Below are 922746 nucleotides of genomic sequence, written 5' to 3'. Positions count from 1 at the left end.
CCCGACCTGTTCGACGGTGTCACCGAGGCGATCGGCGAAGTCGGCGGCTTCTCGTTGACCGTGCCGCGCCGCGACGGGGGCGAGCGCCGGCTTTATTTGATCGAGACGGCCGAGAAGGGACTGTCGTGGATGCGGCTGACCGCTCGCGGCCCGGCCGGACACGGATCGATGGTGCATGACCAGAACGCCGTCACGGCCGTCGCCGAGGCGGTCGCCAAGCTGGGCCGGCACCAGTTTCCGCTCGTGCTGACCGACCCCGTCGCCCAGTTCCTGGCCGCCGTCGGGGAGGAGACCGGGCTGACGTTCGACATCGAGTCGGGTGACCTGGCGGGGGCGATCGAAAAGCTTGGACCCATGGCCCGCATGCTCAAGGCCGTGCTGCGCGACACCGCCAACCCGACGATGCTCAAGGCCGGGTACAAGGCCAACGTCGTCCCGGCGGTGGCCGAGGCGGTGCTCGACTGCCGGATCCTGCCCGGCCGCAAGGCGGCGTTCGAGGCCGAGGTCGACGAGTTGTTGGGCCCGGACGTGACGCGCGAGTGGATCAAAGACTTCTCGTCGTATGAGACGAGCTTCGACGGTGACCTGGTGGACGCCATGAACGCTGCCGTGCTCACCCTCGACCCGGATGGACGCACGGTGCCCTACATGCTGTCCGGTGGTACCGACGCAAAAGCCTTCGCCCGCTTGGGTATTCGCTGTTTTGGGTTCAGCCCCCTGCGGTTGCCGCCCGACCTCGATTTCACCGCGTTGTTCCACGGCGTCGACGAGCGGGTACCCGTGGATGCGCTCAGGTTTGGCACCGACGTGCTGGCACACTTCCTGACACACTGCTGAAGTCACGACAGGTAACGAAAGGATCGACCATGAGCACCGCGCCCGACCCGTACGCAGCACTGCCGAAGCTGCCGACATTCACCCTGACCTCGGAGTCGATCACCGATGGCCAGTCGCTGGCCATGCCGCAGGTCAGCGGAATCATGGGCGCGGGCGGAGAAGACGTCAGTCCGCAGTTGAGCTGGTCGGGGTTCCCGAGGGAGACGCGCAGCTTCGCCGTCACCGTCTACGACCCCGACGCGCCGACGGCCTCGGGGTTCTGGCACTGGGCGGTGGCCAACCTGCCGGCCGACGTCACCGGACTGCCCGCGGGTGCGGGCGACGGCAGCGACCTGCCCGGTGGCGCGCTGACGCTGGTGAACGACGCCGGGATGCGCCGCTACATCGGGGCTGCGCCGCCGCCGGGGCACGGGCCGCATCGCTACTACGTCGCGGTGCACGCCGTGGACGTCGACAAGCTCGACCTCGGCGAGGATGCCAGCCCCGCCTACCTCGGCTTCAACCTGTTCCAGCACGCGATCGCGCGCGCGGTGATTCACGGCATCTACGAACAGAAGTAGGTCGCGAGGGTGCAACTACCGACACCCCCACTCGGGGAACGCGTCGCTAGTTGCACTCTCGCGGCGGGCTAGCGCCGTGCCGCGGATCCGACCGCATCGCTGAGCGAGGCGAACCCGCCGTCGTGCAGCCGGCGCGCGATGCCGTCGTGAATTCGCTTGGGCCACAAGCCTCCTCCATAGATGAAGCCGGTGTAGCCCTGCAGCAGCGACGCGCCCGCGGTGATGCGCTCCCACGCGTCGTCGGCCGTTTCGATGCCCCCCACGCTGATCAGCACCAGGCGATCGCCGACCCGGGCGTGGAGCCGGCGCAACACCTCGGTGGCCCGGCGCGCGACCGGCGGCCCGGAGATGCCGCCCGGGCCCAGCGCGTCGACCCCGGGCGTTGTCAGGCCGTCGCGCGACACCGTGGTGTTGGTGGCCACGATTCCGGCCAGGCCCAGTTCGACGGCCAGGTCGGCGACGGCGTCAAGGTCGGCGTCGGACAGGTCGGGCGCGATCTTCACCAGCACCGGTGTGGGGGTCCCGGGGGTGCCGGACGCCTCGGCCAGGACGGCGGACAGGATGGGCCGCAGCGACTCGACGGCCTGCAGGTCGCGCAGGCCGGGCGTGTTCGGTGAGCTGACGTTGACCACCAGATAGGACGCCAGCGGTCCGACCAGGCGGGCGCTGGCCCGGTAGTCGTCGACGGCGTCGGCGGCCGGCGTGCTCTTCGTCTTGCCGATGTTGACCCCGATCGGGATGTCGGGGCGGTGCCGCGCGAGCTGGATCGCCAGCGCGCCGGCGCCGAGGTTGTTGAAGCCCAGCCGGTTCAGCAGGGCCCGGTCGGCGGGCAGCCGGAACATGCGCGGGGCCGGGTTGCCGGGCTGCGCGTTCGCGGTGACGGTCCCGACCTCGGCGTAGCCGAACCCCAGCGCACCCCAGGTCAGTAACCCCTTGCCGTCCTTGTCGAAGCCGGCGGCCAGCCCGAGCGGCCCCGGGAAACGCACCCCGAACACGGTGCTCGCCAGCGCCGGATCATTGGGGCCGAGCAGCCGGTGCAGCAGCCGCCGGGCGAAGCCAAGCGCGGTGGCGCCGCGCAGCACCGCGAAGACCATGGTGTGGATGCGCTCGGGCGGAACCAGGAAGAGCAGCCGTCGCACCAGGCCGTACACCATGCCGTCGCGGGGTTGGGCCACCGTCACAGTTCCGGCTGATCGGGCCGCCGGTTGTTCAGCCGAGATTTTTTGCGGCGCAACAACACTCGCCTGCTTCCGTCGGTGTAGAGCCGCACCCGGGTCAGCTCCCACCCGCGGTATTCGGCCTCGATGGACAGCCGCGTGGATGCGCTGAGCCGGGTGACCTCCGGCGGCAGGCGCAGCGGCACCCACTCGTATTCGTCGGACAACTCGGTGTCCCAGCCCGCGGGCAGCCGGCTACTGCGCGGCGCGGTCAACGCGTACCCGCCGCGTGCTCGATGACCTGCACCCCGGCACCGGACCCCGACACCACGTACAGGGTGTCTGACGCTTCGTCGAAGGCCAGTGAGTTCGGTTGCTGCACGGTTGGGTAACGCACCTTTTCGGCGGGAATTCCGGTGGACAGATCGTAACCAATCACGATATTGGAAGCGGTCTGGGTTACCCAGCTCAACGCGCGGGAGCCGGCAAGACCGTATGGCGCCCGGGGCACCGGATAAGCCTGCCGCAAGATCAGCGGGTCGACGCCATAGACCAGCAACTGGCCGCCGCGCGTGTCGGCGACCAAGACCCGGCCCCACGGGTCCGCGGTCATGGTGGTCGCGCCTTCGCCGGCCCGCAGCGCCTGTTGGGCTTGACCGTCGGGCCCGATCGTGGTCACCGAGGTCTGTCCCCGATCCAGCACCGCCGTCGTATTGGCTTGGGTAGCAAGGGAATCGACGCGGGCGAAGATCTTGGTCCGGCTTCCGACGGTCGCGGTGTCGACGGCGCCGGGCGTCGGTGAGGCAAGGATGTAGACGGCCCCGTCGGCGCTGCCCAGCACCAACTTGCCGTCGGCGCGCAGGGCGATCGCGGTGAAGTCGGCCTGCTGGGCATCGGTCACGTTCACCCGTGCCGTGCGGCCGGTAGGCAGGTCGACCACGAAGTAGCCGCCCCGCGCGGCCAGGAACAGCGTGCCGCGGCCGTCATCGGTCAACGTGGTCGCCGGCCCCGGCAACTCGATGACCCGCGGCGTGGCCTTCGGGTCACCGAAGACGGTGACGGTGGCCGGTCGCGCCGGGGCGGCGCCCGGCGCCAGGACGGCCAGCTGGTGGGTGCCGCCGTCGAAGACCGCCGCGGTCGCGGCGGCGGCCAGCGGGCGCACCTCGCCGGCCGGACTCTGGGACACCGGTGGAGACACGGCGGCCACGGCCGGCTCGATGGTGGGCGGCGCGGATTTGAGTGTGTTGGACGAACATCCCACCACCACGGCCAGCAAAAGCGCGATGACAAGCAGACGGGGCTGAGCTGTCAATTGATGACGCATGCGGCTTGACAGCAATTATTTTTCCTCGCGTAACGACTGTGGACTTCCGAGTCTAAGGAACGCCATCGCATCCAATATGGCCATGTCGCCCACATCAAGCCCCGCGGGCGAGGTATCGTCGCCTCATGGCCGTCATCGTTGACCGGCATATCGCGGCAAAAGAGTTTGCTGTCGAAGACATGTCGACAGGAATCTTCGCCAGCGGGTATGGACAAGTCGGTGATGGGCGCAGTTTTTCGTTCCGCATCGAACACCGCTCGCTCATCGTCGAGATTTACCGACCGCGCCTTGCCGGGCCAGTTCCCCTGGCCGAAGAGGTGGTCGCCACGGCGGTCCGCAGCCTGGTCGATATCGACCTCACCGACGAGCGCAGCCTGACCGCCGCGGTGCGTGACTCGGTGGCGCACGCGGTGCCGGTATCGCACTAGTCACCGGTATCGCCCCCGTCAGTAGCGCACTCGCACCGGGTACGGTCGTGGTCGTGGTTGCCCCAACCTCTCGGACGTCTCGGTTGGACACCGTGGCATGACAGTCATCCTGTTGCGGCACGGTCGATCCAGCTCGAACACCGCCGGCGTCCTGGCCGGCCGCTCCGAGGGCGTCGACCTCGACGACAAGGGGCGCGATCAGGCCGCCGGGCTGATCGACCGGATCGGTGACCTGCCCATCCGCGCACTGATCAGCTCGCCGTTGCTGCGCTGCCGGCGCACCCTCGAACCGCTCGCCGAAGCGCTGTGCCTCGAGCCGCTCATCGACGAGCGGCTGGCCGAAGTGGACTACGGGGACTGGACCGGCCGCAAGATCGCGGAACTGGCCGGCGAGCCGCTGTGGCGGGTCGTGCAGGCCCATCCGAGCGCGGCGGTGTTCCCCGGCGGCGAGGGGCTGGCGCAGGTGCAGGCGCGTGCCGTCGCCGCCGTCCGGGAGCACGATCGACGGCTGGCCCAGGAGCACGGCGGGGAGAACGGCGGCGACGCCCTGTGGGTGGCCTGCACTCACGGTGACGTCATCAAGGCGGTCGTCGCCGACGCGTACGGCATGCACCTGGACGCGTTCCAGCGGGTCACCGCCGACCCGGCGTCGGTGAATGTGATCCGGTACACGGAGTTGCGCCCGTTTGTGTTGCACGTCAACCACACCGGGGCGAAGTTGGCCGCGGCACTGCGGGCCGGGCCACCGCCCCAGGATGCGGCGAAGCCCGAGACGGACGGTGAGCCCGCGGCAACGGAACGGCCGGCCGCGGTCGTGCCGTCCGGCGACGCGGTGGTCGGCGGCTCGACTGATTAATTCCGCTTAAATCAGGCGGAGCGGGGCAATCGAATCGCACGGCGACGGCAACAGCCGGTATTTTGGAGGTGCCATGGCCCGCGCAATTCACGTCTTTCGCACACCCGACCGCTTCGTGGCCGGGACCGTCGGCCAGCCCGGAAACCGAACCTTCTACATCCAGGCCGTGCACGATTCCCGGGTGGTGTCGGTGGTGCTGGAAAAGCAGCAGGTTGCGGTTCTGGCCGAACGCATCGGTGCGCTGCTGCTCGAGGTGAATCGCAGGTTCGGCACGCCGGTCCCGCCGGAGCCCGCCGAGGTGGAGGACTTGAATCCGCTGATCACACCGGTCGATGCCGAGTTTCGGGTCGGAACCATGGGCCTGGGCTGGGATTCGGAGGCCCAGACCGTAGTGGTCGAGTTGCTGGCCGTCACCGACGCCGAGTTCGACGCGTCGGTGGTGCTCGATGACACCGAAGAGGGCCCCGACGCGGTGCGGGTGTTCTTGACGCCGGAGTCGGCGCGGCAGTTCGCCACCCGCTCCACTCGCGTCATCTCGGCGGGACGCCCGCCGTGCCCGCTGTGCGACGAACCGTTGGATCCGGAAGGCCACATCTGCGCGCGCGCCAACGGCTATAGGCGCAGCGCGCTGCTCGGGCCCGACGATGAACTTGAGGCCTGACGACCGTGAGGCGTTGCGCAACGGCGAGCTGACGGTCATCGGACGTATCCGCTCAGCCAGCAACGCCACCTTCCTGTGCGAATCCACGCTCGGCGAATTGACGGTGCACTGCGTCTACAAGCCGGTGTCCGGTGAGGCCCCGCTGTGGGACTTTCCTGACGGGACGCTGGCCGGCCGCGAACTCGGCGCATACCTGGTGTCGACGCAGTTGGGTTGGAACATCGTGCCCTACACCGTGATTCGTCACGGGCCGGCCGGTCCGGGCATGCTGCAGCTTTGGGTCGAGCAACCCGGCGACGCGGCCGACTCCGACCCGAGGCCCGGCCCCGACCTGGTCGACCTGTTTCCCGCCAACGAACCGCAACCCGGTTACCTGCCGGTGCTACGGGCCTACGACTATGCCGGCGACGAGGTCGTCTTGATGCACGCCGACGACATCCGGCTGTGGCGGATGGCGGTCTTCGACGTGTTGGTCAACAACGCCGACCGCAAAGGTGGCCATGTTCTGCGCGACGTCGAGGGCCACATCTACGGCGTCGACCACGGTGTGTGCCTGCACGTGGAGAACAAACTCCGCACGGTGCTATGGGGCTGGGCCGGCAAGCCCGTCGACGAGAAAATGCTGGAGGCGGTGGCCGGGCTCACCGAGGCCCTGGCCGGCTCGCTGGGCGATGAATTGGCCGAGCACATCACGCGGGCGGAGATCGCGGCGCTGCGCAGGCGCGCGCACGCGCTGCTCAACGATCCGGTGATGCCCGGACCCAACCGGCACCGTCCCATTCCGTGGCCGGCCTTCTGAGGCGATGGCAAGCGCGGCGTAGCCGGGCGTAGCCGGTCGCCGCCCCGGCCTTCGGAGGCGATGGCAAGCGCGGCGTAGCCCGGTCGCCGCCACGGCCTTCTGAGGCGATGGCAAGCGCGGCGTAGCCCGGTCGCCGCCACGGCTTTAGGCCACGGCGCGGGCGTCGGAGATACTGAGTCGGTGAGCCAGGGCCCGGACGAGATGACCGACGCCGCTCTGGCCGCCGAACTCGCCGCCGACGCGGGGGAACTGCTGCTGAAGGTGCGCGACGAGATCGGATTCGGTCATCCGTGGGCGTTGGGTGACGCCGGCGACGCCCTGGCCAACGAGCTAATCCTGCGGCGGCTGCGCGCCGAGCGCCCTGATGATGCGGTGCTCAGCGAGGAGGCCTACGACGACCGGGTCCGGTTGCGGCGCGACCGGGTCTGGATCATCGACCCGTTGGACGGCACCCGGGAGTTCACCACCCCGGGCCGCGACGACTGGGCGGTGCACATTGCGCTGTGGCAGCGCCCCACCAACGGCCGACGGGAGATCACCGACGCCGCGGTGTCGTTGCCGGCCCGCGGGAACGCCGTTTACCGCACCGACACCGTGACTGCCGACGCCGCGCGCGTCGGCATCCCGCATACGTTCCGGATCGCCGTCAGCGCCACCCGGCCGCCCTTCCTGCTGCACCGCATGCGCCAGTCGTTGGCGATCCAGCCGGTGGCGATCGGTTCGGCGGGCGCCAAGGCCATGGCCATCATCGACGGCGAAGTCGACGCCTACCTGCACGCGGGCGGTCAGTGGGAATGGGACTCGGCGGCGCCGGCCGGGGTGGTGATGGCCGCCGGCATGCACGCGTCACGGCTGGACGGCTCGCCCATGCGCTACAACCAGTCGGATCCGTACCTGCCCGACTTCCTGATGTGCCGCGCCGAGCTGGCGCCGATCCTGCTGGCCGCCATCCGCGACGCGTGGCGCTAACCTCCCGCGTTTAGAGTCGTTGGCATGCAGTCGTGGGCGTTTCCACCGGTTCCGGTGTTGCCGGGGCGTGGGCCGGAGCTCCGGCTGTATGACACCTCCGACCGGCAGGTGCGCCCGGTAGCGGCCGGATCGACCGCGACGATGTACGTCTGCGGCATCACGCCGTACGACTCCACCCACCTCGGGCACGCGGCCACCTACCTGACCTTCGACGTGATCCACCGGCAATGGCTGGACCTCGGCCACGCCGTGCACTACGTGCAGAACGTCACCGACGTCGACGATCCCCTGTTCGAGCGGGCCGACCGCGACGGCGTCGACTGGCGCGAACTCGCCGACCGCGAGGTCGCGCGCTTTCGCGAGGACATGGCGGCGCTGCGGGTCCTGCCGCCCCGCGAGTACGTCGCGGCCACCCAGGCGATCCCCGAGGTGATCGAGCTTGTCGAGAAGATGCTGGCGTCGGGCGCGGCGTACGTCGTCGACGGCGACTACCCGGACGTCTACTACCGGGCGGACGCCACGCCGCAGTTCGGCTACGAGTCCGGCTACGACCGCGAGACCATGCTGCGACTCTTCGAGCAACGCGGCGGCGACCCGCACCGGTCCGGCAAGACCGACGAGCTCGACGCGCTGCTGTGGCGGGCCGCGCGCCCGGGCGAGCCGAGTTGGCCGTCACCGTTCGGCGCCGGGCGGCCCGGCTGGCATGTCGAGTGCGCGGCGATCGCGCTCAGCCGCATCGGCAGCGGCCTGGACATCCAGGGCGGCGGCAGCGACCTGATCTTCCCGCACCACGAATTCACCGCCGCCCACGCCGAGTGCGTCAGGGGCGAGCGACGGTTCGCCCGCCACTACGTGCACGCGGGAATGATCGGCTGGGAGGGGCACAAGATGTCCAAGAGCCGCGGCAACCTGGTGCTGGTGTCGACCTTGCGGGCCCAAGGCGTCGAGCCGGCGGTCATCCGGCTGGGGCTGCTGTCCGGGCACTACCGCGTGGACCGGTTCTGGAGCCAGCAGGTGCTCGACGAGGCCAACGCCCGGCTGGCGCGCTGGCGCAGCGCGGCCGGGCTGACCGCCGGCCCGGACGCCGCCGACGTGGTCGCGCGGGTGCGCCAATACCTCGCCGACGACCTGAACACCCCCAAAGCTCTTGCGGCGCTTGATGGCTGGACAACCGACGCCCTCGAATACGGTGGCCACGACACCAAGGCGCCGCGGTTGGTGGCCACTGCGATCGACGCGCTGCTCGGGGTGGAACTGTGAAGGCGGTACGTTGGCGGCCATGACGTCGCTGCAGGGCAAGGTCGTTTTCATCACCGGTGGCGCCCGGGGAATCGGTGCCCATGTCGCCCGTCGGCTGGCCAACAAGGGCGCCAAGCTCGTTCTCACCGACCTGAACGACGCCGAGCTGGCCGCGCTGGCCGCCGAGCTCGGCGAGGACCGGGTGCTGCCCGCGGTCGCCGACGTGCGCGACCTGCCGGCTATGCAGGCCGTCGCCGCCCGGGCGGTCGAACGCTTCGGCGGCATCGACATCGTGGTGGCCAACGCCGGCATCGCCAGCTACGGGTCGGTGCTGCAGGTTGACCCGGAGGCGTTCAGGCGGGTGATGGAAGTCAACGTGAACGGGGTCTTCAACACCGTGCGCGCCACACTGCCGGCGCTGATCGAGCGCCGCGGCTACCTGCTGATCGTCTCGTCGCTGGCCGCGTATGCCGCCTGCCCGGGCCTGGCCCCCTACAACGCGTCGAAGGCCGCCGTCGAGATCTTCGCCAACGCGCTGCGGCTGGAGGTCGCCCACCACGGCGTCAGCGTCGGTTCGTCGCACATGTCGTGGATCGACACCGCCCTGGTCCGCGACACCGAGGCCGACCTGCCCGCCTTCGGCAAACTGCTCGCCAGCTTCCCGTGGCCGCTGAACAAGACCACCACCGTCGACAAGTGCGCGGACGCCTTCGTCAAGGGCATCGAGGGCCGCCGCAACCGCGTCTACTGCCCGCGATGGGTGGCCCTGTTCCGCTGGGTCAAGCCGGTGCTGTCCAGCCCGGTGGGGGAACTGCCGCTGCACAAACCCGCCGCCGAGCTGCTGCCCCAACTCGACGCCCAGGTAGCCGCGCTCGGGCGCTCGATGTCTGCGTCCAACGTCGAGTTGTTGCGCGAAAATCGCGCTGACGACCCCCACTAGTCGACGTTCGGCGAAAGGTTATTTGCGCCGTCGGCGCAGGTAGCGCTCGAACTCCGCGGCCAGCGCGTCGCCGTCGATCTTGCCCAGCGCCTCGTTCATGTCCACCTCGGCGTCGCCGCGCTGCTCCAGCGACGACACGTATTCGGCCAGGTCCTCGTCCTCGGCGGCCATCTCGGTGATGGCCTGCTCCCACTCCTCGGCCTCGGTCGGCAGGTCCGCCAGCGGCACCTCGATGTCCAGCACGTCCTCGACGCGGCGCAACAGCGCCACCGTCGCCTTCGGGTTGGGCGGTTGCGACACGTAGTGCGGCACCGCCGCCCAGAACGTCACCGCTGGAATTCCCGCGGCAACGCAGGCGTCCTGGAACACCCCGGCGATGCCGGTCGGGCCCTCGTAGCGGCTCTCCTCGAGCCCGAAGCGTTTGGCCGACTCGGGGGAGTAGGCGGCGCCCGAAACCGGAACCGGCCGGGTGTGCGGGGTGTCGGCCAGCAGGGCGCCCAGGATGACCACGGTGTCCACGTTGAGCTTGTCGGCGATGGCGACGAGCTCGGCGCAGAAGGTGCGCCAGCGCATGTTGGGTTCCACCCCGTGCATCAACACGACGTCGCGGTCGCTGCCCGGCGGCCGGCAGTGCGAAATCCGCATCGCCGGCCACACCAGCTCGCGGGTGACCCCGTCGACCTGCCGGATGACGGGCCGATTCACCTGGTAGTCGTAGTAGGCCTCGTCGTCGATCTCCAGGATCGGGTCGGCTTCCCAAATCGCCTCGAGGTGCTCTAGGGCGTCGCTGGCGGCGTCACCGGCGTCGTTCCAGCCCTCGAACGCCGCCACGACGATGGTGTTGTGCAGTTCGGGCAGTGCGGCTTCTCCAAAGGGGGAGCCCTCGGGCGGGGTCACAGAATCAGCGTACGGCCTTCCGCCGGGCGACGATGCGGACAACCTGTCAACCTCCGGGCGCATTTCATAGGACGACTATCCTTGTGGGGTGACTGCCGCTGACGATTACCGCTACGACACGGGCATCGTGGACACTTTGGCGCAGCGGGTGATGGTCGGCGACAAAGCGATGGGTACCCAGCTGCGGGCGGCTGACCTGAGCCTCGACCACTTCAACCGCCGGCGTCGACGCGGTCGAGACGAAATACGTTCGGCTGCAATCTGGTTAACCTTGGTAACTACGACATTGCCGACAAGATCCGCGAGCCGGCGCTCAGGGGCACCGCGATCGCCGAAGCGGGTCGGGTCGAGCTGGGCGTCCAGACGTCGGGTGGCGACGTAGACTTTTCACCGTCGAGAGGCGTTGCAACGGTTCTCCGGTTTTTGCCGGTATCCGCCACGCTCGGCAGAGTCAAGGACGCCTTCCGCTACGGAAGGAACGTACGTGAACGCCGTTGAGACAAACTTCGCACCGAACATCCGCCCCGACTGCACCGATGAGCTAAAGGCAGCTCTGCGCCAGCGGATCATGGTGATCGACGGTGCGATGGGCACGGCGATCCAGCGCGACCGGCCGGACGAGGCCGGCTACCGCGGCGACCGGTTCACGGAGTGGCCGACGGCTCTTCAGGGCAACAACGACCTGCTCAACCTGACGCAGCCGCAGATCATCGAGGGGATCCACCGCGAGTACCTCGAGGCGGGCGCCGACATCCTGGAGACCAACACGTTCAACGCGAACGCGATCTCGCTCTCCGACTACGGCATGGCTGACCTGAGCTACGAGCTGAACTACGCCGGCGCCGCCCTGGCGCGGGCGGCCGCCGACGAGTTCAGCACCCCGGAGAAGCCCCGCTACGTCGCCGGCGCGATCGGGCCGACGACGCGGACCGCGTCGATCTCGCCGGACGTCAACGACCCGGGCGCCCGCAACGTCTCCTACGACCAGCTGGTCGCCGCCTACCTCGAAGCCGCCAACGGCCTGGTCGACGGCGGTGCGGACCTCCTCATCATCGAGACGATCTTCGACTCGCTGAACGCCAAGGCGGCGGTGTTCGCCGTCGAGACGCTGTTCGAGGAGCGCGGACGACGCTGGCCGGTGATCATTTCGGGCACCATCACAGACGCCTCCGGGCGGACGTTGTCCGGCCAGGTCACCGAGGCGTTCTGGAACGCCATCAGGCACGCGAAGCCGCTCGCGGTCGGCCTGAACTGCGCGCTGGGCGCGCCTGAGATGAGGCCCTACATCGCCGAGATGTCGCGGATCGCAGACACCTTTGTCTCGTGCTACCCGAACGCCGGCCTGCCCAACGCCTTCGGCGAATACGACGAGGACCCGGAGCGCCAGGCGAGCTACATCGCCGACTTCGCCGAGGCCGGCCTGGTCAACCTCGTCGGTGGTTGCTGCGGAACGGCACCGCCGCACATCGCCGAGATCGCCAAGGTCGTCGAGGGCAAGCCGCCGCGCGAGCTGCCGGAGGTCCCGGTGGCCACCCGGCTCTCGGGCCTGGAGCCGCTCAACATCACCGACGACTCCCTGTTCGTGAACATCGGTGAGCGCACCAACATCACCGGCTCCGCCCGGTTCCGCAACCTGATCAAGGCCGAGGACTACGACACCGCGCTGTCGGTCGCCCTGCAGCAGGTCGAGGTCGGTGCGCAGGTCATCGACATCAACATGGACGAGGGCATGATCGACGGCGTAGCCGCGATGGATCGGTTCACCAAGCTGATCGCGGCCGAGCCGGACATCAGCCGCGTCCCGGTGATGATCGACTCCTCCAAGTGGGAGGTCATCGAAGCCGGCCTGAAGAACGTGCAGGGCAAGCCGATCGTCAACTCGATCTCCATGAAGGAGGGCGAGGAGAAGTTCATCCGCGAGGCCCGGCTGTGCCGCAAGTACGGCGCAGCCGTCGTCGTGATGGCCTTCGACGAGCAGGGCCAGGCCGACAACCTGGAGCGGCGCATCCAGATCTGCGGGCGCGCCTACCGGATCCTGACCGAAGAGGTCGGCTTCCCGCCCGAGGACATCATCTTCGACCCGAACTGCTTCGCGCTGGCGACCGGCATCGAGGAGCACGCGACGTACGGGATCGACTTCATCGAGGCCTGCGCCTGGATCAAGGAAAACCTTCCGGGAGTGCACATCTCCGGCGGCATCTCGAACGTGTCGTTCTCGTTCCGGGGCAACAACCCCGTCCGCGAGGCGATCCACTCGGTGTTCCTGTTCCATGCCATCAAAGCCGGCCTGGACATGGGCATCGTCAACGCCGGTGCGCTGGTGCCCTACGACTCGATCGACCCCGAGCTGCGCGACCGCATCGAGGACGTCGTCCTGAACCGTCGCGAGGACGCGGCCGAACGGCTCCTGGAGATCGCCGAACGGTTCAACAGCTCGGAGAAGTCCGAGGACCCGGGGGCGGCCGAGTGGCGCAGCCTGCCGGTCCGCGAGCGGATCACGCACGCGCTGGTCAAGGGCATCGACGCCCACGTCGATACCGACACCGAGGAATTGCGGGCCGAGATCGCCGCCGCGGGTGGTCGCCCGATCGAGGTGATCGAGGGCCCGCTGATGGACGGCATGAACGTCGTCGGCGACCTCTTCGGCTCGGGCAAGATGTTCCTGCCCCAGGTCGTGAAGTCGGCCCGGGTGATGAAGAAGGCGGTCGCGTACCTGCTCCCGTACATCGAGGCGGAGAAGCAGCCAGGGGACGCCGACAGATCCAACGGCACCATCGTGATGGCGACCGTCAAGGGCGACGTCCACGACATCGGCAAGAACATCGTCGGGGTCGTGCTGCAGTGCAACAACTACACCGTGATCGACCTCGGTGTGATGGTGCCTGCGCAAAAGATCCTGGACGCGGCCAAGGAGCACGACGCCGACATCATCGGGCTGTCCGGGCTGATCACCCCGTCCCTGGACGAGATGGTCAACTTCGCCGTGGAGATGGAACGCGAGGGGCTGGAAATCCCGCTGCTGATCGGTGGCGCGACCACCTCGCGCGCCCACACGGCCGTGAAGGTGGCGCCGCGTCGTAGCGGTCCGGTGGTCTGGGTCAAGGACGCCTCCCGCTCAGTGCCGGTCGCCGCCGCGCTCCTCGACGACAAGCAGCGTCCGGCCCTGCTGGAGGCCACCGAGGCCGACTATGCATCCTTGCGCGAACGGCACGCCCAGAAGAACGAGCGGCCGATGCTGACGCTTCAAATGGCGCGCGCGAACCGGACGCCGATCGAGTGGGACGGCTACACGCCGCCGGTGCCCGCCCAGGGCGTCGGTGTGCGGGAGTTCCTGGATTACGACCTCGCCGAGCTGCGCGAGTACATCGACTGGCAGCCGTTCTTCAACGCCTGGGAGATGAAGGGCAGGTTCCCCGACATCCTCAACAACCCCTCCTCGGGCGAGGCTGCCCGCAAGCTGTACGACGACGCCCAGCACATGCTCGACACCGTGATCAAGGAGAAATGGCTGACCGCCAACGGCGTGGTTGGGTTCTTCCCGGCGAACGCGGTCGGTGACGACATCGAGGTGTACACCGACGAGACCCGTACCGAGGTGCTGACCACGTTGCACAACCTGCGCCAGCAGGGCGAGCACCGGGACGGCATCCCGAACCGGTCGCTGGGCGACTACATCGCGCCCAAGGACACCGGTCTGGCCGACTACATCGGCGCCTTCGCCGTCACCGCGGGACTCGGCAGCCAGGAAAAGATCGCGGAGTTCAAGGCGGCCCTCGACGACTACAGCGCGATCCTGCTGGAGTCGGTCGCCGACCGGCTGGCAGAGGCCTTCGCCGAACGGATGCACCAACGGGTCCGCAAGGAGTTCTGGGGATTCCAGCCCGACGAGCAGCTGGACAACGAGGCGCTCATCGATGAGAAGTACCAGGGGATCCGCCCCGCCCCCGGCTACCCGGCGTGCCCGGAGCACACCGAGAAGGTGACGCTGTGGAAGTTGATGGACGTCCACGAGCGGACCGGCATCGAACTGACCGAGTCGATGGCGATGTGGCCCGGTGCCGCCGTCAGCGGCTGGTACTTCTCGCACCCGCAATCGCAGTACTTCGTGGTCGGCCGGATGGCCCAGGACCAGGTCGCCGACTACGCCAAGCGCAAGGGCTGGACCCTGCGGGAAGCCGAGCGCTGGCTCAGCTCCAACCTCGGCTACAACCCGGAGGACTGAGCTCCGTCGCGAGCGCGCGTGTTTGTTCCCCCGCGAGCGGGTGGTGCCCCCAGGGGACACGCAGGTGAGCGTGGCAATTTGCGGACGCTCGCGGTCGACTCAGATGCGCAGCACCGGCGCCAGGGCCGACAGCGGGATGTGCGCTTGCACCGTGCCCCCGTCCATGTACCACTGCATGGCGCCGGGCGTGAAGTTGAGGGGCTCGTCGTGACCCACCGGGTAGTCGGGCATGTAGAGGATCAACTCGTCGGGCGTCACCGCCCAAGCCTTGTAGGCCCCGGAGTAGACCTTGTCCGGAGTCCAGCGGTCGATCACGAAGGGGTAGGTTCCGGGGTCGTGGGGCGGCGGCGCCTGATTGAGCGCCGTCTCGATAAACGGTTGCGCCAGTGGGGGAATGGCGGTCAGCGGATTTGACGTCGTCAGATCCGCCAGCTGCACCCGCCGGCCGCTCGCCATGTCGAACGTGAAGGTCCGATAGGCGTTGTTGAACTGCGGCCCGTCGGCGTGGTAGTCCTCGTGGAACACCGCGCTGAGCAGGTTGCCGTGCCGGAATACTTCGAAGTTCTCCTCGCCGTAGCTGTCGGCCGCCATGCTGACGTTGGCCGACTTCCAGTTGTTGACCAGGGTGTGCAGGTAGTCGCGGATCACCGGGCCCGTCGTCGGATTGTCGACCAGGTCCTCGGGGACGGCGACCTTGATGTCGCGTACGGCCTTGCGCTCCGACGTCACAGAGGTGCGGCAGTACTGGCCGTCCCAGTCGCCGCCGAGCTCGCCACAGAATGACGGGGCGGACGCGTGTGCAGTGACGGTGGTGGGAATCGTTGTCGCGGCGATCATTACCGATGCCGCGAGTATTCGTCGCATCACAGCAGCTGGACCTTGCTTGCCCGCCAGCGACCGTCGACCTTTTCCATGGTCATCTTTATCCTGCTGCGGTCGATCCGCGGGTCGGGTGCGGCAGTGTTGGTGACCGTCTGGTCGATGAAGAGCAGCACGACAACCTTGTTCGCGGATTCGGACCGAATCGCCGAGTCCACCACCACGCCGTGGGCCGTCGCCTTGTTGTCGATCAGCAGCTGGCGAAGCTTGACGCTGGACTGGGTATACATGTCCTTGAACTCGCCCGTCGCACCATCGAGCACCTGCCTGAAGTTCTCGTCGACCTTGTTGGAATCAATACTCGTCAGCACCTGCGCGTAGGCGATGGCCGCCTGCTGGGCCTGTTCGCCGGCCAGCTTGACCTGATGTTCTTGCCACTGCCGCCAGCCGAGGAAACCCGAAACGGCAAGTGACGCAACGAGTAATGCCGGGAGCACGCTGCGACGCAGATAGCGCTTCCAGGGGCGCTTGCCGCGCTCGCCCTCGGGACGCTTGCGGTTGAGCAGCTCGCCCGTGTCTTCGTCGGTCTGGTCTTCGTCCGTCTGGTCTTGGTCGGCGGATTCGTCGACGCGGACCTCCTCGGCGTCTTCGGTTGTGGCTACCGGTATTCCGGCATCCGGTTCTGCGTCCGCGCGTGCCTCGGCCTTCGGGTTCTTCTTGGTGGTCACGATCACGATCATCTCCTAAAGGTTCGCTGTTCGAGGCTCAGTGCGGCGGTTCGATCGGCAGGGGGGGCCCGCCGTAGGGGGTGGGGATGGTGAAGCGGCCCCGCGGCGTCGGATCGGTCCGACGGCCCAGGTCCGCACCCGGTGGCGGACCGGCAGTGTCGTCGCCCCCTGGCCGTGGCGCGTTCTTGGCGCCCCGGATCGACACCGCGGGGTCGTCGTCGCGGCAGTACGTGTACATGAACGGCTCGTAGTAGTCGGCGGCGGAGGGGGGGTGCGACGGCGTCCCGTAGTCGCACACATAGCGGGGGTAGAGGTCGGCGATCGCCCAGACTCCGTTGTCGTGAAAGGCGCTCGTCACCGCGTCCAGGACCGACCCGCGATAGTCGGGGAACAGTGCGTTGAGCGCCGGCACCCGTAGGTAGAGCAGCTGCGACATGGTGGCCATGCTGCCCAGCAACTGCACCATCGTGTCGGAATTGTCGGTGAACAGATTGTCGACAGCCGAAAGTGTGCGCGGCGTCTGCCCGGTCAAACGGCGATAGCCCGCCTGCATCCTGGCCACCCCGGTCAGGGTTTCGTTGAGTTCGGTTGCGGCAGCGCCCAGCCCGGCGTTCTTGTCGCTTGCCAGGGTGAGCACCACCCGGCTGGTCTTGATGATGCTGGTGGTTTGGGGCAGCACCGAGTCCAGCGTCGAGAGCAGGAACGTGCCGCCGTCGACGATGGCGGTCAGCTTTGCGGGTCCCTCCCTGCTCATGCTCAATTCCTTTTTGATCAGCTCGATCTTGTTGGGGTCGACCTGGGCCAGCAGGCCGTCGGCGTCACCGAGTAACTGCGCCAGGCTGACCGGGACGGTCGTGCGGTCTGTGGTGATGACGCTGCCGTCGTGCAGATATGGCCCGGCGTCGGATGTGGCCTCGAAGTTGATGTACTGCTCACCGGCCGGCGAGAGCGCCGAGACGTGCACCACGCTGTTGGCCGGGATCCGCACCTTCGACGTGATGCTGGCGATGGCGTTCACGCCATTGTCGGTGATCTGCAGCGACTCGACCCGGCCGACGCGCACCCCCGCAGCGCGACATCCTGATTGGGCAGGAGGCCGCCGGATTCCGGCAATTGCACGGTGACCCGGTAGGAGGAGGCGAAGGGCTTGATCCGCAGCGCGCCGACGAGCAGGTAGGCCGTCGCAACGACCAAGATGAGCGCCAATCCGGCCACCGATAGCCAAACCTGGTGGCGGTGACCGGTGCGCACCGCTCGGACGATGACACTGGCGACGTCGTCGATGGCGCGGATCATGGTCGCGGTCCCGGCGGCGGTGGTGCGACGTCGATCTGGCCCGGGACAATCGGGTCGGGTATCACGGGAACCTGCGGGGAATTCGGTCCCCGGCCGACCACGCGCTCCTGCAGACGCCACAGGGTGTACTTGAGGGTGCCGACCAGCAGGTCGACGTTGTAGTGGTGCGGTCCGTGCAGCCCGATGTCGCCGGGGAATCCGATATCGGGCAGGGAACCGAGCATGATCTTGTCGAGGCTGACATGCACCGAAATCGAGTTCCCCGCAGTCGATTTGACCAGTGGGGGAATCAGCCGGTTCAATGCCAACCAGCTGGTGTCCGGGCTCACCGCGATGTCGTTGGCGGCCGCGGCGACCGTGTTCAGGTCACGGATGACGCTGCGACCGCTGGTGTCGGTCCCGCCGATCGACGGGAACCTCGCCAGCAACCGGGAGGTATCACCCACCTGCACGGCCAGGTTGGAGAGCTGGGTGGTGTTGTCGGCCAGGGCCGAAGTGGCGGGGCCGGCGGCCGCCATCAGGTCGCTGATGGTTTGGTCCTTGGCGTCGAGTTGGTCGGCCAGGCGCGACAATTGGGTCAGCGCGTCCGAGATCTGATCGGACCGGGAATCCAGTGTCCCGAGCAGCTCGTTGGACTTGCGGATCATGTCTCCGAACGCCTGGCCCTGGTCGCCGGTCGCCTTGCCGAAACCGTTGATGATGTTGGTGAAATTGCGCACCGCGCCGCCGTTCACCAGAATCGCCGCCGAGCTCAGCACCGACTCGACGGTCGCGGCCGCCGCCGTCGAATCCAGGCCGATGGTGTCGCCGTCGTTCAACAGTGGCCCGCCCGGGTCAGCCGCGGCCGGTGGCTTCAGCGCGACGAACACGTCGCCCAGCGGTGTGGCGGTGCGCAATTCGGCGGTGCTGCCCCGGGGCAGTTGGACGCCGTCCCTGATGCGCAGCCGGGTGACCGCGGTGTAGTTGCGTGCGACCATCGATTCGAGCTGCCCGACGTCGGCGCCCGCGAGCTTCACCTTGGCGTTCATCGGCAGGTTGAGCGCGTTGGAGAACACCGCGTTCAGCGAATAGCCTCCCGAACCCAGCCCCGGTGTCGGAAGGGGCAGGCTGGCAAGGCCGTTCGTGGCGCACCCCGCGGTAAGCGTTGCCGCGGCCACCGCCAGCATTCCCCGGATGCCCGCGGTCATCATTTCTGCCCCATCGCGGCCATTCCGTCCAGCACATAGGTCAGCCCGAAATCGGGTCCGAAATCTTGTATCGTCCCGGTGCTGCAACCCAGTTGCCGAAGGCCCATCAGGTTGCAGATCTCTTTGGTGTACTGGCTGTCGAAAAGCAACCGATCGGTGAGGAAGCGCGCGCGCACGGCCCCGTTCGCCCGGTCGATCATGTTGTAGACGTTGTCTGCCACCAGCGGGGCCAGGTCCAGGAGTTCGGCAAGGTCGCGCCGTTGGTCGGTCACCGTCTTCAGGGTGGCATTGCCGTTCAGCGCGGTTTGCTTGATGTTGTCGCGGTTGGCGTCGAGCAGGTCGCCGGCCCGCTGGATCAGCTGGTCGAGTTTGCGTCCGGTGCTGCCGCCGCCGAGGTCCTCGTCGGCCATGATCTGGCTGACTTGGTGGATGGTGGAGGCGAATTCGCGCAACTTCGTGTCGTTAGCGGCCACGGCGTCGAACAGCGTGCTGATGTTTTTCACGATCGTGGTGATCTGCTCGCGGGTGGCCGCACCGCCGTCGCTGGACAGGCGCAACGCCTTGGACAGCTCACCGAGCGCCGCTTTGATCTTCTCCCCGTTCCCGTTGACCACCTCGGTGCCGCCGCCCAGCACGTCGGCGATCGGCCCGCCACCGTGGCCGTCGCCCTCGAGGGACTTGGTCACCTTGTCCAAAACGTCGAGAACGCTGCTGAACTCGACGGGCGTCTTGGTCCGGGGCAACCCGATGGTGTCGTGGTTCTCCAGAGTCGGTCCGCCGTGATAGGGCGGTGTGAGTTCGATCTGGCGGTCGGTGAGGATGGAGGTCGACACCGTGACGGCCTGCACGGTGGCGGGAACTTTGACCTGGCGGTCGACGGTGAATTCGACTTCGACGTAGCCGCCCTTGGCGGCGATCTTGGTGATTTTGCCGACCGGCATGCCTAGCACGGCCACCACGTTGCCCTCGTAAAGGCCCGAGGCGCTGTCGAATTGGGCGGTCACGGTGATGGTGTCCTCGTCGGGTCCCAGGTACCACCAACCGATGCCGACCAGCGCGGCGACTACGGCGAGGGCGGCGACGATGCCCAGCACCTTGGCGCCGAGCTTGGCTCCGGACTTGTCCGCGCGGCCCTTCACTTGCAGTCCTTGAAATACTCGATCATGCCGAACTGCTTGGCGCGGCCACTGATCGCGCACATCCACGAGTCGATCAGCGGAACGTTGGGGGCGTTGAAGTTGATCGCGTTGCCGTCGCCCGTGAGGTTGGCCGCCTCGCGGAAGAAAATCGGGCTGGTCTGCAGCATGCTGTGCAGCAGGTCGTCGTGTTGAGCCATCAACTTGGTGAAGTCCCGCATGTCCTTGATCAGCGCGTCCAGACCCGATCGGTCGTTGACTACAAGCTGGCTCATGGTGTCGACAAGAGTTGACAGGGATTGCATCATCGCGTGGAAAACGGCGCGCCGCGCGACGAATTGGGCGAGCAGGTCTTGGCCCTGGTTGACCAGGTTGCCGATGCTGGCCTGCTGGCGGCGCAGCGTATTGGTCACTTGCTCGGTGCTGCGCAGGAGCTGTCCCAGTTGGTCACGTCGTGCCGCGATGATCGATGACAGCGTGTTGATGTTCGAAATCGCCTTCGGCACCACCGCGGGGAGGCCCTCGAGTTGCTTACCGAGCACCGCAAGCGATTGTGCGAACCGGTCGGAGTCGACCTGCTCGAAAGTGGTGGTGGCGTCCTGCAATGCGGCTTGCAGGTCGTAGGGCACCTCCGTGTGCGCCATGTCGAAGGTGTTGTTGGGCAGGTGCCCCGGGCCGTCGGGTTCCAGTGCGAGGTAGCGCGACCCGAGGATGGTGGTGACCTTGATCCGCGCCCGGGAATCCTTGCCGAGCGCGATGTTGTCGCGGACCTTCAGCCCGGCCTCGACATGGTCGCCAACGAGTTTCATGCTGGTGACGTTGCCCACCGGGATGCCCGCGACCACGATCGGGTTGCCCGCCCGCAGCGAGGCCGCTTGCAGGAACTCCGCGGTGTAGTGCCGATATCCGGCGCCGAGTGCATGCACGAGCAGCATCACCCCGATGATCACCGCGACCACCGCGACGGCGATGAGCCCAAGCCATGTCTTGTTGTAGCTTTCCAGCGGACGCTTCCTGAGCCGCTGCCACACGGACGAGTCAGCCATCGGCCGTGCTCCTGCATCTCGGGCTGTGCCACGCCTTGTTACCCGGTGTGGCCGCGTTGACGATGATCGGCACCACGTCGTTGAGGCCGGGGAAGAAACCCATGAAGTTCACGTCGCACACGTAGGCGTTGCCGTAGGCGCCCTGATTGCCCACTCGGGCAAGCCCTTTCAGCAGCAGCGGGATGTTGTCACCAAAGAACGCCACCTGCGGTTCGACGTCCATGATGTGCCTGGTGACCCCGGGCTGGCGATCGATGAATTCACGCAGTGCCGGGTACACGTCCGTCGCCGAGGTCGACAGCCGGCCGGTGACCCGGGCCAGCGAGCCCACCGAGGCGACGAGGTCGGGGCGCCGCCGGTCGAGTTCGTCGACGATGGTCCGGGTCTGCGTGATGACGTCGTCGAGATTGTCGTTCTGTTGGGCGAGGTTGCTCATCACCTTGTCGAGATTGGTGATCACACTGCCGAGGGCTTGATCGCGGCCCGCAAATGTTTCTGTGAGCGTGGAGGTTTGGCCGACCAGGGTGGCCAGCGACGACGTGTCGCCTTGCAGCGAGGCGATGATGCCCTTGGTGAGGTTGTCGGCGTCATGAGGGTTCAGCAGGCTGAACAGCGGTTCGTAGCCGTTGAGCAGCGTGGTGACGTCGAAAGAGGGCTCGGTGCGGTCCAGCGGGATGGTGCTGCCCGGTGGAAGCAGCTCCGGGCTGCCCTCCTTCCCCAGAGACAGTCCGAGGTAGCGCTGGCCGACGATGTTCTGGTAGGTAACCGACGCGAGCGTGCTTGTGAACAAACGCTGTTCGGACTGCACGACGAACGAGACTTTCGCCAGTTTCCCGTCGAGTTCGATCTTTTCGACTCGGCCTACGCGCACTCCGGCCATCCGGACGTCGTCGCCCTCGCGAAGCCCGTACACGTCGCTGAAAACCACCGAATACCTGGCGATGTTGCCGGCCACGTCACGACGCAGGCTCACGTACACCAGCCACGTGAGCGTCAGCGAGACGACCATGAACAGGGTCAACGCGATGAGTGGGCCGCGAAACTTCATTTGGCCTCCCCGGGCGTGTGAGGCGGTGGATGAGCCAGTGACACCGTGGTTCCGCGGGCGACCGGGCCCAGCAGGAGCTCGGTGGCTTCAGTCGCCGGCGCACCGGTGATCACGCCCAACATGTTTCGTTCGTACTGGCTCCCAACGGGTCCCACGTTCCCCCCAAAACGAGAGCCTCCGAACGGGGCCCTGAAAGAGGCCGGTGGAATCCATGGCGCCTTGGGCGCCACCGGCGCGACCCACGGTCGCTGCGGTTGTGGCGTTGCGGGCGCCCCCGGGGCCGGGTTGTCGGGATTCGCGCTGCCGGGCACGGGTGGCGACGGGGTCACCCCTGCGGGCAGCGGGGGATTGGGGTCGGACAGGTTGGGATTCGGGTTGATCAGCGGCGGACCCACCGCGACGAGGTTTCCGTCCGGACCGATCACGGTGCCCGGAGGCGGCGCCAGATCCTTGGGGGGCTGATAGTTCTGCGGCAGCAGCACTTCGGGCAGATCGGGCCGCACCGGGACCAGCGGGGCGGTGAAACAGCTTGGCCCCTTCAGCTCGCCGTAGTGAGGGCAGTCAGCACGTGTGTAGGTGGAACTGGGCGTGAACGTCAGCATCGCGCGCATGTTGCCCAGATTGTTGTCGGGGTTCCAAACCTGATCCATGAACGTGTTGGCCAGGTTGTCCAATTTGACGACGCCGGGCAAGAAATTGTTCGACTTCTGCGCCAGTACGCCGAGGACCGGCGTGAAATCGGTGGTGATCCGGATGAGTTGGTCGATGTGGTTGGCGAACGACTGGCGCGTCGTGCCGACCGTGTAGTCGGCGCCCGAAAGCAGCGAAGCCAACTGGCCGCGTGTCTCGGCGAAGGTGCGCATCGGCTCGACGCCCTGGTGCAGCGCGTCGAGAAGATCGGGAGCGGTCTGCGCGAGCCCGCGCGTCGCATCCAGCAGCGCGGACACCGTCGTGGGGCCGGTGTCGGTGCTGACGATCGAATTGAGTTGGTCGAGAAGGCGATTCAATTGTGCGCCAGCATTGAGCAGGCTGACTCGGCGGTGGTCGGTGGCGGCAGCCAGCGCGGCCAGGATGCCGACGGACCGGTCGTCACGGCTGCGTCCCGCCGCGGCGAGCAGGTCGCGCAACTTGCTCACGGTCGTTTGGAACAACACCGTCGGGAGCCGCTTGTCTTCGGGAATATGCGCCCCGGCAAGGATTTTCATGCCGGGCCCGTTGCCGACCAACTGAACCGACGACACGGCGAAGACATTGCTGGGCACCACGCGCGCGGTCACATTGGCCGGGATCGATTTGGCGAATTCTTCTTTGAGGTCGATTTGGACATAGTTGGGTCGGCCGTGCGCTGCAGGGTCGACACCGTCGACCATGCCGACAAGTACGCCGTGATATTTGACGTCAGACTTCTGTGGCAGGCCGTCGCCCACGTTCTCCAGATCGGCGATCACCCGCACATAATCGTTGAGCTTGCCCGTGGACTTGACCACCATCGCGGTGGTGAGCAGGGCGGCGACCACCACCACCGCGATGCCTATCCCGAACAGCTGCCGGTCGGAGGGGCCGCGTCCGTCCAACTCAAAGGAATTGGGCACTTTCCACCGACCTACCCGCCGAACCTAGCGCCGGAGTCAACGCCCCACAGCGCCATGGTGAGCAACATGTTCACGATGATGACGACGGTGATGCTGGCTCGCATGCCGTGTCCGGCGGCGACGCCGACGCCCTCGGGGCCGCCGCCCGCGTAGTACCCGTAGTAGCACTGGATCGTGGATGCGATCCAGACGAAGATGACCGCCTTGATCAAGGAATAGACGATGTCCTGCCCGGCCAGCATCAGCGTGAAGTAGTGCAGGTAGGAGCCGGTCGAGCCGCCACTGCCGATTCCCACCACCACTTGCGTGCTCAGGTAGCCGATCGCCAGGCACGCGGCGTACAGCGGGACTATGGCCACCACCGAGGCGATCAGCCTGGTGGTCACCAGGTAGGGGATCGGGCGGATCGCAATCGATTCCAGTGCGTCGATCTCCTCGGCGATGCGCATGGATCCGAGCTGGGCGGTGAAGCGGCAGCCGCCTTGCATGGCGAACGCGAGCGATGCCATCAGCGGGGCCAGCTCGCGGGTGTTGACCAACGAGGAGACGAACCCGGTGGCGGGCCCGAGACCGAGCAGATCCAGAAAGTTGTAGCCCTCGATGCCGACGAGCGCGCCGACGGTCACACCGAGCACAACGGCCACACCGGCGGTGCCGCCACCCACCACGATTGAGCCGTTGCCCCAGGTGATGTTCGACAGCAGCCGCAAAAACTCGCCGCGGTACTGGCGCAAGGCAAGCGGCACGGTGACCAGCGCCCGGACGAAGAAGACCAGCAGATGGCCGAGCCGGATGATCGGCACTCTTCCCCGGCGGTAGAGCCGGAGGAGCGGGACCGAAATCGGTGCGAACGGTTGATAGGTGGACGCCGTCACGTCACAGTCCCGTCCTGGGCGACAACATGATGTAGAGCTGGCTGATGGCGACGTTGACGATCATCAGCAGCAGGATCGCTTCGACGACCGCCGCGTTCACCGAGTTCGCGACGCCCGTCGGTCCGCCCTCGGTGGACAAGCCTTTTTGGCTCGACACGATGGCCACGATCGCGCCGAACACGATCGCCTTCACCAGCGCCAAGATCATGTCGCCGATCGTCGCGAACGACGCGAACGTCGACACGAAGCTGCCCGGCGCCCCGTTCTGGAAGTAGACGTTGAACATGTAGCTCGCGAAGAATCCGGCGAAGCACACGACGCCGGTGAGGGCGACGCCGATCATCACCGCCGCGGCAAGTCGGGGGACGACCAGACGGCGAATCACCGAGACGCCCATCACCTCCATCGCGTCGGTTTCTTCGCGCATCTTTCGCGAACCCAGGTCGGCGGTGATGGCCGACCCGACGGCCGACGCCATGAGCACCGCGGCCACCAGTGACGCCCCCTGCCGGATGACCGCGAGCCCGCTGGCGGCCCCGGCCAGAGACGTGGCCCCGACCTGGCCGGCCAGCAGCGCGAACTGGATGGAGAGGGTAACGCTGATCGGCAGCGACACCAGGATGGTCGGCAATACGGCGGTGCCGGCCATGAACGCGCCCTGGCGGACGAACTCTTGCCATTGGAATCGCCCGGTCAACAGGTCGAAGAAGAGATATTGGACGGTGCGCACCCCCAAAACGAACTGTTCGCCAACCGTCGTCAGCGAGGCGACCGGGTGACGTTTGACGTACCCGACCGACCAGTTCCGAACGGCCATGACGCCATCGAGTTGTGTCGTCATAGCGGCGTGGTCCGTGGTCCGTCCAGCAAACTCATGTCGCACGCCGTCGAGTAACAGCTGCCGCTGCCATCGGCGCTCTCCCCGCCCTTGAATTCCTGAGTGCCGGGCTGACGACTTCGGGCGTCGCTGAAGCTCATCCTTATTAAAATAGTGTCGACAAGCCCGGTGACCCCGCAGTTCGTCGGTGTGTGCCGCATCACATTAGCCTACTTGATAGGGACTTTCAATAGTGTAGAGTCACTCATCTGAGTTCGTCGCTGGACGGCACCGCGAGGTTCCAATGTCGGATTGACGAAGGTGATGGCATGCCCTCAGCAAACACCGGTTCGCTGCGGGACCGACGCCGCGCCGCGCTGCTCTCCCAGATCCAGCAGACCGCACAACGGCTTTTCGCCAAGCGCGGCTTCGAGGCGGTGACGACCGAGGACATCGCCGCGGCCGCCGGGATTTCCATCAGCACCTATTTCCGGTACGCGCCCACCAAGGAGGGTCTGCTGGTCGATCCGGTCCGGGAGGCGGCCGCCGAGATCGTGGGCTCCTATAGCGCACGGCCGCCACAGGAGTCTGCGGTCGAAGCGTTGATCCAGCTGTTTGTCACGCACGCCAAGGATGTCAGCGCCGTTGACAACCTTGAACTGTGGCGTAACGCCGTGGCAACCGCACCCCACCTACTGAACAAATCCGTGCTGGTCAGCGAAACCGACCACGGCAGGCTGATCGAGCAAGTCGCATACCGGATGGGTGTCGATGCGGGCGTTGACATCCGGCCGGCGTTGTTGGTGCATACCAGTTTGGCGACAGTGCAATTCGTTCTCGACGGTTGGCTAACCTCGGATATCGCCGCAAGCCCACCCTTTCACGCGCAGCTGGAGGAAGCGCTGCGGATCACTCTCGCCGGATTCGATTGAGCCGGGCTCGAAACCTCGTTCGAGCGAAACCGAGGTGACTTTGCTGGCCGCCGCGTGAAACAATCGCTGGCCGTGAAGACCTTTGAGGATCTGTTCGCCGAATTGGGCGAGCGCGCCCGTACCCGGCCGGCCGGCAGCGCCACGGTTGCCGCGCTGGACGGCGGCATCCACGGGTTGGGCAAGAAGATTCTCGAGGAGGCCGGCGAGGTGTGGCTGGCCGCCGAACACGAACCCGACGAGGCGCTGGCCGAGGAGATCAGCCAGTTGCTGTACTGGACGCAGGTGTTGATGATCGCGCGCGGTCTGTCCCTCGACGACGTCTACCGGAAGTTGTGACGATGTTGCGGGTCGCGGTTCCCAACAAGGGCACGCTGAGCGAGCCGGCCAGCGAGGTTCTCGCGGAGGCGGGCTACCGGCGTCGCACCGATTCCAAAGATCTCACCGTCATCGATCCGGTCAACCAGGTCGAGTTCTTCTTCCTGCGCCCCAAAGACATTGCGATCTATGTAGGTTCGGGGCAGCTGGATTTCGGCATCACCGGACGCGACCTGGTCCGCGACTCGGACGCGCCGGTACGCGAACGGCTGGCGTTGGGTTTCGGGTCGTCGAGTTTTCGGTATGCCGGCCCGGCGGGGAGTGACTGGACGACGGCCGATCTGGCCGGCAAGCGGATCGCCACCGCCTACCCGAATCTGGTCCGAAAAGATCTGGCCGAACGCGGCATTGAAGCAACCGTCATCAGACTCGACGGGGCGGTGGAGATTTCGGTACAGCTCGGCGTGGCCGACGCCATCGCCGACGTGGTCGGTTCCGGGCGCACCCTGAGCCTGCACGACCTGGTGGCCTTCGGCGATCCGCTGTGCGATTCGGAGGCGGTGCTGATCGAGGGCGCCGACCCGGGCGGCCAGGGCGGGACGCAAGCGGCGCGCGATCAACTGGTGGCGCGGATCCAGGGCGTGGTGTTCGGCCAGCAATATCTCATGCTCGACTATGACTGCCCGCGTTCCGTCCTGGACAGGGCCACGGCGATCACACCGGGGCTGGAGTCGCCGACCATCGCGCCGCTCGCCGACCCGGACTGGGTCGCCATCCGCGCGCTGGTGCCCCGCCGGGGCGTCAACGAGATCATGGACGAGCTGGCGGCCATCGGCGCCAAGGCGATTCTGGCTTCCGACATCAGGTTCTGCCGCTTCTGATCGACCGGTGTCGGCGCGGCTGTGTTAGCGTCCGCCTAGGGCTGTTGCCCGTGTTACCCCCATGGGCCGTCGTCCCTTACGTTGCCGGGCTGTTCGATCCCCAGGAGGGTTTTCGTGACACACGCGCTTATTCTGCTGCTGGCTTTACTGATTGGTGTCGTCGCGGGGTTGCGTTCGCTGACGGCCCCCGCCGTGGTCGCCTGGGCGGCCTACCTCGGTTGGATCGACCTGCATGGCACTTGGGCGTCCTGGATAGCCAACATCATCATGGTCATCGTTTTCACCGTTCTCGCCGTAGTCGAACTAATCAACGACAAGCTGCCCAAGACGCCGGCGTGCACGGCGCCGCCGGTCTTCGCCGCCCGGATCGTCATGGGCGGGCTGGCGGGCGCGGTGCTCGGCGCATGGCCGCACTGGACGTTTTCCGCGCTCGGGGCCGGCGTCATCGGCGCGGTGCTGGGCACGCTCGGCGGGTATCAGGCGCGCAAGCGCCTGGCCGGAGTGGCCGGCAAGGACCTGCCCATCGCGCTGGTGGAGGACCTCGTCGCGGTCGTGGGCGGGTTCGCCGTCGCCGCGGTCACGGGTCACGTGCTGACGGAATACTTGCTGACAGCGGTTAAGTGACAGGGCATTTCGACGCGATCATCGTCGGCGCCGGACAGGCCGGCCCACCGCTGGCGGGGCGACTGACGGCGGCCGGGCAGCGGGTCGCGCTGGTGGAGCGCAAACTGATCGGCGGTACCTGCGTCAACACCGGATGCATCCCGACCAAGACGCTGGTGGCCAGCGCCTACGCCGCTCACCTCGCGCGCCGCGGCGCCGACTTCGGTGTGACGACCGGACCGGTCAGCGTGGACATGGCCAAAGTCAAGGCGCGCAAAGACGAGATCATGTTGGGCGACCGGAAGGGCGTCGAGGACTGGTTGGCGGGCATGGCGGGCTGCACCGTCTTTCGCGGGCACGCCCGTTTCGCCGATCCGCATACCGTGCGCGTCAACGACGAGCTCCTGCGCGGCGACCGGATCTTTCTCAACGTCGGCGGCCGGGCGGTGGTGCCGGATATCCCGGGCCTGTCCGACGTCGAGTTCCTCACCAACGTCTCGATCCTCGAACTCGACACGCTGCCAACCCATCTCGTCATCCTCGGCGGAAGCTACATCGCGCTGGAGTTCGCGCAGATGTACCGGCGCTTCGGCGCCCGGGTGACCGTCGTCGAGCGGGGTTCACGGCTGGCGTCCCGCGAGGACGAGGACGTGTCCGACACGGTCCGGAGCATCCTGGAGGGCGAGGGTGTCGAGGTCGTCGTGGGCGCCGATGACGTGCGAATCACCAAGACCGGTAACGGTTTTGAACTGACACCGAGCGCGGGCGCCGCCCCGATCGCGGGGAGTCACCTGCTGCTGGCCGTGGGCCGGCGACCCAACACCGACGACCTCGGGCTCGAGGCGGCCGGTGTGCAGACCGACGCCCGTGGCTACATCGTGGTCGACGACCAGCTCAAGACCAACGTCGACCACATCTGGGCTATGGGCGACTGCAACGGCAAGGGCGCCTTCACCCACACCTCCTACAACGATTTTGAGATCGTCGCCGCCAACCTGCTCGACGGCGATCCGCGCCGGGTCAGCGACCGCATCACCACGTATGCGCTCTACATCGACCCACCGCTGGGGCGGGCCGGGATGACCGTCGATCAGGTCCGCGCGTCGGGGCGCCGCGCGCTGGTCGGTAAGCGGCCGATGACAAGGGTCGGCCGGGCGGTGGAAAAGGGTGAGACGCAAGGTTTTATGAAGGTCGTGGTGGACGCCGACACGCGAGAGATCTTGGGGGCGGCCATTTTCGGTGTCGGTGGCGACGAGGCCGTTCACGAGGTCCTGGACATCATGTCGGCCAAAGCGCCCTACACCACGCTGGCGCGCACCATGCACATCCATCCCACCGTCAGCGAGCTCATTCCCACGATGCTGCAGGAGATGACACCCCTGGCCTAGTGGCGATCGCAAGCGCGGCGTAGCCGGGCGCTGCGGGTCGCCACCATCGGGCTAGTGGCGATCGCAAGCGCGGCGTAGCCGGGCGCTGCGGGTCGCCACCATCGGGCTAGTGGCTGTGCGTTATCGCGACGCGGCGGCGGGGCGACGTGACCGGCGCCGCCTGGGACGCGCGGCCGACGGGCCGTGCGGGGCGGCGGCCCCGGACCGACGGACCGTCGCCGAAGGCTGCGCGACGACTTCGCGGGGCGCGGCCCGGCCGGCCAGGGCATGGATGACGGGGGAGGCCGCGGTGACCTGCTGGGGAACGGCGCGGATGGCCGCCTTGCGCATCATCGATTCGGCGTCCCGGCGTTGCTCGGGCAGCACGATGGTGACCACGTCGCCGGAGGCGCCGGCCCGGGCCGTGCGGCCGGAGCGGTGCAGGTAGGCCTTGTGCTCCGGCGGCGGGTCGACGTGGACCACCAGCTCGATGTTGTCCACGTGCACGCCGCGCGCGGCGATGTCGGTCGCGACCAGCACTCGCGCCTGACCGGCGGCGAACGCCGCCAGGTTCCGGTCGCGCACGGCTTGGGAAAGGTTGCCATGCAACTCCACCGACGCGATGCCCGATTGGGTGAGCTGGCGGGCCAGCTTCCGGGCCTGGTGCTTGGTCCGCATGAAGAGGATTCGCCGGGAGTCGCCCGCGGCCAACCGGTGTACCAGGTCCTTCTTGGCTTGCGGCCCGTCGACGCAGAAGAGGTGATGCGTCATCGCGGGAGTCGGGGTCTTCGGTTCTGCGACCGATCGCGTCACCGGGCTGCTCAGGAATCGCTTCACCAGCGTGTCGACTGCGGCGTCAAGAGTGGCCGAGAACAGCATCCGCTGGCCGACCCGGGGAGTGGCCGCCAAGATACGGGTCACGGAGGGCAGGAAACCAAGGTCGGCGAGGTGGTCGGCCTCATCGATGACGGTGACCTGGACCGCGCTCAGTTTGACGATGCCTTGCTTCATCAAATCTTCCAGGCGGCCCGGGCAGGCGACGACGATGTCGATACCCGACTTCAGCGCCGCGACCTGCTTGTGTTGCGACACCCCGCCGAAGATGGTGGTCACGCGCAGGCCTCGCACCGCGGCGAGCGGCTCGATGGTCGCGGCGATCTGTGTCGCCAGTTCCCGGGTGGGCGCCAACACCAATCCGGTCGGCTTGCCGGGCCGGCGATCACCGGCGTCGAGCCGGCTTACCAGCGGAATCGAGAAGGCCAGCGTCTTACCGCTACCGGTCTTGCCGCGGCCCAACACGTCGCGGCCGGCAAGCGTATCCGGCAGGGTCTCAATCTGGATCGGGAACGGCCGGTGGACGCCGCCCTTAGCGAGCGCGTCAACCAGCGGTTGGCTCACCCCGAGGTGAGCAAAAGTTGTGTCCTCAAGCATGTTTCAATGTCCCTAGCGTCGGTGTAGCGAGATTGCCTGTCTGGCAACGTCGATCGCCGCGACTCGAGGCTGTGCGGTGCGCACCTGGTCATCTCGGACTCGGCGCCCCGCGGGGATCTGAGAAGAAATAACGAATCGATCACGACGCGCTGGCAAGCCATTCGGCGCCAACGTTGACAACAGCATACCGCACTCGCCGGCGGGCCGGCTCCGTGGTGGTTAATCCGTAGACACCCTCGCGGGCGGGTGGTCAGGCCGCCGGCTCCGTTTGATGTGAAACCCCTTGTGCCGGTGCATAATCCGGCCATCCCGGGTAGGCCGGTGGCGTTCCGCCGAAGAGCGGGCAGTGCTGCTGGTGGGGGCACCAGTCGCACAACCGCGACTGGCTGGGACGGAAATCGCCCGTCTCGCCCGCGGATTGGATGGCACGCCAGATCGCCATCAGGGTCTTCTCGAAGCGCAGCAACTCGTCGTGGTCTGGGGAGTAGTCCAACACCTGCCCGTCGGCGAGATAGATGAGCCGCAGTCGGGTGGGCGGCACGCCACGCGTGCGCAGCAGGGCCACCGCGTAGAACTTCATCTGGAACATCGCCTTGAACTCGGCCAGGGCACGCGCGGCCGGCGGCGCCTTGCCGGTCTTGTAGTCGACCACGCGCAGCTCCCCGGTGGCGGCGACGTCGATCCGATCGATGAATCCGCGCAGCAGCGTGCCGTCGGCCAGCTGGACCTCCACGCGCTCTTCGCAGCACTGGGGGTCGAAGCGGGTCGGGTCCTCGAGCCGGTAGTAGCCGGAGAGCAACGCTCGGGCGTCGGCGATCAGCTGGCTGCGCTGCTCGGCGTCGAATCCGCCGGCCAGTTCGGGCGCCGCGGCGATCACCTGGTCCCAGGCCGGCTCGACCAGTGACACCGCGGTGTCGGGACCGCGCTGCGCGGCGGGCAGCCCGTAGAGCCGTTGCAGGGCGGCGTGCACGACCGAGCCGCGCAGCTGCGCGGCCGACGGCGCCTCGGGCAGTCGGTCGATCGCCCGGAACCGGTACAGCAGCGGGCACTGCTTGAAGTCCGCCGCCCGCGACGGGGACAGCGCCGGCCTTGCAGCCGGCCGCGCGCGGTCCTGCGGCTGGTCGGTCATGTCCGCAGCGTAGAACCGGGTGCCGACAACCCCGGGCACCGCCCGCGGCGAGTCGGCTGGCACGCTAGACGGCGTGTCCGCAACCGGCCCGTTCACCGTCGGGGAACGCGTCCAACTCACCGATGCCAAGGGCCGGCACTACACGATGTCGCTCACGCCCGGCGCGGAGTTCCATACCCATCGCGGCTCGATCGCCCACGACGCGTTGATCGGGCTGGAACAGGGCAGTGTGGTCAAGTCCAGCAACGGCGCGCCCTTCTTGGCGCTGCGGCCGCTACTGGTCGACTACATCATGTCGATGCCCCGCGGGCCGCAGGTCATCTATCCCAAGGACGCCGCGCAGATCGTGCACGAGGGCGACATCTTCCCCGGCGCGCGCGTGCTGGAGGCCGGGGCCGGGTCGGGGGCGCTGACGTGCTCGCTGCTGCGCGCGGTCGGGCCCGACGGCCGGGTGGTCTCCTACGAGCAGCGCGCCGACCACGCCGAGCACGCCCGCCGCAACGTGTCGGTGTTCTATGGCCGGCTGCCGGACAACTGGGAGCTGATCGTCAGCGATGTCGCCGACTCCGATTGGCCCGACGGCTCCTTCGACCGGGCCGTGCTCGACATGCTCGCGCCGTGGGAGGTGCTCGACGCGGTCGCCCGGCTGTTGATCCCCGGCGGCGTGCTGATGATCTACGTCGCCACGGTGACCCAGCTGTCGCGCGTCGTGGAGGCTCTGCGGGCCCAGCAGTGCTGGACCGAGCCGCGGGCGTGGGAGACGCTGCAACGCGGCTGGAACGTTGTCGGCCTGGCCGTTCGGCCACAACACTCCATGCGCGCACACACCGCGTTCCTGGTTTTCACTCGACGGCTCGCGCCCGGCGTCGTCGCTCCGGCCCCGCTGGGGCGCAAACGCGAGGGACGCGACGGCTAGGCAGGCCCTAATCGTCGCTGCGCTGCAGACCCCGTCGCACCGACAGCAGCTCGAACTCGGGGTGTGCGGCAACCAGCCGTTCGGCCGCATCCAGGACCGCGACCGCGTGGCTGCGGTCGCCGGACACCGTGGCCACGCCGATGCCCGCGCGTCGATACAGCTCGTGCGAACCCGTCTCGGCCGCCGACACGCTGAACTTGCGTTGCAGCTCGGCGACCACGGGGCGGATCACCGACCGCTTTTGTTTGAGTGATCGGACGTCGCCGAGCAACACGTCGAACTCCAGCCAGCCGATCCACATGTCGCGGATCAACCGGGTGGACCCGGAGTCGGGCCGGGCTCCGGGGCCGGCGCGGGGCCGGGCGGCGGCGCCGAGTTGGGTGGCGGCGTCACCGCGGGTGACTTGCCCAGTGCCAACAGCATTTCGGCGGTCCGCCGGGACAATTGCCAACCGCCTTGGAAGGGCGTGAATTCCATCGGGAAGCGGAAGCTGGCGTTGGCCCGCTGGGCGGTGTTCACGTCGATGTTGGCCACCACGTTGGAGGGGGTCTTGTCCGACCAGGCGATGTCGTGCGCCACGAAGGTCATGGGCAGGTAGCCGTTGTCGCGCAACGCGTTGGTGAACTTGTCCAGGGTTTCGGCGCTCTCGGGGGTCGCGCCTTCGACCAGACTCACCTTGTTGATCCCGGGTACGTTCGGGTCGGCGAGCCGGGTCAAGATGTCGGTAAGGGCTTCAGGCGTCGGCAGCGGGGTAGTCGGGGAGACGATGACCGTGCTCGACGTGGGCGGCGGCGCCGCGGGCATGGAGGAGGCGATTCGGGGTTGCTGATGCGACGAACATCCCGAGATTCCGACCGCCGCCACGACGGCGGCGACGCTCAACGTTGCGGACAGGTGTCGGTGCATCCAGTCGATCAGGCCGGCTGGCAGGTCGGGGCGCTTCCCGAAGCCGGCTCCCGCCGTCCGGTCGGGCCAACGAGTGCAACTGACGTCACACCCGCGGCCGCCACGCCGACGCCGGCTGCGCCGGCTAAGCCCGTGGCGAGGCGTTTTGCGGTCATGGCGGCCCTTTCGATCAGCGAGATTAGTGGCCGAGATTACCAGCGAGACGAAAATCTTAACTTTTCGTGGGTATTTGACTCCCCACATCATTGGTCAATCGCCGGTAGCTTTGAAGTATCCGCCGCGCCAATTCGGTGTGGGAAAGGAGCGCAACATGGGTGGCTCAGAGCGTTCTGAAGCATTCGGTACCCCCCGCGAGTCAGGCATGTCCCCCGGCGATGCTGCCGAATTGGAGGAATTACGCCGCGAGGCAGCGCTGCTGCGCGAGCAACTCGAGCACGCAACCGGGGCGCACGGCAGCGCCCGCTCTGCGCGCGATGTGCATCAACTCGAAGCCCGTATCGACTCGCTTGCGGCACGCAACTCGAAGTTGATGGAGACGCTCAAAGAGGCGCGCCAGCAACTACTGGCGTTGCGGGAGGAAGTCGACCGGCTCGGGCAGCCGCCGAGCGGCTACGGCGTGTTGTTGGCCGCCCACGAGGACGACACGGTCGACGTGTTCACCTCGGGCCGCAAGATGCGACTGACCTGCTCGCCGAACATCGACGTTGCGTCGCTGCGGAAGGGCCAGACGGTTCGCCTCAACGAGGCGCTGACCGTCGTCGAGGCGGGCGCCTACGAATCGGTCGGCGAGATCTCCACGTTGCGTGAGCTGTTGGCCGACGGGCACCGGGCATTGGTGGTCGGTCACGCCGACGAGGAGCGCATCGTGTGGCTCGCCGAGCCGTTGGTGGCCGAGGATCTGCCGGAGGGGCACCCCGACGCGCTCAACGACGACACCAGGCCGCGCAAGCTGCGGCCGGGCGATTCGTTGCTGGTCGACACCAAGGCGGGCTACGCGTTCGAGCGCATCCCGAAGGCCGAGGTCGAGGACTTGGTGCTCGAAGAGGTGCCCGACGTCAGCTACTTGGACATCGGTGGCCTGACCCGCCAGATCGAGCAGATCCGCGACGCCGTGGAGCTGCCCTTCTTGCACAAGGAGCTGTACCGGGAGTACGCGCTGCGTCCGCCCAAGGGTGTGTTGCTGTATGGGCCGCCCGGCTGTGGGAAGACGTTGATCGCCAAGGCGGTGGCCAATTCGCTGGCCAAGAAGATGGCCGAGGTGCGTGGAGACGACGCGCGCGAAGCGAAGTCGTACTTCCTCAACATCAAGGGCCCCGAGTTGTTGAACAAGTTCGTCGGTGAGACCGAGCGGCACATCCGGCTGATCTTCCAGCGGGCGCGGGAGAAGGCGTCGGAGGGCACACCGGTGATCGTGTTCTTCGACGAGATGGACTCGATCTTCCGCACCCGTGGAACCGGAGTCTCCTCGGACGTCGAGACCACGGTCGTACCGCAGCTGCTCAGCGAGATCGACGGGGTGGAGGGTCTCGAGAACGTCATCGTGATCGGCGCCTCCAACCGTGAGGACATGATCGATCCGGCGATCCTGCGGCCCGGCCGCCTGGACGTCAAGATCAAGATCGAGCGGCCCGATGCGGAAGCGGCGCAAGACATCTTCTCGAAGTACCTGGTCGAGTCGCTGCCGTTGCATGCCGACGACCTCGCCGAGTTCGACGGCGACCGGTCGGCGTGCATCAAGGCGATGATCGAGAAGGTCGTCGAGCGGATGTACGCCGAGATCGACGACAACCGGTTCCTGGAGGTCACCTACGCCAACGGTGACAAGGAAGTCATGTACTTCAAGGACTTCAACTCCGGGGCGATGATCCAGAACGTCGTCGACCGGGCGAAGAAGAACGCGATCAAGTCGGTGCTGGAAACCGGGCAACCGGGTCTGCGCATCCAGCATCTGCTCGACTCGATCGTCGACGAGTTCGCCGAGAACGAGGACCTGCCCAACACCACCAACCCCGATGACTGGGCACGGATTTCGGGCAAGAAGGGCGAGCGGATCGTCTACATCCGCACCCTGGTCACCGGCAAGAGCTCGAGTGCGTCGCGGGCCATCGACACCGAGTCCAACCTGGGTCAGTACCTGTAGGGCTAAAGGGCGCGCGGCCTCAGCCGGTCACCAGCGAATAGCTGTTGGTCAGATTGTCCTGCAGCACCTGCGCCGCCCGGCTCCTGGTGTCCACGCGCAGTTCGTCGGTGAGCACGCGCGGTTGGTAGGTCCATCCTATCGGCAGGTCCAGCCGGTCGGCGAGCCGTGGCAGATCGGCCTGCGACAGGTTGGGGTCGGCGACCTGGCTCAGCGTCTGCATCACCCAGTGCTGTCCCTGGGGGTCGATGAGCTCGTAGATCTGTTGGCCGGCGTTGAAGACGAAGACCGTGTGGCGATTGACCTTGTTGGGGATGTAGGGCGCGGGATTCATCGAAGACAGCAGGACCGTGGCCTGCTGGATCATCTCGATCCCGCCGAACGTCTTCGTCACCTGCGGACCCTGGGCCTCCTTTTCGATGGCATTCATCAGCCAGTACCGGGGGCCGTTGAGCAGGGCTGCGGCAACGCCGTTTTCGGCGGCGATGGCGTGCGGGTCGAGCGCGGACCACAGTTCGGCGGGACAGTCGTTGAGCGGGAAGCTGTTGTAAACCGTTGCCTGCGGGCCGGCCTCGCCGGAGGTTACGAGCAGCACTTCGCCGTAGCGTTTTCCTACCAGGTCCAGTGCGTGTTTCCCGACGACGCGGTCGGATTCAGGGGCGGACACACGGTGAAGCTAGTCACTACCGCAGGTGCCGTCAACAGCGGGCCCGGTTAGCACGACGGCGCCGCGGTAGCGGTTGCGCGCCATCAGGGTGGTGTGCAGGTCGCCGATGAGGGGGTCCAGGAAGGTGGACCGGTACTCGGCGTCGCCGGCCGCGCGGGCGCTGATGTACATGAAGGTCAGCGCGCCGAGGAAAAGACTCATGTGCACCAGCGAATCCGGCACCGGCAGCGTGAATCCCAGCACCGTCGAAGTGCTCTTGTAGGTGTGGGTCCATTCGTTGAGCAGATCGGGGCTGAGCACGATCAGGCCGAGTATCAGGTAGATGGTGGCGGTGACCACCGCCACCACCAGGATCTGTGCCAGTTGGGAGGCGGCCAGGACGAACACCACGTTGAGGCGTTCCGTCTTCTTCAGCGGTGCGCTGTCCGGGGCGTCCGGCATGGCCGCGAACGGCGTGCCCGCGAGGTGCTCGGTGTCTGCGGGCAGGGGCGCCGTCGACTTCAGCATCGGCCGAACCCGCTCCACGGTGGCGGAGACGACGAAGGCCGCCGCGATGGAGTCCAGGAACGCCATGGCCAGCGCCAGCCGATTCCCGCTGATCGTCGCGGCCATCAGCCACACGTAGGTGTTGAAGAACACCAACGCGGTCAGCAGCACGACCGGCAGGGCCCGGACCGCGAGCGCGCCCACCATGGCGAAATGCGACAGCATCATGCGCACCGCCCAGCCGACCACCGAACCGACGCCCAAGCCGGTCAGGATCAGCACGCCGGCGACCACGGCGGCCTGCTGGGGTAGTTGCGCGGCGTCCGCCGTCGCCACCGCGACGCACGCCACCACAAGAACCGACGCGGTTGCTATCGCCCCGCGCGCCCGTCCGTTTTGTGACCGCGACACCAGCCAGCCCACGAGGGCCATCAGCGGCAGGCTGAGGCCGATGATCGCCAGCACGACGAATTCGGAAGTCGTTGGCGTGCCGGTGATTTCGACGTCGTGGCCGCCGGTGATCAGATACACCGGCAGGATGCAGGCCTGCAGCGTCGCGTATGCCGCGAGCACGGGCGCCGAGCGCGGCCAGAGTCGCCGCCATTGGGCGCGCCTCGTCAGTACCGACGGCAAACCCCGCTGCAGGAACCAGCTTTCAGCAGCGCCGCTCGCCGGACCCCGGCGGCGCGGTGCGCGGCGCAGAGTTAGGTCCATGCCGGCTCACCCTACGACGGGCAAGTCGTCCGCGCGGCTCGTTGAGCGACTACACGCATCGGCCGGTTGCCCGCCTCCTCAACGCCCCGCCGCACGGGGCGCATCGTCGGCGGGCCTACGCTTATGCCATGCAACGGATTATCGGGACGGAGGTCGAGTACGGCATTTCATCACCGTCGGACCCGACGGCCAACCCGATCCTCACCTCGACCCAGGCGGTCCTGGCCTACGCCGCGGCCGCCGGTATCCAGCGCGCGAAACGCACCCGCTGGGACTACGAGGTGGAATCACCGTTGCGGGACGCGCGCGGTTTTGACCTGAGCCGTTCGGCCGGCCCGCCGCCGGTGGTCGACGCCGACGAGGTCGGCGCGGCCAACATGATTCTGACCAACGGGGCGCGGCTCTACGTCGACCACGCCCACCCCGAATACTCGGCGCCCGAGTGCACCGACCCCTTGGACGCGGTGATCTGGGACAAGGCCGGCGAGCGGGTCATGGAGGCCGCTGCCAGGCACGTCGCCAGCGTGCCCGGGGCCGCCAAACTGCAGCTCTACAAGAACAATGTGGACGGCAAGGGCGCCTCCTACGGGGCACACGAGAACTACCTGATGAGCCGGCAGACGCCGTTTTCGGCCATCATCGCCGGCCTGACACCCTTTCTGGTGTCCCGGCAGGTGGTGACCGGCTCCGGGCGGGTGGGCATCGGGCCCTCCGGTGACGAGCCCGGCTTCCAGCTGTCCCAGCGCTCCGATTACATCGAGGTCGAGGTCGGCCTCGAAACCACACTCAAGCGCGGCATCATCAACACCCGCGACGAGCCGCACGCCGACGCCGACCGATACCGCCGGCTGCACGTCATCATCGGCGACGCCAACCTCGCCGAAACATCGACCTATCTGAAACTGGGCACCACGGCCCTGGTGCTGGACTTGATCGAAGTCGGCCCGGAACACGGGATAGACCTGAGCGACCTGGTGCTGGCCCGGCCGGTGCATGCGGTCCACGCGATCAGCCGCGATCCGTCACTGCGGGTCGCCGTGGCCCTGGCCGACGGACGCGAATTGACCGGGCTTGCGCTGCAACGGATCTACCTGGATCGGGTGGCCAAGCTGGTCGACAGCCGCGACCCCGACCCCCGAGCGGCCGACATCGTGGAGACCTGGGCGCGGGTCCTCGACCAACTCGAGCGGGATCCGATGGAATGCGCCGAAGTGCTCGACTGGCCCGCCAAGCTACGCCTGCTCGAGGGTTTCCGGCAGCGGGAAAATCTGAGCTGGTCGGCGCCGCGGCTGCATCTCGTCGACCTGCAGTATTCCGACGTCCGGCTGGACAAGGGGCTGTACAACCGGCTCGTCGCGCGCGGCTCGATGAAGCGCCTGGTCACCGAACACCAGGTGCTGGACGCGGTGGACAACCCGCCGACCGATACGCGCGCGTACTTCCGTGGTGAATGCCTGCGCAGGTTCGGCGCCGACATCGCCGCGGCCAGCTGGGACTCCGTGATTTTCGACCTGGGCGGTGATTCTCTGGTACGCATTCCGACGCTCGAGCCACTGCGGGGCAGCAAGGCACACGTCGGAGCGCTGCTGGACTCGGTGGATAGCGCCGCCGAACTGGTAGAACAACTCACCAGCTAAGCCAGTTAGACCGGGGAACGTCGGGGTTGACCGGTAGGGTAGAGATACCAGCGAGCAGTGTGGCTTAAATGGCAAGCAAGCCGCTGAACAAGTTCAGATGAAGCAGGAGGCCGGCGATGGCTCAAGAGCAGACCAAGCGTGGCGGTGGTGGCGGCGACGACGACGATCTCGCCGACAGCACGGCCGCGGGCCAAGAGCGCCGCGAGAAGCTCGCCGAGGACACCGACGATCTGCTCGACGAGATCGATGACGTCCTCGAAGAGAACGCCGAAGACTTCGTCCGGGCATACGTCCAAAAGGGCGGACAGTGACCTGGCCGTTCTCCGATCGCCTGTCCACTAACTCCGCAATCCCGGCAAACCCCGCCGTAGACCTGTCGTCGTTTGCTGACTTCCTGCGCCGTCAAGCGCCGGAGCTGCTGCCGGCGAGCCTCGGCGGCGGCGCGCGATCCGGTGAGGCCGCCTCGCAGCTGCCGCACGGCACCACCATCGTCGCGCTGAAGTACCCCGGCGGCGTCGTCATCGCCGGTGACCGGCGCTCGACCCAGGGCAACATGATCGCCGGACGCGACGTGAAGAAGGTGTACATCACCGACGACTACACCGCCACCGGCATCGCGGGCACCGCCGCCATCGCCGTCGAGTTCGCTCGGCTCTACGCGGTGGAACTCGAGCACTACGAGAAGCTCGAAGGCGTCCCGCTCACGTTTGCCGGCAAGGTGAACCGCCTCGCGATCATGGTGCGCGGCAATCTCGCCGCCGCGATGCAGGGGCTGGTGGCTCTGCCGCTGCTGGCGGGCTATGACATCGACGCGGCCGATCCCGAGGGCGCCGGCCGGATCGTTTCGTTCGACGCCGCCGGCGGATGGAACCTGGAAGAAGAGGGCTACCAGGCGGTGGGCTCGGGTTCGATCTTCGCCAAGTCGTCGATGAAGAAGTTGTACTCGCAGGTCGTCGATTCCGAGTCCGCGGTGCGGGTGGCCATCGAGGCGCTCTACGACGCCGCCGACGACGATTCCGCCACCGGCGGACCCGACCTGGTTCGCGGTATCTACCCGACGGCGGTCACCATCGGCGCCGAGGGGGCGGCCGAGGTGCCCGAGAGTCGGATCGCTGAGCTTGCCCGCGACGTCATCGAGAGCCGCTCGCGCGCAGACACTTTCGGCCCCGATGGCGGTGAGAAGTGAGTTTCCCGTATTTCATCTCGCCCGAGCAGGCGATGCGCGAGCGCAGCGAGCTCGCCCGCAAAGGCATCGCGCGCGGCAAGAGCGTGGTGGCGCTGGTCTACGCCGGTGGTGTGCTTTTCGTGGCGGAGAACCCGTCGCGCTCGCTGCAGAAGATCAGCGAGCTCTACGATCGCGTGGGCTTCGCGGCCGCGGGCAAGTTCAACGAATTCGACAATCTGCGCCGCGGCGGAATTCAGTTCGCCGACACCCGGGGCTACGCCTACGACCGCCGCGACGTCACCGGGCGCCAGCTGGCCAACGTCTACGCGCAGACCCTGGGCACCATCTTCACCGAGCAGGCCAAGCCGTACGAGGTGGAGTTGTGTGTCGCCGAGGTCGCGCACTACGGCGAGACGAAACCGCCTGAGCTGTACCGGATCACCTACGACGGGTCGATCGCCGACGAGCCGCATTTCGTGGTGATGGGCGGTACCACCGAGCCGATCACCACCGCGCTCAAGGAGTCTTACGCCGAAAACGCCGACCTGCGCGACGCGACGCAGATCGCCGTGAAGGCGCTGCGCGCCGGAAGCGCGGAGGGTTCCAGCGGGGATCAGCCCTCTCCGGATGTGGGCAGCCTGGAGGTCGCCATCCTGGACGTCAGCCGGCCGCGACGGGCGTTCCGGCGGATCAACCGAGCCACCCTGGAAAGCCTGCTGCACGAGGGGGATTCGAAGCAGCCGGAAACCAACGGCGAAGTGCCGGATTCCAACGGCGACTCCGCGGGCTGAATCGGGACGCATCAGTCGCCGAGGCGTGTTCGCTATCGGCAGAACGCCGAGCGCGTCGCCGGGGCCGCTGGTGCCCACGTTGCTGGTGGGTCACCTGGATGCCGGACAGCCGCCCTCGTCGTGGCGCGCTCGGGGGCCGCGGGGAACTCGTCGGAACCCATAGGCGCGGCTTCCGCACCGTCCCGGTGAGACAACCAGTACCCTCGATTACGTGCAGCGGCGAATTATGGGCATCGAGACCGAGTTCGGTGTCACCTGCACGTTCCACGGCCACCGTCGCCTGTCTCCGGACGAGGTCGCCCGTTACCTGTTCCGCCGGGTGGTGTCGTGGGGCCGCAGTTCCAACGTGTTCCTTCGCAATGGCGCCCGCCTGTACCTCGACGTCGGCAGCCACCCCGAGTACGCGACCGCCGAATGCGACAGCCTGGTGCAGCTGGTCACCCACGACCGCGCCGGCGAATGGGTGCTGGAGGACCTGCTCATCGACGCCGAGCAGCGCCTCGCCGACGAGGGCATCGGCGGCGACATCTACCTGTTCAAGAACAACACCGATTCGGCGGGCAACTCCTACGGCTGCCACGAGAACTACCTGATCGTGCGGGCCGGCGAGTTCTCCCGGATTTCCGACGTACTGCTGCCGTTCCTGGTCACCCGCCAGCTGATCTGCGGCGCCGGCAAGGTACTCCAGACCCCCAAGGCGGCGACATTCTGCCTGTCTCAACGTGCCGAGCACATCTGGGAGGGCGTTTCCTCGGCCACCACTCGCAGCCGGCCGATCATCAACACCCGCGACGAGCCACACGCCGACGCCGAGAAATACCGGCGGTTGCACGTGATCGTCGGCGACTCCAACATGTGCGAGACCACCACGATGCTCAAGGTGGGCACCGCGGCGCTGGTGCTGGAGATGATCGAGGCCGGCGTTCCCTTCCGCGACTTCTCTCTGGACAACCCCATCCGCGCCATCCGCGAGGTCAGCCACGACATCACCGGCCGGCGGCCGGTGCGGTTGGCCGGCGGGCGGCAGGCCAGCGCGCTCGACATCCAGCGCGAGTACTACAGCCGCGCCGTCGAGCACCTGCAGACCCGGGAGCCCAACGCGCAGATCGAGCAGGTCGTCGACCTGTGGGGACGTCAGCTCGACGCCGTCGAGAGCCAGGACTTCGCCAAGGTGGACACCGAGATCGACTGGGTGATCAAGCGCAAGCTGTTCCAGCGTTACCAGGACCGCTACAACATGGAGCTGTCCGACCCCAAGATCGCCCAGCTGGACCTGGCCTACCACGACATCAAGCGCGGGCGCGGCGTGTTCGACCTACTGCAGCGCAAGGGCCTCGCGACGCGCGTCACCACCGACGAGGAGATCGCGGAGGCGGTCGACCATCCGCCGCAGACCACCCGCGCCCGGCTGCGCGGCGAGTTCATCAGCGCCGCCCAGGCCGCGGGCCGCGACTTCACCGTCGACTGGGTCCATCTCAAGCTCAACGATCAGGCGCAGCGCACCGTGCTGTGCAAAGACCCCTTCCGGGCGGTCGATGAGCGAGTCAAGCGGCTGATCGCCAGCATGTAGCTCTTCACCTTTGGCCACAGCTGTCACCCCAGTCCCTGGTAGGCACCGATGCTCGAAGCGCAATCTGATATTGCGGGCGCTATCTGATTTTCAGAGCCGGTGCTCCCTGCGAACCGGTGACTGATGTTTCAATTGTGAAAAGTGCGACTCGCCAGCCGGTGCAGGCGCGCGGCGCGCGGCGGCTATAACCTGATGCGAATGGCGACCTCGAAAGTCGAGCGGTTGGTCAATCTGGTCATCGCCCTACTGTCCACCCGCGGCTACATCAGCGCGGAGAAGATCAGGACCAGCGTGGCCGGTTACGCGGACAGCCCCAGCGCCGAGGCGTTTTCCCGCATGTTCGAGCGCGACAAGAACGAACTGCGCGATCTGGGCATCCCGCTCGAGGTCGGCAGGGCGTCGGCCTCCGATCCCACCGAGGGCTACCGAATCAATCGCGACGCCTACTCGCTGCCCGCGGTCGAGCTCACTCCGGACGAGGCGGCCGCGGTCGCGGTCGCGACGCAACTGTGGGAGTCGCCCGAACTGATCACCGCCACCCAGGGCGCGTTGCTCAAGCTGCGCGCCGCCGGGGTGGACGTCGATCCCGACGCGCCGGTGGCCATCGCCTCACCGGCCGGCGTGCCCGGGCTGCGCGGGTCGGAAGAGGTGCTCGGGATCCTGTTGTCGGCCATCGATTCCCGGCAGGCGGTGCGGTTTCCGCATCGGCCGTCGCGCACGGAGCCCTACAGCATGCGCACGGTGGAGCCGTGGGGCGTCGTCACCCAGAACGGCCGCTGGTACCTGGTGGGCCACGACCGCGACCGCGATGCCACCCGCACCTTCCGGCTGTCGCGAATCGGTGCCGAGGTCACGCCGATCGGCCCGCCCGGGGCGGTCGTCGTGCCCGAGGACGTGGACCTGCGCCAGATCGTGGCCCGCACGATCGCCGAGACACCGACCGGCGGGCAGGCGCGGGTGTGGGTCGCCGACGGGCGGGCCACCGCGCTGCGGCGCGCCGGGAGGTCCACCGGCGCACGGCAACTGGGCGGCCGCGACGGCGAGGTGATCGAACTCGAAATCGGGTCGAGTGACCGGCTGGCGCGCGACATCGCCGGCTACGGGGCCGACGCCGTCGTGCTCGAGCCGCAGTCACTGCGCGAGGACGTGCTGGCGCGGCTGCGCGCCCATGCGGAGCTGTCGTGACGGCCATATCCACCCGGTTGATCCGGTTGCTCAACATGGTGCCTTACTTCCAGGCCAACCCGCGCGTCACCCGGGCCAAGGCGGCCGCCGACCTCGGGGTGTCCGCCAGGCAGCTGGAGGAGGACCTCAACCAGCTGTGGATGTGCGGCCTGCCCGGCTACTACCCGGGTGACCTGATCGATTTCCAGTTCGCCGGCGACACCATCGAGGTGACGTTCTCGGCGGGCATCGACCGACCGCTCAAGCTCACCTCGCCGGAGGCCACCGGTCTGCTCGTGGCACTGCGGGCGCTCGCCGACATCCCCGGCGTCGTCGATCCGCAAGCGGCACGCAGCGCGATCGCCAAGATCGAGACCGCGGCCGGGGCCGTCGGGCACGACGCCACCGGCTCGGCGGCAGCGGCCGACGAGCCGGCGCCCGTGGAGGGTCGCGCGGCGGCTGCGGTGCGCACCGCGGTGCAGGACAAACGCGCCCTGGCCATCGACTATTACTCCGCGTCGCACGACACTCTGACCAGTCGAGTCGTCGACCCCATCCGGGTGCTGCTGATCGGCGGCCACAGCTACCTGGAGGCCTGGTCACGCGAGGCCGACGGGGTGCGGCTGTTCCGATTCGACCGGATCGTCGACGCCACCGACCTGGGGGAGCCGGCAGCTCCGCCCGAAGTGGCCCTGCAGTCGCCACCGGACACGTCGCTGTTCGACGGCGATCCGTCCCTGCCGTCGGCCAAGCTGCGCGTCGCGCCCTCGGCGTCGTGGATGTTCGAGTATTACCCGATGCGCGAGGTGCGCGAGCTGCCGGACGGATCCTGTGAGGCGGTCATGACCTACGCCTCCGAGGACTGGATGACGCGCCTGGTGCTGGGCTTCGGCTCGGCCGTGCGGGTGCTTGAACCGGAATCACTCGCACGGCGTGTCCGTGATGCCGCCGCGGCGGCGTGCGAGTCCTACCGGGCGCTTGCCCCCTGAGGCCACGGCGCGGGCGACCCGGTGTATCGCCCCACTGCGGTAGCATCGGGTAGACGTCTGGAGGTAATCAAAGTGGGCAGTCTTAGTCCGTGGCACTGGGCGATCCTCGCTGTGGTGGTGATCCTGCTTTTCGGTGCCAAGAAGCTCCCCGATGCAGCGCGTTCGCTGGGCAAGTCGATGCGCATCTTCAAGTCTGAGCTGCGCGAAATGCAGAGCGAGAACAAAGCGGAACCGCCCGCGTTGGACACCAACAACGCGCCCTCCGCGACGAACCCCACTCCCGTGCAGTCGCAGCGAGTCGACGCTCCGGCGGCCACCGAGCAGGGGCAGTCCGAAGCACGCCCGGCGTAGCCTGTCATCATCGTCGCGGTGCCCGGACGCCACTGAACGAGCGTCGTGAAATTTCTCAAGGTTTCAGCGCGCACTGCGGGCGTGCTGAAACGCCTCAATCCGCGTAACCGGCGCAGTCGCACCAATCCCGATGCGACGATGTCGCTCGTCGATCACCTGACCGAGCTGCGCACCCGGTTGCTGATCTCGCTGGCCGCCATCCTGCTCACCACGATCTTCGGGTTCGTTTGGTATTCGCATTCCATCTTCGGGCTGGAAAGCCTCGGCGAGTGGCTGCGGCACCCCTACTGTTCGCTGCCCCAATCGGCGCGCGCGAGCATCAGCGCCGACGGGCAATGTCGACTGCTGGCCACGGCGCCGTTCGACCAATTCATGTTGCGACTCAAGGTCGGGCTGACGGCCGGGGTCGTGCTGGCCTGTCCGGTGTGGTTCTACGAGCTGTGGGCGTTCATCACGCCGGGGCTGTACCAGAAGGAGCGCCGCTTCGCGGTCGGGTTCGTGGTCCCCGCGGCGGTGCTCTTCGTCGCGGGTGCGATCCTGGCCTACTTCGTGCTGTCCAAGGCGCTGGGCTTTCTGCTGACCGTCGGCAGCGACGTGCAGGTGACCGCGTTGTCCGGGGACCGGTACTTCGGTTTCCTGATCAACCTGTTGGTGGTGTTCGGCGTCAGCTTCGAATTCCCCTTGCTGATCGTCATGCTCAACATGACGGGCGTGCTGCCTTACGAGCGGCTCAAGTCCTGGCGGCGCGGCCTGATCTTCGCGATGTTCGCGTTCGCGGCCGTTTTCACCCCCGGGTCCGACCCGTTCTCGATGACCGCCCTGGGCCTGGCGCTGTCGGTGCTCCTCGAGTTCGCCATCCAGATCTGTCGCCTGCACGACAGGCGGAAAGCCAAACGCGAAGCCCGGGCCGCGATCGCCGACGACGAGGCATCGGTCATCGAGCCGCCCACACCGATACAGGAGCCGGTACGGGAGCCGTCGTTCACCGCCGGCCAGCATGACGATGTCACCTAAGTTCTCATCCCGCGAGCGACCGTGTTTGTACAGCGACACGCCGTATCCGACGTGCATTTGCGGACCCTCGCGCACCGGGGTGACGGCGTGACGGAGCTCGTCGAGCTGCCACGGTTCACCGCCGAATTGCCCTTCGCGCTGGACGGATTCCAGCAGCGGGCGTGCGCGGCGCTCGAACGAGGCCACGGCGTGCTGGTCTGCGCGCCGACCGGCGCCGGCAAGACGGTGGTGGGCGAATTCGCCGTGCATCTGGCGCTGGCCGCCGGCGGCAAGTGCTTCTACACCACGCCGCTCAAGGCGCTGAGCAACCAGAAGCACACCGACCTGACCGTGCGCTACGGCCGCGACCGGATCGGCCTGCTGACAGGTGACATGTCGGTGAACGCCGACGCCCCGGTGGTGGTGATGACCACCGAGGTGCTGCGCAACATGCTCTACGCCGATTCGCCTGCGCTGCAAGGGCTCTCCTACGTGGTGATGGACGAGGTGCATTTCCTGGCCGACCGGATGCGCGGTCCGGTGTGGGAGGAAGTGATCCTGCACCTGCCCGACGAGGTGCGGGTGGTCAGCCTGTCGGCGACGGTGAGCAACGCCGAGGAGTTTGGCGGCTGGATCCAGACGGTGCGGGGCGACACGACCGTGGTGGTCGACGAGCACCGGCCGGTGCCGCTGTGGCAGCACGTCTTGGTGGGCAAGCGGCTGTTCGACCTCTTCGACTACCGGGGCTCGGACGCCGGGGAGCCGCCGGTGGCCGGCCGCGAGGCGCGCGTCAGCCCGGACCTGACCCGCCACATCGCGCACCGCCGCGAAGCGGACCGAATGTTGGACTGGCAGCCACGCCGAGGGCGCACCGGCCGCGGTGGGCCCGGCCGGCCGCGCCTTTACCGTCCGCCCGGGCGGGCGGACGTGATCGCGACCCTGGACTCCGAGGGGCTGCTTCCGGCGATCACCTTCGTGTTCTCCCGCGCTGGCTGCGACGCCGCCGTCCAGCAGTGCCTGCGTTCGCCGCTCCGGTTGACCACCGAGGAGGAGCGAGCGCAGATCGCCGAGGTGATCGATCACCGGTGCGGCGATCTGGCCGACGCCGACTTGGCGGTGCTCGGCTATTACGAGTGGCGGGAGGGGCTGCTGCGCGGTCTGGCGGCGCACCACGCCGGGATGTTGCCGGCCTTCCGGCACACCGTCGAGGAGCTGTTTACCGCCGGTCTGGTCAAGGCGGTGTTCGCCACCGAGACGTTGGCGCTCGGCATCAACATGCCCGCTCGCACCGTAGTGCTCGAGCGGCTGGTGAAGTTCAACGGCGAGCAGCATGTGCCGCTGACGCCGGGGGAGTACACGCAGCTGACCGGGCGCGCCGGCCGGCGCGGCATCGACGTCGAGGGTCACGCGGTGGTGCTGTGGAACCCCACTGAAGAAACCACCGAACCGTCCGCGGTGGCGGGCCTGGCCTCCACCCGCACCTTTCCGCTGCGCAGCTCGTTCGCCCCGTCGTACAACATGACGATCAACCTGGTGCAGCACATGGGCCCCGAGCAGGCGCATCGGCTGCTGGAGCAGTCGTTCGCCCAGTATCAGGCAGACCGCTCCGTCGTCGGCCTGATCCGCGGTATCGAGCGCGGCAAGGCGATGCTCGCCGAGATCGCCGCCGAGCTGGGCGGGCCGGAGGCGCCGATCCTCGACTACGCCCGGCTGCGCGCCCGAATTTCGGACATGGAGCGCGCGCAGTCCCGCGCGTCGCGGCTGCAGCGTCGGCAGGCGGCCAGCGACGCGCTGGCCGCGCTGCGGCGTGGCGACATCATCAACATCACTCACGGCCGGCGCGGTGGGCTGGCGGTGGTGCTGGAACCGGCCCGCGACGGCGAGGATCCGCGCCCGTTGGTGCTCACCGAAAACCGCTGGGCGGGGCGCATTTCGACGGCCGACTACACGGGTGCGTCGGCTCCGGTCGGTTCGATGCCGCTGCCCAAGCGGGTCGAGCACCGCCAGCCGCGGGTCCGGCGCGACCTGGCGTCGGCGCTGCGATCGGCGGCCGCCGGCCTGGTCATTCCGGGCCGGCGCCGCAGCGGCCGCGGCGATCAGGACGGCGCGTTCCACGACCCCGAGCTGGCATCGTTGCGTGAGGAGCTGCGTCGCCACCCGTCGCACAACAGCCCCGGCCTGGAATCCCAAGTCCGGCAGGCCGAGCGCTACCTGCGCATCGAACGCGACAATGCGCAATTGGAGAAAAAAGTTGCCGCCGCGACCAATTCGCTGGCGCGGACCTTCGACCGGATCGTCGGCCTGCTCACCGAGCGCGGCTTCATCCAGGGCCCCGACACCGATCCCCACGTCACCGACGACGGCCGGATGCTGGCCCGCATCTATAGCGAGAGTGACCTCCTGGTCGCCGAATGCCTGCGCACCGGCGCGTGGGCCGGCCTGAAGCCGCCCGAGTTGGCGGCGGTGGTCTCGGCGGTCGTGTACGAGAGCAGGGGTGGTGAGGGGCCAAGGGCGGCGTTCGCCGCCGAGGCGCCCACCCAGCGGGTGCGACAGGCGCTGCAGCAAACGTCGCGGCTGTCCTATGTGTTGCGCACCGACGAGCAGACGCACCGGATCGCGCCGAGTCGGGAACCCGACGACGGCTTCGTCAACGTCATCTATCGCTGGGCCAAGACCGGGGATCTGGCCGCGGCGCTGGCCGCCGTCGACCCGGTCGGCGCCGGCTCGCCGCTGCTGGCGGGGGATTTCGTGCGCTGGTGCCGCCAGGTGCTCGATCTGCTCGACCAGGTGCGCAACGCGGCGCCCGATGCTGAGCTGCGGGCGACCGCCAAGCGCGCCATCAATGACGTTCGGCGCGGCGTCGTCGCTGTTGACGCCGGGTAGGCTGTGCCGAAGCTACCGTAGATCCGGGAAAGCACTACGCCGATAATTCATGCCGAGACACATAGGGGCTGAGGAGAGACGATGAGCGGACCGCAGGGACCGGAACAGCAGTGGCAACCGCCCGGCCAAGGTAGCGATCAGTCCTCGGAACCGACGCAGGTCGGCTCGCCCTGGCAGCAGCAACCGGGCCAGGAGGCGACCTGGCAGACCCCGGCGTACACGCCGCCCGCCGAGTACCCGCAGTACCAACAGCCGGCCGAGCAGGCCTATCCGCAGCAATACCCGCAGCAGCCGGGCTACGGTCAGTACGGCCAGCCGGGTCAGTATGCGCAGCCCGGCCAGTACGGCCAGCCGGGTCAGTACGGTCCGCCGGGCCAGTACGGCCAGCCGGGTCAGTACGGTCCGCCGGGCCAGTACGGCCAGCCGGGTCAATACGGCCAGCCGGGCCAGTACCCGCAGCAGTACCCGCCCTACGAGCAGCAACCGGCCAAGAAGCGCCCGGTGGCCCTGATTGCCGGCGTGGGCGGGGCGATCGCCTTCCTTCTCATCGCGGTCGTGCTGGTGCTGGGCTTCTGGCAGCCCGGGTTCTTCGTCACCACCAAGCTGGACGTCAACAAGGCGCAGGCCGGTGTGCAGCAGGTCCTGTCCGACGAGACCAACGGTTACGGCGCCAAGAACGTCCAAAACGTCAAGTGCAACCACGGGCAGAATCCCACCGTCAAGAAGGGCGCCACGTTCGACTGCGACGTCAGCATCGACGGCGCCCCCAAGCGCGTGACGGTGACCTTCCAGGACAACAAGGGCACCTACGAGGTCGGCCGCCCGCAGTAGTCGGTCACGACGGCAGCGCGTCGAGCGCCTTCTGCAACCGGGCTATCGAGGAGCCGACGCCCAGTTTGGTCGCCAGCCTGGCCGTGCGGTGCGGGTCGTCGGCCGCCAAGGGTAGCGCGTCGGTCGCGGTCGACAGGCTGACGGGCGCGTCGGTGGCCACCCGCACCACCTGTCCGGCGGCGTCGATGTAGTCGGTCGCGCCCAGCAGTTTCGAGCGCAGACCCTTGGCCATCTTCGATTTCGGGTCGTGGGCGGCCGCCAGGATCTGCTCCAGCGACCCGTGCTGCGCCAGCAGCGTCGCCGCCGTCTTCTCGCCGACACCCGGCACGCCCGGCAGGCCGTCCGACGGATCGCCGCGCATCAGCGCGAATTCCGCGTAGGCCGGCCCGGCCCGATGCTGCGGCAGGCCGTATTGTTCGGCGACCTCCGCCGGCCCGAACAGGGTGGCTTTCGCCAGCCCGCGGCCCAGGTAGAGCACCCGGACCGGGACCGGATCGTCCGACACCACCTGCAGCAGGTCGCGGTCCCCGCTGACCACCACCACGGGATCGCGGCGTTCGCGAGCGGCCAGGGTGCCCAGCACGTCGTCGGCCTCGAAACCTTCGGCCCCCGCGGTCGGGATCCCGAAGGCGTCCAGCAGTTCCATGATCATGTCGATCTGCGGCGTCAGGTCGTCGGGCACCTCTTCGACGTCCGGCTCGCCCTCGGGCTCCGCTTCCGCGACGCGATGAGCCTTGTAGGACGGGACGAGGTCCACCCGGAACTGCGGCCGCCAGTCGAGGTCCAGGCATACCACCAGCCGATTGGGGCGCTGCCGGCTGATCACCACCGCCATCGAGTCGATGAACCCGCGCACGGCGTTGACGGGCCGGCCGTCGGGGCTGGTGATCGAGGACGGTACCCCGAAATACGACCGGAACCACATGCTGGCCCCGTCGAGCAGCAAGAGCGGCGCGGGCATCCCGGTATCGTCTCATGGCGCCGAGCGTCGGCGTGTTGTTGACGACCCAATCGTTTCGCCGCAACAACTCGACGTTGGGCCGGCCGGGTTAGCCTGGCTGCCATGCAATCTCATCGGTTCGACACCGGGGTGTATGCCCGCCGGCTGGCAGCGGCGGCTGCCGCGACCGCCGACGCGGGGCTGTCGGGGCTGGTGATCACCCCCGGGTACGACCTGCGCTACCTGGTCGGGTCGCGCGCCCAGACGCTCGAGCGGTTCACCGCCCTCGTGTTGCCGGCGTCCGGCGATCCGACCGTGGTTGTCCCGCGGCTGGAGCTGGCTTCGCTCAAGGGTTCGGCCATTGCGGAACTGGGGTTGGCGGTGCGGGATTGGGTGGACGGGGACGACCCTTACCGATTGGTGGGCGCCGCTTTGGGCGGGGCTCCCGCCGCGACCGCCGTCACCGATTCGATGCCGGCGTTGCATCTGCTGCCGCTCGCCGGTGCGCTCGGGGTGTTGCCGGTGCTGGCCACCGACGTGAGGCGCACGCTGCGGATGGTCAAGGAGGAATGCGAGATCGACGCGCTGCGCAAGGCCGGCGCGGCCATCGATCGAGTGCACGCCCGGGTGCCCGAGTTTCTGGTTCCCGGCCGGACCGAGGCCGACGTGGCCGCTGACATCGCGGAAGCGATTGTGGCCGAAGGGCATTCGGAGGTGGCATTCATCATCGTCGGTTCCGGGCCGCACAGTGCCGACCCGCACCACGGATGCTCGGATCGTGAATTGCAGGCGGGTGACATCGTCGTCGTCGACATCGGCGGCGCGTACGAGCCCGGGTACCACTCCGACTCGACGCGTACTTACAGCATCGGCGAGCCGGATCCCGAAGTGGCGCAGCACTATTCGGTGCTGCAGCGGGCGCAGCGCGCGGCCGTCGATGCGGTGCGCCCGGGCGTGACGGCCGAGCAGGTCGACGCGGCCGCCCGCGATGTGCTGGCCGAGGCCGGACTCGGTGAGGCCTTCGTGCACCGCACCGGCCACGGCATCGGGCTGTCGGTACACGAGGAGCCCTACATCGTCGCGGGCAGTGACCTGCCGCTGGCCGCCGGCATGGCCTTCTCCATCGAGCCGGGCATCTACTTCCCGGGCCGGTGGGGCGCTCGCATCGAGGACATCGTCGTCGTGACCGAAGACGGCGGGCTGGCCGTCAACAATCGGCCGCACGAGTTGATCGTGGTGCCCGCGTCGTAGCGCCCAGGGCGCACCCGCGCGTACGTTTGGCTTGATGTCACTTCTGGATTTGACGCTCCTTCCGATCCGCATCGCACGCCACATCGCCGACACGCTGGTGCATCGCGCCGCAACGTCACCCGCGCCGCCAGCTGAGCTCATCGTGATCGACGGGATGCCCGAGGGGGTGCCGCCGGCGGCGCTTCGGCCCGAGCCGCAACTTCCGGTGCCGTCCGGATGGCCGTTCGGCGAGGAGTTTCCACGCACGTGTGGCACGGGCCGCGTGTCCGGCGGTGCCCTGTTTTGGACCGACTTCCTCTACGACGACCACGGCGCGACGGGCCTGCCAATCGGCGATCTGAAAGTGCAGGCGCCGCCACGCGGCACCTACATCTATCCCGACGGCCCCGCGGCGAGCCGCGATAGCTCGACGAAGCAGCCGAACTGACACGAGTTGCGCTACTTCTCGCCGCGGTCCAATAAGCCCGACGACCCAAGCACCCGCTCCACGTGCACCTCGATGACCACCCGCCGCGGATTTGGCCGCGGGGTGCGATAGCGCTGGGCATACCGCAGTTCGGCATCACGCACGGCGTCGACAGCGTTGTTTACCTTGGACCGGCCCTCCAACGACAGCCACCGCGCGCCGTCGACCTGACTGAGCACCGCCACCCCGCCGCGGTCGGCGTTCACCGCCTTCTGCGAGCCCCCGGTGGTGATCACCCGCGCGATGTGAGTCTTGGGGTCGAAGGTGAAACCCACCGCCACCACGTGTGGTGAATTGTCGGCTCGCAGCGTGGTCAGCATGGCTAGATGCCGTTCGGACAGGAACGCCAGCGCATCGTCGGTGAGCCGGGTAGTGGTATTCGCCATCACCGCCCACGCTAGCGCAGGTCATAATCGCAGCCGTGGACGACACGGGCGCAGGACCAGTACTAGTCCTGGGCGGCCGCAGCGAGATCGGCGTCGAGTTGGCGCGCCTCCTGGCGCCCGGGGCGACGGTGGTGCTGGCCGCGCGCAAGGCCGATCAACTCGACGAGCAGGTCGCTGCGCTGAACGCCGCGGGTGCGGCGGCGGTGCACGGGGTCGAGTTCGACGCCGACGACCTCGCCTCGCACGGCCCGCTGGTCGCCTCGGTCGTCGCCGATCACGGACCCATCGGGACGGCGGTGCTCGCCTTCGGAATCCTCGGTGACCAGGCCCGCGCCGAGACCGACGCCGGACACGCGGTGGCGGTCGTGCATACCGACTACGTCGCCCAGGTCAGCATGCTCACCCACCTCGCCGCCGCGATGCGCGGGGCTGGCCGCGGCCAACTGGTGGTGTTCTCCTCGATCGCCGGCGCGCGCGTGCGTCGCGCCAACTACGTCTACGGATCGGCCAAGGCCGGGCTGGACGGCTTCGCCAGCGGCTTGGCCGACGCGCTGCACGACACGGGCGTTCGGCTGCTGATCGCCCGGCCGGGCTTTGTGGTCGGTCGCATGACGGAGGGGATGACGCCCGCGCCGCTGGCCAGCACGCCCCCGCAGGTGGCCGCGGCGACCGCCCGTGCGCTGGCCAAGGGCCGACGCACGGTGTGGATCCCGTGGGCGTTGGGGCCCGCCTCGGCCGTGATGCGGATGCTGCCGCAATTCGTCTGGCGCCGGATGCCGCGATGATCATCGTGGTCGGCATCGGAGCCGACGGCATGGCCGGGCTCGCCGAAGCATCACGCAGTGAACTGCGAAGGGCGACAATAGTTTACGGGTCCCAAAGGCAACTGGGCTTGCTCGACGAGACCGTGACCGCGCCCCGTCGGCAGTGGCCCTCGCCGATGTTGCCCGCGCTGCAGACGTTGCTCGACGACCACGCCGACGACGTCCACGTGGTGGCCAGCGGCGACCCGCTCCTGCACGGCATCGGGGGCACGCTGATCCGGCTGTACGGCCCCGACCGAGTCAGGGTGCTGCCACACGTGTCCTCGGTGACGCTGGCGTGCGCGCGGATGGGCTGGAACGTTCACGACACGGAGGTGATCAGCCTCGTCACCGCGCAGTCGCACACCGCGATACGCCGCGGCGGCCAAGCGATCGTGCTGTCCAAAAACGGCGCCACACCGAAGGAACTCGCCGCACTGCTCAACGCGCACGGCCGCGGCGATTCCACACTCACCGTCCTCGAAAACCTCGGTGGCTTAACCGAACACCGCCGCGACGGCACGGCGCGCCAATGGGCCGAGGACCCGCCCCAGGGCGTCGACGACCTCAACGTCATCGCCATCCGATACCTGCCCGACGAACGGCTGTCGCCGCTGCCGGATGACGTGTTCGTCCACGACGGGCAGATCACCAAACACGGAATCCGCGCGGTGACGCTGGCAGCGCTGGCCCCGCGCCCGGGCGAACGCCTATGGGACGTCGGCGCGGGCTCGGGCAGCATCAGCGTCGAGTGGTGCCTGAGTTGGAGCGGTTGCAGCGCGGTCGCATTCGAGCGCGACGAACGACGCCGCCACAACATCGGGTCGAACGCCGCGGCTTTCGGCGCTCCCATCGACGTGCGCGGTGGCGCGCCGGAAGGGTTCGGCGGCCTCGATCCGCCGTCGGCAATCTTCATCGGCGGCGGCCTCACCCAGCCCGGCCTGCTCGACGCGTGCCTGGACGCCTTGCCAACGCAAGGCCGTCTCGTCGCCAACGCGGTCACCGCGGAATCCGAATCCACTTTGGCGCAGTTACATTCGCGCCTGGGAGGTCTCCTGCGCCGCTTCCAGCTTTATCAGGGTGAGCCGCTCGGCGGTTTCACCGGATGGCGCCCGCAGATGCCGGTCACGCAGTGGACGGTGACGAAATGACGGTCTATTTCATCGGCGCGGGCCCGGGCGCCGCCGACCTGATCACGGTCCGCGGGCAACGGCTCCTCGAAAGGTGCGAAACGTGCCTGTATGCGGGTTCGATCATGCCCGACGATCTTCTGGCGCTGTGTCCGCCCGGGGCGAAAGTCATTGACACCGGCCCGCTGACGCTGGAGCAGATCATCACCGAACTGGCTGACGCCGACGCCGCCGGCCACGACGTGGCGCGGCTGCATTCGGGCGACCCCTCGCTCTACAGCGCGCTGGCCGAACAATGCCGCCGACTCGACGGGCTGGGCATCGACTACGAAATCGTCCCTGGCGTACCGTCGTTTGCCGCGGCGGCGGCCGCGCTCAAGCGCGAGCTCACGGTTCCCGGCGTCGCGCAGACCGTGACGCTGACCCGGGTCGCCACCCTGTCGACGGCTATGCCGCCCGGTGAAGACCTGCCCACCCTGGCTCGTTCCGGCGCCACGCTGGTGCTGCACCTGGCGGCCGCCCAGGTCGATGCCATCGTGCCGCAACTTCTCGAAGGCGGATATCGCCCCGAAACGCCCGCTGCGGTCGTCGCTTTCGCGAGTTGGCCGCAAGAAGTGGTGCTGCGCGGGACGCTCGCCGGCATCGCCGACCAGATGCACCAGGCCAACATCACGAAGACGGCGGTGATCATCGTCGGCGACGTCCTCGCCGCCGAGGGGTTCACCGACAGCTACCTGTATTCGACCGGGCGGGTGCGGGGGAGCGGGCACTGATGCGAGTGCTCTTGCTGGGGGGCACCGCCGAAGGTCGCGCGCTGGCGAAGGCCTTACACCCGCGCCTCGACATCGTCAGCTCGCTGGCGGGCCGGGTGCCCGACCCCGCCTTGCCGGTCGGCCCGGTTCGCATCGGCGGCTTCGGCGGCGTCGAAGGCCTACGCCGCTGGTTGCGTAACGAACGAATCGATGCGGTGATCGACGCGACGCACCCGTTCGCGGCGAGGATGACGGCACACGCCGCCCAAGTCTGCGCCGAGTTGCAGATCCCGCATCTGGTGCTGGCCCGCCCGGCGTGGGACCCCGGCGATGCGATCGTGGTGGAATCGGACACCAAAGCCGCGGAAGCCGTTGCGCGACAATCATTCTCGCGGGTGTTTCTCACCACCGGACGCTCGGGGACAAAGGCCTTCGCGGACAGCGACGCGTGGTTTCTGATCCGCGCGGTCACCGAACCCGCCCCTGGCTCGCTGCCGCGCCGCCATCAGTTGCTGCTATCCCGCGGCCCGTATCGCTACGACGGCGAGCTCGCGCTGATGCGGGAACACCGCATAGACACCCTGGTCACCAAGAACAGCGGCGGGCAGATGACGCGGGCGAAGCTGGACGCCGCTGCGGCGCTGGGCATTCCGGTGATGATGGTGGCGCGGCCGCCGCTACCGACCGGGGTGATGGCGGTGGGCAGCGTCGACGAGGCCGCCGAATGGGTCACCCAACTGGACTAACCGGTCAGGTCGTCGCGCTCGGCGTCGGTGGCCAGCAGCGCGTCACGGGCGCGTGCGACGCGGGACCGGATGGTGCCCACCGGGCAGCCGCACACCGCGGCGGCGTCGGCGTAGGGCAGCCCGAGCAACTGGGTGAGCAACAAGGCTTCCCGCTGTTCGGCGGTGAGGCTCGCGATCATGGTCGTGACCTCGACCAGGTCTTCGAATCCACGGGCGTGGCGGTCAGCGCGCAGGACCTGTTCCGGGTCGGCGCCCGGGGCGGCGCGCGGCCGCGACTGGACGTGGCGGATGTGGTCCGCGACAACCCGGCGCGCAATGGAGAGCAGCCACGTCCGGGCGCTCGAGCGCCCGGAGAACCGTTCGATGGCGCCGATCGCGCGCAGGAAAGTCTCTTGAGTCAGATCGTCGGCGCTGCCCGCGTCCGACAGGTATGTGACGAACCGCCATACGTCTTGCTGGGTGGCCTTGATGAATGCCTCGAGCGCCCGGTCATTTCCACGCGCGGCGGCCAAGGCGAGCTCGGTAACGGCCTCGTCATCGCTTGACGCGGTCATGGCGAACCACCTTCGTTTCGCGGGCTGACTGAGTCTACGACGGTCTGTCGTAGCGGCTGCGGCGGGGTGAAGCGCCGACCGGTTGATGGGCCGGAGGTGACCGCGCCGTCGTGCGGCGACGGACTCCACGGGCCAGCCGGGGTGACCGGCGTCTGCCGCATCGGCGGACGCCCGGTCTGACCTGACCCGTTCCCGGGCCACCAACAGCGCGAACGCGAGGCCCAATAGCAACGGCATGTGGCTGGCGATGCGCGTTGCGGTGACGTCGCCGGCGAAGGCGTCGATCACCACGTAACCCAACAGCGCGACCGAATAGACGCCCGTAATCGCGGCCACCCCAATCGCGGTGACGGGCCAGACGCCGGCGGCGACCATCGCCAGGCCCAGCGCCAGCAACCATGCGGTCGACTCGTGCATCAGGTGCTCTCCGGACATCGCACCGTGCATGTGACTCGACACCATGCCGAAATCGATGCCGCTGATTTGCGCGGCGGCGATCGCCACCTGAAAAAGACCGACTCCGATCAGGCCCCACCGCCGGTAGTGCGAGCGCAGCCAGCGCATCCTGCGCTGACGCCCGGACAACTCCGCGCCGACGTTCGCCATGATTTTCGCGACCAGGTCGGGTCCGTCGACCGGCTCAACCGAGGAGAACCGGCGGGTCTGCGCGGCGGCGCCGATGAGCCAGGCGCGGCAACGCCGGCACGATTCGAGGTGGGCGTCGACCTGCTGCGCGAGCGCCTGGGGGCGTTCGCCGTCCAGTCGAGCCGAAAGCGCTTCACGCGCCGCGTCACACCGCATCCCTGCATCGTTGCGTATGCCCGGTCCCGGCGCAAAGAGCACGCGAAATCAACCGGCGGGAACTAATCGGTCCGGCAAACCGACCACTGACCGTAAGCCGCCCCGACCGAAGAGGTATTCGTGTTCGTGCCCGAAGGCCCCCGCCGATGACCGCCCCGATTTGGATCGCGTTCCCGCCCGAGGTGCACTCGACCTTGCTCAGCAGCGGCCCCGGACCCGGGCCCCTGCTCGCCGCCGCCGCGACGTGGTCGTCGATCGGCGCCCAATATGCCGAGGCCGCAGAGGAGCTCACTGGGGTCCTGGCCGGGGTGCAGGGGGGCGCATGGGTGGGACCAAGCGCCGAGCAGTACGTCGCCGCCCACACCCCGTATCTGACCTGGCTGCTCGAAAGCTCGGCAAAAAGCACGACCGCTGCCGCGCTGCACCAGACGGCGGCCGGTGCGTACACCTCGGCGCTGGCCGCCATGCCCACGATGCCCGAGCTCGCCGCCAACCACGCGACCCATGCGGCGCTGGTGGCGACGAACTTCTTCGGCGTCAACACCATTCCCATCGCCGTGAACGAGGCCGACTACGCGCGCATGTGGGTGCAAGCGGCGACGACGATGACCACATACCAGGCCGTCAATGACTCCGCCCTGGCGGCGGTCCCCACCACGACGCCCGCGCCGCCGATCGTCACCCCGGGCGCGGAGGCCGGCACTGCGACGGCCCACGCCGCCGACACCCAGCAGCCGGCACGGACCTATCCGGCCTGGCAGGACCAGCTCACGGCGTGGCTGCAGCAGTACACCAAAAACTTCGCCTGGCCGGTGTCCAAAGACCTCAACCCCGGCGGCTGGCCGTTCCCGCCGGTGCCGTTCGTCAACGGGCTCGCCTCGTTCTTCGGCCAATTGGGATTCTCGCCGGCCCTCTCCACTGCGCTCGGGTGGGCCATCTTCCATACCCTGATGATCTTCTGGCCCTTCATGCAGGCCGCCATCCAAATGGCGGTCGTGCTCGCGCCGATGGTCGTTTCCGCCCTGGGCGCCGCGGCGGCTGGCGGCGCGGCGGCAGCGGTCACCGCGGTCAGCGTCGCGGTCCCGCTCTCGGTTGCCGCCCCGCTGCCGGCGGCCGCGCCCGCGCCGACGGTGCCCGCGCCGGCTCCGGCGCCCGGTACCGCCCCGGCGGGTGTCAGCAACGCCCCGACGATGTCCAGCGCCCCCGCATCGGCCGTAGCAACACCGGCCGGTGGCGGACCGGTCGGCGGCGGGCCCGCGGTGGGTTTCGGTCCGACAGGCACGGACGGCATCGGCGCGGGCATGTCCGACACTCTGTACGCCGTCGGCTTGTCGGGGCTGGCGGCGCGCGGCAGCGCCAGCGGCCGGGCGCGTCGCAAGTCGGAGGAGCCGGCGCCCGACGACGTCGAGGCACCCGCCGCGGCCGCCGCGGAGGCAGCGGCTAGGAAGAGGGCCCGGGCCCGGCGGCGCCGCGCCGGGACCGCCACGGACCGCGCGTACCGTTACGAATTCATGGATCTGGAGGAGAATTCGGGCCGGGACGACGAAGGGCCGGAGGCCGTGCACCCCTCGGGTCAGGGTGGGGGACCGGTCGGATTCGCCGGGGCCGCAACCAGATCGGGCCTCGACCAGCCAGCCGGGTTGGCGACGCTGACCCGCGTCGGGCTGGGCGACGGACCCACCGTACCGATGATGCCGAGCAGCTGGGGCAACGACTAGCCGAGTGGGTAGCGCCGGGGCGTGAACACCCGGTCACCGAAATCGTCTGAATGCCACTGCGTTTGCGAGGAACCGACGATCAGCAGGCAGCGCATGTCCACCTCGGCGGGATCGAGATCGGCCAACCGCATCACGCGGACCTGCTCGTCGGGCCCGGAAACGTTGCGGCCGATCACCACCGGTGTCCCGGGCTCGCGGTGTTCCAGCAGCAGGTCGCGCATCGCGCCGACCTGCCACGTTCGCGTCTTGGACGCCGGGTTGTAGATGGCCAGCACCAGATCGGCGGAGGCCGCGGCGGCCAACCGCTCGGCGATGATCTCCCACGGCTTGAGCCGGTCGGACAGCGAAATCACCGCGTAGTCGTGGCCCAGCGGAGCGCCCACGCGGCTGGCGACGGCCTGCGCGGCCGTCATCGCCGGAATCACCCGGATCCGCACTCCCGGCCACTCTTTGGCCTCTTCCAGCACGGCGGTGGCCATCGCGAACACGCCGGGGTCCCCCGAGGACACCACCGCCACGGCCCGCCCTTCCTCGGCCAACGTGCACGCCAGTCGGGCACGCGCAGACTCGTCCGTGTTGTCGCTGGGGTGCCGCCGTTGGCCGTCACGCACCGGAACGCGGTCCAGGTAACCGCGGTAACCAATCAGGTCGGTGGCGGTGGCCAGCTCGCGCCGGCTTTGCGGCGTCATCCAGTCACTGTCGCCGGGTCCCAGGCCCACCACCGCGACGGTGCCGGCCGTCGGCGACCGCCGTCCGCGCCGCCCGCCCGGCAGCATGGCGAGCGAGAAGTACGGCACACCGGACTCGTCGACGTCGGCAGCCGGCAGGATGCGCTGCCCGGCCGTGCTCGCCCGCTCGACGTAGTACGCGTCGTCCAGTTGACCGGATGCCGAAAGCGCTTCCCGCACAGCATGATACGAGCGACCCAGTTTCAGCACCACCGCGGCGTCCGCGTCGGCCAGACGGCGGGTCAGCTCGGCGACCGGCAGCGTGCCGGGCAACACCGAGAGCACCTCGTCGCCGGCCACCAATGGCGTCGAGATGGCCGCCGAGGCGGCGCTCACCGACGTCACACCCGGCACGATGACGGCGTTGAACCGCCGCGTCAGCCGCGTGTGCAGATGCATGTAGGAGCTGTAGAACAGCGGGTCACCCTCGGCGAGCAGCGCCACATTGCGGCCCGCGTCCAGGTGCGCGGCGATGCGCGCGCTGGCTTTGACGTAGAAATCTTCGAGCGCCCCGGCGTAACCGCCGGGATGGTCGGTCACCTCGGTGGTCACCGGGTAGATCAGGTGCTCCTCGATCTGGCCCGGCCGCAGGTACGGTTCGGCGATGCCGCGCGCGATGCTGCGGCCGTGCCGGGCGCTGTGGTAAGCCACCACGTCCGCCTCGCTGATCACTCGGGCCGCCTTGATGGTCACCAGTTCCGGGTCCCCCGGCCCCAGCCCGACGCCCCAGAGCGTCCCCCGGGCGGTCATTCGCGGTCGCTCGCGATCGCGTTGACGGCGGCGGCGGCCATGGCGCTGCCGCCGCGGCGTCCCTGCACCACCAGATACGACATCCCGCGCGGACGATCGATGAGCTCCTGCTTGGACTGAGCCGACCCGACGAATCCGACCGGCCCACCCAGGACCCCGGCCGGCGGACAAACCCCCTCGTCGACCAGCTCGAGCAGCCGGAACAGGGCGGTCGGCGCGTTGCCGATCGCCAGCACGGCTCCGGGCAGCCGGTCGGCCCACAGCTCCACCCCCGCCGCCGATCGAGTGGTGTGCCGGCGCGCGGCCAGTTTGGCGGCGCGCGGATCGGCCACCAGCGAAACCACCTCGTTGCCGGCCGGCAACCGCGCGCCGGTGATCCCGGCGGCCACCATCGACGAATCGCACAGCACCGGGGCGCCGCTGCGCAGGGCGGCGCCGACGCGTGCGACGACGTCGTCGGTGAATGCGACGTGCTCGGCGACGTCGACCTGCCCGCAGGTATGGATCAACCGGACCACAACCCGCGCGATGTCGTCCGGAAACCGGGTCAGATCGGCTTCGGCGCGGATGGTCGCGAACGACTGGCGGTAGATCTCCGCCGCGTCGCGGACGTAGTCGAGCACCCGATTACCGTAGCTGGCGGTATCCGTCGGCGGTCGCCAGCAGCACCTCGCCGGCAAGGGGGCTCCCGCATGCGCGGTTGCAGCCGACGAAGTGACGATGCACTGCCGTATCCGTGTCGAGCGCCCGGGCGGCGTCGGCCCGCACATCGGCGAGCGAATGCGCGCACCCGGGGCTGCCGGTGCAGGCGCTGACGTTGAGCCACGGGGAGTGTTCGTCGAAGACCAAGCCCAACGGCGCCAGCACCCGCAACGCGACGTCGGCGACGGCCTCGTCGAGATCACACACCAGCACCGACCGCCAGGGCGTGATCACCAGGGGTGCTTCGATCGCCGCCAGGTACTCCGCGACGCGCGCGGACAGCACCCCCAGCGGTACCGCGGCGCCGAGCGCCACCCGGCCGTCGTCCTGGTCGATCCAGCCCACCGGCGGCCTGGTGACCGCGGGAAACGGGGCGAGGCTGAGTTCGGCGCCGGGCTGCAGGCTTTCGATATTGTCCAATTCCTTGATGCGCCAAGCGGTCCCGCGTGTAATTGCAAACCGTGTCGCGATGGTCACCAGCGTCTCGACCGCCTCACCGGCCGCCAGCCGGACACCGGTGTCGCATCCGGCAAGCAGTAGCGCGCAGCCGTCGGGGAGGGCGTGCACGCCCACGTCGGCGCACAGCCCCGAGACGTCGGCGCGCCCGTCGTCGACGCTGAACCAGAACCGGCCGCCCAGCTCGACCAGGCTCGGCTCGGCGCAGATCGCCGCGTCCAGCGCGGCGACCCACGACCGCACGTCGACATTTCCGCCCGCCCGGCCGGACAGCGGCGACGCGACGATGTTGCGGACCCGCTCGTGTGTCGCTGAGGGCAAGAGCCCGGCATTGGCGATCGCGTCGGCCGCTGCCGTCACTTCGGTGATCCCGCGCAGCTGCACGTTGCCGCGGGCGGTGAGCTCCAGCGTCGCCGACCCGTGCTCGCTGGACACCCGCGCCAGCGCCGCCAGCTGAGCGGCGGTGAGCATGCCGCCGGGCAGCCGGATCCGCGCCAGGGCGCCGTCGGCCGCCCGGTGCACCTGCAGCGCACCCGGGCATGCGTCGGTGTCGCGCATCCTGGCCACCCGTCCACGGTACGGCCAGGGCGCGCGCGGGCCCTCAGGCCAGGTCAAAAAGCGCTAGGTGATTGCGTCGACGACATCCGGGGCACACTCGTGCGCGTGAGGACAGTGGAATACGCCCGGGGACGCTTGGCCGATGTCTACGGTGACTCGGCGCAGCCCACGGTCTTGTTGTGGCACGGCATGCAGACCGACGCCCGCGCCGCCTTCCGTCCCCTCGCCGGCAGGCTCGCCGACCACGGGGCCGCGGTGGTGGCGCCGGACTGGAACTCCCACGCCGACGACGGCGGGCGCTCGGATCTGTTGGGATCGCTCGACTTCACCCGGGAGCGCGCCGGCCACCCCGACGCCATCGTGCTCGTCGGGTGGTCGATGGGAGGTGTCGCCGCGGCGGCCCTGACCCTCCGCGCCGACGTGCCGTTGGCGCACACGGTTTGCCTGGCGGGCGCTTTCATGGTCCCCGATCCGATTTTCGGTGCACGCGTGACCGAGCAACTCTCGCCGCATCGTGTCGGTACGCCGTTCACGTTGCTGCATGGCCGGGCTGATGGCGTCGTGCCAGCGACGGCCAGCAGGGAGTTCGCCGCCGGCCTCCGGCGGGTCGGCTGGCCGGTCGAGTTGGTGGAGCCGGACGCCGACCACGGAACGATCGCCGGCGCCGACTACGACGAAGCCGCGGATCGCTACGTACCCGGAACCAGCGAGGCGGCGCAGCGCATGGCCGACGAGGTCGCCGGTCGCATCGCGGCGACGTTCCGGTACGAATGAGGGGTGGCTGAGCCGACCATTCTGTTGCTGTCGACGTCCGATACGGACCTGATCAGCGCCCGTTCCTGCGGGAAGAACTATCGGTGGGCCAACCCGTCGCGCCTGGACGAGAGCGAGTTGCCGGACCTGCTGGCCGACACCTCGATCGTGGTGGTCCGCATCCTCGGCGGATACCGCGCCTGGCAGGGCGGCATCGACACGGTGCTCGCCAGCGGTGTGCCGACGGTGTTGGTCAGCGGCGAGCAGGCCGCCGACGCCGAGCTGACCGGCCTGTCCACGCTCGCCGCCGGCATCGCGGTGCAGGCGCACATCTACCTGGCGCACGGCGGCGTGGAAAACCTGCGCCAGCTGCACGCGTTCCTGTCCGACACTGTGCTGATGACGGGGTTCGGGTTCAGCCCGCCCGTCGTCACACCGACCTGGGGCGAGCTGGAGCGGCCAAACGCCTGCGACATTGACGGTCCCACGATCGCCGTCCTGTACTACCGCGCACAGCAGCTGGCCGGCAACACCGGCTACGTCGAGGCGCTGTGCCGGGCCATCGAGGACACCGGCGGGCGGCCGCTGCCGGTCTACTGCGCGTCGCTGCGCACCGCCGAACCCGAACTGCTGCAACGACTGGGCGACGCCGACGCCATGGTGGTCACCGTGCTGGCCGCAGGCGGACTGAAGCCGGCCACGGTGTCCGCCGGCGGCGATGACGACAGCTGGAACGTCGAACACCTGGCGGCCCTGGACATTCCGATCCTGCAAGGGTTGTGCCTGACCAGCTCCCGGGCCCAGTGGAGCGAAAACGACGACGGGCTCAGCCCGCTCGACGTGGCCAGCCAGGTCGCAGTGCCCGAGTTCGACGGCCGCATCATTACGGTCCCGTTCTCTTTCAAAGAGATCGACGACGACGGGCTGATCTCCTATGTCGCCGACCCGGAACGGTGCGCGCGCGTCGCGGGCCTGGCGGTCCGGCACGCGCGGCTGCGCCATATCGGCCCGACCGACAAGCGGGTCGCCCTGGTGTTTTCGGCCTATCCGACCAAGCACGCCCGGATCGGAAACGCGGTGGGCCTGGACACGCCCGCCAGCGCGGTGGCGCTGCTGCGGGCGATGCGCGAGCGCGGGTACCAGGTGGGCGAGCTTCCCGGGGTGGATGCCAACGACGGTGACGCCCTCATCCACGCGTTGATCGAGCGCGGCGGCCAGGACCCCGACTGGCTCACCGAAGGACAACTGACCGGCAATCCGATCCGGTTGTCCGCCAAGGAGTATCGCGACTGGTTCGCCACGCTGCCCGCCGAGCTCAGGGACGAGGTGATACGGCATTGGGGCCCTCCGCCCGGCGACCTCTTCGTGGACCGCACAGGCGATCCCGACGGTGAAATCGTCATCGCCGCACTGCAAGCGGACAACCTGGTGTTGATGGTGCAGCCGCCTCGCGGTTTCGGGGAGAACCCGGTGGCGATCTACCACGACCCTGCCCTGCCGCCCAGCCACCACTACCTGGCCGCCTACCACTGGCTGGACACCGGATTCGGCTCACACGCCGTGGTGCACCTGGGCAAGCACGGCAACCTGGAATGGCTGCCCGGAAAGACTCTAGGCATGTCGGCGGCCTGCGGATCCGACGCCGCGCTGGGCAACCTGCCTCTGATTTACCCCTTCCTGGTCAACGATCCCGGCGAGGGCACCCAGGCCAAGCGCCGGGCGCACGCCGTGCTCGTCGACCACCTCATCCCGCCGATGGCCCGCGCCGAAACCTACGGCGACATCGCGCGTCTCGAGCAGCTGCTCGACGAACATGCCAACGTCGCCGCGCTCGATCCCGGCAAGCTGCCCGCCATCCGCCAACAGATCTGGACGTTGATCCGGGCCGCCAAGATGGACCACGATCTCGGACTGACCGAGCGGCCCCCGGAGGACTCGTTCGACGACATGCTGCTGCACGTGGACGGCTGGCTCTGCGAGATCAAGGACGTACAAATTCGCGACGGCCTGCACATACTGGGCCAAAAGCCCCCGAGGGAAGCCGAACTCGACCTCGTGCTGGCAATCCTGCGGGCCCGCCAACTTTTCGGCGGAGAGCACGTGCTGCCGGGCCTGCGACAGGCGCTGGGGCTGGCCGAGGACGGCACCGACGAACGGGCGACCGTCGACTCGGCCGAGGCCGCCGCCCGCGAGCTCGTCGCGGCGCTGCAGGCCAGCGGCTGGGATCCCGATGCTGCCGAACGCATCACCGACAATCCCGAGGTGGCGGCGGTGCTGCGGTTCGCGGCCACCGAAGTGGTGCCCAGGCTGGCCGGCACCGCGGCCGAGATCGAGCAGGTGCTCAACGCGCTGGACGGCCGCTTCATCCCGGCCGGCCCGTCGGGATCACCGCTGCGCGGCCTGGTGAACGTGCTGCCCACCGGCCGCAACTTCTACTCCGTCGATCCCAAGGCGGTGCCGTCGCGGCTGGCCTGGGAAGCCGGTGTGGCCCTGGCGGATTCGCTGCTTGCCCGCTACCGCAACGATCATGGGCGGTGGCCGCAGTCGGTGGGGCTGTCGGTGTGGGGCACCTCGGCGATGCGCACCGCCGGCGACGACATCGCCGAAGTGCTTGCGCTGCTGGGTGTTCGGCCGGTCTGGGACGACGCGTCGCGGCGTGTCGTCGACCTCGCGCCGATTCCGCTGGCGGAGCTGGGCCGTCCGCGCATCGACGTGACGGTGCGGATCTCGGGGTTCTTCCGCGACGCCTTCCCGCACGTGGTGACCATGCTCGACGACGCGGTGCGGTTGGTCGCCGGCCTCGACGAGCCCGCCGAGGACAACTACGTGCGCGCGCACGCGCAGGCCGACCTGGCTCAGCATGGCGACCAGCGACGCTCCACGACAAGGATTTTCGGTTCCAAGCCGGGCACCTACGGCGCCGGGCTGCTGCAGCTGATCGACAGTCGGAACTGGCGCGACGACGCCGACCTGGCACAGGTGTACACGGCGTGGGGCGGGTTCGCCTACGGCCGCGACCTGGATGGCCGCGAGGCGGTCGACGACATGAACCGCCAGTACCGGCGCATCGCGGTGGCCGCCAAGAACACCGACACCCGCGAACACGACATCGCCGACTCCGACGACTACTTCCAGTACCACGGCGGCATGGTGGCCACGGTCCGGGCGCTGACCGGGCAGGCGCCGGCCGCCTACATCGGGGACAACACCAGGCCCGACGCGATCCGTACCCGCACCCTGTCCGAGGAGACCACGCGGGTGTTTCGCGCCCGCGTCGTCAATCCGCGCTGGATGGCGGCGATGCGCCGACACGGGTACAAGGGCGCGTTCGAAATGGCGGCGACGGTGGACTACCTGTTCGGCTACGACGCCACCGCGAACGTGCTGGCCGACTGGATGTACGAGCAACTCACCCAGAGCTACGTGCTGGATCCCGAGAACCGCAAGTTCATGGCGGAATCCAACCCCTGGGCGTTGCACGGCATGGCCGAACGACTGCTGGAGGCCGCCGGCCGCGGCATGTGGGAACAACCGGAAGCGGAAACGCTCTCTCGCCTGCGTCAGGCGCTGCTGGAAACCGAGGGTGACCTGGAGGGCTAGCTCCGTTAAGTTGGCGAGCAGACGCAAGATCGCGCATAAAGACCATTCCCGTGCGAGGTTTACGTCTGCTCGCGGGCTAAGCGGCACCGTCCTCGCACCCGGGTCAGTCGGTGAAGTCGATACGGACGCTGATCGGGTCGGACTGCAGTGCGCGAAACGTCGCCGCGACGACTGGCGACAGCAGCCGCGACGTCGCGAATGTGCTGGCCCGCTTCGCTGGGTCGTCATCGGGTTCGAACCGGGCGATGCCGGAACGCCACCGGTCGCCTTGCCGGATGCGCACTTTGGGGTCGGCCGTGATGTTGAGGGCCCACCCGGAGCGTCGCCCGTGCTGGGAAATCACCCACGCGCCCGCACCGTCGAAGTTGGCGGAAACGGGAACACGGCGGCGAACCCCGGATTTTCGGCCGGTCGTTTCGAGCTCCGTCGCGAAGGTCGTCCGGATGCCGAGGCGGCCGAGCAATGCCACGGCGGGATTGGCGACGTAGCGACCGATGAGGCGCTCCCTGCGAAACTTCCGGACGGCCCGCCGGGTGGTGGTGGGGTCAGCCGCGTTGCTCCACATCGTCAGCCTCCGATCCTCGTCTCGGTAGATCGATCGGTCTACCATTCTGCGCAATCTAGTAGAATAATCGGTCTACCGCAAGTGGGTGGTGACGGGCGAAGGCGAGGAAGATCGATGTCTGCACGGGAGCGGTTGATTGCCAGCGCAATTGCGCTCATTCGGACCGCCGGGGTCGCCGGCGCGAGCGTGTCGGCGCTGCTCGACCACTCCGGCCTGGCACGCCGAACGCTCTATCTGAACTTCCCCGGCGGGAAACCAGAACTTGTCGAGGCGGCAACCGACGCCGCCGGCGCCGAGCTCACCGCCGCCATCCAGGACTGCATGCACGACGACGATCCCGCGCGGGCGGTGGCCGCCTTCCTGCAGATGTGGGAAGCGATGCTGGCCGACAGTGACTACACGGCGGGCTGCCCGATCGTCGCGGCGACGTTGGGCCGCGCGGAGGCGCCTGCCGCTGCCGACGCGGCGGCAGCGGCTTTCAGCAGGTGGGAGGGCCTGCTGGCGCAGCTGCTCCGCGAAGCCGGCGTGGAGCGATCGGCGGCCGCCGATCTGGCCACCACCGCGGTTGCCGCCGTAGAGGGTGCGGTCATCATGTCGGTGGCGCAACGGTCGCCGACCCCGCTGCGGCGGGTGCGGCGTGTGCTCACCGCCCAATTTGCCGTAGGTTGACACCCCGATCTGGAAGCGGAGCGGCAGCCGGTCAGATGAAGTCCGACCCGCCGTCCACGTTGACGGTGGCGCCCGTGACGTAACCGTTTCGCCGCGACGCCAGATAGGCAGTAATGGAGGCGACCTCTTCGGGAAGTCCGGCGCGACCCAGGTCGCAGGGCTGGTGAAAGTTGTTGTCGATCCAGGTCATCACATCGACCGGATTGGTGGCGTCGAGGCCATCGGCGGCGAGGATGTCCTTCAGTACCTCCGTGAAGCTGGCAGTCACGATGGTCCCGGGGCACACGCAATTGACCAGGATGCCGTCTTGGGCAAGGCTTTTGGATAAGTTCTTGGTGATGCTGGCCAACGCCGCCTTTGAGGCCGTGTAGGCGACGAGGCGCGGGTTTTGCCGCTGGATCGAGTGCGCGGACAGCGTCACGATGCGCGCCCAATCCGCCGATCGCAGCAACGGCAGCGCGGAGCGGATCGATCGCACGGCCGACATCGTGCCCAGCGCAAAGGCGTCGTTCCATTGTGCGTCGTCCATCTGCTCGAAATAGCCGTCACCCGGTCCTATCGTGTGGACAAGGCTGTTGAGCCGTCCCCAACGCTCGGAGATCGCGGCGAAGCCGTCTGCGATGGACTCGGCATCGGCCATGTCCACGCTGATCCCGACGGCATCCGGGGCGCCCGCCGCGCGCAGTGAGGTCACCGCGGCATCCAGCGCCCCCTGGCCTCGGGCCATCACCGCCACGCTGGCTCCTTCGGCCGCAAGGGTTTCGGCGATGGCCAGCCCCATGCCCTTGCTGCCGCCCGTGACCACGGCCGTCGACCCCGCGAAGCCCAGGTCCATCTGTGTCTCCCTCCGGTTTGTGTGCGGTTGGCTAAACCTGGGCGATCGCTTTTTCGGTCACGCCCAGGCCGCCCAAGCAGAAACGCAGGATGCGTTCGCGGACACCGTCGCGGTCACAATCGCCGGTCGCCCATTGCCGCTCGATGGCGGCCCACACCACGGCGTGGATCGCCTGCGCGTCGCCCACCGGGTCGATGTGAGAAAACACCCCGCGCTGCAGGCCGCGCTGCAAAGCCTCGCTGAGCGGCGCCAGCAACTGCGTGTAGGCGGGCTGGATCAGCTTGGGGGACACGAACATCTGCGATTGAGCCTCCAGCGATACGCGACGCAGGTCGGATTTGATGTTGTCGTCGAACGCCAGGTCTAGTCGTCCGTCGATCCACGCCGCCACCGTGCCGACCTCCGTGGTGGCGGAAGCCATGCGGCGTCGCAGTCGCCGCTCCTCTACGCGCGCCATGTCCAGGAAGAGTGCGGCCACCAGTTCATCCTTGGAGCCGAAATGCCGATAGAACGCGCGGGTGCCCAATGCGGCACGGTCGAGGACCGCGGCGATGCTGAACCCTTGGATCCCTTGCTCCCGCAGAGTGGCCGACGCGGCGGCCAGGATCGTCCGGCGCACCGTGGGGTCGGGACTCAGCTTGTCGCGTCGCCGCGTGCGTGGGGCACTCACGGTTCAGGCGGTCGCGTCGTAGGCGGCGAGGTAGTCGGCGAACCGCTCGCGGACACCTTCGGGAGTCAGGCCGTAGTCGGTCAAATCGTATTCGTGGGTACCGCGTGACCCGGGACGGTGCCCCCGCGCCCATTGCGTGACCGAATGCAAAGTGGCATCGGTGAACTCCAAACCCAGGGATTCGTAGCTGGTTTGTAAGGTGCGCACGGGATCGGTTTGCAGATCGGCGAAGGAGACGTCGACGAATCGCTTGTCGCCGTTGCGGTTGCGGAAATCCATCGCCCGCCGTACGCCTTCGACCCAACTGTCGACCTGCTCGGCGCCAAGCTCCCTGGCGTCGTTGCGGTCGCTGCTCCAGCTCCGCACGTACTGGATCAGACTGCACACAGAGCCCATCACCTTGGCCGGATCACGGTGGCTCCACAGGAATTTGGCGTTCGGGTATGCCTCGACGAGCGCGTCGAGGGCGAACATGTGTACGGGCGTCTTGAGGTGCCACAAATCGGGCGGGCAGTGCCATTGCAGGAGCTTCAGCACCCGCCGGTGAAATGTGTACGTTTCACGCATGTCGCAATCCATCAGCCACGCCAGGTAGCGTGGCGCGCGGACGGCGCCGTCGAAGTGGAAGGTGCGAAAGCTCATTCCCATGAGGTCCTGGCATTCGGTCGGGGCCGTGGGCTCGGAGTTGTAGAGCGTCTTCATCAGTGGGAACATCTCGTCGAGCATCTTCAGGCCGGCCTCGGCCTGCGCGATTCGCGGGTCGCTGTGCTCGGTGGCCGTCTCCGGCGGCGGGGTGGGAGCCTGGGATTCCCACATGCGCAAAGACCGGAACTGAGGGTCGGCGGCCACCAGCTGGCTCAAAGCGGTGGTGCCGGTGCGGGGTAATCCGATGACGAAGACCGGTCCGCCAACCACCTGGTTCTCGATCTCGGGGTGCCGGCGGTAGGTGTCCTCGACCTTGAGGCGCTGGATCAGGGCGTTGCTGATTGTGGCCTGTTGGATGACCCGGCCCATGTCGTTGAGGTCCGCCTCGGTGTTCAGCGCCTCGACGATCCGCTCCAGTCCCTCGCGATAGTATGCCGAGCCGAAATCCTCGAGACCGGTTGCCGCTCGGGCAGCGTCCTCTAGCTCGTCAGCGTCGAACGTCACCGTCCGAACCTTTCGTGTACGGCGCGGCGGCGAGCCGCGAGAATAGCTGCCCGCTGCTCGGCGGTGACTTCGGCGGTATCCGAAGGCAATTCGGCGCGGATATCGTGGAATGGCACGACGCGCGCCGTCGGCGTCGGCGCCGTGATGGTGCGCACGCAGCGCAGGATGATGGGTCCGTTGCTGTGTCCGGCGGTGTCGAGCCAATTCGCGACTCCGGGATCCTCGGCGCACAGCACCGCGCGCACGAGGCCGTCGGAATCCACCGCGGCCTGATGGCCGTTGAGGCTGGATTGGTGGCGGCCGTAATGGATGGTCTCCCACCACGGGTTGCCGACGGAGAAGCTCCAGTAAATGCCTTCCGGCGGTTCGACTTCGACGATCAGCGCCTCGCCGGGGTGCAGCTCCCACCGGCCGATCACCGGCCGGTTCTCCGCCGCGGCTCCCATATCGGTGCGGTCGATCGGGGGCAAGAACCCGTTGGGTGGCGCCGCCGCACCGAACTGCAAGAAGAACGACAGGTTGTCTCGGACGAAGTCGCCCAGGGCGACCAGCTGCCTCGTCAGGGCCAGGTCAGCATCGACCGAAGCGCTGGTGGCCTTCGCCGGCTCGCCGAGCCGCTCGATGCGCAGCGACGATGCCACCTCGGTGTCCCAGTCGTAGAAGAAGTGCCGCACCGTCAGCGTGGGATGCTCGCCGGTGAGACGCATCCAGTTGCCCGTCTGCTCGGACGGGGAAAGCACCACTTCGAAGTTTCCGTCCGCGTCCACCTCGAGCTCGTCGACCAGTTCGTTGGCCGTCGCCGCGATGCCGCTCATCGTCTGCAGCCCGACGTAGCGGGCGGTGCCGCGATTGCCGAACAGTCGGTAGCTCTCCCCGCCGCAGAGCACGGCGCGGGTGTAAATGCAGTCCGGACATTCCATTCCCCACGTCACGACGTCATCGGTGCTGGTGCGCTGGACACGCAGGATCGGATCCGGATCGAACCGCAACACCTCGTCGATGCCCGCGGCGAGCAGCACGAGCAGATGCCGGATGCCGGCAGCGGCATCGGCTCGATTCAGGTTCGCGGGATGGGATTTCACGTGTTCTGCGGCTTCGCGGAGCCGGTCCAAGAGGTATGGCCAGGCCTGTGCGAGACCGCCATCGCCGTGGGCGCCAGATAGCGCCGCCTCGGCGATCGAGAACGGCAACCACGCCAGCGGGTTCTTCGGGTCGCTCACGTCCACAAGGCCTTTAAATGAAAATAGTATTTTCGGCTAACGCTGATGACTATCGCAGCGCAGCGGCCCGAAAGTCAACGTCGCATCTGCCGCCGTCCCCTGGCGAGCAGACGCAGAATCGCACTATCGCGGTCTCTGCGGTGCGATTCTGCGTCTGCTCGCGGCACCATGGCGGGGTAGGTTGACACCGTGACGCCCACCTTCGCCGATCTCGCCAAGGCGCAATACATCCTGCTGACCACCTTCACCAAGGACGGCAAACCCAAGCCGACACCGGTGTGGGCGGCCGCCGACCAGGATCGGCTGCTGGTCATGACCCAGGAAAAGTCATGGAAGGTCAAGCGGATCCGCAACACTTCGCGGGTCACGCTGGCCACCTGCACCATGCAGGGCCGGCCGACCAGCGAGACCGTGGAAGGCGCCGCCGCCATCCTCGACACATCGCAGACGGCCGCCGTCTACCACGCGATCGGACAGCGTTACGGCATCGTGGGCAAGGTGTTCAACTTCGTCAGCAAGCTGCGCGGCGGCATGGAGAACAACGTCGGTCTCGAGCTCAGGGTGGCGAAGGGGTAAGGGCGGATGGGCACCGTCCTCATTCCGATTCCGGACGTCGACTTCGACCCGACGGAGGTCGCCGTCAGCTGGCGCGTCCTGACCCGCGACGGCCATCGGGTGGTCTTCGCCACCGAAAGCGGAGCGCCCGGGGCGGCCGACGACATCATGGTGAGCGGTCGCGGGTTGGACGTGTGGTCCGCCCTGCCGGTGCTCGGCGCCATCCCGGCCATCGGGCTGATACTGCGCGCAAACAAGGCCAGCCGCAGCGCCTACCGGGACATGTTGGCCTCAAACGACTTCCAGCACCCGATCGCGTGGGCCCACGCCGGCCTGGACGGCATCGACGCGCTGCTGTTGCCCGGCGGACATCGCGCCCGCGGCATGCGCAGCTACATCGACAGCGACATCCTGCACCGGCTCGTCGTGGACGCCTTCAAACGGGAAGTGATCGTGGCCGCCATCTGTCATGGCGTGCTGCTCGCCGCGCGCAGCGTCGACCCCGCAACGGGTCGCTCGGTGCTCTATGGGCACAAGACCACGGCATTGACGTGGGCGATGGAGCGCCTGGCGTGGCGATTGACGCGGGTCACCCGATTCTGCGACCCAAACTACTACCGCACCTACACCGAGCAGCCCGGCCAGCCCGACGGGTACATGTCGGTGCAGGCGGAAGTGACTCGCGCGCTTGAGGATCCGATGGATTTTCGCGACGTCGTGCGGGGTACGCCGCACTGGCGGCGCAAGACCTCCGGCATGGTGCGCGACACCGCGACCGACTCGCGGCCCGCGTTCGTCGTCGACGACGGCAACTACGTGTCGGCGCGCTGACCGGGAGATACCCACACGTTCGCTGCGGCCTTGTCGCGAAAGTTGGTGTGACCCAACTACTTCGTCGCGCCCGCCGCCAAATGTTCGCCGAAGAACGCGAAAACGCGGCGCCAGGCGTCCTCGGTCGCCGCCCGGTCGTAGCCGAAACCGGTGATCCGAAGCAGCGGCTGGGCGGGCAGTTCGTTGGCGAAGCTGTGCCCCACGCCGGGGTAAACCTTCACATCGGCGGTGATGCCCTTGTCAGCGACCACCTCGCGCAGTTTCTCGGGCGCGCCGCGCCCCAACGGGTCACGGGCGCCGAAGCTGGCCACGATCGGGCACGCCCCCTCCAGCGTCTTGTCGAGGTTGCGGGGGAGGGGAGCGCCGTAGAACGGCGCGGACGCCCCGAAACCCTTGGGCGACATGACCAATGCGAACTGACCGCCCATGCAGAAACCCGCGATGCCGACCTGGCCGGAACATTCCGGCATGGCCTTCAGGTGATCGCGGGCAGCCAAGATGTCATCGAGCGCGCGGCCGCGCTGCGTCTGCAGCTCCTTCATCACCCGGGTGATGCAGCGGATGCGGCCACCCCGCGCGTACATGTTCGGGGTGATCGCCACATAGCCGGCCTGGGCGATGCGCTTGTTCGTCGACTCCTTGTCCCTGCCGTACCCGAACGCATCGTGAATAACGACCACGCCGGGCCACGGGCCCTGACCCGGGGGAAGGTCCAGCAGCGCGTCAATCGGTCCGTCGGGGGTGTCGATCTCAATCGTGGTCATGTCGTCATCTAACTGCAATCGCCCCGGACACCACCATGGGAACTTCGGCGCGGTCGGCGGACGTTGGCGGGACATGCTGTCACGGCTGTTTCTCGGCTACGCCGTCGTCGAACTGGCGGCGGTCATCGCCCTGGTGTCGACGGTCGGGTGGGGCTGGACGCTGCTGGCGTTGGCGGGCGCCTTCCTGCTCGGATGGGGCCTCCTGGTGCCGATGATGGGCTCGCACCTGCTCCACCAGGTCGGCGACCTCCAGTCCGGCCTCGCCGAACCGCGCACCGCGGTGCGAGACGGGACGCTGGTCTCGCTAGCCACCCTCCTGGTCCTGGTGCCCGGGTTGGTCACCACGGTGTTGGGGCTCTTGCTGCTGGTGCGGCCCGTCCGGTCGGCCGTCGGCCCCGGGCTGGCCGCCATCGCCATGCGCGGTCTGCGGCGGCGGATGCCGTTGCTCGCCGAAACGACGCTGTTCGGTGCGGGGGCGCGCCAAGCCGCTGACGATGGCTACATCGACGGCGAGGTCGTGGACGTCCGGGACATCAGGCCGCCCGCCCTAGAGAACGAGCCGGTGCGTGGCGGGTTCCCGGGACGGCCCGACTGGGACTGATCGCCCGGCGAAGCCCAGTAGTTTTGCCCTGTGAGCGACACGACGACCACGCTGCTGGTCAACGGCCGGGTGCACAGCCCCACCCACCCCGACGCCACCGCCATCGCGGTGCGGGGCGACGTCGTCGCATGGCTGGGCAGCGATGACGTCGGTCGCGGCCTGTATCCCGACGCCGACCCCGAGGACTTGGACGGCGGTTTCGTGGCGCCGGGATTCGTGGACAGCCACATCCACCTGACCGCGACCGGCCTGACGCTCAGCGGGCTCGACCTGCGCGCGGCGGGCTCGCGGGCGCAGTGCCTCCAGATGGTCGCCGACTACGCGGCCGCCCACCCCGGCCGGCCCGTGTGGGGGCATGGCTGGGACGAGTCGTCGTGGCCGGAGAACAGCCCGCCGAGCACCGCCGACCTCGACGCCGTGCTCGGTGACCGGCCCGCCTACCTGTCCAGGGTCGACGTCCACTCCGCGCTCGCCTCGTCGGGATTGCGCCGGCTGGTCGCGGACCTGCCCGCGGCGGTCGGCTTCGCCCCCGACCGCCCCCTCACCGCCGACGCTCACCACCTGGTCCGCGCCGTCGCCCGTGACCTGCTGACGCCCGAGCAGCTGGCCGAGGCCCGCGCGGCCGCCCTGCGGGCCGCAGCGGCGGCCGGCATCGTCGCGGTGCACGAATGCGCCGGACCCGAGATCGGCGGGCTGGACGACTGGCTGCAGCTGCGGTCCCTCGATTCCGGCGTCGAGGTGATCGGCTACTGGGGCCAGGCGGTGACCACGGCGGCACAGGCGCGCGCACTCATCGAAAAGACCGGAGCCCGCGGACTCGCCGGCGACCTCTTCGTCGACGGTGCACTCGGGTCGCGCACCGCCTGGCTGCACGAGCCGTACGCCGATGCCCCGGACCGGGTCGGCACCTGCTACCTCGACCCCGACCTGATCGAGGCGCATGTCCGGGCGTGCACCGAGGCTGAGGTGACCGCGGGCTTCCACGTCATCGGCGATGCGGCCGTCGCGGCGGTGGTCACCGCCTTCGAACGGGTCGTCGCGCAGCTCGGCGCGGTGGCCGTCGCCCGGTGCGGGCACCGCGTCGAGCACCTCGAAATGGTCACCGCCGAGCAGGCCGCCCAACTCGGGCAATGGGGCGTCATCGCCAGCGTGCAGCCCAACTTCGACGCGCTGTGGGGCGGAACCGACGGCATGTACGCGCGGCGCCTTGGCGCCCAACGAGCCGCTCAGCTCAACCCGCTCGCGCTGTTAGCATCCCAAGGCGTGCCCCTCGCCCTAGGTTCCGACGCACCGGTAACGGGCCTCGACCCGTGGGCGAGCGTGCGCGCGGCGGTCAACCATCACACCCCCGGCAGCGCCGTCTCGGCCCGGGCCGCGTTCGCCGCCGCGACCCGTGGCGGCTGGCGGGCCGCCGGTATGCACGACGGCCGGGCGGGAACCCTGGTGCCCGGCGCGCCGGCCTCCTACGCCGTGTGGGACGCCGGGGCACTGGACGTCCACGCACCTCGCGACGCCGTTCAGCGCTGGTCGACCGACCCGCGCGCCCGAGTGCCTGCCTTACCGCGCTTGGACCCGACCGACGCCTTGCCGCGGTGCCGGCGCACGGTGCATCGGGGCGCTGTCATCTATGGCTAGACACTGGTTGGGCCGAAAAGACCGTCACGACCACGCGGACGAGCCCGACCCGGCGGACGCCGACCTCGCGCCGCGCCCGGGCACCGACCCGGTAAGCGACGAAGCCGAATCGGAGCGCGACGACGAGCCCACCGACGTCGACGCGGAGCCCGCACCCGACGCGGAGCCGGATTCCACCGGACCCGGGGCCCCGCCGCTGAAAAACCGCCTGGCGACCATGGCGCGCCGGACGGGCGCGGGACTCGGCGCGGCGGCGATCGCGCGGTTGCCCGCCGTCCGGGCCGCCATGCTGCCGCGGCTGACCAGGTTGGTGTGCGCCGTAGCGGGCGGTGCACTCCTCTTCGCCAGCTTCCCGGCGCTGAACTGGTGGTGGGGCGCGGTCGTCGCGGCCGCGCTGCTGGCCTGGACGCTCAAGCATCCGGCGACAACACCGGCGGGTGGGTTGGGCTACGGATTCCTGTTCGGCCTGGCGTTCTACCTGCCGCTGCTGCCCTGGGTCAGCACGCTCGTCGGCGCCGGGCCCTGGGTGGTGCTGGCGATGACGTGTGCGCTCTTTCCCGCGATCTTCGGCCTGTGCGCCGTGCTCGTGCGCGGGCTGCCGGGGTGGCCCGTCTGGTTTGCGCTGGTGTGGGCGGCCCAGGAGTGGCTGAAATCAATCGTCCCGTTCGGCGGCTTCCCGTGGGGGTCGGTGGCTTTCGGCCAAGCGCAGGGCCCCTTCTTGCCGTTGGTCCAGCTCGGGGGTGCCGCGCTGCTCTCGACGGCGATCATGCTGGTGGGCTTCAGCGCGACCGCCATCGAGCTGGAGATCGTGAAGTGGTGGCACACCGGGAATCGGTCGCATCGTGGCGACGGCGGCGAAGAACCTCCCACGGCCGATACGGCCCCACCCGCGGTGGTGCTGCCGGGCGTCTGCATATGCCTGGTGCTGTTCGCGTCCGTCGTCGTCTGGCCGCAGGTTCGACACGCCGGCACGGGATCGGGCGGCGAGCCCTCGGTCACCGTCGCGGTGGTCCAGGGGAACGTGCCGCGGCTCGGTCTGGACTTCAACGCGCAACGCCGCGCGGTGCTCGACAACCACGTCCGCGAAACGCTGCGGCTGGCGGAGGACGTGCGCTCCGGACAGGCGCCGCAACCGCAATTCGTCATCTGGCCGGAGGACTCCTCGGACATCGACCCGGGGGAAAATGTCGACGCCGCGCTGGAGATATCGCAGGCCGCAACGGCGATCGGCGCGCCGATCCTGATCGGCACGGTGGCGGAACTGCCCGGCAGCCCGCCGGAGAATCCGGAGTACACCAACACGATGATCGTGTGGAATCCGTCCACCGGGCCGGCCGACCGGCACGACAAGGAGATCGTGCAGCCGTTCGGCGAATACCTGCCGATGCCGTGGCTGTTCAAGCACCTCTCCGGGTACGCCGACCGCGCCGGGAACATGGTGCCCCGCCCGGGCCCCGACGTGGCGCACATCGCTGGGGTGCCGGTCGGCGTGGCCACGTGCTGGGAGGTGATCTTCGACCGTGTCCCTCGCAAAGCGGTCCGCAACGGCGCCCAATTGCTGGCCGTGCCGAGCAACAACGCCACCTTCAACAAGACGATGAGCGAACAGCAGCTGGGCTTCGCCAAGGTGCGCGCCGTCGAGCACGATCGATACGTGGTCGTCGCGGGCACCACCGGAATCAGCGCGGTGATCGCGCCGGACGGCGTCGAGCTGGTGCGCACGGACTTCTTCCAGCCCGATTACCTGGACATCCAGGTGCGCCTGAAGACGAAACTGACGCCCGCGACCCGGTGGGGCCCGATGCTGCAATGGCTCCTGGTCGCTGCCGCCGGAGCGGCGATCCTGGTCGGGGTACGGCAGAATGGATGGTTCCCGCGTCCGATTCGTCAGCGGTCCCGGGCCCCGGATGAATCCCCAAACACCGGTACGCCCGCGGGCGAAACCCCGCCCGACGAGGGCGGGGACCGGACTCCGCCGGATGACGGCGGTGACTACACTCCGCCCCACGAGGGCGGCCGACCAGCGTCGCGTAATCTCGGGCGACACAGAGGAGCTACATGACCACCGGCCAGCCGGCGCCCCGGGACCCGGGAAACCGTCCCAGCGAGCGCGTCCTGGTGATCATCCCCACCTACAACGAGCGGGAGAACCTGCCGGTGATCCACCGGCGGCTGAAGGACGCGTGCCCCCACGTGCACGTGCTCATCGTCGACGACAGCAGCCCCGACGGCACCGGCGAACTCGCCGAGGAGCTGGCGGCCGCCGATGCCGGTCGCACACACGTGATGCACCGGACCGCCAAGGACGGCCTGGGCGCGGCGTATCTGGCCGGCTTCGCCTGGGGCCTCAGCCGCGACTACTCGGTGCTGGTGGAAATGGACGCCGACGGCAGCCACGCCCCCGAACAGCTGCACCGGCTGCTGGACGCCGTCGACGCGGGCGCCGATCTGGCCATCGGGTCCCGCTATGTCGAGGGCGGGACGGTGCGAAATTGGCCGTGGCGACGCTGGGCGCTGTCTTGGACGGCCAACACCTACGCCCGCCTCGCTCTGGGTATCGGTGTCCATGACATCACCGCGGGCTACCGCGCCTACCGCCGGGAAGTCCTCGAGGCGATCGGTCTCGAGGCGGTGGATTCGAAGGGCTACTGCTTCCAGATCGACCTGACCTGGCGCACCGTCTGCAACGGGTTCGTCATCACCGAGGTGCCGATCACCTTCACCGAGCGTGAACTCGGTGTCTCCAAAATGAGCGGATCGAACATCCGCGAGGCGCTGGTCAAGGTCACCCGGTGGGGGATCGAGGGCCGCAAGAGCGGCGCCGGCAGCCAGCGCGCCAAAAACCGCACCTAGGCGGTCGCTCAGCCCCGGCGGCGTGTCCGGATGATGTCGAGCCGCTCCTTGAGCAACTCTTCGAGTTCTTCGATGCTGCGCCGCTCCAGCAACATGTCCCAGTGCGTGCGCGGCGGCTTCACCTTCTTCGGCTCGGGCAGGTCGCCCTCGATCAGGGTGCCTTCCATGCCGTTGCGGCACAGCCAGGTGCCGGGGATCTCGGCGTCATCGGCGAACGGGACCTCGAACTCCTCGCCGTTCTCGGTGCGGTACCGCGCGATCTGACGCGGCGCGAGGTCATGGTTGCGGTCGGTCTCGTAGCTCACGGCTCCGAGACGGCTGCCCCTAAGGACGCGATCAGCCATGCTGCTACTCCTCTAAGTCTTCTGAACTGTCGGGCTGCTGTCGTGCAATTCTGTCCGTTTGGCAAACGTTGCGGCGCTCTGCCTAGTTCCCGGGCTCGGCGGCCGGCGTACGCGACGCGACCTTCAATGATACCGGGATCGCCGGGCAATCCCGACTAAAGTCGGCAGGCGTGAGCCGTCGTCCCCGCCCCCAGCCTTGCCGCTGGTGCGGTCGAGACGTGTCCGACGCCGGGATGGGACGTCGCCGCCAGTATTGCCGGCAGTCCTGCCGGCAGCGGGCATACGAACAACGCGCGTCGTTGACCCGTGGCGGTGCCGGGACCGCACTGGACTTGCCCGCCGATGCGGTGGTCCTGTCGGCCGACGACGCGGCCGACCTGTCCGACCGGGTCTACCAGGTGCGGTGCGCGGCCGAGGACGTCGCCACCGCCCTGGAAGAGGGAGCCCAGCCAACCGAACTGCGCGAATTGTGCGACGTCCTGATCCGGGCCGCCCGGGCGGCCGACGGCTGGCGCCGGGCGGGTGTCTGACCGCCCTGACCACTACCGATGCATACCCGGGTACAGTCGCGCCATGGACGGCGCGTCAGATGTATCCCGGGGCTTCAGCGGCCCCGACACCCGCAACGGCGCGTTCCGCACCCCCCTGGACAAGGCGTGCCTCACGCCGAAGCCGGTCCTCCTGTAGCAGCCGGGAGCATCGGACGTTTTGAAATACCGTCAGAGTTGGCCATACTCACCAGCGACATTCTTGGGCCGGAGAGCGGCACGACATCGCATCGTGCAGCAATTTCCGTGACTCGGCGAGAGTCGCATCGGGGCAGCTGACGGCCAAAGTTAGGCGAGAGGTAGTGATGGTGGATCAACTCCAGCATGCGACCGAAGCGCTGCGCAAGGCGCTGGTCCAGGTCGAACGCCTGAAACGCACCAACCGTGCGCTGCTGGAGCGGTCGAGCGAGCCGATCGCGATCGTCGGCATGTCCTGCCGCTTCCCCGGCGGGGTCGAAACACCAGAAGACCTGTGGCAGATGGTGGCCGAGGGCCGCGACGTGATCACGGAGTTTCCCACCGATCGCGGCTGGGACCTGGCGAGCCTGTATGACCCGGACCCCGACGCGCGCCACAAGACGTACGCGAACACCGGCGGCTTCGTCGACGGTGTCGCCGACTTCGATGCGGCCTTCTTCGGGATCGCTCCGAGCGAGGCGCTCGCGATGGACCCCCAGCATCGGATGTTGCTGGAACTCTCCTGGGAGGCGCTGGAGCGGGGCGGGATCGACCCCAGCGGCCTGCGAGGCAGCGCGACCGGGGTGTTCGCCGGCCTCATCGTCCAGGGCTACGGCATGCTCGCCGAAGAGATCGAGGGCTACCGCCTGACCGGGATGACCTCCAGCGTCGCCTCCGGTCGGGTGTCGTACGTGCTCGGGCTCGAGGGCCCTGCGGTGTCGGTGGATACGGCGTGTTCGTCATCGTTGGTGGCGTTGCACATGGCGGTGCAGTCGTTGCGCTCGGGCGAGTGTGACCTGGCGTTGGCCGGTGGCGCGACCGTGAACTCCACGCCGACGGTCTTCGTCGAGTTCAGCCGCCACCGGGGGCTGGCCCCGGACGGCCGGTGCAAGGCGTATGCCGGAGCGGCCGATGGCGTCGGCTGGTCGGAGGGCGGCGCGATGCTGGTCGTCGAGCGACTGTCGGACGCGCGCCGGCTGGGCCACCCGGTGCTGGCGCTGGTGCGTGGCTCGGCGGTCAACCAGGACGGTGCGTCCAACGGGTTGACGGCGCCGAATGGTCCGTCGCAGCAGCGGGTGGTGCGCGCGGCGCTCGCCAATGCCGGCTTGTCGGCGGCCGACGTCGATGTCGTGGAAGGCCACGGTACGGGCACCACGTTGGGCGACCCCATCGAAGCCCAGGCCCTGTTGGCGACGTACGGCCAGGATAGGTCGGAGCCGCTGTGGCTGGGGTCGATCAAGTCGAACATGGGTCACACCCAGGCCGCGGCGGGCGCGGCCGGTGTGATCAAGATGGTCCAGGCCATGCGCCACGAAATGTTGCCGCCGACATTGCATGTCGACGCGCCCAGCCCGCATGTCGATTGGTCTGCGGGATCGGTGTCGCTGCTGACCGAGGCGCAGCCCTGGCCGGCGAGCCGGGTCCAACGAGCCGGCATCTCTTCGTTCGGGATCAGCGGCACCAACGCGCACGTCATCGTCGAAGCGGTTCCAGCGCCCGAGCCGTCGGAGGATTGCCCGAAGCCCGTCGCGGTGCCGTGGGTGGTGTCGGCGAAATCGTTGTCGGCGTTGAGGTCTCAGGCCGCCCGGCTGGCCGGACACGTGCGTGACCATGGTGAGCCCATGGATGTCGCCGACGTGGCCTGGTCCCTGGCGGGCCGCGCGACCTTCGAGCACCGGGCCGTCGTTGTCGGTGGCGATCGAGACCGGTTGCTGGCCGGGCTGGATGAGCTGGCCGGTGACGACCCGGCCGGTGCCGTCATTCAGGGCGCCGCCGTGCACGCCGGCAAGAACGTCTTCGTGTTCCCCGGCCAAGGCTCTCAATGGCTGGGCATGGGAATCGAATTGCTGGAAACCGCACCGGTATTCGCGCAGCAGATGGACGCGTGCGCCGAAGCATTCGCGGAATTCGTCGACTGGTCGCTGATCGACGTCCTGCGTGGCGCCCCGGGCGCTCCGGGTCTGGACCGCGTGGACGTGGTGCAGCCGGTGCTCTTCGCCGTGATGGTGTCGCTGGCCGAACTGTGGAAATCGGTCGGAGTCAGCCCGGACGCGGTGATCGGCCATTCACAGGGCGAGATCGCCGCCGCCTATGTCGCCGGCGCCCTCTCGCTGCGTGATGCCGCTCGGGTGGTCACGCTGCGCAGCCGGCTGCTGCGGTCGCTGGCCCACTCCGGGGGCATGCTGTCGATCGCGTGCAGCACCGAGCGCGCCCGGGAACTGTTGGCGCCCTACGGTAATCGTGTCAGCATCGCGGCCGTCAACGGCCCGTTTGCGGTGGTGGTATCGGGCGATGTGGCCGCGCTGGACGAACTCGTCGGCTTCTGCGCCGATCTCGAGCTGCGCACCCGCCGGATCGACGTGGACTATGCGTCGCACTCGATCGAGGTCGAGGCCATTCGTGATGAACTGGTTGAGGTCCTCGCCGGGATCGAGCCCCGGACCTCGCGCGTCGCCTTCTTTTCCACGGTAACCGGAAACCGTTTGGACACCGCCGGTTTGGACGCCGCGTACTGGTATCGCAACATTCGGCAGACCGTGCAGTTCGACCAGGCGGTGCGCGCCGCGTGCGAGCACGGATACCGCACGTTCATCGAGTCCAGTCCGCATCCCGCGCTGATCGCCGGTATCGAAGGCACCGCCAACGACTGCCTGAAAAACTCAGCCGGCGACTCCGAGGCCATCGTGATTCCCACCCTGGGCCGTGACGACGGCGGCCTCGAGCGGTTCCTGACGTCGGCCGCCGCCGCATTCGTGGCGGGCGTAAGCGTGAATTGGCGCGGTGTGTTGGCAGGGGCGAGCTTCGTGGAGCTGCCGACGTACGCGTTTGACCGGCGCAGGTTTTGGCTGGCCGGCGAGGGCATCGGGGCTGACGCAGCGGGCTTGGGGCTGGGTACCAGCGAGCACGCGTTGCTCAGCGCGGTGGTGGAGCTACCGGCTTCGGACGGCGTGCTGCTGACGGGTCGTTTGTCGCCCGGCCTGCAGGGCTGGCTGGGCGATCACGCGGTCTCCGGTGCCGCCGTGTTCCCGGGCGCGGGGTTTGTCGAGTTGGCGATCCGGGCCGGCGACGAAGTCGGTTGTTCGGTGGTCGACGAACTGACACTGCAGGCACCCCTGATGCTGCCCGCCTCCAGTTCGGTTGCCGTGCAAGTGGTTGTGGGGCCCAGCGAGGAATCGGGACGGCGCTCCGTCGCGGTGTTCTCCCGCCCCGACGCGGGTTCGGCGTGGGTATGTCACGCGGAGGGGATCTTGAGCTCCCGCTCGATTGAGCCCAGCGCCGATCTGTCGGTGTGGCCGCCCGAGGGCGCGGTCGCGGTGGACGTGGCCGACGGCTATGACCAGCTGGCGACGCACGGCTACGGTTACGGCCCGGCGTTCAGGGGGCTGACCGCGACGTGGATCCGCGGCGACGAGGTGTTCGCCGAGGTGCGGCTGCCGGACGCGGCGGGGGGCGCCAGCGGGTTCGGGTTGCACCCGGCGTTGCTCGACGCGGCGATGCACGCCGTCATCATGGCCCAGCAGGCGGCGGGCCGGCCCGTCGAAGTGATGCTGCCGTTCTCGTGGCAAGACGTTTCGTTGCACGCCGCGGGTGCGACCGCGGTCCGCGCGCGGATAGCGCCGACCGACGGCACCACCGCGATCTCGATCGAGCTCGCCGACGGGCTGGGCTTGCCGGTGCTGTCGGTGGGCGCGATGGTCGCCCGCCCGGTGAGCGAGCGGCAGCTGCGCGCGGCGGTGACCAGCTCGGGCCCTGAGCGGCTGTTCGAGGTGGCGTGGTCGCCGGCGGCGCCGGGCGCCGCCGGCGAGGCGCCGTCCTACGAGGTTCTGGAATCGGTTGCCACCGAACAGGATCCGGTCACGGCGACCTACGAGCGCACCCATCGGGCGCTGGCCGCGGTGCAGTCGTGGTTGACCGAGCGCGACTCCGGCGTGCTGGTCGTGGCGACTCGCGGCGCAATCGGATTGGCGGGGGAGGACACCACCGATCTGCCCGGCGCGGCGGTGTGGGGTCTGGTGCGCTCGGCGCAAACGGAGCATCCCGGCCGCATCGTCCTGGTGGATTCCGATGCGCCGCTGGATGAACAGGCCATCGCGTCGGTGCTCGCGGCCGCGGAGCCGCAGGTATTGCTGCGCAACGGCCAGGTCTACACGGCGCGGGTGCGGCCCAGCCGTGCGGTCGACGACCTCCTGGTGCCTCCGGGCGGGGGCCCCTGGCGGCTGGGCATCAGCAGCGCCGGCACCTTTGAAAACCTGCGGCTGGAGCCGGTTCCCAACGCCGACGCGCCATTGGAGCCGGGCCAGGTTCGGGTGGCGCTGCGCGCGATCGCGGCCAACTTCCGCGACATCATGATCACCCTGGGCATGTTCACCCACGACGCGCTGCTCGGCGGCGAGGGCGCCGGCGTGGTGGTCGAAGTCGGCCCGGGCGTCACCGAATTCGCAGTCGGCGACTCGGTTTACGGGTTTTTCCCCGACGGCAGCGGCACGCTGGTCGCCGGCGACATCCGGCTGTTGCAGCCGATGCCGCCGGACTGGTCGTACGCCGAAGCCGCCGCCATCTCGGCCGTCTTCACCACCGCGTACATGGCCTTCGTGCACCTGGCCGATGTCAAGCCGGGTCAACGGGTGTTGGTGCATGCGGCCGCCGGCGGTGTCGGGATGGCCGCGGTGCAGTTGGGCCGGCATTTGGGTCTCGAGATATTCGCGACGGCCAGTCGTGGCAAGTGGGACACGTTGCGGGCCATGGGCTTCGACGACGACCACATCGCGGATTCCCGCAGCTTGGAGTTCGAGGAGAAGTTCCGGGCGGCGACCGGTGGCCGGGGCATGGACGTGGTGCTGGATTCGCTGGCCGGCGACTTCGTGGACGCCTCCCTGCGGCTGGTGGCCCCCGGCGGCGTGTTCCTGGAGATGGGCAAGACGGACATCCGCGACCCCGGCGTGATCGCCCAGGAATATCCCGGCCTGCGCTACCGCGCCTTCGACCTCTTCGAGCCTGGCCGTCCCCGGATGCACCAGTGGATGATCGAATTGGCCGGACTTTTCGAGGCCGGTGCGTTGCGGCCGTTACCGGTCACCACCTTCGACATCCGACGCGCACGGACGGCGTTGCGGTACCTGAGCCAGGCCCGCCACGTCGGCAAGGTCGTCATGACCATTCCCGACGCGTGGGCCGCCGGGACCGTGCTGATCACCGGTGGAACCGGAATGGCGGGTTCGGCGCTGGCCCGCCACCTGGTGACCCAGCACGGTGTGCAAAACGTCGTGTTGCTGAGCCGCACCGGTCCGGCCGCGCCCGGATGCCCCGAGTTGGTCGCCGAACTGGAGGAAGCCGGAGCCTGGGCGCGCGCCGTCGCGTGCGACGCAGCCGACCGGAAGGCGCTGGCCTCCGTGATCGCCGACATCCCGGCCAGCCATCCGCTGACCGGGGTGATCCATGCGGCCGGTGTGCTCGACGACGCGGTGGTCACCTCGTTGACCCCGGAGCGGGTCGATGCGGTGTTGCGCGCCAAGGTCGATGCCGCCTGGAACCTGCACGAGCTCACGCGCGATCGCGGCCTGTCGGTGTTCGTCATGTTCTCGTCGATGGCCGGCCTGGTGGGGTCGTCGGGCCAGGCCAACTACGCGGCGGCGAACTGTTTCCTGGACGCACTGGCCGCGCACCGGCGGGCTCATGGGCTGCCGGCGATCTCGCTGGGCTGGGGGTTGTGGGATCAAGCCAGCGCCATGACCGGTGGGCTCGACGCGGCCGACCTCGCCCGGCTCGGCCGCGACGGGATCTTGGCCTTGTCGTCGGACGAGGCGATGGAACTGTTCGACACCGCATTGATCGTCGACGAGCCGTTCCTGGCGCCCGCCCGCATCGACCTGGGTGCCCTGCGTGCCCACGCCGCCGCGGTGCCACCCATGTTCGCCGACCTGGTCGCGGCGCCCTCGCGGCGTCAGGTCGACGACTCGCTGGTGGCCGCGAAGTCGAAATCGGCTCTGGCGCATCGTCTGCACGGGCTACCCGAACCTGAACAGCACGCCGTGCTGCTGGACCTGGTCCGCTCGCACATCGCCACCGTCCTCGGTAACACCACCCCGGAGGCGATCGACCCGGACAAGGCGTTCCAGGACCTGGGCTTCGACTCGCTGACCGCCGTCGAAATGCGCAACCGGCTGAAAACCGCCACCGGGCTGCCGCTCTCACCCACCCTCATCTTCGACTACCCGACACCGAACGGCCTGGCGGGCTACATCCGCAGCGAACTCGCCGGGGTCTCACCGGAAGTCACCACCGCCCCGGTCGTTCGCGCCGTCGGCGACGACCCGATCGTGATCGTCGGCATGTCTTGCCGCTACCCGGGCGGGGTGACTTCCCCGGAGGACCTGTGGCAGATGCTCATCGAGCGCCGCGACGTGCTCTCGGAGTTCCCCACCGACCGGGGCTGGGACCTGGCCGGCATCTACAACCCGGATCCCGACGTCCCGGGCACGTGCTACACCCGCACCGGCGGCTTCGTCGACGGTGTCGCGGACTTCGACCCCGGCTTCTTCGGTATCGCACCCAGCGAGGCGCTGGCGATGGATCCGCAGCAGCGGATGTTCCTCGAACTGTCTTGGGAAGCCTTGGAGCGGGCCGGAATTGAACCCGGCGCATTGCGGGGTAGCGCGACCGGCGTCTTCGCCGGGGTGTACACCCAGGGCTACGGCATGGGCGCCGGCGCGGCCGCGGAGGGCTTTCGCCTGACCGGGCAGTCGTCGAGTGTGGCGTCCGGCCGTATTTCGTACGTGCTGGGCTTGGAAGGCCCCGCGGTGTCGGTGGATACCGCGTGCTCGTCCTCGTTGGTGGCGTTGCACATGGCGGCGCAGTCGCTGCGGTCGGGCGAGTGCGATCTGGCGCTGGCCGGCGGCGTCACCGTCAACGCCACACCCGACATCTTCGTGGAGTTCAGCCGCATGCGCGGGCTTTCCGCGGACGGCCGGTGCAAGGCGTACGCGGGGGCCGCCGACGGCACCGGATTCTCCGAAGGTGGCGGCATGCTCGTCATGGAGCGCCTCTCGGATGCGCAGCGGCTCGGTCACCCGGTGCTGGCGGTGGTGCGGGGTTCGGCGATCAATCAGGACGGCGCCTCCAACGGCCTGACCGCGCCCAACGGTCCGTCGCAGCAGCGGGTGGTGCGCGCCGCGCTGGCCAACGCCGGACTGTCCGCGGCCGAGGTCGACGTGGTCGAGGGCCACGGCACGGGGACCACACTGGGTGATCCCATTGAGGCCCAAGCGTTGTTGGCCACCTACGGACAGGACCGTGCCGAGCCGCTCTTCCTGGGCTCGATCAAGTCCAACATGGGCCACACGCAGGCCGCCGCCGGCGTGGCCGGGGTGATCAAGATGGTGCTGGCGATGCGCCACGACCTGCTGCCGGCGACGCTGCACGTCGACGAACCCAGTCCGCACGTCGACTGGTCGGTGGGATCGGTGTCGCTGCTGACCGAACCGCGGAACTGGCCGGCGACTCGTCCGCGCCGGGCCGGGGTGTCCTCATTCGGCATCAGCGGCACCAACGCGCATGTGATCATCGAGGCGGCACGGGTAGAGTCCGCGCCTGCGGTGGAACCCGTCAATGCGCCCGTGCTGCCCTGGGTGGTATCGGCGAAGTCGTTGCCGGCGTTGGGTTCCCAAGCTGAGCGGCTCGCCGGGCACCTACGCCGGCACGCCGAGCTCGATGCCGGTGATGTGGCGTGGTCGTTGGCGGGCCGGTCGAACTTCGAGCACCGCGCGGTGGTCGTCGGGGGTGATCGCGAGCAGTTGCTGGCCGGCCTCGACGAGTTGGCCGCGGGTCAGGTCGGGTCGGTGGTCCAGGGCTCGGCGTCCGGCGGCAAGACCGTCTTCGTCTTCCCAGGGCAAGGCGCCCAGATGCTCGGCATGGGCATGGGCTTGCACGCCGCCTACCCGGTGTTTGCCGAGGCGTTCAACACGGTCGTGGCCGAACTGGACCGGCACCTGTTGCGGCCGTTGCGTGAAGTCATGTGGGGCCACGACGAAAACCTGATCAACACCACCGAATTCGCACAGCCCGCGCTGTTCGCGGTGGAAGTCGCGTTGTTCCGGTTGCTCGAATCCTGGGGTGTGCACCCCGACTTCGTGCTTGGCCACTCGATCGGCGAGTTGTCGGCCGCGCACGTCGCCGGTGTGCTGTCGCTGGAGAACGCCGCCGTGTTGGTCGCCGCCCGCGGACGTTTCATGCAGGCCCTGCCGGAGGGTGGGGCGATGATCGCCGTGCAGGCCACCGAGGAGGAAGTGCGGCCGCTGCTGGTGCCCTCCGAAGAGGCCGGCGTGGGCATCGCCGCCGTCAACGGGCCGGCGTCGGTGGTCATTTCGGGCGCCGAGGACAAGGTGGCCGCGCTCGCGGACCGACTCCGCGCCGACGGCCGCCGCGTCCACCAGTTGGCGGTGTCCCATGCGTTCCACTCGCCGTTGATGGAGCCGATGCTCGACGAATTCGGCACGGTCGCAGCCGGGCTCGCCATCGGCAAACCGACGATACCGGTCGTGTCGAACCTGACCGGGCAGCTGGCGGGCGACGACTTCGCTTCGCCGGCCTACTGGAAACGGCATATCCGCGAAGCTGTGCGGTTCGCCGACAGTGTGCGCTTCGTGCACTCGGCGGGCGGAAACCGCTTCCTCGAGGTCGGTCCCGGCAGCGGGCTGACCGCGTCGATCGAAGAGTCGCTTCCGGACGCGCCGATCGTCACCATGTCGGCGCTGCGCAAGGACCGTCCGGAACCGGTGGCCCTGACCAACGCGGTCGCGCAGGGATTCGTCGCGGGGATGGACGTGGACTGGCGCGGCGTGATCGGCAAAGCCCGTCTCGTTGAGCTGCCGACCTATGCCTTTGAGCGCCGGAGGTTTTGGCTGTCCGGCGACGACGCCACGGTCGACGCCGCGGGCTTGGGGCTCGCGCCCGGCGAGCACGCGTTGCTCGGCGCGGTGGTGGACCTGCCGGCGTCCGGTGGGGTGGTGTTGACGGGCCGGTTGTCGCCCAGTGCGCAGGGCTGGTTGGCCGATCACGCCGTCGGGGGTGTGGTGTTGTTCCCCGGCGCTGGATTTGTGGAGCTGGCTATCCGTGCCGGCGACGAAGTGGGTTGCGGCGTGGTCGAGGAACTGAACCTGGCCGCCCCCTTGGTCTTGCCGGGCTCCGGCTCGGTCGCGGTGCAGGTCGTGGTTGGCGACACCGACGACTCGGGTGCCCGCGCCGTGTCGGTGTTTTCCCGCGCCGACGCGGGTTCGGGCTGGTCGCTACACGCCGAGGGTGTGCTGCGCGCCGGGTCGGTGCAGCCGAGCGCGGACCTGTCGGCGTGGCCACCGATCGGTGCCACCCCGGTGGATGTCGGCGACGGCTATGAGCGGTTGGCCGAGCGCGGGTATGGATACGGCCCCGCTTTCCGCGGGCTGACGTCGATGTGGCGTCGCGGCGACGAGGTGTTCGCCGAAGTGACGCTGCCCGCCGACGCGGGGGTCTCGCCGTCGGGGTTCGGCGTCCACCCGGCGATGCTCGACGCCGCGTTGCACGCGGTGATCCTGGCGTCCGACGGCGACGAACTCCCCGAAGGCTCGATGCTGGTGCCGTTCTCGTGGCAGCGGGTGTCGCTGCACGCCGCCGGAGCGACGGCGGTGCGGGCGCGGATCGTGCCGGTGAGTGAGTCCGCGGTGTCGATCGAACTCGCGGACGGGCTGGGGCTGCCGGTGCTCTCGGTGGCGTCGATGGTGGCCCGGCCGGTCACCGACCAGCAGCTGCTGGCGGCGGTGTCGAGTTCGGGACCCGACCGGCTCTTCGAGGTCATCTGGTCCGCGCAGCGGTCGACCTCCGTTCAGCCCGTCTCGGTGTCCGCCTGGGGTGCAACGGAGTTCGACAACACCGAGGCGCAACCGTCGGCGGTGGTGTTCGAGTCGACACCGATGGTCGACGATGTCGTGGCCGACGTGTACGCGGCCACGCGCGCGGTGCTGCCGGTGCTGCAGTCGTGGCTGGCCCGCGACGGGGCGGGCACCCTGGTGGTGGCGACCCGCGGCGCGATGGCGTTGCCGGGGGAGGACGTCACCGACCTGGCGGGCGCGGCGGTGTGGGGACTGGTGCGGTCGGCGCAGACCGAACACCCGGGCCGCATCCTGCTCGTCGACACCGACGGCCCGTTGGACGAGGAGTCGGTGGCGGCGGCCTTGTCGGCCGGTGAGCCGCAGGTCTTGCTGCGCGGCGCAACCGTGTACACCGCCCGGGTGCATGGCAGTCGCGCCGTCGGCGGCCTGTTGGTGCCCCCGACCGACGGACCGTGGCGACTCGGCATGAGCAGTTACGGCACCTTCGAAAACCTGCGGTTGGAGCGCATCCCCGACGCCGACGCCCCGCTGGCGCCCGGACAGGTACGGGTTGCGGTGTCGGCCCTGGCCGCCAACTTCCGCGACGTGATGATCGCGCTGGGCCTGTATCCGGATCCGGACGCCGTCATGGGCATCGAGGCCTCCGGCGTCGTCGTGGAAATTGGGCCGGAAACCGGCCCGGGCGAGAGGCGTTTCGCGATCGGCGACCGCGTCATGGGCCTGTTCCCCGACGGCACCGGCACGATCGCCAGGACCGACCACCGCCTGCTCGCCAAGATGCCGGCGGGCTGGTCGCACACCGCGGCCGCCACCACCACGGTGGTGTTCGCCACCGCCTTCTACGCGTTGGTGGACCTGGCCGCGGCCAAGCGCCGCCAGCGGGTGTTGGTGCACGCCGCCACCGGCGGGGTGGGTATGGCCGCGGTGCAGCTGGCCCGCCACCTGGGTCTGGAGGTGTTCGCCACCGCCAGCCGCGGCAAGTGGGACACGCTGCGGGCCATGGGCTTTGACGATGACCACATCGCGGATTCCCGCAGCCTGGAATTCGAGGACAAGTTCCGGGCGGTCAGCGGCGGGCGCGGCATGGACCTGGTGCTGGATTCGCTGTCCGGCGATTTCGTGGACGCCTCCCTGCGGCTGGTGGCCCCCGGCGGCGTGTTCCTGGAGATGGGCAAGACCGACATGCGCGACCCCGAGGCGGTCGCCCAGCAGCACCCCGGCGTGCGCTACCGCGCCTTCGACCTGTTCGAGGCCGGGCCGGACCGCATCGCGCAGATACTCGACGAACTGACCGCCTTGTTCGGTGACGACGTGCTGCGGCCGTTGCCGGTCACCAGGTTTGACGTCCGACGCGCGCCGGCCGCGCTGCGGTACTTGAGCCAGGCGCGCCACGTCGGCAAGGTCGTCATGAACATGCCGGACGCCTGGGCGGCCGGCACCGTGTTGATCACCGGTGCCACCGGGATGGCGGGTTCGGCGATGGCCCGCCACGTGGTGACCCGCCACGACGCGCGGAACCTGGTGTTGGTGAGCCGGCGCGGCCTGGACGCGCCCGGGGCCGCGGAACTGGTGACGGAACTCAGCGCCGCCGGTGCCCAGGTGCAAGTGGTGGCCTGCGACGCCGCCGATCGCGAGGCGCTGGCGAAGGTGATCGCGGATATCCCGGTGCAGCGGCCGTTGTCGGGGGTGATCCACGCGGCCGGCGTGCTCGACGACGCGGTGATTTCCTCGCTCACTCCGGAGCGAGTGGAGGCGGTGCTGCGGGCCAAGGTGGATGCGGCGTGGAACCTGCACGAGCTGACCCGCGACCTGGATGTGTCTGCGTTCGTGATGTTTTCGTCGATGGCCGGGTTGGCGGGGGCCTCGGGCCAAGCCAACTACGCGGCGGCAAACTCGTTCCTGGACGGGCTGGCCGTGCACCGGCGCACCCACGGGTTGCCGGCGATGTCTCTGGCCTGGGGACTGTGGGATCAGGCCAGCGCCATGACCGGCGCGCTCGGCGCCGCCGATCGTGCGCGGTTCGGCCGTGACGGAATCGTCGCGATGTCCTCGGACGAGGCGCTCGAACTGATGGACACCGCGCTGATCGTCGACGAGCCGTTCCTGTTGCCTGCCCACATCGACCGTGCCGCGCTGCGGGTCAAGTTCGACGGCGGAACGTTGCCGCCGATGTTCGTTGATCTGATCAACGCGCCCACCCGGCGTCAGGTCGACGACTCGCTGGCCGCGGCGAAGTCGAAATCGGCTCTGCTGCAGCGCCTGGAAGGATTGCCCGAGGACGAGCAACAGGCGGTGCTGCTGGATTTGGTGCGGGCCAACATCGCCACCGTGCTCGGCAATTCCAGCCCCGATTCCATCGACCCGGACCGGGCATTCCAGGAGCTCGGCTTCGACTCGCTGACCGCGGTCGAGATGCGCAACCGGCTCAAATCCGCTACCGGCCTGGCGCTGTCACCCACGCTGATCTTCGACTACCCGAACTCCGCCGCGCTGGCCGGATATATGCACCGCGAACTCGTCGGCGCAGCCGAGCAGCAGAGCCCGGCCGCCGCGCCCGGCGAGGCCGAGATTCAGCGCGCCGTGGCATCGATTCCGGTCAAGCGACTGCGACAGGCGGGGGTGCTGGAGCTGTTGCTGGCGTTGGCAAATGAAGCCGACGGACAGTCGCCGGCCGCCGCGGTGACCTCGGAGAAGGATATCGCGGACATGGACCTCGAGGATCTGGTCAACGCCGCGCTGATGGACGACGACGAATAGCCATGAGCTTGAGCAAGGCCAGTCAGTGAGAATCGCCGTCACCGGGGCCGGCGGCGTCGTCGGCCGGGGCCTTACCGCTCGCCTGCTCAGCGAAGGCCACGGCGTCATCGGGATCGCCAGGCACCGGCCCGAAAGCTGGCCGAGTGCCGCCGAATTCGTCGAGGCCGACATCCGGGACGCCGATGCGGTCAACCGCGCCTTGACCGGCACCGACGTTGTCGCGCACTGTGCTTGGGCGAACAGTCCCGGCCCCGAGGCCCAGATCAGCCACCAGGTCAACATCGAAGGCACCCGCAACGTCCTGGCGGCGATGGCCGAGACCGGAGCCAGGAGGATCGTTTTCGCGTCGTCGGCACACGTCTACGGCGGCGGAGACGCGCCGAAGACCGAGCACGACGCGAGAACGCCGGTCAGCGCCGACGGCCAAGACAAGGCCCGGGTCGAGCGGATGCTTGAGGAATCGGGCCTGGAATGGGTCGCGATCCGCTCCGCGCTGATCCTCGGCCGGAGTGTCGATAACTGGGTGCGCCGGCTGTTGGCGCTGCCGGGATTCCCCGACGGGTCGGCCGACCGTCTCATGCAGGTGGTCCACCTCGACGATGCCCTTCGGCTATTCAACCGGGCGATCGTGGACACCGAAATAGGCAGCGGCCCCGTTAATCTCGCCGCACCGGGCGAGCTGACCTTCCGGCGGGTCGCCGCCGCGCTTGGCCGTCCCGTCGTGCGCTCGGGCTTCGAACTGGCCGAACTGCAACTGGTGCACGGCGCCGCGTTCATGGATACCGCGCGGTTGCGTGAGCAGTGGGGGTTCCGGCCGGCGTGGAACTCCGGTGAATGCGTCGAGGATTTCGCGCTCGCGGTGCGCGGCCGGGTCACCGTGGGCAAGCGGGTGGTGTCGCTACCGTGGCGGATGGCCAGCATCGGAGACCTTCCCTCCGTTGACGCGCCCTCCGAGGACGGGGTGAAGCCCAATTGGGCTGGCCCGGCCGGGGATAACGGGGAATTCGATACCCCGATCGACCCGCGCTTTCCGACTTTCCTGGCCACCAATTTGTCCGAGGCGCTGCCTGGCCCGTTCTCGCCGGCGTCGGCATCGGTGACCGTGCGCGGGCTGCGCGCTGGCGGCGTGGCCATCGCCGAGCGACTGCGGCCCGGCGGCATCATCCAGCGTGAAATCGCCATGCGAACCGTCGCGGTCTTCGCCCACCGGCTCTACGGTGCCATCACCTCGGCGCATTTCATGGCCGAAACCGTACCGTTTGCCAAGCCCGCGACGATCGTCAGCAACAGCGGATTCTTCGGTCCCAGCATGGCGTCGTTGCCCATCTTCGGTGAGGAGCGTGCACGCTCCGAAACCAGCTGGATCCGAAAGCAACTGCGGACCGTTCGCAACATCGGGGTATTCGGCGTCAACCTCATCGGCCTGTCCGCCGGCTCGTCCAGGGACACCCACGAGTTCGTCGCCGATGTCGATCACCTGGAACGCTTGGCCGACGACGTCACCCGGCTGGACGATCGTCGGCTGCTCAGCCTGATCACCTTGGCGCGCGACGACGTGGTGCATGGCTGGGTACTGGCATCGGCGTCGTTCATGCTGTGCGCGGCGTTCAACGTCCTGCTGCGCGGATTGTGTGGGCGAGACACCGCCGCACCGGCGGGACCGGAATTGGTCAGCGCGCGCTCGGTCGAGGCGATGCAGCGGTTGGTGGTTGCCGCACAGCGCGACCCGAAAGTGACGGCGCTGCTGGCCGAACCGGGGGAGCGGCTGGGCAAGCTGGCCGTCGAGGCGCCGGAGTTTCACGCCGCCGTACTCGCCGAGCTGGCGCTGATCGGGCATCGGGGCCCGGCCGAGCTCGAGATGCTATCGATCAGCTACGCCGATGATCCCGAGTTGCTCGTCCGGATGGTGACCAGAGCGATGAGCGTCCCCCCCGCGCCTCAACCATCGCCCCCTCGGATTCCCCTGCACGCCAAGCCCGTTGCGCAGCTGGCAGCACGCCAGCTCCGCGACCGCGAAGTCCGTCGCGACAAAGTGGTGCGGGCCAACTGGGTGCTACGCAACTTGATGCGTGAGTACGGGCGCAGGTTGGTCGAGGCCGGAATCTTCGCTACTGCCGATGATGTGTTCTATCTGCTCGTTGACGAGCTTGATGCACTCCCGGCGGATGTCGGGGGGCTGGTGGCCCGGCGGCGTGCCGAACAACGCCGGCTGGTCGCCGTGGTTCCGCCGACGGTGTTCAGCGGGAGCTGGCAACCAACCACAACGACGTCGGCGGTTCTCGGCAGCGGGGAGACTCTGCGCGGTGTCGGAGTGTGCGGGGGGAAGGTGCGAGGCCGCGTGCGGATCGTGCGGCCCGAGACGATCGATGACCTCCAACCGGGCGAAGTCCTTGTCGCGGAGGTCACCGACGTCGGATATACGGCCGCGTTCTGCTACGCCGCGGCAGTGGTGACCGAATTGGGCGGCCCGATGTCCCACGCGGCTGTGGTGGCCCGCGAATTCGGCTTCCCCTGTGTGGTGGACGTGCAGGGAGCTACCAAGTCGTTGCCGCCCGGCGCCCTGGTCGAAGTCGACGGCACGACGGGCGAGATCTGCGTGTTGGAGTTGACGTCTGCGGATCATCCGCCGCTTCCGGCGAACGATCACGCCGACTGAAATCGGTTGCGCCACGGGCCGATATGACGCGGTGTTTCGATGTGGACGGTCACGGCGCCTCCGTCGCGAGAATCCTCAGCGGCAGCCTGGGCAACATGGAGGTGGGGGATGGCCAGGTGATTTCGGGACGATATCCGTTCTCAAGCTCGAAATGGGGAATGCGGCTCAGCCATTGGGTCACGATTACATTCATTTCCATCCGGGCCAGATGAGAGCCGACGCAACGGTGCGGACCGCCACCGAAGCCCCAATGCTTGTGCACCTTGCCATCCAGCACTACGTCATCACCGGAGATCGCGTCGCTGCCATCCCGGTTGATCGCCCCTAAGCACAGTCGGACCCGCGAGCCGGCCGGCAATGTGATGCCGGCAATGGTGACCTCCTCTGTGGTCACCCGGGGAACGACGGGCGCCGACGACTCAAGCCGGACAATCTCCTCGACGAAAACGTCTATTTCAGAGGGTTTTTGGCAAAGCCTTTGACGCAGGTCGGGACGGCGAGCCAACTCGAGCATCGCCGCCCCGATGGCTGAGGTGACGGTGTCCAGGCCCGCCAGCACGAAGAAGAAGGCCACGCCGAGGGCTTCATCGTCGGTCATCGCGTCCTCGCCGACCAGTACCTGGGACAGGACATCGTCGCCCGGATTCTGCCGATGAGCGGCGACGGCCTCGGTGAGGTAGGCGAACAGCTCCAGCGCCCGCGTCAGATCCGGGGCTTCACCGGCGGCGTTCGGGATGCTCAGTTCGATGATGGCGTCCTTCCACCCGATTAGCCTCTACTGATCCTGTAGCGGCAGGCCGAACAGCGTCAGGAAGACCTGCGACGGGTAGGGAGTTGCCAGGTCGGCCATCACCTCACACTTGTCGCGTCCGGCAATCGAGTCGATGATGTCGATCGCTTGGTCCTGTATCGAGGGCAGTATCGCTGCAAGCGCATGTGGGCTGAAGAACGGTTGCAGAATCTTGCGGAACCGGGTGTGTTCGGGAGGATCAAAGGCCGCGGGTACCAGCGGCAGTGGGCTGCCGACGATCTCGAATGCCTTCTTGGAAGAGAAAACACGCGGATTACGCAGCGCGGCAAGTACATCAGATCGACGAGTCAAAGCGTACCAACCGTCGCTCAATACCACCGGACCGGCTTCTCGCAAGGTAGCCCAACCGGCGCCCCGGTCGAGGGACATCGGCAAATCGATCATGTCGAGCACCGGAATGACCTGGGAATCAGGAGACTTGGTCATAGGAGTTATCTCTTTCGGTTGGCGGCTACACCGCTGCGTTTGATCTGTCAAACTCGAGTGCAAGGCTGGTGGGTCCACTCATGCCGAGAAGCGGTCTCCACGGCGGGGGTTCGGTGCACCTCGGATGCGGAAGCCGGTAGGCGAGTATCTTGAGCGCTTCGGAGAGCTCCCGCCTGGCGAGGTTAGCGCCGAGGCAGTAGTGAGCGCCCCCGCCGAAGGTGAGGATGGGCGGCGGATCGTTGCGAGTGATGTCGAATCGCGTGGGGTCGTCGTAAACGGAGGGATCCCTGTTGGCGGCAAAGGTGTTCACGATGATGAAGGTGCCCGCTGGGAACGTGTAGTCGTCGATCGTGACGTCGTCAGTGACGCTGCGGACGGTGCTGCACATCGACGGAGAATGACGCATGGTCTCCTCGACGGCTTTCATTCCGAGCTCAGGGCTGTCACGAAGCAGCGCCCACTGGTCCGGATGCTCGGATAAGACTTGCATCGAGGCGGCCAATTGCGTACGTGTGGTGTCGGTTCCGGCCACCAGGATGCTGAACGCCAGCATCCGGACTTCTCCGGCATCGAGCCGATCTCCTCGGTCTTCCGCGCGGATGAGTTCGGAGAGCAGGTCGTCTGTGAGTGCATTGCGCCGGTCGGCGATCATCCCGTCGATGTATTCGTCAAAAGCGTCCCAGGCCTTCAGGACCTTGGGCTCTTCCTCGGCCAGATTGCAGTCGAAGCTGACTATCTTGAATATGTCCTCTGCCCACTTCGAGAACAGCAGCCAGTCTTGCCGGGGTGCACCCAGGAGGGCACAGATAACGGGGATCGGGTAGGGCCGCGCGATCTCCTCGACGAACTCACAACGCTCTTCCGCGACAACGGCATCGACGAGTTCATTGATGACGGCATGGATCGTCTCGTCCATGCGCGCGGTCGCTCGTGGGGTGAAGGCCCTCGAAACCAGGCTGCGCAACCGCCGGTGTTCGGCGCCCTCCATGCAGAGGATGCTGCGGACGACGCGGTCCCACAGCTCACCGGATGTCACCCCGTGCGCAGTGAGGTGGATGCCCGGCGGGATGCCGAACCGTGGGTCGCCCAGCACGGTTCGAGCAAGTTCGTAGGAGAGCACTTCCGGCCCGACGGGTCCCAGCGCGACCGGTGCCACCTGCTGGGCGGCCCGAAATTGAGGATAGATTTCCTGGGGTGTCGCCGTGACGTCGTAGTTCAGCACCGGTAGATCGGCGTCAAAGACACTGGGCTTTGCGGTACCGACGCTCATGATGTCTCCCTGTCGCGGTCTCGATTGCTCAAATCGGTTGGTAGGGCTTCAGAACGACGCCTATCTGGGCCGCACCGGTGGGCCCGGCAGGTAGCTCGCCGGGGTCGGGGATCATCGTCGCCGTGCGCTTGTCGATGACCGTCGAGAGGTGGTCTCGCACTTTCTCGACGGTGAGCCCGGTGTCGGTGTATCCCGCAGTCTGGCCGAAAACGCGCAGGCCGACGTTGCCGGCGCCCGCTTCGAGGTTGGCTCCCGAGATCTCGCAGGCCTCATGAGCCAAATAACCGACGGCGGGTGACACCAGGCCGGTGGGGAAATGCGCCTCCATCAATGAGGTGAACGGCGACGTCTCGTTGAAGTGCCGGATAGCGGTGGTGTTGGCGGCCGGTCCCAGCGCGTTGACCTTGATACCGAACGGCGCGCCTTCGACGGCCAGCCCGCGGGTCAATCCGAAGATGCCGCTCTTGGCCGCACCGTAGATGGAAAGGTTCTCGATCCCGAACATCGCGCCTGACGTCGTGTTCACAATCCGTCCATACCCCGCCTCACGCATGTGCGGCCATGCCGCCCGGCACATCCACACGGTTCCCATCAGGTGCACGTCGATGATCGTGCGGATATCGGCACTGGAGATCTCGTCGAAATGCGCCATGAAGCAGACCCCGGCGTTGTTCACCACGATGTCGAGGCGTCCCCACGTGTCCAGCGCCGTCGTGACTACACGGCGGGCGCCGTCTTCCTCGGCAACGCTGTGTTGATCGGGAACCGCCTCGCCGCCGGCGGCGAGGATCTCTTCGACGACCTCCTCCGCATTCGCCCGCATGGTTCCCCGCCCGTCGGGGCCCACGCCAAGGTCATTGACCACCACTTTGGCTCCGCGCTCGGCGAGCAGAGTCGCATGGGACCGGCCCAAACTGGGGTCCTGGCCACCGGCCCCGGTGACGATGGCAACCCGGCCGTCGAATCGAAGCTCGCTCATGGCAGTCCTTTTCGTGGCTTCCTACGGCAGGTTGGTCGACAGGAATGTCAGGGGCAGGCCGAGCACTGACAAGTCGATTTCCTCGAGATAGTTGCCCTCACCCTCGAAGCCTTGCCGGAAGCGCGTGGTCGAGCCGTAGCGCTTGGCGATATCCTCTGCCTCCGACGCTCCGGGAACCTGCACCACCACCGTGAAAACGCCACCATCACCATGACTGGCCAGGAATTCGGTCACCGACGTGGCCACCTCGGCGGTGGACCCCGGGTTGGGACTGATCAGCTCGATGCCCCGATTCCAATCCAGGAGCACCCGGATCCCGAGTTCGTCCAAATTGATCTCATCGAAGCTGAAGCCCAGTTCGGTGAATAGCTGTCCCACGGCGTCATGTCGATCCCTTGCCACCGCGAAGACGACGTGATGCAGCCGCGACGGTGAATCATTCATTCGTGACCTCCGGGCGGGATCGGGAGAGTGCTCGGGAAGCCGGACGCGCGTCATGGGCGGCCGAAATCTATGGGAAGACTTGTCGGCCCGCTCATGCCGAGCATCGGCTTCCACGGTGCCGGTCCGACACGTCGGGCTTCCGGCAGCCGCTGCACCAGGATCTTGAGGCCTTCGGCCAGCTCCAGCCGGGCCAGGTTTGCGCCGAGGCAATAGTGCACACCGCCGCCGAATGTCAGTACCGCCGGCGCTTCGTTGCGGGTGATGTCGAAGCGGTCAGGTTCCTGGTAGATATTCGGATCGCGGTTGGCTGCAAACGAATTCACAAAAATATAGGTCCCACTCGGGAACGTGTATCCGTCCAACTCGACATCTTCGTTCACGGTGCGGACGGTGTTGCACACGGCGGGCGAGTGGCGCATGCTCTCTTCGACCGCCGGCATGGCGAGTTCGGGGTGCTCGCGCAGCATCGCCCACTGCTCCGGGTGATCGAGCAGCACCTGCAAGGACGCGGCCAGCTGATTGCGCGTGGTATCCGTTCCGGCAAGCAACAATCCGGCCACCGTCATGCGGAGTTCGTCGGCATTGAGGCGGTCACCGTCATCCTCGGCGCGGATGAGATCGGAGAGTAGGTCGTCGGTCAGGTGGTGTCGTCGCTCGGCGACCATTTCATCGACATAGGCGTCGAGCTCGGCCCAACCGCGAAGGATCGCGGGCTTTTCGTCGGCGAGATTGACCGAGAAGTTGGCCATCTTGAAGATGGCTTCCGCCCATCGTGAAAACTGTGCCCAGCTCCCACGTGGCGCACCGAGCAATGCACAGATGATTGGGATCGGGTAGTGACGGGCAATGTCAGTCACAACGTCACAGCGACCGGCGTCGACGACGCCATCGACCAGTTCGTTAACGACTTCGCCGATAGTGTCGTGCAGACGCGCGGTTGCCCGTGGGGTGAATGCCCGCGACACCAAGCTTCGCAGCCGATGATGTTCGGAGCCTTCCGCGCAGATTATGCTTCCGACAACTCTGTCCCAAAGCGGGCCCGAGGTCACGCCTTGCGCGCTCAGGTGAAGACCCGGGGGAATGATGAATCGGGTGTCGCGGAGGACGGTGCGCGCGAGCTCGTAGGAGAGGATCTCGGGTCCGAATGGGCCGAGTGCGATTGGTCCACGTAGCTGCGCTGCCCGGATGCGAGCGCAGACCTCGTGCGGTGACTCGGTGATGTCGTATTCGAGCGCCGGAAGTCCCGCCTCAAAGACACTGGGCGCACCGGTTGTTGCGGTCATTACACGCACGTCCTCTCAGCTACCTGCCAGCACTCCCCGCGGAAGGAGCAGCGGCAGGCCGTTGTAGGTGGCGATGCCGGGCGGAGCGGCGACTACGGCAGGTATCGCGTTGATCGCCGGCATGGCGGTGATGGTGAGACCCAACATGATGTAGTCATCCAATGTCTCGCCCTGAAAGTCTGGCGGCGGAAGGAAGCTCAACGTCGTCTTGATTGTCGGTTGGCCTTGCACCTCAATGGTGTAGCCCATGTCCAGCGGCCAATCCGGATCCAGCGTTTGACCCTTGCGCCACCGGCCGCGGATCTCGATGATTTCGCGACCGCCGAAAATGCCTTTCCAGCGGACGTCTACGCCGGCGACACATCCTCTTGCGATCGTCCAGTCGCCGGGGAGCTGAAGATCCTCGGTGGTCTGGGCATACTCGACCTCGCAACGCACTTCGTCGAGCTCCACACCGAGAGCGTCGGCGATCAGCAACACAGCGTCCCGGAAGACGCCGGACCCCTTCTCGGTGATGGCCGGCAGGTCCGCCTGGTCGATGGGATAGCCGAAGCCCATCGGTATTTCGGTCGCGGGGGAGTTGTAGATGGTGGTGTCAGCGGATTCCAGCATGGACACCTTGTCCACTCGGTCCGAGAGGCCGGCCGACACGATGGCGAACAGTTGGATGAAACCGGGGTTGATGCCGCTGCCGAAAATGGTCGACCCGCCATGCTTACAGGCCTCGGCGATGCGATCGCGTCCCGCGCCGAGGAAGTGGCCGGTGACGAACCCTGCCGTACCCACCACGTTGATACCCGCTTCGAGGATGCTGACGAGCTCATCGACGTCGGCGAACATCGGGTTGTAGACCACGCAGTCCGGCTTGAGCGCGAGCAGCGCGTCAATGTCGTTGGTGGCCTTCACATCGAGCGGTTCGATCCCGCACAGCTCGCCGGCATCGCGGCCGACCTTCTCTGGCGACCAGGCGTAACACCCGACGAGCTCCAGTGTGGGGTTCGTGGCTATCGCACGCACCGAACTCTTGCCGACGTTACCTGTCGTCCACTGAACGACCCGATAGGTCACGGGTGCGGCGCCGCGTGCTGTTGGGCCGCCTGGCGGGCGAGCCGTTCGTTGTGAATCCTCACCAATTCGCGGAACCCGAGCCTGTGGTATTTCGGTATCGGCTGGATGCCCCACACGTCCTGCGCGGTGGCCTTGCCCTCGGCGCCCTCCGGCGGCCCGAAGGGCGGGTACGGATACTTGCACTCCAGGGTGTCGTTGGAGTAGCGAATCTTGAGCAACTCGCTGCAGATCTGCGTGAGGCTCAGCGTCGGGTAGCCGTAGTAGACCGCCATGAACGGCAAAGTGAATGCACCTTCGATGACCAGGGCGACGAGGCATACCAACACCGCCCGTTTGATCCACTTGTGCATTCGCGCGTAATACGGCGTGGTCCCCGGCTCGAGATCAGCGGCGGGTTCTTGCTCTTCGGTGGGTGTTGGTGCGGTCATGGCGTTGCTCCTTAAAACTGTTCAGTCGGAGAAGATTTCGCGGTTAACGGTGTGCAGATAGGGGATGGCGAGGAAGGGGGTGATGTAGAAGATGTCGTAGAGCCACCAGCCGATGACCGGGAACACCACACCGGCGTAGCGGACGTCGGCGAACATGGTCATGTTGAACACGTAGGCCGACCAGATCACCACGCCCATCCAGCAGGTGACGACCATCCACTGATGGCCCCACCGCTTCATCTGCAGGAATCCGATCGCCGCGGCCACCCGCATGGAGAACACCGTGAGGATCAGCCCCGCCACATAAGCCTTTTCGCCCGGTCCCGCTGCACCGCCGATCCAGAGCTCGTTGTAGTGCCAGAAGTAGCCGGCATCAAACATGTTGCCCCACCCAACCATCAGCACCCGGTTGATCAAGGTGTGGTTGGCGACCAGGTCCAGTGCCCAGCCGAGACTGTTGAGCATTCCGTCGATCAGGACCAGGTAACCGATCAGGGTCACGATCATGGGCCGGACCGACAAGCCGGCCCGCAGCGCCTGGCGCTGCAGCCACACTCCACGCATGAAGATGGGAAACCCGATGAGGCCCGGAGCCCACATGCCCATCAGGGCGGCGCCGACGATCATCCATTTATCGGCCCGGCGCTGCGCTTGGCGCGATTCGTCGTGGTGATCCTCGAAGCCGGACGGGCTTGCTGTCTGCGCGGCAACAGGATTCACAGATCCCACCACCCTCGGGCGAACGACATGTACAGCTGGATGCCGAACATCACCAGTAAGTAGCCGTAGATGAATAGCTGGAAGACGATGAGCGCCCTCTTGCGCTTCTTTTCCTGCTGGTCCATGCCGGACTCCTTTCCTATTGCCGCGTGCTCGTGGTGTCGGTAGTGGCCAGGCTGGCCGCTGCGACTTCTCGTAGGCCGTCGGTGACCGCGCCGTCCGTGCTCAGTGGCGCGAGGATGCAAGCCTCGGCCGCATCCAATTCGCTTGCGCCGGCGGCGATCAGGTGCGCGGCTGTGACCAACACCCTGGTCGACGGCGGCTCGAAGTGAAAGGCTTCGTCGGCGGTGCGGATGGCAACCGCGCATCCGACCAGACGGCGTGCCGTCGCGACGGGAATTCCGGCTTCGGCGACGATCACTTCGGCCTCGCGCTCCGGTGGCAGATACCGCATCGCGAGGGTGACGAACCGCTGGCGGAATGACGGCTTGAGCTCCTTGAGCGAGCTGCGATAGGCCGGGTTGTACGAACACACCAGCATGAACTCCTCCGACGCCGACACGGCTTCGCCGGCCCGGTCGAGGTACAGCGATCGGCGGTGATCGGTGAGCGAATGCAGGATGGCCAACGAGTCGTGGCGGGCTTCGACGACCTCGTCGAGGTAGCAGATCGCACCCGCTTTGACCGCCCGGGTCAGCGGGCCGTCGGTCCAGACGACATCGCCGCCAGTCACCATGAAGCGGCCGATGAGATCCGAGCTGGTGAGGTCGTCGTGGCAACTGATCGTGACGACTGGTCGTTGCAGCACCAGGCCCATGTGCTCGACGAGACGTGTCTTGCCGCATCCGGTCGGGCCGGTGAGCATCACGGGCAGCTGCTGGCGGAAGGCCTGCTCGAACAGCTGGACTTCATTGCCGTGTGCGAAATAAGTGTCGGTGGCAGCACTCATGCGGCAACCAGTTCACGATGCACGTGGGCCAACACCCGCGGCAGCTCCTCTACGCGTCGGATCCGTTGAGACCGTCGGGTCCCGAACACCTCCGGGAGGGGGTCGACACGGGTTGGCCCCACGCCGACGTAGTACATCGACACCCCGGCATCGGCCGCCTCCTGGACGGCGTGAGCGGCATCCGCCCACGCGTAACGGCCTTCATAACCTTCGTCGGAGATCAGACCATCGCCGATGACGATCAGCAGCCGCCGTTCGGAGGGCTGGCCGAGGAGCCGGTTTGTCAAATGGCGTAGCGGCGCACCGAGCCTGGTGTATCCGCGGGTGGACAGGCCAAGCCCGCTCGGAGCCACCAATCGGCGGTCCGCGAAGTCCTTCAGGCAGTGGACTTCGACTCGATGGCGGGTGTTTCCGGTGAACACGAAGACGCCGTGTCGCTCGTGCGCAAGCGTCATGGCGCGCGACAGCGCGTCGGCGCAAGTCAATTCCAGTTGGAAGATTCGGCCGCCGTGCACCCCCAGCGACGAACTGCCGTCGAGCAGCACAGCCGTGGTGACGTCGCGGCTGCTGGGCAGCAACTCGCGGAATATCTTCGGCTCCCTGGCCTCGCCGGTGGCCAGGTCGATGTAGTGGTTGACGTATTGGTCGACATCAAGGTCGGAGCCGTCTTCGAGGCGGTTTGTCATCGCGCGATGGGTGTGTTCCTCGAAGTATTTGCGTACGTCGACGGCCACCGGCACTGGACGGCGGATGCGCCGGGCGTCCGCACGCTCGACAACGGCGACGTGGTCGTGCATGAATCGCTGTGTCCACATGTTCCATTCGGGATAGGGAATCCCGGGCCGGTGTTCCGGCGTGACGTCGAGATCGTTGTCCTGCGGTCGGTTCGGCGGCGGGAGGTTAGGGTTGCGGACGCCGCCGTCGCCGCCGACCGGGACGGAGTACGGCCGCGGAAGGCGCCTTTGCGTTGTCGTCCACGGCATCCTGCCGAAGCTGCGCCGTAATTTGTCGGTCAGTCCATGGGGTGCTGTGTAGGCCAGGGGCAGGGTGCCCAGCAGTGTATGAACCGTCAATGCCCGACCCGTGGCGGCCAACGCGATTGCGCGGTTGAGCATTTCCACGGCGGTCATGTCACCGGCTTCGGTGTCGAGGTCCGGTAGCAGGCGTCGAACCTCGGGGACCAGGCCCGGCCACCGCGATGCCATCCAGCCGAGGGCGACGCCGCCTTCGACAAGCGTGAGCGCGCGCAGTTCCCGAGCGGACAACTCGTTCAGCCGATATTCGGTGATGCGTTCTTTAGACGGTGAACATTGCAGCGCCACACCGCATGTCAGGCTTCGGCGCGTCCAGCCGGACATCGGTGGGTAGGGGACATGGACGTACGTGAGCTTCCCGTTCAATCCGAATGCGCGCCGATCACCGGTGACCAGCCGGACGCCCTCGCGACGTTGCTCACTGAGGGCGACGGCGGTCACGGAGCAGCTCCGTTCCAGCGCCATCGCGTGCGAATCTTCAGCCATTGCCCGAACCCCGCGCGTCCCGGCGGCCCGGAGCACCGTTCAGAACGTGCCGATATTCGAGAACAGCCAATACCAGAACCAGATGATCAGTCCGGTGCCGCCCCAAGCGGCGACATAGCGAAGGATCTCCCACACATAGCCCACGATTCGACCTCCTTGGTGACGTAGTCAAGCGATGCGTACTGGTGTCTTGGAAACGCCATGGCGGCAACGAAATTGCCCGGCGATCGGCTTGTCGACTGGATTCGTGGCCGCGCATTTCAGTCGGAGAAGAGTTCGCGGTTGACGGTGTGCAGATAGGGGATGGCGAGGAAGGGGGTGATGTAGAAGATGTCGTAGAGCCACCAGCCGACGACCGGCAGCACGACGCCGGCGAAGCGTACGTCGGCGAACATGGTCATGTTGAAGACGTAGGTAACCCAGATCACCACGCCCATCCAGCATGTGACGACCATCCACTGATGGCCCCAGCGTTTCATCTGCAGGAAGCCGATGGCGGCGGCGATGCGCATCGTGAAGACGGTCAGGATGAGACCGACTTCCATGGCCTTTTCGCCGGGGCCCGCGGCGCCGCCGACCCACAATTCGTTGTAGTGCCAGAAATAGCCGGCGTCGAACATGTTGCCCCAGCCGTTGAGCAGCACGCGGGCCAGCAGCGTGTGGCTTGCCACCAGGTCGAGCGCCCATCCGACGGTGTTGATGGCGGCATCGATGATGACGAGATAGCCGAGCAACGTAACCAAGGTCGGCCGCACGGAGAGGCCGTCTCGCTGAGCTCGGCGCAGCAACCGAACTCCCCAGAGAAACAGCGGCAACCCAAAGACGCCCAGGGCCGCGGTGCCGATCAGGAGACTGCCGGAGATAAGCCACTTGTCGGCCTGCCGCTGCACGAATTTGGACCGTTCCATGTGTTCGTCGATGGTCAGCACCGGTGGGGCGGCCCCGGTTGCGCGGGCGGCTGTGCCAACGCCGGCATCTCGCTGGCCCAGCTTCGGCAGATTCACGAGCCCTCCCCGTCATCGACGTTGATTGGATCGGCTCGTGGCACTATAACAGGCTGACTGTAGTCAGCAGAAGTATGAACACAGCCGCGCCCATACCGACAGGAACACGCTATGTCCTCGGCATTTTGCGTTATACGATCCTGACTAACGCATGATCTCGCGCGGGACGGCGACCGCCAGATCCAGTCATCCGCGCTGATTACTGACACAAGTCAGATGGATTGGCGTTGACACGCCGTTCAGCCGACGCCTACGCTCAGCGAGCGCCCCGCCGTCAGGCAAAGGAGTAGCGATGACGCTCACCCAAGAGATGACAGCGTCTGGAAAGTCGCCGGCCGAGCGGAAATATCGCGTTATCCAATGGGGCGTCGGCAATGTCGGAACGGTGGCGCTCCGCCATTTCGCCCATAACCCGGCCTACGAACTGGTCGGGGTGCTCTGCAATCGTCCCGAGAAGGTCGGCAAAGACGCGGGCGAACTCTGCGGCAAGCCACCGACCGGGGTGCTGGCCACCGACGACAAAGCGGCCATCGAGGCCCTCGATGCCGACTGCGTGTTCTACGCGCCGCTATGGTCTGACCCTGATGAAGTCTGCCGCCTGCTGCGCGGCGGGAAGAACGTGGTCGCGTCGGGCGGTGCGTGGTGGTATCGAACCGAGCACAGTCAGGCGGACATCGACAAGATCCACGCCGCGTGCTTAGAAGGGGGCACGTCGTTCCATGCAGGCGGTATCAACCCCGGTTTTGCGGGCGATCTCCTGGTCTTGACGCTGGCCAGGATCGTCAGCCAGATCGACACCATTCACATCTACGAGGTCGTGAACTTCGGCAGGGACACCCTGAAGTACTTGTTCGAGATGGGGATGGGGAGCGATCCCGCCGGCTTCGAGGACGGTCCGAATCTGTTGGGGCAAGCCTGGCCGCTCTTCGCTCAGTCGATGGCGATGGTGGTCGAGCATATGGGCAAATCCGTCGACAAGTACACGACAGAAGTGGAGCTGGGGGTCGCCACGCGGGACATTCCCTTCGAAGGCGGAGAAACCAGCGACATGCCGGGCTTCAAGGGCGTGATCAAAGCGGGCACCGTCGCCCGCCAGCATCACAAATGGACGGCGTGGGTGCAGGGCCGGCCGCTCATCGTTTTTCACGAGATATACACGATGGACACCTACGACGCCATTGAGCCACAGGAGGATTGGCCTCAGCATTACCACTATCGCATCGTGATTGAGGGTGACTCATCCACTGAGCTGATCCTTCAGGGGGCACAGGACCCGGACGGCGGCTATGCGTTACCCGGCTACACCTGGACCGCGATGGGCCCCGCGAACGCGATTCCCGCCGTCTGTGACGCCCCACCGGGCTTCATGTCCCACAACGAACTTGGACTCATTCCACTGCGCGGCGTGATACGCCCGTGACGGGCTCACATCAGCGCCGCATACTCCGCAACGTCCTCGCGACGTAGTCCTCCAACAGCGCGCGGCCCGTCGGCCAGTGATTGGTCGTGATCAGCAGCGAGTAGAGGCCGAGCAAGAAGAACACCGCGCTGTTCATGGGACTGACGTCGGGATCAATTTCGCCGCGTTCCTGAGCCTGCGCGATCTCCTGGGCAACCAGGACGATCAGCGGGTGATCCCTGCCGTCTTCGGTGGGGGGACGAGTTTGAGAGAAGTGCAGCGCGAGAAAGTCATTGAAGAGCTGATCGCCCAGCCGGCGTTCCAATCCGACCACCAAGCGGACCGCCTCGTTCAAAGCGGAAGCAAGATCGTGCTTGGACTTCAGGAACTGCGCGAATTGCTTGGCTATGCGGTCCTCTTCGCGGCGCTCGAGCTCCAGCAGCACGTGCTCTTTGGTCGGGAAGTGGAAGAAGAAGGTCCCGTGCGCGACGCCCGCAGCGGCCACGATGGCACTGACGTCGGCCTCGGCCATCCCGGCGCGGGCGAACTCCGCGATCGCGGCGCCCATCAATCGCTCCCTCGTCTGCAGGCGCTTCGCTTCGCGTGCCGACAGCCGGTCTGTCACAGCCATTTTTTCCTCACATGTTGACCCGACTCATGCATGAGTCTCACGGCTAACTCGACCAGTATGCCGTGTTCCCGCCAGAAAGGCTTGTACAACTTAGTGATTGTTGGATCACATCTGTCGTTAGAAATCCCAACGTGGCAAATTCGTTGACTTTAGTCAGCAATATTCATAGATTGAACGGCGCATGACCACGCACGATCGAAGGGCCCGGCATGGCGTTGGAGCAGTTCCGGCTGGATGGACAGGTCGCGATCGTCACAGGCGCCGGGAAGGGCGTCGGGGCGGGCATCGCCCGGGTACTGGCGGAGGCCGGCGCCACCATTGTCGGGACCGCGCGCACCGAGGCGGATATCGTTGGCACCATTGACGGTATCGAGGCCGCGGGCGGCAAGGGGCTGGCGCTGGTCGCCGACGCCATGAGCCGTCCGGACGGGGTGCGGGTCGTGAACACGGCCATGGAGCGCTTCGGCCGCATCGACATTCTCGTCAACAACGTCGGCGGGTCGACCTATGCACGGTTTTTGGATATCACCGACGAAGATTTCCGGCACACGTTCGACTGGTGTGTGACCTCGGCCTTCATCATGAGTCAGCTCGTGGCACCGCACATGCTCGGTGCGGGGCACGGTTCGATCATCAACATCTCCTCGGGCTCGGCGCGTTTCGGCATCCGCGCGCTGACCGCGTACTGCGTCGCGAAAGGGGGTCTCGAGGCGCTCACTCGCGCCATGGCGCAGGAACTGGCCCCGAAGATTCGCGTCAACGCCATCGCCCTGGGTTCATTCGCCACCGACGGTCTCAAGGGCAGCTTGGATCTGATGCCCGGGTCGCTGGAGAAGATGCTGCAGGCCACCCCACTGCACCGGCTGGGCGACGTCGAGGACCTCGGGCGGCTCGCGGTGTACCTCTGCACGCGCGATTGTTATGCGACCAACGCGACCTTTCACATCGACGGCGGCATCGACTCGAACAATTCACCTTTGCCGATACCCGATTACTGACCCTGCGCTGCGCTCGTACGCGCCATGATGGGTCGTCACCACCGATAGAGGACGAGGGCAACCGTGCGCAGAGTCATTCAATTCTCCACCGGGAACGTGGGCCGGCATTCGTTGCGGGCGATCATCGGCAGGCCGGACCTAGAACTGGTCGGCGTGCATGCCGCCAGCGCCGAGAAGATCGGCCAGGATGCCGCGCAGCTGTGTGGACTGGACACGCCGACCGGCATCGTCGCCACCGACGACATCGACGCGCTGGTGGCCCTGGGCGCCGACTGCGTGGTTTACACGTCTCAGGGCGAAACCCGGCCGATGGAAGCCATCGAACAGATGGCCAAGTTCCTTGCGGCGGGCACCAACGTCGTCGGCACGTCGATGGTGTGGCTGGTCACGCCTCGCCATGCCGACGATTGGTTGCGCGAACCCTTGGAGCGTGCCTGCGCGGCCGGCAACACTTCGCTCTACGTCAACGGCATCGACCCGGGTTTCTCCGGCGATACGCTGGTCCACGCGGCGGCCAGCCTGACCACCCGCGTGGACTCGATCACCGTGCAGGAGATTTTCGACTACGGAAACTACGATGATGCCGAATTCACGGGTGCGGCAATGGGTTTCGGGTCAACACCGGACGACGACTCGCCGATGATGTTCCTGCCCGGGGTGATCGTGGCGATGTGGGGCGGTCAAGTCCGCAGCCTGGCGGATAATCTCGACATCAAGCTCGACGACGTGCGTCAGCGCGTCGAACCTTGGTACACGCCGGAACGAATCGAATGCACGATGATGACGGTGGAGTCGGGGCAGATGGCCGCGGTGCGGTTCGCCACCGAGGGCGTGCGCGGCGGGGAGCCGGTGATCACACTCGAGCACGTCACCAGGCTGACCGCTGCCGCAGCACCCGACTGGGAATTCCCGCCCGACGGGCACACCGGCGTACATCGTGTCGTCGTGGAGGGTGAGCCGCGGGTGGAAATCAACACGCACGTTTCCCACCCGGTGCTGGATTCCACTGATGCCGGCTGCATCTCGACGGCGGGCCGCGCGGTCAATGCGATCGACTGGGTGTGCAGCGCCCCCCAAGGGCTGATCGGGGTGGAGGACATCCCGCTGTCCGCGACGATGCGCGGCCTGATGTGGAACGAGCGGTAGCCGGGTGACACCACATCCGGGGCGTGTTGCCGGCAAACGCATTCTGATCACCGGTGCCGCCCGCGGCATGGGGCGCAGCCATGCGCTGCGGCTTGCCGAGGAGGGTGCGGACCTCATCCTGGTCGACATCTGCCAATCCCTGCCCCAGGTCGAATATCCGCTTGCAACAGAGGACGATCTAGCCGAAACAGTCAGACTGGTACGGGATTTCGGCCGCGGCTGCGCGAGCTACATCGTCGATGTTCGCGACGAGGCACAGTTGCGCGCGGTCGTCGATGACGGCGTCAGCGAGCTGGGCGGTCTCGACGGCGCGGTGGCCAATGCCGGTGTGCTCACGGTGGCGCCGTGGGACAAGACGACCGCCGATCAGTGGCGCACGGTGGTCGATGTCAATCTCATCGGAGTGTGGAACACCTGCGCGGCCGCGATACCGCACTTGCTCGACCAGGGAGGCGGCAGCCTGGTCAATGTCAGCTCAGCGGGCGCGATCAAAGGCTTTCCGTTGCAGACGCCCTACACGGCGGCCAAGCACGGCGTGGTGGGCTTGACGCTGGCCTTGGCGAATGAACTGGCGGCACAGAATGTGCGCGTCAATACCGTGTTGCCGACCGGTGTCCCCACGGGGATGGTCCCGCCGTCGTTCGGCCCCCTCCTGGGTGAACAACGGTCCGACCTGATTCCCATCTTCGTCAATGCGATGCCCACGCCGGCGGTGGAACCCGCCGACGTCAGCAACGCGGTGCTGTTCCTGCTATCCGACGAATCCCGATACGTGACGGGGCTGGAGTTCAAAGTCGACGCCGGCGTGACCATCAACTGAACCGCTTACAGCGGCCAGCTATTCGGCCCGACCGCGTAACGCAGCGGCGCAGCCGGAGGCAACGGCTGCCGTTCGTTGACCGATATCGCGTCCACCACCAGGGAGACGTAACGTCGCCAGCCGTCGCTACCCGCATCCATGGTCGAAAGCACGCTGAAGAGCATCGCGACCAGGCGAGGCAGGTCGTCGGTGACCAGATCGGCGCGGATGCTGCCGACCCGCTGCCCCTCGCGGACAAGCTCCCCGAGCGCCTCGTTGAGCGAAACCGAGATGTCAGAAGACAGTGACCCGGCCCGGCGCGCGGCCGTCAGCAGGTTGTGTTCGCGAGCCCCCAACGAGATCGCCGCTTCGATCAGTTCGGTGAGACCGCGTAGCGGCTCATCGGCGCGGCGGGCGTTGTCGATTACCGGCGTGAGGTCCTCGGCGATGCTCTGGTCCAGGGCGGCGCGAACCAGGCCGGCCTTCGTCGGAAACCTGCGGTAGAGGGTTCGCTCACCGACACCAGCGCGCCGTGCGACCGCCTCCACCGGTGCATCGGGCCCCAGCTCCCCATAGACATCCCGCGCCGCGCGCAGGATGCGCTCGACGTTGCGCGCCGCGTCCGCCCGCAACGGCCGGTCCTCCACCGCGGTCATCCCGACAGCCTAACTGACGGTTGACTGCCAACTAGCCCGGCTTTACGCTCTACAACTGGCAGGCATCTGACACTTAACGAGAAACACGGGTTATGTCAATATCTTTCGAAGCTTCCGAATCCTGCTCCGACGCGGAGCTTCCTGTGCTGCCTCTCCCGCGGCCGTCGCACTGCCCGCTCGCGGCCCCGCCCGAGTTCGCGGCGTGGCGGGCACAGCCCGGGCTGCGACGGGCGATGTTCGGCGGCAACCCGGTGTGGGTGGTCAGCCGCTACCAGGACATCAGGGCGGCGCTGGTCGATCCGCGCTTGTCCGCGAAGACCATTCCGGACTCGATCTTGCCGACGGACGCCGACAACAAGGTCGCGGTGATGTTCGCGCGCGCCGACGATCCCGAGCATCACCGATTGCGGCGCATGATGACGAGCAACTTCACCTTCCGCCGTTGCGAATCGATGCGCCCGCACATTCAGGAAACGGTCGACCACTATCTCGGCCAGATGATCGCCAACGGCGCGCCCGCCGATCTGGTGCGTGAATTCGCTTTGCCGGTGCCGTCGATGGTGATCGCACTGCTGCTGGGGGTGCCGCCCGAAGACCTCGAACTCTTCCAGCACAACACCACTAAGGGGCTTGACCAGAAATCCACCGACGAGGAAAGGGGCCGGGCTTTCGGGGCCATGTACGCCTACATCGAGGAGTTGGTGGAACGCAAAGCGCGCGAACCCGGCGACGACTTGATCAGCCGCCTGCTCACCGAATACGTGGCGACGGGCCAACTCGACCGCACCACCACGGCCATTAACGCCGTGATCATGATGCAGGCCGGCCACGAAACCACCGCCAACATGATCTCACTGGGAACGGTTGCGCTGCTGCAACATCCCGACGTGTTCGAGCGGCTCGGACAGACCGACGACCCAGCGGTCGTCGCGAACATCGTCGAAGAGCTGATGCGCTACCTCACCATCGTGCACAGCCAGGTGGACCGGGTGGCCACAGAAGACCTCGTGATCGGTGGTCAGCTGATCGGAGCCGGAGAGTTCGTCATGATGAATCTGCTCGCCGGGAACTGGGACGCCGACTTCGTCGACAATCCCGACGCACTCGACGTTGACCGAAACACGCGCGGTCACTTGGGATTCGGCTACGGTGTGCACCAATGCATCGGGGCAAACCTTGCCCGTGTCGAGATGCAGGTGGCGTTCGCCACGCTGGCGCACCGCCTACCGGCCCTGAAACTCGCGGTACCGCCAAACGAACTGAGGTTCAAAGACGCCAACATCTACGGCATGAAAGAACTTCCGGTCAGCTGGTGACCATGTCGACCAACGCGCTGCGATTCGACGGACAGGTCGCCGTGATCACCGGCGCCGCCGGTGGGTTGGGTAGGCAATACGCACTGCTTCTCGCCTCACGCGGCGCGCGTGTCGTGGTCAACGACACGGGCGGGTCGGTGACCGGGGAGGGCTCCAGCGGCGCGGCCGACGCCGCCGCCGGGGAGATCCGCGAACAGGGCGGTGACGCCGTCGCCGACAGCCACAGCGTGACGAATCCCGAAGGCGCGGAAGCGATTGTCGACACCGCCTTGCGCACCTGGGGGCGCGTGGACATCCTGATCAACAACGCGGGCATCGTCGGAGACGCGGCGTTCGAAGACATGACCGCCGATCGGCTCGAACCGCTGGTGGACGTGCACCTGAAGGGCGCGTTCTATGTGACCCGCCCCGCGTGGCGGGTCATGCGGGAGCAGCGGTACGGCCGGGTGCTCAACACCACCTCGGCCGCCGGAATCCTTGGCGCCGAACGGATGAGCAACTACGGCGCCGCGAAAACCGGGTTGCTCGGCCTCACCCGGGTGCTGGCCGCCGAGGGGGCCGAGCACGGCATCAAGGTCAATGCCATTGCGCCGATCGCCTACACGCGGATGCTGACCCACTCGCTCGACGGCGCGACCGGCCGGCCCGCCGTGGAAAATGACGTGGCGGCACAGGCGGTATTGGATGACCTTGTCGGCCAATACCTTCAGAAGCTGGACCCGGCGCTCGTCGCGCCGGTGGCCGCCTTCCTGACGCACCGGGATTGCCCGGTCTCCGGCGAGATCTACACGGTGGGCGCCGGATATGTCGCGCGCTTCTTCATCGGCAGGACAAAGGGTTTCTACGACCCGACGCTGTCGATCGAGGATGTGCGTGACCATCTCGACGAGATTCGCGACGAAGCCGGCTACACGACTCCGGGCGGGCCCGCCGACGAGATGGCCGAGTTGTTCGCGACCATCGCCGGCCAGGGGGTCAGCAGGTGAACGCGGTGCCGACGCCATCCGGCGCCGGGCCCGGCCGTAGGCAGCCGAACGGCTCGATGCCCGCGGGGCTCAACCGTGCGGCCGACTGGTGGGCGTAGTTCAGGCAATACAGCCCGGATTGATCGGCGCGGCAACGATAGTCGCCGAATGACAGCGAATCACCGTTCGCCAGTTCCGAACCGTTGCCATTGAGGAAGGGACCGGGATCGGCGCGCGACGCACCCACCTGCAGGTTCACGCCGTCGAAGGTCACCCAACCGCCCTGCCAGTCGCCGTAGGACGTCGGGGGCGCGGGCGGCGGATTGGTCAGGCTCACCAGGCACACCAGGGCGGCACCGGTGTGCTTGGGATCGGTCAGGCAGGATACTTTGCCCGCCACCGCCGTGAGGGCGATGTCAGCGCCGAGTGGCGTCGTCGCGCCGTCGCGCATCGCGCTGTGATAGTGACCCGGGTCGGCGGGGTGGCCCGATTCGATCCACGCGATGACGTCCGAGATCGGGGCCTTGGCTGCCGGCGCGGCCGACGGAGCCGGCGGTTTGTTTCCCGATGGAGTGCTGGGCACGCTCGTCGAAGTCTGAGTTTGCTGCGACTGGCCGCCGACGGTGTGCGAGCATCCGGCGACCAGTAACGACGCTGCAAGCAGTGCGGCAATCCGCATCCAGTCAGGCTAACCGCCATGCGCGCGAAATAACGCGCTGCGCGCGCGTTACGCCCGCAATGTCGGCTACCGTCGGGTCATGCATCAGCGCACCGTCCGCGCACGCACGACCATCGGCACTGTGGAGGGCTTCACCCGGGACGGCGTCAACCGCTGGCGATCCATCCCGTACGCCCGGCCACCGGTCGGATCGCTGCGGCTGCGGGCGCCCCGCCCGGCGCAACCGTGGTCGGGTGTGCGGCACTGCCACGGCTTCGCCAACTGCGCACCCCAGCAGCGTCGCTACACGATGCTGGGTCTTGGCCGGTACCAGCCGATGGGGGAGGACTGCCTCACCCTGAACGTCGTCACTCCCGAGGCCCCCGCCGAAGAGCCGCTGCCCGTCATGGTCTTCATTCACGGCGGTGGCTACATCCTGGGCAGCTCGGCCACGCCGCTGTACGACGGCGCCGCGCTGGCGCGTCGCGGTTGCGTGTACGTGTCGGTGAACTACCGGCTGGGCGCGTTGGGATGCCTGGACCTGTCGTCGCTGTCGGCGCCCGATATCACCATCGACAGCAATTTGTTCCTGCGCGACCTCGTGATGGCCTTGCGGTGGGTGAAAGACAACATCTCGGCGTTCGGCGGCGACCCGGACAACGTCACCATCTTCGGCGAAAGCGCCGGCGCGCACATCACCGCCACCCTGTTGGCCGTGCCCGCCGCGGACGGGTTGTTCGCCCGGGCCATCTCGGAAAGCCCGGCCTCCGGCATGGTTCGGTCGCGAGAAACCGCCGCGGAATTCGCGACGCGCTTCGCCGAGCTGCTGGGCGCGCGCCCGCAGGACGCCGCCGAGGCGCTGATGCACGCCTCGGCGCCGCAACTGGTGGAAGCCCAACACCGGCTGATCGACCAGGGCATGGAGGACAGGCTGGGCGCCTTCCCGATCGGTCCGGTGGCCGGCGACGACGTCGTGCCCATCGATCCCGTCGAGGCGATGCGCGGTGGCCGCGCGCATCGGGTACCCCTCATCGTGGGCACCAACGCCGAAGAGGGCCGCCTGTTCACCCGCTTCCTCAAAATGCTGCCGACCAATCAAGCGATGATCGAGGAGCTGCTGGCCGACACCGAACCGGCCGCGCGTGAACGCATCACCGCGGCCTACCCGGATTACCCCGCGCCGTCGGCATGCATCCAGCTCGGCGGCGACTTCGCCTTCGGTTCTGCGGCCTGGCAGATCGCCGAGGCCCACAGCGCGCACGCGCCCACCTATCTCTACCGCTACGACTACGCGCCCCGCACGCTGCGCTGGTCGGGCCTGGGCGCCACTCATGCCACCGAGTTGCTGGCCGTCTTCGACGTCTATCGCACCCGATTGGGTGCCCTGTTGACGGCCGCCGCCGACCGGCGCGCCGCGCTGCGGGTGAGCAACCAGGTGCAACGGCGGTGGCGGTCCTTCAGCCGCACCGGTGCACCGGGCGAGGACTGGCCCACATACCGCACCGCCGACCGCGCCGTCATGGTCTTCGACCGCAAGAGCCGCGTCGAGTTCGATCCGCATCCGCACCGCCGGATTGCCTGGGATGGCTTCTCCCTTGTCCGGTGACCTGGCACGCTGACCCCCATGCATGCAGACACCGCGCAAGTCATCGAACGACCCGGCGACCTCACCGCCGAATGGCTGGAATCGGCGCTCGGCGCAGGGCCCATCGCCGATTTCTCCGTAGAGCGCATCGGCACCGGGCAGATGAGCGAGTGCTACCGCGTCCGCCTCAGCTACGCCGACGGCCCGGCATCCCTCGACTGGCCCGAGTCGGTGGTCCTCAAGGTAGCGGCCACCGACCCGGTGAGTCGGCAAACGGGCCTGGCGCTGGGCCTCTACGAGCGGGAGGTGCGGTTCTACGGCGACATAGCGCCACGCCTGGGCGGGCCGATCGCGCCCTGCTACCACGCCGCCGTGGATGACTCGACGGGTGCGTTCGATCTACTGCTGGGCGATGCCGGGCCAGCGGTCGTCGGGGACGAAATCGCGGGCGCGACAGCCGAGCAGGCCCACCTCGGTGTGGTCGAGCTGGGGCGGCTGCACGGTCCGCTGCTCGGCGATACCACGCTGGCCGAAGCGCCGTGGCTCAACCGCGAGTCGCCGCTCAACCAGGCGATGATCGCCCCGCTCTACGCCGGCTTCATCGACCGCTACGGCGACCAGATCGCGCCGGAGCACCGCGTGGTGTGCGAACGCCTGGTCGCGTCCTTCGACGGATACCTGGCCCAGGAGGCGGCGGCGGACCGCATCCAGGGCCTGATGCACGGTGACTACCGGTTGGACAACTTGTTGTTCGGCGCAGCCGGGGCGGATCGTCCGTTGACGGTCGTCGACTGGCAGACGGTTTCGTGGGGCCCGGCTTTGACCGACCTCTCCTACTTTCTCGGCTGCGCCCTGCCGACGCAGGATCGTCGGGAGCACTACGACGACTTGCTGCGGGCGTACCACCAGGCGCTGGGGCCGGCGGCGCCCCTCACGCTGGCCGACGTCGCCGAAGGTGTTCGCCGGCAGAGCTTTTTCGGCGTGATGATGGCGATCGTCTCCTCGATGCTGGTGGAGCGCACCGAGCGCGGCGACCGGATGTTCATGACGATGCTGCAACGGCACTGTGATCACGTGCTCGACACGGACGCGCTGGCGGTGCTGCCCGTGGCGCAGACGCCCGAACCCTTGCGGCCGTCGGAGGAGGACGAACTCGCGCACGCTCCGACCGCCGAACCGCTGTGGAGCGAGAGCTGGTATGCCGACTTCGCCGATGTGACACAGGGATTGGGCGGCTGGTTTCGTCTCGGCCTGATCGCGAACGAGCAGACGGCGTGGGTGAACGCGCTGCTGTGCGGCCCCGACATGGCGACCATCGCCGTCGACGCGCGAGTGCCCCTGCCGGCGGACCCCTGGGAATTGCGCACCGACTCCTTCGAACTCGGCCACTGCGCGCCTGCGTCGCTGCAGACCTATCGCGTCGACCTGCGGGCGCGGGCTCAGGCTTACTCCGATCCGTCGGCGCTGTTGCGTGGGGAGCCGGGAACCCCCGTCGAGATGACGATGAACTTGGTGTGGGCCACCGACGGCGTCCCGTACAAGTACCGGTTGACGACACGTTATGAGATCCCGTGCACGGTCTCGGGCACGGTCACGATCGACGACGCCAGCTATCGGCTCGAGTCGGTGCCGGGCCAGCGCGATCACTCCTGGGGCGTGCGCGACTGGTGGAGCATGGACTGGATGTGGAGCGCGCTGCACCTTGACGACGGCACCCACCTGCACGGCGTGGAAATCCGGATTCCCGGCGCACCGACCTTCAGCGTCGGCTACTGTCAGGACGCCGAAGGAACGGTCACTGACCTGCAAACCGTGGAATCGCGAGAGTCCTTCGGCGCCAACGGATTACCGCTAAACGCCACATTGGCCCTCAACCCCGGTGACATCACCGCGGACCTCGAGGTGCGCGGCCAGGCGCCGGTGCGCCCGACCGCCGCCGACGGGCGGGTGAGTCAGTTTCCGCGGGCCTGGGTCACCGTAAAAACGGCGGACGGCCGCGGGGGCGTCGGTTGGGTGGAATGGAACCGTAACTTCGGCGAACGGTCCGGGTGACCGGATCGGCCCCCATCGTGGTGATGGGCGTCTCGGGATCGGGCAAGTCGACCGTGGGGGTGGCGCTCGCGCAACGCCTGCGGGTCCCCTTGGTCGACGCCGACACCCTGCACCCGCCGGCCAACATCGCCAAGATGGCGGCCGGCGAACCACTCGACGACGAGGACCGCTATCCGTGGCTGGACAGGGTCGGCGAGTGGCTGGCCGACCATAGTGACGGTGGCGTGGTGAGTTGTTCGGCGCTCAAACGCAAGTACCGCGACCAGCTGCGCGCGCACTGCCCGCAGGTCGAGTTTCTTCACCTCGCCGGCTCACCGGCGCTCATCGGCTCCCGGCTTGCCGCGCGGACCGGTCACTTCATGCCAGCCGCGCTGCTGCGCTCGCAATTCGACGCGCTGGAGCCCCTTGACGCGGACGAAGCGGGCGCGACCGTCGATGTCGGCGGGGACGCGCACGCGATCGTCGAGGATTACCTACACGACGCCGATTGAGCCGTCAGGAAAGCTTGCGACGGCCGGCCTGGACCTGCTCGCCCAGTCGCTCGCGCGCGGTGTCGGCCAGGTAGCCGCCCCGTGCGCGGGCCGTTTCGGCGAGGTAAGTGCCGCGCGCGCGAGCGGTTTCGGCGAGGTCCTCGCCGCGCTCAAGGGCCGTGCTCGCCAGGTCTTCGCCACGCTTACGTGCCTTCTCGGCCAGCGTCTCGCCGCGTTTACGGGCCCTCTTGGCTAGCGGTGCGGCTCGCTCGGCCGCTTCCTCGGCGAGTTCCTCGCCCCGCTTGCGGGCCTTCTTGGCCAGAGGCTTGCTTCGTTCGGCGGCCGTGCTGGCGAATTCGCGGCCGCGTTCGAGCGCGGCCTCGGCGTACGGCGCGCCCCGTTCGGCGGCCGTGCTGGCCAGTTCGCGGCCACGTTCGGCGCCGACCTGCAGGCCGTGCACGATCTTCTCGCCCAATTCCGAGAAGTCGGTATCGACGTCGTGTGAGCCGGGCAGGGCCGACGACACTCGCTCGGAGAGGCGCTCGGCCGCGCGTCGGCCGCGCCACCCGAGCGACGGCTTGCCCGCCGTGTCGGCGGACGCGATCAACAATCCGCCCACCAGGCTGAGGTCGGTGAGGAACTGCTGGCGTTTCTGAGCTTTCGCCTGCGGGTCGCTTTCGTTCCAGAACGAGTGCGCCCCGAGGTTGGCGGGTACCACGGTGAACGCGAGTGCCGCCGCGGCGACCCGAGGCAGCCTGCCCGTGGCAAGCAGCAGGCCGCCGCCGATCTGAACCGCCGCGTTGATTTGCGCGAACGTCTCGGGGTCGCTCGGAATGTTGCCGCTCACCGAATCCGGCAGCGCCTGCAAACCATCCAAGGCGGGCGCCGCGGCCGCGGCCGCCGACTTGGGGTTGAGCAGGGAATTGACTCCCTGGCCGATGAATGCCACTGACAGCAACGGGCGCGCGATTCTCCGGATCAACATGGCCGGTGGGTTACCCGAAGGGTTGGTGAACAAACCGCCCTGCCCATATGCCCAGCTGAAGCGCCGTGACGGGTGACATCGATAGGGTGAGTCACGTGAGGGCGTTGATCATCGTCGACGTGCAAAACGATTTCTGCGAGGGTGGCTCGCTGCCGGTGGCCGGCGGGGCCGCCGTCGCATCCGCCATCAACGACTATCTGGTCGGCGAGCCGGGCTACCAGCATGTCGTAGCAACCCAGGACTTTCATATCGAGCCGGGCGGCCATTTCTCCGATCACCCGGATTACTCGTCGTCATGGCCCCCGCACTGCATCGCCGGAAGCCCGGGTGCGGACTTCCGGCCCGACCTCGACACCAGCCGAATCGAGGCCGTCTTCCGCAAGGGTGCCCACGCCGCGGGATATAGCGGTTTCGAGGGCGTCGATCAGAACGGCACCCCGCTGCTGGACTGGTTGCGGCAGCGCGGGGTCGACGAGGTCGACGTGGTCGGCATCGCCACCGACCAGTGCGTCCGGGCGACCGCCGAGGACGCCGCGCGGGCGGGCCTATCCACCAGGGTGCTGGTGGACCTGACCGCGGCCGTGTCGGCGGATTCGGCGGCGCAAGCGCTGGCCGAGATGCGGTCGGCAGGAATCGAACTGGTCGGGGGGCCGTGATGGGGGTGGCACCGGATCGGGAATGTCTGCTCGCCGCCGTCGAGCGGTCGCCGCAGGCGGCCGCCGCGCACGACCGCGCGGGGTGGGTGGGGCTGTTCACCGATGACGGTCGCGTCGAGGACCCGGTCGGGTCGTGGCCGCATGTCGGCCGGGACCAGATCGGCCGCTTTTATGACACCTTCATCGGTCCTCGTGACATCAAGTTCCACCGCGACCTCGATATCGTCTTGGGCGCCGTGGTCCTGCGCGACCTCGAGCTCGAGGTCGCGATGGGCAAGGCCGCCACGATGTACATCCCCGCGTTCCTGCGTTACGACCTGCGAAACGCCAACGGCGAGTGGCATATTGGCCACCTGCGAGCCTATTGGGAATTGCCCGCGATGATGCTGCAGTTCCTGCGGGCCGGATCACGCGCGGTCTCACCCGCCGTGCAACTGTCGCGTGGCTTGTTGAGCAATCAGCGGCTGCGCGGCACGGCCGGCTTCATGGCGGGATTCCGGCGGGTGGGTGCGCGGCACAAAACATCGGCGCAGACGTTCCTCGACGCCGCCGCGCGGCGAGATCGCACCGCTGCCGCGCGAGCATTATCACCAGGCGCCACAATAACTCTCGGTGACCATGATGCACTCGACCTCGCTGAGCTCGTCGAGCGACTGGACGGCGCCCGTTCGACCAAGATGAACAGCGCCGGCCCCACGGTAGCGATCTCGGTCAACTCCGGCCATGGGCGCGGGATCATGTTCGCGGACATGGCTTGGCGGGACGCCGCGATCAGGCGGATCCGATACTTCCCGGCCTGATCGCGGCCCCGGTCAACGCAACACCATCAGGGTCAGCGCCGCCGCCGACATGCACAGGTACGTGCCTGGGAACGCGATGTTGTACAGGACGCGGGCCCGCAGGTGTGTGACTACTGCACCGACAAAGAACAGCACCAGGCCGGCGGCGGCCGCGATTCCCAAGGCGGGCGGGCCCACCAGGCCCAGGACCAGCCCCGCCGCGCCGGCCAACTTGACCGCCCCCAGCGCCGGCAGCCACGAACGCGGCACCCCGACTTCGGCCGAGTTGGCGAGGACGAATCGCGCAGGGATGAGGTCTGCCACGGCGATCCCCGCGGTGATGGCGGCGGTGCACAGCGTGATGACAACGGATGCGGTGTCCATCCGCGTCAAACCGTTGCCCGACAGCCGGTTTTGCGGCGGCGGGCTGGATGGTCGCCGCGCGCGCTGCGGCGCACAATCGATAGGGTCATGGTGTTGGCCTCCTTCGTATCAGCGAACTCGATGGACGCGGTCGTTCTGTTGACGGTTCCCGTGCGGAAAAGGTGACCCATGAGCGCCCCGGAAAATCTGGCCGATCTCGCGCAGCGGTTCGACGCGGACCGGCGACACCTGAGGTCGGTCGCCTTCCAGCTGCTGGGCTCGACGGCCGATGCCGAGGACGCGGTGCAGTCGGCGTGGCTGAAGGCCAGCCGTGCGGACTTCGGCGCGGTCGACAATCTCACTGGCTGGTTCACCACGATCACCGCGCGCGAGGCCTTCGACCAGCTGCGGGCGCGCAAGAGACGCGCCGAACAACCGCTGGTCTCGCCCGACGAACTGGACCGGCTGGCAGCGACCGCGTCGGCGCCGGCGGACGAGGAAACGCTCTTGACGGAGTCGGTGAGCAACGCGCTGCTCGTGGTACTCGACCGGCTCTCCCCGGCGCAGCGCGTCGCATTCGTGCTGCATGACCTGTTCGCGGTGCCGTTCGAGAAGATCGCCGGCCTGCTGAACCGGTCGCCCGACGCCACCAAGAAGCTGGCGAGCCGGGCGCGTGGGCGCCTGCGAGGCGACCCGGGCGGCAAACCCGAGCGCGTGGCGAAGCACCTCGAGATCGTGGAAGCGTTTCTCGCGGCGTCCCGCGGCGGTGACATCGCCACCCTGCTCGAGCTGCTGGCCCCGGACGTGGTGCGCACGGTCGATCGGGCGCTGGTGCCCGCCGACGTGCCGACCGAGCTGCGCGGCGCCGGTCAGATCGCGGAGGAGACCCGCCAATTCGCCCAGCGGGCCCGCGCCGGCGCGGTCATGCTCATCGACGGGGCACCGGGCATCGTGCTCGCGCCACGCGGGCACGCCGAGGCGCTGCTGCTGATCGCCGTCGGAACCGATGACCGCATCCACGCGATCGACATCACCGGGGATCCCGACCGCATCCGGCGGGCCGTTCTGGCGCTCCCGAGTTGGCCAATCCAGCAAGACCACAGCCGCATCGGGTACCAAGGACGTCAGACACCGCCGAAGGGGCGGCCGGCGTCGGGGCGAGAACGGAAGGACCATGCTCGATAAGCCGTTCGCACGGCGTGGCCTGCTGCGTGGTGCCGGCGCTCTGACCGCGGCATCGCTGGCACCGTGGGCCGCCGGCTGCGCCCCACAAGAAGACGCGTTGACGTTCTTCTTCGCGGCCAACCCCGACGAACGCGATGCCAGGATCCGCATCGTCGACGAGTTTCAGCGCCGCCATCCCGACATCAAGGTCCGCCCGGTGCTTTCGGCTCCGGGCGTGATGCAGCAGCTGTCGACGTTCTGCGCGGGTGGCAGGTGCCCGGACGTGTTGATGACGTGGGAACTGACGTACGCCGAGCTGGCCGCCCGCGGTGTGCTGCTGGACCTCAACACGATGCTGGCCGGCGATCAGGCGTTCGCGGCCACGCTGAAATCGGACGGCATCGGGGCGCTGTATGACTGCTTCACCTTCAACGGAGGCCAATACGCCTTTCCTGAGCAATGGTCCGGCAACTACCTGTTCTACAACAAGCGGCTGTTCGCCGAGGCCGGGGTGCCGCCACCGCCCAGAACGTGGGAGCGGCCGTGGACCTTCACGGACTTCTTGGACACCGCCGCCGCGCTCACCAAGCGCGATCGCTCCGGCCGGGTGACCCAGTGGGGTTTCGTGAACATGTTCGTCTCGTACTATTCGGCGGGCCTGTTCGCCATGAACAACGGGGTGCCGTGGTCCACCCCGCTGAAGAACCCGGTCCACTTCAACTTTGGTGACAGCGCCTTCACCGAGGCGGTGCAGTTCTACGCCGACCTGGCCAACAAACACCGGGTGGCGCCCAATGCGTCGGAGGTGCAGTCGATGTCGACGCCGGATCTGTTCGCGGCGGGCAGGGCGGCGCTGGCGATGGGCGGCCACTGGCGGCACCAGACCTTCATCCGGGCCGACGGCCTGGATTTCGACGTCACCCCGTTGCCGGTGGGGCCCCGCCGGCAGGGACAGCCCGCCCACTCCAACATCGGGTCGACGGGGCTGGCGATTTCCGCAAGCAGTCCACGCAAGGAGCAGGCATGGCAATTCGTGAAATTCGCGACCGGGCCCGTCGGGCAGGCGTTGATCGGTGAATCCAGCCTGTTCGTGCCGGTGCTGCGATCCGCGGTCAATTCGGCCGGATTCGCCAGGGCTCACCAGAACGTCGGCAATCTCGCCGTGCTCACCCAAGGACCGGCCTACTCCGAAGGCCTGCCGGTCACCCCGGCGTGGGAGAAGATCGTCGCCTTGATGGACCGCAGCTTCGGACCCGTGCTGCGCGGATCGCGGCCCGCCGCATCCTTGGCCGGTCTGTCGCCCGCCATCGACGAGGTGTTACGCAACCCATGACATCGGTCGATACCGGTCGCGCTCCCGGCACCGTCACCCGCAGACCCGCCAAGGGCGCGGGTCCCTGGCGGCGGCGGGCCCGGGCCGGTCGTCTTTTCGTGGCCCCGAACCTGGCGGCCGTCGCGGTGTTCATGCTTTTTCCGCTCGGATTCTCGCTGTACATGAGCTTTCAGCGGTGGGACGTCTTCAGACCACCGAAGTTCTTGGGTCTGAAGAACTTCCAAGAGCTGATCACCTCGGACCCGCTCTTTCTCATCGCCGTGCGCAACACCGTGATCTTCACCCTCGGGACCGTGGTGCCGACCATCGTCGTCAGCCTGGTCGTGGCCGGCGTGCTGAACCGAAAAATCAGGGGCATCGGCATTTTCCGTACCATTGTCTTTCTGCCGCTGGCCATCTCGTCGGTGGTGATGGCGGTGGTGTGGCAGTTCGTCTTCGACACGGACAACGGGTTGCTCAACATCATGCTGGGTTGGCTCGGGATCGGCCCGGTCCCGTGGCTTGTCGAACCCCGATGGGCGATGGCCTCGCTGTGCATCGTCAGCGTGTGGCGCAGCGTGCCGTTCGCCACCGTCATCTTGCTCGCGGCGATGCAGGGGGTTCCCGAGACGGTCTATGAGGCGGCCCGAATCGACGGGGCGGGCGAGATACGGCAGTTCGTGTCCATCACGGTGCCGCTGATCCGCGGGTCGATATCATTTGTCGGCGTCATCTCGATCATCCACGCATTCCAGGCCTTCGACCTGGTTTACGTGCTCAACGGTGCGAACGGCGGGCCCGAAACCGCCACGTACGTCCTGGGCATCATGCTTTTCCAGCATGCGTTCTCCTTCCTGGAATTCGGGTACGCGTCCGCGCTGGCGTGGGTGATGTTCGCCATCTTGCTGATGCTGACGGTGGTGCAGCTGCGGATCACCCGGCAACGGTCGTGGGAGAGTTCTCGTGGCCTCAGCTGAGCGGTTGTTCACCCGCAATGTCGTTCGTGGCGTGCTGGTCTACACCGCGCTGATCGCCATCGCCTGGTGCTGGTTGTTCCCGATCGCGTGGGCGGTTTCCGGCTCGTTGAAGAGGGAAGGTGAGATCACCGAGCCACGGCTGTTGCCGGCGCACCCGCGGTGGTCCAACTACACCGAGGTGTTCTCGCTGATGCCCTTCGCGAGGATGTTCTTCAACACCGTGCTGTACGCGGGGTGCGTGACGGCTGGGCAGGTCTTCTTCTGCTCGTTGGCCGGATACGCCTTCGCCCGGCTGCAATTTCGCGGTCGTGACACGTTGTTCGTGCTGTATCTGGGCACATTGATGGTGCCGCTGACGGTGACCGTGATCCCTCAGTTCATCTTGATGCGGACGGTCGGCTGGGTCGACACTCCCTGGTCGATGATCGTGCCTGGCCTGTTCGGCAGCGCCTTCGGCACCTACCTGATGCGCCAGTTCTTTCGGACGCTGCCGACCGACCTGGAGGAGGCGGCGATACTGGACGGCTGCTCGCCCTGGCAGATCTACTGGCGAATCCTGCTGCCCCACGCGCGTCCCGCGGTGATGGTGTTGGCGGTGCTCACGTGGGTCAACGTCTGGAACGACTTCCTGTGGCCACTGCTGATGCTCCAGCGCAACAGCCTGGCGACGCTGACGCTCGGCCTGGTACGGCTGCGGGGCGAGTATGTCGCACGCTGGCCGATAATCATGGCGGCTTCGATACTGATCATGGTGCCGCTGGTCATCATCTATGCGATCGCGCAGCGTTCCTTTGTCAGGGGTATCGCGGTCACGGGACTCAACGGATAAGCCATGGCATCAGTAACTTTCGAGCAAGCGACGCGGCGTTACGCCGGAGCGGACCGCCCGGCCCTGGACAGTCTCGACTTGGAAGTCGGCGACGGCGAGTTCGTCGTGCTCGTCGGTCCCTCCGGATGCGGCAAGACGACCTCGCTCCGCATGGTGGCCGGGCTGGAAACGCTGGACTCCGGGCGGATCCGGATTGGCGACCGCGACGTCACCACCGTCGATCCCAAGGACCGCGACGTCGCGATGGTTTTCCAGAATTACGCGCTCTACCCGCACATGACGGTGGCGCAGAATATGGGCTTCGCCTTGAAAATCGCCAAGACACCGAAGGCCGACATTCGCGACCGTGTCCTGGACGCGGCGAAACTGCTTGACCTGCAGCCATATCTGGACCGCAAGCCGAAGGACCTCTCCGGTGGGCAACGCCAGCGGGTGGCGATGGGCCGCGCCATCGTGCGCCGCCCGCAGGTCTTCCTGATGGACGAGCCGCTGTCGAACCTCGATGCCAAACTGCGCGTCCAAACCCGTAACCAGATCGCGGCGCTGCAACGGCGGCTCGGCACCACCACCGTCTACGTCACCCACGACCAGGTCGAGGCGATGACCATGGGGGACCGCGTCGCGGTTTTGCGCGACGGTGTGCTGCAACAGTTCGCCGCGCCGCGCGAGCTGTACCGCAACCCGGCCAACGTCTTCGTCGCGGGTTTCATCGGGTCGCCGGCGATGAACCTGTTCACCTTGCCGATCGCCGATTCCGCTGTGTCGTTGGGGGATTGGCCGATCCCGCTACCGCGCGAACTCGCCGCTACCGCGAGCGAAGTCGTGGTGGGGGTCCGCCCCGAGCACTTCGAGCTGGGCGGCCAGGGCGTCGAGATGGAGGTCGACGTGGTCGAGGAGCTTGGGGCGGACGCCTACCTCTATGGCCGAATTACCGGCTCCGGCAAGGTCATCGACCAGCCCGTCGTCGCACGCGCCGACGCGCGCCGGCCGCCCGAGAAGGGCAGCCGGGTGCGCCTGCATCCGGAACCGGGGCACCTGCACTTCTTCGGCGTGGATGGCCGGCGAATCTGTTGAGGGGGTAAGGGATATGGTGGCGGACGTGAGCATATCCCGCGCCGATCTGGTGTGTGAGGGCGGCGGCGTCCGGGGGATCGGGCTGGTCGGTGCAGTCGATGCGCTGTCCGGCGCCGGCTACCGGTTCCCCCGCGTGGCGGGTAGCAGCGCGGGCGCGGTCGTCGCGGCACTGGTAGCGGCGTTACAGGTCGCGGGTGAACCGCTGAGCCAGCTCGCAGAAGTGATGCGGTCCATCGACTACCGGAAGTTCCTGGATCGCAGCCTGATCGGGCACGTGCCACTGATCGGTGGGGGGCTGTCCCTGCTGGTGTCCGACGGTGTCTACTGCGGGGCCTACTTGGAACGGCTGCTCGCCGGTTTGCTCGCTGACTTGGGTGTGCGGACATTCGGTGACTTGCGCACCGGTGAGGAGCCGGAGCAGTTCGCCTGGTCGCTCGTGGTGACGGCCAGTGACCTGTCCCGCCGCCGGCTGGTGCGCATCCCGTGGGATCTCGCTTCCTATGGGATCGACCCCGACGACTTTTCGGTGGCCCGCGCCGTGCACGCCTCATCGGCGATTCCGTATGTGTTCCAACCCGTCAGGGTGGGCGGCGCCACCTGGGTCGACGGCGGCTTGCTGTCCGATTTCCCGGTGGAATTGTTCGACCGCCCCGGCGCGGAGCCGCGATGGCCGACATTCGGGATCCGCCTGTCCGCGCGTCCCGGCATTCCGCCCACCCGCCCCGTTCATGGGCCAGTATCGTTGGGAATCGCCGCGATTGAGACACTGGTCAGCAATCAGGACAACGCCTACATCGATGATCCGTGCACGGTGCGCCGCACTATCTTCGTTCCCGCCGAAGAGGTCAGCCCGATCGACTTCGAAATCAGCGCCGAGGAACGTGACGCCCTCTATCAACGAGGATTGCAGGCGGGCCAACAGTTTCTGCGGACGTGGAGCTACCCGGACTATCTAACCGCGTGCGGCGGCCCGGTGAAAGGCGGCCCTTGAGCAGAATCAGATCCCGCGGTGACGCTCATCCACGCGCGCAGCGGATCTCGTCGAGGCGATGTTCGACGCGCTGCACGTCAGCAGGCAACGGCAACTGGTTGGAGACACGAATGATTTCCACGCCGATATCGACTGGGTTGATCGGCCAGAATTGACGCTTCATGAGTTTGCTTGCGATGGCGCTGATCTCGTCGTCGCAAAGTCGTCGGCGAGCCAAGGCCGCCACGGGCGCATATCTGGACGGCGGCATGCCGGCGGGATAGCCGGCCCGCACGAAGGCCACAATGCTCGACACCCAATGGGCCAGGTCCATAGTCCCACCTCGCTCACCGCCGCGATGTTGAGAATGTGCGGCAGTTCTTACAACTAGCAACGTACCATCGGCAACGTCATCTGCTCAGTAACGCCACACAGTTAAAACACATTTTTTACCCGGTGGCGGCGCGGACTGCGAGAGCGATCTTCGCCACGATGCTGTTCCAGCGGGCGCGCCGTAACGGCGTTTGGCCGCAAGGCTTTCTAGTATTGCCGCGTGGCCGATCGCTATGGAACCGATGTCCTCGCCGCGGGCCGGCGCAAGCCCCGCTCGACCGAGCACCCAGCCGACCTGGGCCTGGTGGTCGAGGACGCGCAGACCGGGTATGTCGGCGCGGTCGTGAGAGTCGAGTACGGGCGGGTCGACCTGGAAGACCGGCGCGGGCACGTGCGCGGGTTCCCTTTGGGCCCTGGCTATTTGCTCGAGGGCCGTCCGGTGATCCTCACCGCGCCGCGCCGTACGACGCCTGCCGCTACCACGCGGACGGCGTCCGGCTCGGTCGCCGTGCCGGGTGCCCGAGCCCGGGTCGCGCGCGCCAGCCGCATCTACGTCGAGGGCCGCCACGACGCCGAACTCATCGCGCAGGTGTGGGGGGACGACCTGCGGATCGAGGGTGTCGTCGTCGAGCACCTCGGCGGCGTGGACGACCTGGTGGACATCGTGCTGGACTTCGCACCCGGTCCGGGGCGGCGGCTTGGCGTGCTCGTCGATCACCTCGTCGCAGGGTCAAAGGAGGCGCGGATCGCCGAGGCGGTGCGGCGGGGCCCCGGCGGCACCGACACCCTGGTAGTCGGGCATCCCTACGTCGACATCTGGCAGGCCGTGAAACCCCAGCGGCTCGGCTTGGCGGCCTGGCCGGATGTGCCGCGGCACATCGAATGGAAGCACGGCGCGTGCCGGGCGCTCGGCCTGCCGCACGCCAGCCAGGCGGACATCGCCAGGGCCTGGCGCAATATCCGTTCCCGGGTGCGCGACTGGAATGACCTCGAGCCGGCGCTGATCGGACGCGTCGAGGAACTCATCGACTTCGTGACACAGCCGGTCCCGTGACCGGCGGGCGTCAGGCCGGAACGCGCCGTCCTCCCGGGTTTTGCGCGGCCGCCGCGGTGTTGCTCGCAGTCGCAGCATCCGCCTGCAGTCACGAAAGCGGCGACGCGGGCCACGCCGAACCCGGTAAACCCGGCGGCACCAACGCGGTGAAGGTCACCATGGCCAACAACGCCGGCAGAGAAGGCTGCGCGCTCGACCTCGCCACCGTGCCGGCCGGCCCGGTGACCTTCACGGTGGTTAACACGAACGCACCCGGGATCAGCGAAGTCGAGTTGCTCAGGGACCAGCGGATCGTCGGCGAGAAAGAAGACCTCGCTCCGGGCCTGGACCCGGTTTCCTTCACCGTCACCCTCGACGGCGGCTCGTATCAGCTGTACTGCCCCGGCGCGAGCAACGAATACCAGACGTTGACGGTGACGGGCCGGGCGCCGGCGGGACTGACGGGCGCCGTCGCGAGCATCCTCAACGAGGGCACCAAGAACTACGCGGCGTACATCGTCAAGCAGATCGGTCAGCTCGGTGATGGCGTCAAGGCACTCGATGCTGCCCTGCACTCGCGCGACCTTGACGCCGCGAAGGCCGCTTATGCCAAAGCCCGGCTCTTCTGGGAGCGTTCGGAATCCGCCGTCGGGGGCTTCATCGTGATGGGCTTCGCCGTCGGCGACAATGCCGGGAGTTACGACTACCTAATCGACATGCGCGAGTCCACTCCCGTGGACGCCAAGGTGGGCTGGAAGGGTTTCCACGCCATCGAGCGCGACCTATGGCAGCGCGGGGCAATCACCCCCGCCACCTTGGCCTTCAGCTCCGAATTGGTCGGCAATGTCATCAAGCTGAATGCTGTCGTCGCGCTGCTGCAATACGCGCCCGAAGATTTGGCCAACGGCGCCAGCGACCTCGTCGAGGAGATCCAGAACACCAAGATCACCGGTGAGGAAGAGGCCTTCAGTCATATTGACCTGGTTGACTTCTCGGGCAACGTGGAAGGCGCTCAGCAGGCCTACGCGTCGCTGCGGCCGGGCCTGGAAAAGATCGACGCCAATCTGGTCAACCAGATCGATCGGCAATTCCAGATCGTGCTCGCCACGCTGGACGGCTATCGTGACCCGTCCGCGCTGGGCGGATTTCGCACCTACGCCACCGCGCTGAAGGTCACCGACGCGCCAAAGCTGACCGCGGTCATCCAGCCGCTGCACCAGAGCCTGTCGACGGTCGCCCCGAAAGTAGTGTCTGCGAGCTGACCGTGACCAACGACACGACGGAACCCGATGAAGCCGCAGCGGTTTCGCGCCGCCGCGTGCTCGGCGGCGCCATGCTGGCCGGGCTTACCGGTACGGCGGTCGGCGCCGCTGGGGGAGGCTTGGCGGGTCACTCGCTGGCCGCCGGACGCAACGGTGGGGGGGACGACAACGTCGACTTGCGTCACAGCTACCCCTTTTACGGCCAGCTGCATCAGGGCGGAATCGCCACGCCGCCACAGCGTTACGCCATGTTCATGTCCTTCTCGCTGGCGGCCGGCGCCGGCCGCCCCGAGCTGCAAACCCTGCTGGCGCGCTGGTCGGCCGCGGCCGCAATCCTGCAGCGGGGGAAGCCCGTCGGCACCGTGCAGCCACAGGTCGAGGTGCAGCCGCCCTTTGACACCGGGGAGGCCTTTGGGCTGAGTCCGGCCAGTCTCACCGTCACAATCGGGTTGGGGCCGTCGCTGTTCGACGATCGGTTCGGACTCGCCCCGCGGCGGCCCGCCGTGTTCACCGATTTGCCGCCGCTGAACGGGGACAACCTTGACCCGCGCCTGCGCGGCGGCGACCTGTCCGTGCAAGCCTGCGCCGACGACCCTCAGGTCTGCTACCACGCCGTGCGGAACCTGGCCCGCCTGGGCCGCGACACCGTCTCGCCGTCTTGGGCCGTGCTGGGATTCGGGCGCGCCTCGGCCGGCCCGGGCCAGCACACCCCGCGAAATCTCCTGGGCTTCAAGGACGGGACACGCAACATCGGCACGGATGCGGAGTACGACCGATTCGTCTGGGTCGACGACAGCGACCAGCCGTGGATGAACGGCGGAACGTATCAGGTCGTGCGCAAGATCCGGATGCTGCTCGAGACGTGGGACGTCGACCGCATCGGCAACCAGCAGCGGATCTTCGGTCGCACTAAAGAAGAAGGGGCGCCGCTGAGCGGCAAGCGCGAATTCGATACCCCCGACTTCGCCGCCAAGGGCGCCGACGGAAATCCGCTCATCGACCCCATGTCCCACATCGCCCTGGCCGCCCGGGAGAACGACGACGGCATCATGATCCGGCGCCGGTCCTACAACTACACCGACGGTCTCGACGCCAACGGCCAACTCAACGCCGGCCTGCTGTTCATCTCGTACCAGAAAGATCCGCAAGCTTTTGTTCGCCTGCAAAACCGGTTGGGCGCCCACGACTTGCTGAACGAATACATCCGCCACATCGGCTCAGCAATCTTCGCGGTGCCGCCCGCGCCCGAAGAAGGTCACTACATCGGGCAAGGCCTTTTCGGCTGAGACAATCTCACAGAGCGCTCTTCCCCTGTCGTTCAACCCGTTCACCGGCGAGTGACCATGGCGTTACGGCGGCCTTAACCAGCGTCGGCGAAAGCCGTCGGTCCCGTAGGTTAGGGACTTAAGCCCCACGACCACGACCCCGCGGGTTTGTAGCGTCGCTCTTGATGGAGGGAGAACGACATGTCAGCACCCGACCAACAGCGCGGCATCGTTGTCGCGGTCGACGGCTCGCCGGCATCGAACGCCGCGGCGACCTGGGCCGCCCGCGAGGCGGCGATGCGGAAAATTCCGTTGACCGTCGTGCACGCGGTGACGACGCCCAGCGCCACCTGGCCACCGGTCCCGTACCCGGAATCTCTGGCGGTGCGGCTGGAAGACGAGGGCAAGAAGGCGATCATGCACGCCATCAAGCTCGCCCAGGAGGTTCTCCCGGCGGACCGTGCGGTCGCCATCCACAGGGAACTCGTGTATTCCAGCCCGGCGCTGGCGCTGATCAAGATGTCCGAAGAGGCCGAGATGATCGTTGTGGGCACGGCCGGGCGGGGACTGCTGGCCCGCGGCGTGCTGGGTTCGGTCAGTGCGACCGTGGTGCGGCACGCGCATTGTCCGGTCGCCGTCGTCCATGGCGACGGGCTGCCGGACAAGCAGGATGCCCCCGTCCTGGTGGGAATCGACGGCTCGCCGGCTTCGGACCTCGCGACCGCGATCGCGTTCGACGAGGCTTCCCGCCGGGGGGTCGAGCTGATGGCCTTGCACGCCTGGAGCGACATAGGGATAACCGAACTCCCGGAAGCGGATTGGTCGTCACTGGAAGAGGAGGCGCAACGCAGCCTCGCCGAAAACCTTGCGGGCTGGCAGGAGCGCTATCCCGATGTGGCGGTGCAGCGATTGATCGAACGTGACATGCCTGCCCGGCAGCTTGCCGAGAAGTCGCAATTCGCCCAACTTCTCGTCGTGGGCAGTCACGGGCGGGGCGGCCTGTCGGGCCTACTTTTGGGATCGGTCAGCAACGCGGTCCTGCACTCGGTCCGGATACCCGTGATCGTCGCCCGGCCGGCAGAATCCGCCTGACGTTTACCGGCCGGCGACGGGTGCTCCGCCGCAAAGCCTCCCGGTGGTGTGGGGGAGCGACCGCGGGCGTCGTTCCTAGGCGACGGACACGATGCGAGCAACCGGCCTGCCGCCACGGGTGACCTCGATGGTCTGCCCTGCCGCAACCCGATCGAAATAGCGTCCCGCACGCTTTCGCAGTTCGTCGAGCTCGATCCCGCCACGGGTGTCCGCCGGGGTCGAGGTCGTGTCCGCCTCACCGGCCGACACGATCTGCGCCAGCAACCTGCCGCCTCGCACCACGCTGAGCGTTTCCCCGGCCGCGACCCGGTCGAAGCAGCGCCCGGCACGCGTGCGCAGTTCGTCGAGTCCGACCCAGCCACCTGAGTCCGACGCCGCGGCTTGGACAGATCGCGCCGGGATCGGAGCCACCCTCCAGTCGCCGACGGATACGATCCGGGCCACCAGTTTGCCGCGACGGACGACGTCGATCGTCTCCCCGGCGGCAACCCGCTCGAGATACGCACACGCATCACTCCGAAGTTGGCCCAGGCCAATGACTTCCCGCATTTCGCTCCGATCTGTGTTCATCGGCTGGCCGGCGGCGCCAGCATGTCCTTCCATCCGTCGTCTCCCGTTTTGCTCGAGTTTTCGACCGCGTACTTGACCCCGTCGGGCCCAACCAGTTCGCCGCTCTGTGGGGTGTAGACGGCCGGGGGCGGTCCGCCGGGTGTGTAGACGCACGGATTGGGTTGCTGCCCATTGCATTCGACGGTTCCCGACCCAGGCCGTTGCAGCGGATCGCTGATCGGAGGCGGCGTCCCGGCCACCCGGTCGGAGGGTGCCGGGTTGAGGCCGTTGTTGACCGACGGCGCGGGTATCACCAGGCCGGGCTTCACCGGTTGGTCGCAGCGCGCCGCGGGTGCCGGACAGGTCAGGATTTGGTTCGAGTCGCCGTACCACGGGTTGGTGCCCAGCGGAACATACGGTTTGGGGTCGCGGCATTCCCGTGGCGTCGCAGCGCGTTTACCGGGGACGTCGACACACGGAAGGTTGCGTGCGCCGCGCACGGCGTTGGCGGGAGTGTCCTGTGGGATCTTGCAATAGGTTCCGGCCGGCATCGGCGCCAGGCTGGTATCCGCGGGAGACCGCCACTGCGACGCCGGGAGGAACCCGGTCAGGCATGGCGGCGGTTGATTGATCGTCAGCGAGGTGCCGAGCGACGCGTAGCCCGGGAAGGCCGACGTCACTGTTTGGCCCTCCGAGGCGCCCTGCGGGTAGGCGACCAGCAGTTGCTCGACGCCCTTGTGGTAGCGCTTGAGCATCTCGAGCACGATCTCGAGATTCGCCAGTGTCTGTGGCAGCGACTCGCGGACGTCGCTGAACACCTCGTTGACCTGATCGGCGGTCGGCGCCCCTTGGGTCAGAATGCTTTGCACGTGCTGGTCGTTTTCCGCGCTCTGGGCGGCCAGGATGTTCAGGTTGTGCGACCAGCGCTCGATCGAATCACCGGAGTTGACCTGGCTATCGAGGATCGGCCCGGAGTTTTGGATGATGTCATCGACATCGGAGATGTTGGTTTTGAAGTCTCCGGCGATCGCCTGCGTCGCATCGACCAGTCGTTGCAGCGCGGGGCCCAATCCGCCTACCGCTTGGGCCGTTTCGTCGAGCAGCGAGGCGATCTTGTCCTTGGGCAGCACGGCCAGCCCGCGGTTGGCGGCGTCCAGCGCCGGCCCGATCTCGGTGGGCACGGTGCCCTTGGTGATGGTCTGGCCCGGCGAGAAGTATTGTCGCGGGTTACCCACCGAGACCAAATCCAGATACTGCTCACCGACCGCCGACACCGAATGCACGTTCGCCGACGCGTCAATCGGGATTCGATAGCGGTCACCGATGCTCATGGTCACTCGCGCGCCCGTCGCGGTCGGCTCGACCGCGGTCACGGTGCCGATGGTTTCGCCGCGATAGGTCACATTGGAGGTCTTGTACAGCCCGCCCGACGCGGGCAGGTCGGCCTTCAGCGTGTACTGGCCGATCCCTGCCGCACTGGGAATCTGCAAGTAGTACCAGCCCAGCGCCACCGCGGTGATCGCGGTCAGGATGGCGAACATGACCAGCTGACGCTTGATGAATCGGGTCAGCATTGCCGGTCCGCCCTTTCGACCAGCGGCCCGCCCGGGGCGTCGTTGGGGTTCGGCGTGTACCGGACATCGGGGATCATCGACTCGGGGTCGCGGCCCCACGATTGCTCGAGCGCGCGTAGCGCCCCGGAGAACCCGGTCCCGGTAAGGACCGCGTTGTCGACCGCGCTCATGGTCAGGTCGAGCGTCAGCGACAGGTTGAAGTAGTCGCCGCGGAATGCCTTGGGCACGGCGTCGATGTCGAACGGCCGGACGAGGATCAGCTTGAGTGCGCGAATCAGATAGGGTGCGGCGCGGCCGAATTCCCGCAACGGGCACTGCAGCGACAACAGGTCCTGGTGCAGGTCGCCGCGCGAGGCCGACAGGTATTGGTCGGCAACCTGGCTCAGCCGTCCCGTCGCGTCAACCGCATTGATCAGAAGGTCCTGCTTGTCGGCGAAATGTTTGAGCAGTGGCGGGAATTCGGTCAGGACCCGATCCAAAACGTCCGAGCGGGGGCCCACGTAGGCCAGCAACCGGTTCGTGGAATCGATGGCCCGGGTGATGTCGGCGCGCTGCTCGTCGAGTCGCGCGGTGAAGGTGTCCAGCTTGCCGAGGAAGGCACGGATCTGGTCGGCCCGCCCGTTCACGATGTTGTAGAGCTCGTTCTGCAGCACCTCGAGGTTCGGGATGCCTCCTCCGCGCAGCACGATGGCGAGACTTGCCAGCGTCTGCTCGGTCGTGGGATAAGTGGACGCATTTTTCAGCGGGATGGTGTCGCCGTCCCTCAGCAGCTCCCGGGATGGGTTGGGCGGCGCCGCGAGCTCTATGTGCTGAGAACCGAGGAGGCTGGTCTGCCCGATCTTGGCGGTCGCGTTCTTGGGCAACTTGACGTTCTTGCCCAGACGCAGCGTCAGCGTCGCGACCCAGTTCTTGAGTTCGATCGCCCGCACCGTGCCGACGAAGACATCGGCCACCCGCACGCGGCTGTTGTCGTTGAGGGCCAGCGTGTCGGGTATCTGCACGTAGACGGTGTAGGAGCCGGGCCCAGAGCCCGGGCCGCCGGGCATCGGCACGTTCGCGATTCCGTGCCATTTTGCGCAGGACGTCAGCACCGCCGCGGCGCTCAACACGGCCAGCCCCTTCCACGCCCGGTGCCGGAGCCGAATAACCAAGGCGCCCATCACGATCCCGCCCCCGTAGACGCGGCCGCCGGTGTCGGCGCGACCGGACCCGGAACCACACCCGGTCCCGGCGGCGGTGGCGGAATCGGCACCTGCGGGGCCTGCAAGCCGATCGGCGGTACCACCGGGTTCTCGTCGTAGGCGTTCGGCGGTCCCGGCGGGGTCTGCAGCCCCGGCGGCGGGGGCGGGGCGTCCGGCCCGCCCATCAATTCGGCCAGAGACTCGGGGGTCAACAGGCCGCCCGTGACCGGCCCCACCTGTGTGCCCTGCATGCCCGGCGCGACGACCCAGCCGGGCTGCGTGTTGCGGTGCGACAGCGGCGTATCGGGCACCCATATCCCGGGCACCGTGGTGTCTTTGTACCCGTTGGGCGGCTGCAGCCGGGGCTCGGAGTAGGCGACTTCCTTGGGCAGCGCCTCGGCGGTGCTGAACGCATTCAGCCCGAACGGCAGGTAGTTGAACTTGATCGCATCGAGGATCGGCGCCAGGTATTGCGCACACAGTTCGGCGGATTCCTGATAGCCGAGCCGGCTGCCGGCCTGAATCATGCTGCAGAAGAACTGCATTGGGTTGGTGAAGTTCGGGATGGCCGGGATGGACATGACGGCCCCGTGTGACGGGTGGTAGATCTGGCTGAGGTTGGTCTCCAGCGTCGGCAGGACGTGCAGAGCGGTCTCCAGCCCGTTCAGCGGGTCGGGTTGGACCAGCGTGGTGGTGAGATTGGCGAGGTTGTCGACGTCATGGGTGAGGACCTCGCGGTTCTTGTCCAAGAACGGGCGCAGCGTGGAGAGCAGGCTGTCGAATTGCTGTATCGCCGTGGCGAGATCGCGATCGGACCCGGTCAAGTTGTCGGTGAACTGGGCCAGGTTCTTGTTCAGCGCGACGAACTGTTGGTCGTCTTTGTGCAGGGCGTTGACGAACTGCGCCAGGCTGCGCACCACCGCGAAGAAGTCGCCACGGCCCTCGTTCAGCGCGGTCAACGACCGCGACAGGCTGTCCAGCGTGGTGTTGATCTGTTTGCCCTTGCCGGACAGCCCGTCCGCGAACGACTCGATGGCTTCACCGAACGGGCCCTTGGGTTGCTCGGGCGTTGGGCCGAGTTTGGAGATGATGTTGGCGACGCTCTCGCGTAGTTCGTCCCACTCCGTCGGCACCTGCGTGCGCTCGATCGGGATCACCGCGTTGTCGCCCATCACCGGGCCACCTTTGTAGGGTGGCTCCAACTGGATGCTCCGCGACGCCACCAGAGTGGGGTTGACGACCACGGCGGACGCGTTGGCGGGCACCTTGTACTTGTTTTGGTAGTGGAACGTCACCTTCATCTTGTCGCCGGCCGGCTCGATCTTGTCGACCGCGCCCACGCGAACGCCCATGATCTGTACTTTGTCCCCGGAATAGAGTGCGTTCGCCGTTGGGAGGTAAGCGATTACGGTGTTGGTGGTCAACTTCTGGTACAGCTGCCAGCCGACCACCCCGGCGACCAGGGCCACCAGCACCACCAGCGCTCCGATGAGAGTCCGGGGGCGCAGTTTGCGGATATGGAAGACGCTGCTCAATTCTGGCTACCTCCCGTGATGCCGCTGCCTCCCGTGCCGCCGGGGTTGATGAACGGTGCCGGCAACTGCTGCCCGGGTCCCGGCGGCGCTGGCGGCCCGGGCGGTAGCCCCGGCGCGAACGTCGACGGCGGGGGAGTGGGGCCGGCGGGTTGCAGGTTTTCGGTGCGTGCGCCCGGCGGTGCTTGGGCGGGCAGCGGCACCGGCGTGCCCGGGACATCCGGTGGAAGTTCGCCTGGCCGCCCGGCGATCGGGATTCCCGGTGTCGGTGGCAGGCCGTTCGGGTTCGGCGGCGAAGTCGCGACGTCGATGGGCGCCGGGAAACCGCCGCCGAACGGGCCGGCGTCAACACCCGCGCAGGGCAGCGGGTTCCACGGCCGCGGCAGCGCGTCGGCCGGTGGCGTGTACGAACATGCCGTTCCGGGCGGGACGGCCGGTCCCGGGTGATCGGGCGTACCTTCGCGCACCGGGGGCGCGGGCGGCGGCGCCCCGTTGGGGAACCGGGTGCCGTTGGGGTCGGGCCAGCGGAACTCCGGAAGCCCCGCGCTGCGCCAGAAGTCCTCCGGGTCGATACCGCGCTTCTTGAAGGCGGCGTCGACGAACGGCTGCAAGATCCAGTACGGCAGCAGGTTGGACAGGACTATCTTGAAGTACGGTCCTGACGCGACGGATTCGCCTAGCGACGCGGCGAATTGGCTGACATACGTGAGGGTTTGAGCCAGGTCGTCTTTGCGTGCCACCAGTACGTCGCTGATGGCACGCAACTGCTCCAGCACGGGGTTGAGGTTCGGGTTGTCGTTGATGAACCCCTGCACCTCGGCCGAGAAGGCGGAAATGTTCTGCAGCAGGGTGCCGATGGCGCGGCTACGTTCGTTGAACGCGACCAGCAGCGTCTTCGCGTTGACCAACAACCGGTTGATTTGCTCGCTGCGGTCACCGAGAACGCTGGCCACTTGGTGGGCCTGAGCTAGTAGGTGCTTGATCTGTTCGTCGCGTTTACCGATGGTGTCGGAGAATTTCGTCAGACCGTCGAGTGCGGCACTCAGATGCGGGTAGGTCTGATTGACGGTCTGCGACAAGACATTCAGCGACTCCTTGACGGTGTCGATGTCCCAGCCGGTGGCGGCCTTGGTGACGTCGAAGGCCGCGTCGTAAAGCTGGTAAGGAGTGGTGCTTTGGCCCAGCGGCAACACCGCCCCGGGCCGCAACGCCCGCGTTCCCCGCGGCTCGATCTCGAGCACCTTCTTACCCAGGATGGTGTCGGTCTTGATCGCGAGCCGGCTCTCGCTGCCGATGGTGTTGGGGCCGATGGAGAACTTGATGACGACGTGGTCGCCGTCGATATCGAACCCTTCCACCTTGCCGACGTTCACGCCGGAGATGCGCACCTTGTCGCCCTTGTTGAGTTGACCGGTGTCGGTGAACTGCCCGTAGTAGGCCGGGCTGGCGAACATCATCGGGATACTGGTGAAGCTTTGGCCGACGGCGACGACGAGCACCAGCACGGTGATGCCCATGAGCCCGGCCCGGTTGCGGTTGAATTCCGTCAGTGTTCTCATTGCGGCGTGCACCTACCGGTGGGCTGCTGCCAAATCCGGACCGTGCGTACCGGGCCGCCGGCCTGCAGCCCGTTCCACTTGATCGTGAGATCGCAGACGTAGAAGTTCACCCAGTCGCCGTAGAGCCCGATGCTGCGTCCGATCAGGTTGAGCGCGGTCGGCGTTCTATGGATCAGATCGCCGAGCTGGTCGCGTTGGTCGACGAGCGGCTGCTGAAGAGCCTGCAGGTAGTTGATCTCCTTGTGCAGCAGAGCGCGGTTGTCGGCGAGCAGGTCGGCCACCGTTCCGGCGGCGTTGCTGATGTTCGCGGTGCCTGCGGCCAGCGGGTCGGCGTGGTTTCGCAGGCCGGTGATCAACCTCTCGAAGTTGTCGACGGTTTGGTCGAACTCCTTGCGATGCCTGACCGTGGTGTCGAGCACGATGTTCAGGTTCTTGATGACCTCGCCGATCGCCTGGTCGCGTTCAGCGATGTGCGCGGTCAGCCGGGCGGTCTGGTCGAGGATGTCGTTGATGGTGCCGCCCTGACCCTGAAACACGGTGATGATGGCCGACGCGATGGTGTTGACCTTTTCCGGATCGAGCGCCCGGAACAATGGCTTGAAACCGCCGATCAGGGCGTCGAGATCCAGCGCCGGTGACGTTCGGGACAGGGGGATGAACCCGCCCGGTGGCAGGACCCGGTCGGCGCCATCGCCCTCGCCGCGCTTGAGTTCCAGGTAGCGGTCGGCGAACAGGTTGAGATAGCGGATCTGCGCGGTCGTCGACTGGTAAAGGTTTACCGAGCGGTCGACATCGAAGTCCACCCGTACCCGCTGGCCGCCGTCGACCAGCCGCACCGATTTGACCTTGCCGATCTCCACTCCGGCGGCGCGGACGAATTGGCCGTTCTTCAGCCCGGTGGCATTCCTGAACTCCGCGGTGTAGGTGTTGGTGCTGTTGAAGCGCATCTGAGCGAACACCACGACGATCGAGACGGTGATCAGCGCCAGCACCAGCGAGACGATGCCGAGCTTGATAGCGGAGCCGGTGATTTTCATGGGTTGATCGTGTTGTCCCCGACTTGACGGCCCCACACGTACTCGATCGCGTACGGTGAGCCGGTTTCCAGATGGTTGTAGGGCGCGAGGCTGGCGCCGGTGTCGACCACCAGACTCGGAGCCGGCCACAGGTCATGGCTGATGGCCTGCCAGCAACCGGGTGCACCCCCCGGCCCGCCGTGGGCGTTCACCCGCGGCAGATTGTCCGGGTACACAAAGGGATTCGGCGCCCCGCCGACCAGCCCGGCCAGTCCCAGGAGCCCCATGCTGGCCGCCGTGCCGGCCAACCCCGGAAGCGTGAGTATGCCTCCCAACCCTGACGTCAGTTCGGTCATGGTTCTCAGCGCGTAGCCGTTGCCGCCGCCCGTCGTCTCGTAGGCATGTGGTTCTTCGTCGTAGTAGTTGTGGATGGTGCAGAAGATCTCGGGACTGTAGGTGTCGAACAGCTGAGCCGTGGGCACCAGATCGGCGGCGCCCCGCTGCAGGTAGGGCCCGCCGCGGGCGAAGATGTCTTCGCCGGTGTTGCCCAGCCCGGCCGCGGCCAACAACGCGGCATCCAGGTCGGCTTCCTGCCGGTGCAGCGTGCGCGCGGTGATCACCGCGTTGTCGAGGGAGTCGAGCAGATCGGGCGCGGCGTGGGTGTAGATGTCGCCCACGGCCGCGATCTGTTGAATATCGTGCCGAATCTGCGGCATTCTCGGATTGATGTCGTCGAGGATGGCGTTGGCGTTGACGATCGACTGTCCGAATTTGTCGCCCAACCCGGTCAGCGCCTGCGCGGCCGCGGCCAGCGTCAGGTTGACCTTGACCGGATCCAACTTCTCCGTGATCGAGGTGAGCGTCTCGAACAGCGTATTGAACTCCGTCGTCACCGACCTCGCGTCAATCACGTGCTGCGATGTGATACGTTGTGGCGTAGGCTTTTTCGGCGACGTCAACGACACATACTTGTTACCGAACACCGTGGTGGCCTTGATGTTGGCGTCCACGTTCGCCGGGATCAGCTCGATGTACTTCGGATTCACGTTCATGACGAACTTTGCCGCCGGTGTGCCGTCACGCTCGATCTCCGAAATGTTGGCCACCCGGCCGATTTCCACGCCGTTGTAGGTGACCTTCGACCCCGGGTCCATGACCAAACCGGCGCGCGGAGCCAACATCGTCAACTGGGTCGTCGGCGTGAGATCGCCGCGAAACTGCAACCACACGAACCCCAGCACCGCCGCGAAGACCATCAGGAAGACCAACGCCGCGGTCCGGTACGGCGGGATGCGTCGCGGGTTCTCTTTGAGTTGCGGGGCCGGGGTTGTCATTGGCGGGCTACACGGTGAGGTTGAAGTTCGGGGTCTTGCCGTAGACCGCCATCGCGGTCAGCACGACGACCACAACGATCGTGATCAATGACAGCCGCATCGCCCGGCCGACCGCTTCACCGACGCCCACCGGCCCGCCGGTGGCGTTGTAGCCGTAGTAGCAGTGGGTGGTCATCACGACCACCGCAACCAGGATCACCTCTGCGAACGACCAGCCCACGTCGTTGAGGCGCAGGAATGTGTGGAAGTAGTGGTTGTACGTGCCGATGGACTGCCCGTACAAGAAAACCGTGGTGACCTGCTGGGACAGGAAGGCCATGGTCATCGCCAACCCGTAGAGCGGGACGATGACGATCAGACCCGCCACCACCCGGGTGGATGCCAGGTAGGCGACCGACCGGATACTCATCACCTCGAGCGCGTCGATCTCCTCGCTGATGCGCATGGCGCCCAGTTCGGCGGTGGCGCCGGCGCCGACCGTGGCGGCCAGCGCCTGACCGGCGGCCACCGGCGCCACAAACCGCACATTGATTAGTGCGGCCAAGAACCCGGTGAATGCCTCGACACCGATGTTGCCCAGGGTCGCGTAACCCTGGATGGCCACCAGTGAGCCCGCGGACAGGGTGATGAAGCCGACGATGGCGGCGGTGCCACCGACCACCGCCATCGCGCCGGTGCCCATCCCCATCTGGGCAACCATTCGCAGCAGCTCCCGGCGGTAGCGGTGGACGGCGAACGGGATCTGCCCGACTGCGATCACGGCGAACCAGACCATCTGCCCGATCTCGAGCAGTGGCCGGGACGGGACGTCCCCGTATCGAATCAGGACGGCGGAAGTCCGGGGGAAGCGAACGCGTAGTGCCGCGACCGTGGCCATGTCAGTGCCCCGTCCCGAATCGGACGCCGATGGTGGTCAGGGCCGCGTTGACCGCGAACAACGCGATGAAACACAGCACCACCGTCTCGTTGACGGCGGTGCCCAGGCCTTTGGACCCGCCGCGGACGATCAGCCCGCGATAGCAGCCGACCAAGCCGGCGATCAGGCCGAATGTCGCGGCCTTGATAAAGGCGATCACCACCTCGGGAAGGCCGGTGAGCGCCGTCAACGTGGAGAGGTAGGCGCCGCTCGAGACGTTCTGCAGGTACACGCTGAACAGGTAGCCGCCCCCGAGGCCGACGGCGACCACGAGCCCGTTGAGCAGCACCGCGACCAGGGTCGAGGCGACCACGCGCGGCACCACCAGCCGGTGGATCGGGTCGATGCCCAGCACCTCCAGCGCATCGATTTCCTCGCGGATGGTGCGCGCGCCGAGGTCGGCGCAGATGGCGGTGCCGCCCGCGCCGGCGACCACCAGCACCGTGACGATCGGGCCGAGCTGGGTGACGGCGCCGATCGCGGCACCGGCGCCGGAGACGTCGCTGGCGCCGATCTCGGCCAGCAGGAGGTTGAGCGTGAAGATGAGGAGCACGGTTTCCGGGATGGACACCGCGATGGTGGGCAGCAGCGACACCCGCATGAGGAACCAGCCGTTCCAGATGAACTCGCGCCACTCGAAGGGCCGCCTGAGCGCTTTTCCGGTCAGCACGCACATGCGGAAGAACCCGCCGGCCACCTCGGTGCCGGGCCGAAGCCTGCTGGCCACTTTGCTGGCAACTACGTGCGAGGTGGTCATCCGCGCCGCCCCTGACGTGACCGCGCAAGGAGTCGGGTTGTCTCCGCCGGTCCTTCAAGCGGGAGACAGATGGTTGTGGGCTGGGGATCGCGCCGGTGCCCGTGATCGCGATTCGCAGGCCGGTTCGTCGAGCAGAGGTCCGGTGAAAAGCTATTAATCACAGTGTGTTTCGCTCGAATAGAGACAGATAAAGATTTGTGAGTTGTTTGCTTTCGGTGTTTGTGCAACCACGCTCGGTGCCACTTGTGGCCTGCCGCATCACCTGATTCCCGACACCGGTCGACCAGCTGTTCCTCCCCTTCGGCACTCTGAGACCCCAGCCTTCGGCTCCATGCCGCCCTAGTTTGCGCCACGCACCACTATGGCATTAGACCGTACGGTCAGTCAATAACCAACACCGGCAGCGGACTTCGCCCCTGAAGCCATCGGGAAAGATTCTCGCGGCGTTTTTCGCATATCCCGCCATTACCAGGCATTTTGAGCAGTCAAGAGTGGCCGGCGCGCGCCCGAACCGTGGCGCGGGTGAGCGCATAGGAGACATTTTCGGGGCGTAAACCGACCTGCCGTACAGTGTCTGGGCCTCGCTATGTCGCGGTCGACGAAAGCCGGCTAAGCAAGACCTGGCCCATCGGACGGGCAGTGGCCGGGGCCAATTGCCGCCCCGCGCAAGGCATCCGCGGCTAAGCGGTCAGTCTGTGGGGCTCGTGACCGCGGTAAGGCATTCGCGCACCACCGAGACGACCTCCGCGGAAGGGCTGGCCCACTTGCTGAGCCCTAGGCGGTCGAGCAGCAGTCCGCCGAGGAACACGTCGACGAAAGCCGCGCCGACTTGTTCGGGTGTGCGGGAATCGCCGGGATCGAACCACACCCACATCCACGGCAGCGATCCCCACAGCAGTAGTGCCGCCAGTTCGACGTCGACGCTTCGGAACACGCCGCTGTCCATCCCGCTGCGAATCTCGTCAATCGCGAGGCTTTGCAACTGATGCCGCAACTTGCGCACTTGCTGCATCGCGGGATCGTCGGACAACTGAACCACCTCGCGCTGGCTTGCCACGGTGGCGTCGCGGGCGACCACTTGCAGCAGTGCGGAGGTGTAAATGATTGCGGCGATGCGTTCGTGCGGTGCGGCGAGTCGGGCCCATGCCATCTGCAGCGCGTCGAGTTGGCGCGCGAGGTGCGTTTCTTCGAGCTCCCGCAACATCTGCGCCTTGGTCCCGAAGTGATGAACGATGGTGCCCTTCGACATCCCCAGCTCGTCGGCGATGTCGCCCATATTCGTTCTGTCGTAGCCGCGTTCGGCGACATAGCGGACAAACGCGTCGAAGATCTCGCCACGCCTACCAGGTCGGGGCATCGTCCACCCTTCGGCTTAAACTAACCGTACGAACGGTCTATCATAAGCTCCGCGATGTCAAGGTCTCATGAGGCTGTGCCATGGGCCGTGGAATATCGCCCGGCGTCAAGCGCCTCGATCCGCCGGCTGTTCAGTGCCGGCGGGCGATCCGGTCGCACGCGGAATTCCGCATGCTTCAACCTGCCACAGGCGTGCCAGAAGCTGCCGTGAGCCGGCCAGGCCCTCGGGCGGGCTCTACAGCGGTCGGGGGCCGCCGAACCTCTCCGGCGCCGTGACGACGTAGGTGTGTGGATCGGCTGCCGGCTTGACTTCGCCGGCGGTGTACACGGTCATGAGCTCTCTGCCATCGCCGTCCGCGACGCACACATAAGTGTCCGTCTCGGGGTCATAGTCGAAGCTGTCCCAAGCCAATAGGAACGCCAAGCAGTTGCCGTCGCGGTCGGCGATGACGAGCTTGTGTACTCCGGACTCCTTGAGAAGCTGCGCATCCTGCGCGCGCTGCTGAGGGGCGGGGGTGGTGTGGAGCGTAGCGTGTGACATCTGTGTACTCCCTTAGCGAGGGTGCTTCCGTCTAGCCTAGGCTCAACTGCGCAAGTAATCCGAGCCCTTGCGGGAAACGTTTCTCCGTGACTGCCGCCCAGGCCAGGGCACTACGACCCCTGTCAAGGGGTCGTAAGTCGGTTGCCGGAACCGACCGTGTCCCGGGATTTGGGCCGCACCGCCACCAACACCACCCCGGCGGCGAACACCGCCGCGGTCGGCCACGAGAACCGCCCGTACGGCGCGAAGCCGCCCTGCGCCAACAGGTGCAGCCCAACGGCGGCCAGGACGGCGCCGGCCAACATGATCGCCTCGGCCCAGCGATCGCCGAGCGGCAGGCCGAATGTGGGCAGCGGGACAGCGAAGAACCGCCGCTGCCACCACAGCAGCAGCAGTTCGACGGCCGTCACCACGCCCAGGATCGTGATCCACTCCAGCCGGACCAGCCACCACGCCCCCGAACCCTCGGGTGGTTGCGGTATCAGCCCGGCCGGATAAGCGACGATGGCGACGATGACAACCGGAATCATGTGCCACAGGTAGAGAGCCATCACGTTGTCATTGGCAGTGGACAACACGCGCTGCACCGGGCGGTGGCGCAGGGCCCGGTCGAGTGTCGCCGCGAGCGCCATCGCCAGTCCGGCTTGGGTGCACGCGAAGGCCATCATCGCCACGGTGGGGGGCGTCGTATTCTCGATCGCTTCGCCCGGAACGCCGATCATGCTGACGGAATACGGTCCGAAGCGGATCAACAACGCCAGGGTGACGGCCGAACCGGTGGCGAGCAGCACCGGTCTGCGGCCGGTCAACAGCCCGCCGTGCCAGGCGATCCCGAGCTGATAGAGCAGGCCCCAGCACAGCAGGTAGTTCAGCGCGCCGACATAGGGGACATGGCCCGCGAGCGACACGATGTCGATCAGCACGACCCCCGCGGCCAGCGCCACCGGCACCCTGAGGCCCCAACGCCTATGCGCCGCAACGGCAATCGGCGTCAGTGACACCACTAGCACGTACACGGCGAGGAACCACAGGTGCATGGCCACCGCCCAGCCCGCGTATTCCAGCACCGTGCCGGGTACCCGCCGGGCGTGGAGGACCAACACGACCGCCGACACCAGCGCGACATAGACCGTCGTCGGTCCCAGCACCCGAGCCAGTCGGTGCCGAATCCAGTCCTGACGCGAGAAACTGTCGGCGTCGCGGCGGTGCGCCCACGACACCGCGCCGGCGTATCCGGCCACGAAGAAGAACACCGGAACCGCCTGGAAAATCCAGGTGAGCCATTGCGTCCAGGGCATGTCGAGCAGCGGGTTCTCGCGGCCGAATTGCCCGTCGTGGTAGGTCACGGAACCGGCCAACCAGTGGCCCAGCACGATGGCCACCACGCCCGACGCGCGGTAGAAATCCACCGCCAGATTGCGGGCCGGTCGCGCGGTTTCTACGTCGTCCATCGGATCGCGCCAAGATCGATGCGGTGCACTCGCGCAACGGTACCCGCCAGATGGCGGGAAGTCGCCGAGCGCACAATGACGCCATGAAACAAGCTCGCCTCGCCGACCTGGAGGTCGGCCGCCTGGGCCTGGGTGCGATGGGCATGTCGGTGGCCTACGCCGGCGCCGGCAGCGACGACGCCGAGTCGATCCGCACGGTTCATCGCGCCATCGACCTGGGTGTCACGCTCATCGACACCGCCGAGGTGTATGGCCCATACGTCAACGAAGAACTGGTCGCCCGCGCCCTGCAGGGCCGGCGCGATCAGGTGGTGTTGGCCACCAAGTTCGGCCTGATCTCCCACACGGGCCGCAACGGTCTCGATAGCAGCCCCGCCAATATCCGTATCGCCGTGGACGGTTCGCTGCAAAGGCTCGGAACGGATCGCATCGATCTCTACTACCAGCACCGCCTCGACCGCGAGACCCCGATCGAAGACACGGTCGGGGCATTGGCGGAACTGGTCGCCGCCGGGAAGATCCGGCACATCGGCCTTTCGGAGGTCGGCGTGAACACCATCCGGCGGGCACACGCGGCGCATCCCATCACCGCCGTGCAATCGGAGTATTCGCTGTGGACGCGCGACCAGGAAGACGAGATATTGCCGCTGCTGCGCGAACTGGGGATCGGGTTCGTGGCCTACTCGCCGTTGGGCCGCGGCTTCCTCACCGGCGCCATCCGCTCCACCGAGGGATTGCCCGACGGCGACTACCGCAAGACCAACCCGCGGTTCTTCGACGAGAACTTCGAGCACAACCTGAAGAGCGCGGATGAACTGCGGAACATCAGCGCCGAGGTCGGTGCCACCCCCGCTCAGGTCGCCCTGGCCTGGCTGTTGGCGAAAGGCCCCGACGTCGTGCCGATTCCGGGAACGAAGCGTGTGACGAGACTCGAGGAGAACGTCGGTGCCGACGCCGTCGAGCTGACACCCGACCAACTGTCCCGGCTCGACCGACTCACCCCGCCCATGGGCGGCCACCATGCCGACGCGCAGATGAAGTGGATCGACCGCTGATGGGTGCCAGAAAGAAGCTGGTGATCGGAGCGAGCGGCTTCCTGGGATCGCATGTCACCCGGCAGCTCGCGGCCGCGGGCGCCGACGTGCGAGTCATGTTGCGGCGCACCAGCTCTACCAAGGGGATCGACGACCTCGATGTCGAGCGTTGTTACGGGGATGTCTTCGACGACCAGGCCCTGCGCGCGGCGATGACCGGGTGCGACGTCGTGTACTACTGCGTCGTTGACGCCCGGATGTGGTTGCGGGACCCGGCGCCGTTGTTTCGCACCAACGTCGAAGGGCTGCGGCACGTTCTCGATGCGGCCCTTGACGCCGACCTCGAGAGGTTCGTCTACACCAGCACCACAGGCACTTTGGCGATCAGCGACACCAAGCCGGTCACCGAGGACGATCCGCACAACTGGGACCAGGGTGGCCCCTACATTCAGGCGCGGGTGGCCGGCGAAGACCTGCTGCTGTCGTACGCGCGGGACAAGGGATTGCCGGCGGTGGCGATGTGCATATCCACCACGTACGGCCCGGGCGACTGGGCGCCGACCCCGCACGGCTCCTTGCTTGCGCTCGTCGCCACCGGAAGGTTCCCGTTCTATTTCGGCTACTCGTCCGAAGTGGTGGGCATCGAAGATGCCGCCAGGGCAATGCTTCTCGCGGCGGAGCGGGGGCGTAACGGTGAGCGTTACATCGTCTCCGACCGCTACATGAGCGTCCGGGAGCTGCACGAGATCGCCGCGACGGCCGTCGGCCGGAGGCCGCCGCGCATCGGCATCCCGATGTCCGTGCTGCGCGCCGGTGCGCGGGTCAACGACGCGGCGGCGGGCCTGCTGGGCCGCGACCTGCCGTTCGCCTACGTGGGAATGCGCATGGCCGAACTGATGTCCCCGCTCGACCACGGCAAGGCGGAACGCGAACTCGGTTGGACGCCCGAACCCGTCGAGGACTCGATCCGCAGGGCCGCCGTCTTCTTCGCGTCCCGGAGCTGAATCCGATGGTGGCGACCCGCCACGCCCGGCTACGCCGCCCGTGCGATCGCCACTAGTCCGATGGTGGCGACCCGCCACGCCCGGCTACGCCGCCCTTGCGATCGCCACTAGTCGACTCCGGCCAGCGCCGCGGTGCCGTATTTCTTTTCGATCAGGGTCCACGGGTCGGCGTATGGGCCGCGCCCCTCGAGGTGGCGCTGCACCATCAGGACGGTGCGCAGGACCGGCCGCAATATCGGGCTCAGCAGCCGCACCACCGTCCGCGTGCGGCCCTGCGACTCGGCGATCCAGGACAGGGTCTGGGACCAGTCGTGCTCCTGGAAGTCGAGCAGCGCCTGCGCTTCGGTGGTGTCGTACCAGCCGGTGAAACTCCAGCCGCGGTCGTCGCCGGGATCGCCGGGCAGGCTCGCGGACGGGCCGAGGCCGCCCAGACCGAAGGCCTCCATCAGTCCGTCCTCGAGGTCGCGCTGGGTGAGCACATACGATTCGTTGCCGCCGATGAGCACCACCTTGCCCGCGATGGTCGATTCCCGGTCGACGCCGTTGGCGAACGCGAGCGCAACGTCGCGCGCATCCACCGCGTGCATGCGGTTGTCGCCCGGCATCGACCGCATCAGGAGCAGCGAGTCGCTGTTGACGGTCGTGTGCGTATCCGGCGAGATGACCCCGCCCAGCCGAAAGAGCGCGTACGGCAGGCCGCTGGAGCGGATCGCCGCCTCGGCAAGCACCTTGTCCTGGCCGTATTGATCGATGGGGTCCACCGGGGTGTCCGGGGTGATCCGCTCCGGGTGACGGTAGGGGTTGCGCGAGCCGTATACCGCCGCGCTGGAGGCCATCAGGAACAACGGCGGGCGGGGGAGCGCGGCGCAGGCCGCCAAGAGGTTCTCGGTACCACCCACGTTCACCTTGCGGGCCAAACCGGGCTTGCGATACGACAGCGGGGACACGATGGCGGCCAGATGAACTACCGCTTCCGGCCGATGGGTCGCGACGAGCTCGCGCACCGCCTCGGCATCCAGCAGATCGGTGTAGGCCGGAATCAGCGTCCCGGGGTGCCGGTCGGCGGCCAGCTCGCGTTCGACGGCGACGGTGTTGTCGTTGCGCAGATCCATCGCGATGACGGTGCGTCCCCGCTCGAGCAGGATCTGCGTGCAACGCTTACCGACTTGTCCGAACGCGCCGGTGACCAGAACGGTGGAGGCAGTCATCGGGGCGTCACTGTCCGATCACCCTGTTGGCGACCCTGCCGATCGCCCGGCGGATTCGGTCGGAGACGTAAACAGAAAACACGGGCGTGACGATATCCTCTCGTAGCCGAGTTAGCTTGGAGCTCTTGATGAACCACTGACCGGAGACGTTCTCGTAGGTCTCGTGGTAATGCCCGTAGCCCACCAACGTCACCCCCGGTCCGAACCGGACGACGTCTTGCAGCGCCCACACCCCGCGCGCAGTGGTCGCCGACGTGAGCCTGATCTCGGGGGCGTGCACCTGGTGGGCGGTGGCCTGTGACGGCCGCCCGAGCGCCTTGCGCGTGAACGCCACGAACTCCGTTGCGCCCTCGATTACCTTGCCGCCGGCTTCGGCCGTGTCACTGACGAAGTCATCGGTGAAGACGGTGCGCCACGCGTCCCAGTCCTTGGTGTCCAGGTACCGGCAATAGCGGGCCTTGAGCTGCTTGATGGATTCGATCGCCAGCAGCGTGGCGGCGTCCGCCTCGGCGACCATGCCCTCCGCGCGCTCTGTCATTGCGGCTCGATTCTGTCCCTAGGCGTCCCGGCGTGACGTTTCACTGGCGAAGTGTAAACCGGTCAGCCTTTGAAGTAGACGACCTGATGGGTGGTTGCCAGCAGCACGCCGTCCCGCGTCCATACCTGCGCGCTCTGGTCGAAGTAGCCGCGCGTGAAGCGGTTGGCGTGGGCGGTGCACAGGGCGAAGTCGTTCCCCAAGCCGTCGAGTTCGTGCCGGTCGGCGTGGAAGTACGTCGTCAACGAGATTGTGCCGGACGGGACGACGCCGCCGCGGCGCAGGAACACCCGCGGATAGAAGACGTCCGACAGCGCGGCCAGCGCCGGGTAGTCGACAGGGCGTTGGGCCCGGTCGCGCACCCACAAGGTGGTCGTGGAAGAGGGGCTGGGTTGCCCGTCCGCGGCGGGAATGGGTCCTTCGACGAATCGCATGTCATAGAGGCGCGTCCAGACGACGATGCCATCCGGACCGCTGGCAGTGACCTGCTCGGGCGGGGGCGCGTCGGGCGGGTGGCTTTCCGTGTCGCCCCATCCGTCGCGGCGGATAGCGAACAGCGCGGTCGCGGTGGTCTTGAGGTCTCCGCCCTGGCTGAGTTCGACGACCCAGTGCTGGTTGGTGCGGTTGGTGCGCGCGGCCCGCAGTGAGATGTCGAAGTCCCCGTCGGCGATAGGGGCCGCGTAGTTCACCGTCAGCGCCAGCGGCTCGCCGATGCGATCGGGATGCGATTCGATGGCGCGCAGCATGACGGCGGCGGTGATGCCCCCGAAGGGACCCACCATGTTGGCCCACTCTGGGTGGGTCCGGCCGCGCCTGGTGTCGGCGTCGACGGTCTCCAATCGGAGGGCGTCGTCGAAGGGATGTGCATCGGTCATGCTGAGTACTGCAGACTACTTGCCACCAACCCCAGTGTCAGACACGGGGCGGTCGATCGACAACATCAGAAAGGCGAGCCAGGATGGCCAACTCCCAGGACAAATCTCCCGCTGAGCTGATCGACGCCAGGATCAATGAGTTGGGGGATTGGCGCGGCGAGATGCTCGCCCGCATCAGGGAACTCATCAAGGACGCCGACCCCGACGTGGTCGAGGACTGGAAGTGGCGAGGCGTCCCGGTCTGGTATCACGACGGGATGATCTGCACCGGTGAGACGTACAAGAACGTGGTGAAGATGACCTTCGCCAAGGGCGCCTCGCTGGCGGATCCCTCGGGCTTGTTCAACTCCAGCCTCGACGGCAACACCCGACGCGCGATCGATTTCCACGAGGGCGACGAGGTCGACGCGAAGGCGTTGAAGGCGCTGATCCGCGCCGCCGTGGAGTTGAACCGGTCGTGAGGCGCCTTCCTGTACAGCCGCGGTAGCGGTGCTGTACAGTCGCCCAGCACAAGGTCGACGGTCGAGTGAGAGGCCATCCGGTGACGTCCGAGTCGGTCGAGGAATTCCGGAGCCGGGCCAAGGCGTGGCTGGCTGAAAACCTGCCGCGGCTGGATTCCGGGGACGCGATGGTCCTGCAGCGCGACGAACTTTCCTCCTGGCAGCGCGCCCGCGAATTGCAGAAGAAGTTGTACGACGGCGGATTCGCCGGCATCTGCTTCCCGCGCGAGTACGGCGGGCTCGGTTTGGGCTACGAATACAAGAAGGCGTTCGACGCCGAGGCCCTGGCGTACGAGATTCCGCTCATGCTCAACGTCCCGTCTTTCGCCATCTGCTGCGCGACGATCCTCGACATGGGCAGCGAGGAGCAAAAGCGCACCCACATCGCGGCCGCGCTGCGCGGCGACGAAGTGCTGGTGCAGCTGCTGTCGGAACCCAGCGGGGGATCGGATCTTGCGGGTGTCCTCACCCGCGCCGACCGCCGCGACGGGCGATGGGTCATCAACGGCGCCAAGACGTGGAGCACGTGGGCGTTCGCCGCCGACTTCGGCCTGTGCCTGGCCCGGACCGACTGGAACGTGCCGAAACACGAAGGGCTGACGATGTTCCTCGTGCCGCTTCGGCATCCCGGCGTCACGATCAACCGCATCAAGCAGGTCAACGGCTCCGTCGAATTCTGCGAGGAGTTCTTCGACGACGTCGACGTCGGCGACGACGCTGTGGTGGGCGAGCCGGGCAAGGGATGGGACGTCGCGTCCCGCCAGCTCTACCACGAGCGCCGCACGATGGGCGACGGGTCCGAGTACACCAGCGGTCCGGGAATCGCTGAGGCCCAGGATGTTTCGGTCGACCTGCTGTCCCTGGTGGAGAAGACGAACCAGGGTGGCAGCGAACGAATCCGCGAGATGGTGGGCCGGGCCCTGGTTCACCGGGCCGTGCACGGACAACTCAGCGAGCATGTGTTCCACGCCGTGGTGAGCGGGTCGCTGCCACCCGCCGCGGGATCGATCATCCGCTTGTACATGGCCGAGGTGCACGACGTCGAAATCGACACCGCGCTGGCAGTCGCCGGGCCGGCGGCGGTTGTCGGCGACGAGGCGGGGCTGCTCGACATCGGCACCCGCTATCTCGGGCGTCAGATCGCCAGCATCGGTGGCGGAACCACCGAGATGGCGCGCAACGTGATCGGCGAGCGGGTGTTGAACTTCCCGCGCGAGTACGCCGCCGACCGCGGCGTGCCGTTCAACCAGGTGCGGCACGGAAAATCATGAAGGAGGCCGGAATTGAGCGAGCAGCTTCGTGACATCCGGGAGTTGGCGGGGGACTCCGAGGCCTACCGCGACGAACTCTACCGACGCTGGACCGGCCTGCTCAGCTACCGCTACATCGGGCGTAAGCACTCTTCGATGGATCTCGGGGAGGTCGACGATACCGTCACCATCCGCCGCGACATGCGCAACGAGGCCGGGGGAATCATGGTGGCGCCGTTGGCCATTTCCTCCCCGGAGGGGTGCCAGACCGACATGGTCGCGGTGCCCAACCCCGTCATCGCGTCTGTGCAGATCATCGACCCGGGCTACGACGTCAAACGAGTCGAGATCGTCGATTCCGGGATCGTGCACCAGGGCCGCACCATGGGTTACGGGCGATGCAAGATCGTCGACGCCGACAACCCGGACCGGGTGATCGCCTTCAACGAGGGGCAGGGAGCGATCATCGGCATCCCACCCGAAGGCCTGGGGCGGATGGACGTTTCGGGCACGGAACTGGTGATCGAGGATTCGCCGGATCTGCCGCCGCTCTGGCAGGCCTTCGGCGCCAGCAGGCGCGGCGACGGCCACTGGGTGCTGCCCGAGCTCAGTACCGAACTGGCTTCCCCGGACGCCGCCCTGCACATCGGGCCGCAACACGTCGTCCTCGAGACCGCGGCGATCGATCTCGCCGCCGACGTTGCGGGCACGCGAAGCCTGCAGGTGGTCAGCTGGCATGTCATGTTCATGTCCCGCGGGAAGGTGGGTCCCTTCCGCGTCGAGGGCACCGCGCATCCGGGTGGGCCGGGACGCGTCGGCGTGCGCATGCTGCTGCATGACGAGGGGAACGCGGACAAGGCCGTCACCTCCGCCGCGGCAGTCTTCGACGTCGTGGGCTGACCTCAACCCTGGCCGCACATCTACCCGCGTCTGTATGGTGCTAAAGACTCAGACGACAGGAGAAACGCGGTGGCAGAACGGTTGGCCGGGAAGGTCGCGCTCATCAGCGGGGGTGCGCGGGGAATGGGCGCCTCGCACGTGCGGACGCTGGTGGCCGAGGGGGCCAAGGTGGTGTTCGGTGACATCCTCGACGACGAGGGCAAGGCCGTCGCGGCGGAGGTCGGTGACGGCGCTCGATACCTGCACCTCGACGTCACGAAGCCCGAGGACTGGGATGCGGCGGTGGCCACCGCCCTCAAAGAGTTCGGCGGCATCGACGTGCTCGTCAACAACGCGGGCATCATCAACATCGGCACGTTCGAGGACTACGCGCTCTCGGAGTGGCAGCGGATCCTCGACATCAACCTGACGGGCGTGTTCCTGGGCATCCGGGCCGTGGTCAAACCTATGAAGGAAGCCGGACGGGGGTCGATCATCAACATCTCGTCCATCGAGGGCATCGCCGGCACCATCGCCTGCCACGGCTACACCGCCACCAAGTTCGCCGTCCGGGGCCTGACCAAATCGGCTGCGCTGGAACTGGGGCCGAGCGGAATCCGGGTGAACTCGATCCATCCCGGGCTCATCAAGACGCCGATGACCGAGTGGGTTCCCGAGGACATCTTCCAGACCGCGCTGGGGCGGATCGCCCAGCCCAAGGAGGTCTCCAACCTCGTCGTCTACCTGGCCAGCGACGAGTCCAGCTATTCGACCGGTTCGGAGTTCGTCGTCGACGGCGGCACCACCGCGGGCCTGGGGCACAAGGATTTCTCCGCGGTCGACACCGCGGGGCAGCCCGAGTGGGTTACCTAGCGGGAGCTAGCGATTCGGTCTCCCGGCCCGCTTTTTCGCTTGGCTTGGGCCACGGGGACGGGACCGGGCGCTGCCGGACGCGTTGGGGCCACCAGAACCACTTGCCCAGCAGCGCGGCGATCGATGGCGTCATCAGCGACCGGACAATCAGGGTGTCGAACAGCAGACCCAGCCCGATGGTGGTGCCCACCTGGCCGATGACCGTCAGCTCGCTCACCGCCATCGTCATCATGGTGAAGGCGAACACCATGCCCGCCGAGGTGACCACCGAGCCGGTACCGCCCATCGAGCGGATGATTCCGGTGTTCAGGCCCGCGTAAATCTCCTCCTTGAACCGCGCCACCAACAGCAGGTTGTAGTCCGCGCCCACCGCAAGCAGGATGATGACCGACATCGCGAGCACCATCCAGTGCAGCTCGATGCCGATGAGGTGCTGCCAGATCAGCACCGACAGACCGAACGACGCGCCCAGCGACAGCAAGACCGTGCCCACGATCACGGCCGACGCCACCACGCCCCGGGTGATCAGCAGCATGATGATGAAAATCAAACACAGCGAAGAGATCCCGGCGATCAACAAGTCATAGGTGTTGCCGTCACCGAGGTCTTTGTAGATCGATGCGGTGCCCGCCAGATAGATCTTCGAGCCCTCCAGCGGCGTGCCCTTGAGCGCTTCGTAGGCGGCCTTCTTGATGGCGCCGATGTGCGAAATGCCTTCCTGGGACATCGGATCGCCGTCATGGCTGATGATGAAGCGCACGGCGTGGCCGTCGGGCGAGATGAAGTTCTTCATGCCCTTCTTGAACTCGGCATTGTTGAAGGTCTCCGGGGGCAGGTAGAACGAGTCGTCGTTCTTCGACGCGTCGAACGCCTTACCCATCGCGTTGGAGTTCTTCTGCGCCTCGTTCTGCTGATCCTGCAGACCCTTCTGGGTCGAATACATGGTCAGCATCGTCGTCTTCATGGCCTTCATGTTTTCGATCATGGAAGGCATCAGCGCCACCATCTGGGGCATCAGGGTGTCGAGATGGTCCATGATCGGCAGCAGGCTCTCGATGTCATCGGTCATGATGTCGATACCGTCGAGGCCGTCGAAGACCGAGCGGAGCGACCAGCACACCGGGATGTCGTAGCAGTGCCGTTCCCAGTAGAGGTAGCTGCGGATCGGCCGGAAGAAGTCCTCGAAATCGGCCATGTGCTGGCGCAATTCGTTGATGTCGATGGTCATGTCGTGCATCTTTTTGACCATCTGATGCATGTCGTTGGCCATCTGCACGGTGATGCTCTGCATCTTTTCCATGCTGTCGATGGTCGTCTGCATCATGTCGGCCTGGTGCAGCATGTCGGCCAGCTGGTCTTCTTGGTACTTCTGATTCATCTGCTGGGTGACGCCCTGCATGCTGATCTGGAAGGGGATCGAGGTGTGCTCGATCGGCGTGCCCTCCGGCCGGGTGATGGCTTGCACGCGGCCGATTCCCGGCACCCGGAAGACCGTCTTGGCGATCTTGTCGATGACCAGGAAGTCCGCGGAATTGCGCAGATCGTGGTCGCTTTCGATCATCAGCACTTCGGGATTCATCCGCGCCTGCGAGAAGTGTCGATCGGCAGCGGCGTAACCCTCGTTGGCGGGCAGGTCCGTGGGCAGGTAGTTGCGGTCGTTGTAGTTGGTGCGGTACCCAGGCAGGGTCAGCAACCCGATGAGTGCAATGCCGATCGTGACGACCAGGATCGGGCCGGGCCACCGGACCACGAGAGCGCCGACCTTGCGCCACCCGCGAATGCGTTGGGTGCGCCTGGGCTCGAGTGTCCTACGGAAACGCGTCACCACCGAAATGACCGCGGGGCCAAGCGTCAACGCGGCCGCCACGACGACCACCATGCCGATGGCCAGCGGGATACCCAAGGTCTGGAAATAGGGCAGATTCGTGAAGTGCAGGCAGAAGGTCGCGCCGGCGATGGTCAGACCCGAGCCGAGCACCACATGCGCGGTGCCCCTGTACATGGTGTAGTACGCGTCTTCGCGCGACTCGCCGACGGCGCGGGCTTCCTGGTATCGGCCGATCAAGAAGATCGCGTAGTCGGTGGCGGCGGCGATCGCCAACGTGACCAACAGGTTCGTGGCGAACGTCGAGAGTCCAATGATCTTGTAGTAGCCCAGGAAAGCGACCATTCCGCGCGCGGCTGAGAGCTCGAAGACCACCATCAGCAACGTGAGTATCACGGTGACGACCGATCGATAGACCAACAGCAGCATCCCGATGATCACCGTGAACGTGGCTGCGGTGATGAGCTGCAGGCTGCGGTCGCCGGCCTCGTGCTGATCCGCCGACAGCGCGGCGGGCCCGGTGACGTAAGCCCTCACCCCATTCGGTGGCGGCATACTCTTGACGATCTTTTGGACGGACTCGACCGATTCGTTGGCCAAGGCTTCGCCCTGGTTGCCCGCCAGATACACCTGGACATAGGCGGCCTTGCCGTCATTGCTCTGCGCGCCCGCCCCGGTCAGTGGATCGCTCCACATGTCCTGAACGTGCTCGACGTGTTTGGTGTCGGCGTCCAGCTTCTTGACGATCTCGTCGTAGTAGGCGTGGGCGTCCGCGCCCAGGGGATTTTGCCCCTCCAGCACGATCATCACCGAGCTGTTCGATTTGTATTCGTTGAAGATCGCGCCCATGCGCTTGGTCGCGACCACCGACTGCGCGTCTTCGGGGGCCATCGACACCGAGCGCATCTTGCCGACCTCGTCCAGCTGGGGGACGACGACATTGAGCACGGCGATGATCGCGATCCAGCCCAGGATGATGGGCACGGCGAAGGTCCGGATGATCCGCGGAATCTTGTCCCGCACCGGTTCGTCGGCGATGGGGATGGTGTCGGTGCGGGCGTCATCGAAATGTGCGCTCATGCGGATTTCACCATGCAATAGGTCAGGGCGTGCACGCCGTGGGTCAGGTTCTCGGCCTTGACTTCGTCGTCGATCGTGATGCGACAGCCGAGGGAGTCACCGTTGCTTTGTGCCGAGAGGTTCGGGAAGACCGAGGGGGCGGTCGTGCTGAGCACCAGCGTCCATGGCAGCGGCGCGCCGTCGACCCGCCTCGGGTCGGCGGAAAGGTCCAGGTAGTTCACGTTGGCGGTGCTGGCCGAGCCGAAGACCTCGTACTTGACGACCTTGGGCTTGAACGGCTTGGAATCGTCCAGCCGCGGGCTGGTCATGACGCCGGTGTCGTGGGCGCCGAAGAAGGACTTGACCCTGGCCACGGCGAAGCCGCCAACTACCAGGACCGCGACGATCAGGAGCGGCAACCACGCGTTGCGCACAACCTTCACCTAGGTGATTCCCTTCCCCATCAGGCGGCCGTCTTCTGGTCAGCGTCAGTGTGACCTGTGCACCAGCTCGTGGGCAGGCAAGCGCCACGACTTACGTTGCACCGCAATGGTTTTGCCGATCACTATGATGCGTGTGCGCTCGATCGCCCCGGGGAGCGACTGCCCAAGCGCGCCGGCGGTCGCCCCCAGCACCCACACCTACTTTCGTGAAGTGTTGTCGGATGCTGCCTGCTGAGCATAGTACATAATGTGCATACCTTGCACGCCATGCAACAATTACCCGCGGTGTTTCAGGTCACTTCGTGAAGATGCTGTTGACCAGCGCGGCAGCGCGCTCAACATAAGGCATCGGCGTGTCGTCGGCGGCCCCGGCTTCACCGCTCGACCAGCGCTCGATGCCCGAACGCACGGCCGTCAAGGCCAGCGCGGCGACCAACGTGACTATCTCGTCGTCGGGGCGCATGCCTTGGCGGCGCGCAACGACATCGGTCAGGTGACTTTGAAACCGTTCCAGGTCGGCGAGGAAAGCCGCCAGCACCGCCGGGGAGGTCTTGGCGAGTTCGAGCATGCCGGCGGCTTGTTCGCGTTTCGGGGGCACATCACGAAGATGGTGCGCCGCCAGCGTGATCAGCTCTTCCAGCACCACCGAGTAGGGGGCGGGCCCGGCCGCGACGAAATCCGCTACCAACTCCGGGGGGATGTCCGACGGGCCATACGCGATCGCGGACTCCTTGTTCGGGAAGTAATTGAAGAAGGTGCGCGTCGACACCCCGGCATCGGCACAGATTTCCTCGATGGTCACCTTGTCGAATCCGCGTGCCAGCGCCAGGCGCACGGCAGCGTCGCGGATGTCTGCGCTTGTCTGACGTCGACGACGCTCGCGCAGACCCACCGGGTTGGACATGCACCCATAGTTGCACGTTCTGCACACTTTGCAGTCGAAGGGCGCCGACTTGGGGCCTGACGTCCCTTCGCCGGGTGGGCGACGATGGCTCGGCGGAGGGCTCGCTGAGCCGGGTCGGCCGCGCCGTGGCCGCCCCGCGGCAGTCCCCGGAAACGGTTGGCCCGCGGGCGATTACGGCGCTCAGCGCAGGGGAGTGGCCGCCGTCCGGGGCTAAGCGTGGGGCGCGACGAGGGCGTCCCGAAGGTGTTCGCACTGGCTGGTGAAAAATTTCACCGACAGCGGAGCCTTGTCGACGATCTGGTCGAAGGCGTGGAAGGCGCCGGGGGCGATTTCCTGATGCACGGGAACGCCCGCGTCGCGCAGGCCGCGCGCATACTGCAGGCATTCCTCATAGAAGAGGTCCAACGTCCCGACCCCAATCCACGCCGGCGGCAGGCCGGATAAATCGGCCCGCCGCGCGGGGGCGGCTTCGTGGGGATCGGCGCCGTTGAGGTACCAGCGCCACGCCAACTGGTTGTCGGTTCCGGTCCACATGATGCGCCTCTGGCCGCCGTGGTCGGCGCCGGTGCGATCGTCCAGCATCGGGTACACCAGCATCTGAAAAGCCAGTTTGACGTTCTTTCGGTCGTGAGCCCGTTGCGCCAGCGCCGCCGCGAAGTGCCCACCGGCGCTGGCGCCGCCGACGGCGATTCGATCCGGGTCGATCCAAGGTTGACGTGCGAGCCACAGCAGCGCGGCATAACAGTCTTCGACCGGGATCGGATACGGATGCTCGGGAGCCAGTCGGTGTTCCACCGCTGCGATCGCGACACCCGTGCGGTGGGAGAGCTTGCGCAGATACTTGTCGTCCTGGGCGGCGTGCCCCATGACCGTGCCGCCGCCGTGGACCCACAGCAGGGCCGGCGCCCGGTCGGGAAGTGTGTCCGGACGATGCAGGCGAACGGTGACGTGCTCGTTGACCGCGGCTTCCGGCACGTCACGCAACCGCCCCGTGCTACTGAAGAGGTTCATGATCGCCCGCTGGACCTTGAGCCCTCGATGCAAGGCATACCCGCGGGGCAGGAACCGGGCAACCTTGCGCAGACCCGGATCCACCGCCTGTCGCGAGGTAAAGGCGTTGTCGGGGAACCTGTTTGCCATCGAACCCCGCTATCCCTTGCGCCGGCGGACACGCCGACCATACAGGATCGGAACTATGTCGCGAGGCATCTTCGGCCCGTTCACCAGGGACGTTTCGGGGTTGCTGATTGGCGGACTGGCGAGAGGGTATCCGCTGTCGTGGCCTCGACCCTTACCAAAATCATCAGCGTCCTGGATCCGCGCACCGGCGACACCGTCACGCAGGTGCCCATCACCGAACCGGCGGACTGCGACGAAGCGGTCAGGCGGGCCGCTGCTGCCGCCGGCACCTGGGCGCGCACCCCGCCGCCCGAAAGGGCCGCCGCGATAGCGGCCGCAGCGGCCGACGTCCGAGCCGCGGCCGACGAACTCGCGGAACTGAACGAGCGGGAAACCGGCAAGCTGCGCGACGACGCTCGCGGCGGCGTGGACGCCGGGATCGACACGCTCTTGCAATACGCCCAACTCGGGCCGCTACACCGCGGCCACGCCCTGCAGGGCGGATGGTCCGCAACCGATCTGATGGTTCCGCAACCGCGCGGCGTGGTCGCGGTGATCACACCGTGGAACGATCCCGCCGCGGTTGCGGCCGGACTGCTCGGTGCGGCCCTCGTGACGGGAAACAGCGTGGTACACAAGCCAAGTGAGCGCTGCCCGCAGACCGGCCGACGGTTCGCCGAACTGCTGGCCGCCCGGCTGCCCGAGGGTGTGCTCGAGATCGTGGACGGTGACGGCACCGTGGGGGAACAATTGGCGGCCGCGGAACAGGTCGACGTCGTCGCGCACGTCGGCAGCAGCACGACGGGCCGGGAGATCGCGCGGGCATGCGCCGAACGCGGCGCCAAGGCACTGCTGGGCCATGGCGGAAACAACGCATTGATCGTCGACGCCGACGTCGACCCGGCCTGGGCGGCCGGCCAGGCCGCGCTGGGTGCCTTCGCCGATGCCGGGCAGATCTGCGTCTCGGTGGAGCGGGTCTACGTCGTGCAATCGATCGCCGACGCGTTCCTCAATGCACTGATCGACGAGGCGATCTCGTGGCGCGACCGCATCGGACCGCTGGTCGACGCGCGTCACCGGGAACACGTGCACGCGCATGTCGCAGATGCCACCCGCGCCGGGGCCCACGTTCTGGTCGGCGGCGAGCCGCAACCCGGGCCTGGCACGTTCTACCCACCTACGGTGTTGACAGACTGCACGCCCGACATGCTCATCATGCGCGAGGAAACGTTCGGGCCCACCGCGCCGGTGCGGGTGGTGCCGGACTTCGCTGCCGCGTTAACCGAAGCCGCCGATGACCGCTACGGCCTGGCCGCCAGTGTGTTGACCGGCAACATGGCGCATGCCCAGGAGGCCTGGCGCAGCCTGCCGGTCGGCACCGTGAAGATCAACAACGTCTTCGGTGGTGCGCCCGGCGGAGCCTCCGAGCCCCGGCGGGCCAGCGGCACCGGCTTCGGGTTCGGGCCCGAGCTTCTCGACGAGATGACCGCCACCAAGGTGGTGCACTGGTCGGCGCCGGGTGACTGACGGGGCTAACGCGGGAGAGCACCGATCGAAACGTCACAGTGACGAAATACGTTGGGGTAGCGGCTAATTGGTGGAGCGGGACTTTTCACCGCTTCGGCCGGATCGGGCCTCGCAGGCTTGCCATTCCATTGCCACGGGGGATTGCGGTCGCCACGCAAGCGGCGGAACCATCTACCGAATCGAGCGGCCCGTCGGTCCCGCGTCGCCATGGAACCGCTGAAACCAACTTCACGGAAACAGAGATCATTACTAATACCTCGGCGCGGTTGCGCGAAAAGCAACCCGGCTCGATGCGCAGAGGCGTGGGCGGGGACCCCAAATTGTCACGGTGACGAAACAACCGCTCTCGAACCGCATTGGCAACCGGTGGGGTCGGGCTTGGAACCCAAGGACTCCAGGCTTCATCGGCGCGAACAGCTAACCATCGGATCCCGATGGATCCATGCGGGCGTTGCTGCGTCGCCTACGTTCGCTTCGAGGCTGGCTAGGTGAGGATCGCGATGGCCGGATGACTGCGCGACGCTGCCACTCATCAGCCGACGAGGTCGACCGGCTGCTATCCCAGTGTGCCGATAAGCGACATTATGTCAAGTAGGACGGGCCTCCGGTTGCTCACCCGACAAGCCCGAAAAGCCAAGCCCGAAAAGCCAAGGTCGCAACGGCGACTAGTCCGGAACGGCTTCCGGAGCATCGATCGAGTCGTTTCGAGATGCGATGGTCACGTCGCTGTCGATCGCTGACGAGGAAAGCAGACTCGGAGCTTTGGAAAGCTCCGCCCCAGCTACCAGAAACTCCTTGCACCACGTGTCGCCCACACGGCTAGACCAACCAGGAAGGACCGTCGACACGTGGTCGCGCGACGTGTCCATTGCGACCTGAAGCAAGGGGCCGAGGACTTCGCCGAATGCCGCAGCGTAGTGCGATTCGCGATCTGCACATCGGCCACGGCGCCATCGTAAACCCGTGACTGGCGGACGCTGGGCCGGCCACACGGACCTCGAATGCCCGGTCGCGTCGCAACGCCGTTGAATAACCTTGTTGCGCGCCGTATCCGCTACTAGCCCATTGAGAAGATGGCGGCCGCGGAGACGCCGATCACCGCCACGAGGGCTAACAAAATCACCGTGATCGCCGCGCGCACGATCTCTTCTTCCGTGGGTCGCCAGCGCAGCTTGAATTCGGCGAGAACGGTGTCCCCTGGCCAGGCAATAGCGTTCACTCTCGCTACCGCCGAAGTAACATCGTCGTGCGCGTGGGCCGGGTCTTTCTCGATTGGTTCGTGCGTGTCCGCGGCACGTGAATTGTGACCCCGGCGCGGCAACTGAAAATTGACCCCCTGGTCCGGTGGCCTGGCTCTAGTCGAGCCAGGAGGACCAGAAGGGAATGTTGTCTGTGGAAGATTGGGCTGAGATCCGCCGCTTGCGCCGGGCCGAGGGCCTGCCGATCAAGGTGATCGCGCGGGCGTTGAAGATCTCGAAGAACACCGTGAAGTCGGCGCTGGCTGATGATGAACCGCCGAAGTACGAACGGCCGCCACGCGGTTCGATCGTCGACGAAGTCGAACCACGCATCCGTGAACTGCTTCAGGTCTATCCGACGATGCCGGCCACGGTGATCGCCGAGCGGATCGGCTGGCAGCGTTCCATCCGGGTGCTCTCGTCGCGGGTGGCCGAGCTGCGGCCGGTCTATCTGCCGCCGGACCCGGCCTCACGCACGGCCTACGTGGCCGGGGAGATCGCCCAGTGTGATCTGTGGTTTCCCGACGTCGAGATTCCGGTCGGGTTCGGTCAAACCCGCACCGCGACCCGGCTGCCGGTGTTGACCATGATCAGCGCCTACTCCCGCTGGCTGCTGGCCATGCTGCTCCCGTCGCGGCGGGCCGAGGATCTGTTCGCCGGCTGGTGGGAACTGATCAGCCGGCTCGGCGCGGTGCCGCGAGCACTGGTTTGGGACGGTGAAGGCGCGATCGGACGCTGGCGGGGTGGGCGGGTCGAACTGACCAAGGAATGCCAGGCATTCCGCGGGGTGCTGGCCACCAAGGTCATCGTCTGCCGGCCCGCCGACCCGGAAGCCAAAGGGCTTATCGAACGCTCCCATGACTATCTGGAGCGCTCCTTTCTGCCGGGCCGGGCGTTCGCCTCACCGGCGGATTTCAACACCCAGATGACTGACTGGCTGACCGTGGCCAACACCCGCACCCGTCGCGCCCTGGGCTGCGCCCCGACGGATCGGATTACCGCGGATCGGGCCGCGATGCTCGCGCTGCCGCCTGTGGCGCCGACGGTCGGCTGGTGCTCGTCGCTGCGGCTGCCCCGGGATCACTACATCCGTCTGGACAGCAACGACTACTCGGTGCACCCGAGCGCGGTCGGTCGCCGGGTCCTGGTCCGGGCGGACTTGGATCGGGTGCAAGCGTTCTGCGACGGGCAGACCGTCGCCGAGCACGACCGGATCTGGTCCACCCATCAGACGATCTCCGATCCGGTGCACGTGGAGGTGGGGAAGGTGTTGCGGCGCAGACGCATCCAGATCCCACCACCCCCGCTCGCCTCTGAGGTGCCGGTGCGAGACCTGTCGTCCTACGACACCGCGTTCGGGGTGGATCTTGACGGCGGGGCCGCCTGATGGCCACCACCAAAACCACCACTGCCGGGCGGGACGTGACCACCGAGTTGGCGTATCTGACCCGTGCACTCAAGGCACCCACCCTGCGGGACTCGATTGCCCGGTTGGCCGAACGGGCCCGGGCCCAGAACTGGACCCACGAGGAATATTTGGCGGCGTGCCTGCAACGTGAAGTCTCTGCTCGCGAATCCCACGGCGGCGAGGGACGTATCCGAGCGGCACGCTTCCCGGCACGAAAGTCTCTGGAGGAGTTCGACTTCGACCATGCTCGCGGACTCAAACGCGACACCATCGCGCATCTGGGCACGCTGGACTTCGTCACCGCCCGCGACAACGTCGTGTTCCTCGGCCCACCGGGCACCGGCAAGACCCACCTGGCCATTGGGCTGGCGATACGGGCCTGTCAGGCCGGCCACCGCGTCCTGTTCGCCACCGCCGCCGAATGGGTCGCCCGACTCGCCGAAGCGCATCACGCCGGACGCATCCACGCCGAACTGACCCGCCTCGGGCGCTACCCGCTCATCGTGATCGATGAAGTCGGCTACATCCCGTTTGAACCCGAGGCGGCCAACCTGTTCTTCCAACTGGTCTCGGCCCGCTACGAGCGCGCCAGCCTGATCGTCACCTCCAACAAAGCCTTCGGCCGCTGGGGCGAGGTGTTCGGCGACGACGTCGTGGCCGCCGCCATGATCGACCGCCTCGTCCACCACGCCGAAGTCATCACCCTCAAAGGAGACAGCTACCGACTCAAAGACCGCGACCTCGGCCGCACACCTACCGCAGCGGCCACCACTGAGGAATAATCACCAACCACCCCGGCAGGGGGTCAATTTTCACCTGCCGCCAGGGGGTCAATTTTCAGCCGCCGCCGACAGTGCGTGGCGATTGCGGTCGTCATATCGGCCCCCAGGCATACGGATGGCGATCGGTGCTACTTGAGTCGAAGGCTTCGGATCTCTCTCGTAAATCGAATGATACGAGTGCGAAAATCACGATTGCGGTAACGATCCTTAACGGTCACAGCACAGAGTTGTGTCCGCGCTGACCATGCTCGGCTGATGGCGCCCTACCTCCCCGGGGGGTTACGCCTATGTTGGTCATCTCAGCCCGGCCGCGCTCGGTAGAGTGCTCGCCACGCCGCCACTGACTTGCAGTGGTAGCATTCTGCTACACGCCGTAGCATACTGCTACAGGAGGTTGTGGATATGACTAACGTCGCCGATCGCGTCACCAGGGTCGCCGCCGACCTGATGGACAGCGCCGCCGCCGAAGGGGCTCGCCAGAGCCGCTCGGCCAAGCAGCAACTCGACCACTGGGCCCGGGTGGGCCGCGCGGTGTCGAGCCATCAGACGGCCTCCCGCCACCGTGTCGAGGCCGCGCTGGCCGGCCGTCTGGATACCAACGACCTGTCCGAGGACGAGGGCCTCGTGTTCAACGCGGAGATCTCGGCCGCCATCGAGGAGTCCTTGGCCACCACCAATTACGGTGACACCCTCGCAGCGCAGGGCATCACGACGGTGGCGCTCAACGACGACGGCGAGATCATCGAGTACAGGCCCGACGGCACAACCGCGGTGGTCGACGCCGACCGATGACTCATGACTTCGCGCGCCGCCGATGAAGCGACTGGACCTCGTCGTCGGCCCGAACGGCGCCGGCAAGTCGACGTTCATCGCGTTGACGTTGGCGCCGTTGTTGCCGCGCAGCGTGTGCGTCAACGCCGACGAGATCGCAAAGCAGCGGTGGCCCGATGACCCACTTGCGCACGCCTACGATGCGGCGCGGGTCGCCGCAGACACCCGCGCCAAGTTGATCGAGGCGGGCGTGTCGTTCATCGCCGAGACCGTGTTCTCCCATCCGTCGAAGCTGGACCTGATCCGCTCCGCTCACGATGCGGGCTACACCATCGCCTTGCACGTGGTACTGATCCCTGAGGACCTCGCCGTCGAACGCGTGAAGCGGCGCGTCCGCCACGGCGGTCACGACGTGCCCGAGGGCAAGATCCGCGAGCGGCACCGGCGATTATGGCAATTCGTGGCCGACGCGGTCCAAATCGCGGACACCGCAACCGTCTACGACAATTCGCGGCGCGCGGGACCCCGAATCGTCGCGCAATTCACGGCGGGCACGGTCATCGGGGCACCGACGTTGCCGGCTTGGGCGTCCGAACAGCTCCGCCGTTGGCCAGCCTAGGTGCTGTTGCCCCAGCCACCGCCGAAATAGCCTCGGCTACAACGCAGTCCCCTCGATGATGCTGAGCGGCGACACCGTCTCGACGACGCGGTTCAACCGGAAACCGGCTTGGTCGAACAGCCGGCCATACTCCCCCGCGGTGCGCTCCCGCGCGCCGGCGACCACCAGCATCTCGAGGTCCACCCACTTGCCGTGGAAGTCGCGATCGTGGTCGGGAATGACGAACTCGCAGAGCAACAGTCGCGCGCCGGCGCGGGCCGCGGCGTGAACGTTCTTCAGGATGCGGACCGCGTCTTCCTCCGGCCAGTCATGGATAACGTTCTTGAGTATGTACGCGTCACCGCCCTCGGGCGCGGATTCGAAGAACGAGCCCTCTTCGATCCGCACCCGGTCGTCGACGCCATACTTGCGCAACAACTCCGGGGCGCCCGCCACCACCTCCGGGACATCGAACAGCACGCCGCGCGAATTCGGAGCGGTCTCCAGGATCGCCGCCAGCAGCCGACCGTGTCCCCCACCGACATCGACGATCGTGCCGAACGCGCTGAAATCATAGGCCGCGGTCAACGGCACGGTCGCTAACTCGGACACATTGGTCATGGCGGAGTTGAAAATCCCACCCAGCTCCGCTTCGTCGGCCAGGTATTCGAAGGCCGGTTTGCCGCGAAGCTCTGGGACCACCGGACGCCCCGTCCGAATCGCGTCGGTGAGGTGGCTCCAGTGCTCGCGATGCTGAGGCGACCCGGCCCACCGCGCCATCCCGGCCATTGAGACGGGCGCGTCGGTGCGCAGTGTTTCCCCGAGCGCGGTGAGTGCGTAACGCCCGTCGCTGCCCCGGCGGAAGATTCCGATGCCGATCAACGCGCGCATGAGTCGCCTCAAAGCGTCGGCGTCAGCGCCGACCCGCTCTGCCAGCTGCTCGTCGGACAGAGGACCATCGGCGAGGGCGTCGGCCACGCCAAGATCCGCTGCGGTCGCGATGGCCTGAGCGACCCACGCGTTGAGAATTAATTCCATCATCGCCGCCGCAGGCGGAGCGGTGCGTAGGTGCAGCCGCGACAGGTGGTGGCGAACCCGTTCAACGGCTCGCGCGACCCTTGCGGGCGGGACCTTAGGCGTCACGTGACTCCCCTTCTCTGAGTTCTCTCGGGCGCTCGCACCGACCACATCAGCGCGCCTCAACGAACTGGCTCATCTGAGAGCCCGCTGCTGCACGACCGATCCATCTGTCCGGATAGGAACTATGCCTGCAAACCGCCGATATTTCAATATTGGTTGAAATAAATCCCCGGTCCATTTAGAGTTTCGACAGGGGGGCGGACGAACGGAGTCGCCATGTCACGTCTAGCCACGAAGGTCCTCGTTGCGGCGATCCTCGCATTCACCGCGGTAACAGCGAGTGGATGCCTTCCTACGACCAGTGGGACCACAGTGACCCCACCCGACGGGATCGCAGCGGGGTAAAGCCGTATCGCGCCGAATGCCTAAGCGGCACTTGGTGGAGCAGCCGCATCCCCTCAGGTGTTGACGGGTCAACGGATAGATGAACTGTGGCCGGTCTCTGGCGACGGGGGCGCTCACGGAGCTACATTGGGTTTCTCGATCGCACCATAGCGCGCGAATCCAACTTCGGTATGGGTGGTGAGGAACAATGACCGGCACATTGCACAACGAGCATTTGCAGCACGACCACCTGCATGGAGCGGGTTGCGGTCACGTCGCGATCCCGCATGGGGATCACGTCGACTACGTGCACGATGGTCATGTTCATCGGCAGCACGAGAACCACTACGACGAATGTGAGCCCGCCGGCCACGAAGTACACGAGCCTCACGACCACCGCCACGGCGACGGGTGTGGGCACGTAGCGATCCCACACGAGGATCACGTCGACTACGTACATGACGGCTGTCGGCACGCCGCTCACGACGGCCATTACGACGAGCACTGACGCCCGAGCGTCTTCGGAACCTCAGTCCTGCACTCCTCGCGGTTGACCGGCGAAAGCGACGCGGGCCTTGAACCCCTGCTCAGCAACGTTGCGCATCTCCGAGGGGAGTCAACTCCGCGTGGATGGTGCGGCCATACCTGGACCGCATGAGCCGGTGTGCGGTCGGCACCAACACGCCGTGCAGGAGAGGATATTTGCGCCACAACAGACGTGCCGCCTTCTGGCATTCGGCCCCCTCGAGCAGACGCACGCGGCCAGACAGCGCGGGTCCGGTCGGCTTGCCCGATGCCGTCGCCGGGCCGAACTCGACGCTCGGGTTACGTCGAATCCGGCGCGCTTTGATCGCTCGCTCGAAGCTTCGAAAGTAGGCGTGATCTCCCTCCACCACAATGCTGACCGGGCTGGACCCCGGGGTCCCGTCCTTGCGAAAGGTGGTGAGCGCGATCGTCTTCTGTCGCACGAATGGCGCTAGCGTCGGGTTGGCTGCCGTGCCAACGGATCCCAACACGTAGCCGAGTTGACGTAACCGCACGACGAACGCCAGCGCCAGGGCAACTGACGCCACACCGAGTACCCACGCTTGCGCGGCCGAACCGCCCACCTCGAGGTCGACAACGTGGTTCACCGTGTGCACGGTGTTGGCGACGACGGATCCGGCGAGCGCTGTGGCCAACGCGTCCGCCCAGATCAGTGCGAGTAGCAGGGTGACGCCCAGGCCCAGCTGGAACGCACCCACGTCATGCAGGAAGTGCCGGTGCGCATCAAATCCGACGGCATCGGCAAAGGAATTCGGATCGATTAGGCACCAGATCCCGATCCCGGTGGTGAGCGCGCCGACGGCCGCTGTCACCGCGATCAGGTAGATCTGCGCCGCCCTACTCAAGCGATTCATGGTGCCGTCCTTCCGACAATGCTTCCGTACTCTCCAGTCGCTAGACGGAACAGCACGCCGGGATGTGACACCAGGGGCGACGGTGCCCGCGGGCTGCCCTGACTTGAACGGCGTCAGGCGCGCTCAACGGTCCACGCGGAAGCGTTTGATCCGTGACGTCCTTCCGGATATCAATTCGACCCGGTTCCTTGGCAATTGAAGGTGCGCTGCCAGTAGCCGGGTGACGGCGTCGTTGGCCTTGCCGTCGACCGCCGGCTCCCGAACGTAGATCGTCAGCTCGCCGCTTGGACCCACCTCGACGAGTGGTCCCTTGCGACTGCCGGGCTTGACCCTGACGACGACGGAGTCGTTCATGCCGGGTTGCCGGGTCCCGGTGGAGGGAGCATCAGCCGGCCGGCGGCACCACCGGCGGGCGGCATTCGTTGGTGCCGGGATCCCACCACCAGCCGTTGTCGCATCCGAGCGGTTGCGGACCGACGCCCAGCGGCCGGCATACATTGGCCGTCGGGTCCCACCACTGATCCGGGTCGCATGCCAACGGTTGTGGCCCGACCCCAAGCGGTCGGCATACCTTGCCCGTCGGGTCCCACCACTCCCCTTCGGCGCAGTCGGCCTTGCTCACCGCCGGCGTCGCGATAGTCACGGCTGCCATTGACGCCATCGCGACCATCACGACGGAAACCACATTGCGAGCCAACATCTTCATTGGGCCTCCCCGACCGGCGTATACATCATCGAACCGAGCGTGGGCGCAGAGGTCAAGGCTGAACCACCGGGCGCGGCTACCGTTAATTCTGTGACAACAGCTACCGAACACCCGACTGACGAAGCTGATATCCGACAGCGAATTGACGAACTGGCCGGCGCGCTTCGGGCGCACGATCTCGATGCCGTGATGTCGATTTATGCGCCGGACGTTGTGTCGTTCGACGTCGAACCGCCCCTGCAACACGTGGGAGCAGAAGCAAAACGAAAGAACTGGGAACGCGTCTTCGCGTTGTATGAGCGCCCGCTCGGTTACGAGATTCGCGACCTCGTCGTCACCGTGGGCGAAGATGTCGCATTTGCGCACAGCCTCAACCGGCTCAGCGGCACGTTGATGAGCGGCACGGCGACCACCGGTTTCTGGGTTCGGGCAACGACATGCTTTCGGAAGGTCAATGGCCGCTGGTTCATCGCGCACGACCACGTGTCGGTCCCGCTGGATCTGACGACTGGTGGAGGGCTGTTGAACCTGGAGCCATGACCGGGGCGTCAACGGTGAGTGCGGGCCCGCCGCCATCGTCACCGAGTGGCTAGAGAGGAGGCTGGCAGGATGCGCCAATGACCAGCCTGGCGCCGAGGTCCAGCAGGCAGCGATGAATTCCGGAGACTCCACCAGTCAGTCCTTCCAAGAACACGAATCGAGAGCAAAGGTGGATCCCATGTCGTCCCGGAATACGGCCCTGCCGCCAGTCGTCATCAACAGACCTGGCGCACCGCGCTCGACGAACTGCGCAAACGCGAGAAGGCCGCCACGCGTGAACTGGATGCGATCGCCGCCCAGCGCCGCCGCCTGCCGATGGTCCGGTTGCCCGACTACACCCTGATCGGCGCCGACGGGCCAATCCGGCTGCCCGATGTTTTCGGTGGCCGCTCGCAGCTGATCGTCTACCACCACATGTGGTCCGACGGCGCGGAGTGGCAGTGCGGCGGATGCACGGGCTTTACATCGCAATTCACCAGGCTGGAGTTCCTCGACAACTACGATGCCCGCTTCGTCATCGTCACCAACGGGCCGATCGAGGAAGCCCTCGCCTACAAGGACAAGGTCGGCAACCGGATGGACTGGTATTCGTCGTCGGAGAGCACGTTCGCCGCCGACATGGACGCACCGCCCGGCGGCGGGTTCGGCGTCAACGTGTTCCTACGCGACGGCGACACGGTGTACCGCACGTGGCATACCAACGGGCGCGGCACCGAGCAGCTCAGCCACACGTTCGCGCTGATCGACCTCCTGCCGTGGGGCCGCCAAGAGGAATGGCTTGATTCGCCTGAAGGCTGGCCCTCGCGGCCCACATACTCGGGGTGGCTCGACTCCCCCGCTATCGCAGCCGCGTACGGGCCCAAGACAAGTGAGGACAACGCATGAGCGCCACCGCCGAACGTTACGTCGTCACCCGCACCATCGCCGCGACCCCAGCCGAGATTTTCGCCGTCCTCGTCGACCCGTCCCGCCACCAGAACACCGAGCCCACCGACTGGGTCCGCGACGCGGTGGACACTGCGCCGATCACCGACGCGGGACAGATGTTCGCGATGAACATGTACCTCACCCAGGCGGGAGGCGACTACGTCACGCACAACCTGGTCAATGTCTTCGAGAGGGACCGCGCCATCGGGTGGATGCCGGGCGTGCTCGACGACGCGGGCAACCACGCTCCCGGAGGTTGGTTCTGGCGTTACGACCTCACCCCGAACGGCGCCGGCACGGACGTCACCCTCACTTACGACTGGAGCGGCACCTCGCAGGATTTCCGGGACCGCGTTGGCGGGATGCCCATTTTCTCTGACGATTACCTCGCCGCGTCGCTGGCCGCTTTGGAGCGATCGGTCGCGATGAAGTGGTGACCTGGAATCCGATCATATTGAGCTGCAGTCTGTTTCGCTACACGCAATGTTCTTTCGATCCGCCACCTCGCCGGTAACCAGAGACGGCGCCTGGTCAACAGCGCGTGCTGTCAGGTGCAGAGGGATGGGGCGTCGCACACGTTTCCGGGGCAATAGATCGAGTGCGCGGCGTCGACCATGGTCCCGACGTCTAATAACGTGACGCCCTTCGCATCCAAGCGGGCGTGAATGTCGTCGGCGATCTGTTGCGGCGTCCAACCCCACGTCAGGTCGTAACAAATGAGATGCGCCTCTCCGATGAGGGCCTCCTCCGTCTTGGGTGGCCACGAGAGGCCGACGGCACGCAGCTGCGCGAGGTATGCGTCATCTTGGGGGGTATTGGCGGTCGCGATCGCGGCGCTACCGACCAGGGCAGCGCCGGCCATCATGGGAATGGCGAGTCCGGCCAGCCAGCGGGGTGAGGGCATCGATCGGTCCCTTCTGCGAGGCCGCCCGAGTTGGGGGGCTCGAAGCAGCACGAATAAGAACAATAACGAAAGCTGGCAAAGGTGGCTTGTCGGATTGGAACTGTTTCTGTGGAGTTTGCGTTGCGTCCGTCTGTAGCGGCGGGGCCGCCGGTGAGGGACACAACGGGCGGTCTGTAGCGTGACGACCGTGAAGTCATCCCTGGTGTATTCCTCCGTCGCGGCCTGTGTCGCGGCAACAGTCCTGGCGGTCGCAGCGTCGGACAACGCAACCGCCGCCGGCTCATGCCCCACGACGCCGCCGCAGAACGGTGGAACGCCCGAGTGGACGCTGACCGGGACCACCGGCAGCGTCGCGGTCACCGGATCCACAGATACGACAGCTCCGCGCGTGGACGTGACAACGCCGTTCAGCGTGGCCCAGACCCAGGTGCATACGCCGCGCGCCGGGGATGGACCGGTGGTCTCGCCCACGGCCACGGTTTCCGTCTGCTACATGGGCGTCAACGGACGCGACGGGTCGGTGTTCGACAGCAGCTACCAACGGGGCGCCCCAATCGACTTCCCGCTTAACCGCGTCGTGCCGGGCTTCCAGAAGGCCATCGCGGGACAAAAGGTCGGGTCCACGGTCGCCGTCGCGATGACCTCCGCGGATGGCTACCCCGACGGGCAACCCAGCGCCGGGATCAGGCCGGGCGACTCGCTGGTGTTCGCGATCAAGATCCTGAGCTCCTCGAGCTAGCTCGGCACGCCAATCCCCTGTCGCTCAACTGCTCAGCGGCGCGAACATGAGCGCGGGGTCTATGCCGAGTTGCTGAGCGACGTGTGTGGTATCCCAATACTCCCGCCAGTAAGTGATCGCGCCGTCGCGGACGCCGAAGAACGCCGTGACGTAGAACGTCACGGCGACACCGTTCATGGCGTTCACGTCGACGCGCTCGACGACGACGGTGTCGCCGTCGGAGACGATCGTGCGGATCTCGCTCCCCTCGACCATGCCGGTCGAAAGGGTGTTGTGCTTCTCGAGTTCCGCGCGCGCCGCGTCGCGTCCGCGAACCTCCGGTGAGAGTGGCACGTGCAGTTGCCACACGAAGTCGTCGGCCATGAGCGCGGTCATCGCGTCGATGTCCATGCTCTCGCCGTAAGCGGCGTGTATAAAATCGAGAACAATCTTCTCGTTGTCATTTGTGGTTGCAACGCTTTTCGCCATCATCGTCCTTAGCTATCGAAGATTCTCCGGTATTTGCTGAACTGTAGATGGCAACAACCGTTTGCGTTTGGATTCGGGCGAAAGCTCAGGGACGGCGGAGGGTGATGATGGTGCGCCCCATGCCGTGTGACCGGATCGCAATCGATACCAGTTACCCCGGTGACATACCCGCCGAGCCCAGCTGACGCCGCCTCGAAAAGACACGTCGCTCCTCCGACTCGTATTGTCTGCAGCATGATCGCCGCTTTGATTGGCCCGTCCCGGACCGCGTCCAGCGATCGGAGGGCAGCCGCCGAGTTCACACGGTAGGCCGGGTTCAAGCGCGTGGGTGCTCTTGTGGTGGCGCTTGCCGGGCTGGCGCTTCTCGATTCGTTGAACGTCCTCAACGTGGGCGTGGTCTCCGCGGTCATTTTCGACAGCCGGTTGAGCCGCCGGTCGCCGATTCCGGGCGCCCTGAGCTTCGTCGCGGGCGTATTCGTCGTGACAACCACGTTCGGGCTGTGCACGGTCTTGGGGCTCAGCTTCTTGACCCACGTCGTCGGCTTCCACGTGACACCGGTGATCCGTTTCGGCGGCGAGCTGGCGCTCGGCCTGGTGCTGACCGGCCTGGCCTACTTCCCGTTGACCGCCCAATCGTCGGCTCCTGGCTGGGCATTGGCGGCGATGCGGGAGCGTCCCTGGCTGCTCGGGCTCCTCGGGTTGGCGGTCGGAAGCGGCCAAGCGCCAACGGCCATCCCCTACCTCACCGGCCTGGCCATGCTGGCCGCGCTACACCCGAGGCCGCCGCTCTGGCCATTGGCCATCGTCGTCTACTGGACGATCGCGCTTTCCCCGCCGCTGCTGATCCTTGCCCTCTCGACAAGAAAAACGGTGCGGGCCAAGCGTATTCAGCGTCAGCTCGTGCGCACCCTCACCCGGTACGGCCCGATGTCGGTGCGGCTGTTGTTCCTGGTCTTCGGAATCGGTTTGGTGGCCGATGCGCTCGTCAATCACAGCGCGCTGTGATTGACCGATCGCCAAGGGCACGCGAAGTCGCCTCAGGCCTGGGGTCCTTCCGGCGGCCAGTGCGATCCCGGGGACGCCTCGCCGGGTGAATCGTGTTCGCCGCGGGCCAGTGGCACCCACCGCTCGCTCGGCGCGGGTTGTTTGGACGACGGGAAGTCCTGCAGCTTGCCCGACGGTTTGGCGTCCCATTTGGCGAAGGTCAGCGGGGTCTGCAGCCAGGCATGCAGCAGGCAATACGCCGCCTCCAGAGAATCCAGGTGGGTGCGCTCCCAGCCGTGGCTGCCGTCGAGCCCGAACCCGACGAGTGCGGCGCGGGTGCCCGCGCCCGCCTCGATCGCCGCGGCGGCATCGGACCGGTAGTAGCGAAAAATGTCGCGGGCGAACGGGATTCCCTGTTCCTCGGCGAGGCGGCACAGCTTCCGGGTCAGGTGGTAGTCAAACGGGCCGTGCATGTCGGCCATCGGGATCGTCACCCCGTCTTCCAGGGAGTGCTGGCCGGGGGCGCACACCGCGTTGTCCACCGAGATCAGTTCGGCAACGTCCGCCGGCAGGCCGTGGCTGGCGCCGTGACCGACCTCCTCGGTGATGGTGACCATGATCGTGGTGCGGTGCGGCAGCACGACCTTGTTCTCGGCGAAGTTCTTCACCAGCGCGAGCGCGATCGCGACCCCCGCCTTCCCGTCGAGGTGACGGGAAACGATGAAGCCGTCGGCGGTCAGCTCGGGGCTGGTGATCAACGCAACGAAGTCGCCGACTTGCAGGCCGAGACTGACCAGGTCTTCCCGCGAAGACACCTTGCGGTCGATGCGAACCTCGACGTGCTCCCAGCCCGTGGGCTGGGAGTCGATCTCGTCGCCGAATGCGTGTCCACTGGCCTTGAGCGGCATCACCGTGCCGGTGATGAATTCGTCGGGGTCATCGCAGAAGATCCGCACCCGGGCGCCCGCGGCGAAGCGGGCCGAGAAGGTGCCGACCGGCACCACTTCGAGACGGCCGTTGTCCTTGAGCCGACGCACCATGCAGCCGATGGTGTCGGCGTGAACCACGATGGCGCGGTCAGTGGTCGCCGAAGCCCCCGGGAGCTCGGCGGTCAGCGCCCCGCGCCGCGTCAACGAGAACGGCACGCCGAAGTCGTCGAAGATGTCGCCGATGAGCTGCATCACCGCGTCCGTCCGCCCCGCCGGACTTGGCGTCTGCAGCAGCGCGAGCAGCGTGTCGACCATCCACGTGCGGTCGGCCTCGGCCATGGCCGCGGTGTGACGCACGGCGTCTCCTCTCGAGTCGTCAGGAACCGCGTTCAACCTACCGCGTGGTCACCGTCGACCCACCGGTCCGGGCCGCGGGACCGGCGCCGTAGGAGGCCGCCCCGGCCCCCAGTTGCCATCACGGTGGATCACTTCGCGTCCGGGTGCCCGTTGGCGCATGGGATTCGCTCAGACAAAGTCGAGGAGTTAGCTGACCGAGAGCCGGCGTTCTTTCGGATTCACGTCAGGACAGACTGCTCGGTGTCCAACCGGCGATCGGGTCTTCGTTGGCGTTGAGGTCGGGATGGTTGGGCTGGGCGCCGACAGTGACGAAAATGACCTTTGCTGCATGCACCATACCGGCAACCCGCGCCCGCCGACCGCGGTTTTGATTCGTTTCTGGATCGGAGGCGCGCCGCGGGACGTGCCCGGGTAGGCGCGTCCCCGGTTTCTTTGTTGACCCAGGAAACCCTTGATCTGCGAACGATTCACGGTTGCGCGACACCGTCTGCGTCCAGCCCGTCGGTTCGGCACGCCACGCCGCTCGACGTCGACCGCGCGGCTCGAACGACGGTTCGGGCAACACTTTGCGGGGAATCGCGCAATTTGCTATCCAAGCGGTTATGCTTCCGTCCACCCCCCCAGGGTTAGATAGCGGATGCGCCGGTCGCGCGGAAGCTTGAGGGGCTCAAACGCGACCGTGAAGGATGAGCAAGCATGCGCCAGCTAACAGCCGCGATATCCGTCGCCGCTATCGGAGTTCTGCTTGCCGCGTGCGGCGGTAGCAACGAGGGTGGTTCCGGCTCATCAACGACGACCTCGTCGCGGCCCCCCGCCGCACAGGCCGCGCTGCCGGGGTTCTTGCTGACATCCGCGGACATTGACGGCGCATTGGGCGTCACCGGATCGAAGAGCAAGGAAAAGTCCGACAAGCTGCAAGACGACAACGCGAAGCAGCCGTGGCCCGCGGGCTGGAAATTCCCCGACGACTGCATCTACGCCATTGGCCCGGGGCAGGCGCCCGTTTACGCCGGCAGCGGTTACACCGCGGTCAGCGGTGACGAGGAGGTTGCGTCCGCTCCCCCGGATTCCAACGAACCCGACCCTGAGGTGAGCCAGGTAGCGGTGTTGTTCCCAACCGCCAAAGAGGCGAATGCCTTCTTCGCCACGTCGGCGCAGCGTTGGCCGGCCTGCGCCAACCGACAGTTCACCACCCCGGCCGGGCAGGACACCCCGGAGACGGGTTGGCAGGTGGGACCGGTCTCCAACACCAACGGAGTGTTGAGCACCACCCTGACCATGACGCTGCGCGACAACGGCAACGTCCTGCTGACCATGACCTGCCAGCGGGCGCTGACGGTACGCAACAACGTTGCGGTCGACGTCGGCGCGGTCCGCAAGGACCCGGTGGACTTGGCTGTCAAGCTCGCCGGCCAGATCGCCGGCAGGGTCGGCAAGCAGTGAGCCAGTACAGCTACGAGGCGGATGCCAGTTCCGTGATGAGGTCCGCAAGGGCGAGGATCCGCTCGGCGTTGCGGACGTGCAGATTCTCGATCATGCGACCGTCAACCGTGATGACACTGGTGCCGGCGGCCCGCGCCTCCTCGTAGGCCGCGACAACCTTACGGGCGTCGGCGAGTTCCTGCTGCGACGGACCGAACAGGTCGTTGGCCGGGCCGATCTGGGACGGATGGATCAAAGTCTTGCCGTCGAAACCCATTTCGCGGCCTTGCCGGGCCTCGGCTCGAAAGCCGTCTTCGTCGGTGATGTCGTTGAACACGCCGTCCAGGATCACCTTTCCGGCCGCCCTGGCTCCCAGCACCGCCAACGACAACGCCGGCACCACCGGCGCTCGCCCGGACACGTGCAATCCGTGCAGATCGTTCACGAGGTCGTTGGTGCCGATCACCAGCGCGGCCAACCGGTCGCTGGCGGCGGCGATCTCCTCGGCTCTCAGGAAGGATCGCGGCGTCTCCATCATCACCCATAGCTGCAGCGACTCCGATGCGTCGAGCCCGTCCAGCCTTGCGGCCAGCGCTCGAACCTGTTCGCCCGACTCGACTTTCGGGACCAGCACCCCGTGGGCGGGTGAAGCGGCCACGGCCGCCAAGTCCTCGTCGTGCCACTCGGTGCCGAGACCGTTGATGCGCACCACGACCTCCCGGGGGCCATAGCTGTCCGACGAGATCGCGTCGCACACCGTGGCCCTCGAATCGGCTTTGGCGTCGGGCCCAACCGCGTCCTCGAGGTCGAAGATGAGGACATCCGCGGGCAGCGATTTCGCCTTCTCCAGCGCCCGGGGCTTGTTGCCGGGGAGATACAAGGCGGAGCGGCGCGGGCGCAGAGTCGGGGCCATCAAGGGATTCGCTTCCTGTCGTCTAGCTCAGCGGGTTCGGAGGGGCTATGGCCCCGGGATCGACGCTATCGTGCAAGACACTCGCGCTAGCGTCGACCTCGAACACACTGCCACGGCGCGCCTCTCAGGAGTCAGGCCTGGCATCGCGCCACTCGCGTTCGAACGGCAACCGCCACGCATTGGGTGCGATCAATTGATGGATGGCGTTGGGACCCCAAGTGCCCGGCTGGTACATCTTCGCCGGCGGTGGGTCGTCGAGCAGCTCCTGCGAACGCTCCCACAACGATTCGATGCCCTCCGCGGTGTTGAACAGCGTGTGATCACCGCGCATCGCGTCGAGGATGAGCCGTTCGTACGCCTCCAGCACATCGACGACGGTGTCGATCTCCTGCGAGGAGAACTGCATCGACAGCTTGTCCAACTTCATACCCGGGCCCGGCCGCTTGCCGTAGAACGACAGCGAAACCTTCGAAGTGTCGGCGAGGTCGAACGTGAGGTGATCCGGACCCTGAGTCCCCACCCCCGAACCGGGCGGGAACATCGTCCGCGGCGCCTCTCGGAATGCGATCGAGATGATGCGGATGCCCTCGGCCATCTTCTTGCCGGTACGCAGATAGATAGGCACGCCAGCCCAGCGCCAGTTGTCGATGCCGACCTTGAGTGCGATGAACGTCTCGGTGTCGGAATCCCGTGCCACGCCTTGCTCTTCGCGGTACCCGTTGTACTGGCCGCGCACCACGTTGGACGGCTTGACCGGCAGCATGGACCGGAACACCTTGTTCTTTTCCTCGCTGATGGCAAAGGGTTCGAGCGCCGTCGGCGGCTCCATGACCACGAACGCCATCACCTGGAACAGGTGCGTCACCACCATGTCCTTATAGGCGCCGGTCTCCTCGTAGAAGCTCGCCCGCTGATCCAGTCCGAGGGCTTCGGGGATGTCGATCTGGATGTGATCGATGAAGTTGCGGTTCCAGATCGGCTCGAACAGGCCGTTGGCAAAGCGGAACGCCAGGATGTTCTGGGCCGCTTCCTTGCCCAGGAAGTGGTCGATACGAAAAATCTGCGATTCCTCGAACGTTTCGTGCACGAAGTCGTTGAGCGCGACGGCGCTGGCCAAGTCGGTCCCGAACGGTTTTTCCATCACCACCCGCGAGCGATCGACGAGCTCGGCCTCGCGCAGCATGGTGATGACCTCGCGCGCGGCTTTTGGCGGCACCGACAGGTAATGCAGCCGCCTGACCTTGGGACCCAGGTTGGATTCCGCTTCGGCGACCGCCGCGGCCAGCGCCCTCGGTCCGCGGCTCTGCGGAACATAGGTGACGATCTTGGCGAAGTTGGCCCACTGTTCGGACGTGAGTTTGTGTCTGCCGAACGAGTCGATTGCGTCTTTGGCGATCTCGCGGAATTCGTCGTCACTCAGGTCTTCCAGGGATGTCGCGACGATCTGGATGTCGGGCGCGAGCTCGGACTGGTCCAGGTAGGCCAGGCCGGGGATCAGCCTGCGTTTCGCCAGATCCCCCGTCGCGCCGAACAGGACGATGACGTGAGGGTCGAGCGGTTCGGTCTCGTGGCGGCGCGGACGCCCACCGGCCGCCGGGTAAGAGATGGTCTGCGGTTTCTTGTCGGCCACTCCTGCGATACTTCCACCGCCGCGGCGTTATGTCGCGTCCCTCACTGCCGGCTCGGCCGACCCGGCTTTTGCCGCCGTTGAGGAGCCCCGCCCGGTTAGTGTCCTGCTGACTGGGTACTGGATACCGGCGGGGCGATACCCGACCACAGTCGATGGAAAGCGATATGACGAAACCCGACAAAGACCTACGGGGGCACTCTGAGGAGCTGGAGGACATCGTCGACCAACTCGAGGAGAAGGTCGCCGACGACCGGGAGGCCGAAGGCGTTGCCGGAAAGCCCAGCGACCGGGAACGCGCCCCCGTTCGGGGCTCGGACGACGAACCGCCCGACTAGGGGCTAGGAGCCGGGCGAGGCGCCGAACCAGGCGGTGAGGGCTTCTCGAAGCGTGGATTCGCCGGATTCGCCCGTCCAGGCGACATGTCCGTCCGGCCGGATCAGCACCGCGTCGGGAACCGTGACCATGCCGATCACGGGAAGCTCGCAGCTACCGGGATGTTCGGCGTCGATCATCTGCACCCGAGGCGCCCACGCAGTGATGTCGAATCGGCCCGGTTCACCGAGGTTGAGCAACGCCGGGCGGGCCCGGTGTAGCAGCGGGTACACGCGCAGCGGGCCGTCCGCGGTAACCAGATCGAGATCGGGCATGCGGCGTCCGAGCAGCGGGTGCCCGTCGCCCAGGTCGTAGCGGATGTCCAGGCCGGACATCATGGCGGCGAACCGTTTGCGCGGTTCGTCCATGCCGAGCAGGTCAGACACGGTGTCGCGCAAGACCCTGGTGCGGTCGTCCGAGCGGAGAAGGGCCATCTGCGCGAGCGAGTTGCGCAGCACGCGCGCGGCGACCGGGTGCCGTTCCGCGTGGTAGGTGTCGAGCAGCCCGTCGGGCGACGTCCCGTTGACCACCTGTGCGAGCTTCCATCCCAGGTTCACGGCGTCCTGCACACCGGTGTTCAAGCCCTGTCCGCCGACCGGGTGATGGATATGCGCGGCGTCACCGGCCAGCAGGACACGTCCATCGCGATAGGCTGTGGCCTGCCGCGCCGTATCGGTGAATCTGGAAAGCCAGGCGGGACTGTGGATCCCGTAGTCGGTCCCGTAGACGGCGATGAGCGCCTCACTCAGCTCGCCCAGCGTGGGCTCGCTGGTCGGCCCGAGGCGGCGCTCGGTGACCATGACGCGGACCGGCCCACCCTCCTCTTCGGCGGACAGGGCATGGACGCCCAGCGCGTCGTGGCGAATGCCCCACACCGGAGGATCGCCTGTGCCGAAATCCATTTCGACCTGGCCGAGCAGGTAGCTGGTCGTCGGCTCCCACCCCGGGAAATCGATGCCGACCGCCTTCCGAACCACGCTGCGTCCGCCGTCGCAGCCGACGAGAAATCGCGCCCGCAGGGATCGACCATCGCATAACCCGACGTTCACGCCCGTGGCGTCATGGGCAATGCCGGTCACCTCGTGCCCGCGATAGAACCGCACCCCGAACTCGTTCACCCAATCGGCGAGGATGCGTTCGATCTCGTTCTGCCACAACGCAAGACCGTAGGGATGTCGGGTTGGAAAGTCGCTGATGTCCAGGCGAATCTGCGAGAACCCGGCGACCTGGGCGACCTGGCCACGGGCCAGAAACCGATCGGCGATCCCGCGCTGATCGAGGACCTCGATGGTACGCGCATGCAAGCCCCCCGCACGGGAGCCGACCAGGTCCTGGCTCCGGCGCCGCTCGACGATCGCCACATCGACTCCCGCCAAGGCCAATTCACCGGCCAACATCAGCCCCGTCGGGCCTCCGCCCGCGACCAGCACGGCATGGTCGAAGTTTTCGTGCGACGACATTCCCGACCCCCTGACAAGAGCGAAAGTTGGCTTCGGCCAGCGATTGTGCGGCATCACCCGGCCCTTGCCGCAAGCCCCCCGGTGCGCTATAGGTTGAGAGTGGGAGGTCAATGAGTCGGCGAGCGGCTGCCACACAGGATCGATGCGGACCGCGAGGCTGCGGCTTGCCGCGTGGCCACGAGCGCTTCGGCCTGCGCCATGTGCGCGGCGAGTTGCCGCAGCTTGTCGGGTTCGGCGCGAAGATTCTTCAGGCGCCTGCCGAGGCGGGCGGCGTCGCGGGTGGTCAGTCCGTCAAGGCGGGTGCGCAGTTCCGCGAGCGGACAGTTCGGCCACTTTGGCCAGGATAGGCGTGCGGTCGACGCGGTCCGCCACCGAGCGTGGGGCCTGTGGATGAATTCGAGCGGGTTTTGGTACTTAGGGCTCACACTCGCCGCCCTAGGGTTACCCCATGAGCCTTGTCACATATGAGCTGGCCGACCACATCGCCACCATCACCCTCAACCGTCCGGAGGCTCGCAACGCCATCAACGGCGCTTTGCGCCAGGACCTGAACGCGGCCTGGGAGCGGTTCCGCGACGACCTCGATGCGTGGGTCGCGATCCTGACCGCCAACGGCAGCGTCTACTGCGCGGGCGGCGACCTCAAAGACGGTGAGGGCTCGGTCGGGACCTTCGGAGGCACCTTCTGGGAGAAGCCGACGATCAACTCCTTCGAAAGCGGGATGGAACTCTTCAAGCCGACCATCGCCGCCGTGCACGGGCCCTGCATCGGCTACGGGCTGACCGGGGTGTTGTTCTGCGACTTCGTCATCGCCAGCACCGAAGCCAGCTTCTGCTACCCCGAGGTCTCGATCGGCGTACCGACCATCGTCGGGGCGATCCGGCTGCCCCAGCGGGTCGGCTGGGCCAATGCCATGGAGCTGCTCCTCACCGGCAAGCCGATGAGCGCCGAGCGGGCCAAGGAGATCGGCCTGGTGTGGAAGCTCGTGGAGCCCGACGACCTGCAGGCCGAGGCCCGGGCCTGGGCGCGAACTCTCACCGAGGCCGCTCCCCTGGCCCAACGGGCGACGAAGGAGGTGGCGTGGCGAACGGCCGACATGGGCTGGATCGAGTCGGTCCGCTTCGGCGAGACCATGCGTAAGGTGGCCGGGGCGACAGAGGACGTCGCCGAGGGGCTTCGGGCCTGGGCCGAGAAGCGCAAGCCGCAGTGGCGCGGTCGCTGATCCCTTGTGCCGCAGGGTGACTCAGCCGCTCGTGCCCGTGTCCCGGCCGTAGCGCCAACCGCGGGGACCGCCGTGGCCGGCGGTGTGACAGGATTTCGCCATGAGTGCACGCAGATTTGCCCGCATTGTTGGTGTGTCGGTGGCGACGACGTGGGCGGCGCTGAACACACCGGTTGCCCTTCCCACTGCCGCCGCCGACGCATGCTCCGACGTTTCCGTGGTCTTCGCCCGCGGCACTCACCAGGAGCCCGGTCTGGGCAACATCGGCCAGGCGTTCGTCGACTCGCTCACCTCGCAGCTCGGCGGGAAGTCCGTCGACGTCTATGCGGTCAATTACCCGGCCAACGACGACTACCACAACAGCGCGAACGCCGGCGCCAATGACGCGAGCACACGCATCCAGGACACGATCGCCAGCTGCCCGAACTCACGGATCGTGCTGGGCGGATACTCCCAGGGCTCGACCGTGATCGACCTGGCCACCAACGCCATGCCGGCGTCGGCCGCCGATCACGTCGCCGCTGTCGCCCTCTTCGGCGAGCCCACCAGCGGATTCTCGTCCATGCTGTGGGGCGGCCAACCGCTGCCGACGATCAATCCGGCCTACGGGTCCAAGAGCATCAGCCTGTGCGCGCCCGACGATCCGATCTGCTCCGGAGGCGGCAACATCATGGCGCACGTCTCCTACATCGAAGACGGAATGACCGCCCAGGCCGCGACGTTCGCGGCCAACAAGATCAACCAGGGTCCGGCGCCGCGGGTCTGACGCGTCAGTCGTTCGCCCGCTCTTCTTGCCGCTGCTGCTTCTCGGCAGCCGCCAGTTGTGCGACCCGGTCCGCCTCGGAGCGCTGCTCAGCGGCCTCGCCCAGCTTGTCCTCGGCCTCGTCGATTTGCGCCGCCGCGGCCTCGGACACGGCCCTCTCGGCCGCCTGAGTCCTGGATTCCACCTGGCGCTTGGCCGACTCGACCGTCCGCTTTTTCCGGTCCGCGGTTTCGTCGGCGCGCTGTTTCGCCGCAGCACTCTGCTGCTGTGCCGACTGTGTGGCGGCACGCTTGCGCTGCTCGGCGTTCTTACGCGCCTGTGTGATCTCCTGCTCGGCGGCCGCCTGCGCTTCCTGCCGGTCCTCGACCGCCTCGTCGCGGACGCTCTTCAACTTCGCGTCGGCCTGTTCCTTCCTGGCCGCGGCCTTGGCGTCCAGCCGTGCCGCGCGACCGAGCGCGGCGCTGCGTTCGACGAGCGCCGTCCCACGCTCGACCAGCTTCGGGTCGTCGAGGACGTTGCCGACCGTGGTGTCCAGCATGCCGAGCGAGCGCTCGAACAGCAGCCGCGCGGGTGGCTTCCGCTCCGATTCGGGTGACGACCCGGTCCTCGATGACCTGCAACGGCAAACGGGCCAGTTGGTAGTGGAATCGCAGAACTGCGAACGGGACTTCGGATATCTTCATCGACTTCTCCTGTGTGTGGCCGGCCGTCAGGGCAGGTCGGCCTCGTCGGTCACGTTCTGGGCTTGGCGTCGCGGCCGGTCGGCCTCCGACTCTTCGTTGCGGGCCACCTGCACCGAGGTTTGGTGCTCGGCGACGGCGTCGACGACGTCCTCGGACGCTGCACGGATCTCCGCGCGCTCTTCGGCCTTCGCTCGTTGTGCTTCCCGCTGTGCGTCGAACTCGGCCTGGGTCTTCGCGGCGGTCGCTCGCTGCCGCGCGGCCTCCTCGGCCGCGCGCTTCTGAGCGGCCTCTTGGGCCTCGATCGATTGCTCCGCGGCGACGGCTTGCGCATTGGCCGCGACGCGCTGTTGGGCGCCTTCCGCTTTGGCTTCGGCAGCGGCGTCCTGTGCCTGTTTGGCTTGGGCCTCGGCGACGGCCTCCGTCGCGTTCGCTTCCTTGCGCTCGTGCGCCTGGGTCTGCTCAAGCTGCCCCTCGGCGGTCAGCGATTCGTTGCCGGTGACAGCCCCGAAAACCTCTTTGGCCTTGCCTTTGACCGAATCGATCAGGCCCCTGCGCGCTTCGTCGGCTTTGTTCTGCTCGCTCATCGAAAAATTCTCCTTGCGGCGTTAGCCAAGAATTGCGTTCGTTCGGGTCACGTTCAGTGATTCCACGGATGTCATCGATCAAACACGCGTGTGACCTGTGTCACCCGGGTGTGGGTGGCCGATTCGCGCTCTGCATCCTCGGTGAAATCATCAGCGCTGCAGGCAAATCGCGCTCAGGACGGGTGTCGGGACGGGCCGACTTCGGCCGTCGAATGGGTGCGGTCGCTTGATCGGCTACCGTCGACGGTATGTCCAAAGCCTCCGGCAACGACCTCATCGACAACGTCACCCCTGGCGACACCATCGCCGTCGACCGCGGTTCCGGTGAACAGCCCTACAAGGTGGTGTTCAAAGACGCCACAGACGGGGGCTACGTCGTCACGTTCCAGGACGACGGCGGGGAGACCTTCCAGCTCGACTTGCCCGCCGGCACCACCGTGACCAGGTCGCTGGAGTCGAAGTGGGAATCCGCGCAAAGCCCCACCCCGCACTCGGAAGCCTAGGCGGCCCGCCTCGATACTGCTCACACGCAAGGCGATAGCCGAGGGGGTCGCGGTCGACCGCGACGCCCATCGGACAGCAATCACGGCACCACTGCGCGATCTGGGCGCCTGACCGAATCCTGGTCGAGAGCGCGAGAAGTCGACCTATCGGCCGATGGTCACTCTGTCGCCGACGCGGATGATGCCCTCTGCCACCACAGCCAGATAGGCCCCTGCGCACGGCTGAGCGCCGTGACCTCCTGTATTCCAACGGTTTTCGGCAGCTGGCGTGCGGAGCGCTTGCGGGGCGCGTGGCAGGGGGCCGTGCTCGAGCGTCGGTACGACGCATCGTGACGTGGCCGTCAGGACGCGCACCCGCGCGTCGCCGACGGCGAGTTCCTTGCCCACCCAGTCGTTTTCCACATAGGGCGGACAGCCCGGCGGCGTCGCGATCACCACGTTGGGGCGATACCGCAGCGCCTCGACGCCGATGTGTCCGAGGGTGGCCGTCGTGATCGTGTGCAGCGGGGCCTCGTCGGTGAAGGAGTCGCCCGGGGTCGCCTGCGCGATCTCCAAGATGCGACCGTTGACTTCGGCGTCCAGGCCCAACTCCAGCAGCTGCTCCGGGTCCGGGCGGACCAACGTCGCGCCGTCGGGGCGCTGAGCGACCAATCGGACCGCTCGACCCAACAGCCGCGAGAGCACGTCGTCGATGCCGGGGTCGTCGGCCGCCAGGCTTGTCCCATCGGGCAGCCCGATGTTCACCCCGTCGGCGTCTTTGTTGGCGGTGCACTTCAACAGCCCACGCCAGAGCCGGGGGTTCTTGGCGCTGGCCACATGCCCGGTGCTGGCGTCGAGCAGCGCGAGCCGCCGGTCGCCTTCGGCGCCGTGCTCGTCCACGAACATGCTGGGCACGCGCTCGCCGAGCATCGACTTCACCGGGTACCGGAGCAGGCTCTGCACCTGCATCTCCCCCGCGGCATGGCTTGGAAAGGCCGTCAAATCCTCCACCGCCCATCCCCGCTCGAGGCCTCATGCACTGTCCCGCCCAGAGTATGCGGGAAGACCGATCGGGCGTTGCCTTGATAGTCACGCAAATGACGTCACTATGTCGGCGACCTCAGTGCGGGAGCAGTCGCTGCTTTTGCTCGAGGAATTCTTCCTCGGTGATGATCCCCGCGTCGCGCAGGGATGCCAGCTCGCGCAGCTCGGCGGCGATGCTGGTGATCGGGCCACCGGCCGGGGCCTGCGGCGCTGCGGTGCCGTCCTGTGTCGTCTTCTGCGTTGAGGCCCTTAGTCTTTCGGCCCGCCCTGCACCCGCCCCTGTAGTGCCGGCCATGGCCCGCCCGGCCATGCTGGCCGCAGCCATCTCGCCGAACATGCTTCCGGAGGTGCCGGACGAGGCCGGCGCGGCGGCGCCGACGGTGGTGGCCGGCAAGGCCAGCGCGGCCGGGCGAACCGCGGGGGCGGCCGCAGCCCAGCCAGGTGGCACCGACAAACCGCCGACCGTGTTCGCCTCGCCCAGGCCCGCGGTCGCCACTGAGCCACCCGCCAGGTTGTTGATCACCGGGAAAGGTGTCGGGGGCACCGGGGCCGTTCCCGGCCAGGACTGGATCCCCGCCCAGCCGCTGACAATTTCATCGGTGTGAAAACCCGTCAGAGCACCGGCCACGTCGTAGGGAAGCGCTACCACGGCGGCGGCGAGTCCCGCGGTCCCGACTTCGGGGTCGGCGAACACCGCGCTGAGGTCGGCCGCCAGGCCCAAGAGGTCCCGCCCGCCAAAACCGAAATCGAGGGGGCTCGCCAGACTGTTTATCGCGTCGGGCGCCACGGTGAAGGCTTGCTGCGTCGGCGACACGGCGCCCTGCACCTTCCCGGCCGCGGTGCCGGCCGCCTGGTCGAGGGCGGCCGCTTGCCGCACCGGACCCCCCGAATCGGTGCTCGGTTGCGGCGACGCGAACGGCGTCAGCCTGGCCGCCGACGCCGACGACGCCGCGTAGCCGTACATGGCCCCCGCATCCTGGGCCCACATCTCCGCGTACTGCGCCTCGGTAGTCGCGATCGCCGGCGTGTTCTGCCCGAAGACGTTCGTCGCGATCAGCGACATCAGCAGGGCGCGGTTGGCCGCCACGACCGGGGGCGGCACCGTCTCGGCGAACGCTGTCTCGTAGGCAGCGGCGGCGGCTCTGGCCTGGTTGGCGGTCTGTTCGGCCTGCGCGGCGGCGGTCCTCGTCCAGGCCACGTAGGGGGCGGCCGCGGCCGCCATCGCTTCCGCCGATGGCCCCAGCCACGGCCCACCGGTCAGCGCGGTGACCTCCGACTGGTAGGAGTCCGCCGCGGAATGCAGCGCGACGGCCAGCGCGTCCCAGGTCATCGCGGCGGCCAGCATCGGTGCCGCCCCCGGCCCGGTATACATCCGGGCAGAGTTGATCTCCGGAGGCAGTGCTGCGAAGTCCATGGCGAAGTCTCCTCCGGACGGTTTAGCGGGTGGCCACAGCGTTAACGGCTCGTTGCTGGCCGTAGTGGGGTAGCCCAGCCGGCAGCAAACAAATCTCGTTCCTTCTAGTAGTACAGGTTCGGTGCCCCTTTGCCGCGCAGTGTCCGCCGTAGACCATCGATAAATTACCCTCGCAGCGCAACGGGACCTGTCAACGCCACGGAGCAGCCCGCCGCTTTGCCCCGCGTCGTCGCGCCGGGCGGCCCACCGGCCGGTCTGCTTGGATCGACACCGTCACCGCGAGTTAGGTCGTGCATGAAGATTGTGCTGGCAGGCTACGGCAGCCGGGGCGACGTCGAGCCCTGCGCTGCCGTCGGTCGCGAGCTGCTCCGCCGGGGCCACGACGTGCGCATGGCAGTCCCGCCCGACAAGCTCCGCTTTGTCGAGTCGGCTGGGCTGACGGCCGTCGCGTACGGGCCAGACACGCAAGAGCAGCTGAACTCGGCGACTAATTTCGTTCATCGCGTCCAGGATCCGGTAAGCGCGCTACCGCAACTCGTGGAGCGGGTCACCGGAGTGTGGACGCAGAAGAGCACGGTGCTGGCGTCGTTGGCCGAGGACGCCGATCTGCTGGTGGCCGGGATGAACGAGCAGCGGTTGGCCGCCAACGTGGCGGAGTTCTACGGCATGCCGTTCGCCGCGCTGCACTTCTTCCCCGCGCCCGCCCTGGAATTCGGTGGGTTCCAGGCCCATGTAACGAACGTGGCCGAAGCCGCTCAACGCGAGGCGCTGGGCTTGCCCGAAGCCGCCGAACCGTCGGCCCGGCACGTGCTGGAGATCCAGGCCTACGAGGAGTTCTGCATGCCGGAACTGGCGGCCGAATGGTCGGCATCCGGCTACCGGCGCCCGTTCGTCGGGTCGCTGACACTGGACCTGCCGTCCGACGTCGACGACGAGGTGTTGTCGTGGCTTGCCGACGGATCGTCGCCCATCTACTTCGGCTTCGGTAGCACGCCGGTCACGTCACCCGCCGAGACGGTCGCGGTGATCAGCGGGGTGTGCGAGCAATTGGGCGAACGAGCGCTGATTTGCAGCGGCTCAAACGATTTCACCCACCTCGCGCGCGCGGCCCATACCAAGATCGTCGACACGGTCAACCACACGGCCGTTTTTCCGGCATGCCGCGCGGTCGTGCACCACGGAGGCGCCGGCACCACCGCCGCGGGCATGCGGGCGGGGGTCCCCATGTTGGTGCTCTGGCTCTGGCTCGATCAGCCGATCTGGGGATCGGTGGTCAGCCAGCTGGGAGTCGGTACCGCCAGGCGGTTTTCGGAATCGACATACGATTCACTTCTCGCCGATCTGCGCTCTCTGCTCGCCGGGGACTACGCCGCCCGCGCCCGCGCGGTGGCCGCGCAGATGACCAAACCGTCCGAAAGCGTCGCCAAGGCCGCCGATCTCCTCGAGGATTTGATCAGTGGTGGAAAGCCGCCGGGTCGTGTAGAAGGTTCTGGTGCAGGGTCCCCCTTCTGAGCCTTTCGATCCCTCGATGCTTCACGAAGCGATGATCAGGCGGTTGTATCGCCGTTCGTCGGCGGAGGGCCATATCAGGGTGCCGGCCGTGCCGAGCCTGATCGACGAGTACGTCCTGTTGTGCGGCAACCTCTGTGCCACCCTGGGCGTCTGGCACACGCCCGAACAGTCCGCTCAACTGCGGAGGGCGCTGGAGGCGGAGCTGGCGAAGGGGTTCAAGGCCTCTCCCCGCTCGGACATCCTCATCTCGTTCGACGCCCCCTTCGGGACGAGCGTGAACATTCGCGTCAAAGCCGAATGGCGGACACTGCAGGCCGATTACGACGAATGGGCGGCCGTCCGTCCGCCGCCGCTGTTCGGCACCGAAGCCGACGCGCGGGTGCTGGCGCTGGCGGCCGAAGCGGCCGACCCCGCGGCCTACCGAGTGCTGGACGTCGGAGCGGGAACCGGGCGCAACGCCCTGGCCCTGGCCCGCCGCGGCCACCCCGTGGACGCGGTCGAGATGGCGGCGAAGCTGGCCGACGTCATGCGCTCGGAGGCGCAGAGCGAATCGCTGGCCGTACGGGTGATCCAGAGCGATGTTTTCACCGCGATGGAAAGCGTCCACGAGGAATACCAGCTGATGGTGCTCTCCGAGGTGGTGCCCGACTTCCGGACGACCCACGAGTTGCGGGGCGTGTTCGAACTGGCTGCCGATTGCCTGGCCTCCGGCGGCCGCCTGGTCTTCAACACCTTCTTGCCGCGCGAGGGCTACGCTCCCGACGACTCCGCGGTGGAACTCGGTCAGCAGTGCAACACCATGATCTACACGCGCGACCAGATGGCGAGTGCGGTCGCCGGACTGCCCCTCGAGCTGGTTGCCGACGATTCCGCCTACGAATACGAGAAGGCGCACCTGCCCGAAGGGGCCTGGCCGCCCACCGGCTGGTTCGAGGGGTGGGCCAATGGACTCGACGTGTTCGACGTCGAGCGCGAGCACTCCCCGATCGAGTTGCGCTGGCTCGTCTACCGCAAGACGGGCTGACGGTTGCGCGCCCAGCGTGCATTCAGCGCGAGAATCCGGCGATTTTTTCGCGCCGTGTACACGTTCGCGCCGGCGTCAGGCGGTCAAGTCGCGGGTCGCCGGACCCTCCAGCAGGGTGCCGTCCGGGGCGAAGCGCGAACCGTGCAGCGGGCACTCCCACGCCTTGTCGGCGTCGTTCCAGTTCACGATCCCGCCGAGGTGCGGGCACACCGGAGACACGCGATGCTCAACACCGTCGACACGGCAGCGCGCCTCCAGGTGCCAGGGCGGCCCGCTCACCACGCCGCCCTCGTCGGCGCCGGGGCTGCGGCGGCCGGTGCGCAGCAGGGGCGTGAGCCAACCCTTGGCCAGGTCGAATCCCACTTCGAGGTTGGCCTGCACCGCGGTCGGCAGACCGGTCAACTCGTGCGGGCTCCAGCTGGCGAACGCTCTGGCCCAGTCCATCCGTCCGCCCAGGATGCGGCTCGACAGCGCCAACGCCGCGGCGGCGCCGTTTGTCATCCCCCACTTGTTGAATCCCGTTGCAACAAAGACTGTTTCGGTGTTTGGCAGGATGGGGCCGACATAGGGCAGCTGATCGATCGGCGTGTAATCCTGCGCCGACCAGAAATGCGTCTGCTCGGCACCCGGGTAGTGCGTGCGCGCCCACGACGCCAGTTCCGCGATCGCCTTCGCCGGGCTCTTCCGGCGCCCCACCGTGTGGCCGGCCCCGCCCACGATCAGCCGCTCGCCGTCCGCGACCGGCGCGTAGCGCACCGAGCGGGTCGGCGAGTCGGTGGAGATCATCATCGGCCTGGTGATGTCGCCTGGCACCTTGAACGCCAGGCAATAGGACCGGCTCGGCTTCACACGCGCGAAATATCCCCCGCGATCAAGGATCGGGATGCCGGTGGCGAGAACCAGTTGCAGTGCTTCGAGCTCGACGTCTTGCCGGGCGGCGTCGTTGACGTGCACGCGCACGCGCTCGCCGCGGGTGGAGACCCGCCGGACCCGGGTGCGCTCGACGAGCCGGCCGCCGCGGCCGAGTAACTCCGTCGCCAGCGCATCCAAGAACGGCATGGGATCGAACTGCGCCTGGTCGGGCAGCCGCACCCCGCCGTGGTACGGGAACGGCACGCCTGCGTCGTCATCCCAGACGGCGGGCAGCCCGATCGCCTGGCAGGCCTTGAGCTCCAGGCGCGCCGACGGCACGCCCCGGGCGGATTGCGCGTAGGTGTAGGCGTCCTCGCGCTGCACCGGTATGCCATGCGACTGGCAGTAGTCGACCACCCAGTCCTGGCCTTCGCGATTGCCGTCCACATAGGCGCGGGCCAATTCTCTGCCGTGCCTGGGCAGGATCTTCGACAGGTGGGTGCCCTGCAGCAGGCTGATCTTCGCGGTGGTGTTTCCGGTGGCGCAGGCCCCCACGGTGCGCGCCTCGAGCACCAGCACGTCCTTGCCGGCGCGCGCCAGGAGAACCGCGGTCATCAGCCCGGTGATCCCGGCACCCACGACGATGACATCCGCGGAGCGGGAACCCTCGTCAAGCTGGCTTGCGGCCCAAGGCTGTTCGGCTCGATTGGCCATCCATAAGGACGTCACGCGGGGCTAGTACCCCGGATGGACTCGGGAAAACATCTCCCCCGGGGCCCGACGGCTGCTGTCACGCCCGCTTCAACTGCGCTTTGGCCTGCCTGACCGACTTCTCCGCGGCACGGCTGGCTCGCTTGGCCCGGTCGTAGTTCGCCTCGGCGCGGTCAAGTTCGCGCTCGGCGGCCCGCAGCACCGCGAGCGCCTCGTCACGACGCTGACGGGCCGCATCACGCTCGGCTTCGCGCTCCGACAGGCTGGCTTCGGCGTCCGCGTTTTCACGTTCGGCGGCTGTCACGGCCGCCTCCAGCTTTTCGCGCCGTCGCGCAGCGGCCGCCTCGCGCGCGGACTGCTTGGTGGGCTGTGGCCGCGATTTCGCCGCCGGCTCCTGCGCCTTCGCGGTCCGCGAGGAAGTCGTGGACACCGGCGTCGCGGCGCCGAAGTCGCCGAAACCCGACCACTGCTCGGGGCGGGCCAGCCGGCCCAGCCGCCCCCTGACCTCCGGGTCGGCGATGGCCGCTTGCAACGTGCTGGTGATGTCGTCGCGCACCGCCGAAGACGGCCGGGCGACGTCGGCGGCGTCCAGCGCGGCCCGCGTGAGCTCATCGATCAGGTGATGCTGCTCGGCGGATAGGTCGCGGATGCGTGCGCCATCCATCGCGGCGTGCGCGGCGCGCAGTTCGTCGCCGAGGTTTGCCAGCCGCTGCCCGGTGTCCCTGTGCTTCAGGGCGAGCCGGTTGACGATCCACGCCGCGGTCGTCGGTTTGTTGGCCGCGGCAATCCGTTTGGCGGCGGCGTCGTCCCCGCGGCGCTTGGCCGCGGCGGTCAGTCCGGTGCGCTTCGCGGTGAAGTCCTTCGGCGGCGCCCAGAAGAGACTGTCGAGTTCGTCGTCGGCCATGACGCCATGATCCCCGCGCCGGCGCCCCCCGGTTTAAAAACCGCACCTCCGTGGCACCTGATGGACAACATCGTCGCGCCGGGCAGCCACTTCCACCCGGCACCAACACCGCAAGGACCGCAGCTCAGTGATGTCCAAGGCCAGTGATCGTCCCGTCCGTCGGATCCTCCGCGATAGCCGGTCCCGCCGATTACTGCTGGCCGTCTCAGTGGTCGTCGCGGTGGCGGGCGCGGTATTGATCGCGGCATCTCTCGATTGCTTCGGCGGTGGCTGCGGTCACCGCGGCGCCGCATCGACAACCTCCGGGCCTGCGCGAGTGACGATCACGCCCGCCCCCGACGCGCATGACGTCGATCCGGTCGCTCACGTGATTGTCAAGGCCGACGCGGGGACGCTGGCCGACGTCCGCATGGTGAACGAGAGCGGCAAGTCGGTGCAAGGCGTGATGACACCGGACAACACCGTATGGAAGCCGACCGTCCCCCTGGGCTACGGCCGCACCTATACCCTGACGGTCACCAGCCGAGGACCCAACGGCGTTGCGTCGACTCAAGTCTCGTCTTTTTCGACGCTCAAACCGTCCAATCAGACCAAGGTCTCGTTCACCACCACGTCGGAGGCCGCACTCAAAGATGGCGGTACCTACGGCGTGGGGACGGTGGTCGTGGCCCACTTCGACGAGCAGATCGCCGACCGGGCCGAAGCCGAGCGGCACCTGGCGGTCACCACCGAACCGAAGGTGCAGGGTTCGTGGTTCTGGGTCGACGACCAAACCGCACACTGGCGGCCGGAGCGCTACTACGCACCGGGCACGACCGTGACCGCCGAAGCCAAGATCTATGGAATCGCCTTGGGCAATGGCCTATTCGGGCAAGACGACACCAAGGTGTCGGTCCGGATCGGCGACGCCCACGTTTCCATCGCCGACGACGCCGCCAAACAGGTCAGCGTCTTCAACAACGGAGCCCTGGTCCGCACGATGCCCACCTCGATGGGCATGGGCGGCACCGAGAACGTCGGCGGCAACACCATCTCGCTGTGGACGCCGCCGGGTGTCTATACGGTCCTGGACAAGGGCAACCCCGTGGTGATGGACTCCTCGACGTTCGGGCTGCCCAAGAACTCGCGCCTGGGCTACCGCGAGACCATCAACTACGCCACGCGGATCAGCACCGACGGCATTTACCTGCATGAACTCGACGCCACGGTGTGGGCTCAGGGTCATCAGGACACGTCGCACGGATGCCTGAACCTCAATGCCGACAACGCGAAATGGTTCTACGACTTCTCGGTCCCCGGTGATGTGGTCGAGGTCCGCAAAAGCGGCGGCCCGCCGTTGACGCTGGCGCAGAACGGCGACTGGACCGTCAGCTGGGACGACTGGCGCAAAGGCAGCGCCCTGAAGCCCGCTTGAGCCGATGTGACGCAGCCCATTCGTCACGACAAGTTGTGCGCCACTTCACAGCAAAGTCTTGACTCGTTCCAGATAAGTGCGTCATATTGGTGCGGTGTCGTCGACGGCCGATTACGCGGAACGACTGCGGATGGCCGATCTCCGGGTGACCCGCCCCAGGGTCGCCGTGCTGGAGGCGGTGGACGCGTACCCGCATTCCGACACCGAAACGATCTTTGCGGCGGTGCGGGTGGGCCTGCCCGATGTGTCCCGCCAGGCGGTATACGACGTCCTTAACGCGCTGAGCACGGTGGGCTTGTTGCGCCGGATCCAGCCCTCCGGGTCGGTCGCCCGCTACGAGGCCCGCGTCGGCGACAACCACCACCACGTGGTGTGCCGGGCCTGCGGCGTGATCGCCGACGTCGATTGCGCGGTCGGCGAGGCGCCCTGCCTCACCCCGTCGGACGACAACGACGTCCTGGATGGCTTCATCCTGGACGAGGCCGAGGTCATCTACTGGGGCGTATGCCCCGACTGTTCGACTGCAGATTCCTAGATCGCAGCCCATCACCCCTAAGAAAGGAATGCTGTGTCATCCGATATCTCCCAAGGCCGGCCGCCCCACGAGGACAGCAAGACCGCTAGCACGAGCGAGAGCGAAAATCCCGCAATCCCCTCCCCCAAACCCAAATCGCATGCGCCCCTGACCAACCGGGACTGGTGGCCCGACCAGATCGATCCGTCGATGCTGCAGCCGCACAACCCGAGGTCCAACCCGCTCGGCGACGACTTCGACTACGCCGCGGAGTTCGCCAAGCTCGACGTCGAGGCTCTCAAGGCCGACCTGATCTCGGTGATGACCACCTCGCAGGACTGGTGGCCCGCCGACTACGGCCACTACGGCGGCCTGTTCATCCGGATGAGCTGGCACGCCGCGGGCACCTACCGCATCTTCGACGGCCGCGGCGGCGGCGGCCAGGGCATGCAGCGGTTCGCCCCGCTCAACAGCTGGCCGGACAACGTCAGCCTGGACAAGGCCCGCCGGCTGCTGTGGCCGGTCAAGAAGAAGTACGGCAACAAGATCTCCTGGGCCGACCTGATCATCTTCGCCGGTAACTGCGCCCTGGAGTCGATGGGCTTCAAGACCTTCGGCTTCGCCTTCGGCCGCGAGGACGTCTGGGAACCCGAGGAGACCCTCTGGGGCGAGGAGGACACCTGGCTGGGCACCGACAAGCGCTACTCCGGCGAGCGCGACCTCGCCCAGCCGTATGGCGCGACCACGATGGGCCTGATCTACGTCAACCCGGAGGGCCCCGAGGGCAAGCCCGACCCGATCGCCGCGGCCATCGACATCCGCGAGACGTTCGGCCGCATGGCGATGAATGACGAGGAGACGGCCGCGCTGATCGTCGGCGGGCACAGCTTCGGCAAGACCCACGGCGCCGGCAGCGGCGACCTGGTGGGACCCGAGCCGGAGGCCGCCCCGATCGAACAGCAGGGGCTGGGCTGGAAGAGCTCGTATGGCACCGGCGTCGGCAAGGACGCCATCACCAGCGGCCTCGAGGTGGTCTGGACGCCCACGCCGACCAAGTGGGACAACACCTTCCTGGAGACCCTGTACGGCTACGAGTGGGAGCTGACCAAGAGCCCCGGCGATGCGTGGCAGTTCGTCGCCAAGGACGGCGCCGGCGCGGGCACCATCCCCGACCCGTTCGGCGGGCCGGGCCGCGCGCCGACGATGCTGGTCACCGACATCTCGCTGCGCGAGTCCCCGATCTATCGCGACATCACGCGGCGTTGGCTGGACCACCCTGAAGAGCTGGCCGAGGCATTCGCCAAGGCCTGGTACAAGCTGCTGCATCGCGACATGGGGCCGGTCAGCCGCTACCTGGGGCCCTGGATTCCCGAGCCGCAGCTCTGGCAGGACCCGGTTCCGCCCGTCGACCACGAGCTGGTCGACGACAAGGACGTCGCGGCGCTGAAGAGCAAGGTCCTCGACTCGGGTCTGTCGGTTCCGCAGCTGGTCAAGACCGCTTGGTCGGCGGCCGGCAGCTACCGGAACACCGACAAGCGCGGTGGTGCCAACGGCGCGCGGCTGCGCCTGGAACCGCAGCGGAACTGGGAATGCAACGAGCCTTCCGAGCTCGACAAGGTGTTGCCGGTGCTGGAGAAGATCCAGCAGGACTTCAACGGCTCGGCATCGGGCGGCAAGAAGATCTCGCTGGCCGACCTGATCGTGCTGGCGGGGTCGGCGGCGGTCGAGAAAGCGGCGAAGGACGCCGGTTACGAGATCTCCGTGCACTTCGCGCCCGGGCGCACCGACGCCTCCCAGGAGAACACCGATGTGGAGTCGTTCGCGGTGCTCGAACCGCGGGCCGACGGTTTCCGCAACTACATCCGACCGGGTGAGAAGGCTCCGCTGGAACACCTGCTGATGGAGCGGGCGTACCTGCTGGGTGTGACCGCCCCGGAGACAACGGTGCTCATCGGCGGCCTGCGTGCCCTCGGCGCCAATCACGGCGGGACCAAGCACGGCGTGTTCACCGACCGGCCCGGCGCGTTGACCAACGACTTCTTCGTCAACCTGCTCGACATGAATAACGAGTGGAAGGCGTCGGAGACCGCGGAGAACATCTACGAGGTTGTCGACCGGGCCTCGGGCGCGGTCAAGTGGACGGCGACCGCGAACGACCTTGTGTTCGGGTCGAATTCGGTGCTACGCGGATTGGCCGAGGTTTACGCCCAAGACGACAACCAGGGGAAGTTCGTGGAGGACTTCGTCGCGGCGTGGGTCAAGGTCATGAACAACGACCGGTTCGATCTGAAGTAATACCGGGTATTTAGCGGTGCCCCGCGGGCCATCGGCTCGCGGGGCACCGTTCGTTCGGCCCGACGTGCCGGTCGTTTCGGCGACACATAACGTGCGCACACGGCACGCCGCGGCCGGTCGCACTGACTTATGTCTCGTGTACGTCGTCGAACGCCTGATCAGCGCGTTAGCCGGTGCGCGGGTGCCCGGGCCTAGAGCGGCCACCATTCGTTGCGGGCCACGAGAACATCACGAAGAACGTCCGCCCGATCGGTGATGATGCCGTCGACGTCGATGTCGAAAAGCGCGTGCATCATGTCCGGGTCGTCCACTGTCCACGCGTGAACCTGACGTCCTGACTCGTGAAGAGCCCTGACCAGCGCGGGCGTAATGATCGGGAGCCCACCCAACCGTGGCGGCAGCTGTAGGCAGTCACTGTCACGCAACGCCTGCAAGGCATACGCTCGACCGGCCCGCGTTTTCGCCGCCAGCAACGCCAGGACCGCACCCATGCCCGCCGAACTGGCAACCCGCTTGGACAGCAGACCCAACGCACGGCGCCGACGCCGATCCGAAAACGAAGTGATCAGTACCCGGTCGTGCGCGTTCATCCGCTCGATGACGTCGACGGTGGGACCGACGGCCGACCAGCATTTGATGTCGATGTTGACCCGCATGTCCGGCAATCTGGAAAGGAGTTCCTCCAGGCTCGGGATCGACTCTCCCGCGCCTAAATGCAGGTGGCGGACATCCCGCCAGTACCACCGGTCGATGGCGCCAGACGAACCCGAGTCCGATCTGAAGTTACGGTCGTGCAGGATCACCGCGACGCCGTCGCGGGTCGCCCGAACATCGGTCTCCACGTATTTGAATCCCAGCTTTGCCGCCTCGCAAAATGCCGCCATGCTGTTCATGGGCCATCGAAACGACGTAAATCCCCTGTGCGCCATGGCGATTCGTCTGTCGCCGCGCAGATACTGCACCGTGGGTACGCCGCCGTCGAACATGAGCTACATGTCGTCCCGGGAATGCGGATGCCGTCGACGTCGTGCAGACGACTGGTAACCGTCGCGCCTCATCGATTCAAATCCCACTGGCCGAAGTCGGACGCCAGGACCTCGTCGATGTCCACGTTGATGCCGCCGAGGAGCGGACTGGGGTTGGAGGGGCTGTTGACCACGGACTGATACAGCACCGCCGCGGGATCACGGTCCCCATGCGACCACGATTTCGTCTGCCACGCCCACCGATGCCCGGGCGTGGTCGAATTACCTATGACGCCGTCTCGGATCGCCCAGCCGCACGCGCCGGCATGCCCGTAGATGCCGGTGCGGCCCACGCCCAACACCGAGTTGATCCCGCGAAACCATTGCACTGCAATGCTATTCCACGTGTTCGCGTCGATGTCGTCGTCGACGCTGAAGAAGATCGGGGCCGAGCCTGGACCCCCGGCTGCGGTGTGCAGTCGCGAGGCCGTCTGGGCATCCGCCACGCCGCCGTCATAGCCACGGGTGTAGTCCGACGGGTCGGGCCACCCGGGTTTGCCGTACTGGAAGTTGCTGACGATGTGCAGCCCCGCGGCGCGCAGCGCGTCCGCGTAGTCGCGGGTGATGGGCTTTGCCTCGAAATTCGCGCCCGGGCGCGACTCCGACACGTAGTTCACCACCCCGCCATAGCCCGCCGATTTGATCTCCTCCGGCGGAATCCGGCGCTCGGCGAAGTCGATCAGCCGCAAGTCGGCGGCGACCGCCGTTGGCCCCACGGGGTTGGCGGCCAGCGTGCCGAGGCTGAGGACGGCCGGCGCCACGGCAAACTTCAGGATGTCGCGCCTCGAGAACGCTGGTCGCCCGCCGAGTTCGCCTGATGCAGCCGAGTCCTGCACGGCGCGATGGTATCCCTTTCGGAGCCCGGTGGCATGATCTTTGCCTGCCGGACTTCCGCGCGAACGTTTTTACGCGGAAGCCGGTCGCGTCAGTCCTCGTTGCGCTCGATTAGGTAATCGAACTATAGTCTGGACACATGTCCAGTTTGCTGTCACGGGGTTCGGGAGTCCTTTGATCGCGATGGAGTGGGGGGCGCCTCTGTGGGGTGTCGCACCGGCGGATAAGAGTTGAATATGCGAATTGCCCTGCTGTCCTACCGTAGTAAGACCCATTGCGGGGGACAGGGCGTCTACGTGCGCCATCTCAGCCACGGTCTGGCAGAACTGGGTCACGACGTCGAGGTGTTCTCCGGTCAGCCCTACCCGGACCTGCTCGACCCGCGGGTGCGGTTGACCAAGGTGCCGAGCCTGGATCTGTACCGGGAACCCGACCCTTTCCGCGTGCCGCGACCCAGCGAGATTCGTGACTCGATCGACCTGCTGGAATTGCTCACCACCTGGACGGCGGGGTTCCCTGAACCGCGGACGTTCACCATGCGCACCGCCCGGATACTGGCCGGCCGCACGGCCGATTTCGACGTCGTCCACGACAACCAGAGCCTGGGCACCGGACTGCTCACCATCGCCGGAGCGGGACTGCCGGTGGTGGCCACCGTGCACCACCCCATCACCCGTGATCGGGTGCTCGATCTGGCCGCCGCGCAGTGGTGGCGAAAACCGTTGGTGCGGCGCTGGTATGGATTCCTGGCGATGCAGCAGCAGGTGGCGCGCCAAATCCCGGACCTGTTGACCGTTTCGTCATCGTCGGCCGCCGACATCGTGAGCGACTTCGGCGTTTCGCCCGACCAACTGCACGTGGTTCCGCTCGGTGTGAACACCGGGCTGTTCACGCCGGGGGTACATCCCCGCCATCCCGGGCGGATCATCGCAATCGCCAGCGCAGACACCCCGCTCAAGGGTGTGCGCACCCTACTGCACGCGGTCGCCCGGCTGCGCACGAGCAGGGACCTCGAGTTGCGGCTCGTCGCCAAGGTAGAACCCAACGGCCCCACCCACAAGCTCATCGCCGAGCTCGGCATCTCCGACATCGTTCACATCACCAGTGGACTGTCCGACACCGAGCTGGCCACGTTGTTCGCTTCGGCGGAAGTCGCCTGCATTCCCTCCCTCTACGAAGGGTTTTCGCTGCCCGCGGTGGAGGCCATGGCCAGCGGAACGCCGATCGTGGCCAGCCGGGTGGGTGCGCTCCCCGAAGTCCTCGGCAATGACGGCGCGTGCGCCGAACTGGTACCGCCCGCCGACGTGGACGCGCTCACCCGCGCGCTCGGTGACCTGCTGGACTCGCCGGAGAAGCGCCGGAGTCTGGGCAAGGCGGGACGCACTCGCGCGGTCAACGTGTTCAGCTGGGAAGCCGTGGCCGCTCAAACCGTCCGGGTATACGAGCGGGCGATCGCCCGCAACGGCGCTTCGGCGGCCGCCGAAGGTGAGGCGCAATGCTGACCGTCGATTTCGGCCGGCTGCGGATCGGGCCCGGCGCCAAGGTCATCGACGTCGGTTGCGGGGCCGGCAGGCACGCCTTCGAAGCGTATCGACGCGGTGCCGACGTGGTCGCATTCGACCGCGATGAGGCCGAATTACGTTCGGTGGACACCATTCTGCGGGCCATGGCCGAAGCCGGTGAGGCGCCCGCCGGGGCGTCGGCGAAGGTGGTGCTCGGCGACGCGCTGAAATTGCCATACGCCAACGAGACGTTCGACTGTGTGATCGCGTCGGAGATCCTGGAGCACATACCGAGCGACGCCGCCGCCATCGCCGAGCTGATCCGGGTGCTCAAGGTCGGCGGCACGTTGGCGGTCAGTGTGCCGCGCTGGCTTCCGGAGCAGCTGTGTTGGCTGCTGTCCGATGAATACCACAGCAACGAGGGCGGTCACGTACGCATCTACCGGGCCAGCGAATTGCGTGCCAAGATCCTCGACGGCGGAATGGAATTGACGCATACCCACCATGCACACGCGTTGCACTCGCCATTCTGGTGGTTGAAATGCGCTGTGGGGGTGTCGAACACCGATCACCGCGCCGTGTCCGCGTACCACAAGCTCCTGGTGTGGGACCTGATGCAGCGGCCCAAGATAACGCAGCTGGCGGAATCGCTGCTCAACCCGCTGGTGGGTAAGAGCGTAGCGATGTATTTCGTCAAGCGGTGGGCGACCGAAAGCCAAGCGACCGTGGGGTATTCAGTTGCGTCGGTCTAACCCACCGGGGGTTGCGGGCGTCCTTACCCCCGAGCAATGCCGTCAAACCGCGCTGTCAATCGCCGCCACACAGGAGTCATCGGGAGCCATTCCCTGGTCCGAGGGTGGCCACACCGATCCGTGGGATCACGTGGAGTGCGCGATGGCCCTCACCGCCGCGGGGCTGCTGGAGCCGGCGCGCGCCGCGTTCGACTGGAGCCGCCGCACCCAGCGGCCCGACGGGTCCTGGCCCATTCAGCTGCGCGCGGGGATCATCGAAGACGCCAACAGCGACAGCAATTTCTGCGCCTACATCGCCACCGGTGTGTGGCACCACGTGCTGGTGACCGGCGACCGGCGTTTCGCCGCGCAGATGTGGCCGGTCGTGCGCAAGGCGATCGACTTCGTCATCGACTTGCAGGTCGGCTACGGCGAGATCTGCTGGGCCCGAAGCGAAGCCGGCCCCTTGCCGGAAGCTCTGCTGACCGGTTGCGCGAGCGTGTTCCACAGCATGCGGTGCGCCTTGGCGCTGGCCGCCCTGGTTGGCGACCCGCAGCCCGAGTGGGAACTGGCGCTGGGCCGGCTCGGGCACGCCATAGCCGCACACCCCGAGGCGTTCACCGAAAAGGACCGCTACTCGATGGACTGGTACTACCCCATCCTCGGCAGCGCGCTGCGTGGGCCCGAGGCGGCCGCGCGAATCAAAGAGCGCTGGGACGACTTCGTGGTCGGTGGCCTCGGCATTCGCTGTGTCGTCGACCGGCCCTGGGTGACCGGTGCCGAGACATGTGAGCTGGTGATGGCGCTGGATGCCATCGGTCAGACGTCGGCCGCCCATCGGCAGCTAGGAGCGATGCAGCATCTGCGTGAGGAGGACGGCTCCTACTGGACGGGTCTGGTGTTCGCCGACGGGAAGCGGTGGCCCGAGGAGCGCACCACCTGGACGGGGGCGGCGATGATCCTGGCCGCCGACGCGCTGTCGAACACCACTGCGGGCGCCGGGATTTTCCGTGGCGAGGCGCTGCCGATGGGCCTGCAGACGGACTTCGACTGCGAATGCGTCGGTACCGGCCCCGGCGGCCGGTGACGTGAATCCGGCTAGATCGGCTCGCCCGGTTCACCGCTGACACGTTCGAGCACCCTCAGCGATCCGGTAGCCGAAACCTCCCGGAATCGGCCGGAATCGATTGCGCGACAGTAGATGTAGTACGGGGGTCGGCCGCCGTCCCTGGGGTCCGGGAACACGTCGTGGATGGCCAGCGCACCGCCGACGGCCACCCATTTGGCCCATCCGTCGAAGTCCTGGTTCGCGGCGACCTCGCTGTGGCCGCCGTCGATGAACAGAAACCGCAGCGGCGACCGCCACCCGGAGGCCACGACCGGCGATTTACCCACGACGGCAACGACGTTGTCGTCCAGCCCCGCGGCATCGAGGGTGCGACGAAACGTCGGCAGCGTGTCGAAGAGACCCGTGACCTCGTCGACCATCGAGGCGTCGTGGTACTCCCAGCCGGCCTGGTGCTCCTCGGAGCCGTGGTGGTGGTCGATCGTGTAGAGCACTCCGCCGGTTTGTTGGGCCGCCGCACCGAGCAACAGCGTGGATTTGCCGCAGTACGTGCCGATCTCGACACCGACGCCGCCGCCGAGATACCGCAGCGCGGCATCGTAAAGCGCACGCCCCTCTTCGGCGGGCAGGAAACCCTGGACCTGCTCGGCCAACGCAAACAAGCGCTCGGTGGAACCGAGGTCGGTGTGACTCACCACCTGAACCTATCGGTCACCGTCGTCGCGGCATCAGGGTGGTGCACCGACCGCCAACATTGGCCAGCGGCCGGCTCGCGGTCGCTCTACCATCATGCTGTGCTCCTACGCAGACTCGGCGACATCGGCCTGGCGGCGGCCCTCACCGCGGCCGCGCTGGCATTGCCCGCTGTGGTTCCGTCGCCGGCCATCCCGAGCGCCGCCGCCGCGAACTGCCCGCCGGTCCAGGTGGTGTTCGCCCGCGGCCGAATGGAATCGCCCGGACCCGGCGCGCTGGGCAACGCGTTCATCAGCGCGCTGCGATCCAAGGTCAACAAGAACATCGGCGTGTATGCCGTGAATTACCCCGCCGACACCGAGGTCGCTCAGGGCGCCAACGACATGAGCCGCCATGTCCAGGACATGATCACCAATTGCCCCAACACCCGGCTGGTGCTGGGCGGTTACTCGCTGGGCGCGGCGGTCACCGACGTCGTCCTCGCGGCGCCCATCAGTGCGTTCGGATTCAACAGCCCCCTGCCGCCGGGCGCCGACCAGCACATCGCGGCCGTGGCGTTGTTCGGCAACGGAAGCCAGTGGGTGGGGCCGATCACTAACTTCAGCCCGATCTACAACGACCGGACCATCGAGCTGTGCCACGGCGCCGATCCCATCTGCAACCCGGCGGATCCGAACACGTGGAAAGCGAACTGGCCACAACACCTCGCCGGGTCGTACATCGCTGCGGGCATGGCCAACCAGGCCGCCGACTTCGTCGCCGGCAAGCTCTGAGTGGCGGACGGTCGCCCCTTACCGGCAGGCGAGGCCTGGAGTTGGTAGCGCCTGCTCTATCAAATCCGGGAATCAGCGGCGAGCCGGTCGAAATCCGCAGAATCTTCGGCGGCACCGCAATTTGAGCACGGAATCTTCAGGCCGGGGTGTTGGTGCTCGAGCACCTGAAGGCGCGGAGCGGGATGACCTCGCTGCCGGGCATCGCGGCGCGCTGGCGGGCGCGGAAGGCGGGATGACGGCGCATCGCCTCGTTGCGTTCGCGGTGGTGACGCTGAGCCGCAGTCCATACCGGGTGGGACCGAAGGAAAATAACCGTCGCTCCCGTTGTATTAGCCACGATCGTTAACTCCTCCCAGCGCAACCCGCAAAAGCCCTACGGCTCGTGGTTATCGGCTTGTGATCAGAATGCCCGGGCGATCCTGAGACCAAACCATCCACGAAGTTGAGAATTAGCCATGAATTTCGGCTAATCCGTCAGTCAGTCCGCCGTCCGTGCTGGCCCGCCGGCGATCCGAAACGTTAGCCGCGGGCACTGACACAATCGCCGTTTCGTCTCGGCGCGGTGGGGGCTGCTATGGTCCCTTGCGTATGCCCAAGATGGACCGCCGCCGCATGATGTTGACGACCGGGATCGGTGTGCTGGCAGCCGCGCTGCCTGCGCCGGAAGCCGGGGCCCAGCCCTCCCGGCGGGATCTGCCAGCGGACCGCACACCCGCTCCTGCCGCGCCCAGCGGCCAAACCGGCACCTATATTTTCCAGGACGAATTCAACGGCCCCGCCGGTTCGGCGCCCGACGCCTCGAAGTGGGCGGTGGCCAAGGCCCGCGAGACGATCAAAGACCCGACGTATTGGGAGCAGCCCGAACGCATCGGCCAGTATCGCGACGACCGCCGCAACGTCTTCCTCGACGGCAATTCCAACCTCGTGCTCCGCGCCGCGAAGGATGGGCCCACCTACTACAGCGGCAAGGTGCAAAGCCTGTGGCGGGGCGGCGTCGGGCATACCTGGGAAGCCCGCATCAAGCTCAACTGCCTGACCGCGGGCGCCTGGCCGGCCTACTGGCTGGGCAACGATGACCAGGGCGAGATCGACGTCATGGAGTGGTACGGCAACGGCAGTTGGCCGTCGGCCACCACCGTGCACGCGAAAGCCAACGGCGGCGAATGGAAGACCCACAACATCGCGATGGACAGCGCCTGGCACACCTGGCGCACCCAGTGGGACCAGTCCGGCATCCGGTTCTGGAAGGACTATGCCGAGGGCGCGCCGCCGTACTTCGACGTGCCGGCGAGTTCCTTGCCGGATTGGCCGTTCAACGGGCCGGGCTACACCGTTTATCCGGTGTTCAACCTGGCGGTGGCGGGGTCCGGTGGCGGCGACCCCGGGCCGGGGTCGTATCCCGCCGACATGCTCGTCGACTGGATCCGGGTCTGGTAGTCGAGCGCCCGGCAGCGTTCGAGGAGTGCCACGGCTCGCGAAACGCCAGCACCATGTGTTCGCAGCCGAGTTGTTCGAACTGGGGCAACAACGCAAGTTGCTCGTCCACCTGGCCGGCTTCCGCTGGATACAGTGATACCTGGGCGGACCGTTCGATCTCGTCCGCGCCGCGCCCCACGGCGGCACACGCTTCGGAGAGCCGGCCGCCGGAAATGTGGTGGACGGTGACTGCCATATTCGCGAGAATCGCCGCGTTCCGGTACGTCACGCCGGGTACGAGGCAGCCGATGCGCGCATGTCGGGTCACCACAGCCATGGCGGCCAGCGCGGTGTCTCCAAGAGTTTTCGTCAGGACTTACGAAGCCGGTTGCCCGGTTGCCAATTAATTAATCGGCTCAATTGTTTTCAATGATCGAGAACGGCCACCGCACTCCAAACCCTGCGGCCCGGGTGACGCGGGTCCGGTTGGGGCAGCCAGGTCATCGGGCTCATCCACATCGGCAGGCGGCGCAAACGGTGGGCGGCCAGATAGAGCGCCTGGACTTCGACCGTGCGCCAGCCGAGGTCTTCGAAAAAGGCCAACCCGTTCTCGGGCGCGAACCTGAACGGCGCGTTCTGCAGCATGCCGGCCATCTTCTTGTTCAGCATCCTCTTCAGGCCGGGGCCGGCGAAGTCGAGCATCCACCACGCCACCTCGGGCCGCTTGATCGCCGCTGAAAGCGCGACGACGTCGCCGCCTTCCAGGTACATCAACAGGCCCTCGGTCAGCACCAGCGCCTTGGTGGCGCCGCGCAGGGCCTCGTCGAGGAACGCGTCGCGGGCAGCGGGGTCGGCCAGGTCGACGGCGCTGCGGGTCAGCCGGCACCGCGGCGCCTCGTCGGCGAGCAACTGCGTCTTCTCGGCGAGCAATTTCGGCAGGTCCGCCTCAATCCAGGTGAAATCGGCCGGAAGGTCCAGCCGATACGGGCGGGTATCCAGGCCCGCGGCCAGGTTGAGCACCCGGTCGCAACCGCCGGCGATCGCCTCGGCGATGGCGTCGTCGATGATTTTGGTGCGCGCGACGAGCCACCAGCCGTTGCGGGTCGAGCGTGGCACTTTGGCGACGATTTCGCGGCCGTGCTCGCCGGCCAGGCGTTCGGCGAGTGGGTCGTTGAACAGGGCATCGGGACGCGCCGATTCCGTTGCCCGATGCAACGCCGTCCAGCGGGCCGTGTCGGAAACGTGGGTGATCGTGTGCCCTGGGCCTGACATACGTTGCGTTATAGCAGCACTGGCTCTACTGGCCGGCCTTGCCCCCGGCCAGCCACGCTTCCGTCACCGCCCGGGTCTGTGGCGGCGGCAGGGTCATGTCAGGTGTGCCGAGCTGACCGACCTTGACCGTCCACGTCGGCGACGAGCGGTCGATGCAACTGTCGGCCCCTTCGCTCGGCAGCCATAGCACCGCGAGGTGCGTGCCCGTGCCGCTGCAGCTGTAGGCGCCCTCGTACCCGTCGGCGCGAACCCCCCACGCGCCGCCGTTGCGCAGCAGGCAATGGGTGCCGTCGTCGAGGGTCAACGCGAAGGGGTCGGGGTTGGCGGTCGGTTGCACCGGCGGGAGCGCACCCCCGTAGCTCACCCGATGCAGTCGCTTGGCCCACGGATCGTCCACGCACAGCAGCGATCCGGGCGTCGACGGCCAGCAGGTGCCGGCGCCGGCCGCGCTGGGCGAGCAGTAGTAGACGTTGTCGGCCACCGCCGACGGCGAGGGTGTGCTGCAGTCGCTGACGGCGAAGACGTTGCCCTCCGGTGGCGTTTCCTTGAAACCGTTGATCGGCTGGCCGCTGGGCCCGACGGCCACCGTGGTGATCACCTGGGTAGGCGGCGGATCGGCGATCGCGCATACGGGCTCGACGAACGCCGCCAGTGTGATCACGGCTATCAGCGCCAGGACGAGTCGCGTCATTTTCATCGAACGCACCTCCGGTCGAATGGCCCCCTTCGTCCTGAGGGTACGGTGCGCTAATGACCGGACGAAACCGTCGTTTCCTGCTTCGCGAACGACCCACCGGACGCATCGGCCCGGGCACTTTCGAATTGAGCGAAGAGGCGATCCCCGAGATCTGCGACGGCGAGGCGCTCGTGCGTGTCGACTGGATTTCTCTGGACCCCACGAACCGCATGTGGATCAACGACACCCCGACATACCTGCCCCCGGTCGGCATCGGCGAGGTCATGCGCGCCGCCGGGCTCGGTGAGGTCGTCGCGTCCAAGAACGCCAAATACGCCGTCGGCCAGCAGGTGCAGGGCCTGCTCGGCTGGCAAGAGTACGCGGTCCTCACGGACACGGCCATGGTGAACCCAGTCGACGTCGCGCCGGGCATCTCGCCGAGCGCCTACCTGGGCGCGCTCGGGATGACCGGGCTGACCGCCTGGATCGGGATCCGCGAGATCGGCAAGCCTCAGCCCGGTGAGACGGTCGTCGTCTCCGCGGCGGCCGGCGCGGTCGGCTCGGTCGCCGGCCAGCTCGCCAAAGCCGCCGGCGCGCGTGTCGTCGGGATCGCCGGCGGACCCGAGAAATGCGCGTTGCTCACCGAACGGCTGGGCTTCGACGCGGCCGTCGACCACCGCGCCGCCGACTGGGCCGCCCAGCTGGCCGCGGCGACACCCCACGGCATCGACGTGGACTTCGAGAACGTCGGCGGTGACCTGATGGACGCGATCTTCACGCGCCTCAACATCGGTGCCCGCGTCGCGCTGTGCGGCCTGATATCCGGCTACAACGCGGAGGACCCCCCTCCGGGCCCGCGCGCGTTCGGGAACCTGCTCATCCAGCGCGCGACCCTGCGCGGCTTCATCGTCCTCGACCACTTCGGGCGCGCGTCGGAAGCGATCGGCGAGATCGCCGGCCTGATCGAGGCGGGCAAGCTCACGCCGCTCGAGACCGTCGTCGAGGGCTTCGAGCAGTTGCCGACGGCGATCAACATGCTCTTCGACGGCAAGAACGTCGGCAAGCTGGTGGTCAAGGTCGGCTGACCCTCACCCGAATTCGAGCAGGGCGAAGACGCCGCGATAGGGCTTCGCCGGCGGGAACCGCCAGAAGGCGGGGTACAGCTTGCCGAAGAACAACCCCCGTCCCGCGGGCATCGGCACGTCGTGCACCGCACGGATCCCGGGCACGGTATTCGCCAGCTTCGCCAGTTGACGCACCGAGAGGCTGAACGGCATCGGCGGCACCCGGTAGCGCTTCGAGGAACGCAGGCCGTTGCGGGCTATCTTCTTGACGACGGTCGGCGGTAGGTCGAAGAACATCCGGCCACCGGGAAAGCTCTTGGCGCACTGGGTGATCAGTCCGAGCGCCTGGTCGGGTTGCAGGTACATCAACAGGCCCTCGGCGGTGACGAACACGCCGTTGCCGGTGTCGACCTTGTCGATCCAGGTGTAGTCGAGGGCGGATTGTGCGAGATGAGTGATTCGTGGGGAATGCGGCAGCAGGCGCTGCCGGAGTTCGACGACCGGCGGCAGGTCCACCGAGACCCACATGAATCGCGCTTCGGGCAGGGCGCGGTCCAAGCGCCAGAAGGACGTCTGGAAGCCTTCCGCGAGCGCGACGACGGTCGCCTTCGGATGCGCGGTGAGGTAGTCGATCGCGCATCGGTCGACGGCCAGTGAGCGCAGCGCCATCTCCTGGCCCCTGCGCCCGAACTTTTCGAAGTTGAAGTCGATGGAGTCGACGAGGCGGATCGCCATCGGGTCGTCGATGATCGGGTCCGGCTGCGCGGCGTGGTATGCCCGTCCGTACAGCGTCAGCAGCGCAGTTTCCGACACACCAGTCAGCAGCCGAGCGTCCAGTTTCTGGTCGTCATGATCCATCACGCGAAACCCCAACCGGCTCAGCGACGAAACAGGTAGCGCACGATCGACAGCACGAGCGTCGCCGCGACGGAGACCAGCAGCATCGATACCAGCGGAACGTAAATGCGTACGTTTCCGCGCTCGATGCGGATGTCACCAGGGAGGCGGCCGAACCACGACAGCCCACCGGTCCACACCAAAATGCCCAGCAGCACAATGAGAATCCCCGCCACCACCACGAACGGGCCGAAATACCGTTCCATGGCGGCTAGTTGGGCGCGGACGCCGGATCGACGGGAATTGCGATCTCGTTTCGGCGCAGCATCGGCAACGTCCAGGGCGGGTCATAGAACCACGCCTCGGCATCTCCCGTTGGCTGAATCCCTCTGCCCTGCAATATCTGCACGAGTTCATCGGTGCGGGTGCTGACCGCCTTGGCGCCGCGGTCACCGCTGAACCGCAACACCGCGACGGTCGCGGGCGGCACGGTGGCGAGGTGGACCTGATCGTCGTTCGGAGCGGGGAGGGTCTCCAGCGTCCACTTCGCGGGCATGAAAAATCGGATTAGCCAGCCGCTGTCGGTGCCGGCGGACTGGACCACCGGTGCGGTCATCGCGATCTGTTCGCCGCGCCGGCTTGACCGCTGCGTGACGGGTGCCGTCATCGAGATCGTCTGGTCGCGCCGATTGCCGCCGAATATGTATCCCGCCAAACGTCGGAACCCGACGTCGCGAGCGCGGATCTCGTCGGCGTCGACGGTCGTCTCGGCGGCAATCCGCGGACCGTAGCGGCGTATTTCGACGGTGTCGGTGAGTCGATGGCGGGTGTACTTCGGCTCCTCGGTGCCGACCCTGATGCCGCCCACCGCCAGGACCGACCCGGCGACCTGCTCGGCGAGCTTGAGCGGGTTCATCATCGACGACCATCCCCTTCCAGATTTACGAACGCACCCCGCAACGAATACCCGGCGAGCGCATCCAGACACGCGCCCTATTTGAATTGACTCCCCCGCGCCGTGCTGCCGCAAGTGCGCTCCTTCCCCAACTGCGGTGCCACCCGACCCTTGCCATTCCCGGCGAATCGGGGGTAACGCACCGGACAACGTTGGGATCGGTAGCCCACGCCGCGGCTTGTACTTGGCGCAACGACGACGCCAATCCGGCGGCGCCTCACGAAAGGAAGTCAGAAATGAAGATCGTCCCGGCCAGCATCGAAGAGCAGATCAATCGGGTCGACCGGCAGCGCAGCCTCTACATCGGACTCAGCGCCGGCGCGGTCGCGCTGTGGAGCGCCTTCCGTCTGATCTGGGCCCTCTACATCGGGATGACGTTCGGCTGGTTCCTGGGGTCGATGGTCTTCCAGTTCGTCCTGTGGGGCGTGATCGGCGCGGTCGCGGCGGTCGCGTCCCTCGGGTTCCTCACCCGCTACGCCAAGGGATCTTGAACGCGACCGTGACGAGGCGAAAAGTCCCGAACCTTCGCGGTTCGGGACTTTTCCCGCTCCCGTGGAAGTCAGAGCTGGGCCCAGACCGATTTCGTCTTCAGGTACATCTCGATGCCCTCGCGGCCGAACTCGTGACCCCAACCGGACTGCTTGTGACCCCCGAAGGGCACGTCGTGGTCGAACACCAACTGGCAGTTGACCTGGACGCTGCCGGCGTGCAGCCGCTTGACGATCCGGTGCGCGCGGCCGAGGTTTTCGGTCCAGGCCGTGGCGGCCAGGCCGTAGGTGGTGTCGTTGGCCATGGCCACCGCTTCGTCTTCGTCGTCGAACGGCAGGATGCTGACCACCGGCCCGAAGATCTCCTGCTGGTAGAGCCGCATCGCGGGGTCGACGTTGGTGAGCACGGTCGGGTGGACGAAATAGCCCTTCCGGTCCAGGCGATGGCCGCCGGTGACGACCTCGACGCCGTCGCGTTTGCCCTCGTCGATGAAGCCCATGACGCGGCTCAGCTGCTTCTGGCTGATCAGTGGGCCGCTGACGCAGCCCTCCTCGCTGGGGGCGCCCAGCTTGAACGTATTCGCTATCATCGCAACGCCTTCCACCACCCGGTCGTAGACGCCGCGCTGCGCGAAGATCCGCGATCCGCACACGCAGCCCTGGCCGGAGTGCACGAAGATGCCCAGCGAGGCCATCAGGATGGCCTTGTCCAGGTCGGCGTCCTCGAAGATGAGCACCGGTGACTTCCCGCCGAGTTCGAGCGTGACCTTCTTCAGGTTGCCGGCCGACGCCCGCACGATCTCCTTGCCCACGTCGGTGGACCCGGTGAAGGCGACCTTCTCGACGTCGGGATGCGCGGTGATCGCCGCCCCCGCGGTGTGCCCGTAACCGGTCAGCAGGTTCACCACACCCTCGGGCACGCCAGCCTCGTGGACCAGCTGGTCCAACAGCAGCGCCGACAAGGGCGTTTCCTCGGCGGGCTTGACGAGCATGCTGCAGCCGGCGGCCAACGCGGGGGCCAGCTTCGCGCTGGCGTTGAAGATGGGTCCGTTCCACGGGAAGATCAGCCCCACCACGCCGTAGGGCTCCTTGAGGGTGTAGGCGTGCATGTTGACGAAGGCGTCGGTCGCGATGCCGTCGGTCTTCACGTCGTACGCGACACCATTGATCTTGGAACACCAGCCGGCGTAGTAGCGGAAGAACTCCGAGCAGGTCGACATCTGCAGCGTTGCCTGCAGCAGCGGCATGCCCGTGTTGAGCGAGTCGAGTTGGGCGAACTCCTCGGCATGTTCGTCGATCAAATCCGCGATGCGCCACATGACCTTGGCCCGCTCGCGACCCGGCAGCTCGGACCAGACGCCGGACTCGAAGGAAGCCCTCGCCCGCGCGGCGGCCTCGTCGACCGCCGCTTCCCCGCAGTCAATGAATTCGGTGATCGTCTCCTCCGTGGCGGGGTCGATGACCGCGATGACGTCACCCGTGCCCGGGCGCCTTCGGATGTCCTCCAATACCCCCTGCAGCGTCATCTGATCCCTTCCGTATCGCGCGGGCTTAGCCACCCGATGCACATCAATGCTGAGCACTTGCTTAGCATTGCGCGTGCGGCGCGGTCAAGGCGTGCACGGGTGGGACCGCGGCGCGGGGTCGCGAAACGGTTAGGACTGTTGCGCTATGACTATCCGAGGAATTCAGCGCAGTTCTTGGATGCGGAGCAGGTTGCCCGCGGGATCTCGGACGGCGCAATCACGAAGTCCGTACGGCTGGTCGGTTGGCTCTTGGACGATGTCGACGTCGTTGGCCTGCAGCTGCTCGAACGTGCGGTCGAGGTCTTTGGTCGCCAGGAGCAGCGTGGCGTAGCTGCCCTTGGCCATCAACTCGGCGATGGTGCGCCGCTCGTCTTCGTTGATGCCCGGGTTGGCCGCCGGCGGGTTCAGGACGATCGAGGTATCGGGCTGGTTTGGTGGTCCAACGGTGATCCAGCGCATCCTGCCCTTTCCGACGTCGAGGCGAACTTCGAAGCCGAGAATGTCGCGGTAGAAGGCGAGCGAGGATTCCGGGTCGTCGTGCGGCAGGAAGCTCGAGTGAATCGTGATGTCCATGGGGTCAGGCTAGGTGCGGCGCGGTGACCGGTGCTTCTCGATTCCTGATCGGTCTGGTCACCTGTTTGGCGACGCACGGCGGCATTCCGGCCAGCGCGTCCACCGCTTGGCGCCGGTAGGTGCTCGGCGGTACCCCGACCAGTTCGGTGAAGCGAGTGCTGAAGGTGCCCAGCGAGGAGCAGCCGACGGCGAAACACACGTCGGTGACGCTCAGGTCACCACGCCGCAGCAGCGCCATCGCGCGCTCGATGCGCCGTGTCATCAGGTAGGAGTAGGGCGGTTCGCCGTACGCCCGGCGGAATTCGCGGCTCAGGTGGCCGGCGGACATGTGTACGTTCCGGGCGAGCGCCTCCACGTCGAGCGGTTGCGCATACTCCCGATCGATCCGGTCGCGGACGCGGCGGAGTAGCGCGAGGTTGCGTAGCCGCCGCGCCGCGTCGGGCCCTTGGCGCACCTGTACTCCTACGTGCCGACCAACTCCGGATGGAACTTGGCCGCCATGCGGCGCAGCCCGTCACGCCAGTCGACCGTCGTGCCGCCGATGAGCTCATGCATCCGCTGGCTGTCCGTGGGATTGCCGCGCAGCGCTTGGGCGCTCACCTCGAAAACCGGCTCCTTGCCGATCAGTGAGCCGAGGTAGCCACACCACTCCTGGATGCTGACCGTCTGGTCGCCACACCAGTTGAGCGTCGTGGCGGGGACCGAAGCCACCTCGAGCAACTTCGGGATGGTCGCGATGATGTCGTCCTCGTGAATTGGGTTGTACTGGGCCGGTTCACCGGGCGGGATCGGGATCGGGATACCCGCCAGCATCATCTCCATGTGGTAGAACGGCCACCCGCCGTTGTCGCCATAGGGAACGTTGAGCCGGGCGATGGTGGTGGGCAGCCCGAGAGCCCGCGCCATCGACCGGGCGACGACCTCCCCGGCGATCTTGGAGATGGAATAGGTGGGAAACAGGCACTTGTGGTTGTCGCCCAGGGCGGCGCCCTCGGTCCGGGGAAGGTCGTCCGGGGGGTCATAGACGGCGGCGGAGGAACAGTGCAGGAAGGCCTTCGCTCCGCGGCAGTGCGCCATGAGCAGGCCGACCGACTCCGCGTTGGCCGCGAGGTCCTTGTCCCAGTTTCCGCTCTTGGCCACCGCCAGGTTGAGCACATACTCGAAATCGCCTGGCAAAGCGGTGAAATCACCGGCCGCCAGGTTGACCGTCTGGCAGTGCACGCCCGCCTTTTCGAGGCCCTCCCGCGCGGCAGGGTCGGTGAAGCGGGCGATGCCCCACACTTCGTTGCCGGCCGCCAGCGCCCGGGCGATCGGGGTCGCGAGTTGGCCGGTCGGACCGGTGATCAGTATTTTTGCGCCGCGCATGGGCTGATCGTAGGCGACCCGAGAACGATGCCCGGAGTCTTACGCATTGTGTTCACCCGGGTCGGCGGCCGAGCGGATCCCGGATGAAAGTGTGGGCAGCACCCCAGCGGCGCCCTTAGACTTGTTTCGTAGCCCGGCGCAGCTGGTCCTTTTGACGTGCCGGCGCTGAACGCTCGCACAGGAGCAGTACGCACATGGAATCGATGTCACATGACCCGGCCGCGGGTGCCATCGGATTGCACGTGGTCGACATCGCCACCCGCGGTTTGGCTTCCGGCGCGGCTGCGTCGGCGCCGGTGACCGCGCTGGTACCCGCCGGGGCCGATGAAGTCTCGGCGCTCGCGGCCGCGGCGTTCGCCGCGGAGGGCGCCGCGATGCTGACGTTGAACACCGCCGCTCAGGAAGAGGTCGCCCGCACAGGGGTCGCGCTGACCGACATCGCCCGGATGTACTCCCAAGTCGACGGCGAGGCGGCCGGCACGTTGGACTCCGCTGGCGCCCGAATCGCCAGCCAGTCCTTCGTCGGCCCGACGGGCGGCGGGCTGATGCGCGCGGAGACGCCGCTCGCCGCCGCCGCGCCGCCGCTGGCCAAGCCGGTCGAGGGGATCCCGGTCACGAATCCCTCACCGACGGTGCCCGTCCCCTCGCCGAGTGCGGGTGGCCCCGCCGGGGCGATGCCCGGCGCGGTCAACGCCGCGTCGACGCTGCTGGGCGCCGGCGCCGCCCCGTTGAGCTCGCTCGGCTCGGTCGCCCAGGGTGCCTCGGCCGGCGCCGCCGGGCCGGGGCTGGCATCGTCGCTGACCGAGCAGAAGGACTACGACGAGCGCCACGACGCCGGCGAACGCGTCGTGTAGGCGGCGTCAGCGGCTCACAGCCCCGGCTGGTCTTCGATGATGCCGAGCCATATCTGCGCGACGTCGATGGCGACTTTCTCGCTGATGAAGGCGTGCTGCGTCCCGGTATAGATGTCGCGGAAGGCCCGCTCCAGCCGGCTGCCCTCACGGATCGAACTGGTGCCTGCGACCAGGTGAGCCCACTCGGCGCAGCTGCGGGCGGTGTCGGTCGCGTAGACCGCCGCCACCCGCATGTCCGCGCGCAGGGTGGGCGTGAGCTCCTCCCCCGACGCGACCGCGGCCTCCGCGGTGGTGAACGCATCGAGCACCAGCAGACGCGCGGCGCGCCAGGCCGCGCGGTGGTGCGCCAGCCCCTTCTGGAAGGTCGGGCGGCTGGCCAGCGATGCCATGTCACTCATCCGGAACTTCGTCGCCGCCAGCTCCTGGACATCGTCGAGCATGCTCTTGGCGACGCCGAGCGCCCAGGACGCGTGACCCGCGGCGGTGACCGGCATCAGCCCCATTCGCGTCGCCGGCGACGTCCCGCGATGCGGCTGACGCACGAACAGCTCGAAGGTGCGGCTCGCCGGCACGAACACCTCTTGGGCGCTGTAGTCGTAGGACCCGGTTCCCTTGAGCCCCTGCACGAACCAGCCGTCGTTGAAGCTGATCTGATCCCGGGGAATCACCGCGACCCGCATCTCGGGGAAGCCTTCGGTGATCCAGCGCATTTCGCCGTTGTCCATGGGCAGGAACCCGGCCGCGACGTACTGGGAGTGGCCGATGCCCGAGCCGAAGTTCCACGAGCCGTTCACCAGATAGCCACCGTCGACGGCGGATCCCTGCCCGTTGGGGAAGAACTGGCCGCCCGTCGTGACTCGGTTGCCATTCGCCGTGAACACCTCGGCGAAACCCTCGTCGGGCAGATACGCCGCGGCGGCGAAGGAAGACGGCAGGTTGGCGATGCCGACCCAACCGAAAGAGCCGTCCTGCCAAGCCATCTCGATCCACGTCTCGATCATCTCGGTGAACGACGGTTCGACACCGCCGGCCTCGACCGGGTTGAACGCGGACATCAGCCCGCTCGCCCACATCTCGTCGACGATCGCGGGGGTCAGGGTGCGCGCCCGCTCGGATTCAGCGGCCTCGGCGCGCACCAGATCGCGCATTCCCCGGGCGAGCGAGACAACCCGGTCATCGGTGTCGGCTATCGACGTCATTGGCTTCTTCCCATCATCGAAGACGGTGCGGCGGGCAAACTGATATCGGTGACGGTAGCAATCACCTGAACGCCTTACGTACGGAAATCGAGAGGTCTCATGCGCAACACCGTCGCCACCGTCATCGTGGTGGTGCTGGGCTTACACATCCTGCTGAAGTTCGCGTTTTTCGCGCTCCCCTACCGCCGGCGTCGCGCCCTGCTCGACAAGCAGTACGGCGCTGAGCCTTGGGCCACCACGACGTCCGATCGCGCACTGATGGCCGTCGCCGTGGCAGTCACTGCGCTGGTGTTGTGGCGCGGTGTCGACCCGGTCAGCTTCCTAGGTGGGCTCTGGATCGGTGCGACGCTCATCCAGTTGTATTTCCACCAGTTCCACCGGCCGGTGCGGCCCGAGCGCGCCGCACCCCCGCGGAGTTCGCCGCTAAAGGAAATGTCGTATGCCATCCAAGATGCGCCCTGGCGGCCGTGGCCACAATTGCTGATGCTGACTGTGCTGGTCGTGCTCAGTCTTGCTTGGTTGCTGTGGAAATGACCAATGCCGCCCTACGGTAGGAACCTGTGCGCTGGATTGTGGACGGCATGAACGTGATCGGCAGCCGCCCTGACGGGTGGTGGAAAGACCGCGGGCGCGCCATGGTCGCCCTGGTCGAAAGCCTCGACCGATGGGCCTCGGCTCAAGGAGATGACGTGATCGTGGTATTCGAGCGCCCCCCGTCGACCCCGATCACCTCGCCCGTCATCGAGATCGCTTATGCGCCCAGGGCGGCGGCGAACTCGGCTGACGACGAGATCGTCCGGCGCGTCCACGCCGACCCCCACCCACACGACATTCGGGTGGTGACTTCGGACAAAGGGCTCAGCGACCGCGTCACAGGCTTGGGCGCGTCCGTGCACCCCGCTGCAAGCTTCCGCGATCTGATCGACCCGCGCGTCTCATGAACACCGGCCCCGCAGTCAATCGAGTCTGCCGCCTTGCACGGATCGACATCCCGATCATCCAGGCGCCGATGACCTATATCGCCGGGGCCCGGCTGGCCGCGGCGGTGTCCAATGCGGGCGCGCTGGGCATCATCGAGACGACATCCGAGCAGGGCCGAGCCGATCTGCGGGGCGTCCGAGACCTCACCGACCGTCCGGTGGGCGCGAACATCGCGCTGATCATGAACCGCGACCCGGCGACCGTGGATCTTCTGGTAGCCAACGGCATTCGCTTCGTCACCACCTCGGCCGGCGATCCGGCGCTGTTCACCGGCCGGCTCCACGATGCCGGCATCACCGTGTTCCATGTGGTGGGCACCCTCGCGGCGGCCCGCAAAGCCGTCGACGCCGGAGTGGACGGGCTCGTGGTTGAGGGCGTCGAGGGCGGCGGGTTCAAGAACCGGTTCGGAGCGTCGACCATGGTGCTGCTGCCGTTGGTGGCGGCCCATGTCGACGTGCCCATCGTGGCCGCTGGCGGGATCTGTGACGCGCGCTCGATGGCGGCCGCTTTCGTTCTCGGCGCCGAAGGTGTGCAGATGGGAACGCGGCTGCTGGCCTCGGCCGATTCCCCGGTGCACGGCAACGTCAAGCGGGCGGTCGTGGCGGCCGACGAGACGTCCACCGTGCTCCTACCCCTCGACGGCAACCGCATGATGCGTGTCATCCGGACGGCCGCCGCCGAGAGGCTGGACGCCGCAACGTCTTCCGGCGAGGGCGCCGCGGCGCTGCAACGGGTACAGCGGCTCTACTTCGACGGGGACATGGATGCCAGCGTCGCCAACACCGGTCAGGTGGCCGGGCGGATCCAAGACGTCCCGCCGGCGGCGGACATCATCACGCGGATGTGGGCGGGGTGCCGGGAAGTGCTGGCGGCCACCGCGGATCGGCTCGGCCCCGGCCGGGCCTAGCTCGGGTGGGTGTTGACGTCGAACTCGACCCGCTCGCCGTCAACCTTGGTGATGCGCATGCTCGTAGGGCGTCGCGCCCGGGGGCGTGTGTCACGGGCGTGCCTCCCTGAGTGACGATCACGCTACCGCCGGCCGGCTCGCCGCCGCATTGCCGGCGACGCACCTACTGCGGTGGTATGGCGGGCGGCGGGTACACCCCGCGCAGGATCCACGGCAGCCAGTTGAGGCCGTATTCGATCTCGTCACTGGCGTCGTAGTCGGGGCTGGGGTCGAGTGGAACGTTCTCCTGCAGGGCCACGGCGGGCGGCGGCCCGATCGGCGTTGCCTTGGGGGGTGCCGCTAAAGGTCGATCCGGTTCCCCGTAAACGGCCACCACGACCGTCCGATCCGGGGAATTCTCCGACCAAACCCCGATCTGACTGTTGGCGCAGTTGGACATGATCGCGAAATAGCCGGGGTTGTAGTACCACTGGTTGATCAACTCGATGCCGCTGATCGCCGTGGCCGGGTTGATAGCCACTGTTTCGGCGACCTTGCCGTGGAAACCTGCGGCGTTCGCACGGTCTTGTGGCGTGGACCCATCGGAACCGATGTCGCCGTCGAGGTTCCGGTTGTTCAGCACATCGACGGTGTGCCATTGCGCGGCCAGTTGTAGCTGCGGGCTGATCTTGACGTCATTGGTGCAGCCGGCTTGGTGCTGAACGGTGAAGACGTTGGCGACCACGCTGTCGTTGAGCCGCTTGTTGTCGGCTTGTGCGACGGGTGCGCCCGAAACGGCGGCGGCCATGGCGGACAGCGCGGACACGATCAGGATGCGATGACTCATGTCGTCTCCTCAGTCGGACGCGGACCTTCGCAGCTGCCAGATCAAGGCGGGGCACAGCTCGTTGACCGCCTGACTGATCAGGTACGAGGCCTGGAATTCATCGGAAGTATTGAAGTCGTCCTTGACGTCGGCCATGACCTGTGCGTAGCTGCGTCCCTGAGATATCTTGTCGCAGATGCCATGTCCGTACGCCAACGCGGCATCGGCATCGGCGAAGTGATAGCCGGGACGCACCGTCACGTTGAGCAGATAGGCCACCACATCGGCGTGTGCGTTCGGCGGAACCACTGCGAGCAATAGTGCACCCGCCACCGCCACAGCCGCGAGCGGCCTTTCGGATCGGTGTTGGAACCGGTTGTGCTGCATGGCGATGAGCTCAGACCGGATCGAATTGCGAGATCAGCCAGCGGCCTTCGACCTTGTCGAGGGTGACCCGGACACTGGACGCGGTATTGGTCGGCGCGTCGTGGCCGACGATGATGGACTGGTTGACGAACAGCAACACCACGGCGTGGTTGGCGGAAGTCGACACCGACGCCGCGCCCGGGACGGTGGCCACGGCAGAAATCTGCTTTTGTTGTGCGCCGGGGATCACCACGTCGTGGGTCAGTTGTGTGTAGGCGTTGAGGAAGGAGCCCGTCAGCCTCCCCCGCGCGGCCTCGAGATTTTTCTGCACGGTGTCGGGCCGATAGGACAGCAGCGCGATGGTGCCTTCGGTGGCGGCCCGCACGGATTCCGAACGGGTCAGCGCAGCGTCGCGGACGGAGGCATCCCGCCATTTCAAGAAACCCGCGGCGGCCGCCAACGACAACGCCAAACCGGGCAGCAGCCCGTAGGCGATCACCCGTGACCAGTTGATGCGACGGCGGGCCCTGCGCGAGCTGTCATCGGTATCCGGTGTGACTGCGGTCGAGCCGTCCTTGCCGGACTGTTCTGCCTGGGCGGCAATTTCCGGCACCGCGTCGGTGTCATCACGCTCGCCGACCCGGGGCGACTTGACCGCGCTCATTGCACGAACCCAACGTTGCAGACCTTGACCTGATCACCGATCCTCTGGACCGTGATCCGCATTCGCCATAGCCGCGGAACCGGGTCGGCCTCACCGGCATTGGACGTTTGCACCGACACGCCCACCAGCGCCTGGGCTGTGTCCGGGGTTTGCGACTCCAGCCCCGCTTCGGTAACGGTGCCGACCGTGGTGGCCTTGGCTTGCTGAAGCACCTCCACGAATGGAGTTGAACGCTTGGAGAAGTCGTTGTAGAACTCCCCGGTCGCGCTGTCCAGGATGCGATGCACATCGGCGTCGGCATGCCGCCAGTCGATGGTCGTCAGGTTCAGCGCGACCTGCCTGGCCGCTCGCAGAAATTGATCACGTTGGGCCTGCGCCTGCTGCGACTGGTGGACACGAAATCCTAACCAACACAGCAACGTCGCCAAGGCGACGATGGCGGCGAGCCCGAACAGTAGCGCGCGGCGGACCGGCGTGGCTTTTCCCGCCCGGGCCGGCGGGCCGTTAACCGGTTCGGCCGCACCGGATTCGGCGGCAAGTTGCTCGACGCCCTCGCTGGCCTGGCTGGCCGTCACGGCCGGTGCGGGATCAGTTGTCACCGACATGGTGTTCTCCCTCGACATTGGTGCTGGGTGGGTTATGCATCGCCGTCAGCTCCCCGGGGGCAGCAACATCGTTTGCCACGTCTTGTTTTTCGGCGCGGTTTGAGCCAGGTCGGATTGCGTGTACTGGCGGCCGTCCGGTCCGGTATAGGTGCCGGTGGCCGGGTCGTACTGGGCTGCGGCGACGGGTGGCGGCGCCGGCCCCGGTCCGGGGTTGCCCGCCGTCCCCTGCTCCGGTCCGGGTGGCAGTTGGGGGATGCCCTGACCGGACAACGTGGCGTTGGGGTCGCCTTTCCAGTTGTAGCCGTCGTTGAGTGGCACGTACTGTTCGTTGCTCTCGCACAACTTCACCGTGGGTGCACGCTTGCCGGGCACGGTCTCACACGGGATGTTTCGGGCGCCACGGACGTTGAGCTGCGAGTCCTGCGGGACCCGGCAATACAGGTCGCCGGCCGGGCGGCGCGGGTAGTCCTCGGACGTGGGGACGCGCCGCTGTTGGGCCGGGAGGAATCCGGTGGTGCACGGCGGCGGCAGGTTGAGGTTGAGGTTGAAGCTCAGATACTGGCCCCGATACGCCTGCTTGGTGTTCAGGTTGGCAATGATGCCTGCCTGGTCGGCGCCGATGGCCATCGGGAACACCACCAACAGCTGTTCGATGTCGCTTTGGTAGGTGAGTGCGACTTGGCCGACGCTGACGAGGTTGGCCAGCAGGACGGGCAAGGTGGGTTGCACGCGTTCGATCAGCTGGCGCACCTCGCCCAACGCGGGGCCACCCTGGTCTACGACGCCGCCGACGGCCGCGTCGTGGGTCTGCAATTCGGTGGTTACCGCGGCCAGATGCGATGCCCACCGGGCGATTTCATCCGATGTGCGGGTCTGCGAGTCCAATACCGGTTGCGATTGGTCGATCAGCGCCACCAGCGGATCGAGGTTCTTGCGGGCATCGGTCGCCAGGTCCGACGTCCCCATGATCAGCCGCGAGAGTTCCGGACCGAGCCCGCCCACCGCGATATACGATTCGTCGACGACCGTTTTCAAGTTGTCGTGCGGTATGGCCCCCAGAGCATTGTTCGCGGCGCTGAGCAGGGCGTTGATGTCGGGCGGGACCGATGTGTCGGCGAGCGGAATGACGTCGCCGTCCCTGAGCGGTGGCGACGTGGCGTTGCGGGGCAACAACTCGACATACGATTCGCCGATCGCCGTGTGGCTGTGCACCTCTGCCCTGAGGTCCGATGGAATATCGATGCCCGACTTGAGCGACAGCACCGCTTGGACACCCGTGTCGGTCAGCCGCACAGATTCCACCCGGCCCACTTCAAAGCCGCGATAGGTGACGTTGCCGGTCCCATACAGCCCGCCGGCTTCCGGTAGCTCCATCTTCACCGTGTAGCGGCCGACGCCGAACAACATGGCGGGCAGCTTGACGAAATGCAGGAAAGTGACGGCCAGCACGGCCATCGCAATCACGGTGAAGATGGCCAATTGCAGAATGACGCGGCGCGGCAGATGCAACATCTAGGGCCCCTGGTCCCAGCGATAGGCCGTGGTAAGCGGATTGCCGGGGGTGCCGCGGTAGCCGGCGGTGCACGGGCTGGGGAATTGGCCGATGGTGCGACCCCATTGGAGCTCGAGCTGGGTCAGGTGGCACTCCCACCGGGTGCCGGTCAACAGTCCCTGGTCGATCCGGCTCAGCGTGAGGTCGACGATCGCGGTCAGGTTGGCGTAGTCGCCACGTTGGAAATTCTCGAATGTCTCATTCGGAAACGGGAAGGTCGCCAGCAGGGACAGCGAACGTGTCAGGGCCGGACCGGCATTGGCGAGCGACTCGAGCACCGGTCCGACTTGCCGTAGTTCCTTGACCAGGTTCGCTTTGGTCTTATCGACCGAATCGACGGTCAGGGCAGTGAACTTGCTCAACTGATCTGCGGCCTCAACGAGCTTGTCGCGCTCGGCGTTGAGCACCGCGAGGGCGTCGGGGACAGTTGCCAGGGCGCGATCCAGGACCGGTTGCTGGGCGGCGAACTTGCCGACCAGTCGGTTGAGGCTGTCGGTGGCCGCGATGATGTCACCGGACTGGTCGTTGAGGTGTGCGGAAAATTCGTCCAGCTGCCCGATCAGGCTGCGCAGGTCTTGCTCGCGACCGCGGAGCGCGGTGCTCAATGCCTCGGTGATGTCCTGGACCTGGCCCAGTCCACCACCATTGAGCACCAGCGACAGCGCCGCCAAAGTCTGCTCGGTGCTCGGATAGGCACTGCCGTGTGCCAACGGAATGACGGAGCCGTTGCGTAGCTTTCCCTGTGGCGGTTCGTCTTTCGGTGCGGCGAGTTCGATGTGGTAGGAGCCCAGCAAGCTGGTCGTACCGATCTTGGCCGTCGCGTTGGCGGGCAGGGCGACATCCCCGTTGAGTTGCATGGTCACCAGCGCGTGCCAGCCCTGACGTTCGATTTTCGTCACATGCCCGACCGTCACGTCAGCGACGCGGACCCGCGAGTTCGGCTGAATATTGTTGACATCGGGCATCTGGGCTTGCACCACATAGGAATCCGGTCCGTTGCCCTGCGTGCCCGGCAGCGGCAGCGAATTCAGGCCGCGCCAGCCGCAGCCGGATGCCCAGGTCACGATCACCAGCAGACTCGCCACCGAGCGGCGCCAGTTGCGGGTTCCCACGACCCTTTTCACGAGCCACCTCCCGGCGGCGTCATCAGGCCGCGCAGACCGGCAGCGGGATCGGTCGCTACGGTCGCACTCGCCGGCGTGTCGGGAGCCGGCGGGGCCGCGGGGGGCGAATCGCCCGCTGGCGGAACGTAGTCGGGACGCATCCAGTCCTCGCTGTAGGTGACCTCGTTGGGCCTGGCCTGGGCGCCCACGAAGAGGTTCTCCCCTATCGGCGGATAGTTGTATTGGCGGTTCTTCACAATCGGCGCCATGTACTGCACGCAGAGCTTCGCCGCTTGCTCGCCTCCCAATCGAGACGCGGCCTGAATCGCTCCGCACAAGAAGGCGATTGGGTTGGCCATGTTATTTCCCGCCAGGGCCCCGGTTAGGGATCCGTTGGCGGGTTCAAAGATGTTGTTGAAGTTCTGCAGCACCGTCGGGCTGATGTGCAGTGTCTGTTTGATGTCGCCGAGGCTGGCTACCAGCGTGTTGCTGATCGACGTGAGCTTGTCCGACGCGGTGCCGATCGCCTCGCGGTTCTCGGCGGCGAAGCTCTGCACGTCGCCGACGACCGCGTTGAGGTCTTCGGCCGCTTGGGCGACCTTGTTCGGGTCGTCGGCCAGCACGGCCGAGACCGCGGAAAGGTTGTGGTTCAGTTGCTCGAGCAGATCGGCACTGTCGTGGAGCGCGGTAACCAGTACCGACAGATTCTTCAGGGTGGAGAAGATGTCCTTGCTGTGGTCGCCGAGCGCCGAAACGGCCTGCGACAGTTTGATAATGGTGTCCCGGATCGTGGGTCCTTGCCCGCGCAGGTTGTCGGCGGCGGTATTGATCAACGCACCGAGCGTGCTGACCCCGCCTGGCCGGGTGGGCTTCAACAACTCGGTCAACCGCTGAAGTTGTGCACGAAGGTCATCCCATTCGACGGGCACCGCGGTGCGGTCCTGCGGGATGACCGCGCCATCGCCCATGGTGGGCCCGCCCGTGTACGGCGGGGTCAACTGGATGGCCCGGCCGGTCACGAGTTGCGGTGACAGGATCACGGCCTTGGCATTCGCAGGGACCTTGTACCTGCGGTCGAACGAGAACGAGATTTTGGCCCGCAGCGGCTGCGGTTCGATCTTGAGTATCTTGCCGACCGGTACACCCCGGATGCGCACGTCGTCACCGGCGAACACCCCGTTGCTGTTGTCGAAGTACGCGACCACGACGGAGCGGGCGGCCTCGCCCGCGGTTCGCAGCGCGACGACGACGCCCGCGACGAGCACCAGGATGAGGGTGGTCGCCAGCGCGGACCGGGAACGCAGCAGCTTGGTCGTCACGGGTTCCCTCCGGGCTGTTGCGCGGGCGGCCCGGGTGGTGGACCGCCGGGCGGCGGGGCGGGCGGCGGCTCCCGGTAGGGGTAGCAGCCGGGCCCGGGCATCGGCATGCCCGGCAACCCGCATGGACGGTCACCGGGATTGCCGGTGATCGCGTCGGGCAGGTTCAACCGCGGATCGCCACCCTGGCCTGTCCGCGGGTATGGGACCGGCAACGCCGGAGTTCCGGGTTGGCCGGTCGGCGGGTCAGTCAGCTGCGAGGGGAGCAATGTGGCCGGGTCCAGCCCCAGGTCGGAGAACGCGGCGCTGATGAACGGCTGCACGAATTGGCCGGGCAGCAGATTCACCACGTAGGCCTTGAAGAACGGGCCAGACGAAAGTGATTCGCCGAGCGACATGACGTAGGAGTTGATCAGCGGGATAGCCTGCCGCACCCGTTCCTTGCGGTTTTCGATGATGGCCAACACCCCGTTGAGCTTGTCCAGCGCCGGTCTCAGCTGCTGTCGGTTCTCGGCGATGAAGCCCTGCAATTGCCGTGACACCGACGAGATGTTGGTCCAGAGCTGGTCCAGGGCAGCGCTTTGCGTCCGCAGCTGCGCCAACAGCGCGTTGGTGGCGTGTACCAGGGTGACGATCTGGTCGGTGCGCTTGGCCAGGACTCCCGTCGCTTTGGCGGCGTTGTCGAGCAGTCCACGTAGTTGGCTGTCGCGCTCGTCGAGCGTTTGGGCAAGCCGGGACACGCCTTTCATCGCGTTGCGGAAATCCCCCGGCGTATCGGCAAAGGTTTGCGCCATCGTGTCCAGCGATTCCGACAGCTGGTTGGTGTTCAGCCCGCTGATCGTGCTGGCCAGGTCGCCCAGCGCATCGGGCAGCTGGTAGGGCGACATCGTCCGCTCGATCGGGATGGGTCCGTCGAGCCGGCCCTCGCCACGGGGTATGACGTCAAGGAACTTGCTGCCTAACAGCCCCTTGGTCTTGATTGCCACCTCGGTGCGGCTTCCGAGTCGAATGTTGTTGTCAATGTGGAACTTCACCAGCACACCGGGCCCATCGAGTTCGATGCTGGAGACCTTCCCCACCGGATAGCCCGAGACTTCTACGGTGTTGTCGGTGCGCAGCCCACCTGCGTCGGCGAAATAGGCCGAGACGCTCTTACCGTGATCGAGAAAGGGAAGATTCTGAAATTGCAAGGCGGCCAAGACAAGTCCGGCGATGGTCGCGATGCCGAAGGCGCCGATGATCAGCCGCTTGCGTTCCGCGTGTGATCTCATTTCGGTGCGCACCGCCCGGTAGCCTGGCCGGCCACCTTGATGTACACGGGCTGACCTCCCTTGCCGTTGACCTTGAGCACGACATCGCACAGGTAGAACGCGAAGAAGTCGCCATACATACCCTGGCGGACCAGCGCCTGGTACTTGTCCGGCAGCGTGTTGAGCAGATTGTCGAGATAGTCGTGGTCGGCGAGGGCGATGTCCGCGACCCGATCGGTCTCGTGAACCACCTTCGAAAACGGAGCACGGGCTCGCGCCAGCAGGTCGGTGATGGATCCGGTGGCCGCATTCGTGTAGGCCACCGCATTCGAGATGTCGGTCTTGCGTTCGGCGAGCCCGTGCACCAACTGAGATAACGATGTCACCGCTTTGTCCAGCCGATCGCTCTGGTCCCCGAGCGAACCCAGCACCACGTTGAGGTTGTCGACCACCTGCCCGATGAGCTGATCGCGGTCCGCCAATGTATTGGTTACGGCCGCGGCCTGATTCAGAAATGACGCGATCGTGGGGCCCTGTCCTTGCAACGTCTGCAGCAGCTGTTCGCTGAGCGCGTTGACCTGATCGGGGTTCAGTGCGCGAAACAGTGGCTTGAAGCCGCCGATCAGGGCGTCGAGGTCCAGGGCCGGTTTGGTGCGGTTCAGCGGAATTGTTTGCCGCGGAGCAAGGGCGGCGAGACCTCCGGGTCCATCTTCCAGCGCGAGATAGCGGTCGCCGAAAAGGTTGTCGTACCGGATCACCGCCCGTGTGCCTTGCGTGAGGGTGACTGAGTTGTCGGCGGTGAACTCGACGCGCACGGTCGCGTCCGGGTTGATGGAGATGTTCTCGACCTTGCCGACTTCAACGCCGGCGATGCGGACCAGCTTGCCCTCCCTGAGGTTGGACACGTTGGTGAACTCGGCGTAGTACGTCGTGCCGTCGCCGAACCGCACTTCCCCGAAAACGGCAACCAGCAGGGCCGCGGTCAGCAGGCAAACCGTCAGGAAGACACCGAGGCGCACCGCGACGCCGTTCAGGTTCTTCTGCATGTCCCTCTCCTGCTTGGTCTTTGGTGGGTGTGTTGCCAATTACGGTGGTGGCGCCGGCCCGGGTTCGGCCGGCGGTGGGGCCGGCGGTGTTCCCGGCCACAGCGGCACTCCGCCCGGGCCATACAGCGCCGCGCCATACGGTGGGCCCCCGGGATTCGGGCCGATTGCCGGCCCGGGAATGCATTGCCGGATCGAGGGTGGCTTGGGCACGGCGCGCGTCACCGGGAAGTAATCGGCCCAGCACGGATGCCCGATGCCGGGATTGGGCCTGATATCGAGCCCGGTTCCCCACCCCGTGTTGGTGACGAGCTCGCGCACCGGGAAGTTCTTCGTGGCATCCGGTAGGGACCCACAACCCGGCCTTCCGCCGGGGCCGCCCTTGGCCGCGACAAGTGGCAGGTTGTCGGGATAGGCATAGGGGTCGTTGCCCAACAACAGCGCGACATCGAGTTGCAGCGTTCGGCCGTCGGCGCCACCCCATGCGGAATAGCCGCCGTTGTCGAGATACCACTTGGTGCCCTGCAGGAAGCAGGTGTACTCGGGGTTGTATTTGAGTAGAAGGTTCGTGGTCGGCTCGAGGGTGTTGACCGAAGTGACGAGATTGTTCCTGCTGTACCCGAGCAGATTGGCTCCGGAATTCGACAAGCCAATCGCGTTGAGCAGCAGGGCGTCCAGCTGCTTTGAGTGATTCACGACGGTGGTGCTCGTCGTGCTCACGGCGTTGAGGATCGTCACGATGTCTTGAGCGGCGGCGCCATAGGTGTCGCTGAAGTTCTTGAGGGATCTCCAGTCTTGGCGAATCGTTTCGCTGCGCGCGTTGAGTGCCCGCAGCACCTGGTTGAGGTCGGCGCCCGCCCTGCCTATCCGTTCACCTTGCCCCCGTACGGCATCGGCCACCGCCGTCAGCACCGCGTTCAATTTGAGCGGATCGACCATGCTGAGTAAGTCGACGACGTTCTCGAAGACGGTGTTGATCTCGGTGCTGACGTTTTTCGAATGCAGCACGGCCCCGGCGGACAGCCGGGAACGGCTCGGCTTCTGCGGTACCACCAGGTCGACGAACTTCGCGCCGAACGCGGTGGTGGCGCTGATCTGTGCCTCGACATTGGCAGGGATATAACGGATTTGGTCGGGCTCGATCTCCAGCCTGAGGCTGGTTCCATTCTTGTCGTCGCGGATCTGGCTGACCCTGCCGACCTGCACGCCGCGCATCATGACTTTGGCGCCGGTGTCCATTACCAGCCCGGAGCGGTCCGCGGTCAGCGTCACCGGGACGTAGGACCGCAGTGTGCCGCCGAAGGACATCGCCGTCACGAGGGCAACCACGCCGACTGCCGCGAACAGGATCAGCGTCCACCAACCGTCGTGCAGACGGCGCGCAGTCGGTCCGCGACTCATGTCACTAGCTCGCCAGGTGGAAGTTCGGGGATTGGCCATAGATTGCGAGCGTCATGACGACTATCGCGATCGACGCGAGGACCATCGAGGCGCGCACGGCCCGGCCGACGGCTTCGCCCACCCCGGCGGGCCCGCCGTGCGCGGTGTACCCGTAATAGGTGCACACCAGCATGATCAAGAGGGCGACCACAACGACTTCGAACGACGACCAGAGCACATCGGTCGGGCGGAGGAAGGTGTTGAAGTAGTGGTCGTACACGCCGGACCCCTGCCCATAAACCGCCGTGGTGCCGAGGCGTGCGGCCAGGTATGCGGTCATCAGGCCCACGCAAAAGAGCGGGACCGCCACGACCACCCCGGCCACTACCCGGGTGCTCGCCAGATAGCTGACGCTGCGGATCCCAATCACCTCGAGCGCATCGATTTCCTCGTTGATCCGCATCGCCCCCAGCTGCGCCGTGGCGCCGGCACCGACGGTGGCGGCCAGCGCGACCATGACGGTTCCGGGTTGAATCTCGCGGGTGTTGAAAAAGGCGGACGCGAAGCCGGTTAGCGCCTCCACGCCCACGGAAGCGAACTGGTTGTAGCCTTGCACCGCCACGATCGCACCGGTGGTCATGGCCAGGAACCCGACGATGACCACCGTTCCGCCGATCACCGCGAGAGTCCCTACGCCCAAACCCATTTGCGCAATCACCCGCAGCAGCTCGCCGCGGTAGCGCATGACGGCATCCGGAATTCCGGCGATGGCGCTGGCATAGAAGCGTACCTGTGATCCCATCCGGACCCATTCGCCCACAGCGGTTTTCGCCATACGCTGCAACCGTATGGGGCTGCTGGGAACACTGACCGTCATCGGTTCACCTCACGACACCATGAACGGCATGCCGACGGCGGTGACGATGATGTTGATGACGAACAAGACTATGAAGGCGAACACCACGGTCTCGTTCACCGCTCTGCCGACGCCGGCCGGGCCGCCGTCGACCGACATGCCCTTGTAGCACGCGATCAGGCCCGCCATCAGCCCGAATAGCGTCGCCTTGATCATCGAGATGATGACATCGACGGTGTGGGTAAGGGTGGTCAGACCCGTCACCCACGCACCCGCCGAGACGTGCATGAGAAATACGGAGCAAAAGAACGCGCCGATGAGACCCGTCGCAGTCACCACCGAACTCAGGGCCAGCGACACCGTCGTGGCCGCCAGCACGCGGGGTACGGCCAGGGCTTGAATGGGGTTGATGCCCATCACCCGCAGCGCATCGAGTTCTTCGCGGATGGTGCGTGCGCCCAGATCGGCACACATGGCGGTGGCGCCGGCGCCCGCGACCACCAACACCGTGACGATCGGGGCGCTTTGGTCCACGGTGAAGATCGCACAGCCGGTGCCGGAAAAATCCGCGGCACCGATATCGGTCAACAAGACGTTGAAGAGGAAGCCCGAAATCACCGCCCACGGGATCGTCATCAACACGCCCGGCAGCGTCGACACCCTGGCCACGAACCAGCACTGGAACAGGTATTCACGCCACGCGAACGGTGGCCTGAACATGGACACGAAAGTGTCCAGCGTCATCACGAAGAAGTCGCCCATCGCGCGGACGGGCCTCAACGCCGGATAGGTCGGTTGATCGAACACCGTCACCATCGCGCCGTGCACCGCCTGGATTCGATGCTGTGTCGTCGGGTGGAGTTGCTCACGTTGCCCCCCGGGCAGGTGAAGTGGACGAGTGACATTCGTGAGAGTACGCGGCGCGCCGCCATCATGTCCATAGCCAATACGCTTAGCGCTCGCTGACTGACGCGTAAATAACCAAGCAAAACCCTACAAGTGTCTAATGATGTACCTTGCCAGTACCGTCGAGCTGCGCGCTGGGTCCCTGGGCCACGTCGGCCGGACGACGCACTCGTAACCAACTAAAGCCACCGGGCGGGCGCGGTCTGACCGCGTGGCGGACGCTGCGCTCCAAGTCGCATGGCTTGCGTCTCGACGATCTGGTCGCCCCGCCCCGCCCCGCTTCTGGAGCGACAACACCGCCTCGCCAAATGTCGCGGTAATCGACTGCGCCGCAGGGGCATTTCGGTGCCGTAGCAGGTGATACGCACCTTCGGGTTCGAGATGGCGGAGTGCGGTTTGTGGGTCACCGGCGGGGCGTCGGTGTAGATGGTCTTGGTGGCCCGAAGGGGAAGCGCGCGTTACCGAGCGGGGACAGACGTGCGCGGGGTGGAGCTTTATGTCTATCAGCGATATGCCTAGATCTTGTGAAATCCGCAGTAAACAGCGATGTTATAGCGCATTTATCGGCGATAATGTATCTTGATAATCCGATATCGCTGCGTGACATCTGAGGAGGAGTCATCCGGATGGCCGATACCAAGGAAGCCAGTGAAGCTCTCGTTCGAGACTTTCTCGGGTCGTGGCAGGGGCGCAGCCTCGACAGCATCTGCCGTGGCTTCGCCGACGACGCGGTCTATCACAACGTGCCGGTCGAGCCGGTCGAGGGCATCGCCGGAATACGCGCGGTGTTCCAAGGGTTCCTGGAGGCGTTCTCGGATGCCAAGCTCGAGATCGTGTCACTGGCCGCCGAGCCAGGGCTGGTGCTCGTCGAACGTGTCGACTACTTCACAATGAACGACGGCCGGACAGTCGTGTTGCCGGTGACCGGCGTGTTCGAGGTCAAAAACGGCGAGATCACGCGCTTCAGCGACTACTTTGACCTCGCGGACTTCGAGAGGCAGAGCGGGATGAAACTGTAGGTGATGTTTCTGGCAGGATCGGTAATTCCGGCGCGTGCGAAGGGAGTTCGAGTCGATGGGGACGATTAAGACCCCGGCCCAACCCGTCAGGCGCCGTCCAAAGGACCGCAAGCAGCAGATCTTGGAGCAGGCCGCTGGGCTCTTCATCGACCGTGGCTTCCATTCGGTCAAGTTGGAGGACATTGCCGAAGCGGCAGGAGTCACCGCCCGCGCGTTGTATCGCCACTACGACAACAAACAGGCATTGCTCGCCGAGGCGATCCGAACCGGCCAGGATCAGTACCAGAGCGCGCGCCGTCTCACCGACAACGCGGCGGAACCGACCCCCCGGCCGCTGAATGTCGATCTGCCGGACCTGATTTCCGCGGCAGTCGCATCCCGGGCGTTGACGGTGCTATGGCAGCGTGAGGCCCGTTACCTCAACGAGGATGACCGGGCGGAGGTCCGGCGCCGCATCAATGCGATCGTGGTCGGCATGCGCGACAGCGTCCTCCTCGAGGTACCTGATCTGAGCCCGCAGCACTCGGAGCTGCGGGCCTGGGCGGTTTCCAGCACCCTGACCAGCCTGGGGAGGCACAACCTGAGCCTGCCCGGAGACGAACTGCAAGAGTGCCTGTACCAAGCGTGCATGGCTGCCGCGCTTACTCCTCCCGTATGCGCGTTAGAGCCTCTCGACGCCGCGCGAGACGACCCAGATGTGTTGTTCTCTCGCTACGAAACGCTGCTCGCGGCAGGCGCACACCTGTTTCGTGCGCAGGGTTATCCGGCCGTCAGCACCAGTGAAATCGGGAAAGGCGCCGGGATCGCGGGCCCCGGACTGTACCGCTCGTTTTCCTCCAAGCAGGCGATCCTGGATGCACTCGTCCGTCGTCTCGACGAGTGGCGGAGCCTGGAGTGCATCCGCGCGTTACGCGCGAATCAGCAAACTCCGCAGCGGCTGCGCGGACTCGTCGAAGGCCATGTCCGAATCAGCCTGGACGCTCCGGACCTTGTTGCCGTTTGCGTCACAGAACTGTCCCACGCCTCCAGCGAGGTGCGCGACGGCTATGTGAGAAACCAAGGCGATCGTGAGGCCCTGTGGATCGACCTCATCGGGAAGCTGGTCCCCGAGACCAGCGTTGCCCAGGCGCGACTCCTTGTCGCGGCAGCGATCAGCTTCATCGAAGACGTAGCTCGTACCTGGCATCTCACGCGATATAGCGGGGTCGCGGACGAAATCACCGCCATCGCGCTATCGATCCTGACAAGCCGCTCCGAATCCCCCAAAACGCACTGAGGTTGCCTTTCCCGCCTCGGCCGGCCCGACCGCCCGCGATGACAATCGGGCCACGGCTCGGATCACGCGCGAACCGGCCGAGATTGGTGGGCGGATGAGGAGCTCGGCAGCAGCGCTTTCACGACGACGGACGGTCGCATCAGGGTTATCGGTGCGCGCTGCAGGTGCATGACGTCGATGAACTCCCGGGCGACACCCGCGTCCCGCCAAGTCATTTCGGTGACCCTCCCGAGATACCAGCTCGCGAGTTTCGATACCAGCCGGCCACCTCCATTGGAGGAAACCGCGCCGTAGTCCTCTACGGTCGATGTGAACCAGCACTCGTCGAGGAATCGGCTGTACGCAAGATGGAATCGCTTGGCCAGTCCATCGATTCGGCCGGCCCCGGCGGCTGATCGTTGGTCACTGAGACATTGGTCCAGAATGCTCGTCCCGACGGCACCGTGCGACATGCCTTGCGCATAGAGCGGATTCAGCGAGGTGTTCGCGTCGCCGACGACGACCAAGCCCTCGGGCGCCGAGGCCAACTTGTCGTAGTGGCGGCGCAGATTCGCCGGGAATCGCCAGCGATGGACCTCTTCCACGCAGGTTGCCCCGCGCAGGGCTTCGTACAGATCGGGGACCGGCAGCCCCTTCGTCCAATCGAGGAAGCTCTCGATATCTGCCCCGGCGTAGTCACTGTCGGCTGCCAGGAATAAGGGACCAGCTCGGCGCCGGTTTTGCCATGAGCATGGGACCACCCGATTGCCAGTGATGGGACCATCTGGCTAGCTGTTTTGCCAGTTATGGGACCACCCCGGCGTGGCGTTGGGGGCTTCCGGTTGCTCGGCCGCTGTATTGGCCGAATGAGCTACCGGGAGGTGTCGGTGATCGAAGTCAGGGAGATGCTGCGGTTGTGGCTGCAGGGTCATGGGTTGCGCGAGGTGGCCCGGTTATCGGGCACGGACCGCAAAACGGTGCGCCGGTATGTGGACCGCGCCCGCGCGTGCGGGCTGGACCGTGACGGCGACGGGTGTCAGTTGACCGACGAGCTGTTGGCGGCGGTGATCGCCGGCGTGCGGCCGAGTCGGCCCAACGGCAAGAGCCAGGCCTGGGAGACCATCGCCGCCCAGCACGAGCAGATCAAGGCGTGGCTGAAGCAAGACTTGACTCTGACGAAGGTGCACACGCTGCTTGGGCGTCGGGGCGTGGTGGTGTCGTATCGAACGTTGCATCGCTATGCCACAACGGAATTGGGGTTCGGGATTCGGCAGGCCACGGTGCCGGTGGCCGATTGCGAGCCCGGTGCTGAACTGCAGGTCGATTTCGGTCGGCTCGGAATGCTCACTGATGCCGCGGATGGCCGCCGGCGGGTAGTGCAGGGGTTGATCTTCACTGCGGTGTATTCGCGGCACATGTTCGTCTGGCCGACCTACCGGCAGACGCTTCACGAGGTGATCGCCGGGTTTGAGGCCGCGTGGGCATTCTTCGGCGGGGTGTTCGCGGTGGCGATCCCCGACAACATGAAGGCCATCGTCGACAAGGCTGATGCGACCGATCCGAAACTTAATGACGCCTTCCGCGAATACGCTCAGGCGCGGGGCTTCGTCGTGGACCCCACCCGCATCCGCAGCCCGCGCGACAAGCCTAGGGTTGAGCGCTGTGTCCAATATGTTCGGTCGAATTTCTTTGCTGGAGAAGACTTTCGGAATCTGAGTGACTGCCGGGCACGAGCCGAGCAGTGGTGTGGGCAGGTGGCGGGGATGCGGATACACGGCACCACTCGGCTGCGCCCGGCCGAGGTATTCGCCACCGACGAGCTACCCCACCTCAAACCGGCACCCGACGAGGTGTTCGACATCCCGACCTGGAGCCGGCCCAAGGTGGCTCCCGATCGGCACGTGCAGGTCGCCAAGGCGCTCTACAGCGTTCCCGGTGAGCTGATTGGGCGCCGGCTGGATGCCCGGGTGGATGCGCGCACGGTGAAGCTGTATTGGCGCGGTGAGCTGATCAAGGTCCATCCGGTCATGGCGCCAGGACGCCGCCATACCGACCCCGCTGATCTACCGGCCGAGGTGTCGGTCTATGCGATGCGAGATATCAACACCTTGCAGCGCAAGGCATCCGCACACGGGCAGCATGTCGGCGCCTACGCGGCGGCGGTGCTGGAGCATCCGCTGCCGTGGACCAAGATGCGCCAGGTCTACCGACTCCTGGGACTGGTGCGCCGCCACGGCGCCGACGCGGTCGATGACGCCTGCCAGCGCGCGCTGGACGCCGAGGTCATCGACGTCGGGCTGATCGAGCGCATGCTTACCCGCGGTGCCGGCGCACAGCTGCCGCTGATCCCGAACCCGCCGCAGGCGTCGCGGTTCGTCCGCGCGGCCACCGACTTCGCGGTGCGCAGGCCCTCATGAGCACAACCCGCCGCCCCGATGCCACCCCCGCGGTCAAGCCGATCGAGGTGTCTGCAGACCTCAAAGCGCTGATGCGCCGCCTCAAGCTCGGCCGCCTGCTCGACACCCTGCCCGAACGGCTCGCGCTGGCACGATCGAATCGGCTGCCACACCACGACTTCCTGGAAATGCTGCTAGCCGATGAGGTCACCCGCCGCGACCGCGAGTCCGCCGCCCGCCGCGCCAAGACAGCACAATTGGATCCGCAGATGCAGCTGCAGGCCTGGGATGACACCGCCGCGGTCAGCTACGACCGCCAACTATGGGCAGAGTTGACCTCGCTGCGGTTTCTGGCCGACGCCTACAACGTGCTCATCATGGGACCGGTCGGAGTCGGAAAAACGTTCCTGGCCAACGCATTAGGCCACATCGCCGTGCGACGTCACCACAGCGTGCATACCGAACGCGCCGACAAACTGTTCAAACGCCTCCGCGGAGCACGGCTAGACGGCAGCTATGAAGACGAGATGCGCAAACTACACCGCGTCGAGCTGCTCATCATCGATGACCTCGCGTTGCACCGGCTTGAGGCCACCGAGACCAATGACTTCTACGAGCTCATCGTGGAACGCCACCGCACCGCATCAACGGTCATCACCAGCAACCGCGAACCACCGGAGATCCTCACCATGATGGCCGACCCACTCCTGGCCCAGTCGGCGATGGACCGGCTCCAATCCGCGGCCTACGAACTCGTCGTCGAGGGCGAGTCCTACCGGCAACGCCAGAAACCCCGTCCTCGAAAGCCGGTCAATTCGGACCAGCCGAATTGACCAGCAGCCAGGTCATCAGTCACCATCACCCCACGGCCAGCAACCGGAAACAACCGGTCCCATGCTCATGGCAAAACGGTGGTCCCATCACCCTGGCAAGCGACATAGTCACCCTGCCAGCCGAGGAGGGTCACAATCCAGCGGCCACCTTCGGTAGGCAACAGCGCCGCGGTGCGGGTGGCAGGAGGTCTGGAGTGGATCAACAGCGCCTTCCAGTCACGGGCGCTGTCGGGTGGTGTGAAAAGCGTAGTGGAATACCCGATATCGACCTTGAGCTCGCTGACTTCGGGAGATCCGAATCCGTGCGAATTTAGGTGCCGAGGGGTGTCGGAGTTGCGCCCGCTCGCGTCGATGACCAGGTCCGCCTCCAGGAACGTCCCGTCGGCGAGTTCTACGCCCGTGATGCGACCGCCGCGTGCCCCGTAAGCCTGCACCTTGGTGTTCTCCAGCATCGTCACGTTAGGCACCTGCATCAGCCGCTGGCGGATGTAGTACTCGAGGAAACCCCTAGTTTGGCACAGCATGGTCAGCCCACTGTCGAAACGCTTCTTCCATCCTCCGGAGTGGTACCAACAGATGTCGTTGGCCATGTCGACTTCCACCGAGCCCTTGGCGAGTAAGTCGGTGGTCAGTCCCGGGAAATAGTGGTTGAAAACGTTCTGCCCGCCGCGCAGCAGGATGTGGCCGTGATGCGACTGAGGCACGCCTTTTCGCCATCGCGGTTCATCCGGTAGGCGATCCCGGTCGATGCTGGTCACCGAGTCGAAATGCCTTGCAGCAACGGCGGATGCGACCATGCCTGTCGTGCTGGCGCCGATCACGATGGCATGCCGCCCGCCAAAGCCGCCGTAGCGAAGCGTGTCTTTCCCAGTCATGATCGAAGTGTGCAAACCGTGGCGGCGCGCCGTCTTGGATGACCTTGCGCTGTTCTTGGTATGGGTTTGCGCTCAGCGGATGGCTGCTAGTGAGCCGAGGCCAGCTTGCGTAACTCCGCGGGTGTCATGTCGAATGCGCGCTTGACCGACTTGGTCATATGGCTCTGGTCGCAGAAGCCGGTCGCACCAACGACTTCCTTCAGCGCCATGTCACTGTGCAGGATGAGCTGACGCGCCCGCTCGAGGCGCCGTTGCTGAACATAGGCGTGTGGCGGACCGCCGAAGCGTTTCTTGAATAGCCGGGCGAAGTGGTACTGGCTCATCCCCGCGATTCGGGCAAGCGAGCGCAGGGACAGGTCTGCCGCGAGATTGCCTTCTATGTACTCGGCGACCTGGCGCGCTTGCACGGCGCTCAGCGCGCCCGGACAACTAGCAGGCGCGCGCAGGCGCGTCTCAGCGTGGTATCGCAGCATGTGCACGCACAACTGCGTCAGCAGCGCCTCCTTGTAGAGCGCACCTCCGTAGGCGACTCGCCGCAACTCGGCTGCCAAAGCCGCGATTCCGTGCTGGATGACGGGGTCCTTGACCTGGAACGCCTCGCGAATCGCAACTCTGTCGACGTGGCGGTCGAAGACCTCCGACGCGAAGTCGGTCAGGCGGCGCTCGTTGAGATACAGCACCGTCGCCTGGAACGATCTGCTCCATTGCCATGTCGACTCATAGCCGGGCCTCAGGATGGAGAAGTCCCCAGGGCTCATGTGTGTCCGGCTGCGAATAGCGCCGCATCGCAGCGCGATCTGCGCCGGGGTGTGCCAGGCGATGACGGCGATATCGCGCAACGGCGGAACCTGGGTGTGGCGCGAATGAAAATGGTAGACACGTAGATTCGCCCCTGGTAACTCGCCGTCGTGAGTGGCTACCAGGCACTTTGCCGGAACTAGTCGATCCACCCCCGTAGCATCCACGTCCTCGAAACCCTTGGGGGTCATCGTACCTCCGAACTGCTCCAGCCCCAGCTGCGCTGGCGCTGAGGCGCGATACACAGAGTGTAGATCCGCCGAACCCCGTCTTGACCGAATCGTGGCATATTCGCGCTCTCTGGCTGAGCTCCGGCCAAAGGTGGGATGCGCTTGCGCGTCATGTTGTACGGCCTTGCTAACCCGTATGCAAGGCTCCGACTCGAGGTTAACGTCAGGGATGCCTTTTCCACAGGATCTCGACCAGGACGGCGATCGTGAACGAGCGATATTTTGGCAAGACGGTGTTGGTGACCGGGGCCGCCTCCGGCATCGGCCGCGCCATCGCGTTTGCCGCTGGCCGCGAAGGCGCCCGGCTGATCCTCGGTGATGTCCAGCATGATCGGTTGACTCAAACCGCCGCGCAGTTGAGGGCGGACGGTGTGGCGGTCTATCACGCAGGGTGCGACGTATCGAACACCGCTGAAGTCGACGAACTCGTTAACCGCGGATCGGACGAGATCGGGCCGATCGACGTAGCATTCGCCAACGCCGGCGTCCTCGGGACCCCCGGGGACGTGTGGACCTACCCGGAGGACGAATTCACCAACATCCTCGATATCAACGTCGCCGGCACCTGGAGAACCATCCGGGCAGTCCTGCCGGGAATGATCGGGCGACGGCGCGGGATCATCGTCGCCACGGCATCGGCGGCCGGTGTCATCGGGCCCGCGGGGCTTCCCGCGTATGTCGCGAGTAAGCATGCCGTGGTCGGCCTTGTGAAGTCCACCGCCATGAACGTGGCGCCCTACGGCATCCGAGTCAACGCTTTCTGTCCGCACATGGTCGACACCCCGATGCTCGACAAGGTGACCAACGAGACTCCGGGCCTACGTGAATCGCTGGACCAGCAGACCCCGCTCGGGCGGGTGGCGACATCGGAAGAGGTGGCCCGTTCCGCACTCTGGCTGGGATCGGATGACTCGAGCTACGTGACCGGTCATCCGCTGCTCGTCGACGGTGGGCTGGTGGCTCAATAGTCATGTCAGACTGCGTCGCAGCCCCCCAAGACTCCTTAGCCGCGAATGTCTTTCGGCGGCACCAGCGACCTCAGAGTCCGTAGTCCGGGACGGGGGTGGGCGGAATGGATATCTCCCGAGCCGATCGGTGTCCATCGACGAGGTTGCCCGCACGCCGGGCAAAGTGGTCATCAAATGAGTTCTGTGACAACGGATTTGCAAATTAGCGATAGCGAATATCGCCGCAACGGCAGAGAGTGAGCGTAAGAATGATTCACAAGAACATCGGTTGCGGCGGAACGCGCATCCATGCGGTGGAGCAGGGATCCGGCCCATTGGTCATTCTGCTTCACGGGTTTCCGGAGTCCTGGTATTCCTGGCGCCATCAGATTCCGGTGCTGGCGAATGCGGGCTACCGCGTGGTGGCGATCGACCAGCGGGGATTCGGAAGATCGTCGAAGTTCCGGGTCAACAGCGCCTACCGCATCGACGAGGTCGTCGCCGACGTCGAAGCGTTGGTCGATGTCTATGGCGAGGACCAGGCCGTGGTGGTCGGCCACGACTGGGGCGCCCCGGTCGCATGGACGTTCGCCTGGCTTCACCCGCAGCGATGCCGAGGTGTCGTCGGTGTGAGCGTTCCGTTCGCGGGCCGCGGCCTGATCGGATTGCCCGGCTGCCCGTTCGGGGAAACCCGTCCACGTGACTACCACATCGAACTCGCCGGCCCGGGTAGGACGTTCTACCAGGACTACTTCTCCGAGCAGAACGGAATCATCAACGAGATCGAAGAAGACCTTCGGAAGTGGTTCCTCGGACTGACGTATACGGTGTCGGGCGAGGCCGTCGCCGCCGCGATCGCCACCGGATCAGTGCCGGCGGATCCGATCGAGGCACTGCGCTTCGGGCCACTGTGCATGGCGAATGGAGCCAGGCTCGACGATGCATTCGTCTGGCCGGACGCGATGCCCGAGTGGTTCACCGAGGACGATCTGGAGTTCTACGTCAACGAGTTCGAACGGGCGGGCTTCTCAGGCGGTTTGGCGTTCTACCACAACGTCGACGCTGGCTGGGAAGTGCTCGCGGACGTCGAGCGTCGAAAGTTGACGCCGCCGGCGATGTTCATCGGCGGCGAGTACGACGTGGCGACGATCTGGGGTGCCGAGGCGATTGCGCGCGCCGACGAGAGGATGTCCGATTACCGGGGCAGCTATCTCATTCCCGGTGCGGGCCACTGGATCCAACAGGAGAAGCCCTCCGAAACCAACCGGCTGCTCTTGAGCTTCCTCGACCAGTTGCCATGACGAGCCCGCGGCAGCTCACCACAGAGCGGCCACCGTTCCGCCGTCGGCAACCTGCGCGGTTCCGTTGACCATCGAGGCGTCGTCTGACAGCAGGAACGCCACAACGCTGGCCATCTCCTCGGGTCCGGCCATGCGGCCCTGCAGGCGACCGATCAGCATTTGCGCACCCCCCTCTCCGAGCGCCTGGTCGAACGCGGTCATCGCGGTCTGCTGCATCGGTGTGTCGACGAAGGCGGGCAGCAATGCGTTGGACCGCACGCCCGCTGAGCGCAACTCGGCGGCGGTGACCCGGCTGAGGTGGATGATCCCAGCCTTGGACATCCCGTACGCCGCGGTGCCCCCCACCCCGACGAGGCCGGCCAACGATGACATGTTGACGATGGCTCCCCCACCCCGCTCGATCATCTTGGGCGCCACGTGTTTGGTGCATAACCACGCCCCGCGCAGGTTAACCGCGATGACGCGGTCGAAGTCTGTCGCCGTCGTGTCGGTGAGCGGAGCGAAATGGACGATACCGGCGTTGGCAACAAGCTTGTCCACCCCACCGAATGCGTCGACGCACGCCTGGACCATACCGATGACCAGCTGCTCGTCGCTCACGTCGACCCGGTGGCCGACCGCGCCACCACCGATCTTCGCGGCGGCTGCCTGGGCGGCATCGCCGTCGATGTCCGCGCAGAGTACATGGCAGCCCTCGGCGGCGAGTCGTTCCGCGACGGCCAGGCCGATCCCGGCGGCAGCCCCGGTTACGATTGCGGCTTTACCAGCAAGATCGGGATACCGGCCAGTCGAATTTATTTGCGCCACTTTGCTACTCAGCCTGCCGCGGCCAACGGGCTCGCTTCTGGGCTGGCTCCTATCCCGTGCTCGCGGATGGTTCCGAACATGACAAGTCCAAATCCTGGCATGTCTTCGGAAAGTCGCAGGGCGTATACCCCCAGATCGCGCAGGATCCATGCGAGGGTTTCCGCATTTTCCGACACGAGGTCACCGACCGCGACATCGGCCCCCGCAAACAGGCCGCAAGCTCGGGCGGGCCCGGGTGGGCGCAGGTACACGACGACGCCGCCACCTTGGGCCGACATTTTTGCCAGTGCGCCTTGGAGTTCCCGGCCGCATCGACATGCTTTCGAGCCGAACACATCCCCGGTCAGGCACTCGATGTGGACGTGTAGCGGAATAGATACGCCGGAATCCACCGCGCCGATGATCACGGCCAGATGTTCGCCGCCATCGCGCACATCACCAAAGCCGATGACTCTGGAGTTGCCCGCCCAGGTGGGCAGGATCGTTTCCGCGAGCCGGACCACCTGTGGTTCGGTGCGCCGCCGATACGCCACAAGTTCGGCAATCGAGACCACGGCCAGCCCGTGTGCGACGGCGAATTCCACCAACTCCGCGCCGCGGGCCATCAGGGTGGGATTCCGGTGGGACACGATTTCGCAGAGTGCTGCGGCTCGTCGCCGTCCGGCGAGACTGGCGAGGTCGACGGCCGCCTCGGCCGTTCCTGTCCGTCCCAGCACCCCGTTACTTCCGGTCTGCAGCGGCACGACGTGGCCCGGACGGAGGAAATCGGAAGCCCGCGATTCGGCCGACGCGAGTGCCGCGATGGTATGAGCGCGATCTCTCGCCGAGATGCCGGTGCCGGTCCCGCGGACATCGACCGAAACCCGGTGTGCGGCAGTGCTACCGCACATCGGCGGAAGATCAAGCCGTTCGCACTCGGCCTCGGGCAGTGCGACTCGGACGTACCCGGAGGTGTGTCGGATGGTGAAGGACAGCAGCCGCGGGGTCGCCGCGTCGGCCGCGAAGGCAAGAAAGCCGTCGCCGTCGTCGGCGTCCTGGGTGACAACGACCGGACGCCCCGCTGCCACCTGGGCGATCGCGCGACGCACCCGCACGTCGGTTGTTCTCATCCGCGCTCCCGCGAACCGGGCGGGACGTCGAAGCGCTGAAACTCCGAACTCATCGCCACAGCCCGCCAAGGAAACCGAGCAACAACCGGTTGGTCTCCTCGGGCGCTTCCTGCTGTATCCAATGCCCGACGTCGGGCACCAGATGGGTACCCCGGTAGTTCGGCATGACCTCGTGTGCACGATCGATTGCCTCGGCGCCCCACATGGTGCCGACGTCGTACTGTCCGCCGATGAACAGCGCGGGGGGCGTGAGCGGTCTGCCTTCCTGATCCGCCAGGTCGTGCCAGTCGTTGTCGATGTTGTGATAGAAACTCAGCGGCCCGCCGAAGCCGGAGCGTTCGAATTCCCCGGTGTAGAAGTCGAGATCGGCATCGGTGAACCAAGCCGGCATCGTCTGCGGATAGCTGAACGCGTCCTTGAGCTTTGCGCCGGCGGCCATGCAGAGCGGTCCGGCGCGGATCACATCGATCGGGTCCATGGATTCCAGGTCGACGCCCGCCTCGACCGCCGCCTTGGTGGCCGCGATCATCCCGTCCCCGGAGACCGTGTAGGTCAGCCCCAGCAGCCAGCCGCGCAGGTCTTCCTCGATCTCGGCGATGATCCCGTCCTGCGCGGAGAAATAGTCCTGGTACCAGACCCGCCCTTCACCGGCAAGCTCCAGGTGGTACTCGTTGGGGCGGCGTTCGCCAAAGGGACTGCCCGGCAGGCCGATCACGCCGCGGCCGGCGAACGGAACGCTGACGCCGACGACACCGGCGCACCTGTGCGGGTACAGCCAGGCGAAAGTCCAGGCCACCGGAGCACCCCAGTCATGGCCGACCACGACGGCCTTGTCCGCGCCGTAGGCGTCGACGACGCCGAGGATGTCGCCGACCAATTCCGTGATGCGGTAAGCCGAATTCACGTAGTACTTCGAGGAACGTCCGTACCCACGCTGATCGATGGCGACCACGTGATAACCGGCGGTGGCGAGTGCGGGAATCTGATGACGCCACGAGTACCACGACTCCGGAAACCCATGGATCAGCACCACCAGCGGTCCGTTACCGGCCTCCACGGCATGGATGCGGGTGCCCGCGCAATTCAAGATTCGATGGACCTGGGACATGTTTGCCTCTTTCCTAGTGCCGGTCACCAGCGCCTGAAGCTCCTGCGCCCACAAGTCGGTCCGCCGACTCGGTTGGTACCGCACAATTTTCATAGTTGCGGGCGATCAACGTCTTTTGGCCCGCCAGCCTGGTCCGCGCCCACTTGGCGAGGACGCGGCCCGCAATCCCCGGCTTCATCAGGGCCAACGGCGGCTTGACGAGATGGACAACGGCCAAGAACTCGCGATAGGCGTCGAGATCGTCGTGGACCAATTCCAGCAGGCGGTCCATGTACCAGGTCAGCGCCCCGAAATAAAACGGGCGCTTCTTGTCCACGTCCTTCATCCAATCGAAGCGCAGGTTCTGTTCACGAATCACGAACCAGGCCGTGTCGGCCATCTTGGCGATGGACCGGTAGTACCGGCGCGGCAGATCCCGGTGCCCCGGTCCATACTTGGCCAGTAACACCTGCATCTCCCGAACTTCCTTGAGCGCCAAGCTCATCCCCAGGCCGGAAACCGGATCGGCGCTGGTGTATGCGTCACCCACGGCCAACAGCGCGCGCGGCAGGTTCCGCTTCTTTTCATAGTGCAGCCGCAACATGTTCGGATAGCGGAAGTTGTAAATCGGCGAGGCCGGTTCCAGCCCGTCGATGTTCTCCCCAATGACCGGCGACGGCATCAGATCTGCGAATTCACGGAACTCTGCCGCCGTTCGTGGCGGCGAATAGCAGTTGTAGGCGACCAGTGAGGTGGACAGGATGGTGCGCGAGCTGTCGGTGTAGTACTGCGCGGCGTAGGTGTCCTCGAACGGACGGTACGCATAGCAGATCACCATCACCTTGTCCTGCCACCGCCGCTCCGGCGGAACGTGGTGCTGCATGGTCGAATAGAAGCAATTGATGATGTCCTGCTCGACCTCGGGAGCTCCAACGCCGATGCGTTCCAGGAACTCCGGCACGCGGGTATTCTTGCCTGAAGCGTCCACGACGAATTCCGCCGGTACCACCTCGGGGTCGCTGTCGGCACGCTGGACCGCAACGCCGATGACGGTGTGGCTGTTGCGGTCGAACACGAGGTCGGTGACCTCTGACTCGTAGCGGAAGTCGATCCGCGGTTCGTCGTCCAGTCGGCGCCTGACGCACCATTCGAGCAGCGGACGTCCGGCGCAGACGATCTCGATGTCGCTCGTCCCCGGTTTCTTCCAGGTGCCTCCCAGCCGAATCCGGTACTGGGCGGCCATGTCGACCTTGAATGCCCCCTCCCGCACCATGTCGTCGACAATGCCCGGGAAAAAGCGCTCCAACTCGATCTGTCCCGCGGTAAGCAGGTGATGGAGATGCCAGCCCTGCGCGGCCCCGGGCCTGCCCTCACGGCGGCGGTGCGGATCGTCCTTCTCGAGGACGATTACGCGCTCGAACGTTTCACTGCACACCTTGGCCGCGGCAATGCCCGCGATGCTTCCCCCGATGACCACCGCGGTACCCCGACCTGCCCGGCGCACCTCGGCGACGTTGACATCGGCGTAGTCGAGGCGAACCGAGTTGCGGCGGCGTGCTGCTCCGCTGGCCACGAACTTCTCGTAATACAACCCCACGCGATGGAAACCCTTGGTGTCCAGCCAGTTTCGGGTGGCTTCGACCATCGCGTCCGGCCCGCAAAGGTAGACGTCGGCGTCCCCGCCGGCCAGCATTCGTTCCTCCAGCAGATCGGTGACGAGTCCAGTGCGCCCATCCCACTCGGTGTCCGGGCGCGCGACGATGACATGCAGCTCTAAGCCGGGAACACGGCGTCTCAGTGCTTTGAGTTCGTCGAGCTTGCACAGGTCTTGGGCAGAGGTGACCCCATAAAGGAGGTAGATCGGTTGACCGACACCGCTATCCAGGCTTTGAGCCATCGCCAGGATCGCCGACAGACCCGTGCCGCCGGCGACCAGGATCACCGGCCGCACCATGGGGCGCAGATAGAAGCTACCCTTACTGCACCGCAACGCGATATGGTCACCCGGCTTCGCATGGTCGCGCAGGTAATTGGTCATCACGCCGTCCGGCAGCAGCCGGATAATGAATTCCAGTTCGGCACGCCCGTCGGCCGGATGCGCAAAGGAGTAGTTCCGCCATACGTCGGTACCCGGCACCCGCAACTGGGCGAACTGGCCGGCTCGGTAGTTCAGAGCTCCGGCCATGGACGAGACATCCACTCGAAGGATCGCGGTGGTGGGCGACACCAAGTCGACTGAAGTCACCACACCGTCAACCGTGATCAGCAGGGCTGCATTGTCGTCGACCGGATATTCCAGTTCGATCCGGCAATCGGATTCGGCGAACGTCTGGCAGGTGAGGATCTTTCGTGCCGCTCGCTCGACATCGGACAGGCCCTCGGTGCGTCCCATCTCATAGCGGCCCGCGGTGCAGGTCGCCACACAAGTGCCGCATATCCCGCTTTGGCATTCGTTGACGATCGCCACGCCGTGTTCTTCGGCGGCCTCCAAAATCGACTGGTCCGGACGCACCGGCATCGTCTTGTGCGTGCCGTCCGAATAGCCGACAGTGACCTGACGAACCGCCATTGCGTTGCTCCTTCCCACCAGCGCGGAGCGCTAAACGATTGCGGCGGCAGGCTTCTTGGCGATGCGGGCGTTAAGCCTGGGCATGACCTCCTCGGCGAGCAGCCGCATGGAATCCTTCCAGGGTCCGGGGTTGTCGCTGTAGTCGAAGCCGAGGATCAGCAGATGCCCGAAGCCCCCGACCTGGTCGTAGGTGGCCTCCAGCTTGTCGACCACCGTCTCGACAGACCCGACCACGAAAGTGTTCTCGGCGAGGTATTCCGGTGTTACGTCCGCGTCAGGCACCGCGGGGTTGTGTTTGTAGAACTTGGTCATGCCGAACATGCGGAAGGTCGGTAGGACGTACTCGCGCATGTTGCGCCCGATGACGCCGTCGACCGCATACCGGAATGCCTTCTCGTCGGTTTCGGCGACGAGGACCTCACGAACCAGTCGCCAATCACGGCGATCCGGTGTGCGCCCGCTGCGTGCCGCGCCTTCCAGTACCGCGTCCCAGTGTGTTGCCACGTACTCGGTGTTGAGATCCAGACTCATGGGCAGGTAGCCTCGCTCGCCGGCGAGCTTGAGTGTCTCCGACCCGGCGCTGAAGCCCGTGACGCCGATGGGCGGGTGGGGTTTCTGGAAAGGCTTGATATGACGGGTCATCAAGCCCTCGAACATCGGCGCTATACCGTTGGCGTTCCAGTACTTTCCCCGATGTTCCCACGGGCCGTCCTCGGTCCAGACACGCAACATGATCTCGAGGGCTTCGCGCGTCATCTCGCGATGCTCGCCGTTTTGTCCGTCGACATCGAACAACGCCCAGTCGCCCGGGATACCACTGGCACCGACGCCCAGCATGTAGCGGCCTCGGGCCAGGTGGTCGAAGTACGCCACCCGATGAGCGAGTTCTACCGGGTGGTGGTACGGCAGCAGATGCGCGCCGGGAGCCAGTTTGATCGCCTTCGTGCGCAGCAGCGCTTGCGCTAACAGCAGGTCGGGCGCACAAATCGGCTCCCACGGCACCGTGAAGTGCTCCCCGACCCAGGCCTCCACATAGCCCAGCTGGTCGGCAAGCTCAATGATGTCGAGGTCCCACTGCGTCGCGTCGTAGAGGTTCCGCTCGGGCGGGTGCGCCGGCATGAGAAAAATCCCGATCTCCATCTTCAACCTTCCTCGGTAGTGGCCGAACCCAATCGAGACGACTGCTCGGCATCTCGGCATTCCGTACCTACGACGTACAACACAGTAATAGCAAGATACATCGCCGGGCGCAAGATGCAGTTATCGTCGTATTTATCAACTCAGATAATTTTTCAGTAGCGTATCGCTTATGGACATTTTGCTCTTAGCCGCGTAGCCTCACCGACGTAAACCCGGCCATGTGCGGTCAGGGCCGGGCACAACCGGCCGAACCGTGCGAGGACACTGCCGTCGATACCTCCGCGCGGCCTCGTCCAACTCCTCGAGAGGAGCACTCCGTGCAGGATTTCGACTACATCCGATACGAGGTCGTCGACCAAGGCCGGATCGCCGTCATCACGCTCGACCGCCCGAAGCAACGAAACGCGCAGAACCGCGGGATGCTGGTCGAGCTGGACGCAGCTTTCGAACTGGCCGAAGCAGATGACGCGATCCGCGTGGTGATCCTGCGGGGCGAGGGTTCGTCGTTCTCCGCGGGCCACGACCTCGGGTCCGCCGACGACGTCCGGGAGCGCTCACCCGGCCCGGACCAGCACCCGACATATCGATGCAATGGCGGAACGCGCGGCGGCGTGGAGTCACGGCACCGTCAGGAGTGGCATTACTTCTTCGAGAACACCAAACGGTGGCGCAATCTCCGCAAGATCACCGTTGCCGAGGTCCACGGCATGGTCCTGTCGGCCGGCCTGATGCTGGCGTGGTGTTGCGACCTCATCGTCGCGGCCGAGGACACCGTGTTCGCCGATGTCGTCGGGACCCGCCTTGGGATGTGCGGTGTGGAGTACTTCGGCCATCCATGGGAGTTCGGGCCGCGCAAGGCAAAAGAGCTCCTGCTCACCGGTGACTCACTTGACGCCCACGACGCGCACGCCATCGGGATGGTCAGCAAGGTGTTTGCGAATGACGAGTTATCTTATTGCACAATCGATTTCGCCCGCCGCATCGCCAAATTGCCAACCGTCACGGCGCTCTTTATCAAGGAGTCGGTGAACCAGTCCGTCGACGCCATGGGATTCTGCACGGCGCTCGACTCCTGCTTTTCCATCCACCAGCTCAATCACGCGCACTGGTCGGAGGTGACCGGGGGAAAGCTGTCCTACGGCACGGTCGAGAACGGGCTGGAGGACTGGCGCCTGGCGCCCGAGATCTTGCCCGCGGCCAAACAGCGCCCCTGAGCTGCGGAGGCAGTGCACGTGGATGTCGACTACCCGCCCGAAGCGGAGGCGTTCCGCGACCAGATCCGCGCCTTCCTCGACGAGCAGCTCCCGCCCGATTGGGCCGGCGGTGGGGCGCTGCCGCCGGAGCAACGACGGACGATCGCGCATCGGTGGCGCCAGGTCCTTGCGGACCGCGGCCTTGTCGCGGTGTCCTGGCCGAAAGAGTACGGCGGGGCCGGTCTCTCCGCGATCGAGCAGGCGGTGCTCGACGAGGAGTTCGCGCGGGCGGGCGCACCGGAGCGGTTGGAGAACGACCTGCTTGGCATCCAGCTGCTCGGCAACACGCTGATCGCGCTGGGCTCCGAGGAACAGAAGAAGCATTTCCTGCCGCGCATTCTCACCGGCGAAGATCGCTGGTGCCAAGGGTTCTCGGAGCCCGAGGCGGGCTCGGACCTGGCATCCGTTCGGACCAGGGCCCTGCACGATGGCGACGAGTGGGTGCTCAACGGACAGAAGATCTGGACCTCGGCGGGGCCCACCGCGAACTGGATCTTCGTGTTGACGCGCACCGATCCAGACGGACCCGCACACGCGGGCCTGTCGATGCTGCTGGTACCGATGGACCAGCCCGGCGTGGTGGTTCGCCCCATCGTCAACGCCGCCGGGCACGCGTCCTTCAGCGAGGTGTTTTTCTCCGATGCCCGCACACCGGCTGCCAATGTGATCGGCCGGGTCGGCGATGGCTGGACGGTGGCGATGACGCTTCTCGGATTCGAGCGCGCCTCACAGGTCACCACGGCCTCCATCAACTTCGGGCGAGAACTCGACAGGCTGTGCGAACTGGCCCGCGGGCGCGGGATGCATACCGACCCGCGCATCCGCGACGCCTTGGCGTGGTGCTACTCGCGTGTCCAGATCATGCGGTACCAGGGCTACCGCGGCCTGACCCTGTTGGTCCGCGGTGAGCGGCCCGGCGCCGACGCCGCGATCAGCAAGGTCTTTTGGAGTGAGTACTTTCAGCGCTACACCGAGCTCGCCGTCGAGATCCTCGGCATCGACGCGCTCAGCGGGGAGGGGCCGGGCAACGGCGAAGCGCTGATCGTCCCGGAGGCCGGTACCCCCAACTCCGCCTCCTGCTGGCTGGACGAGCTGCTCTATGCGCGTGCCGCCACCATTTACGCCGGCAGTTCACAGATCCAGCGCAATGTGATCGGTGAGCGATTACTGGGCCTGCCCAAGGAACCACGGATGGTTCCGGAGCGAATCGGGCTGCGCTGACATGGATTTCCGCTACAGCACCGAACAGGACGACTTCCGCGCATCGCTGGCCAGCTTTCTGCGGGAGGTGTCCCCGCGGACGCGGGTGCGCGAGGCGGCCGCTGCCGACGGCCACGACCGGCTGGTCTGGCAGCGACTGTGTGGCGAGCTGGAGCCCCTGGGACTGCATGTCCCACCGGAAGTCGGCGGCGCGGGTGGCACTCTCGTCGAGACCGCGATTGTGTTCTCCGAACTCGGCAGGGCACTGACCCCCGTACCGTTGGCCACCACCACCTTCGCGATCGAGGCTGTCCTGCGCATGGGCGACGCTGAGCAGCGAAAGAGGCTGCTCGCAGGCCTGCTGACCGGAGAACAGATCGGCGCGTTCGCCGCCGCCGGCCCCAACGTGGGCGACCCGTCGACGGCGACCGTGCGGGCCAGCAACCTTGGCGATGGAACCGTCCTGGACGGCGAGTGCGCTCCGGTGCTGCATGGCCACGTCGCGGACCTGTTCGTGGTCCCGGCGGTGGCCGACGGCCCCGAAAGCGCAGTGGTCTTCCACGTCGTGGCGGCCGACGCACCCGGGGTCACGGTCACACGCCTGCCGTCGTTCGACATCACCCGTCCGGTCGCCAAGTTGCAGCTGGCAGAGGCTCCGGCTGAAGCGTTGATCGCGGGTTCACCCGACGAGGTCGAGCGGGTGCTCGACGTCGCCCGAGTGCTACTGGCCGCCGAGATGCTGGGCGGCGCCGAGGCGTGTCTTGAGCTTTCGGTCGAATATGCCTGCCGCCGTCAGCAATTCGGCCGCCCCATCGGATCGTTTCAGGCAGTCAAGCACGCCTGCGCCGAGATGCTGATCGAGATCGACGCGACGCGCGCAGCGGTGATGTTTGCCGCGATGAGCGCCGTAGACGAGCGTGAGCTAAAAATCGCCGCACCGTTGGCCAAGGCGCAGGCCGCCGACACCTACGTCCTGTGCGCCGGCTCGGGTATTCAGGTTCAGGGCGGCATCGCCTTTACCTGGGAACACGACTTGCACCTGTACTTCCGCCGGGCCAAAACCACCGAAGCACTCTTCGGCAGTAGCACCCGCCACCGGGCGCTGCTCGCCGACCGTGTGGGCCTGTAGGACTCTCGTGGACGGCACCGGCATCAAACTCTGCGACGTCCTGGCCCGCCACGCCCGAGTCCGTCCGGACAGCCTGGCGTTCGTCGATGTGCGGCGCCGGTGTACTTTCGCGCAGCTCTACGAGCGGGTGATCCGCCTGACGAACGTGCTGTCCGCGAAGGGAGTTGGTCCGAACGACCGTGTCGCGGTGATCGGCCTGAATTGCCTGGAGCTGATCGAAGTCTGGTTCGCTACCCTGCGGCTGGGCGCCGTCGCGGTCCCGGTCAACTTCCGCCTCGTCGCAGACGAGATCGCGTATGTGCTCGCAGACAGTGGTTCCGTCGCGGTGGTGACAGACTCGGCGTGCGCACCGGCCATCGCGCACGCGCTCAGCAAAGCACCCTCCGTCAACACGGTTCTCAAGATCGGTGGTCTGGATGACCTTGTTGCGGCAGCGGACGGCGTCCCCGTCAACGTCAGAGTTTCGGACGACGCCGCCGCCTTCATCATGTACACGTCGGGCACCACGGGCCTTCCGAAGGGCGCGGTGCTCACACACCGCAACCTCTACCTGCACGCTTTGAGCGTGATCGCCACACTGGGGCTGGGCAGTGACGACAATTGCTGGATGGCACATGCGCCGCTGTTCCACGTCGCCGGTGTATCGGGGATGTTCCCGACGTTCTTGACCGGCGGCACGGTCGTCGTCCCACCGTCCGGCGGCTTCGATCCCGTGGCCGCCATCCGAACGATCGTCGGTGAGCGGGTCACGTCCTGCTGGATGACGCCGGCACAGTGGCAGACGGTCTGCGCATTGCCAGATCTTCGGTCGTGGGATCTCAGCCGGCTGCGTCGTGTTTGGTGGGGCGCGGCACCCGCGTCGACCACCCTGCTGCGCACGATGTTCGATGCCTTTCCGCGTGCGGAGATCATCGCGGCCTTCGGGCAGACCGAATGCAGCCCGATCACCTGCCTGCTGCGCGGACAGGACGCTCTGCGCAAGATCGGATCCGTGGGCACCCCGATGCTGGGCGTCGAGGTGCGCATCGTCAACGACGAGATGGACGACGTTGCGCAGGGCGAAGTCGGCGAGATCGTCTATCGCGGACCGCTGGTGATGAAGGAGTATTGGAAGAAGCCCGCCGAGACCGCGGAAGCCTTTCGCGGCGGCTGGTTTCATTCGGGCGACCTGGTCCGGCGGGACGCTGATGGCTATATCTATGTGGTCGACCGAAAGAAGGACATGATCATTTCGGGCGGTGAGAACATCTACAGCGCCGAGGTGGAAAACGTCGTGGCAGCCCACGCCAAGGTCGCCGAGGTTTCGGTTATCGGAGTGCCCGACCCGAAATGGGGCGAGACCCCGATGGCGGTGATCGTGGCGAGCGACCCGGCAGACCCGCCGACCGACGACGAGATCGAGACGCACTGCCGCGAGCACCTCGCTTCGTACAAGCGGCCTCGCCGTGTCGTGGTCGTGGATGCGTTGCCGCGCAACGCTAGCGGCAAGGTGCTCAAGGCCGACCTCCGCCGCGAGTACGCGCGGTGAAGTCCTACGACGCGGGGCCCGTCGCCACCCCACTGCTGGACGAGACCATCGGGGCGAACTTCGAGCGCACCGCGCTGGCGTACCCCGACGTCGACGCGCTTGTCGACGTGGCCGGTAACCGGCGGTGGACCTACGCCCAACTCGACAGTGAGATCGACTGTCTCGCCCGCGCTTTGATGGCCGTCGGCATCCAGCGCGGCGACCGGGTCGGGATCTGGTCCCCCAATTGCCCCGAATGGACGATCCTTCAGTACGCCACGGCCAAGATCGGGGCCATCCTCGTCTCGGTCAATCCCGCATATCGAACTCACGAATTGTCTCATGTGTTGCGCGATTCGGGCGCTCGGCTGTTGATGTCCGCGACAACCTTCAAGAGCTCCGACTACCGCCGAATGGTTGACGAGGTCCGTTCCGAGGCCCGCGGATTAACCGATGTCGTGTTCCTGGGCACCGCCGACTGGGAGCGGCTGCGGCAGCGCGCCGGCGAGGTGACCGCTGACGAATTGCGGTGCCGGACGGCCACCCTCAGCCCGCGGGATGCGATCAACATTCAATACACCTCGGGCACAACGGGAGCCCCCAAGGGGGCCACCTTGTCGCACCTCAACATCCTCAACAACGGGTTCTTCGTCACCGAACTCATCCGGCTCGGGCCCGGCGATCGACTCTGCATCCCGGTGCCGTTCTACCACTGCTTCGGCATGGTGATGGGCAATCTGGGCTGCACCACCCACGGGGCCACCATGGTGATTCCGGCGGCCGGCTTCGATCCCGCCGCGACGCTGGAGGCGGTCGAAAAGGAGCGCTGCGCAGGCCTCTACGGCGTGCCCACGATGTTCATCGCGATGCTCGGCCAGCCCGACCTCGCTCGTCGTGACCTGTCGTCGCTGCGCACCGGCATCATGGCGGGCGCCACCTGTCCGGTGGAGGTGATGAAGCGCTGCATCGACGAATTGAAACTGTCGGAGCTCTCGATCGCGTATGGCATGACGGAGACCTCCCCGGTGTCCTGCCAGACCCGCATCGACGACGACCTAGAGCATCGAACGACCACGGTGGGCCGGGTTCATCCGCACGTCGAGATCAAAGTCATCGACGTCGGCAGCGGCAAGCTCGTGGAGCGGGGGAAGCCGGGTGAGCTATGCACCCGCGGCTACTCGGTGATGTTGGGTTACTGGCACGACGACGACCGAACTCGAGAGGTCATCGATCGCGACGGATGGATGCACACCGGAGACCTGGCGGTCATGCACGACGACGGTTATTGCGAAGTGGTCGGGCGCATCAAGGACGTGGTCATCCGCGGCGGTGAGAATCTGTACCCACGAGAGATCGAGGACTTCCTGCACACTCACCCGGACATCGACGCCGTGCAGGTTGTCGGCGTTCCCGACGCCAAGTACGGCGAGGAAATCTGCGCCTGGATCAAGATGCGGCCCGACCGTCCACCGTTAGACGCGGATGCCGTGCGGGCGTTTTGCCTCGGGAAACTCGCGCACTACAAGGTTCCGCGGTATGTCCACATCGTCGACGAGTTCCCGATGACGGTCACCGGGAAGGTGCGCAAGGTCGACATGCGGGCCGAAACGGTGCGACTGCTCGGGTTAGAACCCGAAAACTAGCCCGCCGCGGCCAGCGCCGCGTCGTAGTTGGGCTCCTGGCCGATCTCCGGCACCAACTCCGTGTAGGTGACCTTGCCGTCGGGGCCGACCACCACGATGGCTCGGGCGAGCAGACCGGCCATCGGGCCGTCGTTGATGGTGATGCCGTAGTCCTCGCCGAAGCTGCTGCGGAACGCCGACGCCGTCTTCACGTTCTCGATGCCCTCCGCCCCGCAGAACCGGGCGAACGCGAACGGCAGATCCTTCGACACGCATACCACCGTGGCACCGCTGGCGGCAGCGCGCTCGTTGAAGGTCCGCACGCTGGCCGCGCATACCGGTGTGTCCACCGACGGGAAGATGTTGAGCACCACGGGCTTACCGCCGAGCTGGTCGCTACTGACCTCCCCCAGGTCGCTGCCCGTCAGGCTGAAGGCCGGCGCCGGGGATCCGACGCCAGGCAGTTCGCCGACGGTGTTGATTGGGTTTCCTCGCAACGTTATCTGTGCCATGTCGGACAGTCTGCCAAGCCCGCCGCGGCCGCCACGGGCCAGGTCCCCGTGTCCTAATTGGTGGGGTACAAGGCGTAGACGACATATCGGGGCGTGCCCGACACTGAGATCCATGGCTCGCAAGGTGGTGATCGCCGGGTTTCCCGGCGTGCAGGCCCTCGATGTGGTGGGACCACACGACGTCTTCACCGGCGCATCCCTGCTCACCGGGGGCGGGTACGAGGTCATCCTGGCCTCCGTCGGCGGCCAGGCGATCGCCACTCCGACGGGACTGGCCTTTGTCGCGGCGCCGTTGCCGGACCCGGGTTCCCCCGTAGACACCGTCGTGCTGCCCGGCGGCGGCGGTGTCGACGCCGCGCGGTCGGACGCCGAGCTGATCGGCTGGATCAAAAGCGTCGCCGCAACCGCCCGCCGCGTGGTCACGGTCTGCACCGGCGCGTTCCTGGCGGCCGAGGCGGGACTGCTGGACGGGCAGCGGGTGACCACGCACTGGGCCTTCGCCGGGCGGCTGGCCCGCGAGTTTCCCGCGATCGACGTCGACGCCGATCCGATCTTCGTCCGCAGCTCGGACACCGTGTGGACGGCCGCGGGTGTCACCGCGGGGATCGACCTGGCGCTCTCGCTCGTCGAGGAGGACCACGGCACCGAAATTGCCCAGACGGTTGCCCGCTGGCTGGTCCTGTACCTGCGCCGGCCCGGTGGGCAGACACAGTTCGCGGCCCCGGTGTGGATGCCGCGCGCCAAACGGAACTCGATCCGCGCGGTGCAGGAGGCCATCGAGGCGGAGCCGGGCGGCGAGCACAGCATCGACGAGCTGGCGCGTCGGGCGGCGATGAGCCCGCGGCACTTCACCCGCGTGTTCACCGCGGAGGTCGGCGAGGCGCCCGGCCAGTACGTCGAGCGGATCCGTACGGAAGCCGCGCGCCGGCAGTTGGAGGAGACCGACGACACCGTCGTCGCGATCGCCACCCGCTGCGGCTTCGGCACCGCGGAGACCATGCGGCGCAACTTCCTTCGCCGGGTCGGCATTCCGCCGGACCAGTACCGCAAGGCATTCGCCTGAAACGAAAGGACACCCATGACTCAAATCGCGATCGTGACCTATCCGGGCTTCACCGCGCTGGACATGATCGGCCCGTATGAGGTGCTGCGCAACCTGCCGGATGCCGAGGTGCGGTTCGTCTGGCACGAGGCGGGCCCGATCACGGCCGACTCGGGCGTGCTGGTCATCGGGGCCACCCACTCGTTGACCGAAACGCCTTCGCCCGACGTCGTTCTCGTGCCCGGTGGCCCGTCGACACCGGTCCATGCCCGCGACGACGTACTGCTGGATTGGCTGCGCCGGGTCCACCAAACCGCCCGATGGACGACGTCGGTGTGCTCGGGGTCGGTGATCCTGGCGGCCGCGGGCCTACTCGAAGGACGCCGCGCCACGTCGCACTGGCTGACAGTCCCGGCGTTGAAGGCGTTCGGCGCCGTCCCGGTGGGCGACGAGCGGATCGTCCACGAGGACGACGTCGTCACCTGTGCGGGGGTGTCGGCGGGACTCGACATGGCGCTCTGGCTGGCCGGCGAGATCGGCGGCGAAGCCCGCGCCAAGGCGATCCAACTGCTAATCGAATACGACCCACAGCCGCCGTATGACTCCGGCCATCTGTCGAAGGCGTCGGCGACCACGAAGGCGGCCGCCACCGCGCTCTTGTCCAGGGACAGCATGAAGCCGGCCAACATGAAGGCGGCCACGATGCTGGCGTGGGAGCAGGTGCTGGCGGCCGTGCGGTCGCGGCGACGGAGGCGACAGCCGACCCCCGCCTAGTTCCATGGTGGCGACCCGCTGCGCCCGGCCACGCCGCGCTTGCGATCGCCACGGTCCGATGGTGGCGACCCGCTGCGCCCGGCCACGCCGCGCTTGCGATCGCCACGGTCACGCGTTGGGCTGCAGGATCTCCTCGGACGCGAGCTTGCCGCCGGCCTCCAGCCAGGCGGCCACCACACCGGGGGCGTCGCGGTTGGGGTTGTAGATGTCCTCCTCGCTGGAGAACAAGCCGTTGCCCGCGTAGACGAGCCGGGTCCAGTTCGGGAACCAGAAGGGCTCACCCTTTGGATCCGTCGGGTGATCGAGCAGATTCTTGATCATCACGACGACGGCGTCGTTGTCCTCGTCATAGGCGGTCCAGCCGGACGGAAATCGCATGTGCGGGAAGGGCGCCATGACGGCGACGATCCAGTCCCGCACGGCCTCGCGGCCGTGAAACACTCCGTAGTGATGTTCGGTGTAGACGACATCCTCGGTGAAAAGGTCGGCGAACGGGCGCCAATCGCCCGAGGAGCTGCACCCCTCCACGACCCGCGTGTAGTTCTCGATGGCTTGCTCGATTTCTGCCCTGGTGAATTTGCCCATGGCGGACACACTAGAACGTGTTTCCGTTAGGGGTCGCATGTCTGGGATAGGGATATCGGATGAACGTCTTGAAGTTGTTTGATCTGCGTGGCAAGCGGGCGCTGGTGACCGGGGCATCCAGCGGCATCGGGAAGAAAGTGGCGCAGGCGTATCTGCAGGCGGGCGCCGACGTGGCCATTGCCGCGCGGCGTGCCGAGGGCCTGGAACAGGTGGCCCGGGAGATCGCGGCGGACGGTGAAGGCAGGGTCGTGCCCATCCGCTGCGACGTGACCCAGCCCGATCAGGTGACCGAGATGCTGGACCGGGTGACCGCGGAGTTGGGCGGCATCGACGTCGCCGTCTGCAACGCTGGCATCGTCGCGGTGACCCCGATGCTGGACATGTCTCTGGAAGAGTTCGAACGCATCCAAAACACCAATGTCACAGGTGTTTTCCTGACCGCGCAAGCGGCCGCGAGGGCGATGGTCCGCCAGGGTCAGGGCGGCGCCATCATCACCACGGCCTCGATGTCGGGCCACATCATCAACATCCCGCAGCAGGTGGGCCACTACTGCACATCCAAGGCGGCCGTCATTCATCTCACCAAGGCCATGGCCGTGGAGTTCGCACCGCACAACATCCGGGTCAACAGCGTCAGCCCCGGATACATCCGCACCGAACTCGTGGAGCCGCTGGCCGATTACCACCGCCTCTGGGAGCCGAAGATACCGCTCGGGCGGATGGGCCGCCCCGAGGAGCTCACCGGCCTGTACCTCTACCTGGCCAGCGAGGCTTCCAGCTACATGACCGGATCCGACATCGTGATCGACGGTGGATACACCTGCCCGTAGCTATGCGACAACACTGCGGCGCCCGAAACGGGTTCGCACACCTGGCGAAAACAGCGCGCGCAACCGGTCGCCGGCGGGGCGCACCATGCTGGCCGCCACCAATTCGTCGTCCAGCTCGACGATGTCGGCCGCGTGCAAGGGCCAGGTTTGGTGTTCGTTCGGTACCCACCAGGTGCGGCCGGCCTTGCGGGTGTGCGCGCCCCAGCGGGCGGTGAGCCAGATTTCCAGCGGTGTCGGTTCCACGGGGCCGCCGATGGCCACCTCGATGCGACTGCGCAACCCGCGGCGGGGCCACCGGCGCACGCTGTGGTACGTGACGCGGTCGCCGTGCCGGTTCATCCGCATCCTCGCCCAGGTATAGGGAACCCCGAGGCCGGCCCGGATGACCGGCACGACGGCCAGCCGCGACGTTTCCAGCGACCGGAACAGCACACCGTGCCGGCCGGAGTCGTCGACGGAATACAGCCGGACGTTCGTCTCGGGGAAGCTGCCGAAGTACGGAAGCGGAAGTGCGGAACCAACTTTGGTGCTCTCCATGACAAACGGAACCAACCCAACGTAGGTCATTCCGTCGACGAAGACGTCGGGTCGGGTGCCGGGCGGGTACATCGCTTCGACCGTGTCGGGCCGCACCGGCCAATGGATGAAGGTGAGATCACGCCAGCGCTGGTCGAAGGTGACGGGTCCGCGAAGCGGCGGTGCGATGACCGGGTAGCCCGTGAGGCTTTCGCTCCCGTCGGGGTCGCCGGGCGTCGCGGTCATCCCTCCAGCTCCCCGGAGACCCTCCGCTCGATGGAGGCTTGTGTCGTGGCCGGCAAGACGAGTAGGCCATCGAGTTCCTGACGCGCCAACTCGTGGGCGTGCCGGCGTTCCTGTGGTGTCGCCGCCGGGTCCGACGCGACGCGTAGCAGGTTCTGGGCGCGCGCGATCCGCTGCTGGTCGGCCCGGGAGAAGTCGCTGCGCCGCCTGCGTATCGCCTCCGCCTCCGCGGCGTTCAACGCGGTCACGTAATCCTCGACGGCGGCCCGGTATTGCGCGGCGGTCTCCCGGTCGTCGAGAAGATCTTCGGCTTTGACCGGCCGCAGAAAGTCGGCTCGGAGCTTGGCTTTGTGGAAGGCGACCGTGAGCGGGTCGCGCATGTCGGTCATGAGCGGGAAGTCGAGGAGCTTGGCGACGTCGAGTTCATACTCGAGCCAGCGCGCGTCGGTGCGGCTGTGCTCCTCGAGGACGCGGCGTAGCGACCGCCACTGGGCGACGTGATTGTCGCCGGTGCCCGCGGTGACGGCAGCGTCGGGGATCGGTGCATGCTGTTGGGGTTCCGCGGGGCGCCGTCGGTTGGCGCCGAAAGCGCGCACCGCGGCGACGGTCGCACCCGCCAGGGGCAGGATCACGATCAACAGCTCCGCCAGCCGGATGAGTAAACCCACATGGCCAGGATGCCACTAACGAGCGGCCGATACGCCGAGCGTGGGGCCCAGGGACGAATCCAGGGCCATTCCCGTACGTAGGGCCCACACCGGATGCACGGGCGACGGCTCGTATGCGGGTTATACGGCCAGCGCTTCCTGGTGGGTGCGTATTCAGTTATCTCCGCACCCGACCCGGTCGGGCATGGCAGGCTGGCCTCTGTGACCATGGCCGATGCGGCACGGATTGCCTTTCAGCTCAGCCTTTTCGTGGTGATCCTCGGTTACGGGTTGACCGTTCAGTTCGCTGACGTCACCTACCTGCTGCGCCTGCCGGATCTGTTGGCCCGTTCGCTGTTGTCCGTGCTGGTCGTGGCGCCGGTGATCGCCGCAGTATTGGTGTCCGCTTTGGACCTGCGGCCCCAAGTGGCCATTGCGCTTGTCACTCTGGCGATTTCACCTTTACCGCCGCTGCTGCCCCGGCGGGGGGAAAAGGCCGGCGGGCGCACGCAGTACGGGCTCGGCCTTGTCATCGTGCTGGCCGTCCTGGCCGTTCCGGTGATCTTTCTGGCGGCGTCCTTGATCGGGCGCGTGTTCGGGCGCCAGTATGTCGCACACCCTTTGGCAATCGCGGAGCTCATGTTGATGTCGGTGTTGGTGCCGCTCGTCGCGGGCATGGTGATCCGAAGGCGCTGGCCGCGGATCGCCTCCCGTGTCGAAGGTCCGATCGACCGTGTGCAGCGGTTGGCCCTGCCGGTGGCCATGGTCATCCTCCTGGTCGCCGCGGCGCCGAGCATGTGGAAGCTCTTGGGCGAATCGACATTGGTGGCGATGGTGCTGTTCGTGGGCAGCACGGTCGTCGTCGGGCATGTGCTCGGCGGGCCCGAACACCAGTCATCGGCGGTGTTGGCTTTCGCCAGCAGCTGCCGTCATCCCGCAACGGCGTTGACCATCGCATCGGCGAACTTTCCCAACGCGGACGAACACGGAGCCGTTGCGCTCTACGGTCTGGTCACCGCCGGGATAGGCGCGATCTACACCTTCTGGATGCGACGGCACGCGGCCGCAGCACCGGCCTGACCGGGCCGGCTACACAATCCCGAAGCCGCGCAAGGCTTTTACCGCGAACCAGGTACCGAAAATCAGGCCTGCCACGATCACGATGGGCCGGTCGTGTGCCTGCAGCCAGCGCAAGACGCGGTCCAACAAGGCGCGTGATCGTTGTGGAAAAAATGCTGCTGCACCGACTATGAGCAGGTTCGCGCTCGCGGCAAGCGCCACGAAAAGAACGTACGAACCGATATTGGCGGGTCGGCTCAAGTTCGCGTTGCCGATCACGCTGATCGCCGCCAGCGTGAAGACCCAGGCTTTTACCGACACGGTGATGACGCCGGCGCCGATGAGGAAGGCCTTGCTGGGTGTGGCCGACGTCAGCATGGTCATCCACTTCGGTGGTGGGGCGTTGGGGTTGTCGCCACTGAACAACTCCCGCGCCGCGGTAACCAAAAACAGCACGGCCACCACCAACAGCACGGTGGACACGATCCAGTGGTGCGGGTGACTGGAGTCGGCTTCGCGCTTGCCCCAATGCAGCATCGTGCCGAAGAGGAGGCCTTGCAGCAGGCGCGTGCTGACATGCCCCGCGACCCAGGCGCCGGCCGACCGCACGCGCGACGGGGTGCCGAGCAGCATGATCGTGATGACGATCTCGATCGGTTCGAGCGCGCAGCCAAGGATCAACGGAATAAGGCTGCTCCACATGGTGAGCACTTATTGCGCTCCCAGCGCCGCGCGCGTCTCCGCCTCGGCGATCGCCGCGGCCAGGTCGGCGGGTTGCGGACGCACGGTTGCGTCGATTCGGTCGATACGGCCCGTGAACCGGAAATCGTGCCCGTACGGCGCGACGGGGGAACCGGTGTCGGTGCCGATGTCCAGCGTCTCGCCGCTCATCGAGAAGCGAAACGGCACAGTCCGCTCGAGGCGCCCGCTGGCGACCTCGGCATCGTTGACGTGCAGTGACACCGAGGCGCCTCTCCCCAGCCCACCGCCGTCGTAGTCGAAAGAAACCCCCAGTGCGACTGAGCCTTCCGGTAGAGATTCGTCAGCCTTCACGGTGGTGAGCTCGTGGCCGAAATAGTTGTAGGCAAAGTGCGGAATGCCATCGCGTAGGTACAAACTCCAACCGGCCATCGCCCCGCCGATGCTGATCACCACTCCCTCTGCGCCACCCGTCGGTATGGCCAGTTGCGCCCGTAGCTGGAAGGAGGCGCTGGTGTAGCTCAGCGTCACCGGCTCGGGAATGCGCACCTGCCCGGCGTAGTAGGTAACCGAGGTACGGTCGGCCAGCAGGCTTGGCCGGTTGACGGGCAGCGCGCGGGCCAGCGTCGCATCACTGAGCGGGTAGACGTCGTATTTGCGCGCCTCGGTGTCGAATACGCCCTTGAGCTCGGCGAGCTTGTCGGGACGTTGCGCGGCAAGGTCGACGCCCTGGCTGAAGTCATCGGCGAGGTGGTAGAGCTCCCAGCATTCGGTGTCGCCGAATGGGGTCGCACGCTGGGCGCGGATCCAGGGCAGTCGGCCGTGAAAACACGAGGCGATCCAACCATCGTGGTACACGGCGCGATTACCGAAGATCTCGAAATACTGCGTGGTTCGGCGACTGGCCACGGCGGCGTCGTCGAACGAGTACCGCATGCTGACACCCTCGACCGGCTTCTGGTCGACACCATTGACGCGGGCGGGCATCTGGATGCCGGTCGCTTCAAGGATGGTGGGGACGATGTCGATGACATGGTGGAACTGGCTGCGCTGCTCGCCCGCCGCAGTGATGCCGTGCGGCCACGAGATCGCCAGTCCGTTGCGGGTTCCCCCGAAATGCGACGCCACTTGTTTCATCCATTGGAAGGGTGCGTCGAGCGCCCATGCCCAGCCGACGTTATAGTGGTTTTCGCATCGCCGCGTGCCGAAGTCGGTCACGTGGGCCAGCAGCCATTCGGGGTCTTCGGGCATCCCGTTCTGGAACGCCGGTGAGCTCCAGGCGCCGTGTATCGTTCCCTCCGCCGACGCGCCGTTGTCGCCGCACAGGTAGATGAACAACGTATTGTCCCACTGTCCTAGCCCTTCAATGGCGTCGATGACCCGCCCGATTTGGGCGTCGGTATGGGCCAAGAAGCCGGCGTAGACCTCCATCAATCGCCGGGCCACCGGCTTGTAGCGGTCGTCGTAGTCGGTCCACGCGGGTATCTGCTCGGGTCGCGGTGTCAGCCTGGCGTCGGAGGGGATGACGCCCATTTCGACTTGTCGGGCATAGGTCCGTTGTCGCAAGGCATCCCAGCCGTCGTCGAATTGGCCGGCGAACCGATCCGACCATTCCGGCCACACCTGGTGGGGACTATGGGTAGCGCCGGGCGCGAAGTAAAGAAAGAACGGCTTGTCCGGTGCCGACGTCTTCTGCAGCCGGATCCAGTCGGTCGCCTTGTCGGCGAGGTCTTCGGTCAGGTGGTAGTCGTCGCGGCCAAGGTACGGCTCGACGGGCGTGATCTGGTCGTAGAGCGCGGGTTCGTACTGGGAAGTGTCCCCGCCCAGGAAGCCATAGAAGCGTTCGAATCCGAGTCCGGTCGGCCAGCGGTCGAATGGGCCCGCGGGTCCGGTCTCCCATGTCGGGGTGAAGTGCGCCTTGCCGAACAGCGCGGTGCTGTAGCCGTTCAGCCGCAGCACCTGCGCAACCGTGGCGGTGCTCTGCGGTATCACGCTGTCGTAACCCGGGAATCCGTAGGCGATCTCGCAGATGGTGCCCATGTGTGCGCTGTGGTGGTTGCGACCCGTCAGCAGTGCGGCGCGCGTCGGAGAGCACAGCGCGGTCGTGTGGAATTGGTTGTAGCGCAACCCCGCACCGGCGACGCGGTCCAGCGCCGGGGTCGGGACGGGCCCGCCGAACGTTGCCGCGGCACCGAATCCGACGTCGTCGAGCAATACCACGACGACATTGGGAGCGCCGGCGGGTGGATAGACGATCGAGGGTTTGACTGGTGTGGATGCCTCGGCCGAGGGATTGATGACCTTGTCGAACCCTTCGTTCCCGCGGGGCAGGTCAACCATCGCGCCTCCTGGTGCTGGTGTACGGACTCCCGACCGCCCCCCGTGCAACTTCGGCGTATTCACCGTAGTGGACAGCGGGTTTTCGCCAGCATCAGGTCTGGGGTCGCACTCCCAGCACGTCGCGAAACAGCGCCTGCCGCAACGCGAGTTCCCGCGGGTCGCTCCACAGGTGAAAACCCAGCCTGTTCATGACGTAGGCGAAGCCGACGCCGGTATCCGGGTCGGCACAACCGAACGACCCACCGAAGCCGGGGGTTCCGAAGGCCTTGTCCGACGAGCCGAATTCGAAGTGCGGCACGGGTTTACAGAAGCCGAGCGAGTAGGCCACGTCAACGTTCATCACCTTGTCGCGCACCCCGTCGCGTGGCGGGGGCGCCGGCGCCGCCAGCGCATCGAGGGTGTCGCCGCGGAGACCCAGTTCGGCTCCCCCGGTGGCGGCGCTGCCGTACAGGCGCGCCACCGAGCGGGCGGTGCCGATGCCGTTCGCCGACGGGATCTCGACCGCCCGAACATCGTCGCGGTTGTAGTCGCCGTTGAACGGGTTGACGCCGCGCGGAACCGCGATGGCGCGCGCGGTCAGGCCGACCGGATTGAGCGAGGCGCCCACGAACCCGGCCGGCATCACGTTCAGATGCAACAGCGTTTCCGCGCGGACCCAGTTGTGGACGTGCGCGATCCGCTCCCGATCGACCGAGTCCGGCAGGCCGATGTGGAGGTCGAGCCCCAGTGGGCGGACGATCTCGTCGGCCATGAAGCGGCCCAGCGTGCGGCCGGCCGGGTCGGTCCGGCGGATCAATTCGGATTCGTACCAGCCGAGCGTGATCGCGTGGTAACCGTGCCGCAAGCCCGGCCGCCACGCCGGCGCCTGGGCCGCCAGGATCGGCGCCAGCCTGGCGGGATCGGCGACGTCGGCCAGCGTCGGCTTCGGTTTGAGCGCGCACAGTCCGGCCTGATGCCCCAGGAGTTGGCGGACCGTCACGTCGCCCTTGCCGGCCTGCGCGAATTCCGGCCAGTAGTCGGCGACCCTGGCGTCATAGGAGACGAGTCTGCGGGACACCGCGACGGCCACGACCAGGGCGGCGACCCCTTTTGTCGTGGAGAACATGTTGACCATCGTGTCGGGGCGCCATGGTTGTTTCGCCAGCCCGTTTCGGTAGCCGCCCCACAGGTCGACGACCTTGACGCCGTCGCGATAAACGGCGACTGCGGCGCCCACCTCGGCACCGTCGCGGAAACTGGCGCGAAAGGTGTCGGCGACCTTTCCGTACCCGGCATCCACGTCGCCGTGGATCTGATCCGCCGACACCGCAACCTTGAGAACCATTGGCGTGCCTCCGAGTGGAGACTAAGCCAGCGGCGGCGACCAGCAGGGCTTTTCGGGCCGTTCCACTGGCTCAGCGCGCGCCGAGGCTGCCGCTCAGGTACTGGGCGCGGCAGGCCCGGCGCGCCAGCTTGCCGCTGGTGGTGCGCGGGATGGCGCCGGCCGGCAGGAACCGCACGTCGGCGACCGGCAGTCCGTGGCGGTGCACGACCGCGGCCCGGATGGCCTCGATGGCCGGCTGCGGGTCGGCGCGACTGGTGCCCGTCGCCCGCTCGGCGACGATCACCAGTTGTTGACCGGTGTCGCGGGCCGGCACGGCGAAGGCGGTCACGTATCCGCGCCGGACCATCGGGGACGCTTCGGCGACGGTTGCCTCGATGTGCTGCGGGTAGTGGTTGCGGCCGTCGACGGTGACCATGTCGGCGATCCGGCCCGTGACATACAGCTCGCCGTCGAGGTAGGTGCCAAGGTCCCCGGTCCGCAACCACGTGCCTTCGACGCTGGCGCCCTCGGCGTGGCTGCCCTCGCTGAGCCGCGACCGCAGCCGGGCGTCGAACGCCCGCCGGGTGTCCTCGGGCAGGCCCCAGTAGCCCCGACCGACGTTGTTGCCCTGCAGCCAGATCTCGCCGACATGACCGTCGGGCAGTTCCGCCCCGGCCGCCGGGTCGACGATGACGGCCCATTCGCTACGGCCCACCTGGCCGCAGGACACTTGCGCCACGGCTTCGGGGGCATCCGCCGCGACCCGCAACGCGCGCCCGGCGCCCAGCTCGTCGCGGTCGAAGTACGCGGCCGTCGCCGCGGCGGCGGGCGCGATGGTGGCGACGAACAGGGTGGCCTCCGCGATGCCGTACGAGGGCTTGAACGCGGTCGGCGGTAATCCATACGGGGCGAACGCCTTGTTGAAGGTGTTGATCGCCTCGATGCTGACCGGTTCGGACCCGATGATCAGCACCACGTTGCTCAAGTCGACATCGTCACCCGGCGCGGGCAGCCCCCGCTGGGCGGCCCATTCGTAGGCGAAGTTCGGCGCCGCGGTGACGGCGCGGCCCGCTTGCGCCGACAAGGCTTTGATCCAGCGCTGCGGCCTGCGGACGAACGCGGCGGGCGACATCAGCGTGGAGTGTCCCCCGTAGACCGCCGGGAAGCCGATCATCGACAGGCCCATGTCGTGGTAGAGCGGTAACCAGCTGACACCGTGGGTGTCGCGGTCGAGCAGGTCGATCGACAGGATCATCTGCACGAGGTTGGTGCCCACCGCCCGGTGCGTGATCTCGACGCCGACCGGGGGCCGCGTCGCGCCCGACGTGTATTGCAGGTGGGAGATGTCGTCGTGGCGCAACTCGGTGGGGGCGAACGATTCCCGCGCCGAGTCGGGGATCTCGTCAATGACGATGACCCGCGGCCGGCGCAGCTGCGGGAGGGTGCTCAGAAAATCCTCGACCGCGCCCCGCGCCGCCGTTGTCGTCAATACGGCCGTCGGCTGCGAATCGCGCAGGGCCGTGTCCAGGCGCTCGGCGTGTCCGGGCAGCTCGGGCGCGAACAGCGGCACCGCGATGGTTCCGGCCTTGATCGCCGCGTAGAAACCCATCACATAGTCGAGGCCCTGCGGCGCCAGGACCGCGACCCGCTCGCCGTGACCGGCGGCCTGTTGGACGTGCGCGCCGATGGCTTCCAGCCGCATACCGAATTGGTCCCACGTCACCTCTTCGACATGCCCGTCGGACGAACGGTTGTAGTCCAGGAAGCGGTACGCCACCGCGTCGCCGACGTTCGCAATGTTGCGGTCGATGAGCGAGATCAGCGTGACGCCCGGCGGCAATGCGATGCCGCCCTGGGCATCCAGGCAGTCCTCGATCTCGAGCAAGCCGGGGACACCTTTGGCGTGTGGCCGGGAACCGGAGTTCATGGACCCACTGTAGGCACGGCGATGCGGCAACCCGCGGTGCCGGGAACGTGATCATCGGCACGCGGCGCGCGAAGGACGTTGACTGGGAATCCAATCCGCAGTCAGCCCCCCGTGCGTCGCGGCGCCCAAGGCCCCACTCCGACGCGGCGCGTCGTGAGCGGTAGCGTACGCGCGAGCGACCGGCAGGGTCGTGAGGATTGCCCAAGGGAGTTGGTCATGTCAGGCAGGACGTTTTCGTTCGAGGTCGCCCGTACCAGCAGCGCGCCCGCCGCGACGCTGTTCCGCCTCGTGACCGACGGCGCGAACTGGTCGAAGTGGGCCAAGCCCATCGTCGTTCACTCGAGCTGGACGCGACAGGGTGATCCTGCGCCGGGCGGGATCGGGGCGGTCCGCAAGCTCGGGATGTGGCCGGTGCTCGTGCAGGAGGAAACCGTCGAGTACGAGCAAGACCGCCGGCACGTCTACAAACTCATCGCGCCGTCGAATCCGATCAAGGACTACGTCGGCGAGGTGGTCCTTACACCGAACCCGTCAGGCGGCACCGACATCCGCTGGACCGGCTTGTTCACCGAGAAAGTCACCGGGACGGGTCCGATGATGCGGTCGGCGATGGCGGGAACTGTCCGGTTCTTCGCGGGCCGCCTGGTGAAGGCGGCCGAACGCGAATCCGGCGGCGCACAATAGAGGCATTGCCAATTGCGCTGTGTGCGTAGCGTTCTCACACAGTGGTCGGCCTTTGGGCGCCGCTATTTGAAGCTAAGGTCGCCCCGGTGCTTGTTGGTCACCATGAGCGCAACGGTTAACAGGGCGGGTCCCCCGGAACCGCTCTTTCCCGGTCTTCTCGCTCAAACGTGAGGTCGCAGCACCGGAGTGCGACCGCTCAGAATACGCTGCAAACCAGACCCCCTGGAGACTGTTCGCAGGTGCACCCCGAAATGCCGAAGGCACTGCAGGCGATCATCAGGGCAACGATGATTTTGGTGACTCGCGACATGGCTCCACCCCGTTATCCTCGTGCTGAACTAATTGCCCGAGGGCATTAACGTTCCGCTCGTGAGGGAACCGACCAATAGGGTCTTTCGCCCTTAAATTCCGCCGTAATGCCGACCGTCCGCGCTGGTGGCTGTGTGGGCCCCTGTGGTCTGTGTCGGATCTCTGTTGGCCGTCGAGAACGCCTGCGGCGCTGAGTAGTTCGGCGGCCAGCCCGCCGCGACCGCGTCGAATCAAACAGGGTTGGTAGGACGCTTCTCGCTTTCATACTTCTTCGTCATGTGCTCAACGGCGTCCAACTGCGATTGCGCGAGGCTTTCCCGGGCCTGTCCGGCACGCGCGGCGGCATCCAGCGTCGGCTGCGCCTGGCCCTGGAAATGCGGCATGACTTCGGCGGCAAACAACTCCGCAGACCGTCTGGTGGCGGCCGGGTTGGCCCACTCGTGACCCATCTGCAGCATGCAGCCAAACCCGCCGGACTGATCCCACAGCCGCTGCACCTGTTCCCGCGCCCGCTCGGGCGTGCCGATTACGCCCGCCCCGTTGTCGTTGATGACGTCGATCATCTCGTCTAGCTGCTCACCCGGCATCGTCATCTGCGGGAAGGCGGCCACCTTCTGGAAGTACCGGAACCACGGCTCGATGCCGAACTTGACCTCTTCCCGGGCCTGCTTCTCCGTCTCGGCGAGGTGGAACAGGCCGACCAAGCTCCAGTTCTTGCGGTCGACCTGCGTGCCGAAGGCCGCCGCGCGCTCCTCGACGATGCCCCAGTGATAGGAGAGCGCGTTGAAACCCTCGACGGTCAACGTCGCCCCGATCGACAGCAGGCCGATGCCATGCTTGCCGGCCAGCCGGGCACCCGTCGGCGACGCGACCGCGGCAACCGCCAGCGGGATCCCGCCGTCGGAATAGGGGGCGAGTTGCAACTCGGCGTCGAACAGCTGGTGTGTGGCCGTCTTGGCGCTCACCGTCTCCCCTGCCAGCAGCCGGACCACGATGTCGAGATTCGTCTCGAGCAGCTCGCGCGTGTCAGTGGGGGTAAGTCCGATCATGGACGAGTCGCTGGGCAGGGATCCCGGTCCGACACCGCCGATGATCCGGCCATGGGTGAGGTGATCCAGCAGCATCAGCCGGTCGGCGACCCACAGCGGGTTGTGGTACGAGAGCGAAATGACCCCGGTGCCAAAGCGAATCCGCTTGGCGCGCTCGGCCGCGGCGGCGATGAAGATCTCCGGCGAGCTGATGATCTCGCTGCCGGCCGAGTGGTGTTCGCCCAACCACACTTCGTCGAAGCCGAGCGCGTCAAGGTGCTCGATGAATGCGAGGTCACGCTGCAACGCGAGGGTCGGATTCGTGCCGGCCCGATGGAACGGCGCGATGAAATAACCAAACCTGAGCTTCGCCATCGAAGTCCCCTTGCATCCGAGTTGGCCAGAACCATAACGCGAATGCGGTCTTCGGCCTAGGCAGTCACGTTAGAACGCTCAGTGCTGTCTGTTATCAGCCGGCGGGGCCAGGTAATCCCGGCCCCGCCGACTAGGGGAGCAAGTCTTTTGCCGTGGCGTGTTACCGCTGGCTCAGCGGACGGATTTCAGGAGCCGCCGCAGACATTGCCGATGCAACCGCCGCCGCCACCCGGGCCGCCGCCGCCGCCCCCGACGCCGGGGATGCTGCCGCCACCGCCGCCAGGTCCGCCGCCGCCGGTCGGGCCACCGGGGACCCCGCCGCCACCGCCGCCGGGCCCGCCGCCGCCGGTCGGGCCACCGGGGACCCCGCCGCCACCGCCGCCGGGCCCGCCGCTGCCCGTGGGGCCGCCGGGGGCGCCACCGCCGCCCTCGGGTGTGGACGGAGCCACGCTGGACGAAGACGAGGGCGCGGTCGTCGGTGTCGTGGTGCTGCTCGGTCCCTTGTTGCCCCCGCCGCCGCACCCGACCGCGAGCACGAGCATGGCCGCACCGCCGAAGAGCGCGACGGAGGTCCTGGCTGTAGATCTCATCGAAGCCCCCAATCCCCACTTGCACCACGGCAACTGGTCCATTTCTCCTTACCCCGGCACGCAGGCGCGCAAACGGGTTTCGGGGAGTTCGCCCGACGAGACGCGGATGGCCCATCACTGGGATGAGCCATCGGGAAAACGGTTCGACTGGCAGTCGAGACCGCACACGCGCGGCGACCGGTGTCGGCTGTAGGCCAAGAGCCGAGGGCGTTAGAGCCGATGGCCCATCTCGGGCTAATGGGCCATCGGCGTTTCAAATCGTATCCCCGGACAACTGTTGCTATCCGGGAATTTACTTATCCGCCAATAGTAAATTTTCTTATTCGTAAATTGGATAGTCCGAGCGCGCGTGACGGCCTCGAACCCGAAGTGCTAACCGTCGGATCCGTTGTCCCCGCAGCGAACGGGCGCTAGCGGGCCGAGTCCCTAGTCTTCCTTGGTGATCAGCTTCCGCAGCGCCACGCGGTCGGGCTTCAGCAACTCCTCGATGCGCGGGCGGTTGACCTCGGCGACGATGATCTCGCCGACCTCCTGGTTGACCTCGCTGAAGATGCCATGCGACTTCATCTTCGAGGTTTGGTACAGGTTGTCCTCCGTCGGCGTGACGTAGTACACCGCGTCCGCCTTGAAGCGGTGCACGAGCCACAGGTGGATCAGCGTCATTAGCCGCTTCTGCCGCAACTTCTCGGCGAAGGTGTTCTGATCGCGCACCGTGAGGATGCTGCGGCCGTGCCGATCCTTGATGGGATCGAAGACGACGTTGGCGAGTTGCTCGTCCCCGTTGCCGTAGATGCCCAGCACCAGCACATCCGACCCGGCGCGCCTCGGCCGCAGCTGCACCCGCAACGTCTCGCCGAGCTGGTAGTGCTCGCTCCACAGCGTCAGCCACTCCTCGAGCAGCTTCTTCGGCACCTCGGTCTGGACCAGATGCTGATGCTGCGTCGAACCCTTGCCCATCGCCTTGGTGGTCGCCGTGCGTCCGGAGGACGCCTGCAGCGCCGCGTCGCTGCGGGGGCCGCCCACCAGCGTCTGCGGCGTGCGGTACGGCGATTCGACCAGGCGCATCTTGCGCTGCAGGCGAGCCAGCGCCAGCATGCCGTCCTGTCTGAGCGAGGTGGCGAACTCCTCGGCCGCGACACCGTCGATCTGGTGACCGCCGTAGGTGATGAAGTTGAAGACGAAGCCCATCTTGCCGAGCTCCTCGGGGAAGCGCTTCATCTCCTCGTCGGTCATCCCGGTGGTGTCCCAGTTGAACGACGGCGACAGGTTGTAGGCCAGCATCTGGTCGGGGAACTTGGCGTGGATCGCGTCGGCGAACTGCCGGGCGTCGGCCAAGTCGGCGGTCTTGGTCTCCATCCACAGGATGTCGGCGAAAGGAGCCGCCGCCAGCGACTTGGCGATCGCATACGGAATCCCGCCGCGGATCTGGTAATAGCCCTCCGGCGTCTTCGCCAGCTCGCAGTCCCACGGCGGGTCGGCGCCGAGTTCTTTGGCCTTCTCCCGCGCGGCGTAGAGCGATGCGGACTCGGAGAACCGGCGCCACTCCTCGGGGCTCATGTCGACGGGCTCGTCCTCCCTTTCGCCGAACTCGAGCACCTCCGCGACGGCCTCGCCGTAGGTCATCAACCCGGCGTCGTCCTCCCAGGCGGCGACGAACCGCGACTCCACCTGGTCGAACAGGTCGTCGATCGAGCCTTGCCCGTCCTCGCGCCGGGCGTTCACGGCGTCGGAGATCAGGCCCTGGATGCCCTGACGCTCGAGCCAGGCGGCGGCGGCGGCGTACTCGGAGTCGGGGAGAGCGTAGAGCAGGTGGCCGTTGAGTTCCTTGACCCCCAGCTCGTAGAAGCGTCGGACCATCGCCAGGAAACAGGACTTATAGGAAGGGATGTTGAGGTTGGTGGCGCCGAGGAGGAACGGCTGGTCACGCTCGTCGGCGCGGCTGTCGATCAGGTTGGCGGCCTCGGCATCGGTGCGGGCGACGATGATGCCGGGAACCCGCATGATGTCGAGCTGGAAGCGAGCGGCGTTGAGTCGCTTGATCTGTTCGTCGGAGGGCACCAAGACCTTGCCGCCCTGGTGGCCGCACTTCTTGGTGCCCGGGCGCTGGTCCTCGATGTGGTAGCCGGCGACGCCGACCTCGACGAAGCGGCGGACGAGGTTGCGCACGTGCGGGTCACCGCCGTGGCCGGTGTCCGCATCGGCGATGATGAACGGGCGGTAGTCATAGACGGGTGTGCTGGCTCGCTGCGCCTCGCTCATGTTCAGGCGCTGGTAGTGCTGGTTGCGGTCGGCGGTGAGCAGGGCGCGGACCAGTACCGCGGCGTCGTCGGGCACCTGGCTCAGGGGGTAGCTGGCGAGGTCGGGTCCGGGGTCTTCGGTGGTCGAGCCCTTGGCCGAGGTTGCCCAGCCGCCGAGGTAGATGCCCTCGATGCCCATCCGCTTCATGGCTACCGCCTGGCCGGGCGAGTACGGCCCGAATGTGGTGATGCTCTTCTTGGCGGCGAACAGCTCCCGTAGCCGGTCGTAGAAGGCGGCCGCCGCTTCGCGCGCCACGATGTAGTCGGCGGGGATGGTGCCGCGTTGCTCCACCACCTGGCGGGCCGTGTACAGGCGGGTGATGCCGGCGAAGCGCGGGCCGTCCATGTATCGCTGCGTGGCGGCGATGTCGTCTTCGTATGAGGTCCGGACTTCAGTGTCCGAGTCAATGATCGCCATGGCCTTACGCTCCCTCGTCGGCGTCGATTCCCTTGAACGTGAGTCTATCCCTGGGGATGACCGTTCAATCAGGGGTCGAAAGGCCCGTGCCAAAACTGTTGTCACATGCCCTACCCCGGCCCGCATCTATCCCTGGCACACTAGACCTCTTGCATCGCGGGCAGGGCCACCGCGGGCGCGGAAGATTTGATTGCGGCGCAAAATTTTCGCCGCGCAACATCTTTCAAGATCAACCGCCGCACGCCACGCCCGCCGGCCGAGGCCGAAATGCGGAAAACCAGCGAACCCAGCAAACCCGAGGTACCGTCAGTGCCGTGCAGACGGAATTGCGCTATGACCAGTGGTACCTCCCCCTTGCGATTGGTGTCGGACTCGGACCGAAACGCAGCGAGCTCAGGGTGGACGCCGAGACCTTACACGTGAAGATGGGCTGGGCATTCGAAGCTCACATTCCCTTGGCGTCGATCACCCGTGCCGAAAGGGCAGACGACCGAGTCTTCCCCCTGGGCGTGCACTACTCGAGCGGGCGCTGGCTCGTCAATGGGTCGGGTAAGGGCCTGGTGGCGTTGACCATTGAACCACCGGTGGACGCGAAAGCGGTCACCCGACCGATATCGCTGCGCTCGTTATCCGTCAGCGTCATCGACCCGGACGCCCTCATTGCCGCCTGCACCGGCCCGCACGTTTAGCCGAGGCCGACGCCCGCGCGGCGGGCCAACCAGTCCCGCTGGCGGCGGACGAATTCCGCGTCGACGACTCTGCCGTGGCCGGGCACGTAGATGGTGTCGTTCCCGCCGACCGCGAGCAGCCGATCGAGGGTGGCCGGCCAGGCCACGAGATCCGAGTCGGCGTCGATGAAGGGATCGGCGGACTCCTCGACAAGGTCACCGGTGAACACGACGACCGGGTCGTCGCCTTCCCCGGGAGCGATCACCACCAAGTCCGAAGTGGTGTGGCCGCGGCCAAGGTGGGTGATCGTCACGGTGCGGTCGCCGAGGTCGATGGCGGCGTCGTAGAGCCCGTGCCGCGGGGGCCGCAACGCCGCGATCGCGCGGTCCAGCTCTGCGGCGTCGGCGCCGTATTGCAACGCGTGCTCGCGCATCCGGTCGGTACCCGACGACAGGTATTCGACCACCTCGGGCGCGCAATAGACTTCCGCGTCCGTAAACAGCGCGGAGCCCAGCACGTGGTCAAAATGCTTGTGCGTCAGGACGATATGGCTGACTGGGCGGCCGGCGATCAGCCGCACGTCGGCGTCGATCGCGGCGGCCTCGGCGAGGGTGGTGCCGGTGTCGACCAGCAATGCCCCGGTGCGGCCCCACACCAGTCCGATGGTGACATCGCAGAACGGCAGCCGGCAGCGATGCGCATTGCTGCTCAACCGTTCCCAGGCGAAATGCACACATAGCACGGTAGCCGCCCGGCGCGGGGGACGGCGGCGTTCTCGTGTGTCAGAAATAGTTGACACGTCGGAATCGGCCGACATAGAAACACAGGGATGGTCGAGGCCTTCCACCGCACGAGGCCCGGCCGGGGTGTCGTCCTCCCCCGCCTTGCCGACACCATCACGCAGGCCTGAGCGGCAAGGAGGAATCCGGTATGCGGGCAGTCGTCATCACCAAGCGCGGCGATCCGTCGGTGCTGCGGGTCCAGCAGCGGCCCGACCCGCCGCCGCCGGGGCCGCGGCAGTTGCGGGTTGCGGTGCACGCGGCGGGAGTGAATTTCGCCGACCACCTCGCCCGCGTGGGCATGTACCCCGATGCGCCGAAACTCCCGGCGGTCGTCGGCTACGAGGTCGCCGGGATCGTCGAGGCGGTCGGTGACGGTGTCGATCCCGGCCGCGTCGGCGAGCGGGTGCTGGCGGGTACCCGGTTCGGCGGCTACGCCGAGCTCGTCAACGTGGCGGCGAGCGACTGCGTGCCGCTGCCGAGCGCGATGAGCTTCGAACAGGGCGCCGCAGTGCCGGTGAACTATGCGACCGCGTGGGCCGCGCTGCACGGTTACGGGTCGCTGCGCGCCGGCGAGCGGGTGCTGGTGCACGCAGCGGCCGGCGGGGTCGGCATCGCGGCCGTCCAGTTCGCGAAGGCCGCCGGAGCCGAGGTGCATGGCACCGCCTCGCCCGCGAAGCATCAAAAGCTCACCGAACTCGGCGTGGACCGGGCGATCGACTATCGCCGCGACGGCTGGTGGCGGGGCCTGGAGCCGTACGACGTGGTGCTCGACGCGCTGGGCGGCACGTCGCTGCGGCGGTCCTACGCGCTCTTGCGGCCCGGCGGAAGGCTTGTGGGATACGGGATTTCGAACTTGCAGCACGGCGAGAAACGCTCGCTGCGGGCGGCGGTGCCGCACGCGCTGGCGATGCTGCGCGGGTTCAATCTGATCGACCAACTTTCGGAGTCCAAGGCCGTGATCGGTCTCAACATGCTGCGGCTGTGGGACGATCGCGGCACGCTGGAGCCCTGGATCGCTCCGCTGACCAAGGCGCTCGAAGACGGGACGATCGCTCCCGTCGTCCACGCCGCGGTGCCGTTCGACGAGGCGCCGGAGGCGCACCGCATCCTGGCGGCTCGGGAGAACGTGGGCAAGGTGATCTTGGTGCCGTGAGTTTCCGGCGGCGTCGCAGCGGCTATCTATCCTCCATGGCTGTCACCGAATCCCGCGAGGTCGTCATCGAAGCGACACCCGATGAGATCCTGGATGTGTTGTTCGACCTCGAATCGCTGACCGACTGGTCGTCGGTTCATCAAGAGGTGGAGGTTCTCGAGCGCGACGACCAGGGCCACCCCATTAGATCGAGGCAAGTGGTCAAACTCGTCGGTGTCAGCGACGAGCAGGAGTTGGCGTACACCGTCCACGACGACGGCGTGGGCTGGACTTTGGTCAGGGCCAATCAGCAACGCGCGCAGGATGGTCGCTACACGCTGATGCCTGACGGAGCCTCCACCCGGGTGCGCTTCGAGCTCACCGTCGACCTATTGATGCCGGTCCCGGGGTTCTTGATCAAGCGGGGGGCCAAGAGCCTGATGGACACGGCCACCAAGGGGCTGCGCAAACGGGTATTGGAGTTGAAGAAGGGCGGCGGGTAGCAGCTGCCCGGCTGCCGAAATCGGGTCCTTCCGGACGGCCGGTGCGCGGGCCACACTGTCTCTATGGAATCGACACTCGTGCGCAGCTTTCACCGCATCGCCGCCGTCATGGTCGGCCTGGCGATCATCGTCGCGCTGGCCGGTTGCGGTGGCCACGACGGCACCCCCATGACGGGGCCGTCGACGCCGAAGGTGACGACCCTGGGGCGGACCGTCGCGGCCGCGCCCCCCGACGGGCCGTTGACCATCACCAGTCCGGCGTTCACCGACGGTGCGCCGATCCCCGTGCAATACACCTGCAAGGGGGCCAATATCCCGCCGCCACTGGCGTGGTCGGCGCCGTCGGGTGCGGCGCTCGTGGTCGACGACCCGGATGCCGTCAACGGGCTGTACGTGCACTGGATCGTGGTCGGAATCGCGCCAGGTCCCGGCAGCACGTCCGACGGCCAGACGCCGGCCGGCGCGACCACCTTGCCGAACACGGGCGGACAGCGCGCATACATGGGTCCCTGCCCGCCGGCGGGGACCGGCACGCACCATTACCGCTTCACCCTCTACCAGCTTCCCAACGACTATCAGCTGCCAGGTGGCCTCGGTGGCGTCCGCGCGGCGCAGACCATCGCCAACGCCGCGACCGCGCAGGCGCAGCTCACCGGAACGTTCGGAGGCTGAGGGCGTCAGGCCATATCGTCGAGGGCCTGATAGCCGGCGTTGTAGCCGGGTGTGAACGTGATACCCGGGCCCCCGTGACATCCCGCGCCGCCCAGGTAGAGACCGCCGATGGGAATCGGGAAGTCGAGAAATCCCTTGGGGCCGGGCCTGTTCGGTCCCATCAAGTCCGGATGCAGCAGGCCGTGGCAGAAGTCGCCGGCGGGCGCGCCGAACATCGTGTTCATGTGGTAGGGCGCGAACGTGATGTGCCGGATCACGATGTCCTTGAAGTTCGGGGCCAGCCGAGTGATCTTGTCGATAACACGTTGTGCCATCACGTTTTTGAGCCGCCCGTGGTCCTGGCGATCGACTTCCACCGGGAAGGCGTAGGCGAAGGCGCTCGCGGCGTGCTTACCGGGCGGCGCCATGCTCGGATCGTGCACGGACGGGATCTGCATTCCCATCGACGGGTTGTCCGGGACGACGCCCCGACGGCAGTTCTCCCAGTGCAGCTGTTGTTCCTCCGGGGCGCCGAAAATCCCGACCGACTGCTGCATGCCTTCTTCGTTCAAAAACTCATACGGCGGCGCGAATTCGGGCAATCCATCGAGGGCGAAGTGAATCTGCACGAAGGAGGCCCGGTGATCGCGGCTGGAAAGCCGCGAGATCAGCTCCGCCGGAACATGTTCCGGCGCGACCAGCTCGGTGAGCGTGACGTCGGGCGCGAGGTTGGAGACCACGATCGGGGCCGTGATGGTCGACCCGTCGCGCAACCGCACCCCGGTCACCGCGCTGTGCTCGACCAGGATCTGTTCCACCTTGTTGCGGAAGCGGATCTCACCGCCGTGGGAGACGAAAAGCTCACACAAGTGGTCGGTGAGCGCGCCGATGCCGCCCTTGAGCTTGGTCATCATCGCCGTGCTGGCCGAGTCGTTTTGGGGGACGGCTAACGCGAAGGCCAGGCAGGTGGCGCTGCCCGGCGTGTAGGGGCCGCGGTAGGTGGAGTTGATCGCCAGGAACGCGAGCATCCCCCGCATGACCGCGTGCTTGTCCTTGTCGGGCAGGTAGCGGTCGATGACGTCCATCGCCGACCCGAACAACATCTCGTGTATCGCCCGCCGTTCGGCGTCGCTGGCGGCGCAGGCATACATCTCGTCGAGGGTCTTGGGCGGTGTGCGGACATCGAAGCGGCCCAGGGCCTTTGCGGGGCCCTGGCTCCAGCTGATCAATTCGGCCATGCCGGTAACGGCTTCCATGCCGTGCCTCTCGGCCAGGTGCGTCATCAGCCGCAGCGGGTCGCGGTAGAAGACCATCGGCTCCTCGCCGTGGTCGCCGATGTTGGTGGACATCACCTCCGGCTCGACCGTGGGCAGGGTGTCCAGCCCCAGATCCTTGGTGATCTGGCTGGCCGTCGGGAACTGCACCGAGCCGGCGATCTCGTACCGGAAGCCGTCGATCAGTTCGACGGTCGCGGCCATGCCGCCCGCGTACGTGTTGGCTTCCAGGCACAGCGTTCGGAGGCCCGCGCGCTGCAGGACCGCGGCGGCGGTCAATCCGTTGTGCCCGGCTCCCACGACTATCGCGTCACAGTCCGGCATGGCTTTCTCCTTGGGTCGGCGCGTGACAAGAATATGTCAGTACTGACATAATTGGAAGATGTCAGTCCTGACGGATTCCGACCGGCTGGGATACCATCTCGGTGGGATGAGTGCGCCGACGAACCGCCACGAACTACGCCGACGATCGACGCACGAGGCGCTGCGTCGGGCGGCATTGAAGTGCTCTGCGCGCAAGGGATTCGCCAACGTCACCGTGACCGAGCTGGCCCGGGAGGCCGGCGTCACCGAGCGGACCTTCTTCCGCCACTTCCCCACCAAGGAGGCGGTGCTCTTCCAGGACTACGAAACGCAGCTGGAGTGGCTGGCCGAGGCGCTCGCCGGCCGCCCCGCCGCCGAATCGCTCTTCGATGCGGTGCTGGCGAGCGTCGCGGCCTTCCCGCACGACCTGGAGGTCGTCCGCCAGGCCGCGACGGCACGCGCGGAACTGATCAGCGCCGAGCGCATTGCCGGTCATCTGCGCGTCGTGCAAGCGTCGTTCGCGCAAGTGCTGACCGACTTCGTCAAGGGCCGCAATCCGGGCGCGGCGAACATCGATCTGCTCGCCGAGGTCACCGGCTCAGCCCTCGCCGCCGCCCTCGTTGTAACAGTGGAGCATTGGGGCCGCAACGGCTGCACCGGCGACCTCGGCGAACTGGTTGCGGCCAGCCTCGAGCTGCTGCGCTCGGGTTTGGCCTTCCCGCCCCGTTGAGGGTGCGCTGAGGGCGACGACACGCCGACGAACGCCGCCATGGGCGCACACGCGAAGCCGCGGGCGCACACTCGAATGCCGGGCTCAGTACAGGGGTGACCAGTCCGATGTCCGCAGCAGGCGACTCTGCCACTGGTCGCGGTACTGCAGCGCGTCGAACATGTAGCTGCCCGGGACCCGGTGTTCGGGGGGAATCTCCTTGGTCAGCAAGTGCACCAGCGCCGCATAGTTGTTGGAATCGTCAATCTTCTGCCACAGCATGGCCTCTCGTCGCCGATGGCTGCCATGCGCCACCTGGAAGCAGGCCTGGATATCGAGGATGCGCATTCTGGCCGGCGCCTGGGACAGCGGCCGGTAGTAGATCTCGTCCCACGAGCGGATGTAGTCGTCGAGCGGCGCGTACGGCCAGCCGGTGTCTTCCATGAACATCGTCAGCGGGTGTGTCTCACCCGTGGTGGGCACGCCTGCCAGGTCGACGGTCTGCAGCGGTGACCAGGTGACCGGCAGCAGCAGCTTGCCCGTCACTTCGTGGCGCAGGTTGTCCAGTTCGCGCATCCACGGCCGAAGGTCACCGCTCTGGGCTCTGCGCGCGAGCCTTTCCCAGGCCGTGCCGTCGACGATGCCGGTGATGGTGACGACGTTGTAGGACAGTCCCGACCCGTGGGCGTGGTTGGTGTACCAGAGCAGCCGGGCGTCGTCTTCCTTGGCCAGGGTTGGCATCCAGCCCTCGCGGTATGCGGCCTCGAATTCGTCCTGCCGCGCGCCGACCACCCTGTGGGTCTCATGCAGAAACAGCATCGGAACTCCTTGCCCTCAAGATTCTTTGGCGATCAGCGCGGCCAGCTGCCGGCGGCTTACCTTGCCGGTAGAGCTGTAGGGGATGCTGTCGACGATCACCATCCGCTCGGGCAGCTTGAAGTAGGCGATCAACTCGCGGCAGTGCGACCGCAGCTGCTCGAGAGTCACCGGGGCGCGGGCCACCACCGCGACCCCCACCCGCTGGCCGAGCTCGTCGTCGGCGATCCCGGCGACCGCGACGTCCCGCACCGCCGGGTGCGAACGCAGCGCGTCCTCCACTTCGATCGGCCCGAACTTCTCTCCCCCGCGGTTGATGGTGTCGCTAAGCCGTCCGCTCGGGAAGATGTAGCCGTCGGCGTCCCGGCGGGCGAGGTCGCCCGTGCGCAGCCAGCCCTCGGTGACGTTCTGGGTGGTGTTCACCCACAACTCGCCGACCGTTCCGGGCTCGACGTCGTCTCCCGTCTCGGGGTCCACCACGCGCACCTCGACCCCGGGCAGCGGCCGGCCGACGGATCCCGCGCGTGCCGGATCACGGTGATCGGCGGGCAACAGTGTCGTATAGGCGCCGAGGGTCTCCGTCTGGCCGAACACGTTGGCGAAGGCGACATGCGGCAGGGCGGCCATCGCCCGGCGCACCAAACTGACGGGCGCGGCGGCGGCCCCGTAGGCGATGGCGACCAAGGACGACAAGTCGGCGGCGGCGAAGTCCGGATGGTCGAGAATGCGCTGCAGCATCGTGGGAACCAGAAACGTGGTGGTGACCCGATGCTCGGAAACCAGGCGCAGCCACTCACCGGCATCAAATCGGCTCTGTACCACCGACGTATTGCCCGAATACAGGCTGCCGAGCGTGCCGAGTGCGCCCCCGACGTGGAAGAACGGAACGCACATCATCCCCACCGAGGGTGTGGCGTCGGCCCGGAACGGGGCCGCCATCCCGATGATCCGCCTTGCCAGCTGCCGGCCGCTGATTCCGACCGCCTTCGGCAATCCCGTTGTCCCGCTGGTGAATAGCACCAAGGCGTCGCGGTCGGCGCCGTCGCCGGGCGGCGCCGACGAACGGGCGCCCTCGGGCAGGTCGCCGACCGTCAATACCGTTGACGCGCCGGCCTCGTGGAGCCGCTCGGCGTACGGCTCCCCCGCGACGGCCACCTCGGCACAGCCCGCGCCCGTCAATAGCCCGTGCAGCTCGGGCGGGGTCAGCGCCGGATTCATCAGCGCGGCCGCGGCTCCGATGCGAGCCGCCCCCAACACGGCCGAGATCGAGAGCACGCTTCCGCCGTCGACGACCGCGACGCGTTGGCCGGCCACCACCCCACGGTCCGCCAGGGCTGCGGCGCACCGACGCACGGTCGCGGCGAGCTCGCCGTAACCGATCGCGCGCCCGTTGACGATGAGGGCAACGCGACGGGGATCACCCGTCGCCGCGGCCTCGAGCATCGTTCCGATATTCATGCGTGCGGCTCAGTACAGGGGTGACCAGGCGGAGGTGCGCAGCAGCCGGCTGGTCCACTGGTCGCGCAGGTCGAGGGCGTCGTGCATCCAGGTCCCGGGGGCGCGGTATTCGGCGGGAATCCGCGTCCGCAGCAGCGCCAGGAGCTGTTCGGGCCGCTGGATGCGCTGCATCAAGATCACCTCACGGCGAAGGTGGCTGCCCAGCACGGGCTGAAAAGCCGCCTGGATCACCAGCATTGACGACGGGCGCTCGAGACTCTGGGCGTACACGTCGCCGCTGCGGTCGATGTACTCCTCGAATTTGTCCGGGTAGGGCCACATGGTGTCCTCCATGTAGAGGCTGAGTTCGTGCTCCCTCCCGTCGACCGGCACCTCCCCCCACGGCATCTCCTGGAGCGGCGACCAGGGCAGCGGCGCCAGCAGCTTGGCCTCGACGTCGTAACGCAGTTCGTCCAGTTCGCGCATCCAGGCCTGCAGATCACCCTGTTGCACCCGCAGCGCCAGGCGCTCCCACGCCGCCCCGTCCCGGACGGCGGTGACGGTCACGACGGTGTAGGACGGGCCGCTGCCCTGGGCGTGGTCGGCGTACCAGAGCAACCGGGCGTCATCGCCGGCTGCCAGCATGGGCAGCCAGCCATGCCGGAACGCGGCCTCGAAGTCGTCTTCGCGGCGGCCGCGCACCTTGTGCACCTCGTGCATGAACAGCATGCCGAGACCTCCCACCGACGGCGCCCACCCTTGAGCGCCCTCGTCCCACGGACGCTAACCCCGACGGGTTGCGGTGTCCATCGGCATTGACGCGGCGAATCTGGACAGCCGACTCGCGAACTGGTTTGCTCGACTCAGTAATTACCTCACCCGGCAGGAGTCGCCGATGGCCCGTCTCAACGTGCCGGATGGCCCGGGCGGCGAAGCCGCCATGATCTGGACGCTGCGGCCGCAACTCGGCGACATGGTGGAGCGGATGATCCGCGGCGCATACCAGCAGAGCGTCCTGCCGACCGACGAGCGCGAGTTGGCCAGGATGCGCATCGCGCAGATCAACGACTGCGCCGCCTGCTCCGGCTTTCGCGCCCAATCCGTGCTGGACGCCGGCGTCCCGCCGGAGCTGTACGACAACGTTGCCGCGTACGCCAGCTACCCGGGCTATACGGCGCGCCAACGGCTTGCCATCGAGTACGCCGAGCGCTTCGCCACCGACCACGCGTCGCTGGACGACGCCTTCTTTGGTCGGCTGCGGGAGTCGTTCTCCGACCCCGAAATCCTGGATCTCACCCTCTGCGTGGCGGTGTTTCTCGGGCTGGGCCGCTCATTGACGGTGTTGGGTGTCGATCAGTCCTGCGCCATCGATCTCTAGCGAGGAACGCTGCATGGACCTAGCCACGGTCGACGAATTGCTGTCGACGACGCGGTCGGTGCGTAGGCGGCTCGACCTGAACCGGCCGGTCGGCCGCGACGTGATCCTCGAGTGCATCCGGCTGGCCATGCAGGCGCCCACCGCGAGCAACGCGCAGGACTGGCGGTGGCTGGTGATCACCGATCCCGGCAAGCGGGCCGCCATCGCCGAGATCTACCGCAGCGTCGGGGCCGACTATCTGGCGCGCGCCGTCAAGAAAGCGTCGGACCCGCAGACCCGGCGGGTGTACGCCAGCGCGCTGAGCCTGACCGACACGCTGGGCAAGGTTCCCGTGCATGTGATCCCATGCCTGGCGAGCCGCATCGACAATTCCAGCCTCTTGACCGCCGCGTCGGCTTGGGCGTCGATCATCCCGGCGGGCTGGAGCTTCATGCTGGCCCTGCGTTCCCGCGGGCTGGGATCGGTGTGGACGACGATGCATCTGGCCAAGGAACGAGAAGTGGCCGAGCTGCTCGGCGTCCCGGACACGGCCACGCAGGCCGCGCTGTTCCCGGTGGCCTACACGATTGGCACCGACTTCCGGCCGACGGCGCGGCCGCCCGCGGAGACCGTGACGTTCTGGGATAGCTGGGGAGACGGCTGATGCAGTCCTACACCGTGCGATTTCACGTCGATGCGCCGCCGGCGAAGGTGTGGCGGGTGCTGCATCCCCCCGCGCCGCGGGGCGCGCCGCGGCCGCGAGTCCTCGAATGGCCCGGCGGCAGCATGGAGATCCTCAACGAGGGCAACGAAGCCGGCGAGGGTTTGGTCCGCACGTGCGTCTACGAAGTGCCCAAGTACCTGCTCTCGGGCGGCAGGGCGCGGTCGTGGGAAACCGTCACGGAGGCCCAAACCAACAAACTGTCGCGTTACGTGGCGGTCGGCGCGCCGCTTTGGTCCCGGGCCGAGGGCTACCACGAACTCGAGGAGCAGCCGGACGGAACCACCGTGCTGACCTTCCACGAGACCTACCACGCCTACAACCCGGTGCTGCGGTTCCTGCTCGAACGGCCGGTGCACGCGAGAATTTCGCGCGACAACCTCAAGACGTATGAGCATGCGCTCGGCTATGCCGGCCGCGTGCGGCGGCTCCCCTAGGGTCCGGCAAGCGCCGCGACCAGGCATTATGGGCCCGAGGAGGGCTTGCGTTATGTGATTTAACGTCCTCGTCCCGGTACGCTGGCGTGCTATGGGGTTTGAGGCTGGTGTACCGACCGCGGCACGGTTGGCCGTCGCGGGACTGATGATCGCGGGCTGGACCGCATCGGCGGGCTTCGCGGGGGCTGACCCGGACCAGACGCCGCCACCGTCACCATCGCCGGCGGCGTCGCAGGGGCCCCCACCGGGCCCCCCGCCGTCGTCCGCCTCACCGGCGCCCTCCCCCGCGGCCTCACCGGGAGCCTCTCCGGCGCCGGGGCCGAAGACGACGATCGACAAGGACGGGATCTACAACGTCGGGAGCGACATCGTGCCGGGCATTTACAGCTCGGGTGGACCCGTCAACAACGGCACCTGCTACTGGAAGCGGATGAGCAACCCCGACGGCAACATCATCGACAACTCGATGAGCAAGAAGCCGCAGGTGGTACAGATCGACCCGACGGACAAGGCGTTCAAGACCTCGGGCTGCCAGCCCTGGCAGCTGACCCCCGATGCGACCCCACCGCCCACCGCGCCGCCTGCCGGCGTGCAGGGCGCGCTCGGACTCCTCAACGGGTTGCTCGGCGGCGGCCAGGGCGGCGGACAGCAACCTCCTTCGCCTCCGCCCCACTCCTGACGGTTCCTGACGGGCCGTGGCCAGCGCGCAAGAGGTAGTCGTCATCGGCGCCGGAGTCAGCGGGCTGACGTCGGCCGTGTGCCTGGCCGAGGCCGGCTGGCCGGTGCGGGTGTGGACGGCCGACATGCCACAGCGGACGACCTCGAAGGTGGCAGGCGCGGTATGGCTGCCGCCGCGGCCGGCGGAACGTGCCGGCGACACACTGGATTGGACCGAGTACTCGCTGCGGGTGTTTAGCGATCTCGCCAGCGATCCCGGCTCCGGCGTTCAGCTGGCACCGGCACTGGCCGTCGGCGAAATGACTGCGACCGAGGCGATGTCGTCCGCCGCGGCGTTGATCCCCGACCTGCGGCCCGCCGCCCCGACGGACCTGCCTGACGGCTTCGGCAAGGGCTTTCGCGCCACGCTGCCGATGATCGACATGCCGCACTATCTCGACTACCTGACCCGGCGGCTGAGCGCGGCCGGCTGCGAAATCGAGGAGCGCCCGGTGCGGTCGCTGGCCGAGGCCGCCGACGCGGCGCCGGTCGTGGTCAACTGCGCCGGCCTCGCCGCGGGGCCGCTGACCGGTGACGACACCGTGGGCCCGCTGTTCGGCCAGCACGTCGTGCTCGCCAATCCCGGTCTGCGGCAACTATTTTTGGAGATCAACGGCGGCCCGGAATGGACCTGCTACTTCCCCCACCCGCAGCGCGTGGTGTGCGGCGGCATCAGCATCCCCGGCCGCTGGGACACCGCAGCGGATCCCGGCCTGACCGAGCGGATCCTAAGCCGCTGCCGCGAGATCGAGCCGCGGCTCGCCGAAGCCGAGGTGATAGAGACCATCACCGGGCTGCGTCCCGACCGCCCCTCGGTGCGGGTGGAGGCCGAGCCGCTGGGTCGGGCCCGCTGCATTCACAACTACGGCCACGGCGGCAACGGCGTGACCTTGTCGTGGGGTTGCGCGCGCGACGTGGTCCGCCTGGCCGGCCAGCGGGAGGCGGCGTGAGCATCGACTACGTGCTGGACGCTCACGTGGCCACCATCACGATAAACCGTCCCGAGACACGCAACTCGCTCGACATGCAGCATTTCCGCGACCTGGCCCACGCGTGGGCGACGTTCCGGGACGACATCAACGCCTGGGTGGCGGTGATCACCGGTGTCGGGCAAGACTTTTGCACCGGCGCCGACCTGAAGAAGTTCATCCCCGAACTCACCGGCGACCTGCCGCAACCCGCCGGGTGGAACAAGGACGACGCCATCCACGCGGTCCTGCACCGCTTTCCCGTCTACAAGCCGATCATCGCCGCGGTCAACGGCACCTGCGTCGCGGGCGGCTTCGAGATGTTGAGCTCCACCGACATCCGAATCGCCGTGCCCGCCGCGCGATTCGCGGTGATGGAGCCCAAGCGGGGCCTTTTCGCCGGCGGCGGGAGCACGGTGCGGCTGCCACGTCAGATGCCCTACCCGCTGGCGATGGAGCTGCTGCTGACCGCCGACATGGTGGACGCCGACCGGGCTCTGGCGATGGGACTGGTCAACCGCGTCGTCCCACCGGAGCGTCTGATGGACACCGCGTACGACTACGCCGAGCGCATCGCGGCGAACGCACCGCTCGCGGTCTTCGCGACGAAGCAGTCCGCCGTCGAGGGTTTGGCCCTCGACCTCGAGTCGGCGTACGACAACGAAACCCGGCACAGCGACCGCATTTTCGAGACGCAGGACGCCAAGGAAGGACCGCGCGCCTTCGCCGAGAAGCGACCGCCGCGGTGGCAGGGCCGCTGAGCCCTCAGGCGCGGGTGCGGCGCCCGACGTCGCTGATCACCAGCGACAGCAGCCAGCTGACGATGGACAACACGATGGCCGCCCAGATCGCCGTCCACCAAAAATGATCGATTTGCAGGCCCCAATGTGTGGTGTGCTCGGTGATCCGGGCGGTGATCCACAACATCAGCGCGTTGACGACGACATGGAACAAGCCGAGGGTCAGGATGTACAGCGGGATCGACAAGATCTGAACGATCGGCTTGATGAACGCGTTGACCAGACCGAAGATGACGGCGACGACGAAGATGATGCCGACCCGCTCCAGGTTGGTGTCACCGCCGACGAACGTGATCCCGTGGACGAACTTGGTGACCAGCCAGAGCGCGAAGCCGGTCAGTGCGGCACGAAGCAGGAAAGGGCCCATGGCCCATGATCCTTCCACCACCGGTGCGCGAAGGGCAGCCCGTTGAGATCACGGTTGGGCCGAAGCTAGGCCTCGCCGCGCTGCCTCTCCGATGCCAAATGCTTGACCATCTGGCAAAGGTTGACTACGGCGGCGTTCAACTTGGCAATGGTGGCGTCCCGATCTGCTAAGCACGACTGCCAGTCGGGGAACTCCTGCGGGGGTTTCTGGTTGTTGGCGTTGAGGTGGATTTTCTCCTCGATTTGGTCGCACACGTCAGCGAGGGTCCATCGTCCCGGCGCGCTGATGTCGGAGAACCATTTGTCAGTCATGCAGATCGTCGCCTCCAGAGAAAGCCCCGTATATCAAGAGGCTATCGGGTCGCTTGCCACCGGGATTGTGCGGGCTGGACGTCCTGGGCGGTGACAGCGGTCGCCGCCCTGACCAGCGGCTTCTCGTTCAACCGGCACAGCTACGAGTCGCTAATCCCGAGAACCTAATTCAAGTTGTAGAACCGCTGCGCGTTCAACCCACCGATCTTTTCCCGGGCCTCTTCGCTGATATCCGGACGGGTTCGCAGGTGCTTGGTGCTTTCCGGCCATTCGCCATCCCAGTGCGGGTAGTCGCTGGCGAACATGATGAAGTCGGCGCCCAACACGTCGATCACCCCGGGCAGGATCGGTTCCTCCGGCTCGCACGTCACCCAGATGTTGCCCGCGGATAGGTATTCGTGCGGGTCGCGGCGCCAGCCGCGGTCGACCCAGTCGCCCCGCTTCTCGTAGTGCTCGTGCAGGCGGTCGATGAAGAACGGAACCCAGCCCGCGCCCGCCTCGAGGAAGGCGACCCGCAACTGGGGGTGGCGCTCGAAGACGCCGCCGGAGACCAGCGCCGTCATGGCCGTCATCTGGTCGAACGGGAAACTGATGCAGTGCACCTGAATGTAATTGGTGAAGCGGTCCACACCGATCTTCGGCAGGTGAATGCCGGGGGCGCCGTGAATGCCCAGCGGCATTTCCAGGTCGACCGCTGCGGCGTAGAAGGGGTCGAGGTCGGGATGGTCGAGGTTACGGGTCTTGAGCGCCGGCGGCACCAGAGTCGCCACCAGGCCAAGGTCTTTCGCCTCGGTCATGACATCGATCGCCGCCTGACCGTGCTCGATAGGGGTCACGGCGACCCCCCGTAGCCGTCCACCCGACGGGGCGCAATAATCCGCAATCCACTGGTTGTACAGCCGCGCGAACCCGGCTGCGAACTCGGGATCCTCGAGGCTGGGCGCGCACAGGCCGAGGCTCGGATACAGCACCATCGTGTCGATGTGGTCGCGGTCGGCGTCGCCCAGCACGCCCTCGGTCGATCGGCAGTTGATGTCCGGCGCCTTGCTGATGCCGTGCTCGGGCGGACACCCGGCACCGGGCCCCTGATCCTCCGGGTAGTTGCGGCCCTCGAACGTCAACCGCATCCGCCCGTCGGCGCTGGGCTTGACGTGCTGCGGCCAGCGTTTGATCGCTTCGATTGCCAGCGACGGATTCTCGGCGACATGTCCGTCGGCGTCGATGATGCGCATGCATCCGAAACTTACTCTCGCGGATTGGATGTTGAAACGCCTCACGCGATCGCATCGGCGCGCTGACGAGTTCGACCGGCGCCAATCCAATTCCAGACAATTGCTGGATAGCGCCGATCGGCGTCTTCCCGCGGAATGCTGACCCGAAAGGGCTGCGAGCATTGTGTTTTCGGCTCGCCTACGCGCGCGTTGATTTCGAAATCGTGACAGAAGAACAACGGTTCAAGAAAACGACGATTTGTACCGTACCGTATTCATGGCAATCCTAGAAAGGAAATCGATGAGCGATTCTCTTTCGAGGGGAATGGCGCGGCGCGACTTCCTGACAACAGCAGCTTTACTGGGTGGCACCGCAATTATTGCGCCATGGATCTCCCCGGTGAACGCGGACGCCGCTCCGATCGGCCCGGCCGCGCTGTCCTCGACGGGTTTCGACCCAATTTTCGCCCTCAATGTGGCCATTCCCTTGGCCTTTTCCGCGTACAGCGCAATGTCCGGCAGCCCGTTGAACCTCCCGGCGGGATACCAGGCGACCGCGCTGATCCAGGGCGATCGTGCTCTCGCGACCGCGTTGGCTGCCCAACATCCCGTGGCGGCAAGAATGGTGCTACGAAACAACATCTTCGGCCTCATTGGCAATAACCTCTCGACCGGTACCGCATTCGTAGCGTTTCGTGGCACGGCAGACCTCGACGACGTGCTCACGGACTTGGACATCATTCCCACGACCTACGGATTCGTCCCCAAGTTCGGATGCGTACAAAGTGGCTTTCACACCGTATACCGCTTGCTCCGTGCCAGCATCATGGCCAACCTGGCCGCAGCGTGCGCGGGGTGCAATAACCTCCTGATCGTCGGACACAGCCTGGGCGGGGCGCTTTCCGTTATCTCCGCGCCCGACATCTTCGTGAACATGCCGCCGAATCTTGCACCTCGCCTCATCACCTTTGCCGGGCCAAAGGCCGGGTTCACCGATTACGTCAACCCATTCAATGAGACCATCGCCTCCTGCAATCGAGTGGTGAACTATTCCGATCTGATTCCGCTACTACCGCCTTGCCCCTACGAGCACGTCGGCAGCGCGATCTACATCAACAGCGGCGGTCTCGGCGCAATATGGCGCCACAGCCTTTACGCCTATCGGCTGGGGATGCAAAAGCTGGTGGGATGAGCGACCGCCGTCGTGGCATGCGGGGGAAAGACTCGCCATCCCGCGCCGGGTAGGCCACGATGCTGAACGTGACAACACCGAGCACCCGAAAAAAGTTGACCCCGGACCAGCGAAACTCGTTCATCGCGGCGTTGTTGGGCTGGACGATGGACGCCTTCGACTATTTCATCGTCGTGCTCGTCTACGCCGACATTGCCAAGACTTTCCACCACAGCAAAGCCGAGGTCGCGTTCGTCACCACCGCCACCCTGATCATGCGTCCCGTCGGCGCGCTGCTGTTCGGGCTGTGGGCCGACCGCGTCGGCCGGCGGCTGCCGCTGATGGTGGACGTGATGTTCTACTCCGTGGTCGGCTTCCTGTGCGCGTTCGCTCCGAACTTCACCGTGCTGGTGATCCTGCGGCTGCTGTACGGCATCGGCATGGGCGGCGAGTGGGGCCTGGGCGCCGCGCTCGCCATGGAAAAGGTCCCCGTCGAGCGGCGCGGCTTCTTCTCCGGGCTGCTGCAGGAGGGCTACGCGTTCGGCTACCTGTTGGCCAGCGTCGCCTCGCTGGTGGTGATGAACTGGCTGGGGCTGTCCTGGCGCTGGTTGTTCGGCCTGAGCATCATTCCGGCCCTGATCAGCCTGATCATCCGCTACCGGGTGGAGGAGTCTGAGGTCTGGGAAGCCACGCAGGACCAGATGAAGCTCACCAGCACCAGGATCCGCGACGTGTTGCGCAACGCGGCGATCATCCGCCGATTCGTCTACCTGGTGCTGCTGATGACCGCGTTCAACTGGATGAGCCACGGCACCCAGGACGTCTACCCGACGTTCCTGACGTCGACCGCCAACCACGGCGCCGGCCTGTCGAGCGTGACGGTCAAGTGGATCGTGGTCGTCTACAACGTCGGCGCCATCATCGGTGGGCTCGTATTCGGCACCCTTTCACAACGGTTTAGCCGCCGCTACACCGTTGTGTTCTGCGCCGTCTTGGCGCTGCCGATCGTGCCGCTGTTCGCGTACTCGCGCACGGCGGCGATGCTGTGCCTCGGTTCGTTCCTGATGCAGTTGTTCGTGCAGGGGGCGTGGGGCGTGATCCCCGCCCACCTGACCGAGATGTCGCCCGACGCGATCCGTGGCCTCTACCCCGGCGTGACCTATCAGCTGGGAAACCTGTTGGCCGCGTTCAACTTACCCATCCAGGAGCGCTTGGCGGAGTCGGAGGGCTATCCGTTCGCGCTGGCGGCGACGATCGTCCCGGTTTTGATCGCCGTGGCATTCTTGACGCTGATCGGCAAGGACGCCACGGGGATTCGCTTCGGCACCAAGGAAACCGTCTTCCTGGCAACCGAACCGGGGTGACATCCTTACGTCGAGATCGCCGCTGTGGCTGTGATACGGTCAGCGATCACGACCACGGCGGCAGTGTCGTCAATACCGCCCAGTCTCACTCGGGGCCGCCAAGGGCGCGCCGCAGCAGGTGCATCGCCACCGTCGTGGAGCGCTCCCGGATGTCCGAGCGGTTGCCGGGCAGCCGCAGTGTGCGGGTGACTGCGTGGTACGGAGCGGCGGAGCCGCCCAGCGTCACGGTGAAACAGACTGTGCCCACCGGCTTTTCCGGGGTGCCGCCGCCCGGCCCGGCGATTCCGGTGATCGCGACGGCGGTGTCGGCGCCGAAACGGCGCAGGGCGCCGGCCGCCATCGCCTCGGCCACCGGCTCCGACACCGCACCGTGTGCCTCGATCAGCGCCGGGTCGACGCCGAGCAGTTCCGCCTTCGCATCGTTCGAGTAGGCCACCACCCCGCCGGCCACGTAGTCCGACGATCCGGGCCGGTCGGTCAGCCGCGCCGCCAGCAGCCCCGCGGTGCAGGATTCGGCGGTCGCGATCCAGCGGCCGGCCAGCGCCCGGGCGACCAGATCGTCCACCGTAGAACCGTCTTCGGAGAAGAGCTGCTCCCCGTGCCGGTCGCGTACCAACTGCATCAGCTTCGCGTAACTGGCGGCGGCATCCGGCTCGTAGCGCGTGACCATCTCGATCTCGCCGCGCCGCAGGCAGGTGGTGATCTCGAGCGCCTCGAACCCGGGCACCGACGCCTCGGCGGCCCGCAGCGTGTCGGCCAGACCCGACTCGGGCAGCCCGAACATCCGCACGGTCTCCTGTCGGTAGAGCGTTCGGCCGGCGATCGCCTGCTGCGCCGCGGGCGTCGCGATGGCCCGGCGCCACATCGGCTGCAGCTCGCGCGGGGGCCCCGGAAGCACGATGACCGTCGGCTTGCCCGGCACGACGACGCCGGGCGCGGTGCCCACCGGGTCGAGCACTTGGGCCCCGGCGGGAATCATCGCCTGCTTGCGATTGGCGGCGCGCACCGCCTCGAAGTCGACACCCTCGAAGCGCACCATCAGCTTTTTGAGGATGTTCGCGATCTTGTTCTCGGTCTCGTCGTCCAACACCAGATCGCGGCCGCAGAATTGGGCCACGACCTCAACCGTCATATCGTCGGCCGTGGGCCCCAGGCCGCCGCTGGTGACGATCAGGTCCACGCCCTCCTCCGCGAGGAAGCGCAGCTGCGCCTCGATGTCGGCTGGACGGTCGCCGCAGATCGTGATGTGCGCCAACTCGACGCCCAGCTCCAGCAGGCGATCGGCGATCCACGGGCCGTTCGCATCTCGGACGCGCCCGGTGAGGACTTCGGTTCCGGTGACGACGATGCCTGCGCGTGCGCTCACCGCCATGAGCCTACTGGCAGGGCTGAGAGACCAGGGCTGAGAGACCAGGGCTGAGAGACCAGGGCTGAGAGACCAAGGGCTGAGAGACAATGAGCCGATGATCGAGCTGGAGGTTTTGCAGGCGGACGTCACCACACTCGAACTCGACGCGATCGCCAACGCGGCCAACACGCAACTGCGGCACGGCGGCGGTGTTGCCGCGGCCATCGCCCGCGCAGGCGGCCAGGCGGTGCAGCGTGAATCGAAGCAGAAGGCGCCCATCGATCTCGGGGACGCCGTCGAGACCACGGCCGGCGACATGCCGGCGCGCTACGTCATCCACGCCGCGACCATGGAGCTCGGCGGCCCGACCTCGGCGGAGATCATCGCGCGGGCCGTCGCCTCCACGCTGCGCAAGGCCGACGAGCTCGGCTGCCGCACGCTGGGTCTGGTGGCCTTCGGTACCGGCGTCGGCGGCTTCCCGCTGGACGAGGCGGCGCGGCTGATGGTCGACGCCGTCCGGCGGCACCCGGCGGGCTCGCTGGAGAAGGTGGTGTTCGCGGTCCACGGCGACGCTGCCGAGCGCGCGTTCCGTGACGCCGTTGCGGGCTAACCGTCTTCGAGGTAGCGCTCGACGGAGGCGACCTTGCGCGTCATCGCGTCGCTGACGCCGGCCCGCCAGTCCGCCTTGATCACCGTGCTCACCCGGGGAGCGCGGGCGGCCACCGCCTCCACCGCGCGCTGCACCACCGCCATCACTTCTTCCCAGGTTTCGCCCTCGATCACGGTGAACATCGAATCCGTCTTGTTGGGCAGTCCGGAATCGCGGACCACCCGAACCGCTTCGGCGACGATTTCGCCGACACCTTCGCCCACACCCATCGGCGTGACGGAGAAAGCGACGAGCACGGACACACGACGAGGATACCGACCCCTACTGGCAGCATCGAGGCCATGCGAGTCTTGGTGCAACGGGTGACGTCGGCGACGGTGACGGTAGGCGGCGACGTGGTGGGCGCGATCCGGCCGGACGGTCAAGGCCTGCTTGCCTTCGTCGGTGTGACGCACAGCGATGACCTCGACACGGCGCGGCGGCTCGCTGAAAAGCTCTGGTATCTACGCATTCTCGACGACGAGCGGTCGGCCGCCGACACCAACGCGCCGATCTTGGTCGTCAGTCAGTTCACCCTGTACGCCGACACCGCCAAGGGCCGGCGACCCTCGTGGAACGCGGCCGCTCCGGGCGCGGTCGCCGAGCCGCTGGTCGCGGCGTTCGCCGAGGCGCTGCAGGGGCTGGGCGCGCAGGTCCAAACGGGGATGTTCGGCGCGAACATGCAGGTCGAACTGGTCAACGACGGTCCCGTCACGGTGCTGCTGGAGCTCTGAGACCCGACTGCAGGTAGGTTCAATGTCCAGGCTTTTCGTAGCCGGTCGTTGATGGGAGGGGCGACCATGAACACCACGCCCGAGTTCGGCTCGCTCCGTTCCGACGATGATAACTGGGACATCGTCAGCAGCGTGGGCTACACCGCCTTGCTGGTGGCGGCATGGCGTGCGCTGCACGGGTTGAGCCCACGGCCGCTGGTCCGGGACGAGTACGCCAAGGTCTTCATCGCCGCCTCGCACGACCCCTATTTGGTAGGCACGCTTGCCAACCCGGGAACCTCCGAAGACCAGACGGCCTTCCCCCGCCTCTACGGCGTGCAGACGCGGTTCTTCGACGACTTCTTCGACGCCGCCGGTGCCGCGGGCATACGTCAGGCCGTGATCATCGCCGCCGGGCTGGACTCCCGCGCGTATCGACTCGAATGGCCGCCGGGCACAACCGTTTTCGAGGTCGACCTGCCAAAGGTGCTGGAATTCAAGGCGCGCGTGCTCAGCGAGCAGGGCGCCCAGCCCAAGGCCCGCAGGGTCGGGGTCGCCGCCGATCTGCGCACCGACTGGTCCAGGGCGTTGGAAGCGGCCGGTTTCGACGTCGAACGCCCGAGCGCCTGGTCGGTGGAGGGGGTGCTGCCCTACCTGACCGACGAGGCCCAGAACACGCTCTTCACCCGGATCAGCGGACTCAGTGCGCCCGGCAGTCGGATCGCCATCGGAGCGCTGGGGTCCCGTCTGGACCGCGACCGGCTCGAGGCCCTGGAAACAGCGCATCCCGGCGTCAACGTGTCCGGCACCGTCGATTTCTCCGCCCTGACATACGAGCCGCAGACGGACCCCGCGGAACGGTTGGCCGCCCACGGTTGGGCGGTCGAACCGGTCCGCAACACCCTCGAGTTGCAGGCCGGTTACGGGATGACCCCGCCGGATGTCGACGTCAAGATCGACAGTTTCATGCGATCCCAATACATCACGGCGACACGGTAAACCGCGCTAGGGCGTCAGCAGGATTTTGACGTCGTCGCCCGACCGCGACGCGGCGGTCGCGTAGCCCTCCGCCGCCTGCTCCAACGGCAGCGTCGTGGTGAAGATGCCATCGACGTCTAACCGCCCGGACTGCAGCAGCGGGATCAATTCCGGCCAGGTGCGCTGCACCGGCGCCGTCGTCATCCGGAGCGTGATGCTGCGGATCAGGCAGCCCAGGGCGTTGAGCGGGAACGGATTCATGTCGTGCACGCCGACAACCGAGACGGTACCTCCCGGCCGCACGGCATTGAGCGCGTCCGTCAGGGAAGCGTCCGTGGCGACGGCATCGATCACCGCGTCGGCGCCGCGTCCTCCGGTGGCGTCGAGGATGACCCCGACCGCCGGCGCCTTAAGGGGCGTTGCTCCCCACTTGGCGGCGCGGTCCAGCCGCCCCTCCACCTGATCGACCGCGAAAACCGTGGCGGCGCCCTGGAACAGCGCACTGCGCAACGAGCACAGCCCGACAGCGCCCAAGCCGATGACCGCCACGGTGCCACCGAGCGGGATGTCGGCGCGTTGCGCCGCCGCCCAACCGGTGGCGAGGTTGTCGGTCAGCAACAGGGCCTGTTCAGTGCTGATCGCTTCCGGCATCTTGAGCAGCTGGAAGTCGGCCGCCGGCACCGCCAGCAGGTCGGCCTGAGCACCGCCGAGAACGCCTCCACCGAAGATCTGAAAGCCATTGTGGCACATGACCGGATCGCGGGTGGCGCAACCCGCGCAGGCGCCGCATCCGGTGACCGATGACACCATCACGACGTCGCCCACCTTGACGTTGCGCACCTGCGGCCCCGCCTCGACGACGGTGCCAATCGCTTCGTGCCCCAGCGCAATCGGGTCGGGCATCGGGAAATCGGCCTCGTAGAAATGCAGGTCGGATCCACAGATGCCGGCTGCGGTGACCTCGACGATCGCCCCGTCGGGGCCCGGAAGCGCGGGATCGGGTCGCGTGTCGACCCGGATGCTCTGGGGGCCGTCGACGACTACCGTACGCATATTGGCATGCTCACTTCCTTTGCCGCACAACAAACTGTGACCAGTCGGGCTCGCGCACCGCGGCCCAGTACTCGTTGAGGCGCCACGGACTGACGGTGTGGATCTCTCCGTCGGCGTTCTTGAAGTAGGAATGTTTGACAGCGGGATGCGCCCACACCATCTTCTTGATTTGGGTCTGCGTCCGTTGATGCCAGTCGGCGGCGGCGTCGGGCTTGGGCTCCAGCGAATGCACGTCGGCCTCGGCCAGCCGCGCCAGGCACTGGTCGATGTAGCGCATCTGCAGTTCGGACTGGAAGATGAGGCTGCCCCCGTGGGCGAGGTGGGTCCCGGGCCCGTAGATGATGAAGAAGTTGGGGAACTTCGGGACGGTGATGCCGAGGTAGGCGTACGGCCGGCTCCCCCACATCTCGCGCAGGTCGACCCCGTCGCGGCCGGTGACTTTCAGCGGCCACAACACGTCGGTGTGCCGGAATCCCGTGGCGTACACGATGATGTCGACGGTGTGCGTCACACCGTCTTCGGTGACGATTCCGCGTGGCGTGATCTGCCGGATGGGTGTGCGCACCAAGTCGACGTTGTCGCGTTGCAGCGTCTGCAGCCAGCTGCCATTGTCCTGCAGGGTCCGTTTGCCGCAGGCGGGATAGTCGGGCATCACCTTGCTCAACAGGTCGTGCCCTTCACCGACCTGGCTGGTGATCCATTGGGAGAACATCATCTGGGCGGCGGCGTTGATGTCGCTGACGGCGTGTTCTTGATCGGCGTAGTCCGGGTCGCTTTCCGCGGCGTCCAGACCCTTGTCGGACCCGGGCCAAAGGACGAGAAAGCGGTACCACCGACCGTAGAACGGCAGGTGGCGCATGGCCCAGCGCATACCTTCGCCGACCTCGTCGTGATACATAGGGTTGGGGAACATCCACTGCGCGGTCCGCTGAAACACGGTGAGGTGCTCGACATCCGGGGCGATGGCGGGGGCGATCTGGAATCCGCTGGCGCCGGCGCCGATGAGAGCGACCCGCTTGCCGCCCAGGTCGACGGAGTGGTCCCAGGCGGCCGAGTGGAACGAGGGTCCCGCGAAGCTATCGGCACCGTCGAAGTCGGGAATGTTGGGCCGGTTCAGCTGACCGACCGCGGTGATCAGGGCCCGCGCGCGCACGGTGCTCGTCTGGCCGTCGGCGCCGCGCAGCCGGATGCTCCAGGTGGCGTCGTCGTCGATCCACTCGGCGGCCTGCATTTCCGTGTTCCACAGCACATGCTCGGCCAGATCGTGCTTCGCCATGACCTGGGTGAAATAGTCCTGCAGCTCGTGCTGCTCGGCGAAGAAGTGCGTCCAGTCGTTGTTGGGTTCGAAGCTATAGCAATAGAAGTGATTCGCCACGTCGACGCGGGCGCCGGGATAGCTGTTCTCCCACCAAGTTCCGCCCGGGCCGGCATTCTTCTCGACGATGGTGAACGGGATGTTGGCCTGCTTGAGCCGGATTCCGGCCAGGATGCCCGATTCGCCGCAGCCGACGACGAGGACGGGAACGTCGGCCGCGCTTTCCGCCGGCAGGGCCGGCGGGCGGCGCGGATCGGCGCCGTCGAGGTCCATCTCTTCCAGGATCAACGGCAGGTAGTCGTCGGTCACGTGCTCGCAGGCCGCCCAGTCCATCATCTCCCGAATGAGGTCGAGGCTCAGCGGCTTTGGCTCGGGGCAACCGCGGTCCCGGTAATCGGTGATCACCGGCAGGGCCGCCGCGCGGGCCCGGGCCTTGTCCTCCTCGGACATGAATCCCTGAATCTCGTTGAGGAAGACACCCATCTGCTTGAAGTCGCGGATGAAGCGCGGATCGCCAGTGATGTGCACGAGCGAAAGCAGAAGCGTCGGGATGCTGACATCCGCGAGGGCGGCCTCGATCTCCGCCGTTGACGTGGTGAAGGGATGGCCGGCATAGGCGCTGCGCATCGAGCCGATCCTCTCGGTGAACGGGGGTCCGCAATTACGCTACTTACCGTGTCGTAATTGGCAGCACTACGCTACCCGCTGGCCACGGAGCGGATCAATAGTGTGATCGCTACGGCGGGTCGTCGTCCTCGTCCCCGTCTGACATCAACTTCTCGGGGTGGTGAAAGGTGTTGGTGCGGGGCTGCCCACGGTCGAGATGCGGCGGTGGGATCCATTCGACGTCGCCGTTGGCGCGTCTTCGGGTGGTCCAGCCCTTCTCGAGGAGCCGGTGGTGGGGTCCGCAGGCCAGGGTGAGTTGGTCGATATCCGTGCGGCGCGTGTCGGCCCAATCTTCGACGTGGTGGACTTCGCAGTAGTAGCCGGCGACGTCGCAGCCGGGTGCCGAGCAACCACGGTCCTTGGCGTACAGGACAATTCGCTGTCCCGGCGAGGCCAGCCGTTTGGTGTGATAGAGGCCCAGCGCTTTGCCCTTGTCGAAGATCGCCAGGTAGTGGTGGGCGTGGCGGGCCAGGCGGATGACGTCGGACATCGGCAGCAGGGTGCCGCCGGCGGTCAAAGCTTTGCCGGCGGCGGCTTCGAGGTCGGTGAGGGTGGTGGTCACCACGATGGCCGCCGGCAGGCCGTTGTGCTGGCCCAGTTCACCGCTTGCCAGCGTTGCTCTTAGCGCGGCGTTGAGGCCGTCGTGGTTGCGCTGCGCCGCCGTGCGGGTGTCACGCTGCACGGCTTCCTCGCTGGGGGGCCCGCCGACGACCGGGGTGTCGTCGTCGGGGTTGCACATACCGGGTGCGGCGAGTTTGGCCAACACCGCCTCCCAGGTGGCGCGGGCTTCGGGAGTCAGCCAGCCGCTGAGCTTGGACATGCCGTCGGCCTGCTGGTTGCCCAGCGTCAGCCCGCGGGCGCGCGCACGGTCGGCGTCGGTGTAGCTGCCGTCGGGATTGAGATAGCAGGTGATGCGGTCGGCGACTTTGCGCAGGCCTTCCGGGCGCTGTTCGCCAGCCCAGCGGGCAAGGTCGGCTTCGGCGGCCTCGCGGGTGGGGTCGTCGACCCAGCAAGGCAGCTCGTCGAAGAAGCGGTGGATGACCGTGAGGTGGGATGCGCCAATATGGCCGGCGCGTTGGGCCGCCGCGGTGGCTGCATACCGCGGCGCCAGCGGTTCGCCGGTCAGCGTGCGCCGCATGCCGAGTGTGCGGGCGTCCGTGACCCGGCGGGTGGCTTCGCCGCGGGTGATGCGTAGCCGGTCGGACAGCACGTGAGCGAACTTGCCGCCCAGTTCGGCCGCGGTGGCTTGGCTGTCGATCTGGTTGATCAGCTCGTGGCCGGCCGCGGGCAGCCGCCGCATTTCGCGTTCGAGCAGTTCGAGGTGGGCGAAGCGTTCCGGAGTGGTCAGCGCATCGTAGGAGTGGCCGAGGATGCGGGAGACGGCCTCGCTCAGCGCGGCGTAATCCGCGGCGATCTGCTCACGATCACTCGAACGCATGTTCGAATACTACGACCGCCCACCGACATTGATTCTGTTCAGGCGACCCGATTAAGGATGGTCGCGGTGGCCACTACCGGTGGTGACTCGCCGTTCTGACTGACGCCCTGTTGGGTTGTCTTGGAATTGATCTGTCCCACCGGTCAGTGGTTGCCGAAGGATGCCCCCGGCGGGGCGGACATGACTTAATCAGGAGCCTGGCAGTTCCCTCTTCAATGTCTTGTCTGCCCGCCCGGCCGGGGTGTCCGCCATTCCGCTACCCGCAGAAGGAGACACCACCATCGTGACAGCTTCACGCGTCGTCGTCATCGGCGCCGACACCCATTTGGATACCGTCCACCTAGCCGTTTTGGATACGACGGGAAAACCGTTGGCCGATACCAAGTTTCGGACGCGCCCCGTCGACTATTTCGTGGCGGTCAAATGGGCGCAAAGCTTCGGACAGGTGCAAATCGCAGGTATCGAGGGCACCAGCTCCTATGGCGCCGGGCTGACTCGGGCTTTCCAGGACGCCGGGATCGAGGTCGCCGAAGTCAACCGGCCTGACCGCGCAGCCCGTCGACGACAAGGCAAATCCGACCCATTGGATGCCTACGCTGCGGCCCGGGCCGCGCTGGCCGGTCACGGATTGGCCGTGCCCAAAGATGAACACACCCACGCATTGCGGGCCCTGCTGATCGCGCGTCGCGGGGCCGTCAAAGCGCGCACCCCCGCAATCAACCAGATCAAAGCGTTGCTCGTCACCGCCCCCGCCGAGTTGCGAGAACACTACCGGCGTCACACCCCGACTCAACTGACCCGTGCGCTGGCCCGCTGCCGGCCCAGCACCCAGTCCGACCCGACCAGTGCCGCCATCCTCGCCGGGTGCAAAGCACTGGCTCAACGAACCGAGTTCCTCAAGCATCAGGAAAAAGACCTGACCACCGAACTCGACGCACTAATCACCACGATCAATCCCGGCCTGCGTGCGGCCTACGGCGTTGGGCCCGATACCGCCGCTCAGCTGATCATCACCGCCGGCACCAACCCGCACCGCCTGCGCAGCGAGGCGGCCTTCGCAATGTTATGCGGCGCAGCTCCCATCCCGGCGTCTTCAGGGAAGACGTCTCGTCATCGACTCTCCCGGGGCGGAGATCGAGCCGCCAACCAAGCGCTGCACCGCATCGCACTGGTCCGGATGTCAAACCATCCCAGCACCCGCGACTACGTCACACGCCAACTCGCCAACGGCCGTTCCAAGCGCGACATCCTGCGGCTGCTCAAACGCGCCATCGCCCGCGAAACCTTCAGGCTGCTCACCCGGCAATGCGACATCGACGACTACAGCGACCTGCGCCCAGCCCGTCAAACCAAGAACATCACGGTCACCGCCGCAGCCCAACACCTCGGTGTCTGGCCAACGGTCATCTCCCGGATAGAACGAGGACTCCAACGTGACGACACCCTCGCCGACAACTACCGCCAATGGCTAGCAGCGGCCTAAAACACCCTTGACACGAATAGGAGCATCAAGTCCAGGCGGCCCTATAAGCCCCTGAAACTGAAGTGGCAGAAGTGATTCCATTTCGACGCGGCGCTGGGAAACAATGGGTCCACGTCGACGAGTGCTCTCTGTGAGCCGGAGATGGAGGAGCGTCATGGCCTCGATACTCACGGCCTGCGCTGGATTCCTGTTCGCCGTCCTATGGATGGATCTGATATTCGACGTGCAAGTGCTCCGATATCGTTCCGCTTCAACCGATCTGCCCGAGACCGTGCTTGCCTCCATCGCGGCTTACTACCATCGCGCGACGACCACTTCGCGCCCGATGAGCCGGCTGATCGTCGTCGTCATGGTGATCCTGTTGGGGGCGTTGACGTATCAGTGCACGCGCGGACTGGAACCGTGGTGGCTTCTGGTGCTGTCGGCCGTCCTCGCGGGAATCCCGACGATGCTGGCCTTGACGCAGACGGTTCCCGACGCGGTGCGCCTCGGGCGTCGCGGGGACGGGCCGCCCGAGCAGACGCGCCTGGCGCGGTCCGTCTGTCGGGATCACCTCGTGTGCGCTGGCTGTATGTTCGCGTTCCTGCTGCTGTGGGTCGCGCACGGCGCGGCGGCCTGAGCGGCCGGTGAGCGGGTGACGCGACGGGTCGTAGTGGCAAAACGCAGGTCAGGACCCGCTGGCCACGTCAATGCCGTCCGTACTAAACTAGAACACGTTTCAATTCGGCCGCGCCCCAGGAGTTGTAATGCACACCCCTATTTGCGATGAACTCGGCATCGAGTTCCCGATCTTTGCGTTCACCCATTGCCGCGATGTCGTCGTCGCGGTTAGCAAGGCCGGCGGGTTCGGTGTGCTCGGCGCGGTCGGCTTCACGCCCGAGCAGTTGGAGATCGAGCTCAACTGGATTGACGAGAACATCGGCGACCACCCGTACGGCGTCGACATCGTGATTCCGAACAAGTACGAGGGCATGGACTCGCACCTTTCGGCGGAGGAACTGGCCGAGACGCTGCGCAAGATGGTGCCCCAAGAGCACCTCGACTTCGGCAAGAAGATCCTTGCCGATCACGGCGTGCCGATCGAGGACAGCGACGCCGACAGCCTGCAACTGCTCGGGTGGACCGAGGCGACAGCCACGCCGCAGGTCGAGGTGGCGCTCAAGCACCCGAAGGTGAAGATGATCGCCAACGCGCTCGGCACTCCCCCGGCCGAGATGATCAAGCACATCCACGAAGCCGGGCTCAAGGTGGCCGCGCTGTGCGGCTCACCCTCGCAGGCGCGCAAGCACGCGGACGCGGGCGTCGACATCATCATCGCCCAGGGCGGCGAGGCCGGTGGGCACTGCGGCGAGGTGGGCTCGATCGTGTTGTGGCCCCAGGTGGTCAAGGAAGTCGCCCCGGTGCCCGTGCTGGCGGCCGGTGGTATCGGCAGCGGCCAGCAGATCGCGGCGGCGCTGGCACTGGGTGCGCAGGGCGCGTGGACCGGCTCGCAGTGGCTGATGGTCGAGGAATCCTCGAACACGCCGGTGCAGCAGCAGGCGTACATCAAGGCGGGTAGCCGCGATACGGTCCGCAGCCGTTCGTTCACGGGCAAGCCGGCCCGGATGCTGCGCAACGACTGGACCGAAGCCTGGGAGCAGCCGGACAACCCGAAGCCGCTCGGTATGCCCTTGCAGTACATGGTTTCCGGCATGGCCGTGCGGGCCACCAACAGGTACCCCAACGAAAGCGTCGACGTCGCGTTCAACCCGGTCGGTCAGGTCGTCGGCCAGTTCACCAAGGTGGAGAAGACGGCGACGGTCATCGAGCGCTGGGTGCAGGAGTACCTGGAGGCGACCAACAGGCTGGACGAGCTCAACGAGGCGGCCTCCGTCTGACGGCGACTACTCGTCGTCGACTTCGTACTTACCGTCGGTAAAGACTTCCTTTGTCCTTTCGACGGCGTGCGTCGCGATGTCGATCGAATTCTCGACGATGCCGCTGACTCCGCCCTTGAGATCGCCCCGGATGATGTCGCCGGCGTTTTCGACGATGTCCGAAGCCTTTTCGACGGCGTTGGTCGCGATGTCCTTGACCGCGTCCACGGCGTCTTTGGGGTTAACCGCCACGGGAGTCTCCTATCGTTGCGGGACTTTGATCCGACTCTAGACGGTCAGTGGTTCACCAATGTGCGCCAGTACGATTCGGGGATCTCCGCTCCGGACCGTAATATTCGGGCCAGCCCGACGGCCATCGCGATACCCAGCACGCCCAGCCAAAGCCCGGCCAGCCCGATGATCCACCACAGCACGGTGGTGACGGCGGGCCACGGCGACAGCACCGCAAGGACCGGTGCGAAGAAGAAGCCCGCCCCGATGTACCACGCCGAGCCGGCGCGATCCGAAGCGAGGACGAAACGCAACCAGCGCGGGATCGGGGCTGCGCCGGGCCGAACGTCGTTCATGAGCCAGCCGGTCATCCCTCCGGGGGGAAGAAACCCGCCCCGGTGAACCATCCTTCTTGCCAACCCCGCTCTCCCAGGCACAGCATCGGCAGCCCGGCCTCCGACTGCGCCGCGGCTTGCGGCCCCGGGCACTTCGCGCCGGCCTGCTGAACCCCGTACAGCGGGTAGGAGATGACCCAGTATCCGGTGGTGGCCGGCGGGAACTGGTTGGGTGGCGGGAAGTGGCACGCCTCGGCCTGGCCGCTGGGGCCTCGACCGAAGATGAAGCGCTCATAGTTGTCGCACGGCGCGCCCAACGACGCCTCATAGTTCATCCCCGGTACGTCGCCGTCGTACCCGGCCGCCGCGGACGGCGCCATGCCAATCGCGATGCCCGCTATCGAAGCGGCGCTGAGCAGTTCCCGAATCATGTTCCACCCCGCCTGTCGTCGCCGGTGACCTGCACCAAAGCATATCCATCGCGCCGTCGGCCACAAGACCGTATTGGCAGCCCGGACTGGAAACGAGGAACATGTTCCAATTTCCATCCGCCGATCTTGCGTCAACGCTTCCCAACTGTGGTGCAGCAGTGGTTTATTTGCACAAAGACGACTAGACCACTTCGTCCTCGAGGAGCGGGCCATGTCAACCGTCGAGCCGACCGCCAAGCCTGTCCCCAATCTGCCTCCCGGATTCGACTTCACCGATCCGGACATCCACGCCGAGCGGTTGCCGGTGGAGGAACTGGCCGAACTCCGGCGGACCGCACCGATCTGGTGGAACGAGCAGCCGGTAGGCTGCGGCGGATTCGACGACGGCGGCTTCTGGGTGGTGTCCAAGCACAAGGACGTCAAAGAGGTTTCGCTGCGCAGCGACGTGTTCTCCAGCCTGCAAAAGACGGCCCTGCCGCGCTATAAGGACGGTACGGTCGGCGAGCAGATCGAGCGCGGCAAGTTCGTGCTGCTCAACATGGACGCACCGCAACACACCCGGCTGCGCAAAATCATCTCGCGCGCCTTCACCCCCCGGGCCATCGAGCGCCTGCGCGGCGACCTCGCCGAGCGCGCCCAACGCATCGTCGCGGAGGCGGCCGCCCAGGGTCGCGGCGACTTCGTCGAGCAGGTGTCGTGTGAGCTGCCGTTGCAGGCCATCGCCGGATTGATGGGAGTGCCACAGGAAGAACGCAAGAAGCTTTTCCACTGGTCCAATGAGATGGTCGGCGACCAGGACCCCGAGTTCGCCAACAACGACGCCATGACCGCCTCGGTGGAACTCATCACGTACGGCATGCAGATGGCCGCCGAGCGGTCGAAGAATCCGGGGGAAGACCTCGTCACCAAGCTGGTCCAGGCTGACATCGACGGTCACAAGCTTTCCGACGACGAGTTCGGCTTTTTTGTCATCCTGCTGGCCGTGGCCGGCAACGAGACCACCCGCAACTCCATCACCCAGGGCATGATGGCCTTCACCGACTTTCCCGATCAGTGGGAGCTGTTCAAGCGGGAACGTCCCGCGACCGCGGCCGACGAGATCGTCCGGTGGGCCACTCCGGTGACGTCCTTCCAGCGCACCGCCCTGGAGGACTACGAACTGTCCGGCGTGCAGATCAGGAAGGGCCAGCGGGTCGTGATGGTTTACCGCTCAGCCAATTTCGACGAGGACGTCTTCGACGACCCGTTCACTTTCAACATCCTGCGCGACCCCAACCCCCACGTGGGTTTCGGCGGCACCGGCGCGCACTACTGCATTGGCGCGAACCTGGCGCGGATGACCATCGACCTGATGTTCAACGCCATCGCGGACGGCATCCCGAACCTGGAATCGATCGGAAAGCCCGAACGGCTACGCTCGGGCTGGCTCAACGGGATCAAGCACTGGCAGGTCGACTACCAGACCGACGGTGCGGCGAAATCACCTGTGGCGCACTAAGCTAAGCCAATGCCGACACATCAGGCGGTCCGGATCCAGTCCGCGGGCGGCCCCCTGGAGCTTGCCGAGGTAGACACGCAGCCGCCCGGCCGTGACGAGGTTCGGATAGCGGTGACCGCGTGCGGGGTATGCGGCACCGACCGCGAATTCGTCAACGGTAACTTTCCAAACATGTCGTGGCCGCTGACGCCGGGCCATGAGATTGCCGGCACGATAGCCGAACTCGGCGAGGGCGTCGGTGAGTTCGCGGTGGGCGAGCGTGTCGCTGTCGGGTGGTTCGGCGGCTGCTGCTACCACTGCGACCCCTGCCGCAAGGGAATCTTCATCCACTGCGTCAATGGCAAGGTGCCCAGCTGGCACTACCCGGGCGGGTACGCGGAGTCGGTGACGGTACCGGTCAGCGCGTTGGCGCGGATTCCATCGGAGCTCTCCGATGTCGAAGCCGCCCCGATGGGCTGCGCCGGGGTCACCACCTACCACGCTCTGCGCCAGAGCAATGCCGTGCCCGGTGACCGCGTCGCCATCCTGGGAGTCGGCGGGCTCGGCCATCTCGGGGTGCAGTTCGCTCGCGCGATGGGTTTCGAGACCGTTGCCATCGCCCGTGGCGCCGCCAAAGCCGAAGACGCCCGAAAATTGGGAGCCCATCATTACGTCGACTCCACCAGCGGTGACGTCGCAGAAGCGTTGCAGGACTTGGGCGGAGTCGCGGTCGTCCTCGCCACCGCCGCCAACTCTGCGGCCATGGCGGACACGGTCGGCGGGCTGCTGCCGCAAGGCCAATTGGTCACCATCGGCGTGACCCCCGACCCCCTGCCTATCAGCCCGGTCCAGCTCATCACCCCCGGCTACAGCGTGATCGGTCATCCATCCGGAACGGCGAAAGATGTTGAAGAAACTATGCATTTCGCCGTCCTGTCCGGTGTGCGGGCGTGGGTCGAGGAGCTGCCGCTGGCGCAGGCCGCCGAGGGCTACGCGGCATTGGAGCAAGGACGCGCGCACTACCGCACCGTGTTGACGGTGTGATTAAAGTCGGTCTATGACCGACCAATGGAGGTTGGACGCGTCCGACGGCGAACTACTCCTTACCACCGGAGTCCAGGGGCGGGCCGCCCGAATGGGTCACCGTCTCACGATCGCGATGACCCGCTGGCGCGCTACCGTGAGCTGGACCGGCTCGGAACCGGCCGCCGTCGAGCTGGTGGTCGAAACCGATTCGCTGGACGTGCTGCGCGGCGAGGGCGGTGTCAAGGGATTGACCACGCCCGAGAAGGCTCTGGCGCGGTCCAATGCCTTGAAGTCGTTGGACGCCGGCCGATTCCCCGAAATCCGCTTCTGGACGCGGGCCATCGACAAGACCGACGATGGCTACCGGCTCACCGGCCAACTCGAAGTGCGGGGCAAGTCACGGGAGCACGTGATCGCACTCCACACGGAGGATCTCGGGAACGCATGGCGCATGTCCACCCAATCCACGGTCCGCCAGACCGACTACGGCATCAAGCCGTACTCGCTACTGATGGGTTCGGTCCAGGTCGCCGACGACGTTTCGGTGTCCTTCACCGCAACCCAGGCGAAAGACGCCTGACCCCCCGGCCCGACGCCGACGTCAGGGCTGCGGCTGGGCGGTCGGCTGCGGCGCCGCGTCGCCCGTCGGGTCACCGGCGTCGGCGGGTATGTGCTCGAGCACTCGCGTCAAGTAGGGCCGCCGGCTGTCGGGCTCCGGCTGCTGCACGTCCGGCGCGGCGGGTTCGGTGATCGGCTCGGCGGCGGGAACCTTCGCCTGCGGGGTCAGCGGCGCGACGACCGGGGGCGGCGCCACGGCCTCGGCGACTTGCGGAGACGCCGCGCGCACCGCATGCCGAGGGGCCGGCTTGCTGGCCGGAGCCAGCTGAATGCCCACGGCCAGCGATATCGAGGAGACGAACGTGACCACGCCGGCGGCCAGAGCCGTCGCGGCCCCGGCGTACGACGGCTTCCGCGGCGGCGCGGGAGCGGCGGCGGGTTCAGCGACGTCCGCCACCAGCTGGTCGTCGGTGAAATCAGTGCTTCGGGCGGCGGCCAGGGCCGCACCGCGTGCGACGGTCACCTGCGCCATCCCTTGCACGAAAACCGGTACCGGCAGGCTCTTTTCGAGTTTCCAGCAGAAACCGTCGATTTGGCCGTGCGGACCGACGACGACAATCCCGCCCGGCTGCCAGCCATTGCGGTCGAACATGCCCGTCAGCCAGCGAGTCAGCCCGTCGAAGCCGCCGCGCACCTGCTTGGTCGCCGTCTGCGTCTCCCCGTTGTGGGTGTCGACCATGACAACGGTCGTCGAGTCATCGTCGAGTAGACAGACCGCCGCCTGCTCGTAGCCGATGACCGGCGCGATGGCCCGCGCCAGGGTTTCGACGGCGTCGAGCGAACGGACGGGTACGACGTTGTCGAGGCCCGCGTCGGTGAGCGCCTCCAGCAGCAGCGCGGCCTGCGCGGACGCCTCGTCGTTCCAGGTCACCCCGACGAGCCGCAGCCGGTGATCGCTGGCGGCCGCCTGCGCTTCCACCCGCAACACCTCGTCCGCCATTTGCTCGGCGGTACTGACGGGACGTGCGCCGGGGCAGGCGTCCAGCTCCAGCTCCCGGTGATCCAGGATGGTGCCGTCTGCGCCGTGTCCCTCAGCGAGGACCCACCCAACGGCGGTCGGCGTCACTGATAGCCCAAGTACCGTGTCCAAACTTATGCCCCAATCGGTCTCGGGCCCGGACACCCTCACCGCACCGACGGACACCAGAAATCCCCTGGTGAGGTGGTTCGTGAGAGCCGGAACGGACCCGAGACAACGTGGTCTCCATCGGCTTGCTCCGTGAGAGCCTACGCGGTCGGCGCAAGTCCGGCCGCGCCGGTTCGACTTCGCCGGACGAGAACCACCGGACGCGTCCCGGTGACCGCAGGTGTGGAACGGCCGTCGACGCCGGGAAAAGCGGCGGTTCTCCTCGCGGCGAGAAAGGAACTCTTACGTCCCGAATCGACCCTTTCGGCAGTGGTTCGGCGTCGCGGAACCGGTCGCCTCATGGCAGGGCCGGAAATTGACCGTCGCGCATTACGGCGTGCCTCGCCGTGGCCTGCGCTGTCAGGCGTTTTGGGCTTCCCGGTGGTGGCGGCAGGTTGCGCGCCAACCGGTGCCAGGCTTGCTGCGCTCATATCCGGGCCGCGAAATGGGCGGAGGAAAAGCGATACCAAATCGAGATGTCCTCGCGTCCCGATCGACATTCGGGCTATTCACCCGGTAAATTCCTGCTGAGACCGCCATCACATACGACAAGGGGCAGGTATGACAGATCTGAGCGAGAAGGTCCGGGCCTGGGGGCGCCGGCTATTAGTCGGTGCGGCAGCGGCAGTCACCCTGCCGGGCCTGATCGGTCTTGCCGGCGGCGCGCCGACCGCGGGGGCGTTTTCGCGCCCGGGTCTGCCCGTCGAATACCTGCAGGTGCCGTCGGCGGGCATGGGCCGCAACATCAAGGTCCAATTCCAAAGCGGCGGCAACGGCTCCCCCGCGGTCTACCTGCTCGACGGGCTGCGGGCCCAGGACGACTACAACGGCTGGGACATCAACACGCCCGCGTTCGAGTGGTACTACCAGTCGGGCCTGTCGATCGTCATGCCCGTCGGTGGCCAGTCCAGCTTCTACAGCGACTGGTACTCCCCGGCCTGCGGCAAGGCCGGCTGCTCCACCTACAAGTGGGAGACCTTCCTGACCAGCGAGCTGCCGCAGTACCTGTCGTCCAACAAGAGCGTCAAGTCCACCGGCAGCGCCGCGGTCGGCATCTCCATGGCCGGCTCTTCGGCGCTGATCCTGGCCGCCTACCACCCGAACCAGTTCATTTATGCCGGTTCGCTGTCGGCCCTGATGGACCCCTCGCAGGGCATGGGCCCGTCCCTGATCGGCCTCGCAATGGGTGACGCCGGCGGCTACAAGGCCAGCGACATGTGGGGCCCGTCGAGCGATCCGGCGTGGCAGCGCAACGACCCCACGCTGCAGATCCCGAAGCTGGTGGCCAACAACACCCGGCTGTGGATCTACTGCGGTAACGGCACACCGTCCGAGTTGGGCGGGGCCAACATGCCCGCCGAGTTCCTGGAGAACTTCGTGCGCAGCAGCAACCTGAAGTTCCAGGACGCCTACAACGCGGCCGGTGGCCACAACGCGGTGTTCAACTTCAACGCCAACGGAACCCACAGCTGGGAGTACTGGGGAGCCCAGCTCAACGCCATGAAGCCGGACCTGCAAGGCGCCTTGGGTGCCACCGCTGGCGGCGGGGGATAACCTTACCGGCACCAAGTCACTACTGCGCCCGACGACGACGCCGTCGGGCGCAGTAGTGCGTTACGCCCTGGCGAATTGGTCGGTGATATCGGTCCAGGCCGTCGCGTCCCTACGGTGATCGTTCATGTTCCGGCACTGACCGTAGATGCGTAGGACGCCCAGACGGGGATCGTCGTCGTGGCGGTAAACGATCACCGTGACGGCGTCCTTGGTGAGCGTCTTGGCGAACGCGTGATTGTTGGGCGGTAGACCCTCGGTCCAGCCGTGGGAGACCAGCGTCGCGGCGATTCCGGGGACATAGGTGTCGGCCGGCGCGGCGGCGGGCACCGAGAAGGTCAGGTAGATAGCACCCTGATACGGCGGGTCGTCACGATTCTTGCAGGACATCAGCGAGTAGCCGGCCGATGACGTCTGCAGGCTCGCCGTGCTGACGATGCTCTGGGCCGATTGCACGACCTGAGCCCTCGACTGATCGTCGCTCACCGGGTTGGCGGGGTGCTCGAGGGCGTCGCCGCTCTTCGCATGGAGGCGATCCACCATCAGGAACGCCGCTCCCAGCAGCAGGGGAAGCGCCAGCGCAACGGCGATCAGCGCGCGAATCTGCTTCGAGCGCAACGGCTTCCCACGTTTCCCGCCGACGCGGTGCGGGTCGCGATTGTCCATGGTCGACGACATCAGCAATTCAGGCTAACTCCGAAGTGCCCGGCTGCCGCAGAATCATGGTCATGACCAGCCGCCGCGCCACGCTGATCGCACACTGCGGCGCCGTGATCGGCGGGCTGGCGGTACTGGTTGCGGCACCGGCGCGAGCCGACGACCCGAGCGCACTCACCGAGCTGGTCGACGCCGCCGCGCGGCGGTTGCAAATCGCCGAGCCGGTGGCCGCCTTCAAGTGGCACACGCACGGGCCTATCGAAGATCAGGACCGGGTCCAGGAGGAACTCGCGAAAATGGCCGACCAGGCTTCCGGCCAGCGCGTCGACGCGGATTACGTCACCCGGGTGTTCGGCGACCAGATCAGCGCGACCGAGGGCATCGAATACAGCCGCTTCGCCGATTGGAAGCTGGATCCCGCGGCCGCCCCGACCGAGTCGGCGGACCTGTCGGCATCCCGTTCTGCGATCGACGACCTCAACCACACGATGCTGAGCCAGGTCGTCGCCAACTGGGAATTGCTGCATTCGCCGGCGTGCCCCGCGCAGCTCGACCTCGCCCGGCGCGGCGTCGTCGACGCACGTCGGCTCAATGGCCTCTACCAGCGGGCGCTGGCGTTAGCAACGCAGTCATATTGCCAGCGATAATTTAACTTTTCCTCACCGGTTTCTAACACTTTATTTTCGTCCCGCGATAAGACCATTTCCCCAGCTGGAGGGCATATCTCGCGGCATTTTCGAATAGGTAACGCTTTGGCCACAGCGGCCGAAATCCATCACATGGAAATTCTCTGCAAGCCTCTCGTCAAGTCCCTGGCTGTCGGCGGGTTCGTTGCAGTGTCGATAGCTTCGTCCACCGGTGTCGCCACCTCCGCTCCCACTCCTAACTGGGACGCGATCGCGCAGTGCGAGTCCGGCGGCAACTGGCACGCCAACACCGGGAACGGCGTATACGGTGGCCTCCAATTCAAGCCGGCAACCTGGGAACGATACGGCGGTGTCGGCAATCCGGCGGCCGCGACCAGGGAGCAGCAAATCGCCGTAGCCAACCGGCTTTTCGCCGACCAGGGCGTGGAGCCGTGGCCGAAGTGCGGGGCCGCCTCCGGGCTGCCGATCGGTTGGTACTCGCACCCCGCGCAGGGCATCAAGGAAATCATCAACGGGCTGATTCAGGCGGCGGTACCGCACTGACGATCTGCCCTTGCGGTCTATGAGCGAACGGGAAGCTGTGTTTGGATCAGCCCATGGAAGGTTCGGCGACAGTTCATATGGCGGCGCCCGCGGACAAGATCTGGGATCTCATCGCAAACGTCGGAAACATCGGACGGTTCTCCCCCGAAGTGTTCGAGGCCGAGTGGTTGGGTGACGCGACTGGCCCGGCTCTCGGCGCCAAATTCCGCGGCCATGTCCGGCGTAACGAAATCGGGCCCGTGTATTGGACGACGTGCGAGGTCACCGCGTGCGAACCGGGCCGGGAATTCGGATTCGCGGTGATGCTCGGTGATCGGCCGGTCAACAACTGGCACTACCGATTGGCGCCCAGCGGCGGTGGCACCGACGTGACGGAGTCCTTCCGGCTCAACCCCGCACCGTGGCTCGGCATCTACTGGCTCTTCGGTGGCTTTCTGCGCAAGCGACGCAACGTCCGCGACATGACCAAGACCCTGAACCGCATCAAAGATGTGGTCGAGGCGAGCTGACGCGCCGTGAAATCGGTCTTCATCACCGGCGCCGGCAGTGGCATGGGCCGGGAGGGGGCAAAGCTTTTCCACGCCAAGGGCTGGCGGGTCGGTGCCGTGGACCGCAACGCCGACGGCTTGGCGGCGCTGCGACAAGAACTCGGTGACGACAGGCTGTGGACCCGCCAAGTCGATGTGACGGACAAGGCGGCCCTGGAGGGCGCACTGGCCGACTTTTGCGCCGGCAACGGCGACGGCGGGCTCGACATGATGTGGAACAACGCGGGCATCGGCGAAACCGGGTGGTTCGAGGACGTGCCCTACGAGGCCGCCATGCGCGTCGTCGACATCAACTACAAGGCGGTGCTGACCGGTGCGTACGCCTCGCTGCCGTACCTGAAAAGGACTCCGGGCAGCCTGATGTTTTCGACGTCGTCTTCGTCGGGCACCTACGGCATGCCACGCCTCGCCGTTTATTCGTCGACCAAGCACGCGGTCAAAGGCTTGACCGAGGCGCTCAGCGTGGAGTGGCAACGCCACGGGGTGCGGGTCGCCGACGTGCTGCCCGGCCTGATCGATACCGCCATCCTGACCACGACGACGAATCACTCCGACGACGGGGCCGCACCGTTGACCGCCGACGAGCTCCGCGCCACCGCACCCAAGAAGGGCATGTTCCGGCTGATGCCGGCAAGCAGCGTGGCCGAGGCGGCCTGGCAGGCTTATCACAACCCGAAGCGGTTGCATTGGTACGTGCCCAAGAGCATTCGGCTAATCGACTTGTTCAAGGGTCTAAGTCCGGAATTCGTGCGACGCAGCATCGTCAAATCCCTACCCGGAGTCATGCCGAAGCGGCAGTGAAGGAGGTGAGCCGGTGCGAAACCGGTTAGTCGCCGTTGTCTTCCTCGTGATCGTCGGTGCCGGCGTCGTCGGGTGCGGGCAGCCCCAAACCACGCCGCGGAAAGCGGCTCGCCTGACCATCGACGGCGCCACGCATACGACACGTCCTCCGGCGTGCAGCCAGAACCAGCAGTACCACACCATCGAGATCAAGGACCGCGACGGTGGGGTCGAGGCCGTGGTGCTGGCCAGTGGCTACCGGGCGATGCCGCAGTGGGTGAAGATCCGTAACGTCGACGGGTTCACCGGCAGCTTCTGGGAAGGCGGGGTGGGCGACGCGCACGCCGACGTCACCAACGGCGCGTACACGATCACGGGCAGCGCCTACGGCATCAACAGCAGCAATCCCAACAAAGTCGTGACGACGGAGTTCAAGATCATCGCCGAGTGCTGACCCTTCCTGGGTTTCGGGCCTAGGCTCGAATGACATCGATCGATGGAGGGGCCGGTGAAGGAACGATTGCACTGGTTCGCGATGCACGGGTTCATCCGCGGCGCCGCGACGTTCGGGGCGCGGCGGGGGGACTTGCACGCCAGGCTGATCGCCGATCCCTCGGTGGCCGCCGATCCCGTGCCCTACTACGACGAGCTGCACGCCGCCGGGCCGCTGGTCAAGGGTCGGGTCAGCTATCTGACGGCCCACCACGCTGTCGCCCATGAGCTGCTGCGCTGCGACGACTTCCGCGTGCTGGTGTTCGGGTCGAATTTGCCGGGGCCGTTGCGATGGCTGGAGCGCCGCACCCGCGACGATCTGCTGCACCCGCTTCGCGCGCCGTCGCTGCTCGCCGTCGAGCCGCCCGACCACACCCGTTACCGCAAGACGGTGTCGGCGGTGTTCACGCCCAGGGCCGTCGCCGCGTTGCGGGATCGCGTGGAGCAGACCGCCGCCGACCTGTTGGACCGGCTGGCCGCCGAGGCGGGCACCTCCCAGGTCGTCGACATCGTCGGACGGTATTGCTCGCAACTGCCGGTCGCGATCATCAGCGACATCCTCGGCGTTCCCGAGCGCGACCGCCGTCGCGTCCTGGAGTTCGGTGAACTCGCCGCGCCCAGCCTGGACATCGGATTGACGTGGCAGCAGTACCGCAGCGTGCAGCGAGGGCTCGTCGGCTTCAGCTCATGGCTCGCCGAGCATCTGAGCCAGTTGCGGCGCGCGCCGGGCGACAACCTGCTGAGCCAGCTGATCCAGATAGCCGAAAGCGGTTCTGCCGAGACATATTTGGATGAGATCGAGCTCCAGGCGATCGCCGGGCTGGTATTGGCGGCCGGGTTCGAGACCACCGTCAACTTGCTTGGCAACGGAATTCGCATGCTGCTGGACGCTCCCGACCGCCTCGACGCCTTGCGGCAGCGCCCCGAGCTATGGCCCAACGCCGTCGAGGAGATATTGCGGCTGGAGTCGCCGGTGCAGCTGACCGCGAGGGTGGCGCTGAACGACGTCGAGCTTGCCGGCGAGCGGCTTCGGCGGGGCGACCTGGTCCTGGTCTACCTGGCCGCCGCGAATCGCGACCCGTCCGTCTTCGCCGATCCGCACCGCTTCGACATCGAACGGTCCAACGCGGGAAGGCATCTCGCGTTCTCCGGGGGACGGCACTTCTGCCTGGGCGCCGCGCTGGCGCGTGCCGAGGGTGAAGTCGGGCTGCGCACGTTCTTCGACCGCTTCCCCGAGGTGCGCGCGGCGGGCGCGGGCAGCAGGCGCCCCACGCGGGTGTTGCGCGGCTGGTCGTCGCTGCCGGTGGCGCTGGGCCCGGCGCGGTCGATGGCTCGCGTCGACGGTTAGGGATCCGCGCGCCATTACCCACGGTGTTGACACCCGTCCGGTAACCGAGTTTATTTGCGCTATGACAGACGTTTCTATGATCTCGGTCGAGGATGTCGTACTCGGGCTATGGCAGGCGCTTTCCCGGCGGGACTGGGAGGCGGTCAAGACGTTCCTGTCCGACGACTGCCTCTACGTCGACATGCCGGTCCCGGCGCTATCGGCGCGCGGACCGGAAGACATCGTCAAGCGGCTCAAGATGGGTCTCGAACCGCTGGCCGGCTACGAGAACCACGACGGCGTGCTGGTGTCCAACGGTTCCGACGTGCTGTACGAGCACTCCGAGACATGGACGTTCGCGACGGGCGAGCAAGGCGTGCTGAGGTTCGTCACGGTCCACAAGGTCGCCTCGCAAGAGGGCGGGCCCAAGGTCACGGTCTGGAAAGACTATTGGGACATGAACAGTCTCATCGCCTTCGCTCCCCCGAACCACTTCGAGAGCCTCGAAAATACCGACACCAGCTGGGTATTTGATGCGACGGGCATGGTCTGACGGGCCCTGCCGCTGATCCCCTTGAACGGCAACGTGTTCGGCGACGTCGACGCTTGAGCCACTTGGATGGTCACCCCTCGTATATTGACCATCCCGGCGGTAGCGCCGACATCGCCAATCGCTACAAGTACTGCTGGACGCCGCCGTGGCCGTGGCAGGTGCCGCTGGCATGTGGGTGCTGGCTGAAAGACCAGCTGCCGTCCGCACATTGCGCGGTCGCGCCCTGCGGCTGGGAGCCGCCCTGCTGCGGATAGGGCACGCAGTCACCGGAACTGGCGATGTAGCACCCGGGCGACGAGTAGGCCGGTGCTGCCAAACCACCGGCGGCGGCGGCGATGGCCGCGACGACGAGAGTTGCTCGGAGCAACATGCTCCCAAACCCTTTCTTCTTCGATGTTTGGTGACGTTGCCCGATTCGTCGATCGGAGCGTATGCCGCACGACGGTTGATTACACGTGGAATGGAAAAAAATCCCTACGACTCGGCGAGCGCCTTGAGGCGTTTCAGCGTTTCCGCGAGCCTGCGTCCCACCTGGCGCACGGCGACCCAGTCGGCGATGTACCCCAGGATCCCGCCGGGCGCCTGGTACGACAGCCGGAACGTCACTTTCGTGCAGCCGTCGCCGGCGTCGCGCAACCTTATCCGCCCACGCAGCGTGACGCCGGTGATGCCCACCCAGGCCACGTCGCGGCCCTCGTCGAACTCGACCACTTCGATCAGTCCGCCAACGGGGACCGAGCCGATCTTCCAGTGGACGGTATAGCGTGCGCCGAGACCGGGTGGCTTGTCGTTCGACGATTCCCATCGCTCCAGGCTCGTCATGAACGACGGGTAGCGGTCCGGGTCGCTGACGATCTTCCATACCGCGGCGCGGTCCGCGTTGATGACGCAACGGCGTTCGACGCGCATCAGCCGATCACCGGGAATCGCCGTTCGGCCGCCAGCCTGTCGACGCCGGCCTGCAGGCTGGCGATCACCTTGTCGTGCACCGCCCGGTCGTCGCCATCCACCTCGATCGGGTCTTGGACCTCGATCACGATCTTGGTCGGCAACGGGATGTGGCCCGCCAGGTCGCTGATGTTGAGGCCCCACGGCAGCGCCAGCGATATCGGGATGCTCTTGAGGCGGAACAGCTTGTCGGCCATCAGCAACTTGGCCAGCCACTGCCCGCGGTTGAGGAACAACGCGCTCTCCTGCCCGCCGATGCTGGCGATCGGGACGATCGGCACCCCGGCCTCGCGAGCCAGCTTCACGTAGCCCATCCGCCCGCCGAAGTCGACCTTGTGGCGTTGCCACGAGGGCCGGAACACCTCGTAGTCGCCGCCGGGGTAGACCAGCAGCGCGGCCCCGGAATCCAATGCGAGGCGGGCGTTTTCGGGATTGGCGGCGACGGTGCCGAACTTGCGCAACCAGCCCAGCGGCGGCGCGGAGACGACGAGGTTGTGGGCCAGCTGGTAGAAGGGTCGCTCGACGCCGAAATAGGAGCAGAAGGCGAGCGTGAACACGAAGGTGTCGGGGGGCACGTTGCCGCCGCTGTGGTTGCCGACCAAGAGCACGGGTCCCTCGGCGGGGATGCGGTTCAGGCCCCGCACGTCCGCCCGGAAGTAGAACGACGCCAGCAGCCACGTCCCCGGGAGCTGGTCGCGGATGTAGTCCGGGTCCCGCTGGTCGAGGTCGGCCTTGGGCACCCACGAGACGGCCTTGTCCCGGGCCCAGTCCAAGACGCCCTTCGCGGTCGCCATAACCGCACGTATACCCCGGTGCCGCCGGGGGTCAAACGCGGTAGAGGCCGGCGGCGTTGTCGTGAGCGACCAGATCGACCACCCGGATGGCGTCGGTCTCGCTCCACTCGTCGTTGACCACGAATTCGCGCAGTACGTGATGAATTGCCTTGCGCCACAACGCAGCGCCGAGGAAGTGAAGCTCCGCGGGGCCAAACCCGTCCGACGAGTAGAGGATCTTGCCGAAGGGCGCCAGCTCCAGCAGCCGCGCGACGAACGCCGGTGACCGCGCGCCCAGCTGGTTCACGCTCAGCCCGCCGTCGAGGTAGACGTTGTTGAAGGCCTGCGCCAGGTATCCGGCTTCGCGCTCGTAGGGATAGCAGTGCAACAGCACGATCGGGGTGTCGCCGGACTGCCGGAGGAAGTCGAGCAGCAGCAGCGGGTTGGTCTTGTGCAGGTCGCAGTCCCGGTCGCCGAGGCCGACGTGGAATTGCAGAGGCTTGCCGAGCCGTAGCGCCTGGTGCAGCCCGAACCGCAGCAGCACCCGATCCTGCAGCCGGGTGCCGCCGTTATCGCGCCATCGGCCGGCGGCCTCGGCCACCTGCGACGGTGACGGCTCGCTGAGGTCGCCGTCGAACCCGCCGCGGTAGGCCAGGATCGACTTGGTGCCGACCGCCGTCGCCGCGCGCCGGCGCAGGATGTCCTCGAAGGCCGTCGCGTAGTCGCCCGGCGCCCGCGCGGCCTGCTCGGCGACCTCCTCCAGGCGAACCACCTCGTGCGCGCGGTTGCCGGACAGCTCGGCCATGTCGGCCGGCATGGCGGTGTCGGCGCCGATGCCGGTGTCCACCAGCCAGTCGCTCACTCCCGCGGCCGGCAGGAACATGCGGGCCAGTTCCGCCTCGCTGAACTGGCCGCGGCGTTCCCAATACGACTGCGGCTCGGCGTGTTTGGATAGCCCGAGGATCGGGGCACAGTGGGCGCGCACGGCGAAGCCGAGTTGCGAGTCGAAACCCGAGCCCGCGATGGGTTCGGTGTTGGCCTCGTTGAGCGCGTTCTCGAACCGCTGCCGGTCCGCCGCCGCCAACCAGCAACCGTGGACGTGTTGATCGATCAGCGTCACTTCGCCGATGTGCCGGGCCAGCGCGTCGGATGTCATCGCAAGCCCCGTCACAGGCTCCAGGCCATGCGAAACTTGTCCGCCAGTTGCTCGGGGTCCAGGCCGCCGTACCGCTCGTCCTCAAGCCGGCGGACGGCCGCCACCATGTCGACCGCGGCATCGCCGAGGATGCCCCGCATCAGCTCCGAATCGTCCAGCGCGGCAATCACTTCGGCCTGCTCCCGGTGCAGGCTCACGATGTCGTCGCGCTGACGCTCGGAATCGTCGAGGTCCGCCGGGTCGACCGTGATCTCCGGTGGCAGCGGCGCCTGGCGCTTGATCCCGTCCAGCGCCAGCCCCAGGATCGCCGCCGACGCCAGGTAGGGGTTCGCGGACGGGTCGACGATCTTCACCTCGACGTTCCCGCCGCGCGGGTTTCCGGGCCCGCCCGCGATGAACCGCACCGCCGCCTCGCGGTTCTCGGTTCCCCAGCACGCGTACGCGCCGGCCCAGTTGCCCGGGCGCATCCGCAGTCCGGACACGATCGACCCGCACAGCACGCCCTGCGCCTCCGGCAGGCCGTGCACCACCCCGGCCACCGCGCTCTCCCCCGCCGCCGTCATGCCCCGCGCGCCCGCACCGTTCCAGAACAGCGGCCCCTCCCGCATGGTCAGCGAAAAGTGTTGATGGGCACCGGATCCCACGCCGTCGGCAAACGGTGCGGGTGACAGGCTGATGCGCACCTCGTGGCGGCGGGCCACCCGCCCGATGACGACCCGCAACAGCACCAGCTGGTCGGCGGCGGCCACCGGGGGCTGCGGCGCCAGGGAGAGTTCGAACTGGTTGGCCCCGTATTCGGGGTGAAACTGCTCGATCGCGATGCCCGCCGCCGCCGCCGACCGGGTGACGTCGCGGACGAACGCTTCGTGTTCGAGGACGCCGGCAAGGCCGTACTGCGCCCACAGCGTCGAGGGGAGGCGGCCGCCGTCGGGGGCGACCAGGAGGAACTCGACCTCGTGCCCGATCAGCGCCTCGACCCCGGCGTCGGTGAGCGCGGCTTCCACCCGGCCCAGCGTGCCGCGGGCGCAGGCGGCAACGGGCTCCCCGTCCTGCTCGAAGAATGCCGCGGGCGCCCACGCCAGCCCGTCGCCGATGACGCGCAGGGCCGACAGGTCGATGCGCAGGCGCTGGTCCCCGATCACGCCGACATCGCCGGTGAACGCGATGCCGCTCTGGTCGATCGCGAAGGCGTGCCACGAGGGGCTGGCGCCGAGGCCGGGGTCCGCGAACGTGTTCGTTCGCCGGATCGGGACCGTCTTGGCCAGCGTGAGGCCGGCGGGATTCACGACGGTGCCGACGACGGTGTCGACGCCCTCGGCCTCCAGCTGGGCGATCGCCGCAGCGGCGCGCGGTGTGCCGGTCATGGCAGTCATTGTGCAGGGGCCGGATGCCTGGACGGGCGAATTCAGTTCTGGCGCGCGGTCAGTTCGGTGACGAATCGATCGAGGAAGCCGTCCAAGGGCGCGCCACCGGCCGGCCGAATGACGAATTTTGTCAGTCCCGCGTCGATGTAGGCGTCCAGCTGCCGGTGCAGCCGATCCCATCCGACGGCGATCAGCTCGGCGGGGTCGACGTCCGGGCGCCGGTTGCGGGCCGCCGCGGCCAGCGCCGCCGGCAAGTGGCCGTCCGGCCCGTCCACGACGGCCAGGGAGATGCCGAAGTGATCGGGGTCTATCTGCCGGCCGGCCTGGGTCGCGGCGCGCTGGATCGCCTCGCGGCCTGTCCGCGCCTCGGCCGGGGTCAGGAAACTGCCCAACCAGCCGTCGGCCAGGGTGCCGATGCGCCGGAACGCCGTCGGCGCCGAGCCGCCCAGCCAGATGTCCAGCGGGGGCTCCGGCCTCGGCATGACCGCGGCCCCGCTGACGGTGAAATACCGGCCGCTGTAGCTCGCCGAATCCTCGACCAGCGCCGAGCGCAGCACCCGCAGCGACTCGTCGAACACCGCGGCCCGCTCCCCGTCGGGCACCACGAACACCTCCCGCTCGGCCGGAATCGCCGACCGCAAACCGAAGACGGGAAGGACCCGCTTCGGCGCGACGGCCGCCAACGACGCCAACTGCTTGGCGACCAGGACGGGATGCCGCCCGGGCAGCACGGCCACCGACGTGCCCACCTTCAACCGGGTGGTCCTGGCCAGCGCGTACGCCATCCCGACCACCGGGTCGACGGCCGGGGAGTAAACCAGCTCGGAGAACCACAGCGAGTCCACCCCGCTGGCCTCCAGGTGGTCCACGATGGCGGCCAACCGATCTGGGGCGGTATCCGCGCCCAGTCCGACGCCGAAGCGAATCTTCACCAACGCTCGCCCTCCTCCCGCGATCGCACCAAGCGCCGCCCCGACCTCCGCGCCTTTGTTCGCACGAAACAGAAGCTAGCGCGCCATTTTTCGGCGTGTCGCCGCAACTGGTTATGTGTCGCGGGGCGAAGAGGGTACGGGGCGGCGGAGCTTATGCGCGGCTGGGGATGGTCAGTTTGCAGGCCTGGCCGATGTCGAGGGTTCGCAAGACGCGGCCCATGCCTACCCACAGCGCGCACGACAGCGCCAGATCGGCCAGCAGCTCGTCGGAGAAGTGTTCGGAGCAACGGCTCCAGAAGTCCTCGTCGTCGCGCAGGGCGGTGTGATCGCCGGCGAACCGGTCCGCGAACTCGGCCGCCAGCCGCTCCTGTTCGCTGTAGCCCGGCCAGGTGCGCCACTCCGGGGCGTGGTCGTACAACTCTTCGTCGACGCCCGCGGCGGGCCCGTCTTCGTCGCGGGTATTGATGCAGACCACGCATTCGTTGCGGTGGGCGATCACGGCGCGCGCCAGTTCGCGCGTGCGCAGCGGCAACCGGTTCTTGGTATAGACCGCGTTGCTGAAGCCGCCGAGCGCGCCGCCGATGTCGGGAGACTTCGCAAACCAGCCGGCCAGGTCGTCGTCAGCAAATGTTCCGATTCGGCTCATGGCGTGATGGTACGCCCGGACCACGGATTATCGGCGAGCAAGCCCTAGCGCGTGACCCCGGCAGTTGGCAGCGCCGCCGCCTTGATGGCCATGGTCGGCTGTTCGTCGGGCCAGTCCCGTTGCGCCAGAACGCGATACGCGACGCGGTCGAGGGCGGCTTCCACCGCACGACGGTCGGGTCGCCCCTCGAAGCCGGGTGACCGGGCGAGCTTGTCGACGAGCCAGGCCAGCAGCAGCGAGTGCACGTAGGCGACCTGCTGGGCCCCGGCCGGGGTCAGCCACAGCTGTTCTCCCTCGCGTTGGGCGTAGCCGGTCGACACCAGGCGCGCGAAGGTCGGCTCGAGAACCTCGAACGGGATCCGCAGGTAGTCGGCCATGTCGGTGAGGCGGGCCGTCCCGTACATCTGCGAATAGCGGTTGATGCGCAGCACCCCCCACAGCCCGGCGACGTCGAGCCGGCAATCGGGCCGCATGGCGATGCTGCGCAGGCGCATGCCAGGCTGGCCCCTCAACATCCGGGCGATGGCCGTCTCGAGCATCTGGTCCGGCGTCTCGGTGGTCGGCATTGCGAAGGCATCGCCGAGATCCACTGTGCTGGCGTGCATATCCCGTAGCGGCACCTCGCGCAGCAGCAACGCCAGCACGAAGCCGAGCAGGGCGACGGGCGCCGCCCATCCGAACACCTGGGTGAGCGATTCGGAGTACGCCGTGACGATCGGCGCGGCCACGTTGTGCGGTTGATGGTGCAGGACGCCCGGGGAACTTACGGCGCTGGCGTCCGCCCCGCTGGCCGCGAGCGCCGGCCCCATTCGACGGTTGAGGAAGTTGACGAACAGCGAGCCGAATATCGCGGCGCCGAACGAACTGCCGATGGTGCGGAAGAACGTCACACCGGAGGTGGCGACGCCGAGATCCTCGAAGTTCGAGGTGTTTTGGACGATGAGGACCAGCACCTGCATGGAGAAACCGATGCCGGCACCCAGGACGACCAGAAACAGCGACTGGATCAGCGCCGACGTGGCCGGCTCCATGCGCGACATCAGGAAGAACGCGAGCGCCATCAGGGCCGTGCCGAGCACCGGGAAGATCTTGTACCGGCCGGTGCGGCCGACGATGGTGCCGCTGCCCGTCGAGGTGATCAGCATGCCGATCACCATGGGCAACGTGCGCAGCCCCGAGGTGGTTGCCGAGACGCCGTCGACGTACTGCATGTACGTCGGCAGGAACGTCATCGCGCCCAGCATCGCGAAGCCCACGACGAAGGACAGCACGCAGCAGACGGTGAACACCGGACTGCCGAACAGCCGGATCGGCAGGATCGGTTCGGCGGCACGGCGTTCCACCACAACGAACACCGCGAGCGCGGCCGCGGCCCCGACGAACAGCACGACGATGGTCGCCGAGCCCCACGGATACAGCGTGCCGCCCCAGCTGGTGGCCAGCGTCAGGCCGGCGGCGCCAAGGCCGATGAACGTGATCCCCGCGTAGTCGATGGCCGGCTTGGTGGCGGACGCCAGCGCCGGGATCGCGGCGGCGGCCACGAAGACGACCACCACCGAGATTGGCACGTTGATCCAGAAGGCCCACCGCCAGCTCAGGTAGTCGGTGAAGTAGCCGCCCAGCAACGGGCCGATGACCGTCGTGACACCGAAGACCGCGCCGAGGATGCCCTGATAGCGGCCCCGCTCCCGCAGTGGAACCACCTCCCCGATCAGGGCGCTGGCGGTGACGGTGATCCCGCCGCCGCCGATCCCCTGCAGGGCGCGGGCGCCGACGAGCATGGCCATCGATTGGGCGAGCCCACAGAGCACCGACCCGACGACGAAGAACACCACCGCGCCCTGAAACACCCGCTTGCGGCCGAAGGAGTCACCGAGCTTGCCCACGAGCGCGGTAACGATCGTGGAAGCCAGCAGGTAGCTGGTGACCACCCAGGACTGGTGGCCGGCGTCGCCCAGGTTGGCGACGATGGTCGGCAGCGCCGTCGCGACGATCGTCTGGTCCAGCGCCGCGAGCAGCATCCCGAGCACGATCGCGACGAAGATGAGGTTGCGCCGCTGGGGGCTGATCAGCGCGCTGCTCGGCGCGGCGTCCGTCGATGAACCGCCTCGAAGTGCTGTCGGGCTCGTCATGCCTGCCTTCCGTCGGCGACCGGGTCGCTAACGGATGCCCAGGGAGAACCCAAGGCAATCGAACCGCTTCAGCAACGGGGTCCGCGGTGAAGGTCTGCCGCGGAGCCTAACGGAGGCTTAGCTCGGCGGCCGGGAGACGCACTGCGCCGAGTAGAGCTCCACGCCGAGCTTGTCCATCAGCTCGAGCTGCGTCTCGAGGTAGTCGATGTGCTTTTCCTCGTCCGCCACGATCTCTTCGAGCAATGTGGCGCTCGTGGTGTCCTGCTTCTCGCGGCACATGATGATGCCGGGCTTGAGCCGGTCCATAACCTCGTACTCGACGGCCAGGTCGGCCTCGAACTGCTCGCGCAGCGTCTGGCCGATGCGCAGCGAGAACAGGCGCTGGTAGTTGGGCAGCCCGTCGAGCAGCAGGATGCGATCGGTGATCGCCTCGGCGTGCCGCATCTCGTCGAAGGACTCCTCCCGGGTGTGCTTGGCGACCTCGGTGAAGCCCCAGTTGTCCTGCATCTTGGAGTGCAGGAAATATTGGTTGATCGCGGTGAGCTCGCCGGTCAACTGCTCGTTGAGCAGGCGCAAAACATCCGGATCCCCTTGCATGATTACTCCCCTACGGTGACGGTCTGAAACGGTGGTCGTTCACGGCCCCGGCGGGGTCCGCTGGGCTGAACACACCAATCCCGGGCCGTACTCGCACTTTGCCATGACGGGTTGCAATCTTCCAGCAAGGTATGGCTGTGCTCAGTGTGTGGCGCGCCGAGCCGATCGCGGACACGTTGCTGGCGGGTAAGGTTAGACTGCGCTAAGGAACTTAGGTTAGACTCAACTAATACGGGGCCTCGGCCCGGCAATTTTCTCCGGAATCCCGGCGACCCGGGATGCCGACAGGGAGGACGAAGTGCACTCGCTTGGTCACGCCGTCGACGAAGAGCACCTCGTCGCCCGCACGCAGGGGATGCGCTGATGTACGTGTGTCTGTGTGTCGGTGTTACCAACCACACGGTGTCCGAGGTGGTCGCCCGCGGTGCCTCCACCTCCAAAGAGGTCGCGGCCGCGTGCGGGGCCGGTGCCGACTGTGGCCGTTGCAAGAGGACGCTGCGGGCGATCATCGCCGCGTCGGAAAATCTCGAGACCGCCCCGTCGCTTTAGTGTCTGCGCCCGCTTAGCGGGCTTTGTTGAAATCCGCCAAGGCCGCGGCGTTGGCTCGTGCGCCCATCAGTTCGGCGAAGTGAGCGTTTTCCCGCGCGGTCGCCGCCGCGATCTCCGGACGGACCGGTTCCATCATCGTGTGCTTGACCGCCATCAGGCTCGAAATCGGGCGTGCGGCAAGGACTTCCGCGTGCCGCCGGGCTTCGGGCAGTAAATCGTCGGGCTCGCAGACCCGCCAGACCAGCCCCATCCGCAACGCCTCGTCGGCGTCGACCCACTCCGAGGACATCAACAGCCAGGCGGCGTTCTGCCGGCCCACCAGCTGCGGCAACAGATACGACGACGCCGCCTCCGGCGCCACCCCCAGGCTGGTGAACGGGCACTTCAGGCGTGCGGTCGACGACATGAACGCCAGGTCGGCGTAGCCGAGGATGGTGGCGCCGATGCCCACCCCGACACCGTTGACGGCGCAGATGAGCGGCTTGGGGAACGCGCTGAGGGCACCGATCAGCCCGATGAAGCCGTGCTTGCCGGGAGTGAAATCCGGATCGGTGATGCGGGCCTGCATCTCGGCGAGGTCGGTACCGGCGCTGAAGCCGCGGCCCGCACCCGTCAGCAGCACCACGGCGACCTCGGGATCCTCGGCGGCGGCCAACAGCGCTTCGGCGGTGGCGTCGTAGAGGGCTTCGTTGAATGCGTTCAGCGCCTCGGGCCGGTTCAGGGTGAGGGTGCGCACCCGCTTCTCGTCATCGATCTGCAGCGTCACGGCTGCAGCCTAACGAGGTCAGCCGTTGCTGTAGACGCGGGTGGGCGCGATCAGCACGACGGCGCGCCGCTCCCGGGCCATCACGCGGTCGTAGGTGTCCCAGTCGTCGTGGGTGCCGCCCGCGGCGGTGAAGACGTCGCGGAGCAACAGCCGCAGCTGGTCGTCCGTGGTCAGCCAGGGCCGGGCGTCGTCAGGACCGGCCAGCTCCGCGCGACCCTCGACGGTCGCCCACTGCCATCCGTTGCGGAAGGTGACCGCCAGCTGCGGCCGCGCGCGCAGGTTGGCCAGTTTGACCTTGCCGTAGGTGGTGAAGCCCAAGACCTCCTGGCCGCTTTCCGGGTGCGGCAACAGACCGACGTTGACCAGCGAGGCTTGCACCGTTCCGTCGGCACGAACGGTCGACACGACCGCCAGGCCGTTTTCGGCCGCGGCCAGGGCCACGGCGTCGCTCAGAGTTGTCATGTGAGTTCCTCGATGAACGGTGTCCTGAACACGTAGCGGCTGGTCGGGACGGTGTCGATGTTCTCGTTGGCGCCGAACGCCGTAGTGCTGGCGACCATTCGGCCCAACCGGTCCTGCAGGTCGGCGTCGTCGGCGGCACCGAAGAATGCCTTGAGATCGGTGATCGCCTCCGCGGGGAACAACTCTTCGACGATGCCCGCGATTCCCGGTGCGTCCGGGGTGAGGGCCCGCACCACCCAGTTCTGGGTGTAGCCGAAGGTCGACTGCGTCTCGATGGCCACCGGGGTGTGGTCGCGTTGCCACCGGGTCAGCCAGCTCTCCCGGTCCAGGCCGGCGGGCCGGCGCAGCAGGGCGATGTTGGCCAAAGCCGGTGTGCGCGAGCCGGGTTCGGATACCGGCGCTTTCAGTGGGACCGATTCGGTCACCAGGTATGCGGCGAGTTGTTCGCATTCGGCGCCGAGCAGGCTCAAGGCCGCCGCCATCTGCTCGCCGTAACACTGCTGGGTCCACATGCTCACCACCGCCGCCACCGGCGGGTCCAGCTGCGTGAGCGTCATCAGCGAATGGCGTACCGCGTCGTCGCGAACGTTGACCGCCAGCCCCGGCAGGCCCAGCTCCAAGAGCGCGTCGGCCACGGGGCCCCGCTGACGGACGCACCACTTTTCGCCCGAATCGGCGCGCATGAGGACGGCGATGACCTTTTCCATGGGCCGAACCTACCTTCGCCTGCCGCGCTAGTTCACCGGCCGCACCTGGTGCCGGCTGCTGACCAAGGTGCCGATCGTCGCGGCCAGCTGCCGGTAGGACTCGTCGCGACCGCTGGACGAGCGGTACACCAAACCGATGCGCCGCCCGGGGCGCGGCGCGGCGAACTGGGCCAGACCCAGGCGGCTTCTGGTCGCCTCGACAGGCACCGCGCTCTGCGGAATCAGCGTCACCCCGAGGCCGCCGGTCACGCATTGCACCGCGGTGGCCAGCGACGCCGCGCGGGTGTTGGCCAGCTCCGGCCGCACGCCCGCCTTGTGGCAGACGTCCAGAGCCTGGTCGCGCAGGCAGTGCCCCTCGTCCAGCAGCAGCAGCGGTAGGTCGGCCAGTGCCGCCGCCGGGACGCGGCGTTTTCCGGCCAGCGGATGCCCGGGCGGTAGTGCCAGCACGAAGTCCTCGTCGTAGATCGGGATCGCGGCGATCCCGCTGGTGTCGTCCGGCAAAGCGATGAGCGCCGCGTCCAGCGCCCCTTCGCGCAACACCGTCAGCAGCCGTTCGGTCTGGTCTTCCGTCACCCGCAACGTCATGCCCGGGAATTGTTCGGAGAGGCCGGCCAGCACGGTCGGCAGCACGTAGGGCGCCACCGTCGGGATCAGTCCCAGCCGCATCCCGGCCCGCAGCGGATCGGATGCCCCCGCGGCCGCGGCACTGAACGCGTCCATCGCCTCGATGACGTCCTGGGCGCGCGGTAGGAGGTCGGTGCCCTCCGGCGTCAAGAGGACACGCCGTGTCGAGCGCTCGATCAGTTGGGTGCCGAGCCCGGCCTCCAGCGCCGCCAGCCCCTGCGACAAGGTGGACTGGCTGACGCCGAGAGTGGTTGCGGCGCCGCTGAACTGACGCTTTTCGGCGATCGCGACGAAGGCCCGCAGGCCGGCGATGGTGGGCTGATAAGTCTTATCGGGCATGCCTATAAGTGTAGTGGGAAATATCACCTTTACTTCAGACAGGGCATGTGGGCACCATGACAGGGAAAGCTAATCTTGAGTTAATCCAAATTAGGAGAGCCATGCCTTTGCTGACCATCGGCGACCAGTTTCCCGCCTACGAGCTCACCGCGTTGATCGCCGGCGACCTGTCCAAGGTCGACGCCAAGCAGCCCGGCGACTACTTCACCACCATCACCAACGAGGACCACGAAGGCAAGTGGCGCGTTGTGTTCTTCTGGCCCAAGGACTTCACCTTCGTGTGCCCGACCGAGATCGCCGCGTTCGGCAAGCTGAACGACGAGTTCGAAGACCGCGACGCGCAAGTCCTGGGTGTCTCGATCGACAGCGAGTTCGTGCACTTCAACTGGCGGGCCCGGCACGAGGACCTGAAGAACTTGCCGTTCCCCATGCTCTCGGACATCAAGCGGGAACTGAGCCTGGCCACCGGCGTCCTCAACGCCGACGGTGTGGCCGACCGGGCGACCTTCCTGGTGGACCCGAACAACGAGATCCAATTCGTTTCGGTCACCGCCGGATCCGTGGGACGCAACGTGGAGGAAGTGCTGCGGGTCCTGGACGCGCTGCAGTCCGACGAGCTATGCGCCTGCAACTGGCGCAAGGGCGACCCGACGCTGAACGCCACCGAGCTGCTCAAGGCGTCGGCTTAGTTCGCGCCCGGCCGGGTACAAGGCCTGATTAGGAGGCGAGATGAGCGTCGAAAACCTCAAGGAAGTGCTGCCCGAGTACGCCAAGGACCTCAAGCTCAACCTGGGCTCGATCACGCGCACGACCGAGCTCAACGACGAACAGCTGTGGGGCACGCTGCTGGCGAGCGCCGCGGCGACGCGGAACCCCCAGGTAATCAGCGAGATTGGTGCCGAGGCGGCGGACATCCTGTCCGCCGAGGCGTACAACGCGGCGCTGGGAGCCGCCTCGATCATGGGCATGAACAACGTGTTCTACCGCGGCCGGGGCTTTCTCGACGGGAAATACGACGATCTGCGTGCGGGATTGCGGATGAACATCATCGCCAATCCCGGCGTGGAGAAGGCGAACTTCGAGCTGTGGTGTTTCGCCGTGTCGTCGATCAATGGATGCCCGGACTGCGTGGCCGCCCACGAGCACACGCTGCGCGAGTCGGGCGTAACCCGGGAGTCCATCCAGGAGGCGCTCAAGGCCGCGGCGATCGTTTCGGGCGTGGCCCAAGCGATCGTCGCCTCCCAGACGCTGGCCACCGTCGGCTGACGCAGTGACGGCACCGGGCTGGGTAGAGCACGCGATCTGGTGGCAGGTCTATCCCCTGGGGTTCGTCGGCGCCTTTCCCGCGTCGTCGGAGCCGCCGCGGCCGGACGAACACCGGCTGCGGCGGCTCGCCGACTGGTTCGACCACGCCATCGCACTGGGTGCCTCGGGCGTGGCGCTGGGGCCGATCTTCGCCTCGCGCACACACGGTTACGACACCACCGACCACTACCGCATCGACCCCCGGCTCGGTGACGACGCCGATTTCGACCACCTGGTGGCCGAGGCCCACCGCCGCGGCCTGCGCATCCTGCTCGACGGCGTGTTCAACCACGTCGGCGTGGACTTTCCCCGCTACCGGCAGGGTGCGGCCGGATGGTTCACCGGGGGGACGTTCGAGGGCCATTCGGAGCTGATCACGCTCAACCACGACAACCCCGAAGTCATCGGCTACACCGCGGACGTGATGGCGCACTGGCTGGAACGCGGCGCCGACGGCTGGCGCCTCGACGCGGCTTACACGGTGCCGGAAAGGTTTTGGGCGTCGACGCTGCCACGGGTGCGCGAGCGGTTCCCGGACGCCTGGTTCGTCGGCGAGCTCATCCACGGCGACTACGCCGCGGTGGTGCGGGCCGCCACCTTCGACTCGGCCACCCAATACGAGCTGTGGAAGGCGATCTGGAGCAGCCTCAACGACGGAAACTTCTTCGAGCTGGACTGGGCCCTGCAGCGGCATGCCGAGTTTCTGGCCGGCTTCGCCCCGCTCACCTTCATCGGCAACCACGACGTCACCCGCATCGCCAGCCAGCTCGAGAACTCCAGGCATGTGGCGCACGCGCTGGTGATCCTGCTGACCGTCGGGGGTGTGCCCAGCGTGTACGCGGGCGACGAGCTGGGGTTCCGGGGCGTCAAGGAGGAGCGCTACGGCGGCGACGACGCGGTGCGGCCCGAATTCAGTTCTCCCCCACTGGAATTGGATGCGTTCGGTGCGGAAGTGTGGGCGCTGCACCAGTTCCTGATCGGGTTGCGCCGTCGGCACCCGTGGCTGCACCGGGCGTCCACCACCGCCTTGCGGCTGGAAAACCGCCACTACGTGTACGAGACGCGCAGCGGCGAAGACGCGCTACTGGTCGCGCTGAACATCGGCGACGAGCCGATGCGGCTGGCGCTCTCGGAACTCGGGACGCCCCACCGGCAGGTGCTCGGCGGGTCCTCGGCGCCACCGCAGGAGGTCCTCGACGCGGTGGTCGTCGAGCCGCACGGCTGGCGGATCCTAAGCGGGGTCTAGGCGCTGCAGCGTCAGCTGGTCCTGCCGGCCGTCGTAGTACTTGTCGAGGACGGCGAGGAAGTCCTCGTTGTCCGTGGTCGCGTGGGCGAACAGGGTCATCGACGAACACAACTTCAGGTCGTCGGGCGAGCCGAAGATGTCGCCGACGGATCGGTGCTGCACCTCGTTGACCAGCCGGGCGCACTCATGTAATCGCGGCCCGAGGATCTCATGGCGCAGGTATGCGCGGGCCTCGTCGAGAGACGAGATGCCGTAGTGCACCGCGGTCGGGCTGCCGCCCAGGCCGCGTAGCTGGGGGAAGACAAACCACATCCAGTGGCTGCGTTTTCGCCCGGCACGCAGTTCTTCGACGACGTTGCGGTACACCGGGGCCTGCGCGCCGACGAAGCGCTCGAGGTCGAAGGGGTCGCTCTCCGGTTGCATGTGACTACGGTTGCACAGATGGAACTTGAACGACGAAAGGCCGTCCGGCGACGAGTGCCCAAGGTGCGCGATCTCGCGCCGCTGATCCAGTTCAAGCGCCCTCGGTTCAACGCGACCAAGCGCCGCCTCGACGCCGCGTACACCATCGGGGACCTGCGACGCATCGCCAAACGGCGCACGCCCAAGGCGGCGTTCGACTACACCGACGGCGCCGCCGAGGACGAGATTTCCCTCGAACGCGCTCGACAAGCCTTCCGCGACATCGAGTTTCACCCGACGATCCTGCGTGACGTCAGCAACGTCACCGCCGGCTGGAATGTCCTGGGTCAACCGGTCGTCCTGCCGTTCGGCATCGCGCCCACCGGGTTCACCCGGTTGATGCACACCGAGGGCGAGATCGCCGGCGCGGCGGCGGCGGCCAAGGCGGGCATCCCGTTCTCGCTGTCCACGCTCGGCACCTGCGCGATCGAGGACTTGGCGACCGCTGTTCCCCAGGGCAGGAAGTGGTTTCAGCTCTACATGTGGCGCGACCGCGAACGCTCGATGGCGCTGGTGCGGCGCGCGGCCGACGCGGGTTTCGACACCCTGCTGGCCACGGTCGACGTGCCGGTCTCCGGCGCGCGGCTGCGCGACAACCGCAACGGGATGACGATCCCGCCGACGCTGACGCTGCGCACCGTCCTGGATGCGGTGCCGCACCCGAAATGGTGGTTCGACCTGCTGACCACCGAGCCGCTGGCGTTCGCGTCTCTGGACCGCTGGCCGGGGACTGTCGCCGAGTACCTGAGCACCATGTTCGACCCTAGCCTGACCTTCGATGACCTGGAGTGGATCAAGGCCCAGTGGCCGGGCAAGTTGGTCGTCAAGGGCATCCAGACGCTCGACGACGCCCGCGCGGCCGTCGAGCGCGGTGTCGACGGCATCGTGTTGTCGAACCACGGTGGGCGCCAACTGGATCGGGCTCCCGTGCCGTTCCATCTGTTGCCGGAGGTCGCGCGTGAGGTCGGCGAGGACACCGAAATCCTCGTCGATACCGGCATCATGTCCGGCGCCGACATCGTGGCCGCGGTCGCGCTGGGCGCGCGGTGCACGCTGGTGGGGCGGGCCTACCTGTACGGGTTGATGGCCGGCGGCCAAGCGGGGGTGACGCGCGCGATCGAGATCTTGGCCGACGGGGTGATCCGGACGATGCGGCTGCTGGGGGTCACCTGCCTCGAGGAGCTCTCCCCCAGGCACGTGACGCAATTGCGGCGCCTGGGGCCTGTTCGATAGCGCCGAGATTGCCGTGGGGGTCGTGCCGTGGGTGCCGCCTACGACCATGGCGGCAATCCCGGCGTTACTGCAGGCGGGCGACCCGCTCGGTGCGGTTGCGTACCAGGTCGTTGAAGGCCTCGCCGGGCCCGACGTGCTCGAAGAGTTGCGGCGGATAGTGCGTGACGTACATCGTGCGGCGGCCGCCGGCGCCGGTCGGCCGGGGCGAGGCGTGCATCAGGTCCTGGATGTGGACGGTGGCGTCGCCGGGGGCGGTGTCGATGCTCACCTCCGGTACCTGTTGGAACCGCTGTTCCCACCGGTAATGGATCGCCTGACCATGGCTGCCGGGGACCACGCGAAGGTTGCCGGTCGCGGCGTCCGAGCCGGTGAGTTGAATGCCGACGCTGACCGCGGGGCACATGAGCGCGTGTCCACCCATCCCACAGTCCTGATGCCAGGGGATGTTGGCTAGCCCGCTGGTGTTCCCGGGCACTTTGAGCAATACCGCGCTGCCTTCCATCCGGTCGGGTGCGGGCCGCAGCGCGGGATTGACGAGGGTGCCCAGCCTGCGCACCCTGGGATCGTTTTCCAGTGCGGCGAGGACGGGCGAGCGCAGCGTCGCGTAGACCAATCGGCACAGCACGCTGCCGCCGTCCTCGGCGGTGACCCACCACGAACGGTCGTCCCCGGGCCGGGCCCGGGCCGCGAGGCGGTCGATCTCGCGGTTGGCGGCACGCATCTCTTCGGCGCCGAAGACCCCCTTGACGTGCAGGTACCCCATGGTTTGCAACTGTGCGGTCAACTCGGCGTCCTCGGCGTCGAGCGTGAACGTGGCGAGCGGGTCGCGCCCCTTCAGGTCGGCTCGCGCCGGATCGTAGGGCGGGATGCCGGCGTGGAGGTACCGCAGGGCCGGGTCCCAGTCGGCCAGCTGGTCGAAGCCGCCCCGCTCGAAGGACAATTCACCGCTGAGCAGCAGGTTGATGGCCGTGCGGATTTGGCCAACCAGGTCGTCCCAGGCCCGTCGGGAAAGGCGCACGACGGCGTCCGCGGTGCGCTGCCCCTCGGTGACGCGGATCGTCGAGCCCTCGACGGTGTAAGTGACGGCGTCGTCGTCGACCAGGAAGGTGATGGAGCCGGTGGAGGTGAGATCTCTGGCCGCGGATGCGAGCACATCCGGGTCAAGCGCGGTCGGGGCGGGGTGCGTCAGCGCCACGCGCCGATTATCCAAGACCGCCAGTGTGAGAGCCAGCACTTAGCCGCAGGGCGGCGGCAAACGGGGAACAAACCGGCCCCGGGCTGGGTTGAGCGCATCAGACTCAGTTTTGGAGGATTGATGGCTGAAGCCAAATCGGTGCCGGTGCTGTTTGTCACCGACACCATCGTGTTGCCCGGGATGGTCGTTCCGATCGCGCTCGACGAGGCCGCGCGCACGGCGATTGACGCCGCCCAGGCAAGTGAATCGGGGCAGCTGCTGATCGCGCCCCGCCTGGACGACAGGTACCCGTCACACGGTGTGATCGCCAAGATATTGCAGGTCGGACGCATCGCGGGCGGCGGCACCGCGGCCGTCGTGCGCGGTGAGCGCAGGGCGCAGATCGGGACGGGAGCGTCCGGGCCCGGCGCGGCGCTGTGGGTCGAGGTGACCGAGGTTCCCGAGGCCGAGACGACGGACGAGATCAAGGCGCTGACGGCTGAGTACCGCAAGCTGCTGCTGGCCATGCTGCAACGGCGCGAGGCCTGGGAGATCGTCGACTACGTCAACAGGCTGACCGACCCGTCGGCGCTGGCGGACACTTCCGGCTACGCGTCCTACCTGTCCAGCGAGCAGAAGCGGCAGCTGGTGGAGACGGTGGACGTCGCCGAGCGGCTGCGCGTGCTGATCGACTGGACCAGCACGCACCTGGCCGAGGTCGAGGTCAACGACAAGATCGCCGAGGACGTGCGCGAGGGCATGGAGAAGACGCAGAAGGAGTTCCTGCTGCGCCAGCAGCTGGCCGCCATCCGCAAGGAGCTGGGCGAGGGCGAGCCCGATGGGTCCGACGATTACCGCGCCCGCGTCGAGGCCGCCGACCTGCCCGAGAAGGTGCGGGAGGCCGCGCTGCGCGAGGTCGGCAAGCTGGAACGCTCGAGCGACCAAAGCCCGGAGAGCGGCTGGATCCGCACCTGGCTGGACACCGTGCTCGACCTGCCCTGGAACGTGCGGACCGAGGACTCGACGGACCTGAAGGCCGCGCGCGGCGTCCTGGACGCCGACCACCACGGGCTGGACGACGTCAAGGACCGCATCGTCGAATACTTGGCCGTGCGGGCCCGCCGCGCCCAGCGGGGGCTGCAGGTCGTCGGCGGCCGGGGCTCCGGCGCGGTGATGGTGCTGGCCGGTCCCCCCGGCGTCGGCAAGACGTCGCTGGGTGAGAGCGTGGCCCGGGCGCTGGGCCGCAAGTTCGTGCGCGTCGCCCTGGGCGGGGTGCGCGACGAGGCCGAGATCCGCGGGCACCGGCGCACCTACGTCGGCGCGTTGCCGGGCCGGATCGTGCGCGCGATCGGCGAGGCGGGGACGATGAACCCCGTCGTGTTGCTGGACGAGATCGACAAGGTCGGTTCCGACTATCGGGGCGACCCCTCGGCGGCCTTGCTGGAGGTCTTGGACCCGGCGCAAAACCACACGTTCCGGGATCACTACCTGGATCTGGATCTGGACCTGTCCGACGTGGTGTTCCTGGCCACCGCCAACGTGATCGAGAACATTCCGTCGGCCCTGCTGGACCGCATGGAACTGGTGCAGATCGACGGCTACACCGAGGACGACAAGGTCGCCATCGCCCGCGACTACCTGCTGCCGCGGCAGCGGGAACGGGCGGCGCTGACCGACGACGAGGTGACCGTCACCGATGCCGCGTTGCGCAAGATCGCCGCCGACTACACCCGGGAGCCCGGTGTGCGGCAGTTCGAGCGGCTGCTGGCCAAGGCGCTGCGCAAGGTGACCACCAAGCTGGCGGAAAGCGCCGGGCCGATCACCATCGACGAGCCGGACCTGGTCGACTACCTCGGACGTCCGCGGTTCACCCCGGATTCGGCCGAACGCACGGCGGTGCCCGGCGTGGCCACCGGGCTGGCCGTGACCGGCCTGGGCGGCGACGTGCTCTACATCGAGGCCGGCGCCACCGACGGCGAGGCGGGTTTGCAGCTGACCGGTCAGCTGGGTGACGTCATGAAGGAGTCGGCGCAGATCGCGCTGTCCTACGTGCGCTCCCACGCCGCGGAGTTGGGGGTCCAACCCGAGGCCCTCGACCGGCGCATCCACGTGCACGTGCCCGCCGGGGCGGTGCCCAAGGACGGCCCGTCGGCCGGTGTCACCATGGTGACCGCCCTGGTGTCGATGGCCACCGGACGGCAGGTGCGCTCCGATGTCGGCATGACCGGCGAGGTCACGCTGAACGGGCGGGTGTTGCCGATCGGCGGCGTGAAGCAGAAGCTGCTGGCGGCCCAACGGGCCGGCCTGTCGACGGTCTTCATCCCGGCGCGCAACGAGCCCGATCTGGATGACGTGCCCGCCGAGGTGCTCGCCGCGCTAGACGTGCGGCCGATGACCGACGTCGCCGACATCGTCGCGCAGGCGCTGGGACCGGTGGCGGAGACCGCGACGCTCGCCGCTTGAGATGTGCCTGGCCGGGATGCGCAGCAAACTCGCTCGCATCCCGGCCGAGTACGTTAGGGTCCGTAGATGGCCGTGATCTTGCGCAGATTGCTACGCATTGGCAACCTTCCCACCGACATGCGGGCGGAAGTCGAACCGGAGGGAATTCTCCATCTTGCCGAATTCCTTCCCGTCACTTTTCGGTTCACCGGCTCGGTCCCCGGCTTTGTCTCCAAGGGCACCGTTCGCGGTTATGTCGGCTCCCTGGTGCTCACTTCCCAACGGGTTCTCGGCACGTTGTCGTCGGTTCCCAAGCTCGCCGGGCGGGCCATCGACCAGCGTTGGGATGCGCTTCAGGAAGGCCCGGTGAACGCCGATATTTCGTCCAGCGGGCTTGCCATCAACGTCGATGTCGGCCAAGTCGATCCCGCGTTCTCCGGCCAGCTTTCGCTGCGCTACAAAACGGCGATTCCGGAATCGGTACTGACCACTCTCCCGCGCCGTTCGCTGGCTTTCGCCGTCCCGCGCGAGTGGGTGTTACGCGCCGTCGGCGTTCCCGCCCCGCGGCCGGCGTGAGGCCGGGGATACGACGAAGAGGTTTTCAGCGTCCATCGCTCGGGTATCTGGGGGGTTGGAGGTTCGACTGCCCGACTAGGGCGGTGGGGTGAGCGAATCACCAAGTCAATGGTTCAGCTGCTGTTCAGGCAGCCAAACTGCTCGACAAGGGGGTTCACTAAATGAAGCTGAACAGAATCGCAGCCGGCGCGGTCATGGCCGGCACCATCACGTCCGCCGCATTCGGAATCGGCGCCGGCTTGGCGCAGGCCGACCCGAATGGCCCGAATGTTCCGGGGCCGAATGTGCCAGGCCCGAACTTGCCGGGACCCAATGGGCCGAATGTGCGGGGGCCAGGACATCTGCCGCCACCGGGAGTGCCGATTTGTAACGGCGGCCCAGGCGCCAACTGCAACGCGCCGGGCACTCCGCTTCCGCCCGGGCAGCGCGGCGCCCCGCCGCCGGGACACTACAACGACCCGATCGGCTACGGGCTTCCGGCCCGGTGGATGCCACCCGGGGAGTCCGTCGACTACCCAGTCGTCTACAACCCGGCAGCGAACGCCTGGGGTGTCTTCACCGCTAACGGTCAGTTCGTTGCGTACGGGACCGGCGTAAACGGCGGTGTCAACGCCGGGACCGGTGTCGGTGCCGGGCAAGGGCGCTAAGACCGCACCACGAAGCAGCCGCCCCCAATAAGGGGGCGGCTGTTTTCGTTGCACGGTGACATCACCGCCAATTTCGGCGTTGAATGGACCCGTGACTCTCAAACGGCAAGTCGTCCACCGCATTCAGCGGCTCTTGGTCAATCCGGTGGGGCGGCAGATGCCGGGAATCATCCTGGAAACCACCGGCCGCAAGAGTGGCAAGCCGCGGCGCACCGCCGTCGGCGGACGGCTGGTCGACAACCAGTTCTGGATGGTCTCCGAACACGGCGAACACTCGGACTACGTCCGCAATATCAAGGCCGATCCGGCCGTTCGGGTGCGCATCGGCGGTCGGTGGCGCAACGGCACCGCGCATCTGCTGCCCGACGACGACCCGCTGCGGCGGCTCGGCGATCTCCCGCGGCTCAACAGCGCGGTGGTGCGGCTGATGGGGAGCGACTTGCTGACCATTCGGGTTGACCTGGACTGACCCGCCGCCCATGGCCTACGACGAGAACCTGGCCGACGAGATCCGCGAGCTCGTCGCCTCCGAGCGCGGCGTGGACGAGAAACGCATGTTCGGCGGCCTCGCGTTTCTGATCAACGGCAACATGTCCGTGGCCGTCAGCGGCCAGGGCGGTCTGCTGGTCCGGGTGCCGCCGGACGACCTCGACAACGTGCTGCGGCGCGCCCACGTCAGCCCCATGGTGATGGCCGGCCGCGACGTCCGCGGCTGGGTGCGGGTGGACCCCGCCGGAGTGCGGACCATGCGCCAGCTTCAGGGTTGGGTGCGGCGCGGGGTCGGCTACGCGCGCAGCCTCCCGGCCAAGTGACCGGCGCGGTTTGCTGAGGCTTGGCGCGGGTAAGCGATCGGGTATGTCCCAACGCGAGCAACTGGTACGACGGCTGCTTGACGTTGCCGGGACCACCTATGCCGCCGAGGCGCGAATCAAGCTCGACGACAAGCCGATGCCGCTGTTTCAGTTACTGGTCCTCTGTATGCTGGCGAGCAAGCCGATCGACGCCGCCATCGCCATGAGCGCAGGGCGTGAGCTGTTCAAAGCGGGCCTGCGCACCCCCGAGGCCGTGCTGGCTTCGGACCGGCAGACCATGATCGACGCCTTCGGCCGCGCCCACTACGTGCGCTACGACGAGAGCTCGGCCACCCGGCTCACCGACATGGCCGAACACGTGCGCGACGAGTACTCCGGCGATCTGCGGGAACTCGCCGACCGCTGTCAGCACGACGTCGCGGCGGCCAAACGTTTGCTCAAGCAGTTCAAGGGGATTGGGGACACCGGCGCCGACATCTTCCTGCGCGAGGTGCAGGACACCTGGAGCTGGGTGCGGCCGTATTTCGATGAGCGCGCGATTGCCGCGGCCAGGCAATTGGGCCTGCCGACCCAGCCGGCAAAGTTGGGAGCCCTTGTGCCGGAGAGCAATGCGCGGCTGGCCGCCGCGCTCGTCAGGACGTCGCTGGACGGCGACCTGCGCCGGCAGGTGAGCGGTTGACCGTACGGATCGGTACCTCCGGGTGGTCCTACAACCATTGGGTGGACGTGCTGTACCCGCCGGGGCTGCCCGCCGCGCGCCGGCTGGCCCGCTACGTCGAGGTGTTCGACACCGTCGAGTTGAACGCGAGTTTCTACCGCTGGCCGAAGGATTCGACCTTCGCGGGCTGGCGCGAACAGCTGCCGGACGGCTTCAAGATGTCGGTCAAGGCGCATCGGGGGCTGACCCACTACCGCCGCCTGGCGTCCGTCGGGCCATGGATCGAGCGGTTCGCACGCTGTTGGGAACTGTTGGGCGATCGCCGCGGGGTGCTGTTGGTGCAACTGCACCCCGAACAGCAGCGCGACGACGCGCGCCTGGACGCTTTTTTGGGCGCCGTGCCGGAGTCGATCCGGGTGGCCGTGGAGCTGCGCCACCCGTCCTGGAACGACCCGGCCGTCTACGACCTGCTGGAACGACGCCGCGCCGCGTACGTGGTGATGAGCGGCGCCGGGCTGGCTTGCGTGCCGCGGGCCACGACCGATCTGGTGTACGTCCGCATGCACGGTCCGGACCAGGACGCCATCTACGCCGGCTGCTACTCGAACGATCAGCTGCGCCGGTGGGCCGACTTGATCGCCGGGTGGCGGGCCGATGGCAAGGATGTGTGGATGTACTTCAACAACGATCTGGGTGGGCACGCGGTGCGCAATGCGATGACGTTGCAAGAACTTTTGCGCTAAGCCGGCCCGAGTAGGCTGGGCCTGTCAACCGCAGAACGGAGTGACAATCATGGCCAGTTCTATCACATTCGCCATCATCGGCGGCGGACTCGCCGGAGCTAAAGCGGCAGAAGCGTTGCGCGACAGCGGATTTGACGGGCAGATCACCTTGTTCGCCGACGAGGAACATCTGCCCTACGAGCGGCCACCGCTTTCCAAGGAGTATCTCGCTGGAAAGAAGGCGCTGAGCGATTTCACCGTGCAGAACTCCGACTGGTACCGCGACCACAATGTCGACCTGCGACTCGGCGCGCGGGTGTCGGCCTTGAACGCGGGCGAACGCGCCGTCTTGCTCCCTGACGGCACCACGGTGCGGTACGAGAAACTGCTGCTGGCGACGGGATCGGCGTCCCGGCGCCCGCCGATACCCGGGGCCGACGCCGGCGGTGTCCACTATCTGCGCACCTACGACGATGCTGTGGCCCTGAATTCTCTTCTCACCGAAGGCTCTTCCCTGGCGGTGGTGGGAGGCGGGTGGATCGGCCTGGAGGTGGCCGCCGCCGCCCGTCAGCGGGGCGTCGACGTGACCGTCGTCGAGACGGCCAAGCAACCGCTCGTGACCGCGCTCGGCGAAACCGCGGGCGAGGTGTTCGCCCGACTGCATCGCGATCACGGCGTGGACTTGCGGCTCGAGACGCAGGTGGAGGAGATCACGACGAGCGGCGGCCAAGCCACCGGGCTGAAGATGCGTGATGGGTCGACGGTTGCCGCTGATGCGGTGTTGGTGGCCGTCGGCGCCAAGCCCAACGTCGAACTCGCCGAGCAGGCCGGGCTTGCCATGGGTGACGGCGGCGTGCTGGTCGATGCGTCACTGCGCACCAGTGATCCCGATATTTACGCCGTTGGCGACATCGCCGCCGCAGAACACCCGTTGTTTGGCGGCCGGATTCGCACCGAGCACTGGGCCAATGCGCTCAAGCAGCCCGCGGTGGCGGCCGCCGGGATGCTCGGCAACCCGGGCGAATACGCCGAGTTGCCCTATTTCTTCACCGACCAGTACGACCTCGGAATGGAGTATGTCGGCCACGCGCCCGGCTTCCAGCGCGTGATGTTCCGGGGCGACGTTGCCGGCCGTGAGTTCGTCGCGTTTTGGCTCGACGGCGACAACCGGGTGCTGGCCGGGATGAACGTCAACATCTGGGATGTGCTCGACGACGTCAAAGCGCTGATCAGATCCAGGGCTCCCGTCGATCCGAACAAGCTGGCCGATCCCAAGTTCCCGCTGGCCGGGCTATTGGGCTGACGCGTCGACGGGCGCCCACGCCCCGTCGACGACGTCGGGTGGGCGCTGCGCCTGCAACCGGTCCCGCTCGGCTCGGCGGCGTTTGATCCGCAGCCGGGCGTCGCCCGGCATGGCGACCAGCTCGTCACACGTCAGGTAGTACACGTCCTCGTCGACGTCGATCAGATCCGCCGCGACTCGGCGGGAGCCGAGTTCCCGCAACGTCAATCGGAGTTGATGGGTGAACCGTAGGGTGGTGTCGTGGGCGAGCTCGCGGGACTCGCGAGCGTTGGTGGCCAGCCGCTGGGCCAGCGTGGTCGGCGGCGGCTCGTTCGGCGCGGCGGTGTCCGCGGCCACTTCCCCGGCCGCCTTCAGCAGCATCGCCGGATCGTCGGCGTACGTCTGGCTGGCCAGCTCGGCGTCGCCGGGCCCGCGGTGCCCGATGCGGGCGACGGCGGCGTCCACGGCGGCGGCCGTGGTCGGAGACAACGCCCGAATGCTGGCGAGGTTGCCGTCGGCGGCCAGGGCGCACAGCGGCGGATCGGCCCGCAGCATCGCCGCCAGCCGCGCGGTCTCGGCCGCTACGACGGTGCTTTCCATGATCATGTCCACCCCGGGCACGCCGCGCGCCGCCTTGCCGTGCTCCAGCGTCGCGGCGGTGACGCCGGTGTCGATCAGCCACAACGCGGTGAGGATCCAGCCTTGGTGAATCCGGTCCCGCAGCAGCCCGATCCGGACTTCGAGGGCGGCGTCGGGCAGCGACGCCAGCTGTGCGGCGTCGAGGTGTTCGGCTTCGGCGGCCGCGCTGTATGCCTGAGTGTCCGACTTGAGATGGCGCAGCAGGGCCAGTGATCGCCCCGCGACGACGGCCTTGGCGATGGAGCCAAGGGCTCCGCCCGCCAGCGCGGGCTCACCGAACGGGAGGGGGTCTCCGATGTGCGGCCGGCCGGCCAGCGCATTGCGCGCGACCGCGTCCTGATCCCAGCCCGGCAGCTGCGCGGCGGCCACCATGTTGACCGACACCCCGACGTAGGGCCGGTGGCCGAACACCGCGATGGCCCTGTTTCCCCATTCGTCGCCCACCACGCCGCCGAGCGCCAGCACGTGACTCAGCACCCGATTGGCCGTGCGCAATCCGCTCAGCTGGACATCCAGCGTGACAGGGGTGAGCGGCCCCGGCAGCGCCCCGGCGAGGTTGCCCGCACTGAAGATCGGGAAGCGGGGGTCGATCGGGTCGTCGAATTCGCCCTCGACGCCCTCGGGCGCGGCGCTGCGCTCCTCGCCCGACGGTTGAGGGCGGGGGGCGACCTCGACCGGCAGCGCCAGCTGGTGGCCGTGCCCGGTGGCGCCCGCGGGGGTGATCTGGCGGCCGACGAGGCCGCGGGCCGTGTCGGCGACCGCTTCGAGCGCGTGCCAGCCGAATTCGAACGACCAATCCTCTTGCGCCGCAGCGATATCCATGTCCGGAATGAGCTGCGGCCAGCCGCGCACCCGATGCAGCCCCGACCGGGGGTACGCGGATCGCAACATCCGCCACGCCGTGACCACGTTGACGGTGTCCGGGGAGGCGAGGTCCACCACACCGGTGCGGTCGGCGTTCAGCGACGAAACCAGGAAGCGCACCAGGTCATCGAGGTGCAGCACCCGCATCGGCTGCGCCGAAACCTTGGTGCGCAGCAGGGTGGCCACGGTGCGGCACACCGTCCAGTCCAGCTGGCGGCCGACCGGCGGGGCGATCCGGACGACCAGGCTAGGCCCCCAACTGGTGGCCACCAGGTCCTCGGCCGGCCGGTACAGCTCGGGGCGCCCGGCTGCCTGGGACACGAACAGCAGCCGTGCACCGGCGCGGGCGACCACATCGGTCACATGCGCGAGGCCGTCGAGATCGGCGCTGCCGGGCGCGGTGGTGTCGATCGGCGCCAGGTGGATCACCACGTCGGCCTCTTCGGCGAGCTCTCGCAGGACAGGCCCGCGCAGCGGCGCGCAAACAAATTCGACGTTGCGGTCCAGGCAGGGATGTGGGCGCTCAGCAATGCCGGTGACCGCGTGCCCCGCTGCGATCAACTGCCGTGCAACCAGCCGCCCGAGTGCGCCGGTGGCGTCGGTAACCAGGATCTCCACCTGGCCTCACCTCCCCCGACCTCAACTAAACAATAGGCACGACGGCATGACCTACGCGACCGTTCCTGCGAGAACGACAGCGTGAACCGGCGCGATGGCTCAGGCCCGCGTTACTGCAACGCCGCGCTGCCGTCGGCGGCGACGGCAACCTTGGCGCCGCCGATGTCTTCACGCACGGTTGCCTGCGCCGCGGCGCTGTCGGTGATGACGGCCAGGGTGCGCGACCCATCGGGCGTGCGCACGGCCAGATAGGCCTTTTCCGGCCGGCCCTGGCGGTCGAACGGCGTCGTCCACGCTTCCACCGTGCCGATGCCTTCCCATTCCACCAGGCCATCCGTCGTGGGCTCCCGGTCGACGGCCGGTTGCGTGTCTTCCCAACGGAACTCGGCGGGCGGCTCCGTGCTGTACACGCCGAAGCTGTGCTTGGTCAGGTAGCCGCCGTTGGCGGTGATCAGGCCGCGCCGCCCCGGGTTGGCCGCCAGCAACTCCGCCATAGTGGCGATGGAATGCATCACATAATTGCTCCACGGGCCGCCTGCGAACGTCAGCCCCCCGGTGACGGTGAGCGGGCGGGCGGGATCGTCGACCGGCAGGCCCAGTTCGGCCGCCGCCACCTGAACGGCCGAGGGAAAGCAGGAGTACAGGTCGACGTAGTCGACCTCGTCGATGCCCAGGCCCGCCAACTTCAGCGCCCGGCCGCCGGCGATCCGGATGGCCGGAGAGCGGTGCAGCTCGTCACGCTCGGTGATGGCCGGGGTGTCGTGCGCGTCGGTGCCGGCGTGCGGGTAGATCCACCGTTCCGCGGGCACCTGCAGGCGCCTCGCCTGCTCCACCGAGGTCAACACGAGCGCCGCGCCCTGGTCGACCATGTTGTTGGAGTTCATCAGCTTGGTGTACGGCCAGCTGATCATCCGATTGTGCGGGCCGGGCTCGCAGATCTCCTCGGCCGTTACCGGTTTGCGGATCCATGCGTGCGGATTGTCGACCGCGACGGCGTTGAAGCGGGCCCACAGTTCGCCGATGCGCTTGCGGTGGTGCTCGATCGACTCGCCGTTGGCGATCCGCAGCGCCTGCTCGAACAGCGGGTAGACGTAGGCCGGCCGGTCCAGCCCGATCCTCAGCTCCGCTTCGCCGGCCATCGGCACGTCGGTGCCGCTGACCTCGGCCATCGGCACGGAGTCGTCCTGAACGGTCCACTCGAGTCTGCCGCCTTTGGCCTTCAGGCCCCGGCGGGTACGCCAGGTCTCGGCGCCGGCCAGCAGCACCACCCGGGCCTCTCCCCGCTGGATGTCCAGGCAGGCCTGGTTGACCAGAGACTGCGGCACGTTGCCGCCGACGGGGCTGTACAAGGTGGTGAAATCGCTGGCACCGATCCGCTGGCCGAGCAGCAGGCCGGGGTCCCGGTAATGGGCGGACAGGATGTTCACCACACGGATGGAATCCACGGCCTCGATCACCCGCGACTCGGCGGCCTGCCGGGCGGCGGCCGCCATCAGGTCCAGCGGTTCGACGGACCGCTTGTCCGGGTCGATCTCGTCGCGGTGGTTGACCTGGCCGTAGCCGATCAACACCGGTGTCCTGGGATCCACGGTCATAGCAACGAACCTAGCGTGGCGATGATGCGGACCCGAAATTCGCCGCGTACTACGGCGGCCCGAACAGCACGCCCTCGGCGATCAGCCGATCGACCTCCTGGGGACTCATGCCGAGCAGCCTGCGGCAGATGTCGGCGGTGTCCTGTCCCGGTAGCGGCGCCGGGCGCTGCTGGGCCGCCGGGATGTGCTGGAACGGCGCCGGGCCCGTCTCCGCCGGCAGCGGGCATTCGACCAGGGGATGCCGCATCTCCGAATACAGTTTTCGCTCGACCAGCTGCGGGTCCTCCAAGATGTCCGGCGGCCGGTTCATCGGTCCGGCCGCGACTCCGGAGGACTGCAGCAGCTGGGCGGCCCGCTCCGGGGTGCGCGTCCGGGTCCAGCCGGACACCAACTCCACCAGCTCGCGCCGGTTCGCCAGCCGCGCCTCGCCGGTGGCGAAACGCGGGTCCGCGGCCCAGTCCGGGTGATGGAAAACGCCCGTGGCGCAGCGCCATTCCTCGTCCGAGCCGATCGAGATGACGCACCATTCGTCGTCGCCCGCGCACGGATACACCGCGTGCAGGCTGGTGTCGTCGGTGATTCTCGGCACGCCGGCGGCCAGCGCAGCCTGGGTGACGTACAAGGCGTCCAATTGGTTGATCACGACTTCGGCCTGCGAGATGTGCACGTGCGACCCGGCGCCCGTGCGATGGCGGCGGATCAGCGCGGCCAGCGCCGCGATGGCGGTGATCCGCCCGACCACGTGGTCGGGAAAGATCGTCGTCGCGTCGTAAAAGGCGTGCCGCGCGGCGGCGTCGTGGTTCTCCGGATCGTCGGACGTCCACAGCCGCGTCACACCGGTCGCGGCGCGAACCAGCGGCCCGTAGCCCATGCGGGTGCTCCACGGCCCCCGGTCGCCGTAGGCGCTGCTTTCGGCGAGCACGATCCGCGGGTTGATGGCACGCAGGTTGTCGTAGGTAAAGCCAAGCGAGGCAAGCGTTCCCGGCTTGAAGTTGGCGAAAACGGCGTCGGACTCCGCGACCAGCCGAGCGAAAATCTCCTTGCCCGTCGCGCTGCGCAGATCCAGGCCCATCGCCAGGTGGTTGCGATGCGTCCAGGCGAACGACTCGCTCATGGCGTCGCCGGCGCGGGCCTGCCGCAACCCGTCCGGGTACTGGGCGCTCTCGATCTTGATGACCTCGGCGCCCAGGTCGCCGAACAGCCGGCTCAGCTCACCCCCGGCGACGATGATGCCCAGATCCAGGATGCGGAGTCCGGCAAACGGATAGTCGCCGACGCGCCCGACGGGCGACTGCACCACCGCCGGGCTCGCCCGCCAGCCCGGTCCGGCCTGCCCCGCGGCCGGGGCCGGGCTGCGGAAACCCGCGTGGCGCCCGTCGACGACGAAATAGCCGGTCGGCACGCGAGTGCGCACCCCCGGGACCAGCTCGACGTCGCCGATCGCGCCCACCGCGTGGAAATGCTCGGCATCCATCGCCCACGACGGCGTCAGCACCGCGGCGATGGGCACGCCGTGGGCCTGCCCCGCGGCCACCAGATCCTTCATGGTCTGCCCGGCGAACAGCGCCTGGACCAACTCGCTGATCTGTGGCCACGCGGCGAAGCGCGCGCCGATCACGTCGTACTTCGGATCCTGGAAATCGTCCGGCTCGCCCAGCCAGCGCCGCAGCCCACGCCATTGGCGCGGCGCCATCACGCACAGCCGGACGTAGCCGTCCCTGCATTCATAGATGGGGTAGGCATCCTGGTTCTTCGGGCGCCCCCGCCACTGCCCGGTGCGGCGAATGCCGGCGGCGACCTGTCCATGCGCGCCGAACGCCGGGTCGAGCGACATGACCACGGCGTCGAACCGTGAGAAGTCTATGCATTCGCCTGTGCCGCAACGCAATCGGTTGTAGTAGGCAACGAGGGTTGCCCAGGCCGCCTGGGCGGCGGCCGTGGCCGAGGCGATCCCGTCCGGGGGCAACACGGGGGTGCCGGTGGTGGGGCCCGATCGCGACAGTGAGCCGCACATCGCGTACAGCACCGGATCGGTGGCCCGCCACAGCGACCGCGGGCCCGCCGCCCCGAAGTCGGTGATCGACAGCACCACCAGATGCGGGTGCTGGGCGGCCAGTTCCTCGACCGACGTCCCGAACGTGGGAGCCTCCCCGTAGAAACCGTCGTCGACGACGATGTCGGCCTGCGCGGCCAGGTCGAGGAATGCGCCACAGTCGTCCTCGTCGTACGGGTCCAGCACCACGCTGCGTTTGTTGGCGTTGTGCACGGCGAAAGGAATGCTGGCACCGGCCAACGTCGGCGGCTGCTCGCGTGCCGGGCTTCCGGCGGGGGGTTCGACCTTGAGCACGTCGGCGCCCAAGTCGGCGAACAGGCGCGTCACCGCGTCGCCGTTGCCGCTCGACAAGTCCAGGACGCGCACGGCGTCGAGCAGCCCGTCGGACATCAGCACACCGTACCCGCACCTGTGGCGGCCGGCCTGGGCCGCATTGTTGTCGCACCGGCCAAAAGGCCAACTGGGCAAGCTGATTGGGTGGGTGAGGTCGCCGTCGACTATCGTCACAGGCCGGTCGGCGAGGCCATGGGCGAAACGATCCGACGGAGGCACCTGATATGAGCGCGGACTTGACGTACGTGGAAGCCGTGGTGGTCGGCGCGTTCCAGGGCGTCACCGAGCTGTTCCCCGTCTCCAGCCTCGGGCACGCGGTGTTGGTGCCCGCGGTGGTCGGCGGTCGATGGGCCCGGGACCTGAGCGTCTCCGCCCCCGAATCGCCCTACCTTGCGTTCATCGTCGGCCTGCACGTGGCCACCGCCGCCGCGTTGCTGGTCTTCTTCTGGCGGGACTGGCTACGCATCGTGGCCGGATTCGTGTCGTCGCTGCGGCATCGCCGCATGCAGACCCCCGACGAGCGGCTGGCCTGGCTGATCGTGGGGGCCACCATCCCGGTGGGGCTGGCGGGGCTGCTGCTGGAGCGAACGTTCCGCACCACACTCGGCAAGCCCGTCCCGGCGGCGACCTTCCTGTTGCTCAACGGCATCGCCCTCTACGCGGGCGAGGTGCTGCGCCGGCGGGTCTCGCCGGCGCCCGACCATGACCACACGGCCGGGGAACCGCCCGCGCACACCGGGGAGGCCGTCGACAACCGCCTGGCCCAACTCCCCCTGCGTCGCGGCATTCTGATCGGCGCCGCACAGATCCTGGCGCTGCTGCCCGGCATCAGCCGCTCGGGCATCACCATGGTGGCCGGCCTGTGGCGCGGTTTGTCCCACGAGGATGCCGCCCGGTTCTCCTTCTTGTTGGCGACGCCCATCATCCTGGCCGCCGGCGTGTACAAGATCCCGGAACTATTCGGCCCCCGCGCGGCCGGAATCGGCGGCCAGGTGCTGGCCGGCAGCATCGCCTCTTTCGTGTGCGCCTACCTCGCCGTGCGGTTCCTGACGCAGTACTTCCAGACCCGCACCCTGACACCGTTCGCCATCTACTGCGCGCTGGCCGGCGGCGCAAGCCTGGTGTGGCTCGCCGCCGGCTAAGTGTCGACCAGTTCCTGCGACCAGCCGGGCCCGGCTAGAGCGGCGCACGCCGGTAGCGCACCTGGTGCGCCTCGACGCCGCCGAAAAGCTCTGTGCGGCAAGCCCCGTCGGGCCGCCAGCCGTCCCGCTCGTAGAAGTGCCGGGCACGAGTGTTAGCGTCCAGCACCCAGAGCACGGCGTCCGTCACACCCAGCGCGCGCAGCCGCTTCCGGGCGGCCAACATGAGCGAGTTCCCCACGCCCGCACCAACATACGGCGGGTCGACGTAGAGCGCCATCAACTCACCGGAGTTCGGTAACTCGGCGTCGCGACACAGGCCCGTGGTGGCGAAGCCGCGAATCGCGGAACCGTCGACGGCGACCAGGGTGTGCGGCATCCGCAGCCCCATGCGGCCGAAGGTGTACCGGCCGACCAGCACCTCGGGGGTCAGAGCGTCCAGATAGTGCTGGGCGACGAGTCCGCGATACGCCGACCGCCAGGACCGCACATGCAGGCAGGCGACCTCGTAGGCATCGGCCGGGACCGCCGCGCGCACCTCGGTCATCGTTGCAGTATCTACGCAGCCGCTTGTTGCGCAGCCACACGCCGAGTGCTGTGCTTACCAGATTGCCTTGTTGACACCCGTCAAGAATCCGGAGGTACGAAAATGGCCGACACGGCGTCGATCGGGCTGAAGCTCCAAGGCAAGGTCCGACAAAAAGTAATCGTGATCACCGGCGGCGCTCGCGGGATCGGGCTGGCCACCGCCACCGCCTTGCACAATCTGGGCGCCAAAGTGGCGATCGGTGACGTCGACGAGGTGCGGGTCAAGGAATCCGGCGCAGCGCTCGGCCTGGACGTGTACGGCAAACTCGACGTCACCGACCCGCATTCGTTCGCGGACTTCCTGGACGAGGTCGAGCGCCAGCTCGGCCCGATCGACGTGCTGGTCAACAACGCCGGCATCATGCCGCTCGGCCGCATCGTCGACGAGCCGGACGCCGTCACCCGGCGCGTACTCGACATCAACGTCTACGGCGTGATCCTGGGCAGCAAGCTGGCCGCCCAGCGCATGGTGCCTCGCGGCTCCGGACACGTCATCAACGTCGCGTCGCTCGCCGGCGAGACCTACATCGCCGGCGCGGCCACCTACTGCGCCAGCAAGCACGCGGTGATCGGGTTCACCGACACCGCCAGAATCGAATACCGCACGGCGGGCGTGAAATTCTCGGTGGTCATGCCGACGTTCGTGAACACCGAACTGATCGCAGGCACCTCGGGGGCCAAGGGCATCAAGAACGCCGAGCCGGCCGACGTCGCGGAGGCGATCGTCAAGCTGGTCGCGCACCCCCGGCCACGAGCGCGGGTCACGAAGACGGCCGGCGCAATCATCGCGTCGCAGAAGTTCATGCCGCGCGCGCTGTCCGAGGGGCTGAACCGCGCGCTCGGCGGCGAGCACGTCTTCACCGATCACGTCGATCCCGAGAAGCGCAGAGCCTATGAGTCGCGGGCTCGCGGCGAAGAGTGAGCACCGCGCCGGACACCGTTCACCCTGAGCGCGCACAATCGGCTGAGTGAGTTTAGAAACCCAGACGACCACTCCCCTTGCCGACCACGAACTCGACCTGATCAACGCCTACTGGCGCGCCGCCAATTACCTGTCCGTCGGACAGATCTACCTGCTGGACAACCCGCTGCTGACCGAACCTCTTTCGCCCGAGCACGTCAAACCGCGGCTGCTGGGACACTGGGGCACCACCCCGGCGCTGAACCTGATCTACGCGCACCTGAACCGCATCATCCGCGACCGCGATGCCAACGTCATCTATGTCACCGGGCCCGGCCACGGCGGCCCGGCGCTGGTCGCCAACGCCTATCTCGAGGGCACCTACAGCGAGGTGTACACCGGCATCGAAGAGGACGCCGAAGGGCTGCGAAAGCTGTTCCGCCAGTTCTCCTTTCCCGGCGGTATCCCCAGCCACGTCGCCGCCCAGACGCCCGGCTCCATCCACGAGGGCGGCGAGCTCGGCTACGCCCTGGTGCACGCCTACGGCGCGGCCTTCGACAACCCGGATCTGGTGGTGGCCTGCGTGATCGGCGACGGCGAGGCGGAGACCGGGCCGCTGGCGGCCAGCTGGCACTCCAACAAGTTCCTCAACCCGGCCACCGACGGCGCGGTGCTGCCCATTCTGCAGCTCAACGGCTACAAGATCGCCAACCCGACCGTGCTGGCGCGCATCCCGCACGCCGAACTCGAGGCGCTGCTGGGCGGCTACGGCTACCGGCCCATCACGGTCGCCGGTGACGACCCGGCGAGGGTGCATCAGCAATTGGCCGCCGCGCTCGACGACGCCTTCGACGACATCGCGGCGATCCAGAGCGCCGCCCGCAACGGCGACCGGACGCAGCGGCCCGTGTGGCCGATGATCGTGCTGCGCACGCCCAAGGGTTGGACCGGCCCGAAGGAGGTGGACGGCAAGAAGGTGGAGGGCACCTGGCGCGCGCATCAGGTGCCGTTGGCCGAGACGCACGACAACCCCGAGCATCGTGCCCAGCTCGAGGAATGGCTGCGCAGCTACCGGCCCGAGGAGTTGTTCGATCGGGACGGCGCGCTGCGGCCCGAGTTGCGGGCGCTGGCGCCGGCCGGTGATCGCCGGATGAGCGCCAACCCGCACGCCAATGGCGGCCTGCTGCTGCACGACCTCGACCTGCCGGACTTCCGCGACTACGCGGTGCCGGTGACGCAACCCGCCACCGAGACGCACGAGGCCACCCGCGTGCTGGGCGCCTTCCTGCGGGACGTCATCGCGCGCAACTCCGACCGATTCCGGCTGATGGGGCCCGACGAGACCGCCTCCAACCGGCTCGACGCCGTCTTTCGCGCGACGGACAAGGTGTGGCTGTCGGAGATCGGGCCCGACGACGAGCACCTCGCGCCCGACGGCCGCGTGATGGAGGTGCTTTCCGAGCACCTGTGCCAGGGCTGGCTGGAGGGCTACCTGCTGACCGGCCGGCATGGCCTGTTCAACTGCTACGAGGCGTTCGTCCACATCGTGGACTCGATGCTCAACCAGCACGCCAAGTGGCTGGCCACCAGCCTCGAGCTGCCGTGGCGGCGGCCGATCGCGTCGCTGAACTACCTGCTGTCCTCGCACGTGTGGCGCCAGGACCACAACGGGGCGTCGCACCAAGACCCCGGATTCATCGACCTGGTGGCCAACAAGCGGGCCGAGCTGACCCGGGTCTACCTGCCGCCGGACGGCAACACATTGCTCTCGGTGGCCGACCACTGCCTGCGCAGCCGCAACTACATCAACGTCATCGTCGCCGGCAAGCAGCCTGCCCTGGCATACCTGGACATGGATCTGGCCATCGCCCACTGCGCGCGCGGCCTGGGGATCTGGCAGTGGGCCAGCACCGCCACCGGCGAACCCGACGTGGTGCTGGCCTGCGCCGGGGACATCCCGACGCTGGAGACCCTGGCGGCCGCCGACATCCTGCGGCGTGAACTGCCGGAGCTCGCGGTCCGGGTGGTCAACGTGGTCGATCTGATGCGGCTGCAGCCGGATTCCGAGCACCCGCACGGGTTGCCCGACCGGGAGTTCGACGCGCTGTTCACCCGCGACAAGCCGGTCGTGTTCGCCTACCACGGTTACCCCTGGCTGATCCACCGGCTCACCTACCGCCGCACCAATCACCATCACATTCATGTGCGCGGGTTCAAGGAGCGCGGCACCACGACGACACCGTTCGACATGGTGATGCTGAACGATCTGGACCGCTTCCACCTGGTGATGGACGTCATCGACCGGGTCGACGGCCTGGCCAGCCGGGCCGCCGTGCTGCGCCAGCGCATGGTCGACGCCCGGCTCGCCGCGCGCACGTACACCCGCGAGCACGGCGAGGACGATCCGGCGATCTCGGGATGGACCTGGGAGTCGAGCGAGCAGAACGAGCGCAGTGAGTGATGGGAGTGAGACGACCCATCGGACTTGGGAGTCGAGCGAGCAGAACGAGCGCAGTGAGTGATGGGAGTGAGACGACCCATCGGACTTGGGAGTCGAGCGAGCAGAACGAGCGCAGTGAGAGATGGGAGTGAGACGACCCACCGGACCGACTCTGGTCCCTAGCGCCGCCTGACCCGTAGCGGGACCGACACCGGACCCTGCAACGACGGCGTCGTGCCCCACCGGACGGGCCCGGCTATTTCCAGGCCGTCGACTTCGTCGAGCAGGCAGTCGACGGCGGTAATCGTCTCCAGCCGGGCGAGGTGCGCCCCCAGGCAGAAATGAAGTCCGTGGCCGAAGGCCAGATGCCCTGCGGTATCGCGGTGGATGTCGAAGCGGTTCGGGTCAGCGAACTTGGCGGGATCGCGGTTGGCCGATGCGTAGAACAGCACCGCCTTCGCGCCCTTGGGAATTACCGTGCCGCCGATCTGATATGGAGCGGTCGCGGTTCTGGTCACCCACTGAACCGGCGAGCCCCAGCGAGCCGTCTCCTCCACCGCCGCAGGGAGCAGGCCGCGGTCGGCCTTCAGTTCCGCGAACAGGTCGCGGTCTTCGGCCAGCCGGATCAACAGCATCCCCAACAGGTTGGTCGTCGTCTCGTTGCCGGCCACCAACAGGATCAGGGCGTACATGAACGCCTCGTCGTCGGTGAGTTGACCCGTTGCCGTCGCAGCCCACAACCGGCTCAGTAGGTCGTCGGCCGGATCCCAAGCGCGGCGGCGCATTTCGGCGTCGACGAAGCTTCGCATCTGCACGTAGGCCTGGACGATCGATCCCATGAAACGGGCGACCTCGGGCATCGATCGAGGAGCGAACATCTGCGCGAATTTGTCCGACACCGCCCGGAATGCCGGCCATTGATCATGCGGAACGCCGAGGATCCTGGCGATCACGTTGATCGGCATCGGGATGGTCAACGCCGCCACGAGGTCGACAACGTCACCGTTGGTCAGCTTTGCGATCGACTCGGCGGCAAGTCCACGGATGTCCGTCGTGAACGCCTGGACCGCTCGCTTGCTGAACATCGGCGCGGTGATGTGCCGTAACCGGGTGTGTTCGGGCGGGTCGGCGAGCAGGACGACGCTCGACACGAACGATCGCAGCATGACTCCGTCTTTCGACGAGAAGACGGCGTTGTTGCGGACCGCGGCATGCACGTCGTCGTATCGCCCGATCATCCAGACGCCAAGTCGCTCGTTGATTACGACGGGATGCTCCCGGATGCGCTCGTAATCGGGGTATGGGTTGGCGATGTGCGGCGCGAGCGTGGGATCGAGCGTCGTGCGGGGCACGGACGCCGGCGCTGAGCTCGGCCGCGGGCGACGAAGGTCGCGGTACGCCCCGGTCGCGACCGGCCGCAAAAGATTGCCCACGGAGCTGCGGGCCGCCGACAAGAGCGCGCGTGGTGGGGGTCTGAGGAGATCGGTGGGCACGACGATGACGCTAAGGACGCGCCGCTGTCGCCGGAATGATGGATTCGGACACGCATTTGATATTTTCAGACACATGCGCAGCGTCGCGTCGTCGGTTTGGGATGTGGCCCAGTCCTCGGCGACAGCGCGGCATGTCCTGGAGACCGCCCTGCAGCATGGGCTCGATGCCGCCACCTGTCTGTCCGGTACCGGTTTGACCCCCGACGACCTCGGCGATCCCACCGTCGAGGTCTACGGCAGCCAGGAGCTGACCATCATCCGCAACCTGATCGGGCGACTCGGCGACCAACCCGGCCTCGGCCTGGAAACCGGTTCGCGGTACAGCTTCGCCGACATCGGCATCTTGGGTTTCGCGTTGATGGCCAGCCCTACCTTCGGTGACGCCATCGACGTCGCGTGCCGGTACGCCGCGCTGACGGCCTCGTATCTGAGCCTGGCCGGCCCGGAGGTGAGCCACACCGAGGCGGTGGTGGCTTTCGACGATGCGCAGGTTCCCCGCGATGTGCGGCGATTCCTGCTCGAGCGCGACTTCGCGATCATGCTGCGCACCCTGCCCCCACTCCTCGGGGCCGGTCATTCGCCGATCACCGTTCGAGTCGAGTTCGCGGAGCTGCAGCTGCCCACCGACACGGTGGAAATCGAAAACCTGACGGTCGTCGTCGAGGAGACCTCCCGCAACGCGCTGGTCATCCCGATTGACCTGGTCAACCAGCCGATGCCGGCGGCGGACCCGCAGACCGCGGCGATCTGCGTTCGCCAGTGTGAGGAGCTGTTGAATCGGCGGCGCATCCGTCGGGGGCTTGCTGGTGCCATTCGCACGCGAATGATCCAGGACTCGGCACAGATTCCCGCCATGGCCACCGTCGCGAAGGAGCTATGCGTCACCGAACGCACTCTGCACCGCCGACTGGCCGCAGAGGGCACCAGCTACCGCGCCCTGCTCGACGAGGTCCGCGCGACCCTGGCCGCCGAACTGCTGAACTCGGGTCTCACCGTCGAGGAAACCGCGCGCCGGCTGGGGTACTCCGAGACCGCCGCATTCACCCGAGCCCACGGCCGCTGGAACGGATGTCCGCCCCGCGGCCGAAGGCGAAACTGAGGAATCGTCGCGGGCCGCGGGTAAACTGGCGAAATGCTCGAGGCGGCCGCCATCCCTGATACCCACCCCGTGGTGTCGCAGCTCTCGGCGCTGCATCGGCTGCGGATCCATCTCGACATCGTCGTCGTCATCGCGGTGCTGGTGCTGACCAACCTGGTCGCGCACTTCACCACCCCGTGGGCCGGCATCTGCGTCGTTCCCGCGGTCGCGGTGGGCCTGGTGTTCCTGATGCGCGCCAACGGTCTGGAGTGGGCCGACCTGGGCTTGGGGCGTGAACACTGGAAGTCGGGGCTGGGCTATGCCGTCGCCGCGGTGTTGGTCGTGGCCTCGGTGATCGCCGTCGGTGTGCTGCTGCCCGTGACCCGGCCGATGTTTTTGAACCACCGCTACGCCACGGTCTCCGGCGCGCTGATCGCCTCGATGGTCATCATCCCGCTGCAAACCGTGATCCCGGAGGAGCTGGCCTTTCGCGGCGTGCTGCACGGTGCGCTGCACCGGGCCTGGGGCTTTCGCGGCGTGGCCTTGGCCGGTTCGCTGCTGTTCGGCCTGTGGCACATCGCGACGTCGCTCGGGCTCACCAGCAGCAACGTCGGCTTCACCCGACTGTTCGGCGGCGGCATCATCGGAATGCTGGCGGGGGTGAGCGGGGCTGTGCTGGCCACCGGCGCGGCCGGGTTCGTCTTCAGCTGGCTACGCCGGCGCAGCGGCAGCCTGATCGCGCCCATCGCGCTGCATTGGTCGCTGAACGGGCTGGGCGCGCTGGCCGCCGCGCTGGTCTGGCACCTGACGGCCTGAGGCGCCTCACACCAGCAGCACCGCCGCGCCGGCGATGCGGCCCGCGCTGAGGTCGGCCAACGCCCGATCCGCCTGATCCAGCGGGTATTCCGGCGTGGTCACCTCGATGTGGTGTTCGCCCGCGAAGTCGAGGAATGCCCGCGCGTCGGCCCGGGTGTTGGACGTGACCGAGCGGACCTGGCGTTCCTGAAACAGATGGCGTTGGTAGTTGAGGGCCGGGATATCGGACAGGTGAATCCCCGCGATGGACAGGGTGCCGCCGCGGTCCAGCGCCTCGAGCGCGGGCAGCACCAGGTCACCGACCGGGGCGAACAGGATCGCCGCGTCCAGCGGCACCGGTGGCGGATCGGCCGCACCCTGCGCCGACGCCGCCCCAAGCTGCATCGCCAGCTCACGCGCCTCGGCTCCGCGGGTCATCACATGCACCTCGGCGCCCTGCGCCAACGCGACCTGCGCGGTGATGTGAGCGCTGCCGCCGAAGCCGTAGAGCCCGAGCCGTCCGCCCGGCGGCAGGGCGGCGCGAAGCAGGGAGCGGTACCCGATGATGCCGGCGCACAGCAACGGCGCCAGCTCGCTGTCGGTGTAGCCGGCCGGCAGCGGGTGCGCGAAAGCCGCTGGGACGGTGGTGAATTCGGCGTAGCCGCCGTCGGCGTCCCAGCCCGTGTAACGGGACTGGGGGCACAAGTTCTCGTCGCCCCGACGGCAGTACTTGCACACGCCGCAGGTGTGCCGCAGCCAGGCGATACCCACCCGGTCTCCGACCCGAAACTCGGCGCCGGCCTCCGACCCGATTTCCACGACCTCCCCCACCACCTCGTGGCCGGGCGTGACACCGTCGCGGTGTACGGGCAGGTCGCCCTCGGCGACGTGGAGGTCGGTGCGGCACACTCCGCAGGCGCGAACGGCGACCAGCAACTCCGACGGGCCCGGGCGCGGCACGTCAGTGGTGACTTGCTCGAGCGGGGCGGTGTCCATCGGGCCGGGCCGGCGCACCCGCCACGCACGCATGGTCGTCGTGGTTAGCGGTGGAACCATCCGTCCATCATGCCGCTAACCACCACGGCCGCAACGTGCTAACTGCGATCAGGTGCGCCGCATCATGCCGACGATCCACAGCAGGATCAGCGATCCGAGCAGCGCGGTGAAGAAGGTGAAGATCAGGCCGCCGCCAGCGGTGTTGACGAAGAAACTCAGGATGAAGCCGCCGATCAGTGCACCGATGACCCCGATGACGATGTCCATCAGAATGCCGGCGCCACTGCCCCGCATGATCTTGCTGGCGAGCGCACCCGCCAGACCGCCGATGATGATGTAACCGATGAGCCCGACGCTCGTGAATGTTGTTGAGCGGGCCAGATATTCGGTAGCTGCCATGACGTCCATGCGAATCTCCTTGCAATCGCCGGCAAAGCCCAGCGTGTTGCTGGGCCGTCATTTCGGTATACCCGCTTCGCGTAACGAAGGGGGTTTTGATTCGGTGACGGTTGGCGCATCATGTCCACGCCGCGGCGGTCAGGCCGATTGCGTCCGCTGGGGAGTCGCTGCGGGAGTGGGGCTGACCTCCCCCGCCGGCGCGGGTGCGGGCGCCGGAGCCGGCGCCGGCGCTCCCGGTGCCGGCTGGACCCCCGGAGCCGGCGGGGCTCCTGCTGCCGGCGCGGGTGGGCCCGCCCAGGGCTGGATCGACTCGGCCAGCGCCTTGGCCGCGCCCCGGTCCACCGGGTCGTTCGCCGTCCCCAGCCACACCACAAACCAACGTTGCGGTGGTGTGCCGTTGGGCGTGCTCGACGAGGGCAGGCCGACCACGCCCGTCCAAATCTGGCCGTTGGGCTTGGACGCGTCGCTGAACTTCACCTCGTAGTACGACGCGCTCCCGGTGATGCCGTTGGCTCCGGTCAACGGGGTGGATTCCTGGTTGATCCGCGTGCCCGGATACGGCAGGAAGAACTCGCCCATGTCCGAGCCCAGCCGCACCGCGGCCTTGGAGTTGTCGGCTTCGGCACTGGCATAAAGCTTCTGGTCCAGCCGGCCCATCACGATGCGGGTGTCGTTGGCCACCGGTGGCGGCTGGTCGGGCAACGGCGGCGGCCCCGTCGTCTTACTCAGCAGAGCCGATCCGTAGTCGAGGTGGGACGCGTCCGACTCCACCCAGCCGGGGGGAAGGACGTAGCTGAAGCCACCCACGGCGTTGGCCACCCGCCCGGCGTTCGGGTCGACGGGAGGTGGCGGCGGTGCGTTCGGGTCGGCGGGCGGCGGCGGTGGCGCGTTGGGATCGACCGGGGCGGGCGACTCCCCCGGCGCCGGAGTGGCCGGCGGCGGCGTGGCCGCGGGAGCCGCGGGGCCGGCGGCCGGCGGTGGGGCCGTCGTTGTCGTCGGCGGGACGGGGGTCGGGACCTCGGGATCGGCGCTCGAGGTTGCCGGCAAGGCGATCGTGACGGCGCTGGCACCGGTCACCGTGGCTATCGCCAGCGTCGCCCACAGGCCTTTGCGACGCGTCGAGTTGGGTTCCACCTGCTCCATGGCGACGAACCTACCGTGTTACCGCTGTGACGCAAGGAGCCTTGCGGACAATTGCATTCCCGTTTTGCCGTTGTTGCCGATGTGCAACCAGGCGCTGATTTCGAGCTCTCAGTGCGCCGCCGGATACAACGTCACCTCGTGAGCTTTGACGGAGAACCACACCTTCTCTCCGGGAGCCAGCCGCAGCTCCGAGGCGGCGTCGACGGTGATCTCCGCGGCGAGGCCGGGGGCGCCGTCGGCCTGCTGCTCGCCGCGCACCAGCACCGCCGGCCCACGAACGTCCATCTCCGCCACCGTCACCTCAACCGTGTTGCGTGGGCTGCCATGGGGTTGGTCCCGGTACACCGCCACCGCCGTGGGCGGGAAGACCGCGATCGCCTTCCGCCCAGCAGCCAGCGGGGCGGGTCCGTCCAGCGTGGGGGCGGCATGCCAACGTGCTCCCGAGCGCGCTTGCAGCGAGGCGTCGGGGGCGACGGTCCCGTTGACCAGGTTGACGCCCGCGACGCGCGCCCCGAAGTGACTGCGCGGCATCGTGAGCACGTCCGCAACCGGGCCGATCTCGGCGATCTTGCCGGCTTCCAGCACCAGCACCCGGTCAGCCAGCGTGAACACGTCGAGTAGGTCGTGGGTGATGAGGACGACGGCGCAGCCGGTGCGGCTGACCACGCCCCGCAACACCGCGCGGACCCCCGCGGCCGCGGCGACATCGAGGCCGTTCAGCGGCTCGTCGAGCAGCAACACGTCGGGCTCGGCGGCCAGCGCCCGCGCGATCGCCACCCGCTGGGCCTGCCCGCCGGACAGCTGGCGCGCCTTCCGGTCGGCGAACTGCTCGGCGTCCACCTCGCGCAGCCAGCGCAGCGCCGTCGCCTTCTCCGCGGCCCGAGCCGGACTCAGCCACCCGCGACGGCTGTGCGGTCCGAAGGCCACGTTGGCGGCAACGCTCATGTGCGGGAACAACAGCGGGTCCTGCAGCAGCAGGCCCACGCGGCGGTCGTGGGTCGCCACGTTCACCCCGGCCGCGGTGTCGGTCAGCACCCGGTCCCCCAACCGCACCAACCCGTGGTCCGGCCGAATCAGCCCGGCGATGACATGCAACGCGGTCGACTTGCCCGCGCCGTTGGGACCCAGAACCGCAAGCACTTCGCCCGCCGATACGGTGAACTCCACGTCGAGGTGGCGGTCGGCCACGACGGCGCGCAGCTGCAGTTCGCTCATGTTGCGGGCTGCCTCGCGTCGGCCCCGGTCAGCCCGCGGGCGCCGAGCCCGAGCACCACCAGCGCGGCCACCGCCACCAGCAGGATCGACAGCGCCACCGCCGCGTTGGCGTCGGTCACCCGCTGCAGGTAGATCTCCAGCGGCAGCGTGCGGGTGACACCTTGGCGGGACCCGGCAAAGGTCAGCGTCGCACCGAACTCCCCCAGCGAGCGGGCGAACGCCAGCACCGCCCCCGACGTCAGGCCCGGCAGCAGCAGCGGCAGGGTGACCCGCCACCAGACGGTGCTGGGACGCGCCCCCAGCGTCGCCGCCACCACCTCGAAGTCGGCGCCGGCGGTGCGCGCGGCTCCCTCCAGGGAGATCACCAGGAACGGCAGCGACACGAAGGTCTGCGCCAGCACCACGGCGGTGGTGCTGAACGCGACGCTGACGCCGGCCGCTTCGAGATAGCGGCCGAGCAATCCGAGCCGGCCGAACGCGTAGAGCAGCGCAATCCCGCCCACCACCGGCGGCAACACCAACGGCAACAGGATCAACGGCCGCAGCAGCCGCACCAGGCGCGCCGTGCTGCGGGCCAGTACCAGCGCCATCGGCACGCCCAGCAGCACGCACAGCGCGGTGCTGGCGGTGGCGGTCCTGAGGCTGAGCAGCAGGGCGGTCTGCGACGACGAGCTGGTGATCAGCGTCCAGAAATTCGGCCAGTCGACCTTGATCGCGATGGCCACCAACGGCAGCACCACGAACGCGGCGCCCACGGCGGCGGGGACGTACACCCACCGCGGCAGATCAGTAGGCCGGTGCACGGTTCACGGTTTGGCGAAGCCGAACTGGGACAGGATGTTCTGACCGGGCTCACCGGTCACCATGGCCACGAATCTTTGCGCCAACGTCGGTTGCGGCGCCCTCTTCAGCACCGCGATCAGATAGACGTTCACCGCGCCGGCGGCCTCGGGGAAGCTGACGGCCGTCACCTTGTTCCCGGCGCTGCGGGCGTCGGTGACGTAGACCAACCCGGCGTCCGCCTGCCCGGTCGTGACCTTGTTGAGGACATCCGTCACGCTGGGTTCCTCGCTCACCGGGTTGAGGTGGACCCCAGTGCTGCCTTCGACGCGCCGAGTCGCCGCTCCGCACGGGACCGGTTTCTGACAGATCACCACGCCCAGCCCGGGCCTCGCCAGGTCGGCGAAGGACCCCACCCGCTTGGGGTTGCCCGGCGTTGTGACGATCACCAGTGTGTTCGAGGCGAAGTTCGTCGGGTTGCCGGACAGCAAGCCGGCCTTGGCGACCGTGTCCATCTGCGCGGTGTCCGCCGACGCGAAGACGTCTGCGGTCGCGCCCTGCGTCAGCTGCGTGGCCAGCTCGGACGATCCCGCGAACTCGAATTCGACAGTGCTGCCCGCGTTTTGGGCTTCGAACTGGGCACTGATTTCGGCGAACGCGGGCTTCAGCGAGGCGGCGGCGAACACCACCACCTGCCCGGACGCCGAGGGCGGCGAATCCGATTTCGAACTGCACCCGACCAGGGCCGCCACGAGCACCGTCGACACCACACCGGCGAGCAGCCCGATCCGAGGCATGGATGAACCCTAACCCGCCGACGATGCGGTCCGCTTGCCGGCTTAATCGGCGCAAAAACGTGACCGCCGAATAGTTACGCAAATGATCCGCGCGTCGCGGCGGCAACAATTTCGCCGACTAGCTACTGTCCAGTAACATATAGCCAGATTGATGCCATAACGCGCTGAGATCCCAGGCTGGTGTTTTAGCGATCCCGCCAGGATTTGGGTTCAACGTTGAACACGAGGGAGGTGTGGCAGTGGAGGTACTGGTCACCGGTGGAGACACCGAACTGGGGCGCACAGTGGCCGAAGGCTTCCGCGATGACGGTCACAAGGTGACCCTCGTGGGGGCGCGACGCAGCGACCTGGAGATCGCCGCCAAGGAACTGGACGTGGACGCGATCGTCTGCGACACCACCGACCCGGCGAGCCTGACCGAGGCCCGTGCCCTGTTCCCCCATCACCTCGACACCATCGTCAACGTGCCGGCGCCGTCCTGGGAAGCCGGTGACCCCCGTACCTATTCCCTCGCCGACACGGCCACCGCGTGGCGGAATGCCTTGGACGCCACCGTGCTTTCGGCGGTGCTGACGGTGCAGACCGTGGGTGATCACCTGCGTTCGGGCGGCTCGATCATCAGCGTCGTGCCCGAGAACCCGCCGGCCGGAAGCGTCGACGCCTCGATCAAGGCGACCCTGTCGAACTGGGTTGCGGGACAGGCGAGCATCTTCGGCACGCGCGGCATCACGGTCAACGCCGTGGCCAGCGGGCGCAGCGCCCAACCCGGCTACGATGGACTCTCCCGCACCCCCCCGTCGGTCGCCGCCGAGGTGGCCCGTTTGGCGCTGTTCCTGACCACCCCGGCCGCCCGCCACATCACCGGACAGACGCTGCACGTCAGCCACGGCGCGCTCGCGCAATTCGGCTGAGGGCTTAATCCGAAGCCGAGCGGTATCGCCCCGCGCGGAGCCGCACTACGGTAGAGCGCGTGGCTATTCGACTCGGTCTGCAGATTCCCAACTTTTCCTACGGCACCGGGGTGGAGAAACTCTTCCCCACAGTTCTGGCTCAGGCCCGTGAGGCCGAATCGGCCGGTTTCGACTCTGTCTTCGTGATGGACCACTTCTACCAACTTCCCATGCTGGGCGATCCCGACCAGCCGATGCTGGAGGCCTACACCGCCCTGGGCGCTCTGGCCACCGCCACCGAACGAGTTCAGTTGGGCACGTTGGTGACCGGCAACACCTACCGCAACCCGGCGTTGCTGGCGAAGATCATCACCACGCTCGACGTGGTGAGCCAGGGCCGCGCGATTTTGGGAATCGGCACGGGCTGGTTCCAACTCGAACACGACCAACTGGGTTTCGAATTCGGCACTTTCACCGACAGGTTCAACCGGCTCGAGGAGGCGCTGCAGATCATCCTGCCGATGATCAAGGGCGAGCGGCCGACCTTTTCCGGCAAGTGGTACCAGGTGCGCGAGGCGATGGCGAATCCGCGCTTGCGCGACCACATTCCGCTGATGATCGGCGGCAGCGGTGAGAAGAAGACGATCCCGCTGGCCGCACGCCACTTCGATCATCTCAACGTCATCGCCGGATTCGATGAACTGCCAGGCAAATTGGAGGTCGTGCGGCGGCGCTGCGAGGACATCGGCCGTGACCCGGCGACGCTGGAAACCAGCACGCTGACCACGGTGCTGGTGGACGAGAACGCGAAACCCGATCAGGTTCCGGCCGAAATGACGCAGCGCATGGTGGTCGGCGGCCCCGACTCGGTCGCCGACCAGATCAAAACCAAAGTGGTGGACGCCGGCATCGACGGTGTGATCATCAACCTGCCCTTCTACACCCCCGGCGTGATCAACGCCGTGGGCGAAGCGCTGCGCCCGGTCGTCGGCCTGTAGCCGCCGGCACCGCTCCGGTGGGGTCGCGGATCAGCCGCGCCGCGGTAATACTTCCGTGTAGCGGCGTTTACCTGCGCCACAACGGCGCAGCGCAGAAGAAGGGGGCCGGGACATGAAGAAGCGAGCCCTGGCGGTGGTCGCGGCAGCTGTGGCGTTTGCGGCACCCCCGATCGCGCATGCCGACAACAACGGGATCGCCATGGCGATATCGGACTCCACGGGCCACATCGACATCGCCGACGGAGCCGCTAGCCCGGCCGCGGCCGAAAAGGCGGTGATGGAAACGTGCCGCAAGACGATCAGCGACTGTCGCCTGCTGGCCAGCGGGCAGGGTGGTTGCCTGGCACTCGTGGTGAACGCGTCGAAGACCAAATACTTCGGGGGTTGGGGCCCAACGCGCGAAGAAGCGGAGGCGGCGGCGCTGGCACGCGCGCCGGGCGGAACGATCCAACAAGGTCACGACCATTGCGCCGGAGAAGGCTCCGGCCAGTGATGACGGCTTCGCGCCGGATGGACTGACAACCTGATAGCTACGCCACAGTGCCCAAAGCCCACCAGGCGTTAAGCCCTGGTACATCGTTAGTGTTGCAAACAACACATGCTTATCAATTAGGTTTCCGGGTACCCGCCTGACTAGCCTTGTGGCTAACTGAAGTCGCGTGTCCATAAGCCCCCGTCAGGAGCAGCGGAAACATGAGTCCCCCACCAGAAACCACAGCTGGAACGGAACGTCGCCACCGGGTGGTCATCATCGGTTCGGGATTCGGTGGGCTCAACGCGGCAAAGAAACTCAAGCACGCGAACGTCGACATCAAACTGATCGCGCGCACCACCCACCACCTGTTCCAGCCGTTGCTGTATCAGGTGGCAACGGGCATCGTGTCCGAAGGCGACATCGCCCCGCCCACCCGCGTCGTCCTGCGCAGGCAGCGCAACGTCCAGGTGCTCCTCGGCGACGTCACGCACATCGATCTGGCGGGGAAGTTCGTCGTGTCCGATTTGCTCGGCCACACGTACGAAACCCCTTACGACAGCCTGATTATCGCCGCCGGCGCCGGGCAGTCCTACTTCGGCAACGACCACTTCGCCGAGTTCGCGCCCGGCATGAAGTCGATCGACGACGCGCTGGAGGTCCGCGGACGGATCTTGAGCGCCTTCGAGCAAGCCGAACGGTCGCGCGACCCGGAACGACGGGCCAAGCTGCTGACGTTCACCGTCATCGGCGCCGGCCCCACCGGCGTCGAAATGGCCGGGCAGATAGCGGAAATGGCGACCCACACGCTGAAGGGCTCGTTCCGTGGCATCGACTCCACCAAGGCGCGAGTGATCCTGCTCGATGCCGCTCCCGCCGTGCTGCCGCCGTTCGGCGAGAAGCTGGGGACGCGGGCACGCGCCCGGCTGGAGAAGATGGGCGTGGAGATCCAGCTGGGTGCGATGGTCACCGACGTCGATCGCAACGGCATCACGGTCAAGGACTCCGACGGAAGCATCCGGCGCATCGAGTCCGCCTGCAAGGTGTGGTCCGCGGGCGTGCAGGCCAGTGGGCTGGGGCGAGACCTGGCCGAGCAGTCGTCGGTGGAACTGGACCGGGTCGGCCGGGTCAAGGTGCTGCCCGATCTGTCGATCCCCGGGCACCCGAACGTGTTCGTCATCGGCGACATGGCCGCCGTCGAGGGCGTTCCGGGGGTGGCCCAGGGCGCGATTCAGGGCGCCAAGTACGTCGCCGGCACGATCAAGGCCGAACTCGGCGGGGCCAACCCGGCAGAGCGCGAGCCGTTCCAGTACTTCGACAAGGGCTCGATGGCCACCGTTTCGCGGTTTTCGGCGGTGGCCAAGGTCGGCCCGCTAGAGTTCAGCGGCTTCATCGCCTGGCTGATGTGGCTGGTGCTGCACCTGGTTTATCTGGTCGGGTTCAAGACGAAGGTCAGCACCCTGCTGTCGTGGACGGTCACCTTCCTGAGCACCCGGCGCGGCCAGCTGACCATCACCGAGCAGCAGGCGTTCGCCCGCACCCGCCTCGAACAACTGGCGGTGCTCGCGGCGGAAGCGAAACGCCCGGCGGCCGCCAGGCGGGCGAGTTAACCGGCAGGCCCGTCGGACCGGCGTTCTCATGGAAGCTGTTTCAGCGCATCGCGATTCGTAAACGTGCCTGGGGCGCCCGGCCCGGCTACGCCTCGAGGTTCTGCAGCCGCACCTGGCCGCGGGCCACCACCCGGTCATCGGAATCGGTGATGGTGACCAGCCACAACTGCTGGCGACGGCCGCGATGGATCGGTTCGGCCGTGCCGTAGACGGTGCCCGAGCCGATGGAACGCAGAAAGTCGGTGTTGTTGTTGACCCCCACGACATTCCCGCCGCCGCGGGAGGCGAGCCAGGTGTAGGCGGCCACGCTGGCCATGCTCTCGATGATCGAGCAGTAGACGCCGCCGTGCACGAGGCCCATCGGCTGCAGCAGTTTGGGGGTGACCTCGAGTTGGGCCCTCGCTCCGTCGGGGCTGAGTTCGGTGAATCGCAGCCCGATCTCCTGGTCGAAGGGGGCGCGGAAATCCGGCGGGAGGGTCGTCTGCGGAGGCTCTGGCACGTTCTGTGTCTACACCATCGCTCGGGCGGCGGCGCTGCTGGCGGGATGCGCGCGCCGACAACAGCCCGTCAAACGGCCGAAGAAACGGCTGAGCCCCGTGCCACGGAGGCACGGGGCTCGCCGATCGAGTCGACCGGGGGTCACTGCAGCCCTCAGGACTCTGCCACGGTCGTCGCTCGCTCGACTCGGTTAGCATAGGCAAGGCTGCCCTAATTTCGCAAGCGCCTTTCCGGCGCAAGGGCGGGAGCTTCGGTACGACCGTCGGTAGTAACCCGGAGTACGATGTTGTCGACGCTCAGGAGAGAACGCACTATGGCGAAACTGACCCGGCTGGGGGATCTGGAACGCGCCGTGATGGATCACTTGTGGTCCACACCGGAACCTCAAACGGTCCGCCAGGTCCATGACGCGTTGTCCGCGCACCGCGACCTTGCCTACACGACGATCATGACCGTCCTGCAACGGCTCGCCAAGAAGAACCTGGTCTCCCAGATCCGCGACGACCGGGCCCATCGATACGCGCCCGTGCACGGCCGCGACGAACTGGTCGCCGGCCTCATGGTGGACGCGCTGGCCCAGGCCGAAGACTCCGGCGACAGGCAGGCAGCACTCGTTCACTTCGTCGAGCGGGTGGGCGCCGACGAGGCGGACGCGCTTCGGCGGGCGCTCGCCGAACTGGAAGCCAATCAACGCAACAACGCGCCATCCGCTGGCGCGGCGAGGGAGGACTGAGGGAGACTGACAGCGTGTCCGCGCTGGCCTTCACCATCCTCGCGGTGCTGCTGGTCGGTCCGGTGCCGGCCTTGTTGGCACGCGCGACCTGGCCGTTGCGCGCCCCCCGCGCCGCGATGGTGTTGTGGCAGGCCGTCGCGCTGGCAGCGGTCCTCTCGGCGTTCAGCGCCGGCATCGCGATCGCCACTCGGTTGCTCATGCCCGGTCCCGACGGGCGGCCCACGGCCAGCATCATCGGCGCGGCCGACCGGCTCGAGTGGCCGCTGTGGGCGGCCTACATTAGTGTCTTCGCGCTGACCGTCCTGGTCGGCGCCCGATTGATGGTTGCCGTGGTCCGGGTGGCCATCGCCAATCGGCGACGGCGGGCCCACCACCGCATGGTGGTCGACCTGGTCGCGGTCGGCCACGACGGGGCGCTTCCCCAGCCCTGCGCCCACACGCGCGACCTGCGCGTACTCGACGTTCCCCAGCCGCTTGCCTACTGCCTGCCCGGCGTCCGCAGCCGGGTGGTGGTCAGCGAGGGGGTGCTCAGCACGCTCGCCGATGCCGAGGTCGCGGCGATCCTCACCCACGAGCGGGCTCATCTGCGGGCTCGCCACGACCTCGTTCTGGAAGCCTTCACCGCGGTGCACGCCGCCTTCCCGCGGCTCGTGCGCAGCGCGAACGCGCTCGGCGCGGTGCAACTGCTCGTCGAGCTGCTCGCCGACGACGCCGCCGTGCGCGCGGCGGGTCGCGCTCCCCTGGCGCGGGCGCTGGTCGCCTGCGCGTCCGGGCGGGTTCCCTCGGGCGCAATGGCCGCGAGCGGCCCCAGCACCGTGGTCCGCGTGCGCCGGCTGACCGGGGGTGGCAACAGCCTGGTGCTGGCCGCAGCCGCATACCTGGCCGCGGCAGCGGTGTTCGTGGTGCCCACCGTCGCATTGGCCGTACCGTGGCTCACTGAGCTGCGCCGCCTGTTCAACCTCTGACGCAGCAGAGAGCCATCACCCCGGGCGGACGTATGTCCGCTGTGCCACAGTGTGACGGAAAGCTTTTCGGCACAGTTCTTTCGACTTGAGAGGCGAAGAGATGGGTTCGTCGAGTTCCAAGACCGCTACCGCGCAGATCGGCGTCACCGGCCTGGCCGTGATGGGTTCGAACATCGCCCGCAATTTCGCCCGGCACGGCTACACCGTGGCGGTGCACAACCGGTCGATCGCGAAAACCGACGCGCTGCTCGAAGAGCACGGCGACGAAGGCAAGTTCGTGCGGTCGGAGACCATCGCGGAGTTCCTGGACGCCCTGGAGAAGCCGCGGCGGGTACTCATCATGGTCAAGGCCGGCGACCCCACCGACGCCGTCATCAACGAGCTCGCCGACGCCATGGAGGACGGCGACATCATCATCGACGGCGGCAACGCCCTCTACACCGACACCATCCGCCGCGAGAAGGCGATGCGCGAACGGGGTCTGCACTTCGTCGGCGCGGGGATCTCGGGCGGTGAGGAGGGCGCGCTCAACGGCCCGTCGATCATGCCGGGCGGCCCCGCCGAGTCGTACACGTCGCTGGGCCCGCTGCTCGAGGAGATCTCCGCCCACGTCGACGGCGTCCCGTGCTGCACCCACATCGGCCCGGACGGCGCCGGCCACTTCGTCAAGATGGTGCACAACGGCATCGAATACTCCGACATGCAGCTCATCGGCGAGGCCTACCAGCTGCTGCGCGACGGCCTGGGCAAGACCGCCGAGCAGATCGCCGACGTCTTCGACGAGTGGAACTCCGGCGACCTGGACAGCTTCCTCGTCGAGATCACCGCTCAGGTGCTGCGCCAGACCGATGCCAAAACCGGCAAGCCGCTCGTCGACGTCATCCTCGACGAGGCCGAGCAGAAGGGCACCGGCCGCTGGACGGTGAAATCGGCGCTGGACCTCGGCGTCCCGGTCACCGGCATCGCCGAGGCCGTGTTCGCCCGCGCGCTGTCGGGCTCGGTGACCCAGCGCAAGGCCACCACGGGGCTGGCCTCGGGCGCACTCGGCGCCAAACCGGGTGACGCGCAGCAGTTCGTCGAGGACGTGCGTCAGGCCCTGTACGCGTCCAAGATCATCGCGTATGCGCAGGGCTTCAACCAGATTCAGGCCGGCAGCGCCGAATACGGCTGGGGCATCACGCCGGGCGACCTGGCCACCATCTGGCGCGGCGGCTGCATCATCCGGGCGAAGTTCCTCAACCGCATCAAAGACGCGTTCGACGCCGACCCCGACCTGCCCACCCTGATCGTCGCGCCCTACTTCCGCAGCGCGATCGAGGCCGCGATCGACGGTTGGCGTCGTGTCGTGGTGACCGCCACGCAGCTGGGCATCCCGATCCCCGGTTTCTCCTCCGCGCTGTCCTACTACGACGCCTTGCGCACCGAGCGGCTGCCCGCGGCGCTGACCCAGGGTTTGCGGGACTTCTTCGGCGCCCACACCTACGGCCGTACCGACGACGACCCGGACAAGCGCTTCCACACGCTGTGGAGCGGAGACCGCAGCGAAGTGCCCGCCTAGCCGGGTACTACTTAGAGGACACGAGGGGGCACGGCGACGACGATGAGATTTCTGGACGGGCATCAACCCGGATACGACCTGACCTACAACGACGTCTTCGTCATGCCGAACCGCTCGGAGGTCGCGTCACGCTTCGATGTCGACCTGTCCACCAACGACGGCTCGGGCACCACCATCCCGGTTGTGGTCGCCAACATGACCGCGGTGGCCGGGCGGCGAATGGCCGAGACGATCGCCCGGCGCGGCGGCCTGGTCATCCTGCCGCAAGACATTCCGATCACCGCGGTGCAGCAGACTGTGGACTTCGTCAAGAGCCGCGACCTGGTTCTCGACACCCCGGTGGTGCTGGCCCCCGACGATTCGGTGTCCGATGCGACGGCGCTGATCCACAAGCGCGCGCACGGGGTCGCCGTCATCGTCTTCGAGGGCCGCCCGATGGGTTTGGTGAGCGAATCGTGCTGCCTCGGCGTGGACCGCTTCACCAGGGTGCGCGACGTCGCGATCACCGATTTCGTCACCGCCCCAGTCGGCACCGAGCCGCGCAAGATCTTCGACCTACTCGAGCACGCCCCGATCGGGGTCGCCGTGGTGACGAACGCGGATGGGACGCTGGCCGGCGTGCTCACCCGCACCGGGGCCATCCGGACCGGCCTCTACACCCCGGCGGTCGACGCCCGCGGGCGGCTGCGGGTGGGCGCGGCCGTCGGCATCAACGGCGACGTGGGGGCCAGGGCGCGCTCCCTGGTAGAGGCGGGTGTCGACGTGCTCGTCATCGACACCGCACACGGACACCAGGTCAAGGCGCTCGAGGCGATCCGCACGGTCTCCTCGCTCCAACTCGGTGTGCCGCTCGTGGCGGGCAACGTCGTCTCCGCGGAAGGCACCCGCGATCTGCTCGGCGCCGGGGCGGACATCGTCAAGGCCGGCGTCGGCCCCGGGGCGATGTGCACGACCCGGATGATGACCGCCGTGGGACGCCCGCAATTCTCGGCCGTCGTCGAATGCGCTTCGGCGGCAAGGCAATTGGGAGGGCATGTCTGGGCCGACGGCGGCGTCCGGCATCCGCGGGACGTGGCGCTGGCGCTGGTGGCCGGCGCGTCCAACGTGATGATCGGATCGTGGTTCGCCGGCACCTACGAATCGCCCGGGGACCTGCTGCGCGACCGCGAGGACCAGCCCTACAAGGAGAGCTATGGCATGGCGTCCAAGCGGGCGGTGGTCGCCCGCAGCGCCGCCGACACCGCCTTCGACCGTGCCCGCAAAGCGCTGTTCGAGGAAGGCATTTCGACGTCGCGGATGGATCTGGACCCCGACCGCGGTGGCGTCGAGGATTTGATCGACCACATCACCTCGGGCGTGCGGAGTACGTGCACATACGTCGGCGCCGCAAACCTGACGGAGCTCTACGAGCGGGCCGTCGTCGGGGTGCAGTCGACCGCGGGCTTCGCCGAAGGCCATCCGCTGCCGCTGGGCTGGTGACGCGCCCGGCCGACAAGGGTTATGCGTCGAGGGTCGGGCGTTCCAGCGCGTAGAGCGACATGCGCCGGTTTCCGGTGTCGTGTTCGCCGAGGAACGTGCAGCCGGCGGCCTCGCACACCCGGCGCGCCGTGGTGTTGCGGTGGTCGGGGTCGAACATGACGCGCCGGCACCGGGGCTCCGCGGACAAGACGCTGCCCACGATTTGCGGCAACAGCATCGGGCCCAGCCCCCGGTTCACCAGGGCGAGGTCGGCGATGGCGGCGTGCAGCCCCAGGTCGTACGGCTCGGCGTCGTAGTAATGCGAGATCAGATCCTTTGCACCCCAATATAATTCGAGGTAAGCGCAATCCTTCCCGTCGATGCTGCCGAGCAGCGGCAGCGAATACGTCCCGTCCAGCTGTGCGCCCAGATGCTGGGCCCACCGCGGGGCCGGCCAGTCGTATTCCCAGGCCGCCGCCAGGTGCGGGCGGTTCATCCATTCCGCGACCATGCCCGCGTCCTCGCGGTGCGCCACACGCAGCGCGAAGGGGGGCTCCAGGGCAGGCACCGGCGGCCGCGCAATGCGCGCGATCTCGTCGGATACCTCGAAGCGCTCGCGCGGAAGGACTTGGGCCGATCGGGTTTCGGGTGGGGAAGCCATAGTGCGCAAAGCCTACCTGAGTAAGGTTAGGCAACCCATAGTCGGGTTGCGCCAGGGGGCACGGGCGGGCGGTGCCGAAAACGGTGGTTGGTCGAGGGCGGGGCGTACCGGGCTACCATAAATCAGCAAAGACGGAGGCGACCGCGTCCGCACCGGTTTTCAGGCAGCGAAGGGATTGACGTGCCGCAGGCACCCGTGCAGGACATGGGCTTGTCGGCGCGGCAGCCCTCGGGCGAGCCGCCCGATGCGGAGCCTTCCCCGGCGATCCGGGCACAGCGGTCGGCCAGCGGGCGGCGTGATCGATGAACGTCAGCGTCACCGTCATCAGCGTCTTGGCCATCGCGGTCCTCATCTTCGGCAACGCGGTCTTCGTCGCCGCCGAGTTCTCGCTCACGACGCTGGACCGCAGCGCGGTGGAGGCCAACGCCCGCGGCGGCGGTCGCCGCGATCGCGCGATCCGGCGCGCCCACCAGAAGTTGTCGTTCCAGCTGTCCGGCGCCCAATTGGGCATCTCCGCCACCACTTTGGCGGCCGGGTACCTGACCGACCCGATGCTGGCCGACCTGCCACACCCGTGGTTTGACGCGATCGGGATATCCGACCGGGCGGCCGACGCGATCATGGCGGTCCTGGCGTTGGTCATCGTCACCTCGGTGTCGATGGTGTTCGGCGAGCTGGTGCCGAAATACCTTGCCGTCGCCCGGCCGCTGTCCACCGCGCGGGCCGTGGTGGGCGTTCAGCTGCTCTTCTCGTTGCTGTTCACCCCGGCGATCCGACTCACCAACGGCGTGGCGAACTGGATCGTGCGCCAGCTGGGCATCGAGCCGGCCGAAGAGCTGCGGTCGGCGCGGTCGCCGCAGGAACTGTTGTCGCTGGTGCGTTCTTCGGCGCGCAGCGGCTCCCTCGATGCGGCCACGGCGGCGCTGGTGCGGCGCTCGCTGCAATTCGGCGGCCGGACCGCCGAGGAACTGATGACGCCCAGGTCCAAGATCGTGGCACTGCAGACCGACGACACTGTCGCCGACCTGGTGGCCGCGGCCGCCGAGTCGGGATTCTCCCGCTTCCCGATCGTCGACGGCGACCTCGACGAAACGGTCGGCATCGTCCACGTCAAACAGGTGCTGGCCATCCCGGCGGCCGAGCGGCCGCGCACGCGGTTGACGACGGTGGCGCAGCCCGTTCCGGTGGTGCCGTCGACGCTGGACGGCGACGCGGTCATGGCCGAAATCCGCGCCAACAGCCTGCAGACCGCGATGGTGGTGGACGAATACGGTGGCACGGCGGGCATGGTGACCCTAGAGGACCTGATCGAGGAGATCGTGGGAGATGTCCGCGACGAACACGACGACGCCACTCCGGATGTGGTGGCGGCCGGCACCGGTTGGCGCGTTTCGGGTTTGCTGCGCATCGACGAGGTGGCCACGGCCACCGGCTTCCGGGCCCCGGAAGGGCCCTACGAGACCATCGGCGGGCTGGCGCTGCGCGAATTCGGCCACATCCCGGTGGCCGGCGAGACGGTGAAGCTGCCGTCGTTGGACGCCGACGGGCTGTTGGACACCTCACTGCGCTGGCAGGCGACCGTCATCCGGATGGAGGGGCGCCGGATCGACCTGCTGGAGCTGATCGAGTTGCGCGGCCACGGCGACGCCCCGGCGGCAAGGGGGCAACGATGAGCGACCCCCTGGGCGTGGTGCTGGCGATCCTGCTGATCGGCGTCAACGCGTTCTTCGTCGGCGCGGAGTTCTCGTTGATCTCGGCCCGCCGCGACCGCCTGGAGGCGCTGGCCGAACAGGGTAAGGCGCGGGCGGTCACGGTGATCCGCGCCGGAGAGCAGCTGCCGGCCATGCTGGCCGGGGCCCAGTTGGGCGTGACCGCCGCCTCGCTGCTGCTCGGGCGGATCGGCGAGTCGGCGGTCTCCAGCCTGCTGAGCTCGGCGCTGGGGCTGACAAGCATTCCCCCGGCGCTGCTGCACACGTTGTCGTTCGCGATCGCGTTGGCGATCGTGGTGACGCTGCACGTGCTGCTGGGCGAGATGGTGCCCAAGAACATCGCGCTGGCCGGGCCCGAGCGCACGGCGATGCTGCTGGTGCCGCCCTACCTGGCCTACGTGCGAGCCGCCCGGCCGTTCATCGTGTTCTACAACAAGTGCGCCAGCGTGGTGGTGCGCGCGCTCGGCGTGGAACCCAAGGAAGGGCTCGAGATCACAGTCTCCCCCATCGAGCTCAGCGAGATGATCGCCGAATCGGAATCGCAGGGGCTGCTGGACCGCGAGGAACACACCAGGCTGACCCGGGCGCTGCAGATCGGCACCCGGGTGGTCGGCGACGTGGCGGTTCCGCTCGCCGATGTCCACGCCGTACCGGTGTCCGCGGCGGGCGCCGGCCCGACGATCGGCGCCGTCGAGCAAGCCCTGGCCCAGACCGGCTACTCGCGGTTCCCCGTGACGAACGTCAACGGCGACTTCATCGGCTACCTGCACATCAAGGACATGCTGACGCTCGGTGACGACCCGCAGACGGTGATCGACCTGGCGACGGTGCGGCCCCTTCCGCGGCTGCCCAGGTCCCTGCCGTTGGCGGACGCGTTGTCGCGGATGCGCCGCAGCAACAGCCATCTGGCGCTGGTGACCGGCGCGGGCGGCGACGTGGTCGCGATGGTGGCGATGGAAGACCTGGTCGAGGACCTCGTCGGCACGATGCGCGACGCATAGGGGTGGTGGTCGCCGGGTAGTGCTGCGGCGAGCCCGTATGATTTTCATCGGCTACCGGTCAAGAAAGTGCTGGAGGGCGCAGGGTCCCCGGCTCGCGGATGCGTTGCTGGAATTCGATCCCCGGGCTCGCCGCAGCGGCACGGTTGGAGCTGTCAGCGGGGTCTGACCTGGTGTGGCGGGTCGGGCGGATACGCTCACCAGGCTGCTGCTCGGTAGGCTGAAGGCATTGCCGCCCCGAGCCAATGGCGGCTTGGTGAGGCTTCATTACGGAGGAGAAACATGACTGATCGCGTGTCGGTGGGGAACCTGCGCGTCGCCCGAGTGCTCTACGACTTCGTGAACAACGAGGCCCTGCCCGGCACCGACATCGACCCGGACAGCTTCTGGGCGGGAGTCGACAAAGTCGTCACCGACCTCACGCCGCGGAACCAGGACTTGCTGAACCGCCGCGACGAGCTGCAGGCCCAGATCGACAAGTGGCACCGGCAACGCGTGATCGAGCCCTTCGATGTCGATGCCTACCGCCAGTTCATCACCGAAATCGGTTACCTGCTGCCCGAACCCGAGGATTTCACGATCACGACCTCGGGTGTCGACGACGAGATCACCACGACCGCGGGTCCGCAGCTGGTGGTGCCCGTGCTCAACGCCCGCTTCGCGCTGAACGCTGCGAACGCGCGCTGGGGCTCCCTGTACGACGCCCTGTACGGCACCGACGTCATCCCCGAGAGTGACGGCGCCGAAAAGGGAACGAGCTACAACAAGGTCCGCGGCGACAAGGTGATCGCCTATGCGCGCAACTTCCTCGACCAAGCGGTGCCGCTGGAATCAGGCTCCTGGGCCGACGCGACCGGACTGTCCGTCGAAGACGGCCGGCTGAAGGTCGCGACCGCCGACGGATCCGTCGACCTGGCCAGCCCGGAGAAGTTCGTCGGATACACCGGCGAGCTCGGCTCCCCCGACTGGTCGGTGCTCGTTGCCAACCACGGCCTGCACATCGAGATCCTGATCGACCCCGAGTCGCCGGTCGGCAAGACCGACCGCGCGGGCATCAAGGACGTCATCCTGGAGTCGGCCGTCACCACGATCATGGACTTCGAGGACTCGGTGGCCGCCGTCGACGCCGACGACAAGGTGCTCGGCTACCGCAATTGGCTCGGCCTGAACAAGGGCGACCTATCCGAAGAGGTCGACAAGGGCGGCAAGACCTTCACCCGGGTGCTCAACCAGGACCGCACCTACACCACCCCCGACGGTGAGGGCCAGTTGACCCTGCCGGGCCGCAGCCTGCTGTTCGTGCGGAACGTGGGTCACCTGATGACCAACGACGCCATCGTGAGAACCGAGGCCAACGGCGAAGAAACAGAAGTGTTCGAGGGCATCATGGACGCGCTGTTCACCGGCCTGACGGCGATCCACGGCCTGAAGACGGGCGACGTCAACGGCCCGTTGGCCAACAGCCGCACCGGGTCGATCTACATCGTCAAGCCCAAGATGCACGGCCCCGACGAGGTCGCCTTCACCTGCGAGCTGTTCAGCCGCGTCGAAGACGTCCTGGGCCTGCCGCAGGCCACCCTCAAGGTCGGCATCATGGACGAGGAACGGCGCACCACCGTCAACCTCAAGGCGTGTATCAAGGCCGCCGCTGACCGGGTCGTGTTCATCAACACCGGCTTCCTGGACCGCACCGGCGACGAGATCCACACGTCGATGGAAGCCGGTCCGATGATCCGCAAGGGCGCGATGAAGAACACGACGTGGATCAAGGCCTACGAGGACGCCAACGTCGACATCGGGCTGGCCGCCGGCTTCAAGGGCAAGGCGCAGATCGGCAAGGGCATGTGGGCGATGACCGAGCTGATGGCCGACATGGTCGAGCAGAAGATCGGCCAACCGAAGGCGGGCGCCACCACCGCGTGGGTGCCCTCGCCGACGGCGGCCACCCTGCACGCGATGCACTACCACTACGTCGACGTCGGCGCCGTCCAGGACGAGCTGGCGGGCAAGCATCGCACCACGATCGAGGAATTGTTGACCATTCCGCTGGCCAAGGAACTGGCCTGGGCCCCCGAGGAGATCCGCGAGGAGGTCGACAACAACTGCCAGTCGATCCTCGGCTACGTGGTGCGCTGGGTCGCCCAGGGAGTCGGCTGCTCAAAGGTGCCCGACATCCACGACGTGGCGCTCATGGAAGACCGTGCCACGCTGCGGATTTCGAGCCAGCTGCTGGCCAACTGGCTGCGCCACGGCGTGATCACCGAGGAGGACGTGCGGGCCAGCCTGGAGCGCATGGCGCCGCTGGTGGATGCGCAGAACGCCAAAGATGCGGCGTACCTGCCGATGGCGCCCAACTTCGACGACAGCCTGGCATTCCTGGCCGCCCAGGACCTGATCCTGACCGGGACGCAGCAGCCGAACGGCTACACCGAGCCGATCCTGCATCGCCGTCGGCGCGAAGTTAAGGCTCGCGCCGCGCAATCACATTGAGCGCGTACCTTAATCGGGCTCACCACCCACGGATGCCGCTGGCGACTAAGATCAGCGGCGGGTACAGGACCAATCGGATGATTCGACGGAAAGGCGACGGGCACCGCTATGGGTAGGCACAGTTTGCCCGACCCTGGGGATTCCGTCGACGAGCCATACGGGAGAGGCGAGCCGGATGCCGGCCCCGAGGGCTCGGACGAGGCGCACTATCCGGCCGACGAAGAGCCCTACGCCACCGACCACGCGTTCGAGGGTGGCACGGCCGACGAGTACCCGGACTTCCCGCCGCGGCAGCCGGGCCCGTCGAGTTCGGAGCCGCCGGCCGCGTCGCCGTCACTGCTTGGCCGCGGGCACCGGGGACTGGGCGATTGGCGGGGCGGCCACCGCAGCGAGGGCGGGCGCCGGGGGGTCAGCATCGGCGTGATCGTGGCCCTCGTCGCCGTCATCGTGGTGGTGGGCACCGTCATCCTGTGGAGCTTCTTCGGTGACGCGTTATCCAACCGCTCGCACAAGGCCGCCGGGCGCTGCGTGGGCGGCACGGAGACGGTCGCGGTCATCGCCGACCCGTCGATCGCCGATTCCGTGCAGCAATTCGCGCAGAGCTACAACTCCACGGCCGGCCCGATCGGTGACCACTGCGTGCAGGCCAGCGTCAAACCGGCCGACTCCGAGGCAGTCCTGAACGGCTTCATCGGCAAGTGGCCCGCCGAGCTCGGCCCGCAGCCGGCATTGTGGGTACCCGGCAGCTCGGTTTCGGCCGCGCGGCTCGCCGGGGCCACGGCGCAGAAGACGATCACCGACAGCCGCTCGCTGGTGACGTCGCCGGTGGTGCTCGCCGTCCGGCCGGAACTACAGCAAGCCCTGGCCAACCAGAACTGGGCGGCGCTGCCCGGGCTGCAAACCAATCCGAATGGATTGGCCGGCGTGAACCTGCCGGCGTGGGGGTCGCTGCGGCTGGCCCTCCCGATGACCGGCAACGCTGACGCGGCGTTTTTGGCCGGGGAGGCGGTCGCGGCCGCATCGGTGCCGCCCGGCGCGCCGGCGACGCAGGGCACCGGCGCGGTACGCACCCTGCTGAGCGCGCAGCCCAAACTGGCCGACAACTCGCTGACCGAGGCGATGAACACCCTGCTGAAGCCCGGGGACGCGGCGGCCGCACCGGTACACGCGGTGATCACCACCGAGCAGCAGCTGTTCCAGCGCGGCCAGTCGGTGCCAAACGCCAAGGGCGCGTTGGCTTCCTGGCTGCCGTCCGGGCCGGTGCCGGTCGCCGACTACCCCACGGTGCTGCTCAGCGGCTCGTGGCTGACCAAGGACCAAACCTCGGCGGCCAGCGAGTTCGCCCGCTTCATGCACAAGCCCGAGCAACTCGCCAAGCTGGCCAAGGCCGGCTTCCGGGTCAACGGGGTCACACCGCCGAGCAGCCCGGTCACCACGTTCCCGGCGCTGCCTGCGGCGCTGTCGGTGGGTGACGACGCGATGCGCGCCACGTTGGCCGAGGCCATGGCCACCCCGTCGAGCGGGCTGGCCGCGACCATCATGCTCGACCAGTCCATGCCCGGCCAGGAAGGCGGGAAGTCCCGGCTGGCGAACGTGATCGCGGCGCTGCAGGACAAGATCAGGGCGCTGCCGCCCACCTCCGTGGTCGGACTGTGGACGTTCGACGGCCGCGAGGGACGTTCGGAGGTGCGCGGCGGTCCGCTGGGCGACCCCGTCAATGGGCAGCCGCGCTCGGCGGCGCTGACCGCCGCGCTGGACAAGCAATACTCGTCGGCCGGCGGCGCGGTGTCGTTCACGACCCTGCGCCTGGTCTACCAAGACCTGCAGGCCAATTACCACGCGGGCCAGACCAACTCGATACTCGTCATCACCGCGGGCCCGCACACCGACCAAACCCTCGACGGCCCCGGGCTGCAGGAATTCATCCGCAAGAGCGCGGACCCGGCCAAGCCCATCGCGGTGAACGTCATCGACTTCGCCGGCGACCCGGATCGCCCGACGTGGGAAGCGGTCGCCCAGCTCAGCGGCGGTGGCTATCAGAACCTCGCCACATCGGCGTCCCCGGACCTCGCCGCGGCAATCAGCGCCTTCCTGAGCTGAGGCCGCACGAAGGTTGCGGCGGGGTCTTCACGGTCAGGACCGCGACTTGCCGCTAGGCTCAATCGAGGTTGATTCCGCGGCCGACGCTATGGAAAGCAGTCGAAGGCTTCCGGTTCAGCGCCTTCCACTCCATCCGGAGGGCGCCCGATGATGCGCGCGTCCGCGAAGGTGACCGGGGTGGTATGCGAAAGGAAGATCCACAACGGCAATGACGAAGCTGATTACAGGGCAAGCGCTTCCGGATGTGGTTGTCACCGGGATGGCGATGACCACCGCATTGGCCACCGACGCCGAGACCACCTGGAAGTTGCTGCTCGACTGCCAAAGTGGAATCCGGGAGCTGGACGACCCGTTCGTGGAGGAGTTTGACCTGCCGGTTCGCATCGGCGGGCACCTGCTGGAGGAATTCGACGCCGAGCTGAACCCCGCCGAGCTGCGCAGGATGGGCTACCTGGCGAGGCTGTCCGCCGTCGTCAACCGGAGGGCGTGGGACCACGCCGGCTCCCCCGAGGTCGACCCCAACCGCCTGCTGGTGTCCATCGGCACCGGTTTCGGTTCCGGCGAGGAGTTGGTGTTCGCCCGCGACACACTGCGCGCCCGTGGCGTGAAGGCGGTCTCGCCGCTGGCCGTCAGCAAGTACATGCCCGACGCCGCCGCCCAGGCGGTGGGGCTGGAACGCCACGCCAGGGCCGGCGTGATGACACCGGTGTCGGCGTGTGCGTCCGGGTCGGAAGCGATCGCACGCGCCTGGCAGGCGATCGTGTTCGGTGAGGCCGACGTTGCGATCTGCGGCGGCGTCGAGACCAAGATCGACGCCGTGCCCATCTCCGCCTTCGCCAACATGCGGATCGTGATGTCGACGAACAACGCGAATCCGGCGGGTGCGTGCCGCCCGTTTGACAAGGACCGCGACGGCTTCGTGTTCGGCGAGGCCGGTGCGCTGATAGTGCTGGAGACCGAGGACCACGCCAAGGCGCGCGGGGCCCGCATCCTGGCCCGGTTGATGGGGGCCGGCGTGACGTCCGACGGCTACCACATGGTGGCGCCGGACCCGAGCGGGAGTCGCGCGGGCCAGGCGATGACGCGCGCCATCCAGCTCGCGGGTCTCACACCTGGCGATATCGACCACGTCAACGCCCATGCCACCGGGACGCAGATCGGTGACCTGGCCGAGGCCAAGGCCATCAACAACGCGCTGGGCGGCAACAGGCCGGCGGTGTACGCGCCCAAATCGGCGCTGGGGCATTCGGTCGGCGCGGTCGGGGCGGTGGAGTCGATACTGACCGTGCTGGCGTTGCGTGATCAGATCGTTCCGCCGACGTTGAACCTGGAAAACCTCGACCCGGAAATCGATTTGGATGTGGTGTCGGGTAATCCGCGGCGCGGCAACTACCGGTACGCCATCAACAATTCGTTCGGGTTCGGCGGGCACAACGTCGCGCTGGCCTTCGGCCGATACTGACGTTGTGGGCATCGATTTCACCCCCGACCCCCAGCTCTACCCGTTCCGGTCGCGCTGGTTCGACAGCTCCCGGGGACGGATGCATTACATCGACGAAGGCCCCTCCGATTTCAAAGGGCCGCCGATCCTGTTCTGCCACGGCAATCCGACGTGGAGCTTCCTGTATCGCAACGTCGTCGTCGCGCTGCGGGACCGGTTCCGCTGCATCGCACCGGATTACCTCGGGTTCGGGCTTTCGGATCGACCGGCGGGGTTCGGCTACAAGATCGACGAGCACGCCCGGGTGGTCGGCGAGTTCATCGACCACCTCGGTCTGGACGGCTACCTGACGATGGGCCAGGACTGGGGCGGCCCCATCAGCATGGCGGTCGCGGTGGAACGGGCCGAGCGGGTGTGCGGCGTCATCCTGGGCAACACCTGGTTCTGGCCGACGGACGAGTTGACCACCAAGCTGTTCAGCCGGGTGATGTCAAGCCCGCCAATGCAATACGCGATCCTGCGCCGCAACTTCTTTGTCGAGCGTCTCATCCCCGCGGGCACCCAGCACCGCCCCAGCGCAGCGGTGATGCAGCATTACCGGGCCGTGCAGCCTAGCCCCGACGCGCGCAGGGGCGTCGCCGAGATGCCCAAGCAGATCCTGGCCGCCGCTCCCCTGTTGGGACGGCTCGCCCGGGAGGTGCCGGCCCGGCTGGGCGGCAAACCCGCCCTGTTCGTCTGGGGCATGAAGGATTTCGCGTTTCGGCCCGGCCCCTCCCTGCCGCGCATGCGCGCGACGTTCCCCGACCATGTCCTGGTCGAGCTGCCCAACGCCAAGCACTTCATCCAGGAGGATGCACCGGATCAGATCGCCGCGGCGATCATCGAGCGTTTCGGTTGAGGCCCGCGACCGTAACCACACCGCGAAAAATGCTGCCGAATTTCGCAGGGAGATTACGCTCGCGGTCGGTGCGCTAGACGAACGCCTCCACCGGCGGGCACGAGCAGACCAGGTTGCGGTCGCCGTAGGCGCCGTCGATGCGCCGCACCGGCGGCCACACCTTAGGCCGGAAGTCCTTGCCCAGCGGATAGGCGGCCTCTTCGCGGGTGTACGGGTGCTCCCACTCGGCGATCAGCAGGCACTCCGCGGTGTGCGGCGCGCCCCGCAGCGGATTGTCGTCAACGGGCCACTCCCCCGCGCCGACCCGGTCGATCTCGCGCCGGATGGCGATCATGGCTTCGCAGAAGGCGTCGACCTCAGTCAGGGTCTCGCTCTCGGTGGGCTCCACCATGAGCGTCCCGGCGACCGGGAAGCTCATCGTCGGGGCATGAAAACCATAGTCCGCCAACCGTTTTGCGACATCGTCGACGGTCACGCCGGTCGACTTGCTGATCCCGCGCAGATCCAGGATGCATTCGTGGGCCACCATCCCGTTCTCCCCGGTGTAGAGCACCTGGAAGTACTCGTCGAGACGGCGGGCGATGTAGTTGGCCGAGGCGATGGCGGTCAGCGACGCCGCCCGCAGGCCGTCGGCGCCCATCATCCTGATGTAGGCCCAGCTGATCGGGAGGATGGAGGCGGACCCGTAGGGCGCCGACGACACCGGATGGCCCTGGGGCAATTCGGGAGCGTACGGGTGGCCCGGCAGGAAGGGGGCCAGGTGCGAACGCACCGCCACCGGGCCGACCCCCGGTCCCCCGCCCCCGTGCGGGATGCAGAACGTCTTGTGCAGGTTGAGGTGGCTGACGTCGCCGCCGAACTTCCCGGGCCGCGCCAGGCCGACCAGCGCATTGAGGTTGGCGCCGTCGACGTACACCTGGCCGCCGGCGTCGTGAACCGCGGCGCAGATCTCGGCGATGTCGTGCTCGTAGACGCCGTGGGTTGACGGATAGGTGACCATCAGCGTCGACAGCTGGTCGCCGTGCCCGCTGACCTTGGCGCGCAGGTCGTCGAGGTCGACGTCGCCGTTGTCATGGCAGGCGACCACGACCACCCGCATGCCGGCCAACGCCGCCGACGCCGCGTTGGTGCCGTGCGCGCTGGACGGGATCAGGCAGATGTTGCGGTGCGGTTCGCCCCGGCTGGCGTGGTAGTTGTGGATGGCCAGCAGGCCGGCGTATTCGCCCTGCGAGCCCGCGTTGGGCTGCAGGGACACGGCGTCGTAGCCGGTGATCTGCACCAGCCAGCGCTCCAGGTCACCGATGAGGCGACGCAGCCCCCGCGTGTCCGACGCCGGGGCGAACGGATGCTGACGGGCGAACTCCGGCCAGGTGATCGGTTCCATCTCCGCGGCGGCGTTGAGCTTCATCGTGCACGAGCCGAGCGGAATCATGCTGCGATCCAATGCGACATCTTTGTCCGCCAGCGTGCGCAGGTAGCGCATCATCGCCGTTTCGGTGCGGTACTGGGTGAACGCCGGATGGGTCAAGAACTCCGAGGTGCGGGTCGCGATGTCGACGGCGACGGGCCCGGCAGCCGGCACGCCGAACGCCTCCAGCACGGAAGCCACATGGGCGTCCGTGGTGGCCTCGTCGCAGGCCACCGACACGTGGTCGGCGTCGACGCGCCACACGTTGACGCCCTTCGCCTTGGCCGCGGCCACCACTTCATCGGCACGCCCCGGAACCCGGGCCAGCACGGTGTCGAAGAACTCCTCGTGCACCAGCGCCGTGTCGGCCGCCGAGGCCAGCGCGGCGGCGAGCGTCTCGGCGTGGGCGTGCGCGCGACGGGCGATCTCGGCCAGCCCGTCGGCGCCGTGGTAGCTGGCGTACATCGCGGCCAGCACCGCCAGCAGCACCTGAGCGGTGCAGATGTTGCTGGTCGCCTTGTCGCGGCGGATGTGTTGCTCGCGCGTCTGCAGCGCCAGCCGGTACGCCGGGGACCCGTCGGCATCGATCGACACGCCGACCAGCCGGCCCGGCAGCTGGCGGGCATGCTTGGAGTGCACCGACAGGTATCCGGCGTGCGGGCCACCGAATCCCATTGGCACACCGAATCGTTGGGTGGTGCCGAACGCGACGTCGGCACCGATGTCGCCGGGCGGAGTGATCAGCGTGCACGCCAGCAGGTCGGCGCCGATCGCGACCAGTGCGCCACGATCGTGGGCCTGCTCCACCAGGCCCGCCCAGTCGGTGATCCGGCCGCTGGCGCCGGGCAGCTGGGTGACGACGCCGAAGAACTCGCCGTCGGGCAGGCCGTCACGCAGGTCGGCGGTGACGATCTCGATGCCCAGCGGCTGGGCCCGCGTCGCCAATACGGCCGCGGTCTGGGCGAACAGATCGGCGTCGACGGCCAGCCGGTGCGACGTGCCACGGGTCGCGCGGTGCATCAGCGTCATGGCCTCGGCGGCCGCGGTGCCCTCATCGAGCATCGAGGCGTTGGCGACCTCCAGTCCGGTCAGGTCGGCCACCATCGTCTGGAAATTCAGCAGCGCCTCCAGCCGGCCCTGGCTGATCTCGGGCTGATACGGCGTGTAGGCGGTGTACCACGCCGGGTTTTCCAGGATGTTGCGCACCAGCACCGGCGGGGTGAGTGTGTCGTAGTAGCCCTGCCCGATCATCGAGACGGCCACCGTGTTGGCCTCGGCCAGTGCCCGCAGCTCGGCCAGCGCCTCGGTCTCGGTGACGGCGGCCGGCAACGCGTCCAGCCCCGGCGCCGCCCCGCTGGCGGTGGGCTTGTCGAGGATGCCCGCGGGAACCGCCTTGGCGGCCAGCTCGTCCAGCGAATCCACACCGATGACGGAAAGCATGGCCGCGACGGCCTGGGCGTCCGGGCCGATGTGGCGGGCTGCGAAGGTTGCTTGGTCGGGCACTGGCGAACTCCTGGTGTGGCGGTGACGAAGGCAGAGGACTAGGGGCCCTCTCCCTCTGTCTTCACCCGTTCACCGGGCGCCTGAGAGATTCGGCGCCGGGTGCTGACCCGCGCGCCTTTCCCCATCGGCGGGTGTCGACCGCTAGGGATCGTCACCGCTTTCCAGAGGCATCGTTAACTCGCGCGGTCCGGGTGCCTGAGAGGTTAGCGGAGAGGTGTTGCTCCTTCGGCGTCCGTGGCTGGCCGTCACGAAACTCTCCCGCACGAGTGCGATGCGGGGCCCAGTCTACGTGGTCGCGAGCGACCGTGTTGGTACGGGGACACGCCGTTGCGGGCGTACAGAAGTGGTCGCTCGCCGGGAAGCAATCAGCCGATCTTGCGGTCGCGGTGCTTGCGCCGGGACGCCAGCTCGTCTTCCGGGGCGGCGATCGACTCGCCGCCGTCGGCCCGCTCGCCGGGGAAGTCGGCGATCACGCCGGTCAGCTCGCGCATGGCGCCGGACACGGCGATGCCGAACACGCCCTGCCCACCCTGCAGCAGGTCGACGACCTCTTCGGCCGACGTGCACTCGTAAACCGTGGTGCCGTCGGAGAACAACGTGATGTTCGCCAGGTCCTGCACGCCGCGCTGGCGCAGATGGTCGACCGCAACCCTGATGTTGTGCAGCGAGATCCCGGTGTCGAGCAGCCGCTTGACGATCTTGAGGACCAGGATGTCCTTGAACGAGTAGAGCCGCTGGCTACCCGAGCCCGCCGCGCTGCGGATCGACGGGACCACCAGCGAGGTGCGCGCCCAGTAGTCCAGCTGGCGGTAGGTGATTCCGGCGATCTGGCAGGCACTCGGGCCGCGGTACCCGACCAACTCGTCGGGCACGGAGTCGTCGGGGAACAGTCCTGGCTGCACGGGCGCTTCCGGCGCGGCGGTCGGGTGGTCAGCTAGGTCCAGCTGTTCTTGGCGTGGCTGCTCGCTCACGGGGGTTTCCTCTCGCCGATCGCGCTTTCGTTTCCAGCTGCGTCACTGGCTGCATCGCAGCCACGTTTGCTCAGGCCCGAGTGCTAGAGAGCTTACGCTGTTCGATAGCCACCGCGCCCTTAAGTCGTGATCAAAGTATGGCTGCCGCCGGGCTAAGTGAGCGCGCTATCCGCCAGGCGTGTCGACATACCGGTGATAGTTGAGACAGATCCGTGATGTCGGTGTCCACGGTAGTACCCGCCCGGCGGGGTCCGCCAAGCCGGCAGAGGGGGCCGCAAAAGGGTCTAAGTGGCCTTGAAATCGTCGGGAGAAACGCTGTCGAGGAACTCCTTGAATTTCTCCACCTCGTCCTCGCGGACGGCGGTGCCCCCCTCTTCGTCGCTCTCGTCGGGGATGAGCAGGCCGGCCTGGGCCAGGACGGCCTCCTCGACGTAGATCGGAACGCCGACGCGCAGCGCTATCGCCACCGAGTCCGACGGCCGCGCCGACACGGTGATGTTGCGGTCGAAGACCAGGTCGGCGTAGAAGGTGCCCTCTTGCAGGTCGACGATCCGCACCTCTTTGAGCGAATGGCCAAGCGCAGCAATGACATCCCTGATCAGGTCGTGCGTCAGCGGGCGGGGCGGCTCGACGCCCTGCTGCTCGAGCGCGATGGCGGCAGCCTCCGATTGACCAATCCAGATCGGGAGGTATCGGTCGCCGTCGGTTTCGCGCAGTAACAGAACCGGCTGGTTCTGCGGCTGCTCCACGCGAATGCCGACAACACGAACTTCACCCATTTGTGTCTGCCCTCCGCATATGCTGCCGTGTCGGTGCTCGGTGCAACGACGACGCCGAATTACCGCTGTGCCGCTGAACACCAAGCTATCGACGAAGTCTAGTCCTCAGCGATGCAGAACGTCGCGAACGGCGGATTTGACCAGCGACGTGTGCAACGTGATGGCAAGCGCCGCCACCTCGCGCGCCAGGTCGTCGGCGCGATCGCGGGCGCCGGCCTTACCGGCTTTGACTACCGGCCCGGCGATTTGGGCGATCAGGTCGGATTGCCGGTCGGCCGCGGAGCGGAAAGCCCGCAGGTGTCGCGGCTCGACGCCGTATTCCGACAGCGCCCGTGCGCATTGCAGGATGACGACGGCGTGCTCGTCGAAGAAGCCGCCGGGGCCGGTGGTGATCACCCCCGCCTTGAGCAGCGCCGTCAACAGGTCGTCGCCCACCCCGGAGCGCTCGAGCAGAGCTTCACGACTCAGCCGGATGCTCGAAGGCGCCACCGCAGCGGTGTCGGATCCGGCCCCGGAGCCCGGCTCGGCGCCGGCCTGCCCGATCCCGGCCACGGACACCAGCCGCGGCGCGGCGTAGGCCGAGCCGAAGGGCGGCAGTTCACCGTCGGGTTGGGCGTCCAATTGCGCCCGGATGACTTTGAGCGGTAGGTAGTGATCGCGCTGCGCGGTCAGGATGAACCGCAACCGCGCGCAGTCGTACGCGGTGAATCTGCGATAGCCCGACGCGGCGCGCTGCGGCGTCACCAGTCCCTCGGCCTCCAAGAAGCGGATCTTGGAGATCGTGACATCGGGAAAGTCCGGCCTCAGCAGTTCCAGGACCGCCCCAATCGACATCCCGGCCAGTGCCGGGCTATCGGGTGCGCTCACTAGCCTCCGGATCCTCCGTTCTCACCCTGCTTGGGGCCGGTCAAAAACACCAAGCGGAACTTGCCGATCTGCACCTCGTCGCCGTTGGCTAGCACCGCCGAATCGACGGGCTCCCTGTTGACGTAGGTGCCATTGAGGCTACCGACATCCACCACGCTGAAGTCGTTGTTTTCCAACCTGAATTCGGCGTGGCGGCGACTGACGGTGACGTCATCGAGGAAGATGTCGCTGTCGGGATGCCGGCCCGCCGACGTGGTGGGCTGGTCGAGCAAGAATCGCGAACCGGCGTTGGGTCCCCGTTTGACGACGAGCAGCGCCGAGCCGGCCGGCAGGCCTTCCACCCCGGATACCGCGCTCTCGGTGCCCGCCTGCGCCGGAGCATCGAGCTCGTTGAGGAAGTCGGCACGAAAGACGGAGGTCGTCTCCACCGTGACTTCGTCAGAGGTCTGGTCTTTCCCCATATCGGAGTCCATGTCCGTCACGCGCTGCTCCTCACTGGCCGCTGTGGCGTTGTCTGACCGGGCCGCTCGGCCGGCTGCTCACTGGGTTTCTTCGCCCGGTACTGCCGATTACTAAGGCTGGTGCGTTCATGTGTCGCTCTGTCGACGGTACCGCGCATGGGTCTGCAACGTGCCCCCACCCGAGGATCGAAAGACCGATTGCCCGCCTCTCCCCCCGCCGGCCTGCCACGCCGTTCGCGTCGCCGCGCGGGGCTGGCAGGCACATTAGCAATCGTCATTCGGTCAGGGTTCCGCGGTAGGCCCCAGCGTCGAGCAGCGACGCGATGCCCGCCTCCAATGCGGCGGCGTCGGACACCTGGACATCCACCAGCCACCCGGCCCCGTAGGGTTCGGAGTTGACCAGCTGCGGACTGCCCTCCAGATCGGTATTGACCGCGGACACTTTGCCCGACACCGGGGCGTACAGGTCCGACACCGACTTCGTCGACTCGACCTCGCCGAACGATTCACCCGCGGTCAGCTCGGTGCCGACCTCGGGCAGCTGGACAAAGACGACATCGCCCAGCGCCGACTGCGCGAAGTCGGTGATCCCGACCCGTACGGTGTCCTCACCGCTTCGGCGAACCCACTCGTGTTCGGCGGTGTAGTGCAGATCGGGCGGGATTTCGCTCACAGCTAGTCCTGTTCTGTTGCGGATTGCTCACTTGACGGGCTGAGCGTATTGGTGCGGTTTCGGTTGTCGCAAGGTGGTCACGTCCACTCGGTCGGCCTGCCGGACGGACATCCGCGCACCGACGCGCTTGATGCTGTCCTCGGCACCGCCCGGAATGTTCATCGCTGCGGCCAGGGTCGGTGGATCCCCAATAGCCAGAATCGAATACGGGGGCGACAGCGTCTTGGTGTCGATGGTCAGCGAGCCAGGCATACCCACCACCCAGGTATCGACACCTACCCGCACGGATTGGTGCCCATCGTTGATTTCGATCGCCTCGGCGCCGGCGGCGCGCAGTTCGTTGATCACGTCGAGCATCACCTCCGGCGAGACCCCGGGCCCGGGGTCTTCGATCGTGACGGTGACGCCCGGCCCGGTGGCGCCCACCGCGCCGGCCAAGATCGACAGCGCCGCCAGCTTGGCCTGCGCGGCCGCAATGGCGGCCTGGTCGTTGTTGCCGGACGCCTGCAGGGAATTCAGCGTGTTCTGCAGTTCGCTCACTTCGGAGTTGAGGGTGGCCTCCCGTTGCCGTAACGAATCCAACAGCACCAGGAGGTCTGCGGGGCGCGCCGTTTCCAGCGAATCCCCCGACTCGTTCTGGCGGACCTGCGTGACGATGGCGATGCCCAACAGCAGGCACAGCAGCGCCGCCAACGTCCCGAACGCCAGCCGGGACCGCCCGCCGCGGATCAGCCCCGACAGTCCGGTGCGCCGCACCGGCCCGATCTCGGGGCGGGCGCTGTCGGCCGGCAGTTCGTGGCGGCCGTGCTGCGCCGGGCTTGCTGCGTCACGGCTTTCGGCGGCGCCGTCGGGCGGGTCCTGGCTCATGCTCACTTCATCCCCCGTCACGCCCCGAACAGCCTGCGCCGCAGCGCGGCGGCGTTGCCGAAGATGCGGATTCCCAGCACCACGATGATCGCGGTGGACAACTGCGTGCCCACGCCCAGTTGGTCGCCGACGTAAACGATCAGGGCAGCCACGAAAACGTTGAACACGAACGAGATCACGAAGACTTTCGGGTCGAAGATCCGCTCCAGATAGGCGCGCAACCCGCCGAACACCGCGTCGAGCGCCGCGACCACGGCGATGGGCAGGTACGGCTGGACGACCTCGGGCACGGCGGGGTGAAAGACGAGGCCGAGCACGATTCCGATCGCCAGCGCCGCGATGCCGATCATGCTCGATCCCCCGTCGTTGACTCGCACAGGGGGAGAGGTCTGCCGAAGACTTTTCTCACTGTGGCCCAATCTGTTTGGCGAATTTGGTATCCCGGATCGATCCGGCGGGCAGCGTCAGCCCGTCCGCGGCGTCCACGGTGACCCCGACACCGTAGGAGACCTCAAGCAGCTGAAGGCGCTGTCGTCCGGAGCTCTGGTCGAAGACGTCTCGCATCGCGCGGGGCGGCCCCACCGCCAGGATCGTGTACGGGCTGCTGGTGGGAGTGTTGTCGACCAGGATCGCCCCGCCGGCTTGCCGAATGGTCACGTTGGGCCCGATGCGGACCCCGCCGACGGAGATCGCCTCGGCGCCGCTGGCCCACAGCGAGTTGACGACCAGCTGCAGGTCCCGGTCCAGGATGATTTGCCTGCTGCCGCTGACCCGCTGCTTGGAAACATCGGAAAGGTTCGGGCTGGCACCGGGATCGGTCACGGTCACCTTCAGGCCGGGACCGATGACCGCGCGGCTGGCCGCCGGCAGGCCGAGCGCGTCGAGACGCGCCAACAGCCGCTGCCCTTCGGCGTCGTCGGCCAGAGCGCGGCGCTGCACGTCGTCGACTCGTGCGGACAGCTCGCCGCGGCGCTGGGCGAGTTTGGTCGCGGTGTCCTCCGTCGAACGCACGTTGCCCAGCAGCAACTGCTGCGCGGAACGCACGCCGGGGGCAACCGAGCGGGCCTGCGCGACGGCGGCGGCGAAGACCGTGGCGATCAGCAGAGCCGCCAGCGCCTGCCAGAGCCAGCCGAAGGCGCGTGCGCGCCCGCCCGCGTCCGCGTCGCGACGCTTTTCCGCGGCCGCGGCGTAACCGGGATCCAGGTGTTCGGAGAGCAGGGCGCGCAGCAGGGAGGGCACCGGGATCAGCGTCGGCCGCGACGCCACGTGGGCGCTGCGCCCGGCGTTGGGGTCGTAGCCGCCCAGCAGGCGGTCGGGCTCAGCCATGCTCGACCGTCTTGGGCTCGGCGGGACGGCCTGCACCGTGTTTGAGCCGGGGTATCCGCCGGACGACCAACGTCATCTGCACCATGTAGAGCGCGAACGCCCACAGGTACGCATACATGCCCCAGATCAGGAACGCCCAGCCGCAGGCCCCGACTACCCGGCTCCACAGGGCGTCCCACGACCCCAACAAGACCAGCGGGAAACCGGACATCAGCGCGAACGTGGCGGCCTTCCCGATGTAGGTCACCGGCAGCGCGGACAGCCCGCGGCTCCACAGCACCGGCAGCGTCGCGGCCAGCAGCCCGTCGCGCACCAGCAGGACCGCGACGAACCACCACGGCACGATCCCGCTCACCGCCATGACGACCGGAACGCAGATCATGTAGAGGCGGTCGACCGCCGGGTCGAGCAGAACGCCGAGCCGCGAGGACTGGTCGAGCACCCGGGCGATCTTGCCGTCGGCCCAGTCGGACGCACCGCTGAACATCAAGATCCCTACCGCCCAACCGTTGGCGTGCGCGACCAGCAGGGCGTAGGCGAAAACGCCGATGAGCACCAGGCGAATGGCGCTCAGCGCGTTGGGCACCGTCAGCACCCGGTTGGGCGGAAGCGCCGGCTCCATAAGCCGTGACCTTAGCCCGGCGACCAAGCGGTCCGCAGCGCGGACCGCGGTGGGGGCACCCCCAGCCGCATGGCGGCGAGGGGGCGAGTTGAGCAATCCGCCGAGTCGAACGCCGAGGGCGCGGCCGGACGCGCGTTCGGCGTCCGAGGGCACCTAGCGGAAGACCCCCGGCAGGCTCAGCGTCGAAAGGGTGTCGTCGGACAGCGGGTTGTCGTTGACCATGTAGGTCCACGTCGAGGTGGGCCGGGCCAGCTTGGACAGGTCCAGGCCCTGTTCCTCTTCGAGGACGTTCGCCGTCTCGAACGTCTGCTGCGCCGCCTCGATCGCGTCCGCGGCCAGTGACGCGAACGCGTCGACGGCCAGCCGGTGGAACTCGTCGAGCGGGTTCTGCCGGCCCAGCGCCCGCAGGTGGATGCTTTCCCGAATGTCGGCCAGGTACGCCAGATGGTCGGCCCAGCCGCGGTCGAGGTGAAAGAGCATGATCTGCCGGCAGATCTTCTCCAGCCGATCTTCTTCGATGTCTTTGGACAGCTCCTTGTACCGCTTGGGCGCCAGGTCGGCGAGCTCCTCACGCGCGGTTGCGGTGCGCAGCAAGGTATTACGCCGATCGACGATGATGGCCCGCTGCTGGGCGATCAACTGGTTGTAGCGCCAGGTGTTGGCGTGCACGTCCAGCATCCGGCCCTCGGCGACGCGCTGGGCGTGGTCGAGCAGCCCGGCCGCCCTGGGGCTGACGATCCGGCCGTCCTCGTCGGTTTCCATGGGCAGCTTGTTGTGGTCCAGGTTGGCCGCCACCACGTCGTCTTCCCAACTCGAGAAGAACACCGACGAGCCGGGGTCGCCCTGGCGTCCGGCGCGCCCGCGCAGCTGGTTGTCCAGTCGCTCGGTGTGATGCCGTCCGGTGCCGACCACATGCAGCCCGCCGAGCTCGGCGACCCGGTCGTGGTCGGCTTCGTCGGAGCCACCCAGCCGAATGTCGGTGCCCCGCCCCGCCATTTGCGTCGACACGGTGACCACCCCGAACTTGCCGGCCTCGGCGATGACCTCCGCCTCCTCGGCATCGTTCTTCGCGTTGAGCACCACGGCGGGCACGCCGCGGCGCAGCAGCCGCTCGTGCAGTTCCTCGGATTCGGCCACGTCGCGGGTGCCGACTAGCACCGGCTGCCCGGTCTCGTGCACCTCGGCGATGTGCGCGACGATCGCGTCGTTCTTGGCGGCGGCGGTGATGTAGACGCGGTCGGATTCGTCCTCGCGAATGTTGGGCTCATTCGGCGGAATTGGGGACACGCCAAGCCTGTAGAACTGGCGCAGCTGCTCCCCGGCGGCCAGCGCGGTGCCGGTCATGCCGCACACGGTTTCGTAGCGGTTGATCAGCGCCTGCACTGTGATGGTGTCAAGCACCTCGCCCGTTTCGGTGGTCTCGATGCCCTCCTTCGCCTCGACGGCGGCCTGCAGGCCGTCCGGCCAGCGTTGCAGCTGCGCGATGCGCCCGCGCGCGGCGTTGATCAGGTGCACCGCGTCGTCCCGGACGATGTAGTGCACGTCGCGCTGCAACAGCACGTGCGCGTGCAGCGCGACGTTGACCTCGGTCAGGGTGGTGCCGACGTGCTCCTCGGAGTACAGGTCGATGCCGCCGAGCGCCTTCTCCACTTTGCGCGCGCCGACGTCGGTCAAGTGGACGTTGCGGCTGTCGGAGTCGGTGTCGTAGTCGGTCCCGGCTTCCAGCTCACCGACCAGCTTGATGATCTCCAGGCGCGGCGTCTCCCGGTGCGTGGTGCCGGCCAGCACCAGCGGCACCAGGGCCTCGTCGACCAGCACCGAGTCGGCCTCGTCGATCAGGGCCACGTCGGGGTTGGGTGACACCAGGTCGTCGACGTCGACCACGAGTTGATCGCGCAGCACGTCGAACCCGATCTCGTTGACCGAGGCGTACGTGACGTCGCAGCCGTAGGCGGCGCGGCGCTCCTCGCTCGTCGACTCGGCGGTGATCCAGCCGACCGTCAGCCCCATCGCCTCGATGAGCGGGCCCATCCACTCGGCATCGCGGCGGGCCAGGTAATCGTTGATGGTCACCACGTGCACGTGCCGCCCGGCCAGGGCGTAGCCGGCCGCCGCGATCGCCCCGGAGAGCGTTTTGCCTTCGCCGGTGGCCATTTCGATGACGTCGCCGGCGAGCATGCGCAGCGCACCCAGCAGCTGCACGTCGAACGGGCGGAGCGTGGTGGCCCGTTCGGCCGCCTCCCTGGCGATCGCCAGGAACTGCGGGATGTCATCGGATTCCGCGAGGTCGTCCAGCTGGAGCAGCCCCGCGGCCTTGCGCAGCTGCTCGTCGGTGAGGCCGGCCGCTTCATCGTTGTATTCGGACGAGTCGGTGACCTGGGAAAGGGAACGGTTGCGGTTCTTTTCGGTGCTGGCGCCGAGCAGTCGCCAAAATCGGCTGCTCAGGCGGCCGGGTTGCGCGCGGGTGGTCTTTGGCACAGGTCAACGGTACGCGAGCCGCAACCGGGCGCGAGCGTGCGTGTTTGCCCGCGACACGCCGGGCGGCGCCGTACATCTGTGCACGCTCGCGCTTTGCGTGAGCTCAGGCCGACGCGTCAGGCGAGGTTGGACCGGCGGGGATAGGCGACGTTGGGGTCGGTGAGGACATTGACGACGGCGGGCAGGCCGCTGGTGAAGGCGCGTTCCAGCGCAGGCCGCAACTCGGCGGGCGCGGACACCAGCTCACCGTGGCCGCCCAGGGCGCGCACCACCTCGTCGTAGCGGGTGCCCGGACGCAGCTCCGCCACCACGGAATAGCCGTACAACGCCTCCATGGGGTGCTTCTCCAGCCCCCAGATCCCGTTGTTGCCGATCACCGAGACGACGGGCACGTTGTGCCGGACCAGGGTGTCCCACTCCATGCCGCTGAAGCCGAAGGCGCCGTCGCCCTGCAGAAGGACGACTTGGCGGTCCGGCCGGGCCAGCTTGGCCGCCAGGGCGTAACCGGGACCCGAGCCGAGGCAGCCGAACGGGCCGCTGTCCAGCCAGCAGCCCGGTTGGTAGCTGTCGATCACCCGTCCGGCGTAGGACCCGAAGTCACCGGCGTCGATGACGACGATCGCGTCGCGGTCCAGCATCGGCGCCAGCTCCGCGTACACCCGCATCGGATGCAGCGGGATGCGGTCGTCGGCGAGCTCGGCCTTTTCCTTTCCGCGAGCGGCGATTTCGGCCGTCCGCAATTCGTCGACCCAGTCTTCGTAGTTGGTCCGACCACCGGCGGCCAGCGCGGCGAGTATCGACAACAGGTCGCCGTAGAGCTCGGCCTCAACCGGGCGGGGGTGTTTGCGCTCGGGTTCGGCACGGTCGGCCACGATCAGCCGGGTTTGTGGCCCGAACACGGCGCCGAAGCCGAGCCGGAAGTCCATAGGCACCCCGACGATCAGCGCAACATCGGCCTCGCCCAACGCTTTTCCCCGCACCCGCGAGAACGCCAACGGGTGATCGGCGGGCACCGCGCCGCGGGCCATCCCGTTCATCAGCACCGGGATTCGCAGTTCCTCGGCGAGGCGGAGCAGGGCCGCCTCCCCGTGTCCCCACCAGACATTGGTGCCCGCCATGATCACCGGACGCTTGGCCGCGGATAGCAGGCCGGCGGCCCGGCCGAGCGCGCCGCCGTCCAGGTCCCCGACGGCAGGCCCCGGCGGCAGGTCGGTGAGCGCGCCGGGGCGACCGTGATCCTCGGACATGGAAAACACGTGGTCCATGGGGAAGTCGACGAAGCTGACGCCCGACGGGGCGCCGACCGCCGCGCGCAACGCCTCGTCGACCAGCCGGCCGGCGTCCTCGGCCGACTGTGCCGTGGCGGCGAAGCGGGCCAGCGGCGCCACGAACGGCACGTGATCGATCTCCTGCAGCGAGCCCATACCCCACCGCTGCGCGGGCGCCCGGCCGCCCAGTACCACCAGGGGCGACTGGTTCTGCTGAGCCGCCGCCATCGCGCTCATCCCGTTGGTGACGCCGGGGCCTGCGGTGAGCGCGGCGACGCCGGGCACTCTCGTCACTTTCGACCACCCTTCGGCGGCGAACGCCGCGGTCTGCTCGTGACGGGTATCGATGAGCCGAATGCCCTCCTCGCGGCAGCCGTCGTAAACGGAAAACAGGTGGCCGCCGGACAACGTGAAGACGGTGTCGACACCGCTGGCCCGCAGACGCCGCGCGATGAGCCGGCCGGCGTGCAATGTTTGTGTGGGGATGGCGTCGGTGCTCATAACCGCAGCCTATCCAGATGCGTCGGGTACCTTCGCCGGAGGATTTGAAGTTCCAGGAGCGTCCACCAGCTCGACCCCGAGGAGACAGCGACATGGGCCCAAAACCGTTCAAGCCCTCGATCGATTGGTCGGCGGCGGCCGTGGATTCCTTGCGATGGGTCGCCGTAGCGTGGCTGATCGCCGCCGTCTGCCTCTTCGCCGTGCTGGTGCTGTTCAGGTATCTCACGCCGTGGGGCCGACAATTCTGGCGGATCACCCGCGGGTACTTCGTCGGGGCCCACAGCGTCCGCGTGTGGCTGATGCTCGGCGTGCTGTTGTTCTCGGTGCTGCTCTCGGTGCGGCTGATGGTGTTGCTCAGCTACCAGGGCAACGACTTGTACACGGCGGTGCAGAAGGCGGTACAGGGCCTTGCGGCCGACGACGCGGTCGTCAAACAATCCGGGATCCACGGGTTTTGGATGTCGATCGCGATCTTCAGCGTGCTGGCGGTCCTGTACGTCACCCGGTTCATGATCGACATCTATCTGACGCAGCGGTTCATCATCGCCTGGCGCATGTGGCTGACCGCCCATCTCACCGACGACTGGCTAGACGGCAGGGCCTATTACCGGGACCTGTTCATCGACCACACCATCGACAACCCCGACCAGCGCATCCAGCAGGACATCGACATCTTCACCGCGAACGCGGGTGGTACCCCGAACATCCCGTCGAACGGTACCGGAAGCACCTTGCTGTTCGGGGCCGTCAACGCGGTGGCCTCGGTGATCTCCTTCGCCGCGATCCTGTGGAACCTGTCCGGGAACCTGAACGTGTTGGGCGTCGAGTTCCCGCGTGCGATGTTCTGGACCGTCCTGGTCTACGTGCTCATCGCCACGCTGGTGGCGATCTGGCTGGGGCATCCGCTGATCTGGCTCAGCTTCAACAACGAGAAGCTCAACGCCGCGTTCCGCTATGCCCTGGTGCGATTGCGGGACGCCGCCGAGGCGGTGGGCTTCTACCGCGGCGAGCGCGTCGAGCGGGCGCAGTTGTGGCGGCGCTTCACCCCGATCATCGACAACTACCGCAAGTTCGTCCGCCGGACCATCATCTTCAACGGCTGGAACTGGTCGGTGTCGCAGGCGATCGTCCCGCTGCCGTGGGTGATTCAGGCTCCGCGGTTGTTCGCCGGCCGGATCGACTTCGGCGACGTGGGCCAGAGCGCGACGGCCTTCGGCAATATCCAGGACTCGCTGTCGTTCTTCCGCAATAACTACGACGCGTTCGCGGCCTTCCGGGCGTCGATCATCCGGTTGCACGGCCTGGTTGACGCCAACGAAAAGGGTCGCGCGCTGCCGACCATGCTGGTCAAGCCCAGCGAGGATACGGCCGTCGAGCTTCGCGACGTCGAGGTGCGCACGCCGGCCGGCGACCGATTGATCGATCCCCTCGATGTTCAACTGGCCGAGGGTGATTCGCTGGTGATCACCGGGCGCTCCGGTGCCGGCAAGACCACGCTGCTGCGCAGTCTGGCCGAGTTGTGGCCGTACGCTTCGGGGACCCTGTGCCGTCCGGACGGCGACAACGCGACGATGTTCCTGTCGCAGCTGCCGTACGTGCCGCTTGGCACCCTACGCACCGTCGTGTGCTACCCGAAGTCGCCGGATGACGTCTCCGATGACGAGCTGCGTGAGGTACTCACCAAAGTCGCGCTGGCTCCGCTAGTTGACCGGCTCGACGAAGAGCGGGACTGGGCCAAGGTGCTCTCCCCGGGCGAGCAGCAGCGTGTCGCCTTCGCCCGCATCCTGCTCACCAAGCCCAAGGCGGTCTTCCTCGACGAGGCCACCTCCGCGCTGGACGAGGGGCTGGAATTCGCGCTCTATCAACTGCTGCGGGCCGAACTGCCGGCCTGTGTGGTTGTCAGCGTCAGTCATCGGCCCACGGTCGAGCAGCACCACGAACAAGAGCTGCAATTGCTCGGCGGCGGCCCGTGGCGGCTGGGGCCGGTGGAGGAGAAGAAGGAGCCGGCGCGGGTGTAGCGCGCTTGGACGTCCCCTCGGGTCTTAACGCGCCTCTGCTTCCCCGGCCCGGCGGGCCGCGTGCGCTCCGGCGCGGCGCCCGAAGAAGGAGCCCTCCCCCAGCTGGGTGCCGCTGGCGTAGCCCTTGCCGTCCTGGGCGATGTTGGACGCGCACGCGCCGGCCGCATACAAGCCCGGCACGACCGTGCCGTCCTCACGCAGCACCTCGCCGTCCACGGACGTGGCCAGACCACCGATGGTGAAACCGGCATACATCGCCTTGCCCAGCGACATGTCGAATGCGCCCCATGGTCCTTTGTCTTGCGGCGCAAGGAATTCCGGTTGCTTGTGGAAGTCGGGGTCCTCGCCTTGCGCAGCATAGGCGTTGTAGTGCTCCAGCGTGGACACCAGATTGCCCTTCGGAATGCCAAGCGCGGCTTCCATTTCCGGGACGGTTTCCCATCCGTCGATCAGCGGGACCAGCGGCATCTTGGGGTGCTCCAGGTGCGCCTCATCAACGATCAAATACGCAGCGCTGTCCGGCTGATCCATGATGAACCCGGCCGTCCGGGAGTGGTAGGAGTCCTCGGCGACGAAGCGCTGGCCGAGCTTGTTCACGATGATCCCGGTCAACAGGATCGAAGGCGGGTATGGCGGGGCGGTGATGAAGATCTGATCCATGTGCTCGGTGGCACCGCCCGCCGATACGCCCATCCGGATGCCCAGGCCGTCGTCGTAGGTATTGCCCAGCACGAACGGCTTCTCGGCCAGCTTCGGCGTGTACTTGGCAACCATCTCCGGGTTCATCACGAATCCCCCGGCAGCGACGATCACCGACTTCGCCTTGATCGCACCCGTTTCGGTGAAGTGCTTCCACATGACACCGCTCACCGCGCCCGAGCCGTCCACGACGAGCTCGGTGGCGCCCGTCTCGTACCGGATCTGCACGCCTAGGCTGGCTGCGCGCTTCAGCAGCAGATCGATCACCATGCTGGCGCCCCCGGTGTCGCCGGGCACGGGCACCTTGTGGCCGCGCGGTGCCGGCACCGCCTGCTCCAGGAAGGGCCACACCTTTTCGTTACCGGTGAACATCAAGCCCTCGGTGTTGGGCTGGATGACCGCCTTGCCCGGGAAATAGCTGCGCTCGAACTGAAAACCCAAGTCTTCCAGCCAATTGAAATGCTCGACGCTGCCCTCGCAGTACGCCCGGATCTTGTCGTAGTCCGGCTGCCGGGACACGGCGACCAGGTACTTGTACATCTCCTCCGGCGAGTCGGGGTGACCCGTCGCCTGCTGAACCGCCGTTCCCCCGCCGAGATAAAAATGGCCCCCGGCAAGCGAAGTCGTGCCGCCCGCCGCGGCGGCCCGCTCCAGCACCAGCACGCGCACCCCGGCGGCCGCCGCGCTGACGGCGGCGCAACCGCCCGCGATGCCGAACCCGACCACCAGCACGTCGACGTCGTCGGACCATGACGTGACGTCGCCCGCGCTGACCGTTGCCGGAATCTCGGTGCTCATTGGCGCCACTCCTTCTCATCAGTGCCCGCGCGGCTCACCGCTGCTCCTGTTTGATGTAGTCGTAAAACGCCTTCATCTCGGGCGCTATATAGGCGATCTCCACAAACGGCACGGCCGCTTGCGGCGCTGACACATAGGCGAACTGGATGCCGCCGGGCATCACTCCTTGCTGCACAACCGGGGCCCCGAATTCCACGGCCTCGGCCAACGCCGCCTCGAATTGCTCCGAGCTTTCGGCCTCCATGCAGATGTGGTGCAGGCCCGGCCCGGATTCGCGCAGAAAGTCACTATAGATGTTCTCGCCGCGCACCGGTTGGATCAGTTCCAACTGCATGTCACCGAGATAGCTCAGTGAGATGCTGGCCACGAAATCGGCCGGCCGGTCACGGTAGCTGCAGGCGTCCGGAGCAAAGTGCACCTCGGGTATCCGCACCCATTTGCGCACGCCTAACAAGCCGGTGAGAGCGGTTTCGGTGGCATCGAGGTCGGTGGTAACCCACGCGATCTGCGTCGGCGATTGAACGGGAAGGGTCATCGTCTCGCAGGATAGTCCAGTGGCTCGGCCGCCAGAAAGGGCCGGGAAAACTTTGCCGTGGCGGGCCGCTCACGCCGGGGCAAAGCTGGGTGAACGTGTTCTAATTCCGGGCCGGGGCCGTCAATGCTGCCCCAGCACGTCCACCAGCAGCCGAAGCTGCGCGTCGAACACCGCCTCGGGGTCGGTCAGGGTGTCGGCGCCGTATTGCCCGAACACCTCGAGGCTGATGGCACCGAGCACCCCCGCCCACAGCAGGAAACACTTGGCGACGACCTCGTCGTCGCCGGGAAATCCGAACTCATGGCGAATTCGCTCGAAGTCCGACGACATCGGTTGGGGCGCAATGACATCTGTCAGCCTGATGTCTCCGGTGGCGATCCCGGCCGCGACGGCGTCGAAGAACGCCGCCACCACGCGGGTTCCCACGGTCACCGTGCGCTCCGGCGGTGCGTGATACCCGGGCACGGGGCTGCCGTACAGCAGGGCCCAGCGGGAGGGGTGCGCGACGGCCCACTGCCGTGTCGCCCTGGCGATGGCGATGACGTCGTCACTCCAGAGGTCCCCGACCGTCTCGCGCGCCCGGTCCACCGTGTCGGCCAGGTCCGCGTACGCGTCGACCAGCAGCAAGGTCAGCAACTCGTCGCGACTGGACACGTACCGGTACACGGCCGACGACACCATGCCGAGGTCCCGGGCGATCGCACGCACGGACAACCCGGCCGCGCCGCGCTCCACCAGCTGTTGGCGACCGAGCTCGATGATGCGGGCCTCGATCTGCTCCCGGGTTTCCTGGCGTTTGCCCACACGGTCAGTCTGGCACAAACGAGATCACCGCTCTTGCTTTCTGGCCGGAAGTGTGGCAATGTGCCCAACCTAGAGAGCACTGCTCTCGAAAGGTTGCGAGAGGGGAACCGACATGTCCACGCGCTACGAAGAGCCGAACGGGGCCGTGCGAGCCGCCAACGTGGTGATCCGCTGGCTCGCCGAGATGGGGGTCAGCATCGCCGGGACCCGCGCCTTGCGGGTCCGCGGGCGCAAAAGCGGAAAACCGCGGTCAGTGGTGATCAACCTGCTGACCGTCGACGGCGTGGAGTACCTGGTCTCACCCCGGGGCAACACCCAGTGGGCGCGCAACGTGAGGGCCGCGGGCGTCGTCGAGACGGGACCCCGCTGGCGCAGGAGGCGCTCCCGGGTCACCGAGGTGGCCGACGCGGCCAAACCGGAACTGCTGCGGCGCTATCTGGACCGCTGGTATTGGCAGGTCAAGGACTACGTCGCGGGACTGACCCCGGACAGCACCGACGAGCAGTTCCGCGCTGTCGCACCAACCATCCCGGTGTTCGCGCTCTCGGAGGCGGGCGCCACTTAGCGAGCGACCCGCGCCACCCCGAGATCCTCGCGGACTTCTTCGGAGGTCGCCCGCCATGACACCGCCGCCGGGAAGTCCCCCCAGACGCTGTTGAAGATTCCCACCAGCAGCCCGGGACCGGCGCTGGAAGGCAGGTACACCGGCCCGCCCGAATCTCCGTTGTGACTCTGTACACCGTGCGACATGGTGAACCAGCCGTTGTTCACGCTTTCCACCGTCCCGCAGGTTTCGCCGGTGCTCACGCCGAAGTGGCAGATCGCTTGTCCGGGGGCCAGCGCCGCCGCGGGATTCGAGATCAGTTGACGCCCGCCCGGCAGGACGTTGTTCGCCATGACGCCGTTGTCCAGCACGATCGCCTCGTAGTCGGTGATCAACTGGTCGGTGGCCACCGTCGTACCGCTGGGGGTGTTGTCCCGGAAGGCCGCCAGGCGGCCGATGACCGCGCCACCCCGGTCGGTGACGACCCCCTCGCCGCCCCGGCAGTGCCCCGCGGTGAACGCGATCTTGAGGCCGGGGTCGACGTAGCCCAGCGTGCAGACGCGGTTGCCCTGATGGATCTCCATGCCCGGATAGACCACGACGGGGTCAGCTTCAGCGGGCCCAGGCGGCAGCGATTGCGCGAGCGCGGCGACGGTGATCGACGCGGTGAATGCGCGCATTGCCAGGCGACGCACCATGAACTCCGATCCGTCGGGGCCAAATCTCGACCAATTTGAGATTACGGCGTGACTTTCGGTTACGCAGAAGTCTTCGCGCCGTCCGCGGCAGGCGTTACGTCGCGGTCGCGACAGGGACGGCCGCCCCGATCTGGTCCGCGGTGAGCGGCGCCCAACCGGGCGGGCCGAAAACGTAGCCCAGGCGATCACGCAGGCGGGTCGCCGACCGCCAGTCGCGGGCGATCGCGACGTATTCGCGGGTCTGCAGCTTCCAGATGTTGAACGTGTCGACCTGCTTGGTCAGGCCGTAGTGCGGCCGGAACAACTCGGCCTGGAAGCTGCCGAAAAGCCGGTCCCAGATGATGAGAATGCCGCCGTAGTTCTTGTCGAGGTAGATCTGGTCCATTCCGTGGTGCACTCGATGATGCGACGGGGTGTTGAGGATGAATTCGAAGGGCCGTGGCAGCTTGCCGATCCGCTCGGTGTGCACCCAAAACTGGTAGATCAGGCTGATCGAGAAGCTGAAGAACACCATCCAGGGCGGGATCCCCAACAGCGGCAGGGGCACCCACATCAGGATCTCGCCGCTGTTGTTCCACTTCTGGCGCAGCGCGGTGGCGAAGTTGAAGTATTGGCTGGAGTGATGGGCCTGGTGCGTCGCCCAGATCAGCCGGACCCGGTGCGCGATCCGGTGGTAGGCGTAATACAGCAGGTCGACGCCGACGAGCGCGATGACCCACGTGTACCACCGGCCCACCGAGAGGTGCCAGGGCGCCAGATAGGCATAGATCGCGGCGTAGCCGAACAGCGCCAGGGTCTTCCACGCGGCGGTGGTGCCCACCGAAACCAGTCCCATGGAGATGCTGGCCAGCGAGTCGCGGGTGAGGTACGCACCGGAGACCGGCCGCGCGTTTTCGGCGATGCTTTCCAGCTTGCGGGCCGCCGACCATTCCAGTGTCAACAGCAGCAAGAAGAAGGGAATGGCGAGCAGCACCGGGTCCCGCATCTGCGGGGGCAGCGCGGACACAAAACTTGAAAGCGAACTCACAGGGATAAGACTACGACGATCAGAGGGACAGCCGGGTCGCCTTGGTCCGGCATGCGGCCCACACTGTGCTGACGGGATCGACCGACGTGAGGTGGTGAGCAGTTGACCGCTGTGGTGGTGATCGGCTCGGGGTTTGCCGGATTGTGGGCGGCGCTCGGCGCCGCCCGCCGGCTCGACGAGCTCGCCATCCCGCCCGGCAGGGTCGATATCACCGTGTTGGCCGCCCGACCATTCCACGACATCCGGGTGCGCAACTACGAGGCCGACCTGAGCCCCTGCCGCATCCCGCTCGCCCACCTGCTGGACCCCGTCGGAGTGACGCACGTCACCGCCGAGGTGACCGCCATCGACAACGACTCGCGCACGGTCGCCACATCGGGTGGCGTGACGTACGACTACGACCGGCTGGTGCTGGCATCGGGCAGCCACGTACTCAAACCCGCCATACCGGGCCTGCGGGAGTTCGGCTTCGACGTCGACACCCATGACGGTGCCCTCGCGTTACAGGACCATCTGCGTCAGCTCGCTGACGGTTCGCCGACGGCCGCGGCGGGCACGGTCGTCGTGGTCGGGGCGGGGCTGACCGGTATCGAAGTGGCCTGCGAGTTACCGGACAGGTTGCGGCGGCTGTTCGCTGGTAGCAACGTCGCTCCCCGGGTGGTGCTGCTGGATCGCAGCCGCATCGGCTCCGATATGGGCGCCTCGGCGCGTCCGGTGATCGAGGAAGCGCTAACGGCCAACGACGTCGAGACGCGAGCGGGAGTGTCCATCGCCGCGGTCGGCGAGCGCGGCGTGTCGCTCACCTCGGGAGAGCACGTGGCGGCGGGCACGGTGGTGTGGTGCGCCGGTATGCGGGCCAGCTCGCTGACCGAGCAGCTGTCGGTGGCGCGCGATGCCCTGGGACGCGTGGCCGTCGATGACTATCTGCGGGTAATCGGGGTGCCCGCGGTCTTCGCCGCGGGCGACGTCGCCGCCGCCCGCATGGACGGCGACCACCTATCGGTGATGTCGTGCCAACACGGCCGCCCGATGGGCCGCTATGCCGGGTACAACGTCGTCAGCGACCTGTTCGGGGAGCCGCTGTTGGCCCTCCGAATCCCTTGGTATGTCACGGTTCTCGATCTGGGACCGGCCGGCGCGGTCTATACCGAAGGGTGGGACCGGGCAGTGGTGTCGACCGGCGCGCGGGCCAAGGACACGAAGCGGACGATCAACACCCGGCGGATCTACCCGCCGCTGACCGGTAACCGCGCTGACCTGCTGGCCGCCGCGGCACCGGAGCTGCAGTCGCGCCCCTAGCGACGCCCGTCCGATTGCACTTCGTCCCCGGCGTACCACTGCACCGCGCGGACTCCCGGTTGCAGGGATAGCTCCGCCACCAACCGCTCCAGCCGGGATGGAGCATCGCCATCCATGAGCAGGTGTGCGGTCAACGTGATCTCGTCGTCGCCGGCCTGACCGGTGTGGATTCCGCGCAGTGTGATGTCATTGCTGCTCGCGTGCTGGACGATCTGCGCGCGGGCATACTTCTCGTGTTTCGGGCGGGCGATCACCTGCACCAGGTAGGGCCGCAGACTTTCGTCTTCGTCGCCGGTGTTGTCGCGGTCGATGAGCCGGCCCAGCGGGCGCCCGAACACGTGGATCGCGATCACGGTACCGGTGCCGATCAACGCGAAGACCAGATGCCCGGACGCGGCCAGGACGCCGATCGCCGCAGAGCACCACAGGGTGGCGGCGGTGTTGAGGCCCCGGACGTTGACCCCTTCGCGCAGGATCACGCCGCCGCCGAGGAATCCGATGCCGGACACCACGTACGACGCGACCCGGGTAGGGCTGGTGTCCGCGGTGGCGGCGGCGTACAGGACGAACAACGTCGCGCCGCCGGCGACCAGCGCGTTGGTGCGCAGGCCGGCCCGGCGCGCCCGCCATTGCCGCTCCAGGCCGATGAGGGCACCACAGCCCACCCCGACGGCGAGCCGGAGTGCGAAATCGGCGACACTCAGCGTCTCCATCGGCACTCCTTCCCCCTCATTCGCGGCGCCCGCACGCGGCTGTAGCCGCAGCTAACCAGGCCCAGGTAAACAGTGGGTGGCCCCCGACGGAACCAGATGCGATGCGGCCACGTGCCCGAAACCTGTGGGCAACCGGCGGAGGTTGTGGCGGCGCCTGGTTAACTCTTGCTGAGTTGCTGGGGGCAGTAAAATTTCGCCGCGATCGCCAGAAACGACGTGGCGTGATCTGTAGTGAGCCCCGGGTTTTGACCTTTCAAATCGTTGACCATCTGGGGGCCGTACTCGCCGTTGCCCATTGCAGTGCACACCGCTTGGGCGAATTGGACCGCTGCCTCCGGCGTCTTGTAGGTGATGCCCGCGCTTCGCAGCGACGCGAGAAAGCTCGCCTCGTCGACGCCGCCCGCATCCGGCTCGCCGTACGCGGGCGCGGCGAATCCGATCACAGCCCAGACGCCGATCAGCGCCACCAGCAGCCTCATAGCTCGTGATTGTCTCATGGTGCGACGCTGGCTGCAGCGCTGGTCCATGGCTGAATCGTGTTACCCGTCAGCCTAACTCAGCGAGCCCGCTGATCCACGGGTCAGGCCTTGCTGAGTTGGTGCGGGCAGTAGTACTTCGCGGAAAGCATGGCGAAGTTGGAAGCCATCTCCATGTCCATTCCCGGGTTGTGCGTCTTCACGTCGTGGACCACCTCCAGGCCCGACTCACCGTTGTTCAGGCACGAACACACCGCCCGGCCCGCTCCAACTGCCGCGTCCGGACTGGCGAAGCTGAAGCCGGTCTGATGCAGTGCGGCGAGGAAGGCCCCGTCGTCACCGTCCGGAACAGGTGGAGGATCGGCGTATGCCGGTGCGGCCAGGCCGATCACGATGGGAACACCTAGTAGCGCTAGTAGCCGTTTCATCACTTACCTTCTCTCATTCCGACGTGAAAATGACGACACATGTTGGTTGCCGGGCGTTTTCGCGGCTGACGGAGCTCGACGCTGGACACCGTTGTCTCCTAACCCAACTGAGCATCCGCGGGCAAGACTTTCGACTTGTCGCCCTTTTTCAGATGCACCGCGTGAATGCCGGGTTTCTTCGCCAGCTGCTCGAGCAGGGCGTCGAGACCTTCCTGGTCGACGTTGTGGTGCTGCACGGTTTCGGGCTTCTCCGATATCTGTGCGACCAGACGCTTCAGTTGTTCGGGCGATTGCTTGTCTTTGAGGTCCTTGATCGGCTTCATCCGGTTGCGCACGCCGGCACCGACCACGGTGGGCCCCCCGGAGCCGAGGGCGCTGCCCAGCATCCCCGCCATCCCCACCGAACTGAACAGACTGCCCTCTCCCAGGGCGGCCGCCGGCACGGCCTCGGGCCCGGCGGCTGACAGCGCGGCGGCCACCGTCCGGATGGCCGGGGTGGCCGAGGCCCAGCTGGGCGGAACGGTCAGCTGTCCGACCAATGTGCCACGGGCGAAACCGGCCGTCGGGCTGATCGCGCTGTACAGCGTGCCGCGGCCGAAGCCCAACGCGCCAAGCCCTGCACCCAGCGCGTCCTTCGGCAGCGCGCCGTAGGAGATGGGCGGTGTGAATTTCAGCCACTGTGACAAGGGGAAGTTCACGAGCAGCCCGATGTCGTTGTACTGCGTGGTGAGACCAATCGGAACCTTGACCGCGTTGTACATCGCGGTGATGAGTGGGGTGCCGCCCGGAGTGGTACCGAAACCCTTCAAAAAACTATTGACGGCCGAGTTGTATTGGGTGGCGAGCTGTGAAAGCCACGCCAATATCGGGTTGCCCGCAGTCGCAGACGTAGTCAGCGAGCTGGCTGCCGCGGTGACCGTTGACCCCGCATTGCCGGCCGACGTGCCCGCGGCTTGGGTCATCGCGGCCGCCTGCATCGTCGTACCCCCAGCGTTCGTAGTCGGGGACGGCTCCGCGAACGGCGTAAACCTCGAGGCCGCCTCCGACGAGCTCGCGTAGGTGTCCATCGCCACGGCGTCCTGGGCCCACATTTCGCTGTACTGCGCCTCGGTGGCCGCGATCGCGGCGGTGTTCTGCCCGAACATGTTGGTCGCCATGAGCTGCGCCAACAGGGCGCGGTTCTCCGCAATCACCGGCGGCGGCACATGGGCGGCGAACGCCGCTTCATACGCGGCTGCCGCCGCGTTGGCCTGAGTCGCGGCTTCCTGGGCCTGGGTGGCGGTTTGCTGCATCCAGGTCACATAGGGTGCGGCTGCCGAGGCCATGGCAACGGATGAGGGACCCACCCATGGCCCAGTGGTCAGACTCGAGACCACCGACGAATAGGCCGAAGCCGCAGACTGCAACTCCGCGGCCAGGTTCTCCCAGGCGGTCGCGGCGGCCACCAACGACTCCGGTCCCGGGCCGGCGTACATCCGGCCCGAGTTGAACTCCGGCGGAAAGGCTCCGTAAAACATCTGTGCGACCCCTTACCTGGTGGCGGGCGGTTGGGTGGACGGTGCTGGGCTGCCGTGCAGTGTGTCCATCGCGATCACTCCTCGATGCACGGGATCACGATGATGGTGGCGGCGGCCGGGTCGGCCTCGATGACGGCACCGCCCAACGAGCTGGCCGCCGCGGCGGCACTGCCGCCCATGGGGCGGGTCGCGCTGGCGGCGACGGCCCGCCCCAGCAGACTGGACAGACCCATTTGGCTGAAGACGCCCTCTTCGCCGGCCAGCGCCGCGGGCGCGGCGGCCATGTTGGCGGGCATCACCTGGGCGAGGGTCCGGACTGTCGGCGCGGCCTCCGTCCAACCCTGTGGTACCGACATACTGCCGACCAGGGACGCTTTCCCCATGGACCCCGATACCGGCCCGACCGCCGAGCTCAGCATGGGCCTCACGGCACTCGGCCCACTGGTCAGCGGTGCAAGTGCCCCGGAGATCGCCTTCGGGCCGGCGAGGTATGCCTGGACGCCTTGTCCATTCTGGGCCCACGCGTATGTTTGCCCGAACGACAGGAACGGGCCACCGGGAATCGTGCTCCACGACTGTGGCGAGTAGGGCCCAGTCAGCACGGACCAGATGTTGTTCCAATAGTCCAGGTTCTGTCCGATCCCGGTCGTGAGAGTCGTCCCCGACGTCCCGGCGGTGGCCGTGTTCACGGTCTGCAACGCCGGCTGCATCGTGGTGCTCAGCTGAGACAGGTGCGAAACGGTGTTGGAGCTGGACTGCGCGGTGGACTGGGTCATGGCCGCGGCTTGCATCGCGGTGCTGTCGTTGTTCGTGGTCTGCGGCGGCTCGGCGAACGGCGTCAGTTGCGATGCGGTCGCCGACGACGCCGCGTAGCCGTACATGGCGGCGGCATCCTGCGCCCACATCTCCATGTACTGGGCCTCGGTGGCGGCGATCGCCGGGGTGTTCTGGCCCAGGATGTTGGTGGCGATCAGCGTCGCCAGCAGGGCACGGTTGGCTGCGATCACCGGTGGCGGCACCGTGGCCGCGAAGGCCGCCTCATAGGCGCCCGCGGCCAGCTTGGCCTGAGCACCGGCCGCTTCGGCCTGAGCGCCGGTGGCGTTGATCCACGCCACGTACGGTGCCGCGGCGGCGGCCATTGCTATGGACGACGGGCCGGTCCACGGCCCCGTCGCCAGCGTCTCGATGGTTGAGTTGTACGACGCGCCGGTGGCCTGCAACTCCGCGGCCAACTCGTCCCACGCCGCGGCAGCGGTCAGCAGTGGACCCGAACCCGCACCGACATACATCCGTCCCGAGTTGATCTCCGGCGGAAGCGCTCCGAAATCCAGCATCTACTACCTCCCGTCCCTCAAGTGGCCGCCATGGTAGGCGCGGGTTTGCTGCCTCGGCCGCACCCGCGCCACAGTTCTAATGAAACCCATCAAATCCGCTATTGAAGCCGGGCTTATTTCCCATATTTCAGACAGCAGACCATTCTCTCCCTAGCTAAAACCCCCGCCGCGGATTAGCGATGGCCAATCTCTCCAGTCGCTCCACGAATATATGGTCATCATCGTGATCGTAACGTATTCTGTCGGCGTTCCGGACAGGTAACGGAATGTAAAAAGTAAATGTCACAGTGCCGTTGGATACTGTGAGAACTTTGTGCATTCAGCTATCCCTGTGATATTGCGTACATCGAGATTACGCACGCTACAGGCGAGGCTTGGCAACGATCGAGCGTAAATTGGCAGCCCATGCTTTAGGGAATAGTTAATTCACCGGATCGACCGTAATCACCGATCTCGCTATTTGCGTGAAATTATGTGTTGAATACGGTTAGCCGGAGCCAGGGACCTCCTATTATTAATAATGCAACGCAGCACAATTCCCCTGTGCGGCGATGTCGCAACACATTTTTCTATTCAAGACCCGCTCGCTCAGAGCGAGCGGGTCAGCCTGAAAACAATTACCTCGATCTCGGACCCCATTACGCCCAGCTGGACCCAACGGCGCTGTCGGTGCTGGCCATGTTGCTGCCGGCGCTCTGCACCTTCTGCCCGTGGGCGTTGGCCTGCTCGTAGATCACCTGGAAGTTGCGACCCAACTGGGTGATGAACTCCTGGCAGGCCACCGAACCCGCACCGCCCCAGAAGTCACCGGCAGCAAGCACATCACGAACGATGGCCTGATGCTCGGCCTCCAAAGATGCCGCTTGGGCGCGAATGGTGGCGCCGTGCGCGTCGACGTCACCGAACTGATAGTCAATTGCCATGCCATTCCCTACTGTTCATCAACCAGAAGGGTAAACGGGCTACTCTGCCGCGCCGCTGATTAGCTGCTGACAGTTTCCTGGGAGGCAAGTCTCCACTGGTCATCGATAGTTTTACCGGAGCGCTGGCGCCGCTGCGGCGGGGGTAAAGATGTTGCCGAGCCTCTGATTTTTCTCAAAAGCGATTTGTAAAAACCTCTGCGCCCACGTGCGCCGGCGGCGGGCGGGCGCGCCGCGGACGAGCGAGGGAAGCCGCATGCGGCATCGCACGACACCCGCGTCGTACCGTCGACGCGGTTCCCAGCGGGGCCGGCGGTGCGTTCGCCGCGAGCGTTTGAGGTGGACCCGAAGGGCGTGGAGCCAAACGTCGATCCCAGTGGGCTGGACCGCGGCGAGGGGCCCTTCAGGTTGGCGGCAACCACCGTGAATCGATGACAGCTCGCGGCCCCATGCCCGCCGCCAGGGCATCAGCGAGACGGCCGGCGCCCGGTTGACCGCCTTCGGCGCCACGCGCCCCGCTGAAGCGCGAAAATCCCCCGGCGCGATCAGCCCCGCGACCTACGTCGTCTTGTTCTCGGCGACTGCCGCGCTGAGGCCCTCGGCGAGGTCCTCTTGGGTCAACTCCTTGAACCGCAGGAGCTGACGCTCGCTGAACTCCGTGACGTCGCTGGCCAACACCGCATCCAGGTCCTCGTCGTCCAGACGGAAACTGCGGTGATCGCGAGCCTTCTCCACCACGTTGCGCACGAAGCCGGCATTGCCGAGCGTATCGATTCCGCGGATCAGGTCCCCGTCTTCGGAGTAGCTCTCGTCGAGATAAAACCTGGTGTACGAGGGCAATAGCGATTGGGCCGCTTCCTCGGTGATCACGTCCTCGTTCTCCTGGCCCATCAGCCTGGTCAACGCGACCAGCTCGTCGGGCGTATAGCTGAAAAACTCGATGACGGTCGAAAACCGCCGCCGCAGGCCCTGATTCACGTCGAGCATCTTCTCCATCGCCTTGGCGTAACCGGCGCCGAAGACCACGAGCTCGTCGCGATGGTTCTCCATGTACAGCAGCAACGTGTTGATGATCGCGTTGCCGTAGGGGTCGCCTTGCTGGTAGCCCTTCTCGTGCAACGTGTGCATCTCGTCGAAGAAGACCGCCCCGCCCAGAGCTTCCTCGAGCATCTCCTCGGTGTTCTTCTCCGCGTCGGCCATGTAGCGGCCTAACAGCTTGGTGCGGCTGGTTTCCACCACCACCGGCTTGCGCAGCACCGTCAAGCCGCACAACTGCTTGGCAAAGGCGCGCGCCACCGACGTCTTACCGGTCCCGGGCGGGCCCAACAGGAGGGTGTGGCGCGACGTCACAGGGACGGGAAGGCCCATCTTGGCGCGCGCCAGGTTCACCTTCGTCGTCGCCTTGATGAGCTTGATCTCCCGCTTGGCGCGTTCCATGCCCAGCATGGCGTTCAACTCCGCGTCACCCTCGGCCAGGTACCTCGCCGCCTCCTCGGCGTGGCGGGCGGCCTCGGTCTCGGCGCGGGTGGGTGCGCTGTCCGGGTCCCACGGATTCGTCCGCGCCTCAATGGTTTCCGGGTCGGTCAGGATGAGCCGATAGCTCGGATTGTCCAGCGCTTCACGGGCCGGGCTGAACTTCGGATCCCGCGAATACACCCGGCGCAGCAGTTCGACTGCCTCTTCCTCGCGGCCCAGGTGTCGCAAGCACATGCCCTGGGTGTAGAGGGCGATATTGGCCGCGCCCGGCACCCGGTCACCTTCGATGGCGTCCTGGCCGCGCCGCAGTGCCTCTTCGAAGACTCCGAGCGACGCCAGCGCCGTGGTTGCCATCGCGGCACCGGCGGCCTTCAGTTCGGGCTGTCGCCAGGTCTTGCCCTCCGGGAACTGGTTGAGCACATCCGGCCACCGTGCAGTGCGGAAATACAGCACGCCCCGCACATAGTCGACCAGCTCCTGCTCGAAGGGTTGGCGCGGCTCGATCCCGTCGAGCAGCTCCGAGGCCTCCTCGTAGCGTTTGGCCTCGGCCAGAACCGCCGCGTAGGCACACGCCAGTGACTCGACGCTGGTGACGGCCAGCTGCAGGAACAACCCGTCGGAGACCTGGGGGCGGAAGTCCAGATCGGTGACCCCGAGCCGGCGGGTCTCCCACCCGAACGTCCGGACCGATCCCCACGCACCGGCGAGGACCTCGAGGCTCCGCTCCCCCGCCAGCAACCGCGCCAACCAGGCGTCGCACATGCCGGGGTCCAGGTTGCTGGCCGTGGTGAACATCTGCGACGCAACCTGCGGGTTGTGACTCGGCTGCAGCCCGTTGACCGATATCCCCGATGCCAACAGACCGGCGACCATCGCATTGCGGGCGCCCTCGGCGGTCGATTGCGGCCGCGTCATTGCGCTACAGGCACGCCCGCCGGGCTCCCTTGCAGCTGACCCACCGACAGCGTGAGCTCGTCGTCGTGGTGCACGGCGCGGCTCGGCACGACGAGCGAGGCGTGGGTCGCCGGGGCGGGCAAGCTGGCGCGGACCGCGGCCAACTGCCGTCCGGTGAGGCGGTTCAGGCCGGCAGATATGGCACGGGGCAGCCGTTTCTCGGTGTGGTAACGCACCCAGGCCGACACCTCCGGCCGGCCCGCGCGAGCGGTGAGCCGGACCGTCAGCACGGTGGCGACGGTGTCGGCTTGCCACAGCTCGTCGACCGTGTCGGTGGTGATGTCGGAGGGCGTCACCCAGAAGCTGGTGGTGAAGCCGTTGAAGTGCTTGAGGTGACGCCAGCCGGGCCGGCTCCAGGTCGGTTCCAGGTCGGCCAGCACCGCGCGGTCCACCTCGGTGATCTCCTCGGCGGTCAATGGCTTTGCGGCACAGCTGAGTCCGTCGAGATCCTGGGCCAGCCGGTCGGTGGCCGCCACCAACGTCGAAGCCAGCGAATCGCGGACCGCCACCGCGGCGATGTTGCGCTGCGGGTTCATCCGCAACACCAGCCAGCTGCGGCGAACGTAGGCGGTGGGCTCATCGTTCGCCGCCTTCGACTCCTCGGCGGAGCTGCCGCCACGGCGCACCTTAACCGACACGATGTCGATGTTATCGAGGTGAATATCGAACTGCCGCAAGCCATCTGCCACCGCCCGCACCAGTAAGGTGGGCGGCGACGTCCGGTGCCGGTGCCGCGACGACGGGTCGTCGTCGCCCCCGTTCACCGCGATGACCGTGACCAGCTGCCCCTCGTACTCACGCACGCCAACCTTGTCGCGCCCGAATCGGCGCTGGTAATTGAGCGCCGGTGTGCAGCCGGCGCCCAGCGCGGTGCCCGGATCGGCGGACCAATCCCACAGCCACGTGGCCAATCCCGAGGTCAGCGTGATGCCGTGATAGGTGATCAGCGAGCACAGGGCGATCAACGCCGCGAGGCCGACACCCACCCAGAACGCGATGCGATGGGTGCCCTGCCAGGACTCCGGGCAGTGGCTGGCCACCACCAAGATGGTGACGTCGACCAGGAACACCGCCGTGACCCGTGGCCACGACAAAGACAGGCCGAGCCTGCGCTGAGCTTTCATGACTGTTGTTGCTCCGCCCTTATTGCTGCTTCCGCGATCGCTTCATCAGCATCGCCGTACCGAACACGCCCCCGCCGAGCAGTAACGCCCCGAGCAAGCCTCCGCCGGCCACCCACACTGGCACCATATCCCGGCGCGGGGCGGGCTTCGGAATGTCCAGCGGCGCCGAAAGCTGCTGCGGCGGCTTCAATGGCCCTTCGGGGACGTCCCACGTCAGTGCCGCCACCGGGTCGACGATGCCGTGGCCGACCTGGTTGTCCACGCCGCGCGCCGGCGCGCGCGCGGTCCGGGTCAACCGGTTGATGACCTGGTACGCCGACAGCTGGGGGAACTTGGCGCGGACCAGCGCGGCGATGCCGGACACGATCGCGGCCGAGAAGCTGGTGCCGGACGGAACCAGCAGCGTGTTGTCGGGTCCGTCAATCGCGTTGATGACGCCGTCGTCCCGCGGGGACAGCCCGACGACGTCGGTGCCGGGCGCGGCGATGCCCACCCACGGACCGGCCACGCTGGTCGATGCCTGACCCTGGTTGCCCTGGCTCAACGGCCGGCCATCTTCGTCGACCGCGCCCACCGTCAGGACGTAGTCGCTGAACCAGGACGGCGTCACGACGGTGGTGACCGAGCTCCAGTTGCGAGGATCGTTGGGCTGCAACGGATCATGCGGCGGGTTCTGCTTGCAGTCCTTCTTGCTGGTGTCACCGGCCGCGGCCACGATGACGGCGTTCTTGTCGACCGCCGCGTAGCGCACCGCCGCACCCAGGGCCCGCTGGTCGATGATGTTGCGCGCGCTCATGCAGGTCACATCCGAGATGTTGATGACCTGCGCGCCCATGTTGGCGGCGTGCACGATCGCCCGCGCCATGGTCTGGACGCCGTCGATCTTCGCCCGCGTCTGCGGGTCTTCGTCACCGGTGTAGGCGTCCTTTAGGCCGAAGGCCTGGCTGGACTGGCGGATGGCGATGATGTCCACGTCCGGCGCGACACCGCTGAACGCGTCGGGGCCGGTCGAGGGCGCCGGTGGCGGAGGTGGCGGCGGGTCAAGCGGGCGCGGGTTGTCGACGCCGACCACGTGGCTCCCACCGGAGTAGCTGGGTATCGTCACCGTGCCGCCGCCGTGGTTGCTCGCCGGGGCTTGCCCACTCTGCGGCGGTCCCGGAGGCGGCCCCGCAGGTTGCTGTGCTGGTGGCGGCGCGGGTGCCGGCGGCAGCCCGAACGGTCCCGGAGGCGGCGGCTCCTCGGTCGGGGGAACCATCGTCACGGTCTGCGGCAGGGGCGACAAGGTCACCGTCTGGGGCGGCGGCGCTTTCGGTGGCGGTTCGGTGGTGGGGATGGTGACCGGCCGGCGCGGCGCCGCCGGCGGGGCCGCGACACCGCTGGCCGGAGCGGCGCCGATCATCGAGGCCACCAGAGTCCCGTGCGCATCGCAGTCCGACAATCCGTCGCCGCCCATGACGTAATCCCCGCCGGGGATCAGGTGCGGAAACCTGGGATGCGGACTCACCCCGGTGTCGATGACGGCCACCTTCACGCCGGCACCACGGCCGAATTGCCATGCCTCCTGCAGGTTCAGCATGTCCATGTACTTCGGCTGCAGCCGGAAATCCGTGCCGGGCAGCACACCGACCTCGGTGCAGTACGAATTCTGCTTCATCGGCGCCGGCGGCCCGGGCGGACCGTCAGGCGGCACCGCACCCGGATCGATCGTCGGCGGCGAGATCGCGTAAGCGGGCGGTAAGCCGGCCAATGCCCCTGAGGCGAGCAAGACTGCGGCGAGGGCCGCAGCGGACGCGCGCCCTCGCCACACCGTGCTACTACCGGTAGCGGATTGCTGCATAGACATTCATCAACCACAATGCCAGCGGGAAAATTGGCATCAGGCAGAGGTATTCGATCCATTCCACGAACTTGCGGAACAGCGGGCTGTAGATGGTGTTGGGCACCACGGCCGCGGACGTGAGGCCGGCCGCGGGCAGCAGAACCAGTATCGCCGCGCTGATCGACACGGCCAGGGGCGACTGCAACACGAGCGCGTACCGCGCCACCACCGCACCGACGATCAGGACGGCGGTCACGGCCAGGGTGATCGCCTGCCAGCGGTCGACGTAGGAGCGTCCGCGCAGCATCAGGAACCCGGCGCTGAAGCCGGCCAGCAATAGCGGCAGCCAGCGTTGGCCGGTGTGCGGATCCGACAACCCCGCCAGCGAGACGACCATCAGCACGCCAAGCCCGATCAACAGGCCCGTCAAGAATGAGCGTGCGCGTTCGGCCTGTACCAGGACATCACGAACGGACGCTGGGCCCTCGAGGACCGGCGGACCACCGTCCGAGCGGACCACAGTGGTGGGGAGGTCGGGCCGCGCCTCGAACACCCACCGGCTGGTCGCCGAGGGGAACACGGGCAGACGGATGCCGGCCAACCGGCGCGAGAGCGCCGGCGCGGTGTGATAGATCAGCACGCACACCAGGACGACGCTGGTCAGCAGCGTCACGGCGCTGGTCATCGCGACCATTCGCGCCAGGGCCGCGAGGGCCGTGACCATGCTGACGGTGATGAGCGCGGTGTAGAGGCCCAGCCGACGCCCGGTGAAACGCACGGCCAGCATCGCGGCGATGGTGAGCACGCCGAAGCCCAGCACAGCGTGTGGGGACCCCAGTCCCCCGGGCGGCGCGGCGGCCGCGGCCACCGTCAGGGGCGCCAGCCCGCTCAGCAGCATGATGTCGGCGATGCGGCGATCCTGGTCCGTGCGCGCCCGCATCAGCAGCATCAACGCAACGCCCAGCACCACCACGGCGATCACCGCGGAGTACGCCGTCGGCAGCCAGGAGTTGTGGTGCCACCGGTACCAGAGCAGCAAGCCTGAGGCGGCGGTCACCCCGCCGGCCACCATCGACGCGCCGACCTGTACGGCGACGACCGGGTCGATCGCGGCGAAGCGCTTGCTGAGGTTGGCCGCGACCGCGGTCGAGATGTGCTCGATGACCTGCGAACGATGCTCAGTGTCCTGGATGAACCGGATCCACAGCCGGTCGCCGTCGTAGACGTCCTGTTCGGTCAGCGACTGGGTGGCCCGCAACGGGGTGCCGTCGACCAGGCAGAGCGCCCACCTGCCGCGACCCGTGGCTTCCAGCGGGGTCTCGCCGAGTTCCCTGAGCCGGCTGTTCACCACCTTCAGCAGCGGCTCGGTCATCACCGAGACGGGGGCGTTGGCGTCCAGCAGGACGCCGATCTGTACGCCCGCCCCGGCCATAACGCCGACCACGACCGCCCGAGGCTGTGAAATACCTTCAACGTCAGGCTGTAGCGCTTCAACTACCGCAGTCATCGCTTTGAACCCCTTACCGTCGTGAATGTGTGACCCCGTGCCGCCAGCCGGGCGGGAGACTGCGCCTGCCTACTTTCCGGGGCGCTGCATCCCCTGGGAAAGTTGAGCGCGACTATTCCGAATTCCATCTCGCCCGCCTCGTGATTAAAACTTTGGTGACCGTGCTTTGAGATTTGCTGAATCTCTTAGAGAAGTATGCCGTGCTCGCAGCTCAACCGCATGTTGAGTGCAAAGGCATTGGTGAAGTTTATGTTTCGTAATCTCAGACCCTGCTGTGGGTTTTCCACTCGCCGTATGGGAGCGTGTCCAGTACGGTCTTGACGCCCACCTGCACCAACTGCGGGGTCGCTGGGCAGATGGCCAGCCAGGCCTCCCCCGATCCGGCCGTCCGCGCCTGTTGGTACAGCGCGATGCGGCCACCGGACCCGTCTTTGAGCGACAGCACCGAGGCGCTCGGCCCCTTGGCGTCGTCCCGGTACTGACGCGCGTACACCGCGCATTCGGCCGCCGGATCCGAGAGGGCCTGGCCCAGCGCGGCCACCGTTGCGGCGCTGATGCCCATCCGGCGCAGGTCACCGCCTGAAAATACGTTGAAGCCCGATTCCTGCCACGACTTCGTCGCTTCCAGCATCTCTTCCAGCGGGACGTTGACCGCATTGATCGCCGCGGGCTCGGCGTGATGTATCGACTCCAGCGCGTCCAGAACCAGGGACGCGATCGAAGCGCTGTCGGCGATGGCGACGTCGTCGACGGTGATGTCGCCGCCCACCCGCACCGCCGAGACCCAGTGCTGGCCGCGGCGGGCGAGCACCACCCGGAATTCGTTGTCCGGGATGTCGCGTGACCCGGGTGGCTGATTCTCGTCGTCGACCACGCCGTAGAGCAGCTTGCCCCGGGACAGCAGGGCGATGACCTCGAGGTCGGGCGCGGCCAGCACCCTCATCCGAGCGGCCACATGTTCATTCACCTGGTCGTTTTCGACGATGCCCTGCTCGCGCATCACCGCCATGCCGGGATGCTCGTTGAGCCAGTCGCTCGAGTCGGTGGAAACATATGGCCGGCACCGCAACTCCGGGGCGACGTGCCGAATGTCCAGGAGGGCCTGGAGCATCCAAAAACCGTCGACGTTAACGGTGATGTCGGTGCGGGCGGTCTGTTGGTCCATCACTACCTCAAGGGTTCAAAGTGCACGGTAACCGCAGGACGCGGCAGCACACCGACGGGTGGTGTGCTGCCGCGCCTGAAGTCGGGGCTAGGCCCAGCTGGACCCAACGGCGCTGTCGGTGCTGGCCATGTTGTTGCCGGCGCTCTGCACCTTCTGACCGTGGGCGTTGGCCTGCTCGTAGATCACCTGGAAGTTGCGACCCAACTGGGTGATGAACTCCTGGCAGGCCACCGAACCGGCACCGCCCCAGAAGTCACCCGCAGCAAGCACATCGCGAATGATGGCCTGGTGCTCAGCCTCCAAAGACGCGGCCTGGGCGCGGATCAAGGCACCGTGGGCGTCGACATCGCCGAACTGGTAATTGATTGTCATAACGGTCTCCTAATGTCTGAAATGGTACGCAGCCGCGGTTTTTAGCGCTAGCTGCTCAGGATTTGCTGCGAGGCCTGCTCTTGCTGCTCATAGTTGTTGGCGTCGCGGATCAGTCCGTCGCGCACTCCGTGGAGCATGTTGACGATGTTGCGGAAGGCCTGGTTGACCTGACCCATCGTGTCGTACGAGGTGGCCTGCGCCTGACCGCTCCAGCCGGAGCCGGCGATGTTCATCGAGGACGCCCACATCTTGCGGGCCTCGTCCTCGACCGTCTGGGCGTGCACCTCGAAGCGGCCCGCCATCGCCCGCATTTCGTGCGGGTCAGTCATAAAACGTGTTGCCATTTTGGCTGTCTCCTTAATACGTGATTACTCAAATACCTGGTGTGGTTACGACGAGGGCCGGACCGGTTACGCGCTGGCGAACCGCCGAGCCGAATGCAAAAGGATGATCCCCCCTTCCCGTCACCCGGCGGCCACCGGTCGCTGTAACGGTGAGACGGACGTCAAACCCGAACCCCGGCGTTTGAGTTGTCCGGCCGTCAGCCCCGAGATCATCGATAGGTTGGCGGTCTGGTGGGAGCTCACGCCGACGACGTCCTGTCCCAAACGATCCGCCAATCCGATCAGCCCGCAGCAGCTGCGTTAGCGGCTTCGGTCGCAGCGTACGAGCCCGAACTCATCGACAGAGTGTTCACGAATGCCTCGTGAATGGCTGCCGCCTGGGCGCTAACCGCCTGGTACATCTGCGCGTGCGCTGCAAACTGCGCCGCCGTCAGCGCCGACACCTCGTCGGCGGCAGCGGGCACAACCCCGGTCGTAGGGGCCGCAGCAGCCGCGTTCTGAGCGCTCAGCGTCGAGCCAATGGCCTGCAAGTTTCCGGCCGCCGCAGCCAACGCCTCCGGCTGTGTGGTCACGAACGACATACTTGGTTCCCTCCTAGTTCAATCCCCGACCCTGCAGAGAGTAGATGACGGCGACCCTTGAAGCCCTTTCGGAAGCCGCCTGTTTGCAACTGTTCACTTGACGGTAGGACGAATTCACTTTTGGTAACGCCACAGTAACAGCGTCTGGCCCGGATTATCTCGCTCCACCGCGATCACAGCAAACCCCTGACCGCCCGACTAGGAAAAGTTGCTGGTACGCGTGTCCCAGAGTCCTGCAGAACGGGGCACCGCGACAAAAATGTTGTTTTCGGTTATTTCCTTCCCCTCCCCGCGCGGGGTCACGACCTCCCGAGTGTCGCTGATCTGAAGGCCTTCCTCAAGGTGCTTTGGGCCCCTTCAGCCGGGGTATTTCGGCCCTATTTAGCCGGAACAGAAGCACTGCGCCCCGCCGCGACCCGGTTCATGGCGACCGGAGTCAACGCCGGCTCCCTCCGTTGGTTTCGTGGATCGTTGTGCGCTCGATGTCGGCTGCGGCCTGGCGGCGGCGTGGATGGTCAGCCGGCAAACGGTGGCCGGGCCATGACGGTGGGGCGGAATCCGTATCGGGGGCCGGCACCGGCGTGGGTGCTCGAGCCGACACCGGCCAGCGGCATGCCACCGAGCAGGTTGCCCGCTCCACCGGCGCCCTCGGGGGCGGCGCTGATCGCGCTGACCGGGATGGCCGCATGCCCCATCGGCGGGACCGCAGGAGCCCCAGTCCAGGCCACCGGCACCGAGAGCTTGCCCCCGATAGAGGCCGCGCCACCGATAGCGGCCGCCGGGTGCACGGCTCCAGCACCGCCACCGAGCAGACCACCCAGCCCGCCCAGCCCGGGCAGCGCCTTGGCCGCCGCCGGCGCCGCGCCACCGATCGCGCCCACCGACTTGGCGATCTGCACGAAGTTGTTGCCCATACCGATGCTGAAGTACGGCAGACCCTCGGTGTTATAGAACAAGCTGGCGAACGGACTGTAACCGTTCACCGCAGCCCCCAGGTTCGTGGGGAAGGTGCTCTGACCGGTCAACAGGAACCAGATCTCGCTCAGCGCGTCTTGGGTCGTGGAGTTCGCGGTTAAGTTCGCCGCGTTCGTCGGCGCGGTCGTCGCCACCTTCTGCACAGTGTTGGCCGCGTTGCCCGCCGTGGTATTGGCCGTCGCGTTGGCCACGGTGGTGGCCTGGTTGGCCGTGCCCGCGTCGTTGGTGATCTTCGGCGCGGCCTGGAACGTCGTCATGCCCTTGGTCGCCGTCGTCGACTGCGCTGCGTAGCTGGACATCGCGCCGGCATCCTGGGCCCAGAACTCGCCGTACTGGGCCTCCAGCTGAGCGATCAACGGGGTGTTCTGCCCCATCACATTGGTCGCCCTCAACTGCTCGACCTGGGCCCGGTTGGCCGCGATCAACGGCGGCGGCACCGACGACGCCAACGCGGTCTCGTAGGCCGCCGCGGCCTCCTGCGCCTGGGTGGCCGCCAGCTCGGCCTGCGCGGCCGTCGTCGTCAACCAATCCACGTACGGCTGGACCGCCGCGGCCATCGTCGCCGACGCCGGCCCCAGCCACTCCTCGCTGGAAAGCGAGATGATCACCTGCTCGTAGCTTTGCGCCGCCGCAGTCAGCTCCGCGGCCACCGCATTCCACGCCGACGCCGCGGTCATCAACGACCCCGAGCCCGGACCGGAGTAAATCCGCGCCGAATTGACCTCCGGCGGAAGCGCCCCAAAATCAAACACCAATCGCCCCTTTAACCCGTTGTGCCCGCGTGGCTCGAGTATTGGACGACGATAATGCGATTCCGGCGGGCCGATCGGCCCCGATTCCATGCCCGCGGCGCTCAGCGGCCGCGGGTGTTGCTCGGATCGCTGGCGCGGCCGGGTTGCCGAAGTCGGCCGGGCGTCGAGCGGGCGGCGGCCTTGCCGGTCGTGAGCTGGAAGAACGCAGCGCCCGAGGATGACGGGACCCAGCGCGGGCCGCAGCGCTTTGGTCGCGGCCTGGCTCGGGCTCAATCGGTGGTCAATAAAATCCCATCGCGCATAAATGGATTTGGTGGTGTTCCTTTCCGCCGCTATCCGGCCGATGGTGGTCGGGTGAGCACGCTGTAGCGGAAGCCGTATTTGTGTGAGTAGCCCGCGGCCGCGCCGGCGCGCCGGCCGATGGCACCGGTGGGCATGCCGCGCAGCAGGGCATTACCCGGCGGGTTGGTCGCCCCGGCCGTCTGCACCGGGATGGCTTGGGCCTCGGCGGCGTTGGCCGGGCTGACCGCCGAGGTCAGGGTGGCCCACTGCTGGGGCACCGAGAGCCCCCCGACGTGGGCGGCCTGCCCGGCACCGGCGGTGACGGCCCCACCGCCGATGTTGCCCAGGTTGCCCAACCCCAACTGGGCGAACTGTGGGGTGGGGAACCACGCACCACCGGCACCGGCCGTGCTACCCCCGGGACCGAACACCAACTGCTGGGCGATCGAGGAACTGAACTGCGCCAAACCATTCGAGAAATACGCCAAGCCCGTGTTGCGTTTCAGCAGCGTGTCATAAAAGCCGGGGCTCAACCCGAGGTAGTTGTTGGTCGGAGTCGGCAACCCGTTTTGCAGGTTCTGCGTCGCGCTGGTGAGCCAGGTCAACGACCCCGGCTGCGAGGACGCCGTGGTCACCTGCGGTGCCGGGCTGGTGGCCAATTGCGCGCCGGCCAGCTGCGAGGCATTAGAGGCCACCGTCTGCGCGGAGTTGCCCGCCGGCTGCTCGGCGGCCTGAGTCACCGCCAACACCTGATCAGCGGCCCCGTCGGGGGTGGTGGTCTGGGGCGGGGTCTGAAAAGGCGCCAACTGCGAGGCCGTCGCTGACGCCGCGGCATAGCCATACATCGCCGCCGCATCCTGGGCCCACATCTCCAGGTACTGCGCCTCGGTGGCCATGATGGCCGGAGTGTTCTGCCCAAAAAAATTCGTCGCCACCAACGTCGCCAACAACACCCGATTAGCCGCAATCACCGGCGGCGGCACCGTCATCGCAAACGCCGCCTCAAACGCCGCCGCCGCCGCCCGACCCTGACTGGCCGTCTCCTCAGCCAACCCCGCCACCGCAGAAAGCCAACCCACAAACGGCACCACCGCCGCCACCATCGACGACGACGCCGGCCCCACCCACGGCCCACCCGTCAGCTCGGCAACCACCGACCCATACCCACTGGCCGCCGCGGCCACCTCCGCCGCAATCTCATCCCACGCCGCCGCCGCAGCCATCAACGGCCCCGAACCCGGACCCGCATACAAACGACCGGAATTAACCTCCGGCGGTAACGCCCCGAAGTCAAACACCGACGAACCGCCCCGGCTCGAACGACATGTGTTTCCCCGCGAGAGTTCTGGATGGCTGGCTTCAAGCCATCCGCTTGCTTGCAAAGGCTAGATCGCCGTCCCACCCCGTCGCTGCTCGCGCGGCGGCCGCCCCGGACGTCAAGGCATAGGCCGACACACCAACCGCGCGAATCACCCGGCGGTGCTCGACGCCTGGCAACCACGCGCCGACCTGTGGCAACGAGGCTTCAGCCGGATCGCCGTCGACGGGCGTCTCCGGGGGCGGCCCCCACGGATGGCCCGTGGGACGGGATAAAAATCCGGTCGCAAATAAAGCGCTCGCGACGTGGGCCGCGGGAGAGCTCCGACGGTGCGGCGGCGCGAGGTTTCCCGGCGTGCCTGCCGTTCGTCAGCGCGGCGCGAAACGCGCTTTAGCGCGGCGCATTTCGCGCGCTAAAGCGTGTTCCTACGCTGGCAAAAGCCGCCGACGACTATCCGGCGAAGGGTGGGCGGGCCATGACGGTGGGGCGGAATCCGTATCGGGGGCCGGCACCGGCGTGGGTGCTCGAGCCGACACCGGCCAGCGGCATGCCACCGAGCAGGTTGCCCGCTCCACCGGCGCCCTCGGGGGCGGCGCTGATCGCGCTGACCGGGATGGCCGCATGCCCCATCGGCGGGACCGCAGGAGCCCCAGTCCAGGCCACCGGCACCGAGAGCTTGCCCCCGATAGAGGCCGCGCCACCGATAGCGGCCGCCGGGTGCACGGCTCCAGCACCGCCACCGAGCAGACCACCCAGCCCGCCCAGCCCGGGCAGCGCCTTGGCCGCCGCCGGCGCCGCGCCACCGATCGCGCCCACCGACTTGGCGATCTGCACGAAGTTGTTGCCCATACCGATGCTGAAGTACGGCAGACCCTCGGTGTTATAGAACAAGCTGGCGAACGGACTGTAACCGTTCACCGCAGCCCCCAGGTTCGTGGGGAAGGTGCTCTGACCGGTCAACAGGAACCAGATCTCGCTCAGCGCGTCTTGGGTCGTGGAGTTCGCGGTTAAGTTCGCCGCGTTCGTCGGCGCGGTCGTCGCCACCTTCTGCACAGTGTTGGCCGCGTTGCCCGCCGTGGTATTGGCCGTCGCGTTGGCCACGGTGGTGGCCTGGTTGGCCGTGCCCGCGTCGTTGGTGATCTTCGGCGCGGCCTGGAACGTCGTCATGCCCTTGGTCGCCGTCGTCGACTGCGCTGCGTAGCTGGACATCGCGCCGGCATCCTGGGCCCAGAACTCGCCGTACTGGGCCTCCAGCTGAGCGATCAACGGGGTGTTCTGCCCCATCACATTGGTCGCCCTCAACTGCTCGACCTGGGCCCGGTTGGCCGCGATCAACGGCGGCGGCACCGACGACGCCAACGCGGTCTCGTAGGCCGCCGCGGCCTCCTGCGCCTGGGTGGCCGCCAGCTCGGCCTGCGCGGCCGTCGTCGTCAACCAATCCACGTACGGCTGGACCGCCGCGGCCATCGTCGCCGACGCCGGCCCCAGCCACTCCTCGCTGGAAAGCGAGATGATCACCTGCTCGTAGCTTTGCGCCGCCGCAGTCAGCTCCGCGGCCACCGCATTCCACGCCGACGCCGCGGTCATCAACGACCCCGAGCCCGGACCGGAGTAAATCCGCGCCGAATTGACCTCCGGCGGAAGCGCCCCAAAATCAAACACCATTGACTCCTTTAGCCAGTCGCGGCCGCGTTGGCCGCCTCAGTCACCGCGTATGACCCCGAGCTCATGCTGAGGGTGTTGACGAACATCTCGTGAATCGCCGTCGCCTGGGCGCTCACAGCCTGATACATCTGCGCGTGCGCAGAGAACTGCGCCGCGGTCAGTGCCGACACCTCGTCGGCGGCGGCCGGCGCGACCCCCGTCGTTGGGGCCGCCGCCGCCGAGTTCTGCGCGCTCAGCGCCGAGCCGATGCTTTGCAGATTGCCCGCCGCCGCGGCTAACGCCTCCGGCTGCGTCGTGACAAACGACATCTAAACTCCCTCCCCGGCGGGCTTCCCGCAGGCATGGCTTACTGCTGAGATTAAGTGGTTCACGCGGAACCTCGCCTCCCTAGTGCCGAGTGTTCATTGGCGGACAACTTCCGTTCACCTGGGCTTTCCCTATCCGGCCGATGGTGGTCGGGTGAGCACGCTGTAGCGGAAGCCGTATTTGTGTGAGTAGCCCGCGGCCGCGCCGGCGCGCCGGCCGATGGCGCCGGTGGGCATGCCGCGCAGCAGGGCATTACCCGGCGGGTTGGTCGCCCCGGCCGTCTGCACCGGGATGGCTTGGGCCTCGGCGGCGTTGGCCGGGCTGACCGCCGAGGTCAGGGTGGCCCACTGCTGGGGCACCGAGAGCCCCCCGACGTGGGCGGCCTGCCCGGCACCGGCGGTGACGGCCCCACCGCCGATGTTGCCCAGGTTGCCCAACCCCAACTGGGCGAACTGTGGGGTGGGGAACCACGCACCACCGGCACCGGCCGTGCTACCCCCGGGACCGAACACCAACTGCTGGGCGATCGAGGAACTGAACTGCGCCAAACCATTCGAGAAATACGCCAAGCCCGTGTTGCGTTTCAGCAGCGTGTCATAAAAGCCGGGGCTCAACCCGAGGTAGTTGTTGGTCGGAGTCGGCAACCCGTTTTGCAGGTTCTGCGTCGCGCTGGTGAGCCAGGTCAACGACCCCGGCTGCGAGGACGCCGTGGTCACCTGCGGTGCCGGGCTGGTGGCCAATTGCGCGCCGGCCAGCTGCGAGGCATTAGAGGCCACCGTCTGCGCGGAGTTGCCCGCCGGCTGCTCGGCGGCCTGAGTCACCGCCAACACCTGATCAGCGGCCCCGTCGGGGGTGGTGGTCTGGGGCGGGGTCTGAAAAGGCGCCAACTGCGAGGCCGTCGCTGACGCCGCGGCATAGCCATACATCGCCGCCGCATCCTGGGCCCACATCTCCAGGTACTGCGCCTCGGTGGCCATGATGGCCGGAGTGTTCTGCCCAAAAAAATTCGTCGCCACCAACGTCGCCAACAACACCCGATTAGCCGCAATCACCGGCGGCGGCACCGTCATCGCAAACGCCGCCTCAAACGCCGCCGCCGCCGCCCGACCCTGACTGGCCGTCTCCTCAGCCAACCCCGCCACCGCAGAAAGCCAACCCACAAACGGCACCACCGCCGCCACCATCGACGACGACGCCGGCCCCACCCACGGCCCACCCGTCAGCTCGGCAACCACCGACCCATACCCACTGGCCGCCGCGGCCACCTCCGCCGCAATCTCATCCCACGCCGCCGCCGCAGCCATCAACGGCCCCGAACCCGGACCCGCATACAAACGACCGGAATTAACCTCCGGCGGTAACGCCCCGAAGTCAAACACCTGTTCTCCTCAGTTGGCCGCGATCGCTGGCGATCTCGGCAGTCGCATCGGAATCAGTGGTGGCCGTGGTCACGGCTTCGTAAGCAATCGCCACCCGTACGTGCGTCGCTGACCGCCCGGAATCACCGACTCAGACCTCTCGCTCTGCCACCCCAGTCGGCGGGCCGAAGGGCGCATCCTGCCGCTCCCGAAGCCGGCGTCCAAATGTGGTTTGCCACCACGCTTCTCGTGTCGCTTGCCAGGGTGATGGGACCACCGTTTTGCCATGAGCATGGGACCGGTTGTTTCCGGTTGCTGGCCGTGGGGTGATGGTGACTGATGACCTGGCTGCTGGTCAATTCGGCTGGTCCGAATTGACCGGCTTTCGAGGACGGGGTTTCTGGCGTTGCCGGTAGGACTCGCCCTCGACGACGAGTTCGTAGGCCGCGGATTGGAGCCGGTCCATCGCCGACTGGGCCAGGAGTGGGTCGGCCATCATGGTGAGGATCTCCGGTGGTTCGCGGTTGCTGGTGATGACCGTTGATGCGGTGCGGTGGCGTTCCACGATGAGCTCGTAGAAGTCATTGGTCTCGGTGGCCTCAAGCCGGTGCAACGCGAGGTCATCGATGATGAGCAGCTCGACGCGGTGTAGTTTGCGCATCTCGTCTTCATAGCTGCCGTCTAGCCGTGCTCCGCGGAGGCGTTTGAACAGTTTGTCGGCGCGTTCGGTATGCACGCTGTGGTGACGTCGCACGGCGATGTGGCCTAATGCGTTGGCCAGGAACGTTTTTCCGACTCCGACCGGTCCCATGATGAGCACGTTGTAGGCGTCGGCCAGAAACCGCAGCGAGGTCAACTCTGCCCATAGTTGGCGGTCGTAGCTGACCGCGGCGGTGTCATCCCAGGCCTGCAGCTGCATCTGCGGATCCAATTGTGCTGTCTTGGCGCGGCGGGCGGCGGACTCGCGGTCGCGGCGGGTGACCTCATCGGCTAGCAGCATTTCCAGGAAGTCGTGGTGTGGCAGCCGATTCGATCGTGCCAGCGCGAGCCGTTCGGGCAGGGTGTCGAGCAGGCGGCCGAGCTTGAGGCGGCGCATCAGCGCTTTGAGGTCTGCAGACACCTCGATCGGCTTGACCGCGGGGGTGGCATCGGGGCGGCGGGTTGTGCTCATGAGGGCCTGCGCACCGCGAAGTCGGTGGCCGCGCGGACGAACCGCGACGCCTGCGGCGGGTTCGGGATCAGCGGCAGCTGTGCGCCGGCACCGCGGGTAAGCATGCGCTCGATCAGCCCGACGTCGATGACCTCGGCGTCCAGCGCGCGCTGGCAGGCGTCATCGACCGCGTCGGCGCCGTGGCGGCGCACCAGTCCCAGGAGTCGGTAGACCTGGCGCATCTTGGTCCACGGCAGCGGATGCTCCAGCACCGCCGCCGCGTAGGCGCCGACATGCTGCCCGTGTGCGGATGCCTTGCGCTGCAAGGTGTTGATATCTCGCATCGCATAGACCGACACCTCGGCCGGTAGATCAGCGGGGTCGGTATGGCGGCGTCCTGGCGCCATGACCGGATGGACCTTGATCAGCTCACCGCGCCAATACAGCTTCACCGTGCGCGCATCCACCCGGGCATCCAGCCGGCGCCCAATCAGCTCACCGGGAACGCTGTAGAGCGCCTTGGCGACCTGCACGTGCCGATCGGGAGCCACCTTGGGCCGGCTCCAGGTCGGGATGTCGAACACCTCGTCGGGTGCCGGTTTGAGGTGGGGTAGCTCGTCGGTGGCGAATACCTCGGCCGGGCGCAGCCGAGTGGTGCCGTGTATCCGCATCCCCGCCACCTGCCCACACCACTGCTCGGCTCGTGCCCGGCAGTCACTCAGATTCCGAAAGTCTTCTCCAGCAAAGAAATTCGACCGAACATATTGGACACAGCGCTCAACCCTAGGCTTGTCGCGCGGGCTGCGGATGCGGGTGGGGTCCACGACGAAGCCCCGCGCCTGAGCGTATTCGCGGAAGGCGTCATTAAGTTTCGGATCGGTCGCATCAGCCTTGTCGACGATGGCCTTCATGTTGTCGGGGATCGCCACCGCGAACACCCCGCCGAAGAATGCCCACGCGGCCTCAAACCCGGCGATCACCTCGTGAAGCGTCTGCCGGTAGGTCGGCCAGACGAACATGTGCCGCGAATACACCGCAGTGAAGATCAACCCCTGCACTACCCGCCGGCGGCCATCCGCGGCATCAGTGAGCATTCCGAGCCGACCGAAATCGACCTGCAGTTCAGCACCGGGCTCGCAATCGGCCACCGGCACCGTGGCCTGCCGAATCCCGAACCCCAATTCCGTTGTGGCATAGCGATGCAACGTTCGATACGACACCACCACGCCCCGACGCCCAAGCAGCGTGTGCACCTTCGTCAGAGTCAAGTCTTGCTTCAGCCACGCCTTGATCTGCTCGTGCTGGGCGGCGATGGTCTCCCAGGCCTGGCTCTTGCCGTTGGGCCGACTCGGCCGCACGCCGGCGATCACCGCCGCCAACAGCTCGTCGGTCAACTGACACCCGTCGCCGTCACGGTCCAGCCCGCACGCGCGGGCGCGGTCCACATACCGGCGCACCGTTTTGCGGTCCGTGCCCGATAACCGGGCCACCTCGCGCAACCCATGACCCTGCAGCCACAACCGCAGCATCTCCCTGACTTCGATCACCGACACCTCCCGGTAGCTCATTCGGCCAATACAGCGGCCGAGCAACCGGAAGCCCCCAACGCCACGCCGGGGTGGTCCCATAACTGGCAAAACAGCTAGCCAGATGGTCCCATCACTGGCAATCGGGTGGTCCCATGCTCATGGCAAAACCGGCGCCGAGCTGGTCCCTTATTCCTGGCAGCCGACACTTCTCGGACGTCTGGTCAGGAACAACGTGCACCTTTAGCCTCGATTGATCCCTGCTGTCAGCAACCGAGCGACAGTCCACGGTCTCCTGAACTGTCGCTCGCCAATGAGATTAGTTCGTTACCGGGGGTACGACCGACACGCGACGCCAACTGTTCATTGATGGCCAGCCACTGTTCATTCCCCGTCAGCCGCCGTTCATTTGCGGCAACTGATTGTTCATCCGCGATTTGCTTTGACGCGGTTTGACGTCGAGTTCGTCCCTCCCCGTGGGGAGTTGGGCCGGCCGTCAGTCCTCTTCGAGGATCAACGCCATCTCCGGGCAGGAGGCGACACCGTCGCGTGTCAACTGCTCGTCCTCGGGCCTTACCTCATGCTCTTCGAGGATCGAATAACCCGAGTCGTCTATGGGGAACAGATCCGGATCTACGGCGTAGCACTGGGCATGGCCCACACATTTAGATTGATCGAGACGAACCCTCATCAGGTCTCCTCCTTGCCCGGCTCCGCAGAATAAGCACGATTCCGCTTTACGAATCGAGACGGAGATCCTCGCTCGCTAAAGTGTAGAAGATGGTCGCCGAGCCAGGCCGGCCGTCGTAAGTCCCGCCTTTGGGGCTGCGGTCGGATTCGTGTTCTTTTGCGACACATGCGATATTGGGGCTCCTGCGATAATCGGTGCCCATGAGACGCCGCCGCGGCGGCCGGGCGAATGAGACAGACAAGCGGAGAGCCCATGAGCACTCCTGGCCAAAGCCAGCAAGCCACGTTCCACCTACCGCGGCTCGATTTCGCAAAGTTGCCGATGGCCGTGGACCGGGGCGTGGGGTGGACGGCGCTGCGGGACGCCGGCCCGGTGGTGTTCATGAACGGCCACTACTACATCACGCGGCGTGAGGACGTGCTGGCCGCGCTGCGCAATCCCAAGGTGTTCTCGTCGACGATCCTTCAGCCTCCCGGCCACCCGTTGCCTGTGCTGCCACTGGCCTTCGACCCTCCTCAGCACACCCGCTACCGGAAGGTGCTGCAGCCGTTCTTCAGCCCGCTCGGTCTGAGCAAATCCCGGCCGGTGCTGGAGCGGCACGCCGCCGAGATGATCGGCGCCCTTGCCGGCCAAGGCAAATGCGAAGTGATGGCGGATTTCGCCCACCTGTACCCGTTTCAGGTCTTCATGGACCTTTACGGCCTACCGATTCAGGATCGGGATCGCCTGATCGCTTGGAAGGACGCGGTGGTCAGCGACAAGCCCTACATCACCCAGGCCGATATCGAGAAGAGCGAGCAGCTGTTGACGTATCTGGCCGATGCGATACGGCAACGCCGGAAAAATCCCGGGTCCGACATGCTGTCGCAAGTCATGGCCAGCGACGGCAACTTCAGCGACCTGGAACTGCTGGGCATGAGCCACCTGCTGATCCTGGCCGGCCTGGACACCGTGACCGCGGCGATCGGCTTCTGCCTATTCGAATTGGCGCGCCGGCCAGAGCTGCGCGAGTTGCTTCGCGACAACCCAAGGCAGATCCGGGTTTTCATCGAAGAGATCGTCCGGCTGGAGCCGTCGGCGCCGGTGGCGCCCCGGATCACCACCAAATACGTCGACATCGGCGGCATGACGTTGCCACCCGGGACGTCGGTACGGTTGTGCATGGCCGCGGTCAACCGCGACGGCAGCGATGCCACATCCGTCAACGAACTCGTCATGGACGGAAAGGTCCACCGTCACTGGGGGTTTGGGGGTGGTCCACACCGTTGCCTGGGGTCCCACCTGGCGCGGATCGAACTGACCGTCGTCGTCGGGGAATGGCTCAGGCAGATTCCCGACTTCGAGCTGCCCGCGGACTACGTCCCCGCGATCAACTACCCCTCAAAGAGTTTCGCGCTCAAAGCATTACCGCTGAGCTGGGGCTGACCCAGCCAGCCCCGGCTCAGCGGTGTCCGTCTTACTTGCGCAACTCCGTCGCCGCGACCTGGACGAACACCCCGGTGTCCTCGGCCATCAGCAGGCCTCGACCACGGGGCAGCGGGCCACCCTTCATCTTGCCGCGGATGAAGCCCTCGTCCGGGTCGGCGTCCATCACCAGCAATGGCGCGTTCGCCTGGGCCAGCGCCCGCAGCATCGGGTCGCTGCCCGCCGAAGACCAGCCACCGAAGGTGCGCGTGACGAGCACGTGCAACCCGACATCGGCGGCCCTGGTGACCCAGGGGGCGGCCTTGTGCAGCGGCGAGTCGAAACCTGCCGGCAGCTGCTGGATGTCGTCGACGATCAGGAAGATCTCCGGACCGCTCCACCACGACCGCGACAACAACTCTTCGGCGGACAGACCGGGCGGCGGTTCGCGTCCGGCCAGGACCGCCGCCAGCTCTCCCATCATCGCCTGGACGCCGTCGAGGTTGTACGCGAACTTCTCGACGTAGTCCGGACCGAGCGCGGTCAGCAGCTGACGCCGCGGGTCCACCAGCCACACCTGTGCCGACGGCTGGCCGGCCGGCGGCGGGGGCGCGCTGCTGGCGCCGGGCGCGTACAGCCGGCCGATTTCACTCATGATGGTGGCCAGCGTGGTGGTGCGCCCACATTCGCGTCGACCCGTCACCATCAGGTGGGCGTTCTCAGCGAAGTTGAGGTAGACCGGCGACAGATCCAATTCGGAGATGGCCCATGCGATTCCGCCCGCGCCGACCCCCTGCCGGGTGTCCCGTGCGGCCAGTTCCCGCAACTGCTCCAGGTCGAACCGCGCGGGCAGCCGGCGCACCGGCGGCGCCTGAGCGCTCGTGAGGCGACTCACCGCGTCGATGATGCTGTCGGACTCGAACACGTAGTCAGGCGTGGTCGCGAGCGCGGGCCGCGCCACCAGCGTGTGCAGACCGGCCTGCGGGTCGGAATCGAGCCGGACGTAGTTGACCGCGACCATGCCGCGGCCCGGCTTGACCGGGACGTCCTTGGCGAACCGGGACCGCACCAGCTTGGCGTCCTCCACGGCGGCCAGTCGCAACTCGACCCGGGAGCCGAACCCGCTGCGCACCGGTGGCCGCAGCTCCGATTCGCGGTCGGCGGTGACCACCACGTGGACCCCGAACGAGGGGCCCTGGTTGATGATCACGTTGACCTGCTCGATCAGCACCTCGTTCTCTTCGGCCAGCGCCCGGTAGTTGTCCACCACCAGGTACACGTCGCCGAACCCGTCGTTGGGGACGGGGCCGGGTTCGCCGCCGAACTTGCGCCGGCGGAAGACCTCCATCGAGGCGATTCCGTACTCGAGGAAGCTGCGCTTGCGCTCGCGGACCAACGCCAGCAGTTCGGCGACCGTCCGGCGCACGCCGTACGGATCGGTCGGACCGGCTACCTCACCGACGTGCGGCAGCCCGGCGACCGTGGTCAACGCGGTGCTGCTGTAGGCCAGGCAGTAGAACTGCACCTGCTCGGGCGTGTGGGTCAGCGCGGCCGAGCAGATCAGGGTCTGCAGGGCGGTCGTCTTGCCCGAACCGCCGGCGCCCAGGATCAGGACGTTGGCGCCCGGACCCGAGGTGTCGACCGTCCACGGCGGCTGGTCGTGCTTGAAGGGCCGGTCGATGATCCCGATCGGGAACACCAGATCGCGTGCCGTGCCGTAGTCCTCCTGCCAGGGGTGACCGAGGAAGCGGTTGACCAGCTCGTCGATAGCGACGGGCTGGTTCAGCGGCGGTTGCCACAACCGGTACGGCTCGAACTCGATCTTGCGCAGCTGATCGATGATCACCGTGCCGACCTTGGGAACCCTGATCCCCTCGATGTCGTCGTCGACCGGCTCTTCGGCCTCGACCGGCTCGCCGTTCGTGAGCGCGGCCGGGGTGAGCTCCGGGCCGCCCACACTCACCTCGAGCGGGGTGAAAGAGTTGGTAAACAGTTGCGGGCGAACGTAATCGATGCTGTGCACCAACGCAGGCGCTTCCTCACCGTCCTCGGTGAGCCCGCGGGGGAAGTAGTCCCGCCACAGGAACTCGGCCTGGAACCGGACGATGTCTTCCAGGCTGCGCCGGAAGTAGCCCAGGCCCGCCTGCGCCGGCAGGTTCACCGCGTTCGGCACGCCGGCCGCCTGCGCCGCACCGGCGGTACGCGCTTTCAGCACCAGCCGGTAACCCATGTTCTCCATGAGCTTCTCGGCGCGGCTTTCGATGGTCTGCGAGGCCATCATCAGGTGGATCCAGTAGGCGCGGCCCTGCCGGCCGATCGAGTCGAGCACGTCGACCGCGGTCGGCATGATGCGGAACCACTCGTAGAACTCGTCGATGACCACCACGAGCATCGGCAGCGGCGCCATGTCCTGGCCGCGTGCCCGCATCCGGAGGCGGACCGCGTTGTACTCCTTGGCGTCGTCGACCCCGGCGCTGTCGCAGATCGCCTTGCGCCGGGCGATCTCGCCCCACAGGGCGTCCAGGAAGCGCTCCATCAGCGCCTGGTCCTCCTCCAGGTCGGTGATGATGCGCGACACGTGCGGGACGCCCGCGAACGGCTTGACCGCCGACCCACCCTTGAGGTCCGCCAGCACGAACTGCAGCTCCTCCGGCGGGTGGCTGAGCATCAGCGATTCGATCACGGTTCGCACCAGGGTCGATTTACCCGAACCGGTCGTTCCGGACATGACGCCGTGCGGACCGTCACCGCCCTCGTCCAGCGACTTCATGTCCAGGAACAGCAATTCGCCGTTGTCGGAGCGGTTACCGAACGGTGCCCGCAATCGCGACCGGCCCATCGTGTCGGTGCGGGCGCCCCACAGGGCCTCGAAGTCGATGCGGCCCGGGTCGTCGATTCCGTAGTAGGACAGGATGTCTCGGGCGCCGATGTGGGCCACCCGCTGGCCGATCTCTTCGTAGGCCTCGGCGAGCCGCCAGCGAGCCATCGCCTGGGCGAATTCCTCCGCCTCCGCGACGCTGATGTGGTCGGTCAGCGCGAAGAACCACGGCTTCTCGTCGATCACCATCCAGGTGTCGCGGTCGCGGGGCAGCGCCTCGATGACGCCCTTGTCGTCGAACCGCAGCGTGCGCTCGGGGACCGACGTCCACATCGAGGCGCCGGTCAGGTCGAAGAACGTCACCCCGTCGATGCCTTCGGCGCTGATGACGAACTCCCACTGGGGGTCGACGACGTCCGCGACGATCACCGTATGGGGCGTCGGAGTCTGCGCCGACGAGCTGGCGTGCCGGGGTGTGAAAGAGCCACGCCCGGCGAACAATTCGGATTGTTCGGCGGCGAACTCGCGCACCGAGCTGTAGACCATCCGCGCGTTGCCGGCGGCGTCCTGGCGCCGGGGGTCACCGAAGTGCGGAAGCCACTTCACCCAGTCCCACTCGTCCAGGTCCGAAGTGACCACGACCATCTGCACGTGGTCGGGGCCGTGCGAGAACGCCAGCTGGCAGATGATCGCCCGCATCAGTCCCAGCACCTGCTCGCGCTCCCCATCGAGCGAATACCAGGGCTCGACCAGCAGCGAGATCATCTTGGGCAGGTTGTAGACGACGCTTTGGTAGCGCCCGAATTCCTGCAGCGCCTTACCGGTCACCGGCTCCAGCTCGATGTCGGTCGGCATGTTCTGCGGCTCACCCCAGGTCACCTCGGGCCGCGTCATGCCGACGCCGACCCGGACCACACCGAAGTTGAGGTCCTTGCCGTCGGGCTTGCGCTCCCACATCCGTGAGCTTCCGACCGCGGCGGACAGCGTGGTGGGCGCCGGGTGGAACCACCGGTAGTTGGCGTCCATGCTGTCGGCCGACTCGTGGGCGGTCTCGCGCAGCATGTCCAGCATCAGCATGAACTGGGCGCGCATCGCGTCCAGCTTGGGCCGGCTCATCTGCTGCTGACCGCCGAACCGGCCGCCGAACATCATCATCGCGACGCCACCGATCATGAAGATCGGGAAGATCGCGCCGGCGCCGCCGAATACGCGCGAGCCGCTGCCGAAGACCATTGCGACCATGCCGATCAACAGACCGATCACCAGGACGCCGACGATGATCAGCCACACGGGCTTGCCCTCGGGTGGCGGAATGCTCAGGGGCGTCGGGAGGACGATGTTCTCCGGCTTGATGACCGGAGGCTTCTCCGGTGTCGGCCGCGCAAACCCGCGTTTCACTTAGGTACCGCCAATTCTGCTGGGGACATATCCATCGGGAGGGTGTCGTGCTGCACGAGCGCGTCCGCCCGCGACAAGGTCGGGCCTTGCGGGAGCAGCCGCAGCGCCACCCAGGGCGCCAGGCTCGGCGTGGTCTTCAGGCCCAACGCCTCACGCACGTCACGGGTGTCGTCGACCCCGAACCGTGCGCCCGCGTCGGTCAGCCACCACAGCGATTCGGTCGTCTTGGCGCCGGGGTCGTTGCCGGTGACGGTGACGAAGTTTCCGTAGTCCGGCCCGAAGTAGACCTGGTCGGCTACGCGTCCGGTGGTGTCGGCCTTGACCAGCGAGACCACCTTGTTCTCGTCCTTGGCCGCGATCGGAAGGCTCGCGCCGGACACGACCTGGATGCGGGCGCGGTTTTCACCGGACGTCTTCTGCCACCACCAGCAGGTGGCCGGGTTCTCGCGGATGTCCGCCACGTTGAGCGGGGCGTCCGGGTAGGAGGACAGGTCCAGCTTGTTGACCACCGGCATCTTGGCCAGGGCGGACGGTTCGACCGTCACCGGTCTGGTGTTGCCCGGCCCGGCGTTTTGCAGGATCTGGGCCACCAACGGCGGCAACGTCTGCACGCCGTCGGCCAGCACGAGCGAATACTGCTGCGGCCCACTGATTTGCGGCGTGACGATCACCGTGCCGATCGGGCCGGGGGCGCCTGGGAAGGACGCGGCCGCGCCCGCGTTCTGCACCTGCGGCACGGTCAGTTCCGGGCCCACCGGCAACGCGTCGAACAGGGCGCGGCTCATGGGCTTGGCCTGGCCGACCTGCTCCGGCGTCAGGCCCAGCGGCAACAGCACCGATCGGTTCGTCGCGTCGATTCGTGACCGGCGCCCCTCACGGATCACCCACGTGTCCCCGCCGTAGTTCAGCACCACGGCGTCGGACCCCTTCAGGACGTGCCGGTGGTTGCTGAGGTCGGGGTTCCCGTCGATGACGGTCACCGTCACCCCGGACGGCGCACTGACACCGGTCGAGGTGGCGACGGTGTCGCACACCAGCCACGACGACGTGGTCGGGCTGGTGGGGTGGAAGGTCGACGGCGCCCCGGGAATCCCCACCATCGGGCCGCGCGGCAGCGTGGCGATCTGGTTGGACTTGACCAGGTGCGGGTTGTCCGGCCGGCCGGTGATCAGGCGCGCCGACGCCAGGTTGAGCGCCGGGTACAACCGGTCGCCCACGCGGACATACAGCGCGCCGGAGTCGCGGTCGGCGATGATCGGCGAATCCCCGACCTGGCCCGCCGGGCTGAGGAAGGAGTACAGCAGGGCGCCCAGGCAGATCACCAGCGCCGCCGAGACCGACGCCACCACGGCCAGCGTCTGTCGCCGTCCAGGCTCGACCTCCATACGCACGCGCCACCGGGTGAGCGCCATAGCGGTGCGGCGAGCGAGGAACTGGTAGCCGGTCACCTGGGTCCGCGTCGACAACCCGAGGCCATACCCCGATCCGCGTTGCCCGCGACTCTCTTCCGCCACGTTAAGTCACCATCCGGTCTGCTAGAACGCCTGGATATTGTCGATGTAAATATGCGCTGTGCGCATTGCCTTTAACCCGTGACAACGGTAAGCCACCAGTGCGGGCCTCGCCACGCGGCGCTGATGGCGTTCGCTGCTACATGTCTTTATCTGCGGGTGTCCGGTCGTCGGCGGCTTGCCGGAGGCGCGGGCGCGCGCAACGTGCCAGACGCCGTTGAGCTGGCACTTTCCGATCCCCTGCCGATCCCCGCCCGGACTTTTCATATCTTCTCAGGGAATCGTAATCGCGAATGGCCCGCTCGTCCTGTTGAACGTGCGCCCTTCAGCGAACGGACTGCGCGCGATGCGCCGGCACAAGGGCGATCACGGTCGCCGCCCCTGCCCGATTCGTCGACCGGCGAATTCTGGCAGCAAGATGAGCGGTATGAGTGAGCTCGCACCCTCGCTGGCCGAACTTGCCCGGAGGTACGGCATCGCGACCGAGTACCAGGACTGGGTCGGGCGACGGGTACCGGTTCCGGCAACCACGCTGGTGGCCGTGTTGGCCGCGCTCGGCGTGGCGGCCGGCACCGAGCAGGAGCGCAACGTGGCGCTGACCGCACAGCTGCGGTCGCATTGGGCGCGCCGGCTGCCGGCCACCATCGTCGGTCGCACCGGTGAGCAGACGCGGTTCTGGGTGCACGTGACGCACGGCGATCCCGCCGAGGTCTGGTTGCAGCTCGAGGACGGCACGGTGCGCGGCGGGATCCAGCAGGTCGACAACTTCACCCCGCCGTTCGACCTGGACGGGCGCTGGGTGGGCGAGGCCAGCTTCCTCCTGCCGGCGGACCTGCCGTTGGGCTACCACCGGGTGCACCTGCGTTCCGGCGACGACGAGACGAGCACCGCGCTGATCATGACGCCGGATTGGCTCGGGCTGCCGGAGCGGCTCGGCGCCCGGCGGGGCTGGGGGCTGGCCGCCCAGCTCTACAGCGTGCGATCCGGCCAGTCCTGGGGAGTCGGCGATCTGACGGATTTGACCGACCTGGCGGTGTGGTCGGCGTCGCGGCACGGCGCCGACTACGTATTGGTCAATCCGCTGCACGCCGCGGCGCCAACGCGGCCCATGGAGCCGTCGCCGTATCTGCCGACGTCACGGCGCTTCGTCAACCCTATTTACCTTCGCGTCGAGGCGATTCCCGAGTTCACCGAGCTGCCCAAGCGCAGCTGGGTGCGCCGGCTGCGTTCCGACGTGCGACAGCGCGCCGCTGGACTCGACGCCATCGATCGCGACGGCGCGTGGGCGGCGAAGCGCGCGGCGCTCGAGCTACTGCATCGGGTGCCGCGGTCGGCGGGCCGCGAACTGTCCTATGCGGCCTTCCGCGCCCGCGAGGGTCGCGCGCTGGACGACTTCGCCACCTGGTGCGCCCTGGCCGAGAAGTACGGCGACGACTGGCATCGCTGGCCCGAGTCGCTCCAGCATCCCGACGCGCCCGGTGTCGCGAATTTCGCCGAAAACCACTCGGAGACGGTCGATTTCCATCGCTGGCTGCAGTGGCAACTCGACGAGCAGCTCGCCTCGGCGCAGTCGCAGGCGGTCCGGTCCGGCATGGCGCTGGGCGTGATGCACGACCTGGCCGTCGGCGTGCATCCCAACGGTGCCGACGCGTGGGCCCTGCAGGATGTGCTCGCGCTGGGCGTCACCGCCGGCGCGCCGCCGGACGAATTCAATCAACTCGGCCAGGACTGGTCCCAGCCGCCGTGGCGGCCCGAGCGGCTGGATGCGGAGGAGTATCGGCCCTTCCGGGCGTTGATCCGTGCGGTGCTGCGGCATGCCGGCGGCGTCCGCATCGACCACATCATCGGGTTGTTCCGGCTCTGGTGGATTCCCGAGGGCGCACCGCCCACCCAGGGCACCTATGTGCGCTACGACCATGAAGCGATGATCGGGATCGTCGCCCTGGAAGCGCACCGCGCCGGTGCGCTGGTCGTGGGAGAGGACCTGGGCACGGTCGAGCCATGGGTGCGTGACTATCTGCTGTTGCGCGGCTTGCTCGGCACCTCGATCCTCTGGTTCGAGCTGGACCGCGACGGCAACGGCGGTCCGCTGCCGGCCGAGCGCTGGCGGGAGTATTGCCTGTCCTCGGTGACCACCCACGACCTGCCGCCGACCGCGGGCTACCTGGCGGGCGATCACGTGCGGCTGCGCGAGTACCTCGGACTGCTCACCCGCCCCGCCGACGACGAGCTTGCCTCCGACCGGGCGGAGCTGGCGGCCTGGATGGCCGAGTTGAGGCGGGTGGGATTGCTCGCCGACGACGAACACGACGCGGAGAGCGTGGTTCTCGCCCTGCATCGCTATCTGGGGCGGACGCCGTCGCGGCTGGTGGGCGTCGCGCTGACCGACGCGGTGGGTGACCGGCGGACCCAGAATCAACCCGGAACCACCGACGAATACCCCAACTGGCGGGTGCCCCTGACCGGCCCCGACGGCCGCCCGGTGCTGCTCGAGGACGTGTTCACCGATGTCCGGGCGGCCGCACTGGCCGAGGCGGTGCGCAGTGCAATCGCGCCCGCGGCCGCCGAAAGCGCGCCTGTTAGCTTCTGAGGCCATGAAGGTCTCAGTCGTGGCCCCGGTCGCCGACGGCGTCACCGCGGATCCGGAGTGGATGGCGGCCTTCGCGGGCCACCTGGAACGGTGCGGGTTCGAGTCGATCGTTGTCGTCGAGCACACCGTGCTCCTGACCCGCTACGACAGCGTCTACCCCTACGACAGCTCGGGTCGCGTCGGGCTGGCCGCCGACTGCCCCATCCCCGACCCGCTCGATCTGCTGGCCTTCCTGGCCGGCCACACCACCACCCTCGGCCTGGCCACCGGCGTGTTGGTGCTGCCCAACCATCATCCGGTGGTCCTCGCCAAGCGTGCCGCCACCGTGGACGCGCTGTCGGGCGGGCGGCTGCGGCTGTGCGTGGGCGTGGGATGGCTCAAGGAGGAGCTCGAGGCGTGCGGCGCGGACTTCGACAACCGCGGCAGGCGCGCCGACGAGCAGGTGGCCGTCTTGCGGGCGTTATGGGCCGAGCAGCCACAGGGCGTGTCGCATCACGGTGAGTTCTTCAACTTCGACAATGTCATGTGCTACCCCAAACCCGTTGCTCGCGAACGCCTTCCGATCCATATCGGCGGGCACAGCCGGGCGGCGGCCCGCCGCGCCGGTCGCCTGGGAGACGGCTTCCAGCCGCTCGGCGTCACCGGCCCCGAACTTGCGTCGCTGATCGCGTTGATGCGTGCGGAGGCGTCGGCGGCGGGCCGCGATCCGGCGAACCTGCAGGTGTCACTGGGCCACGCGGTGAACAAGGTCGACGCCGAGCGCGCGGGCAGCCTCGTCGAGCAGGGCGCCGACCGGATTGTGCTGGCCATGCCGCCGACCACCGACATCGAGCAGGCCAAGGACGTGCTGTCGGCGTGTGCCCAACGCCTGTCGCTGACGGCGTGACCCGATGACCCTGTCAACCGATGACCGCTTTGCCCTCAGCGACCTGGTGCACCGATACGCGGCCTACATCGACGACCGTCGATTTGACTCCGCCGCAACGCTTTTCACCTACAGCGCGGTGCTGGAGCTGCCCGAACCGCCCAACGCGCTGACGCCGATCCATTCGCATCACGGGCGCGACGCCATCGCCGCCGCGGTCGCCGTGGTCGGGGCGCTCACCCGCACCGAGCACGCCATCGTCGGTGAGGTCTACGACGCGGCCGTTCGGCCGGGCACCGCCCGTGGGCGGGTGGCGTGCGTCGCGCACCACTGGGACCGGCGCGGCGACGACCTTGTCGACGTGGTCTGGCACCTGCGCTACGACGACGAGTACGAGCTGGCCGACCGCTGGCGGATCGGCCGCCGGACGTTGACCATCAACGCTCTTGAGACCCGTTCCGCCCGTCTCGTGCGGCGACACGACCCGATTTCGTGACCTTGCAGAAGACTTTGCGCTAACTCACAGCGACCCCTAATGAACCGAATTTGCGGACGAATTGTCCGGTTCATTAAGCACTTGCGGATACCGCCGCCCGGCCCGGGCCGGATTTAGCCAGCACCGGGCCGACGCCGGCGGCTGCGGGTCCCCGCGGGCCCCGGAACGAGGCCCTTCTTCCTGATCGTGTCCAATTTTTACAAGTCGGTCCGTGTATTTTCGGCCGCGTGACGAACACCGAACACCTTCAGCTGGAAGTCAATTCGTCAGGAACCACCGGAGTCCGAGCGGCAGCGGACGGCAACGTATCGACCCTTGCAGTGGGCACGCCGCTGGAGTCCGCACCGGATTACCGCAACGAGATTCACACCGCCGAGGACATCATCGACGTCGAAACCTATGGTGGCGGCTTCGATCTCACCAGGCGGGCGACCGCCCCGAAGCTGCGCATCGGGCGCGATCGGTGGTTCAACCTGCTGTGGCTGATCCCGATCGGCTTTGCCCTGATGGTCGCCGCGGTTGCCGTCGGCAAAGGCCTGCACAACATGCCCGCGGTGCAGTCGTTCATCGCGCGTCATCCCGGGACGGACAGCGCCGGCGTCACGCCCGGCCTTCCGGCCTGGATCGGTTGGACGCACTTCTTCAACCTGTTCATGATGATGTTCATCATCAGGACCGGGATCCAGATTCTCTGCGACCATCCCCGGCTTTACTTCAGCCGCAACGCCACTCCCGGCAAGGACGAGTGGCTGCGAGTCGGCCCGCCGGTGCCCGACGACGAACTGTGGACCGCCAACGCCGACACGGTGGCGCTGCCGCCGCAGCTCGGCCTGCCCGGCTTCCGTCACTCGATCGGGCTGGCCCGGTGGTGGCACCTGGGCGTGGACGTGCTGTGGCTCGTCAACGGCGCCGTCTTTTACGTGCTGCTGTTCGCCACCGGACAGTGGCGCCACATCGTGCCGACCAACTGGGACGTCTTCCCCAACGCCCTGTCGGTAGCGATCCAGTACATGTCGCTGGACTGGCCGACCGACAACGGCTGGGTCGCCTACAACGGCCTGCAGCTGCTGGCGTACTTCACCACCGTGTTCATCGCCGCCCCGGCCGCGTTGATCACGGGCCTGGGGATGTCGCCGGCGCTGTCGCAGCGCGTGCACTGGCTGAGCAAGCGGCTCAGCATCCAGCACGCACGGTCGCTGCACTTCGTGGTGCTGGCCTACTTCCTGTTCTTCATCCTGGTGCACGTGACGATGGTCCTGACCACCGAGGCGCTGCGGAACCTCAACCACATGTTCGCCTCGCGCGACGACAACAGCTGGATCGGATTCGGGATCTTCTGCCTGGCGATGGTGGTGACGGCCATCGCGTGGGTCTGGGCCACTCCCTTCACCATTCGTCATCCGCGCGTGATTCAGCGGGTCGGGTACGCGCTCGTCGGCCCGTTCCAGCGGATGCTGGAACAGCTTGACCCCAAGCCCGGCGCCTTCAGCGAGAAGGACATCTCGCCGCACCACTGGCGCAACGGCCGCCTGCCGGAGACCGTCGAGTACAAGGAGCTGGAAGCGAACGACTTCAAGGACTGGCGGCTCAAGGTCTACGGTCTGGTCGAGCACCCGATGGAGTTCTCGCTCGAGGACTTGATGGCGTTGCCCTACCACGAACAGATCAGCCAGCACTTCTGCATCCAAGCCTGGTCGGGCGTCGCCAAATGGGGTGGCGTGCAGATGAAGACGATCATGGACATCGTCAAACCGCTGCCGGAAGCCAAATGGGCGGTGTTCTATTCGATGGGCCTCGGCGCGACGGGCGGCATCTATTACAACGCCCATCACATCGGCCAGATGGATCACCACATGACGATGCTGGCCTACAAGATGAACGACCAACCGCTGCCCTACATGCATGGCAGGCCGCTGCGGCTGCGCAACGAATTGCAGCACGGCTTCAAGCTCGTCAAGTGGATCAAGGGGATCGAGTTCGTTGCCGACTACCGCGACATCGGGAGCGGTTACGGCGGCTACAGCGAGGACCACAAATACTTCGGGCGGCACCAGACGCTTTAAGACGGCCCCGCGGCGTCGAATCCTCAAGTCGTTTGTCCAGAAGGCGATCCGGGTAGCACGACGGAAGCGCCGAAACGGAAGTGACCCGAGGAGACGCCCATGAGGCACAGCCCTGTCCACCATCATCGGAGCGTTCGTCGGCATGACACCGAGCCGGCGACCCAGTACTTCGAACGCACCCCGGGACTGATCATCGTCGCCGCCGCCGCCCTGGCGTTCGTGGTGTGTGTCGCCACGTTCGCCCTGGGAGACGCCGGCGCGGGCGTTGCCGCCGCGATCGTCGCGCTGCTCGCGTTCGGAACCGGCCTGGCCTGGCTTGCCATGGACCGCAGGCGAATTCGCCAGTCGGAACGGCAATGGCCGATCGGGCACGCGGCGCGGTAACGCTTGGGCTTATTGCATGGCGGCGAGGTTGTTCACCGACTTCTCGACGTCGGAGCGCAGCACTCGGGCGACCAACCCGCCGATCGGTCCGCTGAGCAGCCCGCCTCGAAGCTCCGCGGTGAGATGGAAATCGGTCCCGGGGTTCTCGGCCGTGACGGTCATCGCGACCCCGAGCCGAATCCCGCCGCGGCCGCGGCCTTGCAGCGCAATGGCTTTCGGTTCGTCATAGCGGGTGACCGTCCAGTGGATGACGTTGCGAAACCCCTTGACCTTGACGCACGACGAGACGCAGGTGCCCTCCTCGATCTTGTCGGGCACGGGTCCGCGCCACCCGGCGAAGATTGTCATCCACTCGTCGAACCGACTCAGGTCGGACGCCAGTTTCCAGGCGGCCCCCGGGTCTACCTCCGACGACACCGAAACATTCAGTCGTGCCAAGTATTCGCTCCTCCCCGGACGATGATCGCGACCGGCGCAGCAACACAGCGGCCAACACGCAACGCGCATCGAATACCCCGGCGGGGCCGTGCCTATGCGTCGGCCGGGGCCTCAGGGCCAGGCTTGCTCCAATTGCTTGGCCACGTCGATCACCTGCGCGGCCTGCGAGTGGGGCGCGTCGATCTCCTCGGCGACGTACTGGGCGACGAATCGGCGGATCTCGCCGTCGACGCCCGCGAGGATGCGCAGCACCTCGCCGCGGAAGGACTTCGACGACACGTTGACGGTGATGTCGGAGGGCCGCGGTTTCGCGACGTCGACGATCAGTAGCAGCGGCTCGGCGGCTCGCGCCGTGGCCCGCAGCGCGATGTCCCCGGAGACGACGAACCGCTGCTTGTCGAGCCGAAGGTCGAGCAGCAGGTCGATCGACAAGGGGATGTGGATGACGAAGGTGATGCTGTCACCGAGGCGGCGCGTGACCTTGGGCTCGTGGATCTTGACGTTGGCGCTGACCTTCGCGATCCCGCCGGGCCCCTGGGCGATCGGCTCCATGGCGAACTCGTTGCCGGCGATGTCGGCGAATGCGGCGGCGACACGCTCGGGGGTGACGGCGACCTCGAAGAATCTGCGTCCGAACTCTTCGTAGGTGACATAATCGTGAGTCTCCATAGGCTTATACCGTCTCACGTCGGCCGCCGGAACCGGCGCTGATCTGCACGCGTCGTAGGAAATCCCCTATTGCCAGGACGGCCCGCCCCCTCGGCCCGCATTGTGAAGCACGCCACAGGCGGGGGGCTTCGATTCGATCCGGCGGGTGGTGGCCTGGGAGGCTTGATGGATTGGGAGGTGTTTTTGATGTGCGCCCAGGAAGTAACCGAAAAGCGCTCGGCCTCGTCGCCGGTGGGCCTGCTCACCTGGCTCGGCGGCGGTCAGCGCGACCAGCGGTCCACGCACGCCGCTGAAACCGGGGCCGGCGCGGTGGTCGTGTTCGGGGCGGTGCTGGCCTGGCTCGTGGCGACCGTGGTGGTCAGCGAGTCGGCTCGCTGGTCGCTGGTTTCCGTCCTGCCGCTGACCCTCGTCTTCGGCCTGCTGGTCGGCGCGGTCGCTCGCGCCACTACCGCCGGGTCCAACCGCGGATGGCCGGGTGTCGCAGGGCGCGCGCTGGTCGCGGCCGCGCTCGGCGTCGTCGTCGGCGAATTGGCCGCGATGGCCCTGCTTTCCGGCTCGATCGACCACCGTCTCGACGAACGCGCCCTGCGCAACGCCGGGTCCGCGCCGGCCGTCGCGCAAGCGTCGGCGTCCCTGCAACAAACCAGGCAGGCGCGCACCGCCCTCGACAACGCCGTCGACGCCGCTCGCCGGCAGCAGGATCAGGCCCTGGTCATCGCGCGCTGCGAATACCATCCCACCCCAGCCTGCCCGCAAACCCGGATCACCGGCGTGCCAGGCGCCGGGCCCGAAACACGAACGGCCAACGAGCTTCTCGCGGACGCCCAGCACGAGCTGGACAGTGCGCTGGTGGCCCGGGATCGCCAAGCGCCCGAGTTGGACGCCAAGATCTCCCGCGAGGAGCAAGCGCTCGACGAGGCGCGCCACGGCATGGTCGCGGGCGCCGACCGTGGCCCGGGCGCGCGCTGGGTCGCGATGAACGACCTGACCCTCGCCGACGCCGGCGCGCTGTCGTTGCGGTTGCTCGCGATCGCGTTCTGCGTGCTGGTCTACCTGCTGCCGCTGATCCTGCTGAGGTGGCGCGGCGAGACCGCCCACGAGCGCCACGCGGCGGCGCGCGCGGAGCGCGAACGCGCCGAGCTCGAGGCCGACACCGCGATCGCCATCAAGCGGGCCGAGGTCCGCCGCGAGGCCGAAATCATGTGGGCCGAGCACCAACTCACGCAGGCCCGGCTCGCCATCGAGGCCCAGACCGAGATCGACCGCGAGCGGCAACGCCGGCGAGTCGTGGAAGCGATCGATCCGCCGGCTCGGGCGCCGTCGCAACGCGCCTTCGAACCGGCCGATGAAGACGTCTACCTGCCCATCGCGGCGGAAGCCGAGGCCGCGAGCCGGGCGACCCTCGGCCTGCCGGCCCCGGCGCAAACCGCCGGCGTGGAGAACTTGCCCGCGCCCGTCCGACGCGACGTTGCGCCACGGGAAGACCGGGGCTCGTCGCTGATTCCCTCGATTCCGGATGCCACCAAGGCCGCGGCGCGCTGGATTCGCCCGCTGGTGCCCCCGTTCGTGGGGCGGGTGATCGACACCACGACTGCGCCGTTGCGCACGGCGCGCCAGGTCTTCGAAGAGGTCGAGGAGATCACTTTCGTGCTGCGACGCACCCACAAAATCACGGTCGACGCCGAGAGCTCCGCCGCCGCCGAACGGCCCAGCCATGCTTCGGCGGCCGGTGAAGCCCCCTCCCCCGGCAGGGGTTTCATCGACTCGTCCCGCGACGACCCCGCCCGGCGGGTTCACCCGCGGGTGGGTGGCCCGGACCGTTACGAGTTGTCGCCGGGGACGGCGGAGCGGGGCAGCGAACGGGAACTGCCCCAGCGCGACGGGCCGGCCGAGTTGCATTCACCCGAAGGGCCGCGCCAACTCCCACCGGCGAAATAGGTTGGGGCGGGCCAGATTCCGGGCTATTCGCCGCCGAAGGCTTCGTAGAGTTCGGGGAGGAAGCCCGCCAGGTGATTCATCTCCTGGGCGCAATGCACCAGCAGATTGCGCGCGTTGGTCTCGGCGTTGCCGAGCAACCGCGAGGCGACCGGGCGCACCGCCCGCGATGCGACGCCCGGGACGTTGCGCACCTCGATGTGCCGTCCGCCCATCCAGAATCGTGACCGCATCTCGGCGCCGTTCGGGGTCGACCGGACGTGGTGGATGAACCATCCGACGTCCACCGGGGCCTCGCTGGATCCCAGCCGGGCGCAGATCGCCACCGCGGAGTCGTCATCGGCCGGGCAGCCCATCGTCGCCGGGTCGACGAATTGGATTGCGCCGTTGAGCATCGTCGAGCCGATGTACTCGCTGATCAGCGACCAGCGGCCGATGTAGCGGCGGGCGCCCTGGCGGCCGGCGTCGTCCCCGTCCTTCCAGGCGGCGCACAGGTGCGCCCGCGGATGCCAGAGCTTGTAGCGGCGGGTGTCGCAGCCGTGCCAGCCGAACCACCATGACCACATCGCCGGGGTGACTCCGGGCATGTCGGTGCGCACCGACACCTGATAGCCACCGTCCTCGAGGACCCCGTAGCCGTTTTCGGTCTGCTGGTATCCGTCGTCGGCGACGCGCGCGGCCTCGTCGAACGCCAACAGCGCCATGGCGCCTTGCGGCCCGTGCTCGAGCGCCTCGACGACATGGCGCGGCAGCGGGGCCATCTCGGGCGTGAAGAACCTGCCGAACGGGGTCTTCGCGTCGTCGTCGCGGTAGCCCAGATAGAGGTCGCCGGCCATCAGAGTCGTCCCATCCAGCTGTTGAACAGGCCATCGGGGTCGTACTCGGCGCGCACGCGGTCGAGCTTGGCCATGGCGGCGTCGCTGGCGAACCGCGCCGGACGCTGGCCGAGGTTCTCGTCGGCGAGCTGAATGCCGATGGCGAATTCGGACATCGCGGCCATGTTGGACCGCGCCCAGTCGGCATACTTCGCCTCGTCGGCCGGATCCTTCCAGGAACCGTAGAGGGCCAGGTAGATGTCGCCTTCGATGCTGTAGGCCATGTCCTGGCGGGGCGGGCACGGGCCCCAGTTCAGCCACAGGAAGTGCGCGGGGTGCGGGGGCATCGTGTCCAGGATCGTCCGGATTCCCGGCAGCAGGTCTTCGGCGGGCGCCGACGTCCACATGTTGTCCACCGCGTAATAGTGGTCGGATAGGTAGTGGCTCATCGCGACGTCATACCAGGTCGACAAATCCGTTGGCATGTAAGGAATTTTGACGAGCGCCCGATCGGCGACCGGGCAGGTGCCGAACAGGGCGAGGGCCTTTTCGGCCTCCTCCTCGGAGTCCGCGAAGGCGGGCGATGCCAGCGAGATGACGGGGGTGTCGATACCCATGTTCGGCTCGCCGCGGGAGGCCACGGCCTGCAGTTCGACCCGAGGGTCCACGTCGGCGCTGACCGCGCGGGTCCACGTGAAGACCTCGTCGGCCAGCTCGAATGGATAGACGTAGACGCTGGTGCCACAGGCGCCCGGGCGTGGGTAGAGCTTCAGGTAGAACGACGTGACCACACCGAAGAAGCCGGGCCCGGCACCGCGGGCGGCCCAGTACAGATCGGCGTTATTGCTGGCGTCGCAGTGGATCTGTTCGCCCTCGGCGGTGACGACGTCGAGGCCGACGACGCTCTCGCAGGCCGGGCCGTAAATGCGGCTGTTCCAGCCATACCCGCCCTGCAGCAGATAGCCGCCGAGGCACACACCTTTGCAGTGACCGCCGGGAAAGAACAGTCCCTGCGCCTCGAGATCGGCCATCAGCAGGCTGCCGCCCTTGCCCGGGCCCACCTTGGCGACGCGCGTCTCGGTGTCGATGACAGCGTGGTCGAGGCGACTGACGTCGAGCAGCAGAGAACCGTCGCGCAGGTGGTTGGCCGCGAAGCTGTGTCCGCCCGACACGATGCTGACCTTGAGCCCGCGACCCGCGGCGTAGCGGATCCCGGCGACGATGTCGTCGGCGTCGGCCGCCTGCACGATCACTTCGGGATGGCGTTCCGGGACCCGCTGGTGCCACACGGTGCCGCGCCGGGCCGCCTCGTAACCGTCATCGCCGCGAAAATAGTGCCGTCCGGTCGGTAGCCCGCTCATCGAAGATCTCCCTTGATTCGCAATTCGGATCTTCCAGATCCGAGATGCGGAACACTATAGTGGAATGGTGCCGCCCCCGGGGGAAAATTTGCCAACTGGTCGCGACGAAGGCATCCAGGTGTTACGTCGCGCGGCCGCCGCATTGGACGAGATCGCCGCCGAGCCCGGACGGCTGCGTTTGGTCGACCTGGGTGAGCGGCTCCGGCTGGCCAAGTCGACGGCTCGCCGGTTGCTGGTCGGATTGGTCGAGGTCGGATTGGCCAGTATCGATTCGCAGGGCCGCATTTCCCTGGGCGACCGCTTGCTGGGGTACGGCAATTCCGTCGGAGCGCACCTCTCGGCGATGTTCCGCCCGACCATCGAGCGGGTGGCGCGTGCGACCGGCGGCGAGACGGTCGACCTGTCGGTGCTGCGAGGGCAGCGGATGTTGTTCGTCGACCAGGTGGAATCGTCGCATCGCCTTCGCGCGGTCTCGGCGGTCGGCGTCCGGTTCCCGCTCGAGTCGACGGCCAACGGCAAAGCGGCCCTTGCGGCCCTTGACGACGCCGACGCCGAGGCGGCGATTTCCCGCTTCGGCGCCGAAGTCGCCGACCGGCTCCGGGCGGAACTCGCCGAAATCCGGCGCACGGGCGTCGCTTTCGATCGCGACGAACACACCGCGGGGATCTCGGCAGCCGCCATCGCGCGGCGCACCGTCGGCGACAACGTGGTCGCCATCTCCGTGCCCGCGCCTACCGAGCGGTTCGCCGAGAAGGAGCGGCGGATAGTCGATGCATTGCGCGTGGCGGCCGATTCCCCGGCCTGGACGCGCTAGCGTCAGCGGATCCGGTTGATTCCGCAGTCGAGTTCGGGCCCGGGTTGGCTCGTCGCGCGATTCCGCCGAGGACGCCGCAACGCCCGCCCTCGGGTGGGCCACTGCACCCGGAGCCCAAAAGCGCCACCCTCCGCCCGCGCCTTTGCCTCGTTGAGGTTGGAGACGGCCGGGTTACCCCTCGAAAGCTCGGCCGTCCCAACGTCTCGATCCCCGCTCAACAGGGCACTGCGGAGGAGAACAGCGGTCCCCACTCGTGCCGAGCCGCGGCTTGCGCATCGGTGAAGCTCGGTGTCTTCTCGCCATCGCCGGCCAGATGTACCAGCGCCCAGGCCATCGCGAACACCGGCACCTTGTGTCGCAATGCGGCGCTGTGCAATTCATCCAGGGCGGCGTCCGAGGGGCACCGGCGAAGGCCGATGAGAATGCCCCGCGCGGTGTCGAGGATGCGACCGGACTGCGGACCACACGAAGTCTGGGCCGGGACCCAGTTCGCCGTCATGCTATGGATACCTCCTGCGGCGCCGTCACGAATCCGCCATTTGGTAGCGGCCGAGGAATTCCTGCGCTACGCGTCGTCGCGGCCGCAAAGCTCAAAAGCGCCCTGTGTCATGATTTGTCGATCGGGCTCGTTGTGCCAGACTGCGGCCGTGATTGATACCCGCCCGTGACCGTTTCGGAATCGGCTGCTAATCAACGACTCCCGCATCACGCCGATCGGCGCTGGAGTTCGCTGATCTCGAATTAGATTGCCAACGCTAGTAATTCGTCGAATCCACCGACGATAGAGTCGTAAAAGACGTCATAGTCTGGAATCGCGGTGGTGTCGACGTTCAAGCCGAGCCCGCAGGTATCGACGTAGGTGAGGAGGGTGACATTCACAGCCGCGCCGATTGTGGGTCCGAACGCGTATTGCGCGCGCACCGCGGCGCCACCGAGAAAGACCGGCACCGGAACACCCGGCACATCGCTGGCCACGAAATCCACGTGGCGCAGGACCGAGCCGATGTACCACCGGGGCACCAGGTTGAGCACCCCGGCGATCAATTGCGTGTAGGGCAGCGACCTTTCGTGACGTACCTCCGCAGTGCGCTCCCGTATCGCCCGGATTCGCTTTGCCGGGTCGGCCTCGCCGGCGGGCACGTCGAAGCGCATCAGCGTGATCCGGTTTCCGCCGATGCCGTCTTCTTTGGTCCGCAGGCTGATCGGCATCGTGATGTGCAAGTCGCCCACCGCAACGCCGTGCTTCTCGTGATAGAGGCGTAGCCCACCCGCCACCCCGGCGACGAAAGCGTCGTTCAGCGCGCCACCGCAACGGTGTGCCGCTTCCCGAAGCGGCCGCGTCGGCACCTGATGCACCCCGAGACGCCGGATCAGGCCACGGTCGATTGCTAACGGCGACCCGGGCCGGTTTATCGGCCGCACGGTTCGATAGACCGACGCCGCGGTGGTCGCCGCGGACCTGAAGGTGGCGACGGGCCGCCGCACGCCGTCGTACATCAACCGCGGCAGCCGGGTGGCCGCGCCCGTCAGGGCGCTGTTGAGCAACCCGGTGTCGTAGCGCACGGCATCGCGGTAGTCCCCCAGCAGCGACGACTCCGCGACCGCCGGCTCGGGCGGCATGGGTTCGGCGGGATAAAGCTCTTCAGAGAGATCGAACAGGTGCATCGCGATCTGGACTCCGCCCACGCCATCGGTGAGCGCATGGTGAAACTTGCAGATCACGGCCGCGCCACCGTTTTCCAGACCGTCGACGAACGTCGTTTCCCACAGCGCGCGGGCCCGATCGAAATCCTGCATCTCGGCCACTCGCGCCATCTCGAGCACGTCGTCGAGGGTTCCGGCGCCGGAAACCGTCGCTCGCCGCAGGTGGTAATCCAGGTCGAAATCGCGGTAGTGCTCCCACCGCGGCGGGGCCGGCGCAGGCGACGGCACCACCCGCTGCCTGAACATGGGCATGGTGCGGCTGATCAGGTCGAATCGTTTCCGCACTTCGCCCCAGTCCGGGGGCCGGTCCAAAAGCACGACGCTGACCACGGTGGATCGCAGCCGTGGATCGCTTTCCATTGCCCAGGTGAACGCGTCGCTGGCGCGCATGAATGCAGTCATGTTCGTTTGCTCCTTGCGTCGAACGTACGGCTGCGGGCGCGTCAGGTCACCGGGTTACCGGCAGACGATGACTTTGGTCCCCACCTTTGGCGCCTTTCGTCGACCGCCCCGGTGCCCTACAGAATCGCGTTGAGGTCCTTCGCCTTGGCGATGTCGTCCCAGTCGACGCCGAGTTCCAGCAGGATCTCCTCCGTGTGCTGGCCGTGTTCCGGCGCCCGCGCCGGCGCCGGTGGCGTTTCGTCGAACTGAACCGGCGCCGCGACGATCCGGTACTTCTCGCCATGGTCGTCGACGTTGGTCACCACGTACCCGTTGGGTTCGACCTGCGGATCGTTGAGGGTTTCCCGCGGCGTGGCCAGGGCGCCCCACACGCCGGGCTCATCATGGAGCGCCTGTTGCCAGTGGGCGAGGTCGTAGCGGGCGAACGCGTCGGCGAAGATCTCGGTGGCCGCCGCGGCGTTGGCTATCAAGTTGCTTGACGGCACGAATCGCTCGTCGTTCACCAGCTCGGCCAGGCCCATGCGTTCGCAGAACCCCGCCCAGAACTTGTCCGGCTGCAGGAACACCAGCTGGATCCAGCGGCCGTCGCGTGTCTTGTACCTGTTGACGAGCGGGTTGATGGCCAAGCCGGGCGGTGCGCCCGGGATCCCGTCGATGTCGAAGAAATCGGCCGCCGAGATGGACGGCGCTATCGCCCACATCGCCTGGGCCAGCAGCGAGGAGTCGACGATCGTCGGCTCACCGGTGCGCTCCCGGTGAAACAGCGCGGCGCAGACGCCCCCGGCGAGCGTCGCCCCACCCTGGAGGTCGCCGAACCCGGGACCCTGCACGGCGGGCGTCTCGCTGCCGAACGGCGTGAGCGTGTAGGCGACGCCGCCCCGCGCGAGGTACGTGGCCGCGTCGAAGCCACCGCGATCCCGATCCGGACCCCGCACCCCCAGCCCGGTGCCGCGCGCGACAATGATCTTCGGGTTGAACGAGCGGATGTCGTCCACGGTCAGTCGGGCCCGCTCGAGCGCGCCCGGCAGCCAATTGGTAAGGAACACATCCGCACTCGCCAACAGGCGGCCAAACAGCTCGCGCCCGGTTTCGGATTTGATGTCGATGGCGATGCTGCGCTTACCGCGGTTGCCCAACTCGAGGATGAAGTCGGCGTCCGGGCGGGCCGCCTGGCGGGTGAACCCGCCGACCACCAGCGCGCGCCCGGGATCGCCCGAGGCGACACCTTCCACCTTGATCACGTCGGCGCCCCAGTCCGACAGTGCCGCACCGGCCGACGGCACGTAGGTCCACGACGCCAGTTCGACCACCCGCACCCCTTGAAGCACACCCCGGCGCACGCCAGACATCGCCACTCCCTCGGTCGGCCGCCATTCCTTGCTATTTTAGATATTCTAGTTAGTCTAGGGCGTAGCGGTAGACCCGCTGCAGGTCAGCGCAGTTTTTCGTGGAAGAGATGCGATGGATTCGACCGTCGGCCCGATTCCGGCGCCCGCTGCGGTGAATGCGCGGTGCATCCCACAGCAGACCGGCCGCCAACCGATTCATGTGCACTTCACCGGCGGCGGCGCCAGCGAACGGTGTTGGGCCCCAACGCGGGTCGCGATGTAGCTACACGGACGAAGGACGGGCGATGGGCAGGGTAGCGGGCAAGGTGGCCGTGATCAGTGGCGCCGCGCGCGGTCAGGGCCGATCGCACGCGCGGATGCTGGCCGCCGAAGGCGCGGACATCATCGCGGTGGATTTGTGCGCCGACATCGAGACCAATGAGTATCCACTGGCCCGGCGGGAGGACCTGGACGAGACGGGCCGGTTGGTGGAGAAGGAGGGTCAGCGCGCGTTCACCGCGGTCGCCGACGTTCGCGATCGCGTCGCACTGTCCGCCGCGATCGATGCGGGCGTCGCCGAATTCGGGCATCTCGACGTGGTCGTGGCCAACGCGGGCATCTGCCCGCTGACCGCGGGCCTACCGCCGCAAGCCTTCGCCGACGCCGTCGACGTGGACCTGGTCGGCGTGCTGAATCTGGTGCACGCGAGCCTCAAGCATCTGCAAGCCGGCGCGTCGATCATCGTGATCGGTTCCAATGCCGCGTTCATGTCGTCGATGAACACCACGGGCATCGACGGTGGGCCCGGCGGGGCCGGCTATGCCTTCGCGAAACTGGCTGCCGCACACTACGTCAACGACTTCGCCCTGGCGCTTGCCCCGTTCTCCGTCCGGATGAACGCGGTGCACCCCACCAACGTCAACACCGACATGCTGCACAGCCCGCCGATGTATCGGGCCTTCCGGCCGGACCTGAAGGACCCGACCCGCGAGGACGCCGAGCCGGTTTTCCCTCTCGTGCAGGCGATGCCGATCCCCTACGTCGAGCCCGAGGACATCAGCGAGGCGGTGCTGTTCCTCGCCTCCGACGCGGCGCGCTACATCACCGGGCAGCAGCTCCGCGTCGACGGTGGCGGCTTCCTCAAGGTCAAGCCCTGGTCGGGCGGGTGATCGGGTGAGCCACGGTCACTCCGCGACGGGCGTCGAGCGCCGGCTGTACGAACTGATGGTGCTCATGAAGGCGGCCGACGACCGGCTGTCCAAAGGCATTGGCACCGGCGAATTCGTGTGCGTGTACTGGCCCTCGCGCGGCCAGGAGGCCATCGCCGCCGCGATGGGGGTCGCGCTGCGGCCCGACGATCGGTTGGTGACCACCTACCGCGGGCTGCACGACCTCATCGGCAAGGGTGTCCCCCTGGAGGAGATCTACGGCGAGATGATGGGCCGCACGGTCGGCGCGAGCCGCGGCAAGGGCGGCACCATGCACATCGCCAATCCCGCCTCGGGCGTGATGCTTTCGACGGGGATCGTCGGGGCCGGACCGCCGGTGGCGGTGGGACTGGCGATGGCCGCCAAACGCAAAGGCTCCGACCGCGTCACGGTGGTCAGCTTCGGCGACGGCGCCACCAACACCGGGTCCTTCCACGAGGCGGCGAACATGGCCGCGCTGTGGGACTTGCCGGTGGTCTTCGTCTGCCAGAACAACCTCTACGCCGAAATGACCCCGACCGCCGACACGATGAAGCTCGAACACGTCGCCGACCGCGCGGCGGGCTACGGTATGCCCGGCGTGCGGGTCGACGGAAACGACCCGCTGGCGGTCACCTCGGCGCTCGAGGATGCGCTGAGACGGGCCCGCGCCGGTGACGGCCCGACCTTCATCGAGTGCGTGACGTTCCGGTTCCGCGGCCATTACTTCGGCGACCGGATGCCCTACATCCCCAAGGATCAACTCGCCGCCGCGATGGCGGCCGACCCGGTCCCCCGGTTCCGCGGCCGCCTCACCGAAGCCGGCATCTGCGATGACGACGAACTCGACCGCATCGACGCCGAAGCGCTGGCGGCGGTGGAGACAGCGCTGGAAACCGTGATGACCGCGGATTCCCCGTCGATCGACGAGCTGGACCGCGACGTGTACGCGAGCCCGATCGGGTTCCCGGTATGAGCATGCAAGACAAAGAGATGACGATGCGCGAGGCGGTCAACCTCGCACTGGATCAGGCGCTCGCGGCCGACGACAGGGTGTTCCTGCTCGGTGAGGACATCGCCGATCCCGGCGCCTCCGGGCCGACCGCGGGGCTGTCGACGAAGTATGGCAGGGAACGGGTCCTCGACACGCCGATCTCGGAGGCGGCGATCGTCGGCGCGGCCATCGGCGCCGCCATCGACGGCCTGCTGCCGGTGGCCGAGATCATGATCATGGATTTCATCGGCATCGCCGCCGACCAGCTGATCAACAACGCGGCCAAGCTGAGGTTCATGACCGCCGGACGCACGACGGCGCCGATCACCGTTCGCACCCAGGTCTACGCCGGGCTGGCCACCGGGGCCACGCATTCGCAGAGCCTGGAGGCGTGGTTCATGCACATACCGGGCATGAAGGTGATCGTGCCCTCCACGCCCCGCGACGGGAAGGGCCTGCTGACGGCGGCGATCTTCGACGAGGATCCCTGCCTGTTCGTCGAAACGATCCGGCTGCAGGGCAAGAAGGGTCCCGTCCCCGTCGAACCCGGTTTTTCAATTCCGTTGGGTCAGGCCGACATCAAACGGCCCGGCACAGACGTGAGCCTGATCGGCTACGGACGCTGCGTGCACGACGCGCTGACCGCCGCGACGACGCTGCACGAGCAGGGCGTGAGCGCCGAGGTCGTCGATCTGCGCACCCTGGTGCCCCTGGACGTCGAGACCATCGTCGGCTCGGTCCGCCGCACCCGCCGAGCCGTCATCATCCATGACGCGGTCCAGTTCGCCGGTCCCGGAGCTGAGATCACCGCGATCCTGCACTCGGAGTTGTTCTCCGAGCTGGCCGCGCCCGTCGAACGGGTGGCCGCCCGGTTCGTCCCCAACCCGGCCGCGGCGGCGCTCGAGGCGCAGGTGTACCCGTCCCCGGAGCGGATCGTCGCGGCCGCGCTGAAGACCCTGTCGGGGGCGAGCGCGCATGGTTGACTTCGTTATTCGCATTCCGCGGGTCTCGGTGGCCGTATCGGAAGCCGAGCTCACCGGCCTGCTCGTCGACGCCGGTCAGCACGTGGAGGCGGGCACGCCGATCTACGTGATCGCCACCGAGAAGGTGGAACAGGAAATCGAAGCGGGCGCGTCGGGCACCGTGCAATGGACGGGACAGGTGGGGACCACCTACGACATCGGCGCCGAAATCGGCGTCATCACTTCTTGAACCAGGAAAGGTGAGCACGCATGGACCTCAACGAGACTCGCGAGAGAATCATCTACCAGAAAGAGGGGCCCATCGCCCGCGTCACCCTCAACTGGCCGGAGAAGGCGAACGCCCAGGATCAGAAGCTGGCCGAAGAGGTCGACGCCGCGCTGCTGGACGCGGACCGCGACTACGACATCAAGGTGCTCGTCCTCAAGGCCAACGGCAAGGGCTTCTGCTCGGGACACGCCATCGGCAACAACGCCGTCGACTACCCGGCCTTCGTCGAGGGCGCCAAAGTCATGGGCACGCCGTGGAAGCCGCAGACCGACCTGTTCGTCAAGCCGGTCCTGAACCTCTGGGAGTTCTCCAAACCGACCATCGCCCAGGTGCACGGCTACTGCGTCGGCGGCGGCACGCACTACGGCCTGACCACCGACATCGTCATCGCCTCCGAGGACGCCTACTTCTCCTACCCACCGCTGCAGGGCTTCGGGATGCCGTCGGGTGAATGCTCCATCGAGCCCTGGGTTTTCATGAACTGGCGGCGCGCGGCCTATTACCTCTATCTGGCCGAGGTCATCGACGCCAAGAAGGCCCTCGAGGTGGGTCTGGTCAACGAGGTGGTGCCGCGCGACCAACTCGACGACCGGGTGGAGGCCATCGCCCGCCACATCGCACAGGCGCCGATGACCACGCTCCTGGCCACCAAGGCCAACCTGAAGCGGGCCTGGGAGCTGATGGGCATGCGGGTGCACTGGCAGAGCTCGAACGACCTGGTCGCCCTGGCCTCGATCAGCAAGGATGTCCAGGAGTTGATCCAGACGGTGTTCCGGGACAAGGTGCTGCCGTCCGAACAGGCGCGGCGCCAAGCGGCGGCGGCCGCGTCGACCGACGGCGCCACGGCCACTTAGGTTTTCGCGGGGCTCGCCGGTGAACCTCGCCGACCACGCCACCAGGGCCGGGCACGCGCCGGCCCTCATCCTCGCGGGCGGCGACACGATTTCGTACTCCGAGCTGTATGCCCGCAGCCAACAGGTCGCGGCGCTGTTGTACGGTGCCGGGCTGCGCGGCGGCGACGGCGTTGCCCTGGTCTTGCCCAACCGTCCCGAGTTCCTCGAAATCACCTGGGCCTGCCAGCTTTCCGGTCTGTACTACACGGCCGTCAACACCCACTTCACGCCCGAGGAGATCGCCTACGTCGTCGACGACTCCGACGCGAGGGCGGTGTTCGTCGACGCTTCGATGACCGACCTCGCCAAACACCTTCGCGGCGTCAGCACGGGCGTCGACGTCCACGTCGTCGTCGGCGGCGTCCTGCCCGGCTGGTGCGCGTACGAGGACGCGTTGGCGACCGCGGGCGGCGCGCCCGCGTTGTCGGACGGGTCGGAAATGCTCTACTCCTCGGGAACCACCGGACGGCCCAAGGCCGTTCGCCGTCCGCTGCCGACCGACGGCAACGGGTCCTGGGCCCAGGCGGTGCTGGAGATGGCGCTGACCCACAAGTACGGGATGACCCGGTCGAGCGTGTACCTCTCCCCCGCACCGCTCTACCACGCCGCCGGCGTGAACTACACCATGGCGGTCAACCGCGTCGGGGCGGCGGCGATCCTCATGCGCAAGTTCGACGCCGAAGCCGTCCTGGCGCTGATCGAGACCCACCGCGTGACGCATGCCCAGTTCGTTCCCACCATGTTCGTGCGGATGCTCAAGCTACCGAAAGCGATTCGCGAAAAATATGACGTGTCAAGCCTGCGATGCGTGATCCACGCGGCCGCCCCCTGCCCCGTCGATGTCAAGCACCGGATGATGGAATGGTTCGGTCCGGTCATCCACGAATACTACGGCGGCACCGAGGGATTCGCGGGGACGACAATCGGCCCGCAGGAATGGCTGGCACATCGCGGTTCGGTGGGCAAACCGATGTCCCCGGTGCACGTGATCGGAGATGACGGGCATGAGGTTCCCGTCGGGCACACCGGTGAGCTGTATTTCGAGGGCGGACCCGATTTCGAGTACTTCAAGGATCCCGTGAAAACCGCGTCGGTGTCCAACGACCGCGGCTGGCGCTCGCTGGGGGACATGGGCTACGTCGACGAGGACGGATACCTCTACCTCACCGACCGATCCACGTTCATGATCGTGTCCGGCGGGGTGAACATCTACCCCCAAGAGGTCGAGAACCTGTTGATCATGCACCCCAAGCTCGTCGACGCGGCCGTCTTCGGCGTCCCCAACGACGAGTTCGGGGAGGAGGTCAAGGCCGTCGTCCAGCCGGTCGCCGGCCTGACGCCGGGCCGAGACCTCGAGGCCGAGCTGATCGAGTATTGCCGCGCACACGTGGCCGGCTACAAGTGCCCGCGCACGGTGGAATTCGTTGCGGAATTACCACGGGACCCGAACGGGAAGCTGTACAAGAGACGCATTCGCGAGCGTTACTGGCAAGGGCGGGCATCGCGAATCGTGTGAATCAACGAGGGATGGCGAGATGGCTATCAAGACAGCTTCGGTACGCACCGATGTGAACTGGACACCGCTACCGGTGCCGTGGGCGGTCGAAACCGTCGATCGCATTCCCAAGCAGCGCTACTACGACGCCGAGTTCTACGCGCTGGAAGCGGAGGCGTTCTGGCCGCGCGTCTGGCAGATGGCCTGCCGGCTGGAGGAGATTCCCAAGACCGGTGACTACGTCGAGTACGAGATCCTCGACCAGTCGATCATCGTGGTCCGTGTCGACGCCGACACCGTGCGGGCCTACCACAACGCGTGCCGCCACCGGGGCGTGAAGCTGGTGGAAGGCAGAGGCTCCTGCGGATCCCGACGGACTTTCGTCTGCCCCTTCCACGGCTGGTGCTGGGGCATCGACGGCCGCAACACGTTCGTGTTGCGGCCCGAAGCGTTCGCAGAGGAGAACTTGGATTCGCAAGAGCTGCAACTGGTTTCGGTCCGGTGCGAAACCTGGGGCGGCTGCGCGTGGATCAACCTCGACGGCGGGGCCCCCGCGCTACGTGACTGTCTGGAGCCGTTCGCGTCGATCTACGACGCCTGGAAGGTGGAATCGCTGCGGGTCGAGTGGTGGCAGTCGTGCCGGCTGCCGGTCAATTGGAAGCTGGCGGCGGCAGCGTTCATGGAGGGATACCACGTCCCGCAGACCCATCCCCAGCTACTGCCGCCCGCGCAGAACGGTGGCCCCGCGAAATCCGCGGTGCACCCCGTCGTCGCGAGCAGCCTGTACTTCATGCGCACCCTGGGTACCGGCATGGGCGGGATGACGCACGACAACGACATCCGGATCGCCGAGGGCCTGCAGAACATCGAGCTGCCGGCCGACCCGGCCGCCGCCATGGACGCGTGGCGCAGCGCCCTCAACGACGCCGTGGTCAGCTGGCACCGGGCCCGGGGCAGCGCGATGCCCGATCTCAACGACTTAGCCCGCCGCGGCATCACCGATGCGATCGGATTCTGCTTCCCGCACTACTTCATCCTGCCCACCTACAGCAGCGCGTCGTCGTACCGCATCCGGCCGCTCGGGCCCGAGGACACGCTGTTCGAGATCTGGTCGCTCACCCGGTTCCCCGACGACGTCTCCGCGGGCAGGCCCCAGCCGCCGGAGCCGATGGCGCCCGCCGACCCGCGCTGGCCACCCATCCCGGCGCAGGACTTCTCCAATCTGCCGCGGCAGCAAAAGGGCTTGCACTCCAACGGCTTTGCCTATATGCGGTTGTCAGACCAGATCGAGGGGCTGATCTCCAACTTCGAACGGGTCGTCGACGGCTTCCTGGCCGGCCTGCCGTACGGGGCCCTGCTGCCCGCGATCCAGAAAACCAACACCACCATCGACGTGCCGGTGGCCGACTTGGGATTCGGGGCGGGGCCGCGATGACCACCCGGTGGGACCGCTCCGTCGACCTGCTCATCGCGGGCAGCGGCGGCGGCGGGATGGTCGCGGCGCTGGCCGCGCTCGACTCCGGCATCGAACCCCTGGTGATCGAGAAACAACCCCTGGTGGGCGGTTCCACCGGACTCTCCGGGGGCATGGTGTGGCTGCCGAACAACCCGCTGATGCGCGCCGACGGCATCCCGGACTCGCACGAGGACGGCCTGGCGTACTTCGACGACGTCGTCGGCGACATCGGCCCGGCGTCTTCGCCGGCGCGCCGGGAGATGTTCCTCACCGCGGGCTACGAGATGATCAACTTCCTGATCCGCAGGGGGGTTCGGTTCGTGCGGTGCCCGGGTTGGAGCGACTACTACCCGAATCACAAGGGCGGCAACGAAGCCGGCCGCGCGATCGAGTGCGTCCCGTACGACTCGGCCGCGCTGGGGAACTGGCGTGACAAGGTCCAGCCGTCGATGGCCAGGTCCTACGGCGGGTTCGTCCTCAAGACCAACGAACTGCGTTCGGTGCAGTACTTCAATCGGTCGCCGCGGGCCTTCGCGGTGGCCATGCGGGTGTTCGCCCGCACCAGGGCGGCGAGGCTGCGCCGCCGGGAAATGCTGACCAACGGAGCATCGCTCATCGGTCAGATGCTGAAGGCGCTGATCGACCTGCGCGGCGAGCCGCCGATCTGGACCGAAGCCGCGATCGGGGACCTGATCGTCGAGGACGGCCGCGTCGTCGGCGCGCGCGTGTCCCGGAACGGCACCGCGCTGAACGTCGAGGCGCGCAAGGGCGTGCTGCTCGCGGCGGGCGGCTTCAGTCGCAACGCGGACATGCGGCGCCACTACAGCGGCGAGCAGCCCAACGAGGGGCGCTGGTCCATCGCGAACCCCGGTGACACCGGCGAGGTGTTGCAGACCGCGATCGGATTGGGCGCGAAGACCGACCTGATGGACGAGGCCTGGTGGCTGCCATCGGTTTTCATCGCAGACGGGGGCGACGCGGCGAAGGCGCTGGGCAGCGGCCGGCAGCGGCCCGGCGCCATCTACGTCGACGGAACCGGCCGCCGGTTCTGCAACGAGTCCAACTCGTACGTCGAGGTCGGCAAGGCGATGTACGCGAACAAGGCGGTGCCCTGCTGGATGGTCTTCGACGACGGCTACATCGGCCGATACGTGTCGGGTGCCAACCCATTCAAGAAACGACGCCTCCCCGAAGAACTCATCACGCGCGGCGCGGTCCTGCGGGGTCAGACCATTGCCGACCTCGCGCGCGGGATGGGCGTCCCGGCCGACGCGCTGGAGGAGACGATCAAGCGCTTCAACGGGTTTGCGGCCAAGGGCCTCGACCCGGACTTCGGACGCGGCCAGTCGGCGTACAACGACTGCCTCGGCGATCCGGGGTATCGCCCCAACGCCTCGCTCGGCCCGCTCGAGCGGCCACCGTACTACGCCACCAAGGTCGTTCCCGCCGACGTCGGCACGTGCGGCGGGGTGATCACCAACGAGCACGCGCAGGTCCTCGACGAGGACGACTGCGTGATCGACGGACTGTACGCGACGGGCAACATCACGGCGACGGTGATGGGCCGAAACTATCTGGGCGCCGGCGGAAGCATCGCCTACACGATGGTGTTCGGCTACGTCGCCGCCCGCCACGCCGCCGGCAGGAGGGTCGCCGGCGATCCGAGCCGCACCCGCTAGGAAGTCACTTAGAGCACCACGCCGGACGGCGTTGCCCCAGGCGAGGCCCCCGGTCGGCCGGCAGTCGGCGGCTCGGCGGGGGCGGTCCCGGACGCCTGGTCGCCCACCGCCGCGCCCTCGACAAGTGTCGTTGCCTCGTCGTCCCTATTCTTTTCGTCGTCCCTATTCTTTTCGTCGTCCTTATTCTTTTCGTCGCCTTTGTCTTCGCCGTCCTTTTTCGCCTCGTCAGCGGGCGGTGGCTCCGGGGTGATGTCCGAGGCGAGCTGCGCGGGCATCGAGCCGCCGCCCATGCCCCCCTGCGTGAGGCCCTGGATGCCCTGCATGGCGCCCTGCAGACCTTGCGAAACGCCCTGCATGCCCTGCGACATGTTCCCCGCCAGCTGACCGAGCTGCGCGGGTGTCAGGGTGGGCGTTGGCTTCGGAGCCGCCCCCGTATCGGGCTTCGGCTTGGGGTCCGGCGTCGGCTTGGGGTCCGGCTTGGGCGTTTCACCGGGCGCCTTGATGACCGTGGCCTTGGGCGGGGCGTCCGGGTTCAGCGGCTTCAGAGGTATGTTCGCGTACTGAACGTAGTACTTCAATGCCGATTCCGAAGTCGCCTGAAGTTTCTCATACCAGTCAATGGCTGAAGCTATGTATTCGTGGTAATTGTTTTCCACATAAAACCGATACCAATAATCGCATTGCGATACTTCGTAGGTCGTGGGATGCGCGCCCCCCAGGGCGTGCTGGTTATTGTAGCCGGTTGTGGCGGTAACCTTTTTGTGCACGTCGACGACCCTGTCGGCCTGCTGACCCAGGTCGCCGCACAATTTGGCCATCGAATATATCCAATCTTTTTGTTGTTGGAAATTTCGTTCGACTTGCGCGGTCGCCTCGCCCTCCCAGCGGCTAAAAAGCCGGAATCGATGGGACTGTTCTTGAAATGCCTGCTGGAACGCTTTCCATTCCTGAGCGAACGCCCGAAACGACGTGCCCTGGTCGCCGGACTCGATGTCCTCCGCCGCCTGCCGGACTTCGTAGTAGGGGTATTCGAACGACGGCGCCGCTGCCATTGGCGGGGGCGCCGTCCAGGGCTCGTCCTCGGCGACCAGCGCCGCCGCCGCCACCCCCGCCGCGGAAGAGTCGTTGTTCAGAATGTTGCCGATGTCCTCCGCGGCTCCAGTATCGACCTCTTCATAGGCCTTGGCCGCATTCCGCAGGGATTTCGCCAGACTCTTCCATTCCCGTTCGCACCCCTTGAGGTACAGGCGCAACGTGTCGGCGGTGAGCGCGAGTCGTGCGGCCGTATCGTTGATGAACGAAAGGTTGCATGGCCCTTGCGGATTGGTCGACGGAACGGTCGGCAGCGGTTGCTCGAGTTCAGCAGCTCGGGCCAGGAGTTCCTCGTACTCCACATTCAACGCCTGCGTCATGTCGGGTCATTCTCCTTGTGCTGAAACGAACCTCGCCGGTGAGCCACGCGCTAGGCAGCGCGGTGCCGACATCCTCGATTGGCGTCTACCAGGTGCAATCCTAATTCACCGACCGGGACTGTTATGCGCCAATTTTCACGTCCCTCCCCCGGTCTTCACCGGTCGAACCACGCAGCGAACGGGCTACGGCGCTTCCGGCTCGTCACGACCGACGAACTCGCGCGGCTTCATGCCCGACTGCATCAGCTCGGCCCGCCGCGCCTGCACGTCGGTGGCGGCGCCCACCATGTTCGTCAGGATGTGACTGACCTGCAGGTGGACCCGCATGCCCATCAATTCCCACGCACGCTTCACGTTGCTCTTCACCGCCATCAGCGTGGTCAGCGGGATTTGGGCGATCTTGCGCGCCATCTCCTCGACGGTGTCCTCGAGGTCGTCCCGCGGCACCACCCTGTTGAGCAGGCCCCAGTCCAGGGCTTGCTGCGCGGAGAGGGTCGGGGCCAGCAGCAGCCAATCCATGGTGCGATGCCAGTTCATCAGCAACCACGGCTCGATCATCGTGTGCCCGCCGGGCTCGCCGAGGCTTTGGGCGAGCGGCATCTGGAAATACGCGTCCTCGGATGCGACGCAAAAGTCGGTCAGCAGACCGAGATATATCCCGCCGCCCACGCAATAGCCGTGAATCGCGGAAATGGTCGGCTTCGGGAATTCCCACAAATACAGCGTCGGCCACAGGAACAGATCGGCGGTGCCCTTGTACAGGTCCTCGAAGGTCTCACCGAAGTCCGGATACGGATTTTCGTCGGGACCCCAGCGAGCCACGTGTCCGCCGCAGAATCCTTTTCCGTTCGCCTTGAGGATGACGACCTTGATCTCCTTGTCACGGTCGGCTTCGTGCAGGCATTGGTCGACTTCGGTGACCAGGACCGCATCCTTGGTGTTGGCCTTGTCGACCCGGTTCAGAACGATCCGCGCAATCGGTGGCTCGCGCTCGTAGATCACCGCTTCGAGGACGCGCCGCTGCATGCGCGTGACATTACCCGACACGGCCATGCCGGAACCCAATTCGCACCGCCCAATCGTTATTGCGCCGGGCCGCATGTCGTCGACGACGAAAAAGCTTGCTACTCAGGGGACTTCGCTGCGCGCGCCAGCACCCACGCGCAACCCCCACCTTCACCGGCGGCGACCGGGTCGAGATCGGCAAACGCCGCGGGCAGCTCGCCGGCGACCGCGCGAAACGGCCCGGGGGCGGCTCCGACTTCGCTCAGCACGGCCATCGCCAGCAGCCCGCCGGGCGCCAGGCGCTCGATGATCGCGTGGTCAAGGCGACGGTCCCGAAATCTGTGGCAGAGGATGAGATCGACGGGCGCCCCGGCCGGCAGCCCGTCATCGAGGTCGAGGACCTCGAAGCGGCACCGATCGCCTACCCCGGCCCGGTGCGCCAGGTCGCGGGCCTGGGCGATCGCCACCGGCGAGACGTCCACTCCCTCCACCTCAAGCCCGCGCATCGCGAGCCACACCGCTGCGAGCCCGGGCCCGCACGCGAGATCGAGCGCCCTTCCCGCAACGGGAAGCAGCTCCAGGTATGGCGCCAGGAATTCGGGCGGCCCCACCGCCTCCACCGTCGGGGGTGCCTTCTCTGCGTACCGCTCGTCCCAGCGCTGCCGGTCCGCCTCGGCCATAGGCGCCACTGTAGAACCAACCGCCGATGCAGAGGCGATTGTTCTAGACAGCTGTCTGTAAATCGCCAGCGCGCGGATACCGGATTGCCGTGCCGCACGGGGGCCGGGCCTTCCTACACTGGACGGGTGTCTAAAGATGCGGCGCGCCGGTCGGACCGCCGGCCGGCGCAGACTATCCGCAAGGTCCTCGATGCCGGGCTGGAGGAACTGCGAGAGTCGTCGTTCGCGAATCTGACGATGCGCTCGGTGGCGACTCGCGCCGGAGTATCCCCGGCCAGCGCCTACACCTACTTCCCGTCGAAAAGCGCGTTGGTGGCCGCGGTGTACCTGCGTTTCCTCCGCGAGCTGCCGCTGCATACCGATGTCAACGAAACCACCAAGACGCGGGTCAGCGCGACGCTGCGAGACATGGCCGTGGTGGTCGCCGACGAGCCCGAGCTCACCGCCGCCTGCGGCGCGGCCCTGATGGCCGACGACCCGGCCGTGAAGCCGATTCGGGAGCAAATCGGCCAGGAGGTGTCCACCCGGATCGGCGCCGCCCTTGGCCCCGGTTGGCCGCGCGCCGTGAAATCCACGCTGCAGATCACCTTTTCCGGCGCGCTGATGACCGCCCGCTTCGTGAGCTTCGACGAGATCGAGGGACAACTCGATGAGGCCGTCAACCTCATCCTGGGCGCCTCCGTCGCTTGACCTACTGCGGTGCAAGGGATCACGCGCACGATCGGCTGGCCCGGAGACTCAAGAATCGCACTGGCCATACATACCGACGGAAGTGTCCTGCTCCGTGTTAACCAGCACCGAATGCCTAGCCCCAGCCGCTATGATCCAGGCGTGGGGATCACCGGCTACGGGTTTGCCGCTCGTTAGATGCGCAGTCACGGTTGGGCAGGCAACACGCCCGCCTCCGACGAGGAGGCGATCGAGCGCATCCTGGATGCCGCCGACAAGATCATCGAGGAACGCGGCTCGGCGATGCGGATCGCCGACGTGGCCCGGGCGCTTGGGGTGACCCGCCAGACCGTTTATCGGTACTTCCCCGGGACGCAGGCGCTGTTGGTGGCATCGGCGATGCGGTCGGCCGACGGGTTCCTGGATCGAATGACGGCCCATCTCGAGGGGGTCGCCGACCCGGTGCTGGCGATGACCGAAGGGTTGGCATTCGCCATCGAAGGACTGGCCTCGGACCACCAGGTGGAATTCGTGCTCAACCAGCGCCACCGTCGCGGCCAGAAGGTGTCGATCATCTCCGATACCGCCCTGGCGTTCGGGCGGTCGATGCTGCATCGCTACGACATCGATTGGGAGAGTTACGGTTTCGATGAGGCTGGTCTCGACGAGCTGAACGAGTTCTGCCTGCGGCTGCTGCATTCTTTCCTCGCCGACCCGGGGCGCCCGCCGCGCAGCGGCGCCGATCTGCGGCGCTACCTGACGCGTTGGCTCGGCCCGGCCATCGCCTATCCGCAACTGGTGCGCGCGATGGACGCGCTGCAGAGCGCTGAGCCGCCGCGAACGCGGCGGCGCCCTTCCAAGGCATCCTGACCCCGGCAGCGGGGGACGTTGACGACGACCATGAGGAGCGGGCATGACGGGCCTCGGACAGATCGCGCTCAATAGTGCGCCCGTCTTCGGTGGTGCGATGCTCGGCATCGCCGCCGGACAATTCCGCGGCCCGGATTATCGGGGGTTGATCAAACAGGACATGGACTTGTTGGACCGGCTGCCGCCCGAGGCCGGCAGGAGGCGCGCCGAACTGCAACGCACCATCGACGCCCGCATCGACGACCTGATCGACACCGCCGACCGGAGCCGGGCGCTGCGCAAGGCGGCGTTGTCGTACCAGGGGAACTGGCGCGACATCGTGCTGCTGGCCTGTGTGGTGTTGTTCACCATCATCTGGTGGGAGATCGACCACAGCAGGGGCAACTGGCTGCCGATGTTCGTGCTGCTGATCGTCCTGACCGTCATGACCGCCGCCTACGCGTTTCGGGGCGTGCTGCGTGCGGTCCGTTCGTTCACGCACCGGCAACCCCACGCCCCCGATGCCGACGTCCCGCGTTAACCCGGCCCCGGCCGCATCCGCACAACGCGCACATTTTGTCACCCTGTGACAAGATCACGATGTGAAGGCGCATACCGTCGGCGGTCTGATTTGTGCTGTGCTGGCGCCCGTTTGGGCGCTGCCGGTCGCTCCCATCGCGGCGGCCGGGCCATGCCCCGATGTCGAGGTGGTGTTCGCGCGGGGTACCAACGAGCCGCCCGGCGTCGGCCGTATCGGCCAGAGTTTCGTCGACGCTTTGCGCCCGCACGTCGGCGGCAGGTCCCTGGGTGTGTATCCCGTCGACTACCCGGCAACCACGGATTTCCCCAGGGCCGCGGACGGCATCAGCGACGCAGGCGCACACGTCGAACACGTGGCGGTCGCCTGCCCCAGAACCAGGATGGTGTTGGGCGGATACTCCCAGGGCGCCGCGGTGATGGGTTTCGTCACCGAAAGCGCGGTGCCGGACGGGGTACACCTGGTCCAGGCGCTGCAGCCGATGCCGGCCGAGGTTTCCAACCACGTGGCCGCGGTCGCTCTGTTCGGAAAACCGTCGAGCCAGTTCATGAGCATCCTCAACGAGCCGCCCGTGACGATCGGCCCACCCTATGCGGGCAAAACCATCGAATTGTGCGTGCCCGGCGATCCGGTGTGCTCGGATGCCGGTAACCCGGTCGCGCACCGGCAGTACGTCGAAGCCGGCATGGTTGACCAGGCGGCGGACTTCGCCGCCGGCCGCCTATAGACGGGCGTCAGCGCGACCCGGCGCCGGCCTCGAGCACCTCGAGGGCCGCATCGATGTTGGGGACGATCGTCGGCCCGTAACCGGCCACCAGCTGATCGAGTGCGCGAGCCATGTGCGGTCCGACGGCGCCGGCGGGGAGGACCTCCTGGGCCAGGACGATGCCGTTCACCAGGTGGGCGGCGCTCAGGCGGCCGTCGGGGGTGGCCTCATACCGCCAGTCGCCGATCTGCACCCGCTCCGGCTGCGACCGGAAGAAGCCCCGCCGCGCCGGAACGAGAACCACACCCGGAACCCCGCAAAAGACCCGCAGCACCAGGCCGACTCCCCCGGGACCGGCGAGGGCGGATCCGATGACGTGTCCGACCCGCTGATGATCGAGGCCCGTCATCAATCGCTCATGGGCAGGACGAACGACGGTGTCAGGGTCTGCGCCTCGCCCGCGCGGCGCACGGCGGTCCCGGCCACATAGAACTCGACGGTGTGATGTCCCCACGCGTAGTTCGAGATGGCGAAATGCACACCGACGACACCGGTTCCGCCGTCGCGCTCGGCTTCACTCTGCATGCGTGACATCGCCAGTTCGCGAGCCTGGTAGCTGCCCTGCGTCCATTGGGGCATCTCGGCGTTGCGGCCCACCTGGCCGAGCGTGCGCAGAAAGCCTTGTACGGCAATGTGAAAGACACAGTTGCCCATCACGAACGCCACCGGGGCGAAGCCCGACCGTAGGAGTGTCGACAGATCCTGCCCGGACAGGTGGCTGGTGAACGCTTGCCCGTTGGGCCGCCGATAGGCGCCGGGCTTGTCCGTGTATCGCACCGCGGTTCCGACCGCGATGAACTCCAGATGCTCGCCCTCGCCCTGATGACGCCATTCGAGGCGGACGCCCACCACGCCGTCCGCGCCCAGCGAATCGGCCTCCGCCTGCATCCGCGACATCGCATTCCAGCGCGCCCGGTAGGTCGCGTCCGTCAGCACCGGAAGCTCGGACTGCTGCCGGATCCCGGTGAACTGATAACCGACGTGGTAGACCGAGACTCCCATCACGAGTTCGATCGGCTCGAACCCGGCCCCATGCAGCAAGGCGAATTCGTTGATCGACAGGTCGGAAGTGAACACTTTGCCCGCGTGCGACAGCCGTTCGCTGGCAACTGGGTCGAGCGGGTTCGGTTGCATCGTCAAGACACCCTCCTACGGTTCGCAGCACAGCGTATGCGGTTGGGCCGCCGCGCATACCCACAACGTGCGAGTTTCCGGCGGACCGGTGGCGAAATGACGGCGGTCCTCCAGCGCAGGTCCCGCTCGCTTCGGCGCGGCCGCGGCGCGCCCGGATCGATTTGCTGTCGCGCGGGCATCCGGGCCGCTCAGTGTGCGGCCTGCGCGGCGCCGATCATCGTGTGCAAATCCTCGACGGACCAGGGTGGGGCCTCATGGTGGTCGCGGTAGCCCAGCAGCCGCGGGGTTGGCCGATCGAAGCTGCCGACGAATCCGCCTGCGGCAACGAAGATCTGGCCCGTGATGGCCTGGGCCAGGTCGCTCACGAGATAGGCGTAGAGCGGGGCGACGAACTCCGGTGGGGGGCTGTCCAGTGAGGCCCGCATGGTCATTTCGTCCAGCAAGCCGCGGCGATGCAGGTCCTCGATGTGTTGTTCGTACTCGGCGCCCGTGGACAGCCGTGTCCGGGCGCCGGGACACACCACGTTGGCCCGGACGCCGTGGGCCTTCAGTTCGGCGGCGATGGCCATGGTCAGGGCGTTGACCGCGCCCTTGCCCGCGGGGTAGCCGGTGCCGCCGTAGTCGCCCAGGAATGCCACTGAGCTGGTGTTGACGATGGCCCCGTGCCCCTGGGCGGCCATGACGCGAGCGGCCGCCCGGCACGTGTGGAACGCCGTGCCGAGGTGGGCGCCGATCAGGCGGTCGAAGTCTTCCGGCGAGATGTTCAAAATCGAGGATCCGGGCGGCTCGGCGATCCCGGCGCAGTTGATCAGGGCGTCCAGCCGCCCGTACGTGCGCACACAGTCGGCGGCCAGCGCACCGGCGACGTCCTCCTCGTCCGCAGGTCCGACGACCGCGGTGGCGTGCCCTCCCGACGCCGTGACGGCGGCGACGGTCTCCTCGACCGCGTGCTCGTCGCGCCCGTTGACGACCACGCCGGCGCCGAGGCCGCAGAGCAGTTCGGTGACCGCGCGCCCGATCCCACGGCTGCCGCCGGCCACCACCACCCCGCGCCCATCCAGCAGCCGTCCCTCGATGTTCACCGTCATGGGCGCCGTAATGCGTTGTGCCCTAACGGCAATGGAAACGGATCGGGGGCACGCCGCGCAAGAACTGTCACGAACACCAGGCGAACAGTACCCAGCCGGCCCAGAAATGAGAACCGCAGTCGTCACTTTGCCGGCAGGCGGACCCGGCGCAGGTGCGCGATTTTGGGGTTGAGCAGCGGATTGACCCCCACAAGACGCCGACGGTCCAGCTCGGGCCGGTTGATCGCGCTGAGGTGGGCGGGCCACCAGCCGCGGCCCTCGTTACGGAGCGGACAACGGTTCCGTAAGAGTCGGGACAGAGATCGGGTAAGCGATCGCGGGCGGATGGGATGAGGCGTATAGTCACGAATGAAGTCCGTTCTGGACATGTCGCCGTTTAGCTCAAAGCGGCCAGTCAGCCGCACGGCTACTGAGCTTGATTATGGCTCCGGCGATCGACACCCGAGTCATCTCCCATCGGTAGCCCGTGCGTGTTGGATAACCGACCAGTCCTGCGGATACAGGTGCAGTGAGGCGACTACGCGCATAGCTGCCATGTCTCGCTGCACACGACTCAGAGGAGTGAGTCAGCATGCAAACCCATTCGAATGTCCCAGTTTTCAGGACCGGCCGCGCCAAGACAGGGCGCGTGCGCCAATGACCGATGTAATTACCCCCCTCCGTCCGGCCCCGTGCCGGGACACCAAAGCCGACGATTCCTACGACGATGTCGTCGAAATGTTCGTGGCGTTGCGCCAAATGCCGGCCGAATCGCATGAATACAGCCGCCAACGCGAGCAAATCGTGGCCCGATGCCTGCCGCTGGCCGACCATGTGGCCAGCCATTTCGCGCGCCGCGGCGAGGGTCTCGACGACCTCATCCAGGTGGCGCGCGTGGGGCTGATGAACGCCATCAATCGGTTCGACCCCGACAAGGGGCCCAGCTTCATCGGCTTCGCGGTCCCGACCATGATGGGCGAGGTCCGGCGGTACTTCCGCGACTACAGCTGGGGCATGCGGGTACCACGGCGGTTGCGTGAACTCCACGTACAGATCAGCAGGACGACCGGCGACCTGGCTCAGAAGCTGGGGCGTGCGCCCACCGCGGGCGAGCTGTCGCAGGTGCTGGAAGTTCCCCGCGAGGAAATCGTCGAGTGCCTTGTGGCGGGCGATGCCTATCGGCTGGATTCGTTGGACGCACCCATGGGCACGGACGGCTCGGGCACGCCCCGACTGGTCGCCGACTCGGTTGGCGACATCGATCCGCAGATCGAGCACATCACCAACCGGGAAACGCTGCGCGTCCTCGTTGCCGCACTTCCCGCGCGCGAACAGGAGGTCCTGCGGATGCGGTTCTTCGAATCGATGACGCAGAGCCAGATCGCCGAGCGCATCGGGGTGTCGCAGATGCAGGTCTCGCGCATCCTGGCGAGCACCCTGCGCTGCCTGCGCGACCAACTGGAATAAGCCCTTCATCGCCCCCGGGCCTTCGGCGCCACGCCCGCAACCCGCCGCAATGTACTGTGCGATCGGGAAACAACTCGACTGCGGTGCCTGAGGCAGCCTGGAAGGGGGCTCAAAGCGATGTGGACTTCACGGACGGTGGCCGCGGGCGTCGCGGCGATGACGGCGCTGGCGCTGGGCGTAGCGGGGTGCGGCGGCAAGAATCCGGCGTCACCGACGTCCAAGCCGGGGTCGTCGAGCTCGGCCACCAGCGCGCACAGCTCGGCACCGGCCTCGTCGACGGCCGGGCAGGCGAGCGAGTACACCGGCCTGTTGATCCAGGCGAGCGACATCAACGCGCCCGTACCGTTCACGGCTGCCCCGCCGACGGGTAACCCGAACGGCCAACCGGGCGTCGCGACGACGTTCAAGGACGAAGACGGCAGTCACGTCATCAAGGACACGATTCAGGTGTTCGCCGACCCCGGCGCCGCCACGGACGCGTTGAACGCGGCCAAGGGCGCGCAGGGTGACGTGATCAAGAACCCGACTACGCAAGCTGCCAACGTCGGGGCGGGCGGAACGACGTTGACGGGCAACTCCCCGGACAAGAGCAAGGGCGTGACCATCCTGCTGTTCACCGAGGGCAGGGCCTTCGTCACGCTGCAGTTCGACGGGCCGCCCGACACGCTGGCTCCCGCCGATTTCGTCAACGACGTGGCCCAGAAACAAGCCGCGGCCATCAAGAAGGGGCTCGGCGGCTGAGCGCGAGCTGACCGCACACCACCGAGGGGTCCGATGACCGTCATCAATGGCATGCCCGCCCATGCCCTGCTGCTGCACTTCGTTGTGGTGCTCGTACCGCTGACCGCCCTGCTGGAGATCGTGTGCGTGTTTTGGCCCACGGCGCGTCGGGGCGCACTGTTGTGGCTCGCCGTGATGTCGGCTGTCGCCACCATGGTGTTGACGCCGATCACGGCAAACGCCGGGGCGTGGCTTTACGACCTGAGGGCCAAACCCAGTCCGATCCTGCAGGAGCACGCCTCCCGGGGCAGCACCATGCCATACTTTTCCGCCGCGCTGCTGGCGGCCGCGCTGGCGCTCGTGGTGATGCGCGTGATCGAACGCCGCTCGGACAAGAGCCGCGTGGCCGTCCGGGCGACTATCGCGATACTGGTGCTCGCCGTCGCCATCTCATCGACGGTCCAGATATACCGCGTGGGCGACGCTGGGGCCCAATCGGTTTGGGGTGGCGAAATCGCCCACCTGGAACACTCCAACCACCCGGGCTAGGGTAGGCGCGAAGCCTATGTGGCTGGCGTCAGCAGAAACAACCGGAATTGGCGCCGACCCGCACGGTCTTGGGCCACCTGGTAATTCGGCCAGTGCGCCACCACCGTCGACCATGCTTCGTCGCGCTCCGCGCCGCTGAGCAACCGCACCGACGCGACGAAGCGATATCCGCGCCTGCGGACGGTAACCCGCTGCGTGGCTTTCAGATTCGCCGACCACGACGGGTGGCGATCGCGACCCCAGTTGGAGCCGACCAGCAACAGCCCGTTGCCGACGGGCACATACTGCACCGTCGCGCTACGGGCGAGACCCGTTTTGCGTCCTGAGGTGGTGATCCGCACGTTCGGCAGGCCCGCGAGGTCGAGAACGCCGAACCGCCCGCTCGTCGCGAACCGCAGCAGCGCCTCAAGGCGTTCCGCGACCGGCCGGCTGTCCAGGACGAGCCGGCGGTAGGCCGCCGGATTGCGGGCCACCCGCTGCAGCGGATTCATACGAAGACTGTATTGCGGGGGCAGCCCGGCGTGGGCGTCGGAACGATGAAATCACCTTGACGGCCAGGGATTCCGGCGTGGGCGTCCACCACAACGCGACACGCGCCGTACCCGTTAAATAAATTGCTTGATTTAATCGTGGCACCCGTGTTCACTGAGGCGATGACCGCCGAGCGGATCGCCCGCTCCGACAGGTCGACAGGGACCCGGGAGGCGATCCTGTCGGCCGCGGAAGTGTTGTTCGCCGAGCGCGGCATGTACGCCGTGTCCAACCGGCAGATCAGCGAGGCGGCCGGGCAGGGCAACAACGCCGCGGCCTGCTACCACTTCGGGACGCGAACCGACCTGCTGCGGGCGATCGAGAGCAAGCATCGGGAGCCGATCGAGGAGCTGCGGGCACAGATGCTGACCGCAATCGACGATTCCACGGACCTGCGCGACTGGGTGGGCGCGATGGTGCGGCCACTCACCGATCACCTGCACGCGCTCGGCACGCCCAGCTGGTATGCCCGGTTCGCCGCCCAGGCCATGGCCGATCCCGCGTACCGACACGTCGTCACCAAAGACGCGCTCGCGTCGCCGCTGCTGGTGCGGACCATCGACGGCATCAACCGGTGCCTTCCCGACCTGCCCAGGCGGGTGCGTTCGGAACGGATGGTCATGGTGCGCAACCTGCTCATGCACACCTGCGCCGAGCACGAAAGCGCATTGGCCGAGGACGGACCGCGTTCGCGTTCGGCGTGGCCGGTTGCCGGCGAAGGCCTGATCGACGCGATCGTGGGCCTGTGGCGCGCACCGGTCCACGTGGGCGCGGCAAGCGGCTAGTACAGACGAAAACGAGAACGGCCCGAGCGAGGAGAACGATGACCGACGTATCGACCGCCACCGACATTCCGGAGTTCCCGATGTCGCGGGCGCCGGGCTGCCCCTTCGCCCCGCCCCCGAAGGTGTTGGAGCTCAACGCCGACAAGCAGCTGAGCCGGGTCCGCATCTGGGACGACAGCACACCGTGGCTGATCCACGGCTACGAGGCGATCCGGGCGTTGTTCGCCGACTCGCGCGCCAGCGTCGACGACCGGCTGCCGGGATATCCGCATTGGAACGAGGGAATGCTGGCGACGGTGCACAAGCGCCCACGTTCGGTGTTCACCTCCGACGCCGAAGAACACACCCGGTTCCGTCGGATGCTGTCAAAACCGTTCACCTTCAAGCGAGTTGAGGCGCTGCGGCCGGCGGTGCAGCAGATCACCGACGACCACATCGACGCGTTGCTGGCCGGCCCCAAGCCGGGCGACATCGTCAGCACGCTGGCGCTGCCCGTGCCCTCCTTGGTGATCAGCCAATTGCTGGGCGTGCCCTACGAGGACGCGGATTTCTTCCAGACCCAGGCCCAGCGGGGTATGGGACGTTACGCCACCGAGGAGGACACCGCGCAGGGCGCCGCGTCGCTGGCGAAGTACCTTGCCAACCTGGTGCGCGGCAAAATGCAAAGCCCGTCGGAGGATTTGGTGTCCGACCTGGCCGAGCGGGTCAACGCCGAAGAGCTCAGCGTGCGCGAGGCCGCGCAGCTGGCCACCGGTGTGCTCATCGCCGGCCACGAGACCACCGCCAACATGATCAGCCTGAGCATCGCGGCATTGCTCGACCATCCCGACCAGCTGGCGCTGATGCGCGATAGCGACGATCCGAAGGTGATCGCGGTCGCTGTCGAGGAATTGATGCGCTACCTGAGCATCATCCAGACCGGGCAGCGCCGCATCGCCGTCGAGGACATCGAGGTGGGCGGCGAGACGATCCGCGCCGGCGAGGGCATCATCCTTGACGTCGCGCCGGCGAACTGGGATAGCCGGCAATTCCCCGTTCCGGACCGGCTCGATCTGCGCCGCGAGGACGGCCCGCATGTCGGCTTCGGCTACGGCCGCCACCAGTGCGTCGGGCAGCAGCTGGCCCGGATGGAACTGCAGATCGTTCTCCCCACCTTGCTGCGCCGCGTCCCCACCCTCCGGCTCGCGGTGCCGCTGGAAGACCTGCCATTCAAACATGACGCGCTGGCCTACGGCCTCTACGAGCTGCCAGTGACATGGTGAAGCCCGACCTGGAGCTGGCGGTACCGGGCCTGCGTGGCAGCTTCGCCGTCGTGACCGGGGCCAACAGCGGCCTGGGATTCGGTTTGGCCAAGCGGTTGTCCGCCGCCGGCGCCGACGTGGTGATGGCGATCCGTGACCGCGCCAAGGGCGAAGCGGCGGTCGCCGCGATCCGCCGTCACGTGCCCGCGGCCAAGCTGACCATCAAACAGCTGGACCTCGCGTCGCTGAAAAGCGTGGCGGCGCTGGGTGAAGAGCTGGTCGCACAGGGCCGGCCCATTGACATCTTGATCAACAACGCGGGCGTCATGACACCACCGCAACGACTCGAGACCCACGACGGCTTCGAATTGCAGTTCGGCACCAATCATTTGGGGCACTTCGCGCTGACCTGGCACCTGCTGCCCCTGCTGTCGTCCGCGCGGGTGGTGACGGTCAGCAGCCTGGCCGCGACGCAGCGCAATCTCACCTTCGACGATCCCAACGCGCGGCACGGCTACCAACCGATGCGCTCCTACGGGGTGGCCAAGCTGGCGCAGCTGATGTTCGCCGTCGAATTGGATCGACGCAGTCGCCTGGGCGGTTGGGGACTGATGTCCAACGCCGCCCATCCCGGCTTGACCAAGACCAACCTGCTGAGCGGGGCCTCCTATGGCCGCGCCCGGCCCACGCTGCAGGCGCGGCTCACCCGGCTGACGTGGCGGGTGCTGCCCTTCATGTGGCTCGACATCGACGAAGGCATCAAGCCGACGCTGTATGCCGCGGTGTCACCGGACGCGCAGGGCGCCAAGTACTACGGGCCGCGCGGGTTTTATGAAACCGTCAGGGGCGGGGTCACTTTCGCCAGGGTTCCCTGCTCAGCGCGCAGCGAGCCCGACATGCGCCGGCTGTGGCGGCTCTCCGAACAGCTCACCGGCGTCACGTATCCGGACGGGGAGGGGTGAAAGATGCGCAAGAAAGGGACGATGATGCCACCTCGAGCTCGCACCCCGTACCCCGCGGGTGTGATCGGTGCGCCCAAGTACCGCCGCGGTCACGCTTCGGAATTCAACACCGGCCTGCCGCCCGGGACCGAGGTGTTCTCCGCCGACAACCACATCTCGGTCGCCGACGACATCTTCTACGAGCGCTTTCCCGACGACCTGAAGGACTACGCGCCGAGAATCTGGTACGAGGACGGCGCCTACCTGCTCGGCCGGCCGGGGCAATCGATCGTGGTCGGCGATTTCAGCGCCGTGCTCATGCAGTACGACGACCTGGCCGGCGCGGTCAGCAACAACATCGACGCCCGCGTGCGGGAGCTCGCCGAAGACGGCGTCGACAAAGAGTTGGTGTTCCCCAACGCGGTGTTGGCGCTCTTCCACTATCCGGACAAGGACCTGCGGGAGCGCATCTTCCGTATCTACAACGAACACATCGCCGCGGTGCAGGAAGGCTCCAACGGCCACTGTTATGGCGTCGGCTTGATCAACTGGTGGGATCCGCGCGGAGCCCGGCGTACGCTGACCGAGCTGAAAGCGTTGGGGCTCAGGACGTTCCTGATGCCGATCAACCCCGGCAACGACGATAACGACCGCGCCATCGACTTCTCCGGCGCCGCGATGAGCGCGGTATGGGACGAGATCGAGGACGCCGGGCTGCCCGTCACCCACCACATCGGGGAGAGCCAGCCCAAGGTGCCCAGCGAGGTCAACAGCGTCGCGATCGCGATGATGGTGAACATCGACTCGTTTCGGGAGATGTTCTCCAAGTACATCTTCGGCGGCATCCTGGATCGACATCCCCGGCTGCGGATCGGCTGGTTCGAGGGCGGGATCGCCTGGGTCCCACCGGCTTTGCAGGACGCCGAGCACGTGTTGGCCTCGTATCGGCACATGCTCGCGCACCAGCCGGAACACGACGTCCGCCATTACTGGGACACCCACATGTGCGCCTCGTTCATGGTGGACGGCCTCGGCCTCGCCCAGGTCGACGAGATAGGAATCGACAAGGTGATGTGGTCGTCGGACTACCCGCACAACGAGAGCACCTACGGCTATTCGGAGCGGTCGCTGGCCGCGGTGGTCGACGCCGTCGGTCCCGAGGACGCGGTCCGCGTCGTCAGCGGAAACATCAGAAACTTCCTGGGTCTTAAAAAATGACCGATTCACTCACTACGGGCGGCTCCGTCATCGAGATACCGGACGAACCGGATTGGGCGCGCATGCGTTCAGAGACCGGGGCGCGGCTGCGGTCCGCGATGGCCGAGCGCGGCGTCGACGCACTGATTTTGCTGATGAACGGTTACGTCGGGTACGCGACGGGCGCCAGCTGGCCACTTCTGGATGCGGGCCTCTCGCACGTGGAACGTCCGGTCGCGGTGGTGCTCGCCGACGACGAACATCCGCACCTGTTCATGCCGTTCCGCGGTGGAGCGTCGGCGGAGTCACCGGTGCCCGACGATCATCTGCACGGGCCGGTCTACCTCGAATTCGACCATGGTGTCGAGCAATTCGCGCGTGAGCTCGCCGCGCTGGCCCCGCGGGGCGCGAACATCGCCGTCGACGAACTGACGGGTGCGATGCGCAGGGCCGGTCACAAGCTGTTCCCCGCCGGGGAGCCGACGGATGCGGCGCTCGTGCTCGCCGACGCGCAACTGGTCAAGACCCGCGATGAGCTGTCCTGCCTTCGCCGGGCTGCGCGCATCACCGAAGAGGCGATGGTGGACGTGCAGCGGGGCCTGGCGCCGGGAGTGCGGCAGATCGACCTCTCGGCCACGCTGGTGCGTCGCGCGTTCGAGCTCGGCGCCACCACCAACATGCTGGAGGCCATCTGGCAGGTGATGCCGACTTCACGGGAAGCCGGAGTGTGGACGACGCACGGCGATCTGGCGCTGCCGCTGCTCACCACCGACCGTGAACTGGCCGCCGGCGATGTGCTCTGGACCGATATCAGCATCACCTACGCCGGGTACTGCTCGGACTTCGGGCGGACCTGGGTTGTCGGGGCCCAGCCGACGCTGCGCCAGCAGGACCAGTTCCGGCAATGGCGGGCCATCCTGGATGCGGTGCTCGCGGTGACGAAAGCCGGTGTCACGTCCGGTGACCTGGCGCGTGCGGCGATCGCCGCCAATGGCGGCCGCAAGCCGTGGTTGCCGCACTTCTATCTGGGTCACGGTATCGGTACCTACCCCGCAGAAGCGCCGATGATCGGAACGGATCTCGGCGAAGAGTTCGACGACAACTTCGTCTTCCCGCCCGGAATGGTTCTGGTTCTGGAACCGGTGGTGTGGGAGGACGGCACAGGCGGTTATCGCAGTGAGGAGATCGTGGTGATCACCGAAGACGGCTACTTGCCGATCACCGACTACCCCTATTCCCCCTATGGCGACTGAGGTTCTGCCCGACCCCGCCGCATTGCGGACGGGTCGTCGGGAACGGGCGCTGGCCCAGATGGACGCACACGGACTCGACATCCTGGTGCTCGGGCGGCAGGCCAACATTCGGTATGTCACCGGCACCCCGCAGCTCTGGATAGCCGGGACGCGTCCGTTCGGCCCGATGTGCGTGGTGGTGCGCGCCTCCGGGGACATCTACCTGAACAGCACGGACGACGAGGGCGTTCCCGAGGAGATCGGACACGACCACCTCTACGGACTGGCCTGGAACCCGATGACGCTCATCGACGTGCTCAAGAAGGTCGACGGCGCCGACTCGGCGCGGCGGGTCGGAACCGACGCGATCACACCGACTTTCGCCGCATTGTTGCCCGAGGCGTTCCCGAATGCCGAACTCGTCGACGCGGAGCCCGCGATGCGCGCAGCGCGGCGTGTCAAGACGCCCGACGAAATCGCGGCGATGGGCACGGCGCTTCGGGTCGCCGAACGCGGACTCGCCTCCGCCCTGGCCGAATTCGCGCCGGGGGTGTCGGAGCGGACGCTGGCCGGGGCGATGATGGAGGCCATGGCCGCGGGCGGGGTGAGCACGCCGGCCACCCAGGACGCCGCCTGGGTGACGTCGAAGGAACACCCGTGGCGCCGTGCCGGTTCCGACGAGGTGCGGCCGGGTGACCTGGTCGCGTTCGCCGCCGGGGCCCTGGCGAACGGCTATGTCGCGGAAGTGGGCCGGACGTGGCCGGCGGGCGATGCTGCCGGTAGCCTATTCGGCCGCTCAGATGCGTTGTACGACAAGATGCTTGCGGCCTGTCGCCCCGGCGCGCCCACCTCCGATCTCCTCGGAGCCTACGAGGCGGCCGGCGAGCCGATACCGCCGATGCCCATCGCGCACGGGTTGGGGCTGGGCTTCGATCCACCGGTGGTGTCCGAAACCTTGCTGGCCGCCGGCGAACACGACGTGCTGGAGGCCGGCATGATGTTGGCGATCACCGGCTATGTGTGGCAGGAGGGTGTCGGCGCGGCGTTCCGCCGGGATACGGTTCACATCACCGAGAATGGCGCCGACGTGCTGACCAAAAGCCCGTGCTGGCATGACGGACACTGATGCCCTGAACCGGACTTACGCAGTTCATCGGGCCAGCCCGTTGGCGATCAGGGCTGTGTTCTGCTCGACCCAGGCGTCATCGAGGACTCGTTCGTTGGCCAGCGCCATCACCACCGTGCCACCGATCATATCGACCAATACGCGGGCGTCGACGCCGTCGGCAGCGCGCCCGTCGGCGGCGGCCTCGTCGAGGTACCGCTGCAGCAAGAGGTACGTGCTGCCCTGAAGGCGGCTGAGCAGGCGTGCCGACAGGCCTGGCTCTGAGGGCAATTCGGCCATGAGGCCCGATAACGCGGTGTGCACCGCCGGTCGGCTGAACAGATCGATCGACGCTCGTAGCAACGTGCGGACAACGTCCGCCGGATCGCCGGTCAAGAGGAGCTCAGCACTCGGAGGCGTCGGAAACACCGCCTCATAGACCAATTCGACCCTGTTCGGAAACCGTCGATAGACCGCAGGCGGGGTTGCACCGGCGCGCGCTGCGACCAACGGGATCGTGAGCCGCGTGTAGCCGATTTCTTCCAGCAGTTCGACGGTCGCGGCCAGCACCGCTTCGTCGATGCGGGCGTCCCGCGGGCGCCCTTGTGATCGCGCGCCACCGCTTCGTTCCTGCTGTTCGGCCCCGCTTGTTGACTCCATTACGTTCAGATCGTAATGTTTTGCGCGCCGGTCGACAAAGCTGGTAGGCAAGCACGGCTGGTAGGCAAGCACGCGGGCCCAGGAGGCGCTCCCCCACCATGGCCATCGAATCACCGCCCAGGCCACTGCCTTTCCGGGTCCTGAATGGCGGTTACCGGGCCGCCCGCCGGCTGGGTGCCCATCCGCTGCCCCTGCGCAAGCACGCACTAATGGCTCGGGCCACGCGCCGCGCCGGAGGTCTGACCGACTTCGGTGATCCACGCTTCGAACATGGCCTCGACCGTCTGATCGAATCGCTCGAAAGCGAGGACCGCCTCAACGGTTTCGGGCGGATACTGGCCACGTCGCACATCACCAACCTGTTGCGCCAGCGGTTGCTGTTTACCGAGCACCTGCGCCAGCACCCCGAGATTCGTGACGAGGTGATCGCGAAGCCGATCTTCCTCGTCGGCGCACCACGCACGGGCACCACAATCACCCATCACTTGTTGAGCCAGGACGACCGCTTCCGCTACCCGATCACCTGGGAATGCGATGAACTCCATCCGCCGCTGGATCCGGCCGCCATGCGTACTGATCCGCGGATCAAGCGCAGTGACAAGCAGATCCGCCGCACCCTGTCGCTGGCCCCCGATCTCGACGCCGCGCATCCGATCGGCGCGTGGGAGGCGCAGGAGTGTGCACTGCTGCATGCCTATGCCTTCCACAGCGCGACTTTCCACGTCATGTTCAACTGCCAGGGCTACGACCGCTGGTTGACCGGGCAGGACCTCACGTGGGTCTACCAGGAGCAGAAGCTGCTGTTGCAGTACATGCAGAGCGGTGGCTTACGCCCCACGGAGAGTTGGCTGCTGAAGACACCGCCGCACATGGAGAACCTCGACAAGATCCTGGCGGTCTTTCCCGATGCGCGCTTCGTCACCACCTACCGCGAACCCACAGAGATCGTCGCCTCCAGCTGCAAGCTGGCCGGGACGGTTTTCGGCATGGTCGAAGACGACGTCGATTGGCACGACCATGGCCGCTACATGCGCTGGCGCACCGGGAGGATGCTGACGCGAAATGTCGAGCTGCGTCGGCAGTACGCGCGGGAGTCGAAGCGGTTCATCGACTTTCCGATGGACCGGATGGTGCGCGACCCCATGTCGTGCGTGCAAGAGATCTACGAGTTCTACGGCATCGAACTCACCGATGAAGCCCACCGCAAGATGAGCCGGTTCATGGATGAGCGCGGCATGGCGAGGCGTAAGCCCAACGTCTACGACGCTGCCGACTACGGGCTCGACGTCGCCGAGCTGTGGCCGCAATTGCAGTTCTACCGCGACTTCTACGGAATCGAGGACCGCCGTGACCGATGACTCACAGCACCTCCTGCGTGCGGCCTGGCGGCGCTTTCGAGATCTTCACGACGAGCTGCTCGAGATCGCCCTGGCCGAAGGCGACCTCGACGAGGGTGCCGCGGCAGCCCTGCTGGGACGCCTCGTCGGCCACATCCAATACATGGGCCTGCAACTGCGCAGCGATCCCGCCCGGCCGAATCTCATCAACGGCCAATACGCACCGTGGAATTGGGGCCACTCCAACCCCGACACGCTGTATCTGACCGCGCGCATCGATGACGGGCACGACTACCGCGTTCACGGGAAACTGGGTTCTGCTGCGCAGACGACCTTCGGCGTCTATGCCGGTAAGGACGATCAAGCCCAGGCGGTGAAGGTGCTCTCCGAAGAACTCGTCGTCGGTGACGACGGTTCGTTTGAGATCTTCTTCAGCCGCCAGAAGATGGGCGACACGAACTGGTTCCCGCTCCCGGCGGAAGCCGACTCGTTCTGTTGTTACCAAACCTTCGGCGACTGGGACAACGAGGCCAAGGGTGCGATTCGTATCGAATGCTTGAACCCGGGCGACCCGGTCAAGCCGGATTCGCTGACGCAGGCGATCGCGGCCTTCGATGCGCACCTCGTGGCGTCCCGCGAGCTATTCACTATGTGGGTCAAGGATATTCCGGCACGGGTATTCGGCGCCCTGCCCAAGAACTTCGCCATCCCCCCGCTCCAACCTCCGTCAGCGATGGCTGGCGCCTGGTTCGTCCCCATATCTTGGGCGCTGGAGGACGGCGAGGCGCTCGTGATCGACTACGAGATCCCACCCGGTTCGCCGTACGTCGGAATCTGCTTGACCAATCGGTGGAGTGAGATGATCGATTTCGAAACCCGCCAAACCAGTCTCAACCTCGCCCAATCTCAAGTTGACGACGGACGGGTGCGGGTCTTGCTGTCGAGCGAGGACTTCGGCGTACACAACTGGCTTGACGCCCGCGGTTATCGCAACGGCGTGGTGACTTGGCGCGCAAGCACACCGCAGCAGCCGGCAACACCGACACTGACCGTCATCCGAGTGGATCAGCTGGGCGAGTACTTCGGACCGGGACAGCGGATCAGCGCCGAGGGACGACGTCGCGCCGTCGAGGCGCGGACTCGCCACTTTGCGGAGCGGAACGCCCTCTAGGTGGTGGCGGACAGGCTGAAATAACTTGCATCACTTTAGTTTCAGTGGCCTCTGAGTCGACTTTTTTGTCGGTGGGTGTCGATAGTTTCGGGGTGTGAGTGTAGATCCCGAGGCGGTGTCGGCGGCTTTCGACACCATCGACGCTGCGGTCAAAGAACTGATCGGCAATGACTGCGACGCCTCGACCACCCGCGAGCAGCTGGCGATGTTGGTGCGGTGCGAGAAGGTGCGCCGGCAACTCCCGGCCATCGAACATCCACTGATCAACAACCTGGCCCGCCAGGCCACCCCCGAAGAGCTGGGCGGTACGCTGTCGCAGGCGATCGCCGACACGACGCTGATCAGTCGCACCGAAGCGTCGCGGCGCGTCAAGGAGGCGGCCGACCTGGGGCCGCGGCGGGGACTGACCGGTGAGCCACTAGAGCCGGTCTTGCCGGCGACCGCGGCCGCCCAGCGCGAGGGCACACTGGGCGGCGGGCAGGTGGCGGTGATCCGCAAATTTTTCCATCACCTGCCCGGCTGGGTGGACTTCACCACCCGCCAGGCCGTCGAAGCGGACCTGGCCACTCACGGAACGCAGTATCGCCCCGAACAATTGGCCGAGCTGGCCGATCACATCTCCGACTGCCTCAACCCCGACGGCACCTACACCGACGAGGACCGCGCCCGCCGGCGTGGCCTCACGCTGGGCAAGCAGGGACCCGATGGTATGTCCGAGTTGCGCGGTGTGCTGACCCCCGAGGCCCGCGCCACCGTGGAGGCGGTGTTGGCCAAGCTGGCCGCGCCGGGCATGTGCAACCCGCTCGACGACACCCCCTGCGTGGACGGCGCACCGAGCCAAGAGGCGATCGACCGCGATGCCCGCTCCGCGGCCCAGCGCAACCACGATGCGCTTCTGGCGGCGAATCGTGCTCTGCTGGCGTCGGGAAAGCTGGGTCAGCACAACGGGTTACCGGCCTCCATAGTGGTCACCACCACGCTGCAGGAGCTGGAGGTCGCCGCCGGACGGGGTCTGACCGGCGGCGGCACCATGCTGCCGATGAGCGACGTCATCCGGTTGGCTCGCCACGCGCGCCACTATTTGGCGATCTTCGACAAGGGCAAGGCGCTGGCGTTGTATCACACCAAGCGGCTGGCCTCCCCCGGACAGCGAATCGTGCTGTACGCCAAGGACCGTGGGTGCTCGGCGCCCGGCTGCACCGTGCCGGGCTACTACTCGGAGGTCCACCACGTCACCGATTGGGCCAAGTGCCGCCGCACCGATGTCGACGGCCTCACCTTCGCCTGCGGACCCCACCACCACATGCTCCAACCTGGCAGCTGGAGCACCCGCAAGAACGCCAAGGGCGACACCGAATGGATACCACCTCCACACTTAGAACGCGGCCAACCCCGCACCAACAATTTTCATCACCCGGAAAAGCTGCTCCGAGATGGGGATGACGACGATGAGCCCTAGCTCACGAAGGCCTTTCGGACAGGGCCGCGTCGAGCAGGTCACCCACGCCATGCCGCTCCCACAGGAACAGCAGGTTCGAGAGCATCTGCAACGGCGCGCGCACACTTTCGTCGTCTCGGATGAGCGGATGCGTGCGGCTGTTCGGTATGGCCTCGAATCGCTTGCGGATCATCGCCGGCACACCCAGCAGCCAGGCGACGCCCATGGCCGCCGCGTAGACTAACGTGTGCCGGCGCAACCGAACCGGATCGAGTTCCGTTCCGCCGCAACGGCGGAACTCGGTGACGAACACCCGCAACAGCTCGTCGAGATGGGCGTCCCATAGCTCGGTTTCGGCGCCGGACATGGCCCCCCAAATCGCCATGCCCAGGTTCATCTGGCTGACGCATCCCCAATCCATCAAGCCGCAGCGAAGGAAGCCGTCGGCGTCGCGCCAGAACCAGGCGTTGTCGATGTTGGCGTTCCAATGGCACAGCGCGACATAGTCGGAGTCGCCTGCTAGCAGGCCCGTGATCATGTGCTCGTGGCGTGCGAACAGCGGCACGTCTTCGCGCAGGCGCGCGACCAGACCCGGTGAACAGGCCGGAAGCAACCCCCGACCGGATCGCGCGAATTCGGCCAGCTGATCCACCCGGCGTACCAGCCTGTCGACCGCCAGCGGCGCTCGCTCCCCCACCGTCGCGGCCGCCACGTCCAGCGGGAAGGGCGCGGTCAGCTCCGCCGGCAGGCGCCCGGATCTATGGGTGCCGGCGAGCCGGGCCAGCGCGGTGAGCAGCGCGCGGTAGTGCTCGAGGGGTTCTGGCATCTCGTAATCGAGGCACTTGTGATAATGCGGTTCGATTCCGTTCTCGCCGAATCGGATCCGCTCGGTGATCAGGATTCCGGTGCCGGTCTGGCGGTGATAGTCGGCGAACTGCACCCTGGGCACCGCGATGGGAAATCCCGGCGCCCGGGACAGCGCGGCGAAGCGCACCTCCGGCTCCATTTGTGTCTTTCCGCGGTCGCTAGCCGGGTCGTCGAAGTCGCGCGAAAACTTGACGAATAGGTCGGTGGGCAGGTCGAGCGCAGTCTTGGCGTATTCGACCGAGAGGACGACCTTGCGTCCCGTGCTGCCCCCACCCGCCTCGGAGAGCCCCGTAACGCGCGCGATGCCGTTGTCCCGCAGCGCTCCGGAGGCGAGAAAGGCTTCGGTGAGGAACCGCGCCCCGCCGCTCTGCAGCGCCGTGGGGTCGGCCGGAAACGCCAATCCGTAGTGGTCGCCGACGGCCCAATGTGAATTCAATTGTTTACCAGGTCTGTTCGGCCGCTCGCACCAGCATGTGGTTGACCGCGACGCGGCGGTCCCGGGTCACCATGAACAGCACCGCGTCGGCGATGTCTTCGGGACGCAACTTGACCATGCCGGCGGTCTGGCGCTCGATCGCGTCGCGCGACGACTCGGCGAGGTGGCTGAAGATCTCGGTGTCGACCGTCCCGGGGCCGACCACGCCGACGCGGACCCGCTTGCCGAGTACCTCTTGCCTAATGCCCTCGCTGAAGGCGTTGACCCCGAATTTGGTCAGCGAATACACGGCGGTGTTCGGTCGCGCGACCCAGCCGGCAGTCGAACTGATGGTGACCAGATCGGCGACACCACGCGGTGAATCGGCGGCGGCGTCGATCAGGTGCGGCAGCGCGGCGCGGGTGACGTAGAGGACCCCTTGCACGTTGACCGTAACCATGGCGTCCCAGTCGCGCAGCGAAGCCTCGGCCGCGGGCCCGGTCTGCATCAGCCCCGCGTTGTTCACCACGGTGTCGAGCCGGCCGAACTCCGCGACGGTGCGCTGCACGGCGGCCGAGACCTGCTCGGCGTCGGCCACATCGGCCGCGACGGCCAGCGCTGTCCCACCGGCGGATTCGATCTCGGCTCGCAAATCAGCCAGCCGGTCCGCCCGGCGCGCGAGCAGGGCCACCGCCGCACCTTCCGCGGCCAGCGCTCTGGCCGTCGCGGCCCCGATACCGCTGCTGGCGCCGGTCACCAAGGCCGCGGTGTGTGCAAGTGTCGTCGTCATGCGCCCAGTATCTCGTGCAGCACGTACTCGGTGTGCTCGCCCAAGTCCGGCGCACCGCGGGCGATCCGAGCCTGGCCGCGCGCCATCCGCCAGGACGGCCCCACGATCGGCCGCTGGCCCTCGCGGTGATCGCTGACGAACCGATACAGCTCGCGGTCCCAGAGTCGTTGATCGCCGATCACGTCGAGGGCGGTCGCGCTCTTGCCGGCCGGCACTCCGGCCGCGCGCAGGCGGCGCGCGAGCTGCTCGGCATCGTGGCTTCGGGTGAGTTGCGCGAGGTCGGCGTCGAGCGTTGCGGTGTGGCGCCGTCGCTCGTCCATGCCGACGTAGCGGCGGTCCCGCGCCAACGAGACCGCGCCCAGCACGTCGCACAGCCCACGCCAGTCCACCTCGTCGGCGACGGCCACCGTGATCCAGGCGCCGTCCGCGCAGGGGTAACAGCCATGCGGGCACATGTCCGGGTGCGCATTGCCGTTGGGCCCGAGGCGCCGCCCGGTCAGGGCTTGCTCTAGCAGGCAGTCGCCGATCATCGAAGACAGGGTCTCCACGGCCGATATGTCGACGAATTGCCCCTCCCCGCTGAGTTCGCGGTGCAGTAGCGCGACCACGGCGGCGTACGCGGCCGCCGCGCCGACGGTGGAGTCGCCGTAGCGCATGCTCGTCCCGAGCGGCGGCCCGCCGCGATAGCCGACCAGCGAGGCGAGGCCGGCCAGGGCGGCGAAGCTTGGTGCATAACCGGTTTGATGGCCCAGCGGTCCGTCGTTGCCCCACATCTTGATCGACACCGAGATGATGTCCGGCTTTATTTCCTTGAGCTGCGCGTACGCCAAGCCCTGGCGTTCCATCGCGCCCGGGCGCAGGTTGTTGATGACGATGTCGCTGCGGGCGATCAGCTCGCGCAGCCGTGCCATGCCCTCGGCGGACTTGATATCGAGGTCCACACTGAGGATTTCGGGGTTGATGCTCAAAAAGTAGGGCGCGTGGTTGATGTCGGTGCCGCCGTAGGCGCGCATCTCCTCGGGGCAGCCCGCGGTCTCGATCTTGATGACCTCGGCGCCCAGCATCGCCAGCAGCTTGCCCGCGTATGGGCCGGCCCACACCTTGGTCAGCTCGACGACCCGCACCCCTTCCAGCGGCCCACCGCGGGGATCCTTCGGCGGCTTGAGTTGCGCCGACTTGACCCGCGGCCGTGGGCGGGGGGTAGCGACGTGTTCCAGCACCTGCCCGGTGTGCTGGCCCAGAGTGGGTGCGGCGGAGGTGATTCGAGCCGGCGACGCGCTGAACCGGTACGGCACCGTCGGATACGCCGCGCAGCCCAACACCGGGTGCGTCACCTGCTGGAAGAAACCCCGGTGGCGGTACTGCGGTGAATCGTGCAGGTCCGCTGCGCCGTTCACCGGCACCAGCGGCACACCCAGGCGCTGGGCGCGCTCGGACGCGTCGTCCTTGCCCAAGTCCCGGATCCACGCCGCGAAGCCCCGCTGGAATGCCGCGACCTTTTCCGCGGTCACGGAGAACTCCAGCCAGTCGTCCTCGAACGCGTCCAGCCAGCCCGGATGGGCCATGAGTTCCTTCAGGCCCGACCAGTGCGCGCGGCTGGTCATGTACAGGTAGACGAAACCGTCGGCGCACGCGAAAAACGCTGCGGGACCTGCCTGGTCGTAGTCACCGCGGCCGCCTTCGGCGGTCACCTCGCCGGTGATGAATCTGCCGAGGATGCAGTCGGCGCGGGAGGCCAGCACGGCGTGTTCGGAAACGTCGATGAAATCGCCGCGGCCACTGTGCAGCCGCCCGAAGAGCGCCGCCGCCACGCAGAGCGCGGCGTCCAATCCCGCTTCGTAGTCGCTCAGGAACCTGCCGGGCCCCTGCAGCGGCGGCTTGGCCGGGTCCGCGTGGCTGGGCGTGTGGAACCCCCAGCCGCTGGCGTGGAAGACGTTGATGCTCTTGGCATTCCCGAACTCGGCGGCCGTGCCGTGCCCGAACGGCGTGATCGAGCAGAACACCACGTCCGGATGCCGCTGGGGCCAGCCGGTGGCCCGATCGAAGGCACCGTCGTCGATGACCGCGTCGGCCGTCCCGACGAGCTGGTCCAAGGTCTCGGTGCCGGCGGCGCAACCGAGGTCGAGCACGGCGGACTGTTTGTTGGTGTTGAGGTATGCGAACAGCCCGCTGCCGTCGCGGCCGTCGGCCACGATGGGAGCCATCGCCCGTGTCGGGCTGCCGCGCTCCGGCGCCTCGACCTTGATGATCTCGGCGCCGAAGTCGGCCAACAGCCTTCCGCAGTACTCCCCCGCGACGGACCCGGCTAGTTCAACGACCCGGAAACCCGTCAGCGCGGACATGCGAGCTCTTCCGAAACGGTCAGGGCTTCGCGCGTCCCGAGCGGCTCAGACGCCACTCCGGCGGGAAGTTCAGGTCGTTGTCCTTGACCACGTTGTTGAGACCCTTCTCGAACGTGCCCGCGGTCAGGTCGACCTCCTCGGCATCGTTGGTGATCATCGGCAGCATGCCCTCGACCATGCCGGTGAGCAGGCTGCCGAAGTATTCACCCTTGTGCTGCTTGTAGAGCTCGAGAAAGGTCTTCTGCACCGCGACGGTGTCGGTGGGACGAGAGCGGGAACAGGCCATCGCGTACTTCAACGTCTCGTCCTCCAGCTTCTCCCGGGGCACCACGCTGTTGACGAAGCCGCACTCGTACATCTCTTTGGCGCTGAAGGGCCGCCCGGTGAACAGCATTTCGGAGAACTTGCGCAGGCCCATCGTCTCGGCCCACCACCACAACCGCGGGCCCCAGCCCACGTAGCGGAAGGCCGGGTGCCCGAAGAGGGCGTCGTCGGAGGAGATCACCAGGTCGGCGTCGCCGGCCTGGTAGAAGTGCCAGCCGTAGCAGTAGCCCTTCGCCTCGATGATGCTGATCTTGCGCAGCTCCTGAAGCGGGCGGTTGCCCGCGCGGGCCTTGGCGTAGAAGTCGGTGACGGTGGACAGGTACCGATACGATCCGCCGGGCGGATACTTCACGTCGTCATCGTTAATCGCCAGCTCGTGCAGCAGCGGCATGCCGGGGTTTTCCAGCATTCCCCGCTGTTCGGGCAGGTCGCCACCGCTTCCGAAATCCTCGCCCTCGCCCCGGATCACGACGACCTTGACGTCGTCGTCCACGTTGCACTTATGGATCAAGTCGGCGTAGTTCTGCCGCATGCCCAAGGTGGTGGAGTTGAGCTCCTCGGGGCGGTTGAAGGTGATGTAGGCGATCCGGTTCTTCTTGTCCTTCTCGAACTTGATGTACTGCTCGGCTTCCTTCTTCATCTCTTCGTAGTCGTATTCGGGCATCGTCGTCTCCAACTTCTTGAAATAGCGTTTATTTGAGCAAGCTGCCCGCGTCGACGGGAAGCGAAACGCCGGTGACATAACGCGATTCGTCAGAGGCGAGGAACAGGACAGCGTTGCTGATGTCCGCGGGCTCCACCCACGGCACCGGCAGCGTGTGCATCATCTGTGAGATGGGGGCGAAGTCGTCCGGCCCGGGATTCTCCAAGTCTGGGCGGAAGAGCCGGAAGGTGTTGTCATTCATCACCATCGTGGTGCTGACCTGCGTCGGCAGCACCGAATTGACGCGGATCATGTGCTGGCCCAGCTCGACGGCGAAGGCACGCATCAGCCCGATGACGCCATGCTTGGCCGCGACGTAGTGGCCGGTGTTCGGGTACGCCTTGCGCCCGCCGACCGAGCTGGTGAGCACGATCGACCCGCCACGGCCACCCGAGAGTATGTGCGGGACACCCGCTTTGACCGTATGCCAAACGCCGGTCAGGTTGATGTCGATCATGTCCTGCCAGACGTTCTCCCGAATCTTGTGCAGCTTCCTGCCGTCGGTACCCACGCCCGCGTTCGCCACGATGATGTCGAGCCGCCCGAGTTGTTCCACGCCGGCGTCCACCGCCGCCTTCAGCGCTTCGTAGTCGCGGACGTCCACCTGTGCGGTGACGATGCGACGGTCTTGGGCTTTCACCAAGTCGGCCGTTTCGGCCAGGTCTTCCGGCGTCGAGTGGGGATAGGCCAGGTTCTCGATCGGCCCGCAGACATCGATCGCGATGATGTCGGCGCCCTCCTGCGCCAGGCGCACCGCATGGCTGCGGCCCTGACCGCGGGCGGCGCCGGTGACAAACGCGACCTTGCCCTCGACCCGGCCGGCCATCAGGGCACCACAGTGGGCAGGGTTTCCCAGCCGCGCACCGACGACGTTGGGCTGAGCTTGGCGTTGGCCAGATCGGGCTCCCACTCGGGGAATCGCTTCAGGATTTCCTCAAGGGCGACACGGCCTTCCAGCCGGGCCAGCGCCGAACCCAAGCAGAAGTGGGCGCCGACACTGAACGTGAGGTGCGGCCGGGCGGTGCGATGAATGTTGAATTCGCCCGCATCGGGACCAAACTGGCGCTCGTCGCGGCAGGCCGCCCCGATCAACATCAGCATCACGCTGCCTTCCGGCACCGTCTGGTCATAGAGGCTGACGTCGCGAGTCACATAGCGTGCCATGTGCGGCGCGGGCGGCTCGAAGCGCAGCAACTCCTCGATTGCCTGCGGGATGAGTCCGGGGTTCTCGACGAGCTCGCGACGCTGGTCGGGGTGCTCCGCGAGAACTTTGCCCGCCCAACCGATCAGCCGGGTCGTCGTTTCGTTGCCCGCTCCGGCCACCACGTTGAGGTAGACCAAGATCTCCTCGCGCCTCAGTCGCCGCGTCGTGCCGGTCTCGTCGACGAACTCGACGTTCAGCAGCTCGGTCATGATGTCGTCGGAGGGATTGTCGGCGCGCCAGTCGATGTAGGCCTCGAACTGCTCGCCTACTGACAAGCCATGCTCGGCGGCACTCATCGGCTTGCCGGGCTCGGTGCGTAGTTGGGCGTTGCCGCGATCGCGGATGTACTCCTGATCTTCTTCGGGGATCCCGAGCAGTGCGCTGATGACCTTCATCGGCATGATCGCGCCCAGGTCGGTGACGAAGTCGAACCGCCCCGAACCCACCAGTGGGTCCAGCGATTGTGCGCAGAATTCGCGGATCATCGGCTCCAGCGCGGCGATCTTGCGGGGAGTGAACATTCGCGACAGCAGCTTGCGGTGCACGTCGTGGATCGGCGGGTCTTCGAAGATCAACATGCCTGACGGGATTTCGAGGTTGGCCTTGATCAGTTCCATGATCACGCCCCGCGCGGAGCTGTAAGTGCCGTAGTCGATGATTCCCTTGTTCACATCGGCGAATCGGCTCAGCGCGTAAAAGTCGTATTCGGCGTTGTAGTACAGCGGCGCCTCGTCACGCAGGCGCTTGAACATGGGATATGGGTCGGCAATCAGCTCGACATCGTATGGGTCGAAATGCACATGGCTATCGGTGCTCGTCGTCACGAAATCCCTCCTAGTGCCGCCGATTCCCCGGCATCCATACCGCCTGAGCTGCGCCGGCACCGCCAGGGCTGCAGCGCGGGATCCAGTTCGGGCAATTTATACACTCCGCTTAATGCGTTGCTACGACATGCGCACGGGCTGGGCTGAAATCAGCACCGCCGGCGTGGCCTAACTCTATTCTCGTAGAGAACCATACCGAGAATGGTCTGGCAAGACCCCATGCGGCATAACCCGCCGCCGATTCACTCACGCCGGTCCGCTCAGCCGGACGCCACTCATACGATCGCTGTCGCCCGGTGCCGGCCCGCGGCGGGGCGCCGGCCGTCGGCGTCGGTCAGCCGGCCCCGGTGCGGACTCCGCAGGATGCCGGCGGCGATGGCCGAGAGGATCCCGTCGAGTTGCTCGGGACTGTCGACGATCCGGTCGCCGTGCGCGAACCGCACCAGCAGGCCGTTGATGAACGTCAGCGTCACGTTGCTCAGGTCCTCGACCACAGCGGGTTCCAGGTCCGCGCCGTGTGGCATGAGCTGAACCAGGATTTCCCGGTGCAGCTTGGTGAATTCGTCCGTGGCCCGCTGCAGAATCGCGGACAGCGACGGATCACGAGCGGCCTGCATGGTCAGCTCGTAGCGGGCCTTGGTCCGGAACAGTTGCGGCTCGACGCCGGATCGGATGACCACCTGGGACAGTCGCGAGGGTGAGGGGTTCTCCCCCCGACCGTCGGAGTCGTCGGCGACGGACCTCAGGTCGGCGAGGTCCAACTCGGCCAGCCGCTCGGCCACGGCACGCAACAGCGCCGAGCGGGTGCGGAAATAGAACGACGTGGTGCCGTCAGGCACGCCGGCTTTGCGATCGACTTTGAGATGGCTCAATCCCTTGGCCCCGTCGTCCGCCAACAACTGAATCGCCACGTCGCATAAGTCGCGGCGGCGCTCCCCGGGATTAGGCTTTCGGCGTTTGTCCATGGCGCTTCGTCTCGGACCGTGACCTTACTCTATGTTCGTAGTGTCGGTAAAGATCTGGTTGGATGACCCATGACGGTGGGCGCGTGGGCCAACGAGCGGGGCCCGCACCTCCGAGCGAAAACGGCTGCCGGACAACGGCCCACCACTCGCCCACTTACCGAAGTCGCTGACCGCGAATTTCTACGACGTGACCCTGATTCTGGATCCACCATCGGCGGCAGCTTGGGCGTCATACACCGCAGCACATCTGCAGGACCACGTGGCCTTCATCCGCGACAATCTCGTTCTTGAGGCACCCATCATCGAAGAACAGGTCGGGTCCGGGCGGATCGTACTGACCACCCAAACACCCAATGCCGCCGCGCAATTGGCCCAACTGGCCGGCCGGCCCTCGTGACATGAGAACGGGCATGGACCGGCTCGCCATGGGCGTGCTCAGCGTATTGAGGCTTCCGCCAGTGGGATTCGTCGCGACTGCGCACGCTACCGCCGAAGGCGAGGCGGGTCGCTCATTGGATTTCGCGGAGATCAGGTGCAGGGAACACCGTGCGGGCCACCAACCCAATGGCCGGGCGGCGCCTGCCACGGGCAAATCTGCTTGACTTGCCCAGGCGGCAGCGGATTCCAATGACCATTGTCGACGACGTGCGGACCCGGCGGAACTGGCGGAGGCCACGGTCCCGGTTTGGCCTGCGCCATACCCGTCCCGAGGGCCATTGCCGCCGCGCTCAGTACGCCGGCGACCGCGGCTTTACCTGCGAATTTCTTCAGAGTCACTTCTTCTGGCCTCCCCCGGCCCACGGCTCACGCGACTCAAAATTGTCACAGGGAAATTACCCTCGGGCGCGAAATAGTAAACCGCCGGACTCCCGGGCGCTGCCTCAGCCATCGCGGTCGACGGGCCCGCGGCGGGCGAATGCCGGCGCGTGCTCGGGTCGCACCCCGACGCCGACGAAGTAGGCCGGCACGGCCGACAGCCACGGCAACCGCCACACCAGGTGAAGCAGCGCCGCCGGCGGCGTGGGATCCGCGCCGCGCAACAACGGCCCGAGCAACATCCGGTGCAGCACCTGCTGGGCCAGTTGCGTCACCACCGTGGGGAACACGCGCCGGCGGTGCACCGCGGCGAGCTCGCGTGCGCCGACCCGGTGCCCGCGCAGCGGTTCGGCCAGGATCGTCGCGGCCGCAACGGCATCCTGGATCGCCAGATTGATGCCGACGCCGCCGAGCGGCGACATCGCGTGCGCCGCATCGCCGATGCACAGCAGCCCCTCGGTGTGCCAACGCCGCAACCGGTTCACGTGCACGTCCAGATGTTTGACGTCGTCCATGGATTGCAGCGCGGCCACGGATTCGGGCATATCGGGGAGCAGCTCTTCCACGTCGCGCCGGAACGCCTCGATACCGCGCGCCCGCAGCTGGGCGTCGATGCCCTTGGGCCCGAGGTAGGCGATCTGGAAGTAGTCCTTCCTCGGGATCACGGCGAGACCTTTGCCCGGACCGAGGCGAGGCAGGAAGGAGAATTCGGTGTCTTCCTTGTGCGGCAACCGAAACCACCACACGTCGAACTTCACCGGGAATTCGCGCGCCTTCAGTCCGGCCTCATGACGCGCGATCGACCACCGGCCGTCGCAGGCAACGGTCAACTCGGCCCGTAATTCGCCCGGACCGTCGGGACCTCGGTAGCGCACTCCGGCAACCCGACCGGCCTCCCAGAGGAGCCCAATGACTTCGGTGTTCATCCGCAGCGAGAAGCTCGGCTCCGCCTGTGCCGCATCGGCGAGCAGGTTGAGCAGGTCCCACTGCGGCACCATGGCGACGAAGGGATGGGGCTGACGCAACCGCTCGAAGTCGACGTAGGTCACCGACCGCCCGTCGGATTCGAGTTTCGCGGTGCGGACCTCGGTGAAAGGCAAGGCGGAGAAGCGTTCCCACAGACCCAGCTCGTCGAGCAGCCGCATCGTGGTCGGGTGGACCGTGTCGCCGCGGAAGTCCCGCAGGAAGTCGCCGTGCTTCTCCATCAGGGTGACCTGCACCCCCGCCCGGGCCAGTAGCAGCCCGAGGACCATGCCGGCCGGGCCGCCACCGACGATCGCGCACGTGGTTGTCTCGGCCATCAGAACTCGACCTCGAACACCGAAACGGGATCGAGGATCACGCCGGTTTCCTCGACGTAGCGATCCCACAGTGTCAGCAGCCCGGCCAGCTTGTCGGGATGCGATTCGGCCAGATCGTGAATCTCGCCGGGATCGGATGCGAGATCGTAGAGCTGCCAGCCGCCGGGGCCGTACGGTGCGGGCAAATGCAGCGCCTTCCAGTCCCCCTGGCGAATCGCGCGGCGGCCGAACAACTCCCAGCCGATGCCGGTATCGCCGTCATGCACGGTCTCGGCGGCGCCCGACAGGTACGGCGCCATGGAGCGGCCTCGCACGGCTGCCACCTCCCGCCCCCGATAGGACGTGCCCGGATGTGCGGCCCCCGCGAGTTCCAGCACCGTCGGGGCGATGTCCATGACGGTGCTGAACGCGGCGCCGATCTGGCGTTGCCGGTCAAAGCCCGGCCAGGTCGCGAAACCGACCACCCGGATCCCTCCTTCGGTGGTGAACGCCTTGTGCAGCCGCGACGGGGCGGTGGCGGCTTGCGCCCATCGCGGCCCGTACCAGATGAACGAGGACGGTCGACCCAGATTGTCCAGACTGTTGTCGCAATGCTTTTCGATCTGCGCCGCAATTTGCGCACCGACCAGCGGCATCGCTTCGACGATCGCCCCCTCGGCGCCGTTGTCGGACAAGAAGATAACGACCGTGTCGTCCAGTTCGCCGCTGCCGGAAAGGTAATCGACCACCCGGCCGATATTCCAGTCCATCCGGTCGACCATGGCGGCGTAGACCTCCATGCTGCGGGCCGACACCGCGCGCTGTTCGGCGGTCATGTCGTCCCAGTGCGGGGCGCCGTCGGCGACGACGGGGTGTGCCTCGACGTCCGGCGGACACAGGCCGAGCCGCTTGAGCGCCGCCAGCCGCTCCGCGCGCAGCGCGTCCGGGCCGGCGTCATAGCGGCCGCGGTATTTCGCGATGGATTCGTCCGGCGCCTGCAACGGCCAATGCGGAGCCTGGAAGGGCAGATACGCGAAGAACGGCCGGTCGTCGCCGGGTGCACGTTCGGTCAGATACTGCAACAGCTTGTCGGTGTAGGCGTCCGAGGAGTAGAAGTCATCGCCAACCGAGACGAACCGATCGTCCTCGGTGTAAAGCGTTGGCACGGGCGAGAAGCTCCGGGCCCCACCGCCCCCGAAGTGGCTGGCCCCCGCCGGCAGCAAGGCGAACGAGCGCTCGAAGCCCCGCGCCCACGGCGAGGTCTCGATGGTGGCGCCCAGGTGCCACTTGCCCGACATGAGCGTCAGGTATCCGGCGTCGCGCAGCAGTTCCGGCAGCGCCACCACCCGGTCGTTCAGGTAACCCTCGTAGCCGGGTGCGCCGCGGAATCCGGGGCCGGCGACCTCCAGCATGGTGCCGATGCCGGCGATGTGGTGGTCCGTCCCCGTCAACAACATCGCCCGGGTGGGCGAGCAGGCCGGCGCGGAATGGAAGTCGGTGAACCGGATCCCCGCGTGGGCCAGCCGATCGAGATTGGGTGTCTCGATTTCGCCGCCAAACGCGCCGATATCGGAAAACCCGAGGTCGTCCGCAACGATCAGGAGGAAGTTGGGCCGCTTCACGCTGAAGCATCCTGCCAGGTCGGGCGCTCGGGCGGAATGCTGCCGCGACGGCACGTCGTTATTGTCGAAGCGGCGCGTTCCGCGCCAACGACCCCTGGAGGGCTTGGAAATGCTGACGCAGTTCGGGATGTCCATTCCGCTCATCGCCGCCCCGATGTCGGGCGGCCCCACCACCCCCGCGATGGTGGCGGCCGCCACCCGCGCGGGCGGCCTCGGCATGCTCGCCGCCGGCTACAAGACCGTGGAGGCCGTCGAGGCCGAGATCAAGCAGGTTCGCGCCGAGGGAATCCCGTTCGGCATCAACCTCTTTGCGCCCAATCCGCTGCCCGTCGACCCCGAAAGCTACCGGGCCTATGCCGCGATCGTCCAGCGGGATGCCGACCGATTCGGTTTGACGTTGCCCCCGGACCCCATCGAGGACAACGACAAATTCGACGAGAAGATCGCGCTGTTGCTCGACGACCCGGTTCCGATGGTGTCCTTCACCTTCGGCATCCCGCAGCGCAGCGTGATCGCCGCGCTGCGTAAGGCCGGCTGTGTCGTGGTGCAGACGGTGACCACGCCCGAGGAGGCCGCGCAGGCGCGCGACGCCGGGGTCGACATGCTCGCCGTGCAGGCGGTGACCGCCGGCGGCCACTCCGCCACGCTCTCGCCGCGGACGCCGTTGACGCCGGTGCCGATCGCCGAGCTGGTCGAACGGGTGGTCGCGAGGGTGCCGCTGCCGGTGATCGCGACCGGCGGGCTCGCCACGCCCGCCGCCGTCGCCGAGGTGATCCGGGCGGGCGCGGTGGCGGCCGCGGTCGGGACCGTCCTGTTGTGCGCCGACGAAAGCGGCGCCTCGGCCACGCACCGTGCGGCCCTCGCCGATCCCAGATTCACCGAAACGGTGCTCACGCACGCCTTTACCGGCCGCCCCGCCCGCGGGCTGCGCAACGCGTTCATCGACGCCCACGAGGCCCAAGCGCCGCTGGGCTATCCGGCCCTCCATTACCTCACCAGCCCGCTGCGCAAGGCCGCGGCCGCGGCGGGAAAGCCCGACTACGTTCACCTGTGGGCGGGCACCGGATACCGGGAAGCCACCGCCGAACCCACTTCGGAGATCCTGCGGCGGCTGGCGTCCGACCTATGAGTATTCGAAGCGGTTCAGCACGTCGTATCTGCCGCCGGGCGTTGCGCACGTCAGCTTGTACATCCACCGAACCGCGGTCGACGGGATTCGCTGGTAACCGCCCAACGCGGGCGCCTGTTCGAGTAGGCGAAGCTTAGGGTTCCACGTCTGCAGTTCCCCCGCGTCGCGGATGCCCCACTTGACGATTCCCCTGGTGAACACTTTCGACAGCAGCGGCGCCAGCGCGGATAGCGTGTCGAAATGCATTTCGCCGCTTTGGAATCGGTCCGTCAGGCGCTGCAGCAGCTGGCGGACCTGCTGCTCGGTCAGGTACATCAGCAGGCCCTCGGCGACCACCAGCGTGGGGCGGCCGGTCGGGATCCGATCCAGCCACGCCGGGTCGGTCACCGACGAGCCGATCATCCGATAGCCCTCGGTGTCGTCGTAGAGCCGCCGGCGCAGCTCGATGACACCGGGTTGGTCGACGTCGAACCACGAAACCGACTGCGGCACGGCGAGCCGGAAGGCCCGGCCGTCCAGGCCGCAGCCCAGGTGCAGCACCACCGCGTCGGGATGACGCCGCAGGAAATCCGCGCACCAGTCATCGAGCTGCTTGGCGCGCAGGGCGACCAGGTACTGGTTCGACGCCGGCAGCGAGCTCCGATGGATTCTTTTGAAGTCATAGTCGATCCGGTCCACCGCTTCCGCCGCCGCCTTGTCACCCAAAATGGGCCGGCGCGTTCGGCTTTCGTGGGCGCGCAGGTATAATGTGACGAGGTTCGTCCACTCCACCGAGCCCCAGCGGACCGAGCTGAAGTCGACTTTGGCCGGCGTCATGCGTTAAAACGCCTCCGGGTCGCGCTGGACCTCCACCGGCACCGGGTGGCGGTACAGGCGAGACGCGTTCTCCCAGCTGAATTTACGGATCACATCCGGAGGCAGGTCGCCGATCTGTTCGTGGATCGTCTGCTGGGTGTGCGGCCAGGTGGAGTCACAATGCGGGTAATCGGCCTCCAGCATGATGTTGTCCACGCCGATCCGGTCGCGCTGCACGAACGACGATTTGTCCTCTACCGCGCAGAACCAGAAGTTGCGGGTGAAAACCTCCGCCGGAGTCAGGCTCTCGCCCAGTGCCTGCCAGGTGCCGTACATCGCGTGATAGCTCAGCATGTGGTCGAGGCGATCCAGCAGGCCTGCAACCCAGCCGATTCCGCCCTCCGACAGACAGATCTTCAGGTTGGGGAACCTGCTGGGCAGCCCCGAATACAGCCAGTCGACCGCCGCCGAGATGGCGTAGGCGAAGAACAACACGCCCTGCACGTCCGGCGGGGCGTCGTCGGTGGTGGACGGCGAAGAGCCCGACGAGCCGATGTGCAGATTCACGACGGTGTCCGTCTCGGCGCAGGCCGCCATCATCGGGTCCCAGTGCCCGGAGTGGATGCTCGGCAAGCCCAGCATCGCCGGGTTCTCGCTGAACGTCACCGCGTGGAACCCGCGCTCGGCGTTCTCGTAGATCATCCGCGCGCCGAGATCGGGGTCCAGCAGCCACGGCAACTGACATGCAATGATGCGGTCGGGATACGAGCCGGCCCACACCTCGAGGTGCCAGTCGTTCCACGCCCGCACCGAGGCCAGTGCCAGCTCGCGGTCGTTGGTCACCTGCTGCAACCGCTGGCCGGCGAACCCGGGCAGGAAGGACGGGAAATTGAGCGAGGCGTAGATGCCGTTGAGGTCCATGTCTTTGACGCGCTCGTGGATATCCCAGGCGCCCCTGCGCATTTCGTCGAACCGGACCGGCTCGAAGCCGTACTCCGCCACCGGTCGGCCGACGACCGCGTTGAACCCGACGTTGGGAAGTTCGCGGCCGTCGTAGACCCAGGTCTGTCCTCCGCTGTCGGTCTGAACGACCTTGGGCGCGCGGTCGGCGAACTTGCGCGGCAGCCGTCCGGTGAAGGTGTCCGGCGGCTCGACGATGTGATCGTCGACGGAGATCACGGTGTAGCGCCGGGGCGCGCGGGGCGGGTCCGGCAGGAACGTGACCGAGCGTTGCTCGCCGGTCTTCGCGGTGGTGAAGCTCAGGTTGCCGGCCAGCTCGTCGATCGATTTCACTCGTCAATCTCCCTGCGACACGGCGTTATTGAGTGTGCGGTGACGGCTTTTAGTGTGCGATGGCGGCGACACCTCCCGGCGTGTCGCCGCCGTGGACGCACACGCGACGACCCGGTCACGTGAGGACATCCGGGTCGGCCTTGATGGTCATCCTGGCCGCCCCCGCCCAGTACACGTCGGCGGCGCGTTCGACCAGCGACCGCTGCATGCCCGCCATGTCCGACCACTTCATGGGCACCGGCGGGATACCGGTGAGCAGCACGTCGTGGGCCAGCTTGCAGACCCGCTCGATGGACGCCGCGCGGTACACGGCTTCGGGCAAGTTGCGGCCCGTCGCGATGACGCCGTGGTTGGCCAGGATGGTCAGGTTCGCCGGCCCGATGCGCGCCGCGAGCTCCGCCGCGCGAGCGGGGCTGTCGATCTCGCCGTCGTAGGTGTCCACCAGGCACAGGTCGTCGAGGAAGAGCGAACCGGTCTGGTGCACCAGTTCGGGCAGTCTGCCCAGCGCGGCGAGCACGCACACGTAGTAGGGATGGTTGTGAATCACCACCCGGGCGTCGTCGCGGACACGGTGCAGTTCGGTGTGGATGTGGATCGCCGGAGTGACGTCCCAGCGGCCGCGCAGCACCCGGGCGTCCTCGTCGACCACACAGATGTCGGACGCGGTGATTTCGTGCCACCACAGGCCCCACGGATTGACCAGCATCTCCGTCTGCGCGTCGGGTTGCCAGGTGATGTGTCCGGCCATGTTCTCGGCGAATCCGATGCCGGCCAGGTGGCGAAAAGCCACGGCGAGCGCCTGCTCGTCGGACAACTCGACGCCGATCGGGGGAACGATCGACGGCGCCCAGACCTCCAGGCCGCCCCGGCGCGCGTCAGGAGCATTCATCTTCGGCCTCCGTTCTGGCTCGAATATCCTCGCGGAGCCGGCCTTTGGCAACCTTCCCGCCCGACGACCGCGGCAGCTCGTCGACCACGATGAGCCGCTCGGGCAACAGCTCCTTGGACACTCCGAGCGCCAACAGGTGTTCGACCAGCCCGGGCAGATCGAGCGTGGCCGCGTCGACGAGTTCGGCGTAGAGACAGACCCTTTCGCCGAACACCGGATCGGGCATCGCGACCGCCGCCGCTACCGCGACGGCGGGGTGGGTCATGACGGCGTCCTCGACCTGGGTTGCGCTGATGTTCTTGCCGCCCCGCAGGATGAAGTCGGAGGTCCGCCCGGTGACGGTCAGATAGCCGTCCGCGTCGACTTCGCAGATGTCGCCCATGCGCATCCAGCCGTCTCGGGTGAACAGCTTGTCGTGATCGGTGCCGCCGAGGTAGCCGAGGCTGGTCGCCGGGCCGCGGCACGCCGGCTGGCCCCTGCCCGTCGGGGTGACGTCCCGGTCCCCGTCGAAGAGCCGGACCGCCATCTCCGGCACGATCCGGCCGCCGGTGCGCAGCCGGCGGTCGCGCGAGTCCTCAACCGTGGTGGCGCTGAGCATCCCGGTTTCGTTCGAGCCGTAAAACTGCAGGATCTTGGCGCCGGTGAGTTCCTCGAATTCCGCGGCCGGTCGGTATGGCAGCGCCTCGCCCCCGGTGAACACGACGCGCAGCGAGCTCAGGTCGTAGTCGCGGGTGGCCGGATCCGCCATCAGCATGGTCAATTGCGTGCTGACACAGCACAACACGGTGGCCCGATGCCGGGATATCGCCTCGCAGGTGGCCCGCGTGCTAAACCGTTCCAGGATGACCGCGGTAGCGCCCAGATAGATCGGCGTCGTGTGGCTGGTCCAGAGCCCGAAGCCGAACGGCGTGGGGATGACGGGCAGGATCGTGTCCTCCGGCGTCAGTTGCCCGTTGGCGACGGCCTTTTGGTGGAAGTAGTACCACCGATTCTGCGTGTGCACCACGCACTTGGGCAGGCCGGTGGTCCCGGAGGTGGAGTTGATGAGGAAGACGTCGTCGGGCCCGAGTCTGGATTCGGCTGCGAGCGCCTTGGGGGGCACCCGAACATTCAGTCGCGGCGTGCCCGCGTCGGTGCTCAACATCAGGGTGGGCAGCGAAAGCTGGTCGGCGACGGCCGCCGCGGTGGCGCCGCGCTGCTGGTCGCCGACCAGGATTTTCGGCTGTGCGCCGCGCAGGATCGCCGCGACCTCGCGGGCTCCCGCACGCGCGCCGACGCCGACGACGACCGCCCCGCACCGCTCGATCGCCACGAACAGCACGTGCAGTGAAGCGGAGTCGCCGTGCCATACCGCCACCCGATCGGCCGGCTCGACGCCCGCGCCGGCCAGCTGCTCAGCCAGATTGGTTGCGGCAGCGTCGAATTGGCGCCAGGTCAGCGACGTGCCCGGATGGTCGACATAGGCGAGACGATCCGGCGATCGTTCGGCGTTGCGGCGCACCGCGTCCGACAGCGTCGTATCGGACCAAAAGCCCGCGGCGCGAAACCGGGCCGGGTCCTCGTCGGTGAATGCCGGCGAGGCCCCGATCTCCATGAGCAGATGATAGGAAAGCCGCGCGCAGCCGGTGCGCCGAGCCGACCCCCCACCCGCTAGTGGTGCGCCGGGGGGTGAGCCGGGGTGGAATGCTGGGACTCGCCGACCGGACCGGGAGGATTGGGACGGGGGCGGGGTTTGGGGCACGCGGTCGGCTTGTTGCGCATACAACCACAGTTGAGGCCGATGATGCAGCCGGTTCCACCGAGGGGTTGCGCCGGCACGCCGGCGCCCGGAGTCGCCGTGACCGGCTGCGGGGGCGGCGCGCTCGACGAGGCGGCGGCCGCGTCACCGGCCGGCCAACCGAGCGCCAACACCAGCGCGACCCCCCATGCGGACACCGCCGTCACAGTTCTGGTTTTGCCGTTTCCCATAACTCAAAGGCTAGTGACGCACCCCGAGACGCACCGGAACATGCGCGGACTACATAGAACACTCCAAGAACTCGCCAAGGATCCTCCAAGGGCGGCACCGGACGGTGAGGGCGACGAGCGCCCTTTGGGATCGGTAGCGCCACGGCTGGTTTGCACTTGTCCGGCGACCGCTGCCGCCCGCAGCGAACCACACGGAGGTACACGGGGATGAAAAGCAAGGTCATCGTGCTGCTGGCCGGCGGGATGCTCGCGCTGGTGCTGCTGATGCGCTATTTCGCGCTGAGTCACGCCGGGATGCCGTCGGGGTGGATGCTCTACCTCGGGCTGCCGATCACCGGCGCTGGCGTGTTGTTCGCGCTGCGGCTCATCGACCTCGGCGCGGGATGGACCCCCAAGGGCGGCACGATGCAGCACACCAGCGGCACCCACGCTCACCCGGCCGCGCTCCCGCGGCACGAGCCGGCGCTTTTCGACCGCCTCAAACAGCTCGAGGATCTGCACGCCAGGGGCGCCATCTCCGACACCGAGTACAGCGCCCAGCGGCTACAGATCATCGCCAACATGTAGGCCGGGCGCCTAGGGGCGCCGATGCGCCGCCGCCGCGCGGACCCCGTAACACGCGGCGCTGGCCCCGAACATCGCCGCGGTCAGCAGCAGCCAGCGGCCCAGAAACGGGTCCTGGGTCTGACCGGTCGCCGCCCAGTAGGTGGGAGCGCCCTGCTCGATGATGCCGGGCAGGAACACCAGCAGCGTCAGGCCTGCCCCCAGCGCGGGCACCCGGAGGTAATTGAGGACGGGCACGGGCGTCGGGGCGATGCGGGCAACGCTGCGCGACAGTAGCCGGTCGACGAACGCATAGATTGGGAACAGCACCAGGTCGTGGGCCACGATGGCCGCGGCGAACCACACGATGATCGACTGCCACCACACGGTCGGGTTCCACAGCGTGACCGGTTTGATGGTGGCCACCACGTAGCCCAAGAGTGCGAACCCGGCGATCAGGGTCAGCAGGTGCAACGGATGCGAGCCGTAGACCTTTACGAAAACAGCTCGCACGCTATCCATTTGCGCCCGCCCGGAAGGCGATGGACCCGACCCACTTGGTGTTGTGCACGCCGGGCAGCGCCGGCACGATGATGCGCGCCGGGAAGCCGTGGTCCGGGGACAGGTCGGCGCCGTTGACGCGCAAGGCCAGCAGCGCATCGGGGTGCAGCACCTGGGTTCCCTGCAGTGTCGCGCGGCCGAACGCGCCGCCGCGCTCCAACGACGAGACGTACGCCGACTCCGGCGCGGGCACGCCGGCCAGCCTGGCCAGGTCCGCCAGCCGCACCCCGGTCCAGGCCTGGGTGGTCGACCAGCCTTCCACGCAGGCGATCGGCAGCACGGCGGTGTGCAGCGGCATGGCTAGCAGCGCGGCCCGGTCCAGCACCACCGGCCGGGGGCCGCCGCTCAGGGCGATCCGCCAGCGCTCGCCGGCATTCTCGGCGGAGATACCGGCGACCAGCGCGGTCCGGTTGACCTCGAAGTCGTTGGGTCCGTCCCCGCGGGTGCGCCCCCGCGGCAGCAGCAGCGCGGCGGGCCGCGTGGAGCCGCCCAGTGTCTGGCCCGCGGTGATCGCCGCCATGAACAGCGCGCCGCCGCCCACCAGCGCCAGGGCGCCGCGGCGGCTCATCGTCGCGGGCCGCGGGTCCGCCGCGACCAGGCCGTCCGGCTCCCACGGTTCGGCCCTGGTGTCGGCGCGGCCGGTGCGCAGGACCTCGCGCGGTGAGATCGAGCGCAGGCCGGACCACATGGTCGGGATCTTGATCGCGATATGCACGACGAACCCGGCGATGAACACCCAGGCTCCGAAGTAATGCGCGGTGTAGAAGCTGAAACCGAAAATGTAGTCGTACTGGATGTTCAGCACGCCCGTGACGATTTCGAACAGGACGCCACCGACCAGCATCAGCAGCGAAACCCGTTCCAGCAGTTGGGCTATGGATCGGACCGGCGGCCACGCGAACAGCCGCGGTATCACCGACCACAGCTTGGCCAGCACCACCGGGATCAGGACCAAGCCGAGCCCGACGTGCAGTCCCTGGGTCAGCCGATACAGCCACGCCGGGTCAGTGGGCCAATCGAACGTCGGCAGCTTCAGCCATCCGACGTCACCGGGGATGGCCTGGCCGAACCTCGGCCCGTAGGCGATGTACGACAGCAGGCCGGTGAGGATGACGATCGGCAGCGTCACCAGCAGCACCGAGCCGAACATGGACGTCAGCCACGGCCCCCGCAAGGGGCTGCGCCACCGCTGCGCGCGCCTGACGCCTGGGGGTGGGTGCGCGTCGAGCAGGCGCCACAGCCGCGCCGGAAACCCATAGCCACCGGAATCGCCCGTCGGCTCGGTGTCTTCGGTGCCGGATCTGTCGACGCCGTTCATCATCGATGATCATCCACGACCGCTCGACAAAAATGGTTCAGATTCGGCGTTCAGCGCCGAGCGTGTGCCCTAGGTACGAAACTCGCCGTGAAATCGTACGCAGGCCGCACACTCGGCGCAGGGGTCAGTCCTTGCCCCGCGGCGGCGGCTGCACCTCGACGCCGGTGGCCTCGTGCTCGGGGCCCGCGGCCGGGTGTTCGGCCGGGACGCGTTCGCGGAACCGGGTGCCCTCGCTTGGCCGTTGCGGCTCCGGCCGGCTGGCCTGGCTGCGGTATGGCCCCGGCTTGGGCCGGGGCTTTCCGCCGGGCAAGGCCAGCCGAAAGATGCTGCGGTGCACGGCCAACCACTGTTTGGAGAACCGGCCCGAGTTGTACGGCAGCTCGTAGCGCTCGCAGATGTCCTTGACCTTCGGCGCGATCTCCGAGTAGCGACTGCTGGGCATGTCGGGGTAAAGGTGGTGCTCCACTTGATAACCGAGGTTGCCGCTGATGACGTGGAACAGCGGGCCGCCCTCGATGTTGGCGGCCCCCACCAATTGGCGCACGTACCAGCCGCCGCGGGTTTCGTTCTCCACCTCTTCGGGGGTGAAGGTGTAGGTCTGGTCGGGAAAATGGCCGCAGAAGATGATGGCGTGCGCCCACACGTTGCGGATGAGGTTGGCCACCGCGTCGGCGCCCAGGGTGCGCACGTAGGTGCTCTCCACGCCGGGTAACACCTTGTCGAGCAACGCGGCCGCCGCACCGACGCGGCCCCCGCTGGATACCTTGCGGAGCCTTCTGCCCAGGCGCGACTCGGCCGGCTGGCCGATCCTGCCGCGCGTGGTGAGTTGAGCCAGCCCGAAGGCGCCGGCGCTGATCAACGGCCACCCGAGGTAGTCCTTGATGATCTGCGCGCGCGCCTTCCCGCCGATGCCTCGCAGGTCCTTGCGCACCTCGGACCACGGCTTCTCGCGTTTGCGTATCGCCTCGATGTCCATGTCGTGCACGGCCACGCCCCACTCGAACAGGATCGTGAGCAGCAGGTTGTAGAGCGGTTGGAACAGGAAGCGGGGCTCCCATTTCTGGTTGGGGTCGATCCGCATGATCTCGTAGCCGAGATCCTTGTCCTTGCCCAGGATGTTGGTGAACGTGTGGTGGATGTAGTTGTGCGAATGCTTCCATGCCTCGGCGGTGGACGCGGTGTCCCAGTCCCAGACCGAGGAATGGATGTCGGGATCGTTCATCCAATCCCACTGCCCGTGCATGACGTTGTGGCCGATCTCCATGTTCTCCAGGATCTTGGCCATCCCCAGGCACGCCGTGCCCAGGACCCACGCGGTCTTCGACCGGGACGCCAGCAGCAGCACCCGGCCGACCACCACGATTTGTCGTTGCACCGAGATGACCGTCTTGATGTAGCGACGGTCGCGATCGCCGAGGTCGGCGAAGACCTCGTCATGGATCGCGTCGAATTCCTTCGCGAGCTTTTCCAGTTCTTGTTCCCCCAAGCGGGCGAGTGGGCTTACCACGCGATTTGCCGCGACAGCAGTCACCGACCCCCCTCCTTTCGATCACAGTTCGAGTTCGACGTCACCCTCGGCGGTGTTGATGCAGATTCGGACGTCCTGCCCGGTCGGCTCGATCACGTCACCCGAGCGCAGGTCACGCAGCTTGCCCGACTTCAGCGTCCCGACGCAGGTGTAGCAGATGCCGATGCGGCAGCCGTAGGCGAGCTTGAGGCCGGCCTTCTCCCCGGTCTCCAAAATGGATGTGCCGCCGTCACATTCGACCGTCTTGTCGCTGTCGAGGAAGCACACCGTGCCGCCCTCTCCAGCGTTGGCGTCGCCGCCGATCTTTGGCTGGAATCGCTCGAAGTGCAGGCGGTCCCGATCGCCGTTGTCCTCCCAGTGCCCGATCAGCGCGTCGAGCATGTCACCCGGACCCGAGCAGAACGCCTCGCGTTCACGCCAGTCCGGGCACACCTCGTCCAGATCGCCCGGCTCGAGCCGGCCCCGTTCCGACGTGAGGCGCAATTCCAGCCGCACATTCTCGTGGCGACGGTCGAGGTCTTCGAGGGTGGACAAGAACATGACCTGTTCGCGGGTGCGGGCGGAATGGATGACCACCGCGTCGCGCAACTCGTCGCGATGATCCAGGCTGCGCAGCATGCTGATGATCGGCGTGATACCGCTGCCCGCGCTGATGAACAGCAGCTTCGGCGGCAATGGCTCGGGCAGCGTGAAGACGCCCTCGATTTCGCCGAGCCGCACCAGGTCCCCCGGCTGGATCTTGTGCACCAGATACGGCGACACGACTCCGCCGTCCACCCGCTTGGGTGTGACGCTGATCAGCCCGTCCTCGGGCGCAGGATCCGACGTCAGCGAGTAGGCCCGCCAGTGATACACCCCGTCGACCACCACGCCCAGCCGCACGTATTGACCTGGCTTGTGACCGGGCCATTCGTATCCGGGCCGGATCAGCACGCTCGCCGCTTCCGAGCCCTGTGGCTCGACCTTTTCGACCTTCCCCCGCAGCTCTTTGGTGGTCCACAGCGGGTTGATCATCTCGAGATAGTCGTCCGGCTTCAGCGGGCTGAACAGGCGCCGCACCGCCCGCAGCAACAACCGCCGTCCCCGTGGGACCTCGGGCCGGGCGCCGCGTTCAGCCATGCCGTCAGAGTACACAGATGTACACTCAGTTTAAACAAACGTATTGAATTGCCTTGTAATACAGTGTTTGACAGGCGATCAATGGATACGAAAAGTGCGCATGACTGTTCACTGGCCGGCAGTGGGACTGGGGTGCGACCGACTTCACGCGTACCTGTGACGTGCCCGTCCCGGGGGGAACCCAAACATTTGTTCAGCGGATTCTCAGCCGCTGACGGCGTCTTCCACCGCGGGGCCGTAGGCGGTGCCCCGCGCCGCGCGCGACCACAGCACGCCGCCCTCCGCGCTGACACCCGCGGCCTTCAAGGCACGCTTGAGGATCTTGTTCGTCGCGGTCGCCGGCAGGTCGGCGTTGATCCGGACATACCGCGGCCAGGCCTTGGGCGACAGATCGGGTTGCACGGCAAGGAAGTCCGCGAAGCCGTCGGGGTCCAGCCGCGCCCCGTCGCGCAACACCAGGGCGGCCATCACCTGGTCGCCGACCCGCTTGTCGGGCACCGCGTACACCGCGACCTGGCTGACCTCGGGCAGCCGCTCCAGGATCCGCTCGATCGGCCCGGCCGCCAGGTTCTCGCCGTCCACCCGCATCCAGTCGGCGGTTCGGCCGGCCAGGTAGATCCAGCCGTCGGCATCGCGGTAGGCCAGGTCGCCGGACCAGTACATCCCGTGCCGCACGCGTTCGGCCGTCGCGGCCGGGTCGTTGTAGTAGCCGACGAACGGGCCGGCGCCCTGGGTGTTGACGAGCTCGCCGACCGCGTCGTCGAAGTTGGCCAGCGCCCCGTGTTCGTCGAATTCCGCGACGGCGCACTCCTGCAGCGTCGTCGGGTTGTAGATGCTCACGCCCGCATACGGTTTGCCGATGGAGCCCGGAGGGGTGCCGTCCTCGCGCACGACGATCACCGCGAACTCGCTGGAACCGAAGCTGTCCACCACCCGGCAGCCGAAACGCCGTGCGAATTCCGCGATGTCCCGGTCGGTGGCCTCGTTGCCGAACGCCACCCGCAGCGTGTTGTCCGCATCGTCGGGGCGCTCGGGGGTGGACAGGATCAACGCGAGGGGCTTGCCCACGTAGTTGAGGTACGTCACGCGGTAGCGGCGCACGTCGTCCAGGAAACGTGACGGCGAGAACCGCGCCGGGACCATGCTGGCGCCGGCGCCGATGGCGACCGCCCATCCGGCGGCGACGCCGTTGGAGTGAAAGAGCGGCATCGACAGGTAGCAGACGTCGGCGGCGGTGATGTTGTACTGGAACACCAGGCTGGCGCCGCACATGATCACCATCGCGTGGGCGAGCCGCACGACCTTCGGGTCTCCACTGGTCCCGGAGGTGAAGATCATCATCAGCGTGTCGCCGCCGGTGACTTCGCGGTGCGCGACCAGGGGCGGCGCGCCGGCCACCAGTTCGGCATAGCGCCGACCGGTCACGTCGAGCGCCTGAATCCCGTTGAGGTCCAAGCCATCCAGCAGGGCGCGGTGTTCGGCATCGACCAGCAGCAGCTGGCAGTCGGACCGTCGGACGTCGGCCAGCAGCCCCGCCCCGCGCCGCGTCGTGTTGATCCCGCACAGCACGTAGCCGCCCAGCGCGGCCGCGGCCATGGCGCGCAGCATCGCCGGGGAGTTGGGCAGCAGGGCGCCGACATGCAGCGGGCGGTTGGGGTCGGCGAGGCCGATCAGCGCGGCGGCCTCCGCCTCGGCCTCCGCGAGGTGTTCCCGCCAGGTCCACACCCGCTCCCCGGAGGCGAGCGCCGGCCTGTCGTCGTGACGGCGTTGCCGCAGCAGCTGCTGGACCGTCTCGATCATCGGGTCGTCAGCACCAGCCCGGCGTAGTGCCGACGTGCCACGTCGTCGCAGTAGCGACGATAGGTGCCGAACCCGCCGGCGTACGGCATGAAAACCCGTTTCTTGCCCTCGATATTGGCGCCCAGGTACCACGACGAGGCCGCCTTCGGAAAGAGCGTCTGTTCGGCGGCCTCGGCGACATGGTCCGTCCAGGCCTCGGCGGCGTCGCGGCGTGGTTCCACCTCCGTCACCCCGAGGCGACGGGCCGTCAGCACCAGCTCGATCACCCAATCGACCTGGACTTCGGCGTGCAGCACCATGTTGGCCAGCACCGACGGGCTGCCGGGCCCGCTGATGGTGAACATGTTCGGCAGGCCGGGCACCATCAGGCCGAGAAAGGTGAGGGGGCCGTCGGCCCAGATGTCGCTGAGCCGCACTCCCCCGGGCCCCCGCGGGTCGATGCGGGTCAGCGCGCCGGTCAGCGCGTCGAAGCCGGTGGCGAAGATCAGCACATCGCAGGGATAGGTCGCCGCGCTGGTTCGCACGCCGCCGGCGGTGATCGTCTCGATGGGCTCGCGGCGCAGGTTCACCAGCGCGACGTTGTCGCGGTTGAACGCGTCGTAGTAGCCGCCGTCGGTGCAGATCCGCTTGGCCCCGATCGGGTGGTCGACGGGTATGAGGTCCGCGGCCACGGCGGGGTCGGCGACGATCTCGCGGATGCGCTCCTCCGCGAACTCCCGCGCGATGTCGTTGGCCGCGAGGTCGGCGTTCTGGTCGGGGAAGGTCTTGGCGAACAGCACGCCGCCCTCACGCCAGCGCCGCCACAACGCTTCTTCGCGCTCCTGCGGTTCGCTGTCGACCGCCTTCTTGTGGTAGGTACCGTGCGGTGTGCCCGCCGCCGCGTAGGCCGACATGCGGCGCCGTTCCGGATACTGCTCCCGGATGTTCCGTTGCTCCTCGGGTGTCCAGGGGCGGTTGGGCATCGGGATGCTGTAGTTGGCGGATCGCTGGAACACCACCAGGTTATCGGCCTGCGCGGCGACGATCGGAACCGTCTGGATGCCGGACGATCCCGTGCCGATCAGGCCCACCCGCTTGCCACGCAGGTCGGGGTCCTCGCGCGGCCACGCGGCGGTGAAGTACACCTCACCCGCGAAGTCGTCGATGCCGGGGATGTCGGGGCGGTTGACCGCCGACAGGCAGCCCGTCGCGCAGATGAGGAACTGCGCGGCGTAGGTCTGGTCGTCGCGGGTGCGGACCCGCCATCGGCCGTCCTCGAATTCCGCCCCGACCACGTCGACCCCGAATCGGTAGTGGCGGCGCAGGTCGAACCGGTCCGCGACGTGGCACAGGTAGGCAAGGATCTCCGGCTGCGCGGCGAAGCGTTCGCTCCACGTCCAGCTCTGCTGCAGCTCGTCGTCGAACGAGTAGGAATAGTCGACACTTTCGACGTCGCACCGCGCGCCCGGGTACCGGTTCCAGTACCAGGTGCCGCCCACGTCGGGCGCCGCCTCGAGGCCGACCACCGAAAGGCCCGCCGACGCGGCCCGGTGCACTGCGTAGAGCCCGGCGAACCCCGCGCCGATAACGATCACGTCGGCGTGCGTCATTGCGACTCGCACAGGGTGGGCTGCAGCAGGCCGCGCAGGTCGGCACAGATCAAGTCGCGCGCGGACGCGGCCGGCGGGAACGACGGGACGGTCAGGAAGCCGTGGAACAGATCCGGGAAGTCGCGGTGCACCACCAGAACCCCCGCGTCGCGCAATCGGCGCGCGTAGTCGCGCCCCTCGCTGTGCAGGGGATCGAGGCCGGCAGTGACCACCACCGCGGGTGGCAGGCCGGCGAGCGAATCCGCGCGCGCCGGCGCCACCACGTGCGGCGGCTCCAAAAGCGTTTCACCGCCGAGGTATTGGCGCCAGTACCACCGCATGGCGTCGGCGGTGAGGAAGTAGCCGGTGGCGCAGCGCAGGTAGCTCTCGGTGTCGAAAGAGGGATCGATGACCGGATACAGCAGGAGCTGCGCGGCCGGGCTGGCGACCGCCCGTTCGCGGCACAGCAGGGCGGTGACCGCGGCGAGATTGCCGCCGGCGCTGTCGCCGGCGATGGCGGTCCGCGCCGGGTCGATGCCGAGCTGGGAAGCGTGGTCGACCACCCAGCAGAACGCCGCGAATGCATCCAGCGCGGCCGCGGGCGCCGGGTGCTCGGGCGCGAGGCGGTAGCCGACCGAGACGACGACGGCCTGGGCGCCGCGCGCCAGCGCGCGGCAGAAGCCGTCGTGTGATTCGATGTCGCACAACACGAATCCGCCGCCATGGCAGAACACGATCGCGGCGCGGTTGTCCTGCGTGTCGCCGTGCGGGTGGTAGACCCGCGCGGGGATGGCGCCGGCGGGGCCCGGGATCGAACGGTCCTCAGTGCGGTGGACGTCGTCGATGTTGTCGACGGGCTGGCGCCGCCGGGCGACGGCGGCGCGGGCCTGCGCGGCGGTCATGGTCTCGACGGGCGGGAATCCGGCGTCCAGCTCGCGCAGCAGCGCCTGGACACCGTCAAAGGGGTTGTCCATGCGACGCCTCCGCTCCTGCCGGCCGGTACTTCAAGAGGGTGATCCCGTCTTCGGGCAGATCGTAGAACACCGGCTCGACCCGCATGCCGATATGGACGTCGCCGGGATCGACGTCGACCAACTCGGTGCTGAATTTCGGCCCGGCGTCCCACTGCACGACCGCGGGCAGCTGCGGCAGCGCGTCCGCCCAGGGTGGACCCGTGGGTCGACGGGCGATCGTGAACGTGTACAGCGTTCCCGCACCGTCGATTTCGCGCCACTCGAGGTCATCGGCCAGCGTGCCCGGGGCGAGGGTGCGTGGGTAGAACACGTAACGCCCCAGCGAGGGTGAGTACTGCACCAGGATGCGGTGCCGGGCCAGGCCGTCCCAGAAGGGCCGCGACACCGGTGTCGGCTCGGGCACGGGAATGCTCACCGCTAGTCCCCTCCCATCAGCAGTGCCACCTGCTCGCTCATGATGCCGCCGTTGCCAGTGACGAACGCGGTGTGGCAGTCGCGCACCTGCGCGTCGGCGGCCCGGCCCATGATCTGGCGGGCGGCGTCCACGACGTGGTGCATGCCGCCGGCCATGCCGGCCTGTCCGAAGGACAGCTGCCCGCCGGCGGTGTTGAGCGGGAAGTCGCCGCGGTGGGTCAGGTCGTGGCCGGCGACCCACGACATCCCCCGGCCCTTGTCGCAGAAGCCGGCGTCCTCGAGGCTCATCAGCACGGTGATGGCGTAACAGTCGTAGACCGACGCCATGTCCACCTCGGACCGGGTCAGGCCGGCCATTTCGAACGCCCGGTCGGCGGCGCGGGCGATGGGGGTCCGCAGCAGGTCCTCGGCGTAGGTGGGTGTCTTGAAGGCGATGTGTTCGCCGAAGCCCTTGATCCACACCGGCCGGTGGCGGCCGCGCCGCGCGATGTCGGCGTTGGCGATCAAGACGCCCGCTCCCCCGTGGACCCGCATCACAGTCTCGAGCATGTGGATCGGGTCGGCGATCATAGGGCTGGCGAGGACGTCGTCGACGGTGATCGGCGTGCCGTAAAAGACCGCGCCCGGGTGGGCGCACGCGTTGGTGCGCTGGTCCACGGCGATCTTGGCCACCGCCGCGGGGTCGTAGCCGAATTCGGCCGCGTAGCGCTGGGCGATCTGCGCGTACGGCGCGTTCTGGCCCACGTTGCCGTACGGGATCTCGAATTCCGCTTGCGGCGACCCATAGTTGTTCGACGACGCCCCATACCAATTCGGGCTCGGTGGTGGCCGCTTTGCGGACTGCGGTTGCGACGCCGAGCCGGGAACCACGGCCAGCGCCGCGTCGCAGACGCCGAGCTCCACGGCGGCCGCGGCCCGCCAGATCATGCCCGCCGCGGTGGCCCCGCCCAGGTCGACCCGCTCACCGAAATCCAGTGCCAGGCCGAGGTATTCGCACAAGGTGGCCGGCGCGAACATCGCCGACTCGGCGACGCCATGGGTCAGCAGGCCGTTGACGCAGGCGGCGTCGACACCCGCGTCCTCGATCACCGCCTTCGCCAGCAGCGCGTACTGGTCCAGGGTGAACAGCGGCGGGTGGGTGGGGCGCCGCTGCGCCGGCAGCTCGGCGATGCCGACGATCGCCGCCTCGCCGCGCAGGCCGGTCACGACGGCGTTCCGCGTCGGGGCAGCTCGACCGTCGCCGTCCCGGGCATCAGCACCGTCTGATCGCGGCGCCCGGCGATGTCGAGGTCCACCAGCCCGGCGCCCTCGTGGGAGAGGCGTTTGCCGGTGACCGTGCCGCCGAAGCGCAGGGGTTGGCCGGGATGGGCGACGGCGCGGTTCTGGACGGAGAAGGACACCAGGCGGCCGCGCCCGCCGATCCAGTCCCCGATGGCCCGCCCGAGCAGCGCGGCCTGCAGCGGACCCTGGACCAGCACGTCGTCGTAGCCCTCGACCGTGCGCGCCCAGTCCTTGTCGTAGTGGATGCGGTGGCCGTTGTAGGTGGCGGCGCTGAAGAAGAACAGCTGCGTTTCGTCGACAGTCACGGTGAGTTCGGGCATCTGCTGGCCCACCTCGACGTCCTCGTAGAAGACTTGACCGGTCATGACGCTCCTAGGGGCGGGCGATCATCGAGGTCGACGCTTCGGCGAGCAGGTCGTGGTGCTGGTTGCGGTACACCGTGTGCCAGGTGACCAGAACGAATCTACCGGAGCGGCCCTGCTTTTCGACGATCGAGGAGATCGTGCGCACCATTTCAATTTCGTCGCGGTGATAGGCCGGCAGGTGGAAGGTGAAGCTCTCGCCGCCGGCCATCCGCTTCGGGGCGCGCGGAAAGGCGAGGCTGCCGGAGATCGCGCCGGACGAGCCGTCCGGCCGCAGCGCCTCGAGGTGCGTGACGCCGAGCACGGCGTACTGCAGAAAAAGCGGCGGGCAGACGACGTCGCGAAAGCCGTTGGCCCTGGCGTAATCCGGGTCGAACCACAACGGGTTGTGGTCACCGACCGCCGCCGCCCACCGTTGCCAGTCGCGCCGGTTCACCTCGCCGGTCGCCGACGCGGCGACGGTGCCCACGCGCGACGCCGATTCGGCGTCGATCAGACTGTCCTGGCTCACCGGCTCTCCTCTGCGTTCAACGTCTCCTCCAGCCACGATGCGGCGACGTCCGCCCCGCCGCCCCACGTCGAGCCCCACCGGGCCCGCTCGGTCCACAGATGCAGATCGGTCTCGGTGACATAGCCCATGCCGCCGTGTAATTGGTGGGCGTCCAACGTGATGAGCCTGGCCGCGGTGGCCGCGTGCATGCGCGCGATCGCGGTCTCCCGGGTCGCCGTGCGACCCCGCGCGATCCAGAACACCGCCGCGTGCGCGGCCAACCGGGCCGCCGCCAGGGCGATGTGCATGTCGGCGACCAGGTGCTGGGCTGCCTGGAAGGACGCGATCGGCCGGCCGAATTGGTGCCGCAGCTTGGTGTAGTCCACGGTGCGGTCGATGACCGCCTGCCCGACTCCCACCAAGTCGAGCGCCCCCAATGCGACCGCCGCGTTGGCCACACGCCGCAGCGCCGAGTGGGTGACCTCACCAAGGAGCGCGCCGGCCGTGACCACGACGCCGTCGAAGCGCACGGTGAACGCCCGATGCCCGCCCGCCACGGCGAGCGGTTCCAGGGCCACACCGACCGCGTCGGGGTCGACGATGAAGGCGAGCGTACGCCCTTGCGCCGCAGCCGAAGTCACGATGAGATCGGCGACGTCGGCGTCGGCCACGTAGTCCGAGGTGCCGCTCAGCCGCCATTGCGCCGAGACGGGATCGGCGCGCAACGCGGGCGACACGATGCCGGCGTCGCGGGCGTTCCACAGCGCCGTGGTGCCGCGGGCGGTGCCGCGCGCCAGCGGCGGCAGCCAGGCGGACCTGGCGTCCGGGGAGCCGAGCTGGCCGATCGCGAGCGCGGCCTGAATGCTGCTGTGGATCGTCGTCGGGCACAGCGCGCGGCCAGCCTCGGTATAGAAGACGGCGAGATCGTCCAGGGAGCCACCGGAGCCGCCGTATTCCTCGGCGATGGCCAGCCCGAGGACACCGGCGTCCGTCAGCGCCTTCCAGAGCGCCGGGGTGCGACGGTCCGCGCCCGGTTCGTTCAGCGTGCGCACCAACGCCACGGGGTTCTCGGCCGCCAGCAGGGCACGCAACGCCGAGGCGAACTCGCGCTGTTCAGCGGTGGGAATCGCTTTCATGCGTCAGCGCCCGTACGAGGGCATCTTGTGCCCGCGCTGGGCGATGATGTCGCGCAGGACCTCGTTGGTGCCGCCGCCGAAACGCATCAGGGGCGCGGCCCGGTAGAGCCGTTCGAACTTGCCGGCCAGCGGCGCCTGCGCGCTGCGGTGTGCCAGCAAGCCGTCCGGGCCGAGCAGGTCGAGCGCGAGCACGGCGATGCGCTGGCGCAGTTCGCTGGTGAAGACCTTCTCGACGCTGACCTCCACCGACGGGATCACGCCGCTGTCGAGGATCGACGCGGCCTCGTAGCCCATCAGCATGGCCACCGCCACGTCGGCCTCGGCCTGCGCCAGCCGGCGCCGCAGCGCCGGGCTGTCGGCGGGCACGGTGCCGTCACGGCGTGGCGTCCGCGCGAGCTCGCGCAGCTCCTCCACGGCGCGACGCAGGTCGCCCGCGTTGGTCAGCGCGCCGCGTTCGAGGTCCAGCGCGCCGGTGATGTACGTCCAGCCGTGGTTGACCTCACCCACCAAGTTGGTGAGCGGCACCCGCACGTCGCGGAAGTGGACCTCGTTGGTGCGATAGCCCGACCACGCGTACAGCGGGCGGATCGTGACCCCGGGACTGTCGATTGCGACGATGATGACCGAGATGCCCCGATGGCGAACACCGTGGGGATCGGTGCGGACGCAGAGCCACTCGTGGGTGGCGCGCTGTGCGCCGCTGTTCCAGATCTTGGTGCCGTTGATCACCCATTCGTCGCCGTCCCGGACCGCGCTGGTGCGCAGGCCGGCCAGGTCGGTACCGGCGTCGGGCTCGGAATACCCAACGGCGCAGACCATTTCGCCCCTGGCGATCAGCGGCAGCCATTCGGTTTTGTTCCGTTCGGTGCCGTGCCGCATGATCATCGGCGCCACGGACGTGACCGTCAGGTCGGGGCCGGGCACGCCCCAGTACTCGAATTCGCTCATCAGCAGATGCAGGTGGATGGCGCCGAGCCCGAGACCGCCGTACTCGCAAGGCCAGTTCAGCCCGAACCAGCCCTTCTCCCCGATCTTGCGGCGGAACCGCGCCACCTGGCCGTCGCGGAGCTCCAGGTCGTGCTCGGCCAGCTCGGCCCGCAACTCGGTGGTGACGTTCTCGTGGAGGAACTCGCGGACCTCGGCCAGCCAGGCGCGCTGCCCGGCGTCGAGTTCGAAATCCATTCGGGCGCCTCTGCCTTTCTGAAGCCTTTCTGAAATGCCTTTCCACCGAGCAGCGTCAGCGTAACGCCAGGGCGAGACTGCGCACGCGATTTCGCCGTGGCGTTCGGCCCGGGACCGGCAGCCGGCCCGCTCCGACTGTAAATACGCTGTCAAACCCCCGTTAATTCGCGTCGGCGCTCTCGCGGATGCGCGGTGGGGCTGCGAAAATACGTCCCATCGGCCGGTCGACGCGGACCAGGCACCCTGCCCAGCCCCAGCCCGAGGGAGACGGCATGCCCACTGTTGAGACACGCCTTCGCGAAGACTTGCGCGCCTACGCCGTCGAATTGCGGCAACTCGCATACACCCTGCCCCTCGGCGTCGGCGAGCACGACCTCCTGCAGCTCTCGGATCGCATGCGCGCCGCGGCCGAACAGGTCATCCGCAAGGGCGCGTGACCCGCACGGCCTCAGCCGCCCCTGAGCCGGATCTTCCAGCGGACGAAGCTCAGGTAGAAGACACTGATGACCACCAGCATGCCGATGTCGAACCACCACGCGCCCGGCGTGTGATGCCAGTGGGAGTCTTTCGGGCTGAGCGGCCCGGGCACCAACTTGCTCAGGTCGGCGGTGGAGGCTGACGCCGCGAACCCCCAGCGCGCCGGAGTCACCCAGGACATCTGGTCCAGTCCGAGCCGCCCGGTCACCGGGATCATGCCCCCGGAGAACACCAGCTGCGACATGACCGCCACCACCAACAGCGGCATGATCTGTTCGTTCGACTTGGCGATGGCCGACAGCGCCAGCCCGAGCATCGCCGAGGCCACGCACGTCAACGCGACGTCGACGAACAGTTCGAAACCCGGCCGGCCCAGCGCCACCGCCCCTTGTGTCGGCCCGCCCTTGCCGAGCAGCACGATGACGGTCACGATCGCCGATTGGATGACCGCGAAAACCGTGTAGACGCAGACCTTGGCCAGCAGGTAGGCGCTGGTGGACAGGCCGACCGCCTGCTCGCGCAGGAAGATCGCCCGTTCGCCGATGAGGTCGCGAATGGTCAGGGCGGTCCCCATGAACACCGCGCCGACGTTGAGCAGCACCAGGATCTGCCCCGGCTCATTCGGGGCCGCACCCATCGGATTGGGGATGCCGAAGCCGACGTTGCCAGGCACCGACATGGACAGCGATCCCATGATGAACGGCAACACCGCCAGGAAGACGAAGTAACCGCGGTCGGAGAAGATGAGCCGGACCTGCCGCCTGGCGATCGTGGAGAACTGCCGGATGAGGCTCGTGTGTGAGGGGTCGCCCAGGTCGGCGGGCCGCTGCGCGGGGGGCGGCGGTGGCGGCGGCCCCGTGCGCGCCAGGTACCGCGCCTTGGCGCCGTCGGGATCGCCCGCGACCGTGCTGAAGATATCGGCCCAGTTCGTCGTGCCCATGGCCGGCCCGATCTGGCTGGGCGGCCCGCAGAAGGCGGTCTTGCCGCCGGGGGCCAGCAGCAGGACCTGGTCGCACACGTCCAGGTAAGTCAACGAGTGGGTGACGACGAGCACCACCCGGCCGGCGTCGGCGAGCTGGCGCAGCATGGTCATCACCTGGCGGTCCAGCGCCGGGTCGAGCCCGGAGGTCGGCTCGTCCAGGATCAGCAGCGACGGCCCGGTGAGCAGCTCCAGCGCGACCGATGCGCGCTTGCGCTGGCCGCCGGAGAGCTTGTCGACCCGGGTGTGCAGGTGCTGGGTCATCTCGAGTTCCTCGAGCACCCGGGCCACCACCTGGGCCCGGTCGTCCTTGGTGGTGTCCGGCGGCAGCCGCAGCTCGGCGGCATACATCAACGCCTGCTGCACCGTCAGCTGCCCGTGCACCACGTCGTCCTGGGGCACCATCCCGATCCTGCTGCGCAGCGAGGCGTACTCGGCGTGGACGTTGTGGCCCTCGAACGCGACCGTGCCCCTGGTCGGGTGCGTGTACCCCGCCACCAACCGGGCGAAGGTCGACTTGCCCGCGCCCGACGGTCCGATGACGGCCGTCAGCGTCCCGGGCTGCGCGCCCAACGAGATGTCGTCCAGCAGCGTCTTGTTGTTCTCGATCGTCCAGGTCACGCCGCGCACGTCCAGGCCGCCGGTGGGGGTCGCGGTCGCGCTCTCGTCGCGGCGGGCCAGCGTGCCACCGGCGAAGACGAGGTCGATGTTGCCGATGGTGACGACGTCGCCGTCGTGCAACACGGCCGAGTCGACCCGCGCGCCGTTGACGAAGGTGCCGTTGATGCTGCGGTTGTCGTGGATCTCGGTGCCGTGCGGCGTCGGGATGAGGGTGGCGTGGTGGCGCGAGGCCAGCACTTCGGGAATGACGATGTCGTTGTCGTTGGCACGGCCGATCTTGATCGCGCCCGGCATCGACTCCACGGCGGCTCTGCCCGGCCGCAGGATTTTCATCATCGACGTCGCGAGGTTCGACGCGTCACCGCCGGCGACGCGGCCCGTTTCCGGCCCCGTCGGCTGCGCGTGTTGCGCCGGGGGCACCCTGATCGGCGCCGAGCGGTAGATGTGCGGGGCTTGTTGCGGTCCGCTGGAGGGCGCCGCCGGCTGGCCACCGGTCGGGTACCGCGGCTGCGGGCCCGACGGATAGCCCGGCATCGGTCCACTCGGCGGATGCACGGGTTGCGGCCCGCTGGGCTGATGGGTGGGCTGGCGGAACGGGGCCGACGCCGGCTGCTGGGGGTGGCCGGGCCAGGGCGCGCCGGGCGGCTGGGCCTGAGGCGCCCGTGGCACCGCGCCGGTGGCCGGGTTGGCGATCGGTATCGACGTCGTCAGCGGTGGTCGCCCGGCCGACCCCTGGTGGCGGCCGACCTCGAAAGTCAGCGCCGGGCCGTCGGGATTTCCGATGTTGACGCGCAGGCCGTCCTGGATGTCGACCATGGGCACGCGCTGATGGTTGACGTACAGCCCGTTTAGGCTGCCGTTGTCGATGGCGATCCATCGGCCCTGGTCGAATCGGGCGATGAGGTGCGTGCGGGAGATCAGTGGATGTGCCACGCGGACGTCGGCGCGAAGGTCACGCCCGATGGCTACATCGTTGCCGGCGGCGAAGGTGCGCTCGGATCCCTCGTAGCGCACGGTCAACACAGGTGGGGCTGGTCGGCTCATCACGACCAACTGTATCGGCAGCCGCTCCAATCAGGTTGCCGAATTGGGGTCGCTAGCCCGCCGCGGCGGCGGCGTGCAGGTTACGGCGCCACGACTGGGGCGCGGCGGTGACTTCCCTGATGAAATCCCCGATGTAGCGAATGGCACGCCTGCCCTCGGGCAGGACGTCCGCCGCCAGCGGGAAGTCGTGGATCTGTCCGTCCCACAGGTGCAGATCGCACGGAACTCCGCTGGCTTCCAAGCGCTTTGCCATGAGTTCGGCGTCGGGGAGCAGCAACTCGTCGGAACTCGCGTGGATGGTGACCGGCGGCAGGTCGGACAGATCGGCGTCCACCGGTGACGCCACGGCGGAATCACCCCGTCCCTCCACGAGGTGCGCCTGGCTCAAGTAGTGGGCGAACATCGACAATGCACCGCGGGTGAACATGGAGCACTTGCGCGCGTTGCGGTGCTGCAGCTTTCGGGCCGGGTCGGCATCGGTGAACGGGGAGATCGTCGCGACTCCGGCGGGCCTCATCACCTCGCCGCGAATGGCCGACAGCGCGGACATGAACGCAAGATATCCCCCGGCGGAATCACCCGCGATGACCACCTGGTCTCCGTCAAAACCGCGCTCCTGCAACCACCGAAGCCCGTTCATCCCGTCGTCGATGGCGTCGGTGATGTGATGCGAGGGCAACTTCCGGTACCCGACGGTGAGCACGGCGGCATCCGCGGCCTTGGAAAGACGGGTGACCACCGAGCGGTGCGTGTTGAGACCGCAGGTGAGGAAGGCGCCGCCATGCAGATAGAGGATCGCCCGATCCGTCGACGCGCCGGGTGCGCAAACCCATTCGGCGGCACAGTTTTCCAGCCGCACCTGTTCGATCGTCGCCGAGATGCCGAAACGTGGGACCATTCCGGCCAAACCGTCGACATATTCGAATGGCCAGTGCAAGTTCGGTGTGAAGGCCCACGCGCGCACGGTGTTCTTCACGATCAGCCGGCTGGCCAACGAGACCGCGACGGATTGCGGACTGTGACGGTGGTGGACACGCCGCTTCATTGCGCCACTTGGCAATAACTCCTGTGGAACCGTGGTGCTCACCATGCTTCCCTCCTAAGTGCGCACCGGGTACCCGCCTGTGGCCCGGAAAAACTGAGGGTGAAGATGCTCCGAATGTTGGGTACATCACGGTTTAACGCCGGTGGCCAGTGGGTATGAGTACGCTTTCGGTCGGTTTGCCGGCCCGGGTGTCGTCGGACTTCACCCGGTGGCCCAAGATATGAGCGATGAACGGCGAAACGCGCGCTCACGCGCTGCTGGACGACCGGGTGGCGGTGGTGACGGGCGGGGGCGCCGGCATCGGCGCGGCCACCGCGCGGCTGTTCGCTCAGCAGGGCGCACACGTGGTCATCGTGGACATCGACGGCGGGCTGGCCGCACGGACGGTCGACGACATCGCGGCCGCCGGCGGATCGGCCGTCGCGGTGGTCACCGATGTCCGGGACGCGGCCGCGGTCGACGACCTGGCGCGATCGGTGTTGGATCGCTACGGCCGGGTGGACGTGCTGGTCAACAATGTGGGCCACTGGCTGCAGCACCCGGGGAACTTCGTCGACACCGACCCGGGGCTGTGGGATGAGCTGTACCGGATCAATCTGCACCACGTCTTGCTGGTCACCCGCGCGTTCCTGCCGGCGATGGTCGCCCGGCGGGCCGGTGCGATCGTCAACGTCTCGTCGGTCGAGGGCTTGCGCGGCTACCCCGAAGATCCGGTCTATGCCGCGTTCAAGGCCGCGGTCATTCAGTTCACCCGCAGTTTGGCGGTGCAGGTGGGCGGGCAGGGGGTACGCGTCAACGCAATCGCCCCCGACGTCACGGAATCCCTTCAGGTGCCCTATTCGCAGTGGCTGTCGGCCGACGAGCAGAGACAGTGGCCGCAGTGGGTTCCGGTCGGGCGCATGGGTGTGCCGGAAGATCAGGCCCACGTGATCCTGTTTCTGGCTTCGGACTTGTCGGCGTTCGTCACCGGCCACACCATCCCGACCGACGGCGGTACCGCCGCGGCGGGCGGCTGGTTCCGCACGTCGCGCCGACGCGACCGCGAGTGGACGAATCGTCCGATCGCCCCCTGATTGCCTGGGCGGTTCTCAAACCAGCCCCAATGCGGCGTTCTCCGCACGGATTCGAACCCTGAGCACCAACGCGTTCGCGGCGCTGAACACCATCGCCGTCAGCCACGCCGAATGAACCAGCGGCAGTGCGGCCACCTCCGCGGCGACCGCCGCGTAATTCGGGTGGCGCACCCATCGGTACAACCCGCCGCGAACCAATGGTGCACCCGCGATCACGATAAGCCTTGGGTTCCAACGCCTGCCGAGCACGCTCACGCAGCTCCAGCGCACCACCGTGCTGAACAGGACGACCGCGAGCATAGGCCAGCCAAGCCATCCGATGAACGGCCGGGCCAGCGCCGCGGTTTCCACGACGCACGACACCAGCAGCAGGGCATGCATGCTCACCATTGCCGGGTAGTGCTCGCGGCCGAACTCCTTACCGCCCCGCGCGAGTGACCATTTGGTGTTTCGTTGCGCAACGGCCAGCTCGACCAGGCGTTCGGCGCCAACCGCCAGGATGAACAGGTAGTAATACATGACCTCTCCCCTCACCACTGCAGCAGCAGCAGTTCGAAGCTGAAGCCGGGACCCATCGCCAGCATGACGGCGAAGGACCCTTCGGCCGGCGGCTCCTCGGCAGTCCGGCGGAGGACGTCGAGCACCGATGCCGAGGAGATGTTGCCGTTGTCCCGCATCGAGTTTCGGCTGTGGGTCAGGGCATCCGGCGGTAGCCCGAGTGCGTCCTGGATGGAGTCGAGCACTTTGGGACCGCCGGGGTGACACACCCAGGCGGCGATGTCCGCGACGGACAAGCCGTGGTCGGCCAGGAATCCGTCGACCTCGTCCCGTAGGTAGGCGTCGGCCATTTTCGGCACGTCGCGCGACATCACGAGTTGAAATCCGCTGGAGCCCACGTTCCATCCCATGACGTCGACCGTTTCCGGCACTACGCGGCTGCGGGTCGCGAGGACTCGCGGGGCGCGCCGGCCGTTGCGGCGCGCAGGGATTCGGTCGGCCCCGGTGGCGACCACGGCGGCGGCGCCGTCCCCGAACAAGGACACGCCGATGAGGGCGGGGATCGAGGCGTCGTCGCGCTGCAGCGTGAGCGAGCACAGCTCGACCGACAGGAGCACGGCAACGTCCCCGGGGTACCCATGCAGGTAGTCGTGCACGCGCGCCATCCCGGCGGCGCCTGCGACACAGCCGAGCCCGAAGAGCGGGACGCGTTTGACGTTGGGGCGGAAGCCGATTCGGGCCATCAGCCGGGCATCGATGGTGGGCACCGCGATGCCGGTGCTGGACACCACCACGATGGTGTCCACCTCGTGTGGTTCGATGCCGGCCTCGGCCAGCGCCGACCGTATCGCCCGTTCGCCGAGGTCGACGGCGACCTCGAGGTAGGCGTCGTTCGCCTCGGTGAAGCCGCTCAGCTGTGGGTAACGCGAGAGCGGCAACGCGAGGCTGCGTTGGTCGACCCCCGTTGTTTGCGCGAAGCGCAGGAACCGCGGATCGGTGAATTCGGTGAGCTCCCGGGCGACTTCGTCTTGGCTGTAGCGGTGGCAGGTGAAGGCCACCGCCGCCCCCGCGATGTGCGGCGCGCCGCGTCCGCGCTGAGCGGCGGCGCCGGGGGACGTGAGATGCGTTGTTGCAGTCATGCCTAAGCCGACGGCGGGCACGCGTCGCGGGTTCACCCGAACCCGGTGAGATGAACCACAGAACGGCGCCTGACGTTAACAAGCGGCAGGGGGTGAAACGCTTACGCAGCTCAGGAAGTTGGCGCGGGCCGGTATCGGGCCTGGTCGTCGATGATCGTCACCGGTATGCCGTTCAGCGCGCCGTTGCCGGACGGCTCGTCGACAAACGTCGGCGGGGAAAGCACATTCGTATTGACTCCCGGCGAGCTGTTGGCCACCGCCATGCGGGTGCCCGGCTTGCCGTGTCCCCAGCCGTGCGGCATCGACACCACACCCGGTTTGATCGCCTCGGTGACCTCGACGGGCACTCTGATCTCACCCGCCGCCGATTTCACGGTGACGATATCGTCGTCCGCGACGCCGCATCGGGCCGCGTCGTCGGGGTGAATCAGCAACGTGCACCGGTCCTTTCCCTTCATCAGCGCGGGCACGTTGTGCAGCCAGGTGTTGTTCGAGCGAAGGTGGCGGCGGCTCACCAGGACCAGCGGCTCGGCCGGCCGTTCCAGCCGGGCGGCCAGGCGGGGCAGGTCATCGAGGAGGTATTGCGGGGCGAGCCGGATCTTCTTGTCGGCGGTGCCCAGGATGTCCGGGAGTTGCCGGACCATCGGCCCGAAGTCGATGCCGTTCGGGTTGGCCTTCAACAGGTCCAGCGTGAGCCCGCCCGGGTTTTTGCCGTACTGGTCCCCGAATGGCCCGGTTCGCAGCGTGAGATCCAGCATGCGCTCGGGGCCGCCGTGCTCGTACAGCTTGCGGATTTCCGCCCCGTCGAGGCCCCGGGTGAAGGCCAGGTAATCGAAGAAGCCGTCGTCGATCGCGACGACGTCGACATCCTCGGCCGGTGTGCCGGTGCACAGGCCGGTCAACCGGATCAGGATCTCCCATTCGTGCGGGCGGTCTCCCGGATCGAACACCGGCGCGGAGTAATTCGCGATGCTGCGGATCGCGAAAAGCAGGATCAGGTCGTCATGGTGCGGCTGCTCGAGCGGGGACAGCCCGGGCAGGATCACATCGGCGTGCCGCGTCGTCTCGTTGAGCCAAAGGTCAACGGAGATCATCGCTTCCAGCATCGGCAGCACCTCGTCGAGCTTGTCGCCGCCGGGCGTGGACAACACCGGGTTGCCCGCGACCGTGATCAGCGCCTTGAGTTGCCCCTCGCCCGGGGTGGCGATCTCCTCGACCATGCAGGACACGGGCGCCTGGCCGAGCACTTCCTTCGCCCCGCGCACACGGGTGTGCCAGCGGCCGAATTCCGGAAGGCCGCCTTCCAGGCCGGGCAGCGGCTGCGTGGTGATCGACCAGGCCGCCGGCTTGGGGAACATCGCTCCCCCGGGCACGTCGAAATGGCCGGTCAGAATGTTGATGACGTCGACCAGCCAGCTGGCCAGGCTGCCGAACTCCTGGTTGCACAGGCCAATTCGGCCGTACACCACCGATTTCTCGGTGCCGGCGAGCTCGCGGGCCAATCGCCGGATGCGGTCCGCGCCGATGCCGGTGGCCGCGCTGACCCGTTCCGGGGGCCAGTCCGCGGCGACCCGGCGCATCGTATCGACGCCGTCGACGTGTGGTCCGGGATTGATCAGGTCTTCGTCGAACAGCGTGTGCGCGACGGCCAACAGCAGCGCGGCGTCGGTCCCGGGCACGATGGGAAGCCATTCGTCGGCGCGGGCCGCGGTCTGCGTGCGCACCGGGTCGATCACGATCACCTTGCCACGCTTGCGGATCCGGTCGATCAGGCCGATCACGTCGGGCGCGGCGAGAAGTGACCCCTGCGACGCGGCCGGGTTGGCGCCCATGATGACCATCAGGTCGGTGCGTTCGATGTCGGGCACGGGAAAGTTCCACCACAGGCCGTACATCAGGTGCGACGACAGGTTCTTCGGCCATTGGTCCACCGTCCCCGGCGAATACGTGACCGGCATCCCGGACATGCCCATCAGCACGCCCGCGTAGCGAGCCAACGAGAACGAATGCGCCAGCGGGTTGCCGGTGTAGGCGGTGACCGCCCCGATGCCGTACTTCTCGATCACCGGCGTCAGCAATTCGGTGCAGCGGCGAAACGCCGCGTCCCAGCTGACCTCGTGCCATCGCCCGTCGACCTTGACCATGGGGCGGCGGATGCGGTCCGGGTCGTCGTGGAGCGCCGCAAGTGAGACACCCTTCGGGCAGACGTGCCCACGGCTCCACACGTCGTCGCGGTTTCCCCGGATGCTGGTGACTTTGCCGCCGTCTACCTGAATCTCCAAGCCGCACATGGCTTCACACAGGGGGCAGGTGCGCAGATGCCTGCCGTCTTCGCCCGTCGTCACTCACCCACTGTATTACGCTACGGACCGTCGCGGAAGTGGCAAATCGGGACGCCCAGGGACCGATGCCGGGCGCGCCGGGACGCCGGCCGTGGAAATAGCGGCGCCGAACGCCACGTCGAGCGGGCACGAGGGATTTCCTTGAGAGCCATTTGAATCTGGTCGGCTAGCTGTACAAGGGCGAGTCGCCGAACTTAGCGTCGATGCCAGACGCCACATCCTTGGAAGGGAGCTGGCTCGTTGAGCATCCAAGCGGGCCCCGCGTATCGGGACGCGCCATGAGCGACCACCAAGCCATCGAATATCTCCGCGCTGAAGTGATCGACCGAATCGACGCCCAGCCCTTCGAGGACTGGTCCCCCGACCTGCTGCGGGCACTGATCGCCGTCTTCGATCTGAACGGCGTGACGCCGGCTGTCCCACGGGTTTTCCGGCCCCGCATCGTGAAGTAGCGGTCGCATCCGCGAAAGTGCGGCTGCCGAAACGTTTTCCGCGAAGGCTCATCGCCGCCTGCGCGCTCACGTATTAGGCTCCGGCATATTCCGCTGCGGGAGAACGGAGTCACGGCCGTGGACATATGGGAGCTGGTCGCCCGTGAACGGATCCGCGACACCCTCGCGCGGTACAACTGGGCGGGTGACGCCGGCGACGTGACCGGCCTTGCCAACACGTTCTGCACAGGGGGCGTGCTGGAGATCCGCGGTGCCGAGCCGCTGCGGGGGCGGGCGGCGATTGCGTCGTTCCTCGGCGGTGTCAACGTCGCCCGGCGCCCTGACGTCAAGCCGGTCGTCCGGCACAACCTCACCAACGTGCTGTTCACCGCGCTGACTCCCGAGGTGGCGCAGGTGTCCTCGTACTTCACCGTGGTCACCCATGCCGGGCTGGACCATTTCGGTCGCTACCGCGACACCTTGGTGCCCGACGGCGACGCCTGGCTCATCAAGCACCGCAAGGTGTCGACCGACTGGGCGGCCCCCGACTCGGCGATGGCCCGACCGACGGGCGGCTGAGTCCTGCGCGGAGATGAACGTCGGTGGCGATTTCGTTAAATGTCTAGCACATATGTTTGCCCGAGACCGCCCAGCGGCTACAGATAGAGATCACACCTAGAGATTGCGGTTAGTCCTGATTGCGTTCGCCGCTGGGGCCGGGGGCTGACCACAGGTCATGTGACCAGCGGTCATGGCCGTACAAATGAGACGAGCGGATATGCAACGACTCAGTGGGTTAGACGCGTTCTTTTTGTACCTGGAATCCCCGACGCAGCCCTTGAATGTTTGCTGTGTGGTGGAGCTGAACCCGGGTGACATGCCCGGTGGTTACCGCTTCGGCCAATTCCGGGAAGCGCTGTCGGCGCGGGTGGACGCCGTGCCGGAATTCCGCCTCAAACTGGCCGACAGCCAGCTGAACTTCGACCATCCGGTCTGGGTGGACGACGACCGTTTCGACCTGGCGCGTCATCTCCACCGGGTCGCCCTGCCCGCTCCTGGAGGATCCAGGGAGTTAGCGGAGATCTGCGGCCACGTTGCCGGGCTGCCGCTGGATCGCGACCGCCCGCTGTGGGAGATGTGGGTGATCGAGGGGCTGCACGGCGGCGACGCGCTGTCCGTGATCCTCAAGGCCCACCACGCGGTGGTCGACGGCGTCGGCGGGGCAAACCTGTTGGCCCAGCTGTGCAGCACGGTGCCGGACGCCCCGGCGCCGAAACCGGCGACCCGCGCCGGGGCGGCGAATCCCCTCCAGATCGCCGCGTCCGGGCTCATCGGTGCGGGGTTGCGGCCGTGGCGCCTGGCCAAGGTGGTGCCGGCGACGGCCCTCACGCTGGCGCAAACGATTCTCCGCGCCCGCGGCGGCGGACACACGATGGCCGCCCCGTTCACGGCGCCTCCGACGGCGTTCAACGGTCCGTTCACCCGTCGCCGCAATGTCGCCTTGACGACGCTCGACCTCGAGGACGTCAAGAAGGTGAAAAACCGGTTCGGCGTCACCATCAACGACGTGGTGACGGCGCTGTGCGCAGGGGCGCTACGGCAGTTCGTGCTGGACCGCGGCGAACTGTCGGACCACCCGATGGTGGCCAGCGTGCCGGTCTCGGTGCGGGGCAAGTCCGACCGGCCGGGCCGCAACCAGACCACCTGGATGCTCTGCCGGCTGGAAACCCACATCGACGACCCGGCCGAACGGCTGCGCCGCATCGCGGAGGGCAACGCCGCCGCCAAAGATCATGTCGCCGCCATGGGTTCCAGCCTGCTGCAGGACTGGACGCAAGTGGCCGGGCAGACCATGTTCGGCGCCGCGATGAAGCTGCTGCCCCGGATCCCCCTGCCCGAGAAGCCGCCGCACAACCTGGTGCTGTCCAACGTGCCCGGACCGCAGGAGCAGCTTTACTTCATGGGTTGCCGGGTCGACGCCATGTATCCGCTCGGCCCGATCATCGCGGGCGCCGGGCTCAACATCACCGTCATGTCGCTCAACGGCCGGCTCGGCGTCGGCCTCATCTCCTGCCCCGACCTGGTAGCCGACCTCTGGGACCTCGCCGACACCTTTCCCGCGGCGCTCAAAGAATTGCTGAATTGCAGCGAGCCCAGACACGACCAAGCCTGACCGCTGAGAGGAACCCCGTAGGGCCGCGCCGGCCCGGCATGGCAAGGTGACACCCGTGGCAGACACCGTTACGCAGCAGGACCTGCGCGAAATCAGCACTCCGAAGGGCGCTTTGCGCTACTACGACTGCGGCCCGGAATCCGCTCCGGTATTGCTGTTCCTGCACGGCTCGGGACCGGGCGTCACGGGGTGGCGCAACTTCCGCGGCATCCTGCCCGCGTTCGCCAAGCGGTTCCGCTGCCTGATCCTGGAGTTTCCCGGTTTCGGTGTGAGCGACGACTTCGGCGGCCACCCGATGGTCACCGCGTTCGGCACGGTGCCGCCCTTCCTGGACGCGCTCAGCGTGCAGCGGGTGCACATCGTCGGGAACTCGATGGGCGGCGGCGTCGGGATCAACTTCGCCACCAGCAGCCCGGACCGCGTCGGCCGATTGGTGACCATCGGCGGCATCGGGACCAACATCTTCAGCCCGAGCCCCAGCGAGGGGATCCGGCTGCTGCAGGAATTCGTCGAGGACCCTACCCGGCAGCGGCTGGTCGACTGGCTCAAGTCGATGGTTTACGACCAAGCCCTTATCACCGACGAACTCGTCGAGGAACGCTGGGAGCTGGCGACCGACCCGGACACGCTGGCCGCCGCGCGCCGCATGTACGGGAAGGCGGCGTTCGCCGCGATGAACGCCGCGATGGCCGCCTCGGACCGCCCGCTGCCGTGGGCCGTCATGCACAAGCTGTCCGCGCCCACCCTGCTGACGTGGGGACGCGACGACCGGGTGAGCCCACCGGACATGGCACTCATCCCGATGCGCACCATCCCCAACGCGGAGCTGCACATCTTTCCCAATTCGGGCCACTGGGCGATGATCGAGGCCAAGGAGGCGTTCGAGAGCACCGTGCTGGCGTTCCTCTCGCGCGGCTAGTGGCGATCGCGAGCGCGGCGAAGCCGGGCGAAGCGGGTCGCCACCATCAGGGCTAGGGCAGCCCGGCCAGGCCCTTGGTCAACAAGGCGTGGGCGTCGGGATTGCCGTCCAGAATCCGGCTGGTACGCGCCCCTATCAGCCATTGGCCGTCGACCCGGCGCAGCGCGAAATGGTTTGCGGTGCAACGCCAGACGTGATATCCGTCGTCGTCGCGGACCAGCACTACGGACTCGCACATCGCCACAGCCGAGTCGCCGGTGACCGTGACGACGCACGGCCCGAGGAAGTGGCAGCACCCCTTGGCCACCAGCTTCTGGTGGGCCGACGAAGTCACCATGGCGTGCACACCGGCCCGGCCTTCCATGCCCCAGCCGTCGACGTCGTAGCTGCCGTCGCTCGCCCACAGCCGCGCGGCGGCCTCTGGGTCCCCCGCGTCGACCGCCGGACCGTAGGAGGCGACGAGCCGCGCGATATCGCGTTCGTCCTCGAGCCGACTCACCCGAGCCGCCAAGTCGTCCGTCATGGTTTTCCTTACCTTTCTTGGAGGGTGGTTGTTGCGCTCGGCCGTAGGCTTTCAACTGCCCAGGGACGTCGGGTATGGCTTTCATGGTTTTGCTGTCTTCGATGGCCGAAGGAGATTGGCCGCCCGGGGTCCCGCGACGACTCGACCGCTAATTGAGAGATGCGATGTGATCGCTGTGTAAGGACACGCCGGCGTGGTCGTCTGCTGGGTTGATAGAAACCGAGACGGGAACGGAGGTGGTTGTGGCACAACCTGTGTGGGCTGGTGTGGACGCCGGGAAAGCGGACCATTACGGCGTGGTCATCGACGCTGAGGGCAAGTCGTTGCTGTCGCGGCGCGTCGCTAATGACGAGGCCGCGCTGCTGGAGTTGATCGACATGGTCGCGGCGCTGGCTGATGGCGGAGAAGTCACTTGGGCGATTGACCTCAACGCCGGCGGCGCTGCATTGCTGATCACGCTGCTGATCGCTGCCCAGCAGCGGCTGCTCTACATTCCCGGCCGCACTGTTCACCACGCCTCGGGTGGCTACCGCGGCGACGGCAAGACCGACGCCAAAGACGCTGCGGTGATTGCCGATCAGGCCCGGATGCGCCGCGACCTGCAACCGTTGCGCCCCGGCGACGACATCGCCGTCGAACTGCGCATCCTGACCAGTCGGCGCGCCGATCTGGTGGCCGATCGCACCCGCGCGATCAATCGGCTGCGCGCCCAGCTGCTGGAATACTTCCCGGCCCTGGAACGTGGCTTTGACTACAGCAAAAGCAAGGCCGCGCTGATCCTGCTCACCGGCTATCAAACCCCCGACGGGCTGCGCCGGGCCGGTGCCGCCCGGGTGGCAGCCTTTTTGCATAAACGCAAGGCCCGCAACGCCGATGCGGTCGCAACCGCCGCCATCGAGGCAGCCAACGCCCAACACACCATCGTGCCCGGACAACAGCTTGCCGCGGGCGTGGTCGCCCGCTTGGCTAAGGAGGTGATGGCCCTCGACACCGAAATCGGCGACACCGACGCGATGATCGAGGACCGATTTCGCCGCCACCGCCACGCCGAAATCATCCTGAGCATGCCCGGCTTCGGCGTCATCCTCGGCGCCGAGTTCCTCGCCGCCACCGGCGGCGACATGAGCGCCTTCCCCTCCGTCGACCGCCTCGCCGGCGTCTCGGGTCTGGCCCCAGTACCGCGAGATTCGGGCCGCATCAGCGGCAACCTCAAACGCCCCCGCCGCTACGACCGGCGCCTGCTGCGCGCCTGCTACCTGTCCGCTCTGGTCAGCATCCGCACCGATCCCGCCTCGCGCACCTACTACGACCGCAAACGCGCCGAAGGGAAACGCCACACCCAAGCCGTCTTGGCCCTGGCCCGTCGCCGACTCAACGTCCTGTGGGCCATGCTGCGCGACCACGCCGTCTACCAACCCGCAACCACTACTGCGGCGGCTTGACAACGTCATTGAGAATCTCCTCATCGTCGGGGTGCTGCGGTAGACCATTACGTAAGCTTCCATCGTCGTACCCCGCGAGACCGACCGGGTGCTCACCGTCGGCTGGGAGGTTCGTGACCGCCCGGCGCTGCAACGGGTCAAGGCCACCCTGGACACCGCCGGGACCCCGTCCAAGCAACTGTCGGTCGACGAGGCCAAGACCCGCCGCGTCGAAGAGGTGATCCATCTTCGAGGACTCTCGAGATATCGCGCGGTACAACGGGGTTGGTACCTCATCAAGCCATGCAGTTTGCTCAAACGCGGATCAGGCCGCGCGAACTTTTCGATCCACCGCCCCTAAACAGACGTAAGAATCTCGTTAGAGGTTTGCACCCAAGCACTTCTCAGGTTGCCGGGCCCGTGGGTGGCGCGCTAGCTTGGTCGGGTTTGGAGCCGCGACCCGCCCTCGGTCAGCGGCCCCCATCGCGGGATGACGCGAAGCAACCATTTGTCTTGCGCTTGAAAGGGGTTGCGCGTGCGACAGCTTTCGCCGCTGCGGGTGATGTCGATGGGGCTCGAGGCCGCCGCGGGACTCAACGACGCGGTCGGCAGGCTGGCCTGCGCCGGGGTCGATGTCGCCACTCTGCCGGTCCGGATGGGCGCAAAGGTGCTCTCGGGTGAGGTGTCTCGCTCGACGCTGACCCGGCGGTGCGGGCGCGGCGACGGCCGGATGTGGATCGAGGTGCGCGGCATCGACGGGACCGACGGCGAGGCACATGGCCGCGCCGTCGTCGCCGCGCTGCGGGCACAGCCCGGCGTCACGAATGTCAGCCTGAACCGTCCGCTGTCGCGGGTGGTTGTCGAGATCGACGGGGACGCAGCGTCGCTGGACGCCATCTGCTCGTTGCTTGACGACACCGAAACAGGTTGGGGGGCAGCAGGTTCCACCCGCGCGGGCAGCCTGCCCGGCGACGGCCTGCTGTTGGCCACCCGGGGCGCGATGGTCGCCGTCAATGCCGCCGGGTTCGCGGTCGCCGTCGCGGGCCGAGCGTTGCGGTTGCCGGGGGCCCCGATCGCCGTCGAGGCGGCGTCGGCGATCGCGAATCACCAACCGTGGCTGCGGCGTCTGCTCGAGGACCGGGTCGGCGGCGGCGCGACGGACACGGCGTTGTCGCTGGCCGGCACCGTCGCGCACGTTGTCACGTTGTCACCGGCGAGGTTGTCGGTGGACCTGACGATGCAGGCGTTCAGGGCCGCCGAGGCCCGGGCCGCGGCGCGGGCGTGGGCCCGCTACGAGCCGGAGTTGGCCCGGCACGCCGACGAATCGGAGATGCATCGCTGCCCGCGCCCCGTTCCGCCGCCGGCCGGGCCGATCGAACGTCATGGGAAGCGCATGGCGTGGGTGCAGATCCTCGGTGTCGGCCTGACCGGTGCCGTCACCCGCAACCTCACCGCGGCTTCGAACGCGGCGCTGGCCGCATCGCCAAAGGCGATGCGCACCACGCATGAGGCGTTCGCGAGCACCCTCGGCCGTGGCTTGGCCGATCGGCACGCGGTGCTGCCACTGCGCCCCGAAAGCCTGCGCCTGCTCGACAAGGTCGACGCACTGCTGATCGATCCGCGCGTGCTGTGCAGCGCTCAGATGCGGGTGGTACGCATCCGGGGCGCCCGCGACGGCGAGGTGCTGCAGGCGTGGGCCGACGCCCAGGAACTGCTCGACGACGGCCCGGCCCCGGGCTGGCACCCCATTCATCACGCGGCTGCCGCCCCGCTGGAGGCGCTCATCGCCCCGGCCCCCCACCCGCTGGCGTCGGCCGTGATCACCCAGGCGCGCGACTCCGCCGCGCGCCTGGCGTCGGTGGAGGCCGACCTGCTCGGCGACCTGCGACCGGCGTTCGACGTCATCCACCCGATCGGCAACGGCGGCATCGACGAGGCACTCGCCGACGCGGTGGCCGTTCTGCAACGGGAAGGACACACCGTCGCGGTGCTGTCCTCGTCCGGCGCACAAGCGCTTTCCGGCGCCGACGTGGCCCTGGGGATCAGGCCGGGCGCCGACGGGGCACCGCCCTGGAATGCGGACCTGATGCTCGACGACCTGACCGGGGCGTGGCGGGTGTTGCGCGCGTTGCCCGCGGCCAGGAGGGCGAGCCAGCAGGGCATCGCGATATCGGTGGGCGCTTCGGCGCTGGGAGCGCTGTTCATGGTGCCCGGGGTGCGCAGGTTGCGGGGGCCGGGGCCGGTGACCGTCGGCGCCGTCGCGGGGCTGCTATCCGGATACCTGTTGGCGCTGGGCACAATTCGTACGCCGGCGCCCCGGGCGGCCCCGGCGTACGAGTGGCACGCGATGTCGGCCGAGCGGGTCCGCGAGGTGCTCGCGGCGCTGCGTGACCCTGCCGAGACCAGCTCTGCGGCAACGGAATCCGAGCCGGGCGGACCGCGACTGTCCGCAACGGCGTGGGAGTTCACCAGGGCCGCCTTCGCCGAGCTGACCGGTGACCCGTTGACCCCGCTTCTCGGGTTGTGTTCCGCGGCCACCGCCGTGCTGGGGTCACCGGCCGACGCGCTGCTGGTCGGCACCGTACTGACCGGAAACGCGTTGCTTTCGACCGCCCAACAACTTCGGGCCGAGAACCGGCTGAACCGGTTGCTGGCTCAACAGACCCCGCCGGCGCGGTTGGTCAGCGATGGACCGGGCGCGACGCGCGGCTACCGCGAGGTCGTCATCGAGCAGCTGCGGCCCGGCGACGTGATCGAGGTACGCAGCGACGAGGTGGTTCCCGCCGACGCCCGCGTGATCGAGGCGCACGACCTCGAGGTCGACGAGTCGTCGCTGACCGGTGAATCCCTGTCGGTGCAGAAGCAGATCGAAGCCACACCGGGCGCCGAGCTGGCCGAGCGCCGCTGCATGATCTACGCCGGGACCACCGTCGTGGCGGGCACCGCGGTGGCGGTGGTCACCGCCGTCGGGGCCGACACCCAGACGCGTCGCGCGGCCGAACTGGCCTCCGGTGACCTGCCGACCGTCGGCCTACACCGTCAACTCAGCCAGTTGATGAGCCGCGCATTTCCGTTCAGCGCGGGTGGCGGCGTCCTGGTCGGCGCCCTGGGCCTGCTACGCGGCGGCGGTCTACGCCAGGCGCTCGGCAGCGCCATCGCGGTCGCCGTGGCGGCCGTCCCGGAGGGCTTGCCCCTGATGGCCACCCTCGCCCAGTCGGCGTCCGCGCAGCGGCTGGGCGAATGCGGGGCGCTGGTCCGTGTGCCGCGGGCGGCCGAGGCGCTCGGTCGCGTCGAGGTGGTCTGCTTCGACAAGACCGGGACGCTGAGCGAGAACCGGCTTCGCGTCGCCGAGGTGCGCCCGGTCGGGGAACATTCCCGCGAAGCCGTCCTGCGCTGCGCCGCCCAGGCCGCGCCGGCGGACGACGGCAACCCGCATGTGCATGCCACCGACGAGGCCATCATCAAGGCGGCGGACGCGGCGGCGGGTTCCGGCTCGCGATCCGAGCCGGACGCTCATCTGCCGTTCCGTTCCGGCAGGGCGTTCTCGGGCTCGGTGACGGGTACGGAGCTGACCGTCAAGGGCGCGCCGGAGGTGGTCTTGGCGGCGTGCGGCAACGTCGGCGCGCAGGTGGATGACGCGGTCGCCGCCCTGACGACCGCGGGGCTGCGGACGATCGCGGTGGCCCAACGCCGGCTGAACGCGGCACAGGCGCGGTCGGTCCGCGAAGACCCCGATCGCATCGCCGAGTTGTGCGGCACCGAACTGACGCTGACCGGATTCTTGGGGCTCTCCGACACCCCGCGCCCCCAGGCGCCGCGGCTGCTGGCCGGCCTGGCCGACCGTGGCGTGGCCGTCCGACTGATCACCGGCGACCATCCCGTCACCGCGACCGCTATCGCCCGGGAGCTGGGTGTCCAGGTGAGCGCCGACCAGGTGATCACCGGATCCGAATGGAACGCGATGTCCCGCCAGGATCAGCAGCGCGCGGTGTCCGAACGGGTGATCTTTGCCCGGATGTCACCGGAGAACAAGGTGCAGGTGGTCCAGACGCTCGAGCGTGCCGGAAGGGTGTGCGCCATGGTGGGTGACGGCGCGAACGACGCCGCCGCGATCCGGGCGGCAAGCGTCGGCGTCGGCGTGGTCGCACGCGGCAGCGACTCCGCCCACACCACCGCCGACCTGGTGCTGACCGACGGCCGCATCGAGACACTGGTGGACGCCATCGACGAGGGACGCCGACTGTGGCGCGGGGTCCAGGCGGCGGTGGCCGGGCTGCTAGGCGGCAATGCCGGCGAGGTGATCTTCTCTGTCATCGGCACGGCGCTCACCGGGACCTCGCCGCTGAACACCCGCCAGTTGCTGCTGATCAACATGCTCACCGACGCGTTGCCCGCGACCGCGGTCGCCGTCAGCACGCCGGCCGGGCCGGTGCAACGCGTCGGGCGCGGCATCGACGAGCAGGCGCTGCGGCGCGCCGTGGCGGCGCGCGGGGCACTCACCGCCGGCGCCGCCACGGCCGCGTGGGTGATGGCCTCGGTGACCGGGCTACCGCAGCGGGCCTCCACCGTCGCGTTGATCTCGCTGGTCGCCGTCGAGCTCGGCCAGACGGTGGTCGACTCCCACGCACCCTTGGTGCTGCTCACCGCCGCCGGCTCGTTCGCCGCGTTCACCGCGATGGTGACCACCCCGGGAATCAGCCAGCTGCTGGGCTGCACACCGGTCGGCCCCCTGGGCTGGGCGCAGGGGCTGGGCACCGCCGCGGCCGCGGTCCTCGCCGTCGCCACCACCAATCGGTTGCGGTCGGGTCAGCCGGACGCGCAGTCGCCACCCATCGATGACGAACCGGCGCCCCACGAGCAGCCACCCGGGTCGGCTGAAGTACCAGCGCAGCAGAAACACCCCCGAGCCCCGCATACTGCGGTCCTGATGGCGCCGGCGAAGGCCGCACGGGCACTGAAATCGGTTGACCGGCACCAGCATCGGGTCTCGGCCGAGGTCCTCAGGGATCGCCCGTGAGCCCCTCGGTCAGGGTCATCGCGGCGGCTTTGCGTGGATTATGAACACGCTTCTGCGGCGACCCTGATTCCTCGGCTATCGGCGATCTGCTCCGTCAGGCGGGTTTTCACGCCCAGGACACGGTCGACCCACGCTTGTGCGCCACCAGACCTAACGGGGTTCCCCGCGCATAGCGCAGCGTGAGCGTGCCGGGCGAGCCGGGGCGCCCGGGTTGGTGCACGCTCGTCACGGCATCGACCGCGGCTTTCGACATCCCTTGCAGTTTCGAGCAACTCGTCGCTCACTGCGCTGGGAGCGCTATCACATTTGCGCCCTCGTCGGCGAAGCTCTGACAATGCGCCCGTACTGTGCCCCTGGCGGGCGGATGACCATCACTGCCCTGCCAAGCAATCTCTCTCGTCATCGCGGCTTATTGACCAGGTCGAAACCCGGGTAGCCGGCCTTGGCGACCTCGTCGCAGATGTCGTTGTAAGTCGCGAAGCCCCCGACGAACAACATGAATCCCCTTGGCCTCCCAGGCACATTGGCGCCCATGTACCAGGAGTCCGCCTCGGTGAACAGTGTTGCCTCGGCGCGTCGGGCGCATTCGGCTCTCCAGCCGTCGACCGCATCGCGGGTCGGTTCAATTGCGGCGAAGCCGTGATCCTCGAGGTAGGCGATGGCCGCGGCGATCCAGTTCACCTGCGCCTCGGCGTGCAGCACCATATTCGCGAGGACAGCGGGCGCGCCCGGGCCTGAGATCAAGAACAGATTGGGGCATCGGTCGACACCCAGCCCCAGGTAGGTGCGCGGTCCGCCCTTCCAGTCGTCACACAGCCGCACACCGCCGCGGCCGACGATTTCGATCTTGTCCAGCGCTCCGGTGAGCGCATCGAAACCCGTTGCCAGCACGATTATGTCGACTTGATAGTGGGCGTCCGTGGTGTTGATGCCGGTCGGGTCAATCGATTCGATCGGGGTCTCGCGCAGGTTGATCAGTTTCACATTCGACCGGTTGAAGGTCTGAAAGTAGTTGCTGTCGGTGCAGATCCGCTTGGTGCCGATCGGGTCGGTAGGGATGAGCAGATCCGCAACGGCTGGGTCGTCGATGACGGCGCGGACCTTCTCCTCGTAGAACATGCGCGCCTCGTCGTTGGCCGCCGGATCGGTCATCTGATCCGGGAAGGTTTTGGAGAACAGCACGCCGCCTAACTGCCACCGCGTCTCGAAGGCCGCACGGCGCTCCTCGGGCGTGAACGCCATGGTGGGCTTCGAAGCGGTGATGTGTGGCGATCCGCCGCCGCTGCGCCATGACAGCCGGCGTCGGTGCGCGTAGTCCGCCTTGATCGCGTCGAGTTCCTCCGTCGACAGCGGCTTGTTGCCCGCCGGGACGCTGTAATTGGGGGTGCGCTGGAAGACGTAGAGCTGCTCGGCGCGCTCGGCGATGATCGGAATGGATTGGATGCCAGACGATCCTGTGCCGATCACAGCCACTCGCTTCCCCGTGAAGTTGACGGGTTCGTGCGGCGACGCGGCGGTGTGGTAGAGCTCGCCTGCGAATGTGCGCAGGCCGTCGAAGCTCGGGGTCAGCGCGGCCGACAGCGGACCGGTCGCCATCATGCAGAATCGCGCGGATAGCCGCTGGCCGGTGTCGGTGGTAGTCGTCCAGCGCAGCGTCGTCTCGTCGACGATGGCGGACACGACGCGGGTGTTGAACACCATGTCGCGGCGCAAGTCGAGTTTGTCGGCGACCCAGTTCAGGTACTCGAGGATCTCGGACTGGGCCGCGTACTTCTCCGTCCAGTTCCATCCTGCTGCAGTTCGTCGGAGAAGGAGTAGCAGTAGTCGACGCTTTCGACGTCGCAGCGCGCGCCCGGATACCGGTTGTAGTACCACGTACCGCCAATCTCGGGCGCCGCCTCGAGCACCTGCACCGACAACCCCTCGTTGCGCAACTTGTGCAGCGCCTAGAGACCGGCAACCCGGCGCCGACGACGACGACATCGAGGGGCTGCGCGCTACTCAACAGCCATAGACGGTAGAGGCCGTGGTCACGTCTGCCAGTCGCCGTTCCCGGCCACCGGACGCTGCGGTCGATTCGTCCCGGCTATCGGGCGCGCAGGCTGTCGTCGCCTGCGACGCGGGTTGCCTTGGCCACCCGACCGGCACCTTGTAGTCCGAGGAAGGTGGCCGCGGACTTTGCGTGGCGAACGAAGCAGGGCTGACCGTCGCGTGACGGACCCGGCCGGCGGGGGCCGGACGGCAGATCGAATTCTCTACGGCAATCCCGTCCGCTCACCGGGAAAGCCTTTGGGTCGGACAAGAACTGCGGTAGACCATTAATAAGCCCCCACACGTTAGGACGAACAGCATGAGCGAGCGGGTTATCGACCGGGTAGCGGCTCTGGCCGACCAGCTGCGTGAGCAGGCCGCCGAGGCCGAGCGGATCGGCCGGCTGACCGACGACACCGTGAAGCTGATGAAGGGCGCGGGCCTGATCCGGCTGCTGCAGACCAAGCAGTACCAGGGGTTCGAGGTGCATCCGCGGGAGTTCGCCGAGACGGTGATGGCCACCGCGGCGCTGGACCCGGCCGCCGGCTGGATCGTCGGCGTGGTGGGCGTGCACCCGTATCAGTTGGCCTACGCGGACCCCAAAGTCGCCGCCGAGATCTGGGCCGACGACGTCGACACCTGGATGGCCTCCCCTTACGCGCCGCAGGGGGTGGCAAAGCCCGTCGACGGCGGCTACCTGTTCAACGGGCGCTGGCAGTTCAGCTCGGGCACCGACCACTGCGACTGGATCATCCTGGGCGCGATGCTCGGCGACGATAAGGGCATTCCGTTGATGCCGCCGCAGATGCTGCACATGATCCTGCCGCGCAAGGACTACGAGATCGTCGAGGACTCGTGGAACGTGGTCGGCCTGCGCGGCACCGGCTCCAAGGACGTGATCGTGTCCGACGCGTTCGTGCCGGCTTACCGCACCATGGACGCGACCAAGGTGATGGATGGCACCGCCCAGCGCGAGGCCGGCATGACCGAGCCGCTGTATCTGATGCCGTGGTCGACGATGTTCCCGCTGGGCATCTCGGCGGCGACGATCGGCATCGCCGAGGGGGCGCTGGCCGCGCACCTGGACTACCAGCGTGAGCGTGTCGGGGCCACCGGAACCGCGATGAAGGACGACCCCTACGTGATGTTCGCCGTCGGCGAGGCCGCCGCCGACATCAATGCCGCCCGCCAGGAACTGCTGGCCAACGCCGACCGCATCTATGACATGGTCGCCGCCGGCCAGGAGGTGTCGTTTGCCGACCGCGCGGCCGGGCGGCGCACCCAGATCCGCGCTGTGTGGCGGGCGGTCTCGGCGGTCGACGAGATCTTCGCCCGCTCGGGCGGCAACGCGGCACGCATGGACAAGCCGCTGCAACGGTATTGGCGCGACGTGCATGTCGGCCACCTGCACGCCATCCACATGCCCGGCACCACCTATCACGCCTCGGCGCTCAGTTCGCTGGGCATCGACCCGCCCGAGGGCCCGCTGCGGGCTTTGATCTAGGAGAACGCGTTGACCGACCTGAAAAGTTTGGGCTACATCACCATTTCGACCAATGACATCGACCGCTGGCGGCAATTCGCCTTCGACATCCTGGGTTTCGCCGAAGGCAAGGGGCCCTACCCCGAGGCGCTGTATCTGCGGATGGACGAGCGCGCGGCCCGGCTCATCGTGGTGCCCGGCGAGACCGACCGGGTGCTCACCGTGGGCTGGGAGGTGCGTGACCGCCCCGCGCTGCAACGGGTCAAGGCCACCCTGGACACCGCCGGGACACCGTTCAAGCAACTGTCGGTCGAGGAGGCCGAGACCCGCCGCGTCGAAGAGGTGATCACCTTCGAGGACCCCGCCGGCACCACGCTCGAGGTGTTCCACGGCGCGGTGTTAGACCACAGCCCCGTCATCACCCCGTTCGGCGCGAGATTCGTCACCGGCGAGCAGGGCATGGGCCACGTGGTGATACCCGCCACCGATCCAAACGGGTTGTTCGACTTCTACACCGACGTGCTGGGGTTCCGTTCCCGCGGTGCGTTCCGGGTGCCGCTGCCCAAAGAGTTTGGGCCCGTGCGGGTTCGCTTCCTGGGCATCAACGAACGACACCACAGCCTGGCGATCGTGCCGGCCGCACATCAGCGCGACCCGCGCCTGGTGCACATCATGGTGGAGGTCGACAGCCTCGACGCCGTCGGGCAGGCGCTCGACCGCGTCAACGCCGAGGGCTTCCAGTTGTCCTCCACGCTGGGCCGGCACACCAACGACAAGATGGTGTCGTTCTACGTGCGCGCGCCCGGCGACTGGGACATCGAGTTCGGCACCGACGGCATGCGTGTCGACGAAAGCTACTACACCGCAGAGGAAATCACGGCCGACAGCTACTGGGGCCACCAGTGGATCGGCGAAATGCCCGCGGCCATGCGGCTATGACGCCCGATACCGACGTCACGCCGGTCCCGGCCTCCTCCGTCACGTCGTGGGATGACGAGGCCGACGTCGTCATCGCCGGGTACGGGGTGGCCGGCGCCGCGGCCGCGGTCGAAGCGGCGCGCTCCGGCGCCGATGTCCTCGTCCTGGAACGCACCGGGTCGTGGGGCGGCGCGGCGGCGATGGCCGGCGGGTTCATCTACCTCGGCGGCGGCACGCCGCTGCAAAAGGCCTGTGGCTTCGACGATTCCGTCGACAACATGGCGGCGTTCCTCAATGTCGCGATGGGGCCCGGCGCCGACGAGAACCGGATCGCCGACTACTGCGCCGGCAGCGTCGCCCACTACGAGTGGCTGGTCGGCTGCGGCGTGCCGTTCAAGGCCGAGTTCTTCTCCGAGCCGGGCTGGGAACCGATGGGCGATCAGGGCCTGATGTACAGCGGCGGCGAAAACGCCTACCCCTTCAACACCATCGCCTCCCCGGCGCCGCGTGGGCATGTCCCGCAGATGCAGAACAAGAAGCAGGGCGAGGCCAGCGCGGGCTACATGCTGATGAAGCCGCTCGTCGAAACCGCCACCGCAGCCGGCGCACGCGCGCGCTACGACGTCCGCGTGCAACGCCTCGTCGTCGAAGCCGACGGCAGGGTGGTCGGGATCCGCGCCCGCCAATACGGCACCGAGGTGACGATCCGGGCGCGCACCGGGGTGGTGCTCGCCACGGGCAGCTTCGCCTACAACGACGAGATGGTGGCGCGCTACGCCCCGCGAATCGCGGGCCGCCCGGCCGCTTCGATCGAACAGCACGACGGGCAGGCGATCCGGATGGCGCAGGCGCTGGGCGCCGACCTGGCACACATGGACGCCACCGAGGTCGCGATCTTCATCGACCCGCAACAACTGGTCCGCGGCATCCTGGTCAACGGCCGCGGCCAGCGCTACGTCGCCGAGGACACCTACCCCGGTCGCGTCGGCCAGCTGACGCTCTACCAACAGGACAACATCGCCTACCTGATCATCGACGACGATGCGCAGCAGGAGGCGATGGCGTCGTGGTCGCCCAAATTCATGCTGCGCCCGGCGACCTGGGTGGCCGACACCGTCGCCGACCTGGAAAGCGACATGGGCCTGGCGCCCGGCTCGCTGCAGGCGACCGTCGCCGCCTACAACGAGGGCGCCGCCCGCGGCGAGGACCCGCTGCTGCACAAGAAGCCCGAATGGCTCAAGCCGATCGGCTCCCCCGTCGGCGCCATCGATCTGCGGGAGAACACCGGCGGCTTCACGTTGGGCGGACTGGCCACCACGCTCGACGCCGAAGTGCTCCACGTCAGCGGTGACCCCATCCCCGGACTGTTCGCCGCCGGCCGTTGCACGGCGGGGCTGGCCGCCTGGGGCTATGCCAGCGGCATCTCGCTCGGTGACGGCAGCTTTTATGGCCGCCGAGCGGGTTCGTCCGCAGCCCGCGCCTGAAGCGCTCCCACCCCTACCGATGTCTGATTGCCGCGTGGCGCGCCTGTGTCCGCGGACGCCTCCCGCGAGTCACATGACAGCTACGACAGGCATGTGGTAGAAACAGATCTTCCTATTAGGAATATGTCAGTCAGATACAATGACGTCTGGTCCATGCCGCGGTGCGGGCCAGCCTGGAAGTGCGCTTGCTGTAGGGCACCAGCTTGCATCGTCCGTCGCCGCCCCAGCGCCAGTCGTGAAACGGGCAGGCGATCTCGTTGCCCTTGATCTCTCCCTGCGACAGGTCACCACCCATGTGCCGGCAGTATCCGTCCAGCACGTTGATGCTGCCGTCGGCCGCGCGGAAAACGACGAGCTTCTGCCCGAAGGCGTTGACGCCATGCGGCTTGCCGTCGCCTAGATCCCGGAGCAGGCCCAGGCAATGCCAGCCACGCGCGAACCGTGTCGGCGCGGCATCCGCTTCGATGACCCGAATCTGGTCGGGCTCCGACTGCGATGTCATAGCAGCTATTCAATCCCTGAAGCAGCGCTTGCGGCCGCGGCTTGTTCCACTCATCAGGAAGGCTCTTCCTCGGAGCCGTAGTCCCGGCCTACCGTTCTCAGCGTGACCGCGCACAGTACGACGATCCCGGCGGGCCTTGCCGTGACTGACACTTGCGTCGACCTGCTGGTGGTCGGCTCCGGCACCGGCATGGCCGCGGCACTGGCCGCCCACGAGCTCGGGCTGTCGGTACTGATCGTCGAGAAATCGTCATTCGTGGGCGGGTCGACCGCACGCTCGGGCGGCGCGCTGTGGCTGCCCGCCGGTCCGGTGCTGGACGAGGCCGGTGCCCACGACACGGCCGAGCGCGCCAACACCTACCTCGAGTCGGTGGTGGCGGGATCGGCACCGCGTCGGCGATCGACCGAATTCGTCACACACGTGCCCGCGACGGTGGCCATGCTGCGCCGTACCACGCCGCTGCGGCTGTTCTGGGCCCGCGACTACTCCGACTACCACCCCGAGGAGCCGGGCGGCAGCGCGGCCGGGCGGACCTGCGAGTGCCGTCCGCTGAACACCTCGATCCTGGGGGAATACCGCACCCGGCTGCGGCCCGGCGTCATGGAGGCCAGCGTCCCGGTCCCGACGACGGGTGCGGATTACCGCTGGATGAATCTGATGGCCCGCGTGCCACGGAAGGGCATCCCGACAATCGCCAAACGAGTGGCGCAGGGCGTGGGTGGCCTGCTTGTCGGCCGTCGCTACGCGGCGGGCGGGCAGGGCCTGGTGGCGGGGCTGTTCGCCGGCGTGCTGCGGGCCGGCATCCCGGTCTGGACGGACACCACGCTGTTGCGCTTCACCGGCGATTCCGACCGTGTCACCGGCGCGGTCGTGGATCACGCCGGCCGCGAGCTGACGATCACCGCCCGCCGCGGGGTGGTGCTGGCCACCGGCGGCTTCGACCACAGCATGGACATGCGGTGGAAATTCCAGTCCGAATCGCTGGGCGCCAACCTGAGCCTGGGCGCGGAGAGCAACACCGGCGACGGGATCCGTTCAGCTCAAGAGCTGGGCGCCGACATCGATTTGATGGATCAGGCGTGGTGGTTCCCCGCCGTTGCGCCGCTGCCCGGCAAAGCGCCCGTGGTGATGCTCGCCGAGCGATCGCTCCCGGGCTGCCTCATCGTGGACCAGAACGGCCGCCGCTTCACCAATGAGTCGACGGACTACATGTCCTTCGGCCAGCGGCTACTCGAACTGGAACGTGAGGGAATTCCGGTCGAAGCCATGTGGATCATCTTCGATCAGCAATACCGCAACAGCTATGTCTTTGGCGCCGACCTGTTTCCGCGCATGCGGATTCCGCAGGCCTGGTACGACGCTGGCATCGCGGTGCGGGCCTCTGGTCTTGGCGAGCTGGGCGCACAAATCAACGTCCCGGTCGCAGAGTTCACTGCAACGATGGCCCGGTTCAACGAAAACGCTTGTGCTGGAGAAGATCCCGACTTCGGCCGAGGACGCAGTGCCTATGACCGCTACTACGGCGATCCGACCGTCGCTCCGAACCCCAACCTGCGTCCGCTGCTCAAAGGACCGTTCTACGCCGTGAAGATGGTACTCAGCGACCTGGGGACCTGCGGCGGCCTGAAGGCCGACGGGCGGGCGCGGGTGGTCCACGAGGACGGCAACGTCATCGCCGGCCTGTACGCGATCGGCAACACCGCCGCCAACGCGTTCGGGACGACGTATCCGGGCGCGGGCGCGACGATCGCCCAGGGACTCGTGTACGGGTATATCGCGGCCCGCGACGCGGCAGGCGCCGATTAGTCGGCTTCGCGCTTGGCTTCGACCTGCTTCTCCACCTCGCGCCAATAGCCCGGCGTGGGACGAGGTTTCCCGGCGCCGCCTTTGGCCGCCTTTGCGATGACGGCGTCCGCCTCGTCGATGTCCTTCATCAGTTCCAGCGCGAACTCGCGCTCGGCGGCGTAGTACTTGGCGGCCCAACGCAGCGCGATAACCGAATACGCCCAGGCGGGTTCGACCTCGGCCCCCTCAGCGTCCTCGACCGCTTTGCGATGCCGGGCCTCGGCGTACGCCACATGCTCCTGGAGTAATTCCTTGAGCCGGGCCGGATTGCTGAGATGACCGAACGTCACCCGCGCAAGACGCTGTGCTTGAGCACCGGCGGGTCCACCGGCGCGTTGTTGGTCCAGTCAGTGACGGCGGCCATCCCGGCCGGGGTGATCTTGTAGAGCCGGCGGCTGCGGGTGCCCTCGTCGCGCTCGACGCGCGATGTCACCAGGCCCAGGCCCTCGAGTTTCTTCAGCTCCGTGTAGATCTGGCTGTACGACGGGCTCCAGTAGTAGAGATCGACGCTCCAGTCGATCCACTTCTTGAGGTCATAGCCGGAGACCTCCTCCTCGTAGGACATCATGCCCAGCAGCGCCCAGCTGGTGGCGGCAAGCGCCGCCTTCCCCTGGTTTCCGCTGGCAGCGGGCATTTTGGAGTCCACATCGCCAGAGTAACAACATGGGCCGGAAGATCGCGTGACATGGACCGCTAGCCGGGACGGGCTGTTGTGGGCGATTGTTGCAGGGTGAAATTCACCTTTCCCCTGCCCCACATGTTGCGCCTTCCCGCAATGACCCAGCCCTGGGAAGCCGCGGTCACGGGACCCGACCAGACCCGTATGGTCAAATGCGCCGACCGCTGGGGCTACGACATGATCGCCGTCCCCGAGCATCTCGTCATCCCCACCGAGCACGTCGGGCTGTCCGGGCCCCACTACCTGCACTCGACTGCCGCCCAGGCCTATATCGCCGGTGCGACCGAGCGGGTCGCCATCAACTCGTGCGTGACCATCCTGCCGCTGCACCAGCCGATCGACCTGGCCAAGGCGCTGGCAACCGCGGACTGGATGAGCGGGGGCCGGATGATGGTGACCTTCGGAGTCGGCTGGCTGGCACGGGAATTCGAGCTCCTCGGGGTGCCCTTCGGCGAACGGGGACGCATCGCCGACGAGTACCTGGCGGCCATCATCGAGCTGTGGACCAGCGACACACCGCGATTCGACGGCCGCTACGTGTCGTTCGACGACATCGCGTTCGAACCGAAACCCGTTCAGCGGCCGCATCTTCCGATCTGGATCGGCGGCGACGCCGACGCGGCGCTGCGCAGGGCGGCCAAGTACGCCTCCGGCTGGTGGCCGTTTTTGACACCGCCCGAACAAATCGCCGAAAAGCTCGACTACATCAAGTCCCAGCCGTCCTATGACGGCCGGCCGTTCGAGGTGATGCACGGGCTGAGCACCAACCGGGTCGGCGAGGGACACGTCGCCCGCGACGACCCGAACGGGCGGCCCGGCATGAGCGCCGGCGAGATCGTCGACCGGTTGGGCCGGCTCGCCGAACAGGGCGTGACGATGAGCGCGGTACCCATCCCCGCCGTCTCCGGCGTCGACGAATACCTCGACTACGCGCAATGGGTGATCGAGGAGATCAAGCCCAAGCTCACCTGATGGTCGAGCCGCACTTGCGCACCCACCACACCGCGGCGACGGTGCCGGCGATCCCGACGGCCACGGCGATGGCCAGGTGCGCGTGGGTGGATCGACGACTGCGCGCTTTTGGCAATCGATCGGTCAATGGGCCGGCCCGAACTTCATGCCAGGCAGGATAGCGACATGTATCGCAAGCGGGTCGTCATTGCCGGGCTCGGGGATGCGGGCGTGTTGGCCGCGATCCGGCTGTCGGGGCACGCCGACGTCGTCGGCATTTCCGTCAAGTCGGCGCTGGTCAGCGGTCAGGAACTCGGTGTCCGGCTCGCCCGCCCGCACGACTGGGCACGCGACTACTGGATTCCGTTCGATCGGTTCCGGCGCCTGGACCGGGTGCGCACGGTGCAGGCCCGGCTCACCGGCGTGGACTTGGCCGCCCGCGCCGTCCTGGGCAACCGGGCCGACGGCGCGACACTCGCCGAAAAGTTCGACGCGCTGATCATCGCGACCGGGGTCAGCAACGGCTTCTGGCGCCGGCCGACGCTGCAATCGGCCGCGGAGGTCGGCGCCGAGCTGCGCGCCGCGCACGACCGGCTCGCCGAGGCCGATTCGGTCATCGTCGTGGGCGGCGGCGCGGCGGCGGTCAGCAGCGCGCTCAATTTGGCCACCACCTGGCCGGACAAGCGGATCGACCTGTACTTCCCCGGACAGTCCGCCCTGGGCGGGCACCACCCCCGCATCTGGAGCCGGATTCACCGACGACTCACCGGCCTGGGCGTGGGAATCCACCCGGGCCACCGCGCGGTGCTGCCCGACGGCTTCGCGGGCGAGGAGATCACCGGCGAACCGGTGCGCTGGAGCACCGGACAAGCCCCCGCCGCCGCCGACGCCGTGCTGTGGGCGATCGGGCGGGTGCGACCCAACACCGATTGGCTGCCGCCGGAGCTGCTCGACGAGCGCGGGTTCGTGCGTGTGACGCCGGAGCTGCGGGTGCCCGGATACCGCGGCGTCTTCGCGGTCGGTGACGTCGCGGCGACCGATCCCCTGCGCAGCTCGGCCCGCAACCGCGGGGATGCGCTGGTGGCCCGCAACGTTCGGGCCGAGCTGAGCGGCGGGCGGCTGCGGGCCTACCGGGCACCGACGCGGCGGTGGGGTTCGTTGGGGGGTATACAGCCCGACGGGCTGGAGGTGTTTCTGCCCAGCGGCCACGCGTTCCGGTTCCCGTCGTGGTCGGTCGAGCGGGTGGTGATGCCGTGGATCGTGCGCTGGGGCATGTATCGCGGAGTGCGGCAGAACAATCCGCTTGGATAGGATCAGCCGCTGTTGAGCAACAGCATGAGCCCGTAGTCCATGTGGATCTGCTGATGGCAATGCAATAGCGACAGGCCGGGCTGGTCGGCGACGAAGTCGACGTCCATGCTCTGGTAGCCGCCCAGCATCGCGACGTCCTTGCGCACGCCTGCCGTTGGCGTGCCGGCGAATTGGGTGATTTCGAACGTGTGCCGGTGCAGGTGCATCGGGTGCAGGTCGTCGCTGGCATTGCGGAAGCGCAGCCGGTAGCGCTTGCCCCGCTGCACATCGAACACGGGCCGATTGGCGTCCATCGAAAAGGGCGTGCCGTTGATCGTCCAGAGGTTGAAGCCGTTGTCGGCGGCATTGTGCTTCTCGATCAGCATCTCGATGGTGTGCTCGGGCGGCGGAGCCAGCGCGGGGTTGGGCGGCGCGAACACCCGGTAGTCCCACGTAAACGGCGGCGGCTCCGCCCATTGCGGATCTCCACCGCGCCCGGCGTATTCCACGACCACCCCCATGCCGCGGGCGCGGTCGTCATCGGACAGGTCGCCCAGCACCCATACCCCTGGGTTGGTCATGGTGACCACTGCCGAAATGCGTTCGCCCGCACCGAGCCACAGCACGGGCACGGTGGCCGGATTCGGCACCGGGTTGCCATCCAGCGCTATCACGTTGAAGGTATGGCCGGGCATGGCCAGGCTGCGCGTCTCGGTGGCGCTGCCGTTGAGGACGTGCAGCAGCACCCGCTGGCCGGTCTGGACGCGAATGGGATCGCCGTGGCCGAGCATGCGGCCGTTGACGGCGAACGCCCCGTAACCGACCTCGAAGCCCCGCGGGTCCCCACGATCAAGCGAGGCCTTCATCGATGACTCGCCCCTCGCCTTGAGGTCGGGGTCCTCCTCGCCGGCCAAGAAGTCACTGGCCATGTCGCCGCCGCGGCTGAACGTGGGTTCGAATTCCTTGAGCGTCAAAAAGATTTCTTGGTCGTAGGCGCCGGGGTTCTGTTTGGGTTCGATGTAGACGGGGCCGACCAGTCCGCTGTATTGGCCACGGGACAGGTCGGAGCGCGGCACCACATGGGTGTGGTAGAAGCGGAAACCCGCCGGGCCGGGGACGAAGGAGATCCGCCGCATGCCGTGCGCGGGGATGTAGGGCGTGCCCTCCTCGGCGGAGCCGTCGACGTCGATGCCCACGTGCTGACCGTGCCAGTGCAGCTGCTCGGGGGAAGCGGTGTCGTTGAAGACATCCACCGATGTCCGCTGGCCCTCTTTGAATCGCAGCAGCGGGCCGGGGAATTGGCCGTTGTACGTCAGGGTCGATACCGTGTGGCCCGGCGCCAATTCGACTGCACCGGTGCCGATCCGCAGCGTGTAGTCGGCCTTGCCGCCGGGTGGCGCGGGCCGTGCGCACGCGCCCCCGCTTGCTGCGAGCGCGGCCAGGCCACCCCATTTGAAGAAGTCACGACGATCGAGCGACACGTCATCGCCTCCGCGGATACGCTTCGAGGGCGGGCAACAGGAAGTCGATGCGGTTGTCCAATTCGCTTGCCACCCGGTCGAATTCCCGATAGCCGGCGCCGGTGGCCGACGGGTCGGGCAGGCTCCAGTGCATCGTCGTGGCCAGGCCGTGGGCGCGCGCATACTCGCGGACCCTGTCGCACAGGGTGATCACGCAATCGAAGCGGCGCCGGGCCACCGCGGTCAACGGCTGGGGCCGTTGCCCGCCCAGGTCGATGCCGTATCTGTCGCACATGATGCGTATCGCGTCGGGGTGCAGATGCGGTTTGGGATGACTGCCCGCGCTCGCGGCGCGAATGCGGCCCTGGCTCCGCCTCCGAAGCAGCGCCTCGGCCATGGGAGAGCGCGCGCTGTTGCCGGAGCACAGGAACAGCACCGAGCGCGTCGCGGGCTTGGCGACCGGCGTCGGTGCGAGTGCCGGATGCAGGGCCGCGGCGGCCTCGCGGAACGCCTCGGCGCACCCCGTCAGGTTCAGGCGGTAGTAGGTGTCGCGGCCGTCGAAAGTGCTGCGCCGCGCGTCGACGAGCCCGGCCGAGCGCAGCCGCCGCAAGTGATAGGAAACCAGGTTCTGCGGCTCGCCGACGGCGGCAGCCAACTCCCGCACCCGGTGGTCGCTGCCCGCCAGTTCGGTCAGCAGCGCCCAGCGCACCGGATGCGACGCCATCTGCATCAGCGACGGAACCGTCGTCTTGCTTGCCACCATTTTCGGCGAGAATACATCAAACTCGTTTGATAGGTTGTCCACTGCGTGCGCGGTGAGGAGACGCAGTGGCCGACAGCAACACCGGCGAGCTTCGCCGAAGCCTGGGCTTGTTCGATGCGGTGACGATCGGGCTGGGCTCGATGATCGGCGCCGGGATCTTCGCCGCGCTTGGTCCGGCGGCGCGTGCGGCGGGCTCGGGCCTGCTGCTGGGCCTGGCGGTCGCCGCGGTGGGCCGGCGCCTTGTCACTGGACGCCCGGCTCAACCGCTCGGCCAGGTAGCCCCCACCCGCAGCGACACCGAACTTGCCATCTGATTCGATGAGTGTATATATAGAAGGATGTCGAATCAGCAGTCCACATGTTGCCCGCCGCTCGGGGCGGCAGCCATGGATGAGGCACAGGCCGCCGACCTGGCGGCGATGTTCAAGGCGCTGGGCGACCCGGTGCGCCTGAGGTTGTTGAGCCTGATCGCCAGCCACCCCGGCGGTGAGGCCTGCGTCTGCGAGATCTCGGCGACCTTCGATCTCTCCCAGCCCACGATCTCCCATCACCTCAAGCTGTTGCGCTCGGCAGGGCTGTTGGACTGCGAGCGCCGGGGCACCTGGGTGTACTACTGGGTGGTTCCGGCCGCGCTGCAGCAACTTTCGTCGGTCCTGCGCCCATGAGCAGCACCCAGGCGCCGACATCCACCGCAGCCGCGGCGGTGACCCGACTTCCCACCCTCGACCGGTTCCTGCCGGTCTGGATCGGCGCCGCGATGGCCGCCGGCCTGCTGCTGGGACGAATCGTTTCGGGGCTCGGATCGGCGCTGAGTGCCGTTGCCGTTCAAGGGATTTCGCTGCCGATCGCGGTTGGCCTGTTGGTGATGATGTATCCGGTGCTGGCCAAGGTCCGCTACGACCGGCTCGACGAAGTCACCGCCGACCGCAAGCTGCTCGCATCGTCCTTGTTGCTCAATTGGGTGGTCGGTCCCGCGGTGATGTTCACGTTGGCCTGGTCGCTGCTGGCGGACCTGCCGGAGTACCGCACCGGCCTGATCATCGTCGGGCTGGCGCGCTGCATCGCCATGGTGATCATCTGGAACGACCTGGCCTGCGGGGACCGCGAGGCCGCGGCCGTCCTGGTCGCGCTGAATTCGCTGTTCCAGGTGGTCATGTTCGCCGCGCTGGGCTGGTTCTACCTCTCGGTGCTACCGGGGTGGTTGGGCCTGGCCCAAACCGGCATCCATGTCTCCCCATGGCAGATCGCCAAGGCGGTGCTGATCTTCCTCGGCATCCCCCTGCTGGCCGGATACCTGTCCCGCCGGCTGGGCGAACGGGTCCGGGGGCGCGACTGGTACGAGACGCGGTTCCTCCCCCGCGTCGGGCCATGGGCCCTCTACGGGTTGTTGTTCACCATCGTGATTCTCTTCGCCCTGCAGGGCCATCAGATCACCTCTCGGCCATTGGACGTGGCCCGCATCGCGATCCCGCTGCTGGCCTACTTCGCGATCATGTGGGCCGGCGGGTATGCCCTCGGAGTCCTCATGCGGCTCGGCTACGCGCGCACCACCACCCTCGCGTTCACCGCCGCCGGCAACAACTTCGAACTGGCCATCGCGGTGGCCATCGCGACCTACGGCGTCACGTCCGGGCAAGCCCTCGCGGGCGTCGTCGGCCCACTGATCGAGGTGCCCGTGCTGGTCGGGCTGGTCTACGTGTCGCTTGCCCTGCGGACCCGGCTGTTCCGGGCCGACTCCACCGGAGGGGCCGCCGATGACCGCTAAGCCCAGCGTCCTGTTCGTCTGCGTGCACAACGCCGGACGCTCGCAGATGGCCGCCGCCCTGCTGAGCCGGATGGCCGAAGGCCGCATCGAAGTCCGTTCCGCCGGAACGCAACCCGCCGATGAGGTCAACCCCGTCGCCATTGACGCCATGGCCGAGCTGGGCATCGACATCACCGCGGCCAACCCGAAAATCCTCACCGGTGAAGACGTCCAGACCAGCGACGTCGTGATCACCATGGGCTGCGGCGACACCTGTCCGTACTTTCCCGGAGTGTCCTACCGCGACTGGAAAGTGCCCGACCCCGCCGGCCAACCGCTGACCGCGGTGCGCGCCATCCGCGACGACATCGCCCAGCACGTCGAGGCGTTGATCGCCGAACTCCTCCCCACCACAACCCCATAGTCGCACCGAAAAGAAAGGACACCCCCATGTCTCGTGTGCAACTCGCCCTCAATGTCGACGACCTCGGCGAGGCGATCGCCTTCTACTCCAAGCTGTTCAATGCCGAGCCGGCGAAGGTCAAGCCCGGTTACGCCAACTTCGCGATCGCCGAACCCCCGCTCAAACTGGTGCTGCTCGAGAACCCCGGTCACGGCGGCAGCCTGAATCACCTCGGCGTGGAAGTCGCCTCGAGTGACACCGTGCACGCCGAAATCGGCCGTCTCACCGAACGAGGGCTGGTCACCGACGAGGAGCTCAACACCACCTGCTGTTACGCCAGCCAGGACAAGGTGTGGGTCACCGGCCCCGGCGGCGAACGCTGGGAGGTCTACACCGTCATCGCGGACTCCGACACCTTCGGACCCAGCACCGACGAAGCCGTAGCGAGCTGCTCTTGTAACGGGTAGACGCGCCAGCGTCGGGGCGATGCGGTTCCCGCGCGGGCCGAACGGGGAGACTGGGCGGATGGCCGATCCCGGAGAAAACGCGTTCGAAGAGCTCGTGGCGCTGCTGAACTACCCGATGTACGTCGTGACGACCTGGGCCGACGGCGTCGCCGCGGGCTGCGTGGTCGGGTTCACCAGCCAGACCAGCATCCACCCGCCCCGATTCCTGGTCGGCCTGTCCCGGAAGAACCACACCTTCCGGGTGGCCAGCAAGGCGACACATCTGGCGGTGCACCTGTTCGACCGCGATCACCTGGACATCGTGGAGCTGTTCGGAAGCCAGACCGGCGACACGATCAACAAGTTCGACCGGTGCTCGTGGCACAGCGGCCCGGCGCAGATGCCCATCCTCGACGACGCGGCCGCGTGGTTCGTCGGGGAGATTCTCGAGCGTTTCTCGCTGGGCGATCACGTAGGGCATCTGCTCGCGCCGGTGGACGGCCACCCACCGCGGGAACTGGAAAGCTGGGTGTCCTTCAGCGACGTCCGGCATCTGGAACCCGGCCACGAGGCGTAACAGTGGTCCCCCGGGTGGGCACCGTCGCCGGCGTCACCGAACTCGCATCGTTCTACGCCGATCCCCCGCAGGGGGTGCGGGTCAACATGATCTTCAGCGCCGATGGCGCCGCCGCGTTCGGCGGCCGGGCCGGTCCGCTGTCCTGCCCCACCGATCAACAGCTGCTGAAGATCCTGCGCGGCTTCGCCGACGTCGTCCTAGTCGGCGCCGGCACCGCGCGCGCCGAAAACTACGGGCCGGTGCGGCTCACCCGTCCGGGACCGACGCCGCCGATCGCGGTGATCAGCCGCAGCGGCCGACTGCCCTCCAGGCTGTTCGGCGACCCCGACCGGCCGCCGATCGTGGTGACGTGCGCCCAAGCGGCGGCGGCGCGCGACGACCGCGGCGACGGGCGGCAGGTCCTGGTGGCCGGCGACGACTCCGTGGACGTGGCGCGCGGCGTCGCGCTGCTGCGCGCACAAGGCATGCACCGCATCCTGTGCGAGGGCGGCCCGACCGTGCTCGACGAGCTGGTGGAGGCCGACGCCGTCGCTGAGATCTGCGTGACGTTGGCCCCCAAACTCGCCGCGAGCCAGCCGGTGGGCCACCGCCCCACTGCGTCGCCACTGGCCGCACCGGTGACGATGCGCCTCGAGCACGCGCTGGTGTGCGACGACTACCTGTTCTTGAGATATCGCCGCTGATTCCGCTCGACATGCAGCCCGGCAAGCCGCTTCCTATGATGGAAATGCCCCGGTGCACATCCGTATCGAATCGCCTGCGCGGCATGGTTTTCAGTTCCTCGCCGTCCACTTTCTCGAGCCACACAGAGGAGGACCATCGGCCAGGTGAGCAGCTCAAACGACGACCATGACTACCGCAATCTGGCGGTGAACCGGCTGCGGCCCAGCGAACTTCAATGGGCACTGAACCACGACGCCGTGCACGGGATCGCGTACGCCTTCAAGAATCCCGTCGCCGTCGCCGAATCCATCGACGATCCGGACGACGACAGAATGACCTATCTCATCCGCGTCAAGCGCGACGACCTGGCCAACGCGCTCGGCAAGATCAACCACTGGATCACCGAAAACCCCGGCCCCGCCGGGATGCAGGCCTTCGGATTCGTCCGGGCGCTGTCCCGCGAAGGGCTGACCGAACGACGCGGCGGCGACGACGAACTCCGTTAGTCCGGGTCACCGAATTAGCCGCTTTCGCTATTCGCCGTGCCCAGCGGCCCGTGAAACCTTAGCCTTATGCCTGCGCACGGTCGGTGACTGAGGAGTCGGGATGGGTGACACCACCGCGGATTCGCGGGAGGGTTCGCAGTTCGGACCGTATCGGCTGCGACGGCTGATCGGTCGCGGCGGCATGGGTGACGTCTATGAGGCCGAGGACACGGTCCGGGAACGCACCGTGGCGCTGAAGCTGATGTCGCAGACGCTGTCCAACGACCCGGTCTTCCGATCCCGCATGCAGCGCGAGGCCCGCACCGCGGGCCGGCTGCAGGAACCGCACGTCGTGCCGATTCATGACTTCGGCGAGATCGACGGCCAGCTCTATGTCGACATGCGCCTGATCGACGGCAAAGACCTGGCCACCATGCTGAGCCGATACGGGCCGCTGTCCCCGCCCCGGGCCGTGGCCATCGTGCGCCAGATCGGCTCGGCGCTCGACGCCGCCCACGCCGCCGGGGTCCTGCATCGCGACGTCAAGCCGGAGAACATCCTGGTCAGTGGCGACGATTTCGCCTACCTTGTCGACTTCGGGATCGCCAGCGCCACCGCCGACGAAAAGCTGACGCAGATCGGCACCACCGTGGGCACCGTCAAGTACATGGCGCCCGAGCGGTTCAGCGACACCGAGGTCACCCATCGGGCCGATATCTACGCCCTGGCCTGCGTCTTGTACGAGTGCCTGGTCGGATCCCCGCCGTATACCGGCGACCAGATCAGCGTGATGGGCGCCCACCTGCACCAGGCGATCCCGAAGCCCAGCGCCGCCCGGCCCGGCATCCCGGTCGCCTTCGACGGGGTGATCGCCCGCGGCATGGCCAAGGATCCCGCGGACCGCTACGCCACCTGCGGCGACCTGTCGGCGGCCGCCTACGCGGCGCTGGCCGAATCCGACCAGGACCGGGCCACCGACATCCTGCAGCGCAGCCAGGTGGCGCAGCTGCCGGCCGCTTTCGCCGGCCAGCAGGCCGCCGGAATCGCGCAGGCCGCCCCCGCGCACGCCCCGTCGTCCGGCCCGATGTGGGCGGCGCCGCCTCCCGGGGTTCCGGTGCCCCAGCCGACGGGATGGGCCGGCGCGCCCGCCTGGGCGCCCAGCACCGCCGGGCCCGTCGGCGCACAGCCGTGGGGTCAACCGCCCCGGCCGAGCAGGAAGCCCTGGATATGGGTGGGCGTCGCCGCCACCGCCCTGGTGGCCATCGTGGGCGTCGCCCTCGCCGTCGTCCGGCCATGGGAGTCCTCGGCTCCGGCGCCGCCGACCAAGCCGCCGCCACCGGCCGACGCCGTCGCTCTCCGGGTCCTCGACGACGGCGTGTTCGTGGGCAGCTCGGCGGCGTCGACGACGATCGACATCTTCAACGAACCCATCTGCCCGCCCTGCGGCAGTTTCATCCGGTCGAACGCGGGCGACATCGACGCCGCCGTGAACAACAAGAAGCTCGCGGTGCGCTATCACCTGCTGGACTTTCTCGACGAGAAGTCGCACAGCAAGAACTACTCGACCCGGGCGGTGGCGGCGTCGTACTGCGTCGCGGCCCAAAACGACGCGAAGCTGTACATCGACTTCTATTCAGGCTTGTTCGCCAGCAACTTCCAGCCGGCGGAGGACGCCGCGGAGGACCGCACCGACGGCGAACTGGCCCAACTGGCCAAAACCGTCGGCGCGGACGCCAACGTCATGACGTGCATCAAGTCCGGGGACGACGTCGGCATGGGCAAGGCGAAATCCGCGAACGGGTACGCGACGCTGTCCGGGCTCAACGCCAATGCCACGCCGTTCGTCTGGGACGGCACAGCATCCGTGAACTATCAGGACCCCACCTGGCTGACCAAGCTCATCGGGTAGCCGGCCGATGCGCAACGACATCCGGGCGAGTGACAGCGACCGCACCGGCATCTGCGAGGCCCTCGACGCGGCGCTCGGTGGCTCATCGCGGTGGCCGCGGACGGCACGGTCGCGCAGATCTCCCCCCGGCCCGCTGACCGCGGTGCCGGCCGAGTCAAGCGGTCTCGGCGTCGCGGTGCTCGTCGTGTTCGGCCGCGTCGACGGTCAATGGCAAGGCGAGCTCTTCGAGCGGGCGTCGTTCGGCCGCGACCCCGAGCCACAATTCGACCAGGCCCGCGATCGCCATGACAGTGGCGCCGGTGAGGAACGACCACATTACCTGTGAGCGTTCGCCGGAATTGATCAGCTGCCCGAACAGCAGCGGGCCGGTGATGCCGCCGATCGCGGTTCCCATCGCGTAGAAGAACGCGATCGCCAGCGCCCTGGTCTCCATCGGGAAGATTTCGCTGACCGTCAGGTAGGCCGCGCTGGCGCCGGCCGAGGCCAGGAAGAACGCGACCGCGAGGACCGCGATGAAGGCCCAGACGCCGCCGGTCTGGGTCACGAACAGGACCGCGAGGACGACGGCCACGGCGGCGGAACCGAGGTAGGTGGCGGTGATCATCGGCTTGCGGCCGATGCTGTCGAACAGATGGCCGAGCAGCAGCGGCCCGACGAAATTGCTCAGCGCCCACAGGATGAAGAACAGCGGCACCGTCCCCGACGGCACCCCGTAGAAACCGCTCAAGAGCGTGCCCAGGTTGAACGTCACGCCGTTGTAGAGGAACGCCTGCCCGGTGAACAGCGCCAGCCCCAGGATCGCGCGCCGCGGATAGAGCTTGAACGCCACCCTGGCGATTTCGCGGAACGAAATCGTTTCGCGCTGGCGGATTTTGAGCTTGCGCCCGTGTGGTTCGGGCAGCGGCCGGCCGGTTTCCTGCCGCACCGATTCCTCGATCTCCCCGACGACCCGCTCGGCCTCCTCGTCGCGGCCGTGGATGAACAACCACCGCGGGCTCTCCGGCACGTTGCGGCGAACGACGAGCACGAAGATGCCGAAGATGGCGCCGACGCCGAAGGCGAGCCGCCAGCCCAGGTTGGGCGCGAAGTGCGACGTGTCGAGCAGGACGAGCGCGCCGGCCGCACCGGCGGCCGAACCCAGCCAGTACGTCCCGTTGATGATCAGGTCGACGCGGCCGCGCAGGCGGGCGGGGATCAACTCGTCGATGGCCGAATTGATCGCGGCATATTCGCCGCCGATGCCGGCGCCGGTGAAAAACCGCGTGACGAAGAAATACCAAGGCGCGAAAGCGAATGCGGTCGCGACCGTCGCGGTCAGGTAAACCACCAGGGTCAGCATGAACAGGTTGCGCCGCCCGAAGCGGTCGGTCAGGTGACCGAAGAACAGCGCGCCCAGGCACGCCCCGGCGATGTAGAACGCGGCCGCCAGGCCGATCTGCGCCGCGTTCAGGTCGATGCCGCTGCCCTTCTCCGTGAGGCGAGCGGACACGTTACCCACCATCGTGACCTCGAGCCCGTCCAGGATCCACACCCCACCGAGGCCGATGACGACGCGCCAGTGGAATCGCGACCAGGGCAGCCTGTCCAGCCGCGCCGGCACATGGGTCGTGATGGTTCCGGTTTGCACGCTTCCGCTCATCTGTCTCCTATCTGAAGTGATCAGAGAACTACCCAAGCGAAGCGCATGGCAAGCCTCAACCACGGTCGGCGCGCGACTCCTCGGGGGTCCAGGCCGTCGGCTGGCCCGGATGGCCGGGGAACAGGAAGTCGATGAACGCCGCGGCCGTGGGCTGCGGCTCGTGGTTGGCCAGCCCCGGCCGTTCGTTGGCTTCGATGAAGGCGTACTCGGCGCCGGTGACGTCGGGCACCAGCAGGTCGATGCCCGTCACCGGGATTCCGATCGCCTCGGCCGCCGTCACCGCGACCCGGCACAGTTCCGGGTTCACCACGGCGGTGACGTCGTGAATGGTGCCGCCCTGGTGCAGGTTGGCGGTGCGGCGCACGCGCAGGCGGGTTCCCTGGGGCAGCACGTCGTCCAGCGTCCAGCCCGCCTCGGCGACCGTCGCCTCGGTGAGGTCGTCGAGCGGGATGCGCGACTCGCCACCGGTGGCCGCGGAGCGCCGCCGGCTCTCGGCCGCGATGAGGTCCCGGATGTTGTGCTCGCCCGTGCCGATGATCTCGGGGGGCATCCGCAGGGCGGCGGCAACCACCCGGCCGTCGATCACCACCAACCGAAGGTCGTCGCCTTGCACCCGCTGCTCGATCAGCACATCCGGGTATTGCTGACGCGCGCGGGCCAGGGCGGCGGTGAGCTCTTCGGGACCGTTCTCGGCGGTCACGCCGACGGTGATGCCCTTCCCCTGTTCACCTCGGGTCGGTTTGACGACCACCTCCCCGACCTCGGTCAAAAAGTTGTAGTCGCCGTCGTCGAAGGTGGCCAGGCGGGCGCGCGGCACCGTGATCCCCGCCTCCGAGACCAGGCGGCGCGTCAGCCGCTTGTCGTCGCAGCGACACATGGCGACCGCCGAGGTGTATTCGGATAGCGATTCACGGGTGACGACGCTGCGGCCGCCGTGGGTCAGGCGCATCTCTCCGGTCTCGGCATCGAGCACCTCCACCCAGATCCCGCGCCGCAGCGCCTCGTCGGCGATGATCCGCGCGTAGGGGTTGAGGTCGTCGATCGTCTCGGGCGGCGGGCTGAACAGCGGCTCGTTGATCGCGTTCTTGCGCTTGATCGCAAGCACCGGGACGCGGACGAAACCCAGCTTCTCGTACAGGCCGATGGCGGCGGCGTTATCGTGCGCGACGGAGAGGTCCATGTAGGCGCGGCCCGCGTTGCGGAAGCGTTCGGCCAGCGCCCGGGTGAGGGCCGCACCGATCCCGGGGAGTCCGGCCGCCGGGTCGACGGCCAGGGTCCACAGGCTCGAGCCCTGCTCCGGGTCGTCGAACAACAGCTCGTGATCGACGCCGGTGACGGTGCCCACCACGGCGCCGTCGGCGTCCCGCACCGCCAGCAGGTAGGTCACCGCCGGCACTTTGAGGTGGTTGTTCCAGATGACGTCGACACCGGCGGGCACCATGCCGCAACGCACGTAGACGCGGTTCATGGCGTCGGCGTCGACGGGGTCGTTCAGCGTGCGCACCGTCACCCCGAGCGGCGGGGGCGACAGCTCTTCCGCCGTCGACGATTCGGTGAAGCGCAGGCGATAGGTGTGGCTGGGGTCGATGAAAAGCTCGGTCGGCGCCTCGGCGACGACCACATGGGATTCGCGCGCGTAGATGCAGATGTCGCGGCGCCCGGGCCCCTCCCGGCGCAGCGCCTCGACCAGCTCGTGGGCGTCGGCGAAGGTCTGGCCGAAAATCAGCCGGCCCCAACCTAATTCGAGCTCGACATCCTTGGCCATCGCCTCCACCAGCTCCGGCGGCGAGGCGTCGTGCAGGCCCATCGTGATCGCCTCGGTGTGGTCGCCGGGGGGATCGGTCACGGTCACGCCACCGAACCCGTGATGCCGTGCCGCTGCAGCCAGAGTTCGAGCAGGGCGATCTGCCAGAGTTCGTTGCCGCGCAACGGGGTCAGCTTGCTGTTGGGATCGGCCAGCAGGGCGTCGACGGCCTCCGCGCGGAACAGGCCGCGCTCCTTGGCGACCGGCGCATAAAGCGCGTCGCGCACCATGTCGAGGTACGGCCCCTCCAGGTGGGTCAGCGCCGGAACCGGGAAATACCCCTTGGGCCGGTCGATGACCTCCGACGGAATCACCCGCCGCGCAGCCTGCTTGAGGACGCCCTTGCCTTCGTGGGCGATCTTCAGCTCCGGGGGACAGGTCGCCGCCAGCTCGACGAGCTCGTGATCGAGGAACGGCACCCGGCCCTCCAGTCCCCAGGCCATGGTCATGTTGTCGACCCGCTTCACCGGGTCGTCGACCAGCATCACGGTGGTGTCGAGCCGCAGCGCACGATCGACGCCCGTCTCGGCACCGGCGCGCGCGAAGTGCTCGGTGACGAAGCGCTCACTGGGATCGCCCCGGGCCATGAAGCCCGGCCCGAGCAGGCCCGCCAGCTCCGCCGAGTCGCGGTCGAAGAAGGCGCCGCGGTATTCGGCGACCGAGCCCTGCAGCGACGCGGCGGCGGGCGAGCCCATCGGCGGGTACCAGTGATAGCCGGCGAACACCTCGTCGGCGCCCTGGCCGGACTGCACCACCTTGACGTGGCGCGCCACTTCCTGGCTGAGCAGGTAGAAGGCGACGCAGTCGTGGCTGACCATCGGCTCGCTCATCGCGCCGATCGCGCCGTCCAGGGCGGGCAGCATCCGGTCGGTTCCGATGCGGATCTGGTGGTGGTCGGTCTCGAAGCGCTCGGCGATGATGTCCGACCACCGGAACTCGTCGCCCTCGACGCCGCCAGCGGACTCGAAGCCGATGGAGAAGGTCATCAGGCCGTGTTGGCCGGCCTCGGCGAGCAGGCCGACGATCAGGCTGGAGTCGACGCCGCCGGACAATAGGCAGCCGACCGGGACGTCGGCGACCAGGCGGCGCTTGACCGCGACGCGAAGCGCGTCGAGCACCGCCTCTTCCCAATCGGTTTCCGACCAGCCGGCGCGGTCGCCGTGGCGGGTGAAGTCCGGGGTCCAATACGTGGTGATGGTGCGCCGGCCGTCTGGCTCGATGGCGATCAGCGAGGCGGGCGGCACCTTACGGACACCGCGCAGGATGGTCAGCGGCGCCGGGACCACCGAATGGAACGTCATGTAGTGGTGCAGCGCGACTGGGTCGATGCCGGTGTCCACGCCGCCGCCGGCCAGCAACGCCGGCAGGGCCGAGGCGAATCGGATCCGGTGACCGTCCTCGGTCAGGTAGAGCGGCTTGATCCCGAGCCGGTCGCGCCCCAGCAGCACCCGGCCGCTGTCGCGTTCGGCAATGGCGAAGGCGAACATGCCGTGCAGGTGGCTGACGAAGTCGTCGCCCCAGTGGTGATAGGCCTTGAGCAGGACCTCGGTGTCACTGTGCGAGAAGAACCGGTAGCCGTGGCCGGTGAGTTCGCTGCGCAGCTCCTTGTAGTTGTAGATGCAGCCGTTGAAGGCGATGGCCAGACCCAGCTCGGGGTCGACCATCGGCTGGGCGCCCGCCTCGCTCAGGTCGATGATCTTGAGCCGGCGATGACCGAGCGCGACGCGACCCTGTGACCAGGCGCCGGAGGCGTCGGGACCCCTTCGGGTCATCACGGCGGCCATTGCGGACACCGCCGCCACGTCGGGGACCCGCCCGTCGAGTCGTACCTCCCCGGTGACTCCGCACACTCCTTGGACCATACCGAAGGCGGTTGTGGCGCGCCCGTACGGCCACCGTGAAATGGATCGGCGCGCCCGCCCGTGGTCGCTGGAGCATGTGTTCGGCTCCCACCGGCCGGCGGTCCGAAGCCGATTTCGCGTGCGGCGTTCCCCCGACTGTTAAATCTCGGTTGCGCTCTGCTCTCGCGCGGGGTCCGGTTCGGGGCGGCGTCGCGCCCGCAGCGTGCCGTTCGCCGCGGCCGGTCGTATGGTATGGAATTGGTTGCGGTGCAACGCCTTTCAATGCCAGAGCTGGCAACGGCCGTCCGGCGACGCCGGCGCATGGACCGCCGACTCGTGTGAGGTGGCGCGGTTGCGGCGGCGAGAAAGATCCCTCGATTGTGGTTAGTGTTCAGCCACTGTTAGCACGGAAAGTCCAGTCGCGACATTGAGAAAGGCCCGGACGCGAATGAATGCGCATCTTGGGAAGCGGTCGACGATCGGTGCGGTCGCGCTGGCCGGCGCCGCATTGCTTTTCGCCGCACCGGCGTGGGCCGATCAGCACGATGACGCGTTCATCGCCGAGATACAACGAAGCGGAATCGTCTTCACCGACCGCGGCGCCGCGATCGCCGCGGGACACAACATATGCGCCGGCCTCGATTCGGGTAAGACGCCAACGTCTCTGGTGCTCAACGTCGTACGGGCCACCGACCTGTCGGCACACCAGGCCGGCTACCTCCTCGGCGCTTCCGTGGCGTCCTACTGCCCCCGGCACAAAGCCGCCGTCGGTAGCTAGTCCGTCGTCCGGTGCGCTTCCCCGGGAGCTTCGCCCTCCCGCGACGCCGCGGCATGCCGGCCCCCGTGGGCCAGCTCCAGCCGACGTTCGGCATCGACCAGCAGATCCCTGAGCCGTTGTCCGTACAGGCCCACGGAATCGTTGCTCAGCATGTCGTCGTGCGCACAGTCCACCGAGTGGGTGAGGATCTCGCCGGCAACATGTGGCCGCCAGGACCGCGACAGGAATGCACTGCGATCATCACCGTCGCGTGTGGCGGCGAAGATGGTGATGTCCCCGTCGAAAACGCCCGGCCGGTGCGCCCGGTAGCGCTCGATGTTCTTGCGGACGTTGTCGGCAAGCAGATCGAACAGCTGCTGGGATCGCGAGGCCTCTGCCGTTGCCCGTTGCTCGCCCAGGGCGTCGTCGGGCAGGGCGGCACCGTCCTCGATGGCCGGTTGGGCGTCGAGCAGGATCAGGCGGGCGACGACGCGTCCGCGTCGCTGGAGTTCAACTGCCAGTTGGTGGGCGACGACCCCGCCGAACGACCAGCCGACGAGGTTATAGGGCCCGGACGGGTAAACCTCCTGCAGCCTGTCGGCGTGGATTTCCGCCATCTCCTCGATTGACCGAGGTTCGCTTTCGCCGTCCCGCCGGATCTGTTGAATCCCGACGATTGGCCGGTCCAGGTAGGCGCCGAGAACCTGATACGGCCAACTCACGCCGCCCGCCGGGTGGATGCAGAACACCGGAACGCCGGCGCCGTGCTTCAGGGTCTGAATCGGGACGACGTCCGGGTTGGACCCCGTGTCCGTGCCCAGTTGCCGGCTCAGCGTGCTCACCGTCGGCGCGTCGAACATGGTGCGCACCCCGAGGTCGACGGAAAGGGCGGTGTTGACCGTGGCGATCAACCGCATCGCGGAAATGCTGTCACCCCCGAGGTCGAAGAAGGAGTCATCGACGCCGACCCGCTCGACACCGAGCACCTGGGCGAAGATGCCGGCCAGGATCTCTTCGGTCGCGTTGGACGGGGCCCGGTATCCGCGGCCGGTGTACTCCGGCGCCGGCAGCGCGCGGGTGTCCAGTTTGCCGTTGGGTGTCAGTGGCATTGCGTCGATCGCCAGCACTGCCGCGGGAACCATGTAGACCGGCAGGCGTCCGGCCAGCGCGGTGCGCGCCTCGGCCGGGTCGGCCGTGCCGGTGATGTAGCCGACCAACCGTTTCTCGCCGGGGCGGTCCTCCCGGGCGATCACCACCGCCTGGTCGACGCCGTCCAATCGGGCCAGCGCGGCCCGCACCTCGCCCAGTTCGATGCGGTAGCCGCGGATCTTGACCTGCTCGTCGGCGCGGCCCACATACACCAGTTGGCCGTCGGCGTCCCAGAGCACCAGATCGCCGGTCCGGTACATGCGTGTCCCGGGCTCGCCGAAGGGGCAGGCCACAAACCTCGACCCGGTCAACCCCGCGCGCCCGACGTAGCCCGCGGCCACCCCGGTGCCGGCCACGTACAGCTCGCCGACCACCCCGGGCGGGACCGGTCGCAGCCAGGCGTCGAGCACGAACAACGCCGCGCCCGGCACCGGCGAGCCGATCGGCGGTGCCCCCGAGCCCGCCGCGAGTGGGGCGCTGATCGCCACACACATCGTGGTCTCGGTCGGGCCGTAGGCGTTGACCATCACCCGCCCGGGCGCCCAGCGATCGACGACCTCGGCGGGGCAGGCCTCGCCGGCCATCACCAGCGACACCGATTCCAGGCCCGCCGGATCCAGCATCGCCACGGCCGACGGGGTCTGGGTCAAGACGCTGACGCCTTCGTCGACGAGCAACGCGTGGAAGTCCTCCGGTGAGCGCACCACCGACTCGGGCACCACCACCACACGCCCGCCGCGCAGCAGCGGGCCGAAGATCTCCCACACCGACACGTCGAAGGCGTACGAATGGCACTGCGTCCACACGCCCGGGGTCGGCAGGCCGGCGTCCAGCGAGCCGATCAGCCGGGTCACGTTCTGGTGGGTGACCGCGACACCCTTGGGCACGCCGGTGGTCCCCGAGGTGTAGATGAGGTAGGCGATGTCCTCCGCCGCGGGCGCCGGCAACCCGGTGGCGGGCTGGGCGTCGATCCGCGGGTCCTCGATATCGATGACCCGCACGTCGCGCTCGTCCAGCCGCGACCGCAATCCACCGGTGGTGACGGCGGCGATCGGTGCGGCGTCGGTGATCATGAATTTGATCCGCGTGCCCGGGGCGGCCGGGTCGATCGGCAGGTACGCCGCCCCGGTCTTGAGCACGGCCAGGATCGCCACGATCGCTTGCGCCGAGCGCGAGAACAGCAGCGCCACAGACTGTCCCGGGCCCGCGCCCTCGGCGGCCAGCAGGTGCGCCAACCGGTTCGCCGCCTCGTCGAGCTCGCGGTAGGTCATGGACAGCTCGTCCCAGCCGAGCGCAGGCGCGTCCGGTCGGTGTGCGACCTGCGCGGCGAACGACTCGGGGATCGACACGGGCGTGGGCGCCGGCCGCGCGAGCGCCGCCCGGTTGCCGAGTTCGTCCAGGCGGGCACGCTCCGGCCCGTCCAGCAGGTCGACCGTGGAGAGTCGCCGCGAGGGGTCTGTCGTCATCGCCACCAGCACCCGCTCCAACCGCTCGGTCAGCGCCTCGATGGTGTGCGCGTCGAACACGCCCGCGTCGTATTCCACCCGCAGGCCGAGCTGGTCGCCGGACGGGGCGGCCTGCATCGTCAGCGGGTAGTGGTTGCGTTCGAAGACGCTGAAGCCGGTGATGGCCAGCTCGTGGTTGACCGCCATAGCGGACGTTTCCATCGGATAGTTCTCGTACGCGAACAGGGTGTCGAACAGCTTCTCGTGACCGGTCATCCGGTGGATCTCGGTGAGCGACACGTGCTCGTGCTCGAGGGTGTCGTTGTGGGCGCGTTGCAGCTGGTCCAGCAGGTCCGCGGTGCTGGTGTCCGGGGTGATGCGGGCGCGCACCGGGATCGTGTTGATCATCAGCCCGACCATGGACTCGGCGCCGACCACCTCGGCCGAGCGGCTGGACACCGTGGTGCCGAACGCGACGTCGTAGTTGCCCGTCAGCCAGGTCAGCAGCTGCGCCCACGCGGCCTGCAGCACGGTGCTGAGCGTGGTTTGGCGGGACCGGGCCAGCTCGCCGAGCGCCCGGGTGATCTCGGCCGACACCGCGAACGTCGTGAGGCCGCGGGCGCCCAGCTCGGCCTGGTGCGGCGGCCCGACCAGCGTCGGCGTGTCGAAGCCGGCGAGGACTTCGCCCCACGCCGCCCGCGCGGCGACGAGGTCGCGATCGGCCAGCCAGGCGACGAATCGGCGGTAGGGCGGGGCCGGGGCCAGCCGCTGCCCGTTGAGGCCGGCGAACGTCTCGTTCACCAGGATCGGCACCGACCAGCCGTCCAGCACGATGTGGTGAATGGTAAGCACCAGCCGGTGCCGGTTCTCCGCGGTGCGGATCATGGCCACCCGGAAGGCCGGCTGGTCGGCCGGGTCGTAGACCGCGGCGCGTTCGGCGGCGCACAGTTCCCGGACGCGCTCGTCGCGGTCGGCGCCATCGGTGCCGTCGAGCTCGACGTACCGCCATGCGGGCACCGGGTTGGCGGGAATGACCTGCACCGGCTCGTCGAACTGGTTCCAGAAGCGGGCGGCCAGGTGTGGGTGCCGGTCCACCACGGTTTGCACCGCGTCGCGGAGCCGGTCCCGGTCGAGCGGACCGGTGACGTCGATGTCCAGCTGCACCACGTACAGGTCATCATCGCCGGCGCGCGTGGTGGTGGCGTGGAAGAGCAGGCCCTGCTGCAGGGGGGTCAACGGCAGCACGTCGGCGATCCGGTTTTGCCGCTCGAGTTCGTCGATCTGCTGCTGGGTCAGGCGGGCGGGCGCGATGTCCGACGGGGTCAGCCCGCCGCCACCGGATCGCACGTGGGCGCAGATGCCGGCCAGCGCCTCGAACCAGAGCCGGCTCAGCCGGGTTACCTGCTCGCGGTTCAGGGCCGAGTGCGCCCACGTCCAGTTGGCGTGCAGCTGCGGGCCGGCCTCGGTGTCGGCGGTGCCCGCGTTGAGGTCCACGGTGTGCATCAGCGGCATGGGCATCGCGGTGCTGGCCCCGGTGATCGCCGAGCCGTCGCGGGAGATTCGCCACAGCTCGTCCGACATCTCGGCCCCCGCGCCGCCCAGCCGGCCCAGGTAGTTGAAGCCGATCGGCGGGTCGGAGCCGTCCAGGTGGACGTCGGCGTTCAGGTAGCGCAGCAACCCGTAGGTCAGGGGTTCCGGCAGGGCCCGCAGTTGCTCCTTGGCGTGTTTGAGCACGGCCCCCAACGCCGGATCACCGGAAACTATGCGCTCCCAAGACAATTCGCCCGTCGACAGGGAGACCGGGTATTTGGTGGTGAACCAGCCGACCGTGCGCGACAGGTCCACTCCGGCGGCGATCTCCTCGTGCCGGCCGTGGCCCTCGACGTCGATGCCGACGGGTGCGCCGCTGAGGCCCAGGAACTCCGCCCACGCCAGCGCGTACCCGATCAGCAGGATGTCGTTGATCCCGGCGTGGAAGGCGGCCGGCGCCTCACCGAGCAGCGTGCGGGTGGTCTCCACGTCGAGCTGAACCGACAGGTGCTCGGCGGTCTCGTAGGTGTCCGCCTCCGAGCGCACTGCGGGCAACGCGGGCGGGGTTGCCGCGATCCGCTGCCAGGCGCCGGCCTGCTCGACCACCACCGGGTCGTGCGCGTGTTCGCCCAGCAGGGCGGCCCAGCGGGCGAACGACGTCCCACCCGGTGGCAACTCCACCGGTTGTCCACCGCGGTGCTGGGCCCAAGCAATGTTCAAGTCCTCCAACAGGATTCGCCAGGACACCCCGTCGACGGCCAGGTGGTGGATGATGAGCACCAGCTGGCGGGTGGAGGCCGCCCACAGCGCGCTCAGCATCACCCCGCCGGTCGGGTTGAGCCGGGATCGGGCTTGGACCACCGCCGCATCGGACAGCACGTTCACGGTGTGCAGGCAGTCGGCAGCGTCCACCGCCCCCGCCTCCGGCACAGTCAACGACCAGTCGCCGTCGACCCGTAGCCGCAGCATGGCGTGCCGGTCCAGCAGGGCCTGCAACACCGCCACCACCTCCGCCTCGGTGACCCCGGCGGGTGCCTCCACGACCATCGTCTGGTTGAACTGGTCGATCGGGCCGTCCACGCCCTGCAGCCAACGCATGATCGGGGTCGCGGGCAGCTGCCCGGTGCCCTCGTCGGTCACGTCGGCGTCGCCGTCGGCCACCCCGACCACGCGGGCCAGCCGGGCCACCGTCTGCTCGACGAAGATGTCGCGCGTCCTGCACGTCAGGCCGACGGCCCGCGCCCTCGTCACCACCTGCATGGACGAGATGCTGTCGCCGCCGAGGTCGAAGAAGGAGTCGTCGACGCCGACGCGCTCGACACCGAGCACCTGGGCGTAGATGCCGGCCAGCGTCTCCTCGGTCGCGTTCGACGGGGCGCGGTAGCGGTCGGCGTCGGAGTATTCGGGCGCCGGCAGGGCGCGGGTGTCGAGCTTGCCGTTGGGTGTCAGCGGCAGCGCGTCGAGCGTCACGACGGCCACCGGGACCATGTACGCGGGGAGCCGATCGGCCAGCCGGGCGCGCAGCTCGGCGGGGTCCGCCGACCCGGTGACGTAGCCGACCAGCCGCTTGTCCCCGGGCCGGTCCTCGCGGGCCACCACGGCCGCCTGCCGCACCCCGGGCAGCTCGGCCAGGGCCGCCTGGATTTCGCCGAGCTCGATGCGATACCCGCGGATCTTGACCTGCTCATCGACGCGGCCCAGGTACTGCAGCTGCCCATCAGCGCCCCAGCGGACCAGGTCCCCGGTGCGATACATGCGCGCCCCGGGCCCGCCGAACGGGCAGGCGACAAACCGCGACGCCGTCAGCGCCGCCCGGCGCCAGTACCCGCGCGCCAGCCCGGCACCGGCCACATACAGCTCGCCGACCACACCGGGCGGCACCGGCCGCAGGGACTCGTCCAGCACGAACAACGCCGCCCCGGCCACCGGCGCGCCGATCGGAACGACGGCCGCCCCGGGCGTGAGCGGCGCGCTGATCGCCGCGTACACCGTGGCCTCGGTGGGTCCGTAGGCGTTGAGCATCACGCGCCCGGGCGCCCACCGGTCCACCAGCTCCGTCGGGCAGGCCTCACCGGCCACTACCAGCGCCGCCGACTCCAGCCCCTCGGGCGCCAACATCGCTGCCGCAGAAGGGGTTTGGCTCAGCACGCTGACCCGCTCGGCGACCAGCAGCGCGTGCAGGTCCTCCGGCGACCGGACCACGGCGTCGGGGACGACCACGAGCCGTCCTCCGCACAGCAGCGCGCCGAAGATCTCCCACACCGAGACGTCGAAGCCGTAGGAATGCCACTGCGACCAGACCCCGGCGTCGGGCAGGCTGGCGGCCACGGACGCCGTCAGCCGGGTCACGCTGCGGTGGCTGACCGCAACGCCCTTGGGCACACCGGTGGTCCCGGAGGTGTAGATGAGGTAGGCGATGTCCTCCGCGCTCGGCGCCGGCAGCGCGGTGGCGGGCTGGGCGTCGACGGCAGGGTCGTCGACGTCGATGACCGCCACGTCGTGCTCGTCCAGCCGGGCGGCAAGATTGGCGGTGGTGAGCGCCGCCACCGGCGCGGCGTCGGCGAGCATGAAGCCGATGCGGGCCGCCGGATGCGCCGGGTCGATGGGCAGATAGGCGGCCCCGGTCTTGAGCACGGCCAGGATCGACACGATCGCCTCGGCCGATCGGTTGAACAGCAGCGCCACGGTTTGTCCGGGGCCGGCGCCGCGGCCGGCCAGCAGGTGGGCCAACCGGTTGGCGACCTCGTCGAGCTCGCGATACGTCCACGACCAGCTTCCCGAGCTGAGCGCCGGCGCGTCCGGCGTGCGCGCGACCTGGGCGGCAAAGGATTCGGGGATCGACAGCGGCGCGGTCTCGGGTTCCGTCAGCGCCGCCCGGTGGCCGATCTTGTCCAGGCGCGCGTGTTCGGCCGCGTCGAGCAGGTCGACCGACGACACGGAGCTGGCAGGATCGGTGGTCATCGTCGCCAGCACCCGCTGCAGCCGTCCGACCAGCGTCTCGACGCTGGTCGCGTCGAACACGTCGGTGCGGAACTCGACCCGCCCGCCGAGCCCGACGGGCTCGTTGCCCTCGGTCCAGCGCTCGGCCAGCGAGAACGTCAGGTCCATGCGGGCGACCTGGGTGTCCAGCGGTATCGAGCTGAGCTCAACGTCGCCGAGGGTCAGACCGGCCGCGGGGTCGCTGTCCTGCCCGCCGAAGTTCTGCCACGCCAGCATCACCTGGATCAGCGGGTGATGGGTCAGGCTGCGGGTCGGGTTGACCCGGTCCACCAGCACCTCGAAGGGCACGTCCTGATGCTCGAAGGCCTCCAGGCTGCGCGTGCGCACACGGTCCAGCAGCTCGGCGAAGGTGGGGTCGCCGGACACGTCGACCCGCAGCACCAGGGTGTTGACGAAGAACCCGACCAAGTCGTCGAGCGCGGGGTCGCGACGTCCGGCGATCGGGAAGCCCACCGCCACATCGCTGCTCGCGCTGATCTTGGACAGCAACACCGCCAAGGCGGCCTGCACCACCATGAAGCTGCTCGCATTGTGTTCGCGGGCCACCGCGGCGACCTGCTTCTGCAAGTCGGCCGGCCAGTCGATTTCCACCGTGGCGCCGCGCTGGTCGGCGACCTGCGGGTAGGGCCGGTCGGTGGGCAGCTGCAACCGCTCCGGCATGCCGGCCAGGGCCTCTTCCCAGTAGGCCAGCTGCGCGGCGATGCGACTGTCGCTGTCCTTCAGGTCGCCGAACTGCGCCCGCTGCCAGAGCGTGTAATCCACGTACTGGACCGGCAATTCGGGCCACTCGGGGGCCTCGCCCGCGCAGCGGCTGGCGTACGCGGCGCCGAGATCGGCGGCCAATGGCCGCAGCGACCAGCCATCGGCCGCGATGTGGTGCACGACGGCCACCAGCACGTGTTCGTCGTCGGCCACGCGGAACAGCCAGGCGCGCAACGGGATATCGGTCGCCAAGTCGAAGGTGTCGCGGGCCGCCGCCTTGACGGCCTCGTCCAGCCGGCTCGCCGACCAGCCGGTGGCGTCGACGACCTGCCAGCCGAAATCGGTTCGCTCGACGGGGATGACCACCTGCTGCGGTGTTCCGTCGGGCGCCGCGAACACGGTGCGCAAGCTTTCGTGGCGCGACACCACGTCGGCCAGCGCCGCACCGAGCGCCTGCGCGTCGAGCCGGCCACGCAGCCGCATGGCGGCGGCCATGTTGTAAACCGGTGAGGGGCCTTGCAATTGGTCCAGGAACCACAACCGACTCTGCGCGAACGACAGCGGGACCACCGCGGGCCGCGGGCCGGCCACCAGCGGCTCGAGCCGACCCGTACCCTCACCGATCCGGGGCGCCAGCTGGGCGATGGTGGGCGCCTCGAAGATGGCGCGCACCGTCAGGTTCTCGTCCAGGTCACTGTTGACCGCAGCGATCAGGCGCATCGCCGAAATGCTGTCTCCGCCAAGGTCGAAGAAGGATTGGTCGATCCCGACGCGCTCGACACCCAGGACTTGGGCGTAGATGCCGGCCAGGATCTCCTCGGTCGGATTTGTCGGGGCACGGTACCCGGAGGCGGTGTATTCGGGTGAGGGCAGGGCGCGGGTGTCGAGTTTGCCGTTGAGGGTGCGGGGCAGCGCCGGCAGCGCGACGACGGCGGCCGGGACCATGTAGCCCGGTAGCCGCTGGGCCAGCAGGGTGCGCAGCCCGGCGGGGTCGGCGGCGCCGGTGATGTAGCCGACCAGGCGCTTGTCGCCGGGGCGGTCCTCACGCACGACGACGGCCGCCTCCTCGACACCGTCGAGTGCGGCCAGCGCCGAACGGATCTCGCCGACCTCGATGCGATACCCGCGGATCTTGACCTGCTCATCAGCGCGCCCGACATAGCGCAACTGCCCATCAGGGCCCCAGCACACCAGGTCCCCGGTCCGATACATCCGCTGCCCCGGGGCACCGAACGGGCACGCCACAAACCGCGACGCGCTCAACCCCGCCCGACGCACATAACCCAACCCGACACCACGCCCAGCCACATACAACTCGCCGACCACCCCGGCCGGCACCGGACGCAACCAGCCATCCAACACGAACAACGCCGCCCCCGGCACCGCCGACCCAATCGCCGGCGCCCCCGACTTCGCCACCAACGGTGCACTCACCGAGGCGAAGATCGTGCTCTCCGTCGGCCCATACACATTGACCATCACCCGCCCCGGCGCCCAGCGATCCACCACCTCCGCGCCCACCGGCTCGGCCCCGATCACCAACGCCATCGCCTCCAGGCCCTGCGGCGACAGCATCCGCACCGCCGCCGGGGTCTGACTAAGCACCGTGACCTTCTCAGCCACCAGCAGGGCATGCAAATCCCTGGGCGAACGGGCCACCGCATCGGGCACCACCACCAGCCGCCCACCATGCAACAGCGCACCCCAGATCTCCCACACCGAGAAATCAAAGGCATACGAATGCAACTGAGCCCACACCTGCCCCGCCGCCAACGCCACCCCCACCACCGGCACCTCGAACAACCGCGTCACATTGGCATGGCTGACCGCCACCCCCTTGGGCACCCCAGTCGTGCCCGAGGTGTAAATGATGTGCGCGACATCCTCGGGCTCAGGCCCCCGCGGCGCCGTGGCAGGCTGGCCGGCCAGCGCGTCGCTGCCCACCTCGATCACCGGCACCACATAACCGGCCAACTTCTCCGCCAGCGCCGCGGTACTCACCGCCGCCACCGGCGCGACATCGGCCAACATGAACTCGACGCGCGCCGCCGGCAACGCCGGATCGATCGGCAAATACGCCGCCCCCGACTTCAGCACCCCCAAGATCGCCACGATCGCCTCCGCCGACCGCGAAAACAACACCGCCACCGACTCCCCCGGCCCCGCACCACACCCAATCAACGCATGCGCCAACCGATTCGCCGCCTCATCCAACTCCCGATACGACATCGACCGGCCCGCAAAACTCACCGCCACCGCATCCGGAGTACGCCCCACCTGCGCGCCGAACAACCCCGGAATCGACACCGGCACCCACGGCCGACTCAACACCGCCCGGTTACCAACCTCATCCAGCCTGTCGCGCTCCGCGGCGTCAAGCACATCAATCGATGACAACGGGCGTGCCGGATCGTCGGTCATGGCGACCAGCAAGCGCTGCATCCGTTCGAGCAGCGTTGCGATGTATGCCGCGTCGAAGACGTCCGTGTCGTATTCGACCTGTAAACGCATTTCGTGCCCAGGCTGCGCCTGCATCGTCAGCGGGTAGTGGGTGGACTCCCGGCTGATGATGTCGGTGACGGCCAGCTCGTGGTCGTCCGAGAGCGCGCTGGCGTCGATCGGGTAGTTCTCGTACACGAACAGGGTGTCGAACAGCTGGTCGTGTCCGGTGATTCGGTGAATCTCGTTGAGCGCCAAGTGTTGGTGGTCGAGCGTGCGGTTGTAAGCGCCTTGCAGTTGCTCGAGCAGGTCGGCGGTGGTGGTGGTGGCGGTGATGTTCGCCCGCGCCGGCAGGGTGTTGATCAGCAGGCCCACCATCGTTTCGGCGCCGGCAACCTCGGCGGGCCGGCCGGAAACGGTGGTGCCGAAAACGACGTCACGTTGGCCGGTCAGGCCGCACAGCAGTTGCGCGTAGGCCGCCTGCAGCACCGTGTTGACCGTGATGTGGCACGACCGCGCCAAGTCGGTGATGGCCTGGGTGAGGCCGGTCGGCAGGGTGAACAACTCGACACCTTGCTGCCCGGGCTCGGTCCGGTCCTGCGGACCGACCAGGGTCGGGCTGTCAAAGCCGGCGAACACCTCGGCCCAGGCGGCGCGGGCGGCATCGAGGTCTCGCTCGGACAACCAGCTGACGAAGTTGCGGTAGGGCGCCTTCGCCGGTAGCCGCTGGCCGTAATAGCCGGCGAAGATCTCCCCCAGCAGGATCGGCACCGACCAGCCGTCGAGCACGATGTGGTGGTTGGTCAGCACCAGCCGATGCCGGTCGGCCGCGGTGCGGATCAGGGCCACCCGGAAGGCGGGGTCCTCGGCAAGGTCGCCGCAGACCGCCACGCGCTCGGCGGCGCACAGCCGCTCGACATGCTCGTCGACTTCGGGGTCGCCGTCGAGGTCGATGTGCTGCCAGTACGCCTCCGGGTCAGCCGGGATGACCTGGACCGGCTCGTCGTACCGGTCGCAGAATCGGGCCACCAGGTTCGGGTGCCGGGCGATCATCGTGTGCACAGCATCGCGCAGCCGGTCCGGGTCGAGCGGGCCGCGGATGCTGATGTCCAGCTGTCCCGCGTAGAGGTCGACGCTCGCCTGCGCGGTATTGGCGTGAAAGAGCAGCCCCTGCTGAACCGGGGTCAGCGGGAGCACATCGGCGATGTGGTGTTGGCGCGCAAGCTGATCGAGCTGCTCTTGGCTGAGGCGCGCGGGGGCAACGTCGGACGGCGTCAACCCGCCGCCGCCGGAGCGCACGTGGGCACAGATGCCGGCGAGCGCCTCGAACCACAGCCGGCTCAGCCGGGCGATTTGCCCATCGTCGAGCGCCGACGGCGCCCAGGTCCAGTTGGCCCGCAGCTGCGGGCCGACCTCGGAGTCGACCGCGACCGCGTTGAGCTCGAGGGTGTGCATCAGCGGCATGGATATCGACGTAGCCGCGCGGCTGACCGACCAGCCGTCCTGCACGGGCCGCCACATGTCGGCGGTGAGTTCCGCCGCACCGCCCTGGCGCCCCAGATAATTGAACCCGATCGGCGGGTCTGGATTGTCCAGGTCGACTCCGGTGTTCAGGTAGCGCAGCAGTCCGTAGGTCAGTGGATCCGGGAGAGCACGCAACTGCTCCTTGCCATCTTTGAGCACCGCGCCCAGCGAGTCCCCTCCGGCGACTACCTGCGCCCACGTGACGCCGCCCAGCGACAGTACCGCCGGGTACTTGGCGGTGAACCATCCCACGGTGTGGGACAGGTCGACGTCACGACCCAGCTCCTCTTGGCGTCCATGACTTTCGACGTCGATGCCGATCGGCCCGCGGCTCCCGGAGAACTCCGCGCATGCCAACCCGAACGCGATCAGCAGAATGTCTTGCACCCCAGCATGGAACGCCCCCGGCACATCACCGAGCAGCATGCTGGTGGTCTCGGCGTCCAGCTCCACCGAGAGATGTCCGGCCGTGGCGAAGGTGTCCGTCTCGGGGCGCACCGCGGGCAGGGCCGGCGGTGTCGCCGCCACCTTTGTCCAGTTGTCCGCTTGATCGACGACGTCCGGGCGGTGCGCGTGCCGGGCCAGCTGTGACGACCAGCGGGCAAACGAGGTGCCCGCGGCGGGCAGCTCGACCGGTTGCCCGCCATGATGCTGGGCCCAGGCGATGTTCAAGTCCTGCAAAAGGATTCGCCAGGAAACACCGTCGACGGCGAGGTGGTGAACGATTACGGCCAGTTGGCCGGTGGAGCGCGCCCACAGCGCGCTGAGCATCGCCCCGGCGGCCGGGTTCAATCGCGACCGCGCCTCGACGACCGCCGCGTCGGACAGCTCGTCCACCGCATGCAGGCACGCGCGGGCATCCACCGAGCCCGGCTCGGGAACCGTCAGGGACCAGCCGCCGGGGCCGTCACGGTCGACGCGCAGCCGCAGCATGGCGTGGCGATCCAGGAGGGCCTGCAATACCGTCACCACGTCGGCCTCGGTGACACCGACGGGCGCCTGGACGAGCATGGTCTGGTTGAACTGATCGACTTGCCCACCAGCGCTTTCCACGTCTTCCAGCCAACGGATGATCGGGGTGGGCATTACCGGCCCGGTGCCCTCGTCGATCACGGCGGCGTCGGCGTCGACCGCCTCGGTCACGCGGGCCAGCCGGGCCACGGTCTGCTCGGTGAAGATATCGCGCGTCTTGCACACCAGGCCCGCGGCCCGTGCCTGGGTCACCACCTGCATCGACGAGATGCTGTCACCGCCGAGATCGAAGAAGGAGTCGTCGACGCCGACGTGTTCGACGCCGAGAACCTGGGCGTAGATGCCGGCCAGGATCTCCTCGACCGCGTTGCTCGGCGCGCGGTATTCACCGGTGCTGTATTCGGGCGCCGGTAGAGCGCGGGTGTCGAGTTTGCCGTTGGCCGTCAACGGCAGCGCGTCCAATGCCACCACCGCCGTCGGCACCATGTAGGCCGGCAATCGCTCGGCCAGCTCAGCGCGCAAGTCATCTGATTTTGCGGTGCCGGTAATGTAGCCGACCAGGCGCTTCTCCCCGGGACGGTCCTCGCGGACGATCACCACGGCATGATCGACGCCGTCGAGACCCGCCAGCACCGACTGGATTTCGCCGAGTTCGATGCGATACCCGCGGATTTTCACCTGTTCGTCGGCCCGCCCGACATACCGCAACTGCCCGTCGGCTCCCCAGCGCACCAGGTCCCCGGTGCGATACATGCGCGCTCCAGGCGCGCCGAACGGGCAAGCCACGAACCGCGACGCCGTCAAACCGGCGCGGCGCAGGTATCCACACGCGACACCGCGACCCGCCAGATACAACTCACCGACCACCCCGGCCGCTACCGGCCGCAGCCATCCGTCCAACACGAACATCGCCGCACCCGCGATCGGAGACCCGATCGGCACCACTTCCGACCCGGGCACCAACGGCGAACTCATCGACGCACATACGGTGTTCTCCGTCGGCCCATAGGCATCGATCATCACCCGCCCCGACGCTGCCCACCGATCCACCACGTCGGCCGGGCACGCCTCACCGGCCACCACCAATGCGGTCGACTCCAAACCCTGCGCCGGCAACATCGCCACCGATGACGGGGTCTGGGTCAACACACTGACCTTTTCCGCGACCAGCAACGCGTGAAAGTCCTCCGGGGAAGCAGCGACCGACTCGGGCACCACTACCAGCCGCCGACCCCGCAGCAGGGCACCGAAGATCTCCCACACCGAAAAGTCGAACGCCGAGGAATGACACTGCGTCCATACCCGCCCCGGCGGCAGCCCTTCATCGAGTGACTCGACCAGCCAGGTGACGTTGTACTGGGGAACGGCCACGCCTTTAGGAGTGCCGGTCGTCCCGGACGTATAGATGACGTAGGCGATGTTCTCTGCAGCCGGCACAGGTAACGCCGCGCTCGATTGGGCCTGTACGGCGGGCTCATGGACATCCACCACCGGCAGTCCCGCCCCATCCAGCCGTGACCGCAGATCCGCCGTAGTGATGACCGCGCTCGGTGCAGCATCGTCGAGCACGAACTCCATCCGTGCCGCCGAGTGCGCCGGATCAACCGGGACATACGCCGCCCCGGTTTTGAGCACTGAAAGCATCGCCACGATCGCCTCAGCGCACCGGGGAAACAGGAGTACCACAGATTCCCCGGGCCCCACACCGGAGTCAACCAGCAGATGCGCCAACCGGTTCGACGCATCGTCCAGCTCGCGGTACGTCATCGAGTGGCCGGCGCATACCAGCGCCACGGCGTCCGGGGTGCGCACCACCTGGTCGACGAACTGCGCTGGGATCGAGTCGGTCTCGGTCGGCGCTTCGGTCAGTGCGGCGCGGTTGCCGAAGTCGTCCAGTCGGGCGTGTTCGGCCTCATCGAGCAGGTCCACCGATGACAGCGTTTGTGCGGGGTCGGCCGTCATCGCGAGCAGCACCCGCTGCAGCCGTCCGACCAGCGCCGCGATGCTGTCCGCGTCGAACACGTCGGTGCGGAATTCGACGATCCCGCCGATGCCGGCGGGATCCCCGGCTTCGCTCCATCGTTCGCCCAGTGAGAAGGTCAGGTCCATCCGCGCGGTCTGGGTGTCCACCGGTATCGGCGTGATCTCGACGTCGCCCAGCGACAGGCCGGCGACCGGGCCGCCGTTTTGCCCGGCGAAGTTCTGCCAGGCCAGCATGACCTGGACGAGCGGGTGGTGGGTCAGGCTTCGGGTCGGGTTGAGCCGCTCGACCAGCACCTCGAATGGCACGTCCTGGTGTTCGTAGGCCGCCAGGCTGCGCTGCCGCACCTGGGACAGCAGGTCGGTGAAGGTGGGGTCGCCGGCCACGTCGACCCGCAGCACCAGGGTGTTGACGAAGAACCCGACCAGGTCGGCGAGCGCGGGGTCGCGCCGCCCGGCGATCGGGAAGCCCACGGCCACATCGGGGCTGGCGCTCAGCTTGGAGAGCAGCACCGCCAGGGCGGTTTGAACCACCATGAAGCTGGTCGCGTTGTGCTTGCGGGCCACTTCGCCAACTTGCCGTTGCAACTCGGTGGGCCAGTCGATTTCGATGATGGCACCGCGCTGGTCGGCCACCAGCGGGTAGGGCCGATCGGTGGGCAGCTGCACCCGGTCGGGCATGTCGGCCAGGGCCTCTTCCCAGTAGGCCAGCTGGGCGGCGATGGGGCTCTCGCGGTCGTCGAGGTCGCCGAACTGTGCCCGCTGCCACAGCGTGTAATCGATGTATTGCACCGCCAACGGCGCCCAGCCGGGCGCGCACCCGGCGCACCGGCTGGCGTATGCCATGCCCAGGTCGCGCACCAGCGGCGTCATCGACATCCCGTCGGCGGCGATGTGGTGGGCCACCGCCACCAGCACGTGCTCGTCGTCGCGGACGCGGAAAAGCGCTGCCCGCAATGGGATTTCGGTCGCCAGGTCGAAGGTGTAGTGTGCAGTGGCACCGATGGCCTCGTCGAGCTGGCCGGCGGACCATGCGCTGGCGTCGACGATCTCCCACCCGAAATCGGCTTCTTCGACGGGGGTCACCAGTTGCTGCGGCGTGCCTTCGGGGGCGGCGATGAGGGTGCGCAGACTCTCGTGCCGGGCCACCACGTCGGCCAGCGCGGCGCCGAGCGCGTCGGCGTCGAGCGCCCCGCTCAGCCGCAGCGCGGCCGCCATGTTGTAAACCGGTGAGGGGCCTTGCAATTGGTCGATGAACCACAACCGGTTCTGCGCGAACGACAACGGCACCACCGCGGGCCGCTCGGCAGCCACCAACGGCTCCAGCCCGCCCGTGCCCTCACCGATCCGCAGCGCGAGTTGCGCGACCGTCGGTGCCTCGAACACGACGCGCACCGGAAGGTCCGCGCCCAAAGTGTTGTTGATGGCGGCGATCAGGCTCATCGCCGAGATGCTGTCGCCGCCGAGTTCGAAGAAGGAGTCATGGGTGCTGACGCGCTCGACGCCAAGCACTTCGGCGTAGATGGTGGCCAGGATTTCTTCGGTCGGGTTTTGCGGGGCGTGGTAGTCACCGGTGGCGTATTCCGGGGTGGGCAGCGCGCGGGTGTCCAACTTGCCGTTGGCGGTCAACGGCAGGGTTTCTAGACCCACGATCGCCGCGGGCACCATAAACGCCGGCAACCGCTCACCCAGCTTGGCGCGCAACTCGACGGGATCGACACTGCCGGTGACATAACCGACCAGACGCTTGTCACCGGGGCGATCCTCACGGGCGATCACCACCGCCTGCTCCACCCCATCGAGAGTGCTTAACGCTGTTTGGATCTCCCCCAACTCAATGCGATACCCGCGGATCTTGACCTGCTCATCAGCACGCCCCAAATACCGCAACTGCCCATCAGCACCCCAGCACGCCAGATCCCCGGTCCGATACATGCGTTGTCCAGGCGCTCCCGCGCCAACGAACGGACACGCCACAAACCGCGACCCCGTCAACCCGGGCCGCCCCACATAACCGGTGGCCACCCCGGCCCCGGCCACATACAACTCCCCGACCACGCCCACCGGCACCGGCCGCAACCAGCCATCGAGCACCAACAACCCCGCATGAGGCACCGGCGACCCAATCGGCGGCACACCCGACCCCGCCGCCAACGGCGCGCTGATTGCCACACACATCGTGGTCTCGGTCGGCCCATAAGCATTAACCAGCACCCGCCCCGGCGCCCACCGCTCCACCACCTCGCCCGGACACGCCTCCCCGGCCAACACCACCGCCACCCCATCCAGCCCAGCCGGATCCAACATCGCGATCGCCGACGGCGTCTGCGTCAACACCGTCACACCCTGGGCCACCACCACGTCGTGCAACTCCTCAGGTGCACGCGCGGTGTCCTCATCGACCACCACCACCCGACCACCACGCAACAGCGGAGCGAAAATCTCCCACACCGACACATCAAAAGCCAGCGAATGACACTGCGACCACACCCCCGGCACCGGCAACCCGGCATCCAGCGAACCAATCAACGCCGTCACATTCCGATGCGTCACCGCAACACCTTTGGGCACACCCGTAGTCCCCGAGGTATAAATCACATACGCCAAACCCTCAGCATCCGGCTCAGCCAACGCCGTCACCGGCTCGGTTTCGATGCGCGGGTCATCCACATCGATCACCGCCACCCCATGCCCCCCGAGCCGCCCCGCCCACTCGGCGGTGCTCAGCGCGACCACCGGCCGAGCATCAGCCAACATGAACCCGATCCGCGAATCCGGTGACCCCGGATCAATCGGCACATACCCCGCCCCGGCCTTGAGCACCCCCAGCATCGCCGCAACCGCCTCAACCGACCGCGACAACAACAACGCCACAACCCGCCCCGGACCCACACCCTCAGCTAGCAACCGATGCGCCAACCGAGACGACGCCGCATCCAACTCCCCATAAGTCACCCAGCGCCCACCACCCGACACCGCCACCGCGTCGGGCACCCGCGCCACCTGCTGCGCAAACAACCCCGGCACCGACACCCCCACACCCGCCGGCGCCCTCAAAACCCCCGCATTACCAAACTCTTCCAACCGCACACGCTCAACCCCATCGAGCACATCCACCGACGACAACAACGCAGCCGGATCGTTCGCCATCGCCACCAACACCCGCTGCAACCGTTCGATCAACGCCTCGATGCTGCGCGCGTCGAAGACGTCGGTGCGGAATTCCACCCGCCCGCCGATCCCGGCGGCCTCACCGGTCTCGGTCCAGCGTTCGGCCAGTGAGAACACCAAATCCATTCGGGCCGAATGGGTGTCGACCGGCACGGAGGTGACCTCGAGGTCCCCCAACGTCAGACCGGCCGCCGGATCCTCGTGCCCGGCGAAGTTCTGCCAGGCCAGCATCACCTGGACCAGCGGGTGATGGGTAAGGCTTCGGGCGGGGTTGAGCCGTTCCACGAGCAATTCGAACGGCACGTCTTGATGCTCGAAGGCCTCCAGGCTGCGCGCCTGAACCCGGGCCAGCAGTTCGGCGAAGCTCGGGTTGCCGGACAGGTCGACCCGCAGCACCAATGTGTTGACGAAGAAGCCGACGAGCGGGTCGAGCGCGCGATCGCGCCGACCGGCGATCGGGAAGCCGACCGAAACATCGTAGCTGGCACCGATTTTCGATAGCAGCACCGCCAGGGCGGCCTGCACCACCATGAAGGTGGTCGCGTTGTGATCGCGGGCCACCCGGCGAACCTGCTGCTGCAGCTCGGCCGGCCAGTCCACGACCACGCTGGCGCCACGCTGATCGGCGACGGGCGGGTAGGGCCGGTCGGTGGGTAGCTCTAACCGCTCGGGCATGCCGGCCAGGGTGTCCTGCCAGTAGGCCAGCTGGGCGGCGATGGGGCTGTCGCTGTGGTCGAGCTCGCCGAATTGCGCGCGCTGCCACAGCGTGTAGTCGACGTATTGCACCGGCAGGTCGGTCCAGCCCGGCGCCTGCCCCGCGGACCGGCTGGCGTAGGCCACACTCAAGTCGGCGGCCAACGGAGTGAGCGACAGGCCGTCGGCGGCGATGTGGTGCACCACGATGACCAGCAGGTGTTCTTGCTCGCCGAGCGTGAAAAGCCGTGCGCGCAGCGGTGTTTCAACCGCCAGGTCGAAGGTGTGGCCAGCCGTCGTTTCGATGGCGCCCTCCAGCTCGCCGGCCGAGAAGCCGATGGCATCGACGACATTCCAGCCGAAGTCGACCTGGTCGGCCGGGACGATCACCTGCTGAGGCGTCCCGTCGTGCGCGGGAAACAGCGTGCGCAGGCTCTCGTGGCGGCCCACCACATCGGCGAGCGCCGCACGCAGCGCGTCGGCGTCGAGGCGCCCGCCCAGTCGCAACGCGGCCGCCATGTTGTACACGGGCGACGGCCCCTGCAACTGTTGGATGAACCACAACCGGCTCTGGGCGAACGACAACGGGATCACCGCCGGGCGCTCGGCGGCCGTCAACGGCTCCAGCCGGCCCGCGCCCTCGCTGAGGCGCGGGGCCAGCTGCGCGACCGTCGGCGCCTCGAACACGACGCGCACCGGTAGCTCGGTATCCAGCGCCGCGTTGATCGCCGAGATCAGGCGCATCGTGGATAGCGAATCGCCGCCGAGGTCGAAGAACGAGTCGTCGACCCCCACGCGGTTGACCCCGAGCACATCGGCGTAGATGCCCGCCAGGATCTCCTCGGTCGCGGTGGCCGGGGCGCGGTAATTGTCGACGTCCCGGTAGTCCGGCGCGGGCAACGCGCGGGTGTCGAGCTTGCCGTTGACCGTCATGGGCAGTGCGGGCAACACGACGACGGCCGCGGGAACCATGTACTGGGGCAGCCGCTCGCCCAGCGCGGCGCGTGCCCTGCCCGCGTCCGCCGTCCCGGTGACGTAACCCACCAGGCGCTTGTCGCCGGGACGGTCCTCGCGGGCGACGACAACCGCCTGCTCGACGCCATCCAAACTGCCTAGCGCCGACTGGATTTCGCCGAGTTCGATGCGGTAGCCGCGGATCTTGACCTGCTCGTCGGCGCGGCCCAGGTAACGCAGTTGGGCGTCGGGGCCCCAGCACACCAGGTCGCCGGTGCGGTACATGCGGGCTCCGGGCGCGCCAAACGGGCAGGCTATGAAACGCGAGGCGGTCAGGGCGGGCCGGCGCCAGTATCCGACGCCGACGCCGTCGCCGGCTAGGTACAGCTCGCCGACCACCCCGGCCGGCACCGGTCGCAGCCATTCGTCCAGCACGAAGAAGGCCGCCCGCGTGACCGGGGAACCGATCGGCGGGAAGCCCGATCCCGTTTCCAGCGGCGCGCTCTTGCAAGCCCACATGGTGGTTTCGGTTGGGCCGTAGACATTTACCATCACCCGCCCGGGCGCCCAGCGGTCCACCAGCTCGGGCGGGCAGGGCTCCGCCCCGATCACCAGCGAGGTGGCATCCAGACCGTCCGTGGGCAGCATTCCCACCGCGGACGGGGTCTGGGTGAGCACGGTGACGCGCTCGCCGACCAGCAGGGCGTGGAATTCTTCCGGTGCGCGCGACACCGGCTCGGGCACCACCACCAGCCGCCCGCCGTGCAGCAGCGCGCCCCAGATCTCCCACACCGAGAAGTCGAAGGCATAGGAGTGGAACTGCGTCCACACCTGCTCCGCGGAAAGTTCGATGCCGATCTGCAGCGAGTCGAAGAGCTGGGCGACGTTGTATTGGGTTACCGCAACGCCTTTGGGCACCCCGGTGGTGCCGGACGTGTAGATGATGTGCGCCAGGTCGTCGGGGGCCGGCCCTGGCGGGGCCGTGCTGGGCTGGGTGTCCACGGCGGGGTCGTCGACGTCGACGACCACCAGGTCGAACCCGTCCAGCCGGTCGGCCAGCGCGGCGGTGGTGACCGCCGCGATCGGCGCGGCGTCGGTGAGCATGAACTCCATCCGGGCCGCCGGCAGCGCCGGGTCGATCGGCAGGTAGGCGGCCCCCGACTTGAGCGCGGCCAGGATCGCCACGATCGCCTCGGCCGAACGCGAAAACAGCAGCGCCACCCGCTCACCCGGGCGCGCACCGTGCTGGATCAGCAAGTGCGCCAACCGGTTGGCCGCCTCGTCGAGCTCCCGGTACGTCATGGACCGGCCGTCGCAGACCAGCGCCACCGCGTCGGGCGTTCGGGCCGCCTGCGCGGCGAACAACGCCGGCACCGACACCGGTGTCGCCGGCTCGGTCAGCACCCCCCTGTTGCCCCACCTTTGCAGCCGCGCGTGCTCACCGGCATCGAGCAGGTCCACCGACGACAACCGCCGCTGCGGATCCGAGGTGACCGCGACCAGCAGGCGCTGCAGCCGCTCGATCAACGACACGACGGTGTCGGCGTCGTACACGTCGGTGCGGTATTCGGCCGTCACGCCGATCCCCGCGTGCTGACCGGCCTCGGTCCAGCGGTCGGCCAACGAGAACGTCAAATCCATGCGCGCGGTGCGGGTGTCCACCGGCATCGGCGTGGCTTGCACATCGCCCAGGGCCAGGGTGGCGGTGGGGTTGGTGTCGTAGCCGGGGAAGTTCTCCCAGCCCAACAGCACCTGGATCAGCGGGTGATGGGTGAGACTTCGGGTCGGGTTGAGCCGATCCACCAGGAACTCGAAGGGCACGTCCTGGTGCTCGAAGGCGGCCAGGCTGCGCCGACGCACCTGGGCCAGCAGCTCGACGAAGGTCGGATCCCCCGCCACGTCGACGCGCAACACCAGCGTGTTGACGAAGAAACCGACCAGCTCGTCCAGCGCGGGATCGCGCCGCCCGGCGATCGGGAAGCCCACCGCGACGTCGTGGCTGGCGCTGATCTTGGAGAGCAACGCGGCGAACGCGGCCTGGATCACCATGAAGCTGGTCGCGTTGTGCTCGCGCGCCACCCGGCGAATCTGTTGCTGCAACTCCGTCGGCCAGTCCACCGCCAGCCGGGCGCCCCGGTGATTGGCGACCGGCGGGTAGGGCCGATCGGTCGGCAGCTGCAGGAGTTCGGGCATGCCGGCCAGGGTCTCTTCCCAGAAGTCCAACTGCGCGGCGATGCGGCTGCCACCGTCTTCGAGGTCGCCGAATTGCGCGCGCTGCCACAGCGTGAAGTCGGCGTACTGCACCGCCAACGGCGCCCAATCGGGTTCCTGGCCCGCGCAGCGGCTGGCGTACGCTACCCCCAAGTCACGCGCCAGCGGGGCGATCGACCAACCGTCGGCGGCGATGTGGTGCACCACCGCCACCAGCACGTGTTCGTCATCGGTGATGGTGAAAAGCTCTGCGTGGATGGGGATTTCGTTCGCAAGGTCGAACGTGTAGCCCGCCGCGGCGTCCATGGCCGCGCGCAGCCGGCGCTCCGGCCACCCGCGGGCGTCGACGGCGTCGAAGCCCGCTCGAGCCTGCTCCGCGGGAAGTACCACCTGCTGAGGTATCCCGTCGGCCGACGCGAACACCGTGCGCAGGCTTTCGTGGCGGCCCACCACGTCGCCGAGCGCGGCGCCGAACGCGGCGGCGTCGACGCGCCCGCGCAGCCGCAAGGCCACCGCGATGTTGTAGACCGGCGACGGCCCCTGGAATTGGTCGATGAACCACAATCGGTTCTGGGCAAACGACAACGGGATCACCGCGGGCCGCTCGCCGGCCACCAGCGGCTCCAGCCGGCTCGCGTCTCCACCGACCAGCGGCGCCAGCTCGGCGACCGTGGGCGCCTCGAAGACCGTCCGCACGCCGAGGTTGGCGTTCAGGCTGGTGTTGATCCCGGAGATCAGGCGCATCGCCGACAGCGAGTCGCCGCCCAGGTCGAAGAACGAGTCGTCGACGCCGACCCGATCCAGCCCGAGCACCTGGCCGTAGATGCCGACGAGGATCTCCTCCACGGCGCCGGTCGGGGCGCGGTAGCGGTCGGCATCCTGGTAGTCGGGTGCCGGCAGGGCCTTGCGGTCGAGCTTGCCCGAGGAGGTCAACGGGAATTCCTCAAGCGTCACAATGTGTGTCGGCACCATGTATTCGGGTAGCCAGTCGCTCAACCGCTGGCGCACCGCGGCGATCTTGGTGTTGGCGTGGGGGTCGTTGGCGAAGGCGCGTTGGCCCGCGTTGGCGGGGGGCAGGTAGAGGTCGGTCAGCGGCGAGTCGGCGTCGGCGCCGGCGACGAAAACCGCGCTGAGAGTGCCGATTTGGGCGCCCCAGGTCACCGCGACGCGGTATCCGACCGCTTCGCCGAGGCGGTGCAATTCCTCGGGGACGGTTGGTTCGTCGGCCGGACCGGCTTGAGCCAGTGCGTCGGGCACGGGTAACCCGGCGGCGAGGGCGGCTTCGACGTTGACGTCGGCGACGACTCCGCTGTGGGGGATGTCGGTGACGCGGACGACGGCGGGGCGTTGGGAGATCAACTCCTCATGCAGGCCGCTGAGGCCCGCGCAGGCGGCCCACGCCCAGGTGGGCGCGGCGGCCACCGAACGGACGGGCGTGGGGGCCTTGCGGATGACCACGTCGTAGCGATACCGGTTCAGCTCGTTGTCGGCCGAGCCGCGCTTGAGTTGGATCTCTAGTCCGCCCGCCACCGCGTGTTCGGCGGCCCAGGTGGTGAAAAACTCCGGGGCAAGTAACAATTCGGTCTCGCCGAGGATGGCGTGGCGGATTCGCCGGCGCACCTCGGCCGAGTCGGTGGTGCCAGCGGCGCGGGACAGGGCGATCCCGGTCTGGAAGGCGCCCTGCAGCGTGTGGTTGCGGATGTCACCGATGAACAGCGCCCCGCCCGGGGCCAGCAACTCCATCGCCGTGTCGATGACCCCGTCCAGGTATGTCGCGTTGGGGAAGTACTGGACGACGGAGTTGAGGATGACGGTGTCGAAGGAGCCCTGCGGCAGCCCCTCGGTCACGTGAGCCGGCTGGGTCAGCAGCCGCACCCGGTTTCGCCACGGGATCTGCAACTGTTCCAGCGAGCGGGCCAGGTTCTCGATCGCGGCGGCCGAGAAGTCCGTGGCGACATACTGATCGCACTGCGGGGCGATCTGCGTCAGCAGCAACCCCGAGCCCGCACCGATCTCCAGCACGCGCCGCGGCCGCAGCGCCATGATCCGATCCACCGTCGCGGAACGCCACTCCACCATCTCCTCGAGCGGAATCGGGTCGCCGGTGTAGCTGCTGTTCCAACCCCGGAAGTCCATGCCGAAGTCCGACCCGGCGTCGGGGCCGTACAACTCGTCGTAGAGATGCTGCCACTCTTCGACGCTTTCCGCGTCGTGGTCGGGGGTGGCGTTAGGGTCGAGCGTGACGTAGGCGACGAGGTGCGAGCCGTTGGCGCCGTCCTGCACGGTGACGGCGGCCTGGGTGACCTCCGGGCAGGCCAGCAGCGTGTTCTCGATTTCGCCCAACTCGATGCGCTGTCCGCGCAGTTTGATCTGGGTGTCGGCGCGGCCCAGGTAGTCCAGGGTTCCGTCGGCGGTCCAGCGCACCAGGTCGCCCGTGCGGTACATCCGTTCCCCAACGCCCACAAAGGGATTGGCGACGAATCGTTCGGCGGTCAACTCTGTCCGGCCGACGTAACCGTGCGCCAGCGCGGGCCCGCTCAGGTACAGCTCGCCCACCACCCCGACCGGGACGGGGCTCAGCCAGGCGTCCAGCACCAGCGCGCACACCCCCGGTATCGGGGCGCCGATGTAAATCGGCCGCTCCGCCGACAGCCGCGCACAGGTCACCCAGATCGTGGTCTCGCTGGGGCCGTAGCCGTTGAACATCCGCCGGTCGGGCGCCCAGGCGTCCACCAGCTCCGGCAGGCAGGCTTCACCGACGGCGATCAGGGTGTCCAACGCCTCGAGCCGGGCCCGCTCCAGCGTCGACGCCACCGCCGGGGTCAGTATGGCCGCGGTCACCCGGTGGCGTTGCATCAACGCGGTCAGCGCCTCACCGGCATAGACCCCGTGCGGCGCCACCACCAAGGCCGCCCCCGAGCCCGCCGCCAGCAACAGCTCGCCGACCGATGCGTCGAAGGTCGGCGCGGCCACCATCAGCAGCCGCGCGTCCGCACCCAACCCGAATAGCTCGCTTTGCGCGGCGGTCCAGCCCAGCAGGCCGGAGTGGCTGACGGCCACCCCCTTGGGGGTGCCGGTGGAGCCCGACGTGAAGATCACGTACGCGCTGTTATTCTCCAGCAGCGGCGAGAGGCGGTCGGCATCGGTGATCGGCTCCGCGGAGCGCCCGGACACGTCGAGGTCGTCGACGCGGAGCACCGGTCGGTCGCCGGCTCCGTCCACTTCGTCTGTGCCACAGGTCAATACGCAGGCCGCTCCGACAGCGTCGAGCACCGTGGCGATCCGCTCGACGGGATGGGCGGGATCGATCGGTGCGTACAGCCCGCCGGCCTTGACCACCGCCCACCACGCGACCACCAACTCCGCGCAACGATCCATCGCCACGCCCACGGCGCACTCCGGACCAACGCCCGCCTCGATCAGCGCCCGCGCCAGCCGCGTCGACCACTCGTCGAGCTCGCGGTACGACAGCCGCCGCGCACCCTCGATGACGGCGGGCGCATCGGGGCCGGCCGAGACGGCGGCCGCCAACACCTCCGGCGCCACCCCCACCGGCGCGGCCACGCCGGCCCCGGACATCTGGGACAGTACGAGGTCGCGCTCACCCGGACCCAGCAGATCAACGGACGACAGGCGCCGGGCGGGATCGGTGGTCATGGCCACCAGCACCCGCTGGAAGCGCTCGACGAGCGCCCCGATGCTCGCGGCGTCGAACACGTCGGCGTCGAACTCGACGTGCAGGCCGAGCTCGCGGCCCGGGAGCGCCTCCATCGTCAGCGGGTAGTGGTTGTACTCGCGGTTGGTGAACTCGGCGATGGCCAACCCGTCAGGGCCCAGCTGCATGCCGTCGTCGATCGGGTAGTTCTCATAGACGAAAAGCGTGTCGAAGAGTTGCTCGTGGCCGGTGGCGCGGTGAATGTCGCTGAGCGCCAGGTGCTGATGCTCGAGGGTGTCGTTGTGGGCGTCCTGCAGCTGCCGCAGCAGGTCCGCGGTGGTGGTAGTCGCGGTGATGTTGGCGCGCACCGGCACCGTGTTGATCAGCAATCCGACCATCGATTCCGCGCCGTCCACTTCGAGCTGGCCCACCCGGGACCGCGGGGTGCCGAAGACGACGTCGTGCTGGCCGGTCAGCGAGGTCAGCAACACCGCCCAGGCGCCCTGCAGGACGGTGCTGACGGTGGTGTGGCAGGAGCGGGCCAGTTCGGTGAGCGCCCGCGTGGTGTCCTCGGCCACGCGGAAGGCTTCGGCGCCCCGCCGCCCTTGCCCCAGGCGATCTTTCGGGCCGACCAATGTTGGCGTCTCCAAGTCGGCGAGCTCCTCGGCCCAGGCCGCGCGGGCGGCATCCAGGTCGCGATCGGCCAGCCACGTGACGAAGCTGCGGTACGGCGCGGCCGCGGGCAGCCGCTCCCCGTAGTAGCTGGTGAATATCTCGCGCAGCAGGATCGGCAGAGACCAGCCGTCGAGCACGATGTGATGGTTGGTCAGCACCAGCCGGTGCCGGCTCTCGCCGGTGCGGATCAACGCCACCCGGAAGGGCGGCTGGTCGGCCAGGTCGCTCACGGCGGCACGCTCGGCCGCGCAGAGCGCCTCGATCTCCTGGTCGGTTTCGAGATCGACATGCCGCCACGCCACCACGGGGTTGGCCGGGATGATCTGCACGGGCTCGTCGAACCGCTCGTGGAACCGGGCCGCCAGGTGCGGGTGCCGGTTGATCACCGTGCGCACCGCATCGTGCAGGCGGTCGGGGTCCAGTGGGCCTGTGAGCGTGAAATCCAGTTGCACCGCGTACATGTCGTCGCCGCCCTGTGCGGTGCTGGAGTGGAAGAGCAGGCCCTGCTGCAGGGGGGTCAACGGCAGGATGTCGGCGACGTCGTATCGTTGGTGCAGCTCGTCGATCTGCGGTTGGCTCAGCCCAGCGGGCGCGATGTCCGACGGTGTCAGGCCGCCGCCTCCGGCCCGGACATGCGCGCAGATGCCGGACAACGCGTCGAACCACAGTTGGCCCAGCCGGCCGATCTGCGCCTCGTCGAGGGCCGACGGCGCCCAGGTCCAGTTCGCGTGCAGCTGCGGCCCGGTGTCGGTGTCGACGGCGCCGGCGTTGAGTTCGACGGTGTGCGCCAACGGCATTGGGATCGCCGCGGCGGCGCCGGTCAGGGACAGGCTCTCCGGGTGCAGCCGCCACAACTCATTGGACAGCTCAGTTCCCGCGACCAGGCGGCCGAGGTAGTTGAAGCCGATCGTCGGGTCGGCGGTGTCCAGCTCCGCGTCACCGCTCAGATAGCGTAGCGCGCCGTACGTCAAGGGGTGGGGCACGGCGCGAAGCTGTTCCTTGGCTTCCTTGATCACCGTTCCCAGCGCCGGCTCGCCGGAAAGCACTTGGGCCCAAGGCAGCCCGTCGACCGTGAGCGACACCGGGTATTTGGTGGTGAACCAGCCGACGGTCCGCGACAGGTCCGCATCGGGCGCGAGTTCTTCGTGGCGGCCGTGGCCCTCGACGTCGATGCCGACGGTACCCGCCCCGGTACCCAGAAACTCTGCCCACGCCAGCCCGAACGCGATCAACAGGATGTCTTGCACGCCAGCGCGAAACGCTGCCGGCGCCTCACCGAGCAGCGTGCGGGTGGTCTCGATGTCCAGCGACATCGGCAGATGCCCGGCGGTGGCGTAGGTGTCGACGTCGGGGCGCACCGCGGGCAGCGCGGGCGGGGTGGCCGCGATCCGCTTCCAGGCGCCGGCCTGCTCGACGACCTCGGGGCCGCGTGCGTGCTCGTCGAGCAGCCTTGCCCACCGGGCGAACGACGTCCCGCCTGCCGGCAGGGCCACCGGCTGTCCGCCGCGGTGCTGCGCCCAGGCGATGTTCAAGTCCTCCAACAGGATTCGCCATGACACCCCATCGACGGCCAGATGGTGAACGATCAGCGCGAGCTGGCCAATGGGGCCGACCCACAGCGCGCTCAGCATGGTCCCGGTCGCGGGGTTGAGCCGCGAGCGCGCCGCCACCAGCGCCTCATCGGACAGCGCGTCGACGGACCGCAGGCATTCGGCCGCGTCGACCGACCCTGCCTCGGGCACCCACAAGGACCACCCGTCGGCGTCGTCGACGCGCAGCCGGAGCATGGCGTGCCGGTCCAGCAGGGCCTGCAGCACCGCCGTCACGTCGGCCTCGGTCGCTCCCTCGGGCGCCTGCAGCACGATCGTCTGGTTGAACTGATCGATCGGGCCGCTTGTGCTGTGCAGCCAGCGCATGATCGGGGTGGCCGGCACCGGGCCGAGGCCCTCGTCGATCACCCCGTCGCCATCGGCCACCCCGGCCACGCGGGCCAGGCGGGCAACGGTCTGCTCGACGAAGACGTCCCGGGGGCGGCACGTCAGGCCGGCGGCCCGCGCTCGCGACACCACTTGCAGCGCCAGGATGCTGTCGCCGCCGAGTTCGAAGAAGGAGTCATGGGTGCTGACGCGCTCGACGCCAAGCACTTCGGCGTAGATGGTGGCCAGGATTTCTTCGGTCGGGTTTTGCGGGGCGTGGTAGTCACCGGTGGCGTATTCCGGGGTGGGCAGCGCGCGGGTGTCCAACTTGCCGTTGGCGGTCAACGGCAGGGTTTCTAGACCCACGATCGCCGCGGGCACCATAAACGCCGGCAACCGCTCACCCAGCTTGGCGCGCAACTCGACGGGATCGACACTGCCGGTGACATAACCGACCAGACGCTTGTCACCGGGGCGATCCTCACGCGCGATCACCACCGCCTGCTCCACCCCATCGAGAGTGCTTAACGCTGTTTGGATCTCCCCCAACTCAATCCGATACCCGCGGATCTTGACCTGCTCATCAGCACGCCCCAAATACCGCAACTGCCCATCAGCACCCCAGCACGCCAGATCCCCGGTCCGATACATGCGTTGTCCAGGCGCTCCCGCGCCAACGAACGGACACGCCACAAACCGCGACCCCGTCAACCCGGGCCGCCCCACATAACCGGTGGCCACCCCGGCCCCGGCCACATACAACTCCCCGACCACGCCCACCGGCACCGGCCGCAACCAGCCATCGAGCACCAACAACCCCGCATGAGGCACCGGCGACCCAATCGGCGGCACACCCGACCCCGCCGCCAACGGGGCGCTGATCGCCACACACATCGTGGTCTCGGTCGGCCCATAAGCATTGACCAGCACCCGCCCCGGCGCCCACCGCTCCACCACCTCACCCGGACACGCCTCCCCGGCCAACACCACCGCCACCCCATCCAGCCCAGCCGGATCCAACATCGCGATCGCCGACGGCGTCTGCGTCAACACCGTCACACCCTGGGCCACCACCACGTCGTGCAACTCCTCAGGTGCACGCGCGGTGTCCTCATCGACCACCACCACCCGACCACCACGCAACAGCGGAGCGAAAATCTCCCACACCGACACATCAAAAGCCAGCGAATGACACTGCGACCACACCCCCGGCACCGGCAACCCGGCATCCAGCGAACCAATCAACGCCGTCACATTCCGATGCGTCACCGCAACACCTTTGGGCACACCCGTAGTCCCCGAGGTATAAATCACATACGCCAAACCCTCAGCATCCGGCTCAGCCAACGCCGTCACCGGCTCGGCAGCGATGCGCGGGTCATCCACATCGATCACCGCCACCCCATGCCCCTCCAGGCGCCCGGCCAAATCCGCCGTCGTCACCGCCGCCACCGGGCGAGCATCGGCCAACATGAACCCGATCCGCGAATCCGGTGACCCCGGATCAATCGGCACATACCCCGCCCCGGCCTTGAGCACCCCCAGCATCGCCGCAACCGCCTCAGCCGACCGCGACAACAACAACGCCACCACGCATCCCGGCCCCGCACCCTCAGCTAGCAACCGATGCGCCAACCGAGACGACGCCTCATCCAACGCCCCATAAGTCACCCAGCGCCCACCACCCGACACCGCCACCGCCTGCGGCGCCCGCGCCACCTGCTGCGCAAACAACCCCGGCACCGACACCCCCACACCCGCCGGCGCCCTCAAAACCCCCGCATTACCAAACTCTTCCAACCGCACACGCTCAACCCCATCGAGCACATCCACCGACGACAACAACCGCTCCGGGTCATTCGCCATCGCCACCAACACCCGCTGCAACCGCGCCGCCAAGTCCGAGGCGTCGAAGTTCGAGAAGGGTTGTCCGACACCGACCGTGCTCAGGAATTGCTGATCACCGAATCCAAGCAAGAACAGCCCGAAGTGGCCCACCGGCCCGAAAGTGGTGTATGTCGCGGTCGCCGGCACGCCGGCGAGGTTGAGGGTGAGCCTGGCCGGGACGAAGTTGACGACTACCCGGTTGGATGCCTGCGGCGCGCCGCGGAATCCACCGTCACCGCCGAGCATGTGCACCGGAAAACGCTGATGCCGCAACGCCTCTCGCGAGCGCGCATCGACCTGCCGCAGAAAATCGGCGACCGTGACTTGCGGCGAGGCGTTCAAGACCAGCGGCACGACCCCGGCAAGCATGCCGGGATGCGTCTTGGATTCCGGATCCAGTCGGCGGCTGACCGGGAAGTCCAGCACCACTTCGTCGCCGGCGCGGAACGCGCGGACCAGGAGGGCGCAGGCGGCCGTGAGCACCGACGATCGGCGGATGCCCAACGCTTTGGACAGTTGTTTGATAAGGGCGACCACCGAGGAGTCCAATTGGACCGGCGGAGAGGGCGCGTACGGGTCCCGGTCGCTGGCGGCTTGGGTCAGCCGATAATCCGGTTCGCTTGCCGAGGGCAGGTGCTCGGCCCAGTACGCCTGATCCGCAAGGTAATCGGCGGAGGCCGCGTACTCCGCCTCGCTGCTGACGAGGTCCCGCAACGAGCCGAAGAAGGCGGGAGATATGGCCGCGCCGGAGGCGAGTGCGGAATAGACAGCCGCGATGCGGCGGCCGATCAGCGCAATACCCAGGCCGTCCATCGCGATGTGATGACAGCAGCTGAACCAGTAGTACTCGTCGGGCGCCGTTTGGAACAAGTAGAAGTTGATCATCGGGCCGGTGAGCGGCATCGGCGTTCGCTGGATCGCGGACGCCCTCTCACGGACCTCACGCTCTGGGTCGGACGAGCCGCTCACGTCGTAGAAGGCCAGATCGACCTCCGGGTCTTCGATCACCTTCTGGAAGACTTCGCCGCCTACCTCGAAGAAGCTGCTCCTCAGGCTCTCGGCCTCACCCACCACGTGGCGCATGGCCTGCTCGAACAGGGCGCGGTCGACCGTGCCGTCGATGCGCACGAGGACGCCGAGTTGCCACGCCACATCGAAGTGACCCGTCTGCTGCGCGAGCCAGATGTCCAGCTGCGCTCGCGTCAGCGGTAGCGCCCGGTCACTGCGTTCCACGAAATCCCCCCAAAACCCCTTCTTCGACTCTTTCATACCTAGACTGTCTAGACATCACAAACCGCGAGCGGACAGCCTCGCGCGCAGGCTCTTGGGACGAATATCGGGCCAATTTTGTTCGATGTAGTCGAGACACGCCGCGCGGTCGGCTTCTCCGTAGACCACCCGCCACCCCGCCGGGACGTCGGCGAAGGTTGGCCAAAGGCTGTGTTGCTCCTCGTTATTGACCAGGACGAAAAAATTTCCGTTATCGTCGTCGAACGGATTCTGCTGCAACGGACAACCTCCTACAGGCCAGATGGAAATTGCACGAAACGCTGCGCGCAGCACGGAACTCGCTGCAGCGCTTCAGAATTGGCCGTTAGTTTCGACCAGTATGCCGACCCACCCACCGGCACGATGCCCGTGCCAACGAGCTTTGCGGAGACCCCCGTCGTGAGGTGACCGTCATGGCTGTGGTTCTGGCCCCAGTTGTTTCCCCGGCCTGAACCGCAATGCCGTCCGCTGCGTCAACGGTAACCCGGAAGCGGGATACGCCGCTTCGCGGGGGCTCCCGTCGACGCACCAGCGAACCACTAGCAAGCTGGCGCTACGACTTTGGGTGTCGCACTCCACGGGCCGCCGGATACCCAACGCCAGATCGGGTAAACGTGTGAATTTTGTTCTTGCATAAGAGTTTCGCAACGTACGAGCTGTTTGACGCATGTCTCGTCCGCCAGCAAAACAAAGGTTTGTCCCGGGGACTTGGTCTGCCTAAAGACGACAAGCCTGATCCCGTGGCCAACGGCCACACGCTTCTTGTTTGCCAAAGCCGATTTGCGTGCCTGGCCGGCACGACGTCAAAAGATTTGCGGCCGGCTAACTCCGCCCCAGGGACCGGCGGGGGCAATCGTTTGAGCCGGCAGTCGCTATCACGCGACTGCGCAGGGCCGAGGGATACAACGGCGAACGAAATTGGCCGCAAGGGGCATCTCCCTCCCTACGCGACAGCAGCGGCGAGTGCCGAACGCGATTTGCTGTGCTAACTCCGCATCATGGCTTGCCGCAAGACGTACCCACGCGATGCCGTTGCTGGGGAACACGGACGGCGACACCGATGCGGTACCGAACGGCCGCCTCGTCCAGTCGAAACCCCGGTGGTTTCGGAGGCCGGCAACATCGTTGCCACGCGGCGATCTGGCCTCACGACCTTCTGAGCGACGGCGTCACCCGATCATGTTGCAGCAAACCACCATTCGAACACCGGCCCGACTCGCCCGCTGAAGACTTTGCAATCATTCCAAACGCCACAATTGCCTGTCGCGGTGTTTAGGGCCCCTTGGGCCCGGGTAGAACTGGCGCGATGTGGGGGTCAGTGCTGGGGTTGGGAATTCTGGCGGCGCTGAATCCTGTGCGTCTCGGCCTCGCCCTCTTGATGATCTCCCGGCCGCGGCCCGGGCCGAACCTGCTCGCCTACTGGGTCGGCGGCCTCACCGTCTGCGTGCCCGAGCTGCTCGCGCCGCTGATGTTGCTCAACTTCACGTCGGCGTTCGGCTCGTTAGGGCACGGCGGCACCACCAAAGCCACCAGCTCCACCCTTCCGCACATCCAGATCGGGCTCGGCGTGCTCGGGCTTTCGATCGCCGCGCTGATGGCCGTGCGTTTCTGGACGCGTCAGCGGTCGGAGGTTAGGGCATCGAGCGACCGATCCGCGGCCCGCACGCCCGCACCGGACACGCCGATCGCAATTCCACGATTCCTGCGCCGCGCGCGGGATGTCTCTCCCGAGGACCGCTCCGGAATCCGGCGCCCGCTGCACCGCGCCCACAGCGCGTGGGAGAAAGGTTCGTTGTGGATTGCCTGGGTGATAGGGCTGGCATCGGTGCCCGCCGACGGGGTGCTGTTCATTCTCGCGATAATCGTGGCCTCGCGGGCCGCGGTCGCCACGCAGGTCAGCGCCTCGATCGCCTTCGTCCTACTGATGTATTCGGTGGTCGAAATGATCCTGCTCGGCTATGTGGCCGCGCCGGCACGAACCCAGGCCCTGCTGCGGCAGCTGCACGACTGGGTCCGCGCCTATCACCGGCAGATTCTGGTGGCGGTCTTCACCGTGGTCGGGGTCTCGCAGCTGGCCCAGGGCATGCACGTCCTCTGAACCCGTAGGGGTTATCCCGTCGCATGACCGGGTAGTGAAGATTCAGTGGTCAGCCAGAACGAGCAACTGCGCCGCACCATCGAAACGCGGGACATGATCGGTCAGGCCAAGGGCACGCTTGTGGAGCGATTCGACATCGACGCGGCCGCCGCGTTCAAGCTGCTGGTCAAACTCTCGCAAGACACCAACGCCCGGGTGGAGCAGATCGCCCTCAGGCTGCTCGAGGTGGACCATCCCCCGAACGTGTAGGGCGCGACGAAATCCGGCAATCGCAACAACTCCTGACCGCCGGAGGATACAAAGGCAGCGTCTCGTTTCACGCACCCGTCTCTATCACGCCGCAGCAGCGCCGCCGCCTGCAGGACGAACTCGCCGCGCTGCGCTCCCAGCGCAGCATCGAGGTCCCCGACGAAGCCATGGATTACGGCGGCAATTGCGGCGCACGCCCCGCCCCGCGGCGAAGACGCATCCGCGAGATCGAGGACCTGCTGGCCACCGCCACCGTGCGTGACGATCCCGCAAGCGAACGGATCGCCGGCCCCGGCATGGTGGTGACCATTCGTTACGACGCCACCGGGGAAACGGAAACGCTGCTGCTCGGCCGGCGGGGCGCCGAAGGCGCCGACATCAAGGTGTACTCGATGGCGTCGCCGCTGGGCCGGTGCATCGCCGGTGCTCGCCCCGGCGAGCAACGCATCTATGCGATTCCCCATGACACCGGGCGGCCCGTGACCCTGCTCAAGGCCGCCCCGTACCAGGCCGCGTCGCGCAAAGCGCACGCCCGCAACGGTTGCGGCGCTCAACCGCCGGCGAACGGCGTCTTGGACCGGAAGCCATTTGGTCTCCACCGATGGAAAGGGGAAAGACCATGACTAGCGTGCAGCCCGCGTGGCTTACGCCGCAGGCCTACGCGCGACTCCGGCAGGAGCTGGCCACCCTGCGGGAGTTGTTCGACGGCACCGAGTTTGGCGATGACGCCGATGGCAGCGCCATCGCTGTCCAACGGCGTCGGGCTCACCGTCACGCTCCTCGACGCAGTGCCCTACGGCGTCTACCTGGCCGGCATGAACTAATTCCCCTCGCGACACCTGCAGTGCCCAGCGGTTTCAGCTCGGAAACGGTTGTGCCGACATGCTATTCGAGCTAATCGACCCAATGGCGATGATGTTCCTTGTGTTGGCGACGCTCTTTCTGATGATGGTGCTCGCTTATGGGCGAATGTGACGGCGCCTCGCCCACGCCTATTCCGTGAACAGCCGATTCAGCTCGTCGAAGCTCGCGGCGCCGGCCAGCCCCCCGAAGGAGCCGTCGTCAATCAATCTCCGCGTGGCACCGAGAAACGCGCCCCACGCGACCCGACTGAACGCCGAGCCGACGCTGATCCGGCGCACGCCTAGCTGCGCGAGGTCGCTCACCGTCAAACCGGTATCGGAGGACATCAGAACGTTGACCGGATATGGCCGCAGGGCGTCGATGAGGGTCGCGATGTCCTCTCTGGTGCGGACGCCCGGCGCGAAGAGCACCTCGGCTCCAGCCTCGGCGTAGGCCTGCAGGCGCCTGATTGCCTCGGCGAGGGGATCCGGGTGGCCGTAAAGGAAGCATTCGGCGCGGCCGGTCAGCATGACGTCGGCTCCCGCGTCGTCGATCGCCGAACGGGCGGCGCGGACCCGGTCGGTGGCTTCGGCCAGTTCGAAGAGCGGCGCGTCCGCGACGCCCGTGCCGTCTTCGATGGAGAGCCCGGCTACGCCGGTGGCGACGCAGCGCGCCACGTTGTTCGCCAGGTCACCGGCATCCCGGGCGTAGCCGGCCTGAAAGTCGGCATTGACGGGCACGCTGACCGCGGCCACTATCTCGCCGATGTTGTCCAGCGCCTCGTCCACGGACAGTGCGGTCACTGTGTCCGGCAGACCGCGCGTGAAGCTCAGCCCGGCGCTCGTGGTGGCCAACGCCGGAAAGCCGAGCTTGGCGAGCACGATCGCCGAGCCGGCGTCCCACGGATTCGGGATGAGAAAACACCCCTATTGGTGTAGCTGACGAAATCGGGATCGAACAGCGCTGCGTGGGTCCACGGGCCCGATTATGCTCGCGCCGACGTGACATCGCCATGCCGCCATTCGATCGGCTATCGCCACGAAATCGCCCGTGCCACTGTGCATCCGAATCAATTGTTGGATGCTCACGGCGCGGTCTCCACGTTCGGACCGCTAACGGCGCCGGCCCTGGCAAGCCATGGGGATAGGCTGGTGTCCTGGACGCTGTGCTCATTGGGGAGGTAACGACATGCCCGCGCCGTCACCCGAAGTCTTCGACCGCCTGCGCCAGCTGGCCGCGATCAAGGACGTCAGCGCACGCCCGACCAAGACCATCGACGAGGTTTTCACCGGCAGGCCGCTGACCACGATCCCGGTCGGCACGGCCGAAGACGTCGAAGCCGCGTTCGCCGAAGCGCGCGCGGCGCAGGTCGAGTGGGCGAACCGTCCGGTCAGCGAGCGCATCGACGTCATCGCCCGCTATCGGGACCTGGTCGTGGAGAACCGCGAGTTCCTGATGGATCTCCTGCAGGCCGAGGCCGGCAAGGCCCGCTGGGCGGCGCAGGAGGAGATCGTCGACCTGATGGCGAACGCGAACTACTACGTGCGCGTCTCGGCGGACCTGCTGAAGCCTCGGACGGTGCAGTCACTGCTCCCGGGGATCGGCAAGACCACGGTTTGTTACCAGCCCAAGGGCGTGGTCGGGGTGATTTCGCCGTGGAACTACCCGATGACGCTGACGGCGTCCGACTCGGTGCCTGCGCTTGTGGCCGGTAACGCCGTGGTGCTCAAGCCGGACAGCCAGACCCCGTACTGCGCGCTGGCGTGCGCCGAGCTGCTCTACCAGGCCGGCCTGCCGCGAGCGCTCTACGCGATCGTGCCCGGCCCGGGCTCGGTGGTCGGCACCGCGATCGTCGACAACTGCGACTACCTGATGTTCACCGGCTCGACCGCCACCGGCCGACGGCTCGCGGAGCATTGTGGCCGCCGGCTGATCGGTTTCTCGGCCGAGCTCGGCGGCAAGAACGCCATGATCGTCACTCGGGGCGCCAACCTCGACAAGGCCGCCAAGGCGGCCACCCGCGCATGCTTCTCGAACGCGGGCCAGCTCTGCATCTCGATCGAGCGGATCTACGTCGAGAAGGACATCGCCGACGACTTCGTCGGCAAGTTCGGCGCCGCCGTGCGGGGCATGAAGCTGGGCACCGCGTATGACTTCTCGGTCGACATGGGCAGTTTGATCTCCGCGGGCCAGCTGGACACCGTGACGGACCACGTGGATGACGCGAAGGCCAAGGGCGCCAAGGTGATTACCGGTGGCAAAGCCCGGCCCGACATCGGACCGCTGTTCTATGAGCCGACGGTGCTGACCGACGTCACGCCCGAGATGGAGTGCGCGGCCAACGAGACGTTCGGGCCGGTGGTCTCGATCTACCCCGTCGCCGACGTGGACGAGGCGGTCCAGAAGGCCAATGACACCGAGTACGGGCTCAACGCCAGCGTGTGGGCCGGCTCCTCCGCGGAGGGTCAGCGGATCGCCGCCCGGCTGCGGTCGGGGACCGTGAACGTCAACGAGGGTTACGCGTTCGCCTGGGGCAGCCTCAGCGCGCCGATGGGCGGGATGGGCCAGTCCGGTGTCGGCCGCCGGCACGGTCCCGAGGGTCTGCTGAAATACACCGAATCCCAGACGATCGCGACCGCCCGGGTGTTCAATCTCGATCCGCCCCTTGGTATTCCGGGAACCCTGTGGCAGAAGTCGCTACTTCCCATCGTACGGACGGTGATGAAGCTTCCCGGCCGGAACTGACCGCGGCCGGTTCGCGTTGCCGTTGAATACTACCGGGCGTAGTATTCGGGCTAACCCACCGCGCACAAGGAGGTGCAGGCATGAGGTGGAGTTTGGCCCAGATCGGGCTGCTGATCATTTGCGCTTTTCATGTCGTTCAGGCCGTGATTGGCTTCATCGTCAATCCCAGTTTCGCGATCGGCCCCAATGCGCCGACCGTCCAGCTGCTCGGCATGGACTTCAATGGCTGGCACGCGGTCGCCGGTCTGGCGCTGTTCGCGCCGGGCCTGGTATTCGCTTTGCGTAAGTCGTGGGCCGTGCTGTATCTGCTGCTCGCCGCGATAGCCGGTGGGCTGCCGGGGATTTGGGCCTTTTTCTCGCATCAGGTCGCCTTCGTCTTCACCTTTCCCAACAACGTCACCGACGCGGTGGTGCATCTGGTGACCGCCGCGGTGATGCTGGCGGTGGCGGCGGTGCAGATCCGGCTGGACGGCGGGCTGAGATACTCCCTCGCCGATCTCCGGAAAGTGCGGTAGCGCAAGCGGTTCGCGAACGCCAAGGATTCCTTGAGGACATCGCAAGCCGGGCAGCCGATCCTGAGTTCGTCCACCGACGACGACTCGCGAGGTTCCGCAATGATCAGTCACCGCCTCTCCGCCTTGATCGCCTCGGCCGGCGCTAGCGCCGCCCTCTTCGGCGCTGCGGCCGCCACGTCACCCGCCGCGCAGGCGGCAGCCCCCGACCGTTACGCCGTGATCGCCTACTCCCCCGTGACCGGCTGGACGGGTTGGGAGAACAACGGCACCACCATGGAGGAGGCCACCCATATAGCGCTGGGCAACTGCCAGGTGCACGGCGCCGGATGCACCGTCGCGGGGTGGGCCCGGAACGCTTGCGTCGCTTTGGCCCTCGGATCCGGCCGGTGGGGCGCCCACTGGGGCCCGACCCCGGCGGCCGCGCAGAACGCGGCGCTGGCCATGGTCTCGGCCGGTCGCATCGTCGAGTTGCATTGCACCGGGTAGCGGCGAGCCACCGGGAGGTTCGCGAGGAAAGCGGGTAGCCGGGACGTCTCCGTCTCGACGAAAATGTATAGATGGCATCTGAGCAGGCGCCGCCCCCGCCAAAGTCGGCGCCGGGCTGGTATCCCGATCCCGCCGGGGTGGGCCACGGGCTGCAACGGTACTTCGACGGCACCAACTGGACCACCGAATGGGCGTTCTCCACAGACCCGCCGAAGAACGGCACCCCCGGAAAACCGGCCCTGGCCCTGGCGGCGCTGTGCGCCCTCGCTCTCCTCGTCATCCTCGGCAAAAGTTGGGTCTTCGACCCGAAGAAGGACAGCCCATCGAGCCCATCGAGCAGTTCGGCCACGGCGGGACCGCCGCAATCGACCGAGGCGGCACCCTCGACACCGGCCGGCCCCAAGAAGCCGGACGGAGTCACCTTCACCGTTGTCCCGGGCCCGAACGGCGACGTGGTCGACGCGCGATTCGCCATTCGTGACAATTACACCGAGCAGATGATCAAAGACGGCGCCCGGTTGGACACCATCGACATTCTCAGGTACGCAAGAGCGACGTATCCTGACGCATCCGCGGTGAACGTGCAGGGCACCTTCCCGATGACCGACCCGTACGGCAACACCTCCACTCACGTCGCCATCGACCTCACGTATTCGCGAGCAACGTTGAACAAGATCAACTTCGATGGCATCACCAAAAACAGCATCTGGGAGATTCGCGACTCCGGCACCGTCCTTCCGGCCTTTGAGCCGTAGGCCCGGCCACGGATAATCGCCTCATGCCCACCGAACCTTCGAACCCGCCACCGGCCGCACCGAAGCCGGCGCAGGCGCGCATCACCCCCGAGGACTTGGAGAGGTTCGGCGACGAGGAGCAGATGCGCGCGGCGTCGGACGAGGGCCGGCTCCACGACGAGCGACCGCCGCATCACGGCTAGCCCACCGCGCTGATCCCCCAAACAACGGCTCAGCCGGCGGCGATGCGGTCGATGTGGGCCAGGAAGTGCGTCAACACCGCTTCGGGCGCCTCGAGTTGTGGCCAGTGCCCGATGTCGTCGGCGAGCATCACCACATTGGGTTCGGGAATCACCTCGGCGTAGCGGCGCGCCATGTGGGCACCGGAGTTGGGGTCGACCGGCCCGTCGATCAACCGCATCGGCACCGAGGTCTGCCGCATGGCACGCACCCACCGGTTTCGGTGCGTGTAGCGATCGTTGATGAACCGGCCGACCTTGTGCAGGACCCGGCGGCCGTCGTTGTAGTCCAAGATCTGGTTGAACACGTCCATCATGTGCCGGGTCGGCTTGGTATTCGGGCCGAACATCTCGCGCAGCGTCGGCTCCAGCAGTCGCCGGGACAACGGACTGTCCTGCACGCGACTGAAGATGTCGCCCAATGGGGTGGCCGACATCAGCTTCTGCGCCGTTCTCGGTTTGTATGCCTCGATGAACATGCCACCGTTGAGCCAGGTGATCGAGTCGATTTGCAGCGCGCCGTAGGTTTGCTGACCGAATTCATGACGAGCCAACATTTCTTGGCCCACGGAATCACCTATGTCGTGGGCCAGGATGTGCGCATTGCGGACGTTGAGGTGCGCCAACAGCGCTTCGTGCATGTCGGCGTGGTCTCCCACCGAGTACTCGTAGGCCACCGGCTTCTCGGAGAACCCCATGCCGATCATGTCCGGTGCGATGACGGTGAACCGTTCGGTCAGCGTGGGCCAGATCCGCACCCAGTCAAAGGAATTGAAGGGATAACCGTGGATCAGCAGCAGTGGCGGGCCGCTGCCCTCCACTCGGTAGAAGATGTCGAAGCCAAGGTAGTCGAAGTACTCTCCGGCGGCCAGCCAGCGTCCTAGTTCAGCGTCCATGACGGTCATCATCCTTCGGCCCTTGAGGGCGTCGCCCGACAGCCCACTGTGCAAGCTACTCCTTCATGACAGGACCGGCTGGCCGCGACCAACAGCGTTGTGTGTCGAGTGCGAGTCGGTCGGGCGCGACCTGGGACATGGCCAGCTCACCGCGCCACTCGCGATGACACCACGTGGTGCGGAATCGCAAATGTTCAAGTCGACGTTGTCTCACAATCTCGAATCCTGAATTCTGCAGTGTTGCAGCCATATCCGTGATCCGACGTAGCGTAAGCCTACGAGTACGTCCATAGAAGAAAGCGCACGATAGCGGTGGCCGAGCTTGCGCGCGGTGCGCACCGAAAACCGCGGCGGCGCCGAGATTAACCGGCAGAGCCTTCGTTTGGAGGCGGGAACCCGACAGCGGTCGTCGGCGCGCCAAGGCCCGCGGGCCCCGCGGGACCTTCACCAAGACGACTGGCCGCAAACGCCGCACCCTGGTCGATCATTGCCGTGTTGCTCGAGTACGTGTCGTGGGCGGCGAAATTCATCCCGTCGGAGCAGATCGGGTCCCCGGGCGCGCATACCTGAATTGTCTTGGCCTGGTATAGCGGACCGATGACGACCGGCGGCTCGCCGAAGAAGTTCATCGCCTTCTCGCTCGGCAGGGAGAAGAGCACGACCGAGGAAACGTGGTTGGCCACCTCGGGGTCCATCGGCTTGGGCACGGTCGCCGGATCGATGCCAGCCGGTACGGCAGCCGAGGTGACAAAACCCATCACGGCCGCACCCTGGGAATAGCCGCCGAGCACCATCTTGGTGTTGGGGCAGTCGTGGGCCATCGATACGACATGCGCGCTCGCGTCACGAATACCCTCCTCGCCCGCGTTCGTCCAGTCGTGGGTAGCGGGATAGTTGACCGGATATACGTCGAGCGACTTACCGCCAACGCGCGGGCGCAGGGAGTCGACGAATGTCTGTCCAGTCGAACCAAGACCGGGCGGGTCATCGGTGCCGCGGGCGAACACCACCTGGACGTCCGGACACGGATCGGCGGAGGCAAACGGGATTGCACAAGCGAGGACCGAAGCGCTAACGCCCGACACCGCGGCCACCGCGGAAGCAAGGAAACGGGGGATGTGACGTGCGGTCATGGCGCCGTGTACCCAACACGTGCGATTCCCAAACCACGACTTTTCGGGCACTGACTGCGACGGAAACAGCACCGCGAGACCGGTAACAAGCACGACGCCCCCCGCACACCGTAGTCTCGTTAGCGCGGTTTCTGGCGATCAAGCAGAGCGGTGCGATGAACGAGGGCGAGGCTCCAACCGGTCAGGACAGCCATACCGGGGTGACCACCGTCAAGAGCAAAGGTCTCAGGGGCGGCGCACTCGGCCTGCTCTCCAGCGTCGTTGTCGGCCTGGCGTCCATGGCGCCCGCCTACAGCCTTGCCGCGACGCTGGGTCTCATCGTGGCCAGTGGCGGCGGGCAGCTCGCCGGCGTCAAAGCCCCGGCCATCGTTCTCATTTCATTCATCCCGATGTACTTGATCGCCATCGCCTACCAGGAACTGAACAAGGCCGAACCGGACTGCGGAACCACGTTCACATGGGCGTCGCGCGCATTTGGACCCTTCCTCGGATGGCTCGGCGGCTGGGGCATCATCGCCGCGCAAGTGATCGTGATGGCCAATCTCGTCGAGATCGCCGGGGCATACTCGTTCCGGTTCGCCGGCGGACTCGGTTGGCATTCGGTCGCGGACCTGACCACCAGCACGTTCTGGTCGACCATCGTGGGCGTCTTCTGGATCGTGATGATGACCTATGTCTGCTATCGCGGCATCGAAATCTCGGCCGGACTGCTGTACGCCCTGCTGTCCATTCAAATCGTGGTGCTGATTGGCTTTTCGGTGATCGCGCTGGTCAAAACGTATACTGGTGGTGCCCAAGCCTTTTCGCTGCGTCCGTCGCTGTCCTGGTTCTGGCCGGGCGATCTGGATTTCGGGACGTCCACCGCCCCAGCGGTTCTCATGGCCATCTTCATGTATTGGGGCTGGGACACCGCCCTGGCATGCAACGAGGAGTCCGACGACCCCAGCCGCACGCCGGGCCGCGCCGCCATCGTCTCGACTTTCCTGCTTTTGGCCACCTATGCCCTGGTGGCCGTGTCGGCCGTCGCGTTCGCCGGCGTCGGGACGCAGGGCATCGGGCTGGGCAACCCGCGCAACTCGAAAGACGTTTTTGCATCGATCGGTCCGGAATTGTTCGGCAGCGGTGCCCCCCGGCGGGTTGCACTGCTGTTGCTGGCGGCGTCGATCCTGACGTCTGCCCTCGCGTCGACGCAGACGACGATCTTGCAGACCGCGCGCACCGCCCTGTCGATGGGCGTGCACAAGGCGCTGCCTGACTCCTTCGCGAAGACTCACTCCCGCTACCTCACGCCGACCACATCCACCATCGCGGTCGGCGTGGTGTCCGCCCTTTTCTACGTCCTGTTCACGCTCATCAGCGCGAACCTGCTGGCCGCGCTGGTCGGATCGGTCGGGTTGATGATCGCTTTCTATTACGGGCTTACCGGGCTTGCGTGCGCGTGGTACTACCGCAATACCCTCACCGGGTCGGTGCGGAATTTTGTGATGCGCGGCGTGGTCCCGTTGCTGGGCGGCGTGGGCCTGCTGATCGTTCTCGTCTACGGGCTCGTCCAGTACGCCAAGCCCGAATGGCTGACCGACCGCGATGGCAACAACGTCACGATCCTCGGATTCGGCGCGGTCGCGGCAGTCGGTATCGGCGCGCTGCTGCTCGGAGCGATCGTGATGCTGCTCTGGTGGGCGATAGCCCCGGGCTTCTTCCGCGGCCGCACCCTGACGCGCGGCAACTCCAATGTGGATTCCGGCGGGACGGGCTTTCAACCAGCACGCCGATAATTGCCTTGTGGTGGCTAGAAGCTCACCACCATCCCTGACCAGGGTGAAGATTATTGGTCGGGCGGCCGTAACCTCCCGAACCAACTTCTACTTGTTAATCACCGCGTAGTCCTACCCCGCGGGACCCGCCCTGGGACGAAGAAGGCACCTCCCGTACTCCTGAAAAGTGCCTCAAAACGTGAAAGGGTTGAACCTGCGGCCACTATCTCAAGTTATACACTGACTGAGTTTCAGTGTGGTGCAATGGCTCTGGAAGTAGTCTGACAGCTGAGATCGTCTCGAGGCGTCCCAGTCGACTCACCTAATTCCCTAGTTGTTGTCGGCCCCGGTCGAATTTTGAGCAGTTTCTTCCGGTCGAAAACTGAGCAGGTTTGTTTACGGGGTTGAGTCTGCCTGACGGTCGGCTTCGACGGAGGGCAGGGACTCGATTGCGGTGTGTTTGATGCGGTAGCTGGCCCCTTTGAGGGCGATGACGTCGGCGTGGTGCACGATGCGGTCGATCATCGCTGAGGCGATGGTGGCCTCGCCGAAGACCTGGCCCCACCGGGAAAACGGCAGGTTAGAGGTCAAGATGATCGAGGATTTCTCGTATCGGGTGGACACCAGTTGGAAGAACAGGTTGGCCGCTTCGGTGTCGAAGGGTATGTAGCCGACTTCATCGATGACGATCAGCCCGATGCGCGAGATTTTGCGCAGCTCGGAATCGAGGCGCCCGATGCGGTGGGCTTCGGCCAGCCGGGTGACCCAGCCGGTGGCCGCCGCGAAGGCGACCCGGTGCCCGGCCTGGGCGGCTGCGATCGTTAACGCGGTCGCCAAGTGTGTTTTGCCGGTGCCCGGTGGTCCTAGCAGCACGATGTTGCGGGCTTCGGCCAGCCAGCCGCCGGCTTCTAGGCGGGCGATCTGTGCGCGGTCGACGTGGGGTTGGGCGGTGAAGTCGAAGTCGTTGATCGTTTTGATCGCCGGGAACCCCGCATAGCGGATGCGTTGCCGGGCACCAGATTCGGCCCGGGCATTGGATTCCACGGCTAGCACGGCAGCCAGGTAGTCCTCGAGTGACCAGCCCGCAGCGCGGCCTTGTTCGGCCAGCCGCCCGTAGTGGGCGGCGATCCGCGGGGCTTTGAGCAGCCGGGATTGGTGGGCGATCAGCTTGTCCGCCTCCCCGGGAACGGGAGCGCGTTTGGTGGCCATCAGGCGACCTCCCCGGTCCCAAACAGCGCGTCATAGGCCCCTAGATCGGCGACTTGGACCTCCACGTCCATGTGAGCACCCGCCGTCGGGCGGTCCCGGAAGTTCTCCCGCATGATCGCCGCCGCGGCCAGATGCTCAGGATCACCAACCAATCCCGCGGTGCCCCAGAGCCGTTGGTGGTCAGCGACCACCCGCTCACCACAGCGGGCCATCACCCGATCCAGCGATACGGACACGGTGATCATCCGACCGATCGCCTCGGGATGCACCGAATAGGCGTTGCCGCCGATGCTGACGTAGTAGTCGCGACCCAGCCGCGTGGTGATCATGGTGCCGGTGGCCGGGGCCACCGGCGGCAGCGCGGCCATCGCCTGCAGATCGGTGCCCAGCGCCTGGGCGGGGATCATCGTGGTCGTAGCGTGCCGGCGTGGGTTGGCCACCTGCGCCAGCCACTGCGCGAGCTGGGTGTTGAAGTCCGCAGGCGAGCAAAACCGCCGACCCGGCAGAAACGACGACCTCAAATAGCCGTTGACCCGCTCGACGAGCCCCTTGGTCTCCGGATCATAGGGGCGGGCCTGGATGAGCCGGGTGCCCAAGACTCCGCAGAACCCGGCCACCCCGTCGGCAAGCCGACCGCGTTGACCAATCCCGGCCTCGTTGTCCCACAACAATGTTCGCGGCACCGCGCCGATGCACCCCGAGAGCAGCTGCCACATGCCGCCCAGCAGATCCCCGGTGACCCGCGACGGGATCATCATCGCGGCGATAAACCGCGAGTAGGCGGCCACCATCACCAATACGGGAAACGATCGCAGCACTCCGGCATGGTCGGGCACCACCCGGCCGGGCAGCCACAGATCGCACTGCACCTGCTCACCGGGCAGATGCACCAGCCGGTCGCACGGATCAGCCGGGGCGTACTCCGGGCGAATCCGGGCAACGTTTTCCCCAAACCACGAGTGCCCACCCGTCCAACCCACTCGCTCGGCGATCACCGTCGCCGGCATCCTCGGATACGCGCTGAGCACCGCTCGCACGGCTGGCTCGAACTGCGCCCACGCCGAGGTCGTCACCGGCGCCCGCTCATAGCGCGGCGGACTATCCGAACCCAGCGCCTTGGCCACAGTGTTGCGTGACAGACCCAGCCGTCGGGCGATCGCAGCCTGCGACAACTTCTCCGACCGATACAGCCGGCGGATCTCAGCCCAATCCTCCACAGTGATCACTCTCCAATCGAAGGGTGCTCACTTTTCGACCGGAATCACCTGCTCACTTTTCGACCGGAACCGACAGTTGTGACAACTTCGCGCCAACCGCCAACCGTCGAGTCACATAGTGCGAATTTGTCTGCGCGATCCGCTTGACGTGCCGATGGTGGGCGCAAGACGGTCGGGAAATATGCGAATACTACCCACTCGTTGTCCACCCAGGTGGCAACCTCAGGCGCAGCAGGTCCAGCACTAGACCGTGTGCCTCCTGGTGCGTGCGCCCTCCCCAAAGTCAAGGACCAACGGCCCTAGGCCCAAGGTCCACCGACGCGGAGGCTCACTTCGTGCAGTGAGTCGAGACGTCTGTGTCGGAGCTCCATGCTGCGGCGGATGGTTCTACCACCTAGAAGGAGGAGATCATGGGGGAATCACGACAATTGGACCTGGTGTCCACGTACATGCAAGCGCCAGTAATTGGCGCGCACATCATCTCGCTTCGGCTCGACGAATCAGAGGCGGGCCACATGAAAGGCAAGCTCACTCTGGACCCCAACACCTGCACTCTGGACAGATGGGGAGACCACGGCGAATGCACCAAGATGGCCGTTATCCGCCAGGACGCGACGGCGACGGCGATGAAAGCCCTTGATCCCCAGGGCCATGACCGAGTCCTGTGGGTTGTCGATCTTCAGGGAACATCGACGGACAATGTCAATCTGATCGAGTACCCTCAAGCAAACCTTTGGTATTTGACGGCGGGTGGGGCCCACGGTACGGCGGTGGTGCCACTTTTTGATGCCCGGCTTTTCACTGCGGATCCGGCGGGCACGATCCAGATGCGCTATGGTATGCCGCTTCGCGATCTCACTCAGCGTGGCGATATTAACGAGATGCGAGCCGAGGCTGATGTCGTCCGGAATGCGTTGGAAGCGCTCGATGCGCATCCTGAGATCGGACAAGCCCGCCGGCTCGACGCCAGCCATGTCGCCGATGTGCGTGCAGCCTTGGCGGAACTCGATGATGCGCTGGCGAATCTGAAGGACTGACCGGTGACGCAACCGACACGGTTGCCGAGCGCGCAGGACTGGACGGCCGCCCGTCCCGTCTATGTGGTGTGGGAGCTGACGTTGGCCTGCAATCAGCGGTGCGGTCACTGCGGTTCTCGGGCGGCAGCGAAGCGCAGTGGCGAGCTCACATTAGACGAATGCCGCGATGTGATCGGTCAACTCGCGGCGCTAGGCACCCGGGAGATCACGCTGATAGGTGGAGAAGCGTATCTGCGGCGTGATTGGGTCGAGGTGGTTCGCGCGATCTCCGAGCACGGAATCCTCGCCACGCTGCAGACCGGTGGCCTTGGGCTTCACCCACGCGTTCTCGACGCCGCAATCGGCGCCGGTCTGCGCTCCGTCGGGATATCGATCGATGGGCCCGATGATGTGCACAACGAGCTGCGCGGCGTCCCGCGATCCGCCATATCAGCGTGGCGCCTTCTGACGCTATGCCGTGAACGCGGATTGCAGACGACGGTGAACACGACCGTGACGCCGCGATCATTACCGCGCCTGGAGGAAATGTTCGAGCGGCTCATTCAAGCCGGTGTATCCACCTGGCAGGTCGGCATCAACGTGGCCATGGGTCGGGCAGCCGACGACCCGGCTCTGCTGCTGCAACCGTATGAACTGCTCGACCTGGTGCCGCGGCTGGCCACGCTGGCCCGCGCCGGTCAACCCCGCGGCCTGGCCATCATGCCCGGAAACACGATGGGTTACTTCGGACCCGACGAGGCGCTGCTACGACACGGCGGCGATGCCCGCATGCATTGGACCGGATGCAACGCCGGTCGTAACGGCATGGGTCTGGAATCGGATGGCACGCTCAAAGCGTGCCCGTCGCTGCCACGCGACGGCTACGCCGCCGGTAATGTGCGCGAACTGCCAATCGAACAACTCTGGCAACACGACGGGGCACGATATTTACGCACCCGGACCGTGGATGATCTCTGGGGATTCTGTCGCACGTGTGTGTACGCGGCCGACTGCCTGGCTGGGTGTACTTGGGTAGGTCATTCCTTCCTGGGCCGGCCTGGCAACAATCCGTACTGCCACCACCGGGCACTCATGCTTCAGCAGCAAGGTTTACGCGAGCGGGTGCAACGGGTCAGCGCACCGCTAGGCGAGCCGTTTGACATGGGCGAATTTATTTTGATCCTCGAACCCGCGGATGGTCGCGGTCCCGGTCAGGTTGAGGTCCCGCCGCCCTGGTCTCGGCCCGACACGCGGGATCGCTCCGAGCGACCTGTGCCGCGCAAACTCACACTGTGTCCCGATTGCGGGCAGTATTCGGATGCGGTGGATGGGGAATGCCTCTACTGCGGCTGCGATTTGGCTCAGGCCAACATCGACCGCGCGCGGCATCTGGCTCAAGCCCGCCAAGCGCTGGTTCGCCTTCGCAAAACGCTTGACGAGTCATCATGGTGGCCTGAAGGGCAAGGGGGTGGCCTCAGGGAACGCGGAATTGCTGGCGGCAGCACAACGGCTTACTTCCCATCTTCCAGCGGAGATGAAGAAAGTTGAACATCTCTCTTTGCACAAAAGCCAACGGCATTCGTAGTCGGAGCCTGTGGCTGCCCCACAGAGAACTCGGCTGACGAACGTATCCAAATGACATCGAATACCGATCGGATCCATGCGCGCACCCATGAGATCGACTGCGTTAAAGGGCTATTCACCAGGTGATCCCACCGTCCTGCTACCCGAGATCATGCGATGTCGCACGGCGTGCTGCCAAAATCGGCTTCGTCGGCGTCGAATCGACCTCGCTGCTTGCTCGCAGCAACCGCGGCGAATGGATGGGACCAACGGCCCTAGCCGTGATATGCGTCTAAGCGCAGTCTTCCAGCATGCGCTGACGCGTATTCATTCTGTCAGTCAAGACCACAAAGGAGGAATCTGATGGACAAACCCGGATCGACGACGAATATTGTCGAACTTTCTCCGCATGTGACGGAGGGGCAATCGACCACAAGTGACGTTGCCTTGGGGATTGGCGAGGTGCTGAGACTGAGCTTAGATTCGAATCCCGGCAGCACTGGTTACAGCTGGACAGACGCACAAATCGCTGACGCTACCGTGGTGCAGCAGAAGAGTTGCGAATTTGTACCCCCACAAGGCGGCCTGATCGGCGCTCCGGGCACCGAGGTCTGGACGTTCGAGGCGTTAAAGACTGGAACCACCACCATCACAGTGGAAGAAATCGGGCCCGAGCCGAACACCGTTGGAGAAGCAGCGCGTCGCTTCGAAGCGAACGTTACCGTGCACTGATTACCGCTCGCTGGGAACGCTGCTGTCGACCCAAACTGGTCTGCGCGGAGTTCATCAAATCAAGACTCACGGCCCCACGGGGCACCCGACGATGCTGGGCAAAAGCAATTTTGTCCGCGGCACGTGAATTGTGACCCCGGCGCGGCAACTGAAAATTGACCCCCTGGTCCGGTGGCCTGGCTCTAGTCGAGCCAGGAGGACCAGAAGGGAATGTTGTCTGTGGAAGATTGGGCTGAGATCCGCCGCTTGCGCCGGGCCGAGGGCCTGCCGATCAAGGTGATCGCGCGGGCGTTGAAGATCTCGAAGAACACCGTGAAGTCGGCGCTGGCTGATGATGAACCGCCGAAGTACGAACGGCCGCCACGCGGTTCGATCGTCGACGAAGTCGAACCACGCATCCGTGAACTGCTTCAGGTCTATCCGACGATGCCGGCCACGGTGATCGCCGAGCGGATCGGCTGGCAGCGTTCCATCCGGGTGCTCTCGTCGCGGGTGGCCGAGCTGCGGCCGGTCTATCTGCCGCCGGACCCGGCCTCACGCACGGCCTACGTGGCCGGGGAGATCGCCCAGTGTGATCTGTGGTTTCCCGACGTCGAGATTCCGGTCGGGTTCGGTCAAACCCGCACCGCGACCCGGCTGCCGGTGTTGACCATGATCAGCGCCTACTCCCGCTGGCTGCTGGCCATGCTGCTCCCGTCGCGGCGGGCCGAGGATCTGTTCGCCGGCTGGTGGGAACTGATCAGCCGGCTCGGCGCGGTGCCGCGAGCACTGGTTTGGGACGGTGAAGGCGCGATCGGACGCTGGCGGGGTGGGCGGGTCGAACTGACCAAGGAATGCCAGGCATTCCGCGGGGTGCTGGCCACCAAGGTCATCGTCTGCCGGCCCGCCGACCCGGAAGCCAAAGGGCTTATCGAACGCTCCCATGACTATCTGGAGCGCTCCTTTCTGCCGGGCCGGGCGTTCGCCTCACCGGCGGATTTCAACACCCAGATGACTGACTGGCTGACCGTGGCCAACACCCGCACCCGTCGCGCCCTGGGCTGCGCCCCGACGGATCGGATTACCGCGGATCGGGCCGCGATGCTCGCGCTGCCGCCTGTGGCGCCGACGGTCGGCTGGTGCTCGTCGCTGCGGCTGCCCCGGGATCACTACATGTCGGCTGCCAGGAATAAGGGACCAGCTCGGCGCCGGTTTTGCCATGAGCATGGGACCACCCGATTGCCAGTGATGGGACCATCTGGCTAGCTGTTTTGCCAGTTATGGGACCACCCCGGCGTGGCGTTGGGGGCTTCCGGTTGCTCGGCCGCTGTATTGGCCGAATGAGCTACCGGGAGGTGTCGGTGATCGAAGTCAGGGAGATGCTGCGGTTGTGGCTGCAGGGTCATGGGTTGCGCGAGGTGGCCCGGTTATCGGGCACGGACCGCAAAACGGTGCGCCGGTATGTGGACCGCGCCCGCGCGTGCGGGCTGGACCGTGACGGCGACGGGTGTCAGTTGACCGACGAGCTGTTGGCGGCGGTGATCGCCGGCGTGCGGCCGAGTCGGCCCAACGGCAAGAGCCAGGCCTGGGAGACCATCGCCGCCCAGCACGAGCAGATCAAGGCGTGGCTGAAGCAAGACTTGACTCTGACGAAGGTGCACACGCTGCTTGGGCGTCGGGGCGTGGTGGTGTCGTATCGAACGTTGCATCGCTATGCCACAACGGAATTGGGGTTCGGGATTCGGCAGGCCACGGTGCCGGTGGCCGATTGCGAGCCCGGTGCTGAACTGCAGGTCGATTTCGGTCGGCTCGGAATGCTCACTGATGCCGCGGATGGCCGCCGGCGGGTAGTGCAGGGGTTGATCTTCACTGCGGTGTATTCGCGGCACATGTTCGTCTGGCCGACCTACCGGCAGACGCTTCACGAGGTGATCGCCGGGTTTGAGGCCGCGTGGGCATTCTTCGGCGGGGTGTTCGCGGTGGCGATCCCCGACAACATGAAGGCCATCGTCGACAAGGCTGATGCGACCGATCCGAAACTTAATGACGCCTTCCGCGAATACGCTCAGGCGCGGGGCTTCGTCGTGGACCCCACCCGCATCCGCAGCCCGCGCGACAAGCCTAGGGTTGAGCGCTGTGTCCAATATGTTCGGTCGAATTTCTTTGCTGGAGAAGACTTTCGGAATCTGAGTGACTGCCGGGCACGAGCCGAGCAGTGGTGTGGGCAGGTGGCGGGGATGCGGATACACGGCACCACTCGGCTGCGCCCGGCCGAGGTATTCGCCACCGACGAGCTACCCCACCTCAAACCGGCACCCGACGAGGTGTTCGACATCCCGACCTGGAGCCGGCCCAAGGTGGCTCCCGATCGGCACGTGCAGGTCGCCAAGGCGCTCTACAGCGTTCCCGGTGAGCTGATTGGGCGCCGGCTGGATGCCCGGGTGGATGCGCGCACGGTGAAGCTGTATTGGCGCGGTGAGCTGATCAAGGTCCATCCGGTCATGGCGCCAGGACGCCGCCATACCGACCCCGCTGATCTACCGGCCGAGGTGTCGGTCTATGCGATGCGAGATATCAACACCTTGCAGCGCAAGGCATCCGCACACGGGCAGCATGTCGGCGCCTACGCGGCGGCGGTGCTGGAGCATCCGCTGCCGTGGACCAAGATGCGCCAGGTCTACCGACTCCTGGGACTGGTGCGCCGCCACGGCGCCGACGCGGTCGATGACGCCTGCCAGCGCGCGCTGGACGCCGAGGTCATCGACGTCGGGCTGATCGAGCGCATGCTTACCCGCGGTGCCGGCGCACAGCTGCCGCTGATCCCGAACCCGCCGCAGGCGTCGCGGTTCGTCCGCGCGGCCACCGACTTCGCGGTGCGCAGGCCCTCATGAGCACAACCCGCCGCCCCGATGCCACCCCCGCGGTCAAGCCGATCGAGGTGTCTGCAGACCTCAAAGCGCTGATGCGCCGCCTCAAGCTCGGCCGCCTGCTCGACACCCTGCCCGAACGGCTCGCGCTGGCACGATCGAATCGGCTGCCACACCACGACTTCCTGGAAATGCTGCTAGCCGATGAGGTCACCCGCCGCGACCGCGAGTCCGCCGCCCGCCGCGCCAAGACAGCACAATTGGATCCGCAGATGCAGCTGCAGGCCTGGGATGACACCGCCGCGGTCAGCTACGACCGCCAACTATGGGCAGAGTTGACCTCGCTGCGGTTTCTGGCCGACGCCTACAACGTGCTCATCATGGGACCGGTCGGAGTCGGAAAAACGTTCCTGGCCAACGCATTAGGCCACATCGCCGTGCGACGTCACCACAGCGTGCATACCGAACGCGCCGACAAACTGTTCAAACGCCTCCGCGGAGCACGGCTAGACGGCAGCTATGAAGACGAGATGCGCAAACTACACCGCGTCGAGCTGCTCATCATCGATGACCTCGCGTTGCACCGGCTTGAGGCCACCGAGACCAATGACTTCTACGAGCTCATCGTGGAACGCCACCGCACCGCATCAACGGTCATCACCAGCAACCGCGAACCACCGGAGATCCTCACCATGATGGCCGACCCACTCCTGGCCCAGTCGGCGATGGACCGGCTCCAATCCGCGGCCTACGAACTCGTCGTCGAGGGCGAGTCCTACCGGCAACGCCAGAAACCCCGTCCTCGAAAGCCGGTCAATTCGGACCAGCCGAATTGACCAGCAGCCAGGTCATCAGTCACCATCACCCCACGGCCAGCAACCGGAAACAACCGGTCCCATGCTCATGGCAAAACGGTGGTCCCATCACCCTGGCAAGCGACACACTACATCCGTCTGGACAGCAACGACTACTCGGTGCACCCGAGCGCGGTCGGTCGCCGGGTCCTGGTCCGGGCGGACTTGGATCGGGTGCAAGCGTTCTGCGACGGGCAGACCGTCGCCGAGCACGACCGGATCTGGGCCACCCATCAGACGATCTCCGATCCGGTGCACGTGGAGGTGGGGAAGGTGTTGCGGCGCAGACGCATCCAGATCCCACCACCCCCGCTCGCCTCTGAGGTGCCGGTGCGAGACCTGTCGTCCTACGACACCGCGTTCGGGGTGGATCTTGACGGCGGGGCCGCCTGATGGCCACCACCAAAACCACCACTGCCGGGCGGGACGTGACCACCGAGTTGGCGTATCTGACCCGTGCACTCAAGGCACCCACCCTGCGGGACTCGATTGCCCGGTTGGCCGAACGGGCCCGGGCCCAGAACTGGACCCACGAGGAATATTTGGCGGCGTGCCTGCAACGTGAAGTCTCTGCTCGCGAATCCCACGGCGGCGAGGGACGTATCCGAGCGGCACGCTTCCCGGCACGAAAGTCTCTGGAGGAGTTCGACTTCGACCATGCTCGCGGACTCAAACGCGACACCATCGCGCATCTGGGCACGCTGGACTTCGTCACCGCCCGCGACAACGTCGTGTTCCTCGGCCCACCGGGCACCGGCAAGACCCACCTGGCCATTGGGCTGGCGATACGGGCCTGTCAGGCCGGCCACCGCGTCCTGTTCGCCACCGCCGCCGAATGGGTCGCCCGACTCGCCGAAGCGCATCACGCCGGACGCATCCACGCCGAACTGACCCGCCTCGGGCGCTACCCGCTCATCGTGATCGATGAAGTCGGCTACATCCCGTTTGAACCCGAGGCGGCCAACCTGTTCTTCCAACTGGTCTCGGCCCGCTACGAGCGCGCCAGCCTGATCGTCACCTCCAACAAAGCCTTCGGCCGCTGGGGCGAGGTGTTCGGCGACGACGTCGTGGCCGCCGCCATGATCGACCGCCTCGTCCACCACGCCGAAGTCATCACCCTCAAAGGAGACAGCTACCGACTCAAAGACCGCGACCTCGGCCGCACACCTACCGCAGCGGCCACCACTGAGGAATAATCACCAACCACCCCGGCAGGGGGTCAATTTTCACCTGCCGCCAGGGGGTCAATTTTCAGCCGCCGCCGACAAATTTGACATTCTCCGCCCGGCCACCCCGGCTGGTTGAGCAACCAAGAAGCAGGCACGATACCTGATTCCGTCCCTCAACTCAGCGGCCGCCGTGCGACGTTTAGGTATGCAGGCCACCGAATCAACGACTATGAAAGGCAGATCGCGATGGAGCTTTGCGGTCAATGGAAGGCATGGCATGACCGAATGCCAGGTGGAGCGCCGACGCTTCACGTTACCGGGAAATGCTGCTTTCCTACAGCGGGTTGGAAGGCCGCGCTGCAGCGACGTGAACCTCAGGGCTTCAACCCGACGATCCTGATGCTGGAACTTGTTGTCACACGCCCCGAGGCGCCCACAGCTCAAGTCTTGACCGAATTGGATATCAGTTGGATAGAGGAGACTGACACGCGCTACGCGCAAGTCTCCGTGGAGGTGGTCGGGGCGACTGCTGAAGGTAAGGTCATCGATGTAGAGCAGGTCAGTTAATCAAGCCGGCACGAAGGTCGTTGGCCCGCAGCGGATGTCATCGCGGTTACGCTGCAGTGTGCGGACGGCGGTCCTTGCGTGCCGATCGCGCGGGCGGAGCCTCTTCCCTGTTCGGGTCGCGGCACCCGGCCGTACAGACGGTTCTGGGGATTGCCAAAGTTGGTGCGGCTTCAATTCCTGCAATGCTGCGTGGTCGCATGGCCGAGGTGTGAAGATGACTTTTGGCACTAGCTGGACCGAACTGGCGCGCATAAATTGGCAGTCGGGAACTTCGTCTAGGTAGGAAGGGAGTAACCGCAATGGCACCTACCGGCGAGGAAGCGGGGAGCGCCAAAGATCTGCCTGGTTTCTGCCCAGAGCATTGTCCAAAGACGGTGAACGGAAAGCAGTGCAGAAGCACATGCCGCAATGATAAGGGTCACTCCGGAAGCCATCTGTGCGCCTTGAAAGGACACACCTGGTGACGGAAAACGACGGCTGACCCCGCCAGGTAGACCCGAGCTGCCCACACGTCCGCACACGGCATGCCAGCGATTTGGCGGGTCGTCTACAGAATCAGTGACATTAACGAGGCGGGCAAGCGCGCGAATAGCACAGGCTCACGAAGGGAGTAATCCTGATGGCACCCACCCACGAGGAAACCGAGAGCACCAAAGACACGGAAGGTTACTGCTCCAACCATTGTCCAAAGAAAGTGAAAGGAAAGACATGCAGCGCCACATGCCGGAATAACAAGGGTCACTCCGGAAGCCACGTGTGCGCGGCTGGACACACCTTCTCCTGACGTAACACGACGGCCGACCCGCCGGGGGAAATCCATAACGCCCCACCGGTCCGCGCTGGGCAACGAATCAACTTGGCGAGGAGTCGGGAGATACCGGCGCCGTTGCCTCGGCGCCGGACCCCGAATATGTGCATCTCATCGTCCAGCCGCTGACGATGCCAGGCCAGCAGCAGACCAGCGAAATCGTGCGGATACGGCACGCAGATGTAGTTGCTTGGACTGTAGGCTGATGGGCTGCCCGGCCTACGCTGGAAACCATGCCCAAACACCCGTTTCACGAGGAGCGCCCCGACCATCTGCCGGTATCGGCCGAAGTGTGGGACCAAGCGCGCCACTGGTCCGGTGGCCATGACGCCATGACCCGCGTCCTCTACCAGGCCATCAAGAAGCTTGAGACGGAGATCATCGCCCTACGCGGCAAGTAGCAAGCCCCGACAGGCCGCGTGTTCTCACGGCCGTCGGACATTTGCTTGTGGTTCCAGCTGCGAAGGCTCGCCGCGCGGGGAACCCGACTTGTCGGTGTGCGCGGCTATATTCCGGTCTATCTGGTGCACCACAGCGAAAGGCACGTCTCCGGTGAACAGCATTGTGTTCGAGATCAGAACGGCCGAGGGCGAAACTGTAGAGACGGTGGGCCTCCTTCTTTTTGCCAATCAGGATGTAGAAGAGCAGCGTGCCGCAGTCAAAGAGCTTGCCGTCGATCTTGTGGGTTCCTCGGGTGTGGCGCCCGTAATCGAAGAAAAGTTGCGCCCCGGCCTCGGCGGTGGTGGTGGTGGTGTTGGTGGTGGTGTTGGTGGTGGCGTCGGTGGTGGCGGCATCACATCGCAGTTTGTTGATTTCGTGGTTCATCTGACCGGCGTGGATGATCTTCTCACCGTGGCGAGAAATGCAGTGTACGCCGGTGCCGTGTGGGCTGGTGTACAAAAGCTGGCCAAGCGTTTTGGTGCCGAGCCCGTGGGTCATGAAGTGATACAGATGATTGAACTGCAGGCACAGCGCACAGCCGGGGAGGCAATTAAGGGGCGATACGGGGTAGAAGAACACGAATTGACCCAAGTTAGTTCGAGCTTTGACACCTCTCATGGACAGCTCGTCTACCGCGGAAAAGATGGCTCCATCTTCATCGTGTACGTCGATGGTGAGACGGGCCTCATGACCCGGGTTACTCGAATACCGCCTGAAAAATCGTAGTTACTCGGGTTCGTCGGAAACCTCTGCAGCTCAATGGACAGTGCCTCGTCGGTATCCAATTCCGAGGCCGCCAGAAGCGACCCCGCCCCGGGCGGGGTGAAGACCGCCGGTTCAGCTACGGACCTAAACTCGGCTGGTGGGATCGAATGGACTACAAGTCGCTCTGGCCGAGCTGGGAGCCACGGCCAGCGGATGGCAAGGGCTCGGTGCGCAGCTGACCGTGCTCGCGCCACCTTCGCCAGGGCAGCCGTTCCAACCCACCACGGCAGCGGTGAACAGTCTTAACGCCGCCATCGGCGCTGCCGCCGCATCATTGGCCGCCCGTACTCAATCAACGAAGGGTGGGGTGGTCAGCGCTACCGGAGGGTACGGCAGCCAAGAGGCGACCAACGCCACCGACATGTCCAACATTACGCAGGTGACGGTGGTCTAGATGGCCGTCACCTTGTCGGAGATACGGGCGTGGAGCACCGAGCCTTTGGTCAATGCCGCCACCTATTGGAGCAAGACCGCCGACCAGTGGGAAGACGTTTTCTTAACCATGCGGAGCCAGTCCCAGTCCATCACCTGGCAAGGCGCTGGGGGCGATGCGTTGCGGCAGCGCACGAGTGCCGATCTATCCACCGTGAGCGGCAAAGCCGATCAGTTGCGCCAGGCAGCAGGGATTGCGCGTAACGGCGCGAGCGACATCAGCGCGGCCCAACACCGGGCGTTGTACGCCGTCGAGGACGCCCAAAATGCGGGATTCGATGTCGGAGAAGACCTTTCGGTTTCCTACACCGAACGCGGCGGCACCCCGGCAGAGCAGGCCGCTCGCCAAGCCCAAGCCGAACAGCTGGCCAGTGAAATCTGGTCGCGCGCCGCAGCGCTAGAGGGTGCTGACGCCAAGGTTGCGGGTCAATTGACCGCCACCGCAGGCGATGTCGGCAACGTCAGCTTTGCGAACCCACGTGGTGGGCAAAACTCCGCGACAAAAGGCGGCAGCCAGAACGGGCAAGGCTCGCCGAATGGCGGCCGGAACGGACACGTAACCCCTGCCGTTGCCGACGGGCAACACGGCGGCGTCCAGTTGGTTGACTTCACACAGGACAACGCCACCAATCCACCGCCATTTGCGCCGTGGGACACCCCTGACGGGACGCCGCCGCCACCGTCCCAGCCCGGCGGGTTTCTTCCGCAGTACCAACAGAGCATCGCGGCTCCCCCAGCGCCTAAGCCTGGCCCGCCGGCATCCCCGCTGCCGAGCCCCTCGACAACCCCACTGCCGAACCCCACGGTCGTTGGTCCGGCCGCTGCTGCGCCCGCAAAACCTCCATGCAGCCCGTACGACGCGACGAAAGCAATCCTGGAACCCCCAGTCGGCATGGTCGGGATCTTGACCGCAGTCCCTGAGAGTCTGACCCTCGCGGGGATTCCCGTCGCGCTCGGTCAAATCGCTGCCGGTACGGTAGCGGTCGCTGACGGCCTGGACGCTGCCGACAAGTGCCTCCCTTGATGCCGCGAACAGCACATACTGGACGATGACTGGCATGCTCAATCCAGACACCCCACCGACAGGGGAGAATGCGCGCGTGAAGACGAACCCCCGGTACCTCGCCGCGTTCTACGCGGTGATGTCTGTGCTGTCCTTGGCCCTGTTCGTGCTGAATGTCTGCACCAATGGCACGATGCTGGGCCTGGTCGGTACTGGAGGTCTCGCCGTGTTGATGGGCTATAGCGCCTACCGGGCCTGGCTCGGCAAGCGACGCTTCGATCAGCAATAGGCGCGGCGACCAGATTCGCTTCACCGCGGGCAGAAATAAGCAAATACTGGGACGCGGCGACGCAATCCTGCTGCTGAAAGCGCTACATCGGAGCCACCCTCGTGGCCACAGTGGTCGTCGGGCAGCATGGGTATTGGGCTTACCGATAGAACCTCAGTAAACCTGTTCTTGTTGGTCGGGCTGACAGGATTTGAACCTGCGACCACTTGACCCCCAGATATGTTTTCTACGTGCGTCCATGTTCGCGTATGTTCGGTTTTGCGTGGTGGAGACCATTTTCCTACATCGGCGAACCCCGGCGAACATGCGCTAATTGGCGTAACAATTGGCGTACATAGCTGTTTGCTGATGTTCGGCAACGCGGCCTCTCCCCCGACCCCGAGAAGAGGAGATACCGCCAAATGCAAACCGACAACGCGGCCACCACACCGCTCGACGACGCCCCCAGCGTGCGGCTCATCATCTCTGCCCCGCCCGATGCCACCGAAGTTCACGACGACGACAAGCGGCTTTTGCACAGGTCAGATACTCCGCAGTTGTTCGAGGGTATCGCCGCGCAGGTCCAGGTGATCACGGTCCGGGTGCACGGTCTGCAGCGCTCCAACGGCACTTGCCGGCGGTGGGTGACCGTCGACACGCGACCGGGTACTGATGAGGAGATGTTGGAGCCCGAGGCGGTGCGGCAGTTGGCCGCAGCGTTGGTGGCTGCCGCGGATGAGATCGAGGCCCGGCGATGACCATGACAGCTGCCCCACAGAAGGCAGTTGAGCCAGTCCACGATGCCGCTTTTGATGCGATCGTGGCTGTGTTCGGCGATTGGCCGCACTGCGAGATGCGGACCTTGTCCGGGGGCACGTGTCCGCGTGCTGCGCGGTGGCGGATTGATCTGCACGGGTGCGAGCAGGCCATTGTGTGCGGGCAGCACAAGAAAGCGTGGATCCGGGAGTCGCTTGCTAACCTGTGGCGCGGTATTCGGCCCCGCTGCGTGCATTGCGGCAAAGTGTTCGACAGCTTGGACGACGCGGTCTGTCGGTTCCGGTCGAAAAGTGAGCAGGTGATTCCGGTCGAAAAGTGAGCACCCTTCGATTGGAGAGTGATCACTGTGGAGGATTGGGCTGAGATCCGCCGGCTGTATCGGTCGGAGAAGTTGTCGCAGGCTGCGATCGCCCGACGGCTGGGTCTGTCACGCAACACTGTGGCCAAGGCGCTGGGTTCGGATAGTCCGCCGCGCTATGAGCGGGCGCCGGTGACGACCTCGGCGTGGGCGCAGTTCGAGCCAGCCGTGCGAGCGGTGCTCAGCGCGTATCCGAGGATGCCGGCGACGGTGATCGCCGAGCGAGTGGGTTGGACGGGTGGGCACTCGTGGTTTGGGGAAAACGTTGCCCGGATTCGCCCGGAGTACGCCCCGGCTGATCCGTGCGACCGGCTGGTGCATCTGCCCGGTGAGCAGGTGCAGTGCGATCTGTGGCTGCCCGGCCGGGTGGTGCCCGACCATGCCGGAGTGCTGCGATCGTTTCCCGTATTGGTGATGGTGGCCGCCTACTCGCGGTTTATCGCCGCGATGATGATCCCGTCGCGGGTCACCGGGGATCTGCTGGGCGGCATGTGGCAGCTGCTCTCGGGGTGCATCGGCGCGGTGCCGCGAACATTGTTGTGGGACAACGAGGCCGGGATTGGTCAACGCGGTCGGCTTGCCGACGGGGTGGCCGGGTTCTGCGGAGTCTTGGGCACCCGGCTCATCCAGGCCCGCCCCTATGATCCGGAGACCAAGGGGCTCGTCGAGCGGGTCAACGGCTATTTGAGGTCGTCGTTTCTGCCGGGTCGGCGGTTTTGCTCGCCTGCGGACTTCAACACCCAGCTCGCGCAGTGGCTGGCGCAGGTGGCCAACCCACGCCGGCACGCTACGACCACGATGATCCCCGCCCAGGCGCTGGGCACCGATCTGCAGGCGATGGCCGCGCTGCCGCCGGTGGCCCCGGCCACCGGCACCATGATCACCACGCGGCTGGGTCGCGACTACTACGTCAGCATCGGCGGCAACGCCTATTCGGTGCATCCCGAGGCGATCGGTCGGATGATCACCGTGTCCGTATCGCTGGATCGGGTGATGGCCCGCTGTGGTGAGCGGGTGGTCGCTGACCACCAACGGCTCTGGGGCACCGCGGGATTGGTTGGTGATCCTGAGCATCTGGCCGCGGCGGCGATCATGCGGGAGAACTTCCGGGACCGCCCGACGGCGGGTGCTCACATGGACGTGGAGGTCCAAGTCGCCGATCTAGGGGCCTATGACGCGCTGTTTGGGACCGGGGAGGTCGCCTGATGGCCACCAAACGCGCTCCCGTTCCCGGGGAGGCGGACAAGCTGATCGCCCACCAATCCCGGCTGCTCAAAGCCCCGCGGATCGCCGCCCACTACGGGCGGCTGGCCGAACAAGGCCGCGCTGCGGGCTGGTCACTCGAGGACTACCTGGCTGCCGTGCTAGCCGTGGAATCCAATGCCCGGGCCGAATCTGGTGCCCGGCAACGCATCCGCTATGCGGGGTTCCCGGCGATCAAAACGATCAACGACTTCGACTTCACCGCCCAACCCCACGTCGACCGCGCACAGATCGCCCGCCTAGAAGCCGGCGGCTGGCTGGCCGAAGCCCGCAACATCGTGCTGCTAGGACCACCGGGCACCGGCAAAACACACTTGGCGACCGCGTTAACGATCGCAGCCGCCCAGGCCGGGCACCGGGTCGCCTTCGCGGCGGCCACCGGCTGGGTCACCCGGCTGGCCGAAGCCCACCGCATCGGGCGCCTCGATTCCGAGCTGCGCAAAATCTCGCGCATCGGGCTGATCGTCATCGATGAAGTCGGCTACATACCCTTCGACACCGAAGCGGCCAACCTGTTCTTCCAACTGGTGTCCACCCGATACGAGAAATCCTCGATCATCTTGACCTCTAACCTGCCGTTTTCCCGGTGGGGCCAGGTCTTCGGCGAGGCCACCATCGCCTCAGCGATGATCGACCGCATCGTGCACCACGCCGACGTCATCGCCCTCAAAGGGGCCAGCTACCGCATCAAACACACCGCAATCGAGTCCCTGCCCTCCGTCGAAGCCGACCGTCAGGCAGACTCAACCCCGTAAACAAACCTGCTCAGTTTTCGACCGGAAGAAACTGCTCAAAATTCGACCGGGGCCGACAGCGGTCAGGATTACCGCGATATGAGCGCCGCACTGCGGGTCGCCGCGGCGGCCTACTCGCCAGCACTGGTTGCCGAGTTGCCCGACCGCGTCATCGAATGGCAGACGTGGCAGTACGCACAGTCGTTGTCGGCCCGGACTGTCGCTGAACGCACGGCCACGGTGATGCGGTGCGCGCAGTGGGTCGGCGCGGATCATCCCGAAACACTTCGGACCGACCAGATCACCCGCTGGCTTGCTCACGGAGGCGATTGGTCGCTGCGTACCCGTTGGACGTACCACGCGTCGTTGGTCGCCTGGTTCTCGTGGCTTGAGGAGCAGGAGTATCGGGTGCCCAACCCGATGGACAAGGTCGGCAAACCGCGGCGCCCGCGCAGCGAGCCGCGGCCGATATCGGATAGCGAGATGCGCCGATTGCTGCGGCTGCGCTTGCATCGCCGGACCCGAGCGATGGTGTTGCTGGCGGCGTTGCAGGGTTTGCGGGCCCACGAGATCGCGAAGGTCAAGGGCGAGCACCTAGATCTTGTGGATCGCACGCTGGTTGTCACGGGAAAGGGTGGGGTGACCGCGACGCTGCCGCTGCATCACCTGGTCGTCGAGCACGCTTATCGGATGCCGCGGCGCGGGTGGTGGTTCCCCGGCGCTGACCGTGGCCACCAGCGGCGTGAATCGGTGTGCGGGACGGTTAAGGAGGCGATGATCCGGGCGGGGATCAGTGGTTCAGCGCATCAGTTGCGGCATTGGTTCGGTACCGCGCTGGTCAAGGCCGGGGTCGATTTGCGCACTGTGCAGACGTTGATGCGTCACCAGAACCTCACTTCCACGGCGATATACACGGCGGTAGCAGATGAGCAGCGCGCCAAAGGGATTCAACTGCTCGACCCGTTCGGCGTGGCCCCCGCCGCTCAGCGCGACCCTGCCAAAAGTGCGGCCCAGCCCGAGGTCACTGTCGATGAATTGCGTCGACAAGCGGCCGAATTGCTAGCGGCTGCCGAAAAATTGGAGAGCGCACAGTGACCGCGGTGCTGCGGCTGGTCCGCGACGACGACGGCGACAGCGACTTGCCGCCGCTCGAGGCATGGGAGATCCACATGCGGGGTGCCGGCCGCTCCGACCGCTACGTCAACGACACCATCGGGACGTTGCGGCATCTTGAGCGGTTCACCGGCAAAACCGTGGAAACCATGACCGCACTTGATGTTTCGCGGTTCCTGGGGCGCCCGAACCTTAAGCAGTGGTCCCGGTCGGCCTACTTCAGCTCGATCAGCTGTTTCTACCGCTGGTGGGGCGACAACGGCGGGGTGAATGTCACGGCCCGGTTGCCGCGCCCGAAGATGCCCAAGTCCACGCCACGCCCGGTCTCAGACGCCCAGCTGCGCGCCCTGCTGGCCACCCGCATGCGCCGCAAGACCCGCGTCATGATCCTGTTGGCCGCGCTGGCCGGTCTACGGGTCCACGAGATCGCCAAGATCCGCGGCGAAGACATCGACCTGCAAGCCCGGACCTTGCGGGTCACAGGTAAGGGCAATCGCACCGAGACGTTGCCGCTGCACCCGCTGCTGGTCCAAGCCGCCGAATCGATGCCGCGGCGCGGCTGGTGGTTCATGGGTAACTCCCGTCGCCCGGGGCAGCCGATCGAACGCCGGTCGGTGTCCGAGGTGATCCAAATGGCGATGCAACGCGCCGGCATCCCCGGCGGCACCGCGCACCAACTGCGCCACTGGTACGGCACAAAACTCGTGGCTGACGGGACCGATCTGCGGACAGCGCAAACCCTGCTGCGGCACGCCAACCTCAACACCACCGCCATCTACACCCAGGTCGTCGACGGCAAACGAACCGAGGCGATCGACCGGCTCGAGCTGCCCGACTAGCCAATCCGCGGACACCTGTCCCGGACAACTCCGGGACAGGTTGTCATCCCCTCATGCAAGATTTACGACAAGCCAACAGGAGCCCTCGAAGATGCCCACTAACGACCACCAAGACGATGAGCTGCCCCCGACGACGGCCGCCGCCGGCAGTGATGAGACCGCGATCGGGCCGGCCGGCGACGTGACCGAGATCGTGCCGCCGCTGCCCCCGGGCGCTCCCGGGCTGGCCTGGGCACATGACGATGACGATGATGACGACGACACGGTCTCGTGGGGGACCGCTGCCGAACGCGCCAGCGTCATCCTGATCGGCGCGGTCGCCGCCGCGCTCGTGGTCGGTCTCCTGATGTGGCTCGGGTTCTACCTCTACGGCAAGACCAACCCGGCTCCCGCTCCGGGCGCCGCGAGCCCCGCGGCGACGGTCCCCGCTGCGGCGCTTCCACCGATCAGCCCGGCCGCCGCACCAGTCCCGCCGCCATCGACGGTGACGGTCACACCCGCGCCCCCGCCGACGGTCACCGTGCAAGCCGCGCCACCACCGCCGGCACCAGAGGTGAAACCAGCTCCCGCGCTGCCGCCGCCCGGCGGCACCGATATTTTCACCATCTGCCCAGACGGCCACGAAGGTGTTGTCGGTGGCCACACCAGCTGCGCGTTCGCCGAAAACGTCCGCCGAACCTTCTACAACAGCGGCATGGCCAACACCTTCACCGCCTACTCACCCGTCACCGGCGACGCCTACGAAATGACCTGCGCCGGCCGGTATCCCGCATATTTCACCGACGGAACCACGAAGGTCTCGACGCGCTGCTACGGCGGCGACAACGCAGAAGTCGTCATCTGGTGACCCGATTTCACGTAGGCGAGCTGCCGGTGGCCAGCCGTTTGAAACGGCCACCGGTGTCGGGACGTGGGGTTACGATCTGCGCGTCGATCTACAGATTCGAGGTAGCGATGAGCCATCTTCAGCGTTTGATCATCGGGTTTGTTGCGGCCTTCGCTTTGCTGATCGCCGCTGGCAGCTTTGCCGGCCTGCCGACTGCGTCCGCTGATCCGATCTGCGGTACGCCGGGAACGCCGCCGTGCGCGGGTCCTGGTCCGTTGACGCCTGAGCAGCAGTGCGCGTTCATCGCGTGGCGGTCGATGATGCCGTGCAATTGGCTCGGAATGCAGGTGCCGGCCGGCACGCCGGGAAGTTGGGATAACCCACCTGCGCCCCCGCCGCCGCCGCCCTGAGCCCAGGTATCTGCTCGAGATAGCGTCCGCGGCATGACCCGCGGGCAAGTCGTCGACGAACTCCAACGTAACGGCCCCACCTTCACCCCGCGGGAGTCACGGACATCTTGTCCGTGACTTCGCTGCGGCCCGCGGTGAGGGCAGACCAGACCTACCCCGGGACCTGGGGCCGCACACCCACCCCGTCGCGGGTTACGACAGCACGTGGGCGATACCGCCCCAGTAGTCGTACGCGCCGCCCGTTGCAGCGAATGTTGCTGCCCCGGTTGCGGTACTGATCGCCAACCCAGCACCGCCGTCTGTGCTGTTGTAGTGCGCCGTGCCGCCAGACATCCCGGACAACGCGGAGACGGTCGAGCTGCCCGCGCCCCATCCGAATGACTGCAGGATCAGTTGCGACGCAGACGCTGAAACGATCTGCGACATAGCGCCCGGCGCGCCGTAAGCGGTCAGCGCGGACCCGACAGAATGGACGCCCTTGATCGAGATCGAGTTACCGATGTACCACGCACTACCCGAGATGGAAACCCCAACCGTTGCTGCGCTTCCCGTTCCCGCACCTGCCAGATGGAAGCGCACCGTGTACCCGTAGCCACCGTTGCCGTCGTGAGCAACACTGGCGCCGGGCAGCGCCGTCATCGCCCGCCCGTTGTAACTGACCCCGGTAACAGATCCCCCGGCGCGGTCATAGGACACGTCGACGAAGATGTCGGCGCCGAGCGCCGCGGTATGGCTGAACGAGAACGATCCCAGTCCGCCCCCACCGCCCCCTATGGCATCGAAAATCGGCGCAACAGCGGGGGCGCCTTGGTGCACCAACAGGAAATTCCTAGCAGCGAACATTGTGGTCTCCAGTTCCCATCCGCGGCCACATACTCACGGCCGGCTGGCCCCCACCGTGTTGGCCGCCATCGACGTCTGCTGGTTCAGCTCCGAGTGCAGCTGGTGGGTGTTGTCGGCTTGCACGTTGACCGGGCCGAGGATCTGAATCGGGGAGCCCTGCTGCGTGTTGCCGTTGCCGGGGTTGGCGAACTTGTCGTCGGAAACATTCGACTTGAATGGCTGCTGCGTTTGGCCGGCGGTGTTCTGCGACGCCGCGGGCCGTACTCCGGTCATGCCCATCAGCAGCCGCCCGGGGATGGTTTTCGACCAGTCGCCGCTGCTGCCGCCCGCGTCGGGGATCAGCGCCTCCAAGATGCCCTCGACGCCGATCCCGACGTCCTGGGCGCCTGCGGCGGCCGCCCGGTTCAGCTCCTGAAAACCGACCTGCATCGCGGCACCTGCCGCCGAGCCTCCGGGGAACATGGAGCCCGCCGACGACGCGGCGCTCTCCAATGCGCCGATGGCGCCCCCGCTGAACCCGATACCCGGCTGCGCCGGCTGCCCCGTGCCGGGCTGCTGGGCGTCGGCGCCCGGGGACGCCAGATCAGAGATCCCCTGGTGAATATCCACCGCGCCGCCGCCAGACGGCTTCGGCCCCGCAGGCTGCCCTGGTTTCGGGGCACCCGGAGGACCGCCCGGCTTCGGCGCACCAGGCGCACCCGGAGTATTCAACATGTTCTGCGGCGTAGACGCGGGTGGCGTCGGCTCCGTCGGATCAAGAGGGCTGCCGGTACCGGGGGCGAAATACTGCGCGTTCATCGCCCGCAGCTGCGGCAAGAACTGCGACGTGGCGCTGGAATTCATCACCATCTCGCCCGGGCTCAGCCACGCCGGGATCGTGTCGGTGCCCTTCGGGCCGCCCGGGAAACTGTCCGACAAACCACCCGACGCGAACCCCGGCTGATTCGGGTCGAAGAACTGCTTCAGTTGGCCGCCGAGCTTGGGAACGTTGAGCCCGGTGTCCCACGAGGGGGCGTGCGGGTCGTGCCACCAGCGCTGGTCGCGGGTGGCATCTGTCCACGGCGGGTGTTGCGTATACGGTTGCGGCCCCTTGCTATTCCCACCCAGCTTCGACAGGTCCGGCTGCATCTTCACCGGCGGCGCCACCGACTTCGGCCCTAGACTCGGGAGCGACGGCCCCGAGTAGTTGCCATCCGGCCCGATCATCCCGTGCTGTTGCGCCCATGCCCGAACATCCGGTGGCAAACTGTCGGCATCGGTGTGCGGGTGCGCCGGATACCACTGCTTATAGAAGTTCGGTGCTGGCGGTGCGGGATGAGCGAACGCGCTGCGCATCAGCTGCGCTTGCTGGGCTGGTGAGAGCTGCGCGATCTGATCAGCCGTCAACGGGCCATTCAGGTCGACCGGCGCGGATTGGTCGCTGCCGCCAGCTGTTCCAGCGCTGCCACCGCCCGTGGCAGGTCCGATTTCGTTGCCGCGGGGCGGCCCACCCAGGTCGGGTGCATTCGCGTCACCGCCAGGGCCGAACGTTCCCGGCGGAACATTCGGGTAGCCCAGGCCACTGGGGCCGAACCCGGCCGCGCCCACGCCCATGCCGCCGGGCGCGCCGCCCATCGCGGACCACGCCGCGGTCTCTAACGGGCCCAACACCATGTCCTCGGCGAACCCGACAAGCCACTCGGCGAGCCCCGGCAGTCCCTTGGACAGGCCGAACTTATCGGCAAGCGGCACAGGCAGAAACGGGTTACCGCTGCCGCCGCGGCCGTGGCGGCCGGCGTGGAATGTGCCCTGCTCGGCCTTGGCTACCCGTTCTTGGGCCAAGTCGCGTTCGCGGTACAGATGCTGAATCTCGTGATCGAGCCGGTCACGCTCATCCTGCGATGCGTCGGCTTTCAGGTTCTGTTTGCGTTCCTCGGCGTCGTGGATCTCGTCGTTGAGATGACGCAGCGATTCCTGCGCCGAGGCGACGCGCTCAGGGTTGGCCGTGTAATAGCCGGGCTGACCACCCGGGCCCGTCCCTGGTGTCGCGCCGGGCGGAATGCTGCCCCCACCGAAACCACCACCCATGCCGCCGCCGAAGCCGCCGCCGAAGCCCGGCATTCCCGTCGCGGTGCCCTGCCCGTACAGGTTCGGCAGGAACATGTGATGGTCAAACTCAGAACTCGACGCCCCGGCCGCACCCGAACCGATCAGGAAATTCCCGTGGCTGCCACCGGATTCGGCGTTCTCACCGTCCGATAACGTCATGGCCGCGTGCCCGTCGTCGGGCGCCGAGCCGTGGTTGTACCAGCCCACCGAAATCGAGCCCGGGCCGCCGATACCAGGCTGGAAACCCAGCGCAGCCAGCCACTGACCCATGTTCTGCGTCGTCGGCAAGTTCGTCGCCGGCAAGCCCATCGCGCCGAGCACGACCCGGCCGACCATGCCCGAGCAGTCGGTGCGGCCGCGCTGGCTGTACGACGTGCCCGCCATCGACTCGGCGACCTGCACGTCACGGCCGACGGCGCCGCCGTACTGGCGGTGCAGGGCGTTGCGGAATGCGTACACCGCGCCGTGGCCGCCCATCGCGTCGACGTCATCGGCGGTGAAAACGTGCTCGCCCTCAGCGCCCCAGAACAGCGCCGAGTCATGACCTTTCGGGCCCGGCGCCCGCAGCGGGCCGCCGCCTGCGTGCCCGGCGACCTGGTTGTAGATCCCGACACCGCCGCCGATCAGAGCACCCACACCGGCGCCGATGCCGGTGCCGACACCAGGAATGATCGAGCCGATCGCCGCGCCGGCGGCAGCACCGGTCCCCGCATCCGTCCCGACCACCGCGGCGCTGTGCAAGAAACTGCCCTGATCGGTGTGGTCCTGCGCCCACTGGCCACCCAGCTGCGCCCCGATCCCAAGTACCCCAGCGGCTTTCAACCCCGACAGCGCGCGACTCAGGCCCGCGGTCGCCGTTTCGGCGCCCTCCTCCTCGGAGAGGATCGTCCCCAACCCCGAAGCGATCGGCCGAAGTATCGATCCGGCGATGTCGATCGCCTTGAAACCCAACCACGCACCGCCCAAAGCACCCACACCGCCGACCACAGCATCCAGCAGGGTCTTGTGCTCGGTCAGGTACCGCGCCGAATCGCCAAGCACACCAACGACTTGCGTCATAGCGGGTAGGAAATCGTTACCGATCTCGACGCGGACTGCGCTCAACGCCCCCTTGAAGTCCTTCATCTTGGCGTTGTAGGTGGTCTGAGACTCGGTGAAGCCCTTGGTCTTTCCGTCCGCATCAGCGGTCGCGCCCGCCACCTGATTGACCGCGTCGGCCGCCTTGGGGCCGTTCTCACCGACGAGCTGCAGCACGGTCCGCAGATTGTCCTGGCCGCCGACAAGCAGCGCGAGCGCCTGGATCTGGGTCTGCCAGTCGCCCTGGCCCGATTTCAGGGACTGGTTAAAGCCGTTCAGCTGATCTTCGAGTTTCTTCCACTGCTCAATCTCGTTGGCCTGCTCGGCGCCCAAACCCCCGCGGGTCTTGCGGAACTCTTTGTATGACAGGGTGCCGTTGTCGATGGCCTCGGCAACCGCACGCACATTAGGCGGCATCGCGGCCATCATCTGGTTAGCGCTGTCGGAAACCTGCTGCGACTTGAACCAGGTGTCGAGCATGACTTTGCCTGACGGTCCGAGCTTGGATTGCACCGCCTGGTACAGGACGTTCGCGGTGCCGACCAAACCTCTGTCCCCGAAATGCGCTTGGATATCACGGGAATCGATACCTAGAGCGGCCATCTCGTCACGCATCTGCTTCGTCGGGCGCGACAGCGACGTGATGGTGTGCGTCAGGTTCTGCGTGGCCTGGTCAGCACCCATCCCGGACTGGGTGAGCATCGCCAACGACGCATACAGGTCATTGATGCTTTCCCCCGCGCCCGCAGCGGTGGGCTCGACGTTGTGCAACGCCCCGGTGAAGTCCTGCGCCGAAACCTTCGACAGACCAATAGCCACATTGAGTTTCGACGTGATGTCAGCGGCCTGCTCCACCGGGATGTGATAGTCACGCATCGTGGTCGTGAGCCCGTTGATCGTGTGGTCGAGGTCCGCGCCTTCTTGGGAGGCCAGCTGGGCTCCCGCTGTGAGCACCTTGATCGCGTCAGGCCCCCGCAGCCCGGCCTTCTCGACCAGGAACATGGCGTTCATCAGATCGTTCGCCGAATACCCGACCTGGCTAGCCAGGTTGAGCACCCCATCGCTGATGAGCTTGAAGTTCCGCGTCGACTCCCCGGCGACTGTGTGCAGCTTCTCGAGGCCCTGCTGGAAATTCCCGGCTGCCTCAGTGGAGGAAACCACCGCACCGGTGAACACCGCCAGGCCGCCGATGCCGGCGGCATTCCACGCCCGCCCGGCCAAGCCAGCAGCCGCGGCGCCGTCCTGAACAGCCTTCGTATGCGCGCGCTGCGCCGCCTCGTTGGCGGCCAACGCATCAACGTAATCCCGCTGGCTTCGGGCAGCGTTCGCCTGCGCCGCCAGCGCTCTACTTGAATCGTCGCCGTACTTGGCAACTGCCTCAGCGGCCCGACGCGCGTCGCGCTCCATCCGCGCAGCCTGATCGCGCTCCACGTCAGCAGCGCGGCGCCACGCGTTCTCAAGCCGCGACAGCTCCTCGCGAGCCGCGCCGGTGTCGAACGCGCCGAACGCCTTACCCAGCGAACCGCCAAGCCCCTTCGATATGTCCGCGCCCAGACGGTTGAAAACCGCGGTGATCTCGCGGGCCGTGGCCTCCACAGCTCGCCGGTCCAGCCGCGACTCAACGTCAAGATAAACAGGAATTCCAACCACCGCCTCGCGTGACATCCCGGCGCTTGAGCGCCCGTCTCAAACGCTAGAGACCAATCGGCGCAGAGACGTCAACTGCTCGCGTCAGCGCGAGTGGGCCACGTCGTTCACACACACCCACATGTGTTGCACACTCCCAACGGTGTGTTGTATAGTTGCAACATGGGTCGGCATCCTCACAAAGAGATCCGCAACGCTCTCGATGAAGCTGAATCCGCCGGGCTCAGCATCACCGAGACCAGCGGTCACACGTGGGGATGGGTGAACTGCCCGTGTGGGCAGCGCATCGCCGTGTACTCGACCGGGAAAAACCCGGAGCACGGCGCGAAACTCATCCGCGGATTCACCAGGAGACACAGGGAGCACACATGATGGACTACGAATTCACCTTGGCCGTTGACCGCGACCCAACGGGGTTGGCCGACAAGCTATTCGACATCGCCGAGGGCGACCTGGTGCCAGAAGGCGGCGCAGGCGTCAACGTGGTGCACGCCTACCGCGAGGCTGATTCCTTCGCAGCGGCGCTCTTCGGTGCGGTGAAAGATGTGGAGTCGACTGGTCTGGTCGTGACTGGGATCGCTTCTGATGACCTGGTGTCGTTGCGTGACATCGCAACTCGGCTTGGCCGCACCTACGAGTCGGTGCGGCTGATCGCGGCCGGCAAGCGGGGTTCTGGCGGCTTCCCGACGCCGCTGTCGACCGGACAGTGGTCACTGTATTCATGGGCTGAAGTCTCAGCGTGGTTTTCCCGTTCCCACGGCACCGAAGCGCCAAGCACTTACGACCGGGAGATCGCGGCCGCCGATCACCTGATCCGAGCGCGACGAATCCTTGCAGGCGATGAACAACGACACCAGCTCGGCAAACTCGTCACCCTCTAAACACGCGACGACCAGGGCCCTTTAGGTTTCGCCTTGTGCGCATGAGCAGTCGAACTCCCAGCGCTCAGGCCACGAGCCGGTGAAGTCGCCATAGCAGCAGAACTCAATACGCTCGCCCGTATCACTGGTAAGGGCGACTTCGTGCCAATCCTCGTAGATGCGGCACGACCAGAGGTAGAACTTGCGGGACAACCAACGCCGAAATGAGAGCACCGCGGGACCAATCAGGACTCCGCTCAACAGCGAAGATCACAGCCTAAACGCAATGCGCAATCGCCGACCAGTCCACCCCTGCGGACACCTGTCCGCGCCTGGTTTCTCGAGCCGATCAACGATGCGGCCAGCTTCGACGACCATCACGGTTATCGCGTACGGGTCGCCCTGACGCGACAAATCCGAAACAAGCCGCTGACCAGCGGATTTTCTGCGTGACATGGGCAGGTTCCCCAAATTTTTCGGCCCCGTGTAAAAAAATCCGTGACGGGCAGGCGGTCGCTTCGTGGGGGTGGGGTCGAATTTTTTCGGCGGGGGGGTGGTGACCGTGTTTGCTGGGGTCACCGGTGACCGTGGGACCGTGGTCATGGTGACCGTGGGACCGGTCGCGGGTGTGGGTGCGTGTTGGTATTCAGGGCACAGGTGGTGTCAGTCGTCGAGGTCGAGTTGTGCGCGGAGTTTGTCTGCGGGGATGGTTACACCGGTGCGTTCGTGCACGCCGAGCTCCCGTTGACGATGACGACTTTCGTCAGCGGTCCTCGTGTTGTTCGCGTTCACGGACTTTTGCGAGCACTTCGGCGGTGATCTGTTCGGCTCGTTCCTCGGTGAGCCGCTGGCCGTCGACCATGACGACTTCGTTGTCGAGGTCGATGTCGCTGACCTCGGCGCCGGCGAATGTCTTGGGGAACTTGCCTACGCGGCCGGTGGTGGCGTCGTTCTGGTCCACGCCTAGAACGGTACCTCCATGGCGTTGAATCCGTCGTCTTGTCCTGTGCGCGCTTGGTAGCACTGGTTGATCAGCGCCGCGAATGGGTCTTGCTGGCGGTGCTGTCCGGGCTGGTCGCTCATGCCCATGAACGCGTGGTGCGTGGCCATGGTTGCGAATCGATGCTGCTGCATCGCTTCGTTATCCACCTGAAGAGCCCGCCGCGAGAACGGTCACGGAGCCTGTGCCGGAGGCAACGACTCCGTAGAGCGTGCAGCCGCCGCCGGGAATCGTGACGGTCGCACCGGGTGCCAGCGTCAGGGCTGGTGTCGCGCCGTCGGCGGACACCGACTCGTCACCAACGAAAACTGGTACGTCGCCTGAGTTTTGGATGATCCGAGCGGTGCTTTGATAGTTCGATGTATGGATGAGTGTTGGCGTGGTGTCGATGGTCGTGGCTTCAATGTGCATCGCTTCACTTCCCTTTCTGGGTGGGGTCTTGTTTTCGGCACCGGCCGCCGCGCCAGGGCGGCCTCCGAGTTTCGCCTCGTCGCAGGCGACCGGTGCCGCCCGTCCGCGCGTCGGAATCAAGGACGCGGACAAGTCTCATGATGCCGTTCCGGCTGCGCGCGCTTTCCGCTCGCGGACAGCGGCCGCGATCGTGTCGTTCCCCCACGACTGTCCCCTGTCACGCAAGGCAGTTCGGCAGGTGGGCGCGCCCGCATCCGGTGCTACGCCGAGGCGGTCGAGCGCAGCGATGCACTCGTCGACGAGATCGGTATTGGGACCCGGGACGTCGGTGGGCGCAGGCGCAGTCTGCGTGAGTGGCACCTGGTTGTCGTTGATCTCCTCAACGAGGCCCATGCGCAGGAAGCGCTCGCGCTGCTCATCGTTGAGGTAGTCAAGCAACTCCCCTTTGTAGCGGTGATGCAGCCGCCCGTCGCGGTCTTTCGGGATAACCAACGCGCACGTGACCCGGTAGCGCGGCACGAACGCGTCTGCGTACACGGGACCACGCGGCCCATATCCGGCTTCAGGAGTGAACGCCACGCCTACCCGTCACTTCTCGACTGGTAATTCGGCTTGGCGCGCCACTCGCCGCTTGCCTCGTCGAATTCGTAGGGTTCAACGCCGGTCGGCTGGTACCAGGCATCACGACGCGGCGGCCGCGGGACGCCCTGCGCGAAGCGCCCACCCAATCGATGCATGAACCAATTCGACTGCTCCTCCGGCGTCCAGGTTGAGGGGTCTTTGCCCTGGTAGTACCGCACCGGCGGCGGAATCCCGGGAAGCGGATTGCCCAGGCCGTCGACAGGCGGCCGCACAGACGGGTCGTACGGGTGCGGTACGCGAGCCGCAGCAGCAACTGTCCGCGGCGGCTGCTGTCCAGGCGGCTGCTGGATGATCCCCAAACGTGCCATCACCTGGCGATGGGTCCGCTCGAGGTCCGCGTCAGCAGCGAGCTTTTCGCGTGGCGGCAGAGCCGGCGCCAGGGCCGCGATCACCGACCGGTTTCCGGCGCGGTCCTTCTGCAGGGCGTCGCACCAAAACTCGATTCGGCTAGCGGGGATCTTGCCTACGTTGTACGCGGCCATGACAATGCTGCGGTCTTCGGCGCGGGCCCGCTGCTCAGCCGCGGACACCGCAGCAGCACCCTTGTCGGCCTCGATAGCCGCGAGTCGGACCTCGAGTGCCCGCTGCAGAGTCTTGTCATCGACATCGGCCGAGAGCCCAAGCACCCGAACGATTTCGGTGCGGGGCACGTTTACCATGTTCTCTGCCACGTCTAGGCTCCTCTCTGTTCGTTGAGCCGTGCTTTCAACGTCTCGATTGACGCGACGGTGACCATCAGCTGCCGTCCGACTTTGCGGCCATCGAGGTTGCCCTTTCGGTAATGCCAGCGGACCGTGTCCGCTGAAACCCCAAGTTCGGCAGCGGCCTCGTCTGTCCCAACGCGCGCGTCATGGCCTGAGATTAGAAACTCGGTGGCCATCGGGCGATCCGCCTCGCGTCGACGCGAGTCACTGATGGCGGCATACGCCTCCGCGAGTGCGCGCTGGGCAGCTAGCACGCCCTCCGGCACGCCGGGCTGTCCGGGCTGCTGCTTGAGCCGCGCGTAGTCGCCAAGCCAGTGGACGATGTAGCGCACGAGGTCTAGGTCGATCGGAATTGTGTTTAACCGGACCGCAGCGAAAATTCCCGGATATCGCGCCCGCATCTCATCGCCGGCCATCGCCCGCAATGCCTTCCCGCTGCCTGTCGACTACCGCGACGAGCTGGGCCGCCAGGTCGATCGCCTCGCTGTGATCCAGCACAAACACGATGTAGCCGATCTCCAACCGAATCAGCTGATCATTCCCGGTGAATGCCCGCACATCAGGCCGGAGCTGCTTACGTCCAAGCAGATTCATTCCGTTGGTCCTCCAATTTGGTGCGATTTTCGTCCCGGGGGAGAGAAAAAAGCGACGGGCGGGCGGTCGCGCACCACCCCCTGCCCTCTGATTTTTTGGGCGGGGTGGGTCATGGTCGCCGTTCCCTCGGGCAGTTGACGTCTGGTGCCAGCGTGGGCCCGATTCGGCTGCCGGATGTGGGGCATTCGCGCAGTACGACCGGGTGCGGCGCGCTTGGCTTGGTGATCGGTCCGTCCGGTATCGGGTCGTTGCCGCGGCGCGTGCGATGGGTGCTCACGACTGCGCGTCGCCCGCGGCGAGCACGGCGGCGGCCAACTCTTTGGTGATCTCGTCGACGGCTGCGGGTCGGCTGCCGTAGCCGCGGATCAGGCCGTCGGTGAAGTGCGCGAGCAGGTAGCCGACGACGCCGATCAGCAGGCCAGGGCTGGCGGTGTAGAGGCCGATCAGCTCGGTTCTGATGGCGGCTTGGCGTGCCAGTTCGTCGTCTTGGGTGAGGTCGGCGAGCGCCAGGCGCAGCGCGACGGCTTTCACGTTGTCGTAGAGCCCGGGTGGGAGCTCGGTACTCATCTGGGTGGTCCTTCCGTGGCTGGGTGGTCGTTTCGGATCGGGGTCCCGCATTCGGAGCACAGGCGGGCGATGTTGTCGGGCCCAAATAGGTTGGGAGTGCCGCAGATTGGGCAATCGTCGGCGGTCATTTCTTGGCCTTTCGTGGTCGGCCCCGCTGCCCTGTGTTGAGGCGGCCGGCGATGACGCCGAGTGGTCGCTTTCGGGGTGGTAGGGCGTTGAGCCACTGCTGGCATGGTTTGAGGGCTGGGCAGCTTCGGCAGATGTGTTGCGCGTACTCGATGGTTTCGGGGCAGTCGGTGTCGTCGAACTCGGCCCACCGGCCGCGGCATCGGGCGCCGGGCAATGCAGGTGCGGCGCCGATGGCGTCGAGCAGCCCAGCGAGTGCGGAGGTCACTAGTCGGCTCCCTCGGTGCGCTGCCGGTGTTCGAGAGGTAGCGTCCCGATTGGTGCTGCTTGCCTGGCAGGTAGGGCCCTAGATGCATTGAGTTCGGCGACGAGTTCTTCGGCTGCCTGGTGCCAGCCTTGGGCTTTCAGGCTTGGCTTGCCGAATCCGTTTCGTGCTATTTGCCCGTTGTTGGTGTGTTCGGCGGCGCGGATGATCCAGTTCCGCCACGTTGCTTCCCATTTGGTCTTGCGGCCTTTGGCGCCAGGTTGAGAGGACCAGTAGTTGGTGAACTTCTCGTGTTCGGTTCGGAGGTCGACTGCGGGGAAGCGGTCGCGCATTTCGCGGATGGTGTCATCGGGTGGTATCCAGCCCTCGGGCAGTCGCGTTCCGTGATCGTTCTTGGCGGTGCTCGCGCGCCCGCGCGACTCTCTTCCGTCAATAGAACCGTCAATAGAACCGTCAATAGAACCGTCAATGCCGCCATCCAGGGTGGCGGAAGCTCGAGCCGAAATGGCGGAAGCTCGAGCCGAAATGGCGGAAGCTCGAGCCGAAATGGCGGAAGCTCCTGGGTTAGTTTCCGCCATATGGGCGTCGGAATCTTCGATCATAGCTTCCGCCATCTTGATGTCGGGAGCTTCGGCGTCGGCTTCCGCCATGTAGGTGTCGGAAGCTTCCTCTACCAGTTCGGACGTCGGAAGCTCCGACAGCTCGTAGATGGAGGCTGCCCCATAGCCATTCGGCGCCCGGTATCCGCGCTTGACTATCCGAATCAAGCCGGCGTCTTTCAGGCTTCGGATCGTCCGCTCGGCGGTCCTGGAGGACCGGCCAATCGCGGCTTGGATGCGCACGCTTCTTACCGAGCCTTGCCGAGTTTCGGTGTGGCACTTCTCGGCGATCGCGAGCAGTGCGAGTCGCTCCGTCTGCGACAGGTTTCGGAGGGCCCCGGCCTCGACAGCATCGAGCACTTCTCCGACTAGTTGCCCACTCACGACGCCTTGCGCGCTTCCTGTTTGGCGGAGAAGAATTCGCGCATCGCTTCGATGGCTGAGCGTTTGTCCACGGCGCGTCGCAGGCCTCTTACAGCGTCTTCAAGCCTTGGGGTTGGCTGCACGACGGGACCGAGGTCGAATTCGGTTCCGAACGATTGGGTCTCGACGACAGCTTTCGTGTCGAATAGCTGCTGCCGAAGGTCGCGTTGTTCGTCTACCTCTTTATCGAGCCTGTTGCGTTTAGCGATCCGGGCCCGGTGGATCAGGTCACCGATCTGGACTGCCCGGTCACCAGGCGAATCGTAGAAGTCCTGCAACCCGTCGAGCAGGTCTTCGCGTGTGAGCCGATGACGGTGGACTTGTTCGGCCCACGCGACGATTCGCGATTTGTCGGCGGCGGGTGCACGGTCGTCGAGGAGCGCCGCCAGTTTGAGGACTTCGGCCACGGCGCATAGCTCGGCTTCAGTGGCGTTGAGCATGACGGTCATGACGGCGGGACTTCTGCATCCCACCGCGAGCGATCAGATCGACTATCGTTGCGAGTGGTTGTTTGGTTTGGTGTGGCGCCGGCCGGGCGTGGGGCCCGGCCTTCGTCAGTTTCAGGCGGCCCGTTCTGCCGATGACGCATTACGCCACACCCACGCTGGCAGCTTGGCTGAGCCGATCCACGTAAGCTGCAATGGATTTCGCGGTCACGAATCCGCGTCGGCCGATGTTGACCCGGACGAGCTCACCGCGGTCGAATAACTCATACATGGTGGTGCGGCCTATGTCACCGAGCTTGCGCCGCGCCTCGTCGTAGGGAACGAGTAGTCGGTCAGTGTCGCTGTCCATGCATCCTCTCCGATGTCCGTGCGAGTCCGCCGGGGGGTCGGCGGCTATTGACAGCGTCCAACAACGCAGGCTAGCCTTGCCACTTAGCAGAGTGACTTTATAATGGCAAAGTTAGCGAGGTGCGATGGCCGGCAAGCGAAGCCAGCGGACGCCGCAGTTGCGAACATCCGACGATCGGGAAATAGACTTCGTTGGCAACGCGGTTGTAGCCAGCGCACTCGGCCGCGGCCGTAGTGCTGAGGGGGAATTCAGGTTCGACCCTGACGCACCTTTCGAGGTTCGGCTGCCTTTCGGCAAAGCAACCTTCGCTATGGGCAGCCTGATACCTCTGGGGCAGTCTGGACTGCACGTCCCGAGCGTGGTGGACGTCGATTTCTCCAAGGACCGCACCGCGCCGTCGCGACGATTGAAAATTGAGGTGCGCGACGGCCATCCGATGTGCAGCGAGATCCACCTTGTTGCGCGTCCAGGGGGCCGCGGACTGCGGAACACGGATGTGAGGGCCCTAGCGGATCTCGGACGCTGGACCGAAGAGATTCTGAATGAGTGCAACGTGTACATCGGGCCAGATGGCATTCCAAGTCGGCCCGGCTCCCGTGACAGTCTCAAAGAGATTGGGGCCGCACGGGTTCAGCGGCGCAAGATTTCGCCGACGTTGCTCAAAGAGGTTGCGAATGCCTACCGAAGCAATGTCACCAAGGCGCCGACTCGGGCTGTCGCGGACAGTTTCGATGTGCCATATCGGACAGCGGCTCGATGGGTTGAGCTGTGTCGTAGCGACGAGTTCGGGCTTTTGCCAAAGACCAAGATGGGCAAAAAGCACGGATAACCTGGCTGCGGTGTTCACATCCCTAGTTGGCGACTGAGGTCGTCGACCGCGGCGCGGGCCGTGGAATCTTCGGAATGTCCGTAGATGTCACCGGTGATCGAAATAGAGCTGTGCCCAAGCAGATCGGCCACCGCCTTGATATGAACGCCACCTTCGAGCCATGCTGCAGCAGCTGAGTGTCGAAGCGTGTGGACCACAACGCCTTCCACGCCCGCGGTCTGAGCGGCCGTCTCGATTACCCGCAGCAAGTTACGGGGATCGACCGGTGATCCGAGCTCCGTCGTGAATACCAGTCCGTTTTCGCGCCACTGGTTGCCGGCGCGGAGACGTTCCTGTTTCTGGCGCAGCCGCTGCTCCCGCAGTATGGCAACGACTGGCTTGGATAACGGTATGAGCCGCCGGGAACGCGCTGTCTTGGGCTCGCTGATGCTCAACGCGCCGTCTACGCGCGCGATCGTCGCTGCAACGCGAAGTGCTCCCGCTGCCAGGTCGACCTTGTCCCATTTCAGGGCTAACGCCTCTCCGCGGCGGAGACCGGTCGACGCGATCAATACCAGGGCCGCGTGATACCGGGAATCCTTCGCCGCATCGAGCAATTTGACCACGGCGTCGCGGTCAAGGTGGCGAGCCTCGATGCGTTCGACGCCGGGACGCTTCACCGCGGCGGCCGGATTCTTGGCCAAGAGTCCGTCGCGCACGGCGCCGTCGAGCCCGGAGCGCAGCACGGTGTAGGCCGAGCGGATGGTGGAGTCGCTGAGCGCACGTACTGGCGGTGGCTCTGGCTCGTCGTCGGTGGGCTTGCCGGGCTTGGTCTGCGCGCGCATTTCCAAGATGAACTTCTCGATGTCGGACGGCCGCAATCGGTCCAGCCGCGATGAGCCGATCGGAGCGTCTTCGATGTGCTTCCGCGACAGGTTGGCGTACAACTCCTTGGTGGCCATCTTGCGATCGGATGCGGCGAGTGTGGTGGCGCGCCAGTGAGTCATCCACTGCGCCACCGTTGTGGTGGCGTCCCGGGGCGGCAGGCCGTCGTTGATTCTGTCGCGGGCGTCGTCGAGAGCTTTCAGCGCGGCCTTCTGCGTAGGCCCGTATACGCTGACGCGTTTCCGCTGGCCGGTGGCAGGGTCGAGATAGGACAGGCGTGCTTCCCAGCGGCCGTTGGCACGCTGGTAGACGTTCCCCTGGCCGTTGGCCCGGCGCTTGCCCATGCAGGTCAGTGTAAACCTGGTTGGCGTAACAATTGGCGTACGCCAGATATTTTCCGATCAGGCTAACCTCAAAAATACCTTCTGACCTGTGGTCGGGCTGACAGGATTTGAACCTGCGACCACTTGACCCCCAGTCAAGTGCGCTACCAAACTGCGCCACAGCCCGGTGCCGCCGAGATCACCGGCAGCAGGTCGAAAGCCTACCGCAGACGACCCGCCACCTTGCTAATCGACCTTCCCCAGCGCGGCGGCCACCCTCTCGACCCAGTTCAGCAGCGACCCGGCAAGTTCGGCTTCGCGGCCGTAGAACCGCTGCGCCGGCACCGGCACGCTGACCGCCACGGCGTGCCCGGCCACTCCCTTGAGCACCGCGCCCACCGCACAGATCCCTTCGGTCTGCTCCTCGCGGTCGTACGCGACGCCTTCGGCCCGCACCCGCTCGAGCTCCTTGCGCAGCGCCGCCGGGCTGGTGATGGTGTTCGGGGTGAGCCGGGCCAGTCGACTCGGCAGGCGCTCGGGCGGCAGGCTGGCCAGCAAGGCCTTGCCGTTGGCGCAGCAGTGCAAGGGAAACGACTCGCCCACCGCGCTGATGGCCCGCAACCGGTGCGGCGAGACCACCTGGTCGACGAAGGTTGCGCGATCCCCGTCCAGGATGGACAGGTCGACGGTCTCCCCCAGCTCGCGCGACAGTTCCTCCATGAACGGGTGCACGTCCATCACGACGCCCAGGCGCACGGTACTGGCCATGCGCGCGATCTCCGGCCCCAGCCGATACCCGCCGCGGCCCCCGCGCGAGGCGACCAAGCCCTCGTCGTCCAAGGCATTGAGGATCCGGCTGACCGTGGAACGCGGCATGCCCAGCCGGTCGCCGATCTCGGCCTGGCTGAGCCCGCCCGGGTGCGCCTGCAGCAGCCGCAGCATCTCTGCCGCGCGGGCGATGACCTGAATGCCGGCGCCGTCGGAACTCATGCCGCCCGGCCCGTCTCGATGCGGTAGCCGCCCGTGGGATCGACGATGGCCACCAGCCGCACGATGCAGCCGTCGCCGCCGACCCAGCGCCACGGGAACGCCGCGAACGTCACGCGCTTGCCGGTGACCTTGTCCAGGTCGCCTCCGACGTTCTCGAAGCCGTAGATGCCCTTGGACAGGATCGCCCGGTGGCACGGCTCCCATTCCGGGAAGTCGTCGAGCACGCGGCGACCGGTTTGCTCCTCGTATTCCCTTACCACCCAGGGCAATAGCCCACCAGTATGTTCGGCCGGACCGTGCGGGCCGATCGAGGTGGCCAGCGGGTGGTCCAGCGCCTGGGTGTCGGCGCCGACGGCCTTGACGCCCTTGGCCGCGAACCACTCGCCGGCCTCCTTGTAGAAGCCCGGGGAGTAGGCGTAGTACTCGGCGCTGTCGGCGTACCTGTGGTGCCAGCCGGTGTTGACGACGACGATGTCGCCGGGCCGGATCTCCGGGGCCGCCCGCTCCAGGTCCTCTGCGGTGACGACGCCCCACTTGTCCTTCGGGATCGACACGACGACGCCGGTGCCGAAGAAGGCGCTCAGCGGGATCTCGTGCAGGAACGGCGTGCCCTCGACGACGTGGGCGGGGGCGTCGATGTGGGTGCCGGAATGCATGACGGTGGTGATCTTTTGGGTGAGCACCCGGCTTCGGGCCATATTGTGCAGGCGCTCGATCTTGACGTCCTCGAAGTACGGCCAGGCCGGCGCCCCGTGGCCCCACGGGTGGGACAGGTCGTAGAACTCCAGCGTCGATTCCGCTTCGCCGAGCGGCCAGGTGATGCTCATGTCGGTTCCTTTCAGCATGCCGTGTATCCCCCGTCCAGGTACATCACCTGGCCGGTGTAGAAACTCGACGCGTCGCTCAGCAAGTAGATCAGCGCGCCGACGAAGTCTTCCGGTTCGGCGAAGCGGCGCAACGGGATTCGCGCGAACATCGCCTCGCGGGTGGCGCGGCCCTGCTCATCGTCGGCGTACATCCACTCCGTGAGCTCCGAGCGGAAAACCGTCGGCGCCAGCGCATTCACCCGGATGCCGGCCGCACCCCACTCGGCCGCCAGGCTCTTGACGAGCAGGTCGGTGGCGCCCTTCGACGGGCAGTAGGCGCTGTAGCCGGCGGGGTGGCCGAGCGAGCCCCGGACCGACGAGACCAGCACGACGCTGCCGCCTGTCCCCTGTTCGAGCAGGACCCGCCCGGCCGCTTGGCAGACCAGCCAGGCGCCCCGCGCGTTGGCGTCCATCACCTTGTCGAAGTCCTCGACGGCCATCTCGGTGATCAGCGCGACGTGGTTCATGCCCGAGGCGACCAGGACGCCGTCGAGCCGGCCGTGTCGGGCGACCGCCGCCTCCACCATGGCCCGGGCGTCGGCAGGAGTGTCGGGGCGGCGGGCGACCACCGCGGCATTCTCGATGCCGAGCTCGTCCAGGCCCGCGGCGTTGCCGCCGGCCAAGGTCAGCTGCGCCCCGGCCCCGGCCAGCGCCCGGGCCGCGACGCTGCCCAGCGCACCGGTCGCGCCGGTGATCAGGATCGACTTGCCTTCGACGCTGAAGCGGGCGGCGGTGGGTGCTTCCTGGGCCATGTTCACGATGCCTCCAATCCCGCATTACGGGCTAACAAACCCGTTATGCAAGAACCGTAAGGACCAACCGCGAGCAAAGTCAACGCAATTTTCCTGTGATATAGCTTTCAGATTCCGCATCGCGGGAGAACGGGAAACTTGATATCGCCGGTGCTATCACGTTCGAAAGTCGCCGATTGGTTCGGGACAGCCACACGAAGAGCCAAAGCTCAGCGCCGCTTGGCTCCCCGCTTTTCCCGCACCCGCACGTTGATGCGGATCGGGCTGCCCTCGAAGCCGAAGGCCTCCCGCAGTCGGCGCTCGAGAAAGCGCCGGTAGCCGGCCTCCAAGAAACCGGTAGTGAACAGCACGAACGTCGGCGGGCGGGCCGTCGCCTGGGTGGCGAACAGGATGCGCGGCTGCTTGCCCCCGCGCACCGGCGGCGGCGTCGCGGCCACCACCTCCTTGAGCCACGTATTCAGTGGCCCGGTCGGGATGCGCATATCCCACGATGCGAGCGCCGTCTCCATCGCGGGCACCAGCTTCTGCACCGCGCGGCCCGTCTTGGCGGAGATGTTGACCCGTTGCGCCCACCGCAGCTGCACCAGCTCGCGGTCGATCTCGCGCTCCAGCACCTCGCGCCGGTCCTCGTCCACCAGGTCCCACTTATTGAACGCCAGCACCAGCGCCCGCCCGGCCTCGGTCACCATCGACAGCACGCGCTGATCCTGTTCGGTCAACGGCTGCGACGCGTCGATCAGCACGACCACCACCTCGGCCGCGTCGATGGCCGCGTGGGTGCGCACGGACGCGTAGAACTCGTGCCCGCTGGCCTGGCCGACCTTGCGGCGCAGGCCCGCAGTGTCGACGAATCGCCAGACCTTGCCGCCCAATTCGATCAACGAGTCAACCGGGTCCACGGTCGTCCCGGCGACATCGTGCACCACCGAGCGCTCGTCGCCCGCCAGCTTGTTCAGCAGCGAGCTCTTCCCCACGTTCGGTTTGCCGACCAGCGCCACCCGCCGCGGGCCGCCGGGCGCGGGTACCGCTTCGGACACCTCCGGCAGCGCGGCCAGCACCTCGTCGAGCAGGTCGGCGACGCCGCGACCGTGTATCGCGCTGACGGCGTGCGGCTCACCGAGCCCGAGCGACCACAACGCCGCCGCGTCGGCTTCGCCCTTCTCGCTGTCAACCTTGTTGGCGGCCAGGAAGACTGGCTTGCCCGAGCGCAACAAGATCCGGGCGGCCGCCTCGTCGGCCGCGGTGGCGCCGACCGTGGCGTCGACCACCAGGATCACCGCGTCGGCGGTGCGCATGGCCACCGAGGCCTGTTCGGCGACCAGCTGCTGCAGGCCCTTGGCGTCGGGCTCCCACCCCCCGGTGTCCTGCACGACGAATCGCCGGCCGGTCCACAGCGCGTCGTACGACACCCGGTCGCGGGTCACGCCGGGAACGTCCTGCACCACCGCCTCGCGCCGGCCCAGGATTCGGTTCACCAGGGTCGACTTGCCGACGTTGGGCCGCCCGACCACCGCCACGACGGGGGCGGGGCCCGCCTCGGCCAGCTCTTCGACCTCGGATTCGACCGATTCCCAATCGCTTTCGTCGCTCCAGGTACCGTCCTGGCTCATCGCACCGCCCCGCTTCGCTGCCGGACCAGCTCCAGCAGGTGGTCGATCACCTGCGCCTCGGTCATCTCGCTGGTGTCGACAACCACGGCGTCGGACGCGGCGCGCAGCGGCGACACCGCGCGGGTGGAATCCAGATGATCGCGGCGGCGGACGTCGGCCAGCGCCGCGTCGTAATCGTCGGCCCGCCCGGCCGCGACGTTCTGGTCGTTGCGCCGCCGCGCGCGGGTTTCGGCCGACGCGGTCAGGAAGACTTTCACCGGCGCGTCCGGCAGGACCACGGTTCCGATGTCGCGACCCTCGACCACGATGCTGCCCGGCCCGCCCGCCATTTCACGTTGCATGGCCACCAGGCGGGTCCGTACCGCAGGAACCGACGACACCGCCGACACCGCGCCGGTGACCCGGTCACCGCGGATCTCAGCCGAAACATCCTCTCCGGCAAGAAAAAAGCGATCTCCGTCGGGGTGGTACTCCACCGACATCTGCACCGTCCCCGCGATATGCCCTACCGCCTCGGCGTCGGCCGGATCAATGCCGGCGCGCAGCACCGCGAGGGTCACCATCCGGTACATTCCACCGGTGTCCAGGTAGCGCGCCCGCAATGCCCGCGCCAATTGCTTTGACACCGAAGACTTTCCGGTACCGGCCGGCCCGTCGATCGCGACCACGACGCCTCCGCTCACCGCCCGATGGTTCGCTTCACTCCCGTCACTCACTGGGTTCGTTCCGCTCGTTCCGCTCACCGCCCGATGGTGCGCTTCACTCCCGTCACTCACTGGGTTCGTTCCGCTCGTTCCGCTCACCGCCCGATGGTGCGCTTCACTCCCGTCACTCACTGGGTTCGTTCCGCTCGTTCCGCTCACAGCCCGACCGCCTTGTACAGCTGGCCGATCTCCGCATGGTTCAAGGCGCGGATGCTGCCCGGCCGCTGCTTGCCCAGCGACACGGGTCCGATGTCGGTGCGGACCAAGGCTTCCACCGGGAAGCCGGCGGCGCCCAGCAGCCGGCGCACGATGCGATTGCGCCCCTCGTGCAGCACCACCCGCACCAGCGTCCTGCCCGGAATGGCGTCCACCACGGCGAAATCATCGACGCGCGCCGGGCCGTCGTCCAATTCGATTCCCGCCTTGAGTTTCTTGCCCAGTCCGCGCGGCACCGTCCCCGTCACCGTCGCCAGGTATGTCTTAGGCACCTCGTGGGAGGGATGCATCAGCCGGTGCGCCAGCTCGCCGTCGTTGGTCAGCAGGATGAGCCCCTCGGTGTCGGCGTCCAACCGCCCGACGTGAAAGAGGTTCTTGTTGCCGCGCACCCGCCGCTCCACCAGGTCGCCGATGCACGGCCGGCCCCGATCGTCCGACATGGTCGAGTGCATGCCCCGCGGCTTGTTCAGCGCCAGATAGACCAGCGACTCGTCGAGGACCACCCGTGCCCCGTCGACCCGGATCACCGACGCGTCCGGATCCACCCGGGTGCCCAGCTCCGTCACCACCCGCCCGTCGACCTCGACACGGCCGTCGATGATCAACTTCTCGGCGGCCCGCCGCGACGCAATTCCGGCCTGGGACAACACCTTTTGCAGGCGGATCCCCTCGGTGTCGACCATCAATCCTGGTCCACGTCGAACGTCAGCGCTTGGTCGGGCGCCTGACCGCCCGCGAGCTTGATGAAACGCGGCTCGCTGTCCAGGGATTCGCTCAAATCCTCAATCGTGTCGACGTCGGGGAGCAGCGGGGCGATGTCGGGAAGGTCGGCGAGCGAGGTCAGGCCCAACCGTTCCAGGAACAGGTCGGTGGTGGCGAACGTCGTCGCGCCGGTGTCGTCGTCGACCCCGGCCTCGGTGATCAGGCCGCGCGCCAACAGCGTGCGCATCACGGCGTCCACGTTGACGCCGCGCACGGCGCTGACCCGCGCCCGGGTCACCGGCTGGCGGTAGGCCACCACGGCCAGCGTCTCCAACGCGGCCCGGGTCAGCTTGGACCGCGCGCCGTCCAGCAGCAGCTTCTCCACGTACGGCGCGAACCGGGCGCGGGTGTACATGCGCCAGCCCTCGCTGGTCTGGCGCAGGTCGATGCCGCTGTCGCGTTCGGTGAGCTCCTCGGCCATCTGCTGCAGCCGGGCGGTGACCCGGTAGACGGGTTGCTGGGTGGCCGCGCCCAGCGCCTCGGCGGTGACCGGTGTGTCGACGACGAGCAGCAGCGCCTCCAGCACGGAGCCGAGTTCCTCGGCGTCCATGGGCGCCGCCTCGGCGATGTCCGGGATGCCCGCGTCGAGATCGACGTCCGGCATATCTTCAGTCACTTATTCGTCCCGCACTTCTACCAAGGCTTCGCTGGCCGGACGTTCCCCGGTCCATGAAATCTGGAGCACGCCGAGCGGCTCCGACTGGTCGAATGCTACCGCCCGGCTCCGGTACAGCTCGAGCAGCGCCAGGAAGCGCCCGACGACCTCCATCGGCGCCTCGCAGTCGGCGACCAGCTCGGAAAACGTCGCCCATTGACCGCTGCCGCGCGACTCCAGGATCTCCAGCAACTTCTTGGCCTGCTCGGGAATCGAGACCGCCACCTCGTGCAGGTGTCCGATGGACACCGTCGGCACGGGGCGCGGGCTGAACGCGATCGCGGCGATCTGGGCGAAGCGTTCGGCGTCGACGCCCAGCATCACCTCCGGCAGCAGTTCGGTGAACCGGTCCTCCAGCGACACCGCGCGCGGGTAGCTGCGCAGCGCGGTGGCCTCCAGCTCGGCGAACATCTCCGCGACGTGCTTGAACGCGCGGTACTGCAGCAACCGGGCGAACAGCAGGTCGCGCACCTCCAGCAGCGCCAGGTCCTCCTCGTCGTCGACCTGCCCGGCGGGCAGCAGCCGGGCGGCCTTGAGGTCGAGCAGGGTCGCGGCGACCACGAGGAACGCGGTCGTCTCCTCCAGGTCCAGCCGGGGGCCGATCTCGCGGGTGTAGGCGATGAAGTCGTCGGTCACCTGGTGCAGCGCCACCTCTGTGACGTCCAGGCGGTGGGCGAAGATCAGCTGCAGCAGCAGATCGAACGGCCCCTCGAAATTGGTCAGGCGGACTTGAAAACCGTTCTTGGGTGGCGCCTCACCGTTCGCGCTGGCCGTCACGCGCCGAATCGGTCGATGAACTCGCGGGCCAGGGCGCGGTAGGCAATGGCGCCCGTGGAGCGCGGGGCCCACGTGGTGATCGGTTCGCCGGCCACGCTGGTCTCCGGGAATCGGACGGTCCGGGTGATGACGGTGTCGAACACCAGGTCGCCGAACCGCTCCACCACCCGCGCCATCACCTCGCGCGAGTTCACGGTGCGCGGGTCGTATCGGGTGAGCAGGATGCCGCTGATCTCCAGCTTCGGGTTGAGCCGGTCGCGCACCTTGTCGACGGTGTCGGTCAGCAGCGCCAGACCGCGCAACGAGAAGAACTCGCACTCGGTGGGGATCACCACGCCGTCCGAGCAGGCCAGCCCGTTCACGGTGAGCAGCCCGAGTGACGGCTGGCAGTCGATCAGGACGTAGTCGTAGCGGTCCAGCACCGGGTGCAACGCGCGGCCGAGGGTCTGTTCGCGCCCCACCTCGTTGACCAGCTGGATCTCGGCGGCGGACAGGTCGATGTTGCTGGGCACCAGGTCCATGTGCTTGACCCGGGTCTGCAGCAGCACGTCGTCGATCGACACCCGCGGCTCGACCAGCACGTTGTGGATGGTCTTGTCCAGCTCGTAGTGCGGGACACCGAGGCCCGCGGACAGCGCGCCCTGGGGATCCATGTCCACCAGCAGCACCCGTCGGCCGTATTCGGCGAGCGCGGCGCCCAGGTTGATGGTCGACGTGGTCTTCCCGACGCCACCCTTCTGGTTGCACATCGCCACGACCTTGGCCGGGCCGTGCGAGGTGCGCGGCTGCGGCTCCGGGATCGACCGCGGCGGCCGCCCGGTCAGCCCGAGCTCGACGGCGCTGTCCGGCTGCTCGGTCATGGCGGGGGTGTTCGGAAGGTGAACATCGACCGAAAGTCTAACGGCTTCGCGCGCGGAAACCGGGCGACCCGCAGGCAATTTACCAGCCAATTTCACCTGATTTGCGCTGGTAGCGGGCGGGGCGGCGCTAATCGTTAACAGCAGTCACACCAGCCCCACCGGAAGGTGCTCGGGTGGATTTCAAACTTGATATCGCGGACGATATCGCGGCGGCGGCGCCGAGCCGAGATTGCCGTGAGGGTCGCGATTCCGGTGCCGTGACGACCTTGGCGGCAATCTCGGCGCCCGGTGCCCGCCGGCGGGCCGCACTACTGTGTCGGCATGGACCTCAAGCGACGGATCCCCCTGCTGCGATGGTCGGTCTGGCGGATGGCGGCGGGGCTGCACAACATCAGCACGACGGGTCAGATCGGCGACGGCCGCGAAGCCGCCGCGGTGGACTACGTGCTACGGAACGCCAGGGCCGGTGACGTCGACGACGTGCTGGCCACCATCGACGAATTCGCCTACGAGAAGTCGCTGCTGATCAACGTCGGCGAAGAGAAGGGGCGCCTGCTCGACGCCGCGGTGCGCCGTGCCGATCCGGCGGTGGCGCTGGAGTTGGGCACCTACGTGGGATACAGCGCGTTGCGCATCGCCAGGGCCGCCCCCCGCGCCAAGGTGTTTTCCGTCGAACTCGCCGAGGCCAACGCCGTCAACGCCCGCCGGATCTGGGCCCACGCCGGCGTCGCCGACCGGATGACGTGCGTCGTCGGCACCATCGGTGACGGCGGACGCACTTTGGACGCGCTGGCCGACGAGCACGGGTTTACCTCCGGCGGCCTCGACTTCGCGTTCCTGGACCACGACAAGGCCGCCTACCTGGACGACCTGCAAAGCATCATGGCCCGCGGCTGGCTGCGCCCGGGCGCGATCGTGGTCGCCGACAACGTCCGGGTGCCGGGCGCGCCGAAGTACCGCGAATACATGCGCCGCCAGCAGGGCAAGGAATGGAACACCGTCGAGCACAAGGCGCACCTGGAATACCAGTCGCTGGTCTACGACCTGGTGCTGGAGTCCGAGTACTCGGGCTAGGTCAGCGGCCTCACGGACACATGAACGCGATAGGTGGACATTGCCTGGGCGTGATGGCTTCCGGCGGCGGGTCGTCGCCGTCCCAGACCGGCGCGATCTTGCCGTTGTAAGAGGTGACGACGTTGCCCATCCCGTAGTTGGTGAAGTAGAAGGTGTGGCAGACGTTCCAGTCCCACACCACGTCGCCCGGGCCGGTGGGCGGGTCGTGCCGCTGTCCTGGGCACCAGCGGTGCGGACCGAAACTGTTGTCCGCGTGAGCGGTTGCCGCGGCGAACCCCAATCCGGCGATCGCCATGCCCCCCGAGAGCAGCGCGCCGCCAATCTTCTTCTTCACCGAGTGGTGTGCCATGGCGACGATCGTGTCGCCCTTGCTTTGCTACCGATCTCAATTACTGCGCGCGCGGGTGGGCGCCGGCCCACACCTCGCGCAGCGCGCGCACGGTGACCATCGTGTAGATCTGCGTCGTCGTCACCGAGGCGTGTCCCAGCAACTCCTGCACCACCCGGACGTCGGCGCCGCCCTCCAGCAGGTGGGTGGCGAAGGAATGCCGCAGCATGTGCGGCGAGACGCCCGAGGTGATTCCGGCCCGCTCGGCGGCGTCCTGCAGCACCTGCCAGGCGCTCTGCCGCGACAGCCGGCCGCCGCGCGCATTGAGGAAGATGGCCGGTGTCCCGCGGCCGCGGCGGGCCAGGTCCGGGCGGCCGCGCACCAGGTAGGCGTCCAGCGCCTGCACGGCGGGTCGCCCGATCGGCACCAGCCGCTGCTTGCCGCCCTTGCCGCGCAGCAGCACCGACCTGGCCCGGGTGTCGATGTCGTCGACGTCGAGGCCGACGGCCTCGGAGATGCGCGCCCCGGTGGAGTACAGCAGCTCCAGCAGCGCCCGGTTGCGCAGGGTGAGCGGGCCGTCGGACGCGCTTTCGCCGCCCGCGCCCTCCAGCAGCGCCAGCACCTGGTCGATGGTCAGGCTCTTGGGGAGCCGCCGGCCGGGGGTCGGCGGGCGGACCGCGCGCGCCACGTCCAGCTCGGCGAGCCCTTCGGCGGCGGCGAACCGGTGCAGGCCGCGCACCGCGATCAGGGCCCGCGCCGCCGACACCGCCGACAGCGCCGTGGTGCCCGAGTCGGGGTCGCCGCGGCGCAGCGCCACCAGGAACTCGCTCACGTCGTCCTCGCCCACCTTGGCCAGGTCGTGAATTCCGCGGTCCGACAAGTGCTTCGTGTAGCGGCGCAGGTCGCGGCGATACGAGCTGAGGGTGTTCGCCGCGACGCCCCGCTCGATCGTGAGGTGGTCGAGGTAGCCCTGCAGTTGGGTGTCCAGGGCCGCCGTCGTCATCGCGCGCCCTTCCGCGCGGCGAACGCGGTGGGCTTGTCGGGCCACGGGCTGTCCACCGGTCGCGGTTCAGCGACCCCTTCGGTTACCGCGTGGGCGGCCAAAACCCCGGCAATGGCAATGGAATTCACGATCTCGCCACCGAACACCATGCGGACCGCCTCGGCGATGGGGAACCAGCGCATCGTCATGTCGGCTTCCTCGTGATGCGCCTCCGGCCGCGCCACTTCGGTCAGCTCGGTGGCCAGGTACACCCGCACCGATTCGTCGCTGAAGCCGGGTGCGGAATTCAGGTCGACCAGGACCCGCCACGTGCCGGCCTGCAGGCCGACCTCCTCTTGAAGCTCGCGGACCGCCGTCTGCTCCGGCGGCTCGCCCAGCAGGTCGAGCAGCCCGGCGGGAAGCTCCCACAACCGCCGGCCGAACGCGTGACGGTATTGGTAGACCATCGCGATGTGGTCGTCCTCGTTCAACGCCACGATGGCGACGGCCCCGTAGTGCTCGACGACTTCACGAATGGCGGTGGTACCGCCCGGCATTCGGACCCGGTCGCTGCGCAGCGCGAAAATCTTGCCCGTGTACAGCGTTTCGGATGACGCCGTCTCGAAATTGTGCTCAGCCACGGGTCGCGGGCTCAGGGAGCGACGGGCTGACGCCGTCCCGCTGCTGCTGGTTGCCGTTGGAGCCATGCTCGGGAATCTCCACCGGCAGCAGCTCGCCCGACTGGTAGTCGAGCGCGGCGCCGACGAACGCGACGAACAACGGATGCGGTCGGGTGGGCCGGCTCTTCAGTTCCGGGTGGGCCTGCGTCCCGACGATGAACGGGTGCACCTCCGGCGGGTATTCGACGAACTCCACCAGGTGCCCGTCGGGCGAGGTGCCGGAGAACCGCAGGCCGCTCTCGGCGATCTTGTCGCGGTAGGCGTTGTTGACCTCGTAGCGGTGCCGGTGCCGTTCCGACACCTGTGTGGTGCCGTAGGCTCGGGCCACGATCGAATCCGGCTGCAGCACGGCGGGATACGCGCCCAGCCGCATGGTCCCGCCCAGATCCGCCTGGCCCGCCACGATGTCGACCTGGTCGGCCATCGTGGAGATGACGGGATCCGGTGTGTCGGGGTCGAATTCGGCCGAGTTGGCTTCGGTGAGCCCCGCCGAGCGCGCGGCCTCGATCACGATGCATTGCAGGCCCAGGCACAGGCCCAGCACCGGCAGCCCCCGCGACCGCGCGTATCGAATGGCGCCGATCTTGCCCTCGATGCCGCGGATGCCAAACCCACCCGGGATCAGCACACCGTGCACGTCGCCGAGGGCCGCCGCCGCGCCCGCCGCGGTCTCGCAGTCGTCGGAGGCCACCCATTGCATCTCCACCTTGGCGTGGTGCTTGAAGCCGCCGGCGCGCAGCGCCTCGGTGACCGACAGGTAGGCGTCGGAAAGCTCGACATACTTGCCCACCAAGGCAATTCGCACGATCTCGTGCGGCTCGTGCACCCTGCGCAACAGGTCGTCCCACTCGGTCCAGTCGACGTCGCGGAACGGCAGGTTGAGCCGGCGCACCACATACGCGTCGAGTTCCTCGCGGTGCAGCCGCTTCGGGATGTCATAGATCGACGGCGCATCCGGGGTGGAGATGACGCCGTCGATGTCGACGTCACACATCAGCGCGATCTTGTTCTTCAGCGCTTCGGGGACGTCGCGGTCGCAGCGCAGGATCAGCGCGTCCGGGGTGATACCGATGCTGCGCAGCGCGGCCACCGAGTGCTGGGTGGGCTTCGTCTTGAGTTCACCGGACGGCGCCAGGTAGGGCACCAGCGAGACGTGCAGGAAGAAGACGTTCTCCCGGCCCAGGTCGTGGCGGACCTGGCGCGCCGCCTCCAGGAACGGCTGCGACTCGATATCGCCGACGGTCCCGCCGATTTCGGTGATGACCACGTCCGGGCGGTTGCCCTGGGCGTCCGGCTGGGCCATCGCCAGGATCCGGCTTTTGATCTCGTCGGTGATGTGCGGGATCACCTGAACGGTGTCGCCGAGGTATTCGCCGCGCCGTTCCTTGGCGATGACCGTCGAATAGACTTGCCCCGTCGTGACATTCGCCGAGCCGGACAGGTCGCGGTCCAGAAATCGCTCGTAGTGACCGACATCGAGGTCGGTCTCGGCGCCGTCCTCCGTGACGAACACCTCGCCGTGCTGGAACGGGTTCATCGTGCCCGGGTCCACGTTGAGGTACGGGTCGAGCTTTTGCATCGTCACGTACAACCCGCGGGCCGTCAGCAACTGACCGAGGCTGCTGGCGGTAAGACCCTTACCCAACGAGGAAGCGACGCCCCCGCTGACGAAGAGGTGCTTGGTGGCGGTTTGCGGGTGCTTTCGCACAGGCGACCTCCGTGAAGACGGGCAGGGCGTCGAATTTTGCTAGCGAATAACTAGTTGGGCCTGCCGACCCACGGAAATCCACCCTAACATCCACGACCGACGTGTCGTGGCGAACACGCCCGCTACTGGGGCACCGTGATCGACGTGGCGCCGTGACCGCTGCCGTACTGACCGGCGTGGCCGCCGTTGATCAGGTCGTGCAGGCCCAGCACCGCGGTGATGCGGCCGGGCGCGGTGTCGACGTCGTCGACGGTGCTGACCGCCGAGTTCATCCCGGCGTCGGCGCGGGTCACGGCGACGGCCGCGCCCCCGGTCGCCGAACCGTCGCGCCCGGCGAGCAGCGTGCCCGAGCCGTGCGGCGCCATCGCGGCGGCGAACCGGGCGACGCTGACGCCCTGGTTACCGGCGTCCTGGGGCAGGCCGCCGCCGGTGACGATCAATGCGGCATTCGCCGCGCCCATGTGCTCGGCGGGCTGATAGGTGATGAAACCGGTCTCGCGCAGCGCTGCCAAGACGGTGTCCCGCTGGGGTTCGTCGACGGGCGGAACCGCGGGATTGGCGTTGATCAGCAAGGCGATACCCATCAGGTCGCCCGCCTGCGAACCCTGGTCGACGAGCTTGGTGCTCAGCTGCTGACCGGCCGGCAGGATTGACGAGTTCACCACGGTCTGCAGCTTCTCCGCGGAATTGGCCTCGACGAATTCGCTGGTCAACGACACCGTTCCGGTCACCGTGCCGCCGGCCTGGCCGATGAACTTCGACACCGCGGCGACGTCGTCGTCTTTCGCGTCCGGGGTGCGGAACACCACGACCGCCTTGCCGCCGAGCGTGTCGTGCACGATCCGGCCGACCAGTTGAGTGTCGAAATTGTTTGCGGCGCTGAGCTTTTCGTTCAGCGCGTTCTTTTGGTCGTTGAGCCCGTCGATCTGGGCGTGCAGGTCCCGCTTCTCGGCGCGCAGGCTGGACAGCAGGGTGTCGGACAAGAAACCGGAACCGAGCACGACGCCCACCGCGAGCGCCAAGAAGACGGCGGCCAGCGACAGCGCGTGTTGGCGAAGCGAGATCATGGCCGCCCTAGCTCACCAGGTGCTGAACCCAGAGGGAGAAGTGGTTCCAGTAGTCGTTGAGCCAGTGCAGCACCACGCCGTCGGTGCGTGACACCCACAGGGCGACGATCACGGCGATCAGCATCGTCAACGCCAGCAGCGCGATGGCGCCCGCCGAGATGTGGTTGCGGTACAGGGTGGCCACGGCCTTGGCGTCCACCACCTTCTCCCCCACCCGAAGCCGGGTCAAAAAGGTCGAGGGATTGCTGTGCGCGCGCGTGCGGTCGAAGAACGTCTCGATGTTGGCGGTGTGCCCGGCGGTCACCAGCAGCGCGGCACCGTGATGATCGGCCAGCAGCAGGGCCAGGTCGACCGCCGAGCCCGCGGCCGGGAAGGTCATCGCCCCGACACCGAGATCCTGGATGCGTTCCAGGCCGGGTGCGTGGCCGTCGGCGTCGGCGGGCAGGACGACCTGGGCGCCGCACTTGAGGGCGTCGGTGCTGATCTGGTCCGGGTCGCCGACGATGATCTGGGGCCGATAGCCCGCCTTGCGCAAGATGTCCGCGCCGCTGTCCACACCGATGAGGACGGGCTGGTACTCCTTGATGAATGGCTTGAGGGACTTCAGGTCGTCCTCGGCGCCGGGCTCGTCGGCGACGATCACCACGTGCCGGCGGCGCAGGTCGACGTCGATGTCGGGGATCCCGATGCCGTCGATCAACAGCGGGCTTTCGCTCTTGATGAACTCGATCGTGTTGCCGGCGAAGGCCTCCAGGTGAGCGGACAGGCCGCTCTTGGCCTCGCGCATCAGGTCGGCGATGTCGTGGTCGGTGCGCTCGGTGCCGCGGACCAGCCTGCGGTCACCGGAGTACACCCCGCCCTCGTAAAGGCGAATCTTGGCGCCGTCCTTGACCTTCTTGAAGATGTCGGGTCCGGTCTCGTCGATCAGCGTGACACCGTTGTTGACCAGCACCTCCGGGCCCATGTTGGGATAGCGGCCCGAGACCGACGGCGAGGCGTTGACGACCGCGGCGATGTCGGCCTCCACCAGGGCGTCCGCCGTGATGCGGTCCAGATCCAGGACGTCGAGCACCACGATGTCGCCGGGGCAGACCCTGCGCAGCAATCGGTCGATGTTCCGGTCCACCCGGGCGGTGCCGACGAGGCCCGGCCGGGTGGTGTTACGGGTAAGCAGGCCTGACATCTTCATGGGGGCGATTCTGTCGGTGATGCGCGGATGAGGCGTGGAGGCGCGCCGTAACATCTGCCTCAGAAGTTGACTAGCGTCCCATTAGTCACAAATTGGTGAATGGTCGGCAGCGATCCGGCCGCGCGAGGGTCCGCAAATGTACGGGTATTGCGGCGTGTCGCCGTACAGACACGGTCGCTCGCGGGGGGCGAGGCGGCGCTAGATCTCGTCCTTCTGGGCCGCGTCGAGCAGTTCGCGCGCGTGCGCGCGGCCGCTGTCGGACTCGCCGAGCCCGGCCAGCATCCGCGCCAGTTCGGCCACCCGCTCGTCGCCGGTGACCCGCCGCACCACGCTGGTCCCCTTCGGCCCGGCGCTGTGCACCACCAGGTGCACGTCGGCGTACGCCGCGACCTGGGGCAGATGCGTGACCACGATGACCTGATGGGTGCGGGCCAGCCGCGCCAAGCGCCGCCCGATCTGCACCGCGGCCCGGCCGCCGACCCCGGCGTCGACCTCGTCGAACACCATCGTGGTGCCCGCCGCCGAGGCGGCCAGCACCACCTCCAATGCGAGCATCACCCGGGACAGCTCGCCGCCGGAGGCGCTCTTCGCCAGCGGCAGCTGGTCCATCCCGCGGTGCGCGGCGAAACCGAACTCGACCTGATCGACACCGTCGACGCCGGCCCGGGCCAGCTCGCCCGACGGGAGCGCGAGCGCGGCGGGGTCGTCCTTGTCGGCGGTGACATCGTTGCTGACGTCGATGGTGAACTGGGCGTCGGCCATCGCCAGCCCGGACAGCTCGGCGGTGACCTCCTTGGCGAGCCGCTTGGCGGCCTTCCGCCGGATGCCGCTGAGATCGACTGCGGCCTGGGCCAATTCGCGCGCGAGCTCGTCGACCCGGGCCGCCAGCGCCGTCAGGCCTTCCTCGGAGACGTCGAGTTGGGCCAGCCGCTGCCGCGACTCCCGGGCCCACCGCAGCACGCCGTCGACGTCGGCGGCGTACTTGCGGGTCAACGTGCGCAGTTCGGCCTGCCGAGCCAGCTTGGCTTCCAGCGCGCTGGCATCGACCGGCAGCTCGTCGAGGAAGGCGCTGAGTTCCCCGGCCGCGTCGGCAACCACCGTGAGCGCCTCGCCGACCTGCCCGGCCAGCGCGCGTAGCTTCGCGTCATCGGTCGACTCCAACGCGGCCCGGGCCCGCCCGAGGCTGTCGGCGGCGCTGTGTCCGGAGGCCTCGGGGTCGTCGGGCGCGCCGGAGAGCGCCGCGTGCGCGGTGAGGGCGGCCTCGCGCAGCGTGTCGAGTTCGGAGAGCCGCACGATGTCGGCCACCAGCGCGTCGTCCTCGCCCGGCTGCGGATCGACGACGTCAATCTCGTTGAGCGCGAAGCTCAGTCGGTCGGACTCCAGGGCGAGTTCGCGCATGCGGTTGCGGCGGTCGGCGAGGTCGTTACGCGCGGTGAGCCAGGCATCGCGCAGTTTGCGGTAGCGCTCGAGCGCGGGTCCGGCCTTCGCGAACCGGTCCAGCGCGCCGCGTTGCTCCTCGGGCCGCATCAGCCGCAGCTGGTCGTTCTGCCCGTGCAGGGTGAGCAGCTCGGCGGTGAAGTCGCCCAGCGACTTGGCGGGCACGCTGCGACCGCCCAGGTACGCCCGGGACGGCCCGTCGCGGCTGACCGAGCGCAGCGCGATCACGCTGCCGTCCTCGTCGCGCTCCGCGCCCGACGCGTCCAGCATCTCGTCGAGCTGCGCCACCACAGCATCCTCGAGATCGGTTGTGGTGAAACGGCCTTCGACGACGGCGCGGTCGGCGCCCGACCGAACCCTGGTGGCGTCGGCGCGGGCGCCGCCGAGCAGATGCAGCCCCGTCACCACCATGGTCTTGCCGGTGCCGGTCTCGCCGGTGAGCACCGTCAGCCCACGATCGAACTCCCCGACCGCCGCGCTGATGGCGCCAAGCGACTCGATCCGTATTTCGGTGAGCACCCGCCGTTACTTCCCGCGCCAACCCGTCACCGGCAACCGGAACTTGCGCACCAACCGGTCGGTGAACGGCGCGCTGTCCAGCCGCGCCCATTTCACCGGTGTGTCGCAACGTTTCACCTCGATCCGGCTGCCGGCCGGGATCAGCATTTCGCGCCGGCCGTCGCAGAACACCAGGGCGTCGTGGCCGTCCGCCTCGATCTCGATGGCGATGGTGGCGTCGGGGCTGGTGACCATCGGCCGGCCGAACAGCGCGTGAGCGTTGTTGGGCACCACCAGGATTGCCTCGAGGTCGGGCCACAACACCGGGCCGCCGGCGGAGAACGCGTAGGCGGTGGACCCGGTGGGCGTCGACACCAGCACCCCGTCACATCCGAACGCCGATACCGGGCGGCCGTCGATCTCGATGACCACCCCCAGCACGCCCAGCCGCGGGCCCTTCTCCAGGCTGACTTCGTTGAGCGCCCAACCGTGTTCGATCTCGCGACCGGCCGCGCGCACGACCACGTCCAGCGTCAGGCGGTCCTCCACCCGGTAATCCTTGGCGACCACGTGGTCCAGCACCCGGTCGATGTGCTCTGCCTCGGCCTCGGCCAGGAAACCGATCCGGCCCAGGTTGACGCCCAGGACCGGGATCCCGGCGTTGCGGGCCAGTTCGGCCGCGCGCAGGAACGTGCCGTCCCCCCCGAGCACCAGCACCAGTTCGCAGCCCTCGGCGGCGTGCGGATCGGCGTCCACCACCTGGATTTCCACACCCATCGCGCGCATGTCGTCGGGGGCCACCCGCAGCGAGCCGCGGTCGACCGCCTCGGCGGACAGGACGCGAAGAGCAATGTCGTTGTCGCCCAAGACTTTCTGGACCCGGGCCGCCGTCTCGGTGGCTTCTTCGCGACCGGTGTGGACGACCATCAGGATGGTGCGGTGCCCGGTCACGCCGGCCCCTCTCTCACCGCGCGTTGCACCGCTGCCACCAAGTCGTCATTCGCCAATCCCCGATCAGTCTGGGCGCGCAGCCACAGGAAGTATTCGACATTGCCCGACGGGCCAGGCAACGGGCTGGCGGTGACGCCGACGGTGTGCCACCCCAGCTCGCCGGCGCGCTTCGCCACGGCCAGCACCGCATCGGCGCGCAGGCCGGGGTCGTGCACGACTCCGCCGGCGCCGACCTGGCCCCTGCCCACCTCGAACTGCGGCTTCACCATGGGAACGATATCCGCAGTGGGGGAAGCACATCCAGCCAGCGCGGGCAACACGGTGGCGAGCGAAATGAACGACAGGTCGGCCACGATCAGGTCGACCGGCCCACCGATCAGCTCGAGGGACAAATCGCGGGCGTTGGTTCGCTCGACGACGACGACCCGCGGGTCGCAGCGCAGGGACCACGCCAGCTGGCCGTACCCGACGTCCACGGCGACCACCTCCGCGGCCCCTCGTTCCAGCAGGACCTCGGTGAACCCGCCCGTCGACGCGCCGGCGTCCAGGCAGCGGCGGCCCGCCACCGGGATGCCGAAGGTGTCCAGGGCGCCGATGAGCTTGTGCGCGCCGCGCGACACCCAGGCCCGCTCGCCGTCGTCGGCGACGGTCAGGGCGGCGGTGACGGCGACGGCGGTGCCGGGCTTGCGGGCCGGCAGCCCGTCGATGCTGACCCGTCCGGCGCCGATCAGCTCCGCGGCCTGCTGACGCGATCGCGCGAGGCCGCGCCGAACCAGCTCGGCGTCGACGCGGGCGCGGCGGGACATGCGGGCACTCAGCCCTTCTCCGCCGACTCCAGCGCGGCCAGCAGCACGTCGTGCGCGTCGGACAGGCGGCGCGCTATTTCCTGGAGCTCCGTGAGCGACGGCTGGTTGTCGGGGCTGTCCGGCGCACCGGGCTCGGGCAGCCGGGCCAGCAGGGCGTCGATTTCGGCGCGAATCTGTTCAGGATCGGTAGTCATTGCGCTCTTACGGTAGTCACCTGTCAGTCGCCGCGCACCAACGACCAGCGCCGCAGCGCGGCGCGGGCGCGGTCGTCGCCGGCCTCGATACTGATCGGGCGCCCGTCGAACCGGGCATCCCATACCGCCCTGGCGACCGCCCGCACGATCGAGAGCCCGTCGCCGTCGTCGGGCCCGGCGCCGCTGACGGTCACACGGTCGCTGACCTCGACGCGCCAGCCCGGCTGGGGCCCGATCGCGAGCTGCTCGCCCTCGGCGTGCAGCGCGCGCAAGTCGTGGCCGATATAGGTGGGCCGGTGCGCCGGTTCGGCGTACACCGCGTCTCGCGCGGAGTTGACGCCGGTGAGCACCATCAGGCTGGGCAGCTTGGCGGCGTTGGCGCCCTCGATGTCGGTGTCCAGCCGGTCGCCCACCACCAGGGGCGCGCGGAAATCGCCCCTGGCGGCCGCGTCCGTGAGCAGCCCGGGCGCGGGTTTGCCCGCGACCTGGGGCTCGGCGCCGGTGGCGGCGCGCAGCGCGGCGACCATGGACCCGTTCCCCGGCAACAGGCCCCGCTCGGTCGGCAGCGTCGGGTCGACGTTGGCCGCCACCCACAGCGCGCCGGACCGGATGGCCAGGGCGGCCTCGGCGAGGTCCGGCCAGCCGATGGTCATCGACAGGCCCTGGACGACGGCGACCGGGCCGTCGTCGAAGCGGCGCACCGGGCGCAGCCCGACGGCCGCGACCTCGTCGGCCAGTGCGTCGGTGCCCACGATCAGCACCGGTGCCCCCGGCGGCAGCTGACCGGCCAGCAGCCGGGCCGCGCTCTGGGCGCTGGTGGCGACGTCGTCGGCGGTGGCGCTGAAGCCCAGTTCGGTCAGGTGCGCCGCGACCTCGGCGGCGCTGCGCGACGCGTTGTTGGTGACGAAGAACGCGCGGCTTCGTACCTCGGCCAGCGCCTGCACCGCACCTTCGGTGGGCCGGCGGCCGCGAAACAGCGTTCCATCCAGGTCGAGCAGCAGGCAATCATATTGGCGCGCAACGCTTGTCATCCGGAGCCCAGCTCGCTGACCCGGTCTTCGGCGTCGGTGACGCCTTCGACATCGGCGGCCGCCGAGCGCAGGAACCATTGCAGCGCTTCGTCGTTGCGGCCGAGCGCCAGCAGCGTGTCGGCGTAGGCGTAGAACAACCGCGCCGCCGTCGAGCCCTGCCGGCTCGGGTCCAGTTGCGGCGTGGACAACACCGTCAGCGCCTGCTCCAGCTGCCCGAGATCGGCGCGGGCGCCGGCGGCGACGATGCGCAGTTCGTCGGCGTCGTCACCGGTGAGCTGGGCGGCCTCCGGTCCGCGCGCGAGTTCGATCGCCCGTTCCGGGCGGCCAAGTCCGCGTTCGCAATCGGCGAGCAGGGCGAGCAGGTTGGACTTGCTGCCCATCCTGCGGGCGGCGCGTAATTCGGCCAGTGCCTGGGCCCAGTCGCCGCAGCGGTAGGCGGCGATTCCGACCGCCTCGCGAATCGCGGCGATCCGGCTGGACCGGGCCCGCGCCGCGCGGGCGTGACTCAGCGCGGCCTCGGGGTCCTCGTCGAGCAGCTCACCGGCGGCGACCAGGTGGCGCGCCACCGCGTCGGCCGTGGCGCGGTCCAGGGTGCTCAGCTCGCCGCGGATCTCGGGCGCCAGCTGGCGGGCCTCCACGCCCGGCGGTATCGGCGGCCCGGCGTCCGGCGCGCGGTGGCCGTCACCGGCGGGCGGCTGCGGCTGAGCTGGCCGCGCGCGGCCCGGCCCGGACCAGCCGCCGGACGAAAGCGGGCGACCCCGCTGCCGCTGCCTGTCGTCGACCACGCAGCCGAGAATACGGGGGCCGCGGGCGCTAGTACGCCGTGAGCCGGTTCTGCAGCAGCGGGGCTATCACCGCCGGGCAGTAGTTCGCGACGGCGACGATGGTGAACAGGCCGGCCGACTCGTAGCCCAGGCCGCTGCGCTGTTGCATCTCGGCGGTGACCGAGTCGAACGACTGGCCCGGCGTGACGAGCATCGGGCACACCGACTGGCCCAGCGCCAAGGCGCTGTTCGGATGCGGATAGGTGATACCGGCGTTGCTGAGCGCCATCAGGAAGGCATTCCCCCGCATGTCGGCCCGGACGGGAGCGGCCAGCGGCGCGGCCAGACCCGCTACACAGGCGCTCACCCCCAGGACACGCAGCAGGGCCCACTCGACACGCCTCAGGGATATCACCGTGACCACCCTGGCCAATGCGCGTCACAGGCGCAACACGGTGCGGTAAAGATTTGCGCACCGAGGCGTTTTGCGGCTGCGGTCTAGACCTTTTCGATCCCCGCGACGGTGCGCTTGCCGCGCCGCAGCACCAGCCACCGCCCGTGCAGGAAGTCCGACGGCTGCGGCGCCCACTCCTCGCTGTCGATCCGGGTGTTGTTGACCGACACCCCGCCCTCGCCGATGGTGCGGCGGGCGGCCTTCCGGCTCTCGGACAGGCCGCTGGCCACCAGCAGGTCGACGATGCCGTCGGGTCCACCGGGTTTGAGCTCGGCGACCGAGGCCTCGCGCAACGCCGCCGCCAGCGTCGGCTCGTCCAGGCGATCCAGTTCGCCCTGCCCGAACAGCGCCCGGCTGGCGTGCTCGACCGCCTCGGTGGCCGCCTCCCCGTGCACCAGCACGGTCAGTTCGCGGGCCAGCCGGCGCTGTGCGGCGCGTTGCTGCGGGCGCTCGGCGGTGGCCTGTTCCAGTTCGGCCAGCTCGTCGGCCGACAGGAAGGTGAACCACCGCAGGTACCGGATCACGTCGGCGTCGGCGGTGTTGAAGAAGTACTGGTACCAGGCGTACGGGGTGGTCATGGCCGGGTCCAGCCACATGCTGCCGCCGCCGGTGGACTTGCCGAACTTGGTGCCGTCGGCCGCAGTCACCAGCGGGACGGTCAGCGCGTGCACCGTCGCACCCAGCTTCTGGCGGACCAGGCGAACGCCGGCGATGATGTTGCCCCACTGGTCGGAGCCGCCGATCTGCAGCGTGCAGCCGTACCGGCGGTGCAATTCGACGTAGTCGTTGGCCTGCAGCAGCATGTAGCTGAACTCCGTGTAGGAGATGCCCTCGCCCGCCAGGCGCCGCCGTACGGTGTCGCGATCCAGCATGACGTTGACCGAGAAGTGCTTGCCGAGGTCGCGCAGGAACTCGATGGCCGACAGGGGGGCCGTCCAGTCCAGGTTGTTGACGACGATCGCGCCCGTGGGGGATTCGTCGAAGTCGACGAAGCGCTCCAGCTGCCCGCGGATGCGCTCGGTCCATTCGGCGACGACGTCCGCCTCGTTCAGGGTGCGCTCCCCGACGTCGCGCGGGTCGCCGATCATGCCGGTGGCCCCGCCCGCGAGCACGATCGGACGGTGCCCGGCCCGCTGAAACCGGCGCAACGCCAGCAGCGGCACCAGGTGGCCCGCGTGCAGGCTGGCCGCCGTGGGGTCGAAGCCCGCGTACACCGTCATCGGGCCGCGCTGCGCTTCGGCGGCGAGCGCGTCGAGGTCGGTGGACTGCGCGATCAGCCCGCGCCAGCCCAGCTCGTCAAGTATCCCGGAAGACATCGCCGCCGACTTTAGTCGCTCCGGTGGCCACGATTCGCTCACGCGCTGCCGGATAAGGCAAGCTGGCGCCATCACCTTCCCGGTAAGCGACTTGGAGCGTTATGGACAACCGATACTGGCCGCTGGTCGTCGTGGTGGTGATGCTGGCCCTCGGGCTGACGCTCACGGTCGACGACTTCAGGCGGGCGGCCACGCTGCGCAAACCCTTGGTGGTTGCACTGCTCTGTCAGTCGCTGCTGCTGCCGGCCCTGTGCCTGGCGATCGCGGAGGCCTTCCGCCTCGAACCACACCTGGCCGTCGGGCTCATGCTGATGGCCGCCACTCCTGGCGGCACGATGTCGAGCATCCTCAGCCACCTGTTCAACGGCGACCTGGCACTGAACCTCACGCTGACCGCCATCAACGCGGTGCTGTCGATCATCGCCCTGCCGGCGATCCTGGCGGTGTCCATGACCTGGTTCCTCGGGCAAGGGCGGTTTCTACCGCTACAGGTGGACAAGTTCTTCACGGTATTCGGCCTAGTTCTCGTCCCCATCGCGATCGGGGTGGCGTTTCGGCACCGGTTTCCCGAGCTGGCCCTCCGATTGCAGAGGCCGGTCCGGGTAGTCGCGTTGGTGCTGCTGGTGGTGGCCGTGCTCGCGGCCGTCGGCCGGGGACGAACGACGCTATGGCACAACCTCGGCATGCTGAGCGCGGCCGTGGTGGCGTTCTGCGCCGTGAGCCTGACGGTGGGCTACCTGGCGCCGCGGTTGATGCGGCTGGCCCCCCGCCAAGCGGTGGCGGTCAGCCTGGAGGTCGGCATGCACAACGCCGTGGTGGCGATGGGCGTCGCGCTGAGCCCGCAGCTGCTGAACAGCGCCGAAATGGCCATGCCGGCCGCGTTATACAGCGGCGTGGCGCCCCTGTTGGCCGTGACGTTCATCTTCCTCGCGCGTCGCCTGGACCCCGCCTTCCGCGTGCGCCCCGCCGGCGTCGAGCGTCGACTTGTTGCGTGATTTTCGAGCCGTTTCGCCCAACAAGTCGACATTCGACACGGATTCGGACTAGTCACTGGCCCCCGGAGCGGGCGCCCGCGGGCTTCGCCGGTAGGCCGAGACTTCGGGCCGGCCCGGTAACCAGAATCGCCACGGCCGGTCGGCGGCCTGGCTGACGCCGACGCGGGGACCGGCCACAGGCGTCAGCGGCTCGTTGAGTTCCAGGGCTATCGGGCCGGCGGGGTCGAAAAGGTCAATCCCGTTGTCGTCCATGGTGATTCCCAGGGCCGAGCACAGGTTGCCCGGGCCCCGCGCGAGCGCAACCGCGCGGACCAGCTCGCCACGCCGGGCGCGCGCGACGTCGGTGCCATCCTCGAGGGCGGCGGCCCGCAGCAAGACGGCCGCGGCCGTCCCGTCCGGCCCGCAGGAGACGTTGGCGCAGACGTGGATCCCGTGGCTGCGATACGTGTAGAGGCGGCCGGGAGGCCCGAACATCACCGCGTTGCGCCCGCTGATGCCGCGGTAGGAGTGGGCCGCCGCGTCCGGCCAGGGACCGTCGGGAACCCCGCCGTAGGCCTCCACTTCGACGACGATGGCGCTGACGCCCCGCCCGGTGAGGGTGGCGCCCAGCAGTCGATGGGCGGCCCCGACGGGGTCCACCAGCAATTGATCGACAGCCACCCAGCGAACCTACCGGCGTCAGCGACGTGACAGGATCCCGGTGTCTTGGGAGCAGTGAAGGAGCGCACGTCATGCATCCGATCGACCCCGCCGCCACCGCGTGGCTGCTGGCCAGCACCGCCCTCGTCCTGCTGATGACCCCCGGCCTGGCGATCTTCTACGGCGGCATGGTCCGCACCACCGGGGTGCTCAACATGATCATGATGAGCTTCATCTCCATACCGCTGGTCACGGTGGCGTGGCTGTTGCTCGGCTACACCATCGCGTTCTCCGAGGACGGGGTGGGCGGGTTCCTCGGCAACCTGCGGCATATCGGGATGCTGGGCATCACCCCGGACACCGCCCACGGCGCGGTTCCCGAACTGCTGTACGCCACCTTCCAGGTCACGTTCGCGATCATCACGGCCGCCCTGGTCAGCGGCGCGATCGCCGACCGCGCCAAGTTCGCCGCCTGGATGGCGTTCGTGCCGGCGTGGACCATCGTGGTGTATTCGGTTGTCGCGCACTGGGTCTGGGGCCCGGGCGGCTGGCTGGCCAAGCTGGGCGTGCTGGACTACGCGGGCGGCCTGGTCGTGGAGATCGTGTCCGGCTCCTCGGCCCTGGCCCTGGCGCTGGTGCTCGGGCCCCGCATCGGTTTCAAGAAGGACGCCATGCGGCCGCACAACCTGCCGCTCGTGTTGCTCGGGGTCGGGCTGCTGTGGTTCGGCTGGTTCGGGTTCAACGCCGGTTCCGCCCTGGCCGCCAACGGAATCGCGGCGGCCATCTTCCTCAACACGCTCGTCGCCGGCTGCCTGGGCATGCTCGGCTGGCTGGCGGTCGAGCAGATCCGTGACGGCAGGCCCACGACGTTCGGGGCGGCGTCCGGCGTGGTGGCCGGCCTGGTCGCCATCACCCCATCGTGCGGAACCGTCAACACGCTCGGCGCGGCGGCCGTCGGCCTCGCGGCCGGCATCGTGTGCTCGTTCGCGGTCAGCGCCAAGTTCCGGTTCAACTACGACGATTCGCTCGACGTAGTCGGCGTGCACTTCGTCGGCGGCGTCGTCGGTGTGGCGTTGATCGGGTTGCTCGCCACGGCGGTCATGACGTCAGGCCCGCGGGGCCTGTTGTACGGGGGCGGATTCGCCCAACTGGGCAAGCAGACGCTCGCGATCGTCGTGGTCGCGCTGTATGCGTTCACGGTGTCCTTCGTGCTCGCGAAGGTGATCGACCGGGTGGTGGGCTTCCGGGTCAGCGCGGAAGACGAGACCACCGGCGTCGACCTCACGCAGCATGCCGAGACGGCCTATGCCGAGGGCGTGCACGGGCACCTCCCGCAGCGTCGTCCCGGATCGCCCGAGAGCTGAGCGGCCTTGACATTGCCCGCATCGGCGGACGATTATTCATCGTATGATGAGTTCATCGAGTGATGAATTATTGCGGGACGGCGCCGAGCCGGCCGTAACCATCGAGCATCTCCGCGTGGTACGCGGCAAACTGCCTGCGGTGCAAGATCTTTCCGTTCGGATCGCCCGCGGCACCATCACCGGGCTGCTGGGCCCCTCCGGGTCCGGCAAGACCACGTTGATGCGCTGCATCGTCGGGACGCAGATCGTCGCCGGGGGCTCGGTGAGGGTGCTCGGCCACCCGGCCGGGTCACGTCAGCTGCGGCGGCGGGTCGGCTACATGCCGCAGGATCCGACGATCTACAACGACCTGCGGGTGATCGACAACATCCGCTATTTCGGCCAACTCTGCGGGGCCGACGGTTCGGCCGCGGACGAGGTGATCGCATCGGTCGACCTGACCGATTACCGCACCACCCGCTGCGCCAACCTGTCCGGCGGGCAGCGCGCCCGGGTCTCGCTGGCCTGCGCACTCGTCGGACGCCCCGACCTGCTGGTGCTCGACGAGCCGACCATCGGTCTGGACCCCGTGCTGCGCGTGGAGCTGTGGGAGCAGTTCGTGGCGCTGGCGCGGAGCGGTATCACGCTGCTGGTATCCAGCCACGTGATGGACGAGGCCGAACGCTGCGGCGATCTGCTGCTGATGCGCGAAGGCCACCTGCTGGCGCACACCACGCCAGGTCAGCTTAGGAAGGAAACGGGATGCACGTCACTGGAGGAAGCGTTCCTCTCCATCATCCGACGCACCACCACCATGCCCGCAGCCGGCTGAGCCCGCAGAGCTACGCGGCCACCACGACCAGAATCCTGCGCCAGCTGGCCGCCGACCACCGCAGCATCGCTCTCATCCTGATGGTGCCGATCCTGGTGATCACGCTGATGTATTTCATGTTCCAAAATGCCCCGCACCGTCCGGGCACGCCGTCCCCGTTCAACAACGCCTGCCTGATTCTCTTGGGCCTCTTTCCGTTTTTCGTGATGTTCATCATCACCTCGATCACCATGCAGCGCGAACGGGCCTCGGGAACCCTGGAGCGCATCCTCACCACACCGCTGCGCCGGCTCGACCTGCTTCTCGCCTACGGGACCGCCTTCTCGATCGCCGCGACCGCGCAGGCCACGTTGGCGTGCGTCGTGTCGTTTTGGTTGCTCGGCTTCGACACCGCGGGCAGCCCGGCATGGGTATTTGTGATCGCGATCGTCAACGCCCTACTGGGCGTCGGGTTGGGCCTGCTGTTTAGCGCGTTCGCCCGCACCGAGTTTCAGGCGGTGCAGTTCATCCCGCTGGTGATCACGCCGCAGCTGCTGCTGGCCGGCATCATCGTTCCCCGAGCGTTGATGCCGCACTGGCTGCAGTGGATCAGCAATGTCATGCCGGCCAGCTACGCCCTGGAGGCCCTGCAGCAGGTCGATGCCCATCCGGGGCTGACCTACATCGCGGTGCGGGACGTCGTGGTCGTGTTGGGCTTCGCGCTCGCGGCGCTGTGCCTGGCGGCGGCGACCCTGCGGCGGCGGACGCCCTAGTGACGGCCGTCAACGCCGGGCGCCGGCGGCCGGGGCGGCCGTCGGGCCCCTCCGACACCCGCGAGCGCATCCTGACAAGCGCTCGAGAACTCTTTGCGCGCAATGGCATTCGCAACACGTCTATCCGCGCGGTGGCGGCGGCGGCGGGCGTCGATTCGGCGCTGGTGCACCACTACTTCGGCACCAAGGAGAAACTGTTCGCCGCCGCCGTCCACATCCCGATCGACCCGATGGACATCATCGGCCCGTTGCGCGACGTGCCGATCGAGGAAATGGGTTACACGATCCCGTCGATGTTGTTGCCGCTGTGGGACTCCGAGCTGGGCACGGGGCTCATCGCCACGCTGCGCTCGGTCCTGGCCGGGTCGGAGATCAACTTGTTTCGCACGTTCATCCAGGACCTGATCGCCGTGGAGGTGGGCCCGCGTGTCGACGATCCGCCGGGCAGCGGCCTGATCCGCATCCAGTTCGTGGCGTCGCAACTGGTGGGCGTGGTGATGGCGCGCTACATCCTGCAACTGGAGCCGTTCACGTCGCTGCCGGCCGCGCAGGTGGCGCAGACCATCGCGCCGAACCTGCAGCGCTACCTCACCGGGGACCTGCCGGACGGCCTCGTGCCATGAGCCGGGCGTGCTCGTCCTCGTCGACGTCGCGTGCCTCGTCGACGAGCAGCACCGGGATGCCGTCTTCGATGCGGTAGGCGCGCCGCAACCGCGGGTTGTACAACAGCTCGTCGTCCACGAGCAGCAACGGGCCTCGATCGGCCGGGCACACCAGGATGCTCAGTAGCGAATCGTCAACCATCGGTGCGCCCCCGCAGTTCGGATCGCACGCTGGGGGTCAGCTTCCGGAAGAAATTCGCTTCGGCGTCGAAGTACCACGCCTGGCGGCCCGACTTGGGAATTCCCGCCGCGCGCAGGGCGCTCACGGTCGGACGGTAGGTGGCGCTCAAGCTCATCTCCGGACATACGTGGACGATGTCGGGGCCGACGCCGATCGGGATCTTGGCGACCGCGTCGGTCAGGTCGGCGGCGGTGATGCTTGCCCCGGGAAGCAGCGTGACCGCCGAGACCGCGAGCTCCCGGTCGCCCACCGGCACGTTGTAGGTCACCGCCAGATCGACACCGTTGATGCAGCCGAGCGCGTTGGTGACCGGCTCGTCGAACACCGGGCCCCGCGCGGTGTGGACCATCGAGCCACGCCTACCCGCCAGCCAGTAGTCGCCGTCGTCGTCGCGGTAGAACAGGTACTCGGTCGAGATCCAGGTGTCGCCGGCTGCGAAAACTCCCCGTTTGACCGACGCCGTCGGATCGATCGGGCCGTTGGACGCGGCGAGCAGCACCCCCACCTGTTTCGGCTCGGCGACCTGGACGAAACCGCGGTCATTCTCCAGGATGAGGTCCTGCTCGGCGTCGTAGGCGGCCAGCTCGATGCGCCCCGCACCGGGCAGCGGCCGACCCTTGCTGCCGATCTTGGCGCCAGACACGTTGGCCAGCACCGCTTGTCCGTCGGTGGTGGCGAAGAACTCGACGACGTGGGCGGGCGCGAACGCGTCGACGACCCGCTCCCACAGCCCGGTCGGCATGCCGGAACCGATGAACAACCGCACCGGGTGATTGCCGTGCAGCACGAACGCGGGATCGTCGACGATCTCACGGAGCATGGCCCAGGTGTACGACACCACCGTGACCCCGTACTGCCGCACCTCCTGGACGAACCGGTCGCGGTCCAGCCCGCGGGACAGCGCGATGCGGGTGCCGCCGACCACCGCGCCGCCCAGGCTCACCAGCAGCGCGGACTCGTGGTGCAGCGGGGTCAGGCAGTACACGGTGTCCTGGCGGCCCAGGGCGGCCGTCGAAGCGGTCCCGAAGGCCGACACCGCCCAGCGGTAGTTGGTGATCTGCTTGGCCACCAGCTCGCCACCGACGGCGCTGAACGCGATGAACGCCAAGTCCCGGGCCAATCCTGGGTTGGGCCGGTACCACCCGGGCAGCTCGACGGCGTCCGGGTCGATGCGCTCCATGTCGATGACGTCGCTGTCGTCGGGCAGGTGCAGATCCCGCGACTCGCCGCCGCCGAGCACCAGCACCTGCCGCAGCCCTTGGCGGTCGGACGCCAGCACCGTCTCGAGGTTGGTGGGGTCGGTCAGCAGCTCGGTCACTCCCCCGAGCCGGACCGACGCGGCCAAGTCGGAATCCGGTCTCATCACGACCGCGGTCGCGCCCAGCCGGGACAGCGCGGCGATGGCCACCAGCGCGCTGGGCCGCGTCTCCATCAGGACGCCTACCCGGTCGCCCTGCCGCACCCCGACCTCGATCAGGCCGCGGACGACGTTGTTGATGCGCCGGTTGACGGCCTCGTAGGTATGCACGCGCCCGTCGAACAGGAGGAATTCGCCCTGGGGGGCGTCGTGGGCCTGCTCATCGATGATGCGGCCCAGCGAGATGCGGGTGTGGTCGTTGATCTGTCCCAGCCGGACCAGCCGCGGCAGGGTGCGGGCCGTTTCCACGGCCAGGGTGCGCATCGACTTGTTGGCCGCGACCACCGTGTTGGCCGCGCCGCGCACCATGCCCAGCGCCGCCTCGGAGACCTCGCCGAGGCCGTGGGTGATCCGGGAGCTCAGCGCGACACCGCTGTCGGTGTGCTCGGCGGGCTGGTCGGCCATCAGGTCGACGCCGTCCGGCTTGTCGCCGCCGGTGGACAGCCATTTCACCCACGCGGCGACGGTCGGCCAACTCTGTTGCGCCGCTTTCGATCCCACGACCAGACCGAAATGGCCTGTGCGGATGGTGGATTCGTAGACCTCGGCGTCCGGTGCCGCCCGCCGGATGCCGCGCACCGAGGCGGGCTGCCCGATGTCGTCTACCTCGCCGACGAAGGCCAGCACCGGGCAGGTGATGTCGGTGAGCGTGACCATCTGGCCGTTGACGGCGAAGCCGCCCGTCATCATCCGGTTGTGCGCGATGAATTGCTTGAGCAGTTCGGAGATCGCCGGGCCCGACCAGGCGATCCATCCTTCGCGCTCGAGGAAGCGCCGCTGCTGCTCGCGCGGGAGCAGGGCCTCCCGGTCGTGCAGCTGGCGCACGAAGTCAACCCGGGCCTTGGCGGTCTTGAGCGGGTCGAGCAACTGAAAGCCGGTGCGCGCCATCCAACTGGGGATGTCCAGCCGGCTGAACACGTGGTCGGCCATGAAATTGGCGGCCGGCGCGGCGAAGTTCGGTGGGATGCCCATCGGCAAGGCGGCCAGGGTATCCACCGGCGAACCGAAGGTGACGATGCTGGCCAGGCTTTTCGAACGCCGGTAGGCGGCAACCTGGTAGCACCACATGCCACCCTGCGAATAGCCGACCAGGTGGATGTCGGTGCCCGTGACGTCCTTGACCGTGTCGATGGCCTGACTGAGCGCGACAATGTGGTCGGCCAGGGTGCGTCGCATGCCGCCTTCCACCTTGTCCGGTTCGCCGAAGTCGATGACCCAGGGATCCAGCCCATTGGCGTGCAGGATGCCCACCGCCCCGTCCTCGCGGGTGACGTCCCACATGTCCGCCGACATCATCATCGGGTGCACCATGAGCACCGGCGGGCCTACCGGCGGCTTGTCCGGCCGGCTGTCCGGCGGGAAATACCGTCGAAGCTTGTACATCGGTACGCTCTCGACGATTTGCGACGGCGATGGGGCGCTACCTGTTTCCAAGCCCCCCAGCCGGATGACCTCCAGCCCGTTCTGCGCCGTAGCTATCAGGCGCTCGACCGGTCGCGTGATGATCGACAAGTTGAGATCCACGGCCGCTCCCCTATGTCTTGACAGCTTCGCCATCATGGCACACCGGCGGGCTCGGTGGTTCTGGCCAGGCGATTTGCTCGGCGGCGGTCAGCCATTGCAGGTCGTGCAGGTCGATCGTCGACCCGGGTCCCGCACCCGTCCGGGGCTGCCGCATCGGCCGCGTCCAGGGTGAGCGCGACTCGCCCCGCTAACGCTTTCCCGTCGCCATCAACGAGCGCGACCCGTCATCCCATAACGGTTACGAACGCACAACGACTTCGCGAGGCACCCGGGCAAATTGCGCACCCGGAATCGCGCGGTACATACGGTGTCGCACGTGTGGCCGGTAGCCGTGGTCGTCCGTCGCGCTGCGATCCTTGCGTTGTGCGTGGTCATGCCAACGGTCATGGCGCCCCCGACGGCCGCCGATCCCGACGCTGAAACCGCCGCTGCTTCGGTGGCATCGGACGACGGGCGGGTGCCCTCGTCCGATCCCGTAACCTTCACGACGCCCGAAGGCTGGACCCTGACGGTCGGAGCCAAGGACGAGTCGCAATTCCCCATAGCGCCGTTGACCACCGCGGTCTCGTCGCGCGAATACCTCGCCCGCGGAACGTTCGTCGGTTCGCTGGATGGGGTCGAGGACCCGCACGGCGTCCTCGAGGTGGGTTACGAGATCGGCTGCGGAATCGACATGAGCACGTCCAACGGCGTCACCGTCGGGGGCGGCGCCGGTGTCAGCCCCGGCCTGGGCTTCACCGGCCTGCTGGCCGGTACGCCGGCGGTCGTGCCGCTGGTTACCGCGCCGCTGAACGGCCTGCTGACCGTGGGCCTCAAGCCCGGCGTCGTAATCGTCGTACCGGTGGTCAAGAAAGACTTCAAGGGCCCGAATCCCCGGGTCATCGTTACCGGCTTCCACGTCAAAATCGACGGGTGCGTGGGTCAGTCGTTCATCCGCTCCTACGCGACTCTGACCCAGGTGACCGACGAATCCGACGTGGTGCTGTCGTACGTCGGGGTCACCAAATCCGTCTGAGCGTGGCGGCCGCCGATCAGAACGGCGGTGATTCGCGCGGAGGCCCATCCGTCAAACCCACGCGCACGGTTTGCGCCGATCCAAACCGGGTACGCACCGGATGCGCTGCGGTCACGACGCGCCGTCGGGACCACCTCGGTTGAAGCACACAGCTGGGCGCCTACCAGTTCTCTGGGCAGTCATCGCGAGTCTTCCTCGCGCCGTGGCTGTCCGAGCGTGTTTCGGTTCAGAAATGAGGTGACGCATGGGCAAGACAGCTGCGGGTTCCTCCGCGAGCGGCCTCCGATCCCACCGCACGCCACCTTTGCGCACCCCAAAGACATGGCCAAACCGTGCATCAAGGCACCCAAGCAGTTCGCGAAGGAATTCAATACCGGTGACTCGGGTGAACCAACGAGCTAGGAAGGGAAACCAATGTTGTTGTTAGGCAACGGCGGACGCCGCGCAGGCGAGGCCGGGCACCTTGCCGAGCGGGCGTTGTACGACGTCGCGCACGGTCGCTTCGAGCGTTCGCTCTCCGGGCTGACGGCCATGGCCGCCGTCGTCACGACGGCGGAGATCTATTTCGAGCACTACAAAGCCAGTTTCGGCAACAAATGGATGTGGAGCCCGATCGTGGTGACGCCTCCGGTGGTGGTGGCCGGGATCGGCGGGGTGTTCTCGCGGCGCTGGGCCAAACTCTGGCTGCCGATCACCGCGGGCATCTACACCGCCAACGGGCTGATGGGTGAATACCTGCACGCCCGCGGGGTCGCCCGCAAGCCGGGCGGGTGGAAGAACGCGTCCTACAACGTGCCGATGGGTCCGCCGATCGCGGCGCCCGGGCTGATGTGCATGGTCGGGGGGATGGGCCTGCTGGCCTCGATCCTGCGCCGCGAACGGTTCCGGGGCTGAGCGATGGCCGACACCTCGCGCCCCGACCACCTACCCAACTTGCGCCAGGATCGCCAACCCCCGCACCCGTCCTGGCTCCCCAAGCAGCGCCGCGGCGTCACGCCCCAAATGATCGGGCGCTACCCGGATTTCGACGTCCTGGAGACGGCCGACACGTGGGACGAGGCGACCAAGAAGGTGATGCTGGCCCGGCTCGAGCCACCCGGCCCGCTGCGGTTCTTCACCGCGGAGGAGGAGCCGTGCCTGCGCGCGTTCTGCGACACCGTGCTGGCGCAGGACCGCGAGCCGCGGGTGCCGGCGGCCGAGTCGGTCGACTCCAAGCTCGCCGACGGGCGGCTCGACGGCTACCAGTACGCCGACATGCCAGACGACCGCGACACCTGGCGGCTGGTGCTGCGGGCGCTCGACGAGACCGCGTCCAGCCGGTACGGGAAGCCTTCATTCGCCGACGCCGAACCCGACACGCGCGAGGCGATCATCGACCAGTTTTCCCAGGGCGACCTGGAGGGCGGAGCGTGGGAGCGCCTGAACGTCAAGCGCGCGTGGTCGGTGTGCATGCGAATGACGTTGTCCGGCTTCTACTCCCACCCGTGGGCGTGGAACGAGATCGGGTTCGGCGGACCGGCCTACCCGCGCGGCTTCATGCGCCTGGGCGGGGCCAGCGGCGACGCGGCCGCGCGCGAACCGTTCGAAACCCCGGGCGCCACGGACGAAGACCCGGTCCAAGTCGTGCAAAAGGGTGAGATCTGATGGGCGACCGACTCCGCGGGCTTCTGAGGGGCGCGATCGGGCCGAAGGACAACGAGTCGCGGTTCCTGCTCGACGTGCATTCGCGCGACCTGCCCGGGGAAAAGACCATGCGGCGCTACGCCGACGACGACGAGGTCGACCTGGTGATCGTCGGTGCGGGCGCCGGCGGATCGGTGCTCGCGCAACGGCTGGCGCGGGCCGGCTGGCGGGTGGTGATCCTCGAGGCGGGCCCGTTTTGGCACCCGGACGAGGACTGGGTGTCCGACGAGGCGGGTTCCCACTCGCTGTACTGGACGCAGAAGCGCATCATCGGCGGCGACGACCCGATCGAGTTGGGCAAGAACAACTCCGGTCGAGGGGTGGGCGGCTCGATGGTCCACTACGCGGGCTACACGCCGCGGTTCCATCCCAGCGACTTTCACACCCACACCCTCGACGGGGTCGGGGCGGACTGGCCGATCGATTACGAGGACGTCCGCCCGCACTACGAGCGCGTCGAGCTCGAGTTGCCGGTGGCCGGGCAGAACTGGCCGTGGGGCTATCCCCATCGTTATTCCTTCTCGCCACACCCCATTTCGGGTGCGGCCGCCAAGCTGTGGCGGGGCGCGATGCAGCTCGGCATCGAGATGCGGGTCGGGCCCGTCGGCATCGTCAACGGCACCTTCGGCAACCGCCCGCACTGCATCTACCGCGGCTACTGCCTGCAGGGCTGCAAGGTCAACGCCAAGGCCAGCCCGTACGTCACCCACCTGCCCGACGCGCTGGCCCACGCCGTGGAGATCCGCGCCAACTGCATGGCCGCCCGCGTCGAGCTCGACGACACCGGCGCGGCCAAAGGGGTGGTCTACTACGACGAGGCCGGCGGCACCGAGCGGCTGCAGCGGGCCAAGGTCGTCGCGATCGCCGGGTATTCCATCGAAACGCCGCGCCTGCTGCTGAACTCCGCCAGCGACCGCTTCCCGAACGGGCTGGGCAACAACGACGACCAGGTCGGTCGTTATGTGATGGTTCAGGGCGCCACCCAATCCGCGGGCCGGTGGTCGGAAGAGGTCCGGATGTACAAGGCCCCGCCGCCCGAGGTGTCCTCGGAACAGTTCTACGAGACCGACCCCTCGCGCGGGTTCGCCCGCGGCTTCTCCATCCAGACCGTGTCGCCACTGCCCATCGGCTGGGCCGAACACGTGCTCGCCGACGGGCATTGGGGCCGGGCGTTACGGGAGTACATGCGCGACTACAACCACTGGGCGACCATCGGCGTGCTCAACGAGCTGCTGCCGCGTCCGGACAACCGCGTCACCCTCGCCGACGAGACCGACCCGTACGGCCTCCCCGTGGCCCGGTTCGACTACACGCTGTGCGACAACGACAAGGCCAACATGGCGTACTCCACCAAGGTGATCGGCGACGTCCTGCACGCCGCCGGCGCCCAGGACGTGCTCACCATCGAGCGCTTCGCCCACCTGATCGGCGGCGCCCGGATGGGCACCCGCCCCGACAATTCGGCGGTCGACTCCGATCACCGGGTGTGGGGCGTGCCCAACCTGTTCCTCGCCGACGGCTCGGTGTGCCCGACGCAGGGCTCGGCGAACCCGGCGTTGACGATCATGGCGCTGGCCTCGCGGCTCGCCGAGCGGATGGCGAAAGGAAAGATCGGCAGCGACGTCGCGGCCGGGGCATCGGGGGCCGGGGCCCGTGGCTGACCGCGCGATCGACGTCGAGGCGACGTACTCACCCCGGGTGTTGCGCGAGTACGCGTTGCTCGCCGACGGCGAGCGGGGCGCCCTGGTCGGGCCCGAGGGCGACGTCACCTGGATGTGCGCGCCGCGGTGGGATTCCGCCGCCGTGTTCTCGAATCTCATTGGAGGCGGCGGGATGTATGCGGTCACGCCGACCGACGTGCGGCACGTGTGGGGCGGCTATTACGAGCCGGGCAGCCTGATCTGGCGCAACCGCTGGATCACCCGCGACGGCATCGTGGAATGCCGGGAGGCGCTGGCCTTTCCGGGTGACCCCGACCGGGTGGTGCTGCTGCGCCGCCTGATGGGCTGCCGCGGGACCGCACGCGTGCGCGTGCTGCTGCAGCCGAGCGCCGGATTCGGCCGGCACGGCCCCGGCGACCTGAGCGTCGACGACGGGGTGTGGAGCGGGAAGTCGGGACGGTTGCGGTGGCGCTGGCGCGGTGGCTGCGACGCGCGCGCCGTCAAGCTGGCGCGCGACCGCCGCGAGCTGCTCATGTGCGAGATCACCGTCGAGGAGGGCGGGCAGCACGACCTGGTGCTGGAGCTCTCCGAACGCGCGCTCCCCGACCGGCCACCGGACCCCGGCATCGCCTGGGACGCAACGGAGGCCGCATGGCACCGCAGCACTCCCGAGCTGAACTGCACCGTCGCGCCCCGCGACGGGCGGCACTCGTACGCGGTGCTGCGCGGGCTGACCAGCAGCGGCGGCGGCATGGTCGCCGCCGCCACGATGAGCCTGCCCGAACGCGCGCACACCAACCAGAACTACGACTACCGTTACGCGTGGATCCGCGACCAGGTGTACGCCGGGATCGCCGCCGCGACCGTCGGGGCGACCGAATTGCTGGACCGCGCGGTCGGATTCGTCGGCGCCCGGTTGCTCGAACACGGCCCCGGCCTCAAGCCGGCCTACACCGTCACCGGCGACGCGGTACCCAGCGAAGAAGACCTCGACCTGCCCGGATATCCGGGGGGCACCGACAAGGTCGGCAACTGGGTCAACCAGCAGTTCCAGCTCGACGTCTTCGGCGAGACCCTGCAGCTGCTGGCCAAGGCGGGTGCCGCCGACCGGCTCGACGCCGAGGGCTGGCGCGCCGCGCAGACCGCCATCGCCGCGATCGAAAAGCGTTGGCGCGAGCCGGACGCCGGCATCTGGGAGATCGACGACGAGCACTGGACGCAGTCCCGCCTGGCCTGTGTGGCCGGGCTGCGCGCCATCGCCAAGGTGTCCGGCGGCGGCCCCGAGGTCGCCGCCTGCGCTTCGCTGGCGGACGCGATCCTTGCGGAAACCGCTTCGGAAAGCCTGCACCCGCAGGGATATTGGCAACGCAGCCCGCAACTCACCGGGGTCGACGCGTCGCTGTTGCTGCCCCCGGTGCGCGGCGCCGTGCCCGCCGACGACCCGCGCACCCGGGCCACGTTGGACGCCGTCCGTCGGGAACTCGCCGACGACGGGTTCGTCTACCGGTTCCGGCACGACGAGCGTGACCTCGGCGACGCCGAGGGCGCCTTCCTGCTGTGCGGATTCATGATGGCGCTCGCGGAACACCAACTCGGACATACCCATTGCGCGATGCGCTGGTTCGAACGCAACCGCTCCGCGTGCGGGCCCCCCGGATTGTTCTGCGAGGAATACGACGTCCGGCAGCGCCAGCTGCGCGGCAACCTCCCCCAGGCGTTCGCGCACGCGCTGATGCTGGAGTGCACGGCCACCCTCGCCGACGCCGCTAACCACTAACACACGAAAGGCAACTCTGGGATGACACAGACAGTGGTGATCACCGGGGCGAGCGCCGGCATCGGCCGCGCCACCGCCCAACTGTTCGGGCAGCGCGGGGCGAACGTCGCCCTGCTTGCCCGCGGGTCCGCCGGCCTGGACGGCGCGGCCCGCGACGTCGAATCCGGCGGCGGCAAGGCCCTGGCCATTCCCACCGACGTCGCCGACCATGCGGCCGTCGCCGCCGCCGCCGACGAGACCGAGGCGGCGTTCGGGCCCATCGACGTCTGGGTCAATGTGGCCTTTACCTCCGTGTTCGCGCCGTTCAGCGAGATCAGCGCCGAGGAATTCAAGCGCGTGACCGAGGTGTCCTACCTCGGCTACGTGCACGGCACCATGGCGGCGCTGGCCAAGATGCGCCCGCGCGACCGGGGCACCATCGTGCAGGTCGGCTCCGCGCTCAGCCAGCGATCCATCCCGCTGCAGTCGGCCTACTGCGGCGCCAAGCACGCGATCAACGGTTTTACCGAATCGGTGCGCTGTGAGTTGCTGCACGAACGTTCGAAGGTGCGGATCACTTTGGCGCAGATGCCCGCGGTCAACACCCCGCAGTTCTCCTGGGTGCTGTCCCGGTTGCCGCGCCATCCCCAGCCGGTGCCGCCGATCTACCAGCCCGAGGTCGCCGCCCGCGGGGTGCTGTATGCGGCGGATCACCCCGAACGCAAACAATATTGGGTCGGTGACAGCACGATGGTGACGCTGCTTGCGCAGAAGTTCGTCGCGCCGCTGCTGGACCGCTACCTGGGCCGCACCGGATACGACTCGCAGCAGACCGAGGAGCGCGTCAGTCCGGGGCGGCCGCACAACCTGTGGCACCCGCTCGATCAGGAGCCGGGCAGTGACCACGGCGCCCACGGTGGGTTCGACGACCAATCTCACGACCTGAGCCCGCAACTGTGGGCGTCGCAGCACCCGATGGCCAGCGGCACCGGCGCGCTCGGCGCGGCGGGGCTGGCCGCCTGGCTCGCGGCGCGCCGGTGGGCGCGATGAGTCCCGACCCACCCATCGACGGGGTCACCGCGCGGGCCTACGAAATCCCCACCGACGCACCGGAAGCCGACGGCACCCTGTCCTGGTCGTCGACCACGCTGGTGCTGGCCGAGGTTGCGGCGGGCGGGCGGTGCGGGATCGGCTACACCTACGCCGACGGCGCGTGCGCGACGTTGATCAGCGGGCCGCTCGCCGGCACGATCACCGGTCACAGCGCCCTGGACATCACCGGGCGCTGGCGCGCGATGGTCATCGCGATGCGCAACAACGGGCGGCCCGGGCTGGCATCGTGCGCGATCTCGGCCATCGACACCGCGCTGTGGGATCTCAAGGGCAAACTGCTGGACCTTCCGGTATGCCGGCTGCTCGGCATGGCGCACGACGCCGTACCGATCTACGGCAGCGGCGGCTTCACCACCTACGACGAGCGGACGACCCGCGCGCAACTCGAACGCTGGGTGGACGAGTGGAAGATCCCGCGCGTCAAGATCAAGATCGGCGAGTCGGGGGGCTCCGACGAGCGCCGCGACCTCGACCGAATCGCCCTGTCACGCAAAGTGATCGGGCCGGACGTCGAACTGTACGTCGACGCCAACGGCGCCTACCGCCGCAAGCAGGCGGTCCGCGTGGCCCACGCGATGGCCGACCACGACGTGACGTGGTTCGAAGAACCCGTGTCCTCCGACGACCTCGCCGGGCTGCGCGAAGTGCGCGACCAGGTCACCCCGGACGTCACCGCCGGCGAGTACGGCTACGACCTCGCCTACTTCAACCGCATGCTGGCCGCCGAGGCGGTCGATTGCCTGCAAATCGACGTCACGCGCTGCGGCGGCATCACCGACTGGCTGCGGGCCGCCGCGGTGGCCGCCGCCAATAACGTCGACGTGTCCGGGCACTGCGCCCCCAACCTGCACGCGCACGTGGCGACCGCCATCGGCAACCTGCGGCACCTGGAGTACTTCCACGATCACCACCGCATCGAACACATGCTGTTCGACGGCGCCCTGCCCCCTGACGGCGGCGCGTTGCGGCCGGACCAGCACCGGCCCGGGCTGGGCCTCGAGTTCAAGCACGCGGACGCGGAACCGTACCTTAAGGCCTGAACCGTGCATGGACCCGCACAAAAGTGGGCATTGATATGCAAAGCGCGTAGTTACGGATTTGAAGGGCAGCGCACGATGTCCGTGAACTTTGAGGAGGAAGCCGTTCGCCGCCGCGACGGGGAGGCCGCCCATGACGGTTCGGTGGCGGCGTCCGAGGCGCTGATGTCCGACGTCGTCGAGGACGACGACCTCAGCGCCGTCGACCTGGTCCTCGGCCTCGGCGAGCCGCAGCGCGTCGGCCGCTTCCGGTTCTTCCTGGACGGCCATCGCTGGGAGTGGTCGGACGCGGTCGCCCGCATGCACGGGTACAAGCCCGGGCAGGTGGAGCCCACCACGGAACTGCTGCTCAAACACAAGCATCCCGACGACCGCGAGCGGGTCGAGGCCGTCCTGGAGCGCGTGATCCGGGGCAAGCCGTTCAGCAGCCGGCACCGCATCATCGACACCGGCGGGCGCACGCACTGCGTCGTCGTCGCCGGCGACCGGATGCTCGACGACCGCGGCGCCGTGAAGGGGACGTCCGGGTTCTACGTCGACGTCACCGAATCGCTGCAGACCGACATCAACAACGTGCTGTCGGCGGTGGCCGACGCCCGCGCCCGGATCGAGCAGGCGAAGGGCGTGCTCATGGCCGCCTACGGCATCTCGGCGGAGCGGGCGTTCGACATCCTGGTGTGGCGTTCGCAGGAAAGCAACCTGAAACTGCGCGACCTCGCCAGCCGCTTCCTGGACGCGGTGGCCAGCAAGGCGTCGGCGGAGACCCAGAGCGAAGTGGACCGGGCGCTGCTCAACCTCGAATAGCCGCAGTAGGGTCGGGCCGGTGGCGCACCTATTGGGAGCCGAGGCCGTCCGCCTCGAATATCCGACCCAGCTGGTATTCGAATCGGTCACGCTGGGCGTGAACGACGGCGCGCGGATCGGCATCGTGGGGCGCAACGGGGACGGCAAGTCCAGCCTGTTGCGGCTGCTGACCGGCGAATCGCGGCCCGACTCGGGCCGCGTCACCCGGCGCAGCGGCTTGCGGGTCGGTGCGCTGAGCCAGGCGGACACGCTGGATCCCGACCGCCCGGTGGGCTGGACGCTGGTGGGCGACGCGGCCGACCACCAGTGGGCCGGCGACGCGCGGGTGCGCGACGTGGTCGCCGGCCTGGTGTCCGACATCGGTTGGGAGGCCGCGGTATCGACGCTCAGCGGCGGCCAGCGCCGGCGCGTCCAGCTGGCCAGGTTGCTGGTCGGCGAGTGGGACGTGATCGCGCTCGACGAGCCCACCAACCACCTCGACATCGAGGGCATCACCTGGCTGGCCGGGCACCTGAAACAACGCTGGGCGCGCAACACCGGCGGGCTGCTGCTGGTGACGCACGATCGCTGGTTCCTCGACGAGGTGACCACCACGACGTGGGAGGTGCACGACGGGATCGTGGAGCCGTTCGAGGGCGGCTACGCGGCCTATGTGCTGCAGCGCGTCGAGCGCGACCGGCTGGCCGCCACGGCCGAGGCGAAGCGGCAGAACCTGATGCGCAAGGAGCTGGCCTGGCTGCGCCGGGGCGCGCCGGCCCGCACCTCCAAGCCCAAGTTCCGCATCGAGGCCGCCAACCAGCTGATCGCCGACGTGCCGCCGCTGCGCAACACGGTCGAGTTGGCCAAGCTGGCGACCGCCCGCCTCGGCAAGGACGTCATCGACCTGCTCGACGTGTCGGTCTCCTTCGACGGCCGCCCGGTGCTGCGCGACGTCGAGTGGCGGATCGCCCCGGGCGAACGCACCGGCATCGTCGGCGCCAACGGCGCCGGGAAGTCGACGCTGCTTGGGCTGATCGCCGGGAGCATCACGCCGGACAGCGGCCGGGTGAAGCGCGGCAAGACCGTTCGGCTGGCCGTCCTCGACCAGCAGGGCGACGCCCTGGCCGGGCTCACCGCGGACCGGATCGCCGACGTCCTCGCCCGACTGCCGGGCGGGTATCAGGTCGAGGGCCGCGAGGTGACGCCGGCCCAGCTACTCGAGCGGCTCGGCTTCGACCGCGGCCAGCTCTCCGCCCGGATCGGCGAACTCTCCGGCGGGCAGCGGCGGCGGTTGCAGCTGATGCTCACACTGTTGTCCGAGCCGAACGTATTGCTCCTCGACGAGCCGACCAACGACGTCGACACCGACATGCTGACCGCCATGGAAGACCTGCTCGACTCGTGGGCCGGCACCCTGATCGTCGTCTCGCACGACCGCTACCTGCTGGAGCGGGTCACCGATCAGCAGTACGCCATTCTCGACGGCCGGCTGCGGCACCTGCCCGGCGGCATCGACGAATACCTGCGGCTGGCGCGCCGGGAAGCCACCGCGGCGCCCGCGCCGGCCCGCGTCGCGCCGGTCGAGCCGACGGGGATGTCGGGGGCGCAGCGCCGCGCCGCCGAGAAGGAGTTGGCCGGGGTGGACCGCCAGCTCGTGCGGCTGGCTGGCCGGATCGCGGACAAGCACCACGAACTGGCCCGGCACGACCAAGCCGACCACGTCGGCATCACGCGGCTCACCCAGGAATTGCGCGCGCTCGAAGACGAGGTCGCCGCGACGGAGAGTCGCTGGCTGGAGCTGTCGGAGGCGCTGGAATGAAGCCCGTGCGATACCCGCCCGGCGAGGCCTTGCTGGCGCTGTATCGGCGGCGCGGCCCGGTCGTCAATTCCGGCGTCGGCCGGCACGGCTACACCTACCTGCTGGGCGCCGAGGCGAACAAGTTCGTGTTCGCAAACGCCGACGCGTTCAGCTGGCGGTTGACATTTCAGAACCTGGCCATCGTCGACGGCCCCACCGCGCTGATCGTCAGCGACGGCGACGACCACCGGCGCCGGCGCAGCGTCGTGGCGCCCGGGCTGCGCCACCGGCAGATTCAGGACTACGTCGCCACCATGGTGTCCAACATCGACGCCGTCATTGACGGCTGGGTGCCCGGGCAGCGGCTGGACATCTATCGCGCGTGCCGTTCGGCGGTGCGGCGCAGCACCGCCGAGAGCCTGTTCGGCCCGCGCCTGGCCGCCCATTCGGACTTCCTGGGGGAACAGCTCCAACCCCTGCTTGACCTGACTCACCAACTCCCGCAGGCAGTTGCGTTGCAACGGCGGCTCAGCGCGCCGGGTTGGCGACGGGCGGTGGCCGCCCGGAAACGCATCGACGACCTCGTCGACGACCAGATCGCCGCCGCGCGCGCCGCGCCGCGGTCCGACGACCACCTGCTGACGATGCTGATCAACGGTCGCGGTGACGAGGGCTATACGTTGAGCGACAACGAGATTCGCGACGCCGTCATTTCGCTCATCACCGCCGGCTACGAGACCACCAGCGGTGCGCTGGCGTGGGCGATCTACACGCTGCTGTCCATGCCTGGCGCGTGGGACACGGCCGCCGGCGAAGTGGCACGAGTGCTCGGCGCCCGGCCGCCGGCCGCGGGCGACCTGACGGCGCTGACCTACCTCAACGGCGTCGTCCACGAAACCCTGCGCCTGTACTCGCCCGGGGTGATTTCGGCGCGCAAGGTAATACGCGAGATCTGTTTCGACGGCCACCGCATCCCGGCGGGCAGGCTGCTCATCTTCAGCCCGTATGTCACGCATCGCATCCCCGAGATATGGCCCGACCCAACGCAATTCCGGCCGCAACGCTGGGACCCGGACTCCCCGGGCTACCGCAAGCCCGGGCCCCACGAATTCGTTCCGTTCAGCGGGGGGCTGCACCGCTGCATCGGCGCGGCTATGGCCACCACCGAGATGACCGTCATGCTGGCCCGGCTGCTCGCCAGGACCACGCTGCGGATGCCGGCCCAGCGAATCCGGGCGGCCAACCTTGCCGCGTTGTCCCCGAAGCCGGGCTTGACCGTCGACGTCGTCGGCTCAGCGCCAGCGCAATAGCACGAGCTCGGAGCTGAATCCCGGACCGGTCGCGACCACCAGCCCCGGGCCCCCGCCGGGCGGCGGTTTGGCGATGGTGTCACGCAGGATGTGCAGCACCGACGCCGACGACAGGTTCGCGATCTCGCCCAGCGAGCGCCACGTGAGCTCGAGGGCGTCGGGGGGCAGCTCGAGGCTGTTGCCGATGGCGTTGATGACTTTGGGACCACCGGGATGCGCCACCCACGCCGCGATGTCGTCCTTGGATAGCCCGTGGGCGCCGAGGAACCTGCTGACGTCGTCGGCCAGGTGGCGGTCGATCAGGTTAGGCAGCTCCGGGGACATCACCAGGTGCAGCCCGGTCGAGCTGACGTTCCAGGCCATGATGTGCAGCGACTCGGGGTACAACCGGCTGCGGGAATCGACGACGTCGGGCCCGCTGGGGCTCATTCGGTCGGCGCGACGGTCCCCGACGGCGACCACGGCGGCGGCCCCGTCGCCGAACATGGCGGTCCCGACCAGGCCGGAGACGGTGGGCTTGACCGCGGGGAAGGTGAGCGAGCACAGCTCGACCGACACCAGGACCGCGACGCCGTCCTGCGCCCCGCGCAGGTAGTCGTGCAGCCGGCCGACCCCCGCCGCCCCGGCCGCGCAGCCCAGCCCGAACAGCGGCACCCGGCGCACGTCCGGGCGCAGGCCGAGCCGGCCGGCGATCCGCGCGTCGAGCGACGGCACCGCTACGCCGGTGACCGTGGTGGTGGCGATCATGTCGATGTCCTGCGGCTGCAGGCCCGCCTCGTCGAGCGCGCCCAGCAGCGCTTCGCAGCCGAGTTCGACGGCGCGCTCGATGAAAACCTCGTTGGCTTCGCCGAAGTCGGTCAGCGACGGGTACCGCTCCAGCGGCAGGACGAGGTGGCGGCTGTTGACCTTGGCGGCGGCGTGCAACCGCCGGACGATGTCCTCGTGCTCCTTCAATGCGGGGAATTCGACGAGTTGGTCGGTGATTTCGGCCTGGCTGTAACGATGCGGCGGCAACGCTCCGAATACACCCGCGATGACGCTCATGCCCAACCCTTTTGCTTGCGTCCCAGTTCAAACGGGACTTCGGCCGATTTCCGGAGTCTAAGCGGTTGCCGATAATTCGGCAAAAGTTTGAAGTATTCGACACATGTGTTATTGCATTGGGATTTTTTCATTCAGCGTCCTCGTTTTTCAGCGCCATCGCGATCAACGCGTCGGGGCTGAGCGAGTCGATCAGGTCGGTGACCGGTTCGGCGACAACGCTTTCCGGGCCGCCGGCCAGCAGGAGAAGTTTGTCGAGCAATCCGGTCCTGCGCAGCTCGGCGAGTGGAATCCTGCGCAGCGAAGACCACACCTTTTCTTCGTCCGATTCCCGGTCGTCGCCGCGAAATAGCTGCTGACGCAGGTGATCGGCCAGCGCGGCGGGAGTGGGATAGTCGAAGATCAGGGTCCGCGACAGGGCCAGCCCGGTTGCAGTCGTCAGCCGGTTGCGCAGTTCGACGCCGGTCAGTGAGTCGAAGCCGAGGTCGGCGAAGGCGCGGTCCCGGTCGATGGCACGTCCGTCCGAATGTCCCGCGACGGCGGCCGCGTGCTCGCAGACCAGCTCGACCAGCCACCGCTGTTGCTCCGCGACGGGCAGGGCGTGCAACTGCCCGGCCAGGTCCGGGGTCCGGCTCGCCTTGGGGGGCAGCACATCCCGCGCACCGCCCAGCCAAAATCGTTGGCGGGCGAAGCCATACGTCGGTAGCTCAATTCGGTGGCCCCCGGAGCCGGCCAGCACTCCCGGCCAACCCACGGTCACCCCGGCGGTGAACAGCCGGCCGGCCGCGGTCAGCAGCGACTCGACCTCGGGAGCATCTTTGGTCAGGGTGGCCACCGAGATCGGCCGCTCGGTGGTCAGTGACTGGTCCACTGCGGCGCTCAGCCCACCGCCCGGCCCCACCTCGACGAACGCCGTCGCGCCGAGCGCCTCGGCGGCGCGCACCCCGTCGAGGAAACGCACCGGCCGGCGCACGTGCTCGACCCAGTACCGCGCGGACCCGTAGCCGGGGCCTGCCGGTTCCCCGGACACGTTGGACACCAGGCAAATTCGCGGTTGGCGCGGTTGGATGTCGGCCACCTCCTGCGCGAACTCGTCGAGCATGGGGTCCATCAGCGCCGAGTGGAACGCGTGCGAGACGGCCAACCGGTGTGTCCGTCGGCCGTCCTGCGCCAATCGATCCGCCAGGGCGGCCACCCCGGCCCGCTCACCGGACAGGACCACCGCATTGGGGCCGTTGACCGCCGCGATACTGACCCCCGCGCGCAGCATCGGGGTCACCTCGGCCTCGCCGGCGCTCACCGCCACCATCAGCCCGTCGCCCGGCAGCGCCGCCATCAACCGGCCACGCGCCGCGACGATCCGCGCCGCATCGTCGAGCGACAGCACCCCGGCCACACACGCCGCCGCGATCTCGCCCACCGAATGGCCCAGCACCACATCGGGTGTCACGCCCCAGGACCGCCACAGCCCGGCCAGGGCGACCTCGAGGACGAACAACGCCGGCTGCGCGAACTCCGTGCTTTCCAACAACTCGGCGTCGGGCCCCCACATCACCTGGCGCAGCGGCAGCCGCAGATGGCTGTCCATGGCCGCCGCGGCCTCGTCGAACGCGTGGGCGAAGGCCGAAAACCGTTGGTGGAGTTGGCGGCCCATCCCCGGCCATTGGGCGCCCTGGCCGGGAAACACGAAGGCCGTCTGGACCGCCGGAGCGGCCCGGCCGGCCACCAGGCCGGGCGCCGGCTCGCCGGCCGCCAGCCCGGCCAGGGCGCGCGTCAGCGCCTCCCGGTCGCCGCCCACCAGCACGGCCCGATACTCGAACACCGAGCGCGTCGTCGCCAACGACCATCCCACGTCCGCCGCGCTCACCCCCGATTCGGCCACCCGGGCCGCCAGCCGGTGCGCCTGGTTGGCCAGGGCCTGAGCGGAGCGAGCCGACAGGACCCAGACGACCGGCTCGTCGTGGGCATCCGCCGGCGTAATCGGGTGCGGGGGCGCCTGTTCCACGATGACGTGCGCGTTGGTGCCGCCCATTCCGAACGACGACACCCCGGCGCGGCGCGGGCGCCCCGCCACCGGCCAGCGCAGCGCGTCGGTGTCGACCCGCAGGTGTTCGAGTTCGGGATTCGCACCGGCGTGATTGAGACTCGGCGGGATCACCGAATGCCGCACGGCCAGTACGGCCTTGAGCAGCCCCGCGATTCCCGCGGCGCCCCCGGCGTGGCCGATGTTGGTCTTCACCGACCCCAGGTGCACCGGATGCTCGCGCCCGCCGAAAATCTGCCCCAGCGCCTGGGCTTCCGCCGCGTCGCCGACCTTGGTGCCGGTGCCGTGGGCCTCGATGTAGTCGATGTCGCCGCCGCCCAGCCCGGCGGCGGCGAGCGCCCGCCGGATGACATCGGCCTCACCGGAAACGGAGGGCACCGTCTGGCCGGCGGCGCTGTGCCCGGCGTTACCCGCCGCGCTGCCCCGGATGACCGCGTGAATCCGGTCCCCGTCCCGCAGGGCCGCCGGCAACGGTTTGAGCAGCACCAGTCCGCCGCCCTCGCCGCGCACGTAGCCGTCCGCGCGTGGGTCAAACGCGTAGGTGTGACCCGAGGTCGACAGCGCGCCGAATTCCCGTTCGAGCATCGCGGTTTCGTCGGCCAGGTTCAGGTGTACCCCGCCGGCGATCGCCAACGCCGACTCCCCCGTGCGCAGGCTCGCGCAGGCGAGGTGCACGGCGAGCAGCGAAGACGATTGGCCGGAATCGACGGTCATGCTGGGGCCGCGCAACCCGAGGGCGTACGAGATCCGGTTGGCGATCATCCCGCGGCTGATGCCGGCGAACGAGTGGTGGTCGAGATTGTCGGCGATGTCGCGCAGCGTGAGGACGGCGTAGTCGTCGGCCATCGCCCCGATGTAGACCGAAATCGCGGTTCCCCGCACGGTTTCGGGCACCACGAACGCGTCCTCGAAGGCTTCCCACGCCAGTTCGAGCGCCAATCGCTGGCGCGGGTCCATCGCGCACGCCTCGCGCGGTGAGAGATTGAAGAAGTCGGCGTCGAACTCCGCGACGTCCCAGGGCAACTGCGTCACCTCGCGGCCCTCGCGGATGACATCCCAGAAGTCGCGCGGGTTGGCAGCGCCGGGGAAACGGCACGAAAGACCGATGACTGCGACGTCCGTCATGCTAGGGGCCGATCTCTTCGTCGAGGATGGCGAAGAGCTGGCTCTCGGTGGCGGTGGCGATGTCGTCGTCGAACGGGTCGTTGGGTTCTTCCGGGTAGGCGGGTTGGCGCGGGCCGCTCAGGGTGTTCAGCATGCCTTCCAGCCGGGTGAACAACTGAGCCCTGTCCCCGGGGCTCCAGTCGGATTGGCCCAGCAGTGCCTGCATTTCGCGGGCGACGTCGTTGAAGCGGGCCATCCGGTCGGGTGGCGCGCTGCCGGTACCGGTGGCCAGCTGGCCGTCGAGGTGCTCGGCCAGCGCCGCCGGCGTCGGGTAATCGAAGATGAGCGTCGGCGAAAGGGTCAGTCCGGTGGCGATTTTGAGCCTGTTGCGCAGCTCCACGGCGGTGAGCGAGTCGAAGCCGAGGTCTCCGAAAGCCTGGTCGGCGTCGACGTCCGCGGTGCTGTGCCCCAACACCGTGGCGGCGTTGCCGCAAACCAATTCCACCAGCTCGCGCCGCCGCTGCTCGGGGGTCAGGCCGTCCAGCCGCGCCCGCAGGCCCGTCAGCGACACCATGTCGGTGGGGTCGAGCACGCGGCGCGCCGGCCGGGTGGCCAACTGGCTCAGCAGCGGCGGCAGCGCGGCGCCGCCGTGCGCCAGCGCGGCCCTATCGAGCCGGGTGGCCACGACGACGGCGGGCTCGGCCAACAGCGCGGCGTCGAGCAGGTCGAGCGCCTGCCGGGTGGACAGCGGTGCCAGCCCGGCGCGGCTCATCCGGGCCTTGTCGCGATCGCCGAGGTGCCGGGTCATGGCCGACGCCTCCTCCCACATCCCCCAGGCGATCGACAGGCCGGGCAGGCGGTGGGCGCGGCGGTAGTCCGCCAGGCCGTCGAGGAAACTGTTGGCGGCCGCGTAGTTACCCTGGCCCGGGGCGCCCACGATGCCCGCCATCGACGAAAAGACCACGAACGCCGCGAGATCCATTTCCCGGGTCAGCTCGTGCAGGTGCCAGGCCCCGTCGACTTTGGACCGTAGCACCGTGTCGATGCGCTCTGGAGTCAGGGACGCGATCACCGCGTCGTCAAGGACGCCCGCGGCGTGAAACACCCCGCGCAGTGGGAGACGCGCCGGCACCTGCGCCAGTAAGCCCGCCACGGCGTCCCGGTCACTGACGTCACAGGCCAGCACCGACACCTGGGCCCCGGCGTCCCGTAGCTCGTCGGCCAGCCCGGACAGTCCCTCGGCCCGCTCACCGCTGCGGCTGACCAGCATCACGTGCGGCACCCGGTAGCGCTCGACCAGGTGGCGGGCCACCGCCGAACCCGCCATGCCGGTGCCGCCGGTGATCAGTGCGGTGCCGCCGGCCAGGCCGGCGGGCCCGTCGGGCATGGTGAGCACGACCTTGCCGATGTGGCGGGCCTGGCTGACGAACCGGTAAGCGTCCGCGGCACAACGCACGTCGAACGCCTTGACGGGCAATGGTTTTAGAGCCCCGGCCGCGAACAGGCGCATCAATTCGGCCGTCATCTCCGCGATGCGGTCCGGGCCGGCCTCCATCAGATCGAACGCGCGGTAATAGATGTCGGGGTGGGCCGCCGGGTCGCGCAGGTCGGTCTTGCCCATCTCGATGAAACGGCCACCGGGGCCCAACAACCGCAGTGACGCATCGGTGAACTCGCCGGCCAGCGAGTTGAGCACGACATCCATGCCGGCACCGGCCGTGGCGGTAAAGAATTTCTGCTCGAAGTCCAGCGTGCGCGAATCCGCGATGTGCTCCTCGTCGAAGCCCATGGCGCGCAGGGTGTCCCACTTGCCGCGGCTGGCGGTCGCGAAGACCTCCGCACCCCAATGCCGGGCCAGCTGCACGGCCGCCATGCCGACCCCGCCGGCCGCGGCGTGCACCAGCACCCGCTCGCCGGCGCGCAGGCCGCCCAAGACCGACAGCCCGTAATAAGCGGTCAGGAACACTACCGGCACGCCGGCGGCCTCGGCGAACGACCAGCCCGGCGGGACCCGAGTCACCAGCCGCCGGTCGACGGCCGCCTCCGATCCCGTCAGGCCCAAAATCCCCATGACCGCGTCTCCGACGGCCAAATCCGTGACGCCGGGGCCGATCTCGGTCACCAGCCCGGCACCCTCGGCGCCCAACTGCGCGGCACCCGGATACATGCCAAGGGCCACCAGCACGTCGCGGAAGTTCACCCCGGCCGCGGCCACCGCCACCCGCACCTGGCCGGCGGCCAGATCCGCCGGCGGAGCGGTCCGCACCTCCAGGTCCTCCAGCGTCCCGGCGTCGCCGGCGGCCAGCCGCCACGCCGCGGGCGGCTCGGGCAACCGCAGCACCGGGTGCGCCTTGATCGGCTTGAGCCTCGCGCCGTAGGCGACGCCCGCCCGCACCACCAATTGCGGTTCGCCGCAGCCGATTACGGACCCGAGATCCAGCGATCCATCGGAGTCGACCAGCACTGCCCGGCCCGGATGCTCGGCCTGCGCCGACCGCACCAGGCCCCACACCGCCGCACCGGCCAGGTCCGAGACGTCCTCGCCGGGCAGCGCGACCGCCCCGCGGGTCAGCACCACCAACGGCCCGGCGCCGTCATCGCGGGACTGCAACGCGCCCAGCGCCGCATGGGCGGCGGCGTAGACCGATCCGATGACGCCCCGGCCGGTGGTCGGCGGCTGCCATACGTCGGGGGCCGCGCCGGCGTCGTTGTCCGGCAACGGAACCGGGGACCACACCGCCTCCAGGAGTTCGCCGCCACCCGAGCGCGCCGCCGCGGCCGCCGACAGCTGAGCGGCCGACACCGGGCGCGTCACCAGCTCCCGCACCGACAGCACCGGCAGGCCCGACGAATCGGCCAGTTCCACCGACACGGCGCCCTTGCCCAACGGCGCCAGCCGCACCCGGACCCGCGACGCCCCGGCCGCGTGCAGGCACACCCCTTGCCAGGAGAACGGCAAGACGGTCTCGGCGTCCTCGTCGGCCACCCCCAGCGCGTGCAGGGCCGCGTCGAGCACCACCGGATGAATCCCGAAGCCCCCCACCGTGACACCGGCCTGCTGTGGGGCCTCGACCTCGGCGAAGGTCTCGCTCCCGCGCCGCCATACCTTCCGCAGGCCCCGGAAGGCCGGCCCATACCCGTAGCCGCGCCCCGCCAGGTCGTCGTAGGCGCCGGTCACATCGACCGCCGTGGCGCCGACGGGCGGCCACACCGACAGGTCCGCGTCCGGCGCGGGCGCGCCTTCGCTCAGCACACCCTGGGCATGCAACGTCCACTCGGAGCCGGCCTGCGAATACACCGCCGCCGCGCGGGATCCGCCCTCGCCGGCGGCGTCCACCACCACCTGGATGCGCACCGAGCCGGTGGCCGGCAGCGGCAACGGCGCCGACAGGGTCAGCTCCTCGATCAGCGGGCAGCCGACCTCGTCGCCGGCCCGCAGCATCAGCTCGACGAATCCCGCACCCGGGAACAGCACCGTCCCGGTCACCGCGTGATCGGCCAGCCACGGCTGAGCCGCCGTGGACAGCCGGCCCGTCAACACCACGCCGCCCGAATCGGGCCGCTCGACCAGCGCGCCCAACAGCGCATGCCCGGCCCCGGTCAAACCCAGGCCGGCGGTGTCCCGGGCGCCTACCGACTCGCTCGACAGCCAAAACCTGCGCCGCTGAAAGGCATACGTCGGCAGGTCGACCCGGCGCGCGGCCAGGCCGGCGAACGCCGCAGCCCAGTCCACGTCGGCCCCGGAGGCGAACAGCTGCCCGGCCGCCAGCAGCAGCGAGTCGACTTCGGGACGGCCCTTGGCCATCGACACCGCCGACACGGCCGGCTCGGTCGCCAGCGACTGTTCCACCGCGGCCATCAACGCCGCGCCCGGACCCACCTCCACGAACACGCCGGCGCCCAGCGATTCGGCCAGCCGCACCCCGTCTACGAAGCGCACCGGCCGCCGCACGTGCTCGACCCAGTAGTCGGCGGCCCCGTATCCGGGGCCGGCCAGTTTCCCAGTCACGTTGGACACCAAGTCGATTCGCGATGCACCGGGCGATACGCCGGCCACCACCGCGGAGAACTCCTCGATCATGGGCTCCATCAACGGTGAGTGGAAGGCGTGCGAGACGGCCAGCGGCCGCACCCGCCTGCCGGAGTCGGCCAGTCGATCCGCCACCGCGGCCACCGCGGCCCGCTCGCCGGAAAGCACTACCGCGTCGGGGCCGTTGACCGCCGCGACGCTCACGCCGCCGTTCAGCAGCGGTGCGACCTCGGCCTCGGTGGCGGTCACCGCCACCATCACCCCGCCCGCGGGCAGCGCCGCCATCAACCGGCCGCGGGCCGCCACCACCCGCCCAGCGTCGGGCAGCGACAGCACCCCGGCCACACAGGCCGCGGCGATCTCCCCCACCGAGTGGCCGATCACCACATCGGGGGTCACCCCCCAGGACTGCCACAGCGCCGCCAGGGCGACCTCGAGCACGAACAACGCCGGCTGGGCGAACTCCGTGCTTTCCAACAGCTCCGCGTCGGTGCCCCACATCACGTCGCGCAGCGGCAACCGGGCATGGCCGTCCACCGCGGCCACGGCCTCGTCGAAGGCCTGGGCGAACGCCGGGAAGCGTTGATGCAGTTCGCGTCCCATCCCGAGCCGCTGCGAGCCCTGGCCCGGAAACACGAACGCGCGCTTACCGACCGGGCGGGCACGCCCGACCACCGCGCCCGGGCTCGGCTCCCCGGACGCCACCCCCGCCAGCCCCGCCATCAGGGTGTCGCGGTCGGCGCCCACCAGCACCGCGCGGTGGTCCAGGGCCGCCCGGGTGGTGGCCAGCGAGAAGCCCACGTCCGCGGCGCGCAAACCCGGTTCGGCGACCAGGTGCGCCGACAGCCGCGCGGCCTGGGCGGCCAGCGCGTCGGCCGAGCGGGCCGACACCACCCACGCCACCGCTGCGTCGGGCCGGTCTTCTTGCGCCGCAACAGCTTCCGGTTCGGCGGGCGGCTGCTCGATGATGACGTGGGCGTTGGTCCCGCTGATCCCGAACGACGACACCCCCGCCCGGCGCTGGCCGTCCCGCGCCGGCCACGGCCGGGGCTCGGTCAACAGTGACACCGCGCCCGCCGACCAATCCACGTGGGGCGACGGCACATCCACGTGCAGCGTCTTGGGCATCACCCCGTGCCGCATCGCCTGCACCATCTTGATCACCCCGGCCACTCCGGCCGCGGCCGACGTGTGACCGATGTTGGACTTGATCGATCCCAGCCACAGCGGCCGGCCGACCGGACGGTCCTGCCCGTACGTGGCCAGCAGGGCCTGGGCCTCGATGGGGTCGCCCAAAACCGTTCCCGTGCCGTGGCCTTCGACCACGTCGACGTCCGCCGCGGTCAAGCCGGCGTTGGCCAGCGCCGCCCGGATCACCCGCTGCTGGGACGGCCCGTTGGGCGCGGTCAGGCCGTTGGAGGCGCCGTCCTGGTTCACCGCCGAACTCCGCAGCACCGCTACCACCGGATGCCCCAGCCGCCGCGCGTCGGCCAGCCGCTCCAGCACCAGGACGCCCGCGCCTTCCGACCACGACGTCCCGTCCGCCGCACCGGCGTACACCTTGCACCGGCCGTCCGGGGCGAGCGCCCGCTGCCGGCTGAATTCCACGAACGCGGCGGGGGTCGCCATCACCGTCACGCCGCCGGCAAGCGCCAGGTCGCACTCCCCGGAGCGCAGCGACTGCGCCGCCAGGTGCATGGCCACCAGCGACGACGAACACGCCGTGTCCACCGACACCGCGGGGCCTTCCAGCCCCAACACGTAGGACACCCGACCGGAGGCCACGCTCAGGGTGGAACCGGTCAGCCCGTAGCCCTCCAGCTCGCCCTTCACCTCGCCGCCGTAGCCGGCGTGGATGACACCGGCGAACACTCCGGTCGCCGAGCCCCGCAACGCCAGCGGGTCAATCCCCGCCCGCTCCAAGGCTTCCCAGGAGATCTCCAGCATCAACCGCTGCTGTGGGTCCATCGCCAGGGCCTCGCTGGGCCCGACCCCGAAGAACCCGGCGTCGAAATCCCCCGCGTCGCGCAGGAAGCTGCCCTGGCGGGTGTACATCTTGCCCGCCGCGTCGGGATCCGGGTCGTAGAGCCCCTCGACGTCCCAGCCGCGATCCGCCGGGAAATCCGAGACGGTGTCGCGGCCGTCATTCACCAGTTCCCACAGGGCCTCCGGCGAATCGACACCGCCCGCGTAGCGGCAGGCCATGCCCACCACCGCGATCGGTTCGGAGAGTTTGCCTTCCAGCTCCGCGACGCGCCGGCGCGCCCGCCTGAGATCCGCCGTCAGGCGTTTCAGGTAGTCGACGTGCTGCGCGGTGCTCGGCATCGTGGTCTCAGCGGCCGAGTTCTTCATCGAGGATGGCAAAGAGTTCGCTTTCGGTGGCGGCATCAAGGTCGGCGTCGGTGCCTTCGGGGTCGAGGCGATCGGCGGGGCCCAGGGTGGCGAGCAGGTTGTGCAGGCGGGCCCGCAGCGCCGACTTGTCGCCCGCGTCCCAGGGCTGGTTGAGCAGTGCCTGCAATTCGCGGGTGATGTCGGTGAAGCGGGCCATCAGGTTCGGCTGGTCGCCGGCCGCGGTGGTGGCCAGTTGGGTGTCCAGGTGCCCGGCCAGCGCCTTCGGGGTCGGGTAGTCGAAGATCAGCGTGGGTGAAAGCGTAAGCCCCGTAGCGGTTTTCAGCCGGTTGCGCAGCTCGACGGCGGTGAGCGAGTCGAAGCCCAGCTCACCGAACGCGCGGCCGGTGTTGATGTCCGCGGGGTTGGGCAGCCCCAGCACGGTCGCCGCGTTGCCGCGGACCAGGTCGATCAGCTCACGCTGTCGCGCCTCGGGCGTCAAGCCGTGCAGGCGCGCGCTGAGGCCGGTCGTCAGGGCGGTCGCGTCGGCGTCGTCGACGACGCGTCGGGTGGTGCGCCCGGCCAGCTCGCTCAACAACGGGGGCAGCGCGGCGGCGTTGTCGGACAGGGCAACCCGATTTACGCGGGCCGCCATCAGCACCGGGGCGTCGACCAGCATGGCGGCGTCGAAGGACTCCAGCGCCTGCTCGGTGGACAACGGCGCGATACCGAGCCGGCTCATCCGGGCCTTGTCGCGCTCGCCGAGGTGGGCCGTCATCGCCGAGGCCTGCTCCCACAGGCCCCAGGCCAGCGACAGGCCGGCAAGCCCGTGCGCGCGCCGGTGCGCGATCAGGCCGTCGAGGAAGCTGTTGGCCGCCGCGTAATTCGCCTGGCCCGGGGTGCCCACGATGCCGGCCATCGACGAAAACACCACGAACGCCGACAGATCCCTCTCGCGCGTCAGCTCGTGCAGGTGCCAGGCCCCGTCCACCTTCGCCCGCAGCACCGCATCCACCCGATCCGGGGTCAGTGAGGCGATCAACGCGTCGTCGAGGATGCCGGCCGCGTGCACCACGCCCCGTAGCGGATACCGCTCCGGTACCTGCGCGAGCATCGCCGCGACCGCGTCGCGGTCGGCGACATCGCAGGCCACCACCGACACGCCGGCGCCGGCCCGCTGCAGGCCATCCCGCAACTCCGCCACCCCCGCGGCCGCGGCGCCGGCCCGGCTGGCCAGCACCACGTGGGCCACGCCATAGCGGTCGACGAGGTGTCGCGCCAGCGCCGAGCCGGCCATGCCGGTGCCGCCGGTGATCACCACGCTGCCGCCGGCCAGCCCGCCGCAACCGCTGAGCACCGCGCCGGGGCCGGACGGGATGGTCAGCGCGACCTTGCCGATGTGGCGGGCCTGGCTGACGAACCGGTACGCCGCCGAGGCGCAGCGGACGTCGAAGGTCTTGAGCGGCAACGGCGCTATGGCGCCGCCGCGCACCAGTTCGACGATCTCGGCCAGCATCGCCGCGGTGCGGTCGGCGCCGGCCTCCATCAGGTCGAAGGCGCGATACCGCGCGCCCCGATACTGTTCGGCGAGGACGTCCGGATCGCGGACGTCGGTCTTGCCCATCTCGATGAACCGCCCGCCGGGCGCCAGCAGCCGCAGCGACGCGTCGGTGAACTCGCCCGCCAGGGAGTTGAGCACCACGTCGACCCCGGCCCCGCCGGTGGCCGCCGAGAACTTGTCCTCGAAGTCCAGCGTCCTCGAGTCACCGATGTGGTCGTCGTCGAATCCCATGGCGCGCAACGTGTCCCACTTGGGACGGCTCGCGGTCGCGAACACCTCCGCACCCCAATGCCGTGCCAGCTGGACCGCGGCCATGCCCACCCCGCCCGTGGCGGCGTGCACCAGCACCCGCTCGCCGGCCCGCAGTCCCGCCAGCACCGAGAGCCCGTAGAGCGCGGTGAGAAACACCACCGGCACACCCGCGGCCGTGACCAGCGACCAGCCCGCCGGCACCGGCGTCACGAGTCGCTGATCCACCACCGCCTCGGAACCGACCACCCCCAACAGGCCCATCACCGCATCGCCGACCGTCAGCCCTGTCACACCGGGGCCGACCTCGACGACGACGCCCGCGCCCTCGGCCCCCAGCTGGCCACCGCCGGGATACATTCCCAGGGCCACCAACACGTCCCGGAAGTTCACGCCGACCGCGGCCACCGCCACCCGGACCTGCCCGGCCTCCAGGTCCACCCGCGGGCACGCGCCCACCACCAGGTCCTCCAGCGTGCCACCGTCGCCGGCGTCCAGCCGCCACCCGCCGGACGGCAGCCGCAACACCGATCCGCTTCGGGCCGGCCGCATCCGCGCCGCGTAGGCCACACCGTCGCGAACCACCAATTGCGGCTCGCCGCAGCCGATCACCGCCCGTGCGTCCAGGGATCCGTCGGAGTCGATCAACACGACCCGGCCGGGATGCTCTGCCTGCGCCGACCGCACCAGCCCCCACACCGCTGCACCGGCCAAGTCCACGACGTCCTCACCGGCAAGCGCGACCGCCCCGCGGGTCTGCACCGCCAACGTCCCGGACCCGGCATCGCCCAACCAGGATTGCAGCACGCCCAGCGCCTCGGTGGTGGCCGCGTGCACCGACCGCACCACGTCAACGCCGTGCGCGCCTGGCTCCCACAGCGTGGCCTCGGAACCGTTGCCGCTCAAGGCTATCGGTGACCACGCCACCTCGAACAGCCCCTCCGTCGGCGCGCCCGCCGTGGACAACTGCTCGGCGGAGACGGGGCGCATCGCCAGCGAGCGCACCGACAGGACCGGCAGGCCCGAGCCGTCGGCCATTTCCACCGACACCGCCCCCGCACCGGACGGCGCTATCCGGACCCGCGCCCGCGACGCGCCCGCGGCGTGTAGGGACACCCCCTGCCAGGAGAACGGCAACACCGTCTGCCCCTGCTCGGCGGCGACACCGATCGCGTGCAGCGCCGCGTCCAGCAAGACCGGATGGATCCCGAAGCCACCGTCCTGCCCGCCGGCCTCGGCCGGGATCGCGACGTCGGCGAAGATCTCGTCGCCGCGCCGCCACATCGCCCGCAGGCCGCGGAAGGCCTGGCCATACTCGTATCCCCGCTCCGCCAGCCGCGCGTAGGCGTCGGACACGTCGAGCGGCGCCGCCCCCACGGGCGGCCACACCGACAGGTCCGCGCCCGGCGCCACCGCCGCCGCGCGCACCGAACCCTGCGCGTGCAGCACCCAATCGGAGGAAGCACCCGCCGAATACACCGACAGCTCGCGCTGCCCCGACTCGTTGGCGGGGCCGACGACCACCTGCACCTGCACACCATCGCCCGCCGGCAGCACCAAGGGCGCCGCCAACGTCAGCTCCTCGAGGACCCCGCAGCCGACCTCGTCACCGGCGCGGATGGCCAGCTCCACAAACCCCGCGCCGGGGAACAGCACCGTTCCGCGCACCGCGTGGCCGGCCAGCCACGGCTGGCCGGCCATCGACAACCGGCCCGTCAGCACCACCCCGCCGGAATCGGGTCGCTGCACCACCGCGCCCAGCAGCGCGTGCTGCGCGCCCGCCAGCCCCAGGGTGGCCGCGTCGCCCGACCCCGTGGCCCCGCCCGGCAGCCAAAAGCGCTGCCGTGCAAAGCCATAGGTCGGCAAGTCCACGCGTCGCCCGCCCAGGCCGGCGATGGCGGACCGCCAGTCCACGGGCACACCGGCCACGTGGGCCTGGCCCGCCGAGAGCCAGAACCGTTGCAGCGAGCCATCGTCGCGGCCCAGCGACGGGATCACGAACGCGTCGCCACCGACGTCGCGCCCGCAATCGGCCAGCGTCTCCTCGACGGCGGCGAGCAGGACCGGGTGCGGGCTGGATTCGACAAACACCCCGTACCCGGCGCCGCAGGCGCTTCGGACCGCGCGTTCGAACTGGACGGTCTGCCGGATGCTCCGATACCAGTAGTCGGCGTCCAGGCCCGCGGTGTCCAGCGGTCCACCGGTCACGGTGGAGAAGAACTCCACCGAGGACGACCGCGGCTCGATGCCGGCGAGCGCCTCGGCCAGCGCCGCGCGGATCGCGTCGACGTGCCCGGAGTGCGAGGCGTAATCGACGTCGATCCTGCGCGCGCGCACGTCGCCGGCCTCGCACCGGACCATCAACTCGTCGAGGGCGCCCACCTCACCGGACACCACCACCGCCGAAACACCGTTCACGGCAGCGACATTCAACCGTTCGCCAAACGCGGCGATCAATTCGTCGGCCCGGGCCAGGCCGCAGGCCAACGACACCATGCCGCCCGCACCGGACAATCCCACCAGCAGCCGGCTCCGCAGCGCCACCACCCTGGCGGCGTCCTCCAGCGACAGCGCTCCCGCCACATGGGCCGCCGCGATCTCGCCCTGCGAATGACCGACCACCGCATCGGGGACCACGCCCACCGAGCGCCACAGCTCCGCCAGCGACACCATCACCGCCCACAGCGCCGGCTGCACCACGTCCACCCGGTCCAGCCCGGGCGCACCGGGCGCGCCGCGGATGACGTCGACCAGCGACCAGTCCACGTGTTCGGCGAGCGCCTTCTCGCAGCGCTGCAGGTGTTCGGCGAAAACGGCCGAGCGGTCCAGCAATTCGGCTCCCATGCCGACCCACTGCGAGCCCTGCCCGGGGAACACGAAGACCGTCTTGCCGACCGGTTGCGCCCGGCCCACCACCACGCCCGCGCCCGGGGCTCGGGCCGCCACTTCGGCCAGGCCCGCCATCAGCTGACCGCGGTCGGGGCCCACCAGCACGGCCCGGTGCTCGAACAGCGACCGCGTCGAAACCAACGACCAGGCGACGTCGACCACCCGCAGGCCCGGGTCGTCGTTCACCCGCGCCAGGAGCCGGGAGGCCTGGTTGGCCAGCGCGTCGGCCGACCGGGCCGACAGCACCCAGGGCGCGGGCGCGTCATCGCCGGCCGGCGTGCGGGGCTCCGCGGGCGGTTGCTCGACGATGACGTGCGCGTTGGTGCCGCTGATCCCGAACGACGACACCCCCGCGCGGCGCGGCCGGTCCAGCGCCGGCCACTCCCGCGCCTCGGTCAGCAGGGACACCGCCCCGGCCGACCAATCCACGTGCGGCGTGGGCACATCCACGTGCAAGGTCTTGGGCATCACCCCGTGCCGGATGGCCTGCACCATCTTGATCACCCCGCCTGCGCCCGCCGCCGCCGAGGTGTGGCCCATGTTGGACTTGATCGACCCCAGCCACAGCGGCCGATCGGCCGGCCGGTCCTGTCCGTAGGTCGCCAAGACCGCTTGCGCCTCAATGGGATCGCCGAGGGTGGTGCCCGTCCCGTGCCCCTCCACCAGGTCCACATCCGCCGTGTGCAGCCGCGCATCGGCCAGCGCGGCGCGGATCACCCGCTGCTGCGACGGCCCGTTGGGCGTTGCCAGCCCGTTCGAGGCGCCGTCCTGGTTCACCGCCGATCCGCGCAGCAGCGCCAGCACCGGATGCCCCCGCCGCCGCGCGTCGGAAAACCGTTCCAGCACCAGCACCCCGACGCCCTCGGAGAAACCGGTGCCGTCGGCGGCGCCCGCGTAGGCCTTGCACCGCCCGTCGGAGGCCAGCGCGCGTTGGCGGCTGAATTCGATGAACATCGCCGGGGTCGCCATCACCGTCACGCCGCCGGCCAGCGCCAGGTCGCACTCCCCGGAGCGCAGCGACCGCGCCGCCAGGTGTATGGCCACCAGCGACGACGAACACGCCGTATCCACCGACACGGCCGGGCCTTCCAGGCCCAGGGCGTAGGCCACCCGGCCCGACGCCACGCTCAACGTCGAACCGCGCAGCCCGTAGCGCTCCAAATGCCCGGGCACCCTGCCCTGGCCGCCGTACGAACCGTGGAAGATCCCGGCGAACACGCCCGTCGCCGAGCCGCGCAGCTCTGCGGGGTCAATCCCGGCCCGCTCCAGCGCCTCCCAGGACACCTCCAGCAGCAGGCGTTGCTGCGGGTCCATCGCCAGCGCCTCGCTGGGGGCGATGCCGAAGAACGCGGCGTCGAAGTCCGCCGCGTCGGCCAGGAAGCCGCCGCACCGTGCGTAGGACTTTCCCACCGCGTCGGGGTCGGGGTCGAACAGGCCCGTCAAGTTCCAGCCCCGGTCGGCCGGGAAGTCCGAGACCACGTCGCGGCCCTCAACCACCATCTGCCACAGGGCTTCCGGGGAATCCACGCCACCCGGGTACCGGCACGCCATCCCGACCACCGCCACGGGTTCGGTTGCCGCGGCCAGGTATTCGCGGGCCTCGCGCTTCAGCCGCTCGTTTTCCTTCAGCGACGCGCGCAGAGCCTTGACGAGCTCTTCGGAGTTGCCGCTCATGGGACGCGACCTGGGCAAGAAGACAGGGTCGTTCGTCGTTCCATCACGAGATCTCTGCGGGGCACAAGAAGCAACGCCTTCGGTCAGTGCCAGCGCAACAGCACGAGTTCGGAGCAGAATCCCGGCCCCATCGCGATCATCAGGCCGGGGCTTCCGCTGGGTGGCGGCTTGGCCAGGGTGTCCCGCAGCACGTGCAGCACCGAGGCCGACGAGAGGTTGCCGATCTCACCCAGCGAACGCCAGGTCAGTTCCAGGGCGTCCGGCGGCAGGCTCAGGCTCGCGTTGATCGCGTCGATGATCTTCGGGCCGCCGGGGTGGCTGACCCAGGCGCCGATGTCGGCCGTCGTCAGGCCGTGCGCGCCGAGGAATCCGGTGACGTCCTGCTCGATGTGCTCCTCGACCACCTGGGCCAGGTCCTTGGCCAGCACCAGCTCGAACCCGGCGGCGCCGACGTCGTAGCCCATGGTGCGTAACGAATCGGGATACAGCGTGCTGCGCGAGTCGAGGATGCTGGGCCCGCCTGCGGCGACCCGTTCGGCGCGACGCTCGCCGACGGCGACCACCGCGCCCGCCCCGTCGGCGAACAGCGCGCTACCGACCAGGCCGGGCAGCGACGGTTTGTACCCGGGGTAGGTCAACGAGCACAGCTCGACCGAGATCAGGGCCGCGGCGGCGTCGGGCGCTCCCCGCAGGTAGTCGTTCAGCCGGGCCACGCCCGCGGCGCCCGCCACGCAGCCCAGTCCGAACAGCGGTACCCGGCGCACGTCGTCGCGCAGCCCCAGCCGCCCGGCGATCCGGGCGTCCAGGGAGGGCACCGCGAGGCCGGTGACCGTCGTGGTGATCAGCACGTCCAGGTCCTGCGGCCGCAGTCCCGCCTCGTCGAGCGCGCCCGACAGCGCCTCGCAGCCGAGGTCGACGGCGTTTTCGATGAAGATCCGGTTGGCCGCGCCGAAGTCGGTCAGCGTGGGATACCGCTCCAGCGGCAGCACCAGGTGACGGCTGTTGACCTTGGCGCTGGCGTGCAACTGCCGGACGATGTCTTCGTAGCCCTCGAACTCCGGGATGCTGACGAAGAAGTCGGTGAGCTCGCGCTGGGCATAGCGATAGGGCGGTAACGCACCGAACACGCCGGCGACGACGCTCATTGGTCCCACCCCTTGAAGACGAAGATTTGCCCGGACGGGTTCAGCCGCATTGCTTGACCGGCAATTCTAGTCGGGTTGGAATTGACCGGCGCGTTAATCGGCGTCATCTCATCCCCTCCCGCCGAGCCGCGCTTTGAGCTCCTCCGCGCTGGCGACCACGGCTTCGAGCTGCTCGGCGACCCGCGCCGGGGCGGTCCCGCCGCGCCCGTCGCGCGACGACACCGAACCCTCGATCGTCAACACCTCGCGTACCTGCGGCGTCAGCTCGGGGCTGATGGCGGCCAGCTCGTCGTCGGTCAGCTCGTCGAGCCCGACGGCGCGCCCCTCGGCCGCGCGCACGGCGGCCCCGGCGGCCTCGTGCGCGGACCGGAACGGCACGCCCCGGCGCACCAGCCATTCGGCGATGTCGGTGGCCAGCGTGTAGCCGGCCGGCGCCAGCGCCGCCATCCGCTCGACGTCGAACGTCAGGCTGGCCACCAGGCCGGCCATCGCCGGCAGCACCAGATCCAGCTGGGCCACCGAGTCGAACACCGGCTCCTTGTCCTCCTGCAGGTCGCGGTTGTAGGCCAGCGGCTGGGCCTTCAGCGTCGCCAGCAGCCCGGCCAGGTTGCCGATCAGCCGCCCGGACTTGCCGCGGGCCAGCTCGGCGATGTCCGGGTTCTTCTTCTGCGGCATGATCGAGCTGCCGGTCGACCACGCGTCGTGCAGCCTGACGTAGCCGAACTCGGTCGAGCTCCACAGGATGATGTCCTCGGCCAGCCGCGACAGGTCCACGGCGATCATCGCGAAGACGAACGCAGCCTCGGCGGCGAAGTCCCGCGCGGCGGTCGCGTCGATCGAGTTTTCGGCGGCGGCGGCGAAACCCAGCTCGGCGGCGATCGCGTCGGGGTCGAGCCCCAGCGAGGAACCCGCCAGCGCCCCCGAACCGTACGGGGACACGGCGGCGCGCTTGTCGAAGTCGACGATGCGGTCGACGTCGCGCAGCAGCGGGTGTGCGTGCGCGAGCAGGTGGTGGGCCAGCAGGACCGGCTGGGCGGACTGCAGGTGCGTCTTGCCGGGCATGATCGCCGTCGGGTGCGCGGCGGCCTGCGCGGCCAGCGCGGCCACCACCTCCAGCGCCCCGTCCGCGACGCGGCGCACCGCGTCGCGCAGCCACATCCGGAACAGAGTGGCCACCTGGTCGTTGCGCGACCGCCCGGCCCGCAACCGGCCGCCCAGGTCCGGGCCGACCCGGTCGATCAGCCCGCGCTCCAGCGCGGCGTGCACGTCCTCGTCGGTGGCCAGCGGCGTGAAGCTGCCGTCGGCCACGCCCTCGGCCAGGCTGTCCAACCCGGCCAGCAGGCCGTCGCGCTGCTCCTCGTCAAGCAGTCCGGCGCGGAACAGGATTACGGCGTGGGCCCGTGAGGCGACGATGTCGTAGGGGGCCAGCACCCAGTCGAAATGGGTGGACTTGCTCAGGGCCGCCAGCGCGTCCGACGGGCGGTCGGCGAACCGGCCACCCCACAGCGAGCCCTCGCGTGTGCTCACCGCGCTCTCACTCCGGCGCGAGCGACCGGATTTGTACGCACATTGCGGCGTGTCGCTGTGCAGACACGGTCGCTCGCGGTCATGTGGCGATGTCCCGGCGGGACGCGATCTTGGACGACAGCCCGTGCACGTAGACGAACCCCTTCGCGGCCGACTGGTCGAAGCAGTCGCCCTCGTCGTAGGTGGCAAGGTTGAAGTCGTAGAGCGACTGCGCGCTGCGCCGGCCGTTGACGGCGATGTGGCCGCCGTGCAACACCATTCGGATCTCGCCCGTGACGTACTCCTGGGTTTTCGCGACGAAGGCCTCCAACGCGGTTTTCAGCGGCGAGTACCAGAGCCCGTCGTATACCAGCTCGGCCCAGCGCTGGTCGGTGTGCCGCTTGAAGCGGCCGAGTTCGCGCTCCAGCGTGACGTGTTCGAGCTCGGTGTGGGCGGTGATGAGCACCATCGCCCCGGGCGCCTCGTAGATCTCGCGGCTCTTGATGCCCACCAGCCGGTCCTCGACCACGTCCAGGCGGCCCACCCCCTGGCAGCCGGCGCGGCGGTTGAGCTCCTCGATGGCCTCCAGCACCGACACCGGTTTGCCGTCGATGGACACCGGGACGCCCTTTTCGAATCCGACGACGACCTCGTCGGGCGTGCTCCAATTGATGGTGGGGTCTTCGGTGTAGGCGTAGATGTCCTTGGTGGGCGCGTTCCAAAGGTGTTCCAGGAAGCCGGTTTCCACCGCGCGGCCCCACACGTTCTGGTCGATGGAGAACGGCGAGCGTTTGGTGACGTTGATCGGGATGGCGTTCTCCTCGGCGAACGCGATCGCCTTCTCCCGCGTCCACGCGTAGTCGCGGACCGGCGCCAGCACCTCCAAATCCGGTGCCAGCGAGGCGAATCCGACCTCGAACCGGACCTGGTCGTTGCCCTTGCCGGTGCAGCCGTGCGCGACGATGCTGCCGCCGTGCTCGCGGGCGGCCGCCACCAGGTGCTTGGCGATCAGCGGCCGGCTGATGGCCGACACCAGCGGGTAGCGGTCCATGTACAGCGCGTTGTTGAGGATGGTGGGCAGGCAGTAGCCCTCGGCGAACTCGTCGCGCGCGTCGATGACGACGGCTTCCACCGCGCCGCAGTCCAGGGCCCGCTGGCGGATGACCTCCATGTCCTCGCCGCCCTGGCCGAGGTCAATCGCCACCGCCACGACTTCGCGGCCGGTCTCCTTCCCGATCCAGCTGATCGCGACCGAGGTGTCCAGACCGCCGGAATACGCCAGGATGACGCGATCTGACATGAACCAATCTCCTTAGGTTGTGGTGAGACTCTCGAGGGTGCGGGCCAGCTCGGCACCCGTCATCGGATCGCGGGCCGCGACGAAGACCGTGTCGTCGCCGGCGATGGTGCCGACGACGTACGGTAGCGCCGCGCGGTCGATCGCGCTGGCCAAATAGTTGGCGCCACCGGGCGGGGTGCGCAGCACCGCGAGGTTCGCGCTGGCGTCGGCCGACACCAACAGCTCGCTCAGCAGCCGGGACAGCCGTGCGGTGCCGCCCGATACGCCCCGCACCGGGCTGCCGTCCTCGGGAACGATGTACACGCCGACGCCGCCGTCGGCGCCGCGCAGCTTCACCGCGCCCAGTTCCTCCAAGTCGCGCGACAGCGTGGCCTGGGTGACCTCGATGCCCTCGTCGGCCAGCCGTGCCGCCAGCTCGCTTTGGCTGCTGATCGACGCCGACGACAGGATCGCCACGATGCGGTCCTGCCGGCCGGCCCGGGTGGTCTCGGTGGTGCTCTTCGATCGGGTCATGAGCGCCGCTCCAGCAGCCACACCAGCAGCGCCTTCTGGGCGTGCAGCCGGTTCTCGGCCTCGTCCCACACCGCGCTGGCCGGCCCGTCCATCACCGCGTCGGTGATCTCGTCGCCGCGGTGGGCCGGAAGGCAGTGCAGCACAATGGCTTCCGGGTCAGCCAGGCCAAGCATTCGCTCGTTGACGCCAAACGGCCGGAACGGTGTGAGGCGGTCGCGCCCGTCGCCCTCCTGCCCCATCGACGTCCAGGTGTCGGTCACCAGGACGTCGGCACCGGCCGCGGCCGCGTCCGCGTCGGCGGTGAGGGTGACCGAGCCGCCCGCGATTTCGGCGCGCTCGCGGGCGGCCGCGACGTATGCGGGGCCGGGGGCGAAGCCGTCCGGCGCGGCGATGGTGACGTGGATGCCGGCGGTCACCCCGCCGAGCAGCAGCGAGTGGGCCATGTTGTTGGCGCCGTCGCCGAAGTAGGACATCCGCAGTCCCGCAAGCGACCCCTTGCGTTCGGCGATGGTCTGCAGGTCGGCCAGCACCTGGCACGGGTGGAACTCGTCGGAGAGCGCGTTGATCACCGGCACCGTCGCCACCTCGGCCATGGCCTCCAGCCGGTCCTGGCCGAACGTCCGCCACACGATCGCCTCGACGTAGCGGGACAGCACCCGCGCGGTGTCCTGCAGCGTCTCGTCGCGGCCCAGCTGGGTGCTGCGGGCGTCGACGACGACGGCGTGCCCGCCGAGCTGGGCGATGCCCAGCTCGAAGGAGAACCGGGTGCGGGTGGAGTTCTTGTCGAAGAGCACCGCGACGCCGCGCGGCCCCTCCAGCGGGCGGCAGCGCAAGGGGTCCTTCTTCAGTTCGGAGGCCAGCTGCAGCACCTCGGCCTGCTCGGAGGGGGACAGGTCGTCGTCGCGCAGGAAGTGCCTAGGCATCTGCGGCCCCGGCCTCGTCGAGGATGGCCGGCAGGGCGGCGAGGAAGCCGTCGAGCTGAGCCTCGGTGACGATCAGCGGCGGCGCCAGCCGGATGACGTCGGGCGCGGCGGCGTTCACCAGGAATCCGGCGCCGCGCGCGGCCCTTTCGGCGTCCTTCGCCCGCGGCGCGGTCAGCACCACGCCTTGCAGCAACCCGCGGCCGCGGACGTGGTCGATCAGCGGGTGATTGAGGGACTCGATGCCGTGGCGCAGTGACTTGCCGAGCACCTCGGCGCGCCGAACCAGGTCCTCGTCGGCGATCACCCGCAGCACCGCGCGCGCCGCCGCGGCGCAGACCGGGTTGCCGCCGAAGGTGCTGCCGTGCAGGCCGGGGGTCATCAGCTCGGCGGCCGGCCCGACGGCCAGGCACGCGCCGATGGGCAGCCCGCCGCCGAGCCCCTTGGCCATGGTCACGACGTCTGGGACGACGCCGTCGTGCTGGTGCGCGAAAAACGCTCCGGTGCGGCCCATTCCGGTCTGCACCTCGTCGAGCACCAGCAGCGCGCCGTGCCGCGAGGTGATGTCGCGCGCGGCGCTCAGGTAGCCCGCGAGCGGGACGACGACGCCGCCCTCCCCCATGATCGGTTCGAGGAACACCGCGGCGGTGGCGTCGTCGACCGCGGCGGCCAGCGCGTCGGCGTCGCCGTAGGGCACGTGCGTGACATAGCCGGGCAGCGGTTCGAACGGCGCCTGCTTGCTGGGCTGACCGGTGAGCGCCAGCGAGCCCATGGTCCGGCCGTGGAAACCGCCCTGCGCCGCAACCAGTTTCGTGCGCCCGGTCAGCCGCGACATCTTGAACGCCACCTCGTTGGCCTCGGTCCCCGAGTTGCAGAAGAACACCCGCGTCGGCGCCCCGTTTTCGTCGGAGGCACCCAGCAGGGCCACCAGCTCTTCGGCCAGCGCGATGCCCGGCTCGCTGGCATACAGGTTGGAGGTGTGGCCCAGCGTCGCCATCTGGTGCGTGACGGCCTCGATGACCGCGGGGTGGCGATGCCCGAGCACGTTGACCGCGATGCCGCCGAGCAGGTCCAGGTAGGTGTTGCCGTCCACGTCGGTGACCACGGCGCCGTCGCCGCTGGCCAGGGCCAGCGGTGGGGTGCCGTAGTTGTTCATCATCACCGCTTCCCAGCGGTGCTTCAGATCATCGGTGTTCGTCACGCGCGCACCACCTTGGTCCCGGTGCCGGCATCGGTGAAAAGCTCCACCAGCACGCAATGTTCGACTCTCCCGTCGATGATGTGCGCGCTCGGCACGCCAGCGGTGACCACCCGCAGGCACGCCTCGACCTTGGGGATCATCCCCGCCTCCAGCGTCGGTAGCAGTTGCGACAGCGTGGCCGTGTCGATTTCGCTGACCAGCGAACCGCGGTCCGGCCAGCTGGTGTAGAGGCCCTCGACATCGGTGAGCATCAACAGCTTTTCGGCCCGCAGCGCCTCGGCGAGCGCCGCCGCGGCGGTGTCGGCGTTGATGTTGTGCACCACGCCCTCGGCATCCGGGGCGAGCGTCGACACCACCGGAATGCGGCCCGCCGCAATCAGATCCAGCACCGCGGCGGTGTTGACCCGCTCCACGTCCCCGACCAGGCCGATGTCGGTGGCCACGCCGTCCACGGTGACGCTGCGCCGCACGGCGGTGAACAGTTGCGCGTCCTCGCCGGTGATGCCGACGGCGTAGGGGCCGTGCGCGTTGATCAGGTTGACCAGTTCGCGGCCCACCTGGCCGAACAACACCATCCGCGCCACGTCGAGCACCTCAGGTGTGGTGACCCGGAAGCCGCCCTTGAAGTCGCCCTCGATACCGAGGCGCCGCAGCATGGCGGTGATCTGCGGGCCGCCGCCATGCACGACGACGGGGAGGACGCCGCAGTTGTGCAGGAAGGCCATGTCGGCGGCGAACGCGTGCCGCAGCGAGTCGTCGGTCATGGCGTTGCCGCCGTATTTGATCACGACGATCTTGCCGTGCAGCTGCTTGAGCCAGGGCAGCGCTTCGGCCAGGACCCGCGCCTTGACGCCGGTCGACAGCTCGTCGGTCCGGAGGGTCATGAGCTGTAGGCCGAGTTCTCTTCGACGTAGCCGTGCGAGAGGTCGGTGGTGCGGACGGCGGCGCGGCCGTCACCCACGCGCAGGTCGACGGTGATGTCGATGTCGGCGCCGGACAGGTCCACCTCGCGCGCGCCCGGCGCGCCGACCCCGTCGACGCACACGGCAAAGCCGTTGAAGGACACGGTGATTCGATCGGGATCGAGGGTGACCGGCGCCATGCCGACGGCCGCCAGCACCCGGCCCCAGTTGGGGTCGGACCCGAAGACCGCGGTCTTGACCAGGCTGTCGCGGGCGATCACCCGCGCGGCGGTCAGCGCGTCGTCCTCGGAGGCGGCCCCGGTGACGGTGACGGTGACGCGCTTGGTGACGCCCTCGGCGTCGGCCTGCAGCTGCGCGCACAGGTCGTCGCACACCCGCAGCACGGCGTCGTCGAGATCGGCCTGGGAAGGGGTGATCTCGCTGGCCCCGGAGGCCAGCAGCAACACCGTGTCGTTGGTCGAACAGCAGCCGTCGACGTCGAGCCGATCGAAGGTGCGAGCGGCGGCGCGGCGCAGCGCGTGGTCGAGCGCCGCGGTCGCGACGGCCGCGTCGGTGGTGAGCACGCACAACATGGTGGCCAGCGACGGCGCCAGCATGCCCGCGCCCTTGGCCATTCCGCCGACCGTCCAGTTCCCCGGGTGGTGCAGCGCAACCTGTTTCGGCACGGTGTCGGTGGTCATGATCGCGCGCGCGGCCTCGTCGCCGCCGCTCAGCCCGCCGGCCATGTCCTGCACGATCGCCCGCACCCCGGCGAGGACCTTGTCCATGGGCAACCGGTCACCGATCAACCCGGTGGAGCACACCGCGACCTCGATGGCGCCGGTCTCTGTCCCCCAGTCGGACAGCGCGGCCGCGACGGCCTCGGCGGTCGCGTGGGTGTCCTGGAAGCCGCCCGGGCCGGTGCAGGCGTTGGCGCCGCCGGAGTTGAGGATCACCGCGCGCAGCGCCCCGGTGGTCAGCACCTGCTGGGTCCACAGCACGGGTGCGGCCTTGACCTTGTTGCGGGTGAACACGCCGGCGGCCGCGTAGTCGGGCCCCTCGTTGAAGACCAGGGCCAGGTCGCGGTTGCCGGACGCCTTGATGCCGGCGGCGATGCCCGCGGCCCGGAACCCGGCCGGCGCGGTGACGCCCTGTTCGCGCACCAGGCGCGCGTCGGCGATGTGGGTCACGGCGCGACCCCGACCACCGAAAGGCCCTCGGCCTCTGGCCAACCCAGCGCCAGGTTCATCGCCTGCACGGCCGCGCCAGCGGTGCCCTTGACCAGGTTGTCGATGGCGGCGATCGCCACGAACGTCTCGGCGCCCTCGTCCACCGCGACGGCGATGTGGGCCGCGTTGCTGCCGATCACCGACCCGGTACGGGGCAGCTGACCCTCGGGCAGCAGATGGACGAAAGGTTCTGCGTCATAAGCCTTTTCGTAGGCGGCCCGCAGCTGCGACAGCGGCGCGCGGGTGCGCGCGGTGCAGGTGGCCAGGATGCCGCGCGACGTCGGGATCAGCACCGGCGTGAACGACACCTTGACGTCGCGGTGGGTGACGGCCCGCAGGCCCTGGGCGATCTCGGGGGTGTGCCGGTGGGCCCCCGCGATGTTGTAGGCCCGCGCGGATCCGATGACCTCGGAGCCGAGCAGGTCGGTCTTGGCGGCGCGGCCCGCCCCCGAGGTGCCGCTGACGGCGACCACCGTGACGGCGGGCTCGATCAGGTCCTCGGCCACCGCGGGCAGCAGCGCCAGCAGCGCCGCGGTCGGGTAGCAGCCCGGCACCGCGATGCGGCGCGCGCCGCGCAGCCGCTCCCGCGCGCCGGGCAGTTCCGGCAGCCCGTAGGGCCAGCTGCCGGCGTGCGGCGAGCCGTAGAACCGTTCCCACGCGTCGGCGGCGGTGAGCCGGAAGTCGGCGCCGCAGTCGATGATCAGGGTGTCGGGGCCCAGTTGTTCGGCCAGCCGGGCCGAATGCCCGTGCGGCAGCGCGAGAAACACCACGTCGTGACCCGCGAGCACGGCGAGTTCGGTGGGCTCGACCACCCGCTGGGCAAGTGGCGTCAGGTGCGGATGGTGCTCCCCGAGCGAGCTGCCCGCGCTGGCGGCGGCGGTCAGCGACCCGATGGTGAGCCGGCCGTCGGCGTAGGCCGGATGCCCGAGCACCAGGCGCAGGATTTCACCGCCCGCATAGCCGCTGGCCCCGGCGATCGCCACCTTCAACACGTCGGCCATTCCGCCGATTCTGCATGGTTATGCAGTGCTTTGCAAATCCATGCTACAAGGGGCCGCTAGGCGCGCAGTTCGGCGCCGACCGCCTCGGCGGCGCGTCGCACCGCGGCGTCGCGGGCCGCGCTGGCGTCGTCCTCGGTCAGCGTGCGGTCCGGCGCGCGGAAACGCAGCGCGAACGTCAGCGATTTGCGGCCCTCCCCGACCTGCGGGCCGGTGAAAACGTCGAACAGTTGCAGGTCTTCCAGCAGCTCGCCGGCACCCTCCCGGACGGCGTCGGCCACCGCCTGGGCCGGCACGTGCGCAGGCACCACCAGGCTGACGTCCTGGAAGACGGCCGGGAACGGCGACACCCTGGGGGCCGGCAACGTCTCGACGATAGGAATCGCGTCGAGGTTGAGCTCGACGGCGCAGGTGCCCTTCGGCAGTCCGGAGCGCTCGACCACCGCCGGGTGCAGCTGACCGGCATGACCGACGACGGTCTCCCCGACGAGCACCTCGGCGCACCGGCCGGGGTGCCACGGCAGGTGCTGGGCCGCCCGCAGGCTCACCTCGACCCCGCTGGCGCGGGCGATGATGCGCGCCGCCTCGAAGGCGTCGGCGGCTTCGGTCCCGCGGCCGGGACCCCAAGGGCCGCGGCGTTCACGCAGGCCCGCCAGCACCGCCGCAACGTGCTGCGGCTGGCGCGGCAGGGAGGCGTTCAGCAGGGCGATCTCGGTGTCGGTCGGTCGCCGGTGCACGGGGATGGGCTGCACGCCGCGCGTCTCCCCGGTCGGCTGCACCACCTGCGCCAGGGCGTACAGCGCGATATCGACCAGACCGCGGGACACGTTGCGCACCAACGCTTCCAGCAGCGCGGGCAGCAACGTCGTGGCCAGGTGGGGGCGGTCGGCCTCCAGCGGGTTGAGCACTTGCGTGGTGGCGCGGCGCGGGTCATCGGCCGGCAGGCCCCACAGGTCGAAGGCGCCCGCGGGCAGGAACGGCGTCGGCAAGACCTCGACGTAACCGGATTGGGCGAGCGACCTGCCGATGGCCCGGCGACGCTTCTGCTCCGTGGTGAGGCCCCGGCCCGCGGGAGCCGCGGGCAGCACCGACGGGATGGCCTCCAGCCCCTCCAGCCGCAGCACCTCCTCGACGAGGTCGGCGGGCTGCAGCAGGTCGGGTCGCCAGCTCGGCGGAGTCACGGTCAACGTGTCGCCGTCCTGGGTCACCCCGGCCCCGATCTGCGCCAGGCGCCGCGCCGTCGTGCCCGGCGGGTAGGCCACCCCGGCGAAGCGGTCGGGCAGGTCGGCGGGCATCCGGATCGGCGGGAGCGACCAGTCGTCGGTCGGCGGCTCGCCCCGCCAATCGGTCAGCTTCTCCGACACCGCGCCCCCGGCGATGTCGACGAGCAGCGCGGCGCACCGGTCCAGCGCGGCGACCGAGACGGCCGGGTCGACCCCGCGCTCGTAGCGCCGGGCGGCCTCGCTGGGCAGGTGCAACCGGCGCTGGGTGCGCGAGACGGCGGCGGGGTCCCACACGGCGGCCTCGAGCAGCACGTCGGTGGAGTCGCCGCGCACCTCGGTGCTGGCCGCGCCCATAACGCCGCCGATCGCCGCAGTCGCGCGGTCGTCGACGATGAGGACGTCGGCCGGATCGAGCCGCCGCTCGATGTCGTCCAGGGTGACGACGGTTTCGCCGGGCTCGGCGAACCGCACCCCGAAGCGCCCGGCGATGCGGTTGCAGTCGTGCGCGTGCATGGGGTGGCCGAGCTCGATCATCACGTAGTTGGTGACGTCCACCGCCGGGGAGGTCGGTCGGATGCCGGCCAGCAACAGCCGGCGTTGCAGCCACCACGGCGACACGGCGGTGGGGTCGATGCCGGTCACGGGCCGCAGGGCGAACCGGCGGACGCCGGTCTCGGGCCGCACGGTCAGGGGCCACGCCTCCCCCTCGGCCGGCAACGGCTTGACCACCTCGTCGCTGGCGGGGTCGACGAAGTCGAGGTCGTAGGCGCAGGCGACCTCCCGGGCCAGCCCGCGCACCGACATGCAGTAGCCCCGGTCGGGGGTGATCGCCAGGTGCAGGACCGCGTCGTCCAAGCCCAGCACGGCGGCGCCGTCGGCGCCCGGGTCGGCGGTGCCGGGCGGCAGCACCAGGATGCCGGAATGGTCGGCGCCCAAACCGAGTTCGGCCGCCGAACAGATCATGCCGTCGGACTCGCGGCCGTAGGTCTTGCGCGCCGTGATGGCGAACCCGCCGGGCAGCGTGGTGCCGGGCAGCGCCACGACCACCAGGTCGCCGACGACGAAATTGGTTGCCCCACAAACGATGTCGCGCTCTTTGCCGTCACCGACGTCGACGCGGCAGGCCCGGATCGGCTTCTTGAAGCCGGTGAGCTCCTCGATGCCGGCCACCCGTCCCACGGTCAGCGGCCCGTCGACCGGGCCGAGCGTGACGACCTCCTCGACCTCGTGGCCGATGCGCACCAGCGTCTGCTCGAGATCGCCGGGCGTGACGTCCCAGTCCGGGGCGCCGGCCGCGACGATCTCGCGCAACCAGCTGTACGGGATTCGCATCAGGCACCCACCCCGAACGGCAACGCGAACCGGACATCGCCCTCGACCATGTCGCGCATGTCGGGGATGCCGTTGCGGAACTGCAGGGTGCGCTCCAGGCCCATCCCGAACGCAAACCCAGAGTACACGTCCGGGTCGATTCCCGCGGCCCGCAACACGTTCGGGTGCACCATGCCGCAGCCGCCCCACTCCACCCAGCCGGCGCCGCCCTTCTTGCCGACGAACCAGACGTCGACCTCGGCGGAGGGTTCGGTGAACGGGAAGAAGTGTGGCCGGATCCGGGTGCGGGCCTCGGGGCCGAACTCGGCGCGGGCGAACGCGTCGAGGGTGCCCCGCAGGTGCGCCATGGACAGGCCGCGGTCCACTGCCAGCCCCTCGACCTGATGGAAGACGGGCGTGTGGGTGGCGTCGAGCTCGTCGGTGCGGAAGGTCCGGCCGATCGAGATGATGTACACCGGCAGCTCGTGCGCCAGCAGCGTGCGCACCTGCACCGGCGAGGTGTGGGTGCGCAGCAGCTGCCGGGAATCGTCGGGCGCGATGTAGAAGGTGTCCTGCTCGCTGCGCGCGGGGTGGTCCGCGGGGAAGTTGAGGGCATCGAAGTTGAACTGCTCGGTTTCGACCTCGGGCCCCTCCGCCAGCTCCCAACCCATCGCGATGAAGGTGTCGGCGATGTGCTCGGCCAGGATCGTGATCGGGTGGCGTGCACCGGGTGGCTGCCGCGTCGAGGGCAACGTGACGTCGATGCTCTCGGCGACCAACACGGCCGCGTCGCGCTCGGCGCGCAGCGTCGCCAGCCGCTCGTCGTAGCTGCGCTGGGCCTCGGCGCGCGCGGAATTGACCCGCTTGCCGGCGTCGGCGCGCTCGTCCTTGGGCACGGTGCCCAGCGCTTGCCGCGCCAGCGCCAGCGGCGAACGGTCACCGAGGTGCTCGATCTTCACGCGTGCCAACGCGTCGAGATCGCCGGCGAGCGCGATCGCCTCCCGGGCGGCGCCGACCGCCTTGGCCAAGGCGGTCGGTGACAGGTCGACGGGCTGAGCACCCACGCGGCGACACTCTCCTTGCTGATGAGGGGCGGCTGGAAGTTGCCCAGCGGCAAGTGCCGATCATAGTGATGCGGTGCGTGCGGCCCGGCGGGCGCTTGGGGCTTAGGGCGGCTGGCGGGGTGTCTAGCCCGCCACAATCGGCTGCGGAACGGCCAGGGCGCTGCGCGCGGTGGCGAACCGCACCAGCTTGTGCGCCACCAGCGCGCCCAGGACGCCGAACGCCGGCGCGGCGGCCATGGTCCCCCAGTGGTGCGCCAGCATCAGGAAACCGAACCCCGACGACGCCGCCAGCATCAGGCACCGCACCGGCGTCCACCGGATCGGCTGCCGGAAGCGCGCGGACACCAGCACGCCCAGGACCACCGCGACGGTGTGACCGGCGTCGGTGAAGTCGCCGCCGATGATCGCCGACGAGAGACCCGCGGCTACCCACCAGCCGACCCAGGCGGCCCGCCAGCGCTGGGGGATCACCGCCGTCATCGCGCCGAGCACCGCCAGGGCGCCGTAGCTCATCCCGACGTCGCTGGCTCGGGTGATCGACAGCGGCAGCCAGCCGAACTCGACGGCCGCGGCCAGGGCGGCGGCCACAAGCAGCGTGGCGCCGATGTGCCCGACCAGGAACGCGACCACCAGCCGGATGGTGCGCAGGTGCAGCTCGCCGAGGGCGAGCAGGCAGGTGAGGAAGGGCAGCCAGAAGTAGAGCGGACCGGCGTCGACGACCAGCGCGCTGCCCAGCAGCGTGCCCACGTGACCGTGGGACAGGTTGTGCACGTTGGTGCTGGCCCGCTCGACCAGCACGTCATGCGCGTGCGGGCCGAGCGCCAAGATGACACAGCTGACGGCAAGCAGCGCCGCCACGTATCCCACCGTGAATTGGACCCGGGCAAGCCGGGAGAAGATGCCCCCAAACATTGCTTCCATTATGTCGGGTGGTTTGTGTCGGAAGTGTCCTCCTGGGCTGTCAACTCCCTATGAGTCCTCAAACGATATATCGCCAAGTCGGCCGGGACTCCCGTGGTCTTCCCCGCAAACACCGATTTACGTGCGCGTTTGGCGACGACGCCCATGGCGTCCAGTTCGCTCTGGGCGATCAGGTCGAGTGTCGAACCTGACACCATGACTCCACCCTTGGTGGCCCGTTCCATCACCCGCGCGGCGATGTTGACGTCGACACCGAGCCAGTCCGCCGCCAACCGCCGGGGCCGCCCGGTGTGGATCCCGACCCGCATCCGCGGCGTGTAGCCCGCCACCTCCACCGACTTCAACGCCTCCTTGGCGGCCAGCACGGCCCGCACCGCGACCGCCGGATCGCCGAAGACGGCCATGAGGCCGTCGCCCATCCGTTTGACGATGTGTCCGCCGGCGTCCAACAGCGGCGGCTCGACGGCCCGCGCCACCTGCCGCAGCAGGGTCAGCGCCGCCTCGTCGCCGGCCTGCAGGGACCACGACGAGAAGCCGACCAGGTCGGTGAACACCAACGTCACCTCGGGATTCGCCGGCCGCCGGGACACCGACTCGGTGAGCGCCTGCCACACCTGCAACACCCCGAGGCCGACCTCACGCGACACCGCGTCGCCATCCCCCAGCAGCCGGTCGGCGGCTCGCGCGGCGGCGCGCGGGCCACCTTCGCCGGCCGTGGAGAGCGGGTCGCCGAACTCGGGATCGCCGGGTAGCAGGCGTCGCGCCCGGCGGATGAAGGCCACCGCGCCGGGGCTGCGGTTTCGGCTGTGCAACCACTGCGTCGCACCCTGCACCGAGACGAGGGAACCGCGCGGCCGATCGGACGGCGTCACCGACGATCCTTCGGGCTCGCCCGAATTCGAATCGCGACGCGCGAGTTCCACCTGGCCAGGTTATTTCCTCCCGCGGGAGGCGGGCAACGACGGTCCCGCAGTTGTGGCACAGCTCGCAGCGTATGGGCTGATCACAGCGGCGCCACACCGCTGTGGAAGCTCGATAACAACTCGCGGGCACGCACGGCCGAAATCGTAGACAACGTACGTTGTCAAAGTTATCGTGAGCCCAGGAGGCCGAGATGACTGCCATTCCAACGACATCCGACGATCCGCTCGGACCGGATTCCCTGACGTGGAAGTACTTCGGCGATCTCCGCACGGGGATGATGGGCGTGTGGATCGGCGCGATCCAGAACATGTATCCGGAGCTGGGTGCGGGCGTCGAGGAGCATTCGATCCTGCTGCGCGAGCCCCTGCAGCGGGTGGCCCGCTCGGTGTACCCGATCATGGGCGTCGTCTACGACGGTGACCGGGCGGCGGCGACCGGGCAGCAGATCAAGAGCTACCACCACACCATCAAGGGCGTCGACGCGTCCGGGCGCCGGTATCACGCGCTGAACCCGGAAACGTTCTACTGGGCGCACGCCACCTTCTTCATGCTGGTGATCAAAGTGGCCGAATACTTCTGCGGGGGCTTGACCGAGGCCGAGAAGCGGCAGCTGTTCGACGAGCACGTGCGGTGGTACCGGATGTACGGGATGAGCATGCGCCCGGTGCCCGGCTCCTGGGAGGAGTTCTGCGAGTACTGGGACCGGGTCTGCCGCGAACAGCTCGAGATCAACCAGGCGACGCTGGACATCTTCCAAATCCGGATCCCCAAACCGAAATTCGTGTTGATGCCCACGCCGATCTGGGACCAGATGTTCAAGCCGCTGGTCGCGGGTCAGCGCTGGATCGCGGCCGGCCTGTTCGAGCCCGCGGTCCGCGAGAAGGCGGGCATGCGCTGGACGCCGGGCGACGAGGTGCTGCTGCGCCTGTTCGGCAAGCTCGTCGAACTGGCCTTCCTGGCGGTTCCCGACGAGATCCGGCTGCACCCGCGGGCGCTGGCCGCCTATCGCCGGGCCGAGGGCCGGCTGCCCAGCGACGCGCCGTTGGTGGAGGCGCCGACGTTCATGGCACCGCCGCGCGACCGCCGCGGGCTGCCCATGCATTACTTCCCGCCGCGGCCGCGCTCGCCCCTGGACCCGGCCAAAGCTCTCATGGAACGCGCCGGCTCGCTGGTGCACGGGACGCTCTCGCTGGCGGGCCTGCGGCCCGCCCGGGGGCGCGTCAGGGCCGCTTGAACATCCCCAGCGCCTGCGCGCTCTGGTAGAGACAGATGGCCGCGGCGGAGGCCACGTTCAGGCTCTCGGCACCGCCGGCCATCGGGATGCGCACGCGATGATCGGCCGCCGCCGCGACTTCGGTTGGCAGACCGTGGGATTCGGGCCCGAACAACCACGCCGTCGGCCTGCCGAGCAGTTCGGCGGCCTCGTCGAGCCGGGTCTCACCGTCGACCGTGGTCGCCAACACCTGCAGCCCCGCATCGCGCAGGGCACCCAGCGCGGCGAGAGTGTCCGGCGCGGCGGCGACCGGGATCGAGAAGATGCTGCCCGTTGAGGCGCGCAGACACTTGCCGTTGTACGGGTCGACGCTGTACCCGCCGAGGATCACGCCCTGGGCGCCCATGGCGTCGGCGATGCGAATGACCGTGCCCGCATTGCCCGGCTCGCTGATCTCGACGGCGACCGCGATCAGCCGGGGCGAACCGGCAGCCACGTCCGCCAGCCGGGTCGCCGGCATTTCGCAGACGGCGACCAGTCCGGCGGGGGTGACGGTGTCGGACAGCGCCTTGGCGGCCCGCTCGCTGACCAGATGGACCGGAAAGTGCTGTGCGCCAAGCAAAGACGCATACCGTTGCGCGGCGGCCTCGGTGACGAAGACATCGCGGACCAGACCGCGGGCGGCAGCGGCCTCGACCAGGTTGGGGCCCTCGGCAAGGAATCGCCCCGCCCGCCGGCGGCCGACGTGGCGATGCAGTTTGACCGCCGCGGCGACCCGGGCCGAACGTTCGGTCAGCAGGGGCTAGGCGGCCTCTCCGGAATCCGAGGGCGCGTTGACATCCTCGGGCAGCGCGGCCCGGGCCACGTCGACCAGCGCGGTGAACGCCGCGGGGTCGGTGATCGCGATGTCGGCGAGGTTCTTGCGGTCCACCTCCACACCGGCGGCCTTCAAACCCTGGATCAGCCGGTTGTAGGTGATGTCGTTGGCGCGCGCGGCGGCGTTGATCCGCGAGATCCACAGTTTCCGGAACTCGCCCTTGCGCGCGCGGCGGTCGCGGTACGCGTAGTTCAGCGAATGCAGCTGCTGCTCTTTGGCTTTGCGGTACAGCCGCGAGCGCTGGCCGCGATAGCCCTTCGAGGCCTTGAGAATGCTGCGCCTCTTCTTGTGGGCGTTGACCGCCCGCTTCACGCGTGCCATGGAAGTTCCTGCTCTCCTGAAAGTAACTTGAAAAGTAATGGTCGGTGCCGGCACCGGCTGGCCCCGGCGCTGGGGTCAGCCGTTCAGCAGCGCGTTGACTCGCTTGGTGTCGTTGGCCGCCACGGTGGTGCGGCCTTCCAGCCGACGAGTCCGGGTGGACGGCTTGTGCTCGAACAGGTGCCGGCGATTGGCTTTTTGGCGGACGATCTTGCCGGTTCCGGTGCGCCGGAACCGCTTCGAAGCCCCGCTGTGGGTCTTGGCCTTGGGCATGTTTCCTCTACTTCTTGCTATTCGTCTCAGGTCAGTTGGCTGAAGGGTTGGTGTCGGCGGCCGCATCGATGTCCGATGCCGCGCCGTCGCCGGGCCCTTCGGGGTGTCGCGCCCTGGCGCGAGTCTTCGCGCCGCGGTGCGGGGCCAGCACCATCGTCATGTTGCGGCCGTCCTGCTTGGCGGACGTCTCGACGAAGCCGTATTCGGCGACGTCCGCGCCCAGCCGCTGCAGCAGGCGGTAGCCCAGCTCGGGCCGCGACTGCTCACGCCCGCGGAACATGATGGTGACCTTCACCTTCGATCCCGCCTCCAGAAAGCGGATCACGTGGCCCTTCTTGGTCTCGTAATCGTGATCGTCGATCTTTGGTCGCAGCTTTTGCTCTTTGACGACGGTCTGCTGCTGGTTCCGGCGGGATTCGCGCGCCTTTTGCGCCGCCTCGTATTTGAACTTGCCGTAGTCCATGATCTTGCAGACCGGGGGTCTGGCGTTCGGGGCAACTTCGACAAGGTCGAGATCGGCGTCCGCAGCGACGCGGAGTGCGTCTTCGATGCGCACTATGCCTACCTGCTCTCCCCCGGGGCCGATCAATCTGACTTCAGGTACGCGGATGCGCTCGTTGACGCGGGTCTCAGTGCTGATGGGGCCTCCCTTGTTGGGCTTATGGGTTTTGCGATCACGGCCAGGGCCTGGGTCCGTTTCGGATTCAGCGGCGGAAACACCACACCATCAGCAGAAAAGCCCTGCAATAGCAGGGCCCAATGCCGACCGATCACGGCTTGCAACTGGCCAAGCCGCCCGCGTAGCCCGCGGATCAGACATGCGCGATGTCTGTGACCGGACCGCCAAGCCTTGAAAAATCTCGTGGCTCGCGGTGGGAGTGGGACTCCACTTACTGTTCCTGGCCTTCGCCGGGATGGTCGCGAACGCTAGTTTAGCAGCCACGGGGCGGCTTTTCGCACTTCGCCTCCGACCCCGGTCCGGCGCCCCTCGGCGACGGGGCGAACTATTGCCGACCGCTCTTAGCGCTTCGCCAAGCTTTTCACGGATTGAGGGCATATCCTCGCGGTCTGTGACACTCGCTTCGTCCCGTTCGGGGCCCCGCGGTCGGTCGCATTCCCGGTATCGCTGGGTGCCGGCGGCGGCCGGGTGGATCGTGGGCGTCATCGCGACGGTGTCGTTGCTGGCCAGTGTGTCCCCGGGGCTCCGGTGGCTGATCAAGGTCCCCCGCGAGTTCATCAACGACTACCTGTTCAACTTCCCCGACACCAGCATCGCGTGGTCGTTCGTGCTGGCGTTGCTGGCCGCGGCCCTGACCGCGCGGAAACGGATCGCCTGGATGGTGTTGCTGGGCCAGATGATCATCGCCGCCGGGCTGAACGCCGCCGACATCGCCGCGGGCGACAACACCGCGACCGAGACGTTCGGCGAGAACCTCGGGTTCGCGGTGCACATCGTCGCGATCGTGCTGCTGGTGCTGGCCTATCGGGAGTTCTGGGCCAAGGTCCGTAGGGGCGCGCTGGTCAAAGCCGCGGCGGTGCTGGTGGCCGGGGACGTGATCGGGATCCTGGTGTCGTGGGGCCTGGTCGAGTTGTGGCCCGGAACGCTGGCGCGCCAGGACCGCCTGCCCTACGTCGCCAACCGGGTGGTCGGGTTCGCCCTGGCCGATCCGGACCTGTTCACCGGCAGGCCGCACCTGTTCCTCAACGCCATCTTCGGGCTGTTCGGCGCGCTGGCGCTGATCATGGCGACCATCGTGCTCTTCCAATCGCAGCGCGCCGAAAACGCGCTGACGGGCGAGGACGAGTCGGCCATCCGCGGGCTCCTCGAGCTGTACGGCAAGAACGACTCGCTCGGCTACTTCGCGACCCGCCGCGACAAGTCGGTGGTGTTCGCGCCGAGCGGCCGCGCCGCCATCACCTACCGCGTCGAGGTGGGCGTGTGCCTGGCCAGCGGCGACCCGATCGGCGACCCGCGGGCGTGGCCGCAGGCCATCGACGCCTGGCTGGGGCTGTGCCAGACGTACGGGTGGGCCCCGGGCGTCATGGGCGCCAGCTCGCAGGGGGCGCGGGTGTACCGGGACGCCGGGCTGAACGCGCTCGAGTTGGGCGACGAGGCGATCCTGCGGACGGCCGACTTCCGGCTGTCGGGCCCCGACATGCGCGGGGTGCGCCAGGCCGTGACCCGCGCCCGCCGTGCCGGGCTGACCGTGCGCATCCGGCGGCACCGGGACATCCCGGCCGAGGAGATGGCCGCGACCATCACCCGCGCCGACGCCTGGCGTGACACCGAGACCGAGCGCGGCTTCTCCATGGCGCTGGGCCGGCTCGGTGACCCGGCGGACGGGGATTGCCTGCTGGTCGAGGCGCTGGACCGGGACGGCACCGTCGTGGCGATGCTTTCGCTGGTCCCGTGGGGAACCACGGGTGTCTCCCTGGACGTGATGCGCCGTTCCCCGCAGTCCCCCAACGGCACCATCGAGCTCATGGTCAGCGATCTCGCCCTGACCGCCGAAACCCTTGGGATCAGCCGGATTTCGCTGAACTTCGCGATGTTCCGCTCGGCGTTCGAACAGGGCGCCCAGCTCGGCGCCGGCCCGGTCGCCCGGTTGTGGCGCGGGCTGCTCCTGTTCTTCTCTCGGTGGTGGCAGCTGGAGACCCTGTACCGCTCGAACATGAAATACCAGCCCGAATGGGTTCCGCGCTATGCCTGCTACGAGGACGCGCGCCTGATCCCCCGGGTGGGCGTCGCCTCGGTGATCGCGGAGGGCTTCCTGGTGCTGCCCTTCACCCGGCGCAAGACTCACACCGGGCACCACCCCGCCGTGCCCGCCAGGCTGGCGGAGTCGGGCCTGCTGCATCACGACGGCTCGGCCCCCGACGTGAGCGGGATACAGCGGCGAAACGACGACGCGGAACTGGAAGAGTCGAGAGCCCGCCTGCCCGAGCAGGTGCGGGTCCGGCTGGCCAAACTGAAGGTCCTGCGGCGCAACGGCATTGACGCCTACCCGGTGGGATCGCCGCCCAGCCACACCATCTCCCGGGCGCTCGAGGCCGACGACCAGGAAACCATTTCGGTATCGGGACGCATCCTGCGGATACGCGACTACGGCGGCGTGCTGTTCGCCCAGCTGCGGGACTGGTCGGGCGAATTGCAAGTGCTGCTGGATAATTCACGCCTGGAGCACGGCCGCACCGCGGACTTCACCGCAGCGATCGATCTCGGCGACCTGGTCGAGATGACCGGGCACATGGGTTTTTCCAAGAACGGCACCCGCTCGCTGATCGTGCGCGAGTGGCGGATGATCGGGAAATGCCTGCGGCCGCTGCCGAACAAGTGGAAGGGGCTGACGGACCCGGAGGCGCGGCTGCGGACTCGCTACGTCGATTTGGCGGTCAACCCCGAGTCCCGCGAGCTGATCACGGCCCGCAGCAGCGTCCTGCGCTCCGTCCGGGATACGTTGTTCGCCAACGGGTTCGTCGAGGTCGAGACGCCGATCCTGCAGCAGATCCACGGCGGGGCGACCGCCCGGCCGTTCGTCACCCACATCAACACCTACGACATGGACCTGTTCCTGCGGATCGCGCCCGAGCTGTATCTGAAGCGGTTGTGCGTCGGCGGCGTGGAGCGGGTGTTCGAGCTGGGCCGGGCCTTCCGCAACGAGGGCGTCGACTTCAGCCACAATCCCGAGTTCACGCTGCTGGAGGCGTACCAGGCGCACGCCGACTACACGGTCTGGATCGAAGGCTGCCGCGAGCTCATCCAAAACGCCGCGCAGGCCGCCAACGGGGAGCAGACCGTGCTGCGGCCCCGCGGTGACGGCCGCCTGCAGCCGATCGACATCTCTGGAGACTGGCCGGTGAAGACCGTGCACGACGCGGTGTCCGAGGCGCTCGGGGAACACGTCGATCCCGACACGCCCCTGGCCGTTTTGCGCAAACTCTGCGACGCCGCCCGGATTCCGTATCGGGCGCAGTGGGACGCCGGCGCGGTGGTGCTGGAGCTTTACGAACACCTGGTCGAGGACCGGACCGAGCGCCCGACGTTCTACATCGACTTCCCCACTTCCGTCTCGCCCTTGACCCGGCCGCACCGCAGCCGGTGCGGCGTCGCCGAGCGGTGGGACCTGGTGGCCTGGGGGATCGAACTGGCGACCGCCTACAGCGAGCTCACCGATCCGGTGGAGCAGCGGCGCCGCCTGCAGGAGCAGTCGCTGCTAGCCGCCGGCGGCGACCCCGAGGCGATGGAGCTCGACGAGGACTTCCTGCACGCCATGGAGTACGCAATGCCGCCCACCGGCGGGCTCGGCTTGGGCATCGATCGGCTTGTCATGCTCATAACCGGCCGCAGCATCCGCGAGACGCTGCCATTTCCGCTGGCCAGGCCGCACTAGCTGTACTGACCACGGACGTTGGTGACGGCGTGGCGTGGTGACATGACGAAGACCTCCGAGTGAAGTGCGAGCTGTCAAGGAACGCACTGCTCACAATCGGAGGTCTTCGTGTCCCACCGTAATGCTCCATTGTCTGAAACCGGTCGGCTGCGGCTGGCCCGGTGTGTTGTTGATGATGGCTGGCCGCTGCGGCGGGCCGCCGAGCGGTTCCAGGTGTCGGCGACCACCGCGGCGCGCTGGGCCGGGCGGTACCGCGCCGCCGGGGCGCCGGCAATGGTTGATCGCAGTTCACGCCCGCATCACAGCCCTCGCCGCACACCCACGCGCACCGAGCGCCGCATCATTAAAGTTCGGGTGATCCGCAGGTGGGGACCCGCTCGAATCGGTTACCTACTCGGCATCCATCCCTCCACGGTGCATCGCGTGCTCACCCGTTACGGGATGGCCAGACTCCGTTGGCTAGACCGCCCCACCGGTCGGGTGATCCGCCGCATCGACTCGGCTAGGTGCGGCGAGCTAGTGCATGTCGATGTCAAAAAACTGGGCAAGATCCCCGCCGGCGGTGGTTGGCGGATGCTGGGCCGATCGCTGGGCAAACGCAATTCTCAAGCTCATCGATCGATTCGGATGACCGCGCGCCACCCCGCGATCGGGTACCACTTCCTACACACCGCCATTGATGGCCACTCGCGCCTGGCCTACACCGAGCTGCTGGCTGACGAACGCAAAGACACTGCGGCAGCGTTTTGGATCCGCGCTGATGCCTGGTTCACCGCGCACGGCATCACGGTACGGAAAGTATTGACCGACAACGGGTCCTGCTATCGATCCCAGGCCTTCACCGACGCACTCGGAGCTATCGAGCATCGCCGCACCCGCCCCTATCGGCCGCAAACCAACGGCAAAGTGGAGAGATTTCACCGCACGCTAGCCGACGAATGGGCCTACGCCCAGCTCTACACCAGCGACGCCGAACGCTGCCACGCCTTCACTGCCTGGCTCCACACCTACAATCACCACCGCGGCCACACCGCACTCGGCGGCCAACCACCCGCCAGCCGCGTACCTAACCTCTCAGGTCAGTACAACTAGCCGGCGCCAGGACACGCGCGCGGTCCATGGCGAACATTCGGTGAATACGTTCCAGGCCGGTTAACAATCGATCACAATGAAAGCCGTGACCGCGTCGACGACCAACGCCACGACGCAGTTGCTGGCAAGCGCTCACACTTCCCTGATGCACGGCTGGCTGCCGATCACGATTCAGGTGGTGGCCGCGGTGGCGCTGACGCTGGCCGTCGGCTGGCGCTCGCGCCGGTGGCGGACGGTGTGGTTGCCGGCGGCCGCGGCGGCCGGTGCTGCCGCCGCCTACCTGACGCACTGGTACATCGTCGACCGTGGCCTGTCCGACGAACCAGCGCCGGCCGCGCTGTGGCTTTGGATCGCGTTGACCGGTACGGCGGTGGCGGTGCTGATCCTGGGGTGGCGGGGCGCCCGCCGCTGGCGGCGCTGCGCCGGGCTGCTGGCCGTGCCGTCGTGCGCGCTATGCGCCGCCCTGGTGCTCAACCTGTGGGTCGGCTACTTCCCGACCGTGCAGGCGGCGTGGGGCCAGCTGACGTCCGGTCCCCTGCCCGATCAGACCGACCCGGCCACCGTCACCGCGATGGCCGCCAAACGGGCGCGGCCGCCGCACGGCAGCGTAGTCCCGGTGGTCATCCCGTCCGACGCCTCGCATTTCAAGCACCGCGGTGAGCTGGTGTACCTGCCGCCGGAATGGTTCACCAGCAGCCCGCCGCCGGCGCTGCCGACCGTCATGATGATCGGGGGGCAGTTCAACACGCCCGCCGACTGGACCCGCGCGGGCAACGCGGTCAAGTCGATCGACGACTTCGCGGCCGCCCACGACGGCAAGGCCCCGGTGCTGGTGTTCGTCGACTCCGGCGGGGCCTTCAACAACGACACCGAATGCGTCAACGGCAGCCGCGGTAACGCCGCCGACCACCTGACCAAAGACGTTGTGCCGTATATGGTTTCCCAGTTCGGCGTCAGCCGCGACCGGTCCAGCTGGGGCATCGCCGGCTGGTCGATGGGCGGGACCTGCGCCGTGGACCTGACCGTCATGCACCCCGACATGTTCAGCGCCTTCGTCGACGTGGCCGGCGACTTCTTCCCGAACGCCGGGAACAAGGCCCAAACCATCGCCCGGCTCTTCGGCGGAAATGCCGACGCGTGGGCGGCATTCGACCCCACCACGGTGATCAGCCGGCACGGGCCCTACCGCGACGTGGCCGGCTGGTTCGCGATATCCGCGGACAGCCCGGCGGCACCGCGTCACGACCCGGTCATGACCGATAGTGGCGCGATCCTGCTGGCCAGCCGGCAGGCGGCCGCCGACCCCGGCAACCAGGCCGCGGCCGCCTATGCACTGTGTGCGCTCGGGCGCGCCAACGGGATCGACTGCGCGGTGCTGGCGCAGCCAGGCCGACACGATTGGCCGTTCGCTGACCGGGCCTTCGCCGCCGCGTTGCCGTGGCTGGCCGGCCGGCTGGGCACGCCGGGAGTTCCGCGGACCGCGTTGCCCGGCACCGCCCCCGCGCCCGCCGCCCCGGTCGTCGTCCCGGCCGACCATTCCACTCCCGCCGGGCGGTAGCCGCCGATGCTTTCGGTTGCGGGGGTTCGGCGCGCGATCTTTGCGCGGCACTGCAACCCGTGGAGCGCCTGGACCCGCTGGGCGAGCACGCCGCTGATCCTGGTGCCGCCGTGGACGCGGCGCCGCAGCCATGCGGCGTGGATTGCGTTGTGGCTGGCGGTCAACCCGTTCGTGTTCGGCAAGCCGGCCCACGAGCGGGCGTGGTCGACGCGGGCGATGCTGGGCGAGGAGTTGTGGATCAGCCGTCGTCCCCGGGATGCGGCCATGGTGGTCAGCGCGCTGACGTCGGTGGCCGCACTGGGTGCGGTCGTCGCCGCTTGCCGCCACCGCGCGCTGCCGGCGGCGGCCGCGGTCGCGGTGCAGATGGCGTTGACGCTGGTGTACTGGGAGCAAATGGTGCGCTATTTCGAGCGGGAGCGTGGCTATGCCTGATCAACCAACCCCACCCGATCCCGGCTATGACAGCGCCGGTGTGCCGACCTTCGAATCCGTCCGCGAGAAGATCGAAACCCGGTACGCGACGGCGCAGGGCGCCGCGGAGCTCGATGCGGAGTCGGCCGAGGGCCGGTCGGTCGAGGAACAATACGAGGAGCGCGAGCGCGCGGCGGCCGAGCGGTTGGCGCGGATCCGCGAATCGATGCGCCCGCACGACAGCCACGAATCATAAACCGCTGCGCGGTTTTTCGGCGCGTCGTCGCAGACGATTATGTGTCGCGAAGCGCCTTAGGCTCGCTAGGCGGTGACCTTGCGCCGCCGGTTCGACCGCTGCGGCGGGGCGGCGCGGCCGATCACCTCGGCGAGGAACTTCCCCGTGTAGCTTTCCGGCACGGCGGCGATGCCCTCTGGAGTGCCCTCGGCGACGACGGTTCCGCCCTCGGCGCCACCCTCGGGCCCCATGTCGACGATCCAGTCCGACGTCTTGATGACGTCCAGGTTGTGCTCGATGACGATGACCGTGTTGCCCTTGTCCACCAGGCCGTTGATGACCTTGAGCAGCTTGCGGATGTCGTCGAAATGCAGCCCGGTGGTGGGCTCGTCGAGGATGTAGATGGTCCGCCCCGTCGAGCGTTTCTGCAGCTCGGCGGCCAGCTTGACCCGCTGCGCCTCGCCGCCGGACAACGTCGGGGCGGGCTGGCCCAACCGGACGTAACCCAGGCCGACGTCGACCAGCGTGCGCAGGTAGCGGTGAATGCCGGTGATCGGCTCGAAGAACTCCGCCGCCTCCTCGATCGACATGTCCAGCACTTCGGAGATGGTCTTGCCCTTGTAGTGCACTTCCAGGGTTTCGCGGTTGTAGCGCGCACCGTGGCAGACCTCGCACGGCACGTACACGTCGGGCAGGAAGTTCATCTCGATCTTGATGGTGCCATCGCCCGTGCAGGCCTCGCAGCGGCCGCCCTTGACGTTGAACGAGAACCGACCCGGCTGGTAGCCACGGACTTTGGCCTCAGTGGTGGCCGCGAACAGCGTCCGGATCTTGTCGAACACGCCGGTGTAGGTGGCCGGGTTGGACCGCGGCGTGCGACCGATCGGCGATTGGTCGACCCGCACCAACTTGTCCAGGTGGTCCAGACCCGTCACCCGGGTGTGCCGCCCGGGCACCAGTCGCGCGCCGTTGAGCCGGTTGGCCAGCACGGTGGCCAGGATGTCGTTGACCAGAGTCGACTTGCCGGAGCCGGACACGCCGGTCACCGAGGTGAGCACCCCGAGCGGGAAGGAGACGTCGATGCCGCGCAGGTTGTGCTCCCGCGCGCCGACGACGGTGAGCTGGCGCCGGCGGTCGACGGGACGCCGGATCGCCGGCATCTCGATGGCTTCCTTGCCCGACAGGTAGGCGCCGGTGATCGAGTCCTTGTTGGCCAGCAACTCAGCGTAGGTCCCGCTGTGCACGATCTGGCCGCCGTGCTCCCCGGCCCGGGGGCCGATGTCGACGATCCAGTCGGCGTGGGCGATGGTGTCCTCGTCGTGTTCGACGACAATCAGCGTATTCCCCAAATCCCTTAGCCGCGTGAGGGTTTCGATGAGGCGACGGTTGTCGCGCTGGTGCAGGCCGATGGACGGCTCGTCGAGCACGTAGAGCACGCCCACCAGGCCGGACCCGATCTGGGTGGCCAGCCGGATGCGTTGCGCCTCGCCGCCGGACAGCGTGGCCGCGGCGCGCGACAGCGACAGGTAGTCCAGCCCCACGTCGAGCAGAAAGCCGAGCCGCGACTGGATTTCCTTGAGCACCTGCCCGGCGATCGCCTGCTCGCGGGGACCCAGGGTGAGCGCGTTCAGGAAGTCCGAGCAGTCCGAAATCGACAGCTCGGACACCTCGGCGATGGACTTCTTACCGCGTCCCCCCGCGGCCAGCGTCACCGCCAGGATCTCCGGCTTGAGCCGGGTGCCCTCGCACTCCGGGCACGGCACGTCACGCATGAAGCCCTCGTAGCGTTCCTTCATCTGCTCGGATTCGGTCTGGGCCATCTTGCGCTGCAGGAACGCCAGCACGCCCTCGAAATCGGCGTAGTAGGAACGGGTTCGGCCGTACCGGTTGCGGTAGCGCACATGCACCTGGTGGTCGGAGCCCTCCAGGATCGCCTTGCGCGCCTTGGCCGGCAGCTTGCGCCACGGCGTGTCGACGTCGAAGCCCATCTCGTCACCCAGGCCGGCCATCATCCGGGTGAAGTACTCCGCGGTGTGGCCCGTCGACCACGGCGCCACCGCGCCCTCGGCCAGGGTGCGCTCGGGATCGGGCACCACCAGGTCCGGGTCGACCTCTTTGCGGATGCCCAGGCCGGTGCACTCGGGGCAGGCGCCGTAGGGCGAGTTGAACGAGAACGACCGCGGTTCCAGGTCGTCGACCGCCAGCGCGTGCCCGTTGGGACAGGCCAGCTTCTCGGAGAAGCGCTGCTCGCGGTTGTGCGCGTCGTGCTCGTGATCGACGAACTCCAGCACCACGATGCCGTCGGCCAGATTCAGCGCGGTCTCCACCGAATCGGTGAGCCGCTGCTTGGCGCTGGCCTTGACGGTGAGGCGGTCCACCACCACCTCGATGTCGTGCTTCTCCTGCTTCTTCAGCTTGGGCGGGTCGGTCAGCGGATGCACCACGCCGTCGACCCGCACCCGGCTGTAGCCCTGCGCGTTGAGCTTCTCGAACAGGTCGGCGAACTCGCCCTTGCGGGTGCGTACCACCGGGGCGAGCACCAGGAAGCGGGTGCCCTCCGGCATCGCCAGCACCTGGTCGACGATTTGCTGGGGCGTCTGACGGGCGATCCGCTCACCGCAGACCGGGCAGTGCGGCGTGCCGGCGCGCGCGTACAGCAGCCGGAGGTAGTCGTACACCTCGGTGATGGTCCCGACGGTCGATCTCGGGTTGCGGTTGGTCGACTTCTGGTCGATCGACACCGCCGGGGACAGGCCCTCGATGAAGTCGACGTCCGGTTTGTCCATCTGCCCCAGGAACTGGCGGGCATAGGCGGACAGCGACTCCACGTACCGGCGCTGGCCCTCGGCGAAGATCGTGTCGAACGCCAGCGACGATTTGCCCGACCCCGAAAGCCCGGTGAAGACGATCAGCGCGTCGCGCGGCAGGTCGAGGTCGACGCCCCGCAGGTTGTGTTCGCGGGCGCCCTTGACGATCAGGCGGTCAGCCACGCTGCCCTCTCTCAGTGGATCTTTAGGTGCTGTAGCCGTTGATGCGCACGGCGCTTTCCATGCTATGTGCCCATACCGACAAGCAACGTTCGACCAGTAACGTGGCCGCTATGACTGCACCGGGCGAGCCGAGCGACAACTACACCGGACACGTCGACCCTGGTACGGCGGCCCGCCGGACCCTACCCGGCGCCACGATCCTAAAGGCGTCGGTGGGTCCCCATGACAACAATGCGTATTTGGTGACGTGTTCCGCTACCGGCGAAACCCTGTTGATCGACGCCGCCAACGACGCGGACGTCCTGATCGGCCTGACCCGGCGGTACGCGCCCAAGGTGTCGCTGATCGTGACCAGCCATCAGCACTTCGACCACTGGCAGGCGCTGGAGGCCGTCGCCGCGGCCACCGCGGCGCCGACCGCCGCCCACGCGATCGACGCCGGGCCGCTGCCGGTCAAACCGGACCGTTTGCTGGCGGGCGGCGACACCGTCCGGATCGGCGAGCTGGTATTCGACGTCATCCACCTGCGCGGGCACACGCCCGGCTCGATCGCGCTCGCCCTCGACGGGCCCGCGACGGGCGGGGTGACCCAGCTGTTCACCGGGGACTGCCTGTTTCCGGGCGGTGTCGGCAAAACCTGGCAGCCCGGCGATTTCGCCCAGCTACTCGAAGACGTCACCACCCGGGTGTTCGACGTGTACGACGACTCCACCGTCATCTACCCCGGCCACGGCGACGACACCGTGCTCGGCACCGAGCGCCCTCACCTGGCCGAATGGCGCGAGCGGGGCTGGTAAGGCCCGCGCGACCGAAACTCCCTCCGCGGCACCCCGTGATGGGTAGCATGCGACGCAACATTCGCACTCTGCAAAGGTGATCCAGTTGGCGTCGACAGCGCAGACGTTGCGATCGCATCGGCCCGTCCCCCGTGTTTCACCGGCCCTCGTTGAACCGTCCGCACCGATGCCGGCCGCGCCGGCAATCCCGGCCGCTTAGGCGATGGGCGAACCGGAATGTTGTTTGCATCAATACCGCCGGAGATCACCTCCGGGAGGATGTATGCGGGACCGGGGTCCGGACCGATGTGGGCGGCCGCGGCCGCCTGGGACGGGCTCGGCGTCGAGCTGAATACGGCCGCCGCCGGGTACCGCGCCGTGGTATCCGGGTTGACCCTCGGTCCATGGCTGGGGCCGGCGTCGGCGTCGATGCAAGCCGCCGCCCTCCACTACGCGTCCTGGCTCAGCGCCACCGGGGAACAGGTCAAGCAGGCCGCCGCTCAGGCCCGGGCGGCGGCCACGGCCTACGAGGCGGCATTTGCCGCGACGGTGCCACCCCCGCTCATCGCCCAGAACCGGGCGTTGTTGACGACACTGGTGGCCACGAACATCTTCGGGCAGAACACTGCGGCCATCGCGGCCACCGAGACGCAATACGCCGAGATGTGGGCTCAGGACGCATCCACGATGTACGCCTACGCGAGCGGGGCGGCGGCCGCATCAAACCTGACACCCTTCACCGACCCACCGCAGGACAGCAACCCGGTGGGAACGGAAGTCCAAGCCGACGCTGTTAATCGCGCGACCGGCACGTCGGCGGCGGGCAACACCCGCAACGCGCTGTCGCAAGTGGTTTCCACCGTGCCCAACGTGCTGCAAACGCTTGCCGGGAGCCCGGGCGACCCGACGCTGTCGGACATTTTCAATGTCACGGCCAGCGGTACCTATGTCGCGAGCGGGGTGCTGTTCATCCTCGGCCCCCTGCTCGCGGGCCCGATCGGCGCCGCGTTGCCGGCTTCGGCGTTGGGGTTCGGCGCACCCGCGCTCGGCGCCGCCGGAGCCGCGGCCCTGTTGAGCGACAGCTCGCCGGCCCCGTCGCCCGGGCACACCGAGGTATTGGCGGCCGCCGGCCGGGCGGCATCGGTCGGGGGGATGTCGGTGCCGGCCGCCTGGGCCGGTGCGGCTCCCGAATTCACCAGAGCGGCTGCGGCGCTGCCGGCACCCGCCCTGGTCGGATTCACGCAGGCCGAGGCCGACGGCATGGGGCCCGGATCGGCTGCGTTGCTGCCCGGCAGTCTGATGGCTGCCGCCGCCGGGGGTGGCGGGGCGGCGGGCGGCGGCTGGGCCGCCACGCGCGGCAGCGGGGTCGCGGAACGGGGCGGCGGACCCGCGCAAACCGACGGCGGTACGCGGACTCGGTACGCCGCCCCTCCAGCGATCGTCGCGCATGCGGCCCCGGGCGCGCACGGTCAGGCGAACCGGCCGGAAGCTGGTCAGCGCGGTGACAGCCTGCCCGGCGAGATGCTGCGCGAGGAGATCAACGGTCTGCGCAAGCAAATCGCCGAGTTGGCGATGGAGCGCGAAGTGTTGATGCGCTCACTCGCCTTGTGGGCCAAGGGATCGCCCGAGTAGCGGGGCGGGTAAGGCCGTCAGGCCGTGGTGTGGACGATCAGCACGTCGACCTTGGCCCGGCGTGAGACGTTGGCCGGCACGGATCCCAGCAGCCGGCCCGCGATCGTGCTCAGACCGACGTTTCCGACCACCAGCAGGTCCGCCTTTTCGTCCTCGGCCAGCTTGACCAGCGCGTCGACCGGGGCGCCGACGATCGGGCGCTCCTCGACGTTCTTGGCTCCGGCCTTGTGGGCCCGCTCCTTGGCGTCCTGCAGGATCGCGTAGATCGGCGCCGTGCCGGACACCTTGTAGCTCTCGTCGCGCAAGGCGTCGGCGGCCCGGGTGTCCTCATGCTGGGGCAGGTATGCGGACGCGACGATCAGCCTGGCGTCCGGGCCCGCGATCTGCGCCGCCCTGTCTACCGCACGCATTGACGAGTCCGAGCCGTCGGTTCCCACCACCACAGTCCGATAGGCGCCCATTTACCCTCCCAGTTTCGGTTGGTCAGCCAACCCAAGACAGTATCGCGTTTACCGCTTACAGGGGAAAGAGATTAGCGACACCGCGTGGCGCGGCGTGTCGACAATTTGCGGGGCCACGCTGGGCCAACGGACAATATCGCCGATGACAAATCAATCAAATGCACGGGGCTGAGGCGGAAAGCGTTGCATAACGCAGCTTTTCGCCGAATGCGTACGCCGCGGGCGAATAGGCCGGGGCAGATTTGTGACCCGTCCCGGCGATTCAGCTTTACAGTGACAAGCATCATGTCCATGCCCACCGTCGAGCAGCGTGTCGCGGACGAAGCCGAGGAACCCGCGCCCGCGCGTCCGCGCGGCCGACTGCTCGACCCGTGGGCGATCGCCGTGTTCGCGGCCGTCATCAGCGGCGCCTGGGCGTGCAGGCCCTCCCTGTGGTTCGACGAGGGCGCGACCATATCGGCCGCGGCGAGCCGGACCTTGTCCGAGCTGTGGCGGCTGCTGGGCCACATCGACGCGGTACACGGGCTGTATTACCTGCTGATGCACGGTTGGTTCGCGCTGTTCCCGCCGACCGAATTCTGGTCGCGGGCGCCCAGCGCCCTGGCGGTAGGCGCCGCCGCCGCCGGCGTCACGGTGTTCACCAGACAGTTCTCCACCCGGCCGACCGCGGTGTGCGCGGGTGTCATGTTCGCGATCCTGCCGCGCACCACCTGGGCGGGCATGGAGGCACGGCCGTACGCCCTCGCGGCCGCCGCGGCGGTCTGGCTCACGGTATTGCTGGTCGCCGCCGCTCGTCGCAACAGACCGCGATTGTGGATTTGCTACGCGCTGGCGTTAATGCTTGCGATTCTGCTCAATCTGAACTTGGTCCTGTTGGTGCCGGTTTATGCCGTGATGGTGCCGCTGTTGGCGCCCGAGAAAGCGCGCAAATCGCCGGTCATTTGGTGGGCGATCAGCTCGGCCGTCGCGGTCGCGGCCATGACGCCGTTCATGGTGTTCGCCCACGCCCAGGTTTGGCAGGTCAACTGGATTTACCCGGTCAGCTGGCATTACGCCTTCGACATCATCCTGCGCCAATATTTCGATCACAGCGTTCCGTTGGCCATCCTGTCCGCCGTGCTCATCGCGGCGGCGATCGCGGCCCGGCTGGCCGGCGCCCGGCCCCCGGCCGGCGACATGCGCCGACTGTTGATCGTCTGCTCGGCGTGGATCGTCATCCCCACCGCGCTGGTGGTCGTCTATTCGGCCGTCAACGAACCGATCTACTACCCGCGCTACCTGATCTTCACCGCACCCGCGATGGCCATCGTGCTGGCCGTTTGCATCGTCACGATGGCCCGCAGGCCCTGGCCCATCGCCGGCGTGGTGCTGGTCTGCGCCCTCGCCGCGGTGCCCAACTACCTGTTCACCCAGCGCTGGCCGTACGCCAAGGAGGGCTGGGACTACAGCCAGGTCGCGGATCTGATCAGCTCCCATGCCGCGCAAGGTGACTGTCTGATGGTGGACAACACGGTGCCCTGGCGCCCAGGGCCGATCCGCGCCCTGCTGGCCACCCGGCCGGCGGCGTTCCGGTCAGTGATCGACGTCGAGCGCGGGGCGTACGGGCCGAAGGTGGGGTCATTGTGGGACGGCCACGTCGCCGTCTGGCTGACGACGGCCAAAATCAACAAATGTCCTGCAATCTGGACCATTACCAACAAAGAACCGTCGCTGCCCGACCATCAATCCGGACCGTCATTGCAGCCCGGACCCGTATTCGGGCGCGCCCCGGCCTATCGATTCCCGAGTTATCTCGGTTTCCGCATTGTCGAACGGTGGCAGTTCCATAACTCGCAGGTGGTGAAGTCGACGCGCTGAGTCGCCGCTTTACCCGATGGCGTGAACCGCCATACCGAAGATCCGCCGGACTGAGTTCGGCGCGGGGCTAGCCGACCGGCTGCACCTGGCGCGCCCCGCGGGTGGCGCCGTAGGAGACCGCCACCCCGGCGGCGCAGAGGGCGGTGAACACCGTGAACAACCAGTGCGCCGCCATCCCGTCGCCGCCCTTGGTCGTGTTGACGACCACCCCGGCCAGACCGGCGGCGATCGCCGCGGAGATCAGTTGGACGGTGTTGATCGCCGCCGAGGCGGCGCCGCCTTCGGCCGGGTCGCTGACCGAGCCCATGGCCCGCGCCGACAGATGCGGCCAGGCCATCCCGATCCCGGTCCCCGCCACCAGCAGCGCCACCGCCCACAGCCCGGCGGTCCACGGGGAGGTGTCGCCGCGTCGGGCGACCGCAGCCAGGGCGAGACCGGACGCGGCCACGATCGGTGCGGCGACAATGACCCGCCCGACGGTTCGCGGGCTCTCGAGCGAGGCGCTGAGGATCTCGCTGACCGTCCAGCCCAGCGCCAGCGCGGCTCCCAGGAATCCCGCCGCTATCGGGGTCAGGTGCGCCAGCCGCTGGCCGAACAGCGGCACGTAGGTGTTGACCATCGCGGCGCCCATCAGCGCCCCCATGGTCAGATAGATCCACTTCAACGGTCCCGGCCCGAAGACGCTGGGCGGCAGGATCGCCGGGTGTATCCGCCAGTCGACGAGCACGAACAGGCCCACCAGCGCGATGCCGACGGCGAGCAGCGCGAACGTCGCAAGTATGTTGCTCGGAATCTGGGCGATGCTGACCGCCAGCGCGGAGGCGCCGAGCAGCAGCAGCGACCACACCGGGACCTTCATCGGCGCCGTCGCGGGCAGGCGCTCGACGCGGACGAGCGCGACCGGCACCAACATTGCCATCAAGCCGGTCAGCACCGCCATCGTCACGAAGGCCCATCGCCACAATCCCAGCTGGGCGAACAGGCCGCCCGTCGTGGGGCCAACCACCGTCGCCACGCCCCACATCGCCGACACCAGCGCCGAGCCACGCGTCCACAGCACGCGCGGCAGGGCGGAATTGATGACCGCGTACCCGAGGCCGGCCAGCAGGCCGCCGGCCACGCCCTGCAGGGCACGCCCAGCTATCAAAACCTGCATGTTCGGCGCCGCCGCGCAAACCAGGCTGGAGACGCCGAACACGGCGAGTCCGGTGAGGTACGACGAGCGCGCCCCGGCCCGCAGCAGCATCGGATTGACCATCGCCGCCGCCACCACGGACCCGACCAGGTACAAGGTCGTCACCCACGCGTACAGCCGGCTGCCGCCGATTTCGGCGATGGTGTTCGGCAACAAGCTGGTGGTCAGGAACTCGTTGGTGGCGTACAGGGCGACCCCGCCGGCCAGCAGGATGGAAGTCCTCAGGTACCTGGCCCCCAGCAGTTGGCGCCAGCCGCCGGTGACGGTCGCGGTGTCGGTCACCCTTCTACCGTATGGGGTGACTCGGGCGTGAAACTCGGAGATCTGGTGTCAGCAAACTCATTTCAGGCCGGCGGCGTCCATCCCACGTAGCTCCTTCTTCAGGTCGGCGATCTCGTCGCGGAAGCGTGCGGCCAGCTCGAATTGCAGGTCACGGGCGGCGGTCATCATCTGCTCGGTGAGGTCCTTGATCAGGTCGGCCAGTTCGGCGCGCGGCATGCTGGTCGTGTCGCGGCCCTCGAACACCCCGGCACTGACGGCGCGGCCCGGCTCGCCCTGGGCGCGCCGGCCCCGGGACATGCTGCGCCCCGAGCCGATTTCGACGGTCTCGCTGTCGTCGGCCTCGCGATAGACCTGGTCGAGGATGTCCGCGATCTTCTTGCGCAGCGGCTGCGGGTCGATGCCGTGGGCCTCGTTGTAGGCGATCTGCTTGGCCCGGCGCCGGTCGGTCTCGTCGATCGCCTCCTTCATGGAGTCGGTGATCGTGTCCGCGTACATGTGCACTTCACCGGAGACGTTGCGGGCGGCGCGGCCGATGGTCTGGATCAGGCTCCGGGACGACCGCAGGAAGCCCTCCTTGTCGGCGTCCAGGATCGCCACCAGCGACACCTCGGGCAGGTCCAGGCCCTCGCGCAGCAGGTTGATGCCGACGAGCACGTCGTACTCGCCCAGCCGCAGCTGGCGCAGCAATTCCACCCGGCGCAGCGTGTCGACCTCCGAGTGCAGATAGCGCACCCGGATGCCCATCTCCAGCAGGTAATCGGTGAGGTCCTCGGCCATCTTCTTGGTCAGCGTCGTGACCAGCACCCGCTCGTCGGCGTCCGTGCGCTTGCGGATCTCGCCGATCAGGTCGTCGATCTGCCCCTTGGTCGGCTTGACCACCACCTTCGGGTCGACCAGCCCGGTCGGCCGGATCACCTGCTCGACGAATTCGCCGCCGGCCTGGCTGAGTTCGTAGGGCCCCGGGGTGGCCGACAGGTACACCGTCTGCCCGATCCGGTCGGCGAACTCCTCCCACGTCAGCGGGCGGTTGTCGCACGCGGACGGCAACCGGAACCCGTACTCGACCAGGTTGCGTTTGCGGGACATGTCGCCCTCGTACATGCCGCCGATCTGCGGCACCGTGACGTGCGACTCGTCGATGACGAGCAGGAAGTCCTCCGGGAAGTAGTCGAGCAGGGTCGCCGGCGGCGAGCCCGGGCCGCGGCCGTCGATGTGACGCGAGTAGTTCTCGATGCCCGAACAGAACCCGACCTGCCGCATCATCTCGATGTCGTAGTTGGTGCGCATGCGCAGCCGCTGCGCCTCCAGCAGCTTGCCCTGGCCCTCCAGCTCGGCCAGCCGCTGCGCCAGCTCCTCCTCGATCGTGGAGATCGCGTGGGCCATCCGCTCGGGCCCGGCGACGTAGTGGGTGGCGGGGAAGATCCGCAGCGAGTCGACCTGGCGGATCACCTCGCCGGTCAGCGGGTGCAGGTAGTACAGAGCCTCCACCTCGTCGCCGAAGAACTCGATGCGCACCGCCAGCTCCTCATAGGACGGGATGATCTCGACGGTGTCGCCGCGCACCCGGAACGAGCCGCGGGTGAAGGACAGGTCGTTGCGGGTGTACTGCACGTCGACCAACAGCCGCAGCAGCGCGTCGCGGGGCACCTCGGTGCCGACCCGCAGCTCCACGGAGCGGTCCAGGTAGGACTGCGGCGTGCCCAGGCCGTAGATGCACGACACCGAGGCCACCACAACCACGTCGCGCCGCGACAGCAGCGCCGACGTCGCCGAATGCCGCAGCCGTTCCACGTCGTCGTTGATCGAGCTGTCCTTCTCGATGTAGGTGTCGGTCTGCGCGATGTACGCCTCCGGCTGGTAGTAGTCGTAGTACGACACGAAGTACTCAACCGCGTTGTGCGGCAACATCTCTCGCAACTCGTTGGCCAGCTGGGCGGCCAGCGTCTTGTTCGGCGCCATGACCAGCGTGGGCCGCTGCAGCCGCTCGATGAGCCAGGCGGTGGTGGCCGACTTCCCCGTGCCGGTGGCGCCGAGCAGCACCACGTCGCGCTCCCCCGCCTTGAGGCGGCGTTCCAGCTCGTCGATGGCGGCCGGCTGGTCGCCGGCGGGCTCGTGCGGGCTGACCACCTCGAAGCGGCCGCCGGCGCGCACGACCTCGTCGACCGCGCGGTATTCCGAATGTGCGAGTACCGGATGTTCCGTGGCGAAAGCCATGCCACCAGGGTAGAACCGCGCACCGACAAGTGTCGCGGGAGTGGTGGGCGCAGCCACATAAGCCACACCAGTACCTCCGCGGCACCACCAATCGGTCCGTGAAAGTGATAGCGCGGGCGATATCAAAGTCGAAGGTCACCCATTGGTGCGGACAAGCCGTGCCGGCTATCCCACCGACACGTCCGGATCCGGGTGACGGGACCGCACACTGCAGCAGATAACCGGCGTTCGAGGTGGTCATTGGCGAACACCGAGGTGCTCGGCCGGCCGCGTAAGCTGCCGGAGGTGTGCACGCCGGCGTGATCGAAGCCTGCCGCGGCGTAGCCGGCAGCGGAAGCGGCGTCGCGTCGTTGTCGCTGTTCTATGCCGGTTTCATGCGCTGGAAAATGCGGCTTCGCCGTTAGAGTTACCTCATCCATCCACCGAAGCACGAGACGTTCGACCTGATCGCCCGCACCAACACTGACCCCAAGGGCATCGTGCGGGCCGTGGACGAGTATGCGGTCCACCCGTGGGGCCTCTATGTGGCCCGGCCCACGCCGGGCCGCGTCCAGTTCCATTACCTCGAATCGTGGCTGCTGCCGTCGCTCGGCTTGCGCGCCACCGTCTTTCACTTCAATCCGGGCCATGAACGCGAACACGACTACTACCTCGACGTGGGCGAATACACGCCCGCACCCGATGTGTGGCGTTCGGAAGACCACTACCTCGACATCGAGGTCCGCACCGGCGACGGCGCGAACCTGGCCGACGTCGACGAGTTGCTGGAGGCCGTCCGCTACGGCTTGCTGTCCCCGGAGGTCGCCGAGCGGGCGGTGCGGCGCGCCGTGGACGCCGTAGCCGGGTTGGCCCGCAACGGCTACGACCTCGCCCGCTGGCTGGCCGGCCACGGGATGGAGCTGACGTGGCGCCAGACGTAGCGGCGGGTCTGCCCGCAGCGGCGCGCCAGGCGCTGCACGACGAGCCGGTCCCCGACTGGCGCTCCCCCATGCTGGCCACCCTGACCGACAAGCGGTTCTCAAATCCGCGGTGGATCTTCGAGCGCAAGTTCGACGGGATGCGCTGCCTGGCGTTCCGTGACGGCGACGGGGTGCGGTTGTTGTCGCGAAATCGCCAGCCGCTCAACGGGACCTATCCGGAGCTCGTCGACGCGCTGGCCGCGCAGCACTCCACACGCTTCGTGCTGGACGGCGAGGTGGTGGCGTTCGAGGGACGCCGCACCAGCTTCGCCCGGCTGCAGGGCCGCCTGGGCATCACCGACCCCACGGTGGCCCGCGCATCGCCTGTCCGCGTCTTCTACTACGTCTTCGACCTGCTGCACCTGGACGGCAAGTCCACGGTCGACGCCCCCCTGCTCTGGCGTAAGCGGCTGCTGCGCAATGCGATTGAATTCGGCGGCCCACTGCGCTACACCCCGCACCGCGTCGGGGACGGCCTCGCCGCTTATCGCGCGGCGTGCGAGCGCGGCGACGAAGGGGTGATCGCGAAACTGGCCGAGTCGCGATATGACGGCGGTCGCTCGAAGAATTGGTTGAAGTTCAAGTGCGTGCGCGACCAGGAGTTCGTGGTCGGCGGCTACACCAGCCCCAAGGGCAGCCGGGTCGAATTGGGCGCGCTGCTGCTGGGCTATTACGACGGCCGCGACCTCGTCTACGCCGGCAAGGTGGGCACGGGCTTCGACGAAGCGACGCTGCGCCGCCTGCACGAGCGGCTGTCGGCGATCGCGCGGGACACGCCGCCCTTCAGCCGCGGTCTGGTGCGGGAGGCCGGCGCCCATTGGGCGCGCCCCGAGCTGGTGGTCCAGATCGGTTTCACCGAGTGGACCCGGGACGGAAAGCTGCGCCACCCGCGTTACCTCGGCATCCGCACCGACAAAGACGCCGGCGGGGTCGTGCGGGAGAGCCGATGATGCCCCCCACTGACGTCGAGCCGACTCATCCGGATCGGGCCCTGCTTTCCGACGATGGGATCACCAAACGACTGGCCCGCCAACCCGATCCGTGGGCGAACCTGTCCCGGCACACCCGCTCACACTGCGGCCCGCAGCGACGACTGGACAGACTGCGTGCCTGAACTGCCTGACGTCGAAGGGTTCCGGCAGGAGCTGTCGGCCGCGCTTCCCGGCCGGCGGATTCGGCGCGTACGAGTAAAGGACCCCGGCATCCTGCGAAACACCACCGCGCAAACGCTCGCGCGCCGACTGACCGGTCACCGCTTCACTGCACCGCATCGGCACGGCAAGTGGCTGATCCTCGGCACGGACGGTCCGGCGCTGCTGATCCACAGCGGCATGACCGGCCACCCTTACTACGCCACCGACGGCGCTGACGAAATCGGGCACGAGCGACTGGTGGTGTCCCTGGACGAGAGTGAACTGCGCTACGCGGACCTCCGCAAACTGCGCGGCGTGTGGTTGGCCGACGACCAGCATGACGTCGAGCACATCACGGGGCCGCAGGGCCCCGATGCGTTGGGCATCGGGGCTGCCGGCGTTCCGCGACGCCCTGGGCGGCCGGCGGGGGCAACTGAAGACCACGCTGATGGACCAGTCGGTGATCGCCGGGCTCGGCAACCTGCTCGCCGACGAGATCTGCTGGCGGGCACGAATACGGCCCACGCGATCGGTTGCGCAGTTGGACGGCGAGGATCTCAGGGATCTGCACCGCGCGACGACGCAGGTGCTCCAGACCGCCGTGCGACATGGCCGGGTGCCCGGTCTGCCGCGTTGGCTCACCGCGGTCCGCGATGAACCGGGCCCTTGCTGCCCGCGTTGTGGCACGCGGCTGACCCGCGGTCGCGTGGGCGGCCGGACGTCGTGGTGGTGTCCACGCTGCCAGTCGTAACCGCTTGGTCGTCACAACACGCTCAGCGTAGTGTCAGCGACTATGAATCGCACCGGCCGCAGGCTGCTGCCGATCACCGCGGTGGCGCTCATCGCCGTTGGCTCCCAGCTGAGTACGGCGACCGCCCGGGCAGACCTGCACAACATCACCTACCGCGCCAGGATCGACGCCCTGACTACCGGCAGCCAGGCCACCTTCATCATCACCGGCAGTCAGACGAACACCACCAACCTTCCGTCCATGCCCGGCAACGTGTTCGAGGCCAACACGGTGCTGCCCGACCCGCGGCAAGCCGGCATGCGGATAGTGCTTCACTTCCCCTACGCGGCGAACGTGCACTGCGAGATCGACGTCGACGACAACGTTTTCACCCAGGCCGACGCATTCGTCCGGCCCGCGGCCGGGAATGCCGATCCCAATAGCGGTGCGCTGCAGTGCGGTGCGACTCCCAACCTGCTAGGGCTGCCATCCGGTTGAGTCGGCCCACTCCCACGCGCGCCGGTAGGCCTCGAGGAACCATGGCTCCTTGAAGTCGACGTAGGACGCGGTGTCGCCCTCGGCCTGAGCTGTGGCCGACTGCTTGACGGCCAGGTAGTCGGCGCGCGCCTCGGGGTTGGCCGACAGCCAGGCGACGAACAACAGGGCGAACTGCTGATTGGGCCAGCCATCCACCCGGATATGCACATTGGTCGGGCGCCCCGGATCAGCCGAGGCATGAATTCGTTTGCCCCACAACGCCGCATCGTCACCGTGGTCGTAGCGGTCGACGGCGCTGCGGGCCGCGGGCTTGGCGACGTCGGAGGTGATGCGCTCGATCCGCGGGTAACCGGCGGCGAGCAGCGGCTCGGCGAGTTCGTCGGCGACCGCCAGGGATTCGACGGTGATCTGCACGTCGATGACGTCCTTGGCGGGGAGATCCGGCACGGCGGTCGAACCGATGTGGTCGACGCGCATCGCCCGGTGGCCGCAGGCGGTCCTCAGCCGGTTGGCGATCCGCCGCGCCTGATCCGGCCAGCTCGGGTCGGGCGGCACCAACCGCGCCGCCGCCCGGGCGACCTGACGCCGACTCAGGTTGTGCGCGAAGGGCAGTATCCGGTTGTCCCACACGTCATGGGCCCGGCGCACCAAGTCGTCCGGGGTGCCGGAGTTGTCGACCCAGATGTCGGCGACGGCGCGGCGCTGCTCGTCGGTGGCCTGCGCGGCGATCCTGGCGCGGGCGTCCTCTTCGGGCATGCCGCGCTTCTCGACCAGCCGCCGCAGCCGCACCTCGACGTCGGCGTACACGATCACGACGAGCGGGAAAAGCGGCGCCATCCCCGATTCGACCAGCAGCGGAATGTCCTCGACGACAACGGCATCGTCGGGCACCGACGCGATGATTTCCGCACGGCGCTTGCCCACCAACGGATGCACGATGCCGTTCAGCCGCTGGCGCGTTTCGTCGTCCCGGAACGCCTTGGCCGCCAACGCGGGACGATCCAGCGACCCGTCGGGCAGCAGGATGTCGTGACCGAAGGCTTCGACAAGCGCCGCCAGGCCCTCGGTGCCCGGCTGGACCACCTCGCGCGCGATGACGTCGCCGTCGACGATGACCGCACCGCATTTCGCGAAGATGGCGGACAGCGCCGACTTCCCGGCGCCGATGCCACCGGTCAACCCGATACGCAGCATTGCGTGACCGCGGTTAGGCGTTGCCGGCGAGTTTCTCCCGCAGAGCGGCCAATTGGGCGTCGCTGGCCAGCGAACCGCCGGCCGCTTTCTCCGCAGGCGCACCGTTGCCGGTCGACTGCTCCGCACCGTGCCCGGCGGCCTCGGCCGCGGCGAACTTCTCCATCTGCGCGGTGTGCATCTTGTGCCGGCGCTCGGCCTCGGCGTAACGGGCCTCCCACTCGGCGCGCTGCTTCTCGAATCCCTCGAGCCATTCGTTGGTCTCGGCGTCGAAGCCCTCGGGGAAGATGTAGTTGCCCTGCTCGTCGTAGCTGTCGGCCATGCCGTACTTCGCCGGGTCGAACTCCTCGGTGTAGTCCTCGTTGGCCTGCTTGAGCGACAACGAGATCCGGCGGCGCTCCAGGTCGATGTCGATGACCTTGACCATCGCGTCGTCGCCGACGGCAACCACCTGGTCGGGCACCTCGACGTGGCGCTCGGCCAGCTCGGAGATGTGCACCAGGCCCTCGATGCCCTCCTCGACGCGGACGAACGCGCCGAACGGCACCAGCTTGGTGACCTTGCCGGGCACGATCTGGCCGATGGCGTGCGTGCGGGCGAAGTGCCGCCACGGGTCTTCCTGAGTCGCCTTGAGCGACAACGAAACCCGCTCGCGGTCCATGTCGACGTCGAGCACCTCGACGGTGACCTCGTCGCCGACCTGGACCACCTCGGACGGGTGGTCGATGTGCTTCCAGGACAGCTCGGAGACGTGCACCAGGCCGTCCACGCCGCCGAGGTCGACGAACGCGCCGAAGTTGACGATGGAGGAGACGACACCCTTGCGGATGGCGCCCTTTTGCAGCTGGTTGAGGAACTCGCTGCGCACCTCGGACTGGGTCTGCTCCAGCCAGGCCCGGCGGCTCAGCACCACGTTGTTGCGGTTCTTGTCCAGCTCGATGATCTTGGCCTCGATCTCCTTGCCGATGTACGGCTGCAGATCGCGGACCCGACGCATCTCGACCAGCGACGCGGGCAGGAAGCCACGCAGGCCGATGTCGAGGATCAGGCCACCCTTGACCACCTCGATGACGGTGCCCTTGACGGCCTCGTCCTTGTCCTTGAGCGCCTCGATGGTGCCCCAGGCGCGCTCGTACTGCGCGCGCTTCTTGGACAGGATCAGTCGGCCCTCTTTGTCCTCCTTGGTGAGGACCAGGGCCTCGACCTCATCACCGACGGAAACGACCTCGCTGGGGTCGACATCGTGCTTGATGGAGAGCTCGCGGGCGGGGATGACGCCCTCGGTCTTGTAGCCGATGTCGAGGAGCACCTCGTCCCGGTCCACTTTGACGATCGTCCCCTCCACGATGTCGCCATCGTTGAAGTACTTGATCGTTTTGTCTATTGCGGCAAGAAAATCCTCGCTGGAGCCAATGTCGTTGACGGCTACTTGGGGCGAGGTGACGGTGGGACTCGGCATGTGGTGGGTTGCTCCGGACAGGTTGGGTCGTAGGGACAAAATTGGGATTTATCTGTTGAGGTTACTCGACTGCGTACACGCTGGCCAAACTCGGGCGGCGCGCCATCGGCGCCACTGCGGCCATTTGCCGCGATGAAAGTGACGACAGCGCGAATTTCGCGCCAATTTTTTCGCCATCGGATCATGCTCGGCGGTCAATGCGCCGGTCAATGCGCCGCCGCGTCCCACGAGCGGCCGTAACCCACCGAAACCTCCAGCGGGACGTCGAGCGGATAGGCGCCGCCCATCCTCTCGCGCGCCAGCGCCTCGAGCCGGTCCCGCTCCCCGGGCGCGACTTCGAACAACAGTTCGTCGTGCACCTGCAGCAGCATGCGGGATTTCAGTCCGGCCTCTTTGATCGCCTTGTCGACCTCGATCATCGCCACCTTGATGATGTCGGCGGCGCTGCCCTGGATGGGCGCGTTGAGCGCCGCCCGCTCGGCGGCCTCGCGCACCTGGCGGTTACTGCTGTCCAGCTCGGGCAGGTAGCGGCGGCGGCCCAGCACCGTCGAGGTGTAGCCGTCCTTGCGGGCCTGCTCCACGACGTTCATCAGGTAGTCGCGCACCCCGCCGAACCGGGCGAAGTAGGCGTCCATCTGGTCCTTGGCTTCCTCGGTGGAGATCTTCAACTGCTGCGACAGGCCGTAGGCGCTCAACCCGTAGGCCAGCCCGTACGACATCGCCTTGACCCGGCGGCGCAGCTCGGGGGTGACCTCCTCGATCGGCACCCCGAATGCCCGCGAGGCGACGAACGAGTGCAGGTCCTCCCCCGTGTTGAAGGCCTCGATCAGCCCTTCGTCCCGGGACAGGTGCGCCATGATCCGCATCTCGATCTGGCTGTAGTCGGCGGTCATCAGCTCGCTGTAGCCGTCGCCGACCACGAACGCGTCGCGGATCCGCCGGCCGGCCTCGGTGCGGATCGGAATGTTCTGCAGGTTCGGCTCCGTCGACGACAGCCGGCCCGTCGCCGCGATGGTCTGGTTGAACGTGGTGTGGATGCGCCCGTCGGAGGCCACCGAGTTCAGCAACCCGTCGACGGTCACCTTGAGCCGGGTGGCGTCGCGGTGGGTGAGCAGGTGCTGCAGGAACGGGTGGCCGGTCTTGTCGAACAGCGACTGCAGGGCGTCGGCGTCGGTGGTGTAGCCGGTCTTGGTGCGCTTGGACTTCGGCATCTGAAGCTCGTCGAAGAGCACCGCCTGCAACTGTTTTGGCGAGCCGAGGTTGATCTGCTTGCCGATCACCCCGTAGGCCGCTTCGGCCGCGTCGCGGATCTGGTGGGCGAAGTCGCTCTGCAGCTCGGTCAGCAGATCCAAATCGACTGCGATACCGGTGTGTTCCATACCCGCCAGCACCCGCTGCACCGGCAACTCCATGCCGCCCAACAGCGACGTGGAGTTGATGCGGGCCAGCTCCTCGTCGAGCGCATCGGCCAGATCCAGCACCGCCATGGCACGCAGGATCAGCGTCTGCACCGCCTGGTCGTCCGTTCCGTCAGTGTCGTCGAGTAGCGAAAGCTGTTGCTGCTCAGGGCTTTCGGCACGCAGTTCGCGGCGCAGGTAGCGCAACGACAGGTCTTCGAGGGAGAAGCTGCGCTGGCCGGGCCGCACCAGGTAGGCGGCCAGCGCGGTATCGGAGGTGACGCCGGCCAGCGTCCAGCCCCGTCCCGCGAGGTCGTGCATCGCCAGCTTGGCTTCGTGCAGCGCCTTGGGCGCGCCCGGGTCGGCCAGCCAGGACGCCAGCGCCGCCTCGTCGCCGGGATCCAGCGCCGAGGTGTCGATGTAGCGGCCCTCCCCGTCGGCGGACACGATGGCCAGCGCGGTGGCGTCGGCGTCGTAGGCCAGGTGGGTGCCGACGACGGCCAGGCCGAAGCGCTTGCCCGAGCCGTGCTCGGCCAGCCACGCCGCCAGCTCGCCGGGCTGCAGCGCGCCGCCGCGCACGTCGAAACCCTCGTCGACCTCGGGCTCCACGGCCGCCAGGGTGTCGAACAGCCGGTCGCGCAACACCCGGAACTCCAGGTCGTCGAAGAGGCGGTGGATGTGGTCGCGGTCCCACGGCTGCATGCGCAGCGTGTCCGGGGTCTGCGCCAGCGGCACGTCTTTGACGAGATCGGTGAGCTCCCGGTTGCGGATCACGCCGGCCAGGTTGGCCCGCAGCGCGTCGCCGACCTTGCCGCGCACCGAGTCGACGTTGTCCACCAGCCCCTGCAGCGAGCCGTATTCGGCGATCCACTTGGACGCGGTCTTCTCCCCGACGCCGGGGATGCCGGGCAGGTTGTCGCTGGGATCCCCACGCAGGGCGGCGAAGTCGGGGTACTGCGCGGGGGTCAACCCGTACTTTTCGACGACGGCCTCCGGGGTGAACCGGGTGAGTTCGCTGACGCCCTTGCGCGGGTAGAGGACGGTCACGTCGTCGCTGACCAACTGCAGGGAGTCCCGGTCGCCGGTGACGACCAGGACGCGGAAGCCCTCGCGCTCCGCCTGGGTGGCCAGGGTCGCGATGAGGTCGTCGGCCTCGAAGCCGGGCTCGGCCAGCACCGTGATGCCCAGCGCGTTCAGCACTTCCTTGGTGATGTCGATCTGGCCGTGGAACTCGTCGGGCGTCGACGCGCGGTTGGCCTTGTATTCCGGGTACCGCTCGGAGCGGAAGGTCTGGCGGGACACGTCGAACGCCGCCGCGACGTGCGTCGGGGCCTCGTCGCGCAACAGGTTGATCAGCATCGCGGTGAAGCCGTAGACCGCGTTGGTGGTCAGGCCGCCGCGGGTCTTGAAATTCTCGGCGGGCAGCGCATAGAACGCGCGGAAGGCGAGCGAATTGCCGTCGAGCAACATCAGTGTCGGCTTGGTTCGTTCCTCGGTCTTCTGAGCGGTAGCGGCGGGCACGGCTATCACTCTAGGCACCCAGACCGACGAGCCAGCCGCTGCCGCGGAACTGCAACACGTTTCAGTTTTAGGGTGGGGCTGGGTAGTCTGGCCGAGTGCCAGAGGTCACCAGCCAAGAACCCGCGATCGACGGGTGGTTCGCCACAGACGACGCCGGAAGCACCCACCTGATCGGCAGCAAGTGCCCCGAGTGCGGCACCTACGTCTTCCCGCCGCGGGAGAACAACTGCCCCAACCCCGGCTGCTGCAGCGACACACTAGAGTCCGTCGCGTTGTCCCGTCGGGGCACGCTGTGGAGCTACACCGAAAACCGGTATCCGCCCCCGCCGCCCTACCCCGCCCCGGATCCCTTCGAGCCCTTCGCCATTGCCGCGGTCGAGCTGGCCGATGAGGGACTCATTGTGCTGGGCAAGGTTGTCGAGGGGACGCTGGCCGCCGATTTGAAGGTCGGCATGGAGATGGAGCTGACCACCATGCCGCTGTTCACCGACGACGACGGCGTGCAGCGCATCGTGTACGCGTGGAAGGTGGCCTGACCATGAGTACGCCCGAACCGCTCTACATCCTCGGCGCCGGAATGCACCCGTGGGGCAAGTGGGGCCGCGACTTCACCGAATACGGGGTGGTCGCCGCGCGCGCCGCGCTGGCCGAGGCCGGCCTGGACTGGCGGCAGATCCAGCTGGTCGCCGGCGCGGACACCATTCGCAACGGCTACCCGGGCTTCATCGCCGGGTCGACGTTCGCCCAGAAGCTCGGCTGGAACGGCGTGCCGGTCAGCTCGAGCTACGCCGCGTGCGCCAGCGGCTCGCAGGCGCTGCAGAGCGCGCGCGCCCAGATCCTGGCCGGTTTCTGCGACGTCGCGCTGGTGATCGGCGCCGACACCACCCCGAAGGGCGCGTTCGCCCCCGTCGGCGGGGAACGCAAGAACGATCCCGACTGGCAGCGGTTCCACTTGATCGGCGCGATGAACCCGGTGTATTTCGCGCTGCTGGCGCGCCGCCGGATGGACCTCTACGGCGCGACGGCCGATGACTTCGCTCAGGTGAAGGTGAAGAACTCGCGGCACGGCCTACAGAACCCGAACGCCCGCTACCGCAAGGAAGCATCGGTCGATGACGTGCTCGCCAGCCCGGTGGTGGCCGACCCGTTGCGGCAGCTCGACATCTGCGCCACCTCCGACGGCGCGGCGGCCCTGATCGTGGCCGGCGCCGAGTTCGCCCGCAAGCACCTGGGCTCGCTCGACGGCGTGCCGTCGGTGCGCGCGGTCAGCACGGTCACCCCCCGCTACCCGCAGCACCTGCCCGAATTACCGGACATCGCAACGGATTCCACCGCCGCGGTGCCCGCGCCGGACCGGGTGTTCAAGGACCAGATCCTGGACGCGGCCTACGCCGAGGCGGGCATCGGACCCGAGGACGTCAGCCTGGCCGAGGTCTACGACCTGTCCACCGCGCTGGAGCTCGACTGGTACGAGCACCTCGGGCTCTGCCCCAAGGGTGAGGCCGAGGCGCTGTTGCGCAGCGGCGCGACCACCATCGGCGGCAAGGTGCCGGTCAACCCGTCGGGCGGGCTGGCCTGCTTCGGCGAGGCCATCCCCGCGCAGGCCATCGCGCAGGTGTGCGAGCTCACCTGGCAGCTGCGGGGTCAGGCGACCGGCCGGCAGGTGGAGAACGCCACCGTCGGCGTCACCGCCAACCAGGGCCTGTTCGGGCACGGCTCGTCGGTGATCGTCGCGCGCTAGGGCGCACTTAACCCGCCGCGATTTGTGCGGGCTCGACGCGGCTCACCACATCGAGTGTGCGATGGCGGCTTTCGGTGTGCACCCAAGGCGAGATTTCTGCGGTTTTGTCGCCCTGGACGCACACGCAAAGCCGTCAACGCACACTCGAATTACTCGTCGGGTGTGTCGAGGGTTTCCAGGACGACTTCGGCGACGCGTTTCATGGTGGTCCGCCGGTCCATGGCGGCGCGCTGAATCCACTTGAACGCCTCGGGCTCGGTCATGCCCTGCTTGGCCTGCAGCAGGCCCTTGGCGCGTTCGACGAGCTTTCGGGTCTCCAGCCGCTCGGACAGCGTCGCCACTTCGCGTTCCAGCTCGCTGATTTCGGCGAAGCGGCTGACCGCCAACTCGATAGCCGGAATCAGGTCGCTGATCGTAAAGGGCTTCACCAGGTAGGCCATCGCCCCGGCATCGCGGGCCCGTTCGACCAAGTCGCGCTGGCTGAACGCGGTCAGCACCACGATCGGTGCGATGCGCTTGCTGGCGATCTCCGACGCCGCGTCGATCCCGTCGCGGCGCGGCATCTTCACGTCCATGATCACCAAGTCGGGCTTATGTTGTTCGGCCAGCTCGACGGCTTCCTGTCCGTCGCCGGCCTCCCCGACGATGTCGTAACCCTCCTCTCGCAGCATCTCGGCGAGGTCCATGCGGATGAGCGCTTCGTCTTCAGCGATCAGGACCCGGCGCGGCACGGCGGCGTCGGTGTCGGTCGTGGGGCCTGTCATGTCGGACATTGTGTCGTGAACGCCGCAAACCAGCGACCTCGGGGGCGGTGAGACGGTGGCCGGCACCAAATCCTTTATGGTGGGAGGCTGCCTCTAAGGTAGGAGGCCGGTAAGCCCTCGTATCCCAACTGGCAGAGGAAACGGACTCAAAACCCGTCCAGTGTGGGTTCGAATCCCACCGAGGGCACTCTGTGACAATGCTGTACACCATCGGCCACGGGGCGAAAACCGCCGAGGAAATCACCGCCGCGCTTCGCCGGCACGGCATCACGCTGTTGGTCGACGTCCGCAGTTTTCCCGGGTCCCGGCGCAACCCCGACGTGTCGAAGGAAGCGATGCCGGACTGGCTGGGCGCCGCCGGGATCGCCTATCGCCACGAACCGGATCTCGGTGGGCGACGCAAGCCGCCCACCGAACCGGTACCGCGCGACCTGTGGTGGCAAAACCGGGCATTCGCCAACTACGCGGCCCACACCCGCACGCCGGGCTTTCAAGCCGCATACGAGCGGCTGCTGCGCGATGCCGACGCGTGCAACGTGGCGGTGATGTGCGGGGAGCCGACCTGGTGGCGCTGCCACCGCCGCATGATCGCCGACCTGGCCACCCGGGACGGACACGAGGTGTGCCACATCATGCCCAACGGGGCACTCTCGCCACACCACATGTCCGACTGGCTCGCAACCGATTGACTGGACAGCCGCCTCGGCGCCGGCGCGGTAACACGGCCGACAAACGCGTGCTCAGCGGTTACGCTTTGAACGTGGCGGCAAAGAAATGCGGCGCCCCAACCGTATCGGATGGCTCATCGAGACGCCCGGACTACGTGGCCGTGGTGCGGGCACAGACGCGCGACCGCCATCAGCACTACGCCGCCGCGGCCGCCCGCCGGGCCCGGGTCCTGACCATCACCGCGTGGCTGGCCGTCACCGTGAGCGTGAGCTTCGTCCTGGTGCAGATCTTCAGCGGAAGCTGGTTGTGGCAGGTCAGCTCGATCAACGTCCTCGGCGCCATGGTCTTCGCTGCGGTGCCGTGGCTGCAGCGATTCGGCGAACTGATTGCCCCGCTGACCTTTCTGGGCACGGCCTACGTGTCGGTCTTCGCCAGCTGCGTGGACGTCGGCACCAGGTCGGGAGCACAACTCTTCTTCCTGGTGGGCGCCTGCATCGTTGTGCTGTTGCTGGGCATCGAACACATCGTTTTGGCGTCCGCGCTGGCCGCCGTGGCCGCCGGTCTGATCATCGCGGTCGAATTCCTGATCCCCCGCGACACCGGGCTGCAGCCGGCCTGGGTGCAATCGACCGGTTTTGTCGTCACAACGATCTCCAGCGTCGTGATGGTCGTCGTGACCGTGTGGTTCGCTCTGCGTGACACCGCACGCGCCGAGGCAGAAATGGAGGCGCAGTACGACCGCTCGGAGGCGTTGCTGTCCAACATGTTGCCGGCCAGCATCGCCGAGCGGCTCAAGGAGCCCGACCGCGGCGTGATCGCCGACAAGTACGACGTGGCCTCGGTCCTGTTCGCCGATATCGTCGGATTCACCGAGCGGGCCAGCAGCACGGCGCCGGCCGACCTGGTGCGCTTTCTCGACCGGCTGTACAGCGCTTTCGACGCGCTCGTGGACAAGCACGGCCTCGAGAAGATCAAAGTCAGCGGCGACTCGTACATGGTGGTCAGCGGCGTCCCGCGCGCCAGGCCCGACCACGCCCAGGCGCTCGCGGACTTCGCCCTCGAGATGGCCAATGTTGCGGCCGGACTGCAGGATCCGCACGGCAACGTCGTTCCGCTGCGGGTGGGCATGGCGTGCGGGCCCGTGGTCGCCGGTGTCGTGGGCTCCCGCCGCTTCTTCTATGACGTGTGGGGCGACGCCGTCAATGTCGCGTCCCGGATGGAATCCACCGACTCGGTGGGCCGAATTCAGGTGCCCCAGGCCATGTACGAGCGTCTCAAGGACGAATTCGTGTTGCAGGAGCGCGGCCACATCGACGTCAAAGGTAAAGGACTCATGCGTACCTGGTATCTGATCGGGCGCAAGGCGGCCAGCGAAACCACCAAGGAAACCACCGATCTGTCGGCCGAGGCTTCACGTAGGGCCCACGTGTAGCCGAAGTGCTCTATACCCAGGGCGGCGTTTGTGCCAGACTGCGGCCATGCAAACTACACCTGGATCTCCCCCTGCTCCAAGTTTGTTGCCCCATCTGTGGAAATCGACCTTGTTGTCGGGATTCCTCTCGCTCGTCCTTGGCGTCCTGATCCTGGCCTGGCCCGGCAGGACCGTCCTGGTCGCCGCCGTCCTCTTCGGTGTCTATCTGCTGATCACCGGTTTCGCGCAGGTGCTCTTCGCGTTCAGCCTGCATGTTTCGGCGGGCAGCCGGATCTTGTTGTTCATCAGCGGAGCAGCGTCGCTGATCCTGGCACTGTTGGCATTCCGCCATTTCGGTAACGCAATCCTGTTGCTGGCCATCTGGATTGGGATCGGCTTCATCTTCCGCGGTGTGGCCACGACGGTTTCGGCCATCCAGGACCCGCAGCTGCCGGGGCGGGGATGGGCGATCTTCATCGGCGTGATCAGTCTGCTCGCCGGCATCGTCGTCCTGGCATCACCGCTGGAATCGATTGTCACGCTGGCACTCGTGGTCGGGGTGTGGTTCGTGGTCCTCGGCATCTTCGAAATCGTGTCGTCCTTCGGCATCCGGAAGGCTTCGAAGAACCTGGCCGGCTGAGGCGGCCCTCGGTAGCGCCACCCCCGGCTTTCTACTACAGTTCGTAGTAGCCGTGCGTACGGCTCCGTTTTTGGGGAGATGACGGATGAATGTCGTCGATATTTCGCGGTGGCAGTTCGGTATCACCACCGTCTACCACTTCATCTTCGTGCCGCTCACGATCGGTCTGGCACCCCTGCTGGCCGTCATGCAGACGGTGTGGGTGGCCACCGGGGACACCGCGTGGTATCGGCTCACCAAGTTCTTCGGCAAGTTATTCCTGATCAACTTCGCCATCGGCGTGGCGACGGGGATCGTCCAGGAATTTCAGTTCGGCATGAACTGGAGCGAGTACTCGCGGTTCGTCGGCGACATCTTCGGCGCGCCCCTGGCCATGGAAGGGTTGTTCGCCTTCTTCTTCGAGTCCACCTTCATCGGATTGTGGATCTTCGGCTGGGACCGCCTGCCGAAGTTGATACACCTGGCGTGCATCTGGATCGTCGCGATCGGTGTCAACGTGTCGGCGTTCTTCATCATCGTGGCGAACTCGTTCATGCAACATCCGGTCGGCGCGCACTACAACCCGGCGACACATCGGGCCGAGCTGCACAGCATCACCGCGCTGCTGGGCAATAACACTGCGCGATGGGCATTTACCCACACGGTCACCGGCGCGTTGCTGACCGCAGCGACGTTCGTCGCCGCCGTCAGCGCTTGGTTCCTGGTCCGTTCCCGCCGCGCCGAAACCGCCACCCCCGCCGGCGAATCCAACGCCCGCACCATGTTTCGCCCGGCGGCCATCCTGGGCTGCTGGGTGGTGCTGCTCGCCGCCGTCGGCCTGTTCTTCACCGGCGACAAGCAGGGCAAGCTGATGTTCGTTCAGCAACCGATGAAGATGGCGTCGGCCGAGACGTTGTGTGACACCCAGACGGACCCCGACTTTTCCATTCTGACCGTCGGCAGGCACAACAACTGTGACGGGGTCAAGGGTGTCATCGAGGTGCCCTACGTGCTGCCGTTCCTCGCCCAGGGCCGGACCAGCGACGTGACGTTGCAGGGCGTGCGCGATATCCAGCGGGACTTCGAGCAGCGGTTCGGCCCGGATGACTACAAGCCCAACCTGTTCGTCACCTACTGGTCGTTCCGCGCGATGATCGGCTTCCTTGCCATTCCGGTGTTGTTCGCGCTCGCGGCGCTGTGGGTCACCCGCGGTGGCCGGGTGCCCAACCAGCGATGGTTTTCCTGGCTGGCGCTGCTGACCATTCCCACGCCGTTCCTGGCGAACATCTCCGGGTGGGTGTTCACCGAAATGGGCCGGCAACCCTGGATCGTGGCGCCCAATCCGACCGGCGACCAACAGGTTCGGTTCACGGTCCGTGAAGCCGTCTCACAACATGCGCCCGGCATGGTCATCACCTCCCTGGTGACCTTCACCCTCGTCTACGCCGTGCTCGCGGTCATCTGGTTCTTCCTGCTCAAGCGTTACATCACCGAAGGGCCGCGGGAACACGACGCCGAACCGGCTCCCCCGCCGGCGCCCGGCGAGGAAGAGGTGGCACCGCTTTCGTTCGCCTATTAGGCCGGGACCCACGAACTTGGAAAGGAGCTGACCGATGGGACTGCAACAGTTGTGGTTCGGCATCATCGGGTTGCTGTTCGTCGGTTTCTTCGTGCTGGAGGGCTTCGACTTCGGGGTGGGCATGTTGATGGAGCCGCTCGCGCGCCTCGGCATCGGTGATCCCGAACCCATCCGGCGCACGGCGCTGAATACCATCGGCCCGGTCTGGGACGGCAACGAGGTCTGGCTGATCGTCGGCGGCGCAGCGATGTTCGCCGCCTTTCCCGGCTGGTACGCCACCGTGTTCTCCACGCTGTACCTGCCGCTGCTGGCGATCCTCTTCGGCATGATCCTGCGCGCCGTGGCGATTGAGTGGCGCGGCAAGATCGACGACACGAAGTGGCGCGGCTGGGCAGATTTCGGCATGGCCGCCGGGTCGTGGCTGCCGGCGCTGCTGTGGGGCGTGGCGTTCGCCATCCTGGTCCGTGGCCTTCCGGTGGACGCCCGCGGCCACGTCAACCTGTCGATCACCGACGTGCTCAACGCCTACACCCTGCTGGGCGGTTTGGCCACCGCCGGGCTGTTCCTGCTCTACGGCGCGGTGTTCATCTCGCTGAAGACCTCGGGCGCCATCCGCGACGACGCCCATCGGCTGGCGGTGTGGCTGTCGCTTCCGGTGACCGGATTGGTTGCGGGCTTCGGGGTTTGGACCCAACTGGCCTACGGCAAGGACTGGACCTGGCTGGTGCTCGCGGTCGCGGTGGTGGCGCAGCTGGCGGCGGTGCTGTTGGTGTGGCGGCGCGTGTCCGACGGCTGGGCGTTCGCGTGCGCGGCGACCGTCGTTGTGGCCGTGGTGATCCTGTTGTTCGGTGCGCTATACCCCAACCTGGTGCCCTCGACGCTGAACACAGAGTGGAGCGTGACGATCTACAACGCCTCGTCGACGCCCTACACCCTCAAGGTCATGACATGGGTGACCGCGTTCATGGCCCCGCTGACGGTGGTGTACCAGGCCTGGACGTATTGGGTATTCCGGCAACGCATCTCGGCGGATCGGATACCGCCGTCCATCGGCCTGGCGAGGCGTGCGTCCTGAGCGCAACGGACTCGCCGCCCGGCTCACGCGCGCGGGGCCCACTGGACCCGCGACTGTGGCGGGCATCGACCTCCTTGCGCCGCTACCTGACCGCGACGGTGTGCTGCGGGGTGGTGATCTCCGGCTGCGCGATCGGCTCGGCGATCGTGCTCGCGAGCGTGGTCGCCCGCGCCGTCGGCGATCACTCGGCGCGCAGCCTGCGCGCCTGGCTCGGGCCGCTGTCGATCCTGGTGGCGCTATGGACGATTCGCACGCTCGCGCACTGGGTTCAGGCCCGGCTGGGCCAACGCGGCGCCAGCGCGGTCATCGCAGATCTGTCCGGTCAGGTGCTGACGGCGGTGACCGCCCGCCAGCCCGGTGAACTCGCCGCCCAGCGGGACGACGCCGCGGTGGTGGTCACCCGGGGTCTCGACGGCCTCCGTCCCTACTTCACCGGGTACCTGCCCACGTTGCTGCTCGCCGGCATCCTGACCCCGGCGACCGTCGCCGTGATCGCGGCCTACGACCTGAAATCGGCGGCGATCGTGGCGATCACCCTGCCGCTCATACCGATCTTCATGGTGCTGATCGGCCTGGCGACCGCCGACCGGTCGGCGGCGGCATTGGCCGCCATGACGACCCTGCAGGGCCGCTTACTCGACCTCATCGCCGGCATCCCCACCCTGCGGGCGCTGGGACGCAGCCGGGGACCCGAACACCGCATCGCCGAACTCGCTGCCGCGCACCGGCGCTCGGCCATGGCCACGCTCCGGATCGCCTTCCTGTCGGCGCTCGTGCTGGAACTGCTCGCGACGCTGGGGGTGGCGCTGATCGCGGTCGGCATCGGGATGCGCCTGGTGTTCGGCCAGATGACACTGGCGACCGGCCTCACGGTGCTGCTGCTGGCGCCCGATGTCTACTGGCCGCTGCGCCGGATCGGCGTCGAATTCCATGCCGCGCAGGACGGCAGGACCGCCGCCGACAAGGCCTTCGCCCTCATCGGCGGGCCGGCCCACCCGAAGAAGACCCAGGATCGCACGGTCAGCGCCCGCGGGGCGGAGATCCGCCTCGACAGGCTCAGCGTCGCAGGCCGCGACGGCGACGCGCCGCGCGACCTCACCGCGCTCATCGAACCGGGCTCGGTGACGGTGCTGACCGGACGCAATGGCGCCGGCAAGAGCACGGCGCTGCAGGCGATCACCGGTATCACCGTGCCGTCATCCGGCCGAGTCACCGTCGACGGGATCGACGTCACCGACCTGGACCCGGCCGCATGGTGGCGGCAGTTGTCCTGGCTGCCGCAGCGCCCGGCGCTCGTCCCGGGCACGGTCCGCGACAACCTGGCGCTGTTCGGCGACCTGGGCGACCTTGAGAAGGCTTGCGCGGCTTCCGATTTCGATACCGTGCTGGCCGGCCTGCCCGACGGGCCGGACACCCTGCTCGGCCGCGGCGGCGTCGGCCTGTCGTTGGGGCAGCGGCAACGGCTCGGCCTGGCCCGAGCGCTCGGGTCGACCGCGGCGGTGCTGTTGCTCGACGAGCCAACGGCGCACCTGGACGCCCGCGCCGAGCAACGCGTGCTGCGGGCGATCGTGGAGCGCGCCCGTGCCGGGGCCACCGTGGTCGTCGTCGGGCACCGCGAACCGGTTCTGGCCATCGGTGACCGGGTCGTGGAGGTGGTCGCCGACAGCGGGGCGCGTTATGCCGCAGTCTGATCCGCTCTTGGCGGCCGCACCGCTGCTGCGTCCGAGACTCCCCCGCATCGCGGCGGCCATCGCGCTCGGCGTGCTGTCGCTCGGCAGCGCGCTGGCGCTGGCCGGCGTCTCGGCCTGGCTCATCACGCGCGCCTGGCAGATGCCGCCCGTGCTGGACCTGTCAGTCGCGGCCGTCGCGGTGCGCGCGTTCGCGATTTCGCGGGGCGTGCTGCACTACTGCGAGCGACTGGTCACCCACGACGCCGCGCTGCGTGCGGCCGGCACCGCCCGGGCGGGGATCTATCACCGGCTGGCCCACGGGCCCGCGGCCGACGCCATCCGCCTGCACAGCGGCGAGTTGGTGACACGAGTGGGCTCCGACGTCGAAGAACTGGCCAACGTGCTGGTGCGGGCCGTGGTGCCGATCGGTGTCGCGGCGGTGCTGGGGCTGGCGGCGACCGCCGTCGTCGCGGCCATCTCACTGTGGGCCGCAGCGGTGCTGGCGGTCTGCCTGGTGGTCGCGGGCTTCGTCGCGCCGCGGATCGCGGCGAGGGCCGCGGTCGCGCAGGAAGCCGTTGCCCGGCAGCGTCATTCCGAGCGCGACACGTCGTCGATGATCGCCCTGGAACACGCGCCCGAGCTTCGCGTCGCCGGCCTGCTGCCCCGGGTGATCGCCGAATCGCAACGCCGCCAACGGGCGTGGGGCGCCGCCCTCGACGCCGCTGCCAGACCGGCCGCCATCGCCGAGGCCGTGCCCACCGCCGCCATCGGGGCCAGCGCGCTCGGGGCGGTGGTGGCCGGCATCGGGCTGGCGTCCTCGGTCGCGCCCACCACGCTGGCCGTCCTGATGTTGTTGCCGCTCTCGGCATTCGAGGCGATGACACCGTTACCGGCCGCCGCGGTCCAGCTGACGCGGTCGCGCATCGCGGCGCGGCGGCTGCTCGACCTGACGGCGACCGACCGCCCGCGGCGGCCCGACAAACCGGCCGGAGCCGGGCCGAAACCCTTCGGCGCCGGCGTGTTGGCCGCCGACATCCGGCCCGGCCATGTCGAGGGAGGCCGACCGAACCGCATCACGCTGGACCTACCGCCGGGCGACCGGCTGGCGGTCACGGGCGCCAGTGGCTCCGGCAAGACGACGCTGTTGATGACACTCGCCGGGCTGCTGCCCCCACTGGAGGGAGCGGTGACGCTCGACGGCACCGACCTGACCGAGTTCGACGACGAGGAACTGCGCCGCGCCGTCGGCTTTTTCGCCGAGGACGCCCATGTCTTCGCCACCACCGTCCGAGACAACTTGCTGGTCGCCCGCGGGGACTGCCGAGACGACGAACTGGTGGCCGCGCTGGACGCCGTCGGGCTCGGCGCCTGGCTCGCCGGCCTTCCCGATGGCCTGTCGACTGTGTTAACCGCCGGCGCCCAAGCACTTTCGGGTGGTCAGCGCAGAAGGCTGCTGTTGGCGCGCGCTGTGCTCTCACCCGCCCGGATCGTGCTGCTCGACGAGCCCACCGAACACCTGGACGCGGCCGACGCCGAACCGATCCTGCGCGACCTGTTGGGACCGAATCCCACGCTGCTGCCCGCGGATCGGACCGTGGTGGTGGCTACCCACCACCTACCCAACGACATCGGCTGTCGCGAACTGCACGTGGATGCGCTCAGAGGTGTCGCCGGCGCGGCATGAACTCCAGCGAGAGCAACACGATCAACAGCTGGACGATCTGCGTCATCGAGACCAGGGCGTAGCGCCGGGCGTCCAGCGCGTGGAACTTACGCACGTACCGGTACAGCGACTCGAGCGCGATCAACGGGTCGAGGACATGGATCAGCCGATAGAAGACGCGCTGGGTGCGGCTTCGATCCTTCTCGTCGAAGATTTCCGGGAACGCCGCGAAGGCAAGCGAAAGCCGTTCTCCCCCATTTTCTTTGCCGGCCATGATCATGTCGATGCTGAGTCGTTCGTCGATGCCGTTGGGCGCTCCGCGCCGGCGCCACGGCACGTCGAGGGTGATGTCGCTGCCGCCGCCGGCCGTCGCGTATCGGTGAAATCCCTGCACCTTGCCCGAGGCGTCCCGGGCGATGATCAGCTGGATGCCGGGGAACCGGCCCTCCAACACACCGTCGAGGTTCATGTGGAATCCGCGTTCGGTGTGGGCCGCTTTGCTCGACGACCGCACCACCTCGGTCAACTCGGCCAGCACCTCACCGTCGAGCTCCTGTTCCGCGACGATCTCGGTGGTGATGCCGCAGTTGTGGGAGCGCTTCACCGCCTGGCGCAGGTTGCGGAACTTTCGGCCCACCATGTCGAAACCGTTGACATCGACGACCACGTCGCGCCCGATCGGCACGGCGCGCAACGACTGTCCGAGCACCGCGGCGTCGTTCCACAATCCGAGCCGCCGCTCGCTGCAGCCCACCACCGCGATGCGCCAGCCGTGGGCGTGACACATGGCGGCGAAGCCGATGACCAACTCGCGGAATCGCGTCTCGTCGCCGATCGGGTCACCGCCGACCACCGCGATGCCCAGCCGCGTCCGGTAGGCCAGCGCCGCGCTGCCGTCCGCGGTGAAGTGGTAGCTCTTGCCGGTCTGCATCGCGAATGGCGCCAGCGGGTCGTCCCTGGTGGCCTGGATCAACTTCCAGACCCGCGGCAGGTCCTCGGGATGCGGGTGCGACGACGTCGGCCACATCAGCACCATCCCGGAGCTGGCGATCACCAGGTCACCGAGCAGGTCGAACGACAGCACATGCAGGCCCAGGCCCGCCAGCACGAACGCGGCGGCCGCGGCGGCGTGCATGGCCGTCACGGGCCGGCCCAAGAAGATGCCGCGCGCGATCCATGCCACCGCGACCAGGACCGTCAGCGACCAGGCCAACCGGCCGGCGTAGTGCCAGGCCGGCTGGTAGTGATGACGGTAGAGAATTTCAACCAACCAGCAGGTGGCGATGAGCAGGGCCAGGGCACCGACCAACCGGGCCGCCCGCGAATCGACCGAGACGACGACGCGTTCGCGCGCGCGGGCCCTCACTGAGGCGTCAACGGCGGTCCCGCTCACACTCACCTCCCGATGCGCTGACGTTCCAGCTGGGCGGCTGTTCGCCGCCTCTGCACCGAATACCCGGCTGCTAGGAACTTACGCCCGATTCCGGCCCTGCCGGGCGGGAATCACCGCGATGTCCTGCGGGTATTCCGCCCTGTCTATCGGCGGGCGGGCGGAAAGTATTTCAGCACCCCTTCTTGGACCACCGTCGCCAGGACCTGGCCGGAGCGCTCGAAGAAGTGACCGGCGCCCAACCCGCGCGAATCCGCGGCCACCGGCGACGACGTCGAATACAGCACCCAGTCGTTGAAGTTGACCTGCCGGTGAAACCACACCGAATGGTTGGCCGAGGCGGCGAAGATGCGGTCGAAACCCCACGACAGGCCATGGGTGGTGATCACCGAGTCCAGCACCGTGGTGTCGGAGGAGTACACCATGGTCGCGGTGTGCAGAACGGGGTCGTCCGGCAGTTTGGCGCCGGCCTTCATCCAAACCCGATTGTGCGGGAGCCGATCGCCCTTCTGCCGCATCACCCAGGCCGGGTCGTTGGTGTAGCGCCACTCGATCGGCTGTAGGGCGTTGACGAAGTGCGGAACGGTCTGCTCGTAGCCGCGCAGCAGCTCGCTGATCGGCGGCTGGGTTTCGGGCTCCCCCACCTGCGGCGGCTCGACAGCGTGTTCGAGGCCGCGGCCGCCGGCCATGTACGAGATCAGCGCCGAGGACAACAGCATGCCGTCCTGCACGGCGTCGACGCGCCGATTGGCGAAGCGCCGCTCGTCACGCAGCCGGGTGACGTGGAACTCGATGTTCTCGGCGGTGTCGCCGCCGTTGACGAAGTGCACCGACAGCGCACTGGGCGGCAGGTCCTCCCGGACCAGCGTGCGGCTGCTCGCGACGAACGACTGGGCCATGAGCTGGCCACCGAACGTCCGCATCGGGTTCTTGCTGGGGTGAGAGCCAAGAAATCGGTCGTCGGCGACCCGCCTGAGCTCGAGGGTCGCAAGCAGTTCCTGGAAATCGGAATCGGTGCTGATCGCGGCCTCTCCTTGGCTCGATTGCCTAGACGTCGTCCTCGCCGATCCGGTGCACGTGGATCAGGTTGGTCGACCCCACTGTGCCAGGTGGCGCGCCGGCCACGATCACCACCAGGTCACCGCGCTTGTAGCGACCGAGTTCCAGCAGCGACTTGTCCACCTGACGGATCATGCCGTCGGTGGACGTCATCATCGGGACGATGAAGGTCTCCGTGCCCCAGGTCATGGCGAGTTGGCTGCGCACCTCGGGCCACGCGGTGAACGCCAGCAGCGGCAGCGGGGTATGCAGCCGCGCCAATCGCTTGACGGTGTCACCGGACTGGGTGAAAGCGACCAGCGCCTTGGCGTCCAGGCGCTCGCCGATGTCCCGGGCGGCATAGGAGATCACCCCGCGCTTGGTGCGCGGCACGTGCGTCAGCGGCGGAGCGGCGGTGGAATTTTCCTCGACGGCGCAGATGATCCGCGCCATCGTCCGCACGGCCGCCAGCGGATATTTCCCCACCGACGTTTCGCCGGACAGCATCACCGCGTCGGCGCCGTCGAGCACGGCGTTGGCGACGTCGGAGGCCTCGGCGCGCGTCGGCCGTGAGTTTTCGATCATGGAGTCGAGCATCTGGGTCGCCACGATGACGGGCTTGGCGTTCTCCCGGGCCATCTGGATCGCCCGCTTCTGCACCAGCGGCACCTCTTCGAGCGGCAATTCGACGCCCAGGTCGCCGCGGGCCACCATGATCGCGTCGAACGCCAGGACGATCGCTTCCAGGTTGTCGACGGCTTCCGGCTTCTCCAGCTTGGCGATCACCGGCACCCTCCGGCCGATCCGATCCATCACCTCGTGCACCAACTCGACGTCGGACGGGGAGCGCACGAACGACAGCGCGACCAGGTCGACACCGAGATCCAGCGCGAACGTGAGGTCCTCGATGTCCTTGTCCGACAAGGCCGGTGCGGACACATTCATGCCGGGGAGCGAGATGCCCTTGTTGTTGCTGACGGGGCCACCCTCGACGACGGTGCAGATGACGTCGTCGCCGTCGATGCGGTCGACGACCAGACCCACCTTGCCGTCGTCGACCAGTACCCGGTCACCGACCGACGCGTCCGTGGCCAGCTTCTTGTAGGTGGTGGACACGCGGTCGTGTGTGCCTTCGCAGTCCGCGACGGTGATGCACACGGTTTCGCCGTCGGCCCAGTAGGTGGACCCGGTGGCGAAACGCCCCAGCCGAATCTTCGGGCCCTGCAGGTCGGCGAGTACACCGACCGCGCGGCCGGTGGTGTCCGACGCTGCCCGCACCCGCTCGTAGGCGGCTTTGTGGTCGGAGTAGTCGCCGTGACTGAAGTTCAACCGGGCAACGTCCATTCCGGCCTCGACCAGCGCCAGAATCAGCTCGTCCGAATTCGTCGCAGGGCCAAGGGTGCAGACGATCTTCCCGCGTCTACTCACGCCGACACAGCATAGTCGCGTGGCCCCACGCACGGGCTGTCGCGCAGGGCGCGGCTAACCACTCTTAATCGCCGGAAACAGCGGGAAGCCGGGCAGGTTACGCAGCACCGTCCACGCGATGACGGCCAGCACCATCGTCAGCCAAGCCGGCGTCGACGGCGCCGGTTTGCCACGGCCGCGGCGAATCAGCAACCATCCGGCCAGCATCGGGAGGCCGACCAGCAGGAAGACATTCGCGTTGACGGCGGCGAGCAGGTCGCCGTGTAGTAGGTCGTACGTCATGCGCAGGCCGCCGCAGAACGGGCAGTTCCAGCCCGTGAGCAATTTGAAGGGGCATTGCGGGTACAACGAATTCGTGTCGTGCGGGTCGACCAGACCGACGTAGCCGAGCGCGCCACCCAGCACCGCGGCGGTACCGGCGGCGACGTAACGTCCCGGGCGGCGCTGGCCGTGACACTGTTCCGCCGCTTGTCCAGCGGGATGGGGTTGCGTCACCCGTTCAGCATGCCAGATCGCGCCGGCTACTCGGGGTTCGACGGCCGATTCCTTCGCAGCCTCCAGCGACGACGGGTTTCCTTGTACGGCTCGGCGGCCGAAGCGGGTTCGGCCGCCTCCTGCGCCGGTTTTGGCTCGGATTGATCGTCCGCCTCGGCTTCCGGCTCTTCTGTTTCGGGCTCTTCGGCTTCGGGCTCGTCTGTTTCGGATTCTTCGGCATCCGCCTTTTCAGCTTCCGCCTCGGGCTCCTCGGCTTCGGGCTCTTCTGTTTCTACTTGTGGCTCTTCGGCTTCCGCCGCTTCAGCCTCGGCTTCCGGCTCCTCGGCTTCGGGCTCCTCGGGTTCGGGCTCCGCGGTCTGGGGCTCGTCGACTTGGACGGCCTCCTCCGTCTCCGCCGATTCGTCTTCCCCGTCGGGCACCGCCACCGCCGCAGTCGTCGCCTCGGCCGAGACGGCGGTCGGTGACTCCTCCGCCGGCTCCGCTGCCCGGGATTCCCCGGCGCCGTGATCGGTGCCGCGCAGGCTCTCGGGCGCCTCGCGCCCCTTCGGAGCTGCCATCAGGTACACCACGGCCCCGATGAACACGAAAGTCGATGTGAACGAATTGATCCGGATGCCCGCGATGTGGGTGGCGGTGTCGTCGCGAAGCAGCTCGACGCCGAAGCGCCCGATGCAGTAACTGGCCACATACAGGGCGAACAGTCGCCCGTGGCCCAACCTGAATCGCCGGTCGGCGTAGATCAACACGACGAAAACCAGGACGTTCCAAACCAATTCGTACAGGAACGTGGGCTGCACGACGAGCGCCACCTGCCCGGTCGAGACACCGTCCAACGAGTGGGGATCGATGTATCCCGAGGGGTCTCGGCGGTAGAAGATCTCCAAACCCCACGGCAGCGTGGTTTCCCGGCCGTAGAGCTCCTGGTTGAAATAGTTGCCGAGCCGGCCGATGGCCTGCGCCAAGATGATTCCGGGAGCCACCGCGTCGGCGAAGGCCGGAAGCGGAATGCCGTGCCGCCGGCAACCGATCCACGCGCCGACGGCACCGAGCGCCACCGCGCCCCAGATGCCCAGGCCGCCGTCCCAAATGCGCACCGCCGCACCCAACCCGGCGCCGCCCGGCCCCCAATATGTCCGCCAGTCGGTCGCCAGGTGATAGAGCCGGCCGCCGACCAACCCGAACGGCACAACCCACAACGCAATGTCATAGATGACGCCGCGCTGCCCGCCGCGGGCCTCCCAGCGGCGGTCGCCGATCAGCAGCGCCACCACGATGCCGATGATGATGAACAACGCGTAGGCGCGAATGGGCAGCGGCCCAAGGTGCCAGACACCTCGGGGCGGGCTGGGAAAGTACGTCGGCAACATCGTCATCGGGCGGACGCCTCCTGCCGGACACCGGCGGCCAGTTCCTCGGTCAGCGCCCGCAACGCCGGCAACCCACCCTCGCCGAGCGCCGATACCAACGCGGAGCCGACGATGACCCCGTCAGCGTAGCTGCCGATCTGCGCGGCCTGCTCCCGCGACCGCACCCCCAGGCCGACGCCGACGGGTATGTCCGACACCGCCCTTATCCGTTGCACCAATTCGGGTGCGGCGTGCGACACCGCGTCACGTGCCCCGGTCACGCCCATGGTGGAAGCGGCGTAGACGAATCCCCGCGATGCCTCGACGGTCATCGCCAACCGTTGCGGCGTCGAGGACGGCGCCACCAGAAAAATGCGATCCAACTGATGCTCCTCAGCTGCGGCCAGCCACGGGCCGGCTTCGTCGGGGATGAGGTCCGGAGTGATCATGCCGTGCCCGCCGGCCGCCGCGAGGTCGCGCGCGAATGCGTCGACCCCGTATCGCAACACCGGATTCCAATAGGTCATCACCACCGCGCGCCCACCGGCCGCGCTGATCGCCTCGACCGCGGCGAGCGTGTCCCGGACGCGCACTCCCCCGCGCAGCGCGGCCTCGGTGGCCCGGGCGATGGTCGGGCCGTCCATGCCCGGATCCGAGTAGGGCACACCGACTTCGACGATGTCGCAACCGGATTCGACCAGGGCGATCATCCCGTCCACCGAGCCCGACACGTCGGGGTAACCGGTGGGCAGGTAGCCGATCAGCGCCGCTCGATTCTCCTTGCGGCACTTGTCGAATACCGGCCCCAGCCTGCTGGCTTGCCTCTGTTGCACGGTCATCGCTCGCCGGCCCCCATCAAGCCGAACCATTTCGCGGCCGTCTCGACGTCCTTGTCGCCCCGGCCGGACAGGTTCACCACGATGATCGCGCCCTGACCCAGTTCGGGGCCGAGCTTGACCGCGCCGGCGACCGCGTGCGCCGATTCGATGGCCGGGATGATTCCCTCGGTGCGGCACAGCAGTGCGAACGCATCCATCGCTTCCGAGTCGGTGATCGGCCGGTATTCGGCGCGGCCGGTCTCCTTGAGGTACGCGTGCTCGGGACCCACCCCGGGATAATCCAGACCCGCTGAGATCGAATGGGATTCGATGGTCTGTCCGTCCTCGTCCTGCAGCAGGTAGGAAAAGGACCCCTGGAACGCCCCCGGTGAACCGCCCGCGAAAGTCGCGGCGTGCCTTCCGGTTTCGACGCCGTCACCGGCCGCCTCGAAGCCGACCAGGCGCACGCCCGGGTCGTCGATGAACGGGTGGAAGATACCGATGGCGTTGGATCCGCCGCCGACGCAGGCCACGACCGCGTCGGGCAACCGGCCCGCCTGGGCCTGGATCTGCACCCGCGCCTCCAGCCCGATGATTCGCTGAAAATCGCGCACCATCACCGGAAACGGATGCGGTCCCGCCGCGGTGCCGAAGCAATAGTAGGTGTTGTCGGCGTTGGTCACCCAATCGCGAAACGCCTCGTTGATGGCATCTTTGAGCGTTTTCGAGCCGCTCTGGACCGACACCACCTCGGCGCCCAGCAACCGCATCCGCGCCACGTTGAGCGCCTGCCGCGCGGTGTCCACGGCGCCCATGTAGATGACACATTCCAGGCCGAGCAAGGCGCATGCGGTGGCCGTGGCGACGCCGTGCTGACCCGCGCCGGTTTCGGCGATGACCCGGGTCTTGCCCATTCTCTTGGCCAGCAATGCCTGACCGAGAACGTTGTTGATCTTGTGAGAACCGGTGTGGTTCAGGTCTTCTCGCTTGAGGAAGACCCGTGCGGAGCCGGCATGCTCGGACAGCCGCTTGGCCTCGTACAGCGGCGAGGGCCGGCCGGCGTAGTTGGCCTGCAGATCGTCCAGGGTGTCCAGGAAGTCGGGATTGATGCGTTCCTTCTCGTAGGCGGCGGTGACCTCTTCGATTACCGCCATCAACGCCTCCGCGACGTAACGGCCGCCGTACACACCGAAATGGCCACCCGCATCGGGTTCGTGGCGGGTGGGTTCGGCGATGGCTGCGCTCGGAAGGGGAAGCTCCGGGCGGGAGAGGTTGACCATCACGAAGGCTCTGCGCGGGGACGGCTCATGAGGTTCAACGTTTCAGCGCCGGGGCTCTTCACGTGCCTTGCCGACTAGCGAGACGGTTTCGGACAGGACGGGTGGGTACCCGCGGTGACCAGGTCGGCGACCGCGGCGCGCGGGTCACCGCTTTTGACCAGACCCTCGCCGACCAGGACGGCGTCCGCACCGGCACCGGCGTAGGCCAGCAGATCCCCGGTGCCACGGACACCGGACTCGGCGATCCTGATCACGTTGCTGGGCAGCCCGGGGGCGATGCGCGCGAAGCAATCCCGGTCCACCTCCAGCGTCGCGAGATCACGTGCGTTGACGCCGATTACGTTCGCCCCGGCCTTCAGCGCGCGGTCGGCCTCCTCCTCGGTGTGCACCTCGACGAGGGCTGTCATGCCCAGTGATTCGGTGCGGTCCAGCATCGACACCAGAGCCGACTGGTCCAGCGCGGCAACGATGAGCAGCAGCATGTCGGCGCCGTGCGCGCGCGCTTCGTGGATCTGATACGGCTGCACGACAAAGTCTTTGCGCAGTACCGGTACGGACACCGCGGCGCGAACCGCATCGAGGTCGTCGAGCGATCCGCGAAAACGTCGCTCCTCGGTCAAGACGCTGATGATCCGGGCTCCACCCTCCTCGTACGCCCGGGCCAGCTTTGCCGGATCGGCAATGGTGGCCAGGGAACCCGCCGACGGGCTGGCGCGCTTGACTTCGGCGATGACACCGATGCCGGGCTCGCGCAGGGCGGCCATCACGTCACGCGGTGGCGGGGCGGCGGCAGCGGCGGCTTTGATTTCGGAGAGGCTGATGAGAGCTTCGCGCGCCGCAACGTCGGCCCGGACTCCCTCGAGGATGGAGTCAAGCACGGTAGCCGGACTCATGCCTGGTGCTTCCCTTCGCGCTGGTACCCATCGTCACCCCACGGCCTTTCTGACAAATTCCAGCCGATCGCGACGACGTGAATGAAGGGTAGCGACCCTCGGCTTGCGGCCACTCACCGACCCTCGGTGTCCGACTCGGGGGACCGATCGGTCGGGTCCTGGCCCTCGTCAAGCGCGTCCCAAATCATCCGCTCCGACATTTCCGGCGTCTCCGGCTGCTCCAGCATCGCGCCATCGTCGTCGCCGCGTAGGACATTTGATCGGCGCGTCGCAGGCGCCGCATACTTTTCCGCGCTCAACCGCGCCGACCCGGGATCGCCGGCCGACTGCAGCAACAGGACGGCCGCGATCAAGGTGCACGCCGCGGCGGCCACCGCGATGCCCGCGCCGGTGTAGCGCCGCTCGCTGCCCACCAGCGACATCACCGCGACGTGCGCCAGGTCGGCCCCACGCACGGCGACGTCCGGGAGCGCCCACAGGCTGATCCCGAGGTAGCCGACCGCCAGGCTGGCCACCGCCAACAGCCCCGCCAGCACCCGCAGCGGCCAGCCGCGCACCGCGATCGCCGCCACGGCCGTGGCCAGCATGAGCACCGCCAACGGCACCAGTGCCGTCGACCATGACCCGCCGGACAGCGTCACGTCGCGTGGCGGACCGAGGCCGTCGAACGACCGGATCACCACCCACGGCAACCGGGATGCCGCCCACAACGCCGCCGCGGACAGCACCAGCAACGCTTGCGCGACCCCGACGGTCAGCCGGGCACGCCGATTCGGGCGGGCCTCAGTCATGGCGGCCGGCATCCGGCGGGGTCAGCGTCTCGGCGGCGGCGATCGCGTTGAGCACCGCGCGGGCCTTGTTGGAGGCCTCGGTGTATTCGTACGGACCGTTGGAGTCGGCCACCACCCCGCCGCCGGCCTGGACGTAGGCGGTGCCGTCGCGCATCAGCGCGGTGCGGATGGCGATCGCGAAGTCGGCGTTGCCGGCGAAGTCCAGGTAGCCGACCACGCCGCCGTAGAGGCCGCGACGCGTCTTCTCCACCTCTTCGATCAGCTCCATAGCCCGCACCTTCGGCGCGCCCGACAGCGTGCCGGCCGGGAAGCAGGCCGTCACGGCGTCCAGGGCGGTCCGGCCCTCGGCGAGCATCCCGGTCACCGTCGACACCAGGTGCATGACGTGGCTGTAGCGCTCGATGTGGCTGTAATCCTCGACCCGCACGGTGCCCGGCGCGCAGACCCGGCCAAGGTCGTTGCGGCCCAGGTCAACCAGCATCAGGTGTTCGGCGCGCTCCTTGTCGTCGGCCAGCAGCTCCTTTTCCAGCAGCTGATCCTCTTCGTCGGTCCGCCCGCGCCAGCGCGTTCCGGCGATCGGGTGCGTCGTCGCCCAGCCGTCGTGGACGGTGACCAGCGCCTCCGGACTGGACCCGACGACCGAAAAGTCCGTTCCGCCAGCGTCATTCGGCACGTGCAGCAAATACATGTACGGGCTGGGGTTGGTGACGCGCAGCATCCGGTACACGTCGATCGGGTCGACATGGGTGTCCATCTCGAAGCGCTGGGAGGGGACGACCTGGAAGGCCTCGCCGGCGGCGATCTGCTCGACGAGGTAGTCGACGATCTTGCCGTACTCCTCGACCGTGCGCTGCGCGCGAAAACGCGGCTCGGGCCGGTCGAACGTGGCGACCGTGGACGGCAGCGGCTGGCCGAGCGCCGCGGTCATCACGTCCAGGCGGGCGAGCGCGTCGTCGTAGGCTTCGTCGACGCGCTCGTCGGTGCCGTTCCAGTTCACCGCGTTGGCGATCAGGGTGATGGTGCCCTCGTGGTGGTCGACCGCCGCCACGTCGGTGGCCAGCAGCAGCAGCATGTCGGGCAGGTGCAGGTCGTCGACGGCCAGTTCGGGCAGGCGTTCCAGGCGCCGCACCATGTCGTAGGCGAACAACCCGACCATGCCACCGGACAACGGCGGCAGCCCGGGCAGCGGCCCGGTGGCCAGCAGCTCGAGGGTGGCCCGCAGCGCGTGCAACGGGTCTCCGCCGGTGGGCGCGTCCTGCGGCACCGCCCCCAGCCACACCGCTTCGCCGTCGCGCACGGTCAGCGCCGACGGCGCGCCCGCGCCGATGAACGACCATCGCGACCAGGACCGGCCGTGCTCGGCGGACTCCAGCAGGAACGTTCCCGGGCGATTGGCGGCGAGCTTGCGGTAGGCCGATAACGGCGTCTCGCTGTCGGCCAGCACCTTGCGGGTCACCGGAACCACGCGGTGCTCGGCGGCCAGCTGGCGGAAGTCCTCTCGTGAGGTCGTCGCGGCGAGGTGGGCGTGCACCGAACCATCCTCCCAGATGGGGATCGAGGGTTCCGCGAGCGTAACGAGGCTGCGTTTTTGCGCCTGGCAGATTCGCGGTGGCGCTACGCTCGCGACATGAAAGCTGGTGACACCGTCGCGGACTTCGAACTTCCCGACCAGGCGGGGACGCCGCGCAAGCTCAGCGAGCTGCTTTCCGGGGGGCCCGTGGTGCTGTTCTTCTACCCCGCCGCGATGACGCCCGGCTGCACCAAGGAGGCGTGCCACTTCCGGGACCTGGCTGCCGAATTCGCCGCCGTGGGCGCCAACCGGGTCGGCATCAGCGCCGATCCCGTGGCCAAGCAGGCCAAGTTCGCCGACATGCAGAAGTTCGACTACCCGCTGCTGTCGGACACCGAGGGCACCGTCGCCGCGCAGTTCGGCGTCAAGCGCGGCCTGCTCGGCAAGCTGCTGCCCGTCAAGCGCACCACCTTCGTCATCGACACCGATCGCACGGTGCTCGATGTGATTTCCAGCGAGTTCAGCATGAACACCCACGCCGACAAGGCGTTGGAGACACTGCGCGGCCGGTCAGCGGCTACGGGCTGATCGCCAGGAACACGTAGGCGGCCAGCAGCGCCAGATGCAGCTCGCCCTGCAGCCGGGTGGCCCGCCCGGGAACGACGGTCAGCATGCTGATCACGACGGTAAGCGCGAGGAGCACCAGCTGAATGGGGCCCAAGCCGAGCACCAGCGGCCCCTTGAGCCAGATGGACGCCAGCGCGATCACCGGGATGGTGAGCCCGATGCTGGCCATCGCCGACCCATACGCCAGGTTGAGGCTGGTCTGAATGCGGCCCTGGCGCGCCGCGCGCGCGGCCGCCAGCGTCTCCGGCAGCAGCACCAGCGCGGCGATCACCACGCCGACGAATGACTGCGGGAACCCGACCGCGGTCACCGCCCGCTCGACGGCCGGCGATTCCTCCTCAGCCAGCCCCACCACCGCGACCAGGGCTACCAGCAGCAGCCCCAGACTGCCCAGCGCGGCGCCGCGGCTCGGCGGCTCGGCATGGCTTTCGTCCTCGAACAGTCGCTTGCGCTGACCCTTCTGCGCGACCGGCAGGAAGAAGTCGCGGTGGCGCACCGTCTGCGTGAAGACGAAGACCAGGTAGACGAGGAGCGAGGCGACCGCCGCGAAGGCCAGCTGGGCCGGAGAGAACTCCCTGCCCACTTGGCTGGTGGTGAACGCGGGCAGCACCAGGCTCAGCGTCGCCAGCGTGGTGACCGTAGCCAGCGCGGCGCCGCTGCCCTCGGCGTTGAACAACGTCACCCCGTAGCGCCGGGAGCCGAGCAGCAGCGACAACCCCGCGATGCCGTTGGTGGTGATCATCGCCGCGGCGAAAACGGTGTCCCTGGCCAGGGTCGCGGCCTCGTTGCCCCCCGACGCCATCAGCGAGACGATGAGGGCCACCTCGATCACCGTCACCGCCGCCGCGAGCACCAGCGAGCCGAACGGCTCATCGACCCGGGCCGCGACCACCTCCGCGTGATGCACCGCGGCCAGCACGGCGCCGATGAGCAATGCCGCCGCCAGCGCGACCAGCGCCGGGCCCAGCTCCTCGCCCCAGATCAATGCCAGCACCAGGACGGAAAGCAACGGCACAACCACCGTCCACGACACCCGTCTCAACATCGACCGCCATTCTCTTCGAAGGCACCCGGTCGGGCGAACCGAGACGGACGCGGGTCCTCGCTAATCCGTCGGTGCCGCATCGCCGGCCTCAAAAGCATGCCCGGCGGAGGAGCGATTCAAGAACCCGGACCACCTCGTCGACGCCGAACCCGGTGCCTGTCCGGGCCCAAGTGGCGCATTGCGAGGGGCCCGCAGAGATGCTGCGGCGTTCCTTGAACCAAAGTCCTTTGACGCTTGTGACAATAGCCCCTACGTTCGCCCGACGTCGTTTCATACGGTCGCAACATTCGCCTCGGGTTTACACGGGCTTCACCGGAGGGAAGTCAAGACAGGCACGTCTGAACGCTGATCTTCAGCGCGGCCGGAGTGAAGGGGGAAAGCGGTGTCAGCTCGCCAAATCACCGCACAACGGGGCAACAATAATTCAATTCACGACCATCTCCGCAGTGTGAACACGGAGGATCGCGCTGCCTGGGTTTCCAGAGCGCTCTGCCGTACCGGCGACCCGGACGGGTTGTTCGTGCGCGGCGCCGCCCAGCGAAAAGCCGCGGCTATCTGCCGGCACTGCCCGGTGGTCCTGGAGTGCGGCGCCGAGGCGCTCGACAACCGAGTGGAGTGGGGCGTCTGGGGCGGGATGACCGAACGCCAGCGCCGAGCCCTGCACAGGCAGCACCCCGAGATGGTGTCCTGGGCCGAATTCCTGGCCGCCCAGCGCCGGCACCGCGCCGCGAGTTAGCACCGGGGGCCGTTTCGCCTAGGCCCGCATCAAGCTAGGTTTCGGGTCGCAAGAGCACGTCGGCGTCGAAGCAGCTGTGGTCGCCGGTGTGGCAGGCGCCGCCCACCTGGTCGACCGTCAGCAGCACGGTGTCGCCGTCGCAGTCCAGCCGCACGGAGTGCACGTATTGGGTGTGGCCGCTCGTCGCGCCCTTGACCCACTGCCGGGCGCGGGACCGCGAATAATACGTCGCCTCACGGGTTTCCAGCGTGCGGGCCAGCGCCGCGTCGTCCATCCAGGCGACCATCAGCACGTCGCCGGTGCCGCGCTCCTGCACGACGGCGGTGAACAGGCCGTCGGCGTTCCGCTTCAGCCGCGCGGCGATCTGCGGGTCCAGTGTCATCGCACGGTGATCCCCTCGGCCGCCATGGCGGCCTTCACCTGGCCGATGGTCAGCTCCCGGAAGTGAAAGACGCTGGCCGCCAGCACCGCATCCGCGCCGGCGGAGACCGCGGGCGCGAAGTGTTCGGCCGCTCCGGCGCCGCCGCTGGCGATCACCGGCACGGTGACCGCCGAGCGCACCGCCCGCAGCATCGGCAAGTCGAACCCGGCCTTGGTGCCGTCGGCGTCCATCGAGTTCAGCAGGATCTCCCCCACGCCCAGATCGGCGCCGCGCGAGGCCCATTCGACGGCGTCGATGCCCGTCCCGCGGCGTCCGCCGTGGGTGGTGACCTCCCAGCCGGACGGTGTCGGCGCCGACTCCGGGGGCACGCTGCGGGCGTCGACCGACAGCACGATGCATTGCGAGCCGAACTGCCTTGCCAGTTCTTCCAGCAGGTCGGGCCGCGCGATCGCGGCGGTGTTGATCGAAACCTTGTCGGCCCCCGCGCGCAGCAGGACGTCGACGTCGGCCACGGTACGAACCCCGCCGCCGACGGTCAGCGGGATGAAAACCTGCTCGGCCGTGCGGCGCACCACCTCCAGCATGGTGGCCCGCCCCGACGACGAGGCGGTGACGTCGAGGAAGGTGAGTTCGTCGGCGCCCTCGGCGTCGTAGGCGGCGGCGAGCTCGACGGGATCGCCCGCGTCGCGCAGGTTTTCGAAGTTGACCCCCTTGACCACCCGCCCGGCGTCGACGTCCAGGCAGGGAATCACCCGTACCGCAAGGCCGTTACCGGCGGGCATCTCAGTAGTCCTCCGGTCGGCCCGTGCTGCGCAGGACCTCGAGGATCTCGGCGTGTGCGCGCGGGCCCGCGGCCAGCACGGAATCCGATGCGGGGCGCCACGGTTCGCCGTGGACATCGGTGACGACACCGCCCGCCGCCCGCACCAGCGCGACGCCGGCGGCGTGGTCCCACACGTGGCCCCCGAAACTGATTGAGCCACCCAGGATTCCGTCGGCGACATAGGCGAGGTCGAGTCCGGTGGACCCGTGCATGCGCAACCGCGACGAGACCCGGCTCAGGTTCTGAAGCACCGCGATGCGATAGCGCCCCGGGAACCGGCCCCGCGCGTCGGCGCTGAACGAGCCGGCGCCGATCAGGGCGTCGGCCAGGTCGATGTCGGCCAGCGGCGGCCGCTTGACACCGTTTTTCATCAGCGGGCCGTCCACCACCGCGGTGTAGCGCTGGTCGACGAAGGGCAGCCAGGTCAGTCCGGCCACCGGGTCACCGTGGTGCAGCAGGCCCAGCAGGATGCCGGCCATCGGCGATCCGGCCGCGTAGTTGAACGTGCCGTCGACCGGGTCGAGCACCCACACCCACTCCGAGTCGACGTCGGTGCCGCCGAATTCCTCGCCGTGTACGCCGATCCCGGTGGCCTCGGTCAGCGCGGCCACCACCTGCCGCTCGATCGCGAGGTCGACATCGGTGGCGAAGTCGTTGCCCTTCTTCTGGACCGCCGAATCGGCGCGGTGGCCGGCGAGGAACGGCTCGGTGGCCTCGTCGAGGATCGCCGCCGCCTTCTCCACCAAAGCGCCCAGATCAGCCACGGCCCTACCCCGCGACCGCGGCGAGCGCCTGGGGCAGGGTAAACCGCCCGGCGTAGAGGGCTTTGCCCACGATGGCACCCTCGACCCCGCGGTCGGTCAGGGTGGCGATCGCGCGCAGGTCGTCCAGGCTGGACACGCCGCCGGAGGCGATCACCGGGGCCTCGGTGCGCTCGGCGACGGCGGCCAGCAGCTCGAGGTTGGGGCCGCCCAGTGTGCCGTCCTTGGTGACGTCGGTGACGACGAAGCGCGAACACCCCTCGCCATCAAGGCGTTCCAGCACTTCCCACAGGTCGCCGCCGTCGGTTTCCCAGCCGCGTCCGCGCAGCCGGTGCCGCCCTTCGATGATCTGCACGTCGAGGCCGACGGCGACTTTCTCGCCGTGCTCGGCGATCGCGCGCGCACACCACTGTGGATTCTCCAAAGCCGCGGTGCCCAGGTTGACCCGGGCGCAGCCGGTGGCCAGCGCCGCGCTCAGGGAGTCATCGTCGCGGATCCCGCCAGACAGCTCCACGTGCACGTCGAGCTTGCCGACCAGCTCGGCGAGCAGCTCGCGGTTGGAGCCGCGCCCGAACGCCGCGTCCAAGTCGACCAGGTGGATCCATTCCGCGCCGTCGCGCTGCCAGCCGAGCGCCGCGTCCAGCGCCGAGCCGTACGCGGTTTCACTGCCCGCCTTGCCCTGCACCAGGCGCACGGCGCGGCCGTCGACCACGTCGACCGCGGGCAACAAGATCAACACATTCCCTCCAGAGCCGTTCGTCACAGTGCCTCGATCCAGTTGCGCAGCACGGCCGCACCGGCATCGCCGCTCTTTTCCGGGTGGAACTGGGTGGCCGACAGCGGTCCTTGCTCGACGGCGGCCAGAAACGGCACCCCGTGGGTGGCCCAGGTGAGCACGGCCTCCGGCGCACCCTCCCAGCGCTGCGCGGCGTAGGAGTGCACGAAGTAGAAGCGGGCGTCGGCGTTCAGCCCCTTGAACAGGGTGCTGCCGGCCCCGGCATCGACCACGTTCCAGCCCATGTGCGGAATCACCGGGGCATCCAACCGCGTGACCTCTCCCGGCCACTGGCCGCAACCCGTTGTCTGCACGCCGAATTCGACGCCGGTGGCGAACAGGATCTGCATGCCCACACAGACGCCCAGCACCGGGCGCCCCGCGGCGACCCGGTCGGCGATGATGCGGTCTCCCCTCACCCTGCGCAGGCCCGTCATGCAGGCCTCGAAGGCCCCAACGCCGGGCACCACCAGGCCGTCGGCGGTGGTCGCCGCATCGGCGTCGGCGGTCACCTCGACCGACGCGCCCGCCCGCTGCAGCGCGCGCTGGGCCGACCGCAGATTGCCGGAGCCGTAATCCAGGACGACGACGGATGGTGCTGTCACAGAACACCTTTGGTTGACGGCACGTCGGAAACCCGTGGGTCGGGCTCGACGGCCTGGCGCAGCGCGCGGGCCACTGCCTTGTACTGCGCTTCGGTGACGTGGTGTGGGTCGCGCCCGTACAGGACCCGCACGTGCAGCGCGATGCGGGCGTTCATCGCCAGCGACTCGAACACGTGCCGGTTGATGACGGTGTGGTACGGCACGGAGCTGCCGGCAATGGTGGTGTGTCGCAGGTGATCCGGCTCGCCGGTGTGCACGCAATAGGGCCGGCCGGAGACGTCGACGACGGCGTGCGCCAGCGTCTCGTCCATCGGGATGAAGGCGTCGCCGAACCGGCGGATGCCCCGTTTGTCGCCGAGGGCCTGCCCCAGCGCCTGGCCCAGCGCGATCGCGGTGTCCTCGATGGTGTGGTGACCCTCGATCTCGACGTCGCCCTTGGTGCGCACGGTCAGGTCGAAGCTGGCGTGACTGCCCAGCGCCGTCAGCATGTGGTCGTAGAACGGCACCCCGGTGTCGACATGGACCTGGCCGGTGCCGTCGAGGTCGAGTTCGATGACGATGTCGGATTCCTTGGTGCGGCGCTCGATACGCGCGCGCCGGGCGGCTTTTCCTGTTTCGGTGGTGGTCACGGGGCTCCTACTGGGGTGGCTGGGGCCAGTTCGGTGGCGGCGATCTGGGCGCTGGCCCGCAAGAAGGCATCGTTCTCTTCGGCCAGTCCGGTCGTGACGCGCAGGTAGCCGGGAATTCCGACGTCGCGGATCAACACGCCGGCGTCCAAGTAGCGCTGCCAGGTGGCCGGGGCGTCGGCGAATTGCCCGAACAACACGAAGTTCGCGTCGCTGGGAATCACCCGAAAACCCATTCCGCTCAATGCCTTTACGACGCGTTCGCGTTCGGCGATCAGGGTGGCGACGCTGCCCAGCGTGTCGTCGGCGTGCCGCAGCGCGGCCCGGGCCGCGGCCTGGGTGATCGACGACAGGTGATAAGGCAGCCGCACCAGCAGCATCGCGTCGATCACCGCGGGAGTGGCGATCAGGTACCCGAGCCGCCCGCCCGCGAAGGCGAACGCCTTGCTCATGGTGCGGGTGACGATGAGCTTGGTCGGATACTCCCGCACCAGCCCCACGGCGCTGGGCTCGGAGGAGAACTCGCCGTAGGCCTCGTCGACGATCAAAATGCCCGGCACCACGCCCAGCAGCCGCCGCAGATCCGGCAGCGAAACGCTCTGCCCGGACGGGTTGTTGGGGCTGGCGATGAAGACCACATCGGGTTGGCGTTCGGTGACCGCGGCGACGGCGACGTCGACGTCGAGGCTGAAGTCGTCCGCGCGCGCGGCTTCGAGCCATTCCGTGCGCGTGGCGTCAGAGATGATGGGGTGCATCGAGTAGGAGGGGACGAACCCGATCGCGGTGCGCCCGGGCCCACCGAACGCCTGTAGCAGCTGTTGCAGGATCTCGTTGGATCCGTTTGCGGCCCAGACGTTTTCCACGCCGATTTGCACGCCGGTCTGGCCGGTGAGGTAGCCGGCCAGACCCCGGCGCAGCTCCACCGCGTCGCGGTCGGGATAGCGGTGCAGGTCGGCGGCCGCCGCGGCCACCGACCGCACGACGTCGTCCACCAGCGCCCGGCTGGGCGGGTGCGGGTTCTCGTTGGTGTTCAGCCGCACCGGGACCGCCAATTGCGGTGCGCCGTAGGGAGATTTGCCGCGCAGGTCGTCGCGCAGCGGCAGGTCGTCCAGCGTGGGCTCCCGCGGCTCGGTCATCGCTCGAACCTCCGCCGTATCGCCTCGCCGTGCGCCGGCAGGTCTTCGGCCTTGGCCAGCGTGACCACGTGTCCCGAGACGTCCTTGAGGGCGGCCTCGGTGTAGTCGACGACGTGGATGCCGCGCAGGAAGGTCTGCACCGACAGTCCGCTGGAATGCCGGGCCGAGCCCGCGGTCGGCAGCACGTGATTGGACCCGGCGCAGTAGTCGCCCAGGCTCACGGGCGAGTACGGCCCGACGAAAATGGCTCCGGCCGAACGTATTCGGGCGGCCACCTCCGGCGCGTCGACGGTCTGGATCTCCAGGTGTTCGGCGGCATACGCGTTGACCACCTTGACGCCGGCGTCCAGGTCGTCGACGACGATGATCGCCGACTGGCGGCCACCGAGCGCCGCGGCCACCCGGTCGCGGTGCACGGTCGTGCGCAGCTGGGCGGCCACCTCTGCTTCGGTGGCGGCCGCCAGGTCCTCGCTGGGGGTCACCAGCACGCTGCCCGCCATCTCGTCGTGCTCGGCCTGGCTGATCAGGTCGGCCGCCACATGCGCCGCGTCGGCGGTGTGGTCGGCCAGGATGGCGATCTCGGTCGGGCCCGCCTCGGCGTCGATGCCGACCCGCGAACGGCACAGCCGCTTGGCGGCGGTGACATAGATGTTGCCGGGGCCGGTGATCATGTCGACGGGCGCCAGTTCGGCACCGTCGGTGTCGGCGCCGCCGTAGGCCAGCAGGGCCACCGCCTGCGCACCGCCGACGGCCCACACCTCGTCGACCCCGAGCAGCCGCGCGGCGGCCAGGATCGTCGGATGTGGCAGGCCGTCAAACCGGGCCTGCGGCGGGCTGGCCACCACCAACGAGTCCACGCCGGCGGCCTGCGCCGGCACCACGTTCATCACCACGCTGGACGGGTACACCGCGTTGCCGCCGGGCACGTAAAGGCCCACCCGCTCGACGGGGACCCATCGCTCGGTGACCGTCGCGCCCGGACCAAGCGTGGTGGTGACGTCGGCGCGGCGCTGGTCGGCGTGCACGGCGCGGGCGCGTTCGATCATCACCCGCAGGGCTTCCGCGACGCCGGGGTCCAGATCCGCAAGCGCCGCCTCGAGCCCCGCGCCGGGCACCCGGACGGCCGCGGGCCGCACACCGTCGAATGACGCCCCGAACTCCAGCGCCGCCTCGGCGCCGCGCTCGGCGACGGCCTGCACGATCGGCCGCACCTTGGGCAGGACGCTCTCCACGTCGGCGCCGCCACGCGGCAACGCGGACCGCAACCGGGCAGCCGTCAGCTCCACGCCCCGCAGGTCGATGCGGGCCATGACGGGCGCTGAAGTGGTACTCATTGCCTCCATTGTCCCAGAGCAACTCAAGTCGATATCCGACCGGTACAGTGCCGGTGAAAGGCCCTACAACTCAGGGAGCCGTCATGTCCGCGAAGGATCACCCCAATAACGCCCCGGGCGTCCCAATGGTGTTCCCGCCCTGGTTCGAGCGCTTCCAGATCAAGTATTTCAACCCGGCCATCAAGCCGATCGCCCGCTTTTTGCCCGGGACGGCGACCATCAAGCACCGCGGCCGCACCTCGGGCACGCCGTACGAGACCGTCATCACCCCCTATCGCAAGGGAAACGTGCTGGCGATCGCCCTCGGCCACGGCAAGACGAACTGGGTCAAGAACGTGCTGGCGGCCGGGGAGGCCGACGTGCAGTTCAGCCGCGACCGCGTGGTGCATATCACCAACCCGCGGATTTTGCCGGCCGGCTCCGACGGCCCCGACGCCGAACGCCTGCCGCGGATGGCCCGCGTGCAGCTGCGCCGAATCGGCGTCTTCGTCGGCGACATCACCTGAGGCAGCGGCGCGCTTTCGTGCGTGCGCTGACGGCATTCAGTGTGCGCTGATGGCGGGATTTCCGCGATTTTTCCGCCATGGCGTCACACTCGAAGCCCTAGACGCACACTGAAGCGGCCTATGCCCTGGTGAACACCGTCTTGCCGGTCATGGCCGGCCAGGCCGAGGGAGCGTCATCCCACTCGACGACGCGGTCGACGGCCGGCGACAAGTCCAAGCCGCCCGCCAGCAATTCGAGCACCCGCGGGATGACCGTGCGCGCACTGACCCGTCCGGTGTTGAACTGCACGCCGCGGGTGTACATCGGCAGCAGCGGCATCTCAACCTTGTATTCCGGGTAGATCCCGGTGTCGGTGCAGACGCCATCGGGCCAGGTCGCGCGCAGTGTCGCCGACAGCAGCGACACATCGCCGGTGGTGTGCACGGTGATCGGAAACGGGTCCCACGACTTGTCGGGCTTGGCGATGTCGTGGACCACCGCGCCGAGCTTCTCGGCGGCGGCCAGGCGCTGCGGGTCGGTGTCGACGTAGTCGACGTGGGCGCCCAGCGCCGCCCCGAACGCGGCCGAGTACAACCCGATCGACAGCCGCCCGACCACGAGGACGCGGCGATCCACGGCATCGAGGCTATCCAGCTCCTCCCGGAATGGCCCGACGGTCCGCCAGCCGTCGGGAATGTTGTCCGACAGCGACGCGATCGAGGCGGGGTCGACCGCGTCGGGAACTGGGATCAGCATCGCGTCGGCGTACGGCACCAGCACCAGATCCGACATGAAGCCGCCGCCGTCCAGTCCCGCGATCGGCCCCATCCCGTACATCGCCATCAGGGGCCCCGAGCCGCACGAGCCCGTCACGCCGCGGCGGCATTCGCGGCAGGTTCCACAGCTGATCTGAAACGGCACCACGACGCGGTCGCCGGCGCGGACGCCTTCGACGGCGTCGCCCACCGCGACGACCTCGGCCAATCCTTCGTGGCCCACCGCGTACCCGGGCGGCAGCGGCAGCCGGCCGCGGCACACCGCGACGTCCAAATCACAACAGGCCACCATCAGCGGCCGCACCAGCGCCTGCTCGGGCGCGGTGATCTGCGGTTCGGGCACCTCGCGCCACGCGTATCGTCCGGTGTCTTCGTACGTCAACTGCCTCATCTCTGCATTCTTGAGTGACCTTTCAAGTATTGTCAATACCGATGCCCAGACCAGACCGCAGCCGCGCAGCGCTGATCGACACGGCCGCCACCCTGTTCCGCCGGCAGGGGTACGCCGCGACCGGCCTCAACCAGATCCTCGGGGAGGCCGGCGTCAAACCGGGTTCGCTGTATCACCACTTCCCGCAGGGCAAGCAACAGTTGGCCGCGGCGGTCGTCGACACCGAGGGGTCCGGGATCGAGCAACTGCTGCGCCGGTTCCTGGCGACGGGCCGGCCGGTGGCCGACATCGTCGATCGGTGGATCGATCTGCTGATCGCCGGGCTGGCCGGCGACCACCGCGACGGCTGCCCGATCGAGCCGATCGCCACCGAGTCGGTGCACGCGAGTCCGCTGGCGCGCGAGGCGTCGGCGCGCGCCTTCAGGGGTTGGTCCGCGGCGATCGAGGGGCGGCTCCGCGCCGACGGCTGGGCCGCTACGGAGGCGAAACAGGTTGCGCTGGCGGTGATCTCACTGATCGAGGGCGCGCTGGTCCTGTCCCGGACCTCCGGTGATGCGGGGGCGCTCGACGCCGCCAAGCCCGCGGCGCGGACGCTGCTGCGTGGCTGACGCCTAAATGGGCGCGAGAGTGCAACTGGCAACACGTTTCCCGAGTAAAGGTGTCGGCAGTTGCACTTTCGCGACTGGATGAACGCCCTACATGTCCAGGCCGATGTCGAGCGCGCGCACCGAGTGCGTCAGCGCGCCGACGGCCAGGTAGTCCACTCCGGTTGCGGCGTAGGTGGCGGCGTTGTCCAGGCTGAGCCCACCGGAGGACTCGAGCAGGACGGCGGGGGCGCGCGCGTCGCGACGCTGCACGGCCATCTGCGTCTGCCACACCGGGAAGTTGTCCAGCAGGACCAGTTCCGGCTTTTCGGCGAGCACCTCGTCCAGCTGCTCGAGGGAGTCGACCTCCACCTCGCACGGCAGATCCGGCGCCGCGTCGCGGACCGCGCGCAGCGCGTCGACCACCGACCCGGCGGCCACCACATGGTTGTCCTTGATCAGAGCCGCGTCCCCGAGCCCGAGCCGGTGGTTGACTCCGCCGCCGACCCGCACCGCGTATTTCTGCAGCACACGCAGCCCGGGCAGGGTCTTGCGGGTGTCGCGGACCTTGGCCTTGGTGCCGTCGACGGCCTCCACCCAGGCCGCGGTCGTGGTGGCGATGCCCGACAGGTGGCAGACCAGGTTCAGCATGGTCCGCTCGGCGGTCAGCAGGCCGCGGGTGTCCGCGCGCACGGTCAGCACCGGCTCGCCGGGCTGCAGCCGGGCGCCGTCCTCGACGCTGTGCAGCACCTCGTAGTCTCCGTCGAGGACGGCGTCGAGAACCAGCAGCGCGACCTCGACGCCGGCGATGACGCCGGGCTCCCGGGGCACCATCGACGCCGTCGCCACCGCGCCGGCGGGCACCGTCGCGAGCGTGGTGACGTCGGGCCCGTAGCGCAGGTCCTCTTCGAGGGCGCGACGGATGATGTCCTGGGCGGCGCTTCGTTCGTCGGGCAGCATCATCAGCCCACCGCCGCCAGCGCCTCCACGAGCACCGAGTTCTGGTCGTCGGCGAGCCGCAGCACGCTGCTGCGGGCCTGCTCCGGTGCGGGGTCCGGGTATTCCGCGCGGTGGTGGCAGCCTCGGCTCTCGTTGCGGGCCAAGGCCGCGGCGGTCACCGCGCGGGCGGCCGCGGCCAACGCCACGTCCTCGAAGTCGCGGCGGCCGGCGATGGCGCGCAGCGGGGCGTGATAAAGCATGTCGGACAACCGGTTCAGCCCGGCGGCGTCGCGCACCACCGAGGCGTCGCGGCTCATCGCGGCCTGCAATTCGCCGCGCCCCAGGGCGGTGTGGACGATCGACTCGGGCGCCACCGCCCTGACGCGCCCCGCCGCCATCGCGTGGGCGGCCGCGGCCTTACCGGCGCGACTTCCGACCACCATGCCCTCCAGCAGGCTGTTGGACGCCAGCCGGTTGGCGCCGTGCATGCCGGTGCGCGCAACCTCGCCGGCGGCGAACAGCCCCGGCAGCCCGGTCTGCCCGTGCACGTCGGTGATGACGCCGCCGCAGCTGTAATGCGCCCCCGGCACGACCGGGATGGGTTGGCGGACGGGATCGATGCCGGCGGCCCGGCAGGCGGCGGTCACGGTCGGGAAGCGGGACGCAAAACCCTTGATGCCCCGTGCGTCGAGGAAGACGCACGGGTCGCCGGTGGCCTTGAGCCGCGCGTCGATGGCCGCGGCGACGACGTCGCGCGGCGCCAGATCACCCATCGGGTGAACACCGGCGGTGACCGAATTGCCTTGCCGGTCGAGCAGTATCGCACCCTCGCCGCGGATGGCCTCGGTGACCAGCGGACGCCGCCCGCCGGCCGCGCCGGCAAACAGCATCGTCGGGTGGAACTGGATGAACTCCAGGTCGCTGACCGCGACACCGGCCCACAACGCCAAGGCGATGCCGTCGCCGGTGGAGCCTTCGGGGTTGGTGGTCGCGCCGTAGAGATGCCCGAGTCCGCCGGAGGCCAGGATCACCGCGGGGGCGTTGATGATCCCGTACCCGTCCGCGTTGCCGACGGACACGCCGGTCACGGCCGTGCCGTCGTGCAGCACCCGCAGGGCGACGTGGCCGGTGCGGACGTCCAGCAGCCGGGCGGCGTGGTCGAGCGCGCGCTGCACCTCGGCGCCCGTGGCGTCGCCCCCGGCGTGCACGATCCGCCGCCGGGAGTGCCCGCCCTCGCGCGTCACGTCCCAGCGGCCCGGGACGGCCTCGTCGAATCGCGCTCCGGCACCGACCAATTCGGATACCGCGCGGTAGCCGTCGGCGACGATCGAAACCACCGCGTCGGGGTCACACAGGCCGGCGCCCGCGGTCACGGTGTCGGCGACGTGGGCCTCGACGGAGTCGTCGTTACCGGGCAAAACCACCGCGATGCCGCCCTGGGCGTAGTGGGTCGCCGTCGCCCCGTGCGCCTGGTCGGCCTTGCTGAGCACGACGACGCTGCGCCCGGCGCGGTGGGCGGCCAGGGCCGCGGCCAATCCCGCGACGCCGGTACCGATGACGACGACGTCGGCGCTGTGCGTCCAGGCGGGGCGGGCGATCATTCACCACCACCCGGCTGGCCGATTTCGATCATTCGCTGCACACTGCGGCGGCCCGCGGCCGCGATCTCCGGGTCGACGTCGACTTCGTCGACCCCGTCCACCAGGCAGCGCAGCAGGGCGGCCGGCGTGATCATCTTCATGAACTTGCACGACGCCCGGTCGTTGACCGCGCGAAAGTCGACTTGCGGTGCGGCCCTGCGCAACTGGTGCAGCATGCCAACCTCGGTGGCAACCAGCACCTTGCGGGCCCGGGTTTGGTGCGCCGCGTCCAGCATGCCGCCCGTGGACAGGATCTTTACCCGATCCGCCGGGAAGGCGCCCTCGCCGGCGAGGTACAACGCCGAAGTGGCGCAACCGCATTCGGGGTGCACGTACAGGTCGGCGTCGGGATTGGATCGGGCCTGCTCGGACAGCTCGTCGCCGTTGATACCGGCGTGGACGTGGCACTCACCGGCCCACACGTGCATGTTCGTGCGACCGGTCACCCGGCGCACGTGCGCCCCGAGGAATTGGTCCGGGCAGAACAGCACCTCGCGGTCGGGGTCGATGGACTCGACCACGTCGACCGCGTTGGACGACGTGCAGCAGATGTCGGTGAGCGCTTTCACCGCGGCCGTGGTGTTGACGTAGGAGACCACGACGGCGCCGGGGTGCTCGTCCTTCCAGGCGCGCAGTTCGTCGGCGGTGATGGAGTCGGCCAGCGAGCAGCCGGCCCGCTGGTCCGGGATCAGGACCGTCTTGCCGGGGCTGAGGATCTTGGCGGTCTCCGCCATGAAGTGCACCCCGCAGAACACGATGGTGTCCTCGGGCGCCTCGGCGGCGATCCGCGACAGCGCGAGCGAATCCCCGACGTGGTCGGCGACGTCCTGGATCGCGGGCAGCTGGTAATTGTGCGCCAGCACGGTGGCGCCGCGCAGCTTCGCCAGGCGGCGAATCTCGGTGGCCCACTGCGCGTCTCCGTCGACACCGGCGTAGCCGGCGGGCGAATTCGTGACGTCGGCCATCATGTCTTCGGCGAGCGTGTCCATGCGATTCATAACCGTCACGGCGGCACCTTTCAGCCCAGGAGGTTTTCGACTTATAATCGAAAACATGGCCCATACTAGCACTGAACACGAGGTGCTTGCGGTGGTGTTTCAGGTTCGCCAGGTAACGGCCGGGCCGCGACCCCAGAAACCGCAGCTTAACGTGCTGTTATGGCAGCGTGCCAAGGAGCCGCAGCGCGGCGCCTGGTCGCTCCCGGGCGGGCGGTTGCGCGCCGACGAGGACATGACGACCTCGGTGCGGCGGCAGCTGGCCGAGAAGGTGGACCTCAAAGAGCTGGCGCACCTGGAACAGCTGGCGGTGTTCTCCGACCCGAACCGGGTGCCGGGCGCCCGGGTGATCGCGTCGACCTTCCTGGGGTTGGTGCCCTCCCCCGCCACCCCGGAACTGCCGCCGGACACCCGATGGCACCCCGTGAGCTGTCTGCCGCCGATGGCCTTCGACCACGGCCCGATGGTGACTCACGCCCACGCCCGGCTGATCGCCAAGCTGTCCTACACCAACCTCGGGTTCGCCTTGGCACCAAAGGAATTCGCCCTCTCTACGCTGCGTGACATCTACGGCGCCGCGCTGGGCTACCAGGTCGATGCGACGAACCTGCAGCGGGTGCTGGTCCGCCGCGGCGTGATCAGCCAGACCGGCACCATCGCGCAGTCCGGCCGCAGCGGCGGACGGCCGGCGGCCCTCTATCACTTCACCGACTCCCGCCTTCGGGTCACCGACGAGTTCGCCGCGCTGCGACCACCGGGTCAGGTCTGACACCGCCGAACGCCACCCCGGCTAGGCTGGCGGGAATTGTGTTTGGCTGACGCAGCCGGAAAGTGACGCGTGCTGACCTGGATGCCTTGGCAAAAAGTCGCTCACAGTGCGGCGATTACGTTTTGGTTACCCGCCGTTCGTACGCGAGAATGCCGGAGGCCTAGAAGGGAGCCTGAATGGCCGAGCTCGGCAATTTGGCGGGTACGGGTGGCGCCGAGTGGATCGCCCGGCCGCCGCACGAGGAACTGCAGCGCAAGGTCCGCCCACTGCTGCCCTCGGACGACCCGTTCTACCAGCCGCCCCTCGGCTTCCAACACGCAGAGCCCGGGACGGTGCTGCGCTCGCGCGACGTCGAGCTCGCGTTCCTGGGGCTGATCCCGCAGCCCGTGAAGGCCGTACAGCTGCTCTACCGGACGATGGACATGAACGGCGAGCCCGAGGCGTCGGCAACCACGGTGATCGTCCCGGCCGAGCTGGCCCCGGAGCGTCCCTGCCCGCTGCTGTCCTACCAGTGCGCGATCGACGCCGTGTCATCCCGTTGCTTTCCCTCCTACGCGCTGCGGCGCCGGGCAAAGGCGCTGGGGGCGATAGGCCAGCTCGAATTCCTCCTGATCGCCGCCGCCGTCGCCGAGGGCTGGGCCGTCTCGGTGCCCGACCACGAGGGGCTGCAAGGCCTGTGGGGCGCGCCGTACGAGCCCGGCTACCGCGTCCTGGACGGCATCCGGGCCGCCCTGGGCTCGGAACGGCTTGGGCTGTCCCCGTTGGCGCCGATCGGGCTGTGGGGGTACTCCGGCGGCGGCCTGGCCAGCGCCTGGGCGGCCGAGGTGTGCGCCGAGTACGCGCCCGAGCTGGACGTCGTCGGGGCGGTGCTGGGCTCACCCGTCGGGGACCTGGGCAACACCTTTCGCAGGCTCAACGGCGGTTTTCTGTCGGGTCTGCCCGCGCTGGTGGTGGCCGCGCTCGCCCACATCTACCCCGAGCTGGACCGCCTGATCAAAGAGCACAGCAACGAGGAGGGGCGCGCCCTGCTCGAGTCGCTCGAGCAGATGACCACCGTGGAGGCGGTCCTCCGGATGGCCGGCAAGAACGTGGGTGACTACCTCGACGAACCGCTGGAGAGCATCCTGTCGACGCCCGAGGTCGCACATGTCTTCGAGAACATCAAGCTGGGCGCCGCCGTCCCGACGCCGCCGGTGCTGATCGTGCAGGCCGTCCACGACTACCTGATCGACGTGGACGACATCGACGCGCTCGCCGACGCCTATTCAGCCGGCGGCGCCCGGGTGACCTACCACCGGGACGCGTTCAACGAGCACATGCTGTTACACCCCCTGTCGGCCCCGATGACGCTGCGCTGGCTCACGGACCGGTTCGACCGCCGGCCGCTGACCGAGCACCTGATCCGGACCACGTGGCCGACGATGTTCCATCCGATGACCTACCTCGGAATGGCCCGGCTCACCAAGATCGCGGCCAAGGTCATCCTCGGCCGCAGGATTCACCGCCGCCCGCTATGAGGCGGGCGCCTAGCCGGCTCCCACCGGGAGCTGATCGGAAGACCGGTCGCCCAGCGGAAGGGCGCCCAGGTCGTCGCGGGCGTCCGACGCCGCAAGCACCGCGTAAACCAGCGCCGCGATAGCGGCCGGCCACAGCAGCGTCAATGCCACCTGCAGCGGATCGTCCGCGAAGAACACCGGCGGTGCCTGGATCACATAGGCCACCGACGGCGCTTTGGACAGCGGGACCGCGTCGAAATTCAATGCGCCGTAACTGATCCGCACCAGCGCCGCCCCCATCGCCGTCGCGGCGGCCGCGACGACCACCATTCCGGTCGACAAAGCGGCGACCATGGCCGGCCCGCGGTGTGCGCGCCACTGCCACGCGAGCACCGGCGTCACCACCGCCAGCACGGTCAACAGCCCCAACATCAGGGATGGCGCGTCGAAGAAGTGCTGCGACTCGTTGCCCAGATAATCGTGGACGCGTTCTCCGGAGCGCGTGAGGGCCACCACGGCGTGGATCGGCGGGGCGATCCACGCCCACAGCCCACCGATCAGCACCCCGGCCGCCGACGAGCCCAGCGCGCCAACGGCGATGGCGCGCGCCCGAGACTTGCGCCTGAGGGCTGCGGGCGGCGAGGTTTCCGCGTGCTCGCTCACCGCTGGGCCTCCAGGTCGGCGGAATCGACCTGCCCGTGCCGCGAGCACTGCGCGCGCCAGCCGTCCGGGCGAACCTGCACGATCATCCGGCGTCCGCATTCCGCGCAGAACCGGGGCGGTTCCAGACCCAACTGCGCCGCTGTCGGCACTTCGGTGCCCCCCAATTCCCCGGTGTAGACGTTGTACACGCCAGCGCTGGCCGGAGCGCCCAGATCCCGCACCACAGTCTCCACGTGTCTTACAGGGTGGCGTTGAGCGCCTTGATCGGCATCTGCAGGTCTTCGAGCAGCTCCAGATCCGCTTCGGCGGGCCGGCCGAGCGTGGTCAGGTAGTTCCCGACGATCACGGCGTTGATGCCGCCCAGGATGCCCTTCTTGGCGCCCAGGTCACCCAGGGTGATCTCGCGGCCCCCGGCGAACCGCAGCATCGCGCGCGGCAAGGCCAGGCGGAAAGCGGCCACCGACTTCAGCGCCTCGGCCACCGGCAGCACCTCCAGGTCGCCGAACGGCGTGCCGGGTCGCGGGTTGAGGAAGTTCAACGGCACCTCGTCGGGCCCCAGCTCCGCGAGTTCGGCGGCGAACTCGGCGCGCTGCTCGAGCGTCTCGCCCATGCCCAGGATGCCGCCGCAGCACACCTCCATGCCGGCGTCGCGCACCATCGACAGGGTCTGCCAGCGCTCTTCCCAGGTGTGGGTAGTCACGACGTTGGTGAAGAACGAGCGGGCGGTCTCGAGGTTGTGGTTGTAGCGGTGCACGCCCATCGCCGAGAGCTGCTGCACCTGCTCGGCGGTCAGCATCCCCAGCGAGGCCGCGATGTTGATCTCGACCTCGTTGCGGATCGCCTCGATACCGGCCGCGACCTGGGCCATCAGTCGCTCGTCGGGCCCACGCACGGCGGCCACGATGCAGAACTCGGTGGCACCCGACTTGGCGGTTTGTTTGGCGGCCTCGACCAGGCTGGGAATGTCCAGCCGCGCGCTGCGCACCGGCGAGGCGAACAACCCCGACTGCGAGCAGAAATGACAATCCTCCGGGCAGCCGCCGGTTTTCAGGCTGATGATGCCCTCGACCTCGACCTCGGGACCGCACCAGCGCATCCGGACCTCGTGCGCCAGCGCCAGCAGGTCGTCGAGCCGGTCGTCGGGCAGCCGTAGCACCTGCAGCACCTGCTCCCGACTCAGTCCCTCTCCGCGCTCGAGTACCTGTTCGCGCGCAACCGCCAGGATGTCCGCGCCGCTGGCTCCGCTCACCGGTCGGGTTGCCGCTTGAGTCACCACTACTCCCTGCATCATCGGTGGCCGAGCATGCGGCCTCGCGCCCCACGGTCGTGGCGGCCCTGAATAAAAAGCGTTCAAAGTAGGGTAACGGCCGCAGTACATGCCATCTGCCGGGGTATCTCATCACAATGACCGATCCGCACGTCGCGTACGTAGCCCACCACATGATTCTGCTGGCGATCCCGGCGTTCCTGCCGGCGATCATCGTCGTCGGCGTGATCCTCTACGTCGCACTGAAAGACCGCCGGTCCCCCGGCGAGCCGGAAGACACCGGCCAGCAGGACACAGAACATCGGTGATTGGCGGTAGCCCGATTTGGGCATTCCGCTTCCTGCGAGCCGGATCACAGCTCGCGGTACTTGGCGGTGTTGGGAGGTTTTGACGATGAACTCGACGGAACTGAGATTCGTTGCCGAGGCGCCCGCGCGCGGTGCCGGGCTGAACCAGGTGATCGGGCTGTCGGTCGCCGCGGTGGTGATCGCGCTGGTGTTGCTGTGGGTCGGCCACGCGCACCGCACTCACCGCATCCAGTGGCTTACCCGGCTCGCCGACAAACTGGGCGAGAAGTTCCACCGGCCCAATTGGGTGGCCTTGCCGGTTTTGATCTTCACCACGTCGATCATCTGCGCGCTGTTCGGGTTCATCTGGGACGTCAGCTGGCACATCGGCAACGGCCGCGACCCCGGCCCGCTGGCCAATCCGGCGCACTATTTCATCATCATCGGCCTGTTCGGGGTGTTCCTCGGCGGCATGGTGTCGGTGGTGCTGCCGTTCGACAAGCCCGGCCCGGCGGCGGTGCGCATCACGCGCAACTGGCACGCGCCGGTCGGCGGGGTGCTGATGGCCGGCTGCGGGCTGTACGCGATGATCGGGTTCCCGCTCGACGACGTCTGGCACCGCATTTTCGGTCAAGACGTAACACTTTGGGGCCCAACCCATTTGATGATGATCGGCGGCGCATGCTTCTCGCTGTTCGCGGTGCTGATGCTCGAGCACGAGGGCGAGTCGCAACAGGCCGCCGACGCGGCGAAAGGCGCGTTCATCACGTTCCTGCGCTACCTGTCCTTCGGCGGGTTGTTCATCGGGTTGTCGGTGTACCAGATCGAATACGACTTCGGTGTCCCCCAGTTCCGCCTGGTGTTACAGCCGATGCTGATCGCTGGGGCGGCCGCGCTGGCGGCGGTCGCCGCCCGAATGGTGATGGGGCGCGGGGCCGCGATCATCGGGGCGTTGTTCGCCATCGCGCTGCGCGGCGGGGTCGCACTGCTGGTCGGGCCCATCCTGGGCGCCCCGATCAACTGGTTCCCGCTGTATCTGGGTCCCGCGCTGGTAGTCGAGCTGGTCGCGCTGACGCCGGTGTTCAAGCGTCCCGTCGTGTTCGGCGCCGTCTCCGGGCTGGCGGTGGGGACGGTGGGCCTTTTGCTGGAGTCGCTGTGGATCGGCGCGGTGTATCACTACCCGTGGCCGACCAGCATGTGGGGCGAGGCCCTGGCCACGGCGGTGCCGGTCGCCGTGCTCACCGGGACCTGCGGGGCACTCTTCGGCATGGTGCTCACCCGCCAGCGGCTTCCGGGCCGCGGGGTCGGCATCTCGGTGGTGGCGGCGGCTGTGCTGGTGATCGGCGGGGCGGTGGCCAACGGCCTGCACATCATCGTGCCGGGCCAGAACACCGCCACCGTCACGCTGACGGACCTGCCCAGCCCCGCGGGGCAGCGGATGGTGTCGGCCGACGTGAGGATGTCGCCGACCTCGATGGTCAGCGACCGTCCAGACTGGTTGAGCATCTTGTCCTGGCAGGGGCGGATGGAGAACCACCGCGGCCTGGTGATCGACCGGCTCGCCAAGGTCGGGCCGGGGCACTACCGGTCCACCCAGCCCGTCCCGGTGTGGGGGTCGTGGAAGACGCTGCTGCGGGTGCAGGACGGCCGCACGATGACCGCGGTGCCGATCTACGAGCCGGCGGACGATGCCATCCCGGCGCCCGAGGTCCCCGCGCTGGCGTCCAGCACGCGGCCGTTCGTCCTGGAGGTCACCATCCTGCAGCGCGAACGTGACCAGAGCGCGCCGGCCTGGCTGTTCACCGCCGGGGGGATCGTGGTGCTGTTCCTGACCCTGATGGTGATCTCCGCCCTGACGTGGGGCGCGGGGCGGATCAACAACTCCGAGAGCGTCCCCAGGCGGCCGGAGGAAGCCAAGCACACCGTGCCCGGGACGCCCAGGGCGGCGTGATCGATGACGATGCGTAGCACCCTGGCTGCGGCGTGGGTGACGGCTCTGGCGTTGGCTCTGATCGCTTGCGGCGGTTCACCAAACCAGCCCCCCGCCGCCGGCCCGACGATCGACGTCACGGTTGCCAAGGGGCAGGTCATCCCCACCAACGCCGAGCTACACGCCAAGGTGCGCCAGCAGATCACCGTGCGCGTGACCAGTGACGCTCCCGACGAGCTGCACGTGCACTCGACGCCCGACCACAAGTTCGCGGTCGCGGCGGCGCCCAACCAGACGTTCCAGTTCAGCGTCGACATACCCGGCAACGTCGAGGTGGAACTGCACCACCTCGATCGGACGATCGCGACCATCCAAGTCCAACCGTGAGCGCCGGCGGCGCGACCGTGGTGCTCGCGCACGGACTCGGCGGGTCCGGCGACCTTCCGGTCCCGTACATGTACGCGATGGTCGGCGCGGCGTGGGCGCTGACGTTCACCTTCGCGCTGGTCGCCTTCGCCTGGCGGCGGCCGCGGTTTGATCCGCTCAAGCCCGGCCGCCCGCTGCCGGCCGCCGTGACCGCGGCGGTCGACGCACGGGCGACCCGGTGGACCGCCGCCGCGCTGGCGCTGGTGTTGACGGCGTGGGCGGTGGCGGCCGGGGTTTGGGGCCCGCGGTCGGAGACCAACGCCCTGCTCGGCGTGTTCTACGTGTTGCTGTGGGTCGGATTGGTGGCGCTGTCGCTGCTGGCCGGACCCGTCTGGCGGGTCCTCTCGCCGATGCGGACGGTCTACCTGCTGCTGCGGCGCGGCACGCCCGAACGCCTGCACCGGCCGCGGCTGGCATATCCCGACGGGTGGGGTTATCGCCCGGCCGCGCTGGGCCTGTTCGCGTTCGTCTGGATGGAACTGGCCAGCCCGAACCCGGCGTCGCTGCCGGCGGTGCGGGCGTGGCTGGGCGGCTACGCCGTGGCCATGCTGGTGGGCGCCTGGCTGTGCGGCCAGCGCTGGTTGGCCCGGGCCGACCCGTTCGGGGTTTACAGCGTGGCGGTGTCCCGCCTGTCCCCGTTCCGCCGCAACCCGGAGAGCGGGCGAATCGTCGTCGGAAACCCGCTCGACCATTTGCCGTCGCTGCCGGTGCGGCCCGGCGTGGTGCTGCTGCTCGCGGTGCTGCTCGGGTCCACGGCGTTCGACAGCTTCTCGTCGTCCCCGACGTGGCGCGGCTTCTCCGACGGGCTCTCCCGCAACGTCGGCCTGACGCCGGCGCTGTCGTCGTCGCTACTGCGAACCCTCGGGCTGATTGTCTTCATTTCCGTTGTGGCCGTGACGTTTTCGCTCGCCGCGCGCGCCACGGGCGGCGTGGACTCCGAGCAACGCCGCGCCCTGCCCGGCCAGATGGCGCACTCCCTGATCCCGATCGTGGTGGGCTACATCTTCGCCCACTACCTGACCTACCTCGTCGAGCGCGGGCAGCAGGCCGTGTTCGCGCTCGCCGACCCCCTCGGCCGGGGCTGGAACCTGCTGGGGCTGGCGCACCACCAGGTCGCCTACGTGCTGTCTACCCACCCGCCGGTGCTGGCCGGCATCAAGGTGGCCTGCGTGGTGACCGGCCACATCCTGGCGGTCATCGCGGCCCACGACAAGGCCCTGCGGCTGCTGCCGAGCGGCCACCAGCTCACCGGCCAGCTGACGATGATGCTGGTCATGGTCGGCTACACCTTCACCGGCCTGTACCTGCTGTTCGGCGGCTAGCGGATCAGGTAGTCGACCTTCTTCTCGCCGTTCCAGTGCCGCAGGCCGGTGAAACTGCCCTCGACGAGCGGGGGCCGCCCCGCGATGCGCAGCGCCCGGCTCAACGCCCGCCCCCCGACGCGGCGGGCCAGCGTGACATGCGGCGTCCACTGACCGGGCAGGCTGGTGGGGGCCGGCGCGGGGGCCAGGTGCTCGCCGCTCAGCCGGTGCACCTGGGTGTGGAAATCGAGCAACTCCGCCGTCGGCACGATGAGCCGGGCCAGGATCGCACTGGACCGCCCGAGCAGCAGCGACGCGCCCACGACGCAGCCCAGCGGCAGCCGCTCGGCCAGCGGCCGCAACGCGGCGTCGGCCTCCTCGGCGATGCGGTCGGCCACCGCGAGGGTGACGTGCGGCCGCCCGGCCGGCGCCTGGCTGGGAATCCCGGCGGCGGCCAGCGCCTCCCAGAGCCCGCGGAGCGTCGCCTCGGTGTCGTCGTCGAAGAGCAGCTCGATGGAATGCACCATCAGCGCACCAGCGCGGTGACCCAGTCGCGGTCGAACGCCGCCGCGCTCATGTCCGCGAATTGCCCGGCGTCCATCGATCCGGCGCCGGCCGGCAGCGCGGCCCGCACCGCGCCCAGCCGGTCCAGGGCGGAGCGGTTCGAGGTCTGCACCGGCCCGGGGCGCGCCGGCCAGCTGCCGATGACCAGCCCCGCACACGAAACATTATGCGCGGCAAGCGATTCCAGGGTCAGCGCGGTGTGGTTGAGGGTGCCCAGTTCCGCGGTGACCGCGACCAGCGCCGCGGCGCCCAGCTCGACGGCCAGATCGCGCAGGGTGATGCCCGCGGCGGCGAGTTCGACCAGCAGCCCGCCGGCCCCTTCGACCAGCGTCAGCCGCCCCGGGCGGTCCAGGCCGGCGATCACCCGCAGCACCTGTTCGGCGGTGGGCAGCGTCGCGCCGGCCAGCTCGGCCGCCGCGGCCGGCGCCAGGGGCTGCGGATAGCGGGCCAGCCCGGCCAGCTCGGTCGCGCCGGACAGCCGAGCGACCTCGGCCAGGTCGTCGTCGCCGGCGTCGGTGCCGGTCTGGACCGGTTTGCACACCGCCACGCCGATGCCGGCCTGGCGGGCGTGACAGGCCAGCGCCGCGGTGACGACGGTCTTGCCGACCCCGGTGCCCGTTCCCGTGACGACCAGGACGGTCAACGGCGCGCCACAGCAAGCACGTCGGTGAGCACCCGCCGGGCGATCTCGAGTTCGGCGGCGTCCAGCGACGCCCGCGCGGTCAGCCGCAGCCGGGAGGTCCCGGCGGGCACGGTCGGGGGCCGGAAGCAGCCCACCTTCACGCCGGCGTCGAGGCAGGCGGTCGCGGCGGCCAGCGCCACCTCCGGGTCGCCCAGGATCACCGAGACCACCGCCGACTGCGGGTCGTCGGGGACGTCGCACACCTCGGCCAGCGTGCGGGCATGCCGCAACACCGCCGCGGGTCGCCACGGTTCGGCCCGCAGCACGGTCAGCGCGGCCCGCGCGGCACCCACCGCCGCAGGCGCCAGGCCCGTGTCGAAGATGAAGGTCCGCGCCGCGTCGATCAGGTGGGCCCGCACCGCCGCCGGCCCGAGCACCACGCCGCCCTGGCTGCCCAACGCCTTGGACAGCGTCGTGGTCATCACCACGTCGGGCGCGCCCGCCAGCCCCAGCTCGTACAGCAGCCCGCGCCCGCCCCCGCGCACGCCCAGGCCGTGGGCCTCGTCGACGATCAGCAGCGCGCCGTGGCGGCGGCACGCCTCGTGCAGCTCCCGCAGCGGCGCCAAGGCGCCGTCGGCGCTGAACACCGACTCGGTGATGACGACGGCGCGCTCCTCGTCGCGTGCGGCCAGGGCGGCCGCCACGGCGTCGACGTCGCGATGCGGCGTGACCGCCACCCGCGCCCGCGACAGCCGGCAGGCGTCGACCAGGGATGCGTGCGACAGGGCGTCGGACACCAGCAGCGAACCCCGGCCCGACAGGCCCACGACCGCGCCCAGGTTGGCGGCGTATCCCGACGAGAACAGCAATCCCGATGCGGCGCCGACGTATTCGGCGAGCTCGGACTCGAATTGCTGGTGCAGTTCGGTGTCGCCGGTGACCAGCCGGGAGCCGGTGGCCCCGGCGCCCCACATGCGCAGCGCGGCGACGCCGCCCTCGATCACGCCGGGGTGCTGGGACAGCCCGAGATAGTCGTTGGAGGCCAGATCGAGCTCGGTGGCGACGGCGGGACGCGGCCGCAGCGTACGGCGCAGCCCGGCCTCGCGGCGCTGCCGCTCCACCGCCTCCAGCCAGGCCAGCGGTGACGTCTCGATCGGTGCCCTCATTGGGGATCAGCCTAGTGGCGACCACCAGCGCGGCGAAGCCGGGCGCTGGGGGTCGTCACCGCTAGCCAACGAGGCGCGCGACCTCGACCATCGCCGAGGTGATCTGGGCGATCTCGCCGTCGGTGCAGATGTAGGGCGGCATCGCGTAGACGAGATTGCGGAACGGCCGCAGCCACACGCCGCAACCCAGCGCCGCCGGGGTGGCGATGGCCAGGTCGACCGGCCGGGTGCACTCGATGACGCCGATCGCCCCGCACACCCGCACGTCGGTCACGCCGGGCAGGGCCCGCGCGGGTTCGAGCCCGGATGCCAGCCCGGCGGCTATCTCGCCGACCCGCGCGCGCCAATCCTGGTCGAGCAGCAGCTCGACGCTGGCCACCGACACCGCGCAGGCCAGCGGGTTGGCCATGAAGGTGGGCCCGTGCATCAGCGCGCCGGCTTCGCCGGCGCTGATGGTGTGCGCGATGTCGCTGCTACACAGCGTGGCCGCCAGGGTGACGTACCCGCCGGTCAACGCCTTGCCCACGCACATGATGTCCGGGCTCACCCCGGCGTGGTCGGCCGCGAAGAGCTCGCCGGTGCGCCCGAAGCCGGTGGCGATCTCGTCGAAGATCAGCAGCACGTCGTGCCGGAGGCACAGTTCGCGCAGGTCGCGCAGGTAGCGGGGGTCGTGGAAGCGCATGCCGCCCGCGCCCTGCACCACCGGCTCGACGATGACGGCCGCCAGTTCGCCGGCGTGTTCGGCGAGTTGCCGCTCGAACGAGGCGCTGTAGGCGGGGTCGTAGTCGCGCGGCACCTGCGGGGCGAAGACCTGGCGCGCCAGCACGTCGGTCCACAGCGAGTGCATGCCGCCGTCGGGGTCGCAGACGCTCATCGGGGTGAAGGTGTCCCCGTGATAGCCGCCCCGCCACGTCATCAGCCGGTGCTTGGCGGGCCGGCCGCGGCTGCGCCAGTACTGCAGCGCCATCTTGACGGCGACCTCGACCGACACCGATCCGGAGTCGCTGAAGAAGACGGTGTCCAACCCCGCCGGGGTGATGTCCACCAGGAGCTGCGCCAGGCGCGCGGCCGGTTCGTGGGTGAGCCCGCCGAACATGACGTGGTTCATCACGCCCAGCTGCGCGGTCAGCGCCGCGTCCAGCACCGGGTGGCCGTGCCCATGGATCGCGGTCCACCAGGAGCTCATCGCGTCGAGCGCGTCGATCGGCTTGCCGTCCCGGATCAGGGTCAGCCGGGCGCCCCGCGCGGCGACCGCCACCACCGGCGCGACGGCCTCGCCGCCGATGGTGCTGTACGGGTGCCACAGATGCGCGGCGTCGATCGCGCTGATCTGCTCGGGCGTCAACCCGGCCCTCGCCGCAGGCATAGTGATCGAGGGTAAAGCAGCCGAGTCGCACGAAGCCCGCCCATCGGGGAGCATGGGAGCCGATGGCCACGCCGCATTCGCCCGGTAAACCCGCCGCCGGCGACTCTGAGACCGCGAGCACCGACTCGCCGCCGGTCGATTACGAGCGCGAAGCGAGGCGGATCATCCGGGTTCGGCTGGCTCCGTGGGACGTCGCCTCCACCGTCGTGCTGTTGGCCGCGCTCGTCATCCTGGCCACCGCGACGACCTGGCCGGATCGCCTTTTCGGCTTCCTCGAGCACGTGTGCGCCGACGAGTCGTGCGGGCCGGTGCCGTTCGGTGTCGACTACTACATCCGGCCGGTGGTGTGGGGCGGTATCGGTGCGGCGATCGCCGCCGCCGTCATCGGCCCGCTCGTTTCCATGCTGAAGGGCTGGTACATGTCGTTCTGGCCGGTCCTGGCGCTGGCGCTGATCATGGTCAGCTCGGTCGTCGGAGCCCTGCTGACCACCTTCAGCGAACGCTATTGGCTGTAGGCGCAGCGCCGCCGCGGTCGGGTCGACCGGCGCATTACTGAGACCGAAATCACAACTGCGCACACGGGATTGGGCCGACCAGTCACCGTCCGGTCACGGTACGACAAAAAATGCCCTCGCGACCTGGCGGCTAACAACTTCTGTTGTCAGAGTGGCTGTAGTGACTGATGTGAAACAGGGGCCCCGCCCGCTGTTCACATCCGCAAGTGTCATGCAGTGACGCCGGCCCCAGCGTGGGGGTCGTCGCCCAGGTCATGGATCGGCGGCGGACGCGTGAGGTCACCGCGCTGAGGCCAGTGAGCCCCTGAGAGGCCAAGACAAATGAAAAGCATCTACGCCTTCGCGATCGGTTTGGCGATGCTGGCGGCCCCGGTGGTCGCCACCGCGGTCGCCACCGCTGACCCGGGCGTCCGGGCCATGGACTACCAGCAGGTCACCGACGTGGTGATCGCGCGCGGGCTCTCGCAGCGCGGCGTGCCGTTTTCCTGGGCCGGCGGCGGCATCAATGGGCCCACCCGCGGCACCGGAACGGGCATCAACACCGTCGGATTCGACGCCTCGGGCCTGATGCAGTACGCCTACGCCGGCGCGGGCATCAAGCTGCCGCGTTCCTCCGGGGCGATCTACAAGGTCGGCCAGAAGGTGCTGCCGCAGCAGGCGCGCAAGGGCGACATGATCTTCTACGGCCCCGAAGGCACGCAAAGCGTCGCGATGTACCTGGGTAACAACCAGATGCTCGAGGTGGGCGACGTCGTCCAGGTTTCGCCGGTGCGGGCCAACGGCATGGCCCCGTATCTGGTCCGCGTCATCGGGGTCGACCCGGTGCCGGCCCAGCAGCTGCCGCAGCAACTGCCGCAGCAGGCACCGACGCAGCAAGCCCCCTTGCCGCAGCAACTGCCGCAGCAGGCGCCGACGCAGCAAGCGCCCTTGCCGCAGCAACTGCCGCAGCAGGCACCGACGCAGCAAGCGCCGACGCAGCTAGCGCCGTTGCAGCAACCGCCGGTGCAGCAACTCCCGACACAGCAGGCCCCCGTGCAGCAGGCGCCGGTGCAGCAGGCGCCGTTGCAGCAGCAGTCCGCGCAAGCCCCGCTGCAGCAGGCGCCGCTGCCGCAACTCCCGGCGCAACGGGCACCGGTGCAACAGGCCCCGCTGCCGCAACTGCCAGCACGGCAGCTGCCGACGCAGCAACTTCCCGCTCCGCAGGCGCCGGTGCAGCTGCTGCCGCCCCAGCAATCGCCGTTCCTGCCCCCAGCCGCCGGCACCACCCGGTAATCTCCCGGCTCGTCCCGGGGCTTCCGAACGCCGCCACCTGCTCCTGGACGGGAGCCGGTGACGGTTTTCGGTAAATTAGCGGTCGATCATGCCGACCCTGTCCACGCCTCCCCGACCGGTCACGACCGCGGAGCCGGTCGTTACGGGAGCGCGCAATGCGGGGTTCTATCGCTACGACCTGGACGGCTTGCGCGGTATCGCGATCGCGTTGGTCGCCGTGTTCCACGTCTGGTTCGGCCGGGTCTCCGGTGGGGTCGACGTGTTCTTGGCGCTGTCCGGATTCTTCTTCGGCGGCAAGATCATTCGCGCGGCGCTGAATCCGGCGGTCACCCTGTCGCCGCGGGCGGAGGTAATCCGGCTCGTCCGCCGCCTGGTCCCCGCTCTGGTCGTGGTGCTGGCCGGGTGCGCGGTGCTGACCATCCTGGTGCAACCGGAGACCCGGTGGGAGGCCTTCGCCGACCAGAGCCTCGCCAGCCTCGGCTATTACCAGAACTGGGAGCTGGCCAACACCGTCTCCGACTACCTGCGCGCGGGCGAGGCCGTCAGCCCGCTGCAGCACATCTGGTCCATGTCGGTGCAGGGCCAGTTCTACGTCGGCTTCCTGCTGTTGATCGCCGGATGCGCCTACCTCTTCCGGCGTTCGCTGGGCGCCCACCTGCGCGCCCTGTTCCTGGTGCTGCTGACGGCGCTGACGGTGGCGTCGTTCGTCTACGCGATAGTGGCGCACCAGGGCAACCAGGCGGCCGCCTACTACAACACCTTCGCGCGCGGCTGGGAGCTGTTGCTCGGCGCGCTGGTCGGTGCGCTGGTGCCGCGGATCCGCTGGCCGATGTGGTTGCGAACCGTCATCGCCACGGTCGCGCTGGCCGCGATCCTGTCCTGCGGGGCCCTGATCGACGGCGTGAAGGAGTTCCCCGGCCCGTGGGCCCTGGTGCCCGTCGGGGCCACCATGCTGATGATCCTGGCCGGGGCCAACCTGCCGGGCGAGCCCGCCGCCAACTACCCGCTGCCGAATCGCCTGCTGGCCGCCGGCCCGCTGGTTGCGCTGGGCGCGATGGCCTACTCGCTGTACCTGTGGCATTGGCCGCTGCTGATCTTCTGGCTGTCTTTCACGGGGCACCGGCACGCCAGCTTCGCCGAAGGCATCGGGGTGCTGCTGGTGTCGGGGCTGCTGGCGTACCTGACCACCCGGCTCGTCGAGGACCCCCTGCGCTACCGCGCCTCCGCCGCGAGATCGCCGGCGCCCGCACCGCAGTGGCTGGCCCGCCTGCCGCGCCCCACCATGGCGCTCGGAACGGCGATCGTGCTGCTCGGTGTGACGCTGACCGCGACGTCGTTCACGTGGCGCCAGCACGTCACGGTCCTGCGGGCCGCGGGCAAGGAGCTCAGCGTGCTCAACCCGCAGGACTACCCGGGGGCGCGCGCCCTGACCGAACACGTGCGGGTGCCCGCGCTGCCGATGCGGCCCAGCGTGCTGGAAGTCAAGGACGACCTGCCGGCCTCCACGGCGGACGGCTGCATCAGTGACTTCATCAACCCGGCGGTCGTCGTTTGCACCTACGGTGACGTGGCCGCCGACCGCACGATCGCGCTGGCGGGCGGGTCGCATGCCGAACACTGGTTGCCCGCGCTGAGCCTGCTCGGCACGATGCATCACTTCAAAGTGGTGACGTACCTCAAGATGGGCTGCCCGTTGTCCACCGAGGAAGTCCCGTTGATCATGGGCAACAACGCCGCCTACCCGCAGTGCCGCGAGTGGGTGGAGCAGACGATGGCCAGGGTCATCGCCGATCGCCCCGACTACGTGTTCACCACCACGACCCGGCCGTGGAATATCAAGCCGGGCGACGTGATGCCGGCGACCTACATCGGAATCTGGCAGAGGTTCTCCGACAACAACATTCCGATCCTCGGCATGCGCGACACCCCATGGCTGGTGAAGAACGGCCAGCCGTTCGACCCGGCGGATTGCCTGGCGAAAAAGGGTGGCAACCCCCAGTCGTGCGCGATGAAGCGTTCCGACGCGTTGTCCGACCGTAACCAGACCCTCGACTTCGTCACACAGTTCCCGCTGCTCAAGGTGCTCGACATGTCCGACGCGATCTGCCGCGCCGACGTGTGCCGCCCGGTCGAGGGAAACGTGCTGATCTACCACGGCTCCCATCACCTCACGCCCACCTACGTGCGGACCATGGCGGGCGAATTGGGCCGCCAGATCGCGGCAAACACCGGGTGGTGGTGAGGGCCCCCGGGGCCGCCGAGCGCGGATAAGGTCAGATGGTGCCGACCGACAATTACGCTTCAGAAACAGGCGTTGCTGGTGATCAACAGCCCAAACTGGCCACCGTGTGGCCGGGGACCCCCTATCCGCTCGGTGCTTCCTATGACGGTGCGGGAACCAACTTCTCGTTGTTCTCCGAGATAGCCGAGAGGGTCGAGTTGTGTCTGATCGACGACGCCGGAGCGGAGTCGCGGATTCCCCTCGACGAGGTCGACGGCTATGTGTGGCATGCCTATCTGCCGAACATCACCCCCGGACAACGCTACGGCTTTCGTGTCTACGGGCCCTTCGACCCGGCCGCCGGCCACCGGTGCGACCCAAGCAAGCTGCTGCTCGATCCGTACGGCAAGGCTTTCCACGGCGATTTCACCTTCGGGCAGGCGCTGTTCTCCTATGACCTGAAGGCCGTCAATCCGGACGGTGACGACGCCGACCCCGGGATTCCCCCGATGGTCGACTCGCTAGGCCACACCATGACCAGCGTGGTGAGCAATCCCTTCTTCGACTGGGGCTCCGACCGGTCGCCGCTGACCCCGTACCACGAGACGGTGATCTACGAGGCCCACGTAAAGGGCATGACGCAGACCCATCCGGGCATTCCCCCGGAGCTTCGCGGCACCTACGCCGGGCTGGCGCACCCGGTGATCATCGAATACCTCAAGTCGCTCAACGTCACCGCGCTGGAGCTGATGCCGGTGCACCAGTTCATGCACGACTCGCGGCTGTTGGACCTGGGCTTGCGAAACTACTGGGGCTACAACACTTTCGGGTTCTTCGCGCCGCACAACCAGTACGCGGCCAACCGCAACGCCAGCGTCGCCGAGTTCAAATCCATGGTGCGCGCCCTACACGAGGCGGGGATCGAGGTGATCCTCGACGTGGTGTACAACCACACCGCTGAAGGCAATCACCTCGGCCCGACGATCAACTTCCGCGGCATCGACAACGCCGCCTACTACCGGCTCGTCGACGAGGACCTGCGCCTCTACAAGGACTACACCGGCACGGGCAACAGCCTCAACGCCCGCCACCCGCACGTCCTGCAGCTGATCATGGACTCCCTGCGCTACTGGGTGACCGAGATGCACGTCGACGGGTTCCGCTTCGACCTCGCCGCCACGCTGGCTCGCGAGCTGCACGACGTGGATCGACTGAGCGCGTTCTTCGATCTGGTGCAGCAGGATCCGATCGTCAGCCAGGTCAAATTGATCGCCGAACCGTGGGACGTCGGCGAGGGTGGCTACCAGGTCGGAAACTTCCCGGGTTTGTGGACCGAGTGGAACGGGAAGTATCGCGATACTGTGCGTGACTACTGGCGGGGCGAGCCCGCAACCCTCGGCGAGTTCGCGTCCCGGCTGACCGGGTCGTCGGACCTGTATGAGGCGACCGGCCGGCGCCCGAGCGCCAGCATCAACTTCGTCACCGCCCACGACGGGTTCACGCTCAACGACCTGGTCTCCTACAACGAAAAGCACAACCTGGCCAACGGCGAGGACAACCGCGACGGCGAAAGCCACAACCGCTCGTGGAACTGCGGCGTCGAGGGACCGACCGACGACCCGGAGATCATCGCGCTGCGCTATCGCCAGATGCGCAACTTCTGGGCGACCCTGATGCTCAGCCAGGGCACGCCGATGATCGCGCACGGCGACGAGCTGGGGCGCACCCAGAACGGCAACAACAACGTCTACTGCCAGGACTCCGAATTGTCCTGGATGGATTGGTCATTGGTCGACAAGAACTCGGACTTGCTGACATTCGCGCGCAAGGTGACCACGCTGCGCAAGAACCACCCGGTGTTCCGCCGGCGCCGGTTCTTCGAGGGTGAGCCGATCCGCAGCGGCGAAGAGGTCCGCGATATCGCCTGGCTGAATCCCAGTAGCCGCGAGATGACGCATGAGGACTGGGGCGCAAGCATTCACAAGTGTGTGGCGGTGTTCCTCAACGGCGAGGCCATCACCGCACCCAACGCACGCGGTGAACGGGTGGTGGACAACTCATTCCTGTTGTGCTTCAACGCCGGCGAAGAGCCGGTGCAATTCGTGATGCCGAACAACGACTATGCCCAGGAGTGGACCGTGGAACTGGACACCAACCATCCGGCCGGTGACGCCGACCAGCTGGTGAAGGCTGAAGAGAAGGTCTCGGTGCCCGGACATTCGCTGCTGGTACTACGTAAGACCATGTGACGCATGGCCCTTCCCATACTGTCGACTTACCGGCTGCAACTGCGTGGGGAGGCCAGCGGGTTCGCGTTCACGTTCGCCGACGCGGAAAACCTGCTGGACTACCTGGACGAACTCGGAGTGTCGCACCTCTACCTGTCGCCGATCATGACCGCCACAACGGGGTCGAACCACGGCTACGACGTCACCGACCCGACGACGGTCTCCCCCGAGCTCGGCGGACGCGACGGGCTGGCACGGCTGTCCGCGGCCGCGCGGGAGCGCGGCATCGGCCTGATCGTCGACATCGTGCCCAATCACGTGGGTATCGACCAGCCCCAGCAGAACGCGTGGTGGTGGGACGTGCTGCGAAACGGCCGATCCTCGCAGTATGCAACATTTTTCGACATTGACTGGGACCTCGACGAGGACGGCCGCATCGTGCTGCCCATCTTGGGTTCCGACGACGACGCCGCCGACCTCGAGGTCGACGGTGACCTGCTGCGGCTGGGCGACCTGGCGCTACCTATCGCGCCCGGTACCGCCGGGGGCACCGGCGCACAAGTCCACGACCGCCAGCATTACCGGCTGGTGGGCTGGCGCAACGGCGTCTGCGGTTACCGGCGCTTCTTCTCGATCACCTCGCTGGCCGGGCTGCGCCAGGAGGATCGCGCCGTGTTCGACGCCACGCACGCGGAGGTCGCCCGGTGGACCGCCGAGGGACTGGTCGACGGCCTGCGCATCGACCACCCCGACGGATTGTCCGACCCGTGCGGCTACTTGGCGTGGCTGCGCGAATCGGTTGGGCCGCAAACGTGGATCGTGATCGAAAAGATCCTGGCGGTCGACGAGGCGCTCGAACCCACCCTGCCCATCGGCGGCACCACCGGTTACGACGTGCTGCGGGAGATCGGCGGCGTCTTCGTCGACCCGGATGGCGCCCCCGCGCTCACCGCGCTGGTGGAGTCGGCGGGCCTGGACTACGGGGCGACGCCGGAAATGCTGGCGGAATTGAAGATCCGCGCTGCGACCGACACGCTGGCCAGCGAGCTGCGCCGGCTGCGTCGCAGCATCGTGGCGGCGGCCGGAGCCGATCACCCGCAGCTGCCCGAAGCCGTGGCCGCGCTGCTCACCCACATCGGCGTCTACCGCTGCGACTATCCCGGCCTGTCGGCGATCATGCCCACCGCGTTGGCCGAAACACAGGAGCGGTCACCGGAATTGGGGCCCGCGCTGGAGGTGCTCGCGGCGGCGCTGGCCCGCGGGGGTGAGCCGGTCACCCGGCTGCAGCAGCTGTGCGGCGCGGTGACCGCCAAAGCGAGCGAGGACTGCTACTTCTACCGGGACGCGCGGCTGGTGTCGCTAAACGAGGTGGGGGGTGAACCGCATCGCTTCGGCGTCGGCGCGGCGGAGTTCCATCACAGCGCCGCCGCCCGCGCCCGGCTGTGGCCGCAGACGATGACGACGCTGACCACCCATGACACCAAACGCGGTGAGGACGTGCGAGCGCGGATCGGGGTGCTGTCGCAGGTGCCCTCGCTGTGGACCGAGTTCCTCGCCCGCTGGGAGGTCGCGGCGCCGTCCCCCGACCCGGCGACCGGACAGTTTCTGTGGCAGAACGTCTTCGGGGTGTGGCCGGTCGGCGGCCCCAAAAGCGGCGAGCTGCGCGACCGGCTGCACGGCTACGCCGAGAAAGCCATCCGGGAGGCGGCCTGGCACACCTCCTGGAACGAGCCGGACACCGACTTCGAGGACGCGGTGCACCGATGGCTGGACACCGTGTTCGACGGCCCGGTGGCCGGCCAGCTCACCGAACTCGTCGCCCGGCTCAACCCGCACGCCGCCAGCGACGCCCTGGGCCAGAAGCTCCTCGCGCTGACCGTGCCCGGGATTCCGGACGTCTACCAGGGCACCGAACTGTGGGACGACAGCCTGGTGGACCCGGACAACCGCCGGCCGGTCGACTACGACGCCCGGCGCGCCGCGCTGAAAGCGTTGGAGCACCCCAAAATCCGCGTCGTCACGACGGCGCTTCGGGTGCGTCGCGCCCATCCGGACAGCTTCCTGCGCGGCGACTACGTTCCCGTGCTGGCCGACGGGGACGCCAGCGAACACGTGCTGGCGTTCCGCCGGGGCGAGGACATCGTGGTCGCGGTGACCCGGTGGACCGTGCGCCTGGCCGAAAGCGGTTGGGGTAATACGGTTCTGCCGCTGCCGGAGGGCACCTGGAAGGACACGCTCACCGGTGCCGTGGCGGACGGCCCGACGTCGGCGGCTCAGTTGTTCGCCGACCTGCCCGTCGTGCTCCTGGAGCGACATCATGACTGAATTCCGGGTGTGGGCGCCCAAACCGGAACTGGTCCGGCTCGACCTCGAGGGCCGGGTGCACGCGATGACACGCACGGATGACGGCTGGTGGCACGCGTCCGTGGACGCGGCGCCGGACGCTCGCTACGGTTTCCTGCTCGACGACGACCCCACGGTGCTGCCCGACCCGCGCTCGCCGCGGCAACCCGACGGCGTGCACGCCCGCTCGCAGTTGTGGGACCCGGCCGGCGCCACCTGGACCGACGGCGATTGGCGCGGCCGCTCGGTCGAGGGCGCGGTGATCTACGAACTGCACCTCGGCACCTTCACCCCCGCCGGCACGCTCGACTCCGCCATCGACAAGCTTGACTATCTGGTGGACCTCGGCGTCGACTTCGTCGAGCTGATGCCCGTGAATTCCTTTGCCGGAACGCACGGCTGGGGTTACGACGGCGTGCTGTGGTACAGCGTCCACGAACCCTATGGCGGCCCCGACGGGCTGGTGCGGTTCGTCGACGCCTGCCACGCGCGGGGCCTGGGCGTGCTGATCGACGCGGTGTTCAACCATCTCGGCCCGTCGGGCAACTACCTTCCGAAGTTCGGCCCCTACCTTTCCTCGGCGAGCAACCCGTGGGGTGAGGGCATCAACATCGCCGACGCCGACTCCGACGAGGTGCGGCGCTACATCATCGGCTGCGCGCTGCGCTGGATGCGCGACTTCCACGCCGACGGGCTGCGCCTGGACGCCGTGCACGCCCTGGTGGACACGACCGCCATCCATATCCTGGAGGAGCTTGCGACCGAAACGGATTGGCTTTCCGGACAATTGGGCCGCCCACTGTCCCTGATCGCCGAGAGCGACCTCAACGACCCGCGGCTGATCACCCCGCGTGACGGCGGCGGCTACGGGCTGACGGCGCAATGGGCCGACGACATCCACCACGCCATCCACACCGCGGTGTCGGGCGAGCGCCAGGGCTACTACGCCGACTTCGGCAGCCTGGCCACGCTGGCCCAGACGCTGCGCCACGGCTATTTCCACGCCGCCACGTATTCGTCGTTCCGGCGCCGCCGCCACGGACGCCCGTTGGATACCGGCGCCATCCCCGCCACCCGGCTGGTCGCCTACACCTGCACCCACGACCAGGTCGGCAACCGCGCCCTCGGGGACCGGCCGTCGCAGAACCTGACCGGCGGCCAGCTGGCGATCAAGGCCGCGCTCGCGCTCGGGACACCCTTCACAGCAATGCTTTTCATGGGTGAGGAGTACGCGGCATCGACTCCGTTCCAGTTCTTCAGCTCGCATCCGGAGCCGGAGCTGGCCAAGGCCACCGCGGAAGGGCGCAAGGCCGAGTTCGCCGAACACGGCTGGGACGCCGACGAGATCCCCGACCCGCAGGACCCGCGGACGTTCGAGCGCTCGAAACTCAATTGGGACGAGGTGGACGCCGGCGAACACGGCCGCCTGCACCGGCTCTACCGCGACCTGATCGCGTTGCGGCACAGCCACCCCGACCTGGCGGATCCTTGGCTGGAACACCTCACGGTCGACTTCGACGAGGAGCAGCGCTGGATCAGCGTCTCGCGCGGCCGGTTGCGCATCGTGTGCAACCTGGGCACCGGCGCGGTTAAGGTGCCCGTCACCGGTGACGTGCTGCTGGCCTGGGGTGATCCCGCGGTCGACGCCGGCAGCACGGTGCTGGAAGGCCATACCTTCGCCATCCTGTCGGTGCACGAGCAGACGTAACGGCGCGGCTGTGGATAGCGGTGCGCGCCCCGGCGCGCCACCGCCGATGATTCGTCCATGAAGCAATCCGCATTCGGCCGCTGTATCGGCCTGCTGAGGAAGAAGGATCCGGTGCCGGCCCCGCTCGCCGCGGTCAACGAGGTGCCGCGGGAACGCAGCGTGGAGCTGTTGTGGTCGGGGCCGGGTCCCGGGAAACCCTGATAGGCAAGGGGTTCGACCCCGCTTAGACGCTGGGGCGCCCCGCGCCGTGCACCGCCCCGGCGATCGCGTCGGCCAGCGGGCCGATTTCGTCGGCCCCCAGGTCCGCGATGGTGACGCGGATGCCTGGCGGCGTGCCGATCCGGAACCGCGCGCCCGGCGCCGCGGCCCAGCCCGCGCGGAGCAACCGGGTGATCGCGACGGTCTCGTCGGGCACCGGGACCCAGACGTTGAGCCCGGAGCGGCCGTGCGCGGCGACATTGCGCTCGGCCAGGGCGGCGGAGAGCCGCCGACGGCTGCCGGCGTATCGCCGTTCGGCCGTGGCGACCAGGCGCGCCGCCGCCTGATCCGACCACAGGCTGACGGCCAGGTCCTGCAGCAGGTGGCTCACCCAGCCCGGCCCGAGCCGCAGGCGGCCGTGCACGCGCTCCACCGTGCGGCGATCCCCCGCGAGCACGGCCACCCGCAGGTCGGGGCCGTAGGCCTTGGACGCGGACCGCACGAACGCCCAGTGGTCGGTCACGCCGGCCAAGGTGTGCAGCGGCACGCCGGAAATGCCCGCGCAGTGGTCGTCCTCGATCACCAGCAGGTCGCCGGCCCGGCGCGCCGCCAGCTGCCGTAGCTCGTCGGCGCGTTCCGCGGATAGCGCCGCGCCCGTTGGGTTCTGGGCGCGATTGGTGATGATCAGCCCGCGCACACCGCGGTCCAGCGCCCGCGCCAGGTCGGCGGCCAACGGCCCGTCGTCGTCAACCTGTACGGGCTCGGCCGAAAGACCCAGGGCGGCAAGGAGGTCCAGCAGGTTGGCCCAGCCCGGGTCCTCGACGGCGACCCGGTCGCCGGGGCGCAGGTGCGCGGTGAGCACGCGCTCGATGCCATCAAGCGCGCCGCTCGTCACCGCGAGGTGCTCGGATGGCACGCCATCGGCGGATAGCGCCGCCCGGGCGAACTCCACCAATGCCGCCGACATGGCCGGCTCGCCGTACAGCACCGGGCGGCCCCCGACCGGGCCCGGCAGCGACGCGCCCGCCAGGGGCAACAGGGCGGGGTCGGGATTGCCGGTCGACAGGTCGCGCACCCCCGCGGGAACGTCGAGCCCGAGCAGCGATCGGGGGGTGGTCGCCGGCCGGTGCCGCACCCGGGTGCCGCGCCGGCCCGCGGTCTCCACCGCTCCGCGATGCCGCAGCAGGCGGTAGGCCGCGGCGGCGGTGTTGGCATTCACGCCGAGCTGGGTGGCCAGCTCCCGCACGGGCGGCAGCGCGTCACCTGGCGCCAGGGAGCCGGCCGAAATGGCCTCTTCGATGCTGGCGGCTATGGACTCCGCGCCCGTCCCGGTTATGCTGCTTTGTACTGGCACGCTATAGATTATGTACTAGAACAAAGGTCGACGCCATGGAAACCGGATACGAGCCGACGCCGCGCACGACACCGACGCGATACCGCGAGCGCGCGCACTACGACCGCCAGACCGTCCACCAGATCCTCGACGAGTCACTGATCTGCCACCTGGGCTACCTCAGCGCCGGCCGTCCGGTGGTCTTGCCGACCACACACGCCCGCCTGGGGGAGACCCTGTACCTGCACGGGTCGACCGGCGGCGGTCCCCTGCTCGCGGCCCGCGCGGCGCCGTCGGGCCTGCCCGTGTGCGTCACCGCCACCCTGGTCGACGGGCTGGTACTGGCGCGCTCGGCCATGCACCATTCGGTGAACTTCCGCTCGGTCGTCGTGCTGGGCGAGGCCCACGTCGTCGACGACGAGGCCGAAAAAATGCGGGCACTCGCCGGCCTGCTCGATCACATCGCCCCCGGGCGCGCCGCCGACTGCCGAACCCCGGACCCGCGCGAGCTGGCCGCCACCGGGGTGCTCGCGCTGGACCTGGTGGAGGTGTCGGCCAAGGTGCGCACCGGCGGCCCCGTGGACGATCCGGAGGATTGCGCGCTGCCGCATTGGGCCGGGGTGGTTCCGCTGAGTGTGACGGCCGGGGCGCCGATTCCGGCCAGCGACCTCGGTCCCGGCACCGCCGTGCCGCCGTACCTGAGGGCGCGCCGACCCTGAGCCGCGGGGCGCTCACGCCCCCGGTTGTCGGGCGGCCGCGGGGCCTCGTGCGGACCGGGTGTTGTCCCACCAGGTCCCGACGATCATGACGGCTCCGGCCCAGGCCAAGCCGAGCATCCAGCCGGAGAGCACATCGCTGACGTAGTGGACCCCCAGGTAGACCCGCGAGAACCCGATCAGCAGCACCGATCCGATCGCGATCGTCCATACCGTCACGCGGCCGGTCCACCAGGGGATCAACCAGCGGGTCAGCATCCACGCCGAGATGACCATGATCGCGCCGGTGCCGGTTGCGTGCCCGGACGGAAAGGAATACCCGTCCGCGTCGACGAGGGCGAAAGGCAGCGGCGGGCGCTGCCGACCCACCATGGCTTTGGCGGCAAAGAGCACCAGTGGAACCGCGCCGCCACCGACCAAGGCGAGCACCACGGGCCGCCATACCCTGCACCGCCAACCCGCAGCAACGGACACCGGCAAGGCGAGTGCGGCCAGAAAAAGGGGTCCGCCCGCGATGGTGACCGCCCGCAGGATGGCGGTCAGCCAGATGTCGCGGTGGCCCGCAAGCCACCGCGTCACCGGTTGGTCGATTCCGGCGATGCCGTCGCCCTCGAGCACGTCGTCGAGCACTTCGGTGAAGCCGACCGCCAGCGCCACCACCATGACCAGCCCCAGCAGCAACGCGACACCGGCCACCTCACCCGCGGGCCACCGGCGCGCCAGCCACTGCCCCCTGTCGCTGATCCACTCACGCACCCATGTCAGCGTTTTGCCGACCACGGCGGAGTCGGACACCCTCTCCCAGAGCCTCGGTAACCGGGGGCCGCGCCGGGCAACCCAAATCGCCGCGCACGCAAGCAGGACGAGCGAACCCAGGGCGCCGACGCTGACCAGGCCGAAACCGCCAGTACCGGGTCCATACTGCTGATCCATGCACCGCGGCCCGGGGTTTACAGCAGCAGGTAACGGTAGGCCGGCGAGCCGGGCTCGAGGCGTTCGACGTGCATCTCCGTCGCCAGCATCCGCGCCAGCAGTCCGTCCAGATCGGCCGACGACGCCAACTGGATGCCCACCAGCGCCTCGCCGGTCTCGCGGTTGTTGCGCTTGATGTACTCGAACAACGTGATGTCGTCGTCGGGGCCGAGCACGTCGTCCAGGAAGCGGCGCAGCGCACCGGGCTCCTGCGGGAAGTCCACCAGGAAGTAGTGCTTGAGGCCGAGGTGCACCAGCGAGCGCTCCAGCACCTCGCCATAGCGGGACACGTCGTTGTTGCCGCCGGAGATGAGGCACACCACGCATGCGCCGGGCTCGACGTCGGCCTCCAGCAGGCCCGCGACCGACAGAGCACCCGCGGGCTCGGCAATGATGCCCTCGTTCTGATAGAGGTCCAGCATCGCGGTGCACACCGCGCCCTCGTCGACCGTGGTGATCGACACCATGTCACCGGCGGCCGCCAGGGCGGCATAGGTCAGCGTGCCCGCGCGACGGACGGCGGCGCCGTCGACGAACTGGTCGACGTGGTCCAGGGTCACCGGCTCGCCGGCGGACAGCGCGGCCATCATCGCCGCCGCCCCGGCCGGTTCGATGCCCAGCACCGACGTGTTCGTCGTCCGCTCGGCCAGGTAGGTGGTGATTCCGGCGATGCAGCCGCCACCGCCCACGGGGACCACCACCAGGTCCGGCTCGGCGTCGAGCTGATCCAGCAGCTCGACGGCGATGGTGCCCTGACCGGCGATGGTGCGCAGATCGTCATACGGGGGCACCAGCGTGGCGCCAGTGCGTTCGACGTCGGCCAACGCGGCCTCGGCCGCCAGGTCATAGGTGCGCCCGCTTACGATCAGTTCGATGAACTCCCCGCCGTGGTAGCGGATCCGGTCGCGCTTTTGTTGCGGGGTCTTGGCGGGCACGTAGACGCGGCCGTGCACGCCCAGCGTCCGGCACGCATACGCGAAGCCCTGCGCGTGATTGCCCGCTGACGAGCACACCACGCCCGCGGCCAGCTCCTCGTCGGACAGCTGCACCAGCAGGTTGTAGGCCCCGCGCAGCTTGTAGGAGCGCACCACCTGCAGGTCTTCACGCTTGAGGTAGACCTGCGCGCCGGTGATTGCCGACAACCGGTCGCTGTACTGCAACGGGGTCGGCGTGACCACCGCGGCGACCCGCTTCGCCGCGGCGTCGATGTCAGACCCGCAAACGTACGACGCGTTCGGGCTCTGGCTCAGTTCGGCGGACACCAATCAATGGTGCCATGCCGCCCAGCAGCCAGTTCAGTTTGCCGGGCTCAGCACGAACACCGGGATCTGCCGGTCCGTCTTCTTCTGGTATTCGGCATAGTCCGGCCAGGCCTCGACGGCACGCTCCCACCAAAGCGCCTTCTCGTCGCCGAACACCTCGCGAGCGTCGTATTCGCGGGTGGTGCCGCCGTCCTGCAGTTCGACCCGGGGGTTCTTGACGACGTTGTGGTACCAGACGGGGTGCTTCGGCGCCCCGCCGAGCGAGGCGACGATCGCGTACTCGCCGCCGTGCTCCACCCGCATCAGCGGGGTCTTGCGGAGCTTGCCCGTCTTGGCCCCGACCGTGGTCAGCAGGATGATGGGTTTCCCCTTCATGTCCGCGGCCTCGGTCCCGCCCGACTGCTCGTACTTCTCGGCCTGTTCGCGGGACCAGTCCCATGGGCTCGGCGCGTATTCGCCTGTGAGTGGCATGCCGCCAACTCTATGCGGCGGGGAAGGCTGACCTCGCCTACCGCTGCTTCTCGCGTTGCGACGCGACGAACGGGCGCAGGTGGACGCGCGTCTGGTGGTCGGGCGCTCCGGGGTCGCCGTCGGCATGCCTGCCCCGGGTGTAGTCGCCTTGCCACGGCACCTTTTCGCCCAGGGCGGTGTTGGTCGCGGCCTGCGCCTGACCCAGCTCGTTGCGCGACCGCAGGAAGAATTCGTGTTTGCGGCGCAGTTCCTCGTCCGAGTCGATCGGCCTGATTTCCGGGGCGAACTCTTCCAGCTCGGCGCGGCGTTGCGGGACGATCATGCAGATCGGCTCGTCGACCTCGAACCGCACCGGCATCATCTTGCGGGTGATCTGCCAGCTCATGCTGAAACTCGAAGTGGCCCAGTCGGTCTCGACTATGCCCTCCAACGGTGACACGGCGTCCTTCGGATAGTTCGCCGGCCCGCGGACCAACAGGTTGTAGCCGGGCGGGGTGCGAAACAGCAAGGGTAGATGCCAGGTCAAGATGCCGTGACCGAAGTGGCTGAAGGGCAGCAACTGACCGGGGTCGCGCCGGTCGGGTGCGACGATCACGCCCAAGCTGTCGTCCCCGCCCATCCAGGTGGCGGTGAACGCGCTCGGATTGCGCAGCTCCCAGCCACTTTGGTTGGCGATGAGCATCGGCAGGCACCGGTTCGGCCACCCGTTCCGCATCTGAGACATCCACGGCCGGCTGATGGGGGCCGGTGTTATCGGCGGCGTGTTGTCCCCGGTGGTGAACGCGATCAACGGGCGGGCCTGCCCGCCGGACTGGTTACTCATCGCAACCTCGATTCGCTGCATGCCGCGCCAGACGCGGCGTTCGGTCAGGTCGCCGTGCCTTGACCGGGATGAGGGCCAAGACGGTGCGGCAGGCCGACGATCAATATGATCATTAGGGCCCTGATGACGGCCGCTGCCGGCGGGCGGCTCAACGGAAGCCCACCGTCGACGACACGTTATCGACCGAGTCTCCCACGGTCTAACCCCGGGGCGGCGCCCGGATGGCATTTTGGTCCTGTTGCGACGGGATCGGACGCGCGAGAAAAGGCTGTATTTTGCATGTGAGTTTGGTGTGCGCGCGCCGATTGGACGCGGTCGGACGCTCGAACCTCTGCCCCAGAATGCATGCCATTCAGCACATTTGGGGAAGTAGCCGGATCCGGTGCATTTTCGATTACACGCCACGAGTTGGCAATTACCCTAGGATTCAATAAGTTAGCTCGCTTTCGCGGCTGTTGTGACGGCCCCTGCCGTTAACGCTATGTCACTATGGGTGCATGCTGACCAAACCGGACGTCGAGTTCCATCACGGCGCCGGGGCACGTTGGTCGATCATGGCCATTTCGCTGGCAGTGACGGCAATATCGTTCCTTTTCATCAATGGCGTTGCGTTCCTGATCCCTTCGCTCGAGGCTCGTCGCGGCATTCCGCTGACCGAGGCCAGCTTGTTGTCGTCTATGCCCAGCTGGGGCATGGTGGTCACGCTGGTTCTGTGGGGCTATGTGCTGGATCGCGTCGGCGAGCGGGCCGTGTTGACGGCCGGCTCGGCGTTGACTGCTGTGGCGGCCTACGCAGCGGCGTCGGCACATTCAGTGCTGTTGACCGGCGTCTATCTGTTCCTCGGCGGCATGGCCACCGCCAGTTGCAACGCGGCGGGGGGTCGATTGGTGTCCGCCTGGTTCCCACCGCATCAACGCGGCCTGGCCATGGGCATCCGACAGACCGCGCAGCCGTTGGGGATCGCGCTGGGCGCCCTTGTCGTGCCGGAGCTGTCGGAACGCGGGCCGCACCGGGGGCTGATGTTCCTCGCGGTGATGTGCACGGTGGCGGCGGTGGCGAGCGTTATCGGGATCATCGACCCGCCGCGGAAATCCCGCAGAACAGCCAGCCAGGAAGAGCTGGCCAGCCCATACCGGGGCTCGTCGGTGCTGTGGCGAATCCACACGGCAGCCGCACTGTTGATGGTGCCGCAGACAGTGGCCGTGACCTTCATGCTCGTGTGGTTGATGAATCACCGTGGCTGGTCGGTGGCGGCGGCCGGCGCTTTGGTCACCCTGTCGCAGCTGCTTGGCGCCGTGGGCCGAATCGCAGTGGGCCGCTGGTCCGATCGCATCGGCTCACGCATGCGACCGGTCCGAACGATCGCGATCGCCGCCGCCCTCACGCTGTTCCTGCTCGCCCTCACCGACTACTGCGGCTCTGGCTACGGCGTGTGCCTTATGCTCGCCGTTTCGGTGCTGGCCGTGCTGGACAACGGCTTGGAGGCCACCGCGATCACCGAGTTCGCCGGGCAGTTCTGGGGTGGACGCGCGTTGGGCATGCAAAACACCACCCAGCGGCTGATGGCCGCCGCGGGAGCTCCGCTGTTCGGCGCACTGATCATGGCGGCTGGATACCCAGCCGCCTGGGCATTGTGCGGGTTGTTCCCCTTGGCCGCGGCGCCATTGGTTCCGGCCCGTTTGCGGCCGCCCGGACTGGAAAACGCACGGCGACAATCCAAGCGCAACCAATCGGTCGATCTTCCGCGATAGCTGTACGTACTCACTGCGAGGGCACCGCAACGTCCACCAAGGTCACCGCCCCGACGACCGATGGCGGTGCATCAAGAGCGGTCGCCAAATTGATTGGCACCCAACGATATAGCACCTCGCGAGCGGCATCGTGCCGCACTGACACCGGCGACAGCGCGCACAGATTCCGGGTAACCCGGACCGGCCCGCTCACCCGGCCGCCGGCGAGCGAGGGACTACGCTCGCGCGCAGCTCGAACCGGGAAGCGGCGGGACCGCCGACACCTCGCCCCGCCATGTTCGTCAACGGCATCAGCGGCAAGCCCGTCGGACCCGCGCCGACAGAGCCACTCGGCGGCGCGGCGGTCCATCCAGCACTTGGCGGCCCGGCGGTCACCGCACTGGTCGTCGGCGCGGCTAGCCAGGCATGCGGTGCCGACAACGCGCCGATGGACACGCCGCGACCCAGGCCGGCAGAAAGACTTGCGCCGCCGGTACCCAGCCCCGGCAGGCCCGCCGCCCCCAGCGCGCGTGCGCCGGCGTCGACCCCGCTCGCCAAACCCGTCGCCCCCGCCTTGCCCGCCGCGACCGGCGCGGTAACTGCCTTCGACGCCGACAGGGCCTGGTTCAAAAATGTCATCGGATAGGTCGAGAACTTCGCCGGCCCTGTCAATGTGTTGAATTTGGACATGAGCGACGAGAGCGACGTGTCCGCCGACTTGGACACCGGCGCCGACGCCAGTCCCTGGAGTGCCTGGGGCACTGTGGAAACGAATTGAGACCCGTTTGCAAGAATCTCCTGGGCATGGGTCGCGGCCATCGTTTGGGTTGCTTGCGTCACCGCGGCACCTTGACGGGACAACCCCGCAGCGTCGGTCGTTGCCGACGGCTGGGTGAACGGCGTCAACGTCGCCGCGGCAGCCGACGCGCCGGCGTAGGCGTACATGACGGCTGCGTCCTGAGCCCACATCTGGTCATACTCGGTCTCGGTGGCAGCGATGGCGGGACTGTTTTGACCCAACACGTTCGTCGCGATGAGCAGCATCAATTGGGCGCGGTTGGCGGCGATCACCGGCGGCGGAACCGTCGCCGCCCACGCCGCCTCGTAGGCCGCGGCGGCAGCACCGGCCTGCGCGGCCGTTTGTTCCAACTGGCCGGCCGCGGCGCAGAGCCACGTGATGTACGGTGCGGCGGCCTGGGCCATCGACATCGCGGCCGGCCCCATCCACGCGCCCGCCAGGCTCGATGTCACCGAGCCGTAGGCGGCCGCCGCCGTGTACAGCTCGGTGGCCAGCTGATCCCAGGCCGCAGCGGCGACCATCATCGATCCCGACCCCGGGCCGCTGTACATGCGCGCCGAGTTGACTTCCGGTGGTAAGGCGCCGTAGTCCATCGCTACTTCTCCTCCGGCGCGAATGAGTGGGCGGTGTGAGGGCCGAAAGTGCCTGAGCGGCGGATGTATTCGGCGGCGTAATCGGACATGACAAACTCCTCAAGGCTTGCGGTGACGCCGTCGACAGCCTTCGAACTGCGACGGCAATGACTCGGCGTCCCGAAGACGTCGAAAAAGGGAACCGGTGATGGCGCCTACGCCGCCAGGAAGACGCCGGAGGCGGTGTGCGCGCCCGCCCGTACGCATCGGGGGAACCCGGCGACGCAGGGACAACGGCTGTGCGCTAGCCGATCAGCAGCGTGCGATGCAGATGTGATTGAGAAGTTCGTGTCCGGCGAGTGCCTGGGTAGGCGAAGGGGTGTGCGCCGGATCCGGCCCGGGGGCGTTCATCCCCGCGGTGTTCAGGGAAACCGGGGCGGGCAGCCACCACTGTGGCGGCGCCCCGCGGGACCACGTCGGTGGCCGGTCACGCTTGAGCCCGGCGGTCTTGAAAGATTTCTGATCGGTTGATGCCGGGTCATTCCATTTGGAATGACGTGCCAGGTCGGCCATGTCGACGTGAACCGCGGAAAATCCGACAGCGCTGGCGGCATTGCCGGTGTCATGGGACACGGCGATCGATGGCGGCGAGGCCTGTGCTACTGCTGCCTGTGATCGGCCGACCCAGCCGCCGACGAGCGCGCTAGTCAGGCACAGCACAGCAACGACAGCGACACCCGGTCGCCATCGTTGCGGCTTAGTTGCGCCCCGAAGGTTCACAATCCCCGAATTCTATCAGTCATATCGACTGATCAACCGTCCCAGAACCTTTGAAGAACATGAGAGCCGCATCGGTGGCGCGGCTACCGCGTTCCGGCCAGTCCCGCGATGGTGTTGACCCGCCGGACGGCCGTGGCGATCTCGTCGGCGAACTCACGCCGGCGCTGCGCGATGTCCAGGTCCTCGAAGCCGTCCACCAGTTCGCGGTGCCGGGCCAACCGCAGCGCGGTCTTGAACAACTCCATCGACCTCGACTCGGCGCTCGCGATCCTGCGTTGCAGCTCCCACTGCTTGCCCACCTCGAGGCACTCGGCAAGAAACGCCTTCTCGTCGAATGATTCGTCGTCGAAGGCGGCCAGCCGGTCGGCGACGATGTGGTAGGCGTCAAGGAACGGCCGCAACACCAGGTGCGCCAGCAGCAGGTCGGCCTTCTCCAACAGGCCGCGCACGTCGGCCGCGCTGGCCGCCTTGCTGGTGTCCTCCACCCGGCCGAGCAGGCGCACCTCGTCGGCGAGTTCCTTCTCGAACTGCGCGCGCGCCGAGAACAGGAACTCGAATTTCAGCAATTCGCGCAGCTTCAGGGCCTCGTCGCGCACGGTCGTCGGCAACACCAAACCGTCCACCGAGGCCTCGGCGTCTTCGATGGCGGCCAGCAACGCCGTCTCGGCGATGGCGCGATCGACCAGGATGTGGATCGCGGTGTTGCGGTAGAACGCCGCGACCAGGTGCTGCTCCGCCCCGATGCCCCAAACCGGTTCGGTGCCGGCGTCGTAGACGCTGACCACGCCCGAGGCGACGAGCTGATGCAGCGTCCAGCGGATGGTCGAGCGATTCGTCAGGTCGGCGGCGCCCGCCACACACCAGTTCCGCGCCGCGATATAGCTCGCCAGCGGCCGCACGGTGGCCAGCACCTCGCTGACGGACAGCGAGCGGTCCGCACCCAGCAGGGCGAGGCTCACCACCGCGGTCGGGGTGACCGGGGTGGCGCGGTTGATCCGGTGCTCGACGTCCAGCGCGATGCGTTCGATCTCGGTGCCCGTTCCGGACTCCTCGGCGCGCAGCTCCTCGAGGCGCTTGCGCAGCGGCAGCGGCTCGCCGAAGTCCAGGTAGGCGCGGCCCAGCCGCTCCCCCTGCTGTCGCGCCAGCCGGATCAGAAAGCGAAAGTCCTCGGGCCGCTTGGCCGCGCCGTAGGCCTCGGTCGTCATCGCCTCCACCTCGTGCAGCTGGTCGTACACGATCGAGGTCGGCACCAAATACACTTCGGGACCGTCGATTTCGTCGACGGCGTCGCTGATGTAGCGCAGGATGCCGAAAACCGGTGGCCGCAGCTTGCCGGTCCGGGTGCGGCCCCCTTCGATCGACCAGGTCAGGTTGGCGTGATTTTGCACCAGCTGCGCGGCGTAGGCGCGCAACACGAAGCGGTACACGGGAATGTCCTTGGTCTGGCGCCGGATGAAGATCGTGCCGGTGCGCTTGGCCCACACCCCCATCGGGAAGAAGTTCAGGTTCGCCCCACCGAAGGTGAGCGCGGGCGAAAGCCGGTTGGCCTGAATCACTTCCGGCAGCAACAGGCCGTCCAGATAAGAGCGATGCGAAAAGGCAAACGCCAACGTCGCTTTGCGATCCAGCTTGCGCAGCTGCGCGATCTGGTCCTCGTCGACCAGCACGTCGTAGGCCCGCATCAGCCAGTTACTGAAGCTGCGCCAGGCCCTGACCGCCCGCACGTCCAGCGAGGGCGCCATCTCCCGCAGGTAGCATGCGGCCTCGGTGCGCACGCTCCCCAGGTCGCGCCCGAGCTCGTCGGCCAGCCCATTCAGCCGCTCGTCGTACCACGGCGCGGCGAGCAGCTGGACAACCTCCTCCGGATCGGTCGTCAGGGCCATTGTCGACTCCTCGATAAAGCCGGTGCGCTGCAGCAGCTTTCGCACACCTGCCCGGCCGAATTCACGGGCGGTCGCCCCCGGTCGCCGGCTCATGCCGGTTGGACCGTCGCGGCCGCCGCGGGCTCGTGGACGTCCGGATGTAGTTCGGGTGCGTAGAGTTTCTCGATCTCGCTCGCGTACTTCGTCATGATCGGCTTGCGTTTGAGTTTCATTGTCAGCGTGATCTCGTCTCCCCCGGGCTCCCAGAGTGACGGCAATATCCGGAAGCGCTTGATCTGTTCCACCCGTGACAGTTTGGCGTTGCCCTCGGCCACGCCGGCGGCGATCCGGGCGATGACCTCCGGATGGGCGGCGAGGGTCGCGGGCGACGTGTCGGGCAGGCCGTGCTGGGCCGCGTACGGACCGACCGATTCGGCGTCGAAGACCATCAGCGCGGTGTTGTACGGCCGCCCGTCGCCGATCGTGACCATCACGCCGACCATCGGGCACGCGGCCAGCACGGTGTTCTCGATGTTGGCCGGCGACATGTTCTTTCCCGCGGCGTTGATGATCAACTCCTTCTTGCGGTCGATTATCCTCAGGTAACCCTCGTCGTCGACCTCGATGATGTCGCCGGTGTGCAGCCAGCCGTCGGCGTCGACGGCCTCCGCGGTCTTGGCGGGTTCCTTGCGGTAACCCTTCATCACCAGCGGCCCGCGCACCAGGTACTCGCCGTCGTCGGCGATCTTGCCCTCGAGGCCGGGCAGCAACTTGCCGACGGTGCCCAGGCGCGCGTCGCGGGGGTGGCTGACGCTGGCGGCGCAGCTCAGCTCCGACATCCCCCAGACCTCGGCGATCGGGATTCCGATCCCGAGGAAGAACGCCAGCGTCTCCCTGGGGATCGGAGCCGCACCCGATACCGCCCAACGGAGTTCGCCGAAACCGAGCCGCTCGCGCAGCTTGGACAGCACCAGCTCGTCGGCCCGGGCCCACTCGGCGGCCAGCTCGTCCGGCATCGCCTCGCCGGCCAGGAGGGCGGCGGCCCGCCGGCCGGCCACCGACATCGCCCACTGCAACGCCTGACGCTTGACCTCGTCGGTCTCGTTGCTGACGGTGAATTCGATTCCGGCCTTGAGCTTTTCCCACACGCGCGGCACCGCGGCCCACACCGTGGGCCGCACGTCGGGCAGCGCGGCGGCGATGGCACGGACATCGGAGACCACCGTGACCTGTGCGCCGAACACTTCCAGCGCGTACAGGCCCATCACCCGGTCGGCGATGTGTGCCGTCGGAAGATAGGACGTGACCCGGTCCCCGAATCGGGACGGGAGGACGGCGTTGAGGCCATACGCCTCGAAAAGCAGGTTCGCGTGGGTCATCTCCACACCCTTGGGGTTGCCGGTGGTCCCGGAGGTGTAGATGAGCGTGACGATGTCGTCGGGCCGCACCGCCCGCCAGGTCGCCTCGGAGTCGAAATCTTCTCGCGCGGCGGCGTACAGGTCGTCGACCGAAAGGGTGCCGGGCGGCGAGCCGTCGATGCAGACGATGTGCTCGACGGGCGCGCCGCTGGCGCGGATGCGGTCCACGTACTGCTCCTCGCAGATCGCGACCCGGGTGCCGGCGTTGTCGAACAGGTAGGTCAGCTGCTCGGCGGGCAGCGTGTTGTAGACCGAAAACGAAGTGGCGCCCAGGTGTTGGGCGCCGATCTCGAAGGGGTAGAACTCGATGCGGTTGGCCATCATCAGCGACACCGTGTCGCCCCGGCCGACCCCCAGGCCGGCCAGGCCGGCGGCAACCTTGCGCACCTGCGCCGCGAGCTCGCGCCATGTCATGGTCTGGGTGTCGCCGGGCGTGCGCAGCGCGACGGCATCCGGATCGATCGACGCGGTGCGCTGGAACGCCTGACAGAGGGTGACCGGGCGCTCGGCTGTCGTCATGTGCGTCCTCCTCGCGCGGGGCCAGCTCTCCTTCGTGAGCGTACGTCCGTGGTCGGAGACGGGGAGCAGATCACGCCGGATCCGGGCGCCAGAGCTGCAGCGTGCTCGATATGCCGGCGGGCAGTTCCAGCAGCTCGATGGGGGTGCCGTCGGGGTCATAGATGAAGAACATCCGGACGCCGCCGATGTCGACGGGCGGCTCGGCCCGGACCTCGGGATGCTCGCGCCGGACGGCGTCGTAGCTGGCGTCGAGGTCGTCGACCCGGAACGAAACGTTGGTGTAGCCCAGGTGCGGCCCGCTCGGGCACTCGGGGACGGCGCCCAGCGACAGCAGCTCGACCATGGCGGCCCCGATCAGCCCGCCGATCATGCGGCCCCGCTGCGCGGCCCCGCCCGTCACCGCGTCCAGCCCGGCCCCGTCAAGCTCGACGTCGAACACGACGTCCATGCCGAGCACCGCGGTGTAGAACGTGAGCGACGCCTCGATGTCGGAGACGCCGATGCAGACGTGGGAGAAGTTCTGCACGGCGATGGTGGGCGGCTGGATCATGGCGCTCCTTGGCTCAGGCGGGCACCGCGGTATGAATCCCGCAGGTACAAGCGTCAATTGAGGGACACGTGCAACGCATGCCCCACTCGATCACGGCGCGCGCCCGGGCCAGCGACTCCATCTGCGCATCGATTTCGGCAAGCTTGGCTTCGGCCAGCGCGCGGCTGGCCGGCCGCCCGGGCACGTCGTCGGCGAACAGCAGCTGGATCTCCTCCAGCGTGAAGCCGGCCGATTTGCACAGCCGGATGACCTCGAGCCGGGCTCGCACCGATTCGTCGTAGCGGCGCTGTCCGCCCAGCCGCCGCGGCGGCGGCACCAGGCCGATCTGTTCGTAGTAGCGCAGCGTGGTCGCCGCCACCCCGGCCTGGCGCGCCACCTCGCCGATCGTCAGCATCGGGCCTCCTTGGGCTTGACTTAGAGCCAACTCTAAGTCGTTGACTGGGGCCATGCACACACATTCACTCACCGATTTGAGCACCGCACGCTACGCGCTGCTCCGATCGTTCCGCCGCGACGGCACGCCCGTCGACACCCCGATCTGGTTCGGGCTGGACGGCGAGGCGCTGCTGTTCCGCACCAAGGTCGGGCCCAAGACCAAGCGGTTGGCCACGCGCCGCGACGTCGAGCTCACTGCGTGCGACTACCGCGGCCGGGTCCGGCCGGGCGCGACGACGCTGGCGGGCCGGGCCACCGTCCTGTCGGGCGCCGACGCCGAGCGGGCGAATCGCCTGCTGCACCGGCGCTACGGCTGGCGGTGGAACGTTGTGCCGCTGATCAAGGTGCCCGGGGTCACCAACGTTCATCAAGACCTGTGCGTGCGCGAGAAGCTGCGCCGGGCACGCGACCGCGGCGTCTGGGCCGACAGCGTTATCGTCCGCGTGGACGCACCATGACGCACGACCCCGTCCGCTCCCCCACCCTGCGCCAATGCTGCGCCGCCGCAACCGGATTGGTCTGGGGTGCGCTACGCCCGAAGCGGCCCGATCAGCGGTTCCTCCGCAGTATCGCCGACGCGGGACTACCGGAGCCCAGCCGCGCCGTGACGGTGACCGCGCTACCCCAGGTGGCGCGCTCGGTGCCGACCGCGGCGATCGTCGAGGGCACGTTCGCGCCCGCCCGCGTCGAGAACGCGATGACCTCGTTCGTCGTCCGCCACCCGGAAGCGACTTTCATCCTCGATCCGGCCGTGTGCCACGACGTCGACCGTCGGGCGATCGCTCAACTGCCCGCGGTGTTGCGCGTTGCGGTCCGTCCGCCCGCCGACACCGTTCCCACAATCACGGCCCTGAGCCGGCTGCCCGATGTGCCGCCGCTGGATTTCGCCCTGCCGACTCACGCCCATTGGGACCACGTGTCCGGCCTGCTGGACCTGCCCGATCTCCCCGTTCACCTGCACCGCACCGAACGGGACTGGATCGGCTCCGGCCCGGTAGCGCCGGTCGGCGGTGTCCGCGATTCGCTGCGCGGCAGGCCCGTCGTCGACTACGAGCTGGACGGCCCGCCGGTGCTCACCTTCGCCCGAAGCCACGACCTGTTCGGGGACCACTCCGTGCTCCTGGTCGACTTGCCCGGACACACTCCGGGAAGTGTCGGGGTGCTCGCCCATACCGGGCGCGGGTGGATCCTGATCGCCGGCGACGCCGCCTGGCACATGTTGCAGATCGAGAATGTCCGCCAAAAGTCAAGCTATCCGGGTGTTTTGGTGGACCAGGATCGGGATGAAGCTTTCCGGACGCTGCAGCGACTGCACCTGGCGCGGCATACGGTGACGATCATTCCCACCCACGACCATCAGGCGGCGCTGGGGTTGACCGCCTAGCGCGCGGCGAGTCTGCGGCTAGCCGCACACTCGGCATAAGGCGACATATATTTGCCCCACCCGGATGGCCCGCGCGGTGTTACGGTGTCCCCGGGCTCTCGCTTCTACTTTGAGGCAGCGATCGTGGCGAATTCTGTGATGGGCGACCTCGTCAGCCAACTGCGCGTCGCCTTCCACCGGTTGCAGGACTGGGCCTATCCGGACGAGCTGCATCACGATCGCTTTCGCGCCTTCATGAAGACGCCCCACGACGTGGGCGGCGAACCGGACGCCCCGGCGGTCTACGAGGAGAAGGAGGAAGAGCAGTGGGAGCTCAACACGTTCGTCACGTGTGAGGTCCTCGGCTGGCGCGGTATCTGGACGTCGGAGGAGCGCAGAAGGCTCGGCAACGTGGATGTCGGGAGGACGCTGTATCAGGGCTTCCCCTATTACGGTCGTTGGGTTTTGGCGGTCGCCCGGTGCCTCGTCGACAAGCGCCACATCACGCTCGGTGAGTTGATCGAACGAGCCGACGAGGTGCGTCAGCGCACCGCCGCTGCGACCCCGTTGGAAGCCCTGCCCCGCACGGCCGGCGACGCGGCGGCGGTGCCCCGCAACCGCCACCACATCGAGGCGCTCGGTAAGGGCGATCCGCAGTGCTTCGACGGCCTCGCCGGTGACGCGCGATTCGCGGTCGGTGACGCCGTGCGGGTGCGGGATCTGCCCACCATCTTCTACACCCGCACCCAGGAATACCTGCGGGGCAAACCCGGCACGGTGGTCAGGGTCTCGTACGAGAGCCTGGCCTCCGAAGACGAGGCGTTTGACCGCGAAGATCAAAAGCCGGAGTGGTTCTACATCGTTCGCTTCAAGATGACCGACCTTTGGGACCCCTACACGGGCCCGCCGAACGACACGCTTCAAGCGGAGATATCGGAGCGGTGGCTGCAGCCGGCTTCCTAGCCGAGCCCGTCACTTATCACCAATCAGGATGGCGAGATGACAGAGCACACCGAGGCGGCCCACGAACCGGAACGCCACGCGGCGCCAATGGTCGAGGAGGTCACCGACTTTGAAGTGCTGGAGATCGCGCTGCGCGAGCTGGCAATAGAGAAGGGTCTGTTCACCGCCGAGGATCACCGGCGCTACACCGAGTTCGTCGAGCAGATGGGGCCGGCGCCGGGTGCGCGGCTCGTGGCGAAGGCCTGGGTGGACCCGGATTTCAAACGACTGGCTCTGCAGGACGGGATCGCCGCCAGCCGTGAGGTGGGCATCGACTGGCTCCACCCGACCGGCTTTGGCACGCCCAGCGACTTCACCGCGCTGCACATACTCGAGGACACCGAAACGCTGCACCACGTGATCGTGTGCACGCTGTGCTCGTGCTACCCGCGCCCGCTGCTGGGGAACTCCCCCGAGTGGTACCGGACGCCGAACTATCGACGCCGCATCGTGCGATGGCCCCGCCAAGTCCTCGCGGAGTTCGGCCTGTATCTCCCGGAGGACGTCGAAATCCGGGTCGAGGACTCGAATTCCAAGCACAGGTTCCTCGTCCTGCCGCTTCGGCCGGCGGGGACCGACGGGTGGAGCGAGGAGCAGCTTGCCGAGATCGTGACGCGCGACTGCATGATCGGCGTTGCCCTGCCCAAGCCGGGGGTGACTTCGAACGTGGATCGCCCCGTGCACCGCGCGGTCCGCCCCGCCGAGAACTACTGAGGGCCAACCGATGTCTGCCGAGATCGACATCACTGCCGTCCGCGTGCCGACGCTGGAGCAGGTTGCAAAACGTCAGCAGGTGTGGCCACGGATGGCGGAGAAGTACGGTGTAAGCAATCCGGTGCCGCCCTGGAAGTCGAGCCTCGACGGGATGTGTGAGGCCCTCGACAGGGAGGGAGCCGCGCTAGAGCTCCTGACGCGTCGACACGACGAGGACCGCCTCGGCGAAAAGACGTACGCAACCTTGCCGTATCCGGAGAGCCAGCTCGTCGCGCTGGCGCACTCCCTTGTCGCCAGAAACGTCATCGACGAGGCGGCGCTGGCGCAACGCATGGAAACGGTCCGCGCCCGACTGCAGGCCGGCGACGCCTAGCCCGCCGCGAGGGCGCGGCTAGCTGCCCAGGCACCCCGGGCCGAGCAGCTCCTTGAGGTCCCCCATCAGCGCCGGCGATGGCGTCACCCGCAGAGAGGGATCCAGCTCGAGGGTGGTGATCCGGTCCCCGCTGATCAACCGCAGATGCACCTGGGCGGTGCCGGGGTGGCGCGCCAGCACCTGCTTGAGCGCGCTGACCTTGTCGATGGTGCACTGCCGGGTGGGCAGGCTGACCGCGATCGGCCGGTTCGGCTGGGCGTTGGAAAAGTCCGGCACCACAAGCTCGTTGGCGATCAGGCTGATGCGGTCGTCGCGGATCGCCACCTTGGCGTTGATCAGCACCACCGCGTCGTCGGCGATGTCGGCGCCGTAGGCGGAATACGCGTGCGGGAAGAACATGACCTCGATGCCGCCGGTGAGGTCTTCCAATTGGGCCGACGCCCAGGGCATTCCGTTCTTGTTGACCCGCCGGTTCACCGACGCCAGGATGCCGCCCACCCGCACCTGGGTGTCGTTGGGCACGTCGCCGTCCAGGATGGCCGGGATCTGGGTGTCCACCTGGCCGGCCAGCAGGTGCGCCACTCCGTTGAGCGGGTGCCCCGAGACGTACAGGCCGAGCATCTCCCGCTCCAGGGCCAGCTTGTGCTTGTCCTCCCATTCGTCTTCGGGCACCTTGATGGTGAACACCGAGTCCGCGGTGCCGCCGCCGTCGCCGCCGAACAGGTCGAATTGCCCCATCGCCTCGGCCTTTTTGGTGCCCAGCACCGAATCGACGGCGTCGGTGTGCACCAGGAACAGACCCTTGCGGGCATGGCTCAGCGAGTCGAACGCGCCCGCCTTGATCAGCGACTCGGTGACCTTCTTGTTGCATGCCGAGATGTCGATCTTGTTCAGGTAGTCCGAAAAGTCGGTGAACTTCCCCTTCTCGTCGCGGGTCTTGATCAGCGAACCGACCACGTTGGCGCCGACGTTGCGCACCGCGCCTAGCCCGAAGCGGATGTCCTGTCCGACCGAAGCGAAGTTCACCAGGGACTCGTTGACGTCCGGCGGCAGCACGGTGATGCCGAGCTTGCGGCAGTCGGCCAGATACACCGCGGCCTTGTCCTTGTCGTCACCCACCGAGGTCAGCAGGCCGGCCATGTATTCGGCCGGGTAGTTGGCCTTCAGGTAGGCGGTCCAGTACGACACCAGGCCGTAGCCGGCGGCGTGCGACTTGTTGAACGCATACCCGGCGAAGGGAAGGATGGTGTCCCACAACGCTTTCACCGCCCGCTCGGAGAACCCGTTGGCGGTCATGCCTTCGTAGAAGCCCTTGTACTCCGCCTCGAGCACCTCGAGCTTCTTCTTGCCCATCGCCTTGCGCAGCGCGTCGGCCTTGCCCATCGTGTAGGAGGCCACCTTCTGGGCGATGAGCATGATCTGCTCTTGGTAGACGATCAGACCATAAGTCTCCGAGAGGATCTCGCGCAGCGGCTCCTCGAGCTCCGGGTGGATCGGCTTGATCGCCTGCCGGTTGTTCTTGCGGTCGGCGTAGTCGTTGTGGGCGTTCATGCCCATCGGGCCCGGACGGTACAGCGCCAGGACGGCGACGATGTCGTTGAACTCGGTCGGTTGCATGCGGCGCAGCAGGTCGCGCATCGGCCCACCGTCGAGCTGGAACACGCCCAGCGTGTCGCCGCGCCCCAGCAGCTCGTAGGTGGGCTTGTCGTCCAGCGGAACCGATTCCAGGTCGAGGTCTATGCCCCTGTTGGCCTTGATGTTGTCCAGCGCGTCACCGATGATCGTCAGGTTGCGCAGGCCCAGGAAGTCCATCTTCAGCAGGCCGATGGCCTCACACGACGGGTAGTCCCAGCCGGTGATGATGGCGCCGTCCTGTGGCCGCTTCCACAGCGGGATGGCCTCGGTCAGCGGCTCGCTGCTCATGATCACCGCGCAGGCGTGCACGCCGGCGTTGCGGATCAGACCCTCGAGGCCGCGCGCGGTCTGGTAGATGGTGCGGACGTCGGGATCGGTCTCGATCAGGCCACGCACCTCGGCGGCCTCTTTGTACCGCTCGTGCGCCGGATCGGTGATGCCCGACAGCGGGATGTCCTTGGCCATGATCGGCGGCGGCAACGCCTTGGTGATCCGGTCGGCGATGGCGAAGCCGGGCTGGCCGTAGTGGATCCGCGCCGAATCCTTCAGCGCCGCTTTGGTTTTGATGGTGCCGAAGGTGATGACCTGGGCCACGCGGTCGTGGCCCCACTTGTCGGCGGCGTAGCGCACCATCTCGCCGCGGCGGCGGTCGTCGAAGTCGATGTCGATGTCGGGCGCCGACGGACGCTCCGGGTTGAGGAACCGCTCGAACAGCAGGCCGTGCGGAATCGGGTCGATGTTGGTGATGCCCAGCGCGTAGGCCACCAGCGAGCCCGCCGCCGAACCGCGCCCGGGCCCCACCCGGATGTCGACCGACCGCGCGTAGTTGATCAGGTCGGCGACGATCAGGAAGTACGACGGGAAGCCCTTGTCGCAGATGACCTTGATCTCGTACTCGGCCCGGTCGACGTAGTCCTGAGCAACGCCGGACGGGAAACGCCGCCGCAGTCCCGCCATCACCTCGTGGTGCAGCCAGGACGCCTGGTCGTGCCCGTCGGGCACCGGGAAGATCGGCATCCGGTCGCGCGGGGCCCACACGTCGTCGTAGGGCTGCACCCGCTCGGCGATCAACAGCGTCGAGTCGCAGGCGCCCGGGACCTGGTCGTCCCAGAGCTGGCGCATCTCGGCGGCGGACTTGAGGTAGTAGCCGTCGCCGTCGAACTTGAACCGGTTCGGGTCCGACAGCGTCTTGCCGGTCTGCACGCACAACAGCGCCTCGTGGTTGTGGGCGGCGTCGCGGGTGACGTAGTGGCAGTCGTTGGTGGCCAACGGCGGGATGCCCAGCTTGCGCCCGATCTCCAGCAAGCCCTCGCGGACACGCTGCTCGATGGACAGGCCGTGGTCCATCAGCTCGAGGAAGTAGTTGTCGGCGCCGAAGATCTCGCGCCACTTCGCGGCCGACTCCAGCGCCTCGCGGTCCTGCCCCAGACGAAGACGGGTCTGCACCTCACCCGACGGGCAGCCGGTGGTGGCGATGATGCCCTCGGCGTGTTCGGCGATGATCTCGTCGTCCATGCGCGACCACTTGCCCAGCTGGCCCTCGAAGGAGGCCAGCGAGGACAGCTTGAACAGATTGCGCAGGCCGGCGGCGTTCTCGGCCACCATCGTCAGGTGCGTGTAGGAGCCGCTGCCGGAGACGTCGTCGGACTTCTGGCTGGGGTCACCCCACAGGATGCGCCGGGTGTCGAAGCGCGAGCCCGGCGCGATGTACGCCTCGACCCCGATGATCGGTTTGATCCCGGCCTTGGTCGCGGCGCTGTAGAACTCGCTGGCGCCGAACATGTTTCCGTGGTCGGTCATCCCAACCGCGGGCATCTGCAGCCGCTCCACTTCGGCCAGCATCGGCGTGATCTTCGCGGCCCCATCCAGCATCGAGTACTCGGTGTGGTTATGCAGGTGCACGAAGGACGAGTGGTTCATAGGGACGCCAGTCTATGACCGAGGACCGACGCCTTCCGGGCGTGTCGCGAAGTGTGTCGTGGGCAGTTATCCGTACAAGTCGACGAAGTTCTTCAACGACCTCTGCACGTCGCCTCTGACGGCCCGCGCCGCCGCGGAACCGACCGGCCCGAACAGGGCGCGCCCGCCCAGCTCGAGACGCAGGCCAAGGGTGGATCCCGCTGAGGCGGCCCGCACGGTGAGTGTGACGGAGTACTTGGCGCCGCCCTTGCCGGATCCCGAGAGCGCCACCTGATGCGGCGGGTCCCACGTGGTCACCGTCCACGTCACCCGGTTGCGGAAGCCCTTGGCCCTGGCCACGCCCACGACCTGGGCGCCCTCGCCGAGCTCCTCGGGCAGGTCACTGCGCCAGCCCTCGTGCATCACCAGCCAGTCGCCCAGGTCCGAGAGGTCGGAGACGCGGTCCCACATCTCTTGCGGGCTCATCGGCATCTCGGTGGTCAGGTCAACAGCGGCCATCAACGGAGCCTAGCCCGACGTGCCGCACGCGATGCGCGGTGCGAACTTTCGGTGTGCACGGACGGCTTTCGGTGTGCGCTCAGGGCGGCGTTGCTCGGCGTGTCACCGCCCGGGGCGCACACTCGTTGCCGCAGGCGCCGTCACGCAAGCTCAGCGGTTGGGTCCCCCGCGGAAGCGGTTGCCGATCCGGATCCCGGGCAGCAGCAGGCTGCGCGGCGCGAACCTGCCGCCGGCGCTGACGACCTTGGGCACCACGCCGGGCACCACGGTGCGCCGGCCGGCCAGCATCCCGCCGATCGCCGCCTCGGCGACGTCGCCCGGCGAGACCTGCGCGATGGGAATGCTGAACCGCTCGGCGTTGGCGATCTCGGCCCATTCGGTCGGCACCGGCCCCGGGCACAGGCACGTGACCGACACCCCCGTCCCGTGCAGCTCCTCGTGCACGGCCTCGGAGAACGTCTGCACGAACGCCTTGGTCGCCGAATAGACCGCCATGTAGGGCACCGGCTGAAAACCGGCGATCGACGCGATGTTCAGCACCGCGCCTGCGCCGCGTTCCACCATGCCGGGCAGGGCCGCGTGGGTGAGTTCCATCAGCGTCAGTGCGTTGAGGGTGACCTCCTCGCTTTCGCGCTCGCGCGGCAACTCGTGGAAGACCCCGCTGGTGCCGAAACCGGCGCTGTTGCACAGGCCGGCGATCGGCTCGGCGAGCAGCCTGTCCGCCAACTGCGAGCGGCCCTTGGGATCGCCGAGGTCCAGCGGCAGCACCTCTACCGCGACCGAGTATTCCCGGCCCACCTCGTTGGCGAGTTCGTCGAGGCGTTCCCGGCGCCGAGCGACCAGCAGCAGCGGGAAGCCGCGGCGGGCCAGCCCGCGAGCCAGTTTGGCGCCGATGCCGGACGACGCGCCGGTGATGACGACGGTGGTGTCAATGTCGGGCTTCGGAAGGCTCATGATGTCACCAATGTATCCCGCGGGTCGCCCGCACGAACGTCTCGCTGCGTTTATCGAATTGCGGTGACTCGCTTGCCGATTCGTCGCCCCTGGCGGCGTCCGAGTCCCCGAACATGGCGAACGCGCGGTTGCGCACCCGGTCCATCACCGCCGGGTTGACGGCGTCGGCGACGGCGGCAAACTGCCCGAACGGCGAACTGGCCCGCCGGGGCCGGTGCACGATCGCGTCGGCGATCACCCCGGCCGCCTGATCCGGCGTCAGCGCCGGGAACTTGTCGTAGAGGGTGGTCGGGCTGATCATCGGGGTGCGCACCAGGGCCATGTGCACGGTGGTGAACTTCACGCCGTCGTCGACGGTCTCGGCCTGCAGGGAATCACACAGGCTGTCCAGCGCGGCCTTGCTGGCGATGTAGGCGCCGAAGCGCGGCGCGCGGGTCTGCACGCCGACCGAGGAGACGTTGATGATGTGCCCGAAGCCGCGCTCCCGCATCCCCGGGACGAATTTGAGGATGAGCTGGACCGCGCCCAGGTAGTTCAGTTGCATGGTGCGCTGATAGTCGTGGATCCGGTCGTAGGACAGCTCCAGCGAACGGCGGATCGACCGGCCCGCGTTGTTGATCAGGATGTCGACGCCCCCGAGGTCGCCCAGCACCCGATCGGCCATCGCTGCGATCGCGTCCATGTCGGACAGGTCGCACGGGTAGACGTGGGCGGTGCCGCCGTCGCCCTCGATCTCGTCCGCCACCTTCTCCAGGTTCTCCCGGGTGCGCGCGACCAGCGCCACCGCGCCGCCCGCTTCGGCGATCCGCTTCGCGGTGGCCTCCCCGATGCCCGACGATCCCCCGGTGATCAGGACGGTCTTGCCGCCGACGGCCTCGTCGAGCGTGCGGCCCTGCACGGCGTCGAGCAGGTTCCTCAGATAGAACGGCCGGTAGCGTCCGGCCGAGTTGGGGGTATTGACGAGATGGGACACCGCCGCGATCGGCTTCTCCACCAAGTTCGCGAGTGGCTTCTCGACCAAGTTCGTTATGTCACCGAGATTCATCGGCTTTCGCTCCTGATGACGTCGGCCCCCGGACCGCAACTGGCCCGCCCGTTGACCACGACCGCCTTGTGGGGCTGTGTGAATGATGTGACGTGAGTCATAAAACCAACCTAGGTCATCGATCGCCCGGGCCGGTGCGGATTTCGGGCAAGTGAAAGCGCGCCGCGCGTCCCACGCCGCGGCGACGCCACGGTCACGAGTGGGCAATCCGCTTGTTACGCAAAGACATCCGTGCGTAACGGCGAACTAACCGGGCTTCAACGTGGTGGCCGGTCACCTGTCCGACGCGCTCGCCGCGCCCGGCGTCCCCGCCGAAACGGTCACCGAGATCATCGGCGCGGTCGCGCCGCTGGCCCCCGAGATCGCGACCGGTGAGGGCGACAAGCCGCCGTCTGATCGGTCCGCCGGGATTGCCATGACCGGCGTGTCGCGCGGCGCGCACGGTGCCTAGCATGCTCGGCATGGGTCGCACGTTCGACGACCTCGTGGCGGAGGCCGACGCCGCCCCCGTCGAGGGCTGGGACTTTTCCTGGCTGGACGGGCGCGCCACCGAAGAGCGCCCCTCGTGGGGTTACCAGCGCCAGATGAGCCGACGGCTGGCGAGCGTGTCGGCCGCGTGCGACATCGACACCGGGGGTGGCGAGGTGCTCGCGGGTGCCGAGCGGTTTCCGCCCACCATGGCCGCGACGGAATCATGGCCGCCCAACGCGGCCCTGGCCACCCAGCGCCTGCATCCCCGGGGCGTGGTGCTCGTGGTGACCACCGCGGACGAGCCGCGGCTGCCGTTCGCCGATGCGGCGTTCGACCTGGTGACCAGCCGCCATCCCATCGCGGCGCGGTGGCCCGAGATCGCCCGGGTGCTGCGGCCGGGCGGCACCTACTTCGCCCAGCAGATCGGGCCGGCGACGATGGCCGAGCTGGTCGAATACTTCATCGGGCCACAGCCGGAGAAATGGGCCGAACTGCACCCCGACGCCCAGCGCGCCCAGGCCGAGGCCGCCGGGATGCGCGTCGTCGACCTCCGCATGGAGCGTACGCGGGCCGAGTTCTTCGACATCGGTGCCGTTATCTACTTCCTGCGCAAGGTGATTTGGACGGTGCCGGGCTTCACGGTCGACGCCTATCGGGAGCGGCTGCGCGAACTGCACGAGCGCATCGAGGCCGACGGGCCCTTCGTCGCGCACTCGACGCGGGTCCTGGTCGAGGCCCGCAAGCCGGGGTGATCAGCCCTCGGCGCGCAGCACGTCCAGCGCGTGCTGCAGATCGGCCGGGTAGGGGCTGACGATCTCCATCCGCCTGCCGTCCGCCGGATGGGCGAACGACAGCGAGCGGGCGTGCAGCCATTGTCGTTTCAGCCCAAGCCTTTTCGCGAGTTTTGGATCGGCCCCGTAGACGAGGTCGCCGCAGCAGGGGTGATGCAGCGCGGCAAAGTGCACCCGGATCTGGTGTGTGCGACCGGTTTCCAGGTGCACGTCGAGCAGGCTTGCCGCGTGAAAGGCTTCGATGGTGTCGTAGTGGGTGAGGCTATGCCGGCCATCCTTGGTGACGGCGAACTTCCACTCGCCACCGCGGTGCCGCCCGATCGGCGCGTCGATCGTCCCGCTGGACGGGTCCGGATGCCCCTGCACCAGCGCGTGATAGCGCTTGTCGACCAGGCGCTGTTTGAACGCCCGCTTGAGCACCGTGTAGGCGCGCTCGGAGAGCGCCACCACCATCACCCCGGAGGTGCCGACGTCGAGGCGGTGCACGATGCCCTGCCGCTCGGGCACGCCGGATGTGGTGATGCGGTAACCGGCGGCGGCCAGGCCGCCGAGCACCGTCGGTCCCGTCCAGCCCACCGACGCGTGCGCGGCCACCGCCGCGGGTTTGTCCACCGCGACGATGTCGTCGTCGGAATACAGGATCGTCATGCCCTCGATGTCCACGGGCGTGTTCTCCACCGGCGCCGGCGCTTCGGGCAGTCGGACGTGCAGCCACGCGCCGCCGGTCAGCCGGTCGGACTTGCCCGCCCGCACGCCGTCGAGTTCCACCCCGCCGTCTTCGGCCAGCGCCGCGGCGGCGCTGCGGGACAGTCCCAGCAGGCGTGCCAGCCCCGCGTCCACGCGCATGCCCGCCAGCCCCTCCGGGACCGGCATGGAACGTTCGGTCAACGCTGGTCGGCCTTGCGTCGGCTTTCGGTGTCCCCGTCGGCCTTACGCCGACCTACGGTGTCGAAGTCGTAGCCGAAGACCGACAGCACCACGAGCAGGATGGCGCCGCCCACCACCGAGGGGTCGGCGACGTTGAACACCGGCCACCAGCCGACCGACAAGAAGTCCACGACATGGCCGCGCAGCGGCCCGGGCGCCCGGAAGAAGCGGTCGACCAGGTTGCCCATGGCGCCGCCCAGGATCATCCCCAGCCCGACCGCCCACCAGGGCGACACCAGGCGCCGCCCCATCCAGAAGATGCCGACCACCACGCCGGTCGCGATCAGCGTCAGCACCCAGGTGTAACCGGTCGCCATCGAGAACGCGGCACCGGAATTGCGCACCAGCGTCCAGGTCACCGTGTCGCCGATGATCGGCACCGGCTGACCGGGGGGCAGCAGTTTGACGGCGAGCACCTTGGTGACGACGTCGAGGGCCAAGACGATCGCCGCCACCGACAGCAGCAGGCGCAGCCGCCTGGGCGGGCGCTGCGGGTCGGTGGCCGCGGCGTCCTCAGCCTTGTCGGTTGAGGTCACGGGCTTACTCGATCCGGTGGGTTCCTCGGGCACTCTGACATCATCCCCCAATGCGGACGCGGGCCGGCCGATGTTCGCCGTCGGCGTGCGCGATGATCTCACCATGGGCCGGCTCACCGTCATCGCCACCGGAGGCACGATATCGACCGCCACCGGCGCGGACGGCGTGCACCGGCCCGCTTACGGCGCGGCCGACCTGGCCTCCGGTCTCGACGTGGACGTCGTCGACGTGCTGGCATTGGACAGCTCCCAGCTGGTGCCTGCCGATTGGGACCGGATGCGCGGCGCCGTGCGGGCGGCGATCGACGGCGGCGCCGACGGCGTGGTGGTCACCCACGGCACCGACACCATGGAGGAGAGCGCGTTGTGGCTCGAGCTCACCCATGCGGGGGACGTCCCGGTGGTGCTCACCGGGGCCATGCGCAGCGCCGACGCCCCCGACGCCGACGGTCCGGTCAACCTGCGCGCGGCCCTCGAAGTGGCGGGCAGCCCCGGCGCCCGGGGGCTGGGCGTCCTGGTGTGCATGGCCGGCCGGGTGCTGCAGCCGTTGGGCTTGAGCAAGGTGGCGACCAACGACCTGAGCGGCTTCGCCGGAGAGCTGATCGGCACCGTGCGCGGCGGTGTCACGCTGGCCGGCACCAAGACGCGACCCCAGCTCGGCGAGCTGAGCGCCGCGGACGCGCCGCGGGTCGACATCGTCGCCGCGTACCTGGGCAGCGACGGGGTGGCGATGGACGCCTGCGTGGCCGCCGGGGCGCGGGGCGTGGTGCTCGAGGCGCTGGGTTCGGGCAACGCCGGCGACGCGGTGGTCGACGCGGTGGCCCGGCATTGCCGGGCCGGAATCGCCGTCGCGGTGTCCACCCGCGTCCCGGGCGGCCGGGTCGGCGCCAGCTACGGGCCCGGGCACGAGATGGTGGCCGCCGGCGCGGTGATGGTGCCCAAACTGCGACCGCCTCAGGCCCGGGTGCTGGTGATGGCCGCGCTGGCCGCGAAGCTACCGGTCGCCGACGTCATCGCCCGGTGGGGCTGACGGGGCGTTGTCCTGCAGCGCGCCCACGTAGTCCGGCCAGTCCAGGGAATCGACCGGGTTCGCTTTGGTCAGCTCGGCGGTGTCGGCGGGAAACGTCCGCGCCGGGCCGGGGCCCGAGCTGCGGGTCTCGAACCGCGCCGTGACGACGCCGTGGCCCGCGCCCTGCACCCAGCCGTGTCCGAGCTCGCGGTGCGCTATGTCGTCTCCCACCCGCCATCCCGCGTCGGGCGCCGGGGCGAACATGGCCTCGGTCGCGGTCGCCACAGTTTCCGCGGGGTGGTCCTCCGCCTCCCCCGCCAGGTCCAGGTCGGGGAACAGCGACTCCTGGCGGACATCGCTCAACCCCGAAAACCCAACGCCGAGAAGGCGAATCGGCCCAATCTCGCGAGGGTCGAGCAGCAGCCGCCGGGCCACGGCGATCAGCGCGCCCACCTCGGTCGTCGCATAGGGCAGCGTGGCCGAACGGGTCAGCGTGCTCATGTCGGACTTCTTCAGTTTCACCGTGACGGTGCGGGCGCCGCGGCCGTCGCGCAGCAGGCGTTGATGTGCGTGCTCGGCGATCGGGTCGATCGCGTCCCGCAGCTGCTCCAGGGTGGTCAGGTCGACGGCGAAGGTGGACTCCGAGCTGATCTGCTTGGCTTCGGCGCGCTCGGCGACGGGGCGGTCGTCGATGCCGCGGGCCAGGCGGTGCAGCGCGGGCCCGATGGTCGCGCCCAGGATGTTCGCGGCCTCGGCGTCGGTCAGCGCGGCCAGCTGGCCGATCGTCTCGATGCCGAGCCGATTGAGCTTCTCCTCGGCGACCGGACCGATGCCCCACAGCCGCCGCACCGGCAGCCCGTCGAGCAGCGCCCGCTCGTCGGCGCGCCGGACCACCCGGACGCCGTCGGGTTTGGCCAGGCCGGACGCGATCTTGGCGATCTGCTTGCCCGAGCCGGCACCGACCGAGGCGATCAGGCCCGTCTCGTCGCGGACCCGTCGCCGCAGGTCCTCGCAGAACGCCTCGACCTCCTCGGCGGACGCGCCCGCGAGGTGGGGCGGTTCGCCGAAGCCCTCGTCGAAGGACAGCTGCTCGACGACGGGCACCACGGCGCGCACGGTGTCGAAGACCCGCCGGCTGGCCACCCCGTACACCACGCCGCGCGGCGGCAACACCACCGCGGTCACCCCAACCAGGCGGCGGGCCTGGTGCATCGGCATAGCCGAGCGGGCCCCGAACACGCGGGCCTCGTAGCTGGCCCCGGCCACCACGCCCCGGCCGCCCAGGCCGCCGACCAGCACCGGACGCCCCCGCAGGGTCGGCCGGGTGAGTTGTTCGACCGAGGCGAAGAACGCATCCATGTCCAGGTGCAGCACCCAACGGGACTCCACACTCCGAAACCTAACGGCCTCGAAAGTGCAACTGCCGACGGCCCTACCCGAGAAACGCGTCGCGAGTTGCACTCTCGCGGTCAAACGCAGCAGCCCGCCGCGCTCAACGCCGCACGAACCCGCGCGATCAAGACGTCCGGCCGGTTGCGCAGCAGGTCGGCGCTGACCCGGACGATGCGCCAGCCGCGACGTTCCAGCTCGGCGATCCGGTCGATGTCCCTGGCGCGGACGCGCGGGTCGGTCCAGTGTTGCGTGCCGTCGTATTCCACGCCGACGCACCATTCCTCCCAGCCCAGGTCGATCCGCGCCAGCACGGCACCCCACTCGTTGCGCACGACGATCTGAGTTCGCGGCCTGGGCAATCCCGCGGCGACGATCGCAAGCCTCGTTCTGGTCTCCTGCGGTGACTCCGCGCCCGCGTCGACCAGCGGCAGCACGCGTCGCAACTGTTCCAGCCCGCGCGCACCGCGATGGGCCTTGATCAGCGGCTCCACAGCGTCAGCACGAAGACCCGTCGCCCTGGCCAACGAATCGATCGCGACCACGGCGGACAGCAGCTTTCCCCGTCGCCCCAAGTCGAAGGCCGTGCGCGCGGGCGACGTCACCGGCACTCCTTTGACCTCCAGCGCCTCGCCGGCCAACAGCGACTCGTTCCGGGTGACGATCAACGGCGGCGGTCGTTTGCGGTCGCTGATGAGTTCGGCGGGCGCCAGCGGATCGACCCATTCCGCGCCGAGCAGCGCGGCCGCGGAATTGCCGGCGACAACCGCCTTCTTCCCCGACCACAGCCACGCAGCCACCGCCCTGTCGCTCGCGGTGAGCGGGCTGTCCCGCCGCTGATAGACGTTGCGATAGATCCGCGCGCACGATCGCCGCAGCTCACGTTCCGTGACGGCGCCGGATCCGACCGCCTCGGTGCCGACGAATGGTCCCCCCGTTCCCATGGCCGCACAGTGCCACGGCGCTCCGACACGCCGCGAGAGTGCAACTACCGACGCCCCGACTCGAGAAACGCGTCGCCAGTTGCACTCTCGCGGTCAGACCTTGGCGATGCTGACCCGCACACCGTCGCCGATGTCGGCGCCGTCGGCCGGTTCCCCGAATTCGAAGCTGGTGGCCAGGATCTCCCCGGCGATCAGGTCGGCATGGGTGCGCGCCCAGTCGGCCCGCTCGGCCGGCACCGACATCACCACGGAGATCCGGTCGGACACGTCCAGCCCGGTCGACTTGCGCAGCTCCTGCAGTTCGCGGATGCGGTCCTTGGCCCAGCCCTCGGCCTCCAGCTCGGGGGTCACCGTGCCGTCCAGCACCACCAGGCCGGCTTCATCGGGCAGCGCCGCGGTGAACTCCGGGTCGGCGGCGACCAGCCGGGAGCTGTACTCCTCGGGTTGCAGCACCGCGGGTCCCGCGGTCAGGGTCCCATCGGGGTTGACGACGCCCTCGCCCGCCTTGACGGCCTTGATGGCCGCCTGCACGTCCTTGCCCAGCCGCGGCCCGGCCACCCGGGCGTTGACGGTGAGCTCGAAGGAGCCGTAGGTGTCGATCGCGTCGGTCAGCTCCACGGCCTTGACGTTGAGCTCGTCGGCGATCAGGTCGGTGAACGGCTCCAGCCGTCGCGGATCGTCCACGGCCACGGTCAATTTCGGCAGCGGCAGGCGCACCCGCAGTTTCTTGGCCTTGCGCAGGGACGACGCGGCCGAGCACACTTCGCGGACCTGGTCCATGGCGGCGACCAGGTCGGGGTCGGCGGGCAGCGCCTCGGCGTCGGGCCAGTCGGTCAGGTGCACCGAACGCCCGCCGGTGAGGCCGCGCCAGATGATCTCGGTGACCGACGGCAGCAGCGGCGCGGCGAGCCTCGACGTCACCTCCAGCACGGTGTGCAGGGTGTCGATGGCGTCGGCGTCTTCCTCCCAGAACCGCGAACGGGACCGTCGCACATACCAATTCGTCAACGCCTCGGTGAACTGGCGCAGGTGTTCGCAGGCCCTGGAAATGTCGCAGGTGTCCATCTCGCGGGTGAGGTTCTCGCGCAGTTCGGCGAGCTTGGCCAGGATGTAGCGGTCCAGCACCTGCGGCGAATCGGTGCGCCAGGAACCGACTTTCGGCGCGTAGAGGGCCAGGAAGCTGTAGGCGTTCCACAACGGCAGCAGGACCTGGCGCACGCCGTCGCGGATGCCCTGCTCGGTGACGATCAGGTTGCCGCCGCGCAGGATCGGCGAGGCCATCAAGAACCACCGCATGGCGTCGGAGCCGTCGCGGTCGAACACCTCCGACACGTCCGGGTAGTTGCGCAGCGACTTGCTCATCTTCTGACCGTCGGAACCCAGCACGATCCCGTGCGCGACACAGGTTTTGAACGCCGGGCGGTCGAACAGCGCGGTGGCCAGCACGTGCAGCGTGTAGAACCAGCCGCGGGTCTGCCCGATGTATTCGACGATGAAGTCGCCCGGATAGTGCCCGTCGAACCAGTCCCGATTCTCGAACGGGTAGTGCACCTGCGCATAGGGCATCGACCCCGAGTCGAACCACACGTCGAGCACGTCGGGGATGCGCCGCATGGTGCTGCGGCCGGTCGGGTCGTCGGGGTTGGGGCGGGTCAGCTCGTCGATGTAGGGCCGGTGCAGGTTGGTGGGCCGCACCCCGAAGTCGCGCTCCAGCTCGTCGAGGCTGCCGTAGACGTCGATGCGCGGGTAGTCCGGGTCGTCGGACTTCCACACCGGAATGGGGGTGCCCCAGTAGCGGTTTCGCGAGATCGACCAGTCCCGCGCGCCGGCCAGCCACTTGCCGAACTGGCCGTCCTTGACGTGTTCGGGGTACCAGGTGATCTGCTGGTTGAGTTCGACCATGCGGTCGCGAAATGCGGTGACCGCGACGAACCACGACGACACCGCCCGGTAGATCAACGGGTTGCGGCAGCGCCAGCAGTGCGGGTAGGGGTGCTCGTAGGTCTCGTGGCGCAGCAGCACCGCGCCGTTGGCCGCCGCCGGGCCGGTCTGGTTCTTCAGGGCGCGGATGATGTTCGGGTTCGCGTCGAAGACGTGCTGCCCCCGGTAATCCGGGACGCTGGCGTCGAAGCGGCCCTTGGAATCGACCGGCGTGACCGGCACGATGCCCGCCTTCTCGGTGGTCGCCATGTCGTCCTCGCCGTAGGCCGGCGCCATGTGCACGATGCCGGTGCCGTCCTCGGTGGTGACGAAATCGCCGGGCAGCACCCGAAAAGCCTTGGGGCTGTCCATGAAATACGGGAACGGCGGCAGGTAGCGCGTGCCGAGCAACTCCGCCCCGCGGTAGGTCCCCAGCACCTCGGGCTTCTCGCCCAACTCGCGGGCGTAGGCGGCCAGCCTCGGCTGCGCCAGCACGAAGCGATGGTCGCCGGCCTGGACCTCGACGTAGCTGACGTCGGGGTTGACCGCGACCGCCAGGTTCGACGGCAGGGTCCACGGTGTCGTCGTCCACACCAGCAGGTGCGCCCCGTCCAGCGGGCCGCCGACCACCTTGAATCCGACCGTCAGAGCCGGGTCCTGGCGGCTCTGGTAGACGTCGTCGTCCATCCGCAATTCGTGGTTGGACAGCGGGGTTTCGTCTCGCCAGCAGTACGGCAGGACGCGGTAGCCCTCGTACGCCAAACCCTTGTCCCAGAGCTGCTTGAACGCCCAGATCACCGACTCCATGTAGGGCAGATCGAGCGTCTTGTAGTCGTTGTCGAAATCGACCCAGCGGGCCTGGCGGGTGACGTACGCCTGCCACTCGTCGGTGTAGCGCAACACCGAGGCGCGGCACGCGTCGTTGAACGCGGCGATCCCCATGTCGTCGATCTGCGACTTGTCGTTGATGCCCAGCTGGCGCTCGACCTCGAGTTCGGCGGGCAACCCGTGGGTGTCCCAGCCGAACCGGCGCTCCACCTTGTAGCCGCGCATGGTGCGGTACCGCGGGACGATGTCCTTGACGTAGCCGGTGAGCAGGTGCCCGTAGTGCGGCAACCCGTTGGCGAACGGCGGGCCGTCGTAGAAGACGTATTCTTCGGCGCCGTCGCGGCGGGCGACGCTGGCCCGGAAGGTGTCGTCGCGGGCCCAGTAGTCGAGGACCTCGAGTTCGAGGGCCGGGAAGTCGGGAGCCGCGCCGGCCGGCTTCGGGTAGGCCTTGACGTCGGTATTCTCGGTCACGATGCGCGTCGTCTCCTGTGGCCGTCCTGCTCAGGCCGGGGACGACGACGCGCACGGTGCGCGAGCGCCGCGGTACCACCCCGCTTGCCACGCCGTCGCGTGGCCGCTCATTGGAGGCTGTGACGGGCCCACCCGTTCGGTTCTACTGAGCCAGGCCGGCTGTTCTTCCGAAGGCTCCCCGGTGATGGCCGGATCGACGCCAATAGCCCGATTCTACTCAGGCGGGGCACTCCAAGGGGCTACCTGGCCTCAGGAAACACCTGCGGCCGGGTAGCCCCTTGGGGCCTCGGTTGGTCGCTGTCCATCGGATCAGGCCGTAACTTCGAGCACGCCGGCCCGCAGCAGCGCGGCGTACAGGTGGCGCAGCGGAATGCTCAACAGCCGGGTGGCGCCCTCCACCAGCGGGTCGCCGGGGAGAACGGGCTGCGGCTTGGCCTGGCGGGTCGCCTTCTTGGCGGCCGGGGCCTGGGTCGTCTGGACGTCGCGCACCACCTTCAGGGTGCGGGCGGGCGCTACGGTTATCACTTCGTCGTGCAGAGCTGCGGTCATGGTCGCCTCCTAGGCGGGATTTCTGACAGGGACTGATTGGACTGACGCATCCCGTCCCGTAGCGGTTCCGATCCGGAGAACGCTTGGCCGACAAGCCACTTGGCGTTGCGACGCCTCAGCTGAGAACGTCATGCCGGAGGCCGGATGGGGACGAGGCGGAGCTCGGACTTCGGTCCGGACTGTCGCTGGAACTCATGTGTCCCTCACCTCCTCGCGGTCACGGCGCATGCGGTCATCCGCACGCCATTTGTGCGCAGCATGAGGAGCAGAAACCCGACGACCGTCGGAGATCCGCACCCCTCTCGTCAGAGCTTCGGCACCACACGACGTGTCCGGGTTCTCCGGAAGCCACCTGGGCTCAACCCTTAAGCCGGGAGGAGCTGTCCTGACCCGGGGCGTCTTTCGACGTTCGGGGTCAGTGGCCTGTATTCGTGTAGACGCCTCACCTAACGAGGTGCTTACTCGACCGATAATGCACGACCGGTCCGACAGGGTCAAACCCCTCGGCGGCAATGTCGGGCAATCTTTACGGCTTTCCGGGGGGAGCCCACCGGATTTCGTTAGGGCCAGGCCCCTGACCTGGGCATATGGCTCACCGGTCGGCACCGATTGTTCATCTGGTGTTTGCCGAATCCGGCGGTGCGGGCCGTCAAAATCCTTGCGGCCGAGAGCGTGTCACTGCTCGACCAGGCCCTCCAGCCGCCCGATGGTGTCGATGAACTCCTCGACCATGTCGAGCACCACCGTTCGCGTGGGTCGGACCCGGTCCAGCGAGCCGACCACCTGGCCGACGAAGTAGGTGGCCAGCTCGCGCGCCTTGGCTCCGGGGTGCGCGGCCGCGGTGTTGATGCGCACCTGCGGCTCGGCGACCAGCGCGGTCTGCAACGGCATACCGAGCGGGTCGGGCTTTTCCGGCCGGTCCCATTCGTCGGTCCAGGCCGTACGCAGCATCCGCGCCGGCTTGCCCGTCATCGAGCGCGACCGCACGGTGTCCGAGGAGGTGGCGGCCAGGAACTTGTCCTTGACCACCGGCGGCGTCTCGGCTTCTTCGGTGGTCAGCCACACCGACCCGCACCACACGCCTTCGGCGCCGAGCGCCAGGGCCGCCGCGATCTGGCGGCCGCGGGCGATGCCGCCGGCGGCGAGAACGGGGACCGGCGCCACGGCATCTACCACCTCGGGCACCAGGACCATGGTGGCGACCTCGCCGGTGTGGCCCCCGGCCTCGGTGCCCTGCGCGACGATCAGGTCGACCCCCGTGGCCGCGTGCCGTTGGGCGTGGCGCGTGGTGCCGGCCAACGCGGCCACCAGGACGTCGCGGCCGTGGGCGCGTTCGACGAGGTCCGCCGGGGGTGGCCCGAGCGCGCTGGCGATCAGCCGGATGCGGTGGGCGAACGCCACGTCCAGCAGCGGCTCGTAGCCCTTGGGCGAGATGTTGAGCGCGCCGGCGGAGGCGCGCAGCTCCTGCGCCGGGGCGGTGATCCCGTAGCGGGCGAGGATGTCGTCGACGAACGCGCGGTGCTCCTCGGGCAGCAGCGTCCGCACCCGTGCGGCGTCGATGCCGCCTTCGTCCGCGCCGACGTACTTGGGCGGCAGCAGCAGGTCCACCCCGAATGGCTTGCCGCCCGTCTGCTCCTCGATCCAGGCGAGTTCGTTGTCCAGTCGCTGGGGACTGTGCGCCACCGCGCCGAGGACGCCGAACCCGCCCGCATTGGTCACCGCGGCCACCACGTCACGGCAGTGGCTGAACGCGCAGATGGGGAACTCGACACCGAGCATCTCGGCGACTCTGGTACGCATTGCCCGACGCTAAAGAGCTACTGATTGATATGTCAATCGATTACGGCTTCCGGCCGTCCGGCGGCCAGCTGGACACGCCCTCCTCCAGCGGGACCTGGAGGCTGTGCAGGATGGACGCGACCATCCGCCACGCGCCGATCGCCGTCACGAGCTCAATGAGAACCGTTGTGTCCCCTTGCAATTCACGCTCGCACGCCGCCCAGCTCGCGGCGCTGACGGCGCCGTCGCGCACCACGTCGTCGGTGGCGGCCAGCACCGCCCGTTCGGCGGGGCCGAACCCGTCGTACGCCTGCCAGTCGCGCACACCGAGCAGGTCGTCGGGGGCCACGCCCAGTCGCGACGCCACCCGCCAGTGCTGTGTCCATTCGTAGTCGCATGCGGTGAGCCAGCCGATCCGCATGATCACCAACTCGCGCAACCGCGGGTCGAGCGCGCCGTGCCAGAGCATGGTGGCGAGGAGGTCGTTGATGGCGCGCGCCAGCGGCGGGTGGTTGAGCAGCACCTGGAAGATGCTCAGTTCGGCCATGTAGTTGGGCACGGCCGCTTCGTCGGCGGCGGCCGTGGCTTCGTCGAGCGGCAGTTTGGGCACGCGGGCTGTTGTCATCATCGGCCATGTTAGTCAGGAATCGCCGCACCATTGCCCGAACACCGCGACTCCGCGACGACCGCGCGAACTCCTTTGGCGCTCTTTGGCTTACGAGGGGGCCTAGAGCAGCCCGAGCAGTTGCAGGTCGGTCACGTACTTGACGATGACCGGCGCCGACACGTGCGGGATGTCGGGATCGTCGCTGTCGGGGCCGATCTTGGCTTCCCGCACCGCTGCACGGAATCGGTCGGTCGATGCGAGCGGACCGCGGCCCGGCTCTCCGGGTTCGACCTGCTGGCTGCCCGGCAACTGCAGCAGTGGGAGCACCGAGTGCTGACGCTGCCGCTCGGGCAGGTCGCGCAGCGCGGCCTCGAACCGGCGCCGCCACTCGCCGAAGTCGTCGATCCGCTCGATCGGGTAGCCGGCCTCGATCAACCAGTCGACGTACTCGTCGATGCCGATGCCGTCGTCGTGCGGGTTCATCACGTGATACGTTTCGAACCCCTGCACCACCTGGGCACCCAGCGTGGTGATCGCCTCGGCGACGAATTCGACCGGCAGCGCGTCGAAGTGCGCGCGCACCCGCTCACCCTTGGCGTCGAGTCGATAGAACGAGCGTGGTGCGACGCCGGTGGCCACGATGCTCAGCACCATCCGGGTGAACATGTCCGACAGGTTGAGCTGGCCCGCGTAACTCGTGTCGGCCAGGATCATGTCGCAGCGGAACACCGAGACCGGCAGCCCGCACAGGTCGTTGGCCTCCCGGAGCAACACCTCGCCGGCCCACTTGCTGTTGCCGTAGCCGTTGGAGTAGCCGCCATCGATGATTCGGATGGGGCTGATCGCCCGGATGTCGGCGTCCTCGGTGAACGCCTCCGGCTCGACGCCGTCCCCGACGTTCGCGGTCGAAACATAGGCGTAGGGCTTGAGTTTGGTGGTCAACGCCAACCGGATGAGCTCGGCGGTGCCGACGACGTTGGGGCCGAACAGCTCGCTGTAGGGCAGTATGCCGTTGACCACGGCCGCGGAGTCGACGATCAGGTCGACGGTGTCGGCCAGCCGCTGCCACGTCCCCTCGTCGAGGCCGAGGTTCGCCGCGCTCTTGTCGCCGGCGATGACCTCCAGATGTTCGGTGGCCAGCTCCCGGAAGTGGCCCAGCAGCCGGGGGTCACCGCCGTCGAACGTCGCTTCCAGCCGGTGGCGCGCCTCCTCGTCGGAGCCGGCCCGCACCAGACAGATCAGCTTGCCCTCGACCAGCTCCAGCTGCTCGAGCCACTGCAGCGCCAGATAACGCCCCAGGAAACCGGTCGCCCCGGTCAACAGCACCGTCCGCGCCCGGGCACTCGGGACCGGCAGCGCCGGGGCGGCGCTCAGCGTCGCGGCGTCGATGAACCTGTCCAGCGTCAGATCGCTGGCGTACACCTCGGTGGCATCGCGGCCGTGCACCGAGGCAAAGCCGGCCCTGGTCTTGTGCGCGAACGCGAAATCGTCGGCGTGCCGGTCCAATTGCTGACTCAGGTTCCGCACCGACGGCGCGTCGAAGACGGCGCGCACCGGCAGATGGACACCCAGGGTGGTGTGGATGGCGGCGACCAGGCGCATCGCCGACAGCGAATCCCCGCCGAGGTCGAAGAACGACTCCTCGACCCCGACCCGCTCGGCCCCCAGCACCTCGGCGTAGATGTCGGCCAGGATCTCCTCGGCCGCGGTGGCCGGCGGGCGGTAGGAATCACCGTCGGTGTATTCCGGCGCCGGCAACGCCCGGGTGTCGAGTTTGCCGTTGACCGTCAGCGGCAGCGCGTCCAGCACCACCACGGCGGCCGGGACCAGGTAGGCGGGTAGCCGGTCGGCCAGCTGGGCCCGAATCTCGGCCGGGTCCGCGGTGCCGGTGATGTACCCGACCAGCCGCTTGTCGCCCGGGCGGTCCTCGCGGGCGATCACCGCCGCCTGCTCCACCCCGGCCAGCCCGGCCAGGGCCACGCGCACCTCCCCCGGTTCGACGCGGTGCCCGCGGATCTTGACCTGTTCGTCGGCGCGGCCCAGATACTGCAGCTGCCCGTCCGGGCCCCAACACACCAAATCGCCGGTGCGATACATGCGCGCCCCGGCCCCACCGAACGGGCACGCCACAAACCGCGACGCGGTGAGCCCGGCCCGGCGCAGGTACCCGTAGGTCAGGCCCGCCCCGGCCACGTACAACTCCCCAACCACCCCGGTGGGCGCGGGCCGCAACCACCCGTCGAGCACGAACAGCGCGGCCCCGGGCACCGGCGAACCGATCGGCGGCGCGCCCGACTCGGGCGTCAGCGGCGCACTGATCGCGACACACATCGTGGTCTCGGTCGGGCCGTAGACGTTGAGCATCGTCCGCCCGGGCGCCCAGCGGTCCACCACCTCTTCCGGGCAGGCCTCGCCCGCCACCGCCAAAGCGGTCGACTCCAGCCCGTCCGGCGAGAGCATTCCCGCCTCCGACGGCGTTTGGGTGAGCACGCTGACGTTTTCGGCACTCAGCAGGGCGTGCAGGTCTTTCGGCGAGCGGGCCGTCGCGTCGGGCACCACCAGCACCCGCCCGCCGTGCAGGAGCGCACCGAATATCTCCCACACCGACACGTCAAAAACCAGGGAATGGCTTTGCGACCACACGCCGGCCGCCGGCAGGGGCGCATCGAGGGGGGCGAACAGTTGGGTGACGTTGCGGTGGGTGACCGCCACCCCCTTGGGAGTGCCGGTGGTGCCGGACGTGTAGATGATGTAGGCGATGTCGTCGGCCGTCGGTGCCGCGGGCGCCGCGTCACCGGGCTGGGCATCGACGGCGGGATCGTTGACATCGACGACCGCGAGTTCGTATCCGTCCAGCCGGGACCGGAGGTCGGCCGTCGTCAGCGCGGCGACCGGCGCGGCGTCGGTGAGGATGAACTCGATCCGCGCCGCGGGCAACCCCGGGTCGACCGGCAGGTACGCCGCCCCGGTCTTGAGCACCGCCAGGATCGCCACGATGGCCTCGGGCGAGCGGTCCATGAGCAGCGCGACGCATTCGCCCGGGCCGGCGCCCTGGCCAATCAGCAGGTGCGCCAACCGGTTCGCGGCCCGGTCGAGTTCCCGGTAGGTCATCGAGCGGTCCCCGCGGCCGATGGCCACCGCCTGTGGCGCGCGGGCCAGCTGAGCGGCGAACGCCTCCAGAATCGACGGCCAGGTCGACGGGTACTTCGACGCCGCGCGGTTACCCCATTCGTCGAGGCGGGCGCGCTCGTCGTCACCGAGCACGTCGATCGCCGACAACCGCCGGCCGGGGTCGGCGGTGACGGCCACCAACACCTGGTGCAGGCGGGTGACCAGGGTTTCGATGGTGCCGGCGTCGAACACGTCGGTCCGGAATTCGACCTGCCCGACGATTCCGGCGGGTTCACCGGTGTCGTCCCAGTGTTCGGCCAGCGCGAAGGTCAGGTCCATGCGGGCGGTGTGGGTGTCCACCGGCAGCGACTCCACGCGCAGGTCACCCAGGCTCAGGTCGGTGGCGTCGTTGGTCTGCCAGGCCACCATCACCTGCACCAGCGGGTGGTGGCTCAGGCTGCGGGCGGGGCGCAGCCGCTCCACCAGCACCTCGAAGGGGACGTCCTGGTGTTCGTAGGCGGCCAGGCTGCGCCCCCGGACCTGCGCCAGCAGCTGCGCGACGGTCGGGTCGCCGGCGAGGTCAGTGCGCAGCACCAGCGTGTTGACGAAGAAGCCCACCACGTCGTCGAGCACGGGATCGCGCCGCCCGGCGATCGGGAACGCCACGGCCACATCCGGACTGGCGCTGAGCTTGGCGAGCAGCACCGCCAGGGCGGCCTGGACCACCATGAAACTGGTCGCGTTGTGCGCCCGCGCCAACTCGCGCACCCGCTGCTGCAACTCGGCCGGCCACTGCACGCGCACGGTGGCCCCACGGTGGTCGGCCACCAGCGGGTAGGGCCGATCGGTGGGCAACACCAGTCGCTCGGGCATCCCGGCGAGGTTGTGTTCCCAGAAGCGCAGCTGCCCGGCGATCGGGCTGTCCGGGTCGTCCAGGTCGCCGAACTGGTCGCGTTGCCACAGCGTGTAATCGGCGTACTGCACCGCCAGCGGCGCCCAGCCCGGCACCTCGCCGGCGCACCGGCTGGCGTAGGCCACGCCGAGATCGCGTACCAGCGGGGTGAGCGACAGGCCATCGGCGGCGATATGGTGTAGCACCGACACCAGCACATGCTCGTCCTCGGCCATACGGAAAAGCCAAGCGCGCAAAGGGATCTCGGTCCGCAGGTCGAACGCGTAGTGCGCCACCGCCTCGACGGCCTCTTCCAGCCGGTCCGGCGACCAGGAGGTGGCGTCGACCACGTCCCACCCGACGTCGGCCTCCTCGGGCGCCAGCACGAGTTGTTGGGGCGTCCCCTCCGCCGCGATGAACACCGTGCGCAGGCTTTCGTGGCGGGCCACCACATCACCCAGCGCGGCACCGAACGCGTCGGCGTCCAGGCGCCCGCGCAACCGCAATGCCGTGCCCATGTTGTACACGGCCGACGGCCCCTGCAACTGGTCGAGGAACCACAGCCGGGATTGGGCGAACGACAACGGGATCACCGCTGGCCGCTCGATCGCCACCAACCGTGTGCGCCCCGCCCCGTCGGCGCCGAGGCGCGGCGCCAACTGGTGCACCGTCGGCGCCTCGAACAGGGACCGCACCCCCAGGTGGGCGTTCAGGCCGGTGTTGATGGCGGCGATCAAGCGCATCGCCGTGAGCGAATCGCCGCCCAGATCGAAGAACGAGTCGTCGACGCCGACGCGGTCCAGGCCAAGGACATCGGCGTACATGCCCGCCAGCAGCTCTTCGGTGGGGGTGACGGGGGCGCGGTAGCGCCCGGTGTCGTGGTAGTCGGGTGCCGGGAGGGCGCGGGCGTCGAGTTTGCCGTTGACGGTCAACGGGATTGCGTCGACGACGACGATGGCGGCCGGCACCGAGTAGGCCGGCAACCGCTCGGCGAGCGCGGCGCGGATGTCCGCCGGAGCGGCGGTCCCGGTGATGTACCCGACCAGGCGGCCTTCGCGGGCGATCACCGCCGCCTGTTCGACCCCATCCAAAGCGGTTAGCGCCGTGCGGATTTCGCCGGGCTCGATGCGGTAACCACGGATCTTGACCTGATCGTCGGCGCGGCCGAGGTACCGCAGCTGGCCGTCGGGGCCCCAGCGCACCAGATCCCCGGTGCGATACATCCGCGCTCCGGTCCCGCCGAAGGGGCACGCCACGAACCGCGACGCGGTCAGGCCCGACCGGTTGACATACCCGCACGCCACACCCCGGCCGGCCACGTACAACTCGCCCACCACGCCGGCCGGCACCGGCCGCAGCCAGTCGTCCAGCACGAAGAAGGCGAGGTGCGCCAAGGGGATTCCGATGGGGCTGGCATCGCGGCCGACGTCGCCGTCGGCGATCTCGCGGAACGAGGCGTGCACCGTGGTCTCGGTGGTCCCGTACATGTTGATCAGCCTCGGACAGCCCGGGTGGTTGTCCAGCCACTTGTCCAGCCGACGAGGGTCGAGCGCCTCGCCGCCGAACACCAGCGTCTGTAGCTTGAGTTGTTGGGCGAGGTGGGGTGAGAGCGCGTCGGCGGTTTGCAGCGCGTAGAACGCCGACGGCGTCTGGCTCAGCACGCTGACCTGTTCGCGAACCAGCAAGGCGTACAGCTCTTCCGGCGAGCGCACCACCGCGTCCTGCACCACCACCAGACGGCCGCCGCGCAACAGCGCGCCGAAGATCTCCCATACCGAGAAGTCGAAGGCCAACGAGTGGCACTGCGTCCACACCTGTCCCAGTTCCAGCTCGCCATCCAACGACTCGAGCAGCTCGGTGACGTTGCGGTGGGTGACGGCCACTCCTTTCGGGGTTCCGGTGGTGCCGGACGTATAGATCACGTAGGCGACGTCGTCGGGCGCCGGGGCCGGCAGCGGCGTGCAGGGGAAGGCATCCACCGCGGGGTCGTCGATTTCGAGGACCGGCAGGCCGCAGCCGTCGAGCCGCGGCCGCAGGCCGCTCGTCGTGAGCACGACCACCGGTGCGGCATCGGAGAGCATGAAGCCGATCCGCGCCGCCGGCAGCCCCGCATCGATCGGCACGTACGCCGCACCGGACTTGAGCACCGCCAGGATCGCCGCGACCGCGCCGGCCGACCGGGGAATCAGCAGCGCCACCCGCTCCCCCGGGCCCGCGCCGTGCTCGGCCAGCAAGTGCGCCAACTGGTTCGCGGTGGCGTCGAATTGGCGGTAGGTCCACGAGCGATTTCCGCAGTTGATGGCGACCGCCTCCGGGGTGCGATTCACCTGGGCGGCAAACGTTTCCGGGATCGACCTCGCCGGGGGTGCGCCGTGGCTCAGCGCCGCGCCGTTGCCGATAGCCTCGAGGCGGGCATGCTCCGCGTCATCGAGCACATCGATCGACGACAGCGCGCGGGCGGGGTCGGTGGTCATGGCCGCCACCACCCGCTGGAGCCGCGCGACAAGCGTTGCGACGGTAGCGGTGTCGAACACATCGGTGCGGAACTCCACGGCCCCGCCGATCCCGGCGGGTTTGCCATCCTGCGTCCAGCGTTCGGCCAGCGAGAACAACAGGTCCGTGCGGGCGGTGCGGGTGTCCAGCGGCAGCTGGGTGACCTGCAGATCGCCCAGGCTCACCTCGGCCGGGTCGTTGTTCTGCCAGGCCAGCATCACCTGGACGAGCGGATGGTGTCCGAGGCTGCGCGTGGGGTTGAGCCGCTCGACGAGCACCTCGAAGGGGACGTCCTGGTGCTCGTAGGCGGCCAAACTGCGGCGGCGAACCTGGGCCAAAAGGTCGGCGACGGTGGGATTCCCGGCCAGGTCAACCCGCAGCACCAGGGTGTTGACGAAGAAGCCGACCACCTCATCGAGTCCGGGATCGCGCCGCCCGGCGATCGGAAAGCCCACGGCCACATCCGGACTGGCGCTGAGCTTCGCGAGCAGCACCGCCAGCGCGGCCTGGATCACCATGAAACTGGTCGCGTTGTGCGCCCGCGCCAACTCGCGCACCCGGTCCTGCAACTCGGCCGGCCACTCGACGCGCACACTGGCCCCGCGGTAATCGGCCACCGACGGATACGGCCGGTCGGTGGGCAACTCGAGTCGCTCGGGCATGCCCGCCAGCGCATCCTGCCAGTAGCGCAGCTGGCCCGCGATCGGGCTCTCGGGGTCGTCGATATCGCCGAGCTGGGCCCGCTGCCACAGCGCGTAGTCGGCGTACTGCACCGCCAACGGCGCCCACCCCGGTGCCCGGCGCGCGCACCGGCTGGCGTAGGCGACGCCGAGATCGCGCACCAGCGGGGTGAGCGACCAGCCGTCGGCGGCGATGTGGTGCAGCACCGCCACCAACACGTGCTCGTCCTCATCGACCCTGAAAAGCTGTGCGCGTAACGGTATTTCGGTGGCCAGGTCAAACGGATGCGCCGCCGCCGCGTCGGCGGTCTCGGCCAAGCGGGCGGCAGACCAGCCGGTGGCGTCGACCACGTCGACGTCGGCGCGCTCCGGCGGCACCACCACCTGCCGCGGGGTTCCCTCGGCCGCGACGAACACCGTGCGCAGGCTTTCGTGGCGGGCCAGCACGTCGGTCAGCGCGGCGCGCAGCGCGTCGACGTCCAGGTGTCCGCGTAGCCGCAGGGCCGCGGCCATGTTGTAGACCGGCGACGGGCCGTGCAGTTGGTCGATGAACCACAGCCGGGACTGCGCGAACGACAATGGCAGCACCGCCGGACGCGGGCCGGCGACCACGCGCGCCGGTTCGCCGCCGCCCGCGCCGAGGAGCGGCGCCAATCGGCGGATCGTGGGGGCCTCGAACAGCGCACGAACCGACAGGTGAGCGCCCAGGGCCGCGTTGGCGGCGGCGACCAGGCGCATCGCCGACAGCGAATCGCCGCCGAGGTCGAAGAACGACTCCTCGACCCCCACCCGGGCCAATCCCAGTACGCGGGCGTAGATCTCGGCGAGAATGCCCTCGACCGGCGTCGCCGGGGCGCGGTAGGAATCGGTGTCGTGGTATTCCGGCTCCGGCAGGGCGCGGGCGTCGAGTTTGCCGTTGACCGTCAGCGGGATCTCGTCGATGACGACGACCGCGGCGGGCACCATGTAGGCCGGCAATCGCTCGGCGAGCGCGGCGCGGATCCCCGCCGGGTCGGCGGTCCCGGTGATGTACCCGACCAGCCGGCCTTTGCGGGCCATCACCGCCGCCTGTTCGACCCCGTCCAAAGCTACTAGGGCCGCGCGGATTTCACCGAGCTCGATGCGATACCCGCGGATCTTGACCTGATCGTCGGCGCGGCGCACGTACCGCAGCTGCCCGTCCGCGCCCCAGCGCACCAGGTCCCCGGTGCGATACATGCGCGCCCCGGCCCCGCCGAACGGGCACGCCACGAACCGCGAGGCCGTCAACGCGGATCGGCCCAGGTACCCGCACGCCACACCCCGGCCGGCGATATACAGCTCCCCGACCACACCGGCCGGCACCGGCCGCAACCGCTTGTCCAGCACCACCAGCGCGGCCCCGGATACCGGCGACCCGATCGGCGCTTCGGCCCCCGCGGTCAGCGGCGCGCTGATCGTCGCGTCCACCGTGGTCTCGGTGGGGCCGTAGGCGTTGACCATCACCCGGCCCGGTGCCCACCGATCCACCAGCTCGGCCGGGCACGGCTCGCCGCCGATCACCAGGGCCACCGCATCCAGACCGTCCGTCGCGAGGGCACTAGCCTCCGACGGAGTTTGGCTGAGCACGCTGACTTCTTCACCAATCAGCAACGCGCGCAACTCTTCCGGCGATGCGACGACCGACTCGGGCACCACGACCAGCCGTCCCCCGTCCAGCAGCGCGCCGAAGATCTCCTGGACCGACACGTCGAAGGCCAGGGAGTGACACTGCGACCAGACGCCGGCCGCCGGCAGGGGCGCGTGCAGGGACGCCATCAGCTGGGTGACGTTGTGGTGGGTGACCGCCACACCCTTGGGGACGCCGGTGGTGCCCGACGTGTAGATCAGGTACGCGATGTCCTCCGGGGCGGGTGGCGGCAACGGGGTGGCGGGCCGTGTGCCCACCGTTGGGTCGTTGACGTCGATGACCGGCACGTCGTACCCGTACAGCCGCGACCGTAGTTCCGCGGTGCTGACGGCGACGATCGGCGCGGCGTCGGTCATCATGAATCCGACCCGCGCCGCCGGCGCGCCCGGGTCGATCGGCAGGTAGGCCGCGCCGGTCTTGAGCACCGCCAGGATCGCCACGACGGCGTCGGCGGATCGCGAAAACAGCAGCGCCACAAAGGCGCCGGGGCCGGCACCGCGGGCCGCCAGCAGGTGCGCCAGCCGATTCGAGGCCTCGTCCAGCTCGCGATAGGTCATGGAGCGGCCGCCGAAGCGCAGCGCCACCGCCTCCGGGGTGCGGGCCACGTGCGCGGCGAACATCTCCGGAATGGGCGCCCCGGCCACCGGCTGGGTCAGCACCGCCCGGTTGCCCCACTCGACCAGGTGGGCGTGCTCCGACTCGCCGAGCACGTCGATCGTCGACAACAGGCGGGTGGCGTCGGCGGTCATGGCCACCAACACGCGGCGGAACCGCTCGACGAGCGCCTCGATGTCGCCCGCGTCGAAGACTTGGGTGTCGAATTCGACGCGCAGGCCCAGTTCGTCGCCCGGCACCGCTTGCACCGAGAGGGGATAGTGGTTGAACTCGCGGCTGGCGAAATCGGTGACCGCGACTTCGTGGGCTCCCGCCAACGCGGCGGTGTCGATCGGATAGTTCTCGTAAACAAACAAGGTGTCGAACAACTGCTCGTGGCCGGTGGCGCGGTGGATTTCGGGCAGCGCCAGGTGCTCGTGTTCAAGGGTGTGGTTGTGGGCGCGGCGCAGCTGGTCGAGCAGGCCGGCGACGGTGGTCGCCGCGGTGATGGTGGCCCGCACCGGAACTGTGTTGATCAGCAGGCCCACCATCGATTCGGAGCCGGGCACCTCGGCCGGCCGGCCCGAGACCACAGCGCCGAAGACCACGTCGTCCTCGCCGGTCAGCCATGCCAGCAGCTGCGCCCATGCGGCTTGCAGGACGGTGCTGACGGTGGTGTGCGACGAGCGGGCCAGCCCACTCAGCGCCCGCGTGGTGTCCGCCGGGACTGTGAAGGTGGCGGCGCCCCGCCGCCCCGCCCGGCCCGGTGCGCGCACCAACGTCGGGGTTTCGAAACCGTCGAGCACCTGGCACCACGCCGCGCGCGCTGCGGCCACGTCTCGGCTCGCCAGCCAGGTGAGGTAACTGCGATACGGCGCCGCGGCCGGCAGCCGCTCCCGGTAATAGCCGGCGAAGATCTCCTGGAGCACGATCGGCAGCGACCAGCCGTCCATCACGATGTGGTGGACGGTCAGGACAAAGCGGTGCCGGTCTTTCGCGGTGCGGACCAACGCGGCCCGGAACGGCGGGCGGGCCGCCAGGTCGCACACCGCGGTGCGCTCGGCGCCGGACAGCTGCTCGATCTGCTGGTCGGGATCGGGGTCGTCGGCGTCGAGTTGGACGTAGCGCCACGCGATGGTGGGGTCGGCGGGGATGATTTGCACCGGCTCGTCGAAGTCTTCGCTGAACCGGGCCACCAGGTTGGGATGCCGGTTGACCACGCTGCGGACCGCCTCGCGCAGGCGATGCGGGTCGAGCGGGCCGCATACGGCGATGTCGAGCTGCACCGCGTACACGTCATCGCCGGGGTCCTGGCCGGTGCTGGCGTGGAAGAGCAGTCCGCGCTGCAGCGGGGTCAGTGGCAATACATCGGCTGTCGGATGTTGCCGGCAGAGCTCGTCGATCTGCTGCTGGCTCAGCCGGGCCGGGGCGATGTCCGACGGCGTCAATCCGCTCCCGCCGTTTCGCACGTGCGCGCAGATGCCCGCCAGGGCGGCACACCACAACTGGCTCAGCCGGCGGACCTGGCGGTGCTCCAGGGCCGAGGGTGCCCACGTCCAATTGGCATGCAGGCACGGGCCGTTCGCCGTTTCCATGGTGCCGGCGTTCAGTTCCAGCGTGTGGCCGAGCGGCACGGGCAGCGCCATGGTCGCGGCGGTCAACGACAGGCTGTCCTGATCGGGCCGCCACAGATCGTCCGCCAGCTCCGCCGCGCCACCCAGCCGTCCCAGGTAGTTGAAGCCGATCACCGGGTCCGGGTCATCAAGGGCCACTTCGGGATTCAGGTAGCGCAGCAGCCCGTAGGTCATCCCGTCCGGCAGGGCGCGCAGCTGCTCCTTGGCGTCCTTGATGAGCACGCCCAGCTCGTCCTCACCGGCTTTGACCTTGTCCCAGTGCGGCTTACCGAGGGTGAACGCGACCGGGTATTTGGCGGTAAACCATCCCACGGTGCGCGACAGGTCCACGCACGGGCTTACGTCTTCATCGCGGCCGTGGGCCTCGACGTCGATGGAAAGCGGCGCGCCGGTGCACAGGAATTCGTTGATCGCCAACCCGAAGGCGATCACCAAAATATCCTGGACACCGGCGTGAAGCGCCGCCGGCACTGCCCCCAACAACATGCGAGTGGTCTCGGTATCCAGCGACACCGACAGGTGCTGCGCCGCCTCATAGGTGTCGAGCTCGGGGCGCAGCACCGGCAGCGCGGCCGGGGTCGCCGCCACGCTCCGCCAGGCGTCGGCCGTCCGGACGACTTCGGGGCGCCGGGCGTGCTCGGCCAGCAGTGCCGACCACCGGGCGAACGACGTTCCGCCCGTCGGCAGCGCCACGGGCTGGCCGCTGCGCTGCTGTGCCCAGGCGATGTTCAAGTCCTCCAGCAGGATTCGCCACGACACGCCGTCGACGGCCAGGTGATGAACGATCAGCGCCAACCGTCCGGTGGACTCCGCCCACACCGCGCGCAGCATCACCCCCGCGGCCGGGTTCAGCAGAGACCGCGCCGCCACCAAAGCCTCTGCGGACAACGCGCCGACGGTGTGCATGCACCCGCGAGCATCGACCGCGCCGGCCTCGGGCACCTGCAGCGACCAGCCGCCCGCACCGTCGTCGTCGACGCACAGCCGCAGCATGGGGTGCCGGTCCAGCAGGGCCTGCAGCAGCGCCACGACGTCGTCGTCGGTGACTCCCGCGGGGGCCTGGACCACCATGGTCTGGTTGAACTCGTCGACCGGCCCGTCCAGTTGCTGCAGCCAGCGCATGATCGGCGTGGCGACGACCTCACCGACACCGTCGTCAACGGTGTCGTCGTCGGTGGCCACCCCGGCGACCCGGGCCAGTCGGGCCACCGTCTGCTCGACGAAGATGTCGCGCGGGCGGAACAGGACACCCGCCGCCCGCGCCCGGGCCACCACCTGCATCGACAAGATGCTGTCGCCGCCCAGGTCGAAGAAGGAGTCGTCGATCCCGACCCGCTCCACGCCCAGCACCTGGGCATAGATTCCGGCCAGGATCTCTTCGACGGCGTCGCCGGGAGCGCGGTAATGTTCGGCGCCTTGATAATCGGGCGCGGGCAGGGCGCGGGTGTCCAGTTTGCCGTTGGGTGTCAGCGGCAGTTCGTCCAGCGGGACGACCGCGGCCGGGACCATGTAGATGGGAAGCCGGTCCGTCAGTTGCGCGCGGACGGCCGCCGGGTCGGCGGTACCGGTGATGTAGGCGACCAGGCGCTTGTCCCCGGGCCGATCCTCCCGGGCGAGCACCACCGCCCGCTCCACCCCGCCCAAAGCCGTTAGGGCCGAGCGGATTTCGCCCAGCTCGATGCGATACCCGCGGATCTTGACCTGCTCGTCGATCCGGCCCAGGTACTGCAGTTGCCCATCGGCGCCCCAGCACGCCAGGTCGCCGGTGCGGTACATGCGCGCGCCGCAACCGCCGAACGGGCACGCCACAAACCGCGACGCCGTCAACCCCGACCGGCCCACATACCCGCACGCCACGCCGCGCCCGGCCACATACAACTCGCCGACCACACCGACCGGCACCGGGCGCAACCACTTGTCCAGCACGAACAGTGCCGCACCGGGTACCGGTGAGCCGATCGGCGGCGTTCCGCTTCCCGCGGTCAGCGGCCTGGTCATCGCCGCATACATCGTGGTCTCGGTCGGGCCGTATTGGTTGACCATCGCCCGCCCGGGCGCCCACCGATCCACCACCTCGGGCGGGCACGGCTCCCCACCCATTACCAGCGTCGCCACCGAGTCCAGACCCTGCGGCGACAACGCCGCCACGGCCGAAGGGGTGTGGCTCAGCACGCTGACCTGTTCGCGAATCAGCATGGTGTGCAGGTCCTGTGGTGAACGGACCACGGCGTCGGGCACGATCACCAGCCGGCCGCCGTGCAGCAGGGCGCCGAAGATCTCCCACACCGAGAAGTCAAAGGCCAGCGAGTGGCACTGCGACCACACCTGGCCGAGCTCGAGCTCGTCGTCCACCGACTCCAGCAATTGGGTGACGTTGTGGTGGGTGACGGCCACGCCCTTGGGCACCCCGGTCGTGCCCGAGGTGTAGATGATGTACGCGGCGTCCTCGGGAGACGGCGCCGGCAGTGGGCCGCTGGATTGTGTTGCTATTTCTGGGTCGTCGAAATCGATGACGGCGACGTCCGACCCGTCGAGCCGCGACCGCACGCCCGCGGTGGTGACCGCGGCGAGCGGTATGGCATCGGCGAGCATGAACTCGATGCGGGCCGAGGGGAGCCCCGGGTCGATGGGCAGGTAGGCGGCCCCGGTCTTGAGCACCGCCAGGATCGCCACGATCGCCTCGGCCGAGCGCTCCGCCAGCAGCCCCACGCACTCCCCGGGCCGGGCGCCGTACTCAACCAGCAAGTGTGCCAATCGATTCGACGACTCATCCACCTCGCCGTAGGTCCACGACCGGTCCCCGCAGGTGATGGCCACCGCGTCCGGGGCGCGATCCACGTGCGCGGCGAACAGCTCCGGAATCGACGCCGCCACCGGCGCGGGCCGGCTCAGCACCGCGCGGTTGCCGACCGCCTCGAGACGGGCGCGCTCGGCCTCGTCGAGCACATCGATCGACGAGATGGGCCGCGTGGGGTCGGCGGTCATGGCGTCCAACGCCTGGTGCAACTGCTCGACCAGTGCCTCGACACGGGCGGTGTTGTACACGTCGGTGCGGAATTCCACCGCGCCGCCGATGCCGGCGGGCCGGCCGTCCTCGGTCCAGCGTTCGGCCAGCGAGAACACCAGATCCATTTGGGCGCTGCGGGTGTCGGTGGGCAGCGGGGTTACTTCGAGATCGCCCAGCTTCAGGTCGGTGAAGTCGTCGTTCTGCCAGGCCAGGACCACTTGGATCAGGGGGTGGTGGCTGAGGCTGCGGGTGGGGCGCAGCCTTTCGACGAGCACCTCGAAGGGCACATCCTGGTGCTCATAGGCGGCCAGGCTGCGCTGTTGCACCTGAGTCACCAGCTCAGCGACGGTGGGATTTCCGCTCAGGTCGGTGCGCAACACCAACGTGTTGACGAAAAACCCGACCACCTCATCGAGCGCGGGATCGCGCCGCCCGGCAATCGGAAAACCCACAGCCACATCGGAAGTCGCACCCAACTTGCCCAACACCACCGCCAACGCGGCCTGCACCACCATGAAGCTGGTCGCGTTATGCGCGCCGGCCACCGCACGCACCCGCTGCTGCAACTCCGCCGGCCACTCCACGGCGACCCGCGCGCCCCGATGATCGGCCACCAACGGATATGGCCGATCCGTGGGCAACTCCAGCCGCTCGGGCATCTCCGCCAGCGCATCCAGCCAGTAGGCCAACTGCGCGGCGATCGCACTGTGCGGATCCCCCAAATCACCGAACTGCGCCCGCTGCCACAACGTGTAATCCACGTATTGCACCGCCAACGGAGCCCATCCCGGCGCCCGCCCCGCACACCGGCTGGCGTAGGCCACCCCCAAATCACGCACCAACGGCGTGATCGACCACCCATCGGCCGCGATGTGGTGGGCCACCGCCACCAACACATGCTCATCCACGCCCAGCTGGAAAAGCGTTGCCCGCAAAGGTATCTCGACCGCCAGATCGAACGCGTAGCGCGCCGCCGCCTCGATGGCCTCGTCCAGCCGGCTCGCCGACCAGCCTTCGGTCTTGACCACGTCCCACCTGGCGGCGGATTGCGTGGGCGGCAGCACGATCTGCTGGGGGGTTCCCTCCGGCGCGATGAAGACGGTGCGCAGGCTTTCGTGGCGGGCCACCACGTCGCCCAGCGCGGCACGCAATGCGCCGGTGTCGAGGCGTCCGCCCAGTCGCAGCGCTGCCGCCATGTTGTAGACCGGCGACGGCCCGTGCAGTTGGTCGATGAACCACAACCGGGACTGCGCGAACGACAGCGGGACCGTCGCCGGGCGGTCGCGAGCCACCAACGGCGCCAGGCCGCCCCCGCCGGTGCCGATGCGGGGGGCCAACTGAGCCACCGTGGGCGCTTCGAACAGCGCACGCACCGAAAGACGGGCATCCAGGCCACTATTGATTGCCGCGATCACCCGCATCGCGGAGAGCGAATCACCGCCGAGGTCGAAGAAGGAGTCATCCGCGCCGACCCGCTCGACACCCAGGACTTGGGCGTAGATGCCGGCCAGGATCTCCTCGACCGCGTTGGTCGGGGCCCGGTAGTGATCGGTGTCCTGGTAGTCGGGCGGGGGCAGGGCGCGGGTGTCGAGTTTGCCGTTGAGGGTTACCGGCAGGGCGGGCAGTGCGACGACGGCGGCCGGGACCATGTAGCCCGGTAGCCGCTGGGCCAGCAGGGTGCGCAGCCCGGCGGGGTCGGCGGCGCCGGTGATGTAGCCGACCAGGCGCTTGTCGCCGGGGCGGTCCTCACGCACGACGACGGCCGCCTCCTCGACACCGTCGAGTGCGGCCAGCGCCGAACGGATCTCGCCGACCTCGATGCGATACCCGCGGATCTTGACCTGCTCATCAGCGCGCCCGACATAGCGCAACTGCCCATCAGGGCCCCAGCACACCAGGTCCCCGGTCCGATACATCCGCTGCCCCGGGGCACCGAACGGGCACGCCACAAACCGCGACGCGCTCAACCCCGCCCGACGCACATAACCCAACCCGACACCACGCCCAGCCACATACAACTCGCCGACCACCCCGGCCGGCACCGGACGCAACCAGCCATCCAACACGAACAACGCCGCCCCCGGCACCGCCGACCCAATCGCCGGCGCCCCCGACTTCGCCACCAACGGTGCACTCACCGAGGCGAAGATCGTGCTCTCCGTCGGCCCATACACATTGACCATCACCCGCCCCGGCGCCCAGCGATCCACCACCTCCGCGCCCACCGGCTCGGCCCCGATCACCAACGCCATCGCCTCCAGGCCCTGCGGCGACAGCATCCGCACCGCCGCCGGGGTCTGACTAAGCACCGTGACCTTCTCAGCCACCAGCAGGGCATGCAAATCCCTGGGCGAACGGGCCACCGCATCGGGCACCACCACCAGCCGCCCACCATGCAACAGCGCACCCCAGATCTCCCACACCGAGAAATCAAAGGCATACGAATGCAACTGAGCCCACACCTGCCCCGCCGCCAACGCCACCCCCACCACCGGCACCTCGAACAACCGCGTCACATTGGCATGGCTGACCGCCACCCCCTTGGGCACCCCAGTCGTGCCCGAGGTGTAAATGATGTGCGCGACATCCTCGGGCTCAGGCCCCCGCGGCGCCGTGGCAGGCTGGCCGGCCAGCGCGTCGCTGCCCACCTCGATCACCGGCACCACATAACCGGCCAACTTCTCCGCCAGCGCCGCGGTACTCACCGCCGCCACCGGCGCGACATCGGCCAACATGAACTCGACGCGCGCCGCCGGCAACGCCGGATCGATCGGCACATACGCCGCCCCCGACTTCAGCACCCCCAAGATCGCCACGATCGCCTCCGCCGACCGCGAAAACAACACCGCCACCGACTCCCCCGGCCCCGCACCACACCCAATCAACGCATGCGCCAACCGATTCGCCGCCTCATCCAACTCCCGATACGACATCGACCGCCCCCCAAAACTGACCGCCACCGCATCCGGAGTACGCGCCACCTGCGCGCCGAACAACCCCGGAATCGACACCGGCACCCACGGCCGCGTCAGCACCACCCGGTTACCAACCTCATCGAACCTGCCGCGTTCGGCCTCGTCGAGCAGGTCAATCGCCGATAGCCGCCGGGTCGGGTCGGTCGTCAACGAGACCAACACCCGCTGCAAACGGTTGACCATGGCCTCGACGGTCTCGGTGTCGAACACGTCGGTGCGGAACTCCACCGCGCCGCCGATGCCGGCGGGCCGGCCGTCCTCGGCCCACCGTTCGGCCAACGAAAACACCAGATCCATTCGGGCCGTGCGGGTGTCCAGTGGCAGCGGAGTGACTTGCACGTCGCCCAGGTCGAGTTCTGCGGGACCGTTGTTCTGCCAGGTCAGCATGACTTGCACCAACGGGTGATGGGTCAGGCTGCGGGCGGGGTTGAGCCGTTCCACCAGCAACTCGAAGGGCACGTCTTGATTCTCGTAGGCGGCCAGGCTGCGCTGCCGCACCTGGGCCAACACCTCTGCGAGCGTGGGGTTTCCGGCGAGATCGACGCGGAGCACCAAGGTGTTGACGAAGAAGCCGACCAACTCGTCCAACGCGGGATCTTGCCGACCGGCGACCGGAAAGCCCACTGCCACATCCGAAGTCGCACTGACCTTGGCGAGGAGCACCGCCAACGCGGCCTGGAGCACCATGAAGCTCGTCGCATTGTGTTCGCGAGCCACCTCGCGCAGTCGTTGCTGCAACTCCACCGGCCACTCCACGGCCACGCTGGACCCGTGATAGTCGGCCACCGACGGGTAGGGCCGGTCGGTGGGTAGCGCGAGATGCTCGGGCAGGTCGGCCAAAGCGTGGTGCCAATACCGCAGCTGCCCGGCGATGGGGCTGTCCGGATCGTCCAGTTCGCCCAGGCGGCCCCGCTGCCACAGCGCGTAGTCGACGTACTGCACCGTCAGTGGCGCCCACGCTGGCGCCTCGCCCGCGCACCGGCCGGCATAGGCGACTCCGAGGTCGCGCACCAGCGGCGTCAATGACCACCCATCGGCGGCGACGTGGTGGGCGACGGCCACCAACACGTGGCGGTCGGCGGCCACCCGGAAAAGCGCCACACGCAACGGGATTTCGGTGGCCAGGTCAAACGTGCGACGCGCCGTTGCCTCGATGGCGCCCTGCAGGCGGCTCGCCGACCAGCCGCTGGCATCCACCACCCGCCAGCCGAAGTCGGCCCGCTCCGCGGGGATTATTACCTGCTGGGGTGTTCCCCCCGGTGCGACGAACACCGTGCGCAAACTCTCGTGCCGGGCGACCACGTCGCCCAGCGCCGCCCCGAGCGCGTCGACGTCAAGGCGCCCGTCCAGCTGCATCGCCGCCGCCAGGTTGTAGACGGGCGACGGCCCCTGCAACTGATCGGTGAACCACAACCGGTTCTGAGCGAACGACAACGGAACCACCGCCGGCCGCGGGCCGGCCACCACGCGGGCGGGCCGGCCCTCGCCCGCACGGAGACGGGGCGCCAATTGGCGAATCGTGGGTGCCTCGAACAAGGTTCGCACTTCAAGGTGCGTGTCGAGGCCGGTATTGACCGCCGCCACCAAGCGCATGGCGGACAACGAATCCCCGCCCAGGTCGAAGAAGGAGTCGTCGATGCCGACCCGCTCCAGGCCCAACACCCGGGCGTAGATGCCGGCCAGGATCTCCTCGACGGCCGTGCTCGGCGCGCGGTAGTGGTCGGCGTCTTGGTATTCGGGTGCCGGCAGCGCGCGGGTGTCGAGTTTGCCGTTGACGGTCAGCGGCAGCTCGTCCAGTGCGACGACCGCCGCGGGGACCATGTAGGTCGGCAGCCGGTCGGCTACCTGGGTGCGGACGGGGGCGGGGTCGGCGGTACCGGTGATGTAGGCGACCAGGCGCTTGTCCCCGGGCCGATCCTCCCGGGCGAGCACCACCGCCTGCTCCACCCCGCCCAAAGCCATTAGGGCCGAGCGGATTTCGCCCAGCTCGATGCGATACCCGCGGATCTTGACCTGCTCGTCGGCCCGCCCCAGGTACTGCAGTTGTCCGTCGGCACCCCACCGCACCAGGTCCCCGGTGCGGTACATGCGCGCGCCGCAACCGCCGAACGGGCACGCCACGAACCGCGACGCCGTCAGCCCCGACCGGCCCACATACCCGTACGCCAGACCGTCCCCGGCCACATACAGCTCACCCTTTACACCCGCAGGCACCGGGTGCAGCCACCCGTCCAGCACGAAGAAGCCCAGGTGGGCCAGCGGCACGCCGATCGGGCTGGTGTTGCGGGCCACGTCGCCGTCGACGATCTCCCGGAACGAGGCGTGCACCGTGGTCTCGGTGATCCCGTACATATTGATCAGCCGCGGCAGCCCCGGGTGGTTGTGCAGCCACTTGCCCAACCGGTGCGGCTCGAGCGCCTCCCCACCGAGCACCACGGTTTCCAGCATCACCTCTTGCCCCAGCTCGGCCTCGAGCGCGTAGAACGCCGACGGCGTCTGGCTGAGCACGCTGACCTGTTCGCGAACCAGCATGGCGTGCAACTCTTCCGGGGAGCGCACCACCGCGTCCGGCACGATCACCAGCCGGCCGCCGTACAACAGCGATCCGAAGATCTCCCACACCGAGAAGTCGAACGCCAGCGAATGGCATTGCGACCACACCTGGCCGAACTCGTCGTCCACCGACTGCAGCAGCTGGGTGACGTTGCGGTGCGGCACGGCCACGCCCTTGGGCGTGCCGGTGGTCCCGGAAGTGTAGATGATGTAGGCGACGTTGTCCGCACCCGGCGCGGGCAGCCCGTCGCCGGACTGGGATGCGACGGCCGGGTCATCGAAATCGATGACGTCCAGGCTCTGCCCGTCCAGCCGCGACCGCAATTCGGGGGCGACAATCGCGGCCAGCGGTGCGCCGTCGGCGAGCATGAATTCGATCCGCGCCGAAGGCAGTCCCGGGTCGATTGGCAGGTAGGCCGCCCCGGTCTTGAGCACCGCCAGGATCGCCACGACGGCCTCGGCCGTCCTGGGGAACAGCACCGCCACGCGCTCCCCCGGCCCGACGCCACGCTCAACCAGCAAGCGCGCCAACCGATTCGAGACCTCATCGACCTCGCCATAGGTCCAGCAACGCTCGCGGTCGGTGATCGCCACCGCCTCGCGAGCGCGTTTCACCTGCGCGGCGAACAGTTCCGGGATCGACAACGCCGGCGGCGCGGACCGGTTCAGCGCCGCGCGGTTGCCGATCACCTCCACCCGGGCGTGCTCGGCCTCACCGAGCACATCGATCGACGACAACCGACGGGTCGGGTCGGCGGTGATGGCGACCAACACCTGATGCAACCGCTCGACCAGCGTTTCCACCCGGGCGGTGTTGTAGACGTCGGTGCGGAATTCCACCGCCCCACCGATGCCGGCGGGCCGACCGTCCTCGGTCCAGCGTTCGGCGAGCGAGAACACCAGATCCATGCGGGCGACCTGGGTGTCCACCGGAACCGGGGTGACCTGCACATCGCCCAGCGCCAGGCCGGCGGCGGGGCCGTTGTGCTGCCAGGGCAGGTTCTGCCAGGCGAGGACTACTTGGATCAGGGGGTGGTGGCTGAGGCTGCGGGTGGGGTGCAGCCGTTCGACGAGGACTTCGAAGGGCACGTCTTGGTGCTCGTAGGCGGCCAGGCTGCGCTGTTGAACCTGGGCCAACACCTCAGCCAGGGTCGGATTTCCACCCAGGTCGGTGCGCAATACCAACGTGTTGACGAAAAATCCGACCAGCTCATCAAGCGCGGGATCAGGGCGCCCGGCGATCGGAAAACCGACCGCCACGTCCGAGGTCGCACCCAGCTTGGCAAATAAGACCGCCAATGCGGCCTGGACCACCATGAAACTTGTTGCATTGTGCTCACCGGCCACCTCTCTCACTCGTTGTTGCAACTCCGCGGGCCACTCCACGGCCACCCGCGCGCCCCGATAATCGGCCACCAACGGATACGGCCGATCCGTGGGCAACTCCAGCCGCTCAGGCATCCCCGCCAACGCATTCAGCCAATACGCCAGCTGCGCGCTGATCGCACTGTGCGGGTCCTCCAGATCCCCGAACTGGGCACGCTGCCATAGCGTGTAATCCACGTACTGGACCGGCAATTCGGCCCACCCGGGCGCCTCCCCCGCGCACCGGCTGGCATAGGCCACCCCCAAGTCACGCACCAACGGCGTGATCGACCACCCATCGGCGGCAATGTGATGGGCCACCGCCACCAACACGTGCTCATCCACGCCCAACCGGAAAAGCGTTGCTCGCAAAGGAATCTCAGCAGTCAGATCGAACGAATGGTGTGCCACCGTGTCGATGGCCTCGAGCAAGCGGCCGGCCGGCCACCCGGTGGCATCGGCGATTTGCCAGTCAAAATGCGCGTGCCCGGCGGGGAGGACCACTTGCTGCGGGTCTCCTTCGGGCGCAACGAAGATCGTGCGCAGACTTTCGTGCCGGGCCACCACGTCGGCCAGTGCAGTCCCGAGCACGTCGGCATCCAGGCGCCCGCGCAGACGCAACGCGACCGCCATGTTGTGAACCGGCGAAGAGCCGTGCAGCTGATCGAGGAACCACAGCCGCGACTGGGCGAACGACAGCGGCACCACCGCGGGCCGCGCGCCGGCCACCACCCGCGCCAGCCGGCCCTCGCCCCCGTCAAGGCGGGGCGCCAGCTGGCGGATCGTCGGCGCCTCGAACAACGCCCGGACCGAAAGCGTGGCATCCAGGCCGGTGTTCACCGCGGCGACCAGACGCATCGCCGACAGCGAGTCCCCGCCCAAGTCGAAGAAGGAGTCGTCGACCCCGACCCGGTCCAGGCCGAGGACCTTCGCGTAAATTCCGGCGAGGACCTCTTCGGTGAGGGTGGCCGGGGCGCGGTAGCCATCACCGAAGTAGTCGGGCTCGGGAAGGGCGTGCGTGTCGAGTTTGCCGTTGAGGGTCAGGGGCAGGGTGGCCAGCGGAATGACCGCGGCCGGGATCATGTAGGCCGGGAGCCGCTCGGCCAACTGAGCGCGTATCAGGGTGGGATCCGCGGTGCCGGTCAGGTAAGCCACCAGCCGCTTGTCCCCGGGCCGGTCCTCCCGGGCAACCACCGCCGCCTGCTCGACGCCCGCCAAATCCGTTAGCGCGGCCTGGATTTCGCCCAACTCAATGCGATACCCGCGGATCTTGACCTGCTCATCCGCCCGCCCCACATACCGCAACTGCCCATCCGGGCCCCACCACACCAAATCCCCCGTCCGATACATCCGCGCACCGGGTGCCCCGAACGGACACGCCACGAACCGCGCCCCGGTCAGCCCCGCCCGGCCCACATACCCCACGCCCACGCCGGCCCCGGCCACATACAGCTCGCCGACCACGCCGGCCGGCACCGGCCGCAACCACGCGTCCAGCACGAACAACGCCGCCCCCGCGACCGGCGACCCAATCGGCGGCGGCCCCGAACCCGCCGTCAACGGCGCGCTCTTCGACACCCACATCGTGGTCTCGGTGGGCCCATACACGTTGACCATCACCCGACCCGGCGCCCACTGATCCACCACGTGCGCCGGACACGGCTCCGCCCCCACCACCAACGCCGCCTCCACCCCCCGCGGCGACAACACCCCCACCGCGGACGGCGTCTGGGTCAACACCGAGACGCGCTCGCCCACCAACAGCGCGTGCAATTCATCACCGCACCGCGTCATCGCATCTGGCACCACCACCAAGTGGCCGCCATGCAACAACGCACCCCAGATCTCCCACACCGAAAAGTCAAAGGCCAACGAATGACACTGGCTCCACACCCGCCCCGCCCCCAGCAACCCGCTCCCCGCCAGCCCCTCAAACAACTGGGTCACATTGCGGTGGGTGACGGCCACCCCCTTCGGCACGCCCGTCGTCCCCGACGTGTAGATCACGTGCGCCACATCGTCAGCCGCCGGCCCCACCAACCCCGCACCCGACTGCGCCCCGATCGCGGGATCGTCGACCTCCACCACCACCCCCGCGAAATCCCCCAACCGCGGCCGCAGCCCAGCACTCACCACCACCGCCACCGGCCCGGCGTCGGCGAGCAAAAACTCCACCCGGCCCGCCGGCAGCGCCGGATCGATCGGCACATAGGCCGCCCCCGCCTTGAGCACCCCCAATAACGCGATCACCGCCTCCCCGGACCGCTCCACCAACAACCCCACCCGGTCCCCCCGGCGCGCACCACACCCAACAAGCCAGCGCGCCAACCGATTTGAGGCCTCGTCGACCTCCCGATACGACCACGACCGTCCCGCGCAACTCATCGCCACCGCTCGAGGGGCGCGGCCCGCCTGCGCCGCGAACAACTCGGGAATCGACCGCCCCGACCACCCCCGCCGATCCATGACGGCCCAGTTGCCCCAGCCGGCCAGGCACACCCGCTCCGACTCTTCGAGCACATCGATGGACAGCAACCGCCGCGTGGTGTCCGCGGTCAACGCCCACAACACCCGCTCCAAGCGTCCGGCCAGATAGGAGACGTCGAAGCTGGAGAACGGCTCCCACACGCCCGCAGTGCTGAGGAAGAACTGGTCGCCGTCGGAGGAAAAGATCAGCCCGAAACCGCTGGCCTGGCCGGAATTGGTGTACGACGCCGAGGCGGTGACACCCCCGAACGGCAACGTAAAATCCGACGGGATGAAATTGACGCTGACCCGCTCGGCCGGTCCCGCTGGCCCGCGGGCTTTGCGCTCCAACGCTTGCACCGGAAACCGTTGGTGCTCAACGGCTTTCCGGATCCTCGCATCGACGTGTTTGCAGAAATCGGCGACCGTGAGCTCCGGCGAAACCTGCAATACCAGCGGCACCACGCCGGCGACCATGCCGGGCAGGGTTTTCGATTCCGGACGCACTCGCCTGTTGACCGGGAAGTCGAGGACCACCTCGGAGCCGTCACCGCTCCAGCCGCGCACCAACAGCGCGCACGCCGCGGTAATGATCGATGTCTCGGACACGCCCCACACCTGGGAAAGCATGTGGACTCGGCGCAGGATGCCGGAGTCCAACCCGACCGGCGCGGACGGCCACGGATCGCGCTCACCGGCCGCGCGCAGTGCGCGACGCGGGACCGCGTCCTGCACGGGGAGGTTCTGGGTCCAGTACGCCTCGTCGTCCCGGTAATCGCCGGACGCTTCGTAGTTGGCCTCGCACTCAACCAAATCCCGCAGTGAGCCGAAGACCGCCGGCGGGATGGGCGCGGCGGAGACGATGGCCGAGTAGATGGAGGCGATCCGGTGGCCGACGAGCGCGACCCCGGTTCCGTCGATGATGATGTGATGGCAGCACGCGAACAGGTGGAATTCGTCTGCACGCGTCTGGAAGAGGGCGAATCGAAACAGCGGACCCGTGAACGGCATGGGCGTGCGCTGGATCGATAGGGCTATCCGCCGGGCTTCCTCGATGGCATTGCCCGAGCCGCTCAGGTCATGAAAAGCGAGCTCGACGTCCGGGTAGTCGTTCGCTCGTTGGAAGACCTGGCCGTCCACCTCGACAAAAGAGGCCCGGGCCGGTTCGGCTTCTTCCACCGCCTGGCGGATCGCCCACTTCAGGGCGTCACGTTGGACCCTGCCGCCGATCCGGACGAAGAGGCCGATCTGCCACTCGGTGCTGGAGTGGCCCGTCTCCTGCGCAAGCCAGATGTCTAGTTGGCCGCGCGTAAGCGGAAGTGCTTGCTCACCAAGCCCCATCCAGCTTCCCAACCATCGGGTTCACCCTTCAAACCCCCGGTTGACTGCAGCCGCTCGACCGAACTCCTCCGCAATGCCCGTTCGGTTCCGCTTGATGTCGCGCACACCCGGCGCGGTCCGTATCGGACCGCGGCCCGTTGCTGCCCACGTCGACTAAGTAGATAGACCTGCGGTTGTCGTCACGAACAGCCCGACGCACACAGTTTCTCCACCAAATTAGTCAACATAAACGCAACAGTCGGAAACGTTAGTAGACGGCAAGAATGTGCGCTAGGGGTTTCTAAAAAGTCCCAGCTACCTATCAGGACTCCTGTAACCGGGGCTCAAAAGATACGGGGAGGATGGTTTGTCGCCGAAACCGCGCATGCGGTTCGGGACGGCCCGCGTGGGACCGTCCCGAACCAAGTGGGTGTGCTAGAGCAGCCCGAGCAACTGCAGGTCGGTCACGCACTTGACGATCACCGCCGGGGAGATGTGCGGGATGTCGTTGTCGGCGCCGATCTTGGCTTCCTGCACCGCGGCGCGGAATCGGTCGGTCGGGGCGAACGACCCACTGGCAGGCTCGGGCGCCTGCAGTTGGTTGTAGCCCGGGACCTGCAACATCTGCAGCACCGAGTGCTTGCGCTGCCGCTCGGGCAAGTCGCGCAGCGCGGCCTCGAACCGCTGCAGCCACTCGCCGAAGTCGTCGATCCGCTCGATCGGGTAGCCGGCCTCGATCAACCAGTCGACGTACTCGTCGATGCCGATGCCGTCGTCGTGCGGGTTCATCACGTGATACGTCTCGAACCCTTCCATCACCTGCCCGCCCAGCGTGGTGATCGCCTCGGCGACGAACTCCACCGGCAGCGCGTCGAAGTGCGAACGCTGCCGGTTGCCGTCGGCGTCCAGCTGATAGAACGACCGGGGCGCGATGCCGGTGGCCACCAGGCTCAGCACCATGCGGGTGAACATGTCCGACAGGTTGAACTGGCCCGCGTAGCTGACGTCGGACAGGATCATGTCGGAGCGGAACACCGAGACCGGCAGCCCGCACAGGTCATGCGCCTCGCGCAGCAACACCTCGCCGGCCCACTTGCTGTTGCCGTAGCCGTTGGCGTAGCTGCCGTCGATCTTGCGGATCGGGCTGATCACCCGGATGTCGGCGTCCTCGGTGAACACCTCCGGGTCGATCTGGCGGCCCACGTCGGAGGTGGACACGTACGCGTACGGCTTCAGCCTGGTCGTCAGCGCCAACCGGATGAGCTCGGCGGTGCCCGCGACGTTGGGCCCGAACATCTCGCTGTAGGGCAGCACGCCGTTGACCAGGGCCGCGGAGTCGACGATCAGGTCGACGGTGTCGGCCAGCCGCTGCCACGTCCCCTCGTCGAGACCCAGGTCGGCCTGACCCTTGTCGCCGGCGATGACCTCCAGATGGCCGTCGGCCAGCTCCCGGAAATACCGCAGCAACTGCGGGTCACCGCTGTCGAACGTCTTCTCCAGCCGCTGCCGCGCCTCCTCGTCGGAGCCGGCCCGCACCAGACAGATCAGCTTGCCCTCGACCAGCTCCAGCTGCTCGAGCCACTGCAACGCCAGATAACGCCCCAGGAAACCGGTCGCCCCGGTCAACAGGACCGTCCGCACCTCCGAGCTCGGCCCGGGCAGCGCGGGCGCGGCGCTCAGCGTCTCGGCGCCGATGAACTTGTCCAGCGTCAGATCGCTGGCGTAGATCTGGGTGGCGTCGTGTCCGTGCACGGACGCGAAGCTCGGCCCGTCGCCCCCGACTTCGTCCGCGCGGCTGGCGTCGCTTTCCGCCCGCTAGGCGAGGCGGCGCACCGACGGCGCCTCGAACAAGCTGCGCACCGACAGGTTGGCGTCCAGGGCGGTGTTGATCTCGGCGACCGCCCGCATCGCGGAAAGCGAATCGCCGCCGAGGTCGAAGAACGAGTCTTCCACCGAAACGCGCTGCAACCCGAGCACGCGGCCGTAGACGTCGGCCAGGGTCTCTTCCACGGCGGTGGCCGGGGCGCGGTATTCACCACCGGCCTTCTGGTATTCGGGGGCGGGCAGAGCCCGCTTGTCGAGCTTGCCGTTGACGGTCAAGGGCAGCGCGTCCAGCACCACCACCGCGACCGGCACCATGTAGGCCGGCAGCCGCTCGCCCAACTGGGCGCGGATCTCGGCCGGGTCCGCGGTCCCGGTGATGTAACCGACCAGCCGCTTGTCCCCGGGGCGGTCCTCGCGGGCGATCACCGCCGCCTGCTCGACCCCGTCCAGACCGGCCAGGGCCGCCTGGATTTCGCCGAGCTCGATGCGGTAGCCACGGATCTTGACCTGCTCGTCGACGCGGCCCAGGTACTGCAGCTGGCCGTCGGCGCCCCAGCGCACCAGGTCCCCGGTGCGGTACATGCGCGCACCGGGCGCCCCGAACGGGCACGCCACAAACCGTGACGCCGTCAGACCCGAGCGGCGCGCATAGCCGCACGCCACGCCGCGACCGGCGATGTACAGCTCGCCGACGACGCCCTCCGGCGCCGGCCGCAGCCACTTGTCCAGAACGAACAACGCCGCGCCCGGCACCGGGGCACCGATCGGCGCGCCCGTGTCCGCGTTCAGCGGTGCGCTCATCGCCGCGTAGACCGTGCCCTCGGTCGGGCCGTAGGCGTTGATCATCACCCGGCCCGGCGCCCACTTCTCCACTACCTCGGACGGGCACGCCTCACCGGCCACCACCAGGGCCATCGAGTCCAGCCCCTCCGGGGAGAGCATCCCCACCGCCGACGGGGTCTGGCTAAGCACGGTGACGTTCTCCGCGACCAGTAACGCGTGCAGGTCCTTCGGGGAACCGGCCACCGACTCGGGCACCACGACCAGCCGGCCGCCGTGCAACAGCGCGCCGAAGATCTCGTGGACCGAGACGTCGAAGACCAAGGAATGCCACTGCGCCCACACGCCCGGGTCCGGCAGGTCGGCGTGCAGCTTCTCGAGCAGCTGGGTGGCGTTGGCGTGCGTGACCGCCACGCCCTTCGGGACACCCGTGGTGCCGGACGTGTAGATCAGGTACGCGATGTCGTCGGGCGCCGGCCCCGGCAACGCCGTGGCGGGTTGGGCGTCCAGCGGCGCGTCGTCGACGTCGACGACCAACAGGTCGGAGCCGTCCAGCCGCGACCGCAGGTCGGCGGTCGTGACCGCGGCGACCGGGGTGGCGTCGGCAAGCACGAACTCGATCCGCGCCGCCGGGACCGCGGGGTCGATCGGCAGATACGCCGCCCCGGTCTTGAGCACGGCCAGGATCGACACGATCGCCTCGGCCGACCGGGACAACAGCAACGCGACGCTTTCGCCCGGCCCCGCGCCATGCTCGGCGAGCAGGTGGGCCAACCGGTTCGCGGCCTCGTCGAGCTCCCGATAGGTCATCGAGCGGCCCTCGAACGTCAGCGCCACCGCCTCGGGTGTGCGGGCCACCTGCTTGGCGAACAACGACGGGAGGGACGCCGTCGCGCGCACCGGCGCGGTCAACACCGCCCGGTTGCCCCACTCGTCCAGGCGGGCGCGCTCATCGTCGTCCAAGACGTCCAGCGACGACAGCCGCTGGCTGGAGTCGGCGGTCATGCCCGCCAGCACCCGCTGGAACCGCTCGACCAGCGACTCGACCCCGGCCGTGTCGAACACGCTGGTGTCGAACTCGACACGCAGGCCCAGTTCACGGCCCGGCAGCGCCATGACCGAAAGCGGGTAGTGGTTGTACTCGCGGTTGGTGACGTCGGTGATCGCCAGCTCGTGGAAGCCCAGCGGCACACTGGTGTCGATCGGGTAGTTCTCATACAGGAACAGCGTGTCGAACAGCAGGTCGTGGCCGGTGAGGTGGTGAATCTCGTTCAGCGCCAGGTGCTCGTGCTCGATCGTGTTGTTGTGCGCGGTCTGCAGCTGCTGCAGCAGTTCGGCCACGGTGGTTGCCGCGGTGACGTGGGCGCGCACCGGCACCGTGTTGATCAACAAGCCGACCATCGACTCGGCGTCGACCAGGTCGCCCGGGCGGCCGGAGACCGCGGTGCCGAAGGCCACGTCCTGCTGGCCGGTCAGCCGCATCAGCAGCTGCGCCCAGGCGGCCTGCAGCACGGTGTTGATTGTGGTGTGGCACGACCGGGCGAGGTCGCCCAGCGCCCGCGTGGTCTCCGCGGGAAGCCGGTACGACTCGACGGCGCGCCGTCCGAGGCTCAGCCGGGCCGGCGGACCGACCAAGGTCGGGGTGTCGAACCCGGCCATCACCTCGGCCCAGGCCGCGCGGGCGGCCGTACGGTCCTGGGCCGCCAGCCAGGTCAAGTAGCTGCGGTAGGACGCGGGCGCGGGCAACCGCTCCCCGTAGTAGCTGGTCAGGATCTCGCGCAGCATGATCGGCAGCGACCACCCATCCATGACGATGTGGTGGTTGGTGAGCACGAACCGGTGCCGGTTGTCGGCTGTGCGGATCAGCGCGGCCCGGAAGGCCGGCCGGTTGGCGAGGTCGCTGACCGCCGCGCGCTCGGCGGCGCAGAGCTGTTCGATCTTCGCCTCGGGGTCCAGGTCTTCCGCGCCGAGCTGGATGTATCGCCACGCCATCACCGGGTCGGCCGGAATCACCTGCACCGGCTCGCCGAACTGGGGGCAGAATCGGGCCGCCAGGTTGGGGTGCCGGTTGACGACGGTGTGGACGGCCTCGCGCAACCGGTGCGCGTCGAGCGCACCCGTGACGGTGATGCCGAGCTGCACCGCGTACACGTCGTCGCCGGGGTCGTGCGCGAAGCTGGCGTGGAAGAGCAGCCCCTGCTGCAGCGGGGTCAGCGGCAGCACGTCGGCGACCGCGTATTGCTGGCACAGGTCGTCGAGCTGCTGCTGGCTCAGCCGGGCGGGCGCGATGTCCGACGGGGTAATCCCGCCGCCGCCACTGCGCACGTGCGCGCAGATCCCGGCCAGGGCCTCGAACCACAACTGGCTCAACCGGCTGACCTGCTCGTGGTCCAGCGCCGAGGGCGCCCACGTCCAGTTGGCCTGCAGGTGCGGGCCGGCCTCGGTGTCCATCGTCCCGGCGTTGAGGTCGACGGTGTGCATCAACGGCATGGGTAGCGCCGCGCTGGCGGCGCCGGTGAACGACAGACTGTCTTGGCTGATCCGCCACATCTCGCCGGGGAGATCCGCCGCCGCACCCAGCCGTCCCAGGTAGTTGAACCCGATCACCGGGTCCGCCCCATCCAGGTCGACCTCGGTGTTGACATACCGCAGCAAGCCGTAGGTCAGCGGGTCCGGCAGGGCGCGCAGCTGTTCCTTGGCCTTCTTGACCAGCACCCCGAGCGCGGGGTCGCCCGCCATCACCTGCGTCCAGTCCAGTTCGCCGACGGTCAGCGCGATCGGGTACTTGGTGGTGAACCAGCCCACGGTGCGCGACAGGTCGACGTGCGGGCCCAGTTCCTCGTGGCGGCCGTGGCCCTCGACGTCGATGCCGATCGGCGCGCCGGTGCCTACGAACCGCGCCCAGGCCAACCCGAACGCGATCAACAGGATGTCTTGCACCCCGGCGCGGAACGCCGCGGGCACCTCGCCCAGCAACGACCGGGTGGTCTCGACATCCAGCGACACCGACAGCTGCTTGGCCGTCTCGTAGGTGTCGACGTCCGGGCGCACCGCGGGCAACAACGCCGGGGTCGACGCGACTTCCCGCCACGCCTCGGCCGTGGCGACGACCTCGGGGCGCTGGGCATGCTCCTCCAGCATCGCCGACCACCGGGCGAACGACGTCCCGCCCGTCGGCAACACCATCGGCTGGCCGCTGTGATGCTGCGCCCAGGCAATGTTCAAGTCTTCCAACAGGATTCGCCACGACACGCCGTCGACGGCCAGGTGGTGAATGATCAGCGCCAACTGGGCCGTGGATTCCGCCCACACCGCGCGGAGCATGATTCCCGCGGCGGGGTTCAGCTGCGAGCGCGCCGCGACCAGCGCCGCATCCGACAGCGTGTCGACTGTGTGCAGGCAAGTGGCGGCCTCGACCGCGCCGACCTCGGGCACGTGCAGAGACCAGCCGCCGGCGCCATCGTCGTCGACCTGCAGCCGCAGGGTGGCGTGCCGGTCCAGCAGCGACTGCAGCACCACCTGCACGTCGTCGCGGGTTACGCCCGCGGGGGCCTGCACCACCATGGTCTGGTTGAACTGGTCGATCGGGCCCTCGACCTGCTGCAGCCAGCGGATGATCGGGGTCGCGGCCACCGGCCCGACGCCCTCGTCGACCACGTCGTCGTCCGACGCGACCCCGGCCACCCGGGCCAGCCGGGCCACCGTCTGCTCGACGAAGACGTCGCGCGGGCGGCAGACCACACCGGCCGCGCGGGCGCGGGCCACCACCTGCATGGACAGGATGCTGTCGCCGCCGAGGTCGAAGAAGGAGTCGTCGACGCCCACCCGCTCAAGCCCGAGGACCTGGGCGTAGATGGCGGCCAGGGTTTCTTCGACGGCCGTGGTGGGTGCGCGGTATTCACCGTTTGTCTTCTGGTACTCGGGGGCGGGCAGGGCGCGCTTGTCGAGCTTGCCGTTGACCGTCAACGGCAGCGCGTCCAGCACCACGACGGCCGCGGGCACCATGTAGCTGGGCAGCCGCTCGCCGAGCTGAGTGCGGATCTCGGCCGGGTCGGCGGTTCCGGTGATGTACCCGACCAGGCGCTTGTCGCCGGGACGGTCCTCGCGGGCGATCACCACCGCCTGCTCGACGCCGTCCAGGCCGGCCAGCGCCGCCTGGATCTCGCCGAGCTCGATGCGGTAGCCGCGGATCTTCACCTGTTCGTCGGCGCGGCCCAGGTACTGCAGCTGACCGTCGACGCCCCAGCGCACCAGGTCCCCGGTGCGATACATCCGCGTCCCCGGCGCCCCGAACGGGCACGCAATGAACCGCGATGCCGTCAGGCCCGGCCTGCGCACGTACCCCGAGGCCACGCCGCGACCGGCGATGTACAGCTCGCCGACGACGCCCTCCGGCGCCGGGCGCAACCACTTGTCCAGGACGAACAGCGCGGCACCCGGCACGGGCGAGCCGATCGGCGCCCCCGACTCGGCGCTCAGCGGCGCGCTCATCGACGCGTACACCGTGCCTTCGGTCGGGCCGTAGGCGTTGATCATCACCCGGCCCGGCGCCCACTTGTCCACCACCTCGGACGGGCAGGCCTCGCCCGCGACGATCAGCGCCGTCGAATTCAGTCCGTCCGGCGAGAGCATCCCCACCGCCGACGGGGTCTGGCACAACACCGTGACCTTCTGCGCGACCAGCAACGCGTGCAGGTCGTCCGGCGATCCGGCCACCTGCTCGGGCACCACGACCAGGCGCCCGCCGTGCAACAGCGGACCCCAGATCTCCCACACCGAGACGTCGAAGACCAGCGAATGCCACTGCGACCAGACACCCGCCTCGGGCAGGTCAGCGGGCAGTTCCTTCAACAACTGGGTCACGTTCTGGTGAGTGACCGCCACACCCTTCGGGGTACCGGTCGTGCCCGAGGTGTAGATCATGTACGCGATGTCCTCGGGGGCCGGCCCCGGCAGCCCCGAGCTGGGCTGTTCGGCCACCGCGGGGTCGTCGACGTCGACGACCGGCAAGTCGAAACCGTCCAGCCGCGAGCGCAGCTTGTCCGTGGTGACCGCGGCGACCGGCGCCGCATCGCCGAGCATGAACTCCATCCGCGCCGCGGGGACCGCGGGGTCGATCGGCAGATACGCCGCCCCGGTCTTGAGGATCGCCAGGATGGACACGATCGCCTCGGCCGACCGGGACAACAGCAACGCAACGCTTTCACCCGGGCGCGCGCCATGGTCGGCCAGCAGGTGGGCCAACCGGTTCGCGGCCTCGTCGAGCTCCTGGTAAGTCATCGAGCGGCCCTCGAACGTCAGGGCCGGGGCCTCCGGTACGCGGGCGACCTGCTTGGCGAACAACGCCGGAATCGAGACAGCCGAGGTCACCGGCGCGGTCAATACCGCCCGGTTACCCCACTCGTCGAGGCGGTCGTGTTCGCCGCCATCGAGCAAGTCGATCGATAACAATCGCCGCCCTGCGCCGACGGTCATGACTGCTCCTCCACATCTGCGGTCATGGCTTCCAGCACGCGCCGGAACCGCTCGATCAACCTCTCGATTCTGCCCTTGTCGAAGACTTCTGTATCGAATTCGACGCGAAGACCCAGTTCGTGACCCGGCACGGCCTGCACCGAGAGCGGGTAGTGGTTGTATTCGCGGTTGGTGAAGCCATCGATGGCCAGTTCATCGACGGCCGACAGGGCGGCGGTGTCGATCGGATAGTTCTCGTACACGAACATGGTGTCGAACAATTGGTCGTGTCCCGTTACACGATGGATATCGTTCAGCGCCAAATGCTGGTGCTCGAGCGTGTCGTTGTAGGCGCTCTGCAGCTGGTTCAGCAGGTCGGCGATCGTGGTTTCCGGGCCGATGGTCGCCCGCACCGGGACCGTGTTGATGAGCAGCCCGATCATCTGGTCCGAACCGGCCAGGTCGGTCGGCCGGCCCGAGACCGCGGTGCCGAAGGTCACGTCGTGCTGGCCGGTCAGCCACATCAGCAGTTGCGCCCAGGCGGCCTGCAGCACGGTGCTGACGGTGGTGTGGCACGACCGGGCCAGTTCGCCCAGCGCCCGCGTCGTCTCCGCCGACACCTGGAAGGAGGACACGGCCCGCGGGCCCAGGCTCATCCGACCGGGCAGTCCGACCAACGTGGGGGTTTCGAACCCGGCGAGCACCCGCCGCCACGCCGCCTGGGCGGCGCCGCGGTCCTGCGCGGCCAGCCAGGCGACGAACTTGCGGTACGGGACGGGGGCGGGTAGCTGCACCCCGTAGTACGCGGCGAAAATCTCTTGCAGCAGAAGCGGTTTCGACCAGCCGTCGAGCACGATGTGGTGGTTGGTCAGCACGAACCGGTGCCGGTTGTCGGCGGTGCGGATCAGCGCGGCCCGGAACGGCGGACGGTCCGCCAGCTCGCACACCGCGGCGCGTTCGCCTGCGCAGAGCTGCTGGATCTGCTCCTCGGGTTCGACGTCTTGGGCGTCGAGTTCGACGAAATGCCACGCCACCGCGGGATCGGCCGAGAGCACCTGCACGGGCTCGCCGAAGTCTTCCAGGAAGTGCGCCACCACGTTGGGATGCCGCTTGATCACCGTGTGCACCGCGTCGCGTAACCGATGCGGGTCCAGGGCTCCGCTCAGGGTGATGTCCAGCTGCACCGCGTACAGGTCGTCGCTGCCGTGCGCGCTGCCAGTGTGGAACAGCAGGCCCTGCTGCAGCGGGGTCAACGGCAACACGTCGGCGATCGGGTAGCGCTGGCACAGCTCGTCGATGTCTTGCTGGGTCAACCGCGCGGGCGTGAGATCCGACGGCGTCAGCCCGCCCCCACCGTTGCGGACGTGGCTGCAGATGCCGCTCAGGGCGTCGAACCACAACTCGCTCAGCCGGCCCACCTGGCCCTCGTCGAGCGCCGAGCGCGCCCAGGTCCAGTTGGCCTGCAACAGCGGACCGGAGGCGGTGTCCAGGGTGCCCGCGTTGAGCTCGACGGTGTGGGGCAACGGCATCGGCACCGCCGTCGCCGCGCCGGCCGTCGCCAGGCTGTCCTGGTCGAGCCGCCACAGCTCGCTGGACAGCTCGGCCGCGCCGCCCAGCCGGCCGAGGTAGTTGAACCCGATCACCGGGTCCGACCCGTCCAGGTCCACGTCGGCGTTCAGGTAGCGCAGCAGCCCGTAGCTCAGCGCGTCCGGCAGGGCGCGCAGCTGCTCCTTGGCGTCCTTGACCAGCGCCCCCAGCTCAGCCTCACCGGCGACGACCTGGCCCCAGGACAACCCGCCCATCTGCAACGCGACCGGGTACTTGGTGGTGAACCAGCCCACCGTGCGGGACAGGTCCACGTGCGGGCCCAGTTCCTCGTGGCGGCCGTGGCCCTCGACGTCGATGCCGATCGGCGCGCCGGTGCCCACAAACTGCGCCCAGGCCAATCCGAACGCGATCAACAGGATGTCTTGCACCCCGGCGTGGAACGCCGCGGGTACCTCGCCCAGCAACAACCGCGTGGTGTCGGTGTCCAGCGACACCGACAGCTGTCCCGCACTGACGTAGGTGTCGATGTCGGGCCGCACCGCCGGCAACGGCGCCGGGGTCGACGCGATCTGCCGCCACGCCTCGGCCGTGTCGACGACCTCGGGGCGCTGGGCGTGCTCCGCCAGCAGTGACGACCACCGGGCGAACGACATCCCGCCCACCGGCAGCGCCACCGGCTGCCCGCTGTGATGCTGGGCCCAGGCAATGTTCAAGTCTTCCAACAGGATTCGCCAGGACACCCCGTCGACTGCCAGGTGGTGAATGATCAACGCCAGCTGGCCGGTGGCGGGCACCCACACCGCCCGCAGCATCGCGCCGCTGGCCGGGTTCAGCTGCGAGCACGCCGCCGCCAGCGCCGCGTCCGACAACGCCTCGACGGTGTGCACGCAGCCGCCGGCGTCCACCACGCCGACCTCAGGCACCCGCAGCGACCACCCGCCCGCGCCGTCGTCGTCGACCCGCAGCCGCAGCATCGCGTGCCGATCCAGCAAAGCCTGCAGGACCGCCACCACGTCGGCTTCGCTCACCCCGGCCGGGGCCTGCACCACCATGGTCTGGTTGAACTGCTCGACCGGGCCGTCGACGCTCTGCAGCCAGCGCATGATCGGGGTCGCGACCACCGGCCCGATGCCCTCGTCGACCACGTCGTCCTCGGTGGCCACGCCGGCCACCCGGGCCAGCCGCGCCACCGTCTGCTCGACGAAGATGTCGCGCGGGCGGCACACCACGCCGGCCGCGCGGGCGCGCGCGACGACCTGCATCGACAGGATGCTGTCGCCGCCGAGGTCGAAGAAGGAGTCGTCGATGCCGACCCGCTCGACGCCCAGCACCTGCGCGTAGATGCCGGCCAGGATCTCCTCGACGGCCGTGCTCGGCGCGCGGTAGTGATCGGCGTCTTGGTATTCGGGTGCCGGCAGCGCGCGGGTGTCGAGTTTGCCGTTGACCGTCAACGGCAGCGCCTCGAGCACCACCACCGCGGTGGGCACCATGTAGGTCGGCAGCCGCTCGCCGAGCTGGTTGCGAATCTCGGCCGGGTCGGCGGTTCCGGTCACGTAGCCCACCAGCCGCTTGTCACCGGGGCGGTCCTCACGGGCGATCACGGCCGCCTCGTTGACGCCGTCCAGCGCGGCAAGGGCCGCATGCACCTCGCCGAGCTCGATGCGGTAGCCGCGGATCTTGACCTGCTCGTCGGCCCGCCCCATGTACTGCAACTGGCCGTCGGCACCCCACCGCACCAGGTCCCCGGTGCGGTACATGCGCGCGCCGGAACCGCCGAACGGGCACGCCACGAATCGCGTCGCCGAAAGTCCGGACCGGCCCACGTATCCGTACGCGAGCCCCCGGCCGGCCACGTACAGCTCGCCGACCACGCCCTCGGGCACCGGCCGCAGCCACCCGTCCAGGACGAAGAAGCCCAGGTGGGCCAGCGGCACGCCGATCGGGCTGGTGTTGCTGGCCACGTCGCCGTCGACGATCTCCCGGAACGAGGCGTGCACCGTGGTCTCGGTGATCCCATACATATTGATCAGCCGCGGCAGCCCCGGATGGTTGTGCAGCCACTTGCCCAACCGGTGCGGCTCGAGCGCCTCCCCACCGAACACCACGGTCTGCAGCTTCAGCTGCTGGCCCAGCTCGGGCGCCAGCGAATCCGCGGTTTGCAGCGCGTAGAACGCCGACGGCGTCTGGCTGAGCACGCTGACCTGTTCGCGGACCAGCATGGCGTGCAACTCTTCCGGGGAGCGCACCACCGCGTCCGGCACGATCACCAGCCGGCCGCCGTACAGCAGCGATCCGAAGATCTCCCACACCGAGAAGTCGAAGGCCAGCGAGTGGGCCTGCGTCCACACCTGTCCCAGCGCCAGCTGCGCGTCCAGGGACTCCAGCAGCTGGGTGACGTTGCGGTGCGGCACGGCCACGCCCTTGGGCGTGCCGGTGGTCCCGGAGGTGTAGATGATGTAGGCGACGTTGTCCGCACCCGGCGCGGGCAGCCCGCCGCCGGACTGGGATGCGACGGCCGGGTCGTCGAAATCGATGATCTCCAGGTTCGACCCGTCCAGCCGCGAGCGCACCTCCGCGGTGGTGACCGCGGCGATCGGCGCGGCGTCGGCGAGCACGAACTCGATGCGCGCCGCCGGCACCGTCGGGTCGACCGGAACGTAGGCCGCCCCGGTCTTGAGCACCGCCAGGATCGCCACGACGGCCTCGGACGTCCTGGGGAACAGCACCGCCACGCGCTCCCCCGGGCCGGCGCCCCGGCTCACCAGCAGGTGCGCCAACCGGTTAGCGGATTCCTCGACCTCGCCGTACGTCCAGGAACGTTCGCCGTTGGTGATCGCCACCGCCTCCGGGGCGCGGGCCGCCTGCGCGGCGAACAGCTCGGGAATCGAGACCAGCTTGGGCGCCGACTCGGCCAGCACGCCCCGGTGGCCCCACTCGTCGAGCCGGTCGTGCTCGGCGGCGTCGACCAGGTCGATCGAGGACAGGCGGCGGGAGGGATCGGCGGTCATGGCGACCATCACCTGCTGGAACCGCTGGATCAGCGTGTCGATGGTGGCGGCGTCGAAAACCTCGGTGTCGAATTCGACGCGAAGGCTCAGTTCGTGACCCGGGGAGGCCACGACCGACAGCGGGTAGTGGTTGTATTCCCGGCTGCTGAAGTCGGTGACGGCCAGCTCGTGGACGCCCAACAGCGCGCCCGCGTCGATCGGATAGTTCTCGTAGAGGAAGAGGGTGTCGAACAGTTGGTCGTGACCGGTGACGCGGTGGATCTCGGGCAGCGCCAGGTGCTCGTAGTCGACGGTGTCGTTGTGCAGGCGCTGCAGTTGCTCCAGTAGCTCGGCGACGGTGGTCGTGGCGGTGACGGTCGCCCGCACCGGCACCGTGTTGATCAGCAGGCCGACCATCGCGTCGGCGGCGGGCAGTTCGTGGGGCCGCCCCGAGACGGCGGTGCCGAAGGCCACGTCATGCTGGCCGGTCAGCCACGTCAGCAGCTGCGTCCATGCGCCCTGCAGCACGGTGCTGATGGTGGTGCGGCACGAGCGCGCCAGCTCGCCGAGCGCCCGCGTGGTGTCGGCGGGCACGTGGAAGGCGGCGACGCCGCGCGGTCCGATCTGTCCGAGGGGACCCACCAGCGTGGGGGTCTCGAAACCGGCCAGCGCCCGGGCCCACGCCGCCTGCGCGGCGGCGCGGTCCTGATTGGTCAGCCAGGTGACGAAGTTGCGGTACGACGGGGCGGCGGGCAGCCGCTCGCCGTAGTAGCTGGCGAACACTTCCTGCAGCAGGATGGGCAGCGACCAACCGTCCACCACGATGTGGTGAATGGTCAGCACGAACCGGTGCCGGTCGGGCGCCGTGCGGATCAGGGCGGCCCGGAACGTCGGCTTGTCGGCCAGGTCGCACACCGCGGCGCGTTCCTCGGCGCACAGCTGCTCGACCTGCGCGTCGACATTGCCGGCGTCCAGTTCGGCGTAGCGCCATGCCATTTGGGGATCGGCCGGGATGACCTGCACCGGCTCGCCGAAGTCTTCGGAGAACCGGGCGACCAGGTTGGGGTGCCGCTTGACGGCGGTGTGCACCGCCTCGCGCAGGCGCTGCGGGTCGAGGGCACCGCTGACGGTGATCCCGAGCTGTACCGCGTACAGGTCGTCGGTGTCCTGCCCGAAGGCGGTGTGGAACAGCAGGCCCTGCTGCACCGGGGTCAGCGGCAGCACGTCGGCGACGCCGCCCTGCCGGCAAAGGGCGTCGATCTGCTCCTGGCTGAGGTGCGCGGGGGCAATGTCCGACGGGGTCAGCCCGCCACCGCCGGCCCTGACGTGCGTGCAGATCCCGGCCAGCGCCTCAAACCACAACCGGCTCAACCGGTTAACGCGCTCCTGGTCCAGCGCCGACGGGGCCCACGTCCAGTTGGCCTGCAGGTGCGGGCCGGCGTCGGTGTCCATGGTGCCGGCGTTGAGCTCCACGGTGTGCGCCAGCGGCATGGGCACCGCGGTAGCCACCGCCGCCACCGCCAGGCTGTCGTGGCTGACCCGCCACAAGTCGTCGGAGAGGTCGGCGCCCGCGCCGAGCCGTCCCAGATAGTTGAACCCGATCACCGGGTCCGACCCGTCCAGGTCCACCTCGGCGTTCAGGTAGCGCAGCAGGCCGTAGGTCAGGCCGTCGGGCAGGGCGCGCAGCTGTTCCTTGGCGGCCTTGATCACCTTGCCCAGCGCGGGCTCGCCGGCCACCACCTGCGACCAGTCCAGCCGGCCGCCCTTCAGTGCGACCGGGTATTTCGTGGTGAACCAGCCGACGGTGCGCGACAAGTCCACCCGGGGAAACAGCTCTTCCTGGCGCCCGTGGCCCTCGACGTCGATGCCGATCGGCGCCGCACCGGTGCCCAGGAATTCCGCGAACGCCAGCCCGAAGGCGATCAACAGGATGTCGCCCACGCCGGCGTGGAACGCGGCCGGCACCTCACCGAGCAGGAGCCGGGTGGTCTCGACGTCTAGCGAGACGGACAGCTGACCGGCAGTCACATAGGTGTCGACGTCGGGCTGCACCGCCGGCAACGCGGCCGGGGTGGCCGCCACCTGTCGCCATTCGTCGGCCCGCGCGACTACGTCGGGGCGGTGGGCGTACTCGTCGAGAAGCGACGACCACCGGGCGAACGAGGTCCCGGGCGCGAGTAGGGCTATCGGCTGCCCGTTGTGATGCTGGGCCCACGCGATGTTGAAGTCTTCCAACAGGATTCGCCACGACACCCCGTCGACGGCCAGGTGGTGGATGATCAACGCCAGCTGGCCCGTGGACTGCGCCCATGCCGCGCTGACCATCACCCCGGCGGCCGGGTCCAACCGCGACCGCGCCTCCGCGAGCGCCTCGTCGGACAACGCGTCGACGGCGTGCACGCAGCCGCGCGCGTCCACCGCGCCGACCTCGGGCGCCTGCAGCGACCAGCCGCCCGCACCGTCGTCGTCGGCGCGCAGCCGCAGGGCGGCGTGGCGATCCAGCAATGCCTGCAGCACCGCGACAACGTCGTCCTCGGTTGCCCCGGCCGGGGCCTGCACCACCATGGTCTGGTTGAACTGCTCGATGGGGCCGTCGATGCTCTGCAGCCAGCGCATGATCGGCGTGGCCACCACCGGCCCGACGCCGTCGTCGCCCGCACCGGCCGCGCCGTCGGCCGCCACCTCGGCCACCCGGGCCAGGCGGGCCACCGACTGCTCGACGAACACGTCGCGCGGCCGGAACAGGATCCCGGCCGCCCGGGCCCGGGCCACCACCTGCATCGACAGGATGCTGTCGCCACCCAGGTCGAAGAACGAGGCGTCGACCCCGACCCGGTCCAGCCCCAGCACCTGGGCGTAGATGTCGGCCAGGACCTCCTCGACCGGGTCTTCCGGGGCCCGGTATTCGGCGGTGGCGTATTCGGGTGCGGGCAGGGCCCGCTTGTCGAGCTTGCCGTTGCCCGTCAGGGGCAGAGCCTCCAGCACCACCACCGCGGCCGGCACCATGTACGGCGGGAGGCGGTCGGCGAGTGCGGCCCGGATCGCGGCCGGATCGGCCGTCCCGGTGATGTATCCCACCAGGCGCTTGTCGCCGGGCCGGTCCTCGCGGGCGATCACGGCCGCCTGGTCCACCCCGTCGAGACCCTTGAGCACCGACTGGATTTCGCCGAGTTCGATGCGGTATCCGCGGATCTTGACCTGTTCGTCGGAGCGGCCGAAGTATTGCAGCTGCCCGTCCTCGCCCCAGCAGACCAGGTCGCCGGTGCGGTACATACGTGCGCCCGGGCCGCCGAACGGGTTGGCCACGAACCGGGAAGCCGTCAGCCCGGCGCGACGCACATAGCCGTGCCCGACGCCGCGGCCCGCGAGATAGAGCTCCCCGACCACTCCAGCCGGCACCGGCTGCAACCACTTGTCGAGCACAAACATCGCCGCGCCCGCTATCGGCGACCCGATCGGCACCACGCCGGATCCTGGGATCAGCGGCTTGCTGATCGACGCGCACACCGTGGTCTCCGTCGGGCCGTAGGCGTCGAGCATCACCCGGCCGGGCGCCGCCCACCGATCCACCACGTCGGTCGGGCAGGCTTCGCCGGCCACCACCAGCGCCGTGGACTCCAGGCCGTCGGCGGGCAACATCGCCACCGAGGACGGGGTCTGGGTGAGCACGCTGACCTTTTCGGCGATCAGCAATTCATGAAGGTCTTCCGGGGAGCTCGCCACCGACTCGGGCACCACCAGCAGCCGCCTGCCTCGCAACAGGGCGCCGAAGATCTCCCATACCGAGAAGTCGAAGGCCGAGGAATGGCACTGCGTCCACACGTTCCCCGGCGGCAGGCCGGCGTCGAGCGACTCGATCAGCCACGTGACGTTGAGATGAGGAATGGCAACGCCTTTGGGGGTTCCGGTGGTTCCGGAGGTGTAGATGATGTAGGCCGTGTTCTCTGGCGCCGGGATCGGCAGAGCCGTGCTGGGCTGGGTCTCGACGGCGGGGTCGTGCACGTCGACGACCAACAGGTCGTGCCCGTCCAACCGCGAACGCAGCTCCGCGGTAGTGATCACCGCGCTCGGCGCCGCGTCGGTCAGCACGAACTCCATGCGCGCGGCGGAGTGCGCCGGGTCGATCGGTACGTAGGCCGCACCGGTCTTGAGGACCGCGAGCATCGCCACGATCGCGTCGGTGCACCGCGGGAACATCACCGCCACGCAGTCACCGGGGCCCACCCCGTGGCCGGCCAGCAGGTGCCCGAGCCGGTTGGAGGCCTCGTCGAGTTCGGCGTACGTCAACGATTTGCCGGGACAGGTCACCGCCGTGGCCTCGGGTGACCGTTGCACGTGTTCGGCGAACGCCACCGGAATCGACACCGGGGCGGGCACCGGCGCGGTCAGGGCCGCCCGGTTGCTCCACTCGTCGAGCTTGGCCGGCTCGCCGGCGGCCAGCAGATCGATCGAGGACAGCCACCGCTCCGGGTCGGCGGTCATCTCCTCCAGCACCTGCTGCATGCGTGCCGCCAAATCGGCGACGCCGAAGTCCGCGAACGGCTGTCCGGGCCCCGCTGTGCTGAGGAAGAGCTGATCGCCGGCCCCGAGGAAGAACAGGCTGAAGTGCCCCACGGGCCCGTGGTTCGTGTACGACGCCGTGGCCGGGGAACCGGCGAGGTCCAGCGTCAGTCGCATCGGGAGGAAATTGATGCCGACCCGGTTCGCCGCCTGCCTCAGGCCGTCGCTCTCGAGGGTGTGCACGGGGAACCGCTGATGCTGCAGCAGCTCCCTGATTCGCGTGTCGACGTGTTTGCAGAAGTCGGCGACGGTGGCCGTGGGCGAGGTGTTCAGGACGAGCGGCACCACCCCGGCGAACATCCCGGGGAGTGTCTTCGACTCCTGCTTCACCCGCCGGCTCACCGGGAAGTCGAGCGCCACCTCCGAACCGCTCCCCGACCACGAGCGCACCAGGAGCGCGCACGCCGCGGTCGTGACGGAGAACCGGCGGATGCCCAGCTTCTTGGACAGCTCCTTGATCCGGGTGGTGACGGACGGATCCAACTGGACCGAGGCGGACGGCGAGTAGTGATCGCGACCGTTCGTGGTGTCGGCCGGGCGGTCAACCCATTCGCTTTCCGGCGGGAGGTTGTTGCTCCAATATGCCTTGTCTTCTTCGTAGTCGGAGGAGGCTTCGTATTCCGACTCGATGTCGACCAGATCCTGCGCCGAGCCGAAATACGCGTCAGGAATGGGCTTTCCGGCCATCATCGCGGAATAGATGGTGGAAACCCGACGGCATACCAGCGCCATGCCCAATCCGTCGATTGCTATGTGGTGGCAGCAACCGAACAAATAGAACTCGTCAGCCTGTGTCTGAAATAACACGAATTTGAACAGCTGACCGTTCAATGCCATCGGCGTGCGCTGGATCGACGACGCCATCGCCCGCGCTTCCTGCACGGGGTCCGGCAAGGACGTCAGGTCGTGGAAGGTGACCTCGACGTCCGGGTAGTCGATCGGCTTCTGGACGACTTGGCCGTCGACCTCGAAGAACGACACCCGGCCGGCCTCGGACTCCGCAACCGCCTGCGTGATCGCGCGCTGAAGGGCATCGCGATCCAGCGAACCCTCGATCTTGATCAACAGGCCAAGCTGCCACTCCGTACCGACGTAGCCCGTTTCCTGCGAAAGCCAGATGTCAAGCTGTCCGCGCGTCAGCGGAAGTGTGTGAACACCAACTCCCATCGACTCCCCCAAAGCTCCATCCGCCCCATACCCCATTCCGCTACTGGTCAAAACCCCGACCCGTTGCGAGCTTGTCGCGCAGACTCTTTGGCCGAATGTCGGGCCAGTTCTGTTCGATGTACTCCAAACACGCAGCTCGGTCCGTCTCGCCGTACACCACTCGCCAGCCGGCTGGAACATCGGCGAAGGCCGGCCACAGACTGTGTTGTTCTTCGTCGTTCACCAAGACGAAAAAACTGCCGTTGTCGTCGTCGAACGGGTTGATACTCACAATTCTCCAGGTATGCCTAGTTGACATGAGTGGAACGGTTCCAAACCATACTGGAGGCACCTGTGTGCGTCCGAGGTTTGGACAAAGTTCCCGGGGTGACCCGTCAGGCTCTTAACGCGCCCTAAAGATTGGGCTGGTGCGGGGCTGCGCAGCTGCCGCCGTTGGCTGCTGTGAGCTGCAAAAATGGCTCGCCGCTGGGGCTCGCGATCAGGCAGGCTCGGCCGTCAAGGACGATGAAATTTTGGGGGCTTGTCAGTACCCAGGATACCGGCCCTGAAGCCGCCGCGAAAATCGCGCGGAGGCCGGCCGGCGGCGGCGGTCGATGGCGCCGCGGAAGCGGCCGGGTTTGCGGGGTCAACCGGCTCGCCGCCGAAGCGCCTAGCGAGGACCCATTGACTACGGGCGCCGATCGTCGTTAGCTGGCTGCGGCTGCTGACCACTCAGCGGGCCTCGGCCGCCGTTTCGAACCGAGTGGGCCACCCGGCGCCAATCGGGTGAACCAGCTGGGCGGGCGATCTAAAAAGTGCCGCTACGCACGCGGTTTGGATCACGATCCCGTATCTCAATGTCAAAGGGCTGATACGGACACCATTGGCGTGGTTTACTCAAGAAGACTCTGGTCGCGCTCCCCGGGGGCGGGGCTCGTATGAGGTGCCGAAGCACGACTAGTCTGCGACGTACACCCCATTCGGAGTGCCCTCACCGGCGTACCGCGACCACCATGTAACAGCTTGTTCGGGCCGGCGGATAAACAAGAGACGTGAGACGGGTAGAAGGGGGTGCGGTGACCGAACCCGACGTGCGGGCCCGGCCCGATATCGCGAAGGAAGGCCACGACATTAGCCAACCTCCTAATGGCCGGCGTGGCTTTTTGGGCATTGGTCGCCGATCCTCGACCGGACCTCAGACGCCCGTTGGGCGACAACAGACTCATCCCCGCGGATCCGGAATCATTGCCGCGCTAAGACGGCTTTGGATCCCACTGCTCATAGTGGCCGTGGTCCTTGTCGGCGGCTTCACTGTCGCGCGGTTGCATGGCATCTTCGGCTCCGAGAAGCGCGAGTCGTATGCCGACACCCGGATAAAAGACACCAAACCTTTCAACCCCAAGCACATCCGGTACGAGATCTTCGGGCCGCCGGGCACGACTGCCGACATCAGCTATTTCGACGTCGACGGCAACCCGGTGCACGTCAACGAACAGCCGGTGCCGTGGTCCTTCGATATTTCGACGACGCTGCCGTCAATCTTGGGAAACGTTGTGGCGCAAGGTAATGGCGACATGCTCGGCTGCCGCATCGTGGTTGACGGGGTGGTCAAAGCCGAGAGGGTTTCGCACGAATTGAACGCCTTCACCTATTGCATGCTGACGGCCACATGAGCGATCAACAACTGGAGAACAAGCGCGCCGGGCGGCCATTCGTAGCGCGGATGATCCATCGCCTTTCGGTGCCCATCATCTTGGGATGGCTGGGGCTCGCCGTCATCGTGGCTATCGGCGTTCCCCCGCTGGAGCAGGTAGAGGCGGAAAACGCGGTTCCGCTGAGTCCCGTTGCCGCGCCTTCGTTCAAGGCGATGGAGCACTTGGGCCAGGACTTCAAGGAAACCAATTCCGGCGCTTTGGCGATGATCGTCTTGGAGAGCCAGCAACCCCTCGGCGACGACGCGCACAAGTACTACAACCAATTGATTCGTGAGCTGCGGGCCGATAAGCACGTACAGAACGTCCAAGATTTCTGGGGCGATCCGGTCACCTCGAAAGCCGCGGAGAGTTCCGACTCAAAGGCTGTGTATGTGCAGGTCCAACTCGCCGGAACCCAAGGCGGGGCCGCAGGAGACGAGTCGGTAGCAGCCATTCGGAAAATAGTTGCGCGGACACCCCCACCGAATGGATTAAAAGCTTACGTTACCGGGCCGGCACCCACTATTGCGGACATGAACATCGCCGGCCAAAAGACCGTTATGCTGGTCACCGTCACGAGCATGGCGGTGATCTTCATCACGTTGCTCCTGGTCTACCGGTCGATTCTGACCGTCATTCTTTTGTTGCTGATGGTCGGGCTCCAATTACAGGTGTCACGTGGAATAGTTGCTTTCCTTGGTCATCTCCAGCTATTGGGCCTCACCACATTCGCCGTCAACCTGCTGGTCGCCGCGGTCATCGCAACGGGAACCGACTACGGCATATTCTTCGTCGGACGATATCAGGAGGCGCGTCAAGCCGGCGAAGACCGGGAAACGGCTTTCTATACCACGTTCGGCAGTGTGGCCAAGGTCGTGTTGGCTTCGGGGTTGACGATCGCCGGGGCGGTTTTCTGCCTCAACTTCACCCGGTTGCCCTATTTCCAGCCACTGGGCATCCCTTGCGCCATCGGCATCACCGTTGCGGTTCTAGTTGCGCTCACGCTGGCTCCTGCACTGCTTGTCGTTGCCGGCCGTTTTGGCGTGTTCGATCCGAAGCGGCTGATTACGACTCATCGCTGGCGGCGGATTGGCACGGCGATCGTTCGATGGCCCGCACCCATTCTCGTCACGACCTTGGCAATAGCGCTCATAGGCTTGTTGACCCTGCCTAATTACAACCCCAGCTACGACGATCAGAAATTCATCCCCGATGATATTCCCGCGAGTGTGGGAAATGCTGCCGCACAGCGACATTTTCCCCAATCGCGGACAATGATGCCCGAGATTCTGCTGCTGGAGAGCGATCATGACCTGCGCAATCCGGCCGACATGATCGTTTTGAATAAGGTTGCCAAGGGCGTCCTCGCGGTTCCGGGCGTCTCGACCGTACAATCTGTAACTCGGCCGGAGGGCATCCCACTTCAGCACACCACGATCCCCTGGATCGTGAGCATGTCGCAGGCAAGCCAGCAGGTGAATATGGCGTTCCAGAAGGACCGCATGGACGACATGCTCAAGCAGGCCGAAGAGCTGGCGAGAATGATTGCGATCATGCAGCACATGTACGGCCTGATGAAGGAACTCGTCGCTACGACCCACCACATGGTCGGCAAAACGCATGAGATGCAAGACATTACAAACGAATTGCGCGACAAGATTTCCGATTTCGAGGATTTCTTCAGGCCGGTCCGTAGTTACTTCTACTGGGAACGGCACTGCTATGACATTCCCGTTTGCTTTTCGATCCGATCGTTGTTCGACGCGCTCGACGGCGTTGATGAAGTAACCGATAAGCTCAAAGAATTGATAGCGGACCTGGACCAACTCGACGTGCTGCTGCCGCAGATGGTCGTGCTGCTGCCGCCCATGATCGAAAGCATGCAGAGCATGCGGACCATGATGCTGACGATGCACAGCACCATGGGCGGCGTGTTGGGCCAGATGGAGTCCCAGGGCAACAATTCGGCCGCGATGGGGCAGGCGTTCGACGCGTCCAGGAATGAGGATTCTTTCTACCTGCCGCCCGGCATCATCAATGACTCGGCGGCCTTCAAACGGGTCGAGAAGATCTTTATGTCGCCGGACGGACGAGATGTCCGCATGCTCATCTCGCAAAAGGGCGATCCCGCTACGCCCGAAGGCCTTTCGCGCGTGGAGCCCATCAAAACGGCGGCCGAGGAGGCGCTCAAGGGCACCCCGTTGGAGGATGCCAAGATCTACCTCACCGGAACTGCGGCGATTACGAAAGACATCGTGGACGGCTCCAAATGGGATCTCTTGATCGCGGGGGTCGCCGCGATCTGCCTCATTTTCATCATCATGCTGATCATGACGCGAAGTTTTATCGCCGCGCTGGTGATCGTCGGTACGGTCTTGCTGTCAATGGGCGCGTCGTATGGGCTATCCGTGCTCGTCTGGCAGTATCTTCTCGGCCTACAACTGCACTGGACGGTGCTATCGACGTCGGTGATCGTGCTCTTGGCGGTGGGATCGGACTACAACTTGCTGCTGGTCTCCCGAATGAAAGAGGAATTGGCCGCTGGTATCAACACTGGCATCATCCGCGCCATGGCCGGCACCGGCAAGGTCGTGACGAACGCTGGTCTGGTGTTCGCCTTCACCATGGCCTCAATGGGGGTCAGCGACCTGCGCAGCGTTGCCCAGACGGGCACGACGATCGGGTTGGGGCTGCTGTTCGACACATTGGTGGTGCGCGCATTCATGACACCATCCGTCGCCGCGCTGCTGGGACGCTGGTTCTGGTGGCCGCAACGAGTGCGTCAGCGACCCGCTAGCTCATTACTTCGGCCGTTGGGACCCCGTCCGTTGGTGCGCTCGCTGTTGCTCAAAGAGCCGTTGTAACTGCCGGGCTTCCACTATCAGCACAGGGATCGCGACCGTGGGGAACATCGTGACACAGGACAACCGGGACGGCATTCGCCGCTGCGCCGCAGTGGACGGTGCGGTCAGGGCTGCGAGCGTCCCGCACCGACTGCGTGCCGCTAGCGCCCGGTTGTTGGGGGCTGCATGAGCACCGAACACGCTCGAGCATCTTTCGTTGCCCGCAGCATCCGCAGGCTTTCGGTGCTCATCGTCCTGGCGTGGGTTGCACTCACGCTGTTGGTGACCTTCGGTGTGCCGTGGTTGGAGACGGTCGGCCGCGAGCATTCCGTGCCATTGGCACCGCAAGATGCGCCAGCTGTTCAGGCCATGCAGCGCATGGGCAAGGATTTCAAAGAGTCCGATTCGGACAGCATTGCGATGATCGTGCTGGAGGGGCAGCAGCGCCTCGGGGACGACGCTCATACGTACTATGACCGATTGGTTCGTGCACTTAAGGCCGACCCGAAGCATGTGGAGCACGTACAGGATCTGTGGGGAGATCGACTGACCGCGGCGGGTGCGCAAAGTGACGACGGCAAGGCCGTTTATGTGCAACTGAATCTGGCCGGCAACCAAGGCACGACCTTGGGCCAGGATTCCATTGCCGTGGTCCGCAATATCATCGGACGGACACCGCCGCCTCCGGGAGTCAAGGTTTATGTCACGGGCCCGTCAGCGCTGTTATCGGATATGCAGCAGGCTGGTGACCGATCCATTCTGAAGATGACCGCGGTGGGCGCGCTGATCATTTTTGTGGTGCTGCTCTTCGTCTATCGTTCCGTCATCACTGTGATTCTGTTGTTGGTCACCGTGGGAATCGAGGTCCTTGCGGCCCGGGGGATTGTTGCGTTTCTAGGCGATCACAGTCTCGTCGCGCTCTCCACTTTTGCCGTCAACCTGCTGGTGGCGCTCGCGATGGCTGCCGGAACCGATTACGCGATCTTCTTCTTTGGTCGATACCAGGAGGCACGCCAGACCGGCGACGACCGGGAAACGGCCTTCTACACGACCTACCGCGGGGTCGCTCCGGTGGTCTTGGGTTCCGGCCTGACCATCGCCGGGGCCATGCTGTGCCTGGGCTTCACCCGGATGCCCATCTTCCAAACCATGGGCGTGCCCTGCGCCGTGGGCATGCTTGTGGCCGTCGTGATCGCGCTCACCCTGGTACCCGCAGTCATCACCATCGGAAGCGGCTTCGGCCTCTTCGATCCCAAGCGCGTTCTCGCGTTCGGTCGATGGCGCCGGATCGGTACGGCGATCGTCCGCTGGCCCGTGCCCATCCTCGCTGCGACCATAGCGGTGGCCGTGGTCGGTCTCGTGACGCTGCCCGGCTATCAGACGAGCTACAACAACCGGTTCTACATGCCCAATGACATTCCCGCCAATGTCGGATATGCGGCCGCCGATCGCCATTTCTCTCAAGCGCGAATGATGCCCGAAATCGTGATGATCGAATCAGATCATGATATGCGCAATCCCGCGGATTTTCTGGTACTGCATCGGCTCGCCAAGGCGATATTCAAAGTTTATGGCATCTCTCGGGTGCAGGGCATAACCCGGCCCGAGGGCACACCGATTCAGCACACTTCGATACCTTTCTTGATGCAAATGCAATATTCTGTAATGCAACAAGATCAGCAATACCTGAAAGCCCGCACGGAAGACATGCTCAAGCAGGCGGACGTACTGTCTTACCAAATCTCGACGATGAAGCGCATGTACGCGCTGCAAAAACAGATCACAGCTATTACGCACGAGTCGATCGGCAAAACCAAAGAAATGCGCGATGTTGTCTTCGAGCTCCGCAACCACTTTGCCGATTTTGAAGATTTTTTCAGGCCACTCCGAAGTTACTTCTACTGGGAACGGCATTGTTATGACATTCCCGTCTGCTGGGCTTTAAGGAATATTTTCGACGAAGTCGACGGGATCGACGCACTGAGCGATAAGCTCGATGAATTTATTGTCGATCTCGACAAGATGGACGCGCTGTTGCCACAGCTGCTCGAGATTTTCCCGCCGTCGATCGCAATCGCCGAAGACGCGCGCAACATGTTGCTGACGAGTTACAGCACCATGAATGGAACGCTTGGCCAGATGAACAACCAGAAAGAGAACGCCACCGCAATGGGGGCGACGTTCGATGCCGCGAAGGACGACGACTCCTTCTATCTGCCACCCGACATCTTCAAGAACGAAGACTTCAAGCGTGCGATGAGCCAGTTCTTGTCCCCGGACGGTAAAGCCGCGCGATTCATCATTTCCCATAAGGGCGACCCCGCGTCACCCGAGGGCCTCGGCCGCATCGACAAGATACGGACGGCTGCCGAGGAGGCACTCAAGACAACCCCCCTGGAGCCGTCCAAAATCTATATCGCCGGCACCGCGTCAACATTCAAGGACTTCCGCGACGGTTCCACCTTCGACCTGTTCATCGCGGGAGTGGGTGCGCTCTGCCTCATCTTCATCATCATGTTGATCATCACGCGAAGTTTCGTGGCCTCACTGGTAATCGTCGGAACGGTGGCGCTTTCGCTCGGCTCGTCGTTCGGGCTGTCCGTACTGATCTGGCAGTATATTTTGGGCATCCAGTTGTACTGGATGGTGCTGCCCATGTCGGTGATCGTGCTTTTGGCTGTGGGGTCCGACTATAACCTGCTGCTGGTATCCCGCATGAGAGAGGAAATAGCCGGTGGTATAAACACCGGCATCATTCGTGCAATGGGCGGTACGGGTAAGGTCGTGACGAACGCGGGCCTGGTGTTCGCATTCACGATGGCCGCAATGGTGGTCAGCGATTTGCGCATCATCGGTCAGGTCGGTACCACCATTGGCCTGGGGCTGTTGTTCGACACCCTGATCGTGCGCTCGTTCATGACACCATCCATCGCCGCGCTGCTCGGACGCTGGTTCTGGTGGCCCCAAATAGTTCGGCCGCGGCCGGCGAGCCAGATGCTGCGGCCGGAGGGGCCGCGTCCGCTGGTACGGTCCTTGCTGCTGCACGAGGACCGCGGAGGATACGACGACGCGCCCACAACTGAGATCCCGAGGCCGTCCGTCTAAGATGGCGGGCCGCCATCGAAAGGAGCAGCGGCATCCTCTTGATAGCTGTCATGCTCCAATACAGCCAACGCACGAGCACCACGATGAAATACTCCATACTGTGAGTCCACTGGCGATCGAGGTTGAAGCCCTCGCAAAGACATTCGGACGAGACACGCGTGCACTGTGCGGCGTGAGTTTTTCCGTTCCAGCCGGAACGGTGTGCGGCGTGCTCGGTCACAATGGCGCCGGCAAGACGACCACTATCAATATCTTGTCTACACTCATCCGGCCCACTGCGGGTTGCGCCGCCGTCGCGGGCTACGACATCGTCCGTCAGCCCGCCCAAGTTCGTGCCAGCATCGGGGTGGCCGGGCAGTTCGCCTCGATGGACCCCCTGCTCAGCGGCCGGGAGAACCTGGTGTTGTTCGGCCGGCTGCGCGGCCTACGTCGCAGGGAGGCAAAAGCTCGCGCTGACGACCTGCTCGAGCAGTTCGACCTCGTCGCGGCCGCCGACCGGCGGGTATCCACCTATTCCGGTGGCATGTGGCGGCGCGTCGACCTTGCCAGCGCCCTAATGGTGCTGCCGAAGGTACTCTTCCTCGACGAGCCGACCACCGGGCTGGACCCCCGCAGCCGACGAAACGTATGGGCGCTGGTGAGCTCGTTGGCCCGCCAGGGCATCACCGTGCTACTGACCACGCAGTACCTGGAAGAGGCGGACGTGTTGAGCGACTCGATCGTCGTCATCGACCACGGCCAAGTGATCGCCAGCGGCACCGCCGAGGACCTCAAGCGCAAGGTCGGTACGAGTTATTGTGAGGTAACCCCGGCCAATCCGGCTGACTTGCCTCAGGTCGCGGCGGCATTGGCCGGACTCAACGGGTTCGATGTCAACGCCGACAAGAGTTCAGTGTCGGTGTTCGCCCCCGACGGGCTGGCCACACTGGGTGAGGTGTTCCGGCGGGTCGACGCGATCGGCGTTGAGTTCACCGACATCTCGCTGCGGAAACCCTCGCTCGACGAGGCGTTCCTGCACCTCACCGAACAGACGGTCGTCCAGTCATGAGCGCGATGGGCGCTCTCACGGAACGTTCGCTCATGTCGGCGGCGCGTGATGGCGGGATGATCTACGAGGTGCTGTCACCCATCGGGTATTTGGCCGGATTCGCCGCGGCACTGCACGGCCTGATCGACACCGACCGCGTGAGTTATTCGCAGTATCTGGTGCCCGCGGTAGTCGTCCAGTCCATGATCTCCATCGCGTTGTTGACTGGGGACCGCGCGGCACGTGACCGGCTCCATGCGTTGGGTCAGCGGTTGGCGACGCTGCCAATCCCCGCCGCAGTCCCGGTGAGCGCCCGCATGGTGGCTACCCTGATGCGGGCCACGCTCGCCCTGTCGGTGGCAATGGTCGCAAGCTATGCGATCGGATTCCGCATGACCGGCGGACTGCGCTATGCGCTCGCCTTTGTGCTCGCGGCGTTGCTACTGTGTCTGGCCGTAGGGCTCGCGGCCGACGCACTGGGATCTGGTGCGAGCAGTTTGGAGGGGGTCAGTCACATATTATTTGTGCCCCAGCTGCTGCTGTTTATGCTGTCCACCGGGATCGCCCCCGAGAGAACCTTTCCCGGCTGGTTGCGCCCGTATGTTCGCAACCAGCCGGTGTCACAGGTCACCGAAACATTGCGCGGCCTGGCTCGTGGACACGTGGCGGTCGGCACATTTGTCGCTGGTATGGCCTGGTGTGTCGGCATGATGCTGGTCTTCGGCGCCATTACGCTGCGGATGCAGAGGCGGGCCTAGTGGTACCGCAGGCCGCAGTACAAGGGTCGCTCTTGACCGAGAGCTGGGTGCACGCCGGGCGACTCCTCACACGATGGCGGCGTGACCACGGGGTATTGATGGGATCCCTGGTTTTCCCTATCTGCCTCATGCTTATCTACCAGGTCGTGTTAGGCGAGCAGGTGCGCAAAGTCACCGGCGTCGACAGCGTTTACGGCTTGGCCCCGTTAGCCGCGGAACTTTCCGCACTGTTCGGCGCCCTGGGTGGCGCGGTCAGTGTCACCTTGGAGCGCCAATTGGGAATTCACAGGCGGCTCTGGGTGCTGCCAGTACACCGGACAAGTGCGCTTACTGGGCGGATAGCCGCTGACGCCGCGCGCGCATGCATTGGGACTGTCCTGATCACCGCCGTCGGGGTTACGCTGGGGCTTCGCTTCACGCATGGGTGGTTGACGGCGCTGTTGTACGTTCTGATCCCGTCGATCGCGGTCGTCGGGTTCACGGCGTTGGTAACGGCACTGGCCATCCGCGCCAATGGCCGTACCGTCATGACCTGGCTGGTGGGCGTGACCGTCTCGCTGGCTTTCCTCAATCCCGGTACCACTCCCATCGCGCTGTACCCGGAGTGGCTTCGACCTTTCGTTCGCATGCAACCAATGTCGCCGCCTATCGAAGCGATGTGGGCGCTGGCCCACGGCGGCCCGCTCGTGTGGCCGCTGGTGATGACTCTCCTCTGGACGATCGGGCTGCTAGCGGTCTTCATGCCAATCGCGGTGCGCGGCTATCGTCAAGCCGCCGAGTCCAGCGCGTAGGTCGGCGCAGTTACTTCCTTGCCACTGCGGCGTTCGCGCGATACCACGCCACTGCTGCCTCGATGCCGTCTCGCAGCGCGATTTTGGGCTGCCATCCCGCCTCGCGCAGAACCGACACATCCAATAGCTTGCGAGGTGTCCCATCCGGTTTCGTTGTGTCCCAGCGTGTTTCGCCGGTATAGCCCACCGCATCCGCGACCATCACGGCGATCTCCCTGATCGTGTGGTCGATGCCGGTCCCCACGTTGACATGATTCGGACCGTCGAAGTGTTCCAGGAGGTACAGGCACGCACTTGCGAGATCGTCGACATGCAGCAGTTCGCGCCGTGGAGTGCCGCTCCCCCAGTTTGTCACCTGTCCCGCGCCGCTGGCTTTGGCCTCGTCATACCGCCGGATGAGCGCCGGCAGCAGATGCGAGCCTAAAGGGGAGAAGTTGTCATCGGGGCCATAGAGGTTGGTCGGCATCGCGGATATCCACGCCAGGCCATATTGACGCCTCACCGCTTGGACTTGCAGGATGCCGGCGATCTTGGCGATTGCGTACGCCTCGTTGGTGGGTTCCAGCGGTCCGGTGAGGAGTGCGCCCTCCTGGATGGGCTGCGGCGCGAACTTCGGATATATGCAAGAGGAGCCGAGGAATAGCAGCCGCGGCACCCGTGCGGCCACCGCAGCGTCAAGCAAGTTGACCTGAATCTGTAGATTTTCGGACAAGAAATCGGCCGGGTAGGTGTTGTTCGCCATGATTCCCCCGACCCGCGCCGCAGCGTCGATGATGACCTGCGGCCTTGACTGCAACAGGAAGTCGAACGTTGCACGGCGGTCCGTGAGGTCGAGCTCATCGTGTTGCCGCACAAGGAGATTGGTGAACCCCTCGGCACGAAATCTGCGCAGCAGGGCCGACCCCACCAGCCCGCGGTGCCCGGCGATGTATACCGGCAAATCCCGGTCAAGGACCCCGATAGTGCCCATCCCCGCTCAGCTCCAACCGGGCAGCATCGGCTTGTCGATCCAGGGCGTGCCGTCGCACTCCAATGCCGCGATGTCAGCATCCACCATGATCCGCGCCAGCTCGCCGGTGTGTACGGACGCCTTCCAGCCCAACGATTCGGCAGCCTTCGTCGCATCCCCGATCAGAGAATCCACTTCCGTGGGCCGCAGGTAGCGCTCGTCGAATTTCACATACTTTTGCCAGTCGAGCCCGGCATGGTTGAACGCGGTCTGAGCGAACTCGCGCACGCTGTAACCGCGCCCGGTCGCCAGAACGAAGTCCTCGGGCTCGGCAGCCTGCAGCATGCGCCACATACCCTCGGCATACTCGGGTGCATATCCCCAGTCGCGGACAGCACCGAGGTTACCCAGGTAGACATCCGACTGGATACCGGCTTTGATACGCGCGGCGGCTCGCGTGATCTTCCGTGTCACGAATGTCTCACCGCGCCTAGGTGATTCGTGGTTGAACAAGATACCGTTGACCGCGAACAAGCCGTACGCCTCACGATAGTTGCGCGTCGTCCAGTACGCGTAAACCTTCGCCGCACCGTAGGGTGAGCGGGGATAGAAGGGGGTCAGCTCGTTCTGCGGCGGAGGGGACCCACCAAACATCTCCGACGAGGAGGCCTGGTAGAAGCGGCAATCCACCCGGGACAGACGGACGGCCTCTAACAGTCGGATTGATCCCATGCCGGTGGCGTCGCCGGTGTGTACAGGTTCGTCAAAGCTGACGCGCACGTGCGACTGCGCGGCGAGGTTGTACACCTCGTCCGGGTCGATGGTGCTCAGCAAAGTGACCAACCGGGTACCGTCGGTGAGGTCGCCGTAATGCAGGAACAGTCGTGCGTCCGGTTGATGCGGATCAACGTAGAGGTGATCGATGCGCGACGTGTTGAACGTCGAGGCTCGACGGATGAGCCCGTGAACCTCGTATCCCTTGCCCAGCAGCAGTTCAGCGAGATACGAACCGTCCTGCCCGGTGATCCCAGTGATGAGTGCTCGCTTCACTGGTTTCCTACTTTCGCCTGCGTCCGCTCACCACCACGTGTCCCCCACCCCATCGCGCCCCCTAACTCCTCGCCATGTGCTCCACCGCGGGCCGCGCCATCGGTCAATAGTAGATGTTGAGGCAAGCAAAGATTGACTGACGGCTTCGCCATTTCGCCAGGAAATATATCGATCGCAACGTATCGCAGGTCCGGAAAAGGAGGCTCGGCGGAATTTCTTGTGTTTCAGAGGCCTTTGCGCGAAACTCAAACCGCTGGCTCGGCGGTGGAACGCGGACGTGAGCGCGTCCTGCGCTCGTCCTCCCAGCGACCGCGGTCCGCAAAATCGAGGAGAACGCTGATGAATCGACCTCTTGAAGCGCGGCACGGCGTTCGGAAGCAGCTTTCCGTCATCACCGGCCAATCCGAGCGCACCATCGTGCTCAGCACTATCCTGCTCGTGTCGGCGGTTTCGGTAGCACTAGGCTACCTTCTCGCCCGGTGTTACTCGGTGGACGTGCTTTCCTCTCTTCTGTTGTCGCCCCCGGAGGATTGCTGGGCGGCTTGGAGCACGAAGATCGGTCGGCACTGCTTCGGCGACTACTCGATGGTTGCGGCTGCCGGGCTGCGGCCCAATCCATGGGCACCCTATCCGGTATTGCCGCCGCACCCGCCGGTGCGGCTCCCCTACCCCGCAGCCGGCATGGTGCCGCATCTACTCTTTGCGCTTCCCGCGAAATGGCTAGGCGCACAGCAGCTGGGGCTGATCGGTTATCTGCTCGCGTTGACGGTCGCGGTGCTTTCGCCGGCGGTCTGGGCGGCCCGAGGGGCACGCGGCCTGGAGGCTGCGGTGGTGTTCGTGGCGTTGGGGGCCGCGGCCATTCCGGCATGGGCAGTCATCGACCGGGGCAACTCGGCGGGTTTCGTGGTGCCAATCGCGTTGGTCTTCTTGGTGGCATTGCGCCGAGAGCGTTGGGGCCTGGTGGCCACCATGGTGGTCCTCGCAGCACTGTTGAAACCAATGTTCGCGGTGCTCGTGGTCGCGTTGTTCGCGGCCCGGAAATGGCGGTTGGGCGGGCTCGCGATCGGAGGGATCGCGATCTCCAATCTCGCCGCATACCTGTTGTGGCCTAGGGACTTTCCGGACACTATCGCGCAATCGATTCACAACATTTTCGGTAAAGGTCCGTTCCAAGATACCGTTGCACAACAGAACGTGTCCTTTGGCAAAGGACTGCTGATCGTTCCCGATACCATCAAGCTTTTCCAGACGGGCGGCAAAATACCAGGCGGCTTTCTCGCTGGTCCGAGGTCGTTGATCGGGTATGTTGTTCTGCTCGTAGTCGCCGCCTCCCTCATTGCGCTGGGGCGGCGCATGCCGCCTGTGATAGCTGGAATCGTGCTGCTGGCTACTGCCGTATTCTTCCCTCCCAAGGTGGCCTTCTATTACCTGGTAATCGTTTTGCCAATCGCCGCGCTGGTTCTCCGAGACCCCGATGGGCCGCCCGGTACGGGAATATTCGACCGGCTTGCGGCACACGCTGGCCGCCGTCGCGCGGTCGGCATGTGCGTGAGTTTGGCCACGGCGCTCAGCATCGCTCAGGTCGCCTTGGGTCAGCCGGCCGCTGCACCGATCCCCGGACAGCCCGGAGCCAATGGACCAACCGGTAACAGACTGATCGTTGTCACCACAGTCGGTTGGGCGCCGATCTTGTGGCTAGTCACGTGCGCCGTGATTATCGTCTCCTACGCGCGAAGGCCGGCCCGCCGAGACTGCGATGACGAAGGAGCCGTTCGGGATGGGTCACCGGTTGCAGCGGTCACCGCCTCTGCACATACATCCGAGGCGAAATAGGAGACCTCGCCGCCAGTCCGCTACTAGGGCGCTGGAACGGTCCGGCTCTGGGAGGCACCGCGGGGGTGCCTGAACCGCGAGGCAAGTCGAGTGGTTCTCCTCCGATTGCCCGTCCGCCGGACTACCCTAGTCGGGGATGAGTCTCGACGCGTTTGCGGGTGACGACCAGCCGATTCGTCCGCCCGCTGGAATGACTGGCGTTCCTGGCCCACTGTTGCGAATAATCCGGGACCAGCGGGTCGCCTTTCTGATCGTCGGCGCGGTTAATGCCTTAATCGGTCCGGCGTGGTTTGTGCTGTTTTTATGGCTCCTCCGGAATGCCATCGGCTATCTGGGAGCGCTAGTCTGCGCGCACGTTGCGGCCGTGCTGTGCGCGTTCGTCCTTTACCGCCATTTTGTGTTCCGGGTGACCGGTCATGTCTTGCGCGATCTGGGACGGTTCGAGCTGGTCAACGTTTCTGCGTTGGCCTTCAATTTTGCCGTGCTGCCGCTGCTAGTGGAGGTGTGTGGCTGGCCAGTGCTGCTGTCGCAGCTGGTCATCACCGCTGTGCAGGTGGTGTACAGCTGGTTCGCTCATCGGCACTTTTCGTTCGGCCGTAATCCCATCGCGCTGGGACTGCCCGGCCATCACTAAGTCATGTGCGTGATGCCACGGGTGTCGGTCGTGGTGCCGACGTACAACAGCGTTGAGTTCATCGACGCCACGATGGGATCGATTCTGGCGCAAAGCTTCAGCGATTTCGAGCTGGTGGTTTCCGACCACAGCTCCACCGACGGCACCTGGGAGGCGCTGCAGCCTTATACCGCTGACCCTCGGGTGCGAGTGACCCGGCTGGCGTCGGGCGGTGGGGCGCCAGCGAACTGGAACGCAGTTACCGACCTCGGCACCGGCGAGTTCATCAAGCTGGTCTGCGGCGATGATGTCCTCTATCCGGAAAATTTGGCGATGCAGGTGGCGGCGTTAACGGCGCATCCGTCGGCAGTACTGGCCGCGAGCACCAGAGACATCATCGATGCCGCGGGCAGGGCCGTACTGCGCGGCCGTGGACTCAAGGGGCTGCGGGGTGAGGTCACGGGCGTCGAGGCCATCCGGCACACTGTGCTCGCCGGGACGAACATTTTCGGTGAGCCAGCTTCGGTGATGTTCAGGCGCTCCGCCCTGGTCGACGCCAGTGGCTGGGACAGCCGCTTCCCATACCTCATTGACCTGGCAACCTATTGCGCAGTCTTGCTTCGTGGAAATCTGGTTGCAGTACCCGGCCCGCTGGCTGCGTTCCGGGTCAGCCGCTCGCAGTGGAGTGTGCAGCTGATGCGCTCCCAAGCCGACCAAACCATCGGATTTCAGCGTGAGTTGGCCACGACTCAGCCGGGATTGCTCAACCGACGCCACCTATGGGTTGGCAGCGCACGAGCGCACGCGAACGCCCTCGGCCGTCGCGCGGTGTACCGCTGGCTAGGCAGGCGGATGCGGCCCAGCACTTCCGCGGACAACGGCCAACGTGACATCCGGCGAGGCGGATGCTGAGGTTGCGGTCCGAGGGCTTCGAAGCGACGTGCATCAAACGCCCCGGCGGTGGCCCAAGCGCACCTCACTGTGCTGATCGGCCAGGCGGTTCCACACCGGACCCGCCACCCGCGGTTGCAGGTCTCTATGAACGCGAGGTCTCGTCCCGAGCGTCGCCGACACCGCGCCGGAAAGAGAAGTAACGGTGGCCGAAGTAGCTCAGCAGCGTGGTGGACGCCACTACAATTGCTTGCGCCGGTATGCGGTCCAGACCCAGCTCGACCAGCACAGGCAAGGCAACGAAGTTGATGCCCGCGGCCGTTATGTAGACGCTCCAGAAGCGGACGAGGTCACGCAGCACATGGCCCCGGACGCGGAACACGAACCGCCGATGCATCACAAACGCGAACAGCACGCTTAGCACATGCGCGATGCCGAGCGTTACCAGCGATCCCGCGACCTTACCGAACCGCTGGTCGACGAGGTGGCCCAAGCTCTCCGAGCAGGCGACGAAGATCCCGAACCCAACGACGGTATTGATCCCCCCGACCATCAGGAATGCCACGCGCTGGTCTCGGACGAGCCGGATCAACTGCCCTGGCTGCACCGATTCGGGTGGCAGGTCGAATTCACTCATCCGAGGCCTTCGAAAACGGCGATCTGCTCCCGGCTGACCGTATGCGGGTCGGCGCCGGCGTGCACGCGCCGCTCCCAGTCGATCGTCCATGCCACGGCATCGCGGAAGCCGAGCCGATTGCGCCAGCCCAGTTCGCGCTGCGCCTTCGAAGTGTCGAGGGCCAGCAGGTTTGCCTCGTGTAGGTGGTTCCCGCCCTCGAGTTCCCAATGCGCGCCGCCGCCCCACAGCTCGGCCGCCAGGGTAGCCACCTGGCCGACCTCGACGAAGCTGTCGCGGCCCGGCCCGAAGTTCCACTGGCCCAGGCCGCCGCCGGCAAGCAGCGCGTCGACGAGGGTCAGGTAGCCGTTGAGGCAGTCGAGCACGTGCTGCCACGGCCGCACCGCACGCGGAAATCGCAGCATCGGCGCCCGCCCCTGGGCATATGCGGCCACCAAATCTGGCAGCAGCCGGTCACGACTGACATCGCCACCGCCGATGACGTTGCCGGCACGGGCAATGGCGGTGGGAGGGCCGGAGAAGCTGCTAATCCACGACTGCGTCAGTAGGTCGGCCATCGCCTTCGAAGCGCTGTAGGGGTCGTCGCCGCCCAACGGGTCGGTTTCGACGTAACCGGCCTCCTGGTCCACGTTGCGGTAGACCTTGTCGGTGGTGACAACGACGTGCGCGCGCACCGACGGGGTGGCCGCGGCGGCCTCGAGCACGGTAAGCGTGCCGATGGCGTTGGTTTCGTAGGTGTACCGCGGGTTGCGATACGACTCGCGAACCAACGGCTGAGCGGCCATGTGCACCAACACATCCGGGGCGGCGGTCGAAACCGCCGCCCCGGTGGCCTCTGCGTCGCGAATGTCCACCCGGAAGTCCGAGACAAGCTGATCGGCGAGTGCGGCTCGCTTGAACAGGCTGCCCGCCACGGGGTCGAGCGCCAAGCCGGATACCTGATGTCCGCGGCTGAGGAGGAGCAGCGTCAGCCAGGCCCCTTTGAAACCCGTGTGTCCGGTGACCAGGTAGTGCACTGCTACCGCGCAGCTTCGGCCATGTAGTCCCGGATCGAATCCGCGAGGAAATCGAGCATCGGCCGAGTGAGGCCCGGATAGGTGCCCACCCAGAACGTCCGATTCATCACGATGTCGCTATTTGTCAGGTCCCCCACGATCCGGAAATCAACGTTGCGGTAGGCCGGCTGCTTGACGAGGTTGCCGGCGAAGAGCTGACGGAAGCCGATCTTGCGGTCGTCGAGGAACTGCATGAACTTGGTGCGATCGACCGGATGCTCGGGATCGAGGGTGAGCGGGAAGCCGAACCAGGACGGGTCGGACTTCGGCGTGGCCACCGGCAGCAGGAGCCCGTCGACGCCGGTCAGCCGGGACATCAGGTAGTCGAAGTTGTCCTTCCGTGCCTGGACGAACCCGTCGAGTTTGGCCAGCTGGGACAACCCGATGGCGGCCTGCATGTCGGTGGCCTTCAGGTTATATCCGATGTGGCTGTAGATGTATTTGTGGTCGTAGCCCTTCGGCAGGTCGCCCAGTTGCCACTCGAATCGCTTCTGGCACGTGTTGGCCTCGCCCGGCGGGCAGTAGCAGTCCCGACCCCAGTCACGGAACGACTCGGCTTGTTTTCGCACCAACGCGGATTTCACGAAAACGGCACCGCCCTCACCGGTTGTGATGTGGTGGGCGGGATAGAAGCTCACGGTCGCGGTGTCGCCGAAACTGCCGGTGCGTTTACCGTCGTAGGTCGAACCGAGTGCGTCGCACGAGTCCTCGACCAGCCACAGGCCGTGCTTTTCGCACAAGTCTTGGACTGCGTGGAGGTCGAACGGATTGCCTAGGGTGTGCGCCATCATGATCGCCCGGGTCTTGGGCCCGACGGCCTCACGGAGGCGCTCCGGGATGGCGTCGTAGGTGCCCAGCTCGATGTCGACAACGACCGGGCGCAGCCGATTCTGGATTATCGGGTTGACGGTGGTGGGAAACCCGGTGGCGACGGTGAGCACCTCGTCACCCGGCTCGAGCGGCCGCTTCCCAAACCTCGTCTTGCCCAGCTTCACGCTCGTCAAGGCGCTCAGCGCGACCAGGTTGGCGCTCGACCCACTGTTGACGAAGACGGCGCCGCGAGCGCCGACATAACGAGCAAGCTCTCGCTCGAAGATCGGATGGAACCGGCCTGCCGTCAGCCAGCCGTCGAGGCAGGCATCGACCAGTGCGGCGAAATCCTCCGGGTCGAGGACCTTGCCCGACACGGGGACCGGTGTGGTACCGGGGACGAATTCGGATGTCGCAAGCTTGCGCTTCGCGTAGCGGCGAACCGCGGCGAGAATATCCTCTCGGTCCTCTTCGAGCCCGCCGTTCCCAGACCCATTGGTAGCGAGTCGTGAAATGAGATCTCCTCGAGCGTCCGTGATTCGTACATTTTGCGGCGGCCCTGAAACCCCGCCGGGCGCGCCGCGACATTGCTAGTGTGTCACCTGCATGAGGCTGCGTCAGCAAAACCGCGCGGGGGAACGATTGCCTTGAGATTGGACCGCTGGTCATGAAAGCCGTGCTTCTCGCGGGTGGTCTTGGGACCCGAATGCGGGAAGAGACCGAGTTTCGCCCGAAGCCAATGGTCGAGGTGGGCGGCCGACCGGTGCTGTGGCACATCATGAAAATCCTTGGCCACTACGGCATTTCGCAGTTCGTGGTCTGCACGGGTTACAAGAGCGAGTACATCAAGAACTACTTCTCGAACTATGGGGTGTCCAATCTGGACTTCACCATCACCCTCGGTGACCAGTCGAGCATCCGCTACCACGGTTCGCACGACGAGTTCAACTGGCGGGTGACCGTCGCCGACACCGGTTTGAGCACGATGACGGGCGGTCGGATCAAACGCATCCAGAAGTACGTCGGTGATGAGACGTTCTTGTGCACCTACGGTGACGGCATCGCCGATGTCGACATTCCGGCCCTCTTGGAGTTCCACCGCGCGCACGGCAAACTTGCCACCGTGACGGCCACCCAGCCGATGAGCCGGTTCGGGGTCATCGACCTCGAAGATGACGGTGCGGTCGCCAAGTTCCGAGAAAAGCCCAAGGCTGAAGACTGGATCAACATCGGTTACTTCGTTTTCGAGTCGGGAGTATTCGATTATTTGGAGGGCGACGAGACCGTGCTGGAGGAGAAACCGCTGCTCCGGCTGGCTGAAGACCGCCAGATCGCCGCGTTTGCGCACCATGGTTTCTGGCTGCCAATGGATACTTTCCGGGAATCGCAGCTGCTTAACAAGCTGTGGGACAGCGGAGAACCGCCTTGGAAAGTGTGGAAGTAAGTGTGGCAGTGAAGAGAAAAATCGCTGTGATCGCGCCCGCCTACAACGAAAGTGAATGCGTCGAGGAGCTGGCTCGCCAGCTAGCCGCCGTGTTCGATTCTGAGCTCGAGTATGAATTCGAGGCGATCATCGTCGAGAACGGTTCAGACGATGACACGATGGACAAGTTGCTCGCGATCCACCAGGCGGATCCGCGGTTCAAGATCTTGCAGCTGGCACGTAACTTCGGTATGGATGGCGGTCTGACGGCTGGCCTTAACATGGTCGACGCTGATGCCGTCGTGCTTATGACAGCCGACTTGCAGGACCCGCCTGAGTTCATCCCAGAGATGATCCGAAAGTGGGAAGACGGTTACGAGAACGTATACGGAGTCGTCACCGAGCGCACAGGCACAGGACCGATCCGCAAAATGAATTCCCAGCTTTTCTATTGGCTTGCGGGCAGACTCACGGATGACCGGATTACTAGCAATGCAAGCGATTTCCGCTTAGTGGACCGGAAGGTCTACGAGGTCGTTCGCTCGATGGACGAGCGCAACAGGTTCGTCCGCGGTCTGTTCTCCTGGGTGGGCTTCAAGTCGATCGGGCTTCCGATGAAGCGCGCACCTCGCTTCGCCGGGAAATCCAAGGCATACACGCTCAGCGTGCTCAATCTAGCAGGCAAAGGCATCCTCGCCCACTCGTACGTACCTCTGCGTCTTATCACTCTAACCGGGTTTTTCCTGAGTGCCATTGCGGCGGTCGCCGTGTTTGTGCTCGCCGCGCGATTCGTCTTGTACGGGGTGCCCTTCCCCGGATTCGGTTCGCTCATCTGCGTCATGCTGATCGGGTTTGGGGTAGTTGCCCTGCTACTCGGGGTAGTAGGCGAATACCTCGCGCTCATTTACGAGGAAGTAAAAGAACGACCCAATTTCGTTATTACCAGGAAGGTCGGTATTTAACTGCTCCGAAGATTCGCAGACCAGTCGACCCTTCTAATAGTCCATATTTCTGCCCCCATGCGACCACCCCGAGTCCGATTCCCAGAATCGGTTGCGGCCAGCCAGAACCCGGCAGTGTCGGCACCGAGGCGGGCGAACATCGTGCCCGCACAGCGCAGGCGTCGTCGATTTCCCGCGTCTCCGACTTTCGTGCCGCTACCCGTCCGCTCCGCGGAGCACAAGCTGCTGAACGTCGGACCCAACCTACCCAGGCCCTTGCTCCACGCATCAGACCTAAACTGCGCATAGCCTTGCCGGTCAAGGCTCGCTGCAGTCGTGAATGGTGTCCGCGGCACGTGAATTGTGACCCCGGCGCGGCAACTGAAAATTGACCCCCTGGTCCGGTGGCCTGGCTCTAGTCGAGCCAGGAGGACCAGAAGGGAATGTTGTCTGTGGAAGATTGGGCTGAGATCCGCCGCTTGCGCCGGGCCGAGGGCCTGCCGATCAAGGTGATCGCGCGGACGTTGAAGATCTCGAAGAACACCGTGAAGTCGGCGCTTGTCAATGGACAGCTGAAAGTGCCCGTCGGCGGACATGAGAACTGCCGGTTGGTGGCCAATAAGAACTGCCCGGTGGCGGACACGAATCTGCCCATGAGGGTGATGCCCGCCACCGGTCGGTGAGGCCGTTGTCAGCTCAAGGGTTTGACTCCTTTCCCGTGCAGGGCTTGGGCCAGGCGCACGGAGTCTCCGCTGGTCTGGCATAGGTGTGCGTGATGCAGCAGGCGGTCGACGGTGGCGGTGGCCAGCGTCTTGGGCATCAGCTCGTCGAACCCACTGGGGTGCAGGTTCGAGGAGATCGCCACGGACTTGCGTTCGTAGGCTGCTTCGACGATGCGGTAGAGCCCTTCGGCGGCATCGGCACCGACCGGCAAGAGCCCCACGTCATCGATGACGACGAGCTCGGCGCGCACGATCTTGGCCACCGCCTTTCCCAGAGAGTCATCGGCACGGTGGGCGCGCACGAGCACCCCGATCTGCTCGAGGGTGAACCACGCCACCGGCATCCCGGCCTCGATGACTTTCTGCCCCAACGCTTCGAGGAAGAATGTCTTGCCGGTGCCGGCCGGCCCGCAGACGACCAGATTCTCGCGGCGCCCCACCCATTCGAGGGTCTGTAGCGCTTGTTGGGTGGGCAGCGGGATCGACGAGGCGCCCGGGTCCCAGGCGTCGAAGGTTTTCCCAGTCGGGAATCCGGCGGCTTTGCGGCGGGCGGCCAACATAGAACGGGCGCGGCCGGCGACTTCCTCGGTCAGCAGCGCTTTGATGACCTCGGTGGGGTCCCAGCGTTGAGCGCGGGCGGTGGCCAGCACGTCGGCGGCGATCGCGCGTGCGTGCGGCAACCGCAGGGCCCGCATCAACGTCTCGACCTCGGCGGGCAACTGCGTGGCGGTCGTGGTGGTGTTCATGGCTGGTCTGCTGCCTCAGTCACGTCGATGATGGTGCGGCCGAACAGGTTCCACCCGGCCGTGCCTTGAGCCAGAGAGATGTCCTCACCGGCGCCACGACGAGTCGGGTCCAGACCTTTGGCCGCCAGGATGGAGTCCAGATCGCCGGTGGCGAACCGGCCGTGCACGGCGGCATGACCGAGCGCCCAGTCGACATCGGCGCGGCCGGCCAGCGCGGACAGTTCGACGGCGTGGGCCATTTTCTGCAGGATGCGTTCGGTGCCGACGGCGGCGGCTTCTTTGAGCCACACCGCCGCACCGGGGCCCAACGCCAGGAAGGTCTGTTCACTGGCGGTGCGGGCACGGACGCGGTAGTCCCCAGGCACTTTGTCGCGGTGGCCGGGGAAATGGGCGTCGTCGATGGCCGGGCTGCCTGGGGTGGCACGGGGTGCCGAGCCACCTCGATGGGGCCGCCGTCATCGAGGGCGCAGATCACCACTTCGTCGGTGCCGTCGTGATGCCTGATCCACACCGTCTGCCCCAATAGTGTTGCCGGTAGCGAGTATTGGCAATGCTCGAAGGTGACCATCGGGGCGTTGTCGGGAACCCGCCGTGTCACTCCCAACGCGGCGGTGTGGGGCAGGTCGGGTATCGCATGCAGGGCGGGGCGTTCTGCGGTGAGCATCTCGATCGGACGTCGGCCCGTGGCGCGGTGCACCCGGGCGTTGATCTCAGCGACAAACTCCGCGCAGGCGGCCTCCACGTCGGCGAAACTGTCGTAGTGACCCAGCAGGTTCGTCTCGGTGGGCACAATGTCGGCTTTGGCGAGTTTGACCGCGTTCTCCACGCCACCTTTGCAAGCCGGGTCGGCGGGTTCACAGGTCAGCACCGAGATGCCGTAATAGCGGCCAAAGGTGACTGCGACGCGGTTACGGACCGGGACTCCGGCGATGTGTCCGGTGGTGACGGTCTTCTCGTTGTCGGTGAGCAGGTAGGTCGGGGCACCGCCGACGATGCGGAAGATGCGGTCCAGGCCGGCGAAGACACTGGGTGCGGTGCGGTCCCGCAACGCGATGACCACTCGGTAGCGGCTCCACGCCAGCCACGCCACCAACAGCACGATTTTGCGGCCGGCCACCAAAGGGCCGTCGGCGAAGTCGTACTGCAGCCACAGTCCGGGCTCGGTGATCCAGGGCCGATGCACGCGTGTATTGCCCAGCCGCCACTGCGCTTTGACCTCCGCCAGCGCCCGGCGAGTGGTGCGGTCGGTGCCGGTGTATCCCAACGCCACCAGCTTGTCGTGGGCTTTGTCGCCGCGAATCTTGCCTTTCGAATCGGCGACCCAGCCCTCGAGCAGGTCGCGCCAATCATCGATCATCCGGGCCCGCCGCGTGGCCGGCGGCAGGCCAGCGTTGCGGTCCTCGACCGCTTTCTTCACGGTGTGATGCGAGCACCCGCACAACTCGGCCGCAGCGCGGTAGGACCCGGTCAGGTCGTAGGCATTGAGTATTTCCATGAGTTCTCCATCAGACTTCAAGTAGGTCTCTCCTGGGGTTGTCGATCTCGACTAGGCATCGACATCGAAACCGCAGGAGAGGCCGCCACGGCGCTGACGCGCCGAAGGGCATCAGGTAGGTCTGGGCAGATTCATGGCCATCAACGGGCACTTTCATGTCCGCCAGTGGGCAGAACTTATTGGCCGCGAACGGGCACTTTCATGTCCGCCAGCGGGCAGTTTTTCATGTCCGCCGACAGGCGCTGGCTGATGATGAACCGCCGAAGTACGAACGGCCGCCACGCGGTTCGATCGTCGACGAAGTCGAACCACGCATCCGTGAACTGCTTCAGGTCTATCCGACGATGCCGGCCACGGTGATCGCCGAGCGGATCGGCTGGCAGCGTTCCATCCGGGTGCTCTCGTCGCGGGTGGCCGAGCTGCGGCCGGTCTATCTGCCGCCGGACCCGGCCTCACGCACGGCCTACGTGGCCGGGGAGATCGCCCAGTGTGATCTGTGGTTTCCCGACGTCGAGATTCCGGTCGGGTTCGGTCAAACCCGCACCGCGACCCGGCTGCCGGTGTTGACCATGATCAGCGCCTACTCCCGCTGGCTGCTGGCCATGCTGCTCCCGTCGCGGCGGGCCGAGGATCTGTTCGCCGGCTGGTGGGAACTGATCAGCCGGCTCGGCGCGGTGCCGCGAGCACTGGTTTGGGACGGTGAAGGCGCGATCGGACGCTGGCGGGGTGGGCGGGTCGAACTGACCAAGGAATGCCAGGCATTCCGCGGGGTGCTGGCCACCAAGGTCATCGTCTGCCGGCCCGCCGACCCGGAAGCCAAAGGGCTTATCGAACGCTCCCATGACTATCTGGAGCGCTCCTTTCTGCCGGGCCGGGCGTTCGCCTCACCGGCGGATTTCAACACCCAGATGACTGACTGGCTGACCGTGGCCAACACCCGCACCCGTCGCGCCCTGGGCTGCGCCCCGACGGATCGGATTACCGCGGATCGGGCCGCGATGCTCGCGCTGCCGCCTGTGGCGCCGACGGTCGGCTGGTGCTCGTCGCTGCGGCTGCCCCGGGATCACTACATCCGTCTGGACAGCAACGACTACTCGGTGCACCCGAGCGCGGTCGGTCGCCGGGTCCTGGTCCGGGCGGACTTGGATCGGGTGCAAGCGTTCTGCGACGGGCAGACCGTCGCCGAGCACGACCGGATCTGGTCCACCCATCAGACGATCTCCGATCCGGTGCACGTGGAGGTGGGGAAGGTGTTGCGGCGCAGACGCATCCAGATCCCACCACCCCCGCTCGCCTCTGAGGTGCCGGTGCGAGACCTGTCGTCCTACGACACCGCGTTCGGGGTGGATCTTGACGGCGGGGCCGCCTGATGGCCACCACCAAAACCACCACTGCCGGGCGGGACGTGACCACCGAGTTGGCGTATCTGACCCGTGCACTCAAGGCACCCACCCTGCGGGACTCGATTGCCCGGTTGGCCGAACGGGCCCGGGCCCAGAACTGGACCCACGAGGAATATTTGGCGGCGTGCCTGCAACGTGAAGTCTCTGCTCGCGAATCCCACGGCGGCGAGGGACGTATCCGAGCGGCACGCTTCCCGGCACGAAAGTCTCTGGAGGAGTTCGACTTCGACCATGCTCGCGGACTCAAACGCGACACCATCGCGCATCTGGGCACGCTGGACTTCGTCACCGCCCGCGACAACGTCGTGTTCCTCGGCCCACCGGGCACCGGCAAGACCCACCTGGCCATTGGGCTGGCGATACGGGCCTGTCAGGCCGGCCACCGCGTCCTGTTCGCCACCGCCGCCGAATGGGTCGCCCGACTCGCCGAAGCGCATCACGCCGGACGCATCCACGCCGAACTGACCCGCCTCGGGCGCTACCCGCTCATCGTGATCGATGAAGTCGGCTACATCCCGTTTGAACCCGAGGCGGCCAACCTGTTCTTCCAACTGGTCTCGGCCCGCTACGAGCGCGCCAGCCTGATCGTCACCTCCAACAAAGCCTTCGGCCGCTGGGGCGAGGTGTTCGGCGACGACGTCGTGGCCGCCGCCATGATCGACCGCCTCGTCCACCACGCCGAAGTCATCACCCTCAAAGGAGACAGCTACCGACTCAAAGACCGCGACCTCGGCCGCACACCTACCGCAGCGGCCACCACTGAGGAATAATCACCAACCACCCCGGCAGGGGGTCAATTTTCACCTGCCGCCAGGGGGTCAATTTTCAGCCGCCGCCGACAAATGGATCGGCCACCATCACTGCGTGGTGTCTGCCCTCAACCCGGAGCTAGACGCCGAGGTTTCCGCTGACGTAACCGAACGGACCGGTGGCGCTGATTCATCCGCTCGCTGCTCTGTAGCCCCGGCCGGTAGTTGGGGCCGTTCGCGCCGTCGTTGTCGTTCCAGTTCCAGTTGCCATGTCCAAGGCACAACGTCGACGCGGGCCTCGCCGAGGGCGGCAGCATGCCCAAGACCAAGTCGGTCATGCGAGTGCACAACCTGGGAGACCCGTTCAACCTCGGGGCGATCACGGCGATGTTGGGTCACGAGTCCGAACCGTTGAACGATGGGCGAGCTCTGTTCTGCCAGCGATCTAGCTGAAGGAGGCGCGCAGTGCCGCGCCACCTTGGTAAGCGAGTTGCAGGTCCGATCCATACTCGATGAGCGTCGCTCCGAGGTCCGCGAGGCGTTGAACACCTTCGGCGGTGTCGGTGAATGCCCCCAACCGCAAGCCCTTCCCGGTCACCAAGGTGGCGACCTTCTGCATCGCCTCCGCGACAATCGGGTTCCAGACGTCCCCGGGCACACCGTAGGAAGCCGACAGATCCCACGGGCCGATGAAGATCGTGTCGATCCCCGGCACCGCCGTGATCGCCTCGATGTTATCAACGCCCACGTGGTCCTCGATCTGCAGGACGAGTCGGACATTCTCGTTGGCTCCACGCATATAGTCGTCCTTGGGGACATCGCTGAACCCGGCCGCACGCACGAAGCGGCAGAGACCACGTCCTCCCTCCGGCGAGAAGTGACTCAAACGCATGGCCTCTTCTGCATCCGCGGCGGTCTGGACGAAGGGCACCTGCACGTAGCGGACGCCGAGGTCGAGCACCTTCTTGAAATACATCTCGTTGCGCAGCGGGATGCGCACCACGAGCGGCATGCCGTGCAGCTCCGCCGCCAGCACCATCGGGTACAGCGCAGCCGGTTCCAAAGGGGTGTGTTCCATGTCGGCCACCGCAAAATCGAAGCCTCCGCGCGCCAGCACCTCGACCATCTCCGGGTGCGGACACTTCATGAACGGCCCGAGCGAGAAGGACGTGCCGTCGTAGGCGTGGCTGCGCCGCATTGCTACTCCTCCGGAAGCATCGGGATGAGCATGTTCGCCGCGAGTTGCTCACGCGACAGGAACGGCGCGAGATCCTCCAGCGGAGGTGAGAACAGCGTGCCATCCGGACGCACCTTCACCGCCATCTTCGGGCCGAGGAACTGCTCGGTCGGGATCATGACCTCGGCGAAGACCGCCCCCGGTGTCTCGAGTACGTCCTCGATGAACTCGTCCACCTTGGTGTCGTCGGTGAGGCGGAAGTGCTCGAAGCCGAAGGCCAGCGACAACCGCTCAAAGTCCGGCACTGTCACTCCGGACTCTGGCGTGCAGGCGCTGAGGCGGTCGCCGAATATCGCTCGCTCCGTGTGCTGGATCGTCAAGTAGCCGACGCTGTTCAGCAGGAAGATCTTCAGCGGCAGCTGGTGATGAATCACCGTCTGCAGCTCCTGCAGGTTCATCATCAGCGAGCCGTCAGCGCCGACGAAGATCGTCCTCCGCCGACCCGAACCCACACAGGCACCGATCGCGCCGGGCAGGCCGAAGCCCATTTCACCAAGCCCCGTCGAGGTGACCATGCGCTGCCCGCGCTTGATGCGGATTGTCGCGTGCGTGCACGTCAGGCTCGTGCCCATGTCGGTGCAGATCACGTCGTCTTCGGTGAGGGCGTCGGAGAGGCGGTCGATGAAGAGGTAACTGTTCACCCGCTCCGGGACGTGTTCTTGGTGCTCCGGTCCGTAGGGCGGGTAGTCGCGGCGCCATTGCTGGACCCGCTGAACCCACGGCGTATACGACGACGGATCGATGCCGTGCTCGCCTGCGTCGAGCTGCCGCTCGAGCTCATCGAGGAAGTCGGCCACATTCGCGTTTACGGCCAGGTCCCACGGCGGGTCGAGCTTGGCGATCTCAGCGGGGTCGATCTCGACGAGCCCCTTCTTGGCAGCGCGTGCGAATTCAGTCTGCACGTAGCCGAGCTGGGGGATCGCCATGCGCGTGCCGAGACCGAAGACGAAGTCGCAGTTCTGTACCGCGAAGTTCGCGGCACGTTGCCCGTAGTTGCCAGCCCGTCCGGCCTGCAGCGGGTGGTCATCCTCAAGTAGGTCGATGCCGTTCCACGCGATAAGAGCCGGGATGCCGAGCGCTTCGAGGACCCGACGGAATCGGTCCTGCGCGCCGGCGAGACGGATACCGTTGCCTGCCCAGAGAAGCGGTCGCTCGGCAGCCCGCACCATCGCGAGGAACTGCTGCACCTCGGCGATCATCGACGGCTTCTCGACCGCCGGCGGTTCAAAGGACGGCAGCTCGTCCCAGTCGACCTGTGCGAACTGGATATCCTGCGTGATCTCGACCCAGACCGGGCCGGGACGCCCTTCGTAGGCGAAGTAGAGCGCCTTCTCAAGCTCGTAGCGAAGCTGCTGAGGCTTCTGGATGCTCGTCGCGTACTTTGTCACAGGCGTGACGATCGAGACCATGTCCAGCCCCTGAACTCCCTTGCCGCGCAGCGCGGTCGGCGGATTGAGGAAGGTGGAGTTTTCTTGTCCTGCGATTGCCATCATCGGGATCGAGTCGAGGTGGGCACTTGCGATGCCGGTGACCATGTTCGTCGCGCCGGGGCCGGCCGTGCACATCATCACGCCGAGCTGACCAGAGAGGCGATGTGTCATCGACGCGGCCATCACGCCGGCCTGTTCGTGATGCGGGCAGAGGTAGTTCAGATCGGGGTGCCGCGCGATCGCGTCGATGAGTCGGATATCCGACGCACCGCTGATCACGAAGATGTCGCGGGCACCGGCGCGCGCCAGAAAGTCTGCGAGCGCCTCGGAAACGGTCTGTATCATGCCTGCTGTCCCTCCTCACCGCGTTGCATAGCGAGTTGATCCTAAAGAAGGGTGACCTCGCGAGGGGAGGCCCGGTGTGTAGCTCGCCCGAAGGTCGGTGGTGATGGCCGCCCGCCGTTGACCCACCGGTAGCGAGTCGTGACATGAGTCCACCTCTGCAGTTTGTTGGCGGAATCCAGATCTTATTCGTCGGTCCGGAAAACGCGCCGGGGTCGTCTGGCCATTGCTAATCTGACATCTGCAATCATCTACGCCACCGGATACTGCGTCGGGGGAACGACTGCTTTGCAATTTGACAACCGGCTATGTGAGCCATATCCCTCTCGGGTGGTCACGGGACCCGCATGCGTCAGGAGACCGACTTCCGGACCAGACCAATGGTCTTGGTAGGTGGCCGGCCGGTGCTGTGGCACGTCATGAAGGTCCTTAACCAGCACGATATTTCCAAGTTCGTAGTCTGCACGAGCTATAAGGATGAGTACGTCGATAACTACTTCTCAAACTATGACAGCAACGTCTCCATTTGGTCGACGCACGATCGCTTTTTCCAGGGTAGAAAGCTCGGCACAGACGTATCGAACGGCGTGTTCATCCCAGAGTACGCGTCCCTCGATGCGACCTTTGTATTGCAGTATCGCAGCGCGCGGGCACTGGCCGCACGTTACAAGGTGTTGGACAGATTGTTGTTCCCAGACCTGTCCGGTCCGGTGTTGCTGGAAGTCTTCGCGTACGCCGACCAGGCAGGCGAGCCGCTTGTGGCGTCGCGTCCCAACGCTCAAGGCGAGTTCGTCAGTCCATCGCTGGCCAACATAGATCCGCCGATCGACGCGATTCATGTCTGAGACCGTGACGCGTGAAGAGCTGGTAGCCGCCCTGACCAACTTCCGGTTCGAGGCAGGTAAATGGCGGTTCGTCGATCTGCGTATCGACATTCCGCCTGGATCGTTCGGCAGCGATGCGATCAACCCGCACACACAGTATTCCAACCCGGTGGCGGTGGCGGAGGGTGACGCAGGCCCAGCGGTCGGCGCCTCGTTCACGCTCGGCGCCGGCAACGAGATGATCTGTGCCGGTGGGGAATTCATCGTCAACGAACTCGACGGGCTCACCGTCGCTGACCTCATGGCGCGCGGGCGCGGATTCTACGAGACCTTGACCAATCCCCTGCAGCTGCGCTGGCTTTCGCCGAATGCGGGCTTGCCGTTGATGGCCGGCGGGCTAGTGGTCAACACGCTGCTCGACGCCGCCTCGAAATCCGTAGGGTTGCCGGCGTGGGAGTTTCTCGCGCGGCTGCCGACCGATGTTCTGATGAGTCTTATCAACCTGCGCCATCTCGACGAGCGCTATGATGCGGCAACGGTGCGCCGGGTTTTAGACCTAGGTCTCTCCGACATCGACATGCGTTGCGCTCGTCTGAGAGCGGAGGGTTTGCCGGTCTATTATACGACTTGGATCGGCTATGACGCTGAAACGATTGCGAAGCAGATCGTCGCCCAGCATTGCGACCGCGGCATCCCCATGTTCAAGGTGAAGATCAGCAGCGACATCGAAGGCGATGCGCGGAAGCTGACCCGCATACGTCAGCTTGTTCCGGAAGAGATCGATCTCTGCGTCGATGCCAATCAGACGCTCGACGCGAATGAGGCACGCGCGTGGCTTCGGCTGCTCGCAGACCAAGGCGTCAAATGGCTCGAAGAGCCGTTCGCACCCGACAATGCTCGATTGTTTCAGGATCTCGTGGGATTCAAGCACGACAACGCCCTGGCTTGCGAAGTTGTGACCGGCGAAAATTGCCCCAATCACTTCACCGCGTCGGCGCTCATCGATAGCGGCATTGATCGCTTTCAGGCTGACCCATGCCGCATGCTCGGTCTGATCGATGCGATCCTTGTGACAGTTGTAGCGGCACTGCGCAATTGCGCGGTGACGCCGCACGCCGGTGGCTCGGGACTCGACGAACTCTCGCCGCACATCCAGCTTTTCAATCTGGCGCGCATCCGCACCGACTTGGCGCCGTCTGCTTCGTTGACGGAGAATGTCGGCTTCTGCTCCCGGTTCTTCGCCGCTCCGACCATCGTGAAGCAGGGACGGGCGTTAGCACAGCAGACCCCGGGTTTTCTAGTCGGGCTTGAGCCCGGCGTGATGCACCACGTACGCAGCTACCAGGAGGGCGTGTCTTGGCTCACGCTCTGATCATCGGCTGCGGTGCCATCGGCCGCGGCTTTGTTCCCTGGATCCTGCAGAACTTCGAAGTCGATTTCCACGACGCCTCGCGCGAACTGACGGCGGGGATTTCCGCACAGGGCGGTTACAGCTCCTATATGAGCGATGGCGAGAACCTTTCGCACATGCGGGTGACACCGCGAAAAGTTACGGCTGACTTCGGCGAGCTGAACCCGGCGGACTACGACATCGCCTTTATTTCCGTTGGGCCACGAAACGTTGAGCGGCTGCCGGCCGGCGTGTCGCGGATCGCCTGTCCCATCTACAGCCTCGAGAACGACCCGATCACCGTCGACTGCATCAAACAGCGCTATGGATTGGAGGCGGTCTATTTCGGCGTCCCGGACGTGATCACCTCATCGACTGCCGCGCCCGAAAGCCTCGCCAAGGATCGCTACGCGATCCACACCGAAAACGGCGTCATGTACCTGCAGCACAGCGACCGTGTGTCCGACAGTCTGAAGGCGGCGCTGCCCAACGTGAAATGGCTTCCTGTGGAACGACTTAACCAGGAATGGGATGCGAAGCTCTACATCCACAACACGCCGCATTGCATCGCGGCGTATCTCGGCTTCATCGCGGGATGCACCTATGTGCACGAAGCGCTGGCCAAGCCAGCGATCCGGCGCGTGGTCGACGGGGTGATCGAGGAGCTGCTCTACGCCCTCAAGGTCACGACCCACTACGACCACCACTTCATCGAATCCTATGCCGAGAAGGAGGTCCGGCGCTTCGCGAACAGGCTGCTGTTCGATCCGGTCAGCCGCGTCGCGCGCGAGCCGATCCGCAAGCTGCATCCCTCTGGCCGTCTCACCGGGGCGCTGCGGCTGCTCCTGTCGGCGGGAGTTCGGCCGGTCTATCTCACGATCGGAATCGGGGCGGCACTGCACTATATGGCGAAGGACGACAAAGATTTCCGCCAGCTGTCACATCTTGATGAGTTCGGCCTGCCGGCCTTTTTGCAGTACCACCTGTCGCTGCGGCCTGACTCGCTTGAATCCCGTTACATCGAGCAGTCTTTCGCGGGAGTCAGCGCGTATCTTCGCCGGGAGATCGCATGAGCCTGCTGTCCCTCGCCGCGCAGGTCTGCAACGTGTTTGGCGCCGCTGGAGATAGCGGGCTGAGAATGGTGCAGAAGGTCAAGGATGATCAGGCGCGCGATGTCGTGTCGGCGCTAGATCAGCGGCTCCATGCAACGGCGGCATCTTATGTCGCTGACTGCATGCCTGGCTGCAGCCTCCTCTCGGAAGAAGGCGCGGCGCCCAGCGATGGTCTTGCGGCGCTCGCACAAGGCGAATGGCTTGTAGTCGATCCGCTGGACGGATCGAATAACTATGTCCTGTCCCTGCCCGGCTATGGGTTCATGGCCGCCCACCTCGTCGACGGTGTTGTCGCCGGTTCCGTCGTAGTCTTACCCGAGCACGACCTTTACATCGTTTTTGAGCATGGCGAGCTCTTGCTCTCCCAGCCTTTCGCGCCGCCGTCGGCTGCGGCCTCGGCGCCGATTTACTACGCCTATCCGCCACGGTTATCCGAGGCGAGGCGCCGGGCCCGCGCAGAGCTCCTCGATCTCGTTGATCGGCGGTCGGCCGGGCTATATCGCTACGGATCAGCGTGCATGGGTGCGTACAACTTGCTGCGGGGCCGACACGGCGCGTTCATCGGTCATGGCGTACGTGTGTGGGATGCGCTTGCCTATGTCCCGCTGCTGCATTGGTTCTGCTTGCCTGCCAGATATCACCTTGGGGCGTCCGACCTGACGTTGATCGCGGGGTGGGATGAGACATTTGTCGATGAAGCTTGCGCGGTCATATCCGCCAACGAGGCGATCACCTTCAGTCCGGTCTCCCGTAACGCAAAGCTGGTGATCTCGACTTGAGCCGAGCGCTTGTCCTCTTCTGCGGCGGTCCGCCCATCTATTCGGGCTCGCCCAAGCCGTTGCAGATGCTGCCCACGGGCGAGACGCTGCTTGAACGTTTCCTGCGTCATGTTGAGCCCCGGGTGCCCAGGGACGTCGTGATCCTTTGCGACTCCGCATTCGCCGCGGAATATGAGGCGGTCGCCGCACGTCTGGCCTATTCCGCTGCCCTTCGAGTGCACGCCTGCGCGGATGGATCCACCACGCTGACCAAACTCAGCGAGTTCCTCGACTCCGGCTATCCAGCCGACCGCGTCGTCGAGTTCAGCTATCCAGACGTATTCGTGGCCGGCGACATCGCGGCGCCCGCGGATGACGATCCACGGCTCGTCGATGGCGTGTTCATCAGTTACGCGCCCATCTTCTCCCGCTTCCCGCGCCTGGTGGTCGACGCCTATGACGGCGAAGTAAAAGGAATTTCAAATCACTCCAGTCATGTTCCGGCAAACCCGCTGCACGTCTTTGGCGGTCACCTGATAGCGCGCGTGGGCGTGATCAAATCGCTGCTGGAGGCCTTTCAAACCGAGGCGATGCTGCCGTCGCCGAGCCTGGAGTTCGACATGTTCTACTGGCTCATCAACACGTCGCGCATGCACGCGATGGCAATTGACGGCAGATGGGTTCAAGCCGATTCTCGGCGCGAAATCGCGGTTGTCGTGAGCCAGTTCTGATGTCAGCTTGAGGGCACCCGCCCGCCGTAGGTAGCGGGACGACTGATGACGCGCTAACAGCACGTTGCGTTTGCACGCCTCGTAGCCTCTATTTCTCGGGTGACGGGCCTGATACGGGGCTGTCCGATTTCGCGGTAAGCCACCGGCGCTCGACCACAAACGGATACGTCGCAGTGCGGCGACGTTGAGGATAGTCTTGAAGCAGTTGATTTGGCCGCCACGCATAGTGCACAGTCTCTGGCGCTCTCTGACTGAGATACGTACGAACCGACTGCCTTCGCCTCGAAGTGATTAACTCCCACCGCCGACCTGCGAGATCTCAGCGTTTGACGAAGTGATAAACCACGACGAAGGACGTGCTTTGAACGAAACAGTTCTGCCCTCAGTTGACTGCGAAACCATCGGCACGACCGCGCTCGGTCAGTTTGACCGTGACCGTCTAGTTCGCCAGATAGACAACTGATTTCGACGAAGGTTGTCTAGAGGCTGCTCAGAGTAAGGTCGCCGAGACGTGAGGGGACACCAGTGCGCGACGAGATGGTCAAGCTCGGCCGAGCACCCCGAGGGCGGTGATCTCGATTTGACGATCAAGCGGCGCGGTCGCGAAACCCCAACGCTGGCAGTGCCGCTCCCAATCTTGGCCGTCGGAATGGTATTGGTCCGGATCTCGCGGATCGACCTCGTCACGGCTAATCACGGCGCCGGGACGCACCACCGCGGCGACCCGCGCCGCAAGCTCGGCCATCTCCACCAGCTCTCCGCCGCTGTCGATCGTGGCCGGACCGACGCCACCCTCGGCGATCCCCAGCGCCAGCAGCTCCTCCGCAAGTACATAGCGGCGAAACACAGGACGCCGTGCCATGATCCGGATGGCTCCCGCATCAGCGTCTCTGATCATCGAGCCCAACGCGTAGGCCTGCGGTTGCTGCACGTGAGCACCGGAGATGCTCCATGCCCGCGCGACCACCGGCACCGCCCCGCTCCTGGCGGCTGCTTCCGCTATCCGGTGCTCGGCCTCACGCTTGAGGTAGCCGTACGGGTTTTCCTCAATGGGGCGGTCGAGAGCGTCATGCGGGTAAACCGCCGCACCGCTGGAGACGGTGAGTGCAAGACGTACCCCGGGGAGCCGCGCCGCGTACACCATGTGTTCGGTCAGGGCGCGGTTAGCCGCGACGTACTCGTTGAGGGGCATGTCATTAATTCGGTTTCGGGTGACAAACGCGCAGTCCAGCACAACAGTCGGTGCGAAGCCAGCCACTTCCCGGTCTTCCCATACGCGGCACTCGATCTCGCTACCACCGACTCGGATGATGCGGGCTCTGCTTGCCAACGCCAGGGTGGGAAGGCCCAGCGGAGCGAGCAGGTCAAGTGCAGTCCGGCCGAGCCAACCCGACGAGCCGGTGACGAGTATTCGGTCGTTTCTGAGCTCTTGTGCCGCGAGCGCGCGCGCACTGGCACTGACCAATCCTGTCACGTGGCGGGCAAGAGATTCGTCCCGGCGCGCCTACGTCCGCGCGAGTCTGGCGTGCATCCGAATATGATGCGGGAACAGCGATTCAATGCGTTCTGGCAGCGGCCACTCACCCGAGCATCACGAACGTGTAGGCCGTGGTGTCGTCCAACGCTTGGTCCGCACCGCAATGGGGGTCGCGTACGCGGCCCCAGCAGCGTTGCGTCTTTCGATGGCCTCGACGCGCGCGTTGCCACGCCTATGCGTTCCGCGAACGGTATCTGGTGACCGGCGCCAGAAACTGCGGCTGGGTTCTCAGGATCGGCTGCCACTCCCTTCGCGCTTGAGAAGCTCGTAGTCGCCGAATGCTGCGATCGGCACAAAGCCATGGTCTAGGTAGCTAAGCAGCGGACCGGATGGTAATCCGTAACGACGAAGCCCCCGGAGCCACGGCTCGTTTTTGAGCAGGCAAACGCCGTCGATCGAGCGGAGGTCTTTGACCACTCTCTGCTGGTATGCGTCATCGAATGTGATTCTCCAGTCAGTCGGCGTGTAACCGGTGGGCGGTTGTTGCCGCGTCCAGAGGTAGAAGCTGTTCATCTCCGGCGCTGTCACTAACGATTTGCAGTTTTGATCTATCGCGGCGACCATCGCCCGGTAGTTGGCCGCTTCTTTGGGGTTGACGCGGACGTCTTGGGCGCCCGGCAGTCCGAGTGAGACCGAGCCGCCATAGGCGGCCCGATCTCGAGCCAACCCCTGCATGAGCTCCACGCTGACGAGTACAACCATGGCTCCTGCCACCGCGATCGTGCCGATAGCAAAAGGGGCGCGTCGCTTGCTCTGATCAGCGCGGCTGATGGCGATCCAGCGCACTCCGTTGGCGATACAGAGGGCCCCCACCGGGATCAGCAGCAAGGCCGAGAAGGACAATTGGTTGCCCGCGATAGGGAAGGCGTGCAATGCCTGTAAGACGGCCAGTGGCGGCAATAGCATGCGCGCGAACTGGGTCTCTTCGTCCGGCTTGCCGGGCGGCTCGATCAGCGCCACCCAGGCCAAGCAAACGAAGGCTAGCCGAGTGGATCTCGCCATAGAGCCGATCACAATCGGCCCAATCCCGACGGCTCCGATCTCAGAGAAGGCCATGAAGAGGCCAACGAGGATGCTGAGCGCCGCGACGAGCCAATTCCAGGTGAGGGTTAAGCGAGTCTGGCGGACGCGGGCGATGTACCAATAGCCGAGCGCGCCGACCAAGGCCAGCAGGTCAAGGACGTAGGTCCAGTTCGGCAGAGCGAGCGGCACCGACCACACGGTGGGGAAACGCAGCGGCAACGCGATCATCTCGATCAGTCCGGAGGGGCTGGTTCCGGTGGCGAGAATCGCCAAGAAAGCTATCAGAAGGACGAGGAGGAGGCCGCCGACAAGCCACCAAAGTTCTTTGGAATCACGGCGGTTGGCAGAGCGGGCTCTGAGCGCAATTACGACTGCGAGCGCGGCTACAGAGACTTGGAGTGCGTAATGGCGAACCCAGGCTTCGCCCACCTTTGAGCTCGTCACCAGCAGCGGCAGCACCACGAAACCGACCTCCACCACTGCCCGCAGCCAGCGACGCTCGGCGCAGGCCGGATAGGTGACTACGCAAACCAAGGCCATGGCGGCAAGAGCGAAAATGCCGACGTTGATTTTCACCAGCATCATGGCCATCACGGTGCAGCCGAGCAGGGCCATCGAAAGCCTTGAGGTGCGACCGCGGACGAAGCAGGAGAACGCCATGATCGCTGACAGCAACAAGACGATTGTCGCGCCAGCTTGCATCGGTGTCGTTGCGAGGGTGGAAAGCGTCATGAATGTAGCCAGCTGGGTCGCCAGGCCGAGAACAATACTGCCGGTCATGCGCCAGGTGGACACCCCGATAAGCAGACTCGAGAGAACCCAGACGATCATGCTCGCCGTTCGGCCATCGTCGTGACTAACCGAGTTCCCGAAGATGGAGAAAATCCCGCCCCAAAACCCGTAGTAGAACGGGCCGTAGCCGGTGAAAACGTTATAAAACCAACCGTGATCGAGGAACGATTTGATGGCGAATAGAAAATAGCCCTCGTCGTCATTAAAGCGGCCGTAGCCGGTAAACATCCGGTAGCGAGCGATCGAGAATGTGACTACCGTCACTGCGGTGAATGCCAGCACACCCAAGCTAGGCCGAACGCGCGCTAGCCACAGTCCGGGCGAGTTGCGTTCGACTTCTTCTACATCAGAAACGGCATCTGCCATGGCAGTATCCACCTCGTCGACTGGCCTCGAACACAGTGACCATACAACGAAGGGGTGGCTTCGGTCCGCGGATTGTCAACCACTGTCAAGGCATCTCCGGGCCCGATCGCTCCCGGGTCGAGAGGGCATGTTGGATCCGCCTCGTTGTTCCGGTTACTGGCTACGAACCGCGTCCGCTCTTTGGCCAAACATTCTCTTCGTGGTTGCTCGGGCTAGTGCAATCCTCCCTCGAGTAGAACTGCGCGTGAGAGGGGGCTATTCAGACTCCTAAATCCGAGGCCTCGCGGTAGCTCCGGGTCCAAGCCAACGATCACGCGGGTTGCGGGCCACTCACGCGCCTGTCGTCGGCCATCAAGCTCCAGCTAATTCATTGGGCCGTAACTACTTTCGCGACTAGGGTGCAAATGAAGGCCATGTGTTCCGTGACCTACGGCCACCCCGTCTATAGCGCCGATCGATGGACTTCTGCGTCGCCACCACCAGCCGCGGTAACCGCCACCCTGCGATCATGCATCGCACCGCCGGCGGCACCCCTAGGTGTACCCGGCCGACACGTTGGTGACGGTTGTTGATTGTGGGGAGGACCTCCGGGCTTAGTGGAGATGTCTGACGTCTTCACAACCGCACGGAGGTCCTCGTGTCCCACGCTAATGCTCGATTAACGATTCATGGCCGCGCTCTGTTCGTCAGTCGGATTCTCGGTGATGAACGCCCTGTCGCCCATGTCGCTTCGGAACTGGGTGTTTCGCGGCAATGTGCACATCGTTGGGTACGACGTTTCCGCGAGGAAGGGATCACGGGTCTGGTGGAGCGGTCATCCCGGCCGCATAGGTGCCCGCGCCGCACGTTGGTGGCGATCGAAGACGCGGTAGTTGCGTTGCGCCGCAGTTCGCGCCGCGGCCAGGACTGGATCGGTGTCGAGCTCGGTGTGCCGGCGCGCACGGTCAGCACGATCCTGCGCCGCCACCAGATGCCCTATCTACGTGACTGCGATCCGCTGACCGGTGAACCCATCCGGGCATCGAAAACCACCGCCGTTCGCTACGAACGCACCCGCCCCGGTGAACTAATCCATATGGATGTCAAAAAGATTGGCCGCATTCCTGACGGTGGTGGGTGGAAGGCCCGCGGTAGGGCCACTGGCAACACCTATGCCCACAAGGTGGCCCGCACCGGATTCGATTACGTGCACTCCGCTGTCGATGACTACTCCCGGCTGGCGTACTCAGAGATCCTCGCCGACGAAAAAGGGACCACGTGCGCGGCGTTTTTGCTGCGCGCCGCCCGGTACTTCGCCACCTACGGCCTCACCACGATCGAACGCGTCATCACCGACAACCACCTCAGCTATCGGCGATCAGCCGATGTAGCGGCTGCGATCACCTCCCTGGGCGCCACCCATAAGTTCATCCGCCGCACTGTCCTTGGCAAAACGGCAAGGTGGAGCGCTATAACCGCACACTGCAGGTCGAACGGGCCTACCGCCAGATCTTTACCACCAACAACGCCCGCAGCGCAGCCCTTGCCCCCTGGCTCGAGCACTACAACAATCAACGACGCCACTCAGCAATCGGAGGCCAAACCCCGATCAGCCGACTGTCACCAACGTCGTAGCCGAGTACACCTAGACGCGCGAGTTGAAGCCGACAACTTGTGAACCCGGGACTTCTAAACCGATCGGCGTTGTTGGCCTGGCGCCAGTCTGAGAAGGGCGTTCCAGTAGGGGACAACGACAGTCTGGTATCTGGGCTCGGGAATAATTCCTGAGAGCAGGCGGAGCGGTGCGCGAACAGCCTTGTGTCGCAATGGCATCAAGGATCGAAGACGCTTAACTGCGGCGTCGTCGGGAAGGCAGGCTCTGCCTTGCCCTTCATCGTCACCGGATTTGACGCCCGCGAAGTACAGGTCGAAGTTGGTAGGCAGGTACCAAAATCGGTAAGCCGTGAACATTGAGCCGAGAGGTAGCGAGTTAGCGAAGTCGCCCTCATCGAGGTTCCGGTAATAATCCATGCCGACCGCCTGGGTTCCGGGCGACAGAGCCTTGTCGGTGCGCGCCGTACCGTGCTCAGGGCGGCCGCGGGACGCGCAACTGAAAGCGACCAGCCCACCGGGACGCGTCATGCGGACCATATTCGAAAAAGTCTCGCGCCAGTGTGGGTCATGCTCGAAACACTCGCCCGAGATGGCGACGTCGTAGCTGCCGTCGCGGTGGTCCAGTTCGTGGCCGGACCCCACCAAGTCGACACCAGGACCCGCAATGAGGTCGACTCCCAAGTAACGCCCCGCAGTTGCGAATATCTTTCGCACGCTGCCATTGACGTCGTACGAACCGATTTCCAGCACGCTTGCGCCCTCAACAAGGGCCTTATTCGCTTCGACGACCGCGTTGAAGAAGCCGATCTGCTCAGGGTGGCTCACGGCACCTACGGTAACGGACATCGACCACCACATGGCCCTACTCGGCGCGGCTGGCGTCCTTCTCCAACATAGTGCGTCAGTGAAGTGGCGTGGGCCTGCGTTGGGAGACGCTGATCGCCGCACACGCGATTAGCCCAGCCCCACTGACCATTGAGTCGACCTTTCACCGGAATTGCCAACAAAAAGGGGTCCTGTCAAGTCAACCCCGATGCTAGGCTCCCGCGCATGACCGCCCTTAGCTTGGTTCGCCGTGGGGTCCACGCTCTTTCAGAGCAGCCGAGGGCATTCGACGCCCTCCGCTGGGTCCTCATGGCCGGATACCGGAGCCATAAAGAGGCCTGGCGCAGGGAGGGCATCACCGAGGCGGCATCGATCCTCGACCTAGGGTGCGGGACCGGCGCGATGGCGGGCTTCTTTCGCCCCGAGGGCTACGTGGGGGTAGATATAAACCCGCGCTACATCTCGCGCGCCCGCACCAAGAAGGGCCGCTATCGTTTCGAGGTTGCGGACGGGCGATCCTTGCCGTTCGCGGACGCCTCCTTCGATGCGGTGCTGATCGGCGGAGTGATCCATCACCTCGATGACGATTCCGCGCGAAGCGTCCTAGAGGAAAGCCGCCGCGTTCTTGTGCCCGGAAAGGGCATCCTGGTGATGTGCGAGGCCGTTCCGACACGGAGGCGATGGAATTCGATCGGGCGCCTCGTCGTCGCGCTGGATGAAGGAGATTTTATCAGCCCGGCGGAGCGCTACCTCGAGTTGGCCCGCGAAGTTTTCGGCCAACCCGTCCGCCACTATCCGATCTCGGCCGGTGTAGGCGACGGCGTGGTGATTGTGGCCCACAACTAGCCGGCGCTGCGCCGAGGATGATCCTTCTCCGGAGAGGCTCGCAGAGCAAGTCGCGCCTCGCGGTCATTTGGGGGAACACGCGCTTGACGGTCAAGGGAACGGGGTGATCACCGCCCCTGAAATTAACGCGGGAAGTTGGTGGAAGGCCACAAGCCGTGAAAGTCATACCGCGTGGAGGGTCAGACCCTAAGGTTCGTCATCGGCGCCTGCGCCGGATCGATCGTTGGGTGGGAGGGCCTCGGCATCCAAGCACGCCCGGCGTCAGGTCGTCGATCCACCAGTCCGCAGCGCTACGGTCGCACCACGGCCACCGATCTCCGAGGCCATCCCCAGTCGGGGCGCCAGATCTCTCAGTGCACCAGTGTGAGATTCGATGAAGCACTGAGCCTTTCGGGTTTACGACGATCGGTAGCAGCGTCGGCAATGCCTACGACAACGCATTGGCCGAGACCACGATCGGGCTCTAGCAGAACGAGTGCATCCGAGCGGATTTCCGTATCGCCGCGGCCCGCTGCGCATCCTCGGCGACGTCGAATATCTCACCGCCGAAGCCGAAGCCGAAGTACTATTCGCAACACGTGACCGACTAACCGGGTAGCCAACAGAACCCCCGAGGGTGCATGACACCCGGGATGCTGTCGGTTCCGGTCGAAAAGTGAGCAGGTGATTCCGGTCGAAAAGTGAGCACCCTTCGATTGGAGAGTGATCACTGTGGAGGATTGGGCTGAGATCCGCCGGCTGTATCGGTCGGAGAAGTTGTCGCAGGCTGCGATCGCCCGACGGCTGGGTCTGTCACGCAACACTGTGGCCAAGGCGCTGGGTTCGGATAGTCCGCCGCGCTATGAGCGGGCGCCGGTGACGACCTCGGCGTGGGCGCAGTTCGAGCCAGCCGTGCGAGCGGTGCTCAGCGCGTATCCGAGGATGCCGGCGACGGTGATCGCCGAGCGAGTGGGTTGGACGGGTGGGCACTCGTGGTTTGGGGAAAACGTTGCCCGGATTCGCCCGGAGTACGCCCCGGCTGATCCGTGCGACCGGCTGGTGCATCTGCCCGGTGAGCAGGTGCAGTGCGATCTGTGGCTGCCCGGCCGGGTGGTGCCCGACCATGCCGGAGTGCTGCGATCGTTTCCCGTATTGGTGATGGTGGCCGCCTACTCGCGGTTTATCGCCGCGATGATGATCCCGTCGCGGGTCACCGGGGATCTGCTGGGCGGCATGTGGCAGCTGCTCTCGGGGTGCATCGGCGCGGTGCCGCGAACATTGTTGTGGGACAACGAGGCCGGGATTGGTCAACGCGGTCGGCTTGCCGACGGGGTGGCCGGGTTCTGCGGAGTCTTGGGCACCCGGCTCATCCAGGCCCGCCCCTATGATCCGGAGACCAAGGGGCTCGTCGAGCGGGTCAACGGCTATTTGAGGTCGTCGTTTCTGCCGGGTCGGCGGTTTTGCTCGCCTGCGGACTTCAACACCCAGCTCGCGCAGTGGCTGGCGCAGGTGGCCAACCCACGCCGGCACGCTACGACCACGATGATCCCCGCCCAGGCGCTGGGCACCGATCTGCAGGCGATGGCCGCGCTGCCGCCGGTGGCCCCGGCCACCGGCACCATGATCACCACGCGGCTGGGTCGCGACTACTACGTCAGCATCGGCGGCAACGCCTATTCGGTGCATCCCGAGGCGATCGGTCGGATGATCACCGTGTCCGTATCGCTGGATCGGGTGATGGCCCGCTGTGGTGAGCGGGTGGTCGCTGACCACCAACGGCTCTGGGGCACCGCGGGATTGGTTGGTGATCCTGAGCATCTGGCCGCGGCGGCGATCATGCGGGAGAACTTCCGGGACCGCCCGACGGCGGGTGCTCACATGGACGTGGAGGTCCAAGTCGCCGATCTAGGGGCCTATGACGCGCTGTTTGGGACCGGGGAGGTCGCCTGATGGCCACCAAACGCGCTCCCGTTCCCGGGGAGGCGGACAAGCTGATCGCCCACCAATCCCGGCTGCTCAAAGCCCCGCGGATCGCCGCCCACTACGGGCGGCTGGCCGAACAAGGCCGCGCTGCGGGCTGGTCACTCGAGGACTACCTGGCTGCCGTGCTAGCCGTGGAATCCAATGCCCGGGCCGAATCTGGTGCCCGGCAACGCATCCGCTATGCGGGGTTCCCGGCGATCAAAACGATCAACGACTTCGACTTCACCGCCCAACCCCACGTCGACCGCGCACAGATCGCCCGCCTAGAAGCCGGCGGCTGGCTGGCCGAAGCCCGCAACATCGTGCTGCTAGGACCACCGGGCACCGGCAAAACACACTTGGCGACCGCGTTAACGATCGCAGCCGCCCAGGCCGGGCACCGGGTCGCCTTCGCGGCGGCCACCGGCTGGGTCACCCGGCTGGCCGAAGCCCACCGCATCGGGCGCCTCGATTCCGAGCTGCGCAAAATCTCGCGCATCGGGCTGATCGTCATCGATGAAGTCGGCTACATACCCTTCGACACCGAAGCGGCCAACCTGTTCTTCCAACTGGTGTCCACCCGATACGAGAAATCCTCGATCATCTTGACCTCTAACCTGCCGTTTTCCCGGTGGGGCCAGGTCTTCGGCGAGGCCACCATCGCCTCAGCGATGATCGACCGCATCGTGCACCACGCCGACGTCATCGCCCTCAAAGGGGCCAGCTACCGCATCAAACACACCGCAATCGAGTCCCTGCCCTCCGTCGAAGCCGACCGTCAGGCAGACTCAACCCCGTAAACAAACCTGCTCAGTTTTCGACCGGAAGAAACTGCTCAAAATTCGACCGGGGCCGACAGATGCTTCGAATCGGCAGAGATTGAGGAAGGTCTGTGTCTGGCCTGAAAGCTGAAGCTCAGCCCGTTGAACCAACTAGGAGCCACGGCCGCCGACTCGACATTCAAGGACTCCGAGCAGTCGCGGTTCTGCTGGTTGTGGCGAATCATGCCCGACTGCCGGTCCCGGGCGGGTTCGTGGGTGTTGACGTCTTCTTCGTGATTTCCGGTTTTGTGATCACCGGGATGATCCATCGCGAGAGGTCCACTGGGCGTTTCGGGTTCGGCCGGTTTTACCTCAGGCGG

General features: G+C 67.7%; 763 protein-coding genes, 2 tRNA genes, 29 pseudogenes and 2 riboswitches (2 of these 796 running past the window's edge). Of the genes and pseudogenes, 371 read left to right on the top strand and 423 right to left on the bottom strand.

Features of this window, described 5'->3' with window-relative positions:
• On the top strand, positions 1-837 hold the 3' portion of the coding sequence (locus KXD96_RS18450) for a M20/M25/M40 family metallo-hydrolase (RefSeq protein ID WP_260738549.1). Its footprint begins 525 nt before the window's first position; the window shows 837 of its 1362 coding nt (coding positions 526-1362); the start codon falls outside the window, past its left edge; the stop codon is at positions 835-837.
• A gap of 29 nt (positions 838-866) precedes the next feature.
• A complete protein-coding gene (locus KXD96_RS18445; RefSeq protein WP_260738546.1) occupies positions 867-1397 on the top strand; it encodes a YbhB/YbcL family Raf kinase inhibitor-like protein in 531 nt (176 codons plus the stop codon).
• Between the two features lie 68 nt (positions 1398-1465).
• Here KXD96_RS18445 and KXD96_RS18440 read toward each other — a convergent pair whose 3' ends face one another.
• Genes KXD96_RS18440 through KXD96_RS18430 form a run of 3 tightly spaced genes read right to left on the bottom strand, consistent with a single transcriptional unit; the run spans position 1466 to position 3878 of the window.
• The gene (locus KXD96_RS18440; protein WP_260745438.1) at positions 1466-2548 is read right to left on the bottom strand and encodes a quinone-dependent dihydroorotate dehydrogenase; all 1083 of its coding nucleotides are present in this window, start codon (positions 2546-2548) and stop codon (positions 1466-1468) included.
• A 26-nt stretch (positions 2549-2574) separates the two neighbouring features.
• Positions 2575-2829 (bottom strand): DUF5703 family protein, encoded by a 255-nt coding sequence (locus KXD96_RS18435; RefSeq protein ID WP_260738545.1) that lies wholly within the window; start codon positions 2827-2829, stop codon positions 2575-2577.
• On the bottom strand, positions 2826-3878 hold the full coding sequence (locus tag KXD96_RS18430) for a YncE family protein (RefSeq protein WP_260738543.1): 1053 nt from the start codon (positions 3876-3878) through the stop codon (positions 2826-2828). The genes KXD96_RS18435 and KXD96_RS18430 overlap by 4 nt, the downstream gene beginning before the upstream one ends.
• A gap of 125 nt (positions 3879-4003) precedes the next feature.
• On the opposite strand from KXD96_RS18430, the gene KXD96_RS18425 reads away from it, so the two are divergent.
• The 7 genes from KXD96_RS18425 to KXD96_RS18395 all read left to right on the top strand — a co-directional run bounded on the left by KXD96_RS18425 (position 4004) and on the right by KXD96_RS18395 (position 9770).
• Positions 4004-4306, top strand: coding sequence for a hypothetical protein (locus tag KXD96_RS18425; RefSeq protein ID WP_260738541.1), 303 nt, complete (start codon positions 4004-4006; stop codon positions 4304-4306).
• A gap of 97 nt (positions 4307-4403) precedes the next feature.
• Positions 4404-5162, top strand: coding sequence for a histidine phosphatase family protein (locus tag KXD96_RS18420; protein WP_260738540.1), 759 nt, complete (start codon positions 4404-4406; stop codon positions 5160-5162).
• Positions 5163-5235: 73 nt separating this feature from the next.
• The gene (locus tag KXD96_RS18415) at positions 5236-5823 is read left to right on the top strand and encodes a DUF3090 domain-containing protein (protein ID WP_260738538.1); all 588 of its coding nucleotides are present in this window, start codon (positions 5236-5238) and stop codon (positions 5821-5823) included.
• The gene (locus tag KXD96_RS18410; protein WP_260738537.1) at positions 5807-6622 is read left to right on the top strand and encodes an SCO1664 family protein; all 816 of its coding nucleotides are present in this window, start codon (positions 5807-5809) and stop codon (positions 6620-6622) included. Before KXD96_RS18415 ends, KXD96_RS18410 begins: the two co-directional genes overlap by 17 nt.
• 201 nt (positions 6623-6823) lie before the next feature.
• A complete protein-coding gene (locus KXD96_RS18405) occupies positions 6824-7591 on the top strand; it encodes a 3'(2'),5'-bisphosphate nucleotidase CysQ (protein ID WP_260745437.1) in 768 nt (255 codons plus the stop codon).
• 24 nt (positions 7592-7615) lie between these two features.
• Complete coding sequence (gene mshC / locus KXD96_RS18400) at positions 7616-8851, top strand: cysteine--1-D-myo-inosityl 2-amino-2-deoxy-alpha-D-glucopyranoside ligase (RefSeq protein WP_260738535.1); 1236 nt, start codon at positions 7616-7618, stop codon at positions 8849-8851.
• 19 nt (positions 8852-8870) lie between these two features.
• Positions 8871-9770 (top strand): SDR family oxidoreductase, encoded by a 900-nt coding sequence (locus KXD96_RS18395; RefSeq protein ID WP_260738533.1) that lies wholly within the window; start codon positions 8871-8873, stop codon positions 9768-9770.
• An 18-nt stretch (positions 9771-9788) separates the two neighbouring features.
• Here KXD96_RS18395 and KXD96_RS18390 read toward each other — a convergent pair whose 3' ends face one another.
• Positions 9789-10667 (bottom strand): PAC2 family protein, encoded by an 879-nt coding sequence (locus tag KXD96_RS18390; protein WP_260738531.1) that lies wholly within the window; start codon positions 10665-10667, stop codon positions 9789-9791.
• A gap of 88 nt (positions 10668-10755) precedes the next feature.
• On the opposite strand from KXD96_RS18390, the pseudogene KXD96_RS28790 reads away from it, so the two are divergent.
• Positions 10756-11021: pseudogene (locus tag KXD96_RS28790) on the top strand (homocysteine S-methyltransferase family protein); the annotation flags it as partial.
• Between the two features lie 130 nt (positions 11022-11151).
• Positions 11152-14889, top strand: coding sequence for a methionine synthase (gene metH, locus KXD96_RS18385; protein WP_260738530.1), 3738 nt, complete (start codon positions 11152-11154; stop codon positions 14887-14889).
• A gap of 99 nt (positions 14890-14988) precedes the next feature.
• Here metH and KXD96_RS18380 read toward each other — a convergent pair whose 3' ends face one another.
• The 10 genes and pseudogenes from KXD96_RS18380 to KXD96_RS18335 all read right to left on the bottom strand — a co-directional run bounded on the left by KXD96_RS18380 (position 14989) and on the right by KXD96_RS18335 (position 25457).
• Complete coding sequence (locus KXD96_RS18380; protein WP_260738527.1) at positions 14989-15756, bottom strand: mannan-binding family protein; 768 nt, start codon at positions 15754-15756, stop codon at positions 14989-14991.
• A complete protein-coding gene (locus tag KXD96_RS18375; protein ID WP_260738525.1) occupies positions 15753-16448 on the bottom strand; it encodes a tetratricopeptide repeat protein in 696 nt (231 codons plus the stop codon). Before KXD96_RS18375 ends, KXD96_RS18380 begins: the two co-directional genes overlap by 4 nt.
• A 25-nt stretch (positions 16449-16473) precedes the next feature.
• A pseudogene (locus tag KXD96_RS18370) lies at positions 16474-17732 on the bottom strand (MlaD family protein).
• Entirely contained in the window at positions 17729-18922 is a 1194-nt protein-coding gene (locus KXD96_RS18365; protein WP_260738509.1) for an MlaD family protein, read from the bottom strand. Before KXD96_RS18365 ends, KXD96_RS18370 begins: the two are co-directional and overlap by 4 nt.
• Positions 18919-20058, bottom strand: coding sequence for an MCE family protein (locus KXD96_RS18360; RefSeq protein WP_260738507.1), 1140 nt, complete (start codon positions 20056-20058; stop codon positions 18919-18921). Before KXD96_RS18360 ends, KXD96_RS18365 begins: the two co-directional genes overlap by 4 nt.
• Complete coding sequence (locus tag KXD96_RS18355; RefSeq protein WP_260738505.1) at positions 20055-21101, bottom strand: MCE family protein; 1047 nt, start codon at positions 21099-21101, stop codon at positions 20055-20057. Before KXD96_RS18355 ends, KXD96_RS18360 begins: the two co-directional genes overlap by 4 nt.
• Positions 21094-22149 (bottom strand): MlaD family protein, encoded by a 1056-nt coding sequence (locus KXD96_RS18350; RefSeq protein ID WP_260738504.1) that lies wholly within the window; start codon positions 22147-22149, stop codon positions 21094-21096. Before KXD96_RS18350 ends, KXD96_RS18355 begins: the two co-directional genes overlap by 8 nt.
• Entirely contained in the window at positions 22146-23741 is a 1596-nt protein-coding gene (locus KXD96_RS18345) for an MlaD family protein (protein WP_260738501.1), read from the bottom strand. The genes KXD96_RS18350 and KXD96_RS18345 overlap by 4 nt, the downstream gene beginning before the upstream one ends.
• 11 nt (positions 23742-23752) lie before the next feature.
• Positions 23753-24616, bottom strand: a complete 864-nt coding sequence (locus KXD96_RS18340; RefSeq protein WP_260738499.1) for an ABC transporter permease — start codon at positions 24614-24616, stop codon at positions 23753-23755.
• Position 24617: 1 nt separating this feature from the next.
• Positions 24618-25457 carry an ABC transporter permease gene (locus KXD96_RS18335; RefSeq protein WP_260738498.1) on the bottom strand — a complete coding sequence of 280 codons (840 nt, stop codon included), beginning with the start codon at positions 25455-25457 and terminating at the stop codon, positions 24618-24620.
• A gap of 305 nt (positions 25458-25762) precedes the next feature.
• Between KXD96_RS18335 and KXD96_RS18330 the strand changes: the two genes are divergently transcribed.
• The 5 genes from KXD96_RS18330 to KXD96_RS18310 all read left to right on the top strand — a co-directional run bounded on the left by KXD96_RS18330 (position 25763) and on the right by KXD96_RS18310 (position 29552).
• The gene (locus KXD96_RS18330) at positions 25763-26365 is read left to right on the top strand and encodes a TetR/AcrR family transcriptional regulator (protein ID WP_260738495.1); all 603 of its coding nucleotides are present in this window, start codon (positions 25763-25765) and stop codon (positions 26363-26365) included.
• A 54-nt stretch (positions 26366-26419) separates the two neighbouring features.
• Positions 26420-26701: a phosphoribosyl-ATP diphosphatase gene (locus tag KXD96_RS18325; protein WP_067310353.1), complete on the top strand. Its 282-nt coding sequence runs from the start codon at positions 26420-26422 to the stop codon at positions 26699-26701.
• Between the two features lie 2 nt (positions 26702-26703).
• Positions 26704-27561: an ATP phosphoribosyltransferase gene (hisG, locus tag KXD96_RS18320; protein ID WP_260738486.1), complete on the top strand. Its 858-nt coding sequence runs from the start codon at positions 26704-26706 to the stop codon at positions 27559-27561.
• Between the two features lie 114 nt (positions 27562-27675).
• Positions 27676-28185 carry a DUF4126 domain-containing protein gene (locus KXD96_RS18315; protein ID WP_260738484.1) on the top strand — a complete coding sequence of 170 codons (510 nt, stop codon included), beginning with the start codon at positions 27676-27678 and terminating at the stop codon, positions 28183-28185.
• On the top strand, positions 28182-29552 hold the full coding sequence (locus KXD96_RS18310) for an FAD-containing oxidoreductase (protein WP_260738483.1): 1371 nt from the start codon (positions 28182-28184) through the stop codon (positions 29550-29552). The genes KXD96_RS18315 and KXD96_RS18310 overlap by 4 nt, the downstream gene beginning before the upstream one ends.
• A gap of 120 nt (positions 29553-29672) precedes the next feature.
• Here KXD96_RS18310 and KXD96_RS18300 read toward each other — a convergent pair whose 3' ends face one another.
• A complete protein-coding gene (locus tag KXD96_RS18300; protein ID WP_260738478.1) occupies positions 29673-30962 on the bottom strand; it encodes a DEAD/DEAH box helicase in 1290 nt (429 codons plus the stop codon).
• A 250-nt stretch (positions 30963-31212) separates the two neighbouring features.
• Positions 31213-32091: a RecB family exonuclease gene (locus KXD96_RS18295; RefSeq protein WP_260738476.1), complete on the bottom strand. Its 879-nt coding sequence runs from the start codon at positions 32089-32091 to the stop codon at positions 31213-31215.
• A 73-nt stretch (positions 32092-32164) separates the two neighbouring features.
• On the opposite strand from KXD96_RS18295, the gene trmI reads away from it, so the two are divergent.
• The gene (gene trmI / locus KXD96_RS18290) at positions 32165-33007 is read left to right on the top strand and encodes a tRNA (adenine(58)-N(1))-methyltransferase TrmI (RefSeq protein WP_260738468.1); all 843 of its coding nucleotides are present in this window, start codon (positions 32165-32167) and stop codon (positions 33005-33007) included.
• Between the two features lie 7 nt (positions 33008-33014).
• Here trmI and KXD96_RS18285 read toward each other — a convergent pair whose 3' ends face one another.
• Both KXD96_RS18285 and KXD96_RS18280 read right to left on the bottom strand, forming a co-directional pair.
• Positions 33015-33308, bottom strand: a complete 294-nt coding sequence (locus KXD96_RS18285) for a DUF503 domain-containing protein (RefSeq protein WP_260738466.1) — start codon at positions 33306-33308, stop codon at positions 33015-33017.
• An 8-nt stretch (positions 33309-33316) separates the two neighbouring features.
• Positions 33317-33913: a hypothetical protein gene (locus KXD96_RS18280; RefSeq protein WP_260738464.1), complete on the bottom strand. Its 597-nt coding sequence runs from the start codon at positions 33911-33913 to the stop codon at positions 33317-33319.
• A 310-nt stretch (positions 33914-34223) separates the two neighbouring features.
• Between KXD96_RS18280 and arc the strand changes: the two genes are divergently transcribed.
• Complete coding sequence (gene arc, locus KXD96_RS18275; RefSeq protein ID WP_260738462.1) at positions 34224-36053, top strand: proteasome ATPase; 1830 nt, start codon at positions 34224-34226, stop codon at positions 36051-36053.
• 19 nt (positions 36054-36072) lie between these two features.
• Here arc and KXD96_RS18270 read toward each other — a convergent pair whose 3' ends face one another.
• Together KXD96_RS18270 and KXD96_RS18265 are read right to left on the bottom strand one after the other, a co-directional pair.
• Positions 36073-36717, bottom strand: coding sequence for a hypothetical protein (locus KXD96_RS18270; RefSeq protein ID WP_260738459.1), 645 nt, complete (start codon positions 36715-36717; stop codon positions 36073-36075).
• A 9-nt stretch (positions 36718-36726) separates the two neighbouring features.
• Positions 36727-37917 carry a hypothetical protein gene (locus KXD96_RS18265; RefSeq protein ID WP_260738457.1) on the bottom strand — a complete coding sequence of 397 codons (1191 nt, stop codon included), beginning with the start codon at positions 37915-37917 and terminating at the stop codon, positions 36727-36729.
• A 128-nt stretch (positions 37918-38045) separates the two neighbouring features.
• Between KXD96_RS18265 and dop the strand changes: the two genes are divergently transcribed.
• The 11 genes from dop to KXD96_RS18210 all read left to right on the top strand — a co-directional run bounded on the left by dop (position 38046) and on the right by KXD96_RS18210 (position 50291).
• On the top strand, positions 38046-39554 hold the full coding sequence (dop, locus tag KXD96_RS18260; protein WP_260738455.1) for a pup deamidase/depupylase: 1509 nt from the start codon (positions 38046-38048) through the stop codon (positions 39552-39554).
• A 116-nt stretch (positions 39555-39670) separates the two neighbouring features.
• Positions 39671-39865, top strand: coding sequence for a ubiquitin-like protein Pup (locus tag KXD96_RS18255; RefSeq protein ID WP_067753803.1), 195 nt, complete (start codon positions 39671-39673; stop codon positions 39863-39865).
• Positions 39862-40740: a proteasome subunit beta gene (gene prcB / locus KXD96_RS18250; RefSeq protein WP_260738446.1), complete on the top strand. Its 879-nt coding sequence runs from the start codon at positions 39862-39864 to the stop codon at positions 40738-40740. The genes KXD96_RS18255 and prcB overlap by 4 nt, the downstream gene beginning before the upstream one ends.
• Entirely contained in the window at positions 40737-41510 is a 774-nt protein-coding gene (gene prcA, locus KXD96_RS18245; RefSeq protein WP_260738444.1) for a proteasome subunit alpha, read from the top strand. The genes prcB and prcA overlap by 4 nt, the downstream gene beginning before the upstream one ends.
• A gap of 211 nt (positions 41511-41721) precedes the next feature.
• Positions 41722-43080 carry a Pup--protein ligase gene (gene pafA / locus KXD96_RS18240; RefSeq protein WP_260738443.1) on the top strand — a complete coding sequence of 453 codons (1359 nt, stop codon included), beginning with the start codon at positions 41722-41724 and terminating at the stop codon, positions 43078-43080.
• 198 nt (positions 43081-43278) lie between these two features.
• Positions 43279-44265, top strand: a complete 987-nt coding sequence (locus tag KXD96_RS18235; protein WP_260738442.1) for a YafY family protein — start codon at positions 43279-43281, stop codon at positions 44263-44265.
• Entirely contained in the window at positions 44262-45233 is a 972-nt protein-coding gene (locus KXD96_RS18230) for a YafY family protein (protein WP_260738440.1), read from the top strand. The genes KXD96_RS18235 and KXD96_RS18230 overlap by 4 nt, the downstream gene beginning before the upstream one ends.
• 72 nt (positions 45234-45305) lie before the next feature.
• Positions 45306-45584 carry a Sec-independent protein translocase subunit TatA gene (tatA, locus tag KXD96_RS18225; protein ID WP_260738439.1) on the top strand — a complete coding sequence of 93 codons (279 nt, stop codon included), beginning with the start codon at positions 45306-45308 and terminating at the stop codon, positions 45582-45584.
• A 45-nt stretch (positions 45585-45629) separates the two neighbouring features.
• Positions 45630-46598, top strand: coding sequence for a twin-arginine translocase subunit TatC (tatC, locus tag KXD96_RS18220; protein WP_260738437.1), 969 nt, complete (start codon positions 45630-45632; stop codon positions 46596-46598).
• Between the two features lie 87 nt (positions 46599-46685).
• A complete protein-coding gene (locus KXD96_RS18215; RefSeq protein WP_260738435.1) occupies positions 46686-49460 on the top strand; it encodes an RNA helicase in 2775 nt (924 codons plus the stop codon).
• Between the two features lie 81 nt (positions 49461-49541).
• The gene (locus KXD96_RS18210; RefSeq protein WP_260738432.1) at positions 49542-50291 is read left to right on the top strand and encodes a DUF4333 domain-containing protein; all 750 of its coding nucleotides are present in this window, start codon (positions 49542-49544) and stop codon (positions 50289-50291) included.
• Positions 50292-50295: 4 nt separating this feature from the next.
• Here the strand turns inward: KXD96_RS18210 and KXD96_RS18205 are convergent, their stop codons facing one another.
• Positions 50296-51252 carry a 5'-3' exonuclease gene (locus KXD96_RS18205; RefSeq protein WP_260738430.1) on the bottom strand — a complete coding sequence of 319 codons (957 nt, stop codon included), beginning with the start codon at positions 51250-51252 and terminating at the stop codon, positions 50296-50298.
• A 102-nt stretch (positions 51253-51354) separates the two neighbouring features.
• On the opposite strand from KXD96_RS18205, the gene KXD96_RS18200 reads away from it, so the two are divergent.
• Both KXD96_RS18200 and KXD96_RS18195 read left to right on the top strand, forming a co-directional pair.
• Positions 51355-52482, top strand: a complete 1128-nt coding sequence (locus KXD96_RS18200; RefSeq protein ID WP_260738427.1) for a Xaa-Pro peptidase family protein — start codon at positions 51355-51357, stop codon at positions 52480-52482.
• Between the two features lie 34 nt (positions 52483-52516).
• A pseudogene (locus KXD96_RS18195) lies at positions 52517-52876 on the top strand (peptidase); the annotation flags it as partial.
• Between the two features lie 44 nt (positions 52877-52920).
• On the opposite strand, the gene KXD96_RS18190 reads toward KXD96_RS18195, so the two are convergent.
• Positions 52921-53334, bottom strand: coding sequence for a F420-dependent biliverdin reductase (locus KXD96_RS18190; protein WP_260738426.1), 414 nt, complete (start codon positions 53332-53334; stop codon positions 52921-52923).
• A 35-nt stretch (positions 53335-53369) separates the two neighbouring features.
• Between KXD96_RS18190 and KXD96_RS18185 the strand changes: the two genes are divergently transcribed.
• Genes KXD96_RS18185 through KXD96_RS18170 form a run of 4 tightly spaced genes read left to right on the top strand, consistent with a single transcriptional unit; the run spans position 53370 to position 56765 of the window.
• On the top strand, positions 53370-54119 hold the full coding sequence (locus tag KXD96_RS18185; protein WP_260738424.1) for an SDR family NAD(P)-dependent oxidoreductase: 750 nt from the start codon (positions 53370-53372) through the stop codon (positions 54117-54119).
• A complete protein-coding gene (cbiE, locus tag KXD96_RS18180) occupies positions 54116-55288 on the top strand; it encodes a precorrin-6y C5,15-methyltransferase (decarboxylating) subunit CbiE (protein WP_260738423.1) in 1173 nt (390 codons plus the stop codon). Before KXD96_RS18185 ends, cbiE begins: the two co-directional genes overlap by 4 nt.
• Positions 55285-56040 carry a precorrin-4 C(11)-methyltransferase gene (gene cobM, locus KXD96_RS18175; protein WP_260738420.1) on the top strand — a complete coding sequence of 252 codons (756 nt, stop codon included), beginning with the start codon at positions 55285-55287 and terminating at the stop codon, positions 56038-56040. Before cbiE ends, cobM begins: the two co-directional genes overlap by 4 nt.
• On the top strand, positions 56037-56765 hold the full coding sequence (locus KXD96_RS18170) for a cobalt-precorrin-6A reductase (RefSeq protein WP_396878833.1): 729 nt from the start codon (positions 56037-56039) through the stop codon (positions 56763-56765). The genes cobM and KXD96_RS18170 overlap by 4 nt, the downstream gene beginning before the upstream one ends.
• Here the strand turns inward: KXD96_RS18170 and sigC are convergent.
• On the bottom strand, positions 56762-57319 hold the full coding sequence (gene sigC, locus KXD96_RS18165) for an RNA polymerase sigma factor SigC (protein ID WP_260745436.1): 558 nt from the start codon (positions 57317-57319) through the stop codon (positions 56762-56764). The two genes, KXD96_RS18170 and sigC, sit on opposite strands and share 4 nt — an antisense overlap.
• 180 nt (positions 57320-57499) lie before the next feature.
• Positions 57500-58120 (bottom strand): annotated as a pseudogene (locus KXD96_RS18160) (DUF2275 domain-containing protein); the annotation flags it as partial.
• Between the two features lie 146 nt (positions 58121-58266).
• On the opposite strand from KXD96_RS18160, the gene KXD96_RS18155 reads away from it, so the two are divergent.
• Complete coding sequence (locus KXD96_RS18155) at positions 58267-59838, top strand: PPE family protein (protein ID WP_260738416.1); 1572 nt, start codon at positions 58267-58269, stop codon at positions 59836-59838.
• On the opposite strand, the gene KXD96_RS18150 is transcribed toward KXD96_RS18155, so the two are convergent.
• The 3 genes from KXD96_RS18150 to cobG are packed head-to-tail and all read right to left on the bottom strand — an operon-like array spanning position 59835 to position 63041.
• The gene (locus tag KXD96_RS18150; RefSeq protein WP_260738414.1) at positions 59835-61316 is read right to left on the bottom strand and encodes a precorrin-2 C(20)-methyltransferase; all 1482 of its coding nucleotides are present in this window, start codon (positions 61314-61316) and stop codon (positions 59835-59837) included. The two genes, KXD96_RS18155 and KXD96_RS18150, sit on opposite strands and share 4 nt — an antisense overlap.
• Positions 61313-61939: a precorrin-8X methylmutase gene (locus KXD96_RS18145; protein WP_260738411.1), complete on the bottom strand. Its 627-nt coding sequence runs from the start codon at positions 61937-61939 to the stop codon at positions 61313-61315. The genes KXD96_RS18150 and KXD96_RS18145 overlap by 4 nt, the downstream gene beginning before the upstream one ends.
• A 4-nt stretch (positions 61940-61943) precedes the next feature.
• A complete protein-coding gene (gene cobG / locus KXD96_RS18140; RefSeq protein ID WP_260738409.1) occupies positions 61944-63041 on the bottom strand; it encodes a precorrin-3B synthase in 1098 nt (365 codons plus the stop codon).
• 96 nt (positions 63042-63137) lie between these two features.
• Here cobG and KXD96_RS18135 point away from each other — a divergent pair, with 96 nt between their 5' ends.
• Together KXD96_RS18135 and cobN are read left to right on the top strand one after the other, a co-directional pair.
• Positions 63138-63806 carry a S9 family peptidase gene (locus KXD96_RS18135; protein ID WP_260738407.1) on the top strand — a complete coding sequence of 223 codons (669 nt, stop codon included), beginning with the start codon at positions 63138-63140 and terminating at the stop codon, positions 63804-63806.
• Between the two features lie 3 nt (positions 63807-63809).
• Positions 63810-67385 carry a cobaltochelatase subunit CobN gene (gene cobN, locus KXD96_RS18130; RefSeq protein ID WP_260738405.1) on the top strand — a complete coding sequence of 1192 codons (3576 nt, stop codon included), beginning with the start codon at positions 63810-63812 and terminating at the stop codon, positions 67383-67385.
• 103 nt (positions 67386-67488) lie between these two features.
• On the opposite strand, the gene KXD96_RS18125 is transcribed toward cobN, so the two are convergent.
• Positions 67489-67995: a nitroreductase/quinone reductase family protein gene (locus KXD96_RS18125; RefSeq protein WP_313901588.1), complete on the bottom strand. Its 507-nt coding sequence runs from the start codon at positions 67993-67995 to the stop codon at positions 67489-67491.
• Positions 67996-68064: 69 nt separating this feature from the next.
• Between KXD96_RS18125 and KXD96_RS18120 the strand changes: the two genes are divergently transcribed.
• A complete protein-coding gene (locus KXD96_RS18120; RefSeq protein ID WP_260738403.1) occupies positions 68065-68619 on the top strand; it encodes a TetR/AcrR family transcriptional regulator in 555 nt (184 codons plus the stop codon).
• A 31-nt stretch (positions 68620-68650) separates the two neighbouring features.
• On the opposite strand, the gene KXD96_RS18115 is transcribed toward KXD96_RS18120, so the two are convergent.
• Genes KXD96_RS18115 through KXD96_RS18100 form a run of 4 tightly spaced genes read right to left on the bottom strand, consistent with a single transcriptional unit; the run spans position 68651 to position 72493 of the window.
• Positions 68651-69454 carry an SDR family NAD(P)-dependent oxidoreductase gene (locus tag KXD96_RS18115; RefSeq protein WP_260738402.1) on the bottom strand — a complete coding sequence of 268 codons (804 nt, stop codon included), beginning with the start codon at positions 69452-69454 and terminating at the stop codon, positions 68651-68653.
• A gap of 31 nt (positions 69455-69485) precedes the next feature.
• Complete coding sequence (locus tag KXD96_RS18110; protein ID WP_260738400.1) at positions 69486-70124, bottom strand: TetR/AcrR family transcriptional regulator; 639 nt, start codon at positions 70122-70124, stop codon at positions 69486-69488.
• A 3-nt stretch (positions 70125-70127) separates the two neighbouring features.
• Positions 70128-71273 (bottom strand): sulfotransferase, encoded by a 1146-nt coding sequence (locus KXD96_RS18105; protein ID WP_260738398.1) that lies wholly within the window; start codon positions 71271-71273, stop codon positions 70128-70130.
• On the bottom strand, positions 71270-72493 hold the full coding sequence (locus KXD96_RS18100; RefSeq protein ID WP_260738396.1) for a hypothetical protein: 1224 nt from the start codon (positions 72491-72493) through the stop codon (positions 71270-71272). Before KXD96_RS18100 ends, KXD96_RS18105 begins: the two co-directional genes overlap by 4 nt.
• A 189-nt stretch (positions 72494-72682) precedes the next feature.
• Here KXD96_RS18100 and KXD96_RS18095 point away from each other — a divergent pair, with 189 nt between their 5' ends.
• Both KXD96_RS18095 and KXD96_RS18090 read left to right on the top strand, forming a co-directional pair.
• Positions 72683-73069, top strand: a complete 387-nt coding sequence (locus tag KXD96_RS18095) for a PPOX class F420-dependent oxidoreductase (RefSeq protein WP_260738395.1) — start codon at positions 72683-72685, stop codon at positions 73067-73069.
• Positions 73070-73075: 6 nt separating this feature from the next.
• Positions 73076-73879 (top strand): type 1 glutamine amidotransferase domain-containing protein, encoded by an 804-nt coding sequence (locus tag KXD96_RS18090; RefSeq protein WP_260738393.1) that lies wholly within the window; start codon positions 73076-73078, stop codon positions 73877-73879.
• A 56-nt stretch (positions 73880-73935) separates the two neighbouring features.
• On the opposite strand, the gene KXD96_RS18085 is transcribed toward KXD96_RS18090, so the two are convergent.
• Positions 73936-74643, bottom strand: coding sequence for a dienelactone hydrolase family protein (locus KXD96_RS18085; RefSeq protein WP_260738391.1), 708 nt, complete (start codon positions 74641-74643; stop codon positions 73936-73938).
• 73 nt (positions 74644-74716) lie between these two features.
• Here KXD96_RS18085 and KXD96_RS18080 point away from each other — a divergent pair, with 73 nt between their 5' ends.
• The 3 genes and pseudogenes from KXD96_RS18080 (at position 74717) to lnt (ending at position 79732) form a co-directional block, all read left to right on the top strand.
• On the top strand, positions 74717-75244 hold the full coding sequence (locus tag KXD96_RS18080; protein ID WP_260738389.1) for an FxsA family protein: 528 nt from the start codon (positions 74717-74719) through the stop codon (positions 75242-75244).
• Between the two features lie 30 nt (positions 75245-75274).
• Positions 75275-76879: an amidohydrolase gene (locus KXD96_RS18075; RefSeq protein WP_260738386.1), complete on the top strand. Its 1605-nt coding sequence runs from the start codon at positions 75275-75277 to the stop codon at positions 76877-76879.
• 217 nt (positions 76880-77096) lie between these two features.
• Positions 77097-79732 (top strand): annotated as a pseudogene (lnt, locus tag KXD96_RS18070) (apolipoprotein N-acyltransferase).
• An 8-nt stretch (positions 79733-79740) separates the two neighbouring features.
• On the opposite strand, the gene rbpA reads toward lnt, so the two are convergent.
• Complete coding sequence (gene rbpA / locus KXD96_RS18065; RefSeq protein WP_260738384.1) at positions 79741-80076, bottom strand: RNA polymerase-binding protein RbpA; 336 nt, start codon at positions 80074-80076, stop codon at positions 79741-79743.
• Between the two features lie 170 nt (positions 80077-80246).
• On the opposite strand from rbpA, the gene KXD96_RS18060 reads away from it, so the two are divergent.
• The 3 genes from KXD96_RS18060 to KXD96_RS18050 all read left to right on the top strand — a co-directional run bounded on the left by KXD96_RS18060 (position 80247) and on the right by KXD96_RS18050 (position 96074).
• Positions 80247-80606 carry a hypothetical protein gene (locus KXD96_RS18060; RefSeq protein ID WP_260738375.1) on the top strand — a complete coding sequence of 120 codons (360 nt, stop codon included), beginning with the start codon at positions 80247-80249 and terminating at the stop codon, positions 80604-80606.
• A 323-nt stretch (positions 80607-80929) separates the two neighbouring features.
• Entirely contained in the window at positions 80930-93418 is a 12489-nt protein-coding gene (locus KXD96_RS18055; RefSeq protein ID WP_260738373.1) for a type I polyketide synthase, read from the top strand.
• Between the two features lie 25 nt (positions 93419-93443).
• Positions 93444-96074, top strand: a complete 2631-nt coding sequence (locus tag KXD96_RS18050; protein WP_260738371.1) for a sugar epimerase family protein — start codon at positions 93444-93446, stop codon at positions 96072-96074.
• Between the two features lie 49 nt (positions 96075-96123).
• Here KXD96_RS18050 and KXD96_RS18045 read toward each other — a convergent pair.
• The 12 genes and pseudogenes from KXD96_RS18045 to KXD96_RS17990 all read right to left on the bottom strand — a co-directional run bounded on the left by KXD96_RS18045 (position 96124) and on the right by KXD96_RS17990 (position 106880).
• Positions 96124-97311: pseudogene (locus KXD96_RS18045) on the bottom strand (cytochrome P450).
• A gap of 25 nt (positions 97312-97336) precedes the next feature.
• Positions 97337-98581 (bottom strand): cytochrome P450, encoded by a 1245-nt coding sequence (locus tag KXD96_RS18040; RefSeq protein ID WP_260738368.1) that lies wholly within the window; start codon positions 98579-98581, stop codon positions 97337-97339.
• Positions 98582-98609: 28 nt separating this feature from the next.
• A complete protein-coding gene (locus tag KXD96_RS18035) occupies positions 98610-99560 on the bottom strand; it encodes an SDR family NAD(P)-dependent oxidoreductase (RefSeq protein ID WP_260738362.1) in 951 nt (316 codons plus the stop codon).
• A 21-nt stretch (positions 99561-99581) separates the two neighbouring features.
• Positions 99582-100004: a hypothetical protein gene (locus KXD96_RS18030; protein ID WP_260738361.1), complete on the bottom strand. Its 423-nt coding sequence runs from the start codon at positions 100002-100004 to the stop codon at positions 99582-99584.
• A 50-nt stretch (positions 100005-100054) separates the two neighbouring features.
• Positions 100055-101287 (bottom strand): cytochrome P450, encoded by a 1233-nt coding sequence (locus KXD96_RS18025; protein WP_260738358.1) that lies wholly within the window; start codon positions 101285-101287, stop codon positions 100055-100057.
• Between the two features lie 15 nt (positions 101288-101302).
• Entirely contained in the window at positions 101303-102355 is a 1053-nt protein-coding gene (locus KXD96_RS18020) for a dihydrodipicolinate reductase (protein WP_260738356.1), read from the bottom strand.
• Positions 102352-102783 carry a hypothetical protein gene (locus KXD96_RS18015; protein ID WP_260738354.1) on the bottom strand — a complete coding sequence of 144 codons (432 nt, stop codon included), beginning with the start codon at positions 102781-102783 and terminating at the stop codon, positions 102352-102354. The genes KXD96_RS18020 and KXD96_RS18015 overlap by 4 nt, the downstream gene beginning before the upstream one ends.
• A gap of 21 nt (positions 102784-102804) precedes the next feature.
• A complete protein-coding gene (locus tag KXD96_RS18010) occupies positions 102805-103503 on the bottom strand; it encodes a hypothetical protein (RefSeq protein WP_396876917.1) in 699 nt (232 codons plus the stop codon).
• Complete coding sequence (locus tag KXD96_RS18005; protein WP_260738352.1) at positions 103500-103628, bottom strand: hypothetical protein; 129 nt, start codon at positions 103626-103628, stop codon at positions 103500-103502. Before KXD96_RS18005 ends, KXD96_RS18010 begins: the two co-directional genes overlap by 4 nt.
• A 14-nt stretch (positions 103629-103642) precedes the next feature.
• On the bottom strand, positions 103643-104452 hold the full coding sequence (locus KXD96_RS18000) for a CbbQ/NirQ/NorQ/GpvN family protein (protein ID WP_260738349.1): 810 nt from the start codon (positions 104450-104452) through the stop codon (positions 103643-103645).
• A complete protein-coding gene (locus KXD96_RS17995) occupies positions 104449-105972 on the bottom strand; it encodes a nitric oxide reductase activation protein NorD (protein ID WP_260738346.1) in 1524 nt (507 codons plus the stop codon). The genes KXD96_RS18000 and KXD96_RS17995 overlap by 4 nt, the downstream gene beginning before the upstream one ends.
• 260 nt (positions 105973-106232) lie before the next feature.
• Positions 106233-106880, bottom strand: coding sequence for a hypothetical protein (locus tag KXD96_RS17990; RefSeq protein ID WP_260745435.1), 648 nt, complete (start codon positions 106878-106880; stop codon positions 106233-106235).
• A 388-nt stretch (positions 106881-107268) separates the two neighbouring features.
• Between KXD96_RS17990 and KXD96_RS17985 the strand changes: the two genes are divergently transcribed.
• Complete coding sequence (locus tag KXD96_RS17985) at positions 107269-108396, top strand: dihydrodipicolinate reductase (RefSeq protein WP_260738344.1); 1128 nt, start codon at positions 107269-107271, stop codon at positions 108394-108396.
• Positions 108397-108406: 10 nt separating this feature from the next.
• Here KXD96_RS17985 and KXD96_RS17980 read toward each other — a convergent pair whose 3' ends face one another.
• The gene (locus KXD96_RS17980) at positions 108407-109006 is read right to left on the bottom strand and encodes a TetR/AcrR family transcriptional regulator (RefSeq protein WP_260738340.1); all 600 of its coding nucleotides are present in this window, start codon (positions 109004-109006) and stop codon (positions 108407-108409) included.
• 209 nt (positions 109007-109215) lie between these two features.
• Here KXD96_RS17980 and KXD96_RS17975 point away from each other — a divergent pair, with 209 nt between their 5' ends.
• The 3 genes from KXD96_RS17975 (at position 109216) to KXD96_RS17965 (ending at position 111970) form a co-directional block, all read left to right on the top strand.
• Positions 109216-110004 carry an SDR family NAD(P)-dependent oxidoreductase gene (locus KXD96_RS17975; protein ID WP_260738338.1) on the top strand — a complete coding sequence of 263 codons (789 nt, stop codon included), beginning with the start codon at positions 109216-109218 and terminating at the stop codon, positions 110002-110004.
• Positions 110005-110067: 63 nt separating this feature from the next.
• Positions 110068-111150: a dihydrodipicolinate reductase gene (locus KXD96_RS17970; protein ID WP_260738335.1), complete on the top strand. Its 1083-nt coding sequence runs from the start codon at positions 110068-110070 to the stop codon at positions 111148-111150.
• A 67-nt stretch (positions 111151-111217) separates the two neighbouring features.
• A complete protein-coding gene (locus KXD96_RS17965) occupies positions 111218-111970 on the top strand; it encodes a mycofactocin-coupled SDR family oxidoreductase (protein ID WP_260745434.1) in 753 nt (250 codons plus the stop codon).
• 5 nt (positions 111971-111975) lie between these two features.
• Here KXD96_RS17965 and KXD96_RS17960 read toward each other — a convergent pair whose 3' ends face one another.
• Positions 111976-112605: a TetR/AcrR family transcriptional regulator gene (locus KXD96_RS17960; RefSeq protein WP_260738331.1), complete on the bottom strand. Its 630-nt coding sequence runs from the start codon at positions 112603-112605 to the stop codon at positions 111976-111978.
• 92 nt (positions 112606-112697) lie between these two features.
• Here KXD96_RS17960 and KXD96_RS17955 point away from each other — a divergent pair, with 92 nt between their 5' ends.
• Together KXD96_RS17955 and KXD96_RS17950 are read left to right on the top strand one after the other, a co-directional pair.
• A complete protein-coding gene (locus tag KXD96_RS17955) occupies positions 112698-113921 on the top strand; it encodes a cytochrome P450 (RefSeq protein WP_260738329.1) in 1224 nt (407 codons plus the stop codon).
• Between the two features lie 2 nt (positions 113922-113923).
• Positions 113924-114907 carry an SDR family NAD(P)-dependent oxidoreductase gene (locus KXD96_RS17950; RefSeq protein WP_260745433.1) on the top strand — a complete coding sequence of 328 codons (984 nt, stop codon included), beginning with the start codon at positions 113924-113926 and terminating at the stop codon, positions 114905-114907.
• Here the strand turns inward: KXD96_RS17950 and KXD96_RS17945 are convergent.
• The gene (locus tag KXD96_RS17945; RefSeq protein WP_260738328.1) at positions 114897-115565 is read right to left on the bottom strand and encodes a hypothetical protein; all 669 of its coding nucleotides are present in this window, start codon (positions 115563-115565) and stop codon (positions 114897-114899) included. The genes KXD96_RS17950 and KXD96_RS17945 overlap by 11 nt on opposite strands.
• 79 nt (positions 115566-115644) lie before the next feature.
• On the opposite strand from KXD96_RS17945, the gene KXD96_RS17940 reads away from it, so the two are divergent.
• From KXD96_RS17940 to KXD96_RS17930, 3 genes are read left to right on the top strand one after another with little or no spacing between them, the layout of a single operon-like run.
• The gene (locus KXD96_RS17940) at positions 115645-117150 is read left to right on the top strand and encodes a carboxylesterase/lipase family protein (protein WP_260738325.1); all 1506 of its coding nucleotides are present in this window, start codon (positions 115645-115647) and stop codon (positions 117148-117150) included.
• An 18-nt stretch (positions 117151-117168) separates the two neighbouring features.
• Positions 117169-119181 carry an ecdysteroid 22-kinase family protein gene (locus KXD96_RS17935; RefSeq protein WP_260738322.1) on the top strand — a complete coding sequence of 671 codons (2013 nt, stop codon included), beginning with the start codon at positions 117169-117171 and terminating at the stop codon, positions 119179-119181.
• On the top strand, positions 119178-119672 hold the full coding sequence (locus KXD96_RS17930; protein ID WP_260738321.1) for a gluconokinase: 495 nt from the start codon (positions 119178-119180) through the stop codon (positions 119670-119672). The genes KXD96_RS17935 and KXD96_RS17930 overlap by 4 nt, the downstream gene beginning before the upstream one ends.
• Before the next feature lie 4 nt (positions 119673-119676).
• Here the strand turns inward: KXD96_RS17930 and KXD96_RS17925 are convergent, their stop codons facing one another.
• Positions 119677-120636 (bottom strand): DoxX family protein, encoded by a 960-nt coding sequence (locus KXD96_RS17925; protein ID WP_260738319.1) that lies wholly within the window; start codon positions 120634-120636, stop codon positions 119677-119679.
• Positions 120637-120731: 95 nt separating this feature from the next.
• Here KXD96_RS17925 and pncA point away from each other — a divergent pair, with 95 nt between their 5' ends.
• Positions 120732-121292 carry a pyrazinamidase PncA gene (pncA, locus tag KXD96_RS17920; protein WP_260738316.1) on the top strand — a complete coding sequence of 187 codons (561 nt, stop codon included), beginning with the start codon at positions 120732-120734 and terminating at the stop codon, positions 121290-121292.
• Positions 121292-122092, top strand: coding sequence for a ketosteroid isomerase family protein (locus KXD96_RS17915; RefSeq protein ID WP_260738314.1), 801 nt, complete (start codon positions 121292-121294; stop codon positions 122090-122092). The genes pncA and KXD96_RS17915 overlap by 1 nt, the downstream gene beginning before the upstream one ends.
• Before the next feature lie 12 nt (positions 122093-122104).
• Here the strand turns inward: KXD96_RS17915 and KXD96_RS17910 are convergent, their stop codons facing one another.
• Positions 122105-122455 (bottom strand): DoxX family protein, encoded by a 351-nt coding sequence (locus tag KXD96_RS17910; RefSeq protein WP_260738313.1) that lies wholly within the window; start codon positions 122453-122455, stop codon positions 122105-122107.
• A 168-nt stretch (positions 122456-122623) separates the two neighbouring features.
• Between KXD96_RS17910 and KXD96_RS17905 the strand changes: the two genes are divergently transcribed.
• The 6 genes from KXD96_RS17905 to KXD96_RS17880 are packed head-to-tail and all read left to right on the top strand — an operon-like array spanning position 122624 to position 128781.
• Entirely contained in the window at positions 122624-123619 is a 996-nt protein-coding gene (locus tag KXD96_RS17905; protein ID WP_260738311.1) for a sigma-70 family RNA polymerase sigma factor, read from the top strand.
• Entirely contained in the window at positions 123609-124931 is a 1323-nt protein-coding gene (locus KXD96_RS17900) for a sugar ABC transporter substrate-binding protein (RefSeq protein WP_260738308.1), read from the top strand. The genes KXD96_RS17905 and KXD96_RS17900 overlap by 11 nt, the downstream gene beginning before the upstream one ends.
• The gene (locus KXD96_RS17895; protein WP_260738306.1) at positions 124928-125887 is read left to right on the top strand and encodes a carbohydrate ABC transporter permease; all 960 of its coding nucleotides are present in this window, start codon (positions 124928-124930) and stop codon (positions 125885-125887) included. The genes KXD96_RS17900 and KXD96_RS17895 overlap by 4 nt, the downstream gene beginning before the upstream one ends.
• Positions 125874-126716 (top strand): carbohydrate ABC transporter permease, encoded by an 843-nt coding sequence (locus tag KXD96_RS17890; RefSeq protein ID WP_260738305.1) that lies wholly within the window; start codon positions 125874-125876, stop codon positions 126714-126716. The genes KXD96_RS17895 and KXD96_RS17890 overlap by 14 nt, the downstream gene beginning before the upstream one ends.
• A 3-nt stretch (positions 126717-126719) precedes the next feature.
• Positions 126720-127790 carry an ABC transporter ATP-binding protein gene (locus KXD96_RS17885; protein WP_260738303.1) on the top strand — a complete coding sequence of 357 codons (1071 nt, stop codon included), beginning with the start codon at positions 126720-126722 and terminating at the stop codon, positions 127788-127790.
• 16 nt (positions 127791-127806) lie between these two features.
• Positions 127807-128781, top strand: coding sequence for a patatin-like phospholipase family protein (locus KXD96_RS17880; protein WP_260745432.1), 975 nt, complete (start codon positions 127807-127809; stop codon positions 128779-128781).
• Between the two features lie 25 nt (positions 128782-128806).
• On the opposite strand, the gene KXD96_RS17875 is transcribed toward KXD96_RS17880, so the two are convergent.
• Positions 128807-129094 carry a DUF3349 domain-containing protein gene (locus KXD96_RS17875; protein WP_260738300.1) on the bottom strand — a complete coding sequence of 96 codons (288 nt, stop codon included), beginning with the start codon at positions 129092-129094 and terminating at the stop codon, positions 128807-128809.
• 219 nt (positions 129095-129313) lie between these two features.
• On the opposite strand from KXD96_RS17875, the gene KXD96_RS17870 reads away from it, so the two are divergent.
• The 4 genes from KXD96_RS17870 to KXD96_RS17855 all read left to right on the top strand — a co-directional run bounded on the left by KXD96_RS17870 (position 129314) and on the right by KXD96_RS17855 (position 133745).
• Positions 129314-130147, top strand: coding sequence for a DUF3097 domain-containing protein (locus KXD96_RS17870; protein WP_260738299.1), 834 nt, complete (start codon positions 129314-129316; stop codon positions 130145-130147).
• 59 nt (positions 130148-130206) lie between these two features.
• On the top strand, positions 130207-131388 hold the full coding sequence (gene efeO, locus KXD96_RS17865; protein WP_313901660.1) for an iron uptake system protein EfeO: 1182 nt from the start codon (positions 130207-130209) through the stop codon (positions 131386-131388).
• A gap of 2 nt (positions 131389-131390) precedes the next feature.
• A complete protein-coding gene (efeB, locus tag KXD96_RS17860) occupies positions 131391-132674 on the top strand; it encodes an iron uptake transporter deferrochelatase/peroxidase subunit (protein WP_396876905.1) in 1284 nt (427 codons plus the stop codon).
• A 180-nt stretch (positions 132675-132854) separates the two neighbouring features.
• Positions 132855-133745 (top strand): universal stress protein, encoded by an 891-nt coding sequence (locus tag KXD96_RS17855; RefSeq protein ID WP_260738297.1) that lies wholly within the window; start codon positions 132855-132857, stop codon positions 133743-133745.
• A gap of 75 nt (positions 133746-133820) precedes the next feature.
• On the opposite strand, the gene KXD96_RS17850 is transcribed toward KXD96_RS17855, so the two are convergent.
• The 12 genes from KXD96_RS17850 to KXD96_RS17795 form a co-directional block, all read right to left on the bottom strand.
• Positions 133821-134294, bottom strand: coding sequence for a type II toxin-antitoxin system Phd/YefM family antitoxin (locus KXD96_RS17850; protein WP_260738295.1), 474 nt, complete (start codon positions 134292-134294; stop codon positions 133821-133823).
• A gap of 17 nt (positions 134295-134311) precedes the next feature.
• Complete coding sequence (locus KXD96_RS17845) at positions 134312-135868, bottom strand: MCE family protein (protein ID WP_260738293.1); 1557 nt, start codon at positions 135866-135868, stop codon at positions 134312-134314.
• On the bottom strand, positions 135862-137028 hold the full coding sequence (locus tag KXD96_RS17840; RefSeq protein WP_260738292.1) for a virulence factor Mce family protein: 1167 nt from the start codon (positions 137026-137028) through the stop codon (positions 135862-135864). Before KXD96_RS17840 ends, KXD96_RS17845 begins: the two co-directional genes overlap by 7 nt.
• A complete protein-coding gene (locus KXD96_RS17835; RefSeq protein WP_260738289.1) occupies positions 137028-138584 on the bottom strand; it encodes a virulence factor Mce family protein in 1557 nt (518 codons plus the stop codon). Before KXD96_RS17835 ends, KXD96_RS17840 begins: the two co-directional genes overlap by 1 nt.
• A complete protein-coding gene (locus KXD96_RS17830) occupies positions 138581-140140 on the bottom strand; it encodes a virulence factor Mce family protein (protein WP_260738287.1) in 1560 nt (519 codons plus the stop codon). Before KXD96_RS17830 ends, KXD96_RS17835 begins: the two co-directional genes overlap by 4 nt.
• Complete coding sequence (locus tag KXD96_RS17825; protein ID WP_260738285.1) at positions 140137-141177, bottom strand: virulence factor Mce family protein; 1041 nt, start codon at positions 141175-141177, stop codon at positions 140137-140139. The genes KXD96_RS17830 and KXD96_RS17825 overlap by 4 nt, the downstream gene beginning before the upstream one ends.
• The gene (locus KXD96_RS17820) at positions 141174-142490 is read right to left on the bottom strand and encodes an MCE family protein (protein ID WP_260738283.1); all 1317 of its coding nucleotides are present in this window, start codon (positions 142488-142490) and stop codon (positions 141174-141176) included. The genes KXD96_RS17825 and KXD96_RS17820 overlap by 4 nt, the downstream gene beginning before the upstream one ends.
• A gap of 7 nt (positions 142491-142497) precedes the next feature.
• Positions 142498-143367, bottom strand: coding sequence for an ABC transporter permease (locus KXD96_RS17815; RefSeq protein WP_260738281.1), 870 nt, complete (start codon positions 143365-143367; stop codon positions 142498-142500).
• Between the two features lies 1 nt (position 143368).
• Positions 143369-144082 (bottom strand): MlaE family ABC transporter permease, encoded by a 714-nt coding sequence (locus KXD96_RS17810; protein WP_396878830.1) that lies wholly within the window; start codon positions 144080-144082, stop codon positions 143369-143371.
• Between the two features lie 769 nt (positions 144083-144851).
• Entirely contained in the window at positions 144852-145520 is a 669-nt protein-coding gene (locus KXD96_RS17805) for a TetR/AcrR family transcriptional regulator (protein ID WP_260738278.1), read from the bottom strand.
• A gap of 234 nt (positions 145521-145754) precedes the next feature.
• Positions 145755-146060 (bottom strand): hypothetical protein, encoded by a 306-nt coding sequence (locus KXD96_RS17800; protein ID WP_260738275.1) that lies wholly within the window; start codon positions 146058-146060, stop codon positions 145755-145757.
• 122 nt (positions 146061-146182) lie between these two features.
• Positions 146183-147511 carry an acyltransferase gene (locus KXD96_RS17795; RefSeq protein ID WP_260738274.1) on the bottom strand — a complete coding sequence of 443 codons (1329 nt, stop codon included), beginning with the start codon at positions 147509-147511 and terminating at the stop codon, positions 146183-146185.
• Positions 147512-147594: 83 nt separating this feature from the next.
• Between KXD96_RS17795 and KXD96_RS17790 the strand changes: the two genes are divergently transcribed.
• Positions 147595-148566, top strand: coding sequence for an aldo/keto reductase (locus KXD96_RS17790; protein ID WP_260738272.1), 972 nt, complete (start codon positions 147595-147597; stop codon positions 148564-148566).
• Positions 148566-149549: an NAD-dependent epimerase/dehydratase family protein gene (locus KXD96_RS17785; RefSeq protein ID WP_260738268.1), complete on the top strand. Its 984-nt coding sequence runs from the start codon at positions 148566-148568 to the stop codon at positions 149547-149549. The genes KXD96_RS17790 and KXD96_RS17785 overlap by 1 nt, the downstream gene beginning before the upstream one ends.
• Positions 149550-149656: 107 nt before the next feature.
• On the opposite strand, the gene KXD96_RS17780 is transcribed toward KXD96_RS17785, so the two are convergent.
• The 3 genes from KXD96_RS17780 to KXD96_RS17770 all read right to left on the bottom strand — a co-directional run bounded on the left by KXD96_RS17780 (position 149657) and on the right by KXD96_RS17770 (position 152167).
• Positions 149657-150757: an NAD(P)-dependent oxidoreductase gene (locus KXD96_RS17780; RefSeq protein WP_260738267.1), complete on the bottom strand. Its 1101-nt coding sequence runs from the start codon at positions 150755-150757 to the stop codon at positions 149657-149659.
• A gap of 7 nt (positions 150758-150764) precedes the next feature.
• Positions 150765-151295, bottom strand: coding sequence for a nuclear transport factor 2 family protein (locus KXD96_RS17775; protein ID WP_260738264.1), 531 nt, complete (start codon positions 151293-151295; stop codon positions 150765-150767).
• A gap of 62 nt (positions 151296-151357) precedes the next feature.
• Positions 151358-152167, bottom strand: coding sequence for an acyl-CoA thioesterase II (locus KXD96_RS17770; RefSeq protein ID WP_260738262.1), 810 nt, complete (start codon positions 152165-152167; stop codon positions 151358-151360).
• Between the two features lie 83 nt (positions 152168-152250).
• On the opposite strand from KXD96_RS17770, the gene KXD96_RS17765 reads away from it, so the two are divergent.
• The 4 genes from KXD96_RS17765 to KXD96_RS17750 all read left to right on the top strand — a co-directional run bounded on the left by KXD96_RS17765 (position 152251) and on the right by KXD96_RS17750 (position 155669).
• Positions 152251-152628: a DUF1801 domain-containing protein gene (locus KXD96_RS17765; protein WP_260738255.1), complete on the top strand. Its 378-nt coding sequence runs from the start codon at positions 152251-152253 to the stop codon at positions 152626-152628.
• Positions 152629-152708: 80 nt separating this feature from the next.
• The gene (locus KXD96_RS17760) at positions 152709-153938 is read left to right on the top strand and encodes an acyl-CoA dehydrogenase family protein (RefSeq protein WP_260738252.1); all 1230 of its coding nucleotides are present in this window, start codon (positions 152709-152711) and stop codon (positions 153936-153938) included.
• A 12-nt stretch (positions 153939-153950) separates the two neighbouring features.
• Complete coding sequence (locus KXD96_RS17755; protein WP_260738251.1) at positions 153951-154817, top strand: hypothetical protein; 867 nt, start codon at positions 153951-153953, stop codon at positions 154815-154817.
• Positions 154818-154886: 69 nt separating this feature from the next.
• Positions 154887-155669 carry an SDR family oxidoreductase gene (locus tag KXD96_RS17750; RefSeq protein ID WP_260738249.1) on the top strand — a complete coding sequence of 261 codons (783 nt, stop codon included), beginning with the start codon at positions 154887-154889 and terminating at the stop codon, positions 155667-155669.
• On the opposite strand, the gene KXD96_RS17745 is transcribed toward KXD96_RS17750, so the two are convergent.
• The 4 genes from KXD96_RS17745 to KXD96_RS17730 all read right to left on the bottom strand — a co-directional run bounded on the left by KXD96_RS17745 (position 155662) and on the right by KXD96_RS17730 (position 161040).
• Positions 155662-158574 carry an RND family transporter gene (locus tag KXD96_RS17745; protein ID WP_260738247.1) on the bottom strand — a complete coding sequence of 971 codons (2913 nt, stop codon included), beginning with the start codon at positions 158572-158574 and terminating at the stop codon, positions 155662-155664. The genes KXD96_RS17750 and KXD96_RS17745 overlap by 8 nt on opposite strands.
• Entirely contained in the window at positions 158571-158987 is a 417-nt protein-coding gene (locus KXD96_RS17740) for an MmpS family transport accessory protein (RefSeq protein WP_313901659.1), read from the bottom strand. The genes KXD96_RS17745 and KXD96_RS17740 overlap by 4 nt, the downstream gene beginning before the upstream one ends.
• A 304-nt stretch (positions 158988-159291) precedes the next feature.
• Positions 159292-159900: a TetR/AcrR family transcriptional regulator gene (locus tag KXD96_RS17735; RefSeq protein ID WP_260738242.1), complete on the bottom strand. Its 609-nt coding sequence runs from the start codon at positions 159898-159900 to the stop codon at positions 159292-159294.
• 210 nt (positions 159901-160110) lie between these two features.
• Positions 160111-161040 (bottom strand): alpha/beta hydrolase, encoded by a 930-nt coding sequence (locus tag KXD96_RS17730; RefSeq protein WP_260738240.1) that lies wholly within the window; start codon positions 161038-161040, stop codon positions 160111-160113.
• 138 nt (positions 161041-161178) lie between these two features.
• Here KXD96_RS17730 and KXD96_RS17725 point away from each other — a divergent pair, with 138 nt between their 5' ends.
• Positions 161179-162546: an aldehyde dehydrogenase family protein gene (locus KXD96_RS17725; RefSeq protein WP_396876893.1), complete on the top strand. Its 1368-nt coding sequence runs from the start codon at positions 161179-161181 to the stop codon at positions 162544-162546.
• Positions 162547-163603: 1057 nt separating this feature from the next.
• Here the strand turns inward: KXD96_RS17725 and KXD96_RS17720 are convergent.
• Complete coding sequence (locus KXD96_RS17720; RefSeq protein ID WP_260738237.1) at positions 163604-163765, bottom strand: hypothetical protein; 162 nt, start codon at positions 163763-163765, stop codon at positions 163604-163606.
• Between the two features lie 164 nt (positions 163766-163929).
• Here KXD96_RS17720 and istA (KXD96_RS17715) point away from each other — a divergent pair, with 164 nt between their 5' ends.
• From istA (KXD96_RS17715) to KXD96_RS17700, 4 genes are all read left to right on the top strand, one after another.
• On the top strand, positions 163930-165171 hold the full coding sequence (gene istA, locus KXD96_RS17715) for an IS21 family transposase (RefSeq protein ID WP_260736489.1): 1242 nt from the start codon (positions 163930-163932) through the stop codon (positions 165169-165171).
• Positions 165171-165974, top strand: a complete 804-nt coding sequence (gene istB, locus KXD96_RS17710) for an IS21-like element helper ATPase IstB (RefSeq protein WP_260736539.1) — start codon at positions 165171-165173, stop codon at positions 165972-165974. The genes istA (KXD96_RS17715) and istB (KXD96_RS17710) overlap by 1 nt, the downstream gene beginning before the upstream one ends.
• Before the next feature lie 402 nt (positions 165975-166376).
• A complete protein-coding gene (locus tag KXD96_RS17705) occupies positions 166377-166766 on the top strand; it encodes a ParD-like family protein (protein WP_260738235.1) in 390 nt (129 codons plus the stop codon).
• 22 nt (positions 166767-166788) lie between these two features.
• Entirely contained in the window at positions 166789-167364 is a 576-nt protein-coding gene (locus KXD96_RS17700; protein ID WP_260738229.1) for a zeta toxin family protein, read from the top strand.
• Positions 167365-167400: 36 nt separating this feature from the next.
• Here the strand turns inward: KXD96_RS17700 and KXD96_RS17695 are convergent, their stop codons facing one another.
• A complete protein-coding gene (locus KXD96_RS17695; RefSeq protein WP_260738227.1) occupies positions 167401-168486 on the bottom strand; it encodes an acetylserotonin O-methyltransferase in 1086 nt (361 codons plus the stop codon).
• Between the two features lie 529 nt (positions 168487-169015).
• Here KXD96_RS17695 and KXD96_RS17690 point away from each other — a divergent pair.
• The gene (locus KXD96_RS17690) at positions 169016-169315 is read left to right on the top strand and encodes a hypothetical protein (RefSeq protein ID WP_260738225.1); all 300 of its coding nucleotides are present in this window, start codon (positions 169016-169018) and stop codon (positions 169313-169315) included.
• A 79-nt stretch (positions 169316-169394) separates the two neighbouring features.
• On the opposite strand, the gene KXD96_RS17685 is transcribed toward KXD96_RS17690, so the two are convergent.
• From KXD96_RS17685 to KXD96_RS17675, 3 genes are all read right to left on the bottom strand, one after another.
• Positions 169395-170207, bottom strand: a complete 813-nt coding sequence (locus KXD96_RS17685) for a PPOX class F420-dependent oxidoreductase (protein ID WP_260738223.1) — start codon at positions 170205-170207, stop codon at positions 169395-169397.
• Positions 170208-170330: 123 nt separating this feature from the next.
• Positions 170331-170561, bottom strand: coding sequence for a DUF167 domain-containing protein (locus KXD96_RS17680; RefSeq protein ID WP_260738219.1), 231 nt, complete (start codon positions 170559-170561; stop codon positions 170331-170333).
• Between the two features lie 31 nt (positions 170562-170592).
• On the bottom strand, positions 170593-170913 hold the full coding sequence (locus tag KXD96_RS17675; RefSeq protein ID WP_260738218.1) for a hypothetical protein: 321 nt from the start codon (positions 170911-170913) through the stop codon (positions 170593-170595).
• A gap of 90 nt (positions 170914-171003) precedes the next feature.
• On the opposite strand from KXD96_RS17675, the gene KXD96_RS17670 reads away from it, so the two are divergent.
• The 3 genes and pseudogenes from KXD96_RS17670 (at position 171004) to KXD96_RS17660 (ending at position 172817) form a co-directional block, all read left to right on the top strand.
• The gene (locus tag KXD96_RS17670; RefSeq protein WP_260738216.1) at positions 171004-171453 is read left to right on the top strand and encodes a nuclear transport factor 2 family protein; all 450 of its coding nucleotides are present in this window, start codon (positions 171004-171006) and stop codon (positions 171451-171453) included.
• A gap of 178 nt (positions 171454-171631) precedes the next feature.
• A pseudogene (locus KXD96_RS17665) lies at positions 171632-172338 on the top strand (DUF899 domain-containing protein).
• The gene (locus KXD96_RS17660; protein ID WP_260738213.1) at positions 172335-172817 is read left to right on the top strand and encodes an SRPBCC family protein; all 483 of its coding nucleotides are present in this window, start codon (positions 172335-172337) and stop codon (positions 172815-172817) included. The pseudogene KXD96_RS17665 and the gene KXD96_RS17660 overlap by 4 nt, the downstream one beginning before the upstream one ends.
• 110 nt (positions 172818-172927) lie before the next feature.
• On the opposite strand, the gene KXD96_RS17655 is transcribed toward KXD96_RS17660, so the two are convergent.
• Entirely contained in the window at positions 172928-173242 is a 315-nt protein-coding gene (locus KXD96_RS17655) for a DUF732 domain-containing protein (RefSeq protein WP_260745428.1), read from the bottom strand.
• Between the two features lie 220 nt (positions 173243-173462).
• Here KXD96_RS17655 and KXD96_RS17650 point away from each other — a divergent pair, with 220 nt between their 5' ends.
• Complete coding sequence (locus tag KXD96_RS17650) at positions 173463-174023, top strand: FKBP-type peptidyl-prolyl cis-trans isomerase (RefSeq protein WP_396876888.1); 561 nt, start codon at positions 173463-173465, stop codon at positions 174021-174023.
• A 24-nt stretch (positions 174024-174047) separates the two neighbouring features.
• Here KXD96_RS17650 and KXD96_RS17645 read toward each other — a convergent pair whose 3' ends face one another.
• A complete protein-coding gene (locus tag KXD96_RS17645) occupies positions 174048-174413 on the bottom strand; it encodes a nuclear transport factor 2 family protein (protein WP_260738210.1) in 366 nt (121 codons plus the stop codon).
• Positions 174414-174815: 402 nt separating this feature from the next.
• Here KXD96_RS17645 and KXD96_RS17640 point away from each other — a divergent pair, with 402 nt between their 5' ends.
• The gene (locus KXD96_RS17640) at positions 174816-175496 is read left to right on the top strand and encodes a GAP family protein (RefSeq protein WP_260738207.1); all 681 of its coding nucleotides are present in this window, start codon (positions 174816-174818) and stop codon (positions 175494-175496) included.
• A gap of 32 nt (positions 175497-175528) precedes the next feature.
• Here the strand turns inward: KXD96_RS17640 and KXD96_RS17635 are convergent, their stop codons facing one another.
• The gene (locus KXD96_RS17635) at positions 175529-176761 is read right to left on the bottom strand and encodes an osmoprotectant NAGGN system M42 family peptidase (protein ID WP_260738205.1); all 1233 of its coding nucleotides are present in this window, start codon (positions 176759-176761) and stop codon (positions 175529-175531) included.
• 696 nt (positions 176762-177457) lie between these two features.
• Here KXD96_RS17635 and KXD96_RS17630 point away from each other — a divergent pair.
• Positions 177458-178204, top strand: coding sequence for a sensor domain-containing protein (locus KXD96_RS17630; RefSeq protein WP_260738204.1), 747 nt, complete (start codon positions 177458-177460; stop codon positions 178202-178204).
• A 10-nt stretch (positions 178205-178214) separates the two neighbouring features.
• Here KXD96_RS17630 and KXD96_RS17625 read toward each other — a convergent pair whose 3' ends face one another.
• Positions 178215-179096, bottom strand: a complete 882-nt coding sequence (locus KXD96_RS17625) for a CoA ester lyase (protein WP_260738201.1) — start codon at positions 179094-179096, stop codon at positions 178215-178217.
• Positions 179097-179220: 124 nt separating this feature from the next.
• Entirely contained in the window at positions 179221-180726 is a 1506-nt protein-coding gene (gene zwf / locus KXD96_RS17620; protein ID WP_260738199.1) for a glucose-6-phosphate dehydrogenase, read from the bottom strand.
• A gap of 152 nt (positions 180727-180878) precedes the next feature.
• On the opposite strand from zwf, the gene KXD96_RS17615 reads away from it, so the two are divergent.
• Entirely contained in the window at positions 180879-181061 is a 183-nt protein-coding gene (locus tag KXD96_RS17615; protein ID WP_260738197.1) for a hypothetical protein, read from the top strand.
• Positions 181062-181064: 3 nt separating this feature from the next.
• Here KXD96_RS17615 and KXD96_RS17610 read toward each other — a convergent pair whose 3' ends face one another.
• Entirely contained in the window at positions 181065-182558 is a 1494-nt protein-coding gene (locus KXD96_RS17610) for an FAD-dependent monooxygenase (protein WP_260738195.1), read from the bottom strand.
• Positions 182559-183006: 448 nt separating this feature from the next.
• On the opposite strand from KXD96_RS17610, the gene KXD96_RS17605 reads away from it, so the two are divergent.
• Both KXD96_RS17605 and KXD96_RS17600 read left to right on the top strand, forming a co-directional pair.
• Positions 183007-183780, top strand: a complete 774-nt coding sequence (locus KXD96_RS17605; protein WP_260738193.1) for an enoyl-CoA hydratase/isomerase family protein — start codon at positions 183007-183009, stop codon at positions 183778-183780.
• 100 nt (positions 183781-183880) lie between these two features.
• Complete coding sequence (locus tag KXD96_RS17600; protein ID WP_260738191.1) at positions 183881-184546, top strand: cutinase family protein; 666 nt, start codon at positions 183881-183883, stop codon at positions 184544-184546.
• A 4-nt stretch (positions 184547-184550) separates the two neighbouring features.
• Here KXD96_RS17600 and KXD96_RS17595 read toward each other — a convergent pair whose 3' ends face one another.
• Positions 184551-185081, bottom strand: a complete 531-nt coding sequence (locus tag KXD96_RS17595) for an IF2 family translation initiation factor (protein WP_260738189.1) — start codon at positions 185079-185081, stop codon at positions 184551-184553.
• A gap of 171 nt (positions 185082-185252) precedes the next feature.
• Positions 185253-185810 (bottom strand): CsbD family protein, encoded by a 558-nt coding sequence (locus KXD96_RS17590; RefSeq protein WP_260738188.1) that lies wholly within the window; start codon positions 185808-185810, stop codon positions 185253-185255.
• 248 nt (positions 185811-186058) lie between these two features.
• Here KXD96_RS17590 and KXD96_RS17585 point away from each other — a divergent pair, with 248 nt between their 5' ends.
• Positions 186059-186313, top strand: a complete 255-nt coding sequence (locus KXD96_RS17585) for a hypothetical protein (RefSeq protein WP_260738186.1) — start codon at positions 186059-186061, stop codon at positions 186311-186313.
• 144 nt (positions 186314-186457) lie between these two features.
• Here the strand turns inward: KXD96_RS17585 and KXD96_RS17580 are convergent, their stop codons facing one another.
• Together KXD96_RS17580 and KXD96_RS17575 are read right to left on the bottom strand one after the other, a co-directional pair.
• Positions 186458-187261 (bottom strand): MOSC domain-containing protein, encoded by an 804-nt coding sequence (locus KXD96_RS17580; protein ID WP_260745427.1) that lies wholly within the window; start codon positions 187259-187261, stop codon positions 186458-186460.
• A gap of 151 nt (positions 187262-187412) precedes the next feature.
• The gene (locus KXD96_RS17575) at positions 187413-188750 is read right to left on the bottom strand and encodes a PPE family protein, SVP subgroup (RefSeq protein WP_260738180.1); all 1338 of its coding nucleotides are present in this window, start codon (positions 188748-188750) and stop codon (positions 187413-187415) included.
• Between the two features lie 294 nt (positions 188751-189044).
• Between KXD96_RS17575 and KXD96_RS17570 the strand changes: the two genes are divergently transcribed.
• Both KXD96_RS17570 and KXD96_RS17565 read left to right on the top strand, forming a co-directional pair.
• Entirely contained in the window at positions 189045-190262 is a 1218-nt protein-coding gene (locus tag KXD96_RS17570; protein ID WP_260738177.1) for a glycosyltransferase, read from the top strand.
• Between the two features lie 16 nt (positions 190263-190278).
• A complete protein-coding gene (locus KXD96_RS17565; protein WP_260738174.1) occupies positions 190279-191286 on the top strand; it encodes a bifunctional 2-polyprenyl-6-hydroxyphenol methylase/3-demethylubiquinol 3-O-methyltransferase UbiG in 1008 nt (335 codons plus the stop codon).
• 75 nt (positions 191287-191361) lie between these two features.
• On the opposite strand, the gene KXD96_RS17560 is transcribed toward KXD96_RS17565, so the two are convergent.
• A complete protein-coding gene (locus tag KXD96_RS17560; RefSeq protein ID WP_260738170.1) occupies positions 191362-192852 on the bottom strand; it encodes an FAD-dependent oxidoreductase in 1491 nt (496 codons plus the stop codon).
• 76 nt (positions 192853-192928) lie between these two features.
• Complete coding sequence (locus KXD96_RS17555; protein WP_260738168.1) at positions 192929-193753, bottom strand: hypothetical protein; 825 nt, start codon at positions 193751-193753, stop codon at positions 192929-192931.
• 127 nt (positions 193754-193880) lie between these two features.
• Between KXD96_RS17555 and KXD96_RS17550 the strand changes: the two genes are divergently transcribed.
• From KXD96_RS17550 to katG, 3 genes are all read left to right on the top strand, one after another.
• Positions 193881-195167, top strand: coding sequence for an Ig-like domain-containing protein (locus tag KXD96_RS17550; protein WP_260738166.1), 1287 nt, complete (start codon positions 193881-193883; stop codon positions 195165-195167).
• A gap of 94 nt (positions 195168-195261) precedes the next feature.
• Positions 195262-195702, top strand: coding sequence for a Fur family transcriptional regulator (locus tag KXD96_RS17545; RefSeq protein ID WP_260738163.1), 441 nt, complete (start codon positions 195262-195264; stop codon positions 195700-195702).
• 33 nt (positions 195703-195735) lie between these two features.
• Entirely contained in the window at positions 195736-197976 is a 2241-nt protein-coding gene (katG, locus tag KXD96_RS17540) for a catalase/peroxidase HPI (protein ID WP_260738158.1), read from the top strand.
• A gap of 191 nt (positions 197977-198167) precedes the next feature.
• Here the strand turns inward: katG and KXD96_RS17535 are convergent, their stop codons facing one another.
• Both KXD96_RS17535 and KXD96_RS17530 read right to left on the bottom strand, forming a co-directional pair.
• Positions 198168-198962 carry a glycerophosphodiester phosphodiesterase family protein gene (locus KXD96_RS17535; protein WP_260738156.1) on the bottom strand — a complete coding sequence of 265 codons (795 nt, stop codon included), beginning with the start codon at positions 198960-198962 and terminating at the stop codon, positions 198168-198170.
• Between the two features lie 68 nt (positions 198963-199030).
• Positions 199031-199837, bottom strand: a complete 807-nt coding sequence (locus KXD96_RS17530) for a DUF1906 domain-containing protein (protein WP_260738152.1) — start codon at positions 199835-199837, stop codon at positions 199031-199033.
• Positions 199838-200071: 234 nt separating this feature from the next.
• Between KXD96_RS17530 and KXD96_RS17525 the strand changes: the two genes are divergently transcribed.
• The 3 genes from KXD96_RS17525 to KXD96_RS17515 are packed head-to-tail and all read left to right on the top strand — an operon-like array spanning position 200072 to position 203155.
• Entirely contained in the window at positions 200072-201337 is a 1266-nt protein-coding gene (locus KXD96_RS17525; RefSeq protein WP_260738150.1) for a glycosyltransferase family 4 protein, read from the top strand.
• On the top strand, positions 201331-202089 hold the full coding sequence (locus tag KXD96_RS17520) for a class I SAM-dependent methyltransferase (RefSeq protein WP_260738146.1): 759 nt from the start codon (positions 201331-201333) through the stop codon (positions 202087-202089). Before KXD96_RS17525 ends, KXD96_RS17520 begins: the two co-directional genes overlap by 7 nt.
• Complete coding sequence (locus KXD96_RS17515) at positions 202076-203155, top strand: prenyltransferase (protein WP_260738144.1); 1080 nt, start codon at positions 202076-202078, stop codon at positions 203153-203155. The genes KXD96_RS17520 and KXD96_RS17515 overlap by 14 nt, the downstream gene beginning before the upstream one ends.
• An 11-nt stretch (positions 203156-203166) precedes the next feature.
• Here KXD96_RS17515 and KXD96_RS17510 read toward each other — a convergent pair whose 3' ends face one another.
• Positions 203167-203829: a class I SAM-dependent methyltransferase gene (locus KXD96_RS17510; RefSeq protein WP_260738140.1), complete on the bottom strand. Its 663-nt coding sequence runs from the start codon at positions 203827-203829 to the stop codon at positions 203167-203169.
• Positions 203830-203928: 99 nt separating this feature from the next.
• On the opposite strand from KXD96_RS17510, the gene KXD96_RS17505 reads away from it, so the two are divergent.
• Positions 203929-204600 carry a cutinase family protein gene (locus tag KXD96_RS17505; protein WP_260738137.1) on the top strand — a complete coding sequence of 224 codons (672 nt, stop codon included), beginning with the start codon at positions 203929-203931 and terminating at the stop codon, positions 204598-204600.
• Positions 204601-205188: 588 nt separating this feature from the next.
• The gene (locus KXD96_RS17500; protein WP_260738134.1) at positions 205189-206037 is read left to right on the top strand and encodes a glycoside hydrolase family 16 protein; all 849 of its coding nucleotides are present in this window, start codon (positions 205189-205191) and stop codon (positions 206035-206037) included.
• 405 nt (positions 206038-206442) lie between these two features.
• On the opposite strand, the gene KXD96_RS17490 is transcribed toward KXD96_RS17500, so the two are convergent.
• Both KXD96_RS17490 and KXD96_RS17485 read right to left on the bottom strand, forming a co-directional pair.
• Positions 206443-207288: an SAM-dependent methyltransferase gene (locus KXD96_RS17490; protein ID WP_260738132.1), complete on the bottom strand. Its 846-nt coding sequence runs from the start codon at positions 207286-207288 to the stop codon at positions 206443-206445.
• A gap of 25 nt (positions 207289-207313) precedes the next feature.
• Complete coding sequence (locus KXD96_RS17485) at positions 207314-207979, bottom strand: hypothetical protein (RefSeq protein ID WP_260738127.1); 666 nt, start codon at positions 207977-207979, stop codon at positions 207314-207316.
• A gap of 59 nt (positions 207980-208038) precedes the next feature.
• Here KXD96_RS17485 and KXD96_RS17480 point away from each other — a divergent pair, with 59 nt between their 5' ends.
• Positions 208039-209049 (top strand): NADP-dependent oxidoreductase, encoded by a 1011-nt coding sequence (locus KXD96_RS17480; protein WP_260738124.1) that lies wholly within the window; start codon positions 208039-208041, stop codon positions 209047-209049.
• Between the two features lie 3 nt (positions 209050-209052).
• Here KXD96_RS17480 and KXD96_RS17475 read toward each other — a convergent pair whose 3' ends face one another.
• The 3 genes from KXD96_RS17475 to KXD96_RS17465 are packed head-to-tail and all read right to left on the bottom strand — an operon-like array spanning position 209053 to position 210784.
• On the bottom strand, positions 209053-209886 hold the full coding sequence (locus KXD96_RS17475) for a class I SAM-dependent methyltransferase (RefSeq protein WP_260738121.1): 834 nt from the start codon (positions 209884-209886) through the stop codon (positions 209053-209055).
• Between the two features lie 20 nt (positions 209887-209906).
• Positions 209907-210131 carry a DUF2905 domain-containing protein gene (locus KXD96_RS17470; RefSeq protein ID WP_260738119.1) on the bottom strand — a complete coding sequence of 75 codons (225 nt, stop codon included), beginning with the start codon at positions 210129-210131 and terminating at the stop codon, positions 209907-209909.
• Positions 210132-210136: 5 nt separating this feature from the next.
• Positions 210137-210784, bottom strand: coding sequence for a heme-binding protein (locus tag KXD96_RS17465; RefSeq protein WP_260738116.1), 648 nt, complete (start codon positions 210782-210784; stop codon positions 210137-210139).
• A gap of 272 nt (positions 210785-211056) precedes the next feature.
• On the opposite strand from KXD96_RS17465, the gene KXD96_RS17460 reads away from it, so the two are divergent.
• A complete protein-coding gene (locus KXD96_RS17460) occupies positions 211057-211311 on the top strand; it encodes a hypothetical protein (protein ID WP_260738112.1) in 255 nt (84 codons plus the stop codon).
• A 68-nt stretch (positions 211312-211379) separates the two neighbouring features.
• On the opposite strand, the gene KXD96_RS17455 is transcribed toward KXD96_RS17460, so the two are convergent.
• The 4 genes from KXD96_RS17455 to KXD96_RS17440 form a co-directional block, all read right to left on the bottom strand.
• Positions 211380-212834, bottom strand: a complete 1455-nt coding sequence (locus KXD96_RS17455) for an aldehyde dehydrogenase (RefSeq protein ID WP_260738110.1) — start codon at positions 212832-212834, stop codon at positions 211380-211382.
• Between the two features lie 162 nt (positions 212835-212996).
• The gene (locus KXD96_RS17450; protein WP_260738108.1) at positions 212997-213407 is read right to left on the bottom strand and encodes a VOC family protein; all 411 of its coding nucleotides are present in this window, start codon (positions 213405-213407) and stop codon (positions 212997-212999) included.
• A 4-nt stretch (positions 213408-213411) separates the two neighbouring features.
• Positions 213412-213861 carry a helix-turn-helix transcriptional regulator gene (locus KXD96_RS17445; protein ID WP_260738105.1) on the bottom strand — a complete coding sequence of 150 codons (450 nt, stop codon included), beginning with the start codon at positions 213859-213861 and terminating at the stop codon, positions 213412-213414.
• Positions 213862-213869: 8 nt separating this feature from the next.
• Positions 213870-214772, bottom strand: a complete 903-nt coding sequence (locus KXD96_RS17440; RefSeq protein WP_260738103.1) for an NAD(P)-dependent oxidoreductase — start codon at positions 214770-214772, stop codon at positions 213870-213872.
• A gap of 194 nt (positions 214773-214966) precedes the next feature.
• Here KXD96_RS17440 and KXD96_RS28645 point away from each other — a divergent pair, with 194 nt between their 5' ends.
• A complete protein-coding gene (locus tag KXD96_RS28645) occupies positions 214967-215626 on the top strand; it encodes a PE domain-containing protein (protein ID WP_313901587.1) in 660 nt (219 codons plus the stop codon).
• A 14-nt stretch (positions 215627-215640) separates the two neighbouring features.
• Here KXD96_RS28645 and KXD96_RS17430 read toward each other — a convergent pair whose 3' ends face one another.
• Positions 215641-216825, bottom strand: coding sequence for an acyl-CoA dehydrogenase family protein (locus tag KXD96_RS17430; protein ID WP_260738100.1), 1185 nt, complete (start codon positions 216823-216825; stop codon positions 215641-215643).
• 99 nt (positions 216826-216924) lie between these two features.
• Between KXD96_RS17430 and KXD96_RS17425 the strand changes: the two genes are divergently transcribed.
• From KXD96_RS17425 to KXD96_RS17415, 3 genes are all read left to right on the top strand, one after another.
• Entirely contained in the window at positions 216925-217359 is a 435-nt protein-coding gene (locus KXD96_RS17425) for a hypothetical protein (RefSeq protein WP_260738097.1), read from the top strand.
• A gap of 26 nt (positions 217360-217385) precedes the next feature.
• The gene (locus KXD96_RS17420; RefSeq protein ID WP_260738094.1) at positions 217386-217766 is read left to right on the top strand and encodes an NYN domain-containing protein; all 381 of its coding nucleotides are present in this window, start codon (positions 217386-217388) and stop codon (positions 217764-217766) included.
• Between the two features lie 68 nt (positions 217767-217834).
• Positions 217835-218713: a nitronate monooxygenase family protein gene (locus tag KXD96_RS17415; protein ID WP_260738091.1), complete on the top strand. Its 879-nt coding sequence runs from the start codon at positions 217835-217837 to the stop codon at positions 218711-218713.
• 163 nt (positions 218714-218876) lie between these two features.
• On the opposite strand, the gene KXD96_RS17410 is transcribed toward KXD96_RS17415, so the two are convergent.
• The 12 genes from KXD96_RS17410 to KXD96_RS17355 form a co-directional block, all read right to left on the bottom strand.
• A complete protein-coding gene (locus KXD96_RS17410) occupies positions 218877-219539 on the bottom strand; it encodes a CAP domain-containing protein (protein WP_260738087.1) in 663 nt (220 codons plus the stop codon).
• Between the two features lie 9 nt (positions 219540-219548).
• The gene (locus KXD96_RS17405) at positions 219549-219905 is read right to left on the bottom strand and encodes a DUF732 domain-containing protein (protein ID WP_260738085.1); all 357 of its coding nucleotides are present in this window, start codon (positions 219903-219905) and stop codon (positions 219549-219551) included.
• Between the two features lie 10 nt (positions 219906-219915).
• The gene (locus KXD96_RS17400) at positions 219916-220398 is read right to left on the bottom strand and encodes a hypothetical protein (RefSeq protein ID WP_260745426.1); all 483 of its coding nucleotides are present in this window, start codon (positions 220396-220398) and stop codon (positions 219916-219918) included.
• Positions 220399-220544: 146 nt separating this feature from the next.
• Positions 220545-221153 carry a mammalian cell entry protein gene (locus KXD96_RS17395; RefSeq protein ID WP_260738084.1) on the bottom strand — a complete coding sequence of 203 codons (609 nt, stop codon included), beginning with the start codon at positions 221151-221153 and terminating at the stop codon, positions 220545-220547.
• A 45-nt stretch (positions 221154-221198) separates the two neighbouring features.
• Complete coding sequence (locus KXD96_RS17390) at positions 221199-222665, bottom strand: MCE family protein (RefSeq protein WP_260738081.1); 1467 nt, start codon at positions 222663-222665, stop codon at positions 221199-221201.
• Positions 222666-223790 (bottom strand): virulence factor Mce family protein, encoded by a 1125-nt coding sequence (locus tag KXD96_RS17385; protein ID WP_260745425.1) that lies wholly within the window; start codon positions 223788-223790, stop codon positions 222666-222668.
• A gap of 35 nt (positions 223791-223825) precedes the next feature.
• Positions 223826-225127, bottom strand: coding sequence for a virulence factor Mce family protein (locus tag KXD96_RS17380; RefSeq protein ID WP_260738080.1), 1302 nt, complete (start codon positions 225125-225127; stop codon positions 223826-223828).
• Positions 225124-226395, bottom strand: a complete 1272-nt coding sequence (locus KXD96_RS17375) for a virulence factor Mce family protein (RefSeq protein ID WP_260738078.1) — start codon at positions 226393-226395, stop codon at positions 225124-225126. The genes KXD96_RS17380 and KXD96_RS17375 overlap by 4 nt, the downstream gene beginning before the upstream one ends.
• Positions 226392-227420: a virulence factor Mce family protein gene (locus KXD96_RS17370; protein WP_260738076.1), complete on the bottom strand. Its 1029-nt coding sequence runs from the start codon at positions 227418-227420 to the stop codon at positions 226392-226394. Before KXD96_RS17370 ends, KXD96_RS17375 begins: the two co-directional genes overlap by 4 nt.
• A gap of 39 nt (positions 227421-227459) precedes the next feature.
• The gene (locus tag KXD96_RS17365; RefSeq protein ID WP_260738074.1) at positions 227460-228818 is read right to left on the bottom strand and encodes an MCE family protein; all 1359 of its coding nucleotides are present in this window, start codon (positions 228816-228818) and stop codon (positions 227460-227462) included.
• A gap of 4 nt (positions 228819-228822) precedes the next feature.
• On the bottom strand, positions 228823-229632 hold the full coding sequence (locus KXD96_RS17360) for an ABC transporter permease (RefSeq protein ID WP_260738072.1): 810 nt from the start codon (positions 229630-229632) through the stop codon (positions 228823-228825).
• Between the two features lie 51 nt (positions 229633-229683).
• The gene (locus KXD96_RS17355; protein ID WP_260745424.1) at positions 229684-230469 is read right to left on the bottom strand and encodes an ABC transporter permease; all 786 of its coding nucleotides are present in this window, start codon (positions 230467-230469) and stop codon (positions 229684-229686) included.
• Positions 230470-231185: 716 nt separating this feature from the next.
• Between KXD96_RS17355 and KXD96_RS17350 the strand changes: the two genes are divergently transcribed.
• Together KXD96_RS17350 and KXD96_RS17345 are read left to right on the top strand one after the other, a co-directional pair.
• Positions 231186-231578 (top strand): limonene-1,2-epoxide hydrolase family protein, encoded by a 393-nt coding sequence (locus KXD96_RS17350; RefSeq protein WP_260738071.1) that lies wholly within the window; start codon positions 231186-231188, stop codon positions 231576-231578.
• Between the two features lie 64 nt (positions 231579-231642).
• Complete coding sequence (locus KXD96_RS17345; protein ID WP_260745423.1) at positions 231643-232854, top strand: TetR/AcrR family transcriptional regulator; 1212 nt, start codon at positions 231643-231645, stop codon at positions 232852-232854.
• A 62-nt stretch (positions 232855-232916) separates the two neighbouring features.
• Here the strand turns inward: KXD96_RS17345 and KXD96_RS17340 are convergent, their stop codons facing one another.
• Positions 232917-233438 carry a hypothetical protein gene (locus KXD96_RS17340; RefSeq protein ID WP_260738069.1) on the bottom strand — a complete coding sequence of 174 codons (522 nt, stop codon included), beginning with the start codon at positions 233436-233438 and terminating at the stop codon, positions 232917-232919.
• A gap of 261 nt (positions 233439-233699) precedes the next feature.
• Here KXD96_RS17340 and istA (KXD96_RS17335) point away from each other — a divergent pair, with 261 nt between their 5' ends.
• The gene (gene istA / locus KXD96_RS17335; protein WP_260737107.1) at positions 233700-235250 is read left to right on the top strand and encodes an IS21 family transposase; all 1551 of its coding nucleotides are present in this window, start codon (positions 233700-233702) and stop codon (positions 235248-235250) included.
• Positions 235247-236062, top strand: coding sequence for an IS21-like element helper ATPase IstB (gene istB / locus KXD96_RS17330; RefSeq protein ID WP_260737101.1), 816 nt, complete (start codon positions 235247-235249; stop codon positions 236060-236062). The genes istA (KXD96_RS17335) and istB (KXD96_RS17330) overlap by 4 nt, the downstream gene beginning before the upstream one ends.
• A 65-nt stretch (positions 236063-236127) precedes the next feature.
• On the opposite strand, the gene KXD96_RS17325 is transcribed toward istB (KXD96_RS17330), so the two are convergent.
• Positions 236128-236937, bottom strand: coding sequence for an NAD(P)/FAD-dependent oxidoreductase (locus KXD96_RS17325; protein WP_260738066.1), 810 nt, complete (start codon positions 236935-236937; stop codon positions 236128-236130).
• 86 nt (positions 236938-237023) lie between these two features.
• Positions 237024-237776 carry an AraC family transcriptional regulator gene (locus KXD96_RS17320; protein ID WP_260738064.1) on the bottom strand — a complete coding sequence of 251 codons (753 nt, stop codon included), beginning with the start codon at positions 237774-237776 and terminating at the stop codon, positions 237024-237026.
• 395 nt (positions 237777-238171) lie between these two features.
• On the opposite strand from KXD96_RS17320, the gene KXD96_RS17315 reads away from it, so the two are divergent.
• Both KXD96_RS17315 and KXD96_RS17310 read left to right on the top strand, forming a co-directional pair.
• Complete coding sequence (locus KXD96_RS17315; RefSeq protein ID WP_260738063.1) at positions 238172-238933, top strand: SDR family NAD(P)-dependent oxidoreductase; 762 nt, start codon at positions 238172-238174, stop codon at positions 238931-238933.
• A gap of 248 nt (positions 238934-239181) precedes the next feature.
• Entirely contained in the window at positions 239182-240213 is a 1032-nt protein-coding gene (locus KXD96_RS17310; protein ID WP_260738060.1) for an alpha/beta fold hydrolase, read from the top strand.
• A 15-nt stretch (positions 240214-240228) separates the two neighbouring features.
• Here KXD96_RS17310 and KXD96_RS17305 read toward each other — a convergent pair whose 3' ends face one another.
• From KXD96_RS17305 to KXD96_RS17285, 5 genes are read right to left on the bottom strand one after another with little or no spacing between them, the layout of a single operon-like run.
• Positions 240229-241011, bottom strand: a complete 783-nt coding sequence (locus KXD96_RS17305) for an SDR family oxidoreductase (RefSeq protein ID WP_260745422.1) — start codon at positions 241009-241011, stop codon at positions 240229-240231.
• A gap of 17 nt (positions 241012-241028) precedes the next feature.
• Positions 241029-242129 carry a 3,4-dihydroxy-2-butanone-4-phosphate synthase gene (locus KXD96_RS17300; protein WP_260738057.1) on the bottom strand — a complete coding sequence of 367 codons (1101 nt, stop codon included), beginning with the start codon at positions 242127-242129 and terminating at the stop codon, positions 241029-241031.
• A gap of 49 nt (positions 242130-242178) precedes the next feature.
• Positions 242179-243237: an alpha/beta fold hydrolase gene (locus KXD96_RS17295; protein ID WP_260738054.1), complete on the bottom strand. Its 1059-nt coding sequence runs from the start codon at positions 243235-243237 to the stop codon at positions 242179-242181.
• 13 nt (positions 243238-243250) lie between these two features.
• The gene (locus KXD96_RS17290; RefSeq protein ID WP_260738051.1) at positions 243251-245785 is read right to left on the bottom strand and encodes an FAD-binding oxidoreductase; all 2535 of its coding nucleotides are present in this window, start codon (positions 245783-245785) and stop codon (positions 243251-243253) included.
• Positions 245786-245815: 30 nt separating this feature from the next.
• Positions 245816-246925: an LLM class flavin-dependent oxidoreductase gene (locus KXD96_RS17285; protein WP_260738049.1), complete on the bottom strand. Its 1110-nt coding sequence runs from the start codon at positions 246923-246925 to the stop codon at positions 245816-245818.
• A gap of 218 nt (positions 246926-247143) precedes the next feature.
• On the opposite strand from KXD96_RS17285, the gene KXD96_RS17280 reads away from it, so the two are divergent.
• Genes KXD96_RS17280 through KXD96_RS17260 form a run of 5 tightly spaced genes read left to right on the top strand, consistent with a single transcriptional unit; the run spans position 247144 to position 253657 of the window.
• Positions 247144-248139, top strand: a complete 996-nt coding sequence (locus KXD96_RS17280) for an enoyl-CoA hydratase (protein ID WP_396876863.1) — start codon at positions 247144-247146, stop codon at positions 248137-248139.
• An 18-nt stretch (positions 248140-248157) separates the two neighbouring features.
• Positions 248158-249399, top strand: a complete 1242-nt coding sequence (locus tag KXD96_RS17275; protein WP_260738045.1) for an acyl-CoA dehydrogenase — start codon at positions 248158-248160, stop codon at positions 249397-249399.
• A 1-nt stretch (position 249400) separates the two neighbouring features.
• Entirely contained in the window at positions 249401-250507 is a 1107-nt protein-coding gene (locus KXD96_RS17270) for an acyl-CoA dehydrogenase family protein (protein WP_260738043.1), read from the top strand.
• A gap of 7 nt (positions 250508-250514) precedes the next feature.
• A complete protein-coding gene (locus KXD96_RS17265; RefSeq protein WP_260738042.1) occupies positions 250515-252035 on the top strand; it encodes a long-chain-fatty-acid--CoA ligase in 1521 nt (506 codons plus the stop codon).
• Positions 252032-253657, top strand: coding sequence for an AMP-binding protein (locus KXD96_RS17260; protein ID WP_260738040.1), 1626 nt, complete (start codon positions 252032-252034; stop codon positions 253655-253657). Before KXD96_RS17265 ends, KXD96_RS17260 begins: the two co-directional genes overlap by 4 nt.
• Here the strand turns inward: KXD96_RS17260 and tpx are convergent.
• Positions 253654-254148 (bottom strand): thiol peroxidase, encoded by a 495-nt coding sequence (tpx, locus tag KXD96_RS17255; protein ID WP_260738039.1) that lies wholly within the window; start codon positions 254146-254148, stop codon positions 253654-253656. The two genes, KXD96_RS17260 and tpx, sit on opposite strands and share 4 nt — an antisense overlap.
• A 112-nt stretch (positions 254149-254260) precedes the next feature.
• Between tpx and KXD96_RS17250 the strand changes: the two genes are divergently transcribed.
• Together KXD96_RS17250 and KXD96_RS17245 are read left to right on the top strand one after the other, a co-directional pair.
• Complete coding sequence (locus KXD96_RS17250; protein ID WP_260738037.1) at positions 254261-255211, top strand: GlxA family transcriptional regulator; 951 nt, start codon at positions 254261-254263, stop codon at positions 255209-255211.
• 15 nt (positions 255212-255226) lie between these two features.
• Positions 255227-255964, top strand: coding sequence for a DJ-1/PfpI family protein (locus KXD96_RS17245; RefSeq protein ID WP_313901586.1), 738 nt, complete (start codon positions 255227-255229; stop codon positions 255962-255964).
• 108 nt (positions 255965-256072) lie between these two features.
• On the opposite strand, the gene KXD96_RS17235 is transcribed toward KXD96_RS17245, so the two are convergent.
• The gene (locus KXD96_RS17235) at positions 256073-256549 is read right to left on the bottom strand and encodes a nuclear transport factor 2 family protein (RefSeq protein ID WP_260738035.1); all 477 of its coding nucleotides are present in this window, start codon (positions 256547-256549) and stop codon (positions 256073-256075) included.
• A 59-nt stretch (positions 256550-256608) separates the two neighbouring features.
• On the opposite strand from KXD96_RS17235, the gene KXD96_RS17230 reads away from it, so the two are divergent.
• On the top strand, positions 256609-257379 hold the full coding sequence (locus KXD96_RS17230; protein ID WP_260738033.1) for an SDR family oxidoreductase: 771 nt from the start codon (positions 256609-256611) through the stop codon (positions 257377-257379).
• On the opposite strand, the gene KXD96_RS17225 is transcribed toward KXD96_RS17230, so the two are convergent.
• Positions 257380-258141: a YqjF family protein gene (locus KXD96_RS17225; protein ID WP_260738030.1), complete on the bottom strand. Its 762-nt coding sequence runs from the start codon at positions 258139-258141 to the stop codon at positions 257380-257382.
• Positions 258138-258806 carry a hypothetical protein gene (locus tag KXD96_RS17220; RefSeq protein ID WP_260738029.1) on the bottom strand — a complete coding sequence of 223 codons (669 nt, stop codon included), beginning with the start codon at positions 258804-258806 and terminating at the stop codon, positions 258138-258140. Before KXD96_RS17220 ends, KXD96_RS17225 begins: the two co-directional genes overlap by 4 nt.
• Before the next feature lie 207 nt (positions 258807-259013).
• On the opposite strand from KXD96_RS17220, the gene KXD96_RS17215 reads away from it, so the two are divergent.
• Positions 259014-259865 carry a bile acid:sodium symporter family protein gene (locus tag KXD96_RS17215; protein ID WP_260745420.1) on the top strand — a complete coding sequence of 284 codons (852 nt, stop codon included), beginning with the start codon at positions 259014-259016 and terminating at the stop codon, positions 259863-259865.
• 9 nt (positions 259866-259874) lie between these two features.
• On the opposite strand, the gene KXD96_RS17210 is transcribed toward KXD96_RS17215, so the two are convergent.
• The 4 genes from KXD96_RS17210 to KXD96_RS17195 all read right to left on the bottom strand — a co-directional run bounded on the left by KXD96_RS17210 (position 259875) and on the right by KXD96_RS17195 (position 266113).
• Positions 259875-260546 carry a GAP family protein gene (locus KXD96_RS17210; protein WP_260745419.1) on the bottom strand — a complete coding sequence of 224 codons (672 nt, stop codon included), beginning with the start codon at positions 260544-260546 and terminating at the stop codon, positions 259875-259877.
• 9 nt (positions 260547-260555) lie between these two features.
• Complete coding sequence (locus KXD96_RS17205; RefSeq protein WP_260738023.1) at positions 260556-262883, bottom strand: arylsulfatase; 2328 nt, start codon at positions 262881-262883, stop codon at positions 260556-260558.
• A 91-nt stretch (positions 262884-262974) separates the two neighbouring features.
• Positions 262975-264207 carry a serine hydrolase domain-containing protein gene (locus tag KXD96_RS17200; RefSeq protein ID WP_260738021.1) on the bottom strand — a complete coding sequence of 411 codons (1233 nt, stop codon included), beginning with the start codon at positions 264205-264207 and terminating at the stop codon, positions 262975-262977.
• Positions 264208-264277: 70 nt separating this feature from the next.
• Positions 264278-266113 (bottom strand): fatty acyl-AMP ligase, encoded by a 1836-nt coding sequence (locus KXD96_RS17195; protein WP_260738017.1) that lies wholly within the window; start codon positions 266111-266113, stop codon positions 264278-264280.
• 216 nt (positions 266114-266329) lie between these two features.
• Between KXD96_RS17195 and KXD96_RS17190 the strand changes: the two genes are divergently transcribed.
• A complete protein-coding gene (locus KXD96_RS17190) occupies positions 266330-266797 on the top strand; it encodes an SRPBCC family protein (RefSeq protein ID WP_260738016.1) in 468 nt (155 codons plus the stop codon).
• A gap of 539 nt (positions 266798-267336) precedes the next feature.
• On the opposite strand, the gene KXD96_RS17185 is transcribed toward KXD96_RS17190, so the two are convergent.
• The 3 genes from KXD96_RS17185 to aceA all read right to left on the bottom strand — a co-directional run bounded on the left by KXD96_RS17185 (position 267337) and on the right by aceA (position 271814).
• A complete protein-coding gene (locus tag KXD96_RS17185; protein WP_260738014.1) occupies positions 267337-268509 on the bottom strand; it encodes an LLM class flavin-dependent oxidoreductase in 1173 nt (390 codons plus the stop codon).
• A 185-nt stretch (positions 268510-268694) separates the two neighbouring features.
• Positions 268695-269099 (bottom strand): hypothetical protein, encoded by a 405-nt coding sequence (locus KXD96_RS17180; protein ID WP_260738011.1) that lies wholly within the window; start codon positions 269097-269099, stop codon positions 268695-268697.
• A gap of 426 nt (positions 269100-269525) precedes the next feature.
• Positions 269526-271814 (bottom strand): isocitrate lyase ICL2, encoded by a 2289-nt coding sequence (gene aceA / locus KXD96_RS17175; protein ID WP_260738009.1) that lies wholly within the window; start codon positions 271812-271814, stop codon positions 269526-269528.
• A 314-nt stretch (positions 271815-272128) separates the two neighbouring features.
• Between aceA and KXD96_RS17170 the strand changes: the two genes are divergently transcribed.
• Entirely contained in the window at positions 272129-272503 is a 375-nt protein-coding gene (locus KXD96_RS17170) for a hypothetical protein (RefSeq protein ID WP_260737998.1), read from the top strand.
• On the opposite strand, the gene KXD96_RS17165 is transcribed toward KXD96_RS17170, so the two are convergent.
• Entirely contained in the window at positions 272500-273216 is a 717-nt protein-coding gene (locus KXD96_RS17165; RefSeq protein ID WP_260737994.1) for an MBL fold metallo-hydrolase, read from the bottom strand. The two genes, KXD96_RS17170 and KXD96_RS17165, sit on opposite strands and share 4 nt — an antisense overlap.
• A 197-nt stretch (positions 273217-273413) precedes the next feature.
• Between KXD96_RS17165 and KXD96_RS17160 the strand changes: the two genes are divergently transcribed.
• The 3 genes from KXD96_RS17160 (at position 273414) to KXD96_RS17150 (ending at position 275572) form a co-directional block, all read left to right on the top strand.
• A complete protein-coding gene (locus KXD96_RS17160) occupies positions 273414-274418 on the top strand; it encodes a medium chain dehydrogenase/reductase family protein (protein ID WP_260737992.1) in 1005 nt (334 codons plus the stop codon).
• 35 nt (positions 274419-274453) lie between these two features.
• Positions 274454-274900, top strand: a complete 447-nt coding sequence (locus tag KXD96_RS17155) for an SRPBCC family protein (protein WP_260737990.1) — start codon at positions 274454-274456, stop codon at positions 274898-274900.
• 63 nt (positions 274901-274963) lie between these two features.
• The gene (locus tag KXD96_RS17150) at positions 274964-275572 is read left to right on the top strand and encodes a YbhB/YbcL family Raf kinase inhibitor-like protein (RefSeq protein ID WP_260737987.1); all 609 of its coding nucleotides are present in this window, start codon (positions 274964-274966) and stop codon (positions 275570-275572) included.
• 5 nt (positions 275573-275577) lie between these two features.
• Here the strand turns inward: KXD96_RS17150 and KXD96_RS17145 are convergent, their stop codons facing one another.
• Positions 275578-277149 carry an NAD(P)/FAD-dependent oxidoreductase gene (locus KXD96_RS17145; protein ID WP_260737985.1) on the bottom strand — a complete coding sequence of 524 codons (1572 nt, stop codon included), beginning with the start codon at positions 277147-277149 and terminating at the stop codon, positions 275578-275580.
• Between the two features lie 106 nt (positions 277150-277255).
• On the opposite strand from KXD96_RS17145, the gene KXD96_RS17140 reads away from it, so the two are divergent.
• Complete coding sequence (locus KXD96_RS17140) at positions 277256-277858, top strand: TetR/AcrR family transcriptional regulator (protein ID WP_260745418.1); 603 nt, start codon at positions 277256-277258, stop codon at positions 277856-277858.
• Between the two features lie 84 nt (positions 277859-277942).
• Here the strand turns inward: KXD96_RS17140 and KXD96_RS17135 are convergent, their stop codons facing one another.
• Genes KXD96_RS17135 through KXD96_RS17125 form a run of 3 tightly spaced genes read right to left on the bottom strand, consistent with a single transcriptional unit; the run spans position 277943 to position 280819 of the window.
• Positions 277943-278656, bottom strand: coding sequence for a hypothetical protein (locus KXD96_RS17135; protein ID WP_260737982.1), 714 nt, complete (start codon positions 278654-278656; stop codon positions 277943-277945).
• 15 nt (positions 278657-278671) lie between these two features.
• Positions 278672-280111: a class I adenylate-forming enzyme family protein gene (locus KXD96_RS17130; protein ID WP_260737981.1), complete on the bottom strand. Its 1440-nt coding sequence runs from the start codon at positions 280109-280111 to the stop codon at positions 278672-278674.
• A gap of 9 nt (positions 280112-280120) precedes the next feature.
• Entirely contained in the window at positions 280121-280819 is a 699-nt protein-coding gene (locus KXD96_RS17125; protein WP_260737979.1) for a hypothetical protein, read from the bottom strand.
• 166 nt (positions 280820-280985) lie between these two features.
• Between KXD96_RS17125 and KXD96_RS17120 the strand changes: the two genes are divergently transcribed.
• The 6 genes from KXD96_RS17120 (at position 280986) to KXD96_RS17095 (ending at position 285051) form a co-directional block, all read left to right on the top strand.
• Positions 280986-281468 (top strand): carboxymuconolactone decarboxylase family protein, encoded by a 483-nt coding sequence (locus KXD96_RS17120; protein WP_260737978.1) that lies wholly within the window; start codon positions 280986-280988, stop codon positions 281466-281468.
• Positions 281469-281481: 13 nt separating this feature from the next.
• On the top strand, positions 281482-282111 hold the full coding sequence (locus KXD96_RS17115) for a nitroreductase family protein (protein ID WP_260737970.1): 630 nt from the start codon (positions 281482-281484) through the stop codon (positions 282109-282111).
• Positions 282111-282605, top strand: a complete 495-nt coding sequence (locus tag KXD96_RS17110; RefSeq protein ID WP_260737965.1) for an SRPBCC family protein — start codon at positions 282111-282113, stop codon at positions 282603-282605. The genes KXD96_RS17115 and KXD96_RS17110 overlap by 1 nt, the downstream gene beginning before the upstream one ends.
• Positions 282606-282696: 91 nt before the next feature.
• Positions 282697-283284 (top strand): hypothetical protein, encoded by a 588-nt coding sequence (locus KXD96_RS17105; RefSeq protein WP_260737963.1) that lies wholly within the window; start codon positions 282697-282699, stop codon positions 283282-283284.
• Positions 283285-283300: 16 nt separating this feature from the next.
• The gene (locus tag KXD96_RS17100; protein WP_260737962.1) at positions 283301-284272 is read left to right on the top strand and encodes an FAD-dependent oxidoreductase; all 972 of its coding nucleotides are present in this window, start codon (positions 283301-283303) and stop codon (positions 284270-284272) included.
• Entirely contained in the window at positions 284269-285051 is a 783-nt protein-coding gene (locus KXD96_RS17095; protein WP_260737959.1) for an enoyl-CoA hydratase/isomerase family protein, read from the top strand. Before KXD96_RS17100 ends, KXD96_RS17095 begins: the two co-directional genes overlap by 4 nt.
• 4 nt (positions 285052-285055) lie before the next feature.
• Here KXD96_RS17095 and KXD96_RS17090 read toward each other — a convergent pair whose 3' ends face one another.
• The 3 genes from KXD96_RS17090 to KXD96_RS17080 form a co-directional block, all read right to left on the bottom strand.
• A complete protein-coding gene (locus tag KXD96_RS17090) occupies positions 285056-285457 on the bottom strand; it encodes a phage holin family protein (RefSeq protein WP_260737957.1) in 402 nt (133 codons plus the stop codon).
• Between the two features lie 65 nt (positions 285458-285522).
• Positions 285523-285768, bottom strand: coding sequence for a hypothetical protein (locus KXD96_RS17085; RefSeq protein ID WP_260737955.1), 246 nt, complete (start codon positions 285766-285768; stop codon positions 285523-285525).
• 164 nt (positions 285769-285932) lie between these two features.
• Positions 285933-287000, bottom strand: a complete 1068-nt coding sequence (locus KXD96_RS17080) for an amidohydrolase family protein (RefSeq protein WP_260737953.1) — start codon at positions 286998-287000, stop codon at positions 285933-285935.
• A 280-nt stretch (positions 287001-287280) separates the two neighbouring features.
• On the opposite strand from KXD96_RS17080, the gene KXD96_RS17075 reads away from it, so the two are divergent.
• A complete protein-coding gene (locus KXD96_RS17075) occupies positions 287281-288171 on the top strand; it encodes a lipase family protein (protein ID WP_260737949.1) in 891 nt (296 codons plus the stop codon).
• 59 nt (positions 288172-288230) lie between these two features.
• The gene (locus tag KXD96_RS17070) at positions 288231-289514 is read left to right on the top strand and encodes a sialate:H+ symport family MFS transporter (protein ID WP_260737947.1); all 1284 of its coding nucleotides are present in this window, start codon (positions 288231-288233) and stop codon (positions 289512-289514) included.
• Positions 289515-289599: 85 nt separating this feature from the next.
• Here KXD96_RS17070 and KXD96_RS17065 read toward each other — a convergent pair whose 3' ends face one another.
• A complete protein-coding gene (locus KXD96_RS17065) occupies positions 289600-290886 on the bottom strand; it encodes a competence/damage-inducible protein A (RefSeq protein ID WP_260737937.1) in 1287 nt (428 codons plus the stop codon).
• Positions 290887-290977: 91 nt separating this feature from the next.
• Here KXD96_RS17065 and KXD96_RS17060 point away from each other — a divergent pair, with 91 nt between their 5' ends.
• Positions 290978-291472: a macro domain-containing protein gene (locus KXD96_RS17060; protein ID WP_260737934.1), complete on the top strand. Its 495-nt coding sequence runs from the start codon at positions 290978-290980 to the stop codon at positions 291470-291472.
• Here KXD96_RS17060 and KXD96_RS17055 read toward each other — a convergent pair.
• Positions 291469-291774 (bottom strand): MTH1187 family thiamine-binding protein, encoded by a 306-nt coding sequence (locus KXD96_RS17055; protein ID WP_260737925.1) that lies wholly within the window; start codon positions 291772-291774, stop codon positions 291469-291471. The two genes, KXD96_RS17060 and KXD96_RS17055, sit on opposite strands and share 4 nt — an antisense overlap.
• Before the next feature lie 39 nt (positions 291775-291813).
• Between KXD96_RS17055 and dtd the strand changes: the two genes are divergently transcribed.
• Together dtd and KXD96_RS17045 are read left to right on the top strand one after the other, a co-directional pair.
• Positions 291814-292245 (top strand): D-aminoacyl-tRNA deacylase, encoded by a 432-nt coding sequence (dtd, locus tag KXD96_RS17050; RefSeq protein WP_260737922.1) that lies wholly within the window; start codon positions 291814-291816, stop codon positions 292243-292245.
• Positions 292246-292311: 66 nt separating this feature from the next.
• Positions 292312-293223: a class I SAM-dependent methyltransferase gene (locus KXD96_RS17045; RefSeq protein ID WP_260737910.1), complete on the top strand. Its 912-nt coding sequence runs from the start codon at positions 292312-292314 to the stop codon at positions 293221-293223.
• 6 nt (positions 293224-293229) lie between these two features.
• On the opposite strand, the gene KXD96_RS17040 is transcribed toward KXD96_RS17045, so the two are convergent.
• The 3 genes from KXD96_RS17040 to KXD96_RS17030 form a co-directional block, all read right to left on the bottom strand.
• Positions 293230-294255, bottom strand: coding sequence for an alcohol dehydrogenase catalytic domain-containing protein (locus KXD96_RS17040; protein ID WP_260737896.1), 1026 nt, complete (start codon positions 294253-294255; stop codon positions 293230-293232).
• A gap of 10 nt (positions 294256-294265) precedes the next feature.
• Entirely contained in the window at positions 294266-296197 is a 1932-nt protein-coding gene (locus KXD96_RS17035; protein ID WP_260737893.1) for an NAD(P)/FAD-dependent oxidoreductase, read from the bottom strand.
• Positions 296198-296306: 109 nt separating this feature from the next.
• Positions 296307-297674 carry an HNH endonuclease signature motif containing protein gene (locus KXD96_RS17030; RefSeq protein WP_260737891.1) on the bottom strand — a complete coding sequence of 456 codons (1368 nt, stop codon included), beginning with the start codon at positions 297672-297674 and terminating at the stop codon, positions 296307-296309.
• Between the two features lie 283 nt (positions 297675-297957).
• Between KXD96_RS17030 and KXD96_RS17025 the strand changes: the two genes are divergently transcribed.
• The 3 genes from KXD96_RS17025 to KXD96_RS17015 all read left to right on the top strand — a co-directional run bounded on the left by KXD96_RS17025 (position 297958) and on the right by KXD96_RS17015 (position 301034).
• Positions 297958-299157: an IS110 family transposase gene (locus KXD96_RS17025; RefSeq protein ID WP_260737889.1), complete on the top strand. Its 1200-nt coding sequence runs from the start codon at positions 297958-297960 to the stop codon at positions 299155-299157.
• A 154-nt stretch (positions 299158-299311) separates the two neighbouring features.
• A complete protein-coding gene (locus KXD96_RS17020; RefSeq protein WP_260737886.1) occupies positions 299312-299776 on the top strand; it encodes a hypothetical protein in 465 nt (154 codons plus the stop codon).
• 127 nt (positions 299777-299903) lie between these two features.
• Entirely contained in the window at positions 299904-301034 is a 1131-nt protein-coding gene (locus KXD96_RS17015; protein ID WP_260737882.1) for a nitronate monooxygenase, read from the top strand.
• Positions 301035-301040: 6 nt separating this feature from the next.
• On the opposite strand, the gene KXD96_RS17010 is transcribed toward KXD96_RS17015, so the two are convergent.
• From KXD96_RS17010 to KXD96_RS17000, 3 genes are read right to left on the bottom strand one after another with little or no spacing between them, the layout of a single operon-like run.
• Positions 301041-301265, bottom strand: coding sequence for a hypothetical protein (locus KXD96_RS17010; protein WP_260737880.1), 225 nt, complete (start codon positions 301263-301265; stop codon positions 301041-301043).
• A 44-nt stretch (positions 301266-301309) separates the two neighbouring features.
• Positions 301310-301600: a hypothetical protein gene (locus tag KXD96_RS17005; protein ID WP_396876842.1), complete on the bottom strand. Its 291-nt coding sequence runs from the start codon at positions 301598-301600 to the stop codon at positions 301310-301312.
• An 11-nt stretch (positions 301601-301611) separates the two neighbouring features.
• Positions 301612-302010, bottom strand: coding sequence for a hypothetical protein (locus KXD96_RS17000; protein ID WP_260737876.1), 399 nt, complete (start codon positions 302008-302010; stop codon positions 301612-301614).
• Positions 302011-302221: 211 nt separating this feature from the next.
• On the opposite strand from KXD96_RS17000, the gene KXD96_RS16995 reads away from it, so the two are divergent.
• From KXD96_RS16995 to KXD96_RS16985, 3 genes are read left to right on the top strand one after another with little or no spacing between them, the layout of a single operon-like run.
• Positions 302222-303508 carry a cytochrome P450 gene (locus KXD96_RS16995; protein ID WP_260737874.1) on the top strand — a complete coding sequence of 429 codons (1287 nt, stop codon included), beginning with the start codon at positions 302222-302224 and terminating at the stop codon, positions 303506-303508.
• 9 nt (positions 303509-303517) lie between these two features.
• Positions 303518-304531 (top strand): alcohol dehydrogenase catalytic domain-containing protein, encoded by a 1014-nt coding sequence (locus KXD96_RS16990; RefSeq protein ID WP_260737872.1) that lies wholly within the window; start codon positions 303518-303520, stop codon positions 304529-304531.
• A gap of 13 nt (positions 304532-304544) precedes the next feature.
• Complete coding sequence (locus KXD96_RS16985) at positions 304545-305093, top strand: YceI family protein (protein WP_260737870.1); 549 nt, start codon at positions 304545-304547, stop codon at positions 305091-305093.
• A 21-nt stretch (positions 305094-305114) separates the two neighbouring features.
• On the opposite strand, the gene KXD96_RS16980 is transcribed toward KXD96_RS16985, so the two are convergent.
• Entirely contained in the window at positions 305115-306221 is a 1107-nt protein-coding gene (locus KXD96_RS16980) for a hypothetical protein (RefSeq protein ID WP_260745417.1), read from the bottom strand.
• A 597-nt stretch (positions 306222-306818) separates the two neighbouring features.
• Between KXD96_RS16980 and ag85B the strand changes: the two genes are divergently transcribed.
• Complete coding sequence (gene ag85B, locus KXD96_RS16975) at positions 306819-307811, top strand: diacylglycerol acyltransferase/mycolyltransferase Ag85B (protein ID WP_260737867.1); 993 nt, start codon at positions 306819-306821, stop codon at positions 307809-307811.
• Between the two features lie 60 nt (positions 307812-307871).
• On the opposite strand, the gene KXD96_RS16970 is transcribed toward ag85B, so the two are convergent.
• Positions 307872-308486: a hypothetical protein gene (locus KXD96_RS16970; protein WP_260737858.1), complete on the bottom strand. Its 615-nt coding sequence runs from the start codon at positions 308484-308486 to the stop codon at positions 307872-307874.
• Positions 308487-308530: 44 nt separating this feature from the next.
• Between KXD96_RS16970 and KXD96_RS16965 the strand changes: the two genes are divergently transcribed.
• The 7 genes from KXD96_RS16965 to KXD96_RS16935 all read left to right on the top strand — a co-directional run bounded on the left by KXD96_RS16965 (position 308531) and on the right by KXD96_RS16935 (position 313355).
• A complete protein-coding gene (locus KXD96_RS16965) occupies positions 308531-309112 on the top strand; it encodes a chorismate mutase (RefSeq protein ID WP_260737856.1) in 582 nt (193 codons plus the stop codon).
• 132 nt (positions 309113-309244) lie between these two features.
• Positions 309245-309655: a resuscitation-promoting factor RpfC gene (rpfC, locus tag KXD96_RS16960; RefSeq protein ID WP_260737850.1), complete on the top strand. Its 411-nt coding sequence runs from the start codon at positions 309245-309247 to the stop codon at positions 309653-309655.
• A gap of 35 nt (positions 309656-309690) precedes the next feature.
• Positions 309691-310164, top strand: coding sequence for an SRPBCC family protein (locus KXD96_RS16955; RefSeq protein ID WP_260745416.1), 474 nt, complete (start codon positions 309691-309693; stop codon positions 310162-310164).
• Between the two features lie 6 nt (positions 310165-310170).
• Entirely contained in the window at positions 310171-311004 is an 834-nt protein-coding gene (locus KXD96_RS16950) for an SDR family oxidoreductase (RefSeq protein ID WP_260737849.1), read from the top strand.
• A gap of 13 nt (positions 311005-311017) precedes the next feature.
• Entirely contained in the window at positions 311018-311437 is a 420-nt protein-coding gene (locus KXD96_RS16945; protein WP_260737836.1) for a lipoprotein LpqH, read from the top strand.
• A gap of 54 nt (positions 311438-311491) precedes the next feature.
• Positions 311492-312823 carry a cytochrome P450 gene (locus KXD96_RS16940; RefSeq protein ID WP_260737833.1) on the top strand — a complete coding sequence of 444 codons (1332 nt, stop codon included), beginning with the start codon at positions 311492-311494 and terminating at the stop codon, positions 312821-312823.
• Between the two features lie 76 nt (positions 312824-312899).
• Complete coding sequence (locus KXD96_RS16935; protein WP_260745415.1) at positions 312900-313355, top strand: nuclear transport factor 2 family protein; 456 nt, start codon at positions 312900-312902, stop codon at positions 313353-313355.
• 121 nt (positions 313356-313476) lie between these two features.
• Here KXD96_RS16935 and KXD96_RS16930 read toward each other — a convergent pair whose 3' ends face one another.
• From KXD96_RS16930 to bfr, 9 genes are all read right to left on the bottom strand, one after another.
• Complete coding sequence (locus KXD96_RS16930) at positions 313477-313725, bottom strand: DUF3761 domain-containing protein (protein ID WP_260737830.1); 249 nt, start codon at positions 313723-313725, stop codon at positions 313477-313479.
• Between the two features lie 104 nt (positions 313726-313829).
• Positions 313830-314264 (bottom strand): SRPBCC family protein, encoded by a 435-nt coding sequence (locus tag KXD96_RS16925; RefSeq protein ID WP_260737828.1) that lies wholly within the window; start codon positions 314262-314264, stop codon positions 313830-313832.
• Positions 314264-315097, bottom strand: a complete 834-nt coding sequence (locus KXD96_RS16920) for a lysophospholipid acyltransferase family protein (RefSeq protein ID WP_260737818.1) — start codon at positions 315095-315097, stop codon at positions 314264-314266. The genes KXD96_RS16925 and KXD96_RS16920 overlap by 1 nt, the downstream gene beginning before the upstream one ends.
• A gap of 31 nt (positions 315098-315128) precedes the next feature.
• Positions 315129-316232: an amidohydrolase family protein gene (locus tag KXD96_RS16915; protein WP_260737816.1), complete on the bottom strand. Its 1104-nt coding sequence runs from the start codon at positions 316230-316232 to the stop codon at positions 315129-315131.
• Between the two features lie 11 nt (positions 316233-316243).
• Positions 316244-317596 carry a glutamine synthetase family protein gene (locus KXD96_RS16910; RefSeq protein ID WP_260737813.1) on the bottom strand — a complete coding sequence of 451 codons (1353 nt, stop codon included), beginning with the start codon at positions 317594-317596 and terminating at the stop codon, positions 316244-316246.
• Between the two features lie 41 nt (positions 317597-317637).
• Positions 317638-318528: a TIGR03854 family LLM class F420-dependent oxidoreductase gene (locus tag KXD96_RS16905; RefSeq protein WP_260737811.1), complete on the bottom strand. Its 891-nt coding sequence runs from the start codon at positions 318526-318528 to the stop codon at positions 317638-317640.
• A 151-nt stretch (positions 318529-318679) separates the two neighbouring features.
• Positions 318680-319174, bottom strand: a complete 495-nt coding sequence (locus KXD96_RS16900) for a carboxymuconolactone decarboxylase family protein (RefSeq protein ID WP_260737810.1) — start codon at positions 319172-319174, stop codon at positions 318680-318682.
• 44 nt (positions 319175-319218) lie between these two features.
• Complete coding sequence (locus KXD96_RS16895) at positions 319219-321306, bottom strand: MDR family MFS transporter (protein ID WP_260737807.1); 2088 nt, start codon at positions 321304-321306, stop codon at positions 319219-319221.
• A 117-nt stretch (positions 321307-321423) separates the two neighbouring features.
• Positions 321424-321903, bottom strand: coding sequence for a bacterioferritin (gene bfr, locus KXD96_RS16890; RefSeq protein WP_260737804.1), 480 nt, complete (start codon positions 321901-321903; stop codon positions 321424-321426).
• Between the two features lie 363 nt (positions 321904-322266).
• On the opposite strand from bfr, the gene KXD96_RS16885 reads away from it, so the two are divergent.
• The gene (locus tag KXD96_RS16885) at positions 322267-322452 is read left to right on the top strand and encodes a bacterioferritin-associated ferredoxin (RefSeq protein ID WP_260737800.1); all 186 of its coding nucleotides are present in this window, start codon (positions 322267-322269) and stop codon (positions 322450-322452) included.
• A 13-nt stretch (positions 322453-322465) separates the two neighbouring features.
• Here KXD96_RS16885 and KXD96_RS16880 read toward each other — a convergent pair whose 3' ends face one another.
• Genes KXD96_RS16880 through KXD96_RS16865 form a run of 4 tightly spaced genes read right to left on the bottom strand, consistent with a single transcriptional unit; the run spans position 322466 to position 325350 of the window.
• Positions 322466-323218, bottom strand: coding sequence for an enoyl-CoA hydratase/isomerase family protein (locus KXD96_RS16880; RefSeq protein WP_260737799.1), 753 nt, complete (start codon positions 323216-323218; stop codon positions 322466-322468).
• 18 nt (positions 323219-323236) lie between these two features.
• Complete coding sequence (locus KXD96_RS16875; RefSeq protein ID WP_260737797.1) at positions 323237-323680, bottom strand: TIGR03618 family F420-dependent PPOX class oxidoreductase; 444 nt, start codon at positions 323678-323680, stop codon at positions 323237-323239.
• Entirely contained in the window at positions 323677-324387 is a 711-nt protein-coding gene (locus KXD96_RS16870; RefSeq protein WP_260737795.1) for an EthD domain-containing protein, read from the bottom strand. Before KXD96_RS16870 ends, KXD96_RS16875 begins: the two co-directional genes overlap by 4 nt.
• Before the next feature lie 27 nt (positions 324388-324414).
• Entirely contained in the window at positions 324415-325350 is a 936-nt protein-coding gene (locus KXD96_RS16865) for a hydrogen peroxide-inducible genes activator (protein WP_260737793.1), read from the bottom strand.
• Between the two features lie 101 nt (positions 325351-325451).
• On the opposite strand from KXD96_RS16865, the gene KXD96_RS16860 reads away from it, so the two are divergent.
• Genes KXD96_RS16860 through KXD96_RS16850 form a run of 3 tightly spaced genes read left to right on the top strand, consistent with a single transcriptional unit; the run spans position 325452 to position 327901 of the window.
• Entirely contained in the window at positions 325452-326039 is a 588-nt protein-coding gene (locus KXD96_RS16860; RefSeq protein ID WP_260737791.1) for a peroxiredoxin, read from the top strand.
• A gap of 40 nt (positions 326040-326079) precedes the next feature.
• Positions 326080-326616, top strand: coding sequence for an alkyl hydroperoxide reductase (locus tag KXD96_RS16855; protein WP_260737788.1), 537 nt, complete (start codon positions 326080-326082; stop codon positions 326614-326616).
• Between the two features lie 4 nt (positions 326617-326620).
• Entirely contained in the window at positions 326621-327901 is a 1281-nt protein-coding gene (locus tag KXD96_RS16850) for an alpha-amylase family protein (protein WP_260737786.1), read from the top strand.
• Here the strand turns inward: KXD96_RS16850 and KXD96_RS16845 are convergent.
• Positions 327887-328324 carry a DUF1810 domain-containing protein gene (locus KXD96_RS16845; RefSeq protein WP_260737775.1) on the bottom strand — a complete coding sequence of 146 codons (438 nt, stop codon included), beginning with the start codon at positions 328322-328324 and terminating at the stop codon, positions 327887-327889. The two genes, KXD96_RS16850 and KXD96_RS16845, sit on opposite strands and share 15 nt — an antisense overlap.
• An 18-nt stretch (positions 328325-328342) precedes the next feature.
• Between KXD96_RS16845 and KXD96_RS16840 the strand changes: the two genes are divergently transcribed.
• Positions 328343-329596: an alpha-hydroxy acid oxidase gene (locus KXD96_RS16840; RefSeq protein WP_260737774.1), complete on the top strand. Its 1254-nt coding sequence runs from the start codon at positions 328343-328345 to the stop codon at positions 329594-329596.
• Between the two features lie 64 nt (positions 329597-329660).
• On the opposite strand, the gene KXD96_RS16835 is transcribed toward KXD96_RS16840, so the two are convergent.
• Complete coding sequence (locus tag KXD96_RS16835; protein ID WP_260737773.1) at positions 329661-330791, bottom strand: phytanoyl-CoA dioxygenase family protein; 1131 nt, start codon at positions 330789-330791, stop codon at positions 329661-329663.
• A 120-nt stretch (positions 330792-330911) separates the two neighbouring features.
• Between KXD96_RS16835 and lon the strand changes: the two genes are divergently transcribed.
• The 8 genes from lon (at position 330912) to KXD96_RS16795 (ending at position 337930) form a co-directional block, all read left to right on the top strand.
• Positions 330912-333233: an endopeptidase La gene (gene lon / locus KXD96_RS16830; protein WP_260737772.1), complete on the top strand. Its 2322-nt coding sequence runs from the start codon at positions 330912-330914 to the stop codon at positions 333231-333233.
• Between the two features lie 66 nt (positions 333234-333299).
• Positions 333300-333788 (top strand): hypothetical protein, encoded by a 489-nt coding sequence (locus KXD96_RS16825; protein WP_260737771.1) that lies wholly within the window; start codon positions 333300-333302, stop codon positions 333786-333788.
• A 161-nt stretch (positions 333789-333949) separates the two neighbouring features.
• Positions 333950-334435 carry a hypothetical protein gene (locus KXD96_RS16820; protein WP_260737770.1) on the top strand — a complete coding sequence of 162 codons (486 nt, stop codon included), beginning with the start codon at positions 333950-333952 and terminating at the stop codon, positions 334433-334435.
• Between the two features lie 91 nt (positions 334436-334526).
• Positions 334527-334904, top strand: coding sequence for a nitroreductase family deazaflavin-dependent oxidoreductase (locus KXD96_RS16815; RefSeq protein ID WP_396876824.1), 378 nt, complete (start codon positions 334527-334529; stop codon positions 334902-334904).
• Positions 334905-334914: 10 nt separating this feature from the next.
• On the top strand, positions 334915-335247 hold the full coding sequence (locus KXD96_RS16810) for a TfoX/Sxy family protein (RefSeq protein WP_260737769.1): 333 nt from the start codon (positions 334915-334917) through the stop codon (positions 335245-335247).
• 43 nt (positions 335248-335290) lie between these two features.
• Complete coding sequence (locus KXD96_RS16805; protein ID WP_260737768.1) at positions 335291-335926, top strand: endonuclease; 636 nt, start codon at positions 335291-335293, stop codon at positions 335924-335926.
• The gene (locus KXD96_RS16800; RefSeq protein WP_260737766.1) at positions 335923-336648 is read left to right on the top strand and encodes a DUF72 domain-containing protein; all 726 of its coding nucleotides are present in this window, start codon (positions 335923-335925) and stop codon (positions 336646-336648) included. The genes KXD96_RS16805 and KXD96_RS16800 overlap by 4 nt, the downstream gene beginning before the upstream one ends.
• Before the next feature lie 49 nt (positions 336649-336697).
• Positions 336698-337930, top strand: a complete 1233-nt coding sequence (locus tag KXD96_RS16795; protein WP_260737765.1) for an NAD(P)/FAD-dependent oxidoreductase — start codon at positions 336698-336700, stop codon at positions 337928-337930.
• On the opposite strand, the gene KXD96_RS16790 is transcribed toward KXD96_RS16795, so the two are convergent.
• From KXD96_RS16790 to KXD96_RS16780, 3 genes are all read right to left on the bottom strand, one after another.
• Positions 337919-340030, bottom strand: coding sequence for an NAD-dependent epimerase/dehydratase family protein (locus KXD96_RS16790; RefSeq protein WP_260737763.1), 2112 nt, complete (start codon positions 340028-340030; stop codon positions 337919-337921). The genes KXD96_RS16795 and KXD96_RS16790 overlap by 12 nt on opposite strands.
• Positions 340031-340140: 110 nt before the next feature.
• Positions 340141-341625, bottom strand: a complete 1485-nt coding sequence (locus KXD96_RS16785) for an acetyl-CoA acetyltransferase (RefSeq protein WP_260737761.1) — start codon at positions 341623-341625, stop codon at positions 340141-340143.
• 49 nt (positions 341626-341674) lie between these two features.
• Positions 341675-344068: a CoA transferase gene (locus KXD96_RS16780; RefSeq protein WP_396876819.1), complete on the bottom strand. Its 2394-nt coding sequence runs from the start codon at positions 344066-344068 to the stop codon at positions 341675-341677.
• A 167-nt stretch (positions 344069-344235) separates the two neighbouring features.
• On the opposite strand from KXD96_RS16780, the gene KXD96_RS16775 reads away from it, so the two are divergent.
• A complete protein-coding gene (locus KXD96_RS16775; protein ID WP_260737758.1) occupies positions 344236-345153 on the top strand; it encodes an undecaprenyl-diphosphate phosphatase in 918 nt (305 codons plus the stop codon).
• A 34-nt stretch (positions 345154-345187) separates the two neighbouring features.
• On the opposite strand, the gene KXD96_RS16770 is transcribed toward KXD96_RS16775, so the two are convergent.
• A complete protein-coding gene (locus KXD96_RS16770; RefSeq protein ID WP_260737755.1) occupies positions 345188-345697 on the bottom strand; it encodes a GNAT family N-acetyltransferase in 510 nt (169 codons plus the stop codon).
• A 102-nt stretch (positions 345698-345799) separates the two neighbouring features.
• Here KXD96_RS16770 and KXD96_RS16765 point away from each other — a divergent pair, with 102 nt between their 5' ends.
• Both KXD96_RS16765 and KXD96_RS16760 read left to right on the top strand, forming a co-directional pair.
• Positions 345800-346660, top strand: coding sequence for an SDR family oxidoreductase (locus KXD96_RS16765; protein WP_260737750.1), 861 nt, complete (start codon positions 345800-345802; stop codon positions 346658-346660).
• A 46-nt stretch (positions 346661-346706) separates the two neighbouring features.
• Positions 346707-349100, top strand: coding sequence for a phosphoketolase (locus KXD96_RS16760; protein ID WP_260737748.1), 2394 nt, complete (start codon positions 346707-346709; stop codon positions 349098-349100).
• 158 nt (positions 349101-349258) lie between these two features.
• Here KXD96_RS16760 and KXD96_RS16755 read toward each other — a convergent pair whose 3' ends face one another.
• Positions 349259-350572: a cytochrome P450 gene (locus KXD96_RS16755; protein WP_260737745.1), complete on the bottom strand. Its 1314-nt coding sequence runs from the start codon at positions 350570-350572 to the stop codon at positions 349259-349261.
• Between the two features lie 73 nt (positions 350573-350645).
• Here KXD96_RS16755 and KXD96_RS16750 point away from each other — a divergent pair, with 73 nt between their 5' ends.
• Together KXD96_RS16750 and KXD96_RS16745 are read left to right on the top strand one after the other, a co-directional pair.
• Entirely contained in the window at positions 350646-351671 is a 1026-nt protein-coding gene (locus tag KXD96_RS16750; protein ID WP_260737744.1) for an AraC family transcriptional regulator, read from the top strand.
• Positions 351672-351704: 33 nt separating this feature from the next.
• Entirely contained in the window at positions 351705-352466 is a 762-nt protein-coding gene (locus KXD96_RS16745; protein ID WP_260737743.1) for a CPBP family intramembrane glutamic endopeptidase, read from the top strand.
• A 6-nt stretch (positions 352467-352472) separates the two neighbouring features.
• Here KXD96_RS16745 and KXD96_RS16740 read toward each other — a convergent pair whose 3' ends face one another.
• The 6 genes from KXD96_RS16740 to modA form a co-directional block, all read right to left on the bottom strand.
• Entirely contained in the window at positions 352473-353501 is a 1029-nt protein-coding gene (locus KXD96_RS16740) for a zinc-binding alcohol dehydrogenase family protein (protein ID WP_260737742.1), read from the bottom strand.
• 48 nt (positions 353502-353549) lie between these two features.
• Positions 353550-353849 carry a GlsB/YeaQ/YmgE family stress response membrane protein gene (locus tag KXD96_RS16735; protein ID WP_260737740.1) on the bottom strand — a complete coding sequence of 100 codons (300 nt, stop codon included), beginning with the start codon at positions 353847-353849 and terminating at the stop codon, positions 353550-353552.
• A gap of 129 nt (positions 353850-353978) precedes the next feature.
• Positions 353979-354983, bottom strand: a complete 1005-nt coding sequence (locus KXD96_RS16730; RefSeq protein WP_260737737.1) for an alanine and proline-rich secreted protein Apa — start codon at positions 354981-354983, stop codon at positions 353979-353981.
• A gap of 108 nt (positions 354984-355091) precedes the next feature.
• Complete coding sequence (locus tag KXD96_RS16725) at positions 355092-356198, bottom strand: sulfate/molybdate ABC transporter ATP-binding protein (protein WP_260737730.1); 1107 nt, start codon at positions 356196-356198, stop codon at positions 355092-355094.
• The gene (locus tag KXD96_RS16720) at positions 356195-357001 is read right to left on the bottom strand and encodes an ABC transporter permease (protein ID WP_260737729.1); all 807 of its coding nucleotides are present in this window, start codon (positions 356999-357001) and stop codon (positions 356195-356197) included. The genes KXD96_RS16725 and KXD96_RS16720 overlap by 4 nt, the downstream gene beginning before the upstream one ends.
• Positions 357002-357004: 3 nt before the next feature.
• Positions 357005-357775 carry a molybdate ABC transporter substrate-binding protein gene (gene modA / locus KXD96_RS16715; RefSeq protein WP_260737726.1) on the bottom strand — a complete coding sequence of 257 codons (771 nt, stop codon included), beginning with the start codon at positions 357773-357775 and terminating at the stop codon, positions 357005-357007.
• Between the two features lie 233 nt (positions 357776-358008).
• On the opposite strand from modA, the gene KXD96_RS16710 reads away from it, so the two are divergent.
• From KXD96_RS16710 to KXD96_RS16695, 4 genes are all read left to right on the top strand, one after another.
• On the top strand, positions 358009-358686 hold the full coding sequence (locus KXD96_RS16710; protein ID WP_260737722.1) for an SDR family oxidoreductase: 678 nt from the start codon (positions 358009-358011) through the stop codon (positions 358684-358686).
• A gap of 59 nt (positions 358687-358745) precedes the next feature.
• Positions 358746-359663, top strand: coding sequence for an LLM class F420-dependent oxidoreductase (locus KXD96_RS16705; protein ID WP_260737720.1), 918 nt, complete (start codon positions 358746-358748; stop codon positions 359661-359663).
• A gap of 112 nt (positions 359664-359775) precedes the next feature.
• Positions 359776-360156: a DUF4189 domain-containing protein gene (locus KXD96_RS16700; protein ID WP_260737719.1), complete on the top strand. Its 381-nt coding sequence runs from the start codon at positions 359776-359778 to the stop codon at positions 360154-360156.
• Between the two features lie 200 nt (positions 360157-360356).
• On the top strand, positions 360357-361745 hold the full coding sequence (locus tag KXD96_RS16695) for an NAD(P)/FAD-dependent oxidoreductase (protein WP_260737718.1): 1389 nt from the start codon (positions 360357-360359) through the stop codon (positions 361743-361745).
• 85 nt (positions 361746-361830) lie between these two features.
• Here KXD96_RS16695 and KXD96_RS16690 read toward each other — a convergent pair whose 3' ends face one another.
• Positions 361831-362244 (bottom strand): PaaI family thioesterase, encoded by a 414-nt coding sequence (locus tag KXD96_RS16690; RefSeq protein ID WP_260737716.1) that lies wholly within the window; start codon positions 362242-362244, stop codon positions 361831-361833.
• A 312-nt stretch (positions 362245-362556) separates the two neighbouring features.
• Here KXD96_RS16690 and KXD96_RS16685 point away from each other — a divergent pair, with 312 nt between their 5' ends.
• From KXD96_RS16685 to KXD96_RS16670, 4 genes are all read left to right on the top strand, one after another.
• Positions 362557-362976, top strand: a complete 420-nt coding sequence (locus KXD96_RS16685; RefSeq protein ID WP_260737713.1) for a BlaI/MecI/CopY family transcriptional regulator — start codon at positions 362557-362559, stop codon at positions 362974-362976.
• A 14-nt stretch (positions 362977-362990) separates the two neighbouring features.
• Positions 362991-363941: a M56 family metallopeptidase gene (locus KXD96_RS16680; RefSeq protein WP_260737711.1), complete on the top strand. Its 951-nt coding sequence runs from the start codon at positions 362991-362993 to the stop codon at positions 363939-363941.
• A 100-nt stretch (positions 363942-364041) separates the two neighbouring features.
• A complete protein-coding gene (gene gndA / locus KXD96_RS16675; RefSeq protein ID WP_260737709.1) occupies positions 364042-365499 on the top strand; it encodes an NADP-dependent phosphogluconate dehydrogenase in 1458 nt (485 codons plus the stop codon).
• 42 nt (positions 365500-365541) lie between these two features.
• On the top strand, positions 365542-366978 hold the full coding sequence (locus KXD96_RS16670; protein ID WP_260737708.1) for a GuaB1 family IMP dehydrogenase-related protein: 1437 nt from the start codon (positions 365542-365544) through the stop codon (positions 366976-366978).
• A 19-nt stretch (positions 366979-366997) separates the two neighbouring features.
• Here KXD96_RS16670 and KXD96_RS16665 read toward each other — a convergent pair whose 3' ends face one another.
• A complete protein-coding gene (locus KXD96_RS16665; RefSeq protein WP_260737705.1) occupies positions 366998-367618 on the bottom strand; it encodes a GNAT family N-acetyltransferase in 621 nt (206 codons plus the stop codon).
• 302 nt (positions 367619-367920) lie between these two features.
• Here KXD96_RS16665 and KXD96_RS16660 point away from each other — a divergent pair, with 302 nt between their 5' ends.
• The 6 genes from KXD96_RS16660 (at position 367921) to KXD96_RS16635 (ending at position 377254) form a co-directional block, all read left to right on the top strand.
• Entirely contained in the window at positions 367921-369291 is a 1371-nt protein-coding gene (locus KXD96_RS16660) for a hemolysin family protein (RefSeq protein ID WP_260737701.1), read from the top strand.
• Positions 369288-370328: a hemolysin family protein gene (locus KXD96_RS16655; protein WP_260737699.1), complete on the top strand. Its 1041-nt coding sequence runs from the start codon at positions 369288-369290 to the stop codon at positions 370326-370328. Before KXD96_RS16660 ends, KXD96_RS16655 begins: the two co-directional genes overlap by 4 nt.
• Before the next feature lie 279 nt (positions 370329-370607).
• The gene (locus KXD96_RS16650) at positions 370608-372815 is read left to right on the top strand and encodes a malate synthase G (protein ID WP_260737697.1); all 2208 of its coding nucleotides are present in this window, start codon (positions 370608-370610) and stop codon (positions 372813-372815) included.
• A gap of 108 nt (positions 372816-372923) precedes the next feature.
• Entirely contained in the window at positions 372924-374915 is a 1992-nt protein-coding gene (locus KXD96_RS16645; protein ID WP_260737693.1) for a substrate-binding and VWA domain-containing protein, read from the top strand.
• Between the two features lie 208 nt (positions 374916-375123).
• Positions 375124-376377, top strand: a complete 1254-nt coding sequence (gene kasB / locus KXD96_RS16640; RefSeq protein ID WP_260737691.1) for a 3-oxoacyl-ACP synthase KasB — start codon at positions 375124-375126, stop codon at positions 376375-376377.
• A 4-nt stretch (positions 376378-376381) separates the two neighbouring features.
• Positions 376382-377254, top strand: a complete 873-nt coding sequence (locus KXD96_RS16635) for a haloalkane dehalogenase (RefSeq protein WP_260737688.1) — start codon at positions 376382-376384, stop codon at positions 377252-377254.
• A 73-nt stretch (positions 377255-377327) separates the two neighbouring features.
• On the opposite strand, the gene gcvP is transcribed toward KXD96_RS16635, so the two are convergent.
• From gcvP to KXD96_RS16575, 12 genes are all read right to left on the bottom strand, one after another.
• Positions 377328-380165, bottom strand: coding sequence for an aminomethyl-transferring glycine dehydrogenase (gcvP, locus tag KXD96_RS16630; protein WP_260737687.1), 2838 nt, complete (start codon positions 380163-380165; stop codon positions 377328-377330).
• A gap of 173 nt (positions 380166-380338) precedes the next feature.
• A riboswitch (glycine riboswitch) is annotated at positions 380339-380436 on the bottom strand.
• 94 nt (positions 380437-380530) lie between these two features.
• Positions 380531-381136 (bottom strand): MerR family transcriptional regulator, encoded by a 606-nt coding sequence (locus KXD96_RS16625; RefSeq protein WP_260737685.1) that lies wholly within the window; start codon positions 381134-381136, stop codon positions 380531-380533.
• A gap of 284 nt (positions 381137-381420) precedes the next feature.
• Positions 381421-381915 (bottom strand): bifunctional nuclease family protein, encoded by a 495-nt coding sequence (locus KXD96_RS16620; RefSeq protein WP_007170013.1) that lies wholly within the window; start codon positions 381913-381915, stop codon positions 381421-381423.
• Positions 381916-382020: 105 nt separating this feature from the next.
• The gene (locus KXD96_RS16615) at positions 382021-382782 is read right to left on the bottom strand and encodes a MerR family transcriptional regulator (protein WP_260737678.1); all 762 of its coding nucleotides are present in this window, start codon (positions 382780-382782) and stop codon (positions 382021-382023) included.
• Complete coding sequence (gene garA, locus KXD96_RS16610) at positions 382782-383264, bottom strand: glycogen accumulation regulator GarA (protein ID WP_260737676.1); 483 nt, start codon at positions 383262-383264, stop codon at positions 382782-382784. Before garA ends, KXD96_RS16615 begins: the two co-directional genes overlap by 1 nt.
• Before the next feature lie 253 nt (positions 383265-383517).
• Positions 383518-383916, bottom strand: a complete 399-nt coding sequence (gene gcvH, locus KXD96_RS16605) for a glycine cleavage system protein GcvH (RefSeq protein ID WP_260737673.1) — start codon at positions 383914-383916, stop codon at positions 383518-383520.
• Between the two features lie 27 nt (positions 383917-383943).
• Positions 383944-384783 (bottom strand): DUF881 domain-containing protein, encoded by an 840-nt coding sequence (locus KXD96_RS16600; RefSeq protein WP_260737670.1) that lies wholly within the window; start codon positions 384781-384783, stop codon positions 383944-383946.
• A gap of 17 nt (positions 384784-384800) precedes the next feature.
• Positions 384801-385133 carry a small basic family protein gene (locus tag KXD96_RS16595; RefSeq protein WP_007170008.1) on the bottom strand — a complete coding sequence of 111 codons (333 nt, stop codon included), beginning with the start codon at positions 385131-385133 and terminating at the stop codon, positions 384801-384803.
• A 55-nt stretch (positions 385134-385188) separates the two neighbouring features.
• Entirely contained in the window at positions 385189-386109 is a 921-nt protein-coding gene (locus KXD96_RS16590; protein WP_260737631.1) for a DUF881 domain-containing protein, read from the bottom strand.
• A complete protein-coding gene (locus KXD96_RS16585; RefSeq protein WP_260737629.1) occupies positions 386102-386731 on the bottom strand; it encodes a CDP-alcohol phosphatidyltransferase family protein in 630 nt (209 codons plus the stop codon). Before KXD96_RS16585 ends, KXD96_RS16590 begins: the two co-directional genes overlap by 8 nt.
• Before the next feature lie 153 nt (positions 386732-386884).
• A complete protein-coding gene (secA2, locus tag KXD96_RS16580) occupies positions 386885-389209 on the bottom strand; it encodes an accessory Sec system translocase SecA2 (protein ID WP_260737627.1) in 2325 nt (774 codons plus the stop codon).
• Positions 389210-389325: 116 nt separating this feature from the next.
• Positions 389326-390978, bottom strand: coding sequence for an acetolactate synthase (locus KXD96_RS16575; RefSeq protein WP_260737625.1), 1653 nt, complete (start codon positions 390976-390978; stop codon positions 389326-389328).
• A gap of 92 nt (positions 390979-391070) precedes the next feature.
• Between KXD96_RS16575 and KXD96_RS16570 the strand changes: the two genes are divergently transcribed.
• A complete protein-coding gene (locus KXD96_RS16570) occupies positions 391071-392996 on the top strand; it encodes an ABC transporter ATP-binding protein/permease (protein ID WP_260737623.1) in 1926 nt (641 codons plus the stop codon).
• Between the two features lie 24 nt (positions 392997-393020).
• Here the strand turns inward: KXD96_RS16570 and KXD96_RS16565 are convergent, their stop codons facing one another.
• The 3 genes from KXD96_RS16565 to KXD96_RS16555 all read right to left on the bottom strand — a co-directional run bounded on the left by KXD96_RS16565 (position 393021) and on the right by KXD96_RS16555 (position 395832).
• Entirely contained in the window at positions 393021-394493 is a 1473-nt protein-coding gene (locus KXD96_RS16565; RefSeq protein ID WP_260737621.1) for an FAD-binding protein, read from the bottom strand.
• A 34-nt stretch (positions 394494-394527) separates the two neighbouring features.
• Positions 394528-395028 (bottom strand): VOC family protein, encoded by a 501-nt coding sequence (locus tag KXD96_RS16560; RefSeq protein ID WP_260737619.1) that lies wholly within the window; start codon positions 395026-395028, stop codon positions 394528-394530.
• Between the two features lie 120 nt (positions 395029-395148).
• The gene (locus KXD96_RS16555) at positions 395149-395832 is read right to left on the bottom strand and encodes a TetR/AcrR family transcriptional regulator (RefSeq protein ID WP_260737616.1); all 684 of its coding nucleotides are present in this window, start codon (positions 395830-395832) and stop codon (positions 395149-395151) included.
• A 112-nt stretch (positions 395833-395944) separates the two neighbouring features.
• On the opposite strand from KXD96_RS16555, the gene KXD96_RS16550 reads away from it, so the two are divergent.
• Positions 395945-396397, top strand: a complete 453-nt coding sequence (locus KXD96_RS16550; RefSeq protein WP_260737612.1) for a nitroreductase/quinone reductase family protein — start codon at positions 395945-395947, stop codon at positions 396395-396397.
• On the opposite strand, the gene KXD96_RS16545 is transcribed toward KXD96_RS16550, so the two are convergent.
• Together KXD96_RS16545 and KXD96_RS16540 are read right to left on the bottom strand one after the other, a co-directional pair.
• Positions 396394-397074: a S1 family peptidase gene (locus KXD96_RS16545; RefSeq protein WP_260737610.1), complete on the bottom strand. Its 681-nt coding sequence runs from the start codon at positions 397072-397074 to the stop codon at positions 396394-396396. The genes KXD96_RS16550 and KXD96_RS16545 overlap by 4 nt on opposite strands.
• Positions 397075-397168: 94 nt before the next feature.
• The gene (locus KXD96_RS16540; protein ID WP_396878823.1) at positions 397169-398059 is read right to left on the bottom strand and encodes a sterol desaturase family protein; all 891 of its coding nucleotides are present in this window, start codon (positions 398057-398059) and stop codon (positions 397169-397171) included.
• 144 nt (positions 398060-398203) lie between these two features.
• Between KXD96_RS16540 and KXD96_RS16535 the strand changes: the two genes are divergently transcribed.
• Positions 398204-399400, top strand: a complete 1197-nt coding sequence (locus KXD96_RS16535; protein ID WP_260737605.1) for an NAD(P)/FAD-dependent oxidoreductase — start codon at positions 398204-398206, stop codon at positions 399398-399400.
• Here the strand turns inward: KXD96_RS16535 and KXD96_RS16530 are convergent.
• The 22 genes from KXD96_RS16530 to KXD96_RS16425 all read right to left on the bottom strand — a co-directional run bounded on the left by KXD96_RS16530 (position 399397) and on the right by KXD96_RS16425 (position 424153).
• The gene (locus KXD96_RS16530; protein ID WP_260737603.1) at positions 399397-400113 is read right to left on the bottom strand and encodes an MgtC/SapB family protein; all 717 of its coding nucleotides are present in this window, start codon (positions 400111-400113) and stop codon (positions 399397-399399) included. The genes KXD96_RS16535 and KXD96_RS16530 overlap by 4 nt on opposite strands.
• 158 nt (positions 400114-400271) lie before the next feature.
• Positions 400272-400592 (bottom strand): DUF732 domain-containing protein, encoded by a 321-nt coding sequence (locus KXD96_RS16525; RefSeq protein WP_260737601.1) that lies wholly within the window; start codon positions 400590-400592, stop codon positions 400272-400274.
• A 101-nt stretch (positions 400593-400693) separates the two neighbouring features.
• Positions 400694-401020, bottom strand: coding sequence for a DUF732 domain-containing protein (locus tag KXD96_RS16520; RefSeq protein ID WP_260737599.1), 327 nt, complete (start codon positions 401018-401020; stop codon positions 400694-400696).
• A gap of 95 nt (positions 401021-401115) precedes the next feature.
• Complete coding sequence (locus KXD96_RS16515) at positions 401116-402534, bottom strand: PPE family protein (RefSeq protein WP_260737596.1); 1419 nt, start codon at positions 402532-402534, stop codon at positions 401116-401118.
• A 74-nt stretch (positions 402535-402608) separates the two neighbouring features.
• Entirely contained in the window at positions 402609-403868 is a 1260-nt protein-coding gene (locus tag KXD96_RS16510; protein WP_260737594.1) for a PPE family protein, read from the bottom strand.
• Between the two features lie 638 nt (positions 403869-404506).
• Positions 404507-404791, bottom strand: a complete 285-nt coding sequence (locus tag KXD96_RS16505; RefSeq protein WP_260737592.1) for a WXG100 family type VII secretion target — start codon at positions 404789-404791, stop codon at positions 404507-404509.
• Between the two features lie 555 nt (positions 404792-405346).
• Positions 405347-407179 (bottom strand): type VII secretion AAA-ATPase EccA, encoded by a 1833-nt coding sequence (eccA, locus tag KXD96_RS16500; protein WP_260737590.1) that lies wholly within the window; start codon positions 407177-407179, stop codon positions 405347-405349.
• Complete coding sequence (eccE, locus tag KXD96_RS16495; protein WP_260737577.1) at positions 407176-408342, bottom strand: type VII secretion protein EccE; 1167 nt, start codon at positions 408340-408342, stop codon at positions 407176-407178. The genes eccA and eccE overlap by 4 nt, the downstream gene beginning before the upstream one ends.
• Positions 408343-408361: 19 nt before the next feature.
• Positions 408362-410179, bottom strand: coding sequence for a type VII secretion-associated serine protease mycosin (locus KXD96_RS16490; protein WP_260737575.1), 1818 nt, complete (start codon positions 410177-410179; stop codon positions 408362-408364).
• Entirely contained in the window at positions 410157-411668 is a 1512-nt protein-coding gene (gene eccD, locus KXD96_RS16485) for a type VII secretion integral membrane protein EccD (protein ID WP_260737574.1), read from the bottom strand. The genes KXD96_RS16490 and eccD overlap by 23 nt, the downstream gene beginning before the upstream one ends.
• 262 nt (positions 411669-411930) lie before the next feature.
• On the bottom strand, positions 411931-412833 hold the full coding sequence (locus KXD96_RS16480; RefSeq protein ID WP_260737571.1) for an ESX secretion-associated protein EspG: 903 nt from the start codon (positions 412831-412833) through the stop codon (positions 411931-411933).
• 87 nt (positions 412834-412920) lie between these two features.
• Positions 412921-413205 carry a WXG100 family type VII secretion target gene (locus KXD96_RS16475; RefSeq protein WP_260737568.1) on the bottom strand — a complete coding sequence of 95 codons (285 nt, stop codon included), beginning with the start codon at positions 413203-413205 and terminating at the stop codon, positions 412921-412923.
• 47 nt (positions 413206-413252) lie between these two features.
• Positions 413253-413549: a WXG100 family type VII secretion target gene (locus KXD96_RS16470; RefSeq protein ID WP_007168951.1), complete on the bottom strand. Its 297-nt coding sequence runs from the start codon at positions 413547-413549 to the stop codon at positions 413253-413255.
• Positions 413550-413830: 281 nt separating this feature from the next.
• Positions 413831-414130, bottom strand: a complete 300-nt coding sequence (locus KXD96_RS16465) for a PE family protein (protein WP_007172607.1) — start codon at positions 414128-414130, stop codon at positions 413831-413833.
• 515 nt (positions 414131-414645) lie between these two features.
• Positions 414646-415860 carry a PPE family protein gene (locus tag KXD96_RS16460; RefSeq protein WP_260737510.1) on the bottom strand — a complete coding sequence of 405 codons (1215 nt, stop codon included), beginning with the start codon at positions 415858-415860 and terminating at the stop codon, positions 414646-414648.
• A gap of 329 nt (positions 415861-416189) precedes the next feature.
• A complete protein-coding gene (locus KXD96_RS16455; RefSeq protein ID WP_260737505.1) occupies positions 416190-417437 on the bottom strand; it encodes a PPE family protein in 1248 nt (415 codons plus the stop codon).
• A 470-nt stretch (positions 417438-417907) separates the two neighbouring features.
• Positions 417908-419122 (bottom strand): PPE family protein, encoded by a 1215-nt coding sequence (locus KXD96_RS16450; protein WP_260737510.1) that lies wholly within the window; start codon positions 419120-419122, stop codon positions 417908-417910.
• A gap of 8 nt (positions 419123-419130) precedes the next feature.
• Positions 419131-419430, bottom strand: a complete 300-nt coding sequence (locus KXD96_RS16445; RefSeq protein WP_260737506.1) for a PE family protein — start codon at positions 419428-419430, stop codon at positions 419131-419133.
• Between the two features lie 129 nt (positions 419431-419559).
• Positions 419560-420807 (bottom strand): PPE family protein, encoded by a 1248-nt coding sequence (locus KXD96_RS16440; RefSeq protein ID WP_260737505.1) that lies wholly within the window; start codon positions 420805-420807, stop codon positions 419560-419562.
• A gap of 334 nt (positions 420808-421141) precedes the next feature.
• Positions 421142-421957 carry an IS21-like element helper ATPase IstB gene (istB, locus tag KXD96_RS16435; RefSeq protein ID WP_260737101.1) on the bottom strand — a complete coding sequence of 272 codons (816 nt, stop codon included), beginning with the start codon at positions 421955-421957 and terminating at the stop codon, positions 421142-421144.
• Complete coding sequence (istA, locus tag KXD96_RS16430) at positions 421954-423504, bottom strand: IS21 family transposase (RefSeq protein WP_260737107.1); 1551 nt, start codon at positions 423502-423504, stop codon at positions 421954-421956. The genes istB (KXD96_RS16435) and istA (KXD96_RS16430) overlap by 4 nt, the downstream gene beginning before the upstream one ends.
• Before the next feature lie 454 nt (positions 423505-423958).
• Positions 423959-424153, bottom strand: a complete 195-nt coding sequence (locus KXD96_RS16425) for a ferredoxin (protein ID WP_260737503.1) — start codon at positions 424151-424153, stop codon at positions 423959-423961.
• A gap of 252 nt (positions 424154-424405) precedes the next feature.
• On the opposite strand from KXD96_RS16425, the gene KXD96_RS16420 reads away from it, so the two are divergent.
• Positions 424406-425578, top strand: a complete 1173-nt coding sequence (locus KXD96_RS16420; RefSeq protein ID WP_260737493.1) for a cytochrome P450 — start codon at positions 424406-424408, stop codon at positions 425576-425578.
• A 31-nt stretch (positions 425579-425609) separates the two neighbouring features.
• Here KXD96_RS16420 and eccCa read toward each other — a convergent pair whose 3' ends face one another.
• A complete protein-coding gene (gene eccCa / locus KXD96_RS16415) occupies positions 425610-429773 on the bottom strand; it encodes a type VII secretion protein EccCa (RefSeq protein ID WP_260737491.1) in 4164 nt (1387 codons plus the stop codon).
• Positions 429770-431287, bottom strand: coding sequence for a type VII secretion protein EccB (gene eccB, locus KXD96_RS16410; protein ID WP_260737474.1), 1518 nt, complete (start codon positions 431285-431287; stop codon positions 429770-429772). Before eccB ends, eccCa begins: the two co-directional genes overlap by 4 nt.
• 424 nt (positions 431288-431711) lie before the next feature.
• Here eccB and malQ point away from each other — a divergent pair, with 424 nt between their 5' ends.
• The 5 genes from malQ to KXD96_RS16385 all read left to right on the top strand — a co-directional run bounded on the left by malQ (position 431712) and on the right by KXD96_RS16385 (position 437682).
• Positions 431712-433874, top strand: coding sequence for a 4-alpha-glucanotransferase (malQ, locus tag KXD96_RS16405; protein ID WP_260737459.1), 2163 nt, complete (start codon positions 431712-431714; stop codon positions 433872-433874).
• A gap of 4 nt (positions 433875-433878) precedes the next feature.
• On the top strand, positions 433879-434760 hold the full coding sequence (locus KXD96_RS16400; protein ID WP_260737455.1) for an LLM class F420-dependent oxidoreductase: 882 nt from the start codon (positions 433879-433881) through the stop codon (positions 434758-434760).
• A gap of 4 nt (positions 434761-434764) precedes the next feature.
• Entirely contained in the window at positions 434765-435235 is a 471-nt protein-coding gene (locus KXD96_RS16395) for a nuclear transport factor 2 family protein (protein WP_260737453.1), read from the top strand.
• A 320-nt stretch (positions 435236-435555) separates the two neighbouring features.
• Positions 435556-437298 (top strand): molybdopterin-dependent oxidoreductase, encoded by a 1743-nt coding sequence (locus KXD96_RS16390; protein ID WP_260745413.1) that lies wholly within the window; start codon positions 435556-435558, stop codon positions 437296-437298.
• A gap of 99 nt (positions 437299-437397) precedes the next feature.
• A complete protein-coding gene (locus tag KXD96_RS16385; protein WP_260737451.1) occupies positions 437398-437682 on the top strand; it encodes a LapA family protein in 285 nt (94 codons plus the stop codon).
• 9 nt (positions 437683-437691) lie between these two features.
• Here KXD96_RS16385 and KXD96_RS16380 read toward each other — a convergent pair whose 3' ends face one another.
• Together KXD96_RS16380 and KXD96_RS16375 are read right to left on the bottom strand one after the other, a co-directional pair.
• Positions 437692-438120: an SRPBCC family protein gene (locus tag KXD96_RS16380; RefSeq protein WP_260737421.1), complete on the bottom strand. Its 429-nt coding sequence runs from the start codon at positions 438118-438120 to the stop codon at positions 437692-437694.
• 111 nt (positions 438121-438231) lie between these two features.
• Positions 438232-438789, bottom strand: coding sequence for a hypothetical protein (locus tag KXD96_RS16375; RefSeq protein WP_260737419.1), 558 nt, complete (start codon positions 438787-438789; stop codon positions 438232-438234).
• 186 nt (positions 438790-438975) lie between these two features.
• On the opposite strand from KXD96_RS16375, the gene KXD96_RS16370 reads away from it, so the two are divergent.
• Complete coding sequence (locus KXD96_RS16370; protein ID WP_260745412.1) at positions 438976-440727, top strand: DUF4407 domain-containing protein; 1752 nt, start codon at positions 438976-438978, stop codon at positions 440725-440727.
• 23 nt (positions 440728-440750) lie between these two features.
• On the opposite strand, the gene KXD96_RS16365 is transcribed toward KXD96_RS16370, so the two are convergent.
• Entirely contained in the window at positions 440751-441560 is an 810-nt protein-coding gene (locus KXD96_RS16365; RefSeq protein ID WP_260737416.1) for a DAPG hydrolase family protein, read from the bottom strand.
• Positions 441560-442900 carry an FAD-binding oxidoreductase gene (locus KXD96_RS16360; RefSeq protein WP_260737413.1) on the bottom strand — a complete coding sequence of 447 codons (1341 nt, stop codon included), beginning with the start codon at positions 442898-442900 and terminating at the stop codon, positions 441560-441562. The genes KXD96_RS16365 and KXD96_RS16360 overlap by 1 nt, the downstream gene beginning before the upstream one ends.
• A gap of 64 nt (positions 442901-442964) precedes the next feature.
• Between KXD96_RS16360 and KXD96_RS16355 the strand changes: the two genes are divergently transcribed.
• Positions 442965-443714 carry an IclR family transcriptional regulator gene (locus tag KXD96_RS16355; protein WP_260737412.1) on the top strand — a complete coding sequence of 250 codons (750 nt, stop codon included), beginning with the start codon at positions 442965-442967 and terminating at the stop codon, positions 443712-443714.
• Positions 443715-443928: 214 nt separating this feature from the next.
• Here KXD96_RS16355 and KXD96_RS16350 read toward each other — a convergent pair whose 3' ends face one another.
• From KXD96_RS16350 to KXD96_RS16340, 3 genes are all read right to left on the bottom strand, one after another.
• Positions 443929-444213, bottom strand: a complete 285-nt coding sequence (locus KXD96_RS16350) for an antitermination regulator (RefSeq protein ID WP_260737410.1) — start codon at positions 444211-444213, stop codon at positions 443929-443931.
• A 242-nt stretch (positions 444214-444455) separates the two neighbouring features.
• Positions 444456-445820 carry a wax ester/triacylglycerol synthase domain-containing protein gene (locus KXD96_RS16345; protein ID WP_260737409.1) on the bottom strand — a complete coding sequence of 455 codons (1365 nt, stop codon included), beginning with the start codon at positions 445818-445820 and terminating at the stop codon, positions 444456-444458.
• Between the two features lie 116 nt (positions 445821-445936).
• Complete coding sequence (locus KXD96_RS16340) at positions 445937-447169, bottom strand: CaiB/BaiF CoA-transferase family protein (RefSeq protein ID WP_260737400.1); 1233 nt, start codon at positions 447167-447169, stop codon at positions 445937-445939.
• Positions 447170-447453: 284 nt separating this feature from the next.
• Here KXD96_RS16340 and KXD96_RS16335 point away from each other — a divergent pair, with 284 nt between their 5' ends.
• Genes KXD96_RS16335 through KXD96_RS16300 form a run of 8 tightly spaced genes read left to right on the top strand, consistent with a single transcriptional unit; the run spans position 447454 to position 456103 of the window.
• Positions 447454-448317, top strand: coding sequence for a mycofactocin-coupled SDR family oxidoreductase (locus KXD96_RS16335; RefSeq protein WP_260737398.1), 864 nt, complete (start codon positions 447454-447456; stop codon positions 448315-448317).
• Between the two features lie 55 nt (positions 448318-448372).
• Positions 448373-449311, top strand: a complete 939-nt coding sequence (locus KXD96_RS16330; protein WP_260745411.1) for a thiamine pyrophosphate-dependent dehydrogenase E1 component subunit alpha — start codon at positions 448373-448375, stop codon at positions 449309-449311.
• A gap of 2 nt (positions 449312-449313) precedes the next feature.
• Complete coding sequence (locus tag KXD96_RS16325) at positions 449314-450312, top strand: alpha-ketoacid dehydrogenase subunit beta (RefSeq protein ID WP_260745410.1); 999 nt, start codon at positions 449314-449316, stop codon at positions 450310-450312.
• Positions 450305-450541, top strand: a complete 237-nt coding sequence (locus KXD96_RS16320) for a biotin/lipoyl-containing protein (protein ID WP_260737397.1) — start codon at positions 450305-450307, stop codon at positions 450539-450541. The genes KXD96_RS16325 and KXD96_RS16320 overlap by 8 nt, the downstream gene beginning before the upstream one ends.
• A 20-nt stretch (positions 450542-450561) precedes the next feature.
• On the top strand, positions 450562-451434 hold the full coding sequence (locus KXD96_RS16315) for an enoyl-CoA hydratase-related protein (RefSeq protein ID WP_260737394.1): 873 nt from the start codon (positions 450562-450564) through the stop codon (positions 451432-451434).
• Between the two features lie 19 nt (positions 451435-451453).
• Entirely contained in the window at positions 451454-452989 is a 1536-nt protein-coding gene (locus tag KXD96_RS16310) for an acyl-CoA synthetase (protein ID WP_260737393.1), read from the top strand.
• Positions 452990-453008: 19 nt separating this feature from the next.
• A complete protein-coding gene (locus KXD96_RS16305) occupies positions 453009-454403 on the top strand; it encodes an aromatic ring-hydroxylating dioxygenase subunit alpha (RefSeq protein ID WP_260737391.1) in 1395 nt (464 codons plus the stop codon).
• Positions 454400-456103: an FAD-binding protein gene (locus KXD96_RS16300; RefSeq protein WP_260737390.1), complete on the top strand. Its 1704-nt coding sequence runs from the start codon at positions 454400-454402 to the stop codon at positions 456101-456103. Before KXD96_RS16305 ends, KXD96_RS16300 begins: the two co-directional genes overlap by 4 nt.
• 8 nt (positions 456104-456111) lie before the next feature.
• Here the strand turns inward: KXD96_RS16300 and KXD96_RS16295 are convergent, their stop codons facing one another.
• From KXD96_RS16295 to KXD96_RS16285, 3 genes are all read right to left on the bottom strand, one after another.
• A complete protein-coding gene (locus KXD96_RS16295) occupies positions 456112-457515 on the bottom strand; it encodes a PPE domain-containing protein (RefSeq protein WP_260737388.1) in 1404 nt (467 codons plus the stop codon).
• A gap of 183 nt (positions 457516-457698) precedes the next feature.
• Complete coding sequence (locus KXD96_RS16290; protein WP_260737387.1) at positions 457699-458541, bottom strand: enoyl-CoA hydratase-related protein; 843 nt, start codon at positions 458539-458541, stop codon at positions 457699-457701.
• A gap of 98 nt (positions 458542-458639) precedes the next feature.
• The gene (locus KXD96_RS16285) at positions 458640-459200 is read right to left on the bottom strand and encodes a class I SAM-dependent methyltransferase (RefSeq protein ID WP_260737386.1); all 561 of its coding nucleotides are present in this window, start codon (positions 459198-459200) and stop codon (positions 458640-458642) included.
• 126 nt (positions 459201-459326) lie between these two features.
• Here KXD96_RS16285 and KXD96_RS16280 point away from each other — a divergent pair, with 126 nt between their 5' ends.
• The 4 genes from KXD96_RS16280 (at position 459327) to KXD96_RS16265 (ending at position 461983) form a co-directional block, all read left to right on the top strand.
• Entirely contained in the window at positions 459327-459890 is a 564-nt protein-coding gene (locus KXD96_RS16280; protein ID WP_260737385.1) for a TetR/AcrR family transcriptional regulator, read from the top strand.
• A gap of 177 nt (positions 459891-460067) precedes the next feature.
• Positions 460068-460739, top strand: coding sequence for a TetR/AcrR family transcriptional regulator (locus KXD96_RS16275; protein ID WP_260737384.1), 672 nt, complete (start codon positions 460068-460070; stop codon positions 460737-460739).
• A gap of 43 nt (positions 460740-460782) precedes the next feature.
• Positions 460783-461259 carry a hypothetical protein gene (locus tag KXD96_RS16270; protein WP_260737383.1) on the top strand — a complete coding sequence of 159 codons (477 nt, stop codon included), beginning with the start codon at positions 460783-460785 and terminating at the stop codon, positions 461257-461259.
• A 61-nt stretch (positions 461260-461320) separates the two neighbouring features.
• Positions 461321-461983 carry a cutinase family protein gene (locus tag KXD96_RS16265; protein WP_396876775.1) on the top strand — a complete coding sequence of 221 codons (663 nt, stop codon included), beginning with the start codon at positions 461321-461323 and terminating at the stop codon, positions 461981-461983.
• Positions 461984-461990: 7 nt separating this feature from the next.
• On the opposite strand, the gene KXD96_RS16260 is transcribed toward KXD96_RS16265, so the two are convergent.
• The 3 genes from KXD96_RS16260 to KXD96_RS16250 all read right to left on the bottom strand — a co-directional run bounded on the left by KXD96_RS16260 (position 461991) and on the right by KXD96_RS16250 (position 464244).
• A complete protein-coding gene (locus tag KXD96_RS16260; RefSeq protein WP_260737380.1) occupies positions 461991-462371 on the bottom strand; it encodes a DUF5073 family protein in 381 nt (126 codons plus the stop codon).
• A complete protein-coding gene (locus tag KXD96_RS16255; RefSeq protein ID WP_260745408.1) occupies positions 462371-463156 on the bottom strand; it encodes a heavy metal-binding domain-containing protein in 786 nt (261 codons plus the stop codon). Before KXD96_RS16255 ends, KXD96_RS16260 begins: the two co-directional genes overlap by 1 nt.
• 188 nt (positions 463157-463344) lie before the next feature.
• The gene (locus KXD96_RS16250) at positions 463345-464244 is read right to left on the bottom strand and encodes an SDR family NAD(P)-dependent oxidoreductase (RefSeq protein WP_260737378.1); all 900 of its coding nucleotides are present in this window, start codon (positions 464242-464244) and stop codon (positions 463345-463347) included.
• 636 nt (positions 464245-464880) lie between these two features.
• On the opposite strand from KXD96_RS16250, the gene KXD96_RS16245 reads away from it, so the two are divergent.
• The 3 genes from KXD96_RS16245 to KXD96_RS16235 all read left to right on the top strand — a co-directional run bounded on the left by KXD96_RS16245 (position 464881) and on the right by KXD96_RS16235 (position 466959).
• A complete protein-coding gene (locus KXD96_RS16245; RefSeq protein WP_260737375.1) occupies positions 464881-465690 on the top strand; it encodes a SigB/SigF/SigG family RNA polymerase sigma factor in 810 nt (269 codons plus the stop codon).
• Between the two features lie 117 nt (positions 465691-465807).
• Positions 465808-466431, top strand: coding sequence for a hypothetical protein (locus tag KXD96_RS16240; RefSeq protein ID WP_260737372.1), 624 nt, complete (start codon positions 465808-465810; stop codon positions 466429-466431).
• 33 nt (positions 466432-466464) lie between these two features.
• Complete coding sequence (locus KXD96_RS16235) at positions 466465-466959, top strand: DUF2231 domain-containing protein (RefSeq protein WP_260737369.1); 495 nt, start codon at positions 466465-466467, stop codon at positions 466957-466959.
• A 14-nt stretch (positions 466960-466973) separates the two neighbouring features.
• Here the strand turns inward: KXD96_RS16235 and KXD96_RS16230 are convergent, their stop codons facing one another.
• A complete protein-coding gene (locus tag KXD96_RS16230; RefSeq protein ID WP_260737366.1) occupies positions 466974-467450 on the bottom strand; it encodes a nitroreductase family deazaflavin-dependent oxidoreductase in 477 nt (158 codons plus the stop codon).
• Between the two features lie 147 nt (positions 467451-467597).
• Here KXD96_RS16230 and KXD96_RS16225 point away from each other — a divergent pair, with 147 nt between their 5' ends.
• From KXD96_RS16225 to KXD96_RS16200, 6 genes are read left to right on the top strand one after another with little or no spacing between them, the layout of a single operon-like run.
• Complete coding sequence (locus tag KXD96_RS16225; protein WP_260737363.1) at positions 467598-468275, top strand: TetR/AcrR family transcriptional regulator; 678 nt, start codon at positions 467598-467600, stop codon at positions 468273-468275.
• A 38-nt stretch (positions 468276-468313) separates the two neighbouring features.
• Positions 468314-469537, top strand: a complete 1224-nt coding sequence (locus tag KXD96_RS16220; protein WP_260737362.1) for a cytochrome P450 — start codon at positions 468314-468316, stop codon at positions 469535-469537.
• On the top strand, positions 469531-470478 hold the full coding sequence (locus tag KXD96_RS16215; protein WP_260737359.1) for an SDR family oxidoreductase: 948 nt from the start codon (positions 469531-469533) through the stop codon (positions 470476-470478). Before KXD96_RS16220 ends, KXD96_RS16215 begins: the two co-directional genes overlap by 7 nt.
• Positions 470479-470481: 3 nt before the next feature.
• Positions 470482-471675, top strand: coding sequence for an amidohydrolase family protein (locus tag KXD96_RS16210; RefSeq protein WP_396876768.1), 1194 nt, complete (start codon positions 470482-470484; stop codon positions 471673-471675).
• Positions 471672-472907 carry a Xaa-Pro peptidase family protein gene (locus tag KXD96_RS16205; RefSeq protein WP_260737357.1) on the top strand — a complete coding sequence of 412 codons (1236 nt, stop codon included), beginning with the start codon at positions 471672-471674 and terminating at the stop codon, positions 472905-472907. The genes KXD96_RS16210 and KXD96_RS16205 overlap by 4 nt, the downstream gene beginning before the upstream one ends.
• Positions 472897-474012, top strand: coding sequence for a Xaa-Pro peptidase family protein (locus KXD96_RS16200; RefSeq protein WP_260737355.1), 1116 nt, complete (start codon positions 472897-472899; stop codon positions 474010-474012). Before KXD96_RS16205 ends, KXD96_RS16200 begins: the two co-directional genes overlap by 11 nt.
• Before the next feature lie 24 nt (positions 474013-474036).
• On the opposite strand, the gene KXD96_RS16195 is transcribed toward KXD96_RS16200, so the two are convergent.
• The gene (locus tag KXD96_RS16195; protein WP_260737353.1) at positions 474037-474723 is read right to left on the bottom strand and encodes a TetR/AcrR family transcriptional regulator; all 687 of its coding nucleotides are present in this window, start codon (positions 474721-474723) and stop codon (positions 474037-474039) included.
• A 26-nt stretch (positions 474724-474749) separates the two neighbouring features.
• Here KXD96_RS16195 and KXD96_RS16190 point away from each other — a divergent pair, with 26 nt between their 5' ends.
• The 3 genes from KXD96_RS16190 to KXD96_RS16180 all read left to right on the top strand — a co-directional run bounded on the left by KXD96_RS16190 (position 474750) and on the right by KXD96_RS16180 (position 478618).
• Positions 474750-476009: a sulfotransferase gene (locus KXD96_RS16190; RefSeq protein WP_260737351.1), complete on the top strand. Its 1260-nt coding sequence runs from the start codon at positions 474750-474752 to the stop codon at positions 476007-476009.
• The gene (locus KXD96_RS16185) at positions 475999-477159 is read left to right on the top strand and encodes a DUF1214 domain-containing protein (RefSeq protein WP_260737350.1); all 1161 of its coding nucleotides are present in this window, start codon (positions 475999-476001) and stop codon (positions 477157-477159) included. Before KXD96_RS16190 ends, KXD96_RS16185 begins: the two co-directional genes overlap by 11 nt.
• Before the next feature lie 94 nt (positions 477160-477253).
• On the top strand, positions 477254-478618 hold the full coding sequence (locus KXD96_RS16180; protein WP_260737347.1) for an HNH endonuclease signature motif containing protein: 1365 nt from the start codon (positions 477254-477256) through the stop codon (positions 478616-478618).
• A 1-nt stretch (position 478619) separates the two neighbouring features.
• Here the strand turns inward: KXD96_RS16180 and KXD96_RS16175 are convergent, their stop codons facing one another.
• The 7 genes and pseudogenes from KXD96_RS16175 to KXD96_RS16145 all read right to left on the bottom strand — a co-directional run bounded on the left by KXD96_RS16175 (position 478620) and on the right by KXD96_RS16145 (position 487031).
• A complete protein-coding gene (locus tag KXD96_RS16175) occupies positions 478620-479900 on the bottom strand; it encodes a hypothetical protein (protein WP_260737345.1) in 1281 nt (426 codons plus the stop codon).
• A gap of 4 nt (positions 479901-479904) precedes the next feature.
• Positions 479905-480669, bottom strand: a complete 765-nt coding sequence (locus tag KXD96_RS16170; RefSeq protein ID WP_260737343.1) for an SDR family NAD(P)-dependent oxidoreductase — start codon at positions 480667-480669, stop codon at positions 479905-479907.
• Positions 480666-483034: pseudogene (locus tag KXD96_RS16165) on the bottom strand (CaiB/BaiF CoA transferase family protein). The gene KXD96_RS16170 and the pseudogene KXD96_RS16165 overlap by 4 nt, the downstream one beginning before the upstream one ends.
• Positions 483031-483999, bottom strand: a complete 969-nt coding sequence (locus tag KXD96_RS16160) for an enoyl-CoA hydratase/isomerase family protein (RefSeq protein ID WP_260737339.1) — start codon at positions 483997-483999, stop codon at positions 483031-483033. The pseudogene KXD96_RS16165 and the gene KXD96_RS16160 overlap by 4 nt, the downstream one beginning before the upstream one ends.
• 28 nt (positions 484000-484027) lie before the next feature.
• Positions 484028-484864, bottom strand: a complete 837-nt coding sequence (locus KXD96_RS16155) for a mycofactocin-coupled SDR family oxidoreductase (RefSeq protein ID WP_260737336.1) — start codon at positions 484862-484864, stop codon at positions 484028-484030.
• Positions 484864-486066, bottom strand: coding sequence for a cytochrome P450 (locus tag KXD96_RS16150; protein ID WP_260737331.1), 1203 nt, complete (start codon positions 486064-486066; stop codon positions 484864-484866). Before KXD96_RS16150 ends, KXD96_RS16155 begins: the two co-directional genes overlap by 1 nt.
• Before the next feature lie 275 nt (positions 486067-486341).
• A complete protein-coding gene (locus KXD96_RS16145) occupies positions 486342-487031 on the bottom strand; it encodes a TetR/AcrR family transcriptional regulator (protein ID WP_260737329.1) in 690 nt (229 codons plus the stop codon).
• 157 nt (positions 487032-487188) lie between these two features.
• Here KXD96_RS16145 and KXD96_RS16140 point away from each other — a divergent pair.
• Positions 487189-487428 (top strand): annotated as a pseudogene (locus KXD96_RS16140) (SecDF P1 head subdomain-containing protein); the annotation flags it as partial.
• A gap of 484 nt (positions 487429-487912) precedes the next feature.
• On the opposite strand, the gene KXD96_RS16135 reads toward KXD96_RS16140, so the two are convergent.
• Entirely contained in the window at positions 487913-489148 is a 1236-nt protein-coding gene (locus KXD96_RS16135; protein ID WP_260737324.1) for an FAD-dependent oxidoreductase, read from the bottom strand.
• Positions 489148-490749 (bottom strand): arylsulfatase, encoded by a 1602-nt coding sequence (locus tag KXD96_RS16130; protein ID WP_260737322.1) that lies wholly within the window; start codon positions 490747-490749, stop codon positions 489148-489150. The genes KXD96_RS16135 and KXD96_RS16130 overlap by 1 nt, the downstream gene beginning before the upstream one ends.
• Positions 490750-490858: 109 nt before the next feature.
• Between KXD96_RS16130 and KXD96_RS16125 the strand changes: the two genes are divergently transcribed.
• Positions 490859-491878 carry a nitronate monooxygenase family protein gene (locus tag KXD96_RS16125; protein WP_260737314.1) on the top strand — a complete coding sequence of 340 codons (1020 nt, stop codon included), beginning with the start codon at positions 490859-490861 and terminating at the stop codon, positions 491876-491878.
• Here the strand turns inward: KXD96_RS16125 and KXD96_RS16120 are convergent.
• From KXD96_RS16120 to KXD96_RS16100, 5 genes are all read right to left on the bottom strand, one after another.
• Positions 491873-492694 carry a class I SAM-dependent methyltransferase gene (locus KXD96_RS16120; RefSeq protein WP_260737312.1) on the bottom strand — a complete coding sequence of 274 codons (822 nt, stop codon included), beginning with the start codon at positions 492692-492694 and terminating at the stop codon, positions 491873-491875. The genes KXD96_RS16125 and KXD96_RS16120 overlap by 6 nt on opposite strands.
• A 3-nt stretch (positions 492695-492697) precedes the next feature.
• Positions 492698-493966, bottom strand: coding sequence for an amidohydrolase family protein (locus KXD96_RS16115; protein WP_260737309.1), 1269 nt, complete (start codon positions 493964-493966; stop codon positions 492698-492700).
• 115 nt (positions 493967-494081) lie between these two features.
• The gene (locus KXD96_RS16110; RefSeq protein WP_260737307.1) at positions 494082-494855 is read right to left on the bottom strand and encodes a class II aldolase/adducin family protein; all 774 of its coding nucleotides are present in this window, start codon (positions 494853-494855) and stop codon (positions 494082-494084) included.
• Positions 494842-496449: a class I adenylate-forming enzyme family protein gene (locus KXD96_RS16105; RefSeq protein WP_260737306.1), complete on the bottom strand. Its 1608-nt coding sequence runs from the start codon at positions 496447-496449 to the stop codon at positions 494842-494844. The genes KXD96_RS16110 and KXD96_RS16105 overlap by 14 nt, the downstream gene beginning before the upstream one ends.
• Before the next feature lie 56 nt (positions 496450-496505).
• Positions 496506-496823, bottom strand: coding sequence for a hypothetical protein (locus tag KXD96_RS16100; RefSeq protein ID WP_260737304.1), 318 nt, complete (start codon positions 496821-496823; stop codon positions 496506-496508).
• Positions 496824-497030: 207 nt separating this feature from the next.
• Here KXD96_RS16100 and KXD96_RS16095 point away from each other — a divergent pair, with 207 nt between their 5' ends.
• Positions 497031-497390, top strand: a complete 360-nt coding sequence (locus KXD96_RS16095; protein ID WP_260737300.1) for an SHOCT domain-containing protein — start codon at positions 497031-497033, stop codon at positions 497388-497390.
• Between the two features lie 9 nt (positions 497391-497399).
• On the opposite strand, the gene KXD96_RS16090 is transcribed toward KXD96_RS16095, so the two are convergent.
• The 13 genes from KXD96_RS16090 to KXD96_RS16030 form a co-directional block, all read right to left on the bottom strand.
• A complete protein-coding gene (locus tag KXD96_RS16090) occupies positions 497400-497888 on the bottom strand; it encodes a hypothetical protein (protein WP_396876757.1) in 489 nt (162 codons plus the stop codon).
• Positions 497881-499245 (bottom strand): molybdopterin-dependent oxidoreductase, encoded by a 1365-nt coding sequence (locus tag KXD96_RS16085; RefSeq protein ID WP_260745406.1) that lies wholly within the window; start codon positions 499243-499245, stop codon positions 497881-497883. Before KXD96_RS16085 ends, KXD96_RS16090 begins: the two co-directional genes overlap by 8 nt.
• A 124-nt stretch (positions 499246-499369) precedes the next feature.
• Positions 499370-500776 carry an acyl-CoA desaturase gene (locus KXD96_RS16080; RefSeq protein ID WP_260737297.1) on the bottom strand — a complete coding sequence of 469 codons (1407 nt, stop codon included), beginning with the start codon at positions 500774-500776 and terminating at the stop codon, positions 499370-499372.
• An 18-nt stretch (positions 500777-500794) separates the two neighbouring features.
• Complete coding sequence (locus KXD96_RS16075; RefSeq protein WP_260737291.1) at positions 500795-501892, bottom strand: ferredoxin reductase; 1098 nt, start codon at positions 501890-501892, stop codon at positions 500795-500797.
• A gap of 204 nt (positions 501893-502096) precedes the next feature.
• A complete protein-coding gene (gene fadD1, locus KXD96_RS16070) occupies positions 502097-503692 on the bottom strand; it encodes a fatty-acid--CoA ligase FadD1 (protein ID WP_260737288.1) in 1596 nt (531 codons plus the stop codon).
• Positions 503689-505281, bottom strand: coding sequence for an NAD(P)/FAD-dependent oxidoreductase (locus KXD96_RS16065; RefSeq protein ID WP_260737287.1), 1593 nt, complete (start codon positions 505279-505281; stop codon positions 503689-503691). The genes fadD1 and KXD96_RS16065 overlap by 4 nt, the downstream gene beginning before the upstream one ends.
• Positions 505278-506234 (bottom strand): alpha/beta hydrolase, encoded by a 957-nt coding sequence (locus KXD96_RS16060; RefSeq protein ID WP_260737281.1) that lies wholly within the window; start codon positions 506232-506234, stop codon positions 505278-505280. The genes KXD96_RS16065 and KXD96_RS16060 overlap by 4 nt, the downstream gene beginning before the upstream one ends.
• Positions 506218-506649 (bottom strand): Zn-ribbon domain-containing OB-fold protein, encoded by a 432-nt coding sequence (locus KXD96_RS16055; RefSeq protein ID WP_260737272.1) that lies wholly within the window; start codon positions 506647-506649, stop codon positions 506218-506220. The genes KXD96_RS16060 and KXD96_RS16055 overlap by 17 nt, the downstream gene beginning before the upstream one ends.
• A 2-nt stretch (positions 506650-506651) precedes the next feature.
• The gene (locus KXD96_RS16050; RefSeq protein WP_260737270.1) at positions 506652-507854 is read right to left on the bottom strand and encodes a thiolase family protein; all 1203 of its coding nucleotides are present in this window, start codon (positions 507852-507854) and stop codon (positions 506652-506654) included.
• The gene (locus KXD96_RS16045; RefSeq protein ID WP_260737268.1) at positions 507851-508294 is read right to left on the bottom strand and encodes a MaoC/PaaZ C-terminal domain-containing protein; all 444 of its coding nucleotides are present in this window, start codon (positions 508292-508294) and stop codon (positions 507851-507853) included. The genes KXD96_RS16050 and KXD96_RS16045 overlap by 4 nt, the downstream gene beginning before the upstream one ends.
• Before the next feature lie 7 nt (positions 508295-508301).
• Positions 508302-508802: a MaoC family dehydratase N-terminal domain-containing protein gene (locus tag KXD96_RS16040; protein WP_260737265.1), complete on the bottom strand. Its 501-nt coding sequence runs from the start codon at positions 508800-508802 to the stop codon at positions 508302-508304.
• Positions 508799-509917 (bottom strand): acyl-CoA dehydrogenase family protein, encoded by a 1119-nt coding sequence (locus KXD96_RS16035; protein ID WP_260737263.1) that lies wholly within the window; start codon positions 509915-509917, stop codon positions 508799-508801. Before KXD96_RS16035 ends, KXD96_RS16040 begins: the two co-directional genes overlap by 4 nt.
• Positions 509918-509920: 3 nt before the next feature.
• Positions 509921-511099, bottom strand: a complete 1179-nt coding sequence (locus tag KXD96_RS16030; RefSeq protein ID WP_260737262.1) for an acyl-CoA dehydrogenase family protein — start codon at positions 511097-511099, stop codon at positions 509921-509923.
• Positions 511100-511371: 272 nt separating this feature from the next.
• Between KXD96_RS16030 and KXD96_RS16025 the strand changes: the two genes are divergently transcribed.
• A complete protein-coding gene (locus KXD96_RS16025) occupies positions 511372-511536 on the top strand; it encodes a hypothetical protein (protein ID WP_260737252.1) in 165 nt (54 codons plus the stop codon).
• Between the two features lie 11 nt (positions 511537-511547).
• Here the strand turns inward: KXD96_RS16025 and KXD96_RS16020 are convergent, their stop codons facing one another.
• Positions 511548-514220, bottom strand: coding sequence for an ATP-binding cassette domain-containing protein (locus KXD96_RS16020; RefSeq protein WP_260737250.1), 2673 nt, complete (start codon positions 514218-514220; stop codon positions 511548-511550).
• A gap of 52 nt (positions 514221-514272) precedes the next feature.
• Positions 514273-515310, bottom strand: a complete 1038-nt coding sequence (locus tag KXD96_RS16015) for an alpha/beta hydrolase (RefSeq protein ID WP_396876749.1) — start codon at positions 515308-515310, stop codon at positions 514273-514275.
• 182 nt (positions 515311-515492) lie between these two features.
• Here KXD96_RS16015 and KXD96_RS16010 point away from each other — a divergent pair, with 182 nt between their 5' ends.
• Positions 515493-516338, top strand: coding sequence for an SDR family NAD(P)-dependent oxidoreductase (locus KXD96_RS16010; RefSeq protein ID WP_260737237.1), 846 nt, complete (start codon positions 515493-515495; stop codon positions 516336-516338).
• 15 nt (positions 516339-516353) lie between these two features.
• Here the strand turns inward: KXD96_RS16010 and KXD96_RS16005 are convergent, their stop codons facing one another.
• From KXD96_RS16005 to KXD96_RS15995, 3 genes are all read right to left on the bottom strand, one after another.
• On the bottom strand, positions 516354-516857 hold the full coding sequence (locus tag KXD96_RS16005; protein WP_260737234.1) for an isoprenylcysteine carboxyl methyltransferase family protein: 504 nt from the start codon (positions 516855-516857) through the stop codon (positions 516354-516356).
• Positions 516858-516868: 11 nt separating this feature from the next.
• The gene (locus KXD96_RS16000) at positions 516869-517975 is read right to left on the bottom strand and encodes a type III polyketide synthase (RefSeq protein ID WP_260737231.1); all 1107 of its coding nucleotides are present in this window, start codon (positions 517973-517975) and stop codon (positions 516869-516871) included.
• Between the two features lie 110 nt (positions 517976-518085).
• Positions 518086-520266, bottom strand: a complete 2181-nt coding sequence (locus KXD96_RS15995; RefSeq protein WP_260745405.1) for a molybdopterin-dependent oxidoreductase — start codon at positions 520264-520266, stop codon at positions 518086-518088.
• A 329-nt stretch (positions 520267-520595) separates the two neighbouring features.
• Here KXD96_RS15995 and KXD96_RS15990 point away from each other — a divergent pair, with 329 nt between their 5' ends.
• The 4 genes from KXD96_RS15990 to KXD96_RS15975 all read left to right on the top strand — a co-directional run bounded on the left by KXD96_RS15990 (position 520596) and on the right by KXD96_RS15975 (position 523840).
• Positions 520596-520769 (top strand): hypothetical protein, encoded by a 174-nt coding sequence (locus KXD96_RS15990; protein ID WP_260737229.1) that lies wholly within the window; start codon positions 520596-520598, stop codon positions 520767-520769.
• A 117-nt stretch (positions 520770-520886) separates the two neighbouring features.
• A complete protein-coding gene (locus KXD96_RS15985) occupies positions 520887-521327 on the top strand; it encodes a nuclear transport factor 2 family protein (protein ID WP_260737227.1) in 441 nt (146 codons plus the stop codon).
• Between the two features lie 199 nt (positions 521328-521526).
• Positions 521527-522921, top strand: coding sequence for a wax ester/triacylglycerol synthase family O-acyltransferase (locus KXD96_RS15980; protein WP_260737225.1), 1395 nt, complete (start codon positions 521527-521529; stop codon positions 522919-522921).
• A 46-nt stretch (positions 522922-522967) separates the two neighbouring features.
• Positions 522968-523840: an alpha/beta fold hydrolase gene (locus KXD96_RS15975; RefSeq protein WP_260737223.1), complete on the top strand. Its 873-nt coding sequence runs from the start codon at positions 522968-522970 to the stop codon at positions 523838-523840.
• Between the two features lie 52 nt (positions 523841-523892).
• On the opposite strand, the gene KXD96_RS15970 is transcribed toward KXD96_RS15975, so the two are convergent.
• Positions 523893-524363, bottom strand: coding sequence for a nuclear transport factor 2 family protein (locus tag KXD96_RS15970; RefSeq protein ID WP_260737221.1), 471 nt, complete (start codon positions 524361-524363; stop codon positions 523893-523895).
• Positions 524364-524599: 236 nt separating this feature from the next.
• Between KXD96_RS15970 and KXD96_RS15965 the strand changes: the two genes are divergently transcribed.
• From KXD96_RS15965 to KXD96_RS15955, 3 genes and pseudogenes are all read left to right on the top strand, one after another.
• Positions 524600-525805, top strand: coding sequence for an IS110 family transposase (locus tag KXD96_RS15965; protein ID WP_396876743.1), 1206 nt, complete (start codon positions 524600-524602; stop codon positions 525803-525805).
• A gap of 61 nt (positions 525806-525866) precedes the next feature.
• Positions 525867-526028 (top strand): annotated as a pseudogene (locus KXD96_RS15960) (2,3-dihydroxybiphenyl 1,2-dioxygenase); the annotation flags it as partial.
• A 318-nt stretch (positions 526029-526346) separates the two neighbouring features.
• Positions 526347-530801, top strand: coding sequence for a cation-translocating P-type ATPase (locus KXD96_RS15955; protein WP_396878817.1), 4455 nt, complete (start codon positions 526347-526349; stop codon positions 530799-530801).
• A gap of 106 nt (positions 530802-530907) precedes the next feature.
• Here the strand turns inward: KXD96_RS15955 and KXD96_RS15950 are convergent, their stop codons facing one another.
• Positions 530908-531054, bottom strand: a complete 147-nt coding sequence (locus tag KXD96_RS15950; RefSeq protein WP_260737207.1) for a hypothetical protein — start codon at positions 531052-531054, stop codon at positions 530908-530910.
• A 146-nt stretch (positions 531055-531200) separates the two neighbouring features.
• Positions 531201-532806 (bottom strand): annotated as a pseudogene (locus KXD96_RS15945) (flavin-containing monooxygenase).
• A gap of 345 nt (positions 532807-533151) precedes the next feature.
• Between KXD96_RS15945 and KXD96_RS15940 the strand changes: the two are divergent.
• From KXD96_RS15940 to KXD96_RS15930, 3 genes are read left to right on the top strand one after another with little or no spacing between them, the layout of a single operon-like run.
• Entirely contained in the window at positions 533152-534336 is a 1185-nt protein-coding gene (locus tag KXD96_RS15940; protein WP_260737202.1) for an acyl-CoA dehydrogenase family protein, read from the top strand.
• A 9-nt stretch (positions 534337-534345) separates the two neighbouring features.
• On the top strand, positions 534346-535254 hold the full coding sequence (gene bphC / locus KXD96_RS15935; protein ID WP_260737200.1) for a biphenyl-2,3-diol 1,2-dioxygenase: 909 nt from the start codon (positions 534346-534348) through the stop codon (positions 535252-535254).
• Positions 535251-536717, top strand: coding sequence for an FAD-dependent oxidoreductase (locus tag KXD96_RS15930; RefSeq protein ID WP_260737198.1), 1467 nt, complete (start codon positions 535251-535253; stop codon positions 536715-536717). Before bphC ends, KXD96_RS15930 begins: the two co-directional genes overlap by 4 nt.
• Before the next feature lie 148 nt (positions 536718-536865).
• On the opposite strand, the pseudogene KXD96_RS15925 reads toward KXD96_RS15930, so the two are convergent.
• A pseudogene (locus KXD96_RS15925) lies at positions 536866-537219 on the bottom strand (Rieske 2Fe-2S domain-containing protein); the annotation flags it as partial.
• A gap of 102 nt (positions 537220-537321) precedes the next feature.
• On the opposite strand from KXD96_RS15925, the gene KXD96_RS15920 reads away from it, so the two are divergent.
• Complete coding sequence (locus KXD96_RS15920; protein WP_260737193.1) at positions 537322-539025, top strand: 3-ketosteroid-delta-1-dehydrogenase; 1704 nt, start codon at positions 537322-537324, stop codon at positions 539023-539025.
• Here the strand turns inward: KXD96_RS15920 and KXD96_RS15915 are convergent.
• Positions 539022-539698 (bottom strand): annotated as a pseudogene (locus KXD96_RS15915) (helix-turn-helix transcriptional regulator). The gene KXD96_RS15920 and the pseudogene KXD96_RS15915 sit on opposite strands and share 4 nt — an antisense overlap.
• 96 nt (positions 539699-539794) lie before the next feature.
• Here KXD96_RS15915 and KXD96_RS15910 point away from each other — a divergent pair.
• Entirely contained in the window at positions 539795-540715 is a 921-nt protein-coding gene (locus tag KXD96_RS15910) for a TIGR03619 family F420-dependent LLM class oxidoreductase (RefSeq protein ID WP_260737189.1), read from the top strand.
• On the opposite strand, the gene KXD96_RS15905 is transcribed toward KXD96_RS15910, so the two are convergent.
• On the bottom strand, positions 540708-540842 hold the full coding sequence (locus KXD96_RS15905; RefSeq protein ID WP_260737186.1) for a hypothetical protein: 135 nt from the start codon (positions 540840-540842) through the stop codon (positions 540708-540710). The genes KXD96_RS15910 and KXD96_RS15905 overlap by 8 nt on opposite strands.
• Positions 540843-540880: 38 nt before the next feature.
• On the opposite strand from KXD96_RS15905, the gene KXD96_RS15900 reads away from it, so the two are divergent.
• Positions 540881-542005: an FAD-dependent oxidoreductase gene (locus KXD96_RS15900; RefSeq protein WP_260737183.1), complete on the top strand. Its 1125-nt coding sequence runs from the start codon at positions 540881-540883 to the stop codon at positions 542003-542005.
• 2 nt (positions 542006-542007) lie between these two features.
• On the opposite strand, the gene KXD96_RS15895 is transcribed toward KXD96_RS15900, so the two are convergent.
• Entirely contained in the window at positions 542008-543465 is a 1458-nt protein-coding gene (locus KXD96_RS15895) for a multicopper oxidase family protein (RefSeq protein WP_260737182.1), read from the bottom strand.
• A gap of 1 nt (position 543466) precedes the next feature.
• A complete protein-coding gene (locus KXD96_RS15890) occupies positions 543467-544207 on the bottom strand; it encodes an ArsR family transcriptional regulator (RefSeq protein WP_260737179.1) in 741 nt (246 codons plus the stop codon).
• A gap of 65 nt (positions 544208-544272) precedes the next feature.
• Between KXD96_RS15890 and KXD96_RS15885 the strand changes: the two are divergent.
• The 8 genes and pseudogenes from KXD96_RS15885 to KXD96_RS15850 form a co-directional block, all read left to right on the top strand.
• A pseudogene (locus tag KXD96_RS15885) lies at positions 544273-544437 on the top strand (amino acid permease); the annotation flags it as partial.
• A gap of 108 nt (positions 544438-544545) precedes the next feature.
• A complete protein-coding gene (locus KXD96_RS15880; RefSeq protein ID WP_260737176.1) occupies positions 544546-544872 on the top strand; it encodes a helix-turn-helix transcriptional regulator in 327 nt (108 codons plus the stop codon).
• Positions 544869-546375: pseudogene (gene arsB / locus KXD96_RS15875) on the top strand (ACR3 family arsenite efflux transporter). Before KXD96_RS15880 ends, arsB begins: the two are co-directional and overlap by 4 nt.
• Positions 546376-546401: 26 nt before the next feature.
• Complete coding sequence (locus KXD96_RS15870; protein WP_260737168.1) at positions 546402-546821, top strand: ArsI/CadI family heavy metal resistance metalloenzyme; 420 nt, start codon at positions 546402-546404, stop codon at positions 546819-546821.
• Between the two features lie 58 nt (positions 546822-546879).
• Complete coding sequence (locus tag KXD96_RS15865; RefSeq protein WP_260737159.1) at positions 546880-547377, top strand: flavin reductase family protein; 498 nt, start codon at positions 546880-546882, stop codon at positions 547375-547377.
• Positions 547378-547379: 2 nt separating this feature from the next.
• Positions 547380-548060: a pyrimidine reductase family protein gene (locus KXD96_RS15860; protein ID WP_260737157.1), complete on the top strand. Its 681-nt coding sequence runs from the start codon at positions 547380-547382 to the stop codon at positions 548058-548060.
• Between the two features lie 144 nt (positions 548061-548204).
• The gene (locus tag KXD96_RS15855) at positions 548205-548546 is read left to right on the top strand and encodes a hypothetical protein (protein WP_260737154.1); all 342 of its coding nucleotides are present in this window, start codon (positions 548205-548207) and stop codon (positions 548544-548546) included.
• 100 nt (positions 548547-548646) lie between these two features.
• Complete coding sequence (locus KXD96_RS15850; RefSeq protein ID WP_260737153.1) at positions 548647-550434, top strand: serine/threonine protein kinase PknE; 1788 nt, start codon at positions 548647-548649, stop codon at positions 550432-550434.
• A gap of 154 nt (positions 550435-550588) precedes the next feature.
• On the opposite strand, the gene KXD96_RS15845 is transcribed toward KXD96_RS15850, so the two are convergent.
• From KXD96_RS15845 to KXD96_RS15835, 3 genes are read right to left on the bottom strand one after another with little or no spacing between them, the layout of a single operon-like run.
• Positions 550589-552073, bottom strand: coding sequence for an MFS transporter (locus KXD96_RS15845; protein WP_260737151.1), 1485 nt, complete (start codon positions 552071-552073; stop codon positions 550589-550591).
• A 55-nt stretch (positions 552074-552128) separates the two neighbouring features.
• Entirely contained in the window at positions 552129-553925 is a 1797-nt protein-coding gene (ngg, locus tag KXD96_RS15840) for an N-acetylglutaminylglutamine synthetase (RefSeq protein WP_260737149.1), read from the bottom strand.
• A complete protein-coding gene (locus tag KXD96_RS15835; protein ID WP_260737148.1) occupies positions 553922-555727 on the bottom strand; it encodes an N-acetylglutaminylglutamine amidotransferase in 1806 nt (601 codons plus the stop codon). Before KXD96_RS15835 ends, ngg begins: the two co-directional genes overlap by 4 nt.
• A 439-nt stretch (positions 555728-556166) precedes the next feature.
• On the opposite strand from KXD96_RS15835, the gene KXD96_RS15830 reads away from it, so the two are divergent.
• Complete coding sequence (locus KXD96_RS15830; protein ID WP_260737144.1) at positions 556167-556496, top strand: DUF732 domain-containing protein; 330 nt, start codon at positions 556167-556169, stop codon at positions 556494-556496.
• Here KXD96_RS15830 and KXD96_RS15825 read toward each other — a convergent pair.
• The gene (locus KXD96_RS15825; protein ID WP_260745403.1) at positions 556493-587611 is read right to left on the bottom strand and encodes a non-ribosomal peptide synthase/polyketide synthase; all 31119 of its coding nucleotides are present in this window, start codon (positions 587609-587611) and stop codon (positions 556493-556495) included. The two genes, KXD96_RS15830 and KXD96_RS15825, sit on opposite strands and share 4 nt — an antisense overlap.
• Before the next feature lie 54 nt (positions 587612-587665).
• Positions 587666-587887, bottom strand: a complete 222-nt coding sequence (locus KXD96_RS15820) for an MbtH family protein (RefSeq protein WP_260737142.1) — start codon at positions 587885-587887, stop codon at positions 587666-587668.
• Positions 587888-588953: 1066 nt separating this feature from the next.
• On the opposite strand from KXD96_RS15820, the gene KXD96_RS15815 reads away from it, so the two are divergent.
• From KXD96_RS15815 to KXD96_RS15805, 3 genes are read left to right on the top strand one after another with little or no spacing between them, the layout of a single operon-like run.
• Positions 588954-589745, top strand: coding sequence for a GAP family protein (locus KXD96_RS15815; protein WP_260737140.1), 792 nt, complete (start codon positions 588954-588956; stop codon positions 589743-589745).
• 45 nt (positions 589746-589790) lie between these two features.
• A complete protein-coding gene (locus KXD96_RS15810) occupies positions 589791-589994 on the top strand; it encodes an ANTAR domain-containing protein (protein ID WP_260737138.1) in 204 nt (67 codons plus the stop codon).
• Positions 589995-590026: 32 nt separating this feature from the next.
• Positions 590027-590617 carry a GreA/GreB family elongation factor gene (locus KXD96_RS15805; protein ID WP_396878815.1) on the top strand — a complete coding sequence of 197 codons (591 nt, stop codon included), beginning with the start codon at positions 590027-590029 and terminating at the stop codon, positions 590615-590617.
• Between the two features lie 369 nt (positions 590618-590986).
• On the opposite strand, the gene KXD96_RS15800 is transcribed toward KXD96_RS15805, so the two are convergent.
• Positions 590987-591718 carry an isocitrate lyase/phosphoenolpyruvate mutase family protein gene (locus KXD96_RS15800; protein ID WP_260737132.1) on the bottom strand — a complete coding sequence of 244 codons (732 nt, stop codon included), beginning with the start codon at positions 591716-591718 and terminating at the stop codon, positions 590987-590989.
• 307 nt (positions 591719-592025) lie between these two features.
• Here KXD96_RS15800 and KXD96_RS15795 point away from each other — a divergent pair, with 307 nt between their 5' ends.
• The 5 genes from KXD96_RS15795 (at position 592026) to KXD96_RS15775 (ending at position 595520) form a co-directional block, all read left to right on the top strand.
• Complete coding sequence (locus KXD96_RS15795) at positions 592026-593582, top strand: succinic semialdehyde dehydrogenase (protein ID WP_260737130.1); 1557 nt, start codon at positions 592026-592028, stop codon at positions 593580-593582.
• A gap of 80 nt (positions 593583-593662) precedes the next feature.
• A complete protein-coding gene (locus KXD96_RS15790; RefSeq protein ID WP_260737127.1) occupies positions 593663-594097 on the top strand; it encodes a DUF4383 domain-containing protein in 435 nt (144 codons plus the stop codon).
• A gap of 99 nt (positions 594098-594196) precedes the next feature.
• Complete coding sequence (locus KXD96_RS15785; RefSeq protein ID WP_260737124.1) at positions 594197-594583, top strand: DUF4189 domain-containing protein; 387 nt, start codon at positions 594197-594199, stop codon at positions 594581-594583.
• Between the two features lie 71 nt (positions 594584-594654).
• Positions 594655-595338: a DUF2510 domain-containing protein gene (locus tag KXD96_RS15780; protein ID WP_260737122.1), complete on the top strand. Its 684-nt coding sequence runs from the start codon at positions 594655-594657 to the stop codon at positions 595336-595338.
• A 23-nt stretch (positions 595339-595361) separates the two neighbouring features.
• On the top strand, positions 595362-595520 hold the full coding sequence (locus KXD96_RS15775) for a hypothetical protein (RefSeq protein WP_260737120.1): 159 nt from the start codon (positions 595362-595364) through the stop codon (positions 595518-595520).
• 29 nt (positions 595521-595549) lie between these two features.
• Here the strand turns inward: KXD96_RS15775 and KXD96_RS15770 are convergent, their stop codons facing one another.
• Positions 595550-596452 (bottom strand): alpha/beta fold hydrolase, encoded by a 903-nt coding sequence (locus KXD96_RS15770; RefSeq protein WP_260737118.1) that lies wholly within the window; start codon positions 596450-596452, stop codon positions 595550-595552.
• A 362-nt stretch (positions 596453-596814) separates the two neighbouring features.
• Positions 596815-597585 carry a cutinase family protein gene (locus KXD96_RS15765; protein WP_260737116.1) on the bottom strand — a complete coding sequence of 257 codons (771 nt, stop codon included), beginning with the start codon at positions 597583-597585 and terminating at the stop codon, positions 596815-596817.
• Between the two features lie 155 nt (positions 597586-597740).
• On the opposite strand from KXD96_RS15765, the pseudogene KXD96_RS15760 reads away from it, so the two are divergent.
• Positions 597741-599321, top strand: a pseudogene (locus KXD96_RS15760) (APC family permease); the annotation flags it as partial.
• Positions 599322-599735: 414 nt separating this feature from the next.
• Here the strand turns inward: KXD96_RS15760 and istB (KXD96_RS15755) are convergent.
• Together istB (KXD96_RS15755) and istA (KXD96_RS15750) are read right to left on the bottom strand one after the other, a co-directional pair.
• Positions 599736-600548: an IS21-like element ISMyma9 family helper ATPase IstB gene (gene istB, locus KXD96_RS15755; protein WP_225601307.1), complete on the bottom strand. Its 813-nt coding sequence runs from the start codon at positions 600546-600548 to the stop codon at positions 599736-599738.
• The gene (istA, locus tag KXD96_RS15750; RefSeq protein WP_225601309.1) at positions 600548-601765 is read right to left on the bottom strand and encodes an IS21 family transposase; all 1218 of its coding nucleotides are present in this window, start codon (positions 601763-601765) and stop codon (positions 600548-600550) included. Before istA (KXD96_RS15750) ends, istB (KXD96_RS15755) begins: the two co-directional genes overlap by 1 nt.
• A gap of 410 nt (positions 601766-602175) precedes the next feature.
• Here istA (KXD96_RS15750) and KXD96_RS15745 point away from each other — a divergent pair, with 410 nt between their 5' ends.
• From KXD96_RS15745 to KXD96_RS28785, 21 genes and pseudogenes are all read left to right on the top strand, one after another.
• Positions 602176-602802, top strand: coding sequence for a hypothetical protein (locus KXD96_RS15745; protein WP_260737110.1), 627 nt, complete (start codon positions 602176-602178; stop codon positions 602800-602802).
• A 3-nt stretch (positions 602803-602805) separates the two neighbouring features.
• Positions 602806-604329: a radical SAM/SPASM domain-containing protein gene (locus KXD96_RS15740; RefSeq protein ID WP_260737109.1), complete on the top strand. Its 1524-nt coding sequence runs from the start codon at positions 602806-602808 to the stop codon at positions 604327-604329.
• A 378-nt stretch (positions 604330-604707) separates the two neighbouring features.
• Entirely contained in the window at positions 604708-605076 is a 369-nt protein-coding gene (locus KXD96_RS15735; protein ID WP_260737108.1) for a protease inhibitor I42 family protein, read from the top strand.
• 210 nt (positions 605077-605286) lie between these two features.
• Positions 605287-606246 (top strand): annotated as a pseudogene (istA, locus tag KXD96_RS15730) (IS21 family transposase); the annotation flags it as partial.
• A gap of 149 nt (positions 606247-606395) precedes the next feature.
• Entirely contained in the window at positions 606396-607946 is a 1551-nt protein-coding gene (gene istA / locus KXD96_RS15725) for an IS21 family transposase (protein WP_260737107.1), read from the top strand.
• The gene (gene istB, locus KXD96_RS15720; RefSeq protein ID WP_260737101.1) at positions 607943-608758 is read left to right on the top strand and encodes an IS21-like element helper ATPase IstB; all 816 of its coding nucleotides are present in this window, start codon (positions 607943-607945) and stop codon (positions 608756-608758) included. The genes istA (KXD96_RS15725) and istB (KXD96_RS15720) overlap by 4 nt, the downstream gene beginning before the upstream one ends.
• A 105-nt stretch (positions 608759-608863) precedes the next feature.
• Positions 608864-609169, top strand: a pseudogene (locus KXD96_RS15715) (Mu transposase domain-containing protein); the annotation flags it as partial.
• Positions 609169-609972 (top strand): IS21-like element helper ATPase IstB, encoded by an 804-nt coding sequence (gene istB / locus KXD96_RS15710; RefSeq protein ID WP_260736539.1) that lies wholly within the window; start codon positions 609169-609171, stop codon positions 609970-609972. The pseudogene KXD96_RS15715 and the gene istB (KXD96_RS15710), both read left to right, overlap by 1 nt.
• A 105-nt stretch (positions 609973-610077) precedes the next feature.
• Positions 610078-610512: a hypothetical protein gene (locus KXD96_RS15705; protein WP_260737089.1), complete on the top strand. Its 435-nt coding sequence runs from the start codon at positions 610078-610080 to the stop codon at positions 610510-610512.
• A gap of 1041 nt (positions 610513-611553) precedes the next feature.
• On the top strand, positions 611554-611721 hold the full coding sequence (locus KXD96_RS15700; protein ID WP_260737087.1) for a hypothetical protein: 168 nt from the start codon (positions 611554-611556) through the stop codon (positions 611719-611721).
• 151 nt (positions 611722-611872) lie between these two features.
• Positions 611873-612487 (top strand): hypothetical protein, encoded by a 615-nt coding sequence (locus tag KXD96_RS15695; protein ID WP_260737085.1) that lies wholly within the window; start codon positions 611873-611875, stop codon positions 612485-612487.
• Between the two features lie 136 nt (positions 612488-612623).
• A complete protein-coding gene (locus KXD96_RS15690) occupies positions 612624-612920 on the top strand; it encodes a hypothetical protein (RefSeq protein ID WP_260737082.1) in 297 nt (98 codons plus the stop codon).
• Positions 612921-613982, top strand: coding sequence for a hypothetical protein (locus tag KXD96_RS15685; protein ID WP_260737080.1), 1062 nt, complete (start codon positions 612921-612923; stop codon positions 613980-613982).
• Positions 613983-614058: 76 nt separating this feature from the next.
• Positions 614059-614250 (top strand): hypothetical protein, encoded by a 192-nt coding sequence (locus KXD96_RS15680; protein ID WP_260737077.1) that lies wholly within the window; start codon positions 614059-614061, stop codon positions 614248-614250.
• A 401-nt stretch (positions 614251-614651) separates the two neighbouring features.
• Positions 614652-614987, top strand: coding sequence for a hypothetical protein (locus KXD96_RS15675; RefSeq protein WP_260737073.1), 336 nt, complete (start codon positions 614652-614654; stop codon positions 614985-614987).
• A gap of 365 nt (positions 614988-615352) precedes the next feature.
• Positions 615353-616570, top strand: coding sequence for an IS21 family transposase (istA, locus tag KXD96_RS15670; protein ID WP_225601309.1), 1218 nt, complete (start codon positions 615353-615355; stop codon positions 616568-616570).
• Entirely contained in the window at positions 616570-617382 is an 813-nt protein-coding gene (istB, locus tag KXD96_RS15665) for an IS21-like element ISMyma9 family helper ATPase IstB (RefSeq protein ID WP_225601307.1), read from the top strand. Before istA (KXD96_RS15670) ends, istB (KXD96_RS15665) begins: the two co-directional genes overlap by 1 nt.
• A 78-nt stretch (positions 617383-617460) precedes the next feature.
• The gene (locus KXD96_RS15660; protein WP_260737070.1) at positions 617461-618456 is read left to right on the top strand and encodes a site-specific integrase; all 996 of its coding nucleotides are present in this window, start codon (positions 617461-617463) and stop codon (positions 618454-618456) included.
• Positions 618453-619313, top strand: a complete 861-nt coding sequence (locus KXD96_RS15655; RefSeq protein WP_260737068.1) for a tyrosine-type recombinase/integrase — start codon at positions 618453-618455, stop codon at positions 619311-619313. Before KXD96_RS15660 ends, KXD96_RS15655 begins: the two co-directional genes overlap by 4 nt.
• A gap of 91 nt (positions 619314-619404) precedes the next feature.
• Positions 619405-620160: a hypothetical protein gene (locus KXD96_RS15650; protein WP_260737067.1), complete on the top strand. Its 756-nt coding sequence runs from the start codon at positions 619405-619407 to the stop codon at positions 620158-620160.
• A 107-nt stretch (positions 620161-620267) separates the two neighbouring features.
• On the top strand, positions 620268-620549 hold the full coding sequence (locus KXD96_RS28785; RefSeq protein WP_396878813.1) for a hypothetical protein: 282 nt from the start codon (positions 620268-620270) through the stop codon (positions 620547-620549).
• 192 nt (positions 620550-620741) lie between these two features.
• Here the strand turns inward: KXD96_RS28785 and KXD96_RS15640 are convergent, their stop codons facing one another.
• Both KXD96_RS15640 and KXD96_RS15635 read right to left on the bottom strand, forming a co-directional pair.
• Positions 620742-621368, bottom strand: a complete 627-nt coding sequence (locus tag KXD96_RS15640) for a hypothetical protein (protein ID WP_260737057.1) — start codon at positions 621366-621368, stop codon at positions 620742-620744.
• A gap of 57 nt (positions 621369-621425) precedes the next feature.
• Positions 621426-626153 (bottom strand): phage tail tape measure protein, encoded by a 4728-nt coding sequence (locus KXD96_RS15635; RefSeq protein WP_260737039.1) that lies wholly within the window; start codon positions 626151-626153, stop codon positions 621426-621428.
• Positions 626154-626366: 213 nt separating this feature from the next.
• On the opposite strand from KXD96_RS15635, the gene KXD96_RS15630 reads away from it, so the two are divergent.
• Positions 626367-626576 (top strand): hypothetical protein, encoded by a 210-nt coding sequence (locus KXD96_RS15630; protein WP_260737036.1) that lies wholly within the window; start codon positions 626367-626369, stop codon positions 626574-626576.
• Positions 626576-627085: a hypothetical protein gene (locus KXD96_RS15625; protein WP_260737034.1), complete on the top strand. Its 510-nt coding sequence runs from the start codon at positions 626576-626578 to the stop codon at positions 627083-627085. Before KXD96_RS15630 ends, KXD96_RS15625 begins: the two co-directional genes overlap by 1 nt.
• A gap of 742 nt (positions 627086-627827) precedes the next feature.
• On the opposite strand, the gene KXD96_RS15620 is transcribed toward KXD96_RS15625, so the two are convergent.
• The 11 genes from KXD96_RS15620 to KXD96_RS15570 all read right to left on the bottom strand — a co-directional run bounded on the left by KXD96_RS15620 (position 627828) and on the right by KXD96_RS15570 (position 633190).
• Positions 627828-628025 carry a hypothetical protein gene (locus KXD96_RS15620; RefSeq protein ID WP_260737032.1) on the bottom strand — a complete coding sequence of 66 codons (198 nt, stop codon included), beginning with the start codon at positions 628023-628025 and terminating at the stop codon, positions 627828-627830.
• Between the two features lie 2 nt (positions 628026-628027).
• On the bottom strand, positions 628028-628198 hold the full coding sequence (locus KXD96_RS15615) for a hypothetical protein (protein ID WP_260737030.1): 171 nt from the start codon (positions 628196-628198) through the stop codon (positions 628028-628030).
• Between the two features lie 7 nt (positions 628199-628205).
• The gene (locus tag KXD96_RS15610; RefSeq protein ID WP_260737027.1) at positions 628206-628475 is read right to left on the bottom strand and encodes a hypothetical protein; all 270 of its coding nucleotides are present in this window, start codon (positions 628473-628475) and stop codon (positions 628206-628208) included.
• A 135-nt stretch (positions 628476-628610) separates the two neighbouring features.
• On the bottom strand, positions 628611-629012 hold the full coding sequence (locus tag KXD96_RS15605) for a hypothetical protein (protein ID WP_260737024.1): 402 nt from the start codon (positions 629010-629012) through the stop codon (positions 628611-628613).
• Positions 629013-629056: 44 nt separating this feature from the next.
• Positions 629057-629788 carry a hypothetical protein gene (locus KXD96_RS15600; protein WP_260737022.1) on the bottom strand — a complete coding sequence of 244 codons (732 nt, stop codon included), beginning with the start codon at positions 629786-629788 and terminating at the stop codon, positions 629057-629059.
• Between the two features lie 2 nt (positions 629789-629790).
• Positions 629791-630237, bottom strand: coding sequence for a helix-turn-helix domain-containing protein (locus KXD96_RS15595; protein ID WP_260737019.1), 447 nt, complete (start codon positions 630235-630237; stop codon positions 629791-629793).
• Positions 630224-630415: a hypothetical protein gene (locus KXD96_RS15590; protein WP_260737018.1), complete on the bottom strand. Its 192-nt coding sequence runs from the start codon at positions 630413-630415 to the stop codon at positions 630224-630226. Before KXD96_RS15590 ends, KXD96_RS15595 begins: the two co-directional genes overlap by 14 nt.
• 273 nt (positions 630416-630688) lie before the next feature.
• A complete protein-coding gene (locus tag KXD96_RS15585; RefSeq protein ID WP_260737017.1) occupies positions 630689-630982 on the bottom strand; it encodes a hypothetical protein in 294 nt (97 codons plus the stop codon).
• 393 nt (positions 630983-631375) lie between these two features.
• Complete coding sequence (locus KXD96_RS15580) at positions 631376-632332, bottom strand: hypothetical protein (RefSeq protein WP_260737016.1); 957 nt, start codon at positions 632330-632332, stop codon at positions 631376-631378.
• 20 nt (positions 632333-632352) lie between these two features.
• Positions 632353-632844 (bottom strand): hypothetical protein, encoded by a 492-nt coding sequence (locus tag KXD96_RS15575; RefSeq protein WP_260737014.1) that lies wholly within the window; start codon positions 632842-632844, stop codon positions 632353-632355.
• Between the two features lie 139 nt (positions 632845-632983).
• Positions 632984-633190, bottom strand: a complete 207-nt coding sequence (locus KXD96_RS15570) for a helix-turn-helix domain-containing protein (RefSeq protein ID WP_260737012.1) — start codon at positions 633188-633190, stop codon at positions 632984-632986.
• A 124-nt stretch (positions 633191-633314) separates the two neighbouring features.
• Here KXD96_RS15570 and KXD96_RS15565 point away from each other — a divergent pair, with 124 nt between their 5' ends.
• The gene (locus KXD96_RS15565; protein WP_260737010.1) at positions 633315-634019 is read left to right on the top strand and encodes a hypothetical protein; all 705 of its coding nucleotides are present in this window, start codon (positions 633315-633317) and stop codon (positions 634017-634019) included.
• Between the two features lie 14 nt (positions 634020-634033).
• On the opposite strand, the gene KXD96_RS15560 is transcribed toward KXD96_RS15565, so the two are convergent.
• The 11 genes from KXD96_RS15560 to KXD96_RS15510 all read right to left on the bottom strand — a co-directional run bounded on the left by KXD96_RS15560 (position 634034) and on the right by KXD96_RS15510 (position 643398).
• Positions 634034-635227: a site-specific integrase gene (locus KXD96_RS15560; protein ID WP_260737009.1), complete on the bottom strand. Its 1194-nt coding sequence runs from the start codon at positions 635225-635227 to the stop codon at positions 634034-634036.
• An 89-nt stretch (positions 635228-635316) separates the two neighbouring features.
• Positions 635317-635393, bottom strand: a tRNA-Pro gene (locus KXD96_RS15555).
• A gap of 59 nt (positions 635394-635452) precedes the next feature.
• Positions 635453-636196, bottom strand: a complete 744-nt coding sequence (locus KXD96_RS15550; protein ID WP_260737007.1) for an IclR family transcriptional regulator — start codon at positions 636194-636196, stop codon at positions 635453-635455.
• Positions 636193-637023 carry a cyclase family protein gene (locus tag KXD96_RS15545; RefSeq protein WP_260737006.1) on the bottom strand — a complete coding sequence of 277 codons (831 nt, stop codon included), beginning with the start codon at positions 637021-637023 and terminating at the stop codon, positions 636193-636195. The genes KXD96_RS15550 and KXD96_RS15545 overlap by 4 nt, the downstream gene beginning before the upstream one ends.
• Positions 637024-637034: 11 nt before the next feature.
• Positions 637035-637814, bottom strand: coding sequence for an SDR family NAD(P)-dependent oxidoreductase (locus KXD96_RS15540; RefSeq protein ID WP_260737005.1), 780 nt, complete (start codon positions 637812-637814; stop codon positions 637035-637037).
• A gap of 209 nt (positions 637815-638023) precedes the next feature.
• A complete protein-coding gene (der, locus tag KXD96_RS15535; protein WP_260737004.1) occupies positions 638024-639424 on the bottom strand; it encodes a ribosome biogenesis GTPase Der in 1401 nt (466 codons plus the stop codon).
• Positions 639421-640107: a (d)CMP kinase gene (gene cmk, locus KXD96_RS15530; protein ID WP_260737001.1), complete on the bottom strand. Its 687-nt coding sequence runs from the start codon at positions 640105-640107 to the stop codon at positions 639421-639423. Before cmk ends, der begins: the two co-directional genes overlap by 4 nt.
• A gap of 176 nt (positions 640108-640283) precedes the next feature.
• Entirely contained in the window at positions 640284-641027 is a 744-nt protein-coding gene (locus KXD96_RS15525; RefSeq protein ID WP_260736999.1) for a pseudouridine synthase, read from the bottom strand.
• Entirely contained in the window at positions 641027-641722 is a 696-nt protein-coding gene (scpB, locus tag KXD96_RS15520; RefSeq protein ID WP_260736998.1) for an SMC-Scp complex subunit ScpB, read from the bottom strand. The genes KXD96_RS15525 and scpB overlap by 1 nt, the downstream gene beginning before the upstream one ends.
• Entirely contained in the window at positions 641723-642538 is an 816-nt protein-coding gene (locus KXD96_RS15515) for a segregation/condensation protein A (RefSeq protein WP_260736997.1), read from the bottom strand. It lies immediately after the preceding gene.
• Positions 642535-643398, bottom strand: a complete 864-nt coding sequence (locus tag KXD96_RS15510; protein WP_260736996.1) for a ParA family protein — start codon at positions 643396-643398, stop codon at positions 642535-642537. The genes KXD96_RS15515 and KXD96_RS15510 overlap by 4 nt, the downstream gene beginning before the upstream one ends.
• Before the next feature lie 321 nt (positions 643399-643719).
• Between KXD96_RS15510 and KXD96_RS15505 the strand changes: the two genes are divergently transcribed.
• Positions 643720-644472, top strand: coding sequence for an O-methyltransferase (locus tag KXD96_RS15505; protein ID WP_260736993.1), 753 nt, complete (start codon positions 643720-643722; stop codon positions 644470-644472).
• A 10-nt stretch (positions 644473-644482) separates the two neighbouring features.
• On the opposite strand, the gene KXD96_RS15500 is transcribed toward KXD96_RS15505, so the two are convergent.
• From KXD96_RS15500 to tyrS, 14 genes are all read right to left on the bottom strand, one after another.
• On the bottom strand, positions 644483-644821 hold the full coding sequence (locus KXD96_RS15500) for a hypothetical protein (protein ID WP_260736991.1): 339 nt from the start codon (positions 644819-644821) through the stop codon (positions 644483-644485).
• Between the two features lie 40 nt (positions 644822-644861).
• A complete protein-coding gene (gene xerD, locus KXD96_RS15495) occupies positions 644862-645803 on the bottom strand; it encodes a site-specific tyrosine recombinase XerD (protein WP_260736990.1) in 942 nt (313 codons plus the stop codon).
• Positions 645800-646423, bottom strand: a complete 624-nt coding sequence (locus KXD96_RS15490; RefSeq protein ID WP_260736989.1) for an NUDIX hydrolase — start codon at positions 646421-646423, stop codon at positions 645800-645802. The genes xerD and KXD96_RS15490 overlap by 4 nt, the downstream gene beginning before the upstream one ends.
• Positions 646416-648170: a CTP synthase gene (locus KXD96_RS15485; protein ID WP_260736987.1), complete on the bottom strand. Its 1755-nt coding sequence runs from the start codon at positions 648168-648170 to the stop codon at positions 646416-646418. The genes KXD96_RS15490 and KXD96_RS15485 overlap by 8 nt, the downstream gene beginning before the upstream one ends.
• 122 nt (positions 648171-648292) lie before the next feature.
• Complete coding sequence (locus KXD96_RS15480; protein ID WP_260736986.1) at positions 648293-649237, bottom strand: copper transporter; 945 nt, start codon at positions 649235-649237, stop codon at positions 648293-648295.
• A gap of 7 nt (positions 649238-649244) precedes the next feature.
• Positions 649245-650426 carry a putative cytokinetic ring protein SteA gene (gene steA / locus KXD96_RS15475; RefSeq protein ID WP_260736985.1) on the bottom strand — a complete coding sequence of 394 codons (1182 nt, stop codon included), beginning with the start codon at positions 650424-650426 and terminating at the stop codon, positions 649245-649247.
• A gap of 198 nt (positions 650427-650624) precedes the next feature.
• Positions 650625-652382: a DNA repair protein RecN gene (recN, locus tag KXD96_RS15470; protein WP_260736984.1), complete on the bottom strand. Its 1758-nt coding sequence runs from the start codon at positions 652380-652382 to the stop codon at positions 650625-650627.
• A 6-nt stretch (positions 652383-652388) separates the two neighbouring features.
• Positions 652389-653312, bottom strand: a complete 924-nt coding sequence (locus KXD96_RS15465) for an NAD kinase (protein WP_260736982.1) — start codon at positions 653310-653312, stop codon at positions 652389-652391.
• Positions 653309-654118: a TlyA family RNA methyltransferase gene (locus KXD96_RS15460; RefSeq protein WP_260736981.1), complete on the bottom strand. Its 810-nt coding sequence runs from the start codon at positions 654116-654118 to the stop codon at positions 653309-653311. Before KXD96_RS15460 ends, KXD96_RS15465 begins: the two co-directional genes overlap by 4 nt.
• A gap of 8 nt (positions 654119-654126) precedes the next feature.
• Positions 654127-654312 (bottom strand): hypothetical protein, encoded by a 186-nt coding sequence (locus KXD96_RS15455; protein ID WP_260736978.1) that lies wholly within the window; start codon positions 654310-654312, stop codon positions 654127-654129.
• A 23-nt stretch (positions 654313-654335) separates the two neighbouring features.
• A complete protein-coding gene (locus tag KXD96_RS15450) occupies positions 654336-655343 on the bottom strand; it encodes an HAD-IIA family hydrolase (protein WP_260736974.1) in 1008 nt (335 codons plus the stop codon).
• Positions 655340-656128, bottom strand: coding sequence for a tetratricopeptide repeat protein (locus KXD96_RS15445; protein ID WP_260736973.1), 789 nt, complete (start codon positions 656126-656128; stop codon positions 655340-655342). Before KXD96_RS15445 ends, KXD96_RS15450 begins: the two co-directional genes overlap by 4 nt.
• A gap of 28 nt (positions 656129-656156) precedes the next feature.
• Positions 656157-656531, bottom strand: coding sequence for a DUF732 domain-containing protein (locus KXD96_RS15440; RefSeq protein WP_260736972.1), 375 nt, complete (start codon positions 656529-656531; stop codon positions 656157-656159).
• Positions 656532-656605: 74 nt separating this feature from the next.
• Positions 656606-657877 carry a tyrosine--tRNA ligase gene (gene tyrS / locus KXD96_RS15435; RefSeq protein ID WP_260736971.1) on the bottom strand — a complete coding sequence of 424 codons (1272 nt, stop codon included), beginning with the start codon at positions 657875-657877 and terminating at the stop codon, positions 656606-656608.
• Between the two features lie 101 nt (positions 657878-657978).
• Between tyrS and KXD96_RS15430 the strand changes: the two genes are divergently transcribed.
• Positions 657979-658872 carry a bile acid:sodium symporter family protein gene (locus tag KXD96_RS15430; protein WP_260736970.1) on the top strand — a complete coding sequence of 298 codons (894 nt, stop codon included), beginning with the start codon at positions 657979-657981 and terminating at the stop codon, positions 658870-658872.
• A 48-nt stretch (positions 658873-658920) separates the two neighbouring features.
• Here the strand turns inward: KXD96_RS15430 and KXD96_RS15425 are convergent, their stop codons facing one another.
• Positions 658921-659532, bottom strand: a complete 612-nt coding sequence (locus KXD96_RS15425) for a DNA-3-methyladenine glycosylase (protein WP_260736969.1) — start codon at positions 659530-659532, stop codon at positions 658921-658923.
• A gap of 71 nt (positions 659533-659603) precedes the next feature.
• Here KXD96_RS15425 and KXD96_RS15420 point away from each other — a divergent pair, with 71 nt between their 5' ends.
• The 4 genes from KXD96_RS15420 to KXD96_RS15405 are packed head-to-tail and all read left to right on the top strand — an operon-like array spanning position 659604 to position 663061.
• Positions 659604-660875: an ammonium transporter gene (locus KXD96_RS15420; protein ID WP_260736968.1), complete on the top strand. Its 1272-nt coding sequence runs from the start codon at positions 659604-659606 to the stop codon at positions 660873-660875.
• 43 nt (positions 660876-660918) lie between these two features.
• Positions 660919-661686 carry an ABC transporter ATP-binding protein gene (locus KXD96_RS15415; protein WP_260736967.1) on the top strand — a complete coding sequence of 256 codons (768 nt, stop codon included), beginning with the start codon at positions 660919-660921 and terminating at the stop codon, positions 661684-661686.
• The gene (locus KXD96_RS15410; protein WP_260736965.1) at positions 661617-662438 is read left to right on the top strand and encodes an ABC transporter permease; all 822 of its coding nucleotides are present in this window, start codon (positions 661617-661619) and stop codon (positions 662436-662438) included. Before KXD96_RS15415 ends, KXD96_RS15410 begins: the two co-directional genes overlap by 70 nt.
• Positions 662438-663061 carry a TetR/AcrR family transcriptional regulator gene (locus KXD96_RS15405; protein WP_260736964.1) on the top strand — a complete coding sequence of 208 codons (624 nt, stop codon included), beginning with the start codon at positions 662438-662440 and terminating at the stop codon, positions 663059-663061. Before KXD96_RS15410 ends, KXD96_RS15405 begins: the two co-directional genes overlap by 1 nt.
• On the opposite strand, the gene KXD96_RS15400 is transcribed toward KXD96_RS15405, so the two are convergent.
• Both KXD96_RS15400 and KXD96_RS15395 read right to left on the bottom strand, forming a co-directional pair.
• Complete coding sequence (locus KXD96_RS15400; protein ID WP_260736963.1) at positions 663027-663242, bottom strand: Trm112 family protein; 216 nt, start codon at positions 663240-663242, stop codon at positions 663027-663029. The two genes, KXD96_RS15405 and KXD96_RS15400, sit on opposite strands and share 35 nt — an antisense overlap.
• Positions 663235-666222, bottom strand: coding sequence for an acyl-CoA synthetase (locus KXD96_RS15395; protein WP_260736962.1), 2988 nt, complete (start codon positions 666220-666222; stop codon positions 663235-663237). Before KXD96_RS15395 ends, KXD96_RS15400 begins: the two co-directional genes overlap by 8 nt.
• 331 nt (positions 666223-666553) lie before the next feature.
• Between KXD96_RS15395 and KXD96_RS15390 the strand changes: the two genes are divergently transcribed.
• The 10 genes from KXD96_RS15390 (at position 666554) to KXD96_RS15345 (ending at position 678378) form a co-directional block, all read left to right on the top strand.
• On the top strand, positions 666554-667237 hold the full coding sequence (locus tag KXD96_RS15390; protein WP_260745401.1) for an MspA family porin: 684 nt from the start codon (positions 666554-666556) through the stop codon (positions 667235-667237).
• 414 nt (positions 667238-667651) lie between these two features.
• Complete coding sequence (locus KXD96_RS15385; RefSeq protein ID WP_260736961.1) at positions 667652-668131, top strand: hypothetical protein; 480 nt, start codon at positions 667652-667654, stop codon at positions 668129-668131.
• 3 nt (positions 668132-668134) lie between these two features.
• Positions 668135-668881 (top strand): gluconate 2-dehydrogenase subunit 3 family protein, encoded by a 747-nt coding sequence (locus tag KXD96_RS15380; protein ID WP_260736960.1) that lies wholly within the window; start codon positions 668135-668137, stop codon positions 668879-668881.
• Positions 668881-670581, top strand: a complete 1701-nt coding sequence (locus KXD96_RS15375; RefSeq protein ID WP_260736959.1) for a GMC family oxidoreductase — start codon at positions 668881-668883, stop codon at positions 670579-670581. The genes KXD96_RS15380 and KXD96_RS15375 overlap by 1 nt, the downstream gene beginning before the upstream one ends.
• Entirely contained in the window at positions 670574-672358 is a 1785-nt protein-coding gene (locus KXD96_RS15370) for a glycoside hydrolase family 15 protein (RefSeq protein ID WP_260736958.1), read from the top strand. Before KXD96_RS15375 ends, KXD96_RS15370 begins: the two co-directional genes overlap by 8 nt.
• A 21-nt stretch (positions 672359-672379) precedes the next feature.
• A complete protein-coding gene (locus KXD96_RS15365; RefSeq protein WP_260736956.1) occupies positions 672380-673387 on the top strand; it encodes an SDR family oxidoreductase in 1008 nt (335 codons plus the stop codon).
• Positions 673384-674490 carry an enolase C-terminal domain-like protein gene (locus tag KXD96_RS15360; RefSeq protein WP_260736955.1) on the top strand — a complete coding sequence of 369 codons (1107 nt, stop codon included), beginning with the start codon at positions 673384-673386 and terminating at the stop codon, positions 674488-674490. The genes KXD96_RS15365 and KXD96_RS15360 overlap by 4 nt, the downstream gene beginning before the upstream one ends.
• Positions 674491-674565: 75 nt before the next feature.
• The gene (locus KXD96_RS15355; RefSeq protein WP_260736952.1) at positions 674566-675291 is read left to right on the top strand and encodes a PAS and ANTAR domain-containing protein; all 726 of its coding nucleotides are present in this window, start codon (positions 674566-674568) and stop codon (positions 675289-675291) included.
• 19 nt (positions 675292-675310) lie between these two features.
• Positions 675311-677089 (top strand): ABC-F family ATP-binding cassette domain-containing protein, encoded by a 1779-nt coding sequence (locus tag KXD96_RS15350; RefSeq protein ID WP_260736950.1) that lies wholly within the window; start codon positions 675311-675313, stop codon positions 677087-677089.
• A gap of 5 nt (positions 677090-677094) precedes the next feature.
• A complete protein-coding gene (locus tag KXD96_RS15345) occupies positions 677095-678378 on the top strand; it encodes a cytochrome P450 (RefSeq protein WP_260745400.1) in 1284 nt (427 codons plus the stop codon).
• On the opposite strand, the gene KXD96_RS15340 is transcribed toward KXD96_RS15345, so the two are convergent.
• The 17 genes and pseudogenes from KXD96_RS15340 to KXD96_RS15260 all read right to left on the bottom strand — a co-directional run bounded on the left by KXD96_RS15340 (position 678361) and on the right by KXD96_RS15260 (position 710454).
• The gene (locus KXD96_RS15340) at positions 678361-679422 is read right to left on the bottom strand and encodes a type III polyketide synthase (protein ID WP_260736947.1); all 1062 of its coding nucleotides are present in this window, start codon (positions 679420-679422) and stop codon (positions 678361-678363) included. The genes KXD96_RS15345 and KXD96_RS15340 overlap by 18 nt on opposite strands.
• Before the next feature lie 127 nt (positions 679423-679549).
• Positions 679550-682588 carry a type I polyketide synthase gene (locus KXD96_RS15335; RefSeq protein WP_260736945.1) on the bottom strand — a complete coding sequence of 1013 codons (3039 nt, stop codon included), beginning with the start codon at positions 682586-682588 and terminating at the stop codon, positions 679550-679552.
• A 1-nt stretch (position 682589) separates the two neighbouring features.
• A complete protein-coding gene (locus KXD96_RS15330; RefSeq protein ID WP_260736937.1) occupies positions 682590-688949 on the bottom strand; it encodes a type I polyketide synthase in 6360 nt (2119 codons plus the stop codon).
• Positions 688930-695298: a type I polyketide synthase gene (locus KXD96_RS15325; RefSeq protein ID WP_260736928.1), complete on the bottom strand. Its 6369-nt coding sequence runs from the start codon at positions 695296-695298 to the stop codon at positions 688930-688932. The genes KXD96_RS15330 and KXD96_RS15325 overlap by 20 nt, the downstream gene beginning before the upstream one ends.
• 83 nt (positions 695299-695381) lie before the next feature.
• Positions 695382-696443, bottom strand: coding sequence for a type III polyketide synthase (locus tag KXD96_RS15320; RefSeq protein WP_260736925.1), 1062 nt, complete (start codon positions 696441-696443; stop codon positions 695382-695384).
• Between the two features lie 108 nt (positions 696444-696551).
• Positions 696552-697970 carry an argininosuccinate lyase gene (gene argH, locus KXD96_RS15315; RefSeq protein WP_260736922.1) on the bottom strand — a complete coding sequence of 473 codons (1419 nt, stop codon included), beginning with the start codon at positions 697968-697970 and terminating at the stop codon, positions 696552-696554.
• 79 nt (positions 697971-698049) lie between these two features.
• Positions 698050-699249 (bottom strand): argininosuccinate synthase, encoded by a 1200-nt coding sequence (locus KXD96_RS15310; protein WP_260736920.1) that lies wholly within the window; start codon positions 699247-699249, stop codon positions 698050-698052.
• A 12-nt stretch (positions 699250-699261) separates the two neighbouring features.
• A complete protein-coding gene (locus KXD96_RS15305; RefSeq protein ID WP_260736919.1) occupies positions 699262-699762 on the bottom strand; it encodes an arginine repressor in 501 nt (166 codons plus the stop codon).
• On the bottom strand, positions 699759-700685 hold the full coding sequence (gene argF / locus KXD96_RS15300; RefSeq protein ID WP_260736917.1) for an ornithine carbamoyltransferase: 927 nt from the start codon (positions 700683-700685) through the stop codon (positions 699759-699761). Before argF ends, KXD96_RS15305 begins: the two co-directional genes overlap by 4 nt.
• A complete protein-coding gene (locus tag KXD96_RS15295; protein WP_260745399.1) occupies positions 700678-701841 on the bottom strand; it encodes an acetylornithine transaminase in 1164 nt (387 codons plus the stop codon). The genes argF and KXD96_RS15295 overlap by 8 nt, the downstream gene beginning before the upstream one ends.
• A gap of 38 nt (positions 701842-701879) precedes the next feature.
• Positions 701880-702767, bottom strand: a complete 888-nt coding sequence (gene argB, locus KXD96_RS15290) for an acetylglutamate kinase (protein ID WP_260736915.1) — start codon at positions 702765-702767, stop codon at positions 701880-701882.
• Positions 702764-703975 carry a bifunctional glutamate N-acetyltransferase/amino-acid acetyltransferase ArgJ gene (gene argJ / locus KXD96_RS15285; protein WP_260736913.1) on the bottom strand — a complete coding sequence of 404 codons (1212 nt, stop codon included), beginning with the start codon at positions 703973-703975 and terminating at the stop codon, positions 702764-702766. Before argJ ends, argB begins: the two co-directional genes overlap by 4 nt.
• Positions 703972-705031 (bottom strand): annotated as a pseudogene (gene argC / locus KXD96_RS15280) (N-acetyl-gamma-glutamyl-phosphate reductase). Before argC ends, argJ begins: the two are co-directional and overlap by 4 nt.
• A 40-nt stretch (positions 705032-705071) precedes the next feature.
• Positions 705072-707567, bottom strand: coding sequence for a phenylalanine--tRNA ligase subunit beta (gene pheT / locus KXD96_RS15275; protein WP_260736909.1), 2496 nt, complete (start codon positions 707565-707567; stop codon positions 705072-705074).
• On the bottom strand, positions 707567-708610 hold the full coding sequence (gene pheS / locus KXD96_RS15270) for a phenylalanine--tRNA ligase subunit alpha (RefSeq protein WP_260736907.1): 1044 nt from the start codon (positions 708608-708610) through the stop codon (positions 707567-707569). Before pheS ends, pheT begins: the two co-directional genes overlap by 1 nt.
• A gap of 123 nt (positions 708611-708733) precedes the next feature.
• Positions 708734-709522, bottom strand: coding sequence for a rhomboid-like protein (locus KXD96_RS15265; RefSeq protein WP_260736905.1), 789 nt, complete (start codon positions 709520-709522; stop codon positions 708734-708736).
• Positions 709523-709530: 8 nt separating this feature from the next.
• Entirely contained in the window at positions 709531-710454 is a 924-nt protein-coding gene (locus KXD96_RS15260; RefSeq protein ID WP_260736902.1) for an adenylate/guanylate cyclase domain-containing protein, read from the bottom strand.
• Positions 710455-710645: 191 nt separating this feature from the next.
• Between KXD96_RS15260 and KXD96_RS15255 the strand changes: the two genes are divergently transcribed.
• Positions 710646-711689, top strand: coding sequence for an oxygenase MpaB family protein (locus KXD96_RS15255; protein ID WP_260736901.1), 1044 nt, complete (start codon positions 710646-710648; stop codon positions 711687-711689).
• On the opposite strand, the gene KXD96_RS15250 is transcribed toward KXD96_RS15255, so the two are convergent.
• The 4 genes from KXD96_RS15250 to infC all read right to left on the bottom strand — a co-directional run bounded on the left by KXD96_RS15250 (position 711676) and on the right by infC (position 713776).
• The gene (locus tag KXD96_RS15250; protein WP_260745398.1) at positions 711676-712467 is read right to left on the bottom strand and encodes an RNA methyltransferase; all 792 of its coding nucleotides are present in this window, start codon (positions 712465-712467) and stop codon (positions 711676-711678) included. The two genes, KXD96_RS15255 and KXD96_RS15250, sit on opposite strands and share 14 nt — an antisense overlap.
• A 3-nt stretch (positions 712468-712470) precedes the next feature.
• Positions 712471-712866, bottom strand: a complete 396-nt coding sequence (gene rplT, locus KXD96_RS15245) for a 50S ribosomal protein L20 (RefSeq protein ID WP_046184507.1) — start codon at positions 712864-712866, stop codon at positions 712471-712473.
• Positions 712867-712941: 75 nt separating this feature from the next.
• Positions 712942-713136 (bottom strand): 50S ribosomal protein L35, encoded by a 195-nt coding sequence (gene rpmI, locus KXD96_RS15240; RefSeq protein ID WP_122442682.1) that lies wholly within the window; start codon positions 713134-713136, stop codon positions 712942-712944.
• 31 nt (positions 713137-713167) lie between these two features.
• On the bottom strand, positions 713168-713776 hold the full coding sequence (gene infC, locus KXD96_RS15235; RefSeq protein ID WP_260745397.1) for a translation initiation factor IF-3: 609 nt from the start codon (positions 713774-713776) through the stop codon (positions 713168-713170).
• A 490-nt stretch (positions 713777-714266) separates the two neighbouring features.
• On the opposite strand from infC, the gene lysX reads away from it, so the two are divergent.
• The 5 genes from lysX to KXD96_RS15210 all read left to right on the top strand — a co-directional run bounded on the left by lysX (position 714267) and on the right by KXD96_RS15210 (position 720844).
• Positions 714267-717527 (top strand): bifunctional lysylphosphatidylglycerol synthetase/lysine--tRNA ligase LysX, encoded by a 3261-nt coding sequence (lysX, locus tag KXD96_RS15230; protein WP_260745396.1) that lies wholly within the window; start codon positions 714267-714269, stop codon positions 717525-717527.
• Between the two features lie 108 nt (positions 717528-717635).
• Positions 717636-718619, top strand: coding sequence for an IS481 family transposase (locus KXD96_RS15225; protein ID WP_260736876.1), 984 nt, complete (start codon positions 717636-717638; stop codon positions 718617-718619).
• Positions 718620-718695: 76 nt separating this feature from the next.
• Positions 718696-720177 carry an alpha/beta hydrolase family protein gene (locus KXD96_RS15220; protein ID WP_260736874.1) on the top strand — a complete coding sequence of 494 codons (1482 nt, stop codon included), beginning with the start codon at positions 718696-718698 and terminating at the stop codon, positions 720175-720177.
• A 6-nt stretch (positions 720178-720183) separates the two neighbouring features.
• Positions 720184-720609: a DUF6653 family protein gene (locus KXD96_RS15215; protein WP_260736872.1), complete on the top strand. Its 426-nt coding sequence runs from the start codon at positions 720184-720186 to the stop codon at positions 720607-720609.
• Positions 720602-720844 (top strand): hypothetical protein, encoded by a 243-nt coding sequence (locus KXD96_RS15210; RefSeq protein WP_260736870.1) that lies wholly within the window; start codon positions 720602-720604, stop codon positions 720842-720844. The genes KXD96_RS15215 and KXD96_RS15210 overlap by 8 nt, the downstream gene beginning before the upstream one ends.
• Before the next feature lie 65 nt (positions 720845-720909).
• Here the strand turns inward: KXD96_RS15210 and uvrA are convergent, their stop codons facing one another.
• Positions 720910-723813: an excinuclease ABC subunit UvrA gene (gene uvrA, locus KXD96_RS15205; RefSeq protein ID WP_260736867.1), complete on the bottom strand. Its 2904-nt coding sequence runs from the start codon at positions 723811-723813 to the stop codon at positions 720910-720912.
• 110 nt (positions 723814-723923) lie between these two features.
• On the opposite strand from uvrA, the gene KXD96_RS15200 reads away from it, so the two are divergent.
• Together KXD96_RS15200 and KXD96_RS15195 are read left to right on the top strand one after the other, a co-directional pair.
• Positions 723924-724610, top strand: coding sequence for an MBL fold metallo-hydrolase (locus KXD96_RS15200; protein WP_260736866.1), 687 nt, complete (start codon positions 723924-723926; stop codon positions 724608-724610).
• Between the two features lie 216 nt (positions 724611-724826).
• A complete protein-coding gene (locus tag KXD96_RS15195) occupies positions 724827-726221 on the top strand; it encodes a PPE family protein (RefSeq protein ID WP_260736863.1) in 1395 nt (464 codons plus the stop codon).
• A 17-nt stretch (positions 726222-726238) separates the two neighbouring features.
• Here KXD96_RS15195 and KXD96_RS15190 read toward each other — a convergent pair whose 3' ends face one another.
• Positions 726239-726682: a universal stress protein gene (locus tag KXD96_RS15190; RefSeq protein ID WP_260736860.1), complete on the bottom strand. Its 444-nt coding sequence runs from the start codon at positions 726680-726682 to the stop codon at positions 726239-726241.
• Positions 726683-726889: 207 nt separating this feature from the next.
• On the opposite strand from KXD96_RS15190, the gene KXD96_RS15185 reads away from it, so the two are divergent.
• Positions 726890-728539: a hypothetical protein gene (locus tag KXD96_RS15185; protein WP_396876687.1), complete on the top strand. Its 1650-nt coding sequence runs from the start codon at positions 726890-726892 to the stop codon at positions 728537-728539.
• A gap of 67 nt (positions 728540-728606) precedes the next feature.
• Here KXD96_RS15185 and KXD96_RS15180 read toward each other — a convergent pair whose 3' ends face one another.
• Together KXD96_RS15180 and uvrB are read right to left on the bottom strand one after the other, a co-directional pair.
• Positions 728607-730016, bottom strand: coding sequence for an MFS transporter (locus KXD96_RS15180; protein ID WP_260736857.1), 1410 nt, complete (start codon positions 730014-730016; stop codon positions 728607-728609).
• A gap of 57 nt (positions 730017-730073) precedes the next feature.
• Positions 730074-732230 carry an excinuclease ABC subunit UvrB gene (gene uvrB / locus KXD96_RS15175; protein ID WP_260736854.1) on the bottom strand — a complete coding sequence of 719 codons (2157 nt, stop codon included), beginning with the start codon at positions 732228-732230 and terminating at the stop codon, positions 730074-730076.
• Between the two features lie 479 nt (positions 732231-732709).
• Between uvrB and KXD96_RS15170 the strand changes: the two genes are divergently transcribed.
• The 5 genes and pseudogenes from KXD96_RS15170 to KXD96_RS15145 all read left to right on the top strand — a co-directional run bounded on the left by KXD96_RS15170 (position 732710) and on the right by KXD96_RS15145 (position 735550).
• The gene (locus KXD96_RS15170; RefSeq protein WP_260736852.1) at positions 732710-733150 is read left to right on the top strand and encodes a DUF402 domain-containing protein; all 441 of its coding nucleotides are present in this window, start codon (positions 732710-732712) and stop codon (positions 733148-733150) included.
• The gene (gene ligD / locus KXD96_RS15165) at positions 733135-734139 is read left to right on the top strand and encodes a non-homologous end-joining DNA ligase (RefSeq protein ID WP_260736849.1); all 1005 of its coding nucleotides are present in this window, start codon (positions 733135-733137) and stop codon (positions 734137-734139) included. The genes KXD96_RS15170 and ligD overlap by 16 nt, the downstream gene beginning before the upstream one ends.
• On the top strand, positions 734136-734303 hold the full coding sequence (locus KXD96_RS15160) for a hypothetical protein (protein ID WP_260736848.1): 168 nt from the start codon (positions 734136-734138) through the stop codon (positions 734301-734303). The genes ligD and KXD96_RS15160 overlap by 4 nt, the downstream gene beginning before the upstream one ends.
• Positions 734296-735073, top strand: a pseudogene (locus tag KXD96_RS28640) (Fpg/Nei family DNA glycosylase). Before KXD96_RS15160 ends, KXD96_RS28640 begins: the two are co-directional and overlap by 8 nt.
• A 42-nt stretch (positions 735074-735115) precedes the next feature.
• On the top strand, positions 735116-735550 hold the full coding sequence (locus tag KXD96_RS15145; RefSeq protein ID WP_260736842.1) for a hypothetical protein: 435 nt from the start codon (positions 735116-735118) through the stop codon (positions 735548-735550).
• On the opposite strand, the gene coaE is transcribed toward KXD96_RS15145, so the two are convergent.
• The 3 genes from coaE to polA form a co-directional block, all read right to left on the bottom strand.
• Positions 735530-736744, bottom strand: coding sequence for a dephospho-CoA kinase (coaE, locus tag KXD96_RS15140; RefSeq protein WP_260736839.1), 1215 nt, complete (start codon positions 736742-736744; stop codon positions 735530-735532). The two genes, KXD96_RS15145 and coaE, sit on opposite strands and share 21 nt — an antisense overlap.
• Before the next feature lie 13 nt (positions 736745-736757).
• Positions 736758-738200, bottom strand: coding sequence for a 30S ribosomal protein S1 (gene rpsA, locus KXD96_RS15135; protein ID WP_260736836.1), 1443 nt, complete (start codon positions 738198-738200; stop codon positions 736758-736760).
• Positions 738201-738406: 206 nt separating this feature from the next.
• Positions 738407-741067 (bottom strand): DNA polymerase I, encoded by a 2661-nt coding sequence (polA, locus tag KXD96_RS15130; RefSeq protein ID WP_260745395.1) that lies wholly within the window; start codon positions 741065-741067, stop codon positions 738407-738409.
• A gap of 146 nt (positions 741068-741213) precedes the next feature.
• Between polA and KXD96_RS15125 the strand changes: the two genes are divergently transcribed.
• Both KXD96_RS15125 and KXD96_RS15120 read left to right on the top strand, forming a co-directional pair.
• Positions 741214-741654: a Zn-ribbon domain-containing OB-fold protein gene (locus KXD96_RS15125; RefSeq protein ID WP_260736834.1), complete on the top strand. Its 441-nt coding sequence runs from the start codon at positions 741214-741216 to the stop codon at positions 741652-741654.
• Positions 741651-742859 carry a lipid-transfer protein gene (locus KXD96_RS15120; RefSeq protein WP_260745394.1) on the top strand — a complete coding sequence of 403 codons (1209 nt, stop codon included), beginning with the start codon at positions 741651-741653 and terminating at the stop codon, positions 742857-742859. The genes KXD96_RS15125 and KXD96_RS15120 overlap by 4 nt, the downstream gene beginning before the upstream one ends.
• A 149-nt stretch (positions 742860-743008) precedes the next feature.
• On the opposite strand, the gene KXD96_RS15115 is transcribed toward KXD96_RS15120, so the two are convergent.
• On the bottom strand, positions 743009-743623 hold the full coding sequence (locus tag KXD96_RS15115; RefSeq protein WP_260736824.1) for an ANTAR domain-containing response regulator: 615 nt from the start codon (positions 743621-743623) through the stop codon (positions 743009-743011).
• A 113-nt stretch (positions 743624-743736) separates the two neighbouring features.
• Between KXD96_RS15115 and KXD96_RS15110 the strand changes: the two genes are divergently transcribed.
• The 8 genes and pseudogenes from KXD96_RS15110 (at position 743737) to cydC (ending at position 752392) form a co-directional block, all read left to right on the top strand.
• Positions 743737-743810, top strand: a tRNA-Leu gene (locus KXD96_RS15110).
• A 10-nt stretch (positions 743811-743820) separates the two neighbouring features.
• Positions 743821-744312, top strand: a complete 492-nt coding sequence (locus KXD96_RS15105) for a DUF488 family protein (RefSeq protein ID WP_260736822.1) — start codon at positions 743821-743823, stop codon at positions 744310-744312.
• Between the two features lie 71 nt (positions 744313-744383).
• Positions 744384-745724: an adenylate/guanylate cyclase domain-containing protein gene (locus KXD96_RS15100; protein WP_260736820.1), complete on the top strand. Its 1341-nt coding sequence runs from the start codon at positions 744384-744386 to the stop codon at positions 745722-745724.
• A gap of 28 nt (positions 745725-745752) precedes the next feature.
• Positions 745753-746343 (top strand): HdeD family acid-resistance protein, encoded by a 591-nt coding sequence (locus tag KXD96_RS15095; RefSeq protein ID WP_260736819.1) that lies wholly within the window; start codon positions 745753-745755, stop codon positions 746341-746343.
• Positions 746344-746428: 85 nt separating this feature from the next.
• Positions 746429-747901, top strand: coding sequence for a cytochrome ubiquinol oxidase subunit I (locus tag KXD96_RS15090; RefSeq protein WP_260736817.1), 1473 nt, complete (start codon positions 746429-746431; stop codon positions 747899-747901).
• 34 nt (positions 747902-747935) lie between these two features.
• Positions 747936-748976: a cytochrome d ubiquinol oxidase subunit II gene (cydB, locus tag KXD96_RS15085; RefSeq protein WP_260736816.1), complete on the top strand. Its 1041-nt coding sequence runs from the start codon at positions 747936-747938 to the stop codon at positions 748974-748976.
• Positions 748977-749074: 98 nt separating this feature from the next.
• On the top strand, positions 749075-750667 hold the full coding sequence (gene cydD, locus KXD96_RS15080) for a thiol reductant ABC exporter subunit CydD (protein WP_260745393.1): 1593 nt from the start codon (positions 749075-749077) through the stop codon (positions 750665-750667).
• Positions 750654-752392 (top strand): annotated as a pseudogene (gene cydC, locus KXD96_RS15075) (thiol reductant ABC exporter subunit CydC). The gene cydD and the pseudogene cydC overlap by 14 nt, the downstream one beginning before the upstream one ends.
• Here cydC and KXD96_RS15070 read toward each other — a convergent pair.
• The 10 genes from KXD96_RS15070 to KXD96_RS15025 form a co-directional block, all read right to left on the bottom strand.
• Entirely contained in the window at positions 752305-753702 is a 1398-nt protein-coding gene (locus KXD96_RS15070; RefSeq protein WP_260736814.1) for a bifunctional lysylphosphatidylglycerol flippase/synthetase MprF, read from the bottom strand. The pseudogene cydC and the gene KXD96_RS15070 overlap by 88 nt on opposite strands.
• 143 nt (positions 753703-753845) lie before the next feature.
• Positions 753846-754721, bottom strand: a complete 876-nt coding sequence (locus KXD96_RS15065) for an acyl-CoA thioesterase II (protein WP_260745392.1) — start codon at positions 754719-754721, stop codon at positions 753846-753848.
• Positions 754722-754746: 25 nt separating this feature from the next.
• Positions 754747-756165, bottom strand: coding sequence for a pyruvate kinase (pyk, locus tag KXD96_RS15060; RefSeq protein ID WP_260736807.1), 1419 nt, complete (start codon positions 756163-756165; stop codon positions 754747-754749).
• 54 nt (positions 756166-756219) lie between these two features.
• The gene (locus KXD96_RS15055; protein WP_260736805.1) at positions 756220-756660 is read right to left on the bottom strand and encodes a DUF2752 domain-containing protein; all 441 of its coding nucleotides are present in this window, start codon (positions 756658-756660) and stop codon (positions 756220-756222) included.
• 26 nt (positions 756661-756686) lie between these two features.
• The gene (locus KXD96_RS15050) at positions 756687-758033 is read right to left on the bottom strand and encodes a prolipoprotein diacylglyceryl transferase (RefSeq protein WP_260736801.1); all 1347 of its coding nucleotides are present in this window, start codon (positions 758031-758033) and stop codon (positions 756687-756689) included.
• The gene (trpA, locus tag KXD96_RS15045; RefSeq protein ID WP_260736798.1) at positions 758030-758845 is read right to left on the bottom strand and encodes a tryptophan synthase subunit alpha; all 816 of its coding nucleotides are present in this window, start codon (positions 758843-758845) and stop codon (positions 758030-758032) included. The genes KXD96_RS15050 and trpA overlap by 4 nt, the downstream gene beginning before the upstream one ends.
• On the bottom strand, positions 758842-760104 hold the full coding sequence (gene trpB / locus KXD96_RS15040; protein WP_396876674.1) for a tryptophan synthase subunit beta: 1263 nt from the start codon (positions 760102-760104) through the stop codon (positions 758842-758844). The genes trpA and trpB overlap by 4 nt, the downstream gene beginning before the upstream one ends.
• A 74-nt stretch (positions 760105-760178) precedes the next feature.
• Positions 760179-760997 carry an indole-3-glycerol phosphate synthase TrpC gene (gene trpC / locus KXD96_RS15035; protein WP_260736793.1) on the bottom strand — a complete coding sequence of 273 codons (819 nt, stop codon included), beginning with the start codon at positions 760995-760997 and terminating at the stop codon, positions 760179-760181.
• 113 nt (positions 760998-761110) lie between these two features.
• Positions 761111-761788 carry a TIGR02234 family membrane protein gene (locus KXD96_RS15030; protein WP_260736791.1) on the bottom strand — a complete coding sequence of 226 codons (678 nt, stop codon included), beginning with the start codon at positions 761786-761788 and terminating at the stop codon, positions 761111-761113.
• Complete coding sequence (locus tag KXD96_RS15025) at positions 761781-763319, bottom strand: anthranilate synthase component I (protein ID WP_260736788.1); 1539 nt, start codon at positions 763317-763319, stop codon at positions 761781-761783. The genes KXD96_RS15030 and KXD96_RS15025 overlap by 8 nt, the downstream gene beginning before the upstream one ends.
• A gap of 96 nt (positions 763320-763415) precedes the next feature.
• Here KXD96_RS15025 and KXD96_RS15020 point away from each other — a divergent pair, with 96 nt between their 5' ends.
• Entirely contained in the window at positions 763416-763886 is a 471-nt protein-coding gene (locus tag KXD96_RS15020; RefSeq protein WP_260736783.1) for a peroxiredoxin, read from the top strand.
• On the opposite strand, the gene KXD96_RS15015 is transcribed toward KXD96_RS15020, so the two are convergent.
• Positions 763876-764970, bottom strand: a complete 1095-nt coding sequence (locus KXD96_RS15015; protein ID WP_260736780.1) for a calcium:proton antiporter — start codon at positions 764968-764970, stop codon at positions 763876-763878. The genes KXD96_RS15020 and KXD96_RS15015 overlap by 11 nt on opposite strands.
• 397 nt (positions 764971-765367) lie before the next feature.
• On the opposite strand from KXD96_RS15015, the gene KXD96_RS15010 reads away from it, so the two are divergent.
• Positions 765368-765706, top strand: coding sequence for a WhiB family transcriptional regulator (locus KXD96_RS15010; RefSeq protein ID WP_396878807.1), 339 nt, complete (start codon positions 765368-765370; stop codon positions 765704-765706).
• A 34-nt stretch (positions 765707-765740) separates the two neighbouring features.
• Here KXD96_RS15010 and hisI read toward each other — a convergent pair whose 3' ends face one another.
• The 8 genes from hisI to hisD are packed head-to-tail and all read right to left on the bottom strand — an operon-like array spanning position 765741 to position 772148.
• Positions 765741-766088 carry a phosphoribosyl-AMP cyclohydrolase gene (gene hisI / locus KXD96_RS15005; protein ID WP_260736776.1) on the bottom strand — a complete coding sequence of 116 codons (348 nt, stop codon included), beginning with the start codon at positions 766086-766088 and terminating at the stop codon, positions 765741-765743.
• Positions 766085-766870: an imidazole glycerol phosphate synthase subunit HisF gene (hisF, locus tag KXD96_RS15000; RefSeq protein WP_260736774.1), complete on the bottom strand. Its 786-nt coding sequence runs from the start codon at positions 766868-766870 to the stop codon at positions 766085-766087. The genes hisI and hisF overlap by 4 nt, the downstream gene beginning before the upstream one ends.
• A gap of 1 nt (position 766871) precedes the next feature.
• Positions 766872-767675, bottom strand: a complete 804-nt coding sequence (locus KXD96_RS14995) for an inositol monophosphatase (RefSeq protein ID WP_260736772.1) — start codon at positions 767673-767675, stop codon at positions 766872-766874.
• A gap of 4 nt (positions 767676-767679) precedes the next feature.
• Positions 767680-768411, bottom strand: a complete 732-nt coding sequence (priA, locus tag KXD96_RS14990) for a bifunctional 1-(5-phosphoribosyl)-5-((5-phosphoribosylamino)methylideneamino)imidazole-4-carboxamide isomerase/phosphoribosylanthranilate isomerase PriA (protein WP_260736770.1) — start codon at positions 768409-768411, stop codon at positions 767680-767682.
• Between the two features lie 20 nt (positions 768412-768431).
• Positions 768432-769052: an imidazole glycerol phosphate synthase subunit HisH gene (gene hisH / locus KXD96_RS14985; RefSeq protein ID WP_260736766.1), complete on the bottom strand. Its 621-nt coding sequence runs from the start codon at positions 769050-769052 to the stop codon at positions 768432-768434.
• Positions 769049-769681, bottom strand: a complete 633-nt coding sequence (hisB, locus tag KXD96_RS14980) for an imidazoleglycerol-phosphate dehydratase HisB (RefSeq protein WP_260736764.1) — start codon at positions 769679-769681, stop codon at positions 769049-769051. The genes hisH and hisB overlap by 4 nt, the downstream gene beginning before the upstream one ends.
• A complete protein-coding gene (locus KXD96_RS14975; RefSeq protein WP_260736762.1) occupies positions 769678-770814 on the bottom strand; it encodes a histidinol-phosphate transaminase in 1137 nt (378 codons plus the stop codon). The genes hisB and KXD96_RS14975 overlap by 4 nt, the downstream gene beginning before the upstream one ends.
• Positions 770811-772148: a histidinol dehydrogenase gene (gene hisD, locus KXD96_RS14970; protein WP_260736760.1), complete on the bottom strand. Its 1338-nt coding sequence runs from the start codon at positions 772146-772148 to the stop codon at positions 770811-770813. The genes KXD96_RS14975 and hisD overlap by 4 nt, the downstream gene beginning before the upstream one ends.
• 83 nt (positions 772149-772231) lie before the next feature.
• Between hisD and KXD96_RS14965 the strand changes: the two genes are divergently transcribed.
• A complete protein-coding gene (locus KXD96_RS14965) occupies positions 772232-772654 on the top strand; it encodes a nitroreductase family deazaflavin-dependent oxidoreductase (protein WP_260736759.1) in 423 nt (140 codons plus the stop codon).
• 118 nt (positions 772655-772772) lie between these two features.
• Here KXD96_RS14965 and KXD96_RS14960 read toward each other — a convergent pair whose 3' ends face one another.
• Entirely contained in the window at positions 772773-773801 is a 1029-nt protein-coding gene (locus KXD96_RS14960; RefSeq protein WP_260736758.1) for a zinc-binding dehydrogenase, read from the bottom strand.
• Between the two features lie 41 nt (positions 773802-773842).
• Here KXD96_RS14960 and KXD96_RS14955 point away from each other — a divergent pair, with 41 nt between their 5' ends.
• Complete coding sequence (locus tag KXD96_RS14955; protein WP_260736756.1) at positions 773843-774409, top strand: TetR/AcrR family transcriptional regulator; 567 nt, start codon at positions 773843-773845, stop codon at positions 774407-774409.
• 87 nt (positions 774410-774496) lie between these two features.
• Here the strand turns inward: KXD96_RS14955 and nadC are convergent, their stop codons facing one another.
• From nadC to nadA, 3 genes are read right to left on the bottom strand one after another with little or no spacing between them, the layout of a single operon-like run.
• Positions 774497-775348 carry a carboxylating nicotinate-nucleotide diphosphorylase gene (gene nadC / locus KXD96_RS14950; protein WP_260736754.1) on the bottom strand — a complete coding sequence of 284 codons (852 nt, stop codon included), beginning with the start codon at positions 775346-775348 and terminating at the stop codon, positions 774497-774499.
• A complete protein-coding gene (locus KXD96_RS14945; protein ID WP_260745390.1) occupies positions 775348-776922 on the bottom strand; it encodes an L-aspartate oxidase in 1575 nt (524 codons plus the stop codon). Before KXD96_RS14945 ends, nadC begins: the two co-directional genes overlap by 1 nt.
• Entirely contained in the window at positions 776922-777971 is a 1050-nt protein-coding gene (gene nadA / locus KXD96_RS14940; protein WP_260736752.1) for a quinolinate synthase NadA, read from the bottom strand. The genes KXD96_RS14945 and nadA overlap by 1 nt, the downstream gene beginning before the upstream one ends.
• A gap of 46 nt (positions 777972-778017) precedes the next feature.
• Between nadA and KXD96_RS14935 the strand changes: the two genes are divergently transcribed.
• Together KXD96_RS14935 and KXD96_RS14930 are read left to right on the top strand one after the other, a co-directional pair.
• Positions 778018-778728 (top strand): NUDIX hydrolase, encoded by a 711-nt coding sequence (locus KXD96_RS14935; protein WP_260736746.1) that lies wholly within the window; start codon positions 778018-778020, stop codon positions 778726-778728.
• A 176-nt stretch (positions 778729-778904) separates the two neighbouring features.
• Positions 778905-780245 (top strand): lipase family protein, encoded by a 1341-nt coding sequence (locus KXD96_RS14930; protein ID WP_260736739.1) that lies wholly within the window; start codon positions 778905-778907, stop codon positions 780243-780245.
• A gap of 9 nt (positions 780246-780254) precedes the next feature.
• Here the strand turns inward: KXD96_RS14930 and KXD96_RS14925 are convergent, their stop codons facing one another.
• The 3 genes from KXD96_RS14925 to bioB are packed head-to-tail and all read right to left on the bottom strand — an operon-like array spanning position 780255 to position 782160.
• On the bottom strand, positions 780255-780887 hold the full coding sequence (locus tag KXD96_RS14925) for a DUF2567 domain-containing protein (RefSeq protein WP_396876662.1): 633 nt from the start codon (positions 780885-780887) through the stop codon (positions 780255-780257).
• Complete coding sequence (locus KXD96_RS14920) at positions 780884-781111, bottom strand: hypothetical protein (RefSeq protein ID WP_260745388.1); 228 nt, start codon at positions 781109-781111, stop codon at positions 780884-780886. Before KXD96_RS14920 ends, KXD96_RS14925 begins: the two co-directional genes overlap by 4 nt.
• A 14-nt stretch (positions 781112-781125) precedes the next feature.
• Positions 781126-782160, bottom strand: coding sequence for a biotin synthase BioB (gene bioB, locus KXD96_RS14915; protein WP_260736738.1), 1035 nt, complete (start codon positions 782158-782160; stop codon positions 781126-781128).
• 131 nt (positions 782161-782291) lie between these two features.
• Between bioB and KXD96_RS14910 the strand changes: the two genes are divergently transcribed.
• From KXD96_RS14910 to KXD96_RS14895, 4 genes are all read left to right on the top strand, one after another.
• Positions 782292-782462, top strand: a complete 171-nt coding sequence (locus tag KXD96_RS14910) for a hypothetical protein (RefSeq protein WP_260736736.1) — start codon at positions 782292-782294, stop codon at positions 782460-782462.
• Positions 782463-782547: 85 nt separating this feature from the next.
• Positions 782548-784392 carry a hypothetical protein gene (locus tag KXD96_RS14905; RefSeq protein WP_260736734.1) on the top strand — a complete coding sequence of 615 codons (1845 nt, stop codon included), beginning with the start codon at positions 782548-782550 and terminating at the stop codon, positions 784390-784392.
• Between the two features lie 3 nt (positions 784393-784395).
• Complete coding sequence (locus tag KXD96_RS14900; protein ID WP_260736732.1) at positions 784396-784758, top strand: cupredoxin domain-containing protein; 363 nt, start codon at positions 784396-784398, stop codon at positions 784756-784758.
• Between the two features lie 68 nt (positions 784759-784826).
• Positions 784827-786119: a hypothetical protein gene (locus tag KXD96_RS14895; protein ID WP_396878804.1), complete on the top strand. Its 1293-nt coding sequence runs from the start codon at positions 784827-784829 to the stop codon at positions 786117-786119.
• Here the strand turns inward: KXD96_RS14895 and KXD96_RS14890 are convergent.
• From KXD96_RS14890 to KXD96_RS14875, 4 genes are all read right to left on the bottom strand, one after another.
• Positions 786116-786625: a 2'-5' RNA ligase family protein gene (locus tag KXD96_RS14890; protein WP_260736719.1), complete on the bottom strand. Its 510-nt coding sequence runs from the start codon at positions 786623-786625 to the stop codon at positions 786116-786118. The genes KXD96_RS14895 and KXD96_RS14890 overlap by 4 nt on opposite strands.
• On the bottom strand, positions 786625-787305 hold the full coding sequence (bioD, locus tag KXD96_RS14885; RefSeq protein ID WP_260736718.1) for a dethiobiotin synthase: 681 nt from the start codon (positions 787303-787305) through the stop codon (positions 786625-786627). The genes KXD96_RS14890 and bioD overlap by 1 nt, the downstream gene beginning before the upstream one ends.
• Positions 787302-788450 (bottom strand): 8-amino-7-oxononanoate synthase, encoded by a 1149-nt coding sequence (locus KXD96_RS14880; RefSeq protein ID WP_260736716.1) that lies wholly within the window; start codon positions 788448-788450, stop codon positions 787302-787304. Before KXD96_RS14880 ends, bioD begins: the two co-directional genes overlap by 4 nt.
• Before the next feature lie 61 nt (positions 788451-788511).
• Positions 788512-789816 (bottom strand): adenosylmethionine--8-amino-7-oxononanoate transaminase, encoded by a 1305-nt coding sequence (locus tag KXD96_RS14875; protein ID WP_260736715.1) that lies wholly within the window; start codon positions 789814-789816, stop codon positions 788512-788514.
• 62 nt (positions 789817-789878) lie between these two features.
• On the opposite strand from KXD96_RS14875, the gene KXD96_RS14870 reads away from it, so the two are divergent.
• From KXD96_RS14870 to KXD96_RS14840, 7 genes and pseudogenes are all read left to right on the top strand, one after another.
• Positions 789879-790331 carry a hypothetical protein gene (locus tag KXD96_RS14870; protein WP_260736712.1) on the top strand — a complete coding sequence of 151 codons (453 nt, stop codon included), beginning with the start codon at positions 789879-789881 and terminating at the stop codon, positions 790329-790331.
• Between the two features lie 321 nt (positions 790332-790652).
• Positions 790653-791393: pseudogene (gene ripD, locus KXD96_RS14865) on the top strand (NlpC/P60 family peptidoglycan-binding protein RipD); the annotation flags it as partial.
• 298 nt (positions 791394-791691) lie between these two features.
• A complete protein-coding gene (locus KXD96_RS14860) occupies positions 791692-793845 on the top strand; it encodes an acyltransferase family protein (protein ID WP_260736710.1) in 2154 nt (717 codons plus the stop codon).
• Positions 793846-793880: 35 nt separating this feature from the next.
• Positions 793881-796073, top strand: a complete 2193-nt coding sequence (gene glgX / locus KXD96_RS14855; RefSeq protein WP_260736706.1) for a glycogen debranching protein GlgX — start codon at positions 793881-793883, stop codon at positions 796071-796073.
• A 3-nt stretch (positions 796074-796076) separates the two neighbouring features.
• Positions 796077-798377, top strand: coding sequence for a malto-oligosyltrehalose synthase (treY, locus tag KXD96_RS14850; protein WP_260736703.1), 2301 nt, complete (start codon positions 796077-796079; stop codon positions 798375-798377).
• Positions 798370-800103, top strand: coding sequence for a malto-oligosyltrehalose trehalohydrolase (treZ, locus tag KXD96_RS14845; RefSeq protein ID WP_260736701.1), 1734 nt, complete (start codon positions 798370-798372; stop codon positions 800101-800103). The genes treY and treZ overlap by 8 nt, the downstream gene beginning before the upstream one ends.
• Positions 800104-800160: 57 nt before the next feature.
• A complete protein-coding gene (locus KXD96_RS14840; protein ID WP_260736699.1) occupies positions 800161-800304 on the top strand; it encodes a hypothetical protein in 144 nt (47 codons plus the stop codon).
• Positions 800305-800326: 22 nt separating this feature from the next.
• Here the strand turns inward: KXD96_RS14840 and KXD96_RS14835 are convergent, their stop codons facing one another.
• Positions 800327-801655 carry an aminotransferase class I/II-fold pyridoxal phosphate-dependent enzyme gene (locus tag KXD96_RS14835; RefSeq protein WP_260736695.1) on the bottom strand — a complete coding sequence of 443 codons (1329 nt, stop codon included), beginning with the start codon at positions 801653-801655 and terminating at the stop codon, positions 800327-800329.
• A 35-nt stretch (positions 801656-801690) separates the two neighbouring features.
• Between KXD96_RS14835 and KXD96_RS14830 the strand changes: the two genes are divergently transcribed.
• On the top strand, positions 801691-802353 hold the full coding sequence (locus KXD96_RS14830) for a pyridoxamine 5'-phosphate oxidase family protein (protein WP_260736684.1): 663 nt from the start codon (positions 801691-801693) through the stop codon (positions 802351-802353).
• Positions 802354-802365: 12 nt separating this feature from the next.
• Here KXD96_RS14830 and KXD96_RS14825 read toward each other — a convergent pair whose 3' ends face one another.
• The 4 genes from KXD96_RS14825 to KXD96_RS14810 are packed head-to-tail and all read right to left on the bottom strand — an operon-like array spanning position 802366 to position 805878.
• Positions 802366-803283: a phosphatase PAP2 family protein gene (locus tag KXD96_RS14825; protein ID WP_260736681.1), complete on the bottom strand. Its 918-nt coding sequence runs from the start codon at positions 803281-803283 to the stop codon at positions 802366-802368.
• A 17-nt stretch (positions 803284-803300) separates the two neighbouring features.
• The gene (gene ilvA, locus KXD96_RS14820; RefSeq protein WP_260736679.1) at positions 803301-804584 is read right to left on the bottom strand and encodes a threonine ammonia-lyase; all 1284 of its coding nucleotides are present in this window, start codon (positions 804582-804584) and stop codon (positions 803301-803303) included.
• Between the two features lie 33 nt (positions 804585-804617).
• Complete coding sequence (locus tag KXD96_RS14815; RefSeq protein WP_260736677.1) at positions 804618-805055, bottom strand: nitroreductase family deazaflavin-dependent oxidoreductase; 438 nt, start codon at positions 805053-805055, stop codon at positions 804618-804620.
• 37 nt (positions 805056-805092) lie between these two features.
• Positions 805093-805878, bottom strand: a complete 786-nt coding sequence (locus tag KXD96_RS14810) for a DUF6065 family protein (protein ID WP_260736670.1) — start codon at positions 805876-805878, stop codon at positions 805093-805095.
• A 497-nt stretch (positions 805879-806375) separates the two neighbouring features.
• Here KXD96_RS14810 and KXD96_RS14805 point away from each other — a divergent pair, with 497 nt between their 5' ends.
• A complete protein-coding gene (locus tag KXD96_RS14805; protein WP_260736668.1) occupies positions 806376-807629 on the top strand; it encodes an MFS transporter in 1254 nt (417 codons plus the stop codon).
• A gap of 189 nt (positions 807630-807818) precedes the next feature.
• Here the strand turns inward: KXD96_RS14805 and KXD96_RS14800 are convergent, their stop codons facing one another.
• From KXD96_RS14800 to KXD96_RS14775, 6 genes are all read right to left on the bottom strand, one after another.
• Complete coding sequence (locus KXD96_RS14800) at positions 807819-809000, bottom strand: PPE family protein (RefSeq protein ID WP_260736667.1); 1182 nt, start codon at positions 808998-809000, stop codon at positions 807819-807821.
• Positions 809001-809291: 291 nt separating this feature from the next.
• Positions 809292-809612, bottom strand: coding sequence for a hypothetical protein (locus KXD96_RS14795; protein ID WP_260736665.1), 321 nt, complete (start codon positions 809610-809612; stop codon positions 809292-809294).
• A 230-nt stretch (positions 809613-809842) separates the two neighbouring features.
• Positions 809843-811735 (bottom strand): lysophospholipid acyltransferase, encoded by a 1893-nt coding sequence (locus KXD96_RS14790; RefSeq protein WP_260736663.1) that lies wholly within the window; start codon positions 811733-811735, stop codon positions 809843-809845.
• Complete coding sequence (fadD11, locus tag KXD96_RS14785; RefSeq protein WP_260736661.1) at positions 811732-813558, bottom strand: fatty acid--CoA ligase FadD11; 1827 nt, start codon at positions 813556-813558, stop codon at positions 811732-811734. The genes KXD96_RS14790 and fadD11 overlap by 4 nt, the downstream gene beginning before the upstream one ends.
• Before the next feature lie 70 nt (positions 813559-813628).
• A complete protein-coding gene (locus KXD96_RS14780; protein ID WP_260736659.1) occupies positions 813629-814108 on the bottom strand; it encodes a VOC family protein in 480 nt (159 codons plus the stop codon).
• A gap of 13 nt (positions 814109-814121) precedes the next feature.
• Positions 814122-814502 (bottom strand): MerR family transcriptional regulator, encoded by a 381-nt coding sequence (locus KXD96_RS14775; RefSeq protein WP_260736657.1) that lies wholly within the window; start codon positions 814500-814502, stop codon positions 814122-814124.
• A 52-nt stretch (positions 814503-814554) separates the two neighbouring features.
• Between KXD96_RS14775 and KXD96_RS14770 the strand changes: the two genes are divergently transcribed.
• From KXD96_RS14770 to KXD96_RS14750, 5 genes are all read left to right on the top strand, one after another.
• Complete coding sequence (locus KXD96_RS14770; RefSeq protein WP_260736656.1) at positions 814555-815001, top strand: PPOX class F420-dependent oxidoreductase; 447 nt, start codon at positions 814555-814557, stop codon at positions 814999-815001.
• Entirely contained in the window at positions 814998-815927 is a 930-nt protein-coding gene (locus KXD96_RS14765) for an MBL fold metallo-hydrolase (protein WP_260736655.1), read from the top strand. Before KXD96_RS14770 ends, KXD96_RS14765 begins: the two co-directional genes overlap by 4 nt.
• A 138-nt stretch (positions 815928-816065) precedes the next feature.
• The gene (locus KXD96_RS14760) at positions 816066-816869 is read left to right on the top strand and encodes a nitrile hydratase subunit beta (RefSeq protein WP_260745387.1); all 804 of its coding nucleotides are present in this window, start codon (positions 816066-816068) and stop codon (positions 816867-816869) included.
• A 36-nt stretch (positions 816870-816905) separates the two neighbouring features.
• Positions 816906-817622, top strand: coding sequence for a thiocyanate hydrolase subunit gamma (scnC, locus tag KXD96_RS14755; RefSeq protein WP_260736651.1), 717 nt, complete (start codon positions 816906-816908; stop codon positions 817620-817622).
• A 10-nt stretch (positions 817623-817632) separates the two neighbouring features.
• Positions 817633-817995 carry an SH3-like domain-containing protein gene (locus KXD96_RS14750; protein WP_260736649.1) on the top strand — a complete coding sequence of 121 codons (363 nt, stop codon included), beginning with the start codon at positions 817633-817635 and terminating at the stop codon, positions 817993-817995.
• Between the two features lie 18 nt (positions 817996-818013).
• On the opposite strand, the gene dnaE is transcribed toward KXD96_RS14750, so the two are convergent.
• The 4 genes from dnaE to KXD96_RS14730 form a co-directional block, all read right to left on the bottom strand.
• On the bottom strand, positions 818014-821550 hold the full coding sequence (dnaE, locus tag KXD96_RS14745) for a DNA polymerase III subunit alpha (RefSeq protein WP_260736641.1): 3537 nt from the start codon (positions 821548-821550) through the stop codon (positions 818014-818016).
• Between the two features lie 66 nt (positions 821551-821616).
• Positions 821617-822048, bottom strand: a complete 432-nt coding sequence (locus KXD96_RS14740; protein ID WP_260736634.1) for an SRPBCC family protein — start codon at positions 822046-822048, stop codon at positions 821617-821619.
• A 150-nt stretch (positions 822049-822198) separates the two neighbouring features.
• On the bottom strand, positions 822199-823002 hold the full coding sequence (locus KXD96_RS14735; protein ID WP_260736631.1) for an SDR family oxidoreductase: 804 nt from the start codon (positions 823000-823002) through the stop codon (positions 822199-822201).
• A 4-nt stretch (positions 823003-823006) separates the two neighbouring features.
• Entirely contained in the window at positions 823007-824047 is a 1041-nt protein-coding gene (locus tag KXD96_RS14730; RefSeq protein WP_260736627.1) for an SDR family NAD(P)-dependent oxidoreductase, read from the bottom strand.
• A gap of 256 nt (positions 824048-824303) precedes the next feature.
• Between KXD96_RS14730 and KXD96_RS14725 the strand changes: the two are divergent.
• Positions 824304-824498: pseudogene (locus KXD96_RS14725) on the top strand (hypothetical protein); the annotation flags it as partial.
• 10 nt (positions 824499-824508) lie between these two features.
• Entirely contained in the window at positions 824509-825270 is a 762-nt protein-coding gene (locus KXD96_RS14720; RefSeq protein WP_260736624.1) for a class I SAM-dependent methyltransferase, read from the top strand.
• On the opposite strand, the gene KXD96_RS14715 is transcribed toward KXD96_RS14720, so the two are convergent.
• Together KXD96_RS14715 and lspA are read right to left on the bottom strand one after the other, a co-directional pair.
• Positions 825271-826197 carry an RluA family pseudouridine synthase gene (locus tag KXD96_RS14715; protein WP_260736622.1) on the bottom strand — a complete coding sequence of 309 codons (927 nt, stop codon included), beginning with the start codon at positions 826195-826197 and terminating at the stop codon, positions 825271-825273.
• Entirely contained in the window at positions 826194-826805 is a 612-nt protein-coding gene (lspA, locus tag KXD96_RS14710) for a signal peptidase II (protein WP_260736621.1), read from the bottom strand. Before lspA ends, KXD96_RS14715 begins: the two co-directional genes overlap by 4 nt.
• Before the next feature lie 70 nt (positions 826806-826875).
• On the opposite strand from lspA, the gene KXD96_RS14705 reads away from it, so the two are divergent.
• Entirely contained in the window at positions 826876-827802 is a 927-nt protein-coding gene (locus KXD96_RS14705) for an asparaginase (RefSeq protein ID WP_260745386.1), read from the top strand.
• Here the strand turns inward: KXD96_RS14705 and KXD96_RS14700 are convergent.
• From KXD96_RS14700 to KXD96_RS14655, 10 genes and pseudogenes are all read right to left on the bottom strand, one after another.
• On the bottom strand, positions 827767-829155 hold the full coding sequence (locus KXD96_RS14700; RefSeq protein WP_260745385.1) for a DNA polymerase IV: 1389 nt from the start codon (positions 829153-829155) through the stop codon (positions 827767-827769). The two genes, KXD96_RS14705 and KXD96_RS14700, sit on opposite strands and share 36 nt — an antisense overlap.
• Before the next feature lie 95 nt (positions 829156-829250).
• Positions 829251-830114, bottom strand: a complete 864-nt coding sequence (locus KXD96_RS14695) for a hypothetical protein (protein ID WP_260736611.1) — start codon at positions 830112-830114, stop codon at positions 829251-829253.
• Between the two features lie 93 nt (positions 830115-830207).
• On the bottom strand, positions 830208-833333 hold the full coding sequence (gene ileS / locus KXD96_RS14690) for an isoleucine--tRNA ligase (protein ID WP_260736610.1): 3126 nt from the start codon (positions 833331-833333) through the stop codon (positions 830208-830210).
• A gap of 309 nt (positions 833334-833642) precedes the next feature.
• Complete coding sequence (locus tag KXD96_RS14685; protein WP_260736608.1) at positions 833643-833882, bottom strand: Rv1535 family protein; 240 nt, start codon at positions 833880-833882, stop codon at positions 833643-833645.
• A 290-nt stretch (positions 833883-834172) separates the two neighbouring features.
• A riboswitch (M-box (ykoK) riboswitch) is annotated at positions 834173-834343 on the bottom strand.
• Positions 834344-834557: 214 nt separating this feature from the next.
• A complete protein-coding gene (locus tag KXD96_RS14680; RefSeq protein ID WP_260736603.1) occupies positions 834558-835682 on the bottom strand; it encodes a nitronate monooxygenase family protein in 1125 nt (374 codons plus the stop codon).
• Between the two features lie 40 nt (positions 835683-835722).
• Positions 835723-836286, bottom strand: coding sequence for a carboxymuconolactone decarboxylase family protein (locus KXD96_RS14675; protein ID WP_260736601.1), 564 nt, complete (start codon positions 836284-836286; stop codon positions 835723-835725).
• 102 nt (positions 836287-836388) lie between these two features.
• The gene (locus tag KXD96_RS14670) at positions 836389-861048 is read right to left on the bottom strand and encodes a non-ribosomal peptide synthetase (protein ID WP_260736595.1); all 24660 of its coding nucleotides are present in this window, start codon (positions 861046-861048) and stop codon (positions 836389-836391) included.
• Positions 861049-861462: 414 nt separating this feature from the next.
• A pseudogene (locus tag KXD96_RS14665) lies at positions 861463-869106 on the bottom strand (amino acid adenylation domain-containing protein); the annotation flags it as partial.
• A complete protein-coding gene (locus KXD96_RS14660) occupies positions 869103-879347 on the bottom strand; it encodes a non-ribosomal peptide synthetase (protein WP_260736594.1) in 10245 nt (3414 codons plus the stop codon). The pseudogene KXD96_RS14665 and the gene KXD96_RS14660, both read right to left, overlap by 4 nt.
• 40 nt (positions 879348-879387) lie before the next feature.
• Entirely contained in the window at positions 879388-879618 is a 231-nt protein-coding gene (locus KXD96_RS14655; protein ID WP_047323580.1) for an MbtH family protein, read from the bottom strand.
• Positions 879619-880570: 952 nt separating this feature from the next.
• Here KXD96_RS14655 and KXD96_RS14650 point away from each other — a divergent pair.
• The 6 genes from KXD96_RS14650 to KXD96_RS14625 all read left to right on the top strand — a co-directional run bounded on the left by KXD96_RS14650 (position 880571) and on the right by KXD96_RS14625 (position 889544).
• A complete protein-coding gene (locus tag KXD96_RS14650; RefSeq protein WP_260745384.1) occupies positions 880571-880999 on the top strand; it encodes an MmpS family protein in 429 nt (142 codons plus the stop codon).
• Positions 880996-883884 carry an RND family transporter gene (locus KXD96_RS14645; protein ID WP_260736582.1) on the top strand — a complete coding sequence of 963 codons (2889 nt, stop codon included), beginning with the start codon at positions 880996-880998 and terminating at the stop codon, positions 883882-883884. The genes KXD96_RS14650 and KXD96_RS14645 overlap by 4 nt, the downstream gene beginning before the upstream one ends.
• Before the next feature lie 165 nt (positions 883885-884049).
• Positions 884050-886968: an RND family transporter gene (locus KXD96_RS14640; protein ID WP_260736579.1), complete on the top strand. Its 2919-nt coding sequence runs from the start codon at positions 884050-884052 to the stop codon at positions 886966-886968.
• 100 nt (positions 886969-887068) lie between these two features.
• Positions 887069-888016 (top strand): ATP-binding cassette domain-containing protein, encoded by a 948-nt coding sequence (locus tag KXD96_RS14635; protein WP_260736575.1) that lies wholly within the window; start codon positions 887069-887071, stop codon positions 888014-888016.
• Positions 888013-888753: an ABC transporter permease gene (locus KXD96_RS14630; RefSeq protein ID WP_260736573.1), complete on the top strand. Its 741-nt coding sequence runs from the start codon at positions 888013-888015 to the stop codon at positions 888751-888753. The genes KXD96_RS14635 and KXD96_RS14630 overlap by 4 nt, the downstream gene beginning before the upstream one ends.
• A gap of 98 nt (positions 888754-888851) precedes the next feature.
• Positions 888852-889544 carry an ABC transporter permease gene (locus KXD96_RS14625; RefSeq protein ID WP_260736569.1) on the top strand — a complete coding sequence of 231 codons (693 nt, stop codon included), beginning with the start codon at positions 888852-888854 and terminating at the stop codon, positions 889542-889544.
• A 10-nt stretch (positions 889545-889554) separates the two neighbouring features.
• Here the strand turns inward: KXD96_RS14625 and KXD96_RS14620 are convergent, their stop codons facing one another.
• Together KXD96_RS14620 and gmd are read right to left on the bottom strand one after the other, a co-directional pair.
• Positions 889555-890514 carry a GDP-L-fucose synthase gene (locus tag KXD96_RS14620; protein WP_260736563.1) on the bottom strand — a complete coding sequence of 320 codons (960 nt, stop codon included), beginning with the start codon at positions 890512-890514 and terminating at the stop codon, positions 889555-889557.
• Between the two features lie 6 nt (positions 890515-890520).
• A complete protein-coding gene (gmd, locus tag KXD96_RS14615; RefSeq protein ID WP_260736559.1) occupies positions 890521-891543 on the bottom strand; it encodes a GDP-mannose 4,6-dehydratase in 1023 nt (340 codons plus the stop codon).
• Positions 891544-891882: 339 nt separating this feature from the next.
• On the opposite strand from gmd, the gene KXD96_RS14610 reads away from it, so the two are divergent.
• The 3 genes from KXD96_RS14610 (at position 891883) to KXD96_RS14600 (ending at position 894901) form a co-directional block, all read left to right on the top strand.
• Positions 891883-893376: a glycosyltransferase family 87 protein gene (locus KXD96_RS14610; protein WP_260736554.1), complete on the top strand. Its 1494-nt coding sequence runs from the start codon at positions 891883-891885 to the stop codon at positions 893374-893376.
• Between the two features lie 136 nt (positions 893377-893512).
• The gene (locus tag KXD96_RS14605; RefSeq protein WP_260736553.1) at positions 893513-894010 is read left to right on the top strand and encodes a GtrA family protein; all 498 of its coding nucleotides are present in this window, start codon (positions 893513-893515) and stop codon (positions 894008-894010) included.
• A 12-nt stretch (positions 894011-894022) separates the two neighbouring features.
• The gene (locus KXD96_RS14600; RefSeq protein ID WP_260736549.1) at positions 894023-894901 is read left to right on the top strand and encodes a glycosyltransferase family A protein; all 879 of its coding nucleotides are present in this window, start codon (positions 894023-894025) and stop codon (positions 894899-894901) included.
• Positions 894902-895025: 124 nt separating this feature from the next.
• Here the strand turns inward: KXD96_RS14600 and KXD96_RS14595 are convergent, their stop codons facing one another.
• Genes KXD96_RS14595 through rfbH form a run of 3 tightly spaced genes read right to left on the bottom strand, consistent with a single transcriptional unit; the run spans position 895026 to position 897894 of the window.
• Positions 895026-895517: a GtrA family protein gene (locus KXD96_RS14595; RefSeq protein ID WP_260736547.1), complete on the bottom strand. Its 492-nt coding sequence runs from the start codon at positions 895515-895517 to the stop codon at positions 895026-895028.
• Complete coding sequence (rfbG, locus tag KXD96_RS14590) at positions 895514-896530, bottom strand: CDP-glucose 4,6-dehydratase (protein ID WP_260736545.1); 1017 nt, start codon at positions 896528-896530, stop codon at positions 895514-895516. The genes KXD96_RS14595 and rfbG overlap by 4 nt, the downstream gene beginning before the upstream one ends.
• 2 nt (positions 896531-896532) lie before the next feature.
• The gene (gene rfbH / locus KXD96_RS14585) at positions 896533-897894 is read right to left on the bottom strand and encodes a lipopolysaccharide biosynthesis protein RfbH (RefSeq protein ID WP_260745383.1); all 1362 of its coding nucleotides are present in this window, start codon (positions 897892-897894) and stop codon (positions 896533-896535) included.
• Positions 897895-898046: 152 nt separating this feature from the next.
• Here rfbH and rfbF point away from each other — a divergent pair, with 152 nt between their 5' ends.
• The 3 genes and pseudogenes from rfbF to KXD96_RS14570 form a co-directional block, all read left to right on the top strand.
• A complete protein-coding gene (gene rfbF, locus KXD96_RS14580) occupies positions 898047-898823 on the top strand; it encodes a glucose-1-phosphate cytidylyltransferase (protein ID WP_260736544.1) in 777 nt (258 codons plus the stop codon).
• Entirely contained in the window at positions 898805-899764 is a 960-nt protein-coding gene (locus KXD96_RS14575; RefSeq protein WP_313901584.1) for a glycosyltransferase family 2 protein, read from the top strand. Before rfbF ends, KXD96_RS14575 begins: the two co-directional genes overlap by 19 nt.
• Positions 899765-900186: 422 nt before the next feature.
• A pseudogene (locus KXD96_RS14570) lies at positions 900187-900315 on the top strand (sigma factor-like helix-turn-helix DNA-binding protein); the annotation flags it as partial.
• Positions 900316-900434: 119 nt separating this feature from the next.
• Here KXD96_RS14570 and KXD96_RS14565 read toward each other — a convergent pair.
• Positions 900435-901211, bottom strand: coding sequence for an ATP-binding protein (locus tag KXD96_RS14565; RefSeq protein WP_225601280.1), 777 nt, complete (start codon positions 901209-901211; stop codon positions 900435-900437).
• Positions 901208-902727, bottom strand: a pseudogene (istA, locus tag KXD96_RS14560) (IS21 family transposase). Before istA (KXD96_RS14560) ends, KXD96_RS14565 begins: the two are co-directional and overlap by 4 nt.
• 236 nt (positions 902728-902963) lie before the next feature.
• On the opposite strand from istA (KXD96_RS14560), the pseudogene istA (KXD96_RS14555) reads away from it, so the two are divergent.
• Both istA (KXD96_RS14555) and istB (KXD96_RS14550) read left to right on the top strand, forming a co-directional pair.
• Positions 902964-904076, top strand: a pseudogene (istA, locus tag KXD96_RS14555) (IS21 family transposase); the annotation flags it as partial.
• Entirely contained in the window at positions 904076-904879 is an 804-nt protein-coding gene (gene istB, locus KXD96_RS14550; protein ID WP_260736539.1) for an IS21-like element helper ATPase IstB, read from the top strand. The pseudogene istA (KXD96_RS14555) and the gene istB (KXD96_RS14550), both read left to right, overlap by 1 nt.
• Positions 904880-905303: 424 nt before the next feature.
• On the opposite strand, the gene KXD96_RS14545 is transcribed toward istB (KXD96_RS14550), so the two are convergent.
• Together KXD96_RS14545 and KXD96_RS14540 are read right to left on the bottom strand one after the other, a co-directional pair.
• Positions 905304-906056, bottom strand: coding sequence for an HpcH/HpaI aldolase/citrate lyase family protein (locus tag KXD96_RS14545; RefSeq protein WP_260736537.1), 753 nt, complete (start codon positions 906054-906056; stop codon positions 905304-905306).
• Positions 906057-906058: 2 nt separating this feature from the next.
• Positions 906059-907870, bottom strand: coding sequence for a thiamine pyrophosphate-binding protein (locus tag KXD96_RS14540; RefSeq protein WP_260736535.1), 1812 nt, complete (start codon positions 907868-907870; stop codon positions 906059-906061).
• Positions 907871-908214: 344 nt separating this feature from the next.
• On the opposite strand from KXD96_RS14540, the gene KXD96_RS14535 reads away from it, so the two are divergent.
• Genes KXD96_RS14535 through KXD96_RS14515 form a run of 5 tightly spaced genes read left to right on the top strand, consistent with a single transcriptional unit; the run spans position 908215 to position 912682 of the window.
• Positions 908215-908712 carry a hypothetical protein gene (locus tag KXD96_RS14535; RefSeq protein ID WP_313901583.1) on the top strand — a complete coding sequence of 166 codons (498 nt, stop codon included), beginning with the start codon at positions 908215-908217 and terminating at the stop codon, positions 908710-908712.
• On the top strand, positions 908705-910063 hold the full coding sequence (locus KXD96_RS14530) for an enolase C-terminal domain-like protein (protein ID WP_260736533.1): 1359 nt from the start codon (positions 908705-908707) through the stop codon (positions 910061-910063). Before KXD96_RS14535 ends, KXD96_RS14530 begins: the two co-directional genes overlap by 8 nt.
• Entirely contained in the window at positions 910048-911154 is a 1107-nt protein-coding gene (locus tag KXD96_RS14525; RefSeq protein WP_260736531.1) for a mannitol-1-phosphate 5-dehydrogenase, read from the top strand. The genes KXD96_RS14530 and KXD96_RS14525 overlap by 16 nt, the downstream gene beginning before the upstream one ends.
• A complete protein-coding gene (locus KXD96_RS14520; RefSeq protein ID WP_260736528.1) occupies positions 911151-911972 on the top strand; it encodes an inositol monophosphatase family protein in 822 nt (273 codons plus the stop codon). The genes KXD96_RS14525 and KXD96_RS14520 overlap by 4 nt, the downstream gene beginning before the upstream one ends.
• Complete coding sequence (locus KXD96_RS14515; protein ID WP_260736526.1) at positions 911969-912682, top strand: hypothetical protein; 714 nt, start codon at positions 911969-911971, stop codon at positions 912680-912682. Before KXD96_RS14520 ends, KXD96_RS14515 begins: the two co-directional genes overlap by 4 nt.
• A gap of 541 nt (positions 912683-913223) precedes the next feature.
• Here KXD96_RS14515 and KXD96_RS14510 read toward each other — a convergent pair.
• Entirely contained in the window at positions 913224-914156 is a 933-nt protein-coding gene (locus tag KXD96_RS14510; RefSeq protein ID WP_260736523.1) for an NAD(P)-dependent oxidoreductase, read from the bottom strand.
• Between the two features lie 291 nt (positions 914157-914447).
• Positions 914448-916400 (bottom strand): hypothetical protein, encoded by a 1953-nt coding sequence (locus KXD96_RS14505; protein WP_260736520.1) that lies wholly within the window; start codon positions 916398-916400, stop codon positions 914448-914450.
• A gap of 637 nt (positions 916401-917037) precedes the next feature.
• On the opposite strand from KXD96_RS14505, the pseudogene KXD96_RS14500 reads away from it, so the two are divergent.
• A pseudogene (locus KXD96_RS14500) lies at positions 917038-918014 on the top strand (IS481 family transposase).
• Between the two features lie 54 nt (positions 918015-918068).
• Here KXD96_RS14500 and KXD96_RS14495 read toward each other — a convergent pair.
• Positions 918069-918818 carry a bifunctional 2-polyprenyl-6-hydroxyphenol methylase/3-demethylubiquinol 3-O-methyltransferase UbiG gene (locus tag KXD96_RS14495; RefSeq protein ID WP_260736519.1) on the bottom strand — a complete coding sequence of 250 codons (750 nt, stop codon included), beginning with the start codon at positions 918816-918818 and terminating at the stop codon, positions 918069-918071.
• 225 nt (positions 918819-919043) lie between these two features.
• On the opposite strand from KXD96_RS14495, the gene KXD96_RS14490 reads away from it, so the two are divergent.
• The 5 genes and pseudogenes from KXD96_RS14490 to KXD96_RS14475 all read left to right on the top strand — a co-directional run.
• Positions 919044-919664: a class I SAM-dependent methyltransferase gene (locus tag KXD96_RS14490; RefSeq protein ID WP_260736517.1), complete on the top strand. Its 621-nt coding sequence runs from the start codon at positions 919044-919046 to the stop codon at positions 919662-919664.
• A 192-nt stretch (positions 919665-919856) separates the two neighbouring features.
• A pseudogene (locus tag KXD96_RS28780) lies at positions 919857-920214 on the top strand (IS3 family transposase); the annotation flags it as partial.
• A gap of 161 nt (positions 920215-920375) precedes the next feature.
• Positions 920376-921593: an IS21 family transposase gene (gene istA / locus KXD96_RS14485; RefSeq protein ID WP_225601309.1), complete on the top strand. Its 1218-nt coding sequence runs from the start codon at positions 920376-920378 to the stop codon at positions 921591-921593.
• A complete protein-coding gene (gene istB / locus KXD96_RS14480) occupies positions 921593-922405 on the top strand; it encodes an IS21-like element ISMyma9 family helper ATPase IstB (RefSeq protein ID WP_225601307.1) in 813 nt (270 codons plus the stop codon). Before istA (KXD96_RS14485) ends, istB (KXD96_RS14480) begins: the two co-directional genes overlap by 1 nt.
• A 92-nt stretch (positions 922406-922497) precedes the next feature.
• Positions 922498-922746 carry the start of an acyltransferase family protein gene (locus KXD96_RS14475; RefSeq protein ID WP_260736507.1) on the top strand. It continues 1743 nt past the right edge of the window, so only the first 249 of its 1992 coding nucleotides appear in the window; its start codon is at positions 922498-922500; its stop codon lies beyond the right edge, outside the window.

It is taken from the genome of Mycobacterium sp. SMC-2 (genome assembly GCF_025263485.1).
Taxonomy (GTDB): Bacteria; Actinomycetota; Actinomycetes; order Mycobacteriales; family Mycobacteriaceae; genus Mycobacterium.
This window is presented reverse-complemented; position numbering and strand designations above follow the sequence as displayed.

What these genes read in the sequence shown, in the direction of transcription:
- KXD96_RS18445 (WP_260738546.1), top strand. Translation starts at nt 867, where the DNA reads ATGAGCACCGCGCCCGACCCGTACGCAGCACTGCCGAAGCTGCCGACA.
- KXD96_RS18430 (WP_260738543.1), bottom strand. Translation starts at nt 3,878, where the DNA reads ATGCGTCATCAATTGACAGCTCAGCCCCGTCTGCTTGTCATCGCGCTT.
- KXD96_RS18425 (WP_260738541.1), top strand. Translation starts at nt 4,004, where the DNA reads ATGGCCGTCATCGTTGACCGGCATATCGCGGCAAAAGAGTTTGCTGTC.
- KXD96_RS18420 (WP_260738540.1), top strand. Translation starts at nt 4,404, where the DNA reads ATGACAGTCATCCTGTTGCGGCACGGTCGATCCAGCTCGAACACCGCC.
- KXD96_RS18415 (WP_260738538.1), top strand. Translation starts at nt 5,236, where the DNA reads ATGGCCCGCGCAATTCACGTCTTTCGCACACCCGACCGCTTCGTGGCC.
- KXD96_RS18410 (WP_260738537.1), top strand. Translation starts at nt 5,807, where the DNA reads ATGAACTTGAGGCCTGACGACCGTGAGGCGTTGCGCAACGGCGAGCTG.
- KXD96_RS18405 (WP_260745437.1), top strand. Translation starts at nt 6,824, where the DNA reads ATGACCGACGCCGCTCTGGCCGCCGAACTCGCCGCCGACGCGGGGGAA.
- mshC (WP_260738535.1), top strand. Translation starts at nt 7,616, where the DNA reads ATGCAGTCGTGGGCGTTTCCACCGGTTCCGGTGTTGCCGGGGCGTGGG.
- KXD96_RS18395 (WP_260738533.1), top strand. Translation starts at nt 8,871, where the DNA reads ATGACGTCGCTGCAGGGCAAGGTCGTTTTCATCACCGGTGGCGCCCGG.
- KXD96_RS18375 (WP_260738525.1), bottom strand. Translation starts at nt 16,448, where the DNA reads ATGATCGTGATCGTGACCACCAAGAAGAACCCGAAGGCCGAGGCACGC.
- KXD96_RS18365 (WP_260738509.1), bottom strand. Translation starts at nt 18,922, where the DNA reads ATGATGACCGCGGGCATCCGGGGAATGCTGGCGGTGGCCGCGGCAACG.
- KXD96_RS18355 (WP_260738505.1), bottom strand. Translation starts at nt 21,101, where the DNA reads ATGGCTGACTCGTCCGTGTGGCAGCGGCTCAGGAAGCGTCCGCTGGAA.
- KXD96_RS18350 (WP_260738504.1), bottom strand. Translation starts at nt 22,149, where the DNA reads ATGAAGTTTCGCGGCCCACTCATCGCGTTGACCCTGTTCATGGTCGTC.
- KXD96_RS18335 (WP_260738498.1), bottom strand. Translation starts at nt 25,457, where the DNA reads ATGACGACACAACTCGATGGCGTCATGGCCGTTCGGAACTGGTCGGTC.
- KXD96_RS18330 (WP_260738495.1), top strand. Translation starts at nt 25,763, where the DNA reads ATGCCCTCAGCAAACACCGGTTCGCTGCGGGACCGACGCCGCGCCGCG.
- hisG (WP_260738486.1), top strand. Translation starts at nt 26,704, where the DNA reads ATGTTGCGGGTCGCGGTTCCCAACAAGGGCACGCTGAGCGAGCCGGCC.
- KXD96_RS18300 (WP_260738478.1), bottom strand. Translation starts at nt 30,962, where the DNA reads ATGCTTGAGGACACAACTTTTGCTCACCTCGGGGTGAGCCAACCGCTG.
- KXD96_RS18295 (WP_260738476.1), bottom strand. Translation starts at nt 32,091, where the DNA reads ATGACCGACCAGCCGCAGGACCGCGCGCGGCCGGCTGCAAGGCCGGCG.
- KXD96_RS18285 (WP_260738466.1), bottom strand. Translation starts at nt 33,308, where the DNA reads ATGTGGATCGGCTGGCTGGAGTTCGACGTGTTGCTCGGCGACGTCCGA.
- KXD96_RS18280 (WP_260738464.1), bottom strand. Translation starts at nt 33,913, where the DNA reads ATGCACCGACACCTGTCCGCAACGTTGAGCGTCGCCGCCGTCGTGGCG.
- arc (WP_260738462.1), top strand. Translation starts at nt 34,224, where the DNA reads ATGGGTGGCTCAGAGCGTTCTGAAGCATTCGGTACCCCCCGCGAGTCA.
- KXD96_RS18265 (WP_260738457.1), bottom strand. Translation starts at nt 37,917, where the DNA reads ATGGACCTAACTCTGCGCCGCGCACCGCGCCGCCGGGGTCCGGCGAGC.
- dop (WP_260738455.1), top strand. Translation starts at nt 38,046, where the DNA reads ATGCAACGGATTATCGGGACGGAGGTCGAGTACGGCATTTCATCACCG.
- KXD96_RS18255 (WP_067753803.1), top strand. Translation starts at nt 39,671, where the DNA reads ATGGCTCAAGAGCAGACCAAGCGTGGCGGTGGTGGCGGCGACGACGAC.
- KXD96_RS18235 (WP_260738442.1), top strand. Translation starts at nt 43,279, where the DNA reads ATGGCGACCTCGAAAGTCGAGCGGTTGGTCAATCTGGTCATCGCCCTA.
- KXD96_RS18210 (WP_260738432.1), top strand. Translation starts at nt 49,542, where the DNA reads ATGAGCGGACCGCAGGGACCGGAACAGCAGTGGCAACCGCCCGGCCAA.
- KXD96_RS18205 (WP_260738430.1), bottom strand. Translation starts at nt 51,252, where the DNA reads ATGCCCGCGCCGCTCTTGCTGCTCGACGGGGCCAGCATGTGGTTCCGG.
- KXD96_RS18200 (WP_260738427.1), top strand. Translation starts at nt 51,355, where the DNA reads ATGCAATCTCATCGGTTCGACACCGGGGTGTATGCCCGCCGGCTGGCA.
- KXD96_RS18190 (WP_260738426.1), bottom strand. Translation starts at nt 53,334, where the DNA reads ATGGCGAATACCACTACCCGGCTCACCGACGATGCGCTGGCGTTCCTG.
- cbiE (WP_260738423.1), top strand. Translation starts at nt 54,116, where the DNA reads ATGATCATCGTGGTCGGCATCGGAGCCGACGGCATGGCCGGGCTCGCC.
- cobM (WP_260738420.1), top strand. Translation starts at nt 55,285, where the DNA reads ATGACGGTCTATTTCATCGGCGCGGGCCCGGGCGCCGCCGACCTGATC.
- sigC (WP_260745436.1), bottom strand. Translation starts at nt 57,319, where the DNA reads ATGACCGCGTCAAGCGATGACGAGGCCGTTACCGAGCTCGCCTTGGCC.
- KXD96_RS18155 (WP_260738416.1), top strand. Translation starts at nt 58,267, where the DNA reads ATGACCGCCCCGATTTGGATCGCGTTCCCGCCCGAGGTGCACTCGACC.
- KXD96_RS18150 (WP_260738414.1), bottom strand. Translation starts at nt 61,316, where the DNA reads ATGACCGCCCGGGGGACGCTCTGGGGCGTCGGGCTGGGGCCGGGGGAC.
- KXD96_RS18125 (WP_313901588.1), bottom strand. Translation starts at nt 67,995, where the DNA reads ATGGTAGACCGATCGATCTACCGAGACGAGGATCGGAGGCTGACGATG.
- KXD96_RS18120 (WP_260738403.1), top strand. Translation starts at nt 68,065, where the DNA reads ATGTCTGCACGGGAGCGGTTGATTGCCAGCGCAATTGCGCTCATTCGG.
- KXD96_RS18115 (WP_260738402.1), bottom strand. Translation starts at nt 69,454, where the DNA reads ATGGACCTGGGCTTCGCGGGGTCGACGGCCGTGGTCACGGGCGGCAGC.
- KXD96_RS18090 (WP_260738393.1), top strand. Translation starts at nt 73,076, where the DNA reads ATGGGCACCGTCCTCATTCCGATTCCGGACGTCGACTTCGACCCGACG.
- KXD96_RS18085 (WP_260738391.1), bottom strand. Translation starts at nt 74,643, where the DNA reads ATGACCACGATTGAGATCGACACCCCCGACGGACCGATTGACGCGCTG.
- KXD96_RS18080 (WP_260738389.1), top strand. Translation starts at nt 74,717, where the DNA reads ATGCTGTCACGGCTGTTTCTCGGCTACGCCGTCGTCGAACTGGCGGCG.
- rbpA (WP_260738384.1), bottom strand. Translation starts at nt 80,076, where the DNA reads ATGGCTGATCGCGTCCTTAGGGGCAGCCGTCTCGGAGCCGTGAGCTAC.
- KXD96_RS18055 (WP_260738373.1), top strand. Translation starts at nt 80,930, where the DNA reads ATGGTGGATCAACTCCAGCATGCGACCGAAGCGCTGCGCAAGGCGCTG.
- KXD96_RS18040 (WP_260738368.1), bottom strand. Translation starts at nt 98,581, where the DNA reads ATGAGCGTCGGTACCGCAAAGCCCAGTGTCTTTGACGCCGATCTACCG.
- KXD96_RS18035 (WP_260738362.1), bottom strand. Translation starts at nt 99,560, where the DNA reads ATGAGCGAGCTTCGATTCGACGGCCGGGTTGCCATCGTCACCGGGGCC.
- KXD96_RS18030 (WP_260738361.1), bottom strand. Translation starts at nt 100,004, where the DNA reads ATGAATGATTCACCGTCGCGGCTGCATCACGTCGTCTTCGCGGTGGCA.
- KXD96_RS18025 (WP_260738358.1), bottom strand. Translation starts at nt 101,287, where the DNA reads ATGACCGCAACAACCGGTGCGCCCAGTGTCTTTGAGGCGGGACTTCCG.
- KXD96_RS18015 (WP_260738354.1), bottom strand. Translation starts at nt 102,783, where the DNA reads ATGACCGCACCAACACCCACCGAAGAGCAAGAACCCGCCGCTGATCTC.
- KXD96_RS18005 (WP_260738352.1), bottom strand. Translation starts at nt 103,628, where the DNA reads ATGGACCAGCAGGAAAAGAAGCGCAAGAGGGCGCTCATCGTCTTCCAG.
- KXD96_RS18000 (WP_260738349.1), bottom strand. Translation starts at nt 104,452, where the DNA reads ATGAGTGCTGCCACCGACACTTATTTCGCACACGGCAATGAAGTCCAG.
- KXD96_RS17995 (WP_260738346.1), bottom strand. Translation starts at nt 105,972, where the DNA reads ATGGCTGAAGATTCGCACGCGATGGCGCTGGAACGGAGCTGCTCCGTG.
- KXD96_RS17990 (WP_260745435.1), bottom strand. Translation starts at nt 106,880, where the DNA reads ATGGAACGGTCCAAATTCGTGCAGCGGCAGGCCGACAAGTGGCTTATC.
- KXD96_RS17985 (WP_260738344.1), top strand. Translation starts at nt 107,269, where the DNA reads ATGACGCTCACCCAAGAGATGACAGCGTCTGGAAAGTCGCCGGCCGAG.
- KXD96_RS17980 (WP_260738340.1), bottom strand. Translation starts at nt 109,006, where the DNA reads ATGGCTGTGACAGACCGGCTGTCGGCACGCGAAGCGAAGCGCCTGCAG.
- KXD96_RS17975 (WP_260738338.1), top strand. Translation starts at nt 109,216, where the DNA reads ATGGCGTTGGAGCAGTTCCGGCTGGATGGACAGGTCGCGATCGTCACA.
- KXD96_RS17965 (WP_260745434.1), top strand. Translation starts at nt 111,218, where the DNA reads ATGGGGCGCAGCCATGCGCTGCGGCTTGCCGAGGAGGGTGCGGACCTC.
- KXD96_RS17960 (WP_260738331.1), bottom strand. Translation starts at nt 112,605, where the DNA reads ATGACCGCGGTGGAGGACCGGCCGTTGCGGGCGGACGCGGCGCGCAAC.
- KXD96_RS17955 (WP_260738329.1), top strand. Translation starts at nt 112,698, where the DNA reads ATGTCAATATCTTTCGAAGCTTCCGAATCCTGCTCCGACGCGGAGCTT.
- KXD96_RS17950 (WP_260745433.1), top strand. Translation starts at nt 113,924, where the DNA reads ATGTCGACCAACGCGCTGCGATTCGACGGACAGGTCGCCGTGATCACC.
- KXD96_RS17945 (WP_260738328.1), bottom strand. Translation starts at nt 115,565, where the DNA reads ATGCGGATTGCCGCACTGCTTGCAGCGTCGTTACTGGTCGCCGGATGC.
- KXD96_RS17940 (WP_260738325.1), top strand. Translation starts at nt 115,645, where the DNA reads ATGCATCAGCGCACCGTCCGCGCACGCACGACCATCGGCACTGTGGAG.
- KXD96_RS17935 (WP_260738322.1), top strand. Translation starts at nt 117,169, where the DNA reads ATGCATGCAGACACCGCGCAAGTCATCGAACGACCCGGCGACCTCACC.
- KXD96_RS17925 (WP_260738319.1), bottom strand. Translation starts at nt 120,636, where the DNA reads ATGTTGATCCGGAGAATCGCGCGCCCGTTGCTGTCAGTGGCATTCATC.
- KXD96_RS17915 (WP_260738314.1), top strand. Translation starts at nt 121,292, where the DNA reads ATGGGGGTGGCACCGGATCGGGAATGTCTGCTCGCCGCCGTCGAGCGG.
- KXD96_RS17910 (WP_260738313.1), bottom strand. Translation starts at nt 122,455, where the DNA reads ATGGACACCGCATCCGTTGTCATCACGCTGTGCACCGCCGCCATCACC.
- KXD96_RS17905 (WP_260738311.1), top strand. Translation starts at nt 122,624, where the DNA reads ATGAGCGCCCCGGAAAATCTGGCCGATCTCGCGCAGCGGTTCGACGCG.
- KXD96_RS17900 (WP_260738308.1), top strand. Translation starts at nt 123,609, where the DNA reads ATGCTCGATAAGCCGTTCGCACGGCGTGGCCTGCTGCGTGGTGCCGGC.
- KXD96_RS17895 (WP_260738306.1), top strand. Translation starts at nt 124,928, where the DNA reads ATGACATCGGTCGATACCGGTCGCGCTCCCGGCACCGTCACCCGCAGA.
- KXD96_RS17885 (WP_260738303.1), top strand. Translation starts at nt 126,720, where the DNA reads ATGGCATCAGTAACTTTCGAGCAAGCGACGCGGCGTTACGCCGGAGCG.
- KXD96_RS17875 (WP_260738300.1), bottom strand. Translation starts at nt 129,094, where the DNA reads ATGGACCTGGCCCATTGGGTGTCGAGCATTGTGGCCTTCGTGCGGGCC.
- KXD96_RS17855 (WP_260738297.1), top strand. Translation starts at nt 132,855, where the DNA reads ATGTCAGCACCCGACCAACAGCGCGGCATCGTTGTCGCGGTCGACGGC.
- KXD96_RS17850 (WP_260738295.1), bottom strand. Translation starts at nt 134,294, where the DNA reads ATGCGGGAAGTCATTGGCCTGGGCCAACTTCGGAGTGATGCGTGTGCG.
- KXD96_RS17845 (WP_260738293.1), bottom strand. Translation starts at nt 135,868, where the DNA reads ATGCTGACCCGATTCATCAAGCGTCAGCTGGTCATGTTCGCCATCCTG.
- KXD96_RS17840 (WP_260738292.1), bottom strand. Translation starts at nt 137,028, where the DNA reads ATGGGCGCCTTGGTTATTCGGCTCCGGCACCGGGCGTGGAAGGGGCTG.
- KXD96_RS17830 (WP_260738287.1), bottom strand. Translation starts at nt 140,140, where the DNA reads ATGAGAACACTGACGGAATTCAACCGCAACCGGGCCGGGCTCATGGGC.
- KXD96_RS17825 (WP_260738285.1), bottom strand. Translation starts at nt 141,177, where the DNA reads ATGAAAATCACCGGCTCCGCTATCAAGCTCGGCATCGTCTCGCTGGTG.
- KXD96_RS17820 (WP_260738283.1), bottom strand. Translation starts at nt 142,490, where the DNA reads ATGACAACCCCGGCCCCGCAACTCAAAGAGAACCCGCGACGCATCCCG.
- KXD96_RS17815 (WP_260738281.1), bottom strand. Translation starts at nt 143,367, where the DNA reads ATGGCCACGGTCGCGGCACTACGCGTTCGCTTCCCCCGGACTTCCGCC.
- KXD96_RS17810 (WP_396878830.1), bottom strand. Translation starts at nt 144,082, where the DNA reads ATGTGCGTGCTGACCGGAAAAGCGCTCAGGCGGCCCTTCGAGTGGCGC.
- KXD96_RS17805 (WP_260738278.1), bottom strand. Translation starts at nt 145,520, where the DNA reads ATGCCCCGACCTGGTAGGCGTGGCGAGATCTTCGACGCGTTTGTCCGC.
- KXD96_RS17800 (WP_260738275.1), bottom strand. Translation starts at nt 146,060, where the DNA reads ATGTCACACGCTACGCTCCACACCACCCCCGCCCCTCAGCAGCGCGCG.
- KXD96_RS17795 (WP_260738274.1), bottom strand. Translation starts at nt 147,511, where the DNA reads ATGGACGACGTAGAAACCGCGCGACCGGCCCGCAATCTGGCGGTGGAT.
- KXD96_RS17790 (WP_260738272.1), top strand. Translation starts at nt 147,595, where the DNA reads ATGAAACAAGCTCGCCTCGCCGACCTGGAGGTCGGCCGCCTGGGCCTG.
- KXD96_RS17785 (WP_260738268.1), top strand. Translation starts at nt 148,566, where the DNA reads ATGGGTGCCAGAAAGAAGCTGGTGATCGGAGCGAGCGGCTTCCTGGGA.
- KXD96_RS17780 (WP_260738267.1), bottom strand. Translation starts at nt 150,757, where the DNA reads ATGACTGCCTCCACCGTTCTGGTCACCGGCGCGTTCGGACAAGTCGGT.
- KXD96_RS17775 (WP_260738264.1), bottom strand. Translation starts at nt 151,295, where the DNA reads ATGACAGAGCGCGCGGAGGGCATGGTCGCCGAGGCGGACGCCGCCACG.
- KXD96_RS17770 (WP_260738262.1), bottom strand. Translation starts at nt 152,167, where the DNA reads ATGACCGATGCACATCCCTTCGACGACGCCCTCCGATTGGAGACCGTC.
- KXD96_RS17765 (WP_260738255.1), top strand. Translation starts at nt 152,251, where the DNA reads ATGGCCAACTCCCAGGACAAATCTCCCGCTGAGCTGATCGACGCCAGG.
- KXD96_RS17745 (WP_260738247.1), bottom strand. Translation starts at nt 158,574, where the DNA reads ATGAGCGCACATTTCGATGACGCCCGCACCGACACCATCCCCATCGCC.
- KXD96_RS17735 (WP_260738242.1), bottom strand. Translation starts at nt 159,900, where the DNA reads ATGTCCAACCCGGTGGGTCTGCGCGAGCGTCGTCGACGTCAGACAAGC.
- KXD96_RS17730 (WP_260738240.1), bottom strand. Translation starts at nt 161,040, where the DNA reads ATGGCAAACAGGTTCCCCGACAACGCCTTTACCTCGCGACAGGCGGTG.
- istA (WP_260736489.1), top strand. Translation starts at nt 163,930, where the DNA reads ATGTTGTCTGTGGAAGATTGGGCTGAGATCCGCCGCTTGCGCCGGGCC.
- istB (WP_260736539.1), top strand. Translation starts at nt 165,171, where the DNA reads ATGGCCACCACCAAAACCACCACTGCCGGGCGGGACGTGACCACCGAG.
- KXD96_RS17705 (WP_260738235.1), top strand. Translation starts at nt 166,377, where the DNA reads ATGACTAACGTCGCCGATCGCGTCACCAGGGTCGCCGCCGACCTGATG.
- KXD96_RS17700 (WP_260738229.1), top strand. Translation starts at nt 166,789, where the DNA reads ATGAAGCGACTGGACCTCGTCGTCGGCCCGAACGGCGCCGGCAAGTCG.
- KXD96_RS17690 (WP_260738225.1), top strand. Translation starts at nt 169,016, where the DNA reads ATGACCGGCACATTGCACAACGAGCATTTGCAGCACGACCACCTGCAT.
- KXD96_RS17685 (WP_260738223.1), bottom strand. Translation starts at nt 170,207, where the DNA reads ATGAATCGCTTGAGTAGGGCGGCGCAGATCTACCTGATCGCGGTGACA.
- KXD96_RS17680 (WP_260738219.1), bottom strand. Translation starts at nt 170,561, where the DNA reads ATGAACGACTCCGTCGTCGTCAGGGTCAAGCCCGGCAGTCGCAAGGGA.
- KXD96_RS17675 (WP_260738218.1), bottom strand. Translation starts at nt 170,913, where the DNA reads ATGAAGATGTTGGCTCGCAATGTGGTTTCCGTCGTGATGGTCGCGATG.
- KXD96_RS17660 (WP_260738213.1), top strand. Translation starts at nt 172,335, where the DNA reads ATGAGCGCCACCGCCGAACGTTACGTCGTCACCCGCACCATCGCCGCG.
- KXD96_RS17655 (WP_260745428.1), bottom strand. Translation starts at nt 173,242, where the DNA reads ATGGCCGGCGCTGCCCTGGTCGGTAGCGCCGCGATCGCGACCGCCAAT.
- KXD96_RS17645 (WP_260738210.1), bottom strand. Translation starts at nt 174,413, where the DNA reads ATGGACATCGACGCGATGACCGCGCTCATGGCCGACGACTTCGTGTGG.
- KXD96_RS17630 (WP_260738204.1), top strand. Translation starts at nt 177,458, where the DNA reads ATGCGCCAGCTAACAGCCGCGATATCCGTCGCCGCTATCGGAGTTCTG.
- KXD96_RS17625 (WP_260738201.1), bottom strand. Translation starts at nt 179,096, where the DNA reads ATGGCCCCGACTCTGCGCCCGCGCCGCTCCGCCTTGTATCTCCCCGGC.
- KXD96_RS17615 (WP_260738197.1), top strand. Translation starts at nt 180,879, where the DNA reads ATGGAAAGCGATATGACGAAACCCGACAAAGACCTACGGGGGCACTCT.
- KXD96_RS17610 (WP_260738195.1), bottom strand. Translation starts at nt 182,558, where the DNA reads ATGTCGTCGCACGAAAACTTCGACCATGCCGTGCTGGTCGCGGGCGGA.
- KXD96_RS17605 (WP_260738193.1), top strand. Translation starts at nt 183,007, where the DNA reads ATGAGCCTTGTCACATATGAGCTGGCCGACCACATCGCCACCATCACC.
- KXD96_RS17600 (WP_260738191.1), top strand. Translation starts at nt 183,881, where the DNA reads ATGAGTGCACGCAGATTTGCCCGCATTGTTGGTGTGTCGGTGGCGACG.
- KXD96_RS17595 (WP_260738189.1), bottom strand. Translation starts at nt 185,081, where the DNA reads ATGCTGGACACCACGGTCGGCAACGTCCTCGACGACCCGAAGCTGGTC.
- KXD96_RS17590 (WP_260738188.1), bottom strand. Translation starts at nt 185,810, where the DNA reads ATGAGCGAGCAGAACAAAGCCGACGAAGCGCGCAGGGGCCTGATCGAT.
- KXD96_RS17585 (WP_260738186.1), top strand. Translation starts at nt 186,059, where the DNA reads ATGTCCAAAGCCTCCGGCAACGACCTCATCGACAACGTCACCCCTGGC.
- KXD96_RS17580 (WP_260745427.1), bottom strand. Translation starts at nt 187,261, where the DNA reads ATGCAGGTGCAGAGCCTGCTCCGGTACCCGGTGAAGTCGATGCTCGGC.
- KXD96_RS17575 (WP_260738180.1), bottom strand. Translation starts at nt 188,750, where the DNA reads ATGGACTTCGCAGCACTGCCTCCGGAGATCAACTCTGCCCGGATGTAT.
- KXD96_RS17570 (WP_260738177.1), top strand. Translation starts at nt 189,045, where the DNA reads ATGAAGATTGTGCTGGCAGGCTACGGCAGCCGGGGCGACGTCGAGCCC.
- KXD96_RS17565 (WP_260738174.1), top strand. Translation starts at nt 190,279, where the DNA reads ATGCTTCACGAAGCGATGATCAGGCGGTTGTATCGCCGTTCGTCGGCG.
- KXD96_RS17560 (WP_260738170.1), bottom strand. Translation starts at nt 192,852, where the DNA reads ATGGCCAATCGAGCCGAACAGCCTTGGGCCGCAAGCCAGCTTGACGAG.
- KXD96_RS17555 (WP_260738168.1), bottom strand. Translation starts at nt 193,753, where the DNA reads ATGGCCGACGACGAACTCGACAGTCTCTTCTGGGCGCCGCCGAAGGAC.
- KXD96_RS17535 (WP_260738156.1), bottom strand. Translation starts at nt 198,962, where the DNA reads ATGTTCGACGGCGGCGTACCCACGGTGCAGTATCTGCGCGGCGACAGA.
- KXD96_RS17525 (WP_260738150.1), top strand. Translation starts at nt 200,072, where the DNA reads ATGCGAATTGCCCTGCTGTCCTACCGTAGTAAGACCCATTGCGGGGGA.
- KXD96_RS17520 (WP_260738146.1), top strand. Translation starts at nt 201,331, where the DNA reads ATGCTGACCGTCGATTTCGGCCGGCTGCGGATCGGGCCCGGCGCCAAG.
- KXD96_RS17500 (WP_260738134.1), top strand. Translation starts at nt 205,189, where the DNA reads ATGCCCAAGATGGACCGCCGCCGCATGATGTTGACGACCGGGATCGGT.
- KXD96_RS17490 (WP_260738132.1), bottom strand. Translation starts at nt 207,288, where the DNA reads ATGTCAGGCCCAGGGCACACGATCACCCACGTTTCCGACACGGCCCGC.
- KXD96_RS17485 (WP_260738127.1), bottom strand. Translation starts at nt 207,979, where the DNA reads ATGACGCGACTCGTCCTGGCGCTGATAGCCGTGATCACACTGGCGGCG.
- KXD96_RS17480 (WP_260738124.1), top strand. Translation starts at nt 208,039, where the DNA reads ATGACCGGACGAAACCGTCGTTTCCTGCTTCGCGAACGACCCACCGGA.
- KXD96_RS17475 (WP_260738121.1), bottom strand. Translation starts at nt 209,886, where the DNA reads ATGGATCATGACGACCAGAAACTGGACGCTCGGCTGCTGACTGGTGTG.
- KXD96_RS17470 (WP_260738119.1), bottom strand. Translation starts at nt 210,131, where the DNA reads ATGGAACGGTATTTCGGCCCGTTCGTGGTGGTGGCGGGGATTCTCATT.
- KXD96_RS17465 (WP_260738116.1), bottom strand. Translation starts at nt 210,784, where the DNA reads ATGATGAACCCGCTCAAGCTCGCCGAGCAGGTCGCCGGGTCGGTCCTG.
- KXD96_RS17460 (WP_260738112.1), top strand. Translation starts at nt 211,057, where the DNA reads ATGAAGATCGTCCCGGCCAGCATCGAAGAGCAGATCAATCGGGTCGAC.
- KXD96_RS17455 (WP_260738110.1), bottom strand. Translation starts at nt 212,834, where the DNA reads ATGACGCTGCAGGGGGTATTGGAGGACATCCGAAGGCGCCCGGGCACG.
- KXD96_RS17450 (WP_260738108.1), bottom strand. Translation starts at nt 213,407, where the DNA reads ATGGACATCACGATTCACTCGAGCTTCCTGCCGCACGACGACCCGGAA.
- KXD96_RS17440 (WP_260738103.1), bottom strand. Translation starts at nt 214,772, where the DNA reads ATGCGCGGCGCAAAAATACTGATCACCGGTCCGACCGGCCAACTCGCG.
- KXD96_RS28645 (WP_313901587.1), top strand. Translation starts at nt 214,967, where the DNA reads ATGGAATCGATGTCACATGACCCGGCCGCGGGTGCCATCGGATTGCAC.
- KXD96_RS17430 (WP_260738100.1), bottom strand. Translation starts at nt 216,825, where the DNA reads ATGACGTCGATAGCCGACACCGATGACCGGGTTGTCTCGCTCGCCCGG.
- KXD96_RS17425 (WP_260738097.1), top strand. Translation starts at nt 216,925, where the DNA reads ATGCGCAACACCGTCGCCACCGTCATCGTGGTGGTGCTGGGCTTACAC.
- KXD96_RS17415 (WP_260738091.1), top strand. Translation starts at nt 217,835, where the DNA reads ATGACCTATATCGCCGGGGCCCGGCTGGCCGCGGCGGTGTCCAATGCG.
- KXD96_RS17410 (WP_260738087.1), bottom strand. Translation starts at nt 219,539, where the DNA reads ATGAGTCATCGCATCCTGATCGTGTCCGCGCTGTCCGCCATGGCCGCC.
- KXD96_RS17405 (WP_260738085.1), bottom strand. Translation starts at nt 219,905, where the DNA reads ATGCAGCACAACCGGTTCCAACACCGATCCGAAAGGCCGCTCGCGGCT.
- KXD96_RS17395 (WP_260738084.1), bottom strand. Translation starts at nt 221,153, where the DNA reads ATGTCGGTGACAACTGATCCCGCACCGGCCGTGACGGCCAGCCAGGCC.
- KXD96_RS17390 (WP_260738081.1), bottom strand. Translation starts at nt 222,665, where the DNA reads ATGTTGCATCTGCCGCGCCGCGTCATTCTGCAATTGGCCATCTTCACC.
- KXD96_RS17375 (WP_260738078.1), bottom strand. Translation starts at nt 226,395, where the DNA reads ATGAGATCACACGCGGAACGCAAGCGGCTGATCATCGGCGCCTTCGGC.
- KXD96_RS17370 (WP_260738076.1), bottom strand. Translation starts at nt 227,420, where the DNA reads ATGCAGAAGAACCTGAACGGCGTCGCGGTGCGCCTCGGTGTCTTCCTG.
- KXD96_RS17365 (WP_260738074.1), bottom strand. Translation starts at nt 228,818, where the DNA reads ATGAGTCGCGGACCGACTGCGCGCCGTCTGCACGACGGTTGGTGGACG.
- KXD96_RS17360 (WP_260738072.1), bottom strand. Translation starts at nt 229,632, where the DNA reads ATGGCGAAAACCGCTGTGGGCGAATGGGTCCGGATGGGATCACAGGTA.
- KXD96_RS17355 (WP_260745424.1), bottom strand. Translation starts at nt 230,469, where the DNA reads ATGGTGACGGTGTTCGATCAACCGACCTATCCGGCGTTGAGGCCCGTC.
- KXD96_RS17350 (WP_260738071.1), top strand. Translation starts at nt 231,186, where the DNA reads ATGGCCGATACCAAGGAAGCCAGTGAAGCTCTCGTTCGAGACTTTCTC.
- istA (WP_260737107.1), top strand. Translation starts at nt 233,700, where the DNA reads ATGAGCTACCGGGAGGTGTCGGTGATCGAAGTCAGGGAGATGCTGCGG.
- istB (WP_260737101.1), top strand. Translation starts at nt 235,247, where the DNA reads ATGAGCACAACCCGCCGCCCCGATGCCACCCCCGCGGTCAAGCCGATC.
- KXD96_RS17325 (WP_260738066.1), bottom strand. Translation starts at nt 236,937, where the DNA reads ATGACTGGGAAAGACACGCTTCGCTACGGCGGCTTTGGCGGGCGGCAT.
- KXD96_RS17310 (WP_260738060.1), top strand. Translation starts at nt 239,182, where the DNA reads ATGATTCACAAGAACATCGGTTGCGGCGGAACGCGCATCCATGCGGTG.
- KXD96_RS17300 (WP_260738057.1), bottom strand. Translation starts at nt 242,129, where the DNA reads ATGAGAACAACCGACGTGCGGGTGCGTCGCGCGATCGCCCAGGTGGCA.
- KXD96_RS17295 (WP_260738054.1), bottom strand. Translation starts at nt 243,237, where the DNA reads ATGTCCCAGGTCCATCGAATCTTGAATTGCGCGGGCACCCGCATCCAT.
- KXD96_RS17290 (WP_260738051.1), bottom strand. Translation starts at nt 245,785, where the DNA reads ATGGCGGTTCGTCAGGTCACTGTCGGCTATTCGGACGGCACGCACAAG.
- KXD96_RS17285 (WP_260738049.1), bottom strand. Translation starts at nt 246,925, where the DNA reads ATGGAGATCGGGATTTTTCTCATGCCGGCGCACCCGCCCGAGCGGAAC.
- KXD96_RS17280 (WP_396876863.1), top strand. Translation starts at nt 247,144, where the DNA reads ATGTGCGGTCAGGGCCGGGCACAACCGGCCGAACCGTGCGAGGACACT.
- KXD96_RS17270 (WP_260738043.1), top strand. Translation starts at nt 249,401, where the DNA reads ATGGATTTCCGCTACAGCACCGAACAGGACGACTTCCGCGCATCGCTG.
- tpx (WP_260738039.1), bottom strand. Translation starts at nt 254,148, where the DNA reads ATGGCACAGATAACGTTGCGAGGAAACCCAATCAACACCGTCGGCGAA.
- KXD96_RS17250 (WP_260738037.1), top strand. Translation starts at nt 254,261, where the DNA reads ATGGCTCGCAAGGTGGTGATCGCCGGGTTTCCCGGCGTGCAGGCCCTC.
- KXD96_RS17245 (WP_313901586.1), top strand. Translation starts at nt 255,227, where the DNA reads ATGACTCAAATCGCGATCGTGACCTATCCGGGCTTCACCGCGCTGGAC.
- KXD96_RS17235 (WP_260738035.1), bottom strand. Translation starts at nt 256,549, where the DNA reads ATGGGCAAATTCACCAGGGCAGAAATCGAGCAAGCCATCGAGAACTAC.
- KXD96_RS17230 (WP_260738033.1), top strand. Translation starts at nt 256,609, where the DNA reads ATGAACGTCTTGAAGTTGTTTGATCTGCGTGGCAAGCGGGCGCTGGTG.
- KXD96_RS17225 (WP_260738030.1), bottom strand. Translation starts at nt 258,141, where the DNA reads ATGACCGCGACGCCCGGCGACCCCGACGGGAGCGAAAGCCTCACGGGC.
- KXD96_RS17215 (WP_260745420.1), top strand. Translation starts at nt 259,014, where the DNA reads ATGGCCGATGCGGCACGGATTGCCTTTCAGCTCAGCCTTTTCGTGGTG.
- KXD96_RS17210 (WP_260745419.1), bottom strand. Translation starts at nt 260,546, where the DNA reads ATGTGGAGCAGCCTTATTCCGTTGATCCTTGGCTGCGCGCTCGAACCG.
- KXD96_RS17205 (WP_260738023.1), bottom strand. Translation starts at nt 262,883, where the DNA reads ATGGTTGACCTGCCCCGCGGGAACGAAGGGTTCGACAAGGTCATCAAT.
- KXD96_RS17200 (WP_260738021.1), bottom strand. Translation starts at nt 264,207, where the DNA reads ATGGTTCTCAAGGTTGCGGTGTCGGCGGATCAGATCCACGGCGACGTG.
- KXD96_RS17195 (WP_260738017.1), bottom strand. Translation starts at nt 266,113, where the DNA reads ATGAACTCCGGTTCCCGGCCACACGCCAAAGGTGTCCCCGGCTTGCTC.
- KXD96_RS17190 (WP_260738016.1), top strand. Translation starts at nt 266,330, where the DNA reads ATGTCAGGCAGGACGTTTTCGTTCGAGGTCGCCCGTACCAGCAGCGCG.
- KXD96_RS17185 (WP_260738014.1), bottom strand. Translation starts at nt 268,509, where the DNA reads ATGGCGAAGCTCAGGTTTGGTTATTTCATCGCGCCGTTCCATCGGGCC.
- KXD96_RS17180 (WP_260738011.1), bottom strand. Translation starts at nt 269,099, where the DNA reads ATGAGATCTACAGCCAGGACCTCCGTCGCGCTCTTCGGCGGTGCGGCC.
- aceA (WP_260738009.1), bottom strand. Translation starts at nt 271,814, where the DNA reads ATGGCGATCATTGACTCGGACACTGAAGTCCGGACCTCATACGAAGAC.
- KXD96_RS17160 (WP_260737992.1), top strand. Translation starts at nt 273,414, where the DNA reads ATGCGGGCAGTCGTCATCACCAAGCGCGGCGATCCGTCGGTGCTGCGG.
- KXD96_RS17155 (WP_260737990.1), top strand. Translation starts at nt 274,454, where the DNA reads ATGGCTGTCACCGAATCCCGCGAGGTCGTCATCGAAGCGACACCCGAT.
- KXD96_RS17150 (WP_260737987.1), top strand. Translation starts at nt 274,964, where the DNA reads ATGGAATCGACACTCGTGCGCAGCTTTCACCGCATCGCCGCCGTCATG.
- KXD96_RS17145 (WP_260737985.1), bottom strand. Translation starts at nt 277,149, where the DNA reads ATGCCGGACTGTGACGCGATAGTCGTGGGAGCCGGGCACAACGGATTG.
- KXD96_RS17140 (WP_260745418.1), top strand. Translation starts at nt 277,256, where the DNA reads ATGAGTGCGCCGACGAACCGCCACGAACTACGCCGACGATCGACGCAC.
- KXD96_RS17135 (WP_260737982.1), bottom strand. Translation starts at nt 278,656, where the DNA reads ATGCTGTTTCTGCATGAGACCCACAGGGTGGTCGGCGCGCGGCAGGAC.
- KXD96_RS17130 (WP_260737981.1), bottom strand. Translation starts at nt 280,111, where the DNA reads ATGAATATCGGAACGATGCTCGAGGCCGCGGCGACGGGTGATCCCCGT.
- KXD96_RS17125 (WP_260737979.1), bottom strand. Translation starts at nt 280,819, where the DNA reads ATGCTGTTCATGCACGAGGTGCACAAGGTGCGCGGCCGCCGCGAAGAC.
- KXD96_RS17120 (WP_260737978.1), top strand. Translation starts at nt 280,986, where the DNA reads ATGGCCCGTCTCAACGTGCCGGATGGCCCGGGCGGCGAAGCCGCCATG.
- KXD96_RS17115 (WP_260737970.1), top strand. Translation starts at nt 281,482, where the DNA reads ATGGACCTAGCCACGGTCGACGAATTGCTGTCGACGACGCGGTCGGTG.
- KXD96_RS17110 (WP_260737965.1), top strand. Translation starts at nt 282,111, where the DNA reads ATGCAGTCCTACACCGTGCGATTTCACGTCGATGCGCCGCCGGCGAAG.
- KXD96_RS17105 (WP_260737963.1), top strand. Translation starts at nt 282,697, where the DNA reads ATGGGGTTTGAGGCTGGTGTACCGACCGCGGCACGGTTGGCCGTCGCG.
- KXD96_RS17090 (WP_260737957.1), bottom strand. Translation starts at nt 285,457, where the DNA reads ATGGGCCCTTTCCTGCTTCGTGCCGCACTGACCGGCTTCGCGCTCTGG.
- KXD96_RS17085 (WP_260737955.1), bottom strand. Translation starts at nt 285,768, where the DNA reads ATGACTGACAAATGGTTCTCCGACATCAGCGCGCCGGGACGATGGACC.
- KXD96_RS17080 (WP_260737953.1), bottom strand. Translation starts at nt 287,000, where the DNA reads ATGCGCATCATCGACGCCGACGGACATGTCGCCGAGAATCCGTCGCTG.
- KXD96_RS17075 (WP_260737949.1), top strand. Translation starts at nt 287,281, where the DNA reads ATGAGCGATTCTCTTTCGAGGGGAATGGCGCGGCGCGACTTCCTGACA.
- KXD96_RS17070 (WP_260737947.1), top strand. Translation starts at nt 288,231, where the DNA reads ATGCTGAACGTGACAACACCGAGCACCCGAAAAAAGTTGACCCCGGAC.
- KXD96_RS17065 (WP_260737937.1), bottom strand. Translation starts at nt 290,886, where the DNA reads ATGGCGGTGAGCGCACGCGCAGGCATCGTCGTCACCGGAACCGAAGTC.
- KXD96_RS17060 (WP_260737934.1), top strand. Translation starts at nt 290,978, where the DNA reads ATGATCGAGCTGGAGGTTTTGCAGGCGGACGTCACCACACTCGAACTC.
- dtd (WP_260737922.1), top strand. Translation starts at nt 291,814, where the DNA reads ATGCGAGTCTTGGTGCAACGGGTGACGTCGGCGACGGTGACGGTAGGC.
- KXD96_RS17045 (WP_260737910.1), top strand. Translation starts at nt 292,312, where the DNA reads ATGAACACCACGCCCGAGTTCGGCTCGCTCCGTTCCGACGATGATAAC.
- KXD96_RS17040 (WP_260737896.1), bottom strand. Translation starts at nt 294,255, where the DNA reads ATGCGTACGGTAGTCGTCGACGGCCCCCAGAGCATCCGGGTCGACACG.
- KXD96_RS17035 (WP_260737893.1), bottom strand. Translation starts at nt 296,197, where the DNA reads ATGCGCAGCGCCTATGCCGGCCATCCCTTCACCACGTCAACGGCGGAG.
- KXD96_RS17030 (WP_260737891.1), bottom strand. Translation starts at nt 297,674, where the DNA reads ATGCGTTCGAGTGATCGTGAGCAGATCGCCGCGGATTACGCCGCGCTG.
- KXD96_RS17020 (WP_260737886.1), top strand. Translation starts at nt 299,312, where the DNA reads ATGGCCTCGATACTCACGGCCTGCGCTGGATTCCTGTTCGCCGTCCTA.
- KXD96_RS17015 (WP_260737882.1), top strand. Translation starts at nt 299,904, where the DNA reads ATGCACACCCCTATTTGCGATGAACTCGGCATCGAGTTCCCGATCTTT.
- KXD96_RS17005 (WP_396876842.1), bottom strand. Translation starts at nt 301,600, where the DNA reads ATGAACGACGTTCGGCCCGGCGCAGCCCCGATCCCGCGCTGGTTGCGT.
- KXD96_RS17000 (WP_260737876.1), bottom strand. Translation starts at nt 302,010, where the DNA reads ATGATTCGGGAACTGCTCAGCGCCGCTTCGATAGCGGGCATCGCGATT.
- KXD96_RS16995 (WP_260737874.1), top strand. Translation starts at nt 302,222, where the DNA reads ATGTCAACCGTCGAGCCGACCGCCAAGCCTGTCCCCAATCTGCCTCCC.
- KXD96_RS16990 (WP_260737872.1), top strand. Translation starts at nt 303,518, where the DNA reads ATGCCGACACATCAGGCGGTCCGGATCCAGTCCGCGGGCGGCCCCCTG.
- KXD96_RS16985 (WP_260737870.1), top strand. Translation starts at nt 304,545, where the DNA reads ATGACCGACCAATGGAGGTTGGACGCGTCCGACGGCGAACTACTCCTT.
- ag85B (WP_260737867.1), top strand. Translation starts at nt 306,819, where the DNA reads ATGACAGATCTGAGCGAGAAGGTCCGGGCCTGGGGGCGCCGGCTATTA.
- KXD96_RS16970 (WP_260737858.1), bottom strand. Translation starts at nt 308,486, where the DNA reads ATGTCGTCGACCATGGACAATCGCGACCCGCACCGCGTCGGCGGGAAA.
- KXD96_RS16965 (WP_260737856.1), top strand. Translation starts at nt 308,531, where the DNA reads ATGGTCATGACCAGCCGCCGCGCCACGCTGATCGCACACTGCGGCGCC.
- rpfC (WP_260737850.1), top strand. Translation starts at nt 309,245, where the DNA reads ATGGAAATTCTCTGCAAGCCTCTCGTCAAGTCCCTGGCTGTCGGCGGG.
- KXD96_RS16935 (WP_260745415.1), top strand. Translation starts at nt 312,900, where the DNA reads ATGATCTCGGTCGAGGATGTCGTACTCGGGCTATGGCAGGCGCTTTCC.
- KXD96_RS16930 (WP_260737830.1), bottom strand. Translation starts at nt 313,725, where the DNA reads ATGTTGCTCCGAGCAACTCTCGTCGTCGCGGCCATCGCCGCCGCCGCC.
- KXD96_RS16925 (WP_260737828.1), bottom strand. Translation starts at nt 314,264, where the DNA reads ATGCGCGTCGAACGCCGTTGCGTCATCAACGCGGACCGCGCCGCGGTA.
- KXD96_RS16920 (WP_260737818.1), bottom strand. Translation starts at nt 315,097, where the DNA reads ATGGCGACCGCGAAGGGCGTCTTGGACTGGGCCCGGGACAAGGCCGTC.
- KXD96_RS16915 (WP_260737816.1), bottom strand. Translation starts at nt 316,232, where the DNA reads ATGACATCCGACGCGCTGGCCCGGCACATCGGCGAAGTGACGCTGATC.
- KXD96_RS16910 (WP_260737813.1), bottom strand. Translation starts at nt 317,596, where the DNA reads ATGACCGGCACACCGCGCGCCGCTGCGGCGATCGCCCAGCTGGAGGCC.
- KXD96_RS16900 (WP_260737810.1), bottom strand. Translation starts at nt 319,174, where the DNA reads ATGAGCCGAATCGGAACATTTGCTGACGACGACCTGGCCGGCTGGTTT.
- KXD96_RS16895 (WP_260737807.1), bottom strand. Translation starts at nt 321,306, where the DNA reads ATGACGAGCCCGACAGCACTTCGAGGCGGTTCATCGACGGACGCCGCG.
- bfr (WP_260737804.1), bottom strand. Translation starts at nt 321,903, where the DNA reads ATGCAAGGGGATCCGGATGTTTTGCGCCTGCTCAACGAGCAGTTGACC.
- KXD96_RS16885 (WP_260737800.1), top strand. Translation starts at nt 322,267, where the DNA reads ATGTACGTGTGTCTGTGTGTCGGTGTTACCAACCACACGGTGTCCGAG.
- KXD96_RS16875 (WP_260737797.1), bottom strand. Translation starts at nt 323,680, where the DNA reads ATGACAACTCTGAGCGACGCCGTGGCCCTGGCCGCGGCCGAAAACGGC.
- KXD96_RS16870 (WP_260737795.1), bottom strand. Translation starts at nt 324,387, where the DNA reads ATGGAAAAGGTCATCGCCGTCCTCATGCGCGCCGATTCGGGCGAAAAG.
- KXD96_RS16865 (WP_260737793.1), bottom strand. Translation starts at nt 325,350, where the DNA reads ATGCCCGATAAGACTTATCAGCCCACCATCGCCGGCCTGCGGGCCTTC.
- KXD96_RS16860 (WP_260737791.1), top strand. Translation starts at nt 325,452, where the DNA reads ATGCCTTTGCTGACCATCGGCGACCAGTTTCCCGCCTACGAGCTCACC.
- KXD96_RS16855 (WP_260737788.1), top strand. Translation starts at nt 326,080, where the DNA reads ATGAGCGTCGAAAACCTCAAGGAAGTGCTGCCCGAGTACGCCAAGGAC.
- KXD96_RS16845 (WP_260737775.1), bottom strand. Translation starts at nt 328,324, where the DNA reads ATGCAACCGGAGAGCGACCCCTTCGACCTCGAGCGCTTCGTCGGCGCG.
- KXD96_RS16840 (WP_260737774.1), top strand. Translation starts at nt 328,343, where the DNA reads ATGGAACTTGAACGACGAAAGGCCGTCCGGCGACGAGTGCCCAAGGTG.
- lon (WP_260737772.1), top strand. Translation starts at nt 330,912, where the DNA reads ATGGCTGAAGCCAAATCGGTGCCGGTGCTGTTTGTCACCGACACCATC.
- KXD96_RS16825 (WP_260737771.1), top strand. Translation starts at nt 333,300, where the DNA reads ATGGCCGTGATCTTGCGCAGATTGCTACGCATTGGCAACCTTCCCACC.
- KXD96_RS16820 (WP_260737770.1), top strand. Translation starts at nt 333,950, where the DNA reads ATGAAGCTGAACAGAATCGCAGCCGGCGCGGTCATGGCCGGCACCATC.
- KXD96_RS16810 (WP_260737769.1), top strand. Translation starts at nt 334,915, where the DNA reads ATGGCCTACGACGAGAACCTGGCCGACGAGATCCGCGAGCTCGTCGCC.
- KXD96_RS16805 (WP_260737768.1), top strand. Translation starts at nt 335,291, where the DNA reads ATGTCCCAACGCGAGCAACTGGTACGACGGCTGCTTGACGTTGCCGGG.
- KXD96_RS16795 (WP_260737765.1), top strand. Translation starts at nt 336,698, where the DNA reads ATGGCCAGTTCTATCACATTCGCCATCATCGGCGGCGGACTCGCCGGA.
- KXD96_RS16785 (WP_260737761.1), bottom strand. Translation starts at nt 341,625, where the DNA reads ATGACCGTGGATCCCAGGACACCGGTGTTGATCGGCTACGGCCAGGTC.
- KXD96_RS16780 (WP_396876819.1), bottom strand. Translation starts at nt 344,068, where the DNA reads ATGTCCGACGGGCTGCTCGACGCCGTGCGCGTCCTGGACTTGTCGAGC.
- KXD96_RS16775 (WP_260737758.1), top strand. Translation starts at nt 344,236, where the DNA reads ATGAGCGCGGACTTGACGTACGTGGAAGCCGTGGTGGTCGGCGCGTTC.
- KXD96_RS16770 (WP_260737755.1), bottom strand. Translation starts at nt 345,697, where the DNA reads ATGACCGAGGTGCGCGCGGCGGTCCCGGCCGATGCCTACGAGGTCGCC.
- KXD96_RS16765 (WP_260737750.1), top strand. Translation starts at nt 345,800, where the DNA reads ATGGCCGACACGGCGTCGATCGGGCTGAAGCTCCAAGGCAAGGTCCGA.
- KXD96_RS16750 (WP_260737744.1), top strand. Translation starts at nt 350,646, where the DNA reads ATGCGCAGCGTCGCGTCGTCGGTTTGGGATGTGGCCCAGTCCTCGGCG.
- KXD96_RS16745 (WP_260737743.1), top strand. Translation starts at nt 351,705, where the DNA reads ATGCTCGAGGCGGCCGCCATCCCTGATACCCACCCCGTGGTGTCGCAG.
- KXD96_RS16740 (WP_260737742.1), bottom strand. Translation starts at nt 353,501, where the DNA reads ATGGTTCCACCGCTAACCACGACGACCATGCGTGCGTGGCGGGTGCGC.
- KXD96_RS16735 (WP_260737740.1), bottom strand. Translation starts at nt 353,849, where the DNA reads ATGGACGTCATGGCAGCTACCGAATATCTGGCCCGCTCAACAACATTC.
- KXD96_RS16730 (WP_260737737.1), bottom strand. Translation starts at nt 354,983, where the DNA reads ATGGAGCAGGTGGAACCCAACTCGACGCGTCGCAAAGGCCTGTGGGCG.
- KXD96_RS16725 (WP_260737730.1), bottom strand. Translation starts at nt 356,198, where the DNA reads ATGAGCGAACTGCAGCTGCGCGCCGTCGTGGCCGACCGCCACCTCGAC.
- modA (WP_260737726.1), bottom strand. Translation starts at nt 357,775, where the DNA reads ATGCCTCGGATCGGGCTGCTCGCCGGTGTGGTGTCGACGGTGCTCGTG.
- KXD96_RS16700 (WP_260737719.1), top strand. Translation starts at nt 359,776, where the DNA reads ATGAAGAAGCGAGCCCTGGCGGTGGTCGCGGCAGCTGTGGCGTTTGCG.
- KXD96_RS16695 (WP_260737718.1), top strand. Translation starts at nt 360,357, where the DNA reads ATGAGTCCCCCACCAGAAACCACAGCTGGAACGGAACGTCGCCACCGG.
- KXD96_RS16685 (WP_260737713.1), top strand. Translation starts at nt 362,557, where the DNA reads ATGGCGAAACTGACCCGGCTGGGGGATCTGGAACGCGCCGTGATGGAT.
- gndA (WP_260737709.1), top strand. Translation starts at nt 364,042, where the DNA reads ATGGGTTCGTCGAGTTCCAAGACCGCTACCGCGCAGATCGGCGTCACC.
- KXD96_RS16670 (WP_260737708.1), top strand. Translation starts at nt 365,542, where the DNA reads ATGAGATTTCTGGACGGGCATCAACCCGGATACGACCTGACCTACAAC.
- KXD96_RS16665 (WP_260737705.1), bottom strand. Translation starts at nt 367,618, where the DNA reads ATGGCTTCCCCACCCGAAACCCGATCGGCCCAAGTCCTTCCGCGCGAG.
- KXD96_RS16660 (WP_260737701.1), top strand. Translation starts at nt 367,921, where the DNA reads ATGAACGTCAGCGTCACCGTCATCAGCGTCTTGGCCATCGCGGTCCTC.
- KXD96_RS16655 (WP_260737699.1), top strand. Translation starts at nt 369,288, where the DNA reads ATGAGCGACCCCCTGGGCGTGGTGCTGGCGATCCTGCTGATCGGCGTC.
- KXD96_RS16650 (WP_260737697.1), top strand. Translation starts at nt 370,608, where the DNA reads ATGACTGATCGCGTGTCGGTGGGGAACCTGCGCGTCGCCCGAGTGCTC.
- KXD96_RS16645 (WP_260737693.1), top strand. Translation starts at nt 372,924, where the DNA reads ATGGGTAGGCACAGTTTGCCCGACCCTGGGGATTCCGTCGACGAGCCA.
- kasB (WP_260737691.1), top strand. Translation starts at nt 375,124, where the DNA reads ATGACGAAGCTGATTACAGGGCAAGCGCTTCCGGATGTGGTTGTCACC.
- KXD96_RS16620 (WP_007170013.1), bottom strand. Translation starts at nt 381,915, where the DNA reads ATGGGTGAAGTTCGTGTTGTCGGCATTCGCGTGGAGCAGCCGCAGAAC.
- KXD96_RS16600 (WP_260737670.1), bottom strand. Translation starts at nt 384,783, where the DNA reads ATGAGCCAGGACCCGCCCGACGGCGCCGCCGAAAGCCGTGACGCAGCA.
- KXD96_RS16595 (WP_007170008.1), bottom strand. Translation starts at nt 385,133, where the DNA reads ATGATCGGCATCGCGGCGCTGGCGATCGGAATCGTGCTCGGCCTCGTC.
- KXD96_RS16590 (WP_260737631.1), bottom strand. Translation starts at nt 386,109, where the DNA reads ATGGCTGAGCCCGACCGCCTGCTGGGCGGCTACGACCCCAACGCCGGG.
- KXD96_RS16585 (WP_260737629.1), bottom strand. Translation starts at nt 386,731, where the DNA reads ATGGAGCCGGCGCTTCCGCCCAACCGGGTGCTGACGGTGCCCAACGCG.
- KXD96_RS16575 (WP_260737625.1), bottom strand. Translation starts at nt 390,978, where the DNA reads ATGAGCACCGACGCCATCCCCACACAAACATTGCACGCCGGCCGGCTC.
- KXD96_RS16570 (WP_260737623.1), top strand. Translation starts at nt 391,071, where the DNA reads ATGGGCCCAAAACCGTTCAAGCCCTCGATCGATTGGTCGGCGGCGGCC.
- KXD96_RS16565 (WP_260737621.1), bottom strand. Translation starts at nt 394,493, where the DNA reads ATGAGCACCGAGATTCCGGCAACGGTCAGCGCGGGCGACGTCACGTCA.
- KXD96_RS16560 (WP_260737619.1), bottom strand. Translation starts at nt 395,028, where the DNA reads ATGACCCTTCCCGTTCAATCGCCGACGCAGATCGCGTGGGTTACCACC.
- KXD96_RS16550 (WP_260737612.1), top strand. Translation starts at nt 395,945, where the DNA reads ATGTCCACGCGCTACGAAGAGCCGAACGGGGCCGTGCGAGCCGCCAAC.
- KXD96_RS16545 (WP_260737610.1), bottom strand. Translation starts at nt 397,074, where the DNA reads ATGGTGCGTCGCCTGGCAATGCGCGCATTCACCGCGTCGATCACCGTC.
- KXD96_RS16540 (WP_396878823.1), bottom strand. Translation starts at nt 398,059, where the DNA reads ATGCGGGACCCGGTGCTGCTCGCCATTCCCTTCTTCTTGCTGCTGTTG.
- KXD96_RS16530 (WP_260737603.1), bottom strand. Translation starts at nt 400,113, where the DNA reads ATGGAGACGCTGAGTGTCGCCGATTTCGCACTCCGGCTCGCCGTCGGG.
- KXD96_RS16525 (WP_260737601.1), bottom strand. Translation starts at nt 400,592, where the DNA reads ATGAGGCTGCTGGTGGCGCTGATCGGCGTCTGGGCTGTGATCGGATTC.
- KXD96_RS16515 (WP_260737596.1), bottom strand. Translation starts at nt 402,534, where the DNA reads ATGTTTTACGGAGCCTTTCCGCCGGAGTTCAACTCGGGCCGGATGTAC.
- KXD96_RS16510 (WP_260737594.1), bottom strand. Translation starts at nt 403,868, where the DNA reads ATGCTGGATTTCGGAGCGCTTCCGCCGGAGATCAACTCGGGACGGATG.
- KXD96_RS16505 (WP_260737592.1), bottom strand. Translation starts at nt 404,791, where the DNA reads ATGGCAATTGACTATCAGTTCGGTGACGTCGACGCGCACGGCGCCACC.
- eccA (WP_260737590.1), bottom strand. Translation starts at nt 407,179, where the DNA reads ATGACGCGGCCGCAATCGACCGCCGAGGGCGCCCGCAATGCGATGGTC.
- eccE (WP_260737577.1), bottom strand. Translation starts at nt 408,342, where the DNA reads ATGAAAGCTCAGCGCAGGCTCGGCCTGTCTTTGTCGTGGCCACGGGTC.
- KXD96_RS16490 (WP_260737575.1), bottom strand. Translation starts at nt 410,179, where the DNA reads ATGCAGCAATCCGCTACCGGTAGTAGCACGGTGTGGCGAGGGCGCGCG.
- eccD (WP_260737574.1), bottom strand. Translation starts at nt 411,668, where the DNA reads ATGACTGCGGTAGTTGAAGCGCTACAGCCTGACGTTGAAGGTATTTCA.
- KXD96_RS16480 (WP_260737571.1), bottom strand. Translation starts at nt 412,833, where the DNA reads ATGGACCAACAGACCGCCCGCACCGACATCACCGTTAACGTCGACGGT.
- KXD96_RS16475 (WP_260737568.1), bottom strand. Translation starts at nt 413,205, where the DNA reads ATGACAATCAATTACCAGTTCGGCGATGTCGACGCCCACGGTGCCTTG.
- KXD96_RS16470 (WP_007168951.1), bottom strand. Translation starts at nt 413,549, where the DNA reads ATGGCAACACGTTTTATGACTGACCCGCACGAAATGCGGGCGATGGCG.
- KXD96_RS16465 (WP_007172607.1), bottom strand. Translation starts at nt 414,130, where the DNA reads ATGTCGTTCGTGACCACACAGCCGGAGGCGTTGGCTGCGGCGGCCGGA.
- KXD96_RS16450 (WP_260737510.1), bottom strand. Translation starts at nt 419,122, where the DNA reads ATGGTGTTTGATTTTGGGGCGCTTCCGCCGGAGGTCAATTCGGCGCGG.
- KXD96_RS16445 (WP_260737506.1), bottom strand. Translation starts at nt 419,430, where the DNA reads ATGTCGTTTGTCACGACGCAGCCGGAGGCGTTAGCCGCGGCGGCGGGC.
- istB (WP_260737101.1), bottom strand. Translation starts at nt 421,957, where the DNA reads ATGAGCACAACCCGCCGCCCCGATGCCACCCCCGCGGTCAAGCCGATC.
- istA (WP_260737107.1), bottom strand. Translation starts at nt 423,504, where the DNA reads ATGAGCTACCGGGAGGTGTCGGTGATCGAAGTCAGGGAGATGCTGCGG.
- KXD96_RS16425 (WP_260737503.1), bottom strand. Translation starts at nt 424,153, where the DNA reads ATGAGGGTTCGTCTCGATCAATCTAAATGTGTGGGCCATGCCCAGTGC.
- KXD96_RS16420 (WP_260737493.1), top strand. Translation starts at nt 424,406, where the DNA reads ATGAGCACTCCTGGCCAAAGCCAGCAAGCCACGTTCCACCTACCGCGG.
- malQ (WP_260737459.1), top strand. Translation starts at nt 431,712, where the DNA reads ATGAGTGAGCTCGCACCCTCGCTGGCCGAACTTGCCCGGAGGTACGGC.
- KXD96_RS16400 (WP_260737455.1), top strand. Translation starts at nt 433,879, where the DNA reads ATGAAGGTCTCAGTCGTGGCCCCGGTCGCCGACGGCGTCACCGCGGAT.
- KXD96_RS16395 (WP_260737453.1), top strand. Translation starts at nt 434,765, where the DNA reads ATGACCCTGTCAACCGATGACCGCTTTGCCCTCAGCGACCTGGTGCAC.
- KXD96_RS16385 (WP_260737451.1), top strand. Translation starts at nt 437,398, where the DNA reads ATGAGGCACAGCCCTGTCCACCATCATCGGAGCGTTCGTCGGCATGAC.
- KXD96_RS16375 (WP_260737419.1), bottom strand. Translation starts at nt 438,789, where the DNA reads ATGGAGACTCACGATTATGTCACCTACGAAGAGTTCGGACGCAGATTC.
- KXD96_RS16370 (WP_260745412.1), top strand. Translation starts at nt 438,976, where the DNA reads ATGTGCGCCCAGGAAGTAACCGAAAAGCGCTCGGCCTCGTCGCCGGTG.
- KXD96_RS16365 (WP_260737416.1), bottom strand. Translation starts at nt 441,560, where the DNA reads ATGGCCGGCGACCTCTATCTGGGCTACCGCGACGACGACGCGAAGACC.
- KXD96_RS16360 (WP_260737413.1), bottom strand. Translation starts at nt 442,900, where the DNA reads ATGAGCGGGCTACCGACCGGACGGCACTATTTTCGCGGCGATGACGGT.
- KXD96_RS16355 (WP_260737412.1), top strand. Translation starts at nt 442,965, where the DNA reads ATGGTGCCGCCCCCGGGGGAAAATTTGCCAACTGGTCGCGACGAAGGC.
- KXD96_RS16350 (WP_260737410.1), bottom strand. Translation starts at nt 444,213, where the DNA reads ATGACGGCGAACTGGGTCCCGGCCCAGACTTCGTGTGGTCCGCAGTCC.
- KXD96_RS16345 (WP_260737409.1), bottom strand. Translation starts at nt 445,820, where the DNA reads ATGACTGCATTCATGCGCGCCAGCGACGCGTTCACCTGGGCAATGGAA.
- KXD96_RS16340 (WP_260737400.1), bottom strand. Translation starts at nt 447,169, where the DNA reads ATGTCTGGCGTGCGCCGGGGTGTGCTTCAAGGGGTGCGGGTGGTCGAA.
- KXD96_RS16335 (WP_260737398.1), top strand. Translation starts at nt 447,454, where the DNA reads ATGGGCAGGGTAGCGGGCAAGGTGGCCGTGATCAGTGGCGCCGCGCGC.
- KXD96_RS16330 (WP_260745411.1), top strand. Translation starts at nt 448,373, where the DNA reads ATGGTGCTCATGAAGGCGGCCGACGACCGGCTGTCCAAAGGCATTGGC.
- KXD96_RS16325 (WP_260745410.1), top strand. Translation starts at nt 449,314, where the DNA reads ATGCAAGACAAAGAGATGACGATGCGCGAGGCGGTCAACCTCGCACTG.
- KXD96_RS16320 (WP_260737397.1), top strand. Translation starts at nt 450,305, where the DNA reads ATGGTTGACTTCGTTATTCGCATTCCGCGGGTCTCGGTGGCCGTATCG.
- KXD96_RS16315 (WP_260737394.1), top strand. Translation starts at nt 450,562, where the DNA reads ATGGACCTCAACGAGACTCGCGAGAGAATCATCTACCAGAAAGAGGGG.
- KXD96_RS16305 (WP_260737391.1), top strand. Translation starts at nt 453,009, where the DNA reads ATGGCTATCAAGACAGCTTCGGTACGCACCGATGTGAACTGGACACCG.
- KXD96_RS16300 (WP_260737390.1), top strand. Translation starts at nt 454,400, where the DNA reads ATGACCACCCGGTGGGACCGCTCCGTCGACCTGCTCATCGCGGGCAGC.
- KXD96_RS16295 (WP_260737388.1), bottom strand. Translation starts at nt 457,515, where the DNA reads ATGACGCAGGCGTTGAATGTGGAGTACGAGGAACTCCTGGCCCGAGCT.
- KXD96_RS16290 (WP_260737387.1), bottom strand. Translation starts at nt 458,541, where the DNA reads ATGCAGCGGCGCGTCCTCGAAGCGGTGATCTACGAGCGCGAGCCACCG.
- KXD96_RS16285 (WP_260737386.1), bottom strand. Translation starts at nt 459,200, where the DNA reads ATGGCCGAGGCGGACCGGCAGCGCTGGGACGAGCGGTACGCAGAGAAG.
- KXD96_RS16275 (WP_260737384.1), top strand. Translation starts at nt 460,068, where the DNA reads ATGCGCAGTCACGGTTGGGCAGGCAACACGCCCGCCTCCGACGAGGAG.
- KXD96_RS16270 (WP_260737383.1), top strand. Translation starts at nt 460,783, where the DNA reads ATGACGGGCCTCGGACAGATCGCGCTCAATAGTGCGCCCGTCTTCGGT.
- KXD96_RS16260 (WP_260737380.1), bottom strand. Translation starts at nt 462,371, where the DNA reads ATGACGGGCCTCGATCATCAGCGGGTCGGACACGTCATCGGATCCGCC.
- KXD96_RS16255 (WP_260745408.1), bottom strand. Translation starts at nt 463,156, where the DNA reads ATGCAACCGAACCCGCTCGACCCAGTTGCCAGCGAACGGCTGTCGCAC.
- KXD96_RS16250 (WP_260737378.1), bottom strand. Translation starts at nt 464,244, where the DNA reads ATGACGGTGAACATCGAGGGACGGCTGCTGGATGGGCGCGGGGTGGTG.
- KXD96_RS16245 (WP_260737375.1), top strand. Translation starts at nt 464,881, where the DNA reads ATGACCGATGTAATTACCCCCCTCCGTCCGGCCCCGTGCCGGGACACC.
- KXD96_RS16240 (WP_260737372.1), top strand. Translation starts at nt 465,808, where the DNA reads ATGTGGACTTCACGGACGGTGGCCGCGGGCGTCGCGGCGATGACGGCG.
- KXD96_RS16235 (WP_260737369.1), top strand. Translation starts at nt 466,465, where the DNA reads ATGACCGTCATCAATGGCATGCCCGCCCATGCCCTGCTGCTGCACTTC.
- KXD96_RS16230 (WP_260737366.1), bottom strand. Translation starts at nt 467,450, where the DNA reads ATGAATCCGCTGCAGCGGGTGGCCCGCAATCCGGCGGCCTACCGCCGG.
- KXD96_RS16220 (WP_260737362.1), top strand. Translation starts at nt 468,314, where the DNA reads ATGACCGACGTATCGACCGCCACCGACATTCCGGAGTTCCCGATGTCG.
- KXD96_RS16215 (WP_260737359.1), top strand. Translation starts at nt 469,531, where the DNA reads ATGGTGAAGCCCGACCTGGAGCTGGCGGTACCGGGCCTGCGTGGCAGC.
- KXD96_RS16210 (WP_396876768.1), top strand. Translation starts at nt 470,482, where the DNA reads ATGCGCAAGAAAGGGACGATGATGCCACCTCGAGCTCGCACCCCGTAC.
- KXD96_RS16205 (WP_260737357.1), top strand. Translation starts at nt 471,672, where the DNA reads ATGACCGATTCACTCACTACGGGCGGCTCCGTCATCGAGATACCGGAC.
- KXD96_RS16200 (WP_260737355.1), top strand. Translation starts at nt 472,897, where the DNA reads ATGGCGACTGAGGTTCTGCCCGACCCCGCCGCATTGCGGACGGGTCGT.
- KXD96_RS16190 (WP_260737351.1), top strand. Translation starts at nt 474,750, where the DNA reads ATGGCCATCGAATCACCGCCCAGGCCACTGCCTTTCCGGGTCCTGAAT.
- KXD96_RS16170 (WP_260737343.1), bottom strand. Translation starts at nt 480,669, where the DNA reads ATGACGACGACACTTGCACACACCGCGGCCTTGGTGACCGGCGCCAGC.
- KXD96_RS16160 (WP_260737339.1), bottom strand. Translation starts at nt 483,999, where the DNA reads ATGCCCGAATACGACTACGAAGAGATGAAGAAGGAAGCCGAGCAGTAC.
- KXD96_RS16155 (WP_260737336.1), bottom strand. Translation starts at nt 484,864, where the DNA reads ATGGCCGGCCGGGTCGAGGGCAAGGTCGCGTTTGTCACCGGCGCCGCC.
- KXD96_RS16145 (WP_260737329.1), bottom strand. Translation starts at nt 487,031, where the DNA reads ATGGACAAACGCCGAAAGCCTAATCCCGGGGAGCGCCGCCGCGACTTA.
- KXD96_RS16135 (WP_260737324.1), bottom strand. Translation starts at nt 489,148, where the DNA reads ATGGCCGAGACAACCACGTGCGCGATCGTCGGTGGCGGCCCGGCCGGC.
- KXD96_RS16125 (WP_260737314.1), top strand. Translation starts at nt 490,859, where the DNA reads ATGCTGACGCAGTTCGGGATGTCCATTCCGCTCATCGCCGCCCCGATG.
- KXD96_RS16120 (WP_260737312.1), bottom strand. Translation starts at nt 492,694, where the DNA reads ATGACGCCGGCCAAAGTCGACTTCAGCTCGGTCCGCTGGGGCTCGGTG.
- KXD96_RS16110 (WP_260737307.1), bottom strand. Translation starts at nt 494,855, where the DNA reads ATGAATGCTCCTGACGCGCGCCGGGGCGGCCTGGAGGTCTGGGCGCCG.
- KXD96_RS16105 (WP_260737306.1), bottom strand. Translation starts at nt 496,449, where the DNA reads ATGGAGATCGGGGCCTCGCCGGCATTCACCGACGAGGACCCGGCCCGG.
- KXD96_RS16100 (WP_260737304.1), bottom strand. Translation starts at nt 496,823, where the DNA reads ATGGGAAACGGCAAAACCAGAACTGTGACGGCGGTGTCCGCATGGGGG.
- KXD96_RS16095 (WP_260737300.1), top strand. Translation starts at nt 497,031, where the DNA reads ATGAAAAGCAAGGTCATCGTGCTGCTGGCCGGCGGGATGCTCGCGCTG.
- KXD96_RS16090 (WP_396876757.1), bottom strand. Translation starts at nt 497,888, where the DNA reads ATGGATAGCGTGCGAGCTGTTTTCGTAAAGGTCTACGGCTCGCATCCG.
- KXD96_RS16085 (WP_260745406.1), bottom strand. Translation starts at nt 499,245, where the DNA reads ATGAACGGCGTCGACAGATCCGGCACCGAAGACACCGAGCCGACGGGC.
- KXD96_RS16075 (WP_260737291.1), bottom strand. Translation starts at nt 501,892, where the DNA reads ATGGCTGAACGCGGCGCCCGGCCCGAGGTCCCACGGGGACGGCGGTTG.
- fadD1 (WP_260737288.1), bottom strand. Translation starts at nt 503,692, where the DNA reads ATGATCGAGACGGTCCAGCAGCTGCTGCGGCAACGCCGTCACGACGAC.
- KXD96_RS16065 (WP_260737287.1), bottom strand. Translation starts at nt 505,281, where the DNA reads ATGACGCACGCCGACGTGATCGTTATCGGCGCGGGGTTCGCCGGGCTC.
- KXD96_RS16060 (WP_260737281.1), bottom strand. Translation starts at nt 506,234, where the DNA reads ATGGACAACCCCTTTGACGGTGTCCAGGCGCTGCTGCGCGAGCTGGAC.
- KXD96_RS16045 (WP_260737268.1), bottom strand. Translation starts at nt 508,294, where the DNA reads ATGACCGGTCAAGTCTTCTACGAGGACGTCGAGGTGGGCCAGCAGATG.
- KXD96_RS16035 (WP_260737263.1), bottom strand. Translation starts at nt 509,917, where the DNA reads ATGAAAGCGATTCCCACCGCTGAACAGCGCGAGTTCGCCTCGGCGTTG.
- KXD96_RS16030 (WP_260737262.1), bottom strand. Translation starts at nt 511,099, where the DNA reads ATGGATTTCGAACTCGACGCCGGGCAGCGCGCCTGGCTGGCCGAGGTC.
- KXD96_RS16025 (WP_260737252.1), top strand. Translation starts at nt 511,372, where the DNA reads ATGCCCACTGTTGAGACACGCCTTCGCGAAGACTTGCGCGCCTACGCC.
- KXD96_RS16020 (WP_260737250.1), bottom strand. Translation starts at nt 514,220, where the DNA reads ATGAGCCGACCAGCCCCACCTGTGTTGACCGTGCGCTACGAGGGATCC.
- KXD96_RS16015 (WP_396876749.1), bottom strand. Translation starts at nt 515,310, where the DNA reads ATGGTGAGCACCACGGTTCCACAGGAGTTATTGCCAAGTGGCGCAATG.
- KXD96_RS16010 (WP_260737237.1), top strand. Translation starts at nt 515,493, where the DNA reads ATGAACGGCGAAACGCGCGCTCACGCGCTGCTGGACGACCGGGTGGCG.
- KXD96_RS16005 (WP_260737234.1), bottom strand. Translation starts at nt 516,857, where the DNA reads ATGTATTACTACCTGTTCATCCTGGCGGTTGGCGCCGAACGCCTGGTC.
- KXD96_RS16000 (WP_260737231.1), bottom strand. Translation starts at nt 517,975, where the DNA reads ATGACTGCAACAACGCATCTCACGTCCCCCGGCGCCGCCGCTCAGCGC.
- KXD96_RS15995 (WP_260745405.1), bottom strand. Translation starts at nt 520,266, where the DNA reads ATGTGCGGCTTGGAGATTCAGGTAGACGGCGGCAAAGTCACCAGCATC.
- KXD96_RS15990 (WP_260737229.1), top strand. Translation starts at nt 520,596, where the DNA reads ATGAGCGACCACCAAGCCATCGAATATCTCCGCGCTGAAGTGATCGAC.
- KXD96_RS15980 (WP_260737225.1), top strand. Translation starts at nt 521,527, where the DNA reads ATGCAACGACTCAGTGGGTTAGACGCGTTCTTTTTGTACCTGGAATCC.
- KXD96_RS15970 (WP_260737221.1), bottom strand. Translation starts at nt 524,363, where the DNA reads ATGACGGACGACTTGGCGGCTCGGGTGAGTCGGCTCGAGGACGAACGC.
- KXD96_RS15955 (WP_396878817.1), top strand. Translation starts at nt 526,347, where the DNA reads ATGTCGATGGGGCTCGAGGCCGCCGCGGGACTCAACGACGCGGTCGGC.
- KXD96_RS15950 (WP_260737207.1), bottom strand. Translation starts at nt 531,054, where the DNA reads ATGTCGAAAGCCGCGGTCGATGCCGTGACGAGCGTGCACCAACCCGGG.
- KXD96_RS15940 (WP_260737202.1), top strand. Translation starts at nt 533,152, where the DNA reads ATGAGCGAGCGGGTTATCGACCGGGTAGCGGCTCTGGCCGACCAGCTG.
- KXD96_RS15930 (WP_260737198.1), top strand. Translation starts at nt 535,251, where the DNA reads ATGACGCCCGATACCGACGTCACGCCGGTCCCGGCCTCCTCCGTCACG.
- KXD96_RS15900 (WP_260737183.1), top strand. Translation starts at nt 540,881, where the DNA reads ATGTATCGCAAGCGGGTCGTCATTGCCGGGCTCGGGGATGCGGGCGTG.
- KXD96_RS15890 (WP_260737179.1), bottom strand. Translation starts at nt 544,207, where the DNA reads ATGGTGGCAAGCAAGACGACGGTTCCGTCGCTGATGCAGATGGCGTCG.
- KXD96_RS15880 (WP_260737176.1), top strand. Translation starts at nt 544,546, where the DNA reads ATGTCGAATCAGCAGTCCACATGTTGCCCGCCGCTCGGGGCGGCAGCC.
- KXD96_RS15870 (WP_260737168.1), top strand. Translation starts at nt 546,402, where the DNA reads ATGTCTCGTGTGCAACTCGCCCTCAATGTCGACGACCTCGGCGAGGCG.
- KXD96_RS15865 (WP_260737159.1), top strand. Translation starts at nt 546,880, where the DNA reads ATGGCCGATCCCGGAGAAAACGCGTTCGAAGAGCTCGTGGCGCTGCTG.
- KXD96_RS15850 (WP_260737153.1), top strand. Translation starts at nt 548,647, where the DNA reads ATGGGTGACACCACCGCGGATTCGCGGGAGGGTTCGCAGTTCGGACCG.
- KXD96_RS15845 (WP_260737151.1), bottom strand. Translation starts at nt 552,073, where the DNA reads ATGAGCGGAAGCGTGCAAACCGGAACCATCACGACCCATGTGCCGGCG.
- KXD96_RS15830 (WP_260737144.1), top strand. Translation starts at nt 556,167, where the DNA reads ATGAATGCGCATCTTGGGAAGCGGTCGACGATCGGTGCGGTCGCGCTG.
- KXD96_RS15815 (WP_260737140.1), top strand. Translation starts at nt 588,954, where the DNA reads ATGTGGGGGTCAGTGCTGGGGTTGGGAATTCTGGCGGCGCTGAATCCT.
- KXD96_RS15795 (WP_260737130.1), top strand. Translation starts at nt 592,026, where the DNA reads ATGCCCGCGCCGTCACCCGAAGTCTTCGACCGCCTGCGCCAGCTGGCC.
- KXD96_RS15790 (WP_260737127.1), top strand. Translation starts at nt 593,663, where the DNA reads ATGAGGTGGAGTTTGGCCCAGATCGGGCTGCTGATCATTTGCGCTTTT.
- KXD96_RS15785 (WP_260737124.1), top strand. Translation starts at nt 594,197, where the DNA reads ATGATCAGTCACCGCCTCTCCGCCTTGATCGCCTCGGCCGGCGCTAGC.
- KXD96_RS15780 (WP_260737122.1), top strand. Translation starts at nt 594,655, where the DNA reads ATGGCATCTGAGCAGGCGCCGCCCCCGCCAAAGTCGGCGCCGGGCTGG.
- KXD96_RS15775 (WP_260737120.1), top strand. Translation starts at nt 595,362, where the DNA reads ATGCCCACCGAACCTTCGAACCCGCCACCGGCCGCACCGAAGCCGGCG.
- KXD96_RS15770 (WP_260737118.1), bottom strand. Translation starts at nt 596,452, where the DNA reads ATGGACGCTGAACTAGGACGCTGGCTGGCCGCCGGAGAGTACTTCGAC.
- KXD96_RS15765 (WP_260737116.1), bottom strand. Translation starts at nt 597,585, where the DNA reads ATGACCGCACGTCACATCCCCCGTTTCCTTGCTTCCGCGGTGGCCGCG.
- istB (WP_225601307.1), bottom strand. Translation starts at nt 600,548, where the DNA reads ATGGCCACCAAACGCGCTCCCGTTCCCGGGGAGGCGGACAAGCTGATC.
- KXD96_RS15745 (WP_260737110.1), top strand. Translation starts at nt 602,176, where the DNA reads ATGGGGGAATCACGACAATTGGACCTGGTGTCCACGTACATGCAAGCG.
- KXD96_RS15735 (WP_260737108.1), top strand. Translation starts at nt 604,708, where the DNA reads ATGGACAAACCCGGATCGACGACGAATATTGTCGAACTTTCTCCGCAT.
- istA (WP_260737107.1), top strand. Translation starts at nt 606,396, where the DNA reads ATGAGCTACCGGGAGGTGTCGGTGATCGAAGTCAGGGAGATGCTGCGG.
- istB (WP_260737101.1), top strand. Translation starts at nt 607,943, where the DNA reads ATGAGCACAACCCGCCGCCCCGATGCCACCCCCGCGGTCAAGCCGATC.
- istB (WP_260736539.1), top strand. Translation starts at nt 609,169, where the DNA reads ATGGCCACCACCAAAACCACCACTGCCGGGCGGGACGTGACCACCGAG.
- KXD96_RS15700 (WP_260737087.1), top strand. Translation starts at nt 611,554, where the DNA reads ATGCCCAAACACCCGTTTCACGAGGAGCGCCCCGACCATCTGCCGGTA.
- KXD96_RS15685 (WP_260737080.1), top strand. Translation starts at nt 612,921, where the DNA reads ATGGCCGTCACCTTGTCGGAGATACGGGCGTGGAGCACCGAGCCTTTG.
- KXD96_RS15675 (WP_260737073.1), top strand. Translation starts at nt 614,652, where the DNA reads ATGCAAACCGACAACGCGGCCACCACACCGCTCGACGACGCCCCCAGC.
- istB (WP_225601307.1), top strand. Translation starts at nt 616,570, where the DNA reads ATGGCCACCAAACGCGCTCCCGTTCCCGGGGAGGCGGACAAGCTGATC.
- KXD96_RS15660 (WP_260737070.1), top strand. Translation starts at nt 617,461, where the DNA reads ATGAGCGCCGCACTGCGGGTCGCCGCGGCGGCCTACTCGCCAGCACTG.
- KXD96_RS15650 (WP_260737067.1), top strand. Translation starts at nt 619,405, where the DNA reads ATGCCCACTAACGACCACCAAGACGATGAGCTGCCCCCGACGACGGCC.
- KXD96_RS28785 (WP_396878813.1), top strand. Translation starts at nt 620,268, where the DNA reads ATGAGCCATCTTCAGCGTTTGATCATCGGGTTTGTTGCGGCCTTCGCT.
- KXD96_RS15630 (WP_260737036.1), top strand. Translation starts at nt 626,367, where the DNA reads ATGGGTCGGCATCCTCACAAAGAGATCCGCAACGCTCTCGATGAAGCT.
- KXD96_RS15625 (WP_260737034.1), top strand. Translation starts at nt 626,576, where the DNA reads ATGGACTACGAATTCACCTTGGCCGTTGACCGCGACCCAACGGGGTTG.
- KXD96_RS15615 (WP_260737030.1), bottom strand. Translation starts at nt 628,198, where the DNA reads ATGCAGCAGCATCGATTCGCAACCATGGCCACGCACCACGCGTTCATG.
- KXD96_RS15610 (WP_260737027.1), bottom strand. Translation starts at nt 628,475, where the DNA reads ATGCACATTGAAGCCACGACCATCGACACCACGCCAACACTCATCCAT.
- KXD96_RS15595 (WP_260737019.1), bottom strand. Translation starts at nt 630,237, where the DNA reads ATGGCCGGCGATGAGATGCGGGCGCGATATCCGGGAATTTTCGCTGCG.
- KXD96_RS15590 (WP_260737018.1), bottom strand. Translation starts at nt 630,415, where the DNA reads ATGAATCTGCTTGGACGTAAGCAGCTCCGGCCTGATGTGCGGGCATTC.
- KXD96_RS15585 (WP_260737017.1), bottom strand. Translation starts at nt 630,982, where the DNA reads ATGAGTACCGAGCTCCCACCCGGGCTCTACGACAACGTGAAAGCCGTC.
- KXD96_RS15575 (WP_260737014.1), bottom strand. Translation starts at nt 632,844, where the DNA reads ATGACCGTCATGCTCAACGCCACTGAAGCCGAGCTATGCGCCGTGGCC.
- KXD96_RS15570 (WP_260737012.1), bottom strand. Translation starts at nt 633,190, where the DNA reads ATGGACAGCGACACTGACCGACTACTCGTTCCCTACGACGAGGCGCGG.
- KXD96_RS15565 (WP_260737010.1), top strand. Translation starts at nt 633,315, where the DNA reads ATGGCCGGCAAGCGAAGCCAGCGGACGCCGCAGTTGCGAACATCCGAC.
- KXD96_RS15560 (WP_260737009.1), bottom strand. Translation starts at nt 635,227, where the DNA reads ATGGGCAAGCGCCGGGCCAACGGCCAGGGGAACGTCTACCAGCGTGCC.
- KXD96_RS15550 (WP_260737007.1), bottom strand. Translation starts at nt 636,196, where the DNA reads ATGAGTTCCGACGGCGCCGGCATTCAGGTCATCGCCCGCGCGGCAGAG.
- KXD96_RS15545 (WP_260737006.1), bottom strand. Translation starts at nt 637,023, where the DNA reads ATGAGCATCACCTGGCCGCTCGGCGAAGCGGAATCGACGCTGGAGTTC.
- KXD96_RS15540 (WP_260737005.1), bottom strand. Translation starts at nt 637,814, where the DNA reads ATGGCCCAGGAAGCACCCACCGCCGCCCGCTTCAGCGTCGAAGGCAAG.
- der (WP_260737004.1), bottom strand. Translation starts at nt 639,424, where the DNA reads ATGAGCCAGGACGGTACCTGGAGCGACGAAAGCGATTGGGAATCGGTC.
- KXD96_RS15525 (WP_260736999.1), bottom strand. Translation starts at nt 641,027, where the DNA reads ATGGTCGACACCGAGGGGATCCGCCTGCAAAAGGTGTTGTCCCAGGCC.
- KXD96_RS15510 (WP_260736996.1), bottom strand. Translation starts at nt 643,398, where the DNA reads ATGACCGAGCAGCCGGACAGCGCCGTCGAGCTCGGGCTGACCGGGCGG.
- KXD96_RS15505 (WP_260736993.1), top strand. Translation starts at nt 643,720, where the DNA reads ATGGACCTCAAGCGACGGATCCCCCTGCTGCGATGGTCGGTCTGGCGG.
- KXD96_RS15500 (WP_260736991.1), bottom strand. Translation starts at nt 644,821, where the DNA reads ATGGCACACCACTCGGTGAAGAAGAAGATTGGCGGCGCGCTGCTCTCG.
- xerD (WP_260736990.1), bottom strand. Translation starts at nt 645,803, where the DNA reads ATGACGACGGCGGCCCTGGACACCCAACTGCAGGGCTACCTCGACCAC.
- KXD96_RS15480 (WP_260736986.1), bottom strand. Translation starts at nt 649,237, where the DNA reads ATGATCTCGCTTCGCCAACACGCGCTGTCGCTGGCCGCCGTCTTCTTG.
- steA (WP_260736985.1), bottom strand. Translation starts at nt 650,426, where the DNA reads ATGAAGATGTCAGGCCTGCTTACCCGTAACACCACCCGGCCGGGCCTC.
- KXD96_RS15460 (WP_260736981.1), bottom strand. Translation starts at nt 654,118, where the DNA reads ATGTCCCGCCGCGCCCGCGTCGACGCCGAGCTGGTTCGGCGCGGCCTC.
- KXD96_RS15455 (WP_260736978.1), bottom strand. Translation starts at nt 654,312, where the DNA reads ATGACTACCGATCCTGAACAGATTCGCGCCGAAATCGACGCCCTGCTG.
- KXD96_RS15450 (WP_260736974.1), bottom strand. Translation starts at nt 655,343, where the DNA reads ATGACAAGCGTTGCGCGCCAATATGATTGCCTGCTGCTCGACCTGGAT.
- tyrS (WP_260736971.1), bottom strand. Translation starts at nt 657,877, where the DNA reads ATGTCTTCCGGGATACTTGACGAGCTGGGCTGGCGCGGGCTGATCGCG.
- KXD96_RS15430 (WP_260736970.1), top strand. Translation starts at nt 657,979, where the DNA reads ATGGACAACCGATACTGGCCGCTGGTCGTCGTGGTGGTGATGCTGGCC.
- KXD96_RS15420 (WP_260736968.1), top strand. Translation starts at nt 659,604, where the DNA reads ATGCATCCGATCGACCCCGCCGCCACCGCGTGGCTGCTGGCCAGCACC.
- KXD96_RS15415 (WP_260736967.1), top strand. Translation starts at nt 660,919, where the DNA reads ATGATGAGTTCATCGAGTGATGAATTATTGCGGGACGGCGCCGAGCCG.
- KXD96_RS15410 (WP_260736965.1), top strand. Translation starts at nt 661,617, where the DNA reads ATGCACGTCACTGGAGGAAGCGTTCCTCTCCATCATCCGACGCACCAC.
- KXD96_RS15400 (WP_260736963.1), bottom strand. Translation starts at nt 663,242, where the DNA reads ATGGTTGACGATTCGCTACTGAGCATCCTGGTGTGCCCGGCCGATCGA.
- KXD96_RS15385 (WP_260736961.1), top strand. Translation starts at nt 667,652, where the DNA reads ATGTTGTTGTTAGGCAACGGCGGACGCCGCGCAGGCGAGGCCGGGCAC.
- KXD96_RS15380 (WP_260736960.1), top strand. Translation starts at nt 668,135, where the DNA reads ATGGCCGACACCTCGCGCCCCGACCACCTACCCAACTTGCGCCAGGAT.
- KXD96_RS15375 (WP_260736959.1), top strand. Translation starts at nt 668,881, where the DNA reads ATGGGCGACCGACTCCGCGGGCTTCTGAGGGGCGCGATCGGGCCGAAG.
- KXD96_RS15365 (WP_260736956.1), top strand. Translation starts at nt 672,380, where the DNA reads ATGACACAGACAGTGGTGATCACCGGGGCGAGCGCCGGCATCGGCCGC.
- KXD96_RS15360 (WP_260736955.1), top strand. Translation starts at nt 673,384, where the DNA reads ATGAGTCCCGACCCACCCATCGACGGGGTCACCGCGCGGGCCTACGAA.
- KXD96_RS15355 (WP_260736952.1), top strand. Translation starts at nt 674,566, where the DNA reads ATGTCCGTGAACTTTGAGGAGGAAGCCGTTCGCCGCCGCGACGGGGAG.
- KXD96_RS15340 (WP_260736947.1), bottom strand. Translation starts at nt 679,422, where the DNA reads ATGAGCGTCATCGCGGGTGTATTCGGAGCGTTGCCGCCGCATCGTTAC.
- KXD96_RS15335 (WP_260736945.1), bottom strand. Translation starts at nt 682,588, where the DNA reads ATGACGGACGTCGCAGTCATCGGTCTTTCGTGCCGTTTCCCCGGCGCT.
- KXD96_RS15330 (WP_260736937.1), bottom strand. Translation starts at nt 688,949, where the DNA reads ATGAAGAACTCGGCCGCTGAGACCACGATGCCGAGCACCGCGCAGCAC.
- KXD96_RS15325 (WP_260736928.1), bottom strand. Translation starts at nt 695,298, where the DNA reads ATGAGCGGCAACTCCGAAGAGCTCGTCAAGGCTCTGCGCGCGTCGCTG.
- KXD96_RS15320 (WP_260736925.1), bottom strand. Translation starts at nt 696,443, where the DNA reads ATGAGCGTCGTCGCCGGCGTGTTCGGTGCGTTACCGCCCTATCGCTAT.
- KXD96_RS15310 (WP_260736920.1), bottom strand. Translation starts at nt 699,249, where the DNA reads ATGTCAGATCGCGTCATCCTGGCGTATTCCGGCGGTCTGGACACCTCG.
- KXD96_RS15305 (WP_260736919.1), bottom strand. Translation starts at nt 699,762, where the DNA reads ATGACCCGATCGAAGAGCACCACCGAGACCACCCGGGCCGGCCGGCAG.
- argF (WP_260736917.1), bottom strand. Translation starts at nt 700,685, where the DNA reads ATGCCTAGGCACTTCCTGCGCGACGACGACCTGTCCCCCTCCGAGCAG.
- KXD96_RS15295 (WP_260745399.1), bottom strand. Translation starts at nt 701,841, where the DNA reads ATGATGAACAACTACGGCACCCCACCGCTGGCCCTGGCCAGCGGCGAC.
- argB (WP_260736915.1), bottom strand. Translation starts at nt 702,767, where the DNA reads ATGACCCTCCGGACCGACGAGCTGTCGACCGGCGTCAAGGCGCGGGTC.
- pheT (WP_260736909.1), bottom strand. Translation starts at nt 707,567, where the DNA reads ATGCGAATCCCGTACAGCTGGTTGCGCGAGATCGTCGCGGCCGGCGCC.
- KXD96_RS15265 (WP_260736905.1), bottom strand. Translation starts at nt 709,522, where the DNA reads ATGTTTGGGGGCATCTTCTCCCGGCTTGCCCGGGTCCAATTCACGGTG.
- KXD96_RS15255 (WP_260736901.1), top strand. Translation starts at nt 710,646, where the DNA reads ATGACTGCCATTCCAACGACATCCGACGATCCGCTCGGACCGGATTCC.
- rplT (WP_046184507.1), bottom strand. Translation starts at nt 712,866, where the DNA reads ATGGCACGCGTGAAGCGGGCGGTCAACGCCCACAAGAAGAGGCGCAGC.
- rpmI (WP_122442682.1), bottom strand. Translation starts at nt 713,136, where the DNA reads ATGCCCAAGGCCAAGACCCACAGCGGGGCTTCGAAGCGGTTCCGGCGC.
- KXD96_RS15220 (WP_260736874.1), top strand. Translation starts at nt 718,696, where the DNA reads ATGAAAGCCGTGACCGCGTCGACGACCAACGCCACGACGCAGTTGCTG.
- KXD96_RS15215 (WP_260736872.1), top strand. Translation starts at nt 720,184, where the DNA reads ATGCTTTCGGTTGCGGGGGTTCGGCGCGCGATCTTTGCGCGGCACTGC.
- KXD96_RS15210 (WP_260736870.1), top strand. Translation starts at nt 720,602, where the DNA reads ATGCCTGATCAACCAACCCCACCCGATCCCGGCTATGACAGCGCCGGT.
- KXD96_RS15200 (WP_260736866.1), top strand. Translation starts at nt 723,924, where the DNA reads ATGACTGCACCGGGCGAGCCGAGCGACAACTACACCGGACACGTCGAC.
- KXD96_RS15195 (WP_260736863.1), top strand. Translation starts at nt 724,827, where the DNA reads ATGTTGTTTGCATCAATACCGCCGGAGATCACCTCCGGGAGGATGTAT.
- KXD96_RS15190 (WP_260736860.1), bottom strand. Translation starts at nt 726,682, where the DNA reads ATGGGCGCCTATCGGACTGTGGTGGTGGGAACCGACGGCTCGGACTCG.
- KXD96_RS15185 (WP_396876687.1), top strand. Translation starts at nt 726,890, where the DNA reads ATGCGTACGCCGCGGGCGAATAGGCCGGGGCAGATTTGTGACCCGTCC.
- uvrB (WP_260736854.1), bottom strand. Translation starts at nt 732,230, where the DNA reads ATGGCTTTCGCCACGGAACATCCGGTACTCGCACATTCGGAATACCGC.
- KXD96_RS15160 (WP_260736848.1), top strand. Translation starts at nt 734,136, where the DNA reads ATGATGCCCCCCACTGACGTCGAGCCGACTCATCCGGATCGGGCCCTG.
- KXD96_RS15145 (WP_260736842.1), top strand. Translation starts at nt 735,116, where the DNA reads ATGAATCGCACCGGCCGCAGGCTGCTGCCGATCACCGCGGTGGCGCTC.
- coaE (WP_260736839.1), bottom strand. Translation starts at nt 736,744, where the DNA reads ATGCTGCGTATCGGGTTGACCGGTGGCATCGGCGCCGGGAAGTCGGCG.
- rpsA (WP_260736836.1), bottom strand. Translation starts at nt 738,200, where the DNA reads ATGCCGAGTCCCACCGTCACCTCGCCCCAAGTAGCCGTCAACGACATT.
- polA (WP_260745395.1), bottom strand. Translation starts at nt 741,067, where the DNA reads ATGTTGCTCGACGGCAATTCGCTCGCCTTCCGCGCGTTCTATGCGCTG.
- KXD96_RS15115 (WP_260736824.1), bottom strand. Translation starts at nt 743,623, where the DNA reads ATGACAGGCCCCACGACCGACACCGACGCCGCCGTGCCGCGCCGGGTC.
- KXD96_RS15105 (WP_260736822.1), top strand. Translation starts at nt 743,821, where the DNA reads ATGCTGTACACCATCGGCCACGGGGCGAAAACCGCCGAGGAAATCACC.
- KXD96_RS15090 (WP_260736817.1), top strand. Translation starts at nt 746,429, where the DNA reads ATGAATGTCGTCGATATTTCGCGGTGGCAGTTCGGTATCACCACCGTC.
- cydB (WP_260736816.1), top strand. Translation starts at nt 747,936, where the DNA reads ATGGGACTGCAACAGTTGTGGTTCGGCATCATCGGGTTGCTGTTCGTC.
- KXD96_RS15050 (WP_260736801.1), bottom strand. Translation starts at nt 758,033, where the DNA reads ATGACGATGTTGCCGACGTACTTTCCCAGCCCGCCCCGAGGTGTCTGG.
- trpA (WP_260736798.1), bottom strand. Translation starts at nt 758,845, where the DNA reads ATGACCGTGCAACAGAGGCAAGCCAGCAGGCTGGGGCCGGTATTCGAC.
- trpB (WP_396876674.1), bottom strand. Translation starts at nt 760,104, where the DNA reads ATGGTCAACCTCTCCCGCCCGGAGCTTCCCCTTCCGAGCGCAGCCATC.
- trpC (WP_260736793.1), bottom strand. Translation starts at nt 760,997, where the DNA reads ATGAGTCCGGCTACCGTGCTTGACTCCATCCTCGAGGGAGTCCGGGCC.
- KXD96_RS15030 (WP_260736791.1), bottom strand. Translation starts at nt 761,788, where the DNA reads ATGACTGAGGCCCGCCCGAATCGGCGTGCCCGGCTGACCGTCGGGGTC.
- KXD96_RS15020 (WP_260736783.1), top strand. Translation starts at nt 763,416, where the DNA reads ATGAAAGCTGGTGACACCGTCGCGGACTTCGAACTTCCCGACCAGGCG.
- KXD96_RS15015 (WP_260736780.1), bottom strand. Translation starts at nt 764,970, where the DNA reads ATGTTGAGACGGGTGTCGTGGACGGTGGTTGTGCCGTTGCTTTCCGTC.
- hisI (WP_260736776.1), bottom strand. Translation starts at nt 766,088, where the DNA reads ATGACACTGGACCCGCAGATCGCCGCGCGGCTGAAGCGGAACGCCGAC.
- hisF (WP_260736774.1), bottom strand. Translation starts at nt 766,870, where the DNA reads ATGCCCGCCGGTAACGGCCTTGCGGTACGGGTGATTCCCTGCCTGGAC.
- KXD96_RS14975 (WP_260736762.1), bottom strand. Translation starts at nt 770,814, where the DNA reads ATGACCGAGCCGCGGGAGCCCACGCTGGACGACCTGCCGCTGCGCGAC.
- hisD (WP_260736760.1), bottom strand. Translation starts at nt 772,148, where the DNA reads ATGAGTACCACTTCAGCGCCCGTCATGGCCCGCATCGACCTGCGGGGC.
- KXD96_RS14965 (WP_260736759.1), top strand. Translation starts at nt 772,232, where the DNA reads ATGTCCGCGAAGGATCACCCCAATAACGCCCCGGGCGTCCCAATGGTG.
- KXD96_RS14960 (WP_260736758.1), bottom strand. Translation starts at nt 773,801, where the DNA reads ATGAGGCAGTTGACGTACGAAGACACCGGACGATACGCGTGGCGCGAG.
- KXD96_RS14955 (WP_260736756.1), top strand. Translation starts at nt 773,843, where the DNA reads ATGCCCAGACCAGACCGCAGCCGCGCAGCGCTGATCGACACGGCCGCC.
- nadC (WP_260736754.1), bottom strand. Translation starts at nt 775,348, where the DNA reads ATGATGCTGCCCGACGAACGAAGCGCCGCCCAGGACATCATCCGTCGC.
- KXD96_RS14935 (WP_260736746.1), top strand. Translation starts at nt 778,018, where the DNA reads ATGGCCCATACTAGCACTGAACACGAGGTGCTTGCGGTGGTGTTTCAG.
- KXD96_RS14930 (WP_260736739.1), top strand. Translation starts at nt 778,905, where the DNA reads ATGGCCGAGCTCGGCAATTTGGCGGGTACGGGTGGCGCCGAGTGGATC.
- KXD96_RS14910 (WP_260736736.1), top strand. Translation starts at nt 782,292, where the DNA reads ATGACCGATCCGCACGTCGCGTACGTAGCCCACCACATGATTCTGCTG.
- KXD96_RS14905 (WP_260736734.1), top strand. Translation starts at nt 782,548, where the DNA reads ATGAACTCGACGGAACTGAGATTCGTTGCCGAGGCGCCCGCGCGCGGT.
- KXD96_RS14900 (WP_260736732.1), top strand. Translation starts at nt 784,396, where the DNA reads ATGACGATGCGTAGCACCCTGGCTGCGGCGTGGGTGACGGCTCTGGCG.
- KXD96_RS14895 (WP_396878804.1), top strand. Translation starts at nt 784,827, where the DNA reads ATGTACGCGATGGTCGGCGCGGCGTGGGCGCTGACGTTCACCTTCGCG.
- KXD96_RS14890 (WP_260736719.1), bottom strand. Translation starts at nt 786,625, where the DNA reads ATGGTGCATTCCATCGAGCTGCTCTTCGACGACGACACCGAGGCGACG.
- KXD96_RS14880 (WP_260736716.1), bottom strand. Translation starts at nt 788,450, where the DNA reads ATGAGGGCACCGATCGAGACGTCACCGCTGGCCTGGCTGGAGGCGGTG.
- KXD96_RS14875 (WP_260736715.1), bottom strand. Translation starts at nt 789,816, where the DNA reads ATGCCTGCGGCGAGGGCCGGGTTGACGCCCGAGCAGATCAGCGCGATC.
- KXD96_RS14870 (WP_260736712.1), top strand. Translation starts at nt 789,879, where the DNA reads ATGGCCACGCCGCATTCGCCCGGTAAACCCGCCGCCGGCGACTCTGAG.
- KXD96_RS14860 (WP_260736710.1), top strand. Translation starts at nt 791,692, where the DNA reads ATGCCGACCCTGTCCACGCCTCCCCGACCGGTCACGACCGCGGAGCCG.
- glgX (WP_260736706.1), top strand. Translation starts at nt 793,881, where the DNA reads ATGGTGCCGACCGACAATTACGCTTCAGAAACAGGCGTTGCTGGTGAT.
- treY (WP_260736703.1), top strand. Translation starts at nt 796,077, where the DNA reads ATGGCCCTTCCCATACTGTCGACTTACCGGCTGCAACTGCGTGGGGAG.
- treZ (WP_260736701.1), top strand. Translation starts at nt 798,370, where the DNA reads ATGACTGAATTCCGGGTGTGGGCGCCCAAACCGGAACTGGTCCGGCTC.
- KXD96_RS14840 (WP_260736699.1), top strand. Translation starts at nt 800,161, where the DNA reads ATGAAGCAATCCGCATTCGGCCGCTGTATCGGCCTGCTGAGGAAGAAG.
- KXD96_RS14830 (WP_260736684.1), top strand. Translation starts at nt 801,691, where the DNA reads ATGGAAACCGGATACGAGCCGACGCCGCGCACGACACCGACGCGATAC.
- KXD96_RS14825 (WP_260736681.1), bottom strand. Translation starts at nt 803,283, where the DNA reads ATGGATCAGCAGTATGGACCCGGTACTGGCGGTTTCGGCCTGGTCAGC.
- KXD96_RS14815 (WP_260736677.1), bottom strand. Translation starts at nt 805,055, where the DNA reads ATGCCACTCACAGGCGAATACGCGCCGAGCCCATGGGACTGGTCCCGC.
- KXD96_RS14810 (WP_260736670.1), bottom strand. Translation starts at nt 805,878, where the DNA reads ATGAGTAACCAGTCCGGCGGGCAGGCCCGCCCGTTGATCGCGTTCACC.
- KXD96_RS14805 (WP_260736668.1), top strand. Translation starts at nt 806,376, where the DNA reads ATGCTGACCAAACCGGACGTCGAGTTCCATCACGGCGCCGGGGCACGT.
- KXD96_RS14800 (WP_260736667.1), bottom strand. Translation starts at nt 809,000, where the DNA reads ATGGACTACGGCGCCTTACCACCGGAAGTCAACTCGGCGCGCATGTAC.
- KXD96_RS14790 (WP_260736663.1), bottom strand. Translation starts at nt 811,735, where the DNA reads ATGAGCCGGCGACCGGGGGCGACCGCCCGTGAATTCGGCCGGGCAGGT.
- fadD11 (WP_260736661.1), bottom strand. Translation starts at nt 813,558, where the DNA reads ATGACGACAGCCGAGCGCCCGGTCACCCTCTGTCAGGCGTTCCAGCGC.
- KXD96_RS14780 (WP_260736659.1), bottom strand. Translation starts at nt 814,108, where the DNA reads ATGATCCAGCCGCCCACCATCGCCGTGCAGAACTTCTCCCACGTCTGC.
- KXD96_RS14775 (WP_260736657.1), bottom strand. Translation starts at nt 814,502, where the DNA reads ATGCTGACGATCGGCGAGGTGGCGCGCCAGGCCGGGGTGGCGGCGACC.
- KXD96_RS14770 (WP_260736656.1), top strand. Translation starts at nt 814,555, where the DNA reads ATGCACACACATTCACTCACCGATTTGAGCACCGCACGCTACGCGCTG.
- KXD96_RS14765 (WP_260736655.1), top strand. Translation starts at nt 814,998, where the DNA reads ATGACGCACGACCCCGTCCGCTCCCCCACCCTGCGCCAATGCTGCGCC.
- KXD96_RS14760 (WP_260745387.1), top strand. Translation starts at nt 816,066, where the DNA reads ATGGGCGACCTCGTCAGCCAACTGCGCGTCGCCTTCCACCGGTTGCAG.
- scnC (WP_260736651.1), top strand. Translation starts at nt 816,906, where the DNA reads ATGACAGAGCACACCGAGGCGGCCCACGAACCGGAACGCCACGCGGCG.
- KXD96_RS14750 (WP_260736649.1), top strand. Translation starts at nt 817,633, where the DNA reads ATGTCTGCCGAGATCGACATCACTGCCGTCCGCGTGCCGACGCTGGAG.
- dnaE (WP_260736641.1), bottom strand. Translation starts at nt 821,550, where the DNA reads ATGAACCACTCGTCCTTCGTGCACCTGCATAACCACACCGAGTACTCG.
- KXD96_RS14740 (WP_260736634.1), bottom strand. Translation starts at nt 822,048, where the DNA reads ATGGCCGCTGTTGACCTGACCACCGAGATGCCGATGAGCCCGCAAGAG.
- KXD96_RS14735 (WP_260736631.1), bottom strand. Translation starts at nt 823,002, where the DNA reads ATGAGCCTTCCGAAGCCCGACATTGACACCACCGTCGTCATCACCGGC.
- KXD96_RS14730 (WP_260736627.1), bottom strand. Translation starts at nt 824,047, where the DNA reads ATGAATCTCGGTGACATAACGAACTTGGTCGAGAAGCCACTCGCGAAC.
- KXD96_RS14720 (WP_260736624.1), top strand. Translation starts at nt 824,509, where the DNA reads ATGGGTCGCACGTTCGACGACCTCGTGGCGGAGGCCGACGCCGCCCCC.
- KXD96_RS14705 (WP_260745386.1), top strand. Translation starts at nt 826,876, where the DNA reads ATGGGCCGGCTCACCGTCATCGCCACCGGAGGCACGATATCGACCGCC.
- KXD96_RS14695 (WP_260736611.1), bottom strand. Translation starts at nt 830,114, where the DNA reads ATGGGAACGGGGGGACCATTCGTCGGCACCGAGGCGGTCGGATCCGGC.
- KXD96_RS14685 (WP_260736608.1), bottom strand. Translation starts at nt 833,882, where the DNA reads ATGACCGCAGCTCTGCACGACGAAGTGATAACCGTAGCGCCCGCCCGC.
- KXD96_RS14680 (WP_260736603.1), bottom strand. Translation starts at nt 835,682, where the DNA reads ATGCGTACCAGAGTCGCCGAGATGCTCGGTGTCGAGTTCCCCATCTGC.
- KXD96_RS14675 (WP_260736601.1), bottom strand. Translation starts at nt 836,286, where the DNA reads ATGACAACAGCCCGCGTGCCCAAACTGCCGCTCGACGAAGCCACGGCC.
- KXD96_RS14670 (WP_260736595.1), bottom strand. Translation starts at nt 861,048, where the DNA reads ATGGGGCTTGGTGAGCAAGCACTTCCGCTTACGCGCGGCCAACTAGAC.
- KXD96_RS14660 (WP_260736594.1), bottom strand. Translation starts at nt 879,347, where the DNA reads ATGGGAGTTGGTGTTCACACACTTCCGCTGACGCGCGGACAGCTTGAC.
- KXD96_RS14645 (WP_260736582.1), top strand. Translation starts at nt 880,996, where the DNA reads ATGAGCGATCAACAACTGGAGAACAAGCGCGCCGGGCGGCCATTCGTA.
- KXD96_RS14640 (WP_260736579.1), top strand. Translation starts at nt 884,050, where the DNA reads ATGAGCACCGAACACGCTCGAGCATCTTTCGTTGCCCGCAGCATCCGC.
- KXD96_RS14630 (WP_260736573.1), top strand. Translation starts at nt 888,013, where the DNA reads ATGAGCGCGATGGGCGCTCTCACGGAACGTTCGCTCATGTCGGCGGCG.
- KXD96_RS14625 (WP_260736569.1), top strand. Translation starts at nt 888,852, where the DNA reads ATGGGATCCCTGGTTTTCCCTATCTGCCTCATGCTTATCTACCAGGTC.
- KXD96_RS14620 (WP_260736563.1), bottom strand. Translation starts at nt 890,514, where the DNA reads ATGGGCACTATCGGGGTCCTTGACCGGGATTTGCCGGTATACATCGCC.
- KXD96_RS14610 (WP_260736554.1), top strand. Translation starts at nt 891,883, where the DNA reads ATGAATCGACCTCTTGAAGCGCGGCACGGCGTTCGGAAGCAGCTTTCC.
- KXD96_RS14605 (WP_260736553.1), top strand. Translation starts at nt 893,513, where the DNA reads ATGAGTCTCGACGCGTTTGCGGGTGACGACCAGCCGATTCGTCCGCCC.
- KXD96_RS14600 (WP_260736549.1), top strand. Translation starts at nt 894,023, where the DNA reads ATGCCACGGGTGTCGGTCGTGGTGCCGACGTACAACAGCGTTGAGTTC.
- KXD96_RS14595 (WP_260736547.1), bottom strand. Translation starts at nt 895,517, where the DNA reads ATGAGTGAATTCGACCTGCCACCCGAATCGGTGCAGCCAGGGCAGTTG.
- rfbF (WP_260736544.1), top strand. Translation starts at nt 898,047, where the DNA reads ATGAAAGCCGTGCTTCTCGCGGGTGGTCTTGGGACCCGAATGCGGGAA.
- KXD96_RS14565 (WP_225601280.1), bottom strand. Translation starts at nt 901,211, where the DNA reads ATGAACACCACCACGACCGCCACGCAGTTGCCCGCCGAGGTCGAGACG.
- istB (WP_260736539.1), top strand. Translation starts at nt 904,076, where the DNA reads ATGGCCACCACCAAAACCACCACTGCCGGGCGGGACGTGACCACCGAG.
- KXD96_RS14545 (WP_260736537.1), bottom strand. Translation starts at nt 906,056, where the DNA reads ATGCGGCGCAGCCACGCCTACGACGGCACGTCCTTCTCGCTCGGGCCG.
- KXD96_RS14540 (WP_260736535.1), bottom strand. Translation starts at nt 907,870, where the DNA reads ATGATACAGACCGTTTCCGAGGCGCTCGCAGACTTTCTGGCGCGCGCC.
- KXD96_RS14535 (WP_313901583.1), top strand. Translation starts at nt 908,215, where the DNA reads ATGCGTCAGGAGACCGACTTCCGGACCAGACCAATGGTCTTGGTAGGT.
- KXD96_RS14530 (WP_260736533.1), top strand. Translation starts at nt 908,705, where the DNA reads ATGTCTGAGACCGTGACGCGTGAAGAGCTGGTAGCCGCCCTGACCAAC.
- KXD96_RS14520 (WP_260736528.1), top strand. Translation starts at nt 911,151, where the DNA reads ATGAGCCTGCTGTCCCTCGCCGCGCAGGTCTGCAACGTGTTTGGCGCC.
- KXD96_RS14505 (WP_260736520.1), bottom strand. Translation starts at nt 916,400, where the DNA reads ATGGCAGATGCCGTTTCTGATGTAGAAGAAGTCGAACGCAACTCGCCC.
- KXD96_RS14490 (WP_260736517.1), top strand. Translation starts at nt 919,044, where the DNA reads ATGACCGCCCTTAGCTTGGTTCGCCGTGGGGTCCACGCTCTTTCAGAG.
- istB (WP_225601307.1), top strand. Translation starts at nt 921,593, where the DNA reads ATGGCCACCAAACGCGCTCCCGTTCCCGGGGAGGCGGACAAGCTGATC.